This is a genomic window from Streptococcus sanguinis (assembly GCF_019928825.1).
GTDB classification, from domain to species: Bacteria; Bacillota; Bacilli; order Lactobacillales; family Streptococcaceae; genus Streptococcus; species Streptococcus sanguinis_L.
Map to the genome: position 1 here is coordinate 1 of NZ_JAHZOP010000001.1, position 721879 is coordinate 721879.

General features: G+C 42.4%; 687 protein-coding genes, 9 tRNA genes, 17 pseudogenes, 1 CRISPR repeat array, 3 riboswitches and 2 other annotated features. Of the genes and pseudogenes, 181 read left to right on the forward strand and 532 right to left on the reverse strand.

Annotated features, from left to right (window positions below):
• The 24 genes and pseudogenes from K1J09_RS00005 to sdbB form a co-directional block, all read left to right on the forward strand.
• A pseudogene (locus tag K1J09_RS00005) lies at window positions 1–1020 on the forward strand (hypothetical protein); the annotation flags it as partial.
• Between the two features lie 86 nt (window positions 1021–1106).
• Window positions 1107–3242, forward strand: a complete 2136-nt coding sequence (locus tag K1J09_RS00010; RefSeq protein WP_049547694.1) for a peptidase domain-containing ABC transporter — start codon at window positions 1107–1109, stop codon at window positions 3240–3242.
• A 1-nt stretch (window position 3243) separates the two neighbouring features.
• Window positions 3244–4353, forward strand: coding sequence for an HlyD family efflux transporter periplasmic adaptor subunit (locus K1J09_RS00015; protein WP_049547695.1), 1110 nt, complete (start codon window positions 3244–3246; stop codon window positions 4351–4353).
• Between the two features lie 267 nt (window positions 4354–4620).
• A complete protein-coding gene (locus K1J09_RS00020; RefSeq protein ID WP_049547696.1) occupies window positions 4621–4962 on the forward strand; it encodes a hypothetical protein in 342 nt (113 codons plus the stop codon).
• Between the two features lie 106 nt (window positions 4963–5068).
• On the forward strand, window positions 5069–5692 hold the full coding sequence (locus tag K1J09_RS00025) for a hypothetical protein (protein WP_049547697.1): 624 nt from the start codon (window positions 5069–5071) through the stop codon (window positions 5690–5692).
• A 110-nt stretch (window positions 5693–5802) separates the two neighbouring features.
• Window positions 5803–5938, forward strand: a sequence feature (ribosomal protein L10 leader region).
• Window positions 5939–5975: 37 nt separating this feature from the next.
• Window positions 5976–6476 (forward strand): 50S ribosomal protein L10, encoded by a 501-nt coding sequence (gene rplJ, locus K1J09_RS00030; protein ID WP_002895572.1) that lies wholly within the window; start codon window positions 5976–5978, stop codon window positions 6474–6476.
• Between the two features lie 73 nt (window positions 6477–6549).
• Window positions 6550–6918 carry a 50S ribosomal protein L7/L12 gene (gene rplL, locus K1J09_RS00035; protein WP_002895571.1) on the forward strand — a complete coding sequence of 123 codons (369 nt, stop codon included), beginning with the start codon at window positions 6550–6552 and terminating at the stop codon, window positions 6916–6918.
• A 141-nt stretch (window positions 6919–7059) separates the two neighbouring features.
• A complete protein-coding gene (locus tag K1J09_RS00040) occupies window positions 7060–9516 on the forward strand; it encodes a dynamin family protein (protein ID WP_223322791.1) in 2457 nt (818 codons plus the stop codon).
• A gap of 27 nt (window positions 9517–9543) precedes the next feature.
• Window positions 9544–12999, forward strand: a complete 3456-nt coding sequence (locus tag K1J09_RS00045; protein WP_223322790.1) for an ATP-binding protein — start codon at window positions 9544–9546, stop codon at window positions 12997–12999.
• Window positions 12996–13571: an HNH/ENDO VII family nuclease gene (locus K1J09_RS00050; RefSeq protein ID WP_223322788.1), complete on the forward strand. Its 576-nt coding sequence runs from the start codon at window positions 12996–12998 to the stop codon at window positions 13569–13571. Before K1J09_RS00045 ends, K1J09_RS00050 begins: the two co-directional genes overlap by 4 nt.
• Complete coding sequence (locus K1J09_RS00055; RefSeq protein ID WP_002900415.1) at window positions 13571–13975, forward strand: SMI1/KNR4 family protein; 405 nt, start codon at window positions 13571–13573, stop codon at window positions 13973–13975. The genes K1J09_RS00050 and K1J09_RS00055 overlap by 1 nt, the downstream gene beginning before the upstream one ends.
• Before the next feature lie 201 nt (window positions 13976–14176).
• Window positions 14177–19801, forward strand: coding sequence for a ZmpA/ZmpB/ZmpC family metallo-endopeptidase (locus K1J09_RS00060; protein WP_223322786.1), 5625 nt, complete (start codon window positions 14177–14179; stop codon window positions 19799–19801).
• Window positions 19802–20168: 367 nt separating this feature from the next.
• Window positions 20169–21905, forward strand: a complete 1737-nt coding sequence (locus tag K1J09_RS00065; RefSeq protein WP_223322785.1) for an ABC transporter ATP-binding protein — start codon at window positions 20169–20171, stop codon at window positions 21903–21905.
• Between the two features lie 13 nt (window positions 21906–21918).
• A complete protein-coding gene (locus K1J09_RS00070) occupies window positions 21919–23697 on the forward strand; it encodes an ABC transporter ATP-binding protein (RefSeq protein WP_223322783.1) in 1779 nt (592 codons plus the stop codon).
• 55 nt (window positions 23698–23752) lie between these two features.
• Window positions 23753–24307, forward strand: a complete 555-nt coding sequence (locus tag K1J09_RS00075) for a GNAT family N-acetyltransferase (protein WP_223322781.1) — start codon at window positions 23753–23755, stop codon at window positions 24305–24307.
• Between the two features lie 413 nt (window positions 24308–24720).
• Window positions 24721–26049, forward strand: coding sequence for a branched-chain amino acid transport system II carrier protein (brnQ, locus tag K1J09_RS00080; protein WP_223322780.1), 1329 nt, complete (start codon window positions 24721–24723; stop codon window positions 26047–26049).
• 157 nt (window positions 26050–26206) lie between these two features.
• Window positions 26207–26917: a thiol-disulfide oxidoreductase-associated membrane protein CcdA2 gene (gene ccdA2, locus K1J09_RS00085; RefSeq protein ID WP_002912377.1), complete on the forward strand. Its 711-nt coding sequence runs from the start codon at window positions 26207–26209 to the stop codon at window positions 26915–26917.
• 27 nt (window positions 26918–26944) lie between these two features.
• The gene (locus K1J09_RS00090) at window positions 26945–27280 is read left to right on the forward strand and encodes a hypothetical protein (RefSeq protein WP_223322778.1); all 336 of its coding nucleotides are present in this window, start codon (window positions 26945–26947) and stop codon (window positions 27278–27280) included.
• A 70-nt stretch (window positions 27281–27350) separates the two neighbouring features.
• The gene (locus tag K1J09_RS00095) at window positions 27351–27914 is read left to right on the forward strand and encodes a redoxin family protein (RefSeq protein WP_002895559.1); all 564 of its coding nucleotides are present in this window, start codon (window positions 27351–27353) and stop codon (window positions 27912–27914) included.
• Window positions 27915–27929: 15 nt separating this feature from the next.
• On the forward strand, window positions 27930–29039 hold the full coding sequence (gene msrB / locus K1J09_RS00100; RefSeq protein WP_223322776.1) for a peptide-methionine (R)-S-oxide reductase MsrB: 1110 nt from the start codon (window positions 27930–27932) through the stop codon (window positions 29037–29039).
• Between the two features lie 59 nt (window positions 29040–29098).
• Entirely contained in the window at window positions 29099–29833 is a 735-nt protein-coding gene (locus K1J09_RS00105) for a response regulator transcription factor (RefSeq protein ID WP_223322774.1), read from the forward strand.
• On the forward strand, window positions 29830–31533 hold the full coding sequence (locus K1J09_RS00110) for a cache domain-containing sensor histidine kinase (RefSeq protein WP_223322772.1): 1704 nt from the start codon (window positions 29830–29832) through the stop codon (window positions 31531–31533). Before K1J09_RS00105 ends, K1J09_RS00110 begins: the two co-directional genes overlap by 4 nt.
• Window positions 31534–31756: 223 nt before the next feature.
• A complete protein-coding gene (gene ccdA2 / locus K1J09_RS00115) occupies window positions 31757–32464 on the forward strand; it encodes a thiol-disulfide oxidoreductase-associated membrane protein CcdA2 (RefSeq protein ID WP_125342221.1) in 708 nt (235 codons plus the stop codon).
• 14 nt (window positions 32465–32478) lie between these two features.
• Window positions 32479–33054 (forward strand): thiol-disulfide oxidoreductase-associated lipoprotein SdbB, encoded by a 576-nt coding sequence (gene sdbB / locus K1J09_RS00120; RefSeq protein ID WP_125342220.1) that lies wholly within the window; start codon window positions 32479–32481, stop codon window positions 33052–33054.
• Window positions 33055–33105: 51 nt separating this feature from the next.
• On the opposite strand, the gene K1J09_RS00125 is transcribed toward sdbB, so the two are convergent.
• The 3 genes from K1J09_RS00125 to K1J09_RS00135 all read right to left on the reverse strand — a co-directional run bounded on the left by K1J09_RS00125 (window position 33106) and on the right by K1J09_RS00135 (window position 36078).
• Complete coding sequence (locus K1J09_RS00125) at window positions 33106–34350, reverse strand: NAD(P)H-dependent oxidoreductase (protein WP_002904464.1); 1245 nt, start codon at window positions 34348–34350, stop codon at window positions 33106–33108.
• Between the two features lie 17 nt (window positions 34351–34367).
• Window positions 34368–34973 carry an NADPH-dependent FMN reductase gene (locus K1J09_RS00130; protein WP_002906610.1) on the reverse strand — a complete coding sequence of 202 codons (606 nt, stop codon included), beginning with the start codon at window positions 34971–34973 and terminating at the stop codon, window positions 34368–34370.
• Between the two features lie 169 nt (window positions 34974–35142).
• The gene (locus K1J09_RS00135) at window positions 35143–36078 is read right to left on the reverse strand and encodes an FAD:protein FMN transferase (protein ID WP_223322770.1); all 936 of its coding nucleotides are present in this window, start codon (window positions 36076–36078) and stop codon (window positions 35143–35145) included.
• A gap of 258 nt (window positions 36079–36336) precedes the next feature.
• On the opposite strand from K1J09_RS00135, the gene nox reads away from it, so the two are divergent.
• The 15 genes from nox to K1J09_RS00210 all read left to right on the forward strand — a co-directional run bounded on the left by nox (window position 36337) and on the right by K1J09_RS00210 (window position 56583).
• The gene (gene nox, locus K1J09_RS00140; RefSeq protein ID WP_223322768.1) at window positions 36337–37713 is read left to right on the forward strand and encodes a H2O-forming NADH oxidase; all 1377 of its coding nucleotides are present in this window, start codon (window positions 36337–36339) and stop codon (window positions 37711–37713) included.
• A gap of 146 nt (window positions 37714–37859) precedes the next feature.
• A complete protein-coding gene (locus tag K1J09_RS00145) occupies window positions 37860–39416 on the forward strand; it encodes a ClC family H(+)/Cl(-) exchange transporter (RefSeq protein ID WP_223322766.1) in 1557 nt (518 codons plus the stop codon).
• 118 nt (window positions 39417–39534) lie between these two features.
• The gene (gene efeO, locus K1J09_RS00150) at window positions 39535–40407 is read left to right on the forward strand and encodes an iron uptake system protein EfeO (RefSeq protein WP_223322764.1); all 873 of its coding nucleotides are present in this window, start codon (window positions 39535–39537) and stop codon (window positions 40405–40407) included.
• A 4-nt stretch (window positions 40408–40411) separates the two neighbouring features.
• The gene (efeB, locus tag K1J09_RS00155; RefSeq protein WP_223322762.1) at window positions 40412–41620 is read left to right on the forward strand and encodes an iron uptake transporter deferrochelatase/peroxidase subunit; all 1209 of its coding nucleotides are present in this window, start codon (window positions 40412–40414) and stop codon (window positions 41618–41620) included.
• On the forward strand, window positions 41598–43298 hold the full coding sequence (locus tag K1J09_RS00160) for an FTR1 family iron permease (RefSeq protein WP_223322761.1): 1701 nt from the start codon (window positions 41598–41600) through the stop codon (window positions 43296–43298). Before efeB ends, K1J09_RS00160 begins: the two co-directional genes overlap by 23 nt.
• Window positions 43291–44007 (forward strand): twin-arginine translocase subunit TatC, encoded by a 717-nt coding sequence (gene tatC, locus K1J09_RS00165; RefSeq protein ID WP_009660330.1) that lies wholly within the window; start codon window positions 43291–43293, stop codon window positions 44005–44007. The genes K1J09_RS00160 and tatC overlap by 8 nt, the downstream gene beginning before the upstream one ends.
• Window positions 44007–44195, forward strand: coding sequence for a twin-arginine translocase TatA/TatE family subunit (locus K1J09_RS00170; protein ID WP_002906601.1), 189 nt, complete (start codon window positions 44007–44009; stop codon window positions 44193–44195). Before tatC ends, K1J09_RS00170 begins: the two co-directional genes overlap by 1 nt.
• 69 nt (window positions 44196–44264) lie before the next feature.
• Entirely contained in the window at window positions 44265–44846 is a 582-nt protein-coding gene (locus K1J09_RS00175) for a xanthine phosphoribosyltransferase (protein ID WP_009660529.1), read from the forward strand.
• Window positions 44847–44961: 115 nt separating this feature from the next.
• Window positions 44962–46305 (forward strand): MATE family efflux transporter, encoded by a 1344-nt coding sequence (locus K1J09_RS00180; protein WP_223322760.1) that lies wholly within the window; start codon window positions 44962–44964, stop codon window positions 46303–46305.
• A 228-nt stretch (window positions 46306–46533) separates the two neighbouring features.
• A complete protein-coding gene (locus K1J09_RS00185) occupies window positions 46534–48777 on the forward strand; it encodes an ATP-dependent Clp protease ATP-binding subunit (protein WP_223322758.1) in 2244 nt (747 codons plus the stop codon).
• Between the two features lie 209 nt (window positions 48778–48986).
• Window positions 48987–50327: a dihydrolipoyl dehydrogenase gene (gene lpdA / locus K1J09_RS00190; RefSeq protein ID WP_223322757.1), complete on the forward strand. Its 1341-nt coding sequence runs from the start codon at window positions 48987–48989 to the stop codon at window positions 50325–50327.
• A gap of 15 nt (window positions 50328–50342) precedes the next feature.
• Window positions 50343–51416, forward strand: coding sequence for a thiamine pyrophosphate-dependent dehydrogenase E1 component subunit alpha (locus K1J09_RS00195; protein WP_223322755.1), 1074 nt, complete (start codon window positions 50343–50345; stop codon window positions 51414–51416).
• A gap of 18 nt (window positions 51417–51434) precedes the next feature.
• Window positions 51435–52466: an alpha-ketoacid dehydrogenase subunit beta gene (locus K1J09_RS00200; protein WP_223322754.1), complete on the forward strand. Its 1032-nt coding sequence runs from the start codon at window positions 51435–51437 to the stop codon at window positions 52464–52466.
• A gap of 13 nt (window positions 52467–52479) precedes the next feature.
• Window positions 52480–53739, forward strand: coding sequence for a dihydrolipoamide acetyltransferase family protein (locus tag K1J09_RS00205; protein WP_223322751.1), 1260 nt, complete (start codon window positions 52480–52482; stop codon window positions 53737–53739).
• Between the two features lie 243 nt (window positions 53740–53982).
• On the forward strand, window positions 53983–56583 hold the full coding sequence (locus K1J09_RS00210) for a PRD domain-containing protein (RefSeq protein WP_223322749.1): 2601 nt from the start codon (window positions 53983–53985) through the stop codon (window positions 56581–56583).
• 111 nt (window positions 56584–56694) lie between these two features.
• On the opposite strand, the gene K1J09_RS00215 is transcribed toward K1J09_RS00210, so the two are convergent.
• From K1J09_RS00215 to K1J09_RS00225, 3 genes are all read right to left on the reverse strand, one after another.
• On the reverse strand, window positions 56695–58080 hold the full coding sequence (locus tag K1J09_RS00215; RefSeq protein WP_223322747.1) for an MATE family efflux transporter: 1386 nt from the start codon (window positions 58078–58080) through the stop codon (window positions 56695–56697).
• 115 nt (window positions 58081–58195) lie between these two features.
• Entirely contained in the window at window positions 58196–60157 is a 1962-nt protein-coding gene (locus K1J09_RS00220) for a family 20 glycosylhydrolase (RefSeq protein WP_223322746.1), read from the reverse strand.
• Between the two features lie 83 nt (window positions 60158–60240).
• On the reverse strand, window positions 60241–60681 hold the full coding sequence (locus tag K1J09_RS00225; protein WP_223322744.1) for a DUF3284 domain-containing protein: 441 nt from the start codon (window positions 60679–60681) through the stop codon (window positions 60241–60243).
• A gap of 372 nt (window positions 60682–61053) precedes the next feature.
• Here K1J09_RS00225 and K1J09_RS00230 point away from each other — a divergent pair, with 372 nt between their 5' ends.
• Genes K1J09_RS00230 through K1J09_RS00245 form a run of 4 tightly spaced genes read left to right on the forward strand, consistent with a single transcriptional unit; the run spans window position 61054 to window position 64376 of the window.
• On the forward strand, window positions 61054–61386 hold the full coding sequence (locus K1J09_RS00230; RefSeq protein ID WP_125331079.1) for a PTS lactose/cellobiose transporter subunit IIA: 333 nt from the start codon (window positions 61054–61056) through the stop codon (window positions 61384–61386).
• Window positions 61383–61673 carry a PTS sugar transporter subunit IIB gene (locus tag K1J09_RS00235; protein WP_002909758.1) on the forward strand — a complete coding sequence of 97 codons (291 nt, stop codon included), beginning with the start codon at window positions 61383–61385 and terminating at the stop codon, window positions 61671–61673. The genes K1J09_RS00230 and K1J09_RS00235 overlap by 4 nt, the downstream gene beginning before the upstream one ends.
• Before the next feature lie 13 nt (window positions 61674–61686).
• Window positions 61687–62994: a PTS sugar transporter subunit IIC gene (locus K1J09_RS00240; RefSeq protein WP_125331078.1), complete on the forward strand. Its 1308-nt coding sequence runs from the start codon at window positions 61687–61689 to the stop codon at window positions 62992–62994.
• On the forward strand, window positions 62991–64376 hold the full coding sequence (locus tag K1J09_RS00245; RefSeq protein ID WP_223322742.1) for a glycoside hydrolase family 1 protein: 1386 nt from the start codon (window positions 62991–62993) through the stop codon (window positions 64374–64376). The genes K1J09_RS00240 and K1J09_RS00245 overlap by 4 nt, the downstream gene beginning before the upstream one ends.
• A gap of 68 nt (window positions 64377–64444) precedes the next feature.
• On the opposite strand, the gene K1J09_RS00250 is transcribed toward K1J09_RS00245, so the two are convergent.
• Entirely contained in the window at window positions 64445–64645 is a 201-nt protein-coding gene (locus tag K1J09_RS00250) for a 4-oxalocrotonate tautomerase (protein WP_223322810.1), read from the reverse strand.
• 105 nt (window positions 64646–64750) lie between these two features.
• On the opposite strand from K1J09_RS00250, the gene K1J09_RS00255 reads away from it, so the two are divergent.
• The 9 genes from K1J09_RS00255 (at window position 64751) to K1J09_RS00295 (ending at window position 72966) form a co-directional block, all read left to right on the forward strand.
• Window positions 64751–65323 carry a thymidine kinase gene (locus K1J09_RS00255; protein WP_125331077.1) on the forward strand — a complete coding sequence of 191 codons (573 nt, stop codon included), beginning with the start codon at window positions 64751–64753 and terminating at the stop codon, window positions 65321–65323.
• Between the two features lie 36 nt (window positions 65324–65359).
• Window positions 65360–66439 carry a peptide chain release factor 1 gene (prfA, locus tag K1J09_RS00260; RefSeq protein WP_002895522.1) on the forward strand — a complete coding sequence of 360 codons (1080 nt, stop codon included), beginning with the start codon at window positions 65360–65362 and terminating at the stop codon, window positions 66437–66439.
• Window positions 66439–67269, forward strand: coding sequence for a peptide chain release factor N(5)-glutamine methyltransferase (gene prmC / locus K1J09_RS00265; protein ID WP_223322740.1), 831 nt, complete (start codon window positions 66439–66441; stop codon window positions 67267–67269). Before prfA ends, prmC begins: the two co-directional genes overlap by 1 nt.
• Window positions 67262–67852, forward strand: a complete 591-nt coding sequence (locus K1J09_RS00270) for an L-threonylcarbamoyladenylate synthase (protein WP_223322738.1) — start codon at window positions 67262–67264, stop codon at window positions 67850–67852. The genes prmC and K1J09_RS00270 overlap by 8 nt, the downstream gene beginning before the upstream one ends.
• Window positions 67853–67899: 47 nt before the next feature.
• Window positions 67900–69162, forward strand: a complete 1263-nt coding sequence (gene glyA, locus K1J09_RS00275) for a serine hydroxymethyltransferase (RefSeq protein WP_223322737.1) — start codon at window positions 67900–67902, stop codon at window positions 69160–69162.
• A gap of 1 nt (window position 69163) precedes the next feature.
• Window positions 69164–70138 (forward strand): nucleoid-associated protein, encoded by a 975-nt coding sequence (locus K1J09_RS00280; protein WP_002915230.1) that lies wholly within the window; start codon window positions 69164–69166, stop codon window positions 70136–70138.
• Window positions 70138–70740 (forward strand): lysozyme family protein, encoded by a 603-nt coding sequence (locus tag K1J09_RS00285; protein WP_223322736.1) that lies wholly within the window; start codon window positions 70138–70140, stop codon window positions 70738–70740. The genes K1J09_RS00280 and K1J09_RS00285 overlap by 1 nt, the downstream gene beginning before the upstream one ends.
• A gap of 114 nt (window positions 70741–70854) precedes the next feature.
• The gene (locus K1J09_RS00290; RefSeq protein WP_223322734.1) at window positions 70855–71709 is read left to right on the forward strand and encodes an alpha/beta hydrolase; all 855 of its coding nucleotides are present in this window, start codon (window positions 70855–70857) and stop codon (window positions 71707–71709) included.
• 276 nt (window positions 71710–71985) lie between these two features.
• On the forward strand, window positions 71986–72966 hold the full coding sequence (locus K1J09_RS00295) for a DUF1002 domain-containing protein (protein ID WP_223322733.1): 981 nt from the start codon (window positions 71986–71988) through the stop codon (window positions 72964–72966).
• A gap of 87 nt (window positions 72967–73053) precedes the next feature.
• Here K1J09_RS00295 and guaA read toward each other — a convergent pair whose 3' ends face one another.
• A complete protein-coding gene (gene guaA / locus K1J09_RS00300; protein ID WP_223322731.1) occupies window positions 73054–74616 on the reverse strand; it encodes a glutamine-hydrolyzing GMP synthase in 1563 nt (520 codons plus the stop codon).
• Window positions 74617–74939: 323 nt separating this feature from the next.
• On the opposite strand from guaA, the gene K1J09_RS00305 reads away from it, so the two are divergent.
• The 9 genes and pseudogenes from K1J09_RS00305 (at window position 74940) to xerS (ending at window position 82114) form a co-directional block, all read left to right on the forward strand.
• Window positions 74940–75638 carry a GntR family transcriptional regulator gene (locus K1J09_RS00305; RefSeq protein ID WP_002909746.1) on the forward strand — a complete coding sequence of 233 codons (699 nt, stop codon included), beginning with the start codon at window positions 74940–74942 and terminating at the stop codon, window positions 75636–75638.
• Between the two features lie 153 nt (window positions 75639–75791).
• Entirely contained in the window at window positions 75792–76124 is a 333-nt protein-coding gene (locus K1J09_RS00310; RefSeq protein WP_032907526.1) for a putative DNA-binding protein, read from the forward strand.
• Window positions 76125–76126: 2 nt separating this feature from the next.
• Window positions 76127–76342 carry a 2-oxoglutarate:acceptor oxidoreductase gene (locus tag K1J09_RS00315; RefSeq protein WP_111675823.1) on the forward strand — a complete coding sequence of 72 codons (216 nt, stop codon included), beginning with the start codon at window positions 76127–76129 and terminating at the stop codon, window positions 76340–76342.
• 36 nt (window positions 76343–76378) lie between these two features.
• The gene (ffh, locus tag K1J09_RS00320; protein WP_111675822.1) at window positions 76379–77953 is read left to right on the forward strand and encodes a signal recognition particle protein; all 1575 of its coding nucleotides are present in this window, start codon (window positions 76379–76381) and stop codon (window positions 77951–77953) included.
• Window positions 77954–78242: 289 nt separating this feature from the next.
• Complete coding sequence (locus K1J09_RS00325; RefSeq protein WP_111675821.1) at window positions 78243–78503, forward strand: hypothetical protein; 261 nt, start codon at window positions 78243–78245, stop codon at window positions 78501–78503.
• Window positions 78504–78508: 5 nt separating this feature from the next.
• Window positions 78509–79588: a hypothetical protein gene (locus tag K1J09_RS00330; protein WP_223322729.1), complete on the forward strand. Its 1080-nt coding sequence runs from the start codon at window positions 78509–78511 to the stop codon at window positions 79586–79588.
• Window positions 79585–80370: pseudogene (locus K1J09_RS00335) on the forward strand (alpha/beta hydrolase). Before K1J09_RS00330 ends, K1J09_RS00335 begins: the two are co-directional and overlap by 4 nt.
• Before the next feature lie 52 nt (window positions 80371–80422).
• Window positions 80423–80866: a MepB family protein gene (locus tag K1J09_RS00340; protein WP_223322727.1), complete on the forward strand. Its 444-nt coding sequence runs from the start codon at window positions 80423–80425 to the stop codon at window positions 80864–80866.
• A 177-nt stretch (window positions 80867–81043) separates the two neighbouring features.
• Window positions 81044–82114: a tyrosine recombinase XerS gene (gene xerS, locus K1J09_RS00345; protein ID WP_223322725.1), complete on the forward strand. Its 1071-nt coding sequence runs from the start codon at window positions 81044–81046 to the stop codon at window positions 82112–82114.
• Window positions 82115–82200: 86 nt separating this feature from the next.
• Here the strand turns inward: xerS and K1J09_RS00350 are convergent, their stop codons facing one another.
• The 26 genes from K1J09_RS00350 to K1J09_RS00470 all read right to left on the reverse strand — a co-directional run bounded on the left by K1J09_RS00350 (window position 82201) and on the right by K1J09_RS00470 (window position 107854).
• On the reverse strand, window positions 82201–82839 hold the full coding sequence (locus K1J09_RS00350; protein WP_223322723.1) for a hypothetical protein: 639 nt from the start codon (window positions 82837–82839) through the stop codon (window positions 82201–82203).
• Window positions 82840–83004: 165 nt separating this feature from the next.
• The gene (locus K1J09_RS00355; protein WP_125338359.1) at window positions 83005–83994 is read right to left on the reverse strand and encodes a lipoate--protein ligase; all 990 of its coding nucleotides are present in this window, start codon (window positions 83992–83994) and stop codon (window positions 83005–83007) included.
• Window positions 83995–84060: 66 nt separating this feature from the next.
• Complete coding sequence (gene lpdA / locus K1J09_RS00360) at window positions 84061–85767, reverse strand: dihydrolipoyl dehydrogenase (protein WP_223322722.1); 1707 nt, start codon at window positions 85765–85767, stop codon at window positions 84061–84063.
• Window positions 85768–85840: 73 nt separating this feature from the next.
• Complete coding sequence (locus tag K1J09_RS00365) at window positions 85841–86884, reverse strand: dihydrolipoamide acetyltransferase (protein ID WP_223322720.1); 1044 nt, start codon at window positions 86882–86884, stop codon at window positions 85841–85843.
• A 354-nt stretch (window positions 86885–87238) separates the two neighbouring features.
• The gene (locus tag K1J09_RS00370) at window positions 87239–88237 is read right to left on the reverse strand and encodes an alpha-ketoacid dehydrogenase subunit beta (RefSeq protein ID WP_223322718.1); all 999 of its coding nucleotides are present in this window, start codon (window positions 88235–88237) and stop codon (window positions 87239–87241) included.
• Between the two features lie 18 nt (window positions 88238–88255).
• Window positions 88256–89224: a thiamine pyrophosphate-dependent dehydrogenase E1 component subunit alpha gene (locus K1J09_RS00375; protein ID WP_223322716.1), complete on the reverse strand. Its 969-nt coding sequence runs from the start codon at window positions 89222–89224 to the stop codon at window positions 88256–88258.
• Window positions 89225–89446: 222 nt separating this feature from the next.
• Window positions 89447–90613 carry an ATP-grasp domain-containing protein gene (locus K1J09_RS00380; protein ID WP_223322714.1) on the reverse strand — a complete coding sequence of 389 codons (1167 nt, stop codon included), beginning with the start codon at window positions 90611–90613 and terminating at the stop codon, window positions 89447–89449.
• 12 nt (window positions 90614–90625) lie between these two features.
• On the reverse strand, window positions 90626–91366 hold the full coding sequence (locus K1J09_RS00385; RefSeq protein WP_223322712.1) for an esterase family protein: 741 nt from the start codon (window positions 91364–91366) through the stop codon (window positions 90626–90628).
• Window positions 91367–91398: 32 nt separating this feature from the next.
• Window positions 91399–92223, reverse strand: coding sequence for an alpha/beta hydrolase (locus tag K1J09_RS00390; RefSeq protein ID WP_002902923.1), 825 nt, complete (start codon window positions 92221–92223; stop codon window positions 91399–91401).
• 115 nt (window positions 92224–92338) lie between these two features.
• Window positions 92339–93673 (reverse strand): methylenetetrahydrofolate--tRNA-(uracil(54)-C(5))-methyltransferase (FADH(2)-oxidizing) TrmFO, encoded by a 1335-nt coding sequence (gene trmFO / locus K1J09_RS00395; protein ID WP_223322710.1) that lies wholly within the window; start codon window positions 93671–93673, stop codon window positions 92339–92341.
• Window positions 93674–93766: 93 nt separating this feature from the next.
• The gene (locus K1J09_RS00400; protein WP_223322708.1) at window positions 93767–94261 is read right to left on the reverse strand and encodes a phosphoribosylanthranilate isomerase; all 495 of its coding nucleotides are present in this window, start codon (window positions 94259–94261) and stop codon (window positions 93767–93769) included.
• A gap of 56 nt (window positions 94262–94317) precedes the next feature.
• Window positions 94318–96411 carry a type I DNA topoisomerase gene (topA, locus tag K1J09_RS00405; protein ID WP_223322706.1) on the reverse strand — a complete coding sequence of 698 codons (2094 nt, stop codon included), beginning with the start codon at window positions 96409–96411 and terminating at the stop codon, window positions 94318–94320.
• A gap of 84 nt (window positions 96412–96495) precedes the next feature.
• Window positions 96496–97338: a DNA-processing protein DprA gene (gene dprA / locus K1J09_RS00410; protein WP_223322705.1), complete on the reverse strand. Its 843-nt coding sequence runs from the start codon at window positions 97336–97338 to the stop codon at window positions 96496–96498.
• A gap of 131 nt (window positions 97339–97469) precedes the next feature.
• Window positions 97470–98033, reverse strand: coding sequence for a sugar O-acetyltransferase (locus tag K1J09_RS00415; protein WP_223322704.1), 564 nt, complete (start codon window positions 98031–98033; stop codon window positions 97470–97472).
• Window positions 98009–98851 (reverse strand): PRD domain-containing protein, encoded by an 843-nt coding sequence (locus tag K1J09_RS00420; protein WP_223322702.1) that lies wholly within the window; start codon window positions 98849–98851, stop codon window positions 98009–98011. The genes K1J09_RS00415 and K1J09_RS00420 overlap by 25 nt, the downstream gene beginning before the upstream one ends.
• 17 nt (window positions 98852–98868) lie before the next feature.
• Entirely contained in the window at window positions 98869–99633 is a 765-nt protein-coding gene (locus K1J09_RS00425; protein WP_004191271.1) for a ribonuclease HII, read from the reverse strand.
• Window positions 99620–100471: a ribosome biogenesis GTPase YlqF gene (gene ylqF / locus K1J09_RS00430; RefSeq protein WP_223322699.1), complete on the reverse strand. Its 852-nt coding sequence runs from the start codon at window positions 100469–100471 to the stop codon at window positions 99620–99622. The genes K1J09_RS00425 and ylqF overlap by 14 nt, the downstream gene beginning before the upstream one ends.
• Before the next feature lie 141 nt (window positions 100472–100612).
• Complete coding sequence (locus K1J09_RS00435; RefSeq protein ID WP_002895476.1) at window positions 100613–100951, reverse strand: ATP cone domain-containing protein; 339 nt, start codon at window positions 100949–100951, stop codon at window positions 100613–100615.
• 244 nt (window positions 100952–101195) lie between these two features.
• Window positions 101196–102131, reverse strand: a complete 936-nt coding sequence (dapA, locus tag K1J09_RS00440) for a 4-hydroxy-tetrahydrodipicolinate synthase (protein ID WP_223322698.1) — start codon at window positions 102129–102131, stop codon at window positions 101196–101198.
• A gap of 79 nt (window positions 102132–102210) precedes the next feature.
• Window positions 102211–103287, reverse strand: coding sequence for an aspartate-semialdehyde dehydrogenase (locus K1J09_RS00445; RefSeq protein ID WP_223322696.1), 1077 nt, complete (start codon window positions 103285–103287; stop codon window positions 102211–102213).
• 191 nt (window positions 103288–103478) lie between these two features.
• The gene (locus K1J09_RS11795) at window positions 103479–103604 is read right to left on the reverse strand and encodes a hypothetical protein (RefSeq protein ID WP_263280820.1); all 126 of its coding nucleotides are present in this window, start codon (window positions 103602–103604) and stop codon (window positions 103479–103481) included.
• Between the two features lie 183 nt (window positions 103605–103787).
• Complete coding sequence (locus tag K1J09_RS00450; protein ID WP_223322694.1) at window positions 103788–104312, reverse strand: GNAT family N-acetyltransferase; 525 nt, start codon at window positions 104310–104312, stop codon at window positions 103788–103790.
• Window positions 104309–104962 (reverse strand): DNA alkylation repair protein, encoded by a 654-nt coding sequence (locus K1J09_RS00455; protein ID WP_223322692.1) that lies wholly within the window; start codon window positions 104960–104962, stop codon window positions 104309–104311. The genes K1J09_RS00450 and K1J09_RS00455 overlap by 4 nt, the downstream gene beginning before the upstream one ends.
• A gap of 3 nt (window positions 104963–104965) precedes the next feature.
• Window positions 104966–105577 carry a DUF5052 family protein gene (locus K1J09_RS00460; protein WP_002895467.1) on the reverse strand — a complete coding sequence of 204 codons (612 nt, stop codon included), beginning with the start codon at window positions 105575–105577 and terminating at the stop codon, window positions 104966–104968.
• Window positions 105574–106107 carry a GNAT family N-acetyltransferase gene (locus K1J09_RS00465; RefSeq protein WP_223322691.1) on the reverse strand — a complete coding sequence of 178 codons (534 nt, stop codon included), beginning with the start codon at window positions 106105–106107 and terminating at the stop codon, window positions 105574–105576. The genes K1J09_RS00460 and K1J09_RS00465 overlap by 4 nt, the downstream gene beginning before the upstream one ends.
• 76 nt (window positions 106108–106183) lie before the next feature.
• Window positions 106184–107854 (reverse strand): formate--tetrahydrofolate ligase, encoded by a 1671-nt coding sequence (locus K1J09_RS00470; RefSeq protein WP_223322690.1) that lies wholly within the window; start codon window positions 107852–107854, stop codon window positions 106184–106186.
• A gap of 214 nt (window positions 107855–108068) precedes the next feature.
• On the opposite strand from K1J09_RS00470, the gene K1J09_RS00475 reads away from it, so the two are divergent.
• The 5 genes from K1J09_RS00475 (at window position 108069) to K1J09_RS00495 (ending at window position 112291) form a co-directional block, all read left to right on the forward strand.
• A complete protein-coding gene (locus K1J09_RS00475) occupies window positions 108069–108752 on the forward strand; it encodes a phosphopantothenate--cysteine ligase (protein WP_223322689.1) in 684 nt (227 codons plus the stop codon).
• 11 nt (window positions 108753–108763) lie between these two features.
• Complete coding sequence (coaC, locus tag K1J09_RS00480) at window positions 108764–109315, forward strand: phosphopantothenoylcysteine decarboxylase (RefSeq protein WP_223322688.1); 552 nt, start codon at window positions 108764–108766, stop codon at window positions 109313–109315.
• Window positions 109299–109862: an ECF transporter S component gene (locus K1J09_RS00485; protein ID WP_223322687.1), complete on the forward strand. Its 564-nt coding sequence runs from the start codon at window positions 109299–109301 to the stop codon at window positions 109860–109862. Before coaC ends, K1J09_RS00485 begins: the two co-directional genes overlap by 17 nt.
• A gap of 238 nt (window positions 109863–110100) precedes the next feature.
• The gene (locus tag K1J09_RS00490) at window positions 110101–111819 is read left to right on the forward strand and encodes a phospho-sugar mutase (protein WP_223322686.1); all 1719 of its coding nucleotides are present in this window, start codon (window positions 110101–110103) and stop codon (window positions 111817–111819) included.
• Window positions 111820–111943: 124 nt separating this feature from the next.
• Window positions 111944–112291, forward strand: coding sequence for a thioredoxin domain-containing protein (locus K1J09_RS00495; RefSeq protein ID WP_223322685.1), 348 nt, complete (start codon window positions 111944–111946; stop codon window positions 112289–112291).
• 791 nt (window positions 112292–113082) lie between these two features.
• Here the strand turns inward: K1J09_RS00495 and mutY are convergent.
• The 5 genes from mutY to K1J09_RS00520 form a co-directional block, all read right to left on the reverse strand.
• On the reverse strand, window positions 113083–114246 hold the full coding sequence (mutY, locus tag K1J09_RS00500; RefSeq protein ID WP_223322684.1) for an A/G-specific adenine glycosylase: 1164 nt from the start codon (window positions 114244–114246) through the stop codon (window positions 113083–113085).
• A 65-nt stretch (window positions 114247–114311) separates the two neighbouring features.
• Window positions 114312–115289, reverse strand: a complete 978-nt coding sequence (gene pta, locus K1J09_RS00505; RefSeq protein ID WP_223322683.1) for a phosphate acetyltransferase — start codon at window positions 115287–115289, stop codon at window positions 114312–114314.
• A 20-nt stretch (window positions 115290–115309) separates the two neighbouring features.
• Window positions 115310–116200, reverse strand: a complete 891-nt coding sequence (locus tag K1J09_RS00510; RefSeq protein WP_223322682.1) for an RluA family pseudouridine synthase — start codon at window positions 116198–116200, stop codon at window positions 115310–115312.
• Window positions 116197–117024, reverse strand: coding sequence for an NAD kinase (locus K1J09_RS00515; protein ID WP_002930523.1), 828 nt, complete (start codon window positions 117022–117024; stop codon window positions 116197–116199). The genes K1J09_RS00510 and K1J09_RS00515 overlap by 4 nt, the downstream gene beginning before the upstream one ends.
• Window positions 116999–117670, reverse strand: coding sequence for a GTP pyrophosphokinase (locus tag K1J09_RS00520; RefSeq protein ID WP_223322681.1), 672 nt, complete (start codon window positions 117668–117670; stop codon window positions 116999–117001). The genes K1J09_RS00515 and K1J09_RS00520 overlap by 26 nt, the downstream gene beginning before the upstream one ends.
• 100 nt (window positions 117671–117770) lie before the next feature.
• Here K1J09_RS00520 and K1J09_RS00525 point away from each other — a divergent pair, with 100 nt between their 5' ends.
• The 7 genes from K1J09_RS00525 (at window position 117771) to K1J09_RS00555 (ending at window position 122730) form a co-directional block, all read left to right on the forward strand.
• Window positions 117771–118334 (forward strand): CYTH domain-containing protein, encoded by a 564-nt coding sequence (locus K1J09_RS00525; protein ID WP_317627826.1) that lies wholly within the window; start codon window positions 117771–117773, stop codon window positions 118332–118334.
• 135 nt (window positions 118335–118469) lie between these two features.
• A complete protein-coding gene (locus K1J09_RS00530) occupies window positions 118470–119426 on the forward strand; it encodes a ribose-phosphate diphosphokinase (protein ID WP_002921136.1) in 957 nt (318 codons plus the stop codon).
• 10 nt (window positions 119427–119436) lie between these two features.
• Window positions 119437–120549, forward strand: a complete 1113-nt coding sequence (locus K1J09_RS00535) for a cysteine desulfurase family protein (RefSeq protein WP_317627825.1) — start codon at window positions 119437–119439, stop codon at window positions 120547–120549.
• 1 nt (window position 120550) lies between these two features.
• Window positions 120551–120898 carry a DUF1831 domain-containing protein gene (locus tag K1J09_RS00540; RefSeq protein ID WP_002902952.1) on the forward strand — a complete coding sequence of 116 codons (348 nt, stop codon included), beginning with the start codon at window positions 120551–120553 and terminating at the stop codon, window positions 120896–120898.
• A 122-nt stretch (window positions 120899–121020) separates the two neighbouring features.
• Complete coding sequence (locus K1J09_RS00545; RefSeq protein WP_223322679.1) at window positions 121021–121242, forward strand: DUF4649 family protein; 222 nt, start codon at window positions 121021–121023, stop codon at window positions 121240–121242.
• A gap of 123 nt (window positions 121243–121365) precedes the next feature.
• Window positions 121366–122013 (forward strand): redox-sensing transcriptional repressor Rex, encoded by a 648-nt coding sequence (locus K1J09_RS00550; RefSeq protein ID WP_002895441.1) that lies wholly within the window; start codon window positions 121366–121368, stop codon window positions 122011–122013.
• Window positions 122014–122037: 24 nt separating this feature from the next.
• The gene (locus tag K1J09_RS00555) at window positions 122038–122730 is read left to right on the forward strand and encodes a gamma-glutamyl-gamma-aminobutyrate hydrolase family protein (protein ID WP_002900303.1); all 693 of its coding nucleotides are present in this window, start codon (window positions 122038–122040) and stop codon (window positions 122728–122730) included.
• 69 nt (window positions 122731–122799) lie between these two features.
• Here the strand turns inward: K1J09_RS00555 and radC are convergent, their stop codons facing one another.
• The 3 genes from radC to gyrA form a co-directional block, all read right to left on the reverse strand.
• Window positions 122800–123483 carry a RadC family protein gene (radC, locus tag K1J09_RS00560; protein ID WP_002900302.1) on the reverse strand — a complete coding sequence of 228 codons (684 nt, stop codon included), beginning with the start codon at window positions 123481–123483 and terminating at the stop codon, window positions 122800–122802.
• Between the two features lie 120 nt (window positions 123484–123603).
• A complete protein-coding gene (locus K1J09_RS00565; protein WP_004186825.1) occupies window positions 123604–124359 on the reverse strand; it encodes a class A sortase in 756 nt (251 codons plus the stop codon).
• 14 nt (window positions 124360–124373) lie between these two features.
• Complete coding sequence (gene gyrA, locus K1J09_RS00570) at window positions 124374–126833, reverse strand: DNA gyrase subunit A (protein ID WP_221762801.1); 2460 nt, start codon at window positions 126831–126833, stop codon at window positions 124374–124376.
• 194 nt (window positions 126834–127027) lie between these two features.
• Here gyrA and K1J09_RS00575 point away from each other — a divergent pair, with 194 nt between their 5' ends.
• The gene (locus K1J09_RS00575; protein ID WP_002895436.1) at window positions 127028–128014 is read left to right on the forward strand and encodes an L-lactate dehydrogenase; all 987 of its coding nucleotides are present in this window, start codon (window positions 127028–127030) and stop codon (window positions 128012–128014) included.
• Window positions 128015–128060: 46 nt separating this feature from the next.
• Here the strand turns inward: K1J09_RS00575 and K1J09_RS00580 are convergent, their stop codons facing one another.
• From K1J09_RS00580 to parE, 15 genes and pseudogenes are all read right to left on the reverse strand, one after another.
• Complete coding sequence (locus K1J09_RS00580; RefSeq protein WP_223322678.1) at window positions 128061–128477, reverse strand: NUDIX hydrolase; 417 nt, start codon at window positions 128475–128477, stop codon at window positions 128061–128063.
• Window positions 128478–128533: 56 nt separating this feature from the next.
• Window positions 128534–128605, reverse strand: a tRNA-Arg gene (locus K1J09_RS00585).
• Between the two features lie 87 nt (window positions 128606–128692).
• Window positions 128693–129895 (reverse strand): 30S ribosomal protein S1, encoded by a 1203-nt coding sequence (gene rpsA / locus K1J09_RS00590; protein WP_223322677.1) that lies wholly within the window; start codon window positions 129893–129895, stop codon window positions 128693–128695.
• Between the two features lie 163 nt (window positions 129896–130058).
• Window positions 130059–130130: transfer RNA gene (locus K1J09_RS00595), tRNA-Gln, on the reverse strand.
• 13 nt (window positions 130131–130143) lie between these two features.
• A tRNA-Tyr gene (locus K1J09_RS00600) sits at window positions 130144–130224 on the reverse strand.
• 49 nt (window positions 130225–130273) lie between these two features.
• The gene (locus tag K1J09_RS00605; protein ID WP_002895433.1) at window positions 130274–130504 is read right to left on the reverse strand and encodes a DUF2969 domain-containing protein; all 231 of its coding nucleotides are present in this window, start codon (window positions 130502–130504) and stop codon (window positions 130274–130276) included.
• Window positions 130505–130611: 107 nt separating this feature from the next.
• Window positions 130612–131637 (reverse strand): annotated as a pseudogene (locus tag K1J09_RS00610) (branched-chain amino acid aminotransferase); the annotation flags it as partial.
• A gap of 169 nt (window positions 131638–131806) precedes the next feature.
• Window positions 131807–134257 carry a DNA topoisomerase IV subunit A gene (gene parC, locus K1J09_RS00615; protein WP_223322675.1) on the reverse strand — a complete coding sequence of 817 codons (2451 nt, stop codon included), beginning with the start codon at window positions 134255–134257 and terminating at the stop codon, window positions 131807–131809.
• Window positions 134258–134292: 35 nt separating this feature from the next.
• Window positions 134293–135108, reverse strand: a complete 816-nt coding sequence (locus K1J09_RS00620) for an aminoglycoside 6-adenylyltransferase (RefSeq protein WP_223322673.1) — start codon at window positions 135106–135108, stop codon at window positions 134293–134295.
• A 16-nt stretch (window positions 135109–135124) separates the two neighbouring features.
• Window positions 135125–135661, reverse strand: a complete 537-nt coding sequence (locus K1J09_RS00625) for a GNAT family N-acetyltransferase (RefSeq protein WP_223322671.1) — start codon at window positions 135659–135661, stop codon at window positions 135125–135127.
• A 29-nt stretch (window positions 135662–135690) separates the two neighbouring features.
• A complete protein-coding gene (gene fic / locus K1J09_RS00630; RefSeq protein ID WP_223322669.1) occupies window positions 135691–136296 on the reverse strand; it encodes a protein adenylyltransferase Fic in 606 nt (201 codons plus the stop codon).
• 18 nt (window positions 136297–136314) lie between these two features.
• Complete coding sequence (locus K1J09_RS00635; protein WP_223322667.1) at window positions 136315–136689, reverse strand: GNAT family N-acetyltransferase; 375 nt, start codon at window positions 136687–136689, stop codon at window positions 136315–136317.
• A gap of 63 nt (window positions 136690–136752) precedes the next feature.
• Window positions 136753–137499 carry a DUF6261 family protein gene (locus tag K1J09_RS00640; protein WP_223322665.1) on the reverse strand — a complete coding sequence of 249 codons (747 nt, stop codon included), beginning with the start codon at window positions 137497–137499 and terminating at the stop codon, window positions 136753–136755.
• A gap of 225 nt (window positions 137500–137724) precedes the next feature.
• Complete coding sequence (locus K1J09_RS00645) at window positions 137725–138477, reverse strand: hypothetical protein (protein WP_223322663.1); 753 nt, start codon at window positions 138475–138477, stop codon at window positions 137725–137727.
• The gene (gene parE / locus K1J09_RS00650) at window positions 138474–140417 is read right to left on the reverse strand and encodes a DNA topoisomerase IV subunit B (protein ID WP_223322661.1); all 1944 of its coding nucleotides are present in this window, start codon (window positions 140415–140417) and stop codon (window positions 138474–138476) included. Before parE ends, K1J09_RS00645 begins: the two co-directional genes overlap by 4 nt.
• A 190-nt stretch (window positions 140418–140607) precedes the next feature.
• On the opposite strand from parE, the gene plsY reads away from it, so the two are divergent.
• A complete protein-coding gene (gene plsY, locus K1J09_RS00655; protein WP_125331019.1) occupies window positions 140608–141258 on the forward strand; it encodes a glycerol-3-phosphate 1-O-acyltransferase PlsY in 651 nt (216 codons plus the stop codon).
• 39 nt (window positions 141259–141297) lie between these two features.
• On the opposite strand, the gene nt5e is transcribed toward plsY, so the two are convergent.
• The 12 genes and pseudogenes from nt5e to K1J09_RS00715 form a co-directional block, all read right to left on the reverse strand.
• Entirely contained in the window at window positions 141298–143460 is a 2163-nt protein-coding gene (nt5e, locus tag K1J09_RS00660; protein ID WP_223322660.1) for a cell surface ecto-5'-nucleotidase Nt5e, read from the reverse strand.
• Between the two features lie 163 nt (window positions 143461–143623).
• Window positions 143624–144892, reverse strand: coding sequence for a dihydroorotase (locus K1J09_RS00665; protein ID WP_223322658.1), 1269 nt, complete (start codon window positions 144890–144892; stop codon window positions 143624–143626).
• Window positions 144893–144904: 12 nt separating this feature from the next.
• Window positions 144905–145369 (reverse strand): NUDIX hydrolase, encoded by a 465-nt coding sequence (locus K1J09_RS00670; protein WP_002904550.1) that lies wholly within the window; start codon window positions 145367–145369, stop codon window positions 144905–144907.
• Between the two features lie 8 nt (window positions 145370–145377).
• A complete protein-coding gene (locus tag K1J09_RS00675; protein WP_002918949.1) occupies window positions 145378–146031 on the reverse strand; it encodes a uracil-DNA glycosylase in 654 nt (217 codons plus the stop codon).
• Between the two features lie 35 nt (window positions 146032–146066).
• Window positions 146067–146819 (reverse strand): DUF4336 domain-containing protein, encoded by a 753-nt coding sequence (locus K1J09_RS00680; RefSeq protein WP_002918948.1) that lies wholly within the window; start codon window positions 146817–146819, stop codon window positions 146067–146069.
• The gene (locus K1J09_RS00685) at window positions 146816–148354 is read right to left on the reverse strand and encodes a glycosyltransferase family 39 protein (protein ID WP_223322656.1); all 1539 of its coding nucleotides are present in this window, start codon (window positions 148352–148354) and stop codon (window positions 146816–146818) included. Before K1J09_RS00685 ends, K1J09_RS00680 begins: the two co-directional genes overlap by 4 nt.
• Window positions 148355–148466: 112 nt before the next feature.
• Window positions 148467–149096, reverse strand: coding sequence for an orotate phosphoribosyltransferase (gene pyrE, locus K1J09_RS00690; protein WP_223322654.1), 630 nt, complete (start codon window positions 149094–149096; stop codon window positions 148467–148469).
• Window positions 149097–149174: 78 nt separating this feature from the next.
• Entirely contained in the window at window positions 149175–149867 is a 693-nt protein-coding gene (gene pyrF, locus K1J09_RS00695) for an orotidine-5'-phosphate decarboxylase (RefSeq protein WP_223322652.1), read from the reverse strand.
• 246 nt (window positions 149868–150113) lie between these two features.
• Window positions 150114–151052, reverse strand: a complete 939-nt coding sequence (locus tag K1J09_RS00700) for a dihydroorotate dehydrogenase (protein ID WP_223322651.1) — start codon at window positions 151050–151052, stop codon at window positions 150114–150116.
• Between the two features lie 11 nt (window positions 151053–151063).
• A complete protein-coding gene (locus K1J09_RS00705; protein ID WP_223322640.1) occupies window positions 151064–151870 on the reverse strand; it encodes a dihydroorotate dehydrogenase electron transfer subunit in 807 nt (268 codons plus the stop codon).
• 206 nt (window positions 151871–152076) lie between these two features.
• Window positions 152077–153054, reverse strand: coding sequence for a hypothetical protein (locus K1J09_RS00710; protein WP_223322638.1), 978 nt, complete (start codon window positions 153052–153054; stop codon window positions 152077–152079).
• A gap of 25 nt (window positions 153055–153079) precedes the next feature.
• Window positions 153080–153921 (reverse strand): annotated as a pseudogene (locus K1J09_RS00715) (hypothetical protein).
• Window positions 153922–154155: 234 nt separating this feature from the next.
• Here K1J09_RS00715 and K1J09_RS00720 point away from each other — a divergent pair.
• Window positions 154156–155064: a LysR family transcriptional regulator gene (locus K1J09_RS00720; protein ID WP_002895403.1), complete on the forward strand. Its 909-nt coding sequence runs from the start codon at window positions 154156–154158 to the stop codon at window positions 155062–155064.
• 41 nt (window positions 155065–155105) lie between these two features.
• Here K1J09_RS00720 and K1J09_RS00725 read toward each other — a convergent pair whose 3' ends face one another.
• The 6 genes from K1J09_RS00725 to rpiA form a co-directional block, all read right to left on the reverse strand.
• Window positions 155106–155837, reverse strand: coding sequence for an NAD-dependent protein deacylase (locus K1J09_RS00725; protein ID WP_009660289.1), 732 nt, complete (start codon window positions 155835–155837; stop codon window positions 155106–155108).
• An 11-nt stretch (window positions 155838–155848) separates the two neighbouring features.
• Window positions 155849–156610: a hypothetical protein gene (locus K1J09_RS00730; RefSeq protein ID WP_009660348.1), complete on the reverse strand. Its 762-nt coding sequence runs from the start codon at window positions 156608–156610 to the stop codon at window positions 155849–155851.
• Window positions 156607–157320, reverse strand: a complete 714-nt coding sequence (gene deoD, locus K1J09_RS00735) for a purine-nucleoside phosphorylase (RefSeq protein ID WP_032905788.1) — start codon at window positions 157318–157320, stop codon at window positions 156607–156609. The genes K1J09_RS00730 and deoD overlap by 4 nt, the downstream gene beginning before the upstream one ends.
• Before the next feature lie 332 nt (window positions 157321–157652).
• On the reverse strand, window positions 157653–158465 hold the full coding sequence (locus K1J09_RS00740; protein WP_223322634.1) for a purine-nucleoside phosphorylase: 813 nt from the start codon (window positions 158463–158465) through the stop codon (window positions 157653–157655).
• 29 nt (window positions 158466–158494) lie between these two features.
• Window positions 158495–159706 carry a phosphopentomutase gene (locus K1J09_RS00745; RefSeq protein ID WP_223322632.1) on the reverse strand — a complete coding sequence of 404 codons (1212 nt, stop codon included), beginning with the start codon at window positions 159704–159706 and terminating at the stop codon, window positions 158495–158497.
• A 13-nt stretch (window positions 159707–159719) separates the two neighbouring features.
• Complete coding sequence (rpiA, locus tag K1J09_RS00750; protein WP_223322630.1) at window positions 159720–160397, reverse strand: ribose-5-phosphate isomerase RpiA; 678 nt, start codon at window positions 160395–160397, stop codon at window positions 159720–159722.
• A 177-nt stretch (window positions 160398–160574) separates the two neighbouring features.
• Between rpiA and mnmE the strand changes: the two genes are divergently transcribed.
• A complete protein-coding gene (mnmE, locus tag K1J09_RS00755) occupies window positions 160575–161948 on the forward strand; it encodes a tRNA uridine-5-carboxymethylaminomethyl(34) synthesis GTPase MnmE (RefSeq protein WP_223322628.1) in 1374 nt (457 codons plus the stop codon).
• A 111-nt stretch (window positions 161949–162059) separates the two neighbouring features.
• Window positions 162060–165128: direct repeats of the CRISPR family, unit length 36 nt; unit sequence GTTGTACAGTTACTTAAATCTTGAGAGTACAAAAAC.
• 64 nt (window positions 165129–165192) lie between these two features.
• Here mnmE and csn2-St read toward each other — a convergent pair.
• From csn2-St to K1J09_RS00810, 11 genes are all read right to left on the reverse strand, one after another.
• Window positions 165193–166242 (reverse strand): CRISPR-associated protein Csn2-St, encoded by a 1050-nt coding sequence (gene csn2-St / locus K1J09_RS00760; protein WP_223322626.1) that lies wholly within the window; start codon window positions 166240–166242, stop codon window positions 165193–165195.
• Window positions 166239–166562 (reverse strand): CRISPR-associated endonuclease Cas2, encoded by a 324-nt coding sequence (cas2, locus tag K1J09_RS00765; protein WP_223312977.1) that lies wholly within the window; start codon window positions 166560–166562, stop codon window positions 166239–166241. Before cas2 ends, csn2-St begins: the two co-directional genes overlap by 4 nt.
• 1 nt (window position 166563) lies before the next feature.
• Window positions 166564–167475, reverse strand: coding sequence for a type II CRISPR-associated endonuclease Cas1 (cas1, locus tag K1J09_RS00770; RefSeq protein WP_223322624.1), 912 nt, complete (start codon window positions 167473–167475; stop codon window positions 166564–166566).
• A 172-nt stretch (window positions 167476–167647) separates the two neighbouring features.
• Complete coding sequence (cas9, locus tag K1J09_RS00775) at window positions 167648–171013, reverse strand: type II CRISPR RNA-guided endonuclease Cas9 (protein ID WP_223322622.1); 3366 nt, start codon at window positions 171011–171013, stop codon at window positions 167648–167650.
• 360 nt (window positions 171014–171373) lie between these two features.
• Window positions 171374–171445: transfer RNA gene (locus tag K1J09_RS00780), tRNA-Arg, on the reverse strand.
• 40 nt (window positions 171446–171485) lie between these two features.
• Window positions 171486–171833: a 50S ribosomal protein L19 gene (rplS, locus tag K1J09_RS00785; protein WP_002900259.1), complete on the reverse strand. Its 348-nt coding sequence runs from the start codon at window positions 171831–171833 to the stop codon at window positions 171486–171488.
• A 118-nt stretch (window positions 171834–171951) separates the two neighbouring features.
• Window positions 171952–172278 (reverse strand): fluoride efflux transporter CrcB, encoded by a 327-nt coding sequence (crcB, locus tag K1J09_RS00790; RefSeq protein WP_049547967.1) that lies wholly within the window; start codon window positions 172276–172278, stop codon window positions 171952–171954.
• Window positions 172275–172649: a fluoride efflux transporter CrcB gene (crcB, locus tag K1J09_RS00795; protein ID WP_002897475.1), complete on the reverse strand. Its 375-nt coding sequence runs from the start codon at window positions 172647–172649 to the stop codon at window positions 172275–172277. Before crcB (K1J09_RS00795) ends, crcB (K1J09_RS00790) begins: the two co-directional genes overlap by 4 nt.
• Window positions 172649–172912, reverse strand: a complete 264-nt coding sequence (locus K1J09_RS00800; RefSeq protein ID WP_002933578.1) for a chorismate mutase — start codon at window positions 172910–172912, stop codon at window positions 172649–172651. Before K1J09_RS00800 ends, crcB (K1J09_RS00795) begins: the two co-directional genes overlap by 1 nt.
• Before the next feature lie 398 nt (window positions 172913–173310).
• On the reverse strand, window positions 173311–174693 hold the full coding sequence (sufB, locus tag K1J09_RS00805; protein ID WP_223322620.1) for a Fe-S cluster assembly protein SufB: 1383 nt from the start codon (window positions 174691–174693) through the stop codon (window positions 173311–173313).
• Between the two features lie 122 nt (window positions 174694–174815).
• Window positions 174816–175256, reverse strand: a complete 441-nt coding sequence (locus tag K1J09_RS00810) for a flavodoxin (protein ID WP_223322618.1) — start codon at window positions 175254–175256, stop codon at window positions 174816–174818.
• Window positions 175257–175361: 105 nt separating this feature from the next.
• Between K1J09_RS00810 and K1J09_RS00815 the strand changes: the two genes are divergently transcribed.
• The gene (locus tag K1J09_RS00815; RefSeq protein WP_223322616.1) at window positions 175362–176297 is read left to right on the forward strand and encodes a DHH family phosphoesterase; all 936 of its coding nucleotides are present in this window, start codon (window positions 175362–175364) and stop codon (window positions 176295–176297) included.
• Between the two features lie 107 nt (window positions 176298–176404).
• The gene (locus K1J09_RS00820; RefSeq protein WP_002895374.1) at window positions 176405–176647 is read left to right on the forward strand and encodes a type B 50S ribosomal protein L31; all 243 of its coding nucleotides are present in this window, start codon (window positions 176405–176407) and stop codon (window positions 176645–176647) included.
• Between the two features lie 208 nt (window positions 176648–176855).
• Here the strand turns inward: K1J09_RS00820 and K1J09_RS00825 are convergent, their stop codons facing one another.
• The 13 genes from K1J09_RS00825 to uvrC all read right to left on the reverse strand — a co-directional run bounded on the left by K1J09_RS00825 (window position 176856) and on the right by uvrC (window position 191026).
• Window positions 176856–178784: a CAP domain-containing protein gene (locus tag K1J09_RS00825; protein WP_223322614.1), complete on the reverse strand. Its 1929-nt coding sequence runs from the start codon at window positions 178782–178784 to the stop codon at window positions 176856–176858.
• 702 nt (window positions 178785–179486) lie between these two features.
• Window positions 179487–179777: a cupin domain-containing protein gene (locus K1J09_RS00830; RefSeq protein WP_223322612.1), complete on the reverse strand. Its 291-nt coding sequence runs from the start codon at window positions 179775–179777 to the stop codon at window positions 179487–179489.
• A gap of 29 nt (window positions 179778–179806) precedes the next feature.
• Entirely contained in the window at window positions 179807–180601 is a 795-nt protein-coding gene (gene ldcB / locus K1J09_RS00835) for an LD-carboxypeptidase LdcB/DacB (protein ID WP_398578147.1), read from the reverse strand.
• A gap of 4 nt (window positions 180602–180605) precedes the next feature.
• Entirely contained in the window at window positions 180606–182336 is a 1731-nt protein-coding gene (locus tag K1J09_RS00840) for a TcaA second domain-containing protein (protein WP_125356872.1), read from the reverse strand.
• 16 nt (window positions 182337–182352) lie between these two features.
• Window positions 182353–183435 (reverse strand): DUF6574 domain-containing protein, encoded by a 1083-nt coding sequence (locus K1J09_RS00845; RefSeq protein ID WP_223322609.1) that lies wholly within the window; start codon window positions 183433–183435, stop codon window positions 182353–182355.
• A 98-nt stretch (window positions 183436–183533) separates the two neighbouring features.
• On the reverse strand, window positions 183534–183830 hold the full coding sequence (locus K1J09_RS00850) for a rhodanese-like domain-containing protein (RefSeq protein WP_125332383.1): 297 nt from the start codon (window positions 183828–183830) through the stop codon (window positions 183534–183536).
• On the reverse strand, window positions 183770–184804 hold the full coding sequence (locus K1J09_RS00855; protein ID WP_223322607.1) for a zinc-binding alcohol dehydrogenase family protein: 1035 nt from the start codon (window positions 184802–184804) through the stop codon (window positions 183770–183772). The genes K1J09_RS00850 and K1J09_RS00855 overlap by 61 nt, the downstream gene beginning before the upstream one ends.
• A gap of 275 nt (window positions 184805–185079) precedes the next feature.
• Window positions 185080–185568: a prolyl-tRNA synthetase associated domain-containing protein gene (locus K1J09_RS00860; protein WP_009660430.1), complete on the reverse strand. Its 489-nt coding sequence runs from the start codon at window positions 185566–185568 to the stop codon at window positions 185080–185082.
• A gap of 10 nt (window positions 185569–185578) precedes the next feature.
• Complete coding sequence (locus K1J09_RS00865) at window positions 185579–186163, reverse strand: uracil-DNA glycosylase family protein (RefSeq protein WP_009660471.1); 585 nt, start codon at window positions 186161–186163, stop codon at window positions 185579–185581.
• A 54-nt stretch (window positions 186164–186217) separates the two neighbouring features.
• The gene (gene pepV / locus K1J09_RS00870; protein WP_125332387.1) at window positions 186218–187624 is read right to left on the reverse strand and encodes a dipeptidase PepV; all 1407 of its coding nucleotides are present in this window, start codon (window positions 187622–187624) and stop codon (window positions 186218–186220) included.
• A gap of 70 nt (window positions 187625–187694) precedes the next feature.
• A complete protein-coding gene (locus K1J09_RS00875; RefSeq protein WP_223322605.1) occupies window positions 187695–188300 on the reverse strand; it encodes a nitroreductase family protein in 606 nt (201 codons plus the stop codon).
• A 197-nt stretch (window positions 188301–188497) separates the two neighbouring features.
• Window positions 188498–189043, reverse strand: coding sequence for a hypothetical protein (locus tag K1J09_RS00880; protein WP_125444980.1), 546 nt, complete (start codon window positions 189041–189043; stop codon window positions 188498–188500).
• A 153-nt stretch (window positions 189044–189196) separates the two neighbouring features.
• Window positions 189197–191026: an excinuclease ABC subunit UvrC gene (uvrC, locus tag K1J09_RS00885; protein ID WP_223322603.1), complete on the reverse strand. Its 1830-nt coding sequence runs from the start codon at window positions 191024–191026 to the stop codon at window positions 189197–189199.
• Between the two features lie 364 nt (window positions 191027–191390).
• On the opposite strand from uvrC, the gene K1J09_RS00890 reads away from it, so the two are divergent.
• The 3 genes from K1J09_RS00890 (at window position 191391) to K1J09_RS00900 (ending at window position 194923) form a co-directional block, all read left to right on the forward strand.
• Window positions 191391–192647: an extracellular solute-binding protein gene (locus K1J09_RS00890; protein ID WP_223322602.1), complete on the forward strand. Its 1257-nt coding sequence runs from the start codon at window positions 191391–191393 to the stop codon at window positions 192645–192647.
• 81 nt (window positions 192648–192728) lie between these two features.
• The gene (locus tag K1J09_RS00895; protein ID WP_002904606.1) at window positions 192729–194087 is read left to right on the forward strand and encodes a carbohydrate ABC transporter permease; all 1359 of its coding nucleotides are present in this window, start codon (window positions 192729–192731) and stop codon (window positions 194085–194087) included.
• A complete protein-coding gene (locus K1J09_RS00900) occupies window positions 194087–194923 on the forward strand; it encodes a sugar ABC transporter permease (protein ID WP_223322600.1) in 837 nt (278 codons plus the stop codon). The genes K1J09_RS00895 and K1J09_RS00900 overlap by 1 nt, the downstream gene beginning before the upstream one ends.
• A gap of 136 nt (window positions 194924–195059) precedes the next feature.
• Here the strand turns inward: K1J09_RS00900 and K1J09_RS00905 are convergent, their stop codons facing one another.
• The 3 genes from K1J09_RS00905 to rimM form a co-directional block, all read right to left on the reverse strand.
• Complete coding sequence (locus K1J09_RS00905) at window positions 195060–197621, reverse strand: CAP domain-containing protein (RefSeq protein WP_223322599.1); 2562 nt, start codon at window positions 197619–197621, stop codon at window positions 195060–195062.
• A gap of 190 nt (window positions 197622–197811) precedes the next feature.
• Window positions 197812–198534: a tRNA (guanosine(37)-N1)-methyltransferase TrmD gene (gene trmD / locus K1J09_RS00910; protein WP_223322597.1), complete on the reverse strand. Its 723-nt coding sequence runs from the start codon at window positions 198532–198534 to the stop codon at window positions 197812–197814.
• A complete protein-coding gene (gene rimM, locus K1J09_RS00915; protein WP_223322595.1) occupies window positions 198524–199042 on the reverse strand; it encodes a ribosome maturation factor RimM in 519 nt (172 codons plus the stop codon). The genes trmD and rimM overlap by 11 nt, the downstream gene beginning before the upstream one ends.
• 198 nt (window positions 199043–199240) lie before the next feature.
• On the opposite strand from rimM, the gene K1J09_RS00920 reads away from it, so the two are divergent.
• Entirely contained in the window at window positions 199241–199699 is a 459-nt protein-coding gene (locus K1J09_RS00920) for a hypothetical protein (protein ID WP_223322594.1), read from the forward strand.
• Window positions 199700–199809: 110 nt separating this feature from the next.
• Here K1J09_RS00920 and K1J09_RS00925 read toward each other — a convergent pair whose 3' ends face one another.
• Window positions 199810–200595, reverse strand: coding sequence for an alpha/beta fold hydrolase (locus K1J09_RS00925; RefSeq protein ID WP_223322593.1), 786 nt, complete (start codon window positions 200593–200595; stop codon window positions 199810–199812).
• 247 nt (window positions 200596–200842) lie between these two features.
• Here K1J09_RS00925 and K1J09_RS00930 point away from each other — a divergent pair, with 247 nt between their 5' ends.
• Window positions 200843–201154 (forward strand): VOC family protein, encoded by a 312-nt coding sequence (locus tag K1J09_RS00930; RefSeq protein ID WP_125332419.1) that lies wholly within the window; start codon window positions 200843–200845, stop codon window positions 201152–201154.
• Here the strand turns inward: K1J09_RS00930 and K1J09_RS00935 are convergent.
• The 14 genes from K1J09_RS00935 to lepA form a co-directional block, all read right to left on the reverse strand.
• Complete coding sequence (locus K1J09_RS00935; RefSeq protein WP_002895319.1) at window positions 201076–201597, reverse strand: GNAT family N-acetyltransferase; 522 nt, start codon at window positions 201595–201597, stop codon at window positions 201076–201078. The genes K1J09_RS00930 and K1J09_RS00935 overlap by 79 nt on opposite strands.
• 172 nt (window positions 201598–201769) lie before the next feature.
• Complete coding sequence (locus K1J09_RS00940) at window positions 201770–202441, reverse strand: potassium channel family protein (protein WP_032913402.1); 672 nt, start codon at window positions 202439–202441, stop codon at window positions 201770–201772.
• A gap of 10 nt (window positions 202442–202451) precedes the next feature.
• Window positions 202452–203801: a TrkH family potassium uptake protein gene (locus K1J09_RS00945; protein WP_223322591.1), complete on the reverse strand. Its 1350-nt coding sequence runs from the start codon at window positions 203799–203801 to the stop codon at window positions 202452–202454.
• Entirely contained in the window at window positions 203798–204349 is a 552-nt protein-coding gene (locus K1J09_RS00950) for a putative immunity protein (RefSeq protein WP_223322590.1), read from the reverse strand. The genes K1J09_RS00945 and K1J09_RS00950 overlap by 4 nt, the downstream gene beginning before the upstream one ends.
• Before the next feature lie 252 nt (window positions 204350–204601).
• The gene (gene kphA, locus K1J09_RS00955) at window positions 204602–204841 is read right to left on the reverse strand and encodes an RNA-binding protein KphA (protein WP_002895313.1); all 240 of its coding nucleotides are present in this window, start codon (window positions 204839–204841) and stop codon (window positions 204602–204604) included.
• Window positions 204842–204860: 19 nt separating this feature from the next.
• Window positions 204861–205133, reverse strand: coding sequence for a 30S ribosomal protein S16 (rpsP, locus tag K1J09_RS00960; protein WP_002895310.1), 273 nt, complete (start codon window positions 205131–205133; stop codon window positions 204861–204863).
• A gap of 231 nt (window positions 205134–205364) precedes the next feature.
• Window positions 205365–206054 carry a YjjG family noncanonical pyrimidine nucleotidase gene (locus K1J09_RS00965; protein ID WP_002897439.1) on the reverse strand — a complete coding sequence of 230 codons (690 nt, stop codon included), beginning with the start codon at window positions 206052–206054 and terminating at the stop codon, window positions 205365–205367.
• Window positions 206055–206246: 192 nt separating this feature from the next.
• Window positions 206247–207173, reverse strand: a complete 927-nt coding sequence (locus tag K1J09_RS00970; protein WP_223322807.1) for a C39 family peptidase — start codon at window positions 207171–207173, stop codon at window positions 206247–206249.
• 52 nt (window positions 207174–207225) lie between these two features.
• A complete protein-coding gene (locus tag K1J09_RS00975) occupies window positions 207226–208059 on the reverse strand; it encodes an AraC family transcriptional regulator (protein ID WP_223322587.1) in 834 nt (277 codons plus the stop codon).
• A 197-nt stretch (window positions 208060–208256) separates the two neighbouring features.
• Entirely contained in the window at window positions 208257–208751 is a 495-nt protein-coding gene (locus tag K1J09_RS00980; RefSeq protein ID WP_002904626.1) for a YkgJ family cysteine cluster protein, read from the reverse strand.
• A gap of 167 nt (window positions 208752–208918) precedes the next feature.
• Complete coding sequence (locus tag K1J09_RS00985) at window positions 208919–209563, reverse strand: hypothetical protein (RefSeq protein ID WP_223322586.1); 645 nt, start codon at window positions 209561–209563, stop codon at window positions 208919–208921.
• A 105-nt stretch (window positions 209564–209668) separates the two neighbouring features.
• On the reverse strand, window positions 209669–210460 hold the full coding sequence (pnuC, locus tag K1J09_RS00990) for a nicotinamide riboside transporter PnuC (RefSeq protein ID WP_223322585.1): 792 nt from the start codon (window positions 210458–210460) through the stop codon (window positions 209669–209671).
• Between the two features lie 328 nt (window positions 210461–210788).
• Complete coding sequence (locus tag K1J09_RS00995; RefSeq protein ID WP_009659505.1) at window positions 210789–211421, reverse strand: hypothetical protein; 633 nt, start codon at window positions 211419–211421, stop codon at window positions 210789–210791.
• Between the two features lie 42 nt (window positions 211422–211463).
• The gene (gene lepA / locus K1J09_RS01000) at window positions 211464–213287 is read right to left on the reverse strand and encodes a translation elongation factor 4 (protein WP_009659515.1); all 1824 of its coding nucleotides are present in this window, start codon (window positions 213285–213287) and stop codon (window positions 211464–211466) included.
• Window positions 213288–213409: 122 nt separating this feature from the next.
• Between lepA and K1J09_RS01005 the strand changes: the two genes are divergently transcribed.
• Window positions 213410–214225 carry a Cof-type HAD-IIB family hydrolase gene (locus K1J09_RS01005; RefSeq protein ID WP_223321537.1) on the forward strand — a complete coding sequence of 272 codons (816 nt, stop codon included), beginning with the start codon at window positions 213410–213412 and terminating at the stop codon, window positions 214223–214225.
• Window positions 214226–214302: 77 nt separating this feature from the next.
• Here K1J09_RS01005 and K1J09_RS01010 read toward each other — a convergent pair whose 3' ends face one another.
• The 6 genes from K1J09_RS01010 to K1J09_RS01040 form a co-directional block, all read right to left on the reverse strand.
• Entirely contained in the window at window positions 214303–214668 is a 366-nt protein-coding gene (locus K1J09_RS01010; RefSeq protein ID WP_023916333.1) for a TIGR02328 family protein, read from the reverse strand.
• 50 nt (window positions 214669–214718) lie between these two features.
• On the reverse strand, window positions 214719–215813 hold the full coding sequence (gene hemH / locus K1J09_RS01015) for a ferrochelatase (protein WP_023916334.1): 1095 nt from the start codon (window positions 215811–215813) through the stop codon (window positions 214719–214721).
• Window positions 215814–216008: 195 nt separating this feature from the next.
• The gene (locus K1J09_RS01025; protein WP_223322583.1) at window positions 216009–217292 is read right to left on the reverse strand and encodes a glycosyltransferase; all 1284 of its coding nucleotides are present in this window, start codon (window positions 217290–217292) and stop codon (window positions 216009–216011) included.
• Entirely contained in the window at window positions 217261–217908 is a 648-nt protein-coding gene (locus K1J09_RS01030) for a hypothetical protein (RefSeq protein WP_223322582.1), read from the reverse strand. The genes K1J09_RS01025 and K1J09_RS01030 overlap by 32 nt, the downstream gene beginning before the upstream one ends.
• Window positions 217901–219043, reverse strand: a complete 1143-nt coding sequence (locus tag K1J09_RS01035; RefSeq protein ID WP_223322580.1) for a glycosyltransferase family 2 protein — start codon at window positions 219041–219043, stop codon at window positions 217901–217903. The genes K1J09_RS01030 and K1J09_RS01035 overlap by 8 nt, the downstream gene beginning before the upstream one ends.
• A gap of 2 nt (window positions 219044–219045) precedes the next feature.
• Window positions 219046–219816, reverse strand: coding sequence for an SDR family NAD(P)-dependent oxidoreductase (locus K1J09_RS01040; protein WP_223322579.1), 771 nt, complete (start codon window positions 219814–219816; stop codon window positions 219046–219048).
• A gap of 138 nt (window positions 219817–219954) precedes the next feature.
• On the opposite strand from K1J09_RS01040, the gene pepT reads away from it, so the two are divergent.
• Complete coding sequence (gene pepT, locus K1J09_RS01045) at window positions 219955–221178, forward strand: peptidase T (protein WP_223322577.1); 1224 nt, start codon at window positions 219955–219957, stop codon at window positions 221176–221178.
• A 335-nt stretch (window positions 221179–221513) separates the two neighbouring features.
• On the opposite strand, the gene K1J09_RS01050 is transcribed toward pepT, so the two are convergent.
• The 10 genes from K1J09_RS01050 to K1J09_RS01095 all read right to left on the reverse strand — a co-directional run bounded on the left by K1J09_RS01050 (window position 221514) and on the right by K1J09_RS01095 (window position 237421).
• The gene (locus tag K1J09_RS01050; RefSeq protein WP_223322575.1) at window positions 221514–225065 is read right to left on the reverse strand and encodes a pneumococcal-type histidine triad protein; all 3552 of its coding nucleotides are present in this window, start codon (window positions 225063–225065) and stop codon (window positions 221514–221516) included.
• A 9-nt stretch (window positions 225066–225074) separates the two neighbouring features.
• On the reverse strand, window positions 225075–226013 hold the full coding sequence (locus K1J09_RS01055; RefSeq protein ID WP_223322573.1) for a metal ABC transporter solute-binding protein, Zn/Mn family: 939 nt from the start codon (window positions 226011–226013) through the stop codon (window positions 225075–225077).
• A 284-nt stretch (window positions 226014–226297) separates the two neighbouring features.
• Window positions 226298–229477, reverse strand: coding sequence for a carbamoyl-phosphate synthase large subunit (gene carB / locus K1J09_RS01060; protein WP_223322571.1), 3180 nt, complete (start codon window positions 229475–229477; stop codon window positions 226298–226300).
• Between the two features lie 23 nt (window positions 229478–229500).
• A complete protein-coding gene (locus K1J09_RS01065; RefSeq protein ID WP_223322569.1) occupies window positions 229501–230577 on the reverse strand; it encodes a carbamoyl phosphate synthase small subunit in 1077 nt (358 codons plus the stop codon).
• A 114-nt stretch (window positions 230578–230691) separates the two neighbouring features.
• The gene (locus K1J09_RS01070) at window positions 230692–231609 is read right to left on the reverse strand and encodes an aspartate carbamoyltransferase catalytic subunit (RefSeq protein ID WP_002917113.1); all 918 of its coding nucleotides are present in this window, start codon (window positions 231607–231609) and stop codon (window positions 230692–230694) included.
• Window positions 231610–231715: 106 nt separating this feature from the next.
• On the reverse strand, window positions 231716–232999 hold the full coding sequence (locus K1J09_RS01075) for a uracil-xanthine permease family protein (RefSeq protein WP_223322568.1): 1284 nt from the start codon (window positions 232997–232999) through the stop codon (window positions 231716–231718).
• Between the two features lie 8 nt (window positions 233000–233007).
• Window positions 233008–233526, reverse strand: a complete 519-nt coding sequence (gene pyrR, locus K1J09_RS01080; protein WP_049547678.1) for a bifunctional pyr operon transcriptional regulator/uracil phosphoribosyltransferase PyrR — start codon at window positions 233524–233526, stop codon at window positions 233008–233010.
• Between the two features lie 233 nt (window positions 233527–233759).
• Window positions 233760–236306, reverse strand: a complete 2547-nt coding sequence (locus tag K1J09_RS01085) for a pneumococcal-type histidine triad protein (RefSeq protein ID WP_223322567.1) — start codon at window positions 236304–236306, stop codon at window positions 233760–233762.
• Window positions 236307–236442: 136 nt separating this feature from the next.
• On the reverse strand, window positions 236443–237075 hold the full coding sequence (locus K1J09_RS01090; protein ID WP_223322565.1) for a Pr6Pr family membrane protein: 633 nt from the start codon (window positions 237073–237075) through the stop codon (window positions 236443–236445).
• A gap of 7 nt (window positions 237076–237082) precedes the next feature.
• Window positions 237083–237421 (reverse strand): zinc ribbon domain-containing protein YjdM, encoded by a 339-nt coding sequence (locus K1J09_RS01095; protein ID WP_002897401.1) that lies wholly within the window; start codon window positions 237419–237421, stop codon window positions 237083–237085.
• A gap of 274 nt (window positions 237422–237695) precedes the next feature.
• Here K1J09_RS01095 and K1J09_RS01100 point away from each other — a divergent pair, with 274 nt between their 5' ends.
• Window positions 237696–238220: a membrane protein gene (locus tag K1J09_RS01100; RefSeq protein WP_002906384.1), complete on the forward strand. Its 525-nt coding sequence runs from the start codon at window positions 237696–237698 to the stop codon at window positions 238218–238220.
• 20 nt (window positions 238221–238240) lie between these two features.
• Complete coding sequence (locus K1J09_RS01105) at window positions 238241–238771, forward strand: transcription repressor NadR (protein ID WP_223322562.1); 531 nt, start codon at window positions 238241–238243, stop codon at window positions 238769–238771.
• A 124-nt stretch (window positions 238772–238895) separates the two neighbouring features.
• On the opposite strand, the gene K1J09_RS01110 is transcribed toward K1J09_RS01105, so the two are convergent.
• From K1J09_RS01110 to K1J09_RS01145, 8 genes are all read right to left on the reverse strand, one after another.
• A complete protein-coding gene (locus K1J09_RS01110; RefSeq protein WP_002897396.1) occupies window positions 238896–239192 on the reverse strand; it encodes a hypothetical protein in 297 nt (98 codons plus the stop codon).
• A 44-nt stretch (window positions 239193–239236) separates the two neighbouring features.
• Window positions 239237–239704, reverse strand: coding sequence for an 8-oxo-dGTP diphosphatase (locus K1J09_RS01115; protein WP_002897394.1), 468 nt, complete (start codon window positions 239702–239704; stop codon window positions 239237–239239).
• Entirely contained in the window at window positions 239704–240090 is a 387-nt protein-coding gene (locus K1J09_RS01120) for a hypothetical protein (protein WP_223322802.1), read from the reverse strand. The genes K1J09_RS01115 and K1J09_RS01120 overlap by 1 nt, the downstream gene beginning before the upstream one ends.
• A 112-nt stretch (window positions 240091–240202) precedes the next feature.
• Entirely contained in the window at window positions 240203–240748 is a 546-nt protein-coding gene (locus K1J09_RS01125; protein ID WP_002897392.1) for a DUF1697 domain-containing protein, read from the reverse strand.
• A gap of 36 nt (window positions 240749–240784) precedes the next feature.
• Window positions 240785–241282, reverse strand: coding sequence for a GNAT family N-acetyltransferase (locus tag K1J09_RS01130; protein WP_002897391.1), 498 nt, complete (start codon window positions 241280–241282; stop codon window positions 240785–240787).
• 22 nt (window positions 241283–241304) lie between these two features.
• Window positions 241305–243293, reverse strand: a complete 1989-nt coding sequence (gene uvrB / locus K1J09_RS01135) for an excinuclease ABC subunit UvrB (RefSeq protein WP_002912666.1) — start codon at window positions 243291–243293, stop codon at window positions 241305–241307.
• 161 nt (window positions 243294–243454) lie between these two features.
• Entirely contained in the window at window positions 243455–244402 is a 948-nt protein-coding gene (locus K1J09_RS01140) for a CPBP family intramembrane glutamic endopeptidase (protein ID WP_223322800.1), read from the reverse strand.
• Between the two features lie 76 nt (window positions 244403–244478).
• Window positions 244479–245414, reverse strand: coding sequence for a CPBP family intramembrane glutamic endopeptidase (locus K1J09_RS01145; RefSeq protein ID WP_223322560.1), 936 nt, complete (start codon window positions 245412–245414; stop codon window positions 244479–244481).
• A gap of 195 nt (window positions 245415–245609) precedes the next feature.
• Between K1J09_RS01145 and K1J09_RS01150 the strand changes: the two genes are divergently transcribed.
• Window positions 245610–247778 (forward strand): ABC transporter substrate-binding protein/permease, encoded by a 2169-nt coding sequence (locus tag K1J09_RS01150; protein WP_223322557.1) that lies wholly within the window; start codon window positions 245610–245612, stop codon window positions 247776–247778.
• Window positions 247778–248518, forward strand: a complete 741-nt coding sequence (locus K1J09_RS01155) for an amino acid ABC transporter ATP-binding protein (RefSeq protein WP_223322555.1) — start codon at window positions 247778–247780, stop codon at window positions 248516–248518. The genes K1J09_RS01150 and K1J09_RS01155 overlap by 1 nt, the downstream gene beginning before the upstream one ends.
• A 57-nt stretch (window positions 248519–248575) precedes the next feature.
• Here K1J09_RS01155 and K1J09_RS01160 read toward each other — a convergent pair whose 3' ends face one another.
• The 5 genes from K1J09_RS01160 to K1J09_RS01180 form a co-directional block, all read right to left on the reverse strand.
• Window positions 248576–250357, reverse strand: coding sequence for a serine hydrolase domain-containing protein (locus tag K1J09_RS01160; protein ID WP_223322553.1), 1782 nt, complete (start codon window positions 250355–250357; stop codon window positions 248576–248578).
• Window positions 250358–250420: 63 nt separating this feature from the next.
• Window positions 250421–252202 carry a serine hydrolase domain-containing protein gene (locus K1J09_RS01165; protein ID WP_223322552.1) on the reverse strand — a complete coding sequence of 594 codons (1782 nt, stop codon included), beginning with the start codon at window positions 252200–252202 and terminating at the stop codon, window positions 250421–250423.
• Window positions 252203–252304: 102 nt separating this feature from the next.
• On the reverse strand, window positions 252305–253117 hold the full coding sequence (locus tag K1J09_RS01170) for a CPBP family intramembrane glutamic endopeptidase (RefSeq protein ID WP_223322551.1): 813 nt from the start codon (window positions 253115–253117) through the stop codon (window positions 252305–252307).
• Window positions 253118–253351: 234 nt separating this feature from the next.
• A complete protein-coding gene (locus K1J09_RS01175; RefSeq protein ID WP_223322550.1) occupies window positions 253352–255136 on the reverse strand; it encodes a serine hydrolase domain-containing protein in 1785 nt (594 codons plus the stop codon).
• A 113-nt stretch (window positions 255137–255249) separates the two neighbouring features.
• Window positions 255250–255441 carry a hypothetical protein gene (locus K1J09_RS01180; protein WP_002895243.1) on the reverse strand — a complete coding sequence of 64 codons (192 nt, stop codon included), beginning with the start codon at window positions 255439–255441 and terminating at the stop codon, window positions 255250–255252.
• A gap of 617 nt (window positions 255442–256058) precedes the next feature.
• Here K1J09_RS01180 and K1J09_RS01185 point away from each other — a divergent pair.
• Window positions 256059–257585: an ATP-binding cassette domain-containing protein gene (locus tag K1J09_RS01185; RefSeq protein ID WP_223322549.1), complete on the forward strand. Its 1527-nt coding sequence runs from the start codon at window positions 256059–256061 to the stop codon at window positions 257583–257585.
• Between the two features lie 75 nt (window positions 257586–257660).
• Here K1J09_RS01185 and K1J09_RS01190 read toward each other — a convergent pair whose 3' ends face one another.
• The 11 genes from K1J09_RS01190 to K1J09_RS01240 form a co-directional block, all read right to left on the reverse strand.
• The gene (locus K1J09_RS01190; protein WP_223322548.1) at window positions 257661–259397 is read right to left on the reverse strand and encodes an ABC transporter ATP-binding protein; all 1737 of its coding nucleotides are present in this window, start codon (window positions 259395–259397) and stop codon (window positions 257661–257663) included.
• Entirely contained in the window at window positions 259387–261129 is a 1743-nt protein-coding gene (locus K1J09_RS01195; RefSeq protein WP_223322547.1) for an ABC transporter ATP-binding protein, read from the reverse strand. The genes K1J09_RS01190 and K1J09_RS01195 overlap by 11 nt, the downstream gene beginning before the upstream one ends.
• Window positions 261130–261225: 96 nt before the next feature.
• Window positions 261226–262413, reverse strand: a complete 1188-nt coding sequence (locus K1J09_RS01200) for an MFS transporter (protein WP_223322546.1) — start codon at window positions 262411–262413, stop codon at window positions 261226–261228.
• A 156-nt stretch (window positions 262414–262569) separates the two neighbouring features.
• On the reverse strand, window positions 262570–263916 hold the full coding sequence (asnS, locus tag K1J09_RS01205) for an asparagine--tRNA ligase (protein ID WP_223322545.1): 1347 nt from the start codon (window positions 263914–263916) through the stop codon (window positions 262570–262572).
• 21 nt (window positions 263917–263937) lie between these two features.
• Entirely contained in the window at window positions 263938–264303 is a 366-nt protein-coding gene (locus K1J09_RS01210; protein ID WP_223322544.1) for a VOC family protein, read from the reverse strand.
• 179 nt (window positions 264304–264482) lie between these two features.
• Window positions 264483–264833, reverse strand: coding sequence for a hypothetical protein (locus K1J09_RS01215; protein WP_223322543.1), 351 nt, complete (start codon window positions 264831–264833; stop codon window positions 264483–264485).
• 9 nt (window positions 264834–264842) lie between these two features.
• On the reverse strand, window positions 264843–265436 hold the full coding sequence (locus K1J09_RS01220) for a hypothetical protein (protein ID WP_223322542.1): 594 nt from the start codon (window positions 265434–265436) through the stop codon (window positions 264843–264845).
• Window positions 265437–265450: 14 nt separating this feature from the next.
• Complete coding sequence (locus tag K1J09_RS01225; protein WP_223322541.1) at window positions 265451–265870, reverse strand: hypothetical protein; 420 nt, start codon at window positions 265868–265870, stop codon at window positions 265451–265453.
• Between the two features lie 232 nt (window positions 265871–266102).
• Window positions 266103–266576, reverse strand: coding sequence for a hypothetical protein (locus tag K1J09_RS01230; RefSeq protein WP_168955618.1), 474 nt, complete (start codon window positions 266574–266576; stop codon window positions 266103–266105).
• 250 nt (window positions 266577–266826) lie between these two features.
• Window positions 266827–268008, reverse strand: a complete 1182-nt coding sequence (locus K1J09_RS01235) for a pyridoxal phosphate-dependent aminotransferase (protein WP_223322540.1) — start codon at window positions 268006–268008, stop codon at window positions 266827–266829.
• Window positions 268005–268493: a cell wall elongation regulator TseB-like domain-containing protein gene (locus K1J09_RS01240; protein WP_223322539.1), complete on the reverse strand. Its 489-nt coding sequence runs from the start codon at window positions 268491–268493 to the stop codon at window positions 268005–268007. Before K1J09_RS01240 ends, K1J09_RS01235 begins: the two co-directional genes overlap by 4 nt.
• A gap of 114 nt (window positions 268494–268607) precedes the next feature.
• On the opposite strand from K1J09_RS01240, the gene K1J09_RS01245 reads away from it, so the two are divergent.
• Both K1J09_RS01245 and K1J09_RS01250 read left to right on the forward strand, forming a co-directional pair.
• Entirely contained in the window at window positions 268608–269054 is a 447-nt protein-coding gene (locus tag K1J09_RS01245; protein ID WP_223322538.1) for a MarR family winged helix-turn-helix transcriptional regulator, read from the forward strand.
• Between the two features lie 85 nt (window positions 269055–269139).
• Window positions 269140–269688 carry an NADPH-dependent FMN reductase gene (locus tag K1J09_RS01250; RefSeq protein ID WP_124765523.1) on the forward strand — a complete coding sequence of 183 codons (549 nt, stop codon included), beginning with the start codon at window positions 269140–269142 and terminating at the stop codon, window positions 269686–269688.
• A 99-nt stretch (window positions 269689–269787) separates the two neighbouring features.
• Here K1J09_RS01250 and K1J09_RS01255 read toward each other — a convergent pair whose 3' ends face one another.
• The 14 genes and pseudogenes from K1J09_RS01255 to K1J09_RS01320 form a co-directional block, all read right to left on the reverse strand.
• Window positions 269788–270087 (reverse strand): DUF4176 domain-containing protein, encoded by a 300-nt coding sequence (locus K1J09_RS01255; RefSeq protein ID WP_002897369.1) that lies wholly within the window; start codon window positions 270085–270087, stop codon window positions 269788–269790.
• Between the two features lie 31 nt (window positions 270088–270118).
• Window positions 270119–270664 carry a hypothetical protein gene (locus K1J09_RS01260; RefSeq protein WP_223322537.1) on the reverse strand — a complete coding sequence of 182 codons (546 nt, stop codon included), beginning with the start codon at window positions 270662–270664 and terminating at the stop codon, window positions 270119–270121.
• Window positions 270661–271203 carry a hypothetical protein gene (locus K1J09_RS01265; RefSeq protein WP_223322536.1) on the reverse strand — a complete coding sequence of 181 codons (543 nt, stop codon included), beginning with the start codon at window positions 271201–271203 and terminating at the stop codon, window positions 270661–270663. Before K1J09_RS01265 ends, K1J09_RS01260 begins: the two co-directional genes overlap by 4 nt.
• Before the next feature lie 101 nt (window positions 271204–271304).
• Window positions 271305–271859, reverse strand: coding sequence for an ABC transporter permease (locus tag K1J09_RS01270; protein ID WP_223322535.1), 555 nt, complete (start codon window positions 271857–271859; stop codon window positions 271305–271307).
• Window positions 271860–271921: 62 nt separating this feature from the next.
• A pseudogene (locus K1J09_RS01275) lies at window positions 271922–272451 on the reverse strand (hypothetical protein).
• 39 nt (window positions 272452–272490) lie between these two features.
• Entirely contained in the window at window positions 272491–273156 is a 666-nt protein-coding gene (locus tag K1J09_RS01280) for a hypothetical protein (RefSeq protein WP_125331306.1), read from the reverse strand.
• 300 nt (window positions 273157–273456) lie between these two features.
• Window positions 273457–273972, reverse strand: coding sequence for a hypothetical protein (locus K1J09_RS01285; RefSeq protein ID WP_125347183.1), 516 nt, complete (start codon window positions 273970–273972; stop codon window positions 273457–273459).
• 240 nt (window positions 273973–274212) lie between these two features.
• A pseudogene (locus K1J09_RS01290) lies at window positions 274213–274715 on the reverse strand (hypothetical protein).
• An 18-nt stretch (window positions 274716–274733) separates the two neighbouring features.
• Entirely contained in the window at window positions 274734–275366 is a 633-nt protein-coding gene (locus tag K1J09_RS01295; protein ID WP_125331308.1) for a hypothetical protein, read from the reverse strand.
• A 1-nt stretch (window position 275367) separates the two neighbouring features.
• Window positions 275368–277002 (reverse strand): ATP-binding protein, encoded by a 1635-nt coding sequence (locus tag K1J09_RS01300; RefSeq protein ID WP_223313051.1) that lies wholly within the window; start codon window positions 277000–277002, stop codon window positions 275368–275370.
• Window positions 276993–277352: a hypothetical protein gene (locus tag K1J09_RS01305; RefSeq protein WP_125331310.1), complete on the reverse strand. Its 360-nt coding sequence runs from the start codon at window positions 277350–277352 to the stop codon at window positions 276993–276995. The genes K1J09_RS01300 and K1J09_RS01305 overlap by 10 nt, the downstream gene beginning before the upstream one ends.
• Window positions 277352–277627, reverse strand: coding sequence for a TIGR04197 family type VII secretion effector (locus K1J09_RS01310; protein WP_223322534.1), 276 nt, complete (start codon window positions 277625–277627; stop codon window positions 277352–277354). The genes K1J09_RS01305 and K1J09_RS01310 overlap by 1 nt, the downstream gene beginning before the upstream one ends.
• On the reverse strand, window positions 277624–278352 hold the full coding sequence (gene yaaA / locus K1J09_RS01315; protein WP_011837110.1) for a peroxide stress protein YaaA: 729 nt from the start codon (window positions 278350–278352) through the stop codon (window positions 277624–277626). Before yaaA ends, K1J09_RS01310 begins: the two co-directional genes overlap by 4 nt.
• Window positions 278353–278368: 16 nt before the next feature.
• Window positions 278369–278953 carry a VanZ family protein gene (locus K1J09_RS01320; RefSeq protein WP_011837111.1) on the reverse strand — a complete coding sequence of 195 codons (585 nt, stop codon included), beginning with the start codon at window positions 278951–278953 and terminating at the stop codon, window positions 278369–278371.
• A gap of 129 nt (window positions 278954–279082) precedes the next feature.
• On the opposite strand from K1J09_RS01320, the gene K1J09_RS01325 reads away from it, so the two are divergent.
• Both K1J09_RS01325 and trhA read left to right on the forward strand, forming a co-directional pair.
• A complete protein-coding gene (locus K1J09_RS01325; RefSeq protein WP_223322533.1) occupies window positions 279083–279544 on the forward strand; it encodes a DUF1836 domain-containing protein in 462 nt (153 codons plus the stop codon).
• Entirely contained in the window at window positions 279528–280175 is a 648-nt protein-coding gene (gene trhA, locus K1J09_RS01330; protein ID WP_002900134.1) for a PAQR family membrane homeostasis protein TrhA, read from the forward strand. Before K1J09_RS01325 ends, trhA begins: the two co-directional genes overlap by 17 nt.
• A 32-nt stretch (window positions 280176–280207) precedes the next feature.
• Here trhA and K1J09_RS01335 read toward each other — a convergent pair whose 3' ends face one another.
• A complete protein-coding gene (locus K1J09_RS01335; RefSeq protein ID WP_125342513.1) occupies window positions 280208–280807 on the reverse strand; it encodes an ECF transporter S component in 600 nt (199 codons plus the stop codon).
• A complete protein-coding gene (locus tag K1J09_RS01340; protein ID WP_125342512.1) occupies window positions 280788–281654 on the reverse strand; it encodes a pyridoxamine kinase in 867 nt (288 codons plus the stop codon). Before K1J09_RS01340 ends, K1J09_RS01335 begins: the two co-directional genes overlap by 20 nt.
• 39 nt (window positions 281655–281693) lie before the next feature.
• Here K1J09_RS01340 and K1J09_RS01345 point away from each other — a divergent pair, with 39 nt between their 5' ends.
• Window positions 281694–283013 (forward strand): aminotransferase-like domain-containing protein, encoded by a 1320-nt coding sequence (locus K1J09_RS01345; protein WP_223322532.1) that lies wholly within the window; start codon window positions 281694–281696, stop codon window positions 283011–283013.
• A gap of 51 nt (window positions 283014–283064) precedes the next feature.
• Here the strand turns inward: K1J09_RS01345 and K1J09_RS01350 are convergent, their stop codons facing one another.
• From K1J09_RS01350 to miaA, 28 genes and pseudogenes are all read right to left on the reverse strand, one after another.
• Window positions 283065–284804 (reverse strand): ABC transporter ATP-binding protein, encoded by a 1740-nt coding sequence (locus K1J09_RS01350; protein ID WP_223322531.1) that lies wholly within the window; start codon window positions 284802–284804, stop codon window positions 283065–283067.
• A gap of 1 nt (window position 284805) precedes the next feature.
• Window positions 284806–286548, reverse strand: coding sequence for an ABC transporter ATP-binding protein (locus K1J09_RS01355; protein ID WP_223322530.1), 1743 nt, complete (start codon window positions 286546–286548; stop codon window positions 284806–284808).
• A gap of 87 nt (window positions 286549–286635) precedes the next feature.
• Window positions 286636–287307, reverse strand: a complete 672-nt coding sequence (locus K1J09_RS01360) for an MmcQ/YjbR family DNA-binding protein (RefSeq protein ID WP_223322529.1) — start codon at window positions 287305–287307, stop codon at window positions 286636–286638.
• A gap of 32 nt (window positions 287308–287339) precedes the next feature.
• Window positions 287340–287591: pseudogene (locus K1J09_RS01365) on the reverse strand (copper homeostasis protein CutC); the annotation flags it as partial.
• A gap of 1 nt (window position 287592) precedes the next feature.
• Window positions 287593–288006, reverse strand: a pseudogene (locus K1J09_RS01370) (GNAT family N-acetyltransferase); the annotation flags it as partial.
• Window positions 288007–288096: 90 nt separating this feature from the next.
• Entirely contained in the window at window positions 288097–288696 is a 600-nt protein-coding gene (locus tag K1J09_RS01375; RefSeq protein WP_223322528.1) for a hypothetical protein, read from the reverse strand.
• Window positions 288697–288899: 203 nt separating this feature from the next.
• The gene (rfbB, locus tag K1J09_RS01380) at window positions 288900–289946 is read right to left on the reverse strand and encodes a dTDP-glucose 4,6-dehydratase (protein WP_002933399.1); all 1047 of its coding nucleotides are present in this window, start codon (window positions 289944–289946) and stop codon (window positions 288900–288902) included.
• Between the two features lie 239 nt (window positions 289947–290185).
• On the reverse strand, window positions 290186–290779 hold the full coding sequence (locus tag K1J09_RS01385; RefSeq protein ID WP_009443641.1) for a dTDP-4-dehydrorhamnose 3,5-epimerase family protein: 594 nt from the start codon (window positions 290777–290779) through the stop codon (window positions 290186–290188).
• Window positions 290780–290783: 4 nt separating this feature from the next.
• On the reverse strand, window positions 290784–291653 hold the full coding sequence (gene rfbA, locus K1J09_RS01390; protein WP_009659475.1) for a glucose-1-phosphate thymidylyltransferase RfbA: 870 nt from the start codon (window positions 291651–291653) through the stop codon (window positions 290784–290786).
• 134 nt (window positions 291654–291787) lie between these two features.
• Complete coding sequence (tmpA, locus tag K1J09_RS01395; protein ID WP_125378403.1) at window positions 291788–292612, reverse strand: ZIP family manganese transporter TmpA; 825 nt, start codon at window positions 292610–292612, stop codon at window positions 291788–291790.
• A gap of 22 nt (window positions 292613–292634) precedes the next feature.
• Window positions 292635–293166 (reverse strand): annotated as a pseudogene (locus K1J09_RS01400) (NUDIX domain-containing protein).
• Between the two features lies 1 nt (window position 293167).
• Window positions 293168–294262 (reverse strand): NAD(P)/FAD-dependent oxidoreductase, encoded by a 1095-nt coding sequence (locus tag K1J09_RS01405; protein ID WP_223322527.1) that lies wholly within the window; start codon window positions 294260–294262, stop codon window positions 293168–293170.
• Window positions 294263–294273: 11 nt separating this feature from the next.
• A complete protein-coding gene (locus K1J09_RS01410; RefSeq protein ID WP_124765541.1) occupies window positions 294274–295071 on the reverse strand; it encodes a Nif3-like dinuclear metal center hexameric protein in 798 nt (265 codons plus the stop codon).
• On the reverse strand, window positions 295058–295747 hold the full coding sequence (locus tag K1J09_RS01415) for a tRNA (adenine(22)-N(1))-methyltransferase (RefSeq protein ID WP_049541137.1): 690 nt from the start codon (window positions 295745–295747) through the stop codon (window positions 295058–295060). The genes K1J09_RS01410 and K1J09_RS01415 overlap by 14 nt, the downstream gene beginning before the upstream one ends.
• 139 nt (window positions 295748–295886) lie before the next feature.
• Window positions 295887–296675, reverse strand: a complete 789-nt coding sequence (yghU, locus tag K1J09_RS01420; protein ID WP_049541139.1) for a glutathione-dependent disulfide-bond oxidoreductase — start codon at window positions 296673–296675, stop codon at window positions 295887–295889.
• 67 nt (window positions 296676–296742) lie between these two features.
• Window positions 296743–297423 (reverse strand): DnaD domain-containing protein, encoded by a 681-nt coding sequence (locus tag K1J09_RS01425; RefSeq protein WP_002897343.1) that lies wholly within the window; start codon window positions 297421–297423, stop codon window positions 296743–296745.
• A gap of 8 nt (window positions 297424–297431) precedes the next feature.
• A complete protein-coding gene (metA, locus tag K1J09_RS01430) occupies window positions 297432–298373 on the reverse strand; it encodes a homoserine O-acetyltransferase MetA (RefSeq protein WP_124765543.1) in 942 nt (313 codons plus the stop codon).
• 147 nt (window positions 298374–298520) lie between these two features.
• Entirely contained in the window at window positions 298521–299033 is a 513-nt protein-coding gene (locus K1J09_RS01435; protein ID WP_002906315.1) for an adenine phosphoribosyltransferase, read from the reverse strand.
• Window positions 299034–299305: 272 nt separating this feature from the next.
• Entirely contained in the window at window positions 299306–301528 is a 2223-nt protein-coding gene (gene recJ, locus K1J09_RS01440; protein WP_223322526.1) for a single-stranded-DNA-specific exonuclease RecJ, read from the reverse strand.
• Between the two features lie 105 nt (window positions 301529–301633).
• Window positions 301634–302224 (reverse strand): HD domain-containing protein, encoded by a 591-nt coding sequence (locus K1J09_RS01445; RefSeq protein ID WP_223322525.1) that lies wholly within the window; start codon window positions 302222–302224, stop codon window positions 301634–301636.
• Between the two features lie 94 nt (window positions 302225–302318).
• Complete coding sequence (locus K1J09_RS01450; protein WP_050547164.1) at window positions 302319–302537, reverse strand: hypothetical protein; 219 nt, start codon at window positions 302535–302537, stop codon at window positions 302319–302321.
• Entirely contained in the window at window positions 302507–303358 is an 852-nt protein-coding gene (locus K1J09_RS01455) for an acyltransferase family protein (RefSeq protein WP_223322524.1), read from the reverse strand. The genes K1J09_RS01450 and K1J09_RS01455 overlap by 31 nt, the downstream gene beginning before the upstream one ends.
• A gap of 58 nt (window positions 303359–303416) precedes the next feature.
• Window positions 303417–304127 carry a class I SAM-dependent methyltransferase gene (locus K1J09_RS01460; RefSeq protein WP_223322523.1) on the reverse strand — a complete coding sequence of 237 codons (711 nt, stop codon included), beginning with the start codon at window positions 304125–304127 and terminating at the stop codon, window positions 303417–303419.
• A gap of 6 nt (window positions 304128–304133) precedes the next feature.
• Complete coding sequence (locus K1J09_RS01465) at window positions 304134–304889, reverse strand: SDR family NAD(P)-dependent oxidoreductase (RefSeq protein ID WP_223322522.1); 756 nt, start codon at window positions 304887–304889, stop codon at window positions 304134–304136.
• Window positions 304886–305815 carry a ribonuclease Z gene (gene rnz / locus K1J09_RS01470; protein WP_125434335.1) on the reverse strand — a complete coding sequence of 310 codons (930 nt, stop codon included), beginning with the start codon at window positions 305813–305815 and terminating at the stop codon, window positions 304886–304888. Before rnz ends, K1J09_RS01465 begins: the two co-directional genes overlap by 4 nt.
• A gap of 10 nt (window positions 305816–305825) precedes the next feature.
• Window positions 305826–306449 (reverse strand): cystathionine beta-lyase, encoded by a 624-nt coding sequence (locus K1J09_RS01475; RefSeq protein ID WP_002897333.1) that lies wholly within the window; start codon window positions 306447–306449, stop codon window positions 305826–305828.
• Complete coding sequence (gene hflX / locus K1J09_RS01480) at window positions 306442–307680, reverse strand: GTPase HflX (RefSeq protein WP_223322521.1); 1239 nt, start codon at window positions 307678–307680, stop codon at window positions 306442–306444. The genes K1J09_RS01475 and hflX overlap by 8 nt, the downstream gene beginning before the upstream one ends.
• Before the next feature lie 31 nt (window positions 307681–307711).
• Complete coding sequence (gene miaA, locus K1J09_RS01485; RefSeq protein ID WP_223322520.1) at window positions 307712–308596, reverse strand: tRNA (adenosine(37)-N6)-dimethylallyltransferase MiaA; 885 nt, start codon at window positions 308594–308596, stop codon at window positions 307712–307714.
• Between the two features lie 82 nt (window positions 308597–308678).
• Between miaA and K1J09_RS01490 the strand changes: the two genes are divergently transcribed.
• On the forward strand, window positions 308679–308849 hold the full coding sequence (locus K1J09_RS01490) for a DUF3042 family protein (RefSeq protein WP_002895160.1): 171 nt from the start codon (window positions 308679–308681) through the stop codon (window positions 308847–308849).
• 150 nt (window positions 308850–308999) lie between these two features.
• Here the strand turns inward: K1J09_RS01490 and K1J09_RS01495 are convergent, their stop codons facing one another.
• The 38 genes and pseudogenes from K1J09_RS01495 to K1J09_RS01680 form a co-directional block, all read right to left on the reverse strand.
• Window positions 309000–309470 carry a GNAT family N-acetyltransferase gene (locus tag K1J09_RS01495; RefSeq protein ID WP_223322519.1) on the reverse strand — a complete coding sequence of 157 codons (471 nt, stop codon included), beginning with the start codon at window positions 309468–309470 and terminating at the stop codon, window positions 309000–309002.
• An 11-nt stretch (window positions 309471–309481) separates the two neighbouring features.
• Window positions 309482–310231 carry a PHP domain-containing protein gene (locus K1J09_RS01500; protein ID WP_223322518.1) on the reverse strand — a complete coding sequence of 250 codons (750 nt, stop codon included), beginning with the start codon at window positions 310229–310231 and terminating at the stop codon, window positions 309482–309484.
• Between the two features lie 33 nt (window positions 310232–310264).
• Window positions 310265–310579: a phosphoribosyl-ATP diphosphatase gene (hisE, locus tag K1J09_RS01505; protein WP_223322517.1), complete on the reverse strand. Its 315-nt coding sequence runs from the start codon at window positions 310577–310579 to the stop codon at window positions 310265–310267.
• Between the two features lie 131 nt (window positions 310580–310710).
• On the reverse strand, window positions 310711–311055 hold the full coding sequence (gene hisI, locus K1J09_RS01510) for a phosphoribosyl-AMP cyclohydrolase (RefSeq protein WP_223322516.1): 345 nt from the start codon (window positions 311053–311055) through the stop codon (window positions 310711–310713).
• Window positions 311055–311813, reverse strand: a complete 759-nt coding sequence (gene hisF, locus K1J09_RS01515) for an imidazole glycerol phosphate synthase subunit HisF (RefSeq protein ID WP_223322515.1) — start codon at window positions 311811–311813, stop codon at window positions 311055–311057. The genes hisI and hisF overlap by 1 nt, the downstream gene beginning before the upstream one ends.
• A 2-nt stretch (window positions 311814–311815) precedes the next feature.
• Entirely contained in the window at window positions 311816–312538 is a 723-nt protein-coding gene (gene hisA / locus K1J09_RS01520; protein ID WP_223322514.1) for a 1-(5-phosphoribosyl)-5-[(5-phosphoribosylamino)methylideneamino]imidazole-4-carboxamide isomerase, read from the reverse strand.
• Complete coding sequence (gene hisH, locus K1J09_RS01525; RefSeq protein WP_223322513.1) at window positions 312516–313139, reverse strand: imidazole glycerol phosphate synthase subunit HisH; 624 nt, start codon at window positions 313137–313139, stop codon at window positions 312516–312518. Before hisH ends, hisA begins: the two co-directional genes overlap by 23 nt.
• A 34-nt stretch (window positions 313140–313173) precedes the next feature.
• Complete coding sequence (gene hisB / locus K1J09_RS01530) at window positions 313174–313758, reverse strand: imidazoleglycerol-phosphate dehydratase HisB (protein ID WP_048771516.1); 585 nt, start codon at window positions 313756–313758, stop codon at window positions 313174–313176.
• A gap of 11 nt (window positions 313759–313769) precedes the next feature.
• Window positions 313770–315062: a histidinol dehydrogenase gene (gene hisD, locus K1J09_RS01535; RefSeq protein WP_223322512.1), complete on the reverse strand. Its 1293-nt coding sequence runs from the start codon at window positions 315060–315062 to the stop codon at window positions 313770–313772.
• On the reverse strand, window positions 315059–315703 hold the full coding sequence (gene hisG, locus K1J09_RS01540; protein ID WP_101771470.1) for an ATP phosphoribosyltransferase: 645 nt from the start codon (window positions 315701–315703) through the stop codon (window positions 315059–315061). The genes hisD and hisG overlap by 4 nt, the downstream gene beginning before the upstream one ends.
• Window positions 315700–316689, reverse strand: a complete 990-nt coding sequence (locus tag K1J09_RS01545; protein ID WP_101771471.1) for an ATP phosphoribosyltransferase regulatory subunit — start codon at window positions 316687–316689, stop codon at window positions 315700–315702. Before K1J09_RS01545 ends, hisG begins: the two co-directional genes overlap by 4 nt.
• 55 nt (window positions 316690–316744) lie before the next feature.
• A complete protein-coding gene (gene hisC / locus K1J09_RS01550) occupies window positions 316745–317803 on the reverse strand; it encodes a histidinol-phosphate transaminase (protein ID WP_223322511.1) in 1059 nt (352 codons plus the stop codon).
• Window positions 317804–318275: 472 nt separating this feature from the next.
• Complete coding sequence (locus K1J09_RS01555; protein WP_002895127.1) at window positions 318276–318581, reverse strand: DUF4298 domain-containing protein; 306 nt, start codon at window positions 318579–318581, stop codon at window positions 318276–318278.
• A gap of 33 nt (window positions 318582–318614) precedes the next feature.
• Window positions 318615–322289 carry a helicase-exonuclease AddAB subunit AddA gene (gene addA / locus K1J09_RS01560; RefSeq protein WP_223322510.1) on the reverse strand — a complete coding sequence of 1225 codons (3675 nt, stop codon included), beginning with the start codon at window positions 322287–322289 and terminating at the stop codon, window positions 318615–318617.
• Complete coding sequence (rexB, locus tag K1J09_RS01565; protein ID WP_223322509.1) at window positions 322286–325567, reverse strand: ATP-dependent nuclease subunit B; 3282 nt, start codon at window positions 325565–325567, stop codon at window positions 322286–322288. The genes addA and rexB overlap by 4 nt, the downstream gene beginning before the upstream one ends.
• A 201-nt stretch (window positions 325568–325768) precedes the next feature.
• Window positions 325769–326080 carry a hypothetical protein gene (locus tag K1J09_RS01570; protein WP_223322508.1) on the reverse strand — a complete coding sequence of 104 codons (312 nt, stop codon included), beginning with the start codon at window positions 326078–326080 and terminating at the stop codon, window positions 325769–325771.
• Between the two features lie 46 nt (window positions 326081–326126).
• Window positions 326127–326972, reverse strand: coding sequence for a DUF4300 family protein (locus K1J09_RS01575; protein ID WP_223322507.1), 846 nt, complete (start codon window positions 326970–326972; stop codon window positions 326127–326129).
• Between the two features lie 33 nt (window positions 326973–327005).
• Window positions 327006–327548 carry a ClbS/DfsB family four-helix bundle protein gene (locus K1J09_RS01580; protein WP_223322506.1) on the reverse strand — a complete coding sequence of 181 codons (543 nt, stop codon included), beginning with the start codon at window positions 327546–327548 and terminating at the stop codon, window positions 327006–327008.
• Window positions 327549–327577: 29 nt separating this feature from the next.
• Window positions 327578–327988 carry a type II toxin-antitoxin system death-on-curing family toxin gene (locus K1J09_RS01585; protein WP_223322505.1) on the reverse strand — a complete coding sequence of 137 codons (411 nt, stop codon included), beginning with the start codon at window positions 327986–327988 and terminating at the stop codon, window positions 327578–327580.
• Window positions 327985–328221 (reverse strand): AbrB/MazE/SpoVT family DNA-binding domain-containing protein, encoded by a 237-nt coding sequence (locus tag K1J09_RS01590; protein ID WP_002897305.1) that lies wholly within the window; start codon window positions 328219–328221, stop codon window positions 327985–327987. Before K1J09_RS01590 ends, K1J09_RS01585 begins: the two co-directional genes overlap by 4 nt.
• Before the next feature lie 123 nt (window positions 328222–328344).
• Window positions 328345–330102: a glycoside hydrolase family 13 protein gene (locus K1J09_RS01595; RefSeq protein ID WP_223322504.1), complete on the reverse strand. Its 1758-nt coding sequence runs from the start codon at window positions 330100–330102 to the stop codon at window positions 328345–328347.
• A 285-nt stretch (window positions 330103–330387) separates the two neighbouring features.
• The gene (locus tag K1J09_RS01600; protein ID WP_223322503.1) at window positions 330388–331074 is read right to left on the reverse strand and encodes a hypothetical protein; all 687 of its coding nucleotides are present in this window, start codon (window positions 331072–331074) and stop codon (window positions 330388–330390) included.
• 249 nt (window positions 331075–331323) lie between these two features.
• Window positions 331324–332889, reverse strand: a complete 1566-nt coding sequence (gene gggC, locus K1J09_RS01605; protein WP_223322502.1) for a streptosactin export ABC transporter GggC — start codon at window positions 332887–332889, stop codon at window positions 331324–331326.
• 169 nt (window positions 332890–333058) lie between these two features.
• Window positions 333059–333640 carry a hypothetical protein gene (locus K1J09_RS01610; RefSeq protein ID WP_223322501.1) on the reverse strand — a complete coding sequence of 194 codons (582 nt, stop codon included), beginning with the start codon at window positions 333638–333640 and terminating at the stop codon, window positions 333059–333061.
• A complete protein-coding gene (locus K1J09_RS01615; RefSeq protein WP_223322500.1) occupies window positions 333633–334373 on the reverse strand; it encodes an ABC transporter permease in 741 nt (246 codons plus the stop codon). Before K1J09_RS01615 ends, K1J09_RS01610 begins: the two co-directional genes overlap by 8 nt.
• A pseudogene (locus K1J09_RS11845) lies at window positions 334363–335261 on the reverse strand (ABC transporter ATP-binding protein). Before K1J09_RS11845 ends, K1J09_RS01615 begins: the two are co-directional and overlap by 11 nt.
• Before the next feature lie 293 nt (window positions 335262–335554).
• Complete coding sequence (gene rlmD / locus K1J09_RS01625) at window positions 335555–336913, reverse strand: 23S rRNA (uracil(1939)-C(5))-methyltransferase RlmD (RefSeq protein ID WP_317627824.1); 1359 nt, start codon at window positions 336911–336913, stop codon at window positions 335555–335557.
• Window positions 336914–336997: 84 nt separating this feature from the next.
• Window positions 336998–338347 (reverse strand): LCP family protein, encoded by a 1350-nt coding sequence (locus K1J09_RS01630; protein ID WP_223322498.1) that lies wholly within the window; start codon window positions 338345–338347, stop codon window positions 336998–337000.
• An 18-nt stretch (window positions 338348–338365) separates the two neighbouring features.
• Window positions 338366–339199, reverse strand: a complete 834-nt coding sequence (gene pheA / locus K1J09_RS01635) for a prephenate dehydratase (protein WP_223322497.1) — start codon at window positions 339197–339199, stop codon at window positions 338366–338368.
• Window positions 339196–339672 (reverse strand): shikimate kinase, encoded by a 477-nt coding sequence (locus K1J09_RS01640; protein WP_125356212.1) that lies wholly within the window; start codon window positions 339670–339672, stop codon window positions 339196–339198. Before K1J09_RS01640 ends, pheA begins: the two co-directional genes overlap by 4 nt.
• Window positions 339665–340948, reverse strand: a complete 1284-nt coding sequence (gene aroA / locus K1J09_RS01645) for a 3-phosphoshikimate 1-carboxyvinyltransferase (protein WP_223322496.1) — start codon at window positions 340946–340948, stop codon at window positions 339665–339667. The genes K1J09_RS01640 and aroA overlap by 8 nt, the downstream gene beginning before the upstream one ends.
• Window positions 340949–341081: 133 nt before the next feature.
• A complete protein-coding gene (locus K1J09_RS01650; protein WP_002930910.1) occupies window positions 341082–341420 on the reverse strand; it encodes a YlbF/YmcA family competence regulator in 339 nt (112 codons plus the stop codon).
• An 18-nt stretch (window positions 341421–341438) separates the two neighbouring features.
• The gene (locus K1J09_RS01655) at window positions 341439–342545 is read right to left on the reverse strand and encodes a prephenate dehydrogenase (protein ID WP_223322495.1); all 1107 of its coding nucleotides are present in this window, start codon (window positions 342543–342545) and stop codon (window positions 341439–341441) included.
• Between the two features lie 15 nt (window positions 342546–342560).
• Window positions 342561–343727, reverse strand: coding sequence for a chorismate synthase (gene aroC, locus K1J09_RS01660; RefSeq protein WP_223322494.1), 1167 nt, complete (start codon window positions 343725–343727; stop codon window positions 342561–342563).
• A 91-nt stretch (window positions 343728–343818) separates the two neighbouring features.
• Window positions 343819–344886 carry a 3-dehydroquinate synthase gene (gene aroB, locus K1J09_RS01665; protein ID WP_223322493.1) on the reverse strand — a complete coding sequence of 356 codons (1068 nt, stop codon included), beginning with the start codon at window positions 344884–344886 and terminating at the stop codon, window positions 343819–343821.
• A gap of 10 nt (window positions 344887–344896) precedes the next feature.
• A complete protein-coding gene (locus tag K1J09_RS01670) occupies window positions 344897–345751 on the reverse strand; it encodes a shikimate dehydrogenase (RefSeq protein ID WP_223322492.1) in 855 nt (284 codons plus the stop codon).
• The gene (gene aroD, locus K1J09_RS01675; protein ID WP_223322491.1) at window positions 345741–346418 is read right to left on the reverse strand and encodes a type I 3-dehydroquinate dehydratase; all 678 of its coding nucleotides are present in this window, start codon (window positions 346416–346418) and stop codon (window positions 345741–345743) included. Before aroD ends, K1J09_RS01670 begins: the two co-directional genes overlap by 11 nt.
• Complete coding sequence (locus K1J09_RS01680; RefSeq protein WP_223322490.1) at window positions 346415–347578, reverse strand: class I SAM-dependent rRNA methyltransferase; 1164 nt, start codon at window positions 347576–347578, stop codon at window positions 346415–346417. Before K1J09_RS01680 ends, aroD begins: the two co-directional genes overlap by 4 nt.
• Window positions 347579–347828: 250 nt before the next feature.
• Here K1J09_RS01680 and K1J09_RS01685 point away from each other — a divergent pair, with 250 nt between their 5' ends.
• Entirely contained in the window at window positions 347829–350024 is a 2196-nt protein-coding gene (locus tag K1J09_RS01685; RefSeq protein ID WP_223322489.1) for an LTA synthase family protein, read from the forward strand.
• 163 nt (window positions 350025–350187) lie between these two features.
• Window positions 350188–351468, forward strand: a complete 1281-nt coding sequence (locus K1J09_RS01690) for an ISL3 family transposase (protein WP_223322488.1) — start codon at window positions 350188–350190, stop codon at window positions 351466–351468.
• 100 nt (window positions 351469–351568) lie between these two features.
• Here the strand turns inward: K1J09_RS01690 and K1J09_RS01695 are convergent, their stop codons facing one another.
• The 26 genes and pseudogenes from K1J09_RS01695 to K1J09_RS01820 form a co-directional block, all read right to left on the reverse strand.
• Window positions 351569–352450, reverse strand: a complete 882-nt coding sequence (locus K1J09_RS01695) for an alpha/beta fold hydrolase (protein ID WP_185760080.1) — start codon at window positions 352448–352450, stop codon at window positions 351569–351571.
• Window positions 352435–354231 (reverse strand): serine hydrolase domain-containing protein, encoded by a 1797-nt coding sequence (locus K1J09_RS01700; protein WP_223322487.1) that lies wholly within the window; start codon window positions 354229–354231, stop codon window positions 352435–352437. The genes K1J09_RS01695 and K1J09_RS01700 overlap by 16 nt, the downstream gene beginning before the upstream one ends.
• A 326-nt stretch (window positions 354232–354557) precedes the next feature.
• Window positions 354558–356855 carry a type I pullulanase gene (gene pulA, locus K1J09_RS01705; RefSeq protein WP_223322486.1) on the reverse strand — a complete coding sequence of 766 codons (2298 nt, stop codon included), beginning with the start codon at window positions 356853–356855 and terminating at the stop codon, window positions 354558–354560.
• A 23-nt stretch (window positions 356856–356878) separates the two neighbouring features.
• Window positions 356879–357829 carry a diacylglycerol kinase family lipid kinase gene (locus tag K1J09_RS01710; protein WP_002895076.1) on the reverse strand — a complete coding sequence of 317 codons (951 nt, stop codon included), beginning with the start codon at window positions 357827–357829 and terminating at the stop codon, window positions 356879–356881.
• A 9-nt stretch (window positions 357830–357838) separates the two neighbouring features.
• Window positions 357839–359797, reverse strand: coding sequence for an NAD-dependent DNA ligase LigA (ligA, locus tag K1J09_RS01715; RefSeq protein WP_223322485.1), 1959 nt, complete (start codon window positions 359795–359797; stop codon window positions 357839–357841).
• Between the two features lie 214 nt (window positions 359798–360011).
• Window positions 360012–360436, reverse strand: a pseudogene (gene tnpA, locus K1J09_RS01720) (IS200/IS605 family transposase).
• 122 nt (window positions 360437–360558) lie between these two features.
• Window positions 360559–360747 (reverse strand): hypothetical protein, encoded by a 189-nt coding sequence (locus tag K1J09_RS01725; protein ID WP_002933180.1) that lies wholly within the window; start codon window positions 360745–360747, stop codon window positions 360559–360561.
• Window positions 360748–360797: 50 nt separating this feature from the next.
• A complete protein-coding gene (gene imm47 / locus K1J09_RS01730; protein WP_317627912.1) occupies window positions 360798–361505 on the reverse strand; it encodes an Imm47 family immunity protein in 708 nt (235 codons plus the stop codon).
• A gap of 97 nt (window positions 361506–361602) precedes the next feature.
• Window positions 361603–361815: a hypothetical protein gene (locus tag K1J09_RS01735; RefSeq protein ID WP_002924195.1), complete on the reverse strand. Its 213-nt coding sequence runs from the start codon at window positions 361813–361815 to the stop codon at window positions 361603–361605.
• 32 nt (window positions 361816–361847) lie between these two features.
• Window positions 361848–362291, reverse strand: a complete 444-nt coding sequence (locus tag K1J09_RS01740; RefSeq protein WP_002924193.1) for a DUF4274 domain-containing protein — start codon at window positions 362289–362291, stop codon at window positions 361848–361850.
• Between the two features lie 18 nt (window positions 362292–362309).
• Entirely contained in the window at window positions 362310–362633 is a 324-nt protein-coding gene (locus K1J09_RS01745; protein ID WP_232212191.1) for an AHH domain-containing protein, read from the reverse strand.
• A 268-nt stretch (window positions 362634–362901) separates the two neighbouring features.
• Window positions 362902–363555: pseudogene (locus tag K1J09_RS01750) on the reverse strand (PoNe immunity protein domain-containing protein).
• Between the two features lie 157 nt (window positions 363556–363712).
• On the reverse strand, window positions 363713–364414 hold the full coding sequence (locus tag K1J09_RS01755) for an SMI1/KNR4 family protein (protein WP_009659380.1): 702 nt from the start codon (window positions 364412–364414) through the stop codon (window positions 363713–363715).
• A 60-nt stretch (window positions 364415–364474) separates the two neighbouring features.
• Window positions 364475–364933: a hypothetical protein gene (locus K1J09_RS01760; RefSeq protein WP_223314003.1), complete on the reverse strand. Its 459-nt coding sequence runs from the start codon at window positions 364931–364933 to the stop codon at window positions 364475–364477.
• A 14-nt stretch (window positions 364934–364947) separates the two neighbouring features.
• On the reverse strand, window positions 364948–365439 hold the full coding sequence (locus K1J09_RS01765; protein ID WP_004190956.1) for an Imm6 family immunity protein: 492 nt from the start codon (window positions 365437–365439) through the stop codon (window positions 364948–364950).
• A gap of 8 nt (window positions 365440–365447) precedes the next feature.
• On the reverse strand, window positions 365448–366257 hold the full coding sequence (locus K1J09_RS01770; RefSeq protein WP_223314004.1) for a hypothetical protein: 810 nt from the start codon (window positions 366255–366257) through the stop codon (window positions 365448–365450).
• A 123-nt stretch (window positions 366258–366380) separates the two neighbouring features.
• On the reverse strand, window positions 366381–366590 hold the full coding sequence (locus K1J09_RS01775) for a hypothetical protein (protein ID WP_002924190.1): 210 nt from the start codon (window positions 366588–366590) through the stop codon (window positions 366381–366383).
• Between the two features lie 38 nt (window positions 366591–366628).
• Window positions 366629–367180, reverse strand: coding sequence for an RNA 2'-phosphotransferase (locus K1J09_RS01780; protein WP_223322482.1), 552 nt, complete (start codon window positions 367178–367180; stop codon window positions 366629–366631).
• Complete coding sequence (locus K1J09_RS01785; protein WP_002924187.1) at window positions 367173–367544, reverse strand: hypothetical protein; 372 nt, start codon at window positions 367542–367544, stop codon at window positions 367173–367175. The genes K1J09_RS01780 and K1J09_RS01785 overlap by 8 nt, the downstream gene beginning before the upstream one ends.
• Before the next feature lie 5 nt (window positions 367545–367549).
• A complete protein-coding gene (locus K1J09_RS01790) occupies window positions 367550–369748 on the reverse strand; it encodes a hypothetical protein (protein ID WP_223322481.1) in 2199 nt (732 codons plus the stop codon).
• Between the two features lie 15 nt (window positions 369749–369763).
• A complete protein-coding gene (locus K1J09_RS01795) occupies window positions 369764–370240 on the reverse strand; it encodes a hypothetical protein (RefSeq protein WP_002924162.1) in 477 nt (158 codons plus the stop codon).
• A gap of 1 nt (window position 370241) precedes the next feature.
• Window positions 370242–370901 carry a hypothetical protein gene (locus K1J09_RS01800; RefSeq protein WP_002924161.1) on the reverse strand — a complete coding sequence of 220 codons (660 nt, stop codon included), beginning with the start codon at window positions 370899–370901 and terminating at the stop codon, window positions 370242–370244.
• Window positions 370898–371233, reverse strand: a complete 336-nt coding sequence (locus K1J09_RS01805; protein WP_002924160.1) for a hypothetical protein — start codon at window positions 371231–371233, stop codon at window positions 370898–370900. Before K1J09_RS01805 ends, K1J09_RS01800 begins: the two co-directional genes overlap by 4 nt.
• Window positions 371234–371253: 20 nt before the next feature.
• A complete protein-coding gene (locus K1J09_RS01810) occupies window positions 371254–371646 on the reverse strand; it encodes a hypothetical protein (protein WP_002924159.1) in 393 nt (130 codons plus the stop codon).
• Between the two features lie 14 nt (window positions 371647–371660).
• On the reverse strand, window positions 371661–372083 hold the full coding sequence (locus K1J09_RS01815; protein WP_049538778.1) for a hypothetical protein: 423 nt from the start codon (window positions 372081–372083) through the stop codon (window positions 371661–371663).
• 156 nt (window positions 372084–372239) lie between these two features.
• Entirely contained in the window at window positions 372240–372755 is a 516-nt protein-coding gene (locus tag K1J09_RS01820; RefSeq protein WP_072074215.1) for a QueT transporter family protein, read from the reverse strand.
• Window positions 372753–372889: riboswitch (PreQ1 riboswitch) on the reverse strand. Its footprint overlaps the gene before it by 3 nt.
• Window positions 372890–372917: 28 nt before the next feature.
• Between K1J09_RS01820 and K1J09_RS01825 the strand changes: the two genes are divergently transcribed.
• Window positions 372918–373358, forward strand: coding sequence for a GtrA family protein (locus K1J09_RS01825; RefSeq protein WP_223322480.1), 441 nt, complete (start codon window positions 372918–372920; stop codon window positions 373356–373358).
• 72 nt (window positions 373359–373430) lie between these two features.
• Here the strand turns inward: K1J09_RS01825 and K1J09_RS01830 are convergent, their stop codons facing one another.
• The 9 genes from K1J09_RS01830 to metK all read right to left on the reverse strand — a co-directional run bounded on the left by K1J09_RS01830 (window position 373431) and on the right by metK (window position 382168).
• Window positions 373431–374138 (reverse strand): B3/B4 domain-containing protein, encoded by a 708-nt coding sequence (locus tag K1J09_RS01830; protein ID WP_223322479.1) that lies wholly within the window; start codon window positions 374136–374138, stop codon window positions 373431–373433.
• 17 nt (window positions 374139–374155) lie between these two features.
• Window positions 374156–374605: a MarR family winged helix-turn-helix transcriptional regulator gene (locus K1J09_RS01835; RefSeq protein ID WP_002895062.1), complete on the reverse strand. Its 450-nt coding sequence runs from the start codon at window positions 374603–374605 to the stop codon at window positions 374156–374158.
• 119 nt (window positions 374606–374724) lie between these two features.
• Window positions 374725–375744 (reverse strand): hypothetical protein, encoded by a 1020-nt coding sequence (locus tag K1J09_RS01840; RefSeq protein WP_223322478.1) that lies wholly within the window; start codon window positions 375742–375744, stop codon window positions 374725–374727.
• Between the two features lie 32 nt (window positions 375745–375776).
• Window positions 375777–376703 carry a YihY/virulence factor BrkB family protein gene (locus K1J09_RS01845; protein WP_002895057.1) on the reverse strand — a complete coding sequence of 309 codons (927 nt, stop codon included), beginning with the start codon at window positions 376701–376703 and terminating at the stop codon, window positions 375777–375779.
• Window positions 376704–376737: 34 nt separating this feature from the next.
• Window positions 376738–377595, reverse strand: coding sequence for a methionyl aminopeptidase (locus tag K1J09_RS01850; protein ID WP_002895055.1), 858 nt, complete (start codon window positions 377593–377595; stop codon window positions 376738–376740).
• A gap of 21 nt (window positions 377596–377616) precedes the next feature.
• Window positions 377617–378894 (reverse strand): CBS-HotDog domain-containing transcription factor SpxR, encoded by a 1278-nt coding sequence (spxR, locus tag K1J09_RS01855; protein WP_223322477.1) that lies wholly within the window; start codon window positions 378892–378894, stop codon window positions 377617–377619.
• Window positions 378887–379438, reverse strand: a complete 552-nt coding sequence (locus K1J09_RS01860; RefSeq protein WP_002895050.1) for a GNAT family N-acetyltransferase — start codon at window positions 379436–379438, stop codon at window positions 378887–378889. The genes spxR and K1J09_RS01860 overlap by 8 nt, the downstream gene beginning before the upstream one ends.
• 33 nt (window positions 379439–379471) lie before the next feature.
• Entirely contained in the window at window positions 379472–380731 is a 1260-nt protein-coding gene (locus K1J09_RS01865) for a UDP-N-acetylglucosamine 1-carboxyvinyltransferase (protein WP_223322476.1), read from the reverse strand.
• Between the two features lie 243 nt (window positions 380732–380974).
• Window positions 380975–382168, reverse strand: coding sequence for a methionine adenosyltransferase (gene metK, locus K1J09_RS01870; RefSeq protein ID WP_223322475.1), 1194 nt, complete (start codon window positions 382166–382168; stop codon window positions 380975–380977).
• Between the two features lie 468 nt (window positions 382169–382636).
• Between metK and K1J09_RS01875 the strand changes: the two genes are divergently transcribed.
• From K1J09_RS01875 to K1J09_RS01950, 14 genes and pseudogenes are all read left to right on the forward strand, one after another.
• Window positions 382637–382951 (forward strand): YdcP family protein, encoded by a 315-nt coding sequence (locus tag K1J09_RS01875; RefSeq protein WP_000420682.1) that lies wholly within the window; start codon window positions 382637–382639, stop codon window positions 382949–382951.
• 15 nt (window positions 382952–382966) lie between these two features.
• Window positions 382967–383353, forward strand: a complete 387-nt coding sequence (locus K1J09_RS01880) for a YdcP family protein (protein ID WP_000985015.1) — start codon at window positions 382967–382969, stop codon at window positions 383351–383353.
• Between the two features lie 28 nt (window positions 383354–383381).
• Window positions 383382–384767 (forward strand): FtsK/SpoIIIE domain-containing protein, encoded by a 1386-nt coding sequence (locus K1J09_RS01885; RefSeq protein ID WP_000813488.1) that lies wholly within the window; start codon window positions 383382–383384, stop codon window positions 384765–384767.
• 177 nt (window positions 384768–384944) lie between these two features.
• Entirely contained in the window at window positions 384945–386150 is a 1206-nt protein-coding gene (gene mobT, locus K1J09_RS01895) for a MobT family relaxase (RefSeq protein WP_000398284.1), read from the forward strand.
• Window positions 386151–386192: 42 nt separating this feature from the next.
• Window positions 386193–386414 carry a hypothetical protein gene (locus tag K1J09_RS01900; protein WP_001009056.1) on the forward strand — a complete coding sequence of 74 codons (222 nt, stop codon included), beginning with the start codon at window positions 386193–386195 and terminating at the stop codon, window positions 386412–386414.
• Between the two features lie 116 nt (window positions 386415–386530).
• Entirely contained in the window at window positions 386531–387028 is a 498-nt protein-coding gene (locus tag K1J09_RS01905) for an antirestriction protein ArdA (protein WP_000342539.1), read from the forward strand.
• An 88-nt stretch (window positions 387029–387116) separates the two neighbouring features.
• Entirely contained in the window at window positions 387117–387509 is a 393-nt protein-coding gene (locus K1J09_RS01910) for a conjugal transfer protein (protein ID WP_000723888.1), read from the forward strand.
• Window positions 387493–389940, forward strand: coding sequence for a conjugal transfer ATPase TcpF (gene tcpF / locus K1J09_RS01915; protein ID WP_223322474.1), 2448 nt, complete (start codon window positions 387493–387495; stop codon window positions 389938–389940). The genes K1J09_RS01910 and tcpF overlap by 17 nt, the downstream gene beginning before the upstream one ends.
• A gap of 2 nt (window positions 389941–389942) precedes the next feature.
• Window positions 389943–392120 carry a CD3337/EF1877 family mobilome membrane protein gene (locus tag K1J09_RS01920; protein WP_000804748.1) on the forward strand — a complete coding sequence of 726 codons (2178 nt, stop codon included), beginning with the start codon at window positions 389943–389945 and terminating at the stop codon, window positions 392118–392120.
• Window positions 392117–393118 (forward strand): bifunctional lytic transglycosylase/C40 family peptidase, encoded by a 1002-nt coding sequence (locus tag K1J09_RS01925; protein ID WP_000769868.1) that lies wholly within the window; start codon window positions 392117–392119, stop codon window positions 393116–393118. The genes K1J09_RS01920 and K1J09_RS01925 overlap by 4 nt, the downstream gene beginning before the upstream one ends.
• The gene (locus tag K1J09_RS01930) at window positions 393115–394050 is read left to right on the forward strand and encodes a conjugal transfer protein (RefSeq protein ID WP_001224320.1); all 936 of its coding nucleotides are present in this window, start codon (window positions 393115–393117) and stop codon (window positions 394048–394050) included. Before K1J09_RS01925 ends, K1J09_RS01930 begins: the two co-directional genes overlap by 4 nt.
• Window positions 394051–394363: 313 nt before the next feature.
• Window positions 394364–394411: pseudogene (locus tag K1J09_RS11860) on the forward strand (hypothetical protein); the annotation flags it as partial.
• A gap of 15 nt (window positions 394412–394426) precedes the next feature.
• Window positions 394427–396346: a tetracycline resistance ribosomal protection protein Tet(M) gene (gene tet(M), locus K1J09_RS01945; protein ID WP_002414694.1), complete on the forward strand. Its 1920-nt coding sequence runs from the start codon at window positions 394427–394429 to the stop codon at window positions 396344–396346.
• A gap of 100 nt (window positions 396347–396446) precedes the next feature.
• Window positions 396447–396632 carry a cysteine-rich KTR domain-containing protein gene (locus tag K1J09_RS01950; protein ID WP_011058338.1) on the forward strand — a complete coding sequence of 62 codons (186 nt, stop codon included), beginning with the start codon at window positions 396447–396449 and terminating at the stop codon, window positions 396630–396632.
• A 59-nt stretch (window positions 396633–396691) separates the two neighbouring features.
• Here K1J09_RS01950 and K1J09_RS01955 read toward each other — a convergent pair whose 3' ends face one another.
• Window positions 396692–397045, reverse strand: coding sequence for a helix-turn-helix transcriptional regulator (locus K1J09_RS01955; protein ID WP_001227347.1), 354 nt, complete (start codon window positions 397043–397045; stop codon window positions 396692–396694).
• Window positions 397046–397549: 504 nt separating this feature from the next.
• Here K1J09_RS01955 and K1J09_RS01960 point away from each other — a divergent pair.
• The 4 genes from K1J09_RS01960 (at window position 397550) to K1J09_RS01980 (ending at window position 400162) form a co-directional block, all read left to right on the forward strand.
• Window positions 397550–397972: a sigma-70 family RNA polymerase sigma factor gene (locus tag K1J09_RS01960; protein WP_000804885.1), complete on the forward strand. Its 423-nt coding sequence runs from the start codon at window positions 397550–397552 to the stop codon at window positions 397970–397972.
• The gene (locus K1J09_RS01965) at window positions 397969–398199 is read left to right on the forward strand and encodes a helix-turn-helix domain-containing protein (protein WP_000857133.1); all 231 of its coding nucleotides are present in this window, start codon (window positions 397969–397971) and stop codon (window positions 398197–398199) included. The genes K1J09_RS01960 and K1J09_RS01965 overlap by 4 nt, the downstream gene beginning before the upstream one ends.
• Window positions 398200–398659: 460 nt before the next feature.
• On the forward strand, window positions 398660–398863 hold the full coding sequence (locus K1J09_RS01975; protein WP_000814511.1) for an excisionase: 204 nt from the start codon (window positions 398660–398662) through the stop codon (window positions 398861–398863).
• Window positions 398864–398944: 81 nt separating this feature from the next.
• On the forward strand, window positions 398945–400162 hold the full coding sequence (locus K1J09_RS01980; RefSeq protein ID WP_001291561.1) for a tyrosine-type recombinase/integrase: 1218 nt from the start codon (window positions 398945–398947) through the stop codon (window positions 400160–400162).
• Between the two features lie 264 nt (window positions 400163–400426).
• Here K1J09_RS01980 and K1J09_RS01985 read toward each other — a convergent pair whose 3' ends face one another.
• The 6 genes from K1J09_RS01985 to K1J09_RS02010 form a co-directional block, all read right to left on the reverse strand.
• Window positions 400427–400894, reverse strand: a complete 468-nt coding sequence (locus K1J09_RS01985) for a deoxycytidylate deaminase (protein WP_002895042.1) — start codon at window positions 400892–400894, stop codon at window positions 400427–400429.
• A gap of 216 nt (window positions 400895–401110) precedes the next feature.
• Window positions 401111–401470, reverse strand: a complete 360-nt coding sequence (rplT, locus tag K1J09_RS01990) for a 50S ribosomal protein L20 (RefSeq protein WP_125331716.1) — start codon at window positions 401468–401470, stop codon at window positions 401111–401113.
• 44 nt (window positions 401471–401514) lie between these two features.
• Complete coding sequence (gene rpmI / locus K1J09_RS01995; RefSeq protein ID WP_002895038.1) at window positions 401515–401715, reverse strand: 50S ribosomal protein L35; 201 nt, start codon at window positions 401713–401715, stop codon at window positions 401515–401517.
• 33 nt (window positions 401716–401748) lie between these two features.
• Window positions 401749–402279, reverse strand: a complete 531-nt coding sequence (infC, locus tag K1J09_RS02000) for a translation initiation factor IF-3 (RefSeq protein WP_002895037.1) — start codon at window positions 402277–402279, stop codon at window positions 401749–401751.
• A gap of 16 nt (window positions 402280–402295) precedes the next feature.
• Window positions 402296–402426, reverse strand: a sequence feature (ribosomal protein L20 leader region).
• 26 nt (window positions 402427–402452) lie between these two features.
• The gene (gene cmk, locus K1J09_RS02005) at window positions 402453–403130 is read right to left on the reverse strand and encodes a (d)CMP kinase (RefSeq protein ID WP_125331718.1); all 678 of its coding nucleotides are present in this window, start codon (window positions 403128–403130) and stop codon (window positions 402453–402455) included.
• Between the two features lie 9 nt (window positions 403131–403139).
• Window positions 403140–403577, reverse strand: a complete 438-nt coding sequence (locus tag K1J09_RS02010; protein ID WP_125331720.1) for an SAG1386/EF1546 family surface-associated protein — start codon at window positions 403575–403577, stop codon at window positions 403140–403142.
• A gap of 45 nt (window positions 403578–403622) precedes the next feature.
• Here K1J09_RS02010 and K1J09_RS02015 point away from each other — a divergent pair, with 45 nt between their 5' ends.
• Complete coding sequence (locus K1J09_RS02015) at window positions 403623–403820, forward strand: ferredoxin (RefSeq protein ID WP_295345912.1); 198 nt, start codon at window positions 403623–403625, stop codon at window positions 403818–403820.
• On the opposite strand, the gene K1J09_RS02020 is transcribed toward K1J09_RS02015, so the two are convergent.
• The 18 genes from K1J09_RS02020 to ftsW form a co-directional block, all read right to left on the reverse strand.
• The gene (locus tag K1J09_RS02020; RefSeq protein WP_125331722.1) at window positions 403817–404305 is read right to left on the reverse strand and encodes an EbsA family protein; all 489 of its coding nucleotides are present in this window, start codon (window positions 404303–404305) and stop codon (window positions 403817–403819) included. The two genes, K1J09_RS02015 and K1J09_RS02020, sit on opposite strands and share 4 nt — an antisense overlap.
• A 79-nt stretch (window positions 404306–404384) precedes the next feature.
• The gene (locus tag K1J09_RS02025; protein WP_223322473.1) at window positions 404385–406853 is read right to left on the reverse strand and encodes an LTA synthase family protein; all 2469 of its coding nucleotides are present in this window, start codon (window positions 406851–406853) and stop codon (window positions 404385–404387) included.
• A gap of 57 nt (window positions 406854–406910) precedes the next feature.
• Window positions 406911–408581 (reverse strand): rhamnan synthesis F family protein, encoded by a 1671-nt coding sequence (locus K1J09_RS02030; protein ID WP_223322472.1) that lies wholly within the window; start codon window positions 408579–408581, stop codon window positions 406911–406913.
• Between the two features lie 16 nt (window positions 408582–408597).
• Window positions 408598–409803 (reverse strand): ABC transporter ATP-binding protein, encoded by a 1206-nt coding sequence (locus tag K1J09_RS02035; protein WP_223322471.1) that lies wholly within the window; start codon window positions 409801–409803, stop codon window positions 408598–408600.
• A complete protein-coding gene (locus K1J09_RS02040) occupies window positions 409803–410609 on the reverse strand; it encodes an ABC transporter permease (RefSeq protein ID WP_223322470.1) in 807 nt (268 codons plus the stop codon). The genes K1J09_RS02035 and K1J09_RS02040 overlap by 1 nt, the downstream gene beginning before the upstream one ends.
• Before the next feature lie 5 nt (window positions 410610–410614).
• Window positions 410615–411550 (reverse strand): glycosyltransferase family 2 protein, encoded by a 936-nt coding sequence (locus tag K1J09_RS02045; RefSeq protein ID WP_223322469.1) that lies wholly within the window; start codon window positions 411548–411550, stop codon window positions 410615–410617.
• Entirely contained in the window at window positions 411547–412695 is a 1149-nt protein-coding gene (gene cps2T / locus K1J09_RS02050; protein ID WP_223322468.1) for a beta 1-4 rhamnosyltransferase Cps2T, read from the reverse strand. The genes K1J09_RS02045 and cps2T overlap by 4 nt, the downstream gene beginning before the upstream one ends.
• Window positions 412696–412808: 113 nt before the next feature.
• A complete protein-coding gene (locus tag K1J09_RS02055) occupies window positions 412809–414056 on the reverse strand; it encodes a glycosyltransferase family 4 protein (RefSeq protein ID WP_223322467.1) in 1248 nt (415 codons plus the stop codon).
• Between the two features lie 3 nt (window positions 414057–414059).
• Window positions 414060–415367 carry a DUF2142 domain-containing protein gene (locus K1J09_RS02060; RefSeq protein WP_223322466.1) on the reverse strand — a complete coding sequence of 436 codons (1308 nt, stop codon included), beginning with the start codon at window positions 415365–415367 and terminating at the stop codon, window positions 414060–414062.
• On the reverse strand, window positions 415354–418335 hold the full coding sequence (locus K1J09_RS02065; RefSeq protein ID WP_223322465.1) for a rhamnan synthesis F family protein: 2982 nt from the start codon (window positions 418333–418335) through the stop codon (window positions 415354–415356). Before K1J09_RS02065 ends, K1J09_RS02060 begins: the two co-directional genes overlap by 14 nt.
• A gap of 24 nt (window positions 418336–418359) precedes the next feature.
• On the reverse strand, window positions 418360–419139 hold the full coding sequence (locus tag K1J09_RS02070; protein WP_002895012.1) for a glycosyltransferase family 2 protein: 780 nt from the start codon (window positions 419137–419139) through the stop codon (window positions 418360–418362).
• Window positions 419129–419488: a DUF2304 domain-containing protein gene (locus K1J09_RS02075; protein ID WP_002895011.1), complete on the reverse strand. Its 360-nt coding sequence runs from the start codon at window positions 419486–419488 to the stop codon at window positions 419129–419131. Before K1J09_RS02075 ends, K1J09_RS02070 begins: the two co-directional genes overlap by 11 nt.
• Window positions 419488–420204, reverse strand: coding sequence for a glycosyltransferase family 2 protein (locus K1J09_RS02080; protein ID WP_223322464.1), 717 nt, complete (start codon window positions 420202–420204; stop codon window positions 419488–419490). The genes K1J09_RS02075 and K1J09_RS02080 overlap by 1 nt, the downstream gene beginning before the upstream one ends.
• Window positions 420205–420240: 36 nt before the next feature.
• Window positions 420241–421233, reverse strand: coding sequence for a glycosyltransferase family 8 protein (locus K1J09_RS02085; RefSeq protein WP_002920765.1), 993 nt, complete (start codon window positions 421231–421233; stop codon window positions 420241–420243).
• A 6-nt stretch (window positions 421234–421239) separates the two neighbouring features.
• On the reverse strand, window positions 421240–422568 hold the full coding sequence (locus tag K1J09_RS02090) for a lipopolysaccharide biosynthesis protein (RefSeq protein ID WP_002920764.1): 1329 nt from the start codon (window positions 422566–422568) through the stop codon (window positions 421240–421242).
• 333 nt (window positions 422569–422901) lie between these two features.
• On the reverse strand, window positions 422902–424098 hold the full coding sequence (gene tuf / locus K1J09_RS02095; RefSeq protein ID WP_002895003.1) for an elongation factor Tu: 1197 nt from the start codon (window positions 424096–424098) through the stop codon (window positions 422902–422904).
• 255 nt (window positions 424099–424353) lie between these two features.
• Window positions 424354–427200 carry a phosphoenolpyruvate carboxylase gene (ppc, locus tag K1J09_RS02100; RefSeq protein WP_223322463.1) on the reverse strand — a complete coding sequence of 949 codons (2847 nt, stop codon included), beginning with the start codon at window positions 427198–427200 and terminating at the stop codon, window positions 424354–424356.
• Window positions 427201–427246: 46 nt separating this feature from the next.
• Window positions 427247–428479: a cell division peptidoglycan polymerase FtsW gene (ftsW, locus tag K1J09_RS02105; RefSeq protein ID WP_223322462.1), complete on the reverse strand. Its 1233-nt coding sequence runs from the start codon at window positions 428477–428479 to the stop codon at window positions 427247–427249.
• A gap of 153 nt (window positions 428480–428632) precedes the next feature.
• Here ftsW and K1J09_RS02110 point away from each other — a divergent pair, with 153 nt between their 5' ends.
• From K1J09_RS02110 to lysS, 6 genes are all read left to right on the forward strand, one after another.
• Entirely contained in the window at window positions 428633–429109 is a 477-nt protein-coding gene (locus K1J09_RS02110; RefSeq protein ID WP_002920763.1) for a glutathione peroxidase, read from the forward strand.
• Window positions 429110–429318: 209 nt separating this feature from the next.
• A complete protein-coding gene (locus tag K1J09_RS02115; protein ID WP_002920762.1) occupies window positions 429319–430176 on the forward strand; it encodes a glycoside hydrolase family 25 protein in 858 nt (285 codons plus the stop codon).
• Window positions 430177–430318: 142 nt separating this feature from the next.
• A complete protein-coding gene (locus K1J09_RS02120) occupies window positions 430319–431167 on the forward strand; it encodes a DUF368 domain-containing protein (protein WP_042762799.1) in 849 nt (282 codons plus the stop codon).
• Window positions 431160–431645 carry an aminoacyl-tRNA deacylase gene (locus K1J09_RS02125; RefSeq protein WP_223322461.1) on the forward strand — a complete coding sequence of 162 codons (486 nt, stop codon included), beginning with the start codon at window positions 431160–431162 and terminating at the stop codon, window positions 431643–431645. The genes K1J09_RS02120 and K1J09_RS02125 overlap by 8 nt, the downstream gene beginning before the upstream one ends.
• Before the next feature lie 62 nt (window positions 431646–431707).
• Window positions 431708–432343, forward strand: coding sequence for a histidine phosphatase family protein (locus K1J09_RS02130; RefSeq protein WP_223322460.1), 636 nt, complete (start codon window positions 431708–431710; stop codon window positions 432341–432343).
• Between the two features lie 100 nt (window positions 432344–432443).
• Window positions 432444–433934, forward strand: a complete 1491-nt coding sequence (gene lysS, locus K1J09_RS02135) for a lysine--tRNA ligase (protein WP_223322459.1) — start codon at window positions 432444–432446, stop codon at window positions 433932–433934.
• Window positions 433935–434031: 97 nt separating this feature from the next.
• Here lysS and K1J09_RS02140 read toward each other — a convergent pair whose 3' ends face one another.
• From K1J09_RS02140 to K1J09_RS02150, 3 genes are read right to left on the reverse strand one after another with little or no spacing between them, the layout of a single operon-like run.
• Window positions 434032–435300, reverse strand: coding sequence for an ABC transporter permease (locus tag K1J09_RS02140; protein ID WP_176798678.1), 1269 nt, complete (start codon window positions 435298–435300; stop codon window positions 434032–434034).
• Complete coding sequence (locus K1J09_RS02145) at window positions 435300–435998, reverse strand: ABC transporter ATP-binding protein (protein WP_002899969.1); 699 nt, start codon at window positions 435996–435998, stop codon at window positions 435300–435302. Before K1J09_RS02145 ends, K1J09_RS02140 begins: the two co-directional genes overlap by 1 nt.
• On the reverse strand, window positions 435982–437145 hold the full coding sequence (locus tag K1J09_RS02150) for an efflux RND transporter periplasmic adaptor subunit (RefSeq protein WP_002894989.1): 1164 nt from the start codon (window positions 437143–437145) through the stop codon (window positions 435982–435984). Before K1J09_RS02150 ends, K1J09_RS02145 begins: the two co-directional genes overlap by 17 nt.
• Window positions 437146–437354: 209 nt before the next feature.
• Between K1J09_RS02150 and gorA the strand changes: the two genes are divergently transcribed.
• A complete protein-coding gene (gene gorA, locus K1J09_RS02155) occupies window positions 437355–438704 on the forward strand; it encodes a glutathione-disulfide reductase (RefSeq protein ID WP_223322458.1) in 1350 nt (449 codons plus the stop codon).
• A gap of 356 nt (window positions 438705–439060) precedes the next feature.
• On the opposite strand, the gene K1J09_RS02160 is transcribed toward gorA, so the two are convergent.
• Window positions 439061–439792 (reverse strand): cyclase family protein, encoded by a 732-nt coding sequence (locus tag K1J09_RS02160; RefSeq protein ID WP_223322457.1) that lies wholly within the window; start codon window positions 439790–439792, stop codon window positions 439061–439063.
• Between the two features lie 471 nt (window positions 439793–440263).
• Between K1J09_RS02160 and K1J09_RS02165 the strand changes: the two genes are divergently transcribed.
• On the forward strand, window positions 440264–440809 hold the full coding sequence (locus K1J09_RS02165; protein ID WP_223322456.1) for a biotin transporter BioY: 546 nt from the start codon (window positions 440264–440266) through the stop codon (window positions 440807–440809).
• A gap of 24 nt (window positions 440810–440833) precedes the next feature.
• Here K1J09_RS02165 and K1J09_RS02170 read toward each other — a convergent pair whose 3' ends face one another.
• Window positions 440834–441046, reverse strand: coding sequence for a YdbC family protein (locus K1J09_RS02170; RefSeq protein ID WP_002897227.1), 213 nt, complete (start codon window positions 441044–441046; stop codon window positions 440834–440836).
• Window positions 441047–441136: 90 nt separating this feature from the next.
• Between K1J09_RS02170 and K1J09_RS02175 the strand changes: the two genes are divergently transcribed.
• Window positions 441137–441493: a hypothetical protein gene (locus tag K1J09_RS02175; protein ID WP_002899965.1), complete on the forward strand. Its 357-nt coding sequence runs from the start codon at window positions 441137–441139 to the stop codon at window positions 441491–441493.
• Between the two features lie 26 nt (window positions 441494–441519).
• On the opposite strand, the gene K1J09_RS02180 is transcribed toward K1J09_RS02175, so the two are convergent.
• From K1J09_RS02180 to K1J09_RS02190, 3 genes are all read right to left on the reverse strand, one after another.
• Window positions 441520–441843, reverse strand: coding sequence for a CHY zinc finger protein (locus K1J09_RS02180; RefSeq protein WP_004186155.1), 324 nt, complete (start codon window positions 441841–441843; stop codon window positions 441520–441522).
• A 72-nt stretch (window positions 441844–441915) separates the two neighbouring features.
• Window positions 441916–443202 carry a peptidase U32 family protein gene (locus K1J09_RS02185; RefSeq protein ID WP_223322455.1) on the reverse strand — a complete coding sequence of 429 codons (1287 nt, stop codon included), beginning with the start codon at window positions 443200–443202 and terminating at the stop codon, window positions 441916–441918.
• A 219-nt stretch (window positions 443203–443421) separates the two neighbouring features.
• Entirely contained in the window at window positions 443422–444351 is a 930-nt protein-coding gene (locus K1J09_RS02190) for a peptidase U32 family protein (RefSeq protein ID WP_223322454.1), read from the reverse strand.
• 130 nt (window positions 444352–444481) lie between these two features.
• Here K1J09_RS02190 and K1J09_RS02195 point away from each other — a divergent pair, with 130 nt between their 5' ends.
• On the forward strand, window positions 444482–444784 hold the full coding sequence (locus tag K1J09_RS02195; protein WP_002894977.1) for a DUF3270 family protein: 303 nt from the start codon (window positions 444482–444484) through the stop codon (window positions 444782–444784).
• A 121-nt stretch (window positions 444785–444905) separates the two neighbouring features.
• On the opposite strand, the gene K1J09_RS02200 is transcribed toward K1J09_RS02195, so the two are convergent.
• The 8 genes and pseudogenes from K1J09_RS02200 to K1J09_RS02235 form a co-directional block, all read right to left on the reverse strand.
• On the reverse strand, window positions 444906–445385 hold the full coding sequence (locus K1J09_RS02200; protein WP_223322453.1) for a YtxH domain-containing protein: 480 nt from the start codon (window positions 445383–445385) through the stop codon (window positions 444906–444908).
• A 15-nt stretch (window positions 445386–445400) separates the two neighbouring features.
• Window positions 445401–445799, reverse strand: coding sequence for a DUF948 domain-containing protein (locus K1J09_RS02205; protein WP_002894975.1), 399 nt, complete (start codon window positions 445797–445799; stop codon window positions 445401–445403).
• A 57-nt stretch (window positions 445800–445856) separates the two neighbouring features.
• The gene (lgt, locus tag K1J09_RS02210; protein ID WP_002903141.1) at window positions 445857–446642 is read right to left on the reverse strand and encodes a prolipoprotein diacylglyceryl transferase; all 786 of its coding nucleotides are present in this window, start codon (window positions 446640–446642) and stop codon (window positions 445857–445859) included.
• Window positions 446635–447570 (reverse strand): HPr(Ser) kinase/phosphatase, encoded by a 936-nt coding sequence (gene hprK / locus K1J09_RS02215; RefSeq protein ID WP_002894971.1) that lies wholly within the window; start codon window positions 447568–447570, stop codon window positions 446635–446637. Before hprK ends, lgt begins: the two co-directional genes overlap by 8 nt.
• A 138-nt stretch (window positions 447571–447708) precedes the next feature.
• Window positions 447709–448200 carry an NUDIX hydrolase gene (locus K1J09_RS02220; protein WP_223322452.1) on the reverse strand — a complete coding sequence of 164 codons (492 nt, stop codon included), beginning with the start codon at window positions 448198–448200 and terminating at the stop codon, window positions 447709–447711.
• Between the two features lie 205 nt (window positions 448201–448405).
• Window positions 448406–448681: a PspC domain-containing protein gene (locus K1J09_RS02225; RefSeq protein WP_317627823.1), complete on the reverse strand. Its 276-nt coding sequence runs from the start codon at window positions 448679–448681 to the stop codon at window positions 448406–448408.
• Between the two features lie 139 nt (window positions 448682–448820).
• Complete coding sequence (locus tag K1J09_RS02230; RefSeq protein WP_002912889.1) at window positions 448821–449258, reverse strand: SprT family protein; 438 nt, start codon at window positions 449256–449258, stop codon at window positions 448821–448823.
• Window positions 449245–451139, reverse strand: a pseudogene (locus K1J09_RS02235) (Tex-like N-terminal domain-containing protein). Before K1J09_RS02235 ends, K1J09_RS02230 begins: the two are co-directional and overlap by 14 nt.
• Window positions 451140–451317: 178 nt before the next feature.
• Here K1J09_RS02235 and K1J09_RS02240 point away from each other — a divergent pair.
• The 4 genes from K1J09_RS02240 to zwf all read left to right on the forward strand — a co-directional run bounded on the left by K1J09_RS02240 (window position 451318) and on the right by zwf (window position 454807).
• On the forward strand, window positions 451318–451455 hold the full coding sequence (locus tag K1J09_RS02240; RefSeq protein ID WP_002897213.1) for an SPJ_0845 family protein: 138 nt from the start codon (window positions 451318–451320) through the stop codon (window positions 451453–451455).
• A complete protein-coding gene (locus tag K1J09_RS02245; protein ID WP_125405177.1) occupies window positions 451452–452357 on the forward strand; it encodes a permease in 906 nt (301 codons plus the stop codon). The genes K1J09_RS02240 and K1J09_RS02245 overlap by 4 nt, the downstream gene beginning before the upstream one ends.
• Window positions 452354–453172, forward strand: a complete 819-nt coding sequence (locus K1J09_RS02250; protein WP_223322449.1) for a TIGR03943 family putative permease subunit — start codon at window positions 452354–452356, stop codon at window positions 453170–453172. The genes K1J09_RS02245 and K1J09_RS02250 overlap by 4 nt, the downstream gene beginning before the upstream one ends.
• Window positions 453173–453346: 174 nt before the next feature.
• Window positions 453347–454807 (forward strand): glucose-6-phosphate dehydrogenase, encoded by a 1461-nt coding sequence (gene zwf, locus K1J09_RS02255; protein ID WP_223322448.1) that lies wholly within the window; start codon window positions 453347–453349, stop codon window positions 454805–454807.
• Window positions 454808–454856: 49 nt separating this feature from the next.
• Here zwf and ftsY read toward each other — a convergent pair whose 3' ends face one another.
• The 9 genes from ftsY to yycF all read right to left on the reverse strand — a co-directional run bounded on the left by ftsY (window position 454857) and on the right by yycF (window position 465643).
• On the reverse strand, window positions 454857–456377 hold the full coding sequence (ftsY, locus tag K1J09_RS02260; RefSeq protein ID WP_223322447.1) for a signal recognition particle-docking protein FtsY: 1521 nt from the start codon (window positions 456375–456377) through the stop codon (window positions 454857–454859).
• Window positions 456378–456380: 3 nt separating this feature from the next.
• On the reverse strand, window positions 456381–457199 hold the full coding sequence (locus K1J09_RS02265; protein ID WP_223322446.1) for a Cof-type HAD-IIB family hydrolase: 819 nt from the start codon (window positions 457197–457199) through the stop codon (window positions 456381–456383).
• Window positions 457199–457993 (reverse strand): Cof-type HAD-IIB family hydrolase, encoded by a 795-nt coding sequence (locus tag K1J09_RS02270; protein ID WP_223322445.1) that lies wholly within the window; start codon window positions 457991–457993, stop codon window positions 457199–457201. Before K1J09_RS02270 ends, K1J09_RS02265 begins: the two co-directional genes overlap by 1 nt.
• A gap of 1 nt (window position 457994) precedes the next feature.
• Window positions 457995–461531: a chromosome segregation protein SMC gene (gene smc, locus K1J09_RS02275; protein ID WP_223322444.1), complete on the reverse strand. Its 3537-nt coding sequence runs from the start codon at window positions 461529–461531 to the stop codon at window positions 457995–457997.
• A complete protein-coding gene (rnc, locus tag K1J09_RS02280) occupies window positions 461522–462220 on the reverse strand; it encodes a ribonuclease III (RefSeq protein WP_223322443.1) in 699 nt (232 codons plus the stop codon). Before rnc ends, smc begins: the two co-directional genes overlap by 10 nt.
• Window positions 462221–462341: 121 nt before the next feature.
• Window positions 462342–462701, reverse strand: a complete 360-nt coding sequence (locus tag K1J09_RS02285; protein WP_004186130.1) for a YbaN family protein — start codon at window positions 462699–462701, stop codon at window positions 462342–462344.
• Between the two features lie 91 nt (window positions 462702–462792).
• A complete protein-coding gene (locus K1J09_RS02290) occupies window positions 462793–463593 on the reverse strand; it encodes an MBL fold metallo-hydrolase (protein ID WP_125340941.1) in 801 nt (266 codons plus the stop codon).
• 9 nt (window positions 463594–463602) lie between these two features.
• Window positions 463603–464949, reverse strand: a complete 1347-nt coding sequence (vicK, locus tag K1J09_RS02295; RefSeq protein WP_223322442.1) for a cell wall metabolism sensor histidine kinase VicK — start codon at window positions 464947–464949, stop codon at window positions 463603–463605.
• Window positions 464942–465643, reverse strand: a complete 702-nt coding sequence (gene yycF / locus K1J09_RS02300) for a response regulator YycF (protein ID WP_002894937.1) — start codon at window positions 465641–465643, stop codon at window positions 464942–464944. Before yycF ends, vicK begins: the two co-directional genes overlap by 8 nt.
• 339 nt (window positions 465644–465982) lie before the next feature.
• Here yycF and K1J09_RS02305 point away from each other — a divergent pair, with 339 nt between their 5' ends.
• From K1J09_RS02305 to K1J09_RS02325, 5 genes are all read left to right on the forward strand, one after another.
• Entirely contained in the window at window positions 465983–466744 is a 762-nt protein-coding gene (locus tag K1J09_RS02305) for an amino acid ABC transporter ATP-binding protein (protein WP_009659238.1), read from the forward strand.
• A 14-nt stretch (window positions 466745–466758) separates the two neighbouring features.
• Window positions 466759–467571, forward strand: coding sequence for a transporter substrate-binding domain-containing protein (locus K1J09_RS02310; RefSeq protein ID WP_223322441.1), 813 nt, complete (start codon window positions 466759–466761; stop codon window positions 467569–467571).
• Window positions 467572–467583: 12 nt separating this feature from the next.
• Window positions 467584–468264 carry an amino acid ABC transporter permease gene (locus K1J09_RS02315; RefSeq protein WP_009659278.1) on the forward strand — a complete coding sequence of 227 codons (681 nt, stop codon included), beginning with the start codon at window positions 467584–467586 and terminating at the stop codon, window positions 468262–468264.
• A 10-nt stretch (window positions 468265–468274) separates the two neighbouring features.
• A complete protein-coding gene (locus K1J09_RS02320) occupies window positions 468275–468934 on the forward strand; it encodes an amino acid ABC transporter permease (protein ID WP_002912899.1) in 660 nt (219 codons plus the stop codon).
• A gap of 108 nt (window positions 468935–469042) precedes the next feature.
• Window positions 469043–469441 carry a hypothetical protein gene (locus K1J09_RS02325; RefSeq protein ID WP_223322440.1) on the forward strand — a complete coding sequence of 133 codons (399 nt, stop codon included), beginning with the start codon at window positions 469043–469045 and terminating at the stop codon, window positions 469439–469441.
• Between the two features lie 103 nt (window positions 469442–469544).
• Here K1J09_RS02325 and thrS read toward each other — a convergent pair whose 3' ends face one another.
• The 6 genes from thrS to ccpA all read right to left on the reverse strand — a co-directional run bounded on the left by thrS (window position 469545) and on the right by ccpA (window position 476517).
• Window positions 469545–471488, reverse strand: coding sequence for a threonine--tRNA ligase (thrS, locus tag K1J09_RS02330; protein WP_223322439.1), 1944 nt, complete (start codon window positions 471486–471488; stop codon window positions 469545–469547).
• Complete coding sequence (locus tag K1J09_RS02335) at window positions 471485–472126, reverse strand: AAA family ATPase (protein ID WP_223322798.1); 642 nt, start codon at window positions 472124–472126, stop codon at window positions 471485–471487. The genes thrS and K1J09_RS02335 overlap by 4 nt, the downstream gene beginning before the upstream one ends.
• 263 nt (window positions 472127–472389) lie before the next feature.
• The gene (locus K1J09_RS02340) at window positions 472390–472872 is read right to left on the reverse strand and encodes a hypothetical protein (protein ID WP_223322438.1); all 483 of its coding nucleotides are present in this window, start codon (window positions 472870–472872) and stop codon (window positions 472390–472392) included.
• 71 nt (window positions 472873–472943) lie between these two features.
• A complete protein-coding gene (locus tag K1J09_RS02345; RefSeq protein ID WP_223322437.1) occupies window positions 472944–474266 on the reverse strand; it encodes a glycosyltransferase family 4 protein in 1323 nt (440 codons plus the stop codon).
• 1 nt (window position 474267) lies between these two features.
• On the reverse strand, window positions 474268–475266 hold the full coding sequence (locus tag K1J09_RS02350; protein ID WP_032912409.1) for a glycosyltransferase family 4 protein: 999 nt from the start codon (window positions 475264–475266) through the stop codon (window positions 474268–474270).
• Between the two features lie 246 nt (window positions 475267–475512).
• Window positions 475513–476517: a catabolite control protein A gene (gene ccpA / locus K1J09_RS02355; RefSeq protein WP_002894913.1), complete on the reverse strand. Its 1005-nt coding sequence runs from the start codon at window positions 476515–476517 to the stop codon at window positions 475513–475515.
• Between the two features lie 162 nt (window positions 476518–476679).
• On the opposite strand from ccpA, the gene K1J09_RS02360 reads away from it, so the two are divergent.
• The 5 genes from K1J09_RS02360 to K1J09_RS02380 all read left to right on the forward strand — a co-directional run bounded on the left by K1J09_RS02360 (window position 476680) and on the right by K1J09_RS02380 (window position 481681).
• Window positions 476680–477762 carry a M24 family metallopeptidase gene (locus K1J09_RS02360; protein WP_223322436.1) on the forward strand — a complete coding sequence of 361 codons (1083 nt, stop codon included), beginning with the start codon at window positions 476680–476682 and terminating at the stop codon, window positions 477760–477762.
• Window positions 477763–478120: 358 nt separating this feature from the next.
• Window positions 478121–479167: a FecCD family ABC transporter permease gene (locus K1J09_RS02365; RefSeq protein ID WP_223322435.1), complete on the forward strand. Its 1047-nt coding sequence runs from the start codon at window positions 478121–478123 to the stop codon at window positions 479165–479167.
• A gap of 1 nt (window position 479168) precedes the next feature.
• Window positions 479169–479924, forward strand: coding sequence for an ABC transporter ATP-binding protein (locus K1J09_RS02370; protein WP_223322434.1), 756 nt, complete (start codon window positions 479169–479171; stop codon window positions 479922–479924).
• Between the two features lie 55 nt (window positions 479925–479979).
• A complete protein-coding gene (locus K1J09_RS02375) occupies window positions 479980–481008 on the forward strand; it encodes an ABC transporter substrate-binding protein (RefSeq protein ID WP_223322433.1) in 1029 nt (342 codons plus the stop codon).
• A complete protein-coding gene (locus K1J09_RS02380; protein WP_223322432.1) occupies window positions 480989–481681 on the forward strand; it encodes an alpha/beta hydrolase-fold protein in 693 nt (230 codons plus the stop codon). The genes K1J09_RS02375 and K1J09_RS02380 overlap by 20 nt, the downstream gene beginning before the upstream one ends.
• A gap of 119 nt (window positions 481682–481800) precedes the next feature.
• On the opposite strand, the gene K1J09_RS02385 is transcribed toward K1J09_RS02380, so the two are convergent.
• The 9 genes from K1J09_RS02385 to K1J09_RS02425 all read right to left on the reverse strand — a co-directional run bounded on the left by K1J09_RS02385 (window position 481801) and on the right by K1J09_RS02425 (window position 491168).
• The gene (locus K1J09_RS02385) at window positions 481801–482988 is read right to left on the reverse strand and encodes an NADH-dependent flavin oxidoreductase (protein ID WP_223322431.1); all 1188 of its coding nucleotides are present in this window, start codon (window positions 482986–482988) and stop codon (window positions 481801–481803) included.
• 110 nt (window positions 482989–483098) lie between these two features.
• Window positions 483099–483662, reverse strand: coding sequence for a bifunctional transcriptional activator/DNA repair enzyme AdaA (locus K1J09_RS02390; protein WP_223322430.1), 564 nt, complete (start codon window positions 483660–483662; stop codon window positions 483099–483101).
• The gene (locus K1J09_RS02395) at window positions 483659–484153 is read right to left on the reverse strand and encodes a methylated-DNA--[protein]-cysteine S-methyltransferase (protein WP_049540659.1); all 495 of its coding nucleotides are present in this window, start codon (window positions 484151–484153) and stop codon (window positions 483659–483661) included. Before K1J09_RS02395 ends, K1J09_RS02390 begins: the two co-directional genes overlap by 4 nt.
• Window positions 484154–484179: 26 nt before the next feature.
• A complete protein-coding gene (locus K1J09_RS02400) occupies window positions 484180–485085 on the reverse strand; it encodes a DNA-3-methyladenine glycosylase family protein (protein ID WP_223322429.1) in 906 nt (301 codons plus the stop codon).
• A gap of 124 nt (window positions 485086–485209) precedes the next feature.
• Window positions 485210–486061: a VOC family protein gene (locus K1J09_RS02405; RefSeq protein ID WP_223322428.1), complete on the reverse strand. Its 852-nt coding sequence runs from the start codon at window positions 486059–486061 to the stop codon at window positions 485210–485212.
• Between the two features lie 231 nt (window positions 486062–486292).
• Window positions 486293–486742 carry an Rrf2 family transcriptional regulator gene (locus K1J09_RS02410; protein ID WP_223322427.1) on the reverse strand — a complete coding sequence of 150 codons (450 nt, stop codon included), beginning with the start codon at window positions 486740–486742 and terminating at the stop codon, window positions 486293–486295.
• Between the two features lie 56 nt (window positions 486743–486798).
• Window positions 486799–487647, reverse strand: coding sequence for a metallophosphoesterase family protein (locus K1J09_RS02415; RefSeq protein WP_223322426.1), 849 nt, complete (start codon window positions 487645–487647; stop codon window positions 486799–486801).
• A 94-nt stretch (window positions 487648–487741) separates the two neighbouring features.
• Complete coding sequence (locus tag K1J09_RS02420) at window positions 487742–490465, reverse strand: FtsX-like permease family protein (protein ID WP_223322425.1); 2724 nt, start codon at window positions 490463–490465, stop codon at window positions 487742–487744.
• Between the two features lies 1 nt (window position 490466).
• Window positions 490467–491168 (reverse strand): ABC transporter ATP-binding protein, encoded by a 702-nt coding sequence (locus tag K1J09_RS02425; RefSeq protein ID WP_002894894.1) that lies wholly within the window; start codon window positions 491166–491168, stop codon window positions 490467–490469.
• A gap of 143 nt (window positions 491169–491311) precedes the next feature.
• Here K1J09_RS02425 and K1J09_RS02430 point away from each other — a divergent pair, with 143 nt between their 5' ends.
• The gene (locus K1J09_RS02430) at window positions 491312–491872 is read left to right on the forward strand and encodes a TetR/AcrR family transcriptional regulator (RefSeq protein WP_223322424.1); all 561 of its coding nucleotides are present in this window, start codon (window positions 491312–491314) and stop codon (window positions 491870–491872) included.
• A gap of 89 nt (window positions 491873–491961) precedes the next feature.
• Here the strand turns inward: K1J09_RS02430 and K1J09_RS02435 are convergent, their stop codons facing one another.
• The 27 genes from K1J09_RS02435 to K1J09_RS02565 all read right to left on the reverse strand — a co-directional run bounded on the left by K1J09_RS02435 (window position 491962) and on the right by K1J09_RS02565 (window position 521653).
• Window positions 491962–494010: a C69 family dipeptidase gene (locus K1J09_RS02435; RefSeq protein ID WP_223322423.1), complete on the reverse strand. Its 2049-nt coding sequence runs from the start codon at window positions 494008–494010 to the stop codon at window positions 491962–491964.
• A gap of 124 nt (window positions 494011–494134) precedes the next feature.
• A complete protein-coding gene (locus tag K1J09_RS02440; protein ID WP_002909271.1) occupies window positions 494135–494956 on the reverse strand; it encodes a PrsW family glutamic-type intramembrane protease in 822 nt (273 codons plus the stop codon).
• Window positions 494949–496613, reverse strand: coding sequence for a C69 family dipeptidase (locus tag K1J09_RS02445; protein ID WP_223322422.1), 1665 nt, complete (start codon window positions 496611–496613; stop codon window positions 494949–494951). The genes K1J09_RS02440 and K1J09_RS02445 overlap by 8 nt, the downstream gene beginning before the upstream one ends.
• Window positions 496614–497015: 402 nt before the next feature.
• A complete protein-coding gene (locus K1J09_RS02450) occupies window positions 497016–499085 on the reverse strand; it encodes a M13-type metalloendopeptidase (protein ID WP_223322421.1) in 2070 nt (689 codons plus the stop codon).
• Window positions 499086–499508: 423 nt separating this feature from the next.
• A complete protein-coding gene (tehB, locus tag K1J09_RS02455) occupies window positions 499509–500372 on the reverse strand; it encodes an SAM-dependent methyltransferase TehB (protein ID WP_032913626.1) in 864 nt (287 codons plus the stop codon).
• Between the two features lie 262 nt (window positions 500373–500634).
• Window positions 500635–501594, reverse strand: a complete 960-nt coding sequence (locus K1J09_RS02460) for a hypothetical protein (RefSeq protein WP_223322420.1) — start codon at window positions 501592–501594, stop codon at window positions 500635–500637.
• A 232-nt stretch (window positions 501595–501826) separates the two neighbouring features.
• Window positions 501827–502795 carry a hypothetical protein gene (locus K1J09_RS02465; protein ID WP_223322419.1) on the reverse strand — a complete coding sequence of 323 codons (969 nt, stop codon included), beginning with the start codon at window positions 502793–502795 and terminating at the stop codon, window positions 501827–501829.
• A gap of 58 nt (window positions 502796–502853) precedes the next feature.
• Entirely contained in the window at window positions 502854–503795 is a 942-nt protein-coding gene (locus K1J09_RS02470) for a hypothetical protein (RefSeq protein ID WP_223322418.1), read from the reverse strand.
• Between the two features lie 81 nt (window positions 503796–503876).
• Window positions 503877–504344: an SsrA-binding protein SmpB gene (smpB, locus tag K1J09_RS02475; protein WP_223322417.1), complete on the reverse strand. Its 468-nt coding sequence runs from the start codon at window positions 504342–504344 to the stop codon at window positions 503877–503879.
• Window positions 504307–506655 carry a ribonuclease R gene (gene rnr, locus K1J09_RS02480; protein ID WP_223322416.1) on the reverse strand — a complete coding sequence of 783 codons (2349 nt, stop codon included), beginning with the start codon at window positions 506653–506655 and terminating at the stop codon, window positions 504307–504309. Before rnr ends, smpB begins: the two co-directional genes overlap by 38 nt.
• A gap of 89 nt (window positions 506656–506744) precedes the next feature.
• On the reverse strand, window positions 506745–506978 hold the full coding sequence (gene secG / locus K1J09_RS02485; protein ID WP_002894878.1) for a preprotein translocase subunit SecG: 234 nt from the start codon (window positions 506976–506978) through the stop codon (window positions 506745–506747).
• A 42-nt stretch (window positions 506979–507020) separates the two neighbouring features.
• Complete coding sequence (gene rpmG / locus K1J09_RS02490) at window positions 507021–507170, reverse strand: 50S ribosomal protein L33 (RefSeq protein WP_072074309.1); 150 nt, start codon at window positions 507168–507170, stop codon at window positions 507021–507023.
• Window positions 507170–508342, reverse strand: coding sequence for a multidrug efflux MFS transporter (locus K1J09_RS02495; RefSeq protein ID WP_315687774.1), 1173 nt, complete (start codon window positions 508340–508342; stop codon window positions 507170–507172). The genes rpmG and K1J09_RS02495 overlap by 1 nt, the downstream gene beginning before the upstream one ends.
• A gap of 33 nt (window positions 508343–508375) precedes the next feature.
• Window positions 508376–508972, reverse strand: a complete 597-nt coding sequence (coaE, locus tag K1J09_RS02500) for a dephospho-CoA kinase (protein WP_223322415.1) — start codon at window positions 508970–508972, stop codon at window positions 508376–508378.
• A gap of 5 nt (window positions 508973–508977) precedes the next feature.
• Window positions 508978–509802, reverse strand: a complete 825-nt coding sequence (mutM, locus tag K1J09_RS02505; RefSeq protein WP_223322414.1) for a DNA-formamidopyrimidine glycosylase — start codon at window positions 509800–509802, stop codon at window positions 508978–508980.
• A 25-nt stretch (window positions 509803–509827) separates the two neighbouring features.
• Entirely contained in the window at window positions 509828–509977 is a 150-nt protein-coding gene (locus tag K1J09_RS02510) for a helix-turn-helix domain-containing protein (protein ID WP_152905390.1), read from the reverse strand.
• 2 nt (window positions 509978–509979) lie between these two features.
• On the reverse strand, window positions 509980–512937 hold the full coding sequence (locus K1J09_RS02515) for a type I restriction endonuclease subunit R (protein WP_223322413.1): 2958 nt from the start codon (window positions 512935–512937) through the stop codon (window positions 509980–509982).
• A gap of 9 nt (window positions 512938–512946) precedes the next feature.
• Window positions 512947–513852 (reverse strand): Fic family protein, encoded by a 906-nt coding sequence (locus K1J09_RS02520; RefSeq protein WP_223322412.1) that lies wholly within the window; start codon window positions 513850–513852, stop codon window positions 512947–512949.
• 174 nt (window positions 513853–514026) lie between these two features.
• The gene (locus tag K1J09_RS02525) at window positions 514027–514506 is read right to left on the reverse strand and encodes a hypothetical protein (protein WP_223322411.1); all 480 of its coding nucleotides are present in this window, start codon (window positions 514504–514506) and stop codon (window positions 514027–514029) included.
• The gene (locus K1J09_RS02530; protein WP_002894871.1) at window positions 514496–515341 is read right to left on the reverse strand and encodes a DUF6731 family protein; all 846 of its coding nucleotides are present in this window, start codon (window positions 515339–515341) and stop codon (window positions 514496–514498) included. The genes K1J09_RS02525 and K1J09_RS02530 overlap by 11 nt, the downstream gene beginning before the upstream one ends.
• Window positions 515342–516643, reverse strand: coding sequence for a restriction endonuclease subunit S (locus tag K1J09_RS02535; protein WP_223322410.1), 1302 nt, complete (start codon window positions 516641–516643; stop codon window positions 515342–515344).
• Window positions 516636–518744: a type I restriction-modification system subunit M gene (locus K1J09_RS02540; RefSeq protein WP_223322409.1), complete on the reverse strand. Its 2109-nt coding sequence runs from the start codon at window positions 518742–518744 to the stop codon at window positions 516636–516638. Before K1J09_RS02540 ends, K1J09_RS02535 begins: the two co-directional genes overlap by 8 nt.
• Window positions 518745–518894: 150 nt before the next feature.
• Window positions 518895–519794, reverse strand: coding sequence for a GTPase Era (gene era / locus K1J09_RS02545; protein WP_002894867.1), 900 nt, complete (start codon window positions 519792–519794; stop codon window positions 518895–518897).
• Between the two features lie 66 nt (window positions 519795–519860).
• Window positions 519861–520259, reverse strand: coding sequence for a diacylglycerol kinase family protein (locus K1J09_RS02550; RefSeq protein ID WP_002894866.1), 399 nt, complete (start codon window positions 520257–520259; stop codon window positions 519861–519863).
• Entirely contained in the window at window positions 520240–520737 is a 498-nt protein-coding gene (gene ybeY, locus K1J09_RS02555; protein WP_223322408.1) for an rRNA maturation RNase YbeY, read from the reverse strand. The genes K1J09_RS02550 and ybeY overlap by 20 nt, the downstream gene beginning before the upstream one ends.
• A gap of 225 nt (window positions 520738–520962) precedes the next feature.
• Window positions 520963–521035, reverse strand: a tRNA-Thr gene (locus K1J09_RS02560).
• A gap of 48 nt (window positions 521036–521083) precedes the next feature.
• Window positions 521084–521653, reverse strand: a complete 570-nt coding sequence (locus K1J09_RS02565) for a GNAT family N-acetyltransferase (RefSeq protein WP_223322407.1) — start codon at window positions 521651–521653, stop codon at window positions 521084–521086.
• Window positions 521654–521783: 130 nt separating this feature from the next.
• On the opposite strand from K1J09_RS02565, the gene ald reads away from it, so the two are divergent.
• A complete protein-coding gene (gene ald, locus K1J09_RS02570; RefSeq protein WP_223322406.1) occupies window positions 521784–522896 on the forward strand; it encodes an alanine dehydrogenase in 1113 nt (370 codons plus the stop codon).
• A gap of 92 nt (window positions 522897–522988) precedes the next feature.
• Here ald and K1J09_RS02575 read toward each other — a convergent pair whose 3' ends face one another.
• The 15 genes from K1J09_RS02575 to rplK all read right to left on the reverse strand — a co-directional run bounded on the left by K1J09_RS02575 (window position 522989) and on the right by rplK (window position 538073).
• On the reverse strand, window positions 522989–523546 hold the full coding sequence (locus K1J09_RS02575; RefSeq protein WP_223322405.1) for a DUF6036 family nucleotidyltransferase: 558 nt from the start codon (window positions 523544–523546) through the stop codon (window positions 522989–522991).
• Window positions 523539–523823: a hypothetical protein gene (locus K1J09_RS02580; protein ID WP_223322404.1), complete on the reverse strand. Its 285-nt coding sequence runs from the start codon at window positions 523821–523823 to the stop codon at window positions 523539–523541. Before K1J09_RS02580 ends, K1J09_RS02575 begins: the two co-directional genes overlap by 8 nt.
• Before the next feature lie 107 nt (window positions 523824–523930).
• Window positions 523931–524920, reverse strand: a complete 990-nt coding sequence (locus tag K1J09_RS02585; RefSeq protein WP_223322403.1) for a PhoH family protein — start codon at window positions 524918–524920, stop codon at window positions 523931–523933.
• A gap of 91 nt (window positions 524921–525011) precedes the next feature.
• Window positions 525012–525227, reverse strand: coding sequence for a YozE family protein (locus K1J09_RS02590; protein ID WP_002894860.1), 216 nt, complete (start codon window positions 525225–525227; stop codon window positions 525012–525014).
• Between the two features lie 21 nt (window positions 525228–525248).
• Window positions 525249–528293 carry a type I restriction endonuclease subunit R gene (locus K1J09_RS02595; RefSeq protein ID WP_223322402.1) on the reverse strand — a complete coding sequence of 1015 codons (3045 nt, stop codon included), beginning with the start codon at window positions 528291–528293 and terminating at the stop codon, window positions 525249–525251.
• A 55-nt stretch (window positions 528294–528348) separates the two neighbouring features.
• Window positions 528349–528891, reverse strand: coding sequence for a restriction endonuclease subunit S (locus tag K1J09_RS02600; protein ID WP_223322401.1), 543 nt, complete (start codon window positions 528889–528891; stop codon window positions 528349–528351).
• Window positions 528892–528937: 46 nt separating this feature from the next.
• Window positions 528938–530185: a restriction endonuclease subunit S gene (locus K1J09_RS02605; protein ID WP_223322400.1), complete on the reverse strand. Its 1248-nt coding sequence runs from the start codon at window positions 530183–530185 to the stop codon at window positions 528938–528940.
• Window positions 530185–531180 (reverse strand): virulence RhuM family protein, encoded by a 996-nt coding sequence (locus tag K1J09_RS02610; protein ID WP_223322399.1) that lies wholly within the window; start codon window positions 531178–531180, stop codon window positions 530185–530187. The genes K1J09_RS02605 and K1J09_RS02610 overlap by 1 nt, the downstream gene beginning before the upstream one ends.
• Window positions 531170–532747: a type I restriction-modification system subunit M gene (locus K1J09_RS02615; RefSeq protein WP_223322398.1), complete on the reverse strand. Its 1578-nt coding sequence runs from the start codon at window positions 532745–532747 to the stop codon at window positions 531170–531172. Before K1J09_RS02615 ends, K1J09_RS02610 begins: the two co-directional genes overlap by 11 nt.
• Before the next feature lie 76 nt (window positions 532748–532823).
• On the reverse strand, window positions 532824–533678 hold the full coding sequence (gene cvfB, locus K1J09_RS02620; protein WP_223322397.1) for an RNA-binding virulence regulatory protein CvfB: 855 nt from the start codon (window positions 533676–533678) through the stop codon (window positions 532824–532826).
• 104 nt (window positions 533679–533782) lie between these two features.
• Window positions 533783–534340: a ribosome recycling factor gene (gene frr / locus K1J09_RS02625; RefSeq protein WP_002894858.1), complete on the reverse strand. Its 558-nt coding sequence runs from the start codon at window positions 534338–534340 to the stop codon at window positions 533783–533785.
• Between the two features lie 19 nt (window positions 534341–534359).
• Window positions 534360–535085, reverse strand: a complete 726-nt coding sequence (gene pyrH / locus K1J09_RS02630; RefSeq protein WP_002894857.1) for a UMP kinase — start codon at window positions 535083–535085, stop codon at window positions 534360–534362.
• A 194-nt stretch (window positions 535086–535279) separates the two neighbouring features.
• Complete coding sequence (locus K1J09_RS02635; protein ID WP_223322396.1) at window positions 535280–536728, reverse strand: APC family permease; 1449 nt, start codon at window positions 536726–536728, stop codon at window positions 535280–535282.
• Between the two features lie 128 nt (window positions 536729–536856).
• Window positions 536857–537546 (reverse strand): 50S ribosomal protein L1, encoded by a 690-nt coding sequence (rplA, locus tag K1J09_RS02640; protein WP_002894855.1) that lies wholly within the window; start codon window positions 537544–537546, stop codon window positions 536857–536859.
• A gap of 101 nt (window positions 537547–537647) precedes the next feature.
• Complete coding sequence (gene rplK / locus K1J09_RS02645) at window positions 537648–538073, reverse strand: 50S ribosomal protein L11 (protein WP_002894851.1); 426 nt, start codon at window positions 538071–538073, stop codon at window positions 537648–537650.
• A 151-nt stretch (window positions 538074–538224) separates the two neighbouring features.
• Between rplK and K1J09_RS02650 the strand changes: the two genes are divergently transcribed.
• Entirely contained in the window at window positions 538225–538572 is a 348-nt protein-coding gene (locus tag K1J09_RS02650) for a DUF3397 domain-containing protein (RefSeq protein ID WP_002897148.1), read from the forward strand.
• 118 nt (window positions 538573–538690) lie between these two features.
• Here the strand turns inward: K1J09_RS02650 and gloA2 are convergent, their stop codons facing one another.
• The 3 genes from gloA2 to K1J09_RS02665 all read right to left on the reverse strand — a co-directional run bounded on the left by gloA2 (window position 538691) and on the right by K1J09_RS02665 (window position 541806).
• Window positions 538691–539077: an SMU1112c/YaeR family gloxylase I-like metalloprotein gene (gene gloA2 / locus K1J09_RS02655; protein WP_223322795.1), complete on the reverse strand. Its 387-nt coding sequence runs from the start codon at window positions 539075–539077 to the stop codon at window positions 538691–538693.
• Window positions 539078–539190: 113 nt separating this feature from the next.
• Window positions 539191–541491: a DNA translocase FtsK gene (locus K1J09_RS02660; RefSeq protein WP_223322395.1), complete on the reverse strand. Its 2301-nt coding sequence runs from the start codon at window positions 541489–541491 to the stop codon at window positions 539191–539193.
• 132 nt (window positions 541492–541623) lie between these two features.
• Window positions 541624–541806: a PspC domain-containing protein gene (locus K1J09_RS02665; RefSeq protein ID WP_002894843.1), complete on the reverse strand. Its 183-nt coding sequence runs from the start codon at window positions 541804–541806 to the stop codon at window positions 541624–541626.
• Between the two features lie 227 nt (window positions 541807–542033).
• On the opposite strand from K1J09_RS02665, the pseudogene K1J09_RS02670 reads away from it, so the two are divergent.
• From K1J09_RS02670 to K1J09_RS02680, 3 genes and pseudogenes are all read left to right on the forward strand, one after another.
• A pseudogene (locus tag K1J09_RS02670) lies at window positions 542034–542453 on the forward strand (NUDIX domain-containing protein).
• Window positions 542454–542507: 54 nt separating this feature from the next.
• Window positions 542508–543326, forward strand: a complete 819-nt coding sequence (locus tag K1J09_RS02675; RefSeq protein ID WP_223322394.1) for a peptidylprolyl isomerase — start codon at window positions 542508–542510, stop codon at window positions 543324–543326.
• A gap of 35 nt (window positions 543327–543361) precedes the next feature.
• Window positions 543362–543598 (forward strand): zinc-ribbon domain-containing protein, encoded by a 237-nt coding sequence (locus K1J09_RS02680; protein ID WP_004192963.1) that lies wholly within the window; start codon window positions 543362–543364, stop codon window positions 543596–543598.
• Between the two features lie 51 nt (window positions 543599–543649).
• On the opposite strand, the gene K1J09_RS02685 is transcribed toward K1J09_RS02680, so the two are convergent.
• From K1J09_RS02685 to K1J09_RS02820, 30 genes and pseudogenes are all read right to left on the reverse strand, one after another.
• Window positions 543650–545191: an ABC-F family ATP-binding cassette domain-containing protein gene (locus K1J09_RS02685; protein WP_223322393.1), complete on the reverse strand. Its 1542-nt coding sequence runs from the start codon at window positions 545189–545191 to the stop codon at window positions 543650–543652.
• Window positions 545192–545302: 111 nt separating this feature from the next.
• A complete protein-coding gene (locus K1J09_RS02690) occupies window positions 545303–545611 on the reverse strand; it encodes a DUF898 domain-containing protein (RefSeq protein WP_223322392.1) in 309 nt (102 codons plus the stop codon).
• Window positions 545612–545624: 13 nt separating this feature from the next.
• On the reverse strand, window positions 545625–546317 hold the full coding sequence (locus K1J09_RS02695) for a 5'-methylthioadenosine/adenosylhomocysteine nucleosidase (protein ID WP_223322391.1): 693 nt from the start codon (window positions 546315–546317) through the stop codon (window positions 545625–545627).
• A gap of 76 nt (window positions 546318–546393) precedes the next feature.
• Window positions 546394–546816 carry a cell wall synthase accessory phosphoprotein MacP gene (gene macP, locus K1J09_RS02700; protein WP_002894824.1) on the reverse strand — a complete coding sequence of 141 codons (423 nt, stop codon included), beginning with the start codon at window positions 546814–546816 and terminating at the stop codon, window positions 546394–546396.
• A gap of 20 nt (window positions 546817–546836) precedes the next feature.
• Window positions 546837–547379 carry an NUDIX hydrolase gene (locus K1J09_RS02705; protein ID WP_223322390.1) on the reverse strand — a complete coding sequence of 181 codons (543 nt, stop codon included), beginning with the start codon at window positions 547377–547379 and terminating at the stop codon, window positions 546837–546839.
• An 8-nt stretch (window positions 547380–547387) separates the two neighbouring features.
• Window positions 547388–548767 (reverse strand): bifunctional UDP-N-acetylglucosamine diphosphorylase/glucosamine-1-phosphate N-acetyltransferase GlmU, encoded by a 1380-nt coding sequence (glmU, locus tag K1J09_RS02710; RefSeq protein WP_223322389.1) that lies wholly within the window; start codon window positions 548765–548767, stop codon window positions 547388–547390.
• Window positions 548768–548891: 124 nt separating this feature from the next.
• Window positions 548892–549686 carry a hypothetical protein gene (locus K1J09_RS02715; RefSeq protein ID WP_223322388.1) on the reverse strand — a complete coding sequence of 265 codons (795 nt, stop codon included), beginning with the start codon at window positions 549684–549686 and terminating at the stop codon, window positions 548892–548894.
• Window positions 549687–549840: 154 nt separating this feature from the next.
• A complete protein-coding gene (locus tag K1J09_RS02720; protein ID WP_223322387.1) occupies window positions 549841–549984 on the reverse strand; it encodes a hypothetical protein in 144 nt (47 codons plus the stop codon).
• A gap of 11 nt (window positions 549985–549995) precedes the next feature.
• A complete protein-coding gene (locus tag K1J09_RS02725) occupies window positions 549996–550694 on the reverse strand; it encodes a 3-oxoacyl-ACP reductase (protein WP_223322386.1) in 699 nt (232 codons plus the stop codon).
• Window positions 550687–550923 carry a DUF2829 domain-containing protein gene (locus K1J09_RS02730; RefSeq protein ID WP_002899859.1) on the reverse strand — a complete coding sequence of 79 codons (237 nt, stop codon included), beginning with the start codon at window positions 550921–550923 and terminating at the stop codon, window positions 550687–550689. Before K1J09_RS02730 ends, K1J09_RS02725 begins: the two co-directional genes overlap by 8 nt.
• Before the next feature lie 130 nt (window positions 550924–551053).
• Entirely contained in the window at window positions 551054–551518 is a 465-nt protein-coding gene (locus K1J09_RS02735) for a GNAT family N-acetyltransferase (RefSeq protein WP_223322385.1), read from the reverse strand.
• The gene (locus tag K1J09_RS02740) at window positions 551511–552473 is read right to left on the reverse strand and encodes a hypothetical protein (RefSeq protein ID WP_223322384.1); all 963 of its coding nucleotides are present in this window, start codon (window positions 552471–552473) and stop codon (window positions 551511–551513) included. Before K1J09_RS02740 ends, K1J09_RS02735 begins: the two co-directional genes overlap by 8 nt.
• A gap of 29 nt (window positions 552474–552502) precedes the next feature.
• Window positions 552503–552928 (reverse strand): GNAT family N-acetyltransferase, encoded by a 426-nt coding sequence (locus K1J09_RS02745; protein ID WP_223322383.1) that lies wholly within the window; start codon window positions 552926–552928, stop codon window positions 552503–552505.
• Between the two features lie 63 nt (window positions 552929–552991).
• The gene (locus K1J09_RS02750; RefSeq protein WP_223322382.1) at window positions 552992–553936 is read right to left on the reverse strand and encodes a S41 family peptidase; all 945 of its coding nucleotides are present in this window, start codon (window positions 553934–553936) and stop codon (window positions 552992–552994) included.
• Between the two features lie 137 nt (window positions 553937–554073).
• Window positions 554074–554343 carry a hypothetical protein gene (locus K1J09_RS02755; protein WP_223322381.1) on the reverse strand — a complete coding sequence of 90 codons (270 nt, stop codon included), beginning with the start codon at window positions 554341–554343 and terminating at the stop codon, window positions 554074–554076.
• Window positions 554344–554379: 36 nt separating this feature from the next.
• Window positions 554380–555780: an amino acid permease gene (locus K1J09_RS02760; protein ID WP_223322380.1), complete on the reverse strand. Its 1401-nt coding sequence runs from the start codon at window positions 555778–555780 to the stop codon at window positions 554380–554382.
• 156 nt (window positions 555781–555936) lie between these two features.
• Window positions 555937–557931 carry an ABC transporter permease gene (locus K1J09_RS02765; protein WP_223322379.1) on the reverse strand — a complete coding sequence of 665 codons (1995 nt, stop codon included), beginning with the start codon at window positions 557929–557931 and terminating at the stop codon, window positions 555937–555939.
• A complete protein-coding gene (locus K1J09_RS02770) occupies window positions 557931–558692 on the reverse strand; it encodes an ABC transporter ATP-binding protein (protein WP_002894797.1) in 762 nt (253 codons plus the stop codon). The genes K1J09_RS02765 and K1J09_RS02770 overlap by 1 nt, the downstream gene beginning before the upstream one ends.
• A 177-nt stretch (window positions 558693–558869) precedes the next feature.
• Window positions 558870–559001, reverse strand: a complete 132-nt coding sequence (locus K1J09_RS11825; protein WP_009659231.1) for a hypothetical protein — start codon at window positions 558999–559001, stop codon at window positions 558870–558872.
• Between the two features lie 349 nt (window positions 559002–559350).
• The gene (locus K1J09_RS11865; protein ID WP_398578148.1) at window positions 559351–559539 is read right to left on the reverse strand and encodes a hypothetical protein; all 189 of its coding nucleotides are present in this window, start codon (window positions 559537–559539) and stop codon (window positions 559351–559353) included.
• Window positions 559511–560101: pseudogene (locus K1J09_RS02775) on the reverse strand (oxidoreductase); the annotation flags it as partial. The pseudogene K1J09_RS02775 and the gene K1J09_RS11865, both read right to left, overlap by 29 nt.
• Window positions 560102–560265: 164 nt before the next feature.
• Window positions 560266–565143 carry a SpaA isopeptide-forming pilin-related protein gene (locus tag K1J09_RS02780; RefSeq protein ID WP_223322378.1) on the reverse strand — a complete coding sequence of 1626 codons (4878 nt, stop codon included), beginning with the start codon at window positions 565141–565143 and terminating at the stop codon, window positions 560266–560268.
• A 536-nt stretch (window positions 565144–565679) separates the two neighbouring features.
• A pseudogene (locus K1J09_RS02785) lies at window positions 565680–566396 on the reverse strand (PrsW family glutamic-type intramembrane protease); the annotation flags it as partial.
• Window positions 566393–567256, reverse strand: a complete 864-nt coding sequence (locus K1J09_RS02790; protein WP_223322377.1) for a PrsW family glutamic-type intramembrane protease — start codon at window positions 567254–567256, stop codon at window positions 566393–566395. The pseudogene K1J09_RS02785 and the gene K1J09_RS02790, both read right to left, overlap by 4 nt.
• A gap of 666 nt (window positions 567257–567922) precedes the next feature.
• The gene (locus tag K1J09_RS02795) at window positions 567923–568663 is read right to left on the reverse strand and encodes a class I SAM-dependent methyltransferase (protein ID WP_223322376.1); all 741 of its coding nucleotides are present in this window, start codon (window positions 568661–568663) and stop codon (window positions 567923–567925) included.
• Window positions 568664–568849: 186 nt separating this feature from the next.
• Window positions 568850–570703, reverse strand: coding sequence for a SpaA isopeptide-forming pilin-related protein (locus K1J09_RS02800; RefSeq protein ID WP_223322375.1), 1854 nt, complete (start codon window positions 570701–570703; stop codon window positions 568850–568852).
• 291 nt (window positions 570704–570994) lie between these two features.
• The gene (locus K1J09_RS02805; protein WP_223322374.1) at window positions 570995–571180 is read right to left on the reverse strand and encodes a hypothetical protein; all 186 of its coding nucleotides are present in this window, start codon (window positions 571178–571180) and stop codon (window positions 570995–570997) included.
• Window positions 571181–571213: 33 nt separating this feature from the next.
• On the reverse strand, window positions 571214–571570 hold the full coding sequence (locus K1J09_RS02810; RefSeq protein WP_223322373.1) for a class Ib ribonucleoside-diphosphate reductase assembly flavoprotein NrdI: 357 nt from the start codon (window positions 571568–571570) through the stop codon (window positions 571214–571216).
• Window positions 571571–571918: a hypothetical protein gene (locus tag K1J09_RS02815; RefSeq protein ID WP_032912835.1), complete on the reverse strand. Its 348-nt coding sequence runs from the start codon at window positions 571916–571918 to the stop codon at window positions 571571–571573.
• Between the two features lie 208 nt (window positions 571919–572126).
• Complete coding sequence (locus tag K1J09_RS02820) at window positions 572127–572693, reverse strand: TetR/AcrR family transcriptional regulator (RefSeq protein ID WP_002918564.1); 567 nt, start codon at window positions 572691–572693, stop codon at window positions 572127–572129.
• A 150-nt stretch (window positions 572694–572843) separates the two neighbouring features.
• On the opposite strand from K1J09_RS02820, the gene K1J09_RS02825 reads away from it, so the two are divergent.
• Complete coding sequence (locus K1J09_RS02825) at window positions 572844–573797, forward strand: hypothetical protein (RefSeq protein WP_223322372.1); 954 nt, start codon at window positions 572844–572846, stop codon at window positions 573795–573797.
• 124 nt (window positions 573798–573921) lie between these two features.
• Here K1J09_RS02825 and K1J09_RS02830 read toward each other — a convergent pair whose 3' ends face one another.
• The 10 genes from K1J09_RS02830 to K1J09_RS02875 form a co-directional block, all read right to left on the reverse strand.
• On the reverse strand, window positions 573922–574338 hold the full coding sequence (locus K1J09_RS02830; protein ID WP_223322371.1) for a DUF3021 domain-containing protein: 417 nt from the start codon (window positions 574336–574338) through the stop codon (window positions 573922–573924).
• A 10-nt stretch (window positions 574339–574348) separates the two neighbouring features.
• Window positions 574349–574804: a LytTR family DNA-binding domain-containing protein gene (locus K1J09_RS02835; protein ID WP_002923693.1), complete on the reverse strand. Its 456-nt coding sequence runs from the start codon at window positions 574802–574804 to the stop codon at window positions 574349–574351.
• A gap of 22 nt (window positions 574805–574826) precedes the next feature.
• Window positions 574827–575672, reverse strand: coding sequence for an ABC transporter permease (locus K1J09_RS02840; protein ID WP_223322370.1), 846 nt, complete (start codon window positions 575670–575672; stop codon window positions 574827–574829).
• A 1-nt stretch (window position 575673) separates the two neighbouring features.
• Complete coding sequence (locus tag K1J09_RS02845; RefSeq protein WP_223322369.1) at window positions 575674–576540, reverse strand: ABC transporter ATP-binding protein; 867 nt, start codon at window positions 576538–576540, stop codon at window positions 575674–575676.
• Between the two features lie 150 nt (window positions 576541–576690).
• Window positions 576691–578691 carry an ABC transporter permease gene (locus K1J09_RS02850; protein WP_223322368.1) on the reverse strand — a complete coding sequence of 667 codons (2001 nt, stop codon included), beginning with the start codon at window positions 578689–578691 and terminating at the stop codon, window positions 576691–576693.
• Window positions 578672–579451, reverse strand: coding sequence for an ABC transporter ATP-binding protein (locus K1J09_RS02855; RefSeq protein ID WP_223322367.1), 780 nt, complete (start codon window positions 579449–579451; stop codon window positions 578672–578674). The genes K1J09_RS02850 and K1J09_RS02855 overlap by 20 nt, the downstream gene beginning before the upstream one ends.
• Before the next feature lie 174 nt (window positions 579452–579625).
• On the reverse strand, window positions 579626–580381 hold the full coding sequence (locus tag K1J09_RS02860; protein ID WP_223322366.1) for a TraX family protein: 756 nt from the start codon (window positions 580379–580381) through the stop codon (window positions 579626–579628).
• Between the two features lie 148 nt (window positions 580382–580529).
• The gene (locus tag K1J09_RS02865) at window positions 580530–580910 is read right to left on the reverse strand and encodes a class Ib ribonucleoside-diphosphate reductase assembly flavoprotein NrdI (RefSeq protein WP_223322365.1); all 381 of its coding nucleotides are present in this window, start codon (window positions 580908–580910) and stop codon (window positions 580530–580532) included.
• An 11-nt stretch (window positions 580911–580921) separates the two neighbouring features.
• On the reverse strand, window positions 580922–581902 hold the full coding sequence (locus K1J09_RS02870) for a sensor histidine kinase (protein WP_223322364.1): 981 nt from the start codon (window positions 581900–581902) through the stop codon (window positions 580922–580924).
• Window positions 581886–582572, reverse strand: coding sequence for a response regulator transcription factor (locus K1J09_RS02875; protein ID WP_125434824.1), 687 nt, complete (start codon window positions 582570–582572; stop codon window positions 581886–581888). The genes K1J09_RS02870 and K1J09_RS02875 overlap by 17 nt, the downstream gene beginning before the upstream one ends.
• Before the next feature lie 149 nt (window positions 582573–582721).
• Between K1J09_RS02875 and K1J09_RS02880 the strand changes: the two genes are divergently transcribed.
• Window positions 582722–583936 (forward strand): DUF2974 domain-containing protein, encoded by a 1215-nt coding sequence (locus K1J09_RS02880; RefSeq protein ID WP_049553202.1) that lies wholly within the window; start codon window positions 582722–582724, stop codon window positions 583934–583936.
• Window positions 583937–584094: 158 nt separating this feature from the next.
• The gene (locus K1J09_RS02885; protein WP_049553201.1) at window positions 584095–585291 is read left to right on the forward strand and encodes a ferredoxin reductase family protein; all 1197 of its coding nucleotides are present in this window, start codon (window positions 584095–584097) and stop codon (window positions 585289–585291) included.
• A gap of 151 nt (window positions 585292–585442) precedes the next feature.
• Here the strand turns inward: K1J09_RS02885 and K1J09_RS02890 are convergent, their stop codons facing one another.
• A complete protein-coding gene (locus tag K1J09_RS02890; RefSeq protein ID WP_049553200.1) occupies window positions 585443–586003 on the reverse strand; it encodes a hypothetical protein in 561 nt (186 codons plus the stop codon).
• Window positions 586004–586078: 75 nt separating this feature from the next.
• On the reverse strand, window positions 586079–586798 hold the full coding sequence (locus K1J09_RS02895; protein WP_002897097.1) for a suppressor of fused domain protein: 720 nt from the start codon (window positions 586796–586798) through the stop codon (window positions 586079–586081).
• 196 nt (window positions 586799–586994) lie between these two features.
• Here K1J09_RS02895 and K1J09_RS02900 point away from each other — a divergent pair, with 196 nt between their 5' ends.
• A complete protein-coding gene (locus K1J09_RS02900; protein WP_223322363.1) occupies window positions 586995–587522 on the forward strand; it encodes a DUF2975 domain-containing protein in 528 nt (175 codons plus the stop codon).
• A 12-nt stretch (window positions 587523–587534) separates the two neighbouring features.
• Entirely contained in the window at window positions 587535–587744 is a 210-nt protein-coding gene (locus tag K1J09_RS02905) for a helix-turn-helix domain-containing protein (RefSeq protein WP_002905070.1), read from the forward strand.
• A gap of 54 nt (window positions 587745–587798) precedes the next feature.
• Here K1J09_RS02905 and lacG read toward each other — a convergent pair whose 3' ends face one another.
• The 13 genes from lacG to K1J09_RS02970 all read right to left on the reverse strand — a co-directional run bounded on the left by lacG (window position 587799) and on the right by K1J09_RS02970 (window position 601047).
• The gene (gene lacG / locus K1J09_RS02910; RefSeq protein WP_223322362.1) at window positions 587799–589205 is read right to left on the reverse strand and encodes a 6-phospho-beta-galactosidase; all 1407 of its coding nucleotides are present in this window, start codon (window positions 589203–589205) and stop codon (window positions 587799–587801) included.
• A gap of 98 nt (window positions 589206–589303) precedes the next feature.
• Window positions 589304–591010 carry a lactose-specific PTS transporter subunit EIIC gene (locus K1J09_RS02915; protein ID WP_002914631.1) on the reverse strand — a complete coding sequence of 569 codons (1707 nt, stop codon included), beginning with the start codon at window positions 591008–591010 and terminating at the stop codon, window positions 589304–589306.
• Window positions 591010–591327 carry a PTS lactose/cellobiose transporter subunit IIA gene (locus K1J09_RS02920; RefSeq protein ID WP_023916554.1) on the reverse strand — a complete coding sequence of 106 codons (318 nt, stop codon included), beginning with the start codon at window positions 591325–591327 and terminating at the stop codon, window positions 591010–591012. Before K1J09_RS02920 ends, K1J09_RS02915 begins: the two co-directional genes overlap by 1 nt.
• Window positions 591328–591375: 48 nt before the next feature.
• Window positions 591376–592209, reverse strand: coding sequence for a PRD domain-containing protein (locus tag K1J09_RS02925; protein ID WP_223322361.1), 834 nt, complete (start codon window positions 592207–592209; stop codon window positions 591376–591378).
• Between the two features lie 196 nt (window positions 592210–592405).
• The gene (gene lacD / locus K1J09_RS02930; protein WP_223322360.1) at window positions 592406–593386 is read right to left on the reverse strand and encodes a tagatose-bisphosphate aldolase; all 981 of its coding nucleotides are present in this window, start codon (window positions 593384–593386) and stop codon (window positions 592406–592408) included.
• Between the two features lie 3 nt (window positions 593387–593389).
• Window positions 593390–594319 (reverse strand): tagatose-6-phosphate kinase, encoded by a 930-nt coding sequence (locus K1J09_RS02935; protein WP_223322359.1) that lies wholly within the window; start codon window positions 594317–594319, stop codon window positions 593390–593392.
• Window positions 594320–594331: 12 nt separating this feature from the next.
• On the reverse strand, window positions 594332–594847 hold the full coding sequence (gene lacB, locus K1J09_RS02940; RefSeq protein WP_002905077.1) for a galactose-6-phosphate isomerase subunit LacB: 516 nt from the start codon (window positions 594845–594847) through the stop codon (window positions 594332–594334).
• Window positions 594848–594863: 16 nt separating this feature from the next.
• Window positions 594864–595289: a galactose-6-phosphate isomerase subunit LacA gene (gene lacA / locus K1J09_RS02945; protein ID WP_009659075.1), complete on the reverse strand. Its 426-nt coding sequence runs from the start codon at window positions 595287–595289 to the stop codon at window positions 594864–594866.
• Between the two features lie 208 nt (window positions 595290–595497).
• A complete protein-coding gene (locus K1J09_RS02950) occupies window positions 595498–596253 on the reverse strand; it encodes a DeoR/GlpR family DNA-binding transcription regulator (protein WP_049543145.1) in 756 nt (251 codons plus the stop codon).
• A gap of 142 nt (window positions 596254–596395) precedes the next feature.
• Complete coding sequence (locus tag K1J09_RS02955; RefSeq protein WP_049543142.1) at window positions 596396–597823, reverse strand: DUF6287 domain-containing protein; 1428 nt, start codon at window positions 597821–597823, stop codon at window positions 596396–596398.
• Window positions 597824–597837: 14 nt separating this feature from the next.
• Window positions 597838–599835: a methionine--tRNA ligase gene (gene metG, locus K1J09_RS02960; RefSeq protein ID WP_223322358.1), complete on the reverse strand. Its 1998-nt coding sequence runs from the start codon at window positions 599833–599835 to the stop codon at window positions 597838–597840.
• A 127-nt stretch (window positions 599836–599962) separates the two neighbouring features.
• The gene (locus tag K1J09_RS02965) at window positions 599963–600595 is read right to left on the reverse strand and encodes a DUF421 domain-containing protein (RefSeq protein WP_223322357.1); all 633 of its coding nucleotides are present in this window, start codon (window positions 600593–600595) and stop codon (window positions 599963–599965) included.
• Window positions 600592–601047 (reverse strand): DUF3290 family protein, encoded by a 456-nt coding sequence (locus tag K1J09_RS02970; protein WP_002897090.1) that lies wholly within the window; start codon window positions 601045–601047, stop codon window positions 600592–600594. Before K1J09_RS02970 ends, K1J09_RS02965 begins: the two co-directional genes overlap by 4 nt.
• 140 nt (window positions 601048–601187) lie before the next feature.
• Here K1J09_RS02970 and K1J09_RS02975 point away from each other — a divergent pair, with 140 nt between their 5' ends.
• From K1J09_RS02975 to K1J09_RS02985, 3 genes are all read left to right on the forward strand, one after another.
• On the forward strand, window positions 601188–602015 hold the full coding sequence (locus tag K1J09_RS02975) for an exodeoxyribonuclease III (protein ID WP_125351219.1): 828 nt from the start codon (window positions 601188–601190) through the stop codon (window positions 602013–602015).
• A gap of 11 nt (window positions 602016–602026) precedes the next feature.
• Window positions 602027–602413, forward strand: a complete 387-nt coding sequence (locus K1J09_RS02980) for a bleomycin resistance protein (RefSeq protein ID WP_002894702.1) — start codon at window positions 602027–602029, stop codon at window positions 602411–602413.
• 169 nt (window positions 602414–602582) lie between these two features.
• Window positions 602583–603176 (forward strand): helix-turn-helix domain-containing protein, encoded by a 594-nt coding sequence (locus K1J09_RS02985; protein WP_011837300.1) that lies wholly within the window; start codon window positions 602583–602585, stop codon window positions 603174–603176.
• A gap of 25 nt (window positions 603177–603201) precedes the next feature.
• On the opposite strand, the gene nth is transcribed toward K1J09_RS02985, so the two are convergent.
• From nth to tmk, 8 genes are all read right to left on the reverse strand, one after another.
• Window positions 603202–603831, reverse strand: a complete 630-nt coding sequence (gene nth / locus K1J09_RS02990) for an endonuclease III (RefSeq protein WP_002905087.1) — start codon at window positions 603829–603831, stop codon at window positions 603202–603204.
• Window positions 603832–603925: 94 nt separating this feature from the next.
• Window positions 603926–604279, reverse strand: coding sequence for an arsenate reductase family protein (locus tag K1J09_RS02995; RefSeq protein ID WP_061583049.1), 354 nt, complete (start codon window positions 604277–604279; stop codon window positions 603926–603928).
• A 134-nt stretch (window positions 604280–604413) separates the two neighbouring features.
• Entirely contained in the window at window positions 604414–605589 is a 1176-nt protein-coding gene (locus tag K1J09_RS03000; protein WP_223322356.1) for a 3-phosphoglycerate dehydrogenase family protein, read from the reverse strand.
• 12 nt (window positions 605590–605601) lie between these two features.
• Window positions 605602–606693, reverse strand: coding sequence for a 3-phosphoserine/phosphohydroxythreonine transaminase (gene serC, locus K1J09_RS03005; RefSeq protein WP_223322355.1), 1092 nt, complete (start codon window positions 606691–606693; stop codon window positions 605602–605604).
• Between the two features lie 259 nt (window positions 606694–606952).
• Window positions 606953–607819 carry a 16S rRNA (cytidine(1402)-2'-O)-methyltransferase gene (rsmI, locus tag K1J09_RS03010; RefSeq protein ID WP_223322354.1) on the reverse strand — a complete coding sequence of 289 codons (867 nt, stop codon included), beginning with the start codon at window positions 607817–607819 and terminating at the stop codon, window positions 606953–606955.
• A 2-nt stretch (window positions 607820–607821) separates the two neighbouring features.
• Complete coding sequence (gene yabA, locus K1J09_RS03015) at window positions 607822–608139, reverse strand: DNA replication initiation control protein YabA (protein WP_002894690.1); 318 nt, start codon at window positions 608137–608139, stop codon at window positions 607822–607824.
• Between the two features lie 24 nt (window positions 608140–608163).
• On the reverse strand, window positions 608164–609054 hold the full coding sequence (locus tag K1J09_RS03020) for a DNA polymerase III subunit delta' (RefSeq protein WP_223322353.1): 891 nt from the start codon (window positions 609052–609054) through the stop codon (window positions 608164–608166).
• Window positions 609051–609689 (reverse strand): dTMP kinase, encoded by a 639-nt coding sequence (gene tmk, locus K1J09_RS03025; protein ID WP_223322352.1) that lies wholly within the window; start codon window positions 609687–609689, stop codon window positions 609051–609053. Before tmk ends, K1J09_RS03020 begins: the two co-directional genes overlap by 4 nt.
• Before the next feature lie 312 nt (window positions 609690–610001).
• Between tmk and K1J09_RS03030 the strand changes: the two genes are divergently transcribed.
• Complete coding sequence (locus K1J09_RS03030) at window positions 610002–610889, forward strand: YitT family protein (protein WP_125434782.1); 888 nt, start codon at window positions 610002–610004, stop codon at window positions 610887–610889.
• A 35-nt stretch (window positions 610890–610924) separates the two neighbouring features.
• On the opposite strand, the gene K1J09_RS03035 is transcribed toward K1J09_RS03030, so the two are convergent.
• From K1J09_RS03035 to K1J09_RS03095, 13 genes are all read right to left on the reverse strand, one after another.
• Complete coding sequence (locus K1J09_RS03035) at window positions 610925–611581, reverse strand: CBS domain-containing protein (protein WP_223322351.1); 657 nt, start codon at window positions 611579–611581, stop codon at window positions 610925–610927.
• A 498-nt stretch (window positions 611582–612079) separates the two neighbouring features.
• The gene (locus K1J09_RS03040) at window positions 612080–612790 is read right to left on the reverse strand and encodes an ABC transporter ATP-binding protein (protein WP_002894681.1); all 711 of its coding nucleotides are present in this window, start codon (window positions 612788–612790) and stop codon (window positions 612080–612082) included.
• Entirely contained in the window at window positions 612790–613554 is a 765-nt protein-coding gene (locus K1J09_RS03045; protein WP_125331162.1) for an ABC transporter ATP-binding protein, read from the reverse strand. The genes K1J09_RS03040 and K1J09_RS03045 overlap by 1 nt, the downstream gene beginning before the upstream one ends.
• On the reverse strand, window positions 613554–614507 hold the full coding sequence (locus K1J09_RS03050; RefSeq protein WP_223322350.1) for a branched-chain amino acid ABC transporter permease: 954 nt from the start codon (window positions 614505–614507) through the stop codon (window positions 613554–613556). The genes K1J09_RS03045 and K1J09_RS03050 overlap by 1 nt, the downstream gene beginning before the upstream one ends.
• Before the next feature lie 3 nt (window positions 614508–614510).
• Complete coding sequence (locus K1J09_RS03055) at window positions 614511–615380, reverse strand: branched-chain amino acid ABC transporter permease (RefSeq protein WP_223322349.1); 870 nt, start codon at window positions 615378–615380, stop codon at window positions 614511–614513.
• 240 nt (window positions 615381–615620) lie between these two features.
• Entirely contained in the window at window positions 615621–616781 is a 1161-nt protein-coding gene (locus K1J09_RS03060; RefSeq protein WP_223313399.1) for an ABC transporter substrate-binding protein, read from the reverse strand.
• An 88-nt stretch (window positions 616782–616869) separates the two neighbouring features.
• On the reverse strand, window positions 616870–617139 hold the full coding sequence (locus tag K1J09_RS03065) for a YlbG family protein (protein WP_002920616.1): 270 nt from the start codon (window positions 617137–617139) through the stop codon (window positions 616870–616872).
• A 151-nt stretch (window positions 617140–617290) separates the two neighbouring features.
• A complete protein-coding gene (locus K1J09_RS03070; RefSeq protein ID WP_223312420.1) occupies window positions 617291–617908 on the reverse strand; it encodes an ATP-dependent Clp protease proteolytic subunit in 618 nt (205 codons plus the stop codon).
• A gap of 80 nt (window positions 617909–617988) precedes the next feature.
• Window positions 617989–618618 carry a uracil phosphoribosyltransferase gene (gene upp, locus K1J09_RS03075; RefSeq protein WP_002894672.1) on the reverse strand — a complete coding sequence of 210 codons (630 nt, stop codon included), beginning with the start codon at window positions 618616–618618 and terminating at the stop codon, window positions 617989–617991.
• 97 nt (window positions 618619–618715) lie between these two features.
• On the reverse strand, window positions 618716–621376 hold the full coding sequence (gene mgtA, locus K1J09_RS03080; protein ID WP_223322348.1) for a magnesium-translocating P-type ATPase: 2661 nt from the start codon (window positions 621374–621376) through the stop codon (window positions 618716–618718).
• Window positions 621377–621653: 277 nt separating this feature from the next.
• Window positions 621654–621810: riboswitch (M-box (ykoK) riboswitch) on the reverse strand.
• A 74-nt stretch (window positions 621811–621884) separates the two neighbouring features.
• Window positions 621885–623060, reverse strand: a complete 1176-nt coding sequence (locus K1J09_RS03085) for a MalY/PatB family protein (protein ID WP_223322347.1) — start codon at window positions 623058–623060, stop codon at window positions 621885–621887.
• Window positions 623053–624210 carry a cystathionine gamma-synthase gene (locus tag K1J09_RS03090; RefSeq protein WP_223322346.1) on the reverse strand — a complete coding sequence of 386 codons (1158 nt, stop codon included), beginning with the start codon at window positions 624208–624210 and terminating at the stop codon, window positions 623053–623055. Before K1J09_RS03090 ends, K1J09_RS03085 begins: the two co-directional genes overlap by 8 nt.
• Before the next feature lie 96 nt (window positions 624211–624306).
• Entirely contained in the window at window positions 624307–625935 is a 1629-nt protein-coding gene (locus K1J09_RS03095) for a putative polysaccharide biosynthesis protein (protein ID WP_223322345.1), read from the reverse strand.
• A gap of 86 nt (window positions 625936–626021) precedes the next feature.
• Here K1J09_RS03095 and K1J09_RS03100 point away from each other — a divergent pair, with 86 nt between their 5' ends.
• Window positions 626022–627467 carry a UDP-N-acetylmuramoyl-L-alanyl-D-glutamate--L-lysine ligase gene (locus tag K1J09_RS03100; RefSeq protein ID WP_223322344.1) on the forward strand — a complete coding sequence of 482 codons (1446 nt, stop codon included), beginning with the start codon at window positions 626022–626024 and terminating at the stop codon, window positions 627465–627467.
• 45 nt (window positions 627468–627512) lie between these two features.
• On the opposite strand, the gene K1J09_RS03105 is transcribed toward K1J09_RS03100, so the two are convergent.
• Complete coding sequence (locus K1J09_RS03105; protein WP_398578149.1) at window positions 627513–628268, reverse strand: CPBP family intramembrane glutamic endopeptidase; 756 nt, start codon at window positions 628266–628268, stop codon at window positions 627513–627515.
• A 220-nt stretch (window positions 628269–628488) separates the two neighbouring features.
• Between K1J09_RS03105 and K1J09_RS03110 the strand changes: the two genes are divergently transcribed.
• The 4 genes from K1J09_RS03110 (at window position 628489) to K1J09_RS03125 (ending at window position 632402) form a co-directional block, all read left to right on the forward strand.
• Window positions 628489–629274, forward strand: coding sequence for an ABC transporter ATP-binding protein (locus tag K1J09_RS03110; RefSeq protein WP_223322342.1), 786 nt, complete (start codon window positions 628489–628491; stop codon window positions 629272–629274).
• Between the two features lie 79 nt (window positions 629275–629353).
• Window positions 629354–630289, forward strand: coding sequence for an iron-hydroxamate ABC transporter substrate-binding protein (locus tag K1J09_RS03115; RefSeq protein WP_009659129.1), 936 nt, complete (start codon window positions 629354–629356; stop codon window positions 630287–630289).
• A 99-nt stretch (window positions 630290–630388) separates the two neighbouring features.
• On the forward strand, window positions 630389–631408 hold the full coding sequence (locus K1J09_RS03120) for a FecCD family ABC transporter permease (RefSeq protein ID WP_223322341.1): 1020 nt from the start codon (window positions 630389–630391) through the stop codon (window positions 631406–631408).
• Window positions 631398–632402, forward strand: a complete 1005-nt coding sequence (locus tag K1J09_RS03125) for a FecCD family ABC transporter permease (protein ID WP_009659143.1) — start codon at window positions 631398–631400, stop codon at window positions 632400–632402. The genes K1J09_RS03120 and K1J09_RS03125 overlap by 11 nt, the downstream gene beginning before the upstream one ends.
• A gap of 27 nt (window positions 632403–632429) precedes the next feature.
• Here the strand turns inward: K1J09_RS03125 and K1J09_RS03130 are convergent, their stop codons facing one another.
• From K1J09_RS03130 to treP, 8 genes are all read right to left on the reverse strand, one after another.
• Entirely contained in the window at window positions 632430–632624 is a 195-nt protein-coding gene (locus K1J09_RS03130; protein ID WP_002894655.1) for a CsbD family protein, read from the reverse strand.
• 100 nt (window positions 632625–632724) lie between these two features.
• Entirely contained in the window at window positions 632725–633378 is a 654-nt protein-coding gene (locus tag K1J09_RS03135) for a DUF1803 domain-containing protein (RefSeq protein WP_223322340.1), read from the reverse strand.
• Complete coding sequence (locus K1J09_RS03140; protein ID WP_223322339.1) at window positions 633371–633883, reverse strand: YiiX/YebB-like N1pC/P60 family cysteine hydrolase; 513 nt, start codon at window positions 633881–633883, stop codon at window positions 633371–633373. Before K1J09_RS03140 ends, K1J09_RS03135 begins: the two co-directional genes overlap by 8 nt.
• Before the next feature lie 92 nt (window positions 633884–633975).
• Window positions 633976–634911, reverse strand: a complete 936-nt coding sequence (locus tag K1J09_RS03145) for a manganese-dependent inorganic pyrophosphatase (protein WP_002894647.1) — start codon at window positions 634909–634911, stop codon at window positions 633976–633978.
• Between the two features lie 138 nt (window positions 634912–635049).
• Window positions 635050–635859, reverse strand: coding sequence for a pyruvate formate-lyase-activating protein (gene pflA / locus K1J09_RS03150; protein ID WP_002894645.1), 810 nt, complete (start codon window positions 635857–635859; stop codon window positions 635050–635052).
• Between the two features lie 225 nt (window positions 635860–636084).
• The gene (locus tag K1J09_RS03155; RefSeq protein WP_223322338.1) at window positions 636085–638334 is read right to left on the reverse strand and encodes an endonuclease/exonuclease/phosphatase family protein; all 2250 of its coding nucleotides are present in this window, start codon (window positions 638332–638334) and stop codon (window positions 636085–636087) included.
• A gap of 187 nt (window positions 638335–638521) precedes the next feature.
• Window positions 638522–640153: an alpha,alpha-phosphotrehalase gene (gene treC / locus K1J09_RS03160; protein ID WP_223322337.1), complete on the reverse strand. Its 1632-nt coding sequence runs from the start codon at window positions 640151–640153 to the stop codon at window positions 638522–638524.
• Between the two features lie 72 nt (window positions 640154–640225).
• A complete protein-coding gene (gene treP / locus K1J09_RS03165; RefSeq protein WP_223322336.1) occupies window positions 640226–642223 on the reverse strand; it encodes a PTS system trehalose-specific EIIBC component in 1998 nt (665 codons plus the stop codon).
• A gap of 188 nt (window positions 642224–642411) precedes the next feature.
• Between treP and treR the strand changes: the two genes are divergently transcribed.
• Window positions 642412–643125 (forward strand): trehalose operon repressor, encoded by a 714-nt coding sequence (gene treR / locus K1J09_RS03170; RefSeq protein ID WP_176798534.1) that lies wholly within the window; start codon window positions 642412–642414, stop codon window positions 643123–643125.
• Window positions 643126–643491: 366 nt separating this feature from the next.
• Here treR and K1J09_RS03175 read toward each other — a convergent pair whose 3' ends face one another.
• Both K1J09_RS03175 and K1J09_RS03180 read right to left on the reverse strand, forming a co-directional pair.
• Window positions 643492–644832, reverse strand: a complete 1341-nt coding sequence (locus tag K1J09_RS03175) for a hemolysin family protein (RefSeq protein WP_223322335.1) — start codon at window positions 644830–644832, stop codon at window positions 643492–643494.
• A 151-nt stretch (window positions 644833–644983) separates the two neighbouring features.
• The gene (locus tag K1J09_RS03180) at window positions 644984–646108 is read right to left on the reverse strand and encodes an AI-2E family transporter (protein ID WP_125402457.1); all 1125 of its coding nucleotides are present in this window, start codon (window positions 646106–646108) and stop codon (window positions 644984–644986) included.
• Window positions 646109–646182: 74 nt separating this feature from the next.
• Here K1J09_RS03180 and K1J09_RS03185 point away from each other — a divergent pair, with 74 nt between their 5' ends.
• From K1J09_RS03185 to K1J09_RS03205, 5 genes are all read left to right on the forward strand, one after another.
• Complete coding sequence (locus K1J09_RS03185; protein ID WP_223322334.1) at window positions 646183–646977, forward strand: ABC transporter ATP-binding protein; 795 nt, start codon at window positions 646183–646185, stop codon at window positions 646975–646977.
• The gene (locus tag K1J09_RS03190) at window positions 646974–648536 is read left to right on the forward strand and encodes a hypothetical protein (protein WP_004190620.1); all 1563 of its coding nucleotides are present in this window, start codon (window positions 646974–646976) and stop codon (window positions 648534–648536) included. Before K1J09_RS03185 ends, K1J09_RS03190 begins: the two co-directional genes overlap by 4 nt.
• A gap of 111 nt (window positions 648537–648647) precedes the next feature.
• Window positions 648648–649022: a hypothetical protein gene (locus tag K1J09_RS03195; RefSeq protein WP_002909121.1), complete on the forward strand. Its 375-nt coding sequence runs from the start codon at window positions 648648–648650 to the stop codon at window positions 649020–649022.
• 70 nt (window positions 649023–649092) lie between these two features.
• Entirely contained in the window at window positions 649093–650154 is a 1062-nt protein-coding gene (locus K1J09_RS03200) for a DMT family transporter (RefSeq protein WP_002909120.1), read from the forward strand.
• Window positions 650155–650334: 180 nt separating this feature from the next.
• Entirely contained in the window at window positions 650335–651099 is a 765-nt protein-coding gene (locus tag K1J09_RS03205) for a class I SAM-dependent methyltransferase (protein ID WP_002909119.1), read from the forward strand.
• A gap of 539 nt (window positions 651100–651638) precedes the next feature.
• Here the strand turns inward: K1J09_RS03205 and K1J09_RS03210 are convergent.
• The 9 genes from K1J09_RS03210 to K1J09_RS03250 all read right to left on the reverse strand — a co-directional run bounded on the left by K1J09_RS03210 (window position 651639) and on the right by K1J09_RS03250 (window position 658246).
• Window positions 651639–652415 carry an ABC transporter permease gene (locus K1J09_RS03210; RefSeq protein ID WP_002909118.1) on the reverse strand — a complete coding sequence of 259 codons (777 nt, stop codon included), beginning with the start codon at window positions 652413–652415 and terminating at the stop codon, window positions 651639–651641.
• On the reverse strand, window positions 652402–653355 hold the full coding sequence (locus K1J09_RS03215) for an ABC transporter ATP-binding protein (RefSeq protein ID WP_125405463.1): 954 nt from the start codon (window positions 653353–653355) through the stop codon (window positions 652402–652404). Before K1J09_RS03215 ends, K1J09_RS03210 begins: the two co-directional genes overlap by 14 nt.
• Entirely contained in the window at window positions 653355–653951 is a 597-nt protein-coding gene (locus K1J09_RS03220) for a TetR/AcrR family transcriptional regulator (protein WP_398578150.1), read from the reverse strand. The genes K1J09_RS03215 and K1J09_RS03220 overlap by 1 nt, the downstream gene beginning before the upstream one ends.
• 239 nt (window positions 653952–654190) lie before the next feature.
• Window positions 654191–654742: a tRNA (mnm(5)s(2)U34)-methyltransferase gene (locus K1J09_RS03225; RefSeq protein ID WP_223322333.1), complete on the reverse strand. Its 552-nt coding sequence runs from the start codon at window positions 654740–654742 to the stop codon at window positions 654191–654193.
• Window positions 654736–655683 (reverse strand): TIGR01212 family radical SAM protein, encoded by a 948-nt coding sequence (locus K1J09_RS03230; RefSeq protein WP_223322332.1) that lies wholly within the window; start codon window positions 655681–655683, stop codon window positions 654736–654738. The genes K1J09_RS03225 and K1J09_RS03230 overlap by 7 nt, the downstream gene beginning before the upstream one ends.
• Window positions 655684–655742: 59 nt before the next feature.
• Window positions 655743–656051 carry an MGMT family protein gene (locus K1J09_RS03235; protein WP_223322331.1) on the reverse strand — a complete coding sequence of 103 codons (309 nt, stop codon included), beginning with the start codon at window positions 656049–656051 and terminating at the stop codon, window positions 655743–655745.
• A 95-nt stretch (window positions 656052–656146) separates the two neighbouring features.
• Window positions 656147–656797 carry a phosphatase PAP2 family protein gene (locus K1J09_RS03240; RefSeq protein ID WP_223322330.1) on the reverse strand — a complete coding sequence of 217 codons (651 nt, stop codon included), beginning with the start codon at window positions 656795–656797 and terminating at the stop codon, window positions 656147–656149.
• Complete coding sequence (locus K1J09_RS03245; protein ID WP_223322793.1) at window positions 656787–657344, reverse strand: ECF transporter S component; 558 nt, start codon at window positions 657342–657344, stop codon at window positions 656787–656789. Before K1J09_RS03245 ends, K1J09_RS03240 begins: the two co-directional genes overlap by 11 nt.
• A gap of 131 nt (window positions 657345–657475) precedes the next feature.
• Window positions 657476–657626: riboswitch (FMN riboswitch) on the reverse strand.
• Window positions 657627–657742: 116 nt separating this feature from the next.
• Window positions 657743–658246 (reverse strand): tRNA (cytidine(34)-2'-O)-methyltransferase, encoded by a 504-nt coding sequence (locus tag K1J09_RS03250; RefSeq protein ID WP_033179203.1) that lies wholly within the window; start codon window positions 658244–658246, stop codon window positions 657743–657745.
• A gap of 341 nt (window positions 658247–658587) precedes the next feature.
• On the opposite strand from K1J09_RS03250, the gene trkA reads away from it, so the two are divergent.
• Window positions 658588–659937: a Trk system potassium transporter TrkA gene (gene trkA / locus K1J09_RS03255; RefSeq protein ID WP_223314053.1), complete on the forward strand. Its 1350-nt coding sequence runs from the start codon at window positions 658588–658590 to the stop codon at window positions 659935–659937.
• A 4-nt stretch (window positions 659938–659941) separates the two neighbouring features.
• Entirely contained in the window at window positions 659942–661381 is a 1440-nt protein-coding gene (locus tag K1J09_RS03260; protein WP_223322329.1) for a TrkH family potassium uptake protein, read from the forward strand.
• Between the two features lie 285 nt (window positions 661382–661666).
• Here K1J09_RS03260 and K1J09_RS03265 read toward each other — a convergent pair whose 3' ends face one another.
• The 15 genes from K1J09_RS03265 to K1J09_RS03335 all read right to left on the reverse strand — a co-directional run bounded on the left by K1J09_RS03265 (window position 661667) and on the right by K1J09_RS03335 (window position 672099).
• Entirely contained in the window at window positions 661667–662485 is an 819-nt protein-coding gene (locus K1J09_RS03265) for a hypothetical protein (protein WP_223322328.1), read from the reverse strand.
• 148 nt (window positions 662486–662633) lie between these two features.
• Window positions 662634–662888, reverse strand: coding sequence for a membrane protein insertion efficiency factor YidD (gene yidD, locus K1J09_RS03270; protein ID WP_032914057.1), 255 nt, complete (start codon window positions 662886–662888; stop codon window positions 662634–662636).
• A complete protein-coding gene (locus K1J09_RS03275; protein WP_223322327.1) occupies window positions 662885–663613 on the reverse strand; it encodes a pseudouridine synthase in 729 nt (242 codons plus the stop codon). The genes yidD and K1J09_RS03275 overlap by 4 nt, the downstream gene beginning before the upstream one ends.
• Entirely contained in the window at window positions 663600–664169 is a 570-nt protein-coding gene (scpB, locus tag K1J09_RS03280; RefSeq protein ID WP_223322326.1) for an SMC-Scp complex subunit ScpB, read from the reverse strand. Before scpB ends, K1J09_RS03275 begins: the two co-directional genes overlap by 14 nt.
• Window positions 664162–664872, reverse strand: coding sequence for a segregation/condensation protein A (locus tag K1J09_RS03285; RefSeq protein ID WP_002905143.1), 711 nt, complete (start codon window positions 664870–664872; stop codon window positions 664162–664164). Before K1J09_RS03285 ends, scpB begins: the two co-directional genes overlap by 8 nt.
• 1 nt (window position 664873) lies before the next feature.
• A complete protein-coding gene (xerD, locus tag K1J09_RS03290) occupies window positions 664874–665605 on the reverse strand; it encodes a site-specific tyrosine recombinase XerD (RefSeq protein ID WP_223322325.1) in 732 nt (243 codons plus the stop codon).
• The gene (gene cbpB, locus K1J09_RS03295) at window positions 665602–666063 is read right to left on the reverse strand and encodes a cyclic-di-AMP-binding protein CbpB (protein WP_002894606.1); all 462 of its coding nucleotides are present in this window, start codon (window positions 666061–666063) and stop codon (window positions 665602–665604) included. The genes xerD and cbpB overlap by 4 nt, the downstream gene beginning before the upstream one ends.
• Window positions 666060–666581, reverse strand: coding sequence for a metallophosphoesterase (locus tag K1J09_RS03300; RefSeq protein ID WP_002905880.1), 522 nt, complete (start codon window positions 666579–666581; stop codon window positions 666060–666062). Before K1J09_RS03300 ends, cbpB begins: the two co-directional genes overlap by 4 nt.
• Window positions 666560–667564 (reverse strand): nucleoside-triphosphate diphosphatase, encoded by a 1005-nt coding sequence (locus tag K1J09_RS03305; protein ID WP_223322324.1) that lies wholly within the window; start codon window positions 667562–667564, stop codon window positions 666560–666562. The genes K1J09_RS03300 and K1J09_RS03305 overlap by 22 nt, the downstream gene beginning before the upstream one ends.
• A complete protein-coding gene (gene racE / locus K1J09_RS03310) occupies window positions 667561–668355 on the reverse strand; it encodes a glutamate racemase (RefSeq protein ID WP_002897022.1) in 795 nt (264 codons plus the stop codon). The genes K1J09_RS03305 and racE overlap by 4 nt, the downstream gene beginning before the upstream one ends.
• Window positions 668356–668453: 98 nt before the next feature.
• Window positions 668454–668702, reverse strand: coding sequence for a YneF family protein (locus K1J09_RS03315; RefSeq protein WP_011837361.1), 249 nt, complete (start codon window positions 668700–668702; stop codon window positions 668454–668456).
• A gap of 56 nt (window positions 668703–668758) precedes the next feature.
• Window positions 668759–670009 (reverse strand): diaminopimelate decarboxylase, encoded by a 1251-nt coding sequence (locus tag K1J09_RS03320; RefSeq protein WP_223322323.1) that lies wholly within the window; start codon window positions 670007–670009, stop codon window positions 668759–668761.
• A 104-nt stretch (window positions 670010–670113) separates the two neighbouring features.
• Complete coding sequence (locus K1J09_RS03325) at window positions 670114–670797, reverse strand: Bax inhibitor-1/YccA family protein (RefSeq protein ID WP_223322322.1); 684 nt, start codon at window positions 670795–670797, stop codon at window positions 670114–670116.
• A 25-nt stretch (window positions 670798–670822) separates the two neighbouring features.
• On the reverse strand, window positions 670823–671314 hold the full coding sequence (locus K1J09_RS03330) for an HD domain-containing protein (protein WP_002899728.1): 492 nt from the start codon (window positions 671312–671314) through the stop codon (window positions 670823–670825).
• Between the two features lie 44 nt (window positions 671315–671358).
• Complete coding sequence (locus tag K1J09_RS03335) at window positions 671359–672099, reverse strand: TrmH family RNA methyltransferase (RefSeq protein ID WP_223322321.1); 741 nt, start codon at window positions 672097–672099, stop codon at window positions 671359–671361.
• An 84-nt stretch (window positions 672100–672183) separates the two neighbouring features.
• Here K1J09_RS03335 and K1J09_RS03340 point away from each other — a divergent pair, with 84 nt between their 5' ends.
• Together K1J09_RS03340 and yidC are read left to right on the forward strand one after the other, a co-directional pair.
• Window positions 672184–672462 carry an acylphosphatase gene (locus tag K1J09_RS03340; protein WP_002897016.1) on the forward strand — a complete coding sequence of 93 codons (279 nt, stop codon included), beginning with the start codon at window positions 672184–672186 and terminating at the stop codon, window positions 672460–672462.
• An 81-nt stretch (window positions 672463–672543) separates the two neighbouring features.
• Complete coding sequence (gene yidC, locus K1J09_RS03345; RefSeq protein WP_223322320.1) at window positions 672544–673467, forward strand: membrane protein insertase YidC; 924 nt, start codon at window positions 672544–672546, stop codon at window positions 673465–673467.
• A 116-nt stretch (window positions 673468–673583) separates the two neighbouring features.
• Here yidC and K1J09_RS03350 read toward each other — a convergent pair whose 3' ends face one another.
• The 32 genes from K1J09_RS03350 to K1J09_RS03505 form a co-directional block, all read right to left on the reverse strand.
• On the reverse strand, window positions 673584–674819 hold the full coding sequence (locus K1J09_RS03350; protein ID WP_002905871.1) for a sensor histidine kinase: 1236 nt from the start codon (window positions 674817–674819) through the stop codon (window positions 673584–673586).
• Window positions 674803–675504, reverse strand: coding sequence for a response regulator transcription factor (locus K1J09_RS03355; protein WP_032913455.1), 702 nt, complete (start codon window positions 675502–675504; stop codon window positions 674803–674805). The genes K1J09_RS03350 and K1J09_RS03355 overlap by 17 nt, the downstream gene beginning before the upstream one ends.
• A 4-nt stretch (window positions 675505–675508) precedes the next feature.
• On the reverse strand, window positions 675509–676129 hold the full coding sequence (locus K1J09_RS03360) for a GTP pyrophosphokinase (protein ID WP_223322319.1): 621 nt from the start codon (window positions 676127–676129) through the stop codon (window positions 675509–675511).
• A gap of 153 nt (window positions 676130–676282) precedes the next feature.
• Complete coding sequence (gene greA / locus K1J09_RS03365; protein ID WP_002894584.1) at window positions 676283–676765, reverse strand: transcription elongation factor GreA; 483 nt, start codon at window positions 676763–676765, stop codon at window positions 676283–676285.
• A 140-nt stretch (window positions 676766–676905) separates the two neighbouring features.
• On the reverse strand, window positions 676906–678402 hold the full coding sequence (gene mltG / locus K1J09_RS03370) for an endolytic transglycosylase MltG (protein ID WP_223322318.1): 1497 nt from the start codon (window positions 678400–678402) through the stop codon (window positions 676906–676908).
• Window positions 678403–678452: 50 nt separating this feature from the next.
• Entirely contained in the window at window positions 678453–678968 is a 516-nt protein-coding gene (locus K1J09_RS03375; protein ID WP_223322317.1) for a GNAT family N-acetyltransferase, read from the reverse strand.
• Window positions 678968–679480, reverse strand: a complete 513-nt coding sequence (locus K1J09_RS03380) for a GNAT family N-acetyltransferase (RefSeq protein ID WP_223322316.1) — start codon at window positions 679478–679480, stop codon at window positions 678968–678970. Before K1J09_RS03380 ends, K1J09_RS03375 begins: the two co-directional genes overlap by 1 nt.
• 11 nt (window positions 679481–679491) lie before the next feature.
• A complete protein-coding gene (murC, locus tag K1J09_RS03385; protein WP_002899715.1) occupies window positions 679492–680826 on the reverse strand; it encodes a UDP-N-acetylmuramate--L-alanine ligase in 1335 nt (444 codons plus the stop codon).
• Between the two features lie 281 nt (window positions 680827–681107).
• Window positions 681108–681767, reverse strand: a complete 660-nt coding sequence (locus K1J09_RS03390; RefSeq protein ID WP_002899714.1) for a hypothetical protein — start codon at window positions 681765–681767, stop codon at window positions 681108–681110.
• A gap of 54 nt (window positions 681768–681821) precedes the next feature.
• Entirely contained in the window at window positions 681822–684923 is a 3102-nt protein-coding gene (locus K1J09_RS03395) for a DEAD/DEAH box helicase (RefSeq protein ID WP_223322315.1), read from the reverse strand.
• A gap of 126 nt (window positions 684924–685049) precedes the next feature.
• Entirely contained in the window at window positions 685050–686360 is a 1311-nt protein-coding gene (der, locus tag K1J09_RS03400) for a ribosome biogenesis GTPase Der (protein ID WP_223322314.1), read from the reverse strand.
• 42 nt (window positions 686361–686402) lie between these two features.
• Entirely contained in the window at window positions 686403–687119 is a 717-nt protein-coding gene (locus K1J09_RS03405) for an NADPH-dependent oxidoreductase (protein ID WP_223322313.1), read from the reverse strand.
• Complete coding sequence (dnaI, locus tag K1J09_RS03410) at window positions 687116–688015, reverse strand: primosomal protein DnaI (protein WP_223322312.1); 900 nt, start codon at window positions 688013–688015, stop codon at window positions 687116–687118. The genes K1J09_RS03405 and dnaI overlap by 4 nt, the downstream gene beginning before the upstream one ends.
• Window positions 688016–689170, reverse strand: coding sequence for a replication initiation and membrane attachment family protein (locus K1J09_RS03415; protein ID WP_223322311.1), 1155 nt, complete (start codon window positions 689168–689170; stop codon window positions 688016–688018).
• A complete protein-coding gene (gene nrdR / locus K1J09_RS03420; protein WP_002894570.1) occupies window positions 689171–689644 on the reverse strand; it encodes a transcriptional regulator NrdR in 474 nt (157 codons plus the stop codon).
• A gap of 170 nt (window positions 689645–689814) precedes the next feature.
• The gene (locus tag K1J09_RS03425) at window positions 689815–690630 is read right to left on the reverse strand and encodes an endonuclease/exonuclease/phosphatase family protein (protein WP_223322310.1); all 816 of its coding nucleotides are present in this window, start codon (window positions 690628–690630) and stop codon (window positions 689815–689817) included.
• A gap of 17 nt (window positions 690631–690647) precedes the next feature.
• Window positions 690648–692840, reverse strand: a complete 2193-nt coding sequence (locus K1J09_RS03430; RefSeq protein ID WP_223322309.1) for a PTS transporter subunit IIBC — start codon at window positions 692838–692840, stop codon at window positions 690648–690650.
• Window positions 692841–693127: 287 nt separating this feature from the next.
• The gene (locus K1J09_RS03435; RefSeq protein WP_002909043.1) at window positions 693128–693817 is read right to left on the reverse strand and encodes a response regulator transcription factor; all 690 of its coding nucleotides are present in this window, start codon (window positions 693815–693817) and stop codon (window positions 693128–693130) included.
• Between the two features lie 9 nt (window positions 693818–693826).
• On the reverse strand, window positions 693827–695251 hold the full coding sequence (gene gndA / locus K1J09_RS03440; RefSeq protein WP_002894560.1) for an NADP-dependent phosphogluconate dehydrogenase: 1425 nt from the start codon (window positions 695249–695251) through the stop codon (window positions 693827–693829).
• 184 nt (window positions 695252–695435) lie between these two features.
• On the reverse strand, window positions 695436–695555 hold the full coding sequence (locus K1J09_RS03445; RefSeq protein WP_223336020.1) for a plasmid addiction system poison protein: 120 nt from the start codon (window positions 695553–695555) through the stop codon (window positions 695436–695438).
• 173 nt (window positions 695556–695728) lie between these two features.
• Window positions 695729–698296 carry an SNF2-related protein gene (locus tag K1J09_RS03450; protein ID WP_223322308.1) on the reverse strand — a complete coding sequence of 856 codons (2568 nt, stop codon included), beginning with the start codon at window positions 698294–698296 and terminating at the stop codon, window positions 695729–695731.
• On the reverse strand, window positions 698293–699471 hold the full coding sequence (locus K1J09_RS03455; RefSeq protein ID WP_223322307.1) for a ParB/RepB/Spo0J family partition protein: 1179 nt from the start codon (window positions 699469–699471) through the stop codon (window positions 698293–698295). Before K1J09_RS03455 ends, K1J09_RS03450 begins: the two co-directional genes overlap by 4 nt.
• Window positions 699468–701948 (reverse strand): sigma factor-like helix-turn-helix DNA-binding protein, encoded by a 2481-nt coding sequence (locus tag K1J09_RS03460; protein ID WP_223322306.1) that lies wholly within the window; start codon window positions 701946–701948, stop codon window positions 699468–699470. The genes K1J09_RS03455 and K1J09_RS03460 overlap by 4 nt, the downstream gene beginning before the upstream one ends.
• A 32-nt stretch (window positions 701949–701980) precedes the next feature.
• Complete coding sequence (locus K1J09_RS03465; RefSeq protein WP_223322305.1) at window positions 701981–703654, reverse strand: DNA cytosine methyltransferase; 1674 nt, start codon at window positions 703652–703654, stop codon at window positions 701981–701983.
• A gap of 106 nt (window positions 703655–703760) precedes the next feature.
• A complete protein-coding gene (locus K1J09_RS03470; protein WP_223322304.1) occupies window positions 703761–706409 on the reverse strand; it encodes a valine--tRNA ligase in 2649 nt (882 codons plus the stop codon).
• A gap of 11 nt (window positions 706410–706420) precedes the next feature.
• Complete coding sequence (locus K1J09_RS03475) at window positions 706421–706720, reverse strand: nucleotidyltransferase (RefSeq protein WP_223322303.1); 300 nt, start codon at window positions 706718–706720, stop codon at window positions 706421–706423.
• Window positions 706701–707111: a hypothetical protein gene (locus tag K1J09_RS03480; RefSeq protein WP_223322302.1), complete on the reverse strand. Its 411-nt coding sequence runs from the start codon at window positions 707109–707111 to the stop codon at window positions 706701–706703. The genes K1J09_RS03475 and K1J09_RS03480 overlap by 20 nt, the downstream gene beginning before the upstream one ends.
• Window position 707112: 1 nt before the next feature.
• A complete protein-coding gene (locus K1J09_RS03485) occupies window positions 707113–708003 on the reverse strand; it encodes an SMEK domain-containing protein (RefSeq protein WP_223322301.1) in 891 nt (296 codons plus the stop codon).
• Between the two features lie 5 nt (window positions 708004–708008).
• The gene (locus K1J09_RS03490; RefSeq protein ID WP_223322300.1) at window positions 708009–708563 is read right to left on the reverse strand and encodes a GNAT family N-acetyltransferase; all 555 of its coding nucleotides are present in this window, start codon (window positions 708561–708563) and stop codon (window positions 708009–708011) included.
• 241 nt (window positions 708564–708804) lie between these two features.
• Window positions 708805–709059 (reverse strand): DUF1912 family protein, encoded by a 255-nt coding sequence (locus tag K1J09_RS03495; protein WP_002899692.1) that lies wholly within the window; start codon window positions 709057–709059, stop codon window positions 708805–708807.
• A gap of 26 nt (window positions 709060–709085) precedes the next feature.
• Complete coding sequence (locus K1J09_RS03500; RefSeq protein ID WP_223322299.1) at window positions 709086–710447, reverse strand: DUF438 domain-containing protein; 1362 nt, start codon at window positions 710445–710447, stop codon at window positions 709086–709088.
• Between the two features lie 2 nt (window positions 710448–710449).
• The gene (locus K1J09_RS03505; RefSeq protein WP_002894544.1) at window positions 710450–710680 is read right to left on the reverse strand and encodes a DUF1858 domain-containing protein; all 231 of its coding nucleotides are present in this window, start codon (window positions 710678–710680) and stop codon (window positions 710450–710452) included.
• A gap of 252 nt (window positions 710681–710932) precedes the next feature.
• On the opposite strand from K1J09_RS03505, the gene K1J09_RS03510 reads away from it, so the two are divergent.
• The 4 genes from K1J09_RS03510 to K1J09_RS03525 all read left to right on the forward strand — a co-directional run bounded on the left by K1J09_RS03510 (window position 710933) and on the right by K1J09_RS03525 (window position 716692).
• Window positions 710933–712360 (forward strand): helix-turn-helix domain-containing protein, encoded by a 1428-nt coding sequence (locus tag K1J09_RS03510; RefSeq protein WP_223322298.1) that lies wholly within the window; start codon window positions 710933–710935, stop codon window positions 712358–712360.
• Window positions 712361–712517: 157 nt separating this feature from the next.
• Window positions 712518–714026 carry a glycerol kinase GlpK gene (gene glpK, locus K1J09_RS03515; RefSeq protein WP_002931471.1) on the forward strand — a complete coding sequence of 503 codons (1509 nt, stop codon included), beginning with the start codon at window positions 712518–712520 and terminating at the stop codon, window positions 714024–714026.
• A gap of 67 nt (window positions 714027–714093) precedes the next feature.
• Window positions 714094–715920 carry a type 1 glycerol-3-phosphate oxidase gene (gene glpO / locus K1J09_RS03520; protein ID WP_223322297.1) on the forward strand — a complete coding sequence of 609 codons (1827 nt, stop codon included), beginning with the start codon at window positions 714094–714096 and terminating at the stop codon, window positions 715918–715920.
• Window positions 715921–715987: 67 nt separating this feature from the next.
• A complete protein-coding gene (locus K1J09_RS03525; RefSeq protein WP_125332659.1) occupies window positions 715988–716692 on the forward strand; it encodes an MIP/aquaporin family protein in 705 nt (234 codons plus the stop codon).
• Between the two features lie 199 nt (window positions 716693–716891).
• On the opposite strand, the gene rlmD (K1J09_RS03530) is transcribed toward K1J09_RS03525, so the two are convergent.
• Window positions 716892–718262, reverse strand: coding sequence for a 23S rRNA (uracil(1939)-C(5))-methyltransferase RlmD (rlmD, locus tag K1J09_RS03530; protein WP_223322296.1), 1371 nt, complete (start codon window positions 718260–718262; stop codon window positions 716892–716894).
• 55 nt (window positions 718263–718317) lie between these two features.
• On the opposite strand from rlmD (K1J09_RS03530), the gene K1J09_RS03535 reads away from it, so the two are divergent.
• The 4 genes from K1J09_RS03535 (at window position 718318) to K1J09_RS03550 (ending at window position 720962) form a co-directional block, all read left to right on the forward strand.
• Window positions 718318–719094 (forward strand): aminoglycoside 3'-phosphotransferase, encoded by a 777-nt coding sequence (locus K1J09_RS03535; RefSeq protein WP_223322295.1) that lies wholly within the window; start codon window positions 718318–718320, stop codon window positions 719092–719094.
• Window positions 719095–719120: 26 nt separating this feature from the next.
• Window positions 719121–719897: a recombination regulator RecX gene (gene recX / locus K1J09_RS03540; protein WP_223322294.1), complete on the forward strand. Its 777-nt coding sequence runs from the start codon at window positions 719121–719123 to the stop codon at window positions 719895–719897.
• Between the two features lie 86 nt (window positions 719898–719983).
• Window positions 719984–720517 (forward strand): nucleoside tri-diphosphate phosphatase, encoded by a 534-nt coding sequence (gene ntdP, locus K1J09_RS03545; RefSeq protein ID WP_002896978.1) that lies wholly within the window; start codon window positions 719984–719986, stop codon window positions 720515–720517.
• 127 nt (window positions 720518–720644) lie between these two features.
• Entirely contained in the window at window positions 720645–720962 is a 318-nt protein-coding gene (locus K1J09_RS03550; protein ID WP_002896977.1) for a DUF960 domain-containing protein, read from the forward strand.
• 368 nt (window positions 720963–721330) lie between these two features.
• On the opposite strand, the gene K1J09_RS03555 is transcribed toward K1J09_RS03550, so the two are convergent.
• From K1J09_RS03555 to K1J09_RS03570, 4 genes are all read right to left on the reverse strand, one after another.
• Window positions 721331–721404, reverse strand: a tRNA-Pro gene (locus tag K1J09_RS03555).
• 46 nt (window positions 721405–721450) lie between these two features.
• Window positions 721451–721524, reverse strand: a tRNA-Arg gene (locus K1J09_RS03560).
• A 57-nt stretch (window positions 721525–721581) separates the two neighbouring features.
• Window positions 721582–721655, reverse strand: a tRNA-Arg gene (locus tag K1J09_RS03565).
• A 57-nt stretch (window positions 721656–721712) separates the two neighbouring features.
• A tRNA-Arg gene (locus K1J09_RS03570) sits at window positions 721713–721786 on the reverse strand.
• Window positions 721787–721879: the final 93 nt, after the last annotated feature.

Genomic DNA, 721879 nt, shown 5'->3' on the forward strand with positions numbered 1-721879 from the left:
GATACCTATATCTTCGATTTAGGTCATGGCCAGGATACCATTAGCGATTCCGAAGGCCTAAGCACCATTCGCTTTGGAGCTGGAATTTCATTGGCAGACTTGCAGGTAAGTCATCCCGTTAATGATAATTGGACGGCCGTATTGACCAATACCAAGACTGGCGACAGTATCACATTTAGTGACTTCCGTTACTCAGCATCTTACCGCAATCTGAAACTGGTCTTTTCGGACGGTACAGAGCTAGGTGTGAGTGATGAAGGCAGTCCGTTCCGTACACTCTATGGTACATCTGAGAGCGAGTATTTGAGTTCTCCGATTAACAACTTGACTATTTATGCTGGTGCTGGTAATGATACACTCAATGGATCATCAGGTTCAGATAAGCTCTATGGTGACGAAGGTAATGATCTTCTAGAGGGCGGTTCTGGCAATGATCTTCTAGAGGGCGGTTCTGGCAATGATAAGCTCTATGGAGGTGCTGGTGATGATACCTATATCTTCGATTTAGGTCATGGCCAGGATACCATTAGCGATTCCGAAGGCCTAAGCACCATTCGCTTTGGGGAAGGGATTAGTCCAGAGAATCTGAAGCTTGCTAAAAGCGATAACTGGAATTTATCTCTGACACAGGGTGATGATCAGCTTATTTTGAACAACTATTTTTATAGCAGCTCTTATAGAAATGTTCACTTGGAATTCTCGGATAAACGTACGGCAACCGTTAACGATCAGTTAATGACTCTTGATGTGAAGGCTGCACCAGTTAGTGAATCAGTTGTTACGCCTGCTGTTCAAGCGCAGACACTAGAAACTCTTGTAAACGATGTGGCTTCAAGCAATCCAGTCACGGATACGAGTCGGTTACCCCAAGCAAGTACAACGGAAATACGGGCAGTGACTCAATCTCAACTACTAGTTCAGGAAGTATCTGCTCTGCCAAGCGAAAATACTGTATCGGCTGTTAATTCAGCTGTTAATACAAATACGAATCTATTTACAGAGCAACTAACAGTACAATAGTACAACAAGAGAAATTAGGGACGATTTTGTTCCCTAGTTTCTTGTTTTTTAGAAGATAGAAAATGAGAGAGGATTAAGAAAAAGAAATGAATTATGAACACCTGTCTACTTATTCGGCAGTGGAATGTTTTTTGATTATGTCACAATTTTTAGGAGTGCAGGCAAGTGAGGAAGATTTAAAACAAATAGCTGCCAATAGTTCCTTTAATGAGTCAATTCCTTTTATGTTGGAAGCAGCAAAACACTACCAACTTAAAGGGAAATATGTTGTCTTACCGATGAAAGATTTGGTCAAAAAAGCAGGAAGTATGGTTCCCTTTATAGCTCAAGACAGGGAGGGGAGTTACTTTATTATTGCAAGATTTCAGGAAGAGGAAGTTTTGCTTCTCTATCCAGGAGAGTCCAGTCCTCATTTACTATCGCTAGAAAAGTTGAAAGAAAAATGGGATGGCTCTGCTATTCTCCTGACTAAAAAAGGATCCTTAAGAAGAAGCGATTCACTTTTTAGTTTTAAGTGGTTTATTCCGACGGTATTGCGTTTTAAGACAGCCTTTATCCAAGTATTGCTGGGGATTTTTGTTATTCAGATTTTGGGAATTTCAACCCCCATTATGGTTCAGGTCATTATTGACAAGGTTCTGTCTCATCATAGCTTGTCCACTTTGACCGTCATCGCCATTGGGATTGGTCTAGTATATATTTTTGAGCTGATTCTGTCTTTGGCTAAGAACTATTTATTTACCCATACGACCAACCGTATTGATGTACTATTAAATGCACGCTTGTTTAAACATTTATTTGCTCTGCCACTGCGCTATTTTGAGGCCAGAAGAGCAGGAGAGACGGTTGCAAGAGTTCAGGAGCTACACCATATTCGGCAATTTTTGACAGGAACACCTCTATCATCTCTGATTGATGCGTTTTTCATCCTAGTCTATGTAGCGGTTCTATTTTTCTATAGCGTTCCTCTGACATGGCTGGTGTTGGCATCTATTCCCTGTTTTGCACTTCTGTCAGCCATTGTGACCCCCCTCTTTAAAAAAAGTTTGGATGAGCAATTCCAAGCAGGTGCAGAGACCAGTTCCTTTTTGGTGGAGTCTATTCAGGGGGTACAGACAGTCAAGTCCTTTGCTTTGGAATCGAAATTTGAGCAGAAGTGGGGAGACCTTCAGGCGGATTATGTCAAGGCCAACTATCGAACAGCCATGATTGCCTCCAATTCAGGAGCGGTTGGACAATTTATTCAGAAAGCGTTTGATCTTTTGATTCTTGTTTTTGGTGCTTTAGCTGTAATTGATGGTAAATTTACCATTGGGCAATTAGTTGCTTTTAGAATGTTATCTAGCCATATCAGTGGTCCTGTACTTCGTTTAGTTCAGCTTTGGCAAGAGTATCAACAAGCATCCTTATCAGTAACTCGTATTGGTGATATTTTTAACTCTCCAACTGAACTACGCCCAAATGGCTTGGTTGAATTGCCAACTTTAGAAGGGAAGATAGTTTTTGATCACGTTCGTTTTCGATACCGTTCAGATGCTTCGGATGTTATTAAAGATATGAGCTTTACTATTCCGGCTGGTAGCATTGTTGGAGTAGTTGGTCGGAGCGGTTCAGGTAAAAGTACCTTATCCAAGCTCATTCAACGACTTTATATCCCAGAGGCTGGGAAAATCTCTATTGACGGTTTAGACCTGTCTTTGGTTAATCCAGAGCAGTTGAGACGGCAGATTGGCATTGTTTTGCAGGAAAACTTTATGTTTAACGGTACAGTGCGGGAAAATATATCTATTCATTTGCCTCTGGCAACTATGGATGAGGTTGTAGCTGCCGCTAAGACAGCAGGAGCGCATGACTTTATTCTAGCTCTTCCTCAAGGATATGATACCGTTATTGGTGAGAAAGGCCTGGGTTTGTCTGGGGGGCAGAAACAACGCGTTGCCATTGCTCGCGCTATTTTAGGTAATCCTAAAATTTTGATTTTTGATGAAGCGACCTCAGCTCTGGATTATGAGTCAGAACGAATTATCCAAGATAATCTAAAGACTATTTGTCAAGGACGTACGGTGCTTATTATTGCTCATAGGCTTTCTACATTGGCTGAAGCTGAAAAAATATTAGTAGTTGATGAAGGAAATGTGGTGTCTTATGATAGCCATGAACGACTTCTTGAAGAAGATGGGCTATACGCACATCTCTATCGCCAACAGGAAAGGGTGGGATAATATGGATATGAATAAAAATGCTCCCTTAACCGACTATTTACGAAAATATAGGCAGCAAAAAGATAGGACACTAAAATATGACTTTATGCCATCGTTGTTAGAGATTGTTGAGCGACCTGCGCATATTGCGGGGAAATGGATTATAATTTTAATTAGTCTTTTATTGCTCGTAGTCTTGCTTTGGGTTTCTTTATCAAGAATTGATGTGGTTGTTGTTGGAACGGGAGAAATAGTGCCTGCGGAACGGGTGCAGTCAGTTTCTAGTTTAACTAATGGCATAGTTAAGTCTATGAACGTCAAGGAGGGTGACCAAGTTGAAAAGGGAACAACCATATTAGAACTAGATGATGCAGTAACCAAACAAAATGTCGGACAATTAGAAAACAGCCTCACCGAAATCAACGCTTCCATTGCAGTAATTCAAAAATATCAGGCTGATAAAAATGTCTCTATTCAATTATCAGATTATGATTCTTCGGCTCAGAATGCTGTTCAGAGTTTGATATCTGAAAACAATCTTTATCGTCAGCAATTATCACAAGCTGATGCTAACTTAGTAACTGCACAGTATGATACTAGTCTTGCTCAAAAAATGGCAACTTTGACGGAAAATAAACGACAAACCGAGACGGATCTAGCTCAGCAACATTATATTTTAGAACATCTAGCAATTAAAGCTCCTTCAACAGGTCAAATTGCTAGTCTATCTGTTAGTTATATTGGACAGAATGTTAGTTCAGAAAATCCAATAGTAACAATTCTACCTAGTAAATCAGAGTTGATATTTGAAGCACAAGTATCTGATAAGGATCGTGCAGATATTCAAAAAGATATGGAAGCAGTTGTAAAACTACAAGCTTATCCTTATTCTGATTATGGGACGATACCTGGCAAAGTGACTTATATAAGTCCGACAGCTTTTCAAGTAAAAGGGAAAGGAATGGTATACATAGTCAGAATCTCAGTTGATAAAAAGAAACTTCATAAAGGAGTGAGCTTGATTTCAGGCTTATCTGGCACTATTGAAATTAAAACTAGTAGCAGGAGCGTATTGGATTATTTTCTAGACCCTATTCGGGATGGCTTAAATGGTAGTCTGAAGGAAAAATAGTTTCAGAAACCATTTGATCAATTTTAGTAATGCAGCCTTAGGGCTGTATTTTTTTGAAAAAACATTTAAATTTCACACTTTAAAGGTCTAATTCAAACAAAGAAGTCAATTCCATTCAGTTCTCTAATACTCCTTTGAATAACTTTCTAGTCTCTTCTTCAATGTATTCATTGGCTATCGTTCTCTAATATCTAAGCAAAACAGTTGACAGAACTATCGAAGTTTGTTAAATTAATTTGGTATATTATGCAATCAAAAGGAGATGTTATGAATGAGATTAGTATTCAGTCACCAGATGGAACCAAAGTTAAAACCTTGTCACCATCCTACTCTATTACAACGTTACTTTTTAGTTTTTTTGTCCCACTTTTTCGAAAGGACTGGAAATACTTTGGTATTATTTTAGGTTCTTTCTGCGCTTTGCTAGTTATTGCTGTGCTTTTCATTCCAGAAGATTTGTTAAAGCCAACTGGAACAGCCTTTAATTTCTTTTGGACTTTTTTCTATAATCGTTTTTGGATAAAAGATCGTGTTTTCAATGATGGATGGCTGCCTGCCGATGAAGAAAGCAGAAATCTACTTAAAAAGACTTTTCCTAATATGCCATAAAACTACTGGAATAAATTTTTTCTATGATAAACAAAGTTACATACTCAAGAGGAGGAATGCGATATAAAAGGCGATAAAGAATTGAGTTTAGGAGGAGCTGGGGGAAATGGGAAAAAGGATTAAGATTTCTCCGCTAAAAGCTAGAATTTTGATGATGGTCAGTCCAATGTTTTGCGCTATCTTCTTTGGTTTGGGTTCGTGTAGTTTTATTGATCATACATTAAAAGTAGGATTATCATTTTGGCTAGATATGATTCGTGAAGATTTTATGTTGGTTCTTTCCTTTATTTGGTTCAATATGAGTTTAGTCAAGTCTATCTATAGAATGATAAAAAATAATCTTTTGTTAAACAGTAATATTCAGGAATTGAGAGATTGTTATCCTGAGCTTGAGGAGGACTGGCAAAATCTTAATGATGCGGACTACCTTGACAAAGATTTGCAAGTTTTGGTTTATGGCGATCATCTCATTTGTTACAGGACATTTGATATTGCCTACCTGCCAGAATGTTCTAAGATAGATGCATTTATGAAGATGTATCGTTTAGGTAGTCGTTATAAGGTGAGACGAGTTCATTTTTCTGCATGGTATCTTGATGGCAGTGAATTTGAACTCCGTACAAATGAGTTGCGAAAGTTTATTGGAATGAATCAGAAAGCTCGTAAAGATGCCTTATTTGATTATTTAAGAGAGAACTTTGATTATATTGAACTCGAAACTTTCGACTAAGGGAAAGAAGTAGATATCAGTCAAGTAAGAGATTTGCGGGATAGAAATATTAAATTCAAAAAGATTGCTTAAAAGACTTGCAATCTTTTTTTTCTTTTGCTATAATTATCAATGGTTTGAAAAAACTGCCTAAGACAGTAGGGGAGCTTGACTCATAAAGATCCTACCGAGGACAAAACGTATCATGTAAAAAGAAGCGTATTGTACTTTCGTGTCTAGGTTTGGGCGCGTTTTTCTTTTGGAAAATTCCCCAAGCAAAATAATTACGGAGGTGAAACACTAAATGAGTGAAGCTATTATTGCTAAAAAAGCGGAACTGGTTGACGCAGTTGCTGAAAAAATGAAAGCTGCTGCATCTATCGTCGTTGTTGACGCTCGTGGTTTGACTGTTGAGCAAGATACCGTTCTTCGTCGTGAGCTTCGTGGAAGCGAAGTTGAGTACAAAGTTATCAAAAACTCAATCTTGCGTCGTGCAGCTGAAAAAGCTGGACTTGAAGACTTGGCATCTGTTTTTGTTGGACCATCTGCAGTAGCATTTTCTAACGAAGATGTTGTTGCTCCAGCGAAAATCTTGAACGACTTTGCTAAGAACGCTGATGCACTTGAAATCAAAGGTGGTGCAATTGAAGGCGCTGTCGCATCAAAAGAAGAGATTCTTGCACTTGCAACTCTTCCAAACCGCGAAGGACTTCTTTCTATGCTCCTTTCTGTACTTCAAGCGCCAGTTCGCAACGTTGCACTTGCTGTCAAAGCAGTTGCAGAAAACAAAGAAGACGCAGCTTAATCTTAAGCTACGCAGCGTAGCCTAGCTACGAAAAAAATATTATAAATTTAAAAATTATTTGGAGGAAATAACAATGGCATTGAACATTGAAAACATTATTGCTGAAATTAAAGAAGCTTCAATCCTTGAATTGAACGACCTTGTAAAAGCTATCGAAGAAGAATTTGGTGTAACTGCAGCTGCTCCTGTAGCTGTAGCTGCTGCTGGTGCTGGTGAAGCTGCCGCTGCTAAAGATTCGTTTGACGTTGAATTGACTGCAGCTGGCGACAAGAAAGTCGGCGTTATCAAAGTTGTACGCGAAATCACTGGTCTTGGCCTTAAAGAAGCTAAAGAACTTGTTGATGGTGCACCAAACGTTATCAAAGAAGGCGTTGCTGCAGCAGAAGCTGAAGAACTTAAAGCTAAATTGGAAGAAGCAGGCGCTTCAGTTACTCTTAAATAATAGAGTTTCCAATCATAGAAATCAACCAAGTCGAAAGACTTGGTTTTTTTGTATCCCAAAATCATTTTTATGTTAAAACGCTAACAAAAAATAGGATTGTATGATATAATTTAGACAGATTATTGCGATTTAGGAGATATTATGAATAAGATAAAAATCATCAGCAATCCTTATGAAAAAAGGGTTTTATTTGAGCGTTGGAATAATCAGCTGAATTCATGGACATTTATTGACGAAGATAGTAATTCTAATAGCAAACTGATTAGTAGTGAGTATCAAATTGGATTTTTTCCTTTTAAAGTTTATGAGATTATAAATCAAATAATTACTGAATATTCTAATCCCGATGATGTATTGTCTATCTGTTTTTCAGGTAGTGACGATGAGTATCAAGAACTAGAACGTTTGATTACGGATATTAAGTTTGAGAATATTCAACTCGAAAAATCAGAAAATTATCTAGAAAATGCTAGAGATGTTTTGCCTGAAATAAATCGGATTTTTCAAAAATTAGATCCTTTAATAACAAAAAACATTGAGGATGAGAGTGGTGAGATACAGCAACAATTAAAGAGGTTTTCAGATGCTTCTAATGACATTGTCCCTATATGTGTTCTAGGGACTTATAGTGCTGGTAAATCAACTTTTATTAATTCATTAATTGGTTGCGAACTACTACCTAGTGCAGAAACACCTGTTACGGCGAAAGTCTACAAATTATCTTCTACTCCTCATAAGGATAGAGCAAGTATTCGAATTTCTTTTAAAGAAAAAGAAGCTAGAATCTTATTTCGAGATAATGAACTAGTTGTGCATGGCCTAGAAGATGGAGAAGAATTATTAGCTTCAATTAATGAGGTTTTGGATGAAGAGAAACCAACTTCAATTATTGAAAAAGTACGTTTTGTTTTGGAAGAATTAAATGATGTTTCTGATTCTGAATTAGGTGATCTAATTGAAATTGAGATTCCTTTTAGCAGAAGTGCTCTAGATGATATAAATTATAAAATTGCTATTTTTGATACTCCAGGTTCAAATTCTTCTACTAATCTCCAACATTCGGATGTTCTGGATAAGGCCATGAAAGGGATGTCTAACGGTCTTCCTATTTTTGTGACAGATAGCAGTTCGATGGACAGTACAGATAACGATAATTTAAAAGATAAGTTAAAGAAAGTTGCAGGTTTAGACAGTCGTTTTACTATGATTGTAGTGAATAAAGCAGAAACTGCAGATATTAGCTTGAGAAGATTTAAAAAAGAATCTTTTAAACAAAAAATTATGAATCAATCAATACCGCGCGAACTGTATGGTCAAGGGATATTTTATGTTTCATCCATACTTGGTTTAGGGGCTAAACTGGATGGGAATCTTAAGGGAGAATTCTACTCGGAATTATTCGATACCTACAAAGCTAAGTATTCAGATCCAGAAAACGATTATTACAAGAGATTATTTGATTTTAATATTCTCCCTAGGCAGATGATTTCTTCAATGGTTGAGACTGCAGAATCAAATTCTAATATAATCTATGCTAATAGTGGATTATTAACAATTGAAGATACAATCAAGAGTTTTGTAAATAAATATTCGCATTATGATAAGTGTCAGCAAGCTAGGGATACTTTGAATCAATTGATTGGTATTACTGATAAAGAAATCGAAGAGAAAAATCAGGAATTGGGTAGTCGCAAGGTAGAGTTACAGAATAAACTTGATTCTCAAAAATCTGAAATTCTTGAAACAATTGATAAAAGCATATCTCATGAAAGGGAAGACTATACTAGCCGATATCCTGAGGAAATGCTGAGTTATTTACAAAGTTTGACCCAGAATTTGAAAAAGGAAAGAGCAGAATCTCTGTATAAGGATTCCTATGAACGTATAGATCTTGAATATCCTGAAGTGATTGTTGATGATATTCATTCAGGATCAGATGCCTTTTCAAAATTGAAAGGACATATAGATAATTATATGTTAGGTGAAGATAGACGAAGAAAGCTTGAAGAACAGGCTTCAACAGAAGTTCTTAATGTTATCAAGCAAGAGTTCAGTGAAAATTTGGTTATGGCAAAGGAGCATTTCAACCTATTTTCAAAAGAATTTTGGCTTAATGCCACATCTGATGTTCGAAAAGAATTGGAGAAGGTTATTTCAGGTGATTTGGATCTTCAGCCAGAGAAAAGAAAAGCTATTTCGGAAATCATTATTTCTTACGAAGAAATTGATTTTAATCAATTTGATTTAGGCAAATTTAATAGAGATGAATTAAGTTACATTTTTAGAATTGGTGACTATCGACTAAAATCAAATAAGATTAATATTTCAGGTCTTACTAATACTTATAATAAAGAGTTTAAAGCTAAATTGACTGAATTTAGTGAGAGTATTCGCTCAGAACACGAACGGAAGTTTAACAATTGGATGCAGGATTTGGGAAGTCTTATCAAAAGCAATATTATTGAATTTAGTCCGGAACTGAAGGAACTGGATCAGAGAATTCAAAAGGTTATTAAAGAAATTTACAGTCTTGAAGAACAGCAAAAGCAGATTAAAACTTATGTAAATGAAATCAAGCAGATGATATCTTGGAAATAAGTGGAGATGTAGTTCGAGGGAAAAGTTATGGGAATAAAAAATTTAATCAATAAGGCTGGAGCTAAAGCTGCAGACAAATTAGCAAAATTATCTGCCTTGAGTCCAGAGCAGCTAAAGGCTGTCGAGGAGCAAAAGGAAAAATATCTTGCAGATCAACCAGATATTAGTGATGAGGAATTGACTAGCAGGCTATTGGCATCGTGTGGTGTTGAGGTGTTCAACTCCTATTTGGAACAAATAAAGGAACTGTATGTTCCTTTGGAAAATACAGCTGAATTTAACGATGATTTTAATCCGTCTTACAATATCCGCTATTTTAATATAACGAAATGGGTTACAGATAAGCGAGAAAACAGTCTAGAAAAATTAGTAAATGTCTATGAAGTACTTTCTAATGAACGCTGCAATATTGCTCTAGTCTTTCATCGTACAGAGAATGATACGAAAGTCTATCTAGCAGTAATTAACACTGAGAATGCCAATGATAATGTCAATGTTGAGAATTATAAAAAGCGACTTCTAGAAGCTATAAAAGGAAATTTTCCTGGTTCAACAGTCAAAGAAGAGATTGGTCGCGGGCGTATACCTTGCTTGAATAATCAAAAATCATACTCTGTAGCAACAGTATCTAACCTTCCAACTGCGAAATCTGAAAAATTTATTAGCCAAACAATTGAAAAATTGATTGATGGTATCATTCCTGAAGGACCTAGTCAAGATTATAGCTTGATTCTTTTGGCGAGTCCGATTCAGGATGTAGAAAATCGCAAGTTGCGGCTTTCTGAATTATATTCTGCTTTAGCTCCTTTCGAGAAATGGCAGACTAGCTACACTTTCACTGAATCTGACGCAACGACTTCCATGGCAACTTTCGGAGTTAATATTGGAGCTAGTGCTGGGATTCAGCATGGCCAAAGTCAATCGACTAATCAATCCCAAGGGAAGACACAATCTAGCGGAGATTCAACGACAGATTCAAGTGGTCAGACTGACGGAACTAACAGTAGTCATACTAGTGGTAGCAACAAAGGTTCATCAGATACTGTTGGAGCAGGAGTAAATTATAGTCAAAACTCTGGAGTTACTGTTGGTTCATCCAATGTAGCCAGTGCAAGCTTTGGGAATAATATAGGAGTCTCTACTCAATATAACCGTTCTTGGAATAGAGGTACTTCTGTTTCCGATTCAACTGGTAAAACCTTCGCTAAGACAGTAGTAAAAGCTGTTACTAAAACTGCTGGTAGAGCTATCTCCGAAACTTTGGGAAAGACTGCGGGAGTTTCTCGAGCGGTCAATTTTGGTTCCAACATCGGAGCAAATTTTGCTCGTGCCTCAAATGTAACAGCTACGGTTGGTAAGAATGAAGGAATTAATCAGTTCTTTATGAACCACAATATTCATCATGCATTATCGGTTTTGGATGAGCAGATGAAACGATTTGAAAAAGGAACTGCTCTAGGCATGTGGGAGTTTGCTGCTTATGTACTTAGCGAAGACCAAAATATCGCTAATAATGTCGCTCATACTTACCTAGCTCTGACTCAGGGAGAAGAGTCCTATATGAGTAAATCATCCGTTAATCTGTGGCGTGGTGATATGGGAGAGAGTAGTGCCGATACTCGAGAAATTGTTCACTATTTGAGGGATTTGCGACATCCAATATTTGCATTGAATCCTAGTGTTTTAGAAAACGATGAAACTTATTATGTCTATCCATCTTTGATTACTCCGACAGTTCCTCTGTCCGGTCAAGAATTAGCTTATTCTTTGAATTTTCCTCAAAAATCTATTCCAGGTCTGCCTATTATAGAATGTACAGAATTTGGTCGAAATATTGTTTCTTATGATTTGGATGATAAATCTGAGCAAAACATCCGATTAGGAAATATTTTTCATATGAACCGCGAGGAAAGAGTTTCGGTAGATTTATCTTTGAATTCTTTAACGTCCCATGCTTTTATAACAGGAAGCACAGGATCTGGTAAGAGTAATACTATTTACCAGCTTTTAAGCGAAGCAAGGGAAAATAATGTCAAATTTCTTGTTGTAGAGCCTGCAAAAGGGGAATATAAACATGTCTTTGGCCAGGAAAAGGATGTAGCAATATATGGCACGAATCCGAAATTAACACCTTTGCTCAGATTGAACCCTTTTAGTTTTTCTAAGGAAATTCATATTTTAGAACATCTGGATCGTTTAATTGAAATTTTCAATGTATGTTGGCCTATGTATGCTGCTATGCCAGCGGTCTTAAAAAAAGCAGTTGAAAAGTCGTACATAGATTGTGGATGGGACTTAATTCAATCAAGAAATTCTTATGGTACAATTTATCCAACATTTGGAGATGTTGCTGAAAATATAAAAGAAATTATTGACTCAAGTGAGTACGATAGCGAAAATAAAGGCGCTTATAAAGGTTCTTTATTGACTAGAATTGAATCTTTAACAAATGGTATAAATGGAATCATTTTTTCTCAAGATGAACTATCTGAGCAGCAATTATTTGATTCAAATGTGATTATAGACCTAAGTCGGATTGGTTCTAGTGAGACTAAATCATTATTAATGGGAATATTAGTCTTGAAATTGCAAGAATATAGAATGTCTCAAGCAGAGATGAATTCTTCGCTTCGTCACCTAACCGTCTTGGAAGAAGCTCATAATCTATTGAAAAGAACTTCAACTGAACAGTCTTCAGAATCAAGCAATCTTCTTGGAAAAAGTGTTGAAATGCTCGCTAATGCTATTGCAGAAATGCGTACTTATGGAGAAGGGTTTATTATAGCTGATCAAGCACCAGGACTTCTAGATTTATCTGTTATTCGTAATACCAATACTAAAATTATAATGCGTCTTCCTGATTTCTCTGACCGAGAGCTGGTTGGTAGATCTGCAAATCTAAATGATGACCAAATTTTGGAATTAGCGAAATTACCCAAAGGTGTTGCAGCTGTTTATCAAAATGAATGGATTCAGCCGGTCTTGTGCAAGGTAGAGAAATATGATAATAGTCTCGAAAGTTATCAATATAGTCAAGAATCACTAAATGAATCAAAATCTTATTCAGATGTTTATTTGAAAATCAGTAAATTTTTGACTGGAAATGAAAAGATAGAGAATATAGATATTGAAAAACTAAGAGATGATTTGTTTGGAGCTCCTATCAGTGGTAAATCTATTCATAAAATTTTAGGGTATCTTGATGAGCAGATTTACGAGGTGAAGATGCTTCAGGTTGCTCCAATTATTTCGGAGTTTTATCCGAGTCTTTTAGAAAAGGCGCGAGAAGTAAATCAAAAGTGTAAGGATAAAAGAACTATTACCTATGAAGTCGTTAATGAGTTTAATAGGCTGGTAGATGGACCAATTACTCAGCAAGAGCGATTAAATATTATTCAAGCAATTTTGACACAGCTATATGTTCATGAGCTAAATAATAATGCTAGTTTAGAAGAGTGGAAACAAAAGGGAGGTTTATTGTGAGTATCGAAAAAATGAATCAATCTGATTTAAAAGAGAGTATGACGAAAATAGAAAATGAGCCCTCTTCTTTTAATCCTAATCAAAGGTTGGAAGTAAGTAGGGAATCTGAATTAAAAGGTGAAGAGTCAGCTCTTCACGAAAAAACTCCGCTTAACCAGCACGATAAGCAAGAGCTAAAAACTGAGACAGGGTGGTCAGAGAGTATTGTTGATAATATCCGCTGGAAAGAAGAGGCGGCTGTTTATAAAGGATTAAATGTAATCGAAAAAGATGTAAATGGCCGAGCCTGTTTTCAAAGGACTGATATTGACTATAAGATAAAGGATGAATTCGGAAAAACTAATAAAGAGCGTATGCTTGAAGGAAAAGCTCCACTAATGAATGGTAAGCCAGTTGAGCTTCACCACATAGGACAGAAACAAGATTCACCTTTAGCTGAATTAACTCATAATGAGCATAAGGGGAATTACAGACTATTACACGAAGTACCTCCACAAACATCACAGATTGATAGAAGTGCCTTTGCAAAAGAAAAAGCAAATTATTGGAAAATGAGAGGAGAGGAAATATAATGTCAAAAATTAGCGATGAATTGAAACTGGTCTCAGGACTAGAAGCTACCAAAGGTGCGAACGATGAACAAATTTTAAAGGCTCAAAACGAGCTTACAATAAAATTTTCTACAGACTATATTGATTATTTAAGAGAGTTCGGAGTAGTAAATTTCTTTGGGACAGAATGGCAGGGTTTGAACGGACCAGAATATCTTAATGTTGTAAAATCAACGCTTGAGGCACGTGAAACATATCCGGATTTTCCAGTAAATATGTATATTTTGGAAGATTTGGGATTTGATGGAATATTAATTTTGTTGGATACTAACGGTTCTGTCTTTGAATGGCAATATGGCTCATGTAAAAAGCTTTATTCCAATATGTCTGAATACTTAAAGGAGTGTGTTGCAAGAAAAGAGTAGATTTTTTTGATACTTCAATTATTTAGAGGGATAAAGGCGCTATATTTTAAATTAAAAACATACGTTATCTTTATATGTTATATAGAAGCTCTAGTTTGTATTATTAGGGGGATTCAGATGAATGAATGCAATTGATATTGTTGCTCATTCTCTGGTTAAAGGATTTGTTATTCTTTTTAGAATAATTTGAAAGGGATTTTAATGAAAAAGTTTTTTGGGGAGAAGCAAACTCGGTTTGCTTTTAGGAAATTAGCTGTCGGGCTTGTTTCGGCTGCTATTTCTAGTTTGTTTTTGGGTTCTATCGTTGGGGTTGACTCTGTTCAAGCACAGGAAAAGTTGAATGTACACTATAAATACGTGACAGATACTGAAATAACTCCGCAAGAAAAGGAGTTGATTGTAAGTGGAGTTCCTAAAATGTCAGAAGGCAACGAGGAAACTTACTATCTTGTCTACAGGTTAAACTCAAATACTGGAGCAAAAACGTTACCGAATACAGGCGACAGTAACAATTCCAATACTAAGATGACGGTTGGTCTGTTAACGACGATAGGATTGGTTGTTTTTGTTGTGTCAAAAGGAAAAGTTAAAAGCAAGTTCCTATTAACTGTTTTGGTGGGGGCTGGTGTCGGAGGTGGTTTGATACTATCCGTCGATGCGCTGGAAAATGGAATCTTGCTACAGTATAATGCGGAATATCAAGTGTCAGCTGGGGAAAGTCTGCCGTCACCAGGTGAAATCTCGGGTTATACCTATGTTGGCTACATAAAAAACGAATCAATTAAAAAATTATTAGACAATAAGATTCTTGATAATCAGCAGAATGCTAATGAAGATAAAGAAGTTTTAAACCAAAATAAGAAGCTAGATTATTCTGTTTCTTTTGATAAGAATGGGCTGAAAAATCAAACGGTTGGCGTCAATACAATTGAGCCTCAAGATGAAGTTTTGTCTGGCCGAGTAGCTAAGTCAGAATTATTATACAAAGAAGAGACCGTTGAAACTGAGATAGCCTTTGGAGAACAAATACAAGAGAGTCCGGATTTAGCTGAAGGTACTGTAAGAGTAAAACAAGAAGGCAAACCAGGCCATAAAATCGAAGTCGTCCGAATTTTTACTGTAGATAATGCGGAAGTTTCAAGAGAAGTTCTTTCTACTAAAATTGAGGAAGCAACTCCTAAAATAGTGGAAAAAGGGACTAAAAAGCTTGAAACGCCAAGTGAAAAGCCAGTGGGTGCTAACTTGGTGGAACCCGAGCAAGTCGCTCCCTTACCGGAATACACAGGCGTCCAATCCGGTGCAATCGTTGAGCCCGAGCAGGTGGCTTCTTTGCCTGAGTATTCAGGTGCACTATCTGGAGCCATCGTTGAGCCTGAACAAATTGAACCAGAGATTGGAGGTGTACAATCAGGGGCAATAGTTGAGTCTGAACAAGTGACTCCGCTACCTGAATACACTGGTGTTCAAGCAGGAGCAATAGTAGAACCCGAACAAGTGACACCATTACCAGAATATACAGGAACTCAATCGGGTGCAATAGTAGCCCCCGAACAAGTTACTCCATTGCCTGAATACACTGGTGTTCAAGCAGGTTCAGTAGTGTCACCTGAACAAGCTACACCCTTACCAGAGTATACAGGGACTCAATCAGGTGCAGTAGTAGAACCTGAACAAGTCACCCCGTCGCCTGAATACACAGGAACTCAATCAGGTGCGGTAGTGGCACCCGAGCAAGTTACTCCATTGCCGGAGTACACAGGCGTTCAAGCAGGAGCAATCGTTGAACCCGAACAAGCGTCTTCCTTACCTGAATACACAGGAACTCAAGCTGGAGCCATAGTAGAGCCCGAGCAGGTAGAACCTCCGCAAGAGTATACTGGCAACATCGAACCAGCGGCGTCAGAAGCAGAAAATCCTGCTGAAAAAGCTCAAGAGCCGAAAGAACAGAAGCAAGAACCAGAAAAGAATATCGAGTTAAGAAATGTATCTGATGTGGAGCTGTATAGTCTAGCTGATGGAAAATACAAGCAACACGTTTCTCTGGATGCCATTCCAAGCAATCAAGAGAATTATTTCGTGAAAGTTAAATCATCTAAATTTAAAGATGTTTTCTTGCCGATTTCTTCAATAGTAGATAGTACAAAAGATGGTCAGCCAGTTTATAAAATTACTGCAAGTGCTGAAAAATTAAAACAGGATATCAATAATAAGTACGAGGACAATTTTACTTTCTATCTAGCTAAAAAGGCTGAGAGAGAAGTCACAAACTTCACTTCCTTTAGTAACTTAGTTCAAGCTATAAATAATGATCTCGGTGGAACCTATTATTTAGGTGCTAGTCTGAATGCCAATGAGGTCGAACTAGAAAATGGCACTAGCAGTTATATAAAGGGCAGATTTACTGGTAAGCTCTTTGGCAGCAAAGACGGAAAACATTATGCTATTTATAATTTGAAGAAGCCTTTATTTGACATTTTGAGTGCTGCTACTGTAGAAAATCTGGCTCTTAAAGATGTAAATATCTCAGGGAAAACTGATATTGGAGCCCTTGCAAATGAAGCGAATAATGCAACAAGGGTTAACAATGTCCATGTAGACGGTGTTCTGGCTGGCGAACGTGGTATTGGTGGCTTGGTGTGGAAGGCTGATAATTCCAAGATTACGAACAGCAGTTTCAATGGAAGAATTGTTAATTCCTATGAAACGAGGTCACCATACAATATCGGAGGATTAGTAGGTCAACTGACTGGCATCAATGCAGTAGTTGATAAGTCAAAAGCTACGATTACCATCTCATCAAATGCGGATAGTACCAACCAAACTGTCGGTGGCCTTGCAGGTCTTGTCGAGAAAGATGCGCTTATCAGTAATAGTTATGCAGAGGGCAACATTAATAATGTGAAGCGCTTTGGAAGTGTTGCTGGTGTGGCTGGCTACTTATGGGATAGAGATTCTAGCGAAGAGAGACACGCTGGAAGATTGCATAATGTTCTTAGCGATGTCAATGTTATGAACGGGAATGCGATTAGTGGCTATCACTATAAAGGAATGAGGATAACTGACTCATATAGCAATAAGGACAACAGAGTCTACAAAGTGACTCTTGAAAAGGATGAGGTTGTCACCAAGGAATCGCTCGAAGAGAGAGGAACAATCCTTGATGCTTCTCAAATCGCAAGTAAGAAATCTGAAATCAACTCTCTTAATGTACCGACTGTCGAAAATTTGCTGACTAGCAGCAATAAAGAAAGTGATTTTTCTAAGGTTGAAGACTATCGAGCCAGTCGAGCATTAGCATATAAGAATATCGAAAAATTACTGCCGTTTTATAATAAGGCAACCATTGTCAAGTACGGTAATCTGGTAAAAGAAGATAGCGCCTTGTATGAAAAAGAAGTCCTGTCTGCAGTCATAATGAAGGATAATGAAGTAATTACAGATATTGCTTCGCATAAAGATGCGGCTAATAAGCTCTTGCTGCACTATCAGGATCATTCATCTGAAATACTAGATATCACCTACCAATCTGACTTTAGTAAGTTAGCAGAATACCGTGTGGGCGATACAGGTCTCATCTATACACCAAATCAATTCTTACATAGTCATAGTTCGATCATCAATGAAGTTTTGTCTGATTTGAGAGCGGTCGATTATCAGTCAGAGGCTATCAGAAACACCCTAGGTATTTCTTCAGGAGTTTCATTAACGGAATTATACTTAGAAGAGCAGTTTGCCAAAACGAAGGAAAATCTAGCAAATACACTGGAAAAACTGTTGTCTTCTGATGCAGTCATTGCCAGCGAAAATCAAACGATTAATGGTTACGTCGTAGATAAAATCAAACGCAACAAGGAAGCCTTACTTCTAGGTTTGACCTATTTAGAGCGCTGGTACAACTTTAACTATGGTGACGTGAATGTCAAAGACTTCGTCATGTATCACATGGATTTCTTTGGTAAGGGCAACGTATCACCGTTAGACACGATCATTGAATTAGGTAAATCAGGCTTTAACAATCTTCTGGCCAAGAACAATGTTGATGCTTATAGCATCAGCCTTGCAAACAATAATGTAACAAAAGATTTGTTTAGCACGCTTGCCAATTACCGGGAAGTATTTTTACCAAACAAAACAAATAATCAATGGTTCAAAGAGCAAACCAAGGCTTATATCGTTGAAGAAAAATCAGCTATTGATGAAGTGAGGGTCAAACAAGAGCAGGCTGGCAGCAAATATTCTATCGGGGTGTATGACAGAATTACCAGCGACACTTGGAAGTACCGGAATATGGTTCTACCTTTGCTGACAATGCCTGAAAGATCGGTCTTTGTCATCTCGACTATATCCAGTCTGGGTTTTGGTGCCTATGACAGATATAGAAATAATGAGCATAGAGCAGGAGCAGAACTCAATAAGTTTGTTGAGGATAATGCCCAAGAAACCGCAAAACGTCAACGCGACCATTATGATTATTGGTATAGAATATTAGACGAGCAGAGCCGTGAAAAGCTCTATCGAAACATCTTGCTCTATGATGCCTATAAGTTTGGTGATGATGCTACTGTCGGCAAGGCTACAGCGGAGGCACAATTTGACAGTTCTAATCCAGCTATGAAGTATTTCTTCGGACCGGTTGGAAACAAGGTCGTGCACAATAAGCACGGAGCTTACGCTACAGGTGACGGTGTTTACTACATGGGCTATCGGATGCTGGACAAGGACGGAGCCATTACCTATACCCATGAAATGACACATGATTCTGATAATGAGATCTATTTAGGTGGATATGGAAGAAGAAGCGGTCTTGGTCCAGAATTCTTCGCTAAGGGCTTGTTGCAAGCACCGGATCATCCAGATGATGCGACAATCACGGTCAACTCAATTCTCAAATATGACAAGAATGATGCAACGGAAAAATCTCGTTTGCAAGTCCTGGATCCAACTGAACGTTTCCAAAATGCGGATGATCTGAAAAACTACGTTCATAACATGTTTGATGTCATTTATATGTTGGAGTACCTAGAAGGGATGTCAATCGTGAACCGTCTGTCCGATGTGCAGAAAGTGAACGCGCTAAGAAAAATCGATAATAAATATGTCCGAGATGCGGATGGAAATGATGTTTACGCAACCAATGTGATAAAAAATATTACAATGGCGGATGCGCAAAAATTAAATTCATTCGACAGTCTCATTGAAAATGACATTCTTTCAGCGCGTGAGTACAAAAATGGTGACGTAGAAAGAAATGGCTACCATACGATTAAGCTTTTTTCTCCTATTTATTCGGCATTAAGCAGTGAAAAAGGAACGCCTGGAGATCTTATGGGACGGCGTATGGCTTATGAACTTCTGGCAGCCAAGGGCTTCAAAGAAGGCATGGTCCCTTATATCTCTAATCAGTATGAAGATGATGCTAAGCAAAACGGAAAAACCATCAGTATCTATGGTAAGACCAGAGGTCTGGTAACAGATGACTTGGTTTTACGCAAGGTCTTCAATGGTCAGTTTAATAATTGGACTGAGTTTAAGAAGGCTATGTATGAAGAACGTAAAAACAAGTTCGACAGCCTGAACAAGGTCACATTTGATGATACAAGACAACCATGGACAAGTTATGCTACTAAGACTATAAGCACTGTAGAAGAGTTGCAAACCTTGATGGATGAAGCAGTTCTCAAAGATGCAAACGATAATTGGTATTCTTGGAGCGGCTATAAACCAGAATATAACAGTGCTGTCCATAAGCTCAAAAAAGCAGTCTTCAAAGCTTACCTTGATCAGACTAAAGATTTCAGAACATCAATCTTTGAAAACCAGAAGTGATTGGTTTGAGTTGTCAAATGGTCTGCAAAGTTGCAAGTCTGAAATGTTAGGGCAGAGCTTGAATTACTCTTAAATTCAGACCTTCTTGCAGATAAGAAATGACGAACCTAGTGAAAACTAGGTTTGTTTTTCTATATAAGTCATGCAATTAAAACTGTAACCAGTCTGCTTTCAGGCAGTTTACTGCTGACAGTCATTTATGAGGCTGATAATAAGCGGAGAAAAGTCTGAAATGACCTTTACCCTACTTCATATTTTTGTTATAATATTTGTATTAAAGCGTGCATTTGCGCGCTCTTTTCTGTGTTTTAAAGGTACTGAGTACTTTAGAGTGAGTTATTTTTGAATAGATGGTGAAGGAGGACTTATGTTATACATTTGGTCTTATTTGAAGAGATATCCTAAGTGGCTGGTCTTGGACTTTGTCGCGGCAATCTTTTTTGTGATTGTCAATCTAGGTCTGCCAACGGTGCTGGCTCGGATGATTGATGAGGGAATCAATCCTAAGCAGACAGACCGGCTCTTTTTCTGGGCTTGGGTGATGTTTGGCGTTATTATCTTAGGGGTACTGGGGCGAATTGTTTTGGCTTATGCGGCTGGGAAGCTAACGACGACCATGGTGCAGGACATGCGCAATGATCTCTATGCCAAGCTGCAAGAGTATTCTCATCATGAGTATGAGCAAATCGGTGTATCCTCTTTGGTCACGCGCTTGACTTCGGATGCTTTTGTACTCATGCAGTTTGCGGAGCAAACCCTTAAAATGGGTGTCATTACTCCTATGATGATGCTGTCCAGTATTCTCATGATTTTTCTGACCAGTCCGTCTCTGGCCTGGATTGTAGCTGTTTCAGTGCCTTTCTTGGCAGTCGTGGTCATTTATGTGGCGGTTAAAACCAAGCCCCTGTCTGAAAAGCAGCAGAAGACCCTTGATAAGATTAATCAGTACGTAAGGGAAAATCTGACTGGTCTACGCGTTATTCGAGCTTTTGCAAGAGAGGAGTTTCAAGAGAAGCGTTTTGCTGATGAAAATGAAGTCTATGCGCAAAACTCCAATAAGCTCTTTAAGCTGACTGGTCTGACAGAGCCGCTCTTTGTGCAGATTATTATTGCCATGATTGTGGCCATTGTCTGGTTTGCCCTAGCCCCCTTGCGGGACGGCAGTCTTGAAATCGGAAATCTCGTTGCCTTTATCGAATACAGCTTTCACGCCCTACTGTCCTTCCTCTTCTTGGCCAATCTCTTTACCATGTATCCACGGACAGCGGTATCGAGCCAGCGGCTCAAGGAAGTTATGGATATGCCCATTTCAATCAATCCTAATGAAGATGGTATAACCGAGACAGAGACGAAGGGTTATCTGGAGTTCGACAATGTAACCTTCGCTTATCCAGGTGAGACAGAGAGTCCTGTACTGCATAATATTTCCTTCAAGGCTAAGCCGGGTGAGACTATTGCCTTTATCGGTTCAACTGGTTCTGGTAAGTCTACACTGGTGCAGCTGATTCCGCGCTTTTACGATGTAACACTTGGTAAGATTTTAGTGGACGGTGTGGACGTCCGTGAATACAATCTGAAGGCACTGCGTCAGAAGATTGGCTTTATCCCGCAGAAGGCTCTGTTATTTACTGGAACTATCGCAGAAAACCTACGCTATGGAAAGGAAGAGGCCAGTCAGGAAGAGCTGAGTCAGGCAGCTGAGGTGGCTCAAGCCAAGGACTTTATCGAAAGTCGGGAAGAGCGTTTTGAGACTCATCTGGCCGAGGGAGGCAGCAATCTATCCGGTGGGCAGAAGCAGCGACTCTCTATCGCCCGCGCGGTGGTCAAAAAGCCGGAGATTTATATCTTCGACGACTCTTTTTCTGCCCTGGATTATAAGACGGATGCGGTGCTGCGTCGTCGTCTCAAAGAAGTGACAGGTCAGGCTACGGTGCTGATTGTAGCCCAGCGGGTGGGAACTATCATGGATGCTGACCAGATTATCGTTCTGGATCAAGGCGAAATCGTCGGACGCGGCAAGCACGAAGAGCTGATGGAAACCAATGATATTTATCGTGAAATTGCAGATTCTCAGCTGAAGAATCAAGCTTTGACAGAGGAATAGAAAGGAGACTGACATGAAAAACACATCAAGTTTTGCTCGTCTATGGAGCTACCTAAAAGTTTATAAATTTGCAGTCGCCTTTGCCATCTTCCTCAAAATCCTCAGTGTCGTCATGAGTGTCGTCGAGCCCTTTGTCTTAGGTCTAGCCATTACAGAATTGACAAATAATCTGCTGGATATGGCTAAAGGTGTGGCTGACGCCCAGATTAATGTGTCCTATGTTGGCTGGGTCATGGTTTTGTATTTTGTGCGGGCGATTATTTATGAAATCGGTTCTTACTATTCTAATTACTTTATGACCAATGCAGTGCAGGCTACCATTCGTGACTTACGCGATGAACTTAGTCATAAGATTAATCGCATCCCCGTTTCTTACTTTGACAAGCATCAGTTTGGTGACTTGCTGGGGCGTTTTACCAGCGATGTCGAAACTGTTTCAAATGCCTTGCAGCAGTCCTTTCTGCAGGTTATCAATGCAGTCTTCACTCTGATCTTGGTTATCGTCATGGTATTGGTACTCAATCTGCAGTTAGGTATCATTGTGGTAATCTCAATTCCGATTACCTACCTTAGTGCTCGCTTTATCGTGAAGAAATCCCAGCCTTACTTTAAACAGCAGGCAGATGTACTGGGGGCTATGAATGGCTTTGTTCAGGAAAATTTGACAGGCTTTAATATCTTGAAGCTCTATGTCAGAGAAGAAAGCTCCCAAGAGGATTTTCGACAAATTACGCATAAACTGCAGAAAGTAGGTTTTAAAGCCAGCTTTATCTCCGGTTTGATGATGCCTGTTTTGAATGTTATTTCAGATCTGACCTACCTCTTGCTGGCTCTGCTGGGCGGCCTTCAGGTTATTGCTGGGCGCTTGACAGTCGGGAATATGCAGGCTTTTGTTCAATATGTCTGGCAGATTAACCAGCCTATTCAAAACCTGACTCAGCTGGCAGGTCAGCTTCAGAGTGCCAAGTCTTCTTTGGACCGAATTTTCCAAGTGCTGGACGAAGCAGACGAGGTCAATGATGAGACAGAAAAGCTAGAGCAAGATTTGACAGGTCAGGTTAGCTTCAAGGGTGTGGACTTCCAGTATGTGGCAGACAAACCGCTCATTCGGAATTTCAATCTGGAAGTCAAACCTGGAGAAATGGTCGCCATTGTTGGTCCAACTGGTGCTGGTAAGACCACGCTGATTAATTTGCTCATGCGTTTCTACGATGTGACCAAAGGTGCGATTACTGTGGATGGGCATGATATACGACATCTGTCCCGTCAGGACTACCGTAAACAGTTCGGTATGGTGCTGCAGGATGCTTGGCTTTATGAGGGGACTATCAAGGAAAATCTTCGTTTTGGCAATCTGCAAGCCACTGATGAAGAAATTGTAGAGGCAGCCAAGGCGGCTAATGTGGATCACTTTATCCGGACTTTGCCAGGTGGCTACAATATGGAAATGAATCAAGAATCCAGCAATATCTCGCTGGGGCAGAAGCAGTTGCTTACGATTGCGAGGGCTCTTTTGGCCAATCCTAAGATTCTGATTTTGGATGAAGCGACCTCATCTGTCGATACACGGCTGGAGCTCTTGATTCAGAAAGCTATGAAGACTCTCATGCAGGGGCGGACCAGTTTTGTCATTGCTCACCGACTGTCGACCATTCAAGAAGCGGATAAGATTTTGGTGCTCAAGGATGGTCAGATTATCGAGCAAGGCAATCACGAGAGTCTCTTGGCTGATAAAGGATTTTATTATGACCTTTATCAGAGCCAATTTTCTAAAAAGGCGGAAGAAGCTTGATAATGCTTGCTAAATTTTTTGACAACTGCTAGAATATAAGCAAAGTGAGGTAGCAATGTCTTTAACGAGTCAAATTATTACAGCAGAATTTCCTGATTTAGATAAGGTAGAAGCTCTTAATCGAGAAGCCTTTCCAGAAGAAGAGAGAGTTCCTATTAATGAATTTCTCCTCTATACCAATGATGAACGATCTCATTTCTTTGCCTTCTATAATGAGGAAGAATTTATTGGTTTTGCTTTTGCAGTTTATAACGAAAAAATGTTCTATGTCAGCTTCTTTGCGATTATGCCGCACCTTCGCAGCCATGGCTATGGGGGAGAAATCATTCATAAACTGACAGAGTTTTATCAAAAGACCATGGTTCTAGAGGTAGAACGTGTCGATGAAGAATGTGATAATTTAGAGCAACGTCAAGCACGTATGGACTTCTATAAGCGTAATGGCTTTCGAACGACCAATGCCTTTCTGGAATATGAAGGGTTAAGCTTTGAAATCTTGTATTTGGGACATCATTTTGATGAGGAGGCTTATCGAGATATTTTCCATACGCTGCAAGAGAAGAACTTCTTTGAATTCGAAATTAAGTACAGAAGATTTAGCGATGTGTAAAGTTTGCTAAATGATTTATAGCCATTTTTAAAAGGTTGAGATAAGATGTCTCAACCTTTTCACTTTGAAAAATCTCTTTTATTTTGTTTTGAATCAGGATGTATAATATTGTATTTTTCTCGCATTCAGCAACAGTAGAGCATGTCTGTTTAAAGAAAGTAAACCATCAAAAAAAGATAGAGATAGGTTGGTGAAGTATACGATTTAAAACAAACTTATTTATATCACTTTAAAATAAGCCTTAAATCTGTAGATAAGTAAGGATTTTTCTAAAACCTATTGATATATGATTTGATTTAAATCATATTTTCTCTTTTGATTCGAATCAATATTCTGAAAAAGTTAAAAATCTTGCGGAGGTGGCTATTTACGTATATAATGATAAAGCATGAAAAAATTTAAAGGAGTTTCCCGTGATTAAAAAAGGTGCCTTAACAGGCTTGCTCTTATTTGGAATATTTTTCGGTGCTGGGAATTTGATTTTCCCGCCTTCGCTTGGAACATTATCTGGTCAGCATTTTTGGCCAGCTATTGCAGGATTTGTCCTATCTGGGGTTGGGCTTGCTGTGCTGACTCTGATTATAGGAACGCTCAATCCCAAGGGCTATATTCACGAGATTTCTCAGAAGATTGCGCCTTGGTTTGCTATTGTCTATCTTGTAGCCTTGTATCTGTCAATCGGGCCCTTCTTTGCTATCCCGCGGACTGCGACGGTGGCATATGAAGTTGGTATTGCTCCTATGCTGTCTAAAAATATGACCAGTATCGGATTGATTGTTTTCACGACCCTTTACTTTGCGGCGGCTTATCTGATTTCTTTGAATCCATCTAAGATTTTGGATCGGATTGGACGTATTCTGACGCCTGTCTTTGCAGTTTTGATTATTATCTTAGTCATTCTAGGAGCTTTGAAATACGGAACAACGACACCTCAGCAGGCTTCGGAAGCTTATTTAGCGTCAGCTTTTGGACAGGGCTTCTTGGAGGGTTATAATACTTTGGATGCCTTGGCTTCCGTGGCTTTCAGCGTAATTGCTGTAACAACTCTTAACCAGCTTGGTTTCAAGAATAAAAAGGAGTATGTTTCAACTATTTGGGTCGTTGGCATAGTGGTGGCACTAGCTTTTAGTGCCATGTACATTGGTTTGGCTTATTTGGGCAATCATTTCCCAGTTCCAGCTGAGATTATTGCCAAAGGCAATCCTGGTGTTTATGTCCTGTCGCAAGCGACACAGGCTATCTTTGGACCTACAGCACAGATTTTCCTTGCAGCTATGGTCACTGTGACTTGCTTCACCACAACAGCGGGACTTATTGTATCAACTGGGGAATTCTTCCATAAAACTTTCTCTAAGGTATCTTATAAAGTGTACGCAACGGTCTTTACTTTGATTGGGTTTGCGATTGCTAATCTTGGGCTTAATGCTATTATTCAATATTCTGTTCCAGTCTTGCAAATTCTCTATCCAATTACCATTGTTATCGTTCTGATTGTCATTGTCAATAAATTCTTGCCACTGTCCAAAATCGGTATGCAATTGACGGTGGCAGCAGTGACTCTGATTTCCTTTGCGGGTATTCTTGGGCAGCAGTTCCATATTACAAAGGTAAGTGATATGGTAAATGCCCTTCCGTTTGCTCGGGCTTCCCTGCCTTGGTTGGTGCCGGCTCTAGTTGGAATCCTGCTTTCTCTCTTTTTGCCAAATAGGCTAAAGAGTGAGCGTTTCGAGATGGAAAGCTAATAGATAACATCTGTCACAATGTGGTGGATGTTTTTGCAAAATCCAGAAATCTCAAGCAATATAACATCAAATTCAAGTTTTTTCAAATCTATCTCCCTATTTTTAGGGGGATTTTTATTTTATACTAGAGTCAGAAATTGATAGTGAGGTTTTTGAAATGGCAACAAGTTTTTTGTTCTTTATTTCTGTTTTTCTGGCGGGTATTCTATCTTTTTTCTCGCCCTGTATCTTACCGCTGATGCCGGTTTATGTGGGAATTTTGCTGGATTCGGATCAGCCAAAAACGGTTCGGTTTATGGGAAAAGATATTTCCTGGTATGGTCTAGCTAAGACGCTCTGCTTTATTGCTGGATTATCAACTGTATTCTTGGTTTTGGGCTACGGAGCTGGCGCTCTAGGGCAAGTCCTCTATGCCCCTTGGTTTCGCTATGTTCTGGGCGGGATTGTCATTCTACTGGGAATCCACCAGATGGGAATCATTAATATCCAGCAACTGCAAAAGCAAAAGAGCATCCAACTTAAAAAGAATAGTAAAAGAAGTGATTTTCTTAACGCTTTTCTCTTGGGTATCACCTTTAGCTTTGGTTGGACGCCCTGTGTGGGACCTGTTCTGAGCTCTGTCTTAGCAATTGCAGCTTCTGGAGGTAACGGCGCTCTTCAGGGAGGCTTGCTTATGTTGGTTTATACACTTGGATTAGCGCTTCCTTTTCTAGCAATGGCTTTAGCTTCCGGCTGGGTAGTACAGCGCTTTGCAAAACTCAAACCTTATATGGGAACGCTTAAGAAAATCGGCGGAGCACTCATCATTCTCATGGGAATTTTGCTAATGCTTGGAAATCTAAACGTTTTAGCATCATTATTTGGATAAAAATTATATAATTAAAGGAGACACATCATGAAAAAAATCACTACACTTACAATCGCTGCACTTAGTATCTTTGTCCTAGCTGCCTGCTCTAATCAAAAATCAGATTCTGATATGAAGAAGACGGATGACAGCAGTATGATGAAGAAAGACGACATGAAAAAAGACGACATGAAGAAAGAGGATATGAAGAAAGAGGATATGAAAGACTCCAGCATGTCTGATGATAAAATGAAAAAGGATGACATGAAGGACTCTTCTATGATGACCGACAGTAAGTCCGATATGAAAGATGATATGAAATCAAGCGATTCAAGCATGAAGGATGACATGAAAGATTCATCCGAAATGTCATCTGACAAATAAGAATTCCACCATAGGAAAGAAAGTCGTCAGTTTTGTCGGCTTTCTCCTTATTTTGAAAGGAAAGAAAACGATGAAGAAGTTATCAATATTGACTATCAGTCTGCTTTGTGTCGGCTTTTTGGGAGCCTGTTCAAATCAGAAAATGAACTCGGAAGTTTCTAAAAGTGATAAAAGCAATATGCAAACAAAAGCGGATTCTGGGCAATCTACCAAGATGGCAAAAGACTTTAGCCTGCAAGGTGTGGACGGCAAGACCTACAAACTGTCTGATTTTAAAGGCAAGAAAGTATACCTTAAGTTTTGGGCTTCTTGGTGCTCTATCTGTCTATCCACACTTGGAGATACCAATGATTTGGCTAAGGAGCAGTCAGGAAAAGATTATGTTGTCCTGTCGGTGGTGTCTCCGACTTTTAATGGAGAAAAGTCTGCTGATGATTTCAAGGAATGGTACAAGTCTTTGGATTACAAAGACTTCCCAGTTCTCATGGATACTAAGGGAGAATTGCTGAAAGAATACGGGATTCGCTCTTATCCATCTGCACTTTTCGTAGGCAGCGACGGCTCTCTTGCCAAGACACATATTGGCTACATGAGCAAGGAAGATATTGAGAAAACACTGAAAGAAATCAAGTAAAAAGGAGCAATAAACATGGAAGGAAAATGGAAAATTCTTCTGGTTCTTCTTGGTTTGCTTGTCTGCTTTGGACTGGTCTATGTGATTGCAGGGAATGGTAAGCAATCGTCACCTGAACAGATTAAGAAAGCTTCAATGAGCAAGACAGAAGCGGTAGCCAAACAAAAGACAGAAGATGTCAAGGAAGAGGACAAGCGGGAGATTTATCTGGCTGGCGGCTGTTTCTGGGGAGTAGAAGAGTACTTTTCTCGCGTGCCAGGTGTACTTGATGCAGTATCAGGCTATGCAAATGGTAAGGGAGACACGACCAAGTATGAATTGGTCTCTCAAACTGGTCACGCTGAGACTGTTCACATCACTTACAATGCCAAGAAAATTTCGCTAAAAGAAATTCTGCTTCACTATTTCCGCATTATTGATCCAACTTCTAAAAACAAGCAGGGAAATGATCAGGGTACCCAGTACCGGACAGGTGTTTATTATAAGGACGAAGCTGATCTTGATACTATTAATCAGGTTTTTGATGAAGTTGCAAAGAAATATGATAAGCCTTTGGCCGTCGAAAAAGAAGCTCTAAAAAACTTTATCAAGGCAGAAGATTATCACCAGGATTACCTAAAAAAGAATCCTAATGGATATTGCCATATCGATGTCAATCAAGCTGCTTACCCAGTTATCGAAGCCAGTCGCTATCCTAAGCCTAGTGATGAAGAGATTAAGGCTAAGCTCACGCCAGAAGAATACGCAGTCACACAAAAGAATGACACAGAGCGGGCCTTTTCTAATCGCTATTGGGATAAGTTCGATGCTGGTATCTATGTGGATGTGGTGACAGGCGAGCCTCTCTTTTCATCAAAAGATAAGTTTGACTCAGGCTGCGGTTGGCCGAGTTTCACACGCCCTATCAGTCCAGATGTTGCGACTTACAAAGAAGACAAGAGTTTCAACATGACACGGACAGAAGTTCGTAGCCGGGTTGGAAATTCCCATCTGGGCCATGTTTTCACAGACGGTCCTAAGGACAAGGGCGGCTTGCGCTATTGCATCAATAGTCTGTCCATTAAGTTCATTCCAAAAGCCGAGATGGAGGAGAAGGGCTACGGTTATCTTTTGGATTATGTTTAAGAGCATTTTGATCGAAAATTTGCTATAATAAATCCAGTATAAATAAGGAGTTGAATCTTGTGTATTCAATTATAATTGTAGAGGATGAGTATCTGGTAAGACAGGGGATTGCATCCTTGGTAGACTATGAACAGTTTGGCATGCAAGTCATTGCCCAGGCTGAAAATGGAAGAGAAGCTTGGCAGAAATTTCAGGAAAATCCTGCTGATATCCTGCTGACCGATATCAACATGCCACAGATGAACGGCCTCGAACTGGCCAAGCTAGTCAGGGACCAGGCTCCTAAGTGCCATATCGTTTTTCTGACGGGCTATGATGATTTTGACTATGCTCGGACCGCCATTAAACTAGGCGCCGATGACTATCTTCTCAAGCCATTTTCCAAAGATGATGTTGAGGAAATGTTGGCCAAGGTGCAGACTAAGCTTGATAAGGAACGAAAAAAAGCCCAGATTCAAAACTTGGTTGATCAGGGACAGCGCTCTGAGTTGGAAGAGGCTATTCACGCGCGTCTAGCTGATTCAGAATTAAGTCTGAAAAGTTTAGCTTTCCAATTGGGGTTTAGTCCGTCCTATCTTAGCGTTCTTATCAAAAAAGAACTAGGCTTGCCCTTTCAAGATTATCTGATCCAAGAGCGGATGAAAAAAGCAAAACTCTTACTCCTGACTACAGATTTGAAGATTTATGAAATAGCAGAGCAGGTAGGTTTTGAAGATATGAACTATTTTTCTCAGCGCTTCAAGCAGGTGGTTGGGCTGACACCTCGGCAGTTTAAAAAAGGGGAGGGGAAATGAAACGATATCCGCTTCTTATCCAGTTGATTGTCTATATTTTTCTGCTGGTTCTTTTCCTCTTGGGATTTGTTGGGAGTCTTTACTATCAGACTAGCTCGGGGACTATTCGGCGGCTGACAGAGCGGACGACGCGCAATAGTATGGAGCAAAGCGGGCAGTTCATTGCTTCTTATTTGCAAAAATTAAAACAAACCACCTCCACACTGAGCAAGGAAGAAACGATTCGGAAGTTTGCTCAGAATCATGAAAGCAGCGAAACGTCAGTACAGGCTTTGATGAAAACCATTATTGAGACAGATCCGGATTTGGTGTCGGCAGTATTGGTTACCAAGGACGGGCGCGTGGTCTCAACAGATTCTCAAATTAGCATGCAGACATCTTCTGATATGATGAATGAAAAATGGTATCAGGAAGCTGTTCATACCAAAGCCATGCCTGTCTTGACCCCTGCTCGCAAGGAATCTCTGTCATCAGAGAAGGAGAAGTGGGTTGTTTCTGTCACTCAGGAAGTGGTGGATGAAGCAGGGCAGAATCTCGGTGTTTTGCGTCTGGATATTGGCTATAAGAGTCTCAAAGCCTATCTGGATCGGCTTCAGCTAGGGAAGAAAGGCTTTAGTTTTATTGTCAATAGCCAGCATGAATTTGTCTATCATCCTAAGAAAAGTGTTTACTCCTCCAGTCAGGAAATGAAAGCTATGCAGTCCTATATCTCGGTCAAGGATGGTTACGCAGACCAGAAAGAGGCTTTTGTCTACCAGATTGATATCGCAGACAGCGACTGGACTTTAATTGGCGTTGCCTCTTTAGAGCAATTACAGATGCTTCAGTCACAGATGCTTTATTCTTTTATAGGGATGGGCGTTTTAGCACTCCTGATGTGCTTGACTGGTATTTGGTTTGTCCTGCGTTTGTGGATTAAGCCTCTTCAGAATCTACAAGCTGTTATTCTGAAGATTGGGGCAGGCGACTCAAATCTGCGAGCGGAAGCTAAGGGTTCTCCAGAGTTGGTTGACTTGGCTCAGCAGTTCAATAAAATGCTGGACCAAATTGAACAACTGATGGAAGCTGTCAAGACAGAAGAACAAAATGTCCGACGCTATGAGCTCCGAGCTCTTTCAGCTCAAATCAACCCCCATTTCCTTTATAATACCTTGGATACGATTGTCTGGATGGCTGAATTTAACGACAGCAAGCGTGTTGTTGAGGTAACAAAATCACTCGCTCAGTATTTCCGCTTGGCACTCAATCAAGGGCATGAACAGATTTCTCTCAAAGATGAGATTGACCACGTTCGTCAGTATCTTTTTATCCAGAAGCAACGCTATGGCGACAAGCTCCAATATGAGATTGAAGAGGATGAATCCATAGCTGATTATAAACTGCCCAAGCTGGTACTCCAGCCTTTGGTTGAAAATGCCATCTACCATGGCATCAAGGAAATTGACAGACAGGGCATGATTCGCGTTACAGCGGAAGCGGAAGAGGGGCAGCTGATATTATCTATCTATGACAACGGCCGTGGCTTTGATGTCAACGCCTCTATGGATGCGACTCTCCTTCGCTTAGGTGGTGTTGGTCTAAAAAATGTCGATCAACGCTTAAGATTGCAGTTCGGAGAAGACTACCATATGGAAATCCAGTCCGAACCAGATAAATTTACCCAGATTAGTCTTTATTTGCCGCTAGTTACAGATGATTAGGTCTATTAAGTTTTAAAATATTCAAGCCGGTAGGATTTTCTCCGGCTTTTTACTGTTTGGGACAAAATGCACTGGTTTTGCTGTTCATCAAGCGAAATTTTCTCTTTTCCTAGTCTCATGAGTTTGCAAGAAAATTACCGTAGCAGATTTGTGAAAAATCTATAAGATTCATTTATAATGATAAGTGAATGTATATTCTACGTAAGTAGTTAGAGGAGAGTAAATGGAATCACCTTTATTTTTTGTTTCAGTTTTTTTAGCGGGTATTTTGTCCTTCTTTTCCCCTTGTATTTTTCCCTTATTGCCGGTTTATATTGGCATTTTATTGGATGACAAGGAGGTCAAGACTCTAAAAGTATTTGGCCGGGAGCTTGCTTGGCAAGGCATGGTTAGAACACTGTTTTTCATTGCAGGCATCTCAACAGTCTTCTTTTTGCTAGGCTTTGGAGCAGGCTTTCTAGGAACAATTATTTACAGTCCTACCTTTCGTTATGTGATGGGCGGCCTCATCATTCTGCTAGGTCTGCACCAGATGGAGCTTATTAATATTCGCCAGTTACAGATTCAAAAGAGCTTGACTTTCAAAAAGAACGGTCAGAAACATCATTTTTGGTCTGCATTTTTACTGGGGATTACCTTTAGCTTTGGTTGGACTCCTTGCATTGGTCCGATTCTCAGCTCAGTCTTGGCTTTAGCAGCTTCTGGTGGGAATGGTGCATTCCAGGGAGCGATTTTGACCTTGATTTACACTTTGGGAATGGCCCTGCCTTTCCTAATCTTGGCTTTAGCATCTAGCTTTGTTATGCAGTATTTTAATAAAATCAAGCCTTATATGAGCCTGATGAAGAAAATTGGCGGAGCCCTGATTATTCTGATGGGAATTCTGCTGATGTTAGGACAGCTTAATGCCCTGTCTGGACTTTTTGGATAAAAGGAGAAAGAAATATGAAGAAAATCGTTACATTATTAGCAACTGTGTCAGCTGTAGCCTTTTTGGCAGCCTGCTCGGAAAAGGAAGAGAAGCCTATGACTATGCCTACAAGCAGTAGTTCATCTAGTGAGGCCCCTCAGACAAGTACAGTCACCCAAGCAGCTGTCGGTCAAGAGGCACCTGACTTTACTCTGCAGTCTATGGATGGAAAAACAGTCAAACTTTCTGACTACAAAGGCAAGAAAGTTTATCTAAAATTCTGGGCTTCTTGGTGTGGACCTTGTAAGAAGAGTATGCCGGAATTGGTCGAATTGGCTGGTAAAACAGATCGTGATTTTGAAATCTTGACAGTTGTAGCACCAGGTCTCCAAGGAGAGAAATCTGTCGAGGAATTTCCAAAATGGTTTCAAGAACAAGGTTATAAAGATGTACCAGTTCTATTTGATACTTCAGGAGAAATTTTCCAAGTCTATCAGATCCGCAGTATCCCGACTGAATTCCTCATTGACAGTCAAGGGAAAATCGGTAAAATCCAGTTTGGAGCTATCAGTAATGCTGATGCAGAAGCAGCTTTCAAGGAAATGAAATAAAGCGAAAAAAGAATGGACTTATGAATCCATTCTTTTTAGTTTGTAAGGTAATTAAGCGCTAGCGCCTGATGTTGCATCAGCTCCTCCGTCTCCATGACCTCCATCGCCTCCAGCATCAGAAGCACCAGAAGTAGCGTCTGCGTCTCCATGACCTCCGGCAGGAGCAAATGGTCCGCTGCCTCCAACCAAACGTTGACCAGTTTCTTTTAAGTACCAGTCGAGCCATGGTTGGAAATTAAAGACGATTTCATTGATACCAGCGTATGATCCGTCAGGATAGTACATAGCTTGGTAGTTGTGAGTATTGATAACGCCTGCAGGTGAACCTGGGACGATTGTACGTACGTATTCTTGGTTTCCGTTGCGAAGTGTTCCGATAACCCACTCTACATTTTTCATCCGAGCTGGTGGAAGAGAACCATGAACGGTTGACATGCGGCTACCTGATTGAGGTGGCACACGTTTGGCAAACATGGTGTCTGGGTCTTGGTGGGCGTTATTGTAGTAGAGGAATTGGTTGTTATCGTCAGCGTATGTCAATTCAAATGGCATAGCTTTTAAGAACATATCAATTTGATTAACAGTCAAGATACCATGGTCAAGTTTGACATAAGTATCACCTGAAACAGCGCCAGTGATTGCTGCGACTTTTTCCACCCATTCTGGATCATCTGGATCAACTTCTGTAATTGTCGTAGCGATTGGCTTTCCGCAGTCCAGGTCTTCAGGTTCGATTGGTTTTGGTTTTTTCAATTTTGAAACGACCTCTACATATTTGATAAAGTTATCTAAGCATGTTTCAAGGAAATTCACAGTTCCTTCGTTTGTAATATTACCATCATTGTCAAAAGCTTCCTTGGCTTTGCCCAGCAAGAACTCATTGCCTGGGAGGGTGTAAGCATTGACGCCAGGAGCATCTAGGATTTTACGTAGGTGAACTTGAGCACGAGAAGTTCCTTGGTCGTAGTAAGAAGCACCGACAATCATGACAGGCTTGTTTTCGAAAGGATGAACCTCGTAAGAGAGCCATTCTAAGACACTCTTCAAAGGAGCGCTGATAGTATGATTGTGCTCAGGGGTTGCGATGATGACACCGTCTGCACGTGTGATTTTGTTATACAAATAACGCAATTGGAAGCTTTCATCCCATTTTTCATCCTGGTTAAACATTGGGACTTCATCGATTTCTAAGACTTCCAATTCAAATTTAATTTTGAACTGACGACGGATGAATTCCAATAATTTTCGGTTATATGATTGTTCGTAGTTTGATCCTACAATTCCAACAAATTTCATTCTTTCAGTCTCCTATCTTACAATTTTTCCCAATTAAATTCTTCAGCATCTTTGCGAAGCAATTCTTGTGCGTTGCGCAATTTTTCAGTGATTTTGACAAAGATACGGAAGTCATCAAAGATAGCATCCAATTTTTTGACAACGTCAAGATCTACCAAGTCTCCGCTTTGGTCAAAAGCTTGAAGAGAATGTGAAAGCAAGAACTCATCTGGAAGAACAGTTGCCTTGATTTCTGGAGCGTTCAAAATTTGACGGAGCTGCAGCTGGGCACGAGAGGAGCCAAGTGTACCATAAGAAGCACCAGTGATCATGACCGGCTTGTTCAGCAGTGGATAGATACCATAAGAAAGCCAAGCCAGAGCATTCATGAGCACAGCTGGGATAGAATGGTCGTATTCAGGTGTGCCGATAAGTACGCCATCCGCAGCATCGATTTTTTCGGCAATTTCTGATACCAATTCAGGCACGTTTCTATCAGCAGGTTTATTAAACATTGGGATATCTTTAATCTCAACCAGCTCGATTTCAGCCTTGTCAGCGAAGTGCTTAGACATATATTGAAGAAGTTGCCGGTTTGTAGAACGGTTAGAATTTGTTCCAACAATTGCAATAAGTTTTAACATAAAATTTCCTTTCTGAAATGAAGATACAAATCCCTCGTAGGTGCATTTATTTTTCTTAAGGCAAGTAAAAACCTGAAGAAAAAGAGGGTGTTTTTAAATGGGCATGTTTATAAAAGCTAGAGCGATAGAGGTACCGCTTTTGTGGCAGTAAAATTATCACTTTTGAAAATTAAGAAGCAGGAATTATCTGCTCTAAAAGGCCTGAGCTACAGAAGAGCTGACTATCCTGGGTGATAATCAAGGCTTCAATCCCTGTTTGCTGTTCAATCTGGGACAGAATTGATGTCGGACTTTCACCAAATAGGCGAGTCGTCCAGATTTCGCCATCTACCGACTTGTCTGAAACAATGGTCAGACTAGCTAATCGATTTTCGATAGGATAACCTGTTTTACGATCCAGAATGTGATGGTAGTTCCGCCCATCCACTGTAAGGGTTCGCTCGTAGATTCCTGATGTGACCACTGACTGATTGGTGATAGCAAGTATAGCTGAGTGATTGCCGCGTAACAGCTTGGGATTTTGGATGCCAATCCGCCAGGCGCGCTGGCTGACTGCATTTTGCCCAATGGTTAGTACATTGCCACCAAGATTGATAAGAGCAGAAGTCACTCCCTGACTCAGCAAATAGTCCTTAATCTTATCAGCGATATAGCCTTTAGCCAAGGCGCCTAGATCCAGTTTCATGCCTTTCTTAGCCAAAAAGACACTACGGTCTTCTGGATTCAGCTCAAGCAAGTTTGGGTCAGTCAGGCTCAGAGCTTGCTGAATCTCCTCTGTACTTGGGAGACGGGCGTCTGAAAATCCTATCCGCCAGGTCTGGACTAGAGGGCCGATTGTGATATTTAAGTGGCTGCCTTCTGCTAGGCTGTGATATTTTCCCAGCTCAATCAGCTCAAAAAGCTCTGGATGAACTGAGACACTTTTAATTCCTGCTAGATGGTTGATAGTCATAAGTTCAGAGTCTTCATCATTGGCACTGAAGCGATTTTTATAGACATGAAGCAGTTGGACCGCCTCATCTAAGAGTATTTCCGCTCGCTCATGATAGAGAGAGATGCAAATCGTACTCCCCATCAAATGGAGCGAGCGAGAAGCAAAGTCCACATTATCACAACCTTTCTAAAATTAACCTCTCTGACCTTATTATATCAAAAAGATACCGGTTTCACAATCTTAAATTTGTTATATTTTCAGAAAATGAAACATTGCAAAAGGTAGTTTTTCTGAAGCATTTAGACTACAGTGGTACAACTTTTTAGGTAGCCTAAGAATTTTTGAAAATTTCGAGCAAATTTCTTGTAAACGCTCACAGGAGATGATATACTTGTTTAGTAAATTATAAATTAAGGTAGGACTATTCTTATGAGTAAAATCGTTGTAGTTGGTGCAAACCACGCAGGTACAGCGTGTATTAATACAATGTTGGATAATTATGGTGCAGAAAATGAAGTAGTTATTTTTGACCAAAACTCAAACATTTCATTCTTGGCATGCGGAATGGCCCTTTGGATTGGACAGCAAATCAGCAAGCCAGATGGACTTTTTTATGCAGACAAAGAAACTTTTGAAGCAAAAGGCGCAAAAGTTTATATGAATTCACCAGTTGAGTCAATTGATTATGATGCAAAAACAGTTACAGCTATCGTTGATGGCAAAGAGCATGTAGAGTCATATGACAAATTGATTTTGGCAACAGGTTCTCAGCCGATTTTGCCTCCGATTAAAGGTGCTGAGATGGATCCTAACAGCCGCGAATTTAAGTCAACCTTAGAAAATCTGCAGTTCGTAAAACTGTATCAAAATGCTGCAGATGTTATCGAGAAATTGCAAGACAAGAGCAAACATATCGAACGTGTGGCAGTAGTAGGAGCTGGTTACATTGGGGTTGAGTTAGCAGAAGCCTTCAAACGCCTTGGTAAAGAAGTGATTCTGATTGATGTTGTGGATACTTGCTTGGCTGGTTATTATGACCACGACTTGTCTGATATGATGCGCCAAAACCTTGAAGACAATGGTGTTCAATTAGCCTTCGGTCAAACTGTTCAGGCTATTGAGGGTGAAAGTAAAGTAGAACGCATTGTAACAGATAAGGCTAGCTATGATGTAGATATGGTTGTCTTAGCAGTTGGCTTCCGTCCAAACACTGGTCTTGGTGCTGGCAAGTTGGAAACATTCCGCAATGGTGCTTTCTTGGTGGATAAGAAGCAAGAAACTAGCATCAATGATGTTTATGCAATCGGTGACTGTGCGACTGTCTACGATAATTCTATCAATGATACAAACTACATTGCCTTGGCTTCTAACGCCCTGCGCTCTGGTATCGTAGCAGCTCATAATGCTTGTGGTCATGAATTGGAATCTAACGGTGTTCAAGGTTCTAATGGTATCGAAATCTTTGGTCTGAAGATGGTTTCAACTGGTCTGACCGAAGAAAAAGCTAAACGCTTTGGTTACAGCCCAGCTGTGGTTGAGTTTAAAGATACTCAAAAACCAACCTTCCTTGAAAAGGTTGAGCATCATGATGTTACAATTAAGATTGTCTATGATAAGGACACGCGTGTAGTTCTTGGAGCTCAGATGGTTTCTAGAGAAGATATGTCTATGGGTATTCACATGTTCTCATTGGCCATTCAGGAAAAGGTTACAATTGATAAATTAGCCTTGCTGGATCTTTTCTTCCTGCCACACTTCAACAAACCATACAACTACATTACTCAAGCAGCTTTGAAAGCAAAATAAGAAAATGAGTCTGGAATAAATTTCCAGACTTTTTTGTATAGAGCCTTTAAAAAGAATACTGAAATAAGAAATTTATATTTCATCTGTTTATCAGGCCTGCTTTGTGCTAGAATATTGGTAAAGTAACAATTTAGAGGAGATTGGGAATGGCAAAAGAGCCTATCTCGCAAGAGGACGATATCAAGAGAGAATTTAATTTCGCAACTCATTCGATTATTTCCCAGGTTTTGCGTGGTGTCTTAGTCGGGATTTTTGCTGGACTGGTAGTCGGGATTTTCCGCTTTCTGATTGAAAAAATCTTTCATTTAGTGCAGGATGTCTACCAAAAGAGTCAGCAGTCTTTGCTTTGGTTACTGGCCTTGGTGTTCCTTTATGCTTTTATCGTCTTGCTCAACGCTCGCTGGGTAAAGTCGGAGAAAAATATCAAGGGGTCAGGTATTCCCCAGGTCGAAGCAGAGCTGAAGGGCCTGATGTCGCTTTCTTGGTGGAGTGTTCTCTGGAAGAAGTTTGTATTGGGGATTTTAGCCATTGCTAGCGGTCTGATGTTGGGTCGAGAAGGACCAAGCATTCAGCTGGGTGCTATGAGCGGCAAGGGCGTTTCTAAATTTCTGAATTTGAGTGCCGCTGAGGAGAGAGCGCTCATTGCTAGCGGTGCGGCGGCAGGCTTAGCAGCAGCTTTTAATGCACCAATCGCAGGTTTGCTATTCGTGGTAGAAGAAGTTTACCGTCATTTTTCACGCTTTTTCTGGGTTTCTACGCTAGCGGCCAGTCTAGTTGCGAACTTTGTCTCACTCTCCATGTTTGGACTGACGCCAGTGCTGGACATGCCGGATAATATCCCGGTCATGAAGCTGGAGCAGTACTGGATCTACCTAGTCATGGGCTTGCTGCTAGGCTTGTCAGGTTATATTTATGAGAAAGTCATTTTGAATATTCAGCTGGTTTATCAGTTTTTGGGGCGCTTGTTTAGGATTTCAGAAGCCTATTATCCTATTCTGGCCTTTGCCTTGATTCTTCCGATTGGTTATTTCCTCCCTCACTTACTGGGCGGGGGCAATCAGTTGATTTTATCTTTGACCGCTAGTCATTACACAGTGGGAACCTTGCTCTTATTCTTTATTCTGCGTTTTGTCTGGAGTATGTTAAGTTATGGAAGCGGCTTGCCAGGTGGTATTTTCCTCCCAATTCTAATTCTGGGTTCACTTCTGGGCGGAGCAATGGGGACATTCTGTCTGCAGCTAGGTTTGATTTCTCAGGAGCAATTTCCGATTTTCATTATCCTAGGCATGAGTGGTTATTTTGGCGCCATTTCCAAGGCTCCTCTGACAGCTATGATTCTGGTCACAGAGATGGTCGGCGACATCCGTAATCTCATGCCGCTGGGACTGGTCACTCTGACTGCTTACATTATCATGGATCTGCTAAAAGGAGCGCCAGTTTATGAAGCCATGCTGGAAAAAATGTTGCCAGACAGTATCGAGGATCAGGGAGATACAACTTTAATTGAAATCCCTGTTTCTGAAAAGATTGCCGGTCGTCAAGTGCATGAGCTAAACTTGCCAGATGGAGTCTTGATTACCATGAATGTCCACAAGGGAAAGACTCAAACGGTCAATGGCAGCACGCGCCTCTATCTGGGAGATACGATTTACTTAGTGCTGAAAAAGACGGAAATCGGGAAAGTTAAAGAAGAGCTGCTTTAATGGTCTTAATATACAGTTTTTGATTAAATTGTCAGACAATTTCTTGAAATATGAGAAAAAAACTGGTATAATTTACAGGAAATAATCTCTATCTAGGAGAGAAAACAAAGGAGTCACCATGAAAAAACTTGGCATCGTCCTATTTTCAACGGCAATTTTACTGACTGGCTGTGCAGCCAACAACACTTCAAACAAGACTGGCTCAAGCAGTCAAGCATCCAGCAGCCAAACGGCTGTCAATCAGAAAGAATTGGACAAGGCGACAGCGGATTACAAATCTTTTGTCCAAGGACAAATCGATCAGCTCCTGACAGATACGGAGAAGTTTCGTGATACCCTTAAAGAAGGCAAGCTTGATGAGGCTAAAAAGCAATATCCGCTTATCCGGATGGCCTACGAGCGCTCGGAGCCGATTGCTGAGAGCTTTGGTGAATCAGACGTTAAAATTGACTTCCGCTTAGTCGACTATGTGGATGAAAACAAGACCGAAGAAGGCTGGTCTGGTTTCCACCGCATCGAAAAAATCATGTGGGAGCAAAACACAACCAAGGGAACTGAAAGCTATGCTGATCAGTTGGTCAACGATATAAAGGAGCTAAAAGCTAAAATCGCAACGGTTGAAGTGACGCCGGATATGATGTTGACGGGCGCTGTTGACTTGCTCAATGAAGTGGCGACCAGCAAGATTACAGGTGAGGAAGAAGTTTTCTCTCATACAGATCTCTATGATTTCCGTGCGAATATTGAAGGAGCAGAAAAGATTTTTGAGCTCTTTAAGCCATTGATTAAGGACAAGGATGAGAAGCTTGTTAAGACCTTGGAACTTGAGTTTAAAAATGTAAACAGTCTCCTAGATAAGCACATGACCGACTCTGAAAACTACAAGCTCTATACAGAATTGACAAAAGAAGACACCAAGGAACTGGCAGAAGCAGTGACCAAACTGGGTGAGCCTCTTTCACAAATGGGAGTCATTCTAAACGGGGAGTAATCATATGACAAACGACGAAAAATGGTTTAATAAAAAGATGGATCGTCGTGAATTTCTTAAAAAAGCAGGGATTGGAGGCGCTGGTCTTGCACTGGGTGTCTCTGGTGCATCTGCTTTTTTCGCTAATCAGGCCAAGGAAGATAAGAAATTCGCTGACGGTGAGGAAGAAATCAGCTTCTATGGAGAACATCAGGCTGGTATTACAACTCCGATGCAGAAGAATATCTACTTTGTTATTCTGGATTTGCATACGACAGATAGGGAGACCATTGTCCAGCTCTTCAAGGACTGGACAGCCTATAGCGAGAAGCTGGTAGATGGAGAATTGGTCAAAAAAGATAATTCCAATGCTCTTTTGCCACCCACGGATACTGGAGAAACTGTTGGTCTCAACCCTTATCGACTGACTTTGACCTTTGGGGTCTCAGCCTCTTTTCTGAAAAAAATGGGCTTATCAGACAAACGACCTAAGGCTTTTCGGGATTTGCCGCCTTTTCCAAAGGAGCAGCTTAAAGAAAAATATACTGGTGGCGATATTGTCATCCAAGCCTGTGCAGATGATGAGCAGGTGGCCTTTCATGCGGTCCGCAATCTGGTCCGTAAGGGGAGAAATGCCATCACTATGAGGTGGAGTCAGTCAGGATTTGCTGCTATCGGAGACCGGATGTCAACACCTCGTAATCTCTTTGGATTTAAGGACGGTACAGCCAATGTAACCAAAGAAAAAGACTTCGACAATGTCATTTGGTGCGATAGCAAGGACTGGATGCAGGGCGGCTCTTACATGGCTGTCCGCCGAATACAGATGTTCCTTGAGACCTGGGACCGGACCAATCTGCAGGAGCAGGAAAACACTTTCGGTCGCTATAAAGAAAGCGGAGCGCCTTTTGGCAAGAAAGACGAGTTTGACGAGGTTGACTTGAAATTGCTACCAGAGGATTCACACGTTCGTCTGGCTAAGGAGGTTGATAAGCCTATATACCGCCGGTCTTATTCTTACTCGGATGGGATTGATGAAAGTACTGGTCAGTTCGACACAGGCTTACTCTTTCTTTCCTTCCAGAAAGATCCTGACAGCTTTGTCAAAGTTCTGACTAATCTAGGCGCTCAAGATAAGATGAATGAATACGTCACGCATATTGGCAGTGGCTTGTTTGCCTGCTTTGGCGGAGTGAAAAAAGGAGAATACCTTGGTCAAAAATTATTTGAATAAAAGCCTGGTGATTTTGGGCCTTTTGCTGATCTTTTTGGCTAAGCCGGTTTTAGCGTACGAGAGTTACAGCAGTTTATTTGTCAAAATCACTGATGCCAGCACTGCGGTCAAACAGAAAGACCAGGAAAAAGCCAAGCAGCTAGTCGGAGAAATCAAGACTGACTTTGAAAGGGTAGCTAATCACGACTCTGCAGCGGGACAAGAGGTAAGCAAGGCACTAGACTTATCGGGCCAGGTGACTGAGGAGAAACTGACAAAGATTTCTTCGGCCCTCTTGAAATTTGAGAAAGAGCAGAATCCAGTCGACTTAGAGGCTGAGAAAAAGAAGCTTCTCAGTAAGCTAGACCCCAAATTTGAAAATCTACAAAAAGCCATTAGCGCTAAGGATTTAGAAGCGACAAGAGAAGCATACAAGAAGATGAATAGCACCTGGACTACCAATGAAAGCGTGGTGCGAGACAACAGCACAGCCCATTACGGCAAGGTAGAAACAGCCATTTCATTTCTGCGCAGTGCCATTGAGACGGAGCCTACTGACTTTGATATGATTCAGTCTTCTTTTGATGATTTAAAAACCGCCATTGATAATTTTGTCAAAGGCGAGAAAGTCCAAGAAGCTGCTGGCAATCTGACGCTGAAAGATGGAATTAAGCTGCTAGAGGAGTCCTTGAGTCTCTTTCAAAGCGGAGATGATAAAAAGGCTGCTGCCAAGATGAAAGAGTTCATCACCATTTGGCCAACGATAGAAGGAGATGTCAGTGTCAATAACCCTTCGCTTTATACCAAGGTTGAGAGCCAAACACCAGTAATTATGGTCAAGGGGAGCGAAGAGAAGTATCAAAAGCAGCTAGAATCCTTGATTGGTGAGCTGTCACAGATTGATACGACAGCTTCCTATCATTTCTTTGATGCTATGCTGATTTTGCTACGTGAGGGTGTAGAAGCGCTCTTGATTGTCATGGCTTTAATAACGACTCTAAAGGCCTCAAAGATGAAAAAAGGACTCAAATGGGTTTATGCAGGTGCAGCGAGTGGAGTTCTAGCCAGCGCTGTGATTGCAGCTTTACTACAGTTTCTATTCCCGGCAGTTGCTTCTGGATCAAATCGTGAAATTATTGAAGGTGCAGTGGGAATTTTCGCTGTCGCCATGATGATATTAGTTGGTATCTGGCTGCACAGCAAGGCCTCTATTGAGAAATGGAATGACTTTATGGAAAGCCAAATGAAGGCTGTAACAGTCACAGGCAGTTTTCTTTCCATGTTTGCTCTTAGCTTTCTGGCAGTTTTCCGTGAAGGGGCTGAGACTATCCTCTTTTATGCAGGAATTCTGCCGCGCATCACTATGACTGATTTTCTTTTGGGAATCGGCTTGGCCGTTCTAGTCTTGGTCTTGCTAGCCTTTATCATGAGCAAGGCGTCTGGTCTTCTCAAACCACACAGCATTTTCTTCTGGCTGACTTGGCTAATCTATGCCTTGGCCTTTAAAATGCTGGGCGTCAGCATCCATGCCCTTCAGCTGACCAATATCCTACCGACTCACCTAATCAATGGCTTTGTGACCGTAGACTGGATGGGGATTTATCCAAGCCTGGAAGTAGTTGTCAGTCAGGCCCTCTTTATCCTGCTAGTCGTTTATGTTAGCTTTAAAAATCAGAAAAGCGAGCAGCAGCATGGATAAAAAAGAGCAGACTATTATTGAGCATTTGATTGAGTTCAGACGGCGTTTTCTAGCGGTATTGGCTTGCTTCTTCGTAGTTTTTCTGGCCAACTTGCTTTTTTCGGCTGATATTTATCGATGGTTGACTAGTAATTTTGAGCAGAAGCTGCTGGTGCTGGGGCCGGATGATATCCTTTGGATTTATATCAGTCTGGCTAGTCTGGTCGCTTTTTCCCTAACCTTGCCATTTCTTGTTTATCAGGTCTGGGAGTTTATTCGACCAGCTTTACGGGCCAATGAAGCTCGGGCTGTTTTCGCTTATATCCCAGCTACCTTTCTCTGTTTTGTTCTGGGACTGGCTTTCGGCTTTTACTTTGTAACTCCAGCTATTTTGCAGGTTTTGCTGTCGTTGGGTGAGGGCCTCTTTGAGACACGACTGACAGCGCAGAATTATCTTAGTTTCGTCTTTCATACCACTATTCCGATTGCCTGCCTTTTTGAGCTGCCTGTTCTTGTGTCCTTTCTGACTTCTATTGGTTTGCTCAATCCGAAATTTTTGGTAAAATATAGACGATACGCTTACTTCATTTTGCTAGTTTTAGCTGTTGTCCTGACACCGGCCGACTTTATCAGCGATCTGTCTATGACAGTGCCTTTGATTTTGCTCTATGAAGTCAGCATCTTGCTCAGTCGCATCATTTATCAAAGAAAATCAATGAGGAGAAACTAATGGGACTTTTAAAAGACATCGGAGTACCTGGGGTAATCATTATTGTTCTGGGAGCCCTGCTTATTTTCGGACCAAAACGCCTGCCCGAACTGGGGCAATCTATCGGTAAAATGTTTTCAGAATTCAAAAAAGCAGTTAATCATGCTGGAGAAGAAGAAAAGACCGAGAATAAAAACGAAAAAGAGTAAAGGAAAAGCACGGATATCTGTGCTTTTTCTGCTAGAATCAAGATGGATTTTGGAAAGGAAGGAGTACAAATGAAAACATTAGAAGAACGAATTCTCAGAGATGGACAAGTCTTAGGTGAAAATATCTTGAAAGTTGACTCTTTTCTGACCCATCAGGTTGATTTTTCATTGATGAAAGAGATTGGTCAGGTCTTTGCGGAGGCGGTAAAGGATGCAGGAGTTACCAAGGTAGTGACCATTGAGGCTTCTGGAATTGCTCCGGCTGTCTACGTAGCAGAGGCACTGGGTCTACCAATGATTTTCGCTAAGAAGGCCAAAAACATCACGATGACAGAAGGGATTTTGACGGCCGAAGTTTATTCTTTTACCAAGCAAGTGACTTCGACCGTTTCGATTGCTGGGAAATTTCTCAACTCTGATGATAAGGTGCTGATTATCGACGATTTTTTGGCTAATGGTCAGGCAGCCAAGGGCTTGATTACCATTATCGAGCAAGCAGGAGCGCAGGTTGAGGCAGTTGGCATTGTCATTAAAAAATCCTTTCAGAATGGCCGTCAACTTTTGGAAACATCCGGTTATCGTGTCCTTTCTTTGGCGCGAATCGCAGGTTTTGAGAAGGGGCAGGTTGTCTTTACTGAGGCAGATATATGATTTCCTTTTCCTTTTGACTATCTGTCTGGCTTATAGTATAGTAAAGATAGTTGATATTTTAAAAATTTAAGCTCATTGATTTTACTTGGGTAGGAAAAGTTTTTGAGGGATTTCTATGCACCAAACTCATAATTTAAATCAGCGGATGCGGCTCTTTATTTCTATTTTTTTGCCAATTTTGATCTACCAACTGGCCAATTTTTCTGCTTCATTTGTTGATACGACCATGACTGGTCAGTATGACACCTTGCATCTGGCTAGTGTTTCTATGGCAACTAGTCTTTGGATTCCATTTTTCGACCTGTTGATAGGGATTGTGTCTGCCTTGGTACCCATAATCGGGCACCATTTAGGGCAGGGGAAAAAAGAAAAGATTGCTTCTGATTTTTATCAGTTTATTTATCTTTCTTTGGGGCTATCGCTAATTTTATTTACCTTGGTATTTGTGGGCGCTCCTCTAGTTTTGTCTCACCTTGGCCTAGAGCCTTTGGTAGAAGAAGTGGCAAAGAACTATCTTTGGTATCTAGCGCTCGGCATTATCCCTCTTTTGCTCTTTAGCACCATTCGTTCTCTGTTTGATGCTCTGGGGTTGACCAAGCTTTCCATGTATCTCATGCTCTTACTTTTACCTTTGAATGGCACTTTTAATTATGCCCTAATCTACGGAGCATTTGGTTTTCCAGAAATGGGCGGAGCTGGAGCCGGACTTGGGACTTCTTTGGCTTATTGGGTTTTGCTTCTCATATCCTTGTTAGTAGCAGTCAAACATCCAAAAGTCCGAGTCTATGAACTATGGAAGATTCGACCGCTAGATAAAAAGGGCTTAATCGAAGGCATTCGTCTCGGTCTGCCTATCGGAGGAACCTTTTTTGCAGAAGTTGTGATTTTCTCGGTTGTTGGCCTAGTCATGGCTAAGTTTTCGTCACTAATCATTGCTAGCCATCAGGCGGCCATGAATTTTTCAAACTTAATGTATGCCTTTCCTATGAGTATTTCAACCTCAATGTCCATCATCGTTTCTTATGAAATTGGAGCCAACCGTCCTGATGATGTTAAGGAATTCTGTAAACTCGGGCGGCTGACGGCCTTGGGAATTGCTGGATTTACTTTTCTATTTCTCTATATCTTCCGCGACCGAGTGGCTGCACTCTATGGTTCGGATACCGAGTTTATCCGTATGACATCTGTTTTTCTGACCTACAGCCTCTTTTTCCAGTTAGCAGATACTTTTGCGGCTCCTTTGCAGGGCATTCTTCGGGGATACAAGGATACTCAGGTGCCATTTTACTTAGGTTTGATTGCTTATTGGGGAGTTTCGCTGCCCCTGGGACTCTTCTTAGATCACAATACTAGTTTAGGCCCTTATGGATACTGGATTGGTCTCATTGCCAGCTTGGTGACGAGTGGCATTCTCTTTCAGTGGCGGCTTAATCGTTTGGCTAAAAATATTACAAATTAAAGAGTGTTGGTTTGTCCCTTTAGGATAAATTAGTGCTCTTTTTTTCACAATCTTTTGTTAAAATTAGATTAAAACATGAAAAACGCTTACATTTTTTCTAGTATATTGATTGTGAAAATGATATAATAAACATAAGATTATCAAGTTAAGTTTTTGTTAAAATAGGTTAATTTTTAAAATATTGTTTGCAGTTGACTTTGGTTTTCAGTAGAAAAGCGAGGAAACTATATGACCGAACACTATACCCATCTTTTGCAAGAAGTACTAAATGCTGCAAAGGAATTAGCTATTCAAAAACACAATTATCAAGTGGACATTCCGCATGTTTGGACAGTGCTGACCCAGCCTCAGGCTTTTTCTTTGGAATTCTATGCCGGTCTGGACCTTGATATTAATGAATTTATCAGCGTCATCAATCAGGAACTAGCCAAGATTCCTGTATTTTCACATACGGATACGAACCGCTACGGACGTCAGTATAGTCAACGTCTCAAGAATCTTTTGGATGATGCAGAGGCTGAAAGGGCGGAACTGAGGGACGAGGTGGTAACAGTAGAGCACCTGATTCTCAGTCTATTTCATCAGCAGCGAAATCCGATAACTGTCTTTTTGAAACAGGCAGGGATTGATAAAGAGCTAGTTGCGAAAAAGTTGAATAAGGTTCGTCAAGGCAAACGAGCTGTCTCTTCCAGTCAGGAGAGTCGCTATCAAGCCTTGAGCAAATATGCAACCAACTTTAATCAGTGGTTGGCAGACCAGACCGGTAGACAAGTAATTGGTCGAAAAGACGAAATTGACGATATTATCCGTGTGCTGTGTAGGAAAGAGAAAAGCAATGCCATTCTCCTAGGTTTTCCAGGCGTTGGAAAATCCAAAGTGATAGAGGGGTTTGTTAGAAGATTACTTACAGATGACGTTCCAGAACATTTACTGGGCAAGGAAGTTTTTAAGTTAAATCTAGGCGGACTGATTGCCGGGACTAAGTATAGAGGAGAGTTTGAAGAGCGCTTCAAGGCTGTTTTGGATGAGGTGCTGGCTGCTAAGGGGAAGATTATTCTTTATATTGAGGATATCCACCAAATCGTGACGGCAGGACGGACAGAGGGTTCTCTTGATGCAGGCAATCTTTTAAAGCCACTCTTGGCTCAGGGACAGATTAATATCATTGGCACAACGACTTTTGCTGCTTATCGAGAAAGCTTCGAGCTGGATCAAGCTTTGGAGGGGCGTTTCCAGCGGATTCGCATTGAGGAGCCTGACCAAGATAAGGCATTGACAATTCTGCAAGGACTGCGGGAGAATTATCAGGACTTTCACGGAGTTAGGCTGACGGACGAAGCCTTGCAGGCAGCAATCAGTCTTTCAATTCGTTATCTGTCAGATCGTTATTTGCCCGATAAGGCACTGGACTTGATTGATGAGGCGTGTTCTGTTAAGAAAATCTACCTAGGCCAAGTGCAAACTGAGCAGCCAGATGTCAGTCGTGAGGATATAGCTAGTATCGTAGAGCGTATAACGGGAATCAAAGTGCAGGGAATCATGGACAATGAGCGCGAACACTTGCTAAAACTAGACAAGCTCCTGCGCCAGAGAATTGTAGGGCAAGACCAAGCTGTTCAAAAGGTTTCGGAGGCGATTTTGCGCTCGAGAGCAGGAATTCAAAATCCAAAGCGTCCTATTGGGTCCTTTCTATTTCTGGGGCCGACTGGAGTCGGGAAGACTGCTCTGGCAAAATCCCTTGCTGAGCGGCTGTTTGGTAATGAGCTGGAAATGGTCCGGCTGGATATGTCTGAGTACATGGAAAAACATGCCGTAGCTCGTTTAGTTGGTCCGCCACCAGGTTACGTAGGATTTGAAGAGGGAGGACAGCTGACAGAAGCTGTTCGTAGGAGGCTTTATTCGATTGTCTTGCTGGATGAGATTGAAAAAGCCCATCCGGATGTATTCAATACACTGCTGCAAGTCTTGGACGAAGGACGCTTGACAGACTCTAAAGGCCGTACTATTGACTTTAAAAATACTATTTTGATTATGACAAGCAATATTGGCTCCCAGCAGATTTTGGAAAGTCTCAAAAGTAAACAGGGACTGACTGCTGAAACGCAGGAAGAAGTTCTGTCCCTGCTGCAACATAGCTTTAGACCAGAGTTTTTAAATCGGATTGACGAAACGGTTATTTTCAATCCTCTGAGGGCAGAAGATATGGTCAATATCGTAAAGATTATGGTTCGGCAACTTCAGGAAAGGTTGAAACAACAGAAGATTCAGCTTCATCTGAACGAAGAAGTCTATGCTTTTTTAGCCCAGCAGGGCTACCAACCAGAATTTGGTGCTCGCCCTATTCAAAGAAGCATTATGCGCTATCTAGAAACGCCTTTGGCTCGTTATTTGGTCGAAAATAAGGAAACAACTGAAATGACAGTCCATGTCAGTTTGAAAGATGGGCAACTGGATTTTAATTATTTGGAATAAGCTTCTTTCGAAAAGTAAGCGCTTACTATATATAGACAAAGAAAAATGAAGAAAGGAGGTTTATCTTTTTCAGAGCAGACTGTATCTTAAGATTTCGAGATGAGTCTTAGGTATATGAATAAATAATGAGATACTTTTTGTATCTATAGCCGACAGCAATCAATTTGATTGTTGGAGCACTCTTTGCATTTTATGAAAGGAGGCCTGTTTTGTCTGTTTATGATGTTTTGATTATCGGTGCTGGACCGGGTGGTTATGTGGCTGCTGAAGAAGCAGCTCGTTCGGGCAAGAAAGTGGCTGTGGTAGAAAAGAAGTCTATCGGCGGAACCTGCCTGAATGTGGGATGTATACCGTCTAAGGCTTATCTCCAGCACGGTCATTGGCTGCTGACAATGGAAGAAGCTAGACGTTATGGCATTGAGAGCAAGCTTGAAAGGATTGATTTTGAGAAATTGGTAGACCGAAAGAATCAGGTTGTTGCCAGTTTGCAATCTGGAATTCATGCTAGCTTTAAGTCTTTAGGCATTGAGTATATAGAAGGTCAGGCCAAGTTTGTCAAAGACCGAACTTTCTCCGTCAATGGTAAAGAAATCAGTGGTAAAGATGTTATTTTGGCTACTGGCGGTTATCCTTTTGTGCCTCCTATTAAGGGGTTGAAACAGGTTGACTATCTAACGACGGATACGTTTTTTGACTTGAGAGAGCTTCCTGAGAAGTTGGTCATTATCGGAGGTGGCGTTATCGCAATTGAGCTAGCTTTTGCTATGGCTCCTCTGGGGGTTGCTGTTACTGTTATCGAGGTTGCGCCAGAAATTCTTTTGACTGAAGAAGAAGAAGCGCGACATGTGATTCAAAAGAAACTAAAGAAAATGGGGGTGGTGATTTATCAGGGAGCGCAGATAAAGGAAGTAACTGCTGATTCTGTCTTGCTTGAGAACGAGCAGGTTGCTTTCGACCATCTTTTGGTCGCTACTGGCCGCAAACCAAATCTAGAGCTAGCACAGGATATGGGTTTAGCTTTGACAGAGCGAAATTTTGTCAAGGTAGATCAATACTACGAGACATCAAAAGAGCATGTGTATGCTATTGGTGATCTCTTAGAATCTTATATGCTGGCCCACGTAGCTAGTGCAGAAGGGATAAAAGCTGTGAGAGCTATCTGCCGGAGAGCTGAAGAAGCAGTTGATCCGCTCGGTGTTCCCCGCTCGCTCTATACCAGTCCTGAATTGGCTTCTTTTGGTCTCAGCAAGGAAGAGGCTGAGCAGGCGGGCTATGATGTTCTGGTCCAACAGCTGCCTTTCTCTTATAATGGGCGGGCAATTGCTATAGGTGAGACAGAGGGCTATGTCAAGCTAATCTCAGAAAAGAAATACCATCTTCTACTAGGTGCAGTCATCGTTGGTCCGAACGGTACAGATCTTCTGCAGAATTTGATTTTGCTGAGGCAGGCTGAAGCAACACTGGATCAAGTTCTTGAAACAGTTTTTGCCCATCCTACCACATCAGAACTAATACAAGAGGTCGCTAAAAGACTCGTTCAGGACGATTAATGAGGAGGTAAAAATATGTCAAATTATAAAGATTTACCACAACAATTAAGCAAAACAAGAAACCAAAGTGCTGTATCAGAGCTAGTAGATTTAAAAGTCTATGATGCTACTGAAGTTGAAGTAGAGCAGGTTTCCAAAGAAAAAGCCAAGACCATGTATAAAACCATGTGGGATATCCGTAATTTTGAGGAAAATACTCGGCGTTTCTTTGCTGCAGGTCAGATTCCTGGATTTGTTCACCTTTATGCTGGAGAGGAAGCGATTGCTACCGGCGTCTGTGCCAATCTGACAGACCAGGACTATATTACCAGTACTCACCGGGGACACGGTCACTGTGTTGCTAAGGGCGGTGATTTAAAGGGAATGATGTCAGAAATTTTTGGCAAGGAGACTGGGCTTGGAAAAGGAAAAGGCGGATCTATGCACATCGCCGATTTAGATAAGGGAATTCTCGGTGCCAATGGTATGGTTGGTGGAGGCTTTGGTCTAGCTACCGGTGCTGCTATGCGAAACAAGTACTTGAAAACCGATAGTGTGGCTGTCTGCTTCTTCGGTGACGGCGCAGCCAATGAAGGGAATTTCCACGAATGTCTCAATATGGCATCAATTTGGAAACTGCCAGTTATCTTTGTCAATGAAAACAACCTCTTTGCAGAATCGACACCGCAATGGTATTCTTCAGCGTCTGGCACCATTGCTGAAAGAGCTGCTGCTTATAATATGCCCGGCGTTCGGGTTAATGGTAAGGATTTATTCGCTGTCTATCAAGTAGCCAAGGAAGCTGTAGAGCGGGCTCGTAGAGGGGAAGGACCTACCTTGATTGAAGCTGTAACATATCGCGATCATGGTCACTTTGAAGGGGATGAGCAGAAGTATAAGGCTTTGGAAGGTGAAGAAAAAGACTGGGCTGATGTGGATGCTCTAGATGTCTTCCGTGACTACGCTATCGAGCATGGCCTCTTGACTGAAGAGGAACTTGATGCCATATTAGAGGAGTCTCGAAAGGATGTGGAAGAAGCTATCAAATTTGCTCAAGACAGTCCGATTCCTCGTTCCGAGTCTCTGCTGGAAGATGTATTTGCTGATTGATAGAAGGAGGTTGATCAAATGGCTAGACAACTGTTATTTATGAAAGCAATCAATGAAGCGCTGGATCAGGCAATGGCAAAAGATGACACCGTAATCCTTCTGGGAGAAGATATTGCTGGCGGTGTAACAGTCAAGCACTTGGAAGAAGAAAACGAAGATGCTTGGGGCGGTGTAATGGGTGTGACCAAGGGGCTCATGCCAAAATACGGCCGAGAGCGGGTGATTGATACTCCGATTTCTGAGCACGGATACGTGTCAGCTTCTGTTGGAATGGCTCTGACTGGCTTGCGGCCAGTACCGGAGCTGATGTTCAATGACTTTATCGGTTTCTGCTTTGACGCCATTCTGGGGCAAGGCTCAAAAATGCGCTATATGTTTGGCGGTAAGGCCAAGGTTCCGATGACAATGCGGACCATGCATGGGGCAGGAGCTTCGGCTGCAGCTCAGCACTCGGGTTCTTATTACGGTCTCTTTGGTTCCATTCCTGGTATTAAGGTAGTTGTTCCAGCAACTCCGTATGATGCTAAAGGGTTACTGCTGGCTTCCATTGAAGATGATAATATCGTGATTTATTCAGAAGATAAGACCCTCTATGGTATCAAGGGAGAGGTACCAGAAGAATATTATACAGTTCCAATTGGAAAGGCTGCTGTCCGCCGTGAAGGAACAGACCTCACTATCGTTACTATCGGTAAAATGCTTTACGTCGCTTATGAGGTGGCGGATCGCTTGGAAAAAGATGGTATTTCGGTTGAAGTAATTGACCTGAGAACAGTAGCTCCTTGGGATGAGGAGACTGTCTTTGAATCAGTCAAGAAAACTGGACGACTGATTATCGTTGATGAATCCAACCCTCACAATAACACAGCGACGGATATTGCAGCTTTAGTGACTGATAAATGCTTTGATTATCTTGATGGTCCGGTAAAATGCGTCTGCGCGCCAAATGTGCCAGTGCCATTTGCTGTGAATCTGGAGCAGCTCTATATCCCTAATGCTGATAAGGTTCTGACTGTTGCTGCAGAATTGATTGACGATCTGAAGAGATAGAAGGGAGGCAAGTATGGCTACAGAAATTGTAATGCCTAAGCTAGGCTTAACAATGACCGAAGGTTTGATAAATAACTGGCTGGTCAAGGAAGGAGACACCGTAGCTGCTGGTCAGCCTGTCTTGGAAATCAGTTCTGAAAAATTGACCAGCGATGTAGAAGCACCAAGCTCAGGAGTGATTTTAAAAATTATCAGTCAAGCGGGCGATACTGTCCCGTGCAAGAAAGTAATTGCATGGATTGGTGAAGTAGGGGAATCTATTCCAGGTATGGAAGCAGAAGGAGCCTCTACGAACCAGTCAGAAAGTGAGCAAGAGACAGCTGATGCAGGGGTTGGACTAGCAGAAAAAACTGTGGCAGCAAGTTCCAACTCTGTCGGAAACAGTGAACATGGACGTATTTTTATCACTCCTCTTGCCCGCAAGATTGCTAAGGAAAAAGGATATGATATTTCCTTGATTTCAGGAACGGGAGGCAATGGCCGTATTACCCGACGAGATGTGGAAAATTATAAACCAGAGGCACTTCCAAACCAAACACCTGAAAGTAGCTCAGCAGTCCTTCAGCATGCTGGTCAAGTTGACTATGGTGCAGGATTGACAGGTATGCGCAAGACTATTGCAGAGCGGATGATGAATAGTCTCCAGGCATCTGCTCAGGTGACCTTGCATCGTAAGGTGGATATCAGTCGGCTGATAGCCTTTAGACAGGATATGAAGGATAAGGTCGCTTCTCCACTAGAAAATGGCGAAATCAGCATCACAACTCTGCTTACAAAGGCTGTTGCCAAGGCGTTGAAAGATCACCCTCAGCTCAATGCTTGGTATTTCAATGGTCAATATCAGGAAGTAGAAGATATTCATATTGGTATCGCGACGGCACTTAGTGATGGTTTGGTGGTTCCGGTCATTCGTCACGTGGATAAGCTAACACTGGCCGACTTGGGCTTAGCTATCAAAACGGAAGCCAATCAAGCTCGTAAAGGCACTTTAGATCCAGCTCTTTACTCAGGTTCAACTTTCAGTATTACCAATCTCGGGGCAGCAGGGATTGAGTATTTCACTCCTATCCTAAATACACCAGAAGTGGCGATTTTAGGAGTTGGTGCCCTGCAAACGGCGCTGGCTCTTGACAGCCAAGGACAGGTCTACGAGCAGAAATTCCTGCCGCTCAGCTTGACTTTTGACCATCAAGTCGTAGATGGTCAGCCCGCAGCGGAATTCTTAGCCAGTCTAGCGGACAAGTTGGAGTCTCCTTACGACTTGGTTTTCTGATAAATGAATGAATAATGAATTTCATTCCTGAATGATAAAGAAAAAGGCCAGCTGTTTATATCACTCATTAACAGTTGGCCTTTATGTATTCTATCATCCTCTTGCTTCAAATTTATAATGTTTAGATAAGGAAATGACAGGATGATAGGGAGTAAGTTCTAAGGCTCTAAGTAGGTGAATAAAGCTGCAGTATAAGATAAATTGAATGACGATAATGGGAGAAAAATATCAGTGAGGTAGAACATGAAGGTTGCCAAAACACTAGTCTTAGAATATCTAGAGCAAGAATTACTAAAGAATAATAAGCAAGGACTTGAAACGAAAGTAATTGCTGCTGCTTTAGGAATGCAACGTTCAAATGTGAGCACTATTTTGAATCAATTGGTAAAAGAAGGGATACTCGTTAAAGGAAATACACGGCCAGTTCAATACAAGTTAAAAGAGGTATTTGTAGAAAATCCCTTGGATTTTCCAAGCATTATAGGTGAAAATGGCAGTTTGCGAACAGCCATCCAGTTAGCACAAGCAGCTATTCTATACCCAAATTATGCCCTTCCAGTTCTCATTTTATCCGAGGTCGGTGCTGGTAGAACTCACTTCGTTAATAAAATGATGGAGTTTGCCATTAAAAATCAAGCGATTAGTAAACCTCAGTTGTTTGAAAAAATTAACTGCTTAGACTATATTGATGTTCTGGATGATTTGCTGAAGTTGTTATTTGGCTCAGAAGCGACGAAGTCTGTATTTGAGAAAGTGGCAGAAGGAATTTTATTTATAGATAACATACAAGTTCTATCTTCGGCGGATCAAAATAGATTGATTTCCTGGCTGAATCACAGAGAAGGAGAACAAAAGAGACGTCAGAAGAAAGGTTTGGTAATTATCGGAAGTAATGCTAAGCTATCTGAACATTTATCCAATAAACTTCCTGTTGTAATCCAGCTGCCTTCTTATCCGAATAGACCGATTAGTGAAAAGCTAGAGTTACTAAATTACTTTTTAGCTATCGAATCAAAGAATTCTGCGCATGATATACAAGTGCCGCGTGATGTCATTCATTCCTTCATCCTATCAGCGAATATTAGCAATATAAAAGAATTAGAATATGCAGTTCGAACAGCTTGCGCCAATGCTTTTGTAAGAAGCCTGAGGTCAGAGCTAAAAGATTTAACACTTAGTAATGACGATTTGCCCATTCCTTATCAAGGGATTCGGCATTTAGGAAGTCATAATGTAGTTAAAATCGATGAATTGATTGGCAAACGTAAGGTGCTAATTTATGATAAGGAGTTGGGATTGCTGGATTTTCCAGAGCAAGAGTCAGATGATTTATATAACAAAATTAAATCAGAATATACTCAGTTATCAGAAAGAGGCATTGAGCAGGATGATGTTTTTGAGGCAGTGAGAAACTATATTCAAAGCTATATTGAATACAAACCTTTTGTCGAGAAAGAAGATGAGTTGGAAAATCTTAATCAGCTTGAGACGATTGTTTCTGCTGAAGTGATTCAGTTGGTACAAGCCTTTGTTCTATCTGTTCAAAAAGAACTCAATCTAGAGCTTAATTCGACGGCATATTACGGCATCAGTCTTCATGTCAATGCGATGATTAAGCAGAAAGGCTCGTTGAATCGGCAGTTGGATAATGATGCTATTGTGAAAGTGATTCGGGATTATCCAATAGAGTATGCACAATGTTCTAAATTTGCCAGGCAACTAGAAACAAGATTTCAACTAGCTGTTCCAATAGATGAAATTGTCATCCTAACTATGTTTATTATTGAATCCGAAAAGAAACAAGATAGTCTACGACCTATCTTGCTCTACGTCCTGCACGGTAAAGGGGTTGCCAAGTCCTTGGCTGAGTCAACCAAGATGCTAACCAAAAATAGCCAAGTGTATGGCTTTGATATTCTATTAGAAGAATCTCTAGAGGAAAGCTATCGCAAATTAAAAGAGAGAATTGAGGGACTAGACCAAGGTTTAGGTGTCATCGTTCTCTATGATATGGGATCGATTAAAGAAATGCTGGATAAAATTCGAGAAGAAACTCTGATTAAAATCAGAGAATTTGAAATTCCCATTACTATGATTGGCATGGGGATTGCACGGCGCTGTTTGATAGAAAATGATATTGACAGTGTCTTTCACGCCTTTCATATGGAAATGAATCAGCTTTATAAAAATCGGGACCAAGAAAAAATCATCATTACACTCTGTTATACCAGCGAAGGCGGTTCTCTTCAGCTCAAGCACTATCTTGATCAGTATTCAAAGCTGGGTTACCGTGTCATTGCTTTGTCAGTTGCTAATAAGGAGATGTTGATTGAGGAAGTGATGGCCTTAAGAAAGACCTATCAAGTTCATGCTTTTGTTGGAACTTTCGACCCTCAAATTATGGGTATCCCTTTCATTTCCATTAAAGATGTTTTTGAGCAGCCCAAGGAGCACCTAGATAAATTATTGATGTTTGTACCGACCTCTGTCAATAGCTACGATTATGAGAAAGTTTACCAATTTTTAGAAGAGCAATTTGTCTATACTTCCTTAGCTAAGATTAAAAAGATTCTTCCTGCTATTTTAGATGAATTTGATTTTTATTATCAGCTGACAGAGGAGCAAACAATAGGTTTGTTTGTTCATATTGCGTGTCTAGTGGAGCGGACCCTTTCAGGAGAATGCCTGAAGAAGAGCAGTAAAGAAATTGCTGGTGTTATCGAAAAATTCCCTGATGACTATAAGCACGTTAGGAAAATCATCCGAACGGTGGAGCGAAGCTTTAAGATTCTTGTAGATGACGCAGAGGTCAGTGTTTTAATTCAGATGCTGCGCAAATTATAAAATTGTAAGTTGGAGTCGCAAACCAATAAAAAAGCACCTAACTCTCATTACCTTTTTAGTCGGGATTTACATTTCCGATTTCTGTGGTAATGTTGTGATTTAGATGCTTTTTTACATGTGCTCTTGCACAAGATTATGCACCCATTTCCCTGAGAAGACACGAGGGATGCCCCAGATTGGCTTGAGAATGTCTTCGCCATTTATCACAAGAAAGATTAGCCAAATGGGAGCCTGCAGACTAACTAGGACATAGCCAAGTGGAATGCTGAAGAGCCAGACAGGTAAAATATCTAGCAGGCAGGCATAGTTGGTATCGCCTCCGCTACGTAAAATCCCAACGATTAAAACAACACTAAAAGCTTTTGGGATAAACAACAGGGCATTTAACTGAATCATCAAGATGGTTAGCTGCTCTGTTTGATTGCTTAAGTTGTAGAGTTTCAGGGCTAAGGGCATGGCCCAGATGAGTAGGATGCTGACGATGAGCCCGATGAGAGGTAATAAAAGTAAGAAGCGCTTGGCATCCTGTAAGGCTTTTTCTGCTTGATTCTCTCCGATGGTATTGCCTAGCATAACAGCTACGGCATTTCCTGCACCACGTACGAAGACAAAACCAATTTGGGCAATGGCGCTAGCAATCTGGGTAGAGGCCACAACTTCAGTACCTAATAGTCCGATAATGGCCAAGCCAATCGATGTTCCGAGCGACCAAGCGCCTTCATTGAAGACGACTGGCAAGGTTTTTTTCAAAAATTGATAAACGAAGTCTTTGTGGAAATCAAAGAGTTCAGCTATGCTAGCGGCTCCAGCCAACCTTGTTCGATAGACACCAAAGACTAACCAGCAAAGCTCTAGCAATCGAGCCATAAAGGTAGCAATAGCGGCACCAACCAGTCCAAGTTTAGGAAACCCAATCAGCCCAAAAATAAGGACGGCATTGCCAATGATATTGGTTGCCATAGATAGGAGACTAGCAAGAGTTGGTAAGAAAACTTCATTACTGCAGCGACACATAGTAGCCAGAGAAGTTGTAATAGCTGTCATCAGGTAGGTCCAGGAGACGATAGATAGGTATTGGGCGCCTAACTCAATAGCTTCGGTATCATGAATATAAAAACCAATCAGTTGCTTGGGAAAAAGTAAAGCGACTAAAGTAAAGGAAGCGGAGATGAGCCCGCTCAGCATATAGACTAATCCCAAGGTTTTTCTCATATCAGCAATTCGCTGGGCTCCCCAGTATTGGGCCATGAAGACAGAAGCTCCGCTACCAATACCAAACTGTACAATAGTCAAGAGGAAGAAAATCTGGTTGGCAGCGCCAGCAGCTGCGATTTGTTTTTCCCCTAGCTGGCCAATCATGACAACATCAGCTAGGTTGACAGCGCTGGCCAGTAGAAATTGAAGAGAAAACGGTAGGCTGAGACGTAAGAATTGTTTCAGAAATGTTTTCTTTTCAGTCACTGTCTCACCTCCCTTCGTTTCAAATAGGATAAGCAATCAGTATGTCCAATAACCTGATGTCTAGAAATTTGATGTTCTTTTTGAATTGGATGATTCTGATTCCTCATAAACTTCGCTCTTTCTACATGATAGCTTGAACTAAGCCTCAAGTTTAGTGATAATAGACAATTTGATCAACAAAAATTTGACAATCTTTGTCAGCTTTTGTTTGAACTTCTACATTCTTCAATTTCTTTTCAGGATAAGGGTTTTGAATAGGAAATGCAAAGAAAGTTTGCTGCTCTTTTTGATAAGGCTTGGTGCTAAGAGAAACTTCAAATAATTGCTCATCTACTTTATAGATAGGTTCACCAGGTAAAGGGTTGGTATTGGTAGACCGATTCCAGTCAACACTTGTTTTGCCAATGTTTTCTCCAAAGATAATGGGAAGAGTAAACTCGGTTTGATCAGTATAGGTTAGTAGAATATTTCCGATTTGATAGGTTTCCATTTCAGGGAAGACACCGTCCACAAACCATTGGTATTCCACAAAATAGTCAGTAGCATAGCCGATTTCAATCCAGCTGGGATGCGCTAGTTTTTCAAGGCTGCGCGAGTGGTTCTGTAGGTCAGGATAGTGGTAATGGAAGAGATATGATAAGGTTTTATCACGGATTGTCGCATAGTCTTCATCACGATAGTCATGGTTCCAAAACATCTCGTATGCATAGGCCAAGCCGAAGAAAATGACATTTCTCTGCAGGATTACCTCATTTAAAGTGCTCCAGTTGGAGATGATAGCTCCCTTGCTCCCCTTCTTCAAATGCTCAGCCCAATGCGGAAAGAGGTAGCCTTCAAAATTACCATAACGGATGGTAAATCCTTCTTCTAAAACTTCATCTTCCAGTTTTTCATCCAAACTCCAGAGCCAATGGAGAATTTCGACATCTTTGGGAATCTGATGAATAGCCTGCCAGGTTGCTGGCATGATGCCAACTTTTTTGCCTGTATCTTTTTTGAACTGGGGAGTGTACATGACGATTTCTGCTCCACCAAAAGGCCCTGCATCAGGAACGATAGCGTTTTTCAGTAACTTGTCTCCCCAAATCATGGTTCGGACATTTTTCTGCTTGAGATAGTCATAAATTTTGATAACGTCCTCTGCAAAGATGTCTGATCCAGCTTTTCCTTTGCAGCGCCCACACATAGCAATTGAATAGTATTCATCATGCCCGATATTGATGACTTCAGGTTCAAAGACCTCAATGATTTCATCCAGAACATCAAAGAGGAGTTCATAAGAGGCAGGATTTGATGGGCAGTAAGTGTCCGGATAAGGATCTTCAGGGATTTCTGCGATTTCAGGGTGGCCAAGCATCAGGTAGTCACAATGGCCAAGAGAGGGTACCTCAGGAATCACTTCAAAAAATCGTTCCTTACAGTAGAGGACCAGATCTTTAACATCATTTTGACTTAGAAACTCCCCGTCACCATTTTCCATGTGAATGGCATTCTTGTACCAAGGGAAGGTATAGTCTTGGATTTCTTTGGTCTTACCAGAGTATTCAGCCATATCAGCACAATATTTAATCCACTCCTGATTAATTTCAGGGTGTTTTTTATACTCCATAGCACCGCCGATTTCAATCATGAGGGTATTGTACTTGAAGAAAGCAAGCATATCCACAAATTGCTTGAAGAAATCCATATTCTTACGAGACGGTAAAAAGACCTTGAGTCCACGCTCAGAACAGACAGGTTCGTCGTAGGCCAAGCCATAAGGCAAGTAGCCATCCTGTAACATTTGGATAATTGAAATTGACCCATAAAATAAGCCGCGTTGGGACAAGGCATGAACGAAAATGCCGTCCTCAGTAATCTTTACGATGTGCGCTTCAGGATTGGATGGATAGGGAAGTGAAAAGGACTGCATGACCTCTTGTCCGACTTCTCGAGAAATCCCTTCTATGAAATGAATGGCAGGGAAAGCTAGTTGTCTATTATTTCTTGCTATTGGATGAGCCCGTAAAGTTTCGGTCAAAATAGGAAGAGGGCTGAATATTTGAGTTTCTTTAGTGAAATAGCGACCGCTGTTTTCTTGTTTCCAATATTGAGGTGTGATGCCTTGTTTCATAATCTACTCCTTGAACTATCTGAATATCTGCGAGTCATAAAAAATCTGGGTGCAGAAAAGAAGGTATGGATTGGATTTGCTTTTTACTGAGTTTTCACTTTTCTAGCCTTCTCGATTTCCCCTTGAATCTTATAAAGATTTTCCGAAAGGCGACCAAAGTAGAGAAGCTCTCCCATCCACTTGATGAGCTTGCTTTTTGAATTTTTTGTCAATTTATTTTGTTCTTGTTCTAGCGTAACCTCAAGCCCTTTTGAGCAAGGCTTGGTCTTGTAGGAAGTAATCGTTTTTTCACTGTGGGACGAGATTTGAATAACGTAGGTTTCATGGCGACGATAGTCCAGAATCTCATAATCAGTCTTGGTATAGACATTGTCTGACAATTTTGAGTAACGAAGTCCTTTCTTTAACCTATCTATCTTTTTTGTTGTTTGATTGCCAGCTTGATTGATTTGATTCAGAAACTCGCTTTCCAAGAAGTCATAAAATTCATCTGAAGTGACTTGGAGTTCTCTAATAATTTTCATAAATTAAGTATATAATAAGCCCTTGTGGAAAGTAACCCCCTGAGGAAAAAGAGACTTATTTTAATGAATTTTTATACTCTTTAGCTTTGTGTTATACATTATCATAAAAAACGATTAATTTTTATACACTAATTTTACGATAGGTTCTAAAATATATTAAAGGAACTATTTAAAAATAACAGAGTACCAGAGGTAAAGCACGTAAGAAAGTGTTGCTTTAAATTTTTTATAATAAATTGAGTATGAATGGCATTTGAAAATGGATACACTAAGCTAGAAAACTGTATATTAAGAAAATATAAACGCTTTTGACAGTAAAATAAAGCTATAGTAAACTTTGGGTAAGAAGTCAAATTGAAAGGAGGAGTTTGTATGGAAGAATGGAATAGTTCAGCGGAGATTATTGCCATGTCCTTAATTGCCAATTCTGGTGCGGCCCGATCCTTAGCTTTTGAAGCACTTAAAAAAGCAAAATTAGCCGAATTTGATGCAGCTAAGGAATTAATGGATGGGGCAAATAGTGTTATTTTAAAAGCCCATCATTCTCAAACGGAATTATTGCAGGAAGAAGCACAAGGAAACGGTCATCAGTTGAGTATATTGCTTGTTCATGCACAAGATCATTTTATGACGAGTCTCTTGGCTATTGACCTTATCACTGAGATGATTGAACTGTATTCCAATAGAGAAGGAGAAAGACAATGAAAATCTTATTAATATGTGCAGCCGGAATGTCCACGAGCATCCTGATGAAAAAAATGGAGCAATATGCAAATGACCAAGGTATTGACCTCGATATAAAAGCGGTCGGATTGATGGACTATCAAGATTATGCTCAGGACTATGACGTAATTTTATTAGGTCCTCAGGTTTCTTATAAACTTGATTCTGTCAAAGAGACAGTTTCAAAACCTGTTGCCACCATTCCAGCTATGGATTATGCAATGGGAGATTGTAAGAATATCTTTCAATTAATTAAAGCAATATCTTAAGGAGGTTTTTCTGATGGAAAAATTCTTTAACAGTAAATTCATGACCAAACTTCAGGAAATTGGTTATAAACTGGCCAACAATGTGTTTATACAGTCTTTACAAGCTGGATTAGGCTCTCTCTTGGGATTGATTACCGTAGGTTCCTTATTTCAAGTCTTAGCTGCAATTGGAAATGAAACTGCTCTAGGTTGGTTCAAAACAGGGGATGCAGTGTATAATACATTGACCTTGCCTTTCCGTTTTTCAATGGATTTTATTTCTATCTGGGTTGCCATCTTCTTTGCTTATCATTATGCTAAGAATTTGAAATTGAAATCCCCTATTATGGCAGCTGTTGATACAGCAGTTACTTTCATGCTTGTGGCAGGAGCTTTTGTTGATACTGAAGAATTCTCCGGTCTGCAATTAGACTATCTCGGCTCACAAGGTATGTTTATCAGCTTCTTCATTGTCTTTGTCGTCGTTCAGATTGAAAAATTCTGTTATGAAAAAGATATTAAAATAAAGATGCCAGATGTTGTGCCGCAGTTCCTGCAAGATAGTTTCGGCTCTATTCTGCCGGTATTCTTCTCCATCACTCTCTTCCTCTTGCTGAATGTTGGAATTGGAGCCTTGACAGCAGGAGCTTATAATGTTCCGTCTGGTTTTATGGCTCTCTTGCGTGCACCGCTTGGCGCTGTATCATCTGTTCCAGGTATTGTGATGCTTTGTATGTTAGCGCTGATTCTTTGGTGTTTCGGTATTCATGGTACCCTCATCATTATTCCAATCATTTCTCCGCTTGGGATTCAAGCGGCAACAACCAATGCTGCTCTTCATGCGAACGGTCAGCCAATGCAATTCTTCCCAGTCTTACTCTACACTTCCATGGCTTTAGTTGGTGGTACAGGGAATACCTGGGCACTAGTCCTGATGGGCTTACGTTCAAAATCTAAACAAATCAGTGCCGTATCAAAGATTTCGCTCATTCCTGGGTGGTTTGGTATCAACGAGCCAGTAACATTTGGTATGCCAATTATGTTCAACCCAATTCTTTGTATCCCTTATGTACTCAATGTGCCTATTATGATGATTTTGACTTATTTTGCTTACAAAACAGGCTTTATCATTCCAGCTTGGATTGTTGTCAGCGCTCAGTTGCCAATGGGCTTTAGTAACTATCTGACCACCCTTCGTTGGCAAAACTTTGTTTGGGACTATATCTTGATTTTACCAGCTATGTTAATCTACTATCCATTCTTCAAAAAATACGAAGAGCAATTGGTTAAGCAAGAAGCTGAAATGGAAACTCTAGAAGCCAAAGGAGGTGCAGCAGCTTGATTGATGTGACAAAATTTTCCAGAGACTTTCTCTGGGGATCGGCTTCAGCAGCCTATCAAGTTGAAGGAGCTTGGGATGAAGATGGTAAGAGTCTGTCTATCTGGGACACCTTTGTCCGCCAGCCTAATAGGACCTTTAAAAACACGACAGGCGATGTGGCAGTGGACCATTATCATCACTATAAAGAAGATGTGAAACTGATGGCCGAAATGGGCCTAAAAGCTTATCGATTTTCTATTGCCTGGACCCGTATTTTACCTGAGGGACGAGGAGAGGTTAACCAGAAAGGGATTGAGTTTTATTCAAATCTGATTGATGAACTTCTCAAATATAATATCGAACCCATTATCACGATCTATCACTGGGATCTGCCTCAGACGCTTCAAGATGAGTATGGAGGCTGGGAATCCAGAAAGATAATCGACGATTTCCTGTATTATGCAGAGATTCTCTTCAAAAACTTTGGAGATCGAGTGAAATATTGGATAGGACTTAACGAGCAAAATGTCTTTGTTGGACTCGGCTACAGAGATGGCTATTTCCCACCAGGAATTAAAGACATCAAGCGAATGCATCAAGTCAATCACATTGTCAACTTGGCTAATGCGACAATTATCAAGCGATTCCATGATTTAAAAATAAAAGGTCAAATCGGTCCAAGCTTTGCCTTTCCTGTTCTCTATGCTCTGGATAATCGACCAGAAAATGTTCTAGCAATGGAGAAATCCTTGGATGTTAATGTTTGGTACTGGATGGATGCTTATCTATTGGGACGTTATCCAAAGACAGCCTTAGCTTATCTGAAAAATCAATTCGGTATAGAATTGGATATCCGAGAAGGGGATTTAGAGATTTTAAAAGCTGGTCGTCCAGATTTCGTTGGTGTCAACTATTACCAATCTCATACTTTTGCTGCTAATGTACCGAATGCTGAGGCTGGAGAGCCGGACCAGTTTAAGCATGTGCCAAACGAACACTTAGAGCGTACTAGCTGGGAGTGGGAAATAGATCCAATTGGTTTGCGAATTGCTTTACGGCGGATTACCAGCAGATATGACATCCCGATTATGATAACTGAAAATGGGCTAGGAGAGTATGACACCTTGACAGAAGATAGAAAGATCCATGACCCATATCGGATTGAATATCTTGATAATCATATTACAGCTGTACAAAATGCCATAGAAGATGGTTGCCAAGTCATCGGCTATTGTACGTGGTCTTTCACAGATCTACTTTCATGGCTCAACGGTTATGGCAAGCGCTATGGATTCGTTTATGTAGACCGTGATGAGGAAGAAGGGGGTAGTCTAGAGCGGATTCGAAAAGATAGTTTTTACTGGTATCAAAAATTAATTAAAGAATTTGAGAGCAAAAGATAAAACAGTAGAAGCCATTCATAGAAAAAAGCCAGCAGTTTGTATCCCTATACACTGCCGGCTTTTCTTTTTTATTTTTCCCTCATTTCTCCTTGTGGGAAGTAGGTTCCTTCTGGCATGTCGTTAATAATGACATGGACAGCAGACTGAGGTGCGCCTGTATTTCTGACAACGGCTTCAGTTACTTCCTTGGCAAGAGCTTTTTTCTGCTCCAGAGTACGACCTTCAAATAAATCAATTCTAACAAATGGCATATTTTTTGCCTCCTTTATTTCTTTATCATTATTTTATCACAAATGAGGTTTTAAAGAGTAGTGAATTATGGTAAAATAATGTGAAGTAAAAATGGAGATAGTGAATTAGCAAAGATTTAAATTATGGCTCAGTTATACTACAAATATGGCACGATGAATTCGGGCAAGACCATTGAAATTTTGAAAGTGGCCCACAATTATGAAGAACAAGGCAAGAGCGTAGTTATCATGACCTCGGCTGTTGATACCCGCGACGGTTTTGGTGTCGTTTCTAGTCGTATCGGTATGAAGCGGAATGCTATGGCTATTGAAGATCAGACGGATATTTTTGGCTATATCCAGCAGCTGCCTGAGAAGCCATACTGTGTTTTAATTGATGAAGCTCAGTTCTTGAAACGCCATCATGTCTATGATTTGGCTAGAGTGGTGGATGAGTTGGGTGTTCCAGTTATGGCTTTTGGTCTGAAGAACGATTTTCGCAATGAACTCTTTGAAGGCTCCAAACATCTCTTACTCTTGGCTGATAAGATTGAGGAGATTAAAACCATTTGCCAATATTGCTCTCGTAAGGCCACCATGGTTTTACGGACTGATAACGGAAAGCCGGTTTATGACGGAGAGCAGATTAAAATTGGCGGCCACGAGACCTATATCTCAGTCTGCCGCAAGCACTATTTTAATCCAGACATTAAGTAATTTATCGATAGAATCAAAGGAGATGATGAAAAATCTATGAATATCTATGAACAGTTACAAGCGGTGGAAGATCGCTACGAAGAGCTTGGTGAACTTCTCAGTGACCCTGATGTGGTCAGCGATACCAAGCGTTTTATGGAGCTTTCTAAGGAAGAAGCCAGCACCCGAGATACAGTGACGGCTTATCGGGAGTATAAGAAAGTCTTGCAAAACATCACAGACGCTGAAGAAATGATAAAAGACGCTTCTGGTGATGCCGACTTGGAAGAAATGGCCAAGCAGGAGCTCAAGGATGCCAAGGCTGAAAAAGAAGAATACGAGGAAAAACTAAAAATCCTTCTTTTACCAAAAGATCCAAACGATGATAAGAATATTATCCTTGAAATCCGAGGTGCAGCAGGAGGAGACGAGGCGCAGTTGTTTGCAGGAGATCTCTTGCAGATGTATCAAAAATATGCTGAAAGCCAAGGTTGGCGCTTCGAAGTTATGGAAGCTTCTTACAATGGTGTAGGTGGGATAAAGGAAGTGGTCGCTATGGTTTCGGGGCAGTCGGTCTATTCAAAGCTTAAGTATGAATCTGGCGCTCACCGCGTACAGCGGGTTCCTGTGACCGAAAGCCAAGGTCGCGTTCACACCTCGACGGCAACTGTCTTGGTGATGCCAGAAATCGAAGAAGTCGAATACGACATTGATCCTAAAGATCTTCGTGTTGACATCTACCACGCTTCAGGTGCCGGCGGACAGAACGTCAATAAGGTTGCAACTGCGGTTCGTATTGTCCATCTGCCTACCAATATCAAGGTTGAAATGCAGGAAGAGCGTACTCAGCAGAAGAACCGAGATAAGGCTATGAAAATCATCAGAGCTCGCGTAGCAGACCACTTTGCTCAAATCGCTCAAGATGAGCAAGATGCAGAGCGCAAGTCCACAATTGGTACAGGTGATCGCTCAGAGCGGATTCGTACCTATAATTTCCCGCAAAATCGAGTGACAGACCATCGTATTGGCTTGACCTTGCAAAAACTGGACACAATTTTAGCTGGCAAACTGGATGAAGTTGTTGATGCCTTGGTTCTCTATGACCAAACGCAAAAACTAGAAGAGCTGAATAAATAATGACATTGGCTCAATATTTGACTGAGTTAGAGCAGGAGCTTGTAGCAGCGGGAGAAGAAGCAGAAAGCCTATCTTTCGTTTATCGGGCTCTCAACGAGCTCTCCTTTACCGACTTTGTTCTCAAGCTTCGGACAGAAGTCAGCCAGGAAGACCGTGAGCAGCTAAAAGCAATTCAAGAGCAGCTGCTTGCTCACAAGCCAGCCCAGTATATCATTGGCAGCAGTGACTTTCACGGCCTGACTCTCAAAGTTGATGAACGAGTGTTGATTCCAAGGCCTGAGACGGAGGAGCTGGTGGAGCTGATTTTGTCAGAAAATCCTGAAAGTTCTCTGTCTGTCTTAGATATCGGTACGGGTAGCGGAGCCATTGCTCTTGCACTGGCGAACAGCCGTCCAGACTGGCAGATTACTGCTTCTGATTTGTCAAGCGATGCTCTTTCCTTGGCAACAGAAAATGCTCAATCCTGCGGACTCAGCCTCACTTTTGTCCAATCTGATTGCTTGGACGCAATCAGTGGGAACTTTGACATTATCGTCTCCAACCCGCCCTATATTTCAGAAGCAGATAAGGACGAAGTTGGACTTAACGTTTTGACCTCAGAACCTCACATGGCCCTCTTCGCGGAAGAGGATGGCTATGCCGTCTATCGGAAAATAGCCGAGCAGGCAGAAGACTATCTGACAGATAAAGGAAAAATCTATCTGGAAATTGGTTACAAGCAAGGAGACGGTGTCAGGGAGTTATTGAAAAAATCTTTTCCCCAAAAACGAATCCGAGTTCTGAAAGATCAATTCGGCAAAGATAGAATGGTGGCGGTTGACAATGGATAAGATAGAAAAGACTCTGGCTGCAGGCGGAGCAGTTGTCCTGCCGACAGAAACTGTTTACGGCCTCTTTGCCCAGGCTTTGAATCAAGAGGCGGTTGAACGTGTCTACGAATTAAAACGAAGACCTCGTGACAAGGCTCTTAATCTCAATGTGGCTAGCTTGGAAGAGATTTATGCCTTTTCCAAGAACCAGCCCTGCTATCTGGAACAACTCTATCAAGCCTTTCTACCTGGGCCGCTGACTATTATCCTCCAAGCCAATGACCGAGTGCCAGCTTGGATAAACTCAGGTATGGAAACCGTGGGTTTTCGGATTCCTAAGCATCCAGTTACGCTGGACTTGATTCGCAAGTACGGTCCCTTGATTGGTCCATCCGCCAATCTTTCCGGAAAAGCTAGTGGAACTTCTTTCCAGCAGATTATGATGGATTTTCAAGAGGAGGTCTCAGGTGTAGAAGATGATGCTGCTTTGACAGGTCAGGATTCAACTATTCTGGACTTGTCTGGAGAAAAGGCTTTTATTCTACGCCAGGGAGCGATTACTCGCGAGGATATTCTCGCCCAAGTAAATGATATAAAATTTTAACTTTTAGGACCTAAGGTCCTATTTTCGCAAAAGAAGGGAGACACCTTATGATTTTTGATCAAGAAGACTACAAAGCATTTGACCCAGAGATTTGGGAAGCAATTGCTAAAGAAGAAGAACGTCAGCAGCATAATATTGAGCTGATTGCTTCAGAAAATGTCGTTTCTAAAGCTATCATGGCTGCTCAAGGTTCTATTTTGACCAATAAATATGCCGAAGGTTATCCAGGTCGCCGTTACTATGGTGGGACAGATGTAGTGGATGTGATTGAGAGTCTGGCAATTGAACGCGCCAAGGAAATCTTTGGTGCCAAGTTTGCTAATGTTCAGCCTCACTCAGGCAGCCAGGCTAATTGTGCAGCTTATATGGCTTTGATTGAGCCAGGTGATACAGTTATGGGCATGGATCTGTCTGCTGGCGGCCACTTGACTCACGGTGCATCAGTCAGCTTCTCTGGTCAAACCTATAATTTTGTATCCTATAGTGTTAATCCTGAAACAGAATTACTGGACTTTGATGCTATCCTCCAGCAAGCCAAAGAGGTTCAGCCTAAGCTGATTGTGGCGGGGGCTTCAGCCTACTCTCATATCATTGATTTTTCAAAATTCCGTGAAATTGCTGATGCGGTAGGTGCCAAGCTGATGGTAGATATGGCTCACATTGCTGGCTTGGTTGCTGCAGGCCTCCATCCTAGCCCTGTACCTTATGCAGACATCACAACAACAACGACCCACAAGACCTTGCGTGGCCCTCGTGGCGGCTTGATTTTGACAAATGACGAAGACCTGGCTAAGAAAATCAACTCAGCTATCTTCCCAGGCATTCAAGGTGGACCACTGGAGCATGTCATCGCAGCCAAAGCTGTTGCCTTTAAAGAAGTGCTTGATCCAGCTTTCAAGGTTTATGCCCAGCAGATTTTGGATAATGCCCAAGCTATGGCCCAAGTCTTCCGTCAGCACGACAAGTTCCGCGTGATTTCTGACGGTACTGAAAATCACCTTTTCTTGGTGGATGTTACTAAGGTTGTAGAAAATGGGAAAGTAGCGCAAAATCTCTTGGATGAGGTTAATATTACCCTTAATAAAAACTCCATCCCTTACGAGACTTTGTCACCATTTAAGACTAGCGGAATTCGTATCGGTACAGCAGCTATTGCAGCTCGAGGCTTTGGTGTAACAGAAAGTATCAAGGTGGCCGAGCTTATTATCAAGGCTCTGGAAAATGCTGAAAACGAAGCGGTGCTGAATCAGGTGCGGGCGGAAGTTCGCGAACTAACGGACGCTTTTCCACTCTATGAGGGCTTAAACTAAGATGGATATTTACGTAAAAAAAGCGATTATTCATCAATTCAGCCCAGCTGATACCGAACTGCTGCTGGCGGATAAGTTTCTCAACATTACTCCTAAGATTGAAGAATACCTGCGCAAGAAGATTGAACGGGTCTATTCTGACGATGCTAAAACAGGTGTTTTCGATCCCGAAAACGTCTTTTTAGCCCAGCTTTCAGACGACTTACTGGAAACATCAGTGACAGTGGCCAAGCTTTGGCAGGAGGAGTTTTCTGTCAGTGAAAACCAGAAAACCAACGATCTGATTTTTGTCCAGTTTGACAAAGAAGGTGTGGAGCACTTCGCTTTTTTGCGGATTGCTCTACGGGAAACTCTGACCCATTTGGGTGGAGAGGTGGACAATCCTATCAAGCTGACGCAGAACAATCTGCCTGGCTTTGGTACGGGGGCAGACGAGGCTTTGGTCATTAATCTCAAGTCTCGCAAGTACCATCTGATTGAAAAACGCATCAAGTATAACGGAGCCTTTCTCAATTATATGTCAGACAATCTCTTGCAGGTCAATCCGACAATCTCAGCCAAGAAATCAATTAAAGCGCTTGAGAAGACGGCTCAGAAGGTTGCCGAAAGCTTTAATAAAGACGATTTTCAGTTTCAGTCCAAGGTCAAATCCAGTATTTTCAAAAATTTGGAAGAAAATGACGAACTGTCGCCTGAGAAGTTGGCCGATGATCTTTTTGACAGTAATTTGACTGCCCGACTTACCTTTATTGACCAAGTCAAGGAAGCTATTCCTGAGCCAGTCAAGTTTGATGAGATTGACAGCAGCCGCCAGAAGAAAAAGTTCGAAAATCAGAAACTCTCCCTTTCAAACGGAATTGAGCTCATCGTTCCCAATAATATCTATCAGGACGCAGAGTCTGTAGAATTTATCCAGAACGACAACGGGACCTATTCTATTTTGATTAAGAACATCGAGGATATCCAAAATAAATAATGTTTAAATTTCTAAGAAGACTGATTTTAGTCCTTTTCGTGCTCTTTGCTGGCTATAAGATTTATCAGGTTCATCATGATGTCAAGCAGGTTATGAAGTATCAGGCTTTGGTCAGAGAAGTGCTTGATGAGCAGGACACAGCAGCCAATGAAGAATTGGTACTGGCCATGATTTATACAGAGACCAAGGGAAAAGACACTGATGTCATGCAGTCCAGTGAAAGCGCGACTGGTCAGACCAATGCCATCACGGACAACAAAGAAAGTATTCGCCAGGGCGTCCAGACCCTGTCTGATAACCTAGAGTTAGCCAGCGAGAAAAAGGTAGATGTTTGGACAGCAGTACAAGCCTATAATTTCGGTCAGGCCTATATCGACTACGTCGCTAAAAACGGTGGCGAAAATACGCTGGAGCTGGCTAAGAAATATTCAAAAGATGTGGTGGCGCCAAGCTTAGGGAATGTAACTGGCAAGACCTACGGCTACTATAACCTGATTTCTATTTTCCACGGCCCAGAGCTCTATATCAACGGCGGTAATTATTATTATTCCCGTCAGGTCAAGATGAACATGCACATTATGCGCCTCTTAAAATGGTTTTAGAAAGAAGTTTTCAGCCTTCTTTCTTTTTTGATGGTGAAGTAATAATCCAGATATTTGTAACCACGATGGATACATGATATAATTTTGTACATCTATCATAAAAAGGAATGAAAAATGAACAAAAAACTTGGTTTTAAGCTCCTCATTCTGGTTTTAGTGACAATTGCCGGTCTAACAGCTTTTTACAACCATAAAGAAGCCACGGCACTCAATACAAAACAATATGTTCAGTCAACAACGCCGACCTTGTTTTTCCACGGTTTTGGATCCAGCTCTAATGCTGAAAATCATATGACAGAGGCAGCCAAAAAGGCTGGAGTCACTCAGACAATTATCACAGCAAATGTCAGTAAAAACGGGCAAGTAAGCTTATTAGGCGAGATACCAAAAGGTGCTATCAATCCTATTATCAAGGTAAACTATGAAGATAACCGCAATGCCGACTACGCTCAAGATGGCAAATATGCAGCAGCTGTGATTCGCAAGCTAGAAGAAACTTATGGTTTTAAGAAGATGAATCTGGTAGGCCATTCGATGGGAAATATGTCCATCCTCTTTTATATGCTGGAGAACGGTCAGGATGAAAAGCTGCCCGAGCTGCAAAAGCAGGTCAATATTGCCAACCATGTTAATGGTCTGCAAGGAAGGGACTTGCCTGAAGATTTGAGAATCCTAGACGACCAAACTGGCCAGCCTAGTGCTATGAGCCAGACTTATCAAAAACTACTGGGATTACGAGAAGTATATCCACAAGAGCAGGTAGATGTCCTTAATATCTACGGCGATTTCAAAAATGAATCCGACGGTTCTGTACTCAATATTTCTTCTCGCAGCCTTAAATATCTCCTGGTTGAGAATGCCAAATCTTACCAGGAAAAGAAAATCACAGGTCAGTTGGCTCAGCACAGCCAATTGCATGAGAATCCAGAAGTAGACGAATTACTGATTGACTTCCTTTGGAAAAAGTAGAAAAGAGCAGTTACTGGCAAGCAAATCCAGTGACTGTTTTTTCTTTGAACTTCTTTGAGAAATGTTGTAAAATGTATCTATTATCTCAAGCCCTCAATGGATGAGATAATAATAACTCCATCATTGCAGCAACTTACCTGAAGCACTCTGAACATCAAAAGGAGCGAAAATCACAAGCTCAAGAAACAGAAATTCGAGTCAGTCAGATAGAAAGTTTGCTGCGAAAAAAGCTATAGAATTTGGGAAACTATAGCGGGAGGAAAAGAGGAAAAAAATATGAAATTCAAAAAAACTTTAATGACAGCAGGAGCCTTGCTGGCTACTCTGTTTACTGTATCGACCGCAGCTGCCGATTCAAATGTTCAGAAAGTCATTGATGAGACATACGTGCAGCCCGAGTATGTGCTGGGTTACTCCTTAGATGAGAGCCAAAAACAGCAGACCTTGCAGATGCTTGGCTACAATTCATCCAGTGACAGCAAGCCACTTAAGACCATGACACCGGAAGTCTACTCTAAAATCATGGATGTTGCCAACGACCCTAGTCTGCAGCTTTATTCTTCTGTAAAAATCCAGAAGTTAGGCAGCAATAAGGCATTAGAGGTCAAAATTGTTACTCCGCAAAACATCACTAAGGTTACAGAAGATATGTATCGCAATGCAGCTGTTACTCTGGGTGTTCAGCACGCGCAGATTACCGTTGCAGCACCAATTCCAGTAACTGGCGAGAGCGCCTTGGCAGGGATTTACTACTCTCTAGAAGATAACGGTGCGACCATTCCTCAGGAAAATAAAAACCTAGCGCAGGAAGAACTGGCTGCCCTTTCTGGTATCAATGCTGAAAATACAGGTAAGGAAGGCTATGACGCAGATAAGCTCAATGTAGCTCTGGCTGATATCAAAGCGGCTGTCGCCAACGCTAAGAAGAATAACAGCAATCTGACAGCAGATGATATCCGTAAGATTGTTGAAGAAACCTTGAAAAACTACGGTCTGACTCAGTCAGTGACCAGTGACCAAATCAACCTCATCGTGAATTTCGCTATCAATCTTTCAAACAGTGGAGTCATTACAGATTCTGACTTTACAAAGACACTTAGTGACTTGAAAGACAGCATCGTTTCAAAGGCAGGGGATACCTTTAACAATATTAACCTCAACTTTGATGCAAACGGACTCCTTCAAGAAGGCGGTAATTTCTTTTCTAATATCTGGAATGCCATTGTCAACTTCTTTAAAGGATTGTTCGGCGGTTAATCTCAAGACTATATAAAACAAGGCTAGGACATTTTAGTCCTAGCCTTGTTTATTTTTACAGTTATCATTTAAAATAAGATTTGTTTGTTACTCCCACTCTACAGTTGCAGGTGGTTTGCTGGTAATATCGTAGACGATGCGGTTGACATGATCCACCTCGTTGACGATACGAACAGAGATTTTTTGCAGAACATCCCAAGGAATCTTGGCAAAGTCAGCTGTCATGCCATCAATAGAAGTGATAGCGCGAATCGCAATTGTGTAGTCGTAGGTCCGGCCGTCGCCCATGACCCCAACAGATCGGACGCCAGTATTAACAGTAAAGTATTGCCAGATGTCGCGGTCAAGACCAGCTTTTGCAATTTCTTCACGGAGAATAGCATCAGATTCGCGGACGGTTTCTAATTTTTCCTCAGTGATTTCTCCCATGACACGAATAGCAAGTCCTGGTCCTGGGAATGGCTGGCGCCAGACAATTTCATCAGGCATACCAAGCTCTGTACCCAAAGCACGAACTTCATCCTTATAAAGTGTGTTCAACGGCTCAATCAGCTCAAACTGCATGTCCTCCGGAAGACCACCAACGTTATGGTGAGATTTAATAGTCTGAGCAGTGTCGGTACCAGATTCGATAACGTCTGTATAGAGCGTTCCTTGAGCCAAGAATTTTACATCTTTTAGTTTGCTGGCTTCGTCGTCAAAGACATAGACAAACTCGTTTCCGATGATTTTACGTTTTTGCTCTGGATCTGAGACACCAGCTAGTTTATCAAGGAAACGTTTAGCTGCGTCAGCTTTAATGATATTTAAACCAAATTTGCCGCCCAGCATATCCATGACCTGATCTGCTTCGCCTTTACGCAAAAGACCATGATCCACAAAGATACAGATTAGTTGATCGCCGATTGCTTTCTGCAAGAGAACACCGACAACAGAAGAGTCTACGCCGCCAGAAAGTCCCAACAGCACCTTCTTGTCACCAACGGTTTGGCGGATTTTTTGAATTTCCATGTCAATGAAGTTATCCATAGACCAGTCGCCTTTGGCTCCACAAATATTCAGAGCAAAGTTGCGCAGGATATCATAACCAAATTCTGAATGACGAACCTCAGGGTGGAACTGAATGCCGTAGATTTTCTTAGTTGGATTTTCAATAGCTGCAAAAGGACAGTCAGCAGAAGTACCAGTACGGACAAAGTCAGTGGGAATTTCTGTTACTGCATCTCCGTGGCTCATAAGAACTAGCTGGCTTTCAGGTGTTCCGTTGAAAAGGCTGGAGTTAGCAGTATGTGACAGAGTTGACTGACCATATTCACGATTTCCAGCATGACCAGCAGGGACAACCTTGCCCCCCAGCTTGTGAGTCAACAGCTGCATACCATAGCAGATTCCCAAAATCGGGATTCCCAACTCAAAGATTTCCGGGTCAATATCAAAAGAGCCGTCTTCATATACAGAATTCGGACCACCGGAAAGGATAATCCCGACAGGCTGGATAGCACGGACCTCGTCAGCGGTAATCTTGTGGCTCTTGAGCTCAGAAAAAACACCGATTTCACGAATGCGACGTGAAATCAGCTGGTTGTACTGGCTGCCGTAATCAAGCACGATGATCTTTTCGACATCTTGCAATTCAGTTCTAGTTGTCATCTGTTCCCTTTCTTAAAAGAAGTAATCTTTTCCCCTCATTTTATCACAAAAAAGGAATTTTTCCAAGGTAATAAGGAGTAAGAGAGATGAAAAAACGAATATGAAACTTTAGTTTGCTATTATTGTTTGTTTAGACCGACTTGCCATGGACGCCAGTGCTATTTCTGACTAAAATCAAATAAACCAGCTCTTAAAATGTTGATCTTTTTTGAAAAAATAACTGATTTCGTGAGAAAAGACTCCGCTCTTCAATATTTAGTTTGACATTTGAAGTATTTGGTACTAAAATAAAGGAAGGTACCAAATAAGAAAGAAGAGCCAACATGTTGCCCGCATATATCAAAATTCATGATCAGATTAAGAAAGACATTGACGATGCCGTTTGGGAGATTGGGGAGCGCCTGCCCAGCGAGCGTGATCTAGCCGAAACCTTTAAAGTCAGCCGTATGACCCTGCGTCAGGCCATCACACTCTTGGTTGAGGAGGGGGTGCTGGAGCGTCGGGTCGGTAGTGGAACCTTTGTAGCCAGCACACGTGTTCAGGAGAAAATGCGTGGCACCACCAGCTTCACGGAAATCATGAAGGCGCAAGGCAAAACGCCATCCAGTCAGCTCATTTCTTATCGACGCACTCTGCCGAGTGAGCAGGAAGTGGAAAAGCTAGGCATCCATAAGACAGAAAATGTCATTCGGATGGAGCGGGTTCGCTACGCTGACGATTTGCCGGTGGTCTACGAGGTGGCTTCAATTCCAGAGAAGTTCATTAAGAATTTTAAAAAAGAAGAGGTGACCAGTCATTTCTTCCAGACCTTGCAGGAACATGGCTATAAGATCGGCAAGTCCCAGCAGACTATTTATGCTCGGCTGGCTAAGGAAAAAATCGCCAATTACCTCGATATTCCCCGCGGCCATGCCATCTTAGGACTGACTCAGATTTCTTACTTTGACGATGGTACAGCTTTTGAATATGTAAAAAGTCAGTATGTTGGCGATCGTTTTGAATTTTATTTGGAAAACAATTAATTCTTTGCAAAACTCTTGGTTATCACTAAGAGTTTTTAACTTGTCTTTTACTCAGCAGAAAAAGCTGATTGACGTTTTGCAATCTCATATTTCGAGTGTTTATTTCCCTTGTCAGACTAGAGTTTATCACGCTTTTCTGGTATAATGTTTCTTATGGAAATTGAAAAAACAAACCGAATGAATGCTCTCTTTGAGTTTTATGCAGCGCTTTTGACTGACAAGCAGATGAACTACATCGAGCTCTACTATGCAGACGACTACAGTCTGGCTGAGATTGCTGAGGAGTTTGGTGTTAGCCGTCAGGCCGTTTATGATAATATCAAACGGACAGAGAAGATTCTGGAAGACTATGAGAAAAAGCTGCACATGTACTCGGACTACATTGTCAGAAGTCAGATATTTGACCAGATTACAGAGAAATACCCTGACGACAGCTATCTGCAGGAGCAGATCGGGATTCTGTCTGGTATTGACAATCGAGAATGACCATGGCTAAACAAGTTATCTACAAGGGAATGTCCTGCTGGTTGTTGGAGTTGGAAGAATCTTTTCCTGCCAGGGTACAACTCATCTCCCCTGACGATCTTTCTAAGGCAATGCAAGAAGGTTTCAGTTGCTGGGGGTACCCAAATGAGATTATGAAAGAAGTCTCTGCTGAGGAATATGCTTGTTTAACACGTTTTGGAAAATTTCCACCGAATTGATTGAAATAGAAACATAGAAACTAGGAGAAATAAAATATGGCATTTGAAAGTTTAACGGAACGTTTGCAGAACGTCTTTAAAAATCTGCGCAGAAAAGGAAAAATCTCAGAGAGCGATGTTCAGGAAGCAACCAAAGAGATTCGTCTGGCCCTTTTAGAAGCCGATGTTGCCCTGCCGGTTGTCAAAGACTTTATCAAGAAAGTCCGTGAGCGGGCTGTCGGCCATGAGGTTATCGATACCCTCAATCCAGCGCAACAAATCATCAAGATTGTTGACGAAGAGCTGACAACTATCCTGGGCTCTGATACTGCTGAGATTATCAAGTCACCAAAAATTCCGACTATTATCATGATGGTTGGTCTGCAAGGTGCTGGTAAGACTACCTTTGCCGGTAAGCTTGCTAATAAGCTCAAGAAAGAAGAAAATGCTCGTCCGCTCATGATTGCGGCGGATATTTACCGTCCGGCGGCTATCGATCAGCTGAAAACACTTGGACAGCAAATTGATGTTCCTGTCTTTGCTTTAGGCACTGAAGTTCCAGCTGTTGAGATTGTCCGTCAAGGTTTAGATCAGGCAAAAGCCAACCACAATGACTATGTCCTGATTGATACGGCTGGGCGTCTCCAGATTGACGAAAAGCTCATGCAGGAGCTGTCTGATGTCAAAGCGCTGGCTAATCCGAATGAAATCCTCTTGGTTGTCGATGCCATGATTGGTCAGGAAGCAGCTAATGTCGCTCGTGAATTTAACAGCCAACTGGAAGTGACCGGGGTTATCCTGACTAAGATTGATGGTGATACCCGTGGCGGTGCAGCCCTGTCTGTCCGTCAGATTACTGGTAAGCCTATTAAATTTACTGGTACCGGTGAAAAGATCACTGATATCGAAACCTTCCACCCAGACCGCATGTCCAGCCGGATTTTGGGCATGGGGGACATGCTGACTCTGATCGAAAAAGCCTCTCAGGAATACGATGAGAAAAAATCGCTTGAAATGGCTGAAAAGATGCGGGAAAACACCTTTGATTTCAATGATTTTATTGATCAGCTGGATCAAGTCCAAGGCATGGGACCTATGGAGGATTTGCTCAAGCTGATTCCAGGCATGGCCAATAATCCTGCCCTCAAGAATATCAAAGTTGATGAGAAAGAAATTGCTCGCAAGCGTGCCATTGTATCCTCTATGACACCGGCTGAGCGGGAAAATCCTGACTTGCTGAGTCCTAGCCGTCGCCGTCGGATTGCCAATGGTTCAGGTAACAGTTTCGTCGATGTTAATAAATTTATCAAAGACTTCAATCAAGCTAAGCAGATGATGCAGGGTGTTCTGTCAGGCGATATGAGCAAGATGATGAAGCAAATGGGTCTTAATCCAAACAATATGCCTAAGAACATGCCTGGTGGCGGAGGAATCCCCGACATGTCAGCTCTGGAAGGCATGATGGGCCAAGGCGGTATGCCAGATATGTCAGGCTTAGGAGGAGCCGGCATGCCGGATATGAGCCAAATGTTTGGCGGCGGCCTCAAGGGCAAGGCCGGGGAGTTTCTGATGCGCCGCAGCATGAACAAAATGGCCAAGCAAATGAAGAAAAACAAGAAGAAGCGGAAGTAGTGAGGCTTGACTATTCTCTTACTAGTTTTAATTGTGTTTATTTGTAAAGGTATATTTGGTTTATTATATGCTTATTTTTAGCTTTATATTCTACTTACTCTTATATTTTTTATTGAGATTTTTTCAAAGATGTGCTGATAAACTGTTGATAAAATTTTCTATAATCAATCGAACTGTACCAAAAAGCTTGTATTTAGTATTTTTGAATATTCTACTATATATTTTTCTAGTACATTTTTTAAGTTTCATTAACATAATAGGATGCATTAGTGAATACTGGATATATTTTATGTTTATAGTTTTTTCTACAACATTTGATTTCCATTATATAAGAAACACTTCTGATTTTAGATATTCTAAAAATACAAAAAATTACTTTAATGTTGAAGCAGCAGAAGTGTTTTATAATATTTTTTTAACAGTTGTTGTAGCTTGGTGTGCTCTAGCTATATTTAGTGGTAAAAATATTGCCACTCACGGAGACACAGTTATTTACTATGTTTTCCCTCATTATTGTGCAATTAAACTTTTAAAACAGAATCAGGAGTAAGATGAGTGAATCTAATAAAAGATTATTTTTATTATACTTGGTATTCCATTATATTCAATACACAACAGTATGATGGTCACAATAGCTATTTATCTTACTTCTTTATTGTGAACTGTATATTTATTTTTCTTATTTTTAGATTGAATAGAAAGAAATGTTTTGATAATACTTTTCTTAGAATTCTTAGTATGCTTTTTATTTCTTTCTTTTTATTAGGATGTTTAGGATTCCTCACAAGAGATTATAGTTTTGCTTATGATAAAAATATGAGTTTAGAATCTCAGACAAAATGGGGAGGACTTGTTTGGGAGAATATAATTGGCATTTCAGTTTTATACTCATTAATATCTTTGGTTCTATATAGAAAATTTATAACAAGTTTTTTATATTTAAAACCAGAGTTGCATGATGATTTCTTTCAAAAAACAGCTTTTAATTGGATTGAATATAAAAAGTTTTTAGGACTTGGTATAGAAATTGCAATATTTTTAGCTAGTATGATTGTTGCCAACAAGCAAAATACGGAAAGAGCTTTAACCTACAATGATGCGTGGATGTACACTATAATTCTTATTCTTCTATCCTTTCAATTGTCATTTTCTTTAGAATATATAAAGTATAAAAATAAATTTCCTTTTACACGACAAGACTATGAGGCGCTTGAGTTTTATAGTAAGGACAATAGACTTAATTTAGCTAGTATTGATAAACGCTCCAAACGCAAATGGATAATTTATGGAGTAGATTTTGATTATAAAACAAAGTTAGTCTTATATTTCAGAAAAAAATTATTAATAAAGAAAAAAATATCTAACAGCAATTTACCTGTTAAAATGAAAGTCAATCAAAGAAAAATTAGGAGAATTATAAAGAGGAATCTTGATCTTCCTAAAATTATTGACCTAATTGGTTTTCCAAATAGCGAAATTGTAAAGGTAAAGTCTAAAATAAACTACAAATATGCTCAATGGAATAATAATTTTTTTAATTATTTTATAAGGTTTAATAATAATGAGGTCATCAAAATCCAAAAAGTTTTTAAATATAGACGAAACAGAATATACAAAGACTTATTAATAAGATGAATTACTTTACAGCTTTATTTCTAAAAATTAATACTCTGATTAATAATTTAGTTGCGCGATCAATCAAACAGCTGCCTGCCAGCAAACAATCAATTGAGCCTATTATCATGATTCCAGGTAGTTCGGCAACAGAAAATAGATTTAATCGAATGGTTAAAAAGCTCAATCGGAATCAGCATCCGCGTCATAGTCTGGTCCGTATTAAAGTCTGGAATGACGGACACATGACCTACAGAGGGCATTTGAAGCGCAAGGACAGAAATCCTATTTTTGTGGTTGGCTTTTAAAATAATCGCGATGGTTATGAAAACATCAAGCAGCAGGCGGCCATGTTTGATGCTGCCTTGACTGTCTTGCTAGATAAGTATTCTTTTAACAGTTTTAAGGCGCTGGGGCACTCTAACGGTGGTCTAATTTATACAGTATTCCTGCAGCAATACCTTGCAAACCATTCTGGGGTGGAGATGGAAAAGCTCCTGACTATTGGCAGTCCTTATAATCTAAACAAGAAAAATCTTAATCATCGAGTCCCGATGCTAGATGACTTTGTATCTAACAAAGGAAAACTTCCTAAGAAACTGCAGCATTTGTCAATTTTGGGAATCTTTTTCCGAGATGGTGACGGAATTGTCCATAAAAGCAGTGTAGAGGCCGGGAGCTTGATTTACAAAGGAAAAATAGCTTCACACAGAGAGGTTGTCATCGTAGGTAAGGATGCTCACCATTCTTCCTTGCCGCAAAATGAGCAGGTAGTTGATTTGATTAGGGAGTTTTTATTCTAGTAAATACTTTACATAATTTAATTTTAGTAAAAATTAGAAAGGTAATAAAACAATGAAAATGACAGACATTCTTCATAGGTATTATGGTGACTTTGATCTGATAAATGAAAAATGGAACGAAGACTATGAAAGCATTTTAATTAAGCCAAAGGATAATCAAGAATATAAAAGATGCCGTTTGGCAAAGAAAACACCCAAAAAAGAAAACTACTTTACAGTCTTTTGGAAAAAAGACCAAAACAACAAGAATATTCCTTATACTGATAGAGACTTGGGTGATGAACTAGTTATTGTCGTTATTGACGACTGTCATTGCGGTATATTTATAATTCCCAAAGGGGTGGCTATTAGTAAAAAAATTCTTTCTACAAAGGATTGTAAAGGAAAGATGGCTATGCGGTTTTATCCGTCCTGGTGCACAAATTTAAATAAAACAGCTCAGGCAACACAAAAATGGCAACTGGATTATTTTAAAAAAATCAAATTAGAAGAATAAGTTTTAGGTAAAACAAGATAGAGTTGAGAAACTAAACTCTGTCTTGTTTTTATTATCTTTTTTGTATTAAAGTTAGATTGCTTACTTCCCTCTGTCATCTTTCCGAAAAACTATAATTTTCTTGAAAAATATATCTAGATATGCTATACTACTATTATAGAAAAACGGAGAAATATAATGAGACGTGAACTGTTATTAGAAAGAATTGATAAACTTAAGGCTACCATGCCCTGGTACATTCTGGAATATTACCAATCAAAACTGGCGGTGCCTTATAGTTTTACAACCTTATACGAATATCTCAAAGAATATGATCGATTTTTTAACTGGCTGCTAGAATCTGGTATCACGGATGCTTCTCATATTGCTGAGATTCCTCTTTCAGTCTTGGAAAATATGAGCAAGAAAGACATGGAAGCCTTCATTCTGTATCTGCGAGAGCGGCCGCTTCTCAATGCCAATACGACTCAAAACGGTGTTTCCCAGACAACCATCAACCGGACTCTTTCGGCTTTGTCTAGCCTCTACAAATATTTGACTGAGGAAGTTGAAAACGAACAGGGTGAGCCCTACTTCTATCGAAATGTGATGAAAAAGGTTGCTACTAAGAAGAAAAAGGAAACTCTGGCTGCTCGTGCAGAGAATATTAAGCAGAAGCTCTTTTTAGGGGATGAGACGGAAGAATTTCTTCAGTATATTGATACGGAGTACCCCAAGAAACTCTCTAATCGCGCCCTGTCCTCTTTTAACAAGAACAAGGAACGAGATTTAGCCATCATTGCCTTGCTGCTAGCCTCTGGTGTTCGTCTGTCTGAAGCTGTCAATCTGGACCTGAAAGATATCAATCTCAAAATGATGGTCATTGAAGTAACAAGAAAAGGCGGAAAAAGGGACTCTGTCAATGTTGCCGCTTTTGCCAAGCCCTATTTAGAAGAGTATCTGAGCATTCGGATCAAGCGATACAAGGCCGAAAAGACTGATACAGCCTTCTTTTTGACTGAATACCGCGGCACTCCTAATCGAATCGATGCTTCCAGTGTCGAAAAAATGGTGGCCAAGTATTCCGAGAACTTCAAGGTGCGAGTAACGCCTCACAAACTCCGCCACACGCTTGCTACACGTTTATACGATGCAACCAAATCTCAAGTTCTCGTCAGTCATCAGCTAGGGCATGCTAGCACTCAGGTAACGGACCTCTACACCCACATTGTCAATGACGAGCAAAAGAATGCTTTGGACAAATTATAATATTACATAATTTAAAGTATGTAATTCAAAAAATGACAATAAAAACAAAAGAGCGAAAATCTAGTTTAGATGCTTCGCTCTTTTTCTTATAAAAACTCAATCCAATAATTCCGGTGCGGCTCGACAATCAGCGGTTTCCCCCAGAAATGCTTGAGATGTTCTAGGTTTGCTGCTGTGACTGGTCGATTTTTAGAGTTGTACTTTTCAGCGCTTTCTCTGGTTAGGAAGCATTTGACCGCTTCGTAGGAGCCTTCTGCTGTCTCTCTATTCAATCCTTCGAAGCTAATTTCATCGCCTGGCTGAGGATTATCCGTGAATAGTTTTCCGATAAAATAGACCGTTTTACTCTTCATCAGATCGTAAGCCTTGATATTCTCTATTCGATTGTTAGCTGCTGCAAACATGATGCAAAAGCTATCAACAAGATCCTTCAAGGGCATCAGATCTTCCTTGGAAACGAAGACATCTACCATGTATAACCCGCCAATGACTAGGTTTTGGAAAGAAGGTTGCTGAATAACATTATCTAACGCCATGCCAAGTGGTAATTTCACGGCTTGATAGCCTGATTTTTCAAATTTTTCTTTCTTTTTCTCATAATCTTCTTCAGATATGCTAACATAAAAATTGTCTGGATTAGGAGATGGTTTTTTCTTCAGAAAAGCTACAACTGTGCGGTCCAACTGCTCAAACAGACCAAGGCTTTCTACTGGGACTTTCTGCATCAAGATACCTCTTTCTCTGATTCCCTATCATTTTATCATATCTGGCAGATAAATCCTAGAGAAAACTAGCTGGTCAAGGAAACGTAAGAATGTTGTTGATTTGAAATATACTGTTTACATGAAAAACCAAACTCTTCGTGAGTTTGGTTTTCTTTATGTCATATTTTAACCGACGATAGCTTCAGCAATCTCTTCTCTGCTGATTCCAGCAAAGTAACGGCTAATATCAATCGTTTCAAGAGCTTTCAGAACATCTTCGCGTTCGTATTTAACGCCGCGCAACACATCTTCTACTGCTGCTACGTCCTCAATACCAAAGAAGTCTCCATAGATTTTAATATCCTGAATCTTGGATTCAACAACATTGGCAAAGATTTCTACCTTACCGCTGGTAAACTTGGTGCCACGGCGCACATTGTATTCAGGCGATTTACCGTAGTTCCAGTCCCAAGTTCCAAACTTGCTATCTCTGATTTGCTTGATTTCTTCTAGTTCTTTCTCAGAGAAGACATATTCTGTCATTTCTGGATATTCTTTCTTCATGTAGTCCAGAAGCAGGTCACGGAATTCTTCGACAGTAATCTTTTCCGGCAATTCATCGACGATATTTGTCACGCGAGCACGGACGGATTTAACCCCTTTTGATTCGAACTTGTCTTTAGAAACCTTAAGAGCATTGGCTAAGACAGACAAATCAACATCAAAGAGTAGGCAGCCATGGTGCATGATACGACCGTTGATATAGGCTTGTGCATTACCACAAAACTTCTTGCCATCAATCTCTAGGTCATTACGACCAGTGAATTCAGCCTTTACACCAAGCTCTGCCAGGGTATTGATTACTGGCGTAGAAAAACTCTTGAAGTCAAAAGCTCTATCTTCGCTTTCCTTGGAGATGATGGTGTAGTTGAGGTTGTTTAAATCGTGATAAACAGCTCCACCGCCGCTGATACGACGCACGACTTCAATGCCATGCTCACGAACATAATCACGGTTTATTTCTTCGATAGTGTTTTGGTGGCGCCCCACAATGATAGAGGGTTTGTTAATCCAGAGCAGGAAAATTTCATCCTCATCTAAGAGGTGTTTGAAAGCATATTCTTCCAGAGCAATATTAAAAGCTGTATCATTTGAGTAGTTAACAATGTATTTCATAAGCTACCTCTTTATACGATAGAGACTGGAACGATGATTTATACCCAGTCTAATCTATCTTTTAAATTATTTTTTCTTAGGTGAGTGAACTGCCAATCCCAGTACGTCCGCAAATGCTTCGTACATAACTTCTGAGAAGGTTGGATGACCGTGAATGGTCTTAAGCATTTCTTCTACGGTGATTTCCATTTCAATGATGGTTGATGCTTCGTTGATCAATTCTGCGGCTGCAGGGCCGATGATATGCACACCAAGGACTTCACCGTACTTCTTGTCAGCAATGACTTTAACGAAGCCTTGAGCTGCATCTGAAGCAATAGCACGGCCGTTAGCAGCGAAGTTAAACTTACCAATCGCTACATCGTATTTCTCACGAGCTTGCTCTTCTGTTAAACCAACTGCCGCTACTTCTGGCAGAGTGTAGATAGCTGCAGGAGTCAGATTGAGTTTGGCAACGTGGTGGTTACCTTTCAGAGCATTTTCAGCAGCTACTTCACCCATACGGAAGGCTGCATGGGCCAGCATCTTAGTACCATTGATATCACCTGGTGCGTAAATACCTGAAACAGAAGTTTCTATATACTCATTGACCTTGATACGACCACGATCCAGTTCGAACTCAACCTCACCGATGCCTTCTAGGTCTGGCACGCGTCCGATAGAAAGCAGGGCCTTATCTGCGAGGACATCTTCTTTTCCTTCAACCTTGATACGGAGTTTGCCATTTTCTTCGATGATTTCTTCCAACTTGGTTTCAGTTAGAATTGTCATGCCCTTGCGCTCCAAGATGAGGCGAAGGTTTTTAGAAACTTCCGCATCCATAGCTGGTACGATGCGGTCCATCATTTCGATAACAGTAACTTTTGAGCCAAATGTCATGAAGGCTTGGCCGAGCTCAATACCGACAACACCACCGCCGATAATTACAAGATTTTCAGGCACTTCGTTCATTTCCAGAATATCATCACTAGTCATAACGAGAGATGATTCCATACCAGGAACATTGATCTTGCTGACTTTTGAACCACCAGCCAAAATAATCTTCTTCGTTTCTAGCAGCTCGCTGCCGTTTACAAGAACATTCTTGTCTTTAGTAATGGTACCAATTCCCTTATGAACATCTACGCCATAGCTGCGAAGAAGTCCAGCAACACCGCCAACAAGCGTATTGACAACCTTGTTTTTGGTTTCCAGAACCTTGTCCATGTCTACTGTGAAGCTTGGATTTTCAATGATGATACCGCGGTTAGCAGCGTGGCCAAGGCTTTCAATGATTTCAGCATTGTGCAGGTAAGTCTTAGTAGGGATACAGCCACGGTTCAGGCAGGTTCCGCCGAGCTCAGACTTCTCAACCAAGGCAATCTTGCCACCCAGCTGGGCTGCTTTGATAGCCGCTACATAACCAGCAGGTCCGCCACCGATAACAACGATATCGTAAGCATCATCACTCTTATCATCATCTGTACTTACTGCCGCTGTTGTAGGAGCTGGTGCTTCCGCAGGAGCAGAGCCGCCAGCGGTTGGGATGTTTTCTCCTTCTTCTCCCAAGTAACCGATGACTTCCGTTACCGGAACAGTTTCTCCGTCACCTTTGAGAATGGCAATCAGGTAGCCGTCTTCTTCAGCTTCCAATTCCATGCTGACCTTGTCAGTCATGATTTCCAGAAGGATTTCCCCTTCTTTGACAAATTCGCCGACTTTCTTATTCCATTGGACAATTTGCCCTTCGGTCATATCCACGCCGGCTTTTGGCATAATTACTTCTAAAGCCATTTTTCTTTCCTTTTCTAATTTAGTTTTTCACTTGCTGAGTGTTTCTTTACTTTTTAAACTAGCAAAGAAAATCTTATACCAACATTGAAATTGGATCTTCAATCAAAGCCTTCAAGTCTTTCATAAACTTAGCTCCAGCCATTCCGTCAACTACACGGTGGTCAATGGTCAAGCCAAGACTCATAATTGGACGAATAACAATTTCACCATTAACAACGACAGGTTTTTCTACTGTCGAGCTCACACCCAAGATAGCAGAGTTTGGCTGGTTGATGATTGGCCCAAAGGACTGAACGCCAAACATACCTAAGTTACTGATTGTGAAAGTTGAGTTTTGCAGCTCGCTCGGAGATAACTTGCCTTCCAAGGTACGTCCGATTACATCTTTAAAGGCTACTACAAGCTCTGATAGGCTCATTTTTTCTGCATTATAGACAACTGGTGTCATCAGGCCATTATCCATACCGACTGCCATTGAAAGGTTGACATAGTTGTGAGTGATAATGGTCTTGCCGTCCTCTGTCAAAGTTGAGTTGAGGTAAGGATGCTTCATCAATATCTTCACAACCGCCAGCGAAAGCAGGTCTGTGACAGTTACTTTCTTGCCAGTTGCTTCCATGATTGGATCCAGCACTTTTTTACGCAAGGCCAGCATTTCTGTCATATCAACATCATAGTTGAGGGTGAATGTTGGCGCCGTCAGGTAAGATTCTACCATCCGCTGAGCGATAACTTTCCGCATCGGCGTCATTGGAATACGCTCAATTTCACCGTAAGGAGTGACATTATCAGGCACTTCTTCCACTTTTTCAATTTGAGCAGGAGATTTGATTGTATCGCTCTCAACATTCTCAGGCAAGAAAGCAAGAACATCTTTCTTCATAATCTTGCCACGATGGCCAGTTCCTTGAATCTCTTGCCAAGCAATATTGTGTTCTTGGGCAATTCGTTTTGCCAGTGGTGAAATGCGCACCACGTTTGTATCTTTATAAGTTTCCACGTCTTCTTTGTGGACACGACCGTTTGCGCCTGAGCCAGAAACATCATAGAGGTTGATTCCCAAATCATCCGCTAACTTTCTAGCTGCAGGAGTCGCTCTTAGCTTATCATCAGCCATGACCTCTCCAATTCTAATTATGATACTAAGGGCGTAAAAAAGTCAAAGTGAAAATAGGAAACTTGACTAAGAAACTTTAGTTTCTAGAAAAGTTTATCTTTTTCACACAGACTTTAGCCCGTGTTCAACTCTACAAGTAACTTGGATACGAAACGTATCTCAAGTTACTACGGTTGCCGCTATCGGCGATCAACCTTGTAGACTTACTAATTCACTCATCGGATAAAACCGGTCCGAATAACGATTGTCTGTAATTAGTAAAATTTTAGATACTTTGACCCTCTACACAAGATTAGATTACATAAAATAATTTATGTAATCTAATTCATAAGAAAGCCTTTTCTTTATTATACCTTATTCTTTATGATATGTCTTCCGAATAGCGTCTTTGATGCTCTCAACGGTCGGAATCATCGCATTTTCCAAGTTTTGTGCATAAGGCATCGGCACATCTTCACCTGCACAACGGCGGATTGGAGCATCTAGATAGTCAAATGCTTCAGACTCAGAAATAATCGCTGAAATCTCTCCGATATAGCCACTTGTTTTGTGGGCATCATTAACCAGAACAACCTTACCAGTCTTCTTAACAGAATTGATGATAATATCCTTATCAAGTGGCACCAATGTACGTGGGTCGACCACTTCTACAGAGATGCCTTCTTCTGCCAATTCTTCCGCTGCCTGCATGACACGGCGAAGCATTTTTCCGTAAGTAACAACTGTTACATCGGTACCTTCTTTTTTGATTTCACCAACACCAAGTGGGATTACATACTCAGGATCTAGTGGTACTTCGCCTTTTTGGTTAAATTCAGACTTGTATTCCAGAATAATGACCGGGTTGTTGTCTCGGATAGAAGCCTTGAGAAGCCCCTTCATATCAGCCGGAGTTCCTGGAGCGACTACCTTAAGACCTGGAATGTGGGTAAACCAAGATTCCAAAGACTGCGAGTGCTGAGCGGCAGAACCAACTCCATTACCTGCTGCACAGCGGACAGTCATTGGTACTTGTCCTTTTCCACCAAACATATAGCGCGTTTTAGCGGCTTGGTTAACAATAGCATCCATGGCGATTACAGAGAAGTCCATAAAGGTCATGTCTACGATTGGACGCAGCCCTGTCATAGCTGCTCCAGCTGCTGCCCCAGAAATAGCTGCTTCAGAAATCGGACAGTCACGTACACGCTCTGGCCCGAACTCTTCTAGCATACCAACAGATGTTCCGAAATCTCCACCAAAGACTCCGACATCTTCTCCCATCAAGAGTACATTTTCATCACGACGCATTTCCTCAGACATAGCGAGGATAATGGTGTCACGGAAAGACATAGTTTTAGTTTTAGTTTCCATTTTCTTTTTCTCCTCTCTTTAGTCTGCGTAAATATCTTCAAAGGCAGATTCAAGCGGCGGGAATGGGCTTTCTTCTGCGAACTTCACAGACGCTTCTACTGCTTCTTTGACTCCAGCTTGGACAGCTTCCAGCTCTGCCTCGCTTGCAATCTTGTTTTCCAGCAAGTATTTACGAAGATTTTCAATTGGATCTTTTTTCTTCCATTCTTCCACTTCTTCACGAGTACGGTATTTACCTGGGTCAGAAGATGAATGTCCCAACCAACGATAGGTCACACTCTCGATTAAGACAGGTCCTTTACCACTGCGAACATGCTCTACAGCCTTTTGGAAGCCTTCATAGACATCCAAAACATTATTGCCATCTTCGATGAACATACCTGGAATGCCATAAGCTGCGCTGCGCTCGTGGATGTGCTCTACATTGGTCATTTTCTTGATGTCGGCAGAAATGCCATAGCCGTTATTGATACAATAGAAAATTACTGGAAGGTTCCAGATAGAAGCCATGTTGACTGCTTCGTGGAAGACACCTTCGTTGGTAGCACCGTCACCAAAGAAGCAGACAACAATCTTACCTGTCTTATGCATTTGCTGGGTCAGAGCTGCTCCAACAGCAATTCCCATACCGCCGCCCACAATACCATTGGCACCAAGGTTTCCGGCATCTAGGTCAGCAATGTGCATAGAGCCGCCTTTTCCTTTACAGGTACCGGTGTATTTCCCTAGGATTTCCGCCATCATTTCGTTGAGGTTGATTCCTTTTGCGATAGCTTGACCGTGTCCCCGGTGATTAGAAGTCAACAAATCATCCTTGTTCAAAGCCAGCATAGCACCAACATTGGCTGCTTCCTCACCTACTGAGAAGTGAGTCATTCCAGGAACCTTTCCTTTTTTTACAAGTTGAGCAATTTTTAAGTCCATTCGACGGATTTCTTCCATCTTACGGAACATCTCTAACAAAAGATTTTTATCTAAAGTTGCCATTTTTTTGCCTTTCTAAACATAATTCTTCTATTTAATTCTATCTAAAGCTGTAAGCACTGTCAAAACTTTTGCTCACTTATATTTCACAAAGAAAAACCAGTCAATCCATTGGATAAACTGGTTTTAGATGCCAAAATAGAAATTTCACAAACTTTTTATGCTAGAGTAGTTTTTACTATTTTGAAACTGTTATACGAAAATAATAGCAGAGCATGCTTCTGATTAATCTGCCTGTTTAGCAAAATCTGCAATCATCTGCTCCATTTGCTCGCGGCTTGGTGTTGTCAGCATATAGAGGTAGTCACCTTGCAACTCCGCAAATGCAGCTGGCATGTCTTTTTTCACCTTGAAATTATCTCTGTATTTCTCCAGCAAGTCAGCATCAGGGCAAGCATAGTTTGTCGATGCACGGCGCGAGGTTGCCAAACAATACAGTGGCTCCATGTGAGCAGCTGGGAAAGGCTCTCCTGCTACAATCGCTGCATAGCCTCTGTAAAGATCGATTGAGTGGGCGAAATTATAGACATCAATGGTAAAGCCGCCTGCTGGACGGTTATTGTACTCAATGGCCACATAATCATCACCCTCGCGGAAGAACTCAATATGGAAAAAGCGTTCTTTCATGCCGAAGATTTTGACAATCGCTTCTCCATAAGCATGCAGTTTTGGATCCATATCCTTGAGAACGTAGTAGGAATTATCCATCTTATACATCATCAAATCCAGCGGTGTATGCGCATAGTCAAAGGTGGTTGCAAAGACGATCTGACCGTCCTTATCTACCAAACCATCAAAAGTACAGATTTCGCCAGACTGGACAAACTTTTCAAAGAAATAAGCTGTCTGATGATCCCATTCTTGCTTGAATCGTTCGACATCATCTGCTGTTTCCAATTTAAAGGTTGCAGCTGCTCCCACTCCATTATCAGGCTTGGCAATCAAAGGCAGGCCAAGTTTCTTGACAGCCAAATCAGCTCCAGCTTCTGTATTGACAATCTGACCGGGTACGACTGGAACACCTGCTTTTTTAAAGAGTTTCTTCATCTCAGATTTGAACTTGGTCTTTTTCAAGTCTTTGGGTTTTGCTCCAAAAACATTGAATTGCTCACGCAACTCAGCGTCCAGTTCCAGCCAGTATTCGTTATGAGACTCAATCCGATCGATAGATCCATGCTTGTAGAAAAGAAAGGCCACAGCTCTTTTTACTTCGTCAAGATTTTCAAGATTTTCTACTCTGAAATATTCAGTCAATGAATCCTTCAAAGGCTGGTCTAGCTGGTCATAAGGCTCCTGACCGATTCCCAGAACAGTGATTCCTTTGTTAGCCAGTTCAACCGTAAACTGCTGAAAATTTTGCGGATAGTAGGGAGAAATAACGATATAATTCATAGGAAACCTCCTTTAAAGATTGAGTTCATTGAGGAAATAAGGCATTTGCTTACGCCACCAAATCCAGTCATGGGAAACATCGTGGCCCCATTCAGCAAACCAAGCTGGAATATTCTTATGATCAAAAGCTTCTTTCAGCGTGTAGAAGGAAGGCAGGCCATCCTGCTCCCAGTCGCCCAAGCCAGTACAAACGATAATATCCGCCTGTCGATAGCGATCAATAAACCAGCCATCATTTTGGTTCCAGATATAGTCAGCTGGCGAGTTTTGATAAATGACTTCGTCATTCAAATTGTCACCGACAAAGAAACGTGCATCATAGACACCACTGAGGGCAATCACTTTATTGAAAACATCTGGATGCTGCAGGAAGAAATTAACAGCATGATAAGCTCCCATGGAGCAGCCTGTCGTCATCATAGGGTCAAACCAGCCCGTCTTATGCTTTACGAAAGGAATCGCCTCTTCAATGACATAACGCTCATAGGCACGATGCATTTCTGCTCGGTCGTGAGGATGCTTCCAGTCAGCCAGCCAACTCTCGCTATCAACGCTGCTGAGAGTGAAAAATTGGACCTTGCCGGCCTCAATAAAGCCAGCGCAGGCTTCAATCATCCCAAAGTCAGCATACTCATTATGGCTGCCGCCTGATGATGCGAAGACTATAATCGGGAGCCCAGCATGGCCATAGCGATTGATATACATTTCTCGGCCTAGATTGCCGCTCCAATGACTTAAAAATTCTACATGCATAGTTTCTACCTCTTTCTCACTGTTTGACTAGATTACCATTTCTCGCTGATAAAACGGAAACAGTCTGGCAAGTGCTCCGCCCAAGCGATTTCATTGTGAATAGCTCCAGACTGGATCTTAATCTGAATATTGGACAAATCGACTCCAGATACAAGCAACTGCCGGAAATAGCTGAGCGATGAATCAATATAGGCCTGCTTGATGTTGCCAGCCATCAATGTCTTATCTGTATCATCAGCCTCTTCTGTCCCAACATAAATGAAAACTCGCTGGTCAGCCTGAAGTGTCTTTCTCTCAATATAACGGTCAAAGGCTTCCTGATGCAGCCAATTTGCTGATGAAAAGATGCCCAGACAGCCAATCTGATCTTGGTATTCAACACCGATAAACTGGCTGATATTTCCCCCAAGAGAGGAGCCAATCATAGCCGTATGCAGCCGATCCGACTTTGTCCGATAATGCTGGTCAATGAAAGGCTTGACGACTTCCATAACAAACTCCGCATACTCCGTTCCCTTGCCGCCAAACTGAATACCGGGAATATTGGACTCTTGGAACTTCCAAGCTGAATACTCATTCATCCGCCGTTGACCATCGTTATCAATAGCCACGACAATCATTTTTTCAATATCTGGATTACGCTTGATTGTCGGAATAACTTTCCACGAATGGCCACTGAAAGACTCCTTGCTATAGAGAACATTTTGACCGTCGTGAAAATAAACGACCGGATACGTCTTATTTGTGTCCTGGCTATAGTTCTTTGGAAGCAAGACGCGAACACGGCGTTTCTGCTTGGTATAAGGAACGACCAACTCATGTGTTTTCATTTCAAGGTAAAAATAGGATTTATTCATTTTCAGAAAACTTTCTATTTTCAAAATTTTTATTTATTATATCACAAATTAAACAAAAAAGTTAGGAAATTCCTAACTTTTTGATGATTTTTATTAGATAATGATAGAAAATAGATTATTTATCCAAATAAGGCTGTAAATCCTGAAGGGCGCGCTCAGCAATTTTCTCATAACGTTCTTTCTTGTCACGAATCCGAGGGCCGTCCAGTTCTTTGATAATGCCAAAATTGACATTAATAGGTTGGAAATGCTTACTGTCAGCATGGGTAACATAATGCGGCAGGCTGCCGATTGCAGTTGTTTCTGGAAAGACAAGTGCTTCTTCTCCCTTGAAGAGTCGTGCCGCATTGATACCAGCAACCAGACCAGAAGCTGCTGACTCAACATAGCCTTCAACTCCAGTCATTTGCCCTGCAAAGAAAAGATTTGGCTGCTTTTTAGAGCGGAAAGTCTGTTCCAGCAGATTTGGAGAGTCCATATAGGAGTTTCGGTGCATAACGCCATAACGGACAAATTCTGCATTCTCAAGACCAGGAATCATCCGAAAGACCCTCTTTTGCTCGCCCCACTTGAGATGAGTTTGGAAGCCGACGATATTGTAAAGACTGCCTGCTGCGTTATCCTGACGAAGCTGCACCACAGCGTATGGCGTCTTATATTCACCATATCGAGGCCCTTGGTAGTCATCTGGATATTCTAAACCAACCGGCTTCATCGGTCCATAAAGCATGGTTTTAATTCCTCGCTTGGCCATAACTTCAATAGGCATGCAGCCTTCAAAGTATTTTTCTTTTTCAAAGGAATTAAGCGGTGCTTCTTCGGCATTGACCAAAGCATCATGGAAATCCATAAATTCTTGCTTGGTCATGGGTGCGTTGAGATAGGCAGCTTCGCCCTTATCATAGCGGGATTTGAGATAGACCTTGGTCATATCAATGGTATTGACATCAATGATTGGCGCTGCTGCGTCGTAGAAATAAAAACCGTCACCTCCATTGAGTACGTGGATTTTCTCGGCCAGAGCATCACTAGTCAAGGGCCCTGTCGCAATGACTGTGATGGCATCTTCAGGAATTTCAGTGATTTCTTCGCGAATGACTTCGATCAGTGGATGATTGGTCACTAGCTCTGTTACCATCTGAGAAAAACCTTCTCTATCAACCGCTAGAGCACCACCTGCTGGCACCCAAGTCGCTTCTGCTGACTTTAAGATGACCGAGTCCAACCGCCGCATTTCTTCCTTGAGCAGACCGACTGCATTGGTCAGCGCATCTCCTCGCAGAGAGTTAGAGCAGACCAGTTCTGCAAAGTCCGCAGTTTTGTGTTGAGGCGTCGACTTAACACCCCGCATTTCATAGAGTTTGACTGGGATTCCACGCTTGGCAATCTGGTAAGCTGCTTCACTGCCAGCCAAACCAGCACCGATAACATTGATATAGGATGATGACATGATACTCTCCCTTGGATATTTCTAGATTTTCACTCTGACCATTATAACAAAAAGATAGTAAAAAAGACAGACAGGAGGATTCCTGAATGTCCGTCATTTTGTCATTTTTTCCAAATAAGCAATCTTAGCAAAATCCTTATGATTGTTATTTTCATTTCGGTAGGAATCCTGAGAGGAAGCGCGGTAGATAGCTAAAAATTGCTCTGCTGTCGGCAGTAGAAACTCAACACCTTCTACTTCTTTTCGAGTCAACTTCTCTAGCGGCACACCTGAAAATGCCTCCAAGGTTTCCATGACCCCAAATTCAATAGATAAGCTTTCTTTTTGAAATTCATGTTCGTGCAGATCGACTAAGCGATAGCCCAAGCGCTCCATCATAGGTTCAATCTTGTCCATATCATAAATGCGCTCTTCATCTGGTACTTCCCAGCCACGCTCATCACCGTGAACATGAATATCAATATCCCGCGCCTGCCAGTCCTGACCAGTAACCTGCTCAAGCCCCAAGGAGCCCATCAGCAGTGGAATAATTCCTATCTTATTCAGTTGAGACGCGATTTTTAGAAATTCTCCAAATTTATCTGTCATAAAACTGCACCTTTTCTTCAGAAAAAAATATTTGCATAATATAAATTATGTAAAAACTATTTCACTTTTTCTTCTTCATAATCGCCATTGCTGCAGACCACTTGCTTACCACCACCGCGTACTTTCTTTTCAATCAGATAATGGTCGCATTTTGGACAGTTACGTCCGACCGGCTTGTCCCAAGATGTGAAATCACAGTCTGGATAACGATCACAGCCATAGAAAATGCGATTTCGCTTAGTCTTACGCTCGATAACTTGACCTTTTTGGCACTGTGGACAGGCCACGCCGATCTCCTTGACAATAGCCTGGGTGTGACGACAGTCTGGGAAGTTACTGCAGGCGTAGAACTTGCCAAATCTGCCCAACTTGATGACCATTGGACTGCCACAGACCTCACAGTCAAAACCAGCTGGTTCATCCTTGATTTGGATTTTCTCCATTTCAGACTCAGCTTTAGCTACTTCCTTTTCAAAAGGTTGATAAAACTCGTCAATAACTTTCTGCCACTGCTCTTTCCCAACTTCAACATCATCCAGTTTTGCTTCCATTTCGGCTGTGAATTTCACATTCACAATGCCTGGGAAGAATTCGACAATTAGTGAATTGACAATCTCACCTAGTTCCGTCGGCTCAAAGCGCTTGGAAACCAGCTTAACGTAATATCGTTTCTGAATGGTTTCAATGGTCGGTGCATAGGTAGACGGACGACCAACACCATTTTCTTCTAAAGTCTTGATGAGAGTCGCTTCAGAATAACGAGCAGGTGGCTGGGTAAAGTGCTGTTCTGGATTGGTATTGACACGTTTGACGGTATCCCCCTTTTCCATATCCGGCAGCATTTTATTCTTGTCAGAGTCATTGTAAATAGCTAGATAGCCATCAAACTTGACCTGACTGCCGTTGGCAGCAAATTGGACACCATTTTGCCCCAGCTTGACATTCATAGTATCAAAGACTGCTGCTGTCATTTGACTGGCTACAAAACGGTTCCAGATTAGCGTATAGAGCTTAAGCTGATCCTTGTCCAAATACTTTGCGATGCTTTCTGGAGTATTGAAAACGCTGGAAGGACGAATGGCCTCGTGGGCATCTTGAGCGCCAGAAGCGTTCTTAGCCTTGCTGCCATGTTTGGAATATTTGGCGCCAAATTTATCCGTGATAAAGCTTGCTGCTTCATTTTGCGCTACTGGACTGATACGAGTCGAGTCGGTACGCATATAGGTAATAAGACCTTGTACGCCAGAACCGATATTAATCCCCTCATAGAGCTGCTGAGCCACCATCATGGTCTTACGAGTCCGGAAATTAATCTTATTAGCGGCATCCTGCTGCATTGAGGAAGTCGTGTAGGGCAGCGGAGCATTGCGTCGACGCTCTTTCTTTTCGACACTGTCGACTGTAAAGTCATCACCCTTGAGGTGAGACAGAACTTCTTTGACCTCGTCGTTGTTAGACAGCTTCATCTTTTTGCCATTCATACCATAGAAGCTGGCCTGGAACTGACGGGTTCCTTTCTTGAAAGTTCCGTCAATTGTCCAGTATTCTTCTGGTTTGAAGGTATTGATTTCATTTTCTCGGTCGATAATCAGCTTGAGGGCGACAGACTGCACCCGACCAGCTGAAAGGCCTTTTTTGACTTTCTTCCAGAGAATCGGAGAAATGGAATAACCAACCAAGCGGTCCAAAACTCGACGAGCCTGCTGGGCATCGACCAGATCCATATCAATCTGGCGCGGCTCTTTAAAAGCATTCTTGACTGCATCTTTGGTGATTTCATTAAAGACAACGCGGTTTTTCTCTTTCTCATCCAGATTCAGAATGTGAGCCAGATGCCAAGAAATAGCTTCTCCTTCGCGGTCCGGGTCACTTGCCAGAAAGACTTGCTTAGCTTTCTTCGCTTCTTTTTTCAAGTCATTAATTAACGGACCTTTACCACGAATATTGATATATTGCGGCTCATAGTTGTTCTCAAAATCAATGGACATAGTAGACTTTTTCAGGTCACGAATATGCCCAACACTGGCCAGAACCTTGTAGTTTCGTCCCAGATATTTTTCTATTGTTTTTGCCTTGGCAGGCGACTCTACGATAACAAGATTTTTCTTGGTCGTAGACTTTTTCTTTGTTTTTGTTACCAATTTAGACACCTTCTATAAGAAATAAATCTCATAGAGTTTAAACTATTTTTTGATAGATGTCAACTGCTAACTTTTCTTATAGGAAAACTTGTTTTAAAAATCAAACTCAGAAAGAACGTCAGAGCCTGATGTGATGCACTTTGCGCCCTCTTGAATCAAATGATGGCAACCGTCAGATTTTCCATCTAAAATTGACCCCGGAATAGCAAAGACATCCCGCCCTTCTTCCATGGCTCGCTCACAGGTAATCAGGCTGCCTGAGCGCATCTTGGCTTCTGCTACAATGACGCCTCGACAGAGACCTGCGATGATACGATTCCGCTCTGGAAAGTGAAATTTCAAAGGCTGTTCACCCGGACCATACTCTGTCAGCAATAAATGATTTTTGCCAATGTAAGCTTGTAATTTTTTGTTGGCCTTGGGATAAAAGACGTCTAATCCAGTACCAATGACAGCAATCGTCTGACCTCCGTTTTGCAGGGCAGCCATATGAGCCGCTGTATCAATCCCTCGAGCCAGGCCACTGACGATAACCAATTCATTGTTTAGCTCTTTGATAATCTTTTGTACAGAGGCATTTCCTTGCTTACTGCTGTCTCGACTGCCAACGACTGCAGTCTTGGGCAATTCTAGTAGATTTAGATTTCCCTGATAAAATAACAAAGTCGGGGCATCATAAATCTCGCATAAATCCCAAGGGTAAATATCATCCAAGATAGAAAAGGATGGAAAAAGTTCAAATTCTTCTTTCAAAGCCGGTAAATCAAGCCTCTTGTATTTCTCTATAAAGAGTGCAGGATTGCGGCACTCAGATACGACAGCCTTATCTCGCAAAGAAAGCTTGCCATCTCTGCGCTCAGCGTATCTCAAAACATTTAAAACCTGATGATTGGTCAAGCCAGCTTTTTTCATTTTATAAATTTCAAAATTATTCATTTTTTCACCTCACTTTCTTATTCGTAAAAAAGTTCAAAAAAAGAACTGCAATACAGTTCCTTCTTTACGATTCTATTAAATTTGATGTTGTCATTAGCCGGTCTCCTTGCCTATTGCCTTTAACACATCTTTTATTCTTTATGAACAGGGATTTCCTTAATAATCTTAGCAGGATTACCAGCCAAGACTACATTGTCACCAAAAGACTTGGTCACAACCGCTCCTGCTCCGACTACCACATTATCTCCTAGCGTCACGCCTGGCAGAATCGTCACACCTCCGCCAGCCCAAAAGTTATCACCAATAGTGATTGGTGCTCCGTACTCAATACCGGAATTTCTTTCCACTGGATCAAACGGATGAAGAGGTGTCAGAAGCTGGCAATTTGGACCAAGCAAAGCATTATCTCCGATGCGAATCGGGCAAACGTCCAACATAGTCAGATTCCAGTTAGAATAAAAATTCTCGCCTAGATGAATATTGATTCCATAATCACAGACCAAATCAGGCTTCATAGCAAGATTCTCTCCTGTGCAGCCAAACCATTCTTTGATAATAGCACTTCTCTTGTCGCTGTCTTGCTCTTGGTTAAAACGATATTGAAATTCTTTGGATCGGGCTCTAATTTTTCTTAAATCTTCGTCTTGTGGTCGGTAAATCTCTCCAGCAATCATTTTTTCGTATTCGCTTTGCATGTCATCCTCCTTTTCATGCGTGACAAATGGATGGTCAGGTAAAGTTGTTCATCCTCTGATGTTTGGTAATTTCTGGTTTGCTTTAAAAATTCAGCAATCTTCCTAGTGGTTTCATAAGCCAAGGAATACTTACATTTAAGTAAGTCAAACATTTCATTGTCCTCCAAGTCACGGTGGCCATTATCAGTCAGGACTCGCTCGCAGAAAAATTTCAGATGGGTCATGAAGCGCTCTAGGTAGATATCTTCTTCATCTAAAGAAATTTCCAAACTGTATTTGACAATGGTCATGATTTCCTCCATCATCATAGTCAAATCACGCGCAGTTCCGTCGCCATTTTCCAGCTCTGCATTGACCAAGGTCAGCGCCATAAATGCTGCTTCATCATCTGGAAGCTCCTTGCTGACATAAGTACTCAAAAGCTGTTTTGCATACTGACCAACCTCAAACTCGATAGGAAAAAAGCGTTTAATATCCCACATGAGGAAATTCTTGAGATAAATATCATCTTCCAAGCGCAGCAAGACTCCGTGGATATGATCTGCCATCGCCAGAAAAGCACTGTCTTTGAGCTTCTTCTGCAGTTTCTCCTTTGCGAAAGAAATAATCTTATCCGACATTTCCATGACCTCTGCTGGCAACTCTATCAGAAGCTGGCGTCTATTTTCTGACAAGACATACTTTTTCTCAATCAGCTCATCTGGAATCTCCTGGCCAACTTTTCGACCAAAGGCCAGTCCTCGTCCCATGAGAATAACTTCTTCTTGGTTTTCTTCAGAAATCACCACATTATTGTTTAAGATTTTACTGATTAGCATGCCTCACCTCTTCGTGCTTATTCACACATTGATTTTACGGGTTCAAATGTCTTGCGATGAATAGGAGTTACGCCGTGTCTCTCCAAGCCCTGCAAATGGCTCTTAGTCCCATAACCGGCATTTTGCGCAAAATCATAACCAGGATATTCCTTGTCGTAGTCTGCCATCAGCTTATCCCGAGTGACCTTAGCCACAATACTGGCTGCCGCGATAGATAGCGAATTGGCATCTCCTTTGATGATGGACTCTTGCGGGATATCAATATCTAACTTCATAGCATCAATCAGCAGATAATCTGGCTTGAGAGAAAGCTTAGACAAAGCCTCTTTCATAGCAAGCTTGGTCGCTTCATAGATATTGACTTGGTCTATAATCTCATTGTCTATCAAGCCAATACCGACCGCCAAAGCTTTATCTAGAACTGCCTGATAGATTTCTTGATGTTTTTTCTTGGGAATTTTTTTACTGTCGTTGAGCCCCTTAATCTTACATCCTGGAGGTAAGATAACAGCTGCAGCGACAACTGGTCCAGCTAGAGGACCACGACCGACCTCATCAATCCCAGCGATCGCCCGATAGCCGGCTTGATAAAGCTCTTTTTCATATCGTAACATCTGCTCCAGACGACAATCCTCATCTAACTCCGCCTGAATGGCTCTTTTACGCTTTTCAATCGCCTTTTGAACTCCGCTCCGCTGGTCATTAGCTGCTTCTGCAAGAAAAGGATCAGCCAAATCAGTCACTAACTCTAAACGTTGCTGGATTTCTTTAATCGTTGCCATCTAGTTCTCCAACCGTGTCCAAGCAATAACGACCTAACTTGCCATCGCGGACTTCTTTGACAAAAAGGCTGTAAAAACGGTCATAGTCGTCGCGGAAGCCAAGTTTTTGGGTCATATCCATAATCATGTCAGGCGCTTCCTGGCTTAGATCCAGCTGCTTGAAGCGTGCTGTAAGCTCCTCAGGATAATGCTCCTTAAAATAATTAAGGCCGAAAATCGTCACCTCATCCATAGGCAGCAGATTATCCTTAATAGCACCAGTCAGGGCAAGCTTGAGAGCAACCATCTCATCTTCAAACTTAGGCCAGAGAATCCCTGGTGTATCCAAGATTTCCAAGTCTTTATTTGACTTGAGCCATTGCTGCCCCTTGGTCACACCTGGCTTATTCCCTACAACGGCAATTTTCTTACCAGCTAATCGATTCATGAGGGTTGATTTGCCAGCATTGGGAATACCGATTATCATGGTACGCAGGGTTTCGATGCGAATTCCTCTCTCTTTCAGACGTTCCAATTTGTCAGCCATAAGCTTTTTAGCTGCATCTGTCACTTTTTTTACAGCAGATTGCTCTTTGGAATTAATAGATAAGGTCGGAATCCCTTGGCTTTCAAAATAGCTCTGCCATTCCTTAATACGAACAGGGTCTGCTAAATCAGCCTTGTTTAAAATCAAAAGCTTGGGCTTGTCACCCACAATCTTAGTTAGCATAGGATTTTGACTGGATAAAGGAAGTCGCGCATCAACCAGTATCGTCACAAAATCAATAAACTTAATATTTTCCTGTACCTGTCTCCGAGCCTTAGACATATGCCCTGGAAACCATTGAATCGTTGCCATAATTTATCCTTTCAACGAATATCATTGATAAAATTTTATATCTTTAACTATTTTAACATATTTCTAGGATTTAAGCGGATGAATTCTAAAGTGATACTCTCTACCTCAAGAGCAAAAAAAGCCCCAGCGGGCTTTCTGATTTTATCTCACTTGCTCAAAATGCAGATGCACAGCTATATGATCTCCATAGCCGTTTCGCTCTAAATCGCGCTGCAAGCGATAGGAAATATAATGCTCGGCAATAGTAATATAACCTGCACCCAAGAGGCGGCTTTCAACCATGGACTGAATCATACTAATCGTCGCACGCTCAACCTTAGCTTCTTCCAAATCAAGAACCACTTTCTTTGTAACCTGCGCTAAATTCTGACGTAAATCATCTGTCAATACATAGACAGTCTGAGCTGCCTTTAAAACTGCTTGATAGATTTTATCTGGATCGAATTCTACGACCTCACCGCTCCGTTTAATAACTTGCATAAAAAACTCCTTTTATATTATATATTTCTAATCTAATGTAAGTCTCTAACATGATTGCTGCCAATCCAGTTATCTATAGTCTGCTCAAAAAGAGTTCTCAAAGTCAGACCATACCTTAACATTATATAATTTTTTCCAATATTTTTCAAAGGAAGCTTCCTTTTTTCTTTAGCCTTAAAAGTCAATATAAAAAAGGACTACTCTGGGCAATCCTTTTTAGAAATATTTTTTTCAATTTTATCAATCAATAATCCGGTCTCAGGACACCTTTAACAGTCTCTTTGGTCGCTTGATAGTCACCATCAACCACGACCTTAATAATTCGTTTGGCATCTTCTTCGGGTGCAGGCACAAGCGGTAAGCGAGTTGGACCAGCTGCAAAGCCCAAGTAATTAAGTACAGCTTTGACTGGGGCAGGGCTTGGGTAAGAGAAGAGTGCATTGACTTTAGGGATGAATTTCCGTTGGATAGCTGCTGCTTTTTTGATGTCATTGTGCTCAATAGCATCAAGCATTTCAAACATTTCATCACCGTTTGTGTGAGAAGCAACAGAAATAACTCCATCAGCCCCCAGATTCATAGCATGAAAGGCATCGCCATCCTCACCGGTATAAATCAGAAACTCCTCTGGACGATGTTCGATCAGATAGGCCATATTCGCCAGACTGGTACATTCTTTAACGCCGATAATATTTGGATGTTCAGCCAACCTCAGCATAGTCTCAGGTGTCATCTCAACTACTACCCGTCCTGGTATATTGTAGATAATGATAGGCAGGTTTGAAGCATCCGCAATAGCTTTAAAGTGCTGATACATCCCTTCCTGAGAAGGTTTATTGTAATAGGGAACGATGGCCAAACCAGCTGCAAAACCACCAAATTCATCTACTTCTTTGACGAATTCGATAGAGTCGCGTGTTTCATTGGTACCAACACCCGCAATCAAAGGGACACGCCCCTTGACAACTTTTTGAACTGCCGCAAATAATTCCAACTCTTCATCGTGAGTTAAAGTTGGACTTTCAGCAGTTGTTCCAGCTAACAAAATCCCATCTGTATGATGCGCCAAAAGGTGCTCAATCAAGTCTGGAATAGCTTCGAAATTGATGGAACCATCTTCATGAAAAGGTGTGATAAAAGCTGTGATGATTTTACAGTTTTTCAGATCCGCATGCGCCATAAACTTACCTCTCTTTATACGAAAAGAGGGTTGAAAGAACGATTATTCAACCCTGTGTTGTCAAGTTTCCTTGGTCACTTTATTTTAATTCAAAAACAACTTCTGCTGTCGGATGAACTAAACCACGATCATGCAATGTCTCTGCGATTTGAACAGAATTCCAAGCTGCTCCTTTAAGAAGATTGTCTGAAACCACCCACATATGGATTCCTTTTTCTGCATCTAGATCTTTACGAATCCGTCCGACAAAGGTTTCTTTCTTACCAACCGCATTGATTGCTTGCGGATAAACCTGATGAGCTACATCATCTTCCAGAACAGCACCTGGAAAAGCTGCGATTGCTGCTTTTACCTGATCAATAGGTGCTACTTCCTTAGTCTCGATGTAAACAGACTCCGAGTGGGCAGACAAAATTGGAAGACGGACACAAGTCGCAGAAACAGCAATAGAATCATCTTCCATGATTTTCTTAGTTTCCTTGGTCATCTTCATCTCTTCATAAGTGTAGTCGTTATCTGTAAAGACATCAATCTGAGGTAAGGCATTAAAGGCAATAGGATAATGTTTTTTATCGCCGCCGCATGGCAGGATATTGGCTTCCGCATCCTTAGGATTTACACCATCATTGAGAACAGAGCGTAATTGTGCTTGGGTTTCAAGAATGGCTCCCATACCTGCACCAGAAACTGCTTGATAGGTAGACACGATGATACGCTCCAGACCCCATTGCTGACGAACAGGCTCTAAAGCCACCATCATCTGAATTGTCGAGCAGTTAGGGCAAGCGATAATTCCCTTGTGCTGATCTAAGGCATGGGCATTGACTTCTGGAACAACCAGAGGAACATCAGGATTTTGACGGAAATAAGAGGTGTTATCAACCACTACTGCTCCAGCTTTGACTGCGTAAGGAGCGAATTTTGCTGAGGTAGAACCTCCAGCTGAGAAGAGAGCAATATCTACACCTTCAAAAGCAGTCTCGGTCGTCTCTTCGATAGTAATATCTTGTCCCTTGAATTGGAGAACTTTACCAGCTGAACGAGCTGACGCCAGATAGCGTATTTTATCAATTGGAAGGCTAGATTCTTCCAGCATTTTAATCATTTGAGATCCAACGGCACCAGTGGCACCTACTACAGCAACTGTATATCCCATGCGATAACCTCTCTGAATTTTCAAAAAATTTTGTATTGTTAGTATTATACTATTTTTAAGGAAAAATGCAAATATTTCTGAAGAATATAAGTGCGTTCTTTTGATAAAATACACCAACTCTCATGCCTCTCTATGAGAGTTTTCAAGGTTTACAGCTTTTGTTCTCACGAACAAAACTGCATTCCATTGCTCTACAGCTCAACTTCTTCCTGTGGACTCGTTTCGTCAAGAGCAATAGCACTCACGACGTCGACCGTCTCAGTATCAATGTCTCTAAGCTCGGCTGCGACTAATGGTCTTGCCACTCTAAGAGACATAGAAAAATCCCCAATCCGTAGACTGGGGATAAGGGCACTTTTGTGTGATCAGCAGGTTCACACAACTGATCAAGGTCCGCTCCTGCGTTATGACCTCCCATGCTTCAATTTGCAGAAAATCTGCATATCGACTCATCGCACGAAATATAGTTTACCTTATCTTTTTCCGTTTTGTCAAGGTGTTTAATCTAAAATATAAACAAAAACTTGTCTATCCTTCCACTCCTGACCTTCTTTTTGGAATTGTTTCCGTACTCCTTCAAGATAGAAATCAGATTGCTCTAGTAATTTTTGCGAAGGGATATTCTGTAAATCAACATGTGCTTCTAAACGATGAAATCCTAGTTCGCGACTGACTTTCTTGAGTTCTTCTAGCATAGCTCTGGCGTAGCCCTGACGCCAAAATTGATTATGTATCGTATAACCTATTTCCGCCCATTGAAAGTCATCTCTAGCTAGCACAAATAAATTAACCATACCAACATGTTTTCCGATTTTTGCGTCATAAATTCCCCAAATATACTGCTGGTCTTTCTCTCGGAAATCGCGGTGCTTAGCCACCAAGTCCGCAAACCAACTTTCTGTACAAATTGTCATATCTAAAAGCCCATCATCAAATGGTGATTGAGAAGGAAGTCTATCGGAAAATCCTTCCATCCAAACTAAGTAATCTTCCTCTTCCAGATATTTTAAATAAATATGTTTCATAAATACTTACTTCCCTCTCGAATACTAAGGGTAGCCATTTCTGCTCGATGCCGTTCTATAAAATCTCTGACCCAGTCTGGATTGGTTTTGGAATAATCTCTCAGCGCCCAGCCGATAGCTTTGTTAATAAAAAATTCTGTTTGGCCTAGATTATTCACTAAAATTTTCTCTAGCAACTCTGTGTCTGTTTCCTCTTTTCGCAACAGCTGATGATCAATAGCCAAGCGCCGCAGCCAGATATCCTCATCACGACTCCAAGCTAAAATAATCTCTTTTGTTTCTGGAAATCGGGCAATGATTGTTCCTACTAAGCGGTCCAAAAAGTCAATAGTATCCCACCAAGATTTTGTTTGGGCCAGCTTTTTCAAACGTGAAAAGTCAGATGGTGTCAATAGTTTCTTGCGAATCTCCAGATAATCTAGCGCAGTGTACTGCAGTTCTCGATAGGGATTATTCCAAGCTTCATTTATAAAATTCCAGTCAATGACGGAATCAGTATGCTGTTTGAAAAAAGCCTTTGCGAGTTTCCGCCTGGCCGGAGTCTTGACTCCTAGAAACTCAAATTTATTTTTCATATAGGCTTTCATAGCCACCGCATCTTTAGGTATGCCTACAGCTTTTAACTCTTTTACCAATTCCTCTACATTCATAGCTTACTCCAGCAATTCACGGTCATAAATAGTGTAGTCACAGCGATAAATCACGAGGCGCTTGCCGTCAATCAGCAATTCAGAGGTTTTGGGAGCATCAGATTTATCAAGAGAGACACGATCGCCAGCATAAGCAGCTAGCGGAGTACCGTTTTGAGAGCGAATCAAAATGACTTTTTTCTTTCCGGTAAAGTCGTTTTTAAAGGCTGAAATCATACGATTTAAAACAGGGACAGAATGACTGTTCTCCTCAACATCTGCAGTCTTTTGATACTGGGTAAACACATCTTTCAAGCCTTTTTCTTCTGCAATCAAGGAAGAGCCCACATGGTCAATCTCATACTTACCCAAGGTGATTTTGAGCACAGAAGAATCTTCTTTAGAATTTCCTTCCTCATCAACTGAGTCGAATTCCTCATTACGTGAGATGGATAGTGACTTGCCCGACATCTGGTCTATGAGTTGGGAATTCTCATCATAGGTGCGAACCGTCATCTCCAACCCCAACCATTCCTCTTTGGCATTTTTGAACCAATTTTCAACTGCCTGACAGCCGCTCAAAGTCAAAAGGGCAATACTTAGAAGAGTTATTAATAAATGTTTCTTTTTCATCATTTCCACTCCATTTCTTTTAAAAGTTTGATGGGTCCAGCCTGCTTGTCTAAGGACTTTTGCAGCCAAACAATGTCATGCCAACACTCGAATTTATAGCCGATTTTAGGGAAATGCGCTACTTGTTGGTATCCTCTTTTTCGATGCAAAGCCAGGCTAGCTTCATTTGGCAGAGAAATACAGGCTAGAAAATGCATATATCCCATCTGATCTAACAGATCTTCAAGTTCATCATAAAGCTTACTGCCGACTCCTTTTCCTCTAGCATCTTGACTGACATAGACGGACAATTCCACCGCCCAATCATAGGCGGCACGCGCATAATAAGTCGAAGCATAAGCATAACCTAAGATAGCACCGTCTTCTTCCGCTACCAGATAAGGATATTTTCCCAATGTTTTCTCAATCCTAGTTGCAAAATCCTCAATGGTCGGTACTTCATATTCAAAAGTGATGGCTGTATTTTCCACATAAGGCGCATAAATAGCAAGCAAGGTTGCAGCGTCTGATGGAGTTGCTAATCTAATGTTCATGTTGACTCCATATTCTATTCTCATTATTTTCACTATTATACCAAAAAAGACTCGTAAAGAGCCTTTTAAACCAAGATCAAAATAGACCAATCGCTGTGCCGTCTGCTGCAACATCCATATTGAGTGCTGCAGGACGTTTTGGTAATCCTGGCATGGTCATGACATCTCCTGTCAAAGCCACGATAAAGCCTGCTCCCAGTTTTGGTACCAGTTCACGAATGGTAATTTCAAAGTTTTCTGGCGCCCCCAGAGCAGCAGGATTGTCAGAGAAGCTATACTGTGTTTTGGCCATACAGATTGGTAGCTTGTCCCAGCCGTTTTTGACAATTTCGCGAATCTGAGTCTGCGCTTTTTTCTCAAAGTTCACCTTCGAACCACGATAGATTTCTGTGACAATTTTTTCGATTTTTTCTTCAATAGAGAGATCATTGTCATAGAGGCGAGTGTAATGCGCTGGTTTTTCGTCAATAGTTTTGACAACAGTTTCAGCTAGAGCTACACCACCTTGAGCGCCATCAGCCCAGACGCTAGCTAACTCAACGGACACCTTAATTTCTGCACAAAGTTCCTTAAGAGCAGCGATTTCAGCTTCCGTGTCTGATACAAATTCATTGAGGGCTACTACCACTGGAATACCGAACTTGCGGATATTTTCAACGTGACGTTTGAGATTGGCAAAGCCAGCTCGTACTGCCTCAACATTTTCTTCTGTCAGAGCATCCTTAGCAATACCACCATTCATCTTGAGGGCACGTAAGGTTGCAACAATTACGACTGCATCCGGAGAGGTTGGCAAGTTTGGAGTCTTAATATCCAAGAATTTCTCAGCACCAAGATCCGCACCAAATCCTGCTTCTGTCACTGTATAATCAGCCAAGCGAAGCGCTGTACTAGTGGCTAAAACAGAGTTACAGCCATGGGCGATATTGGCAAAAGGCCCGCCATGAACAAAGGCTGGTGTACCGTAAATAGTCTGAACCAGATTTGGCTTAATCGCATCTTTTAAGACCAAAGCCAAGGCTCCTTCTACCTCAAGGTCACGAACATAGACTGGTGTGCGGTCATAACGATAACCGATAACAATGTTTGCCAAGCGATTTTTCAAATCTTCAATATCAGTGGCTAGGCAAAGAATCGCCATAATTTCAGAAGCAACCGTAATATCAAAACCATCTTCGCGTGGAATACCGTTAACTGGACTTCCTAAGCCAACAGTCACATGGCGCAGAGCTCGGTCATTCAGGTCAACAACCCGCTTCCAGATAATGCGGCGCTGATCGATTCCCAGGGCATTTCCTTGATGTAAATGATTATCAATAAGAGCTGACAGAGCATTATTAGCAGTCGTAATGGCGTGCATATCACCAGTAAAATGTAAGTTGATATCTTCCATCGGTAGAACCTGCGCGTGACCGCCACCAGCAGCTCCTCCTTTAATCCCCATTACCGGCCCCAGAGATGGTTCGCGGATGGCAATCATAGTTTTCTTACCAATTTTGTTGAGCGCATCAGCTAGTCCAATGGTAATAGTTGACTTGCCTTCTCCAGCAGGTGTCGGATTGATCGCCGTTACCAAAATCAGTTTGCCAACAGGATTTTTTTCAACCTCACGAATCTTATCAAAGCTAAGCTTGGCCTTATACTTACCATATAGTTCCAAGTCATCATAGTCGATGCCAACTTTTTTCACCACATCAACAATTGGCTGCAATTCAACATTTTGAGCAATTTCAATATCCGTTTTCATCAAGAACTCCTCTAACATTTAATATAAAGATTATAACAAAAAAGAGCAAAATCTACACGATTAAACTCTAAATAGATTTTAATGTTCGGGAAAAACAAAAAAACTTGGAAATTTTTGTTCTCTAAACTATAAGATTTTAGAGTCACTTCTCCGCTGTGACACTCTACAATTAGAATTATTTTACTAAATTTCTTTTTTCTTGTAAAATAGTGCTATGAACATATTGATTACTTCTGGCGGGACCAGCGAGAAAATCGACCGTGTCCGCTCTATTACCAATCATTCGACGGGCAGGCTAGGGAAAATCATAGCTGAAACATTCCTAGACAAGGGCGATCAGGTGACTCTGGTGACGACTCCCAAGGCTGTCCGCCCGGCAGCTCATCCCAATCTTACCATTGTCCAGATTGAAAACGTTGCAGAACTGCTTGAAAGCTTGAAGCCGCTCGTTCACACACATGATGTACTGATTCATGCAATGGCTGTTTCTGACTATACTCCCGTCTACATGACTGGTTTGGAAGCTGTAGCAGCTAGCTCTGATATGACTGAATTTCTGAATAAAACTAACTCAGAAAGTAAGATTTCTTCTCAGGATGATGTTCAAGTTCTTTTTCTCAAAAAGACACCGAAAATCATCAGCCTAGTAAAGAAATGGAATCCAGCGATTCGTCTGATTGGCTTCAAACTCTTGGTCGATGTTTCTAACGAAGAATTACTCAAGACCGCACGAGCCAGTCTCATAAAAAATCAGGCAGAAATCATTGTCGCCAATGATTTGACCGAGATTTCTAACCAGGGGCATGTAGCCTATCTGGTTGGAAAAGATACAGTTAGTCAAGCTCAGTCAAAAGAAGAAATTGCTCAACTCCTCTACCTGCATATCCATAGTCCATAAGGAGGTAAATGATGACAAAGATTACCTTAGCCGTCAGCGGCAGCATATCAGCTTACAAGGCTGCTGACATCACCAGCCGTTTAAAGAAAGAGAATTTTGAAGTTGCTGTCCTCATGACAGAGGCAGCGACAGAATTTATCACACCGCTGACCCTGCAAGTCTTGTCACAAAGACCAGTTGCAATTGATATTATGCAAGAACCTGACCCTAGCAAGGTCAATCACATTGACATTGCTAAAAAGTCTGACCTCTTTTTGCTAGCTCCCGCTACAGCCAATACCATCGCTAAACTAGCCAACGGTTTAGCTGACAATATGGTGACAGCTACTGCACTGGCTCTGCAGCCTCATACGAAGAAAGTTTTAGCTCCAGCTATGAACACTAAGATGTTTGAAAATCCACTAACTCAGCACAATTTGGAGCGTCTGCAGCGTTTTGGATGGAAAATTATCCAACCACGCGAAGCTGTTCTAGCCTGTGGTGATCAGGGGACAGGTGCTCTAGCCGAAGTTGATACAATTATTGATACAGTAAAGGAACTTATTTATGAAAAAACAGTCTAAAATTGCTCAAATTGCTATTTTCTTTGCCATTATGTTGGTACTGCACCTGCTCAGCTCGGTTATTTTCAACTTACTTCCAGTACCGATTAAACCTACGATTATTCACATCCCAGTGATTATCGCCAGTATCCTCTATGGCCCTAAAGTCGGAGCTGTTCTAGGTGGCCTCATGGGATGTATCAGTGTTATCACTAATACCTTGGTGCTGCTGCCAACCAGTTATCTCTTTAGCCCTTTTGTACCAAATGGAAGCTTTTCTTCGCTTCTTGTTGCCATGGTGCCTCGCATTCTCATCGGTATCACTCCTTATTTCGTATATAAAGCAATGAAAAATAAGGTCGGCTTGATTGTAGCAGGTTCTGTCGGTTCTGCCACCAATACCATTTTTGTCTTGGGCGGTATCTTCTTTCTCTTTGCAAATGTATACCAAGGTGATATCAAAGCACTTCTGGCTGTGATTCTATCAGCGAATTCCATTGCCGAGTTAATCATTTCTGCGATTTTGACAGCAACTATCATTCCTGCGCTTGAAAAAGCCAAAAAATGATGATGATTTAGTTTTCTGGACCAAGCCTTGCTTTGGTCTTTTTTTAATCCCACAATTCCGCTATACCATTCTGAAATCCTTGAAACAATACCTTGAAAAGTATTTCATCGTTTTCTAGGTAACCTCTTTCAAAATTAATGAAAATATGCTACAATGTAAGCGATTAAGAAAATTTAAGAGCAGGATTTTTTACTAAAATTTCCATCTCTTCATTTCAAAAATAAAGGAGACTCCACCTATGACTTATCAAGATAACTTCAAAAAATGGCTTGATTATGCTGAACTTCCTGACTATCTTCGCCAAGACTTGAACAGTATGGACGAAAAAACTAAGGAAGATGCTTTTTACACCAATCTTGAGTTTGGTACTGCTGGTATGCGTGGTTTGATTGGCGCTGGTACCAACCGTATTAATATTTATGTTGTCCGTCAGGCAACCGAAGGTTTGGCTCGCTTGATTGAAGAAAAAGGTGATGAGTTCAAAAAACGCGGTGTAGCGATTGCTTACGACTCCCGTCATTTCTCACCAGAATTTGCCTTTGAATCTGCTGCTGTTTTAGCTAAACACGGCATCAAGTCCTATGTTTTTGAAAGTCTGCGCCCAACTCCAGAACTTTCATTCGCAGTGCGCCATCTGGGAACTTTCGCTGGTATCATGATTACAGCCAGCCACAACCCTGCTCCATTCAACGGCTACAAGGTATATGGTGAAGACGGTGGACAAATGCCTCCGCATGATGCAGATGCATTGACAGACTACATCCGTGCGATTGAAAATCCTTTTGCTATTGAGGTCGCTGATGTTGAAGCTGAAAAAGTTTCTGGCTTGATTGAAGTGATTGGCGATGCTATTGATGCTGAATACCTCAAGGAAGTTAAAGATGTAAATATCAACCAAAAACTGATTGATGAATACGGCAAGGACATGAAGATTGTCTATACTCCTCTGCACGGTACTGGTGAAATGTTGGCTCGTCGCGCTTTGGCTCAAGCAGGATTTGATTCTGTTGAAGTTGTCGAAGCTCAGGCTGTAGCTGATCCAGACTTCTCTACTGTTAAGTCTCCAAACCCTGAAAGCCAAGCAGCCTTTGCCTTAGCTGAAGAATTAGGCCGCAAGGTTGGTGCAGATGTCTTGGTTGCAACTGACCCAGATGCTGACCGTGTCGGTGTTGAAGTTCTTCAAAAAGACGGCAGCTACCTCAACCTTTCAGGTAACCAAATCGGGGCTATCATGGCTAAGTACATCTTAGAAGCTCATAAGAGTGCTGGAACTCTGCCAGCTAACGCAGCTCTCTGCAAGTCTATCGTTTCCACTGACTTGGTGACTAAGATTGCTGAAAGTTATGGCGCAACCATGTTCAATGTCTTGACTGGTTTCAAATTTATCGCTGAAAAGATTCAAGAATTCGAAGAAAAACACAACCACACCTACATGATGGGATTTGAAGAAAGCTTCGGCTATCTGATTAAACCGTTTGTACGTGATAAAGATGCTATCCAAGCTGTTTTGGTTGTGGCTGAGCTTGCTGCTTACTATCGCTCACGAGGCTTGACTCTGGCTGACGGTATTGAAGAAATCTACAAAGAGTATGGTTACTTTGCTGAAAAGACTATTTCTGTAACCCTGTCTGGTGTTGATGGAGCTGAGCAAATCAAGTCTATCATGGCTAAGTTCCGTGACAATGGTCCGAAAGATTTCAACGCTACTGCTATTTCTGTCACAGAAGACTTTAAGGCTCAGACTTCTACCGCTATAGATGGTACAGTTACAGCTCTGACAACTCCTCCAAGCGATGTGCTGAAATACACCTTGGCTGACGGTTCATGGATTGCTGTTCGGCCATCCGGAACCGAACCAAAAATCAAGTTCTACATTGCCGTTGTCGGTGACAGTAATGAAGACGCTCAAGCAAAAATTACTGCTATTGAAGCAGAGATTAATGCCTTTATCAAGTAAAACAACACTATCAACCAATCAACCAGAGGATGAATTTCACATTCTCTGGTTTTTCGTTTCCAAATCAAGCATTTTTCTGTTTTTTATGGCATACTAGTTTTATCAAAAGAAATGAGGATTATTTATGGAACAATTTGCTCAAAATATTAAAGACTTTGAAGTCACAACTGTTGACCGTGCCCGTCAAGCGATTGCTGACAAAGAGACAGCAACTTTCTTCGTTGGTCGTAAAACTTGCCCTTACTGCCGTAAGTTTGCTGGAACATTAGCTGGTGTCGTAGCTGAAACTAAAGCACACATCTACTTCATTAACAGTGAAGAAGCCAGCGAATTAGAGAAACTGCAAGCCTTCCGCTCTGAATACAGCATTCCGACGGTTCCTGGTTTTGTTCATGTGCAAGACGGCCAAGTATCTGTTCGTTGTGATTCTTCTATGACTGCAGATGAGATTAAAGCTTTTGCCGGGATTTAAGCACGAATATCCATCTAAAGGCTAGTTTATTAGCCTCTCTCCTTACAGAGCGAGAAGGACTATAAGTTATTTTAAAAGCGAAAAAGACAAACTATATTGTTTGTCTTTTATTTTTCTTTCAAAGTATATATCGGAAAGCCGTGTTCTACTATTCTATCATCTAGTTTAAAATAATTTTTAAACCAATGTTTATATTTTTTAAATAAAGCTTCAATACAGATATACAGGATGATTATTAAAAAGATAAATAGAAAAGCATGCCAATCTTGAAATTTCGAGGAACTCTCAATGAACATATCCCAGTATGCACATGAGAAGAGCAAAAGAACTACTAAAATTAAATTCACATATAAAATATAGCTCACAAAGAAAAGAAATTGATGTTTCTTTGATCTTTTACTGTAATAGACTTTATAGTTTTCGGTATGTCTTTCGAAGACAGGCAAGTGAAAGGAATAGCGTCCGCTCCCGAACTTAGCTAACTCAGGTAAGGCATGATAGCCACACCAATGGAAGCATTTATAGATGAACTCGCGAGTCAAAAAATAAATATTTAAACCTATAAAAATTAGAATAATGATGAAGTCAGTTCTCGCAGTTGGGGAAAATATCCACTGAAAATAAAGAAGGCAATGTAAGAAATTCAAAGCTCCTAATATAAAATAAATGACACCAGCAAGTCTGCTACGACGTCCAATAAAAGTTTTATCTGGAGGACTAGGGGTATGGGACATATTTTAATGATTTCCTATTCTTCGTAAATTTAATCAAGTTCAACAGACTATTTAACTTTAGTTTCCATCTTTTACGTTCCTAAAAGCCTCCCACATCTTCTGCTGGGGTTTGGCAAAGGGGTATTTGTCAAAGTCTTCTGGATCAAGCCACAAGAACTCTCCCTCAGCTGCGTGCTGACTATCTTTAACTCGGCCATAAGTCAGCTGGATATGCCACTTACGATGACTGAAAACATGCTGTACATTTGAAAAGGACTGCTGCTGCCAATCAACAATCAAATCATAATCTTGCTCAAAGCTTTCTTGAGGAGACAAATACAGACTTGGCTGATTTTCTGCCACCTCAAAGAGGGACATCTGATTTTCAGTTTGAAATTCCTCGATTTCAATCAATGGAAAATGCCAAAAACCTGATAACAAGCCAGCAGCCTCATTCTTTTCAAGTAAGAACTGTCCCTGTTCGTTTTCGATAATCAAACCTTGCAGATAGACTGGAACTGGCTTCTTTTTAGGTGCTTTGATTGGATATTTATACATAGTTCCGTGCAAATAAGCTGCGCTGAACTCTTTTACAGGACTGTCTTCTGGATGAGGATTAACAGGGGCTTCGATATCTGACCCCAGATCCATCAGCGCCTGATTGAAATCTCCAGGTCTATCAGGATCAATCAGAATCTGCATCATCGCTTGAAAAACCTTACGATTGCTAGGTTGGCCAATATCTAAATCAACTTCAAACAAGCGACTCAGGACCCGCATGACATTGCCATCCACCGCAGGCTCAGCTAGGCCAAAGGCAATACTAGCAATGGCACCAGCCGTATAAGGCCCAATTCCTTTAAGGCTAGCAATTCCCTCATAGCTATCAGGAAATTTTCCAGCAAAATCCGTCATTATCTGCTGGGCTGCTTTTTGCATATTTCGCACCCGCGAATAATAGCCCAGCCCTTCCCATGCCTTAAGCAGTCTATCTTCTGGCGCCTGCGCTAAGTCAGCTACTGTCGGAAACCAGTCAAGAAAACGTTCATAGTAAGGAATCACCGTATCCACCCGAGTCTGTTGCAGCATAATCTCAGAAACCCAGATATGATACGGGTTATTAGTTCTGCGCCAAGGTAGGTCACGTTTATTTTTATCATACCAAGTCAATAATTTCTCACGAAAAGAGGCAATTTTATCTGCCTCCCACATCTCAATTCCGTATTCTTTCAAATCTAACATAAATCTAGTATAGCATAAGGCAAGAAAAATAGGAGAGCTTACGCCCTCCAATCATTTCCTATCGTTTAATAATGACCTACTGCTTGACTGGCTGTAATCAAAGTCAACTTGTATACGTCATCCGCATTACATCCTCGAGAAAGGTCATTAACTGGGTGGTTAAGTCCCTGCAGGATAGGTCCTACTGCTGAAAAGCCACCCAAACGCTCTGCCATCTTGTAGCTGATATTACCAGCTTCAATACTTGGGAAGACAAAGACAGTTGCTTGACCAGCCACCGGGCTGCCAGGCGCTTTCAGCTCCGCTGTTGCAGGAACAAAAGCTGCATCAAACTGCAATTCACCATCGATAACCAAGTCTGGACGCATTTCCCGAGCTAGCTTAGTTGCCTCTACTACCTTATCAACCTTCTCTCCGAAACCAGAGCCCTTGGTCGAATAGCTGAGCATGGCAACTTTGGGATCGATACCGAAAATTTGTGCTGTCAAAGCTGAGTTAACAGCAATCTCCGCCAAAACATTGGCATCTGGATCTATATTGATGGCACAGTCACTGAAAATATAGCGTTCATCATCACGCACCATGAGGAAGGCTCCTGAAGTGCGAGAAACCCAAGGCAAGGTCTTGATGATTTGAAGAGCCGGCCGAACCGTAGCTGCAGTGGAGTGAATCGCACCTGAAACCATCCCTTGAACCTTACCAAGGTAAACCAACATAACACCAAAGTAGTTGACGTCTTCTTTGAGCAACTGGCGTGCTTCGTCTGCTGTGATTTTCCCTTTGCGACGCTCAACGAAAGCTTCTACCATTTCCTCAAAGCAGGAACAGTTTGAAGGATCAATAACCTGATACCCTTCTTTTATTCCTTCAATTTCTAGATAAATACGGATTTTATCAGGATTACCCAAAAGAACTGGTGTAATACTGGTTTCTTTCACCAATAGCTTAGTCGCCTGCAGAATACGTGGTTCTTCCCCCTCTGGCAAGACAATCTTTACTTCCTTATCCTTCAAGGCTTCACGAATTGAGTCAAAAATTTTCATGGTTCTTAACACTCCTTTATCTATTTAGCTTTTAATTTCTCGATAACTTGTTTAAAATCTTCTGGCAAAGGACTGGCACGATCAACTTCCTGTCCGCTAAAAGGATTATAGAATTTCAAAGAATGACAATGTAAAGCCTGGCGCTCTATTCCGTGTTCCAAACTCCCACCATAAAGGTCGTCACCCAAAAGCGGAAAGCCAATATGTGAAAAATGAACGCGGATTTGATGAGTCCGCCCAGTATGAAGATGGATATCCACCAGATAGACATCTCCGAACTGCTCTATGACCTTGTAACTGGTATGAGCATACTTGCCATCCTTTGTCACGAGCCTTGTAATGATACTCTCAGGGTTGCGCCCAATCGGAGCAATAATCTCGCCTTGTTCTTCTAAGAGTCCACTACCCCTAACCAGAGCGTAATAGCGCTTTTCTATCAGCTTCTTCTGCAGCTGCTTGTCCAATCTGGCATGAGCATAGCTATGCTTGGCAAAGAGCATGAGCCCACTTGTATCCTTATCCAGACGTGTCACGATATGCACCTGCTGGTTTTCATAGCCCTGACGAATATAGTAAGCCTTGACGAAATTAGCCATAGTATTGGAATGGTTAACACTGGGAATACTAGCCACCCCTGCCGGCTTATCCAAAACCAAGAAATGCTCATCTTCATAGATGACAGACAAGTCCTTATCAACAGCCATCAGACTCTCAAATCCCTTTTCAGACGGGATATCAATCGTCACCCTATCGCCAATATCCAAGAGATAAATAGCGTTCTGAGGTTGATGGTTGACGAGAATGTTTCCGCCGGAAAATTTTATCTTAGCCAAGAGGCTTTTGGAAATCTCATGCCGCTTCAAAAAAGTCTTTACCTTGACATGTTCGTCAGCAATAAACTCAAACCTCATTCCTTGCACTCTCCAATAAAGGAGTCTCTGACACGATTCCAAAAGCTGGTATGACTTGGCGATGCCACAAAATGTATCTTATGATTGTCAATCTGATACTCAATACGGACAATATTTTTGAAAGAGAAAGTCTGATTATCAACCGCGATAGTGTGATAGTCACTGCGGGTCGGCACTAACTCAATCTTATCCTTTTTGGGAACAATGACCGACGAGCCCAACGTCCGATAAACCCGATTGTTGAGACTGGCAATTTCTGTTACTTGCAAGGCTTCAATGGTCGGATGCAATACCGCTCCACCCAAAGATTTATTATAGGCTGTACTTCCCGTCGGAGTAGAAACGGAAATCCCATCTCCTCGGAAACGCTCGAAATGAACCCGATTGATAATGACATCGGCTACCATGGTTCGATCCGAGCGCTTGATTGTTGCTTCGTTCAAAGCACGAATGATGCGTGTATCACCATTTTCAAAAGTAATTTTGACATTTAAAATTGGATAAGAAACCTGAGCACCGGAGTCTAATTTGAGATTTTCTACCAACTTATCTAGTTCAAAATCACGGTAGTCCGTATAGAAGCCGAGATGGCCTGTATGCACGCCAACAAAGCGAACCCGATCCAGCTGTTCTTCATACATATGAAAAGCCGATAGCAACATGCCGTCACCGCCCACCGAAATCACGATGTCGGGATTCTTAGGAGTTAAAATAAAGCCGTTCTGTTTCAGCTTCTGCTTCAAATCCTGATAAACTTGTTCACTCTGTCTTTTCCGATTGCGGATAATCGCTATTTTTTTATCTGTATTCTTCATCTGTATCATCACTATTTCCCACTCCGTCATTTAACTTGCGGTGAAGAGGGTCAAAGAGGGCCTGCGCCTCCTGGATAGCGTCACGGATAGCACCCATCTCCTCATCCAGCTGATAAGCAAGATTAGCTGTGGTTTCCAAGCGACATTTGATTTCCTCGGGAAATTCTCCTTTATACTTGTAATTCAAAGAATGCTCAATCGTTGCCCAAAAATTCATCGAAAGGGTGCGAATCTGAATTTCAGCCAGAATAAGCCTATGACCATTAATCGTATCAACTGGATACTCTATAATCACATGGTAGCTCCGATAGCCACTGGCTTTTTTGTTTTTGATGTAATCCCTCTCCTGGACGATACGCATATCGGCCCGGTTTCGCAGGACTTCTAAAACCTCATCCACATCATCGACAAACTGAACCATGACACGTAATCCAGCGATATCCTGCATCTCCTGCTCGATATTTTCCTCGCGAATGCCTCGCAGAACCATCTTTTCTTTAATGCTCTCAATCGGCTTAACACGCCCAGTCACAAACTCAATCGGAGAATGACGCTGCTGCTTGCGGTATTGCTTTCGCACTCCACGCAACTTAATTTTCAGCTCTCCAACCGCTTGAATATAGGGGTCTAGAAAATCTTCCCATTCTATTGTCATACACATACCTTGTCATATCATTATTTTTTGTATAAAATAAACACAACTGTTATTATAACATAAATCGCTTTCAAACAAAAGCAAAGAAAAGGACTTGAAAATGACCCACTTAGAAATTGAATTCAAAACCATGCTGACAAAAGAAGAGCACGAGCGTTTGCTCCAGTTGTTTGCAGACATCACTCCCGTTAGCCAGATCAACTACTACATCGAGTCAGACCAGAAAAGTATTCGTCATGCTCACATGGCTTTTCGAGTACGAACTTTTAAGCATCGCGAAGCTGAGCTGACGCTCAAGATTCCTCAAGAAGTCGGAGCCTTGGAACTCAATCAGAACTTGACACCAGAAGAAACTGAAAATATTTTACAGAACAATAAATTTCCTACGGGAGAGATTTTAGAGACGCTGCTTCAGAAAGAAATTCCCATCCAAGACTTGAAGATTCTTGGCTCTCTAGAGACTATCCGCTATGAAAAAGAAGACGAAATTGGCCTGCTTGCTTTGGATGAGAGTCACTACTTGGGCAAAACAGACTTCGAACTCGAAGTCGAAGTTGAAGATTTCGAAAAAGGAAAAGAAAATTTCCTCAACTTCCTAAAACAGCACAAGATTGACTACAAACCTGGTAAGAGCAAGATAGCAAGATTTTCTGAAAACTTGTAAATCAACAACCACAAAATAGCTGAAATAATCTAATTTTTTTGGTAAAATAAAAGGTAGCAATCTAAAGCCTATTGAAAAATAAATTTCATGGAGCATTAGATATAGAAATGAGACAAAAAGAGGACGGTCCAACTCATGTCAGATAAAAAAAATATGAAGCTTTTTTCCCTCAACTCCAATCATTCCATAGCTGAAAAAATCGCTGAGGCGGCTGGGGTTCCATTGGGGAAACTTTCCTCCCGCCAATTCTCGGACGGCGAGATTCAGATTAATATCGAAGAAAGTGTCCGCGGCTATGATATTTACATCATTCAGTCCACTAGCTTCCCTGTCAATAATCACTTGATGGAGCTCTTGATTATGGTGGATGCCTGCAAGCGTGCCAGTGCTAATACGATTAATGTTGTGATGCCTTATTTTGGTTATGCCCGTCAGGATCGGACTGCTGCTCCTCGCGAGCCAATCACAGCTAAACTGGTTGCCAACATGCTCGTCGGAGCTGGAGTAGATCGTGTGATTTCTCTGGATCTTCATGCCGTGCAGGTCCAAGGTTTCTTTGATATCCCAGTTGATAACCTCTTCACTATCCCACTCTTTGCCAAACACTACTGCAACATGGGCCTTACTGGTGATGATGTCGTTGTCGTCAGCCCTAAAAACTCTGGTGTAAAACGCGCTCGCAATCTAGCTGAATATCTGGATGCCCCTATCGCTATCATTGATTATGGCGAAGATGAGGCGGGTCGCTCTGAGGGATATATTATCGGAGATGTCGAGGGTAAGAAAGCTATTCTGATTGACGACATTTTAAATACCGGTCGGACTTTCTCTGAAGCAGCTAAAATTGTCTGTCGCGAAGGCGCAGTAGAAATTTATGCCGTATCTAGTCATGGACTCTTTGCAGATAAAGCTGCGGAATTACTAGATAATTCTCCTATCAGGGAAATTCTTGTGACAGACTCTGTTGATACCAAAGAAGAAACACCTAAGAATCTCCACTACATTACAGCTAGTGAACTGATTGGTGATGCTATTGTCCGCATTCAAGAGAGGAAACCAGTCAGCCCACTCTTTGCCTATCAAAAGAAATAAGGTAACCGGAGTGATTTATTTAGATAATGCCGCTACAACTGCTTTGTCGCCCGCTGCAATCCAAGCAATGACCAAGACGATGACTGTCTTTGGAAATCCTTCCAGTACGCACAGCCATGGTAGAGAAGCTAGTAAACTGCTCAGACAGGCGCGTGAAGATATTGCTCAAGCTCTGCATACTCAAAGTAATAAGATTCTTTTTACTTCAGGTGGCACTGAAAGCAACAATACTGCTATCAAAGGCTATGCCCTTCGCTACCAGAAACAAGGAAAACATATTGTTACCACTGCCATTGAACACCATGCTGTCTTAGAAGTGGTAGAATACCTAGTAGATAAATTCGGCTTCGAAGCTACTTTTGTTCAGCCGGTGGATGGTCAGATTCGAGCGGAGGATATTAAGAAGGCTCTTAGGCCTGATACTATTCTTGTGTCCGTCATGGCAGTCAATAACGAAACTGGTGCTATCCTTCCCATTAAGGAAATTGGTGAATTACTGCAAGAACATCCTGCTGCTTTTCACGTTGATGCTGTCCAAGCAATTGGTAAACTTCCCATCTACCCTGACGAGCTAGGAATTGACTTCCTCTCTGCCTCAGCACATAAGTTTCACGGTCCCAAAGGTGTTGGCTTCCTTTATGCCAAGAAAATGGATTTTGACAATTTCATGCACGGTGGTGACCAGGAAGAAAAACACCGGGCCGGAACTGAAAATCTAATCTCTATCACAGGCATGGCGGCGGCTCTGTCAGAGAGCATGGAACATCTTGAGGAAAATCTAGCGCATGCGCAAGACTTAAAAGACAGCTTACTTGCTGACTTATCGGACATTGACTTTTACTTAAATGAAAGTCAGCCAAGCTTGCCTTATGTCATCAATTTGGGATTTCCCAATCAAAAGAATGACCTGCTTCTGCTTCAAATGGATTTAAATGGCTTTTCCATTTCAACAGGGTCAGCCTGCACAGCCGGAGCTATACAACCCAGTCATGTCTTGCAGGCTATGTATGGCAAGGATTCCAACCGCTTGTATGAGTCCATTCGGATCAGTATTTCGGACCAAACGACTCTGCAAGAGATTCAATCATTTACAAAGAAATTAAAAGAAATTTTAGGAGGATAAGATGGCCTTTCAAACATCTGTTAGCTTAGCAAACTGCGAATATACCTATTCACTTCACCCAAATGTCAAGAAATTTACCTTGCGCGACAATACATTCGCTGAAAGCAAGGTTGGCAACTATGAACTCTCTCGTCTGCTGGAATCTGTTCCCAACAGCGGAAATGGTTTTCTGCTGAAAATCATCGTCAATAAAGATTTAAATGGTTTCAAAATCAACATCACTGACAAATCCGGCCTGCGCTTGGTCAATATTTTCAAATCAGAAGACCATCACATTATCCAGCAAAAATTTTATTTCTTGATGGACAGCCTGGTTGAAAGAAATATTTTTGAAAAGACACCACAATAAGCAAGATTCTCGCAATTTTGCTTTTTTGGTTTAGACTCTTTAAAAGACCAAACAAGCTTGACTTCTACTTAGAACTCTTGAAAATATCAAATGACTAATCGAACCAAAGGAAAGGATTAACGATGGTTGAACTGACCTATTTGGACTCATATAAGGTAAAACGAACACTTACCTATGAAGATTTCGATGAATTTCTTCTAGCCTTCTCTGGCTGCGTTACGGTTCCTGACTCGCTCAAGGTGCTTTCTGTTACGTATAAGGGACACCAGCTGCCTTTTGCAGGGCTAATTGGAGACTTGTACCGCCAGATGTACCAGTTAGACTTAACTCCCTACCAGAACTAATCCTTCGCAGTTACAACATAACTTAAACTTTCACTCTTTTCTTTTTTAGTGAATCAAACACTCTTAATTAGTTGATTTTTTCACAAACTTCCTATAAAATAGAATTAGAAAGGTTGTGATTTTGTGAAAACTGAAAAAAATACTACAATTCCTCGAGCAACTGCTAAAAGGCTATCGCTCTACTATCGTATTTTTAAACGTTTTAATGCTGAGAAGATCGAAAAAGCAAACTCCAAGCAAATTGCAGAAGCCATTGGTATTGACTCTGCTACTGTCAGACGAGATTTTTCTTATTTCGGTGAACTCGGCCGCAGAGGATTTGGTTACGATGTCAAGAAATTAATGAACTTTTTTGCTGACCTCTTGAACGACAATGCTATTACCAATGTCATGATTGTGGGGGTTGGTAATATGGGGCGGGCTCTGCTGCACTATCGTTTTCATGAGCGAAATAAAATGAAGGTTGTAATGGCTTTTGACATAGATGACCATCCGGAAGTTGGCAGCACAACCAGCGATGGGATTCCTATCTATGGAATTTCCCAAATTAAAGAAAAAATACAGTCAGGAAATGTGCAAACTGCCATCCTAACTGTACCTAGCGTGAAAGCTCAAGAAGTCGCATCTATCTTAGTTCAGGCTGGTGTCAAGGGCATTCTCTGTTTCTCACCTGTAAACCTATCCCTGCCTAAGGATGTGGTCGTTCAGTATGTTGACCTGACTAGCGAACTGCAGACTCTGCTCTACTTCATGAGAAAAAATGATTATTAATTTGAAAGAGGTATTAAACACTCTATGAGTAAACCTATCATTGGAATAACCGGAAATGAAAGAGAAATTCCAGACGATCACTTCATCCATATGAGCTATACGGCGACAGGATTCGTTGAGGGAGTTAAAGAAGTTGGCGGAATTCCAATGATTTTGCCAATCGGTGATGAAGAAATGGCTAAACAGTATGTTTCCATTGTCGACAAATTAATCATCACAGGCGGTCAGAATGTATGCCCTCAATTCTATGGTGAAGAGAAAACCATTGACAGCGATGATTATCTACTCAAACGGGATATTTTTGAATTAGCTTTAATCAAAGAAGCTCGCCGTCAAAATAAACCAATTTTCACCGTCTGCCGCGGAACCCAACTTTATAATGTAGCCCTAGGAGGTACTCTTCATCAAGATATTGAAGATCATTGGCAAGATAGCTCTGCTGAGTACACGACTCAAAGCATGGTGACCAAGAACGGTTCTATTCTGCACGAAATCTATGGACCAGCATCTGAAATCAACTCCTTCCACCATCAGAGTATCAAGGATTTAGCGGCTGGCCTAGAAGTCATTGCCTATGATCCTAGAGATAAAATTATTGAAGCAATAACTTCTACTGACGGCAGTCCATTCCTTGGTGTCCAATGGCACCCAGAGTTCTTGTTTGGCTCCAGAGAAGGAGACCTAGCTCTGTTTGATTATGTTGTCAATATTCTTTAAAAACCTCTATTCCTAGATAAACTTCTGTTCTACACGAATAGAAGTTTTTTTATATTCAAGTAAACCAAATTATATCATATCTGTCTCCTCTCGATAGCTATAGTAGTTGGACTTGGACACAATCAAATGATCCAAAAGGACCAAGCCCATCATCTCACATGCTTCTTTCATATGCTGGGTCACCTCATCGTCGTTTCTACTAGGAACGACTGAACCTGATGGATGATTGTGTACCAGTATGATAGATGTCGCCAGATGCTTAAGAGCGTAGTGGAGAATTTCTCTCGGCTCAGCAATGCTTCTGCTGACAGTCCCCATAAAAATAGTCTGCTGGTGCAGAATTTGATTTTGACTATTAAGATAAATAGCAACCAAGCACTCCTGCCTCATATCTCCCAATTCCTGCTGCATCTTCTGGGCTAATTTTTGACTGCCCATAATCTGTTCTTTCTGCAGAACCTCTGCTCGATTAATCCGACGACCTAATTCGATAATGGCCTGTAGCTCCACAGCCTTAATCGGACCGATTCCAGAAATAGTCTGCAATTCCTGCAAAGTTAAATACTTGAGATCGTTCAAACTGGAAATTGATGATAAAATTCTTTGAGAAACTTGAAAAACAGTTTCTTTTTTGTTACCTGTCCTGAGGAAAATTGATAGAAGCTCTTGGTTACTGAGTTTTTCAGCCCCTTCTCTCATCAAACGCTCCCGTGGCATCATGCTAATATCATCTTGAAATGAAATGCTATACATAGAAACCTCCTTACCTTATTATTCGGAAAAAGAGTCAAAATCAGCAAGAATTGATATAAAAAAACTCCAAAAATTAGAGTTCTTCCTAACCTTTGGAGTGAATTTTTTTAGTTTTCGCCTTTAAATCTGCATTTGATTATAGGACTTACTGAAAGATTCAAGAACTTCCTTAGGAGCCTTGTCATACTCGACAGAGCCTTCTAAGGTTCCCTTGACAATCGTTCGATTGGTTGCCGCAGCATCCTCACAAGTAACCAAAGTAATCTCTGTAACGCCTTCGGTATCCTCAATCAAATCCGTTCGATCTGGAGTTACCGTTTCAACACTAGTGATTACATAAGTATAGACATGCTCTTTATCAGTGATATAGATCTTCATGCCAGCCTTAGCACGATCCAGTGGGGAAAAGAGCATGTTGCTAGCCCCTGTGATGCCAAAGACATGGTGGCTAGCCAAGGCATAATTCCCCTGCCCCATCTGCTGGGTCTCTTTCATCGTACCAGCACCATAATACAATCCAGCATTATCCAGTCCTTTGAAGATTGGCAAATTCATGGATACTTCTGGAATAGAGATGCCTCCGATAACAGGCAGTTGCTGAGCTTTCCACTGAGCATTGATAACTGCTTCTGTAGAAAGCGACTCTACCTTATTAAAATCAAAGCTAGTCTCAGCATTTTTATTTTTATTAATAGAGTCTTTGGAAACCTTGCTGACCTGATATTGGTTGGTATGCCAAACCATAATCATGTTTCGAATTTGCGCATTAAAGATTAAGCCAAGAGCCACAATAATTAATAATGACGCAACAATATTGATAAAAATATTTCTTTTGCTTTTTTGTTTTCTTTTTCGACTTCTTTTTCCTTGTACCATATAGAGGTCCTCTTTTACGATTCGTTTTCTTCCTCTGCTACATCTTCTTTATCATCTGATTCGACGCTTGTAAAGGTGACAATCTGTGCATTTTGGTCCAGACGCATGACCTTAACTCCCATGGTTGAGCGGCCAGTCTGAGAAATATTCGCCACACTTGTCCGAATGATGACACCTGTATTAGTGATAATCATCAAATCTTCCTCGCCAGTAACTGTCATCAGACCAGCAAGAGGTCCGTTCTTATCAGTGATATTGGCTGTTTTAATCCCTTTACCACCACGGCCCTTGGTTGGATACTCGCTGGCAAGAGTACGCTTACCATAGCCTTTTTCAGTGATGACAAGCACTTCGTCTCCCTCAGCAATCACACCGGCTCCAACGACCTGGTCACCCTCTCGAAGATTGACTCCGCGAACACCAGTCGCTATACGGCTCATGCTCCGGACAGCTGTCTCATTGAAGCGGACAGAATAACCAAACTTAGTACCAATGATAACGTCTGCAGCACCGTCCGTCAGAAAAACATTGATTAACTCGTCTTCATCCTTCAAATTCAAAGCCTTAAGACCGTTCTGACGAATATTAGCAAATTCTGTCACACTGGTCCGTTTGACAACTCCATGACGAGTAGTAAAGAAGAGATAAGAATCATCACTGCGGTCTTGCTGGACATTAATAATGGTCTGAATAGTCTCTCCTTCATCCAGTTTCAAGAGATTGACTACTGGCAAGCCCTTGGCTGTCCGACCGTACTCAGGAATTTCATATCCTTTGAGACGATAGACTCGGCCTTTATTGGTAAAGAAGAGCAGTCTATCGTGGGTACTCGTTGAAACCAGCTCTTTGACGAAGTCATCATCTTTGACACCAGTCCCTTGAACACCACGGCCTCCGCGTTTCTGAGCGGTAAATTCAGCCTGATTCAGACGCTTGATATAGCCTTTATTGGACAGGGTAATCAAAACATCCGCTTCCTCAATCAAATCTTCATCTTCAAGAGAAAGAACTTCTCCCACCATCAGCTCAGTACGGCGGTCATCCGCAAATTTACGCTTGACCTCATCTAACTCTTCCTTGATAATAGCGATAACGCGCTCTGGCTTAGCCAAAATATCAGCCAAATCCGCAATCAAAGCAATCAGCTCGTCGTACTCTGACTGAATCTTATCACGTTCTAAACCAGTCAGACGACGCAGACGCATATCAAGGATAGCCTGACTCTGGCGCTCAGACAGTTCAAACTTAGCCATCAATTCAGCCTGGGCTTCTGCGTCCGTCTCGCTATTACGGATAATGCGAATCACTTCATCAATGTGATCCAGCGCAATCAGCAAACCAGCCAAGATGTGCGCTCGAGCTTCCGCCTTTTCTTTATCGAAAGCCGTCCGTCGAATCACTACTTCTTTTTGGTGCTCAATGTAGGCCAACAAAATCTCACGTAGAGATAGAATCTTCGGCACGCCATTTTGAATAGCCAGCATATTGAAGCTGAAATTGGTCTGCATCTGAGTCAGCTTGAAAAGGTTATTTAGAATGACATGAGCAGAGGCATCACGGCGAACCTCAATGACAAAACGGACCCCTTCACGATTGGACTCATCACGAACAGCTGTGATACCGTCAATGCGTTTTTCCTGCACAAGACGAACGATGTGCTCATGAACCTTAGTCTTATTAACCATGTATGGAAACTCAGTTACGACAATTCGCTCACGGCCATTTTTCATCTCTTCGATTTCAGTGCGAGAACGAAGAACAATCGAACCCTTCCCTGTTTCATAAGCCCGGTGAATACCGGACTTGCCCATAACCAGTGCTCCTGTCGGAAAATCTGGTCCAGGCAGGACTTCCATGATATCGCGAGTGGTTGCTTCCGGATTGTCCATGACAAGCTTAACCGCATCAATAGACTCACCAAGATTATGCGGTGGGATATTTGTCGCCATCCCAACTGCAATCCCTGTCGCACCGTTTACAAGCAAGTTAGGGAAGCGAGCAGGAAGAACTACAGGCTCTCTCTCGCTGGCATCATAGTTGTCAATATAATCAACAGTGTTTTTATTAATATCGCGAAGCATCTCAAGAGCAATCTTGCTCATACGTGCTTCTGTATAACGTTGAGCAGCAGCCCCGTCTCCGTCCATAGAACCGAAGTTTCCATGGCCATCTACAAGCATATAGCGATAGCTCCACCATTGAGCCATCCGCACCATCGCTTCATAAATAGAGGAGTCTCCGTGCGGGTGATACTTACCCATGACATCCCCTGTGATACGAGCTGATTTCTTGTGAGGCTTCTCAGGTGTCACGCCCAGCTCATTCATACCATAGAGAATCCGACGGTGAACTGGCTTTAGACCATCACGAACATCTGGAAGTGCCCGAGCCACGATAACGCTCATCGCGTAATCAATGAAACTAGTCTTCATTTCACTAGTCAGATTAACATTTACTAAGTTTCTGTCTTGCATTAAAAAATGCCTTTCTTTCATATTAAACTACCCTTTATTATACCACATTTTCTTTAATTTTTCAGTATTTTGAACCGTTTGTAAAAACGTTTACATCACTAGATATACAAGTTGACCGTGACAAAATATGTCAAAAGTGGTAGAATGAATGTGTACGGGAAATATTCCCTAAAAAAATAAGGAGATGTTTAGAAATGACTGCTACTAAACAACATAAAAAAGTCATCCTTGTTGGTGACGGTGCTGTAGGTTCATCTTACGCATTTGCTCTTGTAAACCAAGGTATTGCTCAAGAACTTGGTATCATTGAAATTCCTCAATTATTTGAAAAGGCTGTCGGTGATGCTGAAGACCTTAGCCACGCCCTTGCTTTCACTTCACCTAAAAAAATCTATGCAGCTACTTATGCAGACTGTGCGGATGCTGACCTCGTTGTTATCACTGCAGGTGCACCTCAAAAACCAGGTGAAACTCGTCTTGACCTTGTTGGCAAAAACTTGGCTATCAACAAATCTATCGTTACTCAAGTCGTAGAATCAGGCTTTAACGGTATCTTCCTCGTTGCTGCTAACCCAGTGGATGTTTTGACATACTCTACATGGAAATTCTCTGGTTTCCCTAAAGAGCGCGTTATCGGTTCAGGTACTTCACTTGACTCAGCTCGCTTCCGCCAAGCTCTTGCTGAAAAGATTGGCATCGATGCTCGTTCTGTCCATGCCTACATCATGGGTGAGCATGGTGACTCTGAGTTTGCGGTTTGGTCACATGCTAACGTTGCAGGTGTCAAATTGGAGCAATGGTTGCAAGCTAACCGTGACTTGAATGAACAAGACTTGGTTGATCTTTTTATCTCCGTTCGTGACGCAGCATACTCAATCATCAACAAAAAAGGCGCAACTTACTACGGTATCGCAGTTGCTTTGGCTCGTATCACAAAAGCTATCCTTGACGATGAAAATGCTGTATTGCCTTTGTCAGTCTTCCAAGAAGGCCAGTATGGCGTTGAAAATGTCTTCATTGGTCAGCCTGCTATCGTTGGTGCTCACGGTATCGTACGTCCAGTAAACATCCCATTGAACGATGCTGAAACACAAAAAATGCAAGCATCTGCTAAAGAATTACAAGCAATTATTGATGAAGCATGGAAGAATCCAGAATTCCAAGAAGCATCTAAAAACTAATTATAAAAAAACATCTCCTAATAAAAGGGGATGTTTTTTAGTTGTTTTATATGGATTTAACAGCAAAAATATCAATCAAATAAGGTACGATGAGCTCGCTCTCTATGTCTTTCAAAGAAGAAATCCAGACAAAGTCTGTGTGCTCTTCTGGATCTAATATAATATCACGCTCTTCCAAAATTCTACCCGCATAAACTAAGCGTGTGAAAACACTATCTTTGCTAGCATCAAACTGACTATCTTCATGGATAATCTTATCAATCCGAATTTTTTGATTAACCTCCTCCATAGCCTCACGTAGAGCTGCCTCTCTAGGCAGTTCATTCTCTTCTACACTTCCGCCTGGAATATCCCAATAAGATGGATAGACATTAGGAAGGCCTCGCTTTATCTTAGACCGTTTGATAAGCAAATACTTCCCCTCTTTCTCGATTAAGGTATGAGCGATTAATTTTACTGTCATTGCATATTCCTCCAAGAAAGAGCAAAAAAGACTCCGAAGAGTCCAATTTTAAGTCATCCACCCTGAGAGAATCGAACTCCCATCTCAAGAACCGGAATCTTACGTGATATCCATTACACTAAGGGTGGTAACTAATTCATTATAACTGATTTTCTCTGAAAATACAAGTGAAAATCAGAAAAAGAAGTTAAGATTTCTCAACTTCTTTTACCTAATTACAATTCAATATCGCCAAACAAATCAGCCATTGAGAATCCAGTTTGAGTTTCTGGAAGTTCAAAGTCACGTTTTTCTTGACGTTTCGGACGACGAGGACGAGATTGACGTTTCTCATCTTTTTGTCCTTCTTCTTGAGCTGGACGCTCTTCAAGAGCCTTGATAGAAAGTGATACACGCTCATCAGCAGCATTCACTTCAAGAACCTTAACAGTTACTTCTTGACCAACTTTAAGGGCATCTTTAGGGCTTTCAACACGTTTGTGTGAAATTTGTGAGATATGAACCAATCCATCGATACCTGGCAATACTTCAACGAAAGCACCGAAATCAGTCAAACGTTTTACAGTTCCTTCAATCACATCACCTTCAGCAAGTTTTTGCTCAACGCCATCCCATGGTCCAGGTGTTGTTGCTTTAAGAGAGAGGGATACGCGTCCTTCTTCTTCGTTCAAGTCAAGAACTTTCACTTCAATTTCATCACCAACTGATACAACAGACTTAGGTGATACGTTGCGTTCATGTGACAATTCAGTCAAGTGAACCAATCCGTCAACTCCGCCAAGGTCGATGAAAGCACCGAAGCTAGTGATGCGAGCAACCTTACCAGTTACAACATCGCCAACATTCAACTTACCAAAGACTTCAGCACGCGCTGCTGCAGCTTCAGCTTCTACAACTTCACGACGTGAAAGGATGAAGCGGTTTTCTTTTGGATCTACTTCTTTGATCTTAGCATCAAACTCTTGACCTACAAAACGCTCAGTGTTGCGAACGAAACGAGTATCAAGCATTGAAGCAGGGATAAATCCACGAAGTCCTTCAAACTCAACTGAAAGTCCACCTTTAACAGCACGAGTGCCCTTAACAGTGACAACTTCTTCTTCACGACCAACCAATTTGTCCCAAGCTTTGCGAGCTTCCAAACGTTTTTTAGATACCAGGTAAGTTACGGTGTCTGTATCTTTACCTACTACTTGACGAAGAACAAGCAATTCAAGTGTTTCACCTGGTTTTACAAGGTCGTTGATATCAGCGTCGCGGTCGTTTGTCAACTCACGAAGAGTTAAAACACCTTCAACACCAGTTCCAGCGATTGCAACATTAGCTTGGTTAGCGTCAACAGTCAATACTTCAGCAGTAACGACGTCACCTGGCTCAACTTGGCTAACACTGTTTAGCAAATCTTCAAATTCATTCATCTAAAAAAATCCTCCAACAATCAAGCTTTCGCTTGACATACTACTTATTTATTTTCCTAAGCACCCGCAAATGACATTGATCTATCGTTAACGATTTCCATCCTATAAAGAAATAAAACACCTAAAGACATTTTATTATTTTATCAGATCTATTACCTAAGAACTGGGGTAGCTGGATTCGAACCAACGCATGAGGGAGTCAAAGTCCCTTGCCTTACCGCTTGGCTATACCCCATTAATATAAAGAATGGAGAGAGAGGGATTCGAACCCCCGAACCCGAAGGAGCGGATTTACAGTCCGCCGCGTTTAGCCTCTTCGCTATCTCTCCGACAATCAACGCTATCTATTATAACATTGATACAATGAAAATGCAAGCCCTATTTGCTTAAATTATAGGTTTCAATCAAAGTTTCCACGGCTCTTTCAAGTTTTTTATAAAAACTTTCAGCATTTCCATTTTTGATAATTGCAAACTGGCCATCTAATTCGGCAATCTCTCCAATAACCTTCTTGCCAATAGCAAGACTGTAACCGTCAAATTGGTCTGCTCCGACTTTCACTTTGCTATCTGTGATTTGAATTTCAATTTTTTTATCTTTTTTACTCATAACTTACCTCTTTCAAATTTCTATTGTACACGAAAAAGGCTGACTTCGCAAGCTATCTTAGGCTAGAATTGCAGAAAAAAACTGCCCAATCAAGGACAGTTTTTAGATTATACTTTAACAATCCAACCTTCTGGTGCTTCAACATCGCCGAATTGGATACCAGTCAATTCGTCATACAACTTGCGAGTGACTGGACCGACTTCAGTCTCGCTATAAAAGACATGGAAATCATCTCCATGCTGGATACCACCGATAGGAGAGATGACTGCAGCTGTTCCACAAGCGCCAGCTTCAGTAAATTTACCCAAGTCTGCCAGAGGAACGTCTCCTTCAATCGGTTTGAGCCCTAGTCTATGCTCTGCCAGATAAAGCAAAGAATACTTGGTGATGGATGGCAAGATAGACGGACTGAGCGGTGTTACAAACTCATTATCCTTGGTGATACCAAAGAAATTGGCAGAACCCACTTCTTCAATCTTGGTATGGGTTGCCGGATCCAGATAAATCACATCTGAAAAATGCTTATCCTTAGCAATCTTTCCTGGTAATAAGCTAGCAGCATAATTGCCTCCCACTTTTGCTGCACCTGTTCCGTGCGGTGCAGCGCGATCATAGTCATCTGACACAATGAAGTTAGTCGGAGTCAGACCGCCTTTGAAGTAATTGCCAACCGGCATTACAAAGATAGTGAAAATGTATTCTTCGGCTGGTTTCACGCCGATAATATCGCCGACTCCAATCAAGAGCGGACGAATATAAAGAGTTCCGCCCGTTCCATAAGGTGGCACATATTCTTCATTAGCTTGGACAACCTGCTTAACTGCATCCACAAACATTTCTGTAGGAACTTGCGGCATGAGCAAGCGATCAGCTGTCCGCTGTAAACGCTCCGCATTTTTATCCGGACGGAAAAGATGAATACTGCCATCCTTAGTTCGATAAGCCTTCAGACCTTCAAAAGCTTGCTGTCCGTAGTGAAGGCTGGGAGACGACTCAGAGATATGGAGCGTAGCGTCCTCCGTTAACGTTCCTTCTTCCCACTGGCCATTGCGATAGTATGCTATGTAGCGATAAGGCAGTTTCATATATGAGAATCCTAGATTTTCCCAGTCAAGATTTACAGTCATGGTCTTTTTCCTCTTCTTCCAAACTTCATTTTTAGATACTCCCTATTTTACACCTTTTTGAGATATTTTCAAGTATTATTTTCAATTTTCAGAAAATTTTGTTATTCAGTCTTTTGTTCCGCTATCAAACTCATAGAAATTGGAAAAAACCAGCTCGTGTGAGCTGGTTTGATGACTACTTGATGTAAGCTGAGAAGACTTCTTCATCTGAAATGGTATCAGAAATGAAGCTTCCATTGCTAGTGCGCTCAGACAAGCTGAGATCAGCAAGATTAATTTCATAGGCAGTTCCTTTATTGGAAAGCACCTGCAAAATCTGCTTTTCACTGGCTTCTGCTTCAGTAGTGAAGAGGTCAAAGTCCACTGCTTCACCAAAGACTGGTCCGGCTGCAAAGACACGATGCGGCTTGGTCTTAAGCTCTCTCAGAACTTGAAGACCGCGATTTGCCCGACTGGTAACAGGAATATCTGCGACTGCCATACGCTTGAGCGAACCACGCTGAGTCAAGAGGTAAAGTGAGTCTGTATTGGCGATAAAGGCTGCCGCTAGGACATCGTCTTTCTTGAGATTGATGGCTTTAACCCCAGCTGCCTTAGCTCCGATGACTGGTACTTCCTCGATATTGAAGCGGAGAGCATAGCCATTCTTGGTCACGAGCATAACATCATCCAGCTTAATCGGCGCCAGAGCAATGACCTGGTCGTCTTCATTTTTTAGTTTAGCAAACTTGAGCGACTTAGACTTGTAGGTCCGCCAAGGACTAAATTCCTTGCGCTCTACACGCTTGATTTGACCTAACTTGGTCGCTGCAAAGTAGGTTCCCTCCTCAAAACTGTCCAGCAATTCCGTGTAGATCACTTCTTCATTGGTATCAAAGTTGCTGATGGTCTGGCTGAGGTGTTCTCCGATTTCTTTCCAGCGGATGTCTGACAGCTCATGAACAGGCCGGTAAATGACATTTCCCAGGCTAGTGAAAATCAATAAATGCTGAGTCGTCTTGGCCGAGCTAACGAAAATCAGTCTGTCATCGTCACGCTTGCCCATCTCCTCTAGGGTCGAAGCCGAGAAAGAACGCGGACTGGTTCGCTTGATATAGCCAGAACGTGTCACGCTGACATAGGTCTCTTCCTCAACAATCAGACTAGCTGTATCAATTTCAATGGTGTTTGCTGTATCCTGCAGCTCGCTGAGACGCGGATTGCCAAACTTCTTCTTGACATCGCGGAGCTCTCGCTTCATAAGATTATACATGGTGCGCTCATCGCCGATAATGGCTGCCAGCATGGCAATCTTCTCGCGCAGCTCTGCTTCCTCCTCTTCCAGAACCACTACGTCTGTATTGGTCAAACGGTAGAGTTGGAGAGTGACGATAGCCTCAGCCTGCTCCTCGGTGAAATCATAGCTAACTTTAAGATTTTCCTTGGCATCTGCTTTGTTTTCGGAAGCACGAATCAGGGCAATCACCTCGTCCAAGATGGAAATAACCCGAATCAGTCCTTCCACGATATGGAGCCGTTTCTCAGCCTTAGCCTTGTCAAAGCGGCTGCGAGCCAGAATAATCTCCTTGCGGTGGGCAATATAACTGGTTAAGATTGGCACAATCCCCACCAAACGTGGCGTGAAATTGTCAATAGCCACCATGTTGAAGTTGTAATTAACTTGTAAATCAGTGTACTTGAAGAGGTAGTTAAGAATCAGCTCAGTATTTGCGTCTTTCTTTAGCTCGATAGCAATGCGAAGACCGTCCCGGTCGGATTCGTCCCGTACCTCAGCAATGCCGGCCACCTTATTATTGACCCGCACATCGTCAATCTTTTTGACCAAGACCGCCTTATTAATCTCGTAAGGAATCTCGGTGATGACGATTTGCTCTTTTCCGCCCTTCAGCTTTTCAATCTCAGTTCTGGAGCGAACTACGACGCGACCTTTACCAGTCTCGTAGGCTTTCTTGATCTCATCACGGCCTTGGACAATAGCTCCTGTTGGGAAGTCTGGACCTGGCAGAAACTCCATGAGTTTGTCCACCTTGGCAGATGGATGGTCAATCATATAGATGACCGCGTCAATGACTTCGGCAAGATTATGAGGTGGAATATCAGTCGCATAACCAGCGGAAATCCCAGTTGCTCCATTGACCAAGAGATTAGGAAAGGCTGCCGGCAGAACGGTCGGCTCCTTCTCAGTATCGTCGAAGTTCCAAGCAAAAGGAACGGTATCTTTCTCGATATCCTGCAAAAGATAGCCAGCCATCTCAGACAGCCGTGCCTCAGTATAACGCATAGCCGCCGGTGGATCACCGTCCATTGAGCCATTGTTCCCGTGCATCTCAACGAGAATCTCGCGGTTTTTCCAGTCCTGAGACATACGGACCATGGCATCGTAGATGGAGCTGTCGCCGTGGGGGTGGAAATTCCCCATGATGTTCCCGACTGACTTGGCAGACTTGCGGTAGCCCTTGTCAAAGGTGTTGCCGTCCTTGTTCATCGAATAAAGAATACGACGCTGAACAGGCTTCAAGCCATCGCGAATGTCCGGCAAGGCCCGCTCTTGAATAATATATTTGGAGTAGCGACCAAAGCGCTCTCCCATGATGTCCTCAAGGGACATGTTTTGAATATTGGACATAATAATTCTCTTTATATTTTTCTTTTTAATAATAACTAGAAGCTAAGCCTCTCTTTAGCATACTCAAGTATCTTCTCTGCAGTTGCTTTGTCATAGTGAAAGCCGGTTTTGAGAGAGAAGGCTTGTGCTTCTTTGTGGAAAAAGTCCATGGTAGCTAAGAGAGACTTGGTGAGGCTTTTCTGGTCAGAAAAGTCAAGCAAGGCTGTAAATTCTTTCTCTTTCTCAGCAGGCAAATGCTGAAAGAGGTACTTGTAGTTCTTGCCAACATCAACCGTCCCCTTATCTGCTGCTACTTGCCAAGCTAAAAGCTTGAGCAATTCTTGTTGGCAGATTCCATACAGATGATCCGTCGCATAGACAAGGTGGTTTCGATGAATTCCCTTGACTACATAAGCTGATACCCACCAGAATTCATTGCAGGATTTATCAAAGTCAGTCGCACTAGCTGGTGCCGTCCAATAGCGCTTGGGTGTCGGTGCATAAGGAGCAAACAGCCCCTGTGGGTCATCCAGCACCGTGAAATCTGCTTCGCTATCTATCCACTCTTTGATGTGTTCCTTTGGGCAAAGGGTCAAATCTATCCGATTACCATCTTCAAAAAGCATGAGATAGAGGCGGCGATGGTCTAGTAGGACATGCTGCTCGATCATGCGCTTGCCAAACTGGTCCAACCAAGCAAGGTCAGCCACCAGACCATCAAAATCCTCCACAATATAGACCACATCATAGTCTTGGAACTCGTCCTTGGGAGCCTTTGGGTTTGTCCGCGAGCCGGACATGGCGACTGCATCAACTTGTAGCACTTTTGCGGTTTGCAAAATTAAATCTAGCATTTCGGGTTCAGTTCTCATGGGAATACCTGCCTTTTTAGGAGAAACTCTTGATTCTGTAGAGGACATGTCTATAAAGCGGACTGTCTGCTGGAACTTTTTCGTTATCAAATTCTTTGACAAATTCCATGCCTAGCTTTTGCATGACTTTTTGCGAAGGGAGATTGAGCAAGGATGTAAAAGAGTAAACTTCTGACAAGCCAGCTTGCTTGAAAGCGTAGTCTAGACAGGCTTGGGCAGCCTCCGTCGCATAACCACGATTCCAAAACTCTTTTCGCAGACGCCAGCCGATTTCTACTGCTTCTTTTCCAGCAAAAATCCGTAAATCCGAATGGTGCAGACCTACCAAGCCGATGAACTTCTGGCTGGTCTTTTCTTCAACAGCCCAAAGACTGTATCCATAAGCCTTAACTTCATCTTGAATGCCCTGATAAAGCCGCAAGGACTCCGCTTGACTATATGGCTTTGGAAAATACTGCATGACCTCCGGATCCTGATTCATAGCAATCAAAGCCGGCAAATCTGATTCCTGCAAGTCTCGTAAGATGAGACTGTCTGTTTCAAGAATAGTCATCCAATCACTCCTCTGCAAACTATCTTACCTCACAACTCCTCAGCTTTATATAGGCTATAGCCTTCATAGGAGTAACTATGGTCTACACCTTTCATGTAGAGGTCACGGTTATCAACATCCTTGGTGAGGGCTTGCTTGAGGACATGCTTGATTTCTGTGTCTCGAATGGGGCTGCGCTCCATGGCTAGGAGGTAATCTTCCTTGTCCACTTGAGACCAGTTCACAACTTGCCCCAGCTCAGCCTTGAGTAGGTGGTCCAGCCAAAGCCTCATGCTTCTACCATTCCCCTCACGGAAAGGGTGGGCAATATTTAGCTCCACATACTTTTCGGCAATCTGATCAAAGGTCTGCTGAGGCATACGGTCGATATTTTCCAAGGAAGCTGCCAGATACATGACAGGAGCAAATCGAAAATTCCCTTTGGAGAGATTGACTGTCCGAATCTGGCCAGCGAAGTCATAGATTTCTTCAAACAAGAACCCATGAATAAAGGCCAGAGTAGCATAGGTGCCAGCTGCTTTATCGTCCAGAAGCTGCTTTTCAAAAAGCTCTTTAGCTCGGGTCTTACTGATTTTTTCTTCCATTTTGGCTAGTTCAAGCGAATCCGTCAGACCCAGTTTATTGTCAAGCGTCATAAATACAGCTCCTTTCATTTAGATAGATTTTCTAAGCCCTGTTCCCACAGGTTTAAAACCTACTGTCTGATAAAATCCATCCGCTTCTGATATTAATTCAATGCGAGTCAAAGGATGTTTTTGATGAATTTCAGCGATTAATCTCCGTCCCAATCCTTTTCCGCGATAGGCTTTATCAATGATAATCTCAGCTAAAAAGGTCGTCATGACTTCATCTGTCAAGTAGCGGGCAAAACCAAGGATTTTCTGGTTCTCTTCAACTACCACATAATGGGACAGATTTGTTGAAAATAGTGATGTCACTTTTTCCTCTGTAAAAGACATCCATTTTTCATTTTGATAAAGGGAATAAATAGCTTGAAAATCTTTTGTGCTTGCAGGTCTGATTATCATTTTCTAATCCTTTCAAATCCGATGCGACCACTAACAATTTTTCAACTCAAATTTAGTTATATTCTAGTTGCTCTCCGTCGCTTCTTCTTTCACCTTCTTAGCAGGTTTGCGTTTTTTGTAGCGAGTGCGGATAGTGTTGAGGTGGTCGCGGAGATTGACCACGTGAGTTCTTTCAGGATAAGCGTAGGCAATGATTGCAGTGAAATCCACTAGAAAATCATAGATTTCTTGCAGCTTGAGGCGGACGTTCTTATTCTGGCTCGGTGTCTTACCCTTGAGCTCAGTCAATCGCTCCTTGTAGACCTTTTCAAAGGCCTTCTGAGCGGCAGCCAGACTGTCGACATGGGCTTCCAGATGAAGCTTAGCCAGCGCTGTCTGGTAGGCTGGTTTTTTCAGCTCCTGGAGTAGGTGGTTGATGCCCTCGGTCTCCTTTTCCAAGCTAGTTGCAGCTAGGCCGGTGTAGTTTTTCAGGAGCTGAGACAGGGTCTCGTAAGCTTCCTTGGTCGCTGCATCCTTGACCCTTGCAAAGGCCCGAACCAAAGACTGGAGTGTGCCCAAGGCATCATCGCGCTCGCGGTCAGCCTGATCCAGACTAGCCACCAGCTTGCTGGACTTGGTCTGATGAAGCCCGCTCTGCAGCTGTTCCAGGAGTTTGTCCATCTCATCCAGCTTGGTCGTGTAAATGCCATCCACCTTATTTTCCTTGATAAATGCCGTAACCTCGCTCCGACTCTCGGACATGAGCTGGAAAAATTCGTTGTTTTCCAAAGTCTGAACATCTACACTAGTAATTCCATAAATTTTTTTCATTTTTATAATCTCCTAAATTTTTTATTTTAACTTTAATTCCCTTTTTACCTTTTCTGATTTTCTGAAAAAGTTTTTTGCTTTAAAACTGCTTGCCAGAAAAACAAACGTTCGTCTTTTGCTCAAAAAATACTCGCCAGATTTTCTGCCAAACAGAATTTGCTCTAAAACACTCTGTCAGAAAATCTGACGACCTCACTTTAGAACTGGTGAGCTTGACAGAAAATCTTATGATTTCATTCTTCTGCTAGCGAGTTTGCTAGATTTTCTGAGACGTGGAGGGTTATTGTTTTTTGACGAAATAACTAATGTTTTTGAATAAAACGTTTTGTATAAAAGATAATTTTCATAAGAGTCTAAAATTTTTAAGAACTGTAACTCGTTTTGTAAAATTTCTATTAAAAATTTCTCTGTGCTCAGCAACTTTTCTTTATACTTTTCGCCGCCATGATAATAACATTTCTTTAGTTCTTTGTAGACCGGCTCATCTAAAAGTAACTGAACTTGGAAAATTTTCTGAGCTTTCTGATGATTAATTTTTACATCATGAGCATAACAACATTCCCAAAGCAATATTCCAATCATTAAAATCAAAACAATGAAAGTCCACTCTGGAGAGTTCTTCCAATCAGTACTATAAATTAATGTCGAAATAGATATTATAGATGATATTGTAGTAAAACCAGGCTTAGATGTTTCTATCCGAATTAATACAATCATAGTTCCTAGAAATCCAAATAAGATAATTGCCAAAATAAAAGCCACAGCATATGGTATATTCCATCTTGAACACCTGTACAGGTCAAGTAAGAAGGTACCTACAAATAATAAAACAAGAGATATAATCAGATATTTGTTTCCATTTAATGGAGGATTGTCTTGATTATCATCTAGTATTAAAAGGTCTTCTAGTTTTTTTGTTTTGTACTTAGCATACAAGGTGTTAATTTTCTTTTTTATTAATTTTATACTTCTTATCAAAACACTCCACTCTCCTCAAGCGTAAACTTGACATTATCCTCAATCCACTTACGGCGCGGTTCGACCTTGTCACCCATGAGGACATTGACGCGGCGTTCGGCGCGGGCCAGGTCTTCGATGGTGACACGGATGAGGGTGCGGGTGTCAGGATTCATGGTCGTCTCCCAGAGCTGGTCGGCGTTCATTTCGCCGAGACCCTTGTAGCGCTGAAGCATGGCTCCCTTACCAAACTTGCGGCGCAGGTCATCCAGCTCGCCATCGGTCCAGGCATACTCAACAACTTCGCTCTTGCCCTTGCCCTTGGACATCTTGTAGAGAGGCGGCAGGGCAATATAGACGCGGCCAGCCTCGACCAGCGGGCGCATATAGCGATAGAAAAAGGTCAGCAGCAAGGTCTGGATATGGGCACCGTCGGTGTCCGCATCAGTCATGATGATGATCTTGTCGTAGTTGGCATCCTCAAGGGTAAAGTCTGTCCCAACACCCGCTCCAATCGTGTAGATCATGGTGTTGATTTCTTCGTTTTTGAGAATATCGGACATCTTAGCCTTGGCAGTATTGATAACCTTACCGCGTAGAGGCAGGATGGCTTGGAACTTACGGTCACGACCTTGCTTAGCAGAGCCACCGGCAGAGTCTCCCTCAACCAGATAGAGTTCGTTCTTGGCTGGATTCTTGGACTGGGCCGGAGTCAGCTTACCAGAGAGCAAGCCCTTGTCTTTCTTATTCTTCTTGCCGTTCCGGCTTTCGTCACGCGCCTTGCGGGCCGCTTCTCTGGCATCTCTGGCCTTGATAGCCTTGCGGATGAGATTGGAAGCCAGCTCGCCATTTTCCAAGAGGAAGAAGGTCAGCTTGTCAGAGACGATGGAGTCCACGGCCGGACGAGCCAAAGGACTGCCCAGCTTGTCCTTGGTCTGGCCTTCAAACTGCAGGTGCGCCTCAGGGACCAGGATGGACAGAACAGCTGCCAAACCTTCGCGGTAGTCCGAGCCTTCCAGATTCTTGTCCTTTTCCTTGAGCAGGCCGGTCTTTCTGGCATAGTCGTTCATAGCCTTAGTAATAGCGGTCTTGAGCCCCGTCTCATGGGTACCGCCGTCCTTGGTGCGGACGTTATTGACAAAGGACAGGATATTATCGGCGTAGCCGTCGTTGTACTGGAGAGCTACCTGGACTTGGAAACCACTCTCCTCGCCCTCGAAATAGAGGACAGGAGTCAGGGTTTCCTTGTCTTCATTGAGATAGCTGACAAAGTCTTCAACACCATTCTCATAGTGGAACTCTACTTCTTCGCCTGTGCGAGCATCGGTTAGCGACAGGCGGACATTCTTGAGCAGGAAGGCTGATTCCTTCAGCCGCTCCGCAATGGTGTTGTACTTGAAGTCCGTCGTTGAAAAAATCGTATCGTCCGGCATGAAGGTCACTTTGGTTCCAGACTTGGACTTAGGTGCAGTGCCGATTTTCTTGAGCGTAGTGACTGGTTTTCCGCCATTTTCAAAGCGCTGCTTGTAAACAGTCCCATCCCGCGTGATTTCCACTTCCAGCCAGCTAGACAGGGCATTGACAACAGAGGAACCTACACCGTGGAGACCGCCCGAGGTCTTATAGCCACCTTGGCCGAACTTACCGCCTGCGTGGAGAACGGTGAAGATGACCTCAACCGTGGGAATGCCCATAGCGTGCTTGCCGACTGGCATCCCACGTCCGTGGTCTGCGACCGTCAGACTGCCGTCTTTGTTTATCGTCACATCGATTCGGTCACCAAAGCCTGACAGGGCTTCATCGACAGCATTGTCCACAATCTCCCAGACCAAATGGTGGAGTCCAGCTCCGTCAGTCGATCCGATATACATCCCCGGACGTTTGCGGACCGCATCCAACCCTTCTAATACCTGAATGGCATCGTCATTGTAATTGTTAATATTGATTTCCTTTTTTGCCACAAGAACCTCCTAATGATTCATCTTTTCTATCTTACAAGTTTTTGGCAAATATTGCAAAGATTTTTTTGAAAATAATGCTGATGAGAGCGGATTTTACACGAAGAACAATCCAATATCCGAGTAGACATTTCCTGCTATAAATTCTATCCTTTTCTATTGTAAGAAAGCGAAATAATGGTATAATAAAATCATGATGAACACGATAATTGGATTAATACTAGCATATTTACTGGGCTCTATTCCGACTGGGCTTTGGATTGGGCAAATTTTCTTTAAAAAGAACCTGAGAGAATACGGCAGTGGCAATACCGGAACGACCAATACTTTCCGAATTTTGGGAAAGACAGCGGGGACGGCTACTTTTGCTATCGACTTTCTCAAAGGAACTGCAGCGACCCTGCTGCCTTTCTTTTTGCATATTGAGGGAGTTTCGCCGCTTGTCTTTGGCCTCTTGGCTGTGATTGGCCATACTTTTCCTATCTTTGCTGGCTTTAAGGGTGGTAAGGCAGTGGCAACCAGTGCAGGGGTTGTTCTGGGCTTCTCACCAGCCTTCTTTGTCTATCTGATTGTCATCTTTGCCAGCATCCTTTATCTGGGAAGTATGATTTCTCTGGCAAGTGTGCTCTCAGCAGTCATCGCTATCCTGTCAGCGCTGCTCTTTCCTCTAGTTGGCTTTATCCTGCCCGCCTATGACCTCTTCTTCACTCTGATTATCATTGCACTGGCTTTGATTATTATCCTCCGACACAAGGACAATATCCAACGTATCAAACAGAAAAAAGAAAACTTAATCCCTTGGGGCTTGAATATCACCCATCAAAATCCTGAGGCTAAGAAATAAAACGGAAGTGAACAACTTCCGTTTTATTGTGTCTTCTAACTAGTCTTCTTTGTGACTTTTCTTGATTCCTGCCAATCCAAAGAATCCTAAAACAATACCAACTAGGCTCAGGGCAACTGTTGATTCGCTGCCTGTCTGTGGCAGTTCTTTAGCCGCAGGATCCTTAGTGAAGGTCTTGGCAACATGAACTGCTACTTGCTTGGTTTGATTTGGCGTGTTGACCAGTGGAGCTGACTGTTTTGCAGGATCAGCTGCTTTAGCACCAGCTGGGTAGGAAGCTGCATTAGCCGGATCTGTTCCTTGCTTGATTTCCTCAATATCTGTGTAGCCATCGCCGTCTGTATCCTTAGTGGATGAAATAGAGATAGCGCGTGAGTTTGGATTGATAACCGCATAGGCTGTCAAATCAGCTTTTGCCAGATAGTCTGCAAAGGCCACATCCATAGATGGTCCTTCCTCACGAGGGCCACCCAGCATGGTATAACCGTCACCACCAGCAGCCAAGAAGTCATTGGTCGTCAGATAGTAGGTCTTATTTGGATCAAGAGGCTCGTAAACACCCGTTTCTTTGTTCTTAATCTCGATGTGGAGAACACGCTGATTAGCTGGCAGAGTGGTGTCGTAGTAAACTTTAGCTCCAGAGATTTGCAGGTAACCACCGCTTGGTTCCAGCAAGGGTTGTCCGTTCTCATCCAGCACAGGCTTGCCATCTTTTTCCTGAAGAATAGAGCCCAGAGATTTGGCAAACATATCTGCGATATTTTGACCAGTTACCTTGATTTGAGAAATAGTGTTCCCAAAAGGCAATACGGCGATAACATTTCCCTTGGTGATTGGCTTGTCTTTGGCAATAGTTTCACGCAGGCCGCCGCCATTAGTAACAGCCAAGTCTGTTTTATTGGCAAAGCCAGTTTGACCATAATCGTAGAGAGCATCGGCTACAACATTACCCAGATTGGTTTCCCGAACGCGGACATTTTCACGGTCACCATTAAGCTCTACAGGACTGTTTGCAACGATAACCTTTGCATTATCTGCGTCGTACCTAGCTTTAATCTTGCTGACCATATCTGCTACAACTGGGTCTGGAGTAACTTTTTTAGCTGTTTCAGCAGGGATTTGCTGAGGATTTCCCAGAAGTTGATCGGCCTTGAAAGTCACTTTACCGATATTGTGAAGGTAGCTACCGGTCTGGTTGTAGGTGACATTATCGCCATAAGTGGTAGACTCTACTGTGTGGGAGTGGCCGTCAATAACAGTTACGCGCTTACCTTTGAGCTTAGGATTTTTCGAAAGAGCTTCAGCCAAGGTTGAACCGCGCCACTCAGTCGGCGTGGTCGTGTCAACACCCAAGTGAGCTAAAACAACGTAGTTTTTGTAGTTCTTTCCTTCTGCCGCTGCGCGTGCTTCGATTTCGTCAATAACGCGATTAACTTCTGTGATTGGATCAGTGAAGGTCACACCTTGGATGTTTTTAGGGTGAGTTTTTGTAGCAGTTTCTGGTGTTGTTACACCGATTACCACAAACTCATCACCCTCAACCGCTGGATCCTTGTCCACAATGGTTGAGGCTTGGAAAACTCGAGCATTGTTGGCATAGGTGTTAGAACTGAGGAGTGGGAATTTAAGAATTTCCTTGTATTTTTTCGCCTCATCTAGACCAAAGTCAAACTCATGATTACCGACTGCCATAGCATCGTAGCCAATTTCATTGAGGATTTTCGCACGTTCTTCCCCTTTTGAGCTATTGGAAATTGGCAGCCCCTGGAAGGCATCACCCGCATCCACAACAAGCACTTTAGGATTTTTAGCGCGCTCTTCCTTGATAACAGTAGCTAGCTTGGCATCACCGATAACGCCTTTTTCCTCTACGATGCGACCATGCACATCATTGGTATGAAGAATCGTAGCCTCTGGCAGATTTTCTGACTGGGCTGGTGCTGCAGCTGCAGCGGCTTCTGTCGCAGCTGGACCAGCCGGAGCAGCTGCATTCTGACTATCTGCTGGCTTTTCATCTGCTGAAGCTGCTGGAGCAGTTGATTGCGCTGCAGATGCTTCCTCAGCAGCTGGCTGATTGGTCAACTCACTCGTTGCTGGCTCTGGACTAGCCTGAGCCTCTTCTGCAGAGACTTGATGAGCCAAAAAAGCAGGTGCCAAAAGCACTGTCGATAGAACAGGTAAGATGAAAAATTTCTTCTTCATATAACGAACACTCCTCTTTAGTATTTTGTTATATTATACATCTTTTTTGCTTAAAAAGGAACTAAACCACTATTATTTCAATAAACATTCGTTTTTTCAGAAAATTACTAGAAAATTTTCTGTGTTAAAAAAGACTCTGAAATTCATCAGAGTCTGAACTATATTATCCCTCAAAGACAACTTCCCCATCACAGATGGTAAACTTCACTTGGCCTTTAAGCTTTTCACCAACGAAAGGTGAATTGGCTGCCTTGGAGGCAAAATGGTCAGTCACAAGTCTATCTGCTTCTGGGTCAAATATTGTCAAATCAGCAGGACCATCCTGAGCGATGAAGCCAACATCAAAACCATACAATTGAGCCGGATTAAGAGTCATTTTTTCCAAAAGTTCCATCAAACTCAGATGACCAGCCTCAACAAGGTAGGTCAGACCTAGAGAAAGCGAAGTCTCAAGACCAGTCATACCAGAAGGCGCCTGCGTGATATCCGCTACATTTTTTTCGTCAGCATGATGTGGAGCATGGTCCGTCGCAATGACAGAAATGACACCAGACTTGAGCCCCTCAATAACCGCCAGACGGTCCGATTCTAATCGCAGAGGTGGATTCATCTTAGCATTGCTGCCCTTAGTCAATAGCAGAGCTTCTGTTTTAGAGAAGTGCTGAGGTGCTGCTTCAGCAGTAACGTGTGCGCCTAGCTTCTGAGCGAATTCGACCACCTTTACACTCTCAGCCTTGGACAAATGCTGGATATGTACATGAGCCTTTGCATCATAAGCAATCATGACATCGCGGGCAACCATGCTGTATTCTGCCACACCTGTCGCGCCACAGATATGAAAATGCTCTTTAGCGATATGCTCATTGAAACCAAGTATGCCGTTGAGATTAGGATCTTCCTCGTGCAAGCTGATAAAGGTGTCGTTTTTACGCGCTTCTACGAGCGCTTGACGGACAATGCCGGCATTGGTCAGCGGAATACCGTCATCAGAAAAACCTACTGCACCAGCTGCCAAGAGATCTTGGAAATCTGTCAGATGCTGACCATCAAAATTCTCTGTAATCGTCGCGACCGACTTGATATGGATATTTTCACGACTAGCCGACTCCAGGACTTCCTGCAGGGTTTCAACTGTAGAGATGGTCGGATTGGTATTTGCCATCATAACAACAGTCGTAAAGCCACCTGCTGCTGCTGCCAAGGCTCCCGTGTGAATGTCTTCCTTATGAGTCTGGCCCGGCTCCCGGAAATGCACATGTATATCCACCAAACCTGGAGCCACAACCAAACCACTGGCATCAATAACTTTTGCTCCTTCTGCCTGCAAATCTTGACCGATTTTAACGATTTTCTTCCCCTCAACCAAGAGGTCAGTAATTTGGTCAAAACCAGTCTTAGGATCCATAACTCGTCCGTTTTTGATTAATAGCATCGTCTCATCTCCTTATTCGTAAAAGTCCACCTGCGTGTCCAAGAGCTTATCCCCATCATAAACAAACTTTGCAGAAAAGAAAGGCTTGTCTTCTAAAAGCCATTCAACAAAAGTATGATCGCCTTCCCAAGTTGGTTTAGACAAAACCTGATCATAGGGCACCCATTCCAAAGTCCCTTCGTTGCAGTCAATCAGTTCCCCCTCAAACTCAGTCACCTTGAAGACATAGGTGTACCAGTCCAAGTCGGGAGTAAACTCTGGAAAAGTGATAACGCCTTTGAGAACAGGTTTAGCCTTTAGACCTGTTTCCTCTAAAATTTCGCGAGCTGCGCATTCCTGCGGGGTTTCTCCTCGCTCTAGCTTGCCACCAACACCAATCCACTTCCCAGCATGGACATCATTGGGCTTTTTGTTGCGGTGTAGCATGAGAAACTCCCGGCCATTATCGATATAACAAATCGTTGCTAACTGAACCATATTACCTCCTAAGATAACCAATTGATAGGTTCTAAGCCCTTAGCCACTAAGAAATCATTGGTACGAGAAAAAGGTTTGCTACCAAAGAAACCACGATAAGCAGACAGCGGACTTGGGTGAGCCGACTCGATTATCAAATGTTGAGGATTGCTTATCAAGGCTTTTTTCTTGCGGGCGTATGAACCCCAGAGGATAAAGACAACAGGATCAGACTTTTCATTGACTACCTTGATAATAGCATCTGTAAAAGGCTCCCAGATTAAGCCGGCATGCGCATTGGCCTGGCCAGCAGGCACTGTCAGACCAGCATTGAGCAAGAGAACACCCTGCTGAGCCCAGGAAGTCAAATCATGCGACTCTTTCACTCCGATATCATCAGCCAGTTCTTTGAGAATATTCTGCAAAGAAGGCGGAGCTGGAATGTCATCAGGTACCGAAAAACTCAAGCCTTGTGCCTGTCTCGGTCCGTGGTAGGGGTCCTGCCCCAAAATAACCACCTTAACATCTGCTAAATCTGTCGTCTGAATCGCATTAAACACCTTTTCCCGAGGTGGGTAAATGGTCCCCGAAGCATACACTTCGTCTAAAAAATGATTGATTTTTGCAAAATAACCTTCCGGCAGCTGCTCCTTAATCAAAGCGTGCCAAGCTGAATGCTGCATATATGTCTCCTCTCATTTCCTTCGATAAAATTCTCTTACCTAATCCACCTAAGCGCTCTTCTTAGTTCTGCTGTACCATTTTCCAGAAAACAACGACCATGAGCTAGGATGATTTTTTCTGGTTGCCAAGCCAGCATCTGCTCTAGACATTCTTTGGCTTCTTTTTGATGACCGATAAAGGTCATACGGTAGTCAATAGGCGTCTGGCCGTCCGGAGCTGCAACACGAACCAATTTATAAAACTTGCTGCGAAGCGAACTCGGAAAACGCTCTGTTTCAAAATTCTCAATCAAATCTGTCAAAATCAAGGTTTGACTGTCCTTATGAAAAAAGACAACTTCCTCAATATAAGCACTTCCCTTGAAAACCAACTGATCTATCTGACCTGCCCAAGCTTCAGGAGCCTCATCGGTCAGCCTTTCATTAAAAAAGACTGGGATTTTCTGCTTGGCCGCTCTCTCTTCAACTCCTGGGCTAGACCAAGCAATTGCCTCAGGATAACGCTTCTTCCAGTCAACTATATAGGCATAGTGAATCTTATTAGGTGAAATGAGATGTGCGACTGGTCCCAAAACGTCTAACTGGTCAAACAAGGCTTGATTTGGCTGGATTGGTGAATGACACCAGAGCTGACCATTTGCTAACTTGATAACAGTCATGCGAGTAGAAAAGGGCAACTTTGTCACTACCGCATCCATCTCAATCAAATCACCGTTGACAATCCAAATATTCTCAGCAATAGGCTTCAAGCTATAAAGCGGTTCATAGATAGGAACAGGTCTTTTCATTCTAAAGACTCCTTCTTTCTAGTCCAAAAACGACACTTTCCTAGGGATTGTGGGTACTGAGATAAGCCCACAGCAGACAGAATCAAAATCTGTGGCAAAAACTGAATCAGATAACGCGTCTTTCCTCCTTCGAAAATCTGCAGAAAAAGCAGGCCACCAAAAACAGCTAAGGTTAGAAAATTCAGTTCATCACTGGAGCGATATTTCCAAAGGCCAAAGACAAGTCCTGCCGCCATGACAATCCAAACCACCTGCTTGGACAGCGAGAAATAGACAAATTCTGACTTGTCAGTGTTCAGGAAGAAGTCACGGACAAACTGAGTTAAAGGATTATCTTTCGTATCTTGGTAAAAAGGCGATATATAAGGCGTCTTTTCATTTTCAACACTGCGGTAAAGCCAGCCCAAATCTCCTTCTGCTACAGTCAGAGACTGCTTGTGGAAGAGATGATGAGCTAAAGTCAAAGGATTATATTCACTTAAGCGCCGCTTGATTTCCTTGATAACATATTCCTTGGCAAACATGCCATTGTTATAGTCATACTGATTGTCGGGCTCAATATACTGCAAGAGCCCTTCTTTCATATCTTCCTGATTGTGGCCATTGAAGGTCAGACCTAGATTGATAAAGAGCAGAGGACCTTTTGCTAGTCCCTCTCCCTCCATAATCGGCACTTCCTTCTGATGCTTGGACCAGTAATGCAGCGGAGCATAGCTAATCGCAAAACTGCAAGCAAAAACGACTAGTGTCAGAAAGAACTTCTTCCAATTCTTTTTAAAAAAGAGGACTCCAAAGACGGCTATCAGCAGAATCATTACTGTCGGTCTAAAGAAGAAAGCCAGACTAGTCATTAGCCCAAGCAAAATACTGCGCCAAACCAGCTGTCGGCTTGATTCCTCTCCCTTCAGCAATCCCAAAACTAGGAAAATCTGCAGACTGATGAAAGGAAGGGGCGGAATATCGGTATACATTGAAAAGAAATAAGGAGAAAAGCCCAGTAAAAGCACATAAAGACTAAAGACAGCATCTGCAGCCTTTTGGGAAAAATACTTTTGGCAGCCCTTATAGAGAATCAAGGCCGTCACGTTAGTATAAAAAATATTCAAAGCCTGCATGACCCATAGACCGGATTCCCCAAATACATTAAAGAAAAAGCGCTCGTAGAGAAAGAGTGAGACATTGTTAGGGTTGCGGGTCAGATAGCTGGAAATGGAGCTTTCTTTCAGAGTTTTGAAAGCCCCTGTAAAGACAACTGCTGCATCCCGCCTAATCAAAAGTTCTGCTGAAAAGAGCATAATCAGCTGAAAAATAAAGGCAGCTAGCATAATAAGAAGTTTATGCTTCATCAGCCAATGATAAGCTTTTTCTAGCAAATGCCGATAGCGATAGGCCAGATAAGCCAAGCCAGCAAAGGCAATTATAGCTATACTATTCAGCTCTGCAACATGCCAGATGGCAATCAGAAACCAGTGAACAGCCGTAATCAGCATAACTTTCTGTAATATCGAAAAGGATAGATGATAAATCTTAGACATAGCTCTATTATACCAAATACCGAGACTTTAAGCCATTTTTAAAGGCAAGAACAAGGACGCTTTACTGAAAAATGACCTGAATAAAGGTCAGATCATTTTATTTCTATTCGGTCTAAGCCTGCCAATTTTCTTGGTCTTCCTTAAATCGTTTCAACAAAGCTAATCCTTCAGCATTGATATAACCTTCTTGCTCAGCTAAGTGAATCAACTCTGTATAGTTTGATAAAGTCACCAATTTTACATCCGCTTCATTGAAGTTCTTTTCTGCTTTTGGCAGCTCATAGGTAAAGATGGCTGCTGCTCCAATCACATCCGCACCTTCACGTTTGGCAGCAGCAATAGCATCTAAAACAGAACCGCCTGTCGAGATTAAGTCCTCAATAACAACCATCTTCTGCCCAGGTACTACGCGTCCTTCAATTTGATTGCCTGCTCCGTGATCTTTTGGTTTGCTGCGAATGTAGGCAAATGGCAGGTTCATCTTATCAGCGATAATGGCTCCATGAGGAATGCCTGCTGTCGCAGTTCCAGCAATGACTTCTACATCTGGAAATTCCGCCCGAATCTTTTCAACGAAACCATCTTCAATCAAGGTCCGAGTTTCTGGATAAGCCAAGGTCACACGGTTGTCCGTATATATAGGTGACTTGATGCCCGACGCCCATGTAAAAGGCTCTTCTGGCTTCAAATACACAGCTTTGATTTTCAATAAATCACGCGCAATCTCTTTTGCTAAAGTCATTTGTTGCTCCTTATAAATTTGAATGTTTATGATGCTGTCAATTACATATAACGATTTAATTCGAATTTCTTGTTTTGCTTAGCTATTCCACTGCTTTTTAATCTCGTGGTAAGCATCCCAAGGATTTTCAGCTTGGATAATCGGACGGCCGACTACAATATAATCACTGCCGATTTGATGGGCTTCCTGCGGAGTCATGACCCGTTTTTGGTCACCGATTTCTGATCCAGCTGGCCGAATACCCGGCGTCACACAGAGGAAATCATCCGCAGTTGTCGCCTTAATCAGTTCAACTTCTTGAGCTGAGCAAACTACGCCATCCAGACCGGCTTCTTTGGCCTTCCGAGCGTAGTTGACAACAGACTCCTGAACCGTAGTCTGGATATTTTGGCAATCACGCATATCTTCCTCGCTGGTCGAGGTCAGCTGGGTCACCGCAACTAACTTAGCCTTATCACCCAAGACCTTCTTGGCTTCGCTCATCATCTCCACACCGCCTGCTGCATGAACCGTCACCATGTCGATACCAAAAGTTCCTAAGACAGACATGGCTGAGCGCACCGTATTGGGTATATCGTGCAGTTTCAGATCCAAGAAAATGCTGTGTCCAAGACCTTTCAGATAATGAACGATTTCTGGACCAATGGCATAGAAGAATTCCATACCGATTTTGACATAGAGTTTTTCATCTTCCGGAAAATGCTCCAAGAAATCTTTGACATCATCAAAAGATGGAAAGTCGAGGGCGATAATAGGCCGTTCTTCACGCATGAGGGAAAAATCTCCTTTTAATTTTTAACTTTAAAGAACTCTGCTAGGCACTCCTATATTCAAATTGACCTTCACGCTAGGTTCAGAGACATAGAAAAACCTTGCACGAGAGCAAGGTTACACGAAAATGTGGCAGTATCTGCCATTCAAACGTATGTACCTTAGTAGCCTCTCTGGACTTCTTTAAAGGTTGTATTTAGTTCATTCTATAATTTCACAGCAGGATTGTCAAGTAAAAATGTAACTTTAAAGCAAATTCTCTTGAACATCTTTTCGTAAGCTTTCAAGACTTTCGATGCCATATTTATCCATAGCCTTAGACAGATCTTCAATGATGGTCGGGCAGGCATATGGATCCGTAAAATTGGCAGTTCCCACTCCAATAGCTGAAGCGCCCGCTATAAACATCTCCAGAGCAGCCTCCGCCGAATCAACTCCCCCCATACCAATGATGGGAAGTTTGCTTGCTTGCGCCACTTGACGGATCAGCTTGAGCGCTACAGGAAAGACAGCAGGGCCAGACATGCCACCAGTGCCATTGGCGATAATAGGCTTGCGCGTCTTCAAGTCAAATCGCATACCTACTAAGGTGTTAATCATGGTAAAACCAGCAGCACCAGCGTCTTCAACAGCCTTAGCTACCTGAGTGATGTCTGCTACGCTCGGAGTCAATTTGACATAGACTGGTACAGCAGAAGTCTCTACTGCTGCTTTGGTTGCTCCGTAAGCCAACTCTGGAACTTGACCAATCAAAAGGCCAGCATTTCCATGGTCAACATTAGGGCAGGAGATATTGAGCTCGATAGCCTTAACATTAGGAGCTTGGGAAATTTTCTCGGCCACTTTGGCATACTCTTGATTGGAAAAACCCGCTACATTGGCGATGATTGGAAGGTCAGGATAATGCTCTTCCAGCCAGGGCAGCTTTTCAGTCAATACAACTTCAACACCTGGATTTTGCAGGCCTATAGCATTAAGCATACCAGCTGGCGTTTCTGCCACACGCGGAGTGGGATTGCCAAAGCGGGGCTCCAAAGTCGTAGCCTTTATCATGATGGAGCCTAGCAAGTCTAGGTCATAGTACTTGGCATATTCTTGACCGAAACCAAAGCAGCCAGAAGCAGGAATAATAGGATTTTTTAGGTCCAAGCCTGGCAAGGAAATCCTTAAACGTTGGTCACTCATTCTTTCCCCTCCTAGACAACAATCGTGCCCGTCTCAAAGACCGGACCGTCTTCACAAACGCGCTTATTGACTGACTCGTCCTGACCTGCCACATGAACGACGCAGGCATAGCAGGCGCCCATACCACATGCCATACGAGATTCCATGGAAAGATAAGCATGCGGATGGTCCTGAAACTTTCTATCCACGTACTGTAGCATGGCTGGCGCTCCACAGGAATAAACAGCCGAATAGTCTTGGGACAACTCATCAACGACAGCTGATACATAGCCTTGACGACCATAAGAACCGTTATCCGTCGTGACAATGACATCAGCATATTTTTTCATTTCTTCTTCTAAAATGACAGCAGATTTGTCAGCAAATCCCAGTACAGCTGTCACTTGAGCTCCCTTGGCATGCAATTCTTTTGCAACCTCAAGCAGGGGAGGGACACCAATCCCACCACCGATAATCAAAGCGTGGTCACCTGCCCTTACAGGGCTCAAATCAAAGCCATTGCCCTGAGGCCCCATAACATCAAGAAACGAGCCGACTGGCAGTTGAGAAAAAATAGCCGTCCCGCCGCCTTCTATCCGATAGATGATACGACAAGTCAGATTATCTCGGTCAATCTCAGCAATTGAGATCGGCCGGCGCAAAAGCTTGCTGTCATCTGGTACCCGAATATGTAAAAACTGCCCAGCCTGCATCTGGCTGACCATTCGGCCCTTTAGAATCATAGAAAAAATATTAGGCGCAATCTCTACTTGATTCAGAAGCTCCATCTGCTCCAGCATGATCTTGCCAAATCTCTTTTTGCAACTGTCACTAACCATGACAACCTCACTTTCTACAATAAAAAACCTCGCCACAGCAAGGTTTCGCAAAAAACAAGGCAGCCAATTGCCTCTTATATCGTTTTCCCACCTTGCAGCCTCACTGGACTTGATTAAAGGTTAAATTGTAAACATTATATCGTTAGAGATGAGAAATGTCAAGGCATAAAATATCAGAATTTTCACATCTCCGACTTACCACAGCTTTACCAGTCCTTGTCAAATTCGCTACTTACATCTGCTAGACAAAAGCTTCCATCCTCCTGTCTTCTGAAAATCAAGGCTACTCTATCACTTTTTCGTTCAGTATCTGATTTACGTATATTAATATACTGTATGCTCAATGATAAGGGGTCAAAATCCGTATCATTCCCATGAATATTACTGTAAGAGGGTAATCCAAAACGTTCAACAACTTCTTGATAAGTCATACCACCTTTACCTCGCTGCCTATCGCCCAATATCAATGTATCGATATCTTCTGGCTTCCAGTTAAAGACAAAATCCTCTTTGGCAGCCACTGGATAGCGACTATCGTCCAAGAACAATGCCGATTTAGTTATCAAATAGTACTCCTTGCCATTGGAATCGGGATCAAAAAAACCTAGTCTTATCTCCTGAGGATGATCAGATAAGCTGTTTTTTTCTATGTCCATCACCCTTGTCTTATAAGTTAGTGTCAATCCATTTTCGGTAAAACTCACATTTGAACCCTTACCGTATTTCGTAATAACTTCTTCCAAAGTCGGATTATTCTTCCACCCCCCAATTTTTGCTATTTTGAGTTCTACAAAATTGTCTAATGTCCATTTAAAAGCAAACTTTTTTTCATCTTCTACCACAAGTTTATTTTTAAGTTCCTTCTGTTTCTTGTCCATTTCTAACTCAGGTTCATCTTGCTGAGTAGTAGAGCTTTCTTTACTAACTGACGAGACTGTCTTATCTTCTTTGTGTTTAGCATTGTCTTTGTTAGGAACCTTTAGTGATAAATAATAGAAGCCAAAGAATAAAGTAAATGATATGGTTAAACAAAGAAGAATAAAGGCCAAGTTAGTCCTTTTTTTCTTCTCTTGTATGGCCATCATGCTGAGTTCTTCTCTTTTTATCTTTTGTTGTCTATAAAGTTCCTTTTTTATATCTCTAAATGAATTGGAATCATGTTTTTTCTTGCTATTCTTTCTCAAGTTTGTCTCCTCTTTCTTATTTAGTTTACTGGCTTTGTTTAGAAACTAAACGCCATGTTTCATCTTCTTGGTTGTAGAATTCTAGAATAACAGTCTGTAATTTATTACGTTCTTTCCAACCCTTTGGATTATTATAAGTAATCCTTAACTTAAGTTGATTGTTTTCTCCTGAAATTATTTGATAAAAAGGCAAACCAACATTTGAAACAATCTCATCATAAGCCGTACCTTTGTCAGTACCTTCTCTAGCACCAATAACAAGACTATCTATATATTCTTGCGTCCATAAAAAATCTCGATCAGGTTTTTTATCAACTTTAATTGCATTACTTGAAAGATTAAAGAACTTTGAGGTGAGCTTATAGACACCATCAAATTCAGCAAATATTAAAGATATATTGCCTATATTACCGTTTTTATCTTTCCAGAAAAGACTAATATAGTTTCGGACTTCATGATTTGGTAATAAGTGGATCCATGAACCAGCTTCAACAGGTCTTCCAAATTCTTTTAAAACATCTTCCAAGACGACTCCGCCTTTATCTTTGTCCATGTGTAGAGAAACTGCCTTGTCAACCGTCCAAAGAAAGGGACCACTTTTTTCTGGAGAAACTGTAAGACTTTCAGCGAATTTTTTTACTTCAGTCTTCTTATCCTCTAATTTTTCTGATGGTGAAATAATCTGACTTGACTGGCTCACCGGTTGCTTAGATTTAGCTTTTTCCGGTATAGAAAGCATTAAAAAACTGCTCCAATGACGGAAAAGCCAATAATGGCTAATAAAACGAATGGTAAGAACTTAGACTTAGAAGTCTCTTTCTCTAACTCAAAAGCAATATCTTCAAAAGAATCCTCTTTTTTCTTCATAACTACTCCTTTTATAGTCTAAAAATCATCATATCACGAATAACTTGAAATTGCAAAATCTGCTTCATTACAATAAAATGAATAAAATCCTTCTATGAAAAACTTCAAAAATATCACTATATCCAATAGAATTTCGTTTACCATCTGTCCATTTTAATAAATTCAATCATAAAACCTTACTACCTTTCATTGATTTACCGGGAAAAAATCCCCAGTTTGTGATAAAATAGTCCTATGAGAATTCAACAGTTACACTATATCATCAAAATTGTCGAGACTGGCAGTATGAACGAAGCTGCCAAGCAGCTTTTCATTACTCAGCCTAGTTTGTCCAATGCTGTGCGGGACTTGGAAAATGAAATGGGTATCGAGATTTTCATTCGCAATCCCAAAGGAATTACCTTGACCAAGGACGGCATGGAGTTTCTTTCCTATGCACGGCAGGTAGTTGAGCAGACTCAGCTTCTAGAGGAGCGATACAAAAACCCTGTCGCCCACCGTGAGCTTTTTAGCGTGTCTGCCCAGCACTATGCCTTTGTGGTCAATGCTTTTGTTTCCCTGCTTAAAAAAAGCGATATGGAGAAATACGAGCTCTTCCTGCGTGAAACTAGGACTTGGGAGATCATTGACGACGTAAAAAACTTCCGCAGCGAAATTGGCGTCCTCTTTCTCAATAGCTACAACCGCGATGTCCTATCCAAGATGCTGGATGACAATCACTTGATTGCCACTCATCTCTTCACAGCGCAGCCCCATATCTTTGTCAGCAAGTCCAATCCGCTGGCCAAGAAAAAGCTGGTCCAATTATCCGACTTAGAAAACTTCCCCTACCTCAGCTATGACCAAGGGACTCACAACTCCTTCTACTTTTCTGAGGAAATTCTCTCTCAGGAACACCATAAAAAATCTATCGTGGTCAGCGACCGTGCGACCCTCTTTAACCTTTTGATCGGTCTGGATGGCTACACGATTGCAACCGGTATCCTCAACAGCAACCTCAACGGAGATAATATCGTGTCAATCCCACTGGACATTGATGATCCGATTGAACTGGTTTACATCCAGCACGAAAAAGCTAGCCTATCCAAAATGGGAGAACGCTTTATTGAGTATCTGATTGAGGAAGTACAATTTGATAAATAAACTGCAAAAAACACCTGAAAAAGCTATCTCAGGTGTTTTTTCTATTGTTTCAACTTCCCCAACACTTCTCCAATCTTGCCCTCAATCACTAAGTCTGCCTGGCTGTCTTGAGGGATGCTGGTCTTGTTGATGACAACCAGATGCTTACCTGCAAAGTACTGGATAAGGCTGGCTGCGGGATAGACGACTAAGGAAGTGCCGCCGATTATCAGCAGGTCTGCTTGCTGGATTGCTTGGGCAGCCTGCTGGAAAACTTCTATATCTAGAGGTTCTTCATAGAGAGTCACATCTGGCTTGACAATACCGCCACAGTCAAGGCAGCGAGGAATGGTACCGTGCAGAGCCAGAAAGCTGTCCAAATCATAGAATCGCTGACAATTCAGACAGTAATTTCTATCCGCACTGCCATGTAGCTTGAGAACCTTCTTTGAACCGGCCATTTCATGCAAACTATCGATATTTTGAGTCACTACAGCCTTGAGCTTGCCCGTCTTCTCCAAGTCTGCCAAGTAGACATGAGCAGCATTGGGCTTGGCATCCGGATAGAGCAGGTACTTCTTGTAAAAGTCAAAAAACTCCTGCGGATAGCGCTCAAACATAGTGTGAGAAACCAGCTGCTCCGCTGTAAAATGCCGTCCCAGCTTGACACTGTATATCCCATCTGAACTGCGGAAGTCCGGAATATTGGACTCCGTCGAAACACCCGCCCCACCGAAAAAGACGATATCCCGGCTTTGATCTATCAATTCTTGCAGCCTTGTAATTTTATCCATCCTGCTACTCCTTATAAGAGACTTTCTATGAGCTCATTCGCTCGGTCGAAGTAAAAAGGTTCCCTCTGGTAGACAATGCCTGTCTCCTGCGCCAAATCAACCAGAAGCTCCATAAAGTGCTGAGACGAAAAACCTGTCGTCCTGTGCAATTCTTCCTCATCGAAAGGCTTGATAAGATGTGCCAACGGATTGCGGACTGACTTTTCTAACTCTCTTAGCTGCTGTGCTGATTCTTTGACAGATTCAGGAAAATGCAACTGCAAAATCAGCTCCGTCAAACTAGAAGAATTGACCGTGCTTTCTGCATGAAAATTTTGCAGGTCAGGATTATCAGAATTTCGCATCTTTTCAAACTTCCAACGGTCGTAACTAGCCCCTCGCGAATTATGAATATAGCTCTCAATATCTGGTATTTGCATGCGAATCAGCCGCATAAAAATCCGATAAATAGCTGGACTAACAGCTCGGATAAAGTCAATCAGCTGCTCATTTCTCAACTTGGCTTCCAGATCATAAAGGTAATTGACCAGCTGCTCATCCGCTTCATCTTCATGGCAAAAAAGCTGAAAATCAGCTAGGTTAGACCCAGTGATTTCCAACTTTAGATTCATCATAGATTGGATGTTGAGCTCTCTTCGCTCCGCTAAAGCCTCAAGAAGAAGGACCAAGTCAGACTGGACACCGCTTCCTGCTCGCTCAGCTAGTTTATGGGCATAAGCATAGTCATAGCGGGAAATAGCAAAGAGAATGGCTTCTTTGACATCTACTTTCATGCTTCTGCAATCAAGGTTTCCAAACCAACCTTCATCATATCGGTGAAGGTATTTTGGCGTTCTTCTGCTGTCGTATCCTCTTCAGGATTGACCAAGCTGTCAGAAATGGTCATGATAGCAAGAGCGTCCACATGGTGCTGAGCTGCCAAGTAGTAAAGAGCAGCTGCTTCCATTTCCACAGCCTTAACGCCCCATTTACCAAGCTCGATGTTCTTTTCAAAGTAGTTTGAATAAAAGACATCAGACGACAAGACGTTTCCAACGTGCGTAGTCATACCAAGTTCTTTGGCGATATGGTAAGCCTTATCTAACAAATCAAAGCTAGCGATTTGTGGAAAATCATACTGTGGCCAGTCGTTGCGGATAATGTTGGAGTTGGTTGCAGCCGCCTGCGCCAAAACCAATTCACGGACATGAACATCCGCATTCAGTGATCCAGCAGTTCCCACACGTATCAGCTTTTTCACACCGTAGTCAACAATCAGCTCACGCGCATAGATTGAGATTGATGGCATTCCCATCCCTGTCCCCATAACAGAAACACGCTCGCCTTTATAAGTACCAGTGTAGCCGAACATATTGCGGACTTCATTGAAGCAAACAGCGCCTTCTAAAAAATTCTCCGCAATAAATTTCGCCCGAAGCGGATCCCCTGGAAGAAGAATTTTATCAGCAATTTCACCTGGCTTAGCAGAAATATGAATAGACATAGTTAAGATACCAAACCCGTCAAAAGCAAAGGGAAAATAGGAGATGGCCGCAGTGAGCGATGCTCGCAAGACCAACTATCTTTTTCCCACCGCTTTTAGGGTGGGTTCAATTCCTTTCTTTCTTATTTTTAATATTTCATAGAAAGACTAGCCCGAGTTCAATTCAAACTCAGACGCCCTTCCTTTCTGTATTTATTTGAAAGATAGTTTTTCGCTCGTGTTCAAATCTGAACACACTCTACCTTTCTTTAGTTTAATGATTTTATCAGCTAGATAGAAAGGCTGGCTCGGGTTTAATTACCAACCCAGACACTCCGCCTTTCAGTATTTTTTTACAATTCAGCAAGTGTTTCTTTAAGCAGTCGTTTGAAATCACCCTTGACACGTTCTGTTACTTCAACCACTTCCTCATGATTAAGCTCTTCTTGGAACCCAGCAGCAAAGTTTGTAATGCATGAAATTCCAAGGACTTTCAATCCAGAATGTGCTGCTACAATCACTTCAGGAACAGTAGACATGCCGACTGCATCCGCCCCAAGCGTCTTATAAGCGCGGATTTCTGCTGGTGTTTCATAAGTCGGTCCAGTTACACCGATATAGACACCCTCATCCAGCTTGATACCAAGCTTATCCGCAACTTTGTGAGCGACGGTACGGTATTCTGGAGTGTAAGATTTAGACATATCAGGGAAACGTGGACCAAATTCATCCAAGTTTTCACCAATCAAAGGATTTTGACCAGTCATATTGATGTGGTCAGTGATGGCCATCAGTGTACCAGGGCCATAGCCAATACCGCCAGCAGCATTGGTCACAATGACACCTGTCGCACCAAGAGCCTTCATCACACGCACTGGGAAGGTAACGATGTCTAAAGGATTTCCTTCATAGAAGTGGAAACGGCCTTGCAGCGCCAAGACTTTCCGTCCTGCCAAGTCTCCATAGACTAATTTACCAGCGTGCCCAACAACGGTTGAGCGGCCCCAGTTTGGAATATCCGCATAGTCAAGACTAAGGGCATTTTCGATTTCAGAAGCCAATTCTCCCAAACCAGATCCCAAAATCAGACCAAATTCAGGTTCTGTCATACCTTTTTCTTTCAAGAAGGCTGCTGTTGCTTTGATTTTTTCTGATAAGCTTGTCATAAAATATTTTCCTCACTCTCTTATAATGCTTATACCAATTTGTCCAAGAAGCTTTCTCCAATCATCGCCTTGTCCACTCCGAAGTTTTCAGCAATGGTAGCTGATATGTCCGCAAAGTGTCCAACAGGAATATGACCTTGACCGTTCAGCGATTTTCCGAAGACTAAGAGCGGAATGTACTCACGAGTGTGGTCAGTTCCGGCATAGGTCGGATCATTACCATGGTCAGCAGTAATCATAAGTAGATCATCTTCACGCATGTTTTCAATGATTTCTGGGATACGCGCATCAAACTCTTCCAGGCAGTCACGATAGCCATGTGGATCACGGCGGTGACCATAAAGAGCATCAAAGTCTACTAGGTTAGTGAATGAGAAACCTTCTTTGAAGTTGTCGTCTTTCAGGGCTTTGACCAAAGTATCTACACCATGATTGTTAGACTTATTGTGTCCCATATCATGGTTGATTCCAGCGCCATTGAAGATGTCGTTAATCTTACCAACAGAATAGGTAGCAATTCCAGCTTCATTGAGCTTGTCAAGTACAGTTGGCTCAAACGGAGAAACGGCATAGTCGTGACGGTTGGCTGTACGAGTGAAGTTGCCTGGCTCACCTACATAAGGACGAGCGATAATACGTCCTAGAAGCGCAGGGCGTTCCAAGGTAATAGAGCGGGCGAATTCACATATACGATAGAGCTCTTCCAAAGGAATCACTTCTTCGTGTGCTGCAATTTGCAATACTGGATCAGCAGAGGTATAGATAATCAGCTCGCCTGTTTCCATCTGACGAGGACCAAAGTCATCAATAACTGCTGTACCAGAGTATGGCTTGTTAGCCTCACGAATGACCTTGCGACCAGAAAACTCTTCAATCTGAGTCAGGATTTCTTCTGGGAAGCCATTCCAGAAAGTATCAAAAGGCTCAGTAATATTGAGACCCATGATTTCCCAGTGGCCTGTCATCGTGTCTTTTCCAAGCGATACTTCTTCCAGCTTGGTATAGTAACCGCTAGGATTTTCTTCTTGAGGAACTGTCTTTAAAGGAGCAGGACGCTCGATATTTCCCAGACCAATCTTAGCCATATTCGGAACATTCAGTCCTACCGTTTTGGAAATATGTCCCAGAGTATCTGAAGCACCATCTGGTACCCCTGCATTGACAAAATTATTAGCATCCGGAGCAGCACCGATACCAACTGAGTCCATGACTACCAAGTGAATACGATTAAATTTTGGCATAAAACACCTCTTTCTATTTATTGGCCTCTAAAACTTGAAGACCTGATTTTCCAGCAACAATGACCTTATCTACCATTTGATTAAACAGTCCATGCTCCACTACGCCCACTACATGATCTAGTTCTTGCGCAAACTCAACTGGATCTTCAATCACTCCAAGGTCTAGGTCGATAATGAAATTCTGCATGTCCGTAACAAATCGCTGACCATCCTTCTGACGAAAGGCAGGCTTATAGCCTGCACGCTCAAAGCGACGAAAGAGCTGCTCAGCACCGTACTGAACAACTTCTACTGGCAGCTTGAAGGCACCTAGCTTCTCTACCATCTTGCTCTCATCGACCACCCAGATATAGTGCTTAGTAGGAACCGCCACGACTTTCTCCATGAGAAGTGCGCCGCCACCGCCCTTGATACCGTTAAAAGCTGAATCAACCTCATCAGTACCATCAACAGTGACATCCACCTGATCCACATCGTCGATAGACTTGAGCGGAATGCCTAGCCCTTCAGCCTGTTTGCTAGTGACACTGGAAGTCGTAACAGCTGTAATCTGCAATCCTTCTTCCTTGATACGCCGACCAATCTCTTCGACAAAATAATAAGCGGTCGAACCCGTTCCAAGTCCAACTACCATACCATCTGTCACGAACTCAGCAGCCTTAATACCTGCCATCTTCTTTAGATTCTCCATAGCACCTCCTCAAATCACACTACTTTCATTATATCATGATTCTCCCTGTTATGAAAGTGTTTTCTTTACCATACCTAAATTTCATTCCTTCCGCTTGATAATCGAAAGCCTTGCTCCTCCTTGATTTTTACGTTACAATTAGGGTAATTGATTTTAAAACACAAGGAAAAATACAGTATGATTACCAGAGAATTTGATACAATTGCTGCGATTTCTACTCCTCTCGGCGAAGGGGCTATCGGCATTGTCAGACTAAGCGGGACTGACAGCTTTGCTATTGCCCAAAAAATCTTTAAAGGGAAGAATCTAAGCAAAGTGGATAGCCACACGCTCAACTACGGCCATATCGTTGACCCTCAAAATAAGGAAATTCTGGATGAGGTTATGCTTGGTGCTATGCGCTCTCCCAAGACCTTCACGCGCGAGGATATCATCGAGATTAACACTCACGGTGGAATTGCGGTTACTAATGAAATTTTGCAGCTGGCTATCCGCGAGGGCGCTAGAATGGCTGAGCCTGGTGAGTTTACCAAGCGGGCCTTTCTCAATGGGCGCGTTGATTTGACTCAGGCTGAGGCTGTCATGGACATCATCCGCGCCAAGACCGATAAAGCTATGAACAACGCTGTCAAGCAGCTGGATGGCTCCCTCTCCAACCTTATCAACAATACTCGTCAGGAAATCCTCAACACACTGGCTCAGGTCGAGGTCAATATTGACTATCCCGAGTACGACGATGTGGAAGAAATGACAACCCAGCTTATGCGAGAAAAAACAGCTGAGTTCGAGGCTCTGTTGAGCAATCTTCTCGATACTGCACGACGAGGTAAGATTTTACGCGAAGGCATTTCCACTGCTATCATCGGCCGGCCTAATGTTGGCAAGTCCAGCCTGCTCAACAATCTCCTGCGCGAGGACAAGGCCATTGTGACTGATATCGAGGGTACGACCCGTGATGTGATCGAGGAGTATGTCAATATCAAGGGTGTGCCGCTCAAGCTCATCGATACCGCAGGGATTCGAGAAACCGATGACCTTGTAGAACAGATTGGAGTTGAGCGCTCTAAAAAAGCCCTGCAGGAAGCCGACTTGGTCCTCTTAGTTCTCAATGCCAGCGAGCCTCTGACAGACCAAGACAGACAATTGCTCGAAATCAGTCAAGATAGTAATCGTATCGTCCTGCTTAACAAGACTGACCTTGAGGAAAAGATTGAGCTGGATCAGCTGCCAACTGATGTCATCAAGATTTCTGTCCTCCACAATCAAAATATCAATAAAATTGAAGAACGCATCAATCAGCTCTTCTTTGAAAATGCTGGTATCGTCGAGCAAGACGCCACCTACCTATCCAACGCCCGCCATATCTCCTTAATTGAAAAAGCCCTAGAAAGCCTGCAAGCCGTCAACCAAGGCTTGGAAATGGGTATGCCGGTAGATCTTCTCCAAGTCGATATGACTCGCACTTGGGAAATCCTCGGCGAAATCACTGGTGACGCCGCACCAGACGAACTCATCACCCAACTCTTCAGCCAATTCTGCTTGGGGAAATAGAGAACAAAAGGACTGATTTACTCAGCCCTTTTTATGATAAAACATTACAGATTCCCCTCTATCCTAAACTATAATAAAAACAGAACAACGCTATCTGGTCTATAGTAAGCTGTTGTACAGTTACTTAAATCTTGAGAGTACAAAAACCAGCCCCACAGTCAAGGGAACGTTATTAGGTTGTACAGTTACTTAAATCTTGAGAGTACAAAAACAGCAGAGACAAGAGGGCAAAATAACTCTCAGTTGTACAGTTACTTAAATCTTGAGAGTACAAAAACACATACCAACACAAACGCAAACCGTCAAAAGTTGTACAGTTACTTAAATCTTGAGAGTACAAAAACTTTGCGCAACTGTTTCAGGTGTGTTTGTTTGTTGTACAGTTACTTAAATCTTGAGAGTACAAAAACCTTCCAGCCTATGACTGGCTTACATTTGGAGTTGTACAGTTACTTAAATCTTGAGAGTACAAAAACGTATCGGCGGTTTCCGTCTTGGAATGGAAGGTTGTACAGTTACTTAAATCTTGAGAGTACAAAAACGTGCTAATGCGGAAAATCCTGATGATAGAGTTGTACAGTTACTTAAATCTTGAGAGTACAAAAACAGGCATGTTCCAACTCGCTCCACGTTTTTTGTTGTACAGTTACTTAAATCTTGAGAGTACAAAAACCTGCAGCTCCCTCAGCCATAGAAATGTACCGTTGTACAGTTACTTAAATCTTGAGAGTACAAAAACTGAAAAGGGCAAGAGAATTGCATATTCGAAGTTGTACAGTTACTTAAATCTTGAGAGTACAAAAACAAGGAACTAGTCCTAGCCGACATCCCAATCGTTGTACAGTTACTTAAATCTTGAGAGTACAAAAACGATTAATATTATCAACCTTTGGTTTAATTTGTTGTACAGTTACTTAAATCTTGAGAGTACAAAAACAAGAAGCTGAGTTTAAAGCAATGCTTATTGGTTGTACAGTTACTTAAATCTTGAGAGTACAAAAACCTTCAGAAAGATGTTTAACCTTATCCTTATGTTGTACAGTTACTTAAATCTTGAGAGTACAAAAACCAGAATCACGGACATAGTTTGAAGGAATTTGTTGTACAGTTACTTAAATCTTGAGAGTACAAAAACTTCAAATAAATTATAACTTACAACGGCAATGTTGTACAGTTACTTAAATCTTGAGAGTACAAAAACTGTATCTTTTCTTATTTTCCATTAAACATCGTTGTACAGTTACTTAAATCTTGAGAGTACAAAAACAAGGGAGATTTCTCAAATGATCCATCTCAAGTTGTACAGTTACTTAAATCTTGAGAGTACAAAAACCAAATCCATGGACTTTAATTTCCGGATTAGGTTGTACAGTTACTTAAATCTTGAGAGTACAAAAACGATTAACACGGCATAGGCTAGCATTTTTGCGTTGTACAGTTACTTAAATCTTGAGAGTACAAAAACACCTTGATTGAGGTAGGTTCGAATATCCATGTTGTACAGTTACTTAAATCTTGAGAGTACAAAAACTCTTCTTCGTTGATCTTTAAATGTTTAAAGGTTGTACAGTTACTTAAATCTTGAGAGTACAAAAACAGAAACGGAGTACAGTAAGGTCTGGCATCGGTTGTACAGTTACTTAAATCTTGAGAGTACAAAAACCGCACTTGCCATCATTTTATCTAGAGTCCAGTTGTACAGTTACTTAAATCTTGAGAGTACAAAAACTGTAATATGTTATACTTAACTTGTAAGTAAGTTGTACAGTTACTTAAATCTTGAGAGTACAAAAACTAAACAAAACAAGTAAACTTGGTGTATAATGTTGTACAGTTACTTAAATCTTGAGAGTACAAAAACATGGTTAAAGGCAGATCCACAAGCGGACTTGTTGTACAGTTACTTAAATCTTGAGAGTACAAAAACTAAAATTGTAATCGGTGGATAATTCTAAGGGTTGTACAGTTACTTAAATCTTGAGAGTACAAAAACAAGGTACATAGTCTGCTATATCTTCCCAACGTTGTACAGTTACTTAAATCTTGAGAGTACAAAAACAACGATTCTTATCGTTCGTGCGGGAATTACGTTGTACAGTTACTTAAATCTTGAGAGTACAAAAACATGAAAGGAAATGGACATATATTGAAAATTGTTGTACAGTTACTTAAATCTTGAGAGTACAAAAACGTACCTTGATCGAGATTTTGGCTCGTTTAAGTTGTACAGTTACTTAAATCTTGAGAGTACAAAAACATATCACACGCTTTTGGCTCTGCGATAAACGTTGTACAGTTACTTAAATCTTGAGAGTACAAAAACGAATTTGACCGAGAATATTTGAAAATGTATGTTGTACAGTTACTTAAATCTTGAGAGTACAAAAACACATTGCGGAAAAAGTGTCTCGCCTGAAAGGTTGTACAGTTACTTAAATCTTGAGAGTACAAAAACTGACAACAATGCCCCTAAAAATGAACCGCTGTTGTACAGTTACTTAAATCTTGAGAGTACAAAAACCATTTTCTTAGTCTTATAAGAGGCCTTTCTGTTGTACAGTTACTTAAATCTTGAGAGTACAAAAACATTAGAACTTGAATTTAGTTTAGAAGAAAAGTTGTACAGTTACTTAAATCTTGAGAGTACAAAAACGTAAGTTGCGTTCTGATGTGCCCGAGGATTGTTGTACAGTTACTTAAATCTTGAGAGTACAAAAACTATCAGACAGAATACTCAACGCTTCCCTAGGTTGTACAGTTACTTAAATCTTGAGAGTACAAAAACACGCACCAAAAGCTGTAAAACCTCTAGCACGTTGTACAGTTACTTAAATCTTGAGAGTACAAAAACGGAAATTAAAAAGCTATGCTTTTCGACTCTGTTGTACAGTTACTTAAATCTTGAGAGTACAAAAACTGGTTCCTCCTTGTCAAAACATGCTGGCGCGTTGTACAGTTACTTAAATCTTGAGAGTACAAAAACCCGCTGCCGTAGCGACAACCTCGACCAAGAGTTGTACAGTTACTTAAATCTTGAGAGTACAAAAACGGATGGATTGTTAGGCTCTTTCCCGTTCTTGTTGTACAGTTACTTAAATCTTGAGAGTACAAAAACCCAGCGTAAATATAAATTTTGTAAAATTTGTTGTACAGTTACTTAAATCTTGAGAGTACAAAAACCTCAAATGGAAAAATTGTGATTTTTATACTCATATATTGATTATAATGCCTATTGCGATTCCTGTCAATTATAGGTATTCAAAAACTTAATTAATAGCGGATTAGACATCGTAGAACAAATTCTTGGCTTTTTATCGTATTGGTACAAATGATTTATAATTTTCAAAGTAACTATATCTGGAATAGATAAACTAATATGAGCAATATCCTTACTAAAAAGATATGATGAAACTTTTTGTAACGACTCTAAAAAAACCTTTTCATCCGGTACCTCATTAGCAGGATATTGACCAAAAAATCTTTCATACATAAATGAAAATTCGTAAAAGTGTTCTACTAAATCCGCAACAATATTAACATTCATTATGTTTTCTTTATTTATATAAATATATCCCTCGCTTGATAGAAAGTTAATAACGTGAAAATTTTGTAAATCCATAGTCATCTCATTCATCTTTTTACAACAATTTATAAACTCACTATAGTTTAAATAACTATCCATGTTATGAGTGATAAGAATTATCTTACTACTGCTTTGACACGCAACTTCTGATATCATGTCTAAAAAGAAGAAAAATTTTGTTTCATTCTCTAAAAATTCAAAGGAGATGTTTTTATCACCTAGACCGAAATAAGGTAGAAAATTTTTAATAATTAGTTGCTCTGGGTTGAAATACTGGCTTTCAGTGTGATATTCAACTTCTCCAATGTGAAGATTAAGTCTTTGATTCACACTACTTGAAATGAGATCCAATTTGTCATTAATCACATCAATTAGTCCCATTATTTCAAAATCATTTAGCTTACTTTTTAAATAATCAAAGGAAACTGTACCTTTCTTATAAGCCATTTGTTCGATTAAATCTTGTATATCTGAAATTGAGATAATCTTATAATCTGTTCTTTTCAAAACACTTTCGTCAGAAAAAATTACTGGCTCATTTTGCTCAAAAAGACTTAGGTCTTCCATACTATATTTTTTTCCATCAAAATACCAGATTAGTATTTGCCAAATATAATATTTTAACTGTTTATTTTCTCCTATTATTTGAGTAAACTTTCCAAAGTTTATTGATAAATCTTCTCGATAAGGATGTGTGAATTTCCATTTCATATAACCACCATTTTTTTATCACTAACTACTTCTTCTTGTTTAGTTTTGCCACCAATGATTAGAACCATTTCAGAAAACTGTTTTTCTGTTACAGCTAGTAAACGAACATTACCGCTAGGTAGATTACTTTGTTTTAGTTTTTTGTAAAATTTACTAGCAAAACTACGATTAGGACAAGTTCGATAATATACGGAAAACTGTAGCATTTCAAAACCATTTGCAATCAATTCTTTACGGAAATTACGGTAGCTTCGCTTTTCCTGATTAGTTTCCATAGGAAGGTCAAAAAAACAAATCAATCTCATTGCTTCATACCTCATTTTATTTACTCGATTCCAAACTTGAGACAATCGGACAATAAAACTTTGTTGTATCTTTGTCCGCAATACATTTAATAAATCCTTTTACATATTTATCCATAGCTCCAGTTACAGTGCAATTTTCCTTACCATAACGAATCTTTGCATTTAATAAATCCGTTAAAGCTAATCGGAATTCATATTTTAAATAGTCTTCTTCCCTTAAATGTTGATAAACCCATACATCAATAATCTGCCTAAAAGGTTCCATCAGATCATCTACCAGATTAAATTGATTGTATTCATTTTTGTGAAAGATTCCAATCAAGGGATTTAAGCCATAACCAGCCACAATCCTTGCCATTTGAGCTCTCATAATTGCATAACCATAATTTAAACCTGCATTAATAACATCAGCTTCCTGCTGGGTTACGCGAACAAATTTTTTACCAAATAATTCATTAAAATAAACTTTAGCTGCATGTCCTTCTCGATTAGTTTTATCACCTAGTTCAATATGATCTTTATAGTCAGCCAACAATTGAATACAAGCTAAATCTTTCTCAAACATGGCTAACACATCCTGCTGATTATTAATCTTGAAATAAGTAATAATTTGCCAGAGTTTGTCTTTTTGCTCCTGCGTCCAAAGCAATTGTTCTTGTAATCTCTTATAAGCTCTGAAATGCCCATTTTGAGAATGATAGATACCGGTTGGCAGATGCTCATTGTCACAAACGACCAAAGCAATATTGTATTTACTTAGAGCACTCAGTAAACGAAGTGTAACAACTGTGTCTCCACCCTCTGCTACTATGATAGAAATATCACTCAAAGGAATGGTATATTCTTCTCCCATCTTTTTAATTAAGAGATTATCTAGTTTTAATCTCATTTTTTCACTTTGACATACATGTACAATTCTCCAAGTCATCAATTTCCCCTTTAAAATACGAAAACACCCCGCCAATAGACAGGGTGTTGATTTCGGCATGAAGCCTTATCTTTGTAGCTTCTGCAAGATTTAAGTAACTGTGTAAGGCGTCCCTTACAATCATCATTATAATATATTGCAGAGCTAATTGCAACTCTTTTTAAAGATTATTTTAAAATTCGAGTTTTGGAGCATCACCCTCTTTTTTGATGAAACGTTTATTCCCTAAAACATCTGTTTGAACTTTGTAGATGGAGAGGTCCGCTTTTCCCAATCCTTTTAAACAGCGACCATTAGATGTTGTAACAAATACTTTAATTTTCTCCTTACCTTCAAAGTTTCCTTTATCATAGGGTTTCAATTCAACATAGTGTTTTTGGTTTGGCATAGTTCTAGATAAAAACCTAAACATTTGTTGTTCCTTAGTCTTTGTATCCTTAATTAAAAGTAAATCATTTTTATATAAGGTAAATTTGAATTCTGATTGTTCGCTTACTCCTTCTTTTTCTTTGATTTCGTAATATTTATCTAGAGTTATAGAATAGTTCCCAGTTCCCTTTTCAAACTGTAAATCAGCATATTTCAAGCCTAATAATTCATATTTTTCAGTCTCTGGATTAAAATAGACATCTGTACGCCATGGAGATAAAGATTGTAATATAACCTGATTCTCACTATTAGCTGGGGTAATATCTATATGATTCCCTAATTTGTTATCATAGTATTTCAGACTCTTAATTTCTGGACCTTTTCCTTTTTTACTATATTTTCGAATAGGACCATTTTCCTGTCTATATTTCTCGAAGGGATTACAAGCAACTTCTTTTCCATTTTCATTTTGTTCCTTATCAGGATATGTTTTTAAAATCTCCTCAATGACCTTTTCAAAAGTTAGCGGATCCTTACAGTACATCAGAAATTTACTTTTATCCTTTTTATAAAGCTTTATGAAAGCATCATAACCCGTTTGAGAATATATATCCTTAATCTTACCTAATACATAAGTTTCTTCCGACTTATCTTTACCTAATTTCGCTTTTCTAGTTGCATAAATCGTTGCATCAGAAATCTTACGATTATACTTTGAATCCACTTGATAGGAAAATAAAATACTATCTTCGAATTTTTTACTGCCTAGCATATCAACAAAATGATCATAAGGGGCTCTAAATACTAATTCTTTGTACTCATCGTCAGTCAATGTAATAATCTCTCCTGTTTCAGAATCCACAAATTGGTTATCCTTGTAAGAAATCAGAGGATTATTCCACTTTTTCCAAAGTCTTAATTGACTGGAGGCCGCGATAATTAATGCATCGACTGCATGATGGTGATAAGTTTCACGCGATTTGTCAATCCGCCACTTTCTTCTAAGTTGAGAAGTAAATTGTCCGCGCACCACTGAAATCTTGGTATCAAAATCATTTAATTTATAAAAATCCTGAAGAGCATTTAGAACTACTCGAGAAGAATAGCGAGTATCAACTAGATTGCGCTCAATAAATTTTTGTTTGACTTCAATTTTGTTAATGTCTTCCTCATTCAGCAAGTAATCTTTCTTTTTATTACTGAGTGCCTTAGAGACTTTGACATAAGATTTAAATTTTCTATATGACCAAGAATCATCCATACCATCCAGTGCTTGAAATGGTGTACGCTGTCCTTTCTCTTGATTGGCTGTTGCTAAAACTAGTACCTTATTTGCTAAACTATCATCAAATGAAAGAGAAAGAGGCAAAATATGATCAATCTCATATCTATACTGATTTTCAATCAAATCTGCTATTGTTATATTCTTCCCAGTATAAAGACATTTTTCTCCCTGCTGATGCCAAAGACGAATTTTCGTAGCCAATTCTTTATGCCCGTGAAAAATACTATCTGGTAGTTCCTTTTTTCCATTATATTGATGAGCAGCTTTTTCCATTGCAGCATTTTTCTCATCTTCATTGGCTTTTTGACGCTTCACATAATCTTTCTTTGCATCCTCTTCATTATTTTCGCGCGCCATTTCAATAACGATATTATCAAAGATGCCATATTTCTTTGTAGCAAGATTTATGATTTTAATTGCTTGTCTGACTGACTTAGCAACTACTGGATTGTAAATTTCTTCGGTCAATTCCTTCTCATCAATATACTTGGTTCGTTCAGATCTTGCCTTTGTTTTTTGTTTGCCCAATCGTGTAAGGATTGTCATTTGCTCTTCAGATGTTTCATAAAGCTCTGGAATCAACTCCATCATCAATTTGATTGAAAAATTATGCCAGCCTTTTCCAAACAAAGAACTATTAGACTTTCTAAATGAGACTAATTCAGCAATCTGATTTTGTTCAAATTCTCCTTTAGTAAATGATACTTTAATCGCTTCTTCGATTCCTTCACGTTCCGTATTGAGTGTGAGAATATGAGCCAGCTTATCTAAAACTTCTCTAGATAGTTGCTCAACGTCAACCGTTTCCAATGTTTGCATTTTTCGATAAATATCAAAAGTATGCATTTCTGGTTTTTCACTTTTATCAATCCGATAGCCCTTAATATCGTCCACTGACGCGTCAATCAATTTTGCTATATACTTCAATAAAGTAGCGGCACCTAAAGTTTTAGCCCCTTTTGCATACTCAATAATCTGTCTCTTCTGCTCCTCACTGAGCTTCTTAGTTTCTGTTGGAACAGTCAGATTGTTCAAATCATTGAGTAAATTAAATTCCTGTGCCGTGTAAGAAGCTTTAGCAGCTCTGTATTCCTCTGGATAAAAGGTACATTTCCCAATCAAAATACCAAAAATATTATCCAAAGTTGTTCCATCTGTTCTGAAGCGTCCATAATCCGTACGAGACTTTTCATTCCCTGGTCCATGGTAATACTTACGTTTTCCAGTTAAAATCCTTAAATAAGCCTGAATAAATTCATCAGTGATATCTTGATTATAGTCTTGCTGCTTTGTCAAGATTCGCTCTGCTTCTTTTTTATAAGCCGAGGTCGAAAACACGTTAAGCAGACGGTGTTTTTCTCCATTTTCTTCAATGGTAAAATCACCTCGAACCTGTCCGTATTTCTCAAAACGTTCCAGCTGAATCTGTCCTGGTGTTTTATCTGCGAGCAGCTTTCTATTTTCTTCAACAGCCTTGCCATATTCTGAGGAAGAAGACTCACCGTCTTCATTAGCGTCGTCAAGATAACTAATCCCTCTCCTTTTGACAATATTTTTCAACGCAATGAATAATTCTTCATTAGTTAATTTCTCAATTAGTCCCTTAACTCGTAATTCATAAGGATTTAAATTGATAGATACTTTTGAAAAATCTGTTACAAGCTCAGCATCCCTAAATAAATCAGCTAGACGAACTTTTCGATGTTTCTTTCTGCGTCCTAATCTCCGACCTTGGCGAAATCCTCGTCTCTCAACATTGCTGTCAGCAGTAGCCGCTGGGAAAATTCGTGAACTGGCATGAATAATTTCACCAGATTCTTTGTCTATAATTCCCACACCCACAGAAGCTACACCGATATCTAGCCCTAAAATTTTTCCATTCATAACTCCACCTCATTACACATTATATTAATATCATTGTAAACTTAAAAACTCAAAAATTCAATAGATAATGAGTATTTTTGTCACTTTTTACTAAAAAAACGCTACAGCTTTTGCTGTAGCGCTCATTTTTCATTCTTCAATATCTCCATATCTGCAGCTATGAAGAATGATATTACTCTCGTAACTTGGGAATGGCGACAAACCATCTGTTTTGAGTTTTCAGAAGTCTACACCCACCATTTAGAACAACAAAAAGAAAAAATCATAATCAGATAAGAAAGACTTTTGAAACTTTTGGGGCAGATTAGGGCCGACTATAACAAAAACCCCTGTAAATCGAGGGTTATTGTTAGGATTTTATGTCCCCTGCCGGAATTGAACCAGCAACTACTCCTTAGGAGGGAGTTGTTATATCCATTGAACTAAGGGGACTTAGAGAAAAACTCTGCCCAACGACAGAGTCTTTCTAAGATTAACGGCGAATTTCTTTGATACGCGCTGCCTTACCTTGCAATGCACGAAGGTAGTACAATTTAGCACGACGGACTTTACCGTAACGAACGACTTCAATCTTGTCAACACGTGGAGTGTGGATTGGAAAAGTACGTTCAACACCGATACCATTAGAGATTTTACGAACGGTGTAAGTTTCTGAAATACCAGCACCTTTACGAGCGATAACCACACCTTCAAAGATCTGGATACGTTCGCGACTTCCTTCGACAACTTTCGCGTGAACGCGGACAGTGTCACCAGGACGGAATGCAGGGATGTCAGTACGAAGTTGACCTTCAGTCAAGCTTTGGATTAATGGATTCATTTTTTCTACTCCTATCTTACTAATCTTAAGGTTCAAGACCGCAGCGGATTAGCCGTTTTTTGTGCTTCCATTAGGCACAAAGTATATTATATCAAAATTTCTAAAAATGTAAAGATATTTAAATGAAAATTCCCAAAAGAATCGCTAAAAAACCAAGTATGTAGGTCAGAGCCAAATAGAAAACAAATTTCTTTCGCTCCGAAAAGAGCTCTGCCAGCTCATCATTCAAGGTGGAAAAAGTCGTCAGGCCACCACAGAAGCCTGTTGCTAAAATGACATAAACCTGCTTGTCTTCTATATGATTATAAAAATATCCAATGAGAAAAGCACCTAGAAGGTTTGCCGCCAAAGTCCCAATCGGAAGAGATGCTCTGCTATTGACCTTGGAGAAAACATAACGCACAAGAGCACCAGCGCCGCAGCAGATTAACATCGCCCACATCATGCCTTCACCTGCTTTCCAGCCCATAGGGCGATTGCAAGGCCACCACCTACACTTAAGACTAGATAGATAAGAAGCTCCATATAGCGCCCTGAATCTGCTAACTTGATGCCGTCTAGCAGAAGACCAGAAAAGGTCGTCAAACCTCCGCAAAAACCGGTCGAAAGTGCTAGAATTAGGCGCTGGGACTTAACTTTACTGCTAAGATAGCCCTTGATAATATAGACTAGCAAAAACGTCCCCAAATAATTGATCAGTAAGGTAGCCAGCGGAAATGAATCAGCAAAAACTGATAAGAGCGCTACTTGGTAACGTAGCCAGCCTCCTGCCATCGCAGATAAAACCACAGCTATTGAGTTCTGTACTTCTTTCATTAGATATTTTTATTCTGAAATTCACGCGAACGTTTTAAAATGTCAGAAAAGGTCGCAATAACAGTTTCCTTGTAGTCTTTGTTTTCAACCTTATCCGCCACTCTGGCAAAAATCACATCTTCTCTTTTACTATCCAAGACAGCTGTGCCTGTTAATTTTTTTAAAGCCACGACTTGGCCAACCAGATTCATGCGTTGCTCCAGCAGGGCAACGATTGCATCATCCACTTGATCAATTTCCTGTCTGATTTCTTCTAACGTCATCTCATTCCTCCTTATATTCTATCTATCATATCAAAAAATAGTAAAATTTTCTAGTTTAATTCTAAATAAAAAGGTCCACTGGACCTTGATTAAAGGGAACTCGCTTAACCGAGTGCTTAGCCACAACCTAAAAATACCCGTTAGGCTTGTCTCAGGGTAAACCGACTACCGTCGGTTCTCATCCGCAGATTAAAAAAGTCCACCGAACCTTGGATTAAGGAGAACTCGCAAAAGCGAGTTTTTATCCGCAACCTAAAACAGTCCTCCGGACCTCAGATTAAAAGGAACTCGCAGAAGCGAGCCCCTATCTACAGATTAATAAGGTTCCCCGAACCTATTAATGAGAACTCGCAAAAGCGAGTTTTTATCCGCAGATTAAAAAGGTTCCCCGAACCTTTTTAACCAACTGAGCCTTCCATACTCATGTTGATGAGTTGGTTGAGTTCGACGGCGTATTCCATTGGTAGTTCTTTGGTAATGGGTTCCATAAATCCATTGATAATCATAGCTGTGGCTTCTTCTTCGCTGATACCTCGGCTCATGAGATAGTAGAGCTGGTCCTCAGATACTTTGGAAACCTTGGCTTCATGCTCTAACGCGACATTGGAATTATGGATTTCATTAAAAGGAATGGTGTCCGAACTGGACTCACCATCCATCAGAATGGTATCGCACTCGATATGAGATTTGGAGCCAGCGCTATTCTTCCCAAAGCGAACCTGACCACGATAGTCTGTCTTTCCACCATCCTTGGCAACTGATTTAGAAATCAGAGTACTGGAAGTCTTGGGCGCATTATGAAAAACCTTGCAGCCTGCATCCAAGTGCTGACCATAGTTGGCAAAAGACATGGATAAAACAGAAGTCCTTGCGTTGCGGCCGTTGAGAATACTGCAGGGATATTTCATATTGACCTTGCTGCCTAAGTTCCCATCAATCCACTCTAAGGTGCCGCCTTCATCAACAATCCCCCGCTCCGTTACGAGGTTATAGACATTGTCCGACCAATTTTGAATGGTCGTATATCGGAAAAAGGCATCCTTTTTGACAATGATTTCGACATTTGCCGCATGAAGACTATTGCTTGTGTAAGTCGGTGCTGTACAGCCCTCGATGTACTGGATAGAACCGCCCTCCTCGATAATCATCAAGGAGCGCTCAAACTGGCCGGCATTTTCGCCATTGATTCGAAAATAGGTCTGAACAGGAACTTGGCACTGGACGTTCTTGGGCACATAGATAAAGGTTCCGCCAGACCAAACTGCGCTATTAAGCGCAGAAAATTTATGCTCAGCGTTTGAAATCACAGTACCAAAATACTGCTTGACCAAGTCGGGATATTCCTGGACAGCCGTATCCGTATCAGTGAAAATAATACCCAGCTTGGCAAACTCTTCCTTCATATTGTGGTAAACCACTTCAGACTCATACTGAACCACAGCTCCAGATAGGAACTGCTTCTCAGCTTCTGGAATTCCCAAGCGGTCAAAGGTTTTCTTAATCTCTTCTGGAACTTCATCCCAACTGCGAGCCCGATCTCCGCTTAACTTCTGATAATAGATAACATCATCAAAGCGAATCCCTGACAAATCAGGGCCAAAGTCGGGCATAGGTAACTTATGGAAGAGTTCCAAGGAGCGCAGACGATAGTCCAGCATCCACTGGGGCTCATTCTTGATTTCTGAGATTTCTCGAACTACTTCTTCGGTCAAACCCTTCCCAGTCGAAAAGAGTGGCTTGACATCATCATGAAAGCCAAAAGCATAGTCACGTTCTTTCATAGGGCTCCTCCTTTTTCTGATGGATAGCGCTTACCTACATTATACTCCTAATCATGAGAATTGTCAGAAAATAACACTTTCGCACAAAAAAACGGCCGTAGCCGTTTTCTCTATTTATCACTTTAAACTTTATTAACCAAGCCTTCCGCAAAAGCTTCTAAACGTGCAATATCATCATCTTCCGCAGATAGATCCACTTTAACGCTTTCTGCACCCTTCACCGCTCCTATAGCAGCAAAGGCAGCATCGAAGTCATCAACAGCCTTGCAGAATTCATCATAGAAAGTATCGCCCGAACCGACCACTCCGTAGACCTTGCCAGACAAATCCAAACCAGACAAGTCTTCGTAGAAGTCCATCATTTCATCCGGCAGCTCACCATCACCATAGGTATAGGTCGCCACAATCGCAATATCTGCTTCCAAGAAATCTTCTGCATCGACAGTGGTGCACTCGTCCACTTCAACTTCTACATCCAAATCTCTTAGCTTATCCGCCACAATATCAGCAATCTCCTCGGTGTTTCCAGTCATGCTGGCAAATACAATTTTCGCTAAGGTCATAGTTTCCTCCAAATTCTAATCTGCTCTCATTATATCATATCTTTTTTATTTTAAAAATAAAAACTCTTATGCTACAATGGGTAAAGAAAGTTGACGAGGTTATTTATGACTCTTTATCATGATATTTTAAGTAAGATCAAAGAATACGATACTATTATTATCCATCGCCATATGCGGCCAGATCCTGATGCTCTTGGCAGTCAGGTCGGACTGCAAAAGCTCCTTCAGTACCATTTTCCAGAAAAAACAATCAAAACAACAGGCTACGATGAGCCCAATCTCATGTGGTTGGTGCAAATGGACCAAGTTACAGACGAAGAATACCAAGAGGCCTTAGTTATCGTCTGTGACACCGCTAATACAGCTCGCATTGACGACCAACGCTACACGACAGGCGATTTCCTGATCAAAATCGATCATCATCCTGATGATGAGGTTTACGGAGATATTTCTCTGGTAGATACAAGTTCCAGCAGTGCCAGTGAAATGATTGCTCTCTTTGCCTTTGAAAATGACTTAGGCTTGAGCAAGGAAGCTGCAGAACTCCTCTATGCTGGTATCATCGGCGACACTGGCCGCTTCCTTTATCCTTCTACGAGCGCCCGCACATTCGAAGTAGCTGCCAAGCTGCGTCAATACGATTTCGACCTATCAGCCTTGTCTCGCAAAATGGACTCTATCAGCCGCCAAGTCGCTAAACTGCAGGGCTATGTATATGAGCAGTTGGAAATAGATGAAAATGGAACTGCGCGGGTCATTCTGCCTCAGAAAGTTTTACAAGCCTATCAACTAACCGATGCTGATACTGCGGCCATTGTCGGAGCACCTGGACGAATCGAAGAAGTCGGTCTGTGGGCTATCTTTGTTGAGCAGCCTGAAGGTCACTACCGTGTCCGCATGCGCAGCAAGGTTATTCCTATCAACGGTATTGCTAAAAATCATCATGGCGGAGGACACCCCTTAGCCAGCGGAGCCAATGCATTTTCAAAAGAAGAAATAGAGCAAATCTACACCGAGATGAAAGAATTGGTAAAAAAGTAAGAAATTAGTCTAAAAGTCTTGTCAAATCAATCAGAATTTGATAAACTATCAAAGTAACTAATCTATGGCTCGCAAAGAGACCATGGCAGAAAGGAAATTTTTGTAAAATGAGAAAAGATATTCATCCAGAATACCGCCCAGTTGTCTTCATGGACACTTCTACCGGCTACCAGTTCCTTAGTGGTTCAACTAAGCGTTCAAACGAAACAGTTGAATTCGAAGGGGAAACTTACCCATTGATCCGTGTAGAAATTTCATCAGACTCACACCCATTCTACACTGGACGTCAAAAGTTCACTCAAGCAGATGGGCGTGTGGATCGTTTCAACAAAAAATACGGTCTCAAATAATCATAAGCACCAATCGGTGCTTTTTTTGTACTCAAAATTTCTTTTCGCCTTTTTAAACTTTAAAATCTATCCACAACCGCTACTTTTGCTTCCTAGTTAATTCAACAAAAAAACTCCAAAAGTCAGTCGATTAAAATCTAACTTTTGGAGTGTGGTTTATATGCAACCAAAGATTAAGAGCACAGATATTTAAGAATACAATTCCTTATTATTTATAGCTGTAAGCCCAGTAGTAAACACCATTTCCGTCTACAACTGTCGCTACTGCCCCTTCAGTTACGTTAGGATCAAGAAGCAATTCTCTCAGACCGCTGTTAGCCCATTTCTTAACGACAACAGAGGCATCTTCATCACGACGTCCAACAAAGCCTGAGCTATCGTATTGACGTGAGATTTCATTTACTTTTGGAAGTGCTTGATTTTGATAAATGTCTTCTGACCATGTCAACTCTTTCAAGCCTTGAGCTTTACGCTCTTCATTGATTTTAGCGAAAGCTTCTTTAGCTTTTGAAACATAGTCATAGTTTGTATCGTTTGTTGCTTCAACACGGTAAACAAACTTAACATAACCAAATTCTACATCACTGTATTTCTTGTCCTCAACGCCACTCTTAAGGTTTGCAATCAAGACATAATCCTTAGCATATGGGTTTTCTTTGGTTTTTTCAAAGATTTCTGGATCTTCGATTTCCCATTCAACTTTGGCATCCCATCCTGCATTATCAAGGAACTTAGGATTCATCTTTTCGATAACGTAGTTCTTGAACTCTTCAACGTTCTTGAATGGCAGCGGCTGACCAGCTTTAGCCGTTGTCACTAGGTTAGTTGAGTACAATTTCACGCTAGAGTCTTTATCACTGTACATGTATTCATCATCAGCAGTGTTTTCGTGAAGTTTTGGATCAAGAGCTGGATCGTTTGGATCAGTCATACCTTGAAGTTTCCATTTGTCACCAAACCATTTCCAATATGGAGAGTATCCATTTGCTTCTGAGTCAGATGGTATACGGTAATAATGTGTAGAACCATCAAAGTAATAGTTAGGATCTGACTCAAGAGCCTTGTCACCTGGTTTTCCAGTTGGGTAGATAATTTTCGGAGCTCGTCCATTTGGTGCCCATGTCAAGTGTTCAAGACCTTCTGCTGGTTTTTCAACATATGGCGGAATTTGATCTTCGCTTGGTTTATCAGTTGTTACCAAACCAGGAGTCTCTGGTACAGCAGGTCTTGTTGGAGTTTCTGGTTTTGGTTCTGCTGGTTGCTCTGGTTTCGGAGCAAATGGATTGAGGTCGCCTTCTGCACCGTTAATTGGAGGATTTTCTGGCAAATCAACACTTGGTACCTCTGGTTTTGGTTCTGCTGGTGTAGTAGGCTCATCTGGTTTATCAGTAGGAGCTGGCGTTGGTTGTTCTGGTTCCGCTGGAGTCGGAGTTGGAACTTCTGGTTTTGGTTCTTCCGGCTGGCTTGGAGTTGTTGGATTAGTTGAGTTATCAGTAGAATCCTTAACAAACACCCACTTGCCATTTTGATAGTAGTAATAGTCGCCATTATCCAACACATAGTAATGATAACCATTTTCATAACGATAATGTGGATCGTTTTCCAGGTTGTTACTGGATGTGCTGTTATTGTTAGTATTTGTCAGTGGCTTCCACTCACCATCACGATAGATACGGTAAGAACCATCTGTCATACGGTAGTAATGGTTACCATTCCAGTAAATATAGTTCTCATCATTTGCCAGATTGTTGTAGTTATTCCAACCATTATATCCGTAGTTGTTGCTATAGTTATAATTCCAGTTGTTATAGCCTGGATAATAGTTATTATAACCATAGTCGTAATTATAGACATTGTAACCGTAGTTATATCCGTAGTTATAGTTGTTATAGCCATAATTATAGTTATTGTAACCATAGTTGTAATTGTTGTAACGGTAGTTGCGGTTGTTACGGTAATTATAGTTGTTATAACCATAGTTATAATTGTTGTAACCACCATTCCAGTAATTATAACCTGGTTGATAGTAGTTATAACCATAATCTTGAGCCTGAGCATTATTCGCAAGAGCAAATGCTGGAATAATAGCCGCAGCCGCTACAACAGATCTTGATAAGAGTCTGAAACGATTGTTCATATTAATTAAACCTCCAAAGTGACCAACATCACTTTATTTTTTTGTGGGGGGAATTTATTTTTTGTGCACAACTTCATAAAAAAGACTTTCACGAAAATACTGCCAGCTGACAGTTGACTGCTCCATCATTATCAAACGCAAAAAACGAATCACTAGTTAGTGAATCCACCTGATTAAAGGTTGCACATAAATGTTTTTATAACATTTGATTTAGAAACAAAGAAGTCAATATGCTTGAAAATACTTTTTTATGCATATCTCACCCTCAAGACGAATTATAGCACAAGAAATTTTTGAATGCAAGCATTTTAGTTAACAGGGTGTAAATTATTTTTATGGGTAATTTTTTATAGTTCGTCTTTTTGTTTATTTTTCTGTTTTTTAGCTTTAAAAATCTATAAAATCTTCTTTTTAACGAACTAAAATAATAGAAAAATGTTTATAATTTGGTTTACATTGTGTAAATTATTTTTATTGTTTATTTATAAAAACTTCTCACCCTCTCATTTCGATTTTTTATTTAAGTTTATTTTAAGCTTATCTTAAGCCTTTTTTAAGCTTATCTTAAGTTTGTTTTAAGAATCAAAAAATCTGTTCATGCATTTCTTCATTATGGGTTTTTATTTACAGAAATGAATAAGCTTTAAAAAGTAGTAAAAAATACTAGAAGCATTTATTCCAGCTTCTAGTATTTTGAATTTATTAATATTTTAGTTGTTTGATAACCAAGAGGTGGCTATCTTCCTCCCCAAACAAACTGTGTGGCTCATTGGGCTCCATCGTCAAAAAGGAACCTGCCACTAACCGCACGGTTTGTTCTCCAGCAGAAAAGCTTACATCTCCCGACAAACAAACAACTATTACCAGTGCATCAGCACTGTGTTCTGGTACTTCTTTTCCTTTGGCAAGATGCAGATGATGGATGATTCTGCCTTCTTCTTGCACAGGTGTTTCTGCAAAATCATTATTGGGATTGGTAACAAAAAATTTCATTTTCTTCCTCCTTCTAATGGATGATGTGACTACTGCTTTTCATAGTCTCCACCAGTAATGCCGAAATATTCTTCTAAAGACTTTCCTGATTGAGCAATTTCCCTGGCTTCTTGACCAATATAGCGCAGATGCCAACTTTCAGGCATATAGCCAGTTGAACCTTCCTTACCCTCTAGATAGCGAACGATAAAACCGTACTTATAGGCGTTATCTAGAAGCCACTGACTTGCTCCAGCTTCTTGTACGAGATTACCATTCTTGTCAATCAAGTCAAATGCCAAACCAGTCTGGTGCTCGCTGTAGCCTGGTCGAGCCGAATAGCGGTCTGCAGCTGCCTTACCATCCTGATTGACATAGTTTTGATAGAGCTCGGTCTGAGTGTCATAGCTACGGAAACCACTGTATTGGTCGCTAATGGCATAGCCTTGTGCCTGCATATCTGCAATCAGTTTGAGCAATTCTGCTTTAGCAGTCGCATTCTCACCTGGGTTATAGGAAGCTGACAAAGGATAGTGCTTGTTGACTACGAGAATCTCATCATATTTCCCTTTGACACTGTAGTAGCTGCCGTTATAAGAAACATTTTGATCAAGAGTTTTGGCCTCGTGATTTTGCTCCTTTTTAGTATCAGCACTATCTGAAGATGTTGTCGTATATTGGCTAGAGTTTTTGCCATTTTCAGCATCTTGTTTCTTAACCGTACTGGTTGAGCTAGCCGCTTGTTTATCAGAGCTATCTCCAGTAGTGTCTTTACCTGACGAACACGCGCCTAGAACAAGAACAGATGCTGCAAGAAAAATTAGTTTACTGTATTTCATTGTCATAATATCAACCTTCTGAAACTTCAAGATTATAGATTACAAAAGAATCACCGCTAGGTTTCAAGTAATAAGTCTTATTTTTACGATTTACACTATTTTGAGTGTTATCGGTATAGTGGACCGTATAGTCCTCATATGTTGTCACGATATAGGAACCATTTTCTTCCTTGATTTCGCGGATATCCAAAGCTCCTGGCTCATAATAGTTAATTTTCGCTTTCTTAACACCACCGCCAGTGGTCCACTCAACCATTTCTCGATATACTGCACTAGAGGTATCGTAGTATTGAGAATAGTTGTTGCTCCTGTTAGAAACTGAGCTGAAAACAGCACTGCGGTAGTCATTAAGGAAAGTAGAGACTTTTGCTTTTTGAGCCTCAACCTTTTTCGCTTCTTCGTTCTTTTCTCTAATCTTAGAAGCTACTTCCTTAGGAAGCGATAATTTCACATTAGTAGTATCATCTTCCACAATTACTGTCTCTTTATTAGTAGTAAAGGTAGTATCAGAGATAGTAAACTTGGCATAAATTTCAAGTTCTTGATAAGGAACAAGCTGCAACTCAGGGGTCAAACTGCTACCACTTTCTTTACCATTAACAACGATTTTAATATCTGTTGCTTTTGAAGTTTCAGAAGGCATAGTAATTTTTAGCTGTTTCTTTTCAGACTTGAGATCGAGTTTGATTTCATTATCCTTAGCCGTAGCTAAATCAAGCTGAACCTTACTCTCTACATCTCCAACATCCGTCTTACCTTTGAGAGTAAAGTCTTGTTTGATAAAGTGATATTCACCCAATTCAGTGTCAGTGTTTTTCTTAAGAGTAATAGTTTTTTTCTCACCAGGTTTAATGGTAGCATTATCCAAATTGGTATTGACTTTAACTTTGACTGGATAGGAAACCATCTGATATTCCTGGAAAATACCAAATTTCTTACTCTTTTCAGTAACACCTAAAATCTTATTATTGTTATCATCGATATAAGCAGATTTGCCATTTGACTCAACAATGTTATCTAGCTCAGTTTCGAGATTAATCTCCTGGCTCTCTAGGTGCTCAACCAGTGCTCTTGCTTCAGCACGCGTCCACTTATCGGATTGAGTAGAAAGAAGACTTGCAACTTCATCGAAGTCTTTACTAGAGACGGCTTTTGCAAAATGGTCTGTGACCACTTTTACTCCAGTTATAGAGTTTAGATAGAAGAATGCTCCAATCAAAGCGGCAACTAGAAGAGTTGGCCCTCCAATCATGATTGCTTGCTTCTTTGATATTCTCTTTTTAGCCTTTTTTACTGGTTTCTGTGGTAATTGTGAGTCGAGCAATTCAGACCGAATAGGCAAGTTAGAGAATCCTTGACTCTTAGCCCCTGCAAATTCTTCTTTGGTAGGTTTTCGACCAATATTATTTTCAAAAGCTTGCAGCCAATTCTTACGAAGTTCTTCATATTGACTAGATTCAAACGCGCCTTGCTTCTCATCTTGAGAAGAGGGTTGAACCGATTCTTCTGTGACAGAATCTTCAGAAGGTGTCTCCTGAACAATATCTTGATTATCAGAAGCTTCATCAGTAGTATTTTCTACTGATGAAGTATCTGTGGTTGCTTCCCCCGCTTCGCCTGCAATCTCCTTAATCTTTTTTGGATCAAAGTTAGATTGTTTGCCGGCTTGGAACTCACTTGCAGTTGGTTTTCGACCAATTACTTTTTCAAAGAGATCAACCCATTTTTCTTTTGTTGCCATAAATCTCCTCCAATTATTACATCATTGCGATACTAGTTAGTAGAGAAAAAGCGATGAAAGAGAAGAAAAGTGTAATCACACCATTGACAATAATGGCCAATAGATATTTATAAAAAGGATCCATAGAGTTGTTTGTCTTGGAATAAATCAAAGCAAAGGTCGCTCCAACTCCGACTAACAAAAGACCAATCCATGTGAAGAACAGAGATAAATGAATAATACCCAACAGAGCAAACAGAGCTGAAACAGCAATAAATGGAAGAACAATGGCATAAAGTCGACCGTACCAATCAAAAGCCTTATTAAAGGTAAAACTTCTATCCTGGTAGACCAAACGCTTCACAACAAAACCACCTAAAATAATAGAAAAAAGGAAGAGAGCTGCAGCTATCAGTGAAACAAAGAAGACTTTGAAATTAAAAGTCGGCCCATTATACATACCAAAACTCATGATACCAATGGTACTGAAAATGTTGTAGTTTGCAACAATAGCAAAAAAGAACACTGTCAAACCTAAAGATAGGTAGCCATTCACCTTACTGCTCTCAACTTCAGATGTCGGTGATTTCCAAGCTGAAACAAGCCAAGTCCAGAAACCTTTCATTGTTTTAGAAAACTCGTTGGGCTGAGAAGGCTGCTGACTGTAATAAGCCTGCGGTCCTTGTTGAGGTACTTGTGAATTGAACTGTCCTTGCTGCGGGTTGTTCTGATAAGTTTGCGGTCCAGAAGACTGAGGCTGTCCAGCAAAAGGGCTCGCTTGCTGAAATCCTTGTTGCTGATATGGTTGTCCCTGATTAGCAAATTGATTTTGATTCGCTTGTTGCTGTGGAACTTCCTGGTACTGTTGAGCAAAAGGTTGTTGGAAGTTTTGCGGCTGAGCAAAGTTTTGTGGTTGACCTTGTGTTTCAACTGTTTGAGCTTCTTGTTGAGGCTGTTCAAAACTTGATGAAGCTGAGCTAGCGTCACTAGGAGCTTGCTCCGCACTTACCTGTTCAGCCTCAACAAATTCTCCAGCAGCTAAAGCTTGAGCAATTTCTTCCTCTGTAGCCGAGCGTCCATTAACGGCCTCAAAATATTCAAGCCAATCTTCTTTTGACATAGATATTCTCCTATCCTCAATTTATTATACTACTATAGTATACAAAAAAAGGGCCGGAAATTCAATCTATTCCGGCATTTGCTCTTCTTAATCGCTTGTCATATCGTCAATTTAGCAGGAAAAGCTTCCACTCCTCCTTCGACATTAGTTACTTGGTAACCCTTGGCTTCCAAAAATTCGCAGGCACGCGCTGAGCGGCCGCCTCTTTGGCAGATGATATGGTAGGGGATTTGTTTATCTAATTGCCCATAATTCTCCGCCAAGCTGCTGAGAGGCAGATTCAGAGCTCCAGAGACATGTCCAGCTGTAAATTCGTCCACCTCGCGGACATCAATCAACTGCAGTTCTTCTCCCTGCAATTTGTCATATAAATCTTTCGCGCTAATTTTTTGCATTCTTTTTCTCCTACTTCATTCATAATCACAATTTTTCCAAAACCTGCCGTTCCCTCTATAAAAGAATGAGCTTTGGGCACTTGCTCTAGGGAAAAGACACGCCTTGGTGTAACATTGACCTGATAGCGGTCAATATAGTCAAATAATTCATCCATCAAGTCTTGACTCACATGAGCTGAGTGGAAACTTGTCAGAAAACTGTTATTTCTAATTTCCTCAATTGGGTTGAAACCATTCAACTCCCACTGGCCACCCAAGAGGCCAGTCACGCAGATAATCCCGCCCTCTGCGATATGGTCAAAAGAATTCTTGACAGTTGCTGGGCCGACCAACTCCAGAATTTTATCAAACTTCTCCTCTGTTTCCAGTCGGCCATCCTGATCTATGATGATATCGTCGTAGGCTTGGTGCTTGAGTAGAAACTGTTTGGAACCGCTATTGACCGAGCCCACGATATGTGTGTCTGGAAACTGTGCCTTGACCAGACGAGCAAAGGCCAAACCGACACCGCTAGTGGCAGCCCGAACCAAAATCTTATCATTAGGCTCAATGCGCAGATTTTTCATAGAACCTAGAGCAGTATAATAAGTCTCTGGCACTGCTGCCAGCTCAGTCCAGGTCAGATTGGTCTCAACTGTATAAATTTGGTCGTTCGGTAGGAGAACGTACTCAGCATAAGAACCATCAAAAGCTCGCCCCATTTCTCCCATGATGGAAACCACTTTCTGGCCAATCTTTAAATCTGCTCGAGTCGTCTCGGCAACTTGGCCAACACACTCAATGCCTAAAATCCGAGGGAAAGTGACACTAGGCGATAAACCCTCACGAGTAAAAATCTCCGATCGGTTAATCCCAAACCCTCTGACCTTGACCAAGGTCCAGCCTTCTTGAAGTTCTGGAATCGGTCTTTCTTCCAGCAGAAGCTTTTCTGGGCCACCCGCTTCGTAAATGACTATAGCTTTCATCGTTTCCATAGAATCACCTCGCTTTCTACAAAGTTTAGCATTCTAAGCTTAGACTTATCAAAAAATCAGTCAGCTACTCCTGCAAGTTCTAATAGTTCTTTTACAAAATCCATCAGCCGGCTGTTGGAGAATCTCCTGATAGGAAACAAGTTGTTGAATACGTCCTTCATCCAAGTTCAGGATAGAGGGACAAGACTCTAGAAAACGAGTGATACCAATTCGCTAGGTTCGACCACCCGAAAGAGCAGCTAGATATTGCTCCTCTATCACAGCAAAACAGTTAGTTAAAGCTCAAGAACTTGGTAAGAATAACCTAAATCTTGCAAGAATTTAAACAAATCTGTTGTAGAGACAAAGATGGTCTTTTCATTGGTATTAGGATGAAAAGTCATGCGTTCTTCGTCGATGATCTCTTTATCGAAATAAACATGGATGTCCTTCTCCTCATTGTTAAGCAGACCAAAAGGTGATACAGTTCCTGGTGGCAGCTGCATTTTTTCAAAGAGAGAATCTGCTGAAGCCATGCGAATACGGTTGGCTGAAACCAGCTCTTTAAACAAATCCATGTCCAGACTCTTCTTGTCATCCATAATTAGAAGATAATACTGAGTTTTCTTCTTATTGGTCAAGAACATGGACTTGGTCCGAACACCTTCCATGCCTTCAATATACCTATCTGCCTGCTCTGTCGTAAATGCAGGAGGGTGCTCCACCACATCAAAGGTGATCCCCAACTCTTGCAACTTGTTAGCTACTTGTTGATATGCATCCATGCTTCTTACCTCATTTCTCCATGATATTTTTCACCAATTTTTGCAAGTCTGGCACAACCTGCTCTGCAAACCAAGGATTTTTAGCCATCCAGATTTGGTTGCGGGGCGATGGGTGAACCAAAGGAAAAAAGTCAGGCAGGTAATCTTGATAATGCTGAACCGTCTCGGTCAGCTTGATATTTCCTGTTTGATGCAGATAGTATTTCTGTGCATACTGACCAATCAAAATGGTCAGCTCAATATCTGGCAAAAGCTCTAAAATCGGCTGATGCCACTTTTCGGCAAAGCCCTTACGAGGTGGTAAATCTCCAGACTTCCCATGCCCCGGAAAATAAAAATCCATGGGCAAAACCGCAAAATAGCCAGAATGATAAAAAATCTCTTCATCGACACCCAGCCATTCTCTCAGCCGGTCACCACTCTTGTCCTTCCAGTAAAGCCCTGCCTGCTGAGTTTTCAGCCCCGGCGCTTGACCAATAATGTTAATCCGAGCATTTTTTGGTGCCGCAAAAAGTGGCTTGATTCCCTGCTCCGTAAATTCTTGATTTTCTGGATCGGTCATGATGGCTTTGGCAATATCCTCTATTGTTTGCATGACAACTCCTTGCAAAGAAACTCATCCAGCAAGGCCAAACGAGTTCTTCTTTTTTTATTTGATTAGCTCGTAGATAGCCTCCGCGTAAATGGCCGCAGCACGGAAAAGGTCTTCTACATCTGTAAATTCATTGGCTTGGTGCATAGTGTTGACATAGTCTGGGAACATAGCCCCAAAAGCCACACCGCGCTTCAAAAGACGGCCAAAGGTTCCACCACCAATAACTTGCTCGTGTCCTTTGAGACCCGTTTGTTTTTCGTAAACACTCAAAAGAGTTGCTACCAACTCATCATCTGCTGGAACATAGTGCGGAGTGTGTCCATGCTCAGATAGGCTTACTGACACAACACCAGCAACTTTTTCAAGACCGGTCTGAATCTTTTTCGGATCAGTACCTTGAGGGTAACGGATGTTCAGAGCAATGGTATTGTCAGCCTTGTCACTGTCAAAATGGAAGACACCAGCATTCATGCTGAGAGCACCCATTTTAGCATCTGTATAAGCAATTCCTAACTTCTCACCTGTAAAGTCCTCGTGCAGAACTTGAGCTGCCACTTCCAGATAAGCCTTGGCGTCACCAGCAAAATCAAATTGGTTGAGGAAGAGAGCTAAATAAGTTGCTCCGTTGATACCATCCTCTGGCGTAGAACCATGAGCTGATTTCCCGATGACTGTCACTTCAAGAGCGTCGCCATTTTCTTTCAGACTAGCTGAAACCTTGTGGGCAGCAGCAAAGTCTTGTAATTTCTTATCCAATTCCGCTGCATCAACTGCTGCTGTAAAAATAGCTGTCGCTGATTCTGGCACCATATTCTCACGAAGTCCGCCAGTGAAGCTCTTGAGTTTAAAGCTGCCATCATTACTGTTAGCAAAGTGGAGATATTCTGTGATATTCCCTTTTTCACCGTTTATGATTGGAAATTCTGCGTCTGGTGAGAAACCAAAGTCTGGCTCAGGTAGGCCAACATGCTTGAAATAATAGTCCATGTCTTGCCAACCGGATTCCTCGTCTGTCCCCACCACAAAGCGAACGCGCTTAGACACTGGCAATCCCAAGTCTTTGATGATTTTCAAACCATAGTAACAAGCCATGGTTGGTCCTTTATCATCAGATGAACCACGCGCATAAAGCTTACCATCAATAATTTCAGGTTTGTAAGGATCTGTATTCCAGCCACTCCCGGCAGGAACTACATCCATGTGGGCAAAAATCCCAAGTTCTTCCTCACCCTCACCAAAAGTAAAGTGACCAGCATAATTGTCAACATTCTTGGTTTCATAGCCATCGCGTTCAGCGATTTCTAAAAACTTATGCAGAGCTTGAACAGGACCAGGTCCAAAAGGATGTTCATTATCAGCCTTGGAATCATCTCGTTCTGAGTTGATTTCCAAAAGACTGAACAGGTCAGCTAAGAGATCTTCTCTTCGTTTTTCAACTTCTGCTTTAAAATCAATTGTCATTATTTTACCCCCAATTTCCAATTCGATTTAAATCGATAAAACTATGGATTAAATCGTAAATATAACTATATCAACGTTTCTCAATGATTTCATCAACTGGCAAACGATAACTAGGTTCTAGTTTTTCATCGGTATAACCAACAGTAATCAAGAGTTCCGGACGGAAACGCTCATCAATTTCCAAAACCTCATTAACCTTAGATTTATCGAAGCCTAAGATGATGTTAGATCCGATACCTTGGTCAGTCAGAGCCAGAACAAGATTCATGGCCACCAGACCAGCATTGAGAGCTAAATAATCGCTCTTTTGCTGTTCACTATAGCGAGCAAACTCAGCTGGCAGATTTTGCATATAGAATTGGAGCTGCTCATCAGAGAAATTCTTAACTCCAGCAACACGTGCAATCTTGCGAGCCCGCTTGGTCAAATCAGTATCAGTAAAGAGGGCAATGGTCACTGGCGCTTCCTTAATCTGGTCCACATTTCCACCAAAAGCTGTCTCTGCTAGAGCCTGATTCCGCTCCCGCACCACAACGAACTTCCATGGCTGGCTATTGTGAGCACTGGGTGCCAAAGTTGCAATTTCAATGGCTGTGCGAACATCCTTTGGATCCACAGGTTTGTCGTTGAAATGTTTGGTCGCATGACGCTTTTTATTGAGTTCTAGAAATTTCATAAGTCGCATCCTTTTCTTAATATACTAGCTTCATTTTATCATATTTTGTAAGAGTTTGCAGGAGTTTTTTCACTGGGAGAAACTTTACACCGTAACTGTTATGAATATTTTAGGCTTTCTCTCAAATACTCTTTCTTCGATTGATTTTAAATTTTAGGAATAAAAAAAGTAGGTGATAGTCACCTACTTTGTAGATATTACTGAGCTGACGTAAGTGGAGCAAGAGCTTTATAAGCGCCCTCAATCGCCTTCTTCATGGCATCACGTCCTGTTTTCAATTGCTGAGCAAATAAAGCACGATTTTGTTCTGGAACTTCTGTATCATCTGAACCAACACTTGAAAGGGTTTCATTAAATGTCTCTCTTGAAGTTTCCATAGACTGAATTGCTGGTTCTACTTGTTGATTGTATGCTTCTTTCCCAGCCTCAGGTACTTTAGCCCCGATTTCATTTATGTACTTTTTATAATTATCAATCAACTTACTAAAGAGGGCTTTCATGTCACCAATTGTTTTAGCATTGTCGATTTCTTCATCTGTCAAAAGAACAATTTCTGGGATTTCTGCATCTGAACTAGCTGTTTTTGATGAAGTTTCAGAGCTACTTGATTTACTCTTTGAAGTAGATGTTTTTTCTACAGAACTTGAAGCTTTTTCAGAAGAATCTGATGTTGTTTTTCCAGAACATGCTGCTAAAGTTATAACTGATAAAAGCGCTACACTAGCTGTAATAATTTTTCTCATTACTGTCTCCTATTAATAAAGAATAGACATATTATAATATAAAATTATTTTATTGTCAAACATTATAGGCATTATAATAGTCCATCCATTTCTGTTAATTTTTTCCTAATTATTAAAGAAATTCTGCATACACAGTCCTCATATGAGATTTGTCTATTCTAAATCCACCTGTGGCTCTGCTACTTCTGACAAGGATGTTTTCTGCTGGTCTACTGGATTCAACTTCTCCCGCACTGCCTCTGCCACTGCTCGTGGTACGCCGACTTCGACGATTTGGTCGACACTGGCTTCTTTAATCTTGGTTAGAGATTTGAAGTGTTTCATAAGATTCTGCTTGCGTTTTGGTCCCAAACCTTCAATGCCATCTAGCTGCGATGAGAAGGAATTCTTAGACCGGAGCTGGCGGTGGAAGGTAATTGCAAAGCGGTGGACCTCATCTTGGATACGCTGGAGTAGGAAAAACTCCTGCGAATTGCGAGATAATTCTACAACCTGAAGAGGGTCACCAAAGAGCAATTCATGAGTCTGGTGCTTGTCATTTTTTTGCAGTCCAGCGATGGGAATATCCAATCCCAACTGCTCCTGAATCACTTCTTTAGCGACATTGACCTGGCCCTGTCCACCGTCAATGACAATCAGATCAGGCGGAGTCAGTCCATCCCGAATCACCCGACTATAGCGCCGCTTGATGACCTCACGCATACTGGCGTAGTCATCAGGTCCTACGACAGTCTTGATCTTATATTTGCGATAATCCTTCTTGCTTGGTTTACCATTGACAAAGACCACCATAGCCGATACAGGACTGGTCCCCATGATGTTGGAGTTATCAAAAGACTCAATACGAACAGGTGTCGGAATGTTAAGGAGCTGCCCTAGATTCTCAATAGCACCTTGAGTCTTTTCAATAGATTTCTCCAAAAGGTCAAATTTCTGCTGGAGACTGACTCGGGCGTTTTTGATAGCCAGATTGACCAACTGCTTCTTTTCGCCTCGCTGGGGCTTAAGCACCTTGGTATCCACCATGGCCCGGACAGCTTCTTCGTCAATATCTGCCGGAATCAAAATTTCATTGGGCTTGAGGTGGGATTTTTCCTGATAGAACTGGCCAATATAGGTCAGAAAATCTTCGTCAGGATCATTGTAATAGGGAAAAAGATTGACATCGCGCTCAATTAACTTGCCCTGACGGACAAAGAAGACCTGCACACACATCCAGCCCTTATCCACATGGTAGCCAAAGACATCACGATTCTGCAAATCCTTGGCCATGACCCGCTGCTTGGTCCGCAGGGTGCCAATGGACTGAATCAAGTCGCGGTACTCTGCTGCTTTTTCAAACTCCATAGCTTGTGCTGCGCCAGCCATTTTCCCCCGTAAATCCTCAATAATCTGGTCATCCTGACCCTTGAGAAAGGCTGCTACCTCCTGGGCCAGCTCCTTGAAATACTGGCTGTCTACCTGACAAATAGTGTGGGCCTTGCACTGCCCTAGATGGTAGTAAAAGCAGACCTTTTCAGGTGGATTGGTACACTTACGAAAAGGAAAGAGCCGATCTAAGAGACGCTTGATTTCATTGGCCGCACCGACATCGGGGTAAGGACCAAAATAAAGTCCGCCGTCTTTTTTGACTTGGCGCGTGATGATTAGGCGCGGATAGGTTTCGTTGGTAATCTTTATAAAAGGATAGGACTTATCGTCCTTGAGCATGATATTGTACTTAGGCTTGTTTTCCTTGATTAGATTGATTTCCAGCAGTAATGCCTCAATGTTGGACTCGGTGACAATAAACTCAAAATCCTCAATCTCAGAAACCAAGGCCTCCGTCTTGGTGTCATGACTACCGCGGAAATAAGAGCGAACCCGATTGCGAAGATTCTTGGCTTTTCCGACATAGATAATGCTACCGTTTTTGTCTTTGTGAATGTAACAGCCAGGACTGGTCGGCAACAGTTCCAGCTTTGATTGGATTAGCTTGTTCATAGGTCTATTATAGCAGAAAAGGGAAGTATTCAACAGGTAGACACTAGATTATTAGAAAATCATAAGTTTGATTCCTTTCATAGATAATAATGAACTATAACCTGTTTTTAAATCTTCTTTCAAGTGCCAAAAATCAATTTCAAAATAAACATGATTCTCTTCATAATAATGCGTTTTCTAAGTAAAAATCAAGCAAGCGATTGCACAGCTATTTTAATAGGCTTTGATTAAATAAACAGAAATAAAATAGAAAAATTTTAGAAAAATTAATATATTTTTAAAAAAATTTGAAAAAAAGACTTGACAAAAATTGCAAACGGTTGCATAATAGAATTGTAAATAAAAATTCCGGGAGGAAATAGGAATGAAAACATGGAAAAAAGTAGTATTGGGCAGTGTCAGCTTGCTGGCTGCAGGAACGCTGTTAGCAGCTTGTAGCTCGAATAGCAGCAAGGAGAGCTCTTCTTCTAAAGCTGATAGCAAGACCTTGAAACTTTGGGTACCAACTGGTGCTAAAGATTCTTACTCTGATACAGTTAGCAAGTTCGAGAAAGAATCAGGCTACAAGGTTGACGTAGTCGAAATGGAAGATCCAAACGCTCAGGAAAATCTGACAAAAGATGCTAGTACTGCTGCCGATGTTTTCTCTCTGCCACACGACCAACTTGGTAAATTAGTTGAAGCTGGAGCTATTCAAGAGGTTCCTTCTAATATGGCAGAAGAAATCAAGAAGAACGATACAGAACAAGCAACTCTTGGTGCTCAGTATAAAGGTAAAACTTATGCTTTCCCATTTGGTATCGAGTCACAAGTAACCTACTATAACAAGTCAAAACTTTCTGCTGACGATGTTAAATCATACGAAACAATTACATCTAAAGCTAAATTCGGCGGAAACTTGAAAGAAGTTAATGCTTACGCTACTGCTCCACTCTTCCTTTCTGTTGGCGACACTCTCTTTGGTAAAGACGGTGAGCAAGTAGACGGAACAAACTGGGGTAACGAAGCCGGTGTGAACGTTCTGAAGTTCATCGCAGCTCAAAAGAATAACAGCGGTTTTGTAAACGTAGATGCTGCTAACCTTCTTGCTAAATTTGAAGATGGTTCAGTTGACGCTTTCCAATCTGGTCCATGGGACTACGCAGCTGCTGAAAAAGCTGTCGGCAAAGACAACCTTGGTATCTCTGTTTACCCAACTGTTAACATCGGTGGACAAGACGTTCAACAAAAAGCCTTCCTTGGTGTAAAACTTTACGCAGTTAACCAAACACCTTCAAACGGCGACACTGAGCGTATCGCAGCAAGCTACAAACTAGCTCAAGCTCTTACTAGCAAAGAAAGCCAAGAAAACCAATTCAAGTTTGAAGGACGTCACATCATCCCAGCTAACAAAGAAGTACAAGAATCTGAAGATGTGAAGAAAGATGCATTGGCACAAGCTGTTATCACAATGGGATCTTCTGATACCTACACAACAGTTATGCCTAAACTTAGCCAAATGTCTGTCTTCTGGACTGAAAGTGCTGCAATCCTCAGCGATGCTTACAACGGTAAATTTGGTGAAGATCAATACCTCGCAAAATTACAACAGTTTGATAAAGATTTAGCAGCAGCTAAATAATACTCAAGCAAATTTAAATAAGCATTGAAGTGAGGGGGGCAGCCTTCTCACTTCTTTCTTTGTAAATATAAGGAGAATACTATGACTCAGTCATCTTATGACAATGCATCCATGGTTCAGGTTTTTAAAGAGGGAACATGGGATGTCAAACTCTCTTTTCTGGTAATGGGACTGAGCAACCTTGTAAACAAACAATTTATCAAGGGGCTGCTCTTCCTCTTCTCAGAAATTGCTTTCCTGATTGCTTTTGCAGTTCAAATCATACCAGCTATTGGCGGTATGATTACTCTGGGAACTCAAGAGCAAGGAGAGGCTATCAAAAAAGTTAACGGCTTGGAAATCACCGTTCAAGTAGCGGGTGACAACTCTATGCTGATGCTGATTTTTGGACTTGCTTCTCTTATCTTCTGTGCAGTCTTCGCCTACATCTACTGGTGCAACCTGAAAAGTGCTCGCCACTTAATGGCTCTTAAACAGTCTGGTCAGAAGATTCCTAACTTCGTTGAGGACTTCAAGACGCTTGCAGACGGCCGTTTCCACATGGGCTTAATGAGCATTCCTCTTATCGGAGTACTGCTTTTTACCATCCTACCTCTGATCTACATGATCTGCTTGGCCTTTACTAACTTTGACCATAAGCATCCAGCTCCTAAGTCACTTTTTGACTGGGTTGGCTTCTCAAGTTTCGGTGATGTCTTCTCAGGTCGTATGGCTAGCACCTTCTTCCCACTTTTAGGCTGGACCTTGATTTGGGCGGTAGCTGCGACAGCTACTACTTTCTTCTTCGGTATTGTTTTAGCTCTCTTGCTCAATACAAAAGGCCTCAAGTACAAGAAAGTTTGGCGCACACTCTTCGTTATCACTATCGCAGTTCCACAATTCGTATCTCTGCTCTTGATGCGTAATTTCCTAAACGATAATGGACCTTTGAACGGATTATTGCAAAGCCTCCATCTCATTCAGCATCCAATTCCATTCTTGAGTGACCCTGTTTGGGCTAAGTTCTCAATCATCCTTGTCAATATGTGGATTGGTATTCCATTTACCATGCTGGTAGCGACTGGGATTATCATGAACCTGCCTAGTGAGCAAATCGAAGCTGCTGAGATTGATGGAGCTAGCAAGCTTCAAATCTTCAAGAGCATTACTTTCCCTCAAATTCTCTTGATTATGGCACCATCACTCATCCAACAGTTTATCGGGAACATCAACAACTTCAATGTGATCTACTTCCTGACAGGCGGGGGACCTACTAACTCTTCCTACTATCAGGCAGGCTCAACTGACCTTTTGGTTACCTGGCTCTATAAACTGACCGTTTCTGCCAAGGACTACAATCTGGCATCTGTTATCGGTATCCTGATCTTTGCAATCTCTGCAGCCTTCAGTCTCTTAGCCTATACTAGATCCGCATCATTCAAGGAAGGAACTGCTAAATAATGAAAAATAGAAAAAAACTCAGTTTATTAGGGATTTATGTCTTGCTGACTGTTTTAGCACTCATCTGGCTAACGCCGATTATCTGGATTTTTCTGACCAGCTTCCGTGGTGAAGGTTCTAATGCGGTCCCTTACTTCTTCCCTAAGACTTATACTTTTGACAACTATATCAGACTGTTTAATAACAACACATATCCTTTTGTTCAGTGGTTTATCAATACCCTGATTGTTGCGACAGCGACTTGTATCCTGTCTACTTTGATTACTGTGGGTATGGCTTACTCACTCAGCCGTATCAAATTCAAGCATAAAAACCGTTTCCTCAAGCTGGCTTTGGTTCTTAATATGTTCCCAGGCTTCATGTCTATGATTGCGGTTTACTACATCTTGAAAGCACTCAATTTGACACAAACGCTGACGTCACTGATTCTGGTTTATTCAGCTGGAGCAGCTCTAGGCTTCTATATTGCTAAAGGTTTCTTTGATACTATCCCATATTCTTTGGACGAATCCGCTATGATCGACGGAGCGACCCGCTTCCAAATCTTCCGGACTATTACATTGCCGCTTTCAAAACCGATTATCGTTTATACAGCGCTTATGGCTTTCATGGGACCTTGGGTTGACTTCATCTTTGCCTCTGTCATCCTAGGCGATGTCAAGGAAAAATACACAGTTGCTTTAGGACTTTTCCAAATGCTTAATAAGGATGCCATCAATAAATGGTTCTTGCCTTTCACATCTGGAGCGATTATCATCGCTATCCCAATCACTCTTCTCTTCATCTTCATGCAGAAATACTACGTAGAAGGTGTAACAGGCGGAGCAGTCAAATAGAAACTAATATGTATATTGAAAACTTCCGACAGTTAATATCGGAAGTTTTTATCTTTCTTTTTATATTAGATTGTTTAATTGCTGTAGACACAAAAAAATGAGGCTGGAATAATTGCCAGCCTCATTTTGTATTTCTTTAATTATAATCTTCGTCTCTACGACGGCGCTTGTTGGTTCCCAAAAAGGCAGCTGCACCAAGTGCCATACCAAAAATTGCAAGGCGTTCTGCTTCTGAACCAGTATTTGGCAGAATAGCAGGAACTGTTGGAGCCTTATCAGCTGTCGTAGCCACGCTAGCAAGCTGAGCTGCAGGATTTACAACAAAATCAGTGAATGCACCACCACCTGCCGCTTGAACAGCGCCTGTAGTTGCTCCTTTTACTTCGCGAGTGTTCGCATGAACTTCTGCAGTCTTAGCATCTGAATCTTTCTTAGATTCATCCTCTGTACCTGGACCAGCTGCTCCACCTTTTACAGCTGTTAGAGTCTGTTTATCTTCACCTGAGCGATAGTTACTATTCAGAGCATTTCCATACAGGAGAGATGCTTGATTCAAGATATTCAAGAGAGTTTCATAATTGGCTTGAAGACTGTTGTAGGATTCCTCAAGGACAGCTAAAGTTGCAGTCTCTTGATTTAAGATTGCTTGTTTAGCTTCATAATCAAGCTGCGCTTCTGCCAACTCCCGCTCTGCTTCTGCAAGTAACTGAGGAGCATTTTTTAGATCAATAACTTTCTTTTTAGCTGCTGCTAATGTTTTTTGAGCAGCCATGAAGTCCTCTTGAGCAGTTGTCAAACTAGCTTTCGCAGCTTCTTGATCTGACTGAAGTTCTGCCAACTTATCCTTAGCTGCTGCTAGAACTGCCTGAGCGTTGCTCAAGTTAGTCTGATAAGGTGCTAGGTTTGCTGCAATCTTAGCTGTCGCTCTGTCAAGAGCTTCCTGCTTAAGGGCAACATTTTGCTTGGTCAAAGCTAGATTATTTTCAGCAGTAGCTACCTTCTGACGAGCTGCATCAACTGCTGCAATTTGAACTGCCGCTGCTTTTTGAGCATCAACTAATCGAGCATTGAGGATATTGATAGCTGATTCCTGACCAACTTTTTGAGCCTTGAGTTCAGCCAATTGATTCTTAAGTGCTGTAACATTAGCGTTAGAACCTGCAGAACGACCACCACCAGCACGTAATAACTGCTCCATAGCCGCAACAGTCAGCAAAGTACCATTATTAACACGTTGGTCAAAGTTGCTAATATGATGGAAACCAACTTCGGATGTACCATGAGGTGTGCCCCATTGGTTTGGATGCTTATCATAAGCTGCTGAGATAGCATTGGCTTTATTATCCATCATCTGAACATAGTGTCCAATCTGAGCAAATACGCCAGCACCAACCCGCATATAGATAGCATTAGCATCAAGCTGAGTTTCATCAGTAGGCAGTCCATATTGCGCTGCAATCTCTTGATACTTTTCTTTTTCTTTGTGCCAGAAATTCACAGCACCTTGCGGGTCAAAGCTAATGGCTACATTTTCATTACCAATCAGCTTACCCATGTGCCAGTTATTACGCTCAAAGTAGATAGTCTGAATCTGGCTGGCTACATTAGCATACGGATCAACCAACAACTCTTGTAAGCCAGCATTACGACGGTAAGCATTAATCGCCTTCACCAACTCCAAAGCATGAAGGTTATTTTCTAGACTAGCTGGACTTGTTGGGTCAGAATTAACTGAAATACCAAATTCATTTTGTCCGCGTTGGTAAACTGCAAGAGCATTGTTAGCAGCATCACGAATTTCTTGATTAGCCGCATTGTTACGAACATTTTCTAAAAATTGAGAATAAGTCGTATTACGAAGGTCAACAGGAGCTGTTGCTGCTGCTTTCTCGGCAGCAGGAATTTGTCCTTCAAGAGAGCTGATAGCTTGATTGGTTTGGCTCAAAGATGCCTTTGCCTGGTTGATTTTATTCTGGATTTCAGCCTGCACTTGTGGAACAGAAGACGCTGCTTGTTCCGCCTTTGTCAACTCAGTCTTTGCATTGTCTAAAGCGGTCTGTGCTTGACTTTGCTGGCTCTTAGCAGTTGCTACAGCTTGCTCCTCTGAGTTAACTGGTGTTTTAGCTTGTTTCAATTCAGTCTCGGCAACGTCTACCAGAGATTGGCTCGCCTTAATAGTATTCGCTTGATCTTTAACGGCTTGGTCTGCCTTGGCAGCTTTAGCCGCTGCTTCTCGAACAGCAGTGTCTTTTGCGCCAACCTCTTGCTCTGCTGTTTTTGCTTCCGTCTCCGCCTTAGCAACATTTTCTTCTGTTGCTTCTGCCTGCACTTCTTTAGCAGTCTCAACAGCAGCTTCAGCCACTTTCACGCTAGTTTTTGCATCTTCAGCTTCTGTTTTCGCAGTATCTACTATCGATCTTTGCTCATCAAGTTTAGCTTTGGCTGCTTCAGCATTTTCTTGGGCAACAGCTACATCTGCTGCTGTCACTGGTTTCTCAGTTACTTCAGTCGCTTTTGGAGCTGTTACAGTTGATTCAACCAACTCATCCGCGTGCACTTGATGGGTCAGTCCACCAGAAATAATAGTTGTAGCCGCGATACCAGTCGCTACAACAGACTTGCCTATTTTCTTTTCCATAATCAATCTCCTTTTTATAATCTCACATACTATAATTAACCTGGGTATAGTAGCCCGCATAGTAATATACTATCACAAAACGCTAGTATTAACTAGTAGCAAACGTATAGTTTTAATAGTTTTTTTATTACATTTTAGTTACAAAAATGTTTTGTTAGAAAAATAAGCTGGTTTTTCCAACAAAAATGAGCATTTCTGTATCAAATAAAGCAAAAACTCCTAGATACTTTCTAAGAGTTAACCTTGCTTGTCAGTCAGATTGAGCTTGTCGAATTTCTTCTAACATTGCTTCTTCTTCGGCCGTCATTTGATAGCGTTCCAGCAAGTCTGGACGTCTTAGATAGGTCTTTTTCAGACTTTCATAGAGACGCCACTTGCGGATATTTTCATGATGGCCGCTCATAAGGACTTCAGGAACAACCATACCCCGATAGTCATAAGGCCGAGTGTACTGAGGATATTCCAATAGTCCAGACGAAAAACTGTCATCTGTATGACTGGCTTCCTTTCCAATAACCTCTGGAATCAGGCGAACTGTAGCATCAATCATAGTCATAGCTGCCAATTCTCCCCCAGTAAGAACATAGTCCCCAAGCGAGATTTCGTCTGTCACTAAGGTCTTAATCCGCTCATCATAGCCTTCGTAATGGCCACAAATGAAAATGAGCTCCTCTTCCTTAGACAGTTCCTCAGCATAGGCTTGGTCAAAAGTCCGACCAGCAGGATCCAGCAAAATCACACGCGGTTGCTTTTTTTCAATGGCATCATAGGCATCAAAAATAGGTTGGGCCCGTAGCAGCATACCCTGGCCTCCGCCGTATGGCTCGTCATCTACATGCCGGGATTTTTCAGCCTTTTCTCGGAAATTGTGATAATTGATTTCCAAGAGGCCTTTTTCTCGCGCTTTTCCGACGATAGAGTGCTCCAGGGGCGCAAACATCTCCGGAAAGAGAGTCAAAATATCAATTTTCATCGTCCAATCCTTCCGGTATCTCTACATCAACCCGACCTTGCTCAATGTCAACCCCCAGAACCACTGGCGGAATATAAGGCAGCAGCAAGTCGCGCTTGCCTTTGCGCTTGACTACCCAGACATCATTGGCTCCTGGCTGCAGAATTTCCTTAATCGTACCAAGAAGAACGTCATTTTCATAGACTTCAAGGCCGATGATTTCATGGTAGTAAAATTCCCCGTCTTCCAAGTCCGTCAAATCTTCCTCTCGGACCTTCAGAGTGAAATCACGGAATTTCTCAATGTCATTGATGTGGTACATCCCTTTAAACTTGATAATATCAAAGTTCTTGACCTTACGATGGCTGGCAATCTCCACATCCATGACAAACTGATCTTTCTTGTCAAACAGGGAAAGGGTATTGCCTTTTTTAAAACGCTCTTCAGCAAAATCCGTCACTGACAAAACCCGCATCTCACCTTGCAAACCTTGCGTATTGACAATTTTTCCAACATTAAAATAATTCATCTCGACTCCAACATATTATACTCTGCCTAGTATTTTATCATGATATAGGGGAATGTACAAGGGAGATAAGGGGGAATTCTCTTGCCTATATTTATTTGATTAATGTTGCTACTTAACGTATAATTATACATATAGAACCTCAGTACTATAAATACCCCAGTGTATTTATGCAAAACCAGAAAGAAGGTGGTGATACCTATGGGAAAAAAATTAAGCAAACTCTTGCTCTCTACTGCTCTTCTAGCCACAACAGCTGCCAGTCTGACTGCTTTGACACAGGTCAAAAAAAGCCAAGCAATGGAAAACGAAACGAGGGGAACTAGAAATGTCTCAGCCATTGACGAAAAAATTGCTCAAATTGATAACCCAACCATCAAGGCTTTCCTAGAATACTATGCTAGTCAGGACATGACCTCTGCATCGTCTCTTCCAATGATAGATGATTTGGAGTCCAATACGCGCATCATCGTTATTGAGATAGACTATGCAGATACAAGCCAACCACCAGCAATCGGTGCATCTGTTGATGGATCCGAGGGGCCTGTCGGTGGAACTATTGATGCTGATGGCCAATACATTGAATTTGATACAAGTGACCATAGCAAATCCGCAACCGTTCAGGAGATTCGAGATGCTATTGCTGAAATACTAGGATAAAACTCTCATAAATATGTTCAAAATAGCTGAGATTAAAATCTCAGCTATTTTGCATGTATCTTCTCTCCCGCTTTCAATGTACCAATTAAAGTTTGTATATATCTTGCCTATCACATTTCTAAAAGAAACTCAACTATCTTTTCTGACTGACTCCAATGTAAATAATGATGGTTGCCTCCTAAAATAATCTGGGCATTTTGTGAAGCAAATTCGGAATCTTTATATTCTTGTTCTCGATAGGCCTGACTCAAGATAAAAATCGGGAATTGAAAAGAGATATCTAAGTTTTGAAAATCGCTTTTTGCGATACTGCAATAATGTTGAAATCCTTCTTGTACAGATTTTAATCTATCAGAACTCCTTTCTGCCTTCACCCATAAGATTTTAAAATCAGCTACTGAAAAACTCTCTTGTCCTATTTTTTTCAGATATTCATATCCTCCACCGAGCGTCTGAACTTTCTCCTGTAAGGATAAAAATTCGGGATAAGGATTCTGAGCTAATTCGCCATATAGAACAGAATAAGTGGTCGGCTCAATTAAGATTAGTCCCTGACAAAACGGCTCTGATTCAGCAACTTTAACTGCTACAAGACCACTAATACTGTGCGCGCAAACAGCATACTGGAGGACTTTAAAATCTGATAAAACCTCCAAAATAGACTGAACCAAATCGTCCAAAACAAAATTTTCTTGATTTTCCAGTGGGCTTTGGCCAGCATTAGGGTAATCTATTGTTAAATAGCCCCAATTTTTAGGTAACTTCCGAATGACTGGCAAAAAATTTTCATAGGTCGGCAGACTCCCTGCACCGCTTAAAAATACAGCAATCTTTTCCGCAGGTTGATAATATACAAATAGCTGTCCTACTTTCGTTTTGATTATTTTTTCTTTCATAATGTTTCCAATCGATTCTTACAAATATTATCCGGGCACACACTACTATCTGAGAGCTAGCTATTTTACTAGTAGAATAAGGACACCCCAATACCCAAAATTATATACCAAAATTTTTTCATATTCAACCAAGATTCGTGTTAGAAGAGGCAGTTGCTTGCACTGTGAATGAAGGCTAATCTCAAGGCTTGTTTTTCCTAAAAATCTATGCTAAGGTAAAGGCAGAATACGAAAAGGAGGGGCTACTATGATAAGAAGCGGCCATCTGATTTACAAGGTAAAAGGCTTACGGCAGGCGGTCAAGGAATGGGAAGAAAAGGGTTTTGTCGTCGAATACGGCAGAAGGAAAAAACCCAACAATGCCTTAATATACTTTAGTCAAGGCCCCTATATTGAGCTACTGGAAAATACGGGCATTCCTGTAATAGCCAAAATCATAGCTAAACTATTTGGCAGACCTAAAAATCTGGAGCGCTTTTTCTACTGGGATGAGTGCGAGGAAGGCTGGCAAGGACTTTGTATCGAAAAAGATTCTTCGTCAAAAGAATCACCTCGATAAAGAATTTCAAAGCTAAGATCCTCATATTCCAGAAATGCATTCGACGAGCGGAAACCCTTGCTTTTATAAAATTCCCAGCGAGCCTGACGCTGTTCAAGATTATCACACGGCTCATCTAGGCGCTCGATTTCTAAAAGCATGGTTCGCTGATAGAAATTGACCAGCTTTTCGATGATTTCACCGCCATAGCCATGGCTGCGCAAGTGGGGCATAATAGCAAAGAAACTAACATAAAAGGCTTGCGCGTTGGAGATGGCAAAGGCAAAACCAACAAATTCCTTTTCATGATAAAAGGCGAAAAAATTAGCATCCTCCTGTTCCTCATATCGTAAAAATTCACTGAGCGGTATCCTTTCCTCTTCTGGGAAACCTTCATTATTCAAGGCTTCTACCTTATCCAAATCTGGAAAATCTGCTGTAATGATCTGGCTGGTTAAGCTCATAAAATCACTCCTTTTCTAGTGATAGTATAATAAATTTTGCAACTGGTTTCAAAAAAGAGCCCTGAAAGAGCTCCTATGTATCCATTTTTTCTTCATATATTTTTCTTCATATAATAGAAAGGTGCCGAATGCCTAGATAGAATCGGTTGGCCCCCACCGAAGAGGAATTATCCTAGCTGCTACTCACTATTTCACGTAAATTATCCAAATGCTGGTTATCAGTCACAGCCATAATGCTGACGCCTTCTGGCCAAACAAAGTCTGGAGTAAACTTGCTTTCCAAAGGCTGATTTTTTGTCAGACGGTATCCGATAATATTAAGATGATAAAGCCTGCGAGCATCTACTTCACGGACCGTTTTCCCGACCCAGCTAGCAGGCAGTTCAAACTCAGCCACTACTACATCGTCATCCAGCTGGAAGACCTCAATCGAATGGTTCAAGAGAATAGTCTTAGCCAATGAAATACCAGCCTCCACTTCAGGCAGAATAACCAGATCAGCTCCCACCTTTTCCAGCACCTGCTGAGTTACTTCATCTTTGACCTTGGCAATGACATTTTTAACGCCCAATGCCTTGCAGTGCATGACCGCTAGGACGCTGGATTCCAGACTTTCTCCCGTCGCTACGATGACCGTATCACAGGACCCAACGTCTGCCGCCTCTAAAAGCTCCATATCAGTAATGTCCCCGATCACACCAACGGCAATCATGTCTTCATACTGATTGATTGTCTCTTCGTGATTATCAATCGCAATGATTTCTACATCTTGAGAAATCAAGGCCTCAATGATACTCTGTCCAAAAATCCCCAAGCCGAGGATTCCAACTGTTTGATTTGCCATTTCTTTTCTCCTATCCAATCATAATGTCCGCCTTGCTGTAATGCAAGGTTGCAGCCTTCTTCGGTTGATAATGGTTGAGACTGACCATAAGAGTCAGCGGCCCCACCCGTCCAATAAACATTAGCAACATAATCACAATCATACCAGCTGTATTGAGGCTGGTAGTGATATTGGCCGTGACACCAACTGTAGCCAATGCCGACACAGTCTCAAATATCAGGTAAATAAAACGATGACTGCTATCGGTCACTAGCCCAAGAGCCAAAAGACCAAGCAGAAATGTCAGCTGAAAAATCACTGTCACACCAAAAGCCTTCTGCACTAGCTGAGGAGACAGCGTTCTCCGTCCCATATTGGTATGAGGCAAGCCCAGGATTTCCTTTCGAGCAAAAAGCAAAAGAACTAGGAAGGTCGTAATTTTCAGACCGCCCGCTGTACCACCCGGAGCCCCTCCCAGAAACATCTGGAGCAGATAGATAAACAGGGTTACTGGACGAGCAGCTGTATAATCAATGGAAGCAAAGCCAGCTGTCCTCATACTGACTGTCTGAAAAAAGCTGACCAGTAGCTTATCGCCAAAGGAAAGATTGCCAATCGTTCCAGGATTATTGTACTCCGTCCAGAGACTCGTGACCGTCCCAAAAACGAGGAGACCAGCAGTCAGCAGCAAGACTACCTTAGTATGAAAGTGCAGCCCCTTCTGTTTTCCTCCCAATTTAGTCGCCAAGTCAAACCAGACCATAAAGCCCAGTCCTCCAGTAATGATGAGGAGAGCCAAGGTGATATTGACCAAAACATCTGTCTGCAAGCCTAGTAGGCTATCATTGCCAAAATTATCAAAGCCCGCATTACAAAATGCAGAAACGGCTAAAAAGATAGAATTAAAAATCCCTTTTCTCAGACCAAACTTGGGAATGAAGCGAATCATGAGAAGGAGCGCACCCAGTCCTTCGATACTAAAAGTCGTGATAAAAATCGAACGGACAAATTGACCTAAGGTACGATTGTGACCATAACTAAAACTATCCCGCAGAATACGGCGATCCTTGAGGCTGAGCTTTTTCCGACTTTCCATGGTGAAAAATCCGATAAAAGTCAGGATTCCCAAACCACCAATCTGAATCAGCAACATACAAAGGAGCTGTCCCCAGACATTGTATGTATCCACAACCGATTGAGTAAAAAGCCCTGTCACACAGACCATCGAGACAGCTGTAAAAAGATGATCCAGATAGCTCGCTTGGGAACTTGCCGTCTGCACCCAAGGCAGACTGAGTAGCAAGGAGCCACAGAATATCACCAGAAGAAAAGACAAGATAATCTTTTGCGCTGGTGACAAGCGTGAAAATAAATGCTTCATAAAGTTTCCTTTCCTGATCTAATAAAAGCAGAGGCCAGCTCTATCTGTCTTTCTCTTTCCTTGACAGCCCGCTGCATATCATCTGGACTCTGCAAATTTCTGACTTTGATGGCATAATCCGCTGCGACAATAGCATGGCCCCGCATGTGGCCTGATGCGACTCCTTGGGCAAAAACACGCGCAGCATATTTACCGATTTGTGATTGGGCTTGCTGCGACAGTTTGTTAGCCAAGAAACCAGCCTGCCTTAGTTCATAGGCAGATGCCCTACCATCAAGTCGAGCCTGAAAAATCGCTCTTACCTGAGTCAAAATCTTCTGCTTTTCAGACTCATCTTCCGCATCTATCAGAGCTATAAAGCTTGACGCTATTTTCATAGCCCATCGAGCCAGTTTCCCTTGAGGAAGTTCCTCCAAAACAAGCTCCAATTCCAATCTCTTCTCACCATCATCCAGGATTTTCAGCTTGTATGGGCTCGGTAAAATCACTTGTCTATTCTCATAACACTTGCGCTCATGAGCGTTCCAAGCATAATCTTCTGGCTTCATATGCCCTCCAGTTTCGAATTTTTCTAAACTCGCCCCTGCATTTCGTTCTTCTCTTAAATGAAGTGTCTAGTTCTCACATACGCTCGAACTGCATCAATTCCCCTAAATTCAACTGCGCCTAACGGCTTATTTCATTAAGGGCTTTGTACCCACGCTTTGCTGGGCATCAATTTCCCTAAGCTCACTTGAGAGCTGCGCACTCAGTTCGCTAAGAGAAATAGAAAAAAACGGGACACATAGCCCCGCTGCTTCTTATTTCTCATCAATGACGATGCGAACTTTTTTGTACTCGGTTGGGACAGAGTAAACAATCGTCCTTATAGCGGAGATAGTACGACCTTTACGACCGATTACACGTCCAACATCACTCTGATCAAGATCCAGGTGATATTCTAAAAATTCAGGTGTATCCTCAATCTTGATAGTTAAGGCATCTGGCTGTGAAATCAGAGGTTTCACTATCGCAATAATTAGATTTTCAATCGTGTCCATATGTCAACCTACGCTTCTATTATTTAGAGTATTTTGAATCGTGGAATTTCTTCAATACGCCTTCTTTTGAAAGGATGTTGCGTACAGTATCAGAAGGTTGTGCACCATTACCCAACCACTCAAGGATACGGTCTTCCTTCAAAGTCACTTGGTTTTCAGCTACAAGTGGGTTATAAGTACCAACTGTTTCGATGAAACGTCCGTCACGAGGTGAACGTGAGTCTGCAACATTGATACGGTAGAAAGGTTTTTTCTTAGAACCCATGCGAGTCAAACGGATTTTTACTGCCATTATTAAGGTCTCTTTTCTTTATTTTTTTCTTTTGGTGAAATAGCAGAGCTATTAAGCACATGTTCTATTATAGCAGATTAAAAACAGCTGTCAAGTTTTTTTCTTGACAGAGTTAAAATTTCTTTAGATTAGTCTTTTTTACTTAAAAGCACAATGCGTTTTTACTAGCTTGCTTGATAAAAATATATTTAAGAGAAAACAAGACAAGGATTTTTTTCATTTGCAGTCTCCTTATGGAACCAATAGTCTGATAATGTCGTCATAAGAATAAGCGGTATAGGTCGGCTGAAAAAGACTTTTATTTTCTAGCTGTTTGGGATTGTACCAGATAGAGTCCAATCCGGCATTATTAGCGCCAGCAATATCAGCTGTCAAGGAGTCTCCAATCATCAAAGTCTGGGACAGGTCAAAATCTGGTATCTGCTCTGCTATTTTTTCATAAAACAAAGTTTCGGGCTTCTGTGTCCCCAACTGCTCCGATATAAAAATATGATTAAAATAAGGAGAAATGTCGGAATGGGCCATGCGGCCGGTCTGAATAGCCGTGATACCATTGGTCGCTCCGTAAATCTCATAATCAGCTGCTGTCAGACTGTCCAAAAGCTCGCTAGCACCAACGTAGGTCTGACCCTGCTGAGCAATATGCTGCTGATAAAGGAAGGCTAACTCGGCGCCATCCTTCTCAATGCCAAAATGGGCAAAAAGACGAGAAAAGCGAGTGTTGACCAGCTCTGACTTGGTAATTTTACCCTGCTCCAGTTCCCGCCAAAGCCCCTTGTTCATGGGAATATAATAGTCTTTGTAGATCTGAATCTCCGTCACGCCCTGCTCCTCCAAAAAATGAGTCAAGGCAATATCTTCTGCTGTATCAAAATCCAGTAACGTATGGTCAAGGTCGAAAAGTAGAAATTTGTATGACAAGGTAGAAGTCCTTTCTGTAACTGTAGTAGCTTCATTATACCACAATGCATAAAAAAAACAGCCGCTCAAAAACGAACGGCTGGTTTCTGATCTATTCCACTACTGGAATCCAGACTTTCATTTGATAGTTTGGTGGCTCTTGTTTTGACTCTGCTGCATTACCAAACAGCATCTTCGTTTTTCTCACTTCTTCTACTCTACTTTATAGTGAATGCACAAATCTCTAAATTTATTATCTAGTGCTGCAATATCATACAAGACTTCTGACAGTTTCTGATAATCTTCCTTGATACAAAATAGATGAGCTTGGCCGAACAACTTTGCTAAATTTTCTTTTAGTTCAGATCTGACCGTATCGTGGTCTTTTAAGAAGTTACTCATGTATAGATTTCTGATAGAAGCTAATTTGAAACTAAAGTATTGATGAAGATGTTTTTGTTCTTCATTCAAGCCATTGTCCGCTACCGACTTAGCATATCTTGTTATCACATTCTCCTCGCCGTGCTCATATCGTTGCTTCATCAGCATAGATGTTTTCTGATAAATCTCTTTGGAAGTTGGAGATTTGATTTTTTTAAAGTTTCCCCACATGGAGAAAGAACCTCTTTTATAGTCGATATTTTTAGCTTCCCAGGCATTCGAAAATTCTGAGAAAGTCATTTTCATACAAGCAAAGCCTGCTGGATCATGGAAATAGATAAACTCATCATCTAGATCATAAACCGAAACAAAATGGTCCACCCCATACAAATGGATATGATTGGGGTTATAAGTCAGATACCCCATGTCCAAAGGGCCAAGAACAACTGGTCCGCTCAGCAAGAACTTACTTAATATCTCTCTGATAGAGATATGATTCACCGCATTTGAATCCCTTATATAGTATTCGTCGTATGTAAAGCCCAGAATGTTTAAAGAATGGCTGATAGAACTATCTGGCATCCCATTATCAAAGAAGACTAAGGGGTGTTTTTCATCTTCCTTTATAACACTAGCACCATTTCCCATCACCATAATGGCTTCCAAAAACTCAGGGCGAACATCATAACCATACGAACGCAACGCCATCGCAAGTGAATATGTATAACAAAGAGAAACGTCCCCAAAATATATCTGCATAGCATCTCCTCCTCTGTAATCGACACCTAAAAAATGACTTGCAATCACCATTTTATTTCACCACAGGAATCCAGAGTTCCATTTGATAGTCTGGCGAGGACATGTCTCCCTCGGTGTAAACTTCAAAATCTGGTGCTCCTGAGTGGCGATAGCCAGTTTCTGGGAAAAAGACTTCCAAGACGTATTTCCAAGCATGGTGGATACTGGCTGGTATAGCCCCCTTGACTGGTATGATAGCATATTCAGCTTCTGCGATTTCTTTGATTGACAGACCTAGTTCTTCTGCTTTAGCTTTATTCTTCACATCATAGGCAGCCATATAGTTGATGATTTCGCCTTCTTTGACATCCGAGCAGACACCAAAGGATTGGCCACTGCCCAGACTTTCTAGGCTTTCAAAGCTGTGATTTGCATAGAGCTGCTCCCATGCAGACGGGCACTGGCTATTGTCAATAGCTTCCAATAGGACGCCTGCTACGGTAAAAGCAGGTTTCTTTTGAATCTTGATATCCATGTTCTTTCCTCCTGTAATCTTTAAGGATAATTGAAGTCTAGGAAAGACCCGATAAGGTTTTCCATTTCGAATTTCTGAGGGGCTCGCACCATGGAATTTCTTGAAAGCTGCGCTGAAAGCATCCGCAGATTCATAGCCGTATTTCAGTGCTATATCAATGACTTTCTCAGAGCTTTCCCGCAAGTCTGTCACAGCTTCTGACAGCCTGCGATTGCGTAAGTATTCTGCTAGAGTCATATCTGCCAGGATGGAAAACAGCCTGCTGAAGAGAGCATAAGAATAGCCCGAAAGTTGCTGAAATTGCTGTAAATCCACTTCTGCGTCCAACTTACTTTCTAGATATTCCATGGTTCGATTGAATTGATGCATCATATTCTTTTTCACCTCATAAAAGATACTAAGGCCGTTAAAAGCAAAGTGAAAATTGGAAAATTAAGGGAAAGGCTCCTGCTCCGAGGAAATTTTATCTTTTTCACATAGCTTCTAGGCCGTATTCAATTCTAACTATAGTCTAACAGATCTAAGATACTCCCGCCCTAGAATTTTTGTACAAGATTTAGAGGGGGATTCTACAACCTATCCCGTAGCTTCTCCACAAAAAGATAAGCCGCTGGGCAAGTCAGGGTGTTTTTGATTGTTAGATGATTAATCTGATGAATCTTCTTGCGGTCTGTATGAGGGAACTCTCGACAAGCCTTTGGACGGACATCGTAGATCGAGCAGAGATTGTCTCCACCTAAAAAAGGACAAGGCATGGCTTTGAAGACCTTGTCACCGTCTTCGTCTACCTGCAGAAATTCCTCTTCAAAAGCCGGCAGCTTCATCTTGAAATACTTGGCAATACGGACAATGTCTGCTTCCTTAAAGTCTGGTCCCAGAGTCTTACAGCAATTAGCGCAGGCTGTACAGTCAATCTCCTCAAAGACCTCATCATGGATTTGCTGGGCAATCTTATCTAGGTTTTTTGGTGGCTTTTTCTTGAGACTGGCTAAAAATTTTCGATGCTCTTTCTGCTTCTGCAAAGCTAGCTGATGGTACTTTTCAAGGTCGATTTCTTGGGTCATATATTTTTCTTTCTGTATTCAAATTGCTTTTATTATATCATAAAATGAGCCCTCTTAAATCTTATCAAACTCAAAGAATATTAGATATCCCATCTAACAAAAAAATCTGAGAACGAGTCCCAGATTTGCTTTTTATGAACTTAGAGAGCACTCATCAAATGCTGTCGCTAAATGCTTTTTCCACCGTCCTTGCTGACGCTCCAAGTTTCTTCGATATAGGGGATAAATTCATACAGAGTGTCTTCATCGCCTTCAAAGGACATCATATAGACCTTATCGCCTTGTTTGAAGACCCAAACCGTTAGGTTTTGAGTGGATTTTAAAACAACATTAATCTGAAAGGCTTCATTTCCAGCTACGGTACTCTTTGCTCCCCAAAAATCATCGACTTCCTTATTATCCTTCCAGTGATAAGCAATACGTTGGGCAATGGTTTCAGCGTTGAATTCTTCACCTTCTCCAATGTTAGCTTTTTCTTTTGTATAAGCGTTCATCGTGACAATGTTATAGCCACTTCCATCCGTATACTGGACGCTGTCGCCACCATCTACGTCTGTAAACTTAATCCAATTATCAGGAATACTAATATAGCCATAATCATCAGAGCCAACCCGCTGCGTACCAGTAGTCTTTGACGAATCTTTTTCTCTACGACTGCTACTACTTGTATCGCTGTCATCTCTCAGGGAAACCCGACTGGAAGAATCAGATGCTTTCCGACTGCTATAGCTCTTAATAAGGCTACAAGAGGACAGGGAGAGGCCGGCTAAGATTATCAGGGAGAGCAGAAAGTACTTCTTTTTCATGGTCATTCCTTCCTAAATCTAATAAATTTTACTAATACTAGTTTACCATATTTTTAGGACGAAAGGAAAGAGAGGCATTGTCACAACCGATTTCTTTTTCCGTTTATAGGACTATGCTTTTTTAGCAGCCTTATTCCACTGGTACCATCCTACCAAACTGTTGATTAAATAGATCAAATATTTCCCTTGAATCTGAAGGCTTTCACCCCACCAGAGGTAGATAGAAAAAATATTGGTCGCTGCCCAGAAAATCCACTGTTCGCGATAAACAGCCGTCATCAAGATTTGCCCTACTCCATTTGTCGCATCTGTGATTGAATCTCTATAAGGACGATTGGCACCTACAGACTGATAAATCAAGCCAAAGACCAACCACCAAAGCACACTGAGTGATAGATATTTTGTCCATCCTTTGGCATCTAGCTTACGAGCAACAAACTCTTGCTTTTCTTTTTTAAACTGACCTTGGTAAATCCACACCAAGAGTCCAATTGGCTGCATGATTGTAAAGTAAAGAGTCGTCAGGACCTCGCCATAGAAGCCTTTCTGCAAAGCCAAAATCAAGTAAATCACAGAATTAATCAAACCAAAGAGGTAATTGCTAGCCCGTCCTTCAGAAACAAAAATTACACAGATAATCCCAGTCAGACTGCAAATCATCCCTGTCCAATCCACGATACGATGTTCATATATCAGCTCCAGCCAGAGCGGAAAACTCCCTAGAATCAAGAGATAAACCCATTGACCTAAGCTGCGATGAGCAAACAAATCGTCCCAAATAAGCTTCAAGGTAGCAGAAAAGCCGAGCTTCTTCATACTGGTCACCATTCGTTTGTAGCCACCAGACATTTCAGAAAGCGTCAGCTTCATGTTTGCGATTTTCTTTTGGATATAAGTATTCATTCTTTCTCCTTTTGTTTTTTAAGAGCCGTGTCAAATTGACTTACGGATGCAACGCTCTATTATTTTCGAACACGCACAAGATTTGTCTTATGCAGTATTCATATTTTATCATATTCCTATTTCAGAAAATGTCAAGTAAAATCAAAAAAAGATTTCTTAACGTTCGGATTTCAAGAAAAGACCTACAGATTTTTGTAAGTCTTTTTGCTTGGATTTGGTAGTGGTCGAACTTTTTGATTAGATACAATCTTTTTTTGTGAAACATAATTAGCTTCTACACTGAAAAAACAAGAGACTTAATAAATAGGCCTCTTGTTTTTTTAAACTATTATTCGCTGACTGCTCCTTTGCTATCAAGACTCCAAGTATCTTTCATGTTTGTAATGAAATCATCAAGAGTTTCTTCGTCGCCTTCAAAGGATAGTATATAGACTTTGTCATCTTTTTGGAAAACCAATGTATTAGCAAGTTGTCCTGATTTCAGAATGATGTTTATTTGAAAGGCTTCTATTCCTGAGACAGTACTTTTAGAGCCCCACATCTTCTCAATATTATCTTTTTGACTCCAATTATAGGCTACATGTTGAGCAATTGTTTCTGCATTGAAAGTCTCACCATCTGCTACTTCAGCTTCTGCCTTAGAAACAGCATTCATGGTAATGATATTATAAGCAGAACCGTCGGTATATTGGATAAGCCCCTCAACCTCTGCATCAAAAAATTTAATCCATTTACTTGGGATATCGATATAACCAAACTCTGGAGAACCAACACGTTTTGTTTCTTGATTGGTTTTGTTCTTGCTTCTTTTAGAAGAAGAATTTGAAGAATTCTTTTTCACTTGTGCACTGGAACTGGTTGAAGAACTAGATTGATCAGGCTTTTGTCCAGACTTGGCACACGATACAAGAGTAAGTGAAGTTAATACTAGAACTGCTCCAAGCAGATACGATTGTTTCATGTTTTTCTCCTTTTGGGATATATTACCTAGAGATATAAGGTTTTATTCCTCATCCATACTCAGGACACTGAGGAAGGCTTCTTGTGGGACTTCGACAGAGCCGATAGCTTTCATCCGTTTTTTACCGGCTTTTTGTTTTTCTAGGAGTTTGCGCTTCCGGGAAACGTCACCACCATAACACTTGGCCAAAACATTTTTACGCAAGGCCTTGATGTCTGTACGAGCCACGATTTTCTGTCCGATGGCTGCCTGAATGGGTACTTCAAACTGCTGACGAGGAATGATTTTCTTGAGCTTGTCTACAATCAGCTTACCACGCTCATAGGCAAATTCCTTGTGAACGATAAAGCTAAGAGCATCAACCTTGTCGCCATTAAGGAGAATATCCATCTTCACCAACTTGGACGAGCGATACTCAGAGATTTCATAGTCAAAGCTAGCATAGCCACGAGTAGAGGACTTGAGCTTGTCAAAGAAGTCAAAGACGATTTCAGCAAGTGGGATCTGATAGATGACATTGACCCGATTATCATCGATGTAATCCATGGTCACAAAGTCACCGCGCTTACGCTGAGCCAACTCCATCACCGCTCCGACAAATTCCTGGGGCACCATAATCTGCGCCTTGACATAAGGCTCCTCAATGGAATCAATCTTGGTCGGATCCGGAAACTCGCTCGGATTGGACACATCAATTGAAGCACCATCCGTCATATTGACCTTATAGATAACGGATGGTGCCGTCATAATCAGATCAATATTAAACTCCCGCTCTAAACGCTCCTGAATGACATCCATGTGCAGCAAGCCTAAGAAACCACAGCGGAATCCAAATCCTAATGCTTGAGATGTTTCTGGCTCAAACTGCAGACTGGCATCGTTTAACTGGAGCTTTTCAAGCGCCTCACGCAGGTCATTGTATTTATTGGACTCGATAGGATAGAGACCAGCAAAAACCATCGGGTTCATCTGCTTGTAGCCGTGCAGAGGTTCTGCGGCTGGATTATCCGCCAAGGTCACTGTATCTCCGACCCGAGTATCCTGCACCGTCTTGATAGAGGCTGCGATATAGCCAACATCCCCTGTCGCTAGGAAATCGCGGCCAATGGCCTTGGGAGTAAAAATGCCAACCTCTGTTACATCAAAGGTCTTGCCATTGCTCATGAGCTGAATGGTATCTCCCGGCTTGACCACGCCGTCCATCACCCGCACCTGCAGGATTACCCCACGATAGGCATCGTAGACTGAGTCAAAAATCAAGGCCTTGAGCGGTGCTTCTACATTTCCAGTCGGAGCTGGAACTTTTTCCACAATCTGCTCTAAAATTTCCTCAATTCCGATGCCAGCCTTGGCAGAAGCCAATACGGCTTCGCTAGCATCCAGTCCAATCACATCTTCAATCTCTGCCCGCACCCGCTCTGGATCCGCAGCTGGCAGGTCAATCTTATTGATAACAGGCAGGATTTCCAAGTCATTGTCCAGCGCTAGATAGACATTCGCCAAGGTCTGAGCTTCAATTCCCTGAGCCGCATCCACGACCAGAATCGCCCCTTCACAGGCCGCTAGCGACCGCGATACCTCATAGGTAAAGTCCACGTGTCCCGGCGTGTCAATCAAGTGGAAGATATAGGTCTCCCCGTCCTTGGCAGTATAATTGAGCTCGATGGCATTGAGCTTAATGGTGATACCGCGCTCCCGCTCCAAGTCCATGCTGTCCAAGAGTTGGGCCTGCATTTCCCGGCTGGAAACTGTCTCCGTCGCCTCCAAAATCCGGTCGGCCAAGGTTGATTTCCCGTGGTCAATGTGGGCAATGATGGAGAAATTGCGAATCTTCTCCTGACGTTTTTTCAAATCTTCTAAATTCATTTTTCTCATCCTTTTAGGGTATTCTATTTATTATAACACAAGACCAGTGATTTTTCCTATAGACTCGGACTTTCTCTGTAAATTATGCTATACTTATCACAGAATAATTTTGGAGACACTTTATGATTAAAATTCTTGCACTTGATATGGACGGCACCTTGCTCAATAGCAAAAAAGAAATTCCCCAGGCTCACATCGAAGCTCTGCACCGAGCTATTGAAAAAGGAGTCAAATTAGTTCTCTGCACAGGCCGTCCCTTGATTGGCGTCAAGCCTTATTATGACAAGCTGGGCCTTGCACAAGAAAACGAATATGTCATCGTAGACAATGGCTGCGCCACACACCAGACCAGCGACTGGAGTTTGGTGGACTGGCAAGAGCTTAGCGGTCAGGATATTCGCTATCTCTACAGCCTGTCTGAAAATAGCTCTGTCCAGCTGACTCTCTTTGATGAGGAGCATTATTTCGTCGTCGGAGAAAAAGCCAGTTCCTATGTTGTGAATGACGCTAGCTTAGTCTTCACCACTCCAACCGAGATTAGCCTAGAAGAGGCTTGCAGTGGTCAACACAGAATGTTCCAAGCTATGTTTTTAGGTAGCCAAGAGCAGGTAGATGCTTTTGAAGCCGACTTTGGCCAAGAAATCTGCCAGCGTTTCAGTGGCGTTCGCTCTCAGCCAGTCATTTACGAGGCCATGCCATCTGGTGTGACTAAAGCCTTTGCCCTAAAGCGATTGGCTAAACAATTGGACGTCAATCCTCAGGAAATCATGGCAATCGGTGATGCCAACAACGACATCGAGATGCTGGAATACGCTGGCCTCGGTGTAGCCATGGGCAATGCTTCAGACTATGTCAAAAGCCTAGCCGATGCCGTCACAGACAGCTGTGAAGAAAATGGGGTTGCTACAGCTATTGAAAAGTTTATTTTGAACTCATAAAAGTCAAAAAGGAAGAGCACTGTCTCTTCCTTTTTCGTTCTATAACCTTAATACTATGCCGTCTTGGCACTTGGGAATCAGAAGATTTCTATTCCTTTCTCTTTCAGATTTTCCAAGCATTCTTGCAGATAGGCTGCGTCATGCTCCGGATAAATGGGATGTTCTAGCTCCTCAGCTGGCAACTGCTGGTAAGGTGGACAAGTCTTGCCACGGTATTCCTTGTCCAGCCAAAGGCTGTCTGGCTGATAGCCCCGCTTTTGCATCTCCTCCATAATCAAGAGATGATAAGCATAGAGACAATAAGGGCTGTGCTCAAAAACATAGTTGACCGTTGCATGCGGCTTGCCCCAACCTCGTCCTCGTAAGGCTGCGCATTCTCGGTGCTGGCCTAAAAGCTGCTGGCGCGGAAGTCTTTCAATCAAATCTTGGTGCCAAAGTCTCACATTTTCTCCTTCTAAAATGATCTTATAAAGTCATCAACGAATATGAACAATCAACTCTTGGGCAGTTTTCCAGCTTTCTCCAGCATTTTCTTGACAAAATACGGCATCTTAACATTCTCGCGCCCCTTTTTCTCAATCAGCTTCTTGACGAAATCTGGCATTTTCAGCTCTGCATCCTCTGCAAGAATCTGACTGCTCTCCTCCGACGGCTGTAATTCATCGAAGGTTTCTTCTTCTGGAAAACATTCTTTGAAGGGTTCATGCTCATGGCGGCGGATAGTTTGAATCAGGGCCTCAATTAAACGGTCGTCTGAATTGGGCATAGGCGGTCTGTGATAAGCAACACCCAGATCATCGCAAAGTTCCTTGCACTCCACGTCATTATCAAAAAGGACCTCTATATGCTCACTGATAAAGCTAATCGGCACAAAAATATAATGCTGCGGATGTGTTTCTTGCTGGCGCATGTAGTCCAGCACGTCAGGTTTGATCCAAGGGAGCCCGATGTCACTCTCACTCTGCCAAACATTGAGATAATCCTCCTCTGTCAAACCCAACCTGTCAGCAATCAAGCGGGCATTGTCATAGATCTGATCAATGTAAGGATCTCCGAAATCCAAGGCCAGAATAGGCACACTGTGGGCTGAGAAGAAAATCTTGAAGGTCTCTTCTCTCACCTCTTCTGTAAGAATCTTTCTCAGCTCCTCTGCCCAATAATCAAGAATAGCTTCTTCTTGATACCATTCCTTAATGATATTAAAGCGGATGGAATCACTCTGGATAAACTTCTCATAGCCCATGACAGAATAGTAAGAAAAATGCGGCTCTAGAATCAAACAGATACATTCCTCAATACCATCCTCTTCCATCTGCTCAATCACGTCTGGGATAAAAGGACGTGAGAATTTATTGGCAAAATAAACCGCATACTCGCCAGCCAAACGCTGACGGACCTTTTCCACCTCTTCTAGACTGATACGCTGCAGAGGCGTTCCACCGATGAGGACATAGTTATCATAGAGGGTCTGAATCTCATGGTCTTGCGGCCTGACACCGCGGCGAATGTTGGTAAAAAATTCAGCCACTCCCTCAAAGCTAATCTCCTCTGGCGAGCCAAAAGTCATCATTAGAATTGCTTTCTTCATCATCTTTCCTCTTCAGTCACTCCGAGAAAGCCAAGTTGACTTTCCAACGACTTTCTTGTAATCACTTTCATTTTAACATCTTAAAAAAGACTTGAATAGACCAAAAAACCTATTCCTTGAAAAGAATAGGGAAATTTAATAATTCAGACACTTTAATATTGGAAGTATGCTTTAATAGTTTGTTGAATTCTCCAGTTATAAATCAACCTTAAGCAACCGCCCCAGCTCTTGATAGAGAATTTCTGTAGGCTGATATTCTTTGCTTTGCTGGGCAAGAGTTTTCAACTGAGACCAGTCCGGGCGATTCGTCAATTCCTTAAAAAGGCGCTGCACTTCTGCATCGGTCTTTCTGCGAGCAACTAGCCCCACCTGAGCTAGCTCAGCACGAACGGCATTGTCAAACTGGTCATAATCCTGAGGCAAAATAAGACTGGGAATCTCGTGCTCAATACAGGCCATCATGATACCCGTCCCTGCGTGATGAATGGCAAAATCTATCTTATCCAGAATATCTGTATAAGGCAGATAGTCAAAGAGCAACAGGTTTTCCGCAAGTCTCTTCGGAGGATTCTCCAAGCCACTAGCTTCTCCCAAGGTGATGTAAAAGAGGTAATCTGGGTAGAGCTGACTCAGCTTTTTCGCTCGCTCCACCATGCGCTCCTTCTCCCATTTCAAATGCGTACCGCAAGTCACTAAAACCCGCTTCTTATCGGTCTCAAAATAAGACTCCTGGGCTGCAGGCAGGCGATCAAAGGACAGGCATCTGTAGCCAACCCAGCGAAGCTGCTTAGGAAAATCATCTCTAAACTCCAGCTCTTTCATGCCCAAAGCTAAGATAGAATAAGGCGAATAAATGGCTTCTGTACCGTCTTCCCGATAGAGTTTAAAATCTTGATAGTCTCCCAAACTCTTCCGAACTAAAGCAAAGGCCATTTTCTTTCCACAGCGAATAACTTGCCTGCCCAATGCATCTCTGAACTTGTATAAGGCACCCTGATGAGGTTTCCAGCCCCCCAAATAGGTCGGCGTTGTCGTCCGGCACTCAATCGCAACCGGACTCGGAATTGTGGTTATCCAGGGGATGTCAAAGCGATCAGAAATCAGACCTGCTGGTGAAGCAACAAAATCCGCTATGACCAAATCCGGTTTACCACCTTCTTGCCAAATTCGATTTAATTCGTCTATAACCTCTGGAATAAGCCTAGAATTGGCCCGAAACTGCTGATAGGTAATTAGAGGATTGCTTTGTTGCGGGGTATTGGCGATGTCCTCCATCACCGTCGGTCTCTCTGGAAAGAGAGCCAGACAGTCAAAACCGATTTCCTCTACTAACTCTTTCTTTTGGCAGCCAGTGATAACCCGAATCTGAAAACGCGGATCCGTCAGCAGAGGCTTGACTAAGGTCAAAGTAGGCAGCAGATGCCCACTAAACGGCACACTAATCACATCAATCTTTATCACTTTTTCTAATCCAGTCATAAACTAATCCTTTCACATCTTCCCTGTATTCATAATCAAAATGGTTGCTATCCACTATCACATCAGCTAGATGACCATCTAGACATCTGCTGTAAATATCCTTCCTGCCCTTGATGACCAGCAAGTCAATATCCTTGCGATTTAGGAGTCTCCGTGAAACAGGCCCTAGCGCAATCACTCTCAGTCTGAAGGGAATATTTTCCTCACCCAAGCCCTCCAGCCACTGGGTCAGCATATTGAGCCCCGAGCTTTTGCAGATAATGACAGCCTCCTCAACATCCAGCAAAGGAGAGAAGTGCTGCTGCAAAGCCTTTTGAAAGCGAGAATTGTAGAGAGTATGCCAATAGTAACGGATATTGGAAACGGAAGCTGTCAGCAATGAAACTTGGGTTTGTCGCTCATGCTCAAATCTCTGGTTAAATGGGAAATTACTAGGCACTACTGAGAAATCCGATGGACAAATCTGTTCAAGAAACTTAAGTTGTCCTGCAGTCAGACTAGCGCTCTCCAAATGACTGCTGCCACTGAGAAAAAGCAAGACCTTACTAGATTTCAACATGGTTTGGTCTGGCGACAGAGCATCCAACTTAGCCAAGTACTGCTTCATCTTACTCATAGCGGATTTTCCCATCCGTCACTCGAATCTTCCTTCCCCGCCAGTTAATCACTCGCGGACTGAGCAAGACATAGAGGAAAAGCCAAGGCAAGACTAGGTCGTTCAGCTCCTCGTAAAACACCTCATCAGGATGCGGTTGAGTAGTTAGGATAAGGCGACGATAAGCCAGCATCCAAACCGCCTTGACCAAGAACAAAAGCAAAGCCAGCAGTACAAAAGGCCAGCTAAGAAAGAAAGCAATGAGCAAGGCAGGAAGGGGCAGGAAACTAGGCAGAGCAATTAAAATAATAACCTTCCAGTCCAAGTGCTCTTTCAGATATATAGAGCTAAAAAGCAGCCAACGCTTCATCTGCAGCAAATATTGCTTGGCATCCTTGATAGTAGTCCGAACATTACAGGTCACCCGCGTCTGGATAATCTCAACTCCCTTGCTGCGCAGAAAATCCGCTACAGCCAAATCATCACATAGATAGTCTTTAATAGCACTGAAGAGCTTCTGCTCCCTAGCCAGTTCAAGTGGCAGGATGTAGAACATTCCATTAATCGAGTGGTTGGCTTTGACTTCTGCCATGGTAAAATAGGTAATAAAAGAATTGCTATTGACAAAAGCTGCTACTAGCTTGGACCAGAAATTACTTCGCTCCTGATTATAGGGAATGCCGGTCAAAATAACATTCTCGCCCAGATAATCTGTCAATTCTCCCATTTTTGAAAAATCAATGACGCTGTCGTCGTCGAGAACAATCATATATGGTCGAGTCAGCTCATCTATAATCTGCTCAATCTTATAGCTCTTAGGATTAATCCCTTGAGGAACATCCTCCATGAGAAAAACGCGAATGCGCTGGGCATAAGAGGGATTTTGACAAATCTTGTCAGCCACTCTCTGAGCCTCTGGATCAGACTGATCAATCAGCCAATAAAACTCTACTTTGTCTGTCTGCTGGAGATTGGCTAGCAAGTCATTTTCCAAACGAGGATCGCCAGATAGGATGGGCTGAACCACCGTATAAAGCTCCTCTTGAAAGTCTGATGAAGAGCTCTGCCCTTTTTTCAAATAAGCCAAAGACAAGATCCAACGCAAGATAAAGAGAAGCAGGTAAGCAGCAGTCAACAGAAAAAAAATAAGTTTCATGATTAAAGCCCCTTTCGTAGATAAGCGCCAATCAAACGGATAATCCATCTTTGCGGAAGTAGCTTCATGAGCCAAACCAGTAGTTGATATCTCTTGCCCACTATAGCATAGGAACGGCCTTGCTGAAAGAGTCTGATGATGCGTCGTGCTGCTATCTCCGGGCTCATTTGCAACTTACTTCCACCCAAAGCATCCTGCAGCTCTGGAGGAAAGATAGAGGTCTGAATCGGTCCCAGTATGTAAAGGCAAACTGTCACTTCAGAGCCTTTGAGGCCCAGCTCTTCTTGCAAGGCTAAACAGTAGGTCTGCAAAGCGATCTTGCTAGCGCTGTAAGCCGCCAGATAAGGATGGGGACAAAGCGCTGCCAGAGAGGAAAGTTGGACACATCTTATCTTACGATTGCGCTCTGCGACTTGCTTCATCAGTCGAACCGCTGCTTGGTAATTAACCTGCCAGAGAGCATTTTCATCTGCTTCCGAAAGAGATAGCGCTGGGCCAAAACTAGCCAGACCGCAGCAATTAATCAGTAGATCCGCCTCTAGCTGCTGAGCAAAATCGTCCACAGCAGCCGCATCCAGCAAATCCAAAAACCTACAGGACAACTGAGCCCTTGCTCCTGACAAGTCCTCTTGCAACTGAGTGAGCTTAGCTTCATCTCTGCCAACCAAGACCAGCTGGTCTGTCCTTGTAGCCAGTTCCCTAGTCAACTGACGACCTATACCTCCCGAAGCCCCCAAAATCACAGCTTTGCTGATTGTTTTTTCCATTTGCATAGATATAGTTTACCAGATTTTGACAAGATATAAAACTAATTGCTAGATTTTGCCTTTGCCCTCAAGAAACGAAAAACATTTCTCACTCTCTCCTGAATATGCTAAAATAGACTTAAATGAAATGAAAAAGGAGCACTCATGAAATATCCTAATCTTTTAGATCGTTTCCTGACCTATGTCAAGGTCAACACGCGCTCAGACGAGACATCTACTACTACACCCAGCACCCAGAGTCAGGTGGACTTTGCCAAAAATATTCTCATCCCTGAAATGAAGCGGGTCGGCTTGGAAAATGTCTACTACCTGCCCAACGGATTTGCAATTGGGACTCTACCAGCCAACGACCCTAGCTTTATCCGCAAGATTGGCTTTATTTCCCACATGGATACGGCCGACTTCAACGCAGAAAACATCCAGCCGCAGGTCATTGAGAATTATGATGGCGGTGTGATTCCGCTGGGGCAATCTGGCTTTAACTTAGATCCTGCGGACTTCGCCAGTCTCCATAAATACAAGGGCCAAACCCTGATTACAACTGACGGAACAACTCTTTTGGGAGCAGACGACAAGTCAGGTATTGCTGAAATCATGACTGCTATCGAATACCTGTCTGCACATCCAGAAATCAAGCATGGAGAAATTCGAGTGGGCTTTGGACCAGATGAGGAAATCGGTATCGGAGCTGATAAGTTTGACGCTGAAGACTTCGATGTGGACTTTGCCTACACAGTAGACGGCGGCCCTCTAGGAGAACTCCAGTACGAAACCTTTAGCGCTGCTGGAGCAGAACTGACCTTCCAAGGCCGCAATGTCCATCCGGGAACTGCTAAAGACCAGATGGTTAACGCTCTCCAGCTGGCTATTGACTTTCACAACCAGCTGCCAGAAACCGACCGACCAGAGAAGACTGAGGGCTACCAAGGATTTTACCACCTGATGAACCTGACCGGTACTGTCGAAGAAGCTCAAGCTAGCTACATTGTCCGCGACTTTGAGACAGAGGCTTTTGAAAATCGCAAAGCTTCTATGCAGGCTATTGCTGACAAGATGAACCAAGAGTTGGGCAGCGAGCGAGTTATCCTGACCCTCAAAGACCAGTATTACAACATGAAGCAGGTCATTGAAAAGGACATGACGCCTATCCATATCGCCAAAGCAGTCATGGAAAGTCTGGACATCCAACCTGTCATCGAGCCTATCCGTGGCGGAACTGACGGCTCTAAAATTTCCTTTATGGGCATTCCGACACCTAACCTCTTTGCCGGTGGCGAAAACATGCACGGCCGCTTCGAATATGTCAGCCTAGAAACCATGGAACGCGCTGTCGATACCATCATCGGTATTGTTTCCTATCAAGAGTAAAAAAATAAACCACAGAAGTTCAAGAGGAATTTCTGTGGTTTTTTGTGATTTGTAGAGAATAATATATTCGGATAATTTAAACACTTTACTCCTAAACATTGACTTTCTTCAAATGTATAATTGAATAATCTCATTTTAATATTCCTCTCCAAGCAATGGTCAAATCATTCCAATAACAAGTATATCTTGCCAATCCTTATTATTTTCTCTGTTTATTTTAACACAATATCAATCAAATAAGTATAGGGTTGTGAAAATCAAAAACGAATGATGCTCTTAGATTTGGCTTGGTCTTCATCATTCGTTTTATTCTTGTTTTACATCAAAATGTAAGCTTAGCTAATCTGAACAGTTTTCAGCTGGCCGTCAGCTCCTGTAAAGCTGATGCTTCTGGTTGCTGGATTATAGCTGAAAGTATCTGGGCTGACACCGTAGAGCTGAGAAAGCTCCTGCAATTTCTGGTTGAATGCTTCCTCTGTCATGCCAAAACTCGCTGCTAAGCTTGATTGACCAGTTGGGTTTGCTGCTGTCGAAGCTTCTGCTTGCTTATCAGATTGGTTTTGAGTTGTTTCACCAGTAGCAGATTCGGAAGGTAGATTGCTAGTTTGCACAGTTTCTGGAGCACTGCTGCTGGCTGGCTGACCAGAAGCAGGTTGTTCAGCTAGTGCTTTGAGGAAGCCTTTTTGCACCGCATAGGCATCTGCTGCTTGACGCTCAGCTTCTGACAAGTCCTTCTTGTAAATATAGTGCTCGTGGTCCAGATGGGCTACCCGATAGCCTTGCTCATCCGCTCCGACCATATCCTGCAGATTAAAGTGATAGCCGTCATCGTCCCTATGCTGAGAATCAGAGTCGGTTGCCCCCTCAGGATGGATGAGTGACTGCTGGAAGGCCAGGATTTCCTTGAGTAGCTCTTTCTTGTCTGTAGCTCTCTGTCCAAGCTTATCAAAAAGCTGGTCCAGCTGCTGGTATTGCTGCTCACTTCCTTGATTCTTTTCCAAATACTGATGGATAGACATGAGCAGATTATAAAGCTGTTGATAAACTTCCTGATTTTCCGTATTAGACGGCTCTTCCTTTTGCCCAGCAATGGTCCGGCTCATCTGATCTAAAAGCTTCTGACTTGCTGCCAGTAAAGCTTGCTTGTCTGAGCTGCTGCTCTTTAATTCCTTGCCTAGTTCTAAGATTCTAGCTGCATAGTCTGCTCGGCTGTTTTGGTCCTTTACTTCTCCAAGCAGTTCCTGCGCTTTTCCAAGGAAGACAAGGGCTTGAGCACTCTTCTCACTCTCATCCGAGGTGCCAAAATCATCATAAATCCCCTTCAAAAAGTCATAAATCATGGCTTTGTAGGTTGGCTGATTTGGCTCTCCCTGATCTAGCTCTGTCTTTTCAGAGGACGGAGAAGGCTGACCGCCAGCAAGGGCTGCTGCAATCTCTTTCTTAGTCTGATAGAGGGCAGGGAAAAGCTGCTGGAGATTGGTCGCTTCTATAAAGGCTTGAGACTTATAGAGAGTCAAGGTCAGCCCAGCTGCTTTTCTGCGCAGCTCAGGGCTCAAGCGCCCATCCTCTAATGCTTGGTAGAAATAACGGATATAATCAACCGCTGTGACGCCTGTCCGATCATGATAATCTTCTAAAGCAGATAGTAATTGTCCTAGCTCTGCCATTTCAGCTTGATTCTGGCCAGCATAAGCATTTTGCAGACGCTGCAGCAAGTCAGCTTTCTTCAGCCCATAGCTATCCGTATCAAGTCGGTTCATTCTCTCCAAAAGTCCTTGATAACTCTTGTCTAGCTCGGTCTCTTGGATTGGCTTGACCGTCTGATCCACATGGATAAACTGCTTATCAAAGTTATCCAGACTGTTCAAATAACCAGCTGTTGAGTTGCTTGGCAGCTTCTTCATGGTTTCTACAAACTGCCCCAAAACAAGCTCAATCCGCCGCTGCATAAGAGGATCATCGGCATAGAGACGCTGACTGTCCGATTTTAGACTTTCTACTTTTTGCAAAACAGCAGCCTCATCATAATCGCCCTGCTCATATTTAGATTGAATCTGAGGCAGACGATTTTTCAAGGCTTCTGCTGCGCCCTTGGACTGGATCTTGATATAGTGATTGTGGTCGCCATGAGGAATGACAAACTGCCCATCTTCCACCTGCAGACTGTAAGGCGAAAGACCTGAGCGCAGAGCTGTTGTGTAGAGCTCATTCATGAAGTCCAGCTCTGCATTGCCCGTTACCAGAGGAATGCGAACATGCTCCTTGCGAACAGCATAGGGGTGGATATGAGTCGGATCGTAGGCTTGATCAGGGTTATTAAAGACAAAGAAGCCATTTGAGATGCGAACCGCCTCCTTGGGAACGCCATAAGTTTGGGAGATATAAGCAATCTTCTCCTCATCGCTGGCATCGCGTGAATAGCGTTCAGCGTCATTGACTGCTGCAGACGGTTTTACTGGTTGCTGCTTGGCCAAGACTTGCTCCGCTGCTTGAATCTGTTCAGCAGTCAAGTCTTTCTTGTAAAAGTAATGAGCATGATCTCCATGCGATACCATGTAGCCTTGGTCGTCCTTGCCAATGACAGCCTCCGCATGGAAACCATGGTCGTGATCAGGCTGTGACGGTAGCTGAGGCTTCAAAGCTTGCAGTGGATCTCCCAGAGGCTGGTAAGTATAACCAATAGGAATCAAGCGGGCAATCTTAGCTTCCAAGTCTGACAGCTTGTCATAAGGAATGAAATGATGGTGATTTCCGTGGGGAATAACGACTCCATTTTCTGTCCGACGGCTGATTTTCAGCGGATCAAACACCACGCCGTCCCCTTCATGATAGCGCTGAGATTGAGGCAGGGCATAGAGTTGCTGCAGCAAACTTGGCAAGGATGGTTGAGACGGTTGAAACGGCTGGAGCGGATTGGACGGACTCGGCTGCGTAACCGCTAAGCTAGGACTTGGCTGCTCAATCTTTGAATGATTTGGCAGCTGTGGAGATGGATTTGAGACGGCTCCACCCTGATTGATAGCACTATTCTGATTCCAAATATTGGAAGAAGCAATCGTCCTGCCGTAGTTAGGCGGATTCACCCTTCCGCCAGCCCGCCTGCTATTCCAGTAGCTCTGAGCCGCAGCCAATTCTGCCGGCGACAAGTCGCTCTTAGGAATATAGTGAAAATGCCCGCCATGCGGCACGATAAATGCATCACCAGTATCCTCGATGATATCAGACGGACTAAACGTATAACCATCATCCGTCCTATATCCCCCTTGGCCTTGGTAAGAAACTCCTGCAAGGTCTGCTGCCGTCTTTCCCGCAGCTAGGGACTTGCTGGGCTGGCTGAAATCGCGAGTCCTGCTTGATTTTGTAGTGGAAGATTTGCCACTATCGCCTTCTTCCTTGGTCTTATGCAGCTTCTTCTGCCGCGCAATTTCATCCACCGAGCGGACATTGCTGGTATGCTTGGCATCCTTGAGGTAGAGATAATACTTCCCTTCCACCTTAATGATATAACCATCCTTGACCTCATTGACAATATCTGCTTGCTGCAGCGTGTAGTTGGGATCTCGGATAATCAGCTCTTCGCTGATAATGGCATCAAAAGGAACCTTCCCGTCAAAGTAATGATAATGGTCTCCATGGGAAGTGACATAGCCCTGATCTGTGATTTTCACGACAATTTGCTCTGCTTCGATACCTTCCTCATCATTGATTTGGTCAGATGTCAAATTTTTATTTTTATCTGTCTTTTCACCCGAAGTCTTGTCCTCAATATAGGCTACTTTGTTATCTTTGGTCTGAGGTCGAGGCTGAGCTTGCCATTGGATAAGCCCATAAGTTCCGACGCCGAGAGCTAATACAGCTGCTGAAGCTAGGAAATATTTCTTTTTCATGGTTTTCCTTTATCCTTTCAAATCTTTAGCTAAAACAGCTAGATTCTTTTCTAAATTTTCTAAATAAGATAGTTGGTTAGCTGGGTCTGCTTCCAGAGGATTCAGCTCCTTGATTTTTACACCGGTCGCCTTGACCAAGGTTTGAGCCACTTTGGAAGAAGCATTGCTTTCCACAAAAATGGTCTTCACCTCGTGCTCCTTGACAAAGTCTTCTATCTCTGTCAGCTGGCGCGGACTAGGCTCCTGCTCCGGTGAAATACCAGCAATACCCAGCTGGGTCAGCCCGAATCGCTTGGCCAGATAAGAAAAGGCAGTGTGCTGGGTGACAAAGGTCTTGTTGGTCACTTTATCAAAAATCTTCTGATAGCGTTCTGTCAGCTCCTTGGCCTCTTCTTGAAATTTTCGGGCATTGGCCTGATAAGTATCCCGATGGTCACTATCCAACTCCGACAGCCTGTCGGCGATAATCTGAGCTTCCTCCGCAGCCTTCTGAGGATCCAACCAGGTATGGGGGTCATAGAGCGTCTTCTCATCCACTCCCTCTCCCGCTTGGACATCTTCTAAGCCAGCGACTCGATCCAGCTCCATTCCCTGAGAAGCCTCAAGGACTTGAATCTTGGAATTCTTGAGACTGGGATTCAGCTCTCCAGCCCAGGACTCCAAAGTCCGTGAGTGATAGACAAAGACATCTGCATCATAGATGGCTGCCACATCATTGGCTGAAGGCTCAAAATCATGAATACCGCTGCTAGACTGAATCATGCGCACATCATTCAGATCCCCCGATATAGCCTTAACCATGGAGTAAATAGGATAAAAGCTGGTTACAATCCTCAATCCTTGCGACGGACTGGATGGATTGGATTCCTTTTGAGACTGACAAGCCCAGAGACACGAGGCCAGGGCCAGCAGGCTAAGGCATGCTGAGATTTTTAAAGTTCGTTTCATAATATCTCCTTAACTCATTGTTAACCGGTTTATTAACTGGTTAATATCATACACTTTGTCAACTTCTTTGTCAAGTTTTTTAAGAAAATAAAGAAAAAAGGAAGTAGGATTCTTTCCCACTTCCTTTGTTTGCTTTTAATTCATTATATTTGAAAGGTTATTTATTATGACTATTCAAGTACAGAATAAGCTTTGACAGATGCATTTTTCAAGCTTAACTGTATGAGATTACTTTTCAGACTTTCAGACTGTCAAATGACAATCTGAAAATGAAAACTCCATCTTTAAATCGCCTCTGTAGTGAAACTGCGGCTTTCCAGGACTTTCAGCATGGCATCAGCTGTGTCCAAGGCTGTGAAGAGTGGCACTCCATGCTCAATAGCTGAGCTACGGATAATTTGACCATGCTTGTCAGCTGTCCGCTTGGTTCCGACCGTGTTGATAATAGCCTGAACCTTGCCCTTGCGGATATAGGCTGGGATGTCCTTGTCATCATCACTGCCGATTTTTTCCACCAGACGGACGTGTAGGCCGTGATTTTCAAAATAGGAGGCTGTTCCCTTGGTTGCCCAAATACCATAGCCAATATTGGCAAAACGCTGAGCCAGCTGCAGGGCTTCTTCCTTGCTGTCGTCTGCAATAGTAAAGACGACATTTCCAAAGTTTGGTAAATGGAGATAGGAAGCCTCAAAAGCCTTGTAGAGTGCTTTTTCTAAGGTGCGGTCACTACCCATGACTTCGCCGGTAGACTTCATCTCTGGTCCCAAAAGACTGTCAACCTTGGCCAGCTTGGTAAAGGAGAAGACTGGCGCCTTGATATGAACCATGAAACTTTCTGGATGAAGACCATCTTCATAGCCCAGCTCTGCCAAGCTTTCCCCAAGAATTAAACGAGTCGCTACTTGCGCCATCGGAATATCAGTCACCTTGGACAAGAAAGGAACAGTCCGGCTGGCACGCGGATTGACCTCAATGACATAGACTTGCTCATCTTTGATGACGAATTGAATATTCATCATGCCGATACAGTTCAGTCCCAGAGCCATGCGCTTAGTATAGTCTGCAATGGTATCCTTGACTTTCTGAGATAGGGTTTGTGGAGGATAGGCTGCCATGGAATCCCCTGAGTGAACCCCTGCCCGCTCGATATGCTCCATAATCCCAGGAATCAAGACCTGACGGCCATCAGAAATGGCATCCACTTCGCACTCATCACCAACAATGTAAGAATCAACCAAAACCGGATGGTCTGGACTAGCCTTAACCGCTGTCCGCATATAAGAGCGTAGATCCGCTTCGTTTTCTACGATTTCCATAGCACGGCCACCCAAGACATAGGAAGGTCGCACCAGAACGGGGAAGCCAATCTTACGAGCAGCCTCTACTGCTTCCTCTTCATTAGTGGCCGTCTGACCCGGCGGCTGCGGAATATCCAGCTCCTTCAGAGCTTGCTCAAAGAGATCCCGGTCCTCAGCTCGATCCAGGTCCGCCACTTGGGTACCTAAAATCTTAACACCAGCCTTGGACAGAGGCTCTGCCAGATTAATGGCTGTCTGCCCGCCAAATTGAACGATAACACCTTTAGGCTGTTCCAGCTCAATGACATTCATGACATCTTCAAAAGTCAGCGGCTCAAAGTAGAGCTTGTCAGAGACAGAAAAGTCAGTCGATACAGTCTCTGGATTGCTGTTCATGATAATCGCTTCATAACCAGCTGACTGAATAGCCTTTACAGAATGAACGGTCGCATAGTCAAACTCGACTCCCTGCCCGATTCGGATAGGACCAGAGCCCAGTACCAGAACTGATTCCTTGCTGGATTTGACAGATTCATTTTCAAAACCATAGGTGGAATAGAAATAAGGCGTCGCAGACTCGAACTCAGCAGCACAGGTATCGACCATCTTGTAAACCGGAACAATCTTCTGCTCCTGCCGGATGCGACGAACCTGCTCGGCTGTCATGTCCCACAAGGCTGCAATCTTAGTATCCGCAAAGCCATTTTGCTTGGCTTTCTTAAGCACATAGTTATCTCCGATATGACTGGCCAGTTCCTGCTCAATTTCGTAAATATGGAGCAGCTTATCCAGGAAAAAGACATCAATCTTGGTCAGCTCAGCAATTTCATCTGGACTGTAACCACGGCGAATAGCCTCTGAGATGTAGAAAATCCGGTCGTCTTGCGCCTTGACAATCTTCCTCATCAGCTCATCATCGCTTACTTGACTGAGAGCAGGCAACTCGTTGTGGTCCACACCAACTTCCAAAGAGCGGCAGGCCTTGAGTAAACTCTCCTCAATATTGCGGCCGATAGCCATGACTTCGCCTGTCGCCTTCATCTGGGTTCCCAGACGGCGCTCACCCTGCTCGAACTTATCAAATGGAAAGCGTGGAATCTTAGCGACCACATAGTCCAGAGCCGGCTCAAACATAGCATAGGTAGAGCCTGTTACCGGATTGATGATCTCATCCAATGTAAGCCCGACCGCGATTTTAGCCGCCAGCTTGGCAATCGGATAGCCAGTCGCCTTAGAGGCCAAGGCTGATGAGCGAGAAACCCGCGGATTGACCTCGATGACATAGTATTTGAAACTATGCGGGTCCAGAGCCAGCTGTACATTACAGCCGCCCTCAATCTTCAGCGCTCGAATAATCTTTAGGCTGGCGTCCCGCAGCATCTGGTATTCATAGTCTGAAATGGTCTGACTAGGTGCAAAGACGATTGAATCCCCTGTATGGATACCGACTGGGTCAAAGTTTTCCATATTACATACGACCAGCGCATTGTCTGCGCCATCCCGCATGACTTCATATTCAATTTCCTTAAAGCCTGCTATAGAGCGCTCAATCAGACACTGAGTCACTGGAGAGAGTTTGAGGCCGTTTTCTGCGATTTCCTGAAGCTCTTCTTCATTGCTACAGATACCGCCGCCAGTTCCTCCCAGTGTAAATGCCGGACGGACAATGACTGGATAGCCGATACCAGCCGCAAATTCCAGCGCTTCATCCACTGTATTGACAATCTCTGACTCAGGGATGGGCTGGCCTAGCTCTTCCATCAGCTGCTTGAAGAGGTCTCGGTCTTCCGCTTGGTCAATGGCTGATAACTTAGTTCCCAAGAGTTCCACTCCCAGCTCTTCTAAAAGCCCTGACTTGGATAATTCCATGGCCATATTGAGTCCGGTCTGGCCGCCCAGAGTAGGCAGAAGAGCATCCGGCCGCTCCTTACGCAATATCCTCGCAACAAACTCCAGCGTGATAGGCTCGATATAAACTCGGTCTGCAATTTCCTTGTCCGTCATGATGGTTGCTGGGTTAGAATTAACCAAGACAACACTGTAGCCCTCTTCTTTCAAGGACAGGCAAGCTTGAGTCCCTGCATAGTCAAATTCCGCTGCCTGACCGATGACGATAGGACCAGAACCGATGACCATAATTTTCTGAATATCTTTACGTTTTGGCATAGTGTACCTCTCAATCTTGCTTCCTAGTAAGCCTGATGGGCATCCATCATTTCCATAAACTCATCAAAGAGATAGTCTGCATCATGCGGTCCCGGCGCAGCATCCGGGTGGAACTGCACAGAAAAAGCTGGATAGTCCCGATGGCGCACACCTTCGACAGACTTATCATTGATTTCTTCATGAGTCACTATCAGGCATTCCGGCAAATCCTCACGGCTGACAGCATAGCCGTGATTTTGACTGGTAAAGTCAACTCGGCCTGTCGCAATCTCACGTACCGCATGGTTGAAACCACGGTGGCCGAACTTCATCTTATGCGTCTTAGCACCGTTAGCCATGGAGAAGAGCTGGTGTCCCATACAGATTCCGAAAATTGGAATCTTGCCCTGAACACCACGAATCATGTCCAGAGCCTCTGGCACATCTTCCGGATTGCCCGGTCCATTGGATAGCATAACTCCGTCAGGATTGAGCTGGAGAATTTCCTCAGCGCTGGTATCATAAGGTACCACCGTCACACTGCAGTTGCGCTTAGCTAACTCCCGCAGGATAGAGTGTTTAAGGCCAAAGTCCACCAATACCACGCTGCGACCCGTTCCCGGAGCTGGATAGGCCTGCTTGGTAGAAACCTGCTTGATGTTATCAGTCGGCAGAACTGTCGCCTGCAGCTGGTCTTGCAGATGCTCAATGCTATCCTCTGCATTGGCAATGGTCGCCCGCATAGTTCCATGCTGGCGGATAATCTTGGTTAGTGCCCTTGTATCAATTCCCGAAATTCCTGGTATTTTCTTGACTTTGAGGAACTCATCCAAAGACAATTGCTGTCGCCAGTTACTGGCACGACGAGCATACTCATAGACCACCACTCCCTTACAGGTCGGTAAAATGGACTCATAGTCGTCCCGATTGACACCATAATTTCCCACCAAAGGATAGGTAAAGGTTAAAATCTGGCCGTTATAAGACTGGTCCGTAATCGATTCCTGATAGCCAGTCATGCCTGTGTTAAAGACGATTTCACCTGTTACGAAAAGATCCGCTCCAAAAGCTTCCCCTTCGAAAATCATGCCATTTTCTAATATTAAAAGTCTCTTTGCCATTGTTCCCTCCTGTCCAAGATGCAGACTGCCTATCAACCTTCCACATCAAAATATAATAATAGGGAGTGGGATTGCTTCACATAGCTTCACCCACTCCCGGCCTACTGTCCGAGATTATTGACGGCCTTTCAGAACCGCTTCGATAATAGCCATTCTGACAAAGACGCCGTTGGTCATTTGTTCAACGATACGTGATTTTGGTGCTTCGACCAAATGATCCGCAATTTCTACATCACGGTTAACTGGAGCTGGATGCATCAGAATCGCTGTATCTTTCATGCGGTCATACCGCTCTTGAGTCAGCCCATGCAGTCTGTGGTAATTTTCTTTAGAAAAGATGGACTCGTAGTCATGGCGCTCATGCTGCACGCGCAGGAACATCATGACATCTACTTGATCAATCACCTCATCAATAGTGACAAACTTACCATAGTCCGCAAACTCTTGGCTCCGCCATTCTTCCGGACCTGCAAAGTAGAGCTCTGCCCCCAAGCGCTTGAGAATCTGCATATTTGACTTAGCCACGCGCGAATGGTCCAAGTCACCAGCAATCGCAACCTTGAGTCCTTCAAAGCGACCAAACTCTTGATAAATAGTCATCAAATCCAGCAAGCTTTGGCTAGGATGCTGACCAGAACCGTCTCCTCCGTTTACGATAGAAGTCGTAATGGTTGGGCTTTCGACAAGCTCTTTGTAATAGTCCACTTCAGGGTGGCGAATGACACAAACATCGACGCCAAGGGCAGACATGGTCAGGATAGTGTCATACAAGGTTTCTCCTTTGTTGACCGAGCTGGTCTTGACATCAAAGTCCAGAAGATCGCAGCCTAACTTCAACTCCGCTACCTCAAAGGCCTTGTGGGTCCGAGTTGAAGGCTCAAAGAAGAGGTTAGACACGATATGCTGTTCATCATAATGTACTTTAGCGCCATTTTTAAATTCGATTCCGCGTTTAATCAAGGCCATAACTTCTTCATTTGACAGAGTTTCCATAGAAACAAGATTCTTAAGAGCGATTTGATTGGATGACATGATGTAATTCTCCTTTATGAAAGAATAAGGGCTTCCAGAGTGCTGCAAGTAAAGTCGCTCTGAGAGCAAGCTATTTTGAACGAAAGTTAATGATTTAGCGCCTAGCTCAATCCTTGGGCTCAGGCAGGACAAGATAGAGGACAATTCCCAGAATAGTTGACAAGGCAACTCCTGAGATTTGCAGACCCGACAGCTGCAAGGTCAGACCACCGATACCAGATACCAAGATGACACTGGCAATCAAGAGATTCTTTTTGTTGTCAAAGTTGGTCTGTGCTTCGATCAGAATCTTGAGACCGCTCGAAGCAATTACCCCAAAGAGGGCGATGGAAATACCACCCAGCACAGGACTCGGGATGGATTGGAGCAGGGCTGAGACCTTTCCAACAAAGCTCATGACAATAGCCAGTACTGCTGCACCTGCAATGACATAGACGCTGTAGATTTTATTGAGCGCCATGACTCCGATATTCTCTCCGTAGCTAGTCACTGGTGGTGCTCCGAAAAGCCCCGCAATAATCTGAGCCAGACCATCACCAGTCAAGGTCTTGTCCAGTCCTGGATCCTTGAAGAAGTCCTTACCTGTCAAGCTATTCAGCACCATGACATGCCCGAAGTGTTCTGTCATTGTTACAAAGGCGATAGGCGCCATGGTTAAAATCGCACTAGGATAAAATTTCACATCGTAGTCCAAGAAAGGCAGACTCATGGGCGGAAGGTGGAACCAAGAAGCTTGCCCAACCTTGGCAAAAGACACAATTTCCTGACCAGTCATAGCACCTAGAATCAAGCTAAAGATGTAGCCGACTATCAAACCTAGCAAGACTGGGATAATCCCCACAATCTTCTTACCATAGATATTAAAGAGGATGACTGCCAAGAGAGTGACCATTCCGATAATGAAGTAGGTCAAATCATAAACCTTTTCGCCATTAGCTGCAGTCTTGTTCATCACATCGCTAACAGCTGTTCCAGCCAAGCTCAGACCGATGACCATGATGATGGGGCCAACTACTACTGGCGGCAGCACCTTGTCAATCCAAGCATTGCCAGCAAACCTGACAATCAGTGCTACAATGAAATAAACCAAACCACCGGTGATGGCTCCCTGTGCAACCGCTCCGATACCATCAGTCTTCATCAGCATCTGCATGGCTGCGATATAAGCAAAGCTGGATCCCATGTAGGCCGGAATCTTGTACTTGGTAACAGTCAGATGGGCCAATGTTCCCAGACCGCTGGAAAAGAGGGCAACCGCTGGGTCAATTCCCACCAGAATCGGTACCAAGACTGTCGCCCCAAACATGGCGAACAAGTGCTGAAAGGATAGTCCTAAAAGCAGACCTGGCTTTGGCATATCATGCACATCATACTTAACATCTTGACTCATTTAGTTTATTACTCCCCCATAATCAACACGCGATCTTGACCGTCAGTTTCGGTCATCTCAACGATAATCTCCTCAGTTTGGCTAGTCGGAATATTCTTGCCGACATAGTCCGCCCGTATCGGCAGTTCGCGGTGACCACGGTCTACCAAGACAGCCAGACCAACCCGAGAGGGACGTCCATGACTGACCAGATTGTCGATAGCTGCTCGGATGGTCCGTCCTGTGTAGAGGACATCGTCAATCAGGATTACTTGACGGTCGGTAATATCTACTGGAATCACTGTCGTATCTTCCTCAACCTTGATATCATCTCGAAAAGGCTTGGTATCTACTTCTGCGACTGGAATATCGATATTCTCCAACTGGGCCAGTCGCTTCTGAATGCGGTTTGCCAAGTGAACCCCGCGGGTCTTAATGCCAGCCAAGACTACTTGGTTCAAGTCCTTGTTGCGCTCGATGATTTCATAGGTAATCCGCGTAATCGCACGGTTCATGGTAATGTCATCGACAACTTCTTTTGTTTTCATTCTTTCCTCCTCAAACAACAGAAAAAGTCTCCTTATTACAAGGAGACTTCAGAAAAATCTAGTCAGGCAAGCTAAAACAAGACGCACTTGCTTACACTCCACCCATCTTTTTACTTGCTCCTTGTCTATCTCTCTGGATAGAATTAAAGGATTATTTAATTTTTTATACTATATCACAATTTCAAAACTATTTCAAGAAAAAATTGTATTTTTTCTGCTCAACTGGATAAGGATTAGTGATTAGCTTCTTTCTCAGCCTTTTCCTTATCTTTTGAATCCATTTGATTTTCTTTATCTTCTGCTTGAGCTAACTCAGATTTTAATGCAGGATTTTCAGTAGTTGGCACTTCTTCTAATGATGGCTTAGAAGAGTTTTCTAGATTCTCAGCTTGACTGTTTAACTCTGCTTCAGGAGATCCAGCTGGACGCTCGCTATCATTGGAAGCTCCTTGGCCGCTTGCTTGAGCTGAGGCTGGCTTATCGGATGATGGCTCCCCTTGGACATCTGCCTTCATAGGCTCACTTTCCTTAGGCGCTTCCTTATTTTCTTCTTTTGGATCAGCCGGCTTATTATTGTCAATGCTGCCACCCTGAACATCTGGGAAATGCTGCGCCAAGGCTTTCGGAATTTTATTTTCATTCAATTCAAGCTCTTCTTTAGGGATGTGATTGTCGCTGACATTGATATAAGTCACCGTCTTATTTGGTTCCTGCAGCGCCAAGGTTGTGATTTTATTCTTGTTGACAGCCAAATTGTCTAAAGCCCTAAACTGATTAATTCCTTCCAAGTTTTTCAACTCATTCTCAGCCAAGTTTAAATTCTTCAAGGAAGACTGAGCGGCTGGAATGTCCAAAGATGTAATCTTGTTTTGACTTGCGGACAAAGTTACTAAATTCTTAGCAGCTTCAACTCCTGCCAGCGAAGTCAGACGATTTTCATTTAGGCTTAGAGTTGTCAGATTTGGATTATCCTTCAGGAAGTTCAAGCTCTCAACATTGGAATTATCAGCTGTTAATTCTTCAAGTTTGGAAGCTTTGAGGGTATTGAGATTTAAGTTTGGATTATTGGATAAGAAAAGCCTTGTTAAATCTTCTTTTTGGCTCAGAGCAGAAACATCGTGCAGCTGATTGTGCTCTAAACTTACCGCTTTTAATTTTGAAAGCTTGGTCAAAGCAGAAATATCAGAGATATTGTTATAGTCAAGGTTCAATGACTCCAGATTTTTCAGCTTAGCCAGGGGTGAGATATCGGTAAGGTCATTCCCCGCTGCAGCGACTGTTTTGAGGTTTGGGTAATCCTTCAAGAAAGATAAATCAGTGATACCATTCTGGGAAATGTCCAAGCCTTCCAAGGTCGGAATTTCTTTTAAGAAATCATAGTTGGTAACGCCTGTCTTTGTCATCCACAGCTGTTTTAAATGTTTAAATTGCAGCACTGGTCTGATGTCCTTTATCGGAGTAAAGCCAACTCCCAGAACTTCAATATTTGGCATCAGTTCCAAGCCTTTTCTTTCCAGCGGATCTTTGCGCTGGCCGATATTTAGATACTTTACAGTTGCCAGCCAGGCTTTCATCTTTTCCGTATCCGTCTCATCTGAAGGGAATGGGGTATCTGCCGTAGCATGTAAAATATCTTCAATGATTTCATCATCGAATCCTAGAGCTTTCAAGGTTGCCATACCGACTGCGTCATGAGCATGTGGATTTCCATGAGGATCAAAAGGCTTGGTCGTATCAATCTCACTAATCAAGGTCGAATGGCTGTGGTCGCCATGCGGATAGATAAATACCTTTCCTTTATCTGTATCGCTCACCTGAATAAGACTTTCATCAATTCCTAATTGCTGAGCCAAATAGGCCTTTTTCTTGGCAATTTCTTCTTCCTCGTCTGATGGACTTGGCACAGGCTCAGGTGTAGGAGCTGGTGCTGGAGCTGGCGACGGTTCTGGTGAAGGCTGTGCTTGCCCTTGCCGGCCATAGTAGGCATCTTCAGCAGCTTTCTTATGTTCCGCTGGAATCAATGACTCCCAAGGTGAAGCAATCAGCTGCTCATATGGGATGAAATGAGTATGACCATTATGATCTGCCAGCAAGCCAGTAGCCAACTTGCCTGTTACTCCGGTACCTTTAAATAAGAATCCATCACTTGTAGGATAATCAATCCCAGCAAACTGGCGTTTAGTTGTCCCTTGCTGAGGGGGAAGAGATGGCGTAGGTGTTGGCTGATAAACAGGTCCAGTAGGATTGCTAGACGGCGTTGGACGATAGCTCGGTGCTTGTGCAAGATTACCTACTGACTGTTTCAAAATGTAATGAAAATGGTCCCCGTGACGCACAACATAGCCGTATTGGTCTTCTGAAACAATGTCTCTAGGATTAAAGACATAGCCATCATCAGCAGTGCTCATTTGATTTGCCAGCTGACCCGAGCCTGCAGTCGCTTGCCCATCTTTTGGTATTAGATAGGCCCATTTACTATTCTTTAGATCAGAATAAAAAATAAAGTGTGTATGGCCATCATGCTCTAAAATCAAACCTTCACTAGTTCTAGCTTTAATTTGAGACTCGCTTTTGAAGAGAAAACCATCATCCGTCGGCTTATCAACTCCAGGAACCTGTCCTTTTTTGGTCGCCTTACTTTTCTTCTTCACCTCTTGCTTGGTCTTCACCTTCTCTTGACTGCTTTCCTGTTGAGATGTCTGAGATTGACAAGCAGCCAAGCAAAAATTACAAGCTAAGATGATTCCTGCTAAACCTAATAGTTTTTGATTGTGCTTCATTTCTTCCTCCTTTTTGTTTAACCGGTTAATCATTAACTAGTTAACTATATCATACAAATCTGATATTAGCAAGAAAAAATCGAAGCAAAATAAAAAAACAGAGCAAATCTGTTTTTTCATCTACAGTAACATGTCTCTAAGAAGTCTTTTTCTTTGAGAAAGAGATGGATTTTATCCCGTAAAAGACAAAACCAAAGATCAGGTAGGCCGCAAAAATAATCAGACACATCTGGATGACATAGGGCCAACCTTTCTTAAAGACATTGAGGAAAAAGTAGGGAAATGGATTGTCCTTGGATCTTGGAATATCTATTTTCAAGAAAAAGCCATTAAAGAGAGCAAAGGCCATGTAGACCAAAGGCACACTCGTCCAAGAAATCGGATCAAACCAACGGTACTGGCGCGATTTGTCAAAGATTACTGTATCCAGAAGAAACGCCAAGGGTACTATATAATGACATAAAAAATTCTCTAGACGGTAAAAATCTGTCGCAATCGGAGCCAGCAAGAGGTGATAAACGACACAAGTAATCATGATGGACATGGTCACCCCGCCCTTGATTCTCAAGATTTTCGGAGCCTTCCAAGCATCGCCAGGTCTCATCATCAGATAGACCAGATAGCCCGTAAAGAGCAGGACCAAGAGATTGGACAGAACCGTATAGTACATGAGCATGCCCATGCCATACTTAGTGATTTCCAGATACACACCCAAAAAGGCGAGAATAAAAAGAATAATTCGATAAATTAAGATAAAACGACGATTCATAGAGACCTCAAATTTTCTTAACAAACTCTGACTTGAGCTTCATCGCACCGAAGCCGTCAATCTTACAGTCAATATTATGGTCGCCTTCCACGATGCGGATATTTTTCACGCGCGTTCCCTGCTTGAGATCCTTGGGTGCTCCTTTGACCTTCAGGTCCTTAATCAAGGTAACTGTGTCACCATCAGCCAGCTTATTGCCATTAGCATCAATCGCTACTGGTCCTTCTTCTGCTTCTTGGACCTCAGCTGGATTCCACTCATAGGCGCACTCTGGGCAGACCAAGAGCGTTCCATCTTCGTAAACATACTCTGAATTACATTTGGGGCAGTTTGGTAAGTTGTTCATTTTTTCTCCATTTCTAGTCAAGGCTGCTAAATTCCTATACCAGCCTTCTCTATATGATTAAGCTCTTCTTTCATTTTTCAAGTCCAGCAGAATACTAATCAATGTGAAGGTCAACTAAATCCTAAAAATCTAGTTTGCTCCTATTTCCACACCATTCTAGTATAAGCTATTTTAAGCATTTTGACAAATCTCTTTTAGGATTTCCTACAGGTCTTGACCTTTCTGCAAAAACAGTGTACTATACTAGTGTATATACAGATAAAAAGGAGTCACTATGAAACCAAAATCTAAAAATCAGTTTATGACACTGACCGCTTTTTTGACTGCACTAGCTATTGTTATCCCGCTGGTTATGCCGATTAAAATTGTCATTCCGCCCGCTTCCTTCACCTTAGCCAGTCATGTCGCTATCTTTTTGGCTATGTTTATATCCCCTCTCATGACGGTGATTGTCGTGATTGGCTCTGCTATTGGATTTGGAATGTCTGGGCTTCCTTTTATCATCACGCTTAGGGCCCTGTCCCACTTGCTCTTCGCTAGCATCGGCGCTCTTTATCTGCAAAAGCACCCTGACACATTGGACAGCCAGAAGAAGACTTGGATATTTAATTTCCTACTAGCCTTGATTCATGCCTTTGGTGAAGTGGTCGTCTGCATCCTCTTTTACACAACGTCTGCCTATCCTGCTAATGCTTTCTATATCTTATTTGGTCTGGTTGGACTTGGTACGGTCATTCATAGCATGGTAGACTTTGTCATTGCTAAGTTCATCTATCAAGCGCTGAAAAAGATTCGCTAGAGCTTGAAGATTCCTGACTTTTGGTTTACAATGAAGCTATGACCAAGCAAAGACGAGAAGAACTATTAGACCTTTTGAAAACATCATCTGCTGCCCTCAATGGCCAGTCACTGGCGGAGCATTTCCATGTGACCAGACAGATTATCGTGCAAGATATTGCCCTCTTACGGGCTGATGGCGCACCCATCCTCTCAACCAACCGTGGCTATCTTTATAAAGACCGCCAAGAAAGCACTGCTGTTCATCAGCTTTTCAAGGTTCAGCATAGGGCTGAGGATATGGAAGCTGAGCTGCTGGCTATTGTGGATAATGGCGGCCGCGTACAGACTATTTTGATTGAGCATCCGGTTTACGGCGAAATCCAGACTTACCTGAAGCTAACCTGCCGCCGAGATGTTCAACATTTTCTCCAACAGGTCGCATCCTGTGCCTTTCGCCCCTTATCTGAGCTGACAGATGGAGTCCACTATCACCTAGTACAAGCCGACTCCCAGCAGGATTTGGACTATGTTGAAGCCGCCCTGAGAGACCTAGGATTTTTACAGGAATGAATAGCAAGAAAGAAAAAGACTGATTAGACCCCAACCTAATCAGTCTTTTTAGTACATACTCTTGCGCCAACCGGCTTTCAAATGATAGATAGTCGCTATAAAAACCACTGATAAAACAATCAAACTATTCTTTAAAAGAAATTAAAAAAATTAATATTCCAGAAAATACAATACTAATAATTGACAAGCCCAAGACCCTAATCTCGTTTAAATCTATGTAGAAAGAATAAAGAAAAATGAGTAAATTAAGCAAAATCACTAATATATAAAACCTAGATTGGCTCTGCTTCCATCCTTTTAAAGTATGAAAAGCAAATGGAAATCTCAAACCGAATCCAGCATTTCTAGAAGGAAAAAAATGGTTTAAGCCCAAAAGAAAAAATGCAACAATAGCAATCCATAATGAAATCATGGTAGCCATCTACCTTTCTATTTTTTCACTCCAGACACAAAAGGAAACATTTTTTAATACATACTCTTGCGCCAACCGCCTGCTATGCGCTCGTGATAGTAATACTCGGATAATTCCTCATCTTCCATCATACGAAGGAGTTCCAGCATATCGTAAGCCAAGTCCAGCTGTGGCAGGTTATCCTTATCTACCCAAGAGATCTCGCCCTCTTCTGTCGAGTGAATCTGACCAGAGAATTCAGTCGCTTTGTAGCAAAAGACGATGTAGCGAACCCCTTCATCCGTATGCCAGTTCTTAACTCCGACCAGTTTTGGATGACTAATAGTCAAACCTGTTTCTTCAAAAATCTCTCGGACTACAGCATCATGTAGGGACTCCCCCTTCTCGATATGACCACCCGGAAAGGCATAACCAGACCAATGATTGCGCTCGGGAGAGCGATACTGAACCAAGACCTTACCTCGCGTCTTATCTTCAACAAGGCAGATGTTTGTTAGGATTGTTTCTTGGGCACGTGACATTACTTCTTCCTTTCTAAATAAATAGCAATAAGAGTTGCAAGCCCAGCTATTGAAAAAAATAGGATATAAGTTACAATCGGAAACCAAACATAGCGAGAATCCAAACTGATTAGAGGTGGTGCAAAATGTTTTCCACCTTTTGACCGAATTCCTATAAAATAATGGATTAAGAAAACCGGCCCGTTCAGATAAAGAAATCCTTCCGCTAAAACCTTCAGAGAAGTAAATCCTTCTTTTCTCAAGCTACCAAATCGAGAATAATAAGGAATAAGCACCAAGAGGACCAAGTTTACATATAAAGGAGTAATATAATTCAAATGACGAAGTGGAGCAGGAATGCTCTCATTACCAAAAGTTAAATATCCCACACCAATCGCAACAACTATTAAGACTAAAAAATTTAAAAAAGCTTCTACTAGCTAATGCTTTTCCAACCAAAGACTAAACTTATTCCCCTGAACTTTTACTTTTCTTTTGTTTTTATTTTTCTTTTTGGTTTTAATTTTCATTCACCAACTCCACAATCTTTTGAAAAGTCTTGCCGTTTCGGATGGTTAGTTGTTTGTAGAAACTGGACTTGAGCAGTTTCTTATGGTAGTTGGACTTGAGATAGTCCGCTTGGTCAGCGTTGCTATAAAAGAAAGCTGTCTGCCCAAAATGCAGCTGCTCCTTGTCATTTGCCCAACTGCCAGCCAGCTCTTGAACACTCTCCCTATCTGTCTCCGGCAGATAAAAGAGAACATCTCGCCGAAAGGCTGTCTCATCCTGCCACCAAGCAGGCAGATTGGCTGTTTCTTTTTCAAGCATGACAGAGCTGACAAGGACAAAAGGCAGAGGAAAATCATAAGACCGCCTGAAATAAGTCATCAAAATCTCCCGAATCCTCTCCTCTTGCTCCTCGCTATCAAAGAAAAGATTGCCACTATTGATGTAGGAAACCGTGTTTTCAAACCCCAACCCAGCCAAATCCTTCTTCAAATCAGCCATAACGACCTTGTTTTTTCCGCCGACATTAATGCCGCGGAGTAAAAGTGCATAACGCATGTGGTGCTCCTTACAAATATATCTATTACTTATAAACTAACTGTTAGAGTTTCTAATGTAAATCATCCGTTTTTCTTTCACGGCTTTCCCGAGGTCAATAACCTTTTCCTCGCCGTCAAAAACAAAACCCATTTTTTCATAAAAGGCGATGGCACGTTTGTTATCTTCTAAAACCCATAATATAATCTCTTGATAACTATCCAAGGCAACAAAAGCAGCCTGCATGAGCTGCCGTCCTACACCCTTGCCATAATAATCTTTTAAGACATACAATGCGAAAATTTCACCCGCTATCGTAGTTGAATCTCGAAAATCACCGTAGCTAACAAAGCCAACCACTTTAGCATCATCCAAGGCAATCAAGGTATTTTCAGGGTACTTTTGACTATAAAATCGGCACTTATCCAAAGTCATCTGCTCTTGAAATTCCGCGGGCAAGATGCCATCATAAGCTTCACGCCATGTCTGCCAATGAACTCGGGATTTCCCTTCTATCTCCTCAGCTGTTTTCATTGCTTTGATAGTGATGACCATTTGTTTTTCTCCTTGATATCCCTTAATCCATCGCCTTTATTTCCAGAATCATATCGCGAATCTGTGCAGCCAGTTCGAAGTCCAGAAGTCCAGCAGCTTCTTGCATCTGTCCTTCCAGTTTCTTAATCATGTCCTTGCGTTCTTGCTTGTTGAGGCTTTCGATTTCGACAGTTTCTTCCTTGTCTGGCAAGGCAGCCTTGGTCACACTGATCAGGTCGCGGATTTCTTTTTTAATGGTCTGCGGTACAATGCCATGCTCTTCGTTATATGCCATCTGGATTGCCCGACGGCGGGCAGTTTCATCAATAGCCCGCTGCATGGACTGGGTCATAGTATCTGCATACATAATCACATGCCCCTCACTGTTGCGGGCTGCCCGGCCAATAGTCTGGATAAGACCGCGTTCGTTGCGGAGGAAACCTTCCTTGTCCGCATCAAGAATTGCCACCAGACTAACCTCGGGAACATCGATTCCCTCGCGCAGCAGGTTAATCCCAACCAGAACGTCAAAGACACCCAAGCGCAGGTCTCGGATAATCTCGGTCCGTTCCAAAGTCTTGATGTCTGAGTGCATGTACTTGACCTTGACACCCATTTCCTTGAAGTAGTCTGTCAAATCTTCCGCCATCTTCTTGGTCAGGGTTGTGATAAAGGTCCGCTCATTCTTTTCGACACGAGCATTGATTTCGCCCAAAAGATCATCAATTTGCCCCATGGTTGGACGGACTTCCACTTCTGGATCCAGAAGCCCTGTCGGCCGGATAATCTGCTCAATAACAGTGTCCGTCTGTTCATTTTCATAGTCGCCCGGCGTAGCCGATACATAGACAATCTGGTGAACATGGCTCTCAAACTCCTCCCGGCGCAGCGGACGGTTGTCCAAGGCAGATGGCAGGCGGAAACCATAATTAACCAGCATCTCCTTCCGAGAGCGGTCGCCATTGTACATGCCCCGAATCTGTCCCATGGTCATGTGACTCTCGTCAATCATAATCAAGAAGTCATCAGGGAAAAAATCCAGAAGAGTATAAGGCGGCTCTCCTTCGCTCCGACCATCCATGTGGCGAGAATAGTTCTCAACTCCATTCGTATAGCCCATCTCGCGCAGCATTTCGATATCATACTCTGTGCGCTGCTTCAAGCGCTGAGCTTCCAGAAGCTTGCCTTCCTTCTCAAAGATACCAAGCTGCTCCTCCAGCTCGGCCTGAATCTTAGCAATAGCTACTTCCATGTGGTCTTCATTGGTCACGAAGTGAGTGGCTGGGAAGATGGCCAAATGGTCCACCTCACCCAAAACTCGCCCTGTCAAGGCTTCGACCTCACGAATCCGGTCAATCTCATCTCCGAAAAACTCCACCCGAAAAGCATGCTCATCACGAGAAGCTGGGAAAATCTCCACCACATCACCACGAACCCGGAATTTCCCCCGCTGAAAGTCAATGTCATTGCGCTCAAACTGGATATCTACCAAATCATTGAGCAGCTTGTCACGGGAAATCTCTAGTCCAGGACGCAGGCTTATCACGCTGTCAGAGTATTCCTTAGGCGATCCCAGACCATAGATACACGAGACCGAAGCCACGACAATCACATCATTACGCTCCAAGAGGGCTGATGTCGCTGAGTGACGGAGCTTGTCAATCTCGTCATTGACCGAGCTATCCTTTTCGATATAAGTATCACTGGAAGGCACATAAGCCTCTGGTTGGTAGTAATCATAGTAGGAAACGAAGTATTCCACCGCGTTATTGGGGAAGAACTCCTTAAACTCACCATAAAGTTGGCCGGCCAGGGTCTTATTATGGGCGATAACCAGAGTCGGCTTGTTGACCTGAGCGATAACCTGACTCATGGTATAGGTCTTACCAGTACCCGTCGCTCCCATGAGAATCTGAGCCTTCTCGCCTCCCTCAATATTATCTACCAGCTGCTCGATAGCCTGAGGCTGGTCACCAGAAGGCTCGTACTTGGAAACCAATTCAAATTTATTATCTGTTATTCTGTTAATCATCTTTTATTCCTTAAATTGTGCTTCTATCATTTTACCATATTTGCCCTATTTTCTCTGGATTTGGGTGTAGGTAGAATGGCCACGCTTCTACCATCGTCTGTCTCTTGTCACACCTCTCGTTAAAAGACATAAAAAATGCCCAGCTAAACTGGGCGAAATGGTTATTTCTTAAAGATCAGCGCCTGAGGCAGGCGATTTTCTTTCTTTAATGACCAGTAAAGATAGGCAATGCAGCCAATCAGGACGATACTGGCAAAAATAGATCCTTCAGCACCAAAAGCCCCACCAGATAGCAAATCCACAGAAGATTGTGAGTTATAGTTCAAAATTGAGGTAGATGCTCCTTGACCACTGACCTGAATACCGTAGATATTTCCTTGCACAAAATTCCAAGCGCCGTGCATACCAGCCAGTACCCACATATTGTCATACTTGAGCATAAGGAAACAAGCAAAGATACCGTCTAGTATGATATTGACAATAGAAAGAACGGTCACACCAGGGTTAAAGAGGTGCAGTGCCCCGAATAGAGCACTGGAAATCAAGATACCAATGAAGATATTTGACTTAGCACTAACTGCTGGAAAAAGCCAACCACGCGTCACTAGTTCTTCTGTTCCGCCTTGGAGAATCCAGAAAGGAATGATTGCTAGGACGAAAATCAAAGACTGCAAGTTAAGCTGACCTAATTTCAGACTGCCTGTCCCCGTTACCAAGAGCAAGACAACAACCAGTGAAAACTGAACGGCTCCAATAAGGAAGCCTTTTAGGAGATTTTTGAACCAGTCCTGTTTATAAAATCCCAGACTAGAAAAAGGACGCTTCTCACGATACCGAACCCAGAGGAAAACTGTTAGGGCGATAAAGAAGAAACCAGCTAGCTGAAAAAAGACCGTATAGTGACTAATGGCTGCCATTGCTTCTGTCCGATTAATCGTCGGATCTGCAAAGCCAAATAAGAGTCCGACAATGATACCGATTGGCAACATTCCGACAAAACTTAAAATTCCTCCTCCATAAACAAAGCCAATAGCAATCAAGATAGCTAACCAAATCGGCGGAATATAACGCGATTGCTTGATAGCATCCAACATACGAGATTTAAACATATACACATCCCTTTCCTTATTTTTATTTATTATAGCATATTATTTTAGGATTAGCAAAAGAGTGCCGTTCGAATAGTTATTCTGTCTTTCCCACTAACCCTGTCAAACTGCCATCTTTTTTCATCTTGAAAAGCAAGTAAAGCACGGCTAACAAGAGAATGAGCGAGCTGAAAACAGAGGCTTCAGCGCCGAAAGCTCCACCAGTCAACCAGCTCCATTCTGACTTTGGAATAAAGTTCAGGACTGCCGCGTCAACGCCAGTACCACTAACGCTGAAACCATAGATATTTCCTTGGGTAAAGTTCCAAGCAGTATGAAGTCCTATAATCCCCCAGACATTGTCCGTCCGGAGCAGATAGAGACTTGCAAAGAGCCCAAATAAGGCAATGTTAAGAATGGAAAGAATACCAATATCTGGATTGCCTAGGTGCAAGAGGGCAAAGAGCAGGCTTGAAGTCAGCAAACCGATGGGCAAGTTGGTCTTTTTGACTGAAACTGGCAGAAGCCAAGCCCTTGTCACTAGCTCTTCTGCCCCGCCCTGAATCATCCAAAGCGGAAGCAAAATCAAGATATAGAGGAAAGGTTCCAGCGTCAGCTGTCCCCATTCGAAAGAGACAGCTCCGCTCAACAGCATAAGCAGAGCGACTAGACTAAAGAGGAGAAAACCTACTGTCAATCCTTTGACTAACTCCACCAAGCTTCCTTTTTTGACAAAGCCCAGAGTCGCGAGCGGTCGTCCTTCAGCCCAGCGCACCCAAAGAAAAAGAGCCAGTATCATAAATACAAAGCCGAACAAGAGAAAAGGCAGGGCAAAATTGAAGAAGATTTCAAAGAATCCGTCTTGCCCTAAGAAACCTAGCATAAGACTGAGGACAGCTGAAATTGGCTCCAAAGCCAGATAGGCCAATTGTTGTCCTCCTTGCACGAAAACAACTGCTAGCACTAGCGACAACAGATAGGGAGGGACAAAGCGAGCTTGATTGACTCCGTCCAAGATACGTGATTTTTTCATAAGAACCTCATTCTATCCTTGCTTTCATTTATTTCCAGTATAGCAGACTTTGCTCTAAGAACAAAGAAAAGTTGCGGCTATTTTTGCGAGAAATTCAGAGTTTATATGTCAGAAAACCTAACATAAAAACAGGAGAAATTTGCCTAATCAGTGATTTTTTGCTATAATGCTAGAATGCTAAAAAGGAGGAAGAAAATGAAGAAAAAATTCTTAGCAGTTTTGCTAACATTATTTCCATTTTTTGCGTTAGGGGCGACAGCCCAGGCAGATACGATCAAAATCGTATCCGATACTGCTTACGCACCATTTGAATTTAAAGATTCTGATCAGACTTACAAGGGGATTGACGTTGATATCATCAACAAGGTCGCAGAAATCAAGGGATGGGACATTGACATGAGCTTCCCGGGCTTCGATGCAGCAGTCAATGCGGTCCAAGCCGGCCAAGCGGATGCCATTATGGCTGGTATGACCAAGACAAGCGAGCGCGAAAAAGTCTTTACCATGTCTGATACCTACTATGACACTAAGGTCGTTATCGCGACGACCAAGGCAAACACCATCAGCAAATATGAACAGCTGAAAGGGAAGAAAGTCGGTGTCAAAACAGGAACCGCTGCCCAACGCTTCCTTGAGAAGAACAAGGATAAGTATGGCTACACTCTCAAAACCTTTGACACGGGTGACTTGATGTATAACAGCCTTTCTGCTGGTGATGTCGATGCAGTGATGGACGATCAGCCTGTCATTGAGTACGCCATCAATCAAGGCCAAAACCTGAAAATTTCTATGAAGGGTGAGGCTGTAGGAAGCTTTGCTTTCGGTGTCAAAAAAGGCAGCAAGCACGAGCACTTAGTTACTGAGTTTAACGAGGCTTTGGCACAGATGAAGGAAGACGGCAGTCTGGAAGAAATCATCAATAAATGGACGGCTTCTAAAGGCAGTTCTGACTCAGCTGTTCCAGAGACTTCTACTCCTGCCGGTCAAAAAGCTAGTCCGACAAAAGACAAATACATCATTGCCAGCGACTCATCTTTTGCTCCTTTTGTCTTCCAAGATGACAGCAACCAATACACTGGGATTGACATGGAGCTGATTAAGGCTATTGCCAAAGACCAAGGCTTTACTGTGGAAGTAACCAACCCTGGCTTTGATGCAGCTATCAATAGCGTTCAGACCGGTCAGGCTGACGGAATTATCGCCGGCATGTCTGTCACCGATGCCCGCAAGAAAACTTTTGATTATTCTGACCCTTACTATACAGCCAACTCTATCTTGGCAGTCAAGGACAGCAACAATATCAAGTCCTACGAGGAACTCAAGGGCAAAACAGTCGGTGTCAAAACAGGTACCGCTTCTCAGACTTTCCTTGAGGAAAACAAGAGCAAGTACGGCTACTCTATCAAAACATTCTCAGATGCAGCTTCCATGTATGACAGCCTTAATACTGGCTCCGTCGCAGCTGTGATGGATGATGAGCCCGTTGTCAAATACGCCATCAAACAAGGCAAGAAACTTAAAACACCTATTGAAGGTACACCAAGTGGCCAAGTCGCTTTCGCAGTTAAAAAAGGCAGCAATCCTGAGCTGATTGAGATGTTTAACAATGGACTGGCCAACCTCAAAGAAAGCGGCAAGTACCAAGAAATTTTAGACAAGTATCTGGCTAGCGAAGAAAAGGAATCCACTGTAGATGAGTCTACTATTTGGGGCTTGCTGCAAAATAATTACCAAGAACTTCTTAAAGGTCTGGGAGTGACGATTGCTTTGGCCCTGATTTCATTTGCGATTGCTATGGTCATTGGGATTATCTTTGGTATGTTCAGCGTCAGCCCTTATAAACCGCTGCGCTGGATTGCAGAAATCTTTGTTGATGTCATTCGTGGTATTCCACTGATGATTGTGGCAGCCTTTATCTTCTGGGGTATTCCGAACCTAATCGAATCCATGACTGGACAACAAAGCCCAATCAATGCTTTCGTTGCAGGAACCATCGCCCTCTCTCTCAATGCCGGCGCCTATATCGCAGAAATTGTCCGTGGAGGTATTCAGGCCGTTCCAGTTGGGCAGATGGAAGCCAGCCGCAGCTTGGGGATTTCCTACTCCAAGACCATGCGCAAGATTATCCTGCCACAGGCAACCAAGATTATGCTGCCAAACTTTGTCAATCAGTTTGTCATCGCACTCAAGGATACAACGATTGTCTCAGCGATTGGATTAGCCGAGCTATTCAAAACGGGTAAGGACATCATCGCCCGCAACTATCAGAGTTTCCGCATGTATGCTATCCTAGCCGTGCTCTATCTCATCATTATCACGCTCTTGACCCGCTTGGCAAAACGCTTAGAAAAGAGGATTAAGTAATGGCAAAATTAAAAATCGATGTGAACGATCTTCATAAATATTACGGAGAAAATGAAGTCCTAAAGGGAATTACCGCTAAATTCTACGAGGGAGATGTGGTCTGCATCATCGGTCCTTCTGGATCTGGTAAGTCAACCTTCCTACGCAGTCTCAACCTTCTAGAGGAAGTGACCAGCGGAACCATCACGGTTGATGGCTTTGATCTGACGGACAAGAAGACTGACGTGGATCTGGTCCGAGAAAATATCGGTATGGTCTTCCAGCACTTCAACCTCTTCCCGCACATGACCGTTCTGGAAAACATTACCTTTGCTCCTGTTGAGCACAAGCGCTTGACCCAAGACGAAGCAAATAAGCTGGGCATGGAGCTTTTAGAAAAGGTGGGCTTGGCTGATAAGGCTGATGCCACTCCAGACAGTCTGTCCGGCGGTCAAAAGCAGCGGGTGGCAATTGCTCGCGGTCTGGCTATGAATCCAGACATCATGCTCTTTGACGAGCCTACTTCTGCCCTTGACCCTGAAATGGTCGGCGACGTTCTCAACGTTATGAAGGATCTGGCCCAGCAAGGTATGACTATGCTGATTGTGACCCATGAGATGGGCTTTGCCCGTCAGGTAGCCAACCGCGTTATCTTTACCGCTGATGGTGAATTCCTAGAAGATGGCAAGCCTGACCAAATCTTTGACAATCCACAACATCCACGTCTTAAAGACTTCTTGGACAAGGTGCTGAATGTATAAAACCAAACGAAGAGCCAGCTTATATGCCGGCTCTTTTCTTGTTTCAAAATTTTTAAACTAGATCACCCACCATTGGTAAAGTGACCAGTAAAGAATATTAGCTACTATGGCGAGGGCGGAAAGACTAGTCAGAACCGTCAAGAAGAGGCGGCCTTTTCTGAGACCCTTTTGAGCCTTGCTAAAGAGCGGATAAACCGCACATCCTGCTAAGAACAATCCCAAACCTGCAAAAGCCATATAACGCCACTGAGCGATGATACTGAGATCCGTAGTGCTTGAGCTAAGCAGGAGCAAGAGTAAATTTCCAGCTGAGACCACTACTCCTGCAGCTGTCAAGATGTGCCACCATTTCCAAGCTCGATTTTGCTTGCTTTTCACCTTGCCAAAGACCAGTCGATAGAGGACTAGCACAAGCCGCACAAGTAGATTACCCAAAGCATAAACGACACTAAGAGCTGCCAAAGCAATCAACCCAAACTTAGTCCAGATTTCCCAGTCAGGAACTCTCTCAAAATCACTGACCGGAGTAGCGATTCGCGTTTTGCCATTTCCACTTTTATAAATAGTCCAAAACGAACGATCCATTCGCTCCGAGGACGGCTTCTTCATATGAAGCAAATTACCTGGAAAGAGCTGATACAAAGAAAGCGGACCTTGGTTAAAATTCCGAAGGATTTGATAGTAGCCAGGTTCGAACTTTTTCTGAGTCTCTGCACTGGCTGTCGGACGTTTTCCGAAAATCAATTCTGGCATGCCATCATTATAAATTTCTTCCACACCTTGATTGGTCATGATCACCTGGCCGATACCATCCTTCAGATCCAGCAGGAGATAGCTGGAAAAACCATTCGTATTCCCTCCGTGCCCTAGCACTGTAACGCCAAATTTACTGGCCCAGAAGCCATGAGCATTACGAACGATGTCTGTATTAGGATAGGTTGCTGTCGTCGAATAAAGAGTCGTCCAAGTCTCCGACTGAGTAAAGAGAGTTTTACGACTCAGCAGAGCCTGAGCAAATTTTTGAAAATCACTCAATGTTCCTGTGGCTCGACCAACTGGGTACAGACCGACTTCATAAAGTGCATCGCCTAACAGGCTGCCATCTGTCGCATATCCTTTTACTTTCTTGCGCTTGGCTTGGACATAAGCATTGTCAGACAAGTCTTGCGCTATGGCCGTTCTCTCCATGCCCAGTGGCTGGAAGATATGCTCATGAACATAATCAACAAAGGATTGCCCAGAAATTCGCTCCACAATGTAGGCAGCCAACCCCGTACTGTAGTTGGAATAAGCTGTCGTTGTACCCGGCTCAAAGGACTGAGCCGGCTGATATTGGAGCAGCAAATCCTCTAAACTCTTGCCCCCTTGCATATAGAGAGGGGCTTCATCAAATCCAGGCTGATGATTCATCAGATCAAGCATAGTGATGGGCTTGTCATAGCGGAGATTTCTAAGAAAGCCCTCTGGCAGATAGGTGCGAATATCTTCTTCTAAGTCAATCTTACCTTGCTCCCAGAGCTGCATAACAGAGACCCATACGGTCAGCTTAGTCACGGAACCCCATTCAAAAACGCTGCCGTCATCAGCTTTGACTCCCTTTTCCTTGTTCATATAGCCAAAGTTTCCTTGATAAATGGTACCGTCCTTATCAAAGACTGCCGTCGCCATGCCGGATGTTGTCTTTTCATGTTCCTTGACAAAGTCTTGGATTTTCTGGCCGATCTGGTCACGTTTGATACCAGAGGGTAGCTTTTGAGACTCCTCAGCCAGCGCAGTAGCTGGCTGGAAGAGTCCCAGAGTTATAATCGTTAGAAGCGTTAGAATAAATGATTTTTTCATGCGATTCTCCTTACAAAATCACGTAGACAAAGCCCGCATCCCTTCAGAAAGGCAGGCAACTTATCACAGCGCCCAGAACTGATAAAGTGACCAGTAGAGAATATTGGCAACGATGACCAGAGCTGACAGACTAGTCAAGACAGTCAGGAAAAGTCGGCTCTTGCTCAATCCTTTTCTTGCCTTGGTCAGAAGCGGGAAGACTGCACAGCCAGCCAGAATCAATCCCAGACCGGCAAAGACCATGTAGCGCCAAGATTGAACAATTGAGTAATCCTGATTCATGGCAGCCAGTAAAAGCAGAATGAGATTGCCTACAAAAAGGATTATTCCTAGAGAAGTCAGGTAATTCCAGATCTTCCAAGAGCGAGGTGCCGAACTTCTTGCTTTACGCAGGATGAGACGGAAACTGCCAATCAGAAAACTAATCAAGATATTTCCCAAAGCAAACACGAGTGCCAGACCTCCGAGAAACACGACTAGATAATGCCTAAAGAGAACTGAATCGGAAATCCTTTCTGCATTAAGGACACCAAATTCGAGGCGATCAGCACCTTGACTTCTGTCTATGGTCCAGAAAGTGCTCAACAGATCTGGCTGATCTGATACTTTGTTGATCTTTTGGATGGCCCCAGGGATCATGAGCATGAAGGACAGTGGCCCCCTATTATAGCTTCTCAGATAGTGGTAAGAGCCAGGCTTGAACTGCTTTTTAGTAGCTTCGCTGACAGTCTGCATCTTGCCAAATATCAGCTCCGGCATTTGAACATTGTAAACTTGTTCATACAGTTGATTGGTTAAGATGACTTGGCCGATGCCATTTTTCAGATCCAAGTAGAGATAGCTAGAAAAGCCATCAGCATTACCACTGTGTCCCAGCAAGGTAACACCGTAGTGACTGGCCCAAAAGCCATGAGCATTACGAACAATATCCGTACCAGGGTGGGTAGAGGTTGTTGAGTAAAGCTCGGTCCAAGTTTCTGGATGATGAAAGAGCGTCTTACGTTCCAGCAAGGCCTGGGCGAATTTCTGCAGGTCTCCTAGAGTCCCCACAGCCCCTCCGACTGGGTACATCCAGAGCTTAAATGGTGTATCTCCCAAGAGCTTACCTTGGTCATCATAGCCCTTATCCTCCTTGCGCTTTTCCTGTACATAAGCGTTGTCCGATAAGTCAGGCAAGATAGCAGTCCGATCCATGTCCAGCGGCTCAAAAACATGCTCATGGACATAGTCTGCATACTTCTGCTCAGATATCCGCTCCACGATATAAGAGGCCAAAGCCGTGCTGAAGTTAGAGTATGATGTCGTCGTACCTGGCTCAAAGGACTGAATAGGCTGGTAATCGCGGAACTGCTCTTCCAAGTCGCTCTTGTCTCCCTTTTTGTAGAGTGGCATTTCATCAAAGCCAGCCTGATGGTTCATCAGATCCAGCATGGTGATAGGCTTATCGTAGCGAAGATTGCGGAGAAAGCCTTCTGGCAGATAAGTTTTGATGTCTGCTTCCAGGTCGATTTTGCCCTCTTCCCAGAGCTGCATGACCGACACCCAGACCGTCAGTTTAGTGATTGAAGCCCATTCAAAAACACTGTCATCGTCAACTTTGACTTTGTTTTCCTTATCCACATAGCCAAAATTTCCCTTGTAGATGGTTCCGTTTTTATCAAAGACTGCTGTTGCCATGCCGGCCGTTGTCTTTTCATGTTCCTTGACAAAATTTTCGATTTTCTGACCGATTTGGCTGCGGTCCGTGCCAGACGGCAGCTTCTGCGAGTCAGCTAAAGCAGCGGTCGGTCGGAAGATTCCTAACGTCAAAATGGTTAAAAGAATGATTAGAATAGATTTTTTCATAGCATTTCCTTTCTGTTCAACTCAAAGATTCACATGAGCTAAGTTCAGATAATTTGTGCAGTCTTCTTTCAATTTTAGAATCAGCTTATTCTTGTTTTTTAATCATGAATTTTTCGCCTGCTTATCCGCCCGATACCAGAGATAAATACTGTAAAGGGTCAGAATACCCAAGCCGCCAAGGTAAATGAGGGAGTTAACCTGAGAGAAATCAAACTTATCAGCTAGGTTGATGCCGACAAAGGTTTCTATCAGAATATCTAGCAGAGCATGGAAAATCATACAGGCAAGGACAGATTTCGTCTTCTTATGCAGTGCAGCAAACCAGATGGACTGGATGATACATCCAATGATAAAGACTAGAAAGGGATTCTGACTTCGATCATAAAAGCGGTCATAAAACCAGAGAGGAATATGCCAGCAAGCCCAAGCTAGTCCAGTTATTGAGGAGGCGATAAGCATAGAGAACTTCTTTTCCAAAGCCGGCTGCAGAAAGCCTCGCCAGCCAGGCTCTTCCATGCCACCAGCCAAGGTCATAAGGTAGATAAAGGATCCAATAAATGAAAGCAGAGACCCATCTACCAGCTTGCCTCCGGAAGCTAATGCAAAAGTCACAGCCAGACCTCCACTGAAGAGTAGGAGATAGAGCCAAGTCCCTTTCTTGCTTGAGAAGATAAAGGAACAGATGGCTTTGAAGCCTTTTATTTTCAGCACTATTAGGCTTGCTATCACCGGTCCGAACATACTGAGACTCGTTAGGAGGCCTTCCAGAGTCAGATAAAGTACGGGTGGATTTTCCGGCCAGAGATTTTTGAGAATGATAGCTAGCAACATAAATCCCCAAGTCCAGCCGAAGTTCCAGGCCAAAAATGGCCAGACTAGTTTTGGTTGTGGTTCTATTCTTGTTTCATTGGTCATAGGATTTTCTCCTTTAAATGGTTTGATTTTATCTGCTTGCTTTTTGTAGTCTGATAAGGTCCTAGATTTTTTGCCTCATTTAGCCGCGCTCTGTATAAAAGACAGCTATTGTACTTCAGCTCCTGTTGAAAAATCACTAACCTTAAGATTGTAAAAAGAATTAATCAAACGATTTACCTCATGAGATATTCCTTCACAAGATTGTCCATTCCCCCAGAAAAGACAAGAAAATAATCACAATGCCCACCACTGATAAAGTGACCAGTAGAGAATATTGACAACAATAGCTAGAGCTGACAGACTAGTCAAGACAGTTAGGTAGAGTCGGCTCTTGCTCAGTCCTTTTCTTGCCTTGGTCAGAAGTGGGAAGACTGCACAGCCAGCCAGAATCAATCCCAGACCGGCAAAGATAATGTAGCGCCAGCTAGCTAAAAAGCTCAGATCGCTGGTAGCAAATGTGTTAAAGAGGAGGAGGAAGTTTATAGCCACACCTACTCCAGCTAAAGAAGTTAGGTAAGTCCAGATACGAAGAGATTTTGGTATTTTAGATTGACCTTTTTTGAAAATCAAGTGGAAGAGATCCAGTCCGCCCCGTGCCAAAAAGAGAATGATACTGAAAACAATTCCGACTGCCGCTGAAATAAGCAGAGCCCAGTCTGTAAAGAACTCGCTATCCTTGACTCTGAAGTTATCGCCATAGGAAGCTGTTACCTTAGTCTCGTCTCCACTACCGCTGACTACTGAAAAATTCTGGGTCAAAAGCGGATTGTCCTTAGATTTCTTGACAAACTGAGTGTAAAGCAAGGTTCTGGAGATAGACATAGGACCACTGGCAAAGTAGCGAGCAGATCGGTAATTTCCAGACTGGAATTTGTCAAAGGTGGCTGAGTCCGTCTTTTTCTTAGGTCCAAAAACCAAGGCTGGCATTTCATAGTTATAAACCAACTCATGATCTTGATTCGTCATAACGGTCATACCTATACCATTTTTCAAGTCCAGCAGAATATAAGATGAGTAGCCAGTTGAGTTTCCTCCATGGCCAACAAGCGTCGTGCCGTACTCCCGTGTCCAAAATCCGTGCATATTGAGCGGCATATCCGTTCCCGGATAATTCGAGGTTGCTGTGTAGAGAGTTGTCCAAGTCTCAGCATGCTTGAAGAGCTTTTCTTTCTTCAAAAGCGCTTGGGCAAACTTCTGGAAGTCAGCCAAAGTGGAGACGGCATTCCCCGCTGGGTAAAGCCCAAGATGGAAATAGCTAGTTCCCATAGATGTCTGGCCGTCCGCCCGATAAGAGATCTGCTCCATCCGCTTCTGGTAAATCTTTGGGTTTTCCTTAAAGTCGGCTGATAGAGCAGTGTCTTTCATCCCTAGTGGTTGAAAGATATGTTCATGGACATAGGCTGAGAAGTCCTGACCGGAGATTCTCTCAACGATATAGGCTGCCAGACTAGCTGAAAAGTTTGAGTAGGCTGTCATGGTGCCTGGCTCGTAGGACTGTTCTGGCTGATTAACTGCCAGAATCTCCTCAATAGACAAGCCCTTATCTTCCTTGTAGGCGTGGGTAGACTCACCAAAGCCGGCCTGATGGTTCATGAGGTCTGTCATAGTAACGGGCTTGTCGTAGCGCAAAGTCTTCATAAATCCCTCTGGCAGATAGGTGCGAATGTCTTCGTCAAGGTCAATCTTGCCCTCTTCCCAGAGCTGCATGACGGAGACCCAGATAGTTAGTTTCCCTACTGACCCCCATTCAAAGACGCTGTTGTCGTCGGCTTTAATGCCTTTTTCCTTGTTCATATAGCCAAAACTACCTTGGTAAATAGTCCCGTCCTTGTCAAAAACGGTTGTTGCCATACCGGCTGTTGTCTTTTCATGTTCCTTGACAAAGTCTTGGATTTTTTGACCAATTTGGCTGCGCTCCGTGCCAGACGGTAACTTCTGCTCCTCAGCCAAGGCTGTAATTGGTCGGAAGAGTCCTAGAGTTATAATCGTTAAAAGAATTAGAATAAATGATTTTTTCATGATATTTCCTTTCTATTTAGCTTCAACAATCGCATAGGCAATACTTCTGTATACCATTCGGATAAAAATTCTTAACATAGCTTTCTCCTTTCTTAAGCAATGATTTGCATCATCTAATCAAAAGTCACTGCTTCTACAGCCACTCTTGTCGCATCATCTTTCTTGACATGGTCCTGAATCTTTTGGCTAATCTCAATGGCCGCCGTGTTAGACTTCAAAGATTGCTCCATCGTCTTAGCTTGAGGCGTTTTTACCAGTCCTAAGCTTAGGACTGTCAAAAGCCAGAGAAATAACGTTTTTGGCATGGTTTCTTACTCCTTAGATACAATTTAAAATGACGACTGAAATCTATCCCATTCCAGCTCTTCTTATCTTTTACAAATTTTAGGCCTATTTGTATAATCATTTTATATATATAAATTTTATATACAAGACGATTATATATAATTTTCTGGTATATGTCAAATTTTTATATAATTAAAAAATTATATATCAAAATCAGCTTAAAAGTCTTGAAATCAATATTCTTAAAGAGTTTATAAAAATTTGCTCCAAAAATCTTTTAAAAATTTTTATTTATTTGAAAGCGCTTGACGAATTTACTTTCTTCTGTTAGACTTAAAGCAGAACTATTTCGGAGGTACACGGAGACATGAAAAATTAAGTCTATTTTTTAAAGGAAACTTTATTTAGTAGATTTTGTCATGTTTCTGCATATCCGCGGGATGTTCGTTTTTGGTGCTTTCTAGCTTTTATTTGCTTATCTTTAGATTAATCCTGTCGCTCCTATGACAGTGTAAGCTGGAAGCCTATGAACGAATAATCCTACTTAGGCACTCCTGTGTCTGCTTTGTGCAACTAAAAACAGCTCTGCTAAATAAAGCAGGGCTGTATTTTGTGTTATAAAACGAAGGAGACATCTATGCTTCAAATAAAAAATCTAACAATCACCCACCTAAAAGACCTGAAAGAGTTAGTCAAAGATTTGTCACTGACAGTCAATCAAGGAGACAAGGTCGCTATTATCGGTGAGGAGGGCAATGGCAAGTCCACCCTACTCAAGCTCCTGCTAGACGAGCGACTGGTCAGCTCCTATGTCAGCTACAGCGGACAGATTGATAAGTCCTATACTCCTGCTGTCTACCTGCCCCAGCAGCTACCTTCAGAGGATGCCCAACTGACGCTCAATGACTATTTCTTTGCTGATTTTGAGACCGAGCTGGACTATGCCAAGCTCTATCGCTATGCTGGAGAGCTCAACTTTGACAGCCAGCGTTTTGCCAGTCAGCAACCGCTCGCCAGCCTATCTGGAGGAGAAAAGCTCAAGGTCCAACTCATCAAGAAACTAGCCAGTGATTGGGACATTCTCTTTCTTGATGAGCCCTCTAATGACCTCGATCTCGAAACTCTGACTTGGCTGGAAAACTTTATCAGCCACGGCCAGAGAACAGTTCTTTTCGTCTCTCACGACGAGCACTTCCTCGCTCAAGCTGCGACCAAGATTGTTCATCTGGAGCGAATCAAAAAGAAGCAGGAGGCTAGAACCAATGTCAAGAGTCTGGACTATGAAAATTACCGCCACAAACGTCAGGAGGCCTTTGAAAAACAAGGTCAATTGGCACGGAAAGAGCGGGAAGAACACGCCAAGACCATGGAAAAACACCTACGGGTTAAGCAGAGTGTGGAGCATACTTTACGAAACACCCATGATGCTACTGCAGGTCGACTGGTGGCTAAGAAAATGAAAAACGTCCTCTCACAGGGCAAACGATTCGAAAAGGCAGGTGCTGAAATGACAGAAATTCCGACACAGGAAGATGCCATCAGCCTTCACTTCTCAGACATAGAAGCTCTGCCATTGACCAAAAGAATCCTCAAATTAGAAGGAATGAAACTGGAAACTGACGAACGACAATTGGCGGAGAACCTGACTCTGGAGGTCTGCGGCCAGGAAAAAATCGGACTGATTGGTGCTAATGGTGCAGGAAAATCGACTCTGCTTAAGGAAATATGGAAGATCCTGCGTGAGCGGACAGACATGCGAGTAGGCTACATGCCCCAGCATTATGGTGACTTGCTGGCTGATGAGAGCAGCCCTTTGGATTTTCTGGCTCCCTCTGGCGACAAGTCTCAGGAAGAGAAAATCCTGACGCATCTAGCTAGTCTTCAGTTCACGCGCGACGAGGCTCGCCACCCGATTGAGCAGCTTTCTGGTGGCCAAAAAGCCAAGCTCCTCCTGCTCAAACTAGTCCTAGACCGCCCCAACGTCCTCCTGCTGGACGAGCTAACCCGCAACTTCTCTCCCACTTCTCAGCCTCAGGTTCGCCAACTTTTGGCGACCTATCCTGGCGCCATTATCTCTGTCTCCCACGATCGGATTTTTCTCAAAGAAGTCTGCACGAAGATTTATAAACTGACAGAGACAGGGTTCGAAGAAGTTGAATTATAAGCAAAAAGAGTTGGAATTTCCAACTCTTTTAGTTTTGTTTAGCATCAACCTGTGAGCTTTAATAAAGCTCACCTTCTACTCCTGCGCCGTCTGCATTTGGTAATAAACACCTCTGGCTGCCATGAGTTCCTGATGATTACCCTGTTCGACGATATCACCATCTATCATGACGAGGATGATGTCAGCATTTTGAATAGTAGACAGGCGATGGGCGATGATAAAGCTAGTTCGTCCCACCATGAGCTTGCTGAAAGCCTCCTGAATCAAGACTTCTGTCCGAGTATCAATGGAGGAAGTCGCCTCATCCAAGATTAGGATTTTAGGAACAGCCAGGAAGACACGGGCAATGGTCAAGAGCTGCCGCTGACCTTGAGAAAGGGAGTCCCCAGCATCCGCTAGGTAGGTGTCGTACCCCTGAGGCAGCTGCTGGATAAAGAAATGAGCATTGGCCGCCTTGGCAGCTGCAATAACCTCTTCTCGGCTGGCGTCTGGCCGGCCAAAAGCTATGTTGTCGTGAATGGTCGCCGTCTTGAGCCAAGTCTCTTGCAGTACCATACCAAACTGCTGACGATAAGAGGCTCTAGTGTAATGACTGATGGGAATACCGTCTAAAGAAATAAGACCACTATCAACATTGTAAAAGCGCATGAGGAGATTGATCAGGGTTGACTTACCAGCACCGGTCGGCCCGACAATAGCTACCTTGCTAGCTGCTGGAATCCTTATATTCAAATCCTGAATCAACTCTTTGCCGGGCTCATAGCCAAAAGCCACATGCTCAAAACTAATCTGCCCTTTGACATCTTCAGACTGAAGAATTTCCTGAACAGACTCAGCTATTTCTTCTTGGTCCAAAACGCTGTAAATCCGCTCTGCACAAGCTAAAGCGCTCTGCAATTCTGACATGACAGACGATATATCATTGAAAGGCTTGGTGTACTGGTTGACGTAGTTGAGAAAAGTTACCAGCTGCCCAACCGTAAAACCTGTTCCCTGAATGATTCGGACAGCCCCAAAGCCTACAATCAAAGCATAGATCAGGGCATTGATAAAACGAGTCGAAGGATTGACCGTCGAAGAATAGAAAATAGCCGCCTGCGAATAGTCTGCATAGGTTTGATTACTGCGAGTAAAAGCTGTATCAAACTGATCCTGAGCATTAAAAGCCTGAATCAAACTTTCCTGGGTCAGACTTTCCTCAATCAGCTGGGTCTGCGCTCCTCTGGCCTGTGTCTGCCGTTGGAAAAAGCTAAAACTCTTTCTGGCAATAAAGCGAGCTAAGAAGAGAGAAAGGGGCGTCAAAAGCAGAACCAAAAGCAAGAGGAAAAAGTCCAATCTGGCCATGCTAATGATGGTCACTAAAATTGTTAGCAAACCCACAAAAAATTGATTGAAAACCATAAGTAAGCCATTGCTGAGCTGTTCCAAATCGGTCGTCACCCGACTAACCAAGTCGCCAGTTCCCTGCCGATCCAGATAGGCCAAAGGCAGATAGTGTATTTTCTTGATAACGCCTTGACGGAGCTGCTGGCTGTAGCGATAGACCAGCTGATTATAGAGCAAGGGATTGAGCCACTGAATCAGCGTATTGGCTAAGATGACCAACAGCATCTGACCCAAAACCGGCATCAAATGTTGATTCGCTTGAGGAAGAAGAACACTATCAACCGCATTCCCGATTAAAACTGGAAGAAGAACAGTCAGAGCCACTTGAGCCACCGTTCCCAGACTAGCTAGGAGAAAGAGCCAGCGCGCCTGCAGCAAATCTCGAGTCAAACGCCTCAAGCTGCTAGGTGATGTCTTATGCTTCATGCTTGCCCTCCTCTCCTTGACTATGCTGTGAGTGATGGATTTCTCGGTAAATGGCAGAGCTGACTAAGAGTTCCTCATGGCGACCAAGGGCCACCTGCTCTCCCTTATCTAGGACTAAGATTTGATCTGCTGAGCGCAAGCTATTGGTCCGCTGAGAGATCAAGACCAGGCTGGTCTCAGTCAATTCATTCTTAATAGCCTGCAAGAGTCTAGCCTCTGTCAGATAGTCCAGAGCAGAGGTTGCATCATCTAAAACCAAGAAAGGCGCCCTCCGCAAGACAGCTCTGGCGATGGTTAAACGCTGACGCTGACCGCCAGAAAAATTCCGACCAAAGGCCTCTACAGTCGCATCCAAGCCACCTTCCTTCTGAGAGACAAAGTCCGCTGCCTGAGCAATCTCTAAAGCCTGCCACAAGTCTGCGTCTGTTGGCTTGCTTGACATACCCAAGGTCAGATTGGAGCGAACGGTTCCTTGGAAAAGCTCTGCCTTCTGAGGCACCAGACTAATCCAAGACCGCCATTCTCTGAGATTTTTAGGACTGTGTCCTTGGGAAAAGATGGTCAACTGACCAGCAGCCACAGGATAAAGATGAGCCAGCAGCTGGACTAAGGTAGACTTACCTGAACCTGTCCCACCAATAACCCCCAAAGTCTGACCTTTTTTCAAATCAAAAGTCAGACCAGTCAAGGCTGGACTAGCTGCATTTGGATAGGAAAAGCTGACCTGCTGGACTTTAATAGCTTGATTTGGCAGAGCTGTTTCCTGCACTAATTCCTGCAGGACATCTTCTTCTGCTTGCTCGAAGACTTGACTGATGCGGCCTGCACTGATATAGCTTTGATTGAGCGAGTTGACCAGCATAGCCAGCTTGAGCAATTCCACCAAAATCTGCAATAAATAATTAACCAAGGCCACTAGCATCCCCTGGGTCAGTAAGCCCTTGCCGATAAAGGTATTCCCCTGCCAAATCACAGCAATTAGGGTACCATTGACCGTGAGAAAGGTCAGAGGACTAATCAGACTAGCCAAAGCTCCCGTCCTGATTTGCCAGGTTTTATAGAGCTCGTTGCGATTGCGAAAGGTCTGAACCTCGCGCTGGGTCTGACCGAAAGCTCTTATAACCCGCATGCCCTGCAGTTGTTCGCGAGTCAGGTTGACCAACTGGTCAGTTAGCTGACGAATCTTGGCATAGAGGGGATTCATCAAACGAGACATGAAAATGATAATAGCCGTTAAAATTGCTACCATGAGCAAGAACCACAAGGTAATGACCGGACTGATAGTAAAGGCCATGATGATGGAGCCAAAAACGATGATAGGCGCCCGCAGAAAGAGACGAAGAAATTGATTGATTCCCGTCTGAATCTGATAGGTGTCGCTCGTCAGCCGAGTCACCAAGCTAGAAATCGTCAACTCATCCCGACTAGCCTTAGGCAAACGCAGGATTTTTTGATAGAGGTCGCTTGTCATCTGACGAGTAAAGCCCACTGCCGCCTTTGACGAATAATACTGGGCCACCACTGCTACCACCACACCCAGCGCAGCCAAGCTCATCAAAAGAAAAACCATCCAGTAGAGATGGGAGCTGTCGTGTCTAGGAATGGTCTCATCCACAATCCCCGCAATCAAAATCGGAACCAGCAGTTCAAAACTGGCTTCCAAAAGCTTGAACAAGGGGCCCAACAAAGACTCTCTGATATAGCCCTTGAAATATTTCAATAAATCTTTCATACTGCCTACTTCTCCATTAAACTGTATTTATTTTACCATAATTTTCAAAGGCTAAAAAATATTCTCCTTCTGACCAGCAGAAAGAGAACATTAATATTAGACTTCTTGTAAGTTCTGGCTTATTTTCTTTAGAACCATATGCAAAAATGGCGTTACAGCAAATAAGAAGCCGCCTAAAACTATAAACGTCCAGTCAAAACCAAAGTAATCAATCAACCAGCCCGTCACAGGGAAAAAGACAATCATACTCAGGCTGAACATCATAGAGTAGACACTAAGCATGGTCGCCCGTACTTCACTTGGCAGCTGCTTTTGTAAATCATTGTCAAAAATCGGCTGGAAAAGAGCATACAAGGCGTTGCTGATTAGATAAATCAAAATATAGATGATTGGCGTTCCAAAATAGGACAGCAGGTAGCTTGCTCCAGTTAGAAGAACTACAGTAGGAAAGAGTTTTAGGGCAGAATATCTCTTTCCAATCACACTCGCCAGATAGACCGCTAAGATATTCAAAGCACTGCCAATCAGCATGACTACCGAAATCTGCCAATCTTTTAAATCAGGCAATTGATTTTGATAATAAAAATAAAACATACACATCAGCGTTCCGATGATTTGGGACAGAATCATCCAGATAAAAAGGCTGGGATTTCTCTGCAACTCCTCTTTGACAGCCCAGATAATTTTTTTCATGGTCAGACGTTCTGATTTCTCTGCTTTGACACTTGGCTCCTTCAGCATCCAGGTCAAGAAAAGAACGATAATAGAGGTTCCAATCATGATATAGTAGGTCAGATGCAATTGTCCATGGACAAAAAATCCAGCCCAAACCGTTCCCAAAGACCGAGTCGCTTCAGCCACCCCAGACATAAAACTGGAGATGGATAAGTAACGTTCCTTGAGTCCGGCCTCCACAGATGAATCATAGACCATGGCTGCGCTTGTCCCCGAATCAAAATTATAGGACCAAGCACTAATCACCATAGCCAGTGCATAGACCCAGAAGTTCCCCTGCCCCGCCAACATAAGAATCGAAGACACAATCCCAGCTATCCTGCTCAGATAAAGATTGGTCTTGTAGGAAAAGCGATCCGCCAACATCCCAGAAGGAATTTCACAAATGACGCTGGTAGCATGAAAAATACTTTCCAAAAGGCCAATCTGCCAAAGGGACATGCCATTTTGACTTAGAAATAAAATCCAAAAACTAGTAATGCCTAGAAAGGCAAAAAATTCTACTCCGGCCATAAGACCGATATTTTTCCGATAACTTCTTTTAAACATTTTTTCTCCTTTAACAAGTGTTTTTTAATTTCTATCCTTTATCACTTGTTAATCTGCTGTTTACATGACTCCTACCTCTTCTTTCTCTAAAATTCTATATTTGGATTATTTCATAGTTCATTGTTGAAAAAACGCCACATGGGCGTTTTTATTGATTTACGGTTTAATACGGTGCAACATACGTGGGAATGGAATGGCTTCACGGATATGCTTGGTTCCTGCTACAAAGGTTACCATACGCTCGATACCGATACCGAAGCCACCGTGCGGAACTGTTCCATACTTACGAAGATCCAGGTAGAATTCATATTCTGAAGTATCCATACCAAGCTCTTCCATCTTAGCAACAAGGGCATCGTAGTCTTCCTCACGCATAGAACCACCAATGATTTCGCCATAGCCTTCTGGAGCAAGCAAGTCTGCACAGAGGACACGGTCTGGATTTCCAGGAACTGGTTTCATGTAGAAAGCCTTGATGGCTGCTGGGTAGTTCACGACAAAGGTTGGTACACCAAAGTGGTTTGAAATCCATGTTTCATGCGGTGAACCAAAGTCATCTCCATGTTCCAGATGCTCATAGTCCGCATCCTCATCATTTTCATGAGCTTGCAAAAGATCAATCGCTTCATCATAGGTAACACGCTTGAAAGGCTCTGCAATATAGCGTTTCAAAAGCTCAGTATCACGTTCCAAGGTTTCCAAAGCTTGAGGGGCACGGTCAAGAACACCTTGGATCAAAGCTTTAACATAAGCTTCTTGCAAGTCGAGTGACTCATCATGCGTCAAGTATGAATACTCTGCATCCATCATCCAGAACTCCGTCAAATGACGACGGGTTTTTGATTTTTCAGCACGGAATACAGGACCAAAGTCAAAGACGCGACCAAGGGCCATAGCACCTGCTTCCAGATAAAGCTGACCTGACTGACTCAAGTATGCTGGAGTTCCGAAGTAGTCTGTTTCAAAGAGCTCAGTTGAGTCTTCTGCTGCATTTCCTGACAAGATTGGGCTGTCAAACTTCATAAAGCCATTCTTGTCAAAGAATTCATAGGTAGCGTAGATAATGGCATTACGGATTTGCATCATAGCCACTTGCTTACGAGAACGCAGCCACAAGTGACGGTTGTCCATGAGGAAATCCGTTCCATGTTCTTTCGGCGTAATTGGATAGTCATTTGACTCACCGATGATTTCGATGTCTGTGATGTCCAGCTCATAACCAAATTTTGAACGCTCGTCTTCCTTGACAATCCCTGTCACATAAACAGAAGTTTCTTGGCTAAGCTTTTTAATCGTATCAAACTTCGCCAATCCTTCTTCTTCGCCAAATTTCTCGATGAAGTTAGGCTTGAAGGCCACCCCTTGGAAGAAGGCTGTTCCGTCACGCAGCTGCAAGAAAGCAATCTTACCCTTACCTGACTTATTAGCAACCCAAGCACCAATGGTCACTTCTTGACCAACATAATTTTTCACATCAATAATTGTTACGATTTTCTTTGACACGTTTTTTCTCTTTTCTATTTTTTATTCTTTATGACAGACTGCCTCGACATTATTACCATCTGGATCCAAGACAAAGGCTGCATAATAAGGCTGGTGATATTGGGGACGAATACCAGGGGCGCCATTATCTTTGCCGCCCGCTGCAAGGCCTGCTTGATAAAAAGCATCCACCTGCTCCCTAGTCTCTGCACGAAAGGCAAAATGAGACGCATCTGATTGTCCCTGACTTAACCAAAAATCTCCAGCTGGAGCCGTCCGAGGTTCTGCAAAACTTACTGCCTGAGGAATTTCAAAGGCAATCTTGTAGCCCAATGGCTCTAAAGCTTTCTGATAAAAGAACTTGCTGGCTTCCAAATCCTTGACTGTAATTCCAAAATGATCAATCATATCTGCCTCCTAGATTGGTTGCTAAATGTCACTTTATTTCAAGACAAATCTTTTGGACATCTGTTCTATATTTTACCATAAAGCGATTGCAATAGCTATCCTTGAAGAGGCTAAATCTCAGAAAAATTAAAAAACCAGCCTTCTAAAGGCTGGCGGATAACTCTCTCTGAATAAGAGGACTAATTTTTTGTTCCATATAGCAGTCGATCAACCATGTCATCATCATAGTTCAAGACTTTTTTCAAAGCCATCTTAAAGCGCTGATCACTGAGAATCTGACCTCCAGGACTCTGGTCAATCGTCGCATAATTCCCCTCCCCATCCTGAGTAAAGGCTACAGTCAGCTCTTGGTCAGGGTCTTCACAAACATCTCGCTGAGGATCTTTTGAACTGCTTGATGGACGAAAGTCCATTCTTTGCAGACGAAACGACAGTTCTTTATGAAAAGCCGTAATGTCCTTCTGACGATTGGCCACTGGCTCATGTTTGTCCAGCCACGTCAAAACATCATCTCTTGTAATATATATCATCTTCCCCTCCTAAACCAAATCAAAGTTCGCCCTGTAAATGACCGTATCATAGCTTGGGCTAGCTGCTGACAGAGCCGCTTGAATGATATGGAGCACCCGCTGCTGTTGACCTTCAAAAGCCAAAGGCAAGAGCATATCGGAGACGTTTTTAACAATCACTCCCTTAGTGAATTCCCCGTTTTCATAAGAAAAATCCTGCTGATGAAAAATGGTCTTAGTCTTAAATTCAATCACCTGTCCTTGCAAGTTTAGCTTATAAGTCTTCTTCCAGTTGGTTCTGCCACCAAAGCGATAAAGGACCAGGTAAATCCCCAAATCATGGTCTGCGACCCAATCGCCCGTCTCAAAAACTAGCTCGTCATCAATCCCAGCCTTCTTTAAAAGCTCAATCCCTTCTTCAGAAATCATCTCATGTACGAACTTCCAACTTCCTTCTTGGGGAAGAGTTGCTGTTCCCTCAGTCTCCTTCTGAGGGCTACTACTGACTTCTTTGTGGTGAACTCTTTTAGGGGTAAATTCTTCCTCCCAAGTCATATCTTCTTCTAAGTCACTGACAGCCCGCCTAGTCGGTAAAAAATCCAGACACTTTTCTAATAATCCCATATCCTATCTCCTCTTTATCTGTACTCCACGTGGTTTACTTCCCTTATCTTTGTATCATAATAAGGGTTAATCTGCGACAGGGCATGTTGAATCACTGTTACGATCTTGTCCTCTCGTCCTTTTAAAACCTTGGGAATCACAAGCTGGGAGATTGTTTCTGTTGATAGACCTTTTACACTTTGATCTTCCTCATTGCGAACTGGATATCTATCGGCCCGCTCTTCTTCTAGGCGAAATTCAAGCAAGTGCCCTCCGAGCATCATTGCTAAGACTTGATATTTCCCTTCACCAATACGAAATTGTTTGACGCAGAGAAAAATTCCTCTCTTCTCATCCTCTAGTAAAAATGGTAGAGCCAGTTCTTTTTCATCAATAGAAAAATTCTTGAGAAGCTTCTTCTCTCTTTCCCCTATTTCTTTTCTGATAAAACCCATTTTATCTCCTTTTGTACAAAATAATCTTCATCCCTATTATTACTTAAGTAAAAAGACCATGAGGAACACACTGCAAGTCAATAGAATGCAGGGCTAGACCAAATGGACTTCTTTTATTATACACCGAAACACCGTCGTCTTCAACTAAATACTCCTCAAATTTTTAAGTCGTCTGGTGATTCCTATCGGAAAGTGACTTATACATAGTTAATCTAGCATTTATAGCTGCTATTTAATCAATAGGCGGATTATCCTTTACCTCTTCTTCTGTCTTCCAGTAGGTCATACTGCTCTTCTCAGTATCTACCTCCATCTTTTTATTAAGTCTAATATCAACCTTATAATAGGCACGTTTAATTAAAAACTTTTGACTGTTCTCTGCAGAACCCCAAGTTCTACAAACCATCAAAAAACTTGCAGAGCCCTGTCCGGCTATCTCCTCCTTAGTGTAAGAACCGGGGGCAGTTGGACGTTCTAAGATTCTCATATTTAAATTCAATTCTGGCTGGTAATTGTTCAAATACCAGTCTATTCGGGCCGAGTCATTCTCATAATATTGGATACGGTAGCGATGACCTTTGGCTTGCAGACTATAGCCATTGGATTCGGAAATAGTGGTCCACCCCTGCTCTGAATCAAAGAAAACATAAGCTCCTAGCAAGACTAGACCGCCTAGCAAGAATAAAAAAATCAAACGACGCTTCATATTGTTCTCCTTCCACTATTGTTTAAATCCGCCATCAGCTGAATTCTAAGCGAATCCAATTCACATTTATCCATGCCAAAGCTTACTAATTTTGACTAAAGTAAAAACGCTCCCATGTTTTTCTATATTATTTTACCATTTTGTTTAACTCATTACTAGTACAGTCAAAAATAAATTGAAAAGGACGAACTCTGAGTTCATCCTTCTCTATTGTTTATAAATCTTCGAAAGTAGTGTAAGATTGAGAGATCTATTTGCTCTCCATAAATTGCTTCAGGCGCTGAACGGCTTCTTTGAGCGTATCCAAATCCGTCGCATAACTAAGACGGACATTTTCTGGAGCACCGAATCCTGCTCCGGTCACCAGAGCCACGCCAACTTCTTCTAAAATTGCTGTCGTAAACTCGGTCACATCAGTATATCCCTTCATTTCCATGGCTTTCTTGACATTTGGAAAGAGATAGAAGGCCCCTTGTGGCTTGACCACTTCAAATCCTGGCACCTGAGCCAAGAGAGGATAGATGGTATTAAGACGTTCTTCAAAGGCCTGGCGCATGGTTTCAACCGTTTCCTGACTGCCAGTCAAGGCCTCGATTGCTGCATATTGAGCCGCTGCTGTCGGGTTAGAAGTCGTCTGACCTGCAACCTTACTCATAGCTGCTATAATCTCTGGCTCACCAACTGCGTAGCCAATCCGCCAGCCTGTCATGGAGTAGCTCTTAGAGACACCATTGATGACCACTGTCTGCTTGCGAATCTCCTCAGATAGACTGGAAATTGGTGTGAATTTATTACCGTTATAAACCAGACGTCCATAAATGTCATCTGCCAAAATCAGAATATCATGCTCCACAGCCCAGTTTCCAATCGCCCTTAGCTCATCCGCTGTATAAATCATACCAGTCGGATTGGACGGCGAGTTCAAAACCAAGACCTTGGTCTTATCAGTACGAGCAGCTTCCAGCTGTTCCACCGTTACCTTGAAATTATTTTCCTCAGTGGCTTGGACAAAAACAGGAATCCCCTCGGCCATCTTAATCTGGTCGCCGTAGCTGACCCAGCAAGGCGTCGGAATGATAGCTTCATCACCTGGGTCAAGCACACTCATAAAGAAGGTGTAGAGGGAGAACTTAGCTCCGGTTGCCACCGTCACTTGATTCGGCTGGATTGTGTAGCCGTAATAGTTGGCAAAATACTCCACCACTGCTTCTTTTAGCTCTGGCAGACCGCTAGTCACCGTATAAAAGCTAGCACGCCCATCCTCAACAGCTGCTACAGCAGCATCTCGGATGTTCTTAGGCGTCGGGAAATCAGGCTCTCCCAAAGTCAGAGACAGAATATCCCGTCCCTGCGCTTTCAAGGCCTTAGCACGCGCTGCTGTTGCCAGAGTCACGCTTTCTTCCATTTTTAAGACACGATTTGATAATTTCATAGTCCCTCCTTGCTGACCAACTGTCCGCTTTCAAAACCAATCAGGTAGTAGGTACCTCCCGACTTGACTTCCCAGATGGGCTGATCCTGAAAATAGCCCATGGTCACCTTATCAATAATTCCTGCTCCATTTTCCTTGGCAATGCTCTCAGCCTCTGTCTGACTGACGCCTTGGTCCAGTCGATAGACCCGTATCTCATTGGTATCTTTTGCAATCAAAACAGCTTTTTCGACACCCTTACTGGTCTTGCCAAGCAGACTGTAGTAGGATTCCTGCCCATTGTAGATGGAAAAAGAATCCACTTTTTCAAGATCTGCATATTCTTTGGCCAAGCGGCTGCTTGTTTCCTTAACCGACTGTCTCGGCTGCATAGATACTTGCAAAACTGCAAAAAATGAAAAGACAAGAACACTGAGAACGATAAAAATACCTATCAGGTACTGCCAAATTGGAAAACTGGCTTTATTTCTATTTTTATATTTCACTCCGTCATTATACTACAAATACTCCTATTTTTCTATCTTTTTTTGATGAGAATATTCACAAAATTCTAAAGCAATATCCTTGCATATGATACTATTTATTGGTAAAATATTGTTATGAAGATTACAGACGATTTAAGCAAAGAAACTCTGCTTGATTTGAAAACCATGATTGTCTTTCATAAGGCAGAAAGAACTATCCGTGCCATTGAAGCCCAGATTTTTAAAAAGCATGATTTGACTCCTACTCAGTTTTCCGTCTTAGAAACCTTGTACAGCAAAGGAGAACTGCGTATTCAGGACTTGATTGACCGTATACTGGCTACTTCTGGCAACATGACTGTCGTCATCAAAAATATGGAACGCGACGGCTGGATTGTCCGCACCTGCGACCCAAATGACCGCCGGGCTTTTTTGATTGGCCTGACGAAACGAGGCAAAGCTAAAATTGAAGCTGCCCTGCCTGATCATATTAAAAATATTCAGCAAGCTCTGTCCATTCTCGAAGAAGACGATAAACAAGATTTGATTCGCATTCTAAAAAATTTCAAAAAATTGAGCTAAATAATTGCTAACTAGTAATTAATGTTGTAACATATATTGTAACAAGAGAAATATCTCTTTATTTTATAAAAAAGGAGACAATGCAATGTCTAAAGTATTATTCATCGTCGGCTCGCTTCGTCAAGGTTCTTTCAACCACCAATTGGCTGAGCAAGCTGAAAAAGCTTTGGCTGGCAAGGCAGAAGTTTCATATCTTGATTACAAAGATGTACCATTCTTCAACCAAGACATCGAAAGTCCTGCTCCAGCTGCTGTTGCTAAGGTTCGTGAAGAAATTTTGGCCGCTGATGCCATCTGGATTTTCTCACCTGTCTACAACTGGGCTATCCCTGGAGTAGTGAAAAACCTCTTGGACTGGGCTTCACGCGCTCTGGATCTGTCAGACCCAACTGGCCCATCTGCTCTGAATGCTAAGGTTGTTACTGTTTCATCTGTAGCTAACGGCACATCACCAGATGAAGTATTCAAGCACTACCGCAGCCTACTGCCTTTCATCCGTATGAATGTGATAGAACCATTCACAGGTGTTGCTATCAACCCAGAAGCATGGGGAACTGGTCAACTGACTGTCGCAGAAGACAAACTTGCTGAACTCTCAGCACAAGCTGATGCTCTTTTAGCAGCCCTTAACTAAAAAGAGAAGATTATAAAAAGAAAAGAAAACTTATAAGACACTAACCCCCCGCAAATAATTGCGAGGGGTTTTAGAATACTTTACTAACAGGAACAGGTATTATAAATCAGCTAAAGAATATTTAGGATAAGGAATTTGAGATAATTTATCTTCTATTTTTGCTAGCATTTTCTCTTCTGATTCATCTATATACCCCTCAAACCAAATTTTTTCAATATCTTCTTGGTTAAAAAAGCAAGCTTGATTATCCGTCATACCAAAAGGATATACACAACCGGAATAGTCTAAATAACCAATTTCACCTTTGTTATCATAAAGAGGATAACGGTTAATAATCATAATTTTTACCTGTCCATTTTTAAGTTGGACAACACTCCCTATCGGTAGTAGCTCAGTCATTAGAAACCTCCTTTAAAAATCTTCTCGAATTCTAAGTATTTTTCTTTTTTAATCTTTTTAGAACTTTTATCTGTTTGAATAAATGGGACCTTATGAGACCAAAATAAGCAATAAAGAAGCCCATGTCACTTAGCAAATAAGACAAATAGCTGCCTTTGCTTAAATACTCAACAGATTGATAGATGGCAAAAACAGCAAAAATCAAGCCAATTCCAAACTTCCCATATATATTTCGAATAAAAATATATAAAAACTCATCTTTTATAGGTAGTGTTTCAAAATGAAACTCTTTAAATGACGGCTCTTTCCTTGTCCTTGCAAGCAATTCTACTAGATACCCAACAATAACATAACCCAAAACTAACAAGATTATTTTCCATAGGAAGGACAAGCGGCTATTCGAAACAGAAGTAAATCCATGTAGCAGCAGAATGCTAGCTGCGGGAACATATTTCGTGAGATCCAGATGGAATGTTGGTCTATCTACATTGACATAGATTTTATTAGTTTTTGGGTCAAAATAATAGTTTCTACCCTGAAAAGCTAAGAGTTCGGTTAAATATTCTTTTTTCTTCATTTCAATTGCTTTTCCAACCTTTTAAGAATAATCAATTTTTCTAATGGCCTATTTCCAAATAATAAGAGCCCAGATACTGGGAGAAAACCAATGATAGCTATAAAAGAAATAAAGCTTCCTGAAAAATAATAATCAATTATAAATTTAATTGACGTAAAAAATAGTAGAGTCCCAAAAAACAATATTCCTTTACATTGTGTTTGTTGGTTATAAAGAAAATTAGGCCAGTCAAAATAAAGTTTCTGATTAAAATTTTTCATAGTTCCTTTTCTAATATTTCTTAGCACAAATATTATCAAAACTAAAACGCAGAAAACAGTCGAACACAAAATAAATATTCTGATAGGCACACTGGCAACCTGAGGTGCAGTTGCTTCTGAATAAATGTTTCGTAAAAGAAAGGAAGAAGGCAGAATAGCCCAAGTGAGATTAGGAACTTTCTCTTCTTTCTTATCTATAGAGTATAGTTCTCTAGTTTTTCTATCATAAAAAATATTCTTATCTTTGAAATTACCCAACCAAAATACATTCTTATTCATTGATTTCTTCCAAGTGGCGACGGTTCATAATCATAGCACTTCCATTCAGTAAGTAATTGGTCATACATTACCTTGATCCATAGATTATAAGCTAAAGCTCTTTATTTATTTTTTATCAATTGCTTTATTGCCGTCATTCTTTTCATAAAATTGCTTTTTGCTGTTACCATATAAAATATAAAATAAAAGGCAATAACTTCTATTAAGTTTGTCATGTTAGGAGCGTTCAAATATTCTCTCATTTGAAAAACAGTTAAGAAAGAACTCACTGCAAATGTAATAAGCAGAATGTATAATCGGTTTCTCTCTTCTTCTAAAAAATTCAACCAACCAACATGTTCATATAATTTGGGATTAAAGGCCTCAACGTTTTGCCCTAAATACTCATCTTTAAATCCAAAGTGACAAACCAAAGATATAAGAATAAGGCACGCACTCAAAACAATTACTCTTAAAATAGGGGATTCAATTTTTATATTGTTTACTTGAACGAGAAAGGCATTTCCTAGAATTCCAAAGGAGATTACTAACCACCTGAGATTAGGAAAAACTCTCTCATTGACTTTATTAGAATATACTTTTTTTCTTTTCACATCATAAAAGATGTTTCGACCTTGAAAGCCGCCTATGATAACCATAGATTTCGTTTTCTTCATTTTTCAATACCATCATATTAATAAAAAACTAGGACTGAGAGGAATCAAATCCTTCCCAAACTTTACCTATCCACCACTTGAGCCTCAAATGTAGCCGGTTTGTTGTCTACATTGGTGATGGTGATAGTGTAGGGGGTTACTTCCGTCACCCCAAATACTTCCTTTATTTCCCCTTGAACCACTATTCCATCACTCTCTAAATAGATACTTTTACTCTTATCATTCGGTAAGTCTTTGCGCTCTGTTCCATCTTTAGAAATAATAATCTCAGTTATTGACTGCTTCTCAACATTATAAACCGTATTACTTCCTTTCATCCCCCAGCCTTTTCGACCTGATAATTTTAATTTAGCATCATCTTTTTTATCTAAAATCAATTCCGAATTATACTCCAGCTGCTCTGTTTTAGAAAAACTTTCAATTCAACACTTTGACCTGTTTGCAGAGTGTATTTGCCGTAGTTTAAAATTGCCTGAACGTACCAGACAACAAACAGACTATTCAGTAGGCCGATAATAATCCTTGAACGCCGGCTTTTAAAGCGGTGCAAAAGTAAAAATAGAGAAGCAATAAAAATTACTGAAGTTATCATTCTTTATTTTCCTTATAGATTCCGTATCGTTTCAAGACTCTATCCATTCTGCAAGATTTCATCTTCTTTCCGTTTTCTCTGCTGACCCGACCATTTGATACATAGCAACAATACTATCATACGAAGAATCAAATAGACCAAACGAAGAATTTTCATCTTACCCAGAGCAGACAAAAACTCCTCCCTTGCATGTCCCACTTCTTGACCTAACTGTTCAACCGTTTTGCCTGTTTCCTCTTTAATAACAGCTGCATTCTTTGAAATCAAATAATAATTTTGCTCTAAACTAGTGGTATAGGCTCTGGATATTGGCTCGTCTAAGAAAAAATATACTCTATCAGCATACTTATCTTCAGACAAAGTATAGTATATTTCAGCTTCACTCTCCCATTTTTTAGGAAAACTACTTATTCTCATATTTTCATAGTCTAGATGCATAATGCCATCCAAGATGTTACTAGTCCATTCTTCTGCATAGTGGTACAGTTTTGCCTTTCTATCTACCATTGGCCAAACAATGACATACCGACTATGCATGAATTCCTTGGTCAAGGCCGAGTTGTTAGCCAGACTGGTCGCACCAATCTCGTATACTGACCAAACAAGCGCAATGAGCATTAAAAAAGATTGAGCGGGTTTTGTTTTAAAATATTCCTGAAGTAACCTAACCTTGGTATCAGTTTCCCTATTGTCTTTTCCAAACATCTTTAAATTTTACTTCTCCCCAATTATGTAAATTAAACGAAACGAATAATCGGTTCTTCTTCATCCAATCACCTCAAGATATCCAGTTGATTTTTGTTCATAAGCAAAAGAGGAAGAAATGAGAATCAGAAGTAATGACAAAACAATAACTAGGAATTTATAGCGTTTGAATTTAACGAACATTTGTATCAGCCCCTCTTTCAAAATAGTCAAAAAGTATTCCTGATTTTTCCTCTTCAACAGTTTTACCATGATCTACAAGAAAGGCTTCACTCTTCCCTGTCCGTAATATCTCACACTTTATTTAGAAGCTAGTTTCTGTTTCATTTTTTCAAAAAACTGATTCAATTCTGTTTGAACCTGACGTAGTAGCTCTTTTTCTTGAGTCTCATCTATCTCAATTTTTTTCCTAATAGCATCCTTATCTATATAAGTATATCTTGAATAAGTCAATTTTAATTCTTTATCCACGAAAAAACCTGCATCTGTTTCTTTACCATTAATCATAGTAGAAAAAAGAACTAGAAGCTCACTGTCTTCCAAACTAGTTGGTGGGCGTACATCCAAGTTTAATTTCCCAGATATTTTAAGTTTATTTATCCCCCATCGGCGAATCACCGGGTCATCCGGAATTCCATAGCCTGCATCTCGGATAATATCCTCGTTGTTACCTGCGAGAATACTTGCCAGTAATTCAATTTTATTGGCAGAAGAAAAATCTGGTTCAGGTTTATCATCAGGGCCAAAGAGCAACCAAATGACAAAAACAGTTATTATCAAAAGTAGGATGCTTATTATTTTTTTACGTACCGACATTTTTATCTTCTCCTCGCTTCAAATAATCATAAAAATCTTCTTTTGATTTTTTATGCTCATCCGTATCTGGTTTCCATAAGAAATCCCATCTTTTCCCGTGCTTAATAAATTGGCCACCTGCTGTACAGGCTTCTTACATGAGTTCTCCAGAGGCTAGAGTAGCTATTAGGTAGTCACGTTCTTTTGGCAGGCGATCTGTTACTTGATTGCTAATTTATAAGTTGTTGCCAATGTTTTGCCTCACCTATCCACCACTTGAGCTTCAAAGCGTGCTGGTTTGTCGTCCACATTGGTGATGGTGTAAGGTTTGTTATTCGTGACATCAAAACTTTTTCTCCCTGATAATTAACAACAATCCCATCTTTTACTAAATGAATACCTTTTTGATTGTTGGGTAACTCTTCATTATCATTTTCTGAATAGTTTCGTTTAAAGAGTTTTTGCTCTTCAACTCCATAAAAAATCTCACCATTTACCTCAAACCAAACTCCTGAACCTGATAATTTAAGCTTATTATTATCATTTTTCTTCAAAATTAATACAGAATAGTATTCCACATCTTGTGTCCGAGGTTTGACTTTCAGACTAATAGACTGACCAGGTTGTAAGGTATATTTACCAAGATTTTGTGCCCATAAATAAAAGAGAAAAGCAGATGCCAGAACTCCAACAAGCAATAAACTACAACCTAAATTCCAATTCAATTTTTTTTCAAGGGCATTTGTGAATCTCCTTATAGTCATCCATACCATCTTGGAGCTCTATCCATTCTGTAAGATTTCGTTTTCTTTCCTTTTTCTCCGCTGACCCGACAACCTGATACATAGCAACAGTACTATCATACGAAGAATCAAATAGACCAAACGAAGGATTTTCATCTTACCAAGAGCAGACAAGAAGTCCTCCCTTGCATACCCTATCTCATGGGTTAATTCCTCAATAGTCTTACCTGTCTTTTGCTCCACAATAGCTGCATTCTTTGATATTAGATAGTATCTAGTGTCTAATGTCGAAAAATTTGATTTGGACAACGACCCGTCTAAAGGAAATGAAATCGCATAATTTTCCTTATTAGGAATCCGATTGTATTCAGCGGAAACCTGATCATCATATTTACTAGGGTAACAGGTCATTTTTATATTTTCATAGTCTAGATGCATAATGCCATCCAAGATGTTACTAGTCCATTCTTCCGCATAGTGGTATAGATTCGCCTTTCTATCTACTATTGGCCAAACCATAACATACCGACTATGCATGAATTCCTTGGTCAAGGCCGAGTTGTTAGCTAAACTAGTCGCACCAATCTCGTATACTGACCAAATAAGAACTATGAGCATTAAGAAAGCTTGAGTTGGTTTGTTTTTATAATAGTTTTTCATTTTTTTTAACATTTTACTCTCCGATAGAGGGATTGGGTTTGTCTAAATCCTTTTGGAAATGTTGGATAGCATTCATGAATTTTTCGAAGTTTGATGATTGTTCACTAGAATGAGAAGAAACGTATAATTTATAAGTTTCTTCTAATTTATTCATTCCTTTCGTGTAATCCCCTTCTCCAATATTTTGAACAAATTCATAAGCTCTATAGCCAGATGTTCTCTCAACACTATCGTAATATGAGTTTGTAACATCAACTACGCTATCTCCATTCTTCATTTTGTTGTAAATATTAACAGCATCTAAATCTGAACGATAGTCATCGTTACCAAGACTCGGCGGAAGTCCCATAGTACCAGCTACATCACCTTGCCATCCCGCTAAATCATCTTCATTTTCAATAAAATGATTACCTGTATAATGTGCGGAAATAGTTGCGGCCATATGGGAATAGTCTGTGGTTCCTCCAAATTGAGATAGTAATTCTCTTATTCTAGATTTTTGATTGGCATCTAAATCGGCATATCTAACATCTTTCCCATATGCCTTTGAAGCACCAGCATCTAGTTTTTGAGTAAGTTCTGCTTCTGAATCTGTTTCCTGAATCTTTTTTAGGTTAGTAAAATTATGCTGATTCTGAATAGCTTTCTGAATCGTATCAATTTCATCATCTTTTAAGCCATATTTTCTTAAAACAGATTTCATTCTATAATTAATACCAACATTTATACCGTTTACCCCATTCGGGCTATATAATCCACCGACCACTTGCCAAGCTCCATAAGATTTATCACCATAAGAGTAAGATGCAACTATTTTAAAGAATTCTATATTTGCTTTCTTGGATCCATATTCCTTTTCTAGCTTTTGATATAAATTTAGTAATATCTCTGATTCAGTTCGACTAAATCCATACTGTTGTCTAATAGTTTGAATAAATTTCTCTTTTTTAGTTATTGGTATGTATGTCTCAATCTTCTGCCCCTTCATTTTAATAGCCCAACTCATATCTACACCATCAACTGAGTAGTTTCCATCACTATCAACTAGGACTTGGCTTAGCTGGCTGGCTCCTTGGATAGCTAGACGGAGGACTTCTAGACTATCGCTGAAATATTGAGAAACCTGAGCGACAAAGAACTCCAGCTTTTCAATCTTCTCTTCCAATTCTTTGATTTGTGATTCAATTTGAGACTCTGCACTAGAAAGAATCACCAGAGACTGCATGTGAGAAACGATATTAAATGTAGCAATAGACTTCATACGCTCTAAGAAAGATTCTTTGGCTTCAATAGCCTTTTTGACAGAGGCTAGCTGCTGCTCTCTCAATTCTTTTGTCTTCTTCATCTGATCTAGGTCGAGGTTTCCGTACTCAGCTACCTGAGCATCAGCAGTCCTGTATGAATTTAACTCCGTTTGAATGTCGTCCACTGCTTCCTGTAGCTTCTTAATGGCAGGAATGATAATCTCTGAAAAGAGGCCCTTACCTGCTGTATAGGCTGCTCCCATGAGTTCTCCAGAGTCTAGGGTGGCTATCAGGTGGTCACAGCCCTGAGACAATCGGTCTGTCACCTCATTAGCCACTTGAATATTACTAGACATGGCCTCCATCAGCTGTGAAGACTCTGACGCACTGTACTTTACTCCCATGGTAAAGAGTTCCTTTCTTTCGTCAATTTTTCTCGATTTTCATCTAATTTTTGCTGAACTTCCCTTGTTTGTTTGGAAACATTATCCAACTCCTGCTCTACGTAGCTATCTATTGTTTGCTGCAAGGCTTGGTTTTCTTCCCATATTTTACGATTGGTAGAACTAGTCTCTGATACGGAATCTATCAAGTTTTCTATTTGGGCATTCATAGTCCAAATATCTGTACGAAAATCCATTACCTTCTCTTCATAACGCCTTTTGAGAACTAAAAGATCTTCTTCTTGATTCTCAAGCTGAATGATTTGCTTATGTAATTGCTCACGTTTTTCTTGATTTTTATCTTTTATCATCAGTTGCTCCAACGTTGCGCTTGATCTACATCACGCTTTTCAATTTTATAAGCTATATCAGGAAATTTATTAGCCTGAGCCAGGACAGCTGCGCTAAAGTCACTGACAGCCTGCAGCATTTGATTGCATGCCTGACGGCTTGCTTCCATCCCAGCAATCTCAGTAGTATAGCTAAACTCTACCTGCTGATTTTGCCTGTCGCTTATATCTACTCCAACCAATTCACTGATAGCATTCTGAGCATAGATAGTACTTGACTTGATTTTTCTTTTCACACTTCCTTCACATAAACCATCTCTTGTTCACTAGATAGATCAGGTCGGTAGGTGAAGCCTGCAAAGTTTAATTTCTTCATTTGTTCGACTTCTGTCACTTGGTTAGTTATAAGAGCTGTTAAAAACTCACCACGCGCTTTTTTAGAAATGGTCGAGTGAACTTTCAGCTTGTCACCTCGGTCTTCCAGAAATTTGAAGCCTATCATGCGCTGGCGGATTTTCTTAGAAAAAACTGTTTCAAACTCGCTGGACAGGAGAGAGAAAATCACCTCATCTTCTGCCAGAGCTTGGTCATATGCTTCTTTCCAAAATGCCTTGAGACTCTTCCCATCCAGCTTGAGTGGCATCATAAAGTCCAAGCGATGGGGCGCTATGGGCTCCAGGGCTGGGATAACACCGTAAAGCGCTGATGTGATGGCAAGATACTTCTCGATATACTGACTTTCCTCCTTGGTGTAGTCCTGCCTCTTGATATGGCGGTACATGAGGCCATCAAAAAGATAAAGTGCTGGAGCATGCTGCGCAGTTCCTTCTCGCAGAGCCTGAATAGCTTGCAACTCTATCTCCGCTCTTTCTGGGGAAATTTTATAAAACGATGCCAAGCCAGCTACTGACATGGTTGCCAACTCATCCAACACAGCCTGAGTTTGTGCTAAAGGTGGATTCGGGATTGCAGATGGTGCGGTTAGATTCAACTCTTTCGCAGTTGGGATAAGAATTTTCATAGTTTCCTTCTTTCATTTAGTGAATATGGCGGACAACCCATTTACCCAAGGCTGTCTCTAGTAGATAGCTGCCAATGATGAATCCTAGCAGATTGGTCAAGATATCACCCAAGTCAAAAATGCCAAGATGAAAGAAATATTGGCTCCCCTCAACCAGACTGATAGCCAAGGTAAAATAAGCCACATGTTTCCATGACAACTTGCAGAGAAAGCCCAGCGGGATGAACATAATGATATTCATGGTGGGTACCAGCTTATCTCCATAAATCCAATTATAGGTAAAAGACTGCAGGTCCAGACTAAAGCCCTGCCTGCCGATATTTTTCAAAAAGAGGGCATAGAATAAAATGAGAAAATAGAGCACATAACTGGCTAGCACCAGCCAACGAGGAATGTGGCGACTGTAGAGGCCGCGTATAAAAAGCGAGCTAATGGCTGTCAATGTTAGGATGATAGAAGCTGGTATCAGCAGGTTCCACTCTGGCTGATTCTTGTAAAAGACGACGGCTACGTAGGCATAAAAAAAGCGTATATAGAGCCAAGACCAAAAAATCAGACTGCCTAGGAAGGCTGCCATATCAAAGATTGTTTGTTTTTTCATCTGAAACCTCCCTTTCTTCTTTTTAAAATTATATCAAATTTCAATGGGACATTCTATTTTTTGCTTGACTTTGATTTACAGAGATGTTATCATCTAGTTATAAAGACTAGATAAGAAAGTGATAAAGATTTGAACGCTCAACAAGTTTTTCCCAAGTGGGACGAATTACCAGAACTGGAGCTATATTTGGACCAAGTTCTGCTCTATGTAAACAATGTCTGTGGCTCTTCCATTTCAGCTGCTGACAAGGGACTGACCGCTTCTATGATTAACAACTATGTCAAGCATGGCTATATTGCTAAACCGGTCAAAAAAAAATATCAACGTCGTCAGGTAGCACGCTTGATTGCCATTACGACCTTAAAAACGGTCTTTTCTATCCAGGAAATTTCAACTACTTTAAATATGCTGCATAAATCAGCCGATTCGCGAGAACTTTATGACGACTTTGTAGACTATATGAACGGCAGCAAGCTGGAGGTGGCACCCATCATTTCCACAGCCTGCCAGACGGTCAAACTCTATCAAAAGACCTTATCTCTAATCCAAGTACCAAATGAGGAGGAAGAAAACCTTGAACTACGCGCTTAAACTCAGTAAAAAACTATCCTTTGGAGAGGAAATTGCCAATGCTGTTACCCATGCGGTAGGGGCCGTCCTGATGCTGATTCTGCTGCCTATCTCAGCTATTTATAGCTATGAAGGACACGGGTTGGTGGCTGCTGTCGGGACTTCTATCTTTGTCATCAGCCTCTTTCTCATGTTCCTCTCTTCAACCGTCTATCACTCTATGTCCTATGGCTCGACCCACAAGTACATCTTACGCATTATTGACCACTCTATGATTTACATCGCCATCGCTGGAAGCTACACGCCAGTCGTGCTGTCGCTGATGAATAACTGGTTTGGCTATCTCATCATTGCTATCCAGTGGGGCACGACCATCTTTGGCATTCTCTACAAGATTTTCGCTAAGAAGGTCAATGAAAAATTCAGCTTGGCTCTCTATCTGATTATGGGCTGGCTGGTGGTCTTTATCATTCCGCAGATTATTGGTCAGACCGGACCAGTCTTCTGGGGACTCATGCTGGCTGGTGGCCTCTGCTATACTGTAGGTGCTGGCTTCTATGCTCAAAAAAAGCCCTACTTCCACATGATTTGGCACCTTTTCATTCTAGCGGCCTCTGCCCTGCAATACCTTGCTATCGTTTATTTTATGTAATAGAAAAAAACAAAGAAACCGTCTGAGAATTCTCAGACGGTTTCTTTGTTTATGCTGATTATTGATTCATCCTTACTTTTCAGTGGTCTTCTTTGCTTATGCGCTTTTCTGACTTGCTTAAAGATTGGATATAAGATTGGGACAGCGATGACTGTGGCTAGACTGGAGCCAAATGTACCAGTAATCTCAGCTACTGCCAGTAAAAAGGCTGCTGGTAAACTACTCCCACCAAACAGTGTTCCTGTCAGAGTGTACTTGAAAATATTGAGCACAATCTTCACCAAAGCAGCTGCTACTGCTGTCATAAGAATATTTCTTAGTTTATCCTTTCTCTGAAAGAGTCCTTCATACAGAAAATGAATCACCACGGCTACCGCAAGAGCTTCTAGCAAGATAACTGGGATTTCCGCTGCATAACCATTTAGCAAGTCAAATATTCCCAATCCAATAGCAGCCGCTAAAAAACCGAGTTTACTGCCAAAAATCAGACAACCCACTACCACCAGCGCATTCCCAAAGTGAATAAATTGAGCTCCCACAGGAATTTTAAAAAACTGAATACTCAAAAAAATCAAAGCAGCAAATAAACTAATCATGGTTAAGGTTTGCAAATCAAGTGTTTGTTTCTTCATCTTTTTCCTCCATTAGGGCTTGAAAATCAGCGAAAAGCTCTCCTAGATAGGGCTGGTAAAAAACGCCCTTCTTTGGATCTATTTGCTCTTTAAAGCTAAGTGCCAAGCTCTTTTCAATAAACTTCAAAATCACAGACAGGGCTTGCTTGATGTCGATCCCCTGAACAAAAGCCGCAGCTACAAGTGTCGTCAGTATATCACCCGTTCCAAAAAATTGCTGGGGCAAAGCTGGACTGGAAAAGAGGTTAAACTCTTCTGTTACCACATCAAAATAGGCCACACCAATCTGTTTCTCTTTCATAGGCAAGCCAGTTAGCAAGACCTTGCTCGGTCCTAACTCAGCCAAACGCTTGCAGTAGTCCTCCCATCTATCTTCTGATAAACTCTCTTCGTAGGATTCTTCCAACAACAAACAGGCTTCCGTCAAATTGGGCAGAACCAAATCGGCATGTTGGCAGAGGCGACGCATATGGTCTAGATGGGCATCTGAAAATCCCTGATAAAAAGTCCCCTTGTCCCCCATGATAGGATCCACGATAAGGGGCAAGTTTTTTTCCTTTTTAAAGCGCAGCAAATTTTCCACCTGTATGTCAGACTTCAAATACCCTGTTATCAGAGCTGAAAAGTCGAACTCTAGTCTCTGCCATTGTTTCAAAAAAGCAAGCATCCCGTGCGTGTAATCATCTATATAGATGTTTGAAAAACCGCCTGTATGGGACGATAAAATCATGGTTGGCAAGAGGGCAACCTCTAGCTGGCAAATTGCAAAGAGTGGCAGGGCAGCTGTTGCGGCAACCTTACCTAAGCCAGAAATATCTGTGGCCAGAATGACTGTTTTTGTTTTCATGACTCCTCCTACTTGCTCTCTATTGTAAAATATCTGAAAATGAGTTACAATATGAAAAAATCAAATCTGTATGGGGACAGTTTCATGGTTAAAGCAAAATACCAACGCATAATTGATAAGATTACTAAGGATATTAAAGAGGGAAAACTGGCAACTGGTCAGAAAATTCCTTCTGTCCGGAAGCTTGCAGAGCATTATCACTGCAGTAAGGATACTGCGCAGAAGGCTCTGATTGAGCTCAAGTATCAGAAGTATATCTATGCCGTTCCCAAAAGCGGCTACTATGTGCTGGAGAATGCTCAGGAAGAAAAGCAGGATTTGGAGCTGCCTGTGAGGGATGACCGCCACCAAGCCTATGAGGATTTCCGACTCTGTGTAAATGAAACTCTGATTGGCCGGGAAAATTATCTCTTCAACTATTACTCTCAGCAGGAAGGACTGGAGGATCTGCGCCGCTCTGTGCAAAAACTGATGCTAGACTCTGCTGTCTATGCTTCTAGGAATCAGCTGATTCTGACTTCCGGTACCCAGCAGGCCCTCTATATACTTTCACAGATTGACTTTCCCAACCAAAAAGAGCGTATCTTAGTAGAGCAGCCGACCTACCATCGGATTAATGATCTTCTGCTAGCGCAAAAACTTCCTTATGAAACCATTGAAAGAACTCCACAAGGTATTAATCTGCAAGAACTTGAGAAGATTTTTCAAAGCGGAAAGATCAAGTTTTTCTACACTATCCCGCGTTTTCACTATCCCTTGGGTCACTCTTACAGTCGGCAGGAAAAGGAAGAGATTCTTCGGCTGGCACAGCTCTATGATGTCTATATTGTAGAAGATGACTACCTGTCAGACTTTGACAGCCGACGGGAGCTGACTTTTCACTATCTAGATAATAGCCAGCGGGTCATCTACATCAAGTCCTTTTCAACCAGCCTTTTCCCAGCACTGAGGATTACTGCCCTGCTCCTTCCACTCCAGATTCAAACGACCTTCATCGCTTACAAAAGCGCCGTGGACTACGACAGCAACCTCATCATGCAGAAGGCCCTATCGCTCTACATCGACAGTCTCATGTTTGAAAAAAATAGGCTGGCGCTGCTGCAGCTACAAGAAGAGGAAGCAAGAAATGCGCAAAAGCTGCTTGATCAAGCTCAGCTGCCGCTATCCAGCTATCTGACCAAGGACGGCATTCTACTAGACTTAAGGTCACTTCCTTCCGTCAGTGCTCTCAAACACAGCGGCTTGCCGCTTGACTTCTTTGAACAGAGCTACCTTGCTAGCTGCCCTTATAAGTATGCCAAGATGCCTTACGATAACTTAGAAGAAAATGTAGAGAAATTAAAAGACTATTTAAAATAGGTGTAGAATTCCAAATGAATTCTACACCTATTATTTATAATCAGGCTTTCTTCAAAACTCCATCATTCCGGCCTGCAGTTGGTACATTTTCTTGTAGGTTCCATCTTGAGCTAGCAATTCTTCGTGGCTGCCGGATTCGATAATGCACCCCTTATCTAAGACATAGATGCAGTCAGCATCCTGAATGGTAGACAGACGGTGGGCAATGGCAATGGTTGTCCGACCCCGCCGCATTTTTCTCAGTGAGGCTTGAATCAACTCCTCTGTCTCCGAATCAATATTGGCTGTCGCCTCATCCAAAATCAAGATTTTAGGCTTAGTAGCGATGGTTCTGGCAAAGGCTAAAAGCTGCCGTTGACCGCTGGAAAAAGTCGCTCCCCGCTCAGTCACAGGGGCATCATAGCCTTGAGGGAGCTGACTGATAAAGCCATGAGCATCTACAAACTTAGCCGCTTCTATAATTTCTTCTCGCGTCAGCTGCTCTTGGTAAAGCTGAATATTGGAAGCAACGGTACCGTGATAAAGGAAGGGATCCTGTAAAACAAGACCAATCTTTCGCCGCAGCTCCTCCTGACTAAAGTCTTTAATGTCACGGCCATCAATCAAAATCTGCCCCCGCTCAAACTCATAAAAACGCAGGAAAAGATTGATAATAGAGGACTTGCCAGAGCCAGTCGAACCCACAAAAGCAATCGTCTGGCCTTTTTTGACAGAAAAGGAGATATCTCGCAAAACATCACGCTTTCCATCATAAGAAAAGGAAATATGCTTAAATTCGATGCTGCCATCTTGGATTTGCAAGTCTTGGTTATCCTGCTCAGGCTCGTAGTCAGTGCGGTCCATGATTTCAAAAACCCGCTCTGCAGCAACCATAGATGTCTGTAAAACAGAATAATTCTGCATAACATCAATCAAAGGATTAAAAAGCTGATTGACATACTGGATAAAGGCATACATAATACCTGCCGTAATTCCCACCACTTGCCAAGTCAGGCCAAAGTAAGTCAGAATCACTCCATAAGCCAGGATTTTCAGCAGGGACATAGCCGGTCTCAGAAAGAGACTGTTGATATTGAGATAGCGATTAGTAAAACCTAAATGCTGACCGTTGATTTCTTCAAATTCCCGCAGCAAGCGCTTCTCTTGCCCAAAAGCTTGGATAATCCGCATCCCTTCAATACTCTCAGAGAGCTTGACATTCAAATCGCTGAGTTTATTCCGGACCTGCTTCAGCTGACGATTGGATAGATGCTGATAAAGCAAGATAGAGGCTGCCATCAAAGGTAAAAAGAGAGCAATCATGAAGGTCAATTGCCAGTTGAGAGCAAACATAGCGCTCAAAGTAACAACTAAAATCAGCAAGGAGCTCAAAAAATTAGAAAAAATCTCACTGAACATATCTGCGACTGCCTGAGTATCATTGGTCAGGCGGGAAACGATAGCACCAGCTGGCGTTCGATCAAAATAAGCCATTTGCAGACGCTGGATATTGGCAAAGCTTTCCTGTCGCAAGTCCCGAACCACACTTTGAGCCACACGCGCAAAGAAATACTTTCCCAAGAAAGTAAAAAGCACCCGCAAGAGGAAAAGGCCATAGTAAAGAGCCAGCAAAGGCAGGCCAGCCCAGGCTTGATTGCGGCCAATAAACTGATCAATAAAATAGCGAGCCAGAAGCGGCAATGCCGTTGTGACCAGAGTCGTCAGCAGGATGAAGGTCAAGGCCATACTGCTCACTATCCTGTAACGCCACATGTAGCCTAGGAGGCGATGAAAAGTTGCTTTCTTTTTCATATTAATCTTCCTCCTTCAAGCTTTCTGCCAGCTGCTGATTATGGTATGTCTGGGCATACCAGCCCTCTTGCTCCAACAGCTCTTGGTGGGTGCCCCGCTCCTTGATTCGTCCCTCTTCCATGACCAAAATCAGGTCTGCATGCACCAAGGCTGACAGCCGATGAGCTGTGATGATGGTTGTCTTGCCAGCACGCTCAGACTTCAGATTTTCCAAAATCAGATGCTCCGTCTTGGCATCAACAGCCGACAAGGAATCATCTAAAATCAGAATTTCAGGATTGGTAATAATAGCCCGACTCATCGCTAAACGCTGCTTCTGCCCACCAGATAAGGACAAGCCCCGCTCACCGACAACCGTATCCAGCCCCTCTGGCATAGCCTGAATATCCTCATACACACCGCATAGTTGAGCGGCAGCTAAAACTTGACTATCTGTCAGCTGGGGATTAGCAAAACGGATATTGTCCCGAATGGACAGAGCAAAAAGCATCTGTTCCTGTGGTACATAGCCGATAAGACGGCGCAAGTCTTTGAGGCGGTACTCCCGGATATCATGGCCATTCAGATAGATAGCCCCCTCCTGAATATCCTGCTCCCGCAGCAGCAAGCGCAGAAGAGTGGTCTTCCCTGAGCCCGTCTGACCAACAATTCCCAGTGTCTGTCCCTGCTCGATAGAAAAATGAATATCTGATAGGCTAACCTCTTCTGAATAAGAAAACTTCTGAATGTCATAATCCAATCGACCATTTTCCGCATGAGAGAGGGGTTGTTCAGCTTCCTTGACATCTGACTCCTGAGCCAGCAGTTTCTCAATCCGCTCATAAGAAACAGCCCCTCGCTGGCCGATGTTAAAAAGATAGCCTGTAGCCTGCAGCGGCCAAACCAGCATATCCAGATAAGTGATAAAAGTAACCAACTCTCCTATGGTAAACTGCCCTTGGGATATAAAAATTCCACCGAAAATCAAGGTCAAAACATAAGAAAGACCGATAAAAAGCAAAACCAAGGGGTCAAAAAGAGAATCGTACTTGGCAGCCAAAACGTTTTTTTCGTAGACCTCCTGATTGGTCTTGGCAAAAGACTGAGTCTCTGCCTCCTGATAGCCAAAGGACTTGGTCACTCGAATCCCTGAAACACTCTCCTGAACCTTATTGTTCAAATCCGAAAATGCCTCTTGAGCAGCCTTAAAACTTTCATGATTTTTTCGGCCAATCAAGCCCGTGCCCCACGACAAGAAAGGCATGGGCACAATGGCAATCAAAGTCAGCCTCCAGTCCAAAACAAAAAACATAGTCAGCAGGGTCACCAGAGCTGTAATAGAAGCATCCACAGCTGACATGACTCCACCACCAGCCAAACTGACAACCGCATTGATATCGTTAGTCGCATGAGCCATCAAGTCCCCTGTTCGGTATTTCTGATAAAAAGAGGGAGACATGTGAGTAAAGTGCTCGAACAATCGAGAGCGCAGAATCCGTCCCAGATTATTGGATGTCCCTAAGATATAAAGGCGCCAGACATAGCGTAGGCCGTACATGATAAAAGCTGAAGCAATCAGCAACAGCAAATTAAAGAGTAGCTCTTGAGAAGTCAGATGTTTGCTAGAAATTCGGTCAATAACCTGACCGATGATTCTGGGCGGTATTAGATTGAAGACACTGACCAAGGACAAGGCCAAGATACCGATGATATAGCGCCGCTTCTCCAACTTAAAAAACCAGGCTAATTTTCTAATGAGGTTCATAATTTCTCCTATTCTTACTAATCTTTTTATTATACTGTTTTTTGAGGAAAAATGAAACACAGCGGATTGGAGCGCTGTGCTTCGATTTTATTTTTTACTTGTCAGCTGGTAACTAATAGCCAGTAAATCAAAGATTTCCTGATCACTCAAGGTATCATCCAAGGGCAGACTGAGCCAGTATTTCTTATTCATGTGAAAAGCCGGATAAATCCCCTTTTTCTGAACCAGCTCTGCCACATGGTCATTCTTAACATTCAGCACCTCAATAGCGCCGCTTCGATCTGCTTCAAACTTAGACCAGTCTGTGGTCAGAAAAGCTCCGTACCATTTTTTACTATCATAGTGACGGAAAACTCCAGCCTTGGTCGAGCTCTTTCTGGACGACTTCTCCCAGAGGTACTCTATTTGCCCCTGATAAACCTCAGCCGCATGATCCCGCAGTCGCTTACTCTGCTCATAGAGAAAACCAACTTCATCAAAACAATGCTGTCGGATAGCTAGCAGTGCTGCCTGACAAGCTTCACGAACCTGACCGACAAACTCTCCCGTCACCTGCTCCATCTTGACCTGCAGATAGACGTCATCAGTATCACAGTCAAAGACCTGATAGTCCAGCTTCCCATCTCTGATAGTCACCTCCAAGCGAAAGTCACCCTTCATAATCTTCTGCGAGAAATGGTAAACTCCATCAGACTCCTTAAAACCGTAAGTCTGAAGCTTATTTGGATTAGACTTGTATTTTTCAAATAGTTCCAACATTTTATTAGGAGCCGCTAGAGCCCTTCTCCTCCTTAAAATACAATTTTAGTCCCATGCAGCTGGTCAACTGCCAGACTGTCTATAATTTGCTGACGATTGCCCAGATGAATGCCACCGCCCGGCATGATATCAATCCGATCAGCGGCATGCTCGATTAATTCGTCCAGCCAAGCAAAATGCTCCTCAATCGGCTCATTAGCAGGTCCTCCGTGGGTCAAAATTCGCTGGACACCGTTCTCAATCAGCCAATCCATTTCGCCAAACTGGTATTCAGCCGGTATCGCATGAGGGCTGATTGAAATCATAAATTTCTTGAACTGTTAGTTTCTTATAGCCTAGATTGCGTGCGCGCTGTATCAAAGCAGAAAGAACTTTCTTGCCAACTCCTTTCCTACGGTAGTCCGCATTTCCAATGATAATAGGCAAATCATCTTTCCAAAAGGTCACATCCCCAATGGCCAGCCAGCACTCCGTCTCCCAAACCTCAATAAAATACACTTCACCTCGCGAAGCCAAATACTCATACATCCTTTGAACTCGCTCCGGCGGATAGGGGTCTCTTCTGCCATCAATCATATAAATCGTATCTGGATCTTGGTACCAATCTAAGGCTAACTCAAACTGGCCATCATAGGCCCGCAAACGCAGATTGTCATCAATAACAATCAGCTCCTCTTGCTGGATATTAGGAATAGGCATCTTCTCCCCCTCACAATGACATTACTCAAATAATAGTATAAAAACTCCATTTGATTCGGAAGGACTCCTCCTCAAATGAAGTTTTCTTTTTTAGATTCCATAACCCATGCTGAACTGGATTTTAGCAGCACCGTTCTGGAAGCTGATCTTGTTAATGCTGAATTGACTCTGCGGCAGAGCTAGAAGGAAACTATCTCCCTCCGTTGTGATAGATGAATTAGAGGCCTGCATTTGTTGCTTCAGCATGCCTGTCACCCAAGATTTAGGGATAGGAAGAGAGCCTAGCTTGGCACTATCGATTGTGATGTGCAAGACATTATCTCTCACCGTCACATCCACCTCTAGGTCCAGCTTACTGTCAATGAAGAGCAGCTTGACTGGATACTGGATGCGCAGCTTATTGCCTTCAATACTGTAAACACTGTTCAGCAACTCCTGATTCTCAGAGTCAGTCAGAGAAGACTTGAGCACCTGATTAAGCTGGAGGCTATTGAGAGAAACTTCCGTGCTGACTCCCTGAGCCGTCACATTGGCATTGCTCAAAGCTGGCTCAATAATACTCATCCAAGAAGCACTGCCTTGAACATTTTTTAATTGTTCACTTTGATTAACAGATGCAGGGACCAGAAACAGCACCGCTGCAAGCAACAGCACCAAAGCAATTCCCACTACTCTTTTTACCATTTTCATGTTTGTATTCCTTTAATTTGAGAAAATCCCTTTAGCCAAAAACACAGCAAGGATTTATCTTATTTTACACTATTTTTGCATAATTTTCTGTAACAAACATATTAAAAAGCTAACAATCCTGTGAGAAAAGGCTGGGACAGATAATCCCAGCCTCTCAATCACATAGCGCTAGTTTTACAAGGCTCATCATAGATAGCCAATTCTTATTTAATCACTTCTTGAGTCTTAGCATAGTTAGCCTCGACTGCTTCTTTTTCTGATTTCCACCAATCTTGGTTGTCCGTGTACCACTTGATTGTCTCTTTGAGACCTGCTTCAAAGTTGGTAAACTCTGGCTTCCATCCTAGCTCATCTCGGAGCTTGCTGGCATCAATAGCATAGCGAAGGTCATGACCCGCACGATCTGTCACATGGTCATAAGCGTCAGCTGGCTGTCCCATTTCCTTGAGAATCAGCTCCAGAACTTCCTTATTATTCTTCTCACCATCAGCACCAATCAAGTAAGTTTCACCGATTTGACCCTTGGTCAAAATCGTCCAAACACCTGATGAATGATCATTGGTATGAATCCAGTCACGAACGTTTTTTCCTTCACCGTAGAGTTTTGGCTTGATACCGCTCAGGATATTGGTGATTTGGCGCGGAATAAACTTCTCGATGTGCTGGTAAGGACCATAGTTGTTTGAACAGTTAGAAATCGTCGCTTTGACACCAAATGAGCGCACCCAAGCTTTGACAATCAAATCTGAAGCTGCCTTGGTTGAGGAGTAAGGCGAGCTTGGATTGTACTTGGTTTCAGCGGTAAATTTCTCACCTGGACCTTCTCCATGACCTGGCAGATCTTCACGCAAAGGCAGGTCCCCATAGACTTCGTCAGTTGACACATGGTGGAAACGAATGTCGTATTTACGAGCTGCTTCCAAGAGTGTGTAAGTTCCGATAAAGTTGGTGTGGATAAACGGACTCGGGTCATTGAGTGAGTTGTCATTGTGGCTTTCTGCCGCATAGTGAACTATAGCATCCGCTTCGGAAGCCAGCTTATCTACCAAGTCTGCATCAGCAATATCTCCAACAACCAACTCAACGCGGTCGCCTAAAATTTCTTCAATATTAGCCCGATTACCCGCGTAAGTCAGCTTGTCCAGCACTGTCACATGGACATCTGGAAAGTTATTATAAACATAATGGACAAAGTTGGAACCGATAAAACCAGCTCCACCTGTCACGATAATTTTTTTGTATTCAGTCATTTTTATTCCTTAACTTTTTTATAATTGCCTTAAGTGGTAGGGACGCAAGCAAACCTCCGGTTTCATTGCTTATTTTTGAGCCTAATGTCTCAAAAATCTCCTGTCATGTAACAAACTAAATAATTTGTTACATGACTTACACCACAGCGGCAATCATTTCTTTAACTCGCTGAGCTCGGATAGGAGCTGAGCTAAATCATATATTTTAGTATCAATTGATGAATCAGAAAAAAATTTTTTTACAAATCTTCCTTTCTTAGTGGTTTTACATCCTTAAGTAATGGATGGTTCTTGTCTGCTTCCGAGACTTCTGCTGCTTCTAGGTTTTCCCACTGGATGCCTAGAGCTGGGTCTGCATAGTTGACAAAGGCATACTTCGGTTTGAGCTCCAAAGCCCAATAATCATTCACCAGATAGCTATAAGAAACGGTGTCAGAAAGGACTTGGAAGCCGTTGGCTACACCACGCGGCACAAAAATCCCCTTGCTGGCATCAATTACTGTCTGGTAGGTATTGCCAAAAGTCTCACCTTCACGCAGGTCTACCCAAGTTCCCAGCACCTTACCATCATCTGCGACTGAGATGTACTTGTCCCAGGGCTCTGCATGAAGGCCACGCAGGACATTTTTACGAGAAAAGCTGACATTATTTTGCAGTTTTCCTTCTGCAAAAAAGCTTTCAGGAAAGCCTAGCGGCAGCATTTTTTCCTTTTGGAAATTCTCCTTGAACCAACCTCGGTTGTCTCCACGAACAGGGATATCAAACTCCAACATTCCAGGAATTCCAGGAACCTCACGCGCTGCTAATTCCTTATCAAAAAATTGTTCCGTCATCTTCTTATTCTTCTCCAATCAAGCGCAAGAGATAGTGGCCATACTCATTCTTTTTCAATGGCTGCGCCAATTGATGCACTTGCTCTTTAGTGATATAGCCCATACGATAGGCAATTTCTTCTAGATTTGCCACCTGAACGTTCTGCATACGCTGAACTGTTTCGATATATTGAGCGGCTTCTAAGAGACTTTCGTGAGTTCCTGTATCCAACCAGGCAAAACCACGTCCCATGAGCTCAACAGACAAATCACCACGATCCAAGTATGCCTTGTTGACATCTGTGATTTCCAGTTCTCCGCGAGGACTTGGTTTGATGTTCTTGGCAATTTCTACAACATCGTTATCATAGAAATACAGTCCTGTCACTGCATAGTTAGAGCGCGGCTGTTCCGGTTTTTCTTCGATGGAGATAGCATTCATATTCTCATCAAATTCTACTACACCAAAACGTTCTGGGTCCTTGACATGATAGCCAAAAACAGTTGCTCCTTTTTCCTTAGCTGCAGCATTTTGGAGCATTTTACTCAGACCTGGTCCATGGTAAATATTATCCCCAAGAATCAGCGCCACGCGGTCATCTCCAATGAAATCAGCCCCAATGATAAAGGCTTGTGCCAATCCGTCCGGACTTGGCTGCTCTGCATAAGAGAGCTTGATACCAAACTCAGAGCCATCACCCAGCAGATCCTCAAAACGAGGCAGATCCGTCGGAGTGGAGATAATCAAGATGTCCTTGATACCAGCCAGCATAAGAGTTGACAGTGGATAATAAATCATGGGTTTGTCATAAACCGGCATGAGCTGTTTTGACGCAGCGCGGGTCAATGGATACAAACGTGTACCAGAACCACCTGCAAGAATAATACCTTTCATATGAGTTTCCTCTCTTAATGTATTCTCCTTATTCTACCATTTTTGAAAGCGGATGTCATCCTTTTCACTACCCTTAAATAAAAGAAAAAGAGCGGAAATTCCGCTTTCTTCCGCTCTTTGATTCCAAGTTGGTATCACCCCAAAGCCACATCCAAGACCATCATGAGAACAAAGCCCACCATCAGACCTAAAGTCGCCACATCAGTATTGCCATTGGTCTGCGAATCCGGTATCAGCTCCTCTACCACCACGAAAATCATAGCACCCGCCGCAAAGGAAAGGGCATAAGGCAGAATAGCCGTCATAGCCATAACAGCAACTGCCCCCAGAACAGCCCCGATTGGCTCTACAATCGCGGACATAGAACCCCAGTAAAAGGCTTTAAGCCGAGACTTGCCGTCCGTCCGAATCGGAATGGATAGAGCCGCTCCTTCTGGGACGTTTTGCAGGCCAATTCCCAAAGCTAGACCAATCGCGCCGACAAAGGCTTCTGGACTAGGATTGGCGGCCAAAGCACCAAAGGCTACACCTACTGCCAAACCTTCTGGGAAATTGTGAATGGTAATGGCTAAAAAGAGTAGGGCTGTCTTGGACAGCTTCTTTCGGCTATGCTCAGGAACACTCTCTGCCTCCGAAATATCCTTGCTCAAGTGCAAGTGAGGCACTACTGCATCAATCAACCGCAGGAAAAAACCTCCTACTAAAAAGCCAATCGCTGCGGGCAGCCAGGACAGCTTGCCATAAGAACTTTGGGCATACTCAATCGACGGCGCCAGAAGCGACCAAAAAGAAGCCGCAATCATAACGCCTGCCGCAAATCCCATCATAATATCCAGCAGCTTGCGACTGACTTGTTTAAAGAAAAATACAACAGCCGAGCCTACAATGGTACATCCCCATGTAAAAAGCCCAGCCAAGAATGCCTGCATAACCACAGGCTGCGATCGTAACCAGTCCATAATTTCTCCTTATCCTCTGAAATCAATCATACAAAATCGTCTTGGTTTCCCCGATACAGTGCTTTTCCTCATTCCAGTAATGAATCCGCTCGAAAGAGCCTTTCCGCCAGTAGAGAGGCAGACGTTCACGTATGTCGTCCTGCATATCTATTTGGTCAAGTTCCGAAATCTTCCACCATTTGGGCTCCCCTTCATGATCGTTTCCCCTGACTTGCCCTTCAAATGCAGTACAAAGAAAATCGTAATACACATACCGTTCTTTTTTACTTGGATTGGTGAAGCCTGAAATCCCCTTCAATTCCAAGTTTAGAGCAGTCAGCCCCGTTTCTTCTTTTAACTCGCGCCTTGCAGCTTCGAAAAAAGATTCTGGAAACTCTTACGAAGGTAAAAAGCTAAGCTTTTTCCATCACCAACCTTCACCAGTCTATCCCCAGACTGGTGAAGCCGCCTGGTTGTATCCACCCTTTAAAGTTATCATGCTGGCGATTAAGCAGTAAAATTTCATCATCTTTTTTCACACAAACATTGACCCAATTCAAAATAGTTTCTGTCATTTCAAACCTTCTTCACATACTGCTCAATAGGATAGTCAGCTGGATTCAGCAGCCCCGCTTCTCCCAAAGCCATCTGGGCCAATTGGCGTCCGATAAGCGGGCCAGTTGTCAGACCAGAAGAGCCTAATCCGCTGGCAGCGTAGACATTTAGCAAATCTGGTACAGCTCCGAAGAAAGGCGCAAAGTCACTGGTATAAGCCCGTATTCCCACGCGCTCACCTAGAATCTCTGCATTAGACAACCTTGGCAAGTAAGTTTCCGCTTCTCGCTGCAACTGATCCAGCACTTTCTTATCTACCGTTAAATCAAAGCCCTGATCATTTTCATGACTGGCACCGACACTGACCTTGCCTGCTAGAAAAGGAATGATATCCAGCTCGCCCTCAGGCATAACAACTGGGTAGTCATCCGTCTTTTCAGCCAGCTTAAAATCACGAAGCTGTCCCTTTTGAGGCCGAACATCCGTCTCATAGCCCAGTGGCTGCAAGATTTCTCCTAGCCAAGCACCCACAGCTAAGATAATACAGTCAAAGCTCCGACCGTCCACAAGAAGTTGCTCTCCATCTACTGTCAAGCTTGCCTTTTTCTCAACCAACTCTGCCTTGCTTGCTTTCAGAAGCGTCTCCGTCAAGAGTGCTCCCTCCACACGGGCAGCGCCGGAAGCGTAGAGAAGTCGCTCGAAGCCTTGCAAGTCTGGAAAATTCTCCTGCGCTTCCTGACGACTGAGAAGACTCAATTCCCCTATTAAGGGCGACTCTTCCCGGCGATTAGAAGCTAAATCATAAAGCTCCTGCAGCTTGCTCTCATCCTTTTTCAGCAGATAAACACCTGTCTGTTGGTAAAAATCTGTCTGGATTCCAGCATCTTTCAGTTCCGCAATCAAGTCCTGATAAAAATCAGCGCCCAAACGCGCCATCCTGTACCAAGCCTTATTGCGCCGCTTGGAAAACCAAGGACTGATAATGCCAGCGGCTGCCTTGGTTGCCTGCCCCTTGCCGTCATCAAAGACAGTCACCTCCACATCTGGGGATTTGGACAGATAATAAGCTGCTGTTGAGCCGACAATCCCAGCTCCAATCACTGCTACTCTTTTCATATCGCTTCCTCTCAAATATGTCGGAAAGGATTGGTCGAAGCCTGACTAGCCAGAATCTCAATCTCCCAGCCCTCTTCTGCCTTCCAAGAATCAAGCTTTGCTTTCAATTTTTCCGTAAAAAGAACCTCAATATGGTGTCCAGGATCCAGCGCCAAAAGACCTTCTGTCAGCATTTCCTGGGCAGTATGATAGTAAATATCACCTGTTATGTAGACCTGCGCTCCCTTGGCAATGGCCTCTTGATAAAAGGACTGACTGCTGCCACCGCAGATAGCTATACGCTCAATCACGCGTTCGAGATCCGCTTCTTCATAAGCGACCAGACGCAAACTATCTAGTCCAAAAGTTGCCTTGATCTTAGCCGCAAAGTCCCCAAAGGTCTGAGGAGCAATCTTCCCTACGCGGCCAATACCGTAATCTGGCCCCGTCTGACTAAGATAACTTGTCTCCTCAATCTCAAGAAGCTGGCAGAACCAGTCATTAAGACCGTCTTCCACAACATCGATATTGGTATGACTGACATAGACAGCAATATCATGCTTGATGAGGCTTAAAATCATCTGATTTTGCGCCTTATCCGCCACTAGGTCCTTAAGCGGGCGAAAGATAGGCGCATGCTTAACAATAATCAGTCCAGCACCTGCCTCAATAGCCTCCGCCACCGTCTGCTCACGAATATCCAGCGCCACTAGAACCTTGTCCACTTCCTTATCCAAAGTCCCGATTTGCAGGCCTGAAATGTCGCCCTCCATGGACAGCTCTTTCGGGCAGTAAGCTTCATAACGGGCGATGATTTTACTTGCTAGCATGGAGCACCTCCTTGATACTTTCGATTTTTTGGGACATAGCAAAGCGTTCTAACTCATTTTTTTCTGGGATACGAGCCAGTGCTTCTTCGAGTTTTTTCAGTTCTTTCTGCCATCTTAGCTGAAAAGCAGGTGACTGTTGCTTCATCAGAAAAGGTCCGAAACGCTTTTCTTGCTCTGTCAAAGTTTGCTGCCCAGCTTCTGCTACTAGGATTTCGTAAAACTTCCCCGCCTCTTCTAGGACATCCTCAGCCAGCAAGCGAAAGCCGTTAGATACCAGCCAGCTGCGAAGCTCATCCTCTCGGTTATTGGGCTGCAAAATCAAGCGGGAAATAGACCCAAGCTTAGCTCTGCCATTTTCCAAAATCTCTGAAATCAAGCGACCACCCATGCCAGCCATAACGATGGTGTCAATCTGATCTACCGCTTCAAAAGCCGCCAGACCATTGGCAAGACGAACCTCAATCTGCTTCGTCAGCCCATGCTCTGCAACATTTTTCTGGGCAGATTGAAAAGGCCCCTCTACCACTTCTCCAGCCAGAGCCTTCTCAATCCGCCCCTCCTGAATCAGATAAATAGGCAGATAGGCATGATCGCTCCCAACATCCAGAAGCTTAGCACCATCCGGCACAAAAGCAGCTACTCGCTCCAAGCGTTGGGAAATAGTCTTTTTTTGCATTGCTTACTCTTTTCTAAACATTCTTCTATTCAGTATATCATTTTTAAGGGTATAAAAAAAGCAGCGGAGGAAAAATCAGCCTTTCGATAAACTGATTTTCTCTCGCCACTTGATGATGGGTGTTCTGCTCATCACTTTTTTATTTGATTTCCTGATACTCAGCAGCTAAACCACGCTGGACTGCCGGACGAGCTGCAATCTTCTTCGCCCAAGCAGATAGATGTTTGTAGGAGGTGGCATCCAAGAACTCAGCTGCGCCTGGATAGAGCTTATCCTGGACCAACTGACCATACCAAGACCAGATAGCAATATCAGCAATACTGTAGTCATCTCCAGCGATATAAGCTTTCTTGGCCAATTCTTTGTCCAACAAATCCAGCTGTCGTTTGGCTTCCATGGTAAAGCGGTTGATGGGGTATTCTAGCTTTTCTGGAGCATAGTTAAAGAAATGACCAAATCCACCCCCCAAGAAGGGCGCCGCGCCTGTCTGCCAGAAGAGCCAGTTGAGCACCTCAGTCCGACCAGCCAAGTCTGATGGAATCAGCTTTCCAAACTTCTCTGCCAGATAGAGCAGGATATTGGCTGACTCAAAGACAGGAATCGGCTTATGACCTGACTGATCCAACAAGGCCGGAATCTTAGAGTTGGGATTGAGTTTCACAAAATCTGAGCCAAACTGGTCGCCATCCATAATGCTGATCTTATAGAGGTCATAGGCAGCCTCCGTCACACCCGCTGCCAGTAGTTCCTCAAGTATAATGGTCACCTTAACGCCATTTGGAGTCCCAAGTGAATAAAGCTGAAAAGGCTCTTTACCGACAGGAAGCTTCTGCTCAAAGCGCGCGCCTGCAGTAGGCTGATTGATACCTGAAAATTTTCCTTGGTCGCTGTCCGCAGCAGACCAGACTTTTGGCAATTGATAGGTCATACTTTTCTCCTTTTTTATAAAACCAAGGGCCTGTCATATCTAACAGGCCACCATAAATCTAATAAAGTCAGTCCTTCCACAAATTCATGGCATTGAGGAAATCATCTGAAACTGTCACATTTTGAGGATTAGCTGCTTCACGTTCTTCCCGTTTGGCTTCTACCTGAGCAAGTGTAGTGATGCCTTCCTTGCGCCAATTGCGCAAGATAGCCTGAATATACTTCCAGTTGGCCTTGCCATTAAACACAGCCTCACGAAGAGCAGCCTTGACCAAGTCAGGATTGGTTTTATCGTCTTGAACAGTCTTGGTCAAGTCCTCAATTTCAAATGGGGTCAAGAGACGGCCCAGCTCCTGCTGGAAGGTCTCCACCAAGTCTTTCAAAACATTCTGTGGCGCCTTTGCCACAGTCTGCGGACCACTTTTGGCTGCCAGCAGTTCATCCAGCTTTTCCAAAGCCGGTGAAGCATCGAAGATAACCTCTGTCTCTCCATTCAGCTCAATGGTCTTATACTGCAAGAGACCTTTCTCCGTCAGATGGGACATAGAGCGATTGACTTCTGACAGAGTCTTGCCAATATGCTCCGCAATCTGACTAGGCGCCAGCTCTTCCAAGGAAGTCGTATTTTGCAGATAGAAAAACTGCCAAACCAAAAAATCATCGCTGGAATCAAAGATGTCCTTAAAATGTAAAAGAAGGGCACTCGGGATTACTAGATTGCCCGATTTAAAAGCTGATAAATAAGTCATGTCACCTCTTATAGATAAGCAAAAAACGATACATCATTTTCAGGACTCTCCCAGTCGAAAGGTGTCTCCTGATAGACAGCGTAATTGACCCAATTGCTGAAAAAGAGTGCAGCGGCCGAACTCCAGCACAAGGCCGGTGTCGCATGGACATCATCGTTTTTGAAATAATTCTCTGGAATGTGTGGATTCTTCCCTGCCTTCAAATCGCGGAAATATTCCTTGGATAGAGTATCGCGGTCGTATTCCATGTGACCGAAGCTATACACCTCTCGCAAGTCCCGGCTAGCCAGCACAGAGAGACCCATATCCTCTCCATACGAAAGAATTTCCAGATTGGTCAGATTGACAATATCTTCCTTCAGAACTTCAGTATGACGGGAATGCGGCGCATAAAACTCATCGTCAAAGCCACGAAAAAGTAGATTACTGCTGTCAGCCAACTGGCTATAAACACCTGATAATTTGCGTGTCATCTGATGCTTGTCAACGCCGTAGCGAGCGTAAAGTCCAGCCTGAGCTCCCCAACAGATATGCAGAGTCGAAAAGACATGGGTCTTGGACCATTCAATCACCTGCTGGAACTCTTCCCAGTAGTCCACTGCTTCAAAAGGCAGATGCTCTACCGGTGCACCAGTGATAATCAAGCCATCAAAATAGCGATTTTTAACCTCATCAAAAGTCTTATAGAAAGTCTCCATATGCTCTGCACGTGTCGTTTTAGACTGATGAGAGCTCATGTAGAGGAAGTCAATAGTCAACTGCAGCGGAGTATTAGCCAAGTGGCGCAGTATCTGAGTTTCCGTCACCATTTTCTGGGGCATGAGATTGAGTACCAGAATATTCAGAGGGCGGATATCCTGATGGTCCGCCCTATCGTCATCCATGACAAAGATATTCTCAGAACTTAAAATGTCAACAGCTGGCAGTTTCTTATCAATCTTAATTGGCATGAAAATATCTCCTTCAATCGTTAGAAAGGCTTGGAAATACTTTTCCAGCCTATTCTTTGTTTATCCAATGTACTTTCATTATACTGAAAGGAGATATAGTTTTCAATTATACTTTTTCTCTAACTAGATATAGCTAGAAACTATGTATTAATAGTGCATCAGAACCTTGTAGTCGTAATCGCCGATAACTTCGCGACCCTTGAGTTCATCAAGCTCAATAAGAAAGGCGCAGCCAGCCACTACACCGCCAAGACGCTCAATCATCTCAATCGTTGCCTTCACTGTTCCACCAGTCGCAAGAAGATCATCGACAATCAGAACGCGCTGACCTGGCTTGATAGCATCCGCATGCATGGTCAGGGTATCCATACCATACTCTTTTTCATAGTCAGCTGAGATAACCTCACGAGGAAGCTTGCCAGGCTTGCGGACTGGAGCAAAGCCGATTCCTAACTCAAAGGCAACAGGACAGCCCACGATAAAGCCACGAGCTTCCGGTCCAACGATCATGTCAATCTTCTTGTCTGTCGCATATTGCACAATCTCACGAACAGCGTAGCTATAAGCATTTCCATCTGCCATCAATGGGCTGATATCACGGAATGTCACGCCTTCCTTTGGATAATTTTCGATTGTTGCAATGTAATCTTTTAAATTCATGATATACTTTCTTTCAAAAAAATTTTTTACTCTCTATTATATCACTTTTTCCTCCAAATGGTAATAGAAAACTTACTTTTTATTGGTATCTATTATTTAATCTAAAAAATCATGTCTGAGTCACTCATAGACCACCATATTGAGGCTGATATAGAGTTGGTTATTCTTTATAATTTCTTCTGTCAACTCAAAGAGCGAAACTTCCTTTTCCCTAACATGCTGAGACATAGGTCCAAGTCATTCACTTTTTAACGTGATTACCTGAACAATTTTCAGTCTGCTTCCATCAAATAATCATAAATCTCCTGCACAGTGCCCAGAGCCATGAGTTCTTGCTCTTTGACTAGGCGCTTGAGATCTTGGTAAATACGACTGCTTTCAATTTCTTTCTTTTCAGCTTCCTTATTGACCTTCATGACGCCTTCTGTGATGCTGACAAAGCCCAGTTCTTCAAAAATCTGAATCATTTTGATCAAGAGAATAGGATCAATTTTCAGATAAGCTGCCAGATCCTTTAGCTTATAGCGAACATCAAACTCGGGGAACTGATAGATTGTCTTGTAGAGTTTGGCAAACTGCTCACGGTTGCCATAACCAGTCAGATAGTATGGCTTGGCAATCTCATTTTTAAAGTAAATCGCTTCAAAATCCTGAGACTGAAGAATCTTCTTCAAGACCTGCAAATCATCAGGAAAGTCGTAAACTACAACTGCTCTGCTATTTGTCAAATCTGGAAATTCCTCTGTGAAACGCAAGACTGGAACCTTGTCAGGCAGCGTCGCATTTTTGCTACGGATATTGAAAAGCTGAACACCGTCCACACGGGCATCTACCAGCATGAGCTGGAGACTGGTCTGTCCATTCCATTTATTGACAGAGAGGCTGACAGCCAGCTCCAGATTCTTGGTTTGGGCAAACTCTGTCGCCAGGCTTCCTTGCCCAAAAGCTACTACTTCAAAAGTAGCATCTCCCTGAGAAATTTTTAGCTTGAGATGGCTATTGCCAGCTCCCATAGTCCGAGTATTGTCCACTTTAAAATCCTTGAGGTAAAAAAGCGGCTTCTTATTGTCCATACCAAAAGGAGCCAGTCTTTCAAAGCTTTTGAGTGTATCCAGGGTCAGTTCTGGCAGGTGCAGCTCCTCGTCCAAATACAGGACTGTTTTGCCAGTCAAATCTAAATCATTGTCTAAGATGTAGGCTGTCAGGATATCAGATAGCTCTGCTAGTTTGTCTGCTTCAAGGGTCATTCCAGCCGCTCCAGCATGCCCACCAAAGGCTACAAAGAGGTCACGGTGGCTGTCCAAGGCCTCAAAGATATTGACCGCTTCAATACTGCGGGCGCTGCCCTTAGCGATGCCATCCTCAATATTAAGCACTATGACTGGCTGGTGCAGCTTTTCCAGCAAGCGCCCAGCGACAATCCCTAGCACACCAGGGTTCCAACCTTCCTTGGCCAACACCTGCACTGGTCTCTTAGGGTCCAGCATGGTTTGCGCTTCTTCATAAATCTGCTGGACGATTTCCTTGCGCTCGTCATTTTTCTGGTTGATCATAAGTGCAATGTCACGAGCTTCTTCATCATCAAAGCCAGTCAAAAGCTCAACCGCTGGATTGGGGTCATCCAATCGTCCCAAGGCATTGAGTCGGGGGGCAAGCTGAAAGCCAACCGTTTCTTCATCCAGTTCATCAGGCTGAATACCAGCTATTTTGAAGAGTTCCTGAAGACCTACTCGCTGGGTATTTTTGAGAACAGAAAGGCCATATTTAACCAGAATCCGATTTTCTCCCGTCAGACTAACCATATCGGCAATGGTACCGATGGCTACTAAGTCTAAAAGTTCGACTTGGACTTCTTCCAACAAGGCTGTTGCCAGCTTAAATGCCACCCCGCAACCAGCCAGATGCTTGAAAGGATAATCCGCTCCGCTATGTTCCGGATGGACAATCGCATAGGCGTTTGGCAGCTCCTCAGGCATGGAGTGGTGATCCGTCACGATCACATCCACGCCCAGAGACTGGGCTAGATCGATAGCTTCAAGTCCCGCAACACCATTGTCCACTGTAATAATGAGCGAAATACCTTGATTTTCAATAAAATACTTATAAACACTGCTATTAGGACCATAACCATCCGTAAAGCGATTAGGCAAGTAGACCTGACACTCAGCCCCCAACTGCTCCAAGGCTTCCTTGACAATAGATGCTGAGGTCATCCCATCAGCATCATAATCGCCATAAATCAAAATCTGCTCGTAATTCTCAATCGCTGCACGAATGCGCTCCACTGCCCGCTCCATATCATGCAGGTCATAAGGGTCATGAAGCTGGTTTAAACTAGGCTCCAAAAATTCCTGTAAAGCTTCTTCAGTCTGCACACCTCTTTGGTAAAGAAGACTGGCAGCGGCGGGGGCCAATCCAGCTTTTTTAGCCTTTTTTAGAAATTTTTCGTCTGTAAAATTAGTGGCAAACTGCCAGTCGTATTTTGAGCTAATCATGATAAGTGAAACACTTTCTCCGTTCAATCTTGTCTGAATATTATAACATGAAAAGACTGGTTCAACCAGTCTCAAACTTCTTATCTTCGAGCAAGGTTCTCAGCCTCACTCATCTAGATAAAGTCCCTTAGCAACGCTTTTATCAATAACTTCCTGAGCCAATTTCCAAAGACTTTCAGAGGTTTCTTGGATAAAGGATTTCTTAGCGATGACCTGCGACTTGGTCAGGTCATGAGGATTGTCATGGGGCTGAGCAACTTCCAAGTGATTGAGCAGGGGAACCAGAGCATCCAGCACTCGGGCATATTTAGCCTCTATGCTAATGCCGGTTTCAAATTCCTGCCAAAGCTCTAAAAAGGAATCCTGCTGATCTGATGGTAGTTTGTCCAAACTGATTTTCAAGGACTCCAGCTCTCTATCGTAAGAATCGCTCTTGCCCAAGTCGTCAAAGATAAAGGTATCGCCAGCATATATTTCCCCCAAATCATGAATCAGTAACATAGACATGACCTTTTCCAGATTGACCTCTTCGGGGATATATTCTCGAAAAACTAGCGCCATGAGCGCCCCCTGCCAACTATGCTCAGCAGAATTCTCAAAACGATAGGCGTCCAAGGTTCGATTGTTGCGATGAGTGGCTTTCAGCTTTTCCAGCTCATTGGTAAAAGCCAGCTGCTGTTGTAGACGTTCAAGCATGTAGAACTCCTTTGAAATATTTTATAGTTAATTCTATTCAAAATTGATAGTTGCTCTTAACGCTCTATATGATCATCTTCAAAAAACTAAACTTTCACTTCTTTTCTGTTTTTTTTCCTTGCCATCGAATCACCAACTCTGATGTCAGGTGGGTCAGGATAATCGTCAGAAGGAAGGCCCAACGGCCATTTTCCCACTTGGTCAGCTGCTGGGATTTGAGCAGAAAGAAAGACAACTCAATAAAGATAGGATGGAGGAAGAAATAAAGGATACTTAGATCTTTTAAATGTCGCCAGTTTTTTCGCGCTTCCACCGTGTTTTTAACAGCCAATTGAATAAGAAAAGCGTAAAGGGAATGAGAGCAAAGAAAAAATTTTTATCCAGTCCCTGCCTCATGTAAACCAGAACTCCTTCACCTACTAGGAAAAGACTTGCCAACAGAAGAAACAGCCAGCGTTTCTTCTGAAATAAGGCTATCTGCCCGTAATCAGCTAGAAAGTAGCCTAAATAGATAAAAATAGGCGTATAGAAGAGGCCATTCCTGCTAGTGAAAAAGAGCTTGGCATAAGCATCATACCAGTCCGTCAGCAGACTAGGCGCCAGATAGGCGTGATATGTCTCAATAGCACCTAAGACGTAGAGAATTAACAAAAGGGAAAATGTTTTCTTGGGACCCAACTTCCTATACAAAAAATGGACCAGCAGCAAACCTAAGAGAAAGGCAGGAATATACCAGAGCTGGTAGCTCATTCCGATGTAGAAGAGCGCTGCTAGAATAGCCAGCGGTGCTAGGTAGAGAGGCAAGTGCAGAGATTGGAAGTAAGTCAAAGCGTAGGGAAGATAGACCAAATTCCAAAAGCCATAGACCTTTAAAATGCCTTTGATATACAGAGTCAGTTTCGTAGAACCGTGCTCTCGCTTCCAGCGTACTTGGAAAAAATAGGCTGAAGAAATTAAAAAGAAAGGGACCGCCATGCGGCCAAACATACTCTTCTGAATAAAATGTAGAGCTTCATGTTCAAAAAGCCTCTGACAGTGAACCAGAATTACCAAAACGGAAGCGATATATTGAAAAAGGCTGAGCAGGGCATAATTGACAGGTTGCTCTGGCTCTATGACTTCTCTCCTTTGCACCAAGATTTCTCCTTACGAAGTTTGTTTAAGATGTAAATGAACACTATTTTCCTTTGACCTAGGACTTGACTAGCCAAACATGCTGAAAGGCAGCGATGTCCCGATAAGGAGATTGGTTGCAGACTGCTAGCTCCATCTCAAGCATCTTTTCAGCCCAGTCAGGGGCAGTTTTGTAGTCATTGGATTGCAGCCCGTAAAAAATTCGTACTCCCTGATAATCCTCAACTTCTAATGGAAGACCTGAGATAACTTCCTGAACCTGATAAACCTTAGCAGTCCCCATACTGTGAGTTTGATATTCCTGCCCCGCCAAAAGCTGCTGGGCCTTTTCTGGGTCATTTTCAAAAACCACTGTATGCATAATGCGTCCAACCTCGTGATGCTTAACCAGAGAAATTTTGCCGTCCTTTTTTAAGAGGCGGGAAAATTCTGCTAAATAAAGAGCAGGGGCAGATACATACTCTAAGACATTATGACATACGATGACATCAAAAGACTGGTCTGGCAATGTTTGCAGAAGGTCCAAGCTGCCATGCAATTGCTCATAGGAAAAGTTCTGCTTTCGCTCAGCAATCATTTCTGGGTTCGGCTCGATGGCGGTCACTTGGTTCTTTTCCGCTAGAAAATCAGCCACAATTCCAAAACCACTGCCGAAATCCAGGATTTTCTTGTCCTTCAGTGACTCTAGAAAGGCAAAAACAATATCATACTGAAGCTTGCCCCAAGGCGCCTGCAGATGAGCTTTGTAAGCTTGTAGATTAGCTGTCATAAAACCTCACTTATAGTTAAACATATTGGCTGCCATCTTGTCGGCAATTCTTGGAAAAAGAGTATAAAGCTTATGAGCTAGATTGAGAATCCCAGGTAGATTAATTTCCCGCTTCTTTTTGCCAAAGGAACTAACGATTTTGCTCGCTACAAAGTCAGGCTCAAGGATATACTTGTTGACTGCTTTTACATAGGAACCGTCAGGATCTGCTTGATCGAAAAAGGAAGTTTTGATAGGACCTGGGTTCACCGTCGTGAGATAAACACCAAAAGGCAGGAGCTCCAAACGCAGGGCGTTGGAAAAACCAATAGCTGCAAACTTGGTCGCTGAGTAAAGACTGGACTTACTACTTGCAATGAGGCCGGCCATACTAACGATATTGACGATATGTCCTTGACCTGCCTGCTTCATGCGAGCTCCAAAGATACGGGACAGATTCATCAGGGCAAAGGTATTGACCTCAAACATGGACTTAATATCGCTTGATCTGATTTTGTCAAATTCTTCAAAAATCCCATAGCCAGCGTTATTGACCAGAACATCAACACGACCGTACTGACTGTCAATCCGCTCCGCAAATCTTTCCAAAGCTGAGCTATCCGTGATATCCAGTTCCACTAGGTCAAGATTTTCTCTTTCTCCATATAGTTTTTCCAGCTTAGCCTTGCTCCGTCCGACCAAAATCAGTCGGTCATGGGGCAAGAGCTTAACCATTTCCTGAGCCAGTCCACCGCTAGCCCCTGTGATGATGATGGTTCTCATATCTCAACCTCTTCCAAGTCCTTGACCACATGGACCTTTTCAAAGACAGCACTGGCATCGCGACGCATTTGGCTGATGTCCTTGGCTAGAAAGCGAGCACTGATATGGTTGAGGAGAAGGCGCTTGGCACCTGCTTCCTTGGCTACTTCTGCGGCTTGCATATTGGTAGAATGACCGTGATTGCGGGCCAATTTTTCGTCTCCCTTGCCATAGGTCGCTTCATGGACCAACACATCTGCTGCCACTGCCAGACGGACGCTGGCAGCAGTCTTCCGAGTATCACCCAGAATAGCAATGGTCTTGCCTGGACGAGGAGCTGAGATATAGTCTGCTGCAATAATTTTGGTCCCATCTTCTAGGACGATATCCTGACCGTTCTTGACCTTACCAAAGAGAGGACCAAAAGGTACGCCCGCCTCTCTTAGCTTGTCTGCATCCAGCGTTCCTTCCAAATCTTTCTGCATCACCCGATACCCCACACAGAAAATTGTGTGATCCAGCTTATCCGCATAAACTGTGAACTTGTCCGTTTCAAGAATCTTGCCCAGACTGTTTTCATCAAACTCATGAAAATCAATCCGATAAGGCAGACGAGAGCCAGACACGCGCAGGCTAGACAGGACAAAGTTTTTAATGCCTTTGGGACCATAAATTTCCAAGTCAGTCTGCTCTTCATTAGCCTGAAAAGAACGACTGGACAGAAAACCCGGCAAGCCAAAAATATGGTCGCCATGCAGATGCGTGATAAAAATCTTGCTGATTTTGCGCGGTTTAATTGTCGTCTCCAAGATCTGGTGCTGGGTCCCCTCACCACAGTCAAACATCCAGACCTCATTGATCTCCTCTAACAGCTTGAGGACAAGGCTGGACACATTGCGAGCTTTGGATGGCTGACCGGCTCCGGTTCCTAAAAATTGTAATTGCATGTTTTTCTTTCTAAATGATATAAATCATGGCAGAACGATTCTGCGAGTGATAGTATTTTCTACCAGCATAGGACTGAGCCAGCTGACTGACTTCATCTTGATTGTAGCCCAGAACTCTCTGGCTGCCATCAGCTAGCTGCTGCCAATCAGTCAAAGCAGTCAGCGCCTGACTATCCACGACTTGCGACTCAGATTTGAGAGGCACCATTTTTATTCTCCCAGCTTCTTCATAGACCAAGTACTGTGGAAAGACTTGGGCAATTTCAAAGAGTAAATCGGCTGTTACTGGCTCTGGCTTTTCAGGGAAGACCAAGCCAACTTCCTCGCTCTCATAGCAAAATCCAAAGGACTTGCCAGAAAGATTAACTCGTACAAAAGGCTTGCTTTCTACAAAGCTAGGCTCCGCATTCCACAAGTCCAGCGCTTGAGTAATTTCTAGAAAATAGGCTGTCGCGGCTTCCGGACTTTTCTTTTGATAAAGCTCAGCAAAGTAAGCATTGATAACACTGGGGGGCGGAGTGATAAAGCTACGCTTCTGCTCCTCTGTCAGGCCAGCCAACACTTGCTCTAAGTAGACCCTGTCTAGGCTTGTAAAACCGCCGTATTTGAGGGCCAGGTCAATATAATCAGTCATAAAATTCTTCCAGTTTCCATTTGTTTTTCTCGGCAATCCAGCCTGAAACGACTTCGACATCGTCTATGTATTCTCGATTCCCCATAATCGCGACTTTCTCTAAATCATGAATCTTGTAGGCTTTAGCAGGCGCTACCTTGATTGTAAAAGGCAAAAATAACTCTTTCATCCGCTCCAGCAGGACTTGCTGCAAAAGAGCTCTGCTATTGTCCGCCTTAGCCGAAATCAAAGAATAAGGAGTCAGGGTCGGAGTAAAATCCTCCGTCTTGTCTGCTTTGTTATAAAGAGTCAGCCGGGGAATATCCAGCATGTCCAGCTCATTCATGATGTCGAGGACAGTCTTTTCGTGCTCCTCATGATGAGGGTCGCTGGCGTCAATAACATGGACCAGCAAATCGACATTTTTGCTCTCTTCCAGTGTGGATTTAAAGCTAGATACTAGCTCTGTAGGCAAATCCTGAATGAAGCCAACTGTGTCTGTCAGAGTGACATTGAGCTGGCCACTGAGGTTGATGTTCTTAGTCGTGGCGTCTAGCGTCGCAAAGAGTTCGTCAGCCTCATACTGACTCTTACTAGTCAAGCAGTTCATGATCGTAGACTTGCCAGCATTGCTATAACCGATGAGGCCGATTTTGAAAAGACTGGATTCCAACCGTTTTTCACGAACGGTCGCCCGATTTTTCTCCACTGCCTTGAGCTGGCGCTCAATATCATGAATCTGATTGCGTACACTGCGTCGATTGAGCTCCAGCTGGCTTTCACCAGGACCGCGGGAGCCGATTCCACCTGCCTGACGGCTGAGCATAATTCCCTGGCCAACCAAGCGAGGCAGGAGGTACTTGAGCTGGGCCAAATGAACTTGCAGCTTGCCCTCATGACTCCTAGCTCTCATGGCAAAAATATCCAAAATCAGCTGCATACGGTCAATGACCTTAACGCCCAAGCTTTCCTCCAGATTGACATTTTGGCGAGGTGTCAGGCGATTATTGACAATGACAGTCGAAATCTCTTCGGCATCAACCATCTGTCGGATTTCTTCTAACTTGCCAGATCCGACAAAGGTCTTGCTGTCATACTTTTCCCGCTTCTGGCTATAGGAGCCGACTACCTCAGCTCCTGCAGTCTTAGCTAGACTTTGCAGCTCCTCCATAGATAGGTCAAAATTCTCCGTGTCTGCCAGTTCCACACCGACCAGAAAGACACGCTCTGTTTTTTTCTCTGTTTCTATCATCTCATATCCTTACTAAGACTTGGTCAGCCAGCTACTTGTCCAGAAAATTCTTGATGTCTTCCATGACCTGATTTTTATAGTCTGGATTTCCCACCTGATAAAAGGTCACGGACATCCGGTTGCGAAACCAAGTCAGCTGACGCTTGGCGAAACGGCGGGTATTCTGCTTGAGCTTATCCACGGCCTCTTCAAGGCTCATCTGACCTTCAAAGTAGGGGAAAAGTTCCTTGTAGCCGATACCCTTGCTGGCTTGACTGGTCGGAGCCTGCTCATACAACCAGCGGGCTTCTTCTAAAAGTCCGGCTTCTAGCATCAGATCTACTCGCTGATTGATTCGCTCATAAAGTCGCTCTCGCTCATCATCTAGACAAATCAGCAGGGCTTCATAGTCTGGTTGATTATTTTCTAGTTGTCCGCCTAACTGAGCAATCTCTAGCGCCCTCATAGCCCTGCGTCGATTCAGTTGGGGAATCTCGATACCCAGCTCTGCTATTTTTTCAAACAAATCCTCATCTGACCAACTGTCCAGCTGCGCCCGATAGGCCAGAATCTCCTCGTGAGGAACGGAGCCGCCCAGATGATAGCCCTCGAGCAAACTCTGGATGTAGAGCCCTGTGCCACCGCAAATGATGGGAAGCTGACCTTGAGCCGCAATCTCACGAATAGCCTGAGCTGCCTCAGTCACAAAATCATAGGCAGAGTAGCTCTCGCCAACCTCCCGCACATCCAGCAGATGATGGGGAATGCCCTCCTGCTCTTCAGGACGAATCTTGGCCGTACCAATATCTAAGCCACGATAGATCTGCTGACTGTCACCGCTGATGATTTGGGCATTGAAGCGCTTGGCTACCTCGATACTCAGATCTGTTTTTCCGACCGCCGTAGGCCCCACTATCACAATTATCTTGGTTTTCATCTTTTTTCCTTGAAAAAATTTTGATTTTTCGTTACTATTAATTATAACATAAATAATAAAAGTTCAGAAAAGGAGAAATCACATGGCTAAAGGATTTGGAAAAGGCGTTCTTACAGGAGTTGCAGCTACTGTTGCTGCCGTGGCAGGCGCAGTATATGCAGTCAAGAAAAAAGTCATCGAACCTGAAGAACAAAAAGCGGCTTTCATCGAAGAAAACCGTAAAAAAGCAGCTCGCAAACGTGTAGCGCACTAAGCCTGCACATTTCACTAAAAAGCCTGGAAAAATCCAGGCTTTTTAGTTTTAAGAAAAGTAGTCAAAAGAGTGCTTCTAAACTAAGTCTCTCACCTCACAGAATTTAAGTATATAAAAAAGGTCGCCCTCTGGCGGCCTTTCGTCTTACTTTTACAATCGGCACAGCATCAAATAATCATCTTCCCTCTCTTCAACCGTGACAATGCCCAGTCTTTGATAAAAGCGAACGGCAGGATTGTCTTTGGAAACGGAAAGGGAGACACTTGAATAGCCTTTGGCCTTGAGCAAGTCCAGCATGGCCGTCATCAACTGCTGCCCTAGACCTTGCCCTCTGAACTCAGGCAGGAATGAAATGGATAAAGAGGGAGTCTGGTCATCATAATAGCCATAATCTTTCATGATGCGAACCCAAACAGCTCCGACCAGCCGGCCGTCCACTTCTGCTGCTAAAGCCCAATCATCTGGCTGCTGGCCAAAGTCCTTGATATATATATCTAAATCTGGCTCCTTCAAGATACTTCTAGGCAGCGGCTCTAGACCTGAGGGAATAAAAATAGCTTGGTAAAGAAATTCCTCTAAGAGCGGGATTTCCTCTTGTTTTAAGGGCCTAATCTCAGTCATGACTTCTCCTTCTAGATCAACTGCTCTTCGCCTATGCCGGCCACCGCTAAGATTTTGGCAACTCGGTCAAATTGCAATCTAAAATGCTCCAACTTGTGTCCGTCTGAGCCCACTGAAAAGCGTCGTCCCCCCAGCTCTTTGACTAGATAAAGAGCGTAGATATAGAGTTCTTCGTGTCCATAGAGGTACATGGACTTGCAGTTAAGCTCAAAAGCCAGACCATGGTCAATCATCTTTTGAAAAAGCTGTCGCAGCTCTGGTTCAAAAAATTTTAACTCCTCTACGGTAAGCGCAAATTTTCGGAAACCATAGTCAAAGTGAGCTAGCACATCTGCCGGTACAGCCTCAATAGCCTCTTCCAGCTCTCTTAGGTAGGAGGGAATCAGCTCCATCTTATCCAGCTGCAGGACTGGCTCTTCCAGATAGTCAAAGCTGCCATTGTGGTGGACAGACAGGAGCTTGAGGTCATAATCCTTGTCCGCTAGGAAAGCTAGAATATCGTCTTTACGCGGAGCGTAATAGCCAATTTCAATTCCCTTTTTGATGCGGTTGCCATACTGCTGGTTCAGCTCTGCTATTTTTGCTGAATAGGCCGCATAGTCAGGCACATCATCGTGGGGCAAGGCGGCTTCGCAAGGGTAGGGATTGGACAAATCATAGTGCTCGGTGGTGACAATCTCGCCTTCGTAATGGTCCAGATAGTCACAGAAATCTGTCTCAGAATCATAGGAAAAATAGGTATGAAGATGGTTGTCGCGCATGCTGGACCGCCTTTCTGCAAATCTTATATCCGTTTAGTAATGGTCAATTTCAGGTCGGTCATGAATCCGGCTCTGCTTGCCCTGACGGGCCTGGAGGACAGCCTCTACCTCTTCCAGACTGACGCCAGTCTCGACGAGAGCGACCGCCAGATGGTAGAGCAAATCAGCTGTCTCATTGGCCATCTCGTTCTTATCATCATTTTTAGCCGCAATGACCACTTCTGTCGCTTCTTCACCGACTTTTTTGAGAATCTTGTCCAGCCCCTTGTCATAGAGATAGCTGGTATAGGAGCCTTCCTTGGGCTCTTTTTTGCGTTTGAGGGCTTCTTGATAGAGGGTTTCTAGCATAGTATCTCCTTGTTACTGTCCTTATTTTACTATAAAAAACCATTCTTTCCAATGGTAGGTTGGTGTCTTGATACTTACTTCTTAGTTTTATTTTTGCATTAACCAAGTACAAAAGTAAAGCAAGGGAGCTTTTAGTCAGCTTTGCTGCCATCCTCTTCCCAGATTGAATGGAAAAAGCAGGATCTAGCACCGGTATGACAGGCTGCTCCCAGCTGGTCTACCTCGATCAGCAGGGTATCTAGGTCGCAGTCAGCTGTGATTTTTTTGACAGTCTGGTAGTGGCCGCTGGTGGCTCCCTTATGCCAAAGCTCCTGACGTGACCGGCTCCAGTACCACATCTGACCGCTGGTGCGGGTCAGATGGTAGGCTTCTTCATTGAGATAGGCCAGCATAAGGACTTCTTTGCTGGTGTGGTCTAGGATAATGGCAGGTATGAGACCGCCTTGCTTTTGAAAATCTATCTTTACTTCTGTCATCAGATGCGCACCTCCAATCCAGCTTCCCGCATGGCTTTTTTGGTCTCTGCGATGGAGACCTGACCATAATGGAAAATCGAAGCGGCCAAGGCACCTGTCGCTGCAGTCTTTTCAAAAACTTCTAGGATATGCTGGCTACTGCCAGCACCACCAGAGGCGATGATAGGAACGGAAACCACTTGGGAGACGGCTTCCAGCATTGGCAAGTCAAAACCAGACTTGGTCCCGTCCTTGTCCATACTGGTCAAAAGAATTTCCCCCGCTCCAAGACTGACAGCTTCTTGAACCCAGTCTAACAGGTCACGACCGCTGTCCTTGCGGCCACCAGCTAGATAGACATGCCAGCTGCCATCCGCTTCTTTCTTAGCATCCACAGCCAGTACCACGCATTGGCTGCCGAATTTCTCAGCGCAGTCAGCCAAAAGCTGAGGATTTGCCAGTGCTGAGGAATTAACTGCAACCTTATCCGCCCCAGCCTGCAGCATCCGCTTCATGTCCTCAACCGTGCGAATGCCGCCCCCGACGGTAAAGGGAATGAAAACCTGCTCCGCCACGCGCCGGACCATCTCGACCGTAGTGTCCCGCTCCTCATGGGTGGCGGTGATGTCCAGAAAGATCAACTCATCGCAGCCAGCTTCATAGTAAGCCTTGGCCGCATCGACTGGATCGCCCACATCAGTCAGATTGACAAAGTTGATGCCCTTGACCACCCGACCGTCCTTGACATCCAGACAGGGAATGATTCGTTTTTTCAGCATGTCTATCCCCTTTCTGCTTTCTTGATCTGATCTAGGCTAATTCGTCCACTGTAATAGGCCTTGCCCACAATGGCTCCAGCCAAACCCAGTTTTTTCAGCTCTTCTAAATCATCCGCTGACTGGATGCCACCAGAGGCAATGACATGAGCATGCTTGAGGGACGCCAGCAATTTTTGATAATGCTGGATATTGGGACCAGTCAGAGTCCCGTCTCGGTCCACATCTGTATAGACAAAGAGTCGGACACCGATTTTTTCCATGGCCAGCGCCAGACTGACATAGTCCTGATTGCTAGTTTCCAGCCAGCCCTCAGTCGCAACCAGCCCCTCTTTCGCATCAATGCCAATTACGATTTTGCTGCTTCCAAAGCGCTCCAGCGCAGCCTCAACAAATTCAGGATTCTTAACAGCCATAGAGCCAATAATGACACGGTCAATGCCAACCGCCAGGTAATCTTCAATCTGCTCCAGACTGCGGATGCCGCCCCCGACTTGGATAGCTAGACCAGTTTCCGCTTTAATCTGGGCAATCAAATCCCGATTGGCCGCCCGACCTTCTAAGGCTCCGTCCAAGTCAACCACATGAATCATAGTAACCCCGGCTTCTTTGAAAACTCGAGCTTGCTCCAAGACATCGGGATTGACTACCGTCTTCTTGCTAAAATCCCCTTTAAAAAGGCGGACGGCCTGGCCATCTTTGATATCAATAGCGGGCAGTATTTTCATAGACATACTCCTTAAACTTCTCTAGGATACCGAGGCCAACAGCACCAGACTTTTCTGGGTGAAACTGGCAGCCAAAGACCGACCCTTGGTGAATCATGGCTGGGATAGGCAGCCCATAATCAGCCGTCACATCCAAGTACTCCTCCGGAACATCCGTATAGTAGCTATGGACGAAATAGACTGACTGGCCATCAAGACCAGCTGTCAAAGCAGACGACTGCTGGATTTGTAAGTCATTCCAGCCCATGTGAGGCACAGGCAGACCAGCCTGGTCCGGAATCCGGCGGCAAACACCGGGAATCAAACCCAGTCCAGAGCTTTGACCATTCTCCAATCCAACCTCCAGCAGGAGCTGCATGCCTAAGCAAATGCCCAAGAGAGGCTTGCCATCAGCCACAGCCTCCTGAATAACTGACACCAGCCCTCGCTTTTCCAACTCCTGCATGGCAGTAGGAAAAGCACCGACACCTGGTAAAATCAAACCATCGGCAGCTAAAATTTCCTGCGGGTCAGCTGACAGACGCGCTTCTACTCCGACCTGAGCCAGAGCGCGGAGAACATTGGCAGTATTTCCCGCGTCATAATCAATAACAATCATCATCTCTACATCAACTCCTTTCACTCAGAAGGGCAAGCTAGAGCAAGCCCTTGGTGGAGTTGACTCCATGAATCTCTGGATTTATCGTAATAGCCTCCCGCAGAGCTCGGCCAGTCGCTTTAAAGAGGCTTTCCGCCTTGTGGTGGCTGTTCTTGCCATGAAGGATTTTCAGGTGCAGATTCATCTGCAGATTAAAGGCTAGGGCTTGGAAAAATTCCTCTACCAGCTCGGTGTCAAAACTCCCAAGCTTGGGATTGTCAAAATCAGCCTCAAAGACCAGATAGGAGCGACCGGATAAGTCCAGACTGGCCATGCCTAGGGTTTCGTCCATGGGCACAAAGCTAGTGCCGTAGCGGTTGATACCTGCCTTGTCTCCCAGAGCCTGACGCAGAGCCTGTCCTAACACGATACCCACATCCTCAACCGTATGGTGGCTGTCCACCCAAAGGTCACCTTCAGCCTTAACCGTCAGAGAAATCCGACTGTGGCGGGCAAAAAGGGTCAGCATATGGTCAAAGAATCCGACACCAGTCTCGATAGCTACCGGCTCCTGTTGGTCGAGATTCACAGCCAGTTCAATATCGGTCTCCTGTGTTTTACGCTTGATTTCAGCTTGTCTCATGGCAACTCCTTCTATTTTTTCTGTCTGCGGGCTTCGATGGCCTTGGCATGTCCCTGCAGGCTTTCTGCATAGGCCAGACTGGTAATATCCTTGTCAGCCGCCCCTACAGCAGCACGGCTATACTGGGTGTACTGGATGCGCTTGATGAAGTCATAGACACCTAGAGCTGATGAAAAACGGCTGGTGCTGGTGGTCGGCAAAACGTGATTGGCTCCCGCATAGTAGTCACCAATTGGCTCGCTAGTATAATGCCCCAGAAAGACAGAGCCAGCATTTTCAACCTGATCCAGATAGCTATAAGCATCATCCATGGCAATTTCCAAATGCTCCGGTGCCACCTGATTCATGAGCTCGAACATAGCTTCCTTAGAAGGCGCAAGGATGATACGGCCGTTGTTCTCAATCGAAGCACGCGCGATTTTCTCTCGCGGCAGCTCTTTCAGCTGTCTGTCCAGTTCTGCTTCGACTTGGTCTGCCAGCTCCTCCGAGTCGGTCACCAGAATAGCCCGAGCCAGCTTGTCGTGCTCAGCTTGCGACAAGAGGTCAGCTGCCACATAGACTGGACTGGCTGAGCAATCTGCAATGACTCCAATCTCCGAAGGTCCGGCAATCATGTCAATTCCCACGACACCATAAACCATCTTCTTGGCTGTAGCCACAAAGATATTGCCCGGTCCAGTTATCTTATCCACCTTGGGAATGCTCTCAGTTCCATAAGCCAGGGCAGCTACACCTTGGGCTCCGCCAATTTGGAAAATCTGATCCACACCAGCCAGCTTGGCAGCGACCAAAATCGCTGGGGTAAAGTGCTCCTGGGGCGGTGTAATCATAATGATTTCTTTGACACCGGCAATCTTGGCTGGGATAACATTCATGAGAACGGAGGACGGATATGCTGCAGTGCCCCCAGGTACATAGGTACCAACCCGCTCAATCGGCCGAATCAACTGACCACGAACAACGCCCTCACTGGGACTATCCTCAAAACCAGTCTCCAACTGCTGGCGGTGGTAGGATTCGATATTGGCTTGGGCATTTTTCAGGGCAGACAAGACCTCTGGATCAATCTCCTCAAAGGCCTGGTCAATCAGCTCCTGCCCAATCTCAAATTCTGCCACCTCAACCTTGTCAAAGAGCATGGTATAGTCTCTTAAAGCTTGGTCACCGTCTTGTTTGACCGTTTCAATAATCTCAGCCACCGCTTCTTCCACATCTAAGTTCTGCTGGCTGAGCTGCAGCTGCTCTTCGTATAAAATCCGTGAAATTTCTTCGTTACTTCCGCTTAAACGCTTGATAATTGTCATTTAAAAGCCACCTCTCTTCTTCCTACTAGGGATTCAATCTTTGCCACAAAAGGCATGATATCCGGGTTATTTTTCAGGGAAGCCTGATTGGCAATGAGCCGGGCGGACACCCGACAAATGTCTTCAAAAACCAGCAGGCCGTTAGCTGACAAGGTATGCCCTGTCTCAACAATGTCGACAATGGCATCCGCCAGACCCAGCACCGGTGAAATCTCCACGCTGCCTTGGATGGAGATGATTTCCACATCCTCCCCTTTTTGATTAAAATAGTCAGTCGCCACCGTTGGGTACTTGGTCGCAATCCGCTTGCGCTTGTGATCATGAGGGTCATAGCTGGGCACCGAGGCCAGTGAGAATTTACAAAGGCCAAAGTTCAGATCCAGCAGCTCCAGATAGCCAGTCGGATGCTCAAAGAGAATATCCTTACCAACAATTCCCAAATCAGCGACTCCATGGCGCACATAGGTCGTCACATCAGGCCCTTTGACCAAGAGAAAGCGAAAGCGACCGTCTGGGCTTTCAAAAATCAAGCTGCGGCCCTTGTCTGCCATGAAGGACATATCAAAGCCAGCCTTGGTCAAGAGCTTGACCGTATCTTCCTCAATCCGCCCCTTGGTCAGGGCAATGGTAATCTGACTCATCTGCCATCACCTTCCTTTCCGCCCTCGTCCGGCAGGTCATCATGAATGGCCTGATAGACACTGTCAATGTCTAGGGACCAGCCGATAGCTGTCAGCTCTGCTGCCCCGAAGCGCTTGAAAAGCTGGTCATAGCGACCACCAGATAGAAAGGCATCTGGTACTCGGTCGCCAAAGACCTTGAAGGTCAGGCCGGTATAGTAAGGCATGGCCGCCACCTGTCCCAAGTCCATCGTTGTCTGCTCCAGCAAGCCTGATAGGCTCTGTAGAACCTGCTCTACATCATCTAGAGCCGTCAATATCCGCTCGTTGCCAACTATCTCTCTAGCCCTAGCTAAAACCTGTTGGCTAGGACCAAACAAATAGGGCAACTCCTGCAAAAAATCATCAAATTCACTCGCTCTGGTCTGGGTGAATTCAAAGAGTCCTGTCCGATTTTTCTTGCGAATATAATCAAGCAGCTGGGCCTCCTCCTGCGAATCCAAGGCCAGACTCTCTAGGATTGTCTGCAGGATTGCTGCATGGGAAAACTCAAACTGATAAGACTTAACTTGCACCAAATCCAGCGACTGCTTGGCTGTCTTGATCGCCTCAAGCACCGCCTCGCGAGCTGGATGACCGATAATCTCAATACCAGCTTGGCTGAGCTCGTTGGCAAGACCGCGCAGCTCTTCTTGATAGTGAAAAACCTTGCCCGAATAGGAAAACTTGGTCGGCGTATGCACTCTGGTCGAAGCAATGACCCGACCAATCTGGCTGGTCACATCAGGCCGTAGCACCAATAGCTCGCCTTTTTTATCGAAAAGATGATAATGATGGGGCTCCACATGGTCACTGAAGACCTCGAAGTGCTCCAAAGTCGGCGTGTCAATCCGATTGAAGCCCTGAGCCATCAGGAAATCACTGATGTCCCGCTCAATCTCGTAGGTTACACGCGCCCTCTTGAAAAGCTTGTCATGCATGCCAATCGGAAGGGTGATTTTATTCATAGGCTGCTTTCCTTTCTTGCTCTATTCTTACACTGACTGGCTCTGAGTCTAACTCTCAGCCGCTGCAAATTTCCTTGATAGCTGCCAGGACTGCTTCCATCTCCTCTCGCCGTCCGATAGAGATACGCAGAAAGTCTTTGATTCGTTCTGCTTTTGGAAAATACCGCACATAAATCTGAAGCTCCTCTAACTGCTGAAAAAGCTCTGCTGCAGAGATTCTAGTAGGCTGGGCTAAGACAAAGTTGGTCTGACTTGGCAGGACTTGGAAATCCAGCGCAGCCAATTCCCCAGCAAACCAATCTCGGGTCTCTTGAATGGCTCTACCGGTCTCGAGATAATAATCCCAATCTTTCACTGCCGCAAGGGCTAAACGCTCTGCTAACATATCCACTGAGTAAGGATTGATGGAGTCCTTAACAGCTTTCATGACGGCTATTAAGTCTGGATGGCCAATGCCGTAACCTACCCGCAAACCAGCCAAGGCCGCATCCTTGGAAAAGGTCCGTGTGATAAAGAGGTTGGGATAGGTTTCTAGAAGAGGCAGGGCAGATTGACCGCCAAAGTGAATATAGGCCTCGTCCACCACCACGACCACATCTTGATTGGACGCCAGAATTTCCTCCAACTGTTCCAGCGGCAGATAAATCCCCGTCGGAGCATTAGGATTAGCTAGGATAATGCCGCCATTATCTCCAAAATAATCTGACGGATGGACCTCAAAATCATCTGTCAGAGGGATTTCGCGAAAAGGCACGTGATAGAGGTCAGCCCAGACCTTGTAAAAACCATAGGTCAAGTCTGGAAATAAGACCGACTCGCCACTGTTAAAGAAGGCCAGAAAAGCCATGGACAAGATGTCGTCACTTCCGTTTCCGATAATGAGCTGGTCGGGTGATACACCCAAGTTGGCCGCCAAAGCCTGACAAAGCTCCGTCTGGTCCAAACTGGAATACTTTCGCAACTCCTGGACATCAAAGTTCTGCAGGGCCTCTGCCACCTTAGGACTTGGTCCATAAGCATTTTCATTGGTATTGAGCTTAATCATGTCTGGCTCATTAGGCTGCTGCCCTGCTACATAGGGATTGATCTGCCTGAGACCTTTTAGCTTAACCATCTTGCCACCTCTCTTTCACGCACTAGCCATTATCTGACTCTGATTATCTTTTAGAACTTCTAATAAATGAAAGACGAAATTTACCGCTTTGCTAAAGGAAAATAGGGAATCTTCTGATTTAAATATAATAAAAAGCCCTCGCAAAAAAACTTTGCAAGGACGTTGACACGCGGTTCCACCTTTATTCGGACCTCAGTCGCCTGAGGACCCTCTGGGAGTACGAGACTCCAGATTGATAACGGCAATCAGCCGTCGGACACTAGTCTCAGACTGCTGACTGATTTCGCATCCGCACTCAAGAATGTGTCGTCTAAGTATTGCATGCCGTCTCACCATTAGGCACTCTCTGTTTCTTGTCTTAGACTTTTTCTCTCATCGCTTTCAATTTATTGTTGAATATTCTACATGAATTTTTATTAAAAAGCAAGAGGAAAATTGAAAAAAATTGAATATTTTTTTCTTTCTAAATGTATTAACGCTCTTTCAGCATAGAGCTGGACAAATCCAACAGGTTAATCGCTGTTTCAAAATGCTCCCCCATCAGGTCATAGACAGCATCTTCACTTAAGACGCCGCACGCTATATTTTCAGGGAAATCCGGTCCATTCGAGAATTCTAAATCATCAAAAAATTCCTGACCAGTATAGTAGTCCCTCAGCTGGATATAATCTGACTGGCAGCGCTCTAGTTCAGCTAAAGCTTCCTGAGCTCTTGCCAATACCTGAGAATATTTATTCAGGTGCTTTTCCATTTTTTGAATCCGTTCTAACTGTTCCACAGGCTTCCTTCCTTTCCGAACACGACAAACGAATCAGTCAACCTTAACCACCTGCAGCTGCTCACCGCCTAGCAGAATCAAATATTTTTCAATCTGCGAAATGCCATAAGAGCGGCTGAGAGCTTGAGCATATAAGTCTAGCTGGCTTCGATAGCGAGCAATCAGCTCAGATGGCTCTTTGTATTTATCCGTCTTGTAGTCAAAGAGGATAATCCGGTCCTCAAAGAGCAGATAGCCATCCAAAATCCCCCGCAAAACAAACTCCTGACCGCTGTCCTCATCTTGCTTGAGCATGGCAAATGGTGCTTCTCGACGAACTCTATCACTGTTCTCAATCAAGAGTCGCCCCAAATCCGTCTCGAAGAAAGATGCAATCTTAGGCAGTTGAATCTGCTTTTTGACCGCTTCATCGGCCTGAACCTGAGCCAAGGCAGAACGAAGTACAGCCATGCTGGGCCTGCTATCCAAAGGAATTCGCTGCATGAGTTCATGAACGGCACTGCCGACTTGCGCCCCAGTCACCGTGGCTTTTCTGCCAAAATCAGGCAACTCAAAGCTAGGCTGAGGCCGAAAAGCTGCTCGCTCATCCATGATATCCAGACCATCCGTATCCATGATGGGCTCATAAAACTTCTTAATCTGGCTTGGAGTTCGTACACTAGGCAGCTCAATGGCAGATCGGTACTGGCTATTCAGCCGGTCCACGCTTTCTAAAATATCCAGAGCCCGACGGATGTCGTCCGACTGACGATTATCTGTCAAATCATCCGCTGGAAAGAGCACAGGCTCATTAATTCGCCCTATCTCTTCAGCAGTTAACTCCTCATCAGTGACAAAACGGGTCTCATAGGCGAGATTCTCATCAGAAAAAACAGCCTGAATGGCATAGAGCCAGTCTTGGAAATTGTTGAGTTGGCTGCGCAGACTGGCAGACAAACGCCCTTGTTGGCTCTTGCCCCACTGACGCTTATCCAAGGCCTCTTGACTGCCCTTGCCGACCAGATAGAGCTTGGTTTCAGCCCGCGTCATGGCCACATAAAGCAAACGCATCTGCTCAGACAAACTAGCCAACTGCAGCTCCGCTAGATTCTGCTGATAAGGCAGCGTATCCATAGAAATGCGCAGCTGATTCGGCGCATAGGGGTCTTCCACAGACACCGATACATCCGCTACATACTTAATGCCGATTCCCTTGGTCCGGCTAAGGATAATAGCAGAGCTGCTATCCTGACGGTTGAAGGCCTTATCCATATTGAGCAGGAAGACATACTTGAACTCCAGCCCCTTACTCTTGTGAATGGTCATGAGACGAACGGCGTCCTTAGGCGCCGCCACTGGCACACTAGCTAGATCATGCTGATTTTCCAAGATACGGTCTATCATCCCGATAAAGCGAGACAGGCCTTTAAAGCTAGACTTTTCATACTCATTGGCCCGCAAAGAGAGGGCATAGAGATTGGCCTGTCTCTGGGCACCATTAGCCAGAGTCCCCACCATGTCATAGTAGAAACGGTCCTGGTAGATCTTCCAAATCAAATCATACAGGGAGTGCGTCTTGGAATAGGTCCGCCAGCTTTGCAGGGTCTCATGGAAATGCTGCAATTTTTTCTGCAGTTCCTCAGTGACTAAAGCTGTTTGCAAACCTCTTTCTTGGAGGGCATTAAGCAATTTTTCATAGAGATTTTCCTGAGAACGCTCTTGACTGGCCTGCAGGGACAGCCGAGCCAGCTCGTCCTCACCAAAGTCAAACATGGGAGACTTGAGAAGGGCGGTCAGGGCATAGTCATTCAGCGGATTATTGATGGTCCGCAGAGTATCTAGCATAACCAGTACCTCTACTGACTGCAGATAGTTTGCGGCGCCATCATCTGGTACCAGCGGAATCTGGTGCTGCTCAAAGGCAGCTAAAATCAAATCATTGCGGGTTCTGGAAGCCGTCAGCAGCGTAATATCTTTAAAAGCCACTCCTTCTTCATTGTGCAGGCGAATGATTTCCTTGATGACTAGGTCCACTTCCCCAGCTGATACTGCCTGTGGCAAGCCCTCATCAGCCTCCTCTTCCGGACTCACCTTAGAGCCTTCATAGATTAAGAAGGAAGCGCGGTTGGCTGGATTAGGCTCACGTTTAGCTGGATTGCCAGCCACCAGATAGTGGGTTTCATTGTAGTCAATTTCCCCAACTTCTTCATCCATCAGGCGTTTAAAAACATCGTTGGTCGCTTCCAACACCTCAAGATGACTACGGAAATTTTCCTTGAAGACAATCAGCTTGCCCTGACTGCCATCCTCTTGATAGGCCTTAAACTTATCACTGAAAATCTGCGGATCGGCTTGACGGAAACGGTAGATAGACTGTTTGATATCGCCCACCATAAAGCGATTTTGCCCTCTGGAAAGCAAGTCCAGCATGCGCTCCTGCGTGTGGTTGGTATCCTGATACTCATCCACCATGACCTCGTGGTAGCGTTCCTGATAAAAGCGACGCACCTCTGGAAAAGTCTCTAAAATCTCAATAGCAAAATGGCTGATGTCACCAAATTCAAAGGCATTTTCCGCCTTCTTACGCTCCAAATAAGCCTGTGCAAAGTCCGCCACAAAATCCCGCAGAAGCTCAACCAGAGGCAGGCACTCATCCTGATGCTGCTCGATAAAGTCCAGCTGATAAAGCTGCTGGTCGAAGCTTCGCAGCCGCTCAATCATAGGCTTCCTGGTCTCATTGTAGTCCTTGGCCATCTCTTTTTTGAGCTCGTCTGCATTCTTGCCAACCCGAGCTGTAAAGGCCTGGCCATTGGACAGTTGGGATAGTGCCACAATCTGTTTGAGAATCTGAGCTGTTTCTTCTATTGAGGACCGTTCATTCAGGCCTGATAAGACGGTCAAAGCATCTTGGACATTTTCCTGATATTTAGCACCTGCAAATTCTCTTCCTTCATGCTCCAGATGGGCAGAAAAGAAGGTTTCCAGCTCCCAAAGGGATGATTTGATTTGATCAAATATCCTCTCTCTCTCTGCCGCAAAATCACTGTGCTCATAGCCATAGAGGAAGGTTTCTTCCAGCCAGCGCTGAGGGCTGCTAGTTGACTGCAGAAAACTGTAAATCCGATAAACTTGCTCCCGGAAGCCTGATAAATCCTTGCGCTTACCAGTAAAGTTCTTTACCAAACGGCTAAACAAAGCCTGACGCTCGCTGTCATAGTAACGGTCAAACACTTGGCTGAAAACTTCATTTTGCAGAATCAGCTGCTCACTGGCAGACTGGAGAATCCGAAAATTTGGTGCTAACCCAAGCAGATAACCATAGCGACTCAGCACTTTCTGGGTAAAGGCGTCCATGGTACCGATGTCAGCATTGGGCAAGTCAGCTAATTGCTGGGCTAGATGTTGCTTGAGTTCAGGACTTTCAGCCTCTTTCAAGGCCTGACCCAGTTCCTTCTCCAGTCTCTCTTTGAGCTCTCCTGCCGCCTTGACAGTAAAGGTCGAGATAAAGAGCTGACTGACAGCAATACCTCTAAGAATTTGGTCTATAATCCGCTGGACCATGACAAAAGTCTTACCCGATCCGGCTGAAGCGGAGACCAGAATATTCTGGCCAGAGGAGTAGATGGCCTCAATCTGCTCTGCCGTCTTTTTCTGTGGCTTGTCCGAAGCAGCTTCTTGGGCTTGCTTAAGAGCAATCTCTTCTACAGTTAAAAAAGGAATTCTCTTCATTTTTCCATCTCCTCCCTCATCTTTTCTAGCCAGGCCTGGCGTAACTTCTCACCAGTTGGCCGCCTATCAAATTTACTTGCATCTAGCTTTTCTAGCTGGCGTGCCTGTCCCAGATGTAGATTGGCTTCAAAGCCAGTAATGGCCTTAAACTGCTCTACATAAGGAGCAATGCTGCGCCCATTCTCTGTATAAGGATTGACTGCAAAGTGGCCTGATAGAATGCCTTCTGCAGCTTTTTTGTAGAGATAAGCATTGTAGGCCAGCAGCAAGTCCAAGTCTTCCTGGCTCAGCAAGTTGGTCTTATTTTTTTCATAGAGCGGACCAAGCTCCTTGACAGCATCAGCCACAAAAAGCCCCTTGTACTGGAGTGGCTTCATAGACTGATTGACTGCATCCGACAAGGTCTTGGTATCTTTAAGCGCCACAATCGGATCGGTCATCTGCAAATACATGGCGCCAAAAGTTCCCTTATCCTCTTGATAGTCTGCTAACTCCTCAATCGCTGCCAGATAGGTCGGCAGCTGAGAATTCAGTCCATTAAAGAACTTTTCAAAGCTGAACTTAATATCGCCAGACTTATAGTCCACCACTCCCAAACTCTCGGTCTTGGTCAAACGGTCAATTCGGTCCACCTTACCTCTCACGGTCACTGCTCTGCCATTTTCCAAGATTAGGAAAGGCTTAGAAGCAGAACCAAAGCCTGTCTCCTCACCAATGGTCTCGATCCCGCTTGGATGAGCCAGCACCCGGCCGGTCGCCCGCGCTGTATCTAGCAAGAGCTGGCGCGCAAAACGGGTCTGTCCTGACTCACTGTAGATACTCTCAAACTCGGCCTCTCGGCTGGTCTCTTCCATAGCCTGCGCTAAACGCCGTTCAAAATCAGCTGACGAATCATCCTGCAGGACCTTTTCAAAGATCCGATGGAGGAAAATTCCATGACTGCGAGCATCTGGATGAATGGTCCACTCTTCCTGCAGGCGCAGAACATACTTGAGAAAATAAGCATACTGATGCCGGAAATATTCGTTTAAAGCAGAGGCTGAAAGTCGGAGAGGCTGATTTTTTGGATAAAGGGCTTGCAGTGTTTCCGGTTGCAGAGACTCCGCTTTCAGTTCCTTGCTGATTTGCGGAATGCTGATGCCTTCTGCTGCTAACTTCTTGCGAATAACCCGCACAGCCACTGCCCAAAAAGTCTGCTCCTCTGCTGTCCACTCTCGGTCAATCTCCTCTTGGTGGAGCTCGATGATTTGAGAAAGCAGAGCTCGGTAGCTGCCAATATCATCACTGGAAGCCTGAGGCTTTTTGACAATGATAGGCAAGGAAAGCGGAGCTGCAGTCAATTCCAGCAGATAGGTCGACATGCTGTCCTCTACTTCATTTACCAAGGCCGGTGCAGACAAGACCAGATCTCTGGTAGCAGAATTCATCAGCGACAGAGCTGTATAGCGATTCTTCTTGAGATTTTCTGAGCTGGCAATCTGCAGTTCCGCCTGAGAATCTGTCACATCATTAAGCCGAGCCCGGTCTTCATCACTGAGCAAACTCTTGTTTTGCGCGATTTTCGGGAAACGCTCCTGGGTCAGTCCAATTGCGTAGACGTAAGGAGCTGCTAAAGGCTCTATCAGGTCATAAGACTGGACCTTGACCACATCTACTGTCGCCGGCACCGTCCGATAGTTGGACAAAAGCATGCCTGATAAGACCAAAGCCAGAAAGTCGTCTAGTTTGACCTTGCTATCTGCAAAAACCTGAGCAAACTGCTCTAAGACATGGCTGAAAGCCTTCCAGACTTCCTCATGACGCTCCTGCTCCTGCTGACTTTCTCCCTGCAACAGAGCTGTAAAATTATCCGACAAACGGGCTGCTTGGACGAACTCCGTAAACTTAGCTAAGAGCCCCGATGCCGTCTGGCTGCGGGATTTGAAAAAGTCTTGCAGCGGAGTCATGACCCGACGACGAATATGATTGAGACTGTCTAGGTCAAATTTCCCTTGGCTATTGGCCGTGAAATCCTTGGCTAGCTTGCCTGCCCCCTTAATGTCCGCAAAGCGCAGATATTGTTCAAAATAATCCAGCTCTTCCTGAGTCAAATCGCCGTAGAGCCCTGTCTTTAAGAGATTGAGCAGGTCTTCCAGTTGAAAATTATAGCGTTTGAGCCGCTCCAAGGACTCGACAAACTGGACCAGCGGATGCTGGGCCATTGACTCGCTCCGCCCCAGATAGTAGGGAATCTGATATTGGTCAAAAATAGTCTTGAGCTGAATCTGGTAGGCTTCCACATCTCCCAAAAGCAGACGAATATCCTTATAGCGCACACCTTCATGAACCCGCTGCCGGATGGACTTAGCCACATACTCTAGCTCTTCTTTCTGGTTCATAGTAGCCCAAATCTGAAGCTGTGACCGGTCTGACTCACTAAGACTAACCGTTGATTCTGAAAAGTCATAACGACTCTCCAAAATCTTAGAAATCCGCCCAAAGGCATCTTCTGCTTCCGCATGAGGGATATAGTCAGGCTTGACCTGATAGTCCTCGGCCAGCTTTCTCAAAAAATCCACGCTGGCCTGATAGAGATTGCCCTCACGAAAGGCTGCTTGGTAGGCTTTTTGGCTGGCATAGGTCCCAATGACAATCTCCACACCTTTCCGATGCAGAAGACCGACTAAGTATTCCTCTTCGGCAGAAAAACGAGTAAAGCCATCAATGACCAGGGCCAAATTCTCCAACTCCTCATCCGTATCACCAGCCAGAATATGCTGGGCAAAAGCAGCAATCTGAGAAGACGAATCAAAATCGCCCTTATTCAGAGCAGCAGTCACCGCTGTAAAAATCTTGACCAGATCCTCCCGCTTCTCAGGCTCCTCAAGAAATTCCAGATCCGCAAAGGACATCTGGGCAGTCTGCAGTTCATGATAAAGATCCATCAATTGCTGGATAAACTGGGCATCCTTCTTAATCCGGCCATAGACCTTAAGCTCTCCATCATCCAGCTCTGTCAAGGTCCGATAAATCAGCATTCCCAGACCAATATCGTCCAAACTATGCCCTTGCCGAACATCATTGAGGACAAAATACCGAGCCATCTGGGCAAAGCGCGTCACCGTAATGGCAAAGGAAGCCTGAGTTTTCAGGCACTCCAAAACCGCCCGCTCCTTCTCAAAAGATAGCGAATTTGGTGCAATATAAAAGACTCGCTTACCAGCCGCCACCAAGCTCTCAGCCTCAGCCACCAAAACCTTGGTCAAAGAATGGCGAATATCTGTATAAAGTAATTTCATAGCCTGCCTTTTCCTCTAGAAAATATAGGTTTATTATACCATTTTTGCCGATAATTCTCATGGAGAATAGCCCCAAAGCCCAATTAGAACCCATCGTCCAAATAGAGCTTTAATAACTAGCCTCGTCATTTCCATAAAAAAACGAAAAAGCCACTGCTTCCAGTGACTTCCTAAGGCTCTCACTTCTTTCAAAGTAAGAACTCATTTAATCTTATGCTTATTCATCTTTTCTTCAAAAATGCTTGTCATAATCACGCGCAATTCCTCTCTTTCCTTGTCACGAAGTTCGCCTTGCTGCTTAGCAACAGCGAATAGTTCAGGATATTGCTTAGCAACTCTCTCAACCGTCTTGGTCGTCGCATGCCCTCTCACAAAGAAAGGAATCCTCTTAATCCACTCTTGGGGCACAAGAGCCAGAATCTTTTTGGCAGCTTCCTTATCAGAAATTTCTGCAGTGCTGAGCCCTTGATTTATCTGCTCTTGCTCTTTTTCTGTAAAATCTTTTAATTCCATACGCTAAATCTCCCAGTTCTATTTTCTTAATGCTAACTGAAGCACACTACTTACCCTCTACCCACTTATCATTGTCCATGATAAAAGGTTTGGCCAGTCCTTCCCCTGTGTAGTCCTTATATTTGGTCTGCAAATACTTATAGCAGTCTTCTTTGCTGGCAAATTTGATTGCCTGATAAGGCTCTTCAAATGTCAGCTTTTCGATAAATAAATATCCGTCTTTATCTGGAACCAAGACGCCGACATGCCCTACAAAAAGGGAGTCTCCATCAAGATTATCATGAACAATGACAGAAAGCATCCTTGCCTTTTCGCTAAACTTGAACTGCTTGAAGTATTCCTCCATCTTCTTAGCATGGACTTTTACATCTTGAGTCGCTTCAGTCTTGACTCTTGAGAATAGAATATTAAACTCTTCCTTATCCTTGGCATCAAAGAGCTTCCCCTTGTCAATCGAATCATTATCTATGAACAAGAGTTCGTCATCTTTTTCTATTTGAGGGATGTCGATGCTATTTTTCAGCAAAGTGTAAGTATTAATCCGGCAATTTGTCCCGATAAAATCGCCCTTCTTTGCCTGCCACAGAGGATTGATTTTTTCTACATCATATTCTGTTTTGGTAAACTTAGTGAAATCGCCCCTTAATCCAGTAGAGCCAACAAGTCCATTGTAGTCATTGACTAGATTTACAAAGTTATTGACACTGTCTTTATCCAAGTCAGCAGCCAACAAATTCTTGACTTCTTCGACACTCTTTTTACTGTTTAGATTTGAGTAAGTTGGTGTATTTTGACTTGTTTGATTATTTTTCTGCGAACTAGTACAGGCCGCCAACCCAAAAGTCAAAGCCAGGCAGGCGCAGGACATGATTATTTTGCTGTATTTTTTCATTCTTATTTCTCTCTAATTCTTGTCTTCTACAGACTATTTTGCCTTACAATTTTTCTGATGAGCCTTCAATTTTTTCATGGCCCAGTCATAATGGCTGGAAGTAGCACTTACAAAATAGGAACCTAGTACAGTCCCTCCGACCCATTTATAGACATTTTTTGAAAATAATTCTTCATTTGTAAATGTGTCAGCTAAGTCCAAAACATCTTGATGGGACTGACGAAAGATCTCAGTTGCCTCTTTTAGAGAAGTCTTTTGATGCTTCTTCCAAAATTCCAGATTCAGCTCTCCATAAGTCTTCCAGTTATAGGGCGCAGGAAGAAAGGGCTGCTCTTGACCCTTTTGATTGGAATGCACCCAATTCAACAAGAGCTGATGCCATTCATAGAGGTGAATCAAAACATCTCTTACATTTTTATCTCGCCTCCAATGGGCCTCTTTCTTCTTTTCATCCCGAGAAAAATCAAAAGGCGTATTTAACTCTTGATCAGACATATTGGAGATGATTGTATGTAACTTCTCATAGTTTTCCTTGGCAGCTAGCATCAAATCTTCTTTAGTTTTCGGTCTAGGCATAAGATTGCACTCCTTTACGTAATTAAAGCTTAATCGTTATCATTACGAAACGAATGTTCAGAAACCCATTTTGAGTAGCTTTTTAAATTTTGCTCCGACAGTGATTCAACCGCTATTCTTACACACATTTCAACCGCTTCTTCAAGCGTAACAGAAAAATGATAACCGTTTAATCGTAAAAATTTTACTAAAACATAAAAAGCCGTTCGTTTATTAGCACTAGCAAAAACATGCTTTTTTATCAATTGAACAAATAAAATTGTCGCCTTATCAAAGATTGATGGATAAAGAGGTTTCCCAAAAACAAACTGTTCAGGTAAGTTCACAATCATATTTAGTGCTGATGGACTAATCGTCTTGATTTGTTCTTTCGGAGAATAGCGCTGAATAACTAAAGTATTAATCTTTTCAATTTGCATTTCTGTTAAATAGACTGTCATTTTTCCACCAAAGCTTTAAAAATATCATCGTATTCATCAAAAATATTATCTAAATCCAATTCAAAAGATTCGTCAGAAATATAAGTAACCTGATTTTCAGTCTTTTCCGGAGTAAAGACAATTTCGCCACTCGGTAACAATTTAGCATCGTAATGCACGCCACTCGGAATATTAAATTCACTTGGAATCGTTATTGTTATAGAATTCCCTTGTTTTCTAGTTTTTACTGCCATCTTGCTTCCTCCTTAGGGATATTATAACAGATAATTACAGTAATTACAAAATAGAATAATCTTTCGACTTCTCTTATCTTATTTAGAATACATCATGGGATTAAGATATTCGCTAAACACATCTCAAATGCAAGACTCATCACAATAAACTACAAATCCCTTTGGTAAGATGACAAGTTGCTGGTCATCAGTTTGGCAATGGCTCACCAAATCAGCTGAATCTCTGTCTAACAGATAATTCTCTTTGGACTTATTAAAAATAGCCCGGATTGTTTGATGATCATCTTCCCACTCTAAAGCCAGCACATCAGGAGCGATTTCTTCTAAGGTAAATTTCCCATGCTGAATAATGCCCACAACATCCTTGCGAAGCTGAATCAAGTTCTTCATAAAATTGAGCATGTCATTGCTATCAGACACCCTATCCCAAGGCATGACCCGTCTACAATCCGGGTCCATAGCTCCACCCAATTCTAGCTCGGTCCCATAATAGATACAAGGCGTCCCCCTTTGTAAAAAGAGAAAGGCGAGTGCAGATTTGACAAGCTGGATATCACCTTGAGCTGTCGTCAAGATGCGCTCCGTATCATGGGAATCCAAGAGATTAAACATGACCTCAGAAATCTGCTGCTTGTAGTACATGGACTGGCAATTAATCTCAGCTATAAATTGACTGGTCTTCTTGCGCCTGCTCAAAAAGTAGTCCTTGATACTATCGGATAGGGGATAATTCATGACAGCGTGAAACTCATCGCCATTTAGCCAAGGCTGAGAGGTATGCCAAACCTCTCCAAGAATGTAAAGGTCTGGCTTTTTGGCCAAAACAGCCTTGCGGAAATCTCGCCAGAATCGGTGATCAACCTCATTAGCCACATCCAGCCGCCAAGCATCAATATCAAAATGTTCAATCCAATAGGTCGCAACGCTTAAGAGATAGTCTTTCACCTCGGGATTTGCCGTATTTAACTTAGGCATATAGCTGGCAAAAGCAAAGGTATGATAAGGCAGTTCTTTGGGATTCACAAGTTTGTCATTCGTCACTGGGAACTCTTGAATTTGGAACCAGTCTTTGTAAGCTGAATTTTCACCATGCTTGAGAACATCCTGCCATTGAGCGGATTGATCGCCCATATGATTGAAAACCGCATCCAGCATAACCTTCATGCCACGCAGATGAGCCTGCTCCACCAGTTGACAGAAAGTCTCCTTGTCCCCAAAGTGTCGATCAACTTCAAAGTAATCCGTCGTATTGTACTTGTGATTACTTGGAGATTCAAAGATAGGGCAAAGATAAAGTCCTGTAATCCCTAAGTCTTGCAAATAATCCAGATGCTCAATAATCCCCTGTAAATCCCCACCAAAGAAATCACTGCTTTTAGGTCTGATAGACGAATCCCAATCTAGAGCTCCTTCTGGTGAAAGTTCAGCATTTCCATTGGCAAATCGTTCTGGGAAAATCTGATACCAGACTGTTTTTGAAACCCAGTCAGGAACCTGGCAGCCATCAATTTCGTGAATATAAGGGAGTTTAAAGCCATTGCCTTCTAAAGCAAGGTTTTCTGGACTATTGTCAGCGAAACCTTTATCTCCATACAAGATGCTTTGACCTTCTTTATCCTTAAGCTCAAACAGATACTGGAGCCTAGCAAAGCGCACAGAAACAGCTACTTGCCAATAATCAAATAAGGCATCAGAGGTCACCTTGACCATATCTTTTACATCTTCATAAGAATCCTCAAGAAAAATAAAGGGATCGCCATAGTGCAAAACGATTTTCTCTACATCATCTTTCTTAGTCCTAATTCTGATATGCACTTGCCCTTCTTTATAAAGGTAGGCATACTCCGACTCCGGTCTATGATAAACGGCTGTTAATTCCATACTTTTCATCTCCTAGATTTCACTTTTTAAAATCATCGCAACTTTATGCAAACGATTCCATAGTCTAGCCCTAGTATACTATTTTAAAAAAATGATTGCAAGCTATTGGGAATAAAAGGTATAGCAGAGAATATTAAAAAGCCTTGAGGACAAGGCCTTTTAGCTATTCAAGTTTTTAGAAAGATTCCTTACTTTTCTAAATCAAGTCATCTAACTCACTTTTGCTGAATCTAACAACCAGATAAGTCTTAAGATTATTGTTGTTTAATAAATTCAATTCTAGTGTTACTTATTTCTATCAAAGCCAAACCCTACCTGCCAAAATCCCATATCAAGTATTTTCATCTGCGGATAGAGCATATCAGCCACCTTCATTTTTTCTCTAACAGATTCTAGCTGTTCACTATATTTTTCATAGAATTCTACAAGCTGCAAAATGGATTTAATATTATAATTTCCCGTTGCAATCTTCTGCTTTTTTATACCATCAATAAAGTATCTATCATATGCAGGTACACACCCAAGTGTACCCATGAGAATTTTTGTAATGAGCGTATCTGATAATTTGTTTTTCAGTTCTATCCCTTTGACTTCGCGTCTAATCTTATCGTAATATTCATTTAAAAATGCATTAATCTCTAGTAGCAATTTCTGATTATACACCTCTCTAAAATCTGTACATTCTATCCCAGCTAAAGGATTATATTTTTTTCTTAACAATTCTTTCACTACTGGTATATGAACTCTATAATCCTTTTGCAGTAAAAACGATGAACCTCGATACATCCCCCAGCTTGCTAAATAAAACGCAAGTTGTAAGCTTAAATAATCAACATTTACATTGTTATTCTTTCGAGCATTTATAAAATGTGAATAACAGTGCTCCCACGAACGATATCGACCATGTTTGTCTGCTTTTAAATCATTGAAAAATTTTATTGACGAATCAATAATCAAATCGACAGTATTCATACTATTTACTCCCTATTTATTATTTATACCTGTTCCTATCCGAAAATACAAATGATTGTTCAAATAGTACTCCAACAACATCGGTTATTTTTTTAATTTTTCCAGTGTGTATCTTAGAAAAATAACATTCTTTATAGCTTTTTACAAATAAACATAGGCACGAACCAGAATCAATAATATGCGTATGCAAAAGATCTATAACAAGGTTTCTGTTAATTTCTATTTTTCTCAGATTACAATAATATACATCTACTTATTTTCAACCACATATCTACTTCTCTCCAATTTTATCACCTTATCATAGCGCTTCAAGTCCTCTTCACTATAGTGATGAATTACTTCTACGACTGCTTGTGGGAGAGAGAAGAGAAGTTGATTGATTTTCTCTTGATTTTTAAGGTCCAGATTGGCCTTGACCTCATCAGCCAGGATAAATTGGCGATTGTGATAGAGCGCGCGGGCAATTTCTAGCCGCTGCTTCTCACCGCCTGATAGGGTTTGATTGCTGGGTGTTTTGCCTTGGAGAGCTTTCAATCCGGTTTGCTGCAGAATCTCTTCTATCCTTACAGAATCAAGTTCTTGCTCCAGAGCGATATTTTCCTCTAGGCTCAAACCATCAAAGACATGACTGGACTGGAGAATGTAGGCTCCTGCCTGATAGAGTTCATCCGAGTTTAGCTCTTGTCCGTGATAGTGGATCCGACCTTGACTAGGCTTGATTTCACCATAGATGAGGTTCAGTAAGGTTGTTTTTCCTGATCCACTTTCTCCGATAATGGCAATCTTTTCCCCTTCCTCAATAGTAAGGTCGCAAGGGGCTAGTATTTCTTGACCATCACGCTCTACGCCGACTTGCTCCAGCTGGATAGGAAAGACGGAACTTTCAAGAACAGAAGGCATTGTCAACTCCTCTCCCAGCAATTTTTGATACTTATCACAGAGAGACTTGGCTGATTTTCTAGTATTGATAAAGTAAGATAACTCCTGAAATTGGTAGCCGATATTATGCGATACTAGGTAAATCCCAACAAAGCTGGCTGCAGATAGGTAATTATAATAGGTCATGAAACCACCAATGACAATCGGCGCGACCGAGCAAAAGGCATCAATCCCATTGATAAAGAGACTGTTTAAAGTCCGTTGCTTTTCATAGGCGATTTCTTGCTCTAAAGCCTTGTGCAAATCTTTGGAAAACAGTTTGTAAAACAAGCTTTGTCCCCGATAATGCCGTATGGAACAAGCACCCGCAATCATATTGGTCACTTGAGAGATGTAGCCTTGGTTAGCCATGGACTTCTGCTCAGAAATCGCATCCAAGCGCTTGGAACCTATGCTACTACAAAGGACAGGGATCGAATAAAAAATGATAAAGAGCAAGCCTAGAAAAAAATTAGTCCAAAGTGCATAACAGATAGAGACGGTTGTAAATCCCAAAGAAGAAATGATAATGACAGTCGGCTCAATATAGTTATCTTCTAGCTGCTTCACATCATTTTCTAGGTCGGACAAAACCTCTTCATCCGCTATCCGACGGCTATATAAGAAAGTTTGAAAGATAGCCTGCTTAATCCCCGACTTAAAGTCCGTCAGCACTCGTGCGTAGTAATAGCGTTTCCCCGCCAAACCCAGCAAGAGAATCAAATTCCCCACAATCCCCCAAATCAAGACCTGCCACAGCAAATGCAACTGGTGATTGGTAAAACTAGAGACAATATACTGAATCAAAGCTGGTGTAATGACAGCCTCCAGCCAAGTAATCATAATCGCCACAAAATAGAAGAATAAATACTTTTTAGTTACATAAGATCTAAGCATAGCGTATAAACCTCCTGAAGTTATTTACCAACTTAGATGGTCGTTTTTTTCTCTAGACGGGGATAAAATAGGAGCCTGAATATTTGAATGAAACCATTAAACGTAAGGCTACTTTATAATTTTTCGAAAAAAGAACTGAATAAGAAGTTCGAAGCATATCAATTCACTTTTATTTTTTGATAAAAAATATATCTAACACATCTGCATAGCTAACAAAGGGAGCTGGAAATACTAGTCCAGAATAAAATAGCATTATGGTATTAAATAAATTCAATAAGACGGATACTCGTTTAAAGCGTTCTGTTAACTTAATTGCTATGGTATATAAGACAAAAAATACAGCATAATTAAGTATTGACATCAAAATCAAATCCACTAAATGTAATGAGGGCATAAAAAATTTTCCATTAAAAAACATATGCGATAGAATGATTGAAATCAAAAAAATGAGTGTTGACCAAATAAAATAAGTTGTTGATCTAGCAATATAAATCATCATTGGTGTCCGTCTAGTTGTTTTGATATTTGTATATTGATTAGTGCGAATTTCAAATTCCAACTCCTCATTAGCAAGCAATATCACATTAGTTATAGAATAATAAATAAAAAAATAGAGTAGATTTATCGGTTTATCACTATTGAAAATAATAATGATTCCTGTAATAAAAATCATCGAATAAATCACTTCGCAAATACTATCAAACGTGTATCGAACTCTATAATTAAAATATCTTCTTAATTCACTAAACATGGAAAAGGCTCCCCCTTTTTTTAGCAATGTTCAATAAAGTGAAAAATAGGAAAGTTCCAACTGACCAATATACTGCACAATAAACTATAATTAAAAAAACACTCTGATAGGACGGAGAAATAATAAAATTCCTCAAGGCATAGTAAGGGAAAAGCTTTCCTATAAAGCCAAATAAACCACCTAGCGGTGTTAGTATGCCAGTAAAATACAGCATGAAATAAGAAATTAACGATGTAATGCTAGAAGTACGATTAAAAACGAAGCAGAGGCTTGATAGGCAAAAGCCCAAACCATATATGCTAATAATAGTTAGCATACATGCAGCCAGGTTTCCAACTAACTTTAAGATACCATCCGGAAAATCAATATCATTTAACGTGGATAAAACGATAAATATAGGTATGGCTTTAACTAGATCCACCAATATCTGAACCATAATTTTAAACATTAAAACATGAAAAACACTCTTACTACTCTGGATTACACTAATCAAAGTTCTGTCATAAAGGTCATCCTCAATAAAAAAAGTTGGATGCGTAATAATATGACTCGTAAAATACCAAGTAAATAATAAACATAACAATAAAAATTTACTTTGTGTATTTTTAAAATATTGAAGATAAGCTGAAACCATTATCAAAATTCCAAAATTTGAAAAAAATAAATTAAATTTAAACTGCATCATCTCCTGCAGCTGTCTCTTTAACTCCCTTCTTATTTCTTTAATCATCATTGATAACCTCATACAATATTTCTTCGATGCTTTCTTCAACTTCTTCAAAAAATATCATCTCAAAATTATTAAAGATATTATTTTTCACCTGACTATCTTTCACTTCAACAATCAATCTTTCATTTTCTACTTGATAAGATAAATCAGGAAACATTCTCTCAAAAGCATCTTTCTCAGAATCTGAAATACCAATTCTATATTTAATCCACCTAGTATTTTTCCCAAAGATTTCTGAAAAACTACCTTGCTGTATTATTTCGCCTCTACTCATGATACAAATTCTTGTTGATATTTCTTTTGCAAAATAGATATCATGAGTCGTCATGAGAACAATGGTTCCTTTTTCTTGACTCAGAGTTAGTAATAATTTCGCAAACTGCTTTTTGGCAATGACATCCAGACCATTGGTTGGCTCATCTAAACACAATACTTTTGGCTTACAAAGTAATGCAATAATCAAAGACAATTTTTGTCTCGTTCCTTGTGACAATTCGGACACCAAGACATCAACATAGGGATGGAAAGCTAGTTTATTAAATAAATCCTCCAATTCTTCCTTAATCTGACTACGCGAACTTTTATTCAAATGTAAAAAGTAATCAATATTTTGATTTGCCGTCAGATATTCATAGTAGCCTCTACCGCTTCTAGTACAAGCTTGACATTGTTATGAATATCTTTCGAAGTATTCTTACTGCCAAAAACAAATACATCACCTGCATCTTGTAACATTAAGCCAGAGATAATTTTTATGAAAGTTGATTTACCCGCACCATTGGTGCCCACTATAGAAACAATCTCTCCTGAATGCGATCCAAAGCTAGGAATGTCCAATACAACTTTACCACGAAAATTTTTCTTTAGATTGCGTACAATAATTTCATTCATACTCGCATTAACCTATTTCGATTACTAATACTTACACTGCCAAAAATTTAAAAACAAGGATTTTTAAATTACTTTCACTAAAACGTTCCTACGTTTTCACCAGCAAAGCTACACACTCAGCGGTTCAGACTTTCCGTATCATTTCGTCGGTTTCCCTCCTCATTCTACGAGTCCTATCCCATGGGCGGAGCATCTACTTCTACTTCGCTGATACCTCTGCTCGTACAAGCAGTGATACCGCCTCGACATGATGCGTTTGCGGGACTCAAAAGGTTTGGGGAACCTTTTGAGGATTAGCTACGTTTCACTAACAAACTTACACACTCGACATGATGCGTTTGCGGAAATAAGTCCACCGGCTGGACTTTCTTCAGTTCATAACCCAGTTCTTGATAGAGCTTAATATCACGCGCCATGGTAGCAACATTGCAGGAGATATAAGTGATTTTCTTGGGCTCCATGCTGACGCTGGCTTTGATGAAGCTCTCGGTCAGTCCTTTTCGTGGTGGATCGACTAGGATGACATCCGCTTGGATACCCTCTTTAAGCCAGTTTTGGATGGCTTCTTCAGCAGGAGCGCAGACATAGCTGGCGTTGGTAATGCCGTTGATTGCTGCATTCTTTCGGCTATTTTCGACAGCTTCAGGAATGACCTCAACTCCATAGACTGCCTTGACATGCTTGGCAACTGATAGACCGATAGTCCCGATACCCGAGTAGGCATCAAGCACCACATCATCAGCGGTTAGTTCGGAAAAGTCAATAGCTGTCTGATAGAGTTTTTCTGCCATTTCGGTATTGACTTGGTAAAAAGCTGGTCCAGAGATTTGGAAGTCATTTCCCAGCATGCGGTCGGTAATGTAGTCTTGACCATAAAGCGTTCGCCAGTCTTTTCCGAAAATCGCATTGCCCGGCTGGTCGTTGATATTCTGCATGATGGACTTGATAGCTGGGAAGGCTTCTATCAAGCGCTCCATCAGCTGCTCCACTCGGAATATTTTAGGCCGAGTTGTGACCAGAATTACCATGATTTCCCCTGAATAATGGCCACGGCGAACAACTAGATTGCGAATGAGTCCCGTTTTTTCCTGCTCATCATAAGGTTTGAGGTCAAAACGACGGAGCAAGTCGCGTGTAAAGAGGATAACTTGATCAATGACTGGGTCCTGAATATAGAAATCTTCAATCGGCAGGAGGTCATGGGAATTTTTCCGGAAAAATCCTGTTTCCAGCTGACCATTGACACGACGAACAGGCACTTGAGCCTTATTACGGTAGCCCAACGGCTGCTCCATACCAAGTGTCGGAGGCACTTCAACATCAGACAAACCAGCAATCTTATAAAGACTGTCCTTGACCTGCTTACGTTTGAAGTCTAGCTGGGCTGGGTAGTTCAGATGCCCCAAGTCAGCAATCCCCGTACGCAGATAGGCCATATCAAGATTTTCATTGCGCTGGTCTGAAGTACGGAGAAATTCCTCCACCTTGCCAAAGCCAATTTTTTTGTTGACCTTGAGCACACGCATGCGGATGAGCTCACCCGGCAGGGCATTTTCCACAAAGAAAACCAGGCCTTCTGCCTTCGCCACTCCTGCTCCCTCGTGGCTCAAATCCACTATTTCAACTTCAATCATATCATTCTTTTTTAACATATTTTTCTCTTTCTGCTTTATCGCTCTGCTATTTCCCAAAAGAAAAGGCAGGACATCGTCCTACCTTTCATTATATCATATATCTTATCTGAGACCCATTTGCTGCAGTCTTTCTTTATAGGCTTCAAAGTCAATCAAGAGCCCTTGGCCACCGTACATGTCATAGGTATCCTCCCAGTCGCCATTTTCCGGAATCGTCAGGCGCTCAACCCCATTGCGGGAATCTCCAGCCATAGAGAGACCATTAGTCAAAAGGAAGCTGTAAGGCACATTGGTCGAAGTCAAGGCAAAGACCTTACCCAGAGCCTCTGATCCGGTAAAGAGCTTAGTCGGATCCTTGACCTGCTGGAAAACAGCTGTCAATACTTCCTGCTGGCGGCGGGTCCGGCCAAAGTCGCCCTCGTCATCCTTACGGAAGCGAGCATAGTTGAGCAAGGTCCGACCGTCCATCTGCTGCTGACCGACCTTGATTGTTTGGTTGGGTACCACACCGTCCTTCATATTCAGGTCATCCGGCACTTCAACTTCTGTCACCTTCTCCCCATCAATCGTTGAGAACTGAGCATTCATGCTGACGCCATTTGGGAAAAGGGTGTCAATAGCTGTCGCAAAAGTCTGGAAATCCACCAGTGCATAATATTTGATGTCCAAATCAAAGTTATCTTTGAGCATCTGGCGGACATAGTCTGCACCACGGTTGTGGTTTTGCTCCCCAATCGTATAGGCAGAATTGAGCTTTTGGTCATAGTAATCTGCCTGCGACGGATCGGTGTATTCGTTACTGACACCATCAATGTGAATAAGGGTATCACGCATAAAGCTGACCAATTTCACCTTATGGTCCTTATTACCAACATTCAAAACCATAATAGAGTCCGTCCTCGTCTCAGTCGAGTCGTCACCAACCCGACCGTCTGTTCCAAGAATGAGGATATTCACTCCGTCTTTAGTATCCTTACCGTCAAAGAATTCTGTTTCTGCTGGCTTAGAATTGCCAGTGTGAGCTGTCGTCAAGCCTTTGACAAACATGAAAATCATGCCTCCCAAGACCATAAGAAGGAAAATCCCTACCCAAAGCAGAATTCGTTTCAAGCGGATTTTTTTGCGAGGCTTCTTGGGCTTGTCTTGTCCCAGACCAGCTCCTGCCAGAGCTTCAGGCTCCTTCTTTTGCTTTCTGCTGCGAGAAGAACGCTCAGGGTACTTGGGCAAAAGACCAGAAGAATCCATTTCCACTGGCTCTTGCTCATAGGCGTCACTAACTGTATGCGGCTGCTCTTCATGGCTAGGCACACTGGCTGAACTGCCAATCCCCTTGGACTTCTGACGCAGATAGTCAAATTCTTTCTTTTCTTTATCGTTTAGATAATAATAATTTTTGTAGAGATAATCTAAGCGGAGCTGTTCATGATGGCTAAGATTTTCTGGTTTCTTCATCTCTTCTCCAATCTATTGCTACTTGTCCTGAATCAGAAACACACTGTAGCTACCAAAAATTTTATAAGTAATTCCAAGACTTGTCAACTCTTGATAGGCAAAATCCGCCAATTTTTTCTGCTCGTTGTCAATGTCAATAATGAAGAAATACTCTCCCAAAGCCGTTTTTAGAGGCCGGCTCTCAATCTTGGTCAGGTCAATCCCACGCCAAGCAAAGGTCGACAAAGCCTTATAGAGGGCACCAGGCAGATTGTCCGGCAAGGTTAAAGCCAGTGTCTGCTTGTCTCCCGTCTTAGCCAGTTCAAGCTCAGGCACCTCATGACCCAGAATCCAGAAGCGGGTATAATTTTCTTCCATTTCCTGAATGTCGCTGGCCGCTACTTTGAGCCCGTACTCTGCTGCAGCTGTGCGCGGGGCAATAGCCGCAAAATTCTTTTCAGGATGTTCTGCCACAAAACGAGCTGCATAGGCCGTACTAGCCGTCATCTCAATGGCAGCCTGCGGATAGTGCTGACGGATGTATTTTTTCCCTTGAGCAATAGCCTGCGGATGAGAAAATATCTTCTCGATTGGCTTCTCCAAATCCGTCACTAAAAGCTGCTGCTTGATGGGCTGGACGATCTCAGCCACCGCCTGAATGTCTGCTTGATGAAAGAGATAGTCCAAGGTCTCGTGGACACTGCCCTCAATGGAATTTTCCACCGGAACGACCGAGTAATCCACTTCCCTAGCCTCATAAGCCTTCATGACCTCGGTGATATTCTGATAGGGCACCAAGTCCTCGCTCGGAAAGGCAGCTTGGGCTACATGGTGAGAAAAGGAGCCTCTAGGGCCTAGAAATGCTATTTTCATTGAATTTCCTCAATAATTTCCTGCGGGCTTTTAAGCCTCGTATCAACAATCTGGGTCGCCACTTCCTCATACCAGGCCTGACGCTGCTCAAAAATCTGCTGCAAGTCTGACTTGCTCTGGTTTAAGAACAAGGGCCGTTCCTGCTCAGCATCCTGCTGAATTCGCTGATAGAGCGTTTCAAAATCTGCTTTCAGGTAGATATTATCAGCATTCTGAGTCAGTAATCTGCGATTTTCAGGGCTGACGACTACACCGCCGCCAGTTGAGACCACCAAGTCTGTATCGATCAACTCAGCCAAGAGCTGGGCTTCAGCTGCCCGGAAGGCCGCTTCACCATGCTGGTCAAAATAGTCCTTGATAGACATGCCCAACCGCTGGCAGAGCAGTTCATCCATATCGACAAAGTCTTGAGCTAAGCCTCTGGCCACTGTGGATTTTCCGGCTCCCATAAAGCCCAGCAATATCTTAGCCATGCATCAAGCCCTCCAAGTCGCTGAAAAAGCTTGGATAGCTGGTCTTAATGGCTTCAGACCGCTCAAGTTCTACATGACCGCTTTGAGCCAATAAAGCAGCAATCGCCGTCATCATCCCGATGCGATGGTCGCCTAAGGTATTGACCTGTGCGCCGTGAAGAGGTGTTTTCCCTTCAATAATCATGCCGTCTTCCGTCGGGGTAATAGCTGCACCCATGCTATTGAGAGCGTCTGCCACTACCTGGATCCGATCGGTTTCCTTGACCTTGAGCTCCTCTGCATCACGAATGACCGTCCGTCCCTGAGCCTGAGTCGCAAGAAGTGCAATAATCGGCAACTCATCAATCAAGCGTGGGATAATCTCGCCGCCAATCTCAGTGCCCTTAAGCTCAGAAGTCTCAACGGTGATGGTCGCAGACTTGGCTACTGGATCGACATCTGACAGCGTCATCCGTCCGCCCATAGCCTCTATCACTTCTAGAATCCCTGTACGAGTTTCATTGATGCCGACATTCTCTAAAACAATCTTAGAGTCCGGCACAATCAGTCCAGCTACCAGCCAAAAAGCCGCGCTGGAAATGTCACCTGGGACCGTCACTTCCTGAGCAGTGAATTCCTGACCGCCCTGAATGCGAATTTCCTTGCCCTTGACCTCAATCTGCCCACCAAACTGGGCAATCATATCTTCTGTATGATTACGGGTGATTTCCTTTTCTATAATGACCGAATCTCCCTGAGCCTGCAGGGCAGCAAAAATCAAGGCCGACTTAACCTGAGCAGAAGCCACTGGCAGCTGATAGTAGATAGGCTGCAGTTCACTGCTGCCCTTCATCTTGAGCGGTGGTAAATCACGCTCAGTCCGACCAGCAATCTCTACTCCCATCTGCCGCAGAGGGATGGTCACCCGATCCATAGGCCGCTTGGATAGACTGTCGTCACCAAACATCTCCGCTTCGAAATCCTGACCAGCCAAAACACCAGAAATCAAACGGATAGACGTTCCAGAATTGCCCATATCCAGCTTATTTTTCGGTGCTTGCAGACCCTCAAATCCTACACCGTGTATCTTGACTAGATTTCCATCGTCCTCAATCTGCACGCCTAAGTCACGAAAAACCTGCATAGTGGATAGCACGTCTTCTCCTCGCAGAATGTCGCGGACGGTAGTAACGCCCTTGGCCAAACTGCCAAAAATAATGGAACGGTGACTGATGGATTTATCTCCAGGTACGCGGATACGGCCCTTCAGGCCTCTTACATTGGTTGATAATTTCATAGGTGACCTCGTACTTTCCTTTGTTGCTTCTTATTTTATCATAAAAAGACCAGAAATTCTTAAAATTTCTGGAATCCTAGCTGAAGCAAAAAGAATCCGGGTATTCAGCCCAGATTCTTCTTTTTTTTTTAGTTTACTTAAGCAAATCTTGTACCGGATCAAAGATAATACGCTCAATGTCCGCCAGATAGATGGACAGTTGCTGCTGCTTATTGAAGAATTCAGAAAGAACAGCATTGCCCTGAATCTTCTCGCCAAAGGAAGTCATCTTGTCCTGCACCTCCTGAGTCGGTACCTGACCAGTCTGAGCCAGTTGCTGCAGCTCTTGCTGGAAAGCCAGATAATCCTCAAAAATAGCCTTGGCTTCGCTATCAGCATCCACTGCTTTCTTACTTTCTGCGACGGCCTTGTACTCAGGCAAATCACGCAGATTTCTGCTCAGTTCATTGGCTAAATCATAAATATTTGACATAGAGTTCTCCAATCTATATTAGTCTACGGACACTAGGTAATCCGTATTTTCTCTTACTATTGTAGCAGATTTTTCCAAATCTTGGCGATTTTTAAAGGTGATTTGCAGAATACCGTTGATATCTTCTCGGTTTTCCTCGTTGATGCGAATATTAACGACTGAAATTCCGCGCAGAAGCTCCAAAATACCCAAAATCGCATCTTCTTCGTCAGGCACTTCAATAAAGAGGTCGTAAAAGCTGTCCACACCTGCACGCTTATGAATTTCCATCTGCTTGCGGCTCTGCCGTCCTCGGTCAAAAAATTCCCAGATAGCTGTCTCGTCCTTAGCCTCAATCGCTGCGGCAACCTTGTCCAACTGGTCTTTAAAATCTTCCAGCCGCTCCAAGATAGCTTGAGGATTGGTCAAGAGAATAGAGGTCCACATACCCGGTTCACTCTCCGCAATCCGCGTCATATCTCGAAAACCACCAGCTGCAAAAGACTGGGTTAGCTCATGCTCTTGGCTATAAGCTGCCGCTTGCTCCATAAGGCTGGAGGCTAAGATATGCGGAAAATGGCTGATTTGGCTGGTCACTCGGTCGTGCTCGGCTGCGTCCACTTGGATAAAGCGGGCATGAAGACCACTCAGTAAGTCTTTCATTTCCTCAAGCGTGCCAGGCTTGGTCAGGCTAGAGGGGGTGAAGATATAATAGGCATTTTCAAAGAGAGTGACATGGGCAGCCTTGGCTCCGGTCTTGTGACTTCCAGCCATAGGATGAGCACCAACAAAGCGGACAGCTTTATTTTGCAGATATCTTTCTGCAGCCGCCACAATTTCCGATTTAGTTGAGCCTGCATCTGAGATGAGAACATTCTCCTTCAGATCCATCTCGTCCAAGTCCTTGATAAAAGCTATGGTCTGCTTGATGGGCACAGCCAGAATAATCACATCAGCCAATGGAGCAAAGGCGGCAAAATCATCCGTTACCCGGTCTACCATTCCTCGCTCCAGGGCAACCTGTCTTGATTCTTCACTTCTGTTATAGCCGAGAATTTCAATCTCAGGATGAGCTCGCCTGATGCCCAGAGCCAGGGAAGCTCCAATCAGTCCCAGACCTGCGATATAGACTGTTTTTCTCTCCATGCCCACTCCTCTCTTCTAAAAGTTCTTGACAAATTCCCGGTGGCTGGCTACCGCATCCTTTAGTTCTTCCAGATTGTCCGAAGAGAACTTCTCCAGAACTTCGGTGGCTAAAACTGTTGCCACCACGCTTTCCATGACAACACCCGCCGCTGGTAGAGCCGTAGGATCGCTCCGCTCCACTGTCGCCTTATAAGGCTCGTGGGTCTCAATATCCACACTCATCAGTGGCTTGTAAAGGGTTGGAATGGGCTTCATGACACCACGAACCACGATTGGCTGACCATTGGTCATACCGCCCTCAAAGCCGCCTAGATTATTGGTCCTGCGAGTGAAGCCATCTTCCTCAGACCAAAGGATTTCATCCATGACTTGACTGCCTTTGAGACGACCGGCTTCAAAGCCCACACCAAACTCGACTCCCTTAAAAGCATTGATGGACACGACTCCCTGAGCAATCTTGGCATCCAGCTTCTTATCCCATTGAACATAGGAGCCCAGACCAACCGGAACACCGCCAACGACAGTCTCAATGACACCACCGATGGTATCCCCGTCTTTCTTAATCTGATCAATGTAGTCCTTGATCTCTTCTTCGCGCTCGGGATTGACAATGGAAACCTCTGACTGGGCAGCTCTTTCTTTGATCTCTGCTACAGTCAAATCATCCGGCACATCAATATCAATGCCGCCAAAAGTTACGATATGGCTGGCTACCTCCACACCGATTTCTTCAAGCAAGCGCTTGGCTACTGCGCCGACTGCTACACGCATAGTCGTTTCACGCGCAGAAGAGCGCTCAAGGGAATTTCGTAAATCGTCAAAGCGGTATTTCATACCACCAACCAAGTCCGCATGTCCAGGGCGTGGTTTGGTAATCTTGCGCAGCCCTTTTTTCTTTTCATCCACATCTGCCGCGCTCATAATCTCCAGCCACTTCTGATGATCCAGATTTGTAACATTGAGGGTAATCGGGCCGCCCATGGTCAAGCCATGACGAACCCCAGACGTAATCTCGACTTGATCGCTTTCAATCTTCATGCGGGCACCTCGACCGTAACCACCCTGGCGTCGCTTGAGCTCAGCATTGATATAATCAGCGGTCAGAGGAAGACCAGCCGGCACTCCCTCAATAATAGCTGTCAGACGTGGTCCGTGGGATTCTCCTGCTGTTAAGTATCTCATACATTTTCTCCTATTTCTGAGATGGAAAGCACTGGACATTCTGTCTATTTTTCATCTAAAATGTCCAATCGTCTTAAACTCCATCTGGCACTTATTTCTTCAGAAATTCTTTCATCTCTTCCAGCGGAATCTGGTGAATACTAGCCGAACCCAACTCAGGCACCAGTACTAGCTTGATAGAGTTGCCTCTAGCCTTCTTATCATGGGTCAGTGCCTGATAGAGAGCAACTTCATTCCAAGGCTGGTAATCCACCGGCAAGCCAAACTTCTGACACATATGGATGATGTCTTCTGTAATCCCAGCTGGCATAAGGCCTTGCTTTTCAGCGACGCGGGAAACTTGTACCATGCCAATCGCCACAGCTTCACCGTGCATGACTTTGCCATAGCCCGCTGTCGCTTCAATAGCGTGCCCAATAGTATGGCCGAAATTCAGATAGAGGCGAACGCCATTATCCAGCTCGTCCTCGACCACAATCTTACGCTTGACATCGCAGGAATGGTAAATGATGCTCTCCGCATGTTCCAAAATCGACTCAGGGCTGCCATCCATTTCCGAAAGCTCATCCCAGAGTTCCTTATCCTCAATCAAGCCGTACTTGACCACCTCGCCCATGCCTTCGATTAGTTCCCGCTGACCCAAAGTATGCAAGACCTCTGGGTCAATCAGAACTCCGTCAGGCTGGGTAAAAGTTCCTACCATATTCTTGGCCCAAGGTGTATTGACACCTGTCTTACCACCGATAGAGGAGTCCACTTGAGCAGTCAGACTGGTCGGAATCTGCACGAAATGAACGCCCCGCATGTAGGTCGAAGCAACAAATCCTGCCAAATCACCAACAACGCCGCCACCCAAGGCAACGATCCCGTCGCTGCGAGTCAGACCAATCTTGACCAAAAACTCATAGACTTTGTTGACAGTCTTTAAGTTCTTGCTGGCTTCACCCTCCAAAAAGTCAAATACAAAGGCCTCAAACCCAGCCGCTTCCAAGCTCAGCTTGACCTTTTCCGCATAGAGTCTAGCCACTCGATTGTCCGTGACGATGACCACCTTTTGAGGCTGCCAAAGCTGACTCAGCCAACTTCCAGCCTGAGATAAAGCCCCCTTTTCGATGAGGATATCATAGGGATGATGCGGGAGATTCACATTCAGTTTCATAAGCGCCTCCTTATTTGTATAATTCTTCTAAACATTGACAAATTTCCTGACTGGGCATGGTCTTGCCGGTCCAAAGTTCAAAGGCTTCTGCTCCCTGATAGAGCAGCATACCCAGTCCATTGACCGCTGAGACATTTTGATTTCTGGCCCATTTGAGAAAGGGCGTTTCAAAAGGTTGGTAGATAACATCCGCAACTAAAATCTGGCTGGGCAGTTCAATCTGTTCAGGCAAGGGCATGCTGATGCCATCCATGCCTAGACTAGTCCCATTGACCAGAAGGTCTGATTGGTTGATTGTATCCTGCAAGCTATCCGCATCTTCCAAGGTTAGCACCTGGATACGACTCTTGGTTTGGCGGCTGAGAGCTGCTATCTTTCTGACAGTCTTCTCATAGGAAGCTTGCCGAGTAAAAACAAAAATTTCCTCAGCTTGGTCCAAAGCTGCTTGGGCAATAATCGCTGTCGCAGCTCCACCGGCTCCCAAAATTGTCATTTTTTTGCCCCGAATAGCAAAAGAAGGCAAGCTCTTAAAAAATCCCTTGCCATCTGTGTTATAACCAACTAAAATTCCATTTTTATTCACAACCGTATTGACCGCTCCGATAAGGCGGGCACTGACATCCAGCTCGTCCAGATAAGGTATCACTTCCTGCTTGTATGGCATGGAAAGATTGACACCAAACATATCGAATCTGCGGATATTTTCTATACTGGCCTGCAGATCCTTTGCTTCTACTTCCCAAGCTAGATAGACACCATTGACACCGGTCTTTTCAAACGCCATATTGTGAATAAGAGGAGAAATACTATGCTTAATTGGCTTGGCAACCACAGCAGCCATGCGGGTGTGGCCATTAATTCTCATTCAAAATCTCCTGGATTTTCTTCATATTGCTCAGAGAAATCTGACCGGGTGCTGACGCCATATCCTGACTGGCAAATGACCAGCTGGAACCTGTCAAGTCAGCCGCAATACGTGAAATTTTACCGACTTTTCCCATGGAAATGGTGACAAAATCCTGCTCAGGATTTAAAGTCTTGAAACCGCGAGTATAGTTCATCAAGTCCAGCACATCCTGCTCATTGTGAGCCATGACAGAAACCTTGACTACCTTAGGGGTCAGAGAAGTCAGCTCAGACAGGATTTCCATCATATTTTCAGGCGTTTCCTCGAAGTTATGGTAGCTCAGCACCAGATTAGGAAACTCAAGCATTTCTTCAAATTTCTCCTTGTGAGAGAAATATTCAAAGTCGATATAATCCGGCTGGTAAAAACCGGCTACTTCCTTGATGAGAGCTACGTATTCATCATCGGACAGTTCGATTTCTCCGCCTTCCTGACGGGTCCGCAGCGTGAAAATCAATTCACGTCCGGCAAATTTTTCAAAAATAGCTGGCGCAACATTTAAAATATCATCCTTGGCCAGAAAATCCGCCCGCCATTCAATAATATCCGCATCTTCATAGCGTGATACATCAATTTCTTGAGCTTCTTCTAAACTCTTGGGCATTACAGAAACGACTAATTTCATTGGTCCACCTTTATTGTAAATACCTTGAGGTAATTACTGCTCCCGTCTTTTTTATTATAGACAAAGTCTGCTGGCAGGCCATACTCCGCAAGATAGCGGTGCTTTCTGCCGGCAAGGCCTTTTTCAATTTCTTGTTTAAACTTACTTTTGGAAAGATTGGCTGCATTGGTACTTAAAATCATGATTCCCTGAGGATTCAAGATTTCCAAAGCTTGTGCAACCAAACGATGATAATCTTTAGCAACTGAAAATGTTCGCTTTTTATTTCTAGCAAAGCTAGGCGGATCTATCACAATGACATCAAAGCTTAGATCGTGACGCTTAGCATATTTGAAATAATCAAAGACATCCATCACCTGAAAGCGATGCTGATCCAATGTCAGACCATTGGCCAGAAAATGAGCTTCTGACAGCTCACAGCTGCGCTTGGCCAAATCAACTGATACTGTCTGACTGGCACCGCCCATGGCTGCTGCTACTGAAAAAGCAGCTGTGTAGGAAAACATATTGAGTAAACTTTTACCAGCAGCCAGACCATCTACCAGACTAGCTCGCACATCATGCTGATCCAGAAAGATACCGGTCATAAGACCATCATTCAGAAAAACCTGATAGCGAACACCGTTCTCCAAGACTGTGAAGGTTTCCGGCGCTTCCGCTCCGTAGAGATGGGCCGATTCATAGTCCAAACCCTTGAAACGAATCTTTTCATAAACTCCCTGAATCTCTGGGAAAACCTTAGCGAAGGCTGTTAGAATCCGCTCCTTGATAGCAAAAACAAAGTCATTGTACCAAGAAAAAAGCGCAAAGTCATTGTAGAAATCCACTGTGAAACCACCAAAGCCATCCCCCTCTTGATTAAAGAGACGAAAGGCAGTCGTGTCAGACGAACGGAAATAAATAGAACGTCTGCTCTTAGCCTGCTCAAAAAGATCTTGAAAAAAATCCGAATTCAGCTCTACCTTCTTTCGGGAAATCAGCCAGCCTACTCCCTTATTCTGCGGAGAGAGATAAGCTGTGCCTAAAAACTTTCCCTGACGGTTTTGCAGTTCCACGCATTGATTCTGAAGCGAAAGAGCGCCAAAATCCTTTTTATCTAATAAAAGAATGCCCTTTCTCAGTTTTTCTTCTGCCTGTTGAGTAACAGTAAGTTTATTCATAAATTATATTATACCAAAGATTGTGAAAATTCTCAAAACATATTTTACATTTGAGTTAATAAAAGATTTCACAAACGAGTGCAAAACGACTATAAACCTCTCCATAGAGAGGATAAGGCTTTTATAGAAATATTACAATTTCGCCGATTTAAAATATCTCAAATACGGCTCAAATTTTCCTTAACTGGAGAAATTATGTTATACTTAGAGGAGAAAATTTTTAGGAAATAAGACAAGGAAGTAACTTTTTGTGAAAAAAATAACCAAGAATTTACTCAATTTCATGAGTACGAGACTAGGTTTTGTCTTGATTTTACTGGTCCTCTATTGGATAAAAACTATGTGGGCCTACACGATTGATTTCAACCTCGATATTCAAGGTTTCTATCAAGTATTTTTAGCTATTATCAACCCTTTTCCTATCAGCCTCTTGCTACTAGGACTGGCACTTTATGTAAAACGAACCAAATTATTCTACAGCTTAGCCTTCGGAATCTATCTGCTCCTCTTTGCTTGGCTGGTATCTAATTCCATTTACTACCGCGAGTTCAGTGACTTTGTTACGGTCAACACTATGCTGGCTTCTAGCAGCGTTTCAGCTGGTCTTGGGGAAGCAGCACTTGAGCTCTTCCGCCCTTGGGATATTCTTTATCTGATTGATTTCCCGATTTTGGCCTTCTTATTCTTTAAGAAATACATCCGTATGGATGACCGCCCTTTCAATAAACGTGCCAGCTTTGCTGTGACCTCCCTGTCTGCCATGCTGTTCTCTGCCAACTTATTCTTGGCTGAAATTGACCGGCCTGAGCTCTTGTCACGTGGATTTTCCAACTATTATGTCGTTCGGGCTCTGGGCTTGCCAGCCTTTCTAGGTTACAGTGCTAACCAGACATATACCGCCAATCGTGAGCGCTCCAAAGCTTCTGAAAAAGACTTGGAACCAGTAACAGAATATATCCAATCCCACTATGCGGAACCAAATCCAGAATATTACGGGATTGCCAAAGGCCGCAATGTTATCTATGTCCATCTGGAAAGCTTCCAGCAGTTCCTGATTGACTATAAGCTGCAGGCAGATGGGAAAGAGTACGAGGTGACACCTTTCCTTAATTCCCTCTACCACTCCAATTCGACTCTGGCTTTCTCTAATGTCTTCAACCAGGTCAAGGCTGGTAAGACTTCTGATGCTGAAACCATGATTGAAACTGGACTCTTCGGTCTCAACCAAGGATCCTTTATGGTTAACTACGGTGGTACTAATACCCAGCAAGCTGCACCTTTTATTCTTTCCAAAAACGGCGGCTACACTTCCGCTGTTTTCCACGGAAACACTGGAAGCTTCTGGAACCGTAATACAGCTTACAAGCAATGGGGTTATAACTATTTCTTCGATGCGTCATACTTTACCAAGCAGGACGATACCAACTCCTTCCAGTATGGTTTGAACGACAAGATTATGCTGAAAGATTCCATCAAATATCTGGAACACCTGCAGCAGCCTTTCTATGCTAAGTATATCACGGTTTCCAACCACTATCCTTACACGACTAGCTTGATTGGTGACGAAATTGGCTTCCCGCTGGCTAAGACCAAGGATGAAACCATCAACGGTTACTTTGCTACTGCCAACTACCTAGATTCTTCTGTCAAGGCCTTGTTTGACTATCTCAAAGAATCCGGCCTCTATGACAACTCTATTATCGTTCTCTATGGAGACCATTTTGGAATTTCCCAAACCCGTAATCCTAACTTGGCCCCTCTTGTAGGAAAGACCTCTGAGACTTGGTCCAACTACGACAATGCCATGATGCAGCGCGTGCCTTACATGGTCGTAGTTCCTGGCATGGACAAAGGAAAGATAATTGATACCTACGCCGGTCAAGTGGATATGCTGCCAACATTGGAGCATTTGCTGGGCATTGACTCTAAAAACTACCTTCAGGTCGGCCAAGATATGCTATCAAGTCAGCACCAGCAAATCACAGCTTTCCGCTCCAGCAATAACTTTGTCACTCCAAAATACACTAGCTTCAACGGACGGACCTACTACACCCAGACCGGTGAAGAAATTACCAATCCTGACGAAACCATCAAGAAAGAACTGGATGAAATTCGTAATGCTGCCAATACCCAGCTGAAGATTAGTGACGCTATTCAAACGGGTGACTTGATTCGCTTCTACAAGGGTAATGACTTGGGCAAGGTCAACCCTAAAGATTACTCTTATCTTAATTCAATGAAGGCCTTGTTGGCTATTGAAAAGGAAAAAGGCGACCAATCAACCAGTCTTTACTCTAAGCGAGGCAATGTCTCCACTGTGGATCTCTTTAATTCGCCAAGCTATAGAGCACTGCATCCCGAACAGTTCCAAACTAGCAGCAGCGACGAAGACAGCAGTCAGGAAGACTCGAGCTCTTCCAGCTCTAGCTCCACAGCCAATCCATAGATAGCAAAAGCCTTAAGTCCATTGGACTTAAGGCTTTTCAGGCTCTATAATTTCTGTATTGGGTAAAACCGCTGTAGGAATTATGGAGTCCCTTTTGTTGTAGAAAAAAAGTCCCATAAGCCCTATAATGAAAAGCGACCAAACCATCATTAGAAAGACTCTTATGGAACAGTTCAATTTTATCACAAACTTACTGGGAATAAAAGACCAGAATATCACTATCTTGGACATTATAGATGCTGGTACACATAAAGAAATCATCGCTAAGCTAGATTATCCTGCTCCTAAATGCCCTCACTGTCAAGGACAAATGGCTAAATATGACTTCCAAAAAGAATCAAAAATTCCCTATCTAGAGTGTGCGGGATATAAAACGCTGATTCGCTTAAAGAAACGACGTTTCCGATGTAAAGTCTGTAGGAAAGTAGCTGTCGCAGAGACTTCCTTAGTCAAGAAGAATCACCAAATTGCAACCATCGTCAAGCAGAAAATTGCCCAAAAATTAATCGAGAAAGTCCCTCTGATAGCTATCGCCGAAAGTTTATCTGTATCTACTTCCACCGTCATTCGTAAGTTGAAAGAATTCAAGTTCAAGGCAAACCTCACTCAACTACCTTCCAGAACACATGAGCTGGGATGTGGAAACAGTCAGGGAAGTGACTGTTTCAATCGGCAGATAGAGATGAGCTTTATTGCACAGGATTTTGATTCAAGAAGGATTATAGCTATCTTAGACGGACGGACTCAAGCAACGATTCGCAATCACTTTCTGCGCTATTCCAGACAGGTCCGAAATAGCGTGAAAATCATTACAATGGACATGTTTAGCCCCTACTACGATATTGCCAGAAAACTATTCCCAAACGCTAAAATCGTTCTGGATCGTTTTCACATTGTACAACATCTAAGTCGGGCTATGAACCGCCTTCGTATCCAAATCATGAATCAGTTTGATAGGAAATCACACGAATATAAGGCCATCAAACGCTACTGGAAACTCATTCAACAGGATAGCCGTAAACTCAGCCATAAACGTTTTTATCGTCCAACTTTTCGCATGCACTTGACCAGCGGAGAGATTCTAGAAAAACTTCTCTCTTGCTCTCAAGAACTCCGAGAACACTATAAACTCTACCAACTCCTGCTTTTTCATTTTCAAGAGAAAAAAACTGGGCATTTCTTTGGACTCATTGAAGATACCCTCTCTTGTGTAAATCCTATTTTTCAAACTGTTTTTAAGACCTTTATGAAAGATGAGGACAAGATCCTGAACGCACTGGAACTGCCCTACTCAAACGCAAAACTAGAAGCTACTAACAACCTCATCAAGGTCATCAAGCCCAATGCTTTCGGCTTTCGGAACTTTGAAAACTTTAAAACTAGAATCCTCATCGCTTTGAATATCAAAAAGGAGAGGACTAAATCAGTCCTCTCCAGATTATAACTTTTCATCAACCCACTACAGTTGACAAAGAGCCCGAAAAAAAGGGATAAGTTGCAGATAAGTGAAAACCTCTAAAGTTGGAAAACTTTAGAGGTTCATGCTAAGGTTGAAAATGCTGGTGCAAGATAGCAAAGTAATCCTGCGGATTATGAAGAAATGGGAAGTGGCCGCTGTTTTTAATCGTAAAGACTTGGGCGCTAGGGTAGCGGCTGATGACAAAATGTTCACTGGCACCAAAAATATCATTGTCACCAAAGGTCACGGTGATAGGAAAAGGAGGATGTTCTAGGCGGGGCAAGAGAGGGTAGGCCATAATTTCCTTTCTTGTCTGATTGCCTGCTTGGACTGAAACATTGCTCATGTCTAGTTTCACATCATGAAAGGCTGGATAGTCGGCATTGTAATTACGGACAACTTGGCGAAAGAGAGCCTGCGAAGCCTTGGAACTACCGAGATTGCCGAGCAGAGAATAGATTCCCATTTTTAGCAATTCGATAGTCGTGCAGTGATTTTTATTGTAATTCATCATCTCTTTTTCCATTTGCTGCCACTGCTTGCTCGTGCCTGTTCCCGGAGAGGAAAGAAAGAGACTAAGAACCCGCTCAGGGATTTTGCTGGCGTAGATTTGCGCGTACAATCCGCCCCAGGAATGTCCCAAAAGGTGAAATTTATCTACATTGAAGTGGTCGGCAATCGTGTTGATGTCCGCAATGTAGGCTTCCATGCTGTAGTCGCCACTCAGGCAGGGCGATTTTCTCGTTCCCCGCTGGTGAAAGACAATCAGTTGATAATCTTTTTCGAGCTTAGGGATAAAGAGCTTGAAGTCATCAGGCGTTCCCGGTCCACCGTGCAGCAGGATAATCGTTTCCTTGTCAGGATTGGGATAGCAAACGGTGTAGAGTTGGTCGTATCCGTTTTGAATCATTGTTTCGATTTTTTGAGAATGGGTCATAGCTTTCCTTTCTATTAAAGTGCCCACCATTGGTAGAGGCTCCAGTAGAGGATATTGAGAACGACGATAAGTGAAGCGCTGCTGGTCAAGTAGGTCAAGATTTTTCGACCCTTGCTCACTTGGAAGGTTGAGCGCAGGAAGATGGGCAGCGCAGCATTGACCAGAAAAATCAGTGCTAAGAAGGCAAAGAGAATGGCTTGCCAGCGATAATCGGGCATGTACTTGCCCGAAACGGCAACGATGACGAGACCTGCTAGATTGACTAGGCTAACCAAAATCAGTCCGCAAGTGCCATAATGCCAAATTTTCCAACTTCTTGGAGTCGCTCTTTTACTTTCTTTCCCAAAAAGCAAGCGATACACCTTACCCAAAGCAGCTAACAAAAGAACAAGCACAGCATAAACAACTGCGAGACCCAGCAGAGCGACAGAACCATAATCCTTTACCACCTCCCAAAGCGAGAGCTTTTCTAAATGATTATAGGTTGTTTCAACTTCTGTTCGTCCTTGGCGATGTTGCCAAAGCCAGTAGTTGCTGAGTAGCAGATGACCGTCTTTGATCACATCTTTCACATAAAAAGTATAAACAGGAGTAAGGCGCGAAATAGAGGTCGGGCCTTGCTGAATGGAGCGGGAAGTCCGATACATGCCCTCCTGAAAGTCTTTTTGAGACTGGTTAGGGGCTTGCTTTTTCTTGCCAAAGACTAAATCGGGCAGACCGAAAGAAAAGGTGGCTTCTTCTCTCTGATTTACCATGGTAACCATGCCGATACCCGACTTGAAATCCAGCGAAATCATGGTTGAAAAACCGGCAAAAGAATGACCGCCGTGCCCTAAAATAGAGCCTATCTCATACTCTGTCACCCAAAAGCCGTGGGCATTCTTAGCGACTGCTTTATCTGAGAATGTAGAAGTTGTCTGATACAGTTCATTCCAGGTTTCTGGGCGCTTAAAGAGCTTTTCCTTTCTCAAAAGAGCTTGCGCGAACCGCTTGAAATCGGCAAAAGTCCCTGTCGCCTGCCCCGCTGGATAAATATCCGCGGGAAGCAATTTATCTAGATATAAACTTCCGTTTGTATCATAGGTTTTCTCACCCTGCCGCTTGTCTCGGACATAGGTATTGTCCGACAAATCAGGTAAGAGAGCGGTATGGTTCATGCCCAAAGGCTGGAAAATATGCTCGTGGACATAATCCGCAAAGTCTTGTCCGCTGATGCGCTCTACGATATAGCCTGCTAGAGCTGTACTGTAATTGGAATAGGATGTCACCGTCCCTGGCTCATAAGTTTGAGCGGGCTGGCTTTTTAGTAATTCTTCCAAGCTCTTGCCTGTTCCTGTGTTCAGCGGCGTTTCATCAAAACCCGCTTGGTGGTTCATCAGATCCAGCATGGTAATGGGCTTGTCGTATTTGAGGTGTTTCAGGAAATCCTTGGGCAAATACTCTTTTATATCTGTTTTTAGGTCAATTTTTCCTTCTTCCCAGAGCTGCATGACGCTGAGCCAGACGGTCAATTTGGTGGCAGAGCCCCACTCAAAAACCGAGTTGTCGTCCACAGCCAGCTTCTTTTCCTTGTCCATATAGCCAAAGTTCTTTTGGTAAATGGTTTGGCCGTCCTTATCAAAGACTGCTGCCGCCAGTCCCGCGCTGGTTTTTTCGTGTTCCTTGTGGAAATTTTCAATTTTCTGACCGATTTGGTCATAAGGCGTGCCCGACGGCAATTTTTGCTGGTCAGCTCGAACTTGCGCTGCTCCAAAAGCCACCAAGCCACATGTTACCAGCGCCACAGCGCTTTTCAAAAATGATGTTTTCATGATTGCCTCCTTAGAATTTAAACTGCCTTCCCCTTTGCACCCTTATCCTAACAAAAGGGCAGCGCCAAATCTACCCTTTTTCGGTAAGTGGTAAGTTTCTGCAGGTAAGTGGTAGAAAAAGTAGCTCTATAATTTCTGTAGTGGGTAAAACCACTGTAGGAATGAGCGAAACGCTTTCGGCTTTCGGAACTTTGACAACTTTAAAACTAGAATCATCATCGCTTTGAATATCAAAAAGGAGAGGACTGATTTAGTCCTCTCCAGATTATAACTTTTCATCAACCTACTACGGTTTACAAAGAGCCGCTTTTCATGTAGCTAATAACTTATTGAATAACTTCAAAAACAGAAACCGTCAGATTTTCAACATAGAAAGGCTTCTTATGACGGCTATTGCCCACTATGAGACGCAGCTTATCTGCATTCGGCAGGTAGTAAGGCAGGCCGCTAGCATTAAAAATGACTTGATAGTGCTTGTCATCCTTAATCTCAAAGATAATCAAACCACTGCCCTGCTCGGCTGATTGGACAAAGACATGCTTATAAATATCTTCATAGGTCTGATAAGAAAAGGCTTTGCAGCTTGTCTTGAGGCGAATGATGTTCTTGATAAAATCAATACTCTCTTGATGATCCTGCAAAATATCCCAATTTACCTGATTGACTATATCAGGTGCATTGTAGCTATTCATTGCCCTTTCGCGATCGCTATGCAGGACTTGGCCGTCCTCCCCCGTAGCTACGAGCTTAGTACGGGAAAATTCCTGTCCAACCTCCATGAAAGACATGCCCTGCATGAGCAGGTTCATAGCAGTTGCCAGCTCAATCCGCTTGGTACGAGTCAGAATATCATCATCGGGATGCAGCTCCGCAAGCAAATCATGCAGATTGAAATTGTCGTGAGCCTCCACGTAGTTAAGAACTTGATCAGGACTGAGATAGCTGCCTAGCTCACTGCTGCCAAGGATAGACTTAGCGACGATATCCTCCGTCGCCTGACCACTGACAAAACCAGCCTTGATGCCGCCGTAAACCTCGGCTCCCTTGACCGCATCCCGCTCTGTATCATTGAAAAATCCAATCCGCGGCAACTGATAAGCATTGTCCTTCTTGGCTTTATCTTCTGGTCTCAGACCCGTTCCCATATCCCAGCCTTCTCCATAGAGCAGGATTCTCGGATCCACCTTATCCATAGCTTGACGAATGGCATTCATCGTTTCCACATCATGAATTCCCATTAGGTCGAAGCGGAAGCCATCTACATTGAACTCCTCTACCCAGTACAGCAGAGAGTCAATCATAAACTTGCGGAACATCTCGTGCTCACTGGCTGTCTCACTCCCCACTCCAGTTCCGTTTTGGAAAGAGCCGTTAGGATTCATCCGATAGTAATAATCCGGTACCGTAGCCTGAAAAGCTGAGTCATAGGTCGAGTAGATGTGATTGTAAACAACATCCAGTGTCACAGAGATCCCTGCATCATGGTAGGCATGAATCATCGTTTTCAAATCACGGATGGCCTGCGCTGGGTCAGCAGGATTGCTGGAAAAGCTAGTCTCTGGAGCATGATAATTCTGCGGGTCATAGCCCCAGTTGTAGATTAGCTCTCCATTTTCATCATAGTCCTTGTGACGATCAGACACGGGCTGAAGCTGGACAACATTAATGCCTAAATTACTGATATAGTCAAAGCCTGTCTTTTGCCCTTGATGATTGGTAGTGCCTTTTTGACAGGCTCCCAAGAAGGTCCCGCACAGCTGACTGTCCACGCCTGAAGTCTCCGACTTGGTCAAATCCCGAATGTGCATCTCATAAATCACTGCCTGATTTGGATTATCCAAGCGCCAGAAAGCTTCTTTATCCTGTCTAACATGAAAACCAGCTACTTCTGTCTCATCCGCTCCAAGAATCGCTGAGCGCTTACCATCTGGACTGGTCGCAACGGTATAGGGATCTCGAGTGTAAAAATTGCGGTATTCAAAGCTAACATGGTAGTGATAGGTCTTTCCGGTCAAGTCTTCTGCTATTTCAGTTGACCAGACACCAATGGTGTTTTCCTTATGGTCGTGAGAATATCGGTCACCTTTTTGCATTGGGAAGATTTTATAAACAGGAGCTTGATTGTCAGCTGATTCATAGACTACTAGTTCTACCTTCTTAGCTGTCGGTGCCCAAACTTTGAAGGTATGTGCTCCGTCCGTCTGACGGTGTCCCAACCAGCCTTGATAGCCCCAGCATTCATCAAAATAGTCTGTTCTTAGAGCCATATCAAAGTTATGCGGACGCCGGCGTGAATACTGGTGACTTGTCGTTGCAGCCTGCAGGGAATAATACACCTGAGCATCTCCCTCAATCAGCCAAATTTCCGTCACCAGATGAGGAGGTAACAAATCAATATGATAGTCACAGGACTGGCTAGACCAGTCTGAGCGTTTGATAATTACATGAGCGTGATCTAAGGGCTCCCAGGTTTGAAATGATAATTCCCCCTGAATACCAAAATAATCAAGTTTGGAAAAGGCTGCTTCCTTTCCCCATTGGTTTATTTGCCACTGCCACATATCATAGGAGAAATAATCTCCAGTAGGATTGTGGTAATGGACTAAGACTTTATAGTCTAGCATGTTTTTTCATCTCTTATCTAAAATTATTCTATTGAAAGGGCAGTCTGACTGATTTCATCAATATTAGCAAAAAATTCCAAATGACCGTGCAGCACTTCCAGTTCAACAGGCGTATCGCCGCCGTATTCTCCATCCAAATTTAGCATAAATGGACCTTTTTTATCTAAAACTTCCAGCTGCAGCTTGCTTGTTTTGAGGTATTCTACATTGATATCGCCAACGTGCTGACCGCCATTGATAGCCTGCATCATCAGACTCAGCATGTCAAAGAGATTGGCTGTCTTGACCAAAATCAAGGTAAAATTCCCATCGTCTAATTTAGTGTCTGGCGCTAGCTTTTCAAAACCACCGATAGAATTGGTCAGAGCCGCAAACATGAGCGAAATCTTTCCTTCAAAGACACCGTGGTCGTGCTTGATACGGACCTTGCGGAACTTAGAGCGAGGGAGTTTTTTTGCTCCTTCTGCAACATAGGCAAAGTAGCCTAGGCGGGATTTGACCTCGCTAGGAACGCTGTAAGTTAGCTCTGTCAGGGTTCCAGCTGCTGCAATATTAATAAAATACTTGCTGCCATATGCCCGGCCAATATCCATTTTAATGGTCTGATTTTTTTCGATAATGCGGGCTGCCGCTACTGGATCTCCCATGGGAATCTTGAGAGCACGCGCATAATCGTTGGTTGTACCAGTTGGAATAAAGGCCAATTTAGGCCGTTCATCCAGATTCGCCACACCATTAACTACCTCATTGATGGTACCGTCGCCGCCTGCCGCAATAATCAAATCAAAACCTGCTTTTGCTGCTCTTTCAGCTTCTTTTTGAGCAGAAAGAGGCGCTGGTGTGGTTTGGTAGGCGCTGGTTTCATAACCCACATCCTCCAAAACATCCAAAACTTCCGCAATATTTTTCTTAATAATTTCCTGTCCCGAAGTCGGGTTATAAATCAATCGTGCTCGTTTAATCTTATCCTTCATACTTCAGCCTCATAAGCTATCAAGCCAATCTTCATCCCGAATTTCAATTCCTAACTCCTGAGCCTTGGCAAGCTTGCTGCCGGCATCTGCGCCAGCTACTACCAGATCCGTTTTTTTAGAAACAGATCCGGAAACATTAGCACCCAGACTCTGCAATTTTTCTTTAGCCTGATTGCGGGTCAATTTTTGTAATTTACCAGTCAGGACAACCGTCATACCTGATAGGGCTGCATCTGCATCTGCCTTTTGCCCCAGATAGTCCAGATTTACACCTGCTTCTTGCAGCTCAGCCAAAAGAATCTGAGAGCCTTCCTGCTCAAAATAGGTATGCAGGCTTTGGGCAATCACAGTTCCAAGGCTGTCAATAGTCGCAATTTCTTCTTGGCTGGCCTGAGACAGCTTAGGAATATCATGGAATTTCTCCAGCAAAATCCGACTGGCCTTGCTTCCCACATGGCGAATTCCCAAGCCGAACAAGAGACGTTCAGCCGAGTTCTCCTTGGAAGCTTGAATAGCAGTATACAATTTATTTGCTGATTTTTCCTTAAAGTTCTCTAGTTCTAGTAAATTTTCTACCGTTAGCCGATAGATTCCAGCCACATCCTTGACTAGATTTTGAGCAAAGAGCTTCTCTACCACTGCTGGACCAAGGCCAATAATGTTCATGGCATCCCGGCTGGCAAAGTGAATCAAGCCCTCCTTGATTTGGGCTGGACAGAGCGGATTGATGCAGCGCAGAGCGACTTCATCTTCAAAATGTACCAGCTCACTCTCACAGCTCGGACAGTGACTTGGTATTTCCAGAGGCTCCTCTGAGATACGCTTGGACTCCACCACTCGCAAGACAGCAGGAATAATATCCCCCGCCTTATAGACGATAACGGTGTCTTTCTGACGAATATCCTTCTCCGCAATATAGTCCACATTATGCAAAGTCGCTCGGCTGACAGTCGTTCCCGCTAGCTGCACTGGCGTCAGATTGGCTGTCGGAGTCACAACTCCTGTCCGACCCACTGTCCAGTCAACAGACAGAAGCTGGGCTTCCTTTTCCTCAGCTGGAAACTTATAGGCGATGGCCCACTTAGGTGCCTTGACAGTAAAGCCAATCTCCTCTTGCACAGCCAAGTCATTGACCTTGATGACAATACCGTCAATCTCATAAGGAAGACTGTCCCGCTCCTGAGCAATCTTTTCGATAAACTCCCAAACTGAGTCGATAGAATCCGCCAGAATATGAGTAGGATTGACTGAAAAGCCCAAATCTGCCAGCTTGTTTAAGACGGCTTCTTGGCTGCCAACCTGAGTCGGACTGGCCTCTTGGTATAGGAAAGTCGCTAGATTGCGCTTAGCCACAACTGCTGTGTCCAGCTGGCGCAAGGTTCCCGCTGCTGCATTACGTGGATTGGCAAACTCAGGCTCACCATTTTCCTGTCGCAGCTGATTGACCGCATCAAAGGATGCCTTGGGCATATAGCACTCTCCGCGAACCGTAATGTCCAGCGGTTCTTTCAAAGTCAGTGGAATATCCTTGACTCGCTTGAGATTTTCAGTAATGTTTTCACCAACAGAACCATCCCCCCGAGTCGCTCCTGCTACCAAGATTCCATTTTCATAGGTCAGGGAAATAGAGAGCCCATCAATCTTGAGTTCACAAAGATAAGAGACCTGAGGAAACTCCTTACGAACTCGCTGGTCAAAGGCTATTAATTCTTCACGTGAAAAAGCATCCTGCAAACTAAAGAGAGGATACTGGTGTGGATATTTTTCAAATCCTTCTAAAATCTTCCCTCCCACCCGATGTGTCGGACTGTCAGGAAGGATATCGGTTGGGTACTTTTCTTCTAACTCCGCTAACTCACGATAGAGTCTGTCATACTCGCTGTCCGATACACTTGGCCTGTCTGCCGTATAATATTCATGGGCATATCGGTTGAGCAGTTCTACTAATTCTGACATTCTTTCTTTCATACTTCTATTTTATCACAAATACACAAAATCTTCCTCTATTTGTTCCGAATTCTTCCTAAAAAACAAGAGGACATCATAACCACCCGTCTAACGGGTGGTTTGTCCCAGGGCTATAAGCCCACATCACCAGCCAGCGCCTAAAGACGCTGGCTTTCACTTTGTTCAAGCCTCATTGCTCTTGACTCGTCACAAACCTCTCAAAGAGGTGTTTGCATTACTTACCACTATCCCTAAAGGGATCCTCATATTCTTTTACACTCAATTTATCCAACGCTATATCATGCTTTTCCTGCTCTTGGATATATTTCTTAATTGTGGCTTCATTAAGTCCTACTGTACTCACGTAATAGCCTTCCGCCCAAAAATGTCGGTTCCCAAACTTGTACTTTAGGTTGGCGTGTTTGTCAAACATCATGAATGCACTTTTCCCTTTTAAATACCCCATGAAACTAGAAACACTTATCCTTGGTGGAATACTTACTAACATATGTACATGATTCGGCATCAAGTGACCCTCGATAATTTCAACACCTTTATAACTACATAATCGGTGAAATATTTCACCCAAACTGTTTCGATATTGATTATAGATAAGATTCACCTATACTTAGGTATAAACACAATGTGATATTTACACATCCACTTTGGGTAGTGTAAAATAAGTTTTGTAAACACAAAAAGGAATAAATCCGTTATAGTAGAGTTGCGAAACATTACTAGAAAGAGATTTATTCCTATGACACAGTTTACTACAGAATTGCTTAACTTCCTAGCCCAAAAGCAAGATATTGATGAATTTTTTCTTTTCTTTCTTCCAAACTATCTGACAAAAGTGCTTCTTTCCAAAAATCTGGAATTGGGGCATTTAGAATATTTGCTTTATCTGTTACAATTTCTACTTCTGAAGAAGTTAAAGTATACTTGTTTAAAAATTCTATTTTATCTGTCATTTACTCTACCCCACTGCAAAAAAGAGGACGTCCGTCCTCTTAAAACCTTACTACAAGCTGTAGCCATAAAAATATTTTGTACTTTTTTTCCACTCTTTTTGAGCCAGAAAGTCTACGTATTCTTGAGCTTTCCGTAAATCTTGCTCGCTAACTTCCTGTCCATATTCAAGTGGAAAATGATAACCAGATAAGACTGAAAGAAGACTTGGCTGGATAAAAAGAGCGAAACGTTCCTTTTGGTTAGCCGCCATATACAAACGCTGGAAGATGATTTTTGTTAAATCACCAAGAAAAATCGGTCCCTTTTCATAGTAATAAAGTCTTTTATCAACTGATTGGACTTTATCCAAATAATACTGTCCCACTTCATCAAGGTCGGCTTCTTCACCAAGAACATCATAGTAATCTAGATAAGAGTCTAAACTATCACGAATAGCAACCGCTACATCTGTATCTTCCCAATCCTCCCATAAAGCTAGCAAATAAGGGATGACTTCATAAGACAGACTGTTAATCGCGCTTGAAGCAAAAGTTAAAGCACCAAGCTCTGACACATTAGCTAAAAAATTCAAATTTTGAGGATTTTCTAAATCTTCGTGAGTACAGACTGAACAAAACAAGCGAATACACAGATTAAGCACGGCATCGTCTTTAGTGGTATTCATCAAGTCAATCAAAAGATTTTTTACAGAAAAATCTCCTTTTTTGAGCAATTCAGCAATTAACAAGATACAATCTTTTTCATCTTGTACTTGCACTAATTTTTCTCTCAATTCTTCTACTGAGAGAGCTTATCTCATCGTACCATGAACCTGTTAGTAATATATTTTTAACCATTAAAAACTTTACCCAAAATCATCGGTTTTCTGTGAATATCTTTTCTAAACCTTCAAAAATGACATCCCGCAAGACTTCGTTATAACTGTCATACTGACGCATGGCTTGAATTTTGTCAAAAGCGATTTTAATCGTGCCGTCCACCAAAATCGTAAGCCCAGCAATTTCCTCATCTGACCCCTCTTTCCCGAAAGTGTCATTTAAAATAATCAATCGTCTATTTTCTTCCATTTCGCAAATATAATACGATATATAGCCTACTTTTATAAAGTTACACGGACATGCTCTCCGTCAACTCCGTCTAGAAATATCGTCGGTAAATCTGGATGTTGTTTTTTCAACTTAAATTTCTGCACTTTACTAAGTTCAGGCAAATAACCAAGCTCTCCGTCAGGAAATTTGTTCTCACATAAATCTTTATATAAAGACGTCACAAAGTCTTGCCAAACTGGCGAGGAATATTCTCCGAACCCCTCGAAAAGGAAACGGTAGCCGTCCGCTCTATCAAATGCCAGTAGCGCTACAGCGTTAGTACAAGCAGGATTGTCAAGTACCGCTTGCGGAAGGTCAAAGCCACTGTCCCAGTTATAATTGTCTAACAAGATGAACAGTTGTTCGGAGCTATTTATACTTTGAACTTGTTCTAGTGCTCTTGTTATGTCTTCAGAGAATAGAATATTTGTTAAAAATTTCATGTTATTAGTCATAAAATCATCCTTCAATAATTAGTCTAAATTTTTCATAAATCTTTCCCAAAGTTCGGCGGTTGCGCCAAATTTAGGATATAAAGGCAGACCCTTATCTTGCAGTATGCCTAATTTTCTTTGTAACTCTTTAACCTCTTTTTGCAACATTGCAGGAGATTGATTTACATCAATATTATCTAACTGTGCACGAACAAATTCATTATACGTGGAGTGATAACCTCTATGTCTTGATAATGGACTAACACTTGTAGTATCTACCGAATCTGGCACAGGCAAAAATTTCCCATTACTTGCATCATCCAAATCCATACCCATTTTTTGTATAACAGGGTGATCAGCCATATCTGCCGGAATTATGTGTTGGGCTTGATAACCAGTCCATTTTTGCCCCCTACTAAGCCCCCATATCTTCCATCATATTTTTACCTAGTACAGAGTGAGCAAGTATGAGATAAAAGCAAATCATGCCTCTCCCAACCTCCCTCAACACTTACTCTTCCCAAAAGTAATAAAATTAGTATAGCATAAGATGAAAAGATATCAAGGTAAGCTAGAAAAATTTATAATTCTGATTGCTGGTATTAGAAAAAAGAGGGCGAGCGTCCTCTTTCTATTTTCCGCATTCAGCCACTAAATCATATGGGAAGTAATTTACTCCCTTAAAATCTTCAGGGTTCAAACCCATGATTTTGCAGATTGCGCCTGCTTCAAAAGACCAGTAGCCAACATAGTTATCAATATTACGCTTATGTAAGTCATACCAACCATTTCCTCGCTGACCTTGATACCACTCTTTTTCCAAATAGTACTTTAATAAGTCAGTTGCTTCAGCTAAATTTTCTGCTTGAGTTATTTTTTGTGTAAAAACATAGGGACGTGGAAACATAAAATCATCGCGAATTTTCCAATCAGGATGACGATAATGAATAAGATAATCAATCAAATAATCAACTGGGTCATCTTTTTTCACTAAGTCAACTAACTTGTCAAAGACTTCTGTTTCAATGTCCAACATAATTCCAATAGACAAAGCCCAGAGCATATGAACATAACCGCTATTACTATACCAAATTGGTACCAAACTATCCACCAATTTAATATATTCTTCCTTAACAGCTTCAAGTGGTTAACCCACTGAATAGGTTGCTATTAGTATTTCTTCTTGATAGCCAGCAATGATTTTATGCGAACTTTTTATAACTTGAATATTTGGACGTGAAAATTTCTGAACACCTTTAGCCTCTAACTTATTTAGTTCTTCAATGTCCTCATACTATTCTTTTATAAATTGTTTGTAGTTCTCAATTAAATAATTATATTTATCTTCAGTATTCAGTCTATCTCTTAATTTCATTTGTTTATCACCTATTCATCAGTATAGCAAAAAAGAGGACGATTGTCCTCTTTTTTATGAATATAAATTAACCATCAAACCCTATCGTTATCCACTCATCAACAATAGCCCAAAAGTCTAAATGATAACGAGCAGGAGCAGAAGAATCCCATAAAACTGCTTCAGAAAGAGGATTGCCCTCTGATAAATCCAAAACAACATATCTTCCCATACCATTCGTAAAGAATGAATAACTAGAAGATAAATCAATAGGAACAGGAGCACCATCTTCCAAAATCCCCCACTCTTCATCTGCCAATCTCATGATAGACTGTGTAGCTTCAAGTCCCATACTACGACTTGGATAATAGTAAAAGCCATCGTGTAGTTCAAAATAAAATTTCTTTAAACTTTCAGGTAGCTGCGAAACGAAAGACTCCCCTATAGAATTTAAAGCCGCTTTTGTTTTATTAGGATTTCCTCCAGCGTAATACATGACTTTGTGTCTTCTACCAACTACTGTATAAAGCAAATAAAAATCTTGACCGATTTTCATAACTTCAACGTCATATAAATATTCAGACAGATAAGAAGTTGTATTTATAAGGTATTTCCCTACTTTTTGCTGCCAATGTAAAACTTGTTTCACGCGTTCTTGACGTTCTGATATGGCTAGAATATCTTGCCATAATTTAGGAAGTTCTTGAACATTACTATCAACACCTGTCAAAATTTCAACTTGGTGTTCATTTAATGTATATTTGTTTAAAAAATCTATTTTATCTATCATCTACTCCACCCCGCTGATACCAGTATAGCAAAAAAGAGGACGATTGCCCTCTTTTGACCTCTATTTTACTTCTGCGACTTCTAAAAAGACTTGTTTGAAATCCTCATAAATCGTAAAAGCTGTTTTTAAAATATCTTCCAATTCGTCGTAGTCACTGAAATTGGGCATTTTGATACGATAGTCTGGATCAATCATCAATCTGGAATAAATTCCCCACGGCATGCCTGCAATTGATTTTTCTTTATCTTTAACAGCCCAAATGAGCTCTACTGTTCCATTATAAAGTACAATATGCAGACCGAACCGATAATCTTCTATCTTTTCATAAAATTTAAAAAATTTCTCTTTGGGGTCAAAACCGGGAATATAGCCAGCCTCTGAAATCATATCCATAACTAACTCACCGTCAAGATATTTTAACGGTGTTTTATTTCTTAATTTCTCCGGACTATATTCTTTTGATAAGGCCTCATAGCGGTTGATGAAGTCAATATCAAGCAGAACTTGTTTAACAATCAAGTTTAGCTCCATGATTATTTATCATCTCCAAACAACTGTACATAATAGGTATGAACAGCTTCGTCTGTCAAATCAACTTCTTTCTCCTGCAAAGCAGTCGTAGCCGCCACTGACAAATCTGAAAACAGAGAAAGATTTTCCTTGTACTGAGTAAAAAACTCTGTTAAGGTCGCTTCATCCACCGCTTCAATCGTCTCGGGTAGATACTTTTCGCCACTTTCGTCGTAGCTTAATTTACAGATATAAGCCACAAAGTCTGCTATGCAGACCCAGACTGACGGAGCACTTTCTTTGTCAAGGTCAAAATAAGTAAGAATATCTTCCTCGTTTATATTTTCCAAGCGGTCATATAAAGCGTCAGGAGACACCGTTTCTTTATCCAAAAGAAAATCTTGCGTCATCTCAAGCGTCTTTTTGACAAAAACAATATCTTCCTTTTTCTTCAAATATGACGGTAAACACTCCGTCAAGATTTGCATGAAGTTTGCTAATTTATAATTTTCCATTTTTCACCTCAATCAACATATTTCCCGTTTTGAACAGTAAAGTTTGATCTTCCTGTCACTCGGACACCTTCAACTTGATTGGAAGATACTTTTATCTTTAAATTTGGGTATCTTTCACTTAGTTGTTTTATTACTCCAGATGCCTTATCGGGATTACCTAAACCACTTAAACAAGTAGGACATACTCCACTTGGATTTGATTGATACAAGTGTAAGACTCCCTTAACTTCTTCGTTTGATAAACCTGCTTTTTCCACAGCTTCAACGAACTCATTTGCCACATCTTCCTCGGCATGACGAGTCGCAGACGCAATTTTACCAGAACTTTTAATCGCTCTATCTGGTTTTAACACATCTAAATCATCTAGACCAGCTTCTTTTCTAACTCTTGGAGAGCCTCCTTTAAATACTATGTCTTCTAGACCTTCTATATCTGTTTTTGCAACAGCAAGTGTGTCAGTTTCTGGAACTCCCCAATCCTCTCGTAAACGCGAAATTTCATCTGGGCCCCAATTTGTATCTTCCTCCTCAACCTTCCCAGCCTTAGTGGCTTCGGTATCCACCTCTTCTGGCTTCTGCACCTTCTTGCCAGCGTCAGGGGTGACTTCGGGTTGTCCGGCTTTGGGTAGGTCGGGCTCTTGCGCCTTGACCTTGGGAACGGCACTGGCACTAGCTGCCGCAGCGTCAATGTCTGGTTTGACCTTGGTTTCCATTTCTGGCTTGACCTTGGTCGGATTGACTTCGGCCGGACGACTGGTTTCGATGTCTGGCTTCTTGCTCACATCCACTTCTTTTGGACGACTGTTTGGTGACGCCACCTCGCTCGGCTTGAGTTGTTAATCTCGGATTGGATTGTCAATGTACTTGTTTAAAATTTCCATTTTGTTCCCCTACACTTTCCAGTATAACAAAAAAGAGGACTAACGTCCTCTTAAATAAAACTATGACTCCCTGATTTCAGCCAATCCACGAACAATAGCATCTTGAATTAAGTCTAAGGTTGAATTATATCCTTTTGTTTCCTTAAGAATATCTGTCACGTCTTTGACAACACCGTCAACAATGAGAGTAATGCCCTCTACTGTTTCTCCGCTATCGCCCTTTTCAAATTGTTCTGTCATCATTGTCATTTTCATTGATTTATCGGACATTCTTTTCCCCTTTCTTTCTATTTCTACTCATAAAAAGATTATTTATCCTCAATAATAGAAATATACTCACTAGGAATTGGCTCAGAAAGCCATATATCTTCATTCCCAATATAAAATTTTACACCATTTTCCCAAGCAGACTGGGCAGCAACTTCTAAAATGATAGCTCTGTCATCTCTTCTCAAAGCTACCTGCTTTGCTGTACTCACATCAGAAGACAAATGAACATACTGCCTTTCTTTTGGAATTAGCCCAGTTTGTAAAATCTGATTTAAAAATCTTTGAACTGTTCCATGGTATAAAATTTTCGGTGGTTTATTGGCTGTTTTAGATAATTTGTCTTTTATTGAATGTCCATAAAAAGCCCTAATCTTTTCACCTTTTATTTCATGACGCTTTTTGTCAGATAGTTCTATCATTGTTTCAAGGTCATCTCTTGTAAGTCCTTTCCATAAAGGAGTTTCTGATAATTTATGTATTAAATCATCAACTGAACACCACCCCTCCGAGTCCAGCTTTATACCATATTTATCTGGATTATGTCTTAATATATAGGATACTTCTCTACTAAGTTTTGTATAATCAAACAAGCCTTTCCACCTCAAAACTATCAGCAATTATTTGAAAGAAACCTGAGCCGTCTAGGTAAAAAGCATAATGATTAGGAGACCAAAACGCATAGTCCCTTTCATTTGCTTCTTTTAACTCCGCTAATCTTTTAGAATTTTCAATTTTAATGACTGTATCATAAGAACCCTCTGTTATTCCAAATTTTGAGGATGTCCGAGTAAATTCCAAGACTGATTGAAATTTTAGTAGAACATCACTAAATTGTTCCTCATCATCATAACCTGAAATCCGAATTGCAACCTCCAAACCTGTTATCTGAATTTCAGGCTCTTTTTCTAAATTTGAAGAAAACATAGGTAAAACATATTCTGTTTTGTATGTCATATTTATTATCCTTTTCTGTTACTTGGTCTAACTTCTTTAATACCTTCTGAAGTGAGTTTGTTTCTTTGTAGTTGTCCGTCAAGCAAAGTCTCGTGTAACTTTTCTCCCGTCCTATCAATCGTATGCCAATCACTCCTAGGAATACCTGATTGAGTTAAAGCCTGTGATGTACGAGTATTCAATATCAAAGTATTTCCATCGCGATTGATATATTCAACCGGTAAGTCTTTAATATCTATTTTACCCGATTTTATTGCATCAACTAAATCATCAATTGTTTTTATAGGTTCCCCTGCTAATTCAGAATATATTTTCTGTCCTTCTTGACTGAACGAGTGACCATATGTCTTTTGTGCATAATTTGCATCTTCCGACATTCCTATACCAGCCTTAGTTGCTTCGGTATCCACCTCTTCTGGCTTCTGCACCTTCTTGCCGGCATCAGGAGTGACTTCGGGTTGTCCGGCTTTGGGGAGGTCGGGTTCTTGCGCCTTGACTTTCGGAACGGCGCTGGCACTAGCCGCAGCTGCGTCAATGTCTGGTTTGACCTTGGTTTCCATTTCTGGCTTAACCTTGGTCGGATTGACTTCGGCTGGGCGAGTCACTTCGATATCGGGCTTCTTGGTCACGTCCACTTCTTTCGGACGGCTGTTTGGTGACACCACCTCGCTCGGACGAGCTTGGCTGACCTCCGGCTTCACGGGCTTACCTGTATCCAACTCGCTGTTGGTCTTATCCACCGCTGGACGGCTTGGATTGTCAATCTCGGGTTTCGCCGTTTTAGTGGTATCAATTTCTGGCTTCTTATTTGGACCAGTTATCTCTGGACTGCTTGCACGGTCAATCTCAGGCTTGCTTGTCTTCATCACATCAAGCTCTGGTTTCTTGCTTGGACTTGGTATTTCTTGATGTTGGGGCGTTTGAATCTCTGGTTTTGGCTTCTTGCCTGTACCAAGCGTAGACGGATCCACATCTGTGTCCGCATGGGTCTTCAAGCCTGCATTGCCCGCTGGCAGATCCACACCTTTCCCACTACTTGGCAAGTCCACATCAGCTCCACTGCCACCCTTGCCAAATCTTGCTCGGGCTTTATTTCCAAGAGCAGTAGCTCCATGACCAATCGCACGCCCTATTCCAAACTGGAGTGCTGCGCCCAAGGGGTCATCCTGCATCGCGGTCACCGTATGAGCGATGTCATTGGCATCGTCGGCATAATTGACAGCTTTGCCTACCGTCTGTACCGTCGTAGAGGCGGCTTTCCCTGTCTTGGCAAGCACGCTGGCATAGGTCGCAAAGCCACCGGTCGCTGCCGTCAAGACTGCGTCCACACCTGCCCAGATACGCTCCCCGTCAGTCAACCGTTTCCCCGAAATGGTCTCCCCGCTAATCGCCTGATAACCGCTATCTGCCACCAGATAAGCAGTCCCTGCTCCGATAAGGATAGGAGCTAGGGTACCGCCACTCAGGACGCTCCCTGCGATAATGGCACCCACTGCTATAATTTTACCACCAATTTCAACCCACTGCAACCAGCCTTTGTTGTTCTCCTTCCAAGTCGAGCGCGCCCGCTCGTACTCGCCGACTTGCGTCGGAAACATAGCTTCCATGAGCTGTTGGTCGCTCAAGCCCTTGAGCTTTTCGTAATTCTCATGATCTTCTTTCTCAATCTTCGCCAAGCCTTCTTTTGCCAGCTTGAGCTTAACATCGTAGAGTTCCTTGGCAGCGGGTATCGGTGTTTTGTCGCTATTGACAATATCCGAAATACTGTAGTGCTCTGTGGTGGTGTACTCTATCGCAGTCCCGTACTCATCGTAAGCCGTGTTGGTTTTCGTATAAGTCAAATACTTACTCTTATACTGGTTTTTCCCTTCGTTGACCTTATTGAGACTCTCCAAAGCATTATCCAAACCCTCAAAGAATTTCCCGTCAATATTTTGGACGATTTCCTTGTGGACTTTCTTAGAGGCATCCAAGCGATGAAGAGCATGGTGCTCCGCATCTTCAAAAGGACCGACGGGCATGTCACGCCCCAAAGTCGCTTCTCCCGTTGCCACATAGAGATGAGCTAAGCCCTCAGAATTGACCTTATTTGACACTTCATCAATATCGCGTAGCAAGTCCTTTACGCAGTTGATGTTGCTGTGAAACCAACCCGTCTTAGAGCCTTCTTTAAAGTCAGGTTCATTCGTATAATATTTAGCCATTGTAACTCCTCTCTATCAGGCTCCACCAGTACCGATGATAATATCAGAAGACTTGGTCCCCTTCATATTCTTGTGAATTTCACCATTCTCGTCTTGAATAGATTTTTTCAGCTTGTCAACAGAGCCCTTAGGATCGTCTTTTATCCCCTGCTTGTCCTCAGCAGAAGTCTCGGAGCTATATAAAATACTGTTGGCGATGTCCATAGCCAGTATCTTATCAGTATCAATAAATTCGCTATAGGTGGTCTGTGTGTGCTTAAATATGACCTCGGTCAAAGTCTGAAAAGTCTGCGCTTTCGTGACAAATCGAATCAGCTGATTCTCATTTCCAACCATACGATTATGCACTTCTCCCTTTGAAGTGAGCGCAGGCAAGCCGTCAACTCCTTCTTTTAATTTCGTACTCAGCTGGGTTGCTGAAGTGACCATAGTTCGGATATGGAGCAAAAGCTGTTCCTGCTGCGTTAGGTCAATACTAATTTTGTCTGCCATATTACACCCTCACTTTCAAATCGTGGATAATCTCATCTCGTAATTCCTCACCGTCCACCGAGCGAATGCGTTCATGCGCCACATCAAACTCATACAAGCCCGATGGCGCCTCCAAAAAGAGACTGTCTTTCAGCAGCTCCTTGCGCCGAAATGTCTGCAAACGAATGGCTTCATTGTCGGCATAGTAAGCCTGTAAGCGAAAAGCCGAAAAAGGTTCCCAGCTGTAGTAAGCGTAGTTCTTGCGCTTCTCTTCCAAGTCCTTCAAAATCGGATGAATGTCTTTCAAATGCGCCAGAAAAACCAGGCTATGCAAAGTTTCAATCACATATTGATTATCGCCAATCTGCTTGATGACCGTCGTCGTCCACTTGTTGCTGTCGGTTTCCTGCGCGCAGAAATAATTGCTGTCCACCTGACAATGGTAAATCGCCTTGTGATAACGCTCCAGAAAAGCGCCGTAATAAGCGCACTCTTCCGTCGGCTCGTTATCAATCACCAAGCCCATTTTCCCCAAGTCCTCGTAGCCTTTTTCTAAAACCTGGCGCAGATTTTCCAAGCGAGTTTTTCCCTCTTCGCTAGGCAGGGGCAGAAAGAAGAGGTCATCCGAATAATCGTTAAACATGTGTAAGGCGTAAATCGCCTCCAAAGTAAAAGTCTTCATCCGTTGTCAATCTCCTTTTTTACATTGGCTTGGGAAGTTGAATTGAGCAGGGTTTCCAGCCCCTCAACAGCCGTTTTCAGCTCCTTCACGCTAGAAGAAAAATCACCTTGGTACTGTTTGAGAAAATCCTTCAGCCCCAGATATTGCTCCTTAGCCTTTCCGCTCCAGAGGCTCTCACTGCTTTCCATAGCGGAGATATTAGAAGGAATGGTTGTCTCTATCAAAGTCACGGCTGCTTTTAGATTTTCCAACACCGCAGCAATATTGCTACTTTCGTATTGTACCGTCTCAGCCGTATAACGGTCTTGAATATCATTGATATTTGTATTCATTTATACACACTCCTCCTTAATTACCACATTCTTTCGAAAGGATTCCATTTTCCTTCATTGTATTCAGATTTAGCACTATCAATCTGACTGTCAAGGCTACTGATTTTCGATTCTAAAAGATTGTGCAGATTGACGAATGACTGATTGGCGTCACGAACATAGTCGCGGTATTTTTTCATCGTTTTGACATCTTCTTTGAGATGTTCAGAAAGATTGCTGATGTAATGATAGCCCTCTTCACCGTCTACAATGCCGATGATTTTTTCACAATAATCGATAAAATTGTTCATATCATCCAGACTACGCATATGACTCAAACTATGCGACCGAATACTATTTCGCACCCGCTCATATTTTCTCTTTTCACCGCTCAGGTTTTCTACCCTGCTTTTCAATTCTTCATCACTTGCCATACTCTTCTCCTTCCTTAATTACGATACTGTTGGATAATCTCGTAGATTTCCTTTTTTTCTTTCTCTGCCATGCCCGACTGATAGCTTTGCACAAAGACAAAAGCCACAACTACGAGCGCTGGAAGAAGCATCAGATATCGCTTTTTCCGCATAGACATAGGCACCACGACCTCTTTGGTCTTAACAGCGTTAAATTCTGGGTGCTCTTTTTCTATTTGATTTTTTGCCATAAATAGAGGAAAAGCCCCGACAAACCAAATAGGGAGCATAATAATCGTGAGAATAGAAAAATACCTATTGTAGGACGGTAAATCATTATATAGTAATATAATGACACCCGCCACTCCAATAAGGTATGCAAGTCCCCACCAAAGAAGCCAATGATAGGCCTCTTTTTTGATTATCAAATACTCCCTAAGCTGCTCATTTTGTTCCATACAGAACCTCCTTGCGTTGTTTTTTTGGTCTCCCCTACCAAGAAGTTTAATGAGACTAATCTTAGTCTAAATGTACACTTCTAGCATACCATGAAGTAAAAAAATATGCAAATGCTTCCAATCTGTCTATTTACACACATCAGAGCCACAAAAAGCCTATTTTGTTAAATCAATTCGTCGGGCAATCAGGTTAATGACGATGGCTCCAACAATCAAGGAAGCAAATTCTCCAATGGCTGTTGTAAACCAAGTCAGGAAGAATGGCAGGCCTTGCAAGAAATGTAATTCTGCAGCAATGGTCACCATCGAAATAGAGAATAAAACTGCAAAATAGAAATGATCCAAACGAATCAAGCCTTTAATCAGATATTGATTCTTATAGCGATTGAAGAGGTAGACTCCCAGTGACAGGAAGACTAAGGTTGACCCACCGCCGACGAAGACATCAACGATTCCAAAACTATAGAGATTAGCAATCATACAACCAATGGTGACTCCCATGATATATTTTCGGTTATAAAATGCCATAAAGTTCATCATTTCAGAAATTCTGAACTGATAGGCCCCATAACTAATAGCATTTAAAGGGGGCGTAATCGTAAGAGCTACATAAATAGCAGCAACAATGGCAATCTGAGCCAAATCACGAACTGTCAGTTTTTCTTGTTTCATGTTTTCTCCTTTAGCGGCTTTACCGCGTATAATATGCTTGGCGAAAGAAGCTAAGCGCCAAGGGTTGCGTCACATGAGAGGAGCAGCATTCGTTGATTCCCCAACAGATTTGGCAACCCAATTAGTATAGCATAAATCCTAGAAATATGATAGACTATCTTTATGAAAACTTTAATCAAAAAATTCTTTGACAATGAGGTTCTGTCCTATCTTTTCTTTGGTGTGGCAGCAACTGTCGTATCCGTTGTCAGTCGGATGCTCTGCTATGAATTGACGGGAAACGAACTACTGGCTACGATAATAGGTGATATTCTTGGTATTCTCTTTGCCTTTGTAACCAACGATACTATCGTTTTCAAGCAAGCAAGGAGTGGCTGGCCTTCTAGACTTATCAAATTTTTCACTGCACGTTTGGCTACTATGGGCTTAAATTTACTATTGACTTTTATCTTTGTCACTAGCTTCCCACAGATTATAGGCCAGTTTGTCAATAACAATATTAAAATGGTCAATACCATCGAAACCTTCATTGCCCAAGTACTTATTATCGTCCTCAACTATATCTTTAGTAAGATTTTTGTCTTTAAAAACAAGAAAAACTAATAACAAATCAGTCTATTTCACCCTATAAAAGCAAATCTGAACCAGATAATTCTGATCCAGATTTTTTTATTCCTAAATTTCCAAGCTTGGATTATCAAGCGTCAGATGGGTGATTTCACCTTTGACACCAAAATAGTCCTCAATCAGAGTCTGGAGTTCTGACATGGCTGCTTGAGCACGCACTGCTTGCTCTTCATTGATGGACTCAATGACCAAGATAGCATCCTTAGTCTCCTCCGTCAACATGGTTCGCTGGGCTTCTCTCCAGTTAAGGCAACGGCAGACAGCTCCCTCTTCATCATAGTAGATGATTTCTTCTGGCAGTGCCGGTGCGTCACTCTCAGCACCCAATGGGAAAAAGGCTTCCCCACCCTTGGCTTTTCCTAGATAAAGACCTCCGACAATCTTATCCAAATCCTCACCGCCACATGGAACCGCATAAGACAGCGAGACACTGTTATAGATATCAACCAAAGGATTGATTGGATGAAATTCACGCCCCTGACTGACCCGCTTGAGCAGAGCTTCGATAGAGGATCGTGCCCCTTTCTTGGTCTTGAATTGGCTGAAGGCCTGCCGCCACTCCTGAATGACTTCATTCTGAGTGAAGTTCTCGTCTGGGATAAAGTCCTCAGCTCGCTTCGCTCCCTTATCCAGCAGAGATTTGAAATATGGATCCTTACTTTCATCCACTCTATTATCCAGTCCCTTGACCACTAAAATACTTATCTGAGCTTCCGGAAATACTTGCCAAAATTCATGTTCAACTGTAACTTTCATGATGCACCTCTTTAATCTTAATAGTTTCTTTTTTGTCCTTTTTTGACTGCTTCCCAGTCACCTGTGATGTTTTCACGCACTCGAACTAGCATTTCCTCCAAGGCTTGAACTTCTGCCTGAGAAAAGCCCTGCAGGGATGTCTCTTCAGAATAGTCATTCTCAGCTAGGATAAAAGGATAAAGTTTTTCCCCTGTTTCCGTCACAAACCATTCCTTGTTCTTCTTGTTGTCTTTGGCTGCCTTCTGCTGCACCAAGCCCTTGGCCTCTAGCTTCTTAACAGAGCGGGCAACCGTTGAGCGATCCACCTTGAGCAGCTCCGACAGCTCCTCTTGGATAATTCCCGGATTCTCCGCGATTCGGACCAGATAAAGATATTGTCCTCGTGCCAGCTCTATATCACGGAACTCAATATTAGCAATGGAATCTAAAGCTCGGGCAATAATCCCAATTTCCCGCAATACTGACATATCCCCTCCTTTGATTTTTATTTGAAACTATTATAACACATTTTGTTGCAAATGCAATAAAATTAACTAAAAAGAAAAAAGAGGATAAACCTCTTTAAATTTGACAAAAATATCTTTTTCTAGTTTTCTTCCTTATAGTATTTTTGTAATTCTTCCGCTGAATTAATGACATGTTCCTGCCCATCTACTGAATATTTAGCAGGGATAGTCACATTCTCAAATACATTCGTTCCTGGCGGAAAGAAGAGTTCGGTTACGTTTTTTACTAATGCTACATCGGTTGTTTTATTTAGGAATGTAACCTGTCCACCATGTCCTTGAATGATTTTATATAAATCTGGATAGTTTTTAGCAAGAACTGTTTTTTTGAGGTTTTCTGGAGGGTAGTCCTCACTCAGACCGGCATCAATATAGGACACAATTACCCCCTTTTTAATTAGATTATCATGAAAACTCGTATAAGAAACAAAATTGTTTTGGTTAGATACACCTTCCGTTTTCACCTCATTAGCTGGTAAAATCTTACCTTCGTCCAAATCAATAAAGTGAACCTTATAATCTTCATCTTTTTTAGAATGTTTAGGATGGAGGAGGATTCGAACATACTTCTTTTGATGAGAAATATCTATCCAAATTCCGGTTGATTCTATTTCAGACGGGACAAGACTATTATCAAAAGAACGCACCATCTTAAAAATATCAAATTCTTTTCTTTCTAGTTTTTCTCCCACCAGCTTATAAACAGCTAACCTCCAATATTCTCCTTTTTCTGGTACATTCCGATTAAAATCATATAAACTTTGTTTTGGATTATTCTTCAACTTCATATAACTATTCACAAAATAACCATGACCAAATGTCATTATACTATCATAATTAGGAACAGCCTCTGACTCGACTGCAGTCATTTCCCTTTGTTCCTCAGACTTTACAACTTCCCAATTATAAAAGATGGCTTTTTCCCCTTCAAAAAATTTATAATTCGGTCTATACTCAGGCACATAGTAGGTATATTGACCATAATTTTCTTGAAATTTTGCCTTTTGACAATTATCCCAGATATAATAGCCTACAAATCCTAGAATCAATACTAGAGCGACCACAATACTCTTCCATTTAGTTATTTTTTTACTTTTCATACTTATTGATCCTTCTCCCCTTTAAAACACCTTCAGTTCCCTTCCCCATCCTGCTCTTTCTTCTTGAAACTAAAGCGTCCAGTGCTTTCAACTTGAAACCCTGACTCACAGCAGCTCTGGATACTGGCATTGAGTACTGCACCAACAATCAAAATTTTAGCAATTATGATAAACCAAAACATCATCACAACCATAATGATGGAGCTGAAAAAGCGAACATCAACTAGGTGATTTAAATAATTATCCATGTATACAGAAAAGATATTCAGCAAAGCCAGAATGGTCAGGAGCACAAAGGCGCTTCCGGGCAGAACAAAGCGTTTTTTGTTGATTTTCACATTAGGAAGAAAATAATAGAGCATAACCAAAACCGCAAAGAGTAAGGCGTAAATCAATGGCTCCGTAAAATGCTGCAAGTGCTGATAAAGCTGACTATCTAGTTTCCAGTAAGTACGGAGGAAATCCAGCGACATATGGCCAAACATGGTCAGAAAGAGGGCCAAGGCAAAGAGAATCTGCAGACCAAGACTCACAAATAGACTCATGACGCGATGAGAAATCAGCCCCCGGCTCTTAGCCACCCCATAGGCTTTGTTAAAGGCAATTTGTAGGAAATTCATGGACTTGGAAAAAGTCCAAAGGGCCGACAAGACTGAGAAGCTCAGCAGGCCAGTCGAAGGCTGGGTCAGCACTTCACGCATGACTTTTGCTACAACATCATATAAAGTCTCTGGCAGCATGTCCTTAATAGCTGTCAGAAAATCCGCAATTGGAATATGGAAATAAGGCAGAATATTGACGATAATCAAGAGCAAAGGAAAAACGGAAATCAGCCAATAATAAGCAACTGCAACGCTGCTCAGCTCACTATCTGCCTCTTTATAAAAACGGAAAAATTCTCTTAAAAACTGATTGTTGCGAACCTTACTAAATAATTTCTTCACTCTCTTCTCCTTCAAAAAAAAGCTGAGACAAGTGCCCAGCCTTTGATTTCTAATAAGTTCCTTCTTCTCCCTGGCTGGTCAGAATGACAGGACCATCTTTTGTAATGACAAACTGATGCTCATACTGACAGGACAGGCCGCCATCCAGCGTTTTATGTGCCCAGCCGGTCTCAAAGTCCGTATCAATTTCCCAGGTACCTGTATTAATCATGGGTTCGATAGTCAGAACCATTCCCTCACGCAAGCGCAAGCCGCGTCCTTCTCGACCGTAATGCGGCACCATAGGCTCCTCATGCATGGTTGGGCCAACACCGTGACCCACCAGATCCCGCACAACACCATAGCCATGACTTTCAGCATATTCCTGAATAGCTGCGCCAATGTCACCGATACGATTGCCAACCTTGGCAGCCGCAATTCCACGATAGAGACATTCCTTGGTCACATCCATCAGCTGCTGAGCCTCTGGGCTAATTTTCCCTACTGCATAGGTCCAGCAAGAATCCGCCACACCGCCCCGGAAGCTCTCTGTGTGTTGCTTCATCTGTTCCACATTGTCAAAATCTAGCTTGGACACATCCAGCTCTGCCTTATCGACCAAGCCAACAACCATATCAACGCTGATGACATCGCCTTCTACCAGTTTCTGATGACGGGGAAAGGCATGGGCTACCTCGTCATTAAGAGAGCAGCAAGTCGCATAAGGATAGTCCATGACAGACCCTTCAACACCAATCTGCAGAGGCAGCGCATTGTCTTCTTTACAACGCTTGCGGACATACTCTTCTATGTCCCACATGTCAATGCCTGGCTTAATCAAGTCTCTCAAACCGATATGGACCGAAGCCAGAAAATCTCCACTCTTGTCCATCAAGTCAATTTCACGCTGTGATTTTAAAGTAATCATTCTTTCTCTAAATTCCTCTTCTTAATTAATTTTCACTGTAATCGTCGCTTTGGCAACCAGCATCGCTTCCAGATACATCTCAAAGTCAATAATGGCTGTCCGCCTAGTCTGGCGGATAATGCGCGGCTGGATATGCAGCAGGTCATCAATCTGGACCGCTTGAAAGAAATAAATCATCAGCTGGTCGATTATCAGGCTGCGGCCGCTGTTGACCATGAGCTGCTGGGTAATCCGAGTCAAAATTTCTGTCAGCACACCGTTGGCCAGCACACCATTTTGCTCCAGCATAAAAGGCTCAACGGTAAAGGAAAACAAATCATCCTGACGGCTAATCTTCTGTCCCACCTGCTCACTGAAAGTCGGAAGGCTGGAAATCTGAGAACGGCTCATTTTTTCCATAATGTCCCGCCGTGTAATCACACCCAGCAAGGTCTGGTTGCTGCGTACTACTGGTATCATTTCGAAATCTTCTGCAATCATGCGCTGGCTGATATTGGCAATATTGGCAGATAGGCCTGTCATAAAGACGTTTTTCGTCATGACCTTGTCCAAGGTTGTCAGAGGAGACTTATCCCCCGCGTCCCGCATGGTTACTACTCCCACCAGCATCTGCTGCTGGTTGATAACCGGAAATCGGCTGGCACGATTGCGACGAACCAAGTCCAGATAGTCACGAACAGTATCAGAATCATGCAAGAAGCCGTACTCGTGGCTGGAGCGATAGACCTGCTCCACTGTTAAAATATCGGTCTTGATTTGCATATTGGACAGGGCACGATTAATCATGGTTGCGACTGTGTAAGTATCGTGCTTGGTCCTGAGAACCGGTATATTAAGCAGATTAGCCATCTTAAGAACTTCCGAGCTGACTTCAAAGCCTCCGGTTACCAGCACCGCATTCTCATTTTCCAGAGCCAAGAGCTGAATTTTCGTCCGGTCTCCGACAATCAGGAGACCGCCCTCTGTCAGATAGCGCAGGATATTCTGCTCCGTCATGGCTCCGATGGAAAATTTATTGAATTCTTTTTCCAGACCATCTTCTCCAGCCAATACTTCCGAGCCAGTAATATCAACGATTTCCTTGTAGGTCAGATGCTCCAAGACCACTTTCTTGGACTTAACCCGAACCGTGCCACTCCGAGGCCTAGTCTCAACAATACCGCGGTTCTCCGCTTCCTTGATAGCTCGATAGGCCGTCCCATCACTAACTCCCAGATAGTTTGAAATACTGCGGACACTGACCCTCTTGCCAATTGGAAGATTTTCAAGATAGGTTAAAATTTCCTGATGCTTACTCATTAAAATCTCCTCTCTCATAACGGTACTCCAGATAATCTCGCATCTTCCTGGTGTACCGATCGCTCCCTTTAAACTGCCGGTAGAGGCTGAAGCCAGATTTTTGAGCTACCTTCTGACTGGCTAGGTTCTCTGCATGAGTGATAATGCTGAGACGCTTGAAGTCAAAGCGGGTAAAAGATAGAAAAACAATCTCTCGGACAATTTCTGTCATCAGCCCTCGTCCCCAGTAGTCTTGCCGCAGAAAATAACCTAACTCAGCTTCTTTCTTGATCTCGTCCATCTTTTCAAACTTGACAGAGCCAATCATTTCATGCGTTTCCTTGTGACAAATGGCCCAAATCCCCAGAGGATTTTTCATAAAGAAATTGGCAATGACGTATTCACTTTCCTCTAGGCTTGCTTCTGTCGGAAAGATGAACTGAGTATTTTCCGGATTGGACGCAATCTTATATAGGGCTCCTGCATCTTCAAAGACAATGGGCCGCAAAAAAGCATGCTCTGTCTCAATAAATGAGCAGGCTGCTAAATGTGTCCACAAATTCATCTGCTACCTCTACAAAAAATAAGCGAAAAACGCTTATTCTTCTATCAACTGGATATCTGCACCCAGACTTGTTAATTTTTCAATAATATTAGAATAGCCGCGCAGGATAAACTCGATATTAGTAATCTCTGTCTTTCCTTGAGCCATCAAACCTGCAATAACCAAAGCAGCTCCTGCTCGTAAATCGGTCGCCTTGACCTGAGCTCCCTGCAGTTGATTTGGTCCCTCATAGACAATCTGGTCGCTGCTAGTTGAAATTTTGCCTGCCATCTTAGCTAGCTCCGCCACATGGTTAACCCGCTTCTCATAGATTGTGTCCGTAATCTTACCATGGCCATTAGCCGTCAGCAAGAGCGGAGTGATGGGCTGTTGTAGGTCAGTTGCAAAGCCTGGATAAGGAGAAGTCTTAATGTTTATAGCACGCAGATTTTGCTGCTCTTCGACAAAAATGCTGTCTTCAGAAACCGTCATCCGAACACCCATTTCCTCAAGATTGGCAATAAAACTCTCCAAATGCTCATAAAGGACATTATTAATCTGAATTCCCTGACCAATAGCTGCAGCAAGGGCGATATAGGTCCCTGCCTCGATACGATCAGGAATTACTTGATGACGCGTTCCATGAAGGTGTGGAACCCCCTCAATCGTAATAATATCAGTTCCTGCTCCACGGATATGTGCTCCCATATTATTCAAGAGAGTTGCCACATCAATGATTTCTGGCTCCCGCGCTGCATTTTCAATAATAGTCCGACCTTTGGCCTTGACAGCAGCCAACATCGTGTTGATGGTAGCACCCACGCTGACCGTATCCATATAAATGCTAGCGCCTTTCAGCTGCTGACCCCCTGTGGATAGGTTCATGTAGTTGCCATCCATGGTCATCTTAGCCCCCATTGCTTCAAAAGCCTTGAGATGCAAGTCAATAGGACGCGGCCCCAAGTCACAGCCACCAGGCAGACCTACCGTCGCTTCACCATAGCGGCCAAGCAAGCTGCCATAGAAATAATAAGACGCTCTTAGACTGTTGATCTTTCCATAAGGCATAGGGACGTTTTGGATACCACGCGGATCAATCGTCAGACTGTCCTCAGAGCGAGTAACACTAGCCCCCATGGCAATCATGATATCAATCAGACTATCCACATCCGAAATATCCGGAACGCCATCCAACGTTACAATATCATCTGCCAGAATCACAGCCGGAATCAAGGCAACGACACTGTTTTTAGCACCATTAATAGTCACCTCTCCTTTTAAGGGGCGACCACCATGTATTACAATTTTTTTCATGTTTAAAATAAAGCTCTTTCAAGGTATTGCCATTTATTATACCACAGATTCAGGAAATTTCCTATACTTTTAGATAAATAAGACAATTGAAATTAAAATGAAACAGAGAAAATGGCTTTTTCAATAATTTTTCAGAAAAAATAGTATTGCAAAAAATGAGAGAAGCGCAAGGCTAGACTGCTTGCCTTGTAAAAGCCACCTATATAAAAAAGCTCTCAACCATTACGATTGAGAACTGTCATCTTACTGCACTGCTGCTTTCAATGCCTCTACCTTATCCAACTTTTCCCAAGGCAGGTCAATATCTGTCCTACCCATGTGGCCATAAGCTGCTGTCTGACGATAGATTGGACGTTTCAGATCCAGCATTTGAATGATACCGGCCGGACGCAGATCAAAAATCTGACGAACTGCTTCCTGAAGCTTGCTTTCTGCAACAGCACCAGTTCCAAAAGTATCAATCCGTACAGAAACCGGCTGAGCCACACCAATGGCATAGGCTAACTGCACTTCTGCTTTCTTGGCCAGTCCCGCCGCCACGATGTTTTTAGCAATGTAGCGAGCTGCGTATGAAGCAGAGCGGTCGACCTTGGTTGCATCCTTACCAGAGAAGGCACCGCCACCGTGACGAGCATAACCGCCATAAGTATCCACAATAATCTTACGGCCAGTCAAGCCAGAGTCTCCTTGCGGACCGCCAATTACAAAGCGGCCGGTTGGATTGATGAAAAATTTTGTCTTATCATCCAGATACTGGGCTGGGATTACTGCTTTAATCACCTTTTCAATCACATCACGATGAATCTCTTCATTAGTCGCTTCTGGGTCATGCTGAGTCGAAATAACCACCGTATCCACGCGCACAGGCTGGTCATTTTCATCATACTCAACTGTCACCTGTGACTTAGCATCTGGACGAAGATAGGCAATCTCTCCTGATTTGCGCAACTCTGCCAATCGACGGACTAGCTTGTGACTGAGCGAGATAGGAAGCGGCATGAGCTCCGGCGTTTCATCCACAGCAAAGCCAAACATAAGCCCCTGGTCTCCAGCGCCAATCAAGTCCAATGGATCTTGGTCGTCTGTATTCCCACGAACTTCCAGAGCTTCATTGACACCCTGAGCAATATCTGGTGATTGCTCCACCAAAGACGGATGCACACCGACCGTCTCTGCTGAAAATCCATATTCTGTATTGGTGTAGCCAATCTCTGCAATGGTATCACGAACCACACGGTTAATATCTACATAAGCTGTGGTCGAAATCTCACCAAAAACATGAACCGAGCCCGTATAAACGGCTGTTTCAGCAGCCACATGGGCATCTGGATCCTGACTCAAGACAGCATCCAAAATAGCATCGGAAATTTGGTCTGCAATCTTATCAGGATGCCCCTCCGATACAGACTCAGACGTGAAAAGTTTACGTTCTGACATAGAAATGTCCCCCCTTAAATAAATTGTTATAGAGTTACAAAGTACTGATAGAAAGAACTACCACCTTATCGGGACTATATAACTTCTTCATTATACCACTTTTCGCTAAAAAATTCAGAATTTTTTTAATAGAAAAATAGCATAAAAATCTAGTTATCCGCATAAAAACTGGACTTATCACACTTTATCAAGGTCAAAACCACTCAATTTACTACTAATTTACTACTTATGAATGAGCTTTGATACGACGATTTATCCTTGAAAAGTGAAGATATAAAGATACTTCCAATAAAATTTGAATATTTAATAGGTAGACACTTCAAAAAATGAGGTGTCTATTTTTTTACCCGATTTTGAAAGGAAGTGAACTTATGAAAACAAAAAATCAAGAATCAAAAGGTCGTTCCCCACTCTTTAAGACCATCAAACATTCATTCAGCCAATAAAAAAGAAAGGATAGGTAAAAATATGGAACTTAAATTTGTGATTCCCAACATGGAAAAAACATTCGGCAATTTAGAATTTGCTGGCGAGGATAAAGTCGTTCAGCGAAGAATCAACGGACGGCTAACTGTCTTATCAAGAAGCTATAATCTCTATTCTGATGTTCAAAGAGCAGATGATATTGTGGTGGTGCTTCCTGCTGAAGCTGGCGAAAAACATTTCGGCTTTGAGGAACGTGTGAAGTTAGTCAATCCACGTATTACCGCAGAGGGCTACAAAATCGGCACTCGTGGTTTTACAAATTACCTTTTACATGCTGACGACATGATAAAAGAATAAAGAAAGAGAGGAAAAATGATGAGATTAGCAAATGGCATTGTATTAGATAAAGACACGACTTTTGGAGAATTGAAATTCTCTGCTCTACGTCGTGAAGTGAGAATCCAAAATGAAGACGGGTCGGTTTCAGATGAAATCAAGGAACGTACCTATGACTTAAAATCCAAAGGACAAGGACGCATGATTCAAGTAAGTATTCCTGCCAGCGTGCCTTTGAAAGAGTTTGATTATAACGCACGGGTGGAACTTATCAATCCCATTGCGGACACCGTTGCTACTGCCACCTATCAAGGAGCAGATGTTGACTGGTATATCAAGGCAGACGATATTGTGCTGACAAAGGATTCTAGTTCATTCAAAGCTCAACCACAAGCAAAGAAAGAACCGACACAAGACAAATAGTCGCTAGGTAGAAAGGAGACTTTTTCGCATGAAACAGCGTGGTAAAAGGATTCGCCCATCTGGTAAAGATTTAGTCTTTCATTTTACGATAGCGTCACTCCTGCCTGTTTTCCTGCTGGTTGTCGGACTGTTTCATGTGAAGACAATCCAGCAGATCAACTGGCAGGATTTTAACCTATCACAAGCAGATAAGATTGACATTCCCTATTTAATTATCAGTTTCAGTGTCGCAATTCTTATCTGCTTGCTGGTAGCGTTTGTATTCAAACGGGTTCGCTATGATACGGTTAAACAACTTTACCACCGTCAAAAACTGGCAAAGATGATACTTGAAAACAAGTGGTATGAATCTGAACAGGTCAAAACAGAGGGTTTCTTTAAAGATAGTGCTGGTCGTACAAAGGAAAAGATAACCTACTTCCCTAAAATGTATTATCGACTTAAAAATGGCTTGATACAGATACGGGTGGAAATCACGCTGGGAAAATATCAAGACCAACTCTTACACTTGGAAAAGAAATTAGAGAGTGGCTTGTACTGTGAGCTGACGGATAAAGAGTTAAAGGATTCCTATGTGGAATATACTTTGCTCTATGACACCATAGCCAGTCGTATTTCTATTGATGAAGTAGAAGCTAAAGATGGTAAACTTCGCTTAATGAAAAACGTATGGTGGGAATATGATAAGCTCCCTCATATGTTGATTGCTGGTGGTACAGGTGGCGGTAAAACTTACTTTATACTGACACTGATTGAAGCCTTGCTTCATACAGATTCAAAACTGTATATTCTTGACCCGAAAAATGCTGACCTTGCGGACTTAGGTTCTGTGATGGCAAATGTCTACTATAGAAAAGAAGACTTGCTTTCTTGCATTGAAACATTCTATGAAGAAATGATGAAACGTAGTGAGGAAATGAAGCAGATGAAGAACTATAAGACTGGCAAAAATTATGCTTACTTAGGTCTCCCGGCACACTTCTTAATCTTTGATGAATACGTCGCTTTCATGGAAATGCTGGGAACAAAAGAAAACACCGCAGTTATGAATAAGCTGAAACAGATTGTCATGTTAGGTCGTCAAGCTGGCTTCTTTCTAATACTGGCTTGTCAACGTCCAGACGCAAAATATTTAGGCGACGGAATCCGTGATCAGTTTAATTTCAGAGTGGCTTTAGGTCGTATGTCTGAAATGGGCTATGGCATGATGTTTGGCAGTGACGTACAAAAGGATTTCTTCTTAAAGCGAATCAAAGGTCGTGGCTATGTTGATGTAGGAACAAGTGTCATATCAGAGTTTTATACTCCCCTTGTACCAAAAGGATATGATTTCTTGGAGGAAATTAAAAAGTTATCCAACAGCAGACAGTCCACGCAGGCGACGTGCGAAGCGGAAGTCGCAGGTGTGGACTGATCTTGCTGGCTGGTGTGGCAATAGCCACGCCAGCACTTAACCCCCCGTATCTAACAGGGGGGTACAAATCGACAGGAAACAGTCAAAAAAACATTAGAAAATCCTTTGGTTACAAGGGATTTACAAAATTTCAGCGTATGTCAAATGGGCTTTAAAAGTTGACATACGCCTTTTTGATTGGAGGGATTTTTACTGAATGAACAAACTTGGTTACAGCATTTAAAAGAAAAACGCTTGGCTTATGGACTATCTCAAAACCGTTTAGCTGTTGCGACTGGTATTACAAGGCAGTATCTAAGCGATATTGAAACAGGAAAAGTCAAGCCATCAGAGGATTTACAGCAGTCCCTTTGGGAAGCTCTGGAACGCTTCAATCCCGACGCTCCCCTTGAAATGCTGTTTGATTATGTAAGGATTCGCTTTCCGACAACAGACGTACAGCAGGTGGTCGAAAACATCTTACAACTGAAACTGTCCTATTTTCTTCATGAGGACTATGGTTTCTATTCTTATTCAGAGCATTATGCTTTAGGCGACATATTCGTCCTTTGCTCCCATGAACTGGACAAAGGAGTTCTGGTGGAATTGAAAGGTCGTGGGTGCAGACAATTTGAAAGCTATCTTCTGGCACAACAAAGAAGCTGGTATGAGTTCTTTATGGACGTTTTGGTGGCTGGCGGTGTGATGAAACGCCTTGACCTTGCCATTAACGATAAGACAGGGATTTTGAATATCCCTGTACTCACTGAAAAGTGCCAACAGGAAGAATGTATCTCCGTCTTCCGCAGTTTTAAAAGCTATCGCAGTGGCGAACTGGTACGCAAAGAGGAAAAGGAATGTATGGGAAACACCCTCTATATCGGTTCATTACAAAGTGAAGTTTATTTCTGTATCTATGAAAAGGACTACGAGCAGTACAAGAAAAATGATATTCCCATTGAAGACGCAGAAGTAAAAAACCGTTTTGAGATTCGATTGAAAAATGAGCGTGCCTATTATGCAGTCCGTGATTTACTCGTCTATGACAATCCAGAGCATACCGCCTTTAAAATTATCAATCGGTATATCCGTTTTGTAGATAAAGACGATTCCAAACCTCGTTCTGATTGGAAACTGAATGAAGAATGGGCTTGGTTTATTGGGAACAATCGTGAACGATTAAAACTAACCACAAAACCAGAGCCTTACTCCTTCCAAAGGACGCTGAACTGGCTATCTCATCAAGTTGCCCCGACCTTAAAGGTTGCGATTAAACTTGATGAAATCAACCAGACGCAGGTTGTAAAAGACATTCTCGACCATGCGAAACTGACAGACCGACACAAGCAGATTTTGAAGCAACAGTCAGTAAAAGAACAGGACGTGATAACAACAAAAAAATAACTCAAATACAAATTCATTGAATATAGAGAGGAGAACATTTTTATGAATTTTGGACAAAACCTTTATAACTGGTTTCTATCAAACGCTCAATCACTGGTGCTTTTAGCAATCGTTGTGATTGGCTTGTATCTTGGCTTCAAGCGTGAGTTTAGCAAACTGATTGGCTTTTTAATTATTGCGATTATTGCGGTTGGCTTAGTCTTCAACGCTGCTGGAGTAAAAGACATTTTACTAGAGCTATTCAATCGCATTATTGGTGCTTAAATAAAACCGTTCTTTTGTGGAATATAAGTGGTTTTCTTATGTTCCGCAAAGGAATGGTACACCAAACGAAGTGCGGTAGGGATTTTTGAATCTCTACAAAGAAAGGACGTGAATATATGGACGATATGCAAGTCTATATTGCGAATTTAGGCAAATACAATGAGGGCGAATTGGTCGGTGCGTGGTTTACCTTTCCCATTGACTTTGAGGAAGTCAAAGAGAAAATCGGCTTGAATGATGAATATGAGGAATACGCCATTCATGACTACGAGTTACCCTTTACGGTTGACGAATACACTTCCATTGGCGAACTTAATCGACTATGGGAAATGGTATCGGAATTACCCGAAGAATTACAATCGGAGCTATCTGCTCTGCTCACTCATTTTTCAAGCATTGAAGAACTAAGCGAACATCAAGAGGATATTATCATTCATTCCGATTGTGATGATATGTATGACGTGGCACGCTACTACATTGAAGAAACGGGTGCTTTAGGCGAAGTACCAGCTAGTCTTCAAAACTATATTGATTATCAAGCCTATGGTCGGGATTTAGACCTTTCAGGAACGTTTATCTCAACCAATCATGGGATTTTTGAAATCGTCTATTAAATCTGTCGGTACATTACTACTGGCAGATTTTCTATTTTACGGGGTGGCTCAATCAGCTACCCCTATTTTTTATGAAAGGATTGATTACATGAAGAAAATACGAAGCTATACCAGTATCTGGTCTGTGGAAAAGGTACTGTATTCTATCAATGATTTTAGACTTCCGTTTCCCATAACCTTTACGCAAATGACATGGTTTGTCGTGTCACTCTTTGCAGTGATGATACTTGGCAACTTGCCCCCTCTTTCCATGATAGAGGGAGCATTTCTCAAATACTTTGGGATTCCTGTGGCTTTCACATGGTTTATGTCTACAAAAACTTTTGATGGTAAAAAGCCTTATGGATTTTTGAAGTCTGTCATTGCTTATGCACTGCGACCAAAGCTGACCTATGCAGGAAAAAAAGTAACGCTTGGCAGAAACCAGCCACAAGAAGCCATTACAGCAGTTAGGAGTGAATTTTATGGCATATCCAATTAAATACATTGAAAACAATCTCGTCTGGAATAAAGACGGGGAATGTTATGCTTACTATGAGCTTGTTCCTTACAATTACTCATTTCTAAGTCCAGAACAGAAAATACAAGTGCATGATTCTTTCAGACAGCTTATCGCACAAAATCGTGATGGCAAAATTCATGCTTTACAAATCAGTACAGAATCCAGCATACGTTCTGCACAAGAGCGTTCCAAAAATGAAGTCACTGGCAAGCTCAAAGCGGTTGCCTATGACAAAATCGACCAACAGACAGACGCTTTAATATCCATGATTGGCGAAAATCAAGTGAACTACCGTTTCTTTATCGGCTTTAAGTTGCTTCTCAACGATCAGGAGTTTTCTATGAAAAGTCTTACCGTTGAAGCAAAAAATGCTTTGTCTGATTTTGTCTATGATGTGAACCATAAGCTGATGGGCGATTTTGTTAGTATGAGTAATGATGAAATCCTGCGTTTTCAGAAGATGGAAAAGCTCTTAGAAAATAAAATCTCTCGTCGTTTCAAAATCCGCAGGTTAGATAAGGACGACTTCGGCTATCTGATTGAACACCTTTACGGACAGACAGGCACTGCCTATGAAGAGTATGAGTACCATCTATCAAAGAAAAAGCTGGATAATGAAACGCTGATTAAATACTATGACTTGATTAAGCCTACTCGCTGTTTGGTGGAAGAAAAACAGCGATATTTGAAAATCCAGCAGGAAGATGAAACCGTCTATGTAGCTTACTTTACCATTAACAGCATTGTCGGAGAACTGGACTTCCCGTCCTCTGAAATCTTCTACTACCAGCAACAGCAATTTACATTCCCGATTGATACGTCAATGAATGTGGAAATTGTAGCGAATCGTAAAGCCCTATCTACTGTCCGCAATAAAAAGAAAGAACTGAAAGACTTGGATAACCACGCTTGGCAAAGTGATAATGAAACCAGCTCCAATGTGGCGGAAGCTCTGGAAAGTGTGAATGAGCTGGAAACCAATTTAGACCAAAGCAAGGAATCTATGTACAAGCTGTCTTATGTGGTAAGGGTATCAGCAAATGATCTTGACGAACTCAAACGTCGTTGTAATGAAGTGAAAGATTTTTATGACGATTTAAGCGTAAAACTGGTACGACCATTTGGGGATATGCTCGGCTTACATGAAGAATTTTTACCTGCCAGCAAGCGTTATATGAATGATTATATTCAATACGTGACCTCTGATTTCCTCGCTGGTTTAGGTTTTGGTGCTACTCAAATGCTGGGGGAAAATGAGGGGATTTATGTTGGCTACAGCTTAGATACTGGACGCAATGTCTATCTGAAACCTGCTCTTGCCAGTCAAGGGGTTAAGGGTTCAGTAACCAATGCGTTAGCGTCGGCTTTTGTTGGTTCGCTGGGTGGTGGTAAATCCTTTGCGAATAACCTTATCGTCTATTATGCGGTGCTTTATGGGGCACAAGCAGTGATTGTAGACCCAAAAGCAGAACGTGGCAGATGGAAAGAAACCTTGCCAGAGATTTCCCATGAAATCAATATCGTCACTCTGACTTCTGATGAGAAAAACAAAGGCTTACTTGACCCTTATGTGATTATGAAAAATCCCAAAGATTCTGAATCACTGGCTATTGATATTCTGACATTCCTTACGGGGATTTCCTCTCGTGATGGGGAACGCTTCCCAATCCTTAGAAAAGCCATTCGTGCAGTAACCAATAGTGAAGTACGAGGGTTGATGAAAGTGATTGAGGAATTACGGGTTGAGAATACGCCACTAAGTACCAGTATAGCCGACCATATCGAAAGTTTTACAGACTATGACTTTGCACATTTATTATTCAGTAATGGTTATGTGGAGCAGTCTATCAGCTTAGAAAAACAACTGAACATTATACAGGTTGCGGACTTGGTACTTCCCGACAAGGAAACTTCCTTTGAGGAATATACCACTATGGAGCTTTTATCCGTTGCTATGCTGATTGTCATTAGTACCTTTGCTTTAGACTTTATCCATACAGACCGAAGCATTTTCAAGATTGTAGATTTAGACGAAGCATGGAGCTTTTTACAGGTAGCACAAGGAAAAACACTATCTATGAAGCTGGTTCGGGCTGGTCGTGCTATGAACGCTGGGGTATATTTCGTGACCCAAAATACAGACGACCTCTTAGATGAAAAACTGAAAAATAACCTCGGCTTAAAATTTGCATTTCGTTCCACTGACCTTAACGAGATTAAAAAGACCTTAGCCTTTTTTGGTGTAGCCCCAGAGGACGAAAACAATCAGAAGCGATTGCGTGATTTGGAAAACGGGCAATGCCTTATCAGTGATTTATATGGTCGTGTCGGTGTGATACAGTTCCACCCTGTATTTGAAGAACTGCTCCATGCCTTTGATACCAGACCACCTGTGCGAAAAGAGGTGTAAATGTGAAACCATCAATAGTAAACAGAATAAAATCAAACTGGACGCTGAAACGTCTAGGTAAAGTGGCAATGACAGTGGCTTTCACACTTGTGATTGCCATTTTTCTTTTAGCCATGCTGGGAACGGTGGTTCAAGCTGCGGGCTTGGTAGATGATACGGTCAATGTGGCAAATGAATACAGCCGATACCCACTTGAAAACTATCAACTGGATTTTTATGTGGATAATAGCTGGGGCTGGCTTCCGTGGAACTGGTCGGACGGGATTGGAAAACAGGTCATGTATGGACTATATGCCATTACCAATTTTATTTGGACAATCAGTTTGTATGTTTCCAATGCGACAGGTTACTTAGTACAGGAAGCCTATTCCTTAGACTTCATTTCCGCTACAGCAGATTCCATTGGTAAGAATATGCAGACCTTAGCTGGTGTGAGTGCAAACGGATTTTCAACAGAGGGTTTCTATGTTGGATTCCTCTTACTCTTGATTTTGGTTCTTGGGGTTTATGTTGCCTATACAGGACTGATAAAGAGAGAAACCACAAAGGCAATTCATGCCATTATGAATTTTGTGCTGGTGTTTATCCTATCGGCTTCCTTTATTGCCTACGCTCCCGACTACATTAAAAAAATCAATGACTTTTCATCAGACATCAGTAATGCCAGTTTATCACTTGGCACGAAGATTGTCATGCCCCATTCCGATAGTCAAGGCAAGGACAGCGTGGACTTAATCAGAGATAGCCTGTTTTCCATACAGGTTCAGCAACCGTGGCTACTGCTTCAATACAACAGTTCAGACATTGAAAGTATCGGTATTGACCGTGTGGAAAGCCTGCTCTCCACCAGCCCAGATTCCAACAATGGCGAAGACAGAGAAAAAATTGTTGCGGAAGAAATTGAAGACAGAAGCAATACCAATCTAACCATTACAAAGACCATTAACCGTTTAGGTACAGTCTTCTTCCTATTTGTCTTCAATATTGGGATTTCCATATTTGTATTCCTATTAACAGGAATCATGATTTTCTCGCAGGTACTTTTTATCATCTATGCTATGTTTCTGCCTGTGAGCTTTATTTTAAGCATGATTCCATCATTTGATGGTATGTCAAAACGAGCCATAACAAAGCTCTTTAATACCATTTTGACACGAGCTGGAATCACATTGATTATTACGACAGCATTTAGTATTTCAACCATGCTCTATACCTTATCGGCTGGTTATCCGTTCTTTTTGATTGCTTTTCTACAGATTGTGACCTTTGCAGGAATCTACTTCAAGCTGGGCGATTTAATGAGTATGTTTTCTCTACAGAGTAACGATTCTCAAAGTGTGGGAAGTCGTGTGATGAGAAAACCTCGTATGCTTATGCACGCTCACATGCACCGTCTACAGCGGAAACTTGGACGTTCCATGACTACTCTAGGGGCTGGGTCTGCCATTGTTACAGGTAAAAAAGGACAGTCGGGTTCGGGGAGTTCTGCAAGGACACAAGCAGATCACTCCCGACCAGACGGAAAGGAAAAATCAACACTTGGAAAACGTATCGGTCAAACCATCGGTACAGTAGCTGATACCAAAGACAGAATGGTAGACACTGCTAGTGGTTTGAAAGAACAGGTTAAAGATTTGCCGACCAATGCAAGATATGCAGTATATCAAGGAAAATCCAAAGTAAAAGAGAATGTCCGTGATTTAACCAGTAGTATTTCTCAAACCAAAGCGGACAGAGCCAGTGGACGCAAGGAACAGCAGGAACAAAGGCGAAAAACCATTGCGAAGCGTCGCTCTGAAATGGAACAGGTCAAACAGAAAAAACAGCCTGCTTCTTCTGTTCATGAAAGACCGACTACAAGACAAGAACAATATCATGATGAACAGACCTCAAAACAGTCTAATATTCAGACTTCATATAAGGAATCTCAACAAGCCAAACAAGAGCGTCCAGCAGTTAAGTCCGATTTTTCAAGTCCAAAAGTGGAACGCCAAGGCAATACCGTTCAAGAAAAAACCGTTCAAAAGCCAGCAACTTCAACCACTACAGCAGATAGAACTTCACAACGTCCAATCACAAAAGAACGTCCGTCTACTGTTCAAAGAGTACCACTACAAAATACAAGAAGTAGACCACCAATCAAAACCGCCACCATTAAGAAAGTCGGTAAGAAACCATGAAGTTGAAAACTTTAGTGATTGGTGGTTCTGGATTATTCTTGATGGTCTTCTCACTGCTTCTGTTTGTTGCCATTTTATTTTCAGATGAACAGGACAGCGGAATTTCCAATATTCATTATGGAGGTGTGAATGTTTCCGCAGAAGTGCTGGCTCATAAGCCTATGGTAGAAAAATATGCCAAAGAATATGGCGTTGAAGAATATGTCAACATACTTCTTGCGATTATACAGGTGGAATCGGGCGGTACTGCGGAAGATGTTATGCAGTCCTCGGAATCCCTCGGTCTTCCACCTAATTCATTGAGTACAGAAGAATCCATTAAGCAAGGTGTGAAGTATTTCAGTGAATTATTAGCCAGTAGCGAAAGGCTCAGTGTAGATTTAGAATCGGTTATCCAGTCCTACAATTATGGTGGTGGTTTCTTAGGGTATGTGGCTAATCGTGGAAATAAATATACCTTTGAACTGGCTCAAAGTTTCTCAAAAGAGTATTCAGGTGGCGAAAAAGTGTCTTACCCCAATCCCATAGCCATACCTATCAATGGGGGCTGGCGATACAACTATGGCAATATGTTTTATGTGCAACTGGTAACGCAGTATCTTGTCACAACAGAGTTTGATGATGATACGGTACAAGCCATCATGGACGAAGCACTGAAATATGAGGGCTGGCGATACGTTTACGGTGGAGCTTCCCCGACTACTTCTTTTGATTGTAGCGGACTGACACAATGGACGTATGGAAAAGCTGGAATTAACTTACCACGAACCGCACAACAGCAATATGATGTGACCCAGCATATCCCACTATCGGAAGCACAAGCTGGCGATTTGGTTTTCTTTCATTCTACCTATAACGCTGGCTCTTATATTACTCATGTTGGGATATACCTTGGCAATAACCGTATGTTTCATGCAGGCGACCCAATCGGTTATGCCGACTTAACAAGCCCCTACTGGCAACAGCATTTAGTGGGAGCAGGACGAATCAAACAATGAGAAAGGAAGATTTAATGATGAAATTTAGAAAAAATCAGAATAAAGAAAAACAGATACCAAAGGAAAAGAAACCTCGTGTCTACTATAAGGTCAATCCTCATAAAAAGGTTGTGATTGCCTTGTGGGTACTTTTAGGGCTTAGTTTCAGCTTTGCGATATTCAAGCACTTTACAGCTATAGATACTCATACTATTCACGAAACAACTATCATAGAAAAGGAATACGTTGATACTCATCATGTAGAAAATTTTGTAGAGAACTTTGCGAAAGTCTACTATTCATGGGAGCAATCCGATAAGTCCATTGATAATCGAATGGAAAGTCTAAAAGGCTATCTGACAGATGAACTTCAAGCTCTCAATGTTGATACAGTACGCAAAGATATTCCTGTATCGTCTTCTGTAAGAGGATTTCAGATATGGACGGTAGAGCCAACTGGCGACAATGAGTTTAATGTAACCTACAGTGTAGACCAGCTCATTACAGAGGGAGAAAATACAAAGACCGTCCACTCTGCTTATATAGTGAGTGTCTATGTAGATGGTTCTGGAAATATGGTACTGGTTAAGAATCCGACCATTACCAACATACCTAAGAAATCAAGTTATAAACCAAAAGCCATTGAAAGTGAGGGGACGGTTGATTCCATTACAACCAATGAAATCAATGAGTTTTTAACGACGTTCTTCAAGCTCTATCCTACAGCGACAGCCAGTGAACTTTCCTACTATGTGAATGACGGGATATTAAAACCAATCGGAAAAGAGTACATCTTTCAAGAACTGGTAAATCCTATTCACAATCGTAAGGATAATCAAGTCACGGTATCGCTGACAGTGGAGTATATCGACCAGCAGACCAAAGCAACGCAGGTATCTCAATTTGATTTGGTACTTGAAAAGAACGGGAGTAATTGGAAGATTATAGAATAACAAATATTGGTACATTATTACAGCTATTTTGTAATCACGTACTCTCTTTGATAAAAAATTGGAGATTCCTTTACAAATATGCTCTTACGTGCTATTATTTAAGTATCTATTTAAAAGGAGTTAATAAATATGCGGCAAGGTATTCTTAAATAAACTGTCAATTTGATAGTGGGAACAAATAATTGGATGTCCTTTTTTAGGAGGGCTTAGTTTTTTGTACCCAGTTTAAGAATACCTTTATCATGTGATTCTAAAGTATCCGGAGAATATCTGTATGCTTTGTATGCCTATGGTTATGCATAAAAATCCCAGTGATAAGAGTATTTATCACTGGGATTTTTATGCCCTTTTGGGCTTTTGAATGGAGGAAAATCACATGAAAATTATTAATATTGGAGTTTTAGCTCATGTTGATGCGGGAAAAACTACCTTAACAGAAAGCTTATTATATAACAGTGGAGCGATTACAGAATTAGGAAGCGTGGACAGAGGTACAACGAAAACGGATAATACGCTTTTAGAACGTCAGAGAGGAATTACAATTCAGACGGCGATAACCTCTTTTCAGTGGAAAAATACTAAGATAAACATCATAGACACGCCAGGACATATGGATTTTTTAGCAGAAGTATATCGTTCATTATCAGTATTAGATGGGGCAATTCTACTGATTTCTGCAAAAGATGGCGTACAAGCACAAACTCGTATATTGTTTCATGCACTTAGGAAAATAGGTATTCCCACAATCTTTTTTATCAATAAGATTGACCAAAATGGAATTGATTTATCAACGGTTTATCAGGATATTAAAGAGAAACTTTCTGCGGAAATTGTAATCAAACAGAAGGTAGAACTGCATCCTAATATGCGTGTAATGAACTTTACCGAATCTGAACAATGGGATATGGTAATAGAAGGAAATGATTACCTTTTGGAGAAATATACGTCTGGGAAATTATTGGAAGCATTAGAACTCGAACAAGAGGAAAGCATAAGATTTCATAATTGTTCCCTGTTCCCTGTTTATCACGGAAGTGCAAAAAACAATATAGGGATTGATAACCTTATAGAAGTGATTACGAATAAATTTTATTCATCAACACATCGAGGTCAGTCTGAACTTTGCGGAAAAGTTTTCAAAATTGAGTATTCGGAAAAAAGACAGCGTCTTGCATATATACGTCTTTATAGTGGCGTACTGCATTTGCGAGATTCGGTTAGAATATCGGAAAAGGAAAAAATAAAAATTACAGAAATGTATACTTCAATAAATGGTGAATTATGTAAAATCGATAAGGCTTATTCCGGGGAAATTGTTATTTTGCAGAATGAGTTTTTGAAGTTAAATAGTGTTCTTGGAGATACAAAGCTATTGCCACAGAGAGAGAGAATTGAAAATCCCCTCCCTCTGCTGCAAACGACTGTTGAACCGAGCAAACCTCAACAAAGGGAAATGTTACTTGATGCACTTTTAGAAATCTCCGACAGTGACCCGCTTCTGCGATATTATGTGGATTCTGCGACACATGAAATCATACTTTCTTTCTTAGGGAAAGTACAAATGGAAGTGACTTGTGCTCTGCTGCAAGAAAAGTATCATGTGGAGATAGAAATAAAAGAGCCTACAGTCATTTATATGGAAAGACCGTTAAAAAAAGCAGAGTATACCATTCACATCGAAGTTCCACCGAATCCTTTCTGGGCTTCCATTGGTCTATCTGTAGCACCGCTTCCATTAGGGAGCGGAGTACAGTATGAGAGCTCGGTTTCTCTTGGATACTTAAATCAATCGTTTCAAAATGCAGTTATGGAGGGGATACGCTATGGCTGTGAACAAGGATTGTATGGTTGGAATGTGACGGACTGTAAAATCTGTTTTAAGTATGGCTTATACTATAGCCCTGTTAGTACCCCAGCAGATTTTCGGATGCTTGCTCCTATTGTATTGGAACAAGTCTTAAAAAAAGCTGGAACAGAATTGTTAGAGCCATATCTTAGTTTTAAAATTTATGCGCCACAGGAATATCTTTCACGAGCATACAACGATGCTCCTAAATATTGTGCGAACATCGTAGACACTCAATTGAAAAATAATGAGGTCATTCTTAGTGGAGAAATCCCTGCTCGGTGTATTCAAGAATATCGTAGTGATTTAACTTTCTTTACAAATGGACGTAGTGTTTGTTTAACAGAGTTAAAAGGGTACCATGTTACTACCGGTGAACCTGTTTGCCAGCCCCGTCGTCCAAATAGTCGGATAGATAAAGTACGATATATGTTCAATAAAATAACTTAGTGTATTTTATGTTGTTATATAAATATGGTTTCTTGTTAAATAAGATGAAATATTTTTTAATAAAGATTTGAATTAAAGTGTAAAGGAGGAGATAGTTATTATAAACTACAAGTGGATATTGTGTCCTGTATGTGGAAATAAAACACGATTAAAGATAAGGGAAGATACTGAATTAAAAAAATTCCCCCTCTATTGTCCGAAATGCAGACAAGAAAATTTAATTGAAATAAAGCAGTTCAAAGTAACTGTGATTACAGAGCCAGACGCAAAGACGCAGAGCCGATAAAATGAGATTAATACAATCTCATTTTATCGGCTCTTTCCGTTATGTATGGATTCTTTTAATTAGTCTTCGATGTTTCTTGCTTCGTTGATACCGCTGGCTAAAGATTCCATTAAGGATAGTTCTTTGTCTGTAAAGCTATCCATGTATTTCTCTATCTGTAATCGTCGGGTGCTTTTTACCAAGTTATTAGCAGGTAAGAAAAATTCATCAACGGAAACATGAAGTAACGATACAAGGTCATAAAGAACTTGTATGCTGGGGTGTTGCCCTTTATTTTCAATATTAGTTAAGTACCGTGGGTCAATTTCAATCAATGCTCCCACTTGTTCACGAGTTAAACCTCGTTTCAATCGAGCTTCTTTAATGGCTAAACCAAAGGCTCTAAAATCATATTTATCTTCTTTTTTACGCATAGTAGACCACCTCTATACATTTTATTGTTCCTACTGAATTAAAAACAGGTATAGAAAAACGTGTTATATGGTTTATAGGTTTATATTTAATAAAAAGCACTACTAAACGCCAATAAAAAAAACCGTTATATGGTAGTGCTATTTACGCTGTTAAAATATTGTATATTACTTCCAAATGGCGGTTTGTTGGAGGTCAACGTCGCCATGAAGTACATCATATACAATAAATTTCCTTACATTGGGTTCTTGTCAAAAAAAGTCGTCTATCTGCAATAGATAAGTACGTCCACCAATGTGGTTTTATAAATCATATAGATAGAATAACAGAAGCATGTAAACAGAGAAATAAATCTGTTTATATGCTTTTTTGGCTATTCAGAACTTTTTTACAAAGTTTATTTATCAGTAATGCAACAAATCCCCCTTTCACATTGGGACTAAGAGTGAAAGGAGATAAACGAGCAAGGCTCACTTCCTTTCCTAGACAGAAAGGGGGTGAGAAACATGAAACCATCTTCTTTTCAGACCACAATAGAAAATCAGTTTGACTATATCTGTAAACGTGCTATGGAAGACGAGCGAAAGAATTATATGCTTTATCTTTCAAGGATTGCAAAGCGTGAGGTGTCCTTTTCGGATGTTGGCGATTATCTTGTTAGCCAGTTTGCGACAACAGATAACTATTCAACTGACTTTCAGATTTTTACACTCAATGGGTTATCAGTAGGCGTTGAAAATGATTTGTTGAGTGAAGCATTACGTGAGTTGCCAGACAAGAAACGTGAAATTCTACTGCTGTTTTACTTTATGGACATGAGCGATTCAGAAATTGCAGACCTGTTGAAATTGAACCGTTCTACTGTCTATCGGCATAGAACCAGTGGACTAGCCTTAATTAAAAAGTTTATGGAGGAATTTGAAGAATGAAAACACAATATCCTATGATTCCCTTTCCTCTCATTGTAAAGGCAACAGATGGCGATACCGAAGCGATTAACCAGATTCTACATCATTACAGAGGGTACATAACGAAGCGTTCCCTACGACTTATGAAAGATGAATATGGCAATCAAAGTATGGTCGTTGATGAAGTCTTACGTGGAAGAATGGAAACCAGACTGATTACAAAGATTTTGTCATTTGAAATTAAGTAATATCCTCTCTCCTTTCGTGGAAGCGTGCTAAACCATTCCACGCTTCCCGAACAGGGAGGTTTGTTATTCCACCAAAGCATATTGAGCTTTCAATGTGTTTTGATAGGCTAACGAGCCATTGTTCTTTGAAAACTGAATAAAAGTAATCGAATACGTTTCGATAAGAAAAGAGCCAACGGAACTAACCGCCATGACCTATCTTATAAAGATAGCGAGCGATTCATGTTAGTGATCCGAGAAGCAATCTTTAGCAGGATTGCCTGCAACGACATTCTTATCGTGATAATGATACTCCCATACAGTCAATAGTCCGAGCGTGATAAAACCGTCGCAGGCAATGAGTATGGCTACATGAGAACCATGCAGGGGTGGAACTCCCGTGAGCTTTGCTAAAGCTGTTCGATTGCTGGTAAAACAACTTTTATGAAATCCAAATAAGTGATTTGGAAAGGAGGATTTTATGAAGCAGACTGACATTCCTATTTGGGAACGTTATACCCTAACCATTGAAGAAGCGTCAAAATATTTTCGTATTGGCGAAAACAAGCTACGACGCTTGGCAGAGGAAAATAAAAATGCAAATTGGCTGATTATGAATGGCAATCGTATTCAGATTAAACGAAAACAATTTGAAAAAATTATAGATACATTGGACGCAATCTAGCGTCGCCAAAGGGTCTTGTATATGATAAAATAGTATTAAGTCGTATCAAGGCTCTTTCCATAAAGGAAAGGAGCAAATGCCATGTCAGAAAAAAGACGTGACAATAAAGGTCGAATCTTAAAGACTGGAGAGAGCCAACGAAAAGACGGAAGATACTTATACAAATATATAGATTCATTTGGAGAACCGCAATTTGTTTACTCGTGGAAACTTGTGGCTACAGACCGAGTACCAGCAGGAAAGCGTGATTGTATCTCACTTAGAGAGAAAATCGCAGAGTTACAGAAAGACATTCATGATGGTATTGATGTTGTAGGAAAGAAAATGACACTCTGCCAGCTTTACGCAAAACAGAACGCTCAAAGACCAAAGGTTAGAAAAAACACTGAAACTGGACGCAAATATCTTATGGATATTTTGAAGAAAGACAAGTTAGGTGTAAGAAGTATTGACAGTATTAAGCCATCAGACGCTAAAGAATGGGCTATTAGAATGAGTGAAAATGGTTATGCTTATCAAACCATCAATAACTACAAACGTTCTTTAAAGGCTTCATTCTATATTGCTATACAAGATGATTGTGTTCGGAAGAATCCATTTGACTTTCAACTGAAAGCAGTTCTTGATGATGATACTGTCCCTAAGACCGTACTAACAGAAGAACAGGAAGAAAAACTGTTAGCCTTTGCAAAAGCTGATAAAACCTACAGCAAAAATTATGATGAAATTCTGATACTCTTAAAAACAGGTCTTCGTATTTCAGAGTTTGGTGGTTTGACACTTCCAGATTTAGATTTTGAGAATCGTCTTGTCAATATAGACCATCAGCTATTGAGAGATACTGAAATTGGGTACTACATTGAAACACCAAAGACCAAAAGTGGCGAACGTCAAGTTCCTATGGTTGAAGAAGCCTATCAAGCATTTAAGCGAGTGTTAGCGAATCGAAAGAATGATAAGCGTGTTGAGATTGATGGATATAGTGATTTCCTCTTTCTTAATAGAAAGAACTATCCAAAAGTGGCAAGTGATTACAACGGCATGATGAAAGGTCTTGTTAAGAAATACAATAAGTATAACGAGGATAAATTGCCACACATCACTCCACATAGTTTGCGACATACATTCTGTACCAACTATGCAAATGCAGGAATGAATCCAAAGGCATTACAGTACATTATGGGACATGCTAATATAGCCATGACGCTGAACTATTACGCACATGCAACATTCGATTCTGCAATGGCAGAAATGAAACGCTTGAATAAAGAGAAGCAACAGGAGCGTCTTGTTGCTTAGTAGTACAAATGAATTTACTACTTATTTACCACTTCTGACAGCTAAGACATGAGGAAATATGCAAAGAAACGTGAAGTATCTTCCTACAGTAAAAATACTCGAAAGCACATAGAATAAGGCTTTACGAGCATTTAAGAAAATATAAAAAGATAATTAGAAATTTATACTTTGTTTCAAAGAAAAAGCTATAATCAGAAACTATAGCTTTATTATGTAGATTTACTTGGAATAATTAGACTACTAATCTTAAAAATTTAAAGTACACTAAACCAAATCTGTCTGAGCAATAGCTTTCTTGACATCATCCAGCGGCAAATGAACCAATTCCACTTCTTTTTCCTTGTAGAGATACTGAGCATAGTCATCTATGCGATATTGGTTGATATAGACCACTCTTTTGCAGCCGACCTGAAGCAGTTGCTTGGTACAGTTGAGACAGGGAAAATGTGTCACATAAGCCGTAAAGCCCTTGGGAACTCCCCGCTCGGCTCCTTGCAAGATGGCATTGACCTCAGCATGCAAGGTCCGTACGCAGTGACCGTCAATGACCAAGCACTCATGGTCAATACAGTGCTCAGTCCCTGAAACTGAGCCATTGTAACCAGTTGAAATAACCTTATTATCCTTGACCAATACAGCGCCAACCTTGGCTCGCTTACAGGTTGAGCGATTAGCGATTAAGAGAGCCTGAGCCGCAAAATACTGATCCCAAGCCAAACGATTCTCTGACATAATTTCTCCATTCTACTGATTTTTTATTTACATAAACGTCTGTTTTTTCTATTATATCGCAAATCCCTATTTTTAACTAGCTTTACCATGAAAGCTGTCTTATCAGTAACAAGCTTTTATCTATACTATAAGTAGAATGACAGGCTGTTTCTCTCTTCATACTTTTCATTAAAAGTTATAAAAAAGAACCAAGGAAATCCTCGGTTCTTTTTTTAATTATTTACCAAGCTTAGCTTTAGCTGCGTCTGCAAGAGTTGTGAAAGCTGCTGCATCGTTAACAGCCAAGTCAGCCAACATTTTACGGTTCACTTCGATTTCAGCCAACTTCAAACCATGCATCAATTGTGAGTATGAAAGTCCGTTCAAACGAGCTGCCGCATTGATACGAGTGATCCAAAGTTTGCGGAAATCACGTTTTTTCTGACGACGGTCACGGTATGCATAGTAGTAAGAGTTCATTACTTGCTCTTTTGCAGTACGGAACAAGATATGTTTTGCTCCATAGTAACCTTTAGCTAATTTTAAAATACGTTTACGGCGTTTGCGTGATACAACGCCACCTTTAACACGTGCCATTTATATTTCCTCCAATATTTCCTAGATAATCGTTACAGCAGCTCTTATTTCAGACCTGTAAGCATTGCTTTGATACGCTTGAAATCTCCTGCATGCACCATTCCTGCTTTGCGAAGATGACGGCGTTGTTTCTTAGTCTTTCCGTGGAAACGGTGAGAAGTGTAAGCACGGAAACGTTTCAAGCCACCAGAACCTGTACGTTTGAAACGTTTAGCTGATGCGCGGTGTGTTTTTTGTTTTGGCATAATGTTTTCTCCTTTTTCTATCTTTCTGACAATCTATTTTTTGTCAGGAATTGGCGCCATCTGCATGAACATCTGACGTCCATCCATCTTAGGCTTTTGCTCAATGATAGCAACATCCTGAGTCGCTTCAGCAAAATCTGCTAAAACTTTAGCCCCAATTTCTTTGTGGGTAATCATCCGACCTTTGAAACGGATAGATACCTTTATTTTATTTCCTTTTTCAAGGAACTTGCGTGCGTTGCGAAGTTTAGTGTCAAAGTCTCCCTTGTCAATAGTTGGACTGAGACGTACTTCCTTGACAGTAACAACACTTTGTTTCTTGCGTTGTTCTTTTTGTTTTTTCTGGTACTCAAATTTGAACTTGCCATAGTCCATAATTTTTGCAACAGGTGGTTTAGCTTGTGGCTGAATCAGGACCAAATCGACATTTGCTTCATCCGCAAGAGACTGCGCTTCGCTCAGCGGTTTAATACCTAACTGTTCGCCGTCAAGACCGATCAAGCGAACTTCACGCACACGAATTTCATCATTGATGAATAAGTCTTGTTTTGCTATGGTTTTCACCTCTTTTTTTATTTTTAGAGAAAAACAAGTGCGGACCTGCTAACGCAAACCCGCACTACATGATAGTATTTCATTTCTGAAACTGAATCCTGTAGAGCCAGACAACGTTAGTCGCAAGGCGAGAAGTTCTCACTTCTGCTTTTCTCAACTCTACTATCATACCAAGTTTCATTTTATTTGTCAATGATTTTTTTCGCTTTTTCTTCGATAAATGCAACAACTTCGGAAATGCCAACACCCGTGGTATCAAAATGAATGGCATCGTCTGCCGGTTTCAACGGCGAAACCTCACGATGACTGTCCTTATAGTCCCGCTCTGCAATTTCTTCTTTCAGTTTCTCCAAGTCAGCTGGAATGCCTTTAGATAGATTTTCCTTGTAACGGCGCTCAGCTCTTTCTTCAACCGAAGCTACCAGATAAATCTTGAGCTCAGCCTGAGGCAAGACAACCGTTCCAATATCACGGCCATCCATGACAATCCCTCCCTGAGCTGCAATTTGCTGCTGCAAGGCAACCAGTTTCTCACGGACTTGAGGAATGGCAGATACCCAGGAAACATTATTGGTGACTTCATTTTCCCGAATTGGGTGGGTGACATCTACATCTCCGACAAAGACCAACTGCTCGCCATCTTCCGCCCGACCAAAACTGACCGAATGATTATTGAGCAAGTCTACAATTTCAGTGGCATCTGCTTCCGTCAGATGATGCCGCAGAGCCAAATAGGTTGCAGCCCGATACATGGCTCCTGTATCTAAATAAGTATAGCCAAAATCCTTAGCAATAATCTTGGCTACGGTCGATTTTCCACTGGAAGCAGGACCGTCAATCGCAATTTGAATCTGTTTCATGGCTGACTCCTACTCAATCTTCACAACGTCACCTGGATTGGCATACCAAGAACCAGTGGACATATGAGAAGGGTTAAGCTGTTCAAGCTTGGCAATGGAAATACCTGCACGCGCCGCAATGGCTGCCTCACCTTCACCAGGCTGGACAGTCAGAGTCCCCTCAGATGATTCTGTAGTATTTGCCGCTGGCTGCTCTGCTGTAGAAGACGCTTCACTGCTGGAACTTGCTGCTGAAGTGCCGTAGAAACCTTCCATTTGGGTCTGTCTATTACTTCCTCCAGTAGAAAGATAGGTCAAGAAGCACACCACCGCAACCACTAAAATACAGAAAATAATGGTTAATATGGTCAACAAGCGGTCTGCATTCAAAGCGCTAAACTTCTTAGTTCGTTTCAACTTTTCTTCTCCGTTATCGTATACATCTTCTTCCCATGGTTCTTTTTCCATGACTTCCTCCTTGAGTTTTTCTTAAAATCTTATTACAATATGGGTATGAAAGTAACACTCATTCCCGAACGGTGCATTGCCTGCGGGCTTTGTCAAACCTACTCAGATCTTTTTGACTATCATGACAATGGCATCGTCAAATTTTACCAGGACGACCAGCTCCTAGAAAAGGAAATCGCTGAGGATCCCGATGTCGTGGAAGCCATCAAAAACTGCCCAACCCGAGCTCTTTTGAAAGACTAGGATTTTTTGGACTGACTGCCATAGTAAGCTTCAAAATAGTCAATATGGGTAAAATTATCTACTAATTCTACCTCACCCTTAAAATGCTCATTCAGGGCCAGGGCGTTGACAAAATATTTCTTAGGCCACTTGCGCATACAAAAACTCCGGCTGCGGCTCTGCACTTTAAAATATAAGGTAATTGACGTCTTGGTCACTTCGACTTTTTCAATATCTGAAATCTTGACCTTTATCGGAGTAAAGGGATTAGCTGTGATAATTCGCAAGGTTCCATCGTCATAAATGGTAAAATAACGATGAACTCCCATTCCCAACAAAACCATGAACAAGAAGAAAGAAAACAGAACAAGAGTCGGCACTCGTGAGCTTTCATACATCAAAGCCAGGCCAACAAAAATCGGAATGACCGATAAAGACCAATATATTATCAGGATAGCTACATCTGGCTGCCAGTGATAGCGAACCTTACCAAAAATCTTTATCATGCTCACACCCCCATACTACTAGTTTAGCATAAATTAAGAAAAAATAGAACAGGTAGACTTGCCTATTCTATTTTTTTATTTATGATTTTGCTGTCTTAAAGAAGCTATCAGACAAATAGCCCTTGCCTCTGACCATATCATACTCAATCAGTTTCAAATCATCTGCTATTTCCTGTGCTTCTTCGTCCAATTCCTTTTTATCTACACTAGCCTTATGCAATACTTCTGTTAATAAAGCATAGTAAGGTGATACTTTGGAATTTGTCTGCTCCAGTAAGAGAGCGGAGAAATCACTAGAATTGACTCTTGGATAATCAAGTTTAGGAGTTTCATAATTGCTCCAAACGAAATAATCTGTCAGATATTGGCTTTCTGGATCTTCTTTAAAGGCTGACTGAGGATAGAGACCTGGCAGATGATCGCCATAAAAGACGACTGTTACCTTTTTATCTACCTTTGAAAGCTTCTCAAGAAAATCCTTGGTCGCCTGATCTGTATGGTAAAGCATTCTGACATAGCTGGAAAGAGATTCGTTCCCTTCCTTGCTAAAGTCAGGATAGCTGGCAGACATGTAGACAGGATTGGGCTCACTCCAAGGCATGTGGTTCTGCATGGTCATGACAGAGAAAAACTGTCCCTGCTTGCCATTCAAATGCTCCAAGACTTGATTATAAGTCGTTTGATCGCTGTAATTACCACCTATATTATCACCTTTCAAGCCTTTGGTACCATAGTGAATAAAGGTATCAAATCCCAAATCCTGGTAAATGACATTTCTGGCATAATTGCTAGGAGAAGCCAGATGGATTACTGTTCGATTCTTAGATGAATAAGCATCACTAATGGAAGGGAATCTATTCATCCTCGGGACAATTTCAGTATAGAGAACCGAAATAGATGGAGACAGATTATAAAAAGGCAAACCAGTCAGGGTTTGAAATTCCATGTTGGCCGTTCCTCCACCATAGCCGTCTGACTTCATAAGTCCACTAGTGGTGCGAGTTTTAACTTCCTGGATATAAGGAATTGGATTCTCAGACATAGTTACACCGTCAACCCGAGCAGGGTCAGAAAAGCTTTCACTGAGGAGGTAAATGACAGTTTGATCTTCGATTTTATTCTGGCGGTCTTTGTTAATAGCTTCAGCAATTCCCTTGTATTTCTTTTCTATCTCTTGAATCTTTGCTTTGGAATAGCCACGTGGCTCAGTCATGGTTGTATCCGACATCTGTGAAAACCAGACAAAGGAAAGGGAGCGCATCTGTGAATTGACAGTATTTCCCATCCAAGTCAGGTCATGGTAATTATTCAAGACCGAAATAACTGGAATATTCTCTACTATTTTGCCATTCTTTTTAGTGGCAAATATATCCATGACTCCCAAGAAAAAGACCAGGGGCAGGACTAGCAAGAGAAGTTGGTATTTAAGAACGGTAATGAGCTTGCCTGGCAAGATTTTCTTACGCAAATACCAATAGAGAGCGCCTAAAGCAACTAGTCCCAAGATAGCATAAAATCCATAATTGCCTCCGAGAAAGTCAAAGAGGGTCTTGGGATTTCTCAGCCAGACCATATCGCTAGGCAAAATCGGCTCTTGGCGATACTGGAATTTCAGACTGCTAGCTATGGTGGCAATCACCACTAGCGCTGTTATCAGCATGGTTGGCAGGAGAAAATGATTGAAAATTAGGTAAAGAGCCATAAAAATCATGAAAAAAACGATGATTTGAAAAAGACTGGCTCCGGTAAAAAGATACCTCTCTAAAACAACCACATCTCCACGGATAGTATTTTGAATGGTGTAATTAAAGACAAGAGCAAACACTGCACTCAACACAAAAGCAACAGAAACACTGGCTTTATTCTGAGCGAGATCGCGCAATCCCTTAACAGCTAGAAAGCTTGGGAAAGAAAGCAGGATAAAGATAAGTGCGATAAGGCAGAGGAAAGTTAGCATAAAGTTCTGCGTTATTTCCAACTTGCCTTCCTCAAGGAAATTCACTAAATAGCTTTGGTGATGCAGCAATTCCGGCATCTTATCGTCCATAAAAGCAAGAAATAGGAAGAGCTGAGATAGAAAAAGATTTTCCAATACCTCTCTATTTTTCTTGGTAACCTGCAAAAACTTACCTGGGAAGCGTTTTTTAAGCTTTGGAAAATGAATAAAAATATAAGCAAATAAGAAAATCAAAAGCAAGCCAGGCAGGGAGTTAAGCTGCCAAAAATGATTGCTGAAAACTCGATCTGCTTTGAACTCAAAATCATTGACATGCTGCGTTACTGTCAGCAAATAAGAAAATCCAGTATAAAGAGCGTAAATAATAGCTGACCATTGTAAGAATCTTTTGCTGAAGAGCTGAGACAAAAGCTTACCCAAGCCAAACAAAAGAGGAAGCAGCATCAGAAAGGCCAGCCACAAGGCTGGATAATTCCGCAAATCCTCGCCTTCCTCCAACAATAAAACCGTCGTAACAGCGACTATATCTAGAAGTAAAAAACTAATCAGCAGGTATGAGAACTGCTTATAGTGATTGAGTAAAAATTTCATTTTTCTTTCTGGTAAATAGTTATATTCTCTAGCGAGATTTTTTGTGAATTAAGAATCTCACTTTTTCTTTAAAAGATTGGACAAACGATTTCGTATCTTTTGAGATAAATTTTTCTGACTTAATTTTTCTTTTTGCTCGGCCAATTCTTCCCTTTTCCTCTGCCAGTCCAGTAAAGAGGGGAGGGAAGATAAGGGCATAATCTTGAAATCGTAATGACTGTCCCAAGCTAGATACACCAATAAATGCTCTAAAACATCAGACAGCTCCTGCTCAGAGGATGACAAGCTTTCCAAGCTCTTCATCTGGAACACACTAGCCAAAGCAGAATATTTGAACCATAAGAAACCGCCATAGACCCTCGTTAAAGAAGAGGGAGTCATAAAGTCAAAAGACTTATGCAAACCAGCTTCCTGCCAGACAGCAGCCAGCCTTGGACGCGGCGGTTCTGACTCAAACAAGCCGTCTCTGACTAGGCGCGGCAAATCCGGAATAACCAGACCTACAGCAGACTCCTGCGCTAGCGCTTCTATACTTGCATCCGCATAATCCACCATCATATTTATCAAATCAGAGCGCATAGCTTGGTCAAAAACTGCCTGATTCTCCACCAATCGATGAGTAGATAGATGGCCGATATAAGCATAGTTTTGCAGAATTTTCTTCTGCTCCAGCATGGTAAGCCAAGCATGCGATTTCTGACTTAGGATAATCTGTACTTTATTGCCCAGATGACCCAGAGCTGTCTGCAGCTGTTTCAGCACTTCTGGCTGATTTGTTGTCACTAAATACTGATACTGAGACGATAGAGAGAATAGCTTGTCCTGATACTGCTGAAAAATAGGAAAATCCGTTACATGAATATACAGGAGGACAGGCTGATCTGTACGATAGTTCGAAGTTGACTGGGACAAATACTTGCCCTCTAGTAAACAAGGAAGATCCGGACCAAAATGATAGAAAAGATGTTCCCTAATAAGCAAAGTCGGATAGGATGAGTTGGTTTCAAGTTCTTCCAGCAAATACCTAGCCAAAAAAGGATTGCCCGTAAGAGCCTTGACCTTTAGAAAAGGGACCTTCGCTTCCAGAATCTTAAGTGGCTTATAGTAGGAAAAGTCTGGATGAACCAATTCTCCTGCTGCTTCCTGACGGGTATCAAGGAGAGCTTGATATCTGAAGCCAGCATCTATAAAACACTTGGTAAACTTGGTCTCGTAATGGTCTATCACATCTTGAACGTCAGTAAAATCTTCTACCTGCGACCAAAATTCATGAAAAACCTTGTCTTTGAGAACTGACTGCTTAAAGGTGACAAAGTAGCTCTGCAGGTGTTCTTCAAAGTACCTGGTCTTGCGAAAATTAGTCATTCCCCAAAAATCGACTTGCGAATCCTCTTCAAAACGCTGATAAATCGATGCCAAATCCCATAGCGGACCAAAGCAAGTGTCGTTCATGAGAGTCAGAGAGTCTGAGTTCTGCAAAGTGTCAAAACCCAGCCAGTTCATGCCATCACGCCAGGCTGCAAAATCAAAGCCTCGATTATCCCGCTCAAGCAAGTCAGAAATGCCCAAGTCTTCTCTCAGCCGGCATTTGTCCTCATAGCTCAAAGGACTATTTGAAATAAAAAGAATCTTAGAAAAAAGCGGCTTTAGCTGCTCCAATTGATAGAAGACATGACCGCTTATATGATTGCATTTATTGAAATGAACATAGAGTAATATTCGTTCCATGAAAATACCTTATTCTTTATGATTGAGAAATCTTCCAACTGCCATTACGCTGGATTAAGCCAGTGGCAGAATCCTTAGCAGAGACATCGTCATCCTTAATATCCTGACGATTGACTAAGATAACTGGGTTGTTCTGAGAGTCTGCAAAGGCTAGAATTTGTTCTTCCTGATCCCGTACCGAAACCTGCAGTTTTAACTTTGCATTATTTATCTGTGACACATGGCACTTGTAAGTCAAGCGCTTCTGTCCAGGTCCTTCTGTTGGCTGATCCATGGAATTATCATTGTAAAGCCAGATAGTTCGATCGATATCTGTCAGAGAAAAGGAAACATAGGTCGGAAGGTCTTGATTTACCTGATAAGAAATTTCAAATTCAATCTCTTGTTCAGGTGAAATCTGAGGCGAATGCAAGAGCTTAACCTTCAAATCAGAAACCGCTGCATTCTCAACCTGGAAATCTTCGTTCATGGCTTTTGTTTCAGTCGCATTGTCCAGACTGTACTGGTTGGCCACATCATCTGGATTGCCGATAGCCTTGACCAAGCCATTTTCAATCAAGACAGCCTTATTACAATATTTTTTAACAGCTCCCATGTCATGGGTTACCAGAATGGTCGTCTTGCCTGATTCCTTGCGATCTTTGAAGTAGTCATTACACTTACGCTGAAAGGCTTCGTCCCCGACAGCCAAGACCTCGTCCAAAATCAGAATATCCCCCTGAGCCTTGATGGCCACAGAAAAGGCCAGACGCACCTGCATACCGCTGGAGTAGTTCTTGAGCTTTTGGTTCATAAACTCGCCCAGCTCAGCAAACTCCACGATATCATCATACATGGCGTCTACTTCTTCTGTTGAGAATCCCAGCATGGCACCATTCATATAGACATTTTCGCGGCCAGTTAGTTCTGGATTGAAACCGACACCTAGCTCAATAAAGGAAACCAACTTACCGTCAATAGTTACCTTGCCCTTCTCCGGAATATAAATCTCAGAGATAATTTTAAGGAGGGTGGACTTACCAGAGCCATTACGGCCGACAATCCCGTAGAAGTCACCTTTTTCGACCTCAAAGGAAATATCTTTCAAAACATGCTGTTCTTTGTAACCTTTGATCCCCTTAAAACGATTGACCAGACTGGTTCTCAAACTCTGAGTAGCCTCAGTAGGCAATCGAAAGAATTTACTTACATGGTCGACTTTTACTGCAATATTATTTGACATTATAAAATCTCCGCAAATCTCTTAGCATTTTTATTAAAGAAGAACAAACCTAGAGCCAATATCACAAAAGGAATCATATAAGGAATAAGGGCGATTAGTTTGTTGTTCACGATATCCCAGCCTCTGACATTGACAGGAGAAACGATGAAATGGCGCATGTCCTGCAGCATCTGGGCAATCGGATTGAGCATCATTATTTTGGCAACAAAAATGTTTTTACCTTTCAAAAGGAAGTTCAGAGAATAGATAATGGGGCTGGCATACATTCCAGCTTGAAGAGCCACTTCCCAAATCGGTCCAATATCCCGATACTTTACAAACAAGGAAGACAGCATGAGGGCGCAGCCCATTGCCAAGACCAATACCTCCAGAAAAAGAGGAATAATCACTAGCGTATGCAAGCCAAATTCCACCTGATTGATCAAGGCGAAAAGGAAAACAACGACCAGATTAATCAGAAAATTAATAGCTGCTCCAAGAACGGATGAAATGACGATGGTATGTTTAGGAAAGTTTAATTTACGCAGCAAATCTCCCCGAGAAACGATGGAAAGCATGCCCATATTAGTAGCTTCGGTAAAGAAAGACCAGAAAACCATCCCCATCAACAGTCCTACAGTATAGTGGGGAGTTTGATCGTCAAAGCGTAAAAAGCGAACAAAAACCAGATACATAATAGTAAACATCATCAACGGCTTCAAAATCGACCAGAGATAGCCGACCAAGGACCCTTGATAACGCAACTTAAAATCCGTCTTGATTAATTCTTTCAAAAGAATTCGATTTTTTTTACTAAAAAAATCCATGAATATTACTCCTTATAAGCAAACTTTGTGAGAATGAGGCTGGTAAAAACCAGGGTATGGAAAGTACGGTTTTTACGGTAGCCATACTGACGAATCCTGCGCCAGCGTTCCTTAAAAGGCACCTCCATAATGGTCACAAAGTTCTCAATTAACTCTCTATTTTCAGCAGTCAACGGCAGGGTCAGTAAATTCCTAGCCTGAGTCTGACTGTCTTTTATCAATTTCCAATATTTGGCGAAAAGCACATGGGGACGTACCCAGTTTTTTACGCGTTTTCTGAGCGTTCGTGCTCCTAGCACATTATTTGAATGCTGCCGATAGAGCTCACCCGGCTTGTCAATATAGACTAGATTGCCAAAAGCCGCAGCCAGCAAGCCCAGATACCAATCGTGCATGAGCAGTTCATGCTCTTCCTTCCCAGTCCAAAGTTGGGCCAAGGCGCGATTTATCATAGAAACACCGCCCGTTACCGTATTCTCCGTCAACTCTTGGACTAGTTCTGTATTAGCGTGATCTGACTGAGTGCGAATCATGCTTTCGTGAACAACCTGTAGCTCTTGATCTACGACCTTCAAGTCAGTATAAACCAGCAAGGGCTGACTGCTATCATATTTGTCTGCCTCAGTCAACTGCATGGCAATCTTGTCTGGTAGCCAAACGTCATCTTGGTCGCTAAAGAGATAGAAATCCGAATCTTGGTATTGAAGTAGGCTATGAAAACTCTGAATGACACCTAGATTTTGTGGATTTTCCCGATTGATAAAGGCAATGCGGTCATCCTTGCAGCAAAAGTCTTCGATGACAGCCCGCGTCCCATCTGTAGAGCCATCATCACGAATCAGCAGCTGCCAGTCCCTATATGTCTGCTCTTGAATACTCTTAATCTGCTCGGCCAGAAACTGTTCCCCATTATAGGCGGACAGAAGAATGGTCACTTTCATGATAAAAATAAATCCTCGTATTCACCCATAATTTTTTCCCAGGTGTAGTTTTCTTTCATATTTTCTTTGGCGGCTTGACCTAGCTCCGTAAAATCAGTTTGAGCATCTACTCGGTCAATCAGCTGGGCCAGCTGGCCAGGTTCTTTTTTCCAGTAGAGAGCCGTTTCCTTTGCTACCTTCCGATTGAAGTCCACATCTAGCACCAGATTGGCATCTGTCTGAGCCAGTGCTTCCAAGAGTCCCGGATTGGTCCCACCAACCTCGTGGCCATGTATGTACGCAAAAGCATGATTACGGATATATTTGAGCAGATTCTGGTCATAAACCGTGCCGACAAACTTAATGCGAGAATCACGGTCAAAGCCCGTTTTCTGCTTAAGTTCTTCAAAATAGGGATTGCCCTCATGATTGCAGATAATCAGCAAGTCACGTTGGGTTTTGGACTTCATAAATTCTTGAATGATGGTTTCATAGTTGTTTTCCGGAACGAAGCGTCCGACAATGAGGTAGTAGTCTTTTTCCTTACTGGCCCACTTTTCAAAGAAGACCCTGACCTTGCCTTCGTTTTCCGTCAGATTGGACAGATAAAGGTCGGTTCCATAAGCGATACAGGTCGTTTTAGACCAAGGATAAGCTTTTTGAATATAGCTTTCGATGCCTTGATTATCCGCTATAACCAAGTCTGCATGCTTGGTCATGACCTTTTCAGAATACTTGAGATAGGCTTGGACTGGCTTAGACCACTTGGCCCGCTTCCACTCCAACCCGTCAGGATTGATAAAGAATTGACCGCCTGCCTGATGGATACGACGAGCAAAGGGAAGGATAAAAGCACCAATCGTATTTCCAAGAATGTAAAAAATTGGCTGCTCAATCTGCTCTTTCTTAGCAAACTTGAGGGCGTAGGAGACAGCCATCATATCATAGGCAATTACGCGGGCCGGACCAAGCTTAGGTGGCTTGACTGTAAAACAGTCTACTCCCTTGTAGTCAAAATGATGAAAAGCTTCATCATCTGATAAGCAAGCCACATGATATTGGATTTGAGAAGAGATTTGATGCTCTGTCAATTTTTCGACAAAGGTTTCAAATCCTCCATATTTGGCAGGAAGTCCCCGACTCCCGATGATGAAGACATGTTTCATGATTTCCCTCAATTCAAGATTTTACAATCCATTCTATTATACCACTTTCTAGTGTGTTTGTATAATACAAAAAGGACAGGTAGAGCCACGGCTGCACTTGTCCTTTTCTTTCTTTAACCTCTTCTACCAGAAAACAGCTTATTTTTCACTTTGCGTAAGAAAGAGCCTGCTGGTTGAGAGGGTAAATTTGTATCCAATAAGCATTTGACATGGCGCAAGGAGTTAGGCTTGTACATTTCAGTGTTTTCAATCTTATCCAATAAGTTTTGGTAAACACTCTGAACTGTGTAGCGCTCTTGGATTTTACCGAGATTAGCCACCGACTGGTCTTTTAATCTCTCAAAGTTTGCCAAGGCAATGTTTATCTTATCAGCCAACTCCTCAATATTGCCAGATGAATACAGCTGACCTTCTTCAAAGATTTCATAGGCGGATAGATGACCAGGATTGTCCGACAAAATGGTCGGAAGGCCATTCATAATCGCTTCAATATAGACTAAGCCAAAGGTTTCCATCGCAGATGGAAATACCGCAAGATCTGCTTCCGTCACCTCTGCCCAAGGATTGTCCTTGTGCCCCAAGAAACTAATATTTTCTATTTGATGTTCAGAAATATAAGCATCACATTTTTTTCTGTAATCCTCATCCCAGGCTCCGATCAGAACTAAGGCTGGTTTTGGCTGAGATAGCTGGTCATAGGCTTTTATCAATTCTAATTGATTTTTCCGCTCTGTCAAACGCCCAACTGACACGATACGCCTTTCGGCTCCATCCCTTTCTCCTGTATCAGTAGGATGAATTTTCGTAAAAGGGGCAAAAGACAAGACTTTTCTGTCTGGCAGCAGCTCCTGTAACTGTCTCTGCAAGGCACCTCTAACTGCAAATATTTCCTGTGAATAATCACTGATAAAATCTAGCTTTTCCTTATAGTAGCCAAACTCTCCGTCAGGAAATTCATGAATCAGCCAGAAATGCGGAACATCCTCGCAGGCCGCTGCCACTGCACCTTGAAACATATTGACCGTATTGGTAATAACCAAATCAATCTTTCGCTCCGTTAGTATCTTTCTGAGCGCTGAGGTATTATCCTGATATGACCGAGCTCTAGTCTCAGGACTATCTGGCAGGCCACCAGGCGCATCCTCCCACCACCATTTAACTGACGGCAAGGCTATAGTCTCAATAGCCAAGGCAGCCAAGCTGGATATATAGTCCTGCTGAACGGCTACATGATAATCCGGAATCGCATTGATAACCTGATGGCCCGTCTGGACCAAGTATTCCATCAAATGGACAATAGAGATTTCAGCTCCATTATCTAGCGTTCCAGTCGGCGAAATGAATAATATCTTTTTTTTCATAGCTTATCCTAATACATTCCAATAAAAGGGCACCATCAAGTAGAGGGAAACCAAGAAGTTAGCTACCAGAGTCCCAACCATCATTCGATTCACCACTCTGTCTTTAATGTCCAAGGTCCCTAGATTAGCAACAGTTGGTAGCAGTAAGATCAAGAAGGGTGTAAAATAACGTCCCTGAGCACCAACCGATATCATGGCGCCTTTACCGAGGACAATGGGCGTCCACTGCAGATACATAATTGATACGACAGCAATCACTTGAACCAGAAACAGATAACGCGACATGATTGTGTAACCCTTGGTCATAAAATCTTTCTGTGACTGCAAAAAGATAATCGCCAAAACTGCCACATCAATAAAAATCAGCCAAAGCGGCAGCTGGATAGTAAAATTCCCCAAAAAGCCAAACATACCGATTGTCAAAATCGTATTCAAGTCGCCATTAACACTTTGCTTAAAGAGCGTATTCAGCAAGACTTGGCCATAGTGCAAGAGACCACCCTGATTGCGAAATGCCAGATGCAGAGCAAGAAAGAAAGCTGCAAAGCCAAACACATAGAAGATAGGGCGATAACGAGCTACAAAAGCTTTGGCTGCAACAAAAGGCTTGTTCAGAACCGCAAGGAATCCTTCAAACTCAAAGTCAACAAAAGGCAGCAAGCCTAATAAAAGAACATTATTCGGTTTGGTGACAAAGAGGCCTATAGAAATCACCAAAAGCTCCAGTACATTTCTATTAGTGAACTTCTTATGGTAGGCTATATTGGTCAAAAAGCCAACCGCCAGCATAATCTCCAGATAGCTCATCACATCATAAGAGAGAGAAGCTGCCTGCTGGACCATAATAGGCAAAAGAGATAGGAAAAGCAGAGCTTTTTTGCCATATTTGAAATATTTAATCAGCAGATAAACCCCGATGATGTATGCCAAGGCATTAAAGAGCCGCCCCATCATCACGATGAAGCCTACTGACGGATAAAGCATGCTCCCCAAGGTCATACCTAGCAGCTGAGGCAGGAAAGAGATAGCCTTGAGATTAAAGCCAAAGGCAAACTCTTCTTGCGTCATATCTATCTTCTCTGAGAACAGTTGCTTGTACTCTGCCGGCGAAACATTCGGAGCGGATGGGATTTTATCCATCCATTTATATGTTCGACTAGTCGGTTTATGGAAGATTTCCCATGTCATACGAGCGTGATTGGTCTCATCAGGCACTCGATTAATCGGTTGTGCAATCATAAAAGTCAAGACAAAGACACTTGCCAATAATAAGAAAATATTCTCAACTTTTACTTCTTTATTTCTTTTCAAAATAAGTCACCATTTCATCTTTTTTATCTAAACTGCAATTTTCTAATACAAAAGCGTAGGCATTCTCCGCCAGTTCTCTGCGTAAATCCGCAGAAAGAATCAGACTTCCCAGCTTTTCTTTCCATTCACTATCTTTAGCCAAAAGTCCAGTCTGACCATCTATCATCATGTCCGCAAAGGCACCGATATGACTAGCAATTGTTGGCACCTTGACTAGAGCTGCTTCTATCCACTTGATTTCTGACTTGGCCCGATTAAAGACTGAGTCTACTAGTGGAGCCAGATTAATATCAACCTGACTAATCAACTGAGGCAAGGCTTTCCAGTCCACATACTCATGGACGATAATACGCTGCGAATATTGTTTCATATCCTGCGGGATATCCAAGTGGCCTACAATATGAAGCTCCACGGTTGGGTAGTGGTCCAGCACTTCTTTGATAGCCGGCTTGATGAGCTCAAAATTCTCATTGTGGCTGATGGAGCCCGAGAAATAGCCGATTTTGATTATGTCGTCTGCACCAAGGTCTTCCTTCAAGAACTGCGAGCTAACCGCAATCAATTCGCTGGACGCCAGATTACGATTCAGCAGGACTGAGTCCTTGTATTTGAGCAATTCCTCTTTTAACTGATTCGTAGAGGTAATCGCCCCATCACAAGCCGCCAGCATTTTCCCGTAATTCTTCACTCCAGCATCGTAATTGCCCTTTTCCTTCTCAGACAAGCCTTGGGTATAGCTCAGCTGATCCGTATAAAGGGTATCAAATACCAAATCATCAATATCAAAATAAACTGGCTTATGCTCCTCCCGAGCCAAATCGCATAAAAGCTGGAGCTGAGCAGACCAAGGAGCGCGGTAGATAATGATGTGGCTGGCATACTGGGCCTGAGCAAGACTAAACTCAGACGCATTGACCACTTTCACAGCAAAGCCATTCTTTCTAAGCTGCTCTGCCTTATTGAGCACACGGTAGCGCGTACACTGCGGAATGATGTTCTCTACACCGTCAATGATGAGGATATATTGATCACGAGGCACCGCTTTGAATTTTTGAACGATGTTCTCAAGAATCTCCACTGGATAATCTGTCTTCTCCCGAACGTAGTCCAATAAATCAGGAACTTCCGACTCTCTTTCCAGACCTTGCCATAAAAACTGCTGATCATCATAATTCTTCAAAGAAGTATACTTAATCAGAGGACTACCCGCTTTTAACATCCTTAATGGATGAATATACATAGCCGAATCCTGATTTTCGTGAACCAAGGCATCGTAGCGATAGCCCAAGTCAGCAAAGTACTTGGTAAAAGTCGTTTCATGCTTTCCGATAGCTTCTTCCCGTGAATCCGTGTCAGTCAGCACTTGCCAATAGTCGTAGAATTCTTCGGACTGAAGCAGCAAAGGCTCAATCACCAAAAAATAAGACTGTAGGTGGTTGGGAATGTAACCATAGCGGTTAAAACCAGTGATATCTTCCTGAGTTTCACCATAGGAAATTCCCCAAAAATCAAGATTTCGGCCAACCATAGTTTGAAAGACAGCCGCCAGATCACTCATAGGTCCGATATTGGTGTCATTGACGAGCATCAGCTGAGAGCAATGCTGCAGCTTTTCCTTTCCTAAGGAAAGAATGCCTTCACGAAAAGCTGCTGTATCATAGCCGGTATTATCCCGCACCAAGACTTGCCCATACTGCTCTAAAGTTTCTAAATCCTCTGCAGCCAGTCCGCCGTTAACGACGATGAGAGTCTTATCAGCCAAAGTTGCTAATTTTTCTAAAAAGATAACCTTATACTGCTGCAAGCGAGGCTCGGATTCAAAAATGACATAAATTAAGACTTTTTCGCCGCTTGAAACTGAAGCAAGAGCTTTTTCCCTTTGGGAGTTCCGCAGCCATTGATAATAATAAACTTTAGGAGACTTAACTTGACGTTTTAGACGAATCAACTGTTGCTTAATCCGACTTAAAACAGCTTTGATACTGCGAGGATTTTTGACTAATCGAGCCAGACGTTTCAATGGGGTAATCACACCATTCCCCAGCCGATAGGAAATAGATCGGCGAATACGAAACTGCTCCTGAATAGCCTCATCTCGCTGTTCCTTTATCGTTCTCAGTCTGGATTTCAAGGAATCTAGATTTTTATGTAACTGCCGCTGATCCTCCTGCAGTTCAAGAACATAGTCGTTCACTTTATCCATATGCTGAATCAGTTCATCCAAACGGCCTTCCAGAGTAAATATGTTCTTGCCCAAAGCTTGATATATTTCATCTGGTATCTTTCTCACATACTTACGCAAGATTTTCAGATACATTTCGTAATGATATCTCGTAGAATCCCGTTTAGAGATTGATTCCTTATCAAAGACCCGGTAATTCAGCTTTGTTTTTGCATCATAAACTGGTCTCGCTCCTTGATTGATAATTAAGTTTAAAAGGAAATCATAGTCCTCCAGTTTTTCACGATTCAGCGCTTCATCATAATAAATACCATCAGCAACCGAACGACGAATGAGGGAACAGTTGGAAATATAATTCTCTGTTAAGAAAGCTAGCTTGTCAAATGGCCGTGATTTAAGGTAAAACTCCTTTTTATCAGGATCATACAAATCCCCATAGACAATATCTGCTTCCTCTTGCACCATGGTTGTGTAGAAGCTCTCAACATAGTCTGAATCCAGAAAATCGTCACTATCCACAAAAATAAAATAAGTGCCTTGAATTTGCTGCAAAGCCTTGTTTCTTGTCTTGACAACCCCCATATTTTCATGGCTTTCAAACCGCGTCGGAAAAGGGGAATTCACCAAGACAGATTCTATGATTTCAGCAGAATGATCAGAGGAGCCATCATCCAATACCAGTAACTCAATATTTCGATAGGTCTGAGCAAAAATACTGCGCAAACACTGTTCAATGTAATCTTGATGGTTGTAACAAGTTACAACAACAGATATTAAATCTTTCATATACTTTCCTTGTAAATAACTCTATTAGTTTGAGTTAGCATCTTGACTCTTCATATATGCTTTATTTATCAGATTAGCCATCCACTTAGGCCAGAAAAGCTGATACATAAACAAGTCCTCTTTGGTTCGAGTATTATCTGAAATAGTCTTGGTTGTTTCCGACTCTCCATGAATCCGGTGGCACATAAGCTTCTCAGAAATATAAGCAAAGCGACCCTTATAGGCGCTAATCTTGTACCAAGCATACCAATCCAGACTCACGCGCATTTCCTCATCAAATCGAAAATCCCTTAATGTCTCTAAGTTGTAAGTCACCGCCGGACAGGAAATGGGATTGCCAAAAGCTAGAACCCGATTTCTCCAAAAACGACTGGATGGCATCAGATTCAAGGTTTTAAGCATGAGAGTCTTGATTTTCAGATTGGTATTAGCCGGAATTTTGACTCCATTTTTCTCTTCAAAGTAGTCTGTATAGGCAATGAGAATGTCCTTAGACTGCTCTATCTTCTGCATCACTGCTTCTAGATAAGTTGGCTCATAGTAGTCATCCTGGTGGGCAATGGTAGCATAAGAAGTCTCAACAAAGGAAAGGGCATTGTTCCAGTCCTTACCGATACCGCCTCCTTCTTTCGTATAAAAAGGAATACCGTACTTCTGGCACAGCTGCTTGATTGAATCCAACGGTGTTGAGCTATAGCAGATAATCTTTGATGGCAAGGTTTGAGCTTGCAAAGACAGGATACAAGCTTCTAAAAATTCACTTTCGCCATAGGCGCAAATCACCCAGGTATGGTTATTTTTCATCTTTTTTACTCTCTAACTTTGACATTCTTTGCTTCATGATGGACAGTTCTTGCACCAACTGCTTGATTTGCTCCTTTTGTTTGGAAATGGAAATAGTATGTAAAAAAACAATAACCAGCAGGAAAAAGATGGCCAAGGACATGACAAAGTTTGAGGTCAACTCAAAACCTAACAATTTGGCAATCGAAACGGGAATCCAATCAAAAATAGAAATAACAATCAGAACGAAGCCAATAATAATCCACATAAAGGCTTGCTCAAATAAAATATTGTTTTGATTGATATTCCGAAAGACAAAATACAGGAATAGGACTGAAGCCACCAGCATAACAATAGACAAAATGGACATTATTCACTCTCTTTCATAAAAGCAGCAATCAAGATCGAAGAGCAAACTTCAATCATATAGCGAATGGACTTAATCGGAGTAATCGAAGAGACTCCTCCTGCACGTTCAAACATATTGGCTGGTGCTTCCACCACTTTATATTTCCGCTTCAAGATATGTACGATTGATTCTGGCTCAGGATACTTGATAGGATAGCGTGCAGCGAATTGTCTAATAATGTCTTGATTGGCCAAACGATAGCCTGATGTGGTATCCAGAATCCTTTTGCCTGTTGTTAATTTAATAAAAGCTGAAATAATGGTAATGCCAAAACGCCGCATAAAAGTCGTCTGAAATTCCGAAGACTTGTCACCGATAAAACGAGAACCAACAACCAAATCAGCCTGCTGACGACGAATAGGCTCCAGCAAAGCATCCAGCGACTCAATATCATGCTGACCATCTCCATCAAACTGTACGGCCACATCATAATTCTTCTCAAGAGCATACTTATAGCCCGTCTGGACAGCTCCACCAATCCCTAAATTCATAACCAAATGAATAGCATTCAGATGATGGTTGTCCAAAATCTCCTTAGTTCTGTCAACTGACCCATCATTGATAACTACGTAGTCTAAGTCAAAATCAACTTTCTTCCGGTATTCTACAATGCTCATAACCGTATTTAAAATACTTTCTTCCTCATTATAAGCAGGAATTATCATTAAAACTTTCATTAATTTAATCTATTCTTTCTATAACATGTCATCACATTATTTTTTGTTTTTCTGCAACTGTTTTTTTCTATATTTCATAAAGCTCGGAATTAGGGAATTGATAATCTTATATCTTAGCATTGGAAAAGGCTTCATAACAATATTAAAGATTCTAAAACAAACAAAATACAGCTGCCAACCTTCTTCCATTGGTGTATCCTTCCATGGAGTTTTGTGTAGATAATAGAGGTACTCCTTTTTAAACCTATGTGTATTCCCCTTCCGCCAAGGTCTCTCTTCACCTAGATAGTGAATAATTGTAGGTGCTTTCCGAAAATGATTAAAATCTTCCTGTGACATAAACTTAGTTGGCTTACTTAATTCACTCAACGTTTTATAAGGATAGACATCATAAATATTAAAATAATTAAAGGAAATTGGCAAGGTAAAAATTTGCTCTTTCAAGGCTCCATTTAAGGCATCTTGGTCTGGTGCGAATAGCTTTCCTTCATGAAATTGATAAAATTCTATGACCTTTTTACCAATCTCTTCCCTACGCCATTTTTTTAGATCGATCAATAGGACACCCGAATTATGATAGGGGTACTCTTTCAAAGCTAGAAATTCCTTTCTTGACTTATCCACAGTTGGTTCGGGACACATACCTATTACCTTATCTCCTAAGTCGCTATAAAAAAGAGAACCTATATCTTCTAGAACTAGTGTATCTCCGTCGAGATATAAAATCCTATCAACTTCTTGTGGAAGAAGTTTATCTAAAAAAAGACGTGCCAAAATAATTGAAGACCAACCGTTTGTATCAAAATCAAAATCAATATAGTCTGCGATATTATTTATAGAAATAATACAAACTTTTCTATCGTAACTTTTAGCAAATCCTTTTAATTTGTTTTGATTCTCTTGGCTTATCCTCTCGCCAATTAAATATACTGTAATATTCTCAGCAGATTTATTATTCTCAAATATAGAACACATACAGGTTGCAACTTGAGGTACGAACGCATCATTTAATGTAAATAAGATATTCATAGAATTCTACTTCTTTCTTTTTTCCTGATTTTTAGCAACGCCATAAATAATCAGACTTGTTGCATAAAAGACGCACATGGAGATTAAAAAGGAATTAGCAGCTCCCAGCAATTTTTGATCACGGATAAATGGTAAAGTAATAAATTTTGAAACAGCAAATGTCAATAAATAGGCTATCATCAGATAATGCTGTTTTCTAAAGATGGTCATAATGATATCAACCACTAGAGCAAAAACATTCAAAATACCGCCTATAAGTAATATAGTGAAAGGAAGCTTATACTCCTGTAATTGGATACCATAGACAGCACTAAGCACTTCTGTACCAATCAGATAACCCAAAATAACAATAACAAGTCCTAAAACAGTCATTACTAGATTTAGAGTATTGACCTGTTTGAAAAATAGTGTAAATTTCTTCTCGTTCCAATAAATGGAAAGCTGTGTAGTCAACGGTCTCAGGACAAAGAATAAAAGGGATAGAACAAAGACAGGCATGAATAGAACATTAAAGTCTCTTTGAACCCCAGATGAAAAATAGCCATTTGTCAAAAGGTAATCAATATCAATTTTTGGCTCGTTATAGATATACGTTATCAAAAAACCATTTAAAAACAAGGGAAAACTATTTTTCAAAATAGAATACACATTTTTTCTGTCATCATGGAGTTTAGGCGAAAACTTTTCCTGAGAAAAATGTAATCTACAGTTTCTGAAATCTAAGGGGAAGGTCAGAATGAAATTCGCACAGCAAATAACAATACTAGCTACCATCAATGATTTTGTAAGCAACAGGACTATTGCAAATATTAACATGCAAATCCAGCTCCTATAGAATTGCACCTTTCCAGCTAAGTCTGATCTATTTTTTTGCTGAAATAATCCTTGAAAAACATCTGAATATGCATCTATAGCCCGATAAAGAACAAGCAATAAAATAATACTAGATTTATAAACATCATACCCTTGCCATAGAGTATAGATAAACGATGTTAAAATCATCAAAAAGATCGTAAAAAGTCTCGTGTTATGATAAGAAGCAAATTGGTATCTTTCTTTTATATCCGTAGATTGCAGATTTCTAACTTGAAAATAACCTAGAACAAAGAACTGCTGACCAAGAGCATAAGCAATACTAAAAATATCAGAATCTCTTGAATCTAGAAATCTAGAAGCTAGTAGAAGCAAGACGACTGATATCAATGAAGATGAGACTGTCCCCAACATGTTCCATATATAGTTATTTTTCAGTCCTTCTTTTGAGATTATTTTTTCTATTTCTTTATTACCGTCATTATTTTTAGCATAAGGTGATGATCCTGATTTTGAGGGCATTTTTCTTCTCCAAATGTATTCTATTTCTTATTATACTATACTTTCAGTGAAAAGTGAAAATCCTTCCTGAAAGAATCTCTCTTTTAAATGATACTTTCTTCCCCAACCTAATTAAAAAGGGCAAAACTTCTATCAAGCTTATATCTATACTTCTTCTCTTTCCGTTTCCTAAATCATCTTAAAGGTGGTTCTGCAAAATCAAGCTATCTATTCTGGAGATTACCGACCACCTTCTATTCTTCCTCATTTTTTAAAACAATTACAATATTAAAAAACCCCGTTTTCACGGGGTTTAGTGTCTGACTATAATTGTTATCTGGGAACGGAATCGAATTAAGCTTCGATTTCTGTAACCATACCTGAACCAACGGTACGTCCACCTTCACGGATAGAGAAAGTAGTACCTTGTTCAACGGCGATTGGGTGGATCAACTCAACGTCGATAGTTACGTTATCACCAGGCATTACCATTTCAGTACCTGCTGGAAGTTCGATTGAACCTGTAACGTCAGTTGTACGGAAGTAGAACTGTGGACGGTAGTTGTTGAAGAATGGAGTGTGACGTCCGCCTTCTTCTTTAGTAAGGATATAAACTTCACCCTTGAATTTAGTGTGTGGGTTGATTGAACCTGGTTTAGCGATAACTTGTCCACGTTCGATTTCATCACGTTGGATACCACGGAGAAGCACACCTACGTTGTCCCCTGCAAGACCTTCGTCAAGCTGTTTACGGAACATTTCAACACCAGTAACAACTGCTTTTTGGATTTCTTCTTTGATACCAACGATTTCGATTTCGTCGTTGACTTTAACGATACCACGGTCGATACGTCCTGAAGCAACTGTACCACGACCAGTGATTGAGAATACGTCTTCGACTGGAAGAAGCAATGGCTTGTCAGTATCGCGTTCTGGTTCTGGGATGTACTCATCAACAGTGTCCATCAATTCCATGATGATGTCTTCATATTTAGAGTCACCTTCAAGAGCTTTAAGAGCTGAACCTTGGATAACTGGAAGATCGTCACCTGGGAAGTCGTATTCTGACAAGAGGTCACGGATTTCCATTTCAACCAATTCAAGCAATTCTTCATCGTCAACCAAGTCAACTTTGTTCATGAAGACGATCAAGTGTTTAACACCAACCTGACGTGAAAGCAAGATGTGCTCACGAGTTTGTGGCATTGGTCCATCAGTTGAAGCTACTACAAGGATAGCTCCGTCCATTTGAGCGGCACCAGTGATCATGTTTTTAACGTAGTCCGCGTGTCCTGGAGCGTCGATGTGAGCATAGTGACGCTTAGCAGTTTCATACTCAACGTGCGCAGTGTTGATAGTGATTCCGCGTTCGCGTTCTTCTGGAGCAGCATCGATAGACGCATAGTCTTTAGGTTGGTTAACTGCTGAAGGCAAGCGACGTGCCAATACAGTTGTGATAGCTGCAGTCAAAGTAGTTTTACCGTGGTCAACGTGTCCAATGGTACCAATGTTAACGTGTGGTTTACTACGATCGTATTTTTCTTTTGCCATTTGAGTAAAAGCCTCCAATAAAATATATTTTATAGATAGACAGTAGGCAATACAGTCTAACTTTCCTTACTATTTTATCAAATTTAAATGAAAATGCAAGTCTTTTAGCATTTTTTTGTGAATTATTCCTTGTCTGATTTTTAGTAAGGTTGATACAAAGAAAAGCGGTTGAACTGTCACTAGTATAACGAATTAAAAAGCCATTTGGTTACAAAAATAGAAAAAAACCGGAACAATTCCGATTTTTTCTTTATATTAGCCAGAGTTTCGCAGACCAGTTGCAATACCGTTGATGGTGATGTGAATCAGCTTTTCTTGATCAGGTGTGAGCTGGCCGTTTCGCTGACGCTTGATCAGTTCTAGCTGGATATAGTTCAAAACATTGAAGTAAGGCATACGATAGTGCAAGCTATCTCTCAGATAGGTGTTTTCTGCTAGGAGCTCATCATGACCTTCAATCTCCAAAATAATATCCTTAGTCAACTGCCACTCATCCAAGATAATATTGAAAATATCACGCACATTCTGATCTTCACAAAGCTGCGCATACTCAAAAGCGATATTCATATTTGACTTAGACAGAACCATGTCTACATTTGACAAGAGTGACTTGAAGAAAGGCCATCTCTTATACATAAATTGCAGAAAGGCTAAGTTATTTTCTGGGTCTTCATCAATGAATTCCTTGAAACTCGACCCAACACCATACCAGCCTGGGAACATAACTCGACTTTGAGACCATGAGAAGACCCAAGGAATAGCTCTGAGACCACCGATTTCAGTGATGGTTTTACGAGCAGCTGGACGAGAACCGATATTAAAGCTAGAGATAGCCTTGATTGGGCTGGATTCAAAGAAATAATCGTAAAAACGCTCGTCGCCAAAGACCAAATCACGGTAAATCTGATAACTGCGATTAACTACTTGGTCCATAATTCGCTCATATTTATCAGACGTATGGCTATCGCTCTTCTTATGAGTTACCATGCGGTTAATGGCAGCAGACACCAGCATTTCCAAGTTATAGTAGGCTGCATCCTTGTTTCCATATTTATTACCAATGACTTCCCCTTGCTCAGTCAGACGGATCCGGTCATTGATACTGCGGAGTGGCTGAGAAGTAATAGCTTCATAGGTTGGGCCGCCACCACGTCCAACTGTACCACCTCGGCCATGGAAGAAGGTGATTTTCACGCCAAACTTATCACCGATAGCTGTCAACTGCTGCTGAGCCTTGTAGAGGGTCCAGCAAGAAGACAAGTAACCCCCATCCTTATTACTGTCTGAATAGCCCAACATGATTTCTTGATAATTGTCTTTAGAGGCAATCCACTTCTGTGCAATCGGTAGAGACAGGTATTTCTCCATGGTATCGCAGGAATTGTCCAAATCCTCAATGGTTTCAAAGAGCGGAACAATCTGGACACGTGCACCGTTTTCATCAATCAGCCCCACTTCCTTGAGCATAATAGCCAACTCAAGTAGATCTGATACACTGGTCGAGTGAGAGATAATATTTTGCTTAATGACTTCCTCACCAATGGCATCTTTTAGCTGACGGGCGGTTTTGAAAATTTCCAGTTCCTTTTGCAGAAGCTCGGACTTAGGCTCATGAGTAGCTGATAGGATACGAGGATCTTCTAGCAGCTGTTTGAGGAGGACCTGGCATTTTTCTTCTTCCGACAGGCTACTATAATCCTGAACAATATTAGCCGAAGCCAAGAGTTCAGCCACACAGGCCTCATGAACGCTAGAATCCTGCCGCATATCAATGCTAGCCAAGAAGAAGCCAAAAACATCAACTGCTTGGAGAAGTTCAGTCAAGTCGCCACTTACCAAAGCTTCACCATGATGTTCGATAAGAGAATCATAAATGACCTGCAAGTCTTCCTTGAATTCCTGAGCTGTTTTGTAAGAAGGTGTCTCTTCTTTCTTCAGCTCGGTCAGGGTCTCGCTGATACGAGACTGGATATAGTTAGGAATGATTTCTCTTCCTTTATTGCTGACAGAAAGGTTGGCTTTCGCAGACAATTTTTCCTCAGCTCGGTCAGTCAATCGCTGACCGTCAGTTGAAAAGTTGCCTTCTTTAAGGTAAAGCAAGGTTTGAATCAGCTTGGACTGGATATAGTGGAAAGCTCGGCGGTAAGGCTCATTTTCCCGATAAACAGACTTGTCAGTAGACAGTGCTGCCATTTCTGCTACTGCCTGACTGGTTTCTGATAGGTTGGTCGAGAGCGAGAAGGTGCGATAGAGTGTATAAACCTTGTCAATATAATAGTTGAGGATGACTTCACTCTGGAGAGTGGCAGATAGTTTCAGGGTTTCTGCTGTTACAAAAGGATTGCCATCTCGGTCACCGCCAATCCACATTCCCATGGTAATAGGCTTAGGATTATCCAGCTTGATCCCCCGCTCTCCTGCCAAGCGTCTATATTCGACCATAAAGTTGGTGATCGCTTGTAGGAAAGAGCTGTTATAGTACTCCATGACATTAGTAATCTCATTAGTTACTTTCAGCTTTTTCTCACGGATCATATCTGTCTGCATCATAAGCTCAATATAGCGGCGGAGATTTCCTAGCCACTTCTTCTCATTTACCAGGCCTGCTTTAACATCACGATGCTGACGCAGCAAACTATGAATATGATTGGTTAAGTCCAGAACGGTCTTACGCTGAACCTGAGTTGGGTGAGCTGTCAGTACTGGAACAACATTCAGGTTTTCCAGAATTTCCTGAGCATTTTCCCGCGTTGAAATCAGGTCAATGGTTGTTGATAGCTTTCCAAGATAATCCTGATTAATATTGTTCTGGTGGTTGATTTCATAAGCTAGGTCCACGTCTTCTGAGATATTAATCAAGAGTGGTAAAATAGAGAAATAACGGGAGATATAGACCATTTCATCTGTCGTTAGTTCTTCTACAATCGCTTTTAGCTCATGATATTTGGAATTGACAGCCAGCTCTTCCATGAGGGAGATTTTTTCAAAGGTCTCAGGGCTGAGAAGATTCCGAGTAATGTCGGCAAGCAAGTCTGTCAAAATGGCGACTTCTTCTCGAATCACTTCTTTATTGCTGTAGCTTTCTAATTTGTTAAATGACATAATCTGCACCTTTCATTTTTGCAACAACTGTTCATACGAACTGCGTTTAAGCTTCCTCAGACTGGTCTTGCGCCTCCGCTTCCATCTGTTCATAGAGGGCATCACGGCGCTCGTTGGCATCAATATTAAGTACCAAGGCGATGGCTACTGACAAGACCAGAAGACTGTTCCCTCCTTGCGATAGGAAGGGGAAGGTTACTCCTGTAGACGGAATGAGACCTGATATTCCACCGATATTGATGAAGGTCTGCATGAGTATCATACCGCCAATTCCCAAGGCCATCATGGAGTTAAATGGATTCTTTGCCCGAATCCCTACCAAGATAATTCTCAGAATCAGGAAAAAGAGTAAGGCCAAAATCAGACTGGCACCAAAGAAACCAAACTCTTCTATCACGATAGAAAAAACAAAGTCCGTATGAGCTTCCGGCAGATAACCGCGCTTCTCAATAGAGTTCCCCAAGCCTAGACCAAACCAGCCGCCATTACTCATAGCATAGTAGGAATTAGCCAATTGGTGGCCTGAGCCAGACAGATCCTTGAAGGGATTGAAGAAAGCGCTGAAACGCTTGGCCACATATCCAAAGACTGGAATCTTGGCCACGCGCTCAACCCCAATCAACCAAATGCTAGCTAGAACCAAGCCAGAAACACTAACAATGGCTCCCAGCATCGTAGAAAACCATCGATAGCCAATCCCGCTGACGGCTATCATTATCACGACGGTCAAAAATAGAATAGTCGCATTTCCAAGGTCTGGCATAATAGCTACAATCCCAATCAGAATAGCCACCATGGTCCGCCAGTCGTTAAAGGCTTTAGGAAACCAATGGTTGTGAGTCAGGGCTTGATAGTCATAGACCTTTATCTCATCCTGCCTCTTTGTGAAGCGAAAAGCTAGATACCAGACCAGAATAATCTTCAAATACTCCGCAGGCTGAATACTGAAAGCTCCAAGCTTGAGCCAACCATGGGCGCCGTTAATAGTCCCAGTTATAAAACGAGATAAAAGCAAGAGGATAATCTCAGCAAAGATAACTATAGTCAGGATACTTCCTTTTTTTAAGAAACCCAAGCGGATTCTATATAGGAGCGCAATTATAAAGAGACTTATTATCCAAAAAATCCCCTGATTCATGACCATCCCAAAACCATTTCCTCCGGCCTGAATCGAGGTAGGACTCGTCGTTGAATAGACCACAATCAATCCCAAGACAGATAAAATCAAATAGGGAATCAAGATGGAATAATTCAACAAGTGCTTCTTGTCAATTTTCATATTTCACCATAAATTTCTAAAAATTCAATTCTCATTATACCACCTTTTGGATTGAAAAAAAAGCATTAGTGGAGAGACTGGAATAATATGACCTTGCTTTCTCTCTTTTACATAAAATTGTGATAAGATAGGAAGCAAACAAAGGAGGAGAACATGACAGACATTTATGATATCGAAATCCAAAAACAAGACGGAAGTCTGCAAAAAATGAGTGATTATAAAGAAAAGATTCTGCTGATTGTCAATACAGCGACCGGCTGCGGCTTCACTCCTCAGTACCAAGAACTGCAGGAACTCTATGAGCGCTATCAGAAAGACGGATTTGAAATTCTAGATTTCCCCTGCAATCAGTTTGGCCAGCAGGCACCTGGAGACGCTGCAGAAATCAACAGCTTTTGCAGCCTTAACTACGGAACGACCTTTCCCCGATTTGCTAAGATTGATGTCAACGGTCCTCATACCGCTCCTCTCTTTGACTGGCTCAAAAAAGAAAAGTGCGGTCTTCTGGGTGAGAAGATTAAATGGAATTTCACAAAGTTTCTGGTCAGCCGAGATGGAACAGTCATCAAACGTTTCTCTCCGCAAACTTCTCCCAAAAAGATTGAAGAGCTCATTCAAAAGCTATTATAAAAGGTAAGAAAAAGCAAAATGATTTATCCAACGACAATTCACCGTCCACAGCTTAGCTAAGCTCTTTTAAAAAAATAAGACATTTTGAGCTTTCAAAACGTCTTGTTTTTGCATTATAATATTTCAATTATATTACATTTTATTCATTTTCCAGCAATTCTGGGGATATTTTTTGCTTTTTTATTTGTTTTAAGTTAAAATAAACCAGTATGAGGAAGAGGATTAAACCGCTTGCAATCCTAATTTTCTTTGCTTCTTTTATCGCTTTAATTTTGATAAGCAAGCAAATTACTGACTCTCAGGAAAAGCAAGCACAGGCAAAAATTTCACAAACTAAACAAACTCCAAGTTCCTCAAAAAAAGAGGAAACATCTGAAGATTCGTCCTTGGATGAAGAGTTTATTTCCAGACCAATCATTGACATTTCTGGCTGGCAACTGCCGAGTGAGATTAATTACGACTTACTCGCACAGAATGTTTCAGGAGTAATTGTCCGTGTTCATAGTGGATCGCAGGCAAAAAAAGAAAATGCAGCAACCCATCTGAATGGTCTGGACAAGTCTTATGAAAGACATATCAAAGAATTTCAAAAGCGCAACATCCCTGTTGCTGTCTATGCCTATGTGGCCGCCAATAGCAAAAAAGAAATGGAAAAAGAAGCTGAAAGTTTCTACAAGGCTTCTGCCAAGTACCATCCAACCTATTATTGGCTAGACGTCGAAGAAAAGACCATGTCTGACATGAATGCGGGAGTTGAGGCTTTCCGAGCCAAGCTAGAGTCACTTGGTGTTAAAAATATTGGTATCTATATTGGAACTTATTTTATGGAGGAGCATAGCATCTCTACCGATAAATTCACAGCAATTTGGATTCCGACTTATGGTAATGACGACGGCTACTACAATGCCGCACCAAATACGGAGCAAGATTACGACTTGCATCAGTACACATCACAAGGACAGCTGACTGGCTTCTCCCATTATCTTGATTTGAACCAGCTGTCAACCTTGAAAGACCAGACGGCTACTTATCAAAAGCTATTTACAGTTCCTAAAGAAAGTCAATAGCTCAGAACGACAGCTCAAGTCTCAAAGACTGCTGTCGTTTTTTATTGTCATAAAATAGGAAATTTCCAGTCGTTTCCTCTTAATAAAGCCTATATTTTATGATATAATGATTTGATAAATGAAATTAGAAAAGGAAAATACAATGATTTCTTGGTTGAATAGAATTTTCAAAGGAATGGTCATTGCACTTGGCTTTATTTTGCCGGGAGTTTCAGGCGGTGTTTTAGCAGCTATCTTAGGTATTTACGAGCGCCTGATTCATTTTTTAGCCCATTTAAAGGAAAACTTCGTCGAAAATGTTCTCTATTTCATACCAGTTGGAATCGGAATGATTTTAGGAATTGCCGCTTTCTCCTATCCTGTCAATCTGCTGCTGGACAACTACAAAGTGATTGTCCTTTGGGGATTTGCTGGAGCCATTATTGGGACTGTTCCCAGCCTCATTAAAGAGTCTGTCGCTAAAAGTGAGCGTGATCGGACTGATATTCTCGTTTTCTGGGTCAGCCTCATCCTTTCAGGAATCTTTCTTTATTCCCTAAATGGGATGGTCGGCACCTTGCCAGCCAACTTTCTCTCTTTCATCCTAGCAGGAGCCTTGATCGCACTGGGCATTTTAATTCCCGGACTCAGTCCGTCCAACCTTCTCTTAATTTTAGGACTCTATGCACCTATGCTGAATGGCTTCCGCAAACTGGACCTCTTGGGCACCTTTCTTCCAATTGGAATCGGTGGTGCCTTAGCACTGATTCTCTTCTCTAAGCTCATGGATCATATTTTGAAAAACTACTACTCTCGTGTCTATCACTTTATCATTGGCATCGTCCTATCCAGTACACTTCTCATTGTAGTGCCACAAGCAGGAAACAGTGAAAGCATAAGCTATCATGGAGTTTCTGTATTGACACTTGTCCTTGCAGCCTTTTTCTTCGGTCTGGGAACCTGGTTGGGTCTCTGGATGTCACAATTAGAAGAGAGATATACTAATGGCTAAAAAAACAAAAATCAAAAAAACTCTGGTCGAGCAAATTTTAAGCAAGGCTAAGATTGAACATAAAGGTCTGCAGCTAAATGCCTTAGCAGAACACCCAGCCGATGGTTTGGACCGTTCGCAGATTTATAAAACTTTAGCCTTGACAGGAGACAAGACTGGCACACTGATTGGTATCCTGCCTATCACAGAACATCTATCTGAAAAGAAAATGGCCAAGATTTCCGGCAATAAAAAAGTCAGCATGATTCCCCAGAAAGACTTGGAAAAGACAACGGGCTATATCCACGGAGCCAATAATCCTGTCGGTATCCGTCAAAAGCACAACTTCCCAATCTATATCGACCAGTCAGCTCTAGAGCGAGATAGCATTATCGTTTCTGCCGGTGAAGTCGGCCGCAGTATTGAAATCAAGGCTCAAGATTTGGCAGATTTTGTTCAAGCTGACTTTGCAGACCTCAAGGAAAATTCTAGCTCATAATTCTTCAATACTGCACCTAATATTCTCAATAAACCCTAATAAGAAAGAAACAATCAACCACTATGAAATTATATTTTGTCCGACACGGAAGAACGGAATGGAATCAGGAAGGCCGCTTTCAGGGAGCCAGCGGTGATTCGTCACTGCTGCCAACCGCTGTTGAAGAACTGCAAACCCTAGGAAAACATCTGGCTCAGACACAATTTGGAAAAATTTTCAGCAGCGACCTCCCACGTGCCATTCGCTCTGCTGAGATTATCCAAGAAGAAAGCCAGTTTCCGACTGAAATCGTATCAGTACCTGAACTGCGAGAATGGCAGTTGGGAAAACTGGAAGGCGCAAAAATCTCTACCATAGAAGCCATCTATCCGCATCAGATGGCTGCCTTCCGCCACAACCTTTCGCAATTTAATCATACGTTTTTTGACGCTGAGTCAGTCTACCATACGACCCACCGGACCATTTCCTTTATCAAGACCTTAAAGGACAAGGACTATGAACAAGTGCTCATTGTCGGGCACGGAGCCAACTTAACCGCCAGCATTCGAACCATGCTGGGCTATGACACACCTCTTTTGCTCAAGAATGGCGGTCTGACCAATGCTAGTATCACCATCCTTGAAACAGAAGACTTTGAGAATTTTGAGCTGATCACTTGGAATAATACGGATTATTTAGTTGAAAAAGCAGAAAATTAAGGCTGGATTTCTAGCTTTTTTTCTTACTTTATAGCCAAATATAGATGAATTTCCCTATCTTTTGTGATAAAATAGGTAGGAAAACTTTTGGAGGAAAAACATGACTACTGAACATATCGAGGAATTAAACGACCAGCAGATTATCCGCCGTGAAAAAATGGCTGCGCTGGCTGAGCAGGGAATTGACCCTTTTGGCAAACGCTTTGAGCGGACTGCTAACTCTGCTCAACTAAAAGAAAAATACAACGATAAAGATAAAGAAGAATTAAACGAACTCAATGAAACAGCTATTATCGCTGGCCGTCTCATGACCAAGCGTGGCAAAGGAAAGGTTGGCTTTGCCCACATCCAAGACCGTGAAGGCCAAATCCAGATTTATGTACGTAAGGATGCTGTTGGTGAAGAAAATTATGAAATCTTCAAAAAGGCCGACTTAGGGGATTTCCTCGGTATCGAAGGTGAGATTATGCGGACAGATATGGGGGAGCTTTCTATCAAGGCGACCCACCTTACTCACTTGTCTAAGGCTCTGCGTCCCCTCCCTGAAAAATTCCACGGCTTGTCAGATGTTGAAACCATCTACCGTAAACGTTATTTGGATTTGATTTCCAACCGCGAAAGCTTTGAACGCTTTGTCACTCGCTCAAAAATCATCTCAGAAATCCGCCGTTACTTAGACGGGCAAGGTTTCCTTGAAGTTGAAACTCCTGTTCTCCACAACGAAGCAGGCGGTGCTGCTGCCCGTCCATTTATCACCCACCACAATGCCCAAAACATTGACATGGTACTGCGGATTGCAACCGAGCTTCACCTTAAACGTCTTATCGTCGGCGGTATGGAGCGAGTGTATGAGATTGGGCGTATCTTCCGAAACGAAGGAATGGACGCAACTCACAATCCAGAGTTCACTTCCATCGAGGTTTACCAAGCCTATGCAGATTTCCAAGACATCATGGACTTGACTGAAGGTATTATCCAACATGCAGCCGTCTCTGTTAATGGAGATGGACCAGTCAACTACCAAGGAACTGAAATCAAGATCAACGAACCATTTAAACGCGTTCACATGGTAGATGCCATCAAGGAAATTACAGGCGTTGACTTCTGGCAAGAGATGAGTTTTGAAGAAGCTACTGCCTTGGCTAAAGAAAAGAAAGTTCCGCTTGAAAAGCACTTCACCGAAGTTGGCCATGTTATCAATGCTTTCTTTGAAGAATTTGTGGAAGAAACCTTGATTCAGCCAACCTTTGTCTACGGTCATCCTGTAGCAGTATCACCTCTGGCCAAGAAAAATCCAGAAGACCCACGCTTCACGGACCGTTTCGAGCTCTTCATCATGACCAAAGAATATGCCAATGCCTTCACCGAGTTGAACGATCCAATTGATCAATTATCTCGTTTTGAAGCACAGGCAAAAGCCAAAGAACTGGGTGATGACGAAGCAACTGGCATTGACTATGACTTTGTCGAAGCTCTGGAATATGGTATGCCACCAACTGGAGGTCTGGGAATCGGTATCGACCGTCTGGTCATGTTGCTAACAAATGTTACGACCATTCGCGATGTCCTGCTCTTCCCAACGATGAAATAATCTGTATTTTATACGATATTAAGAAAACAAATCCTGCTGGAATTCCAGCAGGATTTTTACATCACAAAAAAGCCTGGTTCCCCAGACTTTTTTTGTATTATTCATACCTCAGTGCTTCAATTGGATCCAGTTTAGAGGCTTTATTGGCCGGCAGGATTCCGAAGAGAACACCGATGGTTGCTGAGAAGAGAAGGCTAACGATGCTGACTGGTAGAGATACCGTTACTGGTGTTCCTTCCAGCATTTGACTCATGGCTGAGCCTAATACAGAAGCAAGTCCTGCAGCTAGAAGCAGGCCAATCAAACCACCAATCAGTGTCAAAATCATAGACTCAATCAGAAATTGCATTAAAATATTGCCACGCGTTGCTCCCAGAGCCTTCCGTAGACCTATTTCCCGAGTCCGCTCAGTGACAGATACCAACATGATATTCATAACGCCGATACCACCAACAAAGAGTGAGATTCCGGCGATGGCTCCGATAACACCTGTCATAGCACCATAAATATTTTGCACTTCCTGATAGAGGGCACTATCATCTGTCACTTGATATTCGCCCTGTTGGAGACCAGCAATTTCTGTTAATTTCTTGGCAACCTTAGGACCAAGTTCTGGAACCAAGCTGGTATCATTCACCCGAAGAACAATCTCTGAAATTTCATCGACTCCAAAGTTTGCAGCTATGAGAGTATTGGTCGTAATGGCATTACCACCATAGACCTGCATGGAGCCAGAGGCAGCAGCAGTTTCAGGATCTCTATAAACCCCAATCACCCGATAGTTACTGGCGCCCACTGTCACAATCTTATTGATTGCTTCTTCAGCGGAAGAAAAGAGGTTCGCAGCCAAATCTTCGTCCAGCAGCACTACACTGGCAAAGCCTTGATAGTCTTGCTGCCTCAGAGCACGACCAGCAATGATTTTGTATTTTTTCACCTGAATATAGGTCATGTTTGCTCCGACAAAGTTGACGCGCTCAGCCTGCTTATTTTCGTAGCTAAAGGTTTCCATAGCTGAGTTGGTCACATAGTAGCCGTCCACTCCCTTGATATGGGTCAATTCTTTAACCCAAGCTTCCTGGGCCTTGGGTGGCTCTACCACTTCTTCGCTTTCATCTTCCACATTTACAGAATAGAGATCAGCCGTTTGTGTGTAGGAGCCATCCTTACTCTTTTTAGGAGAAAAGACAAGACGCATATTTTTCTGACTTTTGGTAAAACTCTCATTGACCCGCCGGGTAATGGAATCTCCTAAAGCCATGATAACCACAACCGAAGCCACTCCGATAATAATCCCAATCATGGTCAGGAAAGACCGCATCTTGTGTCCAAGAATGGAGCTAATGGCAAATTTCCAGTTTTGCATTAGGCTAGTCCTCCTTCCTTAGCGCTATCAGATGAGATGACGCCGTCACGAATGACAATTTGCCGTTTGGCATAGGCCGCAATCTCAGGCTCGTGGGTTACCATGATAATGGTTTTCCCTTCTCGATTGAGCTCAGTCAAGAGCTCCATAATCTGCTCGCCAGTCTTGGTATCTAGGGCCCCCGTCGGTTCGTCAGCCAGAATCAGCGAAGGATTATTGACCAAAGCACGCGCAATGGCTACTCGCTGCTTCTGTCCTCCAGAAAGCTCTGAAGGCAGATGATGCATCCGCGTGTCCAACTCCACCTTGGTCAGAAACTGCTCGGCCAAGGACTTGCGTTTAGACTGACCAACACCTGCATAGATCAAGGGCAGTTCCACATTTTGCAAGGCATTAAGCTTAGACAAGAGAAAGAACTGCTGAAAGACAAAGCCGATTTGCTTATTTCGAACCTTAGCCAGCTTCTTATCACCTAGCTTAGCGACTTCTTCGCTTCCTAGATGGTATTCACCAGTGGTCGGACGATCCAGCATCCCAATGATATTCATCAGAGTAGACTTACCAGATCCAGACGGTCCCATGATGGCAACAAACTCGCCCTCTTCAACCTCCAGACTGATATCTTTTAATACCTGCAGTTCCTGGTCTCCATTGCGATAGCTCTTATTAATATTTTTTAACTCAATTAGCTTCTTCATAAGATTTCACCTCTTGACCGTCTTTCAAGCTATCTGTCGGATTGATGATAACTTTACTATCCTTTGTCAAACCAGATGAGATTTCTTGATTTTCAGCATCAGCATTTCCGAGCGTTACTTCTGTCTTCTTGGCAACTCCTTTTTCCAGGACCCAAACATAGTTCTTGTCTCCGTCCATTACCACACTGCTGACTGGCACAATGAGTCCCTGAGTATTGTTTTTAACTTCAATGTTGACAGAGAAACCTTGCTTGAGTTCACCAATCTCGCTGGTAATGTCAATTGTAAATGGATATTTGGAACCTGAAGCTGTTCCGCTACCACCTGTTCCAGACGGTTGAGCTGCTGCCTGCTGGCCGTCTTTCGGATAGTTGGAAATGTAGCTGATTTTACCAGTCCATTTTTTATCTGGGTAAACTTTTGATGTAATGGTCACTTCTTGACCGACAGACAAGTTAGCCAGATTGTATTCGGATAATTCACCCTTAATCTGCAGATTTCCATTGCTGACAATGTGAACCAAGGTTTGAGTGGCACCAGTTGTTGATTTTGAAACATCACGGTTAACTTCTACGACCGTACCATCTGCTGTGCTGGTCACTGTCAAGGCATTGAGAGTAGCTTGTGCTTTATTCATATTATCAACTGCATCAGCCCGAGCATCGCGCAGGTCAGCTGCCTGAGACTCTACAGAACGCTGAGCCTGAGCTTCAGACGCACCATCTGCTTCTTCGTCGCCAGTCGTATTTACAGTCACACCATTGGTCTGCAAGTCATGCAATTGACGATCAGCTTTGCTAACCGCCCGAGCAGCCGCATCATAAGCAGCCTGAGCCTCTGCACTTTTATAAGTAACCAATGCTTGACCGGCTGTCACTTGGTCACCGACATTGACCAGTACATTTTCCAAGTCACCCTTGGTGCTGTCATAGTAGATATACTGCTCATTGCTGGCTGTGACATTTCCTGTCAGCAAGACTGAAGAAGCCACTGAGCCTTCCTTGGCCTTCTGAACCAGCGGAGTCGTATCGATCGGTGCCTCAGAAGGATTCCCTCCGTTTAAAAACATGAAGAGAATTGCTCCTGCAACAACTGCAATCGTAGCTCCAATAATGCTAAATAATTGCCATTTCTTTAACTTTTTCATCTTTTTTCCTCCTCTTGATGAAAACGATTTTCTTTTGTTATATTATATCACAAGGCTATCATAATTCTTCTAAAAAAATTTACAGTTTTTCACAAATGGTTGCTATTTTATCTCAGATAGTCACTCCATTTAAATCCGTAGCAGATTTTTGCATTCACCTGCTAAAAAAGGTACAATTACCTCATATAATAGAAGGAGATTCTGATAAAATGAAAGAATTTGATATGATTGCTATTGGCGGTGGCAGCGGGGGAATTGCTACCATGAATCGGGCTGGCGAATACGGTGCCAAGGTTGCCGTTATTGAAGAAAAGAAACTGGGTGGTACCTGTGTCAATGTCGGCTGTGTCCCAAAGAAGATTATGTGGTATGGTGCTCAAATCGCTGAAGCTATTCAGCATTATGGACCAGACTACGGCTTTACCTCTGATAATCAAACTTTTGATTTTGCTACCCTTCGGAAAAATCGCGAAGCTTATATTGACCGAGCACGTTCGTCCTACGATGGTAGCTTCAAGCGGAATGGGGTTGAGCTGATTGAAGGCCATGCCCGCTTTGTGGATGCAAACACTGTCCAAGTCAACGGTGAGCTTATTCGCGCCAAGCACATTGTCATCGCGACGGGTGCTCATGCTGCTATTCCAAATATCCCTGGCGCAGGCTACGGAGAGAATTCCGACGATGTCTTCGCTTGGGAAGAATTACCTGAATCTGTTGCCATTGTCGGAGCAGGCTATATAGCAGTTGAGCTAGCCGGCGTGCTCCATGCTCTGGGAGTTAAAACAGACCTTTTTGTCCGTAAGGATCGACCACTGCGCAACTTTGACAGCTATCTGATTGACGGTTTACTCCAAGAAATGGAAAACTCTGGACTCCAGCTTCATACCCATAAGATTCCACAAAAGCTGGAAAAACTTCCTGATGGTCAGCTCAAACTCTACTTTGAAGATGGCAGCAGTCACACAGCCCAGCATGTTATCTGGGCAATTGGTCGTAAGCCAAACGTTCAAGACCTTAATCTAGACGCAGCTGGCGTCACTCTCAATGAACGTGGCTTCATCGCTGTAGATGAGTACCAAAACACTGTGGTTCCAGGTATCTATGCTCTCGGCGATGTAACAGGTGAAAAAGAATTAACCCCTGTTGCCATCAAGGCTGGTCGAACTCTGTCTGAACGTCTTTTCAATGGCAAAACAAATGCTAAGATGGACTACTCAACTATTCCAACTGTTGTCTTCTCCCATCCTGCTATTGGGACAGTCGGCCTGACTGAGGTAGAGGCTGTCAAGACTTACGGAGCTGAAAATATCCACGTTTATACATCTAGCTTCACATCCATGTACTCTGCTGTCACCCAGCACCGCCAACAGGCTAAGTTCAAGCTCATCACAGCTGGTGAAGATGAAAAGGTCGTCGGCCTGCACGGCATTGGCTATGGAGTAGACGAGATGATTCAAGGTTTCGCTGTTGCTATCAAAATGGGCGCTACCAAGGCTGACTTTGATGCTACAGTTGCTATTCACCCGACAGGCTCCGAAGAATTCGTGACCATGCGATAAAAAATTCAAAATCAGAAGAGGTTTGGTATTCCAGCCTCTTTTTGACTTCTGCTACCATTTTATAATAAAGATGTTGACCGTTCCATAACCTAATCTTTCATTTTACAGACGAATCTTACATTTTTGTAAGATTGCAATTTAAGCTGTTTCAGCTTCATTTGACTTTCCTTTCAAATATCAGTTTAATTGAAGAAATTCAGATTTTTTTCAGACAATAAACTTCTGCATCACTATTTTAAAAGGTAAGTTGTCAAATATCCATCAAGAAATTCCAAAAATTATGAAAAACGAGCGTTGTTTTTTTGCTTATTATAGACGATAAAGGGCCTGAAATGAAATCTCAGACTCCTTTTTCTTTATGGTAAAATAGCTACAGCCCTAACTGGTGAACCGCTGGCTTGATGCCAGTTGGGAAAGCTAATTGAGATGAGAGCACCCTTAGCCGGCAGCTGATCCAGATTAGCCATAACTTCTAGCTGATAAATGTCCTGCTCCAAAAGATAGTATTCATTAAGCAGCCCATGCTCCGCTGTAGGAATACCCGCATCTGTATCAAAAGTTTCGTGACCTACCGCCTTGACACCACGCTCATGGATAAGGAACTCTAGAGCATCCTGTCCCCACCCAGGAGTATGCTGAATCTCCTGATCATCCAGATTGCGCATGGCTGATTGACTTGGCCAACGCTTGGACCAGTCTGAGCGAAAGGCAATAAACGTTCCTGGCTCAATCTGCCCGTGCTCCGCTTCAAAATCTAAAATATCCTGCTTGTCCAGAATAAAGTCTGGATTCTCTGCTACTTCCTTAGACTTATCAATAACTACCAAAGGCAGGAAAAGATCTTTTAGTTCAATCTCTTCCAACCAGCGACCACCCTCCACAAAGTGAATCGGAGCATCAATATGAGTCCCGTACTGGCCAACTACAGAAAACTGCTGAACATGAAAACCGTCTTTCAAAGTGAAAATATCCTTCTTCTCCAAGGCAGGCAGAGCTGGAAAATGCGGACTATCTTCCTTGATCTGATGGGACAAGTTGACCCATTTTTTCTCCTGTAGTTCCTGATAAATTTTTAATAAATCTGTCATAGCCTTCTCCAATCTAGTCAGTCTTGCTTTGGGAAGATGTTAATTACGCACCCACACCTCTAGCAAAAACTCTTATTTACTTTTGCATTATTATATCAATCAAAGTGTGCTGCTGCAATTCTTTATAGCACTTTTAGATAATCCTTTTTTATTGAAAATAATATAGTTTAAAGCTATAGCTAATTTTTCTAATGAAGCCTATTCAAACATTGAAAATTTTGATATGATAGTACAAAGCAATCCAGAAATGAGAAAAACTGATGAGGAAAACAAAAAAACTTCTTGCGGCCTTGGGCATCCTTTTCTTTAATATTTTTGGTCTTATCGCCTTCTTCGTCTTGCTCATCAGAAGCAAGAAACGAAAATAAGAATCTGTCTGTATAATTGTCTCGTCCGATTAAGAAGGACTTGACTTTTTTTTATTTAGCTTTTAAAATAGTTACCATAAAATCAAAAAGAGGTTTACTATTTATGAACAAGAACAAAGCTTTTCTTCTTGCCCTCCCAGCTATCGGAGCTGCCTTCCTAGCTGTCCTGTCCCAATTAACTATTTCCATTGGCCCTGTCCCCATCACGCTGCAGACTTTTGCTGTAGGTTTGATTGCGACGATTTTCAAACCCCGCGAAGCAGTTTTGTCAGTCTTTATTTATCTACTGCTGGGAGCTATTGGCCTGCCAGTCTTTGCTGGAGGAAGCGGTGGTTTTCAAGCTCTCTTTGGGCCAAGCGCCGGCTATCTCTGGTTCTACTTACTCTTTTCCCTTGTAACATCCAGTCTAACCCATAAGGACAGTCCTTTCTATATGATTTTTATAGCCAATGTATTGGGTGACGCTCTCGTCTTTGTCGGCGGTATCCTAGGACTGCATTTCTTGGGAGGATTTGATTTCTCTAAGTCAGTCGCGGTTGGTCTTACTCCTTTTATCCTGCCAGACTTGCTAAAAATGGTTGTCATCACCATCATCAGCATTCCTATTTTTAAGAGTCTGAAATTTCATCCCTACTTTTCAGAGAAATAGAAAAAACTGATAGAGCTTTCTCTATCAGTTTTTAAATGCATCCACGAGAACTTGGAATTCTTCATTAGAAAGTGTAATTCCCTTGCCCATTTTGCTGTGGTCTGGACTCCAAGTCCGAATATCATACTTAGCTGGTGCTCCATTAAAGCTAACGCGATTAAGCTCCTTAGTCCAGCCCTTGTCATTTTCAGATAGGACCAGAAGTTTTTCTTCGATTTCGAATGTAAATTCAGCCATATTTCACCTCTTGTTTTATTTTCCAACTAATAATTCGTAAAAGAATTTACAATTTAGGGAATTTTGTTATATAATATATTGTAACAAGTTATGGAGATTTTAGCTATGAAAAAATATCTCGAAATGATTTTACAAAGAGCCAACGAATTTATCAGTGGTAAAAAGAATGAACAAGGACCAGAGGACAGCGGCCGCATTCTGCGTACCATCGAGCTAGCTCTGCGAAAACAATCTGGTGTCCACGTTATCTTTCTAGATAAAAGCTTCACTGGCGATATTGTTAAATACGATCGCGAGCGCCTGCAGCTGATTATCAAGAATTTCAAGAAAAGTATGACCACTATTATCCGCGTGCAGGACATCAAGCGAATCAGTCTCGTACCCAATAATATCCGTGAAGCCCAAAAGAAAGACATTCGCATCACCAACCGTCGTTTCAAAAGATAACTCTTCTATCCAGCTGGATGGAAGAGTTATTTGTTTGTCTGAAAATAAATTGATCGATGCTTCTTGCATCCTGGATTAAAAGGATGAGTACAGATAGGACAAGCATCCTCACAGCCAAGATACTGTGAAATAGTCAACTCGGTCCTGCAATGACCACAAAGAACTACTCGATCTTCTGAGCGACTCACAGGATAGGCTAGAAAAGCATGGTCTTCGTAGCGGTCATGGCAGAGAAAGCAAGGATAGTACTTCTGACAAGCAAAGCACTTAAGGGCTATGATATCTCTTTCACTGTGATAATGCTGGCAGCGAGTCTCCTCATCAAGAATATCTCCGTAAACCTGAATCACGTTATTTCCTCTCTGAAAACCTCTATTCATAAAAATGGCTTTTAGATTAAAAAGCCACCTATGAATAAAATATTAAGCTCGGACGGTCACGCTAGTGCCATCTTCCTTGTAAAGATTAATCAAGCCTTCCTTTCGAGCCCGCACCATATCGCCAGCCTCTACGGGCTGCTCCAAGTGAATGGTCAGAAGCTCCATCGGATTAGGAGCCCGATCAATTTTGTTACCTTCAGCATCTCGAAGGTCTGTGATAAAGGTTTCAAAATGACGGAAGCCTGGTCCGTAAAATTCAACCTGATCTCCTTCATGGATAACATTTCGCTGACGAATAGTCGCTGTCTGACTGTCTGCGTCATAGGCCACTACTTCTGCTACAAATTTGTATTCTGGAATCTTGCGTCGCGCTCCGAAAAGCTGCTCATTTTCAGTTGGAGTATGATAGTAGAATCCTGTGGCCAATTCACGTTGAGCAACCTTCCACATCTCATCAACCAGATCCTGCTTGATAGCTTCGAACTTTTCAGGACTTTCTAGATAAGCGTTCACTGCTGCTTTATAGCAGTTAGTCACCGTAGAAACGTAGTGAATAGACTTCATCCGTCCCTCAATCTTCAAGCTATCCACTCCATTTTCAATCATATCTGGTATGCGGTCAATCATGGACATATCAACTGCGGACATAGAAAATTCTTCTGGAACTTCCCCCTTCAAGCTCTTACGTTCTTGTCCAAAAGGCATGTCGTAGAGGTCATATTTCCAACGGCAGGATTGCGAGCAGCCTCCACGATTGGCATCGCGCATACTCATGTGGTTGGATAATGTACAGCGTCCAGAGTAGGAAATACACATGGCTCCATGAACAAAGGCTTCTATTTCAACGTCAGTCCGTCGGCGAATTTCAGCCAGCTCAGCCATAGAAACTTCGCGTGCTAGGACAACACGAGTCAGTCCTAGATTTTTCCAGAATTCCAGCGTTTCATAGTTAGTCGCACTAGCCTGAGTTGACAGGTGGATTTCCAGGCCGGGTGCTTCTGATGCTGCAATAGCAATCAAAGCTGGATCTGAAACAATAACAGCCGCAATCCCGATATCCCGCAAACGGCGGAACCACTCACCAGCTCCCTCTTCATTTCCCTCGTGCATGACCATATTGGCCGCGACATAGACCTTAGCACCATAACTAGCCGCAAACTGAACCCCTTCTTCCATCTGTTCAAAGGTAAAGTTCCCAGCCCGACTGCGCAGACCATAGGCCTGTCCGCCAATAAAAACAGCATCCGCTCCATATCGAACAGCTACTTTTAGCTTTTCCAAAGTACCAGCAGGTGATAACACCTCTGGTCGTTTCAACTTTCTTGCCATCATTTTCTCCTATTTGCAATATAAAAGTGTTGATGTCTAATCCTTATTATTTTATAGTAATTTGCCCCCAAAAGCAAGGTTCTTTGAATTATTTTCACAATTCTAATTTTCGAATTAATTCAAAAAAATAGTTTGGAACATATATTTTTTACTCATGTTTTAGAAATCTTATTTTTGTCCTCAAAAAAGAACTCCTAAAAGGAGCCCTAGTTTAAATATTTATTTTACCATATCAGGGTCATAGTCATAAAATCCTGTATCCAGAAAACGATTTTTCGGATGCAGTTTGTGAATCGCCTCATCCAGCACAAAGGCTTGATCTGAGCTAAACTTGCCTGCTTCAATCAAATCTCTCGCCTCTACAAAAATCTTAGCAATCTCGACAAAGTTGTGACCAGGTGTGTAGAGACCTTCTAGCTTCCAGTGGCAGAATCCATGATTAACCAACTCTATCAGCTTGGTCATCAAATCCAAGTCATTATTGGCAAAAATATGAGTACCATGATTGTCCTCAAAAATCGAATAATGGCTCTGCGGATCGCTTGGTTCCGCCAGAAATAGATCCCGTTCTCTAGTCTTCTCATCATCAATATGAGTAAAATTATAGTAATTCTGCAACAGAGGACGCTTGGAGTGATGGATGACACTAGCCCCGTAAACCAAGACTTCAGCAGGAATTTCCAAAATCTCTGGCATCTTAAAAAGCTCAGCAGAAGGAATCTCACGCGCCAAGACAGCTTCTGAAACTCCAGCGTTCTTTGCCCAAAAGTTAATCTGACGGCTGCTGGTAACCATGGTCGATGCGTCGTAAATGGTTTTTAATTTGTAGCCATCGCGTTGCAACACATAGAAAACACCAGCGTCCCCTACGGTAATATAATCTGCCTCAATCTCCTGCAGAAAATCAAGATAGGGCTTGATCTTATCCATCATTTCCTGATGCATGAGAGCGTTCACCGCAACGGTCAACTCCTTTCCTGCTTGGTGAACCAAATCAGAAATTCGAGTTAATTCGTCTAAACTAAAATTATGAGGTAAACGAAGGCCATAATTTTTCTCTCCAACATAAATTCGATCGACATCTGCCTCCAAAAGTTCCTCAACTTGCTCTATACTTTCAGCTGTTGCTGTAATAATTATCTTTTTCATAAAACCATTATAGCAAAAAAATATAAAGGAGTGGTTCTTCATTCGAATTTATTCGTTTTGTAATGCTTTTGTAATATTTTGGCCTGCAAAAAAATGGTAGAATTAGAGGGTACTGTAAGGAGAGAGAATTATGCACGTAAGAAAATACCAACAATATGATGACCCAACTGACTACTACTACCAAGAAATTGAATCTGAACAAACACCACTCTATCAAGAGTACTTACCTGAAGCAGAAACATCACCAAGATTAAGTGAACTCTTTTTCTTCTTAAATATTGCTGTGTTCTGTGTCTTGACAGTTTTGTTTAGCTTTGTATTTTTGAGTTTAAAAATGAATACATTTATGTCCTTCACTTTGGCCATTGCTTCCAGCCTGATTAGCATTCAATCTTATCGCTTGTTCGCAAAGAAACGCCAAACTAGCAAATAAACCAACCTTGTGATTCTACGATTTTAAAATATAAGAAAAACCGACGACGCTTTAAGTCCTCGGTTCTTTTTTTCGTTCTTGTAAACAAAGAAGACTAGCAATTTTGCTAATCTTCTTTGTTTTATTTTTCTTCTTGACTATCTTTTTCAACAGCCTTTTCTTCTTGTCCTTCTGTCGCTTCTGCTCCGAAGTCAATGATGATTTCTTCTGAAGGTTCCTCTTCTTCTTCGAAGATTACCGGTTCTTCCTCAGCAAAGCTGCTTTCTTCTTTATCAAATTTTTCTTTGATTTCGTTAAACTTATCTTGCGAGTAGTCCACTACTGACTTGGTCGTTTCTTTGACAGATTCGATGACTGTTTCAGTTGTAATCTCGCCTTTCTCAACTTTTTCTTTGGTTTGTTGAATTGCGCTGACAGCTTGATTTGAAAAGTCTTTAGCAGACTGAACGACAGCTTCGTGAATATCATCAGGATTTTCTTGGTATTCCTTAACAAAGTCCCGAACCTTATCTGTCGTTTCCTTTCCTTTCTTACTGGTCAGAAAATAGGCAGCAGCTGCACCTGTAACGGCGCCCAATAACAGTGATGAAAATTTTCCCATAATAGACCTTCTTTCTTATTTTTTAAACAATTTTGAAGCAAAACGCAAAGCAGATAAACCAGCTGTTGTCTTAACAGATCCCTTGCCAACAGACACTGCTTTTTTACTCAGCGTGCGCGCCTGAACATTTAAATCTGAAACAGACTCAGACAGGTCCGCCACAGCTGTAAACAACGGATCAATGGTTGCGACTTTTTGATTGATGTCGTCAGTTAAGACATTGACCTTGGCCAGCAAATCATTGGTTTGGTGAAGGGTCACGTTGACATCAGAAGTCAAGACCTTGATGGTATTTTCTGTTTCATCTAGCATCTTACCAGCTTTCTCGCCCAGATTTTTGACGGTTATCGTCAAGTAAATCACGAAGATAATAAGGGCAACCGCCAGTAAAGCATAAGCAATTTCAATTATCATATTTCTCTCCTTTCATCGCAGACGTCTCTTATAAGAGTCAGCGGCTCTAAGCATTTCTTATTCTTGATAATAAGGGGCTTTCTTTTTTCTTTGGTAAATGATGATGCCGATTCCGACAAAAATAAGAATCAGCGACAGCCATTGTGAAACACGCAGGCCAGCAAACATGAGACTGTCCGTCCGCATTCCCTCAATGATCATCCGACCAAATCCATACCAAATCAGATAGAAGGCGGCGATTTCTCCCTGTCTCAGCAACTTAGGCCGACGGCGGAGAACAATAATCAAGATAAAACCAAGTAGGTTCCATACAGATTCATAGAGGAAAGTTGGCTGTCTGTAGCTGCCTTCGATATACATATTTTCACGAATAAAGCTAGGCAGGTAGTCTAAACTCTTAACTGCCGCGCCATAAGCTTCATGGTTGGCAAAATTTCCCCAGCGACCAATACTTTGGGCAATCATCACACTTGGTGCTGCAATATCCAGAAAATCAACTGGATGAATCAGCCTTCTCCGACAGAAAAAGTAGAGAACGATAGCACCAGCTATCAGCCCACCGTAAATGGCAATCCCTGCTATTCCGCCATTCCAAAAATCAATGATTTTTATCAGATTCTTACCGTAATAATCCCATTCAAAGGCCACGTAATAAAGCCGGGCACCCACGATGGCTACGGGAAAAGCCACTAGGATAAAATCCAAAATATCATCAGGAATAATCTTCCGACGCGGAGCCTCTTTCATGGCAAGATAAACGGCTAAAACTAAGCCCGTGACAATACAGATGGCATACCAGCGAATACTGATAGGTCCTAGTTGGATAGCTACTGGATCAATCATGTTTCACCTCATTCCGGCTAATTAAATCGGTGAGGCGCTCTTCAAAGATCTTAGTAGCATCATAGCCCATTTGCTTAGCTCGATAGTTCATCGCTGCAGCCTCAATCACGACTGAGATATTGCGACCAGTCTTTACAGGAATCCGAATACGTGGAATTCTGACACCAGCAACCTCTAGCTCCTCTGTATCATTACCTAGACGGTCAAAAGTTTTTTGAGTATCGTAATTCTCCAAATAGACAGCTATCTGAACTTGAGAAGAATCTTTGACTGCACTGGCTCCGTATAAACTCATGACATCAATGATACCAACACCACGAATTTCCAATAGGTGGCGCAGGATTTCAGCTGGCTCTCCCCAAAGAGTCACTTCATCCTTAGCATAGATATCCACTCGATCGTCCGCAACCAAACGATGGCCACGCTTAACCAATTCAAGTCCTGTCTCACTTTTACCAATTCCACTGTCCCCTTGGATGAGAACCCCCATGCCATAGATATCCATCAGAACCCCATGAACACTGGTCCTCTCAGCCAGACGAGAATCAAGATAACTGGAAATTTCTCCAGACAAGCGGCTAGTAGAGGCTTTGCTTCTAAGAATAGCAACCTGCTTCTCATCAGCCGCATCAATCATTTCTTTAGGAATCTCTAAATTTCGAGCAATGATGACCACCGGCGTCTCAGGCTGGAACATTTTCAGCAGTACTTGATGGCGATTATGAGAGCTCATCTTCATCAGATAAGACCACTCTTTCATCCCAATAAGCTGTATTCGCTCGGGTGTATAAAAATCAAAATATCCAGTCATTTCAAGTCCAGGCCGAGAAATATCTGAAGTTTTAATTTCTTTCTCCAGCAAAACTTTATCTCCGTACTCCTGAGACAGACGAGACATTTTTAAGAGGTCTTTGACCTTTACTGACATTGTCTTCTCCCTTCAAATTTGTCTGCTTCTATTATAGCAAATTTTTACCTCAAAAGAATCTTTAAGATTGATTTTAGGTCGAAAAAATATTTTGATTTAAATCAACTTTTTAGTAAAAATAGAAAAACAGCCGGGACATCAATCGATCAGGCTGCTGAGAATTTTCTTTTGGTTATTAAAACAAGGATGTTTTTCTACAAAAGCCGGAACCTCTTTCAGAGGCAACCAGACATGAGCATCTGTTTCGCCTTCCTGATAGCGGACTTGGCTCTTATCGCCAGACACAACCACCTCATAGTAGTCGAAATGGCACTGATCATTGACAGAGCACACCTGCTCCAAAAGTCTGATGCTGTCAGGAACCAGACTAGTTTCCTCTTTTAATTCACGTAAGGCGGCTGTCTGGCTATCCTCTCCAGCCAGCACACTGCCTCCCGCTCCGAACTCATAATAGCCAGGATAAAAGCTTTTATTGGCTGACCGTCGCATAAAGAGAATATCACCATCCTGATGGCGAACCAAGACATTAACACAGAGATGAAACTGTCCTTCAGGAATTTTTTCTCCTCGAACCAAGAGATGAGGGAGTTGATTTCGATTTAAGTCATAGGCATTCCAAACTTCTGTCATATTTCCTCCTTAGATAAATTGCTAATATTTTGGTGATGTTTTTAAGTGTCAATTTACCTGGTTTTCTAGCTTGCTTCTTTTTTAGATTTTATCTAAAAGAAGCAAGCAGAAAATAAATCACGGTATAGAAATGTCTTACCCCCACATTCCCTACTTCAAGTAAAAAATCGGGAGTGTATCCCGAAATTTTCTATCTTATTAAGAATTACCAAAACCAGCCGTCTTTATCGTCTTCGATAGCTTCTGCTTCTTTTCGTTTGCGCGGGCCGGTTCCATACATTTCTTCTTCTAAGTCTTCTTTATAAGGCATAACCATAGCCAGCAGGATATAGATGAGAATTCCCAAGCCGAAATTGACCACAGTAAAGATAATAAAGAGGAAGCGCACCAGGCTCAGATCAAAATCAAATTTATCACACAGACCGGACAAGACACCGGAAATCAGTCGATTCTTTTTCAACTTATAGAATTTCACGTTCATGATAGAGACCTCAATGATCATATTTACTTTATTCTACCATATTTCATGAGAAAACAATCGGGCCAAAGGCTGATTATACCTTAGAAAATTCATTCTTTTGAAAAAAGAGAGTTCTTCAAGGAACTCTCTTGCTAATCTATCAAGCTTTCTCTGATAAACAGAGCTTGCCCATACAGCGTCCGCAACGGTATTTTCGAAGATTGACTCTACGTCTGCGACGGATAAGTGCTCCGCAGCTCAGACATTCATAGATGAGAAAAGATTGCGAATCTGACAATGAGGGGGCGTAGCGCAGACCATCAACTCGCTTGAGCAGGTCTTTAAAATCTCGATCCCCATGGCGGTATCCTTTGCCCTGATAATAGAGGTGATAGTGAACCAGCTCATGGCGGACAATTTTTCGGAAAGTCTCCAAACCAAAAGTTTCATAGATTTTTGGGTTAAAATCTAGATGACCATCTTTTGGAAAGAAGCGTCCTCCTGTAGTGCGGAGGCGCTTGTTCCAATAAGCTTGGTGTCGGAATTCCCAGCCAAAATCTTCAACTGAAACTTGCTTGACATAGTTAGTTAGATTCATTTGGTGCTATCAGAGAGAGGTTGACCTTCTCCCGCTCCACATCTAGCTTATCCACCCAGACAGTGACCAAGTCACCAACAGATAGGACTTGACTAGGATGCTTGATATAGTCTGTGCTCAGCTTGGAGATATGAATAAGACCGTCTTCGTGGATACCGATATCCACAAAGGCTCCAAAATCAACAACATTCCGGACGACTCCTTCCAGCTTTTGACCGATGCGCAGATCCTTGATATCCAAGACATCCTGCCGCAGAACTGGCGCGTCAAAGGAATCACGCAAATCTCGGCCAGGCTTGAGCAAATCCGCAATAATATCTTTGAGGGTTTCTTCTCCCAAGCCTAGCTCTGCAGCCAAACTAGCAGTCTGAACAGCTTTTAACTTAGCTTGGGCAGCTTCATCCAAACTGCTGATTTCCAGACGCTTAAAGAGCTCCTCCACAGCCTTATAAGACTCTGGGTGAACGCCTGTATTGTCTAGTAGGTTATCACTTTCAGGAATACGCAGGAAGCCGGCTGCTTGTTCAAAAGCCTTTGCGCCCAGACGCGGCACTTTCTTGATGGCTTCGCGAGACCGAATCAAACCTTCCGTTTCCCGGTACTTAACAATATTTTCTGAAATAGTCTTATTGAGACCAGCTACGTGGGCAAGCAGGGCAGGACTGGCGGTGTTGATATTGACTCCGACTTGGTTGACCACTGTATCAACGACAAAGTCCAGACTTTCAGACAGTTTTTTCTGGCTGACATCATGCTGGTACTGGCCAACCCCGATAGACTTAGGATCAATCTTAACCAGCTCAGCCAAAGGATCCTGCAATCGGCGGGCAATGGAAATAGCTGAACGCTTTTCAACCGTCAAATCTGGAAACTCATGACGAGCCAGTTCACTAGCAGAGTAGACAGATGCTCCGCTTTCATTGACGATGACATAGCTGACATTCGGATGAGATTTCAAAACTTCTGCTACAAAGGCTTCGCTTTCTCGGCTGGCAGTTCCATTTCCGATGGCAATGATTTCCACACCAAACTGTTCAATCAGCTCCGATAACTCTTTCTTAGATGCTTCAATCTGAGCTGGCTTTGCTGGCGCTACTGGATAGATGACATGGGTCGTCAGCATTTTTCCTGTCGCATCAACAACAGCCAGCTTGGCTCCTGTCCGAAAGGCTGGATCAAAGCCCAGTACTACGCGGCCTTTGAGAGGAGCAATCAGAAGGAGATGACGGAGATTTTCTGAGAAGAGCTGAATCGCACCATCCTCAGCAGCTTCAGTCAGCTCGGTCCGAATACGGCGCTCCATGGCTGGAATGATTTTCTTTTTAACAGCTTGCTGGACAGCTTCGATAATATAGGCATTTTTCACCTTGAAACGTACTTCAAAGAAGCGCAGGATCTTCTCGAGATTGTGCTCAAAACCAACCTTGAGAATACCTAGCTTCTCACCACGGTTAAGGGCCAGTGTTCGGTAGCCCTGCATGGTCGCTACTTTTTCGGAAAAATCATAATAAATTTGGAAGATCTGCTTTTCATCCAAATCACCGTCTTTGAGACTGGATACGATAAAAGAATTGGTCTGCATCTCATGGTAGGTCCAAGCCCGTAACTTGGTGTCTTCAGAAATTGCTTCAGTCAGAATATCCACTGCTCCTCAATCTTAGCTAAGACCGTCGATTTACGTTCTGCCAAAGCTGTCATGCTCTTATCTAGGTCAATGATTGCCTTAATCTCGACCTCATCCAGATTTCCTGTCATTTCCTTACGGTAACGAGCAATAAAAGGAATCGTATTTCCCTCAGCGGTCAGATCTAGGACCTGTGATACTTGGCTTTCTTTAAGGCCCAATTTCTGGGCAATTTTTTCAATATTTATATTTTCCATAACAATCCTATTATATCACAAGTGCTTTGAAAGATAGGCAGTTTTAGAACTATTTAGTACTATTTGTACAAAAAAATTTAGGGTAAATTAACGACAAAGGGTCTCTTATGTCTCAAAATTTCATTTTTTGATAATTGGTAGTATAATAGAATTATTATTTTAGAAATGAGGTGCCTTTATGGCTGTTAAATTCACTAGATCAGACGATTTGGACAAGATGTTCGAGGAGTTTGCGACCCTGCCCAAGATGGAAAAGGTAGAGTTCCCTGAGGAAGACAAGAAAAAATCTAAAAACGAGAAGGATAAGAAAGAATGAACTTCTTCTCTCAGCTGCCGGCCAGTGTCCTGCAAGCCGGCGCCATCTTTCTCTCCATTATCATTGAAGCCCTGCCTTTTGTCTTGATTGGAAGTATCATTTCTGGCTTTATAGAGGTGTATGTCACGCCAGACAAGGTTTATCGTTTCCTACCCAAGAACAAATGGGCTCGGATTTTCTTTGGAAGCTTGGTTGGTTTTGTCTTCCCATCTTGCGAGTGCGGAATTGTTCCCATTATAAATCGGTTTTTGGAAAAGAAAGTTCCCAGCTACACGGCTGTGCCTTTTCTGGTAACGGCTCCAGTCATCAACCCCATCGTGCTCTTTGCGACCTACTCAGCCTTTGGTAATTCCTTCCGAATGGCTCTACTTCGTGCTTTAGGTTCTATGGTAGTGGCTATTCTTTTAGGGATTTTTCTGGGCTTCTTTGCAGACAGCAATATCCAAAAAGAAAATCGCAAAGCTGTTCATGAGCATGACTTTTCACATCTCAGCAAGGGACAAAAGCTTTTTCAGGTCTTTGTGCAGGCCATTGACGAATTTTTCGATACAGGTCGCTATCTGGTCTTTGGCTGTCTCTTTGCCAGCCTAGTCCAGGTCTATGTGCCAACCAGAATCTTGACCTCCATCAGCTCAACACCAGCTGTTGCTATTCTCCTGCTCATGCTGCTGTCCTTCCTGCTCTCACTTTGCAGTGAAGCTGATGCTTTCATTGGAAGCTCCTTGATTGCTAGTTTCGGCTTATCGCCAGTCTTAGCTTTCTTGGTCATTGGGCCTATGCTAGATGTCAAGAATCTGCTGATGATGAAAAACTACTTTAAGACACGCTTTATCTGGCAATTTATCAGCCTGGTTACCGTCGTTGTCTTTCTTTACTCTTGGCTTGTGGGGGTGGTGCTATGATTCGATTTCTAATCTTAGTTGGCTACTTTGAGATCACCATGTACCTGCAGCTGACAGGCAAGCTCAACCAATATATCAATCTCCACTACTCCTATCTGGCCTATCTATCCATGATTCTGTCCTTTATCTTGGCAGTTGTGCAGCTCATCATCTGGATGAAGAGGATGGAGGTCCACAGTCATTTAAACACTCGCTGGGCCAAGTTAGGTAGCGTGCTGCTCCTTGTCATTCCACTTTTTGTGGGAATTTTCTTTCCAACTGTTACCTTGGATTCGACAACCGTTTCGGCTAAAGGATTTCATTTCCCGCTGGCTGAGGGAACTTCAACTGCTATTCAGCAGGACGAAGGCACAACCAGCCAATACCTAAAGCCGGATACCAGCACCTACTTTACCAAAGGGGCTTACGAAAAAGAAATGCGGGCAGCCGCCAAGAAATATGTCAAGCAAGATACCATTCAGGTCACAACTGAGAACTACATGGAAATCATGGAGGTCATCTATGATTATCCCGACGAGTTTGTAGGCAAAACGCTGGAGTTCACCGGCTTTGTCTACAATGACCCCAGCGACCAGAAGAGTCAATTTCTCTTTCGCTTCGGTATTATCCATTGTATCGCCGACTCAGGTGTCTATGGCCTCTTGACGACTGGAAATACCCAGCATTTCGAGAATAATACCTGGATTCATGCCAAGGGGAAAATTACTATGCACTACCATAAAAGTCTGGGACAAAGCCTGCCAACTCTAGAAGTTGAAAGCTTTGATAAGGTAGAAAAACCGGACAATCCTTACGTTTATCGGGTATTTGAATAAAGAAAACGAGGCTAGCACAATTTTGTCTTAGCCTCATTTTTTGTATTTGAATATGTTTCAAGCAGCAGTCACTTTCTTTCTATTTATCTCTCTTTTCAGAAACCGAATTTCTGAATACAATCTTTAGAAAAATTGTGATAAAATAGAGACATCATTTAGAAAATAGGTATCAGGATGTCTTCAAAAGTTATTGTAACAATTTTCGGAGCCAGCGGTGACTTGGCCAAAAGAAAACTCTATCCATCCCTCTTCAGGCTCTATAAGTCTGGCAATCTTTCCAAGCATTTTGCAGTTATTGGAACAGCCCGCCGGCCTTGGAGCAAGGAGTATTTTGAGTCTGTCGTTGTCGAAGCAATCGCTGATTTAGCTGACAGTCCAGAGCAAGCCCAAGAGTTTGCCAGCCACTTCTACTATCAAAGCCATGACGTACAGGATACCGAGCACTACATTGAGCTGCGCAAGCTTCAAAATCGACTCAATGAGCATTACCAAGCCGAGCACAATAAACTCTTCTTCCTGTCCATGGCTCCGCAATTTTTCGGCACCATTGCCAAACACCTCAAGTCTGAAAACATCGTAGATGGAAAAGGATTTGAACGTCTGATTGTTGAAAAACCTTTCGGGACAGACTTGGCAACTGCCAGCCAACTTAACGAAGAACTCTTAGCAGCCTTTGATGAAGAGCAGATTTTCCGTATTGACCATTATCTAGGCAAGGAAATGATTCAGAGCATCTTTGCTATCCGCTTTGCCAATCTTCTCTTTGAAAATATCTGGAATCGTGACTACATTGACAATGTCCAGATTACCTTTGCAGAAAAGCTAGGTGTCGAAGAACGTGGTGGCTACTATGACCAGTCCGGTGCTCTACGCGATATGGTTCAGAATCATACCTTGCAGCTCCTGTCACTCTTAGCTATGGACAAGCCGAAAAGCTTCAGCAAAGAGGACATTCGGGCAGAGAAAGTCAAAGTTTTTGAACGCTTGGTACAGCCCGATAAAGAAGACCTAAAACGCTTCTTTATCCGCGGTCAGTATAAGTCAGGCACGGTCAAAGGCAAGAAATACATCTCCTACCGGAGTGAACCTAATGTCAATCCTGACTCCATGACTGAAACCTTTGCTTCAGGAGCTTTCTTCGTAAATAGCGAACGTTTCCGTGATGTTCCATTTTTCTTCCGAACTGGTAAACGACTCACTGAAAAAGGCACTCTTGTCAATATTGTCTTTAAGCAGATGGAGTCTATCTTTGGCGAGGAATTAGCACCAAATGTTCTGACCATTCATATCCAGCCGACTGAGGGCTTCTCTCTCAGCATGAATGGCAAAGAGGTTGGCGAGCGCTTCAGCTTAGCTCCTCTCTCTCTGGACTATCGAACAGACGCAACAGCTAGTGGCGCATCCCCTGATCCTTACGAAAAATTAATCTTTGACGTCCTTAACAATGACTCAACTAACTTCAGCCACTGGGATGAAGTCCGCTCCAGCTGGGAGCTGATCGATCAGATTGAAGAGCTCTGGCATAGCAACGAAGTGCCTCTTCATGAGTATCCTGTAGGTTCTATGGGGCCAGATGCTTCCTTTGAACTCCTTAAAGAATTTGGAGCTGACTGGCAGTGGTCTCCAAAAAAATAAGATTTAAAAATTGTTCATAAAAAACCAGTACTCGTACTGGTTTTTTGTTTTATACTAAGCCTTCAAGCAGGCCTTTCATAAAGTTCTCTGAATTGAATTCACCGATATCATCAATCTTTTCTCCAAAGCCAATCAGCTTCACCGGAATATCCAATTCCTGACGAATGGCTAACACAACCCCGCCTCGGGCTGTTCCATCGATCTTCGTCAGTACAATTCCTGTGACTGGAGTGATTTTAGAAAATTCCTTGGCCTGAACCAGAGCATTCTGACCGGTTGAAGCATCGAGAGCTAGGAAAGTCTCATGCGGTGCTTCTGGATCCACCCGCTTAATAATGCGACCAATTTTCTCCAGCTCAGCCATGAGGTTGTCCTTATTTTGCAGGCGGCCAGCCGTGTCAATCATAAGAACATCAATCTGCTCTGCCTGAGCGCGCTCCATACCGTCATATACAACGCTGGCAGGATCGCTCTTCTCAGGCCCCGTTACTACTGGAACATCTACGCGCCGACCCCATTCAGCCAGCTGAGCCACTGCTCCAGCTCGGAATGTATCTGCTGCTACCAACATGACTTTCTTGCCTTGTTGTTTGTACTGATAGGCTAGTTTACCGATAGAGGTCGTCTTACCGACTCCGTTGACCCCAACAAAGAGCATGACAGTCAGACCGTTTTGGAAATTGATTTTTTCATTAAAGCGGCCATCTTTCTCATAAATGTCCACCAATTTTTCAATAATCAGCTGGCGCAGAGCAGCTGGTTTTTTAGCATTTTCCAGACGGGCTTCATAGCGTAGTTCCTCAGTCAAACTGGAAGCCACTTGCACTCCTACATCACTAGTGATGAGCAGCTCTTCCAAGTCTTCGAAGAACTCTTCATCTACTGAGCGGAAATTGGCAAAGAAGGCATTGAGCCGTGCTCCAAATCCTGTCCGAGTCTTCTTTAGGCTGCGGTCATATTTCTCCTGAGTAGATTCCTCTTGAGGAAGTTCAACAGGTTCTTCTGTAGCTGCTGCTTCTGATTCTTCAGCAACATCAGCTGCTTGTTCGACCTGTTCTGATTCTGTCAGTGACTCAGCTTCTGTTTCTAGCTCGAACTCATCATTTGAATCAGTTCCCACCTCGTCATAAGAAGCTGCTTCATGCTCGGTATGAGATGATGCTTCATCCGAAAGATCCGCTTGTTCAACAAGCTCTTCTACCGTTTCGTCACTGCTTTCAGGCTGGTGCTCTTCTAGAGTTTCTTCAGTCTGAGTTGCTCCTTGAGCCACTTCTTGATTTTCTGCAATAATTTCTCTTTCATGCTCTGGCTCCTTGCTTTCTTCTTGGATAGCTTGAGATGCTAGCTCTTCAAAATCAGCCAAACTATCTTTTGTATCCGAAATTTGGTCATCAAGTTGCTGCTCGTCCTGATAGGACTGAACAGCTTCCGCTTCAAAATTTTCTCCTGCTTCTGGAACAGGCGCTATTTCTTCTTCAAGCTCGTCAATGTTTTCCAATGCTTCCTTGACAACTTCTTCAATCGGCGGTTCTTGTTTTTTTCGGCCAAAAAGGCGGTCAAATAATCCCATCAGCTAATCCTCCTTTAGTACATATTCTTCAATAGACCAAGCCACTGCATCCTCATCATTGGTCATAGGTGTCACCACATTGGCTGCTTCTTTAACGATGGCTACTGCATTCTGCATGGCCACTCCCAAACCAGCCCACTCAATCATAGACAGATCGTTGGCTTCATCACCACAGGCCATAACCTGACTTCTCTCAATGCCTAAATGGGCAATCAGTTTTTCCAAACCATTGGCCTTATGGACATTTTTAGGGGACCACTCCAGCAGCATTTCTCTAGATTTGAAAATCTCATAGCTCTCAAATAATTCCAGTGAGATTTGCTCAATAGCCGCATCCAGTGGTTCTTGAGCATAAGCAGTGACACATTTATTGTAAGTCTGCTGGCTGGACAAATCACTGAAATCAATAGACTCAAAGGTCAGAGCTGGATTGAACTGAGCATAAAGCGAGTCTTGGTCTGACTGAATTTGATAGACAAGTCCTTCGCAGATAGCATCAAGAGGGATATGGAGCTTGTCTGTTTCCTCGTAAATCCGCGCTACATCATCATAGGAAAAGACTGTTTTATCAAGGATTTCTCCAGTATTGCGCTGAACAAGACCACCATTAAAAGTAATGGTGTACTCATTTTCTCGACCGTCTGTTCCTAGCTCATGCAGAAAAAAGTCCATGGCCTTAAGGGGGCGGCCAGTAGTCAGAACTATCTTAACTCCCTTGGCCTGAGCTGCTTTTAAAGCTGCTAAATTGCGCTCAGAAATCTTCTTGTCTGAAGTCAGGAGAGTTCCATCCAAATCCAGAGCAATCAATTTTATATCTGCCATTACAATCCCTCCATGTAAGTGATAACCGACTGAGCATCATGGTGACCGATGACTTCCTTGGCGACTTCTAAAATCTCAGGGCGAGCATTTTCAGTCGCGATCGGATAACCAGCCACCTGCATCATGTGCAAATCATTGAGATTATCACCAAAAACCATAACCTGAGAAAGATCTATGTCTAGCTTCTTGGCCAGCTCGACAATGGCAACCCCCTTATCCACATGGTCCAGAACGATGTCAATGGACTTGTAGCCGGTTGTCATGGCCTTGACTCCGTCGATATTCTCATTGACCCAAGCTTCACCAGCTGCGACTTGGTCCTCAGCAAAATTGGTCGTAAACTTGAAAATTTCATCGTCGATATCAGCCAAGCTAGCCACTTTTTGAATGTTTTCATTATAATGAGCACTGAAAGAAAGATAGGTCGGATCCACAGTCTCCAAGACATAGCAGGCACGTTTGCCCGTCAATAGCAGCTCATTGACATTGACATAGGGAGATTCCTGCAGCTTATCAAAAACCTTGAGATAAAAGTCCCGTGGCATGGTTGCTTCATAGAGGTCCTCACCATGAAACTCAACTAAGCTACCGTTTTCAGCAATAAAAATAATCTCATTGCGCACTTCCTCAAACAGCTTTTCCAGCGACAAGAGGCCCCGTCCGCTGGCTACGGCAAAGTACATGCCTTTTTCTTTGAAGCGAGTCAAAACTTGCTTGAGACGGTCCATATCAAACTGACCTTTACTGTCTAAAAAGGTGCCATCCATATCCGTTGCTACTAATTTTATACTCATTTTACATACTTTCTAAATCTTTTAACTTGACCGAGACAATCTTGGAAACACCAGATTCCTGCATGGTAACTCCATAAATAGAGTCTGCAGCTGACATGGTTCCCTTACGGTGAGTGACCACGATGAATTGGCTGTCCTTGTCAAAGCGATTGAGATAATCCCCAAAGCGTTTAACATTGGCCTCGTCCAGTGCTGCTTCAACCTCATCCAAGATGACAAAAGGAATGGTCTTAACACGGATGATTGAGAAGAGTAGAGCCAAAGCTGACAAGGCCTTCTCGCCGCCGCTCATCAGATTAAGCGACTGGATCTTCTTGCCCGGTGGCTGCACGGAGATTTCTACACCAGCTGTCAGCAAGTCTCCCTCCGTCAATATCAGGTCTGCCGAACCACCGCCAAACATCTGACGGAAAGTCACCTTAAAGCTTTCTCGAATGGCTTCAAAGGTTGATTTAAAGCGTTCCTTGACTTCGTCATTCATCTCTTCTATCGTCTCTAAGAGCAGATTTTTGGCTGATAGGACATCGTCTCGCTGTTCGTTAAGGAAGTTCAAACGATTGCTGACTTCTTCAAACTGCTCAACTGCTTCCAGATTGACTGGACCTAAAGCTCGAATGGCTTTTTCCAAATCCTTAACCTGGCTTTCAGCAGCTGGCAAACTTTCTAATGGACGAGCCTGGCTGCTTGCTTCATCGAAACTCATCTGATAGTCATCTGTCAGATTGCTTGCCAGACGGCGCATGACATCCATGAGCTTATCCTTTTCTGCCTCTGCCTTGGCTTGCCGGCGAATCAATTCTTCATTTTGATGGCGGGCTTGCTCCAAACGACTGGCAATATCGTCAGACTGACCTTCCAGATCTTCAAGCTCAAATTTCAGACGAATCAGTCTTTGATCCAGCTCAGTCTTTTCTTGCTGGGCAGTCTCTAATTGCTCTTCCAGAATCGTAATATCGACCTTTTGCAAGCTGGACTGCTCCTTTTGCTCCATCAAGAGCTCCAAGGTCGCCTGCTCTTTTGCAAGGCTGGCTTTTTCCTCGGACAGACGTTCCAAGTCATTCTTTTCAAAGCGTTGGTTGGAGGTCAGCTCTGTACGCTGGAGCTTGAGTTCAGCTAGACGAGAGGAAAGCTTGTCAAAGCGAGCCTGAACTGCATTTTTGTTCGACTTAACCTGCTCTATTTCTGCAGTGATGTCCGTTTTTTCTTGCTCAACCTCGGTCAAGCGGGTCTGCAGTCGGTCTTTCTCTTCTGAAATATCCAAAGCAGATTGATCAGCCAACTCCTGTTCTTGTAGATTTTTCAGACTTGTGAGCTCTTCTACGCGCTTGACTAACTGTTCATAGGCTAGATTAGCCTTTTGCTCAGCTAAACGAGCCTGCTCACCGTCTGTCTTGATTTGTTCCAATACCTGCTTAGCCTGACTTAGCTGGTTTTGCAGAATTTGTACTGCTTCTTCCTGCTCTTTCAAGCTGACATTTTTCTGCTTAATCTCTTCAAGCAAAGCATCTAACTCCGGCTTGATAAAGATAGTATTGTTATTGCGGTTGGCACCACCAGCATAAGAACCGCCAGTCCGAAGCTCTGTTCCATCCAAAGTCACCATGCGAACCTGATAGCGTACTTGGCGAGCTGCTACTCGGGCATGCTCCACTGTATCAAAAATAGCGGTCGTTCCTAGCAGATTTTGAAAAATGCTGTCTAATGAAGATTCATAGCTGACCAAGGAAGAAGCCAGTCCCAGAAAACCAGCTCTTTTTTCAATCGTAGTACGGTTATGGTCAGGCAGCTGACGCGGCTTGATGGTTGTTAAAGGCAGGAAGGTTGCCCGGCCAGCCCGATTTTTCTTCAGAAATTCGATAGCCCGAGTCGCAGCCGCCTCATCTTCCACGATGATATTCTGACTGCTGGCTCCCAACGCAATTTCCAGCGCTGTCTGATAGTGGGGATCGAAGCTGAGTTTTTCGCTGATTGCTCCAACAATGCCCCCCAGACGGTCAGCTTCCTGCAGCACACTCTTAACACCAGCATAGAAATTACTGTGATTTTTGAGAATGGCTTCCAAACTATTGGACCGCGCCTGCTTGTTTTTGAGGTCATCCAAAAGCTCAAACATCTTAGACTGCTGATGCTTATAATCAGCCTCTAGCTTCTCTACTAACTGGATCTGACTTTGGTAGTCAGTCAGTAGGCCCTTGAGGGCTTGGCGAGCAATTTCCAACTCCTCCAAACCAGCCTGCTCCTGAGTCTGGCTAGCCTCCAAATCAGCCTGCAGCTTAGCATAGTCTGCTTTCTTGCTCTCAGCCAATTTAAGCTCGCTAGCCAGCTGGCTCTCCAGAGAAGTCAAGTCATTAGAAAGATTTGCCTCTTCCTGCATTAGCTTAACATACTGCTCACGCAGATGCTCAATCAGCTGGTCTGGATCATCTGAAAAGTCTGCTAATTCTGCTTCCAAAGCAGTGATAGACTCCTCATTGTCACTCAGTTGGGCAGCTATTTTACTCAATTCAGCCTGCTTGTCTTCTATGTTGCTTTCTATCTGAGCCAGTTTTTCTGACAAAGCAGCCAAGCGTTCTTCATTTTCCCGACGGCTCGTCGCTGCCTGACTGGACTCCAACTTAGAAAGATCAATCTGACGCTCCAAATCACTGATTAAGCGTGTCAATTCCAGCAAACTAGCTTGATCATCAGACAAAGTTTGATTGAGCTCATGGCGCTTGGCCTTCAAGGTTTGGTTTTCAACTTCCAGCTCATCGCGCTTGCTATAGTAGGCTGCCAGCTCCTGCTGGATATTCGTTAAATCTTCTTCAGCCTTGGTCAACTTTTCCTTATTAGCTGTCAGCTGAGCGACCAAAACATCCAAGTAAAGCTCTCGGCGCTGGCCATCCAGACTCAAGAAACGCTTAGCAGTTTCAGCCTGTTTCTCCAATGGCTTGACCTGGCTCTCCAGCTCGTAGATAATGTCTTCCAGACGGTCCAAATTATCCTGAGTTTGACTAAGCTTGCTTTCCGTTTCCTTACGACGTGTCTTATACTTAAGCACTCCAGCAGCTTCTTCAAAAATTGCCCGGCGTTCCTCTGGCTTGCTGTTAAAGATTTCCTCAACCTTCCCTTGGGAAATGATGGAGAAGGAATCTCGTCCCAGCCCAGTATCCATGAAGAGATCGTGGACATCGCGCAGACGGACTTTTTTGCCGTCAATCTTATACTCACTATCACCGCTGCGGTAAATGTGACGCTCCACCCGAATCTCATTGGCAGCATCCTTGATAAATTGGTCGCTGTTGTCCAGAACCACTACCACTGATGCGTAATTAAGGGGCTTGCGGGTTTCTGTTCCCGCAAAAATCACATCGGGCATCTTGCCGCCCCGCAGACTTTTCACACTGGACTCTCCCAAGGCCCAGCGCAGGCTCTCCGTAATATTGGACTTGCCGGAACCGTTTGGCCCAACAACCGCAGTCACTCCCTGATCAAAGACAACTTTAGTCTTATCAGCAAATGACTTGAAGCCCTGAATTTCAATTTCCTTTAAAAACATGAAGAACTTTCCTTTTCAAATGCGTTTTTAGCAGCTTCCTGCTCGGCCAGCTTTTTAGAACGCCCCTGGCCTTGACCGGACTTGCGGCCATTGATGAGAACAGCCACTTCGAAATTTTTGGCATGAGCCGGCCCTGTCTCAGACACGACCTGATAGGCAATTTCCACATCACCATTAATCTGCAGCAACTCTTGCAGCTTGGTCTTATAGTCCGTCACCCGCTCAAAATCTCCCGCTTCCACCTTGGGAATCATGACTTGATAGAGAAAGCTTTTGACTGCTTCCACACCCTTATCTAAGAGCAAAGCGCCTAAAAAGGCCTCAAACAAATCTCCTAAAATCGTATCACGATTCCGGCCGCCAGACTTCTCCTCACCTCGTCCCAGCTTGATAAAATGATCAAACTGACAATCACGGGCAAAGCCTGCCAGGCTCTCTTCCCGAACAATCATGGAACGCAGCTTGGACAGGTCACCCTCTGGTCTCTTAGGATACTTGATATAAAGATACTCCGAAATAATCAGTTGTAGAACAGCGTCTCCTAAAAATTCCAAGCGTTCATTGTGTGAAATTTTTAAGAGGCGGTGCTCATTGGCATAGCTCGTATGGGTAAAAGCCGTTTCCAACAAGGTCTCATCAGCGAAAACCAAGTCGAACCGCTCCAGCAATGCTTTTTTCAAATTTTCCATTACTATTTTACATCATGCTGACCTCAGTCAGATAAGTAGCATGACACCTTTTCCTTTCCAAAGATATACAGTCTCTATTATAACAAAAAACAGGCGCAAACGCACCTGCTGACAGTGATTTCTATTCCTTATCCGGAATTACTTTAAACAAATAATAGGTGATAAAAACGGTCAGACCCAACAGTCCAATCTTAACCCAAATAATAGGCGCTAGAAAAATGGAAATACCCATCAAGATATAGATGGAAACGATAATCTTTTTCTTACGCTCCTTGGCAATCGTTCCCGTCTCTCGAAAATCCGCCACATAGGTCTGGTACATCTTTGTATGATAAAGCCACTTCTCAAAGCGCTTGGAACTGCGCGAAAAGCAGGCAATGGACAAGAGAAGAAATGGCGTCGTCGGCAGGAGAGGCAGAAAAATCCCCAAAACTCCCAACCCTAAAGATAATAGACCTACCACAAAGTAAATTGGCCGCATACAAGCTCCTTTACAAAATAAAACCGTTGCTTTTTAAATATTTAATGGATATCGCACTAGAGCAAGAAAACCAAACCTTGCGGTCTAGTGTTTAAATACTCGTCAAAGGCGTCGCGGTATCAGGCGAGGTATCATAGACCTGGAAGTCGTGGCCAACCGCCATATCAGCTTGAGCCAGTTGATTGACCATGGTCATGTGAGCCAATTCCTTGATATTGTTTTCCTTACTGAGATGGCCCAGATAGATTCGCTTGGTGCGATTGCCCAGCGTCCGAATCATGGTCTCTGCTCCATCTTCATTGGACAGGTGGCCCATATCCGACAAAATCCGCTGCTTGAGGCTCCAAGGATAGGCACCGCTGCGAAGAATTTCAATATCATGGTTGCTCTCAATCAGATAACCATCGGCATTTTCGATAATTCCAGCCATCCGATCACTGACATAGCCCGTATCCGTCAGCATGACAAAGCTCTTGTCATCCTTCATAAAGCGGTAAAACTGCGGACAGGCTGCATCATGACTGACTCCGAAGCTTTCTATATCTAGGTCTCCAAAAGTCTTGGTCTTTCCCAGTTCAAAGATATGCTTTTGACTAGCATCCAGCTTGCCCAAGTCCTTTTCCATAGCCTTCCAAGTGGCCTCATTAGCATAAATATCTAAATTATACTTGCGAGCCAATACACCAACACCATGAATGTGGTCCTTATGCTCATGGGTCACTAAAATGGCATCCAAATCCTCAGGCTTGCGGCCAATTTCGCCCAGCAAGCTCGTAATTTTCTTGCCTGATAAGCCAGCGTCAACCAGAATCCGCTTTTGGTCTGTTTCCAGATAGAAACAGTTACCGCTTGATCCTGACGCCAGAATACTGTATTGAAATCCTTTAGTCATGTTTTCTTTCTATATATCTTCATTATCCCAGTCGTCATCTCGGACGCCATCATTCTCATAAGGCAAGACAATGGTAAAGGTCGACCCCACACCATACTCACTCTTAGCCCAGATAAAGCCCTGATGCTGTTTGATAATTTCCTTGGCAATAGCTAGTCCCAGACCCGTTCCGCCTTGGGCACGGCTGCGTGCCTTGTCCACTCGATAAAAGCGGTCAAAAATCTTAGGCAGGTCCTGCTTGGGAATTCCCAGACCTTCATCCGCAATCGAGAGAATCAACTGCTCATCTGTTGTCTTGATGGAAACAGTAATGGTTCCACCATCCGGCGAATACTTGATGGCATTGTTCATGATATTATCAATGACCTGGGTCAACTTATCTGTATCAATCTCCACCCAAATCGGTGTTATCGGATAATCACGGATAATCTCATATTTCTTGGTCTCGTCTTGATTTTTTATCTTGTCAAAGCGATTGAGGATAAAGGTGATAAAGGCTGTGAAATTCGTCAGCTCTACTTCCAGATGACTGGTCTCGTTGTCAATACGGGACAGACTAAGCAAGTCCGTCACCATCCTCATCATGCGGTTGGTTTCATTGAGCGATACCTTGACAAAGTCTGGCGCTACTGGCTCAGACAAGGCTCCCTCATCCAAGGCTTCCAGATAGGACTTAACACTGGTCAGCGGAGTCCGCAACTCATGGCTGACGTTGGAGACAAAGAGGCGACGCTCCCGCTCTTCCTTGTCCTGCTCTGTCGTATCATGCAAGACAGCTACCAAACCAGAAATGAAGCCCGACTCCCGCCTTACCAAGGCAAAGCGAACCCGCAAGCTCAAATACTCACCATTTTCATCCTGAGAATCTATCGTCAGCTCAGGAACATTGGTAATCAGGTCCCGCAAATCATACTCGTCTGAAATCGAAAGCAAATCCAAAATACTCATATTTTGGACCTCATCTCTCTTAACTCCCAACTGCTTAGTTGCCATATCGTTGATAGTGATAATCTGCCCCCGGCGGTTGGTCGCAAGCACGCCATCTGTCATATAGGACAGGATACTGGAAAGGCGTTTAGTTTCTTGCTCAAGGTTTTCATGTGTCAGTCGAATGACCTCTGAAAGATCATTGATACTGTTGGTCATATCTGTGATTTCCGGACTTCCCTGCATGTCCAGCACTTCAGAATAGTCACCTGCAATCAAATCTTTAACCTTTTGATTAAGCTGTACAAGCTTTTGGTTATCACGGCGATTTTCCAATAAAAGCAGGGCCACAACTACAATGAAGCCAATAATAATGATTGCAAAGACGAAATCCGCAGAAACCACAAATTGTTTAATTGCTTCAATCATTATTTCTCATATAGTAGCCAACTCCGCGGCGAGTCAAGATGTACTCAGGCCGACTTGGCGTATCTTCAATCTTTTCACGCAGGCGGCGGATGGTCACATCCACTGTACGGACATCACCAAAATAGTCATAGCCCCATACTGTTTCCAGCAAGTGCTCACGTGTCATCACCTGACCGATATGTGTCGCCAAATGGTGAAGCAACTCAAACTCACGGTGGGTCAGCTCCAGCTCCTTGCCATGCTTCTTAGCTACAAAAGCATCTGGCAAAATCTGCAGTTCCCCAATGGTCAGCTCGTTCGGGCCACTTTCTTCTACTTGATTTTCAACAACAAGGTCAGCCCGACGAAGAAGTGCCTTGACACGCGCCTGCAGCTCACGATTTGAGAAAGGCTTGGTCACATAGTCATCTGCACCGATTTCAAGGCCGATAACCTTGTCAAACTCACTGTCCTTAGCAGACAATACAATAATCGGCACATTGCTGGTCTTACGAATAGTCCTAGCAACTTCCAGTCCGTCCACTTCTGGCAGCATCAAGTCCAGAATCAAGATGTCTGGCTGTTCTGCTTCAAACATTTCCAAGGCTTCCTTACCATCAAAGGCAGTCAAAACCTCATAGCCTTCCTTGGCCATATTAAACTTAATAATATCTGAGATTGGTTTCTCATCATCTACAACTAATATTTTCTTCATATGTTCACCTTAACATAAGATTGGGATTGAATCAACTCCATGATAGAAAAGTTGTGACATAGTCAGCTAAGTCGTCCTGCATCAAAACGTGCAAAAGGCAATCTAGTTTGCCTAGCTAGACTCCCAATCCAATTTTATTTATTTATCTAGTCTTATTATACCAAAGTTTTCTTAAAAAACACTAATTCAAGCCATTTTTATTCCACATTTGTAGAAAATGGACGATTCTCATCTAAAAAATTTTTCTCTGAAGGAAAATAGTCATTTTTATTCAATTTGACAGTTTATTTATTCTATGGTAAAATCTATGTCATAGTATCTAACACAAAGGAGAAAGATATGGCTTTAGTTGAATTTAAAAATGTCGAAAAGTATTACGGAGACTACCATGCTCTGCGCAATATCAATCTCAGTTTTGAAAAAGGACAAGTAGTCGTACTGCTGGGACCATCTGGCTCAGGAAAATCTACTCTTATCCGTACAATCAACGCTTTAGAAGGTATTGACCAGGGAAGTCTGATTGTCAACGGCCACGAGGTCGTGAACGCTGCTGCCAAAGATCTGGTCAATTTACGTAAAGAAGTCGGAATGGTCTTTCAACATTTTAATCTTTACCCCCACAAAACGGTGTTAGAAAATGTTACCTTGGCACCTATTAAAGTTCTAGGAATGGATAAACAAGAAGCTAAAAAAATCGCTCAAAAATATCTAGAATTTGTCAACATGTGGGACAAGAAAGACTCTTACCCAGGCATGCTGTCCGGTGGACAAAAGCAAAGGATTGCCATTGCCCGCGGTTTAGCTATGCATCCTGAGCTACTGCTCTTTGATGAACCGACTTCTGCCCTGGACCCTGAAACAATCGGGGATGTTCTGGCTGTTATGCAAAAATTAGCCAAAGACGGCATGAACATGATTGTGGTCACACACGAAATGGGCTTTGCCCGTGAGGTAGCTGACCGCATTATCTTCATGGCAGACGGTGAAGTGCTGGTGGATACTACTGATGTTGATGCTTTCTTTGACAATCCTACCGAGCCTCGCGCTAAGCAGTTTCTCAGTAAAATTATCAACCACGAGAGTGATAACGTGCTTTCTTAAAAAGGAGAAGACCTATGAAACTTAAAAAAATAATCATCAGCCTACTCTTACTCCTTCTGACTCTAGGCTTGATTCATGTGGCTCCTGCACAAGCCGATTCCAGTACCAGCCAACAGGTCAAGGCTATCCAGAAACGCGGAGTCCTCAATGTCGGTGTCAAACAGGATGTACCTAACTTTGGTTACCTCAATCCTGATAGCAATACATATAGCGGTTTAGAAATCGATATTGCAAAAAAAATTGCCAAGGAACTAGGCGTCAAAATCAACTACGTCCCAGTTACCGCACAAACCCGCGGACCACTTCTGGACAACGGACAAGTTGACATGGTAATTGCGACCTTTACCATCACAGATGAGCGTAAGGAAATCTATAATTTTACAACCCCTTACTACACAGATGCTTCTGGTTTTCTAGTTAATAAATCCAGCAAAATTAAAGACGTCAAGGACTTGAATAATAAGACTATCGGCGTCGTCCAAGGCTCTATCACCCAAACCTTGCTGGAAGAAATCGCCCAAGAGAAAAAACTCAACTTCAAATATGTGGAGTTAGGCTCCTACCCTGAATTAGCTGTTTCCTTACGAGCTCATCGTATTGATGCCATTTCTGTTGACAAGTCCATCCTGACCGGCTATGTAAGTTCCAAGTCAAACATTCTGGATTACAGCTTCAAAAAAGCCGATTATGGTGTGGTAACAAAAAAATCCAATACTCAATTAAATGACTATGTAGATGGCCTAATCTCTAAATGGAAGGAAAACGGCAGTCTGCAGAAACTTTATGACAAATATGATTTAAAACCATCTGCTTCAACAGATGATTAGAAAGGAGACCACATGAGTTTTAGTATTTCTTCTTGGCAGGCCTACTTTGCGGACTTTGGCAAGTTTTTCCAAGGATTCCTCTTTACCTTAGCCATTTCTATCGGTGCCCTGACCTTGGCTCTTTTGCTAGGGATTTTCTTCGGAGCTATCAGCACAGGTAAGCATAAAGTTCTACGTGGTCTAGCTCGTGTTTTTGTTGAGTTTTATCAGAACACACCACTCTTAGTGCAATTTGTGATCGTCTTTTACGGTCTTCCGCTAGTCAGCAATTACACCATCATGCCCTCAATCTATTGGACTGCGGTTCTCTGTGTAGGCCTCTACCACGGTGCTTATATCGCCGAAGTCATCCGCTCAGGTATCCAGTCCATTCCTCGCGGGCAGACCGAAGCTGCACTATCTCAGGGCTTTACCTATGTAGAAACCATGCGATACATCATCCTGCCCCAAGCTTTTCGGATTATCCTGCCACCGCTAATCAATCAGGTCGTCAATCTGATAAAAAATACATCTACCGTCGCTATTATCTCTGGTATGGATCTGATGTTCGTGACCAAGTCCTGGTCTGCTCTGAACTCCAACTACATCCCAGCCTTTGCCGGAGCAGCTCTGCTCTACTTCCTCCTTTGCTTCCCAATCGCTAGCTGGGGACGTAGGGTAGAGGAAGCCAATAAACAAGCTTACAGCATCTAAGGAGGTCTCTATGGAAAATATTTTAAAAGTCTTAACCGCAAACAACCTCCTCTTTATCCTTAAGGGGCTCTGGCTGACGCTGCAAATTTCTTTCATTTCCATTGTCCTATCAACGATTTTTGGAACTATTCTAGCAGTCATGAGAAACGGAAAAAATAAACTGCTCAAGCTGATTGCCAGCATTTATATCGAATTTGTCCGTAATGTACCTAATCTGCTCTGGATTTTCACCATCTTTTTAGTCTTTCAGATTAAGTCAACACCAGCCGGTATCATCAGCTTCACTGTCTTTACTTCTGCTGCTTTGGCAGAAATTATCCGGGGCGGCCTCAATGCCATTGATCCAGGTCAGACTGAAGCTGGCTTATCTCAAGGATTTACTCAGTTTCAGATTTTGCGTTATATCATCCTACCTCAGGCTATTCGAAAAATGCTGCCTGCCATCATTTCTCAGTTTGTAACAGTGATCAAGGATACCAGCCTACTCTATTCTGTCATTGCGCTACAAGAACTCTTTGGTTCTGCTCAAATTCTGATGGGACGCTATTTTGAAGCTGAACAGGTCTTCGCGCTCTACCTACTAGTAGCAGCCATCTATTTCCTGATTAACTTCGCTATTTCCAGCTTCTCGCGCAAGCTATCCCAACGCTGGGCTCAAGCTGCAGAATAGATAGCTCAAATATGGAACTACTGTGCAAAAGTTGAGTTTACCAACTCAGCTTTTTTATTTTTAATATTTGTGGTAGAATAATATCAAAGGATAGACAAGGAGAACGATATGAAAAAACTAACATGGCTTTTTATCACTGTCTTAACACTAATCTTTCTCAGCGCCTGCGGTCAGCACGCTAGCTTCCAGGGAAAATGGAAGGCTCAGAAAGCAAACGGAGAGGACATTGACATTGTCTTCAATGACAAGACAGGCAAGCTAGGTGATAAAGAATTTCACTATAAGATAGATAAGTCAGGCTATCAAGATAATACTAAATATTATAGTATCACTGTCAGCGACACCTATCACTACACCATCCTTTTCCCAGATGATGATATGAAAATAGCTACTCTTCTAGAACCTGATGACCCGTCTAGCGACCCACTTTACGGAGAAATGCTCTATGCTATGAACCGAAATGAGTATCCTGATTTTGATGATTATGTGGATAAATACTTGCATTAAGATTAAACTTGCTAACATAATTAGTTAAAGAAGTTTCTACCTACAGATAGAAAACAATAAAACCCGAGCTAATTGCTCGGGTTTTATTGTTTTCCAATGAATTCTACTTTTCAACGCGTGATTTGCTGGCAATGTCTGCTAAGATCTGCTCTACAAATTCATCTACTGGTATTGTATGTGTTTCTTTTTGACCGTAGCGGCGGACATTAACAGTACCGTCTTCTACTTCCTTGTCACCAACAATTAACTGATAAGGAATCTTGCTAGTTTGTGAGGCACGAATCTTGTACTGCATCTTTTCATTACGCTCATCAACATCAGCACGAACACCCTTGTCACGCAGCTTCTTAGCCACTTGCCAAGCATAGTCGATATGGGCTTCGTTAGAAACAGGAATCAAAGTCACTTGATGCGGAGCCAGCCAGGTCGGGAAGGCTCCCTTGTAATTTTCAATCAAGATGGCTGTAAAGCGCTCCATGGTTGAGATAACTCCACGGTGAATCATAACTGGGCGATGCTCTTCACCGTCAGCTCCGACATACTTGAGGTCAAAGCGCTCTGGCAAGAGGAAGTCCAGCTGGATAGTTGACAGAGTTTCCTCATTTCCTAGGGCTGTTTTAACCTGGATATCAAGTTTCGGACCATAGAAGGCTGCTTCTCCTTCTGCCTCAAAGTAGTCCACACCCATTTCGTCCAAGGCTGCTCGCAGCATGGTTTGGGCATTTTCCCACATCTCATCGTTATCAAAATACTTATGCGTATCCTGAGGATCACGAAGAGACAGACGGAAACGATATTCTGTCAAGTTGAAGTCAGCGTAAACGTCGATAATCAACTGCAGCGCACGCTGAAATTCTTCTTGAATCTGCTCTGGCGTTACAAAGAGGTGGCCATCGTTGAGAGACATTTCACGTACACGTTGAAGACCAGTCAGGGCACCAGATTTCTCATAACGGTGCATCATGCCAATCTCAGCGATACGAATTGGCAGCTCACGGTAAGAGTGAACATGGTGTTTGTAGACCTGGATGTGGTGAGGGCAGTTCATGGGACGAAGAACAAACTCTTCCCCATCACCCATATCCATGGTTGGGAACATATCCTCTTGGTAGTGCTCCCAGTGACCAGAAGTCTTATAAAGCTCCACAGAAGCCAAAGGCGGAGTGTAGACGTGTTGGTAGCCTGAAGCCAACTCTTTGTCAACGATGTAGCGCTCCAACTCGCGACGGACAGTCGCACCGTTTGGCAGCCAGAATGGCAAACCTTGCCCCACTTCTTGAGAAATCATGAAGAGATCCAGCTCTTTACCTAACTTACGGTGATCGCGTTCTTTAGCTTCTTCCCGCATTTGCAGATATTTCTTCAGGTCTTTCTTGTCAAACCAAGCAGTACCATAGACCCGCTGCATCATAGCATTGTCGCTGTTCCCGCGCCAATATGCTCCTGCCACGTTCAAGAGGTGGAAGATTTGAATCCGACCTGTAGATGGAACGTGAGGCCCACGGCAGAGATCCACATATTCACCCTGACGGTAGATGGTCAAACCGCCCTCATCTTCTGAGTGCTCTTCAATCAATTCCAACTTGTAAGGATCGTTTTTGAAAATGTCACGCGCCTTATCCTTGGTCACTTCCTCGCGAATGGACGGGAAGTTTTCTTTGACGATTATCTTCATTTCTTCTTCAATACGAGGCAGATCTTCATTTGAAATTTGCCCTGCTTCATTGTCCGTATCGTAGTAGAAACCATCCTGAATGGCAGGACCAACACCCAAGTGAATATCTGGGAAAAGGCGGCGAGCTGCTTGCGCAAACAAGTGGGCTACAGAGTGACGCAAGATATCCAAAGCATCTTCGTGGTCAGGTGTCACGATTTCAATGGCACCATCTTCAGTGATGGCACGAGTTGTATCAATCAATTTGCCGTTGAATTTACCAGCCAAAGCTTTTTTAGCCAGGGAATTGCTGATAGATTGAGCAATTTCAAAAGTTGTAACGCCAGACTCGAATTCACGAACAGCGCCATCTGGGAAAGTAATCTTAATCATGTGTTTTCTCCTTTAATATCTATTCTATTTATATTGGACAATTTAAAGATTCGAGCAATCTCTTCCGCAGTCTGCTTTTCTGACTGACTACCATCTGTTATGAGGCTAGGATAGCCTAATCTCACCGCTTCCTTCCGAACCATTTGGGCAAAAAGAATGTCTCGCTGCATCCAGTTTTCAAAAGCTTGCTCAGGATTGGTTGTTCCCTCTAAGACATAAGGAACCCATTCTCTCTGTCTATAATGCTTTTTCTGAAAATCAGCTGTCGGAGTCAAGCATAGATAGGAAGACGCTGGCCATTCAAGCTCCTTTACCAAGTGAGGCAAAAGTCCTGCCCCCTCAACCAAGAGTGGTCTATCTTGATTTTTTATCAAGTAAGATTTTACATAAGGAAAAATCTCTTCATAAAAGCGACATTCTTCATCTGCCATCTCTTCTGGATTTCTCATCCAGATTTGTTCCGGATTTCTGTCCTGTCTAAGAAGGCAAATCGGCTGTGAATCTGCACTTGCTTGACTCATCATCTCGTCTACCAAATCATCCAGTTTGATATGAAGTAGTTGATACTGTCTAGCAAGAAGTGAAGCAATTGTTGACTTCCCACTACAAGGCGATCCGCCAATCATATAAAGCACTATTCTTCCTCCTTCTGACAAAACAAAAAACGACATCCTCAAAAGGACGTCGCAACGTGGTTCCACCTTCATTTATGCAAGTCAAAAGACTTGCACCTCGAATCGGCTCTAACGTAGCCACCGTTTTATGTTTGCATAAAAGCTGATAGAGTAGTCCCAACTGCATCCTCTACGCGATTCCCAGCTCCACGCGCTCTCTACAAGATTTCCTGCAGGTGATATGTCTCTAGAAAACATTATAGCACGATTGGAAAAATTTGCAAGAGCTATTGACCATCAAAACCAGAAAAACGATTTAGAGCCTCTTGACTCAAAGTCGCAGCTTGACGTTTTTTACGGTATTGCTCTGCCAACAGCATTCCTCCCAAAGAAAGGAATAACAAAACATGGATATCCCTAGCATTATAAAGCGTGGAAGTGATTGGATTATAAATCTTGTCTCCTGAATAAAAAAGTCCGTCAAAAAAGTTTTTGAATAGGTAATAATACTGAACCCCCGGAATCAAAAGAAGAAAGGGCAGTGAAAAGCCTTGCATCCGAGTATTTATATAAACAATCACTGCGCCAATAAAAGGAAGCAGCAAAGCATAATAAAATAAATTAAGATTAGAAAGCCAGCTCAAATCGCTTCCCATACTTTCTGTATTGTCTATAAGATATCTCCAAAGCTCTTGCCAAATCCAATCTGAAGCAATGAAAATGCCATAGAACAAAAGCAACAAAGGCAGCTGTTTGAGATATTTTTTCATAAGATTTCTCCTCTATTTCTAAATAAAACCTTGCATAAATAGCTATTGCCGCAATGATGCAAGGCATGTTTCTATTCTAATAATTTAGTAATATTCCTGATTTTTTTCACTTGCTTACTTGAAGCTTTGAGGATACGAACAGAGCCGTTGATTGGTAGAGAAATGACCTTTCCAGGCAGATAGGCCACTGTCTTGGCCAGACGCTTGGCAGAACTTTCCTCTGGGCTAAGCTCGTTATGGAAGTCCTTGGAAATGGTTAAATCCAGATAAAACTCATAGACTCTGCGGCCAAAATTCTCCGCTGAAATTTCATAGAGCTTGTCTGCTAACTTCTGCTCATCCATATCAGGCGTCGCAATAATTGCCTCTAAAATTGCGCCTGATAAATCACGCTCTTGGTAATAAAGGGTTCCAAAAATCTTGTCACTGATAACATTATCCAGATAAGGATTGCCATGGGCAATAATCGGTGTACCGCTAGCTAAGCTTTCCAGATAAGTCAGACCTTGGGTCTCACTGGTTGAGGCAGAGATAAAGAAATCCGCAGCTTTATAGTAAAGGGCCGTATCACTAGGAGCAATCATCCCCGTAAAGATGACAGCTTCTTCAATCTGAAGCTTGGCAACCAGTTCTTTCAAGTCTTCCGCATAGGGACCGTCGCCGACAATGACTAGCTTGACTTTGTCATTTTCTTCAAGGACGGCAGGCATCGCCTCAACGATAGCCTGGATATTCTTTTCATAAGAAATTCGCGACAGACTGAGCAGCATTATCTCATCTTCAGCCAGTCCTAGCTTGAAACGAAGCTTCTTGATATCTTCACGCGAAATTTCCGGCCGATCAAACTTCGCCAGCTCAATCCCTGTCGGAATCACCCGTTTTTCTGCTTCGATTTTATAATCAACCAAAAGGTCATAAACAATCTCGCTAGGGCAGATAACCCCATCCAAGTCACTCATGAAGCCACGGACGATATATTTGACCATGCTAGGACGGATGACCATCCCCTTAGCAATATAGTGCACATAATCCTCATACTGGGTATGATAGGTATGCACTACCGGAATCCGCAGCTCTTTGGCAATCCAAATCCCCAGCAGCCCTAGTGAAAACTCAGTCTGAGTATGGATAATATCCAGCTGGTACTGACGGGCAATTTCTAAGGCATGAGAAAATCCTCGGTAAGCCACTCTTCGGTCCTTAAAGGCAAAGAAAGGTACGCTGGGAATCCGAATAATCTGCCAATCCTCATAACGATTGACATCCTTGTCCGTCGTCGTAAAAATAAATACCGTGTGACCTAATTTTTCCAGCTCCGTCTTCAAAGTCCGAATACTGGTAGCAACCCCAGAGACCTGAGGAAAATAGGTATCTGTAAAAAGACCAATACGCATCTTACATCTCCAAAACTGTTTGATAAGCCTTGACTAACTGATCTGCAACATCGTCAATAGACCGGCTTTTAGCTACCTGATAGCCTGCTTCGCGCTTGTCCACCTTTTTATCTAAGACATTTCTCAGAGACTGGACAAACTCATCTACATTATGGCAGAGCTCGGCTGAACGCTCATCCACCCAGCCCTGATAGACTGGAATATCACGCAGCACAACATTCTGCTCACTAGCCAAGGCTTCCAGGACAACAATTCCTTCTGTTTCCTCATAGGACGGGAAAAAGAAGGCATCTGCTCCTGACATGGCTCCCTGGAAAACAGCTCCCTTAAAATAGCCAGGGAATTCGACATTATCAGGGTGGTCAAAGAGAACCAAACGGCGAATCTTGCGCGGAATCAACCAGAGATTAATAGAGCCCAGCCAGATAAAGCGTACATCAGGCATCCTGCGGGCAACCTCTACAAAATCCTCAATCCCCTTGCGGCGGAAATAAAGTCCAGCACAGACGACAACCTTCTGCCCTTCTTCAATCTTAAAATACTTTTTAAAAACTTCTTCCTTGCGAGCATCTTTCTTATACTTAGGCAGGTCAATACCGTTTGACACAGCCACCATAGGCGTAGTGACCCCATAAGACTGGATAAGCTGCTTGGAATACTCCGATGGCGTGATAATGAAATCCGCCTTTTTATACATATGCGTCAGATATTTACCAAAGAGCGGAGCAAAAAGATTGGAACCAATAAAGGAATTTTCAAAGTCCTCCTTAGTTGAATGCCCATGCATAATCACTTTTTTATTGCCCCTCTTGGCAGCATGAAGGAGAAGCAAGCTACGGGGGCCATAGGTATTGATGTGGACCACATCATAATCTCCTAAAACGTCCGTCGTATAAGGAATCCCAGCCAAATCCAAGGCATGCATCTGATGCTGTAGGGCTCGGCCGATTCCTGATTTCTCCAAAACGGACTTTCCTTCAAGATACAGTAATACTTTCATACTTCCTATTATACCGAAAATCAAATAAAAAGGAAAACCACAAGGGCAAATGAGGTAAAAAATCCATCCAAAGCCTGATAGCATATAGAAAACTGCTCTAACTGAATGGAAACAAAAAAAGGCTGAGGTACTACGCCTCAGCCTCACTCAATAATAGTGAAAATTTCTTAAAGCAGTCATTGACTTAGTCTCTTCAGACGCTTTTCAAGTTCAGAGAAGTTCCTAAGCAGACTTGCGGCTCACCGCTTATTTCCGAGTTGATTTACGCTCGCTAATGCTGTGAGCTAGGAGAACTTCGCGTTCTTCCAATTCTTCCTTATGCATAATCTTAGTCAGCATGCGCATACTGATAGCGCCGATGTCATAGAGGGGCTGACCGATTGTGGAAAGGTTAGGACGAGTGAAACGAGCTACTTGCGAATCATCACTGGTAATGATTTCAAAATCTTCTGGAACCTTGATTCCTTGATCAGATAGACCATTTAAGAGGCCTGCTGCCAACTCATCTCCTGTGACAAAAGCCGCAGTTGCTTTGGAAGCAATAACACGCTCTGCCAAGTGGTAGCCATCATCATAAGAATATTTTGATTCAAAAACCAAGCCTTCGCTGTAAGAAAGTTTCTTGTTCTTCAAGCCATCTTTATAGCCTGATAGACGGATTTTCCCGTTGATATCATCTACGAGCGGTCCACTGACAAAGGCAATTTTCTTATTGCGCTTAGCCAGTAATTCTACAGCATCAACTGTTGCTTGCTTGTAGTCAATATTGACGCTCGGAAGTTGATGCTCCACATCGACAGTACCCGCCAAAACGACCGGTGTGCGTGAACGTGAAAACTCTGAGCGAATTTTCTCTGTCAGATGATAGCCCATGAAAATAATGCCATCCACCTGCTTAGAGAAGAGCGTATTGACAACGGATACTTCCTTATCATCATCCTCATCACTGTTAGCCAAGACAATGTTATATTTATACATTTCAGCAATATCATCAATCCCTTTTGCCAAGGTTGAGAAATAGCTATTGGTAATATTTGGAATGACAACGCCAACGGTTGTAGTCTTCTTGCTGGCTAGTCCACGTGCTACTGCATTTGGGCGATAGTCAAGACGATCAATGACCTCTAAAACTTTTTTACGTGTGTTTTCTTTGACGTTCTTGTTTCCATTCACTACTCGACTGACTGTCGCCATCGAAACTCCCGCTTCACGGGCGACATCATAAATCGTTACTGTGTCGTCTGTGTTCATATAGTTTCCTTTCTTCTATTGAAAATATCGTTTTCACTTTCCTACATTCACCATTTTATCACTTCTTGTAAACACTTTCAAGTATTTTGATAAGTTTTTGAAAAGTCTTGCTTTTTTTGACATTTTTTGCCAAAATAGAGGCATAGAAAGAAGGTTGTGACCATGACAAAAATCCAACAAATCACCCATTATCTCGAGAATGAGAAGCTAGATGCTGCTGTTCTGTCTGATCCAGTCACCATCAATTATCTGACTGGTTTCTACAGCGACCCGCATGAGCGGCAGATGTTTTTGTTTGTCTATCCTGACCATGAGCCCCTGCTCTTCGTTCCTGCTTTAGAAGTTGAACGTGCTTCAGGTTCTGTTTCCTTTTCAGTCCTTGGCTATATGGACTCGGAAAATCCTTGGCAGAAGATTAAAGCAGCCCTTCCGGCTCACTCCTTCAAGACTGTCGCTCTTGAGTTTGATAACTTGATTTTGACCAAATATCATGGATTGAAAACTGTCTTTGAATCTGCAGAATTTGCCAACCTGACTCCTTACGTTAACCGCTTGCGCTTGATCAAATCAGCCGATGAAATCCAGAAAATGCTGGTAGCTGGACAATATGCTGACAAGGCTGTCAATATTGGTTTTGACAATATTTCACTGGAAAATACCGAAACGGATATCATCGCTCAGATTGACTTCGCCATCAAGCGAGAAGGCTATGAGATGAGCTTTGAAACCATGGTCCTGACGGGAAATAATGCAGCTAACCCGCACGGCATTCCTGGAGCAAATAAAGTCGAAAACAACGCCCTCCTGCTCTTTGACCTTGGCTGCATGGTCAATGGCTATGCTAGTGATATGACACGGACCGTTGCTATCGGCCAGCCTGACCAGTTTAAAAAAGATATCTACCATCTGACATTGGAAGCCCAGCAAGCTGCTCTTGACTTTATCAAGCCAGGCGTCACAGCTCATGAAGTAGACCGCGCCGCTCGGCAAGTCATCGAAAAAGCGGGCTATGGTGAGTATTTCAATCACCGCCTCGGCCATGGTATCGGTATGGATGTTCACGAATTTCCATCCATCATGGAAGGCAATGACATGATCATTGAAGAAGGCATGTGCTTCTCTGTTGAGCCTGGTATTTACATCCCTGGTAAGGTCGGTGTCCGCATCGAGGACTGCGGCTATGTCACTAAGAATGGTTTTGAACTCTTCACCGAGACTAGCAAGGACTTGCTGTATTTTGAATAGAATTTTATAAGCTTATATTATGTTTTGAATGATTATTGGGTTTGACAAAGAACTTCTGGTTCTTTGAGCTATCATTGTTAAACATCGTTATAGCTCTCTTAGTCCTTAAGCGTTTATAATTTCAAAAAAACGATAGAAAAGTTTCTGTCGTTTTTTCTTGTTTCCTAGTAATTATACTAAGTCATTTAGATTCCCCCACTTTTTCTCCAATGAACTCGTCTCTCGAGACATTCCGAAGAAATCAATTACTCCGCACTATCCAGTTTTTATCTCTTCTTGCCCTTCTGATTTAAAAATGTTATAATTTTTTATGAAAAATTGTCTAAAAATTCTAATCTTTGCTGTTAAGGAGGTCTGGATGGTCTTTAAAAAGTCAGAAAATCACGGATTTTCTCGCTATATCTGCCTGCTCTTGCTTCTCGTCATTTTTCTGGCTTGTTCTCTCTTTTTAGCTGTCTCCTTGGGATCGGTTACTATTGACATACAAGATACTTACCAGATTATTTTCAGCAAACTCGGATTTCCCCTTGGCACAGGCAAACTATCTCCGTCTACAATCGCTATAGTTTGGAACATGCGGGTTCCAAGAGTGCTCTTGGGAATCCTAGCTGGTGCTGGCCTGTCTGTCTGTGGCAGCGTCATGCAATCTACTGTCAATAATCCTATCGCAGAGCCTTATATCCTGGGAATTTCAGCAGGTGCAACCTTCGGAGCCACACTGAGCATTATCTTAGGGCTCAAATCCATTACTGGCGCAGGTGCCTTTATAGGAGCTATTCTGGCATCGGCTGTGGTCCTTTTTATCGCATCCATGCAGGGAAAAATGACGACAAGCAGTCTGATTTTATCAGGAACAGTTGTAAATGCCCTCTTTATCGCCTTTTCCAACTTTATCATTTCCGTCGGTGCCAATGCTGACAGCATTATGACAATCAAGTTCTGGACTATGGGCTCACTGGCTGGAACTTCTTGGTCAGATCTTGCCTTGCCGGCTCTTGTTGTCGGTCTCTCCTTTTTGTTTTTCTGTTCCCAGTATCGTATTTTCAATACTATGATGATGGGGGACGAAGCTGCTTTGACACTGGGAGTACCTCTGCGTTTTTACTGGTTCCTCTATATCACAGTTGTCGCAGTCATGACTGCGGTGCTGGTTGCCTGCTGCGGCATTATTGGCTTCGTCGGACTAATCACTCCGCACATTGCTCGAAGATTAGTCGGTACCAACTACAAAAGACTCTTTCCTATCGCTACTCTGCTCGGCTCACTCTTTCTTGTCTGGGCAGATGTTTTGGCTCGAATTTTGGTCAAAAATGCCGAGCTGCCGATTGGGATCTTCACCGCTTTGGTCGGCGCCCCCTTCTTTATCTACATTGTAGCCAAAAGCCGAAAGGAGGTAAGCAGCTGATATGGATCTAACTTGCCAAAATATCCACTATTCTATTGGCCCAAAAGAGATTTTAAAAGGAATTTCGCTCAAGGTCGAGGGAAATCAGTTTCACACCATTTTAGGGCCCAACGGAAGCGGCAAAACTAGTCTGCTCAAAACCATCTACCGCCAAATCAAACCTGACAGCGGGAACATTTATCTAGACGGAAGGCCGCTTGAACAGGTCAGCATAAAAAAAGCTGCCCAGAAAATAGCCGTTGTAACTCAGTTTAACCATCTTCAGTTTGACTGCACCGTCCAAGAAATCGTCATGCTGGGTAGGACACCGCATCTGTCCCTTTTTCAAAAAGAGAGCGAAAAAGACTACGCCCTTGTCAGACATGCCTTGAGTCAGGTGGACATGCTGGACAAGAGAGAGCGAACCTATCTATCCCTGTCTGGCGGTGAGAAGCAAAGAGTCCTGTTGGCACGCGCTTTGGCCCAGCAGCCAAGCCTACTGCTCCTAGACGAGCCGACCAATCATCTGGATATCAAATACCAGCTGGATATGCTGCGTATCGTCAAAGACCTGAACATCAATGTTTTAGCAGTTTTACACGATATCCAACTGGCTTGTCAGTATTCAGATTATTTGTACCTCATGAAGGGAGGTGAGATTGCATACCAAGGCGCTCCAAAGGAGGCCATCACCCATGATTCACTGCAAGCCGTTTACGGCATTCAGAGCAAAGTGATCTGGACCAAGGATCGACAGGCCATGATTCAGTATCTATAAGAGTCTGTTTTCAGCTTTATCTATACAAGCTCCATGCCCAAGAAAGGAAGGCAATATGAAAAAAACACTCAGTATCTTACTCGTCGCAACTGCTGCACTGACAATGGCAGCCTGCAATTCTTCATCTAAAGAAAATACGAAAGAAAGCTCAACTTCGCAATCTTCCTCCAAAACTGAAAGCGCGAAAAAGAGCACAGCAGAGACAAAATATCCAGTGACAATCAAAACTTACGATGGCGAAGGCAAGGAGATTGATCAGGTCTTTGAAAAGGCACCGGAAAAGGTCATCACCAACAACCTTTCGACGACCGAAATCCTGATTGAACTAGGATTGAAAGACAAAATCGCCGGTATGCTCAATCCAGACAACGATGTCACAGATAAATACAAGGCTGATCTTGCCACCATTCCGCAAGTCGGCGACAAGAAAACCGTATCACAGGAAACTGTGCTATCCTATGAGCCAGATGCTCTTCTTGGCCGAAACATGATGTTTTCCGAGAAGTCTCTGGGGACAGTCAGTGCCTGGAATGAAAACAAAATCCCTGTCTACACACAGAAGGCTTCCCTGTCCAATACCAAGCAAGATCTAGGCAATATCGTTGAAGATATCAAGAATATAGGAACCATTTTTAATGTCCAAGACAAGGCCAATCAGTATGCTGATCAACTGCAGGCAAGAATTGACACTGTCAAGAAGGCCAATAAGGCTAGCCAAGGCGAAAAGAAAAAAGCGCTCATCATGTGTGCCTACAACGATGAGACTTTCGGTGCTTATAAATCTGCCCTGCAGGAGAGCCTGCTTAACCAGCTCGGATATACCAATGTAGCGACCGGAACCTCTGACTTGACCTTGGAAAATCTGGTCTCTATGGATCCTAAAGTCATCATCTATGTAACCAGCGACCGCAACAAGTCTATGGATGAGCAAGCAGTTGATCTAATGAAAGCCAATCCCGTTCTGGAAGATGTACCAGCGGTCAAAAATCAGAAGATCATGACCATCTCCTATGATGAGTTCATGGATTATGGTCCCGCTGTAATCGACTCACTCGAGAAAATCAATGACTTTGTCAATAAATAAGACCTTTGTCTGGGAAGGTATCACTGTCAATATTGCCCTGCCCCAAGATTATGACGGATTACGACCTTATCCAGCAATCTTGCTAAATGATGGACAGATAGACTACCTGAGCAGGCTTTCTTCATCGGTAATCTTGATCGGACTGATATCGAACAACAGGCTGGACGATTATACACCCTGGAAAGCCGATGCTCTAAAGCCTGGCAATCCCGATTTTGGCGGCAGAGCAGATAGCTACCATCAGAAGCTCTTCAGCGGTATATTAGCAGAAATCAGACAGCAATTCCTACTGGATGACACGAGAATTGCCTATGGTGGCTACTCTCTCGGTGGACTAGCAGCTGTTTACAGTCTCTATAGCGGCTGCGAGGTCCCCTGTGTTTTTTCTATCTGCGGTTCCTTTTGGTACCCAGGTTTTACCGACTATTGCCGGATACAGGAGTTGCAAAATAAGGAATGTCTGATTTATTTACAGAATGGGAAGACAGAAGGCGCGAATCACTCGAACCGACTTTCCAAAGCTCCTTTTTATGCTGAAGAAATTCATCGCTTGATTCAGAAAAAAATCCTTACCACCTACTCCGTCTTTGATTCTTATGGGCATCATGAAGCCCTCAAAGAGCGCTATGGTGCCTTTGCCGACTGGCTGGCCACACAATGGCATATCAACTAATGAAAATCCCCTTTGTCACTCACAGCGACTGACAAAGGGGTTTTTAGTTTATTAATGCAAGTAAAAGACTCTCACCAGTAAAATGGTAAAAGTCTTGGAAAAAAATTACACCAAAATTATTACTGTCCCTCATCCCCAAATTTACCAGTATGAAGGTGGGTAATAGTGTCATGACCAGGTAGAGGAGGCAGCCCGCCAGAATCCTTACGACTGAACACTTCAAGCAAGCCTGGTGTCAATTGAGAATTTTTCAACTGCTCAGGGCTAATCTCATGGACAATTTCTGCTCCTCGTCCCGTCTGTACTTTATAGCCAAACAGCGGGTCAATCAAGGTCCCACGGCCGATTGCAACTAAATCCGCAGCCGTATCCTCAATAGCAGCTTCTGCATCTTCCTGACTAAAGACACCACCGATTGTAATCAGTTTGGTTTGCTCATCCATCACTTCCTTAAAATGATCTGCATAGCTCTTGTCTGATCCTGCAGGTTTTGAAGCATAGCCGCCCAAAAGCGACAAATGGATGTAGTCTAGTTCGTGCTTGACTATCTCCTTGACCAAAAGTTTGGCTTCTTCATAAGTATAGCCTACTTGATCTTCATGGATTTCATCTGGGCTAATCCGATAGCCAATAATAAAATCTTCTGGCGCATACATGGCCGCAGCACGCTTCACTTCCTCGACTACCGCCAAAGGAAAGGCCATACGTTTTTCCAAAGTTCCGCCCCATCTGTCCTGACGAACATTGGATGTGCTAGAAAAGAATTGCTGCAGCAGATAGTGGTTGGCACCATGGATTTCCACTCCTGAAAAACCAGCTTGAACTGCACGTTTGACTGCTCGACCAAAATCCTTGATAATTTCAAGGATTTCTTCATCGGTCAATTCTCTCACCGGATAAGGCAGAAAAGAAAAATCTAAAGCACTTGGAGCCAATACTTCCTCACCCTTCAAAGCACGGCCGGAAGCTGCTATCCCACCATGATGAAGCTGTAAAATCGCTTTATTGCCATCTTTTTGAAGGGCAGCAGCTAATTTTCTCTCCCCTTCAATGTGGTCATCAGAGTAAATTCCTAATTGAACTGGATAGCCAGTCTGATAACAAGGCCCTCCTGATGGACTAACATAATGAAATTCAGTAATCAAAAGACTGGCTGCCTGAGAGCGTGCTCCGTAGTATCGCAAAGTATCATCAGACACAAATCCTCCTTCTAAGCCACTGAAAGTATACATAGGGGACAGCACCAAACGGTTGGTTAATTTGGCACCGTGGCGCAGTTGAATCGGGTCTATAATTTGTTTAGACATAGGAAAAATCTCCTTTCTTCTTTGACAATTGGTTTTCAATAAGCATTTATTACCAACAAGTATTCGCTATTAAAATCTACGCTGTAACATCATGAGAATTCATTATACTCTTATTTATAATGTCGTTTTCTATACTCCATCGGACTCACTCCGTAAGTCTTCCGAAATAATTTTGCGAAATAGGCTGCATGCAGGCCGCCTGAATGCTCTGCAACTTCTTGTATTGAGAGATTAGTGTTGATTAGTATTTCTTTAGAGTATTCTAATCGAAGTTCGCGTAAACGTTCTTGTGGTGTTTTTCCAGTCACACTCTTATAGACATGCCGAAGATAAGACTCAGAGCCTTTTGCCATAAAAGCTAAATCTTTCAAAGTTAAACTTTGCTGGAAATATTCTTTTAAAATATGATCAATTTCTTCTACCCATTCCTCTTTGCTAACCGGCTTTCCTAGTGGACGGCATCGTTTACATGGTCTATATCCTGCTTCAACTGCCTGCTCTGCTTTTTGAAAAATCGTTACATTTTCTTTTTTGGGAAGACGAGAGGCACATGAGGGACGACAGAAAATTCCGGTACTTCTAACAGCATACCAAAAAAACGTATCATAATCACTGTTATTACTTTTAATAGCCTCCCACTCCCAATCTTCAGCCATATGTCCTAACGCCATCATTTCCTCGCCTCCAGCTTCAGTAGGTAAGCTTTTTTATCAAGTCCGCCGGCATAACCCGTCAGCTCGCCATCGCTTCCAACGATCCGATGACAGGGAATTAAAATAGAAATAGGATTATGCCCAATCGCACCTCCGACTGCTCTGGCCGAACCAATCTTACCATACTCGGCTTGTAACTCTCGTAGAATATCTGAATAGGTAGCCGTCTGACCGTAGGAAATCTTCTGCAACACTGCCAGAACCTTGCTTCTGAACTCAGTCACTTGAGGTGCCAATGGAATTTCATCTGTTGGGGGATTTTCCCCCTTAAAATAAGCATCTAGCCATGCAACAACGCGTTGACTTACTTCTGTCTCCTCCTGCTGTGCTTGCTCCAAATCATAGCCTGCACCATAATATTTCTGTCCTTCCAGCCACAGCCCCAGCAGGGCAGTTTCGTCCGTCATAATGAGAATACGGCCGATTGGGGATTTGTAATAAGTTATGTACATTTCTTCTCCTTTTCGATGATAATCAACTAATAAAGCAAACGCCAAATATAAAAAACTGCATATGAACACCATGTTCCCCACTCATTTTTTAACTTTAACAGCAATTCCTTAGACGGTTTCTCATCTAAACCAAGTATATAAGATATGCCATTCTGCAATCCAATGTCAGCCATCGGAAAAGCCGATTGGATACGAAAACATCGCATCATCACATAATGAGCCGTCCACGGACCAACACCATAAAGTTTAAGCAGCTCTTTTTCAATTTGCTCAGCTGTATCTAACTTTTGATAATAACTTCTTGAAATGGTGCCCTGATACAAGAGCTTTGATATTGTTTGCAAATATTCTGCTTTTTTACGAGTCATTTGCAACTCCAATAACTCCTCAGCCATACTATTTGCAACCATCTTTGGCTTTGGATAAAGCCAGTAAGTTTCATGGTTATAGTGAAAAGCTTCGCCATATTTCTTGACAAAACGTTCTTTTAGGGTATAAGCATAAGCAAGATTTACCTGCTGTCCTAAAATTCCCCAAGTAATAGCCTCATAAAAATCTGGGACACCAATCAAACGAAGTCCGTAAAATTTCTGAACCAAAGGAGATAAAATATCATCTTCTTGTGCAAACTGATAAAAGTTATCTAACGACTGATCTAAATCCAACCAATCTCTGACAAAATTGCTAATAACTTTTCTAGCCTCAGCAGAAAAAATAGTCTGATTTTCCACCTGGATACATATCTCTTGAACTTGCTCATTGTAAAAAATCGTACAAAGATAAAATTCATTTTCAACTTTAAACAAGCGCTTAATTCTGTCATTTGCAACTTGGTACATCACTTCCTTTTCCTCTCTTGATAAATAGGAAATGATTTGTCCCCAGTCAAAGATAGATGACGTTTCTAAATAGATTATATTTTTAGCTAACATTTCTCCGCCTTTCTTTTAGTTATTATACCATCATTTTGGAAGCGGAAATATAACAATCTGGCTTTCTCATCAGAAAAACAAAATCCTCGCATCTTTAGCAGATGGAGGATGACATCGTATTTAACTAAGCGACTTGGATCTTTGCCACAATCCCATCTGGGTCTGTGACTTCTAGCTCTTGGGAGCTAATCCATCGGACTGGTGCCTGCAAGTCCAGAGCATTTTCATAAATAGCTACTAGGTCTTCTTTTCCTTGAACTTGCGCCTCAAAATAGGCTAGTCCCAGTTGCTTGGGTTGACGATGATTCAAGTGAGAACCTCCCCATTCATTGACGGCTAAATGATGATGGTAGTTTCCTGATGCCAGCCAGCTAGCAGAAGGTACAGAAAATTTGTCCTCCAAGCCTAGAAGCTTTTGGTAAAAATGACTGGCTGCTCTGCTATTTTTCACAGATAGATGGACATGGCCCATACGAGTGCCTTCAGCAATACTAAACGGTTGGACTTCCTGACCTAGTTCATAGATTTCTTGAGCCGCGAGCGCTTCCGTCACTCCGATAATGCGACCATCTTCTCGAATATCCCAATCAGCCTGAGGCTTGTCCCGATAAAGTTCAATGCCGTTGCCTTCTGGGTCCTCCAGATAAATGGCTTCACTATAACCGTGATCAGCTCCTCCAACCATAGGAACTTTATTTTCTGATAAATGCTTAAGGATATCCGCCAAAGCTTGACGGCTTGGAAGTAAGAGTGCCAGATGATAAAGACCGTAAGCCGACTTAACGGACTGCCGATCACTGGTTGCTAAAAGCCTCACCAACACTTGTCCGTCCCTGCCCAAAGTCACCTCTCCATCCTGCTCTTCCAAAAGTTCCAGCCCTAAAACACGCTGATAAAAATCCCTTTGTCTTGCTAGGTCAGCTACATAAAGCGCCACCTCTCCTAGATAAATCTTGCTTTCGTATTCAAAAGTCATGTTTTTTCTCCTCTCTTTAATTTTAAATGTCTGCAGTGCTCCTGCTCAATCTTTTTTTATTTTCTCAAAGTAGAAATACGTTCCTTGATATGGTTTTCCACATCTCCATTTGCTCCGAAGATTTATTTAAATTGTAATTATTTTTGTTACATCTATTAGTATAGCACATATTAATGTAATGTCAATAATTACATCTTGGGATATTATTCACCAAAAAAAACAATCTGCTCACTAGGAAACAGATTGTTCTTTAATTTCTTTTTCGGTTGCTGCGACGACCTCGTCAAGACTGGTCTGAGCCAATTCAGCTTCCATGGCTGCCTGAATAGCCGCCAATCGGTCATCTAAGACATTGTGAATGTTCTTGCCGATAGGACAGTCTGGATTGGGCTTGTCATGAAAGCTAAAGAGCTGGCCGCTCTTGCCTAGACACTCAACCGCACTATAGACGTCCAACAGGCTAATGTCTTTCAAATCTTTGGCAATCTCTGCTCCTCCAGTCCCACGAGCAACGGTAATCATCCCAGTATTCTTGAGCTGGGATAGGGTCTTACGGATAATAACTGGATTGACGCCAACACTGTTAGCAAGAATATCACTTGTCAGTTTTTGTTTTTTTCCCTCCAAAGCCAGTACAATCAGCATATGGGTGGCAATGGTAAAACGGCTAGAAATCTGCATTTTTTCTCCTCCCTCATCATTTTCTCTCACTATTATATCTCAAAAATGGTGTAACTTCAAGAGTTACGACTGGACTTTAAGAAAGATGCAATCTCATCTGCATAGCCTTCCCGCTCACTGATTTCCAGTAGCAGGTCGTGGTTATGGGTATGGTGGATACCATTGACCAAACTTTCCTGATAAATCTCATAGTAAGGCAAGTGGAGCTCCCGAGCCAATCTCAGCTCCTGCTCCACATCGTAGGCCACGCGCCGAAGGTCGACATCTGCTAGACCTGTCTCATCAATCTCTAAAATGGCATACTGGGCTCGCAAGTCCTGGCGCAAAGCTGAATCAAGAAAGAATGGCTGACCAATAGAGCCGGGATTGATAATAAGCTGGCCCTTAGTCCCATAACGAAGAAACTGCTGGTGAATATGACCATAAACAGCAACAGCGCAGTCATTTCCTTCAAAAAGGCGGTCGAAATCGCTCTGCTCGCCAATATGAATCAGCTCCCGCCCCCAGTTCTTATCAGGCAGATGGTGGCTAACCGCAATCTTCAAGCCTTCTACTTCTGTCAAGACTTGCAGAGGAAGTTCCTGCATACGGTCAATCTCTTCAGGCTTGATTTCCTCAAGGACAAAATGACAGAGCCGGGTCAGGTAGAGATGGCTGGGACGGGTCAAGTCTAACTTTTGGTGCAGGGCATGCCAGAGACTGTCTTCCCAATTCCCTCTGACCTGGAGGCTAATAGACAGCTGCTCCATCCTATCTAAGATATTTCTGCGACCGGTTCCTGGCAGAAGCAAGTCCCCCAAAAACCAATAATCTGTCACCTGCTGGCTTTCCGCATCCGCCAGTACTGCTTCTAAGGCTGTGCTATTCCCATGCACATCGGATAATAAGGCAATTTTTCGTGTCATCGTGTGTCTTTCTCTTTCTTTACAAGGAATATTATATCAAAGTTCAAAAAAACTTCCACCCATCAAGGGAGTGAAAGTTTTGAAGTGTTTTTTATCAATCAACAGACTTAAGTGCTTCCAGCATATCTACTCGTCTGAGACGGTAGTTAACAAAGAAGCCAAGTAAGGTCAGAATAAGAGTCACTGCAGTTAGAGGAAACAGATAGACTGAGGGGCTTACTTGAGGGTTTAAGCTGATAATGCTAGGCGCAACCTTCTCAATCAAAAAACGATGCAGGAAGAAACCGCCTAGAAGCCCAACTGCCATCCCAATTACTGACAGAATAATGGTCTCTCGATAGATATAGAGGGTCACTTCCTTGTTATGGAAGCCCAGAACCTTGATAGTGGACAGCTCGCGAATCCGCTCAGCGACATTGATATTAGTCAGATTGTAGAGAATGACGACTGCTAAAAGAATGGAAATCAGCACCAAAACCAGCATTGTATTATTAAGAGAATCAGCTAGAACGTTGAACTGCTTCACCATGCTTGCATTTTGAGAAACACTCTTGACAGACTTGAGGCTCATAAATTCATTGGCCTTGTCCACAATATTTTTACTAGAAGAGTCCTTGAGCCGCACTAGATAAGCGTTTTTCTCGGGCTTTTTTCTGTAAATCTTCTGGTAGTCAGTCGCCTTCATAAAGGCAAAATGACCAAAATGATTCTCATTGACTGCTGCGAGCTTGACAGGCTTGCCACCCAGCTCTATACTACCACCGGGGCTAACTCCAGCTATACGGGCCAATTTATCCGACACGACCGCACCGTCTTTAAGAGTCAGCTTTTGCTTCTTGTCGGGACTTTCTAACGAGATGAACGGTTCAAAATTTTCCTTGTCCGTAACCATTAAAGTGACTGACTCTGTCTCTTTTTTTCCTTTGTATTTCTCTGTCAAGGTTTCACTATAGATCTCCTGATAATCAGCAATCGAGCCATCAGCCAGCATCTTTTTCAGCTTGTCTTGTTCAGCTTGATTCTCCCCAGGATTGACAGCGACAATCAAGTCGTAGCGCAGAATCTCCTCAAACTGACGCTTGGGAATACCACCAATAGAAGATTGGAGTCCTAGACCGGCAAAGAGCAAGGCAACAGAACCCGCCACACCAAAGATGGTCATAAACATCCGCTGCTTATAGCGAAAGATATTGCGTGCTGTGACCTTCTGAGTAAAGCTAAGACGTCGCCAGATAAAGGGCAGTCTTTCCAAGAAAATCTTGGAGCCCTTGACCGGTGGCTTGGGCAAAAGCAAGTGAGCTGCTTCCTCTGTCAGCTCCCGTCTTGCCACCAAATAGGCAGGGAGAACGCTGGAAAGAAGGGAAAGTCCAAGGGCCAGTAAACTATAGGAAACATAAAAATATGCATGCGGGGCAGAGAGCACCATCCCTCTGGTAATAATAGAAGAAATCACTCCCGACAAGAAATAATGTCCCAGCAGAATCCCTATGAAAGTACCTAGACTCCCTGCCACCAAACCGTAAAGAGCAAACTTGCGAATGATATCTCGGCTATGATAGCCTAGAGCCTTAAAGACACCTGCATTTGTTCGCTCCTCATCAACAAAGCGCGTCATGGTGGTAAAGGTCACCATAGCTGCCACCAGATAGAGCACCACTGGGAAGATATTACCAATCGACGCAATACTATTCATGGAGTTTTTATACATATGATAGCCATTCCCACCTGGCAGAGACTTGCGGTCATAGCTATGATAGGCCGGCTCTTTCAAACGACTCAGATTTGCCTTAGCATCAGCTAGCTTGTCCTTGCTAGCTGATAAGTCTTTCTCTGCCTGAGCTAGCTCTGCTTTTTTCTGATTGAGCTGGGACTCAGCTTCCTGAATCTGCTGCTGGCTCTGGCTGAGCTGTGCAGGAGGGAGAATAGAAGCAGATTGAGCTGCCGATAGCTGGCTTTTTTGCTGGTCTAGCTGACTCTGAGCTTGCTCTATCTGTTTTTTACCTTGGGTCAGCTCACTCTCAGCCTGAGCAATCTTATCTTGGCCCTTCTGAATGGTGCTTTTGGCATCTGCCTCTAATCGCTTAAAGCGAGCCACTCCGTTATCTTCCAGGCTCTTGTCCAAAGCAGTCTGGTGCTGCTCCAAACGCTCCTGATAGCTTTCAGAGAAGGGAGCCAGCTTTTCTAAATCATGATAGCGCAGGCGGGCAATACTGTAAACATCTGTATCAAAGGCCTTGGGGCTGACTACAGCATAGGCAGATAAAGCCCCGCTGCCACTAGTCGCATTGCCCAGATTTCTATCAGACCATAGCTCCGCCGAGTTGACAAAACCCACAATCTTATAGGTCTTGTTTTTCAGAACTGACCGACTGCCTGCTTTTTCAGTCAGATCAATCTCCTGACCAATTTTATATTTTTTAGACCAAAAGCTAGCCAGGGCAATTTCTTGCTCTTTCTTAGGAAGACGACCGGAGGTCACTTGAAAGTTTGAAATATCCTTGGTATCTGAGAATACTCGGAGAGCCTCCTCGTCTACGGTGACATCTGTCAGATAGCCAAACTCGACATCAGCTCCCTTGATAGCTTCCAGCTCTTTCTGATCCTCCGCATCCAAACCATAGTCTGCCATAACAGCTAAGTCCATGGTTCGCCGCTCTTTCAAGTAATCTGTAGCTGTTCTGCGCATATTGGGAGGAGCGACCTTGAGCCCCACGAGAGCTAGAGAACCCAGCATCATGAGGATTAAAATAGATAGGAAACGTCCTTTAGAGCTAGTGAAGGAGCGCAGAATATCTTTCCAATAAATCTTTCTCTTCATATCAATACTCCAATGTACTTATATCCTGAGGCTCTTCATTGACTGTAACACTCTTGACTCTCGCGTCATGCATGCGAATAACCCGGTCAGCAATGGGAGCCAAGGCAGCATTGTGGGTCACGATAATCACCGTCGCCCCTTGATTGCGGGACATATCCTGTAAAATTTGCAGCACTTGCTTGCCGGTATTGTAGTCCAAAGCCCCTGTCGGCTCATCGCAGAGCAAAATCTTAGGATTTTTTGCCACAGCCCGAGCGATAGACACCCTCTGCTGCTCCCCGCCTGATAACTGCGCAGGAAAATTATTGAGGCGATTTTCCATACCAACCGCAGTTAGAACGGCCACTGGATCTTGAGCATCCTTGACAATCTCTGAAGCCAATTCGACATTTTCCTTAGCCGTCAGGTTGGGCACCAAATTGTAAAACTGAAAGACAAAGCCCACATCATTGCGACGATAGTCCGTCAGCTGGTGGGAATTGTAGTCAGCAATATTCTGGCCGTCTATCAGGATATCTCCCTCATCATTGGTATCCATACCTCCGAGGATATTGAGCACCGTAGACTTACCAGCACCAGAAGCACCCAAGATAATGACCAGTTCCCCCTTTTCAATCTCAAAAGAAATATCGTTATTGGCGACAATCTCCGTGTCACCTACCTGAAAACGTTTAAAACTATGTTTCATTTCAATGTAAGCCATGTTATCATCTCTCCTTTTCAAAGCACGTCTCCTTAAATCAACAAGGTGTTGATTCTAAATCACAGATATTATATAATGAGCTTAGATAAAAAGCAATAATCAAAAATCAACAAAGTGTTGATTTAAGCAAGAAGGAAGAAAAAATGGTCCAGAAACGAAAGACTAGTACCAAGGAAGACATCAAAGAAGCCTTGATTCAGCTACTATCAGAGGAAAGGTTTGATACTATCTCCATCAGCAAACTCTGCAAACGGGCTGGGATTAACCGCGGCACCTTCTACCTCCACTACCAAGATAAATATCAGATGGTTGATAGTCTCAAAAACGACATTATTTCCCAACTTTCTAGTTATAGCATGTTTGAAGCGGAGAACGAATATCCCAAAAAGTTAATGATAGCAAAATTTCATATACTCCGTGCTAATGAACGTCTTATCAATGCCTTGACCAAGAGCCATTATATGGACTTTCGGGAGGCTATTCGGGAGTACATAACCACTATCATTCTGAGTGATAAGCAAAAGGCTGCTACCCAGCGTTTTTTAGAGGAGAACTTTCACATCCCTCAGAAATACGCCTTGGAAATCTTCCTATCCAGTGTTGAGGGGATTATTTCTCTTTGGATAGCCGGCGGAGCTCAAGAAGAACCTGAAGAACTCACTGACATAATTTTGACTACTTATAACTATGACTATTTAAGATAAAGGCTCTAGTTTAAAGGATAGCCTAGACAAAAATCGTTTTTTCACCAAGAAAGGCCGAACATTTTGCTCGGCCTTCTTTTTATTTTAGATTAGTTTTTATTTGTTTTCTTCAAAAGGAAGAAGACTCCTGCTAGGATAATCAAACCTGCAAGGCCTATGATGGTGACTTGCTCACCTGTTGATGGCAGGTCTTTTTTCTTAGATTTGACAGACTGCTCATTTCGATACTGCACTTGATAAACAGAGAAATGATTGGTCGTGAAGCTGATGGTCTGGTTTTGATTAACCGTTACATCAAATTTCTCAACTTGTTTGCCATTTTCATCCAGAGCATAGACGGCATCTACTGGCAAGTCTTTGCGAACTGGAATCGTCACAAGTGTTGGACTGACCTGATGCACCGGCTGACCATTCGGATCGGTCAAGCTAATGTCATAGGTATCTGTCGGCTGAATCTTGCTTTCCATTTTTTTCACTGACAGCTGAAGACCGGACTTGACCAAGTCAGCATTTTTCAAGCGAATGCCAGTTGCGACATCTACCAAGCTGTCATCTTCTACATTGACTTCCGTCCGTGTATCCGAACTGCTAGAAGTTGCTGAAGAAGAATTTGATGAACTTTGAGATGACAAAGAGCTGCTAGAATCTTTGCTGGAGCTAGATGGAGTGTTTTTTGTTGCTTCCTTGATTTTAGCTTCCATTTCTGCTTCTAGCTCTTTCATTTCCTTAAAGACTTGGGCTGCTCGAGCCTGTGTTTCCTCAGTAACTTTGGCTGAAGAGTCTGGCAGAGCTGCATTGGCTGCATCTAGAGCATTTTGCTCCTCAATAAAGCGGGCTTCCAAGGCCTTCCACTTGTCTTGGACAGAAGTTCCAAAGAGGTCCTGATGCTTGGCCGCCATATCGTAGATATGAGATGCTACCCAATACCAAGAGTCTGGACTGTAGCTAGTTGTGTTTACCTTATAAGCATCGTAAGTATCCGTGATATTCCCATTATAAGGCAGGTAAGGTGAGAAGCGCGGACTGCCTACCGCCAGCCACATAGTGCCTCCGCCCATATTGGCTGGAACGCCATCTTTGAGCTGGAAGATATGAGCTTCCATAACATTTGGATTGCCCAGCGGATATTTGTAAACAGGGTCTGTCGTACCGCGTTGTGGCAGCCCCTTACCATCTAGCTCCATTTGGTCCAGCGGTTTGAACTGAGTACCCTCAAAGCGATTGCGCTGCATAGCCATGACATCTGCTACACTGATCTTTCTGTCTGTGGAGTGCATGAGATCAAAGTAAGAGTCGTTATAAGACACGGCCGCATTTGGATCTAGACTGGTGATACCTGCCCAGGCACGCGAACGATCTGCCTCTGCCATCGGTGGATTGTAGGACTGAGAAATGTGGAATTTGCCGTCAATTTCTTTATAAGAGTTAGCTTGTTTGGCAACATCCTGAACACCTTTTGAGGCAATGACATTTTCTGTATCGTCAAAATCAACACTGCCCAAGAAGAAAGTATTAGGAAAGACAGCATACTTGTCATCTGGGAATTTAATAGCAACATATTGGTGACCGGATAGGATTTCCATATACCAGACACCAGTCTTGTCAGCAATGGTGATAATATTCCCCTCTGCTGCTCCCTGCTCTCTGACAATCTGCGCCATCAGCTCCACACCCTGACGGGCAGTCTGAACATGGGGCAGAACGACGGTTGTTAGGATAGACTCTGCCAAGCCATTTGCTACATAAGGATCCACTTTTTGGATGGCATCATTAGCCTTGGCAGAAACTGTCGCAGAAATGGAAACACCGTATTCATTGAAGCCAACCTCGTCAAAAATGCCTTGGGATGGGGTCACATCTGAGACCGAAGTATACTTGTAACTTTCTGCCGGTAGGGTCCATTCAAAGTTGTTGGTTTCATCGACCAGCTTGGCACCACTCGCATTGGTCTTTCTCGGATGAACCAGAAAGACCTTATTGTGATTTGGCTCTAAGTCCTCTGTACGACCGTAAAGCGTCGTGCCGTCTGCTGTCAGGTCTTTCCCGACGATAAATCCAGTGCAGGCTTCAACCACTTGGAAAGGAAAGAGAAAAATGGTCGAAAGAGCCAACAAGGAACGAAACAATATTTTTTTCATAAAAATATCTCCTTTGTTTTTTTGTAAAAAATTACAAAATTAAATACTATATTCAGTATAGCCTTTTAATCCAGGTTTTGCAAGCGATTTCAAGCTCTTGTTTGATATATTCCCTGAAAATTATTTAAATTTCTAAATCTGTCTTTTTCTCCTTCAAAACCAGTCGGTAGACTTCTATAAAGGTAGCAACGAGAAAGGCAAATAAGAAACCGACAACGATGTTAATCCGATGCTCTGTTTCGAAGAAAGGAGAGTTCCAAATAAAGTGATTGGCAACGGTTGACACGACGCACCAGAGACCAAAGAGACGGTATTTCTTGTAAGCCGTGGAAAAGAGAAGATAAACCCCAACAGTCACCACTGCTGTATAGAGAGTATGCGAAGCCAATCCGCCAGCAATTCTGCCAACTGCTTCTAAGGAACCACTATATTGTCCTCCGAAAGTCACTCTGGATACATAGCCAATATCCTCTATGACTTGAAAGCCAAAACCCGAACTCAGTCCAGCGATTAAGACAGACTGAATATCCTTGCGTCCCAAAATGTAGAGAGCGGCAAAGGCTGTCAGAGACTTGAAAAATTCCTCTGCAAAAGGAGCTGTCAGTGCATTGGTCCAATCATTGAAAACAGCAGGATCCTTGATAAAGTTAGAGTTAATAATATCAATCAAACTATTGCCCGCAAAGCTTAGCCAGCCAGAGATAAAGGCACCTCCAAAGAGGGCTGTTGCTAGAACAATCATCTCAACCGATAACTTCTTGGCAAGTTTTTTAATCAAGAAATAGAAAGGCAGGAAAAAAGCAGCTAAAACAGCTAAGTTCAGAACCAAGTCGCGGCCAGCTTCTAAGGTGACATCCTTCTCTGCCATGCTCCCAAGCTCAAACTGCAAGCCGATACCAGCTAGGACTAAGTAGATATAGAGAGCAATTCTTCTTGTTTTATTCATGACTGTCTGCTCCTTTTCTATTTTTTCCTTTGACAAGATAAATCGCTATTCCAATGACAGTCAGCACAAAGATGCCTCCTGCAATAGCAATATCATAGTCAAAATCTTCCAGACGAATGGTCTCCTCTGTGTCAGAGTCCTCTAACTCCTCAATCTCTTCTAAAGCACTTGTACCATATTCAGCCACGACCTTATCTTCAGCAATCTTCTGAATTTCCTTAAGGCGCTTAAAGACTGAATCCGCTCGCTCCATAGAATCTTTTGTTGCTTTCAGACTGGCTTGTTCTGGCTGTTCAGATAGACTAATCTGCTCGTTGTCATGAGCTGGCTGTTCCTCCATCCATTGGCTTTCCATACGCTCAATTTCAGTGCGAATAGAGCCATCTTCAAATAGTTCTGGATATTTTGCAACCAAATCATTGATGCGGCTAACAGTCCAATACCAGGAATTCTCATTGTAGGCTGTACTCATTTCTTGATAAGGCTGAGAGGTATTGCTGATGTTGCCATAGTAAGGGAGGTAGGGTGCATTGCGCGGACTTCCCATGGCCAGCCAGAGAATTCCCCCGCCAGTATTGGCAGGTAAATTATCCTTGAGCTGGAAGATGTGAGCCTCCATGACATTTGGATTGGAGATAGGATATTTATAAACTGGGTCTGCTTTGGTTTTATCAGGAATCCCTTTTCCGTCTAGCTCCATCTGATCTTGTGGTTTAAAGTCTGTTCCTTCCAAGCGATTGCGCTGCAAGTTCATCGCATCACGCAGACTAAGCTTATCGCTGGTTGAGTGCATGAGTTCAAAGTATTCATCATCATATTGCACATCTGCATTGGGATCCAGCGCCTTGATACCAGACCAAACCCGAGAGCGGTCAGCTTCAGCCAGCGGCGGATTATAGGATTGGGCTACATGGAAGCTGCCATTGATTTCCTTATAGGTGCCAGCATCCTGGGCTATTTTTTCAAGATCAGCTGAAAGAATCGTGTTTTCAGTATCATTTTTATCTACACTGCCTAGGAAAAATGTATTGGGAAAAACAGCGTATTTGTCATCTGGAAACTTGATGGCAGCATATTGATGGCCAGAAAGGATTTCCATATACCATACACCCGTCTTGTCAGCAATCGTCACGATATTGCCTTCGGCTGCACCTTTTTCCCTGACAATTTTAGCTAATAACTCTACTCCTTCTTTTGCTGTTTTTACATGAGGCAGGATCACAGAAGTTAAAGCAGATTCAGCGATACCGTCCTTAACATAAGGGTCTACTTTTTGAATATCATCATTGGCACTAGCTGAGACTGTCGCAGAGATAGAAACGCCTTCCTCATTAAAACCGGCCTCATCGAAAACTCCCTGCTCTGGTGTCACATCCGGTACCGCCGTATACTTGTAGCTAACAGCCGGCAAATCAAAGCTAAAGCCATTGGTCTCATCTACAAATTTATCACCAGCTTTGTTATACTTGCGCTCCCGCACCACAAAATTCTTGTTGTGATTGGGTTCCAGGTCCTCTGTTCGACCATAGAGAGTCGAACCATCCGTCGTCAAATCCTTGCCGATAATAAAGCCGGTACAGGCTGAGACAGCCTGAAAAGGGAAGAGTGTAAGAAGCATCAAGGCTGGAATAGCCCAACTGAAAAATTTCTTTTTCATCAGTTTCTCCTTTGTATATTAATTGATAAAATATTTATCGCATATTTAGTATACTATTCTCTTACTATGGTTGCAAGCGTTTCCATATTCTCTTCTACTGCCTAAAATGAATAAATTCCCCTAGGAAAAAATTACTCTAGCTCTATACCTAGCAGCCCCACCAAGTCTCTTGTATAAATTTCCATAGATTTATATCAAGCTGTATAAAAATTTTTTTGTAAAAGAAAAAAGCCAGATAAAATCTGACTTTAAAGATACGTGGCTGCGGAGGCACAACCCGCAGCCGCGCAAGTGTCGCAGGAAAGAATGAATAGGAGAAAAAGAACAAACTTCTCTCCTATTTCCAAACTGGTTTTGCTTCATAGCTTAAATTATTTTACCGTCTTCTCTAGACAAGCAATCTTACCATACGCTGACCCGCTTATCTGGAGCCAGATACATGGCATCACCTTCTTTGATTTCTGGATAGGTTTCATAGAAGGCCTCTACATTTTTAAGTTGCTGGTTGACCCGCAGCTCAGCCGGAGCATGGACATCCACTTTTAGGAGAAGCTGATTGAATTGCAGACTGGCCTTGCTTCTCCAGATATTGGCATAGTTTTCAAAGTAATTCTTCAAGTCTGCATCTGGATATTTCTTTTTCACAACTTCGAGAGTGGCTGAAAGTCCACCCGCATCGGCTACATTTTCTGTTACTGTAAGCTTGCCATTGACCTTACCGCCGTAGATTTCAATACCATCCCACTGCTTGGTAACAGCTTCAATTTTCTTGTCAAAAGCTTTCTTATCTGATTCAGTCCACCAATTGTTCAAATTTCCCTCTTCATCAAAGTTTGCACCGTTTGAGTCAAAGGCGTGAGTAATCTCGTGACCGATAACCATACCGATACCGCCGTAGTTCTTTTCCATCTCTTGCTTAACATCAAAGAATGGATTCTGCAGGATTGCGGCTGGGAAGTTGATACTGTTATTTTCCTGTGAGTAGTAAGCGTTGATATCATAGGAAGGCATGACCCACTCGGTCTTGTCTACTGGCTCAGAGAAGTGCTCAACATCATATTGATTTTTTGCCTGACTCAAAGCAATTGCATTTTCAAAGAAGGATTTTTTATCATCCACTTTCAAAGCCTTAGTCACTTCGCGAACTTTTTCAGGATAGCCGATATAGAGTTTCATAGTATCCAGCTTCTTGACTGCTTTCTGCTTGGTTTCTTCTGACAGCCATTCGTTTTTCAGCATACGTTCCCGATAGACTTCCTTGATATCCTTGACCATTTGGGTTACTTCTTGCTTGGCTTCCTCACCGAAATATTTGCGTCCATAGTAAAGACTGAAGACATCTGAAAAAGTTCCTGTTGTCAGATCATATGCTGCATCTTCTTTTGAAGTTGCTTCCTTAGTTCCTTGCAAGGATTTTTGGTACTCTGCAAAAATCAGCCGATAGTCATCGGTTAGAAAACTAGATGCTGATGCTGCCTGCTTCACAAGCATCCAAGATTTGAGCTTGCCAAAGTTCTTGTCGTTGACTACCTTGGCAAAATTTTCATAATACTTAGGGTTAGGAACATTGACATCACCAGCTTCCTGGCCTAGATAGTCATTGATCATATCGTGAAACTTAAAGGTATCAGAGTAGGCATTGATGTCTTCTGCCGTCTTAGGATGGTGAAGATTTTTAATTTCCGAAGTTTCTTCATTACTTTGGGCATACTTGGCCAGTTCTCCATCAAATTCTAAGGCTTCTTTGACAATCTTTTCGCTCTCTTTTTCACTGTAGCCCAGCTTTTTCAAGGCTTCTTTGAATGCTTTTTCCAGCGGATCCATCATCCTTTTCTTAGTACCTTCATCTTCATAGTAGCTCTTATCCGGCAGCATAAGACTTGGACTGGACAGATTCACTTGTTTCTGATTGGTATTTTCCAGGTTAGAACTAATTTCAAGGGTAAACGGCAGTGCTAGACCACGCTTTTCCCAGTCAACAGCCTTGCTAGCTAGGTCCTTCAGGTCGGACAAGTCTTCAATTTCCTTGAGATAGGACTTGAGAGGGGCTAGGCCATCCTTTTCCCGCTGCTTGAAGTCAGTAGCTTGCTGGTAGTATTTGATAAACTCAGGCATGCCTTCAATCGTTGACTCTTCTTTACCAGAGACTAGATTTTTGACATCCGCCTTCATCTTATCCTTGACCTGCTCGTTCAGTTCATAAAACACACCGTTAGACGGCTGGTCGCTAGGGATTTCTGCCTTTTCTAGCCATTTTTTATTGATGGCCTGATAGTAATTGGTCCTCACTGTGGCATTCTTATCGATCGGTGTCTCCTGAGGGACAAAGGTCTTATAAGCCCAGTAGCCACCGGCAGCCAAGATTAGGCCGGTCACAGTCAACGTAGAAGTTAGAATGATTTTGGTTCTTTTCTTCATGAGTTCCTCCTTGTATATTAAGTAAAATATAATTGACTTTTTTATTTTACTCATTTACTTTAACATATTCTTTTTTCTTCGTCAACAGAAAACTGAAGGTCTGGAAAAATTTGCCGCAAGAAGAGAGAATAAGGTCATTCAGTCTGCTTTTAAAAGTGATCTGGTCTAGACTCACATTTAAAGAAAAACTAAAGTTTCTATCAGCTGTCCTGTTGCTTCCAGCTCTTTTCTCTCCCCCTTGCACTTTCTAGTATAGCGACCAAACTTCAGATATTTCTCAAGAAATTCTAAAATATTTCTAAAGTTTTTTACCAAAATAAAAAAGACTGAGACAAAAATGCCTCAGTCTAGCTTTATTATGTTCAAAAAATATTGAGGCTGAGACATTTTAAATTATCTCCCAGACCTTTTAAACCAGAACCTCAAAATAAGTGGGCCAAGCTAAATTTTCAAAAATTTAGTTCTGTCCTACACCATCTACTGAACCTTTTTAGCCAGCATAGTCGCAAATCGCAGCTGAATTCGATTGCCGTTTTCATCACGGCGGTGGAGGTGACCAGGATTTTCATTGTACTTAACCAGCTCCCAGCCTTTATAATACTCGGCAAGCTCACCTTCCTTAAAAGTAAAAGGAAAGGGCACAGAGCATGGGAAGTCTTCTGTATCCATGGCACAGACGATGAGATTGTAGCCGCCAAGCGCTGTATGCTCTTGCATATTTCGGATAATATCCGGAATTCGCTCCGCCTGCAGGAACATAAGGACAACGGTGGAAACAATCAAATCATAAGTCTGAGTCAGACTAGCTGAGTTGATATCGTAGCTACCCACTGGCATCTCCAAATCTTCCTGCTCCACAATGCTACGTAAGATCTCCAGTGCCAGCTCATTCTGATCTACGGCCGTCACTTCAAAGCCCTGCTTGGCCAAAAAAAGAGCATTGCGGCCTTGACCACAGCCTAGATCTAAGGCCCGTCCTGGTCGGACTGTTTGCATAGCTTCCAAAACCTCTGAGTGAACTGGATTGCTGCCGTATTTCTTTGGGAAATAATCCTCAGGCCGACAGTAAAACTCCAAATACCACTCCAAATCATCTGTCAAGGCTTCGACCCGATGCCAAGCTTGGGGCTGGGCAAAAGGATTGTCCTGACCAGCTTCAAAGATGTGCTCAGCCAGCTCCTCACCTTCCTCTGACATCTCGACAAACTTAAGACGTCCCTTGAGAACAGTGATTTTTCCCCAAGTTCCCTCTTTGGTATTGTGCTTTCTCTTTACCGTCTCTGGCATGGTCTCAGCCGTCCACAGCGGCATACGTTTATAGGCTAGCAATTCATCTGTCATAAAAAATCCTTTCTCTAAAAGCCAAGCTCCGAATAATCTAACTGTCTTTATCATACTCGAAAAGCACAGACTTGACAAGTGGCAAATCGAAAGGTCCTTCCCTGCAAAAAGAAAGAACTGGTCAATCAGCCAGTTCTTTCTCACATAGAAAGTTTACTTTCTTTTACTTTTCAGCATCTATCTCTTTACGACTCATCGATATGTCCTTTCTATTCGACTTAAGCACCTAATCTTTTTAAGCTTATATCTTAAAAAATATTAGCTACTTCTTAGAAGGTGATACTTGTTCAAAATTATAATACTTGACAAACTCTTCTTGGCTGTTGACAATATGTTCCTGACCATCTATTGAGCTATCTGCTGGAATCGTCACATTTTCAAATAAATTGACTCCTTTTTTATACAGTAACTGTAAAAACGAAAGACTGTTTTCAAAATCAGGTTTGTCAGTCAGAATAGCAATCATACCATTCTCGTCTTCTAAAAGTGCAGCTGATTTAGGATATTTTTGGCGGATAAGGGCAGCCGAAGCTAGTTTTTTACCTTTATTAAGATACAATCCAGAGTTATGTAAAAAATAATCTGATGATAAAGGTAATAACTGACTAAAATACGAAGAGCTTTCAGCTGTCCATTTATCCTGTTCATCACCGGCCTCAACAATCTTACCACTGTTCAAATCAATAGATTTAAGGAAACCGTCTGTATAATTATTTGCTGATGTCTTAAGATAAATATCTAATAACTCTCTTCCCTTACTTACATATACAGTATTTTGTATTCTACTTGGGACAGCATCTGAATCATATTCTCTAACCATCTTAAAAATATCATAATCCTTAGAAGTCAGTTTCCCCCCTTTTGTATTGTAGACGGTAATCCCCCAATACTCTTGCCCTTCTGCTACATTATGAATATTTCCATTACGATTTAGCTTTTGATACTCTTGTACAATTTTTGATCCACCCACTCGTGCATCCTGAGGATACAATCTTTTATTTGCTTTTGTTAACCAATAATCCAAGGGGTTTTCATAAGACCATTTCATTACCAAAGCATTATTATTTTCAATAAATTGATAAGATTGAATTTTCTTTTTTAATGTAATTTTATAATATGGGGTTATATAGTATGCCACATATCCCTGATAAGCTAGATAGGGTAAGAACATAAGCAACAGCAGCACAACGATAATCAACTTACTTTTTTTCGACAATTTCATATATAAACCTCCAGATACTCATTAGACAATAAATTGACATACTTTATTATCCATTATAGCATAAATCAAAAATCAGAGTTGCATACTAAAAAAGACCGGTCGCCCGATCTTTCATCTTGTATTAAAGTTCTTCATCTATCTTGCTATGTCGCGGTTTTGCTCGCGGTGTTTAATAGACTCGCGCTTGGCGTAAGTGTCATTTGCCAGTAGGTTCATGTTCCCACAATGTCTACTATTCACTTCCTTGTACCTCACTATCCTTCGGATGAGATTCTCGCCAAGCCAAGTAATCTTTGTAAGAGGTGATTGATGTTACCTCGCCAGTGTCTTTATCAGTAATTGACAAAGCTAGTCTATCTTGACCAACTGGCGCAAACCAATGCATTATAAGATTAAACCATTCCTCATAACTATTGTCTCCTTGACGCACGAAAACCTTAATTTTCCCTTCATTTAACTTATGCACAAGCTCCGGATGTTCTTGCGATATATTCAATCCCTTTGGAATTTCTGTATGTTTTTGTGAAAATGGAATTAACTGATTCTCTTGAATACTAATATGATAATCATTTCGCAGCATTTCAGACAGCCCCGTTACAGATGTGCCAATTCCAAATATATCTTTTGCTCCAAGATAGTCAGGATTATATTCTATCACTTGACCGCTTTGCAAGTTAATAAGAACATCTTTTAAAGGATATTGCCCTTTTATCTTTCTATTCTGCTCCGTTAAAGTAACATACAAATAATCCACACCTTGATAGTAAACCACCTCTCCAGGAAGCTTTACTCCTGCATTAGGATTGTACTTACGAATAAGTGCAAAAATATCGATTTTCTTTCTCTCTTTCTTAGTATCTATATCGTAAGAATGAAGAAAATAATATTCTCCTTTTTTCTGCCTCTCGTCATCAATTCCTAGACTGATGTTTCTCCGCCATTCTTGCTGGTAAAACTTTTCATGCCCTATATCAAAATGATCATTGACATCCGGGGATTCGATTGTAATAATACGGCCTTCCTCCAATGGCTTTATTTGAATATCATCAATCTTAGATGCTGGTCTTTCTGCGAATTCTTCCTTAAATTTTGGCTTAGGCTCTGTTTTATCATAAGAGAGCAGCATCCAAAGTCCAAAAATAGCTAGAAACGAAATGAATATCAAAATATACTTTTTTATTTTAGGTTCTAAACTATTCATCAAGATTCACCTCCTTTTTTTTGAATAGAAGCATAGCCTGTGTCATATTCTCTATTTTTCATTGAATCTCTGTATCTTGTAAAATAGTACTGTTCTGAGGTATAAGGGGTGAAAGACTATTAAGAATATCCTTCGGTCTGCGTTTTTTGTTAAAAGTTGGATAATATGCACTGTTCTTTTCTTGCAGAATTTGATAAGCCTTAGGATACTCTTTCTGAATTGGGAGATTATTACTTTGTTTAAAGAATTCCTTTTTGAAATTTACAGTGTTGTAGTTGAAGTCAATTCCAAATTTAAGCAATCTATCTCCCGGTAAATTTTCCCCCTGATAATCTTTATTAATTGAATAATATAAACTCTCAATTTGTTGATTCTCCGGTGTGTAGTTGATTATTTTATTAGATTCTAAATCCAGATAGTACGCTTCAACGACTCTTTCAGAATCTTGTGCACCATTTACTGTCTTTTCCACATATGTCACAATATTAATCAAAAGCACTTCTCGTCCATCAGATAACTTATCAATTTTAGGTCCAATGTTTGTTAGCTTCCATTTTTTCCCCTTTTTATACCGCCATTCCAACAAATCAAATTCTTTCTTCTTTAACTTCTGATTTTGAGTATCATATATAACAATCTTAAAACTACTATTACTTTTCCCCCCAAAAGCTAATTTGAAATTTTTTCGAATTATAAAACGTTCTCCTGCAATAATGACATCATCATTGCTAGAGAATGTTTTGTTGTCCGAATCATTTTGTATATACTTCTGAATCTTCTTATCTTCTTTTGGATCTTTACTGATCCATTGTGCTACTAACCCCTTATCTCCCAAAAATACATAGTCACCAATTTCATAATCACCACTATAAGAATAGATACTATTGTAATAGTCATCTTGCGCCTTTTTTGCTTGCTCATCCTTATAGTATTTCCAAACAAAGAAAGCTGCTATAGCAGAAAAAAATAAAAATAATAATGAAAATTTTTTAAAACTCACATATAATCTCCAGTCTATTAATATCTTTTATATTTTAACACACTTAGAATGAGGATTCAAAAAGACCGGTCGCCCAGTCTTTCATCTTGTATTAAAGTTTTTCATTTGTCTTGCCATGTCGCGGTTTTGCTCGCGGCGTTTGATGGACTCGCGCTTGTCATAGTCGTGCTTCCCTTTGGCTAAGCCCAGGAGCAGCTTGGCAAAACCGTCCTTGAGATAGACCTTGAGCGGCACCAGCGTCATGCCAGTTCCCTTGGTCTCCTGCTCCAGCTTTTGGATCTGCTTCTTATGCAGCAGCAGCTTTCTGCGACGCTCAGGCTCTTGGTTCCAGATATTGCCCTCTTCATAAGGCGCAATATGGACATTGCTGAGCCAGGCCTCACCGTTCTTGATCTGGGCAAAGCCGTCTTTTAGATTGATACGGGCAGCGCGGACACTCTTGATTTCCGTACCAGTCAGCACCATGCCCGCCTCGATGGTATCCACGATGGTGTAGTCGTGTCTGGCCTTTTTATTTTGCGCGACGACCTTTCCTTCTCCCTTTGCCATGCTTGGCTCCTTTCTTGACTATTTCCTTGTAAAATGCCTTCTGGCTCTTGCCTTTCTTGGACTTCTTCTCTTTCTTATCTCTGTTGCCTTTTTCTTTGGAAGAATGGCTGCGCTTGCCATCCTCACGGCGTCTCTTTCTGCCTGACCTGCCTCTGCCACTCTTGCTAGTCTTTTCTACCAGGTCAAATTCACTTGGCAGGTATTCAAAGTCAATCTCGCCTGTAGCCTTATCCGCTCGGACCAGCTTGATGCGAATCTGCTGACCGACCTTGAAGACCACGCCGGACTTTTCTCCTTGCAGGGTCATCGTCCGCTCATTATAGCTGTAAAACTCTGGCAGATTGGTAACATGAATCAAGCCTTCGACCGTATTAGGCAGTTCGACGAAGAGTCCAAACTTAACCACGCTTGAAACTACGCCGTCAAACTCTTCTCCAACGAATTCTTCCATGTACTCAGCCTTCTTCATGGCTTCAACTTCACGCTCGGCCTCAATAGCCCGACGCTCCCGGCTGGAAGACTGACTGGCAATCTCTGGAATCACTTGCTCAAAATGCTCTGCTATTTCTTTAGACTTGCCATAATCCCGTACCATCCGGTGAACCAGAAGGTCCGGATAGCGGCGAATCGGACTGGTGAAATGCGTATAAAACTCCGCTGCCAGACCGTAGTGGCCGTAATTGTGCTCGGAGTAGCGAGCCTGCTGCATGGAGCGCAGAAGCATCATGGATAGGACATCCTCATAAGGCTGGTCTTTGACCGATTCCATAATATCCTGCAGGGCCTGTTGACTCATAGAGCTAGCCGTCCCGTATATCCGAATCCCAAAGCTAGAGGCGTAGTCGATAAACTTCTGCACCTTCTCCGCCTTAGGCTCCTCGTGAATCCGATAGATGAAGGGCAGATTTAGCTTAGCAAAATGCTCAGCCACCGTCTCATTCGCCACCAGCATAAAGGACTCAATCATTCGCTCGGCAATTCCCCGCTGACGCAGGACAATATCCACCGGCCGGCCTTCTTTATTGACCATGATTTTGGCTTCATTGGTGTCAAAGTTGAGTGCACCACGCTTAAAACGCATGCTTTCCAGAATTTCATGCAGACGAACCATGCTGTCAATACTAGGCACAATTTCCTTGAACTGCTCAGCTTTTTCCTGATTTCCAGCAATGATGTCGTTGACATCGCTGTAGGTCATGCGGAAGGTCGTCTTGATGACAGTCTGAGTAATGGTATGCTTGACCACGCACCCCTTGGCATCTATCTCCATGATAGCCGACTGGGTCAGCCGGTCCACATTGGGATTGAGAGAGCAGATTCCGTTTGACAAGCGCTCTGGCAGCATAGGTACCACGCGATCGGTCACATAGACTGAAGTCGCTCGATTGAGGGCTTCCTTGTCCAGCTCAGAGCCTTCTTTGACATAGTAGGACACATCTGCGATATGTACGCCTAGCTCAAAGTTGCCATTTTTCAGGCGCTTGATATGGACAGCATCATCCAAGTCTTTGGCATCCGCCCCATCGATGGTAAAGGTAATCTCTTCGCGCAGATCCAAACGTCCTGCCAAATCACTCTCTGTCGGTGCATCCGGAACTCGCTCGGCCTCTTCCAAGACCTTTTCTGGAAATTCGGAGACAATATCCATCGACTCCAGCACTTCTAATACATCAATACCTGGATCGTTGACATGACCGACCACATCGACCAGACTAGCCACAAAGAAATCGTGTTTCTTGGTCGGATATTTGTCAATAGCGACCTTGAGCACCTCTGTACCATCCAGAACCATAGCTGGTTTTTTGACATAAATAGGCTGGCTTATTTTCTGATTTTTCGAGCGGATATAACCCGCATACTTGGGCTTTTCCTCATCCAGAACCAGCTGACCAACCGCTGACGTCAGGCTGTGCTCCAAAATATCGATAATCTTAGCCTCAGCTGATGTTCCCTTGATACGGTCTGCCACCTTGGTAATGACTACTTCCACCGTATCACCATCAATGGCATGATTGACATCATTACGGCCGACAAAGAGGTCATCCTCTTCCTCATTCAAGGTAACAAAGCCAAATCCATTCTTGTGGGCATGAAAAACACCCTTGAGCGTCAGACGCTCCTGCTTTTTCTTCTCATAAAGCTCAATCCGCCCCTTGTCATCAAAGCGAATCTGATGCTTTCTTTCCATCTGGGAAATGGTCTTGACCAAGCTACTAAAGTCCTTGGAAGATTCTTTCCCCAAAGCAGCCGCCAGCTCATCCATGCTGGCCTGCTGCTTGTCTTTTAAATATTCAATGATTTCTGATTTCATATTCCTCTTCTCTTGATGAGCGTTTTCTTCATCCTTGCTAAATCTCTTTAAAACTTAAAAAATAGGCCAAGACGAAGTCAGAGCCCATTTTATTTACTAGATAATACTGCTAATACCAATGCAATCAGTAGCCAGAAGAAAATCATAATTCCCGTCATACGCTGCATCACAGCTTCAAAACCACGTGCCTTAGGACGTTCAAACAAGTCGTTGGCACTGGCATCAAAAACGTTGCTGGACTGATTTTTGGTTGGCTGCATGAAAATTGCAATGACAATAATAGCTGATAAAATGACTAAAATGGTTAATAATAGGTTGTACATAAATAAAAACTCCTTAAAATCCTATCTATTTTATCATAAAATTTACTTGGATTCAAGATGTAAAGTAACTTTTCTTTCCTTAGGACAATACTTTAAGACCTCAATTTTTTCCGGATGCGTTTTTGTATTTTTGCTGGTCAGATAGTTCTGACTACCGCAGCTGGAACATTTTAAATTTATTTTAACGCGCACTAAATATCCTTCTTTTTAAATAAATTTCGAAAACTAAAGAGATTGGCCAGCATACTAACGGCAACCAGCCCTGCTGTTGCATAAAAGACTGAATGATAGCCATAGGCTGCCGCAATAACCGATCCAGACATAGGGCCGACCACCCCACCCAGATAAAAGAAAATCTGATTATAGCTGAAAATCCTAGAGATTCCAAATTTGGGTGTTATCTTACTTAGCAAAGCATTGACACCTGGTATCAGCGCCCCTGTTCCTAGACCGAATAAAAAGCGATAAAAGCCTAGCTGCATAGGGGAGCCAGCATTGGCACAGAGCAGATAAATCAGGATTGAATAGAACTGAGCCAGCACCAGAAGCCGGTGATTGCCGATACGGTCTCCTAACCGCCCCAGAATGCTGGAGCTCATCATACTGGAAAGTCCCATGCTAGAAACGATGAGACCCGAAATAAAAATCAGATTGTCCTTTTGACCCAGTTCTCTGACATAGAGGGCAAGGATAGGGCTGATAGATTGAGCTGCAAACTGGATAACAAAGCTGGTCAGAAAGAGATTCATCAGCATCCTAGGATACCTGAGTTGACGCAGCAATTCCCTAAAGCCTACCTCTTCTTGTCGGGTCACTGGCACAAAATCCTCCCGAATCAAATAAAAGGTCATCAAGGCTGCCACTAGAAAAAAGCCGCCAATCAGGAGAAAGACATTGCGAATGCCGAACATCTCCGCAATCAGACCCCCAATAAAGGGACCCATAAGATTACCCGCAACGACACCGGTCGAGAGAGTTCCCAGAGCATAACCTGTTTTTTCCTTGGGAGCCTGACTGGCAATCAGAGCTGTACTGTTGGGAACATAACCAGCGAAAACACCGTTTAGAAAGCGTAGGAGCAAGAGCCAGAAAATATTGGGCACAAAAGCAATGCCGCCCATCGTGAAAACCATGGCAGTAGCTGCACGTATCATCATAGGCTTACGGCCATACCGATCGGCCAGACTTCCCCATACAGGAGAGAGCAGTGCCGCTGAGATTGCAGAGAGTGAAATCCCTAGCCCAGCGTAATACTCCACCTCATGACCTCTGGCACCCAACTGCTCCACGAAAAGTGGCATAAAAGGCGTCACCAGAGAAATGCTAGCACCTGTCAGGAAGTTCCCAAACCAAGCGACTTTCAGGTTATGTTTCCAGTTTACTTGTGTCGTGACAAATCATCTTCTTTCTAATTTCTGCAAAGCATCGCGAAGCTGCTGTCGAGTTTCCTCAAGCGAGCCATTATTATCTATCAGCACATCCGCCCTCTTTCGCTTTTCTTGGAGAGATAGCTGAGCTGCTATGCGTTTTTCTGCCTCTTCCTGACTGAGAGAGTTTCGAGTCATAAGGCGACTGAGCTGAGTTTCCTCAGTCACATCCACCAGCCAGATCTGCTCAAACCAGTCTTCATATTGTAACTCAAACAGCAAGGGAAGATCCATAAAAAAGATATCTTCCGTCTCTGCCAGCAAATCTCGTCTGCCAGCCAGTTCCTCGCGGATAATCTGATTTTGTATTTGACTGGACTGCTCCAAGAGTTCGGGATTCCCAAAAATCATAGCTCCCAGCTTAGGCCGGTCCAAGCGCCCATCTTCCTGTAAGATAGATGAGCCAAAAGTAGATAAAAGAGCTTGATAAAGCCGTCCCCCCGGCTCTTGCAGCTCATGCACTACCTGATCCGCATCAATGACCTGATAACCCTGCTGCCTTAAAAACTCTGTCACAGTTGACTTACCTGAGGCAATGCCGCCAGTGATACCGATAATTCTTGCCATAACAGCTACCTCGCTTTCTGGCAGTGAGGACAGAGATGAGTACCGCGTCCACCCAGCTTAATTTTCTCAATCGGGCTGCCGCATCTAGCGCAGGGTTGCCCAGTCTTTCCATAGACCTGCAGAAAATCCTGCATCGTGCCATCTTCACCCAAAGCATTGCGATAGGTCCGAATAGTCGATCCTCTCTTTTCAATCCCGAGCTGCAAAACTTCTATAATCTGCTCACGCAGCCGATTGACTTCAGCAGGCTTCAGACTATCTGCTGGCCTTGCCGGATGAATCCGCGCCCGCCAAAGAGCCTCATCTACATAGATATTGCCTAGCCCAACGACCAAGGACTGCTCCAGCAAATAGGGTTTGATGGGCTTCTTGGAACGCTTCAAAGCTGCTGCAAAAGGAGATAAAAGAAAGTCCGCCTCTGTCGGCTCAGGACCAAGCTTTCTGGCAGCAAAATAAGCCTCCAGCTGGTCCTTTCTCAAGAGCTCCATGGTCCCAAACTTGCGGACATCCTCATAAACAAGCGTTCCACCATCCGTCGTCTGGAAAAAGACATGAGCATGCTTGCGCTCAGGCACCTCATCAGGATAAAAAAGATACTTGCCTTCCATTCGCAGATGGGAAAGCAGCACTCCACCCGTCAGGTAAAAGAGCAAATACTTGCCCCGACGGCCAATCCTTTCAATGGTCTGACCTGGCAAGTCATGGACAAAGCTATCCGCTCCCGTACCAATCATCTTGGCATAGCAGACCCGCACCTGATCAATCGTCTTGCCAGCAACCAGACGTTCCAAACCACGCCGAACCGTTTCCACTTCAGGTAATTCAGGCATAAAGCTCCTTTCTATATTCTATTTGTTAGTCAGAAATATACTCTAAAATATCAGCAGGCTGACAATCCAGCGTTTCACAGATAGCCAGTAAGGTCGCAAAGCGAATACCTTTAGCCTTACCTGTTTTTAGAATAGACAAATTTGCTTGTGTAATTTTTGTTATTCCTAATAGAATTTTTAATCACTACTCTTTTTAAAACTTTGGTAAACATCATCAATAAAAATCTTTGCAATACGCTTTTTGAAATCTTCATTACTCAATAGCACTCCAAAGAAATCTTGATTTTGGGTGTAACCATCAGTTAAAGCTTTATCAATTTCATCCTCAAATGAAAATTCGAAATCTTCGCGAGAGTTTACTAAAGCTGATTGCTTCAATTTAGGATTCTTCTTCATCAATTCCCTAATTGAGACTGCCCCGCTAACAGCAATTTGATCATCAATATCTAAATCAAGCTGCTCATTAATTTCTTCAATGATTTCAGACAATTTTTTCTCTTGTTCTTCAGAAACATTTGATAAATTCGGCTTATTTAGTGTCACCGAATAATTTCCCTCTAACTCTGCCACAGTGTAAAAACCGGTTTGTTTGTGTTTCATATAATCTACAACAATCTTATCAGCAATAGTGAAATCATTCCCTCCCAATCGGACATCAATCATTTTCACAAGACCTTGCAGATAATTGTATCGTTCATGAAGCAATTCATTTTGATAAGCTGTAGCCTGAATCAAGAAGGTATACATCCGTAAAAATCCACGAATAACTTTACGGATATTTACTTGTTCTTTTTCATCAAAACGCTGCACTCGTGCATACCCGTTTGACAGTAGAGCGAGCATCTTTTGTTTATCGCGGCTGGAACGTTTCTCTTGATATAAGAATTGATTATAGGCATGGACATCATCATTATCTACTATTCCATAACTTTCAATTTTAGCATCTAAATCAAATACATCGCTCGGAGTAATCGTTTCAGTCAAAATTGTTTCTCGGTAGTAGGGAGCAAAAGCTCTATTAATATCCTCATAGGTATTTTTAAAATCAAGAATAAAAGTCTTTTTGTGATAGCCTTTTACAATACGATTCAAACGAGATAAAGTCTGTACTGCTGCTACATCACGCAACTTTTTATCTACATACATAGCCAATAATTTAGGCTGGTCAAAGCCCGTTTGATATTTATTTGCAACGATTAGCACTTGATAATCATCAGTATCAAACTTACTTTTGAGCTTATCTTCACTAAAGCCATTCATAGAAGATTCGCTAAATTCAGCTCCATCAAGGCTCAACCTTCCTGAAAAAGCGACGGCCGCTCCGATACTAGTAATATGATGCTCTTTTAAATATTTCTTAAAAGCTTGTTGGTATTTGACAGCTGCCTCACGTCCTGAAGTTACAATCATTGCCTTTCCATGTCCACCTAAATCAGCCATGATGTCATGAGTAATAAAATGGTCCATGATAATTTCGACCTTTTGATGAATATTTTCATCAGATAGCTCCACAAATTTAGCAATTTTCCGCTTTGCCACTGTCGTTTTGAGTTCAGGATCCTCTTCGACCGCCTTATTTAGCTTGTAGTATGTTTTATAAGTGGTGTAGTTATTGAGAACATCTAAAATAAAACCTTCCTCAATAGCCTGCTTCATACTGTACAAGTCAAAAGGAACCTTTGAACCATCTGGTCTAGTAGAGCCAAACAACTGCAATGTAGTAGCTTTAGGTGTCGCTGTAAATGCAATAATAGAAATATTGTCTTGTTTCCCTGTACGGGCAATTTCCTGTTCAATAGCATCGCCGACAGACACTTCTTGTGGCTCATCCATTGTGCCGTTCCCTATATCCGTTTCAGTCAATACCTGACTGACTGCACTCATATAGGAGCCAGTCGTAGAACTATGCGCCTCATCAATCAAAATGGCAAATTTCTTTTCTGCTGTTACACCCGCAGACATCCAGTTTGATTTATTTATTTGTGCAAACTTATGGATAGTGGTCGCAACAATTTTTGTATTCCCAGCAAGTGCATCTGCTAAGTCGCTAGAAGTAGCCTTATCATCCATAACCTTAATCACACCAGGCTGATGCTCAATAGAACGAATAGCATCTTGAAGTTGACGGTCAACAACGATACGGTCAGTAACAACCAAAACTGTATCAACGATATTTTGATTTTCTTCATCATGAAGACTAACTAAGCTGTGTGCCAACCAAGCAATCGTATTTGTTTTACCCGACCCCGCAGAATGCTGAATCAGATAGTTTCTGTCAGTATGGTTGACTCGCATATCTTCTAAAATACGATTAACTGCTCGTCTCTGCTGATAACGCGGAAAAATGATATCCTTTTTATCAGGCGTTAAAAAGATAAAACGTTCAATCAACTGTAGGATACTTTCTTTCTTCAGCAAATCTCGCCACAGATATTCTGTTTCTGGCCCCTGATTATTCTGGGGATTCCCTGCTCCTTGGTCAATCCCTTCACCCTTTCCTTTATTAAAAGGCAAGAAGTAGGTATCTGATCCCTTAAGCTGAGTTGTCATATAGACTTCCATCCAGTCAACCGCAAAACTAACTAATACTCCTGCATTAAATCGGAAAAGACGATTTTTAACATCACGTCCTTTTAACTGATTAATAGCATCCTGGACAGATTGGCCACTTGAATTTAGTTTCAACTCAATAGCAAACAAGGCTAAGCCATTAAGAAAGATGACTAAGTCAATACGTTCTTGGTCCTTATAGACCACTTCTTCCATTACTGTCAAGCGATTTAAATTATACTGATGACTAGCCTTTTCATTAAAGTCTGTTGCTGGTCTGCGGTACATAAGACGAAGTTTTTTATTCTCAATATACACTCCATCTTTTAAGGCAAATAGAAGACCACCTTTGATAATTTCTTGATTAATCAAATTGAGAATAGTCTCTCTATCAAAACGCTTCAAGAGTTTTTCGACAGTTTCTTCTTGAGTTGACATCAGAAATTCCCATAAAATATCTATATCCATAGCCAACCGTTGATTATAAGCAGACTGAGCACGCTGAATATAGCCATTATACTGAATGAGATCTTTTAAAATCCATTGCTGAAAATCATAACGCTCAGTAATATCTAAATTTGCCATCTGCTCTCCTTATGCTTCATCACCAAGAGATAAAATCTCCAAATACATATCCAATCTTTCATTGATATATTTGGCAAATAGATTCTCCATTGCCGATAAACTTCCTTTTGAATGAAAGTCATCAAATGCTTGGTAATAAGCTAATTTGTCCATAAATTTTATATCAATCGGTGGATAGCCTGCCTTCATCAACTCCAAATTCACCAAGAGCCTACCTGTTCGGCCATTGCCGTCAATAAACGGATGGATACTCTCAAAGGCAATATGAAACTGAGCTAGTTTGGTCACCATATTTTCCTGACTTGCAGCATAGTCCACTAGAAGTTTTTCCATCAATGGAGCAATCATATACGGCTGAGCCGGTTCATTAGCTGCTCCCATGATGCGCACTGGAACTCTGCGATAAATGCCTCGGTCATTTTTTTTATCCGCTAGTACTAGATAATGAATATCCTTTATCATCCGTTCTGACAAAGACTGGTTCTTCTCAACAAGCCTTTGAACATACTGAAAAGCCTCCTGATGACCGATTGCCTCCATATGATCTTTTAAAGGCTTTTGATCAATAGTCAATCCACGCAGGACCAAATCTGTCTCACGCAAGGTCAGAGTATTGCCCTCAATGGCATTTGAATTATAAGTATATTCGACTGTGAACTCTTCATTCAGCCGCTCCAGCTCTCCATCCGTCAAAGGGCGAAGTTTTGATAACTTCATCATCTTTTCATCAATCAAAGGCAAGAGGCTCTCTGCTTTTTTATAGCGACCATCCGCTGGTTTTCTGGCATCTGAGGGAATTCTCCACAAACGCCCTTCTTGGACAGCACCCGGAATCTTTCCCTGACTGCACAGAGACCTAACTCGACGATCAGAAATACCCCAGAGATCAGCTGCCTGCCTCACTGTCATATACATGAGTACTCCTCACTTTCTCCCTCTATTATACCATAGTCCGGAACAATATGAGGAATAACGGAACGATGTTTGCAGATTAACGGAAGGATAATAAACGGAAATAATATGTAGGCCATACACATTAGTCTTATAAAACTCACTATTCCCAATTATGTCCCCATTACTTACAAATATCTAATTAGTCTTTCTTTTTTCCTTTTCACTATCTAAACTTAAACATAGAATCTTTCTAAAAGTTAATACTAAACTACATAGCGATAAAATGAAATACAATAAACTTCCGATAAAGATGCTCATACCCACATGTACAATATTTACTGAGTTATTTTGTTCAAGAGATATAAAAATAGAAGGAAAAATTAATAATAGTACTGATAAAATCGACAGATCAAAAAGTTGTTTCATTATTAGCAAGTCTAAATTCAGAGTTTTTAGTTTTTTGATAAATGGATTGTCCGGTAAAAATGAAGTAATACTAAATGAAGCTATAAGTACACCTGATGTAAAAATAAGGACATTTTGAATAGATGATAGAAAATCTGCATAATTCTGAAAAACGGACAATTTGATTGGACATATCAAAAAATACAAAGCTACTAACAAGGAAAGGGAAAAAAATATTTTTTTCTCATGTTTTCTAATTTTAGTAATCATTCAAATACTCTTCCCTTACTTTATAAGCTCTTTCAAGTTTATCATAAAAGACATTGTTATCAACTTCATCTAGATAATATTTTTCATAATAGTTTAACTTATGAGTTACTAAATCAATTATCTCTGAGTCACCATAAACAGACATAGTTCGGATCTTCATATTCTGGTTATCTTTATACGAACACAATTCGTCTATAGCGCGTTTAATTCTATTTTTATTTAAACTAGCTCCCTTTATTCTCATTTCCATACTTTGTGCCGACATCTCTTTAGCAAATTCAACACCACTATTAATATCTTTTACTTGCTCTGAGAATAACGATAAATTTTCTGGAATAGCAATTGAAAAAACAACGTCATGGATATGTCGCATGTTATTTAGATTTTCAATAGCATTTTTATCCTTTATAATATTAAATTCGAATTCTCTATAATCAATACCAACCTTTAAGGCTATGAATTTTCTTAATTCTTCTATTGTAGTTTGAGATTTACCGCGTTTCTGAACTAAAATGCTATTGTTGAAATCATATAAAAATTGAGCGTCATTAGCTATTCCTTCGGTATCTTCTTTTTCTACTATATCTCTATTTTGAGTCTGAATATCATCTATCTGAATATCTTGATTCAAATCAACTTTTGCAATAGTAAATAATAAATAAGTATCCGTTTTTCGAATATCGCTACGTAAATAATAAGATAGATTTCCAATAGATTCTGTACTAAGTGGTGTCATTGGATTAATCTCAGCAAAAAAAGCATTAATCTTTGAAACGGCATTTTCTTTAGAAACAACTTTATAAAACAGACACTTGAATTCGCGTTCTACAACCATCTACACTCTCCTTTTCCCTGTCACATAATCATAAATAAGAGTTTGTCGTTGTTTGTTAATATTTTTAATTTGCTCGTTCTTGATTTGAATAAGTTTATCTATTTGAACTGTTTTCTTATCAAGAAAATCAACAACTTGTTCTTGTTCTTCATTTTTAGGCTGAGGAATGCTCCAATTTTTTATTAAATTTTGACTGATATTTGGTTGAGTCCCACCTTGTGCAGAAAAAATCAAATTACTCTTACTTGCTTCTATAGCATATTTCCCAAAGCTAACTTTTTCAGAGGATCCCAACATTGCGACAACTGCTTGATTAACACAAGCATCAATGTAACTAACAGCCACATTGCCAACTGAAGCACCGTACATTGCTAAAGCAACAAAAGGTTGTTGATATATTTTTAATGCCGAAGTAGATTTAAAACCTTGATAACTAATAGTTTTACTTACACTCGTCACCGTATCAGTTTGATATAAATCTCCAGATTGAATCCAATTTATATCACCATCATAGAATATTTCATTATCGCTTTTAGGAGTAGAGCCACTACCAATTTCATCAAAGATATATTTGATAGCTTTTACTCCCCACCCTTCAGGCACTTGTCCAATCCAGTCGATTCCTGAATCTTTCATAGGGACTGTTTGATCCAATCCTTTTGTGACAGTCTTATAAATCAAGCTAGCGCGGTAGTCTTTGAATTTTTGAATTTGCTCCTCTAGTAGAGCTTTTACCTTATCCAACTGAACCGTTTTCTTATCTAGAAAGTCAGCAATCTTTTGTTGTTCTGATACAGGTGGTAAAATAACTTTTATTCTTTCTATAACTCCCATTCCTATATTTTGTTGAGTTCCAAAAGACCAATTAAATTCTACTTGAGCTTTAAACAAAGTGGATAACAAATAAAAATAAATGTATTTTTGAATAGCTAATGTTTTATTACATCTAATTAAAGCTAACGGAGACCAAATATCAAAAATATCATCCGTATTGACTATACCAACATTTCCTGTTGTTGCACCAGATTTTACGATAAAAATATCATCTTTTTTAGGTGAAATTTTTTTCTTAAAGCGTTCATGGTCTTTTAATGAAATATATCCACGCTTATAATTAAAATCCAAAATACCATCTTTTACAGCTTCTGCAGATAAAAATGGGATTCCTGTTTCATATAATACTGGTGTTTCATGCGGTCCATCTGTGACAGGCGTCTCTACTATATGCTTTATTGCCCTTACTTCCCACTCTTCTGGTATCTGCCCAATCCAGTCAATGCCACTCTCTTTCATCCTAGTCATGTTTTAGTTCCTCCAAGAGAGTCTGTAGTTCTGCTTCCAGTTCATAAAACTCTGCCAAGAGCTTGTCGGCACTTTCTGGTGCTTGGTATTGATAGAAATAGCGAGTAAAAGGAATCTCGGCTCCATAGCCTTTTTCCTCATCAAACCAGTAATGGGCGTCAGGTACATGGGGATAGACCTCACGCGCAAAGTAGGCTTCAACATCCTCGGTACATTTGACGATTTCCGTGTCTTTGGTTGTCTTATCATAGACAACACCATCTGCTATCTCGCCAAACTTGTCCTTCTTGGTCGTTGTGATAATTTCTGCTGTCTTATCCATCTCGCTCATAGCAAGCGCAATAGCATTGACATTAGCTGGTGTCACCTTCACCTCAGATAATAGCTCTCTGATTACCTGACTAAATTCCTCAAAATTAGGGTAGCTGTCATCAGTGATTCCAAGCCGGAGAGCATTTAATAACTGCTCCTGCTTAGTTTTCCCCGCTGCTAAGTCTTGTAATTTCTTCTCATCATTGGCTCTGCGAGGCTCCATTTCAAGCAGTTCCTGATATTGGTATTCATCATAAAGCTTTGCTACAAATGGGACACTTTTAACCTTTTCGATGGTATCTTCAGTAATTCTGCCTCGGCGTTGGAGAGGCTGCATAACGATATACTCTTTATAAAGAAATTCTTTGTTATCAAATATTTTCACATGGTCATTTTCTTCAAAGTTATGGTACCACTGGATAATCTGCCGGATATTGTCCTCAGAAAGTTCACGACGCTTTTGTCCCAGAGACTTTCTCAATGGTACAAACTCTTCGGTCGCATCAATAAACTGTACCTTATTCCGACGCTTAGGAGCTTTATTTTTATTATAAATCCAAATATAGATGCCAATTCCTGTATTGTAGAAAAACTGACCAGGGAGTGCGATGATAGCTTCTAGCAGGTCATTCTCTAAGATATAACGCCTAATCTGACTTTCTCCAGATGTTGTTCCACCTGAAAAAAGCGGAGATCCGTTAGAAATAATAGCTGCACGTCCATTCTTTTCTAGTTTAGCCAAGCCATGCAAGTGGAAAAGCAGCTGAGCATCACCTGTTGCCGGAGTATTGACAAACCGACCTTGTCTGCCATCGGTTGCCTCAAAAAGTTCTTGATCTTTTTTGACAGCCTGTTCTACACCATCATCAGCGTCCTTTCCTCCCCAAGACTGGCCAAAGGGAGGATTGGCAATGACAAAATTCATCTTTTTGTCCGCAAAGGGATCACCATCTTTAAGAGTATCTGTCTTCACAAAGTAGTCGGAATTTTCCTGCCGAATCAGCATATCTGCCCTTCCGATACCATAAGTTTCTGAGAGATATTCCTGACCAAAGAGAAGAACATTCACTTCAGAATTCAAACGACGAATATAACTTTTGGCTGTAGCCAGCATGCCTCCCGTACCAGCAGCCATGTCTAGAATTTTTACTATTCTCTTATCTACAAACAGTTCCTCATCTGCTTCAACGAGCAGTAAGTTGACCATCAAAGCAATGACCTCCCGAGGTGTATAGTGAGATCCTGCTTCCTCATTTTCGGAGAAACGGCGAATGATGTCTTCAAACATATAGCCCATTCGCATAGAATCCACTGTACTCGGGGATAGATCAATTTTGGAGAATTTCTTAATGACAGTGAATAGGCGTCCTGTCTGTGCCAAGGTATGGACCTGCTCCTTAAACTTAAGGTTTTCAATAATGTCCTTTACTCGTTTGGAATAACCATCTAAATAAGCGAGAAAGTTTTCTTCGATTGCATCAGGATCATTTTGCAAATTTTCAAGAGTAAAAGGGCTTGTATTATAGTATTTATAGCCTGATATATCTTCAAGAATCTGTTCCGGTGTTTTTTTGTCTTTCTTGTAGGCTGCAATCACTTGATCCTTGGTTGGCAGTAGAGCTGCTTCCAATCTAGCTAATACAAACATGGGAATAATCACATCACGATATTTATCTGCGCGATAGGCTCCTCGAAGTGTATTCGCAATAGACCAAACTGTGTTGACATCGCTAGAAATATTAACATCATTTTTCTGAAAAAGAGGAATTTGCGATTTTAATTTTGACATATATATACTCTATTTCCAATTCTTATTTTAGTATCTTTCTGGTGAAAAAAATGTAGACCATCTCTCGTTTGTAGTAAAAAGAGATAACAAAATGTTATGCTCTCTTTCACTGCTATTTCAAACATAATTTTTCAAAGCTTGCTTAGAACCTCAATACTCCTTTTTATTATAGCCAAAGTCCGCCAAGTCCAGCTTCTTGTCCCGCCAGTTTTTCTTGACCTTGACCCAAGTTTCTAGGAAGACCTTGTCCCCCAGCATGAGCTCAATATCGCGCCGAGCCATGGATCCGATTTTCTTCAGCATGGATCCGCCTTTACCAATGATAATGCCTTTTTGACTGTCACGTTCCACCATGATAGTCGCTCGGATATGGACCTTGTCCGTCTCCTCGTCTCGCTTCATGCTATCAACGACCACTGCGACTGAATGGGGGATTTCCTCCCGTGTCAGCATCAACACCTTCTCCCGAATCATCTCAGACACCAGAAAACGCTCCGGATGGTCGGTAATCTGGTCTTCTGGGAAATACTGGAAGCCTTCCTCCAGATTTTCACTGAGGATGTCAATCAGATGGGACACATTATTGCCTTGCAGGGCTGAAATCGGCACGATTTCTTTGAAGTCCATCTGCTGACGGAAATCATCAATTTGCGCTAAAAGCTGATCCGGATGGACTTTATCAATCTTATTAACCACCAAAATAACTGGTACTTTAGCCGCTTTCAGGCGCTCGATAATCATGTCATCGCCCTTGCCACGCGGCTCATCAGCTGGCACCATGAAGAGGACGGTATCCACCTCACGCAGGGTGCTATAGGCCGCTTCAACCATAAAATCACCTAGAGCCGTCTTGGGCTTGTGAATACCCGGCGTATCGATAAAGACAATCTGCTCCTTATCCGTCGTGTAAATCCCCATAATCTTATTGCGTGTGGTCTGAGCCTTATCGCTCATGATGGCAATCTTTTGCCCCATAACATGATTTAAAAAGGTTGATTTCCCAACATTGGGGCGTCCTAAAATAGCTACAAAACCTGATTTAAAAGTCATTATTTTACCTCTTTTATTTCCATTAAAACAGCAGAAAATCGGCAGTCTCCCCCGATTTTCAAGTCTTTAAAAAATCCAATCCCAAATCTTGGGAACAAAAATAATCAGTCCCGTCACAACAGCAAAGCCAGACACAACCAGAACAGCTCCAGCTGCCATATCCTTGGCATTCTTGGCCCGCATAGAAAAGTGGTAATCACTGGCCAGATCTACGACATTTTCAATGGCAGAATTGACAATCTCAAAGGCAATGACCAGAAAAATGCTCAAAAAGAGAAAGAGCCATTCTATCGCGGACAAGTCAAAAATCAGTCCCGCAACTATCACCGCCAGAGCCGAAAGTACATGCTTGCGCAGATTGCGCTCCTCTTTAAAGGCTGTAAAAATACCAGTTAAAGCAAATTCCAGACTCGAGACCACATCTCGATTTTTCCATTTGCGTTTGTTATTTCCTTGTGAGTCCATAAGCAGTTAAAATTTCTTCCTGTAAACCAAACATTTCTGCTTCTTCTTTCGGCGTATAGTGATCATAGCCGTTGATATGCAGAAAACCATGCACTGCCAAAAAGCCCATCTCCCGCTCAAAGCTGTGGCCGTATTCTTCAGCCTGCTCACGCGCCTTGTCCACTGAAATGAACAGCTCGCCGATATAGGCGTCAAAATCCTCCAACATCTCAGCTAGCTCAGGATGGTCCAGCAAATCCTCCTCGTCAACAGCGATGTCCAGCTCAGGCTTATACTCCAAGCTAATCACATCCGTCGGCCGATCCGTATCTCTATATTCCAAGTTGAGTTCATGACTGCGCTCATTGCTGACAAAAGTCACAGCCATTTCCTTCTTTTCCTTGCCCGTTTTCTGGGCAGCAAACTCCAAAATTTCCTGAGTCTGTTTAAGAATCTCTTCCGAAACCTGACCCGTTTCATCTACCATTTCGATATACATACCTTACCCGCTTTGCTAGTATTACCTTATTATATCATATTTTGACTCACTTTAGGGAGCCAAGGGCAGGGTTTTGGAAAATAGCAGAGCAGATTCGTAAATCTCTCACCGCAAAGACAAAAGCTGTTCTTTTTTATTTTGTCCCTTCTCAAAACTTTGCATTCCACGACCAGCTATCGTTGACAAAAAGAAAAGGCTGGGAAAACCCAACCTTGTATTACAAGATGCTAATTGCCGGGATCGAACCGGCGACCTCATCCTTACCATGGATGCGCTCTGCCAACTGAGCTAAATCAGCGTACCTATCTAATATATCATGTAGATAGGTGCTTGTCAATATCCTTTCTCATTTTTTTGCAAAATAATCTTCCCTAGTCAGATAGTAATGCATTCGCGTCACAATGCGGCCTTTCTCATGCTTATCTAGTGATGCGTAAGGCTCTTCATGGGAATATTTCATACCAGACTTGACCATAACTCGGCCAGAAGCTGGATTGTCAACATCGTGCAGCGCCACAAGTTTGTTCATTTCAATTTCCTCAAAAGCCAGCTTGATGACTGCGCGATTGGCCTCTGTCGTATAACCCTGATTCCAGTATTTTTTATTGATTACATAGCCGATAGCCGCTGTTTTCAAGTCCAGCCTAATCTTATGCAGGTCAATAGTCCCGATGAATTTGCCGCTATCTTTCACTTCTATTCCCCAGCGCCCCAAAGGATTGGCCAGATAAAAGAGAGCGATATTATTGCGTGTTTCTTCCAGGCTTTTGTTTGTCTCAAACGTATAGCGAGTATTTTCCTCATCTGAAGCGTACTCAAACATTGCCGGGGCATCTTCCAAGGTCACCGGACGCAGAATCAGCCGCTCAGTTTCCAGTCTGGCATGATGAGCCAGTTTGACATAAATATTTTCCATCATAGCCTCCTATTTTTTCTTAACAGAATAGCACAATTCACTGATGAAAGCAAACCGCTCTGATTTTTCCTTGATTTTTAAAGCGTTTTCATATACAATAAAAACATCTTAAAAAAGGAGCATATTTTTTATGTTAATCGGTATTCCAAAAGAAATCAAAAACAATGAAAATCGTGTCGCTCTGACACCAGCTGGTGTTCACAGCCTCGTTGGTAAAGGCCATGAAGTTCTGATTGAGACAAATGCTGGGCTGGGATCTGGTTTTACAGATGCAGACTACCAAAAGCAAGGTGCAAAAATCGTCCCTACTGCTGCAGAAGCTTGGGCAGCTGAGCTAGTGGTCAAGGTCAAAGAACCTCTGGCAGCTGAATATGGATTCCTCCGCGATGACCTCTTACTCTTTACCTACCTGCACATGGCTGCCGCTCCTGAGCTAGCAGATGCTATGACTAGTGCTAAGACAACTGGTCTGGCCTACGAAACTGTCCGCGATCAAGATGGACAACTGCCACTCTTGGTACCTATGAGTGAGGTCGCTGGACGGATGGCAGTCCAAATCGGAGCCCACTTCCTGACTAAGCGTGAAGGCGGATCTGGCGTACTTCTCGGTGGTGTACCAGGCGTTCCAAAAGGAAAAGTTACCATCATCGGTGGCGGTGTCGTGGGAACTCATGCCGCTCGTATCGCTCTAGGACTGGGTGCTCAAGTGACTATTCTGGATATCAGCGCTAAGCGTCTGTCTGTCCTAGAAGATGTCTTTGGCCATCAAATACAAACCCTCATGTCTAATCCTTTCAATATCGAAGCTAGCGTTCGAGAGGCAGATGTCGTGATCGGTGCCGTCCTCATTCCTGGTGCTAAGGCTCCAAAACTGGTGACAGATGATATGGTTAAGCAAATGCGTCCAGGCTCTGTCATTGTAGACGTAGCCGTTGACCAAGGCGGTGTCATTGAAACAGCCGACCGCGTGACGACTCACACCGAGCCTGTCTATGAAAAACATGGTGTCCTCCACTATGCAGTTGCGAATATCCCTGGTGCCGTAGCCCGCACTTCTACCATCGCCTTGACCAATGTTACCCTTCCTTATGTTGAAGCCTTGGCAGGAAAAGGCTTCAAACAAGCCATTGCAGATGACCAAGGCCTGCGCCAAGGTGTAACGACTTACCAAGGTCATATAACCAGCCAGCCAGTTGCAGAAGGCCTCAACAAGGACTACACATCTATTGACGAACTCGTTTAGTTGATTATTTCAACTTTAAAATTAATCTCACAAAAAGAGCAGAAATAAATCTGCTCTTTTCGTATGCTATTAGATAAAAATCAAAGCTTTCTTTAGTAATACCCCTTTAGCTTTTCCTGATTTTCTTTGAAAAATTCCTCTAGCCATTCCATACCATAGGCATGACTAAAACCTTCTAAAAGAACAGAAAAATCAATCGTATCAAAGCCTAACTTCCTTAGATCCTCAAAGGTCTTGAATGGGGAATGAAAATCTTTGTATTTGATAATAGCTCCGATGTCTTTCAAATCCTGTTCTCTAATGCTGATCATTTTCATCCCTAAAACATATTCAATAGGAACCATTAAAACCGTTAAATGACTAAAAGTATATAAGGTCTCACATAAGTCAACCGCAGGTTGCTTGTTCATACTCGCTACATTATTATTGAGCCAAAGTTCATCATAAGTATTGAGATTAAATTGTCGTCCAACTCTCGCAATAATCTCATTTATTTTTTGGTTTTCTTGATAAAAAGCATCTACATCTTGGGTTGCTCGCAAGCCATGATGTTCCAATACATAGCCCCCAACACAGATAATAGTCAAAGTAAGGTTGGCTTGGGCCAATTCTTGATTTAAGGCTTCAAAAACTGGTTTCATTTTATCCATGCTTGTATTTCTCCATCAGCTCTTGAACATTTGTTAACTTAGCAGGTTTGTTTAAAGAAACCACATACTCATGCGTGGGAGTGTGTTCTTGTAGAGCATATTTCAGACTAACCTTTTGAAAATCTGTCAACTCTTTTGAAAACAACAAACGTTCCACATCTTTGTCAGTCAAATAAGAACTATCTTCAAAAATAACCTTTCTAAGGTAACGAAACCAATGACTGGCGTTAAATCTTGATTGCCTAGAAGCGTTAATCATGTAATCATACCAATCCATCTTCTACCTCTTTTTAAAATTCTATCTTTCCTGATAATCACTTTTAATCATTTTATAAACCTTAAAAATTCTATATCATGGCCGATGTGAACTGATATTTAGTTCTCTTATTCCATTTCTTCTGGCTCAGTTGCAGCCTCTCTAACAGGAGTTGGTTCATAAGCTCGGATAATCTCCGCCACCACTGGATGACGAACGACATCCTTAGCTGAGAAATGCACAAAATCGATCTGGGAGATGTTCTTCAATTTCTCCTGAGCATCAATGAGTCCTGATTTAACATTGCGAGGCAGGTCAATCTGGCTGATGTCTCCATTGACAATCATCTTGGACTGGAAACCGAGGCGTGTCAGAAACATCTTCATCTGCATGATGGTGGTATTCTGTGCCTCGTCCAGAATTACAAAAGCATCATCCAAAGTCCGCCCCCGCATATAGGCTAGGGGAGCAATCTCAATGATTTCTCGCTCCATAAGGCGCGTTGTCTGGTCCTTGCCCAAAATCTGATACAAGGCATCATAGACCGGACGCAGATAAGGATCCACCTTTTCCTTAAGGTCACCAGGCAGAAATCCCAAACTCTCACCAGCTTCCACAGCTGGCCGTGTCAGAATGATTCGCTTAACCTGCCCACGTTTGAGAGCTGTCACCGCCAAAGTCACCGCCAGAAAGGTCTTCCCTGTTCCGGCTGGCCCGATACCAAAGACGATATCGTGATTTTTAACACTGTCCACATAGATTTTCTGACCTAGTGTCTTGACCCGAATCGGCTTGCCATAGCTGTCCTTGATAATCTCTTCTTCGTAAAGAGCTACAAACTTATCAATTTCATCATTTTTGACCATGGTAATGGCTGTCACAACATCGGGTGTGCCAATTGTCATGCCACGATTGACCAAGACCAACAGAGCCTGAATGACCTGTCGTGTCTCCTCGCAGGCAGCTTCTGTACCCAAAATCTGCACAATCTCGGTTCGGGCATGAATGGTGACCTTCAATTCCTGCTCCATTAAGCGCAGATGGCGTTCATTAGAGCCAAAGAGATGAAAGGCATCATCTGGATGGCCCAGTTTCAATTCTACTGAATGTTCCTGCAAACAAAGAACCTCTCTATTTTAAAATTTTTGAATGAATTATCTTTATTATATCAAAGCAAGCAGAAAATGACTATTCCCAGCAATTATCTGCTTAATGAGCCTGATACTCTTCCCAAATCGCATCAAACTCACCCAAGTTAAAGGAAAAATTTGCGTGCTCCTCCAGAAAACGACTGACCTCATCAAAATCATCCGTATGCTTGGGAAAGGCCGTATCCTGAAAAGCCAAGTCCGCCAAAATAGCCTTTGGCTCCTTGCTCTTAGGATTGCGCTCTGTCATCAGCCAGCTGTAAAAAGATTTTCTCATAGGTTCCTTTCTAAATTATAATTATATACCGCGGTAAATTTCTACTAATTTCTGAAGTTTAGCAAGGATTTGCTGCTTCTTCAACTCCCGAGCCCCCTTACGTCGAGAAGTTGGCGGAATAATATCATCTAGATCAGTCCCACCACTTTCCGCATATCCTTTTTGTATCGCTTTATCAATAAATAAACGATAGCCTCCACCAAGATTTTCATCATCAGCTAGTTTTTGAATAGAATCTTCTTTTTCTTTTTTAGCATAATTATAAAAAGAAGTTAAGATAGTTTCATTATCCTGTAATTGAGATAAATCCGTATAATTGATGAAATTCAATACCAACTCTTCCTTGGCACGGATATCAATACTTGAGCGAATCACACGTCTAACTTCAGCCTTCAAATCTTCTTTAGACTCAGATTTCTTCGATTTCTCAACAATCAATGCCAGAATATAATCCAGATTAATCTCATCTGTTTTTAGGAGCTCGATTTCAAACTCAACATCTGAAAGGTCAACATCTAGAACTTTGGTCTTTTCATAGTTTTTAAGGTTTAAGAATTCATCTCGAATTTCCACATAAGCACTCTTCAAATCTTGAAGATAACCTTCTGAAATTGGTTTTTCAATCTCTTGGAATTCATCATAATTTCTGAGAACATTATCAAGCTTCAGCAACTCACCAAAGAGCTTAACAAACTCTTTTTTCTCATGCTCTGTTTCAATCTCTTGTGGATTTGGGAATTTCTCAAGAATTTCCTGACAGACTGCTGTATAGCCTTTTACCTCGATACCTGTTACCTGATCGACAAAACCATCCATGTATTCGCTAAAGCTTTTTTCTAATATGATGTCAAGTTTGTTGGTATCACCGAACGTTTTAATGGCTTCTTGTGTAGCCTTTTCTAAATCACGGAAACAAACAATATTCCCGAAAGGTTTAACCTTATTAAAAATTCGATTGGTTCTCGAGAATGCCTGAATCAAACCATGATAACGTAGGTTTTTGTCTACAAAGAGAGTATTCACAGTTGGAGCATCAAATCCCGTCAAGAACATACCAACTACAATCAGCAAATCCACTTCCTTGGACTTAACTCGTTTAGAAAGATCACGATAGTAATTTTGAAACTCTTTCCCATCGGTTGAGAAATTAGTCTTGAACATATGATTATAGTTATCAATTGCTCTAGAAAGAAATTCTTTAGACGATAGAGGCATGGCTGTATCTTGAGGTTCTAACTCTTCGTCTTGAATTTCGCCATAGGCTAACTGTTCTTCATTTGGCGCGAAGCTAAAGATGGTTGCAATTTTCAAGCGTTTAGCTTCTGGTACTGCTGCCTGTTGTCGCTGGAGTTCTTCATAGTATAATTTTGCTGCTTCAATACTTTGTACAGCTAGCATAGCGTTAAATCCTGCTAGTTGTTTTTGTTTATGAGTATAGTGTTGATTTCGATGCGTCTTGTCATTATAAACTCTCAACAGGTACTCAGTGATGGTCGCTATCCGCTCTGGATGCAAAAGGAGTTCCTTCTCCATCTTTTTGAGTTTCTTCTCATCAATCTCTTGACCAACTGCTTTTTCAGCTTCTCTATACTTATTGATTTCAGGCTTGATGTAGTTGTAATCAACCTTGAACTTCAATACTTTTTTATCTCGAATAGCATCTGTGATAACGTAATTATGAAGTTGTTCGCCAAAAACCTCTTGCGTTGTTTCTCCTGTTAAACTATTTTCTGGGAAAATCGGTGTTCCCGTGAAGCCAAATAAAGCATACTGTTTAAAGGCCTTTTTGATGCGCTTCTGCGCCTTCCCAAACTGGGAGCGGTGACACTCGTCAAAGATTAAGACACATTTTTTGTCATAGATTTGATGATTTGGATTTGCAGTAATGAATTTATTTAACTTTTGAATAGTTGTGACAACGATTCGATCATCATTTTCTTCGATACTGCGTTGAAGTTCTTTTGTATTGTTACTACCATTGACTGAATTTGGCTGAAATTTTTGATACTCCTTCATGGTTTGATAGTCAAGGTCTTTTCTATCTACGACGAATATCACTTTGTCAATGTAGTCCAACTCTGTCGCTAAGCGCGCAGTCTTAAAGCTGGTCAAGGTTTTACCCGACCCTGTCGTATGCCAGATATAGCCACATGCATTAATTGTCCCAAAATTCTTCATTTCATTGGAAGAATGAATCTTGCGCAAGATACTCTCAGTTGCTGCAATCTGATAAGGGCGCATGATAAGCAAGGTATTATCAGCATCAAAAACACAATACTTGGTTAGAACTTCCAAAAGAACTCGCTTGCTTAAGAAGGTAACGGTAAAGTCTTCTAGGTCGTGAATTGTTTTATTCTTGCGGTCTGCCCACTCACAGGTGAACTCATAGTGATTTTTATTTTGAGCTGTCGTATTTGCAAAATAGCGTGTATAAGTCCCATTAGAAATGACAAAAATCTGAATGTATTTGTATAAAGAATTTTCGCTATTAAAGCTTTCCTTGCTATAACGGTGAACCTGATTAAAGGCTTCTTGCAGACTAACCCCTCGTCTCTTCAATTCAATCTGAACGAGAGGAAGACCATTCACTAAAATAGTAACATCATAACGGTTAATATGGCTACCCACTTGCGTCACTTGGTTGATGACCTGCATAGTATTGTTATGAATATTTTTCTTATCAAGGATGAAAATATTTTTAATTCGTCCATCATCAAAGACAAAATCATAGATATAATTCTCTTGTATTTTGCGTGTTTTTTCAACTAGACCTTCATTGGGACAGTCCAAATACTCAACTACAAAACGTTCCCACTCTGCATCTGTAAAGGTCACCTTATTGAGCTTTTCAATTTGAACCTTAGCATTTGCTAAGAGCTCTTCAGGTGTATGGATATCTAGTCGCTCGTAGTTAAGATAATTAACCAAATCAGAAATCAACTGATTTTCTAGATCAGCCTCTGACTGATATTCTCTATCTGTGCGATACTCTGGTTGATACTCAGCCAAGAGAATCCCTTCATTTGTTTCCGCAATTACTTCATGTACTTTTGAATAATCAACCATAGTATGCTTCCTTTTTTATTTTAATTGAGATTTTATCTCAAAATGATTAAAAAACTTATCTAGTAAAGTTTAATAATTGTTCCCGCCAGTATTCATAATGTTTCTGTCTCTGTTCAATCTCTTTAGGGAGACCTTGAGAAAGTGAGTTGGTTAAGGTGTTGAAATTGTCAAGAATGGAGACAATTCTTTCTTGTTCGGAAAGAGATGGGAGGATAAAGCTATACTGCATAATCGCTGCTTTATCTCCACGAGGCATCTTTGAACCTTTTGCATACTGCATATCATAGGAAAAGAAACGATCGTCTGATAAAACATAATAAAGATACTGACTTTCCAAACAAGAAGGAAATAAATTTTGAATAACTAGCACATCTCCATTAGTTCCACCAGATTGATTAGCATACCATATTTTCTTAAGGTATGGTCTAATATTCCCAATCAAAATATCACCTTGGCCATAACCTGTAAAACTTCCTTGCTCAGGTAAATAAGTGGTGACTGTTTTCCCATTTCTATCTTGCAACAAATTATCCACCCCAACATAATTCTCAGAAGTCAATTTCGTAGCCTCTATCCTAGTCTTGCTATAACGTGCCATAGCACCCAACTCCACTTGAATTGGCCCAAACACCCAAGTCAAGAGCCTAATCAGGTCTTGTCTGTACTGTACTGTCAGTGTACTCGCCTTCGGCGGTGAATGTCAAGAGTTTTTCTCTAAAATATTCATACTGTTTTTGACGAAGTTCAGTCTCCTTAGGGAGTCCGATATTCAGGTCGTGACAAACCATGTCGAAGTTATCTAGAACTTGAACAATGCGGGATTGGATTTCGAGAGAGGGAACTGGGATTCTTGTTTTTTCTATATTTCCATTATAAAGCCTACTGATTGTCCCACCATCTGAAACATTCCAAGGATTTATCTGATAAAAATAATATAGGTAGCGATTTAGAACTTGACTCTCATCATGATCAAGCCAAACAATGTTAGAATCTTGAAAATAAGAATCCTCACCATTAAAGACAACTGTTCGACCAATAGTCCCAGACGCTGAAATTAAAATATCTCCCAATTTGGGATAAGAAAACCTTAATTTATAGTCCTCGAATAATTCTCTAGAAATATAAGAAGTTGCAACTCTACCAAATGTCCCAATTTTATAAAAAGGAATCTCACCATCATCCGAAGTTTGATTTTTTAAGATTCTCCTACACATCGAAACTTTACCAATATCCCCCAACGTCTTCCACTCAACCTGATAGACCTCATCCTCAAATGATAAAAGCTTATCTCGATAATAAGAATATTGCTTTTTACGTGAGGTCAATTCTGTGGTCAATTCTGTGGTCAATTCTGTAACATACTCAGTCATTTTGTCAAGTATTTGCACTATTTTTTCTTGAATTTCTAGAGGAGGAACGGGAATTTTTAAATCTAAAACCTTAGACATATCTGGATGCTTTATTCCTGATCCTCTATAAAAACTAGAAATTATTTGTAATTTATTCATTAAATAATAATATAAAAATTTAGTCGATAGTTCAGATGAATTTTTGACCCTGGCAATCCTATTATCACCAGTAATAAATTTCCCCTTATAATATTGAACAACAGGATTTCCTCCCCAAGGAATAGCAATTATTTCTTTCTCATAAAATTCCCAACTCGCTATATATTCGCTGGTCCACAAATCACTGGGACTCGTTGTAAGAATTTTTACATCACCGTTTTCTGATACCATTTGAGATAGTTCTTTAGCTAGCCGATACTCATATTTATCTGTCTCTAATTGCTTATACGTAGGCACACTGTTAAAATTTTTATCCCAAATTGTCACTTCCCACAACTCTTTCCACTCAACGGGACAGTTTTGGATTTCTTCTAGGATATTCATCACTTACCTCCTTCCTTGGCTAGATTTTCAATACTTTTGATTTCCTTGAGATAATCTTTTTCAACTTGACTGAGGGTCTTGGCTTGGTAGCTCTTATACTCCTTATCCACCTTATGCTTCATCTGTTCCCGAGATATAGAGCCACTGTTATCTAGCAAATCTTCACCAGTAGCCTGAAGGATACGATCTACGTGTGTCACCCAGTCAGCCATGGTCATGACTTCTTCTCGCTCTGCCTGTCTTTCAGCAAAATCTAGATATCCTGATACAAGCTGATTGAGCCCACGGAGTTCCTTTTCTGTCAGATAGTTCTTGGCAACTTTTGCTTCAGATAGAGTAGGGAGATCTCCCTTAAAAGTGGTCAAGCCCATAAACTCCTTTTCGCTATCGACACGGTTATAGATGAGCTCACTCGCAGTATTGTGGTGAATGGCATAATGCATCTTGTTTTGCACCGTCGCAAAAAATTTCTTAGCCTCTGGTGAGTTTGCATCGTAGTCACTTGATGTCGCAAAAAGATCCAAGACCTGACGGTAAAAGACTTTTTTACTGGAGCGGATGTCTCGGATTCTTTCAAGGAGTTCTTTAAAGTAAGAGCCTCCGCCCAAGTTTTTCAAGCGCTCATCATCCATAGCGAAGCCCTTAATCAGATACTCTTTCAATACTGTCGAAGCATAGTGTCTGAACTGGATTCCGCGAGGGGATCGTACTCGATAACCAATCGCCAAAATCATATCGAGGTTATAATAGGCAACATTTCGCTGAACACTTCTGCTGCCCTCATTTTGAACTGTCAACTTATAGTTGACAGTTGCCTCTTCCACTAATTCTCCATCATCAAAAATAGCCTTGATATGTTTACTAATGTTTTGCTTGGAAGTTTGAAAGAGCTCAGCTAGTTCTTGTTGGGTCAGCCAGACCGTTCCGTTATCCAAGTGAAGCTCAATAGCGGACTCTCCGTCATCTGTTCTATAGAGAATCACATCATTTACCATGGCTCAGTTCCTCTACAATCTTATCTATCTCTGCACGCAAGTGGTCAATCTTGGTGACAGTCTCTGCGATTTCTTTATTGAGCACATCTATATCAATCTTCTCACGTGTATCTTCTTGTTCGACATAGGTTGAGACAGACAGGTTGTAATCCTGCTCTGAGCCAATCTCCTCATTATCAACAAGAGTTGCTTTATAGTCTACACTTTGATAATTAGTGAACAATTCCACAATATGCTCGATATTGCTATCGGTCAAAACATTGTTATTTGTCTCTTTTTTGAATTCCTTACTCGCATTGATAAAAAGTGTTTTATTTTCAAGCTTGTTTTTCGCCAAAACCAAGATCGTCGTTGCGATAGAAGTCCCAAAGAAGAGATTGTCTGGAAGAGCAATCACTGCTTCAACAAAGTTATTATCTACCAGATACTGACGAATGGTCTTTTCAGCACCTCCACGATAGAAAATTCCTGGGAAACAAACAATAGCAGCTCGACCTTTATTGGACAAATGATTGAGACTATGCATAATAAAGGCAAAGTCAGCTTTTGATTTAGGAGCTAGCTTCCCAGCTGGCGCAAAACGATCATCATTTATCAGAGTTGGATCCCCATCTCCCACCCATTTGACAGAGTAAGGAGGGTTAGAGACGATGGCGTCAAAAGGCTTTTCTTCCAGATGCTGAGGATTTAAAAGGGTATCTCCTCGCTTAATATCAAAGTTATTGTAGTTGATATTGTGCAAGAACATATTCATACGAGCCAAGTTATAGTTGGTCATGTTGATTTCTTGACCAAAGAATCCATCCTCTAGAATATGGTCTTCGTATTGTTTTTTCATCTGTAACAAGAGTGAACCCGACCCACATGTTGGGTCATAGACCTTGTTAATCTTGTCCTTTCCGACCATGACTAGTCGAGCTAATAGTTTAGATACTGTCTGTGGTGTGAAAAATTCACCCCCACTTTTCCCTGCATTACTAGCATAGTTGGAAATCAAATATTCATAAGCATCCCCAAAGGCATCAATATCATTGTCTTCAAAGTTACCAAAGTTAATGCTATTGATACCATTTAGAATATCAGAAAGTCGTTTATTTTTTTCTGGAACAGTTCCACCAAGGATATTGCTTCGTGTATCCAAGTTATCAAACAAGCCTTTGATATCATCCTCTGATTTAAACCCAATCGCTGATTTTTCTATTTCTTGGAAAATGTTAGCCAGTTCAGTATTCAACTCTTGGTTTTGTGAAGCATTTTTTACAACATTTTCAAAAAGTTGGCTTGGAAGTATGAAGAAACCCTTCTCCTCAACTGTTCCAGGACGGAAATCCTCTTCTGCTTCTTCGTCAGTCAGGTTAGCATAACGAAATTCTAAATCACCTGCTTCATGCTCTGCTTTATCAAAATACGCTGACATATTTTCTGAGATAAAGCGATAAAAAAGAATCCCAAGTACATATTGTTTAAAGTCCCAGCCATCAACTGCTCCCCTAACATCATCAGCTATGGACCATATCTTTCTATGTAATTCCGCTCGCTGACTAGCTTCTGTATAATGCGTTACCATACCTATCCCTTCGTTTTCATATTATTATCTAGAGAAAAAATCAAATTCTTTTTAATTGATACAAGAATCGTCATCCTCACACCAACTCCGTTCCAGTCGGGTCCTGCTTGATTTTACCAGCCTTCATCAGCCCACCCAGAGCTTTTTTAAACTGGCCTTTGGAAATGCCAAAGGTAGCCTTGATGTCGTCTGGTGAAGACTTGTCGTTCAAGGTCATAAAGCCGCCATTGCTCTCCAGATAGGTCAGAATCATTTGGGCATCGTTTTCCAGCATTTCAAAGGAGCGAGGCTTAAGCGAGAGATTAAGAGTTCGGTCTACTTCACGGAAGCCAATCACCCGCACGTCCAAGACCTGCCCGAGACGAGGCTCTGCATAACGCTCGCTTGGATGAATGAAGCCCAGCATATTGTTCTCCGGCAGGTAGACAAAAGTGCCAGAAAGCTTGAGCCGATAAACGATGGCTGGCCAGTTTTGGTTTTGCATGTTATTGTAGGCAGGACGAGCCAGACGCTGGAAATCCTCCTGATAAGCCAGTTGACCCCAGATGCGATCTTTCTTGTCCACATCCAGACGGATATAAAGACGGTCACCCTTTTTTGGCCAGAGTTCCTTGATTTCTGGCAAGATGTCCAGTGACACAACGATTTGCTTGTCCGGCAGACCAGTATCGACAAAGACGCCCAAATCCTTGCGGACCTCCGTTACTGTTCCCCAGCCAAACTGGTCTTGAGTAGCTGTAACTTCAAGAGTTGTCAAGCGAAGCTTCTGCTTCATATCGCTGTAGGCAAAGCCTTTGACAGACTGACCCAGCTCATGCGCTCCCTCTTCCTTAGATAGAGCGTAAACCTGACCGTCCTTTTGAACAAAGTAAAAGCGATCATTTTCATCCGTGATGATACCCACGATGAAGCTGGCAAGATTTGTATTCATATAGACCTATTTTCTACCTTGCTTCTTCAAACCGGGCAAGGATTTTTGATGTTAAAACAACTCAGTCAGCCAAAGCCAACTGAGTTTTGATTCTGATAAAAATGTTAGACTTCTAAAAGTTCTTTTTCTTTATTTGCTGTCATTTCATCGATATGTTTGACAGCATCGTCCGTTACTTTTTGAATATCCTTTTCCAAGGTCTTCAATTCATCCTCGGTGATTTCTTTGGCTTTTTCCTGCTTCTTAGCTTCGTCCATAGCATCGCGGCGGATGTTACGGATGGCAACTTTAGCATTTTCACCAACCTTTTTCACTTCTTTAGCCAAATCACGGCGAGTTTCCTCTGTCAGGGCTGGAATGACCAGACGAATCACAGATCCATCGCTGGCTGGCGTAATGCCAAGATCAGAAGCATTAAGCGCACGCTCAATGTCCTTGATAGAAGACTTGTCAAAAGGTGTCACCAAAAGAACACGCGCTTCTGGAATCGTAATCGAAGCGATCTGGTTGAGCGGAGTTTCTACTCCATAGTACTCCACATGGATGCGGTCCAAAAGGCTGGCATTGGCGCGGCCTGCACGGATGCTACCAAATTCACGAGCCAAACTTTGGTGCGAGTGGGTCATTCTTTCTTTTGCTTTTTCTACAATTGCATTTGCCATGAATTTCTAATCTCCATTCTTATAAATTATTTGATACTGTTGTTCCGATTTGCTCACCGATAACAACGCGTTTGATATTGCCCGGCTCATTCATATTAAAGACAACCAAGTCAATGTCATTGTCCATAGACAGGGTTGAAGCCGTTGAGTCCATAATCCGCAGTCCCTTACTGATGACATCTCGGTGGGTCAGTTCATCAAACTTGACAGCGGTCTTGTCCTTCTTAGGATCGGCATTATAGACACCGTCCACGCCATTTTTGGCCATGAGAATCGCATCTGCTTCAATCTCTGCTGATCGCAAGGCAGCGGTTGTATCGGTTGAAAAATAAGGAGATCCAATACCTGCACCGAAAATTACGATACGGCCTTTTTCCAAATGACGAAGGGCTCGACCTCGGATGTAAGGCTCAGCCACCTGCTGCATAGCAATCGCTGTCTGCACGCGCGTATCTACACCTACCTGCTGCAACGAATCCGCCATGACCAGCGCATTCATGACAGTGCCCAACATACCAGTATAGTCGGCCTGCACGCGGTCCATGCCCGCTTCTGCTGCCGGCTCACCCCGCCAGAGGTTTCCGCCTCCAATGACCAGAGCAATCTGAACACCCAAATCGTGAACTTCTTTGATTTCTTCCGCCATTTTCTGAACGGTTTGAATATCAATACCAACACCTTTTTCACCGGCAAGAGCTTCACCTGACAACTTAATCAAAATACGCTTATACTTAGGTTCTACCATTTTTTTACTCCTTATTTTATCTGTACTATTTTACCACATTTTGAAATTTTTATATAGTTAAATCACTGAAATTTTTCTTTTTTCCTTTTTGGGAAATAGCAGAGCAGACAAGCTCATTTCACAGAAAAACCAGCCCCATCATAAGATAGGGCTGGAAAGTGATGATTTCAATCATGCCTTGCAAGATCTGCTTACTATTCGAGAGACCGTTTCTTTTCTCGCTTAGCCAAGATTGGCAGGATGACACCCAGACTGATTAAGACGATTGGGGTCAAAATATTGGTCAAGAGAGAGAATTGCCAGCCAGCAGGGTCTGTAGCATAGTCTACTTTGGGAACCATCCCTAAAATGCAGGCAAAGGCTGTAAAGAGGAAACACCAAGCTCCGATGGCAAAACCAACTTTTGGATTTTTGGTAAACTTGTACTCGGCATCCTTATACTTCTTCCAAGCCTTATTCAACATCATGTAGGCCAGAAATACCCAGAGATAACGCATGGGCATAACAATGGAGTTGAGATTGGTCATCCACTTAACCAGGCCGTCAATTTCTTTGATTCCAAAGATAGGCAGAATAATTAATAAGCTAACCAAAATCCCTGTCAGGATGTAACCGTTAATGAGAACACCTTTTGATGTCCGCTTGCGCAGCCAGCTTGGGACAAACTCTTCATCAGCATTATTGAGCATGATTTGCAGAGGCGCGTCAATAGAGAAGGCCAGTGCGGCAATCTGTCCGACCATATTAGTCAAAGCATAGATGACTACTAGAACATTTCCCACTCCCCAGTAATTGCCCAACTTTTGGAAGGCTTGGTAAGCGCCGTTTCGCATCAGGTCTTCAGGAATATTGCTGCCATCAAAAAGCATGCCCATAGCCAGAGAGCCTAGGATAGCAGATGCACCAACCATGACTGCCATGACAATCATCCCCTTTGGAAATTCCTTAGCTGGATTGCGTGTTTGATTAACGTAAGGCGATATTTTCTCAGCCCCGCCGACCGCAAAGACTAAGAGGGAGATAGTCGTGAAATAAGAAAAATCAAAGTTGGGAATGTAAGTGCCGAGCTTATCCATATTGGCCGTCGCAAACTGCATGTCAGGCTTGATAAAAGGCGCCCCGACCGCTAAGAGAACGAAGAGGAAGGACATAATCAGCATGGCACTGCCAGCTAGCCCCCCAATCACCTTGAGAGTTGACAGTCCCTTGGTAGACAAGTAGAGAAAGGCACCGAAAATCAGCAAGCTAAGTATAACAATCCAGTGAATATCAAGACTGCTCAAAAAGTCACCATTTCCCTGAATAGCCCAGCCCAGCGGAATCAAAACTCCCTGTGGCTTTTGAGCCAGATAAGGAATATGCACCACCCAGTAAGTCCAGGCCGCAAAATAAGCCAGCCGCTTGGTAGAGGTTTTCTCCACCCAGTCACTGACACCGCCTCCGCTCTCCTTGAAAGTCGAGCCTAGCTGCCCCACGATGAGGGCGTAGGGAATAAAGTAAATAGCTAGGATAAGAATCCAAGAAACAATTACCGAAATACCCTGCTGGGAGTAGTTATTAACCACATTGCCCAGACCCCAGACCATATTAAAAGCAATCAGAGATACCATCAGCCAGGTTAGCTGGTTCTGATCTTTTTTCATGACACTGTCTCCTTTTGTTATAAAATAAATTGATTCGATATTATTATAACATGTTTCTATGAGTTTGTAACCGCTATCATAGATTTTATTTCAAAAAAAGAACTACCCGAAGGCAGTTCAATTAATTCTTAAAGTGAGTTTACGTCAACCTTGATACCAACACCTTGTGTAGTAGTGATAGTCAGGTTGGTTACGTAAGTACCTTTAGCAGTAGCTGGTTTTGCTTTTTGGATTGTGTCGTTGAAAGCTTTGAAGTTTTCAACCAACTTGTCAGCTTCAAATGAAACTTTACCAATGATAGCTTGTACGTTACCTGCACGGTCTGCACGGTAAGTAATCTTACCACCTTTAGACTCTTCAACTGCTTTAGCAACGTCCATTGTTACAGTACCAGTCTTAGGGTTTGGCATCAAGTTACGAGGTCCAAGGACACGTCCAAGGCGACCTACAAGTGCCATCATGTCAGGTGTAGCGATTACTACGTCAAAGTCCAACCAACCGTCGTTGATTTTTGCAACGAGGTCATCTTCACCAACGAAGTCTGCACCAGCAGCTTTCGCTTCTTCTGCTTTAGCACCACGTGCGAAAACAAGAACGCGTGAAGTTTTACCAGTTCCGTTTGGCAATACCATTGCGCCACGGATTTGTTGGTCAGCTTTTTTAACATCAATGTTCAAGTTGTAAGCAACTTCTACAGTTGCATCGAATTTTGCAAAGTTAGTTTCTTTTGCAAGTGCTACAGCTTCTTCTACGCTGTATGCTTTTGTGCTGTCGATTTTTTCAAGAGCAGCACGAAGTTGTTTGCTTTTTTTAGCCATTTTATCTTTCTCCTTGTAAGTGGTTCAATCGATTTTCATCTCCCACGTCACTCGTCAATCTGATCAAGTGTAGTGCGGGCAAATGGGATGAGCGTTATTGATTAGTCAACAACAGTGAATCCCATAGAACGAGCAGTACCTTCAATCATACGCATTGCAGACTCGATGTTTGCAGCGTTCAAATCTGGCATCTTAGTTTCAGCAATTTCTTGTACTTGCGCACGAGTAACTGTTGCAACTTTCGTTTTGTTTGGCTCACCTGAACCTTTTTCAACACCTGCAGCCTTCTTCAAAAGAACGGCAGCTGGCGGAGTCTTAGTCACGAAAGTGAATGATTTGTCTTCGTAAACTGAGATAACAACTGGAATAATCATACCAGCTTGATCAGCTGTACGAGCGTTGAACTCCTTAGTGAATCCCATGATGTTGATACCGGCTTGACCAAGCGCAGGACCAACTGGTGGAGCTGGAGTAGCTTTACCAGCAGGGATTTGCAATTTTACAAGTTTTTCGACTTTTTTAGCCATTTTTAAATCCTCCTTTGTGGTTTTGGCGGTAAATAAAGATTTTTACCTCCCACAAGTATGCTTTTCGCATACCTTTCTATTATACACTAAACTTTGTTAAATGCAAGGAATTTTATCTTCTTTTTTGAATTTTTTGTGGTAAAATAATCTTATGACACTATTAAAGATTGCTTCGATTTTATTTATCTTTTTAACTTTGATTTTAACCACTATTACAGTGCGAGTTTTTCAATTAAGAAAATACGGTTTAAACTTTGCGGACTTGGCTTTTCCGCTTTTTGTTGTGGAATTTTATATCATTTCAGACAAGGCCTACTATCATAGCTTGCTGCCCCAGCTGACCCTAGCTCTCTCAGTTCTTGCTATCGCTATCACCATTTATTTTCTCAAGAAAAAACGAAGCTTCTACTATCCTAAGTTCTTTAAGTTCTTCTGGCGTGCTGGATTTCTTTTGACCTTCTTCATGTACCTAGCCATGGTCATCGGTCTCTTTTTATGACATTGTAAAAAACATCCCATCGGTAATGAATGCCGATGGGGTTTTTCGTATTCGAAAATAGCAAATTACTTTCTTACTTTTCTCTGGAGATTAGATAAATATACTGTTTCTCACAGTCTCATTCATGAATTTCCAGAGGCAGGCCATCCGGATCAAAGAAGAAAGCCATCTTACGCCCGTCAAAGTCGTCATAACGCAGCTCGGTATGGGGAATCTCCAAACGGTCAAATTCCTCAAGCGTTTCTTCGACATTTGTCACTCGGAAGGCCAGATGCCGCAGGCCAGTATGCTCTGGAGCAGGCAAGGCTGGTCGCTTGGGAGCTTCTTCCTTGATAAAAATTTCCAGAGTCAGATTTCCCTTGCGGACATTAAAGAGAATATCCTGTTTGTCTGGTCGGTGGTGCTCATCCAGCATATCAAAGCCCAGCTTGTCCACATAAAACTCCCTGGTCTTGACATAATCATGACCGATGATAGCTATATGGTGAATGGTGTCTAGTTTCATACCTTCTTTTCCTTCCCTTGGCAATGTGTAAGTAGAGAAAATCTGCCGGCTGACTGCTGGCAGATTTGTTTTTATCAAATGATTATCTTGCTAGCAAACTAGTGAAATTAGAATCAATTAGTCTGCAAAACTTTTCTTGGCTTTGTTCCTTCGGCTGGTCCGATAACGCCAGCCGCTTCGAGTTCTTCCATAAGACGAGTGGCCCGATTAAAGCCGACCGAGAGTCGCCGCTGAATCATAGAAGCGCTGGCTTTCTGAGTCTCGATAACCAAAGCCTTGGCTTCTTCAAAGAGGGGATCACCTTCATCGTCGCCCCCACCAGTATCCAAATCACTTTCAGATACTTCACCAGGATCAAAGCTATCATCATAATCAGCTTCAGCTTGATTCTTGACAAAGGCTACGATTCGCTCCACATCTTCATCTGAGATAAAGGAACCCTGCAAACGAACCGGGTGGTTTTCATCAATAGGCTTAAAGAGCATGTCTCCTCGACCCAAGAGCTTTTCCGCCCCATTTTCATCCAGAATGGTCCGACTGTCTGTCCCGCTGGACACAGCAAAGGCGATCCGAGAGGGTACATTGGCCTTAATCAGACCCGAGATAACATCTACTGACGGTCGCTGGGTAGCCAGAATCATGTGAATCCCAGCCGCACGCGCTTTTTGTCCCAAACGAATAATGGCGTCTTCCACTTCCTTGCTGGCCACCATCATCAGGTCAGCCAGCTCGTCCACGATGACGACGATTAAAGGCAGGGGAACTTGCTTGTACTCTGATTGGGCATTGTACTCAGCTACTTTAGCATTGTAGCCGGCAATGTTGCGGGCACCAACCTTGGAGAAGAGTTCATAGCGGTTTTCCATCTCGTCCACAACTTTCTGCAGGGCGCGGCTGGCCTTGCGAGGATTGGTTACGACTGGGATAAGCAAGTGGGGAATGTCATTATAAACGGACAGCTCCACCATCTTAGGATCCACCATCATAAACTTGACTTCATCAGGTCTGGCCTTCATGAGAATGCTGGCGATAATACCGTTTACGGCCACAGATTTCCCAGAGCCAGTAGAGCCCGCTACCAAGAGATGGGGCATCTTAGCCAAGTCAAAGGAGCGGACAGAGCCGTTGACAGCCTTACCAAGCGGGATTTCTAGGAGCTTACTGGCATCCGTCTTCGACTGTTCCCAGAGTTCTCGGAAGGTCACAGTCGCAACTTCAGAGTTGGGCACTTCAATCCCGACAAGGGATTTTCCAGGAATCGGTGCTTCAATCCGTACATCCTTAGCAGCTAGGGCAAGAGCCAAGTCATCAGCCAGATTAGAAATCCGATTGACCCGAACACCGACAGCTGGCTTGACCTCGTACTTAGTGACGGAAGGTCCGATTTCAGCCCGCTCAACAGCAGCCTTGATGCCAAAACTAGCAAAGGTTTCTTCCAAAATCTTAATATTGTCTCGGACAATGCGTTTTTCTTTGGACTGGTTTTTAGGCTTATCAGGCGCAAAGAGGTTGATGGTCGGCAGCTTATAGTCCAGACTTTCCTTGGCGGTGAAGTCCATTTCAACATCTACGTCTGCTTCCTCCGTCTCTTCTTCGCGACCAAAGTCCAGAGGTTCATGAGGGTCATATGCTCCCAGCTCCTCAGAGTCTGCCTCGTCAAAGTCCAGAGCCGTATCTGACAAGTCCTCGTCATCTAAAATCTCTCCTGTTTCAGGATTGACTTCAGCTTCTTCTTGCTCTACTTCAATGGCTTGCATAGCTGCCTGTGCAGCTTTTTCTTCCTGCTTCAGGAAACGGATCTGACGCTTTTCTTCCTGCTTCTCTCTCCAATTTTGAAAGGCTGCCATAGCCTTTTCTGAAATGTCATAGATAGACCAAGGGCTCATAAGCAGACCACCCAAAAGAATGAGCAGCAGGCCGAAGAAATAAGAACCGATATTTGAAAAAAGGAAAGAGATAGGTGCGTATAAGAGAGAGCCCAGCAAGCCGCCACCCGCGAAGGAGCTAACCTTAAAGGCTGTCAGATCAGTCAAGACCCTGCCTAGAGTTGTGGATAAGACAGCAGCCCCTTCTAGCTTCAACACACTGACAAAATAAGCTTGGAAGATTAACTCCAGCCCCAAAAAGAGGCTGATAAATCCTGAAACCGTCCCTTCGTGCTTGTGCAGCCACTTGAAAAAAAAGAGATAGCTAAGGCTGGCCAGAATAGCCAGATAAGCTAAGCTTCCCACCAAGAGGCGAATCATATTATAAATGGTGACTCCAAAGGCGCCCAGCTTAATTGCTGCAAACAAAAGAATAAGAGCCAATACAAAGGTGGCAATCATTCTCTTTATTGCTTTTTGTCTTTCTAATTCTGCTTTTGTCGGCCGGCGAGTTGTCCGGCCTTTTTTCGTGTTTTTCTTAGTTGCCATAACCCTTATTATACCATATTTGAGCCTTAGATGAGAAATCTTTTATCTAAATCAGAAGCAAAAAATACTTATTTATCTACGCAAAAAGAACTGGACTAGCCAGTTCTCATTTCACTATCACGTAATTTCTTATTATGCCTCTGGCATAACCGCCCAGGCAATCAAGTAAGCCAAGACACCTGTACCTGCCACACAGACCAAAAGAATCCAAATAACACGAACCAAGGTTGGATCTAAATCAAAGTAGTTTGCGATACCAGCACATACACCAGCGATTTTTTTGTTCTTGACATCTCTTGTCAGTCTTTTCTCCATGGAAAACACTCCTTATTATTTTTAATCTATTTATTTTACCATATTCTTTCATGATGCACAAGGCTGCCTACTACTAAACTTCTTCTGTATTTAAAACTTAATCTCATCAAGATAAACGTAATCGCTCTACCTTTCTCTTAACAAGTCCAAGCAAAACTCTTGTTCTTATGTTAGAATAAAAGGAAATTATAATCAGTTTACAGTAAAAATATATGAGGAGGAAGAACATGCGAGCCGGAGTCATTCTTTACAATCCCCAAAACAAGCAAATACTGCTCATCCACCGCTGGAAAAATGGAGAAGAGTATTTTGTGATACCGGGTGGCGGAGCCGAGTCAGGTGAGACTGCAGTCCAAGCAGCCCAGCGGGAAATTCTGGAAGAGCTGGGTTGGAGCTTGTCTGAGGAGCAGCTGCAGCCAGCCTTTACTTTCAGAAATGGCCAACGCCTAGAAATCTATTTCCATGCCACTATCAGCCATACATCAACGCCAATGATTCAGAGCGAGGAATCCCTTCGCAGTCATACCCAGAATATCTATCAACCTGAATAGTTAGACATAGAAGCAATTTGCGGCCTAAACTTACGGCCATCAGGACTTAAAAATCTGCTTCTGGATTGTCTGACACAGGAGGGTTTGAAAAACTAGCTTAATTGTAGTAAAATATCAGTAGTTTACAATCTAATGCGAGAAAGGTTTTATATGAAAAAAATTCTTCTTATCAGCCTCTTATCAGGACTTGTCTTGGCTGGCTGCTCTGGTAAAGGTAAGAAAGAGGAGACTACTAGCTCCTCCAACTCATCCAGCAGTTCTTCGCTAGTGAGCTCTAGCTCTGACCCAGAGGAAACCAGCAAACTCCGTGAGCAATTCAAGGATGCCATGACCAACGAAAATGCCAATTTTCCGCAGCTATCTACAGAAGTTGCTGAAGATGAAGCGGAAGTCAAGTTGATAACGACTGAAGGCGATATCCGCATCAAGCTCTTTCCAAAACAAGCCCCACTAGCCGTTGAAAACTTCCTGACCCATGCTAAGGAAGGCTACTATGACGGCGTTTTATTCCACCGCGTTATCAATGAATTTATGATTCAGACCGGAGATCCTAAAGGCAACGGCACTGGAGGCGAGTCTATCTGGAAGGGCAAAGACAAGTCTAAAGACTCTGGAAACGGCTTTAAAAATGAGTATTCTCCATATCTCTATAATCTTCGTGGCGCCCTATCCATGGCTAATGCAGGCCCTGATACCAATGGCAGTCAGTTCTTCATTAACCAAAGCAAGAAAGACCTGTCCAGCCAAATGTCTACGGATTCTTTCCCAGCTAAAATCATCGAAGCCTATAAAAACGGTGGAAATCCTAATTTAGACGGCGGAGCTTATACCGTCTTTGGCCAAGTGCTGGAAGGTATGGATGTGGTGGACAAAATCGCTGCCGCAGAAACAGACGACAATGACAAGCCTAAAAAAGATATCAAGATTGAAAGAATCGAGATTATCAAGGACTATGACTTCAGCAAATAAGCTTGCTGCCCAACCAATAAAGGAGGGAAATCAATATGATTATCTGGGGATATAAAGGTTATCAGAAAAACTTAGGACAGACCCAAAGCAATATCGAGTGTGCCAACTGCCACAACGTCGCACCTTGGGACATTATTGAAACCGGCCGAAAGTTTACACTCTATTGGATTCCAACTTTTCCTTACGGTAGAAAACATTACCTCACCTGCCCTGTTTGTCAGCATGGCAAACAGATTGAGAAGCAGGAAATCGAGCAGTTTTTGAATTATTAGTAATAGAAAGAGACGATTCTCAATGAACCGTCTCTTTTCTTTTGTTTAATATTAAGTCAACTGGTTAAAATCCCAGATCTGATCCATCCAGCCTTCATAGAAATCAGGCTCATGGCAGACCATGAGAATACTTCCCTTGTATTCTTTCAGAGCTCGTTTGAGCTCTTCCTTGGCATCGACATCTAGGTGATTGGTTGGCTCGTCCAGAACCAAGACATTATTTTCTCGGTTCATGAGGAGGCAAAGGCGGACCTTGGCCTGCTCTCCACCTGAAAGGACCTGGATCTGGCTCTCGATGTGCTTGGAAGTCAGGCCACATCTGGCCAGAGCTGCTCGGACTTCTGCTTGGTTAAGAGCCGGAAAGGCGTTCCAGACTGCTTCCAGCGGTGTCTGACGATTGCCGCCTTCGACTTCCTGCTCGAAATAACCCAGCTCCAGATAGTCCCCACGCTCTACTTGACCTGCGATAGGCGGGATAATCCCCAGTAGACTCTTGAGCAGGGTTGTTTTCCCAATCCCATTTGCCCCGATGATAGCCACCTTCTGATTGCGCTCAAAGGTCAGATTAATGGCCTGGGTCAGGGGCCGATCGTAACCAATCTGCAAATCCTTGGCTTGGAAGATAAAACGGCCAGGTGTGCGGGCAGGCTTGAAGTCAAAGGTAGGCTTTGGCTTCTCACTTTGTAGCTCAATAATGTCCATCTTATCTAGCTTTTTCTGGCGGGACATGGCCATATTACGGGTCGCTACGCGGGCTTTATTACGCGCCACAAAATCCTTAAGGTCCGCAATTTCTTTCTGCTGGCGCTCGTAAGCTGCTTCCAGCTGAGATTTTTTCATCTCATAGACTTCCTGAAACTGATAGTAGTCGCCAGAATAACGAGTCAAGTGCTGATTTTCCACATGGTAGACGATATTAATCACGTCATTCAGGAAAGGAATATCATGCGAGATCAGAACAAAGGCATTTTCATAGTTCTGTAGGTAACGTTTGAGCCAATCAATGTGCTCAGCATCCAGATAGTTAGTTGGCTCGTCCAAGAGCAGGATATCCGGTTTTTCCAAAAGCAACTTAGCCAAGAGAACCTTGGTCCGCTGCCCACCAGACAGCTCCGTCACATCACTCTCCATACCGTAGTCCATAACGCCCAGTGCCCGTGCGACCTCGTCAATCTTGGCATCTAGAGTATAGAAATCTCGGCTCTCCAAGCGGTCCTGCAGCTCGCCCACTTCTTCCATAAGGGCATCAACGTCTGCTCCATCCTCAGCCATGCTCATATAGATTTCATTGATGCGGGCCTCTGTCTTGAAAAGCTCGTCAAAGGCTGTACGCAAGACATCACGGACAGACTGACCTTGCTCCAGCACAGCATGCTGGTCCAGATAGCCAGCCGTCACATACTTGGACCACTCGACCTTACCTTCGTCCGGCAGCATTTTACCCGTCACAATACTCATAAAGGTTGACTTTCCCTCGCCATTGGCACCGACCAGGCCGATATGCTCACCCTTGAGCAGGCGGAAAGATACATCCTCAAAAATAGCCCGGTCTCCGAAACCGTGGCTGAGATTTTTTACTTCTAAGATACTCATTTTTTCTCCTCTATCATTGATTACAGTTCCTTGATTATACCATCAAAAGGGATTTTTTGGCAAGACAGAAGAAAAGGAAAAGCGAGCCACTTAAGTCTCGCTTGCTTGTACTCAATTCGCATGATGTGTATGCTTGGTAATCCACTGGGTCAGTTTGATCTTCAGCCAAAAGCCATAAATACCAATGGTAACAATGGTCAGGAGCCACCACTTGATCCAATTTCCAAAAAGCTGCATGGCAGTACCGTCAAAGTAAAGACGGTGCCCGTCAATAACTGTATGTTTTATCTTCCAATTATACAGGATACACATGCCCCAAGGTGCACAAATTCCCAGTGTAAAAACGGTAATCAAGGTAGCTAAAATCACATGACCGATGTAAGAAAAGAGACCACCATCAAAATAAGACTCTTTGTACATACTATCTCCCCCTTTAAACCAACTCTTTCAGAAATTGAATCAGGGTTTCTGCAGAGCGTTTACCAGCTTCAAGAATGAATTCATCAAAAGTGACATTAGCATCATGACTTGCCGTATCGCTCATGGCGCGAATAACCATAAAAGGCAGGCCGATCGAATGTGTAGCTTGAGCAATAGCTGCGCCCTCCATCTCGACAGCAAGGACATCTGGAAAATGCTCCTTGATGCGGTCAATCTTGTCTTGACCAGCAACAAAGCTGTCACCTGTTGCAATCAACCCTACTCTTGCATTTTGATGGGTTTGTTCCAAAATTTTCTTCATTTCAGCAACCAGATAGCGGCTCGCTTCAAAATAGAGCGGCTGCCGAGCCATCTGACCGTAATCATAGCCAAAGGCAGTTACATCCACATCATGGTAGACCAGACGGTCTGCGACCACCACATCGCCAATCGTCAGACCTTCTGCCACTGCTCCAGCTGAGCCTGTGTTAATCACGGCTGTGACCTTGAAGTCATTGACCAAAACAGCCACACTCATAGCGGACATGACCTTACCAATCCCGCTTTCGACCAACACCACTTCATGGTAGCCAATAGAGCCCGTATGATAGACATGGCCCAAACGTAGGTGCTTCTGCGGGTTTTCTAAATGCTCCAACAGAATCTTCAACTCCTCGGGCATGGCTGCGATAATTCCAATTTTCATATAATACCTCAAATCATCTGATGAAAAAGAAGCTTAGACAGGCTAGGCTTCCTTTCAAGTGCAATAGAGCAGTTTTTTAAGGCCACCAAATAATAGCTGCAATCAAACCAATCAGTAGGATAACTACCCAAAGGAGAATCTTATTGAGTTTGGCTTGAAAGAGGCTCCGCTTCTGATTTTCAATTCGACGGCTCTTAGTCACGGTCGGGTCTACCTCAATGTGGAGAGTCTCATCCGTAAACTCCTCTTGGTTTTGAGCAGTCTGATAGCCAAAACGACTCTGATTCTGCTGAGACCGAGCTTCTTCATAACCAAAGCGGTTTTGAGGGCTTTGATAGCCAAACTGAGTATCCTGTCGGCTAGACTGCTGCGAGTTAAAGGAGCTTCTGCCAGTTGAAAGAATCTTGGTTTCCTCGTCATCCATGAGAGGTGGCCCCGAAATATCCTCACCGCGGTTGGCCCGCTCAATGATTTCATCTGTTAATAAAGCTTTTCCCATTGATCTACGTTCCTATTTATTCAGATTTTTTGTTCCCAGTACTGAAGGGCCATAATGGTTTTGGCGTCACAGATGTCACCATTTTGCAACAACTGATGTGCCTCCTCCAGACTGACTTCAAAAAGTTCCAATGTTTCATCCTCGTCTTGGGGACGAGGGTTTTCGACCTTTGTTAAATGGCTGGCGCTGTAGAGCTTGATTTTTTCATTGCAAAAACCGATAGCAGAGTAGAAATCATAGACCAACTCCAGCTGTCCAGTGTAGCCGGCCTCTTCTTCTAATTCTCGGAGGGCAGCCGCTTGGGGATCTGCATTCTCTCCTACCTCCAGCTTGCCAGCTGGAATCTCGTAAGAAGTCGCTTCAATCGCCTTGCGGTACTGCTTGACTAAAATCATCTTATTTTCCGGGGTGATAGCAATCACAGCCACCGCACCATTATGAAAAATCAAATCCCGTTGGGCTTGACCCTTGCCCTCTGGCAGCTCTACCTGGTCCTGGACAACTTTAAAAATCGGTCCCTGATAAATCTCCGTCCGTTGGACGGTTTTTTCTTCAAATTCCATGATTAAACCTACTTATTTTGAGGGTGATGAGGAAGTCGCTTAGCATAATCTTCCTTGTTAATCTGACGGCCACGTCCCAGAGCAATAGCATCTGCTGGCACGTCCTTCGTAATGGTAGAACCTGCACCGACTAGTGAGTTATCACCTAGCTCAACTGGGGCAATAATGGTCGAGTTGGAACCAACAAAGACATTGTCGCCAATGATAGTCTTGTACTTCTTCTGACCATCATAATTGACCGTAATCGTACCTGCACCAAAGTTGACATTAGCACCAACTTCAGAGTTTCCAATGTAGGTCAAATGACCAGCCTTGGTGTTTTCTCCAATTGACGATCCTTTAACTTCAACAAAGTTGCCGACATGGACATCCTTAGCCAGACTAGAACCTGGACGAATGTGAGCGTAAGGCCCGACCGTCACTCCATCTGCTACACTAGACTCTTCAATCATGGAGTTGGTAATGACAGTCCGTTCTCCAATGACAGAGTCCACAATATAAGTACCATTGGTCAGGATTGTCTCTGCCCCAATCTTGGTCTGACCTTTCAGGGTCACATTTGCTTCAACCTGAACTTCAGGCGCAATTTCTACATCCACATCGATATAGGTCGCATGAGGATTGACAAAGCTGACACCGTTAACCATATGCCGCTGGTTAATCCGACGGCGCATAACACTCTCAGCTGTAGCTAGAGCCACGCGGTCATTAACCCCCAGACTCTCATCAAAGTCTTTCAGCGTATAAGCGCCGACTTTTTCACCATTTTCGCGGAAAATACCAATCACATCTGTGATATAGTATTCGCCTTGAGCATTATTGGTATTGATATTTTTGAGGGCTTCAAAGAGACGAGCATTGTCAAAGACGTAAGTTCCCGTATTGATTTCCTTGATTTGCTGTTCAAAATCAGAAGCATCCTTCTGCTCGACAATTTTCAAGACTTCGTCGTGCTGATTGCGAACGATACGGCCATAGCCGAAAGGATTATCTGCTTCAGCTGTTAGGATAGTCGCAACATTCTTGTGGTTGATATGGAAGTCAATCAGATTTTTCAGGCTTTCTCCTGTAATCAAAGGAGTGTCGCCAGCAATGACCAGCGTCTGACCTGTCAGATTTTCCAAAACAGGCTCGGCCATCATAACGGCATGACCAGTTCCCAACTGCTCGGTCTGACGGACAAAGTCTGTCTGACCTGCCAAGACTTGCTCAACTAGCTCCGCCTTGTGCCCAACAACTGTCACGGTCTTTTCTGGATTAATAGCATTGACGCTGCGGAATACATGTTCCAACATGGAAATTCCTGCAACCTTATGCAGCACTTTTGGTAAATCTGACTTCATGCGAGTACCCTTACCCGCAGCCAAAATAATCGCGTAATTTGTCATCAATTATCTCTTTTCTGTAGGATATCACCTTTATTATATCACTAAAAGGTAATTTTTAAAAATTAAAATCAAGATACCAGAGAAAATGCTACAATAAAAGCCTTTCGCACAAAAAAATCAGCCGTTAAACAGCTGATTTTGCTTCTTTTTCTTTGATTTTCTTTGGAAGATGAACTTTAGCCTTGCCATAGTCCTTGAAGACAGCCCGCTGCTTGAAGTAAATCAATTCTCCATCTAAGGCTGTATCTTCATCCAAATCCATGGTCATATCAATAGAGCGGATGGTCCGAGTCTTAGGGTCAACCACAAAGGCAACCTGACACTTCTCAATATCGATGGTCGTATCATAATGTTCATCATTATAAGCATAGTAGAAGGCATCGATAAGGTCATAGGCCAAATCACCTTCTGCCGTCACCGAAAACTCATAGCCCCCGTCCACTTTTTTCTTAGTCAGTTCTGACTCATTATCTACCATGACCTGCAGCAAAGCCTTAAAGGAGGACATGCCCGAATAGCCATCAATATGTTTCCGGGAGTCGGTGTCATCAATGATCTCAAATCCATCCTTTTCTTCCAAGTACATACGATCTTCGCTGAAATAATGGGTTAGTTCTTGATCATCATAGGTTTCGTAAAGCTTAGCTAAATAAGGTGAATCTGAAACAGTCAGTTGTTTAACCGTCTTGGCTTTTCTTTTTTTGTAGCCCTCTAGATAGGTCGACTCAGACAGCCGATCCATGTAGAAACTATCATGATCGAATTTTTTCAAGGATGTATCCACTACAGCAGACAGCTTAAAGCGGGACTCGATTGCTTCTGCTATGCCTCCAGGCTTAAAGTAAGTATAGAGAAAGGTTCCGCCAATCAGTACAAAGCAGACACAGCCATAAATGATAAAAAAATGAACCTTCTTCAAAATCAATCCTCCTAGAAGCTTTCTGTCGTTTTATAGCTTTTATTATAAGCTTTTTTGGACCTATTTTCAATCTTTTTCAGAAACGGTCTTTGAAGACTGTAGCGTAAGAAATGCTAATTGGTTTTTCAAACTCTCAAAGTCATTGCCAAATGTATCAACAAGGCAAGTAGCTGTCCTGAAAATTCAGTTCTCCATTTTCCTTGGCATACAAACAGAAATCATCATCTAGCTCTTCTGATTTCACAGCCTGATTGATATCTTTTAAGTCATAGCTCTTGTTTTTCTTCATTACTTTCATGTTGCGACTGGCTACTTCAAACTCCAACCACCGTCGATTTTGATAATCTCACCCTGCATAGCAGCTGCCTTGCCACTGGCTAGAAAGAGACTAACATCAGCTACTTCCTGAGGATCCAGCCAGCGCTTGATAGGCGTTTCCTCAGCAACCCATTCAGCTAATCCGCCTGGCTCAAAATCTGCGGCAGTCATGTTTGTCTTGACTGCGCCTGGTGCCAGACCAAAGACTTGGATATTTTTATCCGCATAGTCTAAGGCTATCTGTTTGGTCAGGCCAGCCAGAGCATGCTTAGAGGCTGTATAGGTAGCACCGCCGCCGCCAGCCAGAAAGCTAGCAATCGAGCACATATTAATGATGATACCAGACTTTTTCTCCAGCATTTTCTGCAGGTAAAAGCGAGTGATTTTCATGGTAGCGGTCAGATTTAGCGCAAAAATTTGCTCCCAGTCCTCGTCGCTGGTCTCGTGCAGGGGACGATAATCGTCCAAAATACCTGCTGTATTGCAGAGAATATCCACCTCAGGTAAGCTGGTAAAGAGCGGTGTCAAATCACCTGTCAAATCCATCTTGACAAAACGAAGCTCATTGAGAAAGCCAGGGTTTTCATCCTTGTCCACCCCATAAACCCAATAGCCATTTTCCAAAAAGGTCAGAGCCTGAGCTCGGCCGATGCCAGAGCTAGCTCCCGTCACCAGTACCGTCTTAGTCATCTACTTCCACCCAATCTGTCGCGAGGACATCACAAGGAGTCGGACTCCACATGGAGAAGCCCTCCCCCTCGCCTGAAACATTGATGAGGAAATAAGGTGTCACTTCGAGAGCTACACCATTCTGCTCAATCGTATCGAAGAGCTGGACGTAGTTCTCTGCACCACCCCAACCTGTACGCACATATTTTTTCTTGGCCTTAAGGCCCGGTAAAATTTCTTCAAATGTCATGGTTTTCTCCTTTTGTTTATTGGTAATCATTGACAAATTCCCTGCTAGCCGTCAGTAGTCATAAATATATTGGACGACTTTTTCTTGACTGTCAACAAGTTTTTCTGTTGCTTTGCAACAAAGTCTAAAATTAGGTGTTTTTCTCCATCTCCACAAAGAGATGAATATCACCATTGCTTTCCTGCGGGATGCGCCTCACCACTTCAAAGCCCATGTTGAGATAAAGCTGTTGGGCTCGGTGATTGAAATCAGCCACGGATAGGCTTATGACTTGGGGCGCAAAATTTTCCATGATAAAGTCCAAAATTTCCTGCAAAAATACAGCGCCCTGACCTTTTCCGCAGTGCTCCGGCTTCATCCCCAAACCAAGCTCCAAAGTTCGCTCTCCTTTCTGCTCCAAGCAGAAAAATCCATAGAGTTTTCCTTCTCTCAGGACTTGATAATAACAGTTCCCACGCGCTTCAGGAGAAACCATTTCTTCATAATCTTCCAAATCATTTTTCATATCATAAAAATCATAGGGTGCCTCGTAATGCCAATCATTGGCAATTTCTAAAGCATGCTGTTGAGTTAGCCGTTCAATTTTATTACTCATATTTTTTCACCTCCTCAGGGTGGGCTTCTCGCCATGCTAAATAGTCATCAAATGACTTGATTTGTGTTTTCTCACCTGTTGCAGAATCTGTCGCATAAACTTCCATCACATCCTGCCCCTTAGGTGCAAACCAGTGTAAAAGATTATCAAACCATTCTTTCTGATTATACTGCTCAGGCCGGAAATAAAGTTGAGTCATATCCTTCATATTCTTAGCCACTTCTGGATAAAGCTGAGCAAAGTTGGTGTTGGAAATATCAATTTTATTATCAGAATCTAAGTCTGGAATAATAGTCCCTCCCAATTGCAATAAATGGTATTCTCTCAACTGAGCACTTAAGCTGTCCCCTAGTCCACCAGGAGTCAAGCTCACTTTGTTTCGATATGGATCTTTCGTCGCCATCTCATTTCTTCTTTGAGCAACATCTTTGAAAAAGAGCTCCTCATTATCAATATCCAGTAAAAAACTTTGCTCAAAATATTCTCCATTAACATATTGGTAAAGATTGTCTCGTGCCATATAGTCTTTCCCATTACCATAATAACTGCTTAAGACTTCATTGAGTCTAAACTTTTGTGTCTGAATTCTAGGCAATTCATACAGGTCTAGTTCTTTCCTTGATAGATTAGGGCTATTTAAATCATAGCTGATTATCTTATAGTATTCTTCTTTCCCAATTGGTGGAGAGTTTTTAACTTCTCCAATTCGCCAAGAATGAACAGCAATAGTTGAAACATAATTTTGGCCATAGTAAATATCAGCTCGATTATTTTTCTCATCCACAGCGACCAACACGAATTTATTGTTATCAAAAAGCTGAATGCTCTTAAATTTTGTTTCTCGTATATCAGTATAAACTTTAGTATTTATTTTAATAACCCATAAGGAGAGTAGACCTAAAGCTCCCAATAAAAGAATACTCAATAAAACATACACTATCTTCTTTTTTCTCATGACCGTCTATTTTTTTCTCCTTAAATTCTCTAAAATCCCCAATAAAATCGTTTCTGGTCTGCTTTTTCGCTGCAACCAAGGCTGTGGTAAAATTCATGGGCTGATGAGCGGGAAATGCCTGAATTAATCCGAATTCCTGTGTAGCAAGCCTCTTTCCCCTTTTCACGCAAGGCCTGCAGCAGCGCTCTGCCATGTCCCTGCCCTTGAAAATCCGGAGCGACGGCCAAAGCCAAGAGATTGAGCAAGGATGGGAAATAGAGACAGTCGTAGCTAGCAGCATGAGCATAGCCTATGACCTGACCGTCTTCTTCAACTACCAAAATCAAATGCTGGTCATTCTCTAGTAACTTTTTCAGTTGAGCCTTCGTCGCTTCCCTATCGAAATCGTAGCCCAGACACTCATCATTGAGCCGCTGAATGGCTGCAGCATCTCTTAGTTTTACTTTACGAATCATCTGTCACCTCGTTCTTCTCTTTATTATAGCAGAAAAGCAGTCTCTTTGACTGCTTTCAATGAACTATTCTCCTATCTGTCCCTTCAACCAAGACTCCGCCTCTTCTAAAGGCTGGTCTGTTTGGATATCTGGCTGAATTGCCTCATTCTCATAAAGCTTACCCGTGCGATCTAGGATACTCGAGGTAGTCAAGAGCAAAACCGCTCCATCATACAGTTGATAATAATTATTTCCCGTAGTATAGCTTGCCGTTGGCTGACCAAATATTTTAACGTTTTCCAGTCCCTTAAAAGCTAAAACAGTCATTTCTCCTGAGCTTCCTGTACGTTCATTGGTAAGGACGGCTATTGGCACTTTCTTTGCTTTCTCATCAGTCTGCTCCAGACCAAGCTGCTTCAGAATATCTGATCGAGAAACCGCGCTCTTGCTTCCGTTTTTATAAACGAATTGGAAGAGGTCTTCATCAGGCAAAAGAGAGGACAGTCCCGCAATCATCGGATACATATTCCCGCCGGTATTATCTCTCAAATCCACAAGAACTGCCTGATAATCATCCTTTTTAAGAGCTGCTGACAGTTTGTTGGTATAAGTCTTCGCCGCTTGTGCATCACCGGTAAAAGCAGGAACTTTTAAATAGAGAATACCCTCCCGATTCTGCACTTCAGGCTGATTTTTGCTTTCCGGACTATTTTCGGGATTATCCTGTGGACTTAAAAAATAAGAATGTTTCCCGCCAGCCTCTTTGGTTAATTTTTCCAAGACAGGATAGGTATCTTGATAAGTCTTGGCAGATTCAAGTTTCTCTAAGGCTTTCTTTTTCTCATTTTCCCAGTCTTTGCCCGTATAAAGACCGAAATCAAGCTTTTTTACAACCGAGTGAGCATAGTCCTGCGGACTTGGTGGAAAAAGAAAAATTCCATAGTCTGGACCAAAGTAGGCCAGAAAACCTATTAAAAGAGCAAGCAAAACCAGTACTGTCCCCAAGCAACCTAAAAGGACTTTTTTCATAATTGCACAACCTTTCTTGTGAGGATTTCTGAGCTAATTGTAGCAAAATAGAGACACGTTTTCCATGTCTCTATCTTACATTTATCATAGCTAATCTTACATTTTTGTAAGATGATTTTATTTACATCTACAGAAGCTTATTTCCATCTCTCACTCTTAGAGAATGCAATCATCAAGCCAGACCCAGCCAGAACTGCCAGAATAAGAAGACAGATATTTTTCATTGGATAGAGCCAGTCTTTATTTTCCTCATGCCACCTTGACTTCCAAAGCCCGACATACTCAGCATGCATATCTTCGGGCTGATTCAGCTGGATATTGATCACAATCGCCAGTAAGATGAAGGCGATAAAAGCAAGGGCAAAGAGCCAGATTTTCCTCTTTTGGGTTAGATTAAGTTTTTTCATACTTTTCTACTTTCTGCTTAATAGCAATACTTCACCCTACTTCTCTTTTACAGCGATTTCTGAGTTTCTATAGCCATAGAAGGCATAGATGAGACTTCCCAGTGCTAGGGCAATTCCAAAGGCCTGCCAGGTTTCCTTAGTATACTGGGTCATGAAGGACAGGCAGATGATAATGGATAAAATCGGTGTCAGAGGTACTAGAGGCGTTTTGAATTCTCCCGCTTTGGGCATTCCTTGATCTTTCCGCAATTTCAAGACAGCAAGTGCCAATAAAATCAGATAGGCCAAGGTACAGATATTAAGGAAAGAGGCGATGCTAGCCAAGGGGAAAATACCTGCACAAACAGCTGAGGCAATCCCTACTAAAATCGTGGCATTCTTTGGCACCCGACTGTTCTCTGTCAATTTCTTGAAAGAGCGGGGCAAGAGACCATCACGCGCAATACTGTAAATCATCCGCGACAGAGCATAGGTCATGGAGATACAGACCGTAATCAGAGTCAAAATAGCGACGACAGAGATATAGTTGGCTGCCCAGCCAAGTCCGATGCTGCGCAGGGCAAAGGCCACCGCATCTGAGACATCCAGCTTGCTATAGTGGACAACCCCAGTCAAGACCAAGGTCACCAAAATATAGAGAATGGTCACGATGCTCAAGGATAAGACAATCCCACGCGGAACATTCTTTTGAGGCTCTTTGATTTCATCGACCGCCATGGAAATGGACTCAAAGCCCAGAAAAGCAAAGAACATGAGTGAAGCCCCAGCCATGATGCCGATCTTGCCGCCATAAATTTCTCCAAAGCCAAAAGGTGCAAAGTTAGACCAATTTTCTGGTTTGATGAAGAAAAATCCTGCAATGATAAAAAGTGCCAAGGCTGAGAATTTCAAGACCACCAAAGCTGAGTTGAAGCGCAGGGCTGCCTTGGAGTTCAGAAGGACAACTCCCGTAACAAAGGCCAAGACCAGAATGGGCAGCAAGTCCACATAAGTACCTGCTTTGGGATTGAAAGTGCCATTCAGAGCTACCGGCAGCTGGATACCAAAGCCGCTCAGCAATCCCTTCAGATAAGAGCCCCAGCCAGAGGCAACACCTGAGATAGCGGTCATGAACTCCATGATGGTCAGCCAGCCAGCCAACCAAGCAGGAAATTCTCCTAGAACCGCATAGATATAACTGTAGGCTCCGCCATTGGCCGGGATCCGTGAAGCAAACTCAGCGTAAAAAAGGGCCGAAATACTCACACAAAGCGCTGAAATGACAATCGAAACGGTCAGAGCTGGCCCAGCATATTTGGCTGCCCCAGTCCCTGTGATGGTGAAAATCCCAGTTCCTACCATGGCACCAATACCAAGCAAAATCAGATCTGGAATTTTTAAATGACGGCGCATGCCCGTTCTATCCTTGCTGGCATCTTTTTTTCTAAATATATTCATCTATTTCTACTCTCCTAATTGCATTAACGTCCTATTTTATCATATTTCCACGCTTTTAGGAATCTTTCTCAGAAAAATACCGAAAAGAAAGGCTGAGAGAAATCTCAGCCTAAGTCTTTAAAATAAATGAAAGCTATATGATGCCTGTCTCTACTATCACATTGCCACAATTTTGCGATAGCTGCGAGATGTGATGAGAAAGACACCGACATATACTGCAATAAATAGAGCGCAGACACCCAGAGTCACCACTAACATAAGACTTGCGTTAAGCACGCCCAACATCTGTAAAATGAGACTGAGCATGTGATAGGCAAAAGCCAAATGAAGGAAGGCAAAGATTAGGGGCAGGAAGAAGACAGTCTGTACTTGTTTACGAATGGTCTTTCTTGTCTGCTGCTCGTCTAAGCCGACTTTCTGCAGGATGATGAAGCGATCACGGTCTTCGTAACCTTCGGAAATCTGCTTGTAGTAGATAACCAGCACTGTTCCCATCATGAAGACAATAGAGAGGAAAATCCCTATAAAGAAGACACCACCCAGCATACCCTTAATTTCAAGTATGCCAATCACACCAGTTTGACCGTGGACACCTCCGGCACCTTCTGGCAGGGACTGGTTGTAGTCCGTCATTTTCTTTTGATAGATTGTATCCAGCTTAGCCTTTTCATCTTCTGAAGCTTCAATATCCAGACTACCATAGAGTACAGGATTAATAGCTTGCTGCTCCATCTGATGAGCTAAGAGTTGACTAGGATCCTTGGCTACTAGATACAGCCCTTTAGGAATGATGATATTATACTCATCTGGAATCTTGTGAAAGATAAAATCTTCAGACAGGACTTTCTTGATCGTCAAGTTTTGGCCAGCCAGCTGCAGAGGCTGCTTATAATCCAGATCCACTCCCTTGTTAAAGACAGCAATCTCATTTTCCTGCAAAGACAGATCCTTTCCTGTCAGCTTTTCGTAATCCTCGCTGGAAAACATCAAGATATAGGTATTGGGTGACACAGTCCATTGTCCCTTAGGATAAATATCTAGGCTGTTACCCTCTTTTTTCTTGACACCCATTGAATAAAACTGATAGGTCTCCTGTTGCTTGACCTTCAGCTGATTCTCTGCTACAAACTCTGTCAAGACCTGATCCAGCTGTTCTTTTTTTGCATTTACACCGCCATTGATAGAGAAATCATGCGGAAACATAAGTTTCTGCATAAATTCCGCGCCAGAATAGATGTTCATGCCGGCAGAAAAGGTCACTAGAACCATTGTCGATAGGATGGAAATAGTAGCCAGCCCCACTGCATTTTTCTTCATACGGTAAATAAGATTTGAGACGGAAATCATATTATTGGGCTGGTAGTAATACTTTTTGTTCTTTTGCAGAAGCTGCAGAAAGACTGTAATACCAGCATTAAAGAGCAGGTAGGTTCCTAAAATGACCAAGAGGACTGCTCCAAAAAAGATGAAGATTGCCTCCATAGGATTACGCACAGTCTGAGCCAGATAGTAGCCGTAGAGCAGAGCTGCCAGGCCAATAAAGGTCTGTGGCAGTAAAAACCGGCTCTTCTTCTCTCCGCTGGCCTTTTCCTTAGACATCTTCAGGGAATCAAAACGCAGAATTCGCCAACCATTAACAAAGACCAAGCCTGCAAAAATAAAGCCATAGAAAATAAAAACAAGAATCAAGACCGGTAGCTGGAAAGTTGAAACCAAAACCACCTTGGTCCCCATAAGCTTGAGCAGAAAGGCATAAATCAGCTGGTCAAAGAGAACACCAATAGTCAACCCTAAGCTCACAGCCACTAGGCCGAAAATCAGCAGCTCAATAAAAGTCATAACAAAGAGATGGCGTTTATTGAGACCTAGCATACCATAAAGCCCCAGCTCCTTGGAGCGATTCTTCATAACAAATTGATTGGCATAAAAGACAATAATTCCAGCTGTGATGTTTACAATAACAACCCCTAGGACCAAAACGAGGATAACAGAGCTGGCCCCTGTCATTTTGGATAGATTGGGATTAAAAGCCAAGGAGTTGAAAATATAAGAAATGGCTACAGCCACACAGGTAGCCAGTGCAAAAGGATAATAGAGACGACGGTTCTTAATCAGATTGGATACCGCCAATTTTGCTGCTAATCGAAACACTAGTCCTTCACCTCACTTGCCATAACTGTCAGAGTATCAGAAATCTCTTGGAACATCTGCCGCTCGGTCTTGTCACCACGGAAGATTTGATTGTAGAGAATCCCATCCTTGATAAAGAGCACCCGCTTGGCGCGACTAGCCGCTGCTGTTGAGTGGGTCACCATGAGAATGGTTTGACCGCGGGCATTGATGTCGTCAAAAACATCCAGCAGGGCTGCTGAAGACTTGGAATCCAAGGCTCCCGTCGGCTCGTCCGCCAGCAGAATCTCAGGGTCTGTGATGATGGCTCGAGCTACTGCAACCCGTTGCTTCTGGCCACCGGAAATCTCATAAGGAAACTTCTCTTGCAGCTTGTTAATCCCCAGCTCGTTGCAGGTCGTGACCAGCTTTTGCATCATCTCAGTAATGGGACGGCGAGAGAGGACTAGCGGCAGAAGAATATTATCCTTGACCGACAGGGTATCCAACAGATTGAAATCCTGAAAGACAAAGCCTAATTTCTCTCGGCGGAAGCTGGAAGCCTGGCTGTTTTTGATGGTTGCCGTGTCAGTTCCGTTGAGAAAGACGCGGCCCTCAGTCGGCTTGTCCAGCATGGCTAAGATGTTGAGCAGGGTGGATTTCCCAGAACCTGACTCCCCCATGATGGCGACATATTCGCCTTTTTCTACCGTAAAGTGAATGTCCTTCAAGGCCTCTACTTGGCTGCCCTGAAAGCGGGTTTTATAAATCTTTTTCACGTGCTGTACGTCTAATAATGTCATACTCGAACCTCTTCTTTATTTAACTTGATACTACTATCATACCGGAAAGACAGACAAGTTTCCATAACCTAATCTTTCATTTTGCCTGCCAATCTTACATTTTTGTCATCTTGTGCTCCAAGTCGGATCAGAGAAAAGTCAACTGACCTTTCTCTTATCCTTGAATACTGGAATCTCTCAGTGACTGTACTGCAGCCAGAAATAATATTGACTGGAAGCACAGCCTAGGCGAGTCTTCTCGATTTCTTCCTTGGAAATCTTTTGAGCTTTAGGTTTACTTTGGCGATGGTTAAAAAGATTGATTTTCATAGCGGGCCTCCTTCTTGAAGTCTGATTATTAGTTTGGAAGATTGTTATCTTCTTTTTCTTTACACTTATAGGATACCGAATTCCCAGGCTAGCTGCCATAAGATAACCTTTCATTTTAGCCTTTAAACTTACATTTTTGTCACCTGGGAAAAATGGTTTTCGATTGCCCTTAAACTGCGTCAATAGGCCTAAATTCACCGATACCTATCGGCTTCTTTCATCAAGCGAATTAAAAAAACCGGAATTTGTTTCCGGTTTTCATGATATATTTCCTAAAGTTCTAGATATAGAAGTTTTCTTACCAGAGGGTTTTCAAATTTCTGTCAATATTATCTTGAATAGGCTATTCTTACTGCCCCTCATCCCCAAATTTACCAGTATGAAGGTGGGTAATAGTGTCATGACCAGGTAGAGGAGGCAGCCCACCAGAGTCCTTACGGCTGAACACTTCAAGCAAGCCCGGTGTCAATTGAGAATTTTTCAACTGCTCAGGGCTAATCTCATGGACAATTTCCGCCCCATCTGTCCTGACGAACATTGGATGTGCTAGAAAAGAATTGCTGCAGCAGATAGTGGTTGGCACCATGGATTTCCACTCCTGAAAAACCAGCTTGAACTGCACGTTTGACTGCTCGACCAAAATCCTTGATAATTTCAAGGATTTCTTCATCGGTCAATTCTCTCACCGGATATGGCAGGAAAGAAAAATCTAAGGCACTGGGAGCCAATACTTCCTCACCCTTCAAAGCACGGCCAGAAGCTGCTATCCCACCATGATGAAGCTGCAAAATCGCTTTATTGCCATCTTTTTGAAGGGCAGTAGCTAATTTTCTCTCCCCTTCAATGTGGCCATCAGAGTAAATACCTAATTGAACTGGGTAACCAGTCTGGTAACAAGGCCCTCCTGATGGACTGACATAATGAAATTCAGTAATCAAAAGACTGGCTGCCTGAGAGCGTGCTCCGTAGTATCGCAAAGTATCATCAGACACAAATCCTCCTTCTAAGCCACTGAAAGTATACATAGGGGACAGCACCAAACGGTTGGTTAATTTGGCACCGTGACGCAATTGAATCGGGTCTATAATTTGTTTAGACATAGTAAAAATATCCTTTCTTCTTTGACAACTATTATAGAAGATTCAGAGGCAAAAACAAGGGCTTTTCAGTAAGTGGTATTAACCATCAGGTATCCGGTAAGAAAACGATGGTCAGTTGCATAAAAAAAACAAGCGTCAATTTTCATTGACACTTGTTTTCTGTTTTATTTTTTTAAACGAATCCCAAAATAAACCCCACAACCAACTATTAGAATCAGACCGAAAGCAAGTAGCGTAAAGCTGATTTCTGTACCTGTGAAAGGCAGAATTTTCTTCGTCTTCCCCTTATCTCCAGGTTTATCTTGGTCTTTTTCTATTGGTTTATCTTGATTTGATTTTTTCGGATCTGGTTCATCTGTTTTTTTAGACGGATCCTTGTCTGGGCCAGTCGGTTTCGTTTGGTCAGTTACGACTAACGTCCCATCCTTGTATTCTACTGTATTTCCATCAGCATTTACAACTGTTACTGTGCCATCGAGATTCACTTGGAACACAATGTCGGTAACAGCTAGGTAACCGGTTGGGGCTGCAGCTTCATGGAAGGTATATACTCCAGGAGCTAATCCAAGCTCATGCGATGTATTTGCTTCTGAAGTCCATTTCGCTACAGGATTGCCAGTTGCCTCTTTGCCTTGGAAAATTTGAATCTCTGCACCAGCAATTTCAGTACCGCCAATGTTGACCTTACTAAAGGTCACCTTACGTGGAAGATCATCGTCTTTATCGGTTACAGTCACTTTGGAACCATCGGTTACAACCTTGTTGTCTTCACCCTTGGAGTCTTTCTCGCCAACGTTTGTCACTTCCACTGTGCCGTCATGCTTGACTTGGAAGGTGATGTCCGTTACTTTGAGGTAGCCGGTTGGTGCGGCTTCCTCATGGAAGGTGTAAGTAGCTGGTGCCAAGTTTAGTTCTTTAGACTTACCAGCTTCCGAAGTCCAGCTTTCTACTGGATTGCCTTCTGCCTTGTCGCCCTTGTAGATCTTGATTTGAGCTCCTGCGATTTCTTCGCCACCAAGGTTGACCTTACTGAAGGTAATCTTACGTGGAAGGTCATCATCCTTATCGGTTACTGTAACAGTTGAGCCGTTTGTCACGACCTTGTTTTCTTCACCCTTAGAGTCTTTCTCTCCTACACTAGTCACTTCCACTGCGCCGTCATGTTTGACTTGGAAAGTGATGTCCGTTACTTTGAGGTAACCGGTTGGAGCGACTTCCTCATGGAAAGTGTAAGTACCTGGAGTCAAGTTGATGTCCTTAGACTTGTTAGCTTCGGATGTCCAGCTTTCGACTGGATTGCCTTCTGCCTTCTCGCCCTTGTAGATCTTGATCTGAGCACCGGCGATTTCTGTACCTCCAAGGTTGACCTTACTGAAAGTTACCTTACGTGGAAGATCATCATCCTTATCGGTCACTGTAACAGTTGAGCCGTTTATTACGACCTTGTTCTCTTCACCTTTAGAGTCCTTCTCACCAACATTTGTCACTTCTACTGTGCCGTCAGTTTTCACTTGGAATGTGATGTCGGTTACTTTGAGGTAACCGGTTGGAGCGGCTTCCTCATGGAAGGTGTAGGTTCCTGGGGCTAAGTTGATGTCCTTAGACTGATTAGCTTCCGAAGTCCAGCTTTCTACTGCTTGGCCTTCTGCCTTATCGCCCTTATAGATCTTGATCTGAGCACCTGCGATTTCAGTTCCGCCAAGGTTGACCTTACTGAAGGTCACCTTACGTGGGAGATCATCGTCCTTGTCAGTCACCGTAACAGTTGAACCATTTGTCGCTACGGTGTTAGATTCACCCTTAGCGTCCTTCTCACCAACATTGGTCACTTCTACTGTGCCGTCATGCTTGACTTGGAAGGTGATGTCCGTTACTTTGAGGTAGCCGGTTGGGGCTGCTTCCTCATGGAAGGTGTAAGTGCCAGGTGCCAAGTTAAGGTCTTTAGACTTACCAGCTTCTGAAGTCCAGCTTTCTACGGCTGTACCTTCAGCTTTATCGCCCTTGTAAATCTTGATTTGAGCTTCTGCGATTTCAGTTCCACCAAGGTTGACCTTACTGAAGGTAATCTTACGCGGTAGGTCATCATCTTTATCCGTTACTGTAACAGTTGAGCCGTTGGTTACGACCTTGTTGTCTTCACCCTTAGCGTCCTTCTCGCCGACATTGGTCACTTCCACTGTACCGTCTGTTTTGACTTGGAAAGTAATGTCTGTTACTTTGAGGTAGCCTGTTGGGGCTGCTTCCTCATGGAAGGTATAAGTACCTGGTGCCAAGTTAAGGTCTTTGGACTTGCCAGCTTCTGAAGTCCAGCTTTCTACAGCTTGGCCTTCAGCTTTATCGCCTTTGTAGATCTTAATCTCTGCACCTGCGATTTCAGTACCGCCAAGGTTAACTTTACTGAAAGTAATGGCTTTTGGACTATCATCGTCTTTATCCGTTACTGTAACAGTTGAGCCGTTGGTTACGACCTTGTTGTCTTCACCCTTAGAGTCTTTCTCGCCGACATTGGTTACTTCTACTGTTCCGTCAGTTTTCACTTGGAAAGTAATATCTGTTACTTTGAGGTAGCCTGTTGGGGCTGCTTCCTCATGGAAAGTATAAGTACCTGGAGTCAAGTTCAATTCTTTAGACTTACCAGCTTCAGATGTCCAGCTTTCGACTGCTTGCCCTTCTGCCTTATCGCCCTTGTAGATCTTAATCTCTGCACCGGCGATTTCAGTACCACCAAGGTTAACTTTACTGAAAGTAATGGCTTTCAGACTATTGTCCTCTTTATCGGTTACAGTAAGAACCAAGCCATTTGCTTCAACAGAATCTGTTGCACCTTTAGCATCAACTGTAATGGTACCATCAGAATGAACTGTGAACTTAATATCTTCTACAGCTACAAATCCAGCAGGAGCAAGGCTTTCTTTCAGAGAATAGGTCCCTGGAGCTAACTTAACTACCTTAGATGCGTTGGCTTCGGAAGTCCACTCTGCAAGAGGCTTAGCTTCAGGACGAATTCGACTGCCTTTGTAGAGTTTCAATTTCGCCCCTGGGATTTCTTTCCCGTTTGGATCTACTTTCTTGATCGTCACATCCCGTTCTGAGTCGTCATCCTTGTCTGTTACCTTCAAGGTTGCTCCGTCAGTCACAACTTTATTGTTTTCACCTTTGGAGTCTTTCTCTCCGACATTAGTCACTTCCACCGTACCGTCATGTTTGACTTGGAATGTGATGTCAGTTACTTTGAGGTAACTAGTTGGCGCGGCTTCCTCATGGAAGGTGTAAGTACCAGGCTCCAAATTGATTTCTTTAGACTGATTAGCTTCGGATGTCCAGCTTTCAAGAGCTTGACCCTGCGCTTTGTTGCCTTTGAAAATCTTAATTTGAGCACCAGCAATTTCAGTACCGCCTAGGTTAACCTTGCTGAAGGTAATGGCTTTAGGACTATTGTCCTCCTTGTCGGTAATCGTCAGAATTGAACCCGCTGCTTGAACGGTATCTTCTGCTCCTTTTTTCACAAGAGTAACAGTGCCATTAGCACCTACAGTAAATGTGATATCTTCAACATATTGATAACCAGCAGGAGCGTTAGCTTCAGTCAATGTATAGGTTCCTGGAGACAGTTTTATGACTTTAGAAGTATTTTCTTCTGAAGTCCAGTCTGCAACGGGAGCTTCTTCCTGATCAACATGATCACCTTTATAGATTTTCAGTTGCGCACCAGGAATTTCTTTCCCGTTTGGATCTACTTTTTTGAAGGTTATATCCTGCTCAGTTACCGTCTTCTTATTGACGATTTCACGCGATACAGATTTGTCTGTTCCAAAATCCTGGGACCCAATCTTAATTTCCTCAGTTAATTTATCATATCCTGTAGGAGGGGTCACTTCACGGATGGTATAATCATCGCGCAACAAGTCACCCAAGTTGGCATTCCCGTTAGAATCTGTGGTTAATTTTCCGACAACTGCACCGGTCCGATCACGAACAACTTCAAATTCAGCACCTTGCAGATTTTCACCATTTTCATTGACCTTATGGAGCTTAATGGTGAAAACATAGCCTTCTCCAACACCGCCTGCAATCTGATAAGAACGATTTTCAGATGATGTCGTTGTTTGACCACCATTATAGGTCATGGTAGCACTGTTGGAAACGCGCTCACCATCAACTAGATCGTAATCTGCTTTTGTCTTATAGTCCAGCAAATACCCGAAACCATCCATGTCGCCAAGGTCAATCGTGAATCCATCACCAGCAGCATTTTCCGTGATTTTTGATTGGAAATTAGCTGTCACGTCTTCTGTTGAATCCCGCACCCAATCTCCATTATTCCAGCGCCAAGCAATTTTATAGACCCGAATTGAGTCCCTCATGATTTTAAAATTAGGCGAGGTAATCTTGTCAGTTATCGTTACTCCGGTATAATTCTCCATATTGCGGTTAATCGCAATATTGTAATGAACTTCATTCTTACCGTCTTCTGCTGCCTGATAAGAGCTCTTCTCAATTTTTGAGTCATATCTTTTGGGCGGTCCATTATAATGGACGATTCCCGGATACAACATCCGACCTCCTACGGTAAATCCACCATTCAAGTCACCTTCTTGTCTCACTACATCATGGTCAACTCGTGCATAGAAGAAGAATTCTCCTTGAACACCAGACTTTTGCTCAACATAATTTGTATAGGTCAAAGTAATGGTCTTGTTGGTTGAATCCAAAAATCCATTTGCCACTACGTTATCCGAGCTGTCTTTAAGCTCAATAGCTGAAGAGTTCCCAAATGCATACTCAGAAGGCAAGGTGATTTTTGTCGTATCTCCTTGATGTACTTGGTTATCCGGCAAGACAAACTTTGCGTAAACTCGAAAAGTTTCCCAAATATCAATTCCCTGCGTCAAATCACCACCTGAAGAATTCTTCAAGCTCATCTCAGTGATAACATCACCAAACTCAGCTGCTTGCACCTGAGTAAGAGGAGCTACTGATGGCAAAATGACTCCTAAACAAAGAATAATAAGGTGGAGCAATGCTCTAATCCTTTTGTTCATGCAATTTTCCTTTCTCACAATATTCAGTTTTAAATGTACAATGTAATTGTATACTAACTGAGCTTCCCCATCTTGTCAGTGCCCGCTTTCTAAAAAGCGAACATTTATAGATACATTACATCTACATTTTATCATACTATAAGAAAAATGGCTATACACAAAAGAAGATTTTTTTAACATTTGTTTACCTTTTTGTCATTTAGAAGAGGTGGACGATTTATATGGTTCATTCGCAAATCAAACCACTATTGTTAGGGTCAATTACGTCTGACAATCAATGTCCTCAATAACATAGAAAAACCGGAAAAAGTCCAGTTCTTCTGATTTGTTTCCTAAACGTCAGGACATAAAATTTTCCGTCCCAGAGGAGTTTCAACTCCTTCTCCTTGACACCGGCCGGTATAGCGGCCTCTAAAAAGATGAGAATTTTTCAATTGTAATTCACCTGACTGCCTATCTATATCTTTTGCTAAACCATAGGCTTTATAGAGGACTAAAAGACTAAAAGCAAGCTCAAAAGCTAGAATTATCCGACCCCAATAAGTCTGATTCGCTGGCAGATTCCACAAGAAATGTAAAACAAAAGGCAGCATAACACAAAATAGGCCATAAGCAAATACAGATTGATTCTTCTTATGATAATGTAATATCAATGCAAGACCGAAAGTAAGCAAAGATGTATATAGCCCGTGAGACATAAAAGCCGGAACTAAACGGCTTATGACTTGTGATAGAGAATCAGCCAAACCACGGTCTACATTATTAGCAATCCAAACAAATTGTTCTTGAATTTCAAATCCTGTACCCGCAGCATAGCCCAGCAGCAATATTGATTTTAGATTTTTTACTGGAACAAAGTAATAGGCGAAGACTACTGCTAGAAGTTTGGCAGGCTCCTCAATAGGCGGAGCAACAACAGAGTCCTGAATGATATTCACCCAGGAAGTCTTAGGAAAGTTACTTTCTAATAAATAAGTCAGTCCCCTATCAGCCGTACTAGATAGAAACTTCGACAGGAAAAGTCCGCCTATCAGTGCTAATAAAATAGCTGCCAAGGGGGTCTGCCATTTTTTAGCCAAAAGAAAGAGCAAAAGAAAGACTGGAACAATATAGAAAATTTCTAATAAACTAGCTACTCCCACTATCCCATAATCAGTACCTGACAAACTATAGGAGATATAAGGTTCTGTAACGACTCCTAGTCCAAGTATCACTAGAAAAAAGTAAATAAAAAGAATAAGTCTTTTCTTCATTCCTTTACCCCCATTCTGAAATCAAGGAAATGGTTGTTACCAATGTTTAAGTCTTGTTTTCGATCAAATTTTTTGGCAAAATGAAAAGCTTCGTAAAGAACAACTAAACTGAAAGAAACTTCAAAAGCAATCATAAGGGGACTGAAGGATAAGTGACCGTTTGGTAAATTCCATAGAAAATGCAAAACAAAAGGCAAAATGAAACAAAATATTCCTTTATAAAATACTGATTGATTCTTCTTATAATAAAGTAGCATGAGTATTAAGCCAAAAGCCGTTAAAGTTGTATAAAGCCCGTGAGAAGTCAAAGCTGCGAAAATTCTCCCCAGAGCCTGAGAAATGGAATAAGCCAATCCTTTATCTAAATTTTTAGCAATAAAAGTGAACTGCTCCCTAATCTCGAATCCTGTCCCTGCCGCATAGCCTAGCAACAGTATAGATTTTATATTTTTCACAGGCATAAAATATATTGCCCAAACAACAGCTAATAACTTGACTGGCTCCTCAATAAATGGGGCTACTAAAGAATCTTTAAAGATATTAAAGAATGAGTGGCTAGGAAAAGTTGACTTTAACCAAGCAAAAATGCTCTCATCACCAACTATAGCAAAAAAACTGGATAAAAATAAGCCACCTACAAAAGCTAGCCAAAGAGCAACAGAAGGTGTTCGCCATTTGCGAGCCAAATAGGCCAATAATATTATAATAGGAACAATATAGAAGAGTTCAAGCAGACTCACTACACCAACAATCCCATAATCTTTTGCAGACAAACTATAAGATAAGTAAGGATTCATGGATAATCCTAACCCAAGACAAATCAAGGATAGGTAGCTAAATAAGACAATATTTTTCCTCATAAAAAGCCTCCTTTTCAAGAAAAACTACAAAAAGACTTATTCGAAAACGAATGATTATCATTTTTTTGCTTAAAATTCATCGAATTTATCCTCTTGAAAATAATGTAGTTGACTGCTTGTAGATCAGATTCTTAAAATCAACCGTCAAAAATTTTTGAATGAAATAGTAAAACATATTACTAATTTCATTCTAGCAAAATATTAAAATTTTAATCTTACATAAATCTTACGTTCCAAACTTATAATCTTACAGTATTGTAAGATTGCAAACATAAGCAATTCTAATATAATCTGTCATTTCATTTCCGGTGTCAATTTATTGTAAAAAGTTTAAACTTTCTTTAATCCCTCATATTAAATATTCTAGAATACAAACATCAATTATTTTTCAAAAAATTTGCAGTTATTTTTTTCATACAATATTCCTTTCTAAAAAGTATGATATTAGCCCTAAAATCATTTCTCTATTTGAAGAACATCAAAAGGGCACCCCCTATTATGCAAAAAGAAAGATAACCTTTCTGTAATCTAACCTTTCATTTCAGCTTTTAAACTTACATTTTTATCACTTAGCATGAAGGAATATTTTTCTAACAATTAAACTGTGTCGAATGTTTCTTTTATTCAGAATCAAAAAAACCGGAAACAAAGTCCAGTTCTTCTGATTTATTTCCTAAACGTCAGGACATAAAATTTTCCGTCCCAGAGGAGTTTCAACTCCTTCTCCTTGACACCGGCCGGTATAGCGGCCTCAATTTCTCCCAAATCAACGGTAGCGTCCTTAAAATAGTCCTTGCTGAAGTGGTTCTTCTTATATTGCTGGTCCACATAGTCTGCCGTCTCGTCTGAAATCATAATCTTAGTTCCTGGCTTAGCCACCCGCAGCATTTCCTGCATAGCCTTGGCCTTATCGCTAAAGAAATTAATCCCACCGATATGATAAACGATGTCAAAGCTATTATCCGCAAAGGGCAGGTCCTCTGCACAAGCATGAAAGAGCTGCAGATTGGTCTTCTTGGCGCAGGATTTCTGGCATTTTTTCAGCATGCCTATGGAAATATCCGCCCCGACAAAGTCTAGGCTTTTCAGTTCAATATTCTTAGGGATGTAGCGCAGGTCGTGGCCTGTTCCGATAGAGACATAAAGAATTGACAAATGGTTCTTCCATTCTAATTCTGCCATCAGATCTCTTCTCAACTTGTCGACTGTCTTGCCATAGAGAAGGCCGCCAAGCCATTTCTCACTCATATCATACCAGCGAGCAAAACGATTGTACATGTTCATATACTTGGCATTGTCCCCTGAGACATAGTCCGGATTCAGCGCCAGATAGATGTCTCCGTCTTTTTGAAGATCCTCTAACTTCAATCTTGGCTTCAGCTTCTCTTGTATTTTTGTATCTGTCATATCTTCTGTCTCCTTTTTCTATTTGCCATTTATTATAGAGGATTCTGAGACAAAAACAAGAGGTTTTCCGTAAGTGGCTGCCCAGCATGAGTAACTGGAAGAAATTGCTAAGTAAGCTGCAAAAAAACTAGACAAAAAATGTGCAAACAAAAGAAGATAAAGCATTCTGCTCTATCTTCTCTTTATTTATTTGCTCAGTCGAGTCTTACGGTAAAGTCCTAAAAGAGTCAGAACTACCAGACCAGCAAGAACTAGTCCAAGGCTTTCAGCAGAGCCAGTCGCAGGAAGAACTTTTTTAGATTTTCCTTGACCGTCTGCTGCTTTATCAGAATCAGATGATTGATTTGGTTTAATACCGCCTTGAACTGCTTTATCAGGCGTACCAGGTTCAGCTGGTGCCACTTGGTCAGTAATGAACAACTTGCCATCTGTATATTCTACAGCATTGCTATTGGCGTCTAGAACTGTTACAGTGCCATCTTCATTGACTTGGAAGACAATATCAGTCACAGCCAGATAACCTGTCGGAGCCGCTTCCTCATGGAAGGTGTAAACACCTGGCTCTAGGTTAATTTCTTTAGATTTGTCAGCTTCTGAAGTCCAAGATGCGACAGGACTGCCCTTGCTTTCCCGCCCCTTGAAAATTTGAATCTGAGCACCGGCAATTTCCTCACCAGCTAGATTGACCTTACTGAACGTTACCTGTTTATCCGTTGGAGTTTGAATTTGCTTATTGACCACATTGACTGCAACCAATCTGCTATCTCCAGAATCTCCAGATGCCGGACTGCCTACGTTCAAAGTCTTACCAAAATCCGTCGGACTAATCGTAATATCCTCTGTCAGGCGGTCATAACCTGCTGGAGCAGTCGTTTCACGCAGGATATAAGTGTCGCGCAGAAGATTACCAACTTCCGCATTCCCATCCGCATCTGTCGTGATTGTGCCAACCACCTTATTGGTCGCTTTCCGCACCACTTCAAAGACTGCACCGCTCAGAGAAGCATTAGACTCATCTGTCTTGTGAACCTTAACCTTGAAGTTATAGCCTTCGGACTTTCCGCCAGCAATCTGATAAGAGTACTCGTTGGTGACAGACACTGTCTCGGTATTGTTGTAGTTCATGGTAGCCTTATTTCCTACAACCTCTCCATCAGCCAAATCATAGTCGGCCAGCGTCTTGTACTCAACTAGGTAGCCGAAGCCTTCTACATCTCCGAAGTTGATTGTCAAGCTATCGCCTTCAGCGCCAAAGGTCATCTTAGACTGGAAGTCTGCTGTTACATCTTCAGTCGAATCACGCGCCCAATCTCCATTATTCCAGCGCCAAGAAACCTTATACACTCGCACAGAATCTTGAACAATCTTAGCGTTTGTATCACCCAGCTTGTCCGTCACAGAGACATTTTTGTAGTTCCCCATGTTGCGGTTAATGGCTACATTGTAGCGGATTTCATTCTTAGCATCAGCGTCCCATTGAAAAGCACTTTTTTCTAGCAGGGACTCATACTTTTTCGGAGGTCCATTATAGTGAATGCTGCCGGCTGGAATCCTATTATTGCCTACCGTGAAAGTAGCTGGAATATCCCTTTCCTCTGTGACAACCTCGTGGTCAATCCGCGAATAAAAGAAAAACTCGCCTCTGACACTGGATTTCTGCTCCACATAGTCTGTGTATGTCAGTGTGATGGTCTTGGCATCGCTATCCAGGACTCCATTAGCCACCAGGGCTCCGTTTTCATCCTTGAGCTCAATAGCTGAAGAATTCCCAAAGGTAAACTCATTCGGTAAATGAATCACCGTTGTATCACCTGCATGGGCTTGGTTGTCTGGCAGGGCAAACTTAGCATAAACGCGGAAGGTCTGCCAGATATCCACACCATTGGTCAGCTGCTCACCAGAGTTAGTGGTGAGGTGCATCTCAGTGATGACATCATTGAGTTCCGCCGCCTGAGCCTTAAGGGTTCCGGCTAGGAAAGGCAGGAACACGCCTAGACAGAGAATGATGAGCTGAAACCATACTCTCAGTTTTTTATTCATTCAATCTTCCTTTCTCACAAGTAAAATTTGTTTAAAAGTACAGCGTATTGGCCAGCCAGTTGAACACGTTCATTTCATGTTTTTCTGCCTTTTTGACAAACACTGGAAAGACAATACTAATTCATTGTACCATATTGACTATTAAAAAACTATAGGAATGCTCAGAGGGTTTTATCATAAAAAGGAGACAGAAGATGCTAAGCCTTCTCTCTCCTATTGGTAAGCAAAACAGGCCAAAAGATGACCTAAAAATCATTGAACAAATTAAGCTCTTCTATTTTGACAAAAAGGTCAATCTTTCTGTGACGCACTGGAAGTTGCATCTACTTGATTCTGATCTGTTTCTTCTTGTTTAGAAGAATTTCTTTCCGTCTTATCTGAAGTGTCGGGCACTTTCTGTGTATGACCGCAGGCCGTTAGGATAAAGGCAGAAATCAGAGCCAGAAACAAGTTCCCAATTTTCTTGAACCTAGACATACGAGTTCTCCATTTATGCGAAACTTGATGAGACTAGCACTCCGCCAAAAATGCCTGCACAGTCTTGACATCTTCTGGACTACCGCCTCTGTCAATATCACAGATATGCTGGAGGCCATATTTTTCGATAATCAGGGCAGTCGCCCCGCAGAAGGTCCGGCCGTGTTTAACAGAGTCACCATTGTTAACAAAACCTTTAATCAGCCCAGGATGTTTCTTGATAAAGCGTTTGGTAGACCAAGGAATTTTCCCAGCACCAGCATTTCGAGTAATGAGAATACAGGGCTCTTCCAGCTTCTCCTTGATGGTCTGGGTCGGATAGCCCAGTGATTCTGCAAATCGTTTACCAATACCAGTATTTGAATCATAAACTACAATCATCTTCATCACCTACTTTCTTAAAAAAAGGATAGCAAACCAAGCTGCAAAGCCTAAAACCACAACATCAGAGATGAGCATAAGCATAAACTCCAAATCTGGCATCATGTGAATATACATCAGCAATGACAAAGTTGTCAAAGCCAGTACTGTCAGCTTAGCAACTGCCGGCAAGCCCGGAATCAAAGCTGCTCCGATTAGGACAATGATGAGACCTCCGACTAAAAATGACTGAAAATCCACACTTAAACTAAAACCAACTGTCACACCGCCGTAGCCAATGGTCAAAAGACCAATCGCGACCAGACAGATACCCAAAATAGCCATTCCACTCATGGCAAATCCTCCTTGCTTATTCATTCTTTTCCTCACTTTCTGTTTTTGAATGAACAATTTGTAATATTCATTCAAAACTTTCTAAAAAATAATTCACTTTATACTTATCCAATCACGTTTCTTGAATACCTTCCAATTCCTATTCGCACTACATAAGACATCACCTCCTTTGTTTATGAATGAATATTTTTTGAAATTCATTCATATCTACTTCTAAGAAAAGGAATTTCCTCTATTTGGAAAAAATTCCCTTAACAAAATATTTCACTAAAGTCTCAATGCTATTGAAGTAGCCTGAAAATTCCTGCTCTGTGACATGCATGTCTATGTAGTAAATCAAGTCATAAACCTTCATAATTTCAGCTATTTTCTCCTTCGAAAAACCCTCTTCCTGCAAGCGCTGGCTGAATGTCTGAATCAGAAAATGATGAAAAGCGTTGGACGCTCGTCCAGAATCCTGATTATAGTAATCATGCAGAATCTGAGAAATACCTGGTTTGTTCCACTCAGCTAGAATTTTATTGGGCGAAATCAATTCAAAAGTGACTGCAAAAAGCTGTTCAATGATTGCCTCAGGCTCGCCCTGCCAGTCTACGCGTTGCATGATTTCCTCACGTACACGGCTATTTTCAGCTACATAAACCTCCAAGAAGATAGCTTCCTTAGACTCATAATACTTGTAAAAGGATCCGACAGCCATATGGCTTCTCTTAGCAATATCAGAAATTCCAGCTGCCTTATAGCCTTTTTCTGCAAAGACTTCTCTAGCCGCAGCCAGGAGCTCATTTTTTTTATCCATTTCCACGCCTCTTTTGTGAATGAATTATATTTTGTGTTCATTCATATTTTAACACAATCTTGTCACTTGTCAAGCATTTATGTTATACTATACAAAAAAGATAGTTTGCTAATCAAATTATTTTTTAGATTATATTTTGGAGGTTGAGCTATGCTCAAGGAAAGACGAAACCAGGGTACCATCGCCCTACTGGTAATTTCTCTTATTTTTCTATTTGTTGCTGCAGTAATGGGCTTTATCCAATACCAAAAAGTCAACACCAAGACTGCCTATGACCGAAATAGCGAGTCTGGATCAGATTCAGCAGTCTATGCTGAAGTGTCATATATTTTTCCAGAGGCCCTGATTGAAGTAGAAGATAATACTCAAGTTTGGCTAGTTGCCTACCAAGACGGATATGTTGGTCTGCAGGCTAAAAAAGGGGACAAGCAGATTGCCCAGCTCTTGGAAAAAGAGAAGAGTGGAGAGCTAGAAAAAAATCCTGTCCGAATTGTTGGCTCCTACGTTAATGCTAACTCCCCTAAGAAGAATCAGGGATATATTTCTAATTATGGCAGCCTCGTTCGCGGTCTCCTAGCAGACAATCCCGAAGTCATCACAGTAATGTCAAGCAGCTCCTATATCTCTATCACTGAATTTGAATCTGACAATCTTGCATTCATGTTCTATATTCTGTTTTTGATTGGACTCAGTGCTTTCTTTGTCGTTATAGGAATTATCGGCCGCAAGAAAAATATCGCTGCCTACGAAGAAATCTATGCAGCCTATCCAGAGGCCAAAGACAATCTCAATATCCTGCTGGAGCAAGCTTCTTTCCACGACGATGTGCTGAAAATTGCTGTTTATAAAGACCATCTCATTACCTACTATCGAGGTTTCAAGGCGATTGATCTCAAACAGGTCGTCCATCTCTACCACCACATTCTCACCATGCATCGCGGCTTCGTTGCTTCAAACAGAAACTCAACCTTAGTTGCTGTTCGAAACAATCAAAAGAAATACCAAATGCCTATTAAGAACATTGGTAAAACAACAGATACCAAACTCCAGTCAACCTTTGACTATCTCTACAACCACTTCCCTCATATCAGATTGGGAGTGTAATATCACATAAAACTCAAGCTAGAAAATTTAGCTTGAGTTTTTTAGATACAAAAAAACAGGAGCAGGATACAGTCCCAACTCCAGTTATTTTTATGATATGCTTGTCAGAACGTTTTTCAGCAAGTTACTTGCCTTCTTTTTCCTTTCTGCGCTTGGCCAAGGCGCTGTTAATCTTCTTGGTCTTAAGATTTGTATCCAAGTAACGAAAGAGCCATACAAAGAGATAAATCAGAATAAAATTAAACCAGAAATGCCAGCTGGCAATTAAAAATCCCCAGTTATTATAGACCATGAAACAGCATACTAAGACTGCGACAGCGGCGAAATGCAGTAAAATCGAGACTGAAAAAGAGAATCGGTCTTCAAGAGTTTTTAACATTGAACTGACAATCCCAATCAAACCGCTCATCACCATGACACTGATGATATTACTAGTTGTGGGCGGATGTTTTTGAATAGAGAAAGCAAGGACAATCAGATAGACTGCACTCCCTGTCTGGATGCCCATCAATATAGCGTGTAGACATTTTTTTATACTCATCACTTACCTCCTAGATTCCCAGATATTCCATCAAGAGTTTGACATAGCGACGGCTGACTTCGGTCTTGATTTGATTGGTCAGCTTGGCCGTCATATTGCCAGAAAAGCTGTCAGACAAAGACTCCAGATGGTCAATATTGATGACAGCATGCCGAGAAACCTGGATAAAGTTCGAGCTGTTAATCCGTTGCTGAAAGCGAGTCAAGGTCTCTGTCGTCTGGTAAATGCCTTCTCTGCTGTAAATCATCAGAGTTGTCTGGTTGATGTCTGCTAGGATAATATCTTCAGTCCTCAACATGACCAGTTTATCGTCCGACTTGATAGGCAGGACGCCACTTGGCCCTGCCTTGTACTGTTCTAAATAATCTAAGATGGCCTTGGCTTCTGCCCCTAGCTGGTCTGCCTTGACCACAACCAGCGGATCCTTGGATGAAATGGTTGGATCTGTTTCAAATTTTGCTTGCAAGAGGAAACTCCCTATTCACATTCTATTGTAGTTTCAGCCGGCGGATGGCAATCATATTTTGCACCATCCAAATAAGCGCTATTGCAACTAAAACTATTCCAACTATATAGAAAGTTTCTGTCCTTGTCAAGAGCTCCTGCCATTCAATGCGAATTCCCATTGTTTTTTCAAAAGCTGCTTGTGACTGGCTGCTATTAGTAAAAGTATCTGCTAGACTTTCTTTCATAAGAACCTGTCTGAAAAGAGATGCCATGTAGTTAGAAGGCGTAAGCTTCATCAGGTTTTGCGCCATATTCGGCAAGGTTCCAATGGGGATATAGGTACCCACTAGAAAACCAGAAGTTGCTCCGACTACTGTTGCCAATTTCCCTAAACTATCCACTGATTTGAAGCATTGAACAATCAGAGCATTTATCAGTGTGGCCAAGAGGCTATTTAAGAGCATCAGAAGAATTAGGTAAGGAAGGACTCCCCACTCAAAGGAAATGTTATCCGCTAGCGTAAAATAGCTGAGCATAAAGGCAAACATAATGACCTGCATCAAAAAGCCGATAATAACAGAGCTGACAAGATAACTAAGCTGCAAGCCCCATGGTCCCAAGTCTGTGATAAAGAGGTCGTCTGTCACTTTCCGCTCCCGATCTTCGACCTGCCGAGAGAAAGCTGCCAATGTGGTCGTTAATCCTGTAACTGCCAACACGCCGCCAATCAGCCACAAGTCCATCAGCTGGCTGGAATGGCCTTTGTAATTATTTTTCAAAAAAACGATATAAAGCACAAAGGGAATAATGGCTCCGAAGAGGGACAAAATTACCCCACTGCGGTTGCGGAAATAAAGTAAAAAATTACGTTTTATCAAAGCGAGCATATTAGCGTACCTCTCTTCCTGTCAGTGCCATAAAGGCATCGTCCATGGTTCCGGGTTGGAATTCAAATTGTTCGATATAGGGACCAGCCTGAGCCAATAAGGTCAGAGCTTCTTGAGTCGTTTTAGGGTGGAGGATAAATTCCCCTTCCTTGACTTGCTCCCAAGCGCAGCCTCTTGGCAAGCTTTTCTCTAAACTTGCTACATCTTGACTCAAAATCCGCAAGACATTACGGGCGTAGTTTCCCTTAATCTGGTCTGCGGAGCCCTGAGCAATAACCTGACCATGGTCTACGATATAAATCTTATCCGCATCATCAGCTTCATTGAGATAGTGGGTTGTCAAGACAATGGTCATCTGCTCTTCTTTCTGAATTTGCTTGAGCAGGCTCCAGATACTCTCCCGAGTCTGGATATCCAAGCCTGTCGTCGGCTCATCCAGAAAGAGCAGGTCGGGACTATTGAGCAGGGCTCGCGCAATGTCCACCCGACGCTTTTGACCACCAGACAGCGTTCCATAAGGCTGCTTGGCAAAGGCTGATAAACCTAGCTGAGAGACCAAGCGCTCAATTCTACCTGACGGCATCTCCTTGTACTGCTTGGCTCTGATGGTCAGATTTTCCAAAACTGTCAGCCGGGCGTCCAACACACTGTTTTGGAAAACCACACCCAGCCTAAGCTTTTCAGCATAGCAAATCTGCCCTGATGTCGGCCGCAAGAGACCTATCAGCATCTGGATAGTCGTAGACTTTCCTGCACCATTAGGGCCTAGAATAGCTGTAAAACTGCCTCTCTCAATCTGAATATTCAGATCATTAACTGCCACCTTATCGCCATAAACCTTGCTAAGATTTTTCGTTTCTACTAACATGATCTTTTCTCCTCTTCTTTACTTCTGAGACTATGATAGCAAGTTGTTTTTGAAAAATCTCGGCTTTTTGGACAAGCGGTAAAATGAGGGAGATGAGAGGTAAAAATCCAGACATCAAAAAATCCCCGACCATTCGGTCAGGGAAGTTTATTAGCGGGCGACAATCTTGCGGTAACTGCGTGAAGTCAGTAAGAAAACTAAAATATAGGTCAGGAGGAAGACACCGCAAGTTGCAAGTGTTGTCTGAATCAAAAGAGGAAGATTGGTCACACCCAATAGGGCAACTATCAAGCGCAGCATATGAAAGACCGCTGCTACATGTAGAAAAGCAAAGATGAGAGGTAGGAAGAAAACAGTCAAAATCTGCTTGCGAATGGTACTTCTAGTCTGCTTTTCATCTAAACCAACTTTTTGCAAGATGATAAAGCCATCGCGATCTTCATATCCTTCAGAAATTTGCTTGTAGTAAATTACTAGAACAGCTCCTAGGAGGAAGATAACCGAGAGGAAGACACCTATGAAGAGCAAGGTTCCAGTAAGTTCTTGATAGCTCTTTTCTGAACTATAACGGTCACTAGCCATTGCGAAGCTACCATCTTGAGCTTGTTCCTGATCCAAAGTGTCCCTCAACCCCAGTTGGACTTGCTCGACAAACTTTTTACTTCCCTTAGTCTCTGAAGCAACTCCAATGTAGTAGTAATGATCCACATCGAGATTAACCTCTTTGCTATCATTGACCACCATATAGAGACCCTGCTCCATGGTCACATCGTTTGGATTAGGGATTTCCCCATGCGTGAAATTCGACGATAAAAGCTGCTTAATCTTCCAGTCCTTACCATTCACTCGGAGTGGCTTGTCCTTATTTAAGGAAATATTTTTTCCATAGACAAGAGTTTCATCGTCTGCCAAGTCTATCTTTTCCCCTGTCATTTTTTCATAATCCTGACGATTAATGACCGTAATCGTGCCTGCAGACTTGGTCAAGATATTTGTATCCGACTCCAGCTCTCTTTGCATTGGAACTGTCACATCATTACCAGCCAGTTTCGTAATGAAGGCTGATTGGTAGAGATAAGTAATATAGCTTGGCTTCTTCAGACCTGTGTCCTGAGCAACTTGCTGGACCTTGTCCAACAGAGCCTCCTTCTGATCGGTCGATTTCGGCAAGACGATACTGACATTGTAATCCTTTGGATGCAAGGTAGTAATATAATCCTGACCTCCAACATAGATATTGATTGTACCAACCAGAGTCACTAGGAGCATGGTAGATAGAATGGAGATAGTCGCCAATCCTGCTGCATTTTTACGCATCCGCGAGATAAGATTGGAAACAGAAATGAAATTCTGCGTTTTATAGTAGTAGCCTTTGCGTTTTTTGAGAAATTTCAATAGTGTAATCGAACCTGCATTAAAAAGCAGATAGGTTGCGATGATAACCATAACCACAGCTATAAAGAAATTTCCGATAGCAGCGACAGGCTTGGTAACGGTCAAAGCCATATAATAAGCCACACCCATGAGCAGAAGCCCCAGCAAGGTTTGCAGCAAAAGGAAGCGTCCCTTCTTCTCGCCTGCTTTCTTTTCTTTCATTAAATTAAGAGAGCTATAGCGTAGAAGACGCGTAGAGTTGAGCAACAAAATCACCGCAAAAGCAATACCCAGACTGGCTAGAGTCATCCAGACGTTCTTCCATTGGAAGGTCGAGGCAAGAACTGCCGGCATTCCCATCAATTTCAAAAGGACTGCGTAAAGCATCTTATCTAAAGCTAGGCCAGACAAGATACCCAGACCAACTGTAGCTAGATAAAAGACACAGAGTTCAAAGAAGGTCATGACTAGCAGATGCTTTTTCTCCATGCCTAGCAGACTATAGACTCCCAACTCTCTGGAGCGGTTTTTCATGACGAAGCTATTAGCATAGGTAATGAGGATAAGGACGGCAATCTGAATGACATGGATACCAAACTGCAAGGTCATGCGAGCAGCTGCACCGCCATAAGAGCTCTCCATATTAGGGCTATGAGCCAGTGAAACAAAACTATACAAAATCGCTGTTGCCAGTACCGTCGCCAAAGCAAATGGATAATACAAACTGCGATTTTTAACCAGGTTTGACAAAGCCAGTTTACTCGTTAGTTTGAACATAATTGCCCACCTCACTTGCCATAACTGTCAGAGTGTCGGAAATCTCTTGGAACATCAGCCGCTCGGTCTTGTCACCTCGGAAGATTTGATTATAAAGAATCCCATCCTTGATAAAGAGCACCCGCTTGGCGCGGCTAGCCGCCGCTGTCGAGTGGGTTACCATGAGAATAGTTTGACCGAGGGCATTGATGTCGTCAAAGACATCCAGCAGGGCTGCTGAAGACTTGGAATCCAAGGCTCCTGTCGGCTCATCCGCCAGCAGAATCTCAGGATCTGTGATAATTGCCCGAGCTACTGCAACCCGTTGCTTCTGGCCACCGGAAATCTCATAAGGAAACTTCTCTTGTAGCTTGTTAATCCCCAGCTCGTTGCAGGTCGTGACCAGCTTTTGCATCATCTCGGTAATGGGACGGCGAGAGAGGACCAGCGGCAGGAGAATGTTGTCTTTGACCGACAGGGTATCCAGCAGATTGAAATCCTGAAAGACAAAGCCTAATTTCTCCCGGCGGAAGCTGGAAGCCTGGCTGTTTTTGATGGTTGCTGTGTCAGTTCCGTTGAGAAAGACGCGGCCCTCAGTCGGCTTGTCTAGCATGGCTAGGATGTTGAGCAGGGTGGACTTCCCAGAGCCTGACTCCCCCATGATGGCGACATATTCGCCTTTTTCTACCGTAAAGTGAATGTCTTTCAAGGCCTCCACTTGGCTGCCCTGAAAGCGGGTTTTATAAATTTTTTTCACGTGCTGTACATCTAATAATGTCATCTTGCTTCCTTCCTTTCTGTCTAGCAGGGCACCTATCAAAGCCCTGCTTTTAGCAGCATTTATAAACTGCCTCCTAATTGATAAGTCTATTTTATCTCAATACCAACCGCTCTGCCATAACCTAAGCTTACATTTTAAAGTGCAATCTTACACTTTTGTAAGATGAGATGAGCTTTATTTTACCCAAAAGGCAATCAAAGCAATTAGCCAAAGGTGGGCTGGATAGAATATATAGAAGAAATATTTGCTCCACTTGCTGTTGGATCCTCGCTCACCATTGTAGAAGTGCAAGAGAGGAAGAACACTGATAAAGAGCCAGTCTGAGTTATAGAGCAGCATTGATAGCGTGTCCTGCAAGGTTGGATAAATTTGAATACTCATGGCAAAGAGAATTCCCGCCCAAACTACATAGGACAAGTTTCTGAAAAAGACTTGATTTCTAAAAAGGTAGGTTAAGAGCATGAAAGGAAGCAGAGCCATGCCGCCTTCGCTAAAGAGAAGCCCAGCCAGCAAGACTAATACTCCTGCCGTCAGCCGCAAACCACGCTTCTGCTCCTTAGCAGCTCCGCCATTGTCAGAAAAGCCAAAGAAAAGACTCAGCATGAGGACCCCGCAGGCCAAGGTCAGGAAGATATTGTGAGTGAGGTAGATGCCCTTCTCCTGAAATAGGAGCGTCAGGATACAGTTTCCTGTCTGCATCAGGGCTGCCCAAAAGAAGAGCCGCATATTGTAAGCCAGACGGTTGTGAGTGTGGAGAAAACCTTCCACTGCCATGAAGGCAAATGCTACTCCGACACAGCGGGTTAGGGCATGCAAGACACCATCCCAGCCGTCTGGCACCAGCCCCGGTATCTGACTGATATGGTCAAAAACCATAAGAAATGCCATGAAGAGCTTCAACTGAAAAGCATTCAAACCTTTTGATTTCATTTTTCTGTCTCCTTCTTATTTCTTGCCTCTATGATAATAAAAAAGAAAGGCCGGTACCATAACCTAACCTTTCATTTGCTAGTTTTATTCTTACAATTTTGTCACTTTTAAAAATCATGCAAAGCATCTACCTAAAATAGCTCAAAACCTAGTGCCTTTTATGAGAACTTTCATCTGTCTGCAACTTTTCTAAAAATCCTTTGACAGCTTGTCGGTCTGCTTCCGTTCCAGAGCCCTCTATGTTACAAATATGGCGGAGACCGTACTGCTCCACTATCTTATCCGTCGCCCCGCAAAAGGTCTGCGGATAACGCTTCTGATTGCCATTAATGACAAAGCCTTTGATTAGATGCTCATACTTTCTGATGAAACGCTTGGTCGTCAACGGAATCTGCCCTGCTCCGCTATTTCTGCTGACCAAAATACAGGGTCCCTCCAGCTTTTTCCAGACTGACTGGCTAGGCAACCCCAGACTTTTAGCAAACTTCTTGCCCAAACCAGTCAGACTATCATAAACCACTACTAGCAACTTTCTTCCTCCTATTCAAAGATCAATTTCTTCTCAGGAAAGGCGATGGAAACCGTCGTTCCCTGACCAACTTGAGAGTCTATAGCAATCTTGTGTCCCAGCTGGTCAGCAATTTTCTTGGACAGATAAAGACCTAAGCCTGAGGACTGCTGGGTCAAACGACCGTTGTAACCTGAGAAACCGCGCTCAAAAACCCGCAGCAAATCAGCATTTTGAATCCCCAAACCCGTGTCCTTAATATAGAGGCTGCCCTCGTGAAAATAAATCTCTATGCTGCCTTCTTTTGTGTATTTAAGACTATTGGACAGGATCTGCTCCAAAATCACTAGAAACCACTTTTTATCAGTGACAATCGTGTGGTCTAGATCATGAAGATTGAGACTGAGTCCTTGCTGAATAAAGAAAAGGGCATATTTCTTGACTACTTCTCTGACCAAATCAGCCAGATTTTCCTGCTTCAGCACTAGATCATCATGAAAGCTTTCCAGACGGAGGTACTGGAGCACCAGATGAACGTAGGACTCGATCTTAAAGAGCTCCTGCTCTAGCTGAGACTTGGCTTCCTTATCCTTCAAATCTCCAATCAAAAGTGAACTGGCTGCAATAGGTGTCTTGACTTGATGAACCCAAAGAGTATAGTAGTCCAGCAAATCATTGTATTTCTCCTGTTCAACCAAGAGCTGATTCTTCTGTTCGTACTCCAGCTCCTCCACTCGTTCCTGCAAGAGCTTTTCTAGAGGAGTCTGAGCCTGAGCAGAGAGCTGCAGCTTCTGGCTGCGATAACTCTTAAAGACCGTCCAAGCATCTGCTCCGATAAACAAGAAAGACAGAAAAGCCAGCAAGAGCGCAACATATTCCAGCAGACTGCGGTAAGCATCAAAGACAAAGGCAAATAGCAGAATAAAGCCTAGCAGCAGAATCAAAAGAGCTAGAAAAAATCGCCGCGAATAAAGGTAAGACTTAAGAAAGAAAAATTTATCCTGTATGTCCATTGATGAGACCGTATCCTATTCCTTTTTTGGTTTCGATGAAGTTTTTCAGTCCGTGCTCTTCAAGCTTTTTACGCAGGCGAGCGACATTGACCGATAGGGTATTGTCATCGATGAAAAAATCGCTGTTCCAGAGTTCCTTCATCAGATCATCACGCGCTACGATACCATCTGCGTGCTCAAAGAGGACCCGCAAAATCTGAAATTCGTTCTTGGTCAAGGTCACCACTTTGCCATCAAAGACCAGATCTGTCGACTTGAGATTGAGAATGACACCCTGGTGCTCCAGGAGACTCTGGTCGTTTCCAAACTCATAGGAACGGCGCAGCAAGCCCTGAACCTTAGCCAGAAAGACATTATTGTCAAAAGGCTTGGTAATATAGTCGTCTGCCCCCATATTGATAGCCATGACAATGTCCATGGACTGATCGCGAGAAGACAGAAACATGATAGGCACCGTTGAAATCTTGCGGATTTCCTGACACCAATGATAGCCATTGAACAAGGGCAGGCCGATATCCATCAGCACCAGATGCGGCTCCTCTCGTACAAAGACAGTCAGCACATCCATAAAGTCCTCAACTGCCACTACCTGAAAGCCCCACTGTTCCAGCATTTTCTTAATCATCTGACGAATGACCGGATCATCTTCTACTAGTAAAATCTTGTGCATCTTTCCCTCCCGATTTCTTACTAGTAACATTATACCAAAAAATGCGATTGCTTGTTTATCATCCTCGGTCTAAGGTATGATTTTTCTGGAAAAGAGAAATTCTATCAGAAAAATATGCTATACTAACTAGTAGAAATTGGAGATATAACATGAGCAATATTTTTACTTACCTTGAAGAAGTGCAGCATGACAGCATTTATGATAAACCTTTCAATGAACTGGATCTGCTAATTCTGACAGAGCTAACCTACTTGCCTTTTGACCAACTAGTGCATGAAGACATGTCCCCCTACTGCGACTGCCGACTGATGGATTTGGCCGACCAAGTACCGCGCGACCTCTCCATGATGGTTAGCAAAAACCGACTGAAACTGCTAGATTTGGCCGCAGCCTCTACCCGCTTTAAAAATCTAAAACTGATGGGCTATGTCAATGATGTTGACCAAGATATCCAGAAGCAATTCGCTGCCTTGATTTTCAAAATCAAGCCTGATACCTATGTCCTGGTCTTTCGCGGCACAGACGACTCCATTGTCGGCTGGAAGGAAGACTTCCACATGACCTATATGGCTCAAATCCCTGCTCAGAAAATGGCCGCCCGCTATCTGCAAAACGCCTTAGAAAACCTGCCCGGTAACTTTATCCTAACTGGCCATTCCAAAGGGGGAAACCTGGCTTCTTATGCAGCCAGTCAGATGGAAGCATCGCTCCAAGACCGTATTGAAGCCATCTACAGCTATGACTCTCCCGGTCTCAATCACTCTGTCATCGAAAGCGATGGCTACCAGGCTGTGGTTGAAAGGATGAAACGCTACCTGCCTCAGAACTCCATCGTCGGCATGATGCTGGAAACACCTAAGGAAGCTAGGATTGTTAAAAGCAGTGCCATCGGCGGCTTTGCCCAGCACGATACCTTTTCATGGAAAATCAAGGGAGCCTCTTTCCTATTGCTGGATACACTAGATGCAGAGAGCCTACAGATAGACAAGACTTTTAAAAATTGGGTCAGCACCGTTTCAGATGAAGAACTTAAAGACTTTTTCGACCTCTTTTTCGGACTGATTTTGGATGCTGGTATCCAGTCTGTCGACGAACTGTCCAATGTTGAAAACTTTAACAAAGTCCTCGATATCCTGAAAAATGCTCAATCCCTAACAGACCAAGAACGTGACATGCTGCTGCGCTTGTCCAAGCTCCTGCTGAATATGCGTGTTCAAAGCTGGAAGGATGACATTAGCATACCTAATCTTTCTGAAATTGGCAAAGATATTCGAGAAAATCTATCACGCTGGAGTAGGCAGTTGCCTTTCGGCCAGTCTGAGACTGACAAAAAGGAAGAGACTGCTACAGAAGTTCACGAGTAAAATCGCAAAAGTCCTCTTTATCTTATCCAACAGAAAACTTGGCCTTTCCATACCAAAAAAGAAACAAGCTCTTATCTTGACAGCTTGTTTTTTCTTTGTTAGAATGTAACAAACCTATTTACAACTAAGTAGTAATAAAAATCAGAAAGGAAACCATCATGAAATCTATCAAAGGAATTGCCCTTATTGCTGTCAGCATACTCTTGACCATCTATGCTTGGGCTTCAGCTGGGATGACCAACTTTATCGTACCCGGTCTGGCCTTAACTACCCTTTCGCTGACCTTTTTACTTGCGACTCGGAACGCCCTTTTGGAAAAATGGTTCCATGGCATCGAAAAGATGTACGCCTATCATAAGTTTACAGCTATCTTTTCCGTCGTCCTGCTCGCTCTCCACAATGTTGCCATGGGCGGCAGTCTATGGGGATCTCATCTGGCAGCCCAGCTTGGGAATGTCGGCATCTATCTCTTTGTCAGCATTGTTCTGGTGGCCTATCTCGGCAAGCACATCAAATATGAGGCTTGGCGCTGGATTCACCGCTTTGTGTATCTGGCCTATATCTTTGGCCTCTTTCACGCTTATATGCTGATGGGCGGTCGACTCCTGACACCGACCTTGCTAGGCTTCGTAGTCGGATTCTACGCTATCATCGGTTTAGCTTCTGGCTTTTATATCATCTTCCTCTATCAAAGTTTGGCCTTTCGACATCTGGGGAAAATTCTGCAGGTCAAACGACTGAACCACGATACCGTGGAGTTGAAAATCCAACTCAGTCAAAAGCTAGACTATCAGTACGGTCAGTTTGCCTTCGTCAAGATTTTCCAAGAAGGATTTGAAAAAGCGCCACATCCTTTCTCTATCTCTGGCGGCCATGACAATATCGTCTACTTTACTATCAAGAACTCTGGCGATCACACTAAGAAACTTTATGACAAGATCCAAGAGGGAACCAAGGTCACCATTGACCGAGCTTATGGTCACATGATTCTGGACCAAGGGCAGGAAAAACAAATCTGGATTGCTGGTGGGATTGGCATTACGCCCTTCATCTCCTATATCCGAGAAAATCCTAATCTGAATCGTCCAGTCAGCTTCTACTATGCTTACACTGGAGCTGAAAATGCAGTCTACCTAGACCTACTCAAAGACTACGCAGCCAAGAATCCGCAGTTTGACCTTCATTTGGTCGATAGCAAGGTCTCCGGCTATTTGGACTTCAAGAATTATCCTCTGGACAACCAAACCACCGTCTTCATGTGCGGCCCTGTCAAGATGATGGATAAACTAGCCAACGAATTTAAAAAGACCAATCCTAAAGCAGATCTGGTCTATGAAGGCTTTAAATTTAAATAAAGAGTATAAAACATCAGGAGCGACCTTAGCGTTGCCCCTGATGTTTTATTGTCTAGTAATGGATGGAGCTGAATCAAGATACAGATTGGGAGGTCTGCCTGATTCGGAAAAATCTTCTCCAGAGAATAAGGACTAATTTCAATCATCAATCTTACTGTTTTTTAGGCATGTTTGAAACAAAAATATAAGACATTTTCAAAACATTTACCAGTTTATCACGTTTCTCTTTTAAGTTCTGCAGGAACGGATCCCGTACTTCTGCTGGAACTTCTAAATCATCTGAACCATACTGAGATAATTGATCACTAAGAGTCTGTTTTGATTCCTCAAATGCTCTCAAACCTGCTTCCGCTTCTTTGTCAAAATCAGCTCTTTCAGACTCAGGGAGTTTTTCTCTAATTTCTCCACTATATTTGATGTAATTATCCGCAAGCTTATTATAGACGGTTTTCAAATCACCAATTGTTGTTGCATTAGCGATTTCTTCGTCTGTAACCAAGACAAAGTCAGGTGTTTCTAAATTAGCACTTGACGAAGTACTTGAACTGCTTGAGTTACTTTCTTTACTGCTTGATTTTGAAGACTTTTTAACTGAGCTAGAAGCAGCCTTGCTTTCTGAAGATTTAGAAGTAACGGATGAATGATTATTTGAACATGCTGCTAAGGTAGCTACTGCTAAAAGAACCACGCTGGCTGAAAAAATTTTTTTCATTTTTGTCTCCTTAAATAAAAAGTAATTTCATTATAGAATAAAACTAATGAGCTGTCAAAAGTTGATGAAAACTCGTCATCCAACAAGCGACTGCCGACCATAGTCTGTTAGGTCGCTGCCCAAGCGAGCGTAGAGGCCTTGGGCAGTCTCTTCTTCATTGAGGATTTGCTGTAATTCTGCATCTGTCACTCCAACCAGCTCAATAAAATCTACCCGGCCGTGGACTGTCTCCAAAGGCTGGGCTTCTACATCCGGAACCGTGATAAAACCTGTCAAAGCAGATTCCTGTTCACGGTCAAAGCCAAGAAGCTGTCCAGTATAAATGTATTCAAAAGGCTGATAAACCTCCCCGGTCTCAAAGGTCCGGCGCGCCAATTCCTGAAAAATCGTGACGATATTGATAAATTCATCATTAGCTTGATAATTTCCTTTCTTCAGTCGCATGGTAAATTCAAAACCATAGCCACTATAGTTTGAATCTTCACTGAGCTTTTCATACAGTTCAGACAAGCCATAACTAACCAAATGCCAAGAGTCACCTGCATCATAGACATCTACACCATCCAGCGGATCCGGCCCGCCAAAACGCCATTTTACAATGGCCTCAATGTGATCTACCGGCTCTTGATTATTGTATATCCGAGCAAATTCTGTTGAGATGGCTTCCCATCCCGGAGCTTCCACATAATCTTCTACCGGCTCGACATCCTCTACTACTTCTTCGTACTCTTCATAGACAACTTCCTCAGCTTCCTGATTTTCCGACTGTTTTTTAAAGAAATCAAAAATTCCCATTTTTTCCTCCTTGAATTAATTTGAAAACAGTATAGCATAAAAAATAAGGAATTACTTTTATGATAGAAGGAAATTTATTTTTGTGTTTATCGTTTTTCGATATATTTTTCTTGAAATACAATAAAAAATAGATTATAATAAAAATAAAAGGAAAAGAAAATCTACTGCCGGCTGATTTTCGATAGAGGTAAGCATCATGAAAAAGATTGAATTAAAAAATAACTCTTTGCTCAAAGATATTGTTACTCTATTAAACCTTATCATAGTGGGTTATGCTGCTATTTTGGTGTTTCTTACTATCCTAAGTGTGATTTCTTACACCGGTCTTTCCGACAGGTTGGGAATAAAGCTCAATGTTCAATTTCTGCTCTCAGTTGATTTTTCAAATTGGTGGAGTATTCTAGCCTTTGTTATAAACCTTCTCACAGCTTCTTTGACTATTTATCTCATCTATCTTGCTCGTAATTTCATCAAAAATTTGATTGGTGGAAAGATTTTTGATTCATCGAATACCCAACTAGCCAATCGGGCATGGAAAGTCTTTCTGGCTCTGACCTTTCTTTCCGTTAAGGTTGCTGCATCAGGCAATCCCATCACCCTCCCTTTCTCTTTTAACGCCAGTATGAGCTTTACACCTCTCTTGGGTGCTCTGATTATTTGGCTGATGATGAAAATTCTGGAAAAGGGGATTGATATAGCTGAAGAGAATGAATTTACCATCTAGGAGGCTGCTATCATGATTATCGTTAATCTTGATGTCCAGCTGGCCAAGAAAAAGATGAAACTGGGTGAACTGGCCGATATCATCGGTATCACCAACGCCAATCTTTCCATTCTCAAAACGGGCAAGGCTAAGGCTATCCGCTTTAGCACCCTCAATGCTATCTGTAAAGCCCTTGATTGCCAGCCCGGAGACATCCTAGAATTTACAGATGATGAAGAATAAAAAAACTCCCGTCCTAGCTGATTTCATTCAGCTACGGATGGGAGTTTTGCTTTGCTATTCAATGATTTGAGTTTCAGCCAGTTTCTTATACCAGTGAGCGGATTTCTTCGGATAGCGTTCCTGCGTTTCGAAGTCTACGTAGAATAAGCCGTAGCGTTTTTCATAACCGTTAGACCAAGAGAAGACATCCATCAGAGACCAGATAAAGTAGCCCTTGACATTAGCTCCATCCGCAATCGCATCGGATAAAACTTCCAGATGCTGCTTGACGTAGTCAATGCGAGCATCGTCGTAAACCGTATTGTCCACAAATTCATCCTTATAACCCAGACCATTTTCTGTGATATAAATCTTCTTGTAGTTTGGATAATCTTTCTTAATCCGCATGATCTGATCATAAAGACCTTGCGGATAGATAATCCAATCCCAATCAGTTTTTGGTATATGAGTTGGAGATTCTCTGCGCCCTACACCCTTAATCTGGTACTTGGAGCTTCCTTTTTCACCTTTTCCGTTGTGAATGATTTCCGTTTCACCGTCAAAGTCGCGCATCCAATCACTCATATAGTAGTTGATGCCAAGGAAGTCATTGAGGTCTTTAGCTGCTTCTAGAGCTGCAAAGTCTTCATCTCGCAGATCCAGCTGGCCACCATTGACTTTAAGGATGTGATTCACTCCTGCCAGAGTTACATCTGAATAGTGTCCCAGATAAGTCGCATCTAGGATAAACTTGTTATGGATAATATCTTCCAACTCTGCTGCTCTGACATCTGCTGGATTTTCTGGATCGTAAGGATATTTTGTCGGAAGTGCATGAACGACACCAATTTCACCATTGTAACCCTTGTCCTTATAAAGCTTAACGGCGCGGGCATGGGAGACCATCATGTTGTGGTGGGATTGGAAAACCTTGGCCAAGTCATACTGAATCCCCGGCGGGAATTTGCCGACCAAGTACTGCCCGTCACCAATGGGACCAATTTCGTTGAAAGTTGTCCAATAGCGAACTTCTGGAAATTCTTCAAAACAGAAAGCCGCATAGTCCACAAAGTGCTCAATATTTTCCCGATTGAGGAAATCGCCATTTGAATGAAGAGCCTCTGGTGTATCAAAGTGGTGAAGGGTCACAAAAGGTTCTACATGACGCTTGTGGCATTCTGCGAAAAGATTATGGTAAAATTCCACACCTTTTGGATTGACCTCGCCATAGCCTGTCGGAAAAATCCGTGACCAAGCAATGGAAATCCGAATTCCATTGACGCCATACTCTTCAGCCAATTTCAGATCCACTGGGTATTTGTGGTAAAAGTCACTGGCAGGCTCTGCCGTGTACCAGTAGTTATCCTCTAGGTATTTGTCCCAGGCAACAGGTCCTTTTCCATCTGTGTGGGTTGCTCCCTCAGCTTGATAGGCCGCTGTTGCACCACCGAAAATAAAATCTTTAGGTAAGCTTTTTGTCATCTTATTTTCCTTTCAATAGCATTTGAGGCGAAACAAGTAAGTAAATAGGTAAATAACAGGGGAATTGAACTTTGCTTCACCTCAAACGAGCTAACAAATTAGTTGTTAAATTGCTCCTGCACGAAGGCCAGTGCTCCTTTGCCATCACGGGTTAATTTGATGTATTGGCCGCCTTCAGTCTTAGCCAGCTTGATACCCAATTTATCCGTTTCCGCCTTCATGTCTTCAAAGTTGGAGGCAACTTGAGGAGCCAGGATAACCAGGTCAAACTCAGGCAGCATTTCACGGTGAGCACCGTAGCCACCCGCTGCTGCTTTGACAGGAACATTGTATTCAGCTGCTGCTTTATTCAAAGCGTTGGCCAGCAATCCGCTAGTACCACCACCTGCACAGAGCACCAGAACATTGGTTTCTTCGCTAATATTGTTTTGCGCTGGAGCTTCTTCATCCACTCCTGCTTTTTCAAGGATAGCATCCGCTTTAGCAGTGTTAAAGTTAGCTGCTACTTTTTCTTTAAGAGCATCGTTAGCTTTGCCAGAACGTTCTTCCTCTAGGATTTGTTCATCATAAACCTTGACAAATGGATAGTAAATAATGACATCCACTACGACAAGAAGGGCTGCAAGAACAAAGGACAGAAGCTGGAAGTTGGTCCCCAACACAATTCCCAGAGGTCCAGGTGTCACCCAAGGAAGGTTGGCTGAGAAGGAGTTCATGTTCAAAGTATCAACAAAGAATTTGAAAATCCATACGTTTGCGATAGGTGCAAAGATAAATGGAATGAAGAAAATAGGATTCAGTACGATTGGTGCTCCAAAGAGAATAGGCTCATTGACACCAAAGAAAGTTGGGACAACAGATGCTCGACCAATTGCACGGTTACGCTCGGACTTACAGATCCACATGAAGAGGAATGGAACAATCAAGGTAGCACCAGTACCACCCATGGTAACGATGAACATTTGAGTACCAGAAGTGATGACCTTATCCGCATGCTGACCAGCTTGAACCAGAGCCAAGTTAGCATCGATATTGGCATAAGTAATGGCAGCAATGGCAGGCTCAACGATAGATGGACCGTGAATTCCTACGAACCAGAAGAAAGCATAAGCACCAAAGATAAGAGTGATTCCCAGATAGCCATCAGCTGCTGAGAAAAGCGGAGCAAGAAGCGTTCCGATGGATTCTGCAACGGTTACTCCTAGACTTGCTTTAACAAGCAGTTCCAAACCGTAGAGCAGAACAACTGATACAGTAAATGGAATCAAGTCTTTAAATACTTGCGAAATATTTGGTGGAACTTCTTCTGGCATGCGGATTGTGACATTATTTTTTACACAAACCTTGTAGACATTAACCGTAACGAAGGCTGCGATGAAAGCTGTCAAAAGACCTTTGGTTCCCATGAAGGCAGTTAGGAAGCCACCTTCCTTGGCAGGTTCAGCAGCCATGAGGAGGAAGCCGACCATAGAAGCCAGCATAGTAGACAAGAAGTTAATCTGGTTTGTCGCAGGCAGGTCGCGATTGACAGAGTCTGTCAGCGCCTTAGCAGTGGTCCCACCCACAAAGAAAGCCAGAATCCCCATCGAATAGCTATAAGGGGTCATTAGGAAAGTTTCAATGTCCTTAGACCAGTGGAACCCCCAAGCATTTGGCACATAGGCAATCAAGATAAAGATAGATGAGAAGAGGATGACTGGCATACCAGCGATAAAGCCATCCCGAATAGCACGGAGATAGATATTCCGAGAAATCTTCTCAAAGAAAGGCTTCCCTTTCTCAATAAGTCCGATGAGTTTGTTCATTATTTTACTCCTCTTTTGTATAGTTCAATCAAATGGTGCATTATGTCTTTTAGCAAGATGGTAGTCATTAAGTGATCTTGGCCGTGCATCATGGTCACACTGTAAGCCAAGTCCTCTCCAGCCGCTTCTTTTGTCAAGAGACTGGTCTGAGCATGGTGTGCTTCGGCGATACAGCCATTGGCTTCTTCTACCAAGGCATCTGCCTTAGCAAAATCCCCAGCCTCTGCGGCTTTCAATGCTTCCAAGAGCTTGGAGCGAGCGTCACCAGCATAGGCCACAATTTCAAAACCGAGCAATGTTACTTCTTCTCTATTCATGAGAGTTCCTCCTTGTATTCTTATGTGAAATGTTATTATTATTTTCTATTATAAAAGGCGTTGGATATGCAACACCAGGTAGACCCGTTCGCTGCGGTAAAGATCAATTCCCGTCTTCTGGGCAATGATTTGGTAAATATCACTTCCGACCTGATAGGCTTGAGGATAGGTCATCTGGATCTGACTTTCCATTTCCAGCAGGGAAACATTGTCATCACGGCTTCTGTCCAGATAGTCTAAAAAGTAGTTCAGGTGAATCATAAAACGGTCATAAAAATTGCTGTTTTCTGCACTTCTTTTAATGCCATTTTTCTTCAGCTCTGCCTCAACTGCAGCCAGAATATCTTTTCGCTTGCCCAAGTGGCTTTGCCCCTCAGGATTGGTCTCCCCTTCGGCATTGATAAAGTGATAGGCAATACGATTGACCTCGTCGCTAGGGAAATGATCTAACAACCGCTCGCGGTATATCGCTACCGCTTCCTGAGCAATCTGATAAGGGACAGGGTATTTGTCCGAAGCATCCGGCAGATCACTCTCCTTGTACCGCCCCTGCTGCAGAGCCTGATAAGAACAGTAGATGTGGTCCGTCAGCGTGACATAGATATACTCCTGGACGGGGTAATCATACTTCTTAGAAAGGGTGTCAATCACATCATAGGTCACTGTGATAAAGTCCAGTGGAACATCTTTGAGCAAGGCTACAAAGTTTTCTTTAGATTCTTCCGTTCTTAGGCGAAAGATTTTCTCAATCTTACTTTCAAGAACGATATCACCCTTCTTTTTATTAAAGGCTATACCACTGCCAATCAGAACAACCTCTTCACCATTTTCATGTTTGGCTAGAGCAACATTGTTGTTCATAGGATGTATGATTCGATACATATCTCCTCCTCTTCATTTTCTAGGGTTCTGGCAAAACAAAAAGACCACAAACAAACCGAGGCTATATCTTCCCTCAATTTATTTGCGGTCACGCCTAATCCAACTTAGTAACGCTCACCCTATTCAATTTCTGATTTCATTATAGCATATCAGTATCAGAATGTAAACCCTTACTTTATTTATTTTTTAACAAATTTTAGACTCTTTCTTTCCAAGAGGTCGCTGTTTTTTGAAGAACCTTGTTGAGTTCATCAATATTTTTAAATCCAGTTGTACGAAGCCACTTACGAGCTGCCTCTTCACCTTGCTCAATGTAGTCTTTGACACTGCCAGCCCAAGTCGCACGTCCGCAAAGAACGCCGTTGAAGTTGGCACCTGACTCATGAGCGAACACAAGGGTTTCTTGGAAAAGTTTCGCAGATACACCCGCACTCAAGTAGATGTATGGCAGGTTAGTTGCTTCATCTTGTTCCTTGAAGAAGGCAGCTGCTTGTTCTTTAGTATGCACCACTTCACCATCGCCAAAGCCTTCAACGTATTTAACATTGACTGGTACTTCCACTTTCAAGACATCAATGTTGAAACGTGGATCTGAGAAGACCTTCATAGCACCGATAACCTTATGTGGTTTTACTTTGGCGTATTCTGCAGAACCTGCATCCGCAATCTTTTCATCGTATGCCAAGATTTCAAGGAAGAAAGGAATATCTTCTGCCACACACTCTGAACCCACACGCTCGATATAAGCCTGCTTTTGCTGGTTAAGTTCGTCAGAGCTGTCTACATCATAGTAAAGAAGGAATTTCACCGCATCCGCACCTTGTTCTTTGATGCGTTTTGCTGACCAAACATCTAGACAGTCTGGCAGGCGCTTGGTGCTAGAAGTATCATAGCCTGTCTTTTCATAGGCCAATAGCAAGCCTGCATTCTTGTCCAAAGCTTTAGTAGCAGGCAGTCCATACTCAGGATCCAGCAGCATAGACGAAGCGTAAGGAGTCAGCTCTTCTGCGACCAAAACTTTCAGTTCTTCCATTTGAGCTACTGTTGGTTCTGCTTCCTGGTGTTGAGCCATGAGGCGTTTCAAAGCACCACGTTGGTCAAATGCCAAGGCAGAAATGATTCCATTCTCATCAGAAAGTTTTTCCATGTACTTACGTTTTTGTTCTGTTAATACCATTCTTTATACCTCTTTTACTGTGATTTGATTGTATAGGACGTCGTAGTTTTCAACATTGACATGTCCAGTCATTTTTTCTTGGGCATTGAGCATGCCCAAAACATTTGCTTTCTTCAATAAGGAAGCATCATCTAACCGAAGACTCAAACCCGAAGAAATCCCTGCAACAGTTGAGTCCCCAGAGCCAACTGGATTGACCACTTGGATTTTAGGAATATCCACTTTATAGAAAGTGTCCCAGTGTTTGGCAAAAGCGCCATCTGCACCGAGTGATACGATGATCCACTCGATTCCTTCAAATAGCGGTTCTGAAAGGACAGCTTTTAATTCATCCAAATCTTTGGAAACGTCGCGACCCAACAACTGAGAAAGTTCCTCATTATTAGGTTTGATGGCAGTTGGTTTGACATCTGATTTGAGCACAGCTTCCAGAGCAGCTCCAGAGCAATCCAGCACCACCTTATTGCCAGCTTGATTAGCAATTTCAACCAATTGAATATAATATTCAACAGGTAAACCGGCTGGTAGACTTCCCGAGATGCTAACTACTTCAGTTGATTCCATTAATGATTTAAAATGATGTAAAAAACCATTTGCCTCATCCGCTGTAATAGTCGGACCGGCTTCTAGGATTTCTGTTTGTTTACCTTCATGTAAGATGGCAATGCAATTCCTCGTATCTCCCGAAATATTATAAAATAATGGCCGTACAGCTTGATGAAGATTCCGCAAGAGAAATTCACCATTGGTCCCACCAATCAGTCCCGTCGCAGCGACATTGTCTCCAATTTCTGCCAAGACCCTGGTTACGTTGAGGCCTTTGCCGCCCGCTGTTTTACTGACTTCCGCAACACGATTAACAGTATCTATTTTCAATTCTTCTAAAGGATAGGAAATATCGATAGAAGGATTCATGGTCACTGTAAGAATCATCTGGCTACCTCACTAGTCGTGGTACTCTCCACGATCCCATTTTTCAAGAAATTCTGTAAAGAAATTATCATCTGCCTGATGAGCATTGTGAGTCTCAACGTGCTCAATTTTTGCGATCAATTTTTTATTTTCTTCAGTTGGCTTGTACTCCGCATGGATGAAAGCTTCAATGATATCACACATGAGGAGCTCACCAGTAATTTTTCCACCAAAACCAATAACATTCGCGTTGAGTTCTTCCTTAGCATAGAGAGCTGAAGTCATATCACGTACCAAAGCTGAACGAACACCAGGAACTTTATTTACAGCGTTGTTGATACCGACACCTGTACCACAGATACAAACACCAAGATTAGCTTGTCCACTAACGACTGCCTCCCCTACTTTTTTACCAAAGATTGGGTAGTGAGTACGTGTATGGTCATAAGTACCAAAATCAAGAACTTCATAGCCTTTTGATTTTAGAAAATCTGAGACTGCCATTTTTTCATTGGTAACGATATGGTCACATCCAATTGCAATTTTCATTTGATTTCTCCTTTTTTTAGCACATTTTGTTGAGCATGTCGACCCGGATTTGGTGGCGGCCGCCGTCGTATTTACCATTGACAAAGCCTTTGGCAATGTTCTTAGCCAGCCCTTCACCAACGATTTCAGCTCCCATTGTAATCATGCGAGAGTTGTTATGACCACGAGTCATGTAGGCAGAGCGTTCATCTGAGACTTCTGCCGCAACCATGCCTTTGATTTTGGTCGCTACCATGAATGGACCAGCTCCATAAGCGTCAATGACAATACCAAGATTCTCCTCTTGTTTATTCACCTCAGCCGCAACTGCAAGGGTCACATCAACAAAATCTTGACCTTCTTTCGTCACATCCACCACTTCAAAGTTTTCTCCGACGAGAAAATCCTTGACCACATCTTTCAGCTTGCTTCCAGCAGCATCTGCTCCAATAATAATTGCCATGAGCATTCTCCTTTGTTTGATTTTTTTGCACAGAATATTGTTTATAAAAAACACTTTCTGTTTCCTATAAGCATACTATACTCCTTTAAAAGTTATTTGTCAACAGGTTTTTGTTTGTTTTAATCAAAATATTTTTGAAGATGATTAAAATAAACAAAAAAGCCCTAAAAAGAGCTTTCTGATAATTTTTTCATCCATTTAAAATAAACTAAGAAATAATCTTGGTATAAACTTCCAGTTCTTCTTGAGCATTTTCAGACATCTGGTCTGTGATAACAGCTGTAATCTCCGACAAAGGACAGATAGAGGTAAAATCTTCCTTGCCAATCTTAGAAGAATCAATCAGTAGATATGTCTCTGTCGAGCGCTCCAAAGCTAGCTTCTGAGTATAGGCCTCTTCAAAAGAAGAGGTCATAATCTGCCCGTTTTTGATACCATTGCCACTGAAAAACATCTTAGTAAAGTACATCTTATCCATGATGGCATTGGTCATCTCGCCGACAAAGGCTTGAGTCGCTTCCCGCATCTCCCCACCAAGGAGAAAGACTTTGAAGGTATCCGACTTCTTTTTTAAAAGGTCGTGAAAAATCGGCAGACAATTTGTAATCACGCGCAGATGCTGATTGGTGATTTCCTCTGCCAGCACTTCCACAGAAGTCCCCGGCCCAAGAAAAATAGTATCGCCATCTTCAATCAGCTCCACAGCCTTTTTGGCAACAGTCCGCTTGGCCTCGATATTCTGATAAAGTTTCTCTTCATGAGGGATTTCTCTGTACTTGAGGTGCTGATTACTTTTAGCCCCACCGTGAACACGAGTCAGCAGCCCTTTACTTTCCAGCTCGATCAAATCCCGCCGAACCGTCATATCTGAGACCTTCATACTCTCTACAATCTCAGCAACCGTCACTGTCCCAGCTCGATCCACCAGCTTAACTATTTCGTCCTGTCTCTGATTTTTTCCCATACTTTAGCCTCTCTACACATTGGTTTTGTTTATTATAACTCATTTTTCTGTTTTTTTCCATATTTTTTGTTTGTTTTAAACAAAATATGATATAAAAATCCGAGAACAGTAACTGTTTCTGTTCTCGGATTTTTAATTTTTCCTACTGTTTATAGTAGTATTGATCAGCAGGGACATTTCCGATATTCTGACCAAAAACTAATCTCGGTCTACTACTATCAGATTGATCACCATACGGATTTCTAAAGCCTATTTTAAATAAAGCAATCATAGCTCCTGAATTTCCTGACCGAATGTTGAGTGTTGGAAACTTGGAATTGGAAATCGAATTTGGTGAGATACTCTCATTTCTGTTCGTTTTTCCATCTGCGGTTATAATTATCTCCAGACCTTCTCCGTTTTTCCAGACACCTGCTAAAGTCGCATAATCACCTTTCATAATGGCTTCAATGTCCAAATCTTGTTTCTCTACTGAGTCAGTAGTATATTTTTCCCACCACTTATCTTGATATTCTCTAAAACTAATTTGATTTGTTTGGCCAAATATTATTCTTTTTTCTGAACTAATATCTCCATTTGGTCCCTCAATATTTTCTGGAACCAAAAACACTGAAATTTCTTTACCCTCTACAGCTATTTGGTTTACTCCAATAAAATATGCTTCATAATAATCTCCTATTTTTCTAGGCAGTTTATTCTCATTCAACTTATATTGCATATGAGAAGAGCCACTCCAAAAATTCCAATCATTGCCTTTTCCAGTAATTCTTGGGAATACACTGGTTCGATTTTGAAAATAATCTTCAGGCTTATAAGCATATAAAGTAAATCCTGAATCAGCTATTGATTGTTCCAAATCGTCATTGGAATAAACACCGTCAAATGAAGATAAGTTCCCCTTGAGTACTAAGTCCTGGTCTTTGGCATTATCTGATTTAAAAAAATCTTTTTGATTGGAAAATATCATTTCATGGTTCAAATCACCATCAGATAAAGTAACTGTAACAAGTTTAGATTTCTCATCAAATACTTCAATAGTAATATTAAAACTATCATAACCATCAGATTTTTTCATTTTGCTAGTGGATGTTTTTTTCTTTTCCTCTTCTTTCCAACTAGTCTCAAAAATACCAGAAACCATACCATCGGATGTTTGATAGTCTATTTTCCACTTATGGTCAAGGGAACTAATTATAGCTTTACTGCCAGTATTAGAAATATACTCCCCTGTAATATCAACTTTATCTGAACTATATATATGTTCACTAACTTCTTTAGTATTTTTCGAACTATGTTGATTATAGACAAAAAAACAAACTAAGCCTAGGACAGTTATAAAAATAATAGAACCCCCAAATATAAATTTCTGTTTTTTAACTCTATCTGTTCCCCTGTAACTTTTTCTCATATTTCTCTCCGATTCATTTAATAATTTTAACTCCCTTACAAAACCAATGTTATTATAACTTTTTGGATTAGAATTGTAAATCCTTAAAATAAATATATGAGTTATTTCTAAATGGGAAATACTAATAAATCCCCCAGTAGCCTCCTGCTGGGGGATTGTCATTAAATCAAAGTTTGTTATCCAATCAAACTGCCGTTTGGTACTCTCTCGTCCACAGTCAGGAGAGTCAGTTGGTCGCCGTGCTCGGCTGATAGAATCATACCTTGGCTGATGCGGCTCATCATTTTGCGCGGTTTGAGGTTGGCTACGATTTGGACTTTCTTACCGACCAATTCTTGCTCATTTGGATAGTATTTAGCAATACCAGAGAGGATTTGGCGGTCCTCACCGTCTCCTGCATCCAAGCGGAACTGAAGAAGCTTGTCAGAACCTTCAACCTTAGACACCTCTTTGACTTCTGCGACACGGATTTCTACCTTATCAAAGTCGTCAAACTTGATTTCCTTGCGGTTAAGTTTGAGCTCGACTTCTTCTGGATTCCATTCTTTTTCAACATCAGGTTTGTTGCCTTCCATTTGTCCCTTGATATAGGCAATTTCTTCTTCCATATCCAGACGTGGGAAGATTGGTGTTCCTTTTTCTACAACTGTCAGGCCTGCTGGGAGCTGGTCAATTGCTAGGTTTTCCAGCGAAGCTGCTTGAGGCAAGCCAAGTTGGCTGAGGACTGCCTTGCTGGTTTCCATCATGAAAGGCTCAATCATGTGTGCCACAACACGAAGGCTGGCTACCAAGTGGCTCATGACTGCTGCCAGTTCTTTGACCTTGGAATCATCCTTAGCCAGAACCCAAGGAGCGGTTTCATCGATATATTTATTGGTACGGGAGATGAGCGTCCAGACTGCTTCTAGGGCGCGTGGGTAGTCTACTGCATCCATGTGTTTGTAGTAGTCAGCAATAGATTGAGCTGCTACCTGAGCCAAAGCTCCATCAAAGTCTGTCACATTTTCTTCATAAGTTGGCACTTGACCATCAAAATACTTATTAATCATAGAAACCGTACGGTTGAGGAGGTTTCCGAGGTCATTGGCCAATTCATAGTTGATCCGACCTATATAGTCCTCAGGAGTGAAGGTTCCGTCTGAACCAACAGGAAGACTGCGCATGAGGTAATAACGCAATGCATCCAAACCATAGCGTTCTACCAGCATTTCGGGATAGACCACATTGCCCTTAGACTTGGACATCTTGCCATCCTTCATGACAAACCAGCCGTGAGCAATCAAGCGGTCGGGCAGCTTAATATCAAGCATCATAAGAAGGATTGGCCAGTAGATAGAGTGAAAACGCAGAATGTCCTTGCCCACCATGTGGAAGACTGTTCCATTCCAGAATTTATCGTAGTTAGCGTGATCATCCTGACCGTAGCCAAGAGCAGTCGCATAGTTAAGCAGGGCATCAATCCAGACATAAATTACGTGTTTAGGATTAGATGGCACTGGCACGCCCCAAGTAAAGGTCGTCCGAGATACAGCCAAGTCTTCCAGACCTGGCTCAATGAAGTTTTTCAGCATTTCATTGAGACGACCGTCCGGCGTGATAAAGTCAGGATGAGATTTGAAAAATTCTACCAAGCGGTCTTGGTACTTGCTGAGACGGAGGAAATAAGACTCTTCTGATACCCACTCCACTTCATGTCCAGACGGTGCGATTCCACCAGTTACTTTTCCATTTTCATCACGGAAGACTTCTGCCAGCTGGCTTTCAGTAAAGAATTCCTCATCAGATACAGAATACCAGCCTGAATATTCACCCAAGTAGATATCATCTTGGGCTAAGAGTCTTTCAAAGACATCGGCTACAACCTTTTCATGGTAGTCATCAGTCGTCCGGATAAACTTATCGTAAGAAATATCCAGCAGTTTCCAGAGTTCCTTGACCCCAACTGCCATCCCATCGACATAAGCTTGAGGACTGATACCAGCTTCTTCAGCCTTTTGCTGAATCTTCTGTCCATGCTCGTCAAGGCCAGTCAGATAGAAAACATCGTAGCCCATGAGACGCTTGTAGCGAGCCAGAACATCACAAGCAATGGTCGTATAGGCAGACCCGATGTGGAGTTTACCGCTCGGATAGTAGATAGGGGTTGTAATATAAAACGATTGTTTTTCAGTCATTTTTAATCCTTTCAAGGCTAATGAAACCTTTTTTAATAGCACTTCATTATATCATATTTTGTTAAGTTTGCGAAAAGACATTCATTTACAATAAAATCAATTAAAAAACCTAGAAAATATTCTAGGTTTAATAGGTCACAACATTCAAGTTGCCACTTTCATACTCTGCGATGAAGATATTCGAAATATCGGTGTATCCGTCTTTAGCCAGTCTCTCCACCAGCCACTCTTCTGTTTTGTCAATAGACTCTAAAATATCAATCTGGACAACACCATCTGTGATAAGGGGATATTTAGGATTCTCTTCACCAGCTTGTACAATAATCAGCTGGCCGTTTTGCTCTATAACCGCCCGTTTGACCTGCTTGAGATGGAAAATACCTTGGCTGCGTAGCTTCAAAGCTACATCTGCTGCTGAAAGACCAACAGAACGGCAGGCTTCGGGACTCAATTTCCCGTGCTGAATCAACGTTGTCGGCTTGCCATCAATCAAATGCTTAACCGCACGAACATTGTTATTGAGCCACTTTAGGGTCAAGACCAAGATGGTCCACATGATGAGAATGACCGTATACTGGAGGATGTTAATGGAGCTATTGTAAATCACCCCACCGATAATACCACCAAGAACATAGTTTTGAATCTGGTCGATCGCTGAATTAGGCGCCAGATTGCCTTTTCCCGTCACGTTGATGACAAAAACGAGTGAGAAAAGCCCCAGTGCTAGTTTAATTAGGATTTCAAGAAAATTCAACGTCATTTTTCAACCTCCACTATTTCGATATCTGTCGTCTTATGCAAGTCAATTTTTTCAAGCAGATATTTATCCGGCTCACTACCGCTCATAGCCCGATAAAAGTTCTTTCCGACCTTCAAAATCGCTCCATCCGTCGCGGCTGAAGTATTGACATAGACCTCCGACTTATCTACACCCAAGTCTTCTGAAATGACCTCAATAAAATGCAGAGAGGTTTGAAACTGGTTGTTAGAGTCTTGGTCAGTCTGAAAATTGCTAATGCCAATCAAGACCATAGCCACCAAGGCCAAAACGGAAATAATGGCTAGTTCCCGAAATTTTGAATCACGCTTATTGCGATAGGCCTTAAAAGCAAAAAAACCTGTCACAAGCAGCAGCAAGACAGAAAGCGCAACTGTCACCCAGTTTTGCTGGCTAATCTGACTCAAAACATAATCATAAGAATAGAATTTCATGGCTTTCCCCCTATTTTTACTCGCTCTATTATAGAAAATCTTTCCTACTTTTTCAAGCCCCTTGCAGTCACTTTGCTATAAATCATTCCTAAATTTTGTTATAATAAACTCAGTAAACTTCTACTAGAAAAGGAAATTTTATGAAACTCATCTCTTGGAACATTGACTCTCTCAACGCTGCATTGACCAGTGATTCTGCCCGAGCTCAGCTCTCGCAAGCTGTTCTTCAGACCTTGCAAGCAGAAGATGCAGATATCATCGCCATTCAGGAAACAAAACTGTCTGCGACTGGTCCTACGAAAAAGCACTTGGAGATTTTGACAAATCTTTTCCCAGATTATGAAAATACTTGGCGCTCCTCCCAAGAGCCGGCCCGCAAAGGCTATGCGGGAACCATGTTCCTCTACAAAAAAGAACTGACACCAACTGTAACCTTCCCAGAAATTGGCGCTCCGTCAACCATGGATGTTGAAGGTCGCATCATTACGCTGGAATTTGACGGTTTCTTTGTCACTCAAGTTTATACGCCTAATGCTGGCGATGGACTCAAACGCTTGGATGACCGTCAAGTCTGGGATGCCAAATACGCTGAATACTTGGCAACACTAGATCAACAAAAACCAGTCCTCGCTACTGGCGACTACAATGTGGCCCACAAGGAAATTGACTTGGCCAATCCAGCCAGCAACCGCCGTTCACCAGGCTTTACTGACGAAGAGCGCGCTGGCTTCACCAACCTGCTGGCTAAAGGCTTCACCGATACCTTCCGCCACTTACACGGCGATATCCCTAACCAATACACTTGGTGGGCGCAGCGTAGCAAGACTTCTAAAATCAACAATACAGGCTGGAGAATCGACTACTGGCTGACAAGCAACCGTGTAGCTGACAAGGTGACCAAGTCTGATATGATTGACTCCGGTGCGCGCCAAGACCACACACCGATTGTCATGGAGATTGAGCTCTAAGGAGAAAACGAATGGACTATCAAGCTGTCATTCCCGAATTTGTGGTATCCAACATCGAAAAGTCGCGCCACTTCTACTGCGACTTGCTGGGATTCTCTGTCCAATATGAGCGTCCAGAGGAGAAATTTCTCTTCCTCTCACTTGAAGACTGCCAACTTATGCTAGAAGAAGGCAGCGTAGAAGAATTAGCCCAACTAACCTATCCTTTCGGGCGCGGTGTCAATATTTCCTTTGGCATTGAAGATGTCCCTCAGCTCCACCAAAAACTACTGGAAGCTGACTATCCCATCCATCGTCCTCTGACGAAAAGAGAATTTCGAGTGGGAGATAGCTTTATTTATCCCCATGAATTTGCGATTTTGGATCCAGATGGTTATTTTTTAAGATTTAGTGAATAAGAAAAGGAGGCTGCTAGCCTCTTTTTCAGTAGGTAAACATGAATTGACAGACCTGTAAATCCAGTGGCAAAAACCTTTGCTAAATCCCATGAAATCAACATGTCAAAGAATTTTGATAGTCATTTTTTGTATAATTGAGTAGAATAAAATCAGAAAGCGAGGAAATCTTATGCAAGTCGGAAAACAAATCCAGCACTATCGTAAAGAGAAAAATTTATCTCAAGACGATTTAGCTGAAATAATCTTTGTCAGCCGTCAATCCATTTCCAACTGGGAACGCGGCGCAACCTATCCTGATATTCAAAATCTGCTCTTACTGAGCAAGGTTTTTGAAGTGTCATTGGACAAACTAGTCAAAGGAGATTTGGAAACCATGAAACAAATTATTCACGACCAAGAATTTATGCGCTATCAAAAAGATGGAGCGGTTTTTACCATTTTACTGATTGGCAGTCCTATAATAATGATTCCACTAATTCTTTATTTGGATTGGTTTGGTATCGCTATTAGTTGCTTGATTTTTGCTATCACAATGTTCTACGCCCTACGCATTGAGAAATTCAAGAAACAGCATAATCTTCGTACCTTTCGCCAGATTGTCGCCTATGATCAAGGACGCAGCCTGAGCGAGATTGAAGAAGCTGAGGAAAGGGGCAAGGCTCCTTACCAAAACATTATCCTTCCTGTTCTATTTAGCCTTGGAATTGGCGCTATTGCTCTGTTGTTTTCTTGGCTCTTACTTACTTTCTTCCCTATCAAGTAAAAGCGAAGTCATCAGACCTCGCTTTTTAAATGTCTTTAAAGTTATAGAGTTGCGGATAGTGATCGCACTCGGGATTTTTAGGATGGCAGATGGCACGACCAAAGTAAATCATGGCCTGATGGGCAGGTAGCCAGCGTTCTGGTGGAAGGACATCCATAACTCTCTTTTCTACTTCTAGTGGCGTTGCTGACTTTTTAACGATATCATGGTGCTTGCAGATGCGCTCCACATGGGTATCAACAGCAAAGGCTGGAATACCAAAGCCCACACTCATGACTACATTGGCTGTCTTGCGACCAACTCCGGCCAGACTTTCCAATTCTGCCCGCGTTTGTGGTACTTGACCGTCAAAGTCGTCCAAAAGCTGCTGGGCGCATTTCTTCAAAAACTTGGCCTTGTTTCGATAGAGACCCAGACGGGAGATGTATTTAGCAATGTCTGCTTCACCAGCAGTAGCCATATCCCGCGGACTTGGATAGGCTTCAAACAGAGCCGGTGTTGCCTTATTGACCGCAGCATCCGTCGTCTGAGCCGACAGCATGACCGCTACCAAAAGCTCAAAGTGATTGCGAAAATCCAGACTGGGCTTGGCGTCAGGGAAAAGAGCAATAATCTCTTCAATCACATGACGAGCCCGTTTTTTTGATAAAACCATGATTCTTCTTTCTAAGATTGAGATAGATTTATTATATCATGAAAGGAAGAAGCATCCAAAAAACTTGATTGAGAAAGCAGCTGTTCTTAATACTTTACAATCCCAACTCTTCATACGCCTTCCGGTAGCCAATCTGCAAGATTTGGTTATCTCGAACCAAGAGCGGCCGTTTAATCAGCATGCCGTCTGTCGATAATAAATCTGCAGCTTCCTGAGCTGTCATATGTGGCACCTGTTCTTTTAGTCCCAGTTCACGGTATTTGAGCCCGCTGGTATTGAAAAAGGCCTTGATCTCAAAATCAGAATTCTGAATCCAGTCTAGGAGCTGATCCCGGCTAGGTGTATTTTGGACAATATCCACCGCTTCAAAATCCACTCCTAATTGATTGAGCTCAGCCTTGGCCTTGCGGCAGGTAGAGCATTTGGGGTATTCGATAAATTGTAACATTGTTTTTCCTCCGTCCCTATAATAGCCCAGCTAGCTCCTTCTTGTCAAGCCGAGACTCATTAGAAAAAGCCGACAAGAGAAAGGCTCATCGGCTGGTATAGGCGCATTCCATGAAGAAACACCTCTATTTTCGGTTATTTTTTAATCAAACGCACGCGCACAATATTGTCGCTATTCTCAAATTTATCAACCAGCTCCTGAATCTTGCTTTCGTCCGACTCATCCAGATCCAGCAAGGTATAAGCATAATCACCCTTGGAACGATTGATGATATTATCAATATTGATATTTAAATCACTAACAGCTGTTGAAATCCGAGCCACAATATTTGGTACATTTTTGTTAATCAAGGTAATCCGATAAGGCGCTGAGAGTGCCTGACGGACATTAGGGAAATTCACTGAGTTGATAATCTCGCCCGTTTCCATGAAACGACGGATGGTTTTCCCAGCCATAATGGCACAGTTGAGCTCAGCTTCTTCGGTCGAGCCACCCAGATGCGGAAAGACTGTAATCTGCGGATGACGGAGCAGCTCATCTACACCAAAGTCTGTGATATAGCGCTTGACTACACCTGCTTCCAAGGCTTCAAAGAGGGCAGCGCTGTCCACCAGCTCGCCACGGGCAAAGTTGATGAGGGTTGTTCCCTTTTGCATAAGACCAAAAGCAGCCTGATCAAAAGTAGCGCGTGTATCCTCAGTCAGGGGCACATGGATAGTGATATAATCACTTTTTTCAAAAATTTCCTTAATGTCTGCTACCCGCTTGACATGGCTAGAGATATTCCAAGCCGTTTCAATGGATACATAAGGGTCATAACCAAGGACATTCATTCCCAGACGATAGGCATCGTTGGCAATACGGCCGCCAATAGCTCCCAGCCCAATGACTCCCAAAGTCTTCTCTGCAATCTCTGTCCCAGCAAACTGCTTCTTACCAGCTTCCACTTGCTTGGGAACATCATCTCCAGCAAGGCCGTTAGCCCAACTGTTAGCTGCGATATAGTCACGAGCAGACAGGAGAATGGAAGCTAAGACCGATTCTTTCACCGCATTGGCATTAGCTCCTGGCGTATTGAATACCACAATTCCCTGAGCCGTTGCCTGGTCGACAGGAATATTATTGGTTCCTGCACCTGCCCGCGCAATGGCTTTGAGCTTGCTTGGAAATTCCTGTCCATGCAGGTTTTGACTGCGCAGAATATAAGCATCCGGATTGTCAGACTTATCTCCGTCAATCTGAAAAGCATTGCCCAGCTCCTTAAGACCGATTTGATTGATATTGTTAAAGGTTTTGACACTAAAGACCATAGTTTCCCTCTCTTAAGAATTTTCTTTTTCAAATTTCTGCATAAAGGCAATCAAGTCCTTGACACCTTGGAGCGGAAAGGCATTGTAGAGACTAGCTCTCATGCCGCCTACGCTGCGGTGCCCCTTGATATTCTTGAATCCTGCTGCTGCAGCCTCTTTATTAAACTTGGCATCCAGCTCTGGGCTAGGAGACACAAAGGGAATATTGGCTACTGAGCGCTGCTCCTTGTAACGGACTGGACTGCGATAAAAGTCAGACTGCTCAATGAAGTCGTACAAAAGGCCAGATTTTTCACGATTGCACTTTTCCATTTCTGCTACACCACCTAGCTCCTTGACCCACTCAAAAACCAGCTTGGCCATATAGATAGCGAAAGTAGGTGGTGTATTGTAAAGAGAGCCATTGTCCGCCTGAATGCGGTAATCTAACATGCTAGATAAAACTGGCTCATCATCCAACAAGTCTTCTCGGATGATGACAACTGTCACGCCAGCAGGTCCGATATTCTTCTGAGCCCCAGCATAAATCAAACCAAAATCCTCTACTCGGTACTGAGCAGCAAGGATATTAGAAGACATGTCCGCCACAATCGGCACGCCATTAGTCGCAGGAAGGTCATAAACAGCCGTTCCTTCGATAGTATTATTGGTTGTCAGATGCACATAAGCCGCCTGCGGATCAATCTCCTTTTCATCAAAAGAAGGAATTTCCGTGTAATTTAAATCCTCTGATGAAGCCAAGAGAATGGGCTCAAAAGGAATGAACTTAGACAGTTTGACTGCTTCGGTGTAAGCTTTCTTTCCCCAAGATCCAGCCACTAGGTAATAGGCCTTGCCGCCTTGGGCTAGATTAAGGGGAATCATACTAAACTGAGTAGAAGCTCCACCCTGCAGAAAGAGCACGCGGTAATTGTCCGGAATATCCATGAGCTCACGCAGCAAGCTCTCAGCTTCTTTGATAATATCGTCAAATTCCTTGGATCGGTGGGACAGCTCCATCACACTCATGCCACTTTGGGCATAGTCTAAAAACTCAGCCTGAGCTTTTTTCAAGACTTCCTTGGGCAATACTGCCGGTCCAGCAGAAAAATTGTAAATCGTCATATCCTACCTCCAAAATTTATTTTGTATATCATATCACAAAGTTTAGAAAATATCTATTTTATTTCAGAAATCTAGCACTTTTTTAGCCAATTCCCGAACATTGTTGAAATATAGATAAGCGAAACCAACTGCTTAATCCAGATAACAAAAAAATCCTGAGTTTAGGTCAGGATTAGATAGTCTTACTAAAAAGCTGAGTTACGCTTTTTCCAATTTTTAAACAGACAACTGATTGTATTGAGAAATTTCTGAGCTTCTATCAATCCTTATTTTCATGATACACCGCATAGAGCTCGCTCTTGTTCTTGCCGTATTTCTTGGCTACTTCCTTGATGGCCTGATTTTTTTTGCTGCCGGCTTCAACTAAAAGATCAATTTCAGCTAGGATCTGCTCTTGAGATATGTCTTGAAGAGCATCTTCTTCCGCCCCAGCTACAATCAAGAGACACTCTCCTTTAGGCGGATGTTCAGCCGTATAAGCCAACAAGTCTGAAATCAGCCCTCGCTGATACTCCTCGTGAATCTTAGTCAGCTCGCGCACCAAGACGACTTGGCGGTCACCATAAACCGCCAGCATATTTTCCAGCGTCGCCCGAACCCGATGAGGGGATTCGTAGAAAATCTGAGTCTCAGGATAGGATTTTTTGCTAGTGAAAAATTCCTTCTGCTGGCCAGCCTTTCTAGGCAGAAAGCCATAGAAAATATGCGGTTGGGGAGCCAAGCCGCTGGCAATCAAGGCTGTTATTCCAGCACTAGGACCAGGAATCGGTACTACAGTAATGCCAGCTTCTAGCGCTGCCTGAACCAAATCATGTCCAGGATCAGAAATACTGGGCAGACCAGCATCTGAAACCTGGGCTATATCATTTCCGCTTTGAAGCATGTCCAAGAGAACGGGGATTTTCTCCTTGGCATTGTGCTCGTGAAAACTGATTTGCTTGGTCTCAATCCCAAAATGCTTGAGCAGAAGGCCCGTATTTCTCGTATCTTCAGCCGCAATCCTGTCAACCTCTTTCAAGGTATTGACCATGCGGATGCTCATATCATCCAGATTGCCGATAGGAGTCGCGACCAGATAGAGTTTGCCGTAGGCAGTTTCGCCCTTAAAACTTTTTTGAACCTGCATCACTACTCCCTAAATAACAATTCATCGCAGAACATGCACTCTGCGTCATTCTCCCGGCGCTGACCATAGAAATCCGTACAGACATGAAAGCCGTCATAGTAAAGCTTACGCAGATTATCTCGGTTTTTCTTGGTCTTGGTCGGAGCTTCCTTCTCCACCTCTCCCAAGCGCTCCCTCAACTTGTCATTTTCCAGATGCAGAGCAATATTTTCCTCTACCACACTCTTGAGATTTTTCTTGACAGCTTCCACTTCAGCAAGGGTCACTAAAAGCGTCTGTGAAAAATCATCCAAGGCGTCAAATAAGTCTTTTTTATCCATTTTATACTCCTGTGCTGCCTCTTTTTACTTTCCCTTCAAAGTCATATATTCTAAAGCGTTTTGAAAAGATACATTGGCCCGCCACATCTTCCGAGCCAGCAAAAGCTGCTCCAAGGCCTGTCGACCGTTTTCTGTTGCTATTTCCTTATAAAATAACACTTCCAAGAGCTTGAAGACCTGTTCCTGCTTTTCCTTATCATCAGCCAGCTTTGCCAGACGCGAAACCTGCAGAAATGCCTGACTGGGACGAGTTTGAAAATCCTTGACAAAGCGCTCGCATTCGCTGACTAATTCAAAAAAGGCATTATTATGAGCCAAGCTTTCCGCTTCTGACTGAGTCTGACTATAAGCAGCTAGTAACTCCGCTCGACTTTTAATCAAGCCATCCTGTTCCAAACTGTGCTGCAGATCAGCTGTATTTTTCAAGAAATGATAAACCTGAGTCCGACTCCGAATCGTCGGCAGAATCAGCTGTTCGTCAGCAGTCAAGAGAAAGATATAAATCTCGCTCTGCGGCTCCTCAATGACTTTGAGCAAGGAATTGGCTGCATTGACGTGCATCCGATCCGCATCGCAGATAATGAAAACCTGCCGACTGCCTTCTAAGCCACTTTGAGAGAAGTTTCGGACCAGCTCCCGAACTCGGTCAGTTTTGATAATGTTATTGACTGGTCGCACCACCGTTACATCAGAAAAATCTTCTTCAGCAATCAAACGGCAAGAACGACAGGACTGACAAGGCCAGACGCCTTGCTTATTCTCGCAAAAGAGACTTTGGGACAGGATTTGGGCCATTTCAAAACTGCCAAAAGCTCCGGTAAACAAGTAGGCATGACTAAGCCGCCCCTGTTCCAAAATATGCTGAAACTGCTCAAACAAGCTGGGCTGGCTTTGCTGTAACTCTTTTATCTTCATGACGGATTCCCAAATCGTTCCTGAATGATGGCCAAACTATCAGCCACTACCTTATCTAGTGGTTGACTGGCATCCACCTTGACAAAGCGCTCGGACTCCTTGTCAAGAATCGCCAAATAGCCCTGCCGAACCCGCTGGTGCAGGTCTAAACCCTCCAGATCAAGCCGATTCACCTCTCGGCTTTCGCTCTTAGCAATCCGCGCCAGCCCTTCTTCCACATCAATATCAAAATAGAGGGTCAAATCAGGCTTGAGTCCATCTGTTGCAAACTGATTGAGCCATTCAATATCTGCCACATCCAGACCTCGTCCGTAGCCCTGATAGGCAACTGAACTATCTATAAAACGGTCCATCAAGACAAGCTTTCCTTGCGCCAAAGCTGGCAAAACCCGCTCAGTTAAGTGTTGGCGGCGACTGGCAATGTACAGCAAGAGCTCAGTCTTAGCATCCATAGCCGTATGACTAGGTTCCAAAATCACTTCGCGGATAGCCTCAGCAATCTGGACGCCACCTGGCTCCCGCGTCGTAATAAGACCAGTTCCATAATTTTTCAAAAAAGGAAGCAAGGCTTCCAACACACTCGACTTTCCAGCCCCTTCCGGACCTTCCAGCGAAATCAAAATACCATTTTTCATCTTTACCTTGAATCTCTAACTTCTATTTTTTGTTCTTTATAAGAAAATGTAGATGCGAATTGCTCTAAAGCTTGATATAAGCTACTTTTCAGAGTTCGTCCACATTACTGAGCAGCCTAATAAGAGCCGAATTCGTCAGCTCATTGTTTTCATCCTACTCTTTTTTATCTATTGTTTATTTTACCAAAAAAAAAGCTAAAAGCCCATCATAAGAAAAAACTTTAAATATTTTTTCAAAGTGTTTTACAAAGGCTAAATTTTTGGTAAAATATATTCAGAAGAAATTTCTGGAAAGAGATTTAGGAGGATCTTATGTTTAAATTAAAAAACGTACTGGCCATCATTTTTGGGGCTGGAATTTTTTCTTTTGGGATTCATTATTTGGTCATTCCCTTTCATTTGTATGAGGGTGGAGCAACGGGTCTGACCTTGATTACCTACTATCTATTTAAAATCCCTGTCTCGACGACCAACCTAGTGATTAACATTCCTCTCTTTATTATTGCATGGAAGCTACTGGGTTCGAGAACCCTCTACCTCAGTATTCTAGGGACTTTCTCTGTGTCAGCCTGGCTCAAAATTTTTGAAATCTTACCTGCCTCCAAACACCTGCAAGACTATTTTATCTCAGCTCTGGACGGCGATGTCTTACTAGCCTGTCTTGGAACGGGGATTATTATGGGGATTGGACTGGGCACCATCTTTAATGCTGGCGGAACAACTGGCGGTACGGACATTGTGGCCCGCATCTTCAATAAATACACCAGCATTTCCATGGGCAGACTCATGCTGACGGTTGACTTTGTAGTCATTACCTTGGTTCTCCTAGTCTTCAAAGACTTACGCATGGTATCTTACACCCTCATGTTTGTCTTTATCACCTCCCGCGTCATTGACCTAATTGCAGAAGGAGGTTTTGCTGGTAAGGGATTCCTTATTGTTACCAGTAAGCCCACTGAGCTAGCTGAAGCTATCAATGACAAGCTGGATCGTGGAGTGACCTACCTCAAGGGGCAAGGCTTCTATAGCAAGCAGGATCTGCAAATTGTCTACTGTGTTGTTTCCCGTAATGAAATGCAGCAAATGAAAAAACTCATTAACCAAGTCGATCCATTTGCCTTTACTACTATTAGCGAAGCCCATGAGATTTTGGGCGAAGGCTTCACTTTAGATGCTAACAAACAACCTATTGTACGTTAAAAACCTCATCTAACGATGAGGCTTTTTTATGTTATTTATAAAGCTTTTGCAGCAGTATGTGTAATCTCAGCCAGCTCAATAGCATGCTCTTCAAATTTTTTCTTGAGAAGCTCCATGTCTATATCACCAGCTAACTGTACTTCAATGACGACTTTGCCATCCTTGCGTGGTATATTGACTGTATTGGAGATGTTGAGATTTTCTTCCACCAGAAGACGGATAATCTGCTCAAGAACCCCCACCTTATTCTCAGTGACAAAACGCAGCCGAACTCCCTCTTCACCATAGCCAGATACTTCCAAGAAGGCCTTGAAAATATCACGGTCTGTGATAACTCCGTAAAGCAGTTCATTGTCCACAACAGGCAGGATGCCAATCTTATTTTTCAGCATCAGATAGGTCGCATCTTCCAGACTGGCAAACTGAGAAATTGTGACCACATCACGAATCATAACATCACCAACTTTTGTTTTGTTGAGAAGATAGTTCATCTCATAAATGGACAGACTCGTTGCCTTAGATGGACTAGCTTCTGCAATCGTTCCTTCTGTCACCAGTCCCACTAGTTGGTCATTCTCAATCACTGGCAAACGGTGGAGTTTCTGTTCACGCATCATATCTGCCGCATGAGCAATCGTTGTATTTGGGCTGATATAAACCACCTTACGCGTCATAAAATCTTTAACTGCCATAAAAGTTCCCTCTACTTCCTATCCATAATTCTTATACTTATTATACTTTATTTTGCAGCTGATTTCAAACGCTTCCAAGTTCTTTGCCCAAGTTTTCAAAATTTAGAAAAATCCCGCGATTGGGAAAATTGAAGATAGGAAATGGCTAACTAAACTATTTTAAGCATCTAAGATAAGAAAAAGGTCCATTGGACCTTTTCTAAATGTTAAGTTACTACCGTAACTTTCTATCAACAACCTAAAAATGTCTCCCAGACATTTTAAAGAAAACTCGCTACCGCGAGTTCCTATTTGCAACCTGAAACAATCCACCGGGCATCTTGACGAAAACCTTGTTTTCTTTATCTGCAACTTAAAAAGGTCCAATGGACCTTTTCTAAATGTTAAGTTACTATCGTAATTTTCTATTAACAACCTAAAAATGTCTCCCAGACATTTTAAAGAAAACTCGCTGCCGCGAGTTCCCATTTGCAACCTGAAACAATCCCCCGGATTGTTTCAGCCACCTAGATATGCTTTGCGGACTTCGTCAGAAGCGAGGAGTTCTTGACCGGTTCCGGACAGAACGATTTTACCTGTTTCAAGGACATAACCGCGGTCAGCGATAGAGAGAGCCTTGTTTGCATTTTGCTCAATCAAAAGAACTGTCGTTCCTTGTCGCTGAATATCTTGAATAATATCAAAGATTTCCTGGATAAAGATCGGCGCCAAGCCCATAGAAGGCTCATCCAAGAGCAAAAGCTTAGGTGTAGACATCAAAGCCCGTCCCATAGCCAGCATCTGCTGCTCACCACCTGAAAGGGTTGCAGCATCTTGGTTTTTACGCTCTTCCAAGCGTGGGAAACGAGAGAAGACCTTTTTGAGATTGGCTTGATTTTCTTCGCGATTTGTTTTGAGAAAGGCGCCCATTTCCAAATTCTCCAAAACGGTCAAACCTGGAAAGACATGACGGCCTTCTGGTACTTGCGAAAGTCCAGCTGCTACGATTTTTTGAGCAGGAACTTTTTGAATTTCATTGCCTACAAATTCAATTTTACCAGCACTTGGACGAACCAAGCCTGAAATAGTCCGGAGAATGGTCGTTTTCCCAGCGCCATTGGCACCAATCAGGGAAACGACTTCTCCTTCGTTTACTTCAAAGCTGACATCACGGACAGCCTGAATCATGCCATAATGGACAGAGAGATTCTCAACTTTAAGCATGGACATTAGGCTTCACCTCCTAGATAAGCTTCAATAACACGTTTGTCATTCTTGATTTCATCAGGTGTTCCGTGCGCAATCAAGCGGCCGTACTCCAGCACATAGATTCGCTCAGTGACTTCCATTACCAGACTCATGTCATGCTCAATCAGCATGATGGTAATGTTAAATTCGTTTTTAATCCGTCGAATCAATGCAGTCAGCTCTGCTGTCTCCTGAGGGTTCATCCCTGCAGCTGGCTCATCCAAGAAGAGGATCTTAGGCTCTGTTGCCAATGCCCGAACAATCTCCAAGCGACGCTGCTGACCATAAGCTAGGTTCTTAGCCAAGGTTTCTGCTTCCTTGTCCAAGTCAAAAATTTTTAGCAACTCCAAAGCCTGGTCTTTGAGTTCTTCTTCGTTTTTGTAGTAGACTGGCAGGCGGAAGAAGGAAGCCAACACATGAGCCTTATGATGATTACCAAAGGCAATCAAAACATTATCCAAAACACTAAGATCCTTAAAGAGCCGGATGTTCTGGAAGGTTCGCCCCAGACCTAAAGCAGCAATCTTGTAAGGAACCTTACCATTGAGCAAATGACCATCTAGTGTCACTGTTCCTTCACTCGGCTCATAAACGCCCGTTAAGAGATTGAAAAGAGTCGTTTTTCCTGCACCATTAGGGCCAATCAGACCAACCAGCTCGCCCTCGTTGAGTTCCAAGGTCACATCGCTGACAGCAGTCAGACCGCCAAAGTTTTTAGTTAGATTTTTTACATCAAGAAGTGCCATTATTCTTTGACCTCCTTATTCTTTTTGAAGAGCTTAGACAGACTGAGCTCCCAAGTTCCTAAAAGTCCGCCTGGACGGAAAATCATGACCAAGATCAAGGCCAAAGAATAGACAATCATCCGAATGCTGGATACATCCTGCAGCAGCATATTGAGAATACCCAATACTACTGCAGCTACAATGGTTCCAGTCATAGAACCTAGACCACCAAAAACGACAATAATCAAAATATTGATAGTGTTGGTAAAGGAATAGTCCTTAGGAACAACTGAACCAACGAAGCCAGCTTGAAGAGAGCCAGCAATAGAAGCCGTGATAGCTCCCAAGACAAAGGCTGTCACTTTGATTCTAGTAGTATTAACACCAACAGACTCGGCAGCAATCTCATCCTCACGGACAGACAGAGTACTGCGTCCAATAGGACTGCGCAGGAAATTCAAGGTCAAAATAGTTGTGATAACAACAAAGACATAGACCATCTGCCAAGAAGTAAAGGGCGGAATGGATAGGATACCAGCTGCGCCATTAGTCAAAGTACCGCCATTAATAATCAGAATACGGATAATCTCTGAGACACCAAGAGTTGCAATCGCGAGATAGTCCCCTTTAAGTCGCAGGGTCGGCAAACCAACTACTAAAGCCACAATACCAGCAATGATAGCTCCAGCCAGCATAGCAATGAAGAAAGCTCCATATGTTGGCGATTTAGAGCCAATAATCGCTACAGCGTAGGCACCGATAGCCATAAAGCCAGCATGGCCAAGAGAGAATTGGCCTGAGAATCCGACGATGAGATTAAGCCCCACAGCCAGAATAATATTAATCCCAATCTGCTCTAAGATTTGAATGTAAAACGCATTGAGAACACCGGCACTAACCAATACTGTCATCAGCAGGTAGCCGATTAAGACAAGGCCAAGCCAGAAAATATTTACCTTTAAATTCTTTTTCATACCTTACACCTTCTCTTTCACATTTTTGCCGAGGATACCAGCTGGACGAATCAGAAGAATGACAATCAAAATCGCATAGACAATGGCATCGCGGAAATCAGATAATCCAAGCGCTGTCGCAAAAGTTTCCAAAAGACCAATAACAAAGCCACCAAGCGCTGCACCAGGAATGATTCCAATACCACCGAGAACAGCCGCTACAAAGGACTTAATACCTGGAGTCATCCCCATCAAAGGCTCCAATGAATTATAATAAAGGGCAATTAGGACGCCAGCAGCTCCTGCAAGAGCTGAACCCAAAGCAAAGGTGAAACTGATTGTGCGATTGACATTGATTCCCATCAGCTGAGCAGCATCACTGTCTACAGATACAGCGCGCATAGCCTTACCCATCTTTGTCTTCTGCACGATGAACTGCAGAGCCACCATGAGGAAAATCGAAATTCCCAAAATCAGCAACTGAATATTTGAGATAGAAATAGATCCTAAGTTAAAGCGTACTGTTTTAATAACCTGCGGGAAGGAACGGGTATTGGCACCGACAAAGAAAATCATTCCATATTCGAGGAGAAAGGAAACCCCAATGGCTGTAATCAAAGCCGCAATCCGAGTCGAATTTCGCAGAGGACGATAGGCTAAAAACTCAATAAGCACACCGAGAATCGCTGTCCCAATCATGGCTAAAATGAGAGAAAGGAAGAAATTAAACTTCAGGATATTAATCAAGTAATAACCCATAAAGGCACCAATCATATAGATATCGCCATGGGCAAAGTTAATCAGCTTAATAATCCCATAAACCATGGTATAACCCAAAGCCAGAAGCGCATAAACACTACCCAGGATTAGACCGTTGACTAATTGTTGGAGCATTAGACACCACTCTTTCTATAATAAAATAAGGAATGGGACAAAAATCAGCAGACTAGGTCGTGATTTTATCATCCCACTCCCAAAATACGAATAATAGTTGATTGAGAAACGAAGAAGAATAGATTATAAAACAATACTCTTTCAATCCATAGATTCAGAAAGAAATCATCTACTAACTTGCTCAAGCAACTAAAAATAGAAAACAAGTCAAAGACTGGGATTGCCCCAGCCTCATAACTCTTATTCCGCTTTAACTGTTTCTACAGTATCTACTTGACCATCTTTCAAGCCAATCATCAAAGCTGTTTTCACTGGATTGTGGTCTTTATCAATAGTGATTGAACCAGTCACTCCATCGAAATCTTTAAGCTTAGCCAAGTTGTCTTTGATATCTACAGAAGTTTTAGCACCTTTGGCTGCTTCTGCTGCCATATAAACAGAGTCATATGCCAGAGCTGCAAACATAGATGGCTCTTCCTTGTACTTAGCTTTGTATGCTTCAACAAACTTCTTAGCTTTTTCTGACATTTCACCAGAAGTTGTAAAGCCAGATACATAGTAAACATTTGTAGCTGCAGCTGGAGTTGCTTGCTCAACGAACTTAGCATCACCAAAGCCATCAGGACCAACGATTGTTTGGTCAATACCCAAACCACGCGCTTGATTGACAATTTTACCAGCTTCCGTGTAGTAACCTGGAACAACCAGAGCATCAAATTCTTTGCCCTTAATCTTTGTCAAAGCAGCTTGGAAGTCTGTATCCTTGGATTGGAAGGTTTCTGTTGCTACAATCTCACCCTTGAATTCCTTCTTGAAGGCATCCGCCATTCCTTTAGCGTAGTCACTAGATTGGTCGTAGTAAAGAACGACTTTCTTAGCTTTCAAGTTGTCAGTGACATACTTAGAAATGATTTTACCTTGGTAGCTATCAATAAAGGTAGCACGGAAAAGATAATCTTGCTTGTTGGTCAGGTCATCCTGTGTCGCACTTGGTGTAATGATTGGTACACCCGCTTTAGCAGCATTTGCAGTAGCTGAAGCTGTAGCTCCAGAAGTCGCAGGGCCAATGATTGCATTTACCTTGCTTTGGGTAACCAAGCTAGTAGTGATGGTTGATGCTTCAGCTGTTTCTGATTTGTTATCCTTATCAGTAACTTCAATCTTCTTACCATCTACGCCGCCAGCAGCGTTGATTTCATCAACTGCCAACTGAGCACCATGTTGTTCAGCTGTACCGTAGGCTGCTACTTCACCTGATTCTTCAAAGTTAAAACCAAATTTAATCGTATCGCCAATTTCTGTACCAGTTGCTGTTGAGTTGTTGTTAGATACTTCTCCACAAGCTGCGAGAAGGGCCGCACTAGCAAAAGCTACTAAGGATAGTGCAAATTTTTTCTTCATTCGGAAATCTCCTTAAGTGATTTATTTGATGATATAGTAAGAATATATCGAATTATCTGACAATTGTCAACCCTTTATAAAAATTTTATCAAATGATAACGTTTTCTTGCTCTCTATACAGGCTTCCAACAAAGTTTTGATCTAGTTCTTTTATGTGAGAAATTCGGACTTGCTTAACATAGCGCTCCTTGGGCAGATTCTCCTGTAAGTTCTGGGCTTCCTCTTGCTTGACATAGAGATGCAGATAGCGATGCTTCTTAGAATGATAAATAATATCCCCAAAGTTTGCCAGCTTTTTGGCATCTCGATTATAGTAAAGATAGACAATCAAGCCCACCCTTTCTTCTCTCTCTATCATAAAACTCCTTTCCGGTCCATGTAGTTCTTAGATGATTATAGCAAAGATAGGGCAAAAAAACTAGCCCTGAAAAGCTTTATGATTAGCTTAAAACACCTGAGCTTGTCAGATTCAAAACAGCAAAAAGGAGCCGCTTTTGGCTCCTCCTATGTTAGTTCAGATTGCTATTTTCCATGATTTCGTCAATAAAGCCGTATTCCAAGGTTTCTTGAGCGCTCATCCAGTAATCGCGTTCTGCATCTTTGTGGATTTGCTCAACGGACTTGCCAGAGTTTTCAGCCAAGATTTTTTCCAAGGTATTCCGAGTTCTAAGCAAATGCTCAGCTACAATGGCCATATCCGTTTGCTGAGTACCACTTCCAGCTCCTCCCATCGGCTGGTGAATCAGATATTCTGCATTTGGCAGCATGAAGCGTTTGCCTTTGGCACCACTGGAAGCAATGATCGTTCCCATGCTAGCAGCTACACCCATAACAATGGTCTGAACATCAGACTTGATGAAGTTCATAGTGTCCACAATAGCTAGACCTGCTGAGACAGATCCACCCGGCGTATTTACATAGAGGTAAATATCTTTAGTATTGTCCTGCGCATCCAAGAAAAGGAGCTGGGCAATGACTGAATTAGCCATATTGTCCTCTACTGGACCAGTCAGCATGATAATGCGGTCTTTTAATAGCCGAGAGTAAATATCATAGGAGCGCTCTCCTCGGCTGGTTTGTTCAATAACTACAGGAATCATAGTTTTCTCTCTTTCTCTTTTTAAAATTTTCTATCAAACTAGGAAATAGAATTTCAAATTACGAGACTATTATATCCTTTTGGTCAAAAAAGGTCAAATAGAAACTTTTACTTGGTCCCGAAAAGACGATCTCCTGCATCTCCTAGTCCTGGTACGATATAGCCATGGTCATTGAGATGGTCATCCAAAGCCGCTGTGAAAATATCAACATCTGGATGAGCTTCCTGCAAGGCTTTTACTCCTTCAGGTGCAGAAACCAAACACACGAATGTAATGTGGCTAGCACCACGTTTCTTGAGAGAATCCACAGCCAAGATAGCAGAACCACCCGTAGCCAACATTGGATCAACAACGAAAATCTGACGTTGGTCAATATCTTCTGGCAGCTTGACCAGATATTCAACCGGCTTCAAGGTTTCCTCATCACGGTACATTCCGATATGGCCGACCTTAGCTGCTGGAACCAGACTCAGAAGTCCATCCACCATGCCAATACCAGCCCGCAAGATTGGAACAATAGCCAATTTTTTCCCTGCGATCTGCTTTTGAACTGTTTTCGTAATCGGTGTTTCAATTTCTACATCTTCAAGTGGTAAATCGCGCAAAACTTCATATCCCATGAGCATTGCGATTTCATCAACTAATTCACGAAAAGCCTTGGTAGAGGTATCTGTACGACGCAAGATAGACAATTTATGCTGAATTAGTGGATGAGCGATAACTTCAAGTTTTCCCATGATTGGATTTCCTTCTTTCAATTTATTCTTCTTATTATATCAAAAAAAGAGTGAAAAGGCTTGCCACAAGCAAGCCTTTTCAAAGATTTTCTTCACCTTACAGCCATTCTCTATAGCGCTTGATATAAAGGTGTTTAACAAGGGTTACACTAACCATATAAAGCGCAATAATCAAGAAAAGGCAAAGGAAATAAGTACCGTTCAGCGGAGCCGTCTTCAGAACTAACGCAAAGAGGCTGTATGGCAAGGAAGTAACAAAGAGGGCTGCTGACATGGTCGTCACAATGACAGACAAAGCAGGACGGCTTTGCACAAATGGCAACTTAGGTGAGCGCAGCATATAGATGACCATGGTCTGGGTCCACATAGACTCAATGAACCAGCCTGTTTGAAAAAGAGTGATAAAGGTCTCTGCCTGTCCACTACCTGCTTGATAGCTACCTCCTGTTATCATAGGCACAATAATAAAGTAGAGCACCAGATAGGTCAAAACATCAAAAACGGATGAAATCGGTCCAATCCAAGCCATAAATCGGGTAATGGAACTGGCTGACCAGATATGAGGTCTCTTGAGAAATTCACTATCCACATTATCAAAGGGCAGAGCGATACAGGACAGGTCATAAACCAGATTGAGGACAATCAGATGAACTGGTGCCATAGGTAGAAAAGGCAGAAAAATGCTAGCAAAGAGAAGAGAAAAGATATTCCCAAAATTGGAACTGACCGTCATCTTGATATACTTGGTCATGTTGGCATAGACCTTGCGTCCCTCTACCAACCCCTTCTCCAGAACCATAAGGTCCTTGTCCAGCAGAATGACATCTGCTGTTTCCTTAGCAATATCGACAGCTGTATCAACAGAAATACCCACATCTGCTACTTTCATAGATGGCGCATCATTGATGCCATCGCCCATGTAGCCAACCTTGTGGCCATTGGCCTTGAGCTGGAGAATAATCCTAGCCTTTTGGTCAGGTGAGAGCTTGGCAAAGACCGTTGTGTCCTCCACAGCCTGACTCAATTCCTCATCTGATAAAGCATCTACCTCTACGCCTAGTAAGATATTATCTACATCTAACCCAACCTTTTCACAAACTGCCTGGGTCACCTTATCATTATCACCGGTCAAAATCTTAGTAGCAACGCCGTACTCAGCCAAGGTTGCAATAGCTGGAGCCGCAGATGACTTGGGTGGATCTAGAAAGGCCAGATAGCCCGTCAAAATCATGTCGGACTCATCCTTGACTTCATAGTCGTAATCTTCTTCTAAGTCTGACTTGTAGCTAACACCAAGCACTCGCAGCCCTTGCTCATTGAGTTGAGCCACTTCCGCAAGGATTTCCTGACGAATCTCCTCGGTCAGTTCTGTAATGCGTTTCTTGTATTCTACATGGCTAGAGATAGCCAGCATTTCCTCCAAGGCCCCCTTGGTCACCATGCTAATAACATCTTCATCATCCTTGACAATGACACTCATGCGACGGCGTTCAAAGTCAAAGGGTAGTTCATCAATTTTCTTAAAGGTTTGGTCTAAATTACGGACAATCTCATGCTTTTCTGCTTCTTTCTCCGTCCGATTGATGATAGCCCGATCCATGAGGTTTTTGAGACCAGTTTGATAGTAGGAATTTAGAAAAGCGCGACGAAGCACTGCCAAATCTAAATCACCATGAATATCCAGCGGGTACTCCAAGACAATCTCGTCTTGGGTCAGTGTACCAGTCTTATCCGTACAGAGGATATCAATAGCTCCTAGGTCTTGGATGGCATTCAGCTTCTTAATCACGACCTTTTCCTGAGCCATGATAACAGAACCTTTAGCCAGGCTCGCTGTGATAATCATAGGCAGCATTTCTGGAGTCAGGCCGACCCCAACACTGAGGGCAAAGACACCTGCTTCCAGCCAGTCGCCGTCTGTCAGACCGTTGATGAAGAACACGACCGGAACCATGACAAGCATCAGACGAATCAAGAGCCAGGAGATACTATTCATCTCGCGCTCAAAAGAGGTCGGCTCATCGTAGGTGTTCAGTGTCTGCTCAATGGCTCCCATCATGGTCTCATCACCAACCACCAGCACTAGAGCCGTAGCTCTCCCGGAAATAACATTGGTTCCCATAAAGGCCAGAGACTCTGTTTCTAAAAGGCTATCAACATTTTGTTCATCTGACTTAGCCAAACAGACCTTTTCTACTGCATCACTTTCCCCTGTTAGTCCAGACTGCTGAACAAAGAAATCACGCGAGTCCAGCAGCAACACATCTGCAGGAATCATGTCTCCGGCACTAAGCTTGATGATGTCTCCTACAACAAGCTCATCAATCGGAAGTTCCTGCTCTGCTCCTTCACGGATAACCGTAGCCGTGTTGACAATCAGCCGAGACAGATTGCTAGCAGCGCGGTCGCTCCGCAATTCCTGAACAAAACGAATGCCTCCAGAAATCAGCACCAGAACAACAATGATGATGGAAGTCGTCGGATCTTCCTCACTAGGCTTAGCCAGCCAAACATTGGTCACTAAAGACACGAGGGCAATCACCAATAGGATGACTGTAAAGGGGTTAATGATAGACTCGTAAATTTTCTTTAGAATAGAGTCTTCCTGACCCTTTGTGATGATATTTTCACCATAGAGGTCACGATTTTCTTCGACCTGCTCTTCTGTCAGGCCGCGAAAAGAACTCTTGTAAAAAGCCAGAGTTTCTTTTACAGGAAGCTGCAGAGCAGCAACTAATCTTTCTTTTACTGTTTTCATTGGTTTCTCCTTGATGTATGATTGATAATTTTCATACACAGGGACCAATCACTTTATAAGGACAGAACGACACAAATCAGCGATTGGCTGTGTATGTGCGGTTCCGGATAATCGTCAATTTGCATCGCGTGTCTCCTTTCTTCTATGTCTTGATTGGCAGGCAATCAACTATTTACTCTCTTGAAATATTTTCATCAAAAAAAGAATACCCTGCCAATTTCTCGGCAGGGTTGTTTGCATGTCAGGTTATTCGCTTCATTGTTTTAAGCACAGATAAAACAAGCATTCACCGTTCAAGCTTTAACTCCATAAGGCGATGAAATGAGCTTAGTCTTGACCTTGGCGATCAGGACTGTTGACCAACGAGTAGTGTCTCCACTGCTTTGCGGTAGTCATCCGTATCCTTATGGTAGCCTCACCTACCGATTTTCCACTATTACTATACTCCTCTTTGGAAGGATTGTCAATCATTTTTCTCACTTGAAACAAATTTCAAAAAATTTTTGATTTATTTTGGCAGTACCTCTGCAATACGGGAGCAGATTTCTTCAACCATGGTCTCTGGAGCAGCAACATTTAAGCGGGCATGACCTTTGCCTTCTTGGCCAAAATCACTTCCTCTATTCAGGACGACCTTTGCCTCTTCTCGTAGCAGCTGAAAGAGCTGGTCATCTGTCAGGCCATAATCTGAAAAGTCCAGCCAAATCAGATAAGTCCCTTGAGGCTTCATGACCCGCAGGCGCGGTGCCTCTTTGGCAAAATAATCAACTACAAAATTCACATTCTTCTCAAGAACTTCCTTAAGCTCCATCAACCAAGACCAACCGTAACGATAGGCTGCTTCTGTTGTTAAAAATCCAAGACCAGGAATTTCATGCTGGTTATTAGCCAGCTGGCGTTTTTTAAACTGATGTCGCAAGCTAGGATTCTCAATCACAGCATAGGAATTTTTAGTTCCAGCAATATTAAAAGTCTTAGTTGCACTGGCTAAAATCAAGCTAAAGTCCTTAAAGTCAGGCGAGACAGTATTAAAAGACTGGTGCTCATTCCCAAACAGCGTCAAGTCTTGGTGGATTTCGTCTGAAACCACGAGGACTCCATACTTTTGGCAGAGGCGTCCAATTTTCTCTAACACTTCCCGTTCCCAAACTCGACCTCCGGGATTGTGCGGATTGCAAAGAACATAAATCTTGACTTCATTATCTGCAATGTCACGCTCTAGCTGCTCAAAGTCAATCTGAAAGAGACCATCCTGCTCTATCAAAGAATTGGTAATAAGCTGACGATTATTGAGCTTAACACTGCGGGCAAAAGGTGGGTAAACGGGAGTGTTGATTAGAACAGCATCACCTTCCTTGGTAAAGGCTTGGATAGCCGTCGAAATAGCAGGGACAACTCCTTCTATAAATACCAAGGCTTCCCGATCAAAGGTATAGTCGTGCTCATCCCGCTCCCAATCTAGAACAGCATTGATTAGCTCTTCACTAGCATAGGTATAGCCATAGACTAACTGATTAGCGTAATCATGAACAGCTTGCTGAATTTCAGGCAGAACTTCAAAATCCATATCTGCAATCCAGGCTGGCAGGACTTCCTTGTCCTTCTCCACTTCTTTCCATTTATAAGTATGATGTCCTACACGACAGGGGGCTTTTTCAAAATTATATCTTCCCATATTATTCATTCTCCAAGGCTGCGCGTAAATCGTCTACCAAATCTCGACTATCCTCAATTCCAATCGACAGGCGCAGCAAATCATCAGTTAAGCCATAAGAATGACGCACTTCCACCGGAATGTCTGCGTGAGTCTGGGTCGTCGGATAGGTAATCAAGCTCTCCACTCCTCCTAAACTTTCCGCAAAGGTAAAGACTTTCAGGCTATTTAAGAGATGAGGAATCTTCCCTTGGTCCACAACTTTAAAGGAAATCATACCACCCTTACCTGGATAGAGAACCTCTTTTACCGCAGGAGATTTCTTCAAAAAATCAACCACTTCTTGCGCATTCTGAGTAGAGCGCTCCATACGGAGAGCCAGTGTCTTGAGACCGCGCAAAAGCAGATAGCTGTCAAAAGGAGACAAGACTGGTCCAGTTGTATTGAGATTATAGAAAAGTTTGTCATAAATAGCAGTGTCATTGGTCATGATAGCTCCAGCCAAGACATCATTGTGCCCGCCCAGATACTTGGTTGCAGAGTGCAGAACAATATCTGCTCCATCCTCCAGCGGTCTTTGATAAATGGGACTGTAGAAGGTATTGTCCACAATGACAGTTGCTCCTCGCTCGTGAGCCGCTTGGGAAATGCGGGCAATGTCAAACTCTACCATAAGAGGATTGGTCGGTGTCTCGATATAGACAATATCTATATCCTCTGTCAGATTATTGAGTAGTTCTTCTTCCGTATTGGCATATGTAAAGGCAAAGCGCCCTTCTGCTTCAGCTTGGGCAAACCAACGGAAAGATCCGCCATAGAGATCCCGAACTGCCAAGACCTTACTGCCGACCGGAAAGGCACTAAAGGCCAGCACAATAGCCGACATGCCAGAGCTAGTTGCCAAGGCATAGTCTGCACTTTCGATAGCAGCCAGAGTCTCTTCCAAGCTAACCCGCGTTGGATTCTTGGTCCGAGTATAGTCATAACCTGTTGACTGGCCAAACTCAGGGTGCTGGTAGGTCGTTGAAAAATGCAGGGGTGTTGTTAAAGCACCAGTTGTTTCATCTGTTTTAACCCCAGCCTGAGCCAGTAGTGTATTTAATTTTACGTCCTTACTCATATTAACCTTCCAATCCTTCGCTAATATTTCACCCTCTATTGTAACATCTTTTGAAAACATTTTTCTTTTTTCTTTTCAAGAGCTAGCTATAGTTTGAAACTATAATGTTAAAGTTTTAGAAAAACAAAGCTAAAAATTAAAAAGCCTTATGGCTTTTTAATAGATATGAAAGCGTCGGCGCAGACTAGCCGCTTTTGAACCGATAAAGCGATCCATAAGGCGAACTTTGAGCGCCAGTCCACCATAGATAGCGAGGCCGATGCCACCAATCAGAGCGATATAGACAAAGCTGGAAATCCGTCCGCTAGGATGAAGGAAGAGACCGATAAGAAGCTCTGCCACCAAGACAAAGATGCACATCAGAACTGTCAGAATCACTGACAGGAGACTCCGTTTAAAGAGGTTCTTAGGATTCAGACCTGTTACCTTGCGAATTTCCTGATACATGAGCAGGATTGGGATAATCAAGCCGACTGTCGTCGCAAGAAGAGGACCATAAGCTTTAAAAATATAAATCAATGGCACTTGCAGCACCAACTTGACTCCTACTCCATAGAGGAAGTAAATAATCGCCTTTCTATTCTGGAAGAGGGCCTGAATCATCGGAGCCAACACCGTATATAGACTGAGGATAATGGTCTGCAGCATAGCAAAGATGAAAAGTCCCAGTGCTAAGCCGTCTGGCTTGCCATAGAAAATAGTATACAGAGGTTCCGCTACCAAAGCAGCACCAATGGTTGCTGGCAAGATAAAGAAAATCAGCATACTAAGATTATCCTGCACCAAGCGGGCAGCCGAGCGAAAATCACCTTTGACATAGTTCTCGGTCAAAAGCGGAATCCCGACACCGCCGATAGAGGTTGCCACGGCAATTAAAATCATGGTGATTTTATTAGGATTTGCTGAGAAGTAGGCAAACTGAACCAGCAGCTCTGACTTGCTGTGCTTACTAATCCAACCCATGACATGGATAAAGGTAGCTTGGTCAATAATCTGAAAAAGCTGAATGGCAGATCCTGTAATAATGAAAGGAATGGCTTCACGAATGGTATCCCAAAGGAGGGCACGGCCATTAATCTCAGTAGCATTCGATGGCTTATGAAGGATGGAAGTCAGCATCCCTGTCTTCCAGAGATAGAAGGCTAAGACAGCCATGCTAGCCAACATGCCGATAAAGGCAGCGAAGGTAGACTGAGTAACCGCTTCTACATAGTTGCCAGAACCGATTTTCATGATGAAAAAGGCTGTCAGCAGCATCCAGATAACCCGAATGACCTGCTCCGCAATCTGACTGATAGCATAAGGCTTGAGATTGTTAAAACCTTGGAAAAAGCCTCGGATAACGCTCATCGATGGGAATATCAAAACAGCCAGAGACAGACTCTGCATGACTGGAACCAAGTCTGAACCACCGCCTGACATAGAAGCGAAAACTGGTGAGAGCAGGTACATCATCACTGCAAAGACAGCTCCCAAAAGCAGCATAAACTTGAGAAACTCTCGAATGAGAGTAAAGCTATGCTCTTCCTTGTCAATGGTATTGTACTTAGCTACCTGCTTGGCCACTGCCACTGGCACGCCAGCTGTAGAAATCAGTAAAAACCAGGCATAAATATTGTAGCCCATAGTAAAAAGGCCGTTGGCCTCGGCGCCGTGCTTGCCCATCCAAATATACCAAGGAATGATATAGATGGCACCCAGAAGACGACTGATAAAATTGCTGGCAGTTAACCAGGCAGTTCCCCGCAGCATCTGCTGCTGCTGGCTTGTTGTTTCTTGGCTCATAGAAAACCTCTTCTATTTATTCTTCTTTTATTATAAACTTTTCCTTGCCTCTTGTAAAACCCAGCCATAAGGTTTACAATAGATTTATGATTAAAATTGAAACCGTATTAGATATTTTAAAAAAAGACCATAATTTTCGGGATATTGTCAAAGACGGAGAATACTTCTTCTCCTACAGCGGCTTAACTTTCGATAGTATCAGCTATGACAGCAGGGAAGCGGATGCCTCTACCCTCTTTTTTGTCAAGGGTGAGGCTTTTAAGAAAGAATTTCTAGAAAAAGCCGTCACAGCTGGCCTACGCTTTTATATCAGCGAGACAGACTTTCAAGTGGGCATTCCGGTCCTCTTGGTCAACGATGTCAAACAGGCCATGAGTCTCTTAGCCATGGAATTTTACGACCATCCTGAGAAAAAGCTCAAACTGCTGGCCTTTACTGGCACCAAGGGCAAGACAACTACAGCTTATTTTGCCTATCAGATCCTTTCCCAAAGTCATCGACCTGCCCTGCTCTCGACTATGAACACTACGTTGGATGGCGAGACTTTCTTCAAGTCAACTCTGACCACACCAGAGAGTCTGGATCTCATTAAAATGATGGCCCAAGCCCTTGCCAACGACAGGACTCATCTCATCATGGAAGTTTCCAGTCAGGCTTATCTCAAGAAAAGGGTTTATGGCCTGATCTTTGATGTCGGTGTCTTTCTCAATATCAGCCCCGACCATATCGGCCCTATTGAGCATCCTACTTTTGAGGATTATTTCTACAATAAGCGACTATTGATGGACAATAGCCGAGCAGTTATCGTAAATAGCTGCATGAATCATTTCCAAATCGTGAATGAGCAAGTCGCTTCTATGGAACACGATTTCTATGGAACAGGCTCTAACAATACTATCATAGATTCTCAGGCTTTCAGCTTTGAAGCTGCTGGCAAGTTAGCTGGCCACTACGATATCCAGCTCATCGGCCGCTTCAATCAAGAAAATGCAGTAGCGGCTGGTCTTGCCTGTCTGCGTCTGGGTGCTAGCCTCGAAGACATCAAAAAAGGAATTGCCGCAACCCGAGTCCCAGGCCGTATGGAAGTTCTGACTCAGAAAAATGGCGCCAAGGTCTTCGTTGACTATGCTCACAATGGCGTCAGCCTGAGCAACCTGCTGTCTGTGGTAGAGGAACACCAGAAGGGTAAGATTATCCTCCTCTTGGGTGCTACCGGCAACAAGGGTGAAAGCCGCCGCAAAGACTTCGGTCTCCTACTTAATCAGCATCCTGAGCTAACCGTTATCTTAACCGCGGATGACCCCAACTATGAAGATCCTCTAGCCATTGCGGAGGAAATCACATCCTACATCTCCTATCCAGTGGAAAAAATAGCCGACCGTGAAGAAGCCATCAAAAAAGCTCTCAGTCTGACTGAGCGAGAGGGAGATGCCGTCATTCTAGCTGGCAAAGGAGCAGATGCTTACCAAATCGTAGAAGGAGAAAAAGTAACCTATCCAGGGGACTATGCTCTTGCTGAAAAGTATTTATAAGAAAAAAGGCGAGCATATCGCCTTTTTATTGTCGTTTGGTAAAAATTACTGCCATTTAATCAGCACATACATCAAGCTGGAGCCAAACATATCCGCCAAGGCGTGCATGAGAAAGAAAGGTAGGAGGTTCTTGACCTTATACTTGTAAAGGAAATAGTAAAAGAGGCCATATACTACTCCGATAACCAAGGCCCACAGCATGCCCTGATAGGTGTGGAAAGAAATCCGAATGATAGTAGAGTAGGCCAGAGCCCACCACTTATACTTATCCTTAACAGAGGTCATAAGCCCCAGAAAGAAGAATTCCTCATAGAAGCCATTTAGAAGTCCGTAGAGGATGGCCATAGGTGTCAGTTCAGCAAATTTCCGGAAGATTTCTAGAACATCTACATAAGACCAGAGAGTTGGATCAAAGTAATTATACTCGCCGCTCAGTGTCGTCACAATGTCACCAAAGAACCCTACCACTACAAAAATAAGAGGAGTCCAGAGGAGAACCGACCAGCTCAGACGAATAGGAAGCTGCTTAAAGTCAAAGCGCCGAAGCAATAGATAAAGAATGGTCAAAAACAGCATCAGTAGCTGAAAATTGAAATTGCTAGAAAAAGCCGCTCCTTCAGTGGCTGTATTGGTCACCGTTTCAGTCGCTCCTGTGATGGAAGCTGGTGCAAAGCTAGCTAAATAAAGCTCCGTTGAGCGGTAAATAAACTGCCCAAACATGAGCAGGGTAATCACAGCAATATCAAACCACCTCAGCTCTTTCAAAGGCGTAGAGGGGCGTAGGTTTGTCAATAATTTCATCATTTCTCCTTTCACCACCTGTAAATTTATATCATCATTGCAGGTTCTTTTTTATATTTCTATCTTAACATGAAAAGCTTAAATTTTTATTATTTACAATTTTATAAAACTTTTTTATTTTATTTTTATTAAATTGTCAGAAAACTCTTTTTTTAGAAAAATTTTTATGGTATAATAAAAGGCGTAATTCTGATAGAAGAATCAGCCAGAAAGGAAGTCTATGTCCACTATCTCTGCAGCAAGTATCCAGGTCGCCTACGATCAAAAGGTTATTATTGACGGACTGGACTGCCAACTAGCCGAGGGAAAGATTACAACTATTATCGGTAGCAATGGCTGCGGTAAATCCACTCTTCTCAAGGCTTTTACCCGTATTTTGCCGATAAAAGCCGGCAGCATAACCCTTGATGGACAATCCATCGCCCTACTGCCGACCAAGGAGGTGGCGCAAAAGATTGCCTTGCTGCCCCAAACCATGGATGCGACCGATGGCATCACTGTCTATGATCTAGTCTCTTATGGCCGCTTTCCGCATCAAACTGGCTTGGGCCGGCTCAGTACAGAAGACCGGGAAAAAATCTGCTGGGCCATGGAAGCAACTCAGGTCAGCGAATTTTCGGACTGGCAGGTGGATGATTTGTCTGGAGGTCAGCGCCAGCGCGTCTGGATTGCTATGGCTTTAGCTCAAGATACAGAGACTATTTTTCTGGACGAGCCGACCACCTATCTGGATATGAATCACCAGCTGGAAATCTTGGAGTTGCTGAATGACCTCAACCGACTCAGCGGAAAAACCATTATCATGGTTCTGCATGACATCAACTTGGCTGCCCGCTTCTCCCATCAGCTGATCGCTATGAAAAATGGGCATATCCGATATCAAGGAAGTGTTGAGCAGGTCATGACTTCGGATATTCTGAGAGACATTTTTCAGATTGAAGCCCAAATTATTCGAGATCCTATTCAGGATAAGCCGCTCTGCCTCAGCTATCAGCTCGTTAAATAAGTCATGTATTCATAGATAAGTTTTCCATATCTTCTTCATGGATACAGCTTCTAGAGTTTTTATAGAATTGGAGGAAAAAATGAAAAAGTTTTTATCATTTGCCATCCTTACTGTCACCATCTTCCTTTTAGTTGCCTGCGGCAGCTCATCTAAATCCGAAAACTCTGCCTCTGCAGACAAGGTCGAGCTATCCAGCAAGCCCAAAATTGATGGATTTCACTACTACGGCGATATTCCTAAAAATCCAAAACGAATCGCCAGCCTCTCCTCTACCTACACTGGCTATTTGCTGCAACTTGGTTTCGACCCTGTCACTGTAACATCCTATGATGCTAAAAACCCTGTCCTCAAAGAAAAAGTCAAAAATGCCAAGGTCCTGATGCCAGAAGATTTGGAGTCTATCGCCAAGCAAAAGCCAGACCTTATCGTGGTAGATGCCAGTGACAAAAATATCGATGAACTAAAAAAAATCGCTCCAACTATTGCCATTGATTATGGAAAAAATGACTATTTAGAAATCCTGAATCGCTTTGGCCAAATCTTTGGTAAGGAAAAAGAAGCTGACCAATGGATTGCTGATTGGAAGAGTAAAACAGCTGATATTGGCAAGCAGTTAAAAGAAAAGCTGGGACAAGATGTCACTTTCACCGTTGTCGGACTATATGAAAAGGAAATCTACCTCTTCGGTAACAACTGGGGACGAGGCGGAGAAGTTATCTACAAATCTCTGGGATTTGACGCCCCACAAAAGGTGAAGGATGAAGTATTCCCAAGCGGCTACTTGCAAGTCAGCCAAGAAACGGTGAGTGAGTATATTGGCGATTATGTCCTGGTTGCTGCTGAAGATGATAAAACGGGCAGTGCTCTTTACGAAAGCGATGTTTGGAAATCCATTCCCGCTGTCCAACAGAACCATATCTTAAAAGTGGATGCCAATGCCTTTTATTTCAACGATCCATTGACACTTGAATACGAACTCAAAACCATTCAAGATGGCCTTGAAAAAATGAACTAGGCCATTCCTTGCAGAAAACTTAGACTAGTAAAAAACATTGCTAGTAAGCGATATATCTCCTGACAGCTATTTGATTTTCGACTATATAAAGGATACCAGATGACGCTTCATACACTCTTCACTCAAAAAAATAGGCCAAACATTTTTTGGCTTGTTTTTTTCGCCCTCATTCTCCTGCTGATTAGCGGACTCTATCTCTACCTGCGCTTTGGCATTCCCAGCTACTCCCATCGGCAACTGATAGAAACGCTGAGCCATCCTTTCAAGGAAAGTCCAGCCCAGAACATCATCATAGATCTGCGCTTACCTAGAGGAATTGCAGCTCTGCTAGTCGGAGCTAGCTTGGCCGTTTCAGGAGCCATCATGCAGGGAATTACCCGCAATGCTATTGCTGATCCGGGACTTTTGGGGATCAACTCTGGAGCTGGCCTAGCGCTCATCTGCGGTTATGCCTTTTCTAAGAGTATACACTACAGTAGCATCCTCCTGCTCTCACTTGCAGGAGCCTGTCTAGCCAGTATTCTGGTTTTTAGCCTCTCCTACCATCCTAGAAAAGGTTTTGAGCAACTACGTCTTGTCTTATCCGGTGCCATGGTAACAACACTCCTGACCGCTATCGGACAAGGCTTGACCATTTACCTCAACCTGACCAATGCTGTCATCGGTTGGCAAGCTGGAGGGCTTCTAGGAACCAATTGGAAAATGCTGCAAATCATTGCTCCCTTTATCCTATTAGGCCTCTTACTGGCTCAACTATTTTCTCACCAACTAACCATTCTCAGCCTCAATGAAACAGTAGCCAAGGGCTTAGGCCAGCGAACGACTCAGATAACCCTGTTCTTTCTGAGTATTGTTCTACTGTTATCAGCGACAGCCGTTGCCCTAGTAGGAAGCCTGGCTCTTGTCGGACTGATTACTCCACATTTTGTCAAAACCATCAGTGGCAAGAACTACCAAAAAATCCTGCCACTGACGATGCTAACAGGAGCGCTCTTTCTACTAATTTGTGATTTTGCTGCGAGTCATATGGTCGGTCTGCCTCTTAGCTCTATTATCAGTCTCGTTACGCTGCCAGTCTTCCTGTGGCTGATGAGAAAGGGGGCCTTCTATGAGAGATAAAAAACGGATTCTTTTGGTTCTAGTAAGCCTCAGCCTCCTGACTTTCCTAATTTTCCTACTGTCTCTATCATCAGGCGATCAGGAATTTAATATCGGTGAAGCTCTTCGATATCTGCTGGGGCAGGGAGATGATGGTAGCGCCTTTATCATGGAGCAGATCCGTCTGCCTCGAATTCTAGTCTGCCTTCTAGCAGGAGCTTCGCTAGGGATGAGCGGTGTACTGCTGCAGACCTTTACCCGAAACCCACTTGCCGATTCAGGAACCTTGGGAATCAATGCAGGAGCTGGTGTTATCATTACTCTTGCTATCAGCAAGCTAGAAGTGACCGATCCTTTCTATATCCGCTATCTTCCCTTCATCGCGACCTTTGGCGGTATGATGACTGTAGCCCTTATTTACCTGATCTCACATCAAAAAGGCCAAGCTATCAGCCCCGTCAAACTCATTATTGCTGGTGTGACCTTGTCAACCATTCTGTCTTCCAGTATGATTGCCATCACCGGCCGTGTCAATCAGAACAAACTGACCTATGTAGTTAGCTGGCTAGCTGGTAAGATTACGGGTAATAACTGGGAAAGTCTAGCTATTGCTGGCCCCTTCTTGCTTTTATTCTGGTTGCTGACCTATCTGCGCTCCCACAAGCTCAATATCCTCAGTCTAAATGAAGAAACAGCTCTTGGTCTTGGGATTCATCTAAGAAGAGAGCGGCAGATAACCCTGTTATTAGCCAGTGCTCTCGTCGCCTTTAGCCTATCTCTAGCTGGAAATATAGTCTTCATCGGTATGTTGGCTAGCCATATCAGCAAACGCTTCCTACCCAGCGATCATCGCTTACTCTTTCCAGCCGCCATGCTGCTAGGTGCCTTTATCATGACAGGCGCAGATACGATCACAAGAACCTTCCTCATCGGAAGCTCCGTCCCAACAGGCATTTTGATTTCCATTATTGGAGCCCCCTATTTCCTCTACCTTATGTATCAGCAAAAAAAATAATCAGCCGAATAATCGACTGATTGTTTTTTATTTATCCAAGCTGTTTTTGATTCCTTCTACAGCACCTTCTACAGCTTCTTTAGCATCTTCAGCAACTTCTTTGGCTTTGGCAACTGTTTTTTCTACAAAGCCTTCTGCTTCTGTCTTGTTATCTCCTGTAACTTTGCCCACGCCTTCTTTAACAGCGCCCTTAGCTTGATCAAATTTATTTTCTAGTGACATATGATTGCCTCCGTTCTTTTTTACGGTTTCTGATACCGTTTACAGTAGTATATGTTTTTTCTTTCCAAAGGTCAACTATTCTGCTCATTCTATGAGAAAATCAGTGCAGCTGGAAAGTCAATCTCTCCTTATCAAAGCTGGCCTGTAACTCATACTTGCCTGCTTCGTTTTGCCGGATATAGCCCAAGATTACTAGGCTATCGACAAAAATGTCCCGCCGCTTCTGCATGAGCTCATCCTTGCGGACATACTTGAGAAGAAAGGTCGTCATATACTTGAGTGCATACTCTGGATTGACATCGCCTAAGACAGCATAAAGGGGCTTTTGTGCCTCAGACAGCGGATATTGGCGCTGCATCTTGTAAAAATAATTAGCCAAGGTAAGCTTATCCCGCAGAAAATCTGTCTCTTCCAGCAAGACCGCCGCATTGGTCTGATTGGAAAGCTGGGTCTCAAAGCGCAGCTCCAACAGTTCCTGATAGAGCGGACTATCATCACGGATAAAGATTTCCTGATCCAAACGCACATCCTCCAAACTTTCCAAAAGAGGCAGCGTCAGGTAATATCGCTTGTTCTCCCGCTTGATGTAGCCAGACTTGATAAACTCCTCTATCGAGCGGTCAATATTAGCCATTCCCTCAAACTCTCGCTTAATCTCCCGCAGAATCACTGCCTCATGCTGATCCAAATAATCAACCAGCTCCTGAAAAAAAGGCTGGCGCGTCAAACGACTGGGATTGATGATTTTAATCATGTAGTTCTCCTTTGTAGATGAGTTTTCTTGACTGAGCCAGCTGGCTAGGATTCGTCCCAGGCTGGCCTATAGGTACAGCCAAGCCCAAATCCCGATAATATTCCTGCCAAAAATCAGAAATCAGATTTTTCTCATCACCAAACTGCATGGGAATCGTATCAAAAATCGGCAAAATTTCCGCAATATACTCCGAACAGTAAAAACCATCGGACTGCGGATAGAAGCTAAAATTGTATGGCTTTCCTAGATGAAATTTGGCCCTTTTAAAGACAGCATCTGCATCAATAGCTGGATAGCAATACACGTCATAAACATCCTCATCCTGCAAAAAATCAGACAAATCTTGATTGACAACACCCTTCTCATGGGTTGCATGATAAATCTCACCATTAAAAAAGATGGCCACGTGGCTGTATGAGCCAGTTGCTGCTCGGATTGCAGCAGCAATTCCTGAAGATCCGACTGTAAAAATCAAATCTCCATCTTGTAAATCTTGAATCTTCATTTCTATCGCCTATCAAAAAAGGAGCCGAGACTCCTTTTTAAGTATGAGGGGAATAGCCCTCATCTAGTAACTTATTTCGTCATTTGAGCTCTTTAAGCATTAAAACTTTCTGTCAGTTGAGGCACCACTTGCTTCTTACGAGAAACAGCGCCTGCAAGGAAAGCATGGTTGTTTTCAAGAACAAAGTTGAAGGCGGCTTCGACCTTGTCCATATTGCTTCCGATAGCCAAAATTTCTGAGTTTGAGTTAATAATATCTGTAATCATCAAGACAAAGTCAGAGTAGCCGTTATCAGCGATTGCTTTTTCAATAGCCGCTTCGATTTCTGCTTGACGCTCCAAAACTTCAGCAATATCAACTGTGTTGACCTGTGCCACACGGACATTGTTTCCGTTGAGCTCAAACGTTTTAGCATCGATGTCGATCAATTCTTCTGCAGACTTGCTAGCCAAGTTTGTACCTGCCTTAAGCATTGCCAAACCATACTCTTCCAAGTTGACACCAGCCAGCTCAGCCAATTCTGGTGCAATGACCTTGTCAGTCGGATGAGTTGTTGGTGATTTGAGCAAGAGAGTATCAGAGATCAAACCAGACAGCATCAATCCTGCAATTTCTTTTGGAACTTCTACGCCGTGCTCCTTGAACATGCGGTAAACAATAGAGGAAGCAGATCCCACTGGCTCCAAGCGCATGTGAAGGGGACTAGCTGTTTCAAAGTTAGCAACACGGTGGTGGTCCACCACGCCATAAACTTCAACTTCAGCGATATCAGCCACAGACTGTTGGAATTCATTATGGTCTGTCAGAATAACCTGCTCAGCACCCTCTGCCTTTGCAGATGTAATCACGCGCGGCGCAGCTACACCAAAGTAATCTAAAACAAAGGCTGTTTCTTCATTAGGCTCACCCAGAGCAACAACTTCTGTATCCAAGCCATAAGCTTCACGAGCCAAGTAAGCAAAAGCGTAAGATGAACCAATGGCATCTGAGTCAGGATTTTGGTGACCGAAAACTAAAATTTTAGACATGATAAACCTCTTCTTTTATATAAACTTATTGCATTTATTTTACCACAATTACAGGCATTTCACAAAAGCAGAAGAACATTTTCTTAAGAAAAATGGACTGGTCAACCCACCAGCCCATTTATTCGTACTCAAAGTAGATTAGCTATTATGCACCCGATTCATATACTCTGTATAGGATTCAGTCTGCATGAGTTCCTTGGCATTCTTGACCCGATCAGCTGTTGGAGGCTTAACACCTTCCAGCTTGTAAGGAATGCCCAACTCCCGCCATTTGAATTCTCCCATGGTATGGTAAGGTAGAATTTCAAACTTATCAACATTCTTCAGTGTCTTAACAAATTTACCTAGCTCAATCAAGTCATCATCGCGGTCGGTCAATCCCGGCACCAAGACATGGCGTATCCAGACTGGCTTTCCAATGTCAGACAGGTACTTGGCACAGGCCAAGATATTCTTGTTGGTCTGGCTGGTCACAATTTTGTGTTGTTCTTCATTAATTTCCTTGATATCTAGCAGGACAAGGTCGGTGACTGCCATAAGCTTGTCAAATTTTTTCAGGTAGCGAGGCGTATTTCTAAAAGGTAGGGCACAGGTATCCAATGTACAGTGAATGCCCAGCTCCTTAGCCTTGGTAAAGAAGGCGATCAGAAAATCAATCTGCAGCAAGGCTTCTCCTCCGCTGACGGTGATGCCGCCTTTATTGCCCCAGAAGCCCTTATAACGGAGAGCCTCTTGCAAGACATCGTCCACGGTCCGCAGCTGAGATTTGTTGGTCTCCATCTCCCAAGTATCCGGATTATGGCAATACTGGCAGCGCATATGGCAGCCCTGCAAAAAGACAATAAAACGGATACCCGGTCCATCAACTGCTCCAAAACTTTCGGTGGAGTGGACCATGCCCGTTACCTTTCCATAATCAACTGCTTCTTCAATTTTCTCTTCAACCATCGCGCAACCTCTTAAGTCTGAAAACGTTTTATAACTAACTACATTATAACATGATTAAAGCAAAAATAGACTTAATTTGCCTATTTTTTAGAAAACAAACTGTTTTTCAGTTTCATTTTCAGTGTTTTACAACAGATGAAACTTTAGGGCGAAAGCAGTAGGCAAGCAAAAAATCAGGGCAGAATCTTTATTCCACCCTGATTTCACTTTTTAAAATGATTTTAGTTAATTTCGACTTCTCTTTTTGAGAGTAAAAGCAAACATTAGCAAGGTCAATCCCAAGACTGCCCAGCTACTGTTATTTTGGCCGGTCTGCGGGAGTCCCTTCTTCTTGCTGCTAGCTGTCTGACCTTGTCCGGTTTGATTGGACGATGGAGAATTGGGCTGAGACGGAGCTCCTTGTTCTGCTGCTACAGAAGATTGTCCAGTTGACTGAGATGGCTGGGAACTGTCAGATGTTGAAGCTGCAACATCCTTCGAAAAGTCCAGCTGCACCACTACTGGATCATGGTCTGAAGCTCTGCCATGTTCCTCCATGAAAGAGGCATTGATATGGACAGGCGCAAAGACTGCCTTGCCTGCTAGGTTCTTCGAAATGAAAATGTTGTCCAAGCTTTGGTTGCTGCCGCGGTAGAAGTAGGAATAACGGTCAGCCGCATCATGCTCCTGCATAAGATTAATCAGTTCATTACCCGCCAGTGCTTTAGCCGTTTCGGAAAATTCAAAGTCATTGAAATCACCAGTCAGCACAAACTTAAGGTTAGGATTTTGTCTCAGTCCTTCCTGAACAAAGCTATTTAAAATTTTAGCCTGCTCTATCCGAGCAGCCTGCGTATGCTGAACTGCTGGCTGAACGGAGCCATAAACGGCATCATCTCCAATCTTGGACTTCAAATGATTGGCGATAACGACGATATGCTGTCCCTTAAATTCAAACTCAGCTGCCAAAGATTTACGAACCTTGGTAAAGGCTGGATCTGTTGGAGCAATTCGGGCAGGATTCTTAACCAAATGGCCATCGGAAAAGCTAGCTGCTTCGTCACTCGTACCGGCTTCTTTTTCGACTAACTTCACCCGATTTGGATCGTAGAGAAAGGCCACGCGGATATTAGAGCCAGGCTTGCCGCCATCTTGACCGTCAAGTGGTGCAACTTCAGTGTACTTGTAAGTTTTACCTCCCAGTTCTTTGATGCGAGCCGCTAGTTTCTCGCCACTTTTGACACCGCTGGTCGTTCCGTCATTAACGCTGCCATTCTCATCTTGAACCTCGATGAGCGTGATGATATCTGGACTGTGGATTTCATTAATGAAGGAATTAGCGATTCTAGTCACTTTTTCCTCAGGCGTTTCACCTTTTTTAGCATTAGCAGAAAAATTCTCGATATTGTAGGAAGCAATAGTCAACTTGTCCTCGCTTGGATAGATAGGAGAGACCTGTCTCTGCAAGCCACCGTCCACCAAATCAGGCAGCTGAGTCGGCTCCAACTTATAAATCTTCCCACGATAGGTCACGACTCCGACCACATCACCATTGAAATAATCCTTGGCCTTGGCAATGAATTTATTGCCAACATAGACTGGAATGGTTGCGGTATTTTGAGCGTTTGGACGAAGATTTAGGCCACCGATATTGTTTAATGGTTGGGCTTGGTAGCCTTCAGGTAAGACATAAATGTCTCCACGGTACTGCGGGCCTAAAACGCGGGGCCTCTTCACCGTCGTCAACATTCCTTCCAAACTTTCCCAGTAGTCCAACGATTCACTTTGAGGCTGATAATTATTAATATCGTTATCGACCGTATCCTGAGGCATATTAGCCACGATGTCAACTGGATCAGGTAAATCAGCTTTCCCTTCCTTGGTCACCTTGGAAGCGATAAACATGGTGACAGTTAAACTACCACTGGGCTTGTTAAAAGTCTGTCCCTGACGAACGCTGAGCTCTTCCATGTAGCCTTCTTTGACTCGTCCTTCAAGACTAAGTTTGTCACCGACATCGACTTTTTCTTTAGAAACAACATAAAGAGCATCAGAAGTCCTGCTATTTCCATCAGGAGTCAGGTCTTGAACATAAAAGCCATAGCGGTCTGTTTTCGTCACAACTACATTGGAAACTTGAACCTCTTTGTCCTCATAGGGAGAGGCTTGTGATTCTCCCTGAATGGTTCCCACATTGGGCACAGCTTCTGGTCCGCTAGCTGCAGCTTGTGCTGTAGCAGGAGCTTGGCCTTCCTTTTCCACTGTCTCTGTAGAAGCTGCCTTTGACTCTCCTGATTCTGCTGATGCACTCTCTGCTTGACTGGCAACCGACGCATCACTTACAGCCGGATTCTCTGTAAGAGCAGCCGCCTCAGAAGTCGACGAACTTACCGCTTCTTCTGCTCCGACTGGTTGGACAGAAAAAAGCAGGGACAGAAAAGCAGCTAGCAAGACCGCTATGGGAAAGAGCTGCCTGTAAGAAACTTGTTTTTTCATGAACTTCTCCTTTTCTGTATAAATGTATATTATCCTATTTAATTTTTATTATAAAGAAAAGAATCAAATTTTGCAAAGGCTTTCTTAAAATTCTGTATTAGTTTCTCTCTCTTCACAAAAATACTTGTCTAGGCTGGCCCAACACATAAAAAAGAATCTGAAATTTTTTCCAGATTCTTTCGAGACTTTAGTTTTCACCTACTAAAATTGCCATGGTTTCGTATGGCTGCAAGGTCATCACAGGGTCAATCTGAGCCTTGCCGTAATTGGATAGGAGAACCTGACCATTCTGATAGTCCGTCAGGATGTCCAACGTAATCGGATCAGCATAAAAGTTGTTAAGGACTAAAAGTTTTTGTCCTTGCCACTCCCGCTCAAAGGCATAGACCTGGGGACTGTCTTCATAGGCTGGCTGATAGCTACCTTCTGCAATGATTGGCAGTTCCTTACGCAGGGCAATCAATTTCTGATAAAAGGTAAAAATCGGGCTCTTTATTTCATTTTCCACATTGATGAGAGGATAGGATTTGCCCGCCTTCAGCCATGGAGTTCCTGTTGTAAAACCTGCATTGACTGAATCATTCCACTGCATAGGCGTCCGAGAATTATCACGAGATTTAGCCTTGATAATCCTAAAGGCTGCTTTTGGCGATTGCCCTTCAGCAAGCAGACTCTGATAAGCATTGACAGACTCGACATCCACATAATCTTCCATGGAGTCGTAGTCAGGATCCACCATGCCAATCTCTTCACCCATGTAGATATAAGGCGTCCCGCGCGACAGATGAATACTGGCTGCCAACATGGTTGCCCCTTCATTGCGGAAATTTTCCACATCGACAAAGCGGTTAAGAGCTCGCGGCTGATCATGATTGTTCCAAAAAAGGGCTGACCAGCCTTCATGATTACTCATTTCCTTCCCCCAAGTATGGAAGAGGCGTTTTAACTCTTCAAAGTCAAAAGCCTTAAGCGTCCACTTCTGTCCATCCTCATAGTCCACCTTGAGATGATGGAAATTAAAAGCCATAGATAGCTCCTGACGATCTGGTGCCGTGTAAAGAATGCAATTTTCGATCGTCGTAGCGCTCATTTCGCCAACCGTCATAACGGAATCGTCCTGCCCGAAGGTCGCTTCGTTCATCATGCGCAGATAATCATGCACAATTGGCTTATCAGTATAGGCCGGCTTTCCCTCCTGATCCGGACAGTCCGTCAGCACCTCATCTTTACCGATCACATTGATGACATCAAAGCGGAAGCCTTTGACCCCTTTGTCTCGCCAAAAATTCACCACTTTAAAGAGCTCTTGACGAACATTGGGGTTGCGCCAATTGAGGTCAGCTTGAGTGACATCATAAAGATGCAGATAATATTTGCCCGTATCGCCAAATGGCGCCCAGGCACTGCCACCAAACTTGGACAGCCAGTCCGTCGGCTCATCCCGCAGGATAAAAAAATCCTGATAGTAGGAATCCCCAGCCAGTGCCTTTTGGAACCACTCATGCTCAATCGAGCAATGATTGAGAACCATATCCAGCATAAAGTCAATACCATGCTGCTGGCCGACCTTGACCATCTCTTCGAAATCTGCCATATCCCCAAAGATAGGGTCTACCGAAGTATAGTCAGAAATATCATAACCATTGTCCCGCTGTGGACTCGGATAGAAAGGATTGAGCCAGATCATATCCACTCCCAGCTCTTTCAGGTAAGGAAGTTTTTCAATAATCCCGCGAAAATCTCCCAAACCGTTGCCAGTCGTGTCTTTAAAAGATTTTGGATAAATTTGGTAGACAACCTTTGTTTTATCAAGTGTCATATTTCCTCCTTTTTTGAGAAAAGGGACAGATTTTAAAGCACCGTCCCTTTCTATAAGTCATTTCATTTTTCTTTAAAGCAGATTAGCTGTCATCAATTGGCTGCCTCGCTCAACTACCCGAGGAAGTTGTTCAAGCACCTCCACCTGATACTTGTCTGAGTTCGTAATGATGACTGGTGTTTCTGTTACATAGCCTGCTTTCTTGATCATGTCTATATCAAAGGAAATGAGCTTGTCGCCAACCTTGACCTTATCTCCCTGAGACACATAACCTTCAAATCCTTTGCCCTCCAGATTAACAGTGTCCATTCCGATATGCATCAGGATTTCAACACCTTCATCTGACAAGATGCCGATGGCATGCTTGGTTGGGAAGAAGACTGTTACTCTACCATTGACTGGTGAAACCAACTCACCTTGGCTAGGAACAATGACAACTCCACGCCCCATCAAACCTTGTGCAAAGACAGGATCTGTTGCCTGACTCAATTCTTTGACTTCTCCTGCCAGCGGACTAGTAATCGTTACAGGAGCTGATGAATCAGCTGCTTTCACCTCTGGAGATGACTCGGCTTTGGATGGCCCGGCAAATTCAGCCTCTTCCTGAGCTGCAAACTCTGCCTGCAATTCTGGATCTTCCTCTGTCTTCGTCAAGAAGCCTGTCTTGTGGAAAAAGAAAGTCAGGAACATTGGTACAAGGATTGCTACAAGCATAACTCCTGCAAATGGAATCATATATTTTGCTTGGATAGAAAGGATACCTGGTAAACCACCAATACCAATAGCATTTGCCGTTATATTAAAGGTTACAGAAAGCAGACCCGCAATAGACGAACCAATCATTCCCGCAACAAATGGATAAACGTACTTAACATTGACCCCGAAGAGAGCAGGCTCAGTAACACCAAGGTAAGCTGAAATGGTTGCAGGCAGGGAAATTTGCGCTTCCCGCTCATCATGGCGTTTCATAAGGTAATAAGCAAATACAGCTGAACCTTGAGCAATATTAGATAGAGCAATCATTGGCCAAAGACCAGTACCACCGGCATCAGCTACCAACTGAGTATCAATGGCATTGGTCATATGGTGAAGACCTGTGATAACAAATGGAGCATAAAGGGCACCAAATACTGCGCCAAAGAGCCATTTAACTGGACCAGTTAAACCTGCAAGTACAACTGTTGAAAGCCCCTGACCGATTGTCCAACCGATAGGACCCAAGACAGTATGAGCCAGAATCAGAGCAGGAATCAATGATAAGAATGGCACAAAAATCATAGACACTACTTCTGGAATATGTTTACGCCAAAAGATTTCCAGATAAGATAGAGATAAACCTGCTAAAAGGGCCGGAATAACCTGAGCTTGGTAACCAACACGATTGACAGTGAAGAAACCGAAATCCCAAACCCAGTCCTCAGCGATTTCAGCTGCTGGTGTCGATGCTACTGAATAAGCATTGAGCAATTGTGGTGACACCAAACAGATTCCCAAGACAATCCCAAGAATTTGGCTAGTTCCCATTTTACGAGAAACAGACCAAGTGATTCCTACCGGCAGGAATTGGAAAATTGCTTCACCAGGAAGCCACAAAAAATGGTTAATTCCAGACCAGAATTTGGATACCTCTGTGATTGTTTTCCCATCCAACATAGACCAATGAACGCCTTCAAGGACATTGCGGAAGCCAAGGATTAACCCTCCGACAATCAAAGCTGGAATGATAGGGGTGAAAATTTCTGCCAGAGTGGCCATAACCCGCTGAAGGGGATTTTGCTTGCTCTTAGCAGCAGACTTTGCTGCTTCTTTTGATACTCCCTCAATACCTGACACAGCAGTGAAGTCATTGTAAAAGATTGGCACATCATTTCCAATGATGACTTGGAATTGCCCAGCATTTGTGAAAGTTCCCTTGACCACTGGGATTGCCTCAATGGCCTTGACGTTGGCCTTTTTATCGTCGCCAAGTACAAATCGCATCCGCGTTGCACAATGGCTAACTGCTGTGACATTCTCTTTGCCGCCGATTGCATCAAGCAGATCTTTGGCTTCCTTCTCAAATTTTCCCATTTGACTACTGGCTGAATGAGAATCCAGCACTCTCCTTATATTTTTTTACGAGTCGGTTTTTCAACACACTCCTACAAATAATTGTAATCGATTTCAAAGATGTAGGCAAGTTGTTTGTTGAAAAAAGCCCTCATTTTTGATAAAATTTTCTAGGTTGTATGCAAAAAAGAAAACAAGTGGGATTTATGATGAAGAAATATAAACAATTATTCAAACAGATTGAGAAAGATATTTTAGACGAGCGTTATGCAGTCGGAGATTTCTTGCCCAGCGAACATCAGCTGACAGAAGACTACCAGGTTAGCCGCGACACAGTCCGCAAGGCTCTGGCCCTGCTGCAGGAAGAAGGATTGATTGAAAAAGTCCGCGGACAGGGTTCCAAAGTCATCAAGCATGAACAGTTTGACTTTCCTGTGTCTAAGCTGACCAGCTATCAAGAAGTAGTCAAGCAGAATAATATGCAGTCCAAAACCAATGTTGTCAGCTTGGAAAAGATTACCGTAGATCAGAAACTGTCGGACATCACTGGCTTCCCTCCCTACCGACTGGTTTGGCGAATCGTCCGTCAGCGCGTTGTAGACCAAATCGCCTCGGTCTTAGATATTGACTATTTAGACAAGGGTATCGTCCCTCATTTGACAAGGGAAATCGCTGAGCAGTCCATTTATGCCTATTTGGAAAATGATTTAAAGCTCAATATCGCTTATGCCAAGAAGGAATTTACCATTGACCACGCCAATGACCGAGACAAGATTCTCATGGACCTAGGCAAGGACCAGCAGGTCGTCTCTGTCAAGTCTCAGGTCTATCTGGCAGACGGCCGCCAGTTTCAATATACCGAGAGCCGCCACAAGCTAGACAAATTTCGCTTTGTAGATTTTGCTAAGCGTCAGAAAGAATAACCTTGAGTTCCATTCAGATCACAAAACCACCCCTGCCTTCCAGTTGGCAGAGGTGGTTTCTTTTATGAGTAGTCTAAGGCTGCCTTGTTTTGGAGCGACAAAGAGCCTCAAAATTTCTTTTTACTTGTTTTAGGAGATTTATATGAAAAAATTAGTGAAGGGCTTCTGCTGCTTTTTAAAATTTACTGATTCTTATTACTTCCTTTCCTACTTTTGCGCCTGTGAGAATGTCAATACTTGCTTATCATATAGGGTAACTTTAGATGTCATTGGACTGTCCTCATTTCTATTTTGATGGTATTAGTATAATCCCAGAAACTTAAGACAGACTTATAAAAAACTTGAAGGAAACTTAAAAGGCTGAGTTTATTTCTCAGCCTTTTCTGCTTCTTCAATAATGTCAGAAATTTCAACCTTAACCTTCGTGACACGGCCATTTTTAACCTTGTCATTGGTCAAAATGAGTTGCTTATTCTGACTTTCGACTTCGTAGCTAATGCGTTCTTTCGGATCTGGAATAGTTCCTACACAAGTCAAGTAATAACCAGCTATCGTATCCACATCGTCACTTTCGATCTCGACTTCAAAGTATTCATTAAAGTCATTGAGGGTCATAGTTCCTAAGACGATGTAGGTGTTCTCACCGATTTCATGGACTTCAATCTCAGCCTTGTCTGTCTCATCGTCAATCTCACCGACAATCTCCTCCAAGAGGTCTTCCAGTGTAACCAGACCAGCCATTCCGCCATACTCATCCAAGAGAATCGCCATTTGATTTTGCGTATTGCGCAGCTCCTTGAGCAAATTATCAACAAACATGGTTTCCGGTACAAAGAGCGGCTCCTGCAGGATCTTACGCAGAACGATATTGTCAAAACCATTGACGAATCCTTCATTAAGCAGTCGCTTGGTATGAATCAGTCCAATGACATTGTCCTTATCCCCATCATAGACAGGAATCCGCGAGAAGCTCTGCTTGAGGATGCTTTCAATGATTTCCTTGGTGTCGTCCTGAATGTCCACCATAAAGGCATCCGTCCGTGGCACCATCAGTTCACGCGCCATCAACTCATCCAGAGAGAAAATCCCCTGCAGCATCTCAATCTCGTCCGCATCCAAGGTCTCTTCGCTCTTAGTCAGCATATACTCAATCTCGTCCCGGGTCATCTTTTCGTCTGCATCATCAAACTTCATCGGGGTTATCCGACTCAGTAGATTGGTAGACGCTGACAGCAACCAAACGAAGGGACTGACAATCTTGCCAAGAAAAATAATAACCGGAGCAGCCCGCACAGCTAGATTGTCTTTCAGGTTCATGGCAATGCGCTTAGGATAAAGCTCACCCAAAACAATAGAAATATATGTCAATAAGACCAAAGCCAAGAAAGTTCCGATAGCACGTGCTGTTTCGGAATTTCCCATCCAAGAAGAGAACAATTTCCCCAAATTATCCGCAAAGCTGGCCCCAGACAGGATATTGATAACTGTAATCCCAACCTGAATGGTTGATAAGAAATTATTAGGGCTTTCTAAGACCGCCAAGAGACGACTATATTTGAGGTCGCCCTCTTCAGCCTTTTGCTCCACACGCGCCCGATTGAGCGATACCATTGCCATCTCAGCTGCTGAGAAAAAGGCATTTAACAAAGTCAATATAAACAGTAGTAAGGCTTGCCATAACATATTCTGACTGCCAGGGTCTTCCATTGATTCTTTCTCCTCGAAATGTATAAGTAAATCTGATTATATCATATTTTTAAATTTAGTGCACAGGAAATGAAAATAAGACGGAAGGCCTTCCTTCCGTCTTATTTTCTGGTACCGAGATTCTGGAATTAATCGATTTCCAAACTCATCCTTATTTATTAATAATCCCAAACTCCTCGTTCTTCTTTTGCTGCTGGGCTTCCTTGTGATTGTCATAGAGGTTAGCCAAGAACTTAGCGATTTCCTTGAGGATAGAATAGGTCGGGATTGCCACAATCATCCCCAGCACGCCATAGATATTGCTGGATAAGAGCAAGAGCACCATGATGGTAATAGGATGGACCTTCATCACACCACCAACGATACGGGGATAGAGGATATTGCCATCAACCTGCTGGATAATCAGCATGTAAATCAAGGCCGCTACCATCTTCTGAGGATCGGTAAAGGCATACGTAATGACCATGGGAATCAAGCCGATACTCGGTCCTACATAAGGAATCAGATTAGCCAGACTGGAGAAAATAGCAAAGACCAAAGCGTACTTGAGCCCAATCACGCTATAGCCAATATAGGCCAGAGCGCCGATAATCAGGGCATCGATTGAAATTCCGCTGATATAGCGGGCAACAGTAGCATTGAGATTGGTCAACAAGCTGGAGATATTGAGCTTATCGTGCTTGAGGACTGTCCGCTCCAGCATGGGCAAAAGCTTATGGCCGTCCATGAGGAAATAAACCAAGAAAATCGGCGTCATAATCAAAATCATCAGTGTATTGACAACTGCTGACAGGACGCTGCCCAGACTGTTGGTCACACTGTTGAGGATATTTTGCAGAATGTCCACATAAGACAGGTTGAGCTGCTGGATGGTGGACTGGATATTCAGATTCCGAAAGAGCGGATTTTTAGATAATTGGTTGACAAAACTTTGAATTTCCCAATAAAGGCCTTGCGTTGAATTAATCAAGCTGCTCAGCTGATTAATCAAAATCGGCAAGAGGTAAATAACGCCCAAAGCAATCAAGCCAAACAGAAGGCTGAGCGTAATCAGAATCCCAATCATTCGGTTGATTTTGAGCTTATCCTGGAGAAATTTCACCAGCGGATTCGTAATATAGTAAAGAAATCCTCCCACAAGAAAGGGAATCAAGATTGTATTCACAACGCTAACAATCGGGGTTACCATATCCCCCATCTGACGCCAGATAAAGAAAATAATCGTTAGCAAAAGGACCTCACTGGTCCAAAACATCAGCTTACTTTTATGAAACATTTGACTCCTCCTATCAGTTATTTTACCATAAATTTTGTTATAATAAAGGAGATTTAACGAAAGAAAGAGTAAAAATGGAAAAGATTATCAAACTGGAAAATGTAAGCTTGGCTAAACAAGGCCGAACTATCTTAAAAGATCTCAACTGGCAAGTGAAAAAGGGAGAACATTGGGCCATCCTCGGTCTCAACGGTTCTGGAAAGTCTACTCTCCTGCGCTTGCTCATGGCTGAGCATTGGAAGACTCAGGGCAAGGTGACGGTTCTGGGTACGGAATTTGGCGCCGGCGACATTCCTCAGCTGCGAACTAGGATTGGAGTAGTCGGCTCCTTCATTGCTGAGCGTCTGCCCAGCCGCCTCACATCTGAAGAAATCGTCCTGACAGGCAAATATAAAAGCAGTATCCTTTACTCTCCTTACGGACAAGCAGAACTGGAGCAAGCTAAGGAAATGCTGGCCTCCATTGGCGGGCAAGAATTGATTGGCCGAAGCTACATCAGTCTGTCTCAAGGGGAAAAACAGCTCTTGCTAATTGCGCGCAGTCTCATGGAAAAGCCAGAATTGCTTATTTTAGACGAAGCGACCAGCGGTCTGGACCTCTTTGCCCGCGAGCGCCTGCTGGAACAGATTGGTAAGATTACGCAGATGGACCAGGCTCCAACCATCCTCTATGTCACCCACCATGTAGAGGAAATCACTGCTGCTATAGATCATGTCCTGCTCCTAAAAGAAGGAGAGATTATTGCCCAAGGTCCTAAAGTAGACATACTTCAAAAAGAGGTCATGGATCGATTTTATCCCCAGCCAGTCGAGCTGATTGAACTGGGAGAAGACCGCTATTTCGTCAAGGTGGAGGTCAGGTCCTCATGAAGCAATTTTCTAATACCATCTTCAACCTGGGCTACTTCCTGATTCTGACCATGACTGCGATTGCCTTGCTTTTCCTGTCTGGGCAGATTCTGCTGTCCCATACTTACATCCCTTTGAGGATTGCAGAAGGGGTCCAATTCGTCAGTAATCCTTGGTATTTCTACCCTATCCTCCTGCTCTTTCTCCTCAGCCTCTTTTTAATCCGGCCCCTGTTGGAAAAGGTTCAGGCCAAGCATCTTTTTTGGTTTCTGTCCCTCATCTTTATAGCAGCAGCGATTTTTCTGATAACGGCCTACGATGGCCGCATCCGAGCTGACGCCAAGCACGTTTTCAATGCAGCGTTGGCCTTTAACCGAGGAGATTACAGCTCGCTGACAACCGTCGGAAGCTACATGTATCGTAATCCCCATCAGCTAGGACTGATGACTCTGGAGCGACTTTATGCTTTTATTTCTCCAACGACTCAGTTTGCCTTTAGCATGAATGTCGTCTGGACTTTACTCAGTCATTTCTTGATTTACAAGATTACTGCCCTGCTCAATGCCAGAGAAATGATTCAGAAATACACGATTCTGCTGACCTTTCTCTTTCTACCACAACTCTTTTTCATCCTCTTTGTCTACGGTACCATTCCCGGGCTCTTCTTCTGTCTGCTCAGTCTCTATGCTTTTATCAAGCTGGATCAGAAAGGGAACCTGCTCTATGCCTTGCTGGGAGCGGCCAGTATCAGTCTGGCCTGCCTCCTGCGCAACAACTACATCATCTTTGCCATCATGCTGATTGGAGTCTGCTTCCTGTCCATCTTTTATAAATGGTCTTGGAAGAAACCCTTAGCTATCATCCTAATTTTAGCCGGTATCGTCCTTTCAAACAAGGGACTGACTGCCTACTATGAGCAGCTGATTGGGGGCAAGATTGGTGTCGGTACTCCAAAAATCGCCTACATCACTATGGGCCTGCGGGATGATCCCAATCGGCAGACCTTGGGAGGCTGGTACGATGCCTACAATACCAAGATTCTCAAGCGCAACAAATACGATGAAAAATTGGCTACAGAAATGGCCACTCGGGATTTGAAGGATATTTTGATTCACTTCAGTAAGCATCCTGCTTATGCGCTGAAATTCTTCTACGAAAAGGTCAAGTCGACCTGGACTGAGCCGACTTTTCAGTCTATTTGGACTGGACCTCAGATTGAGCGCCAGCAATATATGAAGCCAGCTGTCCTGCGCAGCATTTATGAGGAAAGAAAAGGTTATCAGATTATTAATTTCCTGCTCTTGACCCTGCTAGCTAGTATCTATCTGCTCTCCTGTTTCTTTATCCTGCATAAATTTTTCGTCGCCGAGGAAAAACTGACGCCTTTTGACCTCTATCCCTTCATCTTTCTATTAGGGGGCGGCCTCTTCCACTTCTTCTGGGAAACCAAGAGCCAGTATGTCTATATCTATGTCCTCCTTCTCATCCCTTCCGCCGCTCAATCCTTAGTCGACCTGAGCGATTGGTGGAAGAACAAAGGAAAAGGTGAGCCAAAAGACCAACTTGAGAAAGACCTATAAAACTTGAACACTTGACAAGAATTCCTTATAATTTTATAGGAATATTAAGTGAAAGAAAGTTGAATTTGTAACTGAAATATTTTGTATTTTACGAAAGGAGAATAGTGATTTATGTTTTCAATATTAGGTGCAGTATTATTTGGAATTATAGCAATTATGACAGTTCTTGTTGCTTGCGGTCTGCCTTTGGGCGAATTTACAATGGGTGGACAACATAAAATCTTACCTAAGAAATTTAGACTTGCGGCAGTCATTTCGGTAGCTATTCAAATTTTTGCCGTGATCATTATTTTGCAATCCGGAGGTTTTATTCCCCTGTGGCTGTCTTTCAAGGTTACTAAATATATTTGTTTCTTCTTTGCCGCTTACCTATCCTTGAATACGATTATGAACATGATTTCAAAAAGTAAGAAAGAAAAATATGTTATGACTCCGATTTCACTTATAGCCGGAATATGTTTTTGGATAACAGCATTTCAGATGTAGCATGTGAAATGAGGATCATCTACAGTGCGTTAAATTGAGAATTTATCTAAAAGGAGTTGATTTATTAAATATGGATAAAAGCAGAAAATTTATAGCGGTAATTTTAGCATTGCTTGCGGCTATTTTTTATGCAATAAATACACCATTTTCTAAAGTGCTTTTAAATAAGATTCCACCGACATTGATGGCATCTTTTCTATATTTGGGAGCTGGAACAGGTGTAGGTATTATGTACTTGTTTCATAGGAAAGTCGAAGAAAAGTATGAAAAGTTAAATAAGGCAGATTTACCTTATACTGTTGGAATGATTGTCCTTGATATTGCGGCACCTATATCCCTTATGATTGGTATAAATATTGGTTCAGCCTCAAATGCTTCACTGCTAGGTAACTTTGAAATTGTAGCAACAACAATTATTGCTCTTTTGATATTTAAGGAGAAAGTAACATCAAAGTTGTGGATTGCTATTGGATTTATCACAATATCAAGTATAGTTCTTTCATTTGAAGGGGCTGAAAGTTTCAAGTTTTCATTAGGTTCATTGTTTGTTATACTGGCAACTTGCTGTTGGGGACTTGAAAATAACTGCACTAGAAAAATTTCAGATAAAAGTACTTATGAGATTGTTTTACTAAAAGGTTTTTTCTCTGGTAGCGGTGCATTTATAGTCGCCCTTATTTTGGGAGAAAGAATTCCTGAAATGAAATATATAATGGCTGCTTTGCTACTTGGATTTGTGGCATATGGGCTCAGTATTTTTATGTATATCAGAGCACAAAGAGATTTAGGTGCTACAAAAACTAGTGCATATTATGCTGTAGCTCCGTTTGTAGGAACTTTTTTAGCATTTATAGTAAATGGAGAAAAACTTACTTTGGTATATTTCATTGGTCTTGTTTTTATGATAATCGGCAGCGTAATTGTTGCATATGATACAATGGTTAAACGTCACAGTCATAGTCATTCTCACATAATTGTTCACACGCATGATGGGAAAACACATACTCATATTATCACGCATGAACATGAGCATAGTCATTTTATATTAGAGGAAAAGCATAATCATAATCATAAACATAAAGATTATATGAACAGCAAAGAACATAAATTGATACATGAAAAGAGATTGTAAATTTATAAAAGTGCTGTATTTGAAACATAACAAATTAAAGTTTCAAATAAAATAAAAATTAAAAATTAAAGCAAGATTAAAATAGTTCAAGAAATTAGAAATTTGTAGAGGTGAGAAAAATGTAATGGCAACCTATTCAACTTAAATCGAAATAATATAAAATTACGTGGAAATTATAAGATGAACAATTATATAAAATTAAATGAAGATAGATGGAATAATGTAAAAAATGACTATACTGAGCCATTGACACATGAAGAATTAGAAGAAGTTAAAAATAATCCAATTTCTGTTGCATTAACTGTTGGGAAAAAAGTTCCAACAGAATGGTTTGAAAAAGCCAACGGAAAAAGGATATTAGGTTTAGCTTGTGGTGGTGGACAGCAGGGACCCGTTTTTGCTGCAAAAGGTTATGATGTCACCATAATGGATTTTTCTAAATCACAATTAGAAAGAGATGAGTTGGTTGCTAAAAGAGAAGGATTAAAAATCAATACAATTCAAGGCGATATGACAAAATCATTTCCATTTGAAAATGAAACCTTTGATATTATTTTTAATCCAGTTTCAAATGTATATATAGAAGATTTAGAAAATATGTATAAAGAAGCCTCTCGAGTATTGAAAAAGGGAGGACTGTTAATGGTCGGATTTATGAACCCTTGGATATACATGTATGATGCTGACATTGTATGGGACAAGCCTGATGAGGAATTACTTTTAAAGTTTTCAATACCTTTTAATTCAAAAGAGCTTGAAGAGGAAGGCAAGATAATCATAAATCCAGAATATGGATATGAATTTAGCCATACCTTAGAAAGTCAGATTAGAGGACAACTTAAAAATGGTCTCGCTATGATAGATTTTTATGAATCGTGTGACAAAAGACATAGATTATCACGTTATGGAAATGACTATATAGCTACACTCTGCATTAAACCATAATATTATAGAACATGCTTCAGGAGAATAGCTCATTTTATTTTCCTTAAGGGTTAAAATCTAAATCTCAGTTTGTATAATTGAATATAACGATTTGAGAAACAGTAAATCACAAAGGTTTACTGCTTTTTTGCTTATTTTGAGAAGTCATAACCACCCGTGAAAACAGGTAACTTGTACACCGGCTATATGCAATTTCCCTCCAGCGACGTCTAAAGAAGTTCGCTGAACATTGCTCGGGGCAATGCTATGTTCGTTTGACTAATGCCCGTAAAAACAGGCTTTTATCTTATTCTAAAACTGCCATCTGAGAACGGTTTGACACTTAACTTATCAAAGACAAGGTCATTTTTTCCCAATCACGTATATTAGAAACTATCTTTTCATTTAGGCCAACGATATTCACATAGTCCCCTCTCCCCCAAAACTTTCGATTGTCATAATATAACCCCTCTTGTTTTTTAATCTGAACAGGAGGGGTTGTTTTGAATGGAAATGAATAAGACTTAGTTTTGTGTTATTAGCATTTTCATCACTTCATTTTAATCGTAATCAGCATACCTCCACCAAGCTATTGTTGCGATAAGACCTAGAATACTTACCCCAAATAAACTGACAATGCTCCCAAAATTCAATAGTGCTTTTCCTGCAATACCACTTGCGAGTGCAGGAATTGCCCATGGAATGTATTTCCCAAAGTTAAGAGCAGAACCAAGCTGAGAAAAAATAATAGTAAAAATGATAAATGCCAATGGTGACAAATATCCCCGGCCTAAACAAGCAAAAAGAGCTACTGGAGTAGAGAGTATGATTGTAAGAGTAGTACAAAAACCAAAAGTAAGTACACCTTTGAAAATCACCGTTAAGCTACCGCCTTCAAGTCCAATCAGATTGCCAGCTAATAATCCTAATAAAAGAGCAAAAATTGATAGAATATAGCTCCATAGAGCGATAACGATAAACTTGGATAATACGATTGTATCTCTTCTTATCGGGAGTGCTAATAGGTCAATCATCGTTTTATCAGAATATTCTCTACCAAAAACCCAAGATGCTGTAAATCCAAAAATGAGCAATCCCCCAACAGAAATGACTTGTGATATGGTCATTAAGTATGACGACCAATCTGTTATCCTCATCATTTCCATTTTTGCAGAAATCAAACCAAGATTTTTGAAATTCTCTGGATATTTCATCATAGTTGCAAACAAGCCAACAATAAAAGGAACTAAACAGATAGAACAAGCAGTTACGATGGAAAGTTTTGATTTTATTAACTTTCTCCATTCAATTAAAATACAGGAACTAAGCTTTTTCATTCGAGATTCCTCCATTATAGTCATTCAGTATTCTTAAGAAATAATGCTCTAAATCTTCTTTTTCAACAATCAGTGATTTAGGTGGATAACCTGCATTGACTAGCAATGTAGCAACATCTTCCGGGCATTCCACAGATTTTGTATCAATTAGTTCTAAGAAATGGATATTATTTTCTGTGTCTGATTGAATGTTTACATGATAGCCCTGGTTAGATAATACTTCTTTCATAGCCTTATTATTAGAACCACTTACTAGTAACTTCTTTTCTAAGTACTGCTCTAATTCATTGCTTTCAACTTCTCTTATAAGTCTGCCCTCATGTATAATGACTATCCTAGTAGCAATTTTAGATATTTCCTCTAGATTATGACTTGAAATAAGAACAGTTGTACCTAGATGATTCGCCAATTCCTTTAACAGTTCTCTCACTTCAATAACTCCAAAAGGATCTAATCCATTTGTCGGCTCATCAAGAATTAGAATTTTAGGTTTATGAATAATCGCTTTTGCAATTCCTAAACGCGCAACATTTCCTAAAGAAAGATGCTTCTCCTGTTTATGTTCATATTGCTTTAGTTTTAATTTTTCAATTACCCAGTCAATATTATCTTTATTAACCCCTCTTAATTTACCAACGATTTCTAAATTTTCTCTCACCGTTAAATCCGGATAAGAATAAGGCGTCTCAATAATATAACCTATTTCGTTTCGAAGTTCTAAATTATTCAGATCTAACTTTTTTCCTTGAATATAGCATTCTCCTGATGTAGATTTTATCAATCCTAGCATCATTCTCATCGTCGTTGTTTTCCCTGCACCATTCAGTCCTAAAAACCCTACTATTTCACCAGGTTTTATTGATAGATTCAAGTTGTTGACAACATTTTTTGTTCCATATCTTTTAGAAAGGTTTGCGGTTCTAATTGCTTCTTTCACCATTACCTATCCTCCTTAGTAATTTGCTCAACAATTCCTTGTATGACTAACTTCAATGTAGTATCAAATTGTTCTTCACCGATTTCCTCGATGTGTAGAATAGTCATAGCAATCGTTCTAAATAAAGCAGAGACGATTTCTACCGATACATTTTCTCTAATGTTGATTCGGGACACAATTTTTTTAACCATCCTATCATCTATCAGATGATGATTTGTTATCGCCTCTTTTGGCAATTTTCTTATGAGTAATTCCATTTCATGATTTTTAAATATGGTATACATAAATGAATAGCGAAAATCTTGATAAAAATCATAAAGTAACTGTACCAGACGATTTGTATCTATCTTGGTTTCCATACCTAATTGTTCTGTCAGGCAATTCATAACATCTATTTGATATTCTTCTAAGACCGTAAAAAATAACATTTCTTTTGAGGAATAAAAATTATAAAAAGAACCTTTGGAAATATCTACCATTGCTGCCATTTGGTCAACTGTGGTTTTCTTAACCCCATATCTTTGAAGGCATTCCTTTGCAACTTTATGTAATTTCTTTCTAATAACTTCTTTTTCTTCGCTAGTAAAAGCAGTAGCCATAACTTCCTCCTAAAAACTCTGTGACGTTTTTTGATTTTACAGTCATAGCTTATCATATAAACTAAAAAATGTCAAAAGTCTTATATCTTCTATGTAAGAAAATATAAGATTTTAAATTTACACACACCTTAATTCTCTTCATTTAGACTTAATTATTCGATTTTAACGATTTAAAAAATAAGGATACAGTACTGAAAGCTCCTATTATCTGGCTTTTCTCTCTGTATCCTTATTATATCTCAAGTTCCTTCTCTCAATTTCTCAATCATGACCAAGAAAGGCGGATTGTTAATCTGATTGATGGTCTTGTAGAGGGCAACGGTGAAGTCCTGCTGAGGCAGCTGACTAACGAAGTCTAATACCGCATCTTTTTCAACTTCGCCACCTTCATGCCCATAGTAAATCATGATCGCTGCACGGCCGCCCTTTTCTAAGCCTTGACAGACTTTTTTCAAAGCTTCCAGCGTCGTATCAGGCCGGGTAATAACAGACTTGTCCGCCGAAGGCAGGTAGCCAAGATTAAAAATAGCTGCCTTGAAATGGTCTGTGTATTGGTCCAGAGTCTCATGGCCAGCCAAGATTAGCTGAGCATTGTCCAAGCCAGCTTCTGCCAAGCGCTGGCGGGTCTTTTCCACAGCCTGCTCCTGAATGTCAAAAGCATAGACCTGCTTGGCCAACTTAGCCAGAAAGAGGGTGTCATGTCCGTTGCCCATAGTAGCATCCACCACGATATCTTCCTTGGTCACGACTTCTGCCAAAAAGGCATGGGCCATCTGTAAGGGTCTTAACATACGAATCTCTGCTCCTTTGCTTTACAGCCTTGCTTGCTGCCACGACGACGCATTTCTGCCTCAATGGCATTGAGAACTTCCCATTTATTGAGGCTCCACATAGGGCCAATCAACATATCTCGCGGAGCATCGCCAGTAATACGGTGGATGACGATATGCTCGGGGATAATCTCAAGCTGGTCGCAGATGATGGAGACATACTCCTCCTGACTGAGCAGCTGCAGTCGCCCCTCATGATAATCCCGCTGCATACGGGTATTGGTCATTAAATGAAGCAGGTGGAGCTTGATCCCCTGGATGTCATTGTTTGTCACACAGCGGCGGACATTTTCCAACATCATCTCATGAGTCTCACCCGGCAGACCATTAATCAAGTGAGAAACAATCTCCGCCTTGGGAGCCAGCTTTCGGACTCGCTGGACCGTCTCCACATAGAGCTCATAAGAATGGGCACGATTGATGAGGTCTGAGGTCTCCTCGTAGGTAGTCTGAAGCCCCAGCTCCACAGTCACATGCATACGCTCGGACAAGTCAGCCAAGTAGGCGATGGTCTCATCAGGCAAACAGTCCGGCCGAGTTCCGATATTAAGTCCAACGACACCTGGCTCGTTTATGGCTTGCTCATAACGCTCACGAATCACTTCAAGCTTCTCATGGGTATTGGTAAAGTTCTGGAAATAGACCAGATACTTACGAACATCAGGCCACTTGCGGTGCATGAAGTCAATTTCCTTATAGAACTGCTCGCGAATGGGCGCATCTGGTGCCACAATGGCATCACCAGAACCCGAAACGGTACAGAAAGTGCAGCCTCCATGCGCTACCGTACCATCCCGATTGGGACAGTCAAAGCCCGCATCAATAGGCACCTTAAAAGTCTTTTCTCCAAAAAGTTTTCGATAATAATCATTCAAAGAATTGTAAGATTTCATACCTTTCATTCTACCACAAAAAATACCTTAGAAACAAAAATTCCCTCTTTCACAAAGAAAGAAGGAAATCACCGCTCCCACAAATAGACTTTCAAATCCACACAGCCATTAGCCTTCAAGTCCACTCCCTCCGCCCAGAGCAAGTGTTCTTGGTCTTCCCAGCCCTGTGCGAGGCGTCCTGCCGCATTGACTACCCGATGGCAAGGATGCTTGCCGCCATAAAGCTCAGACTGACTAAGAATCTTCCCCACCAAGCGGGCATTTTTGGGTCGACCAATCAAACGGGCAATCTGGCCATAAGTCGCCACGCGCCCAAAGGGAATGCTATCAACTAATGCCAAAACAGCATCGATAAGTTCTCTATTTAAATTGGACATGCTAGCCTCCTAAACTAGTTTGCTCCTATCATAAAGAAAGAGACTTTCTTTGTCAAGACAAAAAGGCCAGCAAAGCCAGCCTTTCTCATCTCTATTTATTTCTGCTTTCCCTTGAAACGCCATTGAAAGCGTAATTTATCATAAAAGGGAAATTCGATATTGAGAATGGCAAAGCCCATCAAGGCTCCTCCGATTACATCTGTCGGGTAGTGCACGCCCAGATAGACTCTGGATGCCATAATCGTGAAGATAAAGAGCAAGAGCAAAGCTTGCACCAAACGCTTGATTTTTTGGTTTTGAATCCGTTGCTGGACAATGATAATCAAGGTCCCAACAACAATGGCTGTCGCCATGGCATGTCCGCTCGGGAAAGAGTAACCACCCTCTTTGACCAAATGCGAAATACTGGGCCGGCTTCTTTGGTAAACGAGTTTAATCAGCTTAATCAAAATCCCATGTAAGACCAGATTTCCCGCTAGCAAGGCAGCCTCCAGTTTCCATTTTTTGTAAAGGAAAAAAAGGACAGGAGCCGAAACCCAGATGATAATTCCCACTGGATCAATCACACTGGTTACTAGTTTGAAAAATGTCGTCAAAGCTGCAGGCAAGTCTCCCCGCAGCCAGGTCTGAATCGGGGTGTCAAAGCTGGTCAGCTGCTCAGGATAAAACTTGACCATGTAGCCTAGCATAACGAAAAGTAAAAGGGCAAAAGAGCCCTTTGTTAGATAAGATTGTTTATTTTTCATAGCGTTTTAGGACGGGCTGTAAGAGTTTGTAAATTAGCCAAAAGACGACAGCCCAGATCACTCCTTCTAATAGGTTAAAAGGGACAATCATAGTCAGCAGATACTTGGAAAGACCAAATGCTTTATTAATATCAAAACCAGCAAACCTCGCATAGAGAGGCACAGCATAAATAACATTTAGAATGATCATAGTAATCGTTAGACCAAGTGTTGCTGCCAAGGAAGCCTTCACATAGCTAGATAAGCTCTTTCTTTTTTTCCACAAGAGGGAAAAAGCACAAACAAAGACTGCTACAGCCAATATATTCATGGGTAGACCGATTAGAGTGCCTACGCCATTATTATTCAAAGCCAGCTTTAAGACAGATCGAATCATGAGCACTGCCAGAGAGCTTTTTAAATCTAAGATTACCAAAGCCAGTAAAATCGGAATGATTGAAAAATCCAACTTTAGAAACTCGGTTATCAAGGGAATCTCATAAAGCATGAGTAGAAATGATAGAGCAGATAAAACTGCTACAATCGCCAACTTACGAGTATTTGTCATCACAGGTTCCTCCAATTTATAAAAATTAGAGAAGCCGGAAAGGCCACTGAAAAAAGCTTGTCAGCTAATGATTATTTAGTATAAGGCTCAGCCCTTAAATAAAGATTAAACGGCAAGAATGCTTCACTGCCTCTCGTCTTCTCCCATCCAGACTATACTGTCGGTTGTGGAATCTCACCACATCAGCTTGCGCTCGCGGACTTGATTTGGCATTGAGAAAAAAACATTTCCAAGCCAAAAGTTACCGCCGGTCGGGAATCTCACCCTGCCCTGAAGACATCATTATCATAACAAAAAAAGCCTGCCAGAGCAAGCAATTTGATTGATGTAATTAAAAATGTTTCAACAATAGTGTTCTATCTATTAGGAAAATTAACTTCTTAGATACATTCATTCCGCTACTTCAGCTTGTCCGCTTCATACTCGTGTACCAAATCTAAGCCAGCAAAATTCTGCTGGCGCAGGGCTTCATAAACAATCATACAGACTGTGTTTGAAACATTGAGGCTGCGAACATGCTGATCATTCATGGGAATACGCAGTGCCTTCTCTGGATGACGACGCATAAATTCCTCTGGCAATCCCTTGTCCTCACGACCAAACATAAAATAGTGCGAACCTTCTGCTGCAAAATTCTCCTCAGAATAGACCTTCTCCGCAAACTTAGAAATCAGATAAAGCTGGCCATCCATCTGCTCCATAAAATCGTCTAAACTCTCATAATAGGTGATGTCCAGCTTGTCCCAATAGTCCAGCCCAGCCCGTTTCATCTTGCGGTCATCAATGGGAAAGCCCATGGGCTTGATGATGTGAAGCGGCGAATTAGTCGCGGCGCAAGTACGGGCAATATTTCCGGTATTCTGCGGAATCTGAGGCTCAAAAAGAACGATATGATTTTTCATAATAAGAATATTTTTCCTAGTATTTTTCTTTAGATAAAAAAATAGCCACACTGCCCGGAGTCAAGCTCAGCAAACAGCGTGGTTAAGGCTTCATTAACTTACATCACAACAGGTTTGAGGTAAACCAATGAAGGTACTCATTTAGTATAACACTTTCAGCCTACAAGTCAATAAAAAATGCTCAAAAAGTTGTACTTTTTTTAAAAAATATCACAGGAAGATACCATTTTGGTAAAAAATATTCGGAATTCTATAAATAAGCAAGCTATTCTGTATTTTATAGATGAAATTTAAATGAAAAAAGAGTATGATAGATACATACTTTGGAGGAATCTAAACTTATGAAAATTATCGTTGTTGGCGGCGGGAAGGTCGGAACGGCCCTCTGTCGCTCCCTAGTGGCTGAAAATCATGATGTTATCCTGATTGAGCAGGATGAGGCTGTTCTAAACCAGATTACCAAGCGCTATGACATTATCGGTATTGCTGGCAATGGAGCTAACTTCAAAATCTTAGAACAAGCGGATGTTAGTCACTGTGACATCTTCATCTCTATGACCGAGCATGATGAGGTCAACATGGTCTCCGCTGTACTGGCCAAACGAATGGGGGCTAAGGAAACCGTCGTTCGGGTGCGTAATCCTGAATATTCCAACCCTTACTTTAAGGAGAAGAACATCCTAGGCTTCTCGCTGGTGGTCAATCCTGAGCTCCTAACTGCTCGCTATATCGCTAATATCATTGACTTCCCTAACGCCCTGTCAGTAGAGCACTTTGCCAATGGCCGGGTGGCACTGATGGAGTTCAAACTCAAGGAAGACAGCAATCTCTGCCAGATGAGTATTTCCCAGTTCCGCAAGAAATTTGGAAATATCATTGTTTGTGCCATTGAAAGAAAAGGGCACTTGGAGATCCCTGATGGTGACTTCACTCTGGATGCCGGCGACAAGATTTATGTCACAGGTAACCGCCTGGACATCGTTCAATTCCACAATATGGTACGTCCTAGAGTTGTTAAGAGCCTGATGATTATCGGGGCAGGCAAGATTGCTTATTACCTGCTCAATATTCTCAAGAATAGCAAAATCGAGCTCAAAGTCATTGAATCTAACCATGAACGGGCAAACTTTTTCAGTCAGGAATTTCCTGATCTCTATGTCGTCCATGGAGACGGTACTGCCAAGGATATCCTACTGGAGGAACGCGCCAATAACTTTGATGCCATTGCTACCCTGACTGGTGTAGATGAAGAAAATATCATTACTTCCATGTTTCTTAATAATCTGGGTGTGCAGAAAAACATCACCAAGGTCAACCGGACTAGTTTGTTGGAAATCATTGATAACCAAGACTTTGCCAGCATCGTGACACCTAAAGGTATTGCCGTTGATACGGTTATGCACTTTATCCGAGGTCGCTACAATGCTCAGTTCTCTAACCTAGAAGCTCTGCACCACGTAGCCAACGGCCAAATCGAGACCCTGCAGTTCCAAATCAAGGAAGAAAACAAGATGACTGGTATTCCTCTATCTCAGCTTCATCTGAAGAAAGATGTCCTGATTGCGGCCATTATCCGTCAAGGTAAAGCTATCTTCCCTACAGGCGATGACAATCTGCAAGTTGGAGATAAAATTGTCGTGACCACTCTGCTGCAAAATATCACGCAGATTTACGATCTGTTAGCGAGGTAGACCCATGAATAGATCTATGATTCGCTACCTGCTGGCAAAATTACTGCTGATTGAGGCGGCACTGCTGATTGTACCCATTATCGTCGCTCTAATCTACGGTGAGCCTTTAAAAGTCTTTCTCTCTATCGGGGCGACCATGGCTATCCTGCTAGTTTTAGGTGGCATAGGCTCTTATTTCAAGCCCAAGGACCTGCATATCTACGCCAAGGAAGGGGTGCTGATTGTAGCCCTTTGCTGGATTCTCTGGTCCTTCTTCGGAGCCCTGCCCTTTGTCTTCTCTGGTCAGATACCGGACATCATCGATGCCTTCTTTGAGGTCAGCTCCGGCTTTACAACCACGGGAGCGACTATCCTCAACGATGTCGGCGTTCTCTCCCATTCACTGCTCTTCTGGCGTAGCTTTACCCACTTAATCGGAGGGATGGGAGTGCTGGTCTTTGCCCTAGCTATTATGGACAATGCTAAAAATGGCCACTTGGAGGTCATGAAAGCAGAAGTTCCGGGACCAGTCTTTGGCAAGGTTGTGTCCAAGCTCAAGAGTACGGCCCAAATTCTTTACATCATCTATCTGGCTCTCTTTGCTATCTTTGCTCTGCTTTATTTCCTAGCGGGTATGCCTCTCTTTGACAGCCTTGTGATTGCCATGGGAACAGCTGGTACAGGAGGATTCACCGTTTACAATGACGGTATTGCCCATTACAACAGCTCACTGATTACTTATCTGGTCAGCTTTGGGGTCTTGGCTTTCGGGGTCAACTTTAATCTCTACTATTACTTGCTGATTCGCAAGTTTAAGGCCTGCTTTGGTGATGAAGAGCTTAGAGGCTATCTCTGGATTGTCTTTCTTTCTACTGCCTTGATTGCCTTTAATGTCTTCCACCTCTATCAAGGCTTTGCCAAGAGCGTGGAGATTTCCTTCTTCCAGGTTTCCAATATCATCACAACGACTGGATTCGGCTATGGTGATACGGTCAAGTGGCCTCTCTTTTCTCAGGTCATCCTGCTCCTGCTCATGTGTATCGGGGGCTCGGCTGGATCAACAGCTGGGGGATTCAAGGTCATTCGGGGGATTATCATTTCCCGCATTGCTAAAAATCAGATTCTATCTACCCTATCACCTAATCGCGTCCTGACCTTGCATATCAATGGTGCGGTCATCGACAAGGATACTCAGCATAAGGTACTGAAATACTTAGCTGTTTATATCTTGATTATTCTAGCTCTCATTTTCATTGTCAGCTTGGATAATAATAATTTCATGACGGTTGTCAGCGGTGTTGTCTCTTGCTTCAACAATATCGGCCCCATGATTGGGACGACAGATAATTTTTCTATCTTTAGTCCTTTTTCCAAACTGCTGCTAGCCTTTGCTATGATTGGCGGTCGCTTGGAGATCTACCCGATTCTCCTGCTCTTCCTGCCTAAGACTTGGTCTAGAAGATAGGAAATGTTCGGAAAATATAGAGGCTCTATAATTTCTGTAGTTGGTAAAACCACTGTAGGAATTATGGAGCCTCTTTGGTTTTATAAAAAATCCCATATAATGAAAAGCGACCAAACCTTTTATCAGAAAGTAAGTTATGAGACTGATACAAAGCTGGAACCAAGGTAAGTTGACCTCAAGGATAGCTTTTCATCTATACAAAAGAAAAGGCTGTGTATGTGCTACCAGCCTCTCTATGTCACATGTTTTTTTAATTATGAAAAGGCTTAGACTCTCTCTTCCCTCTTATTCTTGTGCTTCAAGTTCTTCTTTTTGATCCTCATAAAAAACTACTTTCCCATCTTTGACTTTAAAGGAGTAACTGATCGATTCATATGATTCATCTTTCTCATAGGAATAATAAAAATCATAGGCACCATCCGGAAGAGCTCTGGCATCTAGCCTTGTAGCAGCCTCTTTCAGGTCTTGATCCGTGGTAACTGATGCACTATCATCGATAAAAATAGTCATCCTGACCAACTCTTGATCAATCAAGGTTTGATAAGGAATTTGATAGTAGCCCGCAAAATCTTTTTTCCCCTCTTTGAGATTCTGAGAGGCAAGGTCATTTAGCATTTTCTCCTCTTTACTATTGGATAGAAAGCTAAAGTATTTAATAGGAAGTCCGATTGACTGCTTTTTTAATTTGTTTTCAATTTTTTCCTCAATTTTTTGAATGGATTTCTGTTTCAAAAACACATCCTTATAATCTGGAAGAGAGGGACTATCTGACTCTCTATCATGATAACTGGTATTCTCTTCCAAGGTCACCGTCTGACCATCATAGGTTTTTTCAGAGTAGGTATATTTCACGTTATAGGTAGGCATTTCTAGAGGCGTCCAATCCAAATGATTGATGGTAATGTTACCATGAAGGCCAACCTTCTCACATTCTTTAGTAACTAATTCTTTAGCTCTTTGATAATCGCTCGGCATCATAATCTTGCAACTGGTCAGAAGTACAGCTGATACCAGTAAAACAAGCAAAAGCATAGGCCGATATATTTTATTTTTCATGTTAGTCCCTCCAATCCGATATAATTTAGGAGATAAAATTGATAACAACTAAAAATATACTTTCTGCATTCATATCTTTTTTTGAGGTTTAATAGCATCCAACTATTTCTCTTTCCTATTTTGCTAATATTTACAAGTGAAATCAAAAAATAGAGCTCTATAATTTTGGTAGTAGTTAACAAAGAGCTGTAATCATCTACTGTGACTTTTTTCTTGAATTATTTCTTCTCAGGCTGAAATGGTCTGGTACAGGATCCTCTCCTGGCTGAGACCATGGATGACAGCGGAGAATACGTGCCAAGCCCATTAGGACACCTTTGGCTCCATGCTTCTGGATAGCCTCTATCATATAGTTAGAGCAGGTGGGCCGAAAGCGGCAAGATGGAGGAAAAGCAGGTGAGATAAAACGTTGATAAAAGCGGACAAGAGAAATAAGCATTTTTTTTATCATTTCTTGGTCTTGGTTACAGCCAGTGTATGCAGCTGGCTGACTTCTTTTTTACTGAGCTTGCGATATTCACCAGGTTTGAGGCCCGTCAGGTCCAAATGACCAAAGCGAGTCCGTGACAGCTTATCCACTTGCAGTCCGACCGCCTGGAACATCTTCTTGACCTGATGGTTACGGCCTTCGTGGATGGTCAGCTGAACGACCGAACGATTTTTCGCCGGATCAACCTTGATAATCTCATAAACTGCTGGCTTGGTTTTGCGTCCCTCTATCTCAATACCGCGAGTCAGAGGACGAAGAACTTCTTTATTGGCCAATCCTTTGACACGCGCCACATAGACCTTATCAATCTCATTGCGGGGATGAATCATCTCGTCGGTAAAGTCTCCGTCATTGGTCAGAATGAGAATGCCAGAAGTATCCCAGTCCAAACGACCGACCGGATAAATCCGCTCCTTGACCTGAGGCAAGAGCTCCACGACTGTCTTACGCCCCTTGTCATCACTGACAGAGGAAATGACCCCGCGCGGCTTATTGAGGAGGTAATAAACCTTCTCTTCGTTGTAGATAGGTTGGCCTTCTACTTCTACACGGTCGCCAGACTTGACGTTCGTCGCCAACTCATGTACCACTTGGCCGTTTATACTGACCTTCCCCTGCCTGATTAGCTCTTCTGCCTTACGGCGGCTGGCTATCCCAGCATGAGCGATGTATTTATTGATTCTCATCGATATCTGTCCTTTCAATAAAGAGCTGGCTTTCTTCAGCAACTAGCTCTGTTTCTTTGACAATCGGCAGCTCATCTAGGTGATTGATCCCCATATAGTCTAAGAAATAATCCGTTGTCACATAGAGATTTGGCCGGCCAATGACTTCCTTTTTGCCATCCTCTCGAACCAGTTCAAAAGCCAAGAGCTTAGCCAAAGCACCGCTGGAATTAACCCCGCGGATGTCATCGATTTCTACCCTCGTAATCGGCTGCTTATAGGCGATGATAGACAAGGTCTCCAGTGCTGCCCGCGACAGACTTTGATTGATTGGCGCCCGTGAATAGGCCCGCAAAATCTCAGCAAACTCTGGCTTTGTGACCAGCTTGTATGTCTTTGAAGTTTCCAGCAGGGTCAGGCTAGAGTCCGGATTGGCCTCATATTGCTCAGCCAACTTTTCCAAACTCTGAATAACCCCGGTCGGCGGCAAAGAAAGGATTTCTGCCAATTGATGAACTTTGAGTCCATCTTCTCCCGCCACAAAAAGCAGGGCTTCAATCTCTGCTAACTTACTCATTTCCTCTTCCTACTAAATAAATATTTCCAAAATTTTCTTCCTGAATGACTTGCACTTCCTGCACCTTGACCAATTCCAATGTCGCCAGAAAGAGAGTAATAACTTCATTCATGTCCTTGGTCTCTGCGAAAATCTCCTGCAGAGCCAGACGGCTCTTACCAGCACAGCGCTGACGCACCACATCCATCATGTCCTCAATCTTGTACTCGTCTCGCACAATGGTTGTGTGGCTCTTAGAAAACTCCTCTTGCTTCTTGGCGATAACCTTGGAAAAAGCCAAGAAAAGATCTATCGTTGACTTGTCATGCAGGAGCTCAGCGTCTTCATAAACCAGCTCTAGCTTGGGCTTAGAATAATAAAGCGCTCGGTCATCATGCTGGAGCGACATTTTCTCACCTAAGAGCTTGAACCTGCGGTATTCCTCAATCTGGCTCAAAAGGTCTTGCTCCAAGTCATCTTCCAACTCAGCATTATCTGCCACCTTAGGCAGGAGCTTGCGGCTCTTAATCAGCATGAGCTGGCTTGCCATGACCATGTACTCCCCCGTCACTTCCAACTTCATGGCCTGCAAAGTAGCCACATAAGCCAGATACTGCTCGATGACCTCCGTAATGGGCACATCATAAATATCCACCTGGTACTTAGATACAAGGTGGAGCAGCAGGTCCAGCGGGCCTTCAAAATCTTTTAGTTTGATATCCATTTTATCTGTATTTTTCTAGTGTAATCATGGTTTTCAAGCCCAAATCTTGGGCAATATCATAGAGACCAATCCCCTTCTCCCGCTGGCGTAAAATAAACTGCTCACGCAGGCTTTGGGCAGATAGACTGGCTTGTCCCTGCTCAATCAAGAAGGCCTCTAGCTGACGGAAACCCCACTGACGAGAATAGGATTTGCCGTTTTTCTCAAATAAATATGTACCTGTCAGATAGCCTTCCAGCTCACCCGTCAAGCTCTCAGGAATCTTGATGACCCGCTTCTGACCGGCCTTTTCAATCTTCAAAACCTGAAAGTCCAGATTGACATCTGCCACTCTGACCTGCAGAATCTCGCTGGGCAACAAGCCCATTTCCAAGATAAGAAGAGCCATCAGCCGCCCCCTAGGAACGCTTGATTCCTGCCAAAAAGCAGACAGGTCCAGCAGTTCATTTTCCTGCTCCTTCGATACGGAAACCTTGGGCAGGACCAAGCGGTGAAACTCCTCAATAAGCTGCTGCTGATAAAGGAAGTAGAGAAATTGATTGACTGCTGAGAGCTTCCGCTTCTGAACAGCCGCCTTAAAATCCTTGATAGAGGCCTGATAAATCCGCAGATTGGTCTCAGTAATCCGGCCATGTACTTCCTCGATAAACTGCTCCAAATCATAAGAATAGGCAATTTTAGAATTTTCTGAGATGTTTTTTTGATTTAAAAACGGTCTAATGTATTCTTTCATTTTTTGCGAATTTCGTACTTCTTGCTAAAGCCGTGCAACAAAGAATTGACAGCTTTCAAAATGGACTTTCTAGTAATAATTCCGTAAAAATGCTGATCCTCGCCCACAACCGGCAGAAAGGACTCGTCGACCAGCTTATGAAGCACATCTGATACAGTATAATCTGGCCCAACTGTCAAGTCGTCCATTTTAGTCATGTGGACGATGTCTGTCATCATGAATTCCTCTTCTGGCAAATCATGTCGCATACGATAGGACATGATGTCTGTCAGGGAAATCGTGCCAACAAACTTTTTATCTGCCGTCACGACTGGTACACGTGAGTAGGTCATCTGGCTAAGCAATAAGATAGCATGATCCACATTGTGGGTGTCAATCATAACCGCCAGATTTTCCCCAGGCGTCAAAAAAGTTTCTTCATGTTCCAGCAGATAGTCTTCAAATTCCTTAGCAATCATCGGCTAAACTCCTTGGACAAGCTTGGATAAAGTTCATGATTTCGTGTATAGTAATCAACTTTAAAGCGGTCATCATCAATCTCTACCTTAGCGTAGAGACGTTCGTTGATCAGGCCGCGTGGCTGGCTAATGGAGCCCGGATTCAGAAAGAGCGTTTTGCCTTCCATTCGAGCATCTGGGATATGCAGGTGACCATAGAGGCAGATGTCTGCATTAACCTCTTGCGCCCACAAATCCAGCTTTTGAAAAGAAAAGTTAATATGGAAGAGATGCCCGTGGGTCTGGGCAATAATGGTCCCCGCCAAATCCGTCACCAAGCGTTCTGGATAGCCGTCGTAAAAGTCCATATTCCCTGCAACAACCTGAATCCCTTGCCATACCTCATCATCAGAAGGAAGCTCAGAGTCTCCGTTATGGAAAATCGCATCTACCTTTCCAATATAATGATTCCTAATTTCTTCTACAATAGCACGGTCGCCATGAGAATCACTCATGACTATAATGGTTTGCTTTGCCATGCTGGAAATACCTCCACTAATTTCTTAACTGCCTGAGCCCGATGGGATTGCGCATTTTTTTCTTCCATCGTCAGCTCAGCAGACGTTTTTCCTGTTTCTCCCACTAAGAACAAGGGATCGTAGCCAAAGCCATTTTCCCCTTTTGGCTCATGGGCAATGTAGCCCGGCCAATCCGCTTCAACTACCAGAGACTCCCTATCAGGACTAGCCACCACAAGGGTCGTATGAAAATGGGCCGAGCGGTCCTTGACATCAAAAACCATAGCCAACTCATGCAGGAGCTTGATGTTGTTTTCATCGTCTGTCGCGCCTACTCCAGCGAAGCGAGCCGACCAGACTCCAGGCAAGCCGCCTAAAACATCGACCTGCAGACCTGAGTCGTCAGCTAGCACCATTTTACCGGTCAGCTTACTGATTGTCTCTGCCTTGAGCCGTGCATTTTCCTCAAAGGTGGTTCCAGTCTCTTCCACTTCTGGCAAATCAGGATAATCATTGAGATTTTCAACCTTGTAGCCCAGCTTATCAAAGAGTTTGCGAAACTCTGCTGTCTTTCCTTCGTTACGAGTCGCAATCAAGATGGTATCTCCGACAGCCATCTCTGACTCCTGCCCCTGACCAAAAAAGTCGGTCATTTTAACTCCATCCTTAGACAGGAAGAAGACCTTACGCAGCAAGTCCTTTTCTGTAATCAGAATAGCCCCTTTATGACTGGTCGCTTTAAAATCCCGCTTCTGGCGGTCGTTAATCATATTGAGGACAAACTGGATATAGGACATGGGTGAGCCGTATTTGACCACAACTGTGGTAAAGGCGTTGTATTCTTCATCCAAATCCTGCTCAATCAGCTCACTCAACTCCGCATCAATATGCTCCAAGAGCCTGTATGGGATGTCGTTGAAATGATAGCCAGCCTTGCGAAAGCGGGTCCATTCTCCAATATACCAATTGTTCTCGTCAATGTATTCATAAATTTTATTTGTCATAAGCTTACATGCTCCACATTCACTTTCAGGCCCAGCCAGCTTTCTGCAATTTCCGAAAAGCTCTTGGCATTGGCAGTTGTGTAAAATTGATGATTGAGCTCCTGTTTTTCCCGACTGCGATTGATTTCAAAGTAATTGAGCAGGACAGAAATATCCCGTACGCACTCTGCCCCGCTGTCGATCAGCTTCACATCCGGTCCCATCCTATTTTGAATGATAGGCCGGAGCAAGGGATAGTGGGTACAGCCCAAGACCAGGGTATCTACTCGGCCAGCCAGAGGCTGCAGGGTTTCATAGACCACTTTTTTGGTAAGACTGGAATGAAGTTCATTGGACTCTACCAAAGGTACAAACTTAGGGCAGGCCAAACTTTCCACCTGCATCTCCGGCGAGAGCGCTTCAATCTTCTGACGATAAATATCAGAAGAAACTGTCATTGGCGTTCCAATAACACCGATGCGGCCGCTGGCAGTTGACTTAATAGCTGCACTGGCTCCCGGCAGAATCACGCCCAGTACTGGAATATCCAGCTTTTCCTTCACTTCTTCCCAGACAACAGCAGTCGCTGTATTGCAGGCAATGACAATCATCTTAACATCCTTGGTCAGGAGGAAGTTAACCAATTGCCAGGTATAAGCGCGAATCTGCTCAGCAGGCCTTGGACCGTAAGGAGCCCGCGCTGAATCTCCGATATAAATGACCTCTTCGTGGGGGAGCTGCCGCATGAGCTCACGGACTACAGTCAAACCGCCCACTCCTGAGTCTAAAAAACCGATTGGTCGATTATCCATAAGGTCTTCTTTCTAAAACAAGGGACTGGAAGCCGATTCCAAATCCCCATTTTTTTATAGATTTTCTCTGCTGGCATTAAAAACCAGTCACTAGAAAATTATTTTTTCTTTTTGCTCTTAGCAAGCGCAGCTTTCTGCTGACTGATAATTTGACGATAAACTTGCTGTACTTTCGCTTCATTTGGCCGTTGGCCACTAGCGCTAAGTAAGGTCCGAACTGCTTCTACATTCAAACGCGGATTTTCTGCAAATTCCTTCTCCACTTGCCGACGAAGCAGATGCATACCCAAGAGTACGCCTCCAGCAAATGCTGCCATAATCAAAATAATCTCTATAAATAAATTCATATCGAGAACTCCTCTATTTCCATTTTTACATTGCTCTTCATTATATCAAATTTTCTCTATTTTTCAAAATCAAAGCCATATAGTGTCGCAAAATAATCTTCTGGTTTTTCTGCCCGACGAATCATGCGAACATTGCCATCTTGCTCCAAGAGAATTTCGCTGGAGCGGAGCTTGGCATTGTACTGATAACCCATAGAGAAACCATGCGCACCTGTATCGTGAATCACCAAAGTATCACCGATTTGGCTGACGGGTAGAGGTCGATTAATAGCAAATTTGTCGTTATTCTCGCAGAGGCTGCCGACAACATCCACAATCTCTGTCTCACCCATAGGTCGATCCATATTAGTAATGTGGTGATAAGAACCGTACATGGCAGGACGCAGCAGATTGACCGCAGAGGCGTCCACTCCCAGATAGGTTCGGTAGGTCTGTTTCTTATGGGTAACTTTGGTGACCAGCAGGCCATAAGGTGCCAACATAAAGCGGCCCAGCTCCGTATAAATCTTAACCTGTCCTAGACCAGCAGGTGTCAGAATAGCTTCATAGGCCTGACGAACTCCCTGACCGATGACTGCAATGTCATTTTCCTCGCCTTCAGGCTGATAATTAATGCCGACACCGCCAGATAGATTGATAAAGTCCAACTCAACTCCTGTCTCAGCCACCACTTCTACAGCCAGCTCAAAAAGCTGACGGGCCAGTTCAGGATAGTAGTCATTGCTGACAGTATTTGAGGCCAAGAAGGCATGAATCCCAAATTTCTCAGCTCCCAACTCCTTGAGTTCTTTGAAAGCCTGAATCAGCTGGTCCTTGGTCATACCAAACTTGGCTTCTTCTGGATTATCCATAATGCTGGTTCCCAGCTCAAAGACACCACCAGGGTTGTAACGGCAGGAAATAATCTTTGGAATACCCGCGGCTTCCTTTAGAAAAGCCACATCTTCATAGGCATCCAGATTGATAGTCGCTCCCAAGTCACGCGCAAACTGAAATTCCTCAGCTGGTGTGTTATTGGACGAAAACATAATATCCTGTCCAGCAAAGCCCAGCTTTTGACTCATGAGCAATTCGACATAGCTGGCACAGTCCACCCCACAGCCTTCTTCTTTGAGGATTTTTAAAATAGCAGGATTGGGAGTAGCCTTGACGGCAAAATACTCTTTAAAACCTGGATTCCAAGAAAAGGCCTCATGCAGGGCACGCGCTCTTTCCCGAATTCCTTTCTCATCATAAAGATGGAAAGGGGTTGGAAACTGAGCCGTAATCTCAGCTAGCTTTTCACGACTGACAAAAGGAGTTTTCATACTATTCTCGCTTTCTATTTGCTGGCTTTATTATACCATAAATCCATAGGAGAAACAAAAAGCACTGGAGCAAACGTCCAATGCTTGAGCCTTATTTAGCTTAGTTATTTGTTCCTTCCAAAAATACGCAGCAAGCTGAGGAAGAGATTAATGAAGTCCAGATACAGATGCAGAGCCAGAGAAATTGCCCAGCCATTTCCTGGATTGCCATTGGTCTGCTCATAGACATAGCGGATTTTCTGATTGTCCCAAGCGATAAGTCCTGAGAAAATAAGGACACCAACGATACTGATGATAAAGTCCAAGCCACTGCTTCTCAAGAAGATATTAAGGAAGCTAGCAGCGATAATACCAATCAAGCCAGCCATACAAGCTCTGCCCATTCCAGAAAGATCCTTTTTAGTCACCTTGCCGATGAAGCCCATAGCAAAGAACATAACAGTCGTTGTCAGAAAGGCTAAGAGAACCTCTGACTGAAGATACAGCGCCATGATAATACTTAAGGTAAAACCATTGATGGCTGAATATGCTAAAAACATAGGCAACGCCGCTGGGCTATTGCTCCGAGCAGTTCCAGATGCTACCAACACAAGGATAAACTCAACTGCAATAGCTGCATAATAGATCCAGACAGATCTTGTCAAAATAGTATAAATAGCATCTTGAAAGACAAATAGCATCAAGAGAGACACGATTGCTGAGATTCCAATACCGACACCAACGATAGAATAAATCTTTGCATAGAAAGAATTAATATCTGATTGATCTTGAATAATAGAATGATTCATAGTTACTCCTTTTATAATAAAACATTTACGGTTTCAGCATCTTTCGATGAAAGAGCTTGCGATTACTGCCCTTGCGTCTCCAAGGTGCCGTCGCTTCTTTGACGGCCCAATACTTGTCCACCATCGTCACAACGAATGATTCTTTGTAGCGAGGTGGTGCCAAGGTCAGGCCCCACATATGCTTGACGATAATGTCCTCTTCGACCTTATTAAGCTTAGTAATCTTACGAGCATTGCGAACTGCCAGCCTCGGATGAACCCAAGCATGACTCTTCTTAAACTTGGTCACACGCCAATCATAGTAGAATAAGTCATGAAGCAGGGCACCGCGTGCCGTGCTGCGAGCATTCCAGCCAAATTTTTTGGCAATTCTGTAACTAGTATAACTTACATTGATGGAATGTTCAAGTCTATTAGAATGAATATGATGGGGAATTTCTTTCAGACGCTGCACACTAGGCTTTTCAATCAAGTGCCCAACATAGGCCATAAATTCCTCGTCCTTTTTGTAAGGCATAGAATCACCTCCCTTGCCAACTATTATATCTCTTTTTCTGATTTTTAGCTTAAATGAAAGATTAAAATACCAGCAGCGACAGCAACATTAAGACTTTCTGCCTGCCCCTTCATGGAAATATGGACCAGAATATCAGCTGCTGCCGTCATTTCTGGACTAATTCCCTGACCTTCATTGCCCATGATTAGGGCAAAGCTCTCTTTGCTGTCCACCTTTCTGTAATCGATAGATATTGACGACAAGGTCGACGCTAGAATTGGCAGGCGGGAAGAACGAGCCAGCCTAATAAAATCAGCTGTATCCATCCGATAAACTGGCAGATGAAAATGGCTCCCCTGCATAGAGCGCAGCGTTTTTAGGTTATAGATATCTGCTGACGCGCTAGAGATGAAGACTCCATCAAAGCCAGCTGCATCAGCTGTCCGAATGATGGTACCGACATTACCTGGATCCTGAACGTCCTCCAAGAAAAGATAACGTCCGCTTAACTCCGCAGGTATCTCTTCCCTTTCGAAAGCCACTTCCGCGACAATCCCCTGTGGCGTCTTACTATCAGCTAAATCTGCTAAAATCTCTGGACTGACAAAGATTACCTGAGAAAAATCAGCTAATCGCTCTGCGTATTCTGCTAAAGCAAAAATCCTAATCAGCTCTGCCCCACTGCTGACAGCTTCCTCAAATAAATGCCAGCCCTCGATCAAATAAGAATCCTTGCGGTATTTTTTGTGATGAAGTTTTTTAGCTTTTTTTACCACATTATTGGCTTTTGAGGTTATAATATTCATAAGAACATTATACCACAATTTAGCAGACTTGCACTCATACTGAGGGCTTAAATCCCCTCGGTCCGCTCACTAAAGGAGGATGCCATGCAGAAAGTAAAAATGATAGCCCAAGGACGAGTACAAGGGGTTGGATTCCGCTGGGGAGTTTATTCTCTAGCGCTGGAAATCGGAGGTATTACCGGCCGGGTCTGGAACAATGATGACGGTACTGTTGGCATTCTGGCTCAGGCTGATGACCCAGCTCTGATGGCCAAATTTATCCAGGAAATCCGCAAGGGACCGACACCTTTTTCTAAGGTCAGCTATTTGGATGTGACCATGGCTAATTTCGACTCCTATCCTGACTTTAAAATTTCAAATTAGGTCTGCAGAACTATTGTATATTTTGCAAAAAAACAGTAGAATAGATAGGTATTATTTTTTAGAAACAAAGGATATGAACTCGTGAAACATTTCAAACGCTTTTTATTCTCCGGTATGGGACTGGCTGCGCTTCTTTTCCTGTCTGGCTGTGTGGGCCGCGACAAGGCCGGTAATCCTTCTGGTCTGATCTGGGACGTGATTGGTCAGCCTATGGCGGATGGCATCCAATTCTTTGCCAAGAATTCAGGTCTGGGGTATGGTCTGGCGATTATCATCGTTACGCTCATCGTGCGGATTATCATTCTTCCGCTGGGAATCTATCAGTCTTGGAAGGCAACGCTTCAGTCTGAAAAGATGAACTACTTCAAGCCGATTTTTGCCCCAATCCAAGAGCGAATCAAAAATGCCGAAACTCAGGAAGAGAAAATGCAGGCTCAGCAAGAACTGATGGCTGCTCAAAAAGAGAATGGACTCAGCATGTTTGGCGGTATAGGCTGTCTGCCTCTGCTCATCCAAATGCCTTTCTTCTCAGCCCTCTTCTTTGCAGCCCAGTATACTCAAGGAGTTGCAGGCAGTTCCTTCCTCTGGATTAAAGATCTGGCTAAAAGCGATTGGGCTTTGACTGCCATTGTCGGTATCCTCTACTATATCCAGTCGGTGCTCTCTCTGCATGGTATCGAAGATGAAACTCAAAGAAACAGCATGAAACAGGCTTCTTATATGAGTCCTATCATGATTGTTGGTTTCTCTTTCTTCTCCCCTGCCGCAGTTACTCTCTACTGGGTAGTCGGTGGATTTATCCAAATCATCCAGCAATTTATCATCAACTACATCATTCGACCTCGCCTGAGAAAACAGGTAGCAGAGGAATTTGAAAAAAATCCTCCTAAAGGCTTGAAAAAAGCGAGCCGTGCTAAAGATGTTACTCCAAAAGATCAGCCGGCTATTGAGCAAAAGAACAAAAAGAAAAAGAACCGCAATGCTGGTAAGCAACGGTCAAGATAAAGAAAAATTCTTCTAGCTAACACTAGAAGAATTTTTTTAATCTCGAGTAAGAATCAGCGTAACCGATACAAAAAGCTCAGCAAAGAAAGCAATAACTGATTAACGAGGTGACTCTATCACAATAAAACAGTAAAGCCAATCAAGCCTTTCTTATATGAAACCCAAATCCTGCCCTTGAAAATCCGCACCAGACTTTCTGCCATGGATAGGCCAATCCCGTAGCCAGGCTGCTTCTGATTGTGCGATTCGTCTTCGCGATAGAAACGATCAAAGAAACGGCTGTAATCAACATTTTTACCGTCCGCGTAACTATTGGCTACCGTCAAACGGGCTCGTTTCCCGCGCTTAGCCTTGGTCAAGGTGACAAAAATTTGCCCATCTTCGTCACAATACTTGCAGGCATTGTCAATCAGAATGCTAACCAATTCATAGAGTTCATCTTCAGTTGCCTTGACATGGATGTCTTCCTGCAGCTTGATCTCGTACTTCTTGCCTGCCTTCTCAATGACAGACTTGAAGTTTCCTGCTACTTTTTTGACAACTTCTGAGAAATTCACATCCACCAAAGTAACATCTGGCTGCTCTTCCAGACGGGCCAGAACGACCATTTGATTGATTAGATTACTGAGGCGCTTGACCTGGTCCTTAGTGCTCTCTGTCCATTCATTTTCGCCAGTCATCAGCTCTTGCAGCTCCGTATTGGCTGAGATGATTGCCAATGGCGTCTTCAGTTCATGTCCAGCATTAGTGATGAAACGTTTTTGGTTTTCATAGTTTTTGATATAGGGACGGATGGCAAAGTTGGAAAATCCAGACACGACTAAGACAAAGAAAATAAAGCTATAGAAACACAACTGGATAGACAGCCAGAAAAAGTCATTGCGGCTTTCGAGATAATTAGTCGAATCTAAGACCACCAGTAAATAGCGCTTAGTCTTGGAATCCTGCGTTATCTGGTAGGAATAAAATTGACTGCCTACCTTAAAAACCCCACTGCTGCGGCTGTTCTTAATCACTTTATTAGCGTAGCTAAGCGCCTGCTCCTTAGATAGATTGGAAAGATGGTCTAAGTTGGTGGAGTAAAGTGTTTTGTCTTCGTTATAGACCACGCTGAAATAGCGGTATTGGTAAATCGTGTCAATGGTGATACGGTCGTTTTGCAAGCTCTCTGCTGTTTCTTCTACGCTGGGAAAATCTCCATTATTGGCAGATAGAATATTGAGAACGGCTTGGATTTCTCCGTTGGTCTGCAGAAAGCGAACGGAGTTTAAGACAGCAATCATGGTCAGCAAAATACAGACAATAGCCGCCGAAGCCAGCAGAATGAACCGAATTTTAAGCTTCCGAAACATAGCTATCTCCTTCCAGCGGCACCAGAGTGAAACTACCGCCTTCCTCACCCAAGATAGCAAGATCAGCATGAATAGCCTTCAGCTTCTGACGCAAATAGGAAATATAAATCCAGACGAAGCCTTCGTCCAAATCCTCATCCTCGTCATTAGCCCAAACATGACGGAAGATTTCCTGAGTAGAAAGACTCTTCTGGGCATTAAGCATGAGAAATTCCATCATTTTAGATTCCTTACCAGCTAAGCGAATAGAATTGGAGCTAATGAGCTCATGCTCTCCGACATTGAGGCTGGTTTGGCCAATCTGCAGCAAATTGGGGGTGAACGTCGCTACCCGTCTGGACATAGAGCGCAGGCGAGCCAGAAGCTCTTTCAGAGAGAAGGGCTTAGTCAGATAATCATCTGCACCGGCATCCAGCCCTGTGACCTTGTCATCCACCTCTGACATAGCTGTCAGCATGATGACATGGGTAGTATTGCCGGTTTGGCGGATTTCTTTCAATGCTTCAATGCCTGTCTTAACCGGCATCATGATATCCAGAATCATCAAATCATAAGCATTTTCCTTGGCTAAGTCCACAGCTTCTTGCCCATCAAAGGCTGTATCAACCTGATAGCCTTCATGGGTCATCGCCGTTTCCAAGACACGGGACAGCTGCTGCTCATCTTCTGCTAATAAAATCTTCATCATCTCACTCACTTTCTCGAATCAAATTGCGGATGGTCTGCATGGTCACATCACAGGACGCCAGCTCATCTGCACAGCGTTTCAGCTCACGAACAATCCGCTTGCTGTCTTTTATCTCGTGCTTGTACTTCATCTGATGCTCTAAGCTGGCCCAAGAGTCCATGGCAATGGTCCGAAGTTGGATTTCTACAAAATAGCGGCCGGGATTTTGACCATGACAATCCTCATAAGGAGTCTCCACCTCTAATATCAAGTGGTAGGAGCGATACCCATTGGGCTTGGCAGCTCGGATATAGTCCTTTTCCAGAACAATCTCACAGCCCTCCAGCTGACGAAGCACCTCAATAGTCTGATAGATGTCCTCGATAAAACCGCAAACAATCCGAATCCCAATCGCATCACGAATTTCTTTCAGGGCAGACTCTGGCGCCCTAGGCAGATTCTTGCGTCGGCATTTCTCTTCCATACTGGCTACCTGCTTGATCCGTGCATTAAAATGCTCAAAAAGCTTCTGCCCTGTTTCCTGCTTGACTCGATCATTAGCCTCTTGAATACGCTGACTAAGATCATCTAAAATCTTGGGCAGGTAGACACCATATTTCCCATAAATATCTTTCTCTTGCATACAGTTCTCCTACTTTTCTAGCTTATTCTCATTATAGCATAACCATCTGTCTTTTCTCTATTTTTCCCCTGCTCTTCTTATCTAGCCTACACTCTCTGTCTTAAAAGAAACGAAAAAAGAACCAGTCTTCTAGCCAGTTCCTTTTGGTATTTATTAAACGGTTTTTTCAACCTTGAGAATTTTAACATCGTAACTGCCAACCGGTGTTTCGACTGTTGCAGTATCACCTGTTTTCTTGCCAATCAGAGCTTGACCAATCGGGCTTTCATTGGATACCTTACCTGCGAAAGCATCTGCACCAGCAGAACCAACGATAATGTAGACTTCCTCTTCGCTTTCGCCTACTTCTTGAATGGTAACTGTTTTGCCGATAGCTACCTCGTCCTTGGCTACAGCGTCACTGTTTACAATCTCAGCGTAGCGGATCTTGGTTTCCAGACTAGAAATCTGTCCTTCCACAAAAGCCTGTTCGTCCTTTGCAGCTTCGTATTCACTGTTTTCTGACAAATCGCCGTAGGAGCGGGCAATCTTAATACGTTCTACCACTTCTGGACGACGCACCAATTTCAATTCTTCTAATTCTTTTTCTAATTTTTCCTTTTCCTCTAGGGTCATAGGATAAGTTTTTTCAGCCATTTTTTCTCTTTTCTTTTATTTTATTTTAAAACTAAAACAAGAGGCTGAGACAAGTCTGTATCAGTCCCTTTTTTATATAGCAGGACTGAGAAAGCTAGAACTAGCTGCCCTAGCTTTCTCTCGTCTGCAATAACAGCAATTTAATCAGTGCTGCTGGATTGAGTGAGCTTGCTGTTGACATGCTCCTCAACATTTTTAGCGTGTTCCTCATAAGTATTGGCGAAGTAAACAGCGCCTGTTTCAACATTTGCCACAAAGTAGAGGTAGTCCGTCTTACTTGGGTTAATGGTAGCTTCCAGAGCCGACAGGCTCGGACTATCAACTGGTCCAGGCATAAGCCCTTCTTTTTTATAGACATTGAAAGGCGAGTCGATATTGGTATCAATTTCAGCATCCTCTTTCAGAGTCGTTTTCTTTCCTAGCTTGCCTTGAGCATAAAGGATAGCGATATTACTCTGAAGCGGCATCGCTTGATTGAGACGATTGTAAAAGACGCTTGCAATATCTTTGCGGTCCTGGTCTGTCGAACCTTCTTTTTCCACCAGAGAAGCAAGTGTCAAGACTTCATTAACCGTTAGGTTCTTCGCTTCGATAGTAGAATAATAAGAAGACAGATTGGTATTCATAGCGCCCAACATCTGGTCAATCAAGCTTTCCAGATCCGCATCCTCACCATAGTTATAAGTGGCAGGGAAGAGGTAACCTTCTAAGCGGTACTTGACTCCACTGTCCTTGCTTGGCAATGTGCCCAGCAGCTGTGGATATTTAGCCGCCATCTTGGAAATGAAAACTTCATCCTGCACCTTAGCTAGGAAATCATCCTTACTAAAAGGTGTCTTGCTAGTCTTCTTAGAAGTTGCAGCTGCATTAACCGTCACAGCCTCTGCAATCTGCTCCAGTGTATATCCTTCAGGAATAGTAACCTTGCCAACAACTGGTGGTTGCGGCGTATCTGTTCCACCTTCCTGAAGCTGCCGAGCAATGGTATCTAGGTCCATACTCTTCTGGAGATTGTAATAGCCAGACTGGTAATTGTTAAAGCTTTTAATCTTAGAATAGAGACTAAAAACTTGGGCATTTTTAATCAGCCCCTTTTTCTCGAGGATTTCTCCAATCTGCTTAGAGCTTGAACCTTCTGGTACTTCAACCGTCACATATTCTGTTGCGTTTGCATCAACAGGTTTAAGAGCTGAAGATACATAAGTGTAGCCTACAACTCCTGTGACCACAAGTCCAAGCAGGACAATCAGCAGAACCGTTGTCATAATCCTGCGGGCTAAGGTGTTTTGACGTTTTTTCTTGACCGTGTTGTTGGCCCGATTAGCCCGAGATAGGACCTCATTGGGCTTCTTATCTTCCTCATCCACTCGGCCATAGACCTGAGGGTGAGCCTTTTCATTCTCTGAAACCTTGTAGGAAACATCTACCGAAGCCGGTCTAGCTTCAAAGTCCTCCGCAGCTGCTGTTTCTTTTGCAGAAGCTGCGTCCGCTTCTGATTGGCTAGTTGAAGAGGGAGTTTGTTCTTCCTTTTCTCCAGCTAAGTCTTTCAAAATCTGCTCTTTAAAGCTCAGATTCTTCTCTTTGTCTTGTGATTTTTCAGTCAAAAATTTGACCTCCTTCATCATAATCCCTAACATTATATCTTAAAAGTCAGATAAATGCAATAAGAGTAGGATTTTCTAGCTTATTATTGGTTTTTTTGCAGTTTAAGACTAGGATTTTCCCAGACCATATCAAACCAAGTAGCACCTGCATAAGTTGATTGTGACAAACCTTCATTTACAAAGGCATGCTTCTCGTAGTAAGCGGTGAGGTAGTCGTGGCAGGTCAGATTGATGCCGTGGCGTTCATCTGCTATAGCAATTTCTTTCATAGCTTCCAGTAGCTTGCGACCGACTCCCATCCCCTGAGCCTCCTTCAAGATAGAAAGGCTGGTCAGTGAGATAAAGCCACCCTCCAGATGACCATAATCTTCAATCTCCTCTGTAAAGGAAATATCCTTTAAATAACGTTCTGGACGGACAGGTCCCTCCAGATATCCCAAAATCTTACCGTGCTTTTCTGCCACCAAAAAAGTCGAAGATAGGGTTTGGATATGTGCTGCTAGACTTTCGCGGCTAACAGCCTCCTCTGGACTGAAATTTTCCAATTCGATAGCATAAATGGCATCTAAGTCAGCCATTTGAGCTTGACGGATAATCATCACTTCTCCTTAAAATTGGGATTTTCCCACACCATATCAGACCAGACAGCTCCACCATGAGTTGAGTCAGAAATCCCTTCGTGGACGAAACCATTCATCTCATAATAAGGTATCAGCTCATCATGACAAGTTAGGCTAATGCCCTGTCGATTTTGCTGAACAGCTGTCTCCTTGAAAGCTGCAAGCAACAAGGTTCCGACTCCCTGCTTCTGAAAATCCGGATGGACGGACAGACTTTGGACAGCAATGAAGCCACCTTCTGGAGGATTAGCCCCCACCTTGCTAAAGAGATCATCTGTCAGATATCGCGTCTGAATAGCTGGTCCAACAATATAGCCCGCCAGCTGACCATGCAGCTCTGCTAGCAAAAAAGTATCTGGAATCTTCTCAATCCGCTCTTTGAGAACTTCTGAACTGGCTGCTTCTGCTGCTGGAAAATTCAGCTGCTCAATTGCAAGAATTTCTTCCCAGTCGCTCAAGTCGGCCTGTCTGATTCGAATCGGTGCTTCCATCAAGTCTCCTACTACTGAACGTTGCTGGTCAGATTGGACAAGAGACGTTCAAAGGAATATTCATAGGTCTGGATGTCACCAGCTCCCATAAAGACGTAAACTGCATTATCGTGGTCAAGAAGTGGGGAAACATTATCCACATCAATGACCTTGGCCCGTTTCACAATCTTTTCAGCCAGATCTTCTACCTTAACATCACCCTTGTCCACCTCACGCGCAGAACCGTAAATCTGAGCTAAATAGACTGAGTCAGCCTGATTGAGGGCTTCCGCAAATTCGTCCAAGAGAGCAATAGTCCGAGTGAAGGTATGTGGCTGGAAGATCGCCACGATTTCCTTGCTTGGATATTTCTGACGAGCTGCATCCAGAGTCGCGATAATTTCCGTTGGATGATGAGCAAAGTCATCAATGATAACTGTTTCGTTGACAATTTTCTCTGTAAAGCGGCGTTTAACTCCGCCAAAAGTCTTGAGGTGTTCCCGAACTAGATCCAAATCAAGACCTGCAGTGTACAAGAGGCCGATTACTGCTGTCGCATTCATAATGTTGTGGCGGCCAAAGCTTGGAATTTGGAACTCACCCAGCTCTTGCCCACGGAAAGAAACTTTAAATCCTGAACCGCTGGTGGAACGCAAGAGATCGTGAGCGACAAAGTCATTGCCCTCTTCCTTGAAGCCATAGTAGTAAATCGGAGCCTTGGACGTAATCCGGCGCAGTTGCTCATCTTCTCCATAAATGAAGAGTCCTTTGGTAATCTGCTTGGCATAGTCATTGAAAGCGTTAAAGACATCTTCCAGGCTCGTGAAATAATCCGGATGGTCAAAGTCGATATTGGTAATAATCGAATATTCCGGATGATAAGGCATGAAATGACGCTCGTACTCGTCTGACTCAAAGACGAAGTACTTGGCATTGGCAGAACCGCGGCCAGTACCGTCACCAATTAGATAGCTAGTATCCGTGATATTGGAGAGAACATGGGAGAGAATACCCGTTGTAGAGGTCTTCCCGTGGGCACCAGCCACTCCCAAGCTAACAAAGTCACGCATAAAGCCACCTAAAAACTCATGGTAGCGTTTATAGCTGATGCCGTTTGCGTCTGCATAGGCAATTTCTACATTGTTATCTGGACGAAAGGCATTGCCGGCAATGATTTCGAAGTCTGGTTGGATATTCTTTTCATCAAAAGGCAGGATGGAAATGCCAGCCTGCTCCAGACCGCGCTGAGTGAAATAATATTTATCAACATCACTGCCCTGAACCTTATGGCCCATCTGGTGCAGCATCAAAGCCAAAGCGCTCATACCAGAGCCCTTAATCCCGATAAAATGATAGGTTTTCGTCATGATTACTCCTTAAGATACAAGGCCATAAAAGCAAGTCCCAAGAGGAAAATCTCCGCAGACCCTCATCAGCCCGCAGGGATTTTCTTTCTTCACAAGCTTTTAGGCACCACCAAAACACCAAAGAAGCCGGACCAATCAGTAAGTCCCAGCTTCTAGCATCGATCCTCTTCAACCGATGATGGATGTTATATGCAGATAGATTTTACATTTACATAATTAAACAGCAATTTCCATATAAACATCAGAAAACTGCAGGCAGAAAAGACTCGAGCTAGCTAGCTTTAATCGCTGTCCAAGCCTGTCAAATTCAGCTCTTGAGCCTTGGAATGCTTCAACTGCTCTTCCTTAGCTCTATCCTGATTATAGATCTGACTGGTTTTTAAAAAATCATAATTGTTCTTCTTAGGCTTTTCTTCCGGCTCCTGCGGCTGAGGGCTATACTCAGGCTGAATATCTGCCAAAATATAGTTATCCTGCTGAAGCCTGTCGCCAAACTTCGTAAATTCGCCCGATGCATTCTTTTGAAAAGGGGCTGTTGGCTTCGGTCTTTCCGCATTAGAAGCTTTCGGAAGCTTTCTGTTGCGGACCTTAGTCGGAAGGTCGCTGGTCAGATAAGACGCTGAACGCTTCTTTTTCAAATCTGCCCGAGCTTCCTCGCGTGCCTGCTCAGCATAACGAATGGCCGGATCTTTCTTATCAATCGGCTTTTTAAAATCTTTGAAAGCAGACTGCTTTTGCAGCGGTCTTCTGATAGCCTGACTGGCAGCGATGGGAGCATGCCTGCTGGAATCCACAATCGGCATCCATTCCAAATAATTACGGTCAGTATAGTCTCCGGTAATATTGCTAATGAGATCCAGTTCATCATAAAGATTCATATGCGGCATTTCTGTCAGCATGATTTCATCATCTGACACCAGAGGAAATTGTTTATCAGTCATATCTTTTTCCTTTCAACCCTTCATTATTATAAACTATTCAGGCTATTTTTCAAGCTATTCTGCCGAAATTCCCAGAATTTCTCGAATTTCCTCCACAGAGAGACTGGATTTGGCTTCTGCTCCGTCGAGAATAGTCGAAACCAGATTGCGCTTGCTCTCCTGCAGCTCCTGTATCTTCTCCTCAATCGTACCCCGCGTAATCATCCGATAGACTTCGACATTGCGCTCCTGACCGATACGGTGGGCACGGCCTATGGCCTGGGCTTCAACCGCTGGATTCCACCAGAGGTCAACCAAGATAACTGTGTCAGCACCAGTCAGATTGAGACCGACACCTCCAGCCTTGAGGGAGATCAGAAAGGCTGAACGCTGGCCGTCATTGAAGGCAGTTGTCATGTCCTGACGCTCCTTGGCTGGAGTAGAGCCTGTAATCTTAAAGGACTCCATGCCCATCTTGTCCAGCTCACTCTCGATAATATCCAGCATACCACGAAATTGTGAAAATATGAGGACACGACGATTACCATCTTGTATCTGTTCAAGTAATTCCCGCAAACTTTCTAGCTTACCGCTCTCGCCCTCGTAATCTTCCATAAACAGCTTCGGAGTATCACAGATCTGACGGAGGCGCATAAGACCTGACAGAATCTCTATCTTGCTGCGGTTGATTTCATCTTCTGTCGCATGGATAATTCTGTCCTGCATTTGTTTGAGCAGAGCCAGATAAATAGTCTTCTGACTATCTGCCAATTCATTGCGATAGGCGACTTCAATCAAATCAGGCAGTTCCTGCAACACATCTTCTTTTTTGCGCCGCATGACAAATGGTTTGATATAGCGAGCGACTTTCTCAGCCGGCAGTTTTAAAAATTCCTTTTTGCTTGGCAAAAGTCCTGGCATGACAATCTGGAAAATAGACCAAAGTTCTCCCAGATTATTCTCAATCGGCGTCCCAGAAAGAGCAAAAGTATGCTCCACTTCAAAATCCCGCAAATACTGGGCAATCTTGGTCTGGTCATTCTTCATCACCTGAGCCTCATCCAAAATCAGATACTGGAAGTGTTTATCCTTGTATTCTTCCACATCCTGCCTGAAAGAAGCATAGCTAGTAATGGTAATCTGATGTTTCTCCGCAATCAGCTCATCACGAACATTTTTCAGACCATACACCACTGCCACATCCAAATGCGGAGCAAATTTAGCAAACTCATCGCTCCAGTTGTAAATCAGGCTGGATGGCGCCAAGATTAAGACTTTCTTAGAATCATCTATACACGAACTCAGAAAAGAAATCGTCTGCAGGGTCTTTCCTAGCCCCATATCGTCAGCCAAGATGCCACCGAAGCCATACTTATCAAGCATGGATAGGCACTTGACACCCGTCTCTTGGTAATCCCGAAGGTCAGCCTTGACTTGCAGCTGGGGAAGAGGAAATTCCTCAGGGTGAGTCAGGTCAAAGGCCAGCTGCTGTACATCTTTTGAAAACTGTACCCTATCCTTGCCCTTAAAAAACTCTGCCAGTTGATAAGCTGCCAGACTGCTGGTCTGAATGAAGCCATTTTTAGTCCGCTTACTCCGCAGCTGCTGCAAAGTCCGACTCATCTCCTTGGTCTCTTCATCGAAAATCAAGACTTGCCCAGACTTACTGATAAAGAAGTCCTGCTCCTTAAAGAGCGAATCAAGCACAGCATCTATCTCTGACTGCGCAATGCCAGCAAAATCGAAACCAACATCTAAGAGGCCGCCCTTCATCTTGACAGTGATTCTTGGACTTTCTGTCTGTGCCAGCGCCTCTAGCTCTTCTGTCATGCTGACACGGCCCAAAGCCTCAAAGTTGGGAATGACTTCTGAGAAGAAATGATAAATTTCTTCCGGCTTCAGAGGCGGTCGCTGGCTGTAAAAGTCTGCCACAAAACCTGCCTGCAGCATTTGCTTAAATACCTGCTGCTCATGCTCAAAATTACCTGCAAAAGGCAGACGTTCCAAATCTTTGCGAGTCGTCACTTTCCTGTCTCCATAGTCAAAGACAGTGTCCAAAATCAGACGCTTGTCAGGACCGATGTCAAAGTCAAACTTGGCTGTAAAGTCATGAATCATCATACTTTCAGGTGCTTCTACCCGACCAACCTTTTTAAACTCAGACAAACTGGAAGCCAGCTTCGTTCTCTCTGACAAGTCGAATTGCAGGCGCTTCAACCGATCATGCTCTATAGGCAACTCCCGTAAAGCCTTAATTAGTCTTATCTGCTGAGGATTTAGCTGGTAGAAGGTATCTCCATAAAAAATAAACTGGCCATCATAAAGCATCTTATAATTCTTCTCAGCAATGACTAGCTCAAAATGCTCTTCATACTCTTCCACTTGGAAAGTATAAACTTCTGCCTCTTCATGTAAATCTTGGAAAAAGACTTCACTGTAGTCATAAAGGCTGTACTCTAAGCGGAAAGAAGATAGATTCATCAGGAAGATAACTCCCTCTTCAAAGATACTAGCCGGGAAGAAAAGATTGCGCCCAGCATTTGGGAAAATCAAAGAAGAATCTTGCCCCTGATAGTCAGACACTAGTCCTTGCAGAAAAACGAGCAAATCTTGACTGGCTTCATCAAAATCCTCCAAATGAATAGCCTCATAGTAACTCTTACCAATCTGATAATGTCCGCCCTTTTCCAAGGTCCGAAGGAAGGAAAGAACGTCTCGGACAACATAAGAGCGCTCGTCCGGCAAGCGACTGATCCGGAGACTCCAGAGAAACTGCCCTGTATAAGAATCCTCCTGACCAGTAGCCGAAAGCTCATAACGAACCTGTTGATTGGATTTATCCGGCAAGAGCTTATCCAAGAACAAGCTTCCGAAAGAAACCAGCTCTTGGGTCTCCTGACTGGTCATCTCCTCTTCTTCCATACTCTTTAGCACATCTTTTCCAGATGGGGCATTTTTCAGATAATACTCCAAGGCTGCCAGATGAGCACAGTATTTTTTCTTCTGGAAAAAGTCGCAATAACAAAAGATGACATCATCATCCAAGCTATAGCGCAGATTACACTCGTCCACACGAGCATATAAAAGAGAATCACTGACCTCAAGGATTACTACCTTATTGTTTTCAACCAGGGCAATTCCTTCTGTCCGAATCTTACCAGGAATTAATTTTGCCATAATTACCACCTTACATTTATCTCACCATTATACCATACTTTCGACATAAAAAAGAAAAGCAAGCTCTTATGCTTACTTTCATTTTTGCATATAAACGTATGTTTGTCAAATTGCTGTTTTACAACTCTACTTCCGCTTCCTTGCAATCAAGTGAATCGGAGTTCCTTCAAAGACAAAAGCTTTGCGGATTTGATTTTCCAGGAAACGCAGGTAAGAGAAATGCATGAGTTCTTCTTCGTTGACAAAGATGACAAAGGTTGGCGGTTTGGTCGCTACCTGAGTCGCATAGAAAATCTTGAGGCGTTTGCCCTTGTCAGTCGGTGTCGGATTAATCGCGATAGCATCCATGATAACATCATTGAGCACTGCTGAGGGAATACGCGTGTTTTGACTCTGACTGATTTGCTTAATCATGTCCGGCAGCTTATGGAGACGCTGCTTGGTCAGGGCAGAGACAAAGATAATCGGTGCATAAGACAGATACTGGAACTGGTCTCGGATATCCTCTTCCCAGTCTTTCATGGTATGGTTGTCTTTTTCCAGCGTATCCCACTTATTAACAACAATAACAATACCTTTTCCAGCTTCATGGGCAAAGCCAGCGATTCGCTTGTCGTACTCACGAATTCCTTCTTCGGCATTCAGCACCATCAGAACAACATCTGAGCGATCAATGGCCCGCATAGCCCGCATGACAGAGTATTTCTCCGTATTTTCATAGACCTTGCCTGACTTGCGCATACCAGCCGTGTCGATCATGGTAAATTCCTGACCTTCACTGTCCGTAAAGACCGTATCAATGGCGTCACGCGTTGTACCAGCCACAGGACTGGCAATAACCCGCTCCTCACCCAAGATGGCATTGATCAAGCTAGACTTGCCGACATTAGGACGGCCAATCAAGCTAAACTTAATCATATCAGAATTTTCAGCGACTTCTTCATTTGGCAGATTTTCAACGATGGCATCAAGAACATCTCCAGTACCAATCCCGTGGACTGAAGAAACCGGGAATGGATCACCCAAGCCCAGCGCATAGAAATCAAAAATCTCATTGCGCATTTCAGGATTGTCCACCTTATTGACCGCTAAAATAATCGGCTTATGGGTCTTATAGAGCATGCGAGCCACATACTCGTCCGCATCTGTAATCCCTTCCTTGCCAGACACGACAAAAACGATAACATCTGCTTCGTCCATGGCGATCTCAGCCTGGTGTTTGATTTGCTCCATAAAAGGCGCGTCAACATCGTCAATTCCGCCCGTATCAATAATGCTAAACTTACGGTTGAGCCAGCTTGCTGTCGCATAGATTCGGTCGCGGGTCACCCCTTCGACATCTTCCACAATGGAAATCCGCTCACCGGCAATCCGATTGAAGAACGTTGACTTGCCGACATTGGGACGGCCGACAATGGCAATAGTTGGTAAGGCCATGTTTTTCCTCTTTCATTCTTTAGGACAGAGCCAAACTCCGCCCTATTTTTCTAATTTCTTTTCTTTGAATAGTTGATCGATAGCTTGATTAGGCTCCTGACCAAATTGAGCAGCTAGGCGCTGACTCCAGGTTTCCTTAGCCCGCTCGCCTGCATATTCAGTCTGTACGCGGTCATAAGCTTGAATAGTGGAACGATCCTGCTCACGATATTCTTCCTCAAAGACCACTGCTTCATAAGGCAGCCGCGGTTTGACTGCATGGTTCTGGTTGGGAGTTCCCAGAGCAATCCCAAAGACTGGATAAGTGTAGTCCGGTAGCTTAAAAAGCTCTGCTATTTGACTGGCAGCATATCGAACCAGTCCAATGATTACTCCGCCATAACCCAAACTTTCAGCTGCTAAGAGAGTATTTTGACCCGCCAAAGCAGCATCTACTGAGCTAATCAGAAGATTCTCCGTTCCCTCAGGATAAAAGTCTTCCGTATACATGTGAACGCCCTTTTGGGCACGATTGAGGTCGCCAACAAAAAGCAGGAAGGCTGAAGACTGCCGAATGGCTTCTTGGGGCACCAGGTCAAAGAGAGCTTCTTTTTTCTCTTTGCTTCGCACCACAATGATAGAATAGGACTGGAAATTCTTCCAGCTGGACGCAGCCCGCCCCGCATCAATGATGGCGCGTAATTCCTTATCCGAAATCTGCTCCTCCGTAAAGCGGCGAACAGACGTGTGAGCATTCATCAAGTTAATCGTTTCATTCATCGGCGGTTCTCTCCTTCTAGGCGCACCTCCTGAGCCAGAAACTTAATCCGCTCCATAACCCGCTTGGCCTGCCAAGTCTCATCGCCATTCTTAGAGCTGGCAAAGTGACGCTCCAAATCCACAAAACTAAAGTTAGAAGTAAAGAAAGTTGGCAGATTTTCCTGCATACGGTGCTGGAGAATGACCTGCAAAATCTCATCGCGCATCCAGGGGCTAGACTGCTCTGCACCGATATCATCCAAAATCAGGACTTGAGCTGTCTTGACCTGGTCAATCTTCTCCTTGACCAAGCCGGAACTGATCGCATTCTTAACATCCAAAACAAAGCTTGGATAATGTAGCAAAGTCGTTGAAACACTGCGTTTTTCTGACAAATCATGCGCCAGAGCAGCCATCATGTAGCTCTTCCCGACTCCAAAATCCCCGTAGAGATAAACAGCCTTCTGATAATGCGGAAACTCAGCAACGAAGTTGGTCAAAAGTTCAAAAGCTTTGTAGCGGCCAACATCGTCCAGATCCACCTGAGCCAGACTAGCCTCCTTGAGGCTGGCTGGCAGGTTGATAAGATTGAGACGGCTTCTAATGGCCTCCTGTCTCTCCTGCTCAATCAACTCAGGCGTTTCTTCATAGGCAACATCCGCATAGCCTTCATTTTTCACCAAGATTGGCTTATACCCCTTAGCAATATAGGTCTCGTCCCCTAGCAAAAAGCGGTTGCGCTCCGTAATATACTGGTTAAACTTGGAGACACTGCGCTGAATCTCAGCTTGGGTCAGCTTTTCCTGCTGGATAAAGGCTGCCACATCTGGATCGGCCATAATCTGCTTGACCAGCTCCTGATAGTCAAACTGACGCACCTTGCTCATATGAGGCATATTCTGTCCTATTTTCTCCATTTATTCGCCTCCTCCTTCAAGTTTGGCTAAGAGCCGACGTTTCTGCTCTTCTAGCTCGGCCTGCTTCTCTGCGCTCGTTTCATTTTTATAATCCGGCTGACTCCAGTCGGGTACGTTGCTCTTGGTAGAGCCTTGTCCAGATTTAGCTGGACGACTCTGGGGCTGCTGGTTGCGCTCACGGATTTTCAAGACAGCTTCCTCAGCTGTCGTCACCTTTTGATAAGAAAAATCATTGGCTACCTTGAGGGCATACTTTTCATTGAGATTGGCTGAATCCACCTTATTAAAGGTCAAGAGCAAGACTACGTTGATAACCTCATCCAAAAGACCTAATTCAGCTAAATCCAGCAAAAGCTTTCTCTCCGTCCGCGTAATGGCAGCCTGACGGGTTTTTTTGATTTCTGCCAGGAAGACCATTGGCGATGTTCGTTTCGCTTCTTGGATGATAGACAGCTCCTGCTTAGAAAATTGGCCTTCTGCCGGCTTCTGAGCTAGCTTTTGCTTCATCCGCTTGGTAGAAATGACCTGAGAAACAGCAGTTTCTCTAGCCAAGACATAGGTCTCATACCAAGTCCACTTTTTCTGCTCAGCAATTGTAAACAATTCTAATAAATCTTCCTTTTCATTGGCAAAGCGAAGATTGTCCTGAGCCATCCGTTGCTTGAAATACTCCAAATCAAAATCATTGGCCTTTCGCACTGCCCTTGGCTGCTCAGCTTCCATACCAAACACCTGCATAAAAGGCTTGACCAATTTCTCTCCACTAGGATTTTCTGGTCGCAGGGCATCCGCAGCAGCTTCGCCGATTTTCTTTTCTAAGAGCCTGCTGTACACATTATGGCTGAAAAATTCCTCCGCCGTTAAGGTTGGGTGGAGTTGAACCAGATAATGGTCATCTGTTTGATAAAGGTCCACTAGCTTAATCGCCGCTAAACGCTCAAAACTTTCTTCTAAAATATTAAGTCCAAAATCTAAATGATTGAGAATCTGAATGAAGAGGTGCTGTTTTTGCCCATTATCCCCAAAAGACAGCAGATAAAGATAAAGTGTTACTGCTTCTCTCCCCAGAATCGGCAGATAAAGCTTGGTCAAGATAGCAATATCTGGGCTGACTGCATTATTGCGCAAGAAAGAAAACTGATGGTTTGGTTTCATTTATTTGTCCTTTTTCTTCTTGGACCCCTTGGTAATCTGCTTGAGCAGGCTTTCTAGCTCGCCCACATCCTTGAAACTCCGGTAAACACTGGCGAAACGAACGTAGGTGATTTCATCCAGCTCGGCCAGTTCATCCATGACTAAGGATCCAATATACTCACTATTGATTTCATTGTCGCTCTGACTACGGACCTTTTGCTCGATTCGGTTGACAATCTCCTCTATTTCGTCACTAGATACTGGCCGCTTTTGAGCCGAGCGAATAATACCGTTAAAAATCTTATCTCGAGAAAATTGCTCACGTGTCCCGTCCTTTTTGACAACAACTAGGGTTCTCTCTTCGACGCGCTCGTAGGTCGTGAAGCGATGCTGACATTCCTCACACTCACGGCGGCGGCGGATTGTATTCCCATCTTCTGCCTGTCTGCTATCAACTACACTTGATTTATTCCCACCACATTTCGGACAACGCATACCATTTCCTCCTAGAATCCTAATACTTCATTATAACACGTTTTCAAGAATAACAAAAGACAGCCGTTTGGAGGGTAATATTTCACCATTTTGATCTAAAAATATGTTTATCAAAAAGAAAAAGAGAGGCAAACCTGTCTTATTCTCAGTCTTGCCTCATCTTCTTACTATTATAATGCCACTTGCACTTCTATACCAAAATGGTCACTGACAACAGGGGTTTCTTTCCCGTCAAAAACGACAGCGGAGCGCTCAACATCCATCCCTTGACTAGTGAAAATATAGTCTATCTTCAAAGCATGCTTATTATCATCCCAGCCTGCAATAGTTCCTTCTACTGTCGCCTCTCCGATAGCTTCTCTCGCAACAGCATGACTATCCTGCAGCTTCAGCGGACTAGCTAAGATAGTCTGGTAGCCTTGCTGGCCGACTGGATTGTTGAAGTCCCCCATCAGGACTAGAGGAGTTTCTGCTTTTAGCAGCTCTGCTTCAAGCTTAGCCCATTCCCCCTGAAAGCCTTTGTCCCACCATGACAGATGGCAGGAGGCAATTGTCAGCAATTGACCTTCTACCTCAGTCTCGGCTAGCAAGACCTTACGAGTATGATAATCCCTAGGATCATTAGCTTCTGATACCAGAACTTCTCTAGGAGCCATAGGATTTCTAGATAGGATTGCCACTCCTTCGTTATAAATATCAAACCCAATATGATTATAGGCCCAAGACCAATGATAGTCCAGTCCTGCTTCAGCCAACTTTTCTACCAGACATAGAGCAAAGTGGTCTTGATGGATCTCAATTGCGCCCTCAACCGCCTGATAGAAAGGAGCCTGAACAACCTGTTCAGACTCCGTTAATTGATTGACTTCCTGCAGGCAAATGACATCATATTTTTCTTGAAGAATGCGTTCTGCAAGCTGATTAAGCTTGGTTTCTTGCTCTTCTTCCATCCAACTATGAGTATTTAATGTCAGGAATTTTGCCATGATTTCTCTTTTCTATTTTACAATTCAACCTTAGCAACAACTGTCTTAGCAGATGATTGACCAAGTTTTTCTACTGTTACAGACTTGATGGCTGCTGCATTAGTGAAGACTACGATTGTTGAAGTTTCACGTCCTGCTTCTTTGATTGCTTCCAAGTCAGCTGTTACTAGAAGATCTCCAGCTGCAACTTTCTGACCTTCTGAAACATGAACTTCGAAAGGTTTACCTTCAAGGCTGACAGTTTCCAAACCAATATGTACCAAGACTTCCAGGCCGTTATCTGTCACAAGACCGATAGCATGCTTGCTAGGGAAGACGCTAGTTACAGTACCAGCAACTGGTGAATAAATCTTACCATTTTCTGGCTCAACTGCAAATCCATCACCCATCATTTTTTGTGAGAATACTGGATCTTTAACATCTGCCAAGTCAATGACTTGACCGTCCGCAACAGTTTCAACTTCCTCAGTCACACCTTTATAAGTAACTTCAGCAGCCGCTGATTCTGCTTTTTGGCTAGGAAGTGTTTCAGGAATCACTTCACCAGAATCCAACAAGTCTTGAATATCAGATTTGAGAACGTCAGCTTTTGGTCCGTAGATAGCTTGAACGCCTTGGCCTTTCATAACCAAGCCCATAGCGCCTTCAGCTTTCCACTGTTCTTCTGTTCCAACTTTTTCAGCATCTTTGACAGTCACACGCAGACGAGTCATACATGCATCTACATCTACGATATTAGCGCGACCACCCAGAAGGTTGATAACATTTACTGCTTGAGAAGCTTCAGCAACTTTACCACCAGTTGACTCTGATGAAGAAGCTTCGTCTGAACCATCTGCTGTTTCATAGTTACCGTTACGTCCTGGAGTTGCATAGTTGAACTTCTTGATCATGAAGTTAGAAATGAGGTACATCACAACACCAAATAGGATAGTTACCCAAATGAAGTTGATGATATCCATTCCCAAGCCAGCATTGATGGCCATAGGAGTACGGGTCAAGAATTCGATAGAACCGAATGAGTGCACACGAAGGTTAACGATGTCAGCCATTGCAAACGCAGCACCTTGTACAAATGCATAAATGATATACAGTGGTGTTGCAACGAACATGAACATGTACTCGATTGGTTCAGTAACCCCTGTCAAGAAGGTCGCCAAAGCAGTCGCAATCATCATACCTTTGTATTTGTGCTTCTTGTCAGCATCCACATTGCGATAGATAGCTGCTGCTACCCCCATAAGGATACCAAATGAACCAATCATCTGACCAACTTTAAAGCGAGCTGGATGAACTGTATCAAGCAAGTGTTGGTAAGTAGAAGGATCAGCTGATTTCGTACCAACCAAGTCAGTTACCCAAGCCAACCACAGTGGATCTTGACCAGCTACAGTTGTTCCCGCACCAGAACCAGTAATAACGTGATAAACACCACCTAGTTCTGTGTAGTTCATTGGAATAGTCAACATGTGGTGCAAACCAAATGGAAGCAAGAGACGTTCCAAAGTACCATAGATGAATGGTGCCAAAACTGGTGCAGTATCTTGTGAGTTAGCAATCCAAATACCAAAGCTGTTGATACCTGATTGAACAACTGGCCATACGAATGACAAAACAATTGCTACGATTACTGAGCGCAAGATAACAACGAAAGGTACAAAACGCTTACCATTGAAGAATGACAAGGCATCTGGCAATTTACGGAAATTGTAGTATTTGTTATAAGCTGTCGCTCCAACAAAACCAGCAATAATTCCGACAAATACACCCATGTTCAGAGCTGGCGACTCTAGAACGCTGATGAAATAATCAGAAACCTTAATAGATGCGCCAAACATTGTTTTAACTACAGCTGCCTTATCTGAGAGCATATCGCTGGTAACGCCAAACATAACACCAGTAATACGGTTAATCAGGATAAAGGACAGACCTGCTGCGAAGGCACCGCCTGCGCGTTCTTTTGCCCAGCTTCCACCAATAGCCAAAGCAAAGAGGATATGCAGGTTACCGATAACCCCCCAACCAATCTGCTCTAAAACACCACCGGTAGTGACTAAAACACCTAGATTTGGATTAATCATCGGGATAGACTTACCGATACTAATCATCAGTCCTGCTGCCGGCATAACAGCAACGACAACCATCAAAGCTTTACCGAATTTTTGCCAAAATTCAAAGCTAAAAATGTTCTTGAATGAATCTTTCATCATTCAGACCTCCTTATATTTTTTGCAAACCACTCCTTTTTGTGAAATCGTTTGCATGTCGATACATCTATTATAGCACGATTTTTTATTTTGTAAAGGCTTTTATAAAAATATTTTCTCTTTTTTTGCATCCTAAAGTTTAAAATTTTTCTTTACGAGCCACATTCTTGCTATATTTTAACGAAAACGATTGCATAGAATAGCCAGAAAGTCCGCATTATTTCTCCTATCAATACTGTAACAAGCGCAAAAAAACTCCGTCTCTCAAGGAGAACAGAGTTTTGATTTTTTTATTCTTGCATGGCATAACCAACACCGCGAACGGTTTTGATATAGCTTGGCTGCCCTTCCACATCAATTTTACTGCGCAGATAACGAATATAAACATCTACAACGTTGGTCTCCGTTGCACTCTCGTACTTCCAGACACGCTCCAGTAGTTGCTCACGGCTCATGACCTTATTGCTGCCCATCAGGGTTACCAGCAGATCGTACTCCCGCCGCGTCAGCGCAATAACTTCCTCGCCACGGTAAACTGTGTGATTTTTAATATCCACTCGCAGATTCCTGTAAGAGGTCGGAATTTTCAAGAGGCTGCAGTGCTGGTCGATAAAGTCGCGCCCGCGGAAAATGATAGAGACACGCTCCACTAAATCACTGATAATGAAAGGCTTGACCACGTAGGAAACAGCAAAATGCTGGATTGCTTCCTGCTGCTCCGCAATCTCTTCGCGACTAGCCAAAACGATAATGACGGACGCTGGCTTAATCAAGCTCAGTTGCTGAGCAAAATCGCTGGCAGTCATATCTTGAAGATCATAGTTGAGCAAGAGCAAGTCATAATCCACATCCTTAGCCAGAGCCAGTCCCTCTTGGCCAGTCTCAGCCAAATCTACAAGAAAGCTTTCCTTTTGCAGTTCCAAACTCACAAATCGGGCAAGATTTTTTTCATTTTCTACTAGTAAAATTCGCTTTGCCATAGGCCTATCCTATTTTTCGTCGTACCAAGAATAGTGGTAGGTACCTTCTTTGTCTTTACGGTTGTATGTATGAGCACCAAAGTAATCACGCTGCGCCTGAATCAGGTTCGCTGGCAGATTTTCCGCACGGTAGCTATCAAAGTAAGCAATGGCACTAGAGAAGGTTGGTACTGGTACACCTGCTTGCACAGCCAAGCTGACAACATCACGAACAGCCTGCTGATACTTAGCCGTAATATCCATAAAGTATTCATCCAAGAGCAGGTTTGCTAGATCAGCATCACGGCCATAAGCATCTGTAATCTTTTGCAGGAAGCGGGCACGGATGATACAGCCAGCACGCCAGATAGAAGCAATCTCTCCAAACGGCAGGTTCCAGTTGTTTTCCTTAGAAGCTACACGCAACTGAGCAAATCCTTGAGCATAAGACATGATTTTTGAGAAGTACAGAGCCTGACGGATCTTTTCAATCAACTCTGCCTTATCTCCTTCAAAGGTGAAAGCAGCTGGTTTTGGCAATACCTTGCTGGCAGCCACACGCTCATCTTTGTAAGTAGAAATGTAACGCGCAAAGACTGACTCAGTAATCAATGGCAGCGGCACACCTAAATCCAGTGAAGATTGACTGGTCCACTTACCAGTTCCCTTATTGCCAGCTGCATCCAGAATGTAGTCAACGATTGGGCCAGCTTGACCTTCATCGTCCTTGCGTGTCAAGATATCCGCTGTAATCTCAATCAGATAGCTGTCTAGCTCGCCTTTGTTCCACTCTGTGAAGATGTCTGCCATTTCACTAGCTGAAAGGCCCAGCAAGTGCTGCATAAGGTCATAACTCTCAGCGATCAGCTGCATATCTCCATATTCAATCCCGTTATGGACCATTTTTACATAGTGACCAGCGCCATCAGGACCGATATAGGTCACACATGGTGCACCATCTTCAGGAGCTTTAGCAGAGATTTCTTCCAAGACATCCGCTACCAACTCATAAGCCTCTTTTTGACCACCCGGCATGATAGATGGTCCTTCCAATGCGCCCTTTTCGCCACCAGAAACACCTGTACCGATGAAGTTGATACCAGAGTTAGCCAATTCTTCATTACGGCGAATGGTATCTTTGTAGAAAGTATTCCCACCGTCAATCAGGATATCGCCCTTATCCAAGTGAGGAAGCAAGGCCTGAATAGTCGCATCTGTACCAGGACCAGCTTGAACCATCAGCATAATCCGACGCGGTTTTTCAATAGAGTTTACAAAAGACTCTACATCATAGCTAGGCACAAAATTTTTCTCAGGATGAGAGGCAATGACGTCCTCTGTCTTGTTTGCTGAGCGGTTATAGATGGCAACTGTATAGCCACGAGATTCGATATTTAGGGCAAGGTTACGGCCCATAACAGCCATACCAACAACACCAAAATTTGCTTTAGTCATTATGTTCTCCTATAGTTTGTTTGTCTTATTTTATCATTTTTAAGGCTTAAAAGAAAGTATTAAGTCGGAGACTTATGAAAGGGGGAGGGATAGAAAAACCAAGCTCAGATGAAACTGAACTTGGTTGTGGAGGGGGACAGTAAAGAGCAAAGTAAGATGATCGATTTTTTAAAAGAACTTAGGTTCAATCTTGCTCTCGGAACTTATAGACTTCCGAACGCTTCCCTACGTGAACATTCAGAATCACAAAATCTTCATCATCAACCTTAGCAATGATGTGATAAGACTCTATATGAAAGAACAATCATTGCTATCAATAATAGTATGAAATAACGACTATTGAAAAGGAAAATTCTGTGAAAGGAAAATTGCATAAACATCCGATATAATATTATTGCAAATAAAGTTTTCTAATTTCATATTCTCTGAGTAAGACTTAAACAATCCAAATAAGAAATCATTGATAAATGTTATCTTTCATTTATCGTTATCTATTTCCTTTATAATTTCTAATATTTCTTCCTGCTCATCTATAGAAAATTCACAATGTAATTCTTGGTTTTCTATTACATCCAACATAAGCTTTTTCTTTTCAGAAAGTCTAGAATAAACTTTATAATCTATAGTATTTCTACGTCCTTCTTGTCCATCCATAAAAAGATAAAAATAGTTTGTTTCCTGACCTTCTTTCAAGCCTAAACGATGAATCCTATCCCTTGATTGAAGCATATGAGTTAGATTAAATGAGAATTCATAGTAAATGGCATCATGAGCAATCATATGTAATGAAATTGATTCCGCTAATGTATGTGGATTGGTAATCAAAACATCATAACGACCAGCTTGAAAATCTATTATAATCCGTTCTCTCTCCTCTGATGGTATACCGCCATATATTACTGCTACTCTTGCACCCAATTTCTGTATTTTATCATGCAATTTATTTATGGTATCAATAAAGATACACCAAATTATATGAGGTTTATTCTTTGTTAAAAGAGAGTATGATTGAGAAATACATCTATCAAACTTAGACGAATTTTCTAATGATTTTATTAAATCCAGCTCATAATTCGTATAGTTTGGAAGCTCGTCGGTATAATTTATTAATTGCTGTTCTTCATCAACACCATAATCGCCATATATTTCTTTAGTAATCTTTTCTTTTAAAAGGGTAGGATTAGAAGAAAGTTGGATTAATCTAACATAGAGTTTAAATGGTTGATGACCATACTTTTTCCACAAAATATCAATGATTAACTGCTCCGTATCGTTGGCTGTCACTCTAATTAATTGATCCTCGTTTTCCTTTGGAACTAATAATTGATTCTTTGTTACTCTCCAAAAGAATGGTGATAACTTTTCATTTATCTCCTGTGATTCAGTAGGAGATAAATGACTAAGTTCTGATTGAGAAAATCCAAAATACTGTTTATATTCAAAATTATAAAGTATATGTAAAAAATTCCAAATATCCTGATATGAGTTAGGAATTGGTGTTCCCGTTAAAACAAGTCTGTAAGTAGATTTACATGACAATTCTATTGCAACCTTGGCTCGTTCTGATCCTATTCTTTTTATTTTATGTACTTCGTCAAAAACTAACAATGTTTCCTCGTCAATTATCTTTGATAGAGCTTCCTTATGTGTTATAAGCGATTCATAATTAATTAATACAAGGCTATAATTATCAGTATTTTTATACATCATTTCACTGACAAAATCGGATGCATGTATATCTAAAACTCTCAGACTCCTTTTATTTCCAAACACATTTCTAAACTCTTCTTTCCATGATAAAAAGGAATTTTTTGGACCTATAACAACAATCCTTTTTGCTTTATTTATTTGTGGACTAGAAAGATAAGCAAAAGAACCGTACACCATTGACGTTTTACCTGCGCCTGGAACAGAAAAATTAGCAGCCCTTTTCATACAAACCTGATAGAAACTTAACCAATATTGAATATCATATAACTCTCTATCTACTTCTTGTTTTACGATATTTTTGAAAACGTCAAATTCCTGCTTAAACATCTCATCTTTGTTTTTGAGTGCAAGTCCAAGTTTTTTCATTTCTTTAATTTGAAACTTATTACTTTGGATATACATGTATACCGAATCATCTATTATTATTTGGGTATCTGTTCGTTTTCCATATCGTTTAAGGAGCTTAATGATTTCTTCGATATCTGTATAATTTAAATCTGTTTTAAATGTTGTTAATGAAGCATCAAGAAAATATTTTTTGGATAATTGATTTATAGAACGCTGATTAAAATCTATCTTTTGCTTGATTAGATTATTTTGAAATTTTAGGTCATTATTGAAATACAATATCAACGCTTCGTTTTTAAGCATATTTTTATTTAAAATAATTTTTCCTTTACTATAACTAATTAATCTTAATCTAACAATCTCATTAATTGACTTTACAAAAATATAACCATCATCATTTTCACCATCCCACAATTTATTAAATTCTTTTAGCTTTGTTCTAAGTTGCTGTTCTGACTGAGTCCAACTATCTAAAACTGTGATTTCCTCGTAATTTTTTGCAAACGCTGCTTCTGACTCATTCAACGATCCGGTAAAAAACACCATATTATCTAAATCATCTAGAAACATCCCATATTTTGCATGAAATAAGCCAGAATGGGTAAATCCTATTTTTATTTCTACCAGTCCAATTTCTATTAAATAAGCTAAATTAGAAATATTAATTTTTAGAGAAACATCTGAGTCATCATAATTAAAGTTTTTGAACAAATCACTTGTCAATTTAGACTTATTAAAATATCCCAATCTGATTGCTTCATAATCTTGCTCAGATATTTCATGAGAAATTATGAAACGCATTTTTCCTTTATTAAGCAGTAAATTTTGAATTCCTTTTGTATAGTATGCCAAAGATTTGCTGCTAAAATATCCACTAACTCTATTATATAGAACAGCTTCCTTTAAGACCAAATTATAAAATGATTCAGGAATATTATCATCTTTAGTAGAGTAAAAGGTTTTGAATTCTAGATCTGAAAATGTCATATGTTTTTTAACTCTTCAACAAAATTAGCAACTTGAATTAGTAATTCATGAAATTCTTGTTTTGAATTTTTTTCCAAGCGATTCAATGAATCCAAATCAATTTCTCTTAAAATTTTAAAACTTTTGTTTAAAATTTCGAAAGGTTGATTCTTAGCGTTCTGTATTTTTTTCCGCTCTACCATTCCCTCAGTTAATTCTGAAACTTTACTTTGTATTTTGATATCTAAACTAACTGTTTCATTGTTAGAATTCTCAGAAAACGATTTAACTGCATCGTCTAAAATTTCTGTCTCATCGATTTCTTCTAACAATTCAGTACCTAGTTGCTTGTCTTCTATAACTGGTCTTAAATCACGAATTTTTCTAGATATGTCACCACTCAACGACATTATATTAAGAAATAAAAATTCTTGAATATCATCCTTGGATTCCACATCAATCCTATTACTCTTCAAAATCTTATGTATTTCACGAATTGGGCCATCAATTTTTTGATCACGAGCTATGTGAAACCTCAAAGGTCTCTTAATGAAATCAAGATAATCAATCATTAGTTTCGAAATTTCAATATCCTCCTTAATTTTACTTAAAGAAATTTGAGTTTCACGACTATATTCCTCAGGAGTAAAAACACCATCGTCTTCAATTAAATCTCTATAAATATCAACCAACCTATCTATAGGATTGTAATCAACACGTGCTTCAATAGCATGTTGTAAATTTAATTCTAAACGCTTTATATCTTTTTCATTATATTTTTTGCCATCTAGAATAACTGCTTCCAAGTAATTAAACTCTGCTCCAGCCCCTTCCCTAGAAAGTTGGCGTAAAGATGTAAAACGCCTGTTTCCATCTAGCACTATTCCATTAGATAAGACGACTGCTGGCTCTGTCTGTGACATAATCTTTATATTCGCTTTGGTCTTTTTTAAAGCATCGCTATTACTTTTTTCAATATATGTTTCGATAATATTATTAAATTGTTCTACATCTTCTGGGAACTCATTTCCTTCGTCTAAATATTGAGAAACATAAGTTGCAATTCTTCCATTCTTCTTATTATATACAAGATGTTTGATTGGAATCCGATATACTTCAAATATTTTTTTTTCACCTTGTAATGAAAGTTTTTTTGTAGCGATTGCATCACCCAAGTCATAATCTAATAAATTCATCTGCCAAATACCTCTTCTAAAAAATCTTCTTTATTTATATAAATTTTGTTTAACTTATCAGAATAATATGCTCCACATTCAACTAATCTAAGCCGAACATTATATTCATCCAAATTGATTCCATATTTCTTATTTAAATCATCCGTAAAATCTTCAATATTCGCTGAACCTAATTGTAGTAAGGAATCAACTAAAAAATCATTTAAATTTCTCTTTACATCTCCTTTGAAGTAAATATTAGGAAAACCAACGCTAACAGGTTTAGTTGTATTAGAAATATTAATAAGTCGATCCAAAGATATTAACTCTATTCCATCATCTAATAGAGAAAATTCTATACCATCATTTAATAAAGATATTATAGAAAAATAAGAATTAGAGGGCACCAAAATTTCGATTTCTCTTATAAAACTTTTAAGTTTTTCTAATTTAAATCCTCTCTGAATCATGAATTCAACGTTAATGTAAGTATTTTCTGAAATCTTTAATATCTTTAATTTCTTTTCAAGGTTATATATCGTGCTATAATAATCTACTGTTTTTTTAAAAGAGATTTCATCTGCATGAAAAACTTTTTGAGATAAAATTAATGTAGTTAACGCATCTTTAGCACCTCTGTACTTTGAACTGATTACTAACTCTCCCCTAAGTATAAAACCTAGTGAAAAAATTAATGACTGCGATACTTCCTTTAACCCACTGTATTTTTTTATTATAGATATAAAATCTTGTTTTGAATATATATATCTATTCAAATACGGAAGAATATTAGAAGCTATCTCATTATAGTTAGACTTATCTACATGAATTTTACCATCTAGAATATATTTTCTTAATTTAGAGGATATAAACGATGATAATGAACCCTTATGCAAACCAAATTTTTGATTCATATCAATACAAAATTCCTCTAAAGATATTCCTTCATAAGTAGACATATTATCGACTATATAGTCTTTTTTATCTTTTTCTCCTGCTACAAATTCTGGATTACGACCTAGACGTATGTTTTCAGTCACTATATTATATTTTTTACATATATTATGCAATTCTGATCCAGATAGAATATCAAATCGTTCCATCACACCTGGATTAGTTTCAAAAATGTAATTCATACTATACGCACCATCGTCTAAGTTTTCAAAAAGAGAAAGTAATTCCTGTTTTTCGTATTCTTTTATTTCTAAAGGATGGTATCTATAACCCTTACCTAGAGAAAAAACAATGTGCTGATATCTATTCAACTGACTTTCAAGAGCCCTTTCACTTTTGGGTGAAATCTGTGGAAAATCATTAGCTTCCTCTTTGATAAGATAGAATAATTCATCAGTCTTAAAATATAACTGGAGATTTTTATACCTTCGTAAAATATCTATAATATAATTCTCTCTAGTTAATTTTAATACTCTCCCGTTAGAAGCAAATCTGTTACGTTTTTTTAAAATATATCTTTTTACTTCATCAGAATAATTCCCTTTTAAGATTTCATCGAGAATATCTTCCTCTCCTTTCGTGTATAGGAGTCCCATTAAATTATATAGTCTAGAATCTGATTCTGATATAGTGTTGAATATATCTTCAGATATATCAAATCTCTGATATAAATCTTTAAATTTTTCAACTTCATAAATTTTAGGTATTCTTTTTAAAGAATTATTAATTTTCTGTCTCACTCTTTCCCGAGTAATTCCAACTGAATTCCCAATTTCTTCAAGAGTCTTTCCGTCTAGTCTTTCTTTTAAAAAATTAATATCTTTAAAAGAAGATTGAAAAAAAGAGTCGATTGATATTAGATTTTCTTCGATTCCACTTTTAAAACGCCTTTCTTTCAAATAAAGTTCCATGTCCAATCCATATACCTTAATAATTTCTTCACTAAAAGTAAGATTTTCAATAAATAAGCACCATGCATCATCTACTTGACTTTTGAAAATTAATTGCATATCTTCAAGTTGTTTTATTATTGAGGCCTGAAGACCTAAAAAATCCAATTCAGAATTTCTGACTTTAAATTTTTCAAGAAAAATAGTAAACGTCTTCCATTTTAAAATTTCGTTTTTTATATTAAAGTTAAACAATAAATCAGAATATTTATCTATTTGAACAGCAGCCTTAACAGAAGCAGATTTTAAACCCATTTCCATCCAATTATTATTTCTCAACATTATAACCAGTTCATCAATTGAGTCAGTCATATGATAAATTTTACTAAACTCTATTTTAGCGCCTACTGAGTACAACATTCTAATGTCATCAAAAATATTTGGATTCTTGTTAATTTCTAAAATACAATCACTTAAATACAAATTTATTTTTTCGATTTTATTTTTACTTATCTTATTAAACAGTCCATGATTGTTTCTTACAAAAAAATCAATTAACTCGACCCTCTTACCACACAGTGTTTTTGCAATTCGATTACTTAAGCCAAATTTGCATAAGAAATAAATTGATATTGTTTTATTAGCTTCGTCCATGTAATCTCCCCGCTAGAAAATATTAATTATCATTATTGACCATAAATTATTACGCTAACAGCGTATAACGACAAAAGTTGACTCAAAGGAATTAGCTCCTTTAATTCTGCTAATTCTGTATTGGATACATCTATGCTCTCATCTTCATATTTTTGTAAATAATCCATAATAATATTAGATATACTTTTTACAATATAGTATGGATGTGTGCAATCTTCATCATCAAATCCATATTTCTTATTTTTTTCGTTCAAGTCATTATTAGAAATTTGCTTAATTATTAAACTATTATTTATTTTTTCAACAATTTCTTTATGATTTAGAAGTAATAACTCTTTTGCTTCTAGCTGATTTTTTCTTGAAACAATAATACTTTTAAACCCTTTACCAGTGCCAGCATGTGCTACAACCCCCCAGTTACCGATTTCTCCATTAATTTTATTAGTCAAATCGACTGTCATGTTCCCTGACTTAATTGGAAATTGTCTAAACAAGGCTTTTTCATTTCGTGTTGGAGGATTATTAAATTCTTTTATTTCTTTATTATCTAAATATTTAAATTGATTGATATCTTTATCTATAAGCTTAGCAGTTAATTTTGGAAATTTTATTAATTCTAAAATTTTTATTGCTAGAGCAAACGAGAGCTGCACACAAACTGCATTCCCAATCTGTCTCCACTTTGTAGATTCATCCCCAAAAAACTGATAATCTAAAGGATATCCCATAATGCAGGCTGCTTCTCTAATAGTTGGCAAGCGATACTCTCCATCGCCTTTTCTATTGTATCCAGATTTATATAAAATAGCTTCTCTGGTACTAGCTGATTGCGTTGCCATAATTGTACGACTCGGCTTATCCATGTTTTCAGGAAACGACATTTTACCCATATAAGGATGTCTCTGCTTTAAATCCCGAGCTTTCTGCCATTGTACTTGATAGACACCTGTATCATAAAAATGATCTTTAAAATCCTCAAACTTAACAGATTCATTTGGATAATTTGGATCTGTTACAAATTCTACAGGCGATTGATCTAATGGATCTGGAAAATTTCTAAATAATTTATTTAAAGTAACTTTCTCTTTAGCAACCCTATCAGGAAATGGAAATTCACCAGTCTTCGTTATTTCCCCACTGACGAACCTACGTCTTGCCTGTGCTGCACCATAATCATCAGCATGTAAAACCCCACCATTATATTTAGACTTGATGGCAATGGATTTTGGATTTAACCCCTGAGAAACGGCCCAACTTGCCAAGTCCAAGTCCTCAAAAGTATACTCCTCTTGTACATAGTTTTGAGAATTTGGAACATTTTCCATTAACCATGCTTTTAGTTTAGAATTCTTTTGAAACTTCTTTACAGCAATTACCTTAAAAAAAGTATTAATCAGATGGATACCCAAATCTTTGTTAGCATTCCCTCCTTGATTAGAAAGAGAAAATAACTGACATGGTGGACTACCAATGATAATATCTGTATCAGGCAACTTATTTATTTCTTCTATATCCTCAAAATCAAGTACACTTTTTACATTATCATTTAGTCCGTGATTAAAATTATGTGTTATAATTGCAGGCTGCCAGACATCAATTCCCATTATTACATCATAACCTGCTCTACGGAAACCTTCTGAAAAACCACCTGCTCCACAGAAAAAATCAATCACAGTTAATCTCTTTTTGTTCTTCTTACTTTTCACAATTCTACCTGTTATCTTACATTATTTTTTTGTTTGCTCCCATTATACCAAAAAAACACAGTATTTGCACTGTGTTTTATTATGTTCATATAATAAATTTAAGATTTTAGACTAATTTCCTCATCTCATCAATCCGAGCCACTGTTGCATCATACTTGGCTTGGTAGTCGGCTTGTTTGTCGCGTTCTTTTTGGACGACTTCTGGTTTGGCGTTGGCTACGAAGCGCTCGTTAGAGAGTTTCTTGCCAACCATATCCAGTTCTTTCTGCCACTTGGCTAGTTCTTTTTCGAGACGAGCCAGTTCTTCCTCGATATTGAGGAGGTCAGCCAGCGGCAGGTAGATTTCTGCTCCTGTGATGATACTGGACATGACCAGCTCTGGCACAGCAAGGTCTGCTGCTATTTCCAGATGTTCAGGATTGGTGAAACGCTTGATGTAGTTGACATTATCCTTGAAGAAGGTTTCCAGCGCACTGTCTGTCGTCTTAATCAAGATAGTAATCGGCTTGCTTGGCGCCACATTGACCTCAGCTCTGCTATTGCGCACCGAACGAATCAGATCCTTGAGGGCTTCCACGCCAGCTGCTGCCTCGGCATTTTCAAACTCTGGACGAACCACTGGATAAGCCGCGGTCACGATGGTACCTTCTGAGATTTGACCAAAGATTTCCTCGGTCACGAAAGGCATGATTGGGTGAAGCAGGCGCAGGATTTGGTCCAGCGTGTAGAGGAGGACAGAGCGAGTGATGACTTTCTCGTCTTCATTGTCGCTGTAAAGCACTTCCTTCGTCAGCTCCACATACCAGTCGGCAAATTCATCCCAAATGAAGTTATAGAGGATATGGCCAGCCACACCAAACTCAAACTTATCGAAGTTCTCAGTGACCTTGCCAATGGTTTCGTTGAGGTTGTGGAGAATCCAGCGGTCGGTGACATTGCCTGCCTGACCAGCCGCCACCTGAGCAACATTCTCACGCACCGCATCCAGCGTCAAGCCTTCATTGTTCATGAGGATATAGCGGGAAATGTTCCAGATTTTGTTAATGAAGTTCCAAGAAGCATCCATTTTCTCGTAAGAGAAGCGCACGTCTTGTCCAGGGGCAGAGCCGTTTGATAGGAACCAACGCAGAGCATCGGCACCGTATTTGTCAATGACATCCATCGGATCAATCCCGTTACCAAGAGACTTGGACATCTTGCGGCCTTCCTCATCCCGAATGAGACCGTGAATCAGAACGTTTTGGAATGGCTGACGGCCAGTGAACTCCAAAGATTGGAAAATCATCCGAGATACCCAGAAGAAGATGATATCATAGCCTGTTACCAAGGTTGAAGTAGGGAAATAACGCTTGAAGTCATCTGAGTCCACATCAGGCCAGCCCATGGTTGAGAATGGCCAAAGGGCAGAACTGAACCATGTATCAAGTACATCTTCGTCCTGAGTCCAACCATCGCCTTCTGGTGCTTCTTCGCCCACATAGATTTCGCCGTCAGTATTGTACCAGGCTGGGATTTGGTGACCCCACCAGAGCTGACGAGAGATAACCCAGTCGTGGACATTTTCCATCCATTGAAGGAAGGTATCGTTGAAACGAGGTGGGTAGAATTCAACTTTGTCCTCTGTGTCTTGATTAGCGATGGCATTCTTAGCTAATTGATCCATCTTAACAAACCACTGGGTTGACAGACGCGGCTCAACCATAACGCCAGTCCGCTCTGAGTGACCAACACTGTGGACACGTTTTTCGATTTTTACAAGAGCACCGATTTCTTCCAACTTGGCAACGACTGCTTTACGAGCTTCAAAACGGTCCATACCTGCAAATTCGAAGGCCAAGTCATTCATGGTTCCATCGTCGTTCATCACATTGACTTGTGGCAAGTTATGGCGTTGACCAACCAAGAAGTCATTTGGATCGTGAGCCGGCGTGATTTTCACGACACCAGTCCCAAACTCAGGATCTGCGTGTTCGTCCGCAACGATTGGGATTAGTTTATTAGCGATTGGCAGAATAACGTTTTGGCCAATCAAGTCCTTGTAGCGTGGGTCTTCTGGATTGACCGCAACGGCAACATCCCCAAACATCGTTTCAGGACGAGTGGTCGCTACTTCGAGGGCGCGTGAGCCATCTTCCAGCATGTAGTTCATGTGGTAGAAGGCACCTTCAACGTCCTTGTGAATAACCTCGATATCAGACAAGGCTGTGCGAGCTGCTGGGTCCCAGTTGATGATAAACTCACCACGATAGATCCAGCCTTTCTTGTAAAGCTCGACAAAGACCTTGCGGACGGCTTTTGATAGCCCTTCGTCAAGAGTGAAACGCTCACGAGAGTAGTCTACAGAGAGACCCATCTTGCCCCATTGTTCCTTGATGGTCGTCGCATATTCGTCTTTCCATTCCCAGACTTTATCGAGGAATTTCTCACGACCGAGGTCATAGCGGGAAATGCCTTGCTCCCGCAAGCGCTCCTCGACCTTAGCCTGAGTCGCAATCCCCGCGTGGTCCATCCCTGGCAGCCAAAGCGTATCAAAGCCTTGCATGCGCTTCTGACGGATGATGATATCCTGCAAAGTCGTATCCCAAGCGTGACCAAGGTGGAGTTTACCAGTTACGTTTGGTGGTGGAATCACAATCGAATAAGGCTTGGCCTTTTGATCTCCAGAAGGCTTGAAAATATCAGCATCAAGCCATTTTTGGTAACGACCAGCCTCAACCTCGGCTGGATTGTATTTAGGTGAAAGTTCTTTAGACATGTGTGTTCTCCTTAATATATTCTTGAGTAATGTATTTGTTCTAAAAAATTTTTTTCTTCTTCTTCATTTTCTGATAAAACAGTGATATCAATATTTTTATGATACTGATTACACAGATAATCTGTAATATTCCTTTTTAACATTAAGAGTTCTCTTTGATTGTTTTTTTCACTATTGTTATAGACTAACAATAAATCAATATCGTTGAAAAATTTATTCTCTAAAGAAGATCCAAAATGATAAAGTTCAAACCGAATCTTAATGTTTAATATTCTTTTTAATTCTAAATCATCAATCAAATTTATACCCATGTTCTCCATACATCCTTTTTCCATCTTCTTCATCAATTCCAGTATAATATTGAGACGGATCTGGGTAGTTTAATGCGCCCATAAATTCACGAGACTTGAATAAGCCAAAATGGTTTTTCAGAGCATATTCTTTTGCTTCATATGTATAGTCATTCCACCCGCTAATAGTCACTAACGCATCAAAATTTTCATCAATTTTTTCAACAATATCATTAATAGATACAGTGTATTTATTTGTTAACCAAACTAAATATGTCTTACCACTATTAAGAAATAAGTTATAAACGAAATCTTCTAATTTTTCATATCTAACAATCTTAACATGACTATCCAATATCTGTTCAAAATAAACCACTGACTCTGGTCTTGGTACATCACTATAATTTGACATATTATTTTACTCCTTGATTACTAACAATCTTTTCCAACATCTTAGGAAATTCTTCTGGAAATGGTTCATAAGCACTTGAATCTAGTCTATCTTCATTATTTTGTTCAAATGATTTTACATTTAATTCAAACTTATGAAATAATAACTTTTCTTCCCGACTAAAAAGCAATTTATGCTGTTGATATATATTTAATATTTTCTTATTATTACCAATAATTTTCATCTTGGATTCACACCATATTTTAAATGAAGCTTCGCTCATTGGACTATTTAAAGCAACGTCTGACTTTGGACCATACTTATAAAATATTTGGCTATTTTCATCTAAAATTTCAAGTATCATTTCTGATATTTCCATTTTTGAAATACTATTATTTACTTTATTTTCTTTAGTTAGATAACTTCTAATAATATTAAGTATCTTATCTTGTGCATTTGGATTTAAATCTTGATAATATTTTATTAAATCATCTGTCAGAAGAATATTCTTGTTAGGATTAAAACTTAGTTGTGGAATACAGTTATATTTGCCTTTTTTTACATTACTATTTTGTTTGCCAACAAAAACAAAATAAAGCTCAAATCCTTTATAATCTTCTTTCGATAATTCTTTTTTGGAAATTGTACTATGTATTTTTTGATTCTCACATGTACAAGAAACTTGAACAAGAATATTATTAGATTTATCAATTAAATCAATTGCTTCAAAGTTAGACTGAGCTATGTTTAAATTTTTTAATTCCCATGAAAACAATTTATTCAAAATCTCTTTATAAAATGACTCAGCTAATACAGCTTTATCAAGTAAATTAAGCTTTGCTCTTTTCTCAATAATCTCATTTAAATCTTTTAATGCTACTATAAATTCATCAATATTATCACTTGTATTCATATATTTCACTCCCACTCACTCTTCAGCAAGCCATATATCAGACTGTCACAACGCTTGCCTTGAATATCTTTGCGGTCTCGGATACGAGCTTCAAGAGTGAAACCAAGTTTCTCTGCAACTCGTTGACTTTGGATATTGTAGCCAAAACAAGTCAGCTCAATCTTGTGAAGACCCAATTCTTTAAAGCCTAGGTCAATCAAGGCACGCGCTGCTTCAGGCACATAGCCTCGACCCCAATAGTCTGGGTGCAAGATATAGCCAATCTCCAGTACATCGTCTTCGTAGCGACGGGGGAAATCGACAGAACCAATGATTGTATCGGTTCCTTTAACGATAATTCCATAGCCTGCTGGGAGATTATCCTTTTCATTACGCTCAGGAAGGATATGTTCTAGGTAATAAATCTCATCTTCCAAGGTCTTGACAGGTGGAAAACCTGCTGGGTAGGAGACTTCTGGCCGACTGGCATAGTCAAAGATATCCAATGCATCAGACACGGTGCGGACTCGCAAGACTAGCCGTTCTGTTTCTAATCGATCTGGTAATCGTACCCGCTCCATCTTCCTCCCTCACTTTCTACAAAAAATCGTCCCTGTCATAGTTATGACAGGGACGAATGTATTTATCCGCGGTACCACCCAATTTCGGGCAGATGCCCGCAACTTTATTTATTTCAATTTTTCATCTCATCAGCAACCAGTTTTGACACATTTGTGGACTTCTCAGCATCACCACTTTCTGTAAAATGCTTGACTCAAAACACCTCTGATGAACCTATTCTATCACCTTTCAAGCGAAAAATCAATAATTTCTCTCACCCAAAAGTCCATCTGGCAGATCGTGAAATCCTTTGCCCGCCTGATAATTAGCGAATTTTCCCAAAAGAAACTGGTAGGCATCGAGACGACTTTCATAGCGAATGGCCGCTTCCTTAGCCCTCTCATCCTGGTCCGCCTCGTAGACTGCCTGACTCTCCTTGAGGGCCATCTCGTTAATCATGACCTGGGTCTTGACCCAAGCTTCAAACTCCTGTAAAAATTCCTGTTCGTAACTCATTTTTCTCACTTTCTATCTGTAAATAGCTAGTCCAAATCTCGGTAAAAATCACTGTCAATGTCACGGAAGGGCTGAATGTCCTGCACATACTCCAGCACCCCCTGAAATTCACCAGCCTCATCCCGCACCGCCGCATAGGTCACATGAACAAACTTGCCCCGCGATTCCGACTTGAACCACATCTCAAACTTGTCCCGCTCTCCTTCGCGCAGAGCCTTGAAAATCCGCCGCACCTTGTCCAAAAACTTTGGCGGGTGGCAGAGCTCGACATTGCGCCCTATCTGGGACGGCGTCCGCTTGAAAATCATCTCGTCCGCCGGCACACTGTCATTATAATACTGGAAAATATCGTCCTTATTGACAAAGGTAATCTCCATAGGCAAATGATCCAAAATCAGATTGGCCTCCGCCACCGACAGATAGCCATGACCAAAAGGCTGCTGGGAGTCCCGATTAATGGCTTGCTCCTTCTTTTCCTTAGGCTTAAAGGAAATGGTGACCTGACCATCCGGCGTATCAATGACCTGCTGAAACCTGCCATCACTAGTCTGCTCTGTGCTTGCTGGCGCTTCGCTTCCTTCATCAGCAGCATCCCCAACTTCCTCCTCCGAGAATGAGTGCCGCGCAGGAATCCATTTCTCTGTCGGCTTGATAATGGCATAGCCATAAGCATCGCTCTCCTCAGCAATCTTGAGCCAGTCATCCTGATGGAAGGACTCGAGGAGAATCATGAGAAGGATAGACTCTTCCTTGAAAATCATAGCTTCAAACTCAGCCGCAAAAGCCTCAAACTTGTCCTTGACTTCTTGAATCGAAGTATCTGGTAGCTGCTCTGCAGCAATCTTAGCCTCTTGGAAAAGGTCTCGAATCTGGTCATCTACACCCCACATGACCTTGGGCGGCGAATCGTGGCCGTAGCTCTCCATGATTGGAAACATGAGCTCTTCCTTGCGCTGATAGTGGATATCAAACTGCCCCACCAAACTCAGCTGGCGCTGAAGTCCCTTGCAGATTTCAGGAAGAAGATCCTCATCTTCTGTCGTTTCATAGGTAGATAGGAGCCTGCGAACCCGCATAAGGGCAGCCCGCAAGGCTAAATTTTCCTGCTTAAAGACCTGAATAGGATGGCCTGGATGGTCGGTATCAGCCACCTCTACATCCTGAATGGCACCTTTAAAGAGGTTGGCATGAACATTGCAGAGGGACATGACATCTTCAAAGGTCACTCCCGTATCCGAGTTCATCAGCTCATGCTCCATCAGGCTAATCTCTATAGCGGACACACCAGCAAAATGCTCATTAAAAAGCTCCTGAACAGACTCTGCCGAAGCTCCGTTATGTAAATCCAACAAGATAGACTTGAGGACTTCAATGCGTTCAGTAGCCATGCCTAAATCCCCACCACTTCATAGCCGTTTAATTCCAGAGTTTGCTTGATTTTATTAAGGTCAATGCCATTCATACCAGCACCTTTTTTGATAGAAACCACGCGCCCGACTGTATTGCGCATAACGGGATTGGCCAGAGGCGTAAAGCCCAACTCGACCAGAACATCCAAAACTTCTGGCTGCTTCTCAATCACTTCTGCCACTGGGATAGACAAATCAATCACATTATCCATAGCTGCTCCTTCATCGTCATTTTTCTACAATTATACCATAAAAAAGCGATCAGACTCAAAGCAAAGAAGAATTGGATTCTACTCCTCTTACACTGTTCAAACAAAATGGAATAGCGAATTAAGATAGACATGATAACAGACTTCTGCCTTCCATTATTGCCTTAGGAAACGATAAGAAAATATAAAGCACATTTCTTCGTCTTTTTTCCCTTTTGTGATAAGCTAAGATTAGTGAATTGAGAGGGTTTTCGTATGTATCTTGCAGACTTAATGGAAAAGAGTGAAGCGGGGCAGTTTATTGTCCTGTCTTATTTACAGCAGCATTCTACATCCAGTTTGAAGGACGTTATGTCTGAAACCGGCTTCTCGAAAGCAACCTTGACCAAGTACATTAGCCTGATTAACGACAAGGCTATGGACCATCATGCAACCTTATCCATCCAGCTTCAGGACGAAACGCTCAGTCTGTCCATCGGACCTGATACCAAGGGACGGGACATTTGCAGGCTCTTTTTGGACAATGCCGTCAAATACCAGATTTTAAACCACTTGCTCTATCATCAGCAGTTTTTAGCCCATCAATTAGCCCAAGAGTTCATGATCAGTGAAGCAACACTCGGCCGTCATATATTCGGTTTAAATCAGATTTTATCAGAGTTTGAGCTATCTATCCAAAACGGCCGCTTAAAAGGTCCTGAGCACCAGATCCGCTATTTTTATTTCTGCCTCTTTCGTAAGGTTTGGTCTAGTCAAGATTGGGAAAAAGAACTTCAAAAACCAGAAAGAAGGCAGGAAGTTGCCGTCTTAGAAGAACTCTGTGGAGCTCAGCTCTCTCAAGGGCAGCGATTGGACTTGGCCCTTTGGGCACATATCACCCAACAGCGCCTACGCGTTATTGCCTGTCAATTCCAAAACATTGAGCAGAAAATGCAGGGCTATTTTGAGAATATCTTCTACCAGCGCTTGCATCGCCGGGCAAATGATTTCTTTGCCGGGCAGCACATCACCCTGAGTCTCGAAGATGGCGAAATGATGATTTTCTTTTCATTTCTGCTTTCCCATCGGATTCTGCCCCTGCACACCATGGAATATATACTGGGCTTTGGCGGTGAAATTGCCAGCCTGATTACGCAACTGATTCAAGAGATGAAATCTCAGGACTTGCTAGGTGACTATATCGAAGACCAGGTGACCTACGAACTCAGCCAGCTCTGCGCCCGCGTCTTTCTTTTCAAAGGCTATCTCTTGCAAGACAAATACAAGCATGACTTAGAACTTCGCCATCCTTACTTATGGAGCGAATACGATTATCGACAAGTGGCAGACACTATTTTTAGCAAACTGCCTATTTTCCAACAGGGAACATCTCTGGATAAAAAGGTTTTGTGGGAATGGCTCCAGCTGATGGAGTACATTGCTGAAAACGACGGTCAAGTCATCAAGATAGGCATGGACTTGATAGATAGCTTTATAGTTGTTTCCAGGATGACTGCCATATTAAGGCGGTACTTAGAGTACAATCGCTTTATTACGATTGAATCCTACGACCTTACCAGAAATTATGACCTCATCATCACCAACAATCCCATCCATCAGACCCAGCAAGTTCCCATCTATTATTTAAAAAATGACCTGGATTTGGAAGATTTAGCAAAAATTCGGAACATGATATTTCATTAAGAAACTTGGAGAAATCCAGGTTTCTTTGTGATTTTCGCACAATCTCCTCAATTTTTTTTTAAATTTAAAAAAAGTTGATAAAAAAGAAAGCGTTTTATTTTATATACTAGTTACTGTAGAGGAAACATCCTCAAGATTTTTACCAGGAGGACAGTTCATGTCACAAGAAAAATACATCATGGCCATCGACCAAGGAACTACTAGTTCCCGCGCCATCATCTTTAACAAAAAAGGAGAAAAAGTTAGCTCCAGTCAAAAAGAATTTACTCAGATTTTCCCTCAAGCTGGATGGGTTGAGCACAATGCCAATGAAATTTGGAACTCTGTTCAGTCTGTTATCGCTGGTGCCTTCATTGAAAGTGGAGTCAAACCTAATCAAATTGAAGCCATCGGGATCACCAACCAGCGTGAAACTACTGTTGTCTGGGATAAGAATACTGGTCTTCCTATCTACAATGCTATCGTTTGGCAATCTCGTCAGACTGCTCCTCTGGCTGAACAGCTGAAAAGCCAAGGGTATGTAGAAAAATTCCATGAAAAGACTGGTTTGATTATTGACGCTTACTTCTCTGCTACCAAGGTTCGCTGGATTTTGGACCATGTAGAGGGAGCGCAAGAAAGAGCTGAGAAGGGCGAATTGCTCTTTGGTACCATCGATACCTGGCTGGTTTGGAAATTGACCGACGGCGCAGCTCATGTGACCGACTACTCAAATGCAGCCCGTACCATGCTCTATAACATCAAGGATCTTAAATGGGACGACGAGATTTTGGAAATCCTTAACATTCCAAAGGCTATGCTTCCAGAAGTTCGATCTAACTCAGAAATCTATGGCAAGACTGCTCCATTCCATTTCTACGGTGGAGAAGTTCCAATCTCTGGTATGGCTGGTGACCAGCAGGCAGCTCTCTTTGGACAGTTAGCTTTTGAGCCTGGCATGGTTAAGAATACTTACGGAACTGGTTCCTTCATCATCATGAATACTGGTGAAGAGATGCAACTATCTGAAAACAACCTCTTGACAACCATCGGCTACGGTATCAACGGCAAAGTTTACTATGCCTTAGAAGGTTCTATCTTCATTGCTGGAAGTGCTATTCAATGGCTGCGTGACGGTCTTCGAATGGTTGAAAATTCACCAGAATCTGAAAAATATGCTCTCGATTCTCACAACAATGACGAAGTCTATGTCGTACCTGCCTTTACAGGTCTAGGCGCTCCGTATTGGGATCAAAATGCACGTGGATCTGTCTTTGGCTTGACCCGCGGAACCAGCAAGGAAGACTTTATCAAGGCTACTCTGCAATCCATCGCTTACCAAGTACGAGACATCATTGATACTATGCAGGTGGATGCCAAGACTGCTATTCAAGTCCTCAAAGTTGATGGCGGTGCTGCTATGAACAACTTCCTCATGCAGTTCCAGGCTGACATTTTGGGAATCGATATTGCCCGTGCTAAAAACTTAGAAACAACTGCTCTCGGTGCAGCCTTCTTGGCAGGACTGTCAGTAGGCTACTGGAAAGACTTAGACGAACTCCGCACTCTCAATGAAACTGGAGAACTCTTTGAGCCGTCTATGAATGAATCCCGCAAGGAACAACTCTACAAAGGATGGAAAAAAGCCGTTAAGGCAACTCAAGCCTTTGCAGAAATCGACGACTGATACTGATTTATTTTTGATAAAAAAGTCAGTAGAAGCAGGAAACGACTAAGTTAGAAAGTGTGTAATTATGGAATTTTCAAAGAAAACACGTGAATTATCGATAAAAAAAATGCAGGAACGCACCTTGGACCTCCTGATTATCGGTGGTGGGATTACCGGTGCTGGGGTAGCCTTGCAAGCGGCAGCTAGTGGACTGGAGACCGGTCTGATTGAAATGCAGGACTTTGCTGAAGGGACTTCTAGCCGTTCTACCAAACTGGTCCACGGCGGTCTTCGTTACCTCAAACAATTCGACGTAGAGGTGGTCTCAGATACAGTTTCTGAGCGTGCAGTGGTACAGCAAATTGCCCCTCATATTCCAAAACCAGATCCTATGCTCCTTCCAGTCTATGAAGAAGATGGCGCTACCTTCAGCCTCTTCCGCCTCAAAGTGGCTATGGACCTCTACGACCTCTTAGCCGGTGTTAACAACACTCCTGCTGCCAACAAGGTCTTGAGCAAGGAAGAAGTCTTAGAACGGGAACCTGAACTCAAGAAGGAAGGCTTAGTCGGCGGTGGTGTCTATCTTGACTTCCGCAACAACGACGCACGTCTCGTAATTGAAAATATCAAACGCGCCAACCAAGACGGTGCTCTCATTGCCAACCACGTTAAGGCAGAAGGCTTCCTCTTTGATGAAGCTGGAAAGATTACAGGCGTTGTTGCGCGTGACCTCTTGACAGATGAAGTCTTTGAAATCAAGGCTCGCCTAGTCATCAACACAACTGGGCCTTGGAGCGACAAGGTGCGCAATCTGTCAAATGACGGTGAGCAATATTCTCAAATGCGTCCAACCAAGGGTGTTCACTTGGTAGTTGACTCTAGCAAGATCAAGGTTTCTCAGCCAGTCTACTTTGACACAGGCTTGGGAGACGGCCGGATGGTCTTTGTTCTTCCACGTGAAAATAAAACCTACTTTGGTACGACTGACACTGACTACACTGGTGACCTGGAGCATCCAAAAGTAACACAAGAAGATGTAGATTACCTCTTGGGCATTGTCAACAATCGCTTCCCAGAAGCAAAAATCACAATTGACGACATCGAAAGCAGCTGGGCAGGGCTGCGTCCTCTGATTGCAGGAAACAGCGCTTCTGACTACAACGGCGGAAACAACGGTACCATTAGCGACGAAAGCTTCAATGTACTGATTGCGACTGTTGAAAGCTATCTGGCCAAAGAAAAATCTCGTGAGGATGTTGAAGCAGCTGTTACGCAACTCGAAAGCAGCACTTCTGAAAAACACTTGGATCCATCTGCCGTGTCTCGCGGTTCCAGCTTAGAACGTGATAACAATGGCCTCTTGACCCTTGCTGGCGGTAAAATCACAGACTATCGTAAGATGGCTGAAGGCGCTATGGAGCGTGTGGTTGAAATCCTCAAAGCAGAATTTGACCGCAGCTTCAAGCTCATCAACTCGAAGACCTACCCTGTTTCAGGCGGAGAGCTCAATCCAGCAAATGTGGATTCCGAAATCGAAGCTTTTGCTCAACTTGGTGTCTCACGCGGTTTAGACAGCAAAGAAGCCTTCTATCTTGCAAACCTTTACGGTTCCAATGCTCCTAAAGTCTTTGCCCTCGCTCACAGCATCGAACAAGCACCAGGTCTCAGCCTAGCGGATACCTTGTCACTGCATTATGCAATGCGCAATGAGTTGGCTCTGAGCCCTGTTGACTTCCTGCTGCGCCGGACAAATCACATGCTCTTTATGCGGGACAGCTTAGATGCAATTGTAGAGCCTGTTCTGGATGAAATGGGACGATTCTACGACTGGACAGAAGAAGAAAAAGCAACTTATCGAAAAGACGTTCAAGCTGCCCTTGCAAATAACGATTTAGAAGAATTAAAAAAATAGAAAGCACAAGAAGAGGCGGTAGACTAACAACTGTCTGTCTCCCCTTCTTTTAAATGGAGTAACATAAATGATGAAAGAAATATTTGGTGAATTTTTAGGAACACTGCTCTTGCTCCTTCTGGGAAATGGCGTCGTTGCAGGTGTGGTTCTTCCCAAAACCAAGAGTCACAATTCAGGTTGGATTGTGATTACCATGGGATGGGGGATTGCTGTTGCCATCGCTGCTTTTGTATCTGGTAACCTTGGCCCAGCCCATCTGAATCCTGCCCTAACTATCGGAGTAGCTCTGAAAGGTGATTTGCCTTGGGCGTCTGTTCTTCCTTACATCCTTGCTCAGTTTGCAGGTGCTATGGTCGGACAGTTCCTTGTCTTCCTACAGTTCAAACCTCACTATTTGGCTGAAGAAAATCCGGCTAACGTTTTGGGTACATTCAGCACAGGCCCAGCTATCAAAGATACCTTCTCTAACCTGATTAGCGAAATCCTTGGAACCTTTGTTCTTGTGCTGACTATCTTCGCTCTTGGACTTTATAAGCTGCAAGCAGGCATTGGCACTTTTGCAGTCGGAACATTGATTGTCGGAATTGGTCTATCACTTGGTGGAACAACTGGCTCTGCTCTCAACCCGGCTCGTGACTTAGGACCTCGCATCATGCACAGTCTCCTTCCGATTCCAAATAAAGGAAATGGCGATTGGAGCTATGCTTGGATTCCAGTTGTCGGACCAATCATTGGTGCCGTCCTTGCAGTCCTAGTCTTCGGTTTATTCTAATATAACTGATTGCCATTGGAGAACACTTGACGAGTGTTCTCTTTTTTTGACTAATTGATTAGGTGGAGACTAACCTTCCTAGCTTATGCTTAAGATAAAACCATTGCAATCTTGACAAAAGAAAAGGCTTAGCTCCGTATTGCAAGAAAACTAAGTCCTTTTTAGAATGATTTTGTCAACCCTTGCAAGCTGCTTACGATTAACTCGAACGAGAGCTATCTCGCTTAGACAATTTCACCACTGCCTCTGTCCGAGCGGTATGCGGAAACATATCAACTGACTGGATGTAGTGGACATCGTAGACCTGACAAAGTTTGACCAGATCCCGAGCCAGAGTTGAGACATTGCAGGAAACGTAGACCATCTTTTCAGGTGCATAACGGACAATCGTCTCCAGCAGTTTATCGTCCAGACCAGTTCGCGGTGGGTCAACAATCAAGGCATCCGCCCGATAACCTTCAGCGTACCAACGAGGAATAATCTCCTCTGCCGTTCCAGCTTCGTAGAGTGTATTGTCAAAGCCCATCTTTTTTGCATTGCGCTTGGCGTCTTCAATGGCCTCAGGGATGATGTCCATGCCACGCAGAGACTTAACCCTTTTAGCAAAGGCAAAGCCGATGGTCCCCACTCCGCAATAGGCATCAATCAAATGGTCTTCTCTCGTCACATCCAGCGCCTTAACCGCCTCCCCATAGAGCACTTCTGTCTGTTCAGGGTTGAGCTGATAGAAAGCTCGAGGCGATAGGGAGAACTCATAGTCCAGCACTCCTTCTTGGATAGCCTCCTCGCCCCAGATAATCTCTGTCTTATCCCCATAAATCTCACTGGACTTGCTCGTATGATAATTGACCGCCACTGTTTCCAACTCTGGAAATTCAGCCACTAGGTCTCGGACGACTGGAGAAAAGTCTAGCTTGCGCCCCGTCACAAAAATCATCTGCACCTGACCTGTCTTTCTAGCCCTGCGAATCATGACCGTTCGTACCCCAGCAGTCTTTCTCTCATCATAGATGGGCAGCCTATACTTGCCTAAAAGCCGAGCTACCTTATTTATGATCTTTTGCGTTACCTTGTCCTGAACCAGACAGTTTTTCAGCGAGACCAGATAGTGGGAATTCTGGGCATAGAGCCCAGCCTTGACCTCATCCTTGAACTTCCGAGTCTGAAACTGCAGCTTAGCCCGATAATAGAGCGGCTCCTGCATACCAATGGTCGGACGAATCTCATAGTTCTCATAGCCAGCTGGCGCAAATTTTTTCAAGGCCTGACGCAGCAAATCTTCCTTAAACTCCAACTGCTTGTCATAGTGGAGGTGCATGATTTGACAGCCCCCGCAGCTATCATAAATCTCACAAGGCGCTTCCACCCGAAATTTCGACCGCTTGTTAATTGTCAAGAGCTTGGCCTCGATAAAATTACGCTGAACTCTGGTAACCTGACAGTAAACTTCCTCACCTTTCAAAGCCCCTGGCACAAAGACCAGCGTTTTCTTATAAAATCCAATCCCTTCCCCATTAATCCCCATTTTCTTAATTTTCAAAGGGATTCTTTGCTTCACTTTCACATTCATGATTCTATTATACCACGCTGCCTCGCATTAGTTGAGAATATGTTACAATAAAAGTATGAAAGCAGAAAAAATATCCCTTCCACTAGCCCAGTTCCCTGAGCAAATACGAACTTATCTAGAGGGAGCTAATTTTTACGACAGCTCCTCACATTCCGGAGCCAGCGTTTTCTATGCTGATACAGGCTATTATTTGAAAATCGACCAAAAAGGCCAGTTAGCCCAAGAAGCCACACTTGCCAAATGGTTTGAGAAGCAAGGACTCGGTGTGCCTATCATTCACTACCAAACAACAGATAAAGACTACCTGCTGACTAAAGAAGCCGAGGGCAAGGACGCCCTAGCCTTTCTCCAACAGCCAGAAGAACTTTGCAAAACAATGGCTACCGCACTTAAAAGACTTCACAGCATCCAACCCCAGTATTTCCCAAACCAGCATCGCCTTCAACACTATAAAGAGCAAGCAGAGCATAATTATCGGAAAGGTTGCTTTTATCAAAAAGCTTTATTGCCTCAATTTCATATCCAAAGTCGAGAAGAAGCATACCAGCTTATCCAAGAGCAGGGAGGTCTACTGACGGCGGACGCCTTGATCCACGGAGATGCCTGCTTGCCTAATTTCATTCTGAAAGACGCAACAACCTTCTCCTGCTTTATTGACGTTGGCCTCGCTGGCCTTAGTGATCGCCACATTGACCTTTACTGGGCGATCTGGTCTCTTACTTATAATTTATCTGATCCTAGATACGCAGAGCTCTTTCTTGACTACTATGGCAGGAAGGATGTTGATACAGACAAACTGCGCTTGATAGCTGCCTTTGAAGCATTTGGCTAAAAGAAAGGATTCTACCAAAATCTCTTATGAAAATCACAAAAATCGAAAAGAAAAAAAGACTCTACCTCTTGGAGTTGGACGACAGTGAAAAGCTCTATATTACAGAAGACACCATCGTCCGCTTCATGCTGTCCAAAGGAATGGAAATCACAGAGCAGGAGCTATCAGAAATTCAAGACTATGCCCAATTTTCTTACGGAAAAAATCTAGCTCTTTACCATCTCTCCTTCAAGCAAAGAACTGCTAAGGAAGTTAAAGACTACTTAACGCAGCACGACATCCAACCAGAAACCATCAGCCAGGTCTTGGACAATCTAAAAAAGGATAATTGGATTAATGATAAAAGATATGCTAATTCTTTTATCCAATCTAACTTTCTCACCGGTGACAAAGGCGCTTTTGTTCTCAAACAAAAACTCAGTCAAAAAGGGATTTCTAGCACTATCATAGAAGACGAATTGAGCCAGTTTGATTTTACTGAACTAACAGACAAGGTTGCCGAAAAGCTGCTCAAAAAACACCAAGGAAAACTGCCCAGCAAGGCTTTACAAGATAAAATACTTCAATCCTTGATAAACAAAGGTTTTTCATACAGCCAAGCCAAAAACGCCTATCAGCATTTGGAAATCGAAGAAGACCAAGAAAACCAGCAAGAACTGCTCTATAAAGAGCTAGACAAGCAATACCGCAAGTACTCAAAAAAATACGACGGCTATGACTTAAAACAGCGTCTGACCCAAGCTCTAGCTCGTAAAGGCTATGATTTCTCCGACATCGCTAGCGCTCTGAGAGAATATCTTTAAGATTTTCTATGAAAACTTATGCATTTCTATGAAAATATGTTACAATAAAGAAGATAAACTTATAAATTGTAGAAAGTTGGTAAGTTATGAAACTTCCAAAAGAAGGCGACTTTATTACAATTCAAAGTTATAAGCATGATGGGAATCTTCACCGCACCTGGCGAGATACCATGGTACTAAAGACAACAGAAAACGCCATTATTGGTGTTAATGACCACACATTGGTAACAGAAAGTGACGGCCGACGTTGGGTAACACGTGAACCAGCCATTGTCTATTTTCATAAAAAATACTGGTTTAATATCATTGCCATGATTCGAGACAATGGAACTTCATACTACTGCAACCTAGCCAGCCCTTACTATCTGGATAATGAAGCTCTAAAATACATTGACTATGATTTAGACGTCAAAGTCTTTGCTGATGGTGAAAAACGCCTGTTGGATGTAGAAGAATATGAACGCCACAAAAAGCAGATGCACTATTCTGATGATTTGGATTTCATTCTCAAAGAAAATGTCAAAATCCTAGTTGATTGGATTAACAACGGAAGAGGTCCATTTTCAGATGCTTATGTCAATATTTGGTACAAACGTTATGTTGAACTAAAGAATCGATAAAGTTGTCAAAGAGCGTAAGCTCTTTTTCTTTTGTCTAATTCAGACCTGCCAGAGGTCAAATTCTTGCAATCTCAAGCATTTTCGGGTATCATATAAGAAAATCCAGACTGTAAGAAAGGAGTCTCCCATGGCATTTACAAATACTCTCGGCCGATATGCCAGCTTTGGCATCATGACGAGCCTCCCTGAAGAAATTGTCGATTCATTCTGGTACATCATTGATAACAATCTCAAAGGAGTCTTCGAACTTCGCCCAGTCCTCAAGTTCGAAATCATCAATAGCCAAGGAAGAGTATCTCTACGATTCTCACAAAAAAACTTCAATACTATTATTTCATTTGATTTAAACTACCAATTTGACCCTTTCTTTCCCAGAAAAGTCTACATCGTTGATAACAAGGGTAAAGAAACCATTATGCTATCTGACGAATACTCTTTGATGTAGTAAATCAAACTCAGCACATATAAAAACCTCTGAAAGCAACAAACACTGCTATCAGAGGTTTTTATCTTTAATATTACTCATCTCAAACGGAAAGTACATTCGAGCAGAATGATAGATGCAAAACACCCGAAACACTAGTCTTTAAAATCAATCTAAAGACAGTTAAATAATCAAATCTCTTGCTCCCTAATATAAATAAACACAAAGAGAAAATACAGTAGTTCTAAAAGATTGAATCTCTAATTAAAAAGAACTATAACTAAGAAATCTTAATATCAGAATATCTTAGCTAATTTATGGATACCGAACACACAATTTTATTAAAACAAAAAAGATAGATCAGTATATCTATCTTCTATGTCATCTAGTCGGGAAGACAGGATTCGAACCTGCGACACCTTGGTCCCAAACCAAGTACTCTACCAAGCTGAGCTACTTCCCGGTGTTTAAACAATCTAAAAACGGAGCCCTAAGACTTCGCTTCCAAATGCACCCTAGAGGAGTCGAACCTCTAACCGCCTGATTCGTAGTCAGGTACTCTATCCAGTTGAGCTAAGGGTGCTCACTATTTATATTAAATTCATTATAACAAAAGTTAAGAAAAAATCAAACAATTTAATGCACCCTAGAGGAGTCGAACCTCTAACCGCCTGATTCGTAGTCAGGTACTCTATCCAGTTGAGCTAAGGGTGCTCACTATTTATATTAAATTCATTATAACAAAAGTTAAGAAAAAATCAAACAATTTAATGCACCCTAGAGGAGTCGAACCTCTAACCGCCTGATTCGTAGTCAGGTACTCTATCCAGTTGAGCTAAGGGTGCTCATCTTCTTCCACTTCTGCCTCTTACAAGTCTATGCCGAGGACCGGAATCGAACCGGTACGATCGTTACCAATCGCAGGATTTTAAGTCCTG

Bases quoted from the DNA above. Each gene is read 5' to 3' on its own strand.
- K1J09_RS00010 (WP_049547694.1), top strand. From the start codon at position 1,107: ATGAATTATGAACACCTGTCTACTTATTCGGCAGTGGAATGTTTTTTG.
- K1J09_RS00015 (WP_049547695.1), top strand. From the start codon at position 3,244: ATGGATATGAATAAAAATGCTCCCTTAACCGACTATTTACGAAAATAT.
- K1J09_RS00020 (WP_049547696.1), top strand. From the start codon at position 4,621: ATGAATGAGATTAGTATTCAGTCACCAGATGGAACCAAAGTTAAAACC.
- K1J09_RS00025 (WP_049547697.1), top strand. From the start codon at position 5,069: ATGGGAAAAAGGATTAAGATTTCTCCGCTAAAAGCTAGAATTTTGATG.
- rplJ (WP_002895572.1), top strand. From the start codon at position 5,976: ATGAGTGAAGCTATTATTGCTAAAAAAGCGGAACTGGTTGACGCAGTT.
- rplL (WP_002895571.1), top strand. From the start codon at position 6,550: ATGGCATTGAACATTGAAAACATTATTGCTGAAATTAAAGAAGCTTCA.
- K1J09_RS00040 (WP_223322791.1), top strand. From the start codon at position 7,060: ATGAATAAGATAAAAATCATCAGCAATCCTTATGAAAAAAGGGTTTTA.
- K1J09_RS00045 (WP_223322790.1), top strand. From the start codon at position 9,544: ATGGGAATAAAAAATTTAATCAATAAGGCTGGAGCTAAAGCTGCAGAC.
- K1J09_RS00055 (WP_002900415.1), top strand. From the start codon at position 13,571: ATGTCAAAAATTAGCGATGAATTGAAACTGGTCTCAGGACTAGAAGCT.
- K1J09_RS00060 (WP_223322786.1), top strand. From the start codon at position 14,177: ATGAAAAAGTTTTTTGGGGAGAAGCAAACTCGGTTTGCTTTTAGGAAA.
- K1J09_RS00065 (WP_223322785.1), top strand. From the start codon at position 20,169: ATGTTATACATTTGGTCTTATTTGAAGAGATATCCTAAGTGGCTGGTC.
- K1J09_RS00070 (WP_223322783.1), top strand. From the start codon at position 21,919: ATGAAAAACACATCAAGTTTTGCTCGTCTATGGAGCTACCTAAAAGTT.
- K1J09_RS00075 (WP_223322781.1), top strand. From the start codon at position 23,753: ATGTCTTTAACGAGTCAAATTATTACAGCAGAATTTCCTGATTTAGAT.
- ccdA2 (WP_002912377.1), top strand. From the start codon at position 26,207: ATGGCAACAAGTTTTTTGTTCTTTATTTCTGTTTTTCTGGCGGGTATT.
- K1J09_RS00090 (WP_223322778.1), top strand. From the start codon at position 26,945: ATGAAAAAAATCACTACACTTACAATCGCTGCACTTAGTATCTTTGTC.
- K1J09_RS00095 (WP_002895559.1), top strand. From the start codon at position 27,351: ATGAAGAAGTTATCAATATTGACTATCAGTCTGCTTTGTGTCGGCTTT.
- msrB (WP_223322776.1), top strand. From the start codon at position 27,930: ATGGAAGGAAAATGGAAAATTCTTCTGGTTCTTCTTGGTTTGCTTGTC.
- K1J09_RS00110 (WP_223322772.1), top strand. From the start codon at position 29,830: ATGAAACGATATCCGCTTCTTATCCAGTTGATTGTCTATATTTTTCTG.
- ccdA2 (WP_125342221.1), top strand. From the start codon at position 31,757: ATGGAATCACCTTTATTTTTTGTTTCAGTTTTTTTAGCGGGTATTTTG.
- sdbB (WP_125342220.1), top strand. From the start codon at position 32,479: ATGAAGAAAATCGTTACATTATTAGCAACTGTGTCAGCTGTAGCCTTT.
- K1J09_RS00125 (WP_002904464.1), bottom strand. From the start codon at position 34,350: ATGAAATTTGTTGGAATTGTAGGATCAAACTACGAACAATCATATAAC.
- K1J09_RS00130 (WP_002906610.1), bottom strand. From the start codon at position 34,973: ATGTTAAAACTTATTGCAATTGTTGGAACAAATTCTAACCGTTCTACA.
- nox (WP_223322768.1), top strand. From the start codon at position 36,337: ATGAGTAAAATCGTTGTAGTTGGTGCAAACCACGCAGGTACAGCGTGT.
- K1J09_RS00145 (WP_223322766.1), top strand. From the start codon at position 37,860: ATGGCAAAAGAGCCTATCTCGCAAGAGGACGATATCAAGAGAGAATTT.
- efeO (WP_223322764.1), top strand. From the start codon at position 39,535: ATGAAAAAACTTGGCATCGTCCTATTTTCAACGGCAATTTTACTGACT.
- efeB (WP_223322762.1), top strand. From the start codon at position 40,412: ATGACAAACGACGAAAAATGGTTTAATAAAAAGATGGATCGTCGTGAA.
- tatC (WP_009660330.1), top strand. From the start codon at position 43,291: ATGGATAAAAAAGAGCAGACTATTATTGAGCATTTGATTGAGTTCAGA.
- K1J09_RS00170 (WP_002906601.1), top strand. From the start codon at position 44,007: ATGGGACTTTTAAAAGACATCGGAGTACCTGGGGTAATCATTATTGTT.
- K1J09_RS00175 (WP_009660529.1), top strand. From the start codon at position 44,265: ATGAAAACATTAGAAGAACGAATTCTCAGAGATGGACAAGTCTTAGGT.
- K1J09_RS00180 (WP_223322760.1), top strand. From the start codon at position 44,962: ATGCACCAAACTCATAATTTAAATCAGCGGATGCGGCTCTTTATTTCT.
- K1J09_RS00185 (WP_223322758.1), top strand. From the start codon at position 46,534: ATGACCGAACACTATACCCATCTTTTGCAAGAAGTACTAAATGCTGCA.
- K1J09_RS00195 (WP_223322755.1), top strand. From the start codon at position 50,343: ATGTCAAATTATAAAGATTTACCACAACAATTAAGCAAAACAAGAAAC.
- K1J09_RS00200 (WP_223322754.1), top strand. From the start codon at position 51,435: ATGGCTAGACAACTGTTATTTATGAAAGCAATCAATGAAGCGCTGGAT.
- K1J09_RS00205 (WP_223322751.1), top strand. From the start codon at position 52,480: ATGGCTACAGAAATTGTAATGCCTAAGCTAGGCTTAACAATGACCGAA.
- K1J09_RS00210 (WP_223322749.1), top strand. From the start codon at position 53,983: ATGAAGGTTGCCAAAACACTAGTCTTAGAATATCTAGAGCAAGAATTA.
- K1J09_RS00220 (WP_223322746.1), bottom strand. From the start codon at position 60,157: ATGAAACAAGGCATCACACCTCAATATTGGAAACAAGAAAACAGCGGT.
- K1J09_RS00225 (WP_223322744.1), bottom strand. From the start codon at position 60,681: ATGAAAATTATTAGAGAACTCCAAGTCACTTCAGATGAATTTTATGAC.
- K1J09_RS00230 (WP_125331079.1), top strand. From the start codon at position 61,054: ATGGAAGAATGGAATAGTTCAGCGGAGATTATTGCCATGTCCTTAATT.
- K1J09_RS00235 (WP_002909758.1), top strand. From the start codon at position 61,383: ATGAAAATCTTATTAATATGTGCAGCCGGAATGTCCACGAGCATCCTG.
- K1J09_RS00240 (WP_125331078.1), top strand. From the start codon at position 61,687: ATGGAAAAATTCTTTAACAGTAAATTCATGACCAAACTTCAGGAAATT.
- K1J09_RS00255 (WP_125331077.1), top strand. From the start codon at position 64,751: ATGGCTCAGTTATACTACAAATATGGCACGATGAATTCGGGCAAGACC.
- prfA (WP_002895522.1), top strand. From the start codon at position 65,360: ATGAATATCTATGAACAGTTACAAGCGGTGGAAGATCGCTACGAAGAG.
- prmC (WP_223322740.1), top strand. From the start codon at position 66,439: ATGACATTGGCTCAATATTTGACTGAGTTAGAGCAGGAGCTTGTAGCA.
- K1J09_RS00270 (WP_223322738.1), top strand. From the start codon at position 67,262: ATGGATAAGATAGAAAAGACTCTGGCTGCAGGCGGAGCAGTTGTCCTG.
- glyA (WP_223322737.1), top strand. From the start codon at position 67,900: ATGATTTTTGATCAAGAAGACTACAAAGCATTTGACCCAGAGATTTGG.
- K1J09_RS00280 (WP_002915230.1), top strand. From the start codon at position 69,164: ATGGATATTTACGTAAAAAAAGCGATTATTCATCAATTCAGCCCAGCT.
- K1J09_RS00285 (WP_223322736.1), top strand. From the start codon at position 70,138: ATGTTTAAATTTCTAAGAAGACTGATTTTAGTCCTTTTCGTGCTCTTT.
- K1J09_RS00290 (WP_223322734.1), top strand. From the start codon at position 70,855: ATGAACAAAAAACTTGGTTTTAAGCTCCTCATTCTGGTTTTAGTGACA.
- K1J09_RS00295 (WP_223322733.1), top strand. From the start codon at position 71,986: ATGAAATTCAAAAAAACTTTAATGACAGCAGGAGCCTTGCTGGCTACT.
- guaA (WP_223322731.1), bottom strand. From the start codon at position 74,616: ATGACAACTAGAACTGAATTGCAAGATGTCGAAAAGATCATCGTGCTT.
- K1J09_RS00305 (WP_002909746.1), top strand. From the start codon at position 74,940: ATGTTGCCCGCATATATCAAAATTCATGATCAGATTAAGAAAGACATT.
- K1J09_RS00310 (WP_032907526.1), top strand. From the start codon at position 75,792: ATGGAAATTGAAAAAACAAACCGAATGAATGCTCTCTTTGAGTTTTAT.
- K1J09_RS00315 (WP_111675823.1), top strand. From the start codon at position 76,127: ATGGCTAAACAAGTTATCTACAAGGGAATGTCCTGCTGGTTGTTGGAG.
- ffh (WP_111675822.1), top strand. From the start codon at position 76,379: ATGGCATTTGAAAGTTTAACGGAACGTTTGCAGAACGTCTTTAAAAAT.
- K1J09_RS00325 (WP_111675821.1), top strand. From the start codon at position 78,243: ATGTTTATAGTTTTTTCTACAACATTTGATTTCCATTATATAAGAAAC.
- K1J09_RS00340 (WP_223322727.1), top strand. From the start codon at position 80,423: ATGAAAATGACAGACATTCTTCATAGGTATTATGGTGACTTTGATCTG.
- xerS (WP_223322725.1), top strand. From the start codon at position 81,044: ATGAGACGTGAACTGTTATTAGAAAGAATTGATAAACTTAAGGCTACC.
- K1J09_RS00350 (WP_223322723.1), bottom strand. From the start codon at position 82,839: ATGCAGAAAGTCCCAGTAGAAAGCCTTGGTCTGTTTGAGCAGTTGGAC.
- K1J09_RS00355 (WP_125338359.1), bottom strand. From the start codon at position 83,994: ATGAAATACATTGTTAACTACTCAAATGATACAGCTTTTAATATTGCT.
- lpdA (WP_223322722.1), bottom strand. From the start codon at position 85,767: ATGGCTTTAGAAGTAATTATGCCAAAAGCCGGCGTGGATATGACCGAA.
- K1J09_RS00365 (WP_223322720.1), bottom strand. From the start codon at position 86,884: ATGGCTGATGATAAGCTAAGAGCGACTCCTGCAGCTAGAAAGTTAGCG.
- K1J09_RS00370 (WP_223322718.1), bottom strand. From the start codon at position 88,237: ATGGAAACTAAAACTAAAACTATGTCTTTCCGTGACACCATTATCCTC.
- K1J09_RS00375 (WP_223322716.1), bottom strand. From the start codon at position 89,224: ATGGCAACTTTAGATAAAAATCTTTTGTTAGAGATGTTCCGTAAGATG.
- K1J09_RS00380 (WP_223322714.1), bottom strand. From the start codon at position 90,613: ATGAATTATATCGTTATTTCTCCCTACTATCCGCAAAATTTTCAGCAG.
- K1J09_RS00385 (WP_223322712.1), bottom strand. From the start codon at position 91,366: ATGCATGTAGAATTTTTAAGTCATTGGAGCGGCAATCTAGGCCGAGAA.
- K1J09_RS00390 (WP_002902923.1), bottom strand. From the start codon at position 92,223: ATGAATAAATCCTATTTTTACCTTGAAATGAAAACACATGAGTTGGTC.
- trmFO (WP_223322710.1), bottom strand. From the start codon at position 93,673: ATGTCATCATCCTATATCAATGTTATCGGTGCTGGTTTGGCTGGCAGT.
- K1J09_RS00400 (WP_223322708.1), bottom strand. From the start codon at position 94,261: ATGACAGATAAATTTGGAGAATTTCTAAAAATCGCGTCTCAACTGAAT.
- dprA (WP_223322705.1), bottom strand. From the start codon at position 97,338: ATGAATAATTTTGAAATTTATAAAATGAAAAAAGCTGGCTTGACCAAT.
- K1J09_RS00415 (WP_223322704.1), bottom strand. From the start codon at position 98,033: ATGCAAAGCGAATACGAAAAAATGATTGCTGGAGAGATTTACCGACCA.
- K1J09_RS00420 (WP_223322702.1), bottom strand. From the start codon at position 98,851: ATGCTAATCAGTAAAATCTTAAACAATAATGTGGTGATTTCTGAAGAA.
- K1J09_RS00425 (WP_004191271.1), bottom strand. From the start codon at position 99,633: ATGGCAACGATTAAAGAAATCCAGCAACGTTTAGAGTTAGTGACTGAT.
- ylqF (WP_223322699.1), bottom strand. From the start codon at position 100,471: ATGGCAACGATTCAATGGTTTCCAGGGCATATGTCTAAGGCTCGGAGA.
- K1J09_RS00435 (WP_002895476.1), bottom strand. From the start codon at position 100,951: ATGCAAGTTATTAAACGGAGCGGTGAGGTCGTAGAATTCGATCCAGAT.
- dapA (WP_223322698.1), bottom strand. From the start codon at position 102,131: ATGGCGCATGCGGATCTGAAAAACTGTAAAATCATCACAGCTTTTATC.
- K1J09_RS00445 (WP_223322696.1), bottom strand. From the start codon at position 103,287: ATGGGATATACAGTTGCTGTAGTAGGTGCCACTGGTGCCGTTGGATCT.
- K1J09_RS11795 (WP_263280820.1), bottom strand. From the start codon at position 103,604: ATGTCTCTTAGAGTGGCAAGACCATTAGTCGCAGCCGAGCTTAGAGAC.
- K1J09_RS00450 (WP_223322694.1), bottom strand. From the start codon at position 104,312: ATGAAACATATTTATTTAAAATATCTGGAAGAGGAAGATTACTTAGTT.
- K1J09_RS00455 (WP_223322692.1), bottom strand. From the start codon at position 104,962: ATGAATGTAGAGGAATTGGTAAAAGAGTTAAAAGCTGTAGGCATACCT.
- K1J09_RS00460 (WP_002895467.1), bottom strand. From the start codon at position 105,577: ATGATGAAAAAGAAACATTTATTAATAACTCTTCTAAGTATTGCCCTT.
- K1J09_RS00465 (WP_223322691.1), bottom strand. From the start codon at position 106,107: ATGAACATTAGATTAGCAACTCCATCAGACGCTGCAACCTTGCTTGCT.
- K1J09_RS00470 (WP_223322690.1), bottom strand. From the start codon at position 107,854: ATGAAAACGGATATTGAAATTGCTCAAAATGTTGAATTGCAGCCAATT.
- K1J09_RS00475 (WP_223322689.1), top strand. From the start codon at position 108,069: ATGAACATATTGATTACTTCTGGCGGGACCAGCGAGAAAATCGACCGT.
- coaC (WP_223322688.1), top strand. From the start codon at position 108,764: ATGACAAAGATTACCTTAGCCGTCAGCGGCAGCATATCAGCTTACAAG.
- K1J09_RS00485 (WP_223322687.1), top strand. From the start codon at position 109,299: ATGAAAAAACAGTCTAAAATTGCTCAAATTGCTATTTTCTTTGCCATT.
- K1J09_RS00490 (WP_223322686.1), top strand. From the start codon at position 110,101: ATGACTTATCAAGATAACTTCAAAAAATGGCTTGATTATGCTGAACTT.
- K1J09_RS00495 (WP_223322685.1), top strand. From the start codon at position 111,944: ATGGAACAATTTGCTCAAAATATTAAAGACTTTGAAGTCACAACTGTT.
- mutY (WP_223322684.1), bottom strand. From the start codon at position 114,246: ATGTTAGATTTGAAAGAATACGGAATTGAGATGTGGGAGGCAGATAAA.
- pta (WP_223322683.1), bottom strand. From the start codon at position 115,289: ATGAAAATTTTTGACTCAATTCGTGAAGCCTTGAAGGATAAGGAAGTA.
- K1J09_RS00510 (WP_223322682.1), bottom strand. From the start codon at position 116,200: ATGAGGTTTGAGTTTATTGCTGACGAACATGTCAAGGTAAAGACTTTT.
- K1J09_RS00515 (WP_002930523.1), bottom strand. From the start codon at position 117,024: ATGATACAGATGAAGAATACAGATAAAAAAATAGCGATTATCCGCAAT.
- K1J09_RS00520 (WP_223322681.1), bottom strand. From the start codon at position 117,670: ATGACAATAGAATGGGAAGATTTTCTAGACCCCTATATTCAAGCGGTT.
- K1J09_RS00525 (WP_317627826.1), top strand. From the start codon at position 117,771: ATGACCCACTTAGAAATTGAATTCAAAACCATGCTGACAAAAGAAGAG.
- K1J09_RS00530 (WP_002921136.1), top strand. From the start codon at position 118,470: ATGTCAGATAAAAAAAATATGAAGCTTTTTTCCCTCAACTCCAATCAT.
- K1J09_RS00540 (WP_002902952.1), top strand. From the start codon at position 120,551: ATGGCCTTTCAAACATCTGTTAGCTTAGCAAACTGCGAATATACCTAT.
- K1J09_RS00545 (WP_223322679.1), top strand. From the start codon at position 121,021: ATGGTTGAACTGACCTATTTGGACTCATATAAGGTAAAACGAACACTT.
- K1J09_RS00555 (WP_002900303.1), top strand. From the start codon at position 122,038: ATGAGTAAACCTATCATTGGAATAACCGGAAATGAAAGAGAAATTCCA.
- radC (WP_002900302.1), bottom strand. From the start codon at position 123,483: ATGTATAGCATTTCATTTCAAGATGATATTAGCATGATGCCACGGGAG.
- K1J09_RS00565 (WP_004186825.1), bottom strand. From the start codon at position 124,359: ATGGTACAAGGAAAAAGAAGTCGAAAAAGAAAACAAAAAAGCAAAAGA.
- gyrA (WP_221762801.1), bottom strand. From the start codon at position 126,833: ATGCAAGACAGAAACTTAGTAAATGTTAATCTGACTAGTGAAATGAAG.
- K1J09_RS00575 (WP_002895436.1), top strand. From the start codon at position 127,028: ATGACTGCTACTAAACAACATAAAAAAGTCATCCTTGTTGGTGACGGT.
- K1J09_RS00580 (WP_223322678.1), bottom strand. From the start codon at position 128,477: ATGACAGTAAAATTAATCGCTCATACCTTAATCGAGAAAGAGGGGAAG.
- rpsA (WP_223322677.1), bottom strand. From the start codon at position 129,895: ATGAATGAATTTGAAGATTTGCTAAACAGTGTTAGCCAAGTTGAGCCA.
- K1J09_RS00605 (WP_002895433.1), bottom strand. From the start codon at position 130,504: ATGAGTAAAAAAGATAAAAAAATTGAAATTCAAATCACAGATAGCAAA.
- parC (WP_223322675.1), bottom strand. From the start codon at position 134,257: ATGTCCAATATTCAAAACATGTCCCTTGAGGACATCATGGGAGAGCGC.
- K1J09_RS00620 (WP_223322673.1), bottom strand. From the start codon at position 135,108: ATGAGAACTGAACCCGAAATGCTAGATTTAATTTTGCAAACCGCAAAA.
- K1J09_RS00625 (WP_223322671.1), bottom strand. From the start codon at position 135,661: ATGACTATTCTTGAAACAGACAGTCTCATCTTACGAGACTTGCAGGAA.
- fic (WP_223322669.1), bottom strand. From the start codon at position 136,296: ATGACGCTTGACAATAAACTGGGTCTGACGGATTCGCTTGAACTAGCC.
- K1J09_RS00635 (WP_223322667.1), bottom strand. From the start codon at position 136,689: ATGATAATCAGACCTGCAAGCACAAAAGATTTTCAAGCTATTTATTCC.
- K1J09_RS00640 (WP_223322665.1), bottom strand. From the start codon at position 137,499: ATGAAAAAAATTTATGGAATTACTAGTGTAGATGTTCAGACTTTGGAA.
- plsY (WP_125331019.1), top strand. From the start codon at position 140,608: ATGATGAACACGATAATTGGATTAATACTAGCATATTTACTGGGCTCT.
- nt5e (WP_223322660.1), bottom strand. From the start codon at position 143,460: ATGAAGAAGAAATTTTTCATCTTACCTGTTCTATCGACAGTGCTTTTG.
- K1J09_RS00665 (WP_223322658.1), bottom strand. From the start codon at position 144,892: ATGCTATTAATCAAAAACGGACGAGTTATGGATCCTAAGACTGGTTTT.
- K1J09_RS00670 (WP_002904550.1), bottom strand. From the start codon at position 145,369: ATGGTTCAGTTAGCAACGATTTGTTATATCGATAATGGCCGGGAGTTT.
- K1J09_RS00675 (WP_002918949.1), bottom strand. From the start codon at position 146,031: ATGCAGCATTCAGCTTGGCACGCTTTGATTAAGGAGCAGCTGCCGGAA.
- K1J09_RS00680 (WP_002918948.1), bottom strand. From the start codon at position 146,819: ATGAAAAGACCTGTTCCTATCTATGAACCGCTTTATAGCTTGAAGCCT.
- K1J09_RS00685 (WP_223322656.1), bottom strand. From the start codon at position 148,354: ATGTCTAAGATTTATCATCTATCCTTTTCGATATTACAGAAAGTTATG.
- pyrE (WP_223322654.1), bottom strand. From the start codon at position 149,096: ATGACTTTAGCAAAAGAGATTGCGCGTGATTTATTGAAAATCAAAGCT.
- pyrF (WP_223322652.1), bottom strand. From the start codon at position 149,867: ATGCGTGAAGAACGGCCTATTATCGCCCTCGACTTTCCATCTTTTGAT.
- K1J09_RS00700 (WP_223322651.1), bottom strand. From the start codon at position 151,052: ATGAGTGACCAACGTTTAAGGATTTCCTTGCCAGGCTTGGACCTAAAA.
- K1J09_RS00705 (WP_223322640.1), bottom strand. From the start codon at position 151,870: ATGGTTAGTGACAGTTGCAAAAAGAGATTTGGCAAGATCATGCTGGAG.
- K1J09_RS00720 (WP_002895403.1), top strand. From the start codon at position 154,156: ATGAGAATTCAACAGTTACACTATATCATCAAAATTGTCGAGACTGGC.
- K1J09_RS00725 (WP_009660289.1), bottom strand. From the start codon at position 155,837: ATGGATAAAATTACAAGGCTGCAAGAATTGATAGATCAAAGCCGGGAT.
- K1J09_RS00730 (WP_009660348.1), bottom strand. From the start codon at position 156,610: ATGAAAGTAGATGTCAAAGAAGCCATTCTCTTTGCTATTTCCCGCTAT.
- deoD (WP_032905788.1), bottom strand. From the start codon at position 157,320: ATGTCTATTCATATTTCTGCTAAGCCAGGTGAAATTGCTGATAAAATT.
- K1J09_RS00740 (WP_223322634.1), bottom strand. From the start codon at position 158,465: ATGACAAGCTTATCAGAAAAAATCAAAGCAACAGCAGCCTTCTTGAAA.
- K1J09_RS00745 (WP_223322632.1), bottom strand. From the start codon at position 159,706: ATGCCAAAATTTAATCGTATTCACTTGGTAGTCATGGACTCAGTTGGT.
- rpiA (WP_223322630.1), bottom strand. From the start codon at position 160,397: ATGGAGAATCTAAAGAAGATGGCAGGTATTAAGGCTGCTGAGTTCGTG.
- mnmE (WP_223322628.1), top strand. From the start codon at position 160,575: ATGATTACCAGAGAATTTGATACAATTGCTGCGATTTCTACTCCTCTC.
- csn2-St (WP_223322626.1), bottom strand. From the start codon at position 166,242: ATGAAATGGAAATTCACACATCCTTATCGAGAAGATTTATCAATAAAC.
- cas2 (WP_223312977.1), bottom strand. From the start codon at position 166,562: ATGAGGTATGAAGCAATGAGATTGATTTGTTTTTTTGACCTTCCTATG.
- cas1 (WP_223322624.1), bottom strand. From the start codon at position 167,475: ATGACTTGGAGAATTGTACATGTATGTCAAAGTGAAAAAATGAGATTA.
- cas9 (WP_223322622.1), bottom strand. From the start codon at position 171,013: ATGAATGGAAAAATTTTAGGGCTAGATATCGGTGTAGCTTCTGTGGGT.
- rplS (WP_002900259.1), bottom strand. From the start codon at position 171,833: ATGAATCCATTAATCCAAAGCTTGACTGAAGGTCAACTTCGTACTGAC.
- crcB (WP_049547967.1), bottom strand. From the start codon at position 172,278: ATGATGTGGGCGATGTTAATCTGCTGCGGCGCTGGTGCTCTTGTGCGT.
- crcB (WP_002897475.1), bottom strand. From the start codon at position 172,649: ATGAAAGAAGTACAGAACTCAATAGCTGTGGTTTTATCTGCGATGGCA.
- K1J09_RS00800 (WP_002933578.1), bottom strand. From the start codon at position 172,912: ATGACGTTAGAAGAAATCAGACAGGAAATTGATCAAGTGGATGATGCA.
- sufB (WP_223322620.1), bottom strand. From the start codon at position 174,693: ATGAAAGAACGTGACTATGCTTTTGGCTTTCATGATGATGTCAAGCCA.
- K1J09_RS00810 (WP_223322618.1), bottom strand. From the start codon at position 175,256: ATGACCTTAGCGAAAATTGTATTTGCCAGCATGACTGGAAACACCGAG.
- K1J09_RS00815 (WP_223322616.1), top strand. From the start codon at position 175,362: ATGACTCTTTATCATGATATTTTAAGTAAGATCAAAGAATACGATACT.
- K1J09_RS00820 (WP_002895374.1), top strand. From the start codon at position 176,405: ATGAGAAAAGATATTCATCCAGAATACCGCCCAGTTGTCTTCATGGAC.
- K1J09_RS00825 (WP_223322614.1), bottom strand. From the start codon at position 178,784: ATGAACAATCGTTTCAGACTCTTATCAAGATCTGTTGTAGCGGCTGCG.
- K1J09_RS00830 (WP_223322612.1), bottom strand. From the start codon at position 179,777: ATGAAATTTTTTGTTACCAATCCCAATAATGATTTTGCAGAAACACCT.
- ldcB (WP_398578147.1), bottom strand. From the start codon at position 180,601: ATGACAATGAAATACAGTAAACTAATTTTTCTTGCAGCATCTGTTCTT.
- K1J09_RS00840 (WP_125356872.1), bottom strand. From the start codon at position 182,336: ATGGCAACAAAAGAAAAATGGGTTGATCTCTTTGAAAAAGTAATTGGT.
- K1J09_RS00845 (WP_223322609.1), bottom strand. From the start codon at position 183,435: ATGTCAAAAGAAGATTGGCTTGAATATTTTGAGGCCGTTAATGGACGC.
- K1J09_RS00850 (WP_125332383.1), bottom strand. From the start codon at position 183,830: ATGCAAAAAATTAGCGCGAAAGATTTATATGACAAATTGCAGGGAGAA.
- K1J09_RS00855 (WP_223322607.1), bottom strand. From the start codon at position 184,804: ATGGAAACGATGAAAGCTATAGTCATTTACGAAGCGGGTGGCCCAGAA.
- K1J09_RS00860 (WP_009660430.1), bottom strand. From the start codon at position 185,568: ATGGATGCATATCAACAAGTAGCTAACAAGTTGCAAGAGTTGGGGATC.
- K1J09_RS00865 (WP_009660471.1), bottom strand. From the start codon at position 186,163: ATGCAAACAATAGAGGATATTGCCAAAGCCATCATGACCGATCCAGAA.
- pepV (WP_125332387.1), bottom strand. From the start codon at position 187,624: ATGACAATTGATTTTAAAGCAGAAGTTGAAAAACGAAGAGAAGATCTC.
- K1J09_RS00875 (WP_223322605.1), bottom strand. From the start codon at position 188,300: ATGAAATTTCTAGAACTCAATAAAAAGCGTCATGCGACCAAACATTTC.
- K1J09_RS00880 (WP_125444980.1), bottom strand. From the start codon at position 189,043: ATGAGAAAAATTATTACAGCTAGTGTAGCGCTTTTATCAGTTATAACT.
- uvrC (WP_223322603.1), bottom strand. From the start codon at position 191,026: ATGAACAAGCTAATCCAATCAAAGCTGGAACTGTTGCCGACCAGTCCT.
- K1J09_RS00890 (WP_223322602.1), top strand. From the start codon at position 191,391: ATGAAAACATGGAAAAAAGTAGTATTGGGCAGTGTCAGCTTGCTGGCT.
- K1J09_RS00895 (WP_002904606.1), top strand. From the start codon at position 192,729: ATGACTCAGTCATCTTATGACAATGCATCCATGGTTCAGGTTTTTAAA.
- K1J09_RS00900 (WP_223322600.1), top strand. From the start codon at position 194,087: ATGAAAAATAGAAAAAAACTCAGTTTATTAGGGATTTATGTCTTGCTG.
- K1J09_RS00905 (WP_223322599.1), bottom strand. From the start codon at position 197,621: ATGCGGGCTACTATACCCAGGTTAATTATAGTATGTGAGATTATAAAA.
- trmD (WP_223322597.1), bottom strand. From the start codon at position 198,534: ATGAAAATTGATATTTTGACTCTCTTTCCGGAGATGTTTGCGCCCCTG.
- rimM (WP_223322595.1), bottom strand. From the start codon at position 199,042: ATGAATTATTTTAATGTTGGAAAAATTGTCAATACGCAAGGTTTGCAA.
- K1J09_RS00920 (WP_223322594.1), top strand. From the start codon at position 199,241: ATGGGAAAAAAATTAAGCAAACTCTTGCTCTCTACTGCTCTTCTAGCC.
- K1J09_RS00925 (WP_223322593.1), bottom strand. From the start codon at position 200,595: ATGAAAGAAAAAATAATCAAAACGAAAGTAGGACAGCTATTTGTATAT.
- K1J09_RS00930 (WP_125332419.1), top strand. From the start codon at position 200,843: ATGATAAGAAGCGGCCATCTGATTTACAAGGTAAAAGGCTTACGGCAG.
- K1J09_RS00935 (WP_002895319.1), bottom strand. From the start codon at position 201,597: ATGAGCTTAACCAGCCAGATCATTACAGCAGATTTTCCAGATTTGGAT.
- K1J09_RS00940 (WP_032913402.1), bottom strand. From the start codon at position 202,441: ATGGCAAATCAAACAGTTGGAATCCTCGGCTTGGGGATTTTTGGACAG.
- K1J09_RS00945 (WP_223322591.1), bottom strand. From the start codon at position 203,801: ATGAAGCATTTATTTTCACGCTTGTCACCAGCGCAAAAGATTATCTTG.
- K1J09_RS00950 (WP_223322590.1), bottom strand. From the start codon at position 204,349: ATGAAGCCAGAAGATTATGCTTGGAACGCTCATGAGCGCAAGTGTTAT.
- kphA (WP_002895313.1), bottom strand. From the start codon at position 204,841: ATGGACACGATTGAAAATCTAATTATTGCGATAGTGAAACCTCTGATT.
- rpsP (WP_002895310.1), bottom strand. From the start codon at position 205,133: ATGGCAGTAAAAATCCGTTTGACTCGCATGGGTTCTAAGAAAAAACCT.
- K1J09_RS00970 (WP_223322807.1), bottom strand. From the start codon at position 207,173: ATGCAGATATATTTTGGGGACGTTTCTCTTTGTTATACATATTCACTT.
- K1J09_RS00975 (WP_223322587.1), bottom strand. From the start codon at position 208,059: ATGATGCATCAATTCAATCGAACCATGGAATATCTAGAAAGTAAGTTG.
- K1J09_RS00980 (WP_002904626.1), bottom strand. From the start codon at position 208,751: ATGACCCAAGAAATCGACCTTGAAAAGTACCATCAGCTAGCTTTGCAG.
- K1J09_RS00985 (WP_223322586.1), bottom strand. From the start codon at position 209,563: ATGACCATGAAAAAGAAGTACTTTCTGCTCTCCCTGATAATCTTAGCC.
- pnuC (WP_223322585.1), bottom strand. From the start codon at position 210,460: ATGAATACTTATATCCAAAAGAAAATCGCAAACATGAAGCTGACGCTT.
- K1J09_RS00995 (WP_009659505.1), bottom strand. From the start codon at position 211,421: ATGAAACAATCGTATCTGCTTGGAGCAGTTCTAGTATTAACTTCACTT.
- lepA (WP_009659515.1), bottom strand. From the start codon at position 213,287: ATGAATTTAGAAGATTTGAAAAAACGTCAGGAGAAGATTCGCAATTTC.
- K1J09_RS01005 (WP_223321537.1), top strand. From the start codon at position 213,410: ATGATTAAAATTCTTGCACTTGATATGGACGGCACCTTGCTCAATAGC.
- hemH (WP_023916334.1), bottom strand. From the start codon at position 215,813: ATGAAGAAAGCAATTCTAATGATGACTTTTGGCTCGCCAGAGGAGATT.
- K1J09_RS01025 (WP_223322583.1), bottom strand. From the start codon at position 217,292: ATGACTGGATTAGAAAAAGTGATAAAGATTGATGTGATTAGTGTGCCG.
- K1J09_RS01030 (WP_223322582.1), bottom strand. From the start codon at position 217,908: ATGAGTAAGATGAAGCAGTACTTGGCTAAGTTGGATGCTCTGTCGCCA.
- K1J09_RS01035 (WP_223322580.1), bottom strand. From the start codon at position 219,043: ATGAAACTTATTTTTTTTCTGTTGACTGCTGCTTACCTGCTTCTCTTT.
- K1J09_RS01040 (WP_223322579.1), bottom strand. From the start codon at position 219,816: ATGCAAATGGAAAAAACAATCAGCAAAGCTGTGATTTTGGGGGCTTCG.
- pepT (WP_223322577.1), top strand. From the start codon at position 219,955: ATGAAATATCCTAATCTTTTAGATCGTTTCCTGACCTATGTCAAGGTC.
- K1J09_RS01050 (WP_223322575.1), bottom strand. From the start codon at position 225,065: ATGAAAAAGAAATATTTCCTAGCTTCAGCAGCTGTATTAGCTCTCGGC.
- K1J09_RS01055 (WP_223322573.1), bottom strand. From the start codon at position 226,013: ATGAAACGAACTTTAAAAATCTCAGCATGCCTTAGCCTGCTGGCCCTG.
- carB (WP_223322571.1), bottom strand. From the start codon at position 229,477: ATGCCAAAACGTAAAGATATTCAGAAAATTATGGTCATCGGTTCTGGT.
- K1J09_RS01065 (WP_223322569.1), bottom strand. From the start codon at position 230,577: ATGGCAAAGAGACTTTTAATATTAGAAAATGGCATGATTTTCGAAGGG.
- K1J09_RS01070 (WP_002917113.1), bottom strand. From the start codon at position 231,609: ATGTCATCCAATCAAATCGCTCTTAAGAATCTTGTTTCTATGGAAACT.
- K1J09_RS01075 (WP_223322568.1), bottom strand. From the start codon at position 232,999: ATGAGTCAAGATGTTAAGTATGATGTGCATGATATGCCAAAGCCAGGT.
- pyrR (WP_049547678.1), bottom strand. From the start codon at position 233,526: ATGAAAACAAAAGAAGTTGTCGATGACATTACCATGAACCGTGCGATT.
- K1J09_RS01085 (WP_223322567.1), bottom strand. From the start codon at position 236,306: ATGAAGCACAATCAAAAACTATTAGGTTTAGCAGGAATCATCTTAGCT.
- K1J09_RS01090 (WP_223322565.1), bottom strand. From the start codon at position 237,075: ATGAATCGTCGTTTTATCTTAATTTATCGAATTATTCTTTTTATTCTC.
- K1J09_RS01095 (WP_002897401.1), bottom strand. From the start codon at position 237,421: ATGAACAACTTACCAAACTGCCCCAAATGTAATTCAGAGTATGTTTAC.
- K1J09_RS01100 (WP_002906384.1), top strand. From the start codon at position 237,696: ATGAAACCAAAATCTAAAAATCAGTTTATGACACTGACCGCTTTTTTG.
- K1J09_RS01110 (WP_002897396.1), bottom strand. From the start codon at position 239,192: ATGGCTACCATGATTTCATTATGGATTGCTATTGTTGCATTTTTTCTT.
- K1J09_RS01115 (WP_002897394.1), bottom strand. From the start codon at position 239,704: ATGTCACGTGCCCAAGAAACAATCCTAACAAACATCTGCCTTGTTGAA.
- K1J09_RS01125 (WP_002897392.1), bottom strand. From the start codon at position 240,748: ATGCGTTATGCACTTTTACTCCGCGGCATTAATGTCGGCGGAAAAAAC.
- K1J09_RS01130 (WP_002897391.1), bottom strand. From the start codon at position 241,282: ATGGTCATCACTATCAAAGCAATGAAAACAGCTGAGGAGATAGAAGGG.
- uvrB (WP_002912666.1), bottom strand. From the start codon at position 243,293: ATGATTAACAGAATAACAGATAATAAATTTGAATTGGTTTCCAAGTAC.
- K1J09_RS01140 (WP_223322800.1), bottom strand. From the start codon at position 244,402: ATGTTTAAATCTCGTATGTTGGATGCTATCAAGCAATCGCGTTATATT.
- K1J09_RS01145 (WP_223322560.1), bottom strand. From the start codon at position 245,414: ATGAAAAAATCACGTATCTTGGACGGAGTCAATCAAGCTCGCTTTGTC.
- K1J09_RS01150 (WP_223322557.1), top strand. From the start codon at position 245,610: ATGAAGAAAAAATTCTTAGCAGTTTTGCTAACATTATTTCCATTTTTT.
- K1J09_RS01155 (WP_223322555.1), top strand. From the start codon at position 247,778: ATGGCAAAATTAAAAATCGATGTGAACGATCTTCATAAATATTACGGA.
- K1J09_RS01160 (WP_223322553.1), bottom strand. From the start codon at position 250,357: ATGAAAAAATCATTTATTCTAACGCTTCTAACGATTATAACTCTGGGA.
- K1J09_RS01165 (WP_223322552.1), bottom strand. From the start codon at position 252,202: ATGAAAAAATCTATTCTAATCATTCTTTTAACCATTTTGACGTTAGGA.
- K1J09_RS01170 (WP_223322551.1), bottom strand. From the start codon at position 253,117: ATGACCAATGAAACAAGAATAGAACCACAACCAAAACTAGTCTGGCCA.
- K1J09_RS01175 (WP_223322550.1), bottom strand. From the start codon at position 255,136: ATGAAAAAATCATTTATTCTAATTCTTTTAACGATTATAACTCTAGGA.
- K1J09_RS01180 (WP_002895243.1), bottom strand. From the start codon at position 255,441: ATGCCAAAAACGTTATTTCTCTGGCTTTTGACAGTCCTAAGCTTAGGA.
- K1J09_RS01185 (WP_223322549.1), top strand. From the start codon at position 256,059: ATGCTTCAAATAAAAAATCTAACAATCACCCACCTAAAAGACCTGAAA.
- K1J09_RS01190 (WP_223322548.1), bottom strand. From the start codon at position 259,397: ATGAAGCATAAGACATCACCTAGCAGCTTGAGGCGTTTGACTCGAGAT.
- K1J09_RS01195 (WP_223322547.1), bottom strand. From the start codon at position 261,129: ATGAAAGATTTATTGAAATATTTCAAGGGCTATATCAGAGAGTCTTTG.
- K1J09_RS01200 (WP_223322546.1), bottom strand. From the start codon at position 262,413: ATGTTTAAAAGAAGTTATCGGAAAAATATCGGTCTTATGGCCGGAGTA.
- K1J09_RS01210 (WP_223322544.1), bottom strand. From the start codon at position 264,303: ATGATTGATCATTTTGGAATTACAGTCAAGGATTTGGAAGCCAGCAAG.
- K1J09_RS01215 (WP_223322543.1), bottom strand. From the start codon at position 264,833: ATGATATATATTACAAGAGATGATGTTTTGACGTGGCTGGACAAACAT.
- K1J09_RS01220 (WP_223322542.1), bottom strand. From the start codon at position 265,436: ATGGGATTATTAGAAAAGTGTCTGGATTTTTTACCGACTAGGCGGGCT.
- K1J09_RS01225 (WP_223322541.1), bottom strand. From the start codon at position 265,870: ATGGGTTTTATCAGAAAAGAAATAGGGGAAAGAGAGAAGAAGCTTCTC.
- K1J09_RS01230 (WP_168955618.1), bottom strand. From the start codon at position 266,576: ATGAAGCGTCGTTTGATTTTTTTATTCTTGCTAGGCGGTCTAGTCTTG.
- K1J09_RS01235 (WP_223322540.1), bottom strand. From the start codon at position 268,008: ATGAAATTATCAAATCGTGTCTTAAAAATGGAAGAAAGCGTGACTCTG.
- K1J09_RS01245 (WP_223322538.1), top strand. From the start codon at position 268,608: ATGAAGATTACAGACGATTTAAGCAAAGAAACTCTGCTTGATTTGAAA.
- K1J09_RS01250 (WP_124765523.1), top strand. From the start codon at position 269,140: ATGTCTAAAGTATTATTCATCGTCGGCTCGCTTCGTCAAGGTTCTTTC.
- K1J09_RS01255 (WP_002897369.1), bottom strand. From the start codon at position 270,087: ATGACTGAGCTACTACCGATAGGGAGTGTTGTCCAACTTAAAAATGGA.
- K1J09_RS01260 (WP_223322537.1), bottom strand. From the start codon at position 270,664: ATGAAGAAAAAAGAATATTTAACCGAACTCTTAGCTTTTCAGGGTAGA.
- K1J09_RS01265 (WP_223322536.1), bottom strand. From the start codon at position 271,203: ATGAATAAGAATGTATTTTGGTTGGGTAATTTCAAAGATAAGAATATT.
- K1J09_RS01270 (WP_223322535.1), bottom strand. From the start codon at position 271,859: ATGAAGAAAACGAAATCTATGGTTATCATAGGCGGCTTTCAAGGTCGA.
- K1J09_RS01280 (WP_125331306.1), bottom strand. From the start codon at position 273,156: ATGTTTGGAAAAGACAATAGGGAAACTGATACCAAGGTTAGGTTACTT.
- K1J09_RS01285 (WP_125347183.1), bottom strand. From the start codon at position 273,972: ATGTCGGTACGTAAAAAAATAATAAGCATCCTACTTTTGATAATAACT.
- K1J09_RS01295 (WP_125331308.1), bottom strand. From the start codon at position 275,366: ATGTTAAAAAAAATGAAAAACTATTATAAAAACAAACCAACTCAAGCT.
- K1J09_RS01300 (WP_223313051.1), bottom strand. From the start codon at position 277,002: ATGGGAGTAAAGTACAGTGCGTCAGAGTCTTCACAGCTGATGGAGGCC.
- K1J09_RS01305 (WP_125331310.1), bottom strand. From the start codon at position 277,352: ATGATAAAAGATAAAAATCAAGAAAAACGTGAGCAATTACATAAGCAA.
- yaaA (WP_011837110.1), bottom strand. From the start codon at position 278,352: ATGAAAATTCTTATCCCAACTGCGAAAGAGTTGAATCTAACCGCACCA.
- K1J09_RS01320 (WP_011837111.1), bottom strand. From the start codon at position 278,953: ATGAAAAAACAAACAATCTTTGATATGGCAGCCTTCCTAGGCAGTCTG.
- K1J09_RS01335 (WP_125342513.1), bottom strand. From the start codon at position 280,807: ATGAAGAAACAAACACTTGATTTGCAAACCTTAACCATGATTAGTTTA.
- K1J09_RS01340 (WP_125342512.1), bottom strand. From the start codon at position 281,654: ATGAAAACAAAAACAGTCATTCTGGCCACAGATATTTCTGGCTTAGGT.
- K1J09_RS01345 (WP_223322532.1), top strand. From the start codon at position 281,694: ATGAGTTACAATATGAAAAAATCAAATCTGTATGGGGACAGTTTCATG.
- K1J09_RS01350 (WP_223322531.1), bottom strand. From the start codon at position 284,804: ATGAAAAAGAAAGCAACTTTTCATCGCCTCCTAGGCTACATGTGGCGT.
- K1J09_RS01355 (WP_223322530.1), bottom strand. From the start codon at position 286,548: ATGAACCTCATTAGAAAATTAGCCTGGTTTTTTAAGTTGGAGAAGCGG.
- K1J09_RS01360 (WP_223322529.1), bottom strand. From the start codon at position 287,307: ATGTTGGAACTATTTGAAAAATACAAGTCTAATCCAAATAAGCTTCAG.
- K1J09_RS01375 (WP_223322528.1), bottom strand. From the start codon at position 288,696: ATGAAAATGGTAAAAAGAGTAGTGGGAATTGCTTTGGTGCTGTTGCTT.
- rfbB (WP_002933399.1), bottom strand. From the start codon at position 289,946: ATGACTGAATACAAAAAAATTATCGTGACAGGTGGAGCTGGTTTTATC.
- K1J09_RS01385 (WP_009443641.1), bottom strand. From the start codon at position 290,779: ATGACGGAACAATTTTTTGATAAGGAATTAGCAGCGCGTGAGGTTCCT.
- rfbA (WP_009659475.1), bottom strand. From the start codon at position 291,653: ATGAAAGGTATTATTCTTGCAGGTGGTTCTGGTACACGTTTGTATCCA.
- tmpA (WP_125378403.1), bottom strand. From the start codon at position 292,612: ATGGACTGGTTACGATCGCAGCCTGTGGTTATGCAGGCATTCTTGGCT.
- K1J09_RS01405 (WP_223322527.1), bottom strand. From the start codon at position 294,262: ATGAAAAGAGTAGCAGTGATTGGAGCTGGGATTGTCGGCTCAACAGCA.
- K1J09_RS01410 (WP_124765541.1), bottom strand. From the start codon at position 295,071: ATGCTAGCAAGTAAAATCATCGCCCGTTATGAAGCTTACTGCCCGAAA.
- K1J09_RS01415 (WP_049541137.1), bottom strand. From the start codon at position 295,747: ATGCAAAAAAAGACTATTTCCCAACGCTTGGAGCGAGTAGCTGCTTTT.
- yghU (WP_049541139.1), bottom strand. From the start codon at position 296,675: ATGACCTATCAATTGCCAAAAGTCTGGTCTGCTGCGGACAGCGACCAA.
- K1J09_RS01425 (WP_002897343.1), bottom strand. From the start codon at position 297,423: ATGACTTATTTATCAGCTTTTAAATCGGGCAATCTAGTAATCCCGAGT.
- metA (WP_124765543.1), bottom strand. From the start codon at position 298,373: ATGCCAATTAAGATTGATAAGAAACTGCCAGCTGTTGACATTTTAAGT.
- K1J09_RS01435 (WP_002906315.1), bottom strand. From the start codon at position 299,033: ATGAATTTAAAAGATTACATTGCAACAATCGAAAATTATCCAAAGGAA.
- recJ (WP_223322526.1), bottom strand. From the start codon at position 301,528: ATGATTAGCTCAAAATACGACTGGCAGTTTGCCACTAATTTTACAGAC.
- K1J09_RS01445 (WP_223322525.1), bottom strand. From the start codon at position 302,224: ATGCTTGAACGTCTACAACAGCAGCTGGCTTTTACCAATGAGCTGGAA.
- K1J09_RS01460 (WP_223322523.1), bottom strand. From the start codon at position 304,127: ATGACAGCTAATCTACAAGCTTACAAAGCTCATCTGCAGGCGCCTTGG.
- K1J09_RS01465 (WP_223322522.1), bottom strand. From the start codon at position 304,889: ATGAGAACCATCATCATCACAGGGGCTAGCGGTGGACTGGCTCAGGAA.
- rnz (WP_125434335.1), bottom strand. From the start codon at position 305,815: ATGCAATTACAATTTTTAGGAACCGGAGCCGGTCAGCCATCCAAAGCT.
- K1J09_RS01475 (WP_002897333.1), bottom strand. From the start codon at position 306,449: ATGACTGATTATATTGACCTGGCCCTCAAATACGGCGGTTTTACAAGC.
- hflX (WP_223322521.1), bottom strand. From the start codon at position 307,680: ATGATAGAAACAGAGAAAAAAACAGAGCGTGTCTTTCTGGTCGGTGTG.
- miaA (WP_223322520.1), bottom strand. From the start codon at position 308,596: ATGAAAACCAAGATAATTGTGATAGTGGGGCCTACGGCGGTCGGAAAA.
- K1J09_RS01490 (WP_002895160.1), top strand. From the start codon at position 308,679: ATGGCTAAAGGATTTGGAAAAGGCGTTCTTACAGGAGTTGCAGCTACT.
- K1J09_RS01495 (WP_223322519.1), bottom strand. From the start codon at position 309,470: ATGACTGAGATTAGGCCCTTAAAACAAGAGGAAATCCCGCTCTTAGAG.
- K1J09_RS01500 (WP_223322518.1), bottom strand. From the start codon at position 310,231: ATGCGCGACAACCATCTTCATACCTATTTTTCCTATGATTCTGAGACA.
- hisE (WP_223322517.1), bottom strand. From the start codon at position 310,579: ATGCTAGAAACCCTCTATCAAGAAGCCCTCAAACGCAAAAAAGAGCCC.
- hisI (WP_223322516.1), bottom strand. From the start codon at position 311,055: ATGACAGAAGTAAAGATAGATTTTCAAAAGCAAGGCGGTCTCATACCT.
- hisF (WP_223322515.1), bottom strand. From the start codon at position 311,813: ATGCTGAAAAAACGAATCATTCCCTGTCTGGATGTCAAGGACGGTCGG.
- hisA (WP_223322514.1), bottom strand. From the start codon at position 312,538: ATGAAAATACTGCCCGCTATTGATATCAAAGATGGCCAGGCCGTCCGC.
- hisH (WP_223322513.1), bottom strand. From the start codon at position 313,139: ATGATGATTGTTATTGATTATGACGCGGGAAATACTGCCAATGTTCTC.
- hisB (WP_048771516.1), bottom strand. From the start codon at position 313,758: ATGAGACAAGCTGAAATCAAGCGTAAAACACAGGAGACCGATATTGAA.
- hisD (WP_223322512.1), bottom strand. From the start codon at position 315,062: ATGACAATTATCAAGCGTTTAAGCGGAAGTAACGAAGAAATTTCACGG.
- hisG (WP_101771470.1), bottom strand. From the start codon at position 315,703: ATGAGTCAGATTACCATTGCCCTGACCAAGGGGCGGATTGAGGAAGAT.
- K1J09_RS01545 (WP_101771471.1), bottom strand. From the start codon at position 316,689: ATGAATAAAATCACCCTTCCGATTGGCATGCATGACAAGCTTTTCAAG.
- hisC (WP_223322511.1), bottom strand. From the start codon at position 317,803: ATGGTTAAGCTAAAAGGTCTCAGGCAGATCAATCCCTATGTAGCAGGG.
- addA (WP_223322510.1), bottom strand. From the start codon at position 322,289: ATGAAGAGAATTCCTTTTTTAACTGTAGAAGAGATTGCTCTTAAGCAA.
- rexB (WP_223322509.1), bottom strand. From the start codon at position 325,567: ATGAAATTACTTTATACAGATATTCGCCATTCTTTGACCAAGGTTTTG.
- K1J09_RS01570 (WP_223322508.1), bottom strand. From the start codon at position 326,080: ATGGAATTAAAAGATTTTACAGAAAAAGAGCAAGAGCAGATAAATCAA.
- K1J09_RS01575 (WP_223322507.1), bottom strand. From the start codon at position 326,972: ATGAAAAAATACAGCAAAATAATCATGTCCTGCGCCTGCCTGGCTTTG.
- K1J09_RS01580 (WP_223322506.1), bottom strand. From the start codon at position 327,548: ATGCCTAGACCGAAAACTAAAGAAGATTTGATGCTAGCTGCCAAGGAA.
- K1J09_RS01585 (WP_223322505.1), bottom strand. From the start codon at position 327,988: ATGACAGTCTATTTAACAGAAATGCAAATTGAAAAGATTAATACTTTA.
- K1J09_RS01590 (WP_002897305.1), bottom strand. From the start codon at position 328,221: ATGGCAGTAAAAACTAGAAAACAAGGGAATTCTATAACAATAACGATT.
- K1J09_RS01595 (WP_223322504.1), bottom strand. From the start codon at position 330,102: ATGGAATTAACAGCCGTTTATCATAGACCGGAGTCGGAGTATGCCTAC.
- K1J09_RS01600 (WP_223322503.1), bottom strand. From the start codon at position 331,074: ATGAATACTGTCGATTTGATTATTGATTCGTCAATAAAATTTTTCAAT.
- gggC (WP_223322502.1), bottom strand. From the start codon at position 332,889: ATGCTTAGATCTTATGTAACTAAAAAGTATTTATTCTTCTATTTTGTG.
- K1J09_RS01610 (WP_223322501.1), bottom strand. From the start codon at position 333,640: ATGTTTAGTGAATTAAGAAGATATTTTAATTATAGAGTTCGATACACG.
- K1J09_RS01615 (WP_223322500.1), bottom strand. From the start codon at position 334,373: ATGATGATTAAAGAAATAAGAAGGGAGTTAAAGAGACAGCTGCAGGAG.
- rlmD (WP_317627824.1), bottom strand. From the start codon at position 336,913: ATGTTAAAAAAGAATGATATGATTGAAGTTGAAATAGTGGATTTGAGC.
- K1J09_RS01630 (WP_223322498.1), bottom strand. From the start codon at position 338,347: ATGAAGAAACCAGAAAATCTTAGCCATCATGAACAGCTCCGCTTAGAT.
- pheA (WP_223322497.1), bottom strand. From the start codon at position 339,199: ATGAAAATAGCATTTCTAGGCCCTAGAGGCTCCTTTTCTCACCATGTA.
- K1J09_RS01640 (WP_125356212.1), bottom strand. From the start codon at position 339,672: ATGGCTAAGATATTGCTGGGCTTTATGGGAGCCGGAAAATCCACAGTG.
- aroA (WP_223322496.1), bottom strand. From the start codon at position 340,948: ATGAAATTATCAACCAATGTAAGAGGCCTGAAGGGCCGTATCCGCGTA.
- K1J09_RS01650 (WP_002930910.1), bottom strand. From the start codon at position 341,420: ATGTCAAATATTTATGATTTAGCCAATGAACTGAGCAGAAATCTGCGT.
- K1J09_RS01655 (WP_223322495.1), bottom strand. From the start codon at position 342,545: ATGGAGAGAAAAACAGTCTATATCGCAGGTCTGGGACTGATTGGAGCT.
- aroC (WP_223322494.1), bottom strand. From the start codon at position 343,727: ATGAGATACTTAACAGCAGGAGAATCCCACGGACCACGTCTGACAGCT.
- aroB (WP_223322493.1), bottom strand. From the start codon at position 344,886: ATGAAACTGAATGTGAATCTCCCGCATCATCCCTATGATATCCTCATC.
- K1J09_RS01670 (WP_223322492.1), bottom strand. From the start codon at position 345,751: ATGAGAATTAATGGCCACACCCGCATGGCTGCTGTGGTTGCCAAGCCA.
- aroD (WP_223322491.1), bottom strand. From the start codon at position 346,418: ATGAAATTAGTCGTTTCTGTAATGCCCAAGAGTTTAGAAGAAGCTCAA.
- K1J09_RS01680 (WP_223322490.1), bottom strand. From the start codon at position 347,578: ATGAATAAACTTACTGTTACTCAACAGGCAGAAGAAAAACTGAGAAAG.
- K1J09_RS01690 (WP_223322488.1), top strand. From the start codon at position 350,188: ATGGAACAGTTCAATTTTATCACAAACTTACTGGGAATAAAAGACCAG.
- K1J09_RS01695 (WP_185760080.1), bottom strand. From the start codon at position 352,450: ATGGTGGGCACTTTAATAGAAAGGAAAGCTATGACCCATTCTCAAAAA.
- K1J09_RS01700 (WP_223322487.1), bottom strand. From the start codon at position 354,231: ATGAAAACATCATTTTTGAAAAGCGCTGTGGCGCTGGTAACATGTGGC.
- pulA (WP_223322486.1), bottom strand. From the start codon at position 356,855: ATGCTAGACTATAAAGTCTTAGTCCATTACCACAATCCTACTGGAGAT.
- K1J09_RS01710 (WP_002895076.1), bottom strand. From the start codon at position 357,829: ATGAAGGATAAGATTAAACGAGCACGATTGATTTATAACCCGACTTCG.
- ligA (WP_223322485.1), bottom strand. From the start codon at position 359,797: ATGAAAGAAAGAATGTCAGAATTAGTAGAACTGCTCAACCGATATGCC.
- K1J09_RS01725 (WP_002933180.1), bottom strand. From the start codon at position 360,747: ATGACAGATAAAATAGAATTTTTAAACAAGTATACTTTAACTTCTTCA.
- K1J09_RS01735 (WP_002924195.1), bottom strand. From the start codon at position 361,815: ATGGAAGAAAATAGACGATTGATTATTTTAAATGACACTTTCGGGAAA.
- K1J09_RS01740 (WP_002924193.1), bottom strand. From the start codon at position 362,291: ATGACTAATAACATGAAATTTTTAACAAATATTCTATTCTCTGAAGAC.
- K1J09_RS01745 (WP_232212191.1), bottom strand. From the start codon at position 362,633: ATGGCTGATCACCCTGTTATACAAAAAATGGGTATGGATTTGGATGAT.
- K1J09_RS01755 (WP_009659380.1), bottom strand. From the start codon at position 364,414: ATGATAGATAAAATAGATTTTTTAAACAAATATACATTAAATGAACAC.
- K1J09_RS01765 (WP_004190956.1), bottom strand. From the start codon at position 365,439: ATGGAAAATTATAAATTAGCAAACTTCATGCAAATCTTGACGGAGTGT.
- K1J09_RS01775 (WP_002924190.1), bottom strand. From the start codon at position 366,590: ATGTCCGATAAATCAATGAAAATGACAATGATGACAGAACAATTTGAA.
- K1J09_RS01785 (WP_002924187.1), bottom strand. From the start codon at position 367,544: ATGACATACAAAACAGAATATGTTTTACCTATGTTTTCTTCAAATTTA.
- K1J09_RS01790 (WP_223322481.1), bottom strand. From the start codon at position 369,748: ATGGCTAAATATTATACGAATGAACCTGACTTTAAAGAAGGCTCTAAG.
- K1J09_RS01795 (WP_002924162.1), bottom strand. From the start codon at position 370,240: ATGGCAGACAAAATTAGTATTGACCTAACGCAGCAGGAACAGCTTTTG.
- K1J09_RS01800 (WP_002924161.1), bottom strand. From the start codon at position 370,901: ATGAAGACTTTTACTTTGGAGGCGATTTACGCCTTACACATGTTTAAC.
- K1J09_RS01805 (WP_002924160.1), bottom strand. From the start codon at position 371,233: ATGAATACAAATATCAATGATATTCAAGACCGTTATACGGCTGAGACG.
- K1J09_RS01810 (WP_002924159.1), bottom strand. From the start codon at position 371,646: ATGGCAAGTGATGAAGAATTGAAAAGCAGGGTAGAAAACCTGAGCGGT.
- K1J09_RS01815 (WP_049538778.1), bottom strand. From the start codon at position 372,083: ATGGAACAAAATGAGCAGCTTAGGGAGTATTTGATAATCAAAAAAGAG.
- K1J09_RS01820 (WP_072074215.1), bottom strand. From the start codon at position 372,755: ATGAAACAAGAAAAACTGACAGTTCGTGATTTGGCTCAGATTGCCATT.
- K1J09_RS01825 (WP_223322480.1), top strand. From the start codon at position 372,918: ATGAAAACTTTAATCAAAAAATTCTTTGACAATGAGGTTCTGTCCTAT.
- K1J09_RS01830 (WP_223322479.1), bottom strand. From the start codon at position 374,138: ATGAAAGTTACAGTTGAACATGAATTTTGGCAAGTATTTCCGGAAGCT.
- K1J09_RS01835 (WP_002895062.1), bottom strand. From the start codon at position 374,605: ATGTCAGTATTGCGGGAAATTGGGATTATTGCCCGAGCTTTAGATTCC.
- K1J09_RS01840 (WP_223322478.1), bottom strand. From the start codon at position 375,744: ATGAAAAGTAAAAAAATAACTAAATGGAAGAGTATTGTGGTCGCTCTA.
- K1J09_RS01850 (WP_002895055.1), bottom strand. From the start codon at position 377,595: ATGATTACTTTAAAATCACAGCGTGAAATTGACTTGATGGACAAGAGT.
- spxR (WP_223322477.1), bottom strand. From the start codon at position 378,894: ATGAGTAAGCATCAGGAAATTTTAACCTATCTTGAAAATCTTCCAATT.
- K1J09_RS01860 (WP_002895050.1), bottom strand. From the start codon at position 379,438: ATGAATTTGTGGACACATTTAGCAGCCTGCTCATTTATTGAGACAGAG.
- K1J09_RS01865 (WP_223322476.1), bottom strand. From the start codon at position 380,731: ATGAAAAAAATTGTAATACATGGTGGTCGCCCCTTAAAAGGAGAGGTG.
- metK (WP_223322475.1), bottom strand. From the start codon at position 382,168: ATGTCAGAACGTAAACTTTTCACGTCTGAGTCTGTATCGGAGGGGCAT.
- K1J09_RS01875 (WP_000420682.1), top strand. From the start codon at position 382,637: ATGGAACTTAAATTTGTGATTCCCAACATGGAAAAAACATTCGGCAAT.
- K1J09_RS01880 (WP_000985015.1), top strand. From the start codon at position 382,967: ATGATGAGATTAGCAAATGGCATTGTATTAGATAAAGACACGACTTTT.
- K1J09_RS01885 (WP_000813488.1), top strand. From the start codon at position 383,382: ATGAAACAGCGTGGTAAAAGGATTCGCCCATCTGGTAAAGATTTAGTC.
- K1J09_RS01900 (WP_001009056.1), top strand. From the start codon at position 386,193: ATGAATTTTGGACAAAACCTTTATAACTGGTTTCTATCAAACGCTCAA.
- K1J09_RS01905 (WP_000342539.1), top strand. From the start codon at position 386,531: ATGGACGATATGCAAGTCTATATTGCGAATTTAGGCAAATACAATGAG.
- K1J09_RS01910 (WP_000723888.1), top strand. From the start codon at position 387,117: ATGAAGAAAATACGAAGCTATACCAGTATCTGGTCTGTGGAAAAGGTA.
- tcpF (WP_223322474.1), top strand. From the start codon at position 387,493: ATGGCATATCCAATTAAATACATTGAAAACAATCTCGTCTGGAATAAA.
- K1J09_RS01925 (WP_000769868.1), top strand. From the start codon at position 392,117: ATGAAGTTGAAAACTTTAGTGATTGGTGGTTCTGGATTATTCTTGATG.
- K1J09_RS01930 (WP_001224320.1), top strand. From the start codon at position 393,115: ATGAGAAAGGAAGATTTAATGATGAAATTTAGAAAAAATCAGAATAAA.
- K1J09_RS01955 (WP_001227347.1), bottom strand. From the start codon at position 397,045: ATGCGTAAAAAAGAAGATAAATATGATTTTAGAGCCTTTGGTTTAGCC.
- K1J09_RS01960 (WP_000804885.1), top strand. From the start codon at position 397,550: ATGAAACCATCTTCTTTTCAGACCACAATAGAAAATCAGTTTGACTAT.
- K1J09_RS01965 (WP_000857133.1), top strand. From the start codon at position 397,969: ATGAAAACACAATATCCTATGATTCCCTTTCCTCTCATTGTAAAGGCA.
- K1J09_RS01975 (WP_000814511.1), top strand. From the start codon at position 398,660: ATGAAGCAGACTGACATTCCTATTTGGGAACGTTATACCCTAACCATT.
- K1J09_RS01980 (WP_001291561.1), top strand. From the start codon at position 398,945: ATGTCAGAAAAAAGACGTGACAATAAAGGTCGAATCTTAAAGACTGGA.
- K1J09_RS01985 (WP_002895042.1), bottom strand. From the start codon at position 400,894: ATGTCAGAGAATCGTTTGGCTTGGGATCAGTATTTTGCGGCTCAGGCT.
- rplT (WP_125331716.1), bottom strand. From the start codon at position 401,470: ATGGCACGTGTTAAAGGTGGCGTTGTATCACGCAAACGCCGTAAACGT.
- rpmI (WP_002895038.1), bottom strand. From the start codon at position 401,715: ATGCCAAAACAAAAAACACACCGCGCATCAGCTAAACGTTTCAAACGT.
- cmk (WP_125331718.1), bottom strand. From the start codon at position 403,130: ATGAAACAGATTCAAATTGCGATTGACGGTCCTGCTTCCAGTGGAAAA.
- K1J09_RS02010 (WP_125331720.1), bottom strand. From the start codon at position 403,577: ATGGAAAAAGAACCATGGGAAGAAGATGTATACGATAACGGAGAAGAA.
- K1J09_RS02015 (WP_295345912.1), top strand. From the start codon at position 403,623: ATGAAAGTAACACTCATTCCCGAACGGTGCATTGCCTGCGGGCTTTGT.
- K1J09_RS02020 (WP_125331722.1), bottom strand. From the start codon at position 404,305: ATGATAAAGATTTTTGGTAAGGTTCGCTATCACTGGCAGCCAGATGTA.
- K1J09_RS02025 (WP_223322473.1), bottom strand. From the start codon at position 406,853: ATGAAATTTTTACTCAATCACTATAAGCAGTTCTCATACCTGCTGATT.
- K1J09_RS02030 (WP_223322472.1), bottom strand. From the start codon at position 408,581: ATGGAACGAATATTACTCTATGTTCATTTCAATAAATGCAATCATATA.
- K1J09_RS02035 (WP_223322471.1), bottom strand. From the start codon at position 409,803: ATGTCAAATAATATTGCAGTAAAAGTCGACCATGTAAGTAAATTCTTT.
- K1J09_RS02040 (WP_223322470.1), bottom strand. From the start codon at position 410,609: ATGGATTTTTTTAGTAAAAAAAATCGAATTCTTTTGAAAGAATTAATC.
- K1J09_RS02045 (WP_223322469.1), bottom strand. From the start codon at position 411,550: ATGAAAGTGACCATTCTTCTGTCCGCCTATAATGGGGAACAGTTTCTG.
- cps2T (WP_223322468.1), bottom strand. From the start codon at position 412,695: ATGAAACATGTCTTCATCATCGGGAGTCGGGGACTTCCTGCCAAATAT.
- K1J09_RS02055 (WP_223322467.1), bottom strand. From the start codon at position 414,056: ATGAAAAAAAAGATATTATTCATTTCGCCGACTGGAACGCTAGATAAT.
- K1J09_RS02065 (WP_223322465.1), bottom strand. From the start codon at position 418,335: ATGAAAGATTTAATATCTGTTGTTGTAACTTGTTACAACCATCAAGAT.
- K1J09_RS02070 (WP_002895012.1), bottom strand. From the start codon at position 419,139: ATGAAAAATAACCATACCTGGGTGATTTGCGCCTATGGCGAAAGTGAA.
- K1J09_RS02075 (WP_002895011.1), bottom strand. From the start codon at position 419,488: ATGTCCATTTTGTCTATTGTTATGCTGGTGGCTTCAGTCCTATTCCTG.
- K1J09_RS02080 (WP_223322464.1), bottom strand. From the start codon at position 420,204: ATGAAAGTTTTAATGATAATTCCTGCTTATAATGAGGAAGAAAGTATT.
- K1J09_RS02085 (WP_002920765.1), bottom strand. From the start codon at position 421,233: ATGAATATCTTATTTACATTAAATGATGCGTTCGTACCTCAAGTTGCA.
- K1J09_RS02090 (WP_002920764.1), bottom strand. From the start codon at position 422,568: ATGCCCTCAAAATCAGGATCATCACCTTATGCTAAAAATAATGACGGT.
- tuf (WP_002895003.1), bottom strand. From the start codon at position 424,098: ATGGCAAAAGAAAAATACGATCGTAGTAAACCACACGTTAACATTGGT.
- ppc (WP_223322463.1), bottom strand. From the start codon at position 427,200: ATGTCATTTAACAAATTAGAAAGCTACAGCAATAAAGAAGTGATTCGA.
- ftsW (WP_223322462.1), bottom strand. From the start codon at position 428,479: ATGAAAATTGACAAGAAGCACTTGTTGAATTATTCCATCTTGATTCCC.
- K1J09_RS02110 (WP_002920763.1), top strand. From the start codon at position 428,633: ATGACAGACATTTATGATATCGAAATCCAAAAACAAGACGGAAGTCTG.
- K1J09_RS02115 (WP_002920762.1), top strand. From the start codon at position 429,319: ATGAGGAAGAGGATTAAACCGCTTGCAATCCTAATTTTCTTTGCTTCT.
- K1J09_RS02120 (WP_042762799.1), top strand. From the start codon at position 430,319: ATGATTTCTTGGTTGAATAGAATTTTCAAAGGAATGGTCATTGCACTT.
- K1J09_RS02125 (WP_223322461.1), top strand. From the start codon at position 431,160: ATGGCTAAAAAAACAAAAATCAAAAAAACTCTGGTCGAGCAAATTTTA.
- K1J09_RS02130 (WP_223322460.1), top strand. From the start codon at position 431,708: ATGAAATTATATTTTGTCCGACACGGAAGAACGGAATGGAATCAGGAA.
- lysS (WP_223322459.1), top strand. From the start codon at position 432,444: ATGACTACTGAACATATCGAGGAATTAAACGACCAGCAGATTATCCGC.
- K1J09_RS02140 (WP_176798678.1), bottom strand. From the start codon at position 435,300: ATGCAAAACTGGAAATTTGCCATTAGCTCCATTCTTGGACACAAGATG.
- K1J09_RS02145 (WP_002899969.1), bottom strand. From the start codon at position 435,998: ATGAAGAAGCTAATTGAGTTAAAAAATATTAATAAGAGCTATCGCAAT.
- K1J09_RS02150 (WP_002894989.1), bottom strand. From the start codon at position 437,145: ATGAAAAAGTTAAAGAAATGGCAATTATTTAGCATTATTGGAGCTACG.
- gorA (WP_223322458.1), top strand. From the start codon at position 437,355: ATGAAAGAATTTGATATGATTGCTATTGGCGGTGGCAGCGGGGGAATT.
- K1J09_RS02160 (WP_223322457.1), bottom strand. From the start codon at position 439,792: ATGACAGATTTATTAAAAATTTATCAGGAACTACAGGAGAAAAAATGG.
- K1J09_RS02165 (WP_223322456.1), top strand. From the start codon at position 440,264: ATGAACAAGAACAAAGCTTTTCTTCTTGCCCTCCCAGCTATCGGAGCT.
- K1J09_RS02170 (WP_002897227.1), bottom strand. From the start codon at position 441,046: ATGGCTGAATTTACATTCGAAATCGAAGAAAAACTTCTGGTCCTATCT.
- K1J09_RS02175 (WP_002899965.1), top strand. From the start codon at position 441,137: ATGGAGATTTTAGCTATGAAAAAATATCTCGAAATGATTTTACAAAGA.
- K1J09_RS02185 (WP_223322455.1), bottom strand. From the start codon at position 443,202: ATGGCAAGAAAGTTGAAACGACCAGAGGTGTTATCACCTGCTGGTACT.
- K1J09_RS02190 (WP_223322454.1), bottom strand. From the start codon at position 444,351: ATGAAAAAGATAATTATTACAGCAACAGCTGAAAGTATAGAGCAAGTT.
- K1J09_RS02195 (WP_002894977.1), top strand. From the start codon at position 444,482: ATGCACGTAAGAAAATACCAACAATATGATGACCCAACTGACTACTAC.
- K1J09_RS02200 (WP_223322453.1), bottom strand. From the start codon at position 445,385: ATGGGAAAATTTTCATCACTGTTATTGGGCGCCGTTACAGGTGCAGCT.
- K1J09_RS02205 (WP_002894975.1), bottom strand. From the start codon at position 445,799: ATGATAATTGAAATTGCTTATGCTTTACTGGCGGTTGCCCTTATTATC.
- lgt (WP_002903141.1), bottom strand. From the start codon at position 446,642: ATGATTGATCCAGTAGCTATCCAACTAGGACCTATCAGTATTCGCTGG.
- hprK (WP_002894971.1), bottom strand. From the start codon at position 447,570: ATGTCAGTAAAGGTCAAAGACCTCTTAAAAATGTCTCGTCTGTCTCAG.
- K1J09_RS02220 (WP_223322452.1), bottom strand. From the start codon at position 448,200: ATGACAGAAGTTTGGAATGCCTATGACTTAAATCGAAATCAACTCCCT.
- K1J09_RS02225 (WP_317627823.1), bottom strand. From the start codon at position 448,681: ATGAACGTGAAATTCTATAAGTTGAAAAAGAATCGACTGATTTCCGGT.
- K1J09_RS02230 (WP_002912889.1), bottom strand. From the start codon at position 449,258: ATGAATCTAACTAACTATGTCAAGCAAGTTTCAGTTGAAGATTTTGGC.
- K1J09_RS02240 (WP_002897213.1), top strand. From the start codon at position 451,318: ATGGCTGTTAAATTCACTAGATCAGACGATTTGGACAAGATGTTCGAG.
- K1J09_RS02245 (WP_125405177.1), top strand. From the start codon at position 451,452: ATGAACTTCTTCTCTCAGCTGCCGGCCAGTGTCCTGCAAGCCGGCGCC.
- K1J09_RS02250 (WP_223322449.1), top strand. From the start codon at position 452,354: ATGATTCGATTTCTAATCTTAGTTGGCTACTTTGAGATCACCATGTAC.
- zwf (WP_223322448.1), top strand. From the start codon at position 453,347: ATGTCTTCAAAAGTTATTGTAACAATTTTCGGAGCCAGCGGTGACTTG.
- ftsY (WP_223322447.1), bottom strand. From the start codon at position 456,377: ATGGGATTATTTGACCGCCTTTTTGGCCGAAAAAAACAAGAACCGCCG.
- K1J09_RS02265 (WP_223322446.1), bottom strand. From the start codon at position 457,199: ATGGCAGATATAAAATTGATTGCTCTGGATTTGGATGGAACTCTCCTG.
- K1J09_RS02270 (WP_223322445.1), bottom strand. From the start codon at position 457,993: ATGAGTATAAAATTAGTAGCAACGGATATGGATGGCACCTTTTTAGAC.
- smc (WP_223322444.1), bottom strand. From the start codon at position 461,531: ATGTTTTTAAAGGAAATTGAAATTCAGGGCTTCAAGTCATTTGCTGAT.
- rnc (WP_223322443.1), bottom strand. From the start codon at position 462,220: ATGGAAAATTTGAAAAAAGCATTGCTGGAGCGGTTCGACTTGGTTTTC.
- K1J09_RS02285 (WP_004186130.1), bottom strand. From the start codon at position 462,701: ATGCGGCCAATTTACTTTGTGGTAGGTCTATTATCTTTAGGGTTGGGA.
- K1J09_RS02290 (WP_125340941.1), bottom strand. From the start codon at position 463,593: ATGACTAAAGGATTTCAATACAGTATTCTGGCGTCAGGATCAAGCGGT.
- vicK (WP_223322442.1), bottom strand. From the start codon at position 464,949: ATGATTGAAGCAATTAAACAATTTGTGGTTTCTGCGGATTTCGTCTTT.
- yycF (WP_002894937.1), bottom strand. From the start codon at position 465,643: ATGAAGAAAATATTAGTTGTAGATGATGAGAAACCAATCTCAGATATT.
- K1J09_RS02305 (WP_009659238.1), top strand. From the start codon at position 465,983: ATGGCTTTAGTTGAATTTAAAAATGTCGAAAAGTATTACGGAGACTAC.
- K1J09_RS02310 (WP_223322441.1), top strand. From the start codon at position 466,759: ATGAAACTTAAAAAAATAATCATCAGCCTACTCTTACTCCTTCTGACT.
- K1J09_RS02315 (WP_009659278.1), top strand. From the start codon at position 467,584: ATGAGTTTTAGTATTTCTTCTTGGCAGGCCTACTTTGCGGACTTTGGC.
- K1J09_RS02320 (WP_002912899.1), top strand. From the start codon at position 468,275: ATGGAAAATATTTTAAAAGTCTTAACCGCAAACAACCTCCTCTTTATC.
- K1J09_RS02325 (WP_223322440.1), top strand. From the start codon at position 469,043: ATGAAAAAACTAACATGGCTTTTTATCACTGTCTTAACACTAATCTTT.
- thrS (WP_223322439.1), bottom strand. From the start codon at position 471,488: ATGATTAAGATTACTTTCCCAGATGGCGCTGTTCGTGAATTCGAGTCT.
- K1J09_RS02340 (WP_223322438.1), bottom strand. From the start codon at position 472,872: ATGAAAAAATATCTCAAACAGCTGCCTTTGTTGCTTTTGTTCTATGGC.
- K1J09_RS02345 (WP_223322437.1), bottom strand. From the start codon at position 474,266: ATGCGTATTGGTCTTTTTACAGATACCTATTTTCCTCAGGTCTCTGGG.
- K1J09_RS02350 (WP_032912409.1), bottom strand. From the start codon at position 475,266: ATGAAAGTATTACTGTATCTTGAAGGAAAGTCCGTTTTGGAGAAATCA.
- ccpA (WP_002894913.1), bottom strand. From the start codon at position 476,517: ATGAACACAGACGACACAGTAACGATTTATGATGTCGCCCGTGAAGCG.
- K1J09_RS02360 (WP_223322436.1), top strand. From the start codon at position 476,680: ATGACAAAAATCCAACAAATCACCCATTATCTCGAGAATGAGAAGCTA.
- K1J09_RS02365 (WP_223322435.1), top strand. From the start codon at position 478,121: ATGGTCTTTAAAAAGTCAGAAAATCACGGATTTTCTCGCTATATCTGC.
- K1J09_RS02370 (WP_223322434.1), top strand. From the start codon at position 479,169: ATGGATCTAACTTGCCAAAATATCCACTATTCTATTGGCCCAAAAGAG.
- K1J09_RS02375 (WP_223322433.1), top strand. From the start codon at position 479,980: ATGAAAAAAACACTCAGTATCTTACTCGTCGCAACTGCTGCACTGACA.
- K1J09_RS02380 (WP_223322432.1), top strand. From the start codon at position 480,989: ATGACTTTGTCAATAAATAAGACCTTTGTCTGGGAAGGTATCACTGTC.
- K1J09_RS02385 (WP_223322431.1), bottom strand. From the start codon at position 482,988: ATGTCTAAACAAATTATAGACCCGATTCAACTGCGCCACGGTGCCAAA.
- K1J09_RS02390 (WP_223322430.1), bottom strand. From the start codon at position 483,662: ATGATGGCGTTAGGACATATGGCTGAAGATTGGGAGTGGGAGGCTATT.
- K1J09_RS02395 (WP_049540659.1), bottom strand. From the start codon at position 484,153: ATGTACATAACTTATTACAAATCCCCAATCGGCCGTATTCTCATTATG.
- K1J09_RS02400 (WP_223322429.1), bottom strand. From the start codon at position 485,085: ATGTTAGCTAAAAATATAATCTATTTAGAAACGTCATCTATCTTTGAC.
- K1J09_RS02405 (WP_223322428.1), bottom strand. From the start codon at position 486,061: ATGACTTTTGAATACGAAAGCAAGATTTATCTAGGAGAGGTGGCGCTT.
- K1J09_RS02410 (WP_223322427.1), bottom strand. From the start codon at position 486,742: ATGCAGATTTCTAGCCGTTTTACCATTGCCACCCATATGCTGATTGTA.
- K1J09_RS02415 (WP_223322426.1), bottom strand. From the start codon at position 487,647: ATGACACGAAAAATTGCCTTATTATCCGATGTGCATGGGAATAGCACA.
- K1J09_RS02420 (WP_223322425.1), bottom strand. From the start codon at position 490,465: ATGAAGAGAAAGATTTATTGGAAAGATATTCTGCGCTCCTTCACTAGC.
- K1J09_RS02425 (WP_002894894.1), bottom strand. From the start codon at position 491,168: ATGGCTTACATTGAAATGAAACATAGTTTTAAACGTTTTCAGGTAGGT.
- K1J09_RS02430 (WP_223322424.1), top strand. From the start codon at position 491,312: ATGGTCCAGAAACGAAAGACTAGTACCAAGGAAGACATCAAAGAAGCC.
- K1J09_RS02435 (WP_223322423.1), bottom strand. From the start codon at position 494,010: ATGAAAAAAATATTGTTTCGTTCCTTGTTGGCTCTTTCGACCATTTTT.
- K1J09_RS02440 (WP_002909271.1), bottom strand. From the start codon at position 494,956: ATGAATAAAACAAGAAGAATTGCTCTCTATATCTACTTAGTCCTAGCT.
- K1J09_RS02445 (WP_223322422.1), bottom strand. From the start codon at position 496,613: ATGAAAAAGAAATTTTTCAGTTGGGCTATTCCAGCCTTGATGCTTCTT.
- K1J09_RS02450 (WP_223322421.1), bottom strand. From the start codon at position 499,085: ATGAGTAAAATAAAAAAGTCAATTATATTTTACTTAATATACAAGGAG.
- tehB (WP_032913626.1), bottom strand. From the start codon at position 500,372: ATGACAGATGAATTGCTAGCCTATAAACGTATGCCGCTGTGGACGGCT.
- K1J09_RS02460 (WP_223322420.1), bottom strand. From the start codon at position 501,594: ATGAAATTGTCGAAAAAAAGTAAGTTGATTATCGTTGTGCTGCTGTTG.
- K1J09_RS02465 (WP_223322419.1), bottom strand. From the start codon at position 502,795: ATGAATAGTTTAGAACCTAAAATAAAAAAGTATATTTTGATATTCATT.
- smpB (WP_223322417.1), bottom strand. From the start codon at position 504,344: ATGGCAAAGGGAGAAGGAAAGGTCGTCGCGCAAAATAAAAAGGCCAGA.
- rnr (WP_223322416.1), bottom strand. From the start codon at position 506,655: ATGAAATCAGAAATCATTGAATATTTAAAAGACAAGCAGCAGGCCAGC.
- secG (WP_002894878.1), bottom strand. From the start codon at position 506,978: ATGTACAACCTATTATTAACCATTTTAGTCATTTTATCAGCTATTATT.
- coaE (WP_223322415.1), bottom strand. From the start codon at position 508,972: ATGGCAAGAATTATCGGTATCACTGGCGGCATTGCCTCAGGTAAGTCA.
- mutM (WP_223322414.1), bottom strand. From the start codon at position 509,802: ATGCCTGAATTACCTGAAGTGGAAACGGTTCGGCGTGGTTTGGAACGT.
- K1J09_RS02515 (WP_223322413.1), bottom strand. From the start codon at position 512,937: ATGGCAAATTTAGATATTACTGAGCGTTATGATTTTCAGCAATGGATT.
- K1J09_RS02520 (WP_223322412.1), bottom strand. From the start codon at position 513,852: ATGTATATGACAGTGAGGCAGGCAGCTGATCTCTGGGGTATTTCTGAT.
- K1J09_RS02525 (WP_223322411.1), bottom strand. From the start codon at position 514,506: ATGATTACTAAAATTAGAAAACATGAGAAAAAAATATTTTTTTCCCTT.
- K1J09_RS02530 (WP_002894871.1), bottom strand. From the start codon at position 515,341: ATGGTTGTAGAACGCGAATTCAAGTGTCTGTTTTATAAAGTTGTTTCT.
- K1J09_RS02535 (WP_223322410.1), bottom strand. From the start codon at position 516,643: ATGACTAGGATGAAAGAGAGTGGCATTGACTGGATTGGGCAGATACCA.
- K1J09_RS02540 (WP_223322409.1), bottom strand. From the start codon at position 518,744: ATGTCAAAATTAAAATCGCAAATTCCTCTTTTTCAGAAAAATGATGTT.
- era (WP_002894867.1), bottom strand. From the start codon at position 519,794: ATGACTTTTAAATCAGGTTTTGTAGCTATTTTAGGACGCCCCAATGTT.
- K1J09_RS02550 (WP_002894866.1), bottom strand. From the start codon at position 520,259: ATGGACTCACAAGGAAATAACAAACGCAAATGGAAAAATCGAGATGTG.
- ybeY (WP_223322408.1), bottom strand. From the start codon at position 520,737: ATGTATATCGAAATGGTAGATGAAACGGGTCAGGTTTCGGAAGAGATT.
- K1J09_RS02565 (WP_223322407.1), bottom strand. From the start codon at position 521,653: ATGGAAAATATTTATGTCAAACTGGCTCATCATGCCAGACTGGAAACT.
- ald (WP_223322406.1), top strand. From the start codon at position 521,784: ATGTTAATCGGTATTCCAAAAGAAATCAAAAACAATGAAAATCGTGTC.
- K1J09_RS02575 (WP_223322405.1), bottom strand. From the start codon at position 523,546: ATGGATAAAATGAAACCAGTTTTTGAAGCCTTAAATCAAGAATTGGCC.
- K1J09_RS02580 (WP_223322404.1), bottom strand. From the start codon at position 523,823: ATGGATTGGTATGATTACATGATTAACGCTTCTAGGCAATCAAGATTT.
- K1J09_RS02590 (WP_002894860.1), bottom strand. From the start codon at position 525,227: ATGAGAAAATCTTTTTACAGCTGGCTGATGACAGAGCGCAATCCTAAG.
- K1J09_RS02595 (WP_223322402.1), bottom strand. From the start codon at position 528,293: ATGGTTGATTATTCAAAAGTACATGAAGTAATTGCGGAAACAAATGAA.
- K1J09_RS02600 (WP_223322401.1), bottom strand. From the start codon at position 528,891: ATGGCACGTTATAGCAAGACTAGGATAGAGGCTACGAAATTGACTTCT.
- K1J09_RS02605 (WP_223322400.1), bottom strand. From the start codon at position 530,185: ATGAATATCCTAGAAGAAATCCAAAACTGTCCCGTTGAGTGGAAAGAG.
- K1J09_RS02610 (WP_223322399.1), bottom strand. From the start codon at position 531,180: ATGGTAAATGATGTGATTCTCTATAGAACAGATGACGGAGAGTCCGCT.
- K1J09_RS02615 (WP_223322398.1), bottom strand. From the start codon at position 532,747: ATGGTAACGCATTATACAGAAGCTAGTCAGCGAGCGGAATTACATAGA.
- cvfB (WP_223322397.1), bottom strand. From the start codon at position 533,678: ATGAATACAAATCTTGCCAGCTTCATCGTGGGTATCATCACGGATGAA.
- frr (WP_002894858.1), bottom strand. From the start codon at position 534,340: ATGGCAAATGCAATTGTAGAAAAAGCAAAAGAAAGAATGACCCACTCG.
- pyrH (WP_002894857.1), bottom strand. From the start codon at position 535,085: ATGGTAGAACCTAAGTATAAGCGTATTTTGATTAAGTTGTCAGGTGAA.
- K1J09_RS02635 (WP_223322396.1), bottom strand. From the start codon at position 536,728: ATGAAAAAAGATCAGAACCAGCTAACCTGGCTGATGGTATCTCTGATT.
- rplA (WP_002894855.1), bottom strand. From the start codon at position 537,546: ATGGCTAAAAAAAGCAAACAACTTCGTGCTGCTCTTGAAAAAATCGAC.
- rplK (WP_002894851.1), bottom strand. From the start codon at position 538,073: ATGGCTAAAAAAGTCGAAAAACTTGTAAAATTGCAAATCCCTGCTGGT.
- K1J09_RS02650 (WP_002897148.1), top strand. From the start codon at position 538,225: ATGACACTATTAAAGATTGCTTCGATTTTATTTATCTTTTTAACTTTG.
- gloA2 (WP_223322795.1), bottom strand. From the start codon at position 539,077: ATGAAACTAGACACCATTCACCATATAGCTATCATCGGTCATGATTAT.
- K1J09_RS02660 (WP_223322395.1), bottom strand. From the start codon at position 541,491: ATGGCAACTAAGAAAAACACGAAAAAAGGCCGGACAACTCGCCGGCCG.
- K1J09_RS02665 (WP_002894843.1), bottom strand. From the start codon at position 541,806: ATGGAGAAAAGACTGACAAGAGATGTCAAGAACAAAAAAATCGCTGGT.
- K1J09_RS02675 (WP_223322394.1), top strand. From the start codon at position 542,508: ATGAAAAAAATTCTTCTTATCAGCCTCTTATCAGGACTTGTCTTGGCT.
- K1J09_RS02680 (WP_004192963.1), top strand. From the start codon at position 543,362: ATGATTATCTGGGGATATAAAGGTTATCAGAAAAACTTAGGACAGACC.
- K1J09_RS02685 (WP_223322393.1), bottom strand. From the start codon at position 545,191: ATGAGTATCTTAGAAGTAAAAAATCTCAGCCACGGTTTCGGAGACCGG.
- K1J09_RS02690 (WP_223322392.1), bottom strand. From the start codon at position 545,611: ATGTACAAAGAGTCTTATTTTGATGGTGGTCTCTTTTCTTACATCGGT.
- K1J09_RS02695 (WP_223322391.1), bottom strand. From the start codon at position 546,317: ATGAAAATTGGAATTATCGCAGCCATGCCCGAGGAGTTGAAGATTCTG.
- macP (WP_002894824.1), bottom strand. From the start codon at position 546,816: ATGGGAAAAGCTTTATTAACAGATGAAATCATTGAGCGGGCCAACCGC.
- K1J09_RS02705 (WP_223322390.1), bottom strand. From the start codon at position 547,379: ATGGAATTTGAAGAAAAAACCGTCCAACGGACGGAGATTTATCAGGGA.
- glmU (WP_223322389.1), bottom strand. From the start codon at position 548,767: ATGACAAATTACGCGATTATTTTGGCTGCGGGTAAGGGTACTCGCATG.
- K1J09_RS02720 (WP_223322387.1), bottom strand. From the start codon at position 549,984: ATGAAAGTAATGAAGAAAAACAAGAGCTATGACTTAAAAGATATCAAT.
- K1J09_RS02725 (WP_223322386.1), bottom strand. From the start codon at position 550,694: ATGACTAAGACGGTACTGGTGACGGGAGCTAGCTCTGGCATCGGCCGA.
- K1J09_RS02730 (WP_002899859.1), bottom strand. From the start codon at position 550,923: ATGACATTTGAAGAAATTTTACCGGGCCTTAAGGCCAAGAAAAAATAT.
- K1J09_RS02735 (WP_223322385.1), bottom strand. From the start codon at position 551,518: ATGAGTAATAAAATTGAACGGCTAACTCAACAGCATGCTTTAGAAATT.
- K1J09_RS02740 (WP_223322384.1), bottom strand. From the start codon at position 552,473: ATGAGAAAAAAGAAGATAGTGTATGTTTTATTGAGTATTCTTTTATTG.
- K1J09_RS02745 (WP_223322383.1), bottom strand. From the start codon at position 552,928: ATGATTCGTAAAGTAAAACTAAGAGATGCTGCAGCCATTCAGCGGCTC.
- K1J09_RS02750 (WP_223322382.1), bottom strand. From the start codon at position 553,936: ATGAAAAAAGTCCTTTTAGGTTGCTTGGGGACAGTACTGGTTTTGCTT.
- K1J09_RS02755 (WP_223322381.1), bottom strand. From the start codon at position 554,343: ATGAAAAAACTTAATCTAACCCAAAAGAGGAAAATCTGGCTCTTTGCC.
- K1J09_RS02760 (WP_223322380.1), bottom strand. From the start codon at position 555,780: ATGAATATATTTAGAAAAAAAGATGCCAGCAAGGATAGAACGGGCATG.
- K1J09_RS02770 (WP_002894797.1), bottom strand. From the start codon at position 558,692: ATGACATTATTAGACGTACAGCACGTGAAAAAGATTTATAAAACCCGC.
- K1J09_RS11825 (WP_009659231.1), bottom strand. From the start codon at position 559,001: ATGAAAATCAATCTTTTTAACCATCGCCAAAGTAAACCTAAAGCTCAA.
- K1J09_RS11865 (WP_398578148.1), bottom strand. From the start codon at position 559,539: ATGTTCGTCAGGACAGATGGGGCGGAAATTGTCCATGAGATTAGCCCT.
- K1J09_RS02780 (WP_223322378.1), bottom strand. From the start codon at position 565,143: ATGAACAAAAGGATTAGAGCATTGCTCCACCTTATTATTCTTTGTTTA.
- K1J09_RS02790 (WP_223322377.1), bottom strand. From the start codon at position 567,256: ATGAGGAAAAATATTGTCTTATTTAGCTACCTATCCTTGATTTGTCTT.
- K1J09_RS02795 (WP_223322376.1), bottom strand. From the start codon at position 568,663: ATGACAGATACAAAAATACAAGAGAAGCTGAAGCCAAGATTGAAGTTA.
- K1J09_RS02800 (WP_223322375.1), bottom strand. From the start codon at position 570,703: ATGAATAAAAAACTGAGAGTATGGTTTCAGCTCATCATTCTCTGTCTA.
- K1J09_RS02805 (WP_223322374.1), bottom strand. From the start codon at position 571,180: ATGTCTAGGTTCAAGAAAATTGGGAACTTGTTTCTGGCTCTGATTTCT.
- K1J09_RS02815 (WP_032912835.1), bottom strand. From the start codon at position 571,918: ATGAATAAGCAAGGAGGATTTGCCATGAGTGGAATGGCTATTTTGGGT.
- K1J09_RS02820 (WP_002918564.1), bottom strand. From the start codon at position 572,693: ATGGATAAAAAAAATGAGCTCCTGGCTGCGGCTAGAGAAGTCTTTGCA.
- K1J09_RS02825 (WP_223322372.1), top strand. From the start codon at position 572,844: ATGCTCAAGGAAAGACGAAACCAGGGTACCATCGCCCTACTGGTAATT.
- K1J09_RS02830 (WP_223322371.1), bottom strand. From the start codon at position 574,338: ATGAGTATAAAAAAATGTCTACACGCTATATTGATGGGCATCCAGACA.
- K1J09_RS02840 (WP_223322370.1), bottom strand. From the start codon at position 575,672: ATGCTCGCTTTGATAAAACGTAATTTTTTACTTTATTTCCGCAACCGC.
- K1J09_RS02845 (WP_223322369.1), bottom strand. From the start codon at position 576,540: ATGTTAGTAGAAACGAAAAATCTTAGCAAGGTTTATGGCGATAAGGTG.
- K1J09_RS02850 (WP_223322368.1), bottom strand. From the start codon at position 578,691: ATGTTCAAACTAACGAGTAAACTGGCTTTGTCAAACCTGGTTAAAAAT.
- K1J09_RS02855 (WP_223322367.1), bottom strand. From the start codon at position 579,451: ATGACATTATTAGATGTACAGCACGTGAAAAAAATTTATAAAACCCGC.
- K1J09_RS02860 (WP_223322366.1), bottom strand. From the start codon at position 580,381: ATGAAATCAAAAGGTTTGAATGCTTTTCAGTTGAAGCTCTTCATGGCA.
- K1J09_RS02870 (WP_223322364.1), bottom strand. From the start codon at position 581,902: ATGGACATACAGGATAAATTTTTCTTTCTTAAGTCTTACCTTTATTCG.
- K1J09_RS02875 (WP_125434824.1), bottom strand. From the start codon at position 582,572: ATGCACAAGATTTTACTAGTAGAAGATGATCCGGTCATTCGTCAGATG.
- K1J09_RS02880 (WP_049553202.1), top strand. From the start codon at position 582,722: ATGAGCAATATTTTTACTTACCTTGAAGAAGTGCAGCATGACAGCATT.
- K1J09_RS02885 (WP_049553201.1), top strand. From the start codon at position 584,095: ATGAAATCTATCAAAGGAATTGCCCTTATTGCTGTCAGCATACTCTTG.
- K1J09_RS02890 (WP_049553200.1), bottom strand. From the start codon at position 586,003: ATGAAAAAAATTTTTTCAGCCAGCGTGGTTCTTTTAGCAGTAGCTACC.
- K1J09_RS02895 (WP_002897097.1), bottom strand. From the start codon at position 586,798: ATGGGAATTTTTGATTTCTTTAAAAAACAGTCGGAAAATCAGGAAGCT.
- K1J09_RS02900 (WP_223322363.1), top strand. From the start codon at position 586,995: ATGAAAAAGATTGAATTAAAAAATAACTCTTTGCTCAAAGATATTGTT.
- K1J09_RS02905 (WP_002905070.1), top strand. From the start codon at position 587,535: ATGATTATCGTTAATCTTGATGTCCAGCTGGCCAAGAAAAAGATGAAA.
- lacG (WP_223322362.1), bottom strand. From the start codon at position 589,205: ATGACAAAAAGCTTACCTAAAGATTTTATTTTCGGTGGTGCAACAGCG.
- K1J09_RS02915 (WP_002914631.1), bottom strand. From the start codon at position 591,010: ATGAACAAACTCATCGGACTTATTGAGAAAGGGAAGCCTTTCTTTGAG.
- K1J09_RS02920 (WP_023916554.1), bottom strand. From the start codon at position 591,327: ATGAATAGAGAAGAAGTAACATTGCTCGGTTTTGAAATTGTGGCCTAT.
- K1J09_RS02925 (WP_223322361.1), bottom strand. From the start codon at position 592,209: ATGTATCGAATCATACATCCTATGAACAACAATGTTGCTCTAGCCAAA.
- lacD (WP_223322360.1), bottom strand. From the start codon at position 593,386: ATGGTATTAACAGAACAAAAACGTAAGTACATGGAAAAACTTTCTGAT.
- K1J09_RS02935 (WP_223322359.1), bottom strand. From the start codon at position 594,319: ATGATTCTTACAGTGACCATGAATCCTTCTATCGATATTTCCTATCCT.
- lacB (WP_002905077.1), bottom strand. From the start codon at position 594,847: ATGAAAATTGCAATTGGATGTGACCATATCGTTACCAATGAAAAAATG.
- lacA (WP_009659075.1), bottom strand. From the start codon at position 595,289: ATGGCAATTATTATTGGAGCAGATGCTGCTGGAAGCAAGCTGAAAGAT.
- K1J09_RS02950 (WP_049543145.1), bottom strand. From the start codon at position 596,253: ATGGGAAAAAATCAGAGACAGGACGAAATAGTTAAGCTGGTGGATCGA.
- K1J09_RS02955 (WP_049543142.1), bottom strand. From the start codon at position 597,823: ATGACAATCCCCCAGCAGGAGGCTACTGGGGGATTTATTAGTATTTCC.
- metG (WP_223322358.1), bottom strand. From the start codon at position 599,835: ATGACTGAAAAACAATCGTTTTATATTACAACCCCTATCTACTATCCG.
- K1J09_RS02965 (WP_223322357.1), bottom strand. From the start codon at position 600,595: ATGACGTTGAATTTTCTTGAAATCCTAATTAAACTAGCACTGGGGCTT.
- K1J09_RS02970 (WP_002897090.1), bottom strand. From the start codon at position 601,047: ATGAAATTCTATTCTTATGATTATGTTTTGAGTCAGATTAGCCAGCAA.
- K1J09_RS02975 (WP_125351219.1), top strand. From the start codon at position 601,188: ATGAAACTCATCTCTTGGAACATTGACTCTCTCAACGCTGCATTGACC.
- K1J09_RS02980 (WP_002894702.1), top strand. From the start codon at position 602,027: ATGGACTATCAAGCTGTCATTCCCGAATTTGTGGTATCCAACATCGAA.
- K1J09_RS02985 (WP_011837300.1), top strand. From the start codon at position 602,583: ATGCAAGTCGGAAAACAAATCCAGCACTATCGTAAAGAGAAAAATTTA.
- nth (WP_002905087.1), bottom strand. From the start codon at position 603,831: ATGGTTTTATCAAAAAAACGGGCTCGTCATGTGATTGAAGAGATTATT.
- K1J09_RS02995 (WP_061583049.1), bottom strand. From the start codon at position 604,279: ATGTTACAATTTATCGAATACCCCAAATGCTCTACCTGCCGCAAGGCC.
- K1J09_RS03000 (WP_223322356.1), bottom strand. From the start codon at position 605,589: ATGGTCTTTAGTGTCAAAACCTTTAACAATATCAATCAAATCGGTCTT.
- serC (WP_223322355.1), bottom strand. From the start codon at position 606,693: ATGACGATTTACAATTTTTCTGCTGGACCGGCAGTATTGCCCAAGGAA.
- rsmI (WP_223322354.1), bottom strand. From the start codon at position 607,819: ATGCAGGTTCAAAAAAGTTTTAAGGGCGAAACTGCCTACGGCAAACTC.
- yabA (WP_002894690.1), bottom strand. From the start codon at position 608,139: ATGGATAAAAAAGACTTATTTGACGCCTTGGATGATTTTTCACAGACG.
- K1J09_RS03020 (WP_223322353.1), bottom strand. From the start codon at position 609,054: ATGAAGATAAAAGAGTTACAGCAAAGCCAGCCCAGCTTGTTTGAGCAG.
- tmk (WP_223322352.1), bottom strand. From the start codon at position 609,689: ATGAAAAATGGTATTTTGATTTCGCTGGAAGGTCCGGAAGGGGCTGGA.
- K1J09_RS03030 (WP_125434782.1), top strand. From the start codon at position 610,002: ATGTTTAAATTAAAAAACGTACTGGCCATCATTTTTGGGGCTGGAATT.
- K1J09_RS03035 (WP_223322351.1), bottom strand. From the start codon at position 611,581: ATGGCAGTTAAAGATTTTATGACGCGTAAGGTGGTTTATATCAGCCCA.
- K1J09_RS03040 (WP_002894681.1), bottom strand. From the start codon at position 612,790: ATGTCCATGCTTAAAGTTGAGAATCTCTCTGTCCATTATGGCATGATT.
- K1J09_RS03045 (WP_125331162.1), bottom strand. From the start codon at position 613,554: ATGGCACTTCTTGATGTAAAAAATCTAACTAAAAACTTTGGCGGTCTG.
- K1J09_RS03050 (WP_223322350.1), bottom strand. From the start codon at position 614,507: ATGAAAAAGAATTTAAAGGTAAATATTTTCTGGCTTGGCCTTGTCTTA.
- K1J09_RS03055 (WP_223322349.1), bottom strand. From the start codon at position 615,380: ATGCTCCAACAATTAGTCAACGGTCTAATCCTGGGTAGTGTTTATGCG.
- K1J09_RS03060 (WP_223313399.1), bottom strand. From the start codon at position 616,781: ATGAAGAAAAAATTTGCACTATCCTTAGTAGCTTTTGCTAGTGCGGCC.
- K1J09_RS03065 (WP_002920616.1), bottom strand. From the start codon at position 617,139: ATGATAGAGAGAGAAGAAAGGGTGGGCTTGATTGTCTATCTTTACTAT.
- upp (WP_002894672.1), bottom strand. From the start codon at position 618,618: ATGGGAAAACTTGAAGTTATCGCTCATCCACTAATTCAGCATAAATTG.
- mgtA (WP_223322348.1), bottom strand. From the start codon at position 621,376: ATGAAAACAGTAAAAGAAAGATTAGTTGCTGCTCTGCAGCTTCCTGTA.
- K1J09_RS03085 (WP_223322347.1), bottom strand. From the start codon at position 623,060: ATGAATAATATGGGAAGATATAATTTTGAAAAAGCCCCCTGTCGTGTA.
- K1J09_RS03090 (WP_223322346.1), bottom strand. From the start codon at position 624,210: ATGTTTTCAAAAGATGTTACAATAGAGGGTGAAATATTAGCGAAGGAT.
- K1J09_RS03095 (WP_223322345.1), bottom strand. From the start codon at position 625,935: ATGAGCCAAGAAACAACAAGCCAGCAGCAGCAGATGCTGCGGGGAACT.
- K1J09_RS03100 (WP_223322344.1), top strand. From the start codon at position 626,022: ATGATTAAAATTGAAACCGTATTAGATATTTTAAAAAAAGACCATAAT.
- K1J09_RS03105 (WP_398578149.1), bottom strand. From the start codon at position 628,268: ATGAAATTATTGACAAACCTACGCCCCTCTACGCCTTTGAAAGAGCTG.
- K1J09_RS03110 (WP_223322342.1), top strand. From the start codon at position 628,489: ATGTCCACTATCTCTGCAGCAAGTATCCAGGTCGCCTACGATCAAAAG.
- K1J09_RS03115 (WP_009659129.1), top strand. From the start codon at position 629,354: ATGAAAAAGTTTTTATCATTTGCCATCCTTACTGTCACCATCTTCCTT.
- K1J09_RS03120 (WP_223322341.1), top strand. From the start codon at position 630,389: ATGACGCTTCATACACTCTTCACTCAAAAAAATAGGCCAAACATTTTT.
- K1J09_RS03125 (WP_009659143.1), top strand. From the start codon at position 631,398: ATGAGAGATAAAAAACGGATTCTTTTGGTTCTAGTAAGCCTCAGCCTC.
- K1J09_RS03130 (WP_002894655.1), bottom strand. From the start codon at position 632,624: ATGTCACTAGAAAATAAATTTGATCAAGCTAAGGGCGCTGTTAAAGAA.
- K1J09_RS03135 (WP_223322340.1), bottom strand. From the start codon at position 633,378: ATGATTAAAATCATCAATCCCAGTCGTTTGACGCGCCAGCCTTTTTTT.
- K1J09_RS03140 (WP_223322339.1), bottom strand. From the start codon at position 633,883: ATGAAGATTCAAGATTTACAAGATGGAGATTTGATTTTTACAGTCGGA.
- K1J09_RS03145 (WP_002894647.1), bottom strand. From the start codon at position 634,911: ATGTCTAAAATTTTAGTTTTCGGTCACCAAAATCCTGACTCAGATGCC.
- pflA (WP_002894645.1), bottom strand. From the start codon at position 635,859: ATGGTTGAAGAGAAAATTGAAGAAGCAGTTGATTATGGAAAGGTAACG.
- K1J09_RS03155 (WP_223322338.1), bottom strand. From the start codon at position 638,334: ATGAAAAAACAAGTTTCTTACAGGCAGCTCTTTCCCATAGCGGTCTTG.
- treC (WP_223322337.1), bottom strand. From the start codon at position 640,153: ATGACACTTGATAAAACAAAGGTTGTCTACCAAATTTATCCAAAATCT.
- treP (WP_223322336.1), bottom strand. From the start codon at position 642,223: ATGGGAAAATTTGAGAAGGAAGCCAAAGATCTGCTTGATGCAATCGGC.
- treR (WP_176798534.1), top strand. From the start codon at position 642,412: ATGAAGAAATATAAACAATTATTCAAACAGATTGAGAAAGATATTTTA.
- K1J09_RS03175 (WP_223322335.1), bottom strand. From the start codon at position 644,832: ATGGAAGACCCTGGCAGTCAGAATATGTTATGGCAAGCCTTACTACTG.
- K1J09_RS03180 (WP_125402457.1), bottom strand. From the start codon at position 646,108: ATGTTTCATAAAAGTAAGCTGATGTTTTGGACCAGTGAGGTCCTTTTG.
- K1J09_RS03185 (WP_223322334.1), top strand. From the start codon at position 646,183: ATGGAAAAGATTATCAAACTGGAAAATGTAAGCTTGGCTAAACAAGGC.
- K1J09_RS03190 (WP_004190620.1), top strand. From the start codon at position 646,974: ATGAAGCAATTTTCTAATACCATCTTCAACCTGGGCTACTTCCTGATT.
- K1J09_RS03195 (WP_002909121.1), top strand. From the start codon at position 648,648: ATGTTTTCAATATTAGGTGCAGTATTATTTGGAATTATAGCAATTATG.
- K1J09_RS03200 (WP_002909120.1), top strand. From the start codon at position 649,093: ATGGATAAAAGCAGAAAATTTATAGCGGTAATTTTAGCATTGCTTGCG.
- K1J09_RS03205 (WP_002909119.1), top strand. From the start codon at position 650,335: ATGAACAATTATATAAAATTAAATGAAGATAGATGGAATAATGTAAAA.
- K1J09_RS03210 (WP_002909118.1), bottom strand. From the start codon at position 652,415: ATGAAAAAGCTTAGTTCCTGTATTTTAATTGAATGGAGAAAGTTAATA.
- K1J09_RS03215 (WP_125405463.1), bottom strand. From the start codon at position 653,355: ATGGTGAAAGAAGCAATTAGAACCGCAAACCTTTCTAAAAGATATGGA.
- K1J09_RS03220 (WP_398578150.1), bottom strand. From the start codon at position 653,951: ATGGCTACTGCTTTTACTAGCGAAGAAAAAGAAGTTATTAGAAAGAAA.
- K1J09_RS03225 (WP_223322333.1), bottom strand. From the start codon at position 654,742: ATGTTAAGACCCTTACAGATGGCCCATGCCTTTTTGGCAGAAGTCGTG.
- K1J09_RS03230 (WP_223322332.1), bottom strand. From the start codon at position 655,683: ATGAAAGGTATGAAATCTTACAATTCTTTGAATGATTATTATCGAAAA.
- K1J09_RS03235 (WP_223322331.1), bottom strand. From the start codon at position 656,051: ATGTCCAATTTAAATAGAGAACTTATCGATGCTGTTTTGGCATTAGTT.
- K1J09_RS03240 (WP_223322330.1), bottom strand. From the start codon at position 656,797: ATGAAAAATAAACAATCTTATCTAACAAAGGGCTCTTTTGCCCTTTTA.
- K1J09_RS03245 (WP_223322793.1), bottom strand. From the start codon at position 657,344: ATGACAAATACTCGTAAGTTGGCGATTGTAGCAGTTTTATCTGCTCTA.
- K1J09_RS03250 (WP_033179203.1), bottom strand. From the start codon at position 658,246: ATGAAAAATCATATCGTTCTTTTTGAGCCTCAGATTCCGCAGAATACC.
- trkA (WP_223314053.1), top strand. From the start codon at position 658,588: ATGAAAATTATCGTTGTTGGCGGCGGGAAGGTCGGAACGGCCCTCTGT.
- K1J09_RS03260 (WP_223322329.1), top strand. From the start codon at position 659,942: ATGAATAGATCTATGATTCGCTACCTGCTGGCAAAATTACTGCTGATT.
- yidD (WP_032914057.1), bottom strand. From the start codon at position 662,888: ATGATAAAAAAAATGCTTATTTCTCTTGTCCGCTTTTATCAACGTTTT.
- K1J09_RS03275 (WP_223322327.1), bottom strand. From the start codon at position 663,613: ATGAGAATCAATAAATACATCGCTCATGCTGGGATAGCCAGCCGCCGT.
- scpB (WP_223322326.1), bottom strand. From the start codon at position 664,169: ATGAGTAAGTTAGCAGAGATTGAAGCCCTGCTTTTTGTGGCGGGAGAA.
- K1J09_RS03285 (WP_002905143.1), bottom strand. From the start codon at position 664,872: ATGGATATCAAACTAAAAGATTTTGAAGGCCCGCTGGACCTGCTGCTC.
- xerD (WP_223322325.1), bottom strand. From the start codon at position 665,605: ATGAAAGAATACATTAGACCGTTTTTAAATCAAAAAAACATCTCAGAA.
- cbpB (WP_002894606.1), bottom strand. From the start codon at position 666,063: ATGATTGCTAAGGAATTTGAAGACTATCTGCTGGAACATGAAGAAACT.
- K1J09_RS03300 (WP_002905880.1), bottom strand. From the start codon at position 666,581: ATGGCAAAGCAAACCATTATAGTCATGAGTGATTCTCATGGCGACCGT.
- K1J09_RS03305 (WP_223322324.1), bottom strand. From the start codon at position 667,564: ATGACAAATAAAATTTATGAATACATTGACGAGAACAATTGGTATATT.
- racE (WP_002897022.1), bottom strand. From the start codon at position 668,355: ATGGATAATCGACCAATCGGTTTTTTAGACTCAGGAGTGGGCGGTTTG.
- K1J09_RS03315 (WP_011837361.1), bottom strand. From the start codon at position 668,702: ATGAATTTATTTATAGAGATTATTTTGATTATGGCAGCATTTGCTGGA.
- K1J09_RS03320 (WP_223322323.1), bottom strand. From the start codon at position 670,009: ATGAAAACTCCTTTTGTCAGTCGTGAAAAGCTAGCTGAGATTACGGCT.
- K1J09_RS03325 (WP_223322322.1), bottom strand. From the start codon at position 670,797: ATGAATCATTCTATTATTCAAGATCAATCAGATATTAATTCTTTCTAT.
- K1J09_RS03330 (WP_002899728.1), bottom strand. From the start codon at position 671,314: ATGCCTTACAAAAAGGACGAGGAATTTATGGCCTATGTTGGGCACTTG.
- K1J09_RS03335 (WP_223322321.1), bottom strand. From the start codon at position 672,099: ATGAATATTATAACCTCAAAAGCCAATAATGTGGTAAAAAAAGCTAAA.
- K1J09_RS03340 (WP_002897016.1), top strand. From the start codon at position 672,184: ATGCAGAAAGTAAAAATGATAGCCCAAGGACGAGTACAAGGGGTTGGA.
- K1J09_RS03350 (WP_002905871.1), bottom strand. From the start codon at position 674,819: ATGTTTCGGAAGCTTAAAATTCGGTTCATTCTGCTGGCTTCGGCGGCT.
- K1J09_RS03355 (WP_032913455.1), bottom strand. From the start codon at position 675,504: ATGAAGATTTTATTAGCAGAAGATGAGCAGCAGCTGTCCCGTGTCTTG.
- K1J09_RS03360 (WP_223322319.1), bottom strand. From the start codon at position 676,129: ATGCAAGAGAAAGATATTTATGGGAAATATGGTGTCTACCTGCCCAAG.
- greA (WP_002894584.1), bottom strand. From the start codon at position 676,765: ATGGCTGAAAAAACTTATCCTATGACCCTAGAGGAAAAGGAAAAATTA.
- mltG (WP_223322318.1), bottom strand. From the start codon at position 678,402: ATGTTAGGGATTATGATGAAGGAGGTCAAATTTTTGACTGAAAAATCA.
- K1J09_RS03375 (WP_223322317.1), bottom strand. From the start codon at position 678,968: ATGATTATCCGTCAAGCTCAAATGGCTGACTTAGATGCCATTTATGCT.
- K1J09_RS03380 (WP_223322316.1), bottom strand. From the start codon at position 679,480: ATGGAAGCACCGATTCGAATCAGACAGGCCGACTTGAGCGACTGGGAA.
- murC (WP_002899715.1), bottom strand. From the start codon at position 680,826: ATGACGAAAACCTATCATTTTATCGGGATTAAGGGCTCTGGTATGAGC.
- K1J09_RS03390 (WP_002899714.1), bottom strand. From the start codon at position 681,767: ATGACTGATAAACAATTTCCTCTGGTGTCAGATGATGAAATCATGCTG.
- K1J09_RS03395 (WP_223322315.1), bottom strand. From the start codon at position 684,923: ATGGCAAAATTAATTCCTGGTAAGATTCGGACAGAAGGAATTGCCCTG.
- der (WP_223322314.1), bottom strand. From the start codon at position 686,360: ATGGCCTTACCAACTATTGCCATTGTCGGCCGTCCCAATGTCGGCAAG.
- K1J09_RS03405 (WP_223322313.1), bottom strand. From the start codon at position 687,119: ATGAATGAAACGATTAACTTGATGAATGCTCACACGTCTGTTCGCCGC.
- dnaI (WP_223322312.1), bottom strand. From the start codon at position 688,015: ATGGAGAAAATAGGACAGAATATGCCTCATATGAGCAAGGTGCGTCAG.
- K1J09_RS03415 (WP_223322311.1), bottom strand. From the start codon at position 689,170: ATGAAACCAAACCATCAGTTTTCTTTCTTGCGCAATAATGCAGTCAGC.
- nrdR (WP_002894570.1), bottom strand. From the start codon at position 689,644: ATGCGTTGTCCGAAATGTGGTGGGAATAAATCAAGTGTAGTTGATAGC.
- K1J09_RS03425 (WP_223322310.1), bottom strand. From the start codon at position 690,630: ATGGCAAAATTCCTGACATTAAATACTCATAGTTGGATGGAAGAAGAG.
- K1J09_RS03430 (WP_223322309.1), bottom strand. From the start codon at position 692,840: ATGATGAAAGATTCATTCAAGAACATTTTTAGCTTTGAATTTTGGCAA.
- K1J09_RS03435 (WP_002909043.1), bottom strand. From the start codon at position 693,817: ATGGCAAAGCGAATTTTACTAGTAGAAAATGAAAAAAATCTTGCCCGA.
- gndA (WP_002894560.1), bottom strand. From the start codon at position 695,251: ATGACTAAAGCAAATTTTGGTGTTGTTGGTATGGCTGTTATGGGCCGT.
- K1J09_RS03450 (WP_223322308.1), bottom strand. From the start codon at position 698,296: ATGACATTTTCAGATCTAGAATTCAAAACCTTTTACTCTACTAAAGAT.
- K1J09_RS03455 (WP_223322307.1), bottom strand. From the start codon at position 699,471: ATGAATTTATTAGATTATGACTTGGGTGATGCAATCGCTACAAAAAAA.
- K1J09_RS03460 (WP_223322306.1), bottom strand. From the start codon at position 701,948: ATGGACGAAGCTAATAAAACAATATCAATTTATTTCTTATGCAAATTT.
- K1J09_RS03470 (WP_223322304.1), bottom strand. From the start codon at position 706,409: ATGTCTAAAGAACTTTCACCTAAATACAATCCAGCCGAGGTTGAGGCT.
- K1J09_RS03475 (WP_223322303.1), bottom strand. From the start codon at position 706,720: ATGGGTATAAATTTGATTGATGATTTAGAATTAAAAAGAATATTAAAC.
- K1J09_RS03480 (WP_223322302.1), bottom strand. From the start codon at position 707,111: ATGTCAAATTATAGTGATGTACCAAGACCAGAGTCAGTGGTTTATTTT.
- K1J09_RS03485 (WP_223322301.1), bottom strand. From the start codon at position 708,003: ATGAATACAAGTGATAATATTGATGAATTTATAGTAGCATTAAAAGAT.
- K1J09_RS03490 (WP_223322300.1), bottom strand. From the start codon at position 708,563: ATGGAGCGGGTACGATTACCAGATCGATTAGAAACAGAACGGCTAGTC.
- K1J09_RS03495 (WP_002899692.1), bottom strand. From the start codon at position 709,059: ATGAGTTACGAACAGGAATTTTTACAGGAGTTTGAAGCTTGGGTCAAG.
- K1J09_RS03500 (WP_223322299.1), bottom strand. From the start codon at position 710,447: ATGGCTACTGAACGCATTGAAGTCCTCAAGTCTATCTTGTTGGATTTA.
- K1J09_RS03505 (WP_002894544.1), bottom strand. From the start codon at position 710,680: ATGGATAATGTGATTGATTTGTCTATCCCAGTGGCAGAAGTGATTGAG.
- K1J09_RS03510 (WP_223322298.1), top strand. From the start codon at position 710,933: ATGTATCTTGCAGACTTAATGGAAAAGAGTGAAGCGGGGCAGTTTATT.
- glpK (WP_002931471.1), top strand. From the start codon at position 712,518: ATGTCACAAGAAAAATACATCATGGCCATCGACCAAGGAACTACTAGT.
- glpO (WP_223322297.1), top strand. From the start codon at position 714,094: ATGGAATTTTCAAAGAAAACACGTGAATTATCGATAAAAAAAATGCAG.
- K1J09_RS03525 (WP_125332659.1), top strand. From the start codon at position 715,988: ATGATGAAAGAAATATTTGGTGAATTTTTAGGAACACTGCTCTTGCTC.
- rlmD (WP_223322296.1), bottom strand. From the start codon at position 718,262: ATGAATGTGAAAGTGAAGCAAAGAATCCCTTTGAAAATTAAGAAAATG.
- K1J09_RS03535 (WP_223322295.1), top strand. From the start codon at position 718,318: ATGAAAGCAGAAAAAATATCCCTTCCACTAGCCCAGTTCCCTGAGCAA.
- recX (WP_223322294.1), top strand. From the start codon at position 719,121: ATGAAAATCACAAAAATCGAAAAGAAAAAAAGACTCTACCTCTTGGAG.
- ntdP (WP_002896978.1), top strand. From the start codon at position 719,984: ATGAAACTTCCAAAAGAAGGCGACTTTATTACAATTCAAAGTTATAAG.
- K1J09_RS03550 (WP_002896977.1), top strand. From the start codon at position 720,645: ATGGCATTTACAAATACTCTCGGCCGATATGCCAGCTTTGGCATCATG.